At 61.4% G+C, this 905,871-nt stretch carries 796 protein-coding genes, 13 tRNA genes, 6 rRNA genes, 1 other RNA gene, 138 pseudogenes and 2 riboswitches (2 of these 956 running past the window's edge); of the genes and pseudogenes, 409 read left to right on the top strand and 545 right to left on the bottom strand.

Going from position 1 to position 905,871, the window contains the following annotated elements; translation table 11 throughout:
• Positions 1 to 1,028, bottom strand: partial view of a TRAP transporter substrate-binding protein gene (locus ACFQAU_RS02475; protein ID WP_386280277.1) — the 5' portion only. The gene continues 22 nt to the left of window position 1, outside the view; 1,028 of the gene's 1,050 nt are visible here — the first part of the coding sequence; its start codon is at positions 1,026 to 1,028; its stop codon lies beyond the left edge, outside the window.
• A 360-nt stretch (positions 1,029 to 1,388) separates the two neighbouring features.
• Between ACFQAU_RS02475 and ACFQAU_RS02480 the strand changes: the two genes are divergently transcribed.
• Genes ACFQAU_RS02480 through ACFQAU_RS02505 form a run of 6 tightly spaced genes read left to right on the top strand, consistent with a single transcriptional unit; the run spans position 1,389 to position 6,605 of the window.
• Positions 1,389 to 2,447 (top strand): L-rhamnonate dehydratase, encoded by a 1,059-nt coding sequence (locus ACFQAU_RS02480; RefSeq protein ID WP_386280282.1) that lies wholly within the window; start codon positions 1,389 to 1,391, stop codon positions 2,445 to 2,447.
• Positions 2,444 to 3,355 (top strand): dihydrodipicolinate synthase family protein, encoded by a 912-nt coding sequence (locus ACFQAU_RS02485; RefSeq protein WP_132445636.1) that lies wholly within the window; start codon positions 2,444 to 2,446, stop codon positions 3,353 to 3,355. The genes ACFQAU_RS02480 and ACFQAU_RS02485 overlap by 4 nt, the downstream gene beginning before the upstream one ends.
• Position 3,356: 1 nt before the next feature.
• Positions 3,357 to 3,545, top strand: coding sequence for a GntR family transcriptional regulator (locus ACFQAU_RS02490; protein ID WP_386280287.1), 189 nt, complete (start codon positions 3,357 to 3,359; stop codon positions 3,543 to 3,545).
• An 8-nt stretch (positions 3,546 to 3,553) separates the two neighbouring features.
• Positions 3,554 to 4,087 (top strand): GntR family transcriptional regulator, encoded by a 534-nt coding sequence (locus ACFQAU_RS02495; RefSeq protein ID WP_386280289.1) that lies wholly within the window; start codon positions 3,554 to 3,556, stop codon positions 4,085 to 4,087.
• 2 nt (positions 4,088 to 4,089) lie between these two features.
• The gene (locus ACFQAU_RS02500; protein WP_132445633.1) at positions 4,090 to 5,097 is read left to right on the top strand and encodes a 4-hydroxythreonine-4-phosphate dehydrogenase PdxA; all 1,008 of its coding nucleotides are present in this window, start codon (positions 4,090 to 4,092) and stop codon (positions 5,095 to 5,097) included.
• Positions 5,094 to 6,605 carry an aldehyde dehydrogenase (NADP(+)) gene (locus ACFQAU_RS02505; RefSeq protein ID WP_132445630.1) on the top strand — a complete coding sequence of 504 codons (1,512 nt, stop codon included), beginning with the start codon at positions 5,094 to 5,096 and terminating at the stop codon, positions 6,603 to 6,605. Before ACFQAU_RS02500 ends, ACFQAU_RS02505 begins: the two co-directional genes overlap by 4 nt.
• A 588-nt stretch (positions 6,606 to 7,193) precedes the next feature.
• Here ACFQAU_RS02505 and ACFQAU_RS02510 read toward each other — a convergent pair.
• Both ACFQAU_RS02510 and ACFQAU_RS02515 read right to left on the bottom strand, forming a co-directional pair.
• Positions 7,194 to 7,631: a hypothetical protein gene (locus ACFQAU_RS02510; RefSeq protein WP_132445627.1), complete on the bottom strand. Its 438-nt coding sequence runs from the start codon at positions 7,629 to 7,631 to the stop codon at positions 7,194 to 7,196.
• Positions 7,624 to 8,001: a hypothetical protein gene (locus ACFQAU_RS02515; RefSeq protein WP_132445624.1), complete on the bottom strand. Its 378-nt coding sequence runs from the start codon at positions 7,999 to 8,001 to the stop codon at positions 7,624 to 7,626. Before ACFQAU_RS02515 ends, ACFQAU_RS02510 begins: the two co-directional genes overlap by 8 nt.
• Positions 8,002 to 8,368: 367 nt before the next feature.
• On the opposite strand from ACFQAU_RS02515, the gene ACFQAU_RS02520 reads away from it, so the two are divergent.
• The 6 genes from ACFQAU_RS02520 to ACFQAU_RS02545 all read left to right on the top strand — a co-directional run bounded on the left by ACFQAU_RS02520 (position 8,369) and on the right by ACFQAU_RS02545 (position 16,301).
• A complete protein-coding gene (locus tag ACFQAU_RS02520) occupies positions 8,369 to 10,327 on the top strand; it encodes a GmrSD restriction endonuclease domain-containing protein (protein WP_132445621.1) in 1,959 nt (652 codons plus the stop codon).
• Positions 10,328 to 10,656: 329 nt separating this feature from the next.
• Complete coding sequence (istA, locus tag ACFQAU_RS02525) at positions 10,657 to 12,186, top strand: IS21 family transposase (RefSeq protein ID WP_260010420.1); 1,530 nt, start codon at positions 10,657 to 10,659, stop codon at positions 12,184 to 12,186.
• Positions 12,176 to 12,967 carry an IS21-like element helper ATPase IstB gene (gene istB / locus ACFQAU_RS02530; protein ID WP_386279912.1) on the top strand — a complete coding sequence of 264 codons (792 nt, stop codon included), beginning with the start codon at positions 12,176 to 12,178 and terminating at the stop codon, positions 12,965 to 12,967. The genes istA (ACFQAU_RS02525) and istB (ACFQAU_RS02530) overlap by 11 nt, the downstream gene beginning before the upstream one ends.
• Before the next feature lie 406 nt (positions 12,968 to 13,373).
• Entirely contained in the window at positions 13,374 to 13,832 is a 459-nt protein-coding gene (locus tag ACFQAU_RS02535) for a hypothetical protein (RefSeq protein WP_386280298.1), read from the top strand.
• A gap of 50 nt (positions 13,833 to 13,882) precedes the next feature.
• Positions 13,883 to 14,374 (top strand): hypothetical protein, encoded by a 492-nt coding sequence (locus tag ACFQAU_RS02540; protein WP_386280301.1) that lies wholly within the window; start codon positions 13,883 to 13,885, stop codon positions 14,372 to 14,374.
• A 745-nt stretch (positions 14,375 to 15,119) separates the two neighbouring features.
• Positions 15,120 to 16,301 carry a cytochrome b/b6 domain-containing protein gene (locus ACFQAU_RS02545; RefSeq protein WP_132446957.1) on the top strand — a complete coding sequence of 394 codons (1,182 nt, stop codon included), beginning with the start codon at positions 15,120 to 15,122 and terminating at the stop codon, positions 16,299 to 16,301.
• Positions 16,302 to 16,375: 74 nt separating this feature from the next.
• Here ACFQAU_RS02545 and ACFQAU_RS02550 read toward each other — a convergent pair whose 3' ends face one another.
• The 9 genes from ACFQAU_RS02550 to ACFQAU_RS02590 form a co-directional block, all read right to left on the bottom strand.
• On the bottom strand, positions 16,376 to 16,954 hold the full coding sequence (locus ACFQAU_RS02550; protein ID WP_132446955.1) for a YceI family protein: 579 nt from the start codon (positions 16,952 to 16,954) through the stop codon (positions 16,376 to 16,378).
• A 519-nt stretch (positions 16,955 to 17,473) separates the two neighbouring features.
• Positions 17,474 to 17,944 (bottom strand): hypothetical protein, encoded by a 471-nt coding sequence (locus ACFQAU_RS02555; RefSeq protein WP_132446953.1) that lies wholly within the window; start codon positions 17,942 to 17,944, stop codon positions 17,474 to 17,476.
• Between the two features lie 165 nt (positions 17,945 to 18,109).
• Positions 18,110 to 19,099 carry a GIY-YIG nuclease family protein gene (locus ACFQAU_RS02560; RefSeq protein WP_165935630.1) on the bottom strand — a complete coding sequence of 330 codons (990 nt, stop codon included), beginning with the start codon at positions 19,097 to 19,099 and terminating at the stop codon, positions 18,110 to 18,112.
• An 892-nt stretch (positions 19,100 to 19,991) separates the two neighbouring features.
• Positions 19,992 to 20,612: a hypothetical protein gene (locus ACFQAU_RS02565; protein WP_132446949.1), complete on the bottom strand. Its 621-nt coding sequence runs from the start codon at positions 20,610 to 20,612 to the stop codon at positions 19,992 to 19,994.
• A 563-nt stretch (positions 20,613 to 21,175) separates the two neighbouring features.
• On the bottom strand, positions 21,176 to 21,520 hold the full coding sequence (locus ACFQAU_RS02570) for a hypothetical protein (RefSeq protein ID WP_132446947.1): 345 nt from the start codon (positions 21,518 to 21,520) through the stop codon (positions 21,176 to 21,178).
• Positions 21,521 to 21,855: 335 nt separating this feature from the next.
• A complete protein-coding gene (locus ACFQAU_RS02575; protein ID WP_386280312.1) occupies positions 21,856 to 22,092 on the bottom strand; it encodes a hypothetical protein in 237 nt (78 codons plus the stop codon).
• Entirely contained in the window at positions 22,089 to 23,159 is a 1,071-nt protein-coding gene (locus ACFQAU_RS02580; RefSeq protein ID WP_386280315.1) for a hypothetical protein, read from the bottom strand. Before ACFQAU_RS02580 ends, ACFQAU_RS02575 begins: the two co-directional genes overlap by 4 nt.
• Positions 23,160 to 23,192: 33 nt before the next feature.
• Positions 23,193 to 25,277: a site-specific integrase gene (locus ACFQAU_RS02585; protein ID WP_132446943.1), complete on the bottom strand. Its 2,085-nt coding sequence runs from the start codon at positions 25,275 to 25,277 to the stop codon at positions 23,193 to 23,195.
• Positions 25,274 to 25,531 (bottom strand): helix-turn-helix domain-containing protein, encoded by a 258-nt coding sequence (locus ACFQAU_RS02590; RefSeq protein WP_132446941.1) that lies wholly within the window; start codon positions 25,529 to 25,531, stop codon positions 25,274 to 25,276. Before ACFQAU_RS02590 ends, ACFQAU_RS02585 begins: the two co-directional genes overlap by 4 nt.
• Before the next feature lie 244 nt (positions 25,532 to 25,775).
• On the opposite strand from ACFQAU_RS02590, the gene ACFQAU_RS02595 reads away from it, so the two are divergent.
• The gene (locus ACFQAU_RS02595) at positions 25,776 to 27,920 is read left to right on the top strand and encodes a hypothetical protein (protein ID WP_132446939.1); all 2,145 of its coding nucleotides are present in this window, start codon (positions 25,776 to 25,778) and stop codon (positions 27,918 to 27,920) included.
• A 494-nt stretch (positions 27,921 to 28,414) separates the two neighbouring features.
• Here ACFQAU_RS02595 and ACFQAU_RS02600 read toward each other — a convergent pair whose 3' ends face one another.
• Positions 28,415 to 28,678: a hypothetical protein gene (locus ACFQAU_RS02600; protein ID WP_132446937.1), complete on the bottom strand. Its 264-nt coding sequence runs from the start codon at positions 28,676 to 28,678 to the stop codon at positions 28,415 to 28,417.
• Positions 28,679 to 29,740: 1,062 nt separating this feature from the next.
• On the opposite strand from ACFQAU_RS02600, the gene ACFQAU_RS02605 reads away from it, so the two are divergent.
• From ACFQAU_RS02605 to ACFQAU_RS02655, 11 genes and pseudogenes are all read left to right on the top strand, one after another.
• A complete protein-coding gene (locus tag ACFQAU_RS02605) occupies positions 29,741 to 29,947 on the top strand; it encodes a hypothetical protein (protein ID WP_165935629.1) in 207 nt (68 codons plus the stop codon).
• Between the two features lie 999 nt (positions 29,948 to 30,946).
• Positions 30,947 to 31,306, top strand: a complete 360-nt coding sequence (locus tag ACFQAU_RS02610) for an AraC family ligand binding domain-containing protein (RefSeq protein ID WP_386283770.1) — start codon at positions 30,947 to 30,949, stop codon at positions 31,304 to 31,306.
• Entirely contained in the window at positions 31,191 to 31,742 is a 552-nt protein-coding gene (locus ACFQAU_RS02615; protein WP_386280324.1) for a helix-turn-helix domain-containing protein, read from the top strand. Before ACFQAU_RS02610 ends, ACFQAU_RS02615 begins: the two co-directional genes overlap by 116 nt.
• Before the next feature lie 114 nt (positions 31,743 to 31,856).
• Positions 31,857 to 32,747, top strand: a complete 891-nt coding sequence (locus ACFQAU_RS02620) for a xanthine dehydrogenase family protein molybdopterin-binding subunit (protein WP_386280327.1) — start codon at positions 31,857 to 31,859, stop codon at positions 32,745 to 32,747.
• Positions 32,632 to 33,558: pseudogene (locus ACFQAU_RS02625) on the top strand (xanthine dehydrogenase family protein molybdopterin-binding subunit); the annotation flags it as partial. The gene ACFQAU_RS02620 and the pseudogene ACFQAU_RS02625, both read left to right, overlap by 116 nt.
• A gap of 110 nt (positions 33,559 to 33,668) precedes the next feature.
• The gene (locus tag ACFQAU_RS02630) at positions 33,669 to 34,835 is read left to right on the top strand and encodes a molybdopterin cofactor-binding domain-containing protein (protein WP_386283774.1); all 1,167 of its coding nucleotides are present in this window, start codon (positions 33,669 to 33,671) and stop codon (positions 34,833 to 34,835) included.
• Positions 34,832 to 35,659, top strand: coding sequence for an FAD binding domain-containing protein (locus tag ACFQAU_RS02635; protein WP_132446931.1), 828 nt, complete (start codon positions 34,832 to 34,834; stop codon positions 35,657 to 35,659). Before ACFQAU_RS02630 ends, ACFQAU_RS02635 begins: the two co-directional genes overlap by 4 nt.
• A complete protein-coding gene (locus tag ACFQAU_RS02640; RefSeq protein WP_132446929.1) occupies positions 35,647 to 36,153 on the top strand; it encodes a (2Fe-2S)-binding protein in 507 nt (168 codons plus the stop codon). Before ACFQAU_RS02635 ends, ACFQAU_RS02640 begins: the two co-directional genes overlap by 13 nt.
• Positions 36,146 to 37,675, top strand: a complete 1,530-nt coding sequence (locus ACFQAU_RS02645) for an AMP-binding protein (RefSeq protein ID WP_132446927.1) — start codon at positions 36,146 to 36,148, stop codon at positions 37,673 to 37,675. Before ACFQAU_RS02640 ends, ACFQAU_RS02645 begins: the two co-directional genes overlap by 8 nt.
• Before the next feature lie 161 nt (positions 37,676 to 37,836).
• Positions 37,837 to 38,516, top strand: a pseudogene (locus ACFQAU_RS02650) (enoyl-CoA hydratase/isomerase family protein).
• Between the two features lie 37 nt (positions 38,517 to 38,553).
• Positions 38,554 to 39,813: a benzoate/H(+) symporter BenE family transporter gene (locus ACFQAU_RS02655; protein ID WP_132446923.1), complete on the top strand. Its 1,260-nt coding sequence runs from the start codon at positions 38,554 to 38,556 to the stop codon at positions 39,811 to 39,813.
• A 685-nt stretch (positions 39,814 to 40,498) separates the two neighbouring features.
• Here ACFQAU_RS02655 and ACFQAU_RS02660 read toward each other — a convergent pair.
• The 6 genes from ACFQAU_RS02660 to ACFQAU_RS02685 form a co-directional block, all read right to left on the bottom strand.
• A complete protein-coding gene (locus ACFQAU_RS02660; protein ID WP_386280333.1) occupies positions 40,499 to 41,749 on the bottom strand; it encodes a type II toxin-antitoxin system HipA family toxin in 1,251 nt (416 codons plus the stop codon).
• Entirely contained in the window at positions 41,749 to 42,087 is a 339-nt protein-coding gene (locus ACFQAU_RS02665) for a helix-turn-helix domain-containing protein (RefSeq protein WP_386280336.1), read from the bottom strand. Before ACFQAU_RS02665 ends, ACFQAU_RS02660 begins: the two co-directional genes overlap by 1 nt.
• A 236-nt stretch (positions 42,088 to 42,323) precedes the next feature.
• A complete protein-coding gene (locus tag ACFQAU_RS02670; protein WP_132447133.1) occupies positions 42,324 to 42,521 on the bottom strand; it encodes a hypothetical protein in 198 nt (65 codons plus the stop codon).
• Between the two features lie 537 nt (positions 42,522 to 43,058).
• Positions 43,059 to 43,679 (bottom strand): hypothetical protein, encoded by a 621-nt coding sequence (locus tag ACFQAU_RS02675; protein ID WP_386280342.1) that lies wholly within the window; start codon positions 43,677 to 43,679, stop codon positions 43,059 to 43,061.
• A 112-nt stretch (positions 43,680 to 43,791) separates the two neighbouring features.
• On the bottom strand, positions 43,792 to 45,894 hold the full coding sequence (locus tag ACFQAU_RS02680) for a tyrosine-type recombinase/integrase (protein ID WP_132447137.1): 2,103 nt from the start codon (positions 45,892 to 45,894) through the stop codon (positions 43,792 to 43,794).
• Between the two features lie 299 nt (positions 45,895 to 46,193).
• Positions 46,194 to 46,268, bottom strand: a tRNA-Asn gene (locus tag ACFQAU_RS02685).
• Between the two features lie 274 nt (positions 46,269 to 46,542).
• Between ACFQAU_RS02685 and ACFQAU_RS02690 the strand changes: the two genes are divergently transcribed.
• On the top strand, positions 46,543 to 46,845 hold the full coding sequence (locus tag ACFQAU_RS02690; RefSeq protein ID WP_206054348.1) for a DoxX family protein: 303 nt from the start codon (positions 46,543 to 46,545) through the stop codon (positions 46,843 to 46,845).
• A gap of 70 nt (positions 46,846 to 46,915) precedes the next feature.
• Here ACFQAU_RS02690 and ACFQAU_RS02695 read toward each other — a convergent pair.
• From ACFQAU_RS02695 to ACFQAU_RS02930, 48 genes and pseudogenes are all read right to left on the bottom strand, one after another.
• Positions 46,916 to 48,501, bottom strand: a pseudogene (locus ACFQAU_RS02695) (gamma-glutamyltransferase family protein).
• Between the two features lie 595 nt (positions 48,502 to 49,096).
• Positions 49,097 to 49,186, bottom strand: a tRNA-Ser gene (locus ACFQAU_RS02700).
• Between the two features lie 367 nt (positions 49,187 to 49,553).
• Positions 49,554 to 49,811 (bottom strand): hypothetical protein, encoded by a 258-nt coding sequence (locus tag ACFQAU_RS02705; protein WP_132447141.1) that lies wholly within the window; start codon positions 49,809 to 49,811, stop codon positions 49,554 to 49,556.
• Between the two features lie 357 nt (positions 49,812 to 50,168).
• The gene (locus tag ACFQAU_RS02710) at positions 50,169 to 50,642 is read right to left on the bottom strand and encodes a hypothetical protein (protein WP_386280353.1); all 474 of its coding nucleotides are present in this window, start codon (positions 50,640 to 50,642) and stop codon (positions 50,169 to 50,171) included.
• Positions 50,639 to 50,869 carry a hypothetical protein gene (locus ACFQAU_RS02715; protein WP_386280356.1) on the bottom strand — a complete coding sequence of 77 codons (231 nt, stop codon included), beginning with the start codon at positions 50,867 to 50,869 and terminating at the stop codon, positions 50,639 to 50,641. Before ACFQAU_RS02715 ends, ACFQAU_RS02710 begins: the two co-directional genes overlap by 4 nt.
• Before the next feature lie 59 nt (positions 50,870 to 50,928).
• Entirely contained in the window at positions 50,929 to 51,297 is a 369-nt protein-coding gene (locus ACFQAU_RS02720) for a hypothetical protein (protein WP_386280359.1), read from the bottom strand.
• Positions 51,294 to 51,854: a hypothetical protein gene (locus tag ACFQAU_RS02725; protein ID WP_386280362.1), complete on the bottom strand. Its 561-nt coding sequence runs from the start codon at positions 51,852 to 51,854 to the stop codon at positions 51,294 to 51,296. Before ACFQAU_RS02725 ends, ACFQAU_RS02720 begins: the two co-directional genes overlap by 4 nt.
• Positions 51,854 to 52,075, bottom strand: a complete 222-nt coding sequence (locus ACFQAU_RS02730; protein ID WP_386280365.1) for a hypothetical protein — start codon at positions 52,073 to 52,075, stop codon at positions 51,854 to 51,856. Before ACFQAU_RS02730 ends, ACFQAU_RS02725 begins: the two co-directional genes overlap by 1 nt.
• Before the next feature lie 13 nt (positions 52,076 to 52,088).
• Positions 52,089 to 52,571 carry a single-stranded DNA-binding protein gene (gene ssb, locus ACFQAU_RS02735; RefSeq protein WP_386280367.1) on the bottom strand — a complete coding sequence of 161 codons (483 nt, stop codon included), beginning with the start codon at positions 52,569 to 52,571 and terminating at the stop codon, positions 52,089 to 52,091.
• A 2-nt stretch (positions 52,572 to 52,573) separates the two neighbouring features.
• Positions 52,574 to 52,849, bottom strand: coding sequence for a hypothetical protein (locus ACFQAU_RS02740; protein ID WP_386280370.1), 276 nt, complete (start codon positions 52,847 to 52,849; stop codon positions 52,574 to 52,576).
• 29 nt (positions 52,850 to 52,878) lie between these two features.
• Positions 52,879 to 53,202: a hypothetical protein gene (locus tag ACFQAU_RS02745; RefSeq protein ID WP_386280373.1), complete on the bottom strand. Its 324-nt coding sequence runs from the start codon at positions 53,200 to 53,202 to the stop codon at positions 52,879 to 52,881.
• Entirely contained in the window at positions 53,199 to 53,903 is a 705-nt protein-coding gene (locus ACFQAU_RS02750; RefSeq protein WP_386280376.1) for a hypothetical protein, read from the bottom strand. The genes ACFQAU_RS02745 and ACFQAU_RS02750 overlap by 4 nt, the downstream gene beginning before the upstream one ends.
• Positions 53,904 to 53,982: 79 nt before the next feature.
• Entirely contained in the window at positions 53,983 to 54,324 is a 342-nt protein-coding gene (locus ACFQAU_RS02755; RefSeq protein WP_132447048.1) for a hypothetical protein, read from the bottom strand.
• Positions 54,321 to 54,623 carry a hypothetical protein gene (locus tag ACFQAU_RS02760; protein ID WP_132447046.1) on the bottom strand — a complete coding sequence of 101 codons (303 nt, stop codon included), beginning with the start codon at positions 54,621 to 54,623 and terminating at the stop codon, positions 54,321 to 54,323. The genes ACFQAU_RS02755 and ACFQAU_RS02760 overlap by 4 nt, the downstream gene beginning before the upstream one ends.
• 133 nt (positions 54,624 to 54,756) lie before the next feature.
• On the bottom strand, positions 54,757 to 55,041 hold the full coding sequence (locus tag ACFQAU_RS02765) for a DUF1353 domain-containing protein (protein ID WP_132447044.1): 285 nt from the start codon (positions 55,039 to 55,041) through the stop codon (positions 54,757 to 54,759).
• 47 nt (positions 55,042 to 55,088) lie between these two features.
• The gene (locus ACFQAU_RS02770) at positions 55,089 to 55,469 is read right to left on the bottom strand and encodes a hypothetical protein (RefSeq protein WP_132447042.1); all 381 of its coding nucleotides are present in this window, start codon (positions 55,467 to 55,469) and stop codon (positions 55,089 to 55,091) included.
• A 37-nt stretch (positions 55,470 to 55,506) separates the two neighbouring features.
• Positions 55,507 to 55,935, bottom strand: coding sequence for a hypothetical protein (locus ACFQAU_RS02775; RefSeq protein ID WP_132447040.1), 429 nt, complete (start codon positions 55,933 to 55,935; stop codon positions 55,507 to 55,509).
• Positions 55,932 to 56,315 carry a hypothetical protein gene (locus tag ACFQAU_RS02780; RefSeq protein ID WP_132447038.1) on the bottom strand — a complete coding sequence of 128 codons (384 nt, stop codon included), beginning with the start codon at positions 56,313 to 56,315 and terminating at the stop codon, positions 55,932 to 55,934. Before ACFQAU_RS02780 ends, ACFQAU_RS02775 begins: the two co-directional genes overlap by 4 nt.
• Positions 56,312 to 61,150 carry a phage tail protein gene (locus ACFQAU_RS02785; protein WP_132447036.1) on the bottom strand — a complete coding sequence of 1,613 codons (4,839 nt, stop codon included), beginning with the start codon at positions 61,148 to 61,150 and terminating at the stop codon, positions 56,312 to 56,314. The genes ACFQAU_RS02780 and ACFQAU_RS02785 overlap by 4 nt, the downstream gene beginning before the upstream one ends.
• A complete protein-coding gene (locus ACFQAU_RS02790) occupies positions 61,147 to 62,229 on the bottom strand; it encodes a DUF6950 family protein (RefSeq protein ID WP_386280384.1) in 1,083 nt (360 codons plus the stop codon). Before ACFQAU_RS02790 ends, ACFQAU_RS02785 begins: the two co-directional genes overlap by 4 nt.
• A gap of 1 nt (position 62,230) precedes the next feature.
• Positions 62,231 to 62,896 carry a hypothetical protein gene (locus tag ACFQAU_RS02795; RefSeq protein WP_132447030.1) on the bottom strand — a complete coding sequence of 222 codons (666 nt, stop codon included), beginning with the start codon at positions 62,894 to 62,896 and terminating at the stop codon, positions 62,231 to 62,233.
• Positions 62,896 to 64,689 carry a hypothetical protein gene (locus ACFQAU_RS02800; protein ID WP_386280388.1) on the bottom strand — a complete coding sequence of 598 codons (1,794 nt, stop codon included), beginning with the start codon at positions 64,687 to 64,689 and terminating at the stop codon, positions 62,896 to 62,898. Before ACFQAU_RS02800 ends, ACFQAU_RS02795 begins: the two co-directional genes overlap by 1 nt.
• Complete coding sequence (locus tag ACFQAU_RS02805) at positions 64,671 to 65,087, bottom strand: hypothetical protein (protein WP_386280391.1); 417 nt, start codon at positions 65,085 to 65,087, stop codon at positions 64,671 to 64,673. The genes ACFQAU_RS02800 and ACFQAU_RS02805 overlap by 19 nt, the downstream gene beginning before the upstream one ends.
• Positions 65,084 to 65,206 carry a hypothetical protein gene (locus tag ACFQAU_RS02810; RefSeq protein WP_276321506.1) on the bottom strand — a complete coding sequence of 41 codons (123 nt, stop codon included), beginning with the start codon at positions 65,204 to 65,206 and terminating at the stop codon, positions 65,084 to 65,086. Before ACFQAU_RS02810 ends, ACFQAU_RS02805 begins: the two co-directional genes overlap by 4 nt.
• Positions 65,166 to 65,666: a hypothetical protein gene (locus ACFQAU_RS02815; RefSeq protein ID WP_386280394.1), complete on the bottom strand. Its 501-nt coding sequence runs from the start codon at positions 65,664 to 65,666 to the stop codon at positions 65,166 to 65,168. The genes ACFQAU_RS02810 and ACFQAU_RS02815 overlap by 41 nt, the downstream gene beginning before the upstream one ends.
• Positions 65,666 to 66,085 (bottom strand): phage tail tube protein, encoded by a 420-nt coding sequence (locus tag ACFQAU_RS02820; protein ID WP_132447024.1) that lies wholly within the window; start codon positions 66,083 to 66,085, stop codon positions 65,666 to 65,668. Before ACFQAU_RS02820 ends, ACFQAU_RS02815 begins: the two co-directional genes overlap by 1 nt.
• Before the next feature lie 49 nt (positions 66,086 to 66,134).
• Entirely contained in the window at positions 66,135 to 66,545 is a 411-nt protein-coding gene (gene gp17 / locus ACFQAU_RS02825; protein WP_132447022.1) for a tail completion protein gp17, read from the bottom strand.
• Positions 66,546 to 66,569: 24 nt separating this feature from the next.
• Positions 66,570 to 66,935, bottom strand: coding sequence for a hypothetical protein (locus ACFQAU_RS02830; RefSeq protein WP_386280399.1), 366 nt, complete (start codon positions 66,933 to 66,935; stop codon positions 66,570 to 66,572).
• Positions 66,932 to 67,267: a head-tail adaptor protein gene (locus ACFQAU_RS02835; RefSeq protein ID WP_132447018.1), complete on the bottom strand. Its 336-nt coding sequence runs from the start codon at positions 67,265 to 67,267 to the stop codon at positions 66,932 to 66,934. The genes ACFQAU_RS02830 and ACFQAU_RS02835 overlap by 4 nt, the downstream gene beginning before the upstream one ends.
• Complete coding sequence (locus ACFQAU_RS02840) at positions 67,267 to 67,932, bottom strand: head-tail connector protein (RefSeq protein ID WP_386283779.1); 666 nt, start codon at positions 67,930 to 67,932, stop codon at positions 67,267 to 67,269. The genes ACFQAU_RS02835 and ACFQAU_RS02840 overlap by 1 nt, the downstream gene beginning before the upstream one ends.
• Positions 67,850 to 68,149: a hypothetical protein gene (locus tag ACFQAU_RS02845; protein WP_132447014.1), complete on the bottom strand. Its 300-nt coding sequence runs from the start codon at positions 68,147 to 68,149 to the stop codon at positions 67,850 to 67,852. The genes ACFQAU_RS02840 and ACFQAU_RS02845 overlap by 83 nt, the downstream gene beginning before the upstream one ends.
• A 105-nt stretch (positions 68,150 to 68,254) precedes the next feature.
• Entirely contained in the window at positions 68,255 to 69,097 is an 843-nt protein-coding gene (locus ACFQAU_RS02850; RefSeq protein WP_386280403.1) for a phage major capsid protein, read from the bottom strand.
• A gap of 61 nt (positions 69,098 to 69,158) precedes the next feature.
• Positions 69,159 to 69,518 carry a hypothetical protein gene (locus tag ACFQAU_RS02855; protein ID WP_386280407.1) on the bottom strand — a complete coding sequence of 120 codons (360 nt, stop codon included), beginning with the start codon at positions 69,516 to 69,518 and terminating at the stop codon, positions 69,159 to 69,161.
• Between the two features lie 69 nt (positions 69,519 to 69,587).
• Positions 69,588 to 69,938 (bottom strand): HK97 family phage prohead protease, encoded by a 351-nt coding sequence (locus ACFQAU_RS02860; protein WP_386280410.1) that lies wholly within the window; start codon positions 69,936 to 69,938, stop codon positions 69,588 to 69,590.
• Entirely contained in the window at positions 69,935 to 70,192 is a 258-nt protein-coding gene (locus tag ACFQAU_RS02865; RefSeq protein WP_386280413.1) for an HK97 family phage prohead protease, read from the bottom strand. The genes ACFQAU_RS02860 and ACFQAU_RS02865 overlap by 4 nt, the downstream gene beginning before the upstream one ends.
• Positions 70,185 to 71,459 carry a phage portal protein gene (locus tag ACFQAU_RS02870; protein ID WP_165935631.1) on the bottom strand — a complete coding sequence of 425 codons (1,275 nt, stop codon included), beginning with the start codon at positions 71,457 to 71,459 and terminating at the stop codon, positions 70,185 to 70,187. The genes ACFQAU_RS02865 and ACFQAU_RS02870 overlap by 8 nt, the downstream gene beginning before the upstream one ends.
• 8 nt (positions 71,460 to 71,467) lie before the next feature.
• Positions 71,468 to 73,129, bottom strand: coding sequence for a terminase large subunit (locus ACFQAU_RS02875; protein ID WP_240791687.1), 1,662 nt, complete (start codon positions 73,127 to 73,129; stop codon positions 71,468 to 71,470).
• Between the two features lie 59 nt (positions 73,130 to 73,188).
• Positions 73,189 to 73,653 carry a hypothetical protein gene (locus ACFQAU_RS02880; protein ID WP_132447004.1) on the bottom strand — a complete coding sequence of 155 codons (465 nt, stop codon included), beginning with the start codon at positions 73,651 to 73,653 and terminating at the stop codon, positions 73,189 to 73,191.
• 136 nt (positions 73,654 to 73,789) lie between these two features.
• Positions 73,790 to 74,173 (bottom strand): HNH endonuclease, encoded by a 384-nt coding sequence (locus ACFQAU_RS02885; RefSeq protein ID WP_132447002.1) that lies wholly within the window; start codon positions 74,171 to 74,173, stop codon positions 73,790 to 73,792.
• Positions 74,174 to 74,298: 125 nt separating this feature from the next.
• Positions 74,299 to 75,000 (bottom strand): hypothetical protein, encoded by a 702-nt coding sequence (locus ACFQAU_RS02890; RefSeq protein WP_132447000.1) that lies wholly within the window; start codon positions 74,998 to 75,000, stop codon positions 74,299 to 74,301.
• Positions 75,001 to 75,902: 902 nt separating this feature from the next.
• Positions 75,903 to 76,298, bottom strand: coding sequence for a hypothetical protein (locus ACFQAU_RS02895; protein WP_132446801.1), 396 nt, complete (start codon positions 76,296 to 76,298; stop codon positions 75,903 to 75,905).
• On the bottom strand, positions 76,295 to 78,124 hold the full coding sequence (locus tag ACFQAU_RS02900) for a DNA primase family protein (RefSeq protein ID WP_165935622.1): 1,830 nt from the start codon (positions 78,122 to 78,124) through the stop codon (positions 76,295 to 76,297). Before ACFQAU_RS02900 ends, ACFQAU_RS02895 begins: the two co-directional genes overlap by 4 nt.
• Positions 78,117 to 78,488 (bottom strand): toprim domain-containing protein, encoded by a 372-nt coding sequence (locus tag ACFQAU_RS02905; protein WP_386280427.1) that lies wholly within the window; start codon positions 78,486 to 78,488, stop codon positions 78,117 to 78,119. Before ACFQAU_RS02905 ends, ACFQAU_RS02900 begins: the two co-directional genes overlap by 8 nt.
• On the bottom strand, positions 78,488 to 78,871 hold the full coding sequence (locus ACFQAU_RS02910; RefSeq protein ID WP_386280430.1) for a DUF7146 domain-containing protein: 384 nt from the start codon (positions 78,869 to 78,871) through the stop codon (positions 78,488 to 78,490). Before ACFQAU_RS02910 ends, ACFQAU_RS02905 begins: the two co-directional genes overlap by 1 nt.
• Before the next feature lie 355 nt (positions 78,872 to 79,226).
• Entirely contained in the window at positions 79,227 to 79,526 is a 300-nt protein-coding gene (locus tag ACFQAU_RS02915; protein WP_132446805.1) for a hypothetical protein, read from the bottom strand.
• Between the two features lie 10 nt (positions 79,527 to 79,536).
• Positions 79,537 to 79,761, bottom strand: a complete 225-nt coding sequence (locus ACFQAU_RS02920) for a hypothetical protein (RefSeq protein ID WP_132446807.1) — start codon at positions 79,759 to 79,761, stop codon at positions 79,537 to 79,539.
• On the bottom strand, positions 79,758 to 79,955 hold the full coding sequence (locus ACFQAU_RS02925; protein ID WP_132446809.1) for a hypothetical protein: 198 nt from the start codon (positions 79,953 to 79,955) through the stop codon (positions 79,758 to 79,760). The genes ACFQAU_RS02920 and ACFQAU_RS02925 overlap by 4 nt, the downstream gene beginning before the upstream one ends.
• Positions 79,948 to 80,226, bottom strand: a complete 279-nt coding sequence (locus tag ACFQAU_RS02930) for a hypothetical protein (RefSeq protein WP_132446811.1) — start codon at positions 80,224 to 80,226, stop codon at positions 79,948 to 79,950. Before ACFQAU_RS02930 ends, ACFQAU_RS02925 begins: the two co-directional genes overlap by 8 nt.
• Before the next feature lie 245 nt (positions 80,227 to 80,471).
• Here ACFQAU_RS02930 and ACFQAU_RS02935 point away from each other — a divergent pair, with 245 nt between their 5' ends.
• The 9 genes from ACFQAU_RS02935 to ACFQAU_RS02975 all read left to right on the top strand — a co-directional run bounded on the left by ACFQAU_RS02935 (position 80,472) and on the right by ACFQAU_RS02975 (position 85,602).
• Entirely contained in the window at positions 80,472 to 80,852 is a 381-nt protein-coding gene (locus ACFQAU_RS02935; RefSeq protein WP_165935624.1) for a helix-turn-helix domain-containing protein, read from the top strand.
• 724 nt (positions 80,853 to 81,576) lie between these two features.
• On the top strand, positions 81,577 to 82,647 hold the full coding sequence (locus tag ACFQAU_RS02940; protein WP_132446817.1) for a tyrosine-type recombinase/integrase: 1,071 nt from the start codon (positions 81,577 to 81,579) through the stop codon (positions 82,645 to 82,647).
• Between the two features lie 107 nt (positions 82,648 to 82,754).
• Positions 82,755 to 83,027, top strand: a complete 273-nt coding sequence (locus ACFQAU_RS02945) for a hypothetical protein (RefSeq protein WP_132446819.1) — start codon at positions 82,755 to 82,757, stop codon at positions 83,025 to 83,027.
• Between the two features lie 70 nt (positions 83,028 to 83,097).
• A complete protein-coding gene (locus ACFQAU_RS02950) occupies positions 83,098 to 83,250 on the top strand; it encodes a hypothetical protein (protein ID WP_386280438.1) in 153 nt (50 codons plus the stop codon).
• Entirely contained in the window at positions 83,247 to 83,528 is a 282-nt protein-coding gene (locus ACFQAU_RS02955) for a helix-turn-helix domain-containing protein (RefSeq protein WP_132446821.1), read from the top strand. Before ACFQAU_RS02950 ends, ACFQAU_RS02955 begins: the two co-directional genes overlap by 4 nt.
• A complete protein-coding gene (locus ACFQAU_RS02960; RefSeq protein ID WP_132446823.1) occupies positions 83,529 to 83,813 on the top strand; it encodes an ASCH domain-containing protein in 285 nt (94 codons plus the stop codon). It begins immediately after the preceding gene.
• The gene (locus ACFQAU_RS02965) at positions 83,814 to 84,221 is read left to right on the top strand and encodes a hypothetical protein (protein WP_386280442.1); all 408 of its coding nucleotides are present in this window, start codon (positions 83,814 to 83,816) and stop codon (positions 84,219 to 84,221) included.
• A gap of 9 nt (positions 84,222 to 84,230) precedes the next feature.
• Positions 84,231 to 84,590 (top strand): hypothetical protein, encoded by a 360-nt coding sequence (locus ACFQAU_RS02970; protein WP_206054344.1) that lies wholly within the window; start codon positions 84,231 to 84,233, stop codon positions 84,588 to 84,590.
• A gap of 709 nt (positions 84,591 to 85,299) precedes the next feature.
• On the top strand, positions 85,300 to 85,602 hold the full coding sequence (locus ACFQAU_RS02975) for a hypothetical protein (protein WP_132446829.1): 303 nt from the start codon (positions 85,300 to 85,302) through the stop codon (positions 85,600 to 85,602).
• Between the two features lie 83 nt (positions 85,603 to 85,685).
• Here ACFQAU_RS02975 and ychF read toward each other — a convergent pair whose 3' ends face one another.
• Both ychF and ACFQAU_RS02985 read right to left on the bottom strand, forming a co-directional pair.
• Positions 85,686 to 86,783 carry a redox-regulated ATPase YchF gene (gene ychF / locus ACFQAU_RS02980; RefSeq protein WP_067623025.1) on the bottom strand — a complete coding sequence of 366 codons (1,098 nt, stop codon included), beginning with the start codon at positions 86,781 to 86,783 and terminating at the stop codon, positions 85,686 to 85,688.
• Positions 86,784 to 86,842: 59 nt separating this feature from the next.
• Positions 86,843 to 87,034, bottom strand: a complete 192-nt coding sequence (locus ACFQAU_RS02985; protein WP_067261693.1) for a hypothetical protein — start codon at positions 87,032 to 87,034, stop codon at positions 86,843 to 86,845.
• Positions 87,035 to 87,188: 154 nt separating this feature from the next.
• On the opposite strand from ACFQAU_RS02985, the gene trpA reads away from it, so the two are divergent.
• The 9 genes and pseudogenes from trpA to ACFQAU_RS03030 all read left to right on the top strand — a co-directional run bounded on the left by trpA (position 87,189) and on the right by ACFQAU_RS03030 (position 93,846).
• Positions 87,189 to 87,980, top strand: coding sequence for a tryptophan synthase subunit alpha (gene trpA / locus ACFQAU_RS02990; protein ID WP_132446831.1), 792 nt, complete (start codon positions 87,189 to 87,191; stop codon positions 87,978 to 87,980).
• A 138-nt stretch (positions 87,981 to 88,118) separates the two neighbouring features.
• Entirely contained in the window at positions 88,119 to 89,309 is a 1,191-nt protein-coding gene (locus tag ACFQAU_RS02995; RefSeq protein WP_132446833.1) for an alpha-hydroxy acid oxidase, read from the top strand.
• Positions 89,303 to 89,923, top strand: a complete 621-nt coding sequence (locus ACFQAU_RS03000; protein ID WP_120350512.1) for a hypothetical protein — start codon at positions 89,303 to 89,305, stop codon at positions 89,921 to 89,923. The genes ACFQAU_RS02995 and ACFQAU_RS03000 overlap by 7 nt, the downstream gene beginning before the upstream one ends.
• A 112-nt stretch (positions 89,924 to 90,035) precedes the next feature.
• Entirely contained in the window at positions 90,036 to 90,692 is a 657-nt protein-coding gene (locus tag ACFQAU_RS03005; RefSeq protein WP_132446835.1) for a 50S ribosomal protein L25/general stress protein Ctc, read from the top strand.
• A gap of 180 nt (positions 90,693 to 90,872) precedes the next feature.
• Positions 90,873 to 91,586 carry an aminoacyl-tRNA hydrolase gene (gene pth, locus ACFQAU_RS03010; RefSeq protein ID WP_132446837.1) on the top strand — a complete coding sequence of 238 codons (714 nt, stop codon included), beginning with the start codon at positions 90,873 to 90,875 and terminating at the stop codon, positions 91,584 to 91,586.
• 105 nt (positions 91,587 to 91,691) lie between these two features.
• Positions 91,692 to 92,866: pseudogene (locus tag ACFQAU_RS03015) on the top strand (serine hydrolase domain-containing protein).
• Positions 92,867 to 92,882: 16 nt separating this feature from the next.
• Positions 92,883 to 93,266: a DUF2237 family protein gene (locus ACFQAU_RS03020; RefSeq protein WP_120350508.1), complete on the top strand. Its 384-nt coding sequence runs from the start codon at positions 92,883 to 92,885 to the stop codon at positions 93,264 to 93,266.
• 122 nt (positions 93,267 to 93,388) lie between these two features.
• A pseudogene (locus ACFQAU_RS03025) lies at positions 93,389 to 93,568 on the top strand (DUF4893 domain-containing protein); the annotation flags it as partial.
• Positions 93,569 to 93,663: 95 nt separating this feature from the next.
• Positions 93,664 to 93,846 (top strand): hypothetical protein, encoded by a 183-nt coding sequence (locus ACFQAU_RS03030; protein WP_386280455.1) that lies wholly within the window; start codon positions 93,664 to 93,666, stop codon positions 93,844 to 93,846.
• A gap of 15 nt (positions 93,847 to 93,861) precedes the next feature.
• Here the strand turns inward: ACFQAU_RS03030 and ACFQAU_RS03035 are convergent, their stop codons facing one another.
• From ACFQAU_RS03035 to ACFQAU_RS03065, 7 genes are all read right to left on the bottom strand, one after another.
• A complete protein-coding gene (locus ACFQAU_RS03035; RefSeq protein ID WP_067625949.1) occupies positions 93,862 to 94,395 on the bottom strand; it encodes a helix-turn-helix transcriptional regulator in 534 nt (177 codons plus the stop codon).
• A gap of 203 nt (positions 94,396 to 94,598) precedes the next feature.
• The gene (locus ACFQAU_RS03040) at positions 94,599 to 94,865 is read right to left on the bottom strand and encodes a hypothetical protein (RefSeq protein WP_067625952.1); all 267 of its coding nucleotides are present in this window, start codon (positions 94,863 to 94,865) and stop codon (positions 94,599 to 94,601) included.
• A gap of 39 nt (positions 94,866 to 94,904) precedes the next feature.
• Positions 94,905 to 95,171 (bottom strand): hypothetical protein, encoded by a 267-nt coding sequence (locus ACFQAU_RS03045; RefSeq protein WP_067625955.1) that lies wholly within the window; start codon positions 95,169 to 95,171, stop codon positions 94,905 to 94,907.
• A gap of 50 nt (positions 95,172 to 95,221) precedes the next feature.
• Positions 95,222 to 95,470, bottom strand: coding sequence for a hypothetical protein (locus ACFQAU_RS03050; protein ID WP_067625958.1), 249 nt, complete (start codon positions 95,468 to 95,470; stop codon positions 95,222 to 95,224).
• A gap of 433 nt (positions 95,471 to 95,903) precedes the next feature.
• On the bottom strand, positions 95,904 to 97,136 hold the full coding sequence (gene trpB / locus ACFQAU_RS03055) for a tryptophan synthase subunit beta (RefSeq protein WP_120350504.1): 1,233 nt from the start codon (positions 97,134 to 97,136) through the stop codon (positions 95,904 to 95,906).
• An 88-nt stretch (positions 97,137 to 97,224) separates the two neighbouring features.
• Positions 97,225 to 97,851, bottom strand: coding sequence for an AsmA-like C-terminal region-containing protein (locus tag ACFQAU_RS03060; protein ID WP_386280462.1), 627 nt, complete (start codon positions 97,849 to 97,851; stop codon positions 97,225 to 97,227).
• A 17-nt stretch (positions 97,852 to 97,868) separates the two neighbouring features.
• The gene (locus ACFQAU_RS03065) at positions 97,869 to 99,164 is read right to left on the bottom strand and encodes an AsmA family protein (protein WP_386280465.1); all 1,296 of its coding nucleotides are present in this window, start codon (positions 99,162 to 99,164) and stop codon (positions 97,869 to 97,871) included.
• A 62-nt stretch (positions 99,165 to 99,226) separates the two neighbouring features.
• Here ACFQAU_RS03065 and rimO point away from each other — a divergent pair, with 62 nt between their 5' ends.
• Positions 99,227 to 100,600, top strand: a complete 1,374-nt coding sequence (gene rimO / locus ACFQAU_RS03070) for a 30S ribosomal protein S12 methylthiotransferase RimO (RefSeq protein WP_132446843.1) — start codon at positions 99,227 to 99,229, stop codon at positions 100,598 to 100,600.
• Positions 100,601 to 100,616: 16 nt separating this feature from the next.
• Here rimO and ACFQAU_RS03075 read toward each other — a convergent pair whose 3' ends face one another.
• A complete protein-coding gene (locus ACFQAU_RS03075) occupies positions 100,617 to 101,159 on the bottom strand; it encodes a lactoylglutathione lyase family protein (RefSeq protein WP_386283782.1) in 543 nt (180 codons plus the stop codon).
• 46 nt (positions 101,160 to 101,205) lie between these two features.
• Between ACFQAU_RS03075 and ACFQAU_RS03080 the strand changes: the two are divergent.
• The 3 genes and pseudogenes from ACFQAU_RS03080 (at position 101,206) to trhA (ending at position 103,309) form a co-directional block, all read left to right on the top strand.
• Positions 101,206 to 102,095 (top strand): annotated as a pseudogene (locus ACFQAU_RS03080) (LysR family transcriptional regulator).
• 140 nt (positions 102,096 to 102,235) lie between these two features.
• Positions 102,236 to 102,619 carry a hypothetical protein gene (locus ACFQAU_RS03085; protein WP_132446849.1) on the top strand — a complete coding sequence of 128 codons (384 nt, stop codon included), beginning with the start codon at positions 102,236 to 102,238 and terminating at the stop codon, positions 102,617 to 102,619.
• A gap of 69 nt (positions 102,620 to 102,688) precedes the next feature.
• The gene (trhA, locus tag ACFQAU_RS03090; protein WP_132446861.1) at positions 102,689 to 103,309 is read left to right on the top strand and encodes a PAQR family membrane homeostasis protein TrhA; all 621 of its coding nucleotides are present in this window, start codon (positions 102,689 to 102,691) and stop codon (positions 103,307 to 103,309) included.
• On the opposite strand, the gene ACFQAU_RS03095 is transcribed toward trhA, so the two are convergent.
• Both ACFQAU_RS03095 and ACFQAU_RS03100 read right to left on the bottom strand, forming a co-directional pair.
• Positions 103,306 to 103,731 carry a YigZ family protein gene (locus tag ACFQAU_RS03095; protein WP_386280470.1) on the bottom strand — a complete coding sequence of 142 codons (426 nt, stop codon included), beginning with the start codon at positions 103,729 to 103,731 and terminating at the stop codon, positions 103,306 to 103,308. The two genes, trhA and ACFQAU_RS03095, sit on opposite strands and share 4 nt — an antisense overlap.
• Positions 103,667 to 104,415, bottom strand: a pseudogene (locus ACFQAU_RS03100) (M48 family metallopeptidase). Before ACFQAU_RS03100 ends, ACFQAU_RS03095 begins: the two are co-directional and overlap by 65 nt.
• Positions 104,416 to 104,553: 138 nt before the next feature.
• Between ACFQAU_RS03100 and ACFQAU_RS03105 the strand changes: the two are divergent.
• The 12 genes and pseudogenes from ACFQAU_RS03105 to ACFQAU_RS03160 all read left to right on the top strand — a co-directional run bounded on the left by ACFQAU_RS03105 (position 104,554) and on the right by ACFQAU_RS03160 (position 114,810).
• Positions 104,554 to 104,783: pseudogene (locus ACFQAU_RS03105) on the top strand (hypothetical protein).
• Positions 104,784 to 104,793: 10 nt separating this feature from the next.
• Positions 104,794 to 105,672, top strand: a complete 879-nt coding sequence (locus ACFQAU_RS03110; protein ID WP_132446853.1) for a branched-chain amino acid aminotransferase — start codon at positions 104,794 to 104,796, stop codon at positions 105,670 to 105,672.
• A 97-nt stretch (positions 105,673 to 105,769) separates the two neighbouring features.
• Positions 105,770 to 106,228: a universal stress protein gene (locus ACFQAU_RS03115; protein WP_040700546.1), complete on the top strand. Its 459-nt coding sequence runs from the start codon at positions 105,770 to 105,772 to the stop codon at positions 106,226 to 106,228.
• Between the two features lie 136 nt (positions 106,229 to 106,364).
• On the top strand, positions 106,365 to 106,925 hold the full coding sequence (locus tag ACFQAU_RS03120; protein ID WP_093928438.1) for a NifU family protein: 561 nt from the start codon (positions 106,365 to 106,367) through the stop codon (positions 106,923 to 106,925).
• An 83-nt stretch (positions 106,926 to 107,008) separates the two neighbouring features.
• On the top strand, positions 107,009 to 107,539 hold the full coding sequence (tsaB, locus tag ACFQAU_RS03125) for a tRNA (adenosine(37)-N6)-threonylcarbamoyltransferase complex dimerization subunit type 1 TsaB (RefSeq protein WP_386280475.1): 531 nt from the start codon (positions 107,009 to 107,011) through the stop codon (positions 107,537 to 107,539).
• Positions 107,536 to 107,991, top strand: coding sequence for a GNAT family N-acetyltransferase (locus ACFQAU_RS03130; protein WP_132446857.1), 456 nt, complete (start codon positions 107,536 to 107,538; stop codon positions 107,989 to 107,991). Before tsaB ends, ACFQAU_RS03130 begins: the two co-directional genes overlap by 4 nt.
• Positions 107,992 to 108,098: 107 nt before the next feature.
• The gene (locus ACFQAU_RS03135; protein WP_120350495.1) at positions 108,099 to 109,100 is read left to right on the top strand and encodes a BMP family lipoprotein; all 1,002 of its coding nucleotides are present in this window, start codon (positions 108,099 to 108,101) and stop codon (positions 109,098 to 109,100) included.
• Between the two features lie 135 nt (positions 109,101 to 109,235).
• Entirely contained in the window at positions 109,236 to 110,855 is a 1,620-nt protein-coding gene (locus ACFQAU_RS03140) for an ABC transporter ATP-binding protein (RefSeq protein WP_132446592.1), read from the top strand.
• 1 nt (position 110,856) lies between these two features.
• Entirely contained in the window at positions 110,857 to 112,047 is a 1,191-nt protein-coding gene (locus ACFQAU_RS03145; RefSeq protein ID WP_386280482.1) for an ABC transporter permease, read from the top strand.
• Positions 112,048 to 112,050: 3 nt separating this feature from the next.
• The gene (locus tag ACFQAU_RS03150; protein ID WP_120350493.1) at positions 112,051 to 113,019 is read left to right on the top strand and encodes an ABC transporter permease; all 969 of its coding nucleotides are present in this window, start codon (positions 112,051 to 112,053) and stop codon (positions 113,017 to 113,019) included.
• A 114-nt stretch (positions 113,020 to 113,133) separates the two neighbouring features.
• Positions 113,134 to 114,046, top strand: a pseudogene (locus ACFQAU_RS03155) (sulfite exporter TauE/SafE family protein).
• Positions 114,043 to 114,810: a TIGR02186 family protein gene (locus tag ACFQAU_RS03160; protein WP_132446590.1), complete on the top strand. Its 768-nt coding sequence runs from the start codon at positions 114,043 to 114,045 to the stop codon at positions 114,808 to 114,810. The pseudogene ACFQAU_RS03155 and the gene ACFQAU_RS03160 overlap by 4 nt, the downstream one beginning before the upstream one ends.
• Here the strand turns inward: ACFQAU_RS03160 and ACFQAU_RS03165 are convergent.
• The 4 genes and pseudogenes from ACFQAU_RS03165 to ACFQAU_RS03180 form a co-directional block, all read right to left on the bottom strand.
• Positions 114,807 to 116,345 carry an ATP-dependent DNA helicase gene (locus ACFQAU_RS03165; RefSeq protein WP_120350491.1) on the bottom strand — a complete coding sequence of 513 codons (1,539 nt, stop codon included), beginning with the start codon at positions 116,343 to 116,345 and terminating at the stop codon, positions 114,807 to 114,809. The two genes, ACFQAU_RS03160 and ACFQAU_RS03165, sit on opposite strands and share 4 nt — an antisense overlap.
• An 80-nt stretch (positions 116,346 to 116,425) precedes the next feature.
• Positions 116,426 to 117,144: pseudogene (locus ACFQAU_RS03170) on the bottom strand (helix-turn-helix transcriptional regulator).
• A 348-nt stretch (positions 117,145 to 117,492) separates the two neighbouring features.
• Positions 117,493 to 118,773, bottom strand: coding sequence for a crotonyl-CoA carboxylase/reductase (gene ccrA / locus ACFQAU_RS03175; protein WP_067630432.1), 1,281 nt, complete (start codon positions 118,771 to 118,773; stop codon positions 117,493 to 117,495).
• 125 nt (positions 118,774 to 118,898) lie between these two features.
• Positions 118,899 to 120,295 (bottom strand): annotated as a pseudogene (locus tag ACFQAU_RS03180) (1-acyl-sn-glycerol-3-phosphate acyltransferase).
• Positions 120,296 to 120,460: 165 nt separating this feature from the next.
• Here ACFQAU_RS03180 and ACFQAU_RS03185 point away from each other — a divergent pair.
• From ACFQAU_RS03185 to deoD, 3 genes are all read left to right on the top strand, one after another.
• Positions 120,461 to 122,428: a protein meaA gene (locus ACFQAU_RS03185; protein ID WP_132446584.1), complete on the top strand. Its 1,968-nt coding sequence runs from the start codon at positions 120,461 to 120,463 to the stop codon at positions 122,426 to 122,428.
• A gap of 83 nt (positions 122,429 to 122,511) precedes the next feature.
• The gene (locus tag ACFQAU_RS03190) at positions 122,512 to 122,856 is read left to right on the top strand and encodes an H-NS histone family protein (RefSeq protein ID WP_132446582.1); all 345 of its coding nucleotides are present in this window, start codon (positions 122,512 to 122,514) and stop codon (positions 122,854 to 122,856) included.
• A 201-nt stretch (positions 122,857 to 123,057) separates the two neighbouring features.
• The gene (gene deoD / locus ACFQAU_RS03195; protein WP_120350486.1) at positions 123,058 to 123,762 is read left to right on the top strand and encodes a purine-nucleoside phosphorylase; all 705 of its coding nucleotides are present in this window, start codon (positions 123,058 to 123,060) and stop codon (positions 123,760 to 123,762) included.
• 90 nt (positions 123,763 to 123,852) lie between these two features.
• Here deoD and ACFQAU_RS03200 read toward each other — a convergent pair whose 3' ends face one another.
• From ACFQAU_RS03200 to ACFQAU_RS03245, 10 genes and pseudogenes are all read right to left on the bottom strand, one after another.
• A complete protein-coding gene (locus ACFQAU_RS03200; protein ID WP_132446580.1) occupies positions 123,853 to 125,505 on the bottom strand; it encodes an FAD-binding dehydrogenase in 1,653 nt (550 codons plus the stop codon).
• Between the two features lie 54 nt (positions 125,506 to 125,559).
• Positions 125,560 to 125,775 carry a hypothetical protein gene (locus tag ACFQAU_RS03205; RefSeq protein ID WP_132446578.1) on the bottom strand — a complete coding sequence of 72 codons (216 nt, stop codon included), beginning with the start codon at positions 125,773 to 125,775 and terminating at the stop codon, positions 125,560 to 125,562.
• A 42-nt stretch (positions 125,776 to 125,817) separates the two neighbouring features.
• On the bottom strand, positions 125,818 to 126,597 hold the full coding sequence (locus ACFQAU_RS03210; RefSeq protein ID WP_132446576.1) for a succinate dehydrogenase iron-sulfur subunit: 780 nt from the start codon (positions 126,595 to 126,597) through the stop codon (positions 125,818 to 125,820).
• A gap of 10 nt (positions 126,598 to 126,607) precedes the next feature.
• Entirely contained in the window at positions 126,608 to 126,943 is a 336-nt protein-coding gene (locus ACFQAU_RS03215) for a hypothetical protein (RefSeq protein ID WP_132446574.1), read from the bottom strand.
• Positions 126,943 to 128,747, bottom strand: a pseudogene (gene sdhA, locus ACFQAU_RS03220) (succinate dehydrogenase flavoprotein subunit). The gene ACFQAU_RS03215 and the pseudogene sdhA overlap by 1 nt, the downstream one beginning before the upstream one ends.
• A 29-nt stretch (positions 128,748 to 128,776) precedes the next feature.
• Entirely contained in the window at positions 128,777 to 129,148 is a 372-nt protein-coding gene (gene sdhD, locus ACFQAU_RS03225) for a succinate dehydrogenase, hydrophobic membrane anchor protein (protein ID WP_132446572.1), read from the bottom strand.
• An 11-nt stretch (positions 129,149 to 129,159) separates the two neighbouring features.
• Positions 129,160 to 129,543: a succinate dehydrogenase, cytochrome b556 subunit gene (sdhC, locus tag ACFQAU_RS03230; protein WP_120350482.1), complete on the bottom strand. Its 384-nt coding sequence runs from the start codon at positions 129,541 to 129,543 to the stop codon at positions 129,160 to 129,162.
• A 253-nt stretch (positions 129,544 to 129,796) separates the two neighbouring features.
• Entirely contained in the window at positions 129,797 to 130,759 is a 963-nt protein-coding gene (mdh, locus tag ACFQAU_RS03235) for a malate dehydrogenase (RefSeq protein WP_132446570.1), read from the bottom strand.
• Between the two features lie 154 nt (positions 130,760 to 130,913).
• Positions 130,914 to 131,999, bottom strand: a complete 1,086-nt coding sequence (locus ACFQAU_RS03240; protein WP_132446568.1) for a PRC-barrel domain-containing protein — start codon at positions 131,997 to 131,999, stop codon at positions 130,914 to 130,916.
• A gap of 166 nt (positions 132,000 to 132,165) precedes the next feature.
• Positions 132,166 to 132,492, bottom strand: a complete 327-nt coding sequence (locus ACFQAU_RS03245; protein ID WP_067940269.1) for a hypothetical protein — start codon at positions 132,490 to 132,492, stop codon at positions 132,166 to 132,168.
• 302 nt (positions 132,493 to 132,794) lie between these two features.
• Between ACFQAU_RS03245 and ACFQAU_RS03250 the strand changes: the two genes are divergently transcribed.
• The 15 genes and pseudogenes from ACFQAU_RS03250 to lpdA all read left to right on the top strand — a co-directional run bounded on the left by ACFQAU_RS03250 (position 132,795) and on the right by lpdA (position 147,101).
• On the top strand, positions 132,795 to 133,661 hold the full coding sequence (locus tag ACFQAU_RS03250) for an HpcH/HpaI aldolase/citrate lyase family protein (protein ID WP_132446566.1): 867 nt from the start codon (positions 132,795 to 132,797) through the stop codon (positions 133,659 to 133,661).
• Positions 133,658 to 134,215, top strand: a complete 558-nt coding sequence (locus tag ACFQAU_RS03255) for an NnrU family protein (RefSeq protein ID WP_120350479.1) — start codon at positions 133,658 to 133,660, stop codon at positions 134,213 to 134,215. The genes ACFQAU_RS03250 and ACFQAU_RS03255 overlap by 4 nt, the downstream gene beginning before the upstream one ends.
• A 13-nt stretch (positions 134,216 to 134,228) precedes the next feature.
• The gene (locus tag ACFQAU_RS03260; protein ID WP_067630476.1) at positions 134,229 to 134,432 is read left to right on the top strand and encodes a DUF1737 domain-containing protein; all 204 of its coding nucleotides are present in this window, start codon (positions 134,229 to 134,231) and stop codon (positions 134,430 to 134,432) included.
• Entirely contained in the window at positions 134,432 to 135,463 is a 1,032-nt protein-coding gene (locus tag ACFQAU_RS03265; protein WP_132446564.1) for a MaoC family dehydratase, read from the top strand. Before ACFQAU_RS03260 ends, ACFQAU_RS03265 begins: the two co-directional genes overlap by 1 nt.
• A gap of 223 nt (positions 135,464 to 135,686) precedes the next feature.
• Positions 135,687 to 136,880 carry an ADP-forming succinate--CoA ligase subunit beta gene (gene sucC, locus ACFQAU_RS03270; protein ID WP_132446562.1) on the top strand — a complete coding sequence of 398 codons (1,194 nt, stop codon included), beginning with the start codon at positions 135,687 to 135,689 and terminating at the stop codon, positions 136,878 to 136,880.
• 146 nt (positions 136,881 to 137,026) lie between these two features.
• Complete coding sequence (locus ACFQAU_RS03275; protein WP_067630494.1) at positions 137,027 to 137,320, top strand: hypothetical protein; 294 nt, start codon at positions 137,027 to 137,029, stop codon at positions 137,318 to 137,320.
• Between the two features lie 73 nt (positions 137,321 to 137,393).
• Positions 137,394 to 138,080 (top strand): hypothetical protein, encoded by a 687-nt coding sequence (locus ACFQAU_RS03280; RefSeq protein WP_132446559.1) that lies wholly within the window; start codon positions 137,394 to 137,396, stop codon positions 138,078 to 138,080.
• A gap of 52 nt (positions 138,081 to 138,132) precedes the next feature.
• Positions 138,133 to 139,019, top strand: a pseudogene (gene sucD, locus ACFQAU_RS03285) (succinate--CoA ligase subunit alpha).
• 305 nt (positions 139,020 to 139,324) lie between these two features.
• Positions 139,325 to 142,283, top strand: a pseudogene (locus ACFQAU_RS03290) (2-oxoglutarate dehydrogenase E1 component).
• Between the two features lie 3 nt (positions 142,284 to 142,286).
• Positions 142,287 to 143,873 carry a 2-oxoglutarate dehydrogenase complex dihydrolipoyllysine-residue succinyltransferase gene (odhB, locus tag ACFQAU_RS03295; RefSeq protein ID WP_132446555.1) on the top strand — a complete coding sequence of 529 codons (1,587 nt, stop codon included), beginning with the start codon at positions 142,287 to 142,289 and terminating at the stop codon, positions 143,871 to 143,873.
• Position 143,874: 1 nt separating this feature from the next.
• Entirely contained in the window at positions 143,875 to 144,567 is a 693-nt protein-coding gene (locus tag ACFQAU_RS03300) for a hypothetical protein (RefSeq protein ID WP_386280507.1), read from the top strand.
• A gap of 1 nt (position 144,568) precedes the next feature.
• A complete protein-coding gene (locus tag ACFQAU_RS03305; RefSeq protein ID WP_132446551.1) occupies positions 144,569 to 144,952 on the top strand; it encodes an MAPEG family protein in 384 nt (127 codons plus the stop codon).
• A gap of 11 nt (positions 144,953 to 144,963) precedes the next feature.
• The gene (locus ACFQAU_RS03310) at positions 144,964 to 145,227 is read left to right on the top strand and encodes a hypothetical protein (RefSeq protein WP_132446549.1); all 264 of its coding nucleotides are present in this window, start codon (positions 144,964 to 144,966) and stop codon (positions 145,225 to 145,227) included.
• The gene (locus tag ACFQAU_RS03315; protein WP_132446546.1) at positions 145,224 to 145,619 is read left to right on the top strand and encodes an MAPEG family protein; all 396 of its coding nucleotides are present in this window, start codon (positions 145,224 to 145,226) and stop codon (positions 145,617 to 145,619) included. The genes ACFQAU_RS03310 and ACFQAU_RS03315 overlap by 4 nt, the downstream gene beginning before the upstream one ends.
• A 93-nt stretch (positions 145,620 to 145,712) precedes the next feature.
• Positions 145,713 to 147,101 carry a dihydrolipoyl dehydrogenase gene (lpdA, locus tag ACFQAU_RS03320; RefSeq protein WP_132446544.1) on the top strand — a complete coding sequence of 463 codons (1,389 nt, stop codon included), beginning with the start codon at positions 145,713 to 145,715 and terminating at the stop codon, positions 147,099 to 147,101.
• Between the two features lie 325 nt (positions 147,102 to 147,426).
• On the opposite strand, the gene ACFQAU_RS03325 is transcribed toward lpdA, so the two are convergent.
• Genes ACFQAU_RS03325 through ACFQAU_RS03335 form a run of 3 tightly spaced genes read right to left on the bottom strand, consistent with a single transcriptional unit; the run spans position 147,427 to position 149,740 of the window.
• Positions 147,427 to 148,164: a lysophospholipid acyltransferase family protein gene (locus tag ACFQAU_RS03325; RefSeq protein WP_132446542.1), complete on the bottom strand. Its 738-nt coding sequence runs from the start codon at positions 148,162 to 148,164 to the stop codon at positions 147,427 to 147,429.
• Positions 148,161 to 149,054, bottom strand: coding sequence for a cell division protein FtsX (locus ACFQAU_RS03330; RefSeq protein WP_067942216.1), 894 nt, complete (start codon positions 149,052 to 149,054; stop codon positions 148,161 to 148,163). Before ACFQAU_RS03330 ends, ACFQAU_RS03325 begins: the two co-directional genes overlap by 4 nt.
• An 11-nt stretch (positions 149,055 to 149,065) precedes the next feature.
• Positions 149,066 to 149,740: a cell division ATP-binding protein FtsE gene (locus ACFQAU_RS03335; RefSeq protein WP_386280516.1), complete on the bottom strand. Its 675-nt coding sequence runs from the start codon at positions 149,738 to 149,740 to the stop codon at positions 149,066 to 149,068.
• Positions 149,741 to 149,902: 162 nt separating this feature from the next.
• On the opposite strand from ACFQAU_RS03335, the gene ACFQAU_RS03340 reads away from it, so the two are divergent.
• The gene (locus ACFQAU_RS03340) at positions 149,903 to 150,976 is read left to right on the top strand and encodes a zinc-ribbon domain-containing protein (RefSeq protein ID WP_132446538.1); all 1,074 of its coding nucleotides are present in this window, start codon (positions 149,903 to 149,905) and stop codon (positions 150,974 to 150,976) included.
• A 6-nt stretch (positions 150,977 to 150,982) separates the two neighbouring features.
• On the opposite strand, the gene ACFQAU_RS03345 is transcribed toward ACFQAU_RS03340, so the two are convergent.
• The 6 genes and pseudogenes from ACFQAU_RS03345 to argH form a co-directional block, all read right to left on the bottom strand.
• Positions 150,983 to 153,532 carry a DUF4175 domain-containing protein gene (locus ACFQAU_RS03345; RefSeq protein WP_132446536.1) on the bottom strand — a complete coding sequence of 850 codons (2,550 nt, stop codon included), beginning with the start codon at positions 153,530 to 153,532 and terminating at the stop codon, positions 150,983 to 150,985.
• Between the two features lie 35 nt (positions 153,533 to 153,567).
• Positions 153,568 to 154,832 (bottom strand): annotated as a pseudogene (gene lysA / locus ACFQAU_RS03350) (diaminopimelate decarboxylase).
• Positions 154,833 to 154,860: 28 nt separating this feature from the next.
• Positions 154,861 to 155,178, bottom strand: coding sequence for a DUF2834 domain-containing protein (locus ACFQAU_RS03355; protein ID WP_120350464.1), 318 nt, complete (start codon positions 155,176 to 155,178; stop codon positions 154,861 to 154,863).
• A complete protein-coding gene (locus ACFQAU_RS03360; protein WP_161487440.1) occupies positions 155,178 to 155,336 on the bottom strand; it encodes a hypothetical protein in 159 nt (52 codons plus the stop codon). The genes ACFQAU_RS03355 and ACFQAU_RS03360 overlap by 1 nt, the downstream gene beginning before the upstream one ends.
• Positions 155,333 to 155,512 (bottom strand): hypothetical protein, encoded by a 180-nt coding sequence (locus ACFQAU_RS03365; RefSeq protein WP_067628460.1) that lies wholly within the window; start codon positions 155,510 to 155,512, stop codon positions 155,333 to 155,335. Before ACFQAU_RS03365 ends, ACFQAU_RS03360 begins: the two co-directional genes overlap by 4 nt.
• Positions 155,509 to 156,900 (bottom strand): argininosuccinate lyase, encoded by a 1,392-nt coding sequence (argH, locus tag ACFQAU_RS03370; protein WP_132446534.1) that lies wholly within the window; start codon positions 156,898 to 156,900, stop codon positions 155,509 to 155,511. The genes ACFQAU_RS03365 and argH overlap by 4 nt, the downstream gene beginning before the upstream one ends.
• Before the next feature lie 23 nt (positions 156,901 to 156,923).
• Between argH and ACFQAU_RS03375 the strand changes: the two genes are divergently transcribed.
• Complete coding sequence (locus ACFQAU_RS03375) at positions 156,924 to 157,493, top strand: TlpA family protein disulfide reductase (protein WP_132446532.1); 570 nt, start codon at positions 156,924 to 156,926, stop codon at positions 157,491 to 157,493.
• A gap of 36 nt (positions 157,494 to 157,529) precedes the next feature.
• On the opposite strand, the gene ACFQAU_RS03380 is transcribed toward ACFQAU_RS03375, so the two are convergent.
• Positions 157,530 to 158,603 carry a Hint domain-containing protein gene (locus ACFQAU_RS03380; protein ID WP_132446530.1) on the bottom strand — a complete coding sequence of 358 codons (1,074 nt, stop codon included), beginning with the start codon at positions 158,601 to 158,603 and terminating at the stop codon, positions 157,530 to 157,532.
• Between the two features lie 191 nt (positions 158,604 to 158,794).
• Here ACFQAU_RS03380 and ACFQAU_RS03385 point away from each other — a divergent pair, with 191 nt between their 5' ends.
• Positions 158,795 to 159,322, top strand: a complete 528-nt coding sequence (locus ACFQAU_RS03385) for a winged helix DNA-binding protein (protein WP_132446527.1) — start codon at positions 158,795 to 158,797, stop codon at positions 159,320 to 159,322.
• A 44-nt stretch (positions 159,323 to 159,366) separates the two neighbouring features.
• Here the strand turns inward: ACFQAU_RS03385 and gap are convergent, their stop codons facing one another.
• The 6 genes from gap to ACFQAU_RS03415 form a co-directional block, all read right to left on the bottom strand.
• Positions 159,367 to 160,368, bottom strand: coding sequence for a type I glyceraldehyde-3-phosphate dehydrogenase (gap, locus tag ACFQAU_RS03390; RefSeq protein WP_132446525.1), 1,002 nt, complete (start codon positions 160,366 to 160,368; stop codon positions 159,367 to 159,369).
• Positions 160,369 to 160,513: 145 nt separating this feature from the next.
• The gene (locus ACFQAU_RS03395; protein WP_132446523.1) at positions 160,514 to 161,794 is read right to left on the bottom strand and encodes an amidohydrolase family protein; all 1,281 of its coding nucleotides are present in this window, start codon (positions 161,792 to 161,794) and stop codon (positions 160,514 to 160,516) included.
• Positions 161,795 to 161,850: 56 nt separating this feature from the next.
• Positions 161,851 to 162,795: an ABC transporter permease gene (locus tag ACFQAU_RS03400; protein WP_132446521.1), complete on the bottom strand. Its 945-nt coding sequence runs from the start codon at positions 162,793 to 162,795 to the stop codon at positions 161,851 to 161,853.
• Entirely contained in the window at positions 162,795 to 163,844 is a 1,050-nt protein-coding gene (locus ACFQAU_RS03405; protein ID WP_132446519.1) for an ABC transporter permease, read from the bottom strand. The genes ACFQAU_RS03400 and ACFQAU_RS03405 overlap by 1 nt, the downstream gene beginning before the upstream one ends.
• Complete coding sequence (locus ACFQAU_RS03410) at positions 163,834 to 165,381, bottom strand: ABC transporter ATP-binding protein (RefSeq protein WP_132446517.1); 1,548 nt, start codon at positions 165,379 to 165,381, stop codon at positions 163,834 to 163,836. The genes ACFQAU_RS03405 and ACFQAU_RS03410 overlap by 11 nt, the downstream gene beginning before the upstream one ends.
• Complete coding sequence (locus ACFQAU_RS03415) at positions 165,381 to 166,388, bottom strand: BMP family protein (RefSeq protein ID WP_120350454.1); 1,008 nt, start codon at positions 166,386 to 166,388, stop codon at positions 165,381 to 165,383. Before ACFQAU_RS03415 ends, ACFQAU_RS03410 begins: the two co-directional genes overlap by 1 nt.
• A gap of 174 nt (positions 166,389 to 166,562) precedes the next feature.
• Between ACFQAU_RS03415 and ACFQAU_RS03420 the strand changes: the two genes are divergently transcribed.
• Entirely contained in the window at positions 166,563 to 167,897 is a 1,335-nt protein-coding gene (locus ACFQAU_RS03420; protein ID WP_132446515.1) for an aspartate aminotransferase family protein, read from the top strand.
• Positions 167,898 to 167,910: 13 nt separating this feature from the next.
• Here ACFQAU_RS03420 and tolA read toward each other — a convergent pair whose 3' ends face one another.
• The 5 genes and pseudogenes from tolA to ACFQAU_RS03445 all read right to left on the bottom strand — a co-directional run bounded on the left by tolA (position 167,911) and on the right by ACFQAU_RS03445 (position 170,766).
• Positions 167,911 to 168,876: a cell envelope integrity protein TolA gene (gene tolA, locus ACFQAU_RS03425; protein ID WP_386280534.1), complete on the bottom strand. Its 966-nt coding sequence runs from the start codon at positions 168,874 to 168,876 to the stop codon at positions 167,911 to 167,913.
• Positions 168,873 to 169,262, bottom strand: a complete 390-nt coding sequence (locus tag ACFQAU_RS03430) for an ExbD/TolR family protein (protein WP_120350451.1) — start codon at positions 169,260 to 169,262, stop codon at positions 168,873 to 168,875. Before ACFQAU_RS03430 ends, tolA begins: the two co-directional genes overlap by 4 nt.
• 2 nt (positions 169,263 to 169,264) lie before the next feature.
• Positions 169,265 to 169,642 carry a biopolymer transporter ExbD gene (locus ACFQAU_RS03435; RefSeq protein WP_132445053.1) on the bottom strand — a complete coding sequence of 126 codons (378 nt, stop codon included), beginning with the start codon at positions 169,640 to 169,642 and terminating at the stop codon, positions 169,265 to 169,267.
• Positions 169,635 to 170,320 (bottom strand): annotated as a pseudogene (locus tag ACFQAU_RS03440) (MotA/TolQ/ExbB proton channel family protein). Before ACFQAU_RS03440 ends, ACFQAU_RS03435 begins: the two are co-directional and overlap by 8 nt.
• Positions 170,320 to 170,766 carry a hypothetical protein gene (locus ACFQAU_RS03445; protein WP_132445049.1) on the bottom strand — a complete coding sequence of 149 codons (447 nt, stop codon included), beginning with the start codon at positions 170,764 to 170,766 and terminating at the stop codon, positions 170,320 to 170,322. The pseudogene ACFQAU_RS03440 and the gene ACFQAU_RS03445 overlap by 1 nt, the downstream one beginning before the upstream one ends.
• A gap of 278 nt (positions 170,767 to 171,044) precedes the next feature.
• On the opposite strand from ACFQAU_RS03445, the gene ACFQAU_RS03450 reads away from it, so the two are divergent.
• Positions 171,045 to 171,503, top strand: coding sequence for a protein tyrosine phosphatase family protein (locus tag ACFQAU_RS03450; RefSeq protein WP_132445047.1), 459 nt, complete (start codon positions 171,045 to 171,047; stop codon positions 171,501 to 171,503).
• 27 nt (positions 171,504 to 171,530) lie between these two features.
• Here ACFQAU_RS03450 and ACFQAU_RS03455 read toward each other — a convergent pair whose 3' ends face one another.
• Positions 171,531 to 171,836, bottom strand: coding sequence for an ArsR/SmtB family transcription factor (locus tag ACFQAU_RS03455; protein WP_067628498.1), 306 nt, complete (start codon positions 171,834 to 171,836; stop codon positions 171,531 to 171,533).
• Positions 171,837 to 171,930: 94 nt separating this feature from the next.
• Between ACFQAU_RS03455 and ACFQAU_RS03460 the strand changes: the two genes are divergently transcribed.
• From ACFQAU_RS03460 to ACFQAU_RS03485, 6 genes and pseudogenes are all read left to right on the top strand, one after another.
• The gene (locus tag ACFQAU_RS03460) at positions 171,931 to 172,365 is read left to right on the top strand and encodes a YeeE/YedE family protein (protein WP_067628499.1); all 435 of its coding nucleotides are present in this window, start codon (positions 171,931 to 171,933) and stop codon (positions 172,363 to 172,365) included.
• 1 nt (position 172,366) lies between these two features.
• Positions 172,367 to 172,807, top strand: coding sequence for a YeeE/YedE family protein (locus ACFQAU_RS03465; RefSeq protein ID WP_132445045.1), 441 nt, complete (start codon positions 172,367 to 172,369; stop codon positions 172,805 to 172,807).
• A pseudogene (locus ACFQAU_RS03470) lies at positions 172,807 to 173,723 on the top strand (MBL fold metallo-hydrolase). The gene ACFQAU_RS03465 and the pseudogene ACFQAU_RS03470 overlap by 1 nt, the downstream one beginning before the upstream one ends.
• 54 nt (positions 173,724 to 173,777) lie before the next feature.
• Positions 173,778 to 175,499, top strand: a complete 1,722-nt coding sequence (locus tag ACFQAU_RS03475; protein ID WP_132445041.1) for a SulP family inorganic anion transporter — start codon at positions 173,778 to 173,780, stop codon at positions 175,497 to 175,499.
• A 61-nt stretch (positions 175,500 to 175,560) separates the two neighbouring features.
• On the top strand, positions 175,561 to 176,025 hold the full coding sequence (locus tag ACFQAU_RS03480) for a CreA family protein (protein ID WP_132445039.1): 465 nt from the start codon (positions 175,561 to 175,563) through the stop codon (positions 176,023 to 176,025).
• A 116-nt stretch (positions 176,026 to 176,141) separates the two neighbouring features.
• Positions 176,142 to 177,287, top strand: a pseudogene (locus ACFQAU_RS03485) (lytic murein transglycosylase).
• Between the two features lie 6 nt (positions 177,288 to 177,293).
• On the opposite strand, the gene ACFQAU_RS03490 reads toward ACFQAU_RS03485, so the two are convergent.
• Positions 177,294 to 178,634 carry a FliI/YscN family ATPase gene (locus ACFQAU_RS03490; protein ID WP_132445035.1) on the bottom strand — a complete coding sequence of 447 codons (1,341 nt, stop codon included), beginning with the start codon at positions 178,632 to 178,634 and terminating at the stop codon, positions 177,294 to 177,296.
• Here ACFQAU_RS03490 and flgB point away from each other — a divergent pair.
• Genes flgB through flhB form a run of 8 tightly spaced genes read left to right on the top strand, consistent with a single transcriptional unit; the run spans position 178,633 to position 184,934 of the window.
• Positions 178,633 to 179,109 carry a flagellar basal body rod protein FlgB gene (gene flgB / locus ACFQAU_RS03495; protein ID WP_317389836.1) on the top strand — a complete coding sequence of 159 codons (477 nt, stop codon included), beginning with the start codon at positions 178,633 to 178,635 and terminating at the stop codon, positions 179,107 to 179,109. The genes ACFQAU_RS03490 and flgB overlap by 2 nt on opposite strands.
• Positions 179,110 to 179,118: 9 nt before the next feature.
• The gene (flgC, locus tag ACFQAU_RS03500; RefSeq protein ID WP_067630405.1) at positions 179,119 to 179,529 is read left to right on the top strand and encodes a flagellar basal body rod protein FlgC; all 411 of its coding nucleotides are present in this window, start codon (positions 179,119 to 179,121) and stop codon (positions 179,527 to 179,529) included.
• A gap of 11 nt (positions 179,530 to 179,540) precedes the next feature.
• Complete coding sequence (gene fliE, locus ACFQAU_RS03505; RefSeq protein WP_120350438.1) at positions 179,541 to 179,873, top strand: flagellar hook-basal body complex protein FliE; 333 nt, start codon at positions 179,541 to 179,543, stop codon at positions 179,871 to 179,873.
• Positions 179,874 to 179,876: 3 nt separating this feature from the next.
• A complete protein-coding gene (gene fliQ / locus ACFQAU_RS03510) occupies positions 179,877 to 180,146 on the top strand; it encodes a flagellar biosynthesis protein FliQ (RefSeq protein WP_067261035.1) in 270 nt (89 codons plus the stop codon).
• The gene (locus ACFQAU_RS03515) at positions 180,143 to 180,973 is read left to right on the top strand and encodes a lytic transglycosylase domain-containing protein (protein WP_132445031.1); all 831 of its coding nucleotides are present in this window, start codon (positions 180,143 to 180,145) and stop codon (positions 180,971 to 180,973) included. Before fliQ ends, ACFQAU_RS03515 begins: the two co-directional genes overlap by 4 nt.
• The gene (flhA, locus tag ACFQAU_RS03520) at positions 180,970 to 183,054 is read left to right on the top strand and encodes a flagellar biosynthesis protein FlhA (RefSeq protein WP_132445029.1); all 2,085 of its coding nucleotides are present in this window, start codon (positions 180,970 to 180,972) and stop codon (positions 183,052 to 183,054) included. Before ACFQAU_RS03515 ends, flhA begins: the two co-directional genes overlap by 4 nt.
• 2 nt (positions 183,055 to 183,056) lie before the next feature.
• The gene (locus ACFQAU_RS03525; protein ID WP_120350435.1) at positions 183,057 to 183,812 is read left to right on the top strand and encodes a flagellar biosynthetic protein FliR; all 756 of its coding nucleotides are present in this window, start codon (positions 183,057 to 183,059) and stop codon (positions 183,810 to 183,812) included.
• A 3-nt stretch (positions 183,813 to 183,815) separates the two neighbouring features.
• The gene (flhB, locus tag ACFQAU_RS03530; protein ID WP_132445027.1) at positions 183,816 to 184,934 is read left to right on the top strand and encodes a flagellar biosynthesis protein FlhB; all 1,119 of its coding nucleotides are present in this window, start codon (positions 183,816 to 183,818) and stop codon (positions 184,932 to 184,934) included.
• Positions 184,935 to 184,943: 9 nt separating this feature from the next.
• Here flhB and ACFQAU_RS03535 read toward each other — a convergent pair whose 3' ends face one another.
• Genes ACFQAU_RS03535 through ACFQAU_RS03550 form a run of 4 tightly spaced genes read right to left on the bottom strand, consistent with a single transcriptional unit; the run spans position 184,944 to position 187,429 of the window.
• On the bottom strand, positions 184,944 to 185,573 hold the full coding sequence (locus tag ACFQAU_RS03535) for a MotE family protein (protein WP_120350433.1): 630 nt from the start codon (positions 185,571 to 185,573) through the stop codon (positions 184,944 to 184,946).
• Positions 185,570 to 185,971, bottom strand: a complete 402-nt coding sequence (locus ACFQAU_RS03540; RefSeq protein WP_132445026.1) for a flagellar motor switch protein — start codon at positions 185,969 to 185,971, stop codon at positions 185,570 to 185,572. Before ACFQAU_RS03540 ends, ACFQAU_RS03535 begins: the two co-directional genes overlap by 4 nt.
• Positions 185,952 to 186,899 carry a flagellar motor switch protein FliM gene (locus tag ACFQAU_RS03545; RefSeq protein ID WP_132445024.1) on the bottom strand — a complete coding sequence of 316 codons (948 nt, stop codon included), beginning with the start codon at positions 186,897 to 186,899 and terminating at the stop codon, positions 185,952 to 185,954. Before ACFQAU_RS03545 ends, ACFQAU_RS03540 begins: the two co-directional genes overlap by 20 nt.
• Positions 186,896 to 187,429: a flagellar basal body-associated FliL family protein gene (locus tag ACFQAU_RS03550; protein ID WP_120350430.1), complete on the bottom strand. Its 534-nt coding sequence runs from the start codon at positions 187,427 to 187,429 to the stop codon at positions 186,896 to 186,898. The genes ACFQAU_RS03545 and ACFQAU_RS03550 overlap by 4 nt, the downstream gene beginning before the upstream one ends.
• Before the next feature lie 182 nt (positions 187,430 to 187,611).
• Between ACFQAU_RS03550 and fliF the strand changes: the two genes are divergently transcribed.
• The 6 genes and pseudogenes from fliF to ACFQAU_RS03580 all read left to right on the top strand — a co-directional run bounded on the left by fliF (position 187,612) and on the right by ACFQAU_RS03580 (position 192,312).
• On the top strand, positions 187,612 to 189,315 hold the full coding sequence (gene fliF, locus ACFQAU_RS03555) for a flagellar basal-body MS-ring/collar protein FliF (RefSeq protein ID WP_120350429.1): 1,704 nt from the start codon (positions 187,612 to 187,614) through the stop codon (positions 189,313 to 189,315).
• Complete coding sequence (locus ACFQAU_RS03560; protein WP_120350428.1) at positions 189,312 to 189,974, top strand: FliH/SctL family protein; 663 nt, start codon at positions 189,312 to 189,314, stop codon at positions 189,972 to 189,974. Before fliF ends, ACFQAU_RS03560 begins: the two co-directional genes overlap by 4 nt.
• Positions 189,961 to 190,191: a hypothetical protein gene (locus ACFQAU_RS03565; protein ID WP_386280565.1), complete on the top strand. Its 231-nt coding sequence runs from the start codon at positions 189,961 to 189,963 to the stop codon at positions 190,189 to 190,191. The genes ACFQAU_RS03560 and ACFQAU_RS03565 overlap by 14 nt, the downstream gene beginning before the upstream one ends.
• Positions 190,185 to 190,418 carry a FliM/FliN family flagellar motor switch protein gene (locus tag ACFQAU_RS03570; RefSeq protein ID WP_386280569.1) on the top strand — a complete coding sequence of 78 codons (234 nt, stop codon included), beginning with the start codon at positions 190,185 to 190,187 and terminating at the stop codon, positions 190,416 to 190,418. The genes ACFQAU_RS03565 and ACFQAU_RS03570 overlap by 7 nt, the downstream gene beginning before the upstream one ends.
• Positions 190,405 to 191,240, top strand: a pseudogene (fliP, locus tag ACFQAU_RS03575) (flagellar type III secretion system pore protein FliP). Before ACFQAU_RS03570 ends, fliP begins: the two are co-directional and overlap by 14 nt.
• A 22-nt stretch (positions 191,241 to 191,262) precedes the next feature.
• Positions 191,263 to 192,312 (top strand): flagellar motor switch protein FliG, encoded by a 1,050-nt coding sequence (locus ACFQAU_RS03580; RefSeq protein ID WP_067629210.1) that lies wholly within the window; start codon positions 191,263 to 191,265, stop codon positions 192,310 to 192,312.
• Between the two features lie 6 nt (positions 192,313 to 192,318).
• Here the strand turns inward: ACFQAU_RS03580 and ACFQAU_RS03585 are convergent, their stop codons facing one another.
• From ACFQAU_RS03585 to ACFQAU_RS03640, 12 genes and pseudogenes are all read right to left on the bottom strand, one after another.
• Positions 192,319 to 193,152: a DUF1217 domain-containing protein gene (locus ACFQAU_RS03585; protein ID WP_132445020.1), complete on the bottom strand. Its 834-nt coding sequence runs from the start codon at positions 193,150 to 193,152 to the stop codon at positions 192,319 to 192,321.
• Positions 193,149 to 193,574, bottom strand: coding sequence for a flagellar biosynthesis repressor FlbT (locus tag ACFQAU_RS03590; RefSeq protein WP_132445018.1), 426 nt, complete (start codon positions 193,572 to 193,574; stop codon positions 193,149 to 193,151). The genes ACFQAU_RS03585 and ACFQAU_RS03590 overlap by 4 nt, the downstream gene beginning before the upstream one ends.
• A 1-nt stretch (position 193,575) precedes the next feature.
• Complete coding sequence (gene flaF, locus ACFQAU_RS03595; RefSeq protein WP_132445017.1) at positions 193,576 to 193,980, bottom strand: flagellar biosynthesis regulator FlaF; 405 nt, start codon at positions 193,978 to 193,980, stop codon at positions 193,576 to 193,578.
• A 105-nt stretch (positions 193,981 to 194,085) separates the two neighbouring features.
• The gene (locus ACFQAU_RS03600; RefSeq protein ID WP_386283787.1) at positions 194,086 to 194,673 is read right to left on the bottom strand and encodes a flagellin; all 588 of its coding nucleotides are present in this window, start codon (positions 194,671 to 194,673) and stop codon (positions 194,086 to 194,088) included.
• Between the two features lie 38 nt (positions 194,674 to 194,711).
• Positions 194,712 to 194,996, bottom strand: coding sequence for a flagellin N-terminal helical domain-containing protein (locus ACFQAU_RS03605; RefSeq protein ID WP_386280582.1), 285 nt, complete (start codon positions 194,994 to 194,996; stop codon positions 194,712 to 194,714).
• Positions 194,997 to 195,133: 137 nt separating this feature from the next.
• Positions 195,134 to 195,511 carry a hypothetical protein gene (locus ACFQAU_RS03610; RefSeq protein ID WP_120350421.1) on the bottom strand — a complete coding sequence of 126 codons (378 nt, stop codon included), beginning with the start codon at positions 195,509 to 195,511 and terminating at the stop codon, positions 195,134 to 195,136.
• Positions 195,508 to 195,810, bottom strand: a complete 303-nt coding sequence (locus ACFQAU_RS03615) for a rod-binding protein (RefSeq protein WP_132445016.1) — start codon at positions 195,808 to 195,810, stop codon at positions 195,508 to 195,510. Before ACFQAU_RS03615 ends, ACFQAU_RS03610 begins: the two co-directional genes overlap by 4 nt.
• 9 nt (positions 195,811 to 195,819) lie before the next feature.
• Positions 195,820 to 196,919, bottom strand: a pseudogene (locus ACFQAU_RS03620) (flagellar basal body P-ring protein FlgI).
• A 15-nt stretch (positions 196,920 to 196,934) separates the two neighbouring features.
• Positions 196,935 to 197,996 carry a flagellin gene (locus tag ACFQAU_RS03625; protein ID WP_132445012.1) on the bottom strand — a complete coding sequence of 354 codons (1,062 nt, stop codon included), beginning with the start codon at positions 197,994 to 197,996 and terminating at the stop codon, positions 196,935 to 196,937.
• A gap of 7 nt (positions 197,997 to 198,003) precedes the next feature.
• On the bottom strand, positions 198,004 to 199,419 hold the full coding sequence (gene flgK / locus ACFQAU_RS03630; RefSeq protein WP_132445010.1) for a flagellar hook-associated protein FlgK: 1,416 nt from the start codon (positions 199,417 to 199,419) through the stop codon (positions 198,004 to 198,006).
• Positions 199,420 to 199,431: 12 nt separating this feature from the next.
• Positions 199,432 to 200,700 carry a flagellar hook protein FlgE gene (locus ACFQAU_RS03635; protein WP_132445008.1) on the bottom strand — a complete coding sequence of 423 codons (1,269 nt, stop codon included), beginning with the start codon at positions 200,698 to 200,700 and terminating at the stop codon, positions 199,432 to 199,434.
• Positions 200,701 to 200,798: 98 nt separating this feature from the next.
• A complete protein-coding gene (locus ACFQAU_RS03640; RefSeq protein ID WP_132445006.1) occupies positions 200,799 to 202,565 on the bottom strand; it encodes a hypothetical protein in 1,767 nt (588 codons plus the stop codon).
• A 99-nt stretch (positions 202,566 to 202,664) separates the two neighbouring features.
• Here ACFQAU_RS03640 and flgF point away from each other — a divergent pair, with 99 nt between their 5' ends.
• From flgF to ACFQAU_RS03665, 5 genes and pseudogenes are all read left to right on the top strand, one after another.
• Complete coding sequence (gene flgF / locus ACFQAU_RS03645) at positions 202,665 to 203,408, top strand: flagellar basal-body rod protein FlgF (RefSeq protein ID WP_067629234.1); 744 nt, start codon at positions 202,665 to 202,667, stop codon at positions 203,406 to 203,408.
• 33 nt (positions 203,409 to 203,441) lie between these two features.
• Positions 203,442 to 204,226, top strand: a pseudogene (gene flgG / locus ACFQAU_RS03650) (flagellar basal-body rod protein FlgG).
• Positions 204,226 to 204,885: a flagellar basal body P-ring formation chaperone FlgA gene (gene flgA / locus ACFQAU_RS03655; protein WP_132445004.1), complete on the top strand. Its 660-nt coding sequence runs from the start codon at positions 204,226 to 204,228 to the stop codon at positions 204,883 to 204,885. The pseudogene flgG and the gene flgA overlap by 1 nt, the downstream one beginning before the upstream one ends.
• Positions 204,882 to 205,652, top strand: coding sequence for a flagellar basal body L-ring protein FlgH (locus tag ACFQAU_RS03660; protein ID WP_132445002.1), 771 nt, complete (start codon positions 204,882 to 204,884; stop codon positions 205,650 to 205,652). Before flgA ends, ACFQAU_RS03660 begins: the two co-directional genes overlap by 4 nt.
• 80 nt (positions 205,653 to 205,732) lie before the next feature.
• Positions 205,733 to 206,302, top strand: coding sequence for a hypothetical protein (locus tag ACFQAU_RS03665; RefSeq protein WP_067629242.1), 570 nt, complete (start codon positions 205,733 to 205,735; stop codon positions 206,300 to 206,302).
• A gap of 19 nt (positions 206,303 to 206,321) precedes the next feature.
• Here ACFQAU_RS03665 and ACFQAU_RS03670 read toward each other — a convergent pair whose 3' ends face one another.
• From ACFQAU_RS03670 to ACFQAU_RS03705, 8 genes are all read right to left on the bottom strand, one after another.
• Complete coding sequence (locus ACFQAU_RS03670) at positions 206,322 to 206,990, bottom strand: flagellar hook assembly protein FlgD (RefSeq protein WP_067629244.1); 669 nt, start codon at positions 206,988 to 206,990, stop codon at positions 206,322 to 206,324.
• Positions 206,991 to 207,001: 11 nt separating this feature from the next.
• Positions 207,002 to 207,331, bottom strand: coding sequence for a flagellar hook-length control protein FliK (locus ACFQAU_RS03675; RefSeq protein WP_386280594.1), 330 nt, complete (start codon positions 207,329 to 207,331; stop codon positions 207,002 to 207,004).
• Positions 207,271 to 208,293: a hypothetical protein gene (locus tag ACFQAU_RS03680; RefSeq protein ID WP_386280598.1), complete on the bottom strand. Its 1,023-nt coding sequence runs from the start codon at positions 208,291 to 208,293 to the stop codon at positions 207,271 to 207,273. The genes ACFQAU_RS03675 and ACFQAU_RS03680 overlap by 61 nt, the downstream gene beginning before the upstream one ends.
• A gap of 148 nt (positions 208,294 to 208,441) precedes the next feature.
• On the bottom strand, positions 208,442 to 209,074 hold the full coding sequence (locus ACFQAU_RS03685; RefSeq protein WP_067938894.1) for a hypothetical protein: 633 nt from the start codon (positions 209,072 to 209,074) through the stop codon (positions 208,442 to 208,444).
• Between the two features lie 172 nt (positions 209,075 to 209,246).
• Positions 209,247 to 210,278, bottom strand: coding sequence for a flagellar motor protein MotB (locus ACFQAU_RS03690; RefSeq protein WP_386280601.1), 1,032 nt, complete (start codon positions 210,276 to 210,278; stop codon positions 209,247 to 209,249).
• Positions 210,279 to 210,320: 42 nt separating this feature from the next.
• Positions 210,321 to 210,788: a Ros/MucR family transcriptional regulator gene (locus ACFQAU_RS03695; protein WP_120350411.1), complete on the bottom strand. Its 468-nt coding sequence runs from the start codon at positions 210,786 to 210,788 to the stop codon at positions 210,321 to 210,323.
• A 186-nt stretch (positions 210,789 to 210,974) separates the two neighbouring features.
• On the bottom strand, positions 210,975 to 211,433 hold the full coding sequence (locus ACFQAU_RS03700) for a hypothetical protein (protein WP_386280605.1): 459 nt from the start codon (positions 211,431 to 211,433) through the stop codon (positions 210,975 to 210,977).
• On the bottom strand, positions 211,411 to 212,073 hold the full coding sequence (locus ACFQAU_RS03705) for a hypothetical protein (RefSeq protein ID WP_386280608.1): 663 nt from the start codon (positions 212,071 to 212,073) through the stop codon (positions 211,411 to 211,413). Before ACFQAU_RS03705 ends, ACFQAU_RS03700 begins: the two co-directional genes overlap by 23 nt.
• Before the next feature lie 93 nt (positions 212,074 to 212,166).
• Between ACFQAU_RS03705 and motA the strand changes: the two are divergent.
• The 4 genes and pseudogenes from motA to ACFQAU_RS03725 all read left to right on the top strand — a co-directional run bounded on the left by motA (position 212,167) and on the right by ACFQAU_RS03725 (position 214,228).
• Positions 212,167 to 213,031: pseudogene (gene motA / locus ACFQAU_RS03710) on the top strand (flagellar motor stator protein MotA).
• The gene (locus ACFQAU_RS03715) at positions 213,028 to 213,291 is read left to right on the top strand and encodes a hypothetical protein (RefSeq protein ID WP_132444997.1); all 264 of its coding nucleotides are present in this window, start codon (positions 213,028 to 213,030) and stop codon (positions 213,289 to 213,291) included. Before motA ends, ACFQAU_RS03715 begins: the two are co-directional and overlap by 4 nt.
• Positions 213,288 to 213,713 (top strand): hypothetical protein, encoded by a 426-nt coding sequence (locus ACFQAU_RS03720; protein WP_067629259.1) that lies wholly within the window; start codon positions 213,288 to 213,290, stop codon positions 213,711 to 213,713. The genes ACFQAU_RS03715 and ACFQAU_RS03720 overlap by 4 nt, the downstream gene beginning before the upstream one ends.
• A 176-nt stretch (positions 213,714 to 213,889) precedes the next feature.
• Positions 213,890 to 214,228, top strand: coding sequence for a peptidoglycan-binding domain-containing protein (locus ACFQAU_RS03725; RefSeq protein WP_132444995.1), 339 nt, complete (start codon positions 213,890 to 213,892; stop codon positions 214,226 to 214,228).
• 30 nt (positions 214,229 to 214,258) lie between these two features.
• On the opposite strand, the gene ACFQAU_RS03730 is transcribed toward ACFQAU_RS03725, so the two are convergent.
• The 3 genes from ACFQAU_RS03730 to ACFQAU_RS03740 form a co-directional block, all read right to left on the bottom strand.
• Entirely contained in the window at positions 214,259 to 215,176 is a 918-nt protein-coding gene (locus ACFQAU_RS03730) for an MYG1 family protein (RefSeq protein ID WP_132444993.1), read from the bottom strand.
• 93 nt (positions 215,177 to 215,269) lie between these two features.
• Positions 215,270 to 216,301, bottom strand: coding sequence for an alpha/beta hydrolase (locus ACFQAU_RS03735; RefSeq protein WP_386280614.1), 1,032 nt, complete (start codon positions 216,299 to 216,301; stop codon positions 215,270 to 215,272).
• A 148-nt stretch (positions 216,302 to 216,449) separates the two neighbouring features.
• Complete coding sequence (locus ACFQAU_RS03740) at positions 216,450 to 217,166, bottom strand: GntR family transcriptional regulator (RefSeq protein ID WP_132444989.1); 717 nt, start codon at positions 217,164 to 217,166, stop codon at positions 216,450 to 216,452.
• A gap of 124 nt (positions 217,167 to 217,290) precedes the next feature.
• Here ACFQAU_RS03740 and ACFQAU_RS03745 point away from each other — a divergent pair, with 124 nt between their 5' ends.
• From ACFQAU_RS03745 to ACFQAU_RS03760, 4 genes and pseudogenes are all read left to right on the top strand, one after another.
• Positions 217,291 to 218,640, top strand: a complete 1,350-nt coding sequence (locus tag ACFQAU_RS03745; protein WP_132444987.1) for a glutamine synthetase family protein — start codon at positions 217,291 to 217,293, stop codon at positions 218,638 to 218,640.
• Positions 218,640 to 219,943: pseudogene (locus ACFQAU_RS03750) on the top strand (NAD(P)/FAD-dependent oxidoreductase). The gene ACFQAU_RS03745 and the pseudogene ACFQAU_RS03750 overlap by 1 nt, the downstream one beginning before the upstream one ends.
• Before the next feature lie 72 nt (positions 219,944 to 220,015).
• Positions 220,016 to 220,405: an HAD family hydrolase gene (locus ACFQAU_RS03755; protein WP_386280621.1), complete on the top strand. Its 390-nt coding sequence runs from the start codon at positions 220,016 to 220,018 to the stop codon at positions 220,403 to 220,405.
• Between the two features lie 11 nt (positions 220,406 to 220,416).
• Positions 220,417 to 220,710: an HAD-IA family hydrolase gene (locus tag ACFQAU_RS03760; RefSeq protein ID WP_386283790.1), complete on the top strand. Its 294-nt coding sequence runs from the start codon at positions 220,417 to 220,419 to the stop codon at positions 220,708 to 220,710.
• 3 nt (positions 220,711 to 220,713) lie between these two features.
• Here the strand turns inward: ACFQAU_RS03760 and ACFQAU_RS03765 are convergent, their stop codons facing one another.
• From ACFQAU_RS03765 to ACFQAU_RS03820, 12 genes and pseudogenes are all read right to left on the bottom strand, one after another.
• Positions 220,714 to 221,448 (bottom strand): ABC transporter permease, encoded by a 735-nt coding sequence (locus ACFQAU_RS03765; RefSeq protein ID WP_132444981.1) that lies wholly within the window; start codon positions 221,446 to 221,448, stop codon positions 220,714 to 220,716.
• Positions 221,445 to 222,379, bottom strand: a pseudogene (locus ACFQAU_RS03770) (ABC transporter ATP-binding protein). Before ACFQAU_RS03770 ends, ACFQAU_RS03765 begins: the two are co-directional and overlap by 4 nt.
• Entirely contained in the window at positions 222,376 to 223,542 is a 1,167-nt protein-coding gene (locus ACFQAU_RS03775; protein ID WP_132444979.1) for an ABC transporter permease, read from the bottom strand. Before ACFQAU_RS03775 ends, ACFQAU_RS03770 begins: the two are co-directional and overlap by 4 nt.
• A gap of 17 nt (positions 223,543 to 223,559) precedes the next feature.
• Positions 223,560 to 224,474 (bottom strand): glycine betaine ABC transporter substrate-binding protein OsmF, encoded by a 915-nt coding sequence (gene osmF / locus ACFQAU_RS03780; protein WP_132444977.1) that lies wholly within the window; start codon positions 224,472 to 224,474, stop codon positions 223,560 to 223,562.
• 190 nt (positions 224,475 to 224,664) lie between these two features.
• On the bottom strand, positions 224,665 to 227,715 hold the full coding sequence (locus tag ACFQAU_RS03785; protein WP_132444975.1) for an efflux RND transporter permease subunit: 3,051 nt from the start codon (positions 227,713 to 227,715) through the stop codon (positions 224,665 to 224,667).
• Between the two features lie 4 nt (positions 227,716 to 227,719).
• Entirely contained in the window at positions 227,720 to 228,799 is a 1,080-nt protein-coding gene (locus ACFQAU_RS03790; protein ID WP_132444973.1) for an efflux RND transporter periplasmic adaptor subunit, read from the bottom strand.
• Positions 228,800 to 228,801: 2 nt separating this feature from the next.
• Positions 228,802 to 229,392 carry a TetR/AcrR family transcriptional regulator gene (locus tag ACFQAU_RS03795; RefSeq protein WP_120350395.1) on the bottom strand — a complete coding sequence of 197 codons (591 nt, stop codon included), beginning with the start codon at positions 229,390 to 229,392 and terminating at the stop codon, positions 228,802 to 228,804.
• Between the two features lie 118 nt (positions 229,393 to 229,510).
• A complete protein-coding gene (locus tag ACFQAU_RS03800; RefSeq protein ID WP_132444971.1) occupies positions 229,511 to 230,422 on the bottom strand; it encodes an AEC family transporter in 912 nt (303 codons plus the stop codon).
• A 110-nt stretch (positions 230,423 to 230,532) separates the two neighbouring features.
• Positions 230,533 to 232,773 carry a TRAP transporter permease gene (locus ACFQAU_RS03805; protein ID WP_067630892.1) on the bottom strand — a complete coding sequence of 747 codons (2,241 nt, stop codon included), beginning with the start codon at positions 232,771 to 232,773 and terminating at the stop codon, positions 230,533 to 230,535.
• 111 nt (positions 232,774 to 232,884) lie between these two features.
• On the bottom strand, positions 232,885 to 233,865 hold the full coding sequence (locus ACFQAU_RS03810) for a TAXI family TRAP transporter solute-binding subunit (protein ID WP_120350392.1): 981 nt from the start codon (positions 233,863 to 233,865) through the stop codon (positions 232,885 to 232,887).
• Between the two features lie 287 nt (positions 233,866 to 234,152).
• Positions 234,153 to 234,668 (bottom strand): zinc-binding dehydrogenase, encoded by a 516-nt coding sequence (locus ACFQAU_RS03815; RefSeq protein WP_240791603.1) that lies wholly within the window; start codon positions 234,666 to 234,668, stop codon positions 234,153 to 234,155.
• The gene (locus ACFQAU_RS03820; protein WP_240791602.1) at positions 234,598 to 235,158 is read right to left on the bottom strand and encodes an alcohol dehydrogenase catalytic domain-containing protein; all 561 of its coding nucleotides are present in this window, start codon (positions 235,156 to 235,158) and stop codon (positions 234,598 to 234,600) included. Before ACFQAU_RS03820 ends, ACFQAU_RS03815 begins: the two co-directional genes overlap by 71 nt.
• A gap of 157 nt (positions 235,159 to 235,315) precedes the next feature.
• Between ACFQAU_RS03820 and ACFQAU_RS03825 the strand changes: the two genes are divergently transcribed.
• Positions 235,316 to 236,221, top strand: a complete 906-nt coding sequence (locus ACFQAU_RS03825; RefSeq protein ID WP_132444969.1) for a LysR family transcriptional regulator — start codon at positions 235,316 to 235,318, stop codon at positions 236,219 to 236,221.
• Between the two features lie 18 nt (positions 236,222 to 236,239).
• Here ACFQAU_RS03825 and ACFQAU_RS03830 read toward each other — a convergent pair whose 3' ends face one another.
• The 18 genes and pseudogenes from ACFQAU_RS03830 to ACFQAU_RS03915 form a co-directional block, all read right to left on the bottom strand.
• Complete coding sequence (locus ACFQAU_RS03830) at positions 236,240 to 236,953, bottom strand: hypothetical protein (protein WP_240791601.1); 714 nt, start codon at positions 236,951 to 236,953, stop codon at positions 236,240 to 236,242.
• A gap of 47 nt (positions 236,954 to 237,000) precedes the next feature.
• Positions 237,001 to 237,123, bottom strand: coding sequence for a hypothetical protein (locus ACFQAU_RS03835; protein ID WP_386280641.1), 123 nt, complete (start codon positions 237,121 to 237,123; stop codon positions 237,001 to 237,003).
• Positions 237,123 to 237,359 (bottom strand): response regulator, encoded by a 237-nt coding sequence (locus ACFQAU_RS03840; RefSeq protein WP_386280644.1) that lies wholly within the window; start codon positions 237,357 to 237,359, stop codon positions 237,123 to 237,125. The genes ACFQAU_RS03835 and ACFQAU_RS03840 overlap by 1 nt, the downstream gene beginning before the upstream one ends.
• Entirely contained in the window at positions 237,356 to 239,356 is a 2,001-nt protein-coding gene (locus ACFQAU_RS03845; protein ID WP_386280648.1) for an ATP-binding protein, read from the bottom strand. The genes ACFQAU_RS03840 and ACFQAU_RS03845 overlap by 4 nt, the downstream gene beginning before the upstream one ends.
• Complete coding sequence (locus tag ACFQAU_RS03850) at positions 239,343 to 240,308, bottom strand: response regulator (RefSeq protein WP_132444965.1); 966 nt, start codon at positions 240,306 to 240,308, stop codon at positions 239,343 to 239,345. The genes ACFQAU_RS03845 and ACFQAU_RS03850 overlap by 14 nt, the downstream gene beginning before the upstream one ends.
• Before the next feature lie 87 nt (positions 240,309 to 240,395).
• On the bottom strand, positions 240,396 to 241,727 hold the full coding sequence (locus ACFQAU_RS03855; RefSeq protein ID WP_386280653.1) for a hypothetical protein: 1,332 nt from the start codon (positions 241,725 to 241,727) through the stop codon (positions 240,396 to 240,398).
• Entirely contained in the window at positions 241,724 to 241,999 is a 276-nt protein-coding gene (locus tag ACFQAU_RS03860) for a hypothetical protein (protein WP_386280656.1), read from the bottom strand. Before ACFQAU_RS03860 ends, ACFQAU_RS03855 begins: the two co-directional genes overlap by 4 nt.
• Positions 241,951 to 243,615 (bottom strand): glycosyltransferase family 2 protein, encoded by a 1,665-nt coding sequence (locus ACFQAU_RS03865; RefSeq protein ID WP_386280659.1) that lies wholly within the window; start codon positions 243,613 to 243,615, stop codon positions 241,951 to 241,953. The genes ACFQAU_RS03860 and ACFQAU_RS03865 overlap by 49 nt, the downstream gene beginning before the upstream one ends.
• 6 nt (positions 243,616 to 243,621) lie before the next feature.
• Complete coding sequence (locus ACFQAU_RS03870) at positions 243,622 to 245,565, bottom strand: cellulose biosynthesis cyclic di-GMP-binding regulatory protein BcsB (protein WP_132444959.1); 1,944 nt, start codon at positions 245,563 to 245,565, stop codon at positions 243,622 to 243,624.
• A gap of 12 nt (positions 245,566 to 245,577) precedes the next feature.
• The gene (locus ACFQAU_RS03875; protein ID WP_132444957.1) at positions 245,578 to 245,913 is read right to left on the bottom strand and encodes an Hpt domain-containing protein; all 336 of its coding nucleotides are present in this window, start codon (positions 245,911 to 245,913) and stop codon (positions 245,578 to 245,580) included.
• A gap of 244 nt (positions 245,914 to 246,157) precedes the next feature.
• Complete coding sequence (locus ACFQAU_RS03880; protein ID WP_132444955.1) at positions 246,158 to 248,458, bottom strand: xanthine dehydrogenase family protein molybdopterin-binding subunit; 2,301 nt, start codon at positions 248,456 to 248,458, stop codon at positions 246,158 to 246,160.
• Between the two features lie 4 nt (positions 248,459 to 248,462).
• On the bottom strand, positions 248,463 to 248,933 hold the full coding sequence (locus ACFQAU_RS03885; protein ID WP_120350382.1) for a (2Fe-2S)-binding protein: 471 nt from the start codon (positions 248,931 to 248,933) through the stop codon (positions 248,463 to 248,465).
• A 183-nt stretch (positions 248,934 to 249,116) separates the two neighbouring features.
• Positions 249,117 to 249,863: an SDR family NAD(P)-dependent oxidoreductase gene (locus ACFQAU_RS03890; RefSeq protein ID WP_206054309.1), complete on the bottom strand. Its 747-nt coding sequence runs from the start codon at positions 249,861 to 249,863 to the stop codon at positions 249,117 to 249,119.
• Positions 249,864 to 249,902: 39 nt separating this feature from the next.
• A pseudogene (locus ACFQAU_RS03895) lies at positions 249,903 to 251,524 on the bottom strand (ABC transporter ATP-binding protein).
• Positions 251,521 to 252,360 (bottom strand): ABC transporter permease, encoded by an 840-nt coding sequence (locus ACFQAU_RS03900; RefSeq protein WP_082849458.1) that lies wholly within the window; start codon positions 252,358 to 252,360, stop codon positions 251,521 to 251,523. The pseudogene ACFQAU_RS03895 and the gene ACFQAU_RS03900 overlap by 4 nt, the downstream one beginning before the upstream one ends.
• Positions 252,357 to 253,328 carry an ABC transporter permease gene (locus tag ACFQAU_RS03905; RefSeq protein ID WP_120350379.1) on the bottom strand — a complete coding sequence of 324 codons (972 nt, stop codon included), beginning with the start codon at positions 253,326 to 253,328 and terminating at the stop codon, positions 252,357 to 252,359. Before ACFQAU_RS03905 ends, ACFQAU_RS03900 begins: the two co-directional genes overlap by 4 nt.
• A 75-nt stretch (positions 253,329 to 253,403) precedes the next feature.
• Positions 253,404 to 254,978: an ABC transporter substrate-binding protein gene (locus ACFQAU_RS03910; RefSeq protein WP_132444949.1), complete on the bottom strand. Its 1,575-nt coding sequence runs from the start codon at positions 254,976 to 254,978 to the stop codon at positions 253,404 to 253,406.
• A gap of 99 nt (positions 254,979 to 255,077) precedes the next feature.
• A complete protein-coding gene (locus tag ACFQAU_RS03915; protein ID WP_240791600.1) occupies positions 255,078 to 255,737 on the bottom strand; it encodes a GntR family transcriptional regulator in 660 nt (219 codons plus the stop codon).
• Positions 255,738 to 255,860: 123 nt separating this feature from the next.
• On the opposite strand from ACFQAU_RS03915, the gene ACFQAU_RS03920 reads away from it, so the two are divergent.
• The 7 genes and pseudogenes from ACFQAU_RS03920 to ACFQAU_RS03950 all read left to right on the top strand — a co-directional run bounded on the left by ACFQAU_RS03920 (position 255,861) and on the right by ACFQAU_RS03950 (position 262,195).
• Entirely contained in the window at positions 255,861 to 256,889 is a 1,029-nt protein-coding gene (locus ACFQAU_RS03920; RefSeq protein ID WP_132444947.1) for a histone deacetylase family protein, read from the top strand.
• Entirely contained in the window at positions 256,886 to 258,052 is a 1,167-nt protein-coding gene (locus ACFQAU_RS03925; protein ID WP_386280670.1) for a thiamine pyrophosphate-binding protein, read from the top strand. The genes ACFQAU_RS03920 and ACFQAU_RS03925 overlap by 4 nt, the downstream gene beginning before the upstream one ends.
• Positions 257,974 to 258,447, top strand: a complete 474-nt coding sequence (locus ACFQAU_RS03930; protein WP_386280672.1) for a thiamine pyrophosphate-dependent enzyme — start codon at positions 257,974 to 257,976, stop codon at positions 258,445 to 258,447. Before ACFQAU_RS03925 ends, ACFQAU_RS03930 begins: the two co-directional genes overlap by 79 nt.
• 19 nt (positions 258,448 to 258,466) lie before the next feature.
• On the top strand, positions 258,467 to 259,756 hold the full coding sequence (locus ACFQAU_RS03935; protein WP_132444943.1) for an ArgE/DapE family deacylase: 1,290 nt from the start codon (positions 258,467 to 258,469) through the stop codon (positions 259,754 to 259,756).
• A 49-nt stretch (positions 259,757 to 259,805) separates the two neighbouring features.
• Positions 259,806 to 260,863: pseudogene (locus tag ACFQAU_RS03940) on the top strand (phosphotransferase).
• 3 nt (positions 260,864 to 260,866) lie between these two features.
• The gene (locus tag ACFQAU_RS03945) at positions 260,867 to 261,616 is read left to right on the top strand and encodes an aminotransferase class III-fold pyridoxal phosphate-dependent enzyme (protein WP_386280677.1); all 750 of its coding nucleotides are present in this window, start codon (positions 260,867 to 260,869) and stop codon (positions 261,614 to 261,616) included.
• 4 nt (positions 261,617 to 261,620) lie between these two features.
• Positions 261,621 to 262,195, top strand: a pseudogene (locus ACFQAU_RS03950) (aminotransferase class III-fold pyridoxal phosphate-dependent enzyme).
• Positions 262,196 to 262,207: 12 nt separating this feature from the next.
• Here ACFQAU_RS03950 and ACFQAU_RS03955 read toward each other — a convergent pair.
• From ACFQAU_RS03955 to ACFQAU_RS03980, 6 genes and pseudogenes are all read right to left on the bottom strand, one after another.
• Complete coding sequence (locus ACFQAU_RS03955) at positions 262,208 to 262,426, bottom strand: ABC transporter ATP-binding protein (RefSeq protein ID WP_386283793.1); 219 nt, start codon at positions 262,424 to 262,426, stop codon at positions 262,208 to 262,210.
• Between the two features lie 135 nt (positions 262,427 to 262,561).
• A pseudogene (locus tag ACFQAU_RS03960) lies at positions 262,562 to 263,823 on the bottom strand (ABC transporter ATP-binding protein); the annotation flags it as partial.
• Positions 263,824 to 263,842: 19 nt separating this feature from the next.
• A complete protein-coding gene (locus ACFQAU_RS03965; RefSeq protein WP_386280680.1) occupies positions 263,843 to 264,616 on the bottom strand; it encodes an ABC transporter permease in 774 nt (257 codons plus the stop codon).
• Between the two features lie 46 nt (positions 264,617 to 264,662).
• On the bottom strand, positions 264,663 to 265,619 hold the full coding sequence (locus tag ACFQAU_RS03970) for an ABC transporter permease (RefSeq protein WP_132444935.1): 957 nt from the start codon (positions 265,617 to 265,619) through the stop codon (positions 264,663 to 264,665).
• A gap of 81 nt (positions 265,620 to 265,700) precedes the next feature.
• On the bottom strand, positions 265,701 to 267,272 hold the full coding sequence (locus ACFQAU_RS03975; RefSeq protein WP_132444933.1) for an ABC transporter substrate-binding protein: 1,572 nt from the start codon (positions 267,270 to 267,272) through the stop codon (positions 265,701 to 265,703).
• A 484-nt stretch (positions 267,273 to 267,756) separates the two neighbouring features.
• Entirely contained in the window at positions 267,757 to 267,903 is a 147-nt protein-coding gene (locus ACFQAU_RS03980; protein ID WP_162931808.1) for a hypothetical protein, read from the bottom strand.
• A 314-nt stretch (positions 267,904 to 268,217) separates the two neighbouring features.
• Here ACFQAU_RS03980 and ACFQAU_RS03985 point away from each other — a divergent pair, with 314 nt between their 5' ends.
• Both ACFQAU_RS03985 and ACFQAU_RS03990 read left to right on the top strand, forming a co-directional pair.
• Complete coding sequence (locus ACFQAU_RS03985; RefSeq protein ID WP_132444931.1) at positions 268,218 to 268,973, top strand: substrate-binding periplasmic protein; 756 nt, start codon at positions 268,218 to 268,220, stop codon at positions 268,971 to 268,973.
• Positions 268,970 to 269,986 (top strand): cation efflux transmembrane domain-containing protein, encoded by a 1,017-nt coding sequence (locus ACFQAU_RS03990; protein WP_165935570.1) that lies wholly within the window; start codon positions 268,970 to 268,972, stop codon positions 269,984 to 269,986. Before ACFQAU_RS03985 ends, ACFQAU_RS03990 begins: the two co-directional genes overlap by 4 nt.
• Positions 269,987 to 270,119: 133 nt before the next feature.
• Here the strand turns inward: ACFQAU_RS03990 and ACFQAU_RS03995 are convergent.
• A pseudogene (locus ACFQAU_RS03995) lies at positions 270,120 to 270,973 on the bottom strand (SDR family oxidoreductase).
• Between the two features lie 315 nt (positions 270,974 to 271,288).
• The gene (locus ACFQAU_RS04000) at positions 271,289 to 271,567 is read right to left on the bottom strand and encodes a metal-sensitive transcriptional regulator (protein ID WP_067630970.1); all 279 of its coding nucleotides are present in this window, start codon (positions 271,565 to 271,567) and stop codon (positions 271,289 to 271,291) included.
• Positions 271,568 to 271,765: 198 nt separating this feature from the next.
• On the opposite strand from ACFQAU_RS04000, the pseudogene ACFQAU_RS04005 reads away from it, so the two are divergent.
• The 11 genes and pseudogenes from ACFQAU_RS04005 (at position 271,766) to ACFQAU_RS04055 (ending at position 280,211) form a co-directional block, all read left to right on the top strand.
• Positions 271,766 to 272,667: pseudogene (locus ACFQAU_RS04005) on the top strand (DUF305 domain-containing protein).
• Positions 272,668 to 272,808: 141 nt separating this feature from the next.
• The gene (locus ACFQAU_RS04010) at positions 272,809 to 273,189 is read left to right on the top strand and encodes a hypothetical protein (RefSeq protein ID WP_132444923.1); all 381 of its coding nucleotides are present in this window, start codon (positions 272,809 to 272,811) and stop codon (positions 273,187 to 273,189) included.
• Between the two features lie 82 nt (positions 273,190 to 273,271).
• Positions 273,272 to 273,562, top strand: a complete 291-nt coding sequence (locus ACFQAU_RS04015; protein ID WP_120350362.1) for a hypothetical protein — start codon at positions 273,272 to 273,274, stop codon at positions 273,560 to 273,562.
• Positions 273,562 to 275,025 carry a TolC family protein gene (locus tag ACFQAU_RS04020; RefSeq protein ID WP_132444921.1) on the top strand — a complete coding sequence of 488 codons (1,464 nt, stop codon included), beginning with the start codon at positions 273,562 to 273,564 and terminating at the stop codon, positions 275,023 to 275,025. Before ACFQAU_RS04015 ends, ACFQAU_RS04020 begins: the two co-directional genes overlap by 1 nt.
• A gap of 17 nt (positions 275,026 to 275,042) precedes the next feature.
• The gene (locus ACFQAU_RS04025; protein ID WP_132444919.1) at positions 275,043 to 276,401 is read left to right on the top strand and encodes a multicopper oxidase family protein; all 1,359 of its coding nucleotides are present in this window, start codon (positions 275,043 to 275,045) and stop codon (positions 276,399 to 276,401) included.
• Between the two features lie 45 nt (positions 276,402 to 276,446).
• Positions 276,447 to 277,181, top strand: a complete 735-nt coding sequence (locus ACFQAU_RS04030; RefSeq protein WP_132444917.1) for a copper-binding protein — start codon at positions 276,447 to 276,449, stop codon at positions 277,179 to 277,181.
• A 66-nt stretch (positions 277,182 to 277,247) separates the two neighbouring features.
• Positions 277,248 to 277,820 carry a helix-turn-helix transcriptional regulator gene (locus ACFQAU_RS04035; protein WP_132444915.1) on the top strand — a complete coding sequence of 191 codons (573 nt, stop codon included), beginning with the start codon at positions 277,248 to 277,250 and terminating at the stop codon, positions 277,818 to 277,820.
• Between the two features lie 40 nt (positions 277,821 to 277,860).
• On the top strand, positions 277,861 to 278,310 hold the full coding sequence (locus ACFQAU_RS04040) for an ion channel (protein WP_132444913.1): 450 nt from the start codon (positions 277,861 to 277,863) through the stop codon (positions 278,308 to 278,310).
• A gap of 181 nt (positions 278,311 to 278,491) precedes the next feature.
• On the top strand, positions 278,492 to 278,965 hold the full coding sequence (locus tag ACFQAU_RS04045; RefSeq protein ID WP_386280702.1) for a multicopper oxidase domain-containing protein: 474 nt from the start codon (positions 278,492 to 278,494) through the stop codon (positions 278,963 to 278,965).
• Positions 278,962 to 279,789, top strand: coding sequence for a multicopper oxidase family protein (locus ACFQAU_RS04050; RefSeq protein ID WP_386280705.1), 828 nt, complete (start codon positions 278,962 to 278,964; stop codon positions 279,787 to 279,789). Before ACFQAU_RS04045 ends, ACFQAU_RS04050 begins: the two co-directional genes overlap by 4 nt.
• On the top strand, positions 279,786 to 280,211 hold the full coding sequence (locus ACFQAU_RS04055; RefSeq protein ID WP_132444909.1) for a c-type cytochrome: 426 nt from the start codon (positions 279,786 to 279,788) through the stop codon (positions 280,209 to 280,211). Before ACFQAU_RS04050 ends, ACFQAU_RS04055 begins: the two co-directional genes overlap by 4 nt.
• Before the next feature lie 101 nt (positions 280,212 to 280,312).
• On the opposite strand, the gene ACFQAU_RS04060 is transcribed toward ACFQAU_RS04055, so the two are convergent.
• From ACFQAU_RS04060 to ACFQAU_RS04070, 3 genes and pseudogenes are all read right to left on the bottom strand, one after another.
• A complete protein-coding gene (locus ACFQAU_RS04060; protein WP_132444907.1) occupies positions 280,313 to 281,941 on the bottom strand; it encodes an alkaline phosphatase family protein in 1,629 nt (542 codons plus the stop codon).
• Between the two features lie 75 nt (positions 281,942 to 282,016).
• Entirely contained in the window at positions 282,017 to 282,562 is a 546-nt protein-coding gene (locus ACFQAU_RS04065) for a TAXI family TRAP transporter solute-binding subunit (protein ID WP_386280709.1), read from the bottom strand.
• A 503-nt stretch (positions 282,563 to 283,065) separates the two neighbouring features.
• A pseudogene (locus ACFQAU_RS04070) lies at positions 283,066 to 284,924 on the bottom strand (TRAP transporter permease).
• Positions 284,925 to 285,046: 122 nt separating this feature from the next.
• On the opposite strand from ACFQAU_RS04070, the gene ACFQAU_RS04075 reads away from it, so the two are divergent.
• The 4 genes from ACFQAU_RS04075 to ACFQAU_RS04090 all read left to right on the top strand — a co-directional run bounded on the left by ACFQAU_RS04075 (position 285,047) and on the right by ACFQAU_RS04090 (position 288,128).
• On the top strand, positions 285,047 to 285,832 hold the full coding sequence (locus ACFQAU_RS04075) for an IclR family transcriptional regulator (protein ID WP_132444901.1): 786 nt from the start codon (positions 285,047 to 285,049) through the stop codon (positions 285,830 to 285,832).
• Between the two features lie 282 nt (positions 285,833 to 286,114).
• Positions 286,115 to 286,354, top strand: coding sequence for a hypothetical protein (locus ACFQAU_RS04080; protein ID WP_132444899.1), 240 nt, complete (start codon positions 286,115 to 286,117; stop codon positions 286,352 to 286,354).
• Positions 286,355 to 286,358: 4 nt separating this feature from the next.
• Complete coding sequence (gene maiA, locus ACFQAU_RS04085; RefSeq protein ID WP_132444897.1) at positions 286,359 to 286,994, top strand: maleylacetoacetate isomerase; 636 nt, start codon at positions 286,359 to 286,361, stop codon at positions 286,992 to 286,994.
• A 264-nt stretch (positions 286,995 to 287,258) separates the two neighbouring features.
• Complete coding sequence (locus ACFQAU_RS04090; RefSeq protein WP_120350349.1) at positions 287,259 to 288,128, top strand: bifunctional allantoicase/(S)-ureidoglycine aminohydrolase; 870 nt, start codon at positions 287,259 to 287,261, stop codon at positions 288,126 to 288,128.
• Here ACFQAU_RS04090 and bhcR read toward each other — a convergent pair.
• Positions 288,109 to 288,957 carry an HTH-type transcriptional regulator BhcR gene (gene bhcR, locus ACFQAU_RS04095; RefSeq protein ID WP_132444895.1) on the bottom strand — a complete coding sequence of 283 codons (849 nt, stop codon included), beginning with the start codon at positions 288,955 to 288,957 and terminating at the stop codon, positions 288,109 to 288,111. The genes ACFQAU_RS04090 and bhcR overlap by 20 nt on opposite strands.
• Before the next feature lie 169 nt (positions 288,958 to 289,126).
• Between bhcR and bhcA the strand changes: the two are divergent.
• From bhcA to ACFQAU_RS04130, 7 genes and pseudogenes are all read left to right on the top strand, one after another.
• Positions 289,127 to 290,315: pseudogene (bhcA, locus tag ACFQAU_RS04100) on the top strand (L-aspartate--glyoxylate aminotransferase BhcA).
• Complete coding sequence (gene bhcB, locus ACFQAU_RS04105; RefSeq protein WP_120350347.1) at positions 290,315 to 291,286, top strand: beta-hydroxyaspartate dehydratase BhcB; 972 nt, start codon at positions 290,315 to 290,317, stop codon at positions 291,284 to 291,286. Before bhcA ends, bhcB begins: the two are co-directional and overlap by 1 nt.
• Before the next feature lie 36 nt (positions 291,287 to 291,322).
• The gene (gene bhcC, locus ACFQAU_RS04110) at positions 291,323 to 292,486 is read left to right on the top strand and encodes a 3-hydroxy-D-aspartate aldolase BhcC (RefSeq protein ID WP_132444891.1); all 1,164 of its coding nucleotides are present in this window, start codon (positions 291,323 to 291,325) and stop codon (positions 292,484 to 292,486) included.
• A gap of 169 nt (positions 292,487 to 292,655) precedes the next feature.
• Complete coding sequence (gene bhcD, locus ACFQAU_RS04115) at positions 292,656 to 293,621, top strand: iminosuccinate reductase BhcD (protein ID WP_120350345.1); 966 nt, start codon at positions 292,656 to 292,658, stop codon at positions 293,619 to 293,621.
• Positions 293,622 to 293,687: 66 nt separating this feature from the next.
• On the top strand, positions 293,688 to 294,194 hold the full coding sequence (locus ACFQAU_RS04120) for an AmiS/UreI family transporter (protein ID WP_132444889.1): 507 nt from the start codon (positions 293,688 to 293,690) through the stop codon (positions 294,192 to 294,194).
• A 2-nt stretch (positions 294,195 to 294,196) separates the two neighbouring features.
• Positions 294,197 to 294,697 carry a glyceraldehyde 3-phosphate dehydrogenase NAD-binding domain-containing protein gene (locus ACFQAU_RS04125; RefSeq protein WP_386280724.1) on the top strand — a complete coding sequence of 167 codons (501 nt, stop codon included), beginning with the start codon at positions 294,197 to 294,199 and terminating at the stop codon, positions 294,695 to 294,697.
• A complete protein-coding gene (locus ACFQAU_RS04130) occupies positions 294,652 to 295,197 on the top strand; it encodes a hypothetical protein (RefSeq protein WP_386280727.1) in 546 nt (181 codons plus the stop codon). The genes ACFQAU_RS04125 and ACFQAU_RS04130 overlap by 46 nt, the downstream gene beginning before the upstream one ends.
• A 371-nt stretch (positions 295,198 to 295,568) precedes the next feature.
• On the opposite strand, the pseudogene ACFQAU_RS04135 reads toward ACFQAU_RS04130, so the two are convergent.
• From ACFQAU_RS04135 to puuE, 3 genes and pseudogenes are all read right to left on the bottom strand, one after another.
• A pseudogene (locus ACFQAU_RS04135) lies at positions 295,569 to 296,992 on the bottom strand (uracil-xanthine permease family protein).
• Positions 296,993 to 297,049: 57 nt separating this feature from the next.
• Complete coding sequence (locus ACFQAU_RS04140; RefSeq protein ID WP_120350341.1) at positions 297,050 to 297,532, bottom strand: ureidoglycolate lyase; 483 nt, start codon at positions 297,530 to 297,532, stop codon at positions 297,050 to 297,052.
• Positions 297,529 to 298,941 carry an allantoinase PuuE gene (puuE, locus tag ACFQAU_RS04145; protein ID WP_132444885.1) on the bottom strand — a complete coding sequence of 471 codons (1,413 nt, stop codon included), beginning with the start codon at positions 298,939 to 298,941 and terminating at the stop codon, positions 297,529 to 297,531. Before puuE ends, ACFQAU_RS04140 begins: the two co-directional genes overlap by 4 nt.
• 150 nt (positions 298,942 to 299,091) lie before the next feature.
• Between puuE and uraH the strand changes: the two genes are divergently transcribed.
• Entirely contained in the window at positions 299,092 to 299,445 is a 354-nt protein-coding gene (gene uraH, locus ACFQAU_RS04150) for a hydroxyisourate hydrolase (protein ID WP_067628535.1), read from the top strand.
• Positions 299,446 to 299,469: 24 nt separating this feature from the next.
• Here uraH and ACFQAU_RS04155 read toward each other — a convergent pair whose 3' ends face one another.
• Complete coding sequence (locus tag ACFQAU_RS04155) at positions 299,470 to 300,369, bottom strand: LysR family transcriptional regulator (protein ID WP_132444883.1); 900 nt, start codon at positions 300,367 to 300,369, stop codon at positions 299,470 to 299,472.
• A gap of 100 nt (positions 300,370 to 300,469) precedes the next feature.
• On the opposite strand from ACFQAU_RS04155, the gene ACFQAU_RS04160 reads away from it, so the two are divergent.
• The gene (locus ACFQAU_RS04160; protein ID WP_067628530.1) at positions 300,470 to 301,702 is read left to right on the top strand and encodes a urate hydroxylase PuuD; all 1,233 of its coding nucleotides are present in this window, start codon (positions 300,470 to 300,472) and stop codon (positions 301,700 to 301,702) included.
• Between the two features lie 144 nt (positions 301,703 to 301,846).
• Here the strand turns inward: ACFQAU_RS04160 and ACFQAU_RS04165 are convergent, their stop codons facing one another.
• Positions 301,847 to 302,749 carry a LysR family transcriptional regulator gene (locus ACFQAU_RS04165; RefSeq protein WP_120350337.1) on the bottom strand — a complete coding sequence of 301 codons (903 nt, stop codon included), beginning with the start codon at positions 302,747 to 302,749 and terminating at the stop codon, positions 301,847 to 301,849.
• 156 nt (positions 302,750 to 302,905) lie between these two features.
• Between ACFQAU_RS04165 and xdhA the strand changes: the two genes are divergently transcribed.
• The 5 genes and pseudogenes from xdhA to guaD all read left to right on the top strand — a co-directional run bounded on the left by xdhA (position 302,906) and on the right by guaD (position 310,634).
• Entirely contained in the window at positions 302,906 to 304,369 is a 1,464-nt protein-coding gene (gene xdhA, locus ACFQAU_RS04170) for a xanthine dehydrogenase small subunit (RefSeq protein ID WP_132444881.1), read from the top strand.
• Positions 304,370 to 304,386: 17 nt separating this feature from the next.
• Positions 304,387 to 306,705, top strand: coding sequence for a xanthine dehydrogenase molybdopterin binding subunit (gene xdhB / locus ACFQAU_RS04175; RefSeq protein WP_132444879.1), 2,319 nt, complete (start codon positions 304,387 to 304,389; stop codon positions 306,703 to 306,705).
• Between the two features lie 113 nt (positions 306,706 to 306,818).
• Positions 306,819 to 307,589, top strand: coding sequence for a xanthine dehydrogenase accessory protein XdhC (xdhC, locus tag ACFQAU_RS04180; protein ID WP_386280745.1), 771 nt, complete (start codon positions 306,819 to 306,821; stop codon positions 307,587 to 307,589).
• 41 nt (positions 307,590 to 307,630) lie between these two features.
• Positions 307,631 to 309,231: pseudogene (locus ACFQAU_RS04185) on the top strand (xanthine/uracil/vitamin C permease).
• 59 nt (positions 309,232 to 309,290) lie between these two features.
• Positions 309,291 to 310,634 carry a guanine deaminase gene (guaD, locus tag ACFQAU_RS04190; RefSeq protein WP_132444874.1) on the top strand — a complete coding sequence of 448 codons (1,344 nt, stop codon included), beginning with the start codon at positions 309,291 to 309,293 and terminating at the stop codon, positions 310,632 to 310,634.
• A 160-nt stretch (positions 310,635 to 310,794) separates the two neighbouring features.
• On the opposite strand, the gene ACFQAU_RS04195 is transcribed toward guaD, so the two are convergent.
• The 9 genes and pseudogenes from ACFQAU_RS04195 to ACFQAU_RS04235 form a co-directional block, all read right to left on the bottom strand.
• Positions 310,795 to 311,739 (bottom strand): oligopeptide/dipeptide ABC transporter ATP-binding protein, encoded by a 945-nt coding sequence (locus ACFQAU_RS04195; protein ID WP_132444872.1) that lies wholly within the window; start codon positions 311,737 to 311,739, stop codon positions 310,795 to 310,797.
• Complete coding sequence (locus ACFQAU_RS04200) at positions 311,736 to 312,710, bottom strand: ABC transporter ATP-binding protein (protein WP_132445063.1); 975 nt, start codon at positions 312,708 to 312,710, stop codon at positions 311,736 to 311,738. Before ACFQAU_RS04200 ends, ACFQAU_RS04195 begins: the two co-directional genes overlap by 4 nt.
• 5 nt (positions 312,711 to 312,715) lie before the next feature.
• Positions 312,716 to 313,588: an ABC transporter permease gene (locus tag ACFQAU_RS04205; RefSeq protein WP_132444870.1), complete on the bottom strand. Its 873-nt coding sequence runs from the start codon at positions 313,586 to 313,588 to the stop codon at positions 312,716 to 312,718.
• A 7-nt stretch (positions 313,589 to 313,595) separates the two neighbouring features.
• A pseudogene (locus ACFQAU_RS04210) lies at positions 313,596 to 314,507 on the bottom strand (ABC transporter permease); the annotation flags it as partial.
• Between the two features lie 72 nt (positions 314,508 to 314,579).
• Positions 314,580 to 315,062, bottom strand: a complete 483-nt coding sequence (locus ACFQAU_RS04215; RefSeq protein ID WP_386280751.1) for a periplasmic substrate-binding domain-containing protein — start codon at positions 315,060 to 315,062, stop codon at positions 314,580 to 314,582.
• On the bottom strand, positions 314,954 to 315,292 hold the full coding sequence (locus ACFQAU_RS04220; RefSeq protein ID WP_386280754.1) for a hypothetical protein: 339 nt from the start codon (positions 315,290 to 315,292) through the stop codon (positions 314,954 to 314,956). The genes ACFQAU_RS04215 and ACFQAU_RS04220 overlap by 109 nt, the downstream gene beginning before the upstream one ends.
• Positions 315,208 to 316,110: an ABC transporter substrate-binding protein gene (locus ACFQAU_RS04225; RefSeq protein WP_386280757.1), complete on the bottom strand. Its 903-nt coding sequence runs from the start codon at positions 316,108 to 316,110 to the stop codon at positions 315,208 to 315,210. Before ACFQAU_RS04225 ends, ACFQAU_RS04220 begins: the two co-directional genes overlap by 85 nt.
• Positions 316,111 to 316,164: 54 nt before the next feature.
• The gene (locus ACFQAU_RS04230) at positions 316,165 to 316,779 is read right to left on the bottom strand and encodes an RraA family protein (RefSeq protein ID WP_120350326.1); all 615 of its coding nucleotides are present in this window, start codon (positions 316,777 to 316,779) and stop codon (positions 316,165 to 316,167) included.
• Positions 316,780 to 316,887: 108 nt separating this feature from the next.
• Positions 316,888 to 317,232, bottom strand: a complete 345-nt coding sequence (locus ACFQAU_RS04235) for a Rid family hydrolase (RefSeq protein WP_206054307.1) — start codon at positions 317,230 to 317,232, stop codon at positions 316,888 to 316,890.
• 166 nt (positions 317,233 to 317,398) lie between these two features.
• On the opposite strand from ACFQAU_RS04235, the gene ACFQAU_RS04240 reads away from it, so the two are divergent.
• Positions 317,399 to 318,331: a LysR family transcriptional regulator gene (locus tag ACFQAU_RS04240; protein ID WP_120350324.1), complete on the top strand. Its 933-nt coding sequence runs from the start codon at positions 317,399 to 317,401 to the stop codon at positions 318,329 to 318,331.
• Here the strand turns inward: ACFQAU_RS04240 and ACFQAU_RS04245 are convergent.
• From ACFQAU_RS04245 to ACFQAU_RS04290, 10 genes and pseudogenes are all read right to left on the bottom strand, one after another.
• Positions 318,313 to 318,996: an ornithine cyclodeaminase family protein gene (locus tag ACFQAU_RS04245; protein ID WP_386280763.1), complete on the bottom strand. Its 684-nt coding sequence runs from the start codon at positions 318,994 to 318,996 to the stop codon at positions 318,313 to 318,315. The two genes, ACFQAU_RS04240 and ACFQAU_RS04245, sit on opposite strands and share 19 nt — an antisense overlap.
• Positions 318,942 to 319,259 (bottom strand): hypothetical protein, encoded by a 318-nt coding sequence (locus ACFQAU_RS04250; protein ID WP_386280766.1) that lies wholly within the window; start codon positions 319,257 to 319,259, stop codon positions 318,942 to 318,944. The genes ACFQAU_RS04245 and ACFQAU_RS04250 overlap by 55 nt, the downstream gene beginning before the upstream one ends.
• Positions 319,256 to 319,945, bottom strand: coding sequence for a M20/M25/M40 family metallo-hydrolase (locus tag ACFQAU_RS04255; RefSeq protein WP_386283797.1), 690 nt, complete (start codon positions 319,943 to 319,945; stop codon positions 319,256 to 319,258). Before ACFQAU_RS04255 ends, ACFQAU_RS04250 begins: the two co-directional genes overlap by 4 nt.
• Positions 319,946 to 320,082: 137 nt before the next feature.
• A pseudogene (locus tag ACFQAU_RS04260) lies at positions 320,083 to 320,499 on the bottom strand (M20/M25/M40 family metallo-hydrolase); the annotation flags it as partial.
• Between the two features lie 28 nt (positions 320,500 to 320,527).
• A complete protein-coding gene (locus ACFQAU_RS04265) occupies positions 320,528 to 321,811 on the bottom strand; it encodes a TRAP transporter large permease (RefSeq protein ID WP_120350321.1) in 1,284 nt (427 codons plus the stop codon).
• The gene (locus ACFQAU_RS04270) at positions 321,808 to 322,281 is read right to left on the bottom strand and encodes a TRAP transporter small permease (protein ID WP_132444862.1); all 474 of its coding nucleotides are present in this window, start codon (positions 322,279 to 322,281) and stop codon (positions 321,808 to 321,810) included. The genes ACFQAU_RS04265 and ACFQAU_RS04270 overlap by 4 nt, the downstream gene beginning before the upstream one ends.
• A complete protein-coding gene (locus ACFQAU_RS04275) occupies positions 322,278 to 322,652 on the bottom strand; it encodes a cupin domain-containing protein (protein WP_240791598.1) in 375 nt (124 codons plus the stop codon). Before ACFQAU_RS04275 ends, ACFQAU_RS04270 begins: the two co-directional genes overlap by 4 nt.
• On the bottom strand, positions 322,649 to 323,638 hold the full coding sequence (locus ACFQAU_RS04280) for a TRAP transporter substrate-binding protein (protein ID WP_132444861.1): 990 nt from the start codon (positions 323,636 to 323,638) through the stop codon (positions 322,649 to 322,651). Before ACFQAU_RS04280 ends, ACFQAU_RS04275 begins: the two co-directional genes overlap by 4 nt.
• Positions 323,639 to 324,254: 616 nt before the next feature.
• Positions 324,255 to 325,703 carry a sensor histidine kinase gene (locus ACFQAU_RS04285; protein ID WP_132444860.1) on the bottom strand — a complete coding sequence of 483 codons (1,449 nt, stop codon included), beginning with the start codon at positions 325,701 to 325,703 and terminating at the stop codon, positions 324,255 to 324,257.
• Complete coding sequence (locus ACFQAU_RS04290) at positions 325,700 to 326,437, bottom strand: response regulator transcription factor (protein WP_120350317.1); 738 nt, start codon at positions 326,435 to 326,437, stop codon at positions 325,700 to 325,702. Before ACFQAU_RS04290 ends, ACFQAU_RS04285 begins: the two co-directional genes overlap by 4 nt.
• Positions 326,438 to 326,662: 225 nt before the next feature.
• Here ACFQAU_RS04290 and ACFQAU_RS04295 point away from each other — a divergent pair, with 225 nt between their 5' ends.
• The 6 genes and pseudogenes from ACFQAU_RS04295 (at position 326,663) to ACFQAU_RS04320 (ending at position 332,090) form a co-directional block, all read left to right on the top strand.
• On the top strand, positions 326,663 to 327,907 hold the full coding sequence (locus tag ACFQAU_RS04295) for an ABC transporter substrate-binding protein (protein ID WP_132444859.1): 1,245 nt from the start codon (positions 326,663 to 326,665) through the stop codon (positions 327,905 to 327,907).
• Between the two features lie 55 nt (positions 327,908 to 327,962).
• Entirely contained in the window at positions 327,963 to 328,835 is an 873-nt protein-coding gene (locus tag ACFQAU_RS04300; protein WP_120350315.1) for a carbohydrate ABC transporter permease, read from the top strand.
• Entirely contained in the window at positions 328,828 to 329,727 is a 900-nt protein-coding gene (locus tag ACFQAU_RS04305; RefSeq protein WP_120350314.1) for a carbohydrate ABC transporter permease, read from the top strand. The genes ACFQAU_RS04300 and ACFQAU_RS04305 overlap by 8 nt, the downstream gene beginning before the upstream one ends.
• A gap of 4 nt (positions 329,728 to 329,731) precedes the next feature.
• Positions 329,732 to 330,828 (top strand): annotated as a pseudogene (locus ACFQAU_RS04310) (ABC transporter ATP-binding protein).
• Positions 330,829 to 330,936: 108 nt separating this feature from the next.
• A pseudogene (locus tag ACFQAU_RS04315) lies at positions 330,937 to 331,227 on the top strand (glucokinase); the annotation flags it as partial.
• Between the two features lie 17 nt (positions 331,228 to 331,244).
• Positions 331,245 to 332,090 (top strand): restriction endonuclease subunit S, encoded by an 846-nt coding sequence (locus ACFQAU_RS04320; RefSeq protein WP_386280780.1) that lies wholly within the window; start codon positions 331,245 to 331,247, stop codon positions 332,088 to 332,090.
• Between the two features lie 479 nt (positions 332,091 to 332,569).
• Here the strand turns inward: ACFQAU_RS04320 and ACFQAU_RS04325 are convergent.
• From ACFQAU_RS04325 to ACFQAU_RS04405, 17 genes and pseudogenes are all read right to left on the bottom strand, one after another.
• Positions 332,570 to 333,723 (bottom strand): annotated as a pseudogene (locus ACFQAU_RS04325) (CaiB/BaiF CoA transferase family protein).
• 104 nt (positions 333,724 to 333,827) lie between these two features.
• The gene (locus tag ACFQAU_RS04330; protein WP_386280783.1) at positions 333,828 to 334,871 is read right to left on the bottom strand and encodes a phosphotransferase family protein; all 1,044 of its coding nucleotides are present in this window, start codon (positions 334,869 to 334,871) and stop codon (positions 333,828 to 333,830) included.
• Between the two features lie 6 nt (positions 334,872 to 334,877).
• The gene (locus tag ACFQAU_RS04335) at positions 334,878 to 337,001 is read right to left on the bottom strand and encodes a 3-hydroxyacyl-CoA dehydrogenase NAD-binding domain-containing protein (protein ID WP_132444848.1); all 2,124 of its coding nucleotides are present in this window, start codon (positions 336,999 to 337,001) and stop codon (positions 334,878 to 334,880) included.
• 20 nt (positions 337,002 to 337,021) lie between these two features.
• The gene (locus tag ACFQAU_RS04340; RefSeq protein ID WP_132444846.1) at positions 337,022 to 338,212 is read right to left on the bottom strand and encodes an acetyl-CoA C-acyltransferase; all 1,191 of its coding nucleotides are present in this window, start codon (positions 338,210 to 338,212) and stop codon (positions 337,022 to 337,024) included.
• Positions 338,213 to 338,235: 23 nt separating this feature from the next.
• Positions 338,236 to 339,696, bottom strand: coding sequence for an aldehyde dehydrogenase family protein (locus ACFQAU_RS04345; protein WP_132444844.1), 1,461 nt, complete (start codon positions 339,694 to 339,696; stop codon positions 338,236 to 338,238).
• Positions 339,697 to 339,713: 17 nt separating this feature from the next.
• Positions 339,714 to 340,109: a carboxymuconolactone decarboxylase family protein gene (locus tag ACFQAU_RS04350; protein WP_067627552.1), complete on the bottom strand. Its 396-nt coding sequence runs from the start codon at positions 340,107 to 340,109 to the stop codon at positions 339,714 to 339,716.
• Between the two features lie 36 nt (positions 340,110 to 340,145).
• Positions 340,146 to 341,318: a CaiB/BaiF CoA transferase family protein gene (locus tag ACFQAU_RS04355; protein WP_132444842.1), complete on the bottom strand. Its 1,173-nt coding sequence runs from the start codon at positions 341,316 to 341,318 to the stop codon at positions 340,146 to 340,148.
• Positions 341,315 to 342,187 carry an NAD(P)-dependent oxidoreductase gene (locus ACFQAU_RS04360; RefSeq protein ID WP_165935567.1) on the bottom strand — a complete coding sequence of 291 codons (873 nt, stop codon included), beginning with the start codon at positions 342,185 to 342,187 and terminating at the stop codon, positions 341,315 to 341,317. Before ACFQAU_RS04360 ends, ACFQAU_RS04355 begins: the two co-directional genes overlap by 4 nt.
• Before the next feature lies 1 nt (position 342,188).
• Positions 342,189 to 343,430, bottom strand: coding sequence for an acyl-CoA dehydrogenase family protein (locus tag ACFQAU_RS04365; RefSeq protein WP_430981517.1), 1,242 nt, complete (start codon positions 343,428 to 343,430; stop codon positions 342,189 to 342,191).
• A 116-nt stretch (positions 343,431 to 343,546) separates the two neighbouring features.
• Positions 343,547 to 344,344 carry an SDR family NAD(P)-dependent oxidoreductase gene (locus tag ACFQAU_RS04370; RefSeq protein WP_206054306.1) on the bottom strand — a complete coding sequence of 266 codons (798 nt, stop codon included), beginning with the start codon at positions 344,342 to 344,344 and terminating at the stop codon, positions 343,547 to 343,549.
• Positions 344,341 to 345,531 (bottom strand): mandelate racemase/muconate lactonizing enzyme family protein, encoded by a 1,191-nt coding sequence (locus ACFQAU_RS04375; protein WP_132444836.1) that lies wholly within the window; start codon positions 345,529 to 345,531, stop codon positions 344,341 to 344,343. The genes ACFQAU_RS04370 and ACFQAU_RS04375 overlap by 4 nt, the downstream gene beginning before the upstream one ends.
• A gap of 36 nt (positions 345,532 to 345,567) precedes the next feature.
• The gene (locus ACFQAU_RS04380) at positions 345,568 to 347,172 is read right to left on the bottom strand and encodes a GMC family oxidoreductase (protein ID WP_132444834.1); all 1,605 of its coding nucleotides are present in this window, start codon (positions 347,170 to 347,172) and stop codon (positions 345,568 to 345,570) included.
• Positions 347,169 to 348,629: a dipeptide ABC transporter ATP-binding protein gene (locus ACFQAU_RS04385; protein ID WP_386283800.1), complete on the bottom strand. Its 1,461-nt coding sequence runs from the start codon at positions 348,627 to 348,629 to the stop codon at positions 347,169 to 347,171. Before ACFQAU_RS04385 ends, ACFQAU_RS04380 begins: the two co-directional genes overlap by 4 nt.
• On the bottom strand, positions 348,619 to 348,885 hold the full coding sequence (locus ACFQAU_RS04390) for a hypothetical protein (RefSeq protein ID WP_386280798.1): 267 nt from the start codon (positions 348,883 to 348,885) through the stop codon (positions 348,619 to 348,621). The genes ACFQAU_RS04385 and ACFQAU_RS04390 overlap by 11 nt, the downstream gene beginning before the upstream one ends.
• The gene (locus ACFQAU_RS04395; RefSeq protein ID WP_386280801.1) at positions 348,885 to 349,733 is read right to left on the bottom strand and encodes an ABC transporter permease; all 849 of its coding nucleotides are present in this window, start codon (positions 349,731 to 349,733) and stop codon (positions 348,885 to 348,887) included. The genes ACFQAU_RS04390 and ACFQAU_RS04395 overlap by 1 nt, the downstream gene beginning before the upstream one ends.
• A 66-nt stretch (positions 349,734 to 349,799) precedes the next feature.
• Positions 349,800 to 350,715: pseudogene (locus ACFQAU_RS04400) on the bottom strand (ABC transporter permease).
• A 132-nt stretch (positions 350,716 to 350,847) separates the two neighbouring features.
• Complete coding sequence (locus tag ACFQAU_RS04405; RefSeq protein WP_132444830.1) at positions 350,848 to 352,377, bottom strand: ABC transporter substrate-binding protein; 1,530 nt, start codon at positions 352,375 to 352,377, stop codon at positions 350,848 to 350,850.
• Between the two features lie 197 nt (positions 352,378 to 352,574).
• Here ACFQAU_RS04405 and ACFQAU_RS04410 point away from each other — a divergent pair, with 197 nt between their 5' ends.
• The 13 genes and pseudogenes from ACFQAU_RS04410 (at position 352,575) to istB (ACFQAU_RS04470) (ending at position 364,362) form a co-directional block, all read left to right on the top strand.
• Complete coding sequence (locus tag ACFQAU_RS04410) at positions 352,575 to 352,946, top strand: LysR family transcriptional regulator (protein ID WP_386280806.1); 372 nt, start codon at positions 352,575 to 352,577, stop codon at positions 352,944 to 352,946.
• Entirely contained in the window at positions 352,943 to 353,461 is a 519-nt protein-coding gene (locus ACFQAU_RS04415; RefSeq protein WP_386280809.1) for a LysR substrate-binding domain-containing protein, read from the top strand. Before ACFQAU_RS04410 ends, ACFQAU_RS04415 begins: the two co-directional genes overlap by 4 nt.
• Before the next feature lie 237 nt (positions 353,462 to 353,698).
• A complete protein-coding gene (locus ACFQAU_RS04420) occupies positions 353,699 to 354,109 on the top strand; it encodes a GFA family protein (RefSeq protein WP_132444826.1) in 411 nt (136 codons plus the stop codon).
• Positions 354,110 to 354,169: 60 nt separating this feature from the next.
• Positions 354,170 to 355,295 (top strand): annotated as a pseudogene (locus ACFQAU_RS04425) (IS3 family transposase).
• A gap of 186 nt (positions 355,296 to 355,481) precedes the next feature.
• Positions 355,482 to 356,464 (top strand): annotated as a pseudogene (locus ACFQAU_RS04430) (IS1595 family transposase).
• 202 nt (positions 356,465 to 356,666) lie between these two features.
• Positions 356,667 to 357,785 (top strand): lysylphosphatidylglycerol synthase transmembrane domain-containing protein, encoded by a 1,119-nt coding sequence (locus tag ACFQAU_RS04435; RefSeq protein WP_165935565.1) that lies wholly within the window; start codon positions 356,667 to 356,669, stop codon positions 357,783 to 357,785.
• A gap of 99 nt (positions 357,786 to 357,884) precedes the next feature.
• Positions 357,885 to 358,532 (top strand): MFS transporter, encoded by a 648-nt coding sequence (locus ACFQAU_RS04440; protein WP_386280814.1) that lies wholly within the window; start codon positions 357,885 to 357,887, stop codon positions 358,530 to 358,532.
• A complete protein-coding gene (locus ACFQAU_RS04445; RefSeq protein WP_386280817.1) occupies positions 358,532 to 359,041 on the top strand; it encodes an MFS transporter in 510 nt (169 codons plus the stop codon). The genes ACFQAU_RS04440 and ACFQAU_RS04445 overlap by 1 nt, the downstream gene beginning before the upstream one ends.
• Positions 359,038 to 359,622, top strand: a complete 585-nt coding sequence (locus tag ACFQAU_RS04450; protein WP_132444820.1) for a gamma-glutamylcyclotransferase family protein — start codon at positions 359,038 to 359,040, stop codon at positions 359,620 to 359,622. The genes ACFQAU_RS04445 and ACFQAU_RS04450 overlap by 4 nt, the downstream gene beginning before the upstream one ends.
• 338 nt (positions 359,623 to 359,960) lie before the next feature.
• Positions 359,961 to 361,089 (top strand): IS3 family transposase gene (locus tag ACFQAU_RS04455; protein ID WP_386280820.1). Its coding sequence is split into 2 segments (ribosomal slippage): positions 359,961 to 360,205 and positions 360,204 to 361,089, totalling 1,131 coding nucleotides; the frame shifts between segments, so codons are not numbered across the junction.
• A gap of 79 nt (positions 361,090 to 361,168) precedes the next feature.
• The gene (locus ACFQAU_RS04460) at positions 361,169 to 361,435 is read left to right on the top strand and encodes a hypothetical protein (RefSeq protein WP_386280823.1); all 267 of its coding nucleotides are present in this window, start codon (positions 361,169 to 361,171) and stop codon (positions 361,433 to 361,435) included.
• Positions 361,436 to 362,051: 616 nt separating this feature from the next.
• A complete protein-coding gene (gene istA / locus ACFQAU_RS04465) occupies positions 362,052 to 363,581 on the top strand; it encodes an IS21 family transposase (protein ID WP_132447149.1) in 1,530 nt (509 codons plus the stop codon).
• Entirely contained in the window at positions 363,571 to 364,362 is a 792-nt protein-coding gene (gene istB, locus ACFQAU_RS04470; RefSeq protein ID WP_386279912.1) for an IS21-like element helper ATPase IstB, read from the top strand. Before istA (ACFQAU_RS04465) ends, istB (ACFQAU_RS04470) begins: the two co-directional genes overlap by 11 nt.
• A 215-nt stretch (positions 364,363 to 364,577) precedes the next feature.
• Here the strand turns inward: istB (ACFQAU_RS04470) and ACFQAU_RS04475 are convergent, their stop codons facing one another.
• The 20 genes from ACFQAU_RS04475 to ACFQAU_RS04570 form a co-directional block, all read right to left on the bottom strand.
• A complete protein-coding gene (locus tag ACFQAU_RS04475) occupies positions 364,578 to 365,762 on the bottom strand; it encodes an ATP-binding protein (RefSeq protein WP_132446595.1) in 1,185 nt (394 codons plus the stop codon).
• A 795-nt stretch (positions 365,763 to 366,557) separates the two neighbouring features.
• A complete protein-coding gene (locus ACFQAU_RS04480; protein ID WP_132446597.1) occupies positions 366,558 to 367,583 on the bottom strand; it encodes a transketolase family protein in 1,026 nt (341 codons plus the stop codon).
• Complete coding sequence (locus ACFQAU_RS04485; protein ID WP_132446599.1) at positions 367,580 to 368,449, bottom strand: transketolase; 870 nt, start codon at positions 368,447 to 368,449, stop codon at positions 367,580 to 367,582. The genes ACFQAU_RS04480 and ACFQAU_RS04485 overlap by 4 nt, the downstream gene beginning before the upstream one ends.
• A complete protein-coding gene (locus ACFQAU_RS04490) occupies positions 368,446 to 369,714 on the bottom strand; it encodes an aminotransferase class III-fold pyridoxal phosphate-dependent enzyme (protein WP_206054342.1) in 1,269 nt (422 codons plus the stop codon). The genes ACFQAU_RS04485 and ACFQAU_RS04490 overlap by 4 nt, the downstream gene beginning before the upstream one ends.
• Entirely contained in the window at positions 369,711 to 370,763 is a 1,053-nt protein-coding gene (locus tag ACFQAU_RS04495) for an ABC transporter ATP-binding protein (protein ID WP_132446601.1), read from the bottom strand. The genes ACFQAU_RS04490 and ACFQAU_RS04495 overlap by 4 nt, the downstream gene beginning before the upstream one ends.
• Positions 370,760 to 371,782: an ABC transporter ATP-binding protein gene (locus ACFQAU_RS04500; protein ID WP_132446603.1), complete on the bottom strand. Its 1,023-nt coding sequence runs from the start codon at positions 371,780 to 371,782 to the stop codon at positions 370,760 to 370,762. Before ACFQAU_RS04500 ends, ACFQAU_RS04495 begins: the two co-directional genes overlap by 4 nt.
• Positions 371,779 to 372,648 (bottom strand): ABC transporter permease, encoded by an 870-nt coding sequence (locus ACFQAU_RS04505; protein ID WP_132446605.1) that lies wholly within the window; start codon positions 372,646 to 372,648, stop codon positions 371,779 to 371,781. Before ACFQAU_RS04505 ends, ACFQAU_RS04500 begins: the two co-directional genes overlap by 4 nt.
• A complete protein-coding gene (locus tag ACFQAU_RS04510) occupies positions 372,645 to 373,661 on the bottom strand; it encodes an ABC transporter permease (RefSeq protein WP_132446607.1) in 1,017 nt (338 codons plus the stop codon). The genes ACFQAU_RS04505 and ACFQAU_RS04510 overlap by 4 nt, the downstream gene beginning before the upstream one ends.
• 21 nt (positions 373,662 to 373,682) lie before the next feature.
• The gene (locus ACFQAU_RS04515; protein WP_132446609.1) at positions 373,683 to 375,290 is read right to left on the bottom strand and encodes an ABC transporter substrate-binding protein; all 1,608 of its coding nucleotides are present in this window, start codon (positions 375,288 to 375,290) and stop codon (positions 373,683 to 373,685) included.
• Between the two features lie 374 nt (positions 375,291 to 375,664).
• Positions 375,665 to 375,958 (bottom strand): hypothetical protein, encoded by a 294-nt coding sequence (locus ACFQAU_RS04520; RefSeq protein ID WP_386284002.1) that lies wholly within the window; start codon positions 375,956 to 375,958, stop codon positions 375,665 to 375,667.
• Entirely contained in the window at positions 375,922 to 376,359 is a 438-nt protein-coding gene (locus tag ACFQAU_RS04525) for a TetR/AcrR family transcriptional regulator (RefSeq protein WP_386280836.1), read from the bottom strand. The genes ACFQAU_RS04520 and ACFQAU_RS04525 overlap by 37 nt, the downstream gene beginning before the upstream one ends.
• Before the next feature lie 612 nt (positions 376,360 to 376,971).
• Positions 376,972 to 378,375 (bottom strand): amidase, encoded by a 1,404-nt coding sequence (locus tag ACFQAU_RS04530; protein WP_132446613.1) that lies wholly within the window; start codon positions 378,373 to 378,375, stop codon positions 376,972 to 376,974.
• Positions 378,376 to 378,404: 29 nt separating this feature from the next.
• Positions 378,405 to 379,043 (bottom strand): amidohydrolase, encoded by a 639-nt coding sequence (locus tag ACFQAU_RS04535; protein WP_386280840.1) that lies wholly within the window; start codon positions 379,041 to 379,043, stop codon positions 378,405 to 378,407.
• Positions 379,021 to 380,283 carry a M20/M25/M40 family metallo-hydrolase gene (locus tag ACFQAU_RS04540; protein ID WP_386280843.1) on the bottom strand — a complete coding sequence of 421 codons (1,263 nt, stop codon included), beginning with the start codon at positions 380,281 to 380,283 and terminating at the stop codon, positions 379,021 to 379,023. Before ACFQAU_RS04540 ends, ACFQAU_RS04535 begins: the two co-directional genes overlap by 23 nt.
• Positions 380,284 to 380,285: 2 nt before the next feature.
• Positions 380,286 to 380,984: an ABC transporter ATP-binding protein gene (locus ACFQAU_RS04545; RefSeq protein WP_386283807.1), complete on the bottom strand. Its 699-nt coding sequence runs from the start codon at positions 380,982 to 380,984 to the stop codon at positions 380,286 to 380,288.
• Positions 380,894 to 381,889: an ATP-binding cassette domain-containing protein gene (locus ACFQAU_RS04550; protein WP_386280846.1), complete on the bottom strand. Its 996-nt coding sequence runs from the start codon at positions 381,887 to 381,889 to the stop codon at positions 380,894 to 380,896. The genes ACFQAU_RS04545 and ACFQAU_RS04550 overlap by 91 nt, the downstream gene beginning before the upstream one ends.
• Positions 381,855 to 382,727 carry an ABC transporter permease gene (locus ACFQAU_RS04555; protein WP_346504540.1) on the bottom strand — a complete coding sequence of 291 codons (873 nt, stop codon included), beginning with the start codon at positions 382,725 to 382,727 and terminating at the stop codon, positions 381,855 to 381,857. The genes ACFQAU_RS04550 and ACFQAU_RS04555 overlap by 35 nt, the downstream gene beginning before the upstream one ends.
• Before the next feature lie 14 nt (positions 382,728 to 382,741).
• Positions 382,742 to 383,740 (bottom strand): ABC transporter permease, encoded by a 999-nt coding sequence (locus ACFQAU_RS04560; RefSeq protein WP_386280851.1) that lies wholly within the window; start codon positions 383,738 to 383,740, stop codon positions 382,742 to 382,744.
• Positions 383,741 to 383,764: 24 nt separating this feature from the next.
• A complete protein-coding gene (locus tag ACFQAU_RS04565; RefSeq protein ID WP_386280854.1) occupies positions 383,765 to 385,099 on the bottom strand; it encodes an ABC transporter substrate-binding protein in 1,335 nt (444 codons plus the stop codon).
• Positions 385,100 to 385,113: 14 nt separating this feature from the next.
• On the bottom strand, positions 385,114 to 385,317 hold the full coding sequence (locus ACFQAU_RS04570) for a hypothetical protein (protein WP_386280857.1): 204 nt from the start codon (positions 385,315 to 385,317) through the stop codon (positions 385,114 to 385,116).
• 152 nt (positions 385,318 to 385,469) lie between these two features.
• On the opposite strand from ACFQAU_RS04570, the gene ACFQAU_RS04575 reads away from it, so the two are divergent.
• Both ACFQAU_RS04575 and ACFQAU_RS04580 read left to right on the top strand, forming a co-directional pair.
• Entirely contained in the window at positions 385,470 to 386,543 is a 1,074-nt protein-coding gene (locus tag ACFQAU_RS04575) for an ornithine cyclodeaminase (RefSeq protein WP_132446623.1), read from the top strand.
• The gene (locus ACFQAU_RS04580; RefSeq protein WP_132446625.1) at positions 386,540 to 387,742 is read left to right on the top strand and encodes an amidohydrolase; all 1,203 of its coding nucleotides are present in this window, start codon (positions 386,540 to 386,542) and stop codon (positions 387,740 to 387,742) included. Before ACFQAU_RS04575 ends, ACFQAU_RS04580 begins: the two co-directional genes overlap by 4 nt.
• 34 nt (positions 387,743 to 387,776) lie before the next feature.
• On the opposite strand, the gene ACFQAU_RS04585 is transcribed toward ACFQAU_RS04580, so the two are convergent.
• From ACFQAU_RS04585 to ACFQAU_RS04595, 3 genes are read right to left on the bottom strand one after another with little or no spacing between them, the layout of a single operon-like run.
• Positions 387,777 to 388,976: a benzoate/H(+) symporter BenE family transporter gene (locus ACFQAU_RS04585; RefSeq protein ID WP_132446627.1), complete on the bottom strand. Its 1,200-nt coding sequence runs from the start codon at positions 388,974 to 388,976 to the stop codon at positions 387,777 to 387,779.
• A 37-nt stretch (positions 388,977 to 389,013) separates the two neighbouring features.
• Entirely contained in the window at positions 389,014 to 389,871 is an 858-nt protein-coding gene (locus ACFQAU_RS04590) for an alpha/beta fold hydrolase (protein WP_132446629.1), read from the bottom strand.
• Positions 389,868 to 390,248 (bottom strand): hypothetical protein, encoded by a 381-nt coding sequence (locus ACFQAU_RS04595; RefSeq protein ID WP_132446631.1) that lies wholly within the window; start codon positions 390,246 to 390,248, stop codon positions 389,868 to 389,870. The genes ACFQAU_RS04590 and ACFQAU_RS04595 overlap by 4 nt, the downstream gene beginning before the upstream one ends.
• A gap of 249 nt (positions 390,249 to 390,497) precedes the next feature.
• On the opposite strand from ACFQAU_RS04595, the gene ACFQAU_RS04600 reads away from it, so the two are divergent.
• Together ACFQAU_RS04600 and ACFQAU_RS04605 are read left to right on the top strand one after the other, a co-directional pair.
• The gene (locus ACFQAU_RS04600; protein ID WP_132446633.1) at positions 390,498 to 391,373 is read left to right on the top strand and encodes a dioxygenase family protein; all 876 of its coding nucleotides are present in this window, start codon (positions 390,498 to 390,500) and stop codon (positions 391,371 to 391,373) included.
• 95 nt (positions 391,374 to 391,468) lie between these two features.
• Positions 391,469 to 392,368 carry a LysR family transcriptional regulator gene (locus ACFQAU_RS04605; RefSeq protein WP_132446635.1) on the top strand — a complete coding sequence of 300 codons (900 nt, stop codon included), beginning with the start codon at positions 391,469 to 391,471 and terminating at the stop codon, positions 392,366 to 392,368.
• 36 nt (positions 392,369 to 392,404) lie between these two features.
• Here ACFQAU_RS04605 and ACFQAU_RS04610 read toward each other — a convergent pair whose 3' ends face one another.
• The 13 genes and pseudogenes from ACFQAU_RS04610 to ACFQAU_RS04670 form a co-directional block, all read right to left on the bottom strand.
• Positions 392,405 to 393,103, bottom strand: coding sequence for an ABC transporter ATP-binding protein (locus ACFQAU_RS04610; protein WP_132446637.1), 699 nt, complete (start codon positions 393,101 to 393,103; stop codon positions 392,405 to 392,407).
• A complete protein-coding gene (locus ACFQAU_RS04615; RefSeq protein ID WP_132446639.1) occupies positions 393,096 to 393,839 on the bottom strand; it encodes an ABC transporter ATP-binding protein in 744 nt (247 codons plus the stop codon). Before ACFQAU_RS04615 ends, ACFQAU_RS04610 begins: the two co-directional genes overlap by 8 nt.
• On the bottom strand, positions 393,832 to 394,380 hold the full coding sequence (locus ACFQAU_RS04620) for a branched-chain amino acid ABC transporter permease (RefSeq protein WP_386280873.1): 549 nt from the start codon (positions 394,378 to 394,380) through the stop codon (positions 393,832 to 393,834). The genes ACFQAU_RS04615 and ACFQAU_RS04620 overlap by 8 nt, the downstream gene beginning before the upstream one ends.
• 5 nt (positions 394,381 to 394,385) lie before the next feature.
• Entirely contained in the window at positions 394,386 to 394,835 is a 450-nt protein-coding gene (locus ACFQAU_RS04625) for a branched-chain amino acid ABC transporter permease (RefSeq protein ID WP_386280876.1), read from the bottom strand.
• 4 nt (positions 394,836 to 394,839) lie between these two features.
• A complete protein-coding gene (locus ACFQAU_RS04630) occupies positions 394,840 to 395,709 on the bottom strand; it encodes a branched-chain amino acid ABC transporter permease (RefSeq protein WP_132446643.1) in 870 nt (289 codons plus the stop codon).
• 57 nt (positions 395,710 to 395,766) lie between these two features.
• Entirely contained in the window at positions 395,767 to 396,939 is a 1,173-nt protein-coding gene (locus ACFQAU_RS04635; RefSeq protein ID WP_132446645.1) for an ABC transporter substrate-binding protein, read from the bottom strand.
• A gap of 39 nt (positions 396,940 to 396,978) precedes the next feature.
• Positions 396,979 to 397,756 (bottom strand): annotated as a pseudogene (gene benD, locus ACFQAU_RS04640) (benzoate diol dehydrogenase BenD).
• Entirely contained in the window at positions 397,753 to 398,775 is a 1,023-nt protein-coding gene (gene benC / locus ACFQAU_RS04645; protein WP_132446649.1) for a benzoate 1,2-dioxygenase electron transfer component BenC, read from the bottom strand. The pseudogene benD and the gene benC overlap by 4 nt, the downstream one beginning before the upstream one ends.
• A gap of 70 nt (positions 398,776 to 398,845) precedes the next feature.
• On the bottom strand, positions 398,846 to 399,373 hold the full coding sequence (gene benB / locus ACFQAU_RS04650; RefSeq protein WP_132446651.1) for a benzoate 1,2-dioxygenase small subunit: 528 nt from the start codon (positions 399,371 to 399,373) through the stop codon (positions 398,846 to 398,848).
• A gap of 11 nt (positions 399,374 to 399,384) precedes the next feature.
• Positions 399,385 to 400,773, bottom strand: coding sequence for a benzoate 1,2-dioxygenase large subunit (gene benA, locus ACFQAU_RS04655; RefSeq protein ID WP_132446653.1), 1,389 nt, complete (start codon positions 400,771 to 400,773; stop codon positions 399,385 to 399,387).
• Positions 400,774 to 400,845: 72 nt separating this feature from the next.
• Positions 400,846 to 401,991, bottom strand: coding sequence for a muconate/chloromuconate family cycloisomerase (locus tag ACFQAU_RS04660; RefSeq protein ID WP_120352666.1), 1,146 nt, complete (start codon positions 401,989 to 401,991; stop codon positions 400,846 to 400,848).
• 226 nt (positions 401,992 to 402,217) lie between these two features.
• Complete coding sequence (gene ygiD, locus ACFQAU_RS04665; protein WP_132446655.1) at positions 402,218 to 403,039, bottom strand: 4,5-DOPA-extradiol-dioxygenase; 822 nt, start codon at positions 403,037 to 403,039, stop codon at positions 402,218 to 402,220.
• Between the two features lie 62 nt (positions 403,040 to 403,101).
• Positions 403,102 to 403,524 (bottom strand): DoxX family protein, encoded by a 423-nt coding sequence (locus tag ACFQAU_RS04670; protein WP_132446657.1) that lies wholly within the window; start codon positions 403,522 to 403,524, stop codon positions 403,102 to 403,104.
• A 133-nt stretch (positions 403,525 to 403,657) separates the two neighbouring features.
• Between ACFQAU_RS04670 and ACFQAU_RS04675 the strand changes: the two genes are divergently transcribed.
• Positions 403,658 to 404,551 carry a LysR family transcriptional regulator gene (locus tag ACFQAU_RS04675; RefSeq protein ID WP_132446659.1) on the top strand — a complete coding sequence of 298 codons (894 nt, stop codon included), beginning with the start codon at positions 403,658 to 403,660 and terminating at the stop codon, positions 404,549 to 404,551.
• 32 nt (positions 404,552 to 404,583) lie between these two features.
• On the opposite strand, the gene ACFQAU_RS04680 is transcribed toward ACFQAU_RS04675, so the two are convergent.
• Positions 404,584 to 405,345 carry an IclR family transcriptional regulator domain-containing protein gene (locus ACFQAU_RS04680; RefSeq protein ID WP_132446661.1) on the bottom strand — a complete coding sequence of 254 codons (762 nt, stop codon included), beginning with the start codon at positions 405,343 to 405,345 and terminating at the stop codon, positions 404,584 to 404,586.
• Positions 405,346 to 405,450: 105 nt separating this feature from the next.
• On the opposite strand from ACFQAU_RS04680, the gene ACFQAU_RS04685 reads away from it, so the two are divergent.
• The 7 genes and pseudogenes from ACFQAU_RS04685 (at position 405,451) to ACFQAU_RS04715 (ending at position 411,715) form a co-directional block, all read left to right on the top strand.
• Positions 405,451 to 406,170 (top strand): 3-oxoacid CoA-transferase subunit A, encoded by a 720-nt coding sequence (locus tag ACFQAU_RS04685; protein WP_132446663.1) that lies wholly within the window; start codon positions 405,451 to 405,453, stop codon positions 406,168 to 406,170.
• A 17-nt stretch (positions 406,171 to 406,187) separates the two neighbouring features.
• Positions 406,188 to 406,865, top strand: a complete 678-nt coding sequence (locus tag ACFQAU_RS04690; protein WP_120352701.1) for a 3-oxoacid CoA-transferase subunit B — start codon at positions 406,188 to 406,190, stop codon at positions 406,863 to 406,865.
• On the top strand, positions 406,862 to 408,061 hold the full coding sequence (gene pcaF / locus ACFQAU_RS04695) for a 3-oxoadipyl-CoA thiolase (protein WP_132446665.1): 1,200 nt from the start codon (positions 406,862 to 406,864) through the stop codon (positions 408,059 to 408,061). The genes ACFQAU_RS04690 and pcaF overlap by 4 nt, the downstream gene beginning before the upstream one ends.
• A 180-nt stretch (positions 408,062 to 408,241) precedes the next feature.
• Positions 408,242 to 409,182: pseudogene (rarD, locus tag ACFQAU_RS04700) on the top strand (EamA family transporter RarD).
• 355 nt (positions 409,183 to 409,537) lie between these two features.
• The gene (locus tag ACFQAU_RS04705; protein WP_386280893.1) at positions 409,538 to 410,170 is read left to right on the top strand and encodes a metallophosphoesterase; all 633 of its coding nucleotides are present in this window, start codon (positions 409,538 to 409,540) and stop codon (positions 410,168 to 410,170) included.
• 489 nt (positions 410,171 to 410,659) lie between these two features.
• Positions 410,660 to 411,037 carry a DUF6634 family protein gene (locus ACFQAU_RS04710; RefSeq protein ID WP_386283810.1) on the top strand — a complete coding sequence of 126 codons (378 nt, stop codon included), beginning with the start codon at positions 410,660 to 410,662 and terminating at the stop codon, positions 411,035 to 411,037.
• A 327-nt stretch (positions 411,038 to 411,364) separates the two neighbouring features.
• Positions 411,365 to 411,715 carry an antitoxin Xre/MbcA/ParS toxin-binding domain-containing protein gene (locus ACFQAU_RS04715; protein WP_132446671.1) on the top strand — a complete coding sequence of 117 codons (351 nt, stop codon included), beginning with the start codon at positions 411,365 to 411,367 and terminating at the stop codon, positions 411,713 to 411,715.
• Positions 411,716 to 411,857: 142 nt separating this feature from the next.
• Here the strand turns inward: ACFQAU_RS04715 and ACFQAU_RS04720 are convergent, their stop codons facing one another.
• Complete coding sequence (locus tag ACFQAU_RS04720; RefSeq protein ID WP_132446673.1) at positions 411,858 to 413,207, bottom strand: AlbA family DNA-binding domain-containing protein; 1,350 nt, start codon at positions 413,205 to 413,207, stop codon at positions 411,858 to 411,860.
• Positions 413,208 to 413,558: 351 nt separating this feature from the next.
• The gene (locus tag ACFQAU_RS04725; protein ID WP_132446675.1) at positions 413,559 to 414,332 is read right to left on the bottom strand and encodes an amidohydrolase family protein; all 774 of its coding nucleotides are present in this window, start codon (positions 414,330 to 414,332) and stop codon (positions 413,559 to 413,561) included.
• Positions 414,333 to 414,415: 83 nt separating this feature from the next.
• Between ACFQAU_RS04725 and ACFQAU_RS04730 the strand changes: the two genes are divergently transcribed.
• The 7 genes from ACFQAU_RS04730 (at position 414,416) to istB (ACFQAU_RS04760) (ending at position 421,607) form a co-directional block, all read left to right on the top strand.
• Positions 414,416 to 415,147 (top strand): GntR family transcriptional regulator, encoded by a 732-nt coding sequence (locus ACFQAU_RS04730; RefSeq protein ID WP_132446677.1) that lies wholly within the window; start codon positions 414,416 to 414,418, stop codon positions 415,145 to 415,147.
• Positions 415,148 to 415,175: 28 nt separating this feature from the next.
• The gene (locus ACFQAU_RS04735; RefSeq protein ID WP_132446679.1) at positions 415,176 to 416,126 is read left to right on the top strand and encodes a tripartite tricarboxylate transporter substrate binding protein; all 951 of its coding nucleotides are present in this window, start codon (positions 415,176 to 415,178) and stop codon (positions 416,124 to 416,126) included.
• 3 nt (positions 416,127 to 416,129) lie between these two features.
• Positions 416,130 to 416,579, top strand: coding sequence for a tripartite tricarboxylate transporter TctB family protein (locus tag ACFQAU_RS04740; protein WP_132446681.1), 450 nt, complete (start codon positions 416,130 to 416,132; stop codon positions 416,577 to 416,579).
• Between the two features lies 1 nt (position 416,580).
• Positions 416,581 to 418,077, top strand: coding sequence for a tripartite tricarboxylate transporter permease (locus tag ACFQAU_RS04745; RefSeq protein WP_132446683.1), 1,497 nt, complete (start codon positions 416,581 to 416,583; stop codon positions 418,075 to 418,077).
• A 493-nt stretch (positions 418,078 to 418,570) separates the two neighbouring features.
• Positions 418,571 to 419,206 carry a TniQ family protein gene (locus ACFQAU_RS04750; protein WP_386280904.1) on the top strand — a complete coding sequence of 212 codons (636 nt, stop codon included), beginning with the start codon at positions 418,571 to 418,573 and terminating at the stop codon, positions 419,204 to 419,206.
• A gap of 90 nt (positions 419,207 to 419,296) precedes the next feature.
• Positions 419,297 to 420,826 carry an IS21 family transposase gene (gene istA / locus ACFQAU_RS04755; protein WP_260010420.1) on the top strand — a complete coding sequence of 510 codons (1,530 nt, stop codon included), beginning with the start codon at positions 419,297 to 419,299 and terminating at the stop codon, positions 420,824 to 420,826.
• Entirely contained in the window at positions 420,816 to 421,607 is a 792-nt protein-coding gene (istB, locus tag ACFQAU_RS04760; protein ID WP_260011503.1) for an IS21-like element helper ATPase IstB, read from the top strand. The genes istA (ACFQAU_RS04755) and istB (ACFQAU_RS04760) overlap by 11 nt, the downstream gene beginning before the upstream one ends.
• 1,253 nt (positions 421,608 to 422,860) lie before the next feature.
• Here the strand turns inward: istB (ACFQAU_RS04760) and ACFQAU_RS04765 are convergent.
• Positions 422,861 to 425,139: pseudogene (locus ACFQAU_RS04765) on the bottom strand (adenosylcobalamin-dependent ribonucleoside-diphosphate reductase).
• A gap of 201 nt (positions 425,140 to 425,340) precedes the next feature.
• On the opposite strand from ACFQAU_RS04765, the pseudogene ACFQAU_RS04770 reads away from it, so the two are divergent.
• Positions 425,341 to 425,771: pseudogene (locus ACFQAU_RS04770) on the top strand (DUF1489 family protein).
• Positions 425,772 to 425,774: 3 nt separating this feature from the next.
• Here the strand turns inward: ACFQAU_RS04770 and ACFQAU_RS04775 are convergent.
• The 9 genes from ACFQAU_RS04775 to hisS form a co-directional block, all read right to left on the bottom strand.
• A complete protein-coding gene (locus ACFQAU_RS04775) occupies positions 425,775 to 427,595 on the bottom strand; it encodes an AMP-dependent synthetase/ligase (RefSeq protein WP_132444581.1) in 1,821 nt (606 codons plus the stop codon).
• 11 nt (positions 427,596 to 427,606) lie between these two features.
• Positions 427,607 to 428,401, bottom strand: coding sequence for an ABC transporter ATP-binding protein (locus ACFQAU_RS04780; RefSeq protein WP_067629504.1), 795 nt, complete (start codon positions 428,399 to 428,401; stop codon positions 427,607 to 427,609).
• Positions 428,402 to 428,453: 52 nt separating this feature from the next.
• Positions 428,454 to 429,662 carry an ABC transporter substrate-binding protein gene (locus ACFQAU_RS04785; RefSeq protein WP_236627389.1) on the bottom strand — a complete coding sequence of 403 codons (1,209 nt, stop codon included), beginning with the start codon at positions 429,660 to 429,662 and terminating at the stop codon, positions 428,454 to 428,456.
• A gap of 33 nt (positions 429,663 to 429,695) precedes the next feature.
• Entirely contained in the window at positions 429,696 to 430,766 is a 1,071-nt protein-coding gene (locus ACFQAU_RS04790) for a branched-chain amino acid ABC transporter permease (RefSeq protein ID WP_132444583.1), read from the bottom strand.
• Positions 430,763 to 431,767 carry a branched-chain amino acid ABC transporter permease gene (locus ACFQAU_RS04795; protein WP_067629500.1) on the bottom strand — a complete coding sequence of 335 codons (1,005 nt, stop codon included), beginning with the start codon at positions 431,765 to 431,767 and terminating at the stop codon, positions 430,763 to 430,765. The genes ACFQAU_RS04790 and ACFQAU_RS04795 overlap by 4 nt, the downstream gene beginning before the upstream one ends.
• 73 nt (positions 431,768 to 431,840) lie before the next feature.
• Positions 431,841 to 432,656 (bottom strand): ABC transporter ATP-binding protein, encoded by an 816-nt coding sequence (locus tag ACFQAU_RS04800; RefSeq protein ID WP_067629499.1) that lies wholly within the window; start codon positions 432,654 to 432,656, stop codon positions 431,841 to 431,843.
• A gap of 211 nt (positions 432,657 to 432,867) precedes the next feature.
• Positions 432,868 to 433,557, bottom strand: a complete 690-nt coding sequence (gene hisG / locus ACFQAU_RS04805) for an ATP phosphoribosyltransferase (RefSeq protein ID WP_067624598.1) — start codon at positions 433,555 to 433,557, stop codon at positions 432,868 to 432,870.
• Positions 433,554 to 434,636 (bottom strand): ATP phosphoribosyltransferase regulatory subunit, encoded by a 1,083-nt coding sequence (locus ACFQAU_RS04810; RefSeq protein ID WP_120350290.1) that lies wholly within the window; start codon positions 434,634 to 434,636, stop codon positions 433,554 to 433,556. The genes hisG and ACFQAU_RS04810 overlap by 4 nt, the downstream gene beginning before the upstream one ends.
• On the bottom strand, positions 434,636 to 436,057 hold the full coding sequence (gene hisS / locus ACFQAU_RS04815) for a histidine--tRNA ligase (protein ID WP_386280917.1): 1,422 nt from the start codon (positions 436,055 to 436,057) through the stop codon (positions 434,636 to 434,638). The genes ACFQAU_RS04810 and hisS overlap by 1 nt, the downstream gene beginning before the upstream one ends.
• Positions 436,058 to 436,296: 239 nt before the next feature.
• Here hisS and ACFQAU_RS04820 point away from each other — a divergent pair, with 239 nt between their 5' ends.
• Positions 436,297 to 436,491: a SlyX family protein gene (locus ACFQAU_RS04820; RefSeq protein WP_120352147.1), complete on the top strand. Its 195-nt coding sequence runs from the start codon at positions 436,297 to 436,299 to the stop codon at positions 436,489 to 436,491.
• Positions 436,492 to 436,522: 31 nt separating this feature from the next.
• On the opposite strand, the gene ACFQAU_RS04825 is transcribed toward ACFQAU_RS04820, so the two are convergent.
• The 3 genes and pseudogenes from ACFQAU_RS04825 to dnaE all read right to left on the bottom strand — a co-directional run bounded on the left by ACFQAU_RS04825 (position 436,523) and on the right by dnaE (position 440,719).
• A complete protein-coding gene (locus tag ACFQAU_RS04825; protein ID WP_386280920.1) occupies positions 436,523 to 436,813 on the bottom strand; it encodes a hypothetical protein in 291 nt (96 codons plus the stop codon).
• Positions 436,810 to 437,088 (bottom strand): hypothetical protein, encoded by a 279-nt coding sequence (locus ACFQAU_RS04830; protein WP_386280923.1) that lies wholly within the window; start codon positions 437,086 to 437,088, stop codon positions 436,810 to 436,812. Before ACFQAU_RS04830 ends, ACFQAU_RS04825 begins: the two co-directional genes overlap by 4 nt.
• Positions 437,089 to 437,183: 95 nt before the next feature.
• Positions 437,184 to 440,719, bottom strand: a pseudogene (gene dnaE / locus ACFQAU_RS04835) (DNA polymerase III subunit alpha).
• Between the two features lie 199 nt (positions 440,720 to 440,918).
• Here dnaE and ACFQAU_RS22120 point away from each other — a divergent pair.
• From ACFQAU_RS22120 to ACFQAU_RS04890, 12 genes and pseudogenes are all read left to right on the top strand, one after another.
• Positions 440,919 to 441,776 (top strand): 2Fe-2S iron-sulfur cluster-binding protein, encoded by an 858-nt coding sequence (locus ACFQAU_RS22120; RefSeq protein ID WP_465320020.1) that lies wholly within the window; start codon positions 440,919 to 440,921, stop codon positions 441,774 to 441,776.
• Positions 441,716 to 444,718, top strand: coding sequence for a xanthine dehydrogenase molybdopterin binding subunit (gene xdhB / locus ACFQAU_RS04845; protein WP_465320022.1), 3,003 nt, complete (start codon positions 441,716 to 441,718; stop codon positions 444,716 to 444,718). Before ACFQAU_RS22120 ends, xdhB (ACFQAU_RS04845) begins: the two co-directional genes overlap by 61 nt.
• Positions 444,715 to 444,822, top strand: a pseudogene (locus ACFQAU_RS22115) (XdhC family protein); the annotation flags it as partial. The gene xdhB (ACFQAU_RS04845) and the pseudogene ACFQAU_RS22115, both read left to right, overlap by 4 nt.
• 101 nt (positions 444,823 to 444,923) lie before the next feature.
• Positions 444,924 to 445,472 carry an XdhC family protein gene (locus ACFQAU_RS04850; protein ID WP_417806808.1) on the top strand — a complete coding sequence of 183 codons (549 nt, stop codon included), beginning with the start codon at positions 444,924 to 444,926 and terminating at the stop codon, positions 445,470 to 445,472.
• Positions 445,469 to 446,986 (top strand): ABC transporter ATP-binding protein, encoded by a 1,518-nt coding sequence (locus tag ACFQAU_RS04855; RefSeq protein ID WP_132444597.1) that lies wholly within the window; start codon positions 445,469 to 445,471, stop codon positions 446,984 to 446,986. Before ACFQAU_RS04850 ends, ACFQAU_RS04855 begins: the two co-directional genes overlap by 4 nt.
• A 42-nt stretch (positions 446,987 to 447,028) precedes the next feature.
• Positions 447,029 to 448,110 (top strand): annotated as a pseudogene (locus ACFQAU_RS04860) (ABC transporter permease).
• Positions 448,110 to 449,030, top strand: coding sequence for an ABC transporter permease (locus ACFQAU_RS04865; protein ID WP_120350281.1), 921 nt, complete (start codon positions 448,110 to 448,112; stop codon positions 449,028 to 449,030). The pseudogene ACFQAU_RS04860 and the gene ACFQAU_RS04865 overlap by 1 nt, the downstream one beginning before the upstream one ends.
• Positions 449,031 to 449,101: 71 nt before the next feature.
• Positions 449,102 to 450,175 (top strand): BMP family ABC transporter substrate-binding protein, encoded by a 1,074-nt coding sequence (locus ACFQAU_RS04870; RefSeq protein ID WP_120350280.1) that lies wholly within the window; start codon positions 449,102 to 449,104, stop codon positions 450,173 to 450,175.
• Positions 450,176 to 450,290: 115 nt separating this feature from the next.
• Complete coding sequence (locus ACFQAU_RS04875; RefSeq protein WP_132444601.1) at positions 450,291 to 450,908, top strand: glutathione S-transferase family protein; 618 nt, start codon at positions 450,291 to 450,293, stop codon at positions 450,906 to 450,908.
• Between the two features lie 65 nt (positions 450,909 to 450,973).
• Positions 450,974 to 451,911: pseudogene (locus ACFQAU_RS04880) on the top strand (aldo/keto reductase).
• A complete protein-coding gene (locus tag ACFQAU_RS04885) occupies positions 451,908 to 452,561 on the top strand; it encodes a DUF938 domain-containing protein (RefSeq protein WP_206054300.1) in 654 nt (217 codons plus the stop codon). The pseudogene ACFQAU_RS04880 and the gene ACFQAU_RS04885 overlap by 4 nt, the downstream one beginning before the upstream one ends.
• A 118-nt stretch (positions 452,562 to 452,679) precedes the next feature.
• Positions 452,680 to 453,345 carry a glycoside hydrolase family 25 protein gene (locus ACFQAU_RS04890; RefSeq protein WP_386280935.1) on the top strand — a complete coding sequence of 222 codons (666 nt, stop codon included), beginning with the start codon at positions 452,680 to 452,682 and terminating at the stop codon, positions 453,343 to 453,345.
• 93 nt (positions 453,346 to 453,438) lie between these two features.
• Here ACFQAU_RS04890 and ACFQAU_RS04895 read toward each other — a convergent pair whose 3' ends face one another.
• The 5 genes and pseudogenes from ACFQAU_RS04895 to ACFQAU_RS04915 form a co-directional block, all read right to left on the bottom strand.
• Positions 453,439 to 453,672 carry a hypothetical protein gene (locus ACFQAU_RS04895; protein WP_386280938.1) on the bottom strand — a complete coding sequence of 78 codons (234 nt, stop codon included), beginning with the start codon at positions 453,670 to 453,672 and terminating at the stop codon, positions 453,439 to 453,441.
• Between the two features lie 22 nt (positions 453,673 to 453,694).
• Complete coding sequence (locus ACFQAU_RS04900; protein ID WP_386280941.1) at positions 453,695 to 454,168, bottom strand: hypothetical protein; 474 nt, start codon at positions 454,166 to 454,168, stop codon at positions 453,695 to 453,697.
• An 11-nt stretch (positions 454,169 to 454,179) separates the two neighbouring features.
• Complete coding sequence (locus ACFQAU_RS04905; protein WP_132444611.1) at positions 454,180 to 456,672, bottom strand: GcvT family protein; 2,493 nt, start codon at positions 456,670 to 456,672, stop codon at positions 454,180 to 454,182.
• A 208-nt stretch (positions 456,673 to 456,880) separates the two neighbouring features.
• Positions 456,881 to 458,283 (bottom strand): annotated as a pseudogene (locus ACFQAU_RS04910) (FAD-binding oxidoreductase).
• Positions 458,284 to 458,384: 101 nt separating this feature from the next.
• Positions 458,385 to 459,371 carry a 2-hydroxyacid dehydrogenase gene (locus tag ACFQAU_RS04915; protein WP_132444615.1) on the bottom strand — a complete coding sequence of 329 codons (987 nt, stop codon included), beginning with the start codon at positions 459,369 to 459,371 and terminating at the stop codon, positions 458,385 to 458,387.
• A gap of 155 nt (positions 459,372 to 459,526) precedes the next feature.
• Between ACFQAU_RS04915 and ACFQAU_RS04920 the strand changes: the two genes are divergently transcribed.
• From ACFQAU_RS04920 to ACFQAU_RS04950, 7 genes and pseudogenes are all read left to right on the top strand, one after another.
• Positions 459,527 to 460,036 carry an SH3 domain-containing protein gene (locus ACFQAU_RS04920; RefSeq protein WP_120350271.1) on the top strand — a complete coding sequence of 170 codons (510 nt, stop codon included), beginning with the start codon at positions 459,527 to 459,529 and terminating at the stop codon, positions 460,034 to 460,036.
• A gap of 77 nt (positions 460,037 to 460,113) precedes the next feature.
• Positions 460,114 to 461,106 (top strand): NADPH:quinone reductase, encoded by a 993-nt coding sequence (locus ACFQAU_RS04925; protein WP_132444617.1) that lies wholly within the window; start codon positions 460,114 to 460,116, stop codon positions 461,104 to 461,106.
• A gap of 66 nt (positions 461,107 to 461,172) precedes the next feature.
• Entirely contained in the window at positions 461,173 to 462,441 is a 1,269-nt protein-coding gene (locus ACFQAU_RS04930) for a mechanosensitive ion channel domain-containing protein (protein ID WP_386280947.1), read from the top strand.
• A 136-nt stretch (positions 462,442 to 462,577) separates the two neighbouring features.
• Positions 462,578 to 462,652 (top strand) — tRNA-Gln (locus tag ACFQAU_RS04935).
• 109 nt (positions 462,653 to 462,761) lie between these two features.
• A complete protein-coding gene (locus ACFQAU_RS04940; protein WP_132444621.1) occupies positions 462,762 to 463,133 on the top strand; it encodes a hypothetical protein in 372 nt (123 codons plus the stop codon).
• Between the two features lie 42 nt (positions 463,134 to 463,175).
• The gene (locus ACFQAU_RS04945; protein ID WP_132444622.1) at positions 463,176 to 463,667 is read left to right on the top strand and encodes a copper chaperone PCu(A)C; all 492 of its coding nucleotides are present in this window, start codon (positions 463,176 to 463,178) and stop codon (positions 463,665 to 463,667) included.
• 214 nt (positions 463,668 to 463,881) lie between these two features.
• Positions 463,882 to 464,421: pseudogene (locus ACFQAU_RS04950) on the top strand (PepSY domain-containing protein); the annotation flags it as partial.
• A gap of 42 nt (positions 464,422 to 464,463) precedes the next feature.
• Here ACFQAU_RS04950 and ACFQAU_RS04955 read toward each other — a convergent pair.
• The 5 genes and pseudogenes from ACFQAU_RS04955 to ACFQAU_RS04975 all read right to left on the bottom strand — a co-directional run bounded on the left by ACFQAU_RS04955 (position 464,464) and on the right by ACFQAU_RS04975 (position 469,806).
• Positions 464,464 to 465,377: pseudogene (locus tag ACFQAU_RS04955) on the bottom strand (D-amino acid aminotransferase).
• A gap of 326 nt (positions 465,378 to 465,703) precedes the next feature.
• Entirely contained in the window at positions 465,704 to 466,510 is an 807-nt protein-coding gene (locus ACFQAU_RS04960) for an ABC transporter permease (protein WP_206054301.1), read from the bottom strand.
• On the bottom strand, positions 466,503 to 467,270 hold the full coding sequence (locus ACFQAU_RS04965) for an ABC transporter ATP-binding protein (protein WP_067629970.1): 768 nt from the start codon (positions 467,268 to 467,270) through the stop codon (positions 466,503 to 466,505). Before ACFQAU_RS04965 ends, ACFQAU_RS04960 begins: the two co-directional genes overlap by 8 nt.
• An 81-nt stretch (positions 467,271 to 467,351) precedes the next feature.
• Positions 467,352 to 468,392, bottom strand: coding sequence for a cation:proton antiporter (locus tag ACFQAU_RS04970; protein ID WP_386280955.1), 1,041 nt, complete (start codon positions 468,390 to 468,392; stop codon positions 467,352 to 467,354).
• A 394-nt stretch (positions 468,393 to 468,786) separates the two neighbouring features.
• Positions 468,787 to 469,806, bottom strand: coding sequence for an ABC transporter substrate-binding protein (locus tag ACFQAU_RS04975; protein ID WP_120350238.1), 1,020 nt, complete (start codon positions 469,804 to 469,806; stop codon positions 468,787 to 468,789).
• 122 nt (positions 469,807 to 469,928) lie between these two features.
• On the opposite strand from ACFQAU_RS04975, the gene ACFQAU_RS04980 reads away from it, so the two are divergent.
• Positions 469,929 to 473,135: a 4Fe-4S double cluster binding domain-containing protein gene (locus ACFQAU_RS04980; protein ID WP_132444629.1), complete on the top strand. Its 3,207-nt coding sequence runs from the start codon at positions 469,929 to 469,931 to the stop codon at positions 473,133 to 473,135.
• A gap of 64 nt (positions 473,136 to 473,199) precedes the next feature.
• A pseudogene (rpe, locus tag ACFQAU_RS04985) lies at positions 473,200 to 473,888 on the top strand (ribulose-phosphate 3-epimerase).
• A gap of 27 nt (positions 473,889 to 473,915) precedes the next feature.
• On the opposite strand, the gene ACFQAU_RS04990 reads toward rpe, so the two are convergent.
• The 15 genes and pseudogenes from ACFQAU_RS04990 to lepA form a co-directional block, all read right to left on the bottom strand.
• Complete coding sequence (locus ACFQAU_RS04990; RefSeq protein WP_132444633.1) at positions 473,916 to 475,418, bottom strand: class I adenylate-forming enzyme family protein; 1,503 nt, start codon at positions 475,416 to 475,418, stop codon at positions 473,916 to 473,918.
• Between the two features lie 53 nt (positions 475,419 to 475,471).
• A pseudogene (locus ACFQAU_RS04995) lies at positions 475,472 to 476,130 on the bottom strand (oxepin-CoA hydrolase, alternative type).
• Between the two features lie 490 nt (positions 476,131 to 476,620).
• On the bottom strand, positions 476,621 to 477,754 hold the full coding sequence (locus tag ACFQAU_RS05000) for an acyl-CoA dehydrogenase family protein (protein WP_132444639.1): 1,134 nt from the start codon (positions 477,752 to 477,754) through the stop codon (positions 476,621 to 476,623).
• Positions 477,751 to 478,950 (bottom strand): acyl-CoA dehydrogenase family protein, encoded by a 1,200-nt coding sequence (locus ACFQAU_RS05005; protein WP_132444641.1) that lies wholly within the window; start codon positions 478,948 to 478,950, stop codon positions 477,751 to 477,753. The genes ACFQAU_RS05000 and ACFQAU_RS05005 overlap by 4 nt, the downstream gene beginning before the upstream one ends.
• 11 nt (positions 478,951 to 478,961) lie before the next feature.
• The gene (locus ACFQAU_RS05010) at positions 478,962 to 480,137 is read right to left on the bottom strand and encodes an acetyl-CoA C-acyltransferase (RefSeq protein WP_132444643.1); all 1,176 of its coding nucleotides are present in this window, start codon (positions 480,135 to 480,137) and stop codon (positions 478,962 to 478,964) included.
• On the bottom strand, positions 480,134 to 482,230 hold the full coding sequence (locus ACFQAU_RS05015; RefSeq protein WP_132444644.1) for a 3-hydroxyacyl-CoA dehydrogenase NAD-binding domain-containing protein: 2,097 nt from the start codon (positions 482,228 to 482,230) through the stop codon (positions 480,134 to 480,136). Before ACFQAU_RS05015 ends, ACFQAU_RS05010 begins: the two co-directional genes overlap by 4 nt.
• Before the next feature lie 17 nt (positions 482,231 to 482,247).
• Entirely contained in the window at positions 482,248 to 483,036 is a 789-nt protein-coding gene (locus ACFQAU_RS05020; protein ID WP_132444646.1) for an IclR family transcriptional regulator, read from the bottom strand.
• Positions 483,033 to 484,373, bottom strand: coding sequence for a TRAP transporter large permease (locus tag ACFQAU_RS05025; RefSeq protein ID WP_067940100.1), 1,341 nt, complete (start codon positions 484,371 to 484,373; stop codon positions 483,033 to 483,035). Before ACFQAU_RS05025 ends, ACFQAU_RS05020 begins: the two co-directional genes overlap by 4 nt.
• On the bottom strand, positions 484,373 to 484,906 hold the full coding sequence (locus ACFQAU_RS05030; RefSeq protein WP_067627369.1) for a TRAP transporter small permease: 534 nt from the start codon (positions 484,904 to 484,906) through the stop codon (positions 484,373 to 484,375). The genes ACFQAU_RS05025 and ACFQAU_RS05030 overlap by 1 nt, the downstream gene beginning before the upstream one ends.
• A 26-nt stretch (positions 484,907 to 484,932) precedes the next feature.
• Entirely contained in the window at positions 484,933 to 485,988 is a 1,056-nt protein-coding gene (locus ACFQAU_RS05035; protein WP_132444648.1) for a C4-dicarboxylate TRAP transporter substrate-binding protein, read from the bottom strand.
• 276 nt (positions 485,989 to 486,264) lie between these two features.
• Positions 486,265 to 487,035 (bottom strand): MBL fold metallo-hydrolase, encoded by a 771-nt coding sequence (locus ACFQAU_RS05040; RefSeq protein ID WP_132444650.1) that lies wholly within the window; start codon positions 487,033 to 487,035, stop codon positions 486,265 to 486,267.
• Positions 487,036 to 487,115: 80 nt separating this feature from the next.
• The gene (locus ACFQAU_RS05045) at positions 487,116 to 487,946 is read right to left on the bottom strand and encodes a 3-oxoadipate:acetyl-CoA acetyltransferase (protein WP_132444652.1); all 831 of its coding nucleotides are present in this window, start codon (positions 487,944 to 487,946) and stop codon (positions 487,116 to 487,118) included.
• Between the two features lie 126 nt (positions 487,947 to 488,072).
• On the bottom strand, positions 488,073 to 488,585 hold the full coding sequence (locus ACFQAU_RS05050) for an alkylphosphonate utilization protein (RefSeq protein WP_132444654.1): 513 nt from the start codon (positions 488,583 to 488,585) through the stop codon (positions 488,073 to 488,075).
• Between the two features lie 285 nt (positions 488,586 to 488,870).
• Complete coding sequence (locus ACFQAU_RS05055) at positions 488,871 to 489,311, bottom strand: hypothetical protein (RefSeq protein ID WP_386280970.1); 441 nt, start codon at positions 489,309 to 489,311, stop codon at positions 488,871 to 488,873.
• A 374-nt stretch (positions 489,312 to 489,685) separates the two neighbouring features.
• A complete protein-coding gene (gene lepA / locus ACFQAU_RS05060) occupies positions 489,686 to 491,488 on the bottom strand; it encodes a translation elongation factor 4 (RefSeq protein ID WP_132444658.1) in 1,803 nt (600 codons plus the stop codon).
• A gap of 214 nt (positions 491,489 to 491,702) precedes the next feature.
• Here lepA and ACFQAU_RS05065 point away from each other — a divergent pair, with 214 nt between their 5' ends.
• Positions 491,703 to 492,065 (top strand): hypothetical protein, encoded by a 363-nt coding sequence (locus tag ACFQAU_RS05065; RefSeq protein WP_067623915.1) that lies wholly within the window; start codon positions 491,703 to 491,705, stop codon positions 492,063 to 492,065.
• A gap of 4 nt (positions 492,066 to 492,069) precedes the next feature.
• Here ACFQAU_RS05065 and ACFQAU_RS05070 read toward each other — a convergent pair whose 3' ends face one another.
• From ACFQAU_RS05070 to ACFQAU_RS05100, 7 genes and pseudogenes are all read right to left on the bottom strand, one after another.
• Positions 492,070 to 492,531 (bottom strand): arsenate-mycothiol transferase ArsC, encoded by a 462-nt coding sequence (locus ACFQAU_RS05070; RefSeq protein WP_132444660.1) that lies wholly within the window; start codon positions 492,529 to 492,531, stop codon positions 492,070 to 492,072.
• Positions 492,532 to 493,010 (bottom strand): annotated as a pseudogene (locus ACFQAU_RS05075) (UPF0262 family protein).
• A gap of 153 nt (positions 493,011 to 493,163) precedes the next feature.
• The gene (hisD, locus tag ACFQAU_RS05080; protein ID WP_120350220.1) at positions 493,164 to 494,465 is read right to left on the bottom strand and encodes a histidinol dehydrogenase; all 1,302 of its coding nucleotides are present in this window, start codon (positions 494,463 to 494,465) and stop codon (positions 493,164 to 493,166) included.
• Between the two features lie 51 nt (positions 494,466 to 494,516).
• Complete coding sequence (locus ACFQAU_RS05085) at positions 494,517 to 494,846, bottom strand: hypothetical protein (RefSeq protein ID WP_120350219.1); 330 nt, start codon at positions 494,844 to 494,846, stop codon at positions 494,517 to 494,519.
• 29 nt (positions 494,847 to 494,875) lie between these two features.
• On the bottom strand, positions 494,876 to 495,346 hold the full coding sequence (locus ACFQAU_RS05090; RefSeq protein ID WP_067623929.1) for a DUF2948 family protein: 471 nt from the start codon (positions 495,344 to 495,346) through the stop codon (positions 494,876 to 494,878).
• Positions 495,343 to 496,613: pseudogene (gene murA, locus ACFQAU_RS05095) on the bottom strand (UDP-N-acetylglucosamine 1-carboxyvinyltransferase). Before murA ends, ACFQAU_RS05090 begins: the two are co-directional and overlap by 4 nt.
• 3 nt (positions 496,614 to 496,616) lie before the next feature.
• Positions 496,617 to 496,793 (bottom strand): hypothetical protein, encoded by a 177-nt coding sequence (locus ACFQAU_RS05100; protein WP_162931795.1) that lies wholly within the window; start codon positions 496,791 to 496,793, stop codon positions 496,617 to 496,619.
• An 84-nt stretch (positions 496,794 to 496,877) separates the two neighbouring features.
• Between ACFQAU_RS05100 and ACFQAU_RS05105 the strand changes: the two genes are divergently transcribed.
• A tRNA-Thr gene (locus ACFQAU_RS05105) sits at positions 496,878 to 496,952 on the top strand.
• Positions 496,953 to 497,292: 340 nt separating this feature from the next.
• On the opposite strand, the gene ACFQAU_RS05110 is transcribed toward ACFQAU_RS05105, so the two are convergent.
• Positions 497,293 to 497,814: a superoxide dismutase family protein gene (locus tag ACFQAU_RS05110; protein WP_132444662.1), complete on the bottom strand. Its 522-nt coding sequence runs from the start codon at positions 497,812 to 497,814 to the stop codon at positions 497,293 to 497,295.
• A gap of 103 nt (positions 497,815 to 497,917) precedes the next feature.
• Between ACFQAU_RS05110 and ACFQAU_RS05115 the strand changes: the two genes are divergently transcribed.
• Positions 497,918 to 497,994 (top strand) — tRNA-Arg (locus tag ACFQAU_RS05115).
• 27 nt (positions 497,995 to 498,021) lie between these two features.
• Here the strand turns inward: ACFQAU_RS05115 and ACFQAU_RS05120 are convergent.
• The 3 genes from ACFQAU_RS05120 to ACFQAU_RS05130 form a co-directional block, all read right to left on the bottom strand.
• Positions 498,022 to 498,381 carry a response regulator gene (locus ACFQAU_RS05120; RefSeq protein ID WP_120350215.1) on the bottom strand — a complete coding sequence of 120 codons (360 nt, stop codon included), beginning with the start codon at positions 498,379 to 498,381 and terminating at the stop codon, positions 498,022 to 498,024.
• Positions 498,382 to 498,387: 6 nt separating this feature from the next.
• Positions 498,388 to 499,836, bottom strand: a complete 1,449-nt coding sequence (locus ACFQAU_RS05125; RefSeq protein ID WP_132444664.1) for a PAS domain-containing sensor histidine kinase — start codon at positions 499,834 to 499,836, stop codon at positions 498,388 to 498,390.
• Positions 499,837 to 500,173: 337 nt separating this feature from the next.
• Complete coding sequence (locus ACFQAU_RS05130) at positions 500,174 to 501,694, bottom strand: sensor histidine kinase (protein ID WP_240791590.1); 1,521 nt, start codon at positions 501,692 to 501,694, stop codon at positions 500,174 to 500,176.
• Between the two features lie 434 nt (positions 501,695 to 502,128).
• Between ACFQAU_RS05130 and ACFQAU_RS05135 the strand changes: the two genes are divergently transcribed.
• Positions 502,129 to 503,910, top strand: a complete 1,782-nt coding sequence (locus tag ACFQAU_RS05135; protein ID WP_132444668.1) for a sensor histidine kinase — start codon at positions 502,129 to 502,131, stop codon at positions 503,908 to 503,910.
• A gap of 15 nt (positions 503,911 to 503,925) precedes the next feature.
• On the opposite strand, the gene ACFQAU_RS05140 is transcribed toward ACFQAU_RS05135, so the two are convergent.
• From ACFQAU_RS05140 to ACFQAU_RS05150, 3 genes are all read right to left on the bottom strand, one after another.
• A complete protein-coding gene (locus ACFQAU_RS05140) occupies positions 503,926 to 504,633 on the bottom strand; it encodes an SDR family oxidoreductase (protein ID WP_132444670.1) in 708 nt (235 codons plus the stop codon).
• Positions 504,634 to 504,703: 70 nt separating this feature from the next.
• Entirely contained in the window at positions 504,704 to 504,874 is a 171-nt protein-coding gene (locus ACFQAU_RS05145; protein ID WP_386280988.1) for a helix-turn-helix transcriptional regulator, read from the bottom strand.
• A gap of 17 nt (positions 504,875 to 504,891) precedes the next feature.
• The gene (locus tag ACFQAU_RS05150; RefSeq protein WP_386280991.1) at positions 504,892 to 505,422 is read right to left on the bottom strand and encodes an autoinducer binding domain-containing protein; all 531 of its coding nucleotides are present in this window, start codon (positions 505,420 to 505,422) and stop codon (positions 504,892 to 504,894) included.
• A gap of 623 nt (positions 505,423 to 506,045) precedes the next feature.
• Here ACFQAU_RS05150 and ACFQAU_RS05155 point away from each other — a divergent pair.
• The 3 genes and pseudogenes from ACFQAU_RS05155 (at position 506,046) to arsJ (ending at position 509,141) form a co-directional block, all read left to right on the top strand.
• Positions 506,046 to 506,887: pseudogene (locus tag ACFQAU_RS05155) on the top strand (arsenate reductase/protein-tyrosine-phosphatase family protein).
• On the top strand, positions 506,884 to 507,882 hold the full coding sequence (locus tag ACFQAU_RS05160) for an ArsJ-associated glyceraldehyde-3-phosphate dehydrogenase (protein WP_067939467.1): 999 nt from the start codon (positions 506,884 to 506,886) through the stop codon (positions 507,880 to 507,882). Before ACFQAU_RS05155 ends, ACFQAU_RS05160 begins: the two are co-directional and overlap by 4 nt.
• The gene (gene arsJ / locus ACFQAU_RS05165; RefSeq protein ID WP_132444674.1) at positions 507,879 to 509,141 is read left to right on the top strand and encodes an organoarsenical effux MFS transporter ArsJ; all 1,263 of its coding nucleotides are present in this window, start codon (positions 507,879 to 507,881) and stop codon (positions 509,139 to 509,141) included. Before ACFQAU_RS05160 ends, arsJ begins: the two co-directional genes overlap by 4 nt.
• 3 nt (positions 509,142 to 509,144) lie before the next feature.
• Here arsJ and ACFQAU_RS05170 read toward each other — a convergent pair whose 3' ends face one another.
• From ACFQAU_RS05170 to ACFQAU_RS05225, 12 genes and pseudogenes are all read right to left on the bottom strand, one after another.
• Positions 509,145 to 510,650: a mannitol dehydrogenase family protein gene (locus ACFQAU_RS05170; RefSeq protein WP_132444676.1), complete on the bottom strand. Its 1,506-nt coding sequence runs from the start codon at positions 510,648 to 510,650 to the stop codon at positions 509,145 to 509,147.
• Positions 510,651 to 510,722: 72 nt separating this feature from the next.
• Entirely contained in the window at positions 510,723 to 511,727 is a 1,005-nt protein-coding gene (locus ACFQAU_RS05175; protein WP_120350207.1) for an ABC transporter ATP-binding protein, read from the bottom strand.
• Positions 511,728 to 511,742: 15 nt separating this feature from the next.
• Complete coding sequence (locus ACFQAU_RS05180; protein ID WP_067625898.1) at positions 511,743 to 512,573, bottom strand: carbohydrate ABC transporter permease; 831 nt, start codon at positions 512,571 to 512,573, stop codon at positions 511,743 to 511,745.
• Between the two features lie 12 nt (positions 512,574 to 512,585).
• On the bottom strand, positions 512,586 to 513,452 hold the full coding sequence (locus ACFQAU_RS05185; protein WP_120350206.1) for a carbohydrate ABC transporter permease: 867 nt from the start codon (positions 513,450 to 513,452) through the stop codon (positions 512,586 to 512,588).
• Between the two features lie 118 nt (positions 513,453 to 513,570).
• Positions 513,571 to 514,875, bottom strand: a complete 1,305-nt coding sequence (locus ACFQAU_RS05190) for an ABC transporter substrate-binding protein (RefSeq protein WP_132444678.1) — start codon at positions 514,873 to 514,875, stop codon at positions 513,571 to 513,573.
• A gap of 115 nt (positions 514,876 to 514,990) precedes the next feature.
• Positions 514,991 to 516,022, bottom strand: coding sequence for a LacI family DNA-binding transcriptional regulator (locus ACFQAU_RS05195; protein WP_132444680.1), 1,032 nt, complete (start codon positions 516,020 to 516,022; stop codon positions 514,991 to 514,993).
• Between the two features lie 140 nt (positions 516,023 to 516,162).
• Entirely contained in the window at positions 516,163 to 516,816 is a 654-nt protein-coding gene (gene eda, locus ACFQAU_RS05200; protein ID WP_132444682.1) for a bifunctional 4-hydroxy-2-oxoglutarate aldolase/2-dehydro-3-deoxy-phosphogluconate aldolase, read from the bottom strand.
• Positions 516,817 to 516,819: 3 nt separating this feature from the next.
• Positions 516,820 to 518,627: pseudogene (gene edd / locus ACFQAU_RS05205) on the bottom strand (phosphogluconate dehydratase).
• Positions 518,624 to 520,086, bottom strand: a pseudogene (zwf, locus tag ACFQAU_RS05210) (glucose-6-phosphate dehydrogenase). The pseudogenes edd and zwf overlap by 4 nt, the downstream one beginning before the upstream one ends.
• 149 nt (positions 520,087 to 520,235) lie before the next feature.
• Entirely contained in the window at positions 520,236 to 521,162 is a 927-nt protein-coding gene (locus tag ACFQAU_RS05215; protein WP_132444688.1) for a carbohydrate kinase family protein, read from the bottom strand.
• A gap of 3 nt (positions 521,163 to 521,165) precedes the next feature.
• Positions 521,166 to 522,293 carry an ROK family transcriptional regulator gene (locus ACFQAU_RS05220; protein ID WP_132444815.1) on the bottom strand — a complete coding sequence of 376 codons (1,128 nt, stop codon included), beginning with the start codon at positions 522,291 to 522,293 and terminating at the stop codon, positions 521,166 to 521,168.
• Between the two features lie 200 nt (positions 522,294 to 522,493).
• On the bottom strand, positions 522,494 to 523,564 hold the full coding sequence (locus ACFQAU_RS05225) for an alcohol dehydrogenase family protein (RefSeq protein WP_132444690.1): 1,071 nt from the start codon (positions 523,562 to 523,564) through the stop codon (positions 522,494 to 522,496).
• 71 nt (positions 523,565 to 523,635) lie between these two features.
• Here ACFQAU_RS05225 and ACFQAU_RS05230 point away from each other — a divergent pair, with 71 nt between their 5' ends.
• The 3 genes from ACFQAU_RS05230 (at position 523,636) to ACFQAU_RS05240 (ending at position 525,646) form a co-directional block, all read left to right on the top strand.
• Positions 523,636 to 524,112, top strand: coding sequence for a TetR/AcrR family transcriptional regulator (locus ACFQAU_RS05230; RefSeq protein ID WP_386281005.1), 477 nt, complete (start codon positions 523,636 to 523,638; stop codon positions 524,110 to 524,112).
• A 98-nt stretch (positions 524,113 to 524,210) separates the two neighbouring features.
• Positions 524,211 to 524,798 carry a TetR/AcrR family transcriptional regulator gene (locus ACFQAU_RS05235; RefSeq protein WP_132444694.1) on the top strand — a complete coding sequence of 196 codons (588 nt, stop codon included), beginning with the start codon at positions 524,211 to 524,213 and terminating at the stop codon, positions 524,796 to 524,798.
• On the top strand, positions 524,795 to 525,646 hold the full coding sequence (locus tag ACFQAU_RS05240; RefSeq protein ID WP_386281008.1) for a DMT family transporter: 852 nt from the start codon (positions 524,795 to 524,797) through the stop codon (positions 525,644 to 525,646). The genes ACFQAU_RS05235 and ACFQAU_RS05240 overlap by 4 nt, the downstream gene beginning before the upstream one ends.
• A 96-nt stretch (positions 525,647 to 525,742) precedes the next feature.
• Here the strand turns inward: ACFQAU_RS05240 and ACFQAU_RS05245 are convergent, their stop codons facing one another.
• The 7 genes and pseudogenes from ACFQAU_RS05245 to ACFQAU_RS05275 all read right to left on the bottom strand — a co-directional run bounded on the left by ACFQAU_RS05245 (position 525,743) and on the right by ACFQAU_RS05275 (position 532,603).
• A complete protein-coding gene (locus tag ACFQAU_RS05245) occupies positions 525,743 to 526,702 on the bottom strand; it encodes a 2-hydroxyacid dehydrogenase (protein ID WP_132444698.1) in 960 nt (319 codons plus the stop codon).
• A gap of 3 nt (positions 526,703 to 526,705) precedes the next feature.
• Positions 526,706 to 526,867 (bottom strand): hypothetical protein, encoded by a 162-nt coding sequence (locus tag ACFQAU_RS05250; protein WP_165935563.1) that lies wholly within the window; start codon positions 526,865 to 526,867, stop codon positions 526,706 to 526,708.
• 10 nt (positions 526,868 to 526,877) lie between these two features.
• Positions 526,878 to 528,232, bottom strand: a pseudogene (locus ACFQAU_RS05255) (amidase).
• A pseudogene (locus ACFQAU_RS05260) lies at positions 528,222 to 529,639 on the bottom strand (TRAP transporter large permease). The pseudogenes ACFQAU_RS05255 and ACFQAU_RS05260 overlap by 11 nt, the downstream one beginning before the upstream one ends.
• Positions 529,636 to 530,219 (bottom strand): annotated as a pseudogene (locus ACFQAU_RS05265) (TRAP transporter small permease subunit). The pseudogenes ACFQAU_RS05260 and ACFQAU_RS05265 overlap by 4 nt, the downstream one beginning before the upstream one ends.
• Positions 530,220 to 530,293: 74 nt before the next feature.
• Positions 530,294 to 531,423: pseudogene (locus tag ACFQAU_RS05270) on the bottom strand (TRAP transporter substrate-binding protein).
• 232 nt (positions 531,424 to 531,655) lie between these two features.
• Positions 531,656 to 532,603 (bottom strand): SDR family oxidoreductase, encoded by a 948-nt coding sequence (locus ACFQAU_RS05275; protein ID WP_132444704.1) that lies wholly within the window; start codon positions 532,601 to 532,603, stop codon positions 531,656 to 531,658.
• A 268-nt stretch (positions 532,604 to 532,871) separates the two neighbouring features.
• Between ACFQAU_RS05275 and ACFQAU_RS05280 the strand changes: the two are divergent.
• Positions 532,872 to 533,060, top strand: a pseudogene (locus ACFQAU_RS05280) (AraC family transcriptional regulator); the annotation flags it as partial.
• Between the two features lie 128 nt (positions 533,061 to 533,188).
• On the top strand, positions 533,189 to 533,758 hold the full coding sequence (locus ACFQAU_RS05285; RefSeq protein ID WP_386281014.1) for a helix-turn-helix domain-containing protein: 570 nt from the start codon (positions 533,189 to 533,191) through the stop codon (positions 533,756 to 533,758).
• Here the strand turns inward: ACFQAU_RS05285 and ACFQAU_RS05290 are convergent.
• The 9 genes and pseudogenes from ACFQAU_RS05290 to ACFQAU_RS05330 form a co-directional block, all read right to left on the bottom strand.
• Positions 533,692 to 534,579 carry a M20/M25/M40 family metallo-hydrolase gene (locus ACFQAU_RS05290; protein WP_386281017.1) on the bottom strand — a complete coding sequence of 296 codons (888 nt, stop codon included), beginning with the start codon at positions 534,577 to 534,579 and terminating at the stop codon, positions 533,692 to 533,694. The two genes, ACFQAU_RS05285 and ACFQAU_RS05290, sit on opposite strands and share 67 nt — an antisense overlap.
• The gene (locus ACFQAU_RS05295) at positions 534,498 to 534,830 is read right to left on the bottom strand and encodes a hypothetical protein (RefSeq protein ID WP_386281020.1); all 333 of its coding nucleotides are present in this window, start codon (positions 534,828 to 534,830) and stop codon (positions 534,498 to 534,500) included. The genes ACFQAU_RS05290 and ACFQAU_RS05295 overlap by 82 nt, the downstream gene beginning before the upstream one ends.
• A 72-nt stretch (positions 534,831 to 534,902) precedes the next feature.
• Positions 534,903 to 536,075: a M20 aminoacylase family protein gene (locus tag ACFQAU_RS05300; protein WP_132444710.1), complete on the bottom strand. Its 1,173-nt coding sequence runs from the start codon at positions 536,073 to 536,075 to the stop codon at positions 534,903 to 534,905.
• Positions 536,072 to 537,756, bottom strand: a pseudogene (locus ACFQAU_RS05305) (ABC transporter ATP-binding protein). The gene ACFQAU_RS05300 and the pseudogene ACFQAU_RS05305 overlap by 4 nt, the downstream one beginning before the upstream one ends.
• A 3-nt stretch (positions 537,757 to 537,759) precedes the next feature.
• On the bottom strand, positions 537,760 to 538,647 hold the full coding sequence (locus tag ACFQAU_RS05310; RefSeq protein WP_067625113.1) for an ABC transporter permease: 888 nt from the start codon (positions 538,645 to 538,647) through the stop codon (positions 537,760 to 537,762).
• Position 538,648: 1 nt separating this feature from the next.
• Positions 538,649 to 539,590: an ABC transporter permease gene (locus tag ACFQAU_RS05315; RefSeq protein WP_120350187.1), complete on the bottom strand. Its 942-nt coding sequence runs from the start codon at positions 539,588 to 539,590 to the stop codon at positions 538,649 to 538,651.
• 115 nt (positions 539,591 to 539,705) lie between these two features.
• A complete protein-coding gene (locus ACFQAU_RS05320) occupies positions 539,706 to 541,316 on the bottom strand; it encodes an ABC transporter substrate-binding protein (RefSeq protein WP_132444714.1) in 1,611 nt (536 codons plus the stop codon).
• Positions 541,317 to 541,350: 34 nt separating this feature from the next.
• Positions 541,351 to 541,932 carry an MlrC C-terminal domain-containing protein gene (locus tag ACFQAU_RS05325; RefSeq protein ID WP_386281030.1) on the bottom strand — a complete coding sequence of 194 codons (582 nt, stop codon included), beginning with the start codon at positions 541,930 to 541,932 and terminating at the stop codon, positions 541,351 to 541,353.
• Positions 541,826 to 542,905, bottom strand: a complete 1,080-nt coding sequence (locus ACFQAU_RS05330) for a M81 family metallopeptidase (protein WP_386281034.1) — start codon at positions 542,903 to 542,905, stop codon at positions 541,826 to 541,828. The genes ACFQAU_RS05325 and ACFQAU_RS05330 overlap by 107 nt, the downstream gene beginning before the upstream one ends.
• Positions 542,906 to 543,053: 148 nt before the next feature.
• Between ACFQAU_RS05330 and ACFQAU_RS05335 the strand changes: the two genes are divergently transcribed.
• The gene (locus tag ACFQAU_RS05335; protein ID WP_132444718.1) at positions 543,054 to 543,860 is read left to right on the top strand and encodes an IclR family transcriptional regulator; all 807 of its coding nucleotides are present in this window, start codon (positions 543,054 to 543,056) and stop codon (positions 543,858 to 543,860) included.
• Positions 543,861 to 544,070: 210 nt separating this feature from the next.
• Positions 544,071 to 545,489 (top strand): amidase, encoded by a 1,419-nt coding sequence (locus tag ACFQAU_RS05340; RefSeq protein WP_132444720.1) that lies wholly within the window; start codon positions 544,071 to 544,073, stop codon positions 545,487 to 545,489.
• Between the two features lie 219 nt (positions 545,490 to 545,708).
• On the opposite strand, the gene ACFQAU_RS05345 is transcribed toward ACFQAU_RS05340, so the two are convergent.
• Positions 545,709 to 546,020 (bottom strand): ETC complex I subunit, encoded by a 312-nt coding sequence (locus tag ACFQAU_RS05345; RefSeq protein ID WP_067622040.1) that lies wholly within the window; start codon positions 546,018 to 546,020, stop codon positions 545,709 to 545,711.
• Between the two features lie 63 nt (positions 546,021 to 546,083).
• On the opposite strand from ACFQAU_RS05345, the gene ACFQAU_RS05350 reads away from it, so the two are divergent.
• Together ACFQAU_RS05350 and uvrB are read left to right on the top strand one after the other, a co-directional pair.
• A complete protein-coding gene (locus tag ACFQAU_RS05350) occupies positions 546,084 to 546,446 on the top strand; it encodes an antifreeze protein (protein ID WP_240791591.1) in 363 nt (120 codons plus the stop codon).
• 87 nt (positions 546,447 to 546,533) lie between these two features.
• A pseudogene (uvrB, locus tag ACFQAU_RS05355) lies at positions 546,534 to 548,737 on the top strand (excinuclease ABC subunit UvrB).
• Positions 548,738 to 548,818: 81 nt separating this feature from the next.
• On the opposite strand, the gene ACFQAU_RS05360 reads toward uvrB, so the two are convergent.
• Both ACFQAU_RS05360 and ACFQAU_RS05365 read right to left on the bottom strand, forming a co-directional pair.
• A complete protein-coding gene (locus tag ACFQAU_RS05360) occupies positions 548,819 to 549,067 on the bottom strand; it encodes a GlsB/YeaQ/YmgE family stress response membrane protein (RefSeq protein WP_386281047.1) in 249 nt (82 codons plus the stop codon).
• A gap of 236 nt (positions 549,068 to 549,303) precedes the next feature.
• Positions 549,304 to 549,660 carry a PRC-barrel domain-containing protein gene (locus ACFQAU_RS05365; protein WP_120350180.1) on the bottom strand — a complete coding sequence of 119 codons (357 nt, stop codon included), beginning with the start codon at positions 549,658 to 549,660 and terminating at the stop codon, positions 549,304 to 549,306.
• Positions 549,661 to 549,840: 180 nt separating this feature from the next.
• On the opposite strand from ACFQAU_RS05365, the gene ACFQAU_RS05370 reads away from it, so the two are divergent.
• Positions 549,841 to 550,026: a PLDc N-terminal domain-containing protein gene (locus ACFQAU_RS05370; protein WP_067622028.1), complete on the top strand. Its 186-nt coding sequence runs from the start codon at positions 549,841 to 549,843 to the stop codon at positions 550,024 to 550,026.
• A 118-nt stretch (positions 550,027 to 550,144) separates the two neighbouring features.
• Positions 550,145 to 550,816, top strand: a complete 672-nt coding sequence (locus ACFQAU_RS05375; protein ID WP_120350179.1) for a hypothetical protein — start codon at positions 550,145 to 550,147, stop codon at positions 550,814 to 550,816.
• A gap of 59 nt (positions 550,817 to 550,875) precedes the next feature.
• Here the strand turns inward: ACFQAU_RS05375 and ACFQAU_RS05380 are convergent, their stop codons facing one another.
• The 3 genes from ACFQAU_RS05380 to ACFQAU_RS05390 all read right to left on the bottom strand — a co-directional run bounded on the left by ACFQAU_RS05380 (position 550,876) and on the right by ACFQAU_RS05390 (position 555,367).
• A complete protein-coding gene (locus tag ACFQAU_RS05380) occupies positions 550,876 to 553,164 on the bottom strand; it encodes a glycosyl hydrolase family 28-related protein (RefSeq protein WP_132444722.1) in 2,289 nt (762 codons plus the stop codon).
• Positions 553,165 to 553,311: 147 nt separating this feature from the next.
• A complete protein-coding gene (locus ACFQAU_RS05385) occupies positions 553,312 to 553,713 on the bottom strand; it encodes a DUF4864 domain-containing protein (RefSeq protein ID WP_067941556.1) in 402 nt (133 codons plus the stop codon).
• 73 nt (positions 553,714 to 553,786) lie between these two features.
• Positions 553,787 to 555,367, bottom strand: a complete 1,581-nt coding sequence (locus ACFQAU_RS05390) for a lysine--tRNA ligase (protein ID WP_132444724.1) — start codon at positions 555,365 to 555,367, stop codon at positions 553,787 to 553,789.
• A gap of 122 nt (positions 555,368 to 555,489) precedes the next feature.
• Here ACFQAU_RS05390 and ACFQAU_RS05395 point away from each other — a divergent pair, with 122 nt between their 5' ends.
• Positions 555,490 to 555,912 (top strand): tellurite resistance TerB family protein, encoded by a 423-nt coding sequence (locus ACFQAU_RS05395; protein WP_067622015.1) that lies wholly within the window; start codon positions 555,490 to 555,492, stop codon positions 555,910 to 555,912.
• Positions 555,913 to 555,919: 7 nt separating this feature from the next.
• Here the strand turns inward: ACFQAU_RS05395 and dacB are convergent.
• Positions 555,920 to 557,515, bottom strand: a pseudogene (gene dacB, locus ACFQAU_RS05400) (D-alanyl-D-alanine carboxypeptidase/D-alanyl-D-alanine endopeptidase).
• A gap of 100 nt (positions 557,516 to 557,615) precedes the next feature.
• Between dacB and ACFQAU_RS05405 the strand changes: the two are divergent.
• Entirely contained in the window at positions 557,616 to 558,449 is an 834-nt protein-coding gene (locus ACFQAU_RS05405) for a DMT family transporter (protein WP_120350174.1), read from the top strand.
• Here ACFQAU_RS05405 and ACFQAU_RS05410 read toward each other — a convergent pair.
• The 3 genes from ACFQAU_RS05410 to ACFQAU_RS05420 all read right to left on the bottom strand — a co-directional run bounded on the left by ACFQAU_RS05410 (position 558,441) and on the right by ACFQAU_RS05420 (position 561,113).
• Positions 558,441 to 559,034 carry a nicotinate-nucleotide adenylyltransferase gene (locus tag ACFQAU_RS05410; RefSeq protein ID WP_132444726.1) on the bottom strand — a complete coding sequence of 198 codons (594 nt, stop codon included), beginning with the start codon at positions 559,032 to 559,034 and terminating at the stop codon, positions 558,441 to 558,443. The genes ACFQAU_RS05405 and ACFQAU_RS05410 overlap by 9 nt on opposite strands.
• Positions 559,035 to 559,116: 82 nt before the next feature.
• Entirely contained in the window at positions 559,117 to 560,664 is a 1,548-nt protein-coding gene (locus ACFQAU_RS05415) for an alanine/glycine:cation symporter family protein (protein WP_132444728.1), read from the bottom strand.
• An 11-nt stretch (positions 560,665 to 560,675) separates the two neighbouring features.
• A complete protein-coding gene (locus ACFQAU_RS05420; RefSeq protein WP_067623405.1) occupies positions 560,676 to 561,113 on the bottom strand; it encodes a universal stress protein in 438 nt (145 codons plus the stop codon).
• A gap of 356 nt (positions 561,114 to 561,469) precedes the next feature.
• Between ACFQAU_RS05420 and ettA the strand changes: the two genes are divergently transcribed.
• Positions 561,470 to 563,125, top strand: a complete 1,656-nt coding sequence (ettA, locus tag ACFQAU_RS05425) for an energy-dependent translational throttle protein EttA (protein WP_120350171.1) — start codon at positions 561,470 to 561,472, stop codon at positions 563,123 to 563,125.
• 169 nt (positions 563,126 to 563,294) lie between these two features.
• On the opposite strand, the gene ACFQAU_RS05430 is transcribed toward ettA, so the two are convergent.
• Positions 563,295 to 564,272 carry a response regulator gene (locus tag ACFQAU_RS05430; RefSeq protein ID WP_240791592.1) on the bottom strand — a complete coding sequence of 326 codons (978 nt, stop codon included), beginning with the start codon at positions 564,270 to 564,272 and terminating at the stop codon, positions 563,295 to 563,297.
• 375 nt (positions 564,273 to 564,647) lie between these two features.
• On the opposite strand from ACFQAU_RS05430, the gene ACFQAU_RS05435 reads away from it, so the two are divergent.
• Positions 564,648 to 564,854 carry a cold-shock protein gene (locus tag ACFQAU_RS05435; protein ID WP_067265226.1) on the top strand — a complete coding sequence of 69 codons (207 nt, stop codon included), beginning with the start codon at positions 564,648 to 564,650 and terminating at the stop codon, positions 564,852 to 564,854.
• A gap of 142 nt (positions 564,855 to 564,996) precedes the next feature.
• Positions 564,997 to 565,548 (top strand): L,D-transpeptidase, encoded by a 552-nt coding sequence (locus ACFQAU_RS05440; protein ID WP_067623420.1) that lies wholly within the window; start codon positions 564,997 to 564,999, stop codon positions 565,546 to 565,548.
• Positions 565,549 to 565,837: 289 nt separating this feature from the next.
• Here ACFQAU_RS05440 and ACFQAU_RS05445 read toward each other — a convergent pair whose 3' ends face one another.
• The 6 genes and pseudogenes from ACFQAU_RS05445 to ACFQAU_RS05470 form a co-directional block, all read right to left on the bottom strand.
• Complete coding sequence (locus tag ACFQAU_RS05445; RefSeq protein ID WP_386283816.1) at positions 565,838 to 566,773, bottom strand: ABC transporter substrate-binding protein; 936 nt, start codon at positions 566,771 to 566,773, stop codon at positions 565,838 to 565,840.
• A gap of 71 nt (positions 566,774 to 566,844) precedes the next feature.
• On the bottom strand, positions 566,845 to 567,684 hold the full coding sequence (locus ACFQAU_RS05450) for an ABC transporter permease (RefSeq protein ID WP_132444817.1): 840 nt from the start codon (positions 567,682 to 567,684) through the stop codon (positions 566,845 to 566,847).
• Positions 567,684 to 568,544: an ABC transporter permease gene (locus tag ACFQAU_RS05455; RefSeq protein ID WP_206054302.1), complete on the bottom strand. Its 861-nt coding sequence runs from the start codon at positions 568,542 to 568,544 to the stop codon at positions 567,684 to 567,686. Before ACFQAU_RS05455 ends, ACFQAU_RS05450 begins: the two co-directional genes overlap by 1 nt.
• Positions 568,544 to 569,328: pseudogene (locus ACFQAU_RS05460) on the bottom strand (ABC transporter ATP-binding protein). The gene ACFQAU_RS05455 and the pseudogene ACFQAU_RS05460 overlap by 1 nt, the downstream one beginning before the upstream one ends.
• 74 nt (positions 569,329 to 569,402) lie before the next feature.
• Positions 569,403 to 570,863: a dihydropyrimidinase gene (gene hydA, locus ACFQAU_RS05465; RefSeq protein ID WP_132444736.1), complete on the bottom strand. Its 1,461-nt coding sequence runs from the start codon at positions 570,861 to 570,863 to the stop codon at positions 569,403 to 569,405.
• Between the two features lie 73 nt (positions 570,864 to 570,936).
• Positions 570,937 to 572,186: pseudogene (locus ACFQAU_RS05470) on the bottom strand (Zn-dependent hydrolase).
• A gap of 153 nt (positions 572,187 to 572,339) precedes the next feature.
• Between ACFQAU_RS05470 and ACFQAU_RS05475 the strand changes: the two are divergent.
• Both ACFQAU_RS05475 and ACFQAU_RS05480 read left to right on the top strand, forming a co-directional pair.
• Complete coding sequence (locus ACFQAU_RS05475) at positions 572,340 to 572,978, top strand: TetR family transcriptional regulator C-terminal domain-containing protein (protein ID WP_132444740.1); 639 nt, start codon at positions 572,340 to 572,342, stop codon at positions 572,976 to 572,978.
• Between the two features lie 98 nt (positions 572,979 to 573,076).
• On the top strand, positions 573,077 to 573,292 hold the full coding sequence (locus tag ACFQAU_RS05480) for a hypothetical protein (protein ID WP_132444742.1): 216 nt from the start codon (positions 573,077 to 573,079) through the stop codon (positions 573,290 to 573,292).
• Between the two features lie 22 nt (positions 573,293 to 573,314).
• Here ACFQAU_RS05480 and preA read toward each other — a convergent pair whose 3' ends face one another.
• Positions 573,315 to 574,628, bottom strand: coding sequence for an NAD-dependent dihydropyrimidine dehydrogenase subunit PreA (gene preA / locus ACFQAU_RS05485; RefSeq protein ID WP_067623374.1), 1,314 nt, complete (start codon positions 574,626 to 574,628; stop codon positions 573,315 to 573,317).
• Between the two features lie 25 nt (positions 574,629 to 574,653).
• Positions 574,654 to 575,985, bottom strand: a complete 1,332-nt coding sequence (locus ACFQAU_RS05490; RefSeq protein ID WP_132444744.1) for an NAD(P)-dependent oxidoreductase — start codon at positions 575,983 to 575,985, stop codon at positions 574,654 to 574,656.
• Positions 575,986 to 576,316: 331 nt separating this feature from the next.
• On the opposite strand from ACFQAU_RS05490, the gene ACFQAU_RS05495 reads away from it, so the two are divergent.
• Complete coding sequence (locus ACFQAU_RS05495; RefSeq protein ID WP_067623368.1) at positions 576,317 to 576,523, top strand: cold-shock protein; 207 nt, start codon at positions 576,317 to 576,319, stop codon at positions 576,521 to 576,523.
• 50 nt (positions 576,524 to 576,573) lie between these two features.
• Here ACFQAU_RS05495 and ACFQAU_RS05500 read toward each other — a convergent pair.
• Positions 576,574 to 577,228 (bottom strand): annotated as a pseudogene (locus ACFQAU_RS05500) (arylesterase).
• A gap of 49 nt (positions 577,229 to 577,277) precedes the next feature.
• Between ACFQAU_RS05500 and ACFQAU_RS05505 the strand changes: the two are divergent.
• Together ACFQAU_RS05505 and ACFQAU_RS05510 are read left to right on the top strand one after the other, a co-directional pair.
• Positions 577,278 to 577,946, top strand: coding sequence for an ABC transporter ATP-binding protein (locus tag ACFQAU_RS05505; protein ID WP_067623362.1), 669 nt, complete (start codon positions 577,278 to 577,280; stop codon positions 577,944 to 577,946).
• On the top strand, positions 577,943 to 580,474 hold the full coding sequence (locus ACFQAU_RS05510; RefSeq protein WP_132444748.1) for an ABC transporter permease: 2,532 nt from the start codon (positions 577,943 to 577,945) through the stop codon (positions 580,472 to 580,474). Before ACFQAU_RS05505 ends, ACFQAU_RS05510 begins: the two co-directional genes overlap by 4 nt.
• Before the next feature lie 32 nt (positions 580,475 to 580,506).
• On the opposite strand, the pseudogene gcvP reads toward ACFQAU_RS05510, so the two are convergent.
• The 3 genes and pseudogenes from gcvP to gcvT form a co-directional block, all read right to left on the bottom strand.
• A pseudogene (gene gcvP / locus ACFQAU_RS05515) lies at positions 580,507 to 583,352 on the bottom strand (aminomethyl-transferring glycine dehydrogenase).
• Between the two features lie 110 nt (positions 583,353 to 583,462).
• Positions 583,463 to 583,822 carry a glycine cleavage system protein GcvH gene (gene gcvH, locus ACFQAU_RS05520; RefSeq protein ID WP_067623356.1) on the bottom strand — a complete coding sequence of 120 codons (360 nt, stop codon included), beginning with the start codon at positions 583,820 to 583,822 and terminating at the stop codon, positions 583,463 to 583,465.
• Between the two features lie 21 nt (positions 583,823 to 583,843).
• Positions 583,844 to 584,977: a glycine cleavage system aminomethyltransferase GcvT gene (gene gcvT, locus ACFQAU_RS05525; protein WP_132444752.1), complete on the bottom strand. Its 1,134-nt coding sequence runs from the start codon at positions 584,975 to 584,977 to the stop codon at positions 583,844 to 583,846.
• Positions 584,978 to 585,126: 149 nt separating this feature from the next.
• A riboswitch (glycine riboswitch) is annotated at positions 585,127 to 585,213 on the bottom strand.
• 98 nt (positions 585,214 to 585,311) lie between these two features.
• On the opposite strand from gcvT, the gene ACFQAU_RS05530 reads away from it, so the two are divergent.
• On the top strand, positions 585,312 to 585,902 hold the full coding sequence (locus ACFQAU_RS05530; protein ID WP_067938472.1) for a gamma-glutamylcyclotransferase family protein: 591 nt from the start codon (positions 585,312 to 585,314) through the stop codon (positions 585,900 to 585,902).
• Between the two features lie 72 nt (positions 585,903 to 585,974).
• Here ACFQAU_RS05530 and gltX read toward each other — a convergent pair.
• Together gltX and ACFQAU_RS05540 are read right to left on the bottom strand one after the other, a co-directional pair.
• Positions 585,975 to 587,311 (bottom strand): annotated as a pseudogene (gene gltX, locus ACFQAU_RS05535) (glutamate--tRNA ligase).
• Positions 587,312 to 587,376: 65 nt separating this feature from the next.
• Positions 587,377 to 588,974, bottom strand: a pseudogene (locus tag ACFQAU_RS05540) (MORN repeat-containing protein).
• 204 nt (positions 588,975 to 589,178) lie between these two features.
• Between ACFQAU_RS05540 and ACFQAU_RS05545 the strand changes: the two are divergent.
• From ACFQAU_RS05545 to ACFQAU_RS05565, 5 genes are all read left to right on the top strand, one after another.
• Positions 589,179 to 589,823, top strand: a complete 645-nt coding sequence (locus ACFQAU_RS05545) for a nitrilase-related carbon-nitrogen hydrolase (protein WP_386281074.1) — start codon at positions 589,179 to 589,181, stop codon at positions 589,821 to 589,823.
• A gap of 92 nt (positions 589,824 to 589,915) precedes the next feature.
• Positions 589,916 to 590,212, top strand: coding sequence for a hypothetical protein (locus tag ACFQAU_RS05550; protein WP_386281077.1), 297 nt, complete (start codon positions 589,916 to 589,918; stop codon positions 590,210 to 590,212).
• Positions 590,212 to 590,910, top strand: coding sequence for an NAD(+) synthetase (locus tag ACFQAU_RS05555; protein WP_386281080.1), 699 nt, complete (start codon positions 590,212 to 590,214; stop codon positions 590,908 to 590,910). The genes ACFQAU_RS05550 and ACFQAU_RS05555 overlap by 1 nt, the downstream gene beginning before the upstream one ends.
• Positions 590,897 to 591,577 carry a DUF1236 domain-containing protein gene (locus ACFQAU_RS05560; RefSeq protein ID WP_132444760.1) on the top strand — a complete coding sequence of 227 codons (681 nt, stop codon included), beginning with the start codon at positions 590,897 to 590,899 and terminating at the stop codon, positions 591,575 to 591,577. The genes ACFQAU_RS05555 and ACFQAU_RS05560 overlap by 14 nt, the downstream gene beginning before the upstream one ends.
• A gap of 127 nt (positions 591,578 to 591,704) precedes the next feature.
• Positions 591,705 to 592,070: an antibiotic biosynthesis monooxygenase family protein gene (locus tag ACFQAU_RS05565; RefSeq protein ID WP_067941467.1), complete on the top strand. Its 366-nt coding sequence runs from the start codon at positions 591,705 to 591,707 to the stop codon at positions 592,068 to 592,070.
• A gap of 13 nt (positions 592,071 to 592,083) precedes the next feature.
• Here ACFQAU_RS05565 and ACFQAU_RS05570 read toward each other — a convergent pair whose 3' ends face one another.
• Positions 592,084 to 593,610: a cryptochrome/photolyase family protein gene (locus ACFQAU_RS05570; protein ID WP_206054303.1), complete on the bottom strand. Its 1,527-nt coding sequence runs from the start codon at positions 593,608 to 593,610 to the stop codon at positions 592,084 to 592,086.
• A pseudogene (locus ACFQAU_RS05575) lies at positions 593,607 to 594,274 on the bottom strand (SDR family NAD(P)-dependent oxidoreductase). Before ACFQAU_RS05575 ends, ACFQAU_RS05570 begins: the two are co-directional and overlap by 4 nt.
• Positions 594,275 to 594,572: 298 nt before the next feature.
• On the opposite strand from ACFQAU_RS05575, the gene ACFQAU_RS05580 reads away from it, so the two are divergent.
• Entirely contained in the window at positions 594,573 to 596,141 is a 1,569-nt protein-coding gene (locus ACFQAU_RS05580) for a 2-isopropylmalate synthase (RefSeq protein ID WP_132444764.1), read from the top strand.
• Positions 596,142 to 596,416: 275 nt separating this feature from the next.
• Here ACFQAU_RS05580 and ACFQAU_RS05585 read toward each other — a convergent pair whose 3' ends face one another.
• A complete protein-coding gene (locus tag ACFQAU_RS05585; protein WP_120350152.1) occupies positions 596,417 to 596,998 on the bottom strand; it encodes a VOC family protein in 582 nt (193 codons plus the stop codon).
• A 179-nt stretch (positions 596,999 to 597,177) separates the two neighbouring features.
• Between ACFQAU_RS05585 and ACFQAU_RS05590 the strand changes: the two genes are divergently transcribed.
• The 6 genes and pseudogenes from ACFQAU_RS05590 (at position 597,178) to ACFQAU_RS05615 (ending at position 603,775) form a co-directional block, all read left to right on the top strand.
• Positions 597,178 to 598,224 (top strand): rod shape-determining protein, encoded by a 1,047-nt coding sequence (locus tag ACFQAU_RS05590; RefSeq protein WP_040700660.1) that lies wholly within the window; start codon positions 597,178 to 597,180, stop codon positions 598,222 to 598,224.
• A 71-nt stretch (positions 598,225 to 598,295) separates the two neighbouring features.
• On the top strand, positions 598,296 to 599,198 hold the full coding sequence (mreC, locus tag ACFQAU_RS05595) for a rod shape-determining protein MreC (RefSeq protein ID WP_120350151.1): 903 nt from the start codon (positions 598,296 to 598,298) through the stop codon (positions 599,196 to 599,198).
• Positions 599,195 to 599,734, top strand: a complete 540-nt coding sequence (locus ACFQAU_RS05600) for a rod shape-determining protein MreD (RefSeq protein ID WP_120350150.1) — start codon at positions 599,195 to 599,197, stop codon at positions 599,732 to 599,734. The genes mreC and ACFQAU_RS05600 overlap by 4 nt, the downstream gene beginning before the upstream one ends.
• A 15-nt stretch (positions 599,735 to 599,749) precedes the next feature.
• Positions 599,750 to 601,697 (top strand): annotated as a pseudogene (mrdA, locus tag ACFQAU_RS05605) (penicillin-binding protein 2).
• Positions 601,694 to 602,833 (top strand): rod shape-determining protein RodA, encoded by a 1,140-nt coding sequence (rodA, locus tag ACFQAU_RS05610; protein WP_067916467.1) that lies wholly within the window; start codon positions 601,694 to 601,696, stop codon positions 602,831 to 602,833. Before mrdA ends, rodA begins: the two are co-directional and overlap by 4 nt.
• A gap of 3 nt (positions 602,834 to 602,836) precedes the next feature.
• Positions 602,837 to 603,775 carry a 2-hydroxyacid dehydrogenase gene (locus ACFQAU_RS05615; RefSeq protein WP_132444768.1) on the top strand — a complete coding sequence of 313 codons (939 nt, stop codon included), beginning with the start codon at positions 602,837 to 602,839 and terminating at the stop codon, positions 603,773 to 603,775.
• Between the two features lie 19 nt (positions 603,776 to 603,794).
• Here ACFQAU_RS05615 and ACFQAU_RS05620 read toward each other — a convergent pair.
• The 5 genes and pseudogenes from ACFQAU_RS05620 to ACFQAU_RS05640 form a co-directional block, all read right to left on the bottom strand.
• Positions 603,795 to 605,806, bottom strand: a pseudogene (locus tag ACFQAU_RS05620) (M3 family metallopeptidase).
• 48 nt (positions 605,807 to 605,854) lie between these two features.
• Positions 605,855 to 606,892 (bottom strand): HesA/MoeB/ThiF family protein, encoded by a 1,038-nt coding sequence (locus ACFQAU_RS05625; protein WP_132444772.1) that lies wholly within the window; start codon positions 606,890 to 606,892, stop codon positions 605,855 to 605,857.
• Positions 606,892 to 607,344 carry a dUTP diphosphatase gene (gene dut / locus ACFQAU_RS05630; RefSeq protein WP_132444774.1) on the bottom strand — a complete coding sequence of 151 codons (453 nt, stop codon included), beginning with the start codon at positions 607,342 to 607,344 and terminating at the stop codon, positions 606,892 to 606,894. Before dut ends, ACFQAU_RS05625 begins: the two co-directional genes overlap by 1 nt.
• Before the next feature lie 9 nt (positions 607,345 to 607,353).
• A complete protein-coding gene (gene coaBC, locus ACFQAU_RS05635; protein ID WP_132444776.1) occupies positions 607,354 to 608,547 on the bottom strand; it encodes a bifunctional phosphopantothenoylcysteine decarboxylase/phosphopantothenate--cysteine ligase CoaBC in 1,194 nt (397 codons plus the stop codon).
• Between the two features lie 80 nt (positions 608,548 to 608,627).
• Positions 608,628 to 609,506, bottom strand: coding sequence for an RNA polymerase factor sigma-32 (locus ACFQAU_RS05640; protein ID WP_067626281.1), 879 nt, complete (start codon positions 609,504 to 609,506; stop codon positions 608,628 to 608,630).
• A gap of 98 nt (positions 609,507 to 609,604) precedes the next feature.
• Between ACFQAU_RS05640 and cobU the strand changes: the two genes are divergently transcribed.
• From cobU to ACFQAU_RS05660, 4 genes and pseudogenes are all read left to right on the top strand, one after another.
• Positions 609,605 to 610,126, top strand: coding sequence for a bifunctional adenosylcobinamide kinase/adenosylcobinamide-phosphate guanylyltransferase (cobU, locus tag ACFQAU_RS05645; RefSeq protein WP_132444778.1), 522 nt, complete (start codon positions 609,605 to 609,607; stop codon positions 610,124 to 610,126).
• Complete coding sequence (locus ACFQAU_RS05650) at positions 610,123 to 610,704, top strand: histidine phosphatase family protein (RefSeq protein ID WP_120350142.1); 582 nt, start codon at positions 610,123 to 610,125, stop codon at positions 610,702 to 610,704. Before cobU ends, ACFQAU_RS05650 begins: the two co-directional genes overlap by 4 nt.
• Before the next feature lie 218 nt (positions 610,705 to 610,922).
• Positions 610,923 to 611,453 carry a glutathione S-transferase family protein gene (locus ACFQAU_RS05655; RefSeq protein WP_386281098.1) on the top strand — a complete coding sequence of 177 codons (531 nt, stop codon included), beginning with the start codon at positions 610,923 to 610,925 and terminating at the stop codon, positions 611,451 to 611,453.
• 69 nt (positions 611,454 to 611,522) lie between these two features.
• Positions 611,523 to 613,038: pseudogene (locus ACFQAU_RS05660) on the top strand (YifB family Mg chelatase-like AAA ATPase).
• On the opposite strand, the gene ACFQAU_RS05665 reads toward ACFQAU_RS05660, so the two are convergent.
• The 4 genes from ACFQAU_RS05665 to rsmI form a co-directional block, all read right to left on the bottom strand.
• Positions 613,001 to 613,918 (bottom strand): alpha/beta hydrolase, encoded by a 918-nt coding sequence (locus ACFQAU_RS05665; RefSeq protein ID WP_132444783.1) that lies wholly within the window; start codon positions 613,916 to 613,918, stop codon positions 613,001 to 613,003. The pseudogene ACFQAU_RS05660 and the gene ACFQAU_RS05665 overlap by 38 nt on opposite strands.
• Positions 613,915 to 614,850 (bottom strand): glutathione synthase, encoded by a 936-nt coding sequence (gene gshB, locus ACFQAU_RS05670; RefSeq protein ID WP_067941500.1) that lies wholly within the window; start codon positions 614,848 to 614,850, stop codon positions 613,915 to 613,917. The genes ACFQAU_RS05665 and gshB overlap by 4 nt, the downstream gene beginning before the upstream one ends.
• A gap of 104 nt (positions 614,851 to 614,954) precedes the next feature.
• The gene (locus tag ACFQAU_RS05675) at positions 614,955 to 615,332 is read right to left on the bottom strand and encodes a YraN family protein (RefSeq protein ID WP_067941502.1); all 378 of its coding nucleotides are present in this window, start codon (positions 615,330 to 615,332) and stop codon (positions 614,955 to 614,957) included.
• A 46-nt stretch (positions 615,333 to 615,378) separates the two neighbouring features.
• Positions 615,379 to 616,236, bottom strand: a complete 858-nt coding sequence (gene rsmI, locus ACFQAU_RS05680) for a 16S rRNA (cytidine(1402)-2'-O)-methyltransferase (RefSeq protein ID WP_120350138.1) — start codon at positions 616,234 to 616,236, stop codon at positions 615,379 to 615,381.
• Between the two features lie 87 nt (positions 616,237 to 616,323).
• Between rsmI and ACFQAU_RS05685 the strand changes: the two genes are divergently transcribed.
• From ACFQAU_RS05685 to murJ, 4 genes and pseudogenes are all read left to right on the top strand, one after another.
• Complete coding sequence (locus ACFQAU_RS05685) at positions 616,324 to 617,505, top strand: penicillin-binding protein activator (RefSeq protein WP_132444787.1); 1,182 nt, start codon at positions 616,324 to 616,326, stop codon at positions 617,503 to 617,505.
• 1 nt (position 617,506) lies between these two features.
• A pseudogene (locus ACFQAU_RS05690) lies at positions 617,507 to 620,286 on the top strand ([protein-PII] uridylyltransferase).
• A 128-nt stretch (positions 620,287 to 620,414) separates the two neighbouring features.
• A complete protein-coding gene (locus tag ACFQAU_RS05695) occupies positions 620,415 to 620,966 on the top strand; it encodes a CHAP domain-containing protein (protein WP_240791594.1) in 552 nt (183 codons plus the stop codon).
• A 111-nt stretch (positions 620,967 to 621,077) separates the two neighbouring features.
• Complete coding sequence (gene murJ / locus ACFQAU_RS05700) at positions 621,078 to 622,619, top strand: murein biosynthesis integral membrane protein MurJ (RefSeq protein WP_132444791.1); 1,542 nt, start codon at positions 621,078 to 621,080, stop codon at positions 622,617 to 622,619.
• On the opposite strand, the gene ACFQAU_RS05705 is transcribed toward murJ, so the two are convergent.
• A complete protein-coding gene (locus ACFQAU_RS05705) occupies positions 622,616 to 623,248 on the bottom strand; it encodes a rhomboid family intramembrane serine protease (RefSeq protein ID WP_386281106.1) in 633 nt (210 codons plus the stop codon). The two genes, murJ and ACFQAU_RS05705, sit on opposite strands and share 4 nt — an antisense overlap.
• A 128-nt stretch (positions 623,249 to 623,376) precedes the next feature.
• Here ACFQAU_RS05705 and trpS point away from each other — a divergent pair, with 128 nt between their 5' ends.
• The 5 genes from trpS to ACFQAU_RS05730 all read left to right on the top strand — a co-directional run bounded on the left by trpS (position 623,377) and on the right by ACFQAU_RS05730 (position 627,546).
• Positions 623,377 to 624,393: a tryptophan--tRNA ligase gene (gene trpS, locus ACFQAU_RS05710; RefSeq protein WP_132444795.1), complete on the top strand. Its 1,017-nt coding sequence runs from the start codon at positions 623,377 to 623,379 to the stop codon at positions 624,391 to 624,393.
• 105 nt (positions 624,394 to 624,498) lie between these two features.
• Positions 624,499 to 624,969, top strand: coding sequence for a VOC family protein (locus ACFQAU_RS05715; protein ID WP_132444797.1), 471 nt, complete (start codon positions 624,499 to 624,501; stop codon positions 624,967 to 624,969).
• Between the two features lie 163 nt (positions 624,970 to 625,132).
• On the top strand, positions 625,133 to 626,239 hold the full coding sequence (locus ACFQAU_RS05720; protein ID WP_132444799.1) for a class II histone deacetylase: 1,107 nt from the start codon (positions 625,133 to 625,135) through the stop codon (positions 626,237 to 626,239).
• A gap of 9 nt (positions 626,240 to 626,248) precedes the next feature.
• The gene (locus tag ACFQAU_RS05725) at positions 626,249 to 626,821 is read left to right on the top strand and encodes a nitroreductase family protein (protein ID WP_132444801.1); all 573 of its coding nucleotides are present in this window, start codon (positions 626,249 to 626,251) and stop codon (positions 626,819 to 626,821) included.
• Positions 626,812 to 627,546, top strand: a complete 735-nt coding sequence (locus ACFQAU_RS05730) for an EI24 domain-containing protein (RefSeq protein WP_120350131.1) — start codon at positions 626,812 to 626,814, stop codon at positions 627,544 to 627,546. The genes ACFQAU_RS05725 and ACFQAU_RS05730 overlap by 10 nt, the downstream gene beginning before the upstream one ends.
• On the opposite strand, the gene ACFQAU_RS05735 is transcribed toward ACFQAU_RS05730, so the two are convergent.
• Entirely contained in the window at positions 627,479 to 627,772 is a 294-nt protein-coding gene (locus ACFQAU_RS05735; RefSeq protein WP_120350130.1) for a DUF1467 family protein, read from the bottom strand. The two genes, ACFQAU_RS05730 and ACFQAU_RS05735, sit on opposite strands and share 68 nt — an antisense overlap.
• A 2-nt stretch (positions 627,773 to 627,774) precedes the next feature.
• Complete coding sequence (gene mce, locus ACFQAU_RS05740) at positions 627,775 to 628,179, bottom strand: methylmalonyl-CoA epimerase (RefSeq protein WP_132444803.1); 405 nt, start codon at positions 628,177 to 628,179, stop codon at positions 627,775 to 627,777.
• A 126-nt stretch (positions 628,180 to 628,305) separates the two neighbouring features.
• Here mce and ACFQAU_RS05745 point away from each other — a divergent pair.
• A pseudogene (locus ACFQAU_RS05745) lies at positions 628,306 to 629,024 on the top strand (response regulator).
• A 21-nt stretch (positions 629,025 to 629,045) separates the two neighbouring features.
• Here ACFQAU_RS05745 and ACFQAU_RS05750 read toward each other — a convergent pair.
• On the bottom strand, positions 629,046 to 629,768 hold the full coding sequence (locus ACFQAU_RS05750) for a GNAT family N-acetyltransferase (protein ID WP_120352133.1): 723 nt from the start codon (positions 629,766 to 629,768) through the stop codon (positions 629,046 to 629,048).
• A gap of 151 nt (positions 629,769 to 629,919) precedes the next feature.
• On the opposite strand from ACFQAU_RS05750, the gene ACFQAU_RS05755 reads away from it, so the two are divergent.
• From ACFQAU_RS05755 to ACFQAU_RS05770, 4 genes and pseudogenes are all read left to right on the top strand, one after another.
• Complete coding sequence (locus ACFQAU_RS05755; RefSeq protein WP_165935564.1) at positions 629,920 to 630,093, top strand: hypothetical protein; 174 nt, start codon at positions 629,920 to 629,922, stop codon at positions 630,091 to 630,093.
• A 59-nt stretch (positions 630,094 to 630,152) separates the two neighbouring features.
• On the top strand, positions 630,153 to 630,629 hold the full coding sequence (locus tag ACFQAU_RS05760) for a hemerythrin domain-containing protein (protein WP_120350127.1): 477 nt from the start codon (positions 630,153 to 630,155) through the stop codon (positions 630,627 to 630,629).
• Between the two features lie 112 nt (positions 630,630 to 630,741).
• Positions 630,742 to 631,374, top strand: coding sequence for an MT-A70 family methyltransferase (locus ACFQAU_RS05765; RefSeq protein WP_132444807.1), 633 nt, complete (start codon positions 630,742 to 630,744; stop codon positions 631,372 to 631,374).
• A 115-nt stretch (positions 631,375 to 631,489) separates the two neighbouring features.
• A pseudogene (locus ACFQAU_RS05770) lies at positions 631,490 to 632,088 on the top strand (BglII/BstYI family type II restriction endonuclease).
• 29 nt (positions 632,089 to 632,117) lie between these two features.
• Here ACFQAU_RS05770 and aspS read toward each other — a convergent pair.
• The 6 genes and pseudogenes from aspS to urtA form a co-directional block, all read right to left on the bottom strand.
• Complete coding sequence (gene aspS / locus ACFQAU_RS05775) at positions 632,118 to 633,893, bottom strand: aspartate--tRNA ligase (RefSeq protein WP_120350126.1); 1,776 nt, start codon at positions 633,891 to 633,893, stop codon at positions 632,118 to 632,120.
• Positions 633,894 to 634,051: 158 nt separating this feature from the next.
• A pseudogene (urtE, locus tag ACFQAU_RS05780) lies at positions 634,052 to 634,745 on the bottom strand (urea ABC transporter ATP-binding subunit UrtE).
• The gene (urtD, locus tag ACFQAU_RS05785) at positions 634,732 to 635,487 is read right to left on the bottom strand and encodes an urea ABC transporter ATP-binding protein UrtD (protein ID WP_067623736.1); all 756 of its coding nucleotides are present in this window, start codon (positions 635,485 to 635,487) and stop codon (positions 634,732 to 634,734) included. The pseudogene urtE and the gene urtD overlap by 14 nt, the downstream one beginning before the upstream one ends.
• On the bottom strand, positions 635,484 to 636,665 hold the full coding sequence (gene urtC, locus ACFQAU_RS05790) for an urea ABC transporter permease subunit UrtC (protein WP_132444809.1): 1,182 nt from the start codon (positions 636,663 to 636,665) through the stop codon (positions 635,484 to 635,486). Before urtC ends, urtD begins: the two co-directional genes overlap by 4 nt.
• Positions 636,666 to 636,668: 3 nt before the next feature.
• A complete protein-coding gene (gene urtB, locus ACFQAU_RS05795) occupies positions 636,669 to 638,597 on the bottom strand; it encodes an urea ABC transporter permease subunit UrtB (RefSeq protein ID WP_132444811.1) in 1,929 nt (642 codons plus the stop codon).
• Positions 638,598 to 638,675: 78 nt separating this feature from the next.
• Complete coding sequence (urtA, locus tag ACFQAU_RS05800; protein ID WP_067624380.1) at positions 638,676 to 639,962, bottom strand: urea ABC transporter substrate-binding protein; 1,287 nt, start codon at positions 639,960 to 639,962, stop codon at positions 638,676 to 638,678.
• A 642-nt stretch (positions 639,963 to 640,604) separates the two neighbouring features.
• Here urtA and ACFQAU_RS05805 point away from each other — a divergent pair.
• The 3 genes and pseudogenes from ACFQAU_RS05805 to istB (ACFQAU_RS05815) form a co-directional block, all read left to right on the top strand.
• Positions 640,605 to 640,991 (top strand): annotated as a pseudogene (locus ACFQAU_RS05805) (adenylyltransferase); the annotation flags it as partial.
• Positions 640,992 to 641,102: 111 nt separating this feature from the next.
• Complete coding sequence (gene istA / locus ACFQAU_RS05810; protein WP_132447149.1) at positions 641,103 to 642,632, top strand: IS21 family transposase; 1,530 nt, start codon at positions 641,103 to 641,105, stop codon at positions 642,630 to 642,632.
• Positions 642,622 to 643,413 carry an IS21-like element helper ATPase IstB gene (istB, locus tag ACFQAU_RS05815; RefSeq protein ID WP_260011503.1) on the top strand — a complete coding sequence of 264 codons (792 nt, stop codon included), beginning with the start codon at positions 642,622 to 642,624 and terminating at the stop codon, positions 643,411 to 643,413. Before istA (ACFQAU_RS05810) ends, istB (ACFQAU_RS05815) begins: the two co-directional genes overlap by 11 nt.
• Before the next feature lie 453 nt (positions 643,414 to 643,866).
• On the opposite strand, the gene ACFQAU_RS05820 is transcribed toward istB (ACFQAU_RS05815), so the two are convergent.
• Entirely contained in the window at positions 643,867 to 644,313 is a 447-nt protein-coding gene (locus ACFQAU_RS05820; protein ID WP_132447079.1) for a hypothetical protein, read from the bottom strand.
• Here ACFQAU_RS05820 and ACFQAU_RS05825 point away from each other — a divergent pair.
• The 9 genes from ACFQAU_RS05825 (at position 644,312) to ACFQAU_RS05865 (ending at position 649,200) form a co-directional block, all read left to right on the top strand.
• Positions 644,312 to 644,803 (top strand): hypothetical protein, encoded by a 492-nt coding sequence (locus ACFQAU_RS05825; RefSeq protein WP_165935633.1) that lies wholly within the window; start codon positions 644,312 to 644,314, stop codon positions 644,801 to 644,803. The two genes, ACFQAU_RS05820 and ACFQAU_RS05825, sit on opposite strands and share 2 nt — an antisense overlap.
• Complete coding sequence (locus ACFQAU_RS05830; RefSeq protein WP_240791689.1) at positions 644,800 to 645,129, top strand: helix-turn-helix domain-containing protein; 330 nt, start codon at positions 644,800 to 644,802, stop codon at positions 645,127 to 645,129. Before ACFQAU_RS05825 ends, ACFQAU_RS05830 begins: the two co-directional genes overlap by 4 nt.
• 304 nt (positions 645,130 to 645,433) lie before the next feature.
• Positions 645,434 to 645,709, top strand: a complete 276-nt coding sequence (locus ACFQAU_RS05835) for a hypothetical protein (protein ID WP_132447084.1) — start codon at positions 645,434 to 645,436, stop codon at positions 645,707 to 645,709.
• Positions 645,706 to 645,993 (top strand): hypothetical protein, encoded by a 288-nt coding sequence (locus tag ACFQAU_RS05840; RefSeq protein ID WP_132447086.1) that lies wholly within the window; start codon positions 645,706 to 645,708, stop codon positions 645,991 to 645,993. Before ACFQAU_RS05835 ends, ACFQAU_RS05840 begins: the two co-directional genes overlap by 4 nt.
• Entirely contained in the window at positions 645,993 to 646,211 is a 219-nt protein-coding gene (locus ACFQAU_RS05845; RefSeq protein ID WP_132447088.1) for a hypothetical protein, read from the top strand. Before ACFQAU_RS05840 ends, ACFQAU_RS05845 begins: the two co-directional genes overlap by 1 nt.
• Entirely contained in the window at positions 646,208 to 646,387 is a 180-nt protein-coding gene (locus ACFQAU_RS05850; RefSeq protein WP_132447090.1) for a hypothetical protein, read from the top strand. The genes ACFQAU_RS05845 and ACFQAU_RS05850 overlap by 4 nt, the downstream gene beginning before the upstream one ends.
• Entirely contained in the window at positions 646,384 to 646,704 is a 321-nt protein-coding gene (locus tag ACFQAU_RS05855; RefSeq protein ID WP_132447092.1) for a hypothetical protein, read from the top strand. The genes ACFQAU_RS05850 and ACFQAU_RS05855 overlap by 4 nt, the downstream gene beginning before the upstream one ends.
• A gap of 132 nt (positions 646,705 to 646,836) precedes the next feature.
• Positions 646,837 to 648,684, top strand: coding sequence for a ParB/RepB/Spo0J family partition protein (locus ACFQAU_RS05860; protein WP_132447094.1), 1,848 nt, complete (start codon positions 646,837 to 646,839; stop codon positions 648,682 to 648,684).
• A 294-nt stretch (positions 648,685 to 648,978) separates the two neighbouring features.
• Positions 648,979 to 649,200, top strand: a complete 222-nt coding sequence (locus ACFQAU_RS05865; RefSeq protein WP_132447097.1) for a hypothetical protein — start codon at positions 648,979 to 648,981, stop codon at positions 649,198 to 649,200.
• Positions 649,201 to 649,236: 36 nt separating this feature from the next.
• Here the strand turns inward: ACFQAU_RS05865 and ACFQAU_RS05870 are convergent, their stop codons facing one another.
• Positions 649,237 to 649,503: a hypothetical protein gene (locus ACFQAU_RS05870; protein WP_386281133.1), complete on the bottom strand. Its 267-nt coding sequence runs from the start codon at positions 649,501 to 649,503 to the stop codon at positions 649,237 to 649,239.
• On the opposite strand from ACFQAU_RS05870, the gene ACFQAU_RS05875 reads away from it, so the two are divergent.
• The 3 genes from ACFQAU_RS05875 (at position 649,498) to ACFQAU_RS05885 (ending at position 652,582) form a co-directional block, all read left to right on the top strand.
• Positions 649,498 to 650,046, top strand: coding sequence for a hypothetical protein (locus tag ACFQAU_RS05875; RefSeq protein ID WP_386281136.1), 549 nt, complete (start codon positions 649,498 to 649,500; stop codon positions 650,044 to 650,046). The genes ACFQAU_RS05870 and ACFQAU_RS05875 overlap by 6 nt on opposite strands.
• A 2-nt stretch (positions 650,047 to 650,048) precedes the next feature.
• Positions 650,049 to 651,173 carry an XRE family transcriptional regulator gene (locus ACFQAU_RS05880; RefSeq protein ID WP_132447101.1) on the top strand — a complete coding sequence of 375 codons (1,125 nt, stop codon included), beginning with the start codon at positions 650,049 to 650,051 and terminating at the stop codon, positions 651,171 to 651,173.
• Between the two features lie 122 nt (positions 651,174 to 651,295).
• Positions 651,296 to 652,582 carry a recombinase family protein gene (locus ACFQAU_RS05885; protein ID WP_386281150.1) on the top strand — a complete coding sequence of 429 codons (1,287 nt, stop codon included), beginning with the start codon at positions 651,296 to 651,298 and terminating at the stop codon, positions 652,580 to 652,582.
• A 339-nt stretch (positions 652,583 to 652,921) separates the two neighbouring features.
• On the opposite strand, the gene ACFQAU_RS05890 is transcribed toward ACFQAU_RS05885, so the two are convergent.
• The 7 genes from ACFQAU_RS05890 to ACFQAU_RS05920 form a co-directional block, all read right to left on the bottom strand.
• Positions 652,922 to 652,998, bottom strand: a tRNA-Met gene (locus ACFQAU_RS05890).
• A gap of 253 nt (positions 652,999 to 653,251) precedes the next feature.
• A 5S ribosomal RNA gene (gene rrf, locus ACFQAU_RS05895) occupies positions 653,252 to 653,366 on the bottom strand.
• 119 nt (positions 653,367 to 653,485) lie between these two features.
• A 23S ribosomal RNA gene (locus tag ACFQAU_RS05900) occupies positions 653,486 to 656,316 on the bottom strand.
• A 419-nt stretch (positions 656,317 to 656,735) separates the two neighbouring features.
• On the bottom strand, positions 656,736 to 657,650 hold the full coding sequence (locus ACFQAU_RS05905) for a glycosyltransferase family 2 protein (RefSeq protein WP_120351877.1): 915 nt from the start codon (positions 657,648 to 657,650) through the stop codon (positions 656,736 to 656,738).
• Positions 657,650 to 657,725, bottom strand: a tRNA-Ala gene (locus tag ACFQAU_RS05910). Before ACFQAU_RS05910 ends, ACFQAU_RS05905 begins: the two co-directional genes overlap by 1 nt.
• Positions 657,726 to 657,751: 26 nt before the next feature.
• Positions 657,752 to 657,828: transfer RNA gene (locus tag ACFQAU_RS05915), tRNA-Ile, on the bottom strand.
• 134 nt (positions 657,829 to 657,962) lie between these two features.
• Positions 657,963 to 659,426, bottom strand: a 16S ribosomal RNA gene (locus tag ACFQAU_RS05920).
• Together the 16S, 23S and 5S rRNA genes with 3 tRNA genes alongside form the textbook arrangement of a ribosomal RNA operon.
• Positions 659,427 to 660,078: 652 nt before the next feature.
• Between ACFQAU_RS05920 and ACFQAU_RS05925 the strand changes: the two are divergent.
• Positions 660,079 to 660,941, top strand: a pseudogene (locus ACFQAU_RS05925) (IS3 family transposase); the annotation flags it as partial.
• 81 nt (positions 660,942 to 661,022) lie between these two features.
• Here the strand turns inward: ACFQAU_RS05925 and ACFQAU_RS05930 are convergent.
• The 7 genes and pseudogenes from ACFQAU_RS05930 to ACFQAU_RS05960 form a co-directional block, all read right to left on the bottom strand.
• Positions 661,023 to 662,231 (bottom strand): annotated as a pseudogene (locus tag ACFQAU_RS05930) (IS3 family transposase).
• A gap of 297 nt (positions 662,232 to 662,528) precedes the next feature.
• A 5S ribosomal RNA gene (gene rrf, locus ACFQAU_RS05935) occupies positions 662,529 to 662,643 on the bottom strand.
• Between the two features lie 119 nt (positions 662,644 to 662,762).
• Positions 662,763 to 665,593 (bottom strand): 23S ribosomal RNA (locus ACFQAU_RS05940).
• 409 nt (positions 665,594 to 666,002) lie between these two features.
• A tRNA-Ile gene (locus ACFQAU_RS05945) sits at positions 666,003 to 666,079 on the bottom strand.
• A 168-nt stretch (positions 666,080 to 666,247) separates the two neighbouring features.
• Positions 666,248 to 666,323, bottom strand: a tRNA-Ala gene (locus ACFQAU_RS05950).
• Positions 666,324 to 666,468: 145 nt separating this feature from the next.
• Positions 666,469 to 667,932: ribosomal RNA gene (locus tag ACFQAU_RS05955) — 16S ribosomal RNA — on the bottom strand.
• Between the two features lie 822 nt (positions 667,933 to 668,754).
• Positions 668,755 to 668,830 (bottom strand) — tRNA-Trp (locus ACFQAU_RS05960).
• A gap of 143 nt (positions 668,831 to 668,973) precedes the next feature.
• On the opposite strand from ACFQAU_RS05960, the gene ACFQAU_RS05965 reads away from it, so the two are divergent.
• Complete coding sequence (locus ACFQAU_RS05965; RefSeq protein WP_132443745.1) at positions 668,974 to 669,471, top strand: DUF892 family protein; 498 nt, start codon at positions 668,974 to 668,976, stop codon at positions 669,469 to 669,471.
• 161 nt (positions 669,472 to 669,632) lie between these two features.
• Here ACFQAU_RS05965 and tuf read toward each other — a convergent pair whose 3' ends face one another.
• Together tuf and ACFQAU_RS05975 are read right to left on the bottom strand one after the other, a co-directional pair.
• Positions 669,633 to 670,808 (bottom strand): elongation factor Tu, encoded by a 1,176-nt coding sequence (gene tuf, locus ACFQAU_RS05970; protein WP_067622157.1) that lies wholly within the window; start codon positions 670,806 to 670,808, stop codon positions 669,633 to 669,635.
• A 161-nt stretch (positions 670,809 to 670,969) separates the two neighbouring features.
• On the bottom strand, positions 670,970 to 671,548 hold the full coding sequence (locus tag ACFQAU_RS05975) for a hypothetical protein (protein ID WP_067623938.1): 579 nt from the start codon (positions 671,546 to 671,548) through the stop codon (positions 670,970 to 670,972).
• A gap of 182 nt (positions 671,549 to 671,730) precedes the next feature.
• Here ACFQAU_RS05975 and ACFQAU_RS05980 point away from each other — a divergent pair, with 182 nt between their 5' ends.
• Entirely contained in the window at positions 671,731 to 673,032 is a 1,302-nt protein-coding gene (locus ACFQAU_RS05980; protein ID WP_386283821.1) for a cytochrome P450, read from the top strand.
• 25 nt (positions 673,033 to 673,057) lie between these two features.
• On the opposite strand, the gene ACFQAU_RS05985 is transcribed toward ACFQAU_RS05980, so the two are convergent.
• Positions 673,058 to 675,499, bottom strand: coding sequence for a DNA topoisomerase IV subunit A (locus ACFQAU_RS05985; RefSeq protein WP_132443747.1), 2,442 nt, complete (start codon positions 675,497 to 675,499; stop codon positions 673,058 to 673,060).
• A 224-nt stretch (positions 675,500 to 675,723) separates the two neighbouring features.
• Here ACFQAU_RS05985 and ACFQAU_RS05990 point away from each other — a divergent pair, with 224 nt between their 5' ends.
• The 6 genes and pseudogenes from ACFQAU_RS05990 (at position 675,724) to ACFQAU_RS06015 (ending at position 679,993) form a co-directional block, all read left to right on the top strand.
• Positions 675,724 to 676,419: an SH3 domain-containing protein gene (locus ACFQAU_RS05990; protein WP_132443748.1), complete on the top strand. Its 696-nt coding sequence runs from the start codon at positions 675,724 to 675,726 to the stop codon at positions 676,417 to 676,419.
• Between the two features lie 57 nt (positions 676,420 to 676,476).
• Positions 676,477 to 677,309, top strand: a pseudogene (locus ACFQAU_RS05995) (SDR family NAD(P)-dependent oxidoreductase).
• A 57-nt stretch (positions 677,310 to 677,366) separates the two neighbouring features.
• Positions 677,367 to 677,572 (top strand): annotated as a pseudogene (locus tag ACFQAU_RS06000) (twin transmembrane helix small protein).
• Entirely contained in the window at positions 677,572 to 678,147 is a 576-nt protein-coding gene (locus ACFQAU_RS06005) for a cob(I)yrinic acid a,c-diamide adenosyltransferase (RefSeq protein ID WP_132443749.1), read from the top strand. Before ACFQAU_RS06000 ends, ACFQAU_RS06005 begins: the two are co-directional and overlap by 1 nt.
• Before the next feature lie 161 nt (positions 678,148 to 678,308).
• Entirely contained in the window at positions 678,309 to 679,067 is a 759-nt protein-coding gene (locus ACFQAU_RS06010) for an electron transfer flavoprotein subunit beta/FixA family protein (RefSeq protein ID WP_132443750.1), read from the top strand.
• A complete protein-coding gene (locus tag ACFQAU_RS06015) occupies positions 679,067 to 679,993 on the top strand; it encodes an electron transfer flavoprotein subunit alpha/FixB family protein (protein ID WP_132443751.1) in 927 nt (308 codons plus the stop codon). Before ACFQAU_RS06010 ends, ACFQAU_RS06015 begins: the two co-directional genes overlap by 1 nt.
• A gap of 75 nt (positions 679,994 to 680,068) precedes the next feature.
• Here ACFQAU_RS06015 and ACFQAU_RS06020 read toward each other — a convergent pair whose 3' ends face one another.
• Positions 680,069 to 680,902, bottom strand: a complete 834-nt coding sequence (locus ACFQAU_RS06020; protein WP_120351886.1) for a DUF6473 family protein — start codon at positions 680,900 to 680,902, stop codon at positions 680,069 to 680,071.
• A gap of 157 nt (positions 680,903 to 681,059) precedes the next feature.
• Between ACFQAU_RS06020 and ACFQAU_RS06025 the strand changes: the two genes are divergently transcribed.
• Positions 681,060 to 681,935: a 3-hydroxybutyryl-CoA dehydrogenase gene (locus ACFQAU_RS06025; RefSeq protein WP_067623959.1), complete on the top strand. Its 876-nt coding sequence runs from the start codon at positions 681,060 to 681,062 to the stop codon at positions 681,933 to 681,935.
• 79 nt (positions 681,936 to 682,014) lie between these two features.
• Here ACFQAU_RS06025 and ACFQAU_RS06030 read toward each other — a convergent pair whose 3' ends face one another.
• The 7 genes from ACFQAU_RS06030 to ACFQAU_RS06060 are packed head-to-tail and all read right to left on the bottom strand — an operon-like array spanning position 682,015 to position 687,393.
• A complete protein-coding gene (locus ACFQAU_RS06030; RefSeq protein WP_132443752.1) occupies positions 682,015 to 682,899 on the bottom strand; it encodes a lysophospholipid acyltransferase family protein in 885 nt (294 codons plus the stop codon).
• A 34-nt stretch (positions 682,900 to 682,933) separates the two neighbouring features.
• Complete coding sequence (locus ACFQAU_RS06035) at positions 682,934 to 683,203, bottom strand: HPr family phosphocarrier protein (RefSeq protein WP_132443753.1); 270 nt, start codon at positions 683,201 to 683,203, stop codon at positions 682,934 to 682,936.
• A gap of 16 nt (positions 683,204 to 683,219) precedes the next feature.
• Positions 683,220 to 683,612, bottom strand: a complete 393-nt coding sequence (locus ACFQAU_RS06040; protein ID WP_120351889.1) for a PTS sugar transporter subunit IIA — start codon at positions 683,610 to 683,612, stop codon at positions 683,220 to 683,222.
• Positions 683,609 to 684,514, bottom strand: a complete 906-nt coding sequence (rapZ, locus tag ACFQAU_RS06045; RefSeq protein ID WP_132443754.1) for an RNase adapter RapZ — start codon at positions 684,512 to 684,514, stop codon at positions 683,609 to 683,611. The genes ACFQAU_RS06040 and rapZ overlap by 4 nt, the downstream gene beginning before the upstream one ends.
• A complete protein-coding gene (locus ACFQAU_RS06050; protein WP_132443755.1) occupies positions 684,511 to 684,939 on the bottom strand; it encodes an HPr kinase/phosphorylase in 429 nt (142 codons plus the stop codon). Before ACFQAU_RS06050 ends, rapZ begins: the two co-directional genes overlap by 4 nt.
• Positions 684,940 to 684,960: 21 nt before the next feature.
• Positions 684,961 to 686,649 carry a sensor histidine kinase gene (locus ACFQAU_RS06055; RefSeq protein WP_120351892.1) on the bottom strand — a complete coding sequence of 563 codons (1,689 nt, stop codon included), beginning with the start codon at positions 686,647 to 686,649 and terminating at the stop codon, positions 684,961 to 684,963.
• A gap of 42 nt (positions 686,650 to 686,691) precedes the next feature.
• Positions 686,692 to 687,393 carry a response regulator transcription factor gene (locus ACFQAU_RS06060; protein WP_067260621.1) on the bottom strand — a complete coding sequence of 234 codons (702 nt, stop codon included), beginning with the start codon at positions 687,391 to 687,393 and terminating at the stop codon, positions 686,692 to 686,694.
• Positions 687,394 to 687,772: 379 nt separating this feature from the next.
• On the opposite strand from ACFQAU_RS06060, the gene ACFQAU_RS06065 reads away from it, so the two are divergent.
• A complete protein-coding gene (locus ACFQAU_RS06065) occupies positions 687,773 to 689,371 on the top strand; it encodes a phosphoenolpyruvate carboxykinase (protein ID WP_120351893.1) in 1,599 nt (532 codons plus the stop codon).
• 76 nt (positions 689,372 to 689,447) lie between these two features.
• On the opposite strand, the gene ACFQAU_RS06070 is transcribed toward ACFQAU_RS06065, so the two are convergent.
• Complete coding sequence (locus ACFQAU_RS06070) at positions 689,448 to 690,356, bottom strand: LysR family transcriptional regulator (protein WP_240791549.1); 909 nt, start codon at positions 690,354 to 690,356, stop codon at positions 689,448 to 689,450.
• A gap of 164 nt (positions 690,357 to 690,520) precedes the next feature.
• Between ACFQAU_RS06070 and ACFQAU_RS06075 the strand changes: the two genes are divergently transcribed.
• On the top strand, positions 690,521 to 690,877 hold the full coding sequence (locus tag ACFQAU_RS06075) for a helix-turn-helix domain-containing protein (RefSeq protein ID WP_120351895.1): 357 nt from the start codon (positions 690,521 to 690,523) through the stop codon (positions 690,875 to 690,877).
• A 135-nt stretch (positions 690,878 to 691,012) separates the two neighbouring features.
• On the opposite strand, the gene smc is transcribed toward ACFQAU_RS06075, so the two are convergent.
• The 7 genes from smc to ACFQAU_RS06110 all read right to left on the bottom strand — a co-directional run bounded on the left by smc (position 691,013) and on the right by ACFQAU_RS06110 (position 697,717).
• Positions 691,013 to 694,468, bottom strand: coding sequence for a chromosome segregation protein SMC (gene smc, locus ACFQAU_RS06080; protein ID WP_132443756.1), 3,456 nt, complete (start codon positions 694,466 to 694,468; stop codon positions 691,013 to 691,015).
• Between the two features lie 238 nt (positions 694,469 to 694,706).
• The gene (locus tag ACFQAU_RS06085; protein WP_386281186.1) at positions 694,707 to 694,844 is read right to left on the bottom strand and encodes a hypothetical protein; all 138 of its coding nucleotides are present in this window, start codon (positions 694,842 to 694,844) and stop codon (positions 694,707 to 694,709) included.
• A gap of 246 nt (positions 694,845 to 695,090) precedes the next feature.
• Positions 695,091 to 695,651: a F0F1 ATP synthase subunit B gene (locus ACFQAU_RS06090; protein WP_120352287.1), complete on the bottom strand. Its 561-nt coding sequence runs from the start codon at positions 695,649 to 695,651 to the stop codon at positions 695,091 to 695,093.
• Positions 695,652 to 695,666: 15 nt separating this feature from the next.
• Positions 695,667 to 696,224 carry a F0F1 ATP synthase subunit B' gene (locus ACFQAU_RS06095; RefSeq protein WP_132443758.1) on the bottom strand — a complete coding sequence of 186 codons (558 nt, stop codon included), beginning with the start codon at positions 696,222 to 696,224 and terminating at the stop codon, positions 695,667 to 695,669.
• 90 nt (positions 696,225 to 696,314) lie between these two features.
• On the bottom strand, positions 696,315 to 696,539 hold the full coding sequence (locus ACFQAU_RS06100; RefSeq protein WP_007118046.1) for a F0F1 ATP synthase subunit C: 225 nt from the start codon (positions 696,537 to 696,539) through the stop codon (positions 696,315 to 696,317).
• Positions 696,540 to 696,603: 64 nt separating this feature from the next.
• On the bottom strand, positions 696,604 to 697,365 hold the full coding sequence (locus ACFQAU_RS06105; protein WP_067937983.1) for a F0F1 ATP synthase subunit A: 762 nt from the start codon (positions 697,363 to 697,365) through the stop codon (positions 696,604 to 696,606).
• Position 697,366: 1 nt separating this feature from the next.
• Positions 697,367 to 697,717 carry an AtpZ/AtpI family protein gene (locus ACFQAU_RS06110; protein ID WP_067937324.1) on the bottom strand — a complete coding sequence of 117 codons (351 nt, stop codon included), beginning with the start codon at positions 697,715 to 697,717 and terminating at the stop codon, positions 697,367 to 697,369.
• 240 nt (positions 697,718 to 697,957) lie between these two features.
• Here ACFQAU_RS06110 and ACFQAU_RS06115 point away from each other — a divergent pair, with 240 nt between their 5' ends.
• The gene (locus ACFQAU_RS06115; RefSeq protein ID WP_067627198.1) at positions 697,958 to 698,314 is read left to right on the top strand and encodes an ArsR/SmtB family transcription factor; all 357 of its coding nucleotides are present in this window, start codon (positions 697,958 to 697,960) and stop codon (positions 698,312 to 698,314) included.
• A 196-nt stretch (positions 698,315 to 698,510) separates the two neighbouring features.
• Here ACFQAU_RS06115 and ACFQAU_RS06120 read toward each other — a convergent pair.
• Both ACFQAU_RS06120 and ACFQAU_RS06125 read right to left on the bottom strand, forming a co-directional pair.
• Positions 698,511 to 699,436 (bottom strand): annotated as a pseudogene (locus ACFQAU_RS06120) (DMT family transporter).
• A complete protein-coding gene (locus tag ACFQAU_RS06125) occupies positions 699,424 to 700,311 on the bottom strand; it encodes a LysR family transcriptional regulator (RefSeq protein WP_067627196.1) in 888 nt (295 codons plus the stop codon). Before ACFQAU_RS06125 ends, ACFQAU_RS06120 begins: the two are co-directional and overlap by 13 nt.
• A gap of 126 nt (positions 700,312 to 700,437) precedes the next feature.
• Between ACFQAU_RS06125 and ACFQAU_RS06130 the strand changes: the two genes are divergently transcribed.
• The 12 genes and pseudogenes from ACFQAU_RS06130 (at position 700,438) to rpmE (ending at position 707,555) form a co-directional block, all read left to right on the top strand.
• Positions 700,438 to 701,022 carry an FMN-dependent NADH-azoreductase gene (locus tag ACFQAU_RS06130; protein ID WP_132443759.1) on the top strand — a complete coding sequence of 195 codons (585 nt, stop codon included), beginning with the start codon at positions 700,438 to 700,440 and terminating at the stop codon, positions 701,020 to 701,022.
• A 265-nt stretch (positions 701,023 to 701,287) separates the two neighbouring features.
• On the top strand, positions 701,288 to 702,799 hold the full coding sequence (gene ffh, locus ACFQAU_RS06135) for a signal recognition particle protein (RefSeq protein WP_120351901.1): 1,512 nt from the start codon (positions 701,288 to 701,290) through the stop codon (positions 702,797 to 702,799).
• Positions 702,796 to 703,104, top strand: coding sequence for a chorismate mutase (locus tag ACFQAU_RS06140; RefSeq protein WP_120351902.1), 309 nt, complete (start codon positions 702,796 to 702,798; stop codon positions 703,102 to 703,104). The genes ffh and ACFQAU_RS06140 overlap by 4 nt, the downstream gene beginning before the upstream one ends.
• 48 nt (positions 703,105 to 703,152) lie before the next feature.
• Positions 703,153 to 703,539: a 30S ribosomal protein S16 gene (gene rpsP, locus ACFQAU_RS06145; RefSeq protein ID WP_067939640.1), complete on the top strand. Its 387-nt coding sequence runs from the start codon at positions 703,153 to 703,155 to the stop codon at positions 703,537 to 703,539.
• Positions 703,540 to 703,555: 16 nt separating this feature from the next.
• A complete protein-coding gene (bluB, locus tag ACFQAU_RS06150) occupies positions 703,556 to 704,185 on the top strand; it encodes a 5,6-dimethylbenzimidazole synthase (protein WP_132443760.1) in 630 nt (209 codons plus the stop codon).
• The gene (locus ACFQAU_RS06155) at positions 704,185 to 704,334 is read left to right on the top strand and encodes a hypothetical protein (RefSeq protein WP_162931880.1); all 150 of its coding nucleotides are present in this window, start codon (positions 704,185 to 704,187) and stop codon (positions 704,332 to 704,334) included. Before bluB ends, ACFQAU_RS06155 begins: the two co-directional genes overlap by 1 nt.
• Positions 704,331 to 704,858, top strand: a complete 528-nt coding sequence (gene rimM / locus ACFQAU_RS06160; protein WP_132443761.1) for a ribosome maturation factor RimM — start codon at positions 704,331 to 704,333, stop codon at positions 704,856 to 704,858. The genes ACFQAU_RS06155 and rimM overlap by 4 nt, the downstream gene beginning before the upstream one ends.
• 12 nt (positions 704,859 to 704,870) lie before the next feature.
• Entirely contained in the window at positions 704,871 to 705,665 is a 795-nt protein-coding gene (locus ACFQAU_RS06165) for a hypothetical protein (RefSeq protein WP_386281207.1), read from the top strand.
• Positions 705,666 to 705,724: 59 nt separating this feature from the next.
• Positions 705,725 to 706,449 (top strand): annotated as a pseudogene (trmD, locus tag ACFQAU_RS06170) (tRNA (guanosine(37)-N1)-methyltransferase TrmD).
• 68 nt (positions 706,450 to 706,517) lie between these two features.
• On the top strand, positions 706,518 to 706,679 hold the full coding sequence (locus ACFQAU_RS06175) for a DUF1328 family protein (RefSeq protein WP_082849512.1): 162 nt from the start codon (positions 706,518 to 706,520) through the stop codon (positions 706,677 to 706,679).
• 265 nt (positions 706,680 to 706,944) lie between these two features.
• A complete protein-coding gene (gene rplS / locus ACFQAU_RS06180) occupies positions 706,945 to 707,322 on the top strand; it encodes a 50S ribosomal protein L19 (RefSeq protein ID WP_067627182.1) in 378 nt (125 codons plus the stop codon).
• An 11-nt stretch (positions 707,323 to 707,333) separates the two neighbouring features.
• Positions 707,334 to 707,555 (top strand): 50S ribosomal protein L31, encoded by a 222-nt coding sequence (gene rpmE / locus ACFQAU_RS06185; protein ID WP_067262252.1) that lies wholly within the window; start codon positions 707,334 to 707,336, stop codon positions 707,553 to 707,555.
• Positions 707,556 to 707,733: 178 nt separating this feature from the next.
• On the opposite strand, the gene ACFQAU_RS06190 is transcribed toward rpmE, so the two are convergent.
• Positions 707,734 to 708,417, bottom strand: coding sequence for a hypothetical protein (locus ACFQAU_RS06190; protein ID WP_132443764.1), 684 nt, complete (start codon positions 708,415 to 708,417; stop codon positions 707,734 to 707,736).
• Positions 708,418 to 708,651: 234 nt separating this feature from the next.
• Between ACFQAU_RS06190 and ACFQAU_RS06195 the strand changes: the two genes are divergently transcribed.
• Positions 708,652 to 709,461 carry a division plane positioning ATPase MipZ gene (locus ACFQAU_RS06195; RefSeq protein ID WP_067627180.1) on the top strand — a complete coding sequence of 270 codons (810 nt, stop codon included), beginning with the start codon at positions 708,652 to 708,654 and terminating at the stop codon, positions 709,459 to 709,461.
• A 2-nt stretch (positions 709,462 to 709,463) separates the two neighbouring features.
• Here the strand turns inward: ACFQAU_RS06195 and ACFQAU_RS06200 are convergent, their stop codons facing one another.
• Positions 709,464 to 710,348 carry a DMT family transporter gene (locus ACFQAU_RS06200; RefSeq protein WP_132443765.1) on the bottom strand — a complete coding sequence of 295 codons (885 nt, stop codon included), beginning with the start codon at positions 710,346 to 710,348 and terminating at the stop codon, positions 709,464 to 709,466.
• 46 nt (positions 710,349 to 710,394) lie between these two features.
• Positions 710,395 to 710,823 (bottom strand): annotated as a pseudogene (locus ACFQAU_RS06205) (MarR family winged helix-turn-helix transcriptional regulator); the annotation flags it as partial.
• A 66-nt stretch (positions 710,824 to 710,889) separates the two neighbouring features.
• On the opposite strand from ACFQAU_RS06205, the gene hmgA reads away from it, so the two are divergent.
• The 7 genes and pseudogenes from hmgA (at position 710,890) to ACFQAU_RS06240 (ending at position 718,522) form a co-directional block, all read left to right on the top strand.
• Entirely contained in the window at positions 710,890 to 712,251 is a 1,362-nt protein-coding gene (gene hmgA / locus ACFQAU_RS06210) for a homogentisate 1,2-dioxygenase (protein WP_132443767.1), read from the top strand.
• A 27-nt stretch (positions 712,252 to 712,278) separates the two neighbouring features.
• Positions 712,279 to 713,531: pseudogene (gene fahA / locus ACFQAU_RS06215) on the top strand (fumarylacetoacetase).
• Positions 713,532 to 713,577: 46 nt separating this feature from the next.
• Complete coding sequence (locus tag ACFQAU_RS06220; RefSeq protein ID WP_132443769.1) at positions 713,578 to 714,528, top strand: MBL fold metallo-hydrolase; 951 nt, start codon at positions 713,578 to 713,580, stop codon at positions 714,526 to 714,528.
• On the top strand, positions 714,528 to 714,782 hold the full coding sequence (locus ACFQAU_RS06225) for a hypothetical protein (RefSeq protein WP_067627169.1): 255 nt from the start codon (positions 714,528 to 714,530) through the stop codon (positions 714,780 to 714,782). The genes ACFQAU_RS06220 and ACFQAU_RS06225 overlap by 1 nt, the downstream gene beginning before the upstream one ends.
• A 117-nt stretch (positions 714,783 to 714,899) precedes the next feature.
• Positions 714,900 to 716,089: pseudogene (locus ACFQAU_RS06230) on the top strand (FAD-dependent monooxygenase).
• Positions 716,090 to 716,417: 328 nt separating this feature from the next.
• Positions 716,418 to 716,606 (top strand): DUF2783 domain-containing protein, encoded by a 189-nt coding sequence (locus tag ACFQAU_RS06235; RefSeq protein ID WP_132443771.1) that lies wholly within the window; start codon positions 716,418 to 716,420, stop codon positions 716,604 to 716,606.
• Between the two features lie 236 nt (positions 716,607 to 716,842).
• Positions 716,843 to 718,522: an ABC transporter substrate-binding protein gene (locus ACFQAU_RS06240; RefSeq protein WP_132443772.1), complete on the top strand. Its 1,680-nt coding sequence runs from the start codon at positions 716,843 to 716,845 to the stop codon at positions 718,520 to 718,522.
• Between the two features lie 68 nt (positions 718,523 to 718,590).
• Here ACFQAU_RS06240 and ACFQAU_RS06245 read toward each other — a convergent pair whose 3' ends face one another.
• The 7 genes from ACFQAU_RS06245 to clpS form a co-directional block, all read right to left on the bottom strand.
• Entirely contained in the window at positions 718,591 to 719,526 is a 936-nt protein-coding gene (locus tag ACFQAU_RS06245) for an acetamidase/formamidase family protein (RefSeq protein WP_132443773.1), read from the bottom strand.
• Positions 719,527 to 720,136: 610 nt separating this feature from the next.
• Positions 720,137 to 720,490, bottom strand: coding sequence for an NAD(P)-binding domain-containing protein (locus ACFQAU_RS06250; protein WP_386281221.1), 354 nt, complete (start codon positions 720,488 to 720,490; stop codon positions 720,137 to 720,139).
• Positions 720,491 to 720,564: 74 nt separating this feature from the next.
• The gene (locus tag ACFQAU_RS06255; protein WP_120351916.1) at positions 720,565 to 720,996 is read right to left on the bottom strand and encodes an acyl-CoA thioesterase; all 432 of its coding nucleotides are present in this window, start codon (positions 720,994 to 720,996) and stop codon (positions 720,565 to 720,567) included.
• Between the two features lie 133 nt (positions 720,997 to 721,129).
• Positions 721,130 to 721,206, bottom strand: a tRNA-Met gene (locus tag ACFQAU_RS06260).
• Between the two features lie 117 nt (positions 721,207 to 721,323).
• Positions 721,324 to 722,124, bottom strand: coding sequence for an SDR family NAD(P)-dependent oxidoreductase (locus tag ACFQAU_RS06265; RefSeq protein WP_067939675.1), 801 nt, complete (start codon positions 722,122 to 722,124; stop codon positions 721,324 to 721,326).
• 19 nt (positions 722,125 to 722,143) lie between these two features.
• On the bottom strand, positions 722,144 to 723,136 hold the full coding sequence (locus ACFQAU_RS06270) for a class I SAM-dependent methyltransferase (protein ID WP_132443774.1): 993 nt from the start codon (positions 723,134 to 723,136) through the stop codon (positions 722,144 to 722,146).
• Between the two features lie 3 nt (positions 723,137 to 723,139).
• A complete protein-coding gene (gene clpS / locus ACFQAU_RS06275; RefSeq protein ID WP_120352290.1) occupies positions 723,140 to 723,463 on the bottom strand; it encodes an ATP-dependent Clp protease adapter ClpS in 324 nt (107 codons plus the stop codon).
• Between the two features lie 156 nt (positions 723,464 to 723,619).
• Between clpS and ACFQAU_RS06280 the strand changes: the two genes are divergently transcribed.
• Positions 723,620 to 724,327 (top strand): HAD family hydrolase, encoded by a 708-nt coding sequence (locus ACFQAU_RS06280; RefSeq protein ID WP_120351918.1) that lies wholly within the window; start codon positions 723,620 to 723,622, stop codon positions 724,325 to 724,327.
• Positions 724,328 to 724,591: 264 nt separating this feature from the next.
• A pseudogene (locus ACFQAU_RS06285) lies at positions 724,592 to 726,062 on the top strand (D-alanyl-D-alanine carboxypeptidase family protein).
• Positions 726,063 to 726,191: 129 nt separating this feature from the next.
• Here ACFQAU_RS06285 and ACFQAU_RS06290 read toward each other — a convergent pair.
• The 4 genes and pseudogenes from ACFQAU_RS06290 to ACFQAU_RS06305 form a co-directional block, all read right to left on the bottom strand.
• Positions 726,192 to 727,772, bottom strand: coding sequence for an ABC transporter ATP-binding protein (locus ACFQAU_RS06290; protein ID WP_120351920.1), 1,581 nt, complete (start codon positions 727,770 to 727,772; stop codon positions 726,192 to 726,194).
• Positions 727,769 to 728,893, bottom strand: a complete 1,125-nt coding sequence (locus ACFQAU_RS06295; protein ID WP_386281229.1) for an ABC transporter permease — start codon at positions 728,891 to 728,893, stop codon at positions 727,769 to 727,771. The genes ACFQAU_RS06290 and ACFQAU_RS06295 overlap by 4 nt, the downstream gene beginning before the upstream one ends.
• On the bottom strand, positions 728,874 to 729,965 hold the full coding sequence (locus tag ACFQAU_RS06300) for a microcin C ABC transporter permease YejB (RefSeq protein ID WP_067624906.1): 1,092 nt from the start codon (positions 729,963 to 729,965) through the stop codon (positions 728,874 to 728,876). The genes ACFQAU_RS06295 and ACFQAU_RS06300 overlap by 20 nt, the downstream gene beginning before the upstream one ends.
• Before the next feature lie 9 nt (positions 729,966 to 729,974).
• Positions 729,975 to 731,901: pseudogene (locus ACFQAU_RS06305) on the bottom strand (extracellular solute-binding protein).
• Positions 731,902 to 732,166: 265 nt separating this feature from the next.
• Here ACFQAU_RS06305 and ACFQAU_RS06310 point away from each other — a divergent pair.
• Entirely contained in the window at positions 732,167 to 733,420 is a 1,254-nt protein-coding gene (locus ACFQAU_RS06310) for a GAF domain-containing sensor histidine kinase (protein ID WP_132443776.1), read from the top strand.
• 44 nt (positions 733,421 to 733,464) lie between these two features.
• Here ACFQAU_RS06310 and ACFQAU_RS06315 read toward each other — a convergent pair whose 3' ends face one another.
• On the bottom strand, positions 733,465 to 734,286 hold the full coding sequence (locus ACFQAU_RS06315; protein WP_132443777.1) for an alpha/beta fold hydrolase: 822 nt from the start codon (positions 734,284 to 734,286) through the stop codon (positions 733,465 to 733,467).
• A gap of 124 nt (positions 734,287 to 734,410) precedes the next feature.
• Positions 734,411 to 734,910, bottom strand: a pseudogene (locus ACFQAU_RS06320) (c-type cytochrome).
• Positions 734,911 to 735,064: 154 nt separating this feature from the next.
• Between ACFQAU_RS06320 and ACFQAU_RS06325 the strand changes: the two are divergent.
• Positions 735,065 to 735,921, top strand: a pseudogene (locus ACFQAU_RS06325) (prephenate dehydratase).
• Positions 735,922 to 735,936: 15 nt separating this feature from the next.
• On the opposite strand, the gene ACFQAU_RS06330 reads toward ACFQAU_RS06325, so the two are convergent.
• Positions 735,937 to 736,410: an SRPBCC family protein gene (locus ACFQAU_RS06330; protein WP_067624890.1), complete on the bottom strand. Its 474-nt coding sequence runs from the start codon at positions 736,408 to 736,410 to the stop codon at positions 735,937 to 735,939.
• Between the two features lie 72 nt (positions 736,411 to 736,482).
• Positions 736,483 to 737,450, bottom strand: a pseudogene (nudC, locus tag ACFQAU_RS06335) (NAD(+) diphosphatase).
• A gap of 51 nt (positions 737,451 to 737,501) precedes the next feature.
• Here nudC and ACFQAU_RS06340 point away from each other — a divergent pair.
• The 3 genes from ACFQAU_RS06340 (at position 737,502) to ffs (ending at position 739,590) form a co-directional block, all read left to right on the top strand.
• Complete coding sequence (locus tag ACFQAU_RS06340) at positions 737,502 to 738,737, top strand: metallophosphoesterase (RefSeq protein WP_386281237.1); 1,236 nt, start codon at positions 737,502 to 737,504, stop codon at positions 738,735 to 738,737.
• Between the two features lie 142 nt (positions 738,738 to 738,879).
• A complete protein-coding gene (locus ACFQAU_RS06345; protein ID WP_386281240.1) occupies positions 738,880 to 739,380 on the top strand; it encodes a 5'-nucleotidase C-terminal domain-containing protein in 501 nt (166 codons plus the stop codon).
• 112 nt (positions 739,381 to 739,492) lie between these two features.
• An RNA gene (gene ffs / locus ACFQAU_RS06350) (signal recognition particle sRNA small type) lies at positions 739,493 to 739,590 on the top strand.
• Between the two features lie 171 nt (positions 739,591 to 739,761).
• Here ffs and ypfJ read toward each other — a convergent pair.
• On the bottom strand, positions 739,762 to 740,595 hold the full coding sequence (ypfJ, locus tag ACFQAU_RS06355; protein WP_067624885.1) for a KPN_02809 family neutral zinc metallopeptidase: 834 nt from the start codon (positions 740,593 to 740,595) through the stop codon (positions 739,762 to 739,764).
• Between the two features lie 63 nt (positions 740,596 to 740,658).
• Between ypfJ and ACFQAU_RS06360 the strand changes: the two genes are divergently transcribed.
• The 4 genes from ACFQAU_RS06360 (at position 740,659) to recR (ending at position 743,910) form a co-directional block, all read left to right on the top strand.
• Positions 740,659 to 741,021, top strand: coding sequence for a YidH family protein (locus tag ACFQAU_RS06360; protein ID WP_067624882.1), 363 nt, complete (start codon positions 740,659 to 740,661; stop codon positions 741,019 to 741,021).
• A 77-nt stretch (positions 741,022 to 741,098) separates the two neighbouring features.
• Positions 741,099 to 742,862 (top strand): DNA polymerase III subunit gamma/tau, encoded by a 1,764-nt coding sequence (locus ACFQAU_RS06365; protein WP_132443781.1) that lies wholly within the window; start codon positions 741,099 to 741,101, stop codon positions 742,860 to 742,862.
• A gap of 51 nt (positions 742,863 to 742,913) precedes the next feature.
• Positions 742,914 to 743,258: a YbaB/EbfC family nucleoid-associated protein gene (locus ACFQAU_RS06370; RefSeq protein ID WP_067624876.1), complete on the top strand. Its 345-nt coding sequence runs from the start codon at positions 742,914 to 742,916 to the stop codon at positions 743,256 to 743,258.
• 58 nt (positions 743,259 to 743,316) lie between these two features.
• Positions 743,317 to 743,910 carry a recombination mediator RecR gene (recR, locus tag ACFQAU_RS06375; protein ID WP_132443782.1) on the top strand — a complete coding sequence of 198 codons (594 nt, stop codon included), beginning with the start codon at positions 743,317 to 743,319 and terminating at the stop codon, positions 743,908 to 743,910.
• Positions 743,911 to 744,025: 115 nt separating this feature from the next.
• Here the strand turns inward: recR and ACFQAU_RS06380 are convergent, their stop codons facing one another.
• From ACFQAU_RS06380 to ACFQAU_RS06390, 3 genes are all read right to left on the bottom strand, one after another.
• Complete coding sequence (locus ACFQAU_RS06380) at positions 744,026 to 745,204, bottom strand: type III PLP-dependent enzyme (RefSeq protein WP_132443783.1); 1,179 nt, start codon at positions 745,202 to 745,204, stop codon at positions 744,026 to 744,028.
• A 186-nt stretch (positions 745,205 to 745,390) separates the two neighbouring features.
• The gene (locus tag ACFQAU_RS06385) at positions 745,391 to 746,512 is read right to left on the bottom strand and encodes an endonuclease/exonuclease/phosphatase family protein (protein ID WP_132443784.1); all 1,122 of its coding nucleotides are present in this window, start codon (positions 746,510 to 746,512) and stop codon (positions 745,391 to 745,393) included.
• Between the two features lie 119 nt (positions 746,513 to 746,631).
• Positions 746,632 to 747,411: a DUF1013 domain-containing protein gene (locus tag ACFQAU_RS06390; protein WP_132443785.1), complete on the bottom strand. Its 780-nt coding sequence runs from the start codon at positions 747,409 to 747,411 to the stop codon at positions 746,632 to 746,634.
• 123 nt (positions 747,412 to 747,534) lie between these two features.
• On the opposite strand from ACFQAU_RS06390, the gene ACFQAU_RS06395 reads away from it, so the two are divergent.
• Positions 747,535 to 748,179, top strand: coding sequence for a ribonuclease T2 family protein (locus ACFQAU_RS06395; protein ID WP_132443786.1), 645 nt, complete (start codon positions 747,535 to 747,537; stop codon positions 748,177 to 748,179).
• Between the two features lie 162 nt (positions 748,180 to 748,341).
• Here the strand turns inward: ACFQAU_RS06395 and ACFQAU_RS06400 are convergent, their stop codons facing one another.
• Positions 748,342 to 749,352, bottom strand: coding sequence for an NAD(P)H-quinone oxidoreductase (locus ACFQAU_RS06400; protein ID WP_067624857.1), 1,011 nt, complete (start codon positions 749,350 to 749,352; stop codon positions 748,342 to 748,344).
• A 489-nt stretch (positions 749,353 to 749,841) separates the two neighbouring features.
• Between ACFQAU_RS06400 and ACFQAU_RS06405 the strand changes: the two genes are divergently transcribed.
• The 3 genes and pseudogenes from ACFQAU_RS06405 (at position 749,842) to ACFQAU_RS06415 (ending at position 751,768) form a co-directional block, all read left to right on the top strand.
• Complete coding sequence (locus ACFQAU_RS06405; RefSeq protein WP_386283827.1) at positions 749,842 to 750,678, top strand: class I adenylate-forming enzyme family protein; 837 nt, start codon at positions 749,842 to 749,844, stop codon at positions 750,676 to 750,678.
• A pseudogene (locus ACFQAU_RS06410) lies at positions 750,675 to 751,327 on the top strand (thiolase family protein); the annotation flags it as partial. The gene ACFQAU_RS06405 and the pseudogene ACFQAU_RS06410, both read left to right, overlap by 4 nt.
• Before the next feature lie 66 nt (positions 751,328 to 751,393).
• Positions 751,394 to 751,768 carry a hypothetical protein gene (locus ACFQAU_RS06415; protein WP_386283830.1) on the top strand — a complete coding sequence of 125 codons (375 nt, stop codon included), beginning with the start codon at positions 751,394 to 751,396 and terminating at the stop codon, positions 751,766 to 751,768.
• A gap of 46 nt (positions 751,769 to 751,814) precedes the next feature.
• Here the strand turns inward: ACFQAU_RS06415 and ACFQAU_RS06420 are convergent, their stop codons facing one another.
• The 4 genes from ACFQAU_RS06420 to ACFQAU_RS06435 form a co-directional block, all read right to left on the bottom strand.
• On the bottom strand, positions 751,815 to 752,360 hold the full coding sequence (locus tag ACFQAU_RS06420; protein WP_120351936.1) for a biotin transporter BioY: 546 nt from the start codon (positions 752,358 to 752,360) through the stop codon (positions 751,815 to 751,817).
• 62 nt (positions 752,361 to 752,422) lie between these two features.
• Positions 752,423 to 753,019, bottom strand: coding sequence for an energy-coupling factor transporter transmembrane component T family protein (locus tag ACFQAU_RS06425; protein ID WP_120351937.1), 597 nt, complete (start codon positions 753,017 to 753,019; stop codon positions 752,423 to 752,425).
• Positions 752,994 to 753,728, bottom strand: a complete 735-nt coding sequence (locus ACFQAU_RS06430; RefSeq protein WP_132443788.1) for an energy-coupling factor ABC transporter ATP-binding protein — start codon at positions 753,726 to 753,728, stop codon at positions 752,994 to 752,996. The genes ACFQAU_RS06425 and ACFQAU_RS06430 overlap by 26 nt, the downstream gene beginning before the upstream one ends.
• A gap of 82 nt (positions 753,729 to 753,810) precedes the next feature.
• Positions 753,811 to 754,503, bottom strand: coding sequence for a COQ9 family protein (locus ACFQAU_RS06435; protein ID WP_132443789.1), 693 nt, complete (start codon positions 754,501 to 754,503; stop codon positions 753,811 to 753,813).
• A 110-nt stretch (positions 754,504 to 754,613) separates the two neighbouring features.
• On the opposite strand from ACFQAU_RS06435, the gene rpsU reads away from it, so the two are divergent.
• Complete coding sequence (rpsU, locus tag ACFQAU_RS06440; protein ID WP_007118112.1) at positions 754,614 to 754,820, top strand: 30S ribosomal protein S21; 207 nt, start codon at positions 754,614 to 754,616, stop codon at positions 754,818 to 754,820.
• Between the two features lie 283 nt (positions 754,821 to 755,103).
• On the opposite strand, the gene ACFQAU_RS06445 is transcribed toward rpsU, so the two are convergent.
• Positions 755,104 to 755,562, bottom strand: coding sequence for an Lrp/AsnC family transcriptional regulator (locus ACFQAU_RS06445; protein ID WP_120351940.1), 459 nt, complete (start codon positions 755,560 to 755,562; stop codon positions 755,104 to 755,106).
• Positions 755,563 to 755,700: 138 nt separating this feature from the next.
• On the opposite strand from ACFQAU_RS06445, the gene ald reads away from it, so the two are divergent.
• Positions 755,701 to 756,819: an alanine dehydrogenase gene (gene ald, locus ACFQAU_RS06450; RefSeq protein WP_132443790.1), complete on the top strand. Its 1,119-nt coding sequence runs from the start codon at positions 755,701 to 755,703 to the stop codon at positions 756,817 to 756,819.
• A gap of 64 nt (positions 756,820 to 756,883) precedes the next feature.
• Here the strand turns inward: ald and mscL are convergent, their stop codons facing one another.
• The 7 genes and pseudogenes from mscL to ACFQAU_RS06485 all read right to left on the bottom strand — a co-directional run.
• The gene (gene mscL / locus ACFQAU_RS06455) at positions 756,884 to 757,315 is read right to left on the bottom strand and encodes a large conductance mechanosensitive channel protein MscL (protein WP_067937956.1); all 432 of its coding nucleotides are present in this window, start codon (positions 757,313 to 757,315) and stop codon (positions 756,884 to 756,886) included.
• Positions 757,316 to 757,527: 212 nt separating this feature from the next.
• Entirely contained in the window at positions 757,528 to 758,238 is a 711-nt protein-coding gene (locus ACFQAU_RS06460) for a sensor histidine kinase (RefSeq protein ID WP_386281263.1), read from the bottom strand.
• A gap of 506 nt (positions 758,239 to 758,744) precedes the next feature.
• Positions 758,745 to 759,188, bottom strand: coding sequence for a YtoQ family protein (locus ACFQAU_RS06465; protein WP_120351942.1), 444 nt, complete (start codon positions 759,186 to 759,188; stop codon positions 758,745 to 758,747).
• 15 nt (positions 759,189 to 759,203) lie between these two features.
• A pseudogene (pheT, locus tag ACFQAU_RS06470) lies at positions 759,204 to 761,599 on the bottom strand (phenylalanine--tRNA ligase subunit beta).
• Positions 761,596 to 762,066 carry a hypothetical protein gene (locus ACFQAU_RS06475; RefSeq protein WP_132443793.1) on the bottom strand — a complete coding sequence of 157 codons (471 nt, stop codon included), beginning with the start codon at positions 762,064 to 762,066 and terminating at the stop codon, positions 761,596 to 761,598. Before ACFQAU_RS06475 ends, pheT begins: the two are co-directional and overlap by 4 nt.
• Positions 762,066 to 762,596, bottom strand: coding sequence for a tRNA ligase subunit PheS family protein (locus ACFQAU_RS06480; protein ID WP_386283833.1), 531 nt, complete (start codon positions 762,594 to 762,596; stop codon positions 762,066 to 762,068). Before ACFQAU_RS06480 ends, ACFQAU_RS06475 begins: the two co-directional genes overlap by 1 nt.
• Positions 762,551 to 763,138, bottom strand: a pseudogene (locus tag ACFQAU_RS06485) (tRNA ligase subunit PheS family protein); the annotation flags it as partial. The gene ACFQAU_RS06480 and the pseudogene ACFQAU_RS06485, both read right to left, overlap by 46 nt.
• A gap of 172 nt (positions 763,139 to 763,310) precedes the next feature.
• On the opposite strand from ACFQAU_RS06485, the gene ACFQAU_RS06490 reads away from it, so the two are divergent.
• Positions 763,311 to 763,985 carry a type 1 glutamine amidotransferase domain-containing protein gene (locus ACFQAU_RS06490; RefSeq protein WP_132443795.1) on the top strand — a complete coding sequence of 225 codons (675 nt, stop codon included), beginning with the start codon at positions 763,311 to 763,313 and terminating at the stop codon, positions 763,983 to 763,985.
• Between the two features lie 88 nt (positions 763,986 to 764,073).
• Positions 764,074 to 764,286, top strand: coding sequence for a hypothetical protein (locus ACFQAU_RS06495; RefSeq protein WP_067624811.1), 213 nt, complete (start codon positions 764,074 to 764,076; stop codon positions 764,284 to 764,286).
• Here ACFQAU_RS06495 and ACFQAU_RS06500 read toward each other — a convergent pair.
• From ACFQAU_RS06500 to pyk, 6 genes and pseudogenes are all read right to left on the bottom strand, one after another.
• Positions 764,275 to 765,471: a Hint domain-containing protein gene (locus tag ACFQAU_RS06500; protein ID WP_165935534.1), complete on the bottom strand. Its 1,197-nt coding sequence runs from the start codon at positions 765,469 to 765,471 to the stop codon at positions 764,275 to 764,277. The genes ACFQAU_RS06495 and ACFQAU_RS06500 overlap by 12 nt on opposite strands.
• Before the next feature lie 223 nt (positions 765,472 to 765,694).
• Positions 765,695 to 766,738: an alpha/beta hydrolase gene (locus tag ACFQAU_RS06505; RefSeq protein WP_132443797.1), complete on the bottom strand. Its 1,044-nt coding sequence runs from the start codon at positions 766,736 to 766,738 to the stop codon at positions 765,695 to 765,697.
• A 163-nt stretch (positions 766,739 to 766,901) separates the two neighbouring features.
• Positions 766,902 to 767,267 (bottom strand): 50S ribosomal protein L20, encoded by a 366-nt coding sequence (gene rplT / locus ACFQAU_RS06510; RefSeq protein ID WP_007118124.1) that lies wholly within the window; start codon positions 767,265 to 767,267, stop codon positions 766,902 to 766,904.
• A gap of 15 nt (positions 767,268 to 767,282) precedes the next feature.
• The gene (gene rpmI / locus ACFQAU_RS06515; RefSeq protein ID WP_007118125.1) at positions 767,283 to 767,483 is read right to left on the bottom strand and encodes a 50S ribosomal protein L35; all 201 of its coding nucleotides are present in this window, start codon (positions 767,481 to 767,483) and stop codon (positions 767,283 to 767,285) included.
• Between the two features lie 136 nt (positions 767,484 to 767,619).
• The gene (locus ACFQAU_RS06520; RefSeq protein ID WP_067624919.1) at positions 767,620 to 767,844 is read right to left on the bottom strand and encodes a hypothetical protein; all 225 of its coding nucleotides are present in this window, start codon (positions 767,842 to 767,844) and stop codon (positions 767,620 to 767,622) included.
• 27 nt (positions 767,845 to 767,871) lie between these two features.
• A pseudogene (gene pyk / locus ACFQAU_RS06525) lies at positions 767,872 to 769,316 on the bottom strand (pyruvate kinase).
• Between the two features lie 152 nt (positions 769,317 to 769,468).
• Here pyk and ACFQAU_RS06530 point away from each other — a divergent pair.
• Positions 769,469 to 769,780, top strand: a complete 312-nt coding sequence (locus tag ACFQAU_RS06530) for a DUF1244 domain-containing protein (RefSeq protein WP_132443798.1) — start codon at positions 769,469 to 769,471, stop codon at positions 769,778 to 769,780.
• A gap of 194 nt (positions 769,781 to 769,974) precedes the next feature.
• Here ACFQAU_RS06530 and ACFQAU_RS06535 read toward each other — a convergent pair whose 3' ends face one another.
• Entirely contained in the window at positions 769,975 to 770,544 is a 570-nt protein-coding gene (locus ACFQAU_RS06535; protein WP_346504527.1) for a MaoC family dehydratase, read from the bottom strand.
• Here ACFQAU_RS06535 and ACFQAU_RS06540 point away from each other — a divergent pair.
• Positions 770,543 to 770,986 carry a DMT family transporter gene (locus ACFQAU_RS06540; protein ID WP_132443799.1) on the top strand — a complete coding sequence of 148 codons (444 nt, stop codon included), beginning with the start codon at positions 770,543 to 770,545 and terminating at the stop codon, positions 770,984 to 770,986. The two genes, ACFQAU_RS06535 and ACFQAU_RS06540, sit on opposite strands and share 2 nt — an antisense overlap.
• A 3-nt stretch (positions 770,987 to 770,989) precedes the next feature.
• On the opposite strand, the gene ACFQAU_RS06545 is transcribed toward ACFQAU_RS06540, so the two are convergent.
• From ACFQAU_RS06545 to dgcN, 3 genes and pseudogenes are all read right to left on the bottom strand, one after another.
• Positions 770,990 to 771,850, bottom strand: coding sequence for a D-amino-acid transaminase (locus ACFQAU_RS06545; protein WP_132443800.1), 861 nt, complete (start codon positions 771,848 to 771,850; stop codon positions 770,990 to 770,992).
• Between the two features lie 2 nt (positions 771,851 to 771,852).
• Positions 771,853 to 772,817 (bottom strand): annotated as a pseudogene (gene dgcA, locus ACFQAU_RS06550) (N-acetyl-D-Glu racemase DgcA).
• Positions 772,818 to 772,819: 2 nt separating this feature from the next.
• Complete coding sequence (dgcN, locus tag ACFQAU_RS06555; RefSeq protein WP_132443801.1) at positions 772,820 to 773,821, bottom strand: N-acetyltransferase DgcN; 1,002 nt, start codon at positions 773,819 to 773,821, stop codon at positions 772,820 to 772,822.
• A 256-nt stretch (positions 773,822 to 774,077) separates the two neighbouring features.
• Between dgcN and ACFQAU_RS06560 the strand changes: the two are divergent.
• A pseudogene (locus tag ACFQAU_RS06560) lies at positions 774,078 to 775,036 on the top strand (L-malyl-CoA/beta-methylmalyl-CoA lyase).
• 158 nt (positions 775,037 to 775,194) lie between these two features.
• Positions 775,195 to 776,157 carry an acetyl-CoA carboxylase carboxyltransferase subunit alpha gene (locus tag ACFQAU_RS06565; protein WP_132443802.1) on the top strand — a complete coding sequence of 321 codons (963 nt, stop codon included), beginning with the start codon at positions 775,195 to 775,197 and terminating at the stop codon, positions 776,155 to 776,157.
• Here ACFQAU_RS06565 and ACFQAU_RS06570 read toward each other — a convergent pair.
• Positions 776,154 to 776,369, bottom strand: coding sequence for a GNAT family N-acetyltransferase (locus ACFQAU_RS06570; protein WP_386281298.1), 216 nt, complete (start codon positions 776,367 to 776,369; stop codon positions 776,154 to 776,156). The genes ACFQAU_RS06565 and ACFQAU_RS06570 overlap by 4 nt on opposite strands.
• A 523-nt stretch (positions 776,370 to 776,892) precedes the next feature.
• On the opposite strand from ACFQAU_RS06570, the gene ACFQAU_RS06575 reads away from it, so the two are divergent.
• A complete protein-coding gene (locus ACFQAU_RS06575; protein WP_132443804.1) occupies positions 776,893 to 777,204 on the top strand; it encodes a hypothetical protein in 312 nt (103 codons plus the stop codon).
• 15 nt (positions 777,205 to 777,219) lie between these two features.
• Here the strand turns inward: ACFQAU_RS06575 and ACFQAU_RS06580 are convergent, their stop codons facing one another.
• Positions 777,220 to 777,870, bottom strand: a complete 651-nt coding sequence (locus ACFQAU_RS06580) for a GntR family transcriptional regulator (RefSeq protein WP_067624773.1) — start codon at positions 777,868 to 777,870, stop codon at positions 777,220 to 777,222.
• Between the two features lie 126 nt (positions 777,871 to 777,996).
• Between ACFQAU_RS06580 and ACFQAU_RS06585 the strand changes: the two genes are divergently transcribed.
• Positions 777,997 to 778,290 (top strand): Dabb family protein, encoded by a 294-nt coding sequence (locus tag ACFQAU_RS06585; RefSeq protein ID WP_132443805.1) that lies wholly within the window; start codon positions 777,997 to 777,999, stop codon positions 778,288 to 778,290.
• Positions 778,291 to 778,298: 8 nt separating this feature from the next.
• Positions 778,299 to 779,420: an aminodeoxychorismate synthase component I gene (locus ACFQAU_RS06590; RefSeq protein ID WP_132443806.1), complete on the top strand. Its 1,122-nt coding sequence runs from the start codon at positions 778,299 to 778,301 to the stop codon at positions 779,418 to 779,420.
• Here ACFQAU_RS06590 and ACFQAU_RS06595 read toward each other — a convergent pair.
• Positions 779,417 to 780,117 (bottom strand): annotated as a pseudogene (locus ACFQAU_RS06595) (M48 family metallopeptidase). The gene ACFQAU_RS06590 and the pseudogene ACFQAU_RS06595 sit on opposite strands and share 4 nt — an antisense overlap.
• 110 nt (positions 780,118 to 780,227) lie before the next feature.
• On the opposite strand from ACFQAU_RS06595, the gene ACFQAU_RS06600 reads away from it, so the two are divergent.
• Together ACFQAU_RS06600 and ACFQAU_RS06605 are read left to right on the top strand one after the other, a co-directional pair.
• Positions 780,228 to 780,557 carry a TIGR02300 family protein gene (locus ACFQAU_RS06600; protein WP_120351960.1) on the top strand — a complete coding sequence of 110 codons (330 nt, stop codon included), beginning with the start codon at positions 780,228 to 780,230 and terminating at the stop codon, positions 780,555 to 780,557.
• Positions 780,558 to 780,650: 93 nt separating this feature from the next.
• A tRNA-Ala gene (locus tag ACFQAU_RS06605) sits at positions 780,651 to 780,726 on the top strand.
• 295 nt (positions 780,727 to 781,021) lie between these two features.
• On the opposite strand, the pseudogene ACFQAU_RS06610 reads toward ACFQAU_RS06605, so the two are convergent.
• A pseudogene (locus ACFQAU_RS06610) lies at positions 781,022 to 781,785 on the bottom strand (sulfite exporter TauE/SafE family protein).
• Between the two features lie 142 nt (positions 781,786 to 781,927).
• On the opposite strand from ACFQAU_RS06610, the pseudogene ACFQAU_RS06615 reads away from it, so the two are divergent.
• A pseudogene (locus ACFQAU_RS06615) lies at positions 781,928 to 783,608 on the top strand (acyl-CoA dehydrogenase family protein).
• Positions 783,609 to 783,675: 67 nt separating this feature from the next.
• Entirely contained in the window at positions 783,676 to 784,068 is a 393-nt protein-coding gene (locus tag ACFQAU_RS06620; protein WP_120351962.1) for an META domain-containing protein, read from the top strand.
• Here the strand turns inward: ACFQAU_RS06620 and recO are convergent.
• The 12 genes and pseudogenes from recO to folK form a co-directional block, all read right to left on the bottom strand.
• Positions 784,052 to 784,774 carry a DNA repair protein RecO gene (gene recO, locus ACFQAU_RS06625; RefSeq protein WP_120351963.1) on the bottom strand — a complete coding sequence of 241 codons (723 nt, stop codon included), beginning with the start codon at positions 784,772 to 784,774 and terminating at the stop codon, positions 784,052 to 784,054. The two genes, ACFQAU_RS06620 and recO, sit on opposite strands and share 17 nt — an antisense overlap.
• Positions 784,774 to 785,103 carry a DUF1491 family protein gene (locus tag ACFQAU_RS06630; RefSeq protein WP_132443810.1) on the bottom strand — a complete coding sequence of 110 codons (330 nt, stop codon included), beginning with the start codon at positions 785,101 to 785,103 and terminating at the stop codon, positions 784,774 to 784,776. The genes recO and ACFQAU_RS06630 overlap by 1 nt, the downstream gene beginning before the upstream one ends.
• Positions 785,104 to 785,118: 15 nt before the next feature.
• Positions 785,119 to 786,027, bottom strand: coding sequence for a GTPase Era (era, locus tag ACFQAU_RS06635; protein ID WP_132443811.1), 909 nt, complete (start codon positions 786,025 to 786,027; stop codon positions 785,119 to 785,121).
• Positions 786,024 to 786,710, bottom strand: a complete 687-nt coding sequence (gene rnc, locus ACFQAU_RS06640; RefSeq protein WP_132443812.1) for a ribonuclease III — start codon at positions 786,708 to 786,710, stop codon at positions 786,024 to 786,026. The genes era and rnc overlap by 4 nt, the downstream gene beginning before the upstream one ends.
• Entirely contained in the window at positions 786,707 to 787,543 is an 837-nt protein-coding gene (gene lepB, locus ACFQAU_RS06645; protein WP_120351967.1) for a signal peptidase I, read from the bottom strand. The genes rnc and lepB overlap by 4 nt, the downstream gene beginning before the upstream one ends.
• A gap of 137 nt (positions 787,544 to 787,680) precedes the next feature.
• Positions 787,681 to 788,079 (bottom strand): annotated as a pseudogene (acpS, locus tag ACFQAU_RS06650) (holo-ACP synthase); the annotation flags it as partial.
• Between the two features lie 145 nt (positions 788,080 to 788,224).
• Complete coding sequence (locus ACFQAU_RS06655) at positions 788,225 to 788,668, bottom strand: PA2169 family four-helix-bundle protein (protein WP_120351969.1); 444 nt, start codon at positions 788,666 to 788,668, stop codon at positions 788,225 to 788,227.
• Positions 788,669 to 788,781: 113 nt separating this feature from the next.
• The gene (locus ACFQAU_RS06660) at positions 788,782 to 789,534 is read right to left on the bottom strand and encodes a pyridoxine 5'-phosphate synthase (RefSeq protein WP_132443814.1); all 753 of its coding nucleotides are present in this window, start codon (positions 789,532 to 789,534) and stop codon (positions 788,782 to 788,784) included.
• A 99-nt stretch (positions 789,535 to 789,633) separates the two neighbouring features.
• A pseudogene (locus tag ACFQAU_RS06665) lies at positions 789,634 to 790,289 on the bottom strand (DUF2062 domain-containing protein).
• 37 nt (positions 790,290 to 790,326) lie between these two features.
• Positions 790,327 to 792,477, bottom strand: coding sequence for a RelA/SpoT family protein (locus ACFQAU_RS06670; RefSeq protein ID WP_132443815.1), 2,151 nt, complete (start codon positions 792,475 to 792,477; stop codon positions 790,327 to 790,329).
• A gap of 36 nt (positions 792,478 to 792,513) precedes the next feature.
• Positions 792,514 to 792,867 (bottom strand): DNA-directed RNA polymerase subunit omega, encoded by a 354-nt coding sequence (rpoZ, locus tag ACFQAU_RS06675; protein ID WP_120351971.1) that lies wholly within the window; start codon positions 792,865 to 792,867, stop codon positions 792,514 to 792,516.
• A 73-nt stretch (positions 792,868 to 792,940) separates the two neighbouring features.
• Positions 792,941 to 793,549, bottom strand: coding sequence for a 2-amino-4-hydroxy-6-hydroxymethyldihydropteridine diphosphokinase (gene folK, locus ACFQAU_RS06680; protein ID WP_236627349.1), 609 nt, complete (start codon positions 793,547 to 793,549; stop codon positions 792,941 to 792,943).
• 123 nt (positions 793,550 to 793,672) lie between these two features.
• Between folK and ACFQAU_RS06685 the strand changes: the two are divergent.
• The 6 genes and pseudogenes from ACFQAU_RS06685 to ACFQAU_RS06710 all read left to right on the top strand — a co-directional run bounded on the left by ACFQAU_RS06685 (position 793,673) and on the right by ACFQAU_RS06710 (position 797,364).
• Positions 793,673 to 794,226: pseudogene (locus tag ACFQAU_RS06685) on the top strand (LabA-like NYN domain-containing protein).
• 251 nt (positions 794,227 to 794,477) lie between these two features.
• Entirely contained in the window at positions 794,478 to 794,708 is a 231-nt protein-coding gene (locus tag ACFQAU_RS06690) for a hypothetical protein (protein WP_386281311.1), read from the top strand.
• Between the two features lie 17 nt (positions 794,709 to 794,725).
• Entirely contained in the window at positions 794,726 to 795,214 is a 489-nt protein-coding gene (locus tag ACFQAU_RS06695) for a helix-turn-helix transcriptional regulator (RefSeq protein ID WP_386281314.1), read from the top strand.
• 60 nt (positions 795,215 to 795,274) lie between these two features.
• Positions 795,275 to 796,225 (top strand): 4-hydroxy-3-methylbut-2-enyl diphosphate reductase, encoded by a 951-nt coding sequence (ispH, locus tag ACFQAU_RS06700; RefSeq protein WP_132443816.1) that lies wholly within the window; start codon positions 795,275 to 795,277, stop codon positions 796,223 to 796,225.
• 54 nt (positions 796,226 to 796,279) lie between these two features.
• Positions 796,280 to 796,744: a ribonuclease HI gene (gene rnhA, locus ACFQAU_RS06705; protein WP_120351974.1), complete on the top strand. Its 465-nt coding sequence runs from the start codon at positions 796,280 to 796,282 to the stop codon at positions 796,742 to 796,744.
• Positions 796,741 to 797,364 (top strand): trimeric intracellular cation channel family protein, encoded by a 624-nt coding sequence (locus ACFQAU_RS06710; RefSeq protein ID WP_132443817.1) that lies wholly within the window; start codon positions 796,741 to 796,743, stop codon positions 797,362 to 797,364. The genes rnhA and ACFQAU_RS06710 overlap by 4 nt, the downstream gene beginning before the upstream one ends.
• A 4-nt stretch (positions 797,365 to 797,368) precedes the next feature.
• On the opposite strand, the pseudogene fmt reads toward ACFQAU_RS06710, so the two are convergent.
• The 4 genes and pseudogenes from fmt to def (ACFQAU_RS06730) form a co-directional block, all read right to left on the bottom strand.
• A pseudogene (gene fmt / locus ACFQAU_RS06715) lies at positions 797,369 to 798,282 on the bottom strand (methionyl-tRNA formyltransferase).
• A 38-nt stretch (positions 798,283 to 798,320) separates the two neighbouring features.
• Complete coding sequence (def, locus tag ACFQAU_RS06720) at positions 798,321 to 798,818, bottom strand: peptide deformylase (protein WP_132443819.1); 498 nt, start codon at positions 798,816 to 798,818, stop codon at positions 798,321 to 798,323.
• On the bottom strand, positions 798,815 to 799,312 hold the full coding sequence (gene def, locus ACFQAU_RS06725; protein ID WP_132443820.1) for a peptide deformylase: 498 nt from the start codon (positions 799,310 to 799,312) through the stop codon (positions 798,815 to 798,817). The genes def (ACFQAU_RS06720) and def (ACFQAU_RS06725) overlap by 4 nt, the downstream gene beginning before the upstream one ends.
• Entirely contained in the window at positions 799,309 to 799,827 is a 519-nt protein-coding gene (gene def, locus ACFQAU_RS06730) for a peptide deformylase (RefSeq protein WP_132443821.1), read from the bottom strand. The genes def (ACFQAU_RS06725) and def (ACFQAU_RS06730) overlap by 4 nt, the downstream gene beginning before the upstream one ends.
• 96 nt (positions 799,828 to 799,923) lie before the next feature.
• Between def (ACFQAU_RS06730) and ACFQAU_RS06735 the strand changes: the two are divergent.
• Positions 799,924 to 801,092, top strand: a pseudogene (locus ACFQAU_RS06735) (MalY/PatB family protein).
• 42 nt (positions 801,093 to 801,134) lie between these two features.
• On the opposite strand, the gene ACFQAU_RS06740 reads toward ACFQAU_RS06735, so the two are convergent.
• Complete coding sequence (locus ACFQAU_RS06740) at positions 801,135 to 801,491, bottom strand: hypothetical protein (protein WP_120352295.1); 357 nt, start codon at positions 801,489 to 801,491, stop codon at positions 801,135 to 801,137.
• Between the two features lie 173 nt (positions 801,492 to 801,664).
• Between ACFQAU_RS06740 and ACFQAU_RS06745 the strand changes: the two genes are divergently transcribed.
• The 7 genes and pseudogenes from ACFQAU_RS06745 to mnmH all read left to right on the top strand — a co-directional run bounded on the left by ACFQAU_RS06745 (position 801,665) and on the right by mnmH (position 807,732).
• Entirely contained in the window at positions 801,665 to 802,639 is a 975-nt protein-coding gene (locus tag ACFQAU_RS06745) for a glutathione S-transferase family protein (protein WP_132443823.1), read from the top strand.
• Between the two features lie 90 nt (positions 802,640 to 802,729).
• Positions 802,730 to 803,675: pseudogene (gene cobD, locus ACFQAU_RS06750) on the top strand (threonine-phosphate decarboxylase CobD).
• Positions 803,672 to 804,579: pseudogene (gene cbiB / locus ACFQAU_RS06755) on the top strand (adenosylcobinamide-phosphate synthase CbiB). The pseudogenes cobD and cbiB overlap by 4 nt, the downstream one beginning before the upstream one ends.
• A gap of 14 nt (positions 804,580 to 804,593) precedes the next feature.
• Positions 804,594 to 805,772 (top strand): lytic murein transglycosylase, encoded by a 1,179-nt coding sequence (locus tag ACFQAU_RS06760; protein WP_132443826.1) that lies wholly within the window; start codon positions 804,594 to 804,596, stop codon positions 805,770 to 805,772.
• Between the two features lie 13 nt (positions 805,773 to 805,785).
• Positions 805,786 to 806,202, top strand: a complete 417-nt coding sequence (locus ACFQAU_RS06765) for a rhodanese-like domain-containing protein (RefSeq protein WP_120351984.1) — start codon at positions 805,786 to 805,788, stop codon at positions 806,200 to 806,202.
• 71 nt (positions 806,203 to 806,273) lie between these two features.
• Complete coding sequence (locus ACFQAU_RS06770) at positions 806,274 to 806,624, top strand: RidA family protein (RefSeq protein WP_067627636.1); 351 nt, start codon at positions 806,274 to 806,276, stop codon at positions 806,622 to 806,624.
• Positions 806,625 to 806,677: 53 nt separating this feature from the next.
• Positions 806,678 to 807,732, top strand: a pseudogene (mnmH, locus tag ACFQAU_RS06775) (tRNA 2-selenouridine(34) synthase MnmH).
• 54 nt (positions 807,733 to 807,786) lie between these two features.
• On the opposite strand, the gene selD reads toward mnmH, so the two are convergent.
• Complete coding sequence (gene selD, locus ACFQAU_RS06780; protein ID WP_386281327.1) at positions 807,787 to 809,886, bottom strand: selenide, water dikinase SelD; 2,100 nt, start codon at positions 809,884 to 809,886, stop codon at positions 807,787 to 807,789.
• Positions 809,887 to 810,175: 289 nt separating this feature from the next.
• Between selD and ACFQAU_RS06785 the strand changes: the two genes are divergently transcribed.
• The 4 genes from ACFQAU_RS06785 to ACFQAU_RS06800 all read left to right on the top strand — a co-directional run bounded on the left by ACFQAU_RS06785 (position 810,176) and on the right by ACFQAU_RS06800 (position 815,205).
• A complete protein-coding gene (locus tag ACFQAU_RS06785) occupies positions 810,176 to 812,269 on the top strand; it encodes a DEAD/DEAH box helicase (protein WP_132443829.1) in 2,094 nt (697 codons plus the stop codon).
• A 229-nt stretch (positions 812,270 to 812,498) separates the two neighbouring features.
• On the top strand, positions 812,499 to 813,896 hold the full coding sequence (locus tag ACFQAU_RS06790; protein WP_132443830.1) for an aminotransferase family protein: 1,398 nt from the start codon (positions 812,499 to 812,501) through the stop codon (positions 813,894 to 813,896).
• A gap of 204 nt (positions 813,897 to 814,100) precedes the next feature.
• Positions 814,101 to 814,364 carry a glycine zipper 2TM domain-containing protein gene (locus ACFQAU_RS06795; RefSeq protein WP_067631066.1) on the top strand — a complete coding sequence of 88 codons (264 nt, stop codon included), beginning with the start codon at positions 814,101 to 814,103 and terminating at the stop codon, positions 814,362 to 814,364.
• A gap of 139 nt (positions 814,365 to 814,503) precedes the next feature.
• Entirely contained in the window at positions 814,504 to 815,205 is a 702-nt protein-coding gene (locus ACFQAU_RS06800; RefSeq protein ID WP_386281332.1) for a sulfite exporter TauE/SafE family protein, read from the top strand.
• A 55-nt stretch (positions 815,206 to 815,260) separates the two neighbouring features.
• Here the strand turns inward: ACFQAU_RS06800 and nagA are convergent.
• Both nagA and ACFQAU_RS06815 read right to left on the bottom strand, forming a co-directional pair.
• Positions 815,261 to 816,390: pseudogene (gene nagA / locus ACFQAU_RS06810) on the bottom strand (N-acetylglucosamine-6-phosphate deacetylase).
• A complete protein-coding gene (locus ACFQAU_RS06815) occupies positions 816,387 to 817,160 on the bottom strand; it encodes a glucosamine kinase nucleotide-binding domain-containing protein (protein ID WP_386283836.1) in 774 nt (257 codons plus the stop codon). The pseudogene nagA and the gene ACFQAU_RS06815 overlap by 4 nt, the downstream one beginning before the upstream one ends.
• A 232-nt stretch (positions 817,161 to 817,392) precedes the next feature.
• Here ACFQAU_RS06815 and pdxR point away from each other — a divergent pair.
• The 6 genes and pseudogenes from pdxR to ACFQAU_RS06845 all read left to right on the top strand — a co-directional run bounded on the left by pdxR (position 817,393) and on the right by ACFQAU_RS06845 (position 826,331).
• Positions 817,393 to 818,855 (top strand): annotated as a pseudogene (pdxR, locus tag ACFQAU_RS06820) (MocR-like pyridoxine biosynthesis transcription factor PdxR).
• A gap of 96 nt (positions 818,856 to 818,951) precedes the next feature.
• Positions 818,952 to 820,727, top strand: a complete 1,776-nt coding sequence (gene xsc, locus ACFQAU_RS06825) for a sulfoacetaldehyde acetyltransferase (RefSeq protein WP_132443835.1) — start codon at positions 818,952 to 818,954, stop codon at positions 820,725 to 820,727.
• A 3-nt stretch (positions 820,728 to 820,730) separates the two neighbouring features.
• Positions 820,731 to 821,831, top strand: a complete 1,101-nt coding sequence (locus tag ACFQAU_RS06830) for an acetate/propionate family kinase (RefSeq protein WP_132443836.1) — start codon at positions 820,731 to 820,733, stop codon at positions 821,829 to 821,831.
• A pseudogene (locus ACFQAU_RS06835) lies at positions 821,828 to 824,642 on the top strand (molybdopterin oxidoreductase family protein). The gene ACFQAU_RS06830 and the pseudogene ACFQAU_RS06835 overlap by 4 nt, the downstream one beginning before the upstream one ends.
• 49 nt (positions 824,643 to 824,691) lie before the next feature.
• Positions 824,692 to 825,456 carry a 4Fe-4S dicluster domain-containing protein gene (locus ACFQAU_RS06840; protein WP_120351996.1) on the top strand — a complete coding sequence of 255 codons (765 nt, stop codon included), beginning with the start codon at positions 824,692 to 824,694 and terminating at the stop codon, positions 825,454 to 825,456.
• Positions 825,456 to 826,331, top strand: a complete 876-nt coding sequence (locus tag ACFQAU_RS06845; RefSeq protein WP_132443838.1) for a dimethyl sulfoxide reductase anchor subunit family protein — start codon at positions 825,456 to 825,458, stop codon at positions 826,329 to 826,331. The genes ACFQAU_RS06840 and ACFQAU_RS06845 overlap by 1 nt, the downstream gene beginning before the upstream one ends.
• Positions 826,332 to 826,392: 61 nt before the next feature.
• On the opposite strand, the gene dapA is transcribed toward ACFQAU_RS06845, so the two are convergent.
• A complete protein-coding gene (gene dapA, locus ACFQAU_RS06850; RefSeq protein ID WP_067941085.1) occupies positions 826,393 to 827,268 on the bottom strand; it encodes a 4-hydroxy-tetrahydrodipicolinate synthase in 876 nt (291 codons plus the stop codon).
• Positions 827,269 to 827,392: 124 nt separating this feature from the next.
• On the opposite strand from dapA, the pseudogene ACFQAU_RS06855 reads away from it, so the two are divergent.
• A pseudogene (locus ACFQAU_RS06855) lies at positions 827,393 to 829,355 on the top strand (transglycosylase SLT domain-containing protein).
• Here the strand turns inward: ACFQAU_RS06855 and ACFQAU_RS06860 are convergent.
• Both ACFQAU_RS06860 and mnmC2 read right to left on the bottom strand, forming a co-directional pair.
• Positions 829,320 to 830,213: a DMT family transporter gene (locus ACFQAU_RS06860; RefSeq protein WP_120351998.1), complete on the bottom strand. Its 894-nt coding sequence runs from the start codon at positions 830,211 to 830,213 to the stop codon at positions 829,320 to 829,322. The pseudogene ACFQAU_RS06855 and the gene ACFQAU_RS06860 overlap by 36 nt on opposite strands.
• Positions 830,210 to 830,884 (bottom strand): tRNA (5-methylaminomethyl-2-thiouridine)(34)-methyltransferase MnmC2, encoded by a 675-nt coding sequence (gene mnmC2, locus ACFQAU_RS06865; protein ID WP_132443840.1) that lies wholly within the window; start codon positions 830,882 to 830,884, stop codon positions 830,210 to 830,212. The genes ACFQAU_RS06860 and mnmC2 overlap by 4 nt, the downstream gene beginning before the upstream one ends.
• Positions 830,885 to 830,947: 63 nt before the next feature.
• On the opposite strand from mnmC2, the gene ACFQAU_RS06870 reads away from it, so the two are divergent.
• A complete protein-coding gene (locus ACFQAU_RS06870) occupies positions 830,948 to 831,979 on the top strand; it encodes an NAD(P)/FAD-dependent oxidoreductase (RefSeq protein WP_132443841.1) in 1,032 nt (343 codons plus the stop codon).
• 59 nt (positions 831,980 to 832,038) lie between these two features.
• On the opposite strand, the gene ACFQAU_RS06875 is transcribed toward ACFQAU_RS06870, so the two are convergent.
• The gene (locus tag ACFQAU_RS06875) at positions 832,039 to 832,695 is read right to left on the bottom strand and encodes a YiaD family glycine zipper/OmpA-like lipoprotein (protein ID WP_067629273.1); all 657 of its coding nucleotides are present in this window, start codon (positions 832,693 to 832,695) and stop codon (positions 832,039 to 832,041) included.
• Positions 832,696 to 832,794: 99 nt separating this feature from the next.
• Complete coding sequence (locus tag ACFQAU_RS06880) at positions 832,795 to 833,697, bottom strand: methylated-DNA--[protein]-cysteine S-methyltransferase (protein ID WP_067629274.1); 903 nt, start codon at positions 833,695 to 833,697, stop codon at positions 832,795 to 832,797.
• A gap of 109 nt (positions 833,698 to 833,806) precedes the next feature.
• Here ACFQAU_RS06880 and nth point away from each other — a divergent pair, with 109 nt between their 5' ends.
• The 3 genes from nth to ACFQAU_RS06895 are packed head-to-tail and all read left to right on the top strand — an operon-like array spanning position 833,807 to position 836,029.
• Entirely contained in the window at positions 833,807 to 834,451 is a 645-nt protein-coding gene (gene nth, locus ACFQAU_RS06885) for an endonuclease III (RefSeq protein WP_132443842.1), read from the top strand.
• Complete coding sequence (locus tag ACFQAU_RS06890) at positions 834,448 to 835,437, top strand: adenosine kinase (RefSeq protein WP_386281354.1); 990 nt, start codon at positions 834,448 to 834,450, stop codon at positions 835,435 to 835,437. Before nth ends, ACFQAU_RS06890 begins: the two co-directional genes overlap by 4 nt.
• A 49-nt stretch (positions 835,438 to 835,486) precedes the next feature.
• Positions 835,487 to 836,029: a GNAT family N-acetyltransferase gene (locus ACFQAU_RS06895; protein WP_386281357.1), complete on the top strand. Its 543-nt coding sequence runs from the start codon at positions 835,487 to 835,489 to the stop codon at positions 836,027 to 836,029.
• A 30-nt stretch (positions 836,030 to 836,059) separates the two neighbouring features.
• Here the strand turns inward: ACFQAU_RS06895 and ACFQAU_RS06900 are convergent, their stop codons facing one another.
• From ACFQAU_RS06900 to ACFQAU_RS06910, 3 genes are read right to left on the bottom strand one after another with little or no spacing between them, the layout of a single operon-like run.
• A complete protein-coding gene (locus ACFQAU_RS06900; protein ID WP_067629283.1) occupies positions 836,060 to 836,542 on the bottom strand; it encodes a hypothetical protein in 483 nt (160 codons plus the stop codon).
• The gene (locus ACFQAU_RS06905) at positions 836,539 to 837,021 is read right to left on the bottom strand and encodes an RNA pyrophosphohydrolase (protein ID WP_132443845.1); all 483 of its coding nucleotides are present in this window, start codon (positions 837,019 to 837,021) and stop codon (positions 836,539 to 836,541) included. The genes ACFQAU_RS06900 and ACFQAU_RS06905 overlap by 4 nt, the downstream gene beginning before the upstream one ends.
• The gene (locus ACFQAU_RS06910; protein ID WP_162931885.1) at positions 837,018 to 837,173 is read right to left on the bottom strand and encodes a GNAT family protein; all 156 of its coding nucleotides are present in this window, start codon (positions 837,171 to 837,173) and stop codon (positions 837,018 to 837,020) included. The genes ACFQAU_RS06905 and ACFQAU_RS06910 overlap by 4 nt, the downstream gene beginning before the upstream one ends.
• A gap of 171 nt (positions 837,174 to 837,344) precedes the next feature.
• On the opposite strand from ACFQAU_RS06910, the pseudogene ACFQAU_RS06915 reads away from it, so the two are divergent.
• The 4 genes and pseudogenes from ACFQAU_RS06915 to zapE all read left to right on the top strand — a co-directional run bounded on the left by ACFQAU_RS06915 (position 837,345) and on the right by zapE (position 842,743).
• A pseudogene (locus ACFQAU_RS06915) lies at positions 837,345 to 839,371 on the top strand (FAD-dependent oxidoreductase).
• A gap of 82 nt (positions 839,372 to 839,453) precedes the next feature.
• The gene (locus tag ACFQAU_RS06920; RefSeq protein WP_132443847.1) at positions 839,454 to 840,395 is read left to right on the top strand and encodes a zinc transporter ZntB; all 942 of its coding nucleotides are present in this window, start codon (positions 839,454 to 839,456) and stop codon (positions 840,393 to 840,395) included.
• Positions 840,396 to 840,539: 144 nt separating this feature from the next.
• Positions 840,540 to 841,445 carry a LysR family transcriptional regulator gene (locus tag ACFQAU_RS06925; RefSeq protein ID WP_067629295.1) on the top strand — a complete coding sequence of 302 codons (906 nt, stop codon included), beginning with the start codon at positions 840,540 to 840,542 and terminating at the stop codon, positions 841,443 to 841,445.
• 239 nt (positions 841,446 to 841,684) lie between these two features.
• Positions 841,685 to 842,743: a cell division protein ZapE gene (gene zapE / locus ACFQAU_RS06930; RefSeq protein WP_132443848.1), complete on the top strand. Its 1,059-nt coding sequence runs from the start codon at positions 841,685 to 841,687 to the stop codon at positions 842,741 to 842,743.
• An 18-nt stretch (positions 842,744 to 842,761) separates the two neighbouring features.
• On the opposite strand, the gene ACFQAU_RS06935 is transcribed toward zapE, so the two are convergent.
• From ACFQAU_RS06935 to ACFQAU_RS06950, 4 genes and pseudogenes are all read right to left on the bottom strand, one after another.
• Positions 842,762 to 842,947 carry a hypothetical protein gene (locus ACFQAU_RS06935; RefSeq protein WP_067629297.1) on the bottom strand — a complete coding sequence of 62 codons (186 nt, stop codon included), beginning with the start codon at positions 842,945 to 842,947 and terminating at the stop codon, positions 842,762 to 842,764.
• Between the two features lie 96 nt (positions 842,948 to 843,043).
• Positions 843,044 to 844,314, bottom strand: a pseudogene (locus ACFQAU_RS06940) (bifunctional folylpolyglutamate synthase/dihydrofolate synthase).
• Positions 844,311 to 845,270: an acetyl-CoA carboxylase, carboxyltransferase subunit beta gene (gene accD, locus ACFQAU_RS06945; RefSeq protein ID WP_067941664.1), complete on the bottom strand. Its 960-nt coding sequence runs from the start codon at positions 845,268 to 845,270 to the stop codon at positions 844,311 to 844,313. The pseudogene ACFQAU_RS06940 and the gene accD overlap by 4 nt, the downstream one beginning before the upstream one ends.
• Before the next feature lie 56 nt (positions 845,271 to 845,326).
• The gene (locus tag ACFQAU_RS06950) at positions 845,327 to 846,226 is read right to left on the bottom strand and encodes a CPBP family intramembrane glutamic endopeptidase (protein WP_132443850.1); all 900 of its coding nucleotides are present in this window, start codon (positions 846,224 to 846,226) and stop codon (positions 845,327 to 845,329) included.
• A gap of 210 nt (positions 846,227 to 846,436) precedes the next feature.
• Here ACFQAU_RS06950 and ilvD point away from each other — a divergent pair, with 210 nt between their 5' ends.
• The 4 genes and pseudogenes from ilvD (at position 846,437) to ACFQAU_RS06970 (ending at position 850,058) form a co-directional block, all read left to right on the top strand.
• Positions 846,437 to 848,203, top strand: coding sequence for a dihydroxy-acid dehydratase (gene ilvD, locus ACFQAU_RS06955; protein WP_120352009.1), 1,767 nt, complete (start codon positions 846,437 to 846,439; stop codon positions 848,201 to 848,203).
• A 126-nt stretch (positions 848,204 to 848,329) separates the two neighbouring features.
• Positions 848,330 to 848,782, top strand: coding sequence for a hypothetical protein (locus ACFQAU_RS06960; RefSeq protein WP_386281373.1), 453 nt, complete (start codon positions 848,330 to 848,332; stop codon positions 848,780 to 848,782).
• A 119-nt stretch (positions 848,783 to 848,901) separates the two neighbouring features.
• Positions 848,902 to 849,674: pseudogene (locus ACFQAU_RS06965) on the top strand (DUF6478 family protein).
• Between the two features lie 9 nt (positions 849,675 to 849,683).
• Positions 849,684 to 850,058 carry a hypothetical protein gene (locus ACFQAU_RS06970; RefSeq protein WP_132443853.1) on the top strand — a complete coding sequence of 125 codons (375 nt, stop codon included), beginning with the start codon at positions 849,684 to 849,686 and terminating at the stop codon, positions 850,056 to 850,058.
• Between the two features lie 135 nt (positions 850,059 to 850,193).
• On the opposite strand, the gene ACFQAU_RS06975 is transcribed toward ACFQAU_RS06970, so the two are convergent.
• The 3 genes and pseudogenes from ACFQAU_RS06975 to gpmI all read right to left on the bottom strand — a co-directional run bounded on the left by ACFQAU_RS06975 (position 850,194) and on the right by gpmI (position 854,182).
• Entirely contained in the window at positions 850,194 to 851,531 is a 1,338-nt protein-coding gene (locus ACFQAU_RS06975; protein WP_067629308.1) for a S41 family peptidase, read from the bottom strand.
• Positions 851,532 to 851,534: 3 nt separating this feature from the next.
• Positions 851,535 to 852,671 carry a murein hydrolase activator EnvC family protein gene (locus ACFQAU_RS06980; RefSeq protein ID WP_132443854.1) on the bottom strand — a complete coding sequence of 379 codons (1,137 nt, stop codon included), beginning with the start codon at positions 852,669 to 852,671 and terminating at the stop codon, positions 851,535 to 851,537.
• A pseudogene (gpmI, locus tag ACFQAU_RS06985) lies at positions 852,668 to 854,182 on the bottom strand (2,3-bisphosphoglycerate-independent phosphoglycerate mutase). The gene ACFQAU_RS06980 and the pseudogene gpmI overlap by 4 nt, the downstream one beginning before the upstream one ends.
• A 169-nt stretch (positions 854,183 to 854,351) precedes the next feature.
• Between gpmI and ACFQAU_RS06990 the strand changes: the two are divergent.
• The 4 genes and pseudogenes from ACFQAU_RS06990 (at position 854,352) to ACFQAU_RS07005 (ending at position 858,483) form a co-directional block, all read left to right on the top strand.
• The gene (locus ACFQAU_RS06990) at positions 854,352 to 854,531 is read left to right on the top strand and encodes a zinc-finger domain-containing protein (protein ID WP_067622513.1); all 180 of its coding nucleotides are present in this window, start codon (positions 854,352 to 854,354) and stop codon (positions 854,529 to 854,531) included.
• A 122-nt stretch (positions 854,532 to 854,653) separates the two neighbouring features.
• Positions 854,654 to 857,451: pseudogene (gene polA / locus ACFQAU_RS06995) on the top strand (DNA polymerase I).
• On the top strand, positions 857,451 to 857,666 hold the full coding sequence (locus ACFQAU_RS07000) for a YdeI/OmpD-associated family protein (protein WP_386281380.1): 216 nt from the start codon (positions 857,451 to 857,453) through the stop codon (positions 857,664 to 857,666). The pseudogene polA and the gene ACFQAU_RS07000 overlap by 1 nt, the downstream one beginning before the upstream one ends.
• Before the next feature lie 199 nt (positions 857,667 to 857,865).
• A complete protein-coding gene (locus ACFQAU_RS07005) occupies positions 857,866 to 858,483 on the top strand; it encodes a glutathione S-transferase (protein ID WP_132443857.1) in 618 nt (205 codons plus the stop codon).
• On the opposite strand, the gene ACFQAU_RS07010 is transcribed toward ACFQAU_RS07005, so the two are convergent.
• Together ACFQAU_RS07010 and ACFQAU_RS07015 are read right to left on the bottom strand one after the other, a co-directional pair.
• Positions 858,472 to 859,236 carry a hydroxypyruvate isomerase family protein gene (locus ACFQAU_RS07010; protein WP_206054273.1) on the bottom strand — a complete coding sequence of 255 codons (765 nt, stop codon included), beginning with the start codon at positions 859,234 to 859,236 and terminating at the stop codon, positions 858,472 to 858,474. The two genes, ACFQAU_RS07005 and ACFQAU_RS07010, sit on opposite strands and share 12 nt — an antisense overlap.
• An 18-nt stretch (positions 859,237 to 859,254) precedes the next feature.
• Entirely contained in the window at positions 859,255 to 859,830 is a 576-nt protein-coding gene (locus ACFQAU_RS07015; protein ID WP_120352018.1) for a DUF1285 domain-containing protein, read from the bottom strand.
• 70 nt (positions 859,831 to 859,900) lie between these two features.
• Here ACFQAU_RS07015 and ACFQAU_RS07020 point away from each other — a divergent pair.
• From ACFQAU_RS07020 to ACFQAU_RS07035, 4 pseudogenes are all read left to right on the top strand, one after another.
• Positions 859,901 to 860,907: pseudogene (locus tag ACFQAU_RS07020) on the top strand (AAA family ATPase).
• A 7-nt stretch (positions 860,908 to 860,914) separates the two neighbouring features.
• Positions 860,915 to 861,789 (top strand): annotated as a pseudogene (locus ACFQAU_RS07025) (DUF58 domain-containing protein); the annotation flags it as partial.
• Positions 861,786 to 864,548 (top strand): annotated as a pseudogene (locus ACFQAU_RS07030) (DUF4159 domain-containing protein). The pseudogenes ACFQAU_RS07025 and ACFQAU_RS07030, both read left to right, overlap by 4 nt.
• A pseudogene (locus ACFQAU_RS07035) lies at positions 864,545 to 866,583 on the top strand (hypothetical protein). The pseudogenes ACFQAU_RS07030 and ACFQAU_RS07035 overlap by 4 nt, the downstream one beginning before the upstream one ends.
• Here ACFQAU_RS07035 and ACFQAU_RS07040 read toward each other — a convergent pair.
• The 5 genes from ACFQAU_RS07040 to ACFQAU_RS07060 form a co-directional block, all read right to left on the bottom strand.
• The gene (locus tag ACFQAU_RS07040) at positions 866,580 to 867,458 is read right to left on the bottom strand and encodes a nickel/cobalt transporter (protein ID WP_386281385.1); all 879 of its coding nucleotides are present in this window, start codon (positions 867,456 to 867,458) and stop codon (positions 866,580 to 866,582) included. The pseudogene ACFQAU_RS07035 and the gene ACFQAU_RS07040 sit on opposite strands and share 4 nt — an antisense overlap.
• On the bottom strand, positions 867,443 to 868,093 hold the full coding sequence (locus tag ACFQAU_RS07045; protein WP_120352024.1) for a DUF1007 family protein: 651 nt from the start codon (positions 868,091 to 868,093) through the stop codon (positions 867,443 to 867,445). Before ACFQAU_RS07045 ends, ACFQAU_RS07040 begins: the two co-directional genes overlap by 16 nt.
• An 88-nt stretch (positions 868,094 to 868,181) precedes the next feature.
• Positions 868,182 to 868,961: a peroxide stress protein YaaA gene (yaaA, locus tag ACFQAU_RS07050; RefSeq protein ID WP_132443862.1), complete on the bottom strand. Its 780-nt coding sequence runs from the start codon at positions 868,959 to 868,961 to the stop codon at positions 868,182 to 868,184.
• A 29-nt stretch (positions 868,962 to 868,990) separates the two neighbouring features.
• Positions 868,991 to 871,036, bottom strand: a complete 2,046-nt coding sequence (gene recQ / locus ACFQAU_RS07055) for a DNA helicase RecQ (RefSeq protein ID WP_132443863.1) — start codon at positions 871,034 to 871,036, stop codon at positions 868,991 to 868,993.
• Positions 871,037 to 871,143: 107 nt separating this feature from the next.
• Positions 871,144 to 871,431, bottom strand: a complete 288-nt coding sequence (locus tag ACFQAU_RS07060; RefSeq protein ID WP_067622549.1) for a YggT family protein — start codon at positions 871,429 to 871,431, stop codon at positions 871,144 to 871,146.
• A 132-nt stretch (positions 871,432 to 871,563) separates the two neighbouring features.
• Between ACFQAU_RS07060 and ACFQAU_RS07065 the strand changes: the two genes are divergently transcribed.
• The 6 genes and pseudogenes from ACFQAU_RS07065 (at position 871,564) to arfB (ending at position 876,883) form a co-directional block, all read left to right on the top strand.
• Positions 871,564 to 872,142 (top strand): acyl-CoA thioesterase, encoded by a 579-nt coding sequence (locus ACFQAU_RS07065; protein WP_132443864.1) that lies wholly within the window; start codon positions 871,564 to 871,566, stop codon positions 872,140 to 872,142.
• Positions 872,143 to 872,246: 104 nt separating this feature from the next.
• Positions 872,247 to 873,620 (top strand): MFS transporter, encoded by a 1,374-nt coding sequence (locus ACFQAU_RS07070; protein ID WP_132443865.1) that lies wholly within the window; start codon positions 872,247 to 872,249, stop codon positions 873,618 to 873,620.
• Positions 873,617 to 874,560 (top strand): annotated as a pseudogene (mepA, locus tag ACFQAU_RS07075) (penicillin-insensitive murein endopeptidase). The gene ACFQAU_RS07070 and the pseudogene mepA overlap by 4 nt, the downstream one beginning before the upstream one ends.
• Entirely contained in the window at positions 874,533 to 875,447 is a 915-nt protein-coding gene (locus ACFQAU_RS07080) for an esterase-like activity of phytase family protein (protein WP_132443867.1), read from the top strand. The pseudogene mepA and the gene ACFQAU_RS07080 overlap by 28 nt, the downstream one beginning before the upstream one ends.
• A 64-nt stretch (positions 875,448 to 875,511) precedes the next feature.
• Positions 875,512 to 876,132, top strand: a complete 621-nt coding sequence (locus ACFQAU_RS07085) for a queuosine precursor transporter (RefSeq protein ID WP_132443868.1) — start codon at positions 875,512 to 875,514, stop codon at positions 876,130 to 876,132.
• A 328-nt stretch (positions 876,133 to 876,460) separates the two neighbouring features.
• A complete protein-coding gene (gene arfB / locus ACFQAU_RS07090) occupies positions 876,461 to 876,883 on the top strand; it encodes an alternative ribosome rescue aminoacyl-tRNA hydrolase ArfB (protein WP_067939814.1) in 423 nt (140 codons plus the stop codon).
• A 3-nt stretch (positions 876,884 to 876,886) separates the two neighbouring features.
• Here arfB and cobF read toward each other — a convergent pair.
• The 7 genes and pseudogenes from cobF to ACFQAU_RS07125 form a co-directional block, all read right to left on the bottom strand.
• A pseudogene (cobF, locus tag ACFQAU_RS07095) lies at positions 876,887 to 877,635 on the bottom strand (precorrin-6A synthase (deacetylating)).
• Complete coding sequence (locus ACFQAU_RS07100) at positions 877,632 to 877,934, bottom strand: DUF1636 domain-containing protein (protein WP_132443870.1); 303 nt, start codon at positions 877,932 to 877,934, stop codon at positions 877,632 to 877,634. The pseudogene cobF and the gene ACFQAU_RS07100 overlap by 4 nt, the downstream one beginning before the upstream one ends.
• Entirely contained in the window at positions 877,931 to 878,668 is a 738-nt protein-coding gene (gene cobA / locus ACFQAU_RS07105) for a uroporphyrinogen-III C-methyltransferase (protein WP_386281401.1), read from the bottom strand. The genes ACFQAU_RS07100 and cobA overlap by 4 nt, the downstream gene beginning before the upstream one ends.
• A pseudogene (locus ACFQAU_RS07110) lies at positions 878,655 to 879,916 on the bottom strand (cobyrinate a,c-diamide synthase). Before ACFQAU_RS07110 ends, cobA begins: the two are co-directional and overlap by 14 nt.
• Before the next feature lie 55 nt (positions 879,917 to 879,971).
• Positions 879,972 to 880,757, bottom strand: coding sequence for a precorrin-4 C(11)-methyltransferase (gene cobM, locus ACFQAU_RS07115; protein ID WP_132443873.1), 786 nt, complete (start codon positions 880,755 to 880,757; stop codon positions 879,972 to 879,974).
• Positions 880,754 to 881,131: a cobalamin biosynthesis protein gene (locus tag ACFQAU_RS07120; RefSeq protein ID WP_067940166.1), complete on the bottom strand. Its 378-nt coding sequence runs from the start codon at positions 881,129 to 881,131 to the stop codon at positions 880,754 to 880,756. The genes cobM and ACFQAU_RS07120 overlap by 4 nt, the downstream gene beginning before the upstream one ends.
• Positions 881,128 to 882,308, bottom strand: a pseudogene (locus tag ACFQAU_RS07125) (bifunctional cobalt-precorrin-7 (C(5))-methyltransferase/cobalt-precorrin-6B (C(15))-methyltransferase). Before ACFQAU_RS07125 ends, ACFQAU_RS07120 begins: the two are co-directional and overlap by 4 nt.
• Before the next feature lies 1 nt (position 882,309).
• Here ACFQAU_RS07125 and ACFQAU_RS07130 point away from each other — a divergent pair.
• Positions 882,310 to 883,055, top strand: a pseudogene (locus ACFQAU_RS07130) (cobalt-precorrin-6A reductase).
• Here the strand turns inward: ACFQAU_RS07130 and cobJ are convergent.
• The 10 genes and pseudogenes from cobJ to ACFQAU_RS07180 all read right to left on the bottom strand — a co-directional run bounded on the left by cobJ (position 883,031) and on the right by ACFQAU_RS07180 (position 892,568).
• The gene (gene cobJ / locus ACFQAU_RS07135) at positions 883,031 to 883,765 is read right to left on the bottom strand and encodes a precorrin-3B C(17)-methyltransferase (protein ID WP_132443875.1); all 735 of its coding nucleotides are present in this window, start codon (positions 883,763 to 883,765) and stop codon (positions 883,031 to 883,033) included. The pseudogene ACFQAU_RS07130 and the gene cobJ sit on opposite strands and share 25 nt — an antisense overlap.
• Positions 883,762 to 884,492: pseudogene (locus ACFQAU_RS07140) on the bottom strand (precorrin-2 C(20)-methyltransferase). Before ACFQAU_RS07140 ends, cobJ begins: the two are co-directional and overlap by 4 nt.
• A 2-nt stretch (positions 884,493 to 884,494) precedes the next feature.
• Positions 884,495 to 885,124, bottom strand: a complete 630-nt coding sequence (locus tag ACFQAU_RS07145) for a precorrin-8X methylmutase (RefSeq protein ID WP_132443876.1) — start codon at positions 885,122 to 885,124, stop codon at positions 884,495 to 884,497.
• Positions 885,114 to 886,262 carry a precorrin-3B synthase gene (gene cobG, locus ACFQAU_RS07150; protein ID WP_240791550.1) on the bottom strand — a complete coding sequence of 383 codons (1,149 nt, stop codon included), beginning with the start codon at positions 886,260 to 886,262 and terminating at the stop codon, positions 885,114 to 885,116. Before cobG ends, ACFQAU_RS07145 begins: the two co-directional genes overlap by 11 nt.
• Positions 886,259 to 889,501 carry a cobaltochelatase subunit CobN gene (cobN, locus tag ACFQAU_RS07155; protein ID WP_132443877.1) on the bottom strand — a complete coding sequence of 1,081 codons (3,243 nt, stop codon included), beginning with the start codon at positions 889,499 to 889,501 and terminating at the stop codon, positions 886,259 to 886,261. Before cobN ends, cobG begins: the two co-directional genes overlap by 4 nt.
• Positions 889,502 to 889,507: 6 nt before the next feature.
• Positions 889,508 to 890,540: pseudogene (gene cobW, locus ACFQAU_RS07160) on the bottom strand (cobalamin biosynthesis protein CobW).
• A gap of 22 nt (positions 890,541 to 890,562) precedes the next feature.
• Positions 890,563 to 890,910 carry a DUF1636 family protein gene (locus tag ACFQAU_RS07165; protein WP_386281410.1) on the bottom strand — a complete coding sequence of 116 codons (348 nt, stop codon included), beginning with the start codon at positions 890,908 to 890,910 and terminating at the stop codon, positions 890,563 to 890,565.
• Positions 890,911 to 890,982: 72 nt separating this feature from the next.
• Positions 890,983 to 891,480: a hypothetical protein gene (locus ACFQAU_RS07170; protein ID WP_132443879.1), complete on the bottom strand. Its 498-nt coding sequence runs from the start codon at positions 891,478 to 891,480 to the stop codon at positions 890,983 to 890,985.
• 11 nt (positions 891,481 to 891,491) lie between these two features.
• A complete protein-coding gene (locus ACFQAU_RS07175; protein ID WP_132443880.1) occupies positions 891,492 to 892,175 on the bottom strand; it encodes a CbtA family protein in 684 nt (227 codons plus the stop codon).
• Between the two features lie 222 nt (positions 892,176 to 892,397).
• Positions 892,398 to 892,568, bottom strand: coding sequence for a CbtB domain-containing protein (locus ACFQAU_RS07180; protein WP_132443881.1), 171 nt, complete (start codon positions 892,566 to 892,568; stop codon positions 892,398 to 892,400).
• A gap of 34 nt (positions 892,569 to 892,602) precedes the next feature.
• Positions 892,603 to 892,819: riboswitch (cobalamin riboswitch) on the bottom strand.
• 165 nt (positions 892,820 to 892,984) lie between these two features.
• Between ACFQAU_RS07180 and ACFQAU_RS07185 the strand changes: the two genes are divergently transcribed.
• On the top strand, positions 892,985 to 893,995 hold the full coding sequence (locus tag ACFQAU_RS07185; RefSeq protein ID WP_132443882.1) for a PAS domain-containing protein: 1,011 nt from the start codon (positions 892,985 to 892,987) through the stop codon (positions 893,993 to 893,995).
• Between the two features lie 3 nt (positions 893,996 to 893,998).
• Here the strand turns inward: ACFQAU_RS07185 and pncB are convergent.
• Both pncB and pncA read right to left on the bottom strand, forming a co-directional pair.
• A pseudogene (gene pncB, locus ACFQAU_RS07190) lies at positions 893,999 to 895,289 on the bottom strand (nicotinate phosphoribosyltransferase).
• 69 nt (positions 895,290 to 895,358) lie between these two features.
• Positions 895,359 to 895,955, bottom strand: coding sequence for a bifunctional nicotinamidase/pyrazinamidase (gene pncA, locus ACFQAU_RS07195; RefSeq protein ID WP_132443884.1), 597 nt, complete (start codon positions 895,953 to 895,955; stop codon positions 895,359 to 895,361).
• A 99-nt stretch (positions 895,956 to 896,054) separates the two neighbouring features.
• Between pncA and trhO the strand changes: the two genes are divergently transcribed.
• Entirely contained in the window at positions 896,055 to 896,954 is a 900-nt protein-coding gene (gene trhO / locus ACFQAU_RS07200; RefSeq protein WP_132444170.1) for an oxygen-dependent tRNA uridine(34) hydroxylase TrhO, read from the top strand.
• Positions 896,955 to 896,960: 6 nt separating this feature from the next.
• Here trhO and ACFQAU_RS07205 read toward each other — a convergent pair whose 3' ends face one another.
• From ACFQAU_RS07205 to ACFQAU_RS07225, 5 genes and pseudogenes are all read right to left on the bottom strand, one after another.
• On the bottom strand, positions 896,961 to 898,289 hold the full coding sequence (locus ACFQAU_RS07205; protein WP_132443885.1) for an NAD(P)/FAD-dependent oxidoreductase: 1,329 nt from the start codon (positions 898,287 to 898,289) through the stop codon (positions 896,961 to 896,963).
• Positions 898,286 to 899,107, bottom strand: a complete 822-nt coding sequence (locus ACFQAU_RS07210; RefSeq protein ID WP_120352052.1) for an ABC transporter permease — start codon at positions 899,105 to 899,107, stop codon at positions 898,286 to 898,288. Before ACFQAU_RS07210 ends, ACFQAU_RS07205 begins: the two co-directional genes overlap by 4 nt.
• On the bottom strand, positions 899,104 to 899,979 hold the full coding sequence (locus ACFQAU_RS07215; protein ID WP_120352053.1) for an ABC transporter permease subunit: 876 nt from the start codon (positions 899,977 to 899,979) through the stop codon (positions 899,104 to 899,106). The genes ACFQAU_RS07210 and ACFQAU_RS07215 overlap by 4 nt, the downstream gene beginning before the upstream one ends.
• Positions 899,980 to 899,981: 2 nt before the next feature.
• Positions 899,982 to 901,108: pseudogene (locus ACFQAU_RS07220) on the bottom strand (ABC transporter ATP-binding protein).
• A 98-nt stretch (positions 901,109 to 901,206) separates the two neighbouring features.
• Positions 901,207 to 902,291: pseudogene (locus ACFQAU_RS07225) on the bottom strand (polyamine ABC transporter substrate-binding protein).
• A gap of 145 nt (positions 902,292 to 902,436) precedes the next feature.
• Between ACFQAU_RS07225 and ACFQAU_RS07230 the strand changes: the two are divergent.
• Together ACFQAU_RS07230 and ACFQAU_RS07235 are read left to right on the top strand one after the other, a co-directional pair.
• Positions 902,437 to 903,137 (top strand): annotated as a pseudogene (locus ACFQAU_RS07230) (GntR family transcriptional regulator).
• 75 nt (positions 903,138 to 903,212) lie between these two features.
• A complete protein-coding gene (locus ACFQAU_RS07235; RefSeq protein ID WP_132443888.1) occupies positions 903,213 to 904,607 on the top strand; it encodes an aspartate aminotransferase family protein in 1,395 nt (464 codons plus the stop codon).
• Positions 904,608 to 904,641: 34 nt separating this feature from the next.
• On the opposite strand, the gene ACFQAU_RS07240 is transcribed toward ACFQAU_RS07235, so the two are convergent.
• A protein-coding gene (locus ACFQAU_RS07240; protein WP_132443889.1) for a lytic murein transglycosylase crosses the window boundary here: on the bottom strand, positions 904,642 to 905,871 show its 3' portion. The gene runs 66 nt beyond the window's last position; 1,230 of the gene's 1,296 nt are visible here — the last part of the coding sequence; its start codon lies beyond the right edge, outside the window; its stop codon occupies positions 904,642 to 904,644.

Here is a 905,871-nt window from a genome sequence, read left to right on the forward strand (position 1 = left end):
GTTCTGAGTGGCCCCGGCCAGCCCATGCCAACCGGGGCGAAGCTGCGTTTACTTGGCCAGTTCTTGCGCGCGCGAGACGAGCGCGTCGCCCCCGGCACTTGGCTGGAGAAGGCAGCGTAGATCGGCGCGGAGGCTTCGATAAAGGCGGCCTTGTCGGCCTCATTGACCTCTACCCCCGCTGCACGGACCTTCTCGACCAATTCACCGTCGGCGGTTTCGCCTTGGTCCAGCGACCAGTCCTGAACGGATGCGGCAACTTCGGTCGCGGCGGTTTTGACCTCATCGGGAAGTTTCGACCAGGTTTCGGCCCCGGTGGTCAGATAGGTAGGTGAATAGACGTGGCCAGTCAGGCTCAGGTAGCCCTGCACCTCTTGGAAATTCGCGCCGACGATATTGGTCAGCGGGTTTTCCTGCCCGTCCATTGTGCCGGTCTGAAGGGCGACGAACACCTCAGAGAAAGACATCGGCGTCGGGTTTGCGCCCCATTCTTTGAACATCGAAACCCGCCATTCAGAAGACGGCGTGCGGATTTTGAGCCCATCCAAATCGCTGGGGGTGTTGATCGGGCGGGCATTGTTGGTGATCTGGCGGAAACCGTTTTCCCAAGTGGAGAGCACTTCAAGCCCCACTTTGCGCGCCAGTGGGGCCAAATCGGGCTGCACGATCTCGGCGTCGATTGCTTTTAGGTGCGCGCGATCCTGTACCAAAAACGGCATGTCAAATAGCGCAAATTCGGGCGCAACGTTGGTCATGATGGAAGAGATCAGCGTGAAATCCACGGTGCCCAGACGCAGCTTCTGCATCAGTTCCTTTTCGTTGCCGAGCTGTGCATCGGCATAGAATTCCACCGTGTGGGCGTCGCCCAGTTGCTCTTGCAGTTGTTCGGCAAAGCGTGCGGCGCTTTTGCCCTGCAGGCTGTTCGACGCCGCACCCACGGCCACCACATAGGTGTCCGCGGCCACGGGTGTCACAAGTGCAAAGGTCGCAGCGGCCAGACTGGCGCTCAGGCTCTTTGTAAGGGTTTTCATCGTATCTCCTCCGTTGGTTAAGAAAGTTCTGCCGCATCCATTGCACCTTTGCCTATCGGGAAATGAGCCACGAACGCACGGCAGCTTGTGCAGTCGTTCATTTTTCATTTCTTCCCCTCCGTAATTTGGCGCTTTAGCATTTTGGCATTCCAAAACTCCAATATGATGCTAAGAGTGATGTCAACATGATTCGTCTTCGGAAGTGTCCGGCAGAACGAGAAACAGTGAAAAAAGAGAGGCCCTGATGACTAAGATTAAATCCGTCCGCACCCGTGTCTGGAACTGGAAAGGGCCGACCGTGCCCCCTCGGGGAATTTCTGCACCAATGCGTCGGATGCCCTTTGGATTAAGGGCGATGCCATGGCGAGCTTTCGTTTTCACCAGTGGCTGACCTGCGAGATTGAGACCGAAGACGGCACGATCGGCATCGGCAATGCGGCCTTGGCTCCGACGCTGGTGAAACAGGCGATCGACGAATGGTTCGCCCCGCTGGTCGTTGGCGAAGACCCCTTCGACTACGCCTATCTGTGGGAGAAAATGTACCGCCGCAGCCACGCTTGGGGCCGCAAGGGAGTCGGGATGACCGCGATCTCGGCCGTCGACATCGCGATCTGGGATCTGATGGGCAAACTGGTCGACAAACCCGTGTTCAAACTCTTGGGCGGGCGCACCAAAGAGAAAATCCCGGTCTACTATTCCAAGCTTTACGCGGGGTCTGTCGAAAGCATGCAAGCCGAAGCGGAAGAGGCGATGCAGCACGGCTACACCGGCTTTAAAACGCGGTTTGGCTTTGGCCCGAAGGACGGCATGGCAGGCATGCGCGAGAACCTCAAACGGGTCGAAGCGCTGCGCGAAGTGATCGGCTACGACAAAGACCTGATGCTCGAATGCTACATGGGTTGGAACCTCGACTATGCCAAGCGGATGCTGCCCAAACTGGCAAAATACGAGCCGCGCTGGCTCGAAGAGCCGGTGATCGCCGACGATGTGGCAGGCTATGCCGAGTTGAACGCCATGGGGATCGTCCCAATCTCAGGCGGCGAACATGAATACAGCGTGATCGGTTGCGCCGAACTGATCAACCGCCGCGCAGTCAGCGTGCTGCAATATGATACCAACCGCGTTGGCGGCATCACGGCGGCGCAAAAGATCAACGCCATCGCCGAGGCGGCGCAGATCCCGGTCATCCCACATGCCGGGCAGATGCATAACTATCACCTGACCATGGCCAATATTAACTGTCCGATGTCCGAATACTTCCCGGTCTTCGATGTCGAGGTCGGCAATGAGCTGTTCTACTACATCTTCGAAGGCGACCCCGAGGCGCAGGACGGGTTCTTGCAGCTCGACGACGACAAACCCGGCCTCGGCATCACCATTTCCGACAAACATCTTTCCAATTTCGAGATCACAGAATGACTAAATACTCCGGCATCTGGCCCGTCGCCCCTACCCCGTTCAACGATGACGGCACGGTCGACTATGAGGGCATGAAACGTGTGATCGACTGTATGGTCGATCAGGGCAGCGATGGCATCTGCATCCTCGCCAACTTCTCTGAACAGTTCCTGATCACCGATGAGGAACGCCGCCTTTTGACCGAGGTCTCGCTCAAGCATATGGCGGGGCGGCTGCCCGTCATCGTCACCATCAGCCACTATGCCACTCAAATCGCCGTGGCCCGCGCGCAGCACGCCAAAGACCATGGTGCCGCGATGGTCATGATGATGCCCCCGTACCATGGCGCATTGCTGAAGGGCTCCGCAGAGCAAAGCTTTGAGCAGTTTGCCCAAGTGGGCGACGTCGGCATCCCGATCATGGTGCAAGACGCGCCGCTTTCGGGGGTGGACATGCCGGTGCCCCTGCTTGTGCGCATGGCGCGCGAGATCGAAGAGGTGCGTCTGTTCAAGATCGAATGCCCGCAGGCCGCGACCAAGCTGCGTGACTTGATCGCGGCAGGTGGCGACGCCATCGAAGGCCCCTTCGACGGCGAAGAGGCGATCACGCTGCTCGCCGATCTCGAAGCCGGGGCCACCGGCGCCATGACCAGCGCCATGATCCCCGACCAGATCAAGCCGGTGATTGACCATTTCGCGGCTGGCGATCTTCGGGCCGCGACCGATGCCTATGCCCGCGTCTTGCCTGCGGTGAACCATGAAAACCGTCAATGCGGCTTCCGCTCGGCCAAGGCAGCGATGGTCGAAGGCGGCGTGATCCGGTCGGAATTCTGTCGTCACCCGATTGCCCCATTGCATCCTCAGACACGAGAGTCCCTACTCCGCTTGATCCGGCCGCTTGAGCCGGTGGTGCTGAGCTGGGGAAAATGACATGAGCAAGAAGACCGACATCACGGACCTCGACACGGGCGAGCTTGCCCTCGCGCGGCCCCGCGCCACATTGGTAGAGGTCGCCGCCGACAAGCTGCGCGAGTTGATTTTGCTAGAGAAACTGCCCGCCGGGGCGCATATCTCGGAGCGTGACCTGGCCGCTGCCTTGGGCATCAGCCGCACCCCCTGACCCGTGCTTTGACCATTCTCGAACAGGACGGGTTGATCGAATATTCGGTCACCCGTCGCCCGCAAGTGGCCAACCCCCGGCTGGATGAGATCGAACAGAACCTGATCGTCATGGGCGCACTCGAAGCCTTGGCCGGGGAGTTGGCCTGCGCCTGCATCACCGATGCCGAGATCGCTCAAGTGGCCGAGTATCAACGCCAGATTGAGGCCGGAGACAGCACCCTTTCCCCGCTGGAATCCTTTCGCCTCGATATGCAGATGCACGAAGCCATTGTGCAGGCAAGCCGCAACGCCCCGCTGATCGATACGCATCTCAAGTTCAATGCGCGGCTGTGGCGGGCGCGGTTTCAATCCTCGCAACGGCGCTCGGGCCGCGGCCAAACCTTGGCCGAACACCGCGCCATCGTCGACGCCCTGTCGCGGCGCGACGCCAAAGCCACATCCGAGGCGCTGCGCCATCACCTCGCCTCGGCCGTCACCAATACCAAAAACGCTTTGCAAGAAGACGGCAAAGCCAAGGACCACAATACAGAAACGGAGTGAACATGACCCCAAGAATTGGTGTTATCCCCGGTGACCCCAGCGGCATCGGGCCGGAACTTGTCGCCCGGCTGCTGGCCGATGACTGCTGCGATCAGGCGCAGATCCTGCTGATCGGCGACCGTCATGTCTTTGAGATGGGGCAGCGCCAAGCCGGGTGCGACCACGCGATGACGGCGGTGGATGCGGCGGCACAGGATTGGACGGCGCATGCGCCAATCGCCCTGCATGAGATGGAGACCATCGCGGCCGAGGATGTCGTCATTGGCCAAAGCACCGAAGCCTCGGGCCGGTCCACGCTACGGGTCCTCGACCAAGCGCTCGCCTTTGTTGAGGAGGGGGTGATCGACGCGATTGTCTTCGCCCCGTTCAACAAGGCCTCGATGCATATGGCCGGGATCGGGCATTCCGATGAGTTGCATTACATCGCCGAAAAACTCGGCGTGACCAACTATATTTCCGAACTCAACACGCTCGACGATATGTGGACCAGCCGGGTCACCAGCCATATCGCCCTGCGGGACGTGGCCGACGCGATCACCCCCGACCGCATCCAAGAAGCCACCCGCCTGATCGACCGCACCCTGCGGCAAGCCGGTCACGCGCGGCCCCGCATCGCCGTTGCAGCGCTCAACCCCCATGCCGGGGACGGCGGCAACTTTGGCCGGGAGGAGATCGACGTGATCGAACCGGCAGTGCGTCACATGGCAGGCGGTCAAATGGCTGTCACGGGTCCGCTGCCGTCTGACACCGTCTTTCTCAAGGTCACGAAAGGCGAGATCGACGCCGTGGTCACGATGTATCACGACCAAGGCCAGATCGCCCTTAAATTGCTGGGGTTTGACCGCGGCGTGACCGTTCAAGGCGGGCTGCCGGTGCCCGTCACCACCCCGGCGCATGGCACGGCATTTGACATCGCAGGCCAAGGCACAGCCGACCTCGGCGCCACCCGCGCCGCTTTCGAGATTGCCTGCAAGATGGTCAGAAATTCGCAAAAGGAGACAGCAGCATGAGCTTCACCCCGCATGGTAAACATTTGATCGCCGGCACATGGGTCGGCGCAGAGCAGACCTTTGCTTCCGAACCCGCCAGCGGTCCGGCGCATGATTTCAGCGTCGGGACAACGGCGCTCGTCGATCAGGCCTGCGAAGCGGCCGAGGCTGCGTTCTGGTCCTACGGCTATAGCACCCGCGAGGCGCGGGCCGCATTCCTCAACACCATCGCCGACGAAATCGAAGCCCGCGCCGAGGCGATCACCGATATCGGCACGCGCGAAACCGGCCTGCCCGAAGCGCGGCTGAACGGTGAACGCGGGCGCACCACGGGGCAGCTGAGGCTTTTTGCCGAACATATTCTAAAGGGCGACTACCTTGATACGCGGGTCGATCCAGCCCTGCCCGACCGGCAGCCCCTGCCCCGCCCGGAGCTGCGCATGGTCCAGCGCCCGATTGGCCCTGTTGCCGTCTTCGGCGCGTCGAACTTCCCGTTGGCCTTTTCCACCGCCGGGGGCGACACCGCCGCAGCGCTGGCCGCAGGATGTCCGGTCGTCGCAAAAGGGCACTCCGCCCACCCCGGCACGGGCGAGATCGTGGCCGAGGCCGTGCATGCCGCGATTGAAAAATGCGACATGCCAAAAGGTGTCTTTTCCTTGATCCAAGGCGGCAACCGCACGGTCGGCCAAGCACTGGTGCAGCATCCGCTTATCAAAGCCGTGGGCTTCACCGGCTCGCTTGGCGGGGGCCGCGCATTATTCGACCTTTGCGCCGCCCGGCCCGAGCCGATCCCGTTTTTCGGCGAACTCGGCTCGGTCAATCCGATGTTCGTGTTGCCCGAGGCGTGTAAAGCGCGCGGCCAAGCCCTTGGCGAAGGCTGGGCCGGGTCGCTGACGATGGGCGCGGGCCAGTTCTGCACCAACCCCGGCATCGCAGTTGTGCCGAAAGGCGCGGAAGGCGATAGTTTTGTCGAAGCCGCGACCGCAGCCCTGCAAGACGCACCTGCGCAGGTGATGCTGACAGACGGGATCGCGCAGGCGTACCGCGACGGCAAGGCCCGGTTTGATCGGCGCAATGCCGTGCAGCCGCGCCTGTCCACCGAAAGCGAAGGCCGCAACGCCCTGCCCAACCTCTATGAAACGGATACCGACGCGTATCTGCAAGATCATGAGTTGGGAGAGGAGGTTTTCGGCCCGCTTGGCCTCGTCGTTCGGACCAGCTCAATCGAAGAGATGGAAAGCCTTGCGAAAGGGCTGGAAGGCCAGCTTACGATCACGCTGCAAATGGACGACGCGGATACTGAGACTGCACGGCGTCTGATGCCAATCATCGAACGCAAAGCCGGGCGCCTGCTGGTCAACGGCTTCCCCACCGGCGTCGAAGTGGCCGACAGCATGGTTCACGGCGGGCCCTACCCGGCCTCGACCAACTTCGGAGCAACCTCGGTCGGCACCCTGTCGATCCGGCGTTTCCTGCGCCCGGTGTGCTATCAGAACATGCCAGCAGGCCTTTTGCCCGAAGGTTTCTGATCAAGAGGCTCGCCCAGATCGGGCGGGCCACACCGCTTATGAACTCTTGAGGCGTGCGGCATTGGCTGCTGGTTCGGTGGCATTGGCGCGATGGGCGGTTCCTGAGCCAAGCGGGTTCACACCGCTTGGCCGATCTGATCGCTGGGTTGACCGACACCCGTTTATGATACCTTGCAGGAATCCGGGAGGACAGCTTGCGGTCGGGCAACCCGACGCAACGCGTTGCTGGATTGACCACCGGGCGGGAGCACTCCAAAGGGTCGATCGCAAGTAAATTCGGGCCGCCCCAAATGTTGCCCCAAGCCCAAAACGACGAAAGCCCCCGAAAGGGGGCTTAGCTCGTAAATCTTTAATGAGTAGAAAAATTGGCTCCGGCGGTAGGGACCCAAGAAACCGGCCACAACCTTCGGAATACAAACGTAAAAGCGTCTTCGACCGCAGTATGACTCCGCGTGTGACCGTGAATGTGCCACGCATGTGACAACTTCAGCAAGTGTTTTGTGACAGGCCTGAACCGTATATATCGGCCGTCTTTCTGGACGGTCGATAAGGCCCGCGTCGCCTCACCTGGCAACGCGGGTGCGAAGATCAGGCCTGGTCGCCGCGAAGGTCCGCTGCAATCCGCTCCGCTTTCAGCATGTTCTGGATTCCAGCCAACTGCTCTGCGAGATCTCGCAGAAGGCTCCGGAGGTCGATTGCCGCGAGACCATAGCGCTCTACAACCTTCTCTTCGCTCGGTGGATTGATGTCCCATTCCTCTGCTGAGAGGTAATGAACAGTTGTTGCTGCGAGGATAACCGGTTCGAGGCGATCAGCCACTCTCATTACGGCAAAGTGTTCGTCTGTCGCAAAGATGGCAAGTCCATTGATCCGTTCTTTCAAATTGAGCACATCGTCGAGTAGTGCCCCCTCAAGTGCCTCCGTTTCCGCTGCGAAAGCGATAGCTTGCAGCGTCTTGTCTGACGTAGCTAAGGCAGATTCGATCTGAGATTGGAGCCTATCTTCCGAAATGGCGGTATCATTCATATTTGCGCCCTTCCTCTTCGCAGTCGAGACCCTTGTCGTCGCAAGCCTCTTCGAAAGCCCGACGAAGCTGGTCAGCCAAAAAGGATATTTCCTCGAGATGAGGCGACATAGGGTCAATTGCTTTAAAGTATGCCGCTTCAGGACGGGACGGATCATTCACGTGAACGAGAGTAAGTAGACGATGAAGTGCGGTGATTTCACGACCGACACGGCCGTTAAGGGAATTTTCGGTCCAGAGCTTCTCGAATAGGTTTTGAACTCGTTTGAGCCAGCGGGGGCCGCCCAATAGAAGCGCCGCATTCTGCAGCGCCTCCTTGTTTTCTTGAAATAGGTAGTGAACGCGCGTTGGCGCGGTGGGTATATCGAACATGATGTTCTCCCAAACGATGCCCTCGGCAGACTGCTTCGGGTGACAAGAGCCGGAGCTTCCCTAACGGCAAGGAGCTTTTCGACTGCCTACCGCCAATTTGGATCATCAGGACAACTGGCCCGTAGATTCACACAATGCGGCGTTGGCAAAATAGACATTGGCCAAACTTTCTGAACCCAAAGAGAGAATCTGAAAAATATGATAAACTGCTGATTTAATTAGATATATATTCGATTATTAGTCGGTGAGACGACGTAAGTTCCAAGCGAAGGCTTCCGCGCTTCGCTTCGGAGACTATCAGAGGTTGCATGCTACGGGCCTCATGCGGCAGAGTAGTCCACACCGAATTTTTCTACGGCATTTTACTATGAATATTACTTCGATCCTCGACTACATCGACAATGGGCATATGGCTCTTCCCGAGTTCCAGCGAGGATATGTCTGGGGACGAGAGCAAGTCCGGGGCTTATTCCATTCCCTTTATCGCGGGCATCCGGTTGGAAGCCTTCTGGTCTGGGCGACCAGTGCTTCGACCGCGGCCCATAGAGGTGATGGGGAACTTGCGCCAGGCGTGGTCAAGTTGCTGCTTGATGGCCAGCAGCGGATCACCTCTCTGTATGGAGTGATACGGGGCAAGCCGCCGAAGTTTTTCGATGGGAATGCAAAGTCCTTCACGGAGCTTCGGTTCAATCTCGCAACCGAAGAATTCGAGTTCTATCAACCCATCAAAATGCGCGACGATCCTCTTTGGATCGACGTTACCGAGCTCATGAAAAGCGGAAATGCAGGCGTTGGAAACTTCATCAACGATTTGAACAGTAACCCTGAGCATATGGCTCGATTGGGAGAGTATGTTGGCCGCTTGAACCAATTACTCAGCATCCGCGACAAGAACTTCCACATTGAGGAGGTGACGGGATCGGACAAAACCCTTGATGTTGTTGTCGACATTTTCAACCGCGTGAACAGCGGCGGCACAAAGCTTTCCAAGGGCGATCTGGCACTTGCAAAAATCTGTGCCGACTGGCCGGAGGCTCGCGACACCATGAAGTCGAGCCTCACTCGCTGGAAAGACGCAGGTTACAACTTTACCCTCGATTGGCTGCTCCGGTCCGTAAATACTGTGCTGACTGGGGAGGCCAAATTCCTCTATCTCCATGATCGTTCCGCCGATGAGATTGCCGATGCCTTGGCTCGCGCTGTTCGGCACACCGATACTGCACTGAATATGATGGCAGGCAGACTTGGTCTGGATCACAACCGCGTGCTTTTTGCCCGGTTTGCCGTCCCTGTCATGGTTCGTTTTCTTGAAATGCGTGGCGGTCGGCTCGATGAACGCACCCGAGACAAATTGCTGTTCTGGTATGTGCAAAGCGGCATGTGGGGGCGGTTCTCAGCCTCCACTGAAAGCGTAATTGATAAAGATCTCGGAATTCTTGAACAAACCGGCGGCAATCTCGACAAATTGCTCGATGAACTGCGTTTGACGCAAGGTGGTCTTCGCGTTGAACCAGGTCACTTTCATAGCTGGAGTGTGGGTTCTCGGTTCTACCCCGTGCTCTACATGTTGACAAGGATGACAGAGGCGCGCGATTGGGGAACGGGACTTCCGCTCAAGAGTGAGCTACTTGGAAAGATGAGCTCTTTGGAAGTCCATCACATCTTCCCGAGGGCTCAGCTGTATAAGGCGGGCTACAGTCGATCCGAGGTGAATGCTTTGGGGAACTTCTGCTTTTTGACTAAGGACACGAACCTGGTTATCAGCGACAGACGCCCGGAGGAGTATTTCGAGGAAATCGAGGCGGCCCACCCTGGCGCGCTACGCTCACAATGGGTGCCTGAAGATCCTCAGCTTTGGAAGCTAAACAACTTCCGGGATTTCTTGGAAGCCAGAAAAGAGTTGCTTGCTGAAGCGGCGAACACCTTTCTGAAATCGTTGCTACACGACGACGCCGACATGCTCGAAGCGTCCGCATCTGCAAAGGTGAGTGATAACGTTCTCCTTGGGGGGATCGCCAACGAGGATGAAGCACGAGAGCTTGAAGAGTTAAACGCTTGGGTGGAATGCCAAGGTTTCTCAAAGGGTGAGGTCGCTTGGGATTTCGTAGATCAGGAAACTGGTGAGCAGAAGGCCGTTCTGGATCTTGTCTGGTCCGATGGTCTCCAACCTGAGCTCTCCGAACCAGTCGCTGTGCTGCTCGGTGAAGGGCCCGAATTGCTTGCCATTGCGAATGAGGCCGGGTTCCGTTGTTTCACTTCAGTGGACGCGACAAAGGCGTATGTTGCGAGACTTGCAAATGCTGCCCATGCCACTGCGGCCGAGTGAATGCGCCACTTCTAAGATTGAGCGCGAACTACATGAAAAAATAGTCGTGGCCGCCGGCTAAGACTTCGCAATCAAATGTAATTTGCAATGGTCTAAAGGCGCGATCGCCGAAGAGGCCCTCAAAATGATGAAAAGTAGTCCGAATATGTCCGCACTTGATACCCTTCTTCAATCTTATAGAGACGCAGCAGTCACCGAACGCGAAAAGGGCACATATGTTGATTGTCACCGAGAACTGACCCGGCAACTGCAGAAATTGTCATTGAGAATTGACCCATGTGTAACCTTGCCCCTGCTTGAATCAGCTGGGAGCTATTGGAGTGTTAGACATGGGATTTCTGAGGATTATTCGGAAATGGGCTCTGCGAGACAAGATGCCCATCCGCGAGATTGCGCGCCGGACAGGGGTGTCTCGCAACACGATCAAGAAGTATCTGCGGACAGGGATAGTTGAGCCCGAGTTCCAAATTTTGGACCGACCGAGCAAGTTAGACCCTTATGCTGAGAAGCTGACAGGCTGGTTGCTGTCTGAGCAGCGTAAATCACGCAAGGAACGGCGAACGGCCAAACAGATGCATGCAGATCTGGTTCAGCTCGGCTTTGATGGTTCATATGAGCGTGTCGCGGCCTTCGTGCGGAACTGGAAGGGCGAACGCCAGCGTGCTCAACATACGACTGACCGGGGTGTTTTCGTGCCCTTGGTCTTTCAGCCGGGCGAGGCGTTCCAATTCGATTGGAGCGAGGACTGGGCCTATGTCGGCGGCGAGCGCCTCAAGCTTCAGGTCGCTCATATCAAGCTGTCACACAGCCGCGCATTTCTGGTGCGGGCATATCGGCTGCAAACGCATGAGATGCTGTTCGATGCCCACTGGCATGGCTTTCGGGTGTTTGAGGGTGTTCCGGGGCGTGGCGTCTATGACAACATGAAGACAGCCGTTGACCGGATTGGTGTCGGCAAGAAGCGCGATGTAAACGCACGGTTCCTTGCGATGACCAGCCATTATGTTTTTGACCCTGAGTTCTGCAATCCCGCGGCAGGGTGGGAGAAAGGTCAGGTTGAGAAGAATGTGCGCGACGCCCGCCATCGGCTTTGGCAACTCATGCCCGCCTTTCCGGACCTCAATGCGCTGAATGAATGGCTGGAGGAGCGCTGCAAGCTTCTCTGGGCCGAGACACCGCATGGCAGATTGCCTGGCAATATTGCGGATATCTGGGACGCCGAGAAGGCCGCGCTGATGCCACTGCCCACAATGTTTGACGGCTTTGTCGAGCAGAGCAAGCGGGTATCCCCCACTTGTCTGATAGCATTCGACCGTAATCGCTACTCAGTGCCTGCCAGCTTTGCGAACCGCCCTGTCAGTCTCCGCATCTATCCTGAACGGCTGGTCATCGTCGCCGAAGGCCATGTGGTCTGCACGCATGAGCGCATTATTGAACGCTCACACCGTCAGCCAGGGCGCGTTATTTATGACTGGCACCATTATCTGGCGGTGGTTCAACGCAAACCCGGCGCGCTGCGCAACGGGGCGCCCTTCGTTGAGATGCCAGAAGGGTTCCGGAAGCTGCAGGATCATATGTTGCGTAGGCCAGGTGGTGACCGCGAGATGATCGACGTCCTATCCTTGGTCCTCCACCATGACGAACAGGCCGTGCTTTGCGCAGTAGAAATGGCGCTGGAGGCGGGCGTACCAACAAAAACCCATGTCTTGAACCTACTTCACAGGCTGGTGGATGGCGCACCGATAGACCAGCCCGATGTGACCCCGCCTGCGGCCCTTTCTTTGAATAAGGAGCCCGAGGCCAATGTCGCACGATATGACGGGCTACGCACCACGGGAGGAACACGTCATGCGTCATGATCCCGCCGGTGCTGCCATCGTCATCATGATGCGTAGCCTGAAGATGCCAGGCATGGCTCAGGCCGTGCAGGACCTGCATGAGCAGGGATCGCCTGCTTTCGATGCAGCGATCCCCATGTTGTCGCAGCTGCTTAAAGCCGAGATTGCTGAACGTGAGGTGCGTTCCATTGCCTACCACATGAAGGCAGCACGCTTTCCGGCATACAAAGACATCTCTGGCTTCGACTTTGGCGCCAGCGAAGTCCGTGAAGCTTTGGTCCGCCAACTTCACCGATGCGAGTTCATGGACGCGGCTGAGAATGTAGTGCTGATCGGAGGCCCTGGAACGGGAAAATCGCATGTCGCTACCGCCCTCGGCATTCAAGCAATCGAGCATCATCGCAAGCGTGTGCGCTTCTTCTCCACGGTCGAGTTGGTCAATGCGTTGGAGCAGGAAAAGGCCCAAGGCAAGGCAGGAAAGATCGCCGAGGTGCTGGTGAAAGCCGATTTAGTGGTCTTGGATGAGCTGGGATACCTGCCGTTCAGCGCTACGGGTGGCGCGTTGCTGTTCCACCTTCTAAGCAAACTCTACGAGCGCACCAGCGTCGTCATCACAACCAACCTGAGCTTTAGCGAATGGGCCAGCGTGTTCGGTGATGCAAAGATGACCACCGCGCTCCTCGACCGCCTCACACATCGTTGCCACATTCTCGAGACCGGCAATGACAGCTACCGGTTCAAGGCCAGCTCCGCGACAGCCAAACAGAAACGAAAGGAAAAAGCGGCATTGACGCCATCATAACGCAAAGAACATAACAACTGGGTGGGTCAAGTCTCGGTGAAAATGCCGGGTCAGTTCTCGGTGACAATCAACAGTTCGTATCTTGAAAAGCCGAGATTACCCCCCTGCCTTCGCCATAGCTCTTGTTGCGCCATCCACCAAGGTCAGCAATGCACAGAAGCAGACTTTGCAAAGTTTCATGGGCGGTTGACGTAAGCTCCTGCGCTGCATGCTAACGGGTCAAGCTGATGCAAAGAATCTGGACACAGACTGAACTCCGAGACGACCCAGACCAATCTGCCATTCTTTAAGCGGAGCCAGAGTGATCACACTGAGCTTTGCTCTTGAAGCCAGTTGGGTAGAGAATAGGATACAAATCAATACCATGTTGAGGCATTCCAATTGGTGAAGGAAAAAGGGGCAAAGGTTGACGAAGCAGAAGAGCATAATAATTCCCCCAAATCTCACCAGTTTTCCGGCTGTGGCAGGCTTAAAAATACGAGAGCTGGACCTAACTGGCATCAACAAGTGCATCATCAATTTCGCTGATACTAAATTCGCTGAACCGCTCCCGATGATTGCATTGGCGAGTGACCTTAGGGACCTTAGAACAAAGTTTCCAGAAGTTGAATACGTGTGTAGATCCAGAGAAACGCCTTTTAGGGGGTATGCCGATCATATCGGGTATTTTCGATTCTTGGGCTTTTCTCGGGGCAACCACGTTGGTGATGCCTCAGGTAGCGGAAATTACGTTCCAATACATCTATTCGATCTCAACAAATTAAAGGCAAGTTCAGGAGACGAGCCCTACGGAAAGATCGCTGCCGAGGAGTCTTTGAAGCTGGCAGAAATCTTGACGCGAAGCAACAAGGGGGATTATTTGTAGCTGTAGAGTATGCAATCCGCGAAGTATTTCGAAATGCGGTCGAGCATGGAATGGGAACCAAGGCAGCTTTGCTTGGTCAATACTGGCCAAAGAGGAAAATAGCCGAAATAGTGATATGCGACAACGGTGTGGGAATTGCCGCAACGATGAAGGACCATTATGAAACAGATAGTTCGCTCGACGCGCTCACGTTATCTCTGAACCCGGGAGTTTCGGGAACTTCGGATCTCGAAAGAGAATACCAAAACCCCTACTATCGAAATTCAGGGTTTGGCCTCTATACTACAAGCAATTTTTGCGCGGAGCATGGTGTATTCAGAGTGATCTCTGGTGATGCTGGGATAACACGGCAATCCAATAACTTGAATCGACACAACTGGTCGTTCGACGGAACATGCGTCCAGATGAAGATACGGACAGATGGGCTTAGTGACTCTGCTGCGAAAATTCAACAGATTATAGAATTAGGGGAAGCAAAAACGGGTGCGGTTCTTTCTGCATCGACTGCAAGTAAACAAACTTCTGGATGGCTTGGTTCCTAATGCATATTTGCTACAGAATGCTCTTTTCCGAATAGTGCTCCTCGTTGGCTCTTCATTATCTTTGGGCTACCTGCCAACGCACTTTTCCCACCTCGATTGCTACTCTTTGCCAGAGCAAATCAGTAGTTTCGCCCATGGAGCAGAACTGCAATGCCTGCTTCAGGCTGACAGCAGCCATTGCGCAGGCCATCGCGTAACAAGGCTCTGATGTGATTTCGTTGTGGATGCGCTGCCGCATTGTGGCATGTCCGCTTCGAGCCCAAACTGACCGCGTGAAAGGCAGACCTTTTCGCAGGTGCGGCATAGGCTGGGCCAGCAGGAACGGCCCAGACCGGACTTTCATACGCTGCGCAGCTAAGGTCGGCTTCGAGCCCAAACTGACCGCGTAAGCCGTTGGAGGCTTCGCAGTGGCAGCATGGGCGCGCTTGGTGCGGCCGGCCCAAACCGGACACTCACATCCCCTTTCGACGCCACAGCACGGCTTCACCAGATCGGCCATTCGTTAATTCCGCGACGCCGCGCGAGAAATACCTATCGCCAAGATTACGCTGCGCTCCCGCAAACACCCATACATTGCATGGATAGTTAAGCCGAAAGACGTGCGCATGCGGGCTCCTGCCCTCCGAGTTGCGCCTCGCTAAACCGTGGCTTTTCCATCTGCGCACAGAGCTTGTGTGAAAACAACGGAATGTGCTGGCGGCGAAGTCTTGATATCGGAAACCCAGTCAAGACATGCGAGGGTCCGATGATATCAAACACAACCGCCAGCTACGGGCGCGTCGCCCGTTTTTTCCATTGGAGCATCGCGCTCCTGGTGCTGTCAGACATAGCACTTGGATTGATCGGGAAGTTCACGCCGCGTAGTGGCGATACCGTGGCCTTCCTTCAGCTGTTGTATTCGACCCATAAGACGATCGGCGTGACGATCTTGGCTTTGGCAGTATTGCGGGTCGGCTGGGCAATCTCGCAACCGCGTCCCGTGCCTCTCCATCCCGAACGGCGCCTCGAAACCTTCGCCGCGGACACGGCGCATTGGGTGCTCTACGCCGCCATCTTCGTGCTCCCGCTTTCCGGCTGGGTGATCCATTCGGCCGAAGTGGGATTTGCGCCAATCTGGTGGCCCTTCCCCCAAAGCTTGCCGTTTATTCCAAAATCGGAGCGCCTTGCCGGTGCGGCAGCCAATGTTCACTGGATTGCGGGGATCGTTTTGGCAACGATGGTCGCGGCGCATATCGGGGGCGCAATTAACCACGCGCTGATTGACCGCGATGGCACCTTGGCCCGCATGTGGAACGGACGGGCTGCCGGCAAGGCGGCCACTCACCCCGGCAAGACGGCCTCCGTTCTCGCCGCAATAGGGATCTGGACCTTTGCAATCGGCGGCGCCCTGACCGTGTTTGGCCCCGCTCACAACGTGGAAGCCGCGTCACAATTCCCTGCTAAACAGACCGAAGGATGGGTCGTGCAGGACGGCAGCCTGTCGATCACAATCAAGCAAATGGGGGCCGAGGTCACCGGCGGATTTGCCAATTGGCAGGCTGAGATCGAGTATGATGAAGTAACCCGAACAGGCGCCGTTAAGACGGTGATCGATACGACCTCCCTTACACTTGGGTCCGTGACGGACCAGGCGAAAGGCCCCGAGTTCTTCGATGTCGCCGCCCATGATACCGCCGTGTTTCAGGGCAACATCGTGCAAATCGGCGGACCGAAGCACCAAGCCTCCGGCTCCCTGACACTGGTCGGGCAGAGTGTTTCCGTCACGCTCGACTTCGATCTCGAGGTGACAGGACGCACGGCCAAAGCCTCGGGCGGCACGGTTCTGGACCGCCGTGACTTCGGCATGGGAATGGCCTATCCGGACGAAAGCTCTGTCGGGTTTGCTGTGGAGGTCCGGATAGAACTGGTGGCAACTAAGCCAGAATAGACCCTGCACCATCGAGACGAAAAAGGGCCGCGCGAGGAATCGCGCGACCCTTGTGGTAAAGTATGAGGCTTCGATTATTTAGCGGGCACCATTGCTTCGATCGAGATATCGATCGCAACCTCATCCCCGACAAACGGGGCGAACTGGCCCATGTCGAAATCCGAGCGCAGCAGCTTCGTCGTCGCGTCAAACCCGGCCCAGGGCCGGTTTTCCATCGGATGATCGCCCAACTGGTTCAGTGTTGCGTCCAAGACGACGGACTTCGTGATGCCATTCATGGTCAGATCGCCGGTGATCTTGCCGGTCTCTTCGTCGGTTACTTCGATTAACGTTGAGGTGAATGTCACCAAGGGGTTCGCTTCGGCGCCGAAGAAATCTTCAGTCAGAAAATGCGCTTCGCGGGCGGGCCAGCCGGTGATGAGGCTCTTGGCGGGAAATGAAACAGAGACGCTCGATGCTGCCGGGTCTTCTTGGTCCAGCTCGATACTGCCCTCGAACCCAGAGAACATGCCTGTGGTGGTCGAGAAACCCAAGTGATTATAGCTGAACACGATCTGACTATGGGAAGGATCGAGCACATAGGTCATCGTTTCAGCCTGCGCCGCAGTCGCGAGTGTTGCGCCCATTGCCGTCGTAAGAAGGAAGTTTTTCATCTGAATCTATTTCTCCGTTTGAGATGCATACGTTACGTCAAATGCACCTAATTTAGACGCAAAAATACGCAACTCTCTACCTTCAAACATACTCTGTGCGTTATCGAACAGCGTGCGGAGTTTCTACCAGAAAGCGCGAAGGTATCTGCCCAAAGAAGCCCTGAGTTCCATCTCGAGGACTTCGAATGGCGCCTCAAGCCGTAATCTCTCAGGTCTTTAATAGATTAAGCAATTACCCCTGGATGGTTGCACATTATCCCGATCCCGGCGTTGTTCCGCGGTCGGGTTGAAAGGCTGTTTGTGATAGAGTGGCGATGAAGCGAATAGAGCAGCTCGCTTTGCCGCAAAGGCTATCGGGAATATATAGCCATCTCTTCTTTGCCGCGCTCAACAACATGCTAAAATGGAACCACCGCACCAATGCCTTAGAAAAGCATCGTTTTCGGCCCATTGCGGACGTCCGGGCCAGGCGCGGCAGATGACTGGTCCCAGCCCGTAATGCTCCGAAGATCAACGATGTCAGCGGCTTGCACCCATCTCTGCCCATCGTGCCGTTTCGACCCCACGCCGGATGCGGTCCCGCGCCTTTTCCGGCGACACGGCGTGCCGTTCGGCAAGGACGTTTGCTGCCTCGGTCATGCTCCGGAAGCTTTCCCCTTCGAAGACGAAGGCCTCGCCTCGTCGGGAAGTTTTTCCAAGCGGCTGAGTGAGCGCCTCTTCCACCGTCATGCCGCCCTTCAGGCGAAAGTTAAACGTGCTGACTCCAATGCCAAATGCATTGCAAGCCTCCGCTTTGCTGGGCCAGGTTTCCCCGAATGCCGAGACTTCGCGACCATGAACACTGGTCACGCGGTCTTTGCCGGAGCCCCATGCAAAGTTCGATGGCCCCCATTGGGCAGAACGGTCCGGGCGGTAGAGATCAAGGTCCTCCTTGCCCCCGGCGCTGGTCTGTCGCTTCCAGGTATCATAGTCGTCCCAGTCTGCGACCACCTCAGCCGTGGCGCCTTCACGCGCGCGCTTGAGGAGGCCCAGCCACTTCCTGAAAAGGACCGTGCCCGCTTCCGGATGCTGGCTCTGCTGGCGCGCCTTCTCTGGAAAGGGCTTGCCCTCGACAATCCGCCGCAGAACAACGTGCTTCGCGAGGCCTGTAATCTGCTAAATTGCGCGAGCGGCGGCTTCACGGGACTGGTAGGTGATGCCGTCAATTGCAATGGGCAGACCTTCCACACGACCGATGCCGCCTCCAGGCGCGCTATTGAAGCCTGCGGGCATCATCGTATTCAGCATTTCAATCCAGTGCCGTTCCCGTTCGCCCAGTGCCTCACCTGACATGGCGCCCTCTTCAATGACCTCCATGCGGAAGTCCGCAGCCCCGGTCTCTCGCATCGCCTGATAGAGAGGGGTCGAGCCTCCGGTCTCAAAAGCGCATTTCAGATGCTCTCGCCAGCGGGAGCGTTGGCCGCGCACAGTAACGCCGACATACTGACGACCGGAGGAGAGCTGGATAATTGTGTAGACCACGCTCCAGTCGCAGTCACGTTCGATCACTGGTCTGCTGAGGGCATCATCGATATCCCAGCCGCGCTTCAGACGATGCTTGATAGCTTCACGGTCCTCATAGCGACCGATCGTCTTGAGAAGAGAAGTGACGGCCGTGTATTTTCCATGCGCCTCGGGATGCAGATCGCCTGCGTATGTGAAATCCCTCCTGCGGCCGCCGCGCCCGTAGTGAGTATTCCATTCAGCGAAGTCGAGTGTCGCTGCATCCCTGACCTGGTCCATTGTCAGGTCCGTTCGCTTTACCGCTCGCTGTCGGAAGGTCGCGTAGTCGATTTGAGCGCTATCGATGGCGTCGTAGATGCTTGCGAGATCGACGCGTTCCCCGTCTACAACTACCCACGTCCTGCGGGTTCCGTGCTTTCTACGGAATGCGTCCGCATCGAGGTAAAGTGCCTCGTCAAGCCAGCCGTCTTCATAGCAGCGATGCTTTTCCAAGCCGCGGCGCAAGCGCGCGGCGAGCGTCACCTCGCCGACGGCGGGCGGCGGCACAACCTCCCGGAAGAGCTGCATGAAAGATGCGTAGCTCTTGCCACAATAAAAAATAGGCAGGGTCAGGGTCGAGTTATGTGCGGAGGGGCGAACCATGAGAATGAAATACCCACTGGGGCGCCTGCAGGACAAGAGACGGGACGGCAAAAAAACGGCATGCATCAATGCTGCAATTCAGCATGTTGACACATGCACTGGTGTTGCGCATCGCGGCCAACGAGTGTCCGCACCTGATAAAGTCGCCGCGCGCCAGCTCATGGCGGACTACTGATCGTTCCGGGCGGGAGTGCGTTGGCCGGTGCGGTCATGGAATCCCGCAAGTAATGTAAACAAACTGCGGACAGCTACCGTTCGTCCATGGCGTAGCGAACGGCAGCTGTCCGCCCTTCATTCCAAAGGCCCTCGCAATCGCAGCGCAAACTGAGCAGCGGCAGCAAACGGCAGGAAAGTCCGCAGTGCTGGCCTCTGTGAAGCGCGCGGCGAATGGCTGCCTCGAGCCCTTCCTCCTGGGGGTGTTCGCAATCGCGGCGGAAACTGAGTGTCCACCGCGAACGGCAGGAAGGTCCGCATAGCCGACCTCTGCCTGTCGGATAATGCTGCAAAGTTTCCTGAAAGACCGCTTTGGGGGAGGCTGTGCTGCAATGATGATTAGGCGGTGAAGGTCAGGTCTGGGCCGGGAAGCGACGGCGGGTAACATTCCTCCGGGGCCATCGCCGCTGCGTCGCCGCAACTCTGCTGTGAGCCCAAACCAACCGAGTTGTTAGTGGAAGCTCTGGCAGTTGCAGCACAGGCGGGTCAGTCGCAGCTTAATCAAAACGAACGCTCGTGGCGCTCGCAGAGCACATCCGATCCGAGGCCGAAACAGTCGCCTCGCCTGAACCACCCTGGCGGTCCGCTGGGAAAGCGAGGGACTGATGCATAGTTGGCCTTGCACCGTAAGTGCTCAGTTTTGAATGTCCGGCTTGCGCGAGTCCAGGAAATGGTTCGATTAAATAGAAGCAGTATTCTTATTCTGCGAGAATGATCCACTCTCGAGATCCAATCTGATCTGTGTATTGGCTTCTTTAACCAATTCATAAAATTCATCGACGAGTCTTTGAACGTTTTCGTGAGGGGTCTCATTGTCCTCGTAGCCCTCCCCTCCCGTATCATGACCAACCTCAAACACACCTTCAGTTGCCACCTGTTTCGCTCTTTCCACAGTGTGCCGCACAGTCTGGCTAAGGGAGGCAGAATGCGAAATCAAAAAAGCCTTCAACGCCGCCTCATGCTTATTAAAGTTCTCGGCTATCCGGACTTGTGCATCGCCCCAATCCAAATCCGGAGCCCATGCATCAGGCATCACCTCAGTAAATAATCTGTAGAACTCAGAGGCGGCGATATACTCTCTTTCAAACATGAGCTCTTGACGCTTCAAAAGTAGTCGCTGCCTGTCAGCGACGCTGTTGAGCTCGCTCTTGTGGGTCTCAAGTTGCAAAACCAGTTTCGCCCTGTGCGATTCTATTGCGCGGGAGGATATCAATTTTCCTACAAAAGCGGCAACGCATGCAGAAACTGAGGCAATACCACCGAAGGTTCCAACAACCTTCATGAGTTCATTCCAGTCCAAATCTCAAGCCTCTCACAGAAATAAGCATGATTTTGTGTTTCAGCAGGTTAATACAGCGATAAAGGAAGAACAGGTAGCATTTTCCCTCGCTTGCGATGCCTCTTCTCTCGCCAGCGAAGGACCAAGGCCAGCGCATCTCTCAGTTGCCCTTGACGACGGCGACAGCTTGCGGTGCGCAGCGAAGGTCGGGCAACCGCGTCCTTCCAGTTACCTCACGGATAAACCAAATCGAGCTTTGTTGCAGCGGACGGCTGTAAGTTTCCCGCACTGCCGACCTCGGCCGCTCAGATCGTGCTGCACGGTGCCACCGATGACCGGCTCAGGAAAGCTGCATCGCAGCGACGAGCCGACCAATTAACGGCAGGTTAGGTCCGGTCGCAACGACGCTTCGGCCCAATGCGAATGCAAACTTGACGCTTGCCTGTAGGTGGCGCTCATCCCCTTTGTGAAATCAACCAATTTCGCAAGGCGCAGTTAGGCTCGAACAGGTGAAATCGCCGCAAGCGGCCCTCCCCATCAATCAATGAACGTAGACAAAGAGGTTTGGCTCGCGGAAGTGCAGGTTATCCGTTGCAAGCTGGGCTCTCGTATTGCGTCGCCCACTTCGCCCTTGCCGCGACATCCACCAGTCGGCGCTGCCGGTTGTCGATGCGACGCCGGGCCGAACGAAAGTCGCGATGGGACATTGGCAGGAGGTCATCACGCCCGAAGGCAAGCGCAATCGTGATTGCCTCACTCGTCGACACTCCTCGCACTGCTTCCTGCGCTTCTTGTATGCCGAGCAGAACCCGGCGGCAGGCCTCGGCATCCTGGTAGTTGGAGTTCAACGCCGCGGAGGCTGCCGGGTCGCCAGCGATCTTCTTAAGTTCCGTGGGTTCGATGCCTTCAATTTCGATGTAAGTGGTCATGGTTTCGTTCCTATCGTTGTTTGCCGGTTTGGGTAGACTGGAGATTGGAACTTCTTCGGAAACGCGAAACGGTTTTTTTCGGGGTGCCTATTGCTATGCGCGGGAACAGACGAGCGCCTATACGGTCGGGCTGATATTAGGCTGTCCGAACTCTTGTTGAAGTCAGGGTGAGCCGTGTTCAGGATGCTGTGGAAATTCCGGCGAGGGCGGGAAAATGTTGAAAACACCCAGCTTCCATCCCGTGCGGATGGTTGTTGGGCGTTTTCAACATCCTTCGGAAATAAGGGAATTTTCGGTGGGGAACGGCAATACGCACTGATGCCTGCTCTCCCTTCTCAAAGCTTCAATTCCACATCCATGCTGCGCTGGCCTTCGATTTTGTCTACGAATTCCTGGGCGGAAGCCAGTCCTGTCGAGTGGTCGTAATGCCGCTGCACTGTTCGTTCGCTGCGGTGCCCGAGCAAGGCCGTTGCCGCGCGCGCGCCCGAGGTCAGGTGTTCGCTGGCCTCAGTCGCGACGTTGTCACGGAGGCGATGGATAGATACCCGGACGCCGAAGGCGCGTGCGGTCACATCCCCGGTGAGACGTCCGATCTGGCTTTCGCTGATGGCGACATCGGGCGACAGCATCGACGGGAACAGATACTCCCCCGGTCAAACAGCGGCCGGTAGAAGTGCCTGTATTCCAGAAGTGACTCGGAAAGTTTCTGACTGGTTAAAGTCCTCTCAAACGGCGCACCGTTCTTCCGATCCTCTGGCAATTTCAGCATGCGCGCCGGGATTCGAACGTGGACCAACCCTGCATCTGGCAGGTCGAGGGTCTGGTCGAAAGCCAGCGCGGACAGCGCACGTGCCCGTTGCGGCAGGGCCGCGCCAAGAGACAACAGGATGCCGTTTCGGAAATCCCGGGCGGCATGGATGCCTCGAAGGCGCCGCTTTCGGGCTTTCTCCATCAGCTCGAACCCGAGGCCGTATATTTCCGATGCTCCGACAAGTTGGGAGCCGGTCTTCGTTATGGCTCCTTCTTGCTCGGCGCGCTCCCGCCAGTCACATGCGACGAATTCGCAGGCCGGCGACGTGAGGCCCGGCTCGATGACGGTCATGCCTGCCAGGATACGGCCAACATAATCCGATGCCGTCCGCGTTGAGGCGCGTTCTGCAACTTGAGCTGCGTAGCGATCGAGAACCTGACCGGTTGGCCGCAGGGGCAGGCCGTGGGATCTGCAGTGATCCACCCAGCCCGCCAGCGCGCGGATCACATTTGCGGAATGCGCCGCGCTCCAAAGGGGGCACCCTTTGGAGCGTTTTCCCTCCATCGATCTCGAGATCCGTTCAGCGATAGCATGATGCCAATCCTTCGGGAGCTCGCCGAGGCGCTTCTGTGCTTTTTCCCATGCGGTTTGGCGCGGCGCCTTCCCCTTCACCCGCGCCTTGCGAAGCACTTGGGCGAAATGCGCACAGCGTTCGGCGCCCCATTTTTCGGTTGCTACTCTTTGCAGATGGGCAAACTCCATGAAGGCGCTTGAGTCGACCTCACAGTGCCGCTGTTCGAGGTGCGTCTCGAGCTTGAGAAGGCTCGGCGGCTGATCCTCAGGGGCCGCGTTGCGGATCCAGTTCAGAAGAGCGAGGTGATTATTCATGTTCTTACGAATTCCCTGTAGGAGCGAATTTCATTACGCTGCAGTGCGACTATCAAGATGCGCCAACCACTCGTTCGAGATCAGAGTCTCGTCCAGCTCCGCATAGTGATCGATGGTTGTCTGCAGGCGCTTGTGACCCAGCAAACGCTGAACCTTTGGCAGGTGGTCGAGGCTGTCCCTGAGCCAGATCCAACCGATCAGGTGGCGGTAGAGATGCGGGTTGATGCGGACGCCCACTTTTTCGTGTAAGCGGGCGGTCACCCGCTTGAGAAGGCCGGCGTAATGGCCGTCGGCATTGGTTTTCCCTTGCGCTGGGAACATATACGGGTTCTCCTTCTGTGAAGCAGTCAGTATCGCCGGGCGCACGGTCTCCAAATAGGTGCTAAGCAGCTTGCTCGCCGCTTTACCCAGTTGGATGGTCAGATCCGCGTCGCCAGCGCTCCGCATCTTGACCTGGGCAGCGGGCACCACGATACGCGCCCGTCCATCTTGCCAGACCACCCAGTCCAGCCTCGCCATCACGACGTTCTCGCTTCGGGGAGCTCGTGCGAGCAGGATATCATGCGCCAAGGCGGCCATAATATCGCGACCAAGCTCCGGGTCGATCACTTCGACGGCCTTGGGAAGTGAGCCGTCCGACTTGTGCCCAGCTTTCCGCTTACGCTGGATCGACGCGTCGATGTCGCGCAGCAGCACTGCGCTCAGATCGATGGTCCGCTGTATCCGCGTGTCATTAAACAGCCTGAGCTTGGACATGTTCCGCGGTGCGATGCCCTGATAGTTCACCTCATGCAGCGCGATCGTATCATCTATTTCTCGGAGATCCTCCGGCGAGCGGCAGAGATAGTCACGGGCGATCTTGCGCGCCGTCTTGAGCACACTGGTCACATAGGCGCTTGGGTATTCGCCTCGATTGACCTCCTTCAAGGTCTCCGCAGCGACATCGAGGAATTCTGGATCGGTGAGCTCTTCAATGGTCTCCGGCACAACCTCGACGGACGAGGCAACAGCCTTGGCCAGCGAAACAATGTAGCCGCGGCGCGTCGCGAGGGTCTTGTCGCTCCAAGTATGCTTGCCGATCAGGAAGCCGGCCTGCCGCAGCAATTCGGAGCGGCTGGGAGCGTCTTGCCGACTGGGCTGACCCGGTCTCCCGGCTTTTTCCAGCCGTTTTGCGCGCAGCTTCGCCTTCTTAGCGCTGATTTCGCCTGCGGCCTCTTGCCGATCCATGCGCGCGATGAACTCGGCCCGGGACAGCCCATCACGTGAGGCTTTCCCCTGTGCCCAGAGAGCCACCCGTGTATCGAACTCCTTCATCAGGGTAGCGATCTGATCTGGATTCACCCGGAACTTGTCGCGTCCGTCTGCGAACGGGTGCGGGGCTGCGATGAATCCGAAGCGGACAAACCCTGGATCGGAGGAAAGGCGTGCGATCAATGTCGCAATCTCGCGAACGTGTTTCTCGCAGGCAGCGGAACTTTTGGCCGAGGTCTCGACTCGATGGTTGTAATAGGCAGCCAGGGTGTCTTGGGTTACCTCTGCTGGCGCTATGCCTTGGTCGTGGAGGAACAGGAGAAACGCGCCGCTGGCATATACAACCGAGCGGGAAAGATCACTCGAACGAATAGCCTCATGGACCTCCTTGTATCGTCCAGCGATGTCATCGATGCGCCGCTTTCGTTGGCGTGGTTGGCTCGAGCCGGCCGCATTCACGAGCATGGATCGGTATGTGGCGTAACTGCCGGTTGCGAGATCGAAGCGAGCCGGCTCGTTGCGATCGAAGAAGTCGATCACATCTTGTTTGCACACTGGGCGCAGCTCTGGAGCCCATCCGGCATTGCGGCACAACCAGCGCAGACGCGAAACGAGGGTGCCGTCCCCGTTTTGCTGGGCAACCTTGATCATGTCGGCGAAAGTGACGCTCGAACCCGGCTGCGACGCAAAAAGATCATGTCCCGTGGCGGCTGACAGGGCGGACAGGGTCACGTTGCGCGGGCGAAGGCCCGGAATGTTCAGGATGTCGCTGACGGCTTTCGGGTTGAGTCCTGCGCGCAATGACAGCGCGCGCATGCTTTCACCGCTGGTTTCCAGGTAATCGCGCAGTATTTGATCGAGTGTCATGGAGTTTCCCTTTCAGGTTCGCAGGGGATTTCGAGTTCGAGGTCCGGCCTCACAGGGTCAGGCCGGACTCGAAGCTCGAAGATCGCCAGCCACTCGTCCTTGATCGTCCAAGATTTGCCGAGCTTGGCGGCTTGAAGCCTCACAAGACCTTCTGGTGTCGGGCAGCCGTGGTTGATCCAGTCCCGGATCGTATGCGGGTCCCGGTTGAAGATTTCGGCGACTTCGTTGGCGGTGTAATAGACAGGCTTTTTCAAGATGTTCCTCCATTGGGTCATGGAGGAAGTAGGTTCCGCACTGCTTTCTCGGAAATTTCCGAAGCAAAAAAGACCTCTGAGATGCCGGAGGAGCTTCTGGAGCCACAGAGGCTTGCAAAGGAAAAGTGTCACGCCGGTAAGAGATATCTATTACCGGGATGACACTTTTTTCCGCATCCAACCGATTTCTTCTCGATCTTCCGAACCGGTCTCACCTCCCTCCTGAACAAACAGGATGAGAGTGATGACTTTGACAAATCGAAACCTGCCGGCCCGTGATAGCTCAGGTCGGTTCTGCAATCCTGGCGCCTATCGCGTGGCTCACGCATGTCGCCCGACGACCTTCACCCCGGCATCTGAGGCGCGCCCAAAGTTGAGGTCGGCGTTGACACTCGCCAACCGCACCTTGCGGGAGGCGACCGAAGGCGAAGGTGTGCCAAGCGCTGTAATCCGCGCAAGCCCCGGAGCCGGAAAGAGCACACTTCAGCGAGAGCTCATGGCTGAACGCGCGTCTGAGGGGCAACTTGGGAACGTGGCCTTCCATGTGCCGACGCTTGCCTTGGCTGCGGAGGCGACACGCGAAGCGGAGTGCCTTGGCCTTTCTGCCCAAACCATCCGCGGCAGGTCTGCACCCAGACCTGACGGAAATGGTCAAATGTGCGCCAAGGCCGAGCTGGTCGAGCAAGCAAATCGGATTGGGCTCTCTGCAAAGGAGCATTTTTGCGAAACGAAGTTGGAAGATGGCACAGTTGCACGATGCCCCCATTTCGAGGAATGCGCCTATCTTGGCCAATTCAGAGTGGACGCAGCTTGCCACTTCCTCGCGACTGCATACTTTGCCTTGCCGAAGCAACCAGGCGTAGACCCGGCACTTAGGGTCGTGGACGAAACCTTCTGGAAAAACTTTCTCTGGATACGAGACATCGATCCCATCGCCTTCAGGGCGGCGCGGACATTTCTTCCGACGTCAGGCGCCGCAGATCATGCGGAACTCCTAAAAGCGGCAGCGCAAGTCATGGGGAAGCTTTGTGCTGGGGAGAGCCCGCTGGCATTGCCTTATTCTGCAAGCGATTTCACTGCTTTTGCTGAGCTTGAGCGCAAGGGCCAGGAACCCGCTTCTGACATTCGCCCCGACCAGGACTTCCTGACCCAGAAAATAAAACTGGAGAAGGCCGCTCAGGCGCATCGGAAGGTTTCACGCTTCGCAGCGATCTGGGAAGTGTTGGCTGAGGCAAAGCGTTTGGGCCTGACCGAGTGCGAGCGGCTTCGCCTATTTACAGATGGTGAAAAAGAGGTGCTGCGCGTGATGCGTAAGCAGCCGCTGCGGCACAAGGAACCTATGCTGGTTCTCGATGCCGATGCAGACACCGAGATCTTGGCCGCTCTCGGCTGTGATATTCGAGCAGAGCATGAACTGACCCTGCGGCCTCGAGCCCATGTCGTGCAGGTCCACGATCACCAGATGTCTATCTCGGCACTGCTGAACAGCGAAAGCCACCGCGAGGGGTGCAGAAGGGTAATTGCAAGAGAAGTGCTGCGTGATCGCCTCGCGAAGAACACAGGCGTGCTTGTAGGTGCAACCCGGACGGTTGTGCAGAGGTTCTTCGAGGACGCCGGCCATGATTTCAGTTCAAAAAGTGAGGCCGAGATCAACCAGATCATGCTTGGCACAAAGCTCCATGGGGCACGATGGCTCTGGCTCGGAGGTAGGTCGTTGGGATCGAACCGCTACAAGGACTGCTCCGCAGTGATCGTTCTTGGTCGTCAGGAGTTGCCTGTCTCGACGCTGGAGGATCAGGGGCGCGCACTGTGGGGAGATACCCATGGGGAACCGCTGAACTTTGTGGCGCCGGATATGAAGGGAGGGCAATGGCTACCCTTGGTTGAACTGCCATATGAAATGGCAGACGGGAGTGGCATGGCGGTTAAAGTGCCATGCCATCCAGACCCCATGATCCGCCGTCTTCAATTGCAGTCACGCGAACTCGCTACGCGCCAGTTGGTAGAACGCCTTCGATTAGCGCACGCGCCCTGCCGCAAGCGCGTCATCCTGGTTTGCAATATTCCAATCCCAGGTTTGCCTGTGAATGAAATAATTAGCTGGAATGCTCTGCAGGGGGACCGGATTGAGGCAGCTATTGCGCTTGCATTGATCGACGGAAGAAGGATCAAGTTCGATTACAAGGGTATTGCAGAAGGAGCCCCAAGCGTTTTCAAGGACGTAAATGCGCTAAAAGGATATCTAAACCGCAATAAGGCTTCACAGCGGTTGCTGAATAGATTCAAAGAAGCTGCAAAGACCTTTGGTGGGAGCCTTCGCTTGGAAGATTGCGCAGCCATAACCGCACCAGGCGAGGCCCCTTGGTCAGTGGAGGGTTTGATTTTCTGAAGGAGTAATTGCCAATTGCACGCTGTAGTGCTGGACTACTGGGTGAAGAAGAATATCTTCAGAAACCTTTTTTCTTGGATTGGCGACCAAGGGCAACAATACCCCCACCGCTGTGATGCGCGCGGACAGGGTCTCGTTGTAAGAGATCTGGTCATTTACTCCGGCTATCCTCCTCAAGAAGATGGTAGGGCGCATTCGCTATGAACTGGCGCAGGCGCTCCGGATCGTGCGGCCGGTCTCGGCCGCTAACACGAGCCAAGTAGGCCATCCAGGCGATCGTCACGCCAGCCAGAACGACCGACGCGATTGACACTATAAAATCAAAAGTTGCCATCTCCCCTCCTCTGCTCCGTCGTCCATCTTACAATGAACAAGACATGCATAGCACAGGTTCAGTCACAGAGCATGCCGACCCGCGTTCTTTTTATTGTGGGCCCTTCGTTTGTGACGAAGCCTCCCGCAACGCCGCCGAAGTATAGGTCGGTGAAAAGAACTTACGCAACCAGTGCTAACGGAAAAGGGCAAAGCGTTTGAAAGTGCTTCGCCACCACCTGCACTTTGTCGTAGGGCAGCTCCAACTCTGACACGAAGGACGTCTGGAGATGCGGGGAGACCTCAGAGAAGAAGGAAAATGCCGGCCCCATCACAAACTGAGCGACTTCAATGTCCGAGATTGCAGCCGCAAGCTGGCAAGCGGACAGATCCGCATCATATGGTGCGTTCACAGTTCCAAGAATCTTGGATGCAACTTGCACCATCCTATATCACCCTTGCCCAGACCGCCTGTTCGGATTCCGATAAACACCTTATATATGCCCGGCACGCTTCAAGCAATGTTGCAGGCCTAATCGCCCAGAGGTTAGCGCAGACGCCTGCGCAACGTAAAGCGCACCAAGCTCATTGTCGCGGCGCCATAGAAGACTCCCTCCGGGCGACGTCATGCGGGTATGATGTGCAGGTTTTCATGATTATTATATACACCGCCAAGCACGGCTATCACATGTGCGCTGCTGGCAAATCAGACGCTGTCGTGATCGGAAGGCTGGGACGCACCAGGCGTCTGAATGGGTCTTGGTGGGCCTATGTAGCGAACCATTCTGCGTCTCTGAGATACCTTGCAAGGCTTTGGTAATCGATAAGGCAGCAAAGGCGCTCAGAGTTTGACGGCGCCTTAAACATTTATCGTAAAGGCTGCAGCTTCCGCAGGACCTGCTTATCTAATTTGCAAATTTCTAAGTATCTGCTTTCCAGTGGTTCATACAGGAACCGGATAATCAGCTCCCTATGCGGTCGCCAAAGACCGGCATATGGGCCCATCATTCGTCTTCTTCATTTAACGGATTGCGCATCACATCACTTGGGCAATAGTGATACGCTCGCTGTCAAATCCCGTGCATGAAGCTCGGATTCAGTATGCCACTGAACTCTTGGAGCTCCTAAACTACGACACCAGGCGGACGCGCACGTGAGACGCCGGTTTTACAGAGGACGACGGCGCAGTGCCCATATTGGCGGCTTGATGACGACGGTGTATCCCGTCTTAGGTGAGCCGTGGAATTTGATAGTAAACTCAAGATGGCCTCTATTCCCGATGAACTGTTTTCAACCGGCATCACCCAAATAGAGGTTCGATGTTGGGAGTGCGGTCATAAGGTGAGCCGCAGGCCCGGTGAGGTGCCTGAGGGCATTACCCAGCATGAATTCGAGCGTCGGTCTGTCTGCAAGTGCGGCACAGGCTGGCCTCAGGTGTCGCGGTTTTCTCGAAAGAAATCGACATCGATGTGATAAGCTTACGTGAGGGAGACAACATGGAACCAAAGATGCCCAGATTTTCATTCCAAGAACGCGCAGCTGAGAAAGCCGCCGCGCGCGAACGCGATGAAGAACTACTTCGCTCTGGTCAGGTTTCACACGCTGATATGGCACGCGCTAACGGCGGTTTCGTCCGAGGGGCGCGTTACAAAGGCCCAGCAAAGCGTATTCAGGCACTCGCTGCGTCCCTGTCGTTAGAGGACGACAGCGCCTGACCTGTGGTGTCATGATGATGAAGAGGAACATGCCGGGCTTAATACGCTCTGTCATGCGCGGCAGGGCGAAATGCCGATCAGGTCGATATCGATAACACCTGAAAGATCACCGGCACGAGGATTGTCAATTCACTACTGCGCCAACTTGGGCCAGCCCTTTTGCATTTCGTGGTGCAACTCGTGGCAGGTCTCGTGGACACGACGCTATGTCTAACCAAGGCTGGAGGTCGGCTTGACGGGACTTTCCTGCCGTTCGCTGCGGCTGCACAGTTTTCGCTGAGGTTGCGAGAACCTTCGAAAGGACGGCGGAGAGCGGAAGTTCGCCGCAAACGCGATCCGGCCCTGCCTGAACATTGAAAGCTGACATTCAGGCGATCCTGAAACTGGGTTTCACTCTGCATTGCCGTATGGCCGCAAGGAGCCCAAATTGTCCGCGTGAGGGGCAGACTTTTTCGCAGGTGCGGCATCAGAAGGACCAGCAAGAACGGCCCGGAGCTGACGTTCGTTGCCAGCGCAGCCAACGACCAGTGCTCAGCCTTCTCTTTCTATTCAATCATTCGGTATTTGACAGTTTCATCTGTGACTACGCTTGTCGATGTAAGGCTCTGCTCCGCTCACACGACTGAGATTTGGAAGAAGCTCAAATTTCCATGCGACTGAAAGGAAATGGCTTCTGTGTCGCCGAAGGGGTTTTGCGCATACCGAAGTGCGTTTGCGCTAAGCGGAGCGATTTCCGCACCAACGAAATAGATTTATTAAGCCGACCAGATTGCGACCACGTTGATCAAGCGGGGTATTCGGCATCCGCGAACGAGTGAAGTTACATACTGAACAAGTGCCTTCGAGGATGGCCTGAAACGTCCAACCGTCATGATACCTGCACCCGAGATACTTGCAGCCGAGCGAGATTGACATGTTCGCGAAAACTGGTAACGATCCCTGATGTCGTCTGCTCTGAGGATCGCTATCGGGACGTTCGGGCGGGTCGCTCTCCTTGATATGGACCGTCCCCTCGTCAAGCATGCCCATGCGCAATGCCACGTGCTGCTGAAGGTCGAGGGTGCCGATACCGAGTTTGACGTTGGCGGGCGGTGCGTGCCGCTAACCGATGAAAGCGCCGTGCTCATCAACGCTTGGGAGCACCACAGCTACGTGCACCGCGCAGGCCAGCCGCCGACGATCATCCTCGCGCTTTACATTGAACCGACTTGGCTGCGTGCGTTTCGCGACAATTGGGAAGCGAGTGCGGGACCGGGTTTTTCCCCGTCCGGGCGGCGCCATCACGCCGCAGATCCGCCGTCAGGTCGGCGAGACCGCCGAGGCGATGGTGCAGGACCCAGGCGGCGCCGCAGCACATGAACGTCTTATCGGGCGGCTAATGGTTTCGATCATCGAGCGGCTGGCGCTTTGGCGCGAGGTGCAGCCGTCGCTTCGGGCGCGGGCCACAGCAATGCGCGCGCCCGACCGGCGGATCGCGCGGGCCCAGGCCTTGATGCGAGCGGACCCGGCTCGCATCCCTTCGATGGAGTGGTTGGCACGCGAAAGTGGCGTGTCCCGCGCGCATTTCTTCCGGTTGTTTGAGGCCGAGACCGGCATTTCTCCGCGTGTCTATCTGAACACCCAGCGAGTGGAGCGCGCGGTGCAGGCAGTCGCAAACGACACCCGCAGCTTCACCGACATCTCTGTCGATTTGGGCTTCTCAGTGCCGGCGCATTTCTCGCGCTTCTTCCATGACCATGCTGGCTCCTCGCCGAGCACCTTCCGCGATGTCTCGGCGCTTCGCGACAGCGTCTGACCCCCGTTTTTGAGACTCCTCGGTAAGGTCCGAGACCTGGCGGGATCGCGGGGCCTGCGAATGCGCGCCTAACGTCCTTTCCAAGGGCTTGCCCATGCCAAGCCGGGAGGAGACATGAAAGATACCGTTACAGAGACACTCGTCGGCCGCTCGGTCGCACGCGTCGAGGATCCGGCACTCCTGTCGGGGCACGGGCGTTACATCGACGATCTGCCGGTGGCACCAGGAACGCTGGCGTTGGCCTTCTTGCGGTCGCCGCACGGACACGCCGACATCCGGTCGATCGACACCGCCGAGGCGGCCCGCGGGCCCGGCGTCGTCGCCGTCATCACCGGGCAGGACGTCGCCGCGCGCACCCGGTCGATGACCGTAGGCGTGAAGGCCGATGTCGAATGCTGGCCGATGGCGGTGGATCGCGTGCGCTATGTCGGCGAACCGCTGGTCATGGTCGTGGCAACCGACCGCTACCTGGCCGAGGATGCCGCAGATCTGGTCGCGGTTGACTATGGCCCGCTCGGCTCAGTGGTCGATCCCGTCGCGGCGCTCTCGGACGATGCGCCGGTGCTTCATCCCAGCCTCGGCGGAAACCTCATTAACGAAAGGCGCTTCCGCTACGGCGATCCCGAAGCGGCGTTCGAGGCTGCCTCGAGCCGGATTGGCATCGACGTTACCTATCCGCGCAGCGCCTGCACCCCCATCGAAACCTACGGCGTGATCGCCAACTACGAGCCGGGCGAGGATGCCTATGACGTCACCGCGAATTTCCAGGGCCCTTTCTCGATCCACGCGGTGGTGGCGCGGTCACTGAACGTGCCGGGCAATCGGCTGCGGCTGCGCACACCCCGATTCCGGTGGCTCGTTCGGGATCAAGCAGGGCGTCTTTCCCTACATGATCCTCGCGGGCATCGCCGCGCGCATCGCGGGCGCGCCAGTCAAGTGGATCGAGGACCGGCTGGAGCATCTGTCTGCCAGCGTTTCTGCGACCAATCGGCAGACCCGGATTGAAGCAGCGGTTGAGGCGGATGGCCGGATCACCGCACTTGATTGGGATCAGATCGAGGATTGCGGTGCCCATCTGCGCGCGCCGGAGCCTGCTACGCTCTACCGGATGCACGGCAACATGACCGGTGCCTACGACATCCAGAATCTGGCGATCCGCAATCGTGTCGTTCTTACGAACAAGACACCAACGGGCCTTAACCGCGGCTTTGGCGGCCCACAAATCTATTTCGCACTGGAGCGACTGATGGATGCCATCGCCCGGGAGCTTGGGTTGGACCGGCTGGAGGTCATCCGCCGCAACCTCATCCCTGCCGGGGCGTTTCCCTACCGCACGGCAAGCGGTGCGCTCTACGACTCGGGCGATTACGCCACGGCGCTGAACCGCGCGGTCGCCGAAGGCGGTCTCGCCGAGCTTTACGCCCGCCGAGAAAAGGCCCGCGCCGAAGGCCGACGCTATGGCATCGGCTTTGCCTGCGTTGTTGAGCCTTCGGTATCGAATATGGGCTACATCACCACCGTGCTGACCCCTGAAGAGCGTGCCAAGGCGGGGCCCAAGAACGGCGCGCAGGCAACCGCAACCATCGCAATCGACCCGCTCGGCTCGGTTACGGTCAAGGTCGCCTCGGTCCCGCAGGGTCAAGGCCACCGGACCGTCCTGGCGCAAGTCGTGGCCGACAAGTTCGCCCTGCCGATGGAGGCGGTGCGCGTTCTGGCTGATGTGGACACGATGCGCGATGCCTGGTCCATCGCCTCGGGCAACTACGCCTCGCGCTTTGCCCCGGCGGTCGCTGGTGCGACCGAGATCGCAGCAACGCGGCTGCGCGAAAAGCTGGCCAAGGTCGCGGCTACGCAGCTGAACATTGCGCTCGAGGACGTGTCCTTCGAGGGGGCCGCATACGCGCCAAGGGCAATCCCGACAACAGTCTGTCCTTCGCGCGGGTTGCCGCCACGGCGCATTGGTCGCCGGGCACCCTGCCGGACTGCGTGGATCAGACCTTGCGCGAGACGGTCTATTGGAGTCCGCCCGAACTGGAGGCCCCGACAGCCGAGGACGGGATCAATTCCTCGCTCTGTCACGGGTTCATCTTCGATTTCTGCGGGGTCGAGATCGACCCCGAGACCGCCGAGCCCAAGATCGACCGCTACGTGACCATGCACGATTGTGGGCGGATCTTGCATCCCGCGATGGTCGACGGACAGGTGCGTGGCGGCTTTGCCCAGGCGGTGGGCGCGGCGTTCCTTGAGGAATATGCCTACGGTGCGGACGGATCATTCCAGTCCGGCACGCTGGCCGATTACCTCTTGCCCACGGTGATTGAGGTGCCCGAACCGGTCATCCTGCATCACGAGACGCCGTCGCCCTTCACGCCGCTCGGGGCCAAGGGCGTGGGCGAAGGCAATTGCATGTCGACGCCCGTCTGCATCGCCAATGCCGTGGCCGACGCGCTGGCCCCCGAAGGCGATTCACCTGATATCGTCCTGCCGGTGACCGCGGCCAAGCTTGCGCCGCATATCTTCGGCGACGAGCCCGCCCCGAAAGACCCGGTGCCCGAGACCAAGGCCGAGGCCACGACGGGTGGGCGCAAGCTCACGGGGAATGGCCGCGCCGTGGTGCAGGCCAGCCGCGCCGATGTCTGGCAGATGCTGCTCGATCCAGCGACGCTCGATGCGATCATACCCGGCTCGCACGGCGTGCAGAAGGTTGGCGAGACACGCTTCAAGGCGGATGTGACGCTGGGCGTCGGGCCGGTCCGGGGCCGCTACAAGGCCGATATTGAATTGTCGGACCTCGACCCGCCCAACGCCGTGACGCTGTCCGGCCAAGCTGTCGGTGCGCTTGGCACCGGTGGCGGACATGGCCGCATCACACTGACCGACACCGACGACGGCACCGAGATCGCCTACCGCTACGAGGCTGAGATCGGCGGCAAGGTTGCCTCGGTTGGCGGGCGGCTTCTGGACGGCGCGGCCAAGGTCGTGATCGGCGAGTTCTTCCGCGCGCTGGCCCGCTATTGCGGCGGCGCGGGCCCCGGCCCTTTGGCGCGGCTGATGGGCCTTTTCCACCGCATAACGAAAGGAGGCCAGTCATGAAGCCCGCCCCATTCGATTATTTCGCCGCCACGGAGATGGGCGAAGCGCTGGAAGCATTGTATCAAGGTGGCACCGAGGCCCGGGTCATCGCGGGCGGCCAGTCGCTGATGCCGATGCTGAACATGCGCCTCGCGCGCCCTGCCACACTCGTTGATATCACTCGCATCCCGGAGCTGTCACGGATCGAGGCCAAGGGCGATAACGTCACCATCGGGGCCGCCGTGCGCCAGAGCACGCTTGAACGCTGGCCAGATCTGGCGGACCGCGTGCCGCTGGTGCGCGCCGCGCTGCCATGGGTCGGACACACGCAACTGCGCAATCGCGGCACGGTTTGCGGCTCTGTCGCCCATGCCGATCCCAGCGCCGAGCTGCCGCTTTGCCTAATTGCCCTCGGCGGCACCGTGACCCTGCGCCGCCGTCGCAAGACACGAGCCGTCGCGGCGCGCGATTTCTTCCAGGGCATGATGTCCACTGACCTCGCCCCCGGCGAGATGATCACCTCGGTCACTTTCCCGGCCCACAAAACAGGCACCGGATACGCGTTCCGCGAAGTGGCCCGCCGCCATGGTGATTTCGCCATCGTCGCCTGCGCCGCCATCGCCCGACCCGACGGCACCGCCACGCTGATCGTGGGCGGCGTCGCCGACACGCCCCGCACGCTCGATCTGCCCGCAGACGCGCAGGGTCTCGATGAGCGGCTGAACGAGTTCGCCTGGCATCTGCAGGCCCGCGACGACCTGCACGCGACCGCCCGCTACCGCCGCGATCTGGTCCGGCAACTCGGCCGCGCAACCTTGAAGGAGGCACTATTATGCCGCGACTGACCCAAGACGAAACGCACCCGGTGCGCTTCACCCTGAACGGACGTCCCGTTTCGGCGCGTGTGTCGCCACGCACATTGCTGACGGATGTCCTGCGCCACGAGATCGGCGCGACCGGCACTCATGTGGGCTGCGAACACGGCGTCTGCGGTGCGTGCACGGTCCAGATCGACGGGGAGCCCGCGCGCGCCTGCCTGATGCTCGCCCAACAGGCCCAGGGCTGCGAGGTCCGCACGGTGGAGGGGCTTGCGAAAGACGATGCGCTGAGCTCCCTGCAAGAAGCCTTTCGCGAACATTTTGCGCTGCAATGTGGCTTCTGCACCGCGGGCATCCTGATGACGCTCGACGCGCTGTTTTTGCGCCAACCGGACGCGGATGAAGGGGCGATCCGCGAGGCGCTCTCGGGACATCTGTGCCGCTGCACGGGTTACGCGCCCATCGTTCAGGCGGCGCTTGCCGCCCGCAACCGCATCAAGGGAGGACCAATCGATGCTTGACCTCGGAACCAGCTTTCTCGCGTCCGTGGAACGCGACCCCGACGCGATGGCCATCGCCGAAGGGGAACAGACAATCACTTATGGTGACTGGTATCGCCGGATCAGCGCGTTGGTGGATGGGCTTGGCCAGATCGGCCTGCGGAAGGGCGATACACTCGTCACGGCAATGCAGAACCGGTGGGAGAATGCGTCGCTGCATTGGGCCTGCCAACTTGCCGGGATCGTCATAACGCCCGTGAACTGGCGTGTCACCGCAGATGAGTTGGACCACGCTCTGCGCGACAGCGCGACCCGCGTGCTGGTGCATGATGATGCCGCGTCCGACGCGGTAGCCGGATCGGTGCTGGCGCACGGCCTGACAGTCATACCGCTGGGCGGCGATCAGGGCCTCGCGGCGCTGCTGGCGGGACACGCGCCCGACGCCGTGCCACAAGCGGGGCCCGAGGATCTGTCGGTCATGCTCTATACATCCGGCACGACCTCGAAGCCAAAGGGCGTGCCGCGTCGCCACCGTGCCGAGCGCGCCGCCGCCATCGCCCATGTGGCTCAGAACATGTATCATCACGGCGAGCGAACGCTGGGCGTCATGCCGCTTTATCACACGATGGGCATCCGGTCGCTTCTGTCAGCCAGCGTGATCGGCGGTGCCTTCATCTGCCTGCCGCGCTTTGACGTGCCGGGCGCGCTGGACGCCATCGAGACTCATCGGGTCACCAACCTCTATCTGGTGCCGACGCTCTATCACGACATTGTCCACCACACCGCATTCACGCCGGACCGGGTTGCATGCGTGCGCAAGCTGGGCTTTGCAGGCGCGTCGATGACCGATGGCCTGTTGCAGAAACTCGCGGAGGCTTTTCAGCCCGATCTTTTCGTGAACCATTACGGCTCTTCCGAGATCTACACCTTCTCCATCTGCCAGGACGCTGCGACCAAACCCGGATCGGCGGGCCGCGCGGCGATCAACCAGCGTTTGCGCGTCGTGCCGCTCGGCGCGGCGGATGCCAGCGAGACCTGCGCGCCAGGAGAGGAAGGTGAAATCGTTGCCTGCATGCAGGGCGACGAGGCCTTCGAGGGTTACTGGAACCGCCCCGAGGCGGACCGCAAGGCGATCCGCGACGGCTGGTATTTCACCGGCGACTGCGGCCATTTCGACTACGACGGTGATCTATTCGTCACGGGCCGCGCCGACGACATGATCATCACTGGAGGCGAGAACGTCTCACCCGTCGAGGTGGAAAGCTGCCTGTCGCTGCACCCCGCTGTGGCCGAGGTTGCGGTGGTCGGCCTGCCGGATGCGCGCTGGGGCAAGGTCGTGACTGCCTTCGTCAAGCGCGCCGGCGATGTTACCGAAGACGATCTCGACGCCCATTGTCGCGACTCGGACCTGTCCAATTTCCGCCGTCCGCGCCGCTACGTTTTCGTTCGCGAAATCCCGAAATCCCCGGTCGGAAAGCTCCTCCGCCGTCTGCTCGTCGCAGGCGAATACGAGGCCGAGCCGACCGAGACCACACCCGCATGAATCCAAGGAAAGAAACTGACATGAAAGACGCTAACATGACCGAAACCCTTACCTTCACCGATCCGCGCCTCGCTGAGCTCGACGGCTTCCACGTGCAGCTCAATGTGAGCAATGAACGCGCCGACATCATCCTCGCGCGACCGCCCTACAACGTCATCTCGATGGGCGCACGCGATCAGCTGCGCCTTGTCTTCGAGGCTCTCGATGCCGATGATCGCGTGCGCATCATCGTGATCTCGGGCGAAGGCGAGCATTTCTCGTCAGGCGGCAATATCAAAGGCTTCCTTGAGGCAAGCCCCGAGCATGTCTCGCATCTGGCCTGGAACATTGCCGCGCCTTCGCGCTGCACCAAGCCGGTGATCGCGGCCAATCGTGGCTACACGTTCGGCGTTGGCTTCGAGCTGTCGCTGGCCTGCGATTTCCGATCGTGTCCGAGACCTGTCGCTACGCGCTGCCCGAACAGAAGCTGGGTCAGATCCCCGGCTCGGGCGGTTCTGCCCGGCTGCAGAAAATCGTGGGCGTCACCCGCACTAAAGACATCGTCATGCGATCTAAGCGCATCCCGGGTCAACAAGCACTCGATTGGGGTATCGCCACCGAATGCGTGCCCGACGGCGATCTCGAACAGGCGGTGACCGACCTGGTCACCGAGCTGCGCGAATTTTCACCGATGGCGCAGCGCACCGCGAAGAAGCTGCTGAACGACACCGACGATGCGCTTCTCAGCACCGCGATCGAGATGGAGGGGCTGAACTACAGTCGCCTGCGCCAATCTGAGGATTTCCGCGAGGGCGTCGAGGCTTTCCACGCCAAGCGCAAGCCCGCGTTCACCGGCCGCTGAGACGGCCAAGCAACCACATTTAAGGGAGGAGACCCAAGTGGAACAGACAGGACAATCGAACTGGATCGAGAAGGGTCCGGGCTTCGGCGCTGGCCTATCGGGCCTACGCGAGGCGCTGGGCATCAAGACAGCGAGCGCGGGACTGGTCGCGGCAATCTTCGGATGCTCGGGCCCGGCGCTGATCGTGATCGGGGCGGCCAACAACGGCGGGCTGACCGAGGGACAGACAGTAGCCTGGCTGTTGGCGATCTATGGCCTTGGCGGGCTAATTAGCCTGATCATGGCGCTTTACTACAAGCTGCCGGTGACCGGGGCCTATTCGATCCCGGGCGCAGCGCTGGTCGCGGGCGCGCTTGGCACGTTTCCCTTCGAACAGGCGGTCGGAGCGTTCCTGATGGCGGGCGCGATGGTGTTCGTCCTCGGCATCACCGGGCTCATTGGCAAGGTGATGCGCTGGCTGCCGATGCCCATCGTAATGGCGATGATCGCAGGCGCACTCATCCGTTTCGGTATCGGAGCGGTCACATCGATTGAAAAGCTGCCCATCGTGGTCGGGGCCGCGACCGTCGCCTTCTTTCTGTCGATGCGGTTCCTGCGCGCAGTGCCGCCGGTGCTGACGGCACTGGTCGTCGGCCTCGTGGCCGTGACCCTGACTGGAGGCTTTCAGGGCGGCGAGGCGGCGATCAGCGTTGTCGCACCGGAGTTTACCACGCCCGTGTTCACCGTCGACGCCTTTCTGGCCATTGCCGTGCCGTTGGCCGTGCTGGTCATTGGCGCCGAGAATGCTCAAGCTATCGGGGTCCTCTACGCCGAGGGTTACCGCCCGCCGATCAACGCGATGACCGTTATCTCGGGCATCGGCGGCATGCTGGCGGGACTGATCGGCGGGCATAACGCCAATATCGCAGGGCCCATGACGGCGATCTGTTCGTCCGATCAGGCCGGCGAGAACCCCGAGGGGCGCTATGCGGCCACGGTCCTGAACGGCGTGCTGTTCGCGGCCTTCGGGGTCTTCGCCGGGGTCGCGGTGCCGTTGATCATGGCGCTGCCCGGACCGCTGATCGGGGCCGTGGCCGGTCTGGCGATGATTACCGTCCTTCTCAGCGCGTTCCAGTCCGCCTTCGACCGCAAGGCGGGCCACCAGATCGGTGCCTTTGTCGCGCTGATCGTAGCGATGTCGAACGTGTCGTTCCTCAGCATCAGTGCGCCCTTCTGGGCCCTGGTCGCAGGTGCCGCGGTGTCGATGCTGAACGAACGGGTGGTCATATCCAAGCCTGTGGCCACTCCGGCATCCTGAAGAACGATGCTATCTCGAACGAGCGATCCAAAGGGGGTGCCAGCGCCCCCACAACTGTTTTATTGGTCGCCACCGCGATCCTGTCGAACTGGCGGCAAGGAGATAGATATTTGATTTCGTTCAGTGCGCTGGCGTTCCGATAACATGGTGCGTTAGCTTGTGTCGTCTGGTCGCAGTTCGTTGTCTTCCGCTACCCGAACGCGATGTCGAACCAATTCAGATCGGACGGCTGAGGTTTGTTCACAGCAATAGTCCAAGAGTTGCAAGGGACTTTGCCGTCGCGCATTCGGAGTTCCAAGGCTGGCTTGCAACTCTCCCAGAGCAACTTCATGTCTTTTGCAAGGGCGAGAAACGACCGCTTTCCACTCTCTGTCCCTGACGACTTTCGCATTTGCAGCGCAAATCGAGCACTCGAGCCGAACGGAAGGAAAGTCCGCACACCACCAGTTCGCCTCCGCCTTAATTTCGCGCCCGCAGCGAAGGTCCGAAATGACGCGCCGTGTCGCAGCGGAAGCAGGGCCCGGTCAAAGGCCGCAATGGGCCGCTCTTGGCGGCGCAGCTTATGCCGCAACTGCGAAGAACTCCGCCCCACAAACGGTCAGTTTGGGCTTAAAGCGGACGTAGCGCTTCGAGGCTCAGAAACGCTCAGCTGTGGCGTAGCCGCCGAGAGGTCGACGGCTGTTGATCAAAGGCTAAGAGCCTTCTCCGCCTCGCCGTGTTCAAAGGCGTCTGAGAGAGATTTCAGATCTTCTCCACCAATACCAAATTGCCGCATGAGAGGTCTCCACCGCTTGGCGATGAGTGAGGCCATTTCTCGCGCCCGCTTGCGCGCCTGGTTCTCCGTCAGATCGAAGAACTCCGCAGCGGCCACCGCGAGATCGAGTGACGCCTTAAATGGCCCTCCTTCTATGATCGCCGTCTCGAGATAGCGATGGCCGCCCGCTTGTGGGTTCACATCGAAGAGCGGAGAGAGCCGCCAAAGGCCGTTGTCGGCGTAAATGAATCCGTGGTTCTTCAGGTGATCATCCGTGTTGGTGACAAGGACGTTGAAGGCCATTCGCGCCCAAAGTTCATGCAAATCTGCCCGCGCAGCCTTACTGATCATCCGGATCGCCTCTGCGATCTCTGTATAGGAGCCCTGCTCCGCACCGGATCGATTAAGAGCTGTGCGAGATGAAAAGTAAGGGACGCGCCCGCCCGCCCGCCGATCGAAGCGTCTGATCAGGGCCACTGGATGGCCAGAGCTTTCCAGCATCAACCGAGCGTTTGGCGCGCGCAGGCCGCATTCCCGCGCCAACTGGAGCGTCGCGACCTCAATGCGCTCTACAGGGCTCTGGTCTCCCAGAGACGAGAACTTAGCAATCCAGAGCGCGTCACCATCCTGCACAGTTGCCTTCGGTCGTGCGCCGCCAATCGAGCCGCCGGCGCCTGCGATCAGGCGCAGATCCTCGCGCGACATCTCGCATCGCTGCTCGACCCTGACCGCAATGTCCCGCAGTGCGTCAAGCTGGTTGAGGTTCGACACCGGTGTGCGATGTCCACTAATGATCCCGCCGTCTCCTTCAGTGAACCGGAGTGCACCCTGACGCGTGGCATCATCCAACAGAGTAAGCGTGTCGAATTCGCTGAGATCGGCACCGTGAACGCGCGCCATCAACAGACGCCCCCATGCATCAGGTGTCGCATCCTGAAGGACGGAAGGCAGGCTATCGCGCTGATCGCCTGTGGATGCCTTAAACACATAGGATGGCGTTAATCCGAGCGGTAGGTGAGGTTCGATCGCAAAGGCACGCGCATCGTTAAGCCAGCTTTCGAAATATTGAAATTCGGAATGATGACGGCGCGACCCTTGGGTGAACCGCAGCTTACCAACTGGCAAGAGTGCGCTTCCAAGGCAGACATGGGTGACCTTCTGCTCCGAAGTGCCCAAGGCCATCAGAAGCCTACTCCTTCATCATCGTCGTCGGCCTCATGGCGGCTATCCGGAGCTCGCGCGTCGCCGCGCTTTACATATGATATCCCCCGCTTGGGAATCGCGTCGACTGCGAGGGACAGGCCCACAGCATCCTCTTCTATTCGCAGGATCTCCGCGAGTGCATCGGGCTGCCCGAGCGCCGCAAGCACCCCGGCCAGTTTCCCGATGCCCACGCCAGCGTCGCCTCGCTCCAGACGCTGGATCGTCTTTTCTGACACGCCTGCGCGTTCGGCGAGATCGAGCATGGCAAGACGGCGCGCGAGGCGCGCTTGTTTGATATTGCGGCCAAGGTTTACCAAAGCCCTATGGGCACGGAGATCGACATTTCTGGTCTTATGTGGCTTCTAAAGTATAACTATTGGTCATATATGACTTATTAACCGGTGAACTTCAACTAACAAGGTTGGAGCGGGCCGATGGGCTCGGCGTATCGTTGCAAGATATGGTTGATCTCTTGCCGCTGTCGGTATCCGAAACGCCACAGCGGGTGAGGGTTTTTCAGAGATCACTAACACTACAGCGCCGTGAACAGGGTCTATTCTCCAAGCCCGTTCTTGGCTTCGGGAAGGTCTTTGTCGTAAACAAGGTTCCCGTCCTCATCGAGGCCAACTCCAAGCCCAAGGCGCCGCAGTCGTTCGAAAAACGCTTCCTCATCGGGCCCAGGCTGGCCCATCTTCTCTATAAACCACTCCTCCCACTCGGGGTCTGATTCATTCGGTTTTGGGTCTGTCATCCCGGTGCTCCTACTCTGCTGAACCGAGTTTATCACAAAATTGACGCTAAAACCGGTCAGCGCTAAATCCGCCCGAGTGTCGTCTTAGCTCAGTTGGTTAAAGCGCTTGATTGTGGATCAAAAGTTCGCAAAATCGATATTAACAGGTGCCCACACCCACTTCTGTGACATGAACTCTGATCCTTTGGCACATAGGCGTTAGCGCACAGGAGAGAGTATGTGGAAGTGTCACTTAATGAGGGTGAGCGCCGGTCCGCGCATACTTCGGATGTGCGCAGGCCGCGATGTTGGAGATTGAAAAAGTTCGACATCGCTGTAATCGAAGTGGCGCCGCGCGGCTTTCCCTAAGCATAATTGCGTTACGTGGCCAATGGAACCAGGGCCGCAATTCTGGGACGATGTGAGTGGGCCGTGTTCAGCCGCCTTGGAGTTGAGCTATGGGAAGATATATCACCAATCCAGATTGTTGGTTCCGAGCCCTTTACGCTTTCAGTCTGGGAGATTTTGGGCCTTACCCCTAAATATTCAGTCCCGAATTTACCGCCGATAAGGCCTATGACGAGTTTGCCCAATTTCTTTCAAGAATATCCTCTCGCCTATTCTGTTGTATGCCGACATCGCATCACGCCGCTGCTGTTCACGGAAGAACTCCTCATACATTCGTATGAAGTTGCCAGCCGCGGCGAGAGTTTTTAAAGGAACTTTAGGATGGTTTATATTCCGTTGCAGCCCCTCAATTATTCCTGCGAGTTGACTGGCCACCTGCTCGTCATCCACACCGGCAAGGGCGTCTTGGCGGAGTTTCTCCGGCCGCGCGGAAAGGAGCTTCGAAACCTCTGGTCCGTTTCTCACAGATCTTAGAACCCTAAGATGGCGTTTGAGAATCTCAATCTCCGATGGCGGAATCGGCATGGCCTCCATGGCTTCACGCACGAAGCGTTCGATCGGCACCCAATCGCTCCACGGTTGCTCCCCCTCGAGGAGGGGGAACAGATAGGAAGGTTCGGAGAAATCCAGAGGAAGAGAGAACGAAGCTTTGATTGGCCCTCGCCGCTTCGGTTGATAGGTCGCTTCTATCCTCAGTTGTGCGCCCCTGTAGCAAACCGCCACGTAAGTTGATCCTGTGTTACTCTCGGCGACAGTGCCGGATGCAACCATAGCATCTCCCTCTTCCATTACTTCGAACGGAAGGTCATCTTCCTCTTCTGAGTTGCTCTTCCCTCCACCTGAACGAGGGCCAAGCCCCCCTCAAACTTGTTGCCCTTCTGTTTCATGACGCACTCCTATGCACCAGGCGTAGTCCATTACCTTCATGCAATGCCTTGGGATAATCTGCGAGCGGACTTCGCACGCGCGCTGTATCGAACGGAACTTTGCCCACCTCCTTCAGAAGGCTTGGCATGCTGATGCCCTTTTGCGCGTAGGACTTCTCTCCTTCATCCAACGGTTCGTGCCCCATGAGTTTGCGCCGGTGGGCCCCCGGACAAGACGCATCTAATAGACGGTGGTGGAACGTGGTGCGTAGGGCGTGGAAATCAAGCCCGTGCCAATAGACGTCATTTGTGCGGCGATAATACCCGAATGTCTTTGTGAAATTCTCGGTGTAGGTGCCCTTGTTCGCACCTCGCTTAAGCGAAGGAAAGAGGCGACGTTGGCCGTTCTTTTTTGCCCGCTCAGCCAACTCCAAGAAACCCAGTTCAATCAAAGCCGGATGCACCGGAACCTTTCGCGTCGCATTTGCAGATTTGACTGAATCTCCCAATTCCTGCCGCACGATGACGTAGGCGACCTTGCTGTCCCATTGAACATCCATCGGTCCCAGTTGGGCGGCCTCTTCACTGCGAAGCCCCATCAGGGCGGCAATCAGCGGCATCCAGAAGAGTGGATCTGCGTCGCCATTCGCCTTCCCCTGAAACACTGGAGACGCTAAAAACTCGTCAAACCGATCGTCCCAGGGTTCCCGCTCCAGCAGGGCCTCCGTCGCCTTCAAGGCCTTTTCTTCACGGTTGGTAAAGGAGCAGATATCGAAGGGATTCACTTCAATAACACCGAGCTTCTTGAGCATGGTGCCCACTCTATTCACGGAGCGGACAAGCCGCACGAAGGTATTCACGCGCAGTCGTGGTTCAGCCTTTGCCATGCGGAGGTCGCGAATTTCTGCCTCATTGGTGATGCCGTTTCGCCGGGCTTCGCGCTCGGCCGCATCCATGGCTGCCGCTTCGCGCTTATCCACTTTGGCGTTTAGCGCTCGGTAGCTCTTCGCAGTATATTTTCTACCCTTGCCATGGTATTTTGACAGCCTCCGGATCATTTCAATTGTGCTCTCAATGTCGTCGGGAGACGCTTGCGTAAATTCTGTCGCTCGAAACTCCTCGGCCCAAATTTTGGAAGCCGTCCTCACTGAGGAAAGCGATGACTTTTGCCACTTGTCCCCTACCGCCTTGTCCGGTTTCTGATGCCTTTGCCATTCATCGCCGAACCCTGCGGACTTCAAGGCGGTATAGACCAAAAAGCCGTCTGACACCTCCATTGCACCACCTTTCTTTAAAGCTGCGAGAACCTCAGGAGAGCAGGACTGCAGCACACCTCGGCTTCTCAATAGGGCGTGGAGCCCTTCCTCCTGCGCAGGCGTGGAGGGCGCAGGTGCGTGTTCTTCAAGAACCTCCGTTTGAAGTGGCGACTCTTTGATTGACGCAAACCAAGATCGGGGAAACAATTTCATGGCTTCTTCCTTGTTAGTAGGAGCGATGGACGTCATCGTCGTGGGAGTTTGGGCATTTGTGCCAGGGTTTGATTGTTCAGCAATCACGCTGGAAAAGTAGGGACTCGGACCGGGGAACTCTCCTTGGTCGCGCCGGACCTTCTCTTGGCTCGCATCGAGCATCACGCGGGTAGCTTCGTAGGCGAGAAGGCGTGCCTGTTCGCTCGCGGCATCGGGAAGTTTGATGCCAAGATGGTTGGCAACATGCCGCAGCGGTTCCCGCACAACGCTGTAATCATGCTGAAAGAATGCCTGCCGCAGGACCGCCTGACGGGCGGCCTCTCGTTCAAGTGCCGCCTGCGCAAGCTGAGGCGATCTCGGATCTGCCAGCGCACGCTCGCGATCATCCGCCTCGATTTCGAAGCGGGCGAAAGCTGTCAGCAAGGTTCTGGTATCTTGGAGAGAAAGGCTCATGGTCGTCACTGCGTAGAGGAAAATCTGATCACTGAGGGCACTGAGCTTGCGGGCAAGAGCAGCAGCTTCCGGAAAAGCATGGGTCTTCAGCGGAAAACATACTGAGGATCCCGCAACGACGGTTTGAATCCCACGTTTGACTTTATGCAAATTCGGAATCTCCTCCGAAGGCAGGTTTGCATTGCGCAAAACGCACATGTCTTGGGCCGGTTTGACTCGATTTGGGGCGACTCCCGTCGGTCGGGGGCCCTTCACGATCTGGTCCAGATGAAGGATCGAGCGAGGGATTCGTCGTCGCCAAACGTATCCCTGAGGTCGAAGTTCAAGATGAGGAATGCGCGCGTGTTTGGAACGGGCTTGTGACACCAGGTGTGACTCCTTGTGACTCCGTTGTGTCCGGAGTGTGTAAGGCGGTGTGTCAAAACCTGTGTCCGAAACGCGAAAAGCGCCCCCGAGGGAGCGCTTTTTCGTTTGTTTCCAACCATTTCAGAAGAGGTTGGCTCCGGCGGTAGGGATCGAACCTACGACCAATTGATTAACAGTCAACTGCTCTACCGCTGAGCTACGCCGGAATGCCTATGTTTGTCTTTCGGGCAACGCCCTCGGACAGCGGCTCTTTAACGCGGGCAGTCCGGGGTGCGCAAGTGCAATTGGGCCTTTGTGACGATTTTTTTCGATTATTTGCCTCCGCTTGAAATTTGCCTCCGTCGCCCGCGAATTCGGGCGCGCCCAAATCACAGATACGTGGCATATCCCCCTCCCCCGCGCTTGAGGCTAAGCGGGTCGCGTGGACTGGGATTGATACTGGCCCGGTGAGCACAACAAGAAACCCTGAAAGGGAAAATCTTGACCTTCCTCTCCCCATACCGGCCGCAGATACTATCGCTTTTCCGCATCATGTCGGGCCTGTTGATCCTGCAACATAGCACAAGCGAAATTCTCGGCTTCCCGACCAGCCAGATGAGCGGCGTGTCGATCGCCTCATTGGGTGGCATCGCGGGCGTGACTGAACTGATCTTTAGCGTCTCGCGGCTGCCGGCCTTCATCCTCAGCGGTCTGATGGCCGCGCTTTACAGCCTTGGCTTCCTCTACCTTGCAGCTGCCGGTCCGGGGCCATGGTCGGTTGATGCGAAACGCGCTCAGGGCTGAGCGCTTAAAGTAGGATGGCATGGCCCGATACCGAGCCATGCCATTCCTACGTGGGCAGATGCCCTATGGCTCAGAAACCCGCCGCCTGCCCGTCTTTGCGGGGATCTGACCCGGCGGAATAGCCGCCTTCGGGCAAGCGCTGCACCAATTGCGCCCCGCCGAAACCGAAAGCATTGTCAGGCGCTTCGACATGGACGACATGGCCCAGATCGCGCAGCCCTTGCAAAAGATCGGGCGCCATTGCCGGTTCGCAGGCCACCTCCAACCCCGATAGGATCCGCCAGCGCGGCGCATCGGCGGCGACCTGAACGTCCTGCCCCCAAAGCTGCGTGCGCAGCAGCAGTTGCATATGGCCCTGCGCCTGAATCGGGCCGCCCATCATGCCATAGGCCATCAAGGGCTGGCCGTCCTTCATCGCGAAACCGGGGATGATCGTATGGAAAGGCCGCTTGCCCCCCGCCACGATATTCTGGTGCCCCGCCTCGGTCGTGAAACCAAAGCCACGGTTCTGCATTGAGACCCCCGTCCCCGGCACCACCACGCCCGAGCCGAAGCCCGCGTAGTTCGACTGGATGAAGCTGACCATCATGCCCGAGGCATCCGCCGTGCTCATCAAAACCGTGCCGCCCTGTTTCGGCGCACCCGCGCCGAAATCTTGCGCCTTGTCGGCTGAGATCAGCGCCGCGCGAGATTTGAGGTACGCCGGATCAAGCAGCGCCTTTTCGTCGACCTGCGTCATGGCGGTCCGATCCGCCACATAGGCATGCAGATCGCTATACGCCAGTTTGCAGGCTTCGATCTGCAAATGCACCGCCATCAGGTCGTCGGCCCCGTGGGTGCGAATGTCGCTATGCTCCAGTATGCCAAGCGCCATGAGCGCGGCGATCCCCTGCCCGTTTGGCGGAATCTCATGCAGATCCACACCGTCGAAGCTTTGGCTGATCGTGCCGCACCATTCGGGCTTGTTGGCCGCCAGATCGTCCATGGTCATCGCGCCGCCATTGGCCTTGGCATGGGCCACAATCTCTTGCGCGATCTCACCTTCATAAAAGGCGCGGCCATTGGTTTCGGCGATCAGACGCAGGGTGCGTGCGGCGCCGGGGTTGCGGAACCGCTCGCCCGCGCGCGGGGCGCGGCCCTCGGGCAGAAATGTCTCGGCAAAGCCCGGCTGCTTGCCCAAAACCTCGGCCCCGCGCGCCCAAAGCGTCGCGATGGTGGACGAAACGAGGAAGCCCTCTTCGGCATAGCGGATCGCCGGGGCCAGCACGGTCGCCAGATCAAGCTTGCCGAACTTCTCCATCAATTCAACCCAAGCACTGACCGCGCCCGGCACGGTCACGCTGTCCCAACCATGTTCGACCATGCCATCCGGAAACCGCTCGGGCGACCATGCCGCAGGCGCCCGACCCGAGGCGTTGAGCCCGTGCAGTTTCTCGCCATCCCACAGGATACAGAAGGCGTCAGACCCCAGCCCATTGCCCGTCGGCTCCACCACTGTCAGCGCCGCGGCGGTGGCGATCGCCGCATCCACCGCATTGCCCCCTGCTGCATCATCAAAAGCCCGGCCTGCGTGGCCAGTGGCTGAGAGGTCGCGACGACATTGTCGGCAACCACGGGGGATCGGTGGGACGGGTAGATGGGATCGTGACGAAGCATAGCTGTCCTTTGCTTGGGTAAGGCCAGCGGCGCGGTCAAACCGGCCGCCTGTGGCGTTGCCGGCAAAGTGAACGTGAATGCATCTGCATGCAACTGCCCAGCAGAATAATTCCGAGGTCAGAGAGTGGGCCGATTGCTGTCGCGCCAACCGCGGTTGCCTTGCGACCTGCGCGCCTTGAGCCGCAGTATTTTGCGATGGTGACGGAAACTTCGTTCGCAATGAGAGGGGGTGAAAACCACGACCCAGAGGGCCCAAAGACGGCTCGCCTCTCGATATTGCCATGCCCTTGCACAAAGCGACTGGTCGGCATCGGAAAAGATGCAATTGTGCAGAATGCGAGACCAGTCTCTAACGTTAACCAACATCTGGAACCTCCCTTTCGCATGGCGACAGGGCATCGCGCCACTGTAACCGCCTAGGATTTGGTCCCCCCGGATGGTGAAAATGCTCGCCTAAAAATCTGCCGAGAATAAGGCGGAGGGCTGCCAAAACCGTGCCGCGCAAATGTAACGAATTCGCAAAGCGAAGGTACGTTGGGTGAAATCGGGGGGATGAAGGCCCACGCGGGGCGCAGTGCCACAGGTTTGGTCGGGGTGGCGGAGACGAAGGGATTCGAACCCTCGAGACCCTTCCGGGCCTACTCCCTTAGCAGGGGAGCGCCTTCGACCACTCGGCCACGTCTCCGCGGATCGGTCTATCTCAAAAATCCAAGCAATGACAAGCCCTTAGCTGCACTTTTTTCGGGACATGTCGCGCGGCGCAAGCCCCTGAAATGTTACGGAAAGTTAGCAAAAAACCCCGGTTGATTTGGGATATTGGCACAAAACTGACACAAGGAATTTTGCCCCGGTCGGCACAAAAGCGCACGTCACCCCAGGCGCGACCGCTTGCAATGCCCTAAATATCGTGCAAGGTTTGGGGCCATCAGAACTGCCAAGACCTGGCCCCCTGGCTTACCTGCCCAGGGGGCATTTTTTTGCCAGGAATTACCCCACCAGACGCAAAAAGGCCCCGGCGTTTCCACCAGGGCCTCGGGATCGGTTGGCGCGGCTCATTCGGCCGCCAGGATCGCGCGGGCCTCGGCCGGGGTCACCCGCCGGGCCGCGGGATCGCCCGCCAGGAAAAACCCACTTTCGGCGTGCTCACGGCCGCAGCGGCGACAGCGGGCCACCTGGACCCGCTCGGGGGCCGCAGTCAGCCGCGCCACCATCACCTCGCGCCCGGTCGGCCGCAAGACCGACACCGGCGGCAAATCATGGCCCGCGGCATGACAGACCAGCCGGCGCCAGGCGGCGCGGGCTAGGGTCACGGCGCAGCCCCCAGACGGATTTCCTGTTGATAGTACCCCGTCAGAACGCGGCAGGCGCCACAGGCCAAACAACGGACAGGAATTTGCGGCGGGTCGCTCAACAGACCCTTGCCCGCCCGCCCTAATTCACCCCCGCAATCACAACGGGCGCCAAGGATTACCGCCACCGCCGGAATAACACGCGTTTCGCTCACAAGACCCCCTCCAAAATTGGCACCAAGGCCCCAATACCGGCCCCCGCAAAGCCCAGCAAGGCCCAGGCGTCGGGCCAAATACCATCCCGCGACCCAAGCGCGATCCCCAGGCCAAGCAACAGCCCCACCAGGGCGCCCAGAACCGCCCCCAGGGCCGCGGCAATCAACACCGCGTGCCGCCCAGCCGGTCAAGCTGCGCCACCGGCGCCGGCCGCTCTGCCCCAACCGCGGCGCGGATTTTACACCGCACCTCCAACGTGTCGGCCAGCTTGGGCCAATGCAGCGAATAGGCCGCCGCGTCCAAATCCTCGCCCCAAATCAAGCGCCCGTTAAAATGGCGCAGGGCGGCCGGATCAGAGCCGGCCAGGACAAAGCGCAAGCGCCGCGGCCCGAGGCCCAGCCGATCCCCGCCTGGCACGCGGCGCAGCCCGCCGGCGATCAACTCGGGCAGCAAGGCGGCCGCCGCGGCCGCCGAGGGCACCAGCACCGCCACATTGCGCCCGGCCTTCATAAGGTCCAGCGCCGCGCGCGTGACCCCCGCCCGCGACCGCGCCGCCACCTTGGCCTTATGATCGGCGCGCAGATCATCCAAGATCACCACCTGGGGCGCGGTGCCGCTCACCTTGCCCGCGCTCATACGCTGCGCCCCTTGGCGGCCAGGCGCGCCATTTGCCGGCGCACCTGGCGCGACACCGCGGCCGGTGCGACCGGGGCGGCCGGTGCGACCGGTGCGACCGGGGCCGGCGCGGGATCGGCCGCAGCCACATTGACCCCGCGCGATGCGCGGCCGCCCATCATCGCCACCACCTCGGGCGCGGCCAGGGCGTCCCCGAAATCAGAAACCGCCGCCGCGGCCTCACTCATCTGCGCCGCCATCCGCGTGCGGCGGGCCGCCTTGCGCCAGGCAGCCTCTTGGGCCGCGGTCAAGCCTTCCAAAGCCCCCGATCAAACAGGATCGGCCCGCGCCACCCCGCGGCCGTTTCGGCACCGGCCCGGGCCGATTGAATGAGAATTTCCCCCAGGTCGCAAATTAGGCGATTGCCGCCCGGCCGCAGATCGGGGCAACGGCGCATAAATTCACGTTTGGCCAGGTTGATATGCCGCGCCTCACCCACCACGAAAAACACCTGGGCACCGCGCTGCGCGGCCTGAATTGCCCCCTCCAGCGGGCAAGGCTCAGGCGCGGGCGCGGGGTCAGGATCGGGCGCGCGCTCCACCGCGACCGATACCCCCTGCCCTGCCAATGCAGAAAGCCCCATGAGGCCGACCATACTTGCTAAAATCCGTTTCATTCGATTTGTCCTTGTAGGTTGCGCAGAATTTCGTCGGGATCAGGCTTGGGCCGATAGGGCGGCGCCTGGGCCACCAGGGCCGCCACCTCGGCATCGGTGACCGGCGCGCCGGTATCACGCGCCAGGGCATTCAGGCCGCCGCGCGTGGCCAGGTCCAGCGCCGCACGGGCCAGCCCGTAAAGATCGGCCGGCCGCGTCACATAGCCATTGCCCGGCGTGACCGGATCGGCCGCCCCTGGCACCGCCCAGGCCATCCCCAGCCGCGCCGCCGTCAGCCATTGCTCGGCCAGCCCCGCCAGGGCGGCCGGGGCGGTTTCATGCAAGACCAGCCGGCCCGAGATATAAAGCCGCAGGCCGATTTCGCCGCTGGCCCAGGTCACGCGCGTTAGGTTTAGATCGGCCACGATATCGCGGCACAGCCGGCGCTCGGGCGCGCGGCCCTCAACCGGCAACAGGCAATCCATATCGCCACGCACGGCCGCCTTGGCCTCAACCAAGGCCGCGCGCACCGCAGCGGCCTTGCCAAACCGGCGGGGCAAAAGGGCAAAACGGCGCATCAGAACGCCCCCAAAAACAGGACAACGCCAAGCCACCCCGAGGCCACCACCATGCAAAGGACATACCACCCCAGCATCGCGTAAAGGCCCCAGGCCATAGGGGCCGGATCAACGCCAAGATGCGGCGCAAGTAGCCAGCCCAAAAGCGCCGCGACCCACCCCAGCAAAGCCGGGACACCCAAGACCAGCCAGGCCGCTTGATTTCCGGTTAATTCATTCATCGCACGCACTCCGCTAGAAAGGGATTTCATCATCTAAATCGCGCGACCCTTGGCCGCCCGTTTGATCCTGGCCGCCATAGCCGCCGCCCTGGTCACCCTGGCCGCCGTGCGACCCTTGGCCACCGCCCTGGCCGCCGCCTTGGCCTGGCAAGCGGTCCAGCCCCATCACCTCACCCCCATAGCCGCGCACCGCGATTTCGGTGGTGTAGCGATCCGCGCCCGATTGGTCTTGAAACTTGCGCGTTTCCATCTTGCCGACGATGCGCACGAAAGCGCCCTTTTTCAGGTAGCTTTCGGCAAAGCGCACGCAATGTTCGGCAAAGATCGCGACGCTATGCCACTCGGTTTTCTCGCGCCGCTCACCCGTGTTGCGGTCTTTCCAAACCTCCGAGGTGGCCACCCGCAGATTGCAGACCTTGCCGCCGTTTTGAAAGCTGCGCACCTCGGGATCACGCCCAAGATAGCCGATAACCTCCACGCGATTGACAGACGCCATATTTAATCCTTTCCACTGCGCGACAGATCGACCAGCGCGCCCTTGATAAATGCGACCAAAGCCGCCTTTTCGCCGCCGCAGGCGGCCAGGGCGTAGCCCATCCGCCCCACGGCAATTTCAAATTCAGCCCGCGCCATCGGCCCCGCGGCCAGAAACTCACCCGGCGCCGGGCAGGGTGCCAGGGCGCGCTCGGGCAACGCCGGGGGCGTAGCCACCGCGGCCGGCAGATTGCGGCCCAGGCAACCGCCCAGGGCAAACAACAAGGCCACCAAGATCATCGCCGCCCAAAATTCACGAATTGCCCGCGTCATGGCTTTGCCCCCCATCGCGCCCGCAGCCGATCCAGCCGCGCCGCATCTTCCATTGCCGCGGCATCGGGCGCCGCCCAGGCCGCGGCCTCCAGGTCAGCCGCCAGGATCGCGCGGGCGTGCTCGGATTTCTCCAGATCGGCCAGGGCGGCGGTCAGCTTGGCCTGGCGCTCGGCCAGCGCCGCCTCCAGCCGCGACCGCGCGGCCTGGGCCTCGGCCACCACCTCGGCCCGGCCGCGGGCATAGCCGGCGCGCTCCAGCGCCAAGCCACCGCCCGCGATCACCGCCAAGGCCAGGCCGGCCAGGATCAGCCGGCCGCTCACCCGCGCAGCCCTGGCGCCTGGACGTGCATCCAATCGTAATTCTTGGCCCGGCCGAGGCTCAAAAAGCCCTCATCCTCCCAAGCCTGCCACCAGCCGGCGGCATCGGGCCGGGCCAGCCGTGCCCGGTCGGATTTCCAAGACAGGCGATTGCGCGCGGGGTCGAAATCATCCGCCACGCCCCAAGCGTGCATCGACCAGGCCGCGCCGCCGCGCTTGCGGCGCAGGTTGTAGCAGCCGCCAAAGAGGTGCAGCCCCAGGTCAATGATTTGCGCGGGCGTGTAGATATCGGCCACATGCTCAAAAACCCGTTGCTTGGCCGGCGCGATTAATTCGTGGCATCGGATTTCGGAAATCTCTTGCCTGGGCGCCCAGGCCAGCACCATTTTCCAAGGCACGGTCACCCGGCCGGCGGTGCAACGCGGATTGCCAGGGGCGCCGTAGATATCGACCATCTGCGCCTCGGTCCCGAAATTCACCTCCGCCCGGCGATCCGGCAGGGCCGGCCCGAGGCTATTGGCCGCGCGCCAATCACTATAGGCGAAATCCGATTGCGGCCCCCAATAGCCATCCACCGGCCCCGGCTCATAGCCGGATTGGATCAAAGCGGCCTGGGCGGCGGCAATGGCGCGGCGCTCGGGCGTCATGGGCGCGCGGCCCGGTGCCACCCGCGCCGGCACGCGATCCGCGGCCGCCAGGGTCAAGGGGCCGGGGTCGCCGTCAATTGGCCCAGCATAGCCGGCCAGGGCGCGCAGAATGATTTGGGCCTTGTCTAAGCGGTCATTATACATCGGGGAATGCCTCGGGATCAGGGGCGGCGCCGCAGAAATAGCATGGGCCGCCGCGGGCGGCGCGCCGTTCCAGCGCATGGCGGCGCAGGGCGATTAAGACCAGCACCAAGCCGATCAGCCCTTTGGACACCACCACCAGCCAATCGGTTGATAGGCCCTCATGCCGCGCGAACATGGTAATCAAGACCGAAAATCCCAAAAGCGCAAAACCCGCCGCGATAATCCGGCCCGGCGGAAAGGCGCGGGCATATTGGTGCGCCAGCCACCAGCAGGCAATCACGATAGAAAGGCTGGTGATATTATTGGCCACCAGTAACGCCGTTAGATTTGTCATTTTTCCACCTTGTCAAAAATGAGTTTCCGCACGCGCTGGACCGCGGCCAGGCCGCCCTCGCCCATTAGAAAACCGGCCGCGAAATAGGCGTAAGCCTCCGCGCCGGTCAGCTTGTCCAAAACATGCCCGACCAAACCCCCAAGAAAGATTGCCCCCAGGGCGCCGGCAAAACCTTCTGCCACCCGACGCGCCAGGCGCGGCTCGGGCGAAAAGATGGCGCGCACATAGGCGCCACCCGCGCCCGCAAGCGCCAAGGCGCTCACCTCATTTGCCGATGCGTTGGGCAGCAATTGCGCCATAAACTCCATCCGTACCCTTTCCCGCGCGGGCGTACCGTCGCTGCATTGCACGCTATATCGTGCCATGCGCGCACGTCTAGCCCTGAAATTCAATATTTAGACTGCCCATGCGATATTTCCGCAACATGTGGACCTAGCGAAACCGCCGCACAATCACCGCCAGAACCATGGCCAGCCGCTTCACCCGGCCCACCCCATCGGCGCGCAATGCCTCGGAAAACAAGGCCGCGGCCGCCACCCGCTGCCAGCCGGCCGCCAGGGCGTGGTCATGCAGGGCCGCCGCCCGGTGCAACCGCCGGTCATGGGGATCAACCCACCACCGCGACCACCAGGGCGCTGACACGTCAAACGCAAATCCCGCGGGCACCTGATAGAAAAACCCCGAGCCAGGCCGGCCAAACTCAACCCGCAAAGGCATGAGGGTGACATAGCCAGGCCCGAGCCGGCGATACCAAACCGCCACCGCTACCCGACCAGCGCGCCCAGGGCCAGCTTGACCGCCAAGAGCGGCAGCAGATAGGCAAAGCGCCGGCGGTGCCGGCAGCGGGCGGCCCAGGTCGGGTAAATGTTATCTGCCCAGCCGGCGCCGCGGTGCCAAAGGGCGGCATGGCCCTGGCCCTGGGCCGTGGTGCAATGCCAGATCACCGATTTAAAACTGGCTAGGTGCCATATGAACCGCGGCCAGGATCGCCCCGCCAGGCGAAAGGCCAGGGCCAGGGCGAATTCCTCGCAATCGCCCCGCACCGGGCCGAGCCGCGCCGGCACCCGCCAGGCATCCAGCCCGCCATCCAGCCGATAGGTGAAATCCTGGCGCAGTTGCGCCAGGGTGTTCTCTGCAACAGACATAGGCCATCCTTTCACATAAGCCGCAATCGCCGCCCCCTTAGCCCTGGGCATAGGCCCGTAAGGCGGCTTCCAGGTCAGCCAACACCAGGTCCACCTCTTGCTTGGATAGGGCCGCGCTGATTTTGTGGTTGCACCCGATCCGCAAGCCCTCAAGTTGCGCCCCCAAGGGCCGCCACTGCGCCGCCATATTAAGGAACAATTGCGCGCACTCGTGGCCCGTCATGCCCGTGGCCAACATTTCTTGCTCAATAAACGGATATGGCGCCAGATCAGCCGGCGCCGGGTCAAGGGCCATGTAGCTAATCGCCTCAGCCTCTTTCTCGGCATAGATCGCGCCCTGGCCCGGTATGTCGGTGATGAATATTAGCCGCGTGTCACCAATCATCTGATTGACCTGGGCCACGGCCGCGGCCCGGTGGCGGGTCATTTCTTGGCCTTTGCTGGCGGCCGAGCGGGTCAGGATCATTTCGCAAACTCCATTTGCACGCCGATCCACGGGCTTGGCGGGTCAATATCCACCACATAGGCGCCGGGATCGGCAAGGGTCAGAACATGGGCCGCGCCGGCGGCCTCGGTGACGTGCTGCCATAGGATTTCATCGCTCACCCTATCGACCACGCGCAGGCGGGTGCCCGCCGGGCCAGACGGCACTGACAAGCTATCCCCCTCCAGCGTGGCGCCCGGCACCGCGGGGCGCGGCACCAGACCATTGGCGCCGTCCACATAAAGCCGGCGCAGGTCGCGCACCTCGGCACGGTCCACAATGATCGCGCCCACCGGCGGAATGCCAACACCCGCAGAGACAACCAGGCCGTCCTGGTCTATGACAATGTAGTGTTGATTCATCGGATAAGCGCCTTTGCTATCACGTTCACTTTTTGGACGTTGGCGTTGTTGTAGGGATCATTGCCCGACCGGCTTTGCGTGATTTCCTGGAAAATGATCCGCAACTGGCAACTCTCATAATCGCCAATCAAGACCAGGGTGACGCTATGCTTGTCGAAGGTCGTTTTTGAGTTGCTATAACCAGAAGGCGACACTGTGACCCAAGACTGCCAGACACCGCCGATCTTGAAACGGTATTGCGGCACCGCGCGGGTGCGGTGGTCGGTGGTGGTATATGTCAGGGTATCGCCGTTGTAGGTCGTACTCCCGCGCCGATTGCGAAACTCGCAATCCCAGGCCAGCGTCCAAAAGGTATCCGTGGGCCATTGCCCGGTATAGATAGAGGAACTTGTGCCATCGTGGTCCTTTACCACCGGGGTCGCGTATTCCGACACGCTGGCCCCCGCCGAGGCCGCGCCCACCTGCAAATCCTCTTTGACCAAGAGATTAGTGAAAGCCGCGTTCCCCTGCGCGGTGATGGCCCAGCCTTGGCTGCCTGGGTCAGTGATGGCCCCCGCGCCGTCAATCAACCCGTTAAAGTTGCTTGATTTCAGCGTGTCGCCAAAGACCGCCAGGCCAGCGGCCGAAAAGCTGCCCGTGTTTACGGCATCCGCATAGAGCGTGCCGGTGATGACCTTTTGCCCATCAACGTAGGTGGTGCCCCTTGCCAGATATTGGCTGGGCTGCGTGGCATCTCTATGCGTCTTGGCCAGCATCGGTTTGTAGACAAACAGGTAACTGTCAGAACCGCTTGCCGTGCTATGTTTGCGGAAAATCGGTCGCACGGTTTTTGCGTTGCTGGGGGCTTGCGCGATCAGAAAGGGACGCTGCCACGCCATAGGGTCATTACTCGGCCCCCCACCTACGGGGACTGGAACACTTGGCGCTACTATGGCTGCGCCTGCGGCGTCATGCCATTGCAGATATAGCGTACCGGCGCATCGGTGAGTACTGACATAGGCCGACAGTTCATAATATTCCCCCGGCTCAACGGGGATATTGACCTGATTTCCGGCCCCGTCTTTATGCTTGGGGTAGAAATCGAAATACCCGGTTGTGGCAGCACTGTTCTGATAGGCCCTGAGCACGGGGTTGATGCCGTCCGTCCAGTTGTTCACCCCCGGCGGGCGCACGACAAGCTGAGTATCGACACCGGCGGTGCCGCTCACCCCGGTGGCGAAATACGCCAACCCATCTTCAAAGTCGGTGTTAAACAACATATTTGCGTTATTGCCGACCGCCAGCAGATTGGCGTTGAGCGTCCCCCTGGCAAAGATATATTCCGCGCTTAGGAAAATGGCGGTGCCACCGCCCGAAGCATTATCCCAGGCCACCACCTCCAGCTCACCCACTTGACCGCCGGCGCGGGCGCGCAGCAAGTAGGACGCGCTGACATTGCCATGCAGATCGGCCATGGCCGTGCCAAAGTTATCAACCCCGGCAATCTTGCCGTTTCCGGCAACATTCAACTCATTGAGCATGGCGCCAAAAACAGTGCCGTTAAGGCCATTGGCATCCAGCGCATAAATATTGGTGATATCGCCCTGAAGTGTCGCAATCTCCGGCAATTCACCCGCCTCAGAGGACACCTCGATCAGCACACGGGCCACTTCCGTGCCCTTGCCGGTTTTGCTGTTGTCGCCGTAGATGCCAAGAAAATCCAGCCCGCCCGCGTTGGGTGCGGGGACATCGTAGAAGAACGTGTACCATTCCCATCCGGTCGAGAGATCACGGTCGGCATCCATGGCCCCGCTGTTGCCCGTGTCAGAAGTCGAGTAGGCCACGCTGAAGCGTGTGGCCCCATTGGTGGCTGGCTTGCGGGCCATGACAGAGATTTTGACACGCCGTGCGCCAAATTGCAGGGCGGTATCGGTGGGTATCGTGAGGATATAGCCGTTTGTGGCTCCAGCGGTATCGCGCGCGGTGCCGTTTTCGGTGATGATGGTCGTTCCAGATTGCCCAAGTGCCGCGGCGCCGGTTGATCCGCCAGCGGCGGCACCGGCCTTCGCCGGGTCATAGGTATCCAAGATCGCGGTGAAAGCATCGCCGCTTTCCCCTACCTTCGTGATTTCGGCTTCCAACTCTAGCCGCGCCTCGGAAATGGCTTCTGTGGTGTCGGTGGCGGTCAGGTAGTTTTGCGTCAGGGTGGCGGAAAGGGTTGCCTGTGCTTGGGCCGTATCTGTGATGTCGGCAATGTCCAACAAGCGGACTTCGACTTGCGCGCCGGGGTTGTTATAGGCCGCAGGGAAATAGATAAACGGCAGGACATAGGCAGCATCACCAGAAGCAGTGTGTTCAATCTCATAGGTTTCCCAAGTGTTTGGTGCGACAAATGGGATGGACAGTGAAGCGATGTTTCCGGTGCTGATATAGTTCTCGTCAAACTTGCGCATGAGCATGACAACTTTGGTGCCCGCTACCAGCGCACCGACATGACGTATTTGAACGCGCATACGGTAGGTATTGCCCGCGATGAACGGCAGGTAGCCAGACTTGGGCGCGACATGGGCGTTGGACGAGATATTGAAAGCCGCATAGGCAACACGGCCCACGTTCGGCACGGTCCTGAACTGGATGCTGGAATTCAAGCCTCCCCACGTATCGGGGTTGCCGTCGATATTATACGTCCAGTGCTTACCATCCTCCTCAAAGTGGTTGGGTTGATACTTGCGGCCCAGATCGTCAATTTCCGACGAAAGCTTTGTCGTCTCTTGATCCACGTCCGCAAAGGCTGTTGCCAGCGTGCCGCCCAGAAACCCCGCCACCAAGGCATTGTGATCCTGGCGCACGCCATCGGCCGTGCCCTTCACCACCGCCAAATCATCGGACAGCACATCAACCGCCGCCAATTGGTCGGTGACCTCCACGGTCAAATCAGCCGTGGAAAAGCGGATATCCAACGTGGTCCCCAACACCCAATCGGTCCAACTGCCAGGGCGGGCGCCCAAGATACGGGCGCGGGCGCGATAGCCCGTAAGCGGCAAGAGGCCGGCGGAAATCACCACCTGCCCCTCGGTCGCATCCGCCACAACGCCGCTTGTCACCACCACGCCCGTGGGCAGTTCAACCTGATATTCCAGCCCCTCATGCGGCGCAATCGTGGCCGCATCCCAGTTCAAGAGAAAACCCGGCCGGCGCCCGACCGCGGCGCCATCCACCAGCGCAATCGCCTCCAGGTTCAAAAGGGTGACCACCCGCGCCAGGGGCCGGGTCGGCCGCGGATCGGGATGGGTCACCGGAATTTCATTGGCCGGCACCCAGGCAAAATCCCCCGCGTCACGCTCACGCATTGCCAGGGCTTGCAAACAGGTTGTTAGATCGTCGGTGGCCTCGCCAATCTCAAAAATCTTGGCGTTGTAGCCTTCGCGCGCGCTTGTCCAGGCAATGGCGTCCAGAGGCTCCAAAACCGCCGCCTCCGGGGGCAGGGTCAAGCTATGGCGGCGAAACCGGCGCTCATCATCAATCCAAGCCTGCATAAGGCGCTGCACTTGGGTATCACTGGCCACGGCCGGCAGGTCCACCTGGGCCACCAATTGCCGGCCGCCGTCCTCGGCCTCCCATTCCGCATTATAGCGCGGCGGGGCGTCGCGGCTTTCCCAAAGCGCCGCCGGGCTTGGATGGGTCGCGTGGATCGCATTGTGCACCCCGTCAAGACCAGGATAGGGCGCCAGGCTTTGCGGGCGGTCCACAACCACATCCTCATCGGACATGAAAAACACCGGCAGCGCCGGCGGGCCAACGCGCAGCTTATAAACCCCGCCCACCTCGGACAGGCTGGCCGAACAGGCTTTCATCAATTCTTCAATCACGGCCGCCGGCTCGGTATCCACCGACACCTCCAGCCCGGCCCGATATTGCGCCTCGGTGCCGCCAGCCGCCAGGGCCACGTCCAAATCGCACTCATTCATCGCGGCAAACCAATTGTCCAGCGGCAGATCACCCGCGGCCACCTTGCCACCCCAGCGGCGCCCATCGGGCAGGGTCAGGCCGCGCAGAATGTTATAGATCATCACCGCGGGATTATCACTTTGCGCCCAGGTGCTCGGATCATTCCAGCGCTGCGCGCCCGTGCCGCCCACCGTGCCATCGGCGCGCGGGTCATAAAGGGGAATACCCTTGACCTCAAAACGGACGCCGGGCAACTGATTCCACCGCTCGCGATTATATTTGAACGTCACCACCGCATAGGTCAGGCCGGTGCCTACCATATCGCTTTGCCAGGGCCGCTCCGCGTGGGTCGCGTAGTGCTCCAGCATGTAGGGATCGGCCAGGCTTTGGCTGCCATCATGCCAGGTTAACCAAAGATGCGGGTGTTCCCCCTCCAGTTCCCCCTCAAAATCGCGGGTTGGATCACTGGACGGGCGCAAATCCTCGACATATTCCCCCGACACCATCAAGCGCGAAAAACTCACCCCCGGCATATCCGCAATATCAATCACATAGGTCAGATAGATATTTGGGTATTTGCCCGAATTCGGGTGCGAATAGGGCGGCGCCGCCGTGTTGCCGGCGGTGGCATAGGTGCCCAGGATAAAGGTTTGCGGATTGACCCCGCCGGTGGTGCTATGCTCGGTTTTGATCCCCGGCTGGCGCTGGCTTGGCTTGCCGGCCAAGGCCGAGGCCAGGGCGGAAAACACCAAAGACATGCCCATGCGCACCACAAAGGCCGCGACGGCCGAGGTGGCCGCAAAGGCGTTAATGGCCGTAATCAGCGCCGTGACCGGATCAGCCGCGGCCGCGCCCGCCGAGACAAGCGCCACCAAGAGCACCGCCGCAAATGTCGGGAATTGCTTCATACTTTAAATGCCTTTTCAATATGCAACCGGCTGACCAGCGCCAGACCCGAGGGCCGTAAACAATAGACCGATGCGCCCTGCACCACGCCCAGGGCCGGGCCGCCGTCGCTGCCCGGCAGCGCCGCAATATCGCCCGCCTGGGCATAGGCGGGCGAAACCTCGGGCAGCAGGGACGCCACCAAAGCCACATGATCGGCAAAGCCCGCGCCGCGCAGGGCCTCACGGGCCGCGGAAATTGTGCGGTAGGTGCCGCGCCACTCGGCCCCCAGGTCGGTGCCGGTCATGGCCTCGACGGCGCCCGCGGCAAACAACCCGCAATCCATGGTGCCAGGGCGAAAGGGTCGCCGGGCCACGCCCGCCAGATAGTCGGCCAAGCGCACGCGCCAATCGGGCCGGCGCTCTAATGTGGCATCAACGGTCATTGACGCGCCCCCATTGTTTGAAGCGCCGCCGCCCTGCGTCGGGCTTTGCGTTGGATCAGATCGGATTTCATTCCAATAGACCGGCACCGCGCCCGAAATCTCGGCATAGCGGCGGAACCGATCCCCGCCGCGGGCCTGGTGGCTATCATCTGATTTTTTCGTGGGCAGCGTGCGCGTCAAAGCGCGGGTTTCGCTCACCACCTCAATGATGCAAGCCGGGCTGCCATCGACCGGGCCAGTCGGGAAATCCAGCGCGTTGACCAGGCCGCGAAACACCCGGTGCGGCGGGCCGGCCATGGCGCCGGTTTCAGGGTCAAAGATGGCGCGGTGGATATCCACATCGGCAAAGCGCGTTTCATAGCCTTTCACCAAATCCTCCACGCGGCCATCAATGGCGGCCAGGCGCAACTGGTGAATGCGCACCGTCAGCCCCGCGCCGGCGGTGATCGGCTCGGACTCCAGCAAGGCGCCCACCCCAAGATAGGTGCGCGACACGCCAGCAATAGTCACCGTCAAATCATCGGCGCCGGTGCAAAGCCCCATGCCCTCAATGATCCCGGTTTGCCGATTGCGCGCGGCGATCCACACCAAGCGCCGCGCCTCTAGGCCGCGGCGGCCGGCAAGCAATTCCAGTGTTGCAGGGTCAAATTCGCGCATGTCAGGGCCTCAGAGTTTGGCGGAATGCAAAAGACATGCCGCTGGTCGTATTGCCAAAGGTGACGCCGTAGCTAACCGACCCCGGCACCAAGACCGCCAGCATCGGCGGCCGGGTCAGGGTGACACCGCCGGAAATCGTGCCGGGCCGCACCAAGGGCTGCACCCGCATGAAAAAGGCTTGTGCCCCCTGGGCGTCGGCCGTTTGCCCCTGCACCACCTGGTGAAAGGCCCGGCGCGGGCCGCTGCCCTGGTCATAGGTGAATGACAAGAAATCGCCGGGCACCATGGCAAAGCCGGCCGGCAAACCCGACAGCTTAAGGCGGTGCGCGTTGGTCGCGTCCACCTCGGCAACGGTCGGGTTTGCCCCAGCCAAAAGCGTGCCGGCGGGATCAGACGCGGGGCCAATTTGGTGCGCCTTGGTCACCTCAAAAGACCGGCCCGGCGCTTCCAGGTCGGCCAGCACCGCCTGCACCTCGGCCGCGCGACGCTTGGGCATTGTGGCCAGGCGCATGGATCCCGCCCAAAGCGCCGGCGCCAGATCGGCGGTTAAAATTTCGCCGCCCGCAAGCCCATTGACCTGGCGCTGGCGATCCAGGCGAAAATCCACCTCTTGGATCGGCAGCGTATTGAAAAAATCGGCCAGGATGGCCGGTTGTGAATAGGCCATTAACCGATCCTCCGCGGGTCGCTGTTGATTTGCTTGACCGACCGCGGCAGCACAGATCGGTCATAGTGCTGCAACCCCTGGCTCACGCCGGTTTTCACCATTTCGGAAATCTCCGAATTGCCCCGCGCGCCCGACACCGAAACATTGATATTGACCGACCCGCCGCCGCCCGAACCCGCGGCCCCGCCGCCGCCCTTGGTATGGTCAATGACGCTTTCCTTGGGGTGCATCATGGCCAGGAACCCGCCCTTGCCATCCAAACCGCCGGCGCGGGGCGCATTGCCGGTATAGCCGCCACCCTCGAAATTGCCCGAAATCAGATCACCCAGGCCGGCGAAAACCTCAGAGCCGCCAAACAGGCCGGAAAAGGCGGATTGCGCCAATTGGTTGGCCAGGTTGGAAAAGAGGCTTGACAGCGCATCCCCGGCGCTGGCCGATCCGGTGACAATGCTGGCAAAGGTTTGCGCCGCGGCATCCTCCAGGGATTTGGCCTGGCGCGCGCTTTCCTGGAATGCGTCTTTAATTTTATCGACCCCGCCCGCGTAGTCCTTGGCGGAAATCTTGCCGGCATCGAATTGCGTTTTCAGGGCGTCCAGTTTCTCGCGGTAGCCCTCGGCGCGGGCCTCGTTTTCGCCAAAGGCTTTTTCCAGCGCCTTCACCGCGCTTTCATATTTCCGGGTGGCCGCGCTGGCCTCCTTTGCCGCCGTTTTCTCGGCCTCGGTCTTGCGGCTACGCCCGCCGCCGCCCGAGCCACCCGACCGGGCCGACCGACCCGAGCGCGACGGCTTTGGCGGCTCCCAATTTTCCAGGAATGAATCGGCCTCACGATAGCGCCAATCCTCAATGCTGCCCCCCATGGTGCGCGGATCGCCGCCGCGGCCCCCTTGCGGCGCCTCTGGCATCCCTTGCGGCCCCAGCTTGGCCAAGACCTGGGCGGTTTTCAGCGAAATGCCCAGCCACTCGGCCAAGCGGATCGCCTCAGAAACGGCCGGCGACAGACCGCCCGCGATATGCGCTGCATTTTCGGCCAGAGAAACCGCCGCCTCATCCGCCTGGCCCAATTCCTTGGCCATTTTGCGGGCCTGGTCCTCGGCCTGCGCCAACGCATCAATGACCAACTGGTCAATATCATCGCCGGCGCCCTGAAGGATTACCCGAATTTCGCTCAGAGCATCGGCCACACCGTGGAATTCCCCGGCCTCGCGCGCCAATTCCAGCTTTTCCTGCAACGCGTCCAGGCTTTGCAGCGTTTCAACGCTTACGCCCAATTCACTGCCCAGGCTGCCCATATCGGCCACCCGGCCCTCAACCGCCGCCAATTCGGCCTGCATTTCGGCAAATTGCGCCTTTAGGGCCTCGGGTATGCCCATGCCCGACAGCGCAATCATATCCATTTCGGATTTCAGCCCGGCGAGGCTTTCACGCATCGCCGCGGCCTCGGACTGGGCCGCCTCACTGCCCGCATTAACAATCGCCGCCCCTACGGTCCCAAAAACCTTATCGACCTCGGCCTGGAACCCGTCGCCCAAAGCCTTGTCCAGGACCGCCCCCACCGCCGATTGCGCCGCGCGCATTTCAATGTCAGCCAACGCATCGGCCAGGTTGCGGATTTTATCGGTTAGCGTGCCATATTTCTCGGCCAGATCATCCAAGCCGCCGGCGCTGGCGGTGGCCATGGCGGCCTCGGCCCGACCCAGGGCCGCCTCTGCATCCGCGACGTAATCGCCAAACACTTTGATTTTCTCGCCACTTTCCTCGGCACCGTCGCCCATTTTCAGTAAGAAAGCGGCCACAGGAATGCCGACCGCCGCGACCGTGCCCAAAAGCGGCGCGACAATGCCAAGCGCGCCCCCAAGGCGCCAAAGCCGCCAAACAATTGCGGCAACTGTTGCGCCAAGATGCGGGATTTATCGGTGCCCATTTCCATCTGCACAGCCATATCGCCTAGCTGCGCGCTGGTGTTTTGCAGCACAAATCGGCCCGAGCCGGACATGTTAACAAGACGGCCGAGGCCGGTGGCGCTGCCCTTGGCGGCCGTGCCCATCTTGTCAAAACTTTTGGCGGCGGTGCTCAACCCGCGGTTGGTGTTGCCGGCGAATTTGGAAATCAGCTTGTTGTTGCGATCCATCGCCCGCGTAAACTCACGGTCGCGCGCCGTCAGAATAATATTAAGCCGCTCTGCGTCGCTCATCCGTAAGCCTCCACCAATGCTGCCACCTCGGCCTTGCTCGGTGCATCCGCGCCGGGCTTGCCCACCTTGGCCTTGTCGTCATAGCCGCGCACAATCAGCAGCCAATCGCGCGGGATCATCGCCCGCACCTGGTCGGGCGTAATGCCCAAGGGCGCCGCGCTCCGCGCGATCCGCCTTACCCCCAGGCGCGGGCGGGGTCTTTTTTCCATCATCCCCCGCCACCGCGTCCTCGGGGTCACCGCCCCCGGCCTCGGCCGCATCGGGATAAAAGGCCACGCCGATCAGGGCCTGGGCCAATTGGTAAAGGCGCATATTGTGGTCAGGCCCCAGGCTTGAAATGAAGCGATCCGCCTCCGCGTCGCTCATGCCCGCGCCCACTAGGCCCAAGGCCACAAGGTCGCGCACCTGGCCCGTGGTCGGGCGCGCGGCCCGGCCAAAGAAACCATCCCACAATTGGAAAATGCCAAAATGGCGATCCTCGAAACGCTCGATTTCGTCGTTTGTCAGGATCATCGCGCGGGACGCGCCGGCCAATTGTTCGACCAGCCCGCCCCGCTTTGCTTGTGCAGCGATCCCCATTAGACCGCCGCGGTAAAGGTGATTTTTCCGGTGCTTTGCAGCGTAATGGAAAAGGTCATATCCTCGGCGCCGGTGTATTCCACATTAACCGCAAAGCGGCCCGCAAAGGCGCCAAGACCCGGCACAACCACCTGAAAATCATCTTCGGCCGCAGCCGACATGGCAATGGTCACCAGCCGCGCCTCGTTGGCACCTTCGACCAATTGGCCATCGCCCGACACCGACACCGATTTCACCCCGTCCAGGGTTTCGCGCCACATTTCGCCCTCGGGGGTCACCGGGTCGGGGGTGGTCACGTCAATGCGCTCATTATTGATTTGCAGGCTTTTGCTTGTCAGCCCGGCAAATGGCGTAAAAACGGGGATTGCTTCCCCGTCGCTGATTTTCAACAGCATCGCGCGGCCTTTTTGTTTAGCCATGTCTTATCCTTTCGGTTGTGGTGAATTGCGCCCCGCCTGGTGGCGCGCGTTAGGCGGCATCCATATGCGCCAGGGCAGCCAGGCGGCCGGTATAGGCCAGGCCATTGCCCTCGCGTTGGACTATCCAGGTTTGCACCTCGATTTCGGAAATGGTGAAAGGCGCCACGTCCAGCGCCTCGGGCCGGCGGTGCAAGGCCGCCGCGGCCGCACCGCAAATGGCCTGGGCCTCGGTCTTGCCAGCCGCGGGGCGGGTGCGGATCACCAGGCCCACTTGCACGGTTGCGCCGGTGGTCAGGTCGGTATCATCGCCCGCCACGTCCAGGGACGCGATTTGCAGGTAGGGCAAGGCCACTTGGCCCGGCTCATCCACCACCCGGCCGCCGATCAGCGCGGCCAGGGGCGCATCGGCCACCAAATGGGCCACCAGGGCCGCTTGCAGTGCGCCGGCATAATCAGCCATTGGTCACCTCTTTCACGGCTTTCTTCATCGCCCGCCGCATTCGGCCACGAAATTTCTTTTGCAGGTATTGCCGGGTTTGCCACATATACTTGTGCCCCTCGGTGGTGCCGCGGCGGCCCTTTTTCGGCCGTGCTCAATCGAATAGGCCCGGTCTTTATCCTCTTGCGGCGCATCGCTTGGGATCGCATAGACAATCCCGGTTAGGCCATCGTCTTTCAATTCCGAGTAGATATTGCCGCGGGTTTCATGGGTCACATCGGGCGCCAGCACATTGGCGATTTTCTCGCCTTCCTCGACATTGCGGCGCATGGCGGTGGCCAAATGGCCGCGCGCACTTTCGGGCAGCGCCTTTAGCTGGCGCATCAACTTTTTATCCCCGGTCACTTTCATGCCAGCCACTCCAGGCGCAACTCCAGCCAGGCGCCGGCCTCATCCACATGCGCCGGCGGGCTTACCACCTCCCAGGTCGCATTTAGCAAGGTGACCCGATCCGCGGCAGTGATCCCGCGCGCCGCGGCCGAATTGCGCAGGCGCAGCGTGCCGGTGCGGCGGCCCTCCATCCGGCCCGCCGCCAGGGCCTCACGGCCAAGGGTTTCGCGAAAATTTGCCCAAACCGTCAGCAGCGGCGCCCAGGTCGCGGGCGCAGGGTTTCCCATCCCGTCGCGGGCATCCTCATTGCGCCGGGCAAAGGCGGCGCGGTGGCGCAGGCGGCCAGCGTCCATCAGCCCACCAGACCGCGGCGGCGGCCCTCCATGATATGGCGCGCGCCCAAGGGCAGCTCAACCGCCTGGCCCTCCATGATGGCGGCGCGGTGGTTGTAATACTGGCCCGCGATCAGCGCCACGGCGGTGACAAGCGCCGGGTCGGCCTCCGCAGGCGTGGCGGCGCCCAGGGTATAGTCAATCTGCACCGCGCCGGGTTGCGCGGCCGGCCGCGGCCAAGACACCCCCGGCGCGGGCACCAGGCGCACCGGATCAATGCCCGCAACCAGGCGGCAATCCTCCGGCGGCACCTCTTGCCAGGTGCCGCCGGCACCCAACACCCGCAAGGCCACCAGGCCGGCGATGGGTGCGCCGGGCAGGATCACCTGGGCCGGCAAAATATCTAAGGTCAGGCGCCAGGTTTGGCGCAGGATCGCAACGCCAATGCCCTCGGGGCCGTCAATCATGGCAACGGCCGCGCGCAGAAACCCCTCAATCTCCAGATCTTCATCCGCGTGATCCACCCGCAGACGGGCCTTTAGATCGGCCACGGCAAGGGCAGCGCCGCTGGCTTGCTCAGAACAGAAACGCCGCCCCAGGTCATTAGGCGCCCGCCTTGTCAGCAGCGGCCGGCGCAGGATCGGCCGGCTTGGGATCGGCTGGCGCGGGGTCAGCCGGCGCAGGATCGGCGGGCTTTGCTTTGGCCTTTTTGGCGCGCGTTTTCTTGGGCGCGCCGGCAGCGGCGGCGGTTTCCACGCCATCGGCCTCGGCCGCACGCTTGATCGCCTCCAGCACCTCGGCCGAGGGCTGCACAATTTGGCCGGCTTTCAACATGCGGCCCGCCTCTTGCGGGGAAACTGCAATCTCAGCGCCGGCGGCCACATCGGTGCGCGCGACGGTCATTTTAACGGTAACTTTTTCCACGGGGTTTTCTCCAGGCTCAGGATTGCCCCGGCGCCAGGATCGGCGCCGGGGCGTTGCACGAATTATCGTGCTATTTGCGCGCGGTTAGACCGCGGGGTGCACCAGGGCTTTCACGGCGCGATCATCGGCCAGCGCGCCGTCAAAGCGCGTATAGCCAGCAATCCCCATGTTGGGCCAGAAGGTGGCGCCGCGATCCGTGCCAATCACCGTGCCGCCAATCTTGCGCACAAAGTATTTGCCAACATCGCCTGCAACCATGGACCGGGCGCTGGCGCCGATATCTGCCATGGCTTGGTTGATCGTCACCTTGGCCGACACCCGGCCCATTTTGATCCGGTCGCCTTCCTCGTTGAGAATATAGCGGCCGGTCGTGTCTTTCAGCTTCGATAGGGCCAGCGACGTGTTGTCATTCATCATCACGCCGAACTTGGGCGAGGTGCGGTAAGCCGGATCAACAGAATGCACCAATTCTTGGAATTCGTCGGTGGTGATCCCCGACAGGCTGGCCGCCATTTTGCCGACACCCGCCGCGGTGACAATGCCAACCGGCTCACCCGCGCCGGTGCCCACGGTTAGCTTATCGTTGGCGGTGCGGCCCAGGCGTTCGCCCAGCAACTCGCCCAGCAGGCTTTCCATGTTTTCCACCGACCCGGTAAGAAGCTGCAAAGACACCTTAATCCAAGGCGTGCTATACATGAAATCCTCAAGGGTCTTGCGGGTAAAGACCACATCGCCAGAGCCATCATTGGCCGGCGTGTCGCCCTCGGCAGCCTGTTTTGGCGCCCGGCCCGCGGTATCATCCACGCCAGGAATTGGAATAGTGCCCCCGCCGGGCGTGTGAATGACGGTCGCGAAACCTTCCGCAAACATCGGCCCCCAAGCGGCCATGGCTTTGACAATCGCCCGGTGCATTTCGTCGGGCACCAAAACCCACCCTCGGCCGGGGTGCCGGCGGTTTGCGCGCGGGCCTCGGCCTCAACGCGCTCAATCACCTTGCGGGCCTCGGGGTCCACCATGTGAATATCACCGCCGCGCCGCAACAATTCCTGAAACGCCTGGCGGTATTCCATCGGCGCAGGCGTGCGCGGGCATCGCCGGCACCGCTTTGGCCGCGGTGCTCGGGGCGGTTGCTTTCCTGGCCTTCCTCCAGCGACGCCAGGGCCGCGTCGGATTGCTCCAGCGCCTCGGCACGCGACAGCAGCCGGCCGGCCTCGGCCATCATAGAATTAAACTCGCCCTCCAATTCGGCCGCGCGGGCCTCGGGCGTTTTGTCGGTGATTTCGTCCAGCTTTGCGCGGGCTTCGGTCACCAGGCGGGCGCGCTTTTCGCGCAACTCTTTAGGGGTCATGTCTTAACCTTTCATCGGGGGTTGATTTGTGAGGGACGCGCCAGGGCGGCGGCCCGGTCTTAACGGGCCTTAGCCCTCTTGCAGTACAAGCTGCATCCGCATCCGACGCTGGCGCGCCGTTTGGGTCTCTTGGCCTTCGGCCGAGGCGCGGGCGGCCTCCAGGCTGCGCAAGGCAATTTCGGTGCCGGCATAGGCCGGCCGGGTGACCAGGGCCACGTCGCGCAATTCCGCGATGCGCTCAATCGTGCGCAGGGGCATATCGCCGCTTTCGTCCCAGGTCTCTTTCTCGACCCGAAAGGAAAATGACATTTTATCCATATCGCCGCGGCGCATTTTGGCGATCACCGCCGCCGCCTCGGGGTCGCTTGGGTCCAACACGGTTTCGACGTGCAGCCCACGCGCATCCACGGTCAATTTCAAGGTGCCGCTGGTGGTGCGCGCCAGGGGCAGCCCCTCATGGTTAACCAAAAAACGCAATCATCGCCCAGCCGGCCGTCAAAGGCACCGGGCGCGATCATTTCTTGGAAATAGCCGCCAATGTCGGCGCGCTCGTTAAAAATCGCGGCATAGCCCGCCACGGCCACGCCCGCGCCATCCTCGGCCGCGCGGATTTCCAGCGGGGCAGATACAGCAAAGCGGCTTTCCACCGCGGCGGCGGTTTGGGTCTTATTCATCGGGATTTCCTTTTGGTTGGGTTTCGCCCTGGGCCAGCGCGGCCACCGGCGCCATCGCACCTTGCATAAACAGCACGTCACCGCCGGCCAGCGCCGGGCGGTTGTCCATTTCGCGGGCTTCGTTTGGCGTCATCTGGCCGCTGGCAATCCGTTTGGATAGCGCATCGGATCGGCTCAACAGATCGCCGCGCAGGATCGCATCCAGGCTTGTTTCCAGATAGAGGGGACCGGCCGCGCGGCCAAATAGCTTTAGATTGGCCTCGGCCTCCCAGGCTTTGACCCAGGGCGACAGAACATGTTTGACCAATTGCAGGTCTTGCTGTTCGACATTGCTAAAGGTGCCATGGCTTAGGTCTTGCAGGAACGCCGGCGGCATTTGATAGATGCGCGCGAATTCCTCGACCAGCAGCCGCTTGACCTCAACCATTTGCATTTTCTCAGGGTCAAAGCCAAGCGGGTTCAGCGTGTGGCCATCGGGCAGCGCCAGAGCGTGGCCGCCTTCATTGGCCAGTTTTGCCACCGCCTGGGTCAGATCGGCCGAGGCGCGCCCGGCGCCGTCCGCGGTGCGCATCGGGCCGGAAATGGTAAAGGGCGGGATGCCGCCCTGGTCAAAGAATTTGGCGCCGTATTTGGTCACCGCTAAGGCCAGGGCCACGGTTTTGGCGTTGCTGGCAATCGGGCCGCGGGCGGTCAGGCGGGTGGCGCCCGGCATAAACGCCAGGTCTAAGATATCGGCGGCGCGGTAGGTTTTGCCGCGCGGTGATCCGTCGCGGTAAAAATAGGTCAGCCGGCCGCCCGCGCTTTGCAAGGTGACCTTGGCCACCTCCAGCGGCCAAAGGTTGAGCGGATCGCCGCGGCCATTGCGCTCAATCCAAGACACTTGCCGGCCGGCCGTGAATGTATCGCCCCAGGCCGATTGACGCCAGGCAAAGGCGGTTGTTTCATCATTGGCCGCGCCGTTGAGCAAGGCCGCCAGCGGGTGACCGGATACCGCTTTGCGCCCGCCATCCGCCTGGCGCTCATACACTTTCACCGGCAGGCTGGCCAAGGTGCGCGACAGGAAATTGACGGCCGACCAAATCGGGGTCAGCCCCAGGGCACTATCAATCGTGACCGGCTCAGAGGTGGCGCCATCCATCATCCCCAGGAAAGACACCAGCGCCGGGTTGCTCTGCACCATGGTCGGCAGGGCCGCGTCGCGGGCCTCGGGCACCGGGGCGACAGCGGGGGCCTTTTCGGCGCGGCGGATAAAGGGAAAGCGCATCATAGGGCCTTTCATTGTGCCGCCAGAGAAAAGGCGGGATCATCCCAGGGCGAGGCGCTATCGCCCTCGGCCTCGGGGTTGCGTGACATGAGCGTGAAAGCGTTCAAAAGCCCAATCACGGGATCAATCTTGGCGCGGCCGGCGGCCGCTTTGGTGACCGTCACGGCGCTGCCCCGTTGCTCAATCTTGGCATTGCCCATGGCCCAGGCCATGATCCCTTGCCGGGCATGGCGCAGCGTGCCGTCTTGCAATTTGCGCTCGGCACCGTGAATGGCCGGCGTCAGGCGCGACCCTTGGCCCACAGCCACCAATAGATCGCCCTCTAGACCCTGGGCCGCCAACTCATCCACCAAGGCCGCGACCCCGTAGGGGTCCAGGCCGATGGCATGGGCGGCCGGAAACAACCCGCGGGCGGAAACCTGGGCCAGAAGCCCCGCGACCTCGCGCAGGTCTTGCGTGGGGTCGGTCAAAATAACCAAATCGCCCTCGGCCTCAAAATCCTTAAGCAAGGGCGCGATATCTTTGCGGCGCTCCAGCACCAATTCAGAGCACCAAGCCCGGCCCCAATGCAGCCAGCGTTTTGTCTCGACCTCTCGGCCGATCAGGCCAAGACCCAGCAAATCGTCCAGCCCGCCGCCGTCAATCCCCGCGGTCACCACTTCGCAGCGGTCCAGGAATTCCTCCAGCGTGTAATCCTCACCCGCCGCCGGCCAGAAATCCGCCGCAATCCAGCCTTCGGCATGTTTGCCCATGCCCAACTGCAAATTCAGGTGTTGCGAGGCCCACCGCAATTCCTCATCGGGGCCTTTCTCCAGCGCTTTGCGGTAAAGCCGCATGAGGCGGTCAATCGTTATTGAGCGGCCCAGGTTGGGCAGCACAAGAGGCCAATATTTCGGATCGCGCCAAGGCTTTTCCGGGTCAATTTGCACCGCCTCGGGCAACTCATAGAGCACCGGCAGCAGGTTGCCGTCTTTCACATCGCCATCGCGCACCCGGCGGGCATAAGTCAATTCAGACCGAAACACCCCGCGCGGCGGCTCATCGCTTTGCGTGGTGATGAACAGCAGCAGGCTATCGGGGCGGGTAATCATCCCGCCGCGGATTTGCCCCAGCACCCGCTGCGCGTGGGCGTTACTGCCCAAAACGTGCAATTCGTCAATGATGCACAAAACCGGAATGGACCCGGTGACCACCCGCATATCAAAGGCTTTGATTTTCAGCGTCGCACCGGTCACCCGGCAGGTAATTTTCTTTTCGTGGTCGGCCACATGGAAACGGTCGCGCAGATAGGCCCGGCCGGTTTCGGCGTCCTCGGGGTCAGCGTCAATCATGCCCTTGGCTTGGCGGAAACAGGTATCCGCGATTTCCTTGGTCGGGCCGATTATTAGCATTTCGGCGCCGGGGGTCTTGTTAAGCAACATGGCCGTCAGGCCAAGCGCCGCAGAATTGGTGGTTTTAGAGTTTTTCTTGGGCACCAGGCAAAAGATTTCGCCCACCGCCCTTTCCCCGGTGACCGCATCGGCCGAGCCAAAGGCCGCCCCCACCAAAGACCGGAACCAATCGCCGCAGGCATCGCGCATGAGCGGCTGGCCGGCCACATCGGGCAGGCGCAAGTTGTCAAAGACCCCAACCGCACGGGCCACCGCCTCGGCGTCCAGGTCAAGATCGGCCATGGGCGGCCGGCCATCCTCCAGCCGCGCCAGCCAATCGGGGCAGGCGAAATCAAAGGGCATCAGTTTAGCAAGCTGCCCCAGCTAGAGGGCGGGGTTTGCGCGGCCTGGTCTAGTTGCTCTTTCTTGCCCAGTTTTTCGGGGGCCTCGGGGTGATCCTCGGGGGCCGGCGGGGGCGTAGCCCTGCCCTTTTCGGTCATGCTCAACACCTGGCGCACGGCCGTTAGCTTGCCATTGCGCATTTGGCGCACCAAAACTTCCAGGGCTTGGCCTTCGATCAGATCGGCGCCGGCCTGCAACTCTCGGGAAAAATTATTGCGCAGGGTCTTAATATCGCAGCGCAAATAAGCGGCAATGCGCGCCTGGCTCCAGCCCGCGGCCTTTAAAGTAGACACAAGCAACTGATTTTCTTCTGTTTTCTTGTATTGTGGCCGCCCCCATCTTTCGCGAATTTGGTCATTTGGCGCGCCGAACATATCAACCGAAAAGGGATCAGCCGGCTTGGCTTCGGATTTCGTCTTAACCATGGGAAAAAAATCTCCGCATTGTAGGGGGTCGGGTTCGCGGCCCCTGGCCGTTCTAGGGATCGACCCCACCCCTCCCGCCAGAGCGGGGCACCGGGCAGCATAGCCGAGGCCCAGGGGGTGGCGGCAGATCGGCCCGCTATCTTGGGGCCAGGGCGGCCGCGGCGCGCTCCTGGCGTTGCTTTTCGCTATCGTGCCAGGCTTTGCTTACCGCCTGAAGGTTGGCCAAATCCCAAAACAAGGCCAAGTTGCCATCGGGCTTGTTGATATGGTCAATCACCGGGCTATCGGCCGCCGGATACTGGCCCACCAGCAAGATGCCAGTTTGCCGGCAGGTCCAGCCGTCGCGCTCCAGCACCTCCAGCCGCGTTTCGCGCCAGCGTTTGGTGCGGTAGAGCCGGCGCAGGTTGTTGCCCTGCACCCGCGCCCGATCACGGGCACGCTCGGCATCCTCGGGCGTGGCATAGCCAACAGCAAGAGGCGCGGCCGCCAAGCGGGGCGGCAGGCTCGACAGGCGGGGCATGGGATATCCTTGGGCGGGCACGCAATGGGGGCCGGGGCGCATCCGCCGCCGGCCCCCTCGGGCACAGTTATCAACCGTTGAAAGAGACAATCACCGGCCCGACACTAACGGTCAAGCCTTAGCAATCAATGGCCCAATGATTTTGCAACCCGGTCCAAGACCTCCAGCGCGGCCAGGCGCAGGGCGCGGGTATGTTTGGAATGCTCGGGCCAGCCATGCCGGGCCAGGATTTCCGCCAGGCTCAACCCATCCGAACAAAGCCCGAGCACCAAGGCAATCGCCTTAATAGGCTGGCGGTTGCCGCGCTTGCGGCGCACCGGCAGGGCCAGGGTTTCCTCGCCCCTGGTGATCCGCCCAAAGGTGGAAATCTCCCATTCATTGGCCGCCGCTTCAATGATCCGCCAGCGCGCGGCCAGCCGGCAACGTGTCGTCGCCCCGCCATCCGACAGCGCCGCCTTAGTGTCGCCGCCCAGCCAATCCGCACCGCCGGCGCCACTCAACCGCTCAACCACATCGGCCACCAGATCAGCCGCCACCCGGCGCGGATCGGTCAAGGCCAGATCGCCCAGGATCGGCGCCAGATTGCGCGGCAGGGCGCGCCGGGCGGTCTTATAGCCCAGCGGGGTTTGCGGCCCGCGAAAGTCCTTAACCACGCCAAGCCGCACCGGATCAGCCCCAAGGCCGAGGGGCGCGCGTGCGCCGTTGTCGCGGTATCCCTGGCGCCGGGCACAGGCCGCCGCGATCAAGCCCGCGTTGACCGTGCCCAAGTATCGGGCCGCAGCGCCGGCGTCAGGGTCAACAATTGGGGCGCGGTTGTAATCATCCATTTGGGCAAACCTTTCAATATCTGGTGGCCCCACATTAGCACGCCGCACGATATAGCGTGCAAGCCTTAAAATCATGGGATTAACAGGACTAGACGGGATCAACACGGGACTAGAGAAAACAGGCTTAAATCATTGATAACAGGTCATTTATCTAACTTTATGGGATTAATGGGATCAATATTTACAACCTATATGTGAAAGAGATTTGACCCTTGGCCCCCCGCACCCCCTTTTGTGTATATAGGGCCAGCCCCTCAATATTAGTCCCTCTAATCCCGCCGGGCCTAATGGGCAGCGCAAGACCCTGAATTTTCGCCCCAATTTTCGCCGCCTCTCCCATTTCGTTGGTCCCGCGCAGCGTTTTAACGGGATTAGCGAAAGTCATTTCAGCTTATAGGGGGCCGGGGGTTGGGGGTTGGGCCGAGGAATCGGCCGGCTTTGGGGCGCGCGCGCCCGACCCCCGCCCGCCTCGGCACTCCCGCCGCGCCCAAATCGGACGGCGCAGGGGCGCTAAGGGCGCCGCGGGCGCCCGGCCAGGCCGCGGCAGATTTGCATGGGGTAGGATAGGCGGTGCCGGCCCTAGTCGGGCCGGCGTTGCGGCGCGCACGGCGCCGCTCAGGCGTCAGTCAAAGAGACTGCCCTGGCCACCTTCAACAGAGGGCCGCGCAGGGGTCAGGGTCGCCACGGGTGCGGCCGCCTCACGCGCGCGCTGGAACGGGTCCAAAGCGGCCGCGCGCCGGGCGCGGGCCGCCGCGCGGCAATCAGGGTTTTCACAAGACCGCAGCGCCCGCTGGCCGGGCTTCAAAGACCGCAAGCCGGGGGCGCATAGCCAAAAGGCGCAATCGGCGCCCGGCAGATATCGCACGGCCCAGGGGCGCGGGGCGCCGGCTTCTTAGGGGCGCTCATGCCTGGCCGCCGCGATGCGCGCGCCGCAGCCGGCGGCCCGAATGGCGCTTGCGCAGCCGGCGGGCACGGCGCAGCTTGCGCAGGTTATCCGCGTTGTAGATCGTCGCGCCGTGGCCCTCGACAATGACCGGATAAAACGCCCCCTCGGGCAAGATCACGCGCACCACCCGCGATTGCGGGCAGATCGCGAATACTTCGGCCACCAGATCATCGCGGCGCGCCACCAGGGCTTGCTCCACCGCCCATTTCAACAGATCACCATGCACCGACACCACCCCGCGCTCTTGCGCCCGCTGGCCAAAATGGCTTTGGCACGGCTCGGCCGGATCGGGCACCCGGCGGGATACCCCCGCCGCCCAGGCCAGCACCGCGGGCAGAAACGGCCCGATCATCCTTTGCGCCCCGCACCGGCGCGGATTTCCTCGCCATATTTGGCGATGCGGTCGCGGGCCTCTTGGCTCAACTCAATGCCGAAATAGCCCGTGTCGCTTTTCTTGCCCCATCGCATCATGCGGCCGCCTGGGCCTTTCATGGTGGCCGAGCGCGCTTTGATTTGGTTGGCCACGGTGCGGCGGCCCCAAACACTTTCCCCACGGCCCAGCAAAAAGGCGTTGAACCCATCGGCCAGGTCGCGGCCCGAGGTGAAGGCGCCAGGATCGGCTGACCAGGTGCAATCCTCGGTCAAGAATACGCGCAGCGGGTCGCTATCCTTGCGGTATTCCTCGGTGGCCGCGCGCACCGCGTCGGGCACGCCCAGGCCAAACTCCAGATATTCCAAACAGCCCTCGACCAGCCAGGCAAAGATCCCCGCGCGCTCTTCCCAAAGCAGCGCCGGCAGGTCTTTGTTCACGTCTGCATCGGCAATCTGCACGTCGAATCCCACCAGCAAAATACGCCGCCAAATTCCATCATCCCCGCCGCGGATTTCGGGCTTGTGGTTGCCGGAAATGGTCAGCTTGAATTCTGGTGTAATCTCCACAAATTCCTGCATCATCCGGCGAATTAGGATGGCTTCGCCGCCGGTCAGAGATTTAACCAAAGCCTCTTTCATCCGCTGGCCTTGTTCCGGCTCAGAGGCCCGCACCATCCGCGCGCCGGGCAGGCGCACCAGATCGGGGGTGGCATCACTGCCCTTGCGTTGTTCCGATCCGGTCAGGGTTTCAATGGGCACCGTGGTGCCATAGTCGGCAAAGATTTTTGCCAGGATATCCACCAGCGTGGATTTACCGTTGCGCCCACCGCCAAAGAGAAAGGCCAGGCATTGCTCAGAGGTCAGGCCGGTCATGGAATAGCCAAACCACCGCTTGAGAAACCCCCGCATGATCGGGTCAGGCTGCACCGTCTCCAAAAACGCATCAAAGGCGGGCCGCGGGGCGGCCGGATCATAAGGCGCGCGCATCATCTTGGTAATGCGATCCCCGCGCGCGTGATCGTCAAGGCGCACCGATGCGCGATAGATCGGCCGTTTTGTCCAGCCGGCCTCATGCTCATCCTGCACCCGCGCAAACCGCAACACGCCGTTTTCACAGCAGACCGCCAAGGGGTCCACGTTTAGATCATGGATGGCGGCCGCCAGGCCCACCCGGGCCTCTTTCAGCATGTTTTCAATCTTGCCCGAATTGCCGGAATTGACCGCCCAAGCCTCATGTTTGCGCCGCTTGGCGCCCAGGGCCTTCTCGGCCGCCAGCCCGGCCTCGCGCATCGGCTCCATTTCCTCCATTTGGGCCAGATCGTCGTCGCTTGCGGTGCCCTTGTATTTGTCGCGCGACAAACGGTTATAATCGCGCTTTTTCAGCTTCCAAGCCTCCAGCGCGGCCATTTGCCAATCCTCCAGCACCAGGCACCCCGCCTCGGCATTGATTAATTGGCCGAGGTCTTGCGCATCGCGCCGCACGGTTATTTCATCTTCATCCGCTTCCCAACGCTGGCCACCCCAGCGAAACCAGCCGAGGCGCGGGACAAACAGCATGTCCTCGCCATAGTAGATTGCCAGGCGGCGGCCGTTGCCAAAGTCATTGAGCGGCAACGCGGCGGCCTTTTCCTGGTCGGTCAACTCGGCCGGGGCCTCGGGATCGGTAGGGGCCTGCCCCTCGGGCAGCGCGCAATCGCCCGAGATATCGTGCATGTCGGGCAAGCCTTCGGCCTCGGGTTCCCGATCCTCGCCCGCGTCCCTCATATCCGCGTCAATTTCGATTTCTTGCATATCGTGGTCAATCATTGCCAAGTTCCGTTTTTTGTTTTTGCAGTAGATCATTGAAATCCTGCCCCTCGGGGGCAGGCAGGATCGCCAGGGGCAGATCAGGGTAATGTGCACGGGCGCGCCGCAGCCCGCTTTGCAGCTTGGCCGCGGTGCTCTTGGGGTCGCTATCGCCGTCTTGCAGAAAGACCAGGCGCGACGGCCGGGCCGGCGGGACAAAGGCGGCGGCATCATCGGCCGGATCGGGGCGGCCGGAATGCCTTTGGCCCGGCACCCGCAACTGGCGGCCGGCCATATTGCCAAGATCAACCCCAGCCCAGAGCACGGCCCCCGGCACCAGGTCCAAGACGCCGGCAGATAGCGTGGTTTCAATCCCCTCTCCCATCACCAGGGGACGGTCGGCCGCCAGCTTGCCAAAACGGATTGAGCCGCCTTTTTTGATCCGCGCACCAGCTTGGCCGGCATCGGGGCGCCGTCGCGGTCGAATATCTCGGCTTTGCGCCCCTCGGGGGTCAAATAGGTTTGGTGCACCGCCGCGACGCGGCCCGCGCGGTCCTGCACCGCCGCGATCATACAGGGGCCGCGGTGATCCACCTTTGCGCTTATGTAGCGATGCGCGGGCAAAAACCGCAGCGTGAAGGGCCAAGGGTCCAAGCGCAGGCCACGGCCGGCCAGATACACCTCGGCCAGCGTGCCGGCGCCGGGCAAGGCGCTATTCCAAATATCACGGGCCTGGGCGATGGCCTCGGCCCGTTTGCGCTCGGCCACCTGGCGCCGCGCCTTTTCACGGGCCGCGGCCTCTTGCTCACGGCGCCGGCGCTCGGCCGGATCGCCGGCCGCCTCACCCCCAGCAAAAACGCCAGGGCCGCCTTGAAATCGCAGGCTTGCACAAATTGCACCAGGTCCAACGTATCGCCGCCCATATCGCATTGCCGGCAAACCCACACATTCAAATCAGGGTTGAGGGCAAAGCGGTTTGGGGCGCGCTTGCCACCATCGCCGCAGATCGGGCAGGCGCCCACATGTTCGCGGCCCTCGGGGCGCAATCCGGCGGCCAGGCCCAGGCGGGCGGCCACCTCCAGCACCGGCAGGGCCTTGGCCTCACCAGCACGGCCCGCCGCGCTCACGCCGCGCGCCGCGGCAGCGGCCCTTGATACTCCGACAGCATGTGCCGCAGCCTTTGGCGCAGGGTCAGCGGCCCCAATACCGGCTCAGACCAAGGCGCCACAATTTCGACCGGGCGGCCCTGAAGGTTCGCCGCGTCGACCAAATCCGACAGGTCACCGCCAAGGGCGCGGGGCGTGCCGTCCTCCAGAATGATTTCGTGCATGTCAACCATGGCGCCCTCGACCATCAACACCGCGCGCAAGCGGTGCCGGGTGACCGGCTCCAAAGTGAGAATTAGAGGCAAAACATGGGGCATGGGGTTTCCTTTATTTACGGGTCCAGCGGTCGCATTTGCTGGCGCTTTTCATCGGGTGGCGCGCGGCACGAAATATCGTGCAACCCCCGCAAGCCGCTTGGCGCAATGCGCCGTCAAAATGCGCACAGGTGCCGCAGATGCGGCGCAGGTGCAGCTTGCAGGTTGGGGAAAGGGGGTTTTCATTATCCTTGCGGCCAAGATAGCCGCGCGTCGCAAGGTCATGGTCAGCGATCATGCCCGATTTCCTTTTTTAGAGGCCACGGCAATCCGCAGCATGTGATCGGCCGGCAAAACCGCCGGCGCGTCGCGCATCAAGCGCAGATAGGCGGCCACAATGGCCGGCAACAGCGCCGCGGCCGAGGTGCCGGCAGCCTCGGCCATACGCTCAACCTGGGCACGGTCCTGGCGGGACAATGGCAAATCAGTCATGTGCGACCACCGGCGGCAGCGCCACGCCCCGCGCACGGGCCTGGGCCACCAGACTCGCATGGATACGCGCAGCATTGCCCAGGCGAATATCCTGGCTCGGACCAGCGAGGAATTGCTGGATTGAGTTTTTGCCCAAATCCAACTCGCGCGCCAGGGCCGTGGGGGTCAGCTCTAATGCGGCAAGCGCGGTGGCCGTCCAGGTGCGAAACTCGCCAGCCGTTGGCAAGCTAAAGACCGCCAGCGCCGGCGCGATCGGTGAAATATTTGACATGTATTTTCCTTGCAAAATGCCTGTTTAACCGGGCGCAGCGTGTTATCCGCTACTAAATGCGCCCCGTTTTATAGGGATCGCACGCTATATCGTGCGATGCAAGACAAAATATTGCGGTTTGCGGGCGCCCTTAAAATGGCTTGGATAAACAAGGCATTGCACCTCGTTTCTTTACCAATCCCGCTTTAATGTGCTAATGCCGATAAAAGGGGGCAATGCACGCCCCCCAAAGAAAGGGACAAAAGATGCAACAAGAGATTGCACGAACTATAGAAAAGGCGATCCCCGTAATGATCGAAAAACCGACCGATCCGCGAATTGATATTGCGCGCCGAAACTTGCGGATACTTTGCGCGATGCGGGAAACCAATTTTTCAGAGGTGGCGCGGCAAGCCGGATTAGGGCGCAACGCGCTTTCACAGTTTTTAGGCGGTAAGTCAGCCTTAACTTATCCAAACATGCTAAAGATTTGCGACGTGCTCCGGGTGCCAATCGGCCTTTTGCATCGCCCTGAGCCGATCACCGAACAACGGATCAGGCTTGCGCGCATCTTGGAAAGATTGCCCGACCACCTGGCCAGCGAGGCGATGACCCAGGCGTCAAAATGGAATGATGAACGGGACTAGAAACCACAGCGGCCGGCGCTGGCTCTAAAGCCTCCAGCCGGTCGCACAACTCGGCCAATTCGGCCTCACTGGCCCCCGCGGCCCCGGCCAATATTCTCCGCTCAAATTCCCGCATAAATCTGCCTTCCGTTTCTATAGCCAGGACAAAAAGACCCGGCCACCTGCATTGGAATCGGTTTTAATCTGACAAACCGACCCGATGCAACGGGATATTTTTATTGCCAACGCCCGTTTTATCGTGCTAATCCACGTCAGACAGCAATTGCACGAGGAACAAATGGAAAACTACACCCCCTAGAGGCCCGCCCCGTCTATCGCCACGTTTACCGTTTTATGACATGGGCAGAGCCGGCGTGCCGCGCCTTGACCGTGTTTTTCTTAACCGTCTTTATCGGCCGGCTGGTCGCCGTTTGGTCGGGCTTGGTATGATCGCGCACCCGCTAACCCCGCCGCGGGTGCCGGCGGCCAAAGCCCCCGAGGCACCCGCGGCGCCGGCCCCTTATATCTCGGCCGCCGAGGCCCCCGAGGCACCCGCGGCGCCGGCCCCTTATATCTCGGCCGCCGAGGCCGTCACATGGCTGCGCCGCTTTGGCATTCAAACCAGCCGGCAGGGCGTCGCCGCGTTGCGCCAAACCGGCCGATTGACAGCATTGGCCGCCCGCGGCCGCATCCGTTATCTATACCGGCCCGAGGATCTTCTGGCCGCCTTCCTGGAGGAAACCAAATGCCCCTCAAACTCACGAAACGCGGCGACACATACCACATGCAAGGCACCGTCGCGGGCCAGCGCATTCGCGAAAGCACGGGCGCGCGCCGCCGCGCCCAAGCCATCGAAATTGCAAGGGCACGCGAACAAGAAATCATCGACCGTGCGACGCTTGGACGGCGCGCCACAATAACCTTTGCCGAGGCCGCCCTGGCCTATATGGACGCCGGCGGCGAGGCGCGGTTTTTGGACCCGATCCTGGCGCACCTCGGGCCAGATTTCCTGCTAAATGATTTGCACAATGACACGCTTGGCGACCTCGCCCGCGCGATCTACCCCACGGCCGCGCCGGCCACCGTGCAACGCCAGCTTGTCGCGCCGTGCTCGGCCGTTTACAACGCCGCGGCCGCCAATGGCCTGGCCGATCCCCGCAAATTCCAAAACCGCGGCAGCGACAATAAACGGTTGCGGTGGCTCACCCCAGCCGAGGCCGAGGCCCTACTGGCCGCCGCCGATCCGCACGCGCTGCCGATCCTGGCGGCGCTTTTAGGCAGCGGTGCACGGGTTTCGGAAATCCTCGCGGTTGAGGCCCGACATTTCCACACCGAAACCGGCGAGATTTGGCTACCCGACACGAAAAACGGGCACCCCCGCATGATCGAACTTGCCCCGCGCGCCCTGCGCCTTGTGCTGGCCAGCAACCCACCCGAGGCCGGCCGGGTATTCCTCACCCCCAAGGGGCGGCCCTACATCATCGGTGACAACCGCGGCGGCCAGATTAAGGGCGCCATGGACAAGGCCGCGGCGGCGGCCGGGCTGGAGGGCATCACCCCCCATGTGCTGCGCCACACCTGGGCAACTTGGTATTACGCCGCCACCCATGATTTTGGCGGGCTACTCGACAAGGGCGGCTGGCGCAAATCCGACATGGCCAACCGCTACCGGAAAGCCGCCCCGCGCACGCTGGCGCGCGACCTCTTGGCGGCCGGTTGGGATTTCCGCGGGCAATCCGGCATTGTGCCCCAGGATACCCCCGAGGCCCCCGCCTGGCGGCCAGACCTGCGCCAGATCGACGGCGGCGCCGCATAATAAATCCCGATAAATCGTGCATTGCCCATTGACCACAGGGGCGACTGCCCCTATTCTCTATCTTGTCAACAGGGGCACCGCGCCCCGCCAAACAAAGGAAAGCGACAATGCAAATTTTCACCGACACGACCGCACCCGCCGCCAACGCCAACGACGCCCCAAAGCCGGCCATGCGCCAATTTGAAGCCGGCAAGACCTACTCGACCCGCTCGATTGGTGACCACAATTGCATCATTTCCGTGACCGTCGCGCGCCGCACTGCCAAAACCATTATCACCAGCGAGGGCAAGCGCCTGCGCGTTTCGCCCGGTTGGGCCGGCGAGGCGGAAACCGTCAAGCCCTGGGGCCGGTATTCCATGTGCCCCGTTATCACCGCCTAAACCCTATCGCCCCGGCAAAGCGCCGGGGCAGAACCCAAGAAAAGGAAACCCCATGACACCGCCAAATGAATTGAAAGACCTCATGCGACAGCTTTTCTCAATCAGCATTGAAGAAGCGCAAGGCGGCCTAGAGGAAACCGCCCTTAGATCGGCAGTTGAGGCCCTGCGCCAGATAGAAAAACGCGCAAAAGCGGCGATGCAATCCGCCGCGGCCAGCGCATGAGCCGCCCGAGCCTCACCCCCGAGGGCCTGCGCGCCGCGCGCCAAGCCCTGGGCCTCACCCAAGCCCAGCTTGCCACCATGCTTGACACCGACGCCCAAAGCGTGCGGCGCATGGAAATGCCCCAGGACGCCAGCACCGCGCGCCAGCCCGGCCCGCGCGCGGCGCGCCTGGTGGCCGCCTACCTCGACGGCCACCGCCCCGACGATTGGCCAGACACCGGGCGCGATCAATATTGCGACGAATGCGGCCGAGAACTGCGCATATCGGCGGGCCAGTAAATGGCGGCCCTCCACCTACCCCTAAAGGCCCTCTACTTTGACCAGATCAAGGCCGGCACCAAGGCCGAGGAGTTTAGGCTTGTAACGCCGTACTGGACCAAGCGGCTGGCCGGGCGCACCTTTGACCACATCGAACTAACGAAAGGCTACCCGCCGCGGGGCGATCAAAGCCGCCGCCTGATAAGACCCTGGCGCGGGCTTCACCAAACCACAATCACGCACCCGCATTTTGGCCCCGATCCGGTGACCGTCTATGCGATCCGCGTCAATCCACAGGAGCCCTAAATGAGATGGAATGCAAAAGACCCCCTTCGCGTGCAAACAGGCTTTGCTCTATTTGGCGCAACTATGGATGATGGCACCTTTATTCTATGGGAACGCTTCCATTATCGAATTTGGGGCAATGGCTATCAAGAGGCTTGGGCCTGGGGCACCCCGAACCATCGCGCCCAAAAGGACCACCACCGCCGAAACGCTAAAACCCAACCCAAAGGAAACCACATGGCCCATTTTGTACTCACCCCCGAACAAGCGCAAACCACCGCCGACGCCCTGAGAAATTATGCAGCCGATTACCGGCGATATATCAAGTGCACCAGCCCGGCCGATGCGACGGCCGAGGAATTGGCGGGCTATGAACGCCAGGCAGCCGATCACATGGCAATTGCCGAGATTTTCGACCCGACCAGTTAGCCCCACCCCTTGACCGCGCCGGCCGCCACCCCGACAGTCACCCCGTTTCAGAAAGGATACACAATGCGCAAATTTCTAGCCCTGGGCCTCTTGGCCGGCTGCACCCAAATGACGGATTTTTACCCTGAGGCCCAGGTGGTCGAAATCCAGGGCCGGGCCTTTTTCGTCGCCCCTCGGCCAGCAAATGGGCCGGGTGTCTATTTCGCGGGGCCAAATGATCCAGCCGGCGCCGAGGTGTTTTTGGGCGCCGGCATGGCCTTGCCGGCCGCTAACGTCGCGGCGATTGAAGCGGTGACCGGCTGCCCGGTCCTGCGCGAAACCGTCAAAAACCAAACCACTGGCACCACCTTTGCCGCGGTGGCCTGTTAGGGGTCGGCCCAACCACCACCAAGGCCCCAAGGCCCGCCCCAGGATCGGGGCGGGCCTTTTGCATTGCAGGGCAGCGCCCGAGATACCGCGCGGCACAGGATCGCGCCCGCGTGCCAGGACCAGCGAAACGGGGCGCGGGGCGTCACTTCTCAAATTGGCACAAAACTGACACAAGCCGAGGCGTCTATAAGTGAAAGCGCCTTATTTTATGGGGTTTATGTGAAACGCGGCGGCCCTTAGCAGGGGAGCGCCTTCGACCACTCGGCCACGTCTCCGTCGACCCGTTTAGAGAGGTCGCGCCCGGGTGACAAGGCGAAATTCACAGGTATTTCTGCATTTTTCTAGGTTGGTTTCTTTTCATCTGGCTGGCGTGCGAGGCCGAGCCGCCGTGAAGCGCGCTTGGTCGTGCTGCTTTGCAGAAAGATGGCTGTTGCGCTGCTTTGTATGAGGCCGTTTCCCGGGCATGGGGAGCGGCTGTAGCAACTAACACAGGAGCGTGAATGACTTGTGAAACGCCGCGGCAATCACGATAACCAATTGAAATATAACATATATCTCCGCGAAAACCGATCCCTGCGCCGCTCAAATGCCCCAGATCGCACCCAATCTCGCTGCAGGGGCGAAACTTTCATGACCGGACACCCGTTACTTCACCACAAACGATGACATCGCAATGACGCGATTTAAGAGAAAACCAAAGGAACACATTATGAAACTTATTATGACCACCGCCGCCGCCGCTTTGATTTCCACCGCTGCCGTTGCCGACAACTCCACCCGCTACAACGACATTTTTCTCAACACCTCGGTGACTGCTGAGACAGCCGATGTCTATGGCAACAATGACCGCATGCGGAACCCGAACGCTTCGACCAGAGCGAATGACATCATGCTGAACACCGCCGACGCCGATAAGAACCGCGACACCGTGATGAGCACGCGCAACGCCCTGCGCAGCCCCGGTGAAGGCTATGTCTACGGTGGCTTTGGCCCGGGCAACGACAGCAAATAAGCTGTCACCTCCCGCAAAAAAGCCCGGCAGCGCAAGCTGTCGGGCTTTTTTGTTGGCAGGGTCAAAGACCCCTGCGAAATCGATCAGGTGTTGAACAGGAAGTGCAGCACGTCACCGTCTTTGACGATATAGCTTTTGCCTTCGGCGCGCATCTTGCCCGCCTCTTTCGCGGGGCCTTCCCCGCCGAGGCCTACGAAATCATCATAGGCGATGGTTTCGGCGCGAATGAAACCTTTCTCGAAATCGCCATGGATAACGCCCGCTGCTTTGGGCGCCGAGGTGCCGGTTTTGATTGTCCAAGCCCGTGCTTCCTTAGGACCAACGGTGAAATAGGTCTCAAGATGCAAAAGCTCATAGCCCGCGCGGATCAGACGGTCGAGGCCAGCTTCTTTCAAGCCCATTTCTTCGAGGAACATCTCGGCCTCTTCGGCCTCAAGCTGGCTGATTTCCTCTTCGATCTGGGCAGAGATCACCACGTGCGAATTGCCCTGCGCTGCGGCCATCTCGGCCACTTTGGCGGAATGGGCGTTGCCCTCGGCGGCCTCGGATTCGCCCACGTTACAGACGTAGAGCACCGGCTTTGTGGTCAGCAATTGCAGCATACGCCACGCTTTGGCGTCGTCTTCGTCGACCTCGACCACACGCGCGGGGTTGCCAGCTTCCAATGCTTCAAGCGCCATGCGCATTAGACGCTCCTGCTGCACCGCTTCCTTGTCCCCGCCGCGCACTTTGCGCACGATGTTTTGCAAACGCTTCTCGATGCTTTCAATGTCGGCCAGCATCAGTTCGGTGTCGATGGTTTCGGCGTCCGCCACCGGGTCCACGCGGCCTTCGACATGGGTCACGTCGCCGTCTTCAAAGCAGCGCAGCACATGGGCGATGGCGTCGACTTCGCGGATGTTGGCGAGGAACTGGTTGCCCAAGCCTTCGCCTTTCGACGCGCCCTTCACCAGACCAGCAATATCGACAAAGGTCATGCGTGTTGGGATGATGCTTTTCGACTTGGCGATTTCGGCCAGCGTGTCGAGCCGCGCGTCGGGCACGGCCACTTCGCCGACATTGGGCTCGATCGTGCAGAACGGAAAATTCGCCGCCTGTGCCGCTGCGGTGCGGGTCAGCGCGTTGAAAAGGGTCGATTTGCCGACGTTCGGCAGACCGACGATGCCCATTTTGAAACCCATGACGATACCCCTATAAAAGCTGCGCGTGTGTTAGGGGTAGCGGGCGCAAAGCGCAAGGCTCAGCGCGCGCGGCGGTCTTGATGCGCCTGATAGATCAAGATCCAAGCCAGCAGGATAAACATCGGATGTGTCAGCCCACCTGAAAAGATGATCGCGGGCAGCCAGATCAGGAAGACCACGATGGACAGGATCGGCCGACCGATCAACAGGATCGACAGCGGCGGCAGGAAAAGGGCGAGTACATAGTTCATGCGCCATGAGATAGGCGGCTTTCGGAAAAATGGAAGGGCGCGGCCTGCCACGCGCCCCTGATAGGGGAATTTTGCCGCCCCCTGCCCCACGGTGGATTGATTTTCACCGCGACATTCGGCATTGCCGAGGAAAGCACCAAATGAGGCAAGCCACATGACCCGTATCGACGCCAAATTCGAAGACCTCCGCGCCCGCGGCAAAAAGGCGTTTGTGTCCTATGTGATGGCCGGTGACCCGGATTTTGATCGTTCGCTAGAGATCGTGCGCGGCCTGCCCGCCGCCGGGGTGGATATCATTGAGCTTGGCCTGCCTTTCACCGATCCAATGGCCGACGGCCCGACGATCCAGCTTGCCGGACAACGCGCCCTTGAGGCAGGCATGACGCTGGCCCGCACACTGGAAATGGTCCGCGCTTTCCGCGAGAATGACGACACGACCCCGATCGTGCTGATGGGCTATTACAACCCGATCTATTCCATGGGTGTTGAGAAATTCCTAACCGAAGCCAAAAACGCCGGGATCGACGGGTTGATCGTGGTCGACCTGCCGCCCGAAGAAGACATCGAACTGTGCTTGCCCGCGCAGGATGCCGGTCTGAACTTCATCCGCCTTGCCACGCCGACCACGGATGACAAACGCCTGCCGCGCGTGGTGCAAAACACCTCTGGCTTTGTCTACTACGTCTCAATCACCGGCATCACCGGCTCGGCCGAGGCGAATGCCGCGGATGTTTCGCCCGAGGTTAAGCGCATCCAAAAGGCCAGCGGCCTGCCCGTGATCGTGGGCTTTGGCGTGAACACCCCTGAAAAAGCCCGCGCCATCGCCGAAGTGGCAGACGGCGTGGTGATCGGTTCGGCCATCGTGAACCGTATCGCCAATGGCGACAGCCCCGAGGATGTTTTGGCCTTCGTCAAAACGCTCGCCGACGGCGCGCATTCAGCGTAAACCCCTTCGCCTCAAGCAATGACCAAAAGCCCGCGCTGCCCCACTGGCCGCGCGGGCTTTTTCATTGCTGCGGCCTTCCCAATTGCCAAGCCCCCGCCAGTTGCTACCAAAAGTTAACCCATTCAGCACAGGTGGCCCATGCCCGTCATCACCAGCATCGACGATCTCAAACGCATCTACAAACGCCGCGTCCCACAGATGTTTTACGACTACGCGGAATCGGGCAGCTGGACAGAACAGACATTTCGCGAGAATAGCAGCGACTTTGACCAAATTCGTCTGCGCCAGCGGGTCGCGGTGGATATGTCGGGCCGCAGCACAGCAACCCAGATGATCGGCGAAGATGTGGCCATGCCGGTGGCACTTGCTCCGGTTGGGCTGACCGGCATGCAATGCGCGGATGGGGAGATTAAAGCCGCCCGCGCGGCAGAGGCCTTTGGCGTGCCCTTCACCCTGTCGACCATGTCAATCAACTCCATCGAAGATGTGGCCGAGGCGACGACGAAACCCTTTTGGTTTCAACTCTATACCATGCGCGATCAGGATTATGTTAGCCGACTGATCCAGCGCGCTAAGGATGCCAAATGCTCGGCTCTTGTGATCACGCTTGATCTGCAAATCCTCGGGCAGCGGCACAAGGACCTGAAAAACGGCCTCTCTGCCCCGCCAAAACTGACAGCCAAAACAATCGCCAACCTCGCCACCAAATGGGGCTGGGGCCGCGAGATGCTGGGCGCCAAGCGGCGGCATTTCGGCAATATCGTCGGCCATGTGCATGGGGTGACCGACAACGCCGACCTTGGCGCATGGACGGCAGAACAGTTCGACCCCTCGCTTGATTGGGACAAGATCGCCAAGATCAAAGAGCAATGGGGCGGCAAGGTGATCCTCAAGGGCATCTTGGATGCCGAAGACGCGCGGATGGCGCTCAAAGTCGGGGCAGATGCGATCATCGTCTCCAACCACGGCGGGCGACAGTTGGATGGGGCGCTGAGTTCGATCCGCATGCTGCCCGAAATCCTCGACGCTGTGGGCGACCAGATCGAAGTCCACATCGATGGCGGCATCCGGTCGGGTCAGGACGTGCTCAAAGCCATGGCGATGGGCGCCAAAGGCACCTACATCGGCCGCGCCTTTATCTATGGGCTGGGCGCGATGGGCCAACCGGGCGTGACCCGGGCGCTTGAGGTGATCCACCGCGAGCTGGACCTAACCATGGCGCTTTGCGGGGAAACCCAAATCGCCAACCTCGGGCGGCACAATCTGCTGATCCCGCGTAATTTCGGCGGCGACTGGCAGGAATGGCCGCGCGATCCGGGCAAATGCTGATCTTTCTCAACCGCAACCTCACCTTTCTCGCCACGCCGAAAACCGGGACCACCGCCGTTGAAATGGCGCTGAAACCCGAGGCCGAGATCGTCTTTTCGCGCAGCCGCAAGCATCTGACCGCGCTGCGCTATCGGCGCCGCGTGCTGCCCTTTTTGCAAGAGACCTTTTCAGCCTCGCCCGAACCCTTGGCCGTGATGCGCGATCCCGTAGAGCAGATCCGAAGCTGGTACCGCTACCGCAGCCAGCCCCGGCTGGATGGCAAGAAGCTCAGCACCAAGGGGCTGACCTTCGAGGCGTACGCGTTGGAAGTGATCTCTGACGCGCCACCGCCGCGCGCGCAGATCGGCAGCCAGTTTGACTTTCTGACCTCGAACCAAGATGACCTTTTGGTGCAGCACCTCTTTGCCTATGAACGCCAGCCGGCCTTTCGCGATTTTCTGGCCGACAGGCTGGGGCGCGAGGTCAAGCTGAAGCCCAAGAACGTCTCCCCCGATCTGCCCGCACCCCTGTCAGGCGAGGTCGAATCTCGGCTCCGCACCGCGCGCGCCAAGGAGTTCGCTCTCTATGACCGCCTCATGGCAGAGGGTGGCTACCTGCAGACCCCGCAGGAATAGCGCCCCCGCTGCCCTTTTGCCCTTTCCAGCCGGGCAAAACCGGTCTATACGCGCGGCTTCACGCGGGAATACAGCCTTGGAGGATTCCCGCCCTAATCAATTGGAGACTAAAATGGCCGGAGAGATTCCTGATCTTGAAGCCCAGGTACGTACGGGGACAGGCAAGGGCGCCGCTCGTCAAGCACGTCGTGACGGCATGGTTCCTGGTATCGTATTTGGTGGTGACAACGAGCCGCTGCCGATCAATATCCCGTTCAACAAGCTGCTGACCCGTCTGCGTCAGGGCCGCTTCAAAGCGACCTTGTTCAACCTCAAGGTTGAAGGCCACGACGACGTTCGCGTGATCTGCCGCGACGTTCAGCGCCATGTTGTCAAAGACCTGCCCACGCACATCGACCTGATGCGCCTGAAGCGGACCACCAAGATCAACCTGTTCATCAACGTCGAAGTCAAAGGCGAAGAAGAATGCCCCGGCCTGACAAAGGGTGGCGTGCTCACTCTGGTGCGTCCGGAAGTTGAACTGGTTGTGACGGCTGCGGACATCCCTGAGTACGTGACCGTGGACATCACCGGCCTCGAAATCGGCGACAGCGCGACCATCAGCCGTGTCGACCTGCCCGAAGGTGCCAAGCCCACAATCGACCGCGACTTCGTTGTGGCCACGATTTCGGCTCCTGCTGGCCTTGCCGCGTCGGATGACGACGAAGACGAGACTGCAGCGGACGAAGTACCGACAACCGAAATGGGTCCGCCCGACGGTGAAGAATAAGCATCAGCCGCAAGGCAATGCTGGAACGGGGTCGCATCACGCGGCCCCGTTTTGCGTTTAGGGGTGATTTCTTCAAATGAAATCACCGCGGAATTTTCGAAAAAGCCCGGCACACAGCAGGCCATTCCATCCCCCTGCCCCGCTTGTTAAACTGCCGCGAAACCACAGGAGACCCCGCCCATGAAACTGATCGTCGGCCTCGGCAATCCGGGTGCGAAATACGCCCGCAACCGCCACAATATCGGCTTCATGGCGCTGGACCGCATCGCGGATGACCACGGCTTTGGCGCGTGGAAAGGCAAGTTTCAGGGCAGTGTCAGCGAGGGGCGCTTTGGCTCTGACCGGGCGGTGCTGCTTAAGCCTGAAACCTTCATGAACAACTCTGGCCAATCGGTGCAGGCGGCGATGAAGTTTTACAAGATCGACCCCGCGGATGTGATCGTCTTTCATGATGAACTCGACCTCGCCCCGGGCCGCGTGAAATGCAAGACCGGTGGCGGCCATGCGGGCCACAACGGCCTGCGCTCGATCCACGCGCATATCGGGGCAGAATATGACCGCGTGCGCATGGGCATCGGCCACCCCGGCCACAAGGACGCGGTCGCGGGCTATGTGCTGCGCGACTTCCCCAAGGCGGACGAAGGCTGGCTGGACGATGTGCTGCGCGGCGTCTCGGACGGGGCCGCCGATCTGGCGCGAGGCGACACCGGGCGCTTTATGAATGCCGTGGCGCTGCGCGTGGCCCCACCACGGTCGGGCACCGGCAGCAAGGGGCCAAAGAAACCCGCCGAAGCACAGCCAAAGCCCGCCCCCAGCAAGCCCGTCCCCAGCAAGCCCGAGCCGGAGGCAGAGGCCCAATCGCCGCTGCAAAAGCTGATGCACCGCTTTCGCTGAGCGCCCCAGTCTGACGTTCAGCCTGACGCCCAGCCTGACTGACGCAATGTCGGGCTGGCCCCCGCCCCTGCGCCGTGGTTCACTGAAACTGAACAGGGGGACATCATGCGTACATTCGGAAAATGGCTTGGCCGGGTCTTGCTCGCGCTTTTGGTCGCGGCAGTGGTCATCGGACTTTGGAAGCGCGAAGAGATTGAGCGGCTTCTGGCGGTGAACTCTCTCTTCTCCGAAGAGAAGATCGTGCATAACTTCAGCCATATGGACGGCGCGTTTCTTTCTGCCCCGATTTCGCGCGGGGACGGGCTGACCAGCGAACTTGCCTACGGCCCTGAGACCGAACTGCCCGATGCCGTCGACGACTGGATCGCGGCGCGCGACGTGACCGCGCTGGTGGTGCTGAAAGACGGTGCCATCGTCTATGAGAACTATTTCAAAGGCACCGGCCCCGAAGACCGCCGGATCAGCTGGTCGGTGGCGAAAAGCTATCTCTCGGCTCTGGTGGGCATCCTGCTGGAGGAAGGGCAGATCGCATCCCTCGACGATCCGGTCACGAAATACGCGCCCAATCTCAGAGGCAGCGCCTATGACGGGGCAAGCTTACGCAACGTGCTGCATATGGCCAGCGGCGTCACCTTCGACGAGGACTATCTCGACTACGATTCAGACATCAACCGCATGGGCCGGGTCGTCGCCTTGGGCGGCAGGCTGGATGACTTCACTGCCGAATTGACCGAGACTTTCACCCAGCCGGGCAGCCAGTGGCAGTATGTCTCGATCGACACCCATGTCATCGGCATGGTGGTGCGCGGGGCCACCGGACGCAGCGTGCCGGAGTTGCTGAGCGAAAAGGTCATCGCGCCCTTGGGTCTGGAACATGCGCCCTATTACATCGTTGATGGTTCAGGCACTGCCTTCGTGCTGGGCGGGCTGAACATGACCACACGCGACTATGCCCGCTTTGGCCAGATGTTTGCCCAAGGTGGCCAATGGAACGGCAAGCAGGTCGTGCCCGAAGAATGGGTGCAAGCCTCGACCAGCCCCACCGCCCCCACTGCGGAAGGCCAGATTGGATACGGCTACCAATGGTGGATCCCCGTGGGCGCGGCAGAGGGGAATATATGGCGCGCGGCATCTATGGGCAGTACATCTATGTCGACACCGCCCGCGATGTCGTCATCGCCACCAACGCCGCCGACCGTAAATTCCGTGAGGCCGGGGTGGCGGAGCAGAATATTGAGATTTTCCGCGAGATCGCGACCTCCGTCTCTGGCGGGACCTAAGGCAGAAAGGGAAGATATGACACCCGACAGCAGCATCAACGTCCTGAACCAGCCCCTCGTGATCTGCGGGACCGACCCGGTGACGGGCTTCTTTCGCGACGGGCATTGCAACACCTGCGCGCAGGATCAGGGCAGTCATACGGTATGCGCGGTGATGACGGCAGAGTTTCTGGCCTATTCGAAATATGTCGGCAATGATCTAAGCACCCCGCGCCCCGAATTCGGCTTTGTCGGGCTCAAGCCGGGCGATCCTTGGTGCCTTTGTGCCGCGCGTTTCTTGCAGGCCGCGGATGAGGGCTGCGCGCCGCGGGTGCACTTGGCCGCCACGCATCTGCGCGCGCTCGATATTGTGCCGCTGGACGTGCTGCGCGACCATGCCATCGACGAAAGCGAGGGATAATCATGCGCCTGCGCCTCCTGCCCCTTCTGCTGCTGTTGCCTGTCTCCGCATGGGCGGAAACCACGCTCCGCCCCGCCGATAGCGCCCGGCTGGACAACTTTGACGCTGCCTTTGGCGATGCCATGATGCAGGGCTTGGCGGGGGGCGAAGCGGGGGACGTGGCGGCCCTGACACGCGCGCTCTCCGGGCAACCACAGGTCGCCTTTTCCGCCGATTTGCAGGGGGAATGGTCCTGCCGCACGATCAAGCTTGGCGGGATCAGCCCGCTGGTGGCCTATTCCCCGTTCAAATGCCGCTTCACCGCCAGTGATCGCGGGTTCACCTTTGAAAAGCTTACCGGCTCGCAACTGACGCGGGGGAGATCACCCTGCGCGCGGGCCGTGCGATCTATGCTGGGGTGGGCTATGTCCGGGGCGAAACACCTCCCGATTATGCCGACCTGCCCGAAGATTTCACCTCTGGCGGCAAGGTGCAAAGCGACGTGGCGGTCTTTCAGCGGGTCAGCCCCACGCGGGCGCGGCTGTTGTTTCCGTCACCGGCTATTGAGAGCGATTTCGATATTCTGGAACTAACGCGCTAAGGCGCCACGCCGCCCTTAGGCCGCGTGGCAAAGCTGCAGTTTCGACTTCGGACGCGGCATCAGCGCATCGTCCATCAGGTCTTCGATAAAGGTGCTTAGAAGCTGGGTCCGTCCGGTCACGCCCGCTTTGCGGTAAATCGCGTTGGTCTGCGCTTTCACGGTGCCTTCGGAAGTGCCGCGCATCTCAGCAATGTCTCGTGTATTCAAACCCTTAGTCAGGAAAATAGCCACGTCCCGCTCTGCCGGGGTGAGGTGCCATTCGCGAAAGTGTTCTTCGAGCACGTCAGCGAATTCCACCGTGCAATGACGCAGCGCCGTCTCTGCCCGTTCGGCGCGCTGGAGGCTCATTCGCAGGGCCATCCAGCCCAGAACGACCCCAAGGATCAGACCCAAAACCTGGATCCCTTTGTTCGGCCCGATGTCAGCCAGAGGGGTGCCAAAAAGTGTTACGCCCCGACCCTCCAGTGCAAAAACGAGCACGAAATAGACAGTGGCGTTAAACTGTAGAGCGGCGATAACCCACAGTGCGATCTTTTTCTTATTATTCATGGTGAAGCCTTGCCTTGGTATCCGCCGTATTTAACCGCGGCACACCGAAGTGCAAGGGATGGCGGCCATGCGCCATGATCAACCCTTAGTGATTTGGCACCCGCCCCGAAGGGCGAGTGCATTGTCTTGAGGCCAGTTTGAGGGAGGCTTCGCTGGCCGGAAGATCGTTTTAGCGCAATGCCTTAACTGGCATCAGCCCGCATTTAGCGCGGGAAGCTGTTCACTTTCGCAGCGTCTTGCGCGGCGGGAAAGACGGTGACGGTGACGTCGGATGTGTCTTCGGCGCGGAAGGTGCCGCTGTTGAAGATGTCCAGTTTCACATTGTCGACCGCGTCATTGCGGCTGGAATAGGAAACGCCTGCATCCGCTTTGTCGTTATAGCCGATTTGCTGGCCTTCCATGCCTTGGGCGAAAGCAGCGGAACCTGCTGTTGCAAGGATCAGGGCGGTTGTTGCGAGTGTCTTTTTCATGTCGTGTCCTTTCGGGGGAAAGTTGGGGTCGCTCCGTGATCAGCGCGGGAAGCGGTTGACCGAAGCGTCGCTCTGCGCGGTCGGGAAAACGGTGATGGTCACGTCGGACAGGTCTTCGGCGCGCAGGATACCGTCTTTGAAGATTTCCAGTTTGGTCTCATCCACAGCTTCGCTGCGGCTGGAGTAGGAAACACCATTGTCGGTCTTGTCGTTGTAGCCGATGCGCTGGCCTTCCATGCCTTGAGCAAAAGCAGCGGTGCTTGCTGTGGCGAGGATCAGGGCGGTTGTTGCGAGTGTCTTTTTCATAGTCTTAGCCTTTCGGGGAGGAAAGTTGGGGGAGGAGCCGTCGTTCGCGATTAGCGGACGAAGCGGCCGTCTTTTTGTGCGTCTTGGGTTGTGACGAATACGGTTGCGGTAGCTTCGGCAGGTGTCTCGGCGCGCAGATCGTCAAAGCTCAGAGCGTCGGATGTGACGTTACGTGTGGAATAGGCGGCGTCTGCGTTATCTGCGGTATAACCGACCTGTTGGCCTTCCATGCCCTGTGCGAAGGCGGCTGTGCCTGCTGTGGCAAGGATCAGTGCGGCGGTTGCGAATGCGTTTTTCATCTCGTGTTCCTTTTCAGTCCCGGGGTGGGTTGCGAGCCGATCATCAGTGACGCGGCGTCGTTGGGATGACAGGGAAAAGGGCATTCGAGGGGGATTGGCTATCTGCCTCGGGTTTAAATCATCCGATCTAAACCCCTGTAAGAGCGTCATAAACTTTGGTTTACGGCGCCATGGCAGAGCGAGAAACGAGGGAAAGATGCCTTAGCGTCAAGCCTGCATGGGCGAAACAGAGCTTCGCGAGCAGGCGCGCGGGCCGTAGGCGAAGGCTAGCGGGTCTTTTCTCAATGTGAAAGTTTTTCCGCTCTTTTTCGGCAAAGAACTTCGCCCCCGGCGCAAAGTTTATGCGAAAATCGCGCGATTTGCTTCGGCCCAAAAAAACGGGCCCGCGTTTTCACACGGGCCCGTCAAATTCTAATCAGATTCGGAAGCGGATTTAGGCGAATTCACCCATGTCGAAGTCCAATGCCCGGGCGACGGTGAAGATATCTTTGTCGCCACGGCCACACATGTTCATCACCAGCAGGTGATCTTTCGGCAGTTCCGGCGCGATCTTCATCACATGGGCCAGCGCATGGCTGGGCTCCAGCGCCGGGATGATCCCTTCAAGCGCACAGGACAGCTGGAACGCTTCCAGCGCCTCACGGTCGGTGATCGAGACGTATTTGGCGCGGCCAATGTCGTGCAGCCACGAATGCTCTGGCCCGATGCCGGGATAGTCGAGACCCGCCGAGATTGAGAAGCCTTCGAGGATCTGCCCATCGTCGTCCTGCAACAGATAGGTGCGGTTGCCGTGCAGCACGCCGGGGCGGCCCCCGGTCAATGAGGCGCAATGCTCCATCTTTTCGTTCACGCCTTTGCCGCCAGCCTCGACACCGATGATGTTCACCGATTTGTCGTCAAGGAACGGGTAGAACAGGCCCATCGCGTTGGACCCGCCGCCAATAGCGGCGATCAGCGTGTCGGGCAGACGGCCCTCGGCCTCCTGCATCTGCTCGCGGACTTCCTTGCCGATGATGCTTTGGAAATCGCGGACCATCGCCGGATAGGGGTGCGGCCCGGCCACGGTGCCGATGCAATAGAAGGTGTCGCGCACATTGGTCACCCAGTCGCGCAGCGCGTCGTTCATCGCATCCTTCAGCGTGCCACGGCCCGAAGTCACCGGCACCACTTCGGCGCCCAGCAGGCGCATGCGGAAAACGTTGGGCGCCTGACGCTCAACATCATGCGCGCCCATATAGACCACGCATTTCAGCCCGAACTTGGCACAGACCGTCGCCGTTGCCACGCCGTGCTGGCCCGCCCCGGTTTCCGCGATGATGCGTTTCTTGCCCATGCGGCGCGCCAGAATAATCTGGCCCAGCACGTTGTTGATCTTATGCGCGCCGGTGTGGTTCAGCTCGTCGCGTTTCATATAGACCTTGGCGCCGCCCAGATGCTCGGTCAGCCGTTCGGCGTGATAAAGCGGGCTGGGGCGACCGACGTAGTGGGTCCACAGATCATGCATCTCGGCCCAGAAACTGTCGTCGGTCTTGGCCTTCTCATATTGCTCTTCTAGCTCAAGAATGAGCGGCATCAGCGTTTCTGAGACAAAGCGCCCGCCGAAATCGCCGAAACGACCCTGTTCGTCGGGGCCGGTCATGAAGCTGTTGAAAAGATCGTTGGCCATTGCGCCTCTCCTAGAATGTCGCGCCAGCCTTACCGCAGCCCGCCCCCATGCGCCACCATGAGTTTCGCCAAGCGGCTGCGGTCGGCGGCTAGTCGAAGAGTTTGAACAGCTCGCGTTTCAACGCATTCTCCAACTCATCCTTCACGATATCCTCGGTTGAGCGGCTGTCATCCGGTGCGATGTTCAACTCTTCTTGGATTTTCTGGCGCACCACATCCTCGGCCCGCTGCTTTTCCTCGGCGAAATTCAAGTCGATCGCGGCGCGCAGATCGGCCTTGATCTCAGGGTCCGCCCATGGCCCGGTGATCCGCACCGGCACCGCCAGCCCGCCGCGCGCGGCATTGACGCGCAGCGCCTTGGGGGTGACCGTATAATCAAGAGTGCGCGCGCCCAGATTGACCTGGCCCGCCCCCGTCGCGTTGAAGTTCGGCAGCAGCATCAGCAGATCGTCATTGCGCAATACGCCCCCGGCGATGTCGAATGTCGCCTCAACGGAATCGAAAACCGTGCTGCCGCCCTCGGCATCGACCGAGCCCAAGAGCGCATCCAAATCGATCCCGGCAATCGTGCCGCGCCCCATGGTCAGCACCCCCGCCCCACTGAGCGAGCGCATGATTGCATCTACGGACTGCCCGGAGCCGAGGAACGACACCTCCGCAGTTCCGTCCCCGGTAAAGCGCGTCACCCCGGCGGTATCCTCCAACAGGTCGCGCATCTGTACGCCCTGCGCCCTCAGCTTGCCCCCACGGATAGGCCGCTGCGGTTGTTCATCACGAATTCACCGGCAACCTTGCCGCCATAGGCGCTCATATCCTGCAGATCGAACACCATCCGCGCGCGGTCGTTGCGCAGCACGGCCCGTGTGGGCCCAAGAGCGAGTTGCCCCAGATCAATGCTCTCAGCGCTCAGCGCGATGTCGCCGTCGAAAGCCGCAAGCCAATCCGCGTTGATTTCCTGCCGAGACCACCCCTCCAGACCCGCCGTTGTCGGGCTGCCGCTGCCGCCCGTCTCTGCCGTTTCGTCCGACAGGGCCGAGAGGTCCAACGCCCCGGTGCGCAGATTGGCGGTGATGCGCGGCGTGCCATTCAGCGCCAGATCGGCCTGCCCGGTCAGGCTGTTGCCGCCCAAGTCCACCGCGATATTGCGCAGCGCCAAACGCCGATCCGCCGTCAATGTCAGCCCACTGCGCAGATCGACTGACTGGCCCAACCCCCGTGGCAGCGTGACACCGCCCGCCCCGAAAGACGCCAGAAGCCGCGCCGTATCGGGGCTATCGACCCGCAGATCCCCCGCCAGTGCGCCATTGAGCGATCCGCGCCCATCGAAAGAGACTTCGCCCCCGCGCGTCGCAACATCCGCGCGCAGCGGCTGCACGCCGCCCTCCAGAAAATCCGCAAAGCCTTCGATCCGCGCGGCAAGCTGAACCGCCTCCCCCGCCGGGGCCATGCTGGCGGTGATATCCGCGGCCCCGCCCCGCTCGGGCCAATCGAGCGCCAGATCGACACCTTCATAGCGCAGCACATCGGCCCCTTCGGCGTCATAGATCAGCGTGGCATCGGTCACCGTCAGCTTCTTAATGCTCAGGGGGCGGCGGCGGCTGGCGGTCGGTTCGCTCTGCGTCTCAATCCGCGCACCGCTGCTGCTGTCGGTGAACTGCCAACTCGCCCGCCCGTCGCGGCGCTGCTCCAGCCGGATCACCGGGCTTTGCGCCGCGATATTGGTGATGCGTATCTCACCGCGCAAAAGCGCGCCCGCATCCACCCCAATCGCCGCATTCGCCGCCGTCAGCATCGCACCCTTATCGGTCCAATCCGCATTGCCGACCTCAAGCCCGCCTGCCGTCACCCCCAACACCGGCCAGAGCGTCACGCCCACATCGCCGGTGATCGACACCGCGCGCCCGGTCATTCGGCTGAGTTGGTCACTTGCGATCCGCGCGATCCGGTCACCCGGCAGCAAGAACAGCGACCCCAGCATGACCACAATGATCAGCAACAGCGCGCCGATACCGCGTATAATCCATCTCATGGCTCTCTCCTCCTGCCCGGCGGCTCTTTCCCCGCTCACTTGCATGCCTTATAGCGCAATGCATGAGCACAAACCCACCCAATCTGCGCCCCGACCTCGCCCCACAGGCGAAGATCAGCAACCCCGCCCGTCCCGGCCAGCCGACAATCGGCATGGTCAGCCTCGGCTGCCCCAAGGCGCTGGTGGATTCTGAACGCATCCTGACGCGCCTGCGCGCCGAGGGCTATGGCGTGTCGCCCGATTACGCCGGAGCCGATGCGGTGATCGTGAACACCTGCGGTTTCCTCGACAGTGCCAAGGCCGAGAGCCTTGACGCCATTGGCGAAGCGCTGACCGAGAACGGCAAGGTGATCGTCACCGGCTGTTTGGGGGCCGAGCCGGATTATATCCGCGAACACCACCCCAAGATCCTCGCCGTGACCGGCCCGCATCAATATGAACAGGTACTCGACGCGGTGCACGGCGCGGTGCCGCCCAGCCCGGATCCATTCATTGACCTGCTGCCTGAGCAGCAGGTCTCGCTCACCCCGCGCCACTACAGCTATCTCAAGATTTCCGAGGGCTGTAACCACAAGTGCAAGTTCTGCATCATCCCCGACATGCGTGGCCGCCTGCAAAGCCGCCCCGCACATGCGGTGATGCGCGAGGCCGAGCGGCTGGTCGACAATGGCGTGAAGGAACTGCTGGTCATCAGCCAAGACACCTCCGCCTACGGCGTTGACATCAAACACGCCGAAGATCGCGGCCACCGCGCGCATATCACCGATCTGGCGCGCGACCTCGGCAGCTTGGGCGCATGGGTGCGGCTACACTACGTCTACCCCTACCCCCATGTGCGCAAACTGATCCCGCTCATGGCCGAAGGTCTGGTGCTGCCGTACCTCGACATCCCGTTCCAGCACGCCCACCCGGACGTGCTGAAACGCATGGCCCGCCCCGCCGCCGCGTCGAAAACCCTCGATGAGATCGCCGCATGGCGCGATACCTGCCCCGATATTACCCTACGCTCGACCTTCATCGTCGGCTATCCGGGCGAGACTGAGGCCGAGTTCCAGACCCTGCTCGATTGGCTCGACGAGGCGCAACTCGACCGGGTCGGGTGCTTTCAATATGAAAACGTCGAAGGCGCGCGGTCGAACGCCCTGCCTGACCATGTCGCGCCAGAGGTCAAACAAGACCGCTGGGATCGCTTCATGGAAAAGGCGCAGGCCATTTCCGAGGCCAAGCTCGCAGCCAAGGTCGGCAAGCGCATCGACGTGATCGTTGACGAGATCGACGAAGACGCTGCCACCTGCCGCACCAAGGCCGACGCGCCTGAGATCGACGGCAACCTTTTCATCGACGAGGATATTCAGAACCTCAAAGTCGGCGATATCGTCACCGTTGAAGTCGAAGAAGCAGGCGAATACGACCTTTGGGGCCGTCAGATCACCTGACGCCCCCGGTGGCCGATCAGGCGTAGGCGCCCGCCGAATAGGTTAGCTCATAGCTGTGGCTGTAAAGCTCGAACACGATGCCAAAGGGGTCTTCGACATAGACCATGCGGTAGGGTTTCTCGCCCGGGAAATACTCCCGCACAGGCATCCGCTGCTTGCCGCCCGCCGCGACGATCCGCTCCAACAACCCTTCAACATCCGGGTCTTGGATGGCAAAATGGAACGTGCCGTGGCGCTTATGCTCTAGCTTCTCCTCGGGGGCGTAATTGCCGGGGAATTCAAAGATTTCGATGCCGATGCCATCCGCTGTCGCAAGATGGGCAATGCGCAGCGAACCCCAGCCGGGGCCGAAGACATCGGTGCACATGACGCCGATGGCCGTGTCTTCTTCTACCGCTTCGGTGGGCTGCATCACGATGTAAAAGCCCAACACTTCGGAATAGAATTTCACCGCAGCGTCGAGGTCCGGCACGGATAGGCCGATGTGAGAAAAGGTACGGGGGTGGTCATGGGGTTTCTCCTGTTTGCGCTGAGCTTGAGATAGACAGGCACGCCCCACATGTGAAATTATCAAACCTCATCTAAATCATAACGAAACGCTTGATATGCTGAATGCCACTTGGCTTGAGACCTTCACCACCCTTTGCGAGGCGGGCCATTTCACCCGCACGGCAGAGCGGCTCAACATGACGCAACCCGGCGTGTCGCAGCATCTGCGCAAGCTTGAGGATCAACTGGGCCAGCCGCTGATCGCGCGCGAGGGGAAAAGTTTCACCCTGACCCCGGCGGGCGAAGCGCTGTTCGAGACCGGCCTTGCCCGCCGCCGCGAAGAGCAGCGGCTGCGCGAACGGATCGCCACCGATCTGCCCGACTGCGGCGTGGTGCATATCGCCTGCTCCGGCAGTTTCGCCATATTGCTCCAGCCCCTGCTGCTAGAGTGGATGGCCAACGCGCCGGACCTCTCCCTGCACCTCGAAGCCGCACCCCAAGCCACGATCCGCGCCGGGTTGCTGGATGGGCGGTTCGATCTGGGTGTGCTGGCCGATGATCCCGCCCATGCCAGACTGGAAGCCCAGCATCTGGGACGCGAGGAACTTTGCCTTGTTCTGCCGGTTAATGCATTGGAACAGATAGAAAGTTTCGCCGATCTTGAAGCGCACGGCTTCATCGCGCATCCCGATGGCTTTGCCTATGCCGACGATCTGTTGCAGTTGAATTTTCCGGGCAGCTATCCGGGGGCCGACCGGATCCGCCTGCGTGGCTATGTGAACCAAATCGGCCAGATTCCGGCGGCGGTGGCGCGGGGGTGGGCTACACGCTTTTGCCCCGCAGCGGGGTCGAGACTTTTGCCGCGAAGGACCAGCTTCGGCTGCTGCCTCTGCCCAAACGGCGCTGGCATGAACTTTGGCTCGCCTCGCGGCGTGGGCGGCCCCTGCCCGCCCGAATGCGCAGAGCGGCAGAGCTTATCGCTGAGGCCGCTGCGAGATTGCACTAGGTCGCACAATTCGCCGATATTGTGGAACCAAACCACCTCCCTACTAGATATACCTAAAAGAAAGGGCGCGACTACGGAGAGACTTGAACTTGTTCCCTTTCTGTTCTATATGTAGAACGCAGTAGCAGAGGAATGACCACATGTCTTTTCAACCTCAGTTTCCCGGCATCTTCGACCCCGACCAACAGGGTCGCCCGCCGCGCGGCAGCGACAGTGCACAGCCCAAACAGGCCGACCGCCGCATGCCCGCGACCGAAAAGCAGATGCAATACGCCCGGACCCTTGCCAAGAAAACGGGCAGCGCGTTGCCCGAAGGGATCGAGGGTGACCGCACGGCGGTGTCAGAATGGATCGACGCCCATAAACCGCAAGCGCTAGAGGGGCCTTTCGCCGCCTACCCGTCTGCCAAACAGGTCGCCTTTGCCGAACGCATCGCGCGTTTGAAACGCCGCGATGTGCCGCAGGAGTGTTTTCGCGACAAAACCCTGATGTCGCGCTGGATCGACGGCAACAAACCGCGCTGATCCGTCGGGCCGCCCGATTGACGCTGCGTCACCTATGGCATGGCAGAACGACGCTGCTACCTATTCGGCATGGCTTATCCGACCTCCACTTCTGAGACCTTGGCTGATGGCACAGTGCATCTGCTCAGCCTCGGATTTGCTATCCCTGCCAGCATCTTTCTGATGATGCACGCCGCAGGTCAGGAGGGCACGCTGACCGCCACCGTGATCTATGCGGCGTGTATCCTTGCCTCCTTCACCGCCTCCGCCGTCTACCACCTGCTGCCCTTCGACCGCAGTCGCGCTTTTCTGGGCCGTGTCGACCACGCGGCGATCTATTTCAAGATCGCGGGCACTTACACGCCGCTTGTAATGGTGATCGGCTCGGGATTTGCCTACGGCATTTTGGGCGTGGTCTGGGCGCTCGCGGTGATCGGCGCGGTGGCAAAGCTCTGGTTCTGGCGCACCGATGCGCGGGGGTCACTGGCGCTTTACCTCGGGATGGGGTGGCTCTCGGTCCTGTTGATCTACCCGATGTGGCACAATTTGCCCGGTGCCGCCTTGGCGCTGGTGGCCGCGGGCGGGCTAACCTATTCGGCGGGCACATTGATCTATGCCCACCCCGGCATGCGCTATCAAAATGCGATCTGGCATGTCTTTGTGTTGATCGCCACGGCCTGTTTCTTTGCCGCGATTGCACTGATCCTTTAGGCCGCCACCGCATCCAGATAGGCCCGCACGCAGGTCTGGACATGGCGAAACCGATCTCCGCCCAGATGTTTGCCGCCGTACCAACGGGTGACGACGATAAGGTGATCTTCCAGCCCTTCCCGCTCCAGCATGCGCAGGATCACCATCCCGGCACCGGATTCGCCATCATCCCCTTTCAGCGGGCCGCCGTCTGAGAACAGCACCGCCCATGTGTTATGCGTGGCCTTGGCGTAGGATTTCTCGCGCTTGAGGTCTTTTAACGCGGCGTCGACCTCGGCACGATTGCGCGCGGAACAGCCCGACACCGCGTATTTCGATCCGCGGTCGTTCAGTACCTGCCCCAATTTGCGCAAACCGTCACAGCCCCGCCATGGTGCGCCGCACGATATCGATCCGCGAACTGTTGGGCGGATGCGTGCCAAGGAAACGGTCGCCGGGATCGGGAATGCGGGTAAAGAATTCCGCCCCCGCAACGGATTATAGCCCGCCCGCGCGGTGATGATCGTGCCAAGGGCATCAGCCTCAAGCTCGAAGTCCTTGGAGTACCGCCGCGCGCCGACCTCAGCACCCAGTTCCTGCGCCGTGCGCACAGCGGTCGCGTCCCCACCGCTGAGCGTGGCGATCCCGGCAAAGATCACCGCGCCCGCCATGGCGTTTTGCTGCTGGCGGCCAATATGGCCCGCGATGTGATGCGCGGCCTCATGGCCCAGCACGAAGGCCAGTTCGTCTTCGTTGCGGGCATCGGCAATCAACGCCAAGGTAAAGGCGACAATCGGGCGGCCGTTTTTATCTAGCGTTTGAAAGGCGTTGGCAGGCTGTCCGGGGCGATCATCGACAACAATGTTAAAGTCGCAATTCATCCCCGTGGTGCGGTTGCGGCACTCCCGCTCGGCCACGGGCTCAAGCGTGCGAACCACCTGCACAAAGCTCCGCGCGGCGGCGTTCGCGCTTAGCCGTGGGCCCGACTGCCCAGTGGTTTGCTGCCCAGTGGTCTGCTGCCCGGTGGTCTGCGGCCGGTCGACCTGGATCGGCCCTGTCTGAACCGGTGCCACCTCGCAGGCCGAAAGCAGGGCGATGACGGCAAATGCGCCAAGGGCATTCAACAATTTCACGGCAAGTCCTCGCTCGGTTTTTCCTCGCCCACCTGTCTATCATGACGCCCCGGCGCTGCCACCCCCGTTCACAGAGCTTTGACGTCCCAACGGCGGTCTTGCGCTTGGCCGCACAAAGCCTAATGTGCCCTCATGTTTACCATCGAGCACGAATTCGACGCCACCGTCATCACCCTGATCGACGAATCCGACGCCCCCTGCGCGAGGACGTGACCGTCTCTGCCTTTGCAGGACAGATCACGATCGAGCAATGGGACGCGCGCACTGACCGTGTGGTCAAGATCACCCTGTCCCCCGCGCAGCTGAGCGATCTGACGGCGGCATTGAACCTGCCCGAGGGCATCTACCGCAGCAATTCCTAAGGATCGTCACATGGCCACCGGCACAGACATCAAGACCTATTTCAACGGCGCATGGCACGACGGCGATCTGCCCACCATCAAGGCTGCCGATCACGGCGCATGGCTCGGCACCACCGTCTTTGACGGGGCGCGGCTGTTTGACGGGCTGGCCCCCGATCTTGAGGCGCATTGCGCGCGGATCAACCGCTCTGCCCGGGCCCTCATGATCACCCCCACGGTCGAGACCGAGGACATGATCGAGATGTGCCGCGAGGGTCTGAAAAGCTATTCGCGCGATCAGGCGGTCTATATCCGTCCGATGTATTGGGCGCTGGCGGGCGACGAGTTGGGCATCGTGCCGCGCGAAGGCGCCACCGGTTTCGCCATCAGTCTAGAGGCCATCCCCATGGCCCCGCCAGAGGCCGCAACCACCCTCACCCGCACCCGCTTCCGCCGCCCGGTGCTGGAGGATAACGTGGTCAATGCCAAAGCAGGCTGTCTCTATCCCAACAACGCCCGGATGATGGTCGAGGCGCGGTCCAAAGGTTTCGGCAACGCGCTGGTGGCCGATGCCATGGGCAATGTCGCCGAAAGCGCCAGTGCGAACGTGTTCATGGTCAAGGATGGCGAGGTCTTCACCCCCATTCCCAACGGCACGTTCCTTGCCGGGATCACCCGCGCGCGGCATATGTCGAACATGCGCGGCGCGGGCATGAAGGTGCATGAGACCGTCCTCAGCTTTGACGATTTCCATGCCGCCGATGAGGTGTTCCTGTCGGGCAATATGATGAAGGTCACCCCCGTCCGCGCCTTTGACGACACGCAATATGGCACCGGGGACAACCAGAACCCGGTGACCCGCCGCGTGCGCGAAATGTATTGGGATTGGGCCGCAAGTCAGCGCGGCTGAAGGTCCGGGCGGCAGCGGCGCGCGAAACCAATTGCCAGCGTCGTCCGCCCGCGCCATGATCGTACCGCACCGGGAGGAGGTGCGGAGAGAGGGTTTGATGCGGAAATTCCTAGTGGTGCTGGACGATAGCACCGAATGTCTGAATGCCATGCGTTTCGCCGCCCTGCGCGCAGCGCGTACCGGGGGCGGCGTGGCCGTCCTGTCGGTGATCCCGCCCGAAGAGTTCAACCATTGGATCGGCGTCGGCGACCTGATGCGCGAAGAGGCCCGCGAGCGGATTGAGGTGCATTTCGAGGTCTTCGCCAAATGGATGCGCGACAAACAGGGCGTCGATCCTGAGTTGATCATCCGCGAGGGTGAGCCCACGGATGAGATCATCCAACAGCTTTCAGATGACCCAGACATCGGCGTGCTGGTGCTCGGCGCCAGCGGCGACCGCAAGAAAGGCCCCGGCCCGCTTGTTACGCAATTGTCGCGCTCTGCCGGGGCTCTGCCTGTGCCAATCACCATCGTGCCCGGCGATCTCAGCAAGGAACGGCTCGAAGCGATCACTTGACCGCCGCCCACGCCTGACCCAGCCCTGCATCCCGCCCCTCCGTGTGGGCCACACACAATTTAGAACGGTTCTAAACCTTGACTTGCCGCCCGCGCAGGCGCATATCAGAACCCACGCCGAAAGCGAGGTACACCCCATGTTCATCCAGACCGAATCCACTCCGAACCCCGCAACGCTCAAGTTCCTGCCGGGTCAGACCGTGCTGGAGATGGGCACCGCCGATTTCCCGACCCCCGATGCCGGGGCGACATCGCCGCTGGCCCAACGGCTCTTTGCTGTTGAGGGTGTGACGGGCGTGTTCTTCGGCACCGATTTCGTCACCGTGACAAAGCAAGACGCGGTGGAATGGGACCATGTGAAACCCGCCCTGCTGGGCGCGATCATGGAACATTTCCAATCCGGTGAGCCGGTCATGGCCTCTGACCACCAGCCCACATCGGGCCACGCCGCCCATGATGGCGAAGACGGTGAAATAGTCGGTCAGATCAAAGAGTTGCTCGACAGCCGCGTGCGCCCTGCCGTGGCCCAAGATGGCGGCGACATCACCTTTCACGGGTTTGAGCGTGGCGTTGTCTATCTGCACATGCAAGGCGCCTGCGCGGGCTGCCCCTCGTCCACTTTGACGCTGAAAATGGGCATCGAAAACCTGCTGCGCCACTACATCCCCGAGGTGACAGAGGTTCGTCCGGTTGCCTGACCATCGCGCAAGCGGGCCGCTCATTCTGGCCTTCGACACATCGGCCGCGCATTGCGCGGCCGCTGCTGTCGGGCGACCGGGTATTGGCGGCGCGTGTCGAGCCGATGACCAAGGGCCAAGCCGAACGGCTGTTGGTGCTTTGCGAGGAACTGCTGAGTGACGCAGGGGTGGCCTACGCCGACCTCAATGCGCTTGGCGTTGGCATCGGACCGGGCAATTTCACCGGCATCCGCATCGCCGTTTCCGCCGCGCGTGGGTTGGCGCTTGGCCTTGGCATTCCGGCGGTCGGGGTCGATGCCTTTGACGCATTGCGCGAGGGTCACGATGGCCCCTGCGCCTGCGCTGTGGATGCACGGCGCGATCAAGTCTTCCTCCAAGGCTATGACAACGCAGGCATTTCCACCCCCGCCCTTTACGACGCATCCGGTCTTCCGGCCTTCACCGGCCCCCTCATCGGCGCGGGCGGAGAGCCTCCCGCCATGCCGGTGGCCGAAGCCATCGCCCGCATAACGGCCCGCCGTTTCGCCGACAGTCCAGCCCGCCCCGCGCCGCTTTACCTGCGCCCCGCCGATGCCGCCCCGGCGCGCGACGCGGCCCCGGTGCTGCTGCCGTGACACCAGCCGCGCTTGCGGCCCTCCACGCCGCTGCCTTTACCCAAGACAGACCGTGGCAGGAGGCAGAGTTTGCCAGCCTGCTGGACAGCCCCTTCGTGGAGCTTTTCACCCGCCCCGGTGGCTTTGCCCTGACCCGCACCATCGCGGGCGAATCTGAACTGCTCACCCTCGCCGTCGACCCTGCCCGGCAGCGCCAAGGGCTGGGCCGCGCCCTGCTGAGCGACTGGTTGGCGGCCCTGCCCGCCGACTGTGACAGCGCCTTTCTTGAGGTTGCCGCCGACAATCTTCCCGCCCGCGCACTCTATGCGAATGAAGGCTTTGCCCAAATTGCCACCCGCCGTGCCTATTATGCGCGCAGGGGTGTGGCGGCGGTCGATGCCTGCATTCTGCGGCGCATGTTGACCCGTGGTCACTGTGGCGATCCCGCCGCCCTGCCCGCAAAAAGCGGTTGACCCTACCCCCTGCCTGCGCCCTAAATTACACCTGATCATATGATCCACAAACGCCGTGGCGGCAGCACCTGCCCGACCGCCCGGCACCACAAACCGGGAGACGATAAATGACCCTCATGACGAAATTCCTCGGCGCAGCCGCAGGCTTGGCCCTGACATCGGGCGCCGCGCTGGCCGAACCCGCGCTGATCTTTGATCTTGGCGGCAAGTTCGACAAAAGCTTCAACGAAGCGGCCTTCAACGGCGCGACCCGCTGGGCCGAAGAAACCGGTGGCAAATTCGCCGAGATCGAAATGCAGTCCGAAGCGCAGCGTGAGCAGGCTCTGCGCCGCTTCGCCGAATCCGGTGCCAACCCGATCATCACCATGGGTTTCGCCATGGCCGATCCGCTCTCGACAGTGGCCCCTGATTATCCCGACACGAAATTCGCCGTGGTCGACGTGAACTGGCTCGACCTGCCCAACGTGCGTCAGGTCAGCTTTGCCGAGCATGAGGGGTCCTACCTTGTCGGCGTGATGGCCGCGATGGCATCTGAGTCGAATACCGTCGGCTTTGTCGGTGGCATGGACGTGCCGCTGATCCGCCACTTTGGCTGCGGCTATGCCCAAGGCGTCATGGCGACCAACCCCGATGCCAAAGTGATCGCCAACATGACGGGCACCACCCCCGCCGCTTGGAACGACCCGGTGAAGGGGTCTGAGATCACCAAAGCCCAGATCAACCAAGGCGCTGACGTGGTTTACGCCGCAGCAGGCGGCACCGGCGTGGGCGTGCTGCAAACCGCCGCCGACGAAGGCATCCTGTCGATCGGCGTGGACAGCAACCAAAACCACCTGCACCCGGGCAAAGTCCTGACCTCAATGCTGAAACGTGTCGATGTCGCGGTCTATGACGCGATGATGGCGGGCGAAGACCTCGAAGTTGGCGAAGTTGTGACCCTCGGCCTTGCCGAAGAAGGTGTCGGCGTCGCCATGGACGAGCATAACGCCGATCTCGTGACCGAAGAAATGAAGGCCGCCGTAGACGAAGCGCGCCAGAAGATCATCGACGGCGAGATCAAAGTGGTTTCCTACTACGAGAATGACAGCTGCCCGGCGCTGGACTTCTGAACTTAGATTAACCAAAATGACCACAAGGGCCGCGCCGTTCCACCGGCGCGGCCCTTTCCGAACATGACACCGTGACCCGGACAGAGATGGGCCAATTCCAGATCAAGGGCCGCCACGCCCGCAGGACCTTTTGATATGACCGATACCGCCCCCGCTACCGGCACCGCGCCAGCGATCGAACTCAAAGGCATCTCCAAAGCCTTCGGCCCTGTGCAGGCCAACAAAGACATCTCGATCCGCGTGATGCCCGGCACGATCCACGGGATTATCGGCGAAAACGGCGCGGGCAAGTCAACGCTGATGTCGATCCTCTATGGCTTTTACAAAGCCGACGCGGGTGAGATTTTCATCAGTGGCAAAAAGACCGAGATTCCCGACAGCCAAGCCGCCATCTCGGCGGGCATCGGCATGGTGTTCCAGCATTTCAAGCTGGTCGAGAACTTCACCGTGCTGGAAAATATCATTCTGGGCGCCGAAGATGGCCGCCTGCTGAAGCCCTCGCTCTCCAAAGCCCGCAAAACACTGATCAGCCTGTCTGAGGACTACGGCCTCAACGTCGATCCCGACGCGCTGGTGCAGGACATTGGCGTCGGCATGCAGCAGCGCTTGGAGATCCTCAAGGCGCTCTACCGGCAGGCCGACATTCTGATCTTGGACGAGCCGACCGGCGTGTTGACACCTGCCGAGGCCGACCAGCTATTCCGCATCCTCGGGCGCCTGCGATCTGAGGGCAAAACCATCATCCTCATCACCCACAAGCTGCGCGAGATCATGGAGATCACCGACACCGTGTCGGTCATGCGCCGGGGCAAGATGACCGCGACCGTGAAAACCGCCGAGACCTCGCCGCCGGAACTGGCCGAGCTGATGGTCGGGCGTAAGGTATTGCTCCGCGTGAATAAAAAGCCTGCCACACCGGGCGATGTGATCCTTGATGTCAAAGGTCTGCGCGTGGTTGACGACAAGGGCGTCGAGCGTCTGCGCGGCATCGACCTGCAGATCCGCGCGGGCGAAGTGCTGGGCCTTGCGGGAGTTGCGGGCAACGGCCAATCCGAACTTCTCGAAGTGCTGGGCGGCTATGCCGATGGCACCGGCAGCGTCACGCTAAACGGCACGCCGCTGGACCTTTCGGGCAAGAAATCCGACGGCCAATCGCGCCGCGCCCGCGGCGTGGCCCATGTGCCCGAAGACCGCCAGCGCGAGGGTCTGATCATGGATTTTCAGGCGTGGGAGAACAATGTCTTCGGCTACCACCACGACGACCGCTTCAACAGCGGGCTGCTGATGGACCACGCGGCCATCCGTGCCGATGCCGAAGACAAGATGGAACGCTTTGACGTGCGCCCGCCCGACCCGACGCTGGCGGCCAAGAACTTCTCGGGCGGGAACCAGCAAAAGATCGTTCTGGCCCGGGAGATCGAGCGCAACCCCGACCTGTTGCTGATCGGCCAGCCCACACGCGGCGTCGACATTGGCGCGATTGAGTTCATCCACGAGCAGATCATCGCCCTGCGCGATCAAGGCAAGGCGATCTTGCTGGTCTCGGTCGAACTCGAAGAAATCCTTGCCCTGTCGGACCGCATTGCAGTGATGTTCGACGGGCAGATCATGGGCGAACGCGCCGCCGACCAGACCGACGAGAAAGAACTGGGGCTGCTCATGGCTGGCATCACCGACACCGAAAACGAACACAGCGTGGCCGAGGTCGAAGCCAATCTCGCCCGCGCCGGCGGCGACGCCAGCAAGGAGGTCTGAAATGGACGTGATGCCAAAATGGGCCGAGGTGATCCTCGTGCCGCTGATCTCTTTGTTGCTGGCCGCCCTGCTCTCGGCGCTGGTGATCCTTGCCATCGGCGAAGACCCGATTGCCGCCGTGACGCTGATGGTCAAAGGCGCGCTCGGCTCAACCTATGGCTGGGGCTACACGCTTTATTACGCGACCAACTTCATCTTCACCGGGCTTGCCGTTGCCGTGGCCTTTCACGCGCGGCTGTTCAACATCGGGGGCGAAGGTCAGGCAATGCTGGGCGGTTTGGGCGTCGCCATTGCCGCGCTCTATATCCCTTGGCCGCATTGGACGCTGGCGCTGATCGGCTGCGGTGTGATGGCCGGGCTTTTGGGCGCGATCTGGGCCGCGATCCCCGGCTGGTTGCAAGCCAAACGCGGCAGCCACGTCGTGATCACCACGATCATGTTCAACTTTATCGCCGCCGCCCTGCTGAACTACGTTCTGGTCAACGTCATGCGCCCGCCCGGCAGCATGGACCCGGCCAGCGCGCGCTTTCCCGAGGCCGTGCATCTGCCCACGTTGCATGAATTGCTGGCCCCGCTTGGCATTGCCTTTTCCAAGTCCGCCCCCGCCAACGTCTCACTGCTCGTCGCCACCGCGGCCTGTATCGTGGTCTGGCTGCTGATCTGGCGCACCCGTCTGGGCTATGAAATCCGCGCCTATGGCCATTCGCAACCTGCCGCCAAATACGCGGGCATCTCGCCCGTGCGCATCACCATGGTCACGATGATCATCTCGGGCGCGCTGGCGGGGCTGATGGCGATCAACAACGTCATGGGCGAAAGCGAACGTCTGGTGCTGAACGCCACCGAGGGCGCAGGCTTTATCGGCATCGCCGTGGCGCTGATGGGCCGCAGCCACCCGGTTGGCGTCTTCTTTGCAGCGCTGCTCTTTGGTTTCCTCTATCAAGGAGGTGCCGAACTGGCCCTCTGGACCTCGATCCCGCGCGAATTGATCGTCGTGATCCAAGCGCTGGTGATCCTCTTTACTGGCGCGCTCGACAACATGGTTCGGATGCCGCTGGAGCGTCTTTTCCTTATGTTCCGCCGCCCCGGCCCCCTGCCAATTCCGCTGACAGCGAGCCCAAACCCGGCCCCCGCAGCGCCCAGTCGGAGAGCGCGGAATGAGCCCCTATACCCCCTGAGAAAGCGGGTCTGACCTATGGACTATATCACGCTCATCCAATTGCTCGACAGCACCGTTCGGCTGGCCACGCCGCTGCTTTTGGCCTGTCTTGCCGGTCTCTTCTCCGAACGCGCGGGCGTCTTTGACATCGGGCTCGAAGGCAAGATGCTGGCGGCGGCGTTCTTTTCCGCCGCGGTGGCATCGCTCACCGGGTCGGTCTGGCTTGGCCTTGCGGCGGGCATCGCCTCTTCGCTGGCACTCAGCGCTGTCCACGGGCTGGCCTCGATCACCTTCCGTGGGAACCAGCTCATTTCTGGCGTGGCGATCAACTTTCTCGCCGCGGGCATGACGGTGCTGATTGCCCAAGACTGGTTCGCCCAAGGCGGCCGCACACCCTCGCTCTTTGGCGGCGCACGGTTCGAGCCGATCACCCTGCCCTTTGCCGAGGCCGTGGCCGACGTGCCCTTCATCGGCCCCTTCTACGAAGAGCTGATCTCGGGCCATTCGATCCTTGTCTATGCCGCCTTCCTCGCCGTGCCGCTGACATGGTGGATCCTGTTCCGCACCCGCTTTGGCCTGCGCCTGCGGGCGGTGGGTGAAAACCCTGCCGCCGTGGACACCGCTGGCGTCTCGGTCGTCGGTCTGCGCTATGCCGCCGTGGCCATTGCCGGGCTGCTCTGTGGCGTGGCTGGGGCCTACCTCAGCACCGCGCTGCAGGCGGGCTTCGTCAAAGACATGTCGGCGGGCCGTGGCTTTATCGCGCTGGCCGCGCTGATCTTTGCCAAGTGGCGCCCTTGGTACGCGCTCTGGGCCACGCTGCTCTTTGGCCTTTTCGGCGCGCTAGAGACGCGGCCTGATGTGATCCAGTCGGTCATCGGCATCAAGGTGCAGGGCCAGCTTCTGGGCGCACTACCCTATCTGATGACGGTGGTGATCCTCGCAGGCTTCGTCGGCAAGGCGATCCCGCCCCGCGCGGGCGGCGAACCCTATGTGAAAGAACGCTGACATCCCCCTCCGGCCCTTGCACCCGAGGGCCGGATCGGCGCAACCTATCTCAGTGGTCGCCTTGTCGCGGCAAGCTATGTTGAAAAGCGCGGCCGTTCGGGGCTAGGAAACGTCATGCAAATCTACCTGCCCATCGCCGAAGTTTCGGTTAACGCCTTTCTCCTTCTGGGATTGGGCGGCATTGTGGGCATTCTGTCGGGCATGTTCGGCGTCGGCGGCGGGTTTCTGATCACGCCGCTGTTGTTCTTTGTGGGCATCCCCCGCCGTGGCCGTGGCGACTTCGACCAACCAGATCGTCGCGTCGTCTTTTTCGGCCCTGCTGGCGCATCTCAAACGGCGCACGGTGGATTTCCGAATGGGCTGGGTGCTGCTGGCCGGGGGTCTTGTCGGCTCGGGCATCGGCATGTTCATCTTTAACTACCTGAAATCGCTGGGTCAGGTCGATCTGCTGGTGACCCTTTGCTACGTGATCTTTCTGGGCATCATCGGCGGGCTGATGTTCTTTGAATCGCTCCGCGCGATCCGCCGCACCCGCAAGGGCGGGCGCGTGCAGCGCAAGAAACACTACTGGGTCCACGGCCTGCCAATCAAAATGCGCTTTCGGGTATCGGGGCTTTATATCTCGGTGATCCCCCCGGTGCTTGTCGGCGCGGCGGTTGGGATGCTCTCGGCCATCATGGGCGTCGGTGGCGGCTTCATTATGGTGCCCGCGATGATCTACCTGCTTGGCATGCCCACCAAAGTGGTGATCGGCACCTCGCTGTTGCAGATCATTTTCGTGACCGGTTTCACCACCATGCTGCACGCCACAACCAACCAGACGGTCGACATCGTGCTGGCGGTGCTCTTGCTGGTCGGTGGCGTGCTGGGCGCGCAGGTTGGCACGCGCATCGGCGTGCGGATGCAGGCCGAACAGTTGCGCATCTTGCTGGCGGTTCTGGTCCTCGCGGTCTGCGGCAAGCTGGCGCTCGATCTGCTGCTGGAACCGTCCGAGCTTTATTCCCTCAGCCCGGTGGCGGCAGAATGATCCGCGCAGTTCTCGCATTCGCTGGCCTGATGTTCACCGCGCTCACCGCCGCGGCGGAAGAGGAGATCGTGCTGGGCCTCAGCCAAGCCGAAGTCTCCATCACCACCAATTTCGACGGGTCCGAAATCCTCGTTTACGGCGCTGTCAAACGTGAAACGCCAATCCCTGAGGGCGCGCCGCTTGAGGTGGTCGTCACCGTCTCTGGCCCCTCGACCCCGATCATGGTGCGGCGCAAGGAACGGCGCTTTGGCATCTGGGTCAACACCGACGCAGTTGAGGTCGACCGCGCGCCGAGTTTCTATGCCGTGGTCACCTCTGGTCCGCTGTCCGAAGTGCTCAAACGCATCGAAGACCTGCGCCACCGCATTTCCATCCCCCGCGCCATCCGCTCTGTCGGCGCGCCGATGGAGATCGCGGACCCGACCCAGTTCACCGATGCGCTGATCCGCGTGCGCAAGGATGCCAACCTCTACCAAGTCATCGAAGACGGCGTGAAGGTTGACGAACAGACCCTCTTTCGCGCCGCCGTTGCGCTGCCTGCCTCGCTCACCGAGGGCGCCTATGACACGCGGATTTTCCTGACCCGTGGCGGCGATGTGGTGGCGCAATATGAGACGGTGATCGACGTGCGCAAAGTCGGGATGGAACGGTGGCTGTTCAACCTCGCCCACGAACAAGCGTTTATTTACGGGCTGTTGTCGCTGTTTATCGCCGTTTCGGCGGGCTGGGTTGCCTCAGCCGTCTTCGGATTGCTGCGCCGCTAAGCCGCGCCATCCTCTGTCGCTTCCAGCGTCAAAGCCGCAGCCGGAGCGGCGCGCAGATCATCGACGCGCAGCGGCCCAGATGGCTTGCTAAGCCGATTACGCACCACCCAGATCAACCGCTCCTGCGCGCGGGTGATGGCGACATAGGCAAGGCGTTTCCACAGCGGTTGCCCGGCCTCAGAGCGCCCCATCCGCGCGGCCGCATAAAGATCGGGCGCAAAGACCTGCACGTTCTCCCACTGGCTGCCCTGCGCCTTGTGGATCGTCACAGCAGCGCCGTGCAGAAACGTGGCCCCCATACGCGCGGCGAAGGGAATAAAGGGCTCTTCCTCATCCGGTTTTTCGATTTTCACGATCGACGCGGCACTTACCTGCGGGTCTTCGGCACCGATGACGTGCAACCTGCTGAACCCCGGCTTTCGTCCCTCGCCCAGATAGACCACCTGCGCGCCCTTGATCAGGCCGCGCGCTTCTAGGTCGAGGCGTTTCTTGCGGTGCTTCAACGGCAATTCGATCCCGTCGCAGATCAGCGGCTCGCCGGCCAACAATGCATCTTCGGGCGCGCCATGCACGGCGCGGAAGGCGTTGATCAACCGAATGCGCGTGGCGTTGCGCCAAACCAGCACAGGGCTGCGCGCCATCAGATCAACCTCAACCCGCTGGCCCCAAACCACGCGATCATCCTTGCGTGCCGCGTCTTCGATCATCCGCTCGAAGTCATGAAACTCCAGCTGCGGGTCGGCCAGCGCATGGGCCAGATCAAGGATCGGATTGTCAGCTTGCTGTCGGTGGATACGGTTGAGGTTCAACACCCGCTTTTCGGGCAGTTTTTCAAACACCATCGTGCCGGATTGCCCCACCGGGGCCAACTGCGCCGGATCGCCGAACAGAAGCAGCGTCGGGAAAATCTCTTTCAGGTCCTCGAACTGTTTGTCATCCAGCATCGAGCTTTCGTCGACAAAACCGATATCCAACGGGTCTTCGCGCCGCTTCCATCCGGTGATGAAATCACTGCCCCGCAAGCCTGCCGCCGCCAGCGCACCGGGGACGGATTTGTTGTTCGCGAAAAACGCCGCTGCCCGGTCGAGCGCGACTTCGCTTAGTCCTTCGATGTCCGGCTTTTCGCCGTTCCCGGTCAGCCATTCCGCGATGCGCTCGTATTCAGGGTGGTAAACCGGCGTGTAAAGAATACGGTGGATCGTCGTCGCGGGCACGCCGCGCAGACGCAAAACGCTGGCCGCTTTATTGGTCGGCGCAAGGATCGCCAGCGTGCGTTTCTCGCGTTTCTTGCGCGATTCGTAATCGCCCGAGACGATGTCGACGCCCGCCGCTTCCAAGGCCCGATAAAGCTCGGCCAGCAGCAGTGTTTTGCCCGATCCGGCCTTGCCCGTCACCGCCATCACCTGATCCGGCCCGCCCGCAGGCGGCATCAGCAAGGAATCGTCCAGATCAATGCCCGCAGAGCGCAGCATCTCGGCCACCTTGTCATGGGCGGCGGCTTGGTCTTCGGAGTAGGTGAGCGCGGTAGATGTCATTGGGCGACCCTAATTGAGCCCCGCGCCGGGGGCCAGATGGCTTCGCCCTGCCTGCCCGCGATTCACGCGAATTATCCACCTCAGACGACGATCAGCCCCCGGCTGAGCGCGCGTGCGACGGCATGGGTCGTGTTCGATGCGCCCAGTTTGAACCGCGCGCTTTCCACATAGGCCCGCAGCGTGTGTTCCGAGATCGACAACCGGTCGGCCACCTGCGCGCGGCTATAGCCCACCGCCAACAGCGTCATCGCATCGACCTCACGGGGGACAGCGACTGTACCGCGCAGGGCGCACGGTCCGGGGCCAATGCCAATGCCTTCTCGTTGAAACAATGCGCCGCCCAGATCAGATCGCGCCGGTGCCGCGCGGTGAACGCGGCCCAGACCCCATCCGTGCAACTATGGTTCGTGGTAAACAGCGCAAATTGCCCATGCGGCCCCCGGATCGGGACTGAGAAACCCTGATTGCCGACCCCGTGGTCCAAGGCATCCCGGTGGAACTGCCGCGCCGCGCGGGAGGACCAATCGAGGTCTTTCCAGTCCACCGGCTCAAACCGGCGATAGCAGCCAGCGACAACCGGATCGATGCGGAGATAGTTGTGCGCCTGATAGCGTTCGGACCAGAGCGGCCCATAGGTGCCGCAACCATATTGCACGCCCGCCGTGTCGACCCAGTGATAGACCACATGCAAAATGCCGTAGTGATCGCGCAGGTCTTCGCAGGCTTGGCCAAGATCGGGTTGGCCGTCAGCCTGTGCCAGCCTTTCCCAAATGCGTTCCAGATGCGGCTCTATCCTCATGCGTCCGGCCTATGGCCCTTTCGCGTTGCAAGGACATCTCGGCCAGAGCGATAAGCGCCGCGTCGTCCAACTGTTCCGCCGTGCGCGGCAGTTGGTTCGCCATGGCAAAAGCCCTGAGATCGGCCAATACGTCCAATATCCAATCATCTTGCATGAGGGTCGCCCAGCTTTGGTTAATGGCAGATTAATACAACCATAGCATGTGCACGATTTCGCACCATCCGCGCTTTTCGTCCCCCCAGAAATGGCGGGGTTGGCTGCGGTAAGTCTTTGTTCTGGTTGCGGACAAACGAAAAACCCCCGCGGCCGGGGCCACGGGGGGATCTTGTCTCAGACTATCGGTATCGCTCAGTCGCGCGCCATCACCGTGTCTTCGAGTGTGCGCAGTCCGGTCGTGGGGGCCTGCACCAGCACCGACATATTGCCCGGCTTATGCTCATTGCGCATCATCTTCATATGCGCCTCGGGCAAATCGGCCCAGCTAAAGACTTCGGACATGCAAGGATCAAGACGGCGTTCCATCATCAACTTATTCGCCGCGCTCGCCTGTTTCAGATGCGCAAAGTGGCTGCCCTGCAAACGCTTCTGGTGCATCCACATATAGCGCACATCGAAGGTCAGGTTAAAGCCGCTCGTCCCGGCACAGATCACCACCATGCCGCCCTTTTTGACCACGAAGGTCGAAACTGGGAAAGTCGCCTCGCCGGGGTGTTCGAACACCATATCGACGTTCACGCCCTTGCCGGTGATGTCCCAGATCGCCTTGCCGAACTTGCGGGCCTCTTTGAACCACTCGTTATATTCCGGCGTGTTCACCGTGGGCAGCTGGCCCCAGCAGTTGAAATCCTTGCGGTTCAACACGCCCTTGGCACCCAGATCCATCACGAACTGCCGCTTGCTCTCGTCCGAGATCACGCCGATCGCATTGGCGCCTGCGGTGTTGATGAGCTGGATCGCATAGGAGCCAAGGCCGCCCGACGCACCCCAGACCAGCACGTTCTGGCCGGGCTTCAGGTCATGCGGCTCGTGGCCGAACAGCATCCGATAGGCAGTGGCCAGCGTCAGCGTGTAACAGGCGCTTTCTTCCCATGTCAGGTGCTTGGGGCGCGGCATAAGCTGCTGGCTCTGCACGCGGGTGAACTGAGAGAACGACCCATCGGGCGTCTCATAGCCCCAGATGCGCTGGCTGGACGAATACATCGGGTCGCCGCCGTTGCATTCCTCATCGTCGCCATCGTCTTGGTTGCAGTGGATCACCACCTCGTCGCCGACTTTCCAGCGGGTCACTTTGTCGCCCACCGCCCAGACGATGCCAGAAGCGTCGGAACCTGCGATGTGATAGGGCTCACCATGGCCGTCAAAGGGGCTGATCGGCACGCCGCGCGCGGCCCAGACACCGTTGTAGTTGATGCCCGCCGCCATGACCAAGACCAGCACGTCCTGACTGTCGAGTTGGGGCACATCGACGACTTCCTGCAGCATTGCGCTATCCGGGTCGCCGTGCCGCTCGCGGCGGATGGCCCAAGCATACATCTGTTTCGGGACATGACCCATCGGGGGCATTTCACCCACTTCATACAGGTCTTTTTGCGGGGCGTCATAGTCGGCGTGTTTCGTATCCAGTGCCATGTGGGCCTCCTGCCGGTGATCGGTATCTACAAGGTCTGTGCCGCACTGCAGAATCGCGGCGGCTCCCCTTTGGGATATGATCCGACGCGCAACATTGCAACCCCCACACGTCCACTTTTGTAATTTTATGACCCAGCAGACGCAGCAATTTCTGCCGCAGGTGCAGCATCCTCACTGGGGAAATGCGCAATGGAATTCGCGTAGAAGGCCAAAACAGGCTCCTGCCCTGCCGCGATTTGCAGCCCCTGCGCGTCTTCGGAAATGACGCCACGTTTCTTAAGGCGGTCCGTGGCGCGGGCGACGCGGTCCGGCAGTACGTCGGGCTTGGGCACGCGGTTGCGCAGCGGCATCTGTTCAAGCGTGGCGGCCACTTTCGCCAGCAATTCCGCCTCGCTCAGCGGCCCTTTCGCCTGCAGCATCACCCGCGCGATCAGCGGTACGGTTAACACAGGCATGGCCTGCGCGATCCGGTCCATCAGCATCTCCGATAGATCCGAGACCGGCACATCCGCCCCCGTGCGGCGCAGAGAAAGCGGATCACCAAAGGTCACCGCCGCCGTGCCAAAGCGCGTGTCCCGCCCGCGTATCCGCCGCCAAATCTTGCGCAGCACAAAGCCCACCACCACCGTGATCCGCGCGCCAAAGCGCCGGTCGCCGCGCTCTCCGGCGGCGATCAACACGCGATCTTCTAAAATCCGGTCATAGTTAATCGCCACGGGCACAAAGATGATGTCACGCTCCCCTTCGGGGTCGAACCCCTCCACCACATAAGACAGCAAGCCCACCTTTGGCGGCTGCAAAGCCCCGGTGAGGCTCAGCCCCCCTCAGGATAGAACGCCTGCGTCACCCCGCCCGTCGTGGCCATCTGCACGTAGCGCGCCAAGACCTTGCGATAGAGCGCCCCGCGCGAACGGCGCCGGATAAAGTAAGCGCCCATGGAACGGATCAACGTGCTCAGCGGCCAAACCCGCGCCCATTCGCCCACCGCATAGCTCAGCGCCGAAGACCGCGCGGCGAGGTAGGTCACCAGCATGTAATCCATGTTCGACCGGTGGTTCATGATGAAAACCACCGTGGCATCACGCGGCAGCGCGGTGAATGTCGACTCGTTGCTCACGGCCGTCTCGACCCGGTAGACCGTGTTGGTCAACAACCGCGCCAGCCGGATGCCAAAGCTGAAATAGGCAAAGGCGGAAAACCGCGGCACGATCTCGCGCGCATATTCGCGGGCCTTTTGAAAGGCGACGTTCTCGGGCACGCCATTGCTGCGGGCGTAGTTTACGATCTCTTGGCTGACCTCCGGATCATAGATGAGGCGCTGAATCATGTCATGCCGCCGGGCCAGCTTGAAGGGCTCAATGGGCCGGGTCAGCCGCTTGTTCAGCCGCTCCACTGCCCGTTCCAGCCGTCGGCGAAAGAACCAACGCACCGAAGGCAGCAGAAAATGGCTCAGCGCCGTGACGGCTGCGAAAACCACGATGAGGATAAACAGCCAAAGGGGCAATTGCACAGTCTGCGTCATGGCTTAACCCTTACAGCGCGCAGGCGAGAGGACAATAATTATCTGTTTTCCGCCCACCCGCCGGGCGCGCGTGATGCCGCAACGCAGCGAATTGACAGAGGCATATTATTTCCCTTATCAACGTCATTACGCAACTTTATTGCCACCCAGATTCAAGAGGCCAAGATGACCCAACCGCAGAAAGACCGCCCCTGGCTCATTCGCACCTATGCGGGCCATTCCACCGCCGCCGCGTCCAACGCGCTCTACCGGTCAAACTTGGAGCGCGGGCAAACCGGGCTTTCGGTGGCTTTCGACCTGCCCACCCAGACCGGCTATGACAGCGACCATGTGCTCAGCCGTGGCGAGGTTGGCAAGGTCGGCGTGCCGGTGAACCACCTCGGTGACATGCGCGCGCTTTTCGATGGCATCCCCCTTGAACAGATGAACACCTCCATGACGATCAACGCGACGGCTCCTTGGCTGCTGTCGCTCTATATCGCCGTGGCCGAAGAACAGGGCGCGGATATTTCCGCTCTGCAAGGCACGGTGCAAAACGATCTGATCAAGGAATACCTCAGCCGCGGCACCTATATCTGCCCGCCCGCGCCCTCACTCAAGATGATCGCGGATGTGGCTGAATACTGCTATACCAACGTGCCGAAATGGAACCCGATGAACGTCTGTTCCTACCACCTGCAAGAAGCAGGTGCGACGCCAGAACAGGAATTGGCCTTTGCACTTGCCACTGCCACCGCCGTGCTCGACGCGCTGAAACCGCGCGTCCCGGCAGAGGATTTTCCGAAATTGGTGGGCCGCATCTCATTCTTCGTGAACGCGGGCATCCGTTTCGTCACCGAGATGTGCAAAATGCGCGCATTTGTAGACCTTTGGGACGAGATTTGCCGCGACCGCTATGGGGTCGAAGACCCCAAATTCCGTCGTTTCCGCTATGGGGTTCAGGTCAATTCACTGGGTCTGACCGAACAACAGCCCGAGAATAACGTCTACCGTATCCTCATTGAAATGCTCGCCGTGACCCTGTCGAAAAAGGCCCGCGCCCGTGCTGTGCAATTGCCCGCGTGGAACGAAGCGCTCGGCCTGCCCCGCCCGTGGGACCAGCAATGGTCGATGCGGATGCAGCAGATCATGGCCCATGAAACCGACCTTCTGGAATTCGACGATCTTTTCGACGGCAATCCGGCGGTCGATGCCAAGGTGGAATTGCTCAAAGAAGGCGCACGCGCTGAATTGGCAAACCTCGACGGTATGGGCGGCGCGATTTCCGCGATCGATTACATGAAGGGCCGCTTGGTCGAAAGCAACGCCGACCGGCTGCGCCGCATCGAAAGCGGCGAGACAGTCGTCGTCGGTGTGAACAAATGGCAACAAGGCGCGCCCTCGCCGTTGATGACCGGGGCGGGCGATATCATGCAATCAGACCCCGGTGCCGAAGCCGACCAACTCTCCCGGCTCGACGCATGGCGCAGCGCGCGCGACGAGGGCGCCGTTAAACAAGCATTGGCCGACCTACGTGCCGCCGCCAGCGCGGGCGACAACATCATGCCCGCCTCCATCGCCGCCGCCAAGGCGGGCGTCACCACCGGCGAATGGGCCGCGCAGATGCGTGCCGTTCACGGGGAATATCGTGGCCCGACAGGGGTTTCCCCGGGCCAGTCCAACGAGACCGAAGGCTTGGACGATCTGCGCGACGCGGTGGATGCGGTCAGCGATAAACTGGGCCGCAGGCTGAAATTCCTCGTCGGCAAACCGGGGCTCGACGGCCACTCTAACGGGGCAGAGCAGATCGCCGTCCGCGCCCGCGATTGCGGCATGGACATCAGCTATGAAGGCATCCGCCTGACGCCCGCGGAAATCGTCGAAGCCGCGCAGACGGAAGCCGCCCATGTGGTCGGCCTGTCGATCCTCTCGGGCTCGCATGTGCCATTGGTCGAAGACCTAATGCAGCGCATGGCCGAGGCAGGGTTGAACCATATCCCGGTCATCGTCGGCGGCATCATTCCCGAGGCTGACGCAACACGTTTGCGCGCTGCCGGAGTGGCGCAGGTCTATACCCCGAAAGATTTCGAATTGAACGTGATCATGGAAGATATCATTGCGCTGGCCGACCCCAAAGCGGTGGCCGCAGAATAGGCTGACACAAAATACAACGTGCAATTAACCAATTGGATCTATAATTCCCCGTACCAGCACAATCTGGAAAGGAAATATCAGATATGGAAAAAGACCTGAAATCCATGAGCCGCAAGGAATTGGAGAAACTTCTGTCGGATGTCAAAAAGGCATTGCAGGCCGCGCAGGCCCGCGAACGCCGGGCGGCACGTAAGGCGGCCGAGAAGGCTGCGGCGGAATATGGCTTTTCCCTGAATGAGTTAGCTGATGAACAACCCGCACCCAAGAAGGCAAAGAAACCGCACAAAGCGGCTACGGGCCCGAAATCGAAACCTCAGTTTTCCAACCCCAAAGACCCGTCCCAGACTTGGACAGGAAAAGGCCGTCAGCCGAATTGGTTTCGCGCCCAAGTAGAGAATGGTGCCGATCCGGAAACGATGCGGATTTAACCATTTCCCGAATTGCGGGAATTTGGCGCCGCGTGAATGGAAATTCACCGGCGCCTTTTTTTATTCTTGAGGGAAAGCGAATTGGGTAGCCGTCCCAATTGTCGTGCGCCCGTCCGCTTTACGTCACGCCCCCTCCCCCATCGCGGCCCTTGTGAAGCCCGCCTCGGGCAGGCAAAATGCGCCAAACATCAGGAGACAGAAATGACCGTCCATATTGGCGCGAAACCCGGCGATATCGCCGACACCGTATTGATGCCCGGCGACCCCTACCGCGCAAAATGGGCGGCAGAGACCTTTTTGGAAGGGGCCGAGCTGGTCAACGAAGTGCGCGGCATGCTGGGCTTCACCGGCACATGGCGCGGCAACCGCGTCACCATCCAAGGCTCCGGCATGGGCATGCCCTCGCTGTCGATCTACGCCAATGAGTTGATGACGGAATATGGCGCGCAAACTCTGATCCGCATCGGCTCTTGTGGGGGGATGCAGAGCCATGTCGGCATTCGCGATGTTATCATCGCGATGACCGCCAGCACCATCACCTCGCCCTCCTCCGGTATTTTCCGCGAATTAAACTACGCCCCCTGCGCCGATTGGGGCCTGCTGCGTGCCGCCGTGCAAGCGGCCGAGAAGCTGGAGGCGAAAACCCATGTCGGCGGGATCTATTCTTCGGACGTCTTTTATGCCGAACGCCCCGATCTGGACGAGCAGATGGTGCGCCACGGTATTCTGGGTGTCGAGATGGAAGCGGCGGAGCTTTACACGCTGGCCGCGCGGCACAAGCGCCGGGCACTGGCGGTCTTGACCGTGAGCGACCATTTGCAGACCGGTGAGGCGCTGCCGTCGGAAGACCGGGAGAAAAGCTTTGGTGATATGGTTGAGATTGCGCTGGAAGCGGCCTTTGCCTGACCGTCGCGTCCGCTGAGAGTGCGGACGGTATTTGAAAAAGGATGAAGAGGCGCGGCGGGGGTCGCGCCTTTTGCTTTTGTGGGGCTGGTATCAGGCGTTTTGACCGGCGAGGCGCCCGGAGTAGAGGCAGCCGCCCAGAAAGGTGCCTTCGAGGGCGTTGTAGCCGTGGTAGCCGCCGCCGCCAAAGCCGCAGACCTCCCCGGCGGCGAAGAGGCCGGGCAGGACCGTGCCTTCGGGGGTGAGCACGCGGCCTTGGAGATCGCTGTGCAGCCCGCCGAGGGATTTCCGGGTGAGGATGTTGAGGCGCACGGCGATCAGCGGGCCGTTGGCAGGGTCGAGGATAGCGTGAGGTTTGGCGGTCCGGATCAGCCGGTCGCCGCGGTAGGCGCGGGCCCCGCGGATTGCGGTGATCTGGGCATCTTTTGCAAAGGGGTTGTCCAGTTGACCATCGCGGGCTTCGATCTGGGTGCGGATGTGGTCAAGGCGGACGGGCGCCTCGGGGGTGAGCGCGTTCATCCGGGTGACAAGGGTGTCGAGGTCGTCAGCGACGATGAAGTCTGCGCCTTTGTCCTTGAACGCCTCAACTGCGGCGGTGGCGCCTTCGCCGAGGCGGGCTTTGAGCACCTCGCGCCAGCTGCCGGAGGTGAGGTCGGGGTTCTGTTCAGAGCCCGAGAGGGCGAATTCCTTTTCAATGATCTTTTGTGTGAGGATGAACCAGCTGTGCTCGCCCGCTTGAAGGATGCGGCGCAGGGTTGAGAGCGTGTCGAAACCGGGCATGCAGGGCGCCTCCATCCGGTTGCCCTTGGCGTCGAACCACATCGACGATGGGCCGGGCAGGATGCGGATGCCGTGGTTGGGCCAGATCGGGTTCCAGTTCTGGACGCCTTCGCAATAGTGCCACATGCGGTCTTCGTTGATCAGCCCTGCCCCGGCTTTTGCGGCGATGGCGTGCATCTTGCCGTCGACGTAGTCGGGCACGCCGCTGACCATCTGGCGCGGGGCGGGGCCGAGGCGGTCGGTTGGCCAGTGTTTTCGCACCAGATCATGGTTCGCGCCGATGCCACCGGTGGTGAGGATCACCGCCTCGGCGCTGTGGTCGAAATCGGCTTTGATGGAGCGCGAGGTGATGTGGCCGCGTGGGGCGCTGCTGTCGTCGAGGACATCCCCCGCGACGCCCGTCACGGCGCCGTCGGTGGTGATCAGACGGGTCACCCGGTGGCGGAAGCCGAGACGTAGTTGGCCTTTGGCCGCATGTTCCTGCATGAGCCGCGCAAAGGGGGCGACGACGCCGGTACCGGTGCCCCATGTGATGTGGAAGCGCGGGACGGAGTTGCCGTGGCCCTCTGCCCCTGCCCCACCGCGTTCGGCCCAGCCGACGACCGGGAACCAGCGCATGCCGAAACCTTGCAGCCAGTCGCGCATGTCGCCCGCGGCCCATTCGAGGAAACCCACCGCCAGCGCGCGGGGATTGGCGTCTTCGGGCCGGTCAAATTGCGCGGACCCCATCCAGTCGCGATAGGCCAGTTCCGGGCTGTCGCGGATGCCCATGCGGCGCTGCTCGGGCGTGTCGACCATGAAGAGCCCGCCAAGCGACCAGAACGCCTGTCCGCCAAGGCTTTGCGGCCCTTCCTGATCCAGCAGCAGAACCCGGCGCCCGCGCAGCACCGCTTCGTGAGCGGCCACCATGCCAGCCAAGCCCGCGCCGACGACGATCACATCTGCGTTGAAAGTCTCACTGCCCATCGCACCTCTCCCCTTTTGAAACGAGTGTGCGGCGAGTTCACGGCAAAGGCAATGTCACAGGCGCGGCGTGTCGAGCCCTTTGAGGCAGCGGTCCGGCGGGCCTTCGCTGCGGTAGGCTTCGGCCCCGCAGGCGACGCAGTGGTATTTGCGCAAAGCGCCCTTGTCGCCGGTCCGGTCTTCGCGCCAGCGGCAATCGCGCGTCGGCGCGTTGCGGCGGGCAAAGATCAGCACGATCACAAAGACGACAACGATGATGAAGGGCAGGATCATAAGATCACCAAAGGCCCGGCGCTTGGCCGGGCCTTGTTGTCTTTAGACGGTCCGTTCGACCATCAGTTTCTTGATATTGGCAATCGCCGCGGCCGGGTTCAGCCCCTTGGGGCAGGTCTTGGCGCAGTTCATGATCGTGTGGCAGCGGTAGAGCTTGAACGGGTCTTCGAGGTCATCCAGACGCTCGCCCGTGGCCTCATCCCGGCTGTCGATGATCCAGCGGTAGGCGTGCAGCAGGGCGGCTGGCCCAAGGTAGCGGTCGCCGTTCCACCAGTAGCTGGGGCAGGATGTCGAGCAGCAGGCGCACATGATGCACTCATAGAGGCCATCGAGCTTAGCGCGGTCGTCGATCGACTGCTTCCACTCTTTGCGGGGCTCGGGTGTCTCGGTTTCCAGCCAGGGCTGGATCGAGGCGTGCTGGGCGTAGAAGTGGGTCAGGTCGGGGATCAGGTCTTTGACCACCGGCATATGCGGCAGCGGGTAGATTTTGACCACGCCGTTGATCTCTTCCATGCCGTACGTACAGGCCAGCGTGTTGATGCCATCGATGTTCATCGCGCAGGAGCCGCAGATGCCTTCGCGACAGGAGCGGCGGAAGGTCAGCGTGGGGTCAATCTCGTTTTTGATCTTGATCAGCGCATCAAGGATCATCGGCCCGCAATCGTCCATGTCGACGAAATAGGTGTCGAGCGCCGGGTTCTTCCCGTCGTCGGGGTTCCAGCGATAGATGTGGAACTCACGCAGGTTGGTCGCGCCTTGCGGTTTGGGCCATGTCTTACCGCTGGTCATGCGGGAGTTTTTCGGAAGCGTCAGTTGAACCATTGTGCGTCTCCTAAAGCGTCAGACCGGCTGCGGGCGCGGCGGCCAGCAGGCAGGTACGGGTCTCGGGGCGCGACAGGATCGTGCGCACGGTGCCCGCTGTTGTGTCATCCACGCCGACCACGGCGGCGCGGGCCAATTCGCGCAGTTCCAGCGCGTCGGCATTGTCGATGATGCAGTCGGTGAAGGGCGTGATCAGCTCTTTGGGCACCTGCGGGAAGCGGGTGGCCAAGATTTCGGTCACCACCCCTTTGGAGCCTTGGCGGGCGGTGTCATCCACCGCCTGCTGGACTTCGACACAGCCCGAGAGAGCGAACAACGTGGCCGCGATGAGTGCTGTGCGAACCATCAATACACCCGTGCCTTGGGGGCGATTTTCTTCATGTCGATCCCGCCTTCGTCTTCTTTGGTCAGCGGGTCGAGGTGCACAGCGCGGTAGGTGAGTTTCGCGTCATTGCCATCGAACCACGCCAGCGAGTGCTTGCGCCACTCGTCGTCGTTCCGATCCGGGTAGTCCTCATGGGCGTGTGCACCACGGCTCTCTTTGCGGGCAGCGGCGGCGGTGATCGTGGCGGTGGCGTTGGGCATGAGGTTGGTCAGCTCCAGCGTCTCCATCAGGTCCGAGTTCCACACGAGGCTGCGGTCGGTGACATGCAGGTCGTTCAGCTTGTCGGCGACTTCGATCATCTTCTCGCGGCCCTCTTCCAGCGTCTTATCGGTGCGGAAGACGGCGGCATCGGCTTGCATGGTTTTTTGCATCTCAAGCCGCAGCTCGGCGGTGGGCGTGCCGCCCTTGGCATTGCGCAGACCGTCGAAACGATCGAATGCCTTTTCCACCGATTTGAGGTTCGGCGCAGGCACCGGGCTGTCGGCGTCGACAATCTTGGCGGCGCGGATCGCGGCGGCGCGGCCAAAGACCACGAGGTCAATGAGCGAGTTGGAGCCAAGCCGGTTCGCACCGTGGACCGAAGCACAGCCCGCCTCGCCCACAGCCATCAGGCCGGGTGCGATGGCGTCGGGGTTGTCGGCGGTCGGGTTCAGCACTTCGCCCCAATAGTTGGTGGGGATGCCGCCCATGTTGTAGTGCACCGTCGGCAGCACCGGGATCGGCTCTTTCGTGAGGTCCACCCCGGCAAAGATACGCGCGGATTCCGAGATGCCCGGCAGGCGCAGGTCTAGCGTTTCGGGCGGCAGGTGGTTCAGGTGCAGGTGGATGTGGTCTTTGTTTTCGCCCACACCACGGCCTTCGCGGATTTCCATCGTCATGCAGCGCGAGACAACGTCGCGGGATGCGAGGTCTTTGTAGGTCGGCGCGTAGCGTTCCATGAAACGCTCGCCTTCGGAATTGGTGAGGTACCCGCCCTCGCCCCGTGCGCCTTCGGTGATCAGACAGCCCGCACCGTAGATGCCGGTGGGGTGGAACTGAACGAATTCCATATCTTGCAGCGGCAGACCCGCGCGGGCTGCCATGCCGCCACCGTCGCCGGTGCAGGTGTGCGCCGAGGTCGCCGAGAAATAGGCACGGCCATAGCCGCCGGTCGCCAGCACGACCATCTTGGCGCTGAACAGGTGCATAGTGCCGTCGTCGAGCTTCCAGCAGAGCACGCCTTGGCAAACGCCGTCGTCCGACATGATCAGATCGATGGCGAAATATTCGATGAAGAATTCCGCGTTTTGCTTCAGCGACTGGCCGTAGAGCGTGTGCAGGATCGCGTGACCGGTCCGGTCGGCGGCGGCACAGGTGCGCTGCACGGGGGGCCTTCGCCAAATTCGGTGGTGTGGCCGCCGAAAGGACGCTGATAGATCTTGCCCTCTTCGGTGCGCGAAAACGGCACACCGTAATGCTCAAGCTCGTAAACCGCCTTGGGCGCTTCGCGGGCGAGGTATTCCATCGCGTCGGTGTCACCCAGCCAGTCAGAGCCTTTGACCGTGTCATACATATGCCACTGCCAGTTGTCGGGGCCCATGTTGCTCAAGGACGCGGCGATGCCACCCTGCGCCGCCACGGTGTGCGAACGGGTTGGGAAAACCTTGGAGATACAAGCCGTGCGCAGCCCCTGCTCCGCCATGCCCAAAGTCGCGCGCAGACCAGCACCGCCTGCCCCCACCACGACAACGTCATATTCGTGGGTTTCATATTCATATGCTGCCATTTAATCGGTCTCCCGTTTGGGCGTATTTATTACAGGGCGAGCTTGGCGATGGCGAAAACGCCGACCGCTGCTGCGCCGTAGCTGATGATGGTCATCACGATGAGGGCGACTTTGTTGGCGAGACCGTGGACATAATCCTCGATCAGCACCTGCACGCCATCATTGAAGTGTTTAAAGCCCACGATCAGCGTCAGCGCCGCCACGATGGCCGGGAAAGGCCGCGCGTAATAGGCGAGGATCTCTTCGTATGTGCCGCCAAGCGCGCTGCCAAAGGTGAAGACGAACAGCGGGATCAACACCAGCAGCGCCAGCGAAGAGACTTTCATCGCCCAGAAATGCGCGGTGCCGGTTTTCGCCGAGCCAAGGCCGCGGGCGCGTTTGCGATCTGTCATGTATGCCATGGTGTCGCTCCTCAAACGATAATGATGGTCAGGATGGTCAGCACGACCGACCCGATCAGTGCCGCGATGCCTAGCTTTTCAGCGGTCGGCACGTCGAGCATGCGGCCTGTGTCCCAGATCAGGTGTCGGATGCCGGCGAGCGTGTGATACCACAGACCCAAGAGCGACAGGGTGAACACCAGATCACCGAACCAGCTGGTCATGATCCCGTTCACGGTATCAAAATACTCAACCGACGTCGCCGCGGCGAGGAACCACCACACGATCAACAGCGCGGTGATCAACATCGCGTTGCCGGTGATCCGGGTGAGAATCGACGTCATAGAGGTCAATTGTGGGCGGTAGATCGTCAAATGCGGGGAAAGCGGGCGGTTACCCCGGTTCACATCGGCCATGGCGCGGTCCTTTGTCCTGTGCTTTGTCCTGTGCTTTGCATCTTGATAGCGGTTTTTACAGGACTGTCACGGGGAACTGCGGGGAATCTGCGAGGTTTGGCCAGTGTTTCGGTGGAAAAATGGCAGACTGATGTGGTCATGCCCACTTTTGTGATCACAGCAGATTATCGTGTGATCACAAATTCTGCATCTCCCCGGAACGAAAAAGCGCGCCCCGTGAGGGACGCGCTTTCCAATTGATATGCTCTGGCGCTTACGCGAGGCTCTCGTCGATGCCTTTGCAGGCTTCGACCAGACCTTTGACCGCGTTGACGGAATTGTCGAACATGGTCTGTTCGTCTTTGTTCATCGAAATCTCGACCACGCGCTCAATACCACCGGCACCGATCACTGTAGGCACGCCCACATAGAAGCCATTCAAGCCGTAGGCACCGTCAACATAAGCGGCGCAAGGAAGCACGCGCTTTTGGTCTTTCAGATAGCTTTCAGCCATCTCAATCGCCGATGTCGCAGGCGCGTAGAAGGCGGAACCTGTTTTTAGCAGGCCAACGATCTCGGCGCCACCATCACGGGTGCGCTGCACAATCGCGTCGAGCTTGTCTTGCGTGGTCCAGCCCATTTTTACCAGATCGGGCAGCGGGATGCCTGCAACGGTGGAGTAGCGCACCAGCGGCACCATTGTGTCGCCGTGGCCGCCCAGAACGAAGGCAGTGACGTCTTTCATCGAGACGTTGAACTCAGTCGCGAGGAAGTGACGGAAACGCGCGCTATCAAGCACGCCTGCCATGCCGCAAACCTTGTTGTGCGGCAGACCGGAGAATTCACGCAGCGCCCACACCATCGCGTCGAGCGGGTTGGTGATGCAGATCACGAAAGCGTCGGGGGCGTGTTTGGCAATGCCCTCGCCCACGGATTTCATAACCTTAAGGTTGATGCCCAGCAGGTCATCGCGGCTCATGCCCGGCTTGCGCGCAACCCCGGCGGTGACGATGCAGACGTCCGCGCCTGCGATATCCGCGTAATCTTGGGTGCCCGACATGGTGGCGTCGAACTTGCCCGAGGGGCCCGACGACGCGATATCGAGAGCTTTGCCCTCGGGTGTGCCCTCGGCAATGTCAAAAAGGACGACATCGCCCAATTCCTTCAACGCTGCGAGATGGGCGAGAGTGCCGCCGATTTGCCCCGCGCCAATAAGCGCGATCCTGGGTCTGGCCATGGTCATGTCTCCGACAGAGGTTTCATTTGCGCCGGAGATACCGAAATGCACGGTCCCGTGCAAGTTGCAGCATTGAACAGCGGCTAACCCCTGCCCTCGCCACGAAAAAGGCCGCCCCGTGGGGCGGCCAATTGCTGAAACTTAAGGCGAAATATTAGTCGCCTTGGTACTCAGGCTGCGATTCCAGACGCTCTTCGGTGCTGTCGATGTAGATACGTACATCATCACCTTCGACGTTTTTCAGAACCTGCAGTTCGTCAAATGTCACGGCCACTGGCTTTTCGCCTAGACCAAGGAAGCCGCCAACGTTGATGACAACACGGTCGATCTGGCCGTTGTCGCCGATCAGCAGCGTGTCGATCTCACCTACGGTTTCGTCATTGGCACCATAGACATAGGAGCCTTCGAGGTCGTCAGCGCTCATCTGTTGGATCATGTCCGCTTCGGCAGCGGCATAGCCTTCACGCTCAACTTCGGGGCGCGGCAGCAGTTCACGCTCAACAGTTTCGTCGCCGGTGATCACGGTGGTGTTGGCATCCGCTTCGTTGACAGCTTCTTCTGTCTCAGCTTCGGCGTTCTCCATCATGGTTTCGGCTTCTTGCTCCATTTCCTCGGATTCGGCCTCTACTTCGTTGGCCATCTCTTCGGTTTCGGCTTCAAGGTTCTCGGCCGCGTTCTCGGTGTCTTGAACCATTTCCTCGGTCTCGGCCTCTACTTCATTGGCCATTTCCTCGGTTTCGGTTTCGCCGTTGGTGACGACGGTGACGTTGTCGTCAGTCTCGGTCATCGCTTCGCCTTCCATCGCTTCGCCGTCCATCATGGGGCGTTCGAATTCAGGCGCTTGCTCCAGCATCTCTTTCGAGGTGTTCACAACGAGGAAACGGTCGCCGTCTTCGTCGTTCAGGATGCGAATCTTGTCCATGGAGATGGAAACGTCACGTTCGCCCAGCCCAAGGAAACCGCCGATGCCGAGGATAACGGCAGTCACTTCGCCGTCTTTCGACACGATGATGTCGTTGATCTCGCCGATGTCATCCCATTCCTGCTCTGCGCCATTGGCAACGGGGGTGGCCGCATCGACTTCGGCTTCAGAGTTGTAAATGCGCATGCCGATCAGGTCGGATGCAAGGAAGTCTGTTTGTTCAACAGCAACGTTGCCAAAGCCTTCGGAATGCGCTTCCGCAAAGGCTGCGCCGGTCATTGTCAGTACGATGGCCGTGGTGCTCAGAAAACGTTTCATTGTAGTACTCCTTCCAAAATTGAGCGTTAATTGCTCTTCTGGAACCACAACCCGGATGGCCCTATCCAGTTCCACTGCCACGCAAATAAATAGATCGCGCCACCTTGGCCCAGACACAGGAAAGGCGGCCAATGGCCGCCCGTGCATTCAGTCAATATCGCCCTTTTCAGGCGTCTTCGCCCTTGGCAGGCAATGCTTCGGCCAATGCCTCAAACCCCTGCCCCGAGGCGACCAGACAGGTGATCCCATTGACCCCGGTCACCGTGATCGTCCAGCTGCCCGTTTGATCCGACGCGAAAACCTCCATCACCGCGTTGTCGCCGCCCAGCCCCATCGACTGGCGCGTTTCCCCATAACCATCGGCCAGCCGCAGCATCACATGATCGCGCGGCGCGCAGTTGCGCGGGGTCTGCGCCTCTGTCGTCGTGGCCAGCACGATTGCAGAGGCGGCGGTGAGTGCCGCGAGGTGGATAAATTTAACAAAACCTGACATAGCATCTGCCTTTGCATCAAAAGGCGTGACCCTTGGGGATGACAATGCGCGTCTTTCGCACCGGCCCTTAGGCAGCCTTGGTTGAAATGACTGCATCCGCTTTGCAAAAGGGTGCGGCAGATGCGATGCGCAAAAGACTGCGCCTCAAGCCTGAAGGACTGGTTAATCTGCCGCCCGCAAAAACAGCGCAACGGGTTCGCTGCGTCGCGGCATGTTTTGCCTTGAAGTTTTCGCACAAAAATGCCCCTCTGTGCGCAACAATGTTAGGCGGCCAATGCGCCGCCCTGCCCGAGGAGCCTTACATGACCGCCACAACCCGCCCGCTGCGTTCCGTTCTCTACATCCCCGGCTCCAAGCCCCGCGCCCTCGACAAAGCGCGCGGATTGGCCTGCGACGCGGTGATCTTCGACCTCGAAGATGCCGTCTCCCCCGAGGAAAAGGTCGCCGCCCGCGAGACATTGGCCGAGGCGCTTGCCACAGGCGGCTACGGCGCGCGGATGCGGGTGGTGCGGATCAACGGGCTGGACACCGAATGGGGCGTCGATGACGCCCGTGCCGCCGCCGCGATGAAGCCCGACGCGATTCTCTTGCCCAAGGTCGGATCCCCCGCCGATCTCGAAGCGCTGACCGAGATTGTGGGCGACATCCCGCTCTGGGCGATGATGGAAACCCCCGGTGCCATGCTCAACGCCGCCGCTATCGCCGGACACCGCCAGTTGCAGGCCATGGTCATGGGCACCAATGATCTAGCGAAAGACCTGCAAACCCGCTTCCGCCCCGACCGCCTGCCGCTGATCACAGGGCTGGGCCTCTGCCTGCTGGCCGCCAAGGCGCATGGCGTGGCAATCATCGATGGGGTGTATAACGCCTTTAAGGACGACGACGGGCTGCAGTCCGAATGCCAACAGGGCCGTGACATGGGCTTTGACGGCAAAACGCTGATCCACCCCGCCCAGCTCGACATCGCCAACGCGGCCTTCACCCCGTCGGAAGACGAAGCCGCCCTCGCCCGCCGTCAGATCGACGCCTATGAAGAGGCACAGGCGGCGGGCCAAGGTGTGGCGGTCGTTGATGGCAAGATCGTGGAAAATCTCCATGTTGCCACCGCCCGCGAAACACTGGCAAAACTGGCGGCAATTGCAGCCATGAGCCCGGAGCCCTCGCCATGACAATCCTTATCCTCGGTCTGATCCTTTGGATCGGTGCCCATCTTTTCAAACGCCTGATGCCCGCCCAACGGGCGCAGATGGGCACCGCGGGCCGAGGCGCGGTGGCCGCCGCACTGGTCGTGGCGCTGGCCCTCATCATCTGGGGCTATCGCGCGGCGGAGTTCATGCCGGTCTGGAACCCGCCGAGTTTCCTGACGCACCTTAACAACCTTCTGATGCTGCTGGCCTTCTGGGTCTTCGGCTCAAGCGCCGCCAAGGGGGCCAAAGCGTGGCCCGCCTATAAGACCCGCCACCCGCAACTGCTGGCCGTGAAAATCTGGGCCACTGCACACCTACTGGTGAACGGTGATCTCGCCTCGATCCTGCTCTTCGGCACCATGCTGGGCTGGGCGGTGAGCGAAGTAATCCTCATCAACAGGGCCGAGCCGGGCTGGACGCCCCCGCCCCACGCAGGCCGCGCCACCTATATCCGTCTGATCGTGATCTCCACGATCCTCTTTGTCCTCGTCGCCGGCATTCACACTTGGCTCGGCGTTATTCCCTTCCCTCATTGACCCGGAGCCTTCCATGAAAGTTTACCGCTTCCTTTCCGAAGAAGACACGTCCGCCTTTTGCCACAAGGTCACCGACGCGCTGAACAAAGGCTGGGAGCTTTACGGCACCCCGACCCAGACATGGGACCACAAGGCCGGTGTCATGCGCTGCGGCCAAGCGGTGGTGAAAGACGCCCCCGGCACCTATTCGCCCGACACCAAACTGGGCGAGCAGTGATGAGCAAGACCAACCGCGGCCGCTTTTTCGAAGACTACCAACTGGGCGAGGTGCTGCATCACGCGGTGCCCCGCACCGTCGGCGCGGGCGAACGCGCGCTCTATCACGCGCTCTACCCCGCGCGGCACGCGCTTTATTCCGCCGATAGTTTCGCCCAGTCCTGCGGGCTGAAGGCCAGCCCGCTCGACGATATGATCGCCTTTCACATCGTTTTTGGGAAAACCGTGCCTGATGTCTCGCTCAATGCCGTGGCCAATCTGGGCTATGCCCAGGGCCGCTGGCTGCGGCCCGTCTGGCCCGGTGACACGCTGCGCGCGGAAAGCGAGGTCATCGGCCTCAAGCAAAACTCCAACGGCAAGACCGGCGTCGTCTGGGTCCGCACCACCGGATTGAACCAGCATGACGAAAAGGTGCTCGACTATGTCCGCTGGGTCATGGTCCGCAAAGGCGATATCGACGCCCCCGCGCCCGAGACGATCGTGCCCGATCTGCCCGACGCCCTGTCCGTGGATCAATTGCACATCCCGCAGGGCCTCGACTTCTCCAACTACGACTTCGCCCGCGCCGGGGAGCCGCACCGCTGGGGAGACTACGAGGTCGGCGAAAAGATCGACCACGTCGATGGCGTCACGATCGAAGAGGCCGAGCACATGATGGCCACGCGCCTGTGGCAGAACACGGCCAAAGTGCATTTCGACACCTCCGCCCGCCCGGATGGGTCGCGGCTGATCTATGGCGGTCACGTGATCTCAATGGCGCGGACGCTGTCCTTCAACGGGCTGGCCAATGCGCAGATGGTCGTGGGCCTCAACGGCGGGGCGCATGCCAACCCCTGCCTTGCCGGTGATACCATTCGCGCTTGGTCCGAAGTGCTCGACAAGGCCGAGACCTCAGCCCCCGGTGTTGGCGCTGTGCGTTTGCGGCTGGTCGCGACCAAAGGCGGCGCGCCGTTCGAACTGCGTGACGCGGCGGGCAAATACCGCCCCGAGGTTCTGCTTGACCTCGATTACTGGGCGCTCATGCCCCGCTAAAGCGCTGGCCCGCCCCTTTGGCCGGGCCAGCTATCCCCCGCAATACAAGCAAAAATCAGCCGATTCGGAGCCGTTGAGCGCATTTGTGATCACACGTATTTATCGTGTGATCACAAAACGCATTTTTAGCTGGTCAATCCCGGCTTTCTCCGAAAAAACCCTTACAGGAACGAAAGTCATCCCCATACTACGGGGCAACTGGAACAGAAACGGGACCGTTTTCATGAACATCCACGAATATCAGGCAAAAGCCCTCCTGCGCAGCTATGGCGCCCCTGTCTCCGACGGCCGCGTTGTGCTGAAGGCAGAAGATGCCAAGAACGCAGCCGGCGAAATGGACGGACCGCTTTGGGTTGTCAAAGCGCAGATCCACGCAGGCGGTCGCGGCAAAGGCAGCTTCAAAGAAGCCGCCGCTGGCGAAAAAGGCGGTGTGCGCCTTACCAAATCCGTGGAAGAAGCCGCTGAAGAAGCTAAAAAGATGCTGGGCAAAACGCTGGTCACGCACCAGACCGGCCCCGCAGGCAAGCAGGTCAACCGCATCTACATCGAAGACGGTTCCGACATTGAGCGCGAATTGTACCTCGCCCTGCTGGTTGACCGCCAGACCAGCCGCATCTCCTTTGTCTGCTCCACCGAAGGCGGCATGGACATCGAAGAGGTCGCCGAAGCGACACCCGAAAAAATCCTCAGCTTCTCTGTCGATCCGGCCACCGGCTACCAGCCCTACCACGGCCGCCGCGTTGCCTTTTCGCTGGGTCTTGAAGGCACAGCCGTCAAGCAGTGCGTCAAACTGATGGGTCAGCTTTACCAAGCCTTCGTCGACAAAGACATGGAGATGCTTGAGATCAACCCGCTGATCGTCATGCCCGGCAACGACCTGAAAGTGCTGGACGCGAAAGTCGGCTTTGACGGCAACGCCATGTACCGCCAGCCCGACATCGCCAACCTGCGCGACGAGACCGAGGAAGACTCGAAAGAACTCGAAGCCTCCAAGTATGACCTGAACTACATCGCGCTCGACGGTGAAATCGGCTGCATGGTGAACGGTGCGGGCCTTGCGATGGCGACGATGGACATCATAAAACTCTACGGTGCCGAGCCTGCCAACTTCCTCGACGTGGGCGGCGGTGCGACCAAAGAGAAAGTCACCGAAGCTTTCAAGATCATCACCTCCGACGAAAACGTCAAAGGCATCTTGGTCAACATCTTCGGCGGCATCATGCGCTGTGACGTCATCGCCGAGGGCGTTGTCGCTGCGGTGAAAGAAGTCGGTCTGAAAGTGCCGCTGGTTGTTCGCCTTGAGGGCACCAACGTCGAAGAAGGCAAAGCGATCATCAACAACTCCGGTCTTGATGTCATCGCCGCCGACGACCTGAAAGATGGCGCACAGAAGATCGTGAAAGCTGTCAAAGGCTAAACCCTCCCCGGCCATCCCCCCACGGCTTTCGCGCCGGTCGGGGGTGGCCGATATCACCGTTCTTGCCGCCCCCGTGCGGCAGGGGCAAATGCGACGACGCCGCGCCGCGCCCACCCAATGATGCCCCGATGAGCAATGAGGTCAGTATGGATCAATCTCCCAAATCCTCCCCCGTCTTGACGGGCATTGCGCTATTGGGGGCCGGCATTCTGATCCGGCAATGGCACCCCGACGCCCTGCGTCTGCCTGAGCCTGCCAACCATCACCGCCGCGACCGCGGCCTGCGGCGCGCCGCGCGCAAGTCGCGCAACGGGTTGGCGATGATCCTACCATCGAACCTCACCGGCTCCATTGGGCGCAGCCTGATGATCATGGGCGCGGGCCTGCTGACCCTGCGACTGCTGGATCTGCTGGCTGATCAAGATGAGCAGCTTTACTGATGCCTGTCCTGTCGTCCGCTCCCCTTATGCCCAAAGCGGCCAAGCGCGACCGCGCTGCGCTAAAGGTGGTTCTATGACGCGGGCGCTTTCCTCCTCTCTCACCGGCTGGTGGGTGATCCTCGCCCTTATTGTGGCTTTTGCCGTGCAGATGGTGGTCGTGAACGCCCTCCCGGTCGCCACGCAGACCACCCTGCTGGCCGAAGGCGGTTTTTACGAAAACCTTTCGGTCGTGGGCTACCTGCTCTGCATTGTGGCGCTGGTCTGGACGCTGCGCGGCGCGGTGCTGCGGGTCTGGTATCTGCCGCTGGTGCTGGCGGTCATGGCGGCGCGCGAATTGGACCTCGACAAAAGCCTCTTCTCTCGCGGTCTGTTCAAAGCCCGGCAATATACCGGTGAGGGCGTGCCACTGGCCGAACGGCTGATCGCAGCGCTGATCCTTGCGTCGATCGTCACCGCGATTTTCCTCATGCTCTGGCGTCACGCTCGGCCCTATCTCTCGGCCCTCTGGCACGGCCGTGCATGGGCCGGGGCCGTCCTGATGGGGATCGGTTTCACCGTCGCTTACAAACTGCTCGACGGCATCGCCCGCAAACTCGCCCCCTTAGGGATCGAGATTTCCGCCGATGCCGAACGCACCGCTTTCGTCGTCGAGGAGATCGGGGAGCTTGGCATCCCGGTCATGTTCCTCGCCGCCATCCTGCTGTGGCCCGGCCCTTCGCCTGCCACGGCGCATCCCACCAACCGGGCGCACCGCGTCTGACGCCCCCGGGGCCCGCCCCCGGGATTAAATATCACCGACCAAGGAAGAAATCATGGCCGTACTAGTCAACGAAAACACCAAAGTCATCTGTCAGGGTCTGACCGGCTCGCAGGGGACGTTCCACACCGAACAGGCCATCGCCTATGGCACCAAGATGGTCGGCGGCGTGACACCCGGCAAAGGCGGTCAGACGCACCTCGACCTGCCCGTGTTCAACTCCGTGCACGAAGCCAAGCACGTGACCGAGGCGAACGCCTCCGTGATCTACGTCCCGCCCCCTTCGCGGCAGATTCGATCCTTGAGGCGATCGACGCCGAGATGGAGCTGATCGTCTGCATCACCGAAGGCATTCCGGTGCTTGACATGGCCCGCGTCGCCCGCGCGCTCGAAGGCTCCAAGTCGCGCCTGATCGGCCCCAACTGCCCTGGTGTGATCACGCCTGACGCCTGTAAAATCGGCATCATGCCGGGCCACATCCACCGCCGCGGCTCCGTCGGCGTTGTCTCGCGCTCGGGCACGCTGACTTATGAGGCGGTCAAGCAGACCACCGACATGGGCCTTGGCCAATCCTCTGCCGTGGGCATCGGCGGCGACCCGATCAAAGGGACCGAGCATATCGACGTGCTGGAAATGTTCCTTGCCGACCCCGAGACCCAGTCGATCATCATGATCGGTGAAATCGGCGGCTCCGCCGAAGAGGAAGCGGCGCAGTTCTTGGCCGACGAAAAGAAGAAAGGCCGCTGGAAGCCCACCGCTGGCTTCATCGCGGGCCGCACGGCCCCTCCCGGCCGCCGCATGGGCCACGCAGGCGCAATTGTCGCCGGTGGTAAAGGCGACGCGGAGAGCAAGATCGAAGCGATGAAAGAAGCCGGTATCGTTGTGGCAGACAGCCCCGCGACACTGGGCGAAGCGGTCAAAGAAGCGATCGACAAGGGCTGATGCCCGCCGGGCGGGCCTTGGCCCGCCCATTGACCCACTCTGCAAAGCACTACGTTTTGCGGGGTCTTGAAAAGAACCACCCGGCGCCGCCCGCTTGCGAAGGAGGGTAAGATGCACATTCAGACCGCGCTCACTCCCTCCCGCCCCCGCGTGGCGCTGGCCCTTGGGCAAACGCCCGAACCGGCGGCCTTGGCTGACCTTGTGACCCCGCCCTCAATACCTATGGCCCCCCGCCCCGGGCCTGACTATAGACCGACCCTGATTCTGACCCTGTCCCGTCTGCCCCGCCGAACAAAGGTGACCCAATGACCGACCAACCCGCCAACGAACAGTTCCACGCCTCTTCCTTCATGGAAGGCGAAAACGCGGAATATCTTGAGGCGATGTACGCCCGCTATGCCAACGACCCCAACACGGTCGACGAGGCATGGCAGACGTTTTTCGCGGCGATGGGCGATGACGCCGAAACCGCACAGGCCGAGGCCGCTGGCCCCTCTTGGGCGCGGCCCGATTGGCCCCCGCCCCCAGAGCGAGGTGATGGGCGCGCTGACCGGCGTCTGGCCCGAACCGACCGAAGCAAAAGCCGCTGGCGACAAGATCAAGAAAAAGGCCGAGGAAAAGGGCGTTGCCGTCTCGGATGACCAAATCCGCGCCGCCGTGCTCGACAGCATCCGCGCGCTCATGCTGATCCGCGCCTACCGCATCCGTGGGCACCTCGCCGCGCAACTCGACCCCTTGGGCATGCGCGACATGGGCAACCAGCCCGAGCTTGACCCGAAATCCTACGGTTTCACCGATGCCGACATGGACCGCCCGATCTTTATCGACAACGTGCTGGGCCTCGAAGTCGCGACAATGAAGCAGATCGTCGGCATCGTCCGCTCGACCTACTGTGGCACCTTCGCGCTGCAATACATGCATATCTCCGACCCCGAGCAGGCCGGTTGGTTGAAAGAGCGGATCGAGGGCTACGGCAAGGAAATCGCCTTTACCAAGGAAGGCCGCAAGGCGATCCTGAGCAAATTGGTCGAAGCCGAGGGCTTTGAGAAGTTCCTCCATGTCAAATACATGGGCACCAAACGCTTCGGTCTTGATGGCGGCGAAAGCCTTGTTCCCGCGATGGAGCAGATCATCAAACGCGGCGGCCAGTTGGGCGTCAAGGACATCGTCATCGGCATGCCGCACCGGGGCCGCCTCTCGGTGCTGGCCAATGTGATGCAAAAGCCCTACCGGGCGATCTTCAACGAATTCCAAGGCGGCAGCTTTAAGCCTGACGATGTGGATGGTTCGGGCGATGTGAAATACCACCTCGGCGCCTCGTCGGACCGTGAGTTTGATGGCAATTCTGTCCACCTGTCGCTGACCGCGAACCCCAGCCACCTCGAAGCGGTGAACCCCGTGGTTTTGGGCAAGGTCCGCGCCAAGCAGGACCAGCTGAACGACAAGGACCGCACCGCCGTCATGCCGATCCTGCTGCACGGCGATGCGGCCTTTGCTGGCCAAGGCGTCGTGGCGGAATGTTTCGCGCTTTCGGGCCTCAAGGGTCACAAGACTGGCGGCACCATGCATATCGTGGTGAACAACCAAATCGGCTTCACCACCGCGCCGCATTTCTCGCGCTCCTCGCCCTACCCCACTGACAACGCGCTGGTGGTTGAGGCGCCGATCTTCCACGTCAACGGCGACGACCCCGAAGCGGTCGTGCACGCCGCCCGCGTGGCCACCGAGTTCCGTCAGAAGTTCCACAAAGACGTGGTCATCGACATCTTCTGCTACCGCCGCTTTGGTCACAACGAAGGCGACGAGCCGATGTTCACCAACCCGGTGATGTACAAGAGCGTCAAGAAACAGAAAACCACGCTCAGCCTTTATACCCAACGTCTGGTGGCCGACGGTCTGATCCCCGAGGGTGAGATCGAAGACATGAAGACCGCTTTCCAGAACCATCTGGGAGATGAGTTCGAGGCCGGTAAGGACTATCGCCCGAACAAGGCCGACTGGCTGGACGGCAAGTGGTCCGGCATGGACAAAAAGAACAAGTCCTACCAGCGCGGTAAAACCGCCATCGCGCCCGAGACGCTGCAAGACGTCGGCAAGGCGATCACCACCGCGCCGGACAAATTCCCGCTGCACAAGACCATCGGGCGTCTGCTCGAAGCGAAAAAGCAGATGTTCGAAAGCGGTGAGGGCTTTGACTGGGCCACGGCTGAGGCGATGGCCTTCGGTTCCTTGCTGACCGAAGGCTACAAAGTGCGCCTCTCGGGTCAGGACAGCACGCGCGGCACGTTCAGCCAGCGTCACTCCGCTTTCGTGAACCAAGACAACGAAGACCGCTACTATCCGCTGAACCACATCCGCGAAGGTCAGGCCGAGTATGAAGTCATCGACTCCATGCTCAGCGAATACGCGGTGCTGGGCTTTGAATATGGCTACTCGCTGGCCGAGCCGAATGCGCTGACGCTCTGGGAAGCGCAGTTTGGCGACTTCGCCAATGGCGCGCAGATCATGTTTGATCAGTTCATCTCAAGCGGTGAAAGCAAATGGCTGCGCATGTCCGGCCTCGTTTGCCTGATGCCGCATGGCTATGAGGGTCAGGGGCCTGAGCACTCCTCTGCCCGTCTGGAGCGTTTCCTGACCATGTGCGGCGGCGACAACTGGATCGTGGCGAACTGCACCACGCCCGCCAACTACTTCCACATCCTGCGCCGCCAGCTGCACCGCAGCTACCGCAAGCCGCTGATGTTGATGACGCCCAAGTCGCTGCTGCGCCACAAGCTGGCCGTCAGCAAGGCCGAGGATTTCACCACCGGCTCCAGCTTCCACCGGGTGCTCTGGGATGACGCCGAGAAAGGCAATTCCGACACCAAACTGCTGGCAGATGACAAGATCAAGCGCGTCGTGATGTGCTCGGGCAAGGTTTATTACGACCTGCTGGAAGAGCGCGACGCCCGTGGCATCGACGATGTCTACATCCTGCGGTTCGAACAATTCTACCCCTTCCCCGCGCAATCCGCGGTCAGAGAGTTGGAGCGTTTCAAAGGGGCCGAGATGATCTGGTGTCAGGAAGAGCCCAAGAACCAAGGTGCATGGTCCTTCATCGAGCCCAACATCGAATGGGTTCTGGGCCGCATCGACGCCAAACACGGCCGCGCCTCCTATGTGGGCCGCGCCACTTCGGCCTCGCCCGCGACGGGTCTGGCCAGCCAGCACAAAGCACAACAAGCCGCCCTCGTCGACGAGGCGCTGACCATCAAAGGAAACTAAACCATGACAAGCGAAGTACGCGTCCCAACGTTGGGCGAATCCGTCACCGAAGCCACCGTTGCCACATGGTTCAAAAAGCCCGGCGATACCGTCGCGGTGGATGAAATGCTCTGTGAATTGGAGACCGACAAGGTCACCGTCGAAGTGCCCTCCCCCGTTGCGGGCACCCTGAGCGAGATTGTTGCTCAAGAGGGTGACACCGTCGGCGTCGACGCCCTGCTGGCTAACGTCAGCGAAGGTGACAGCGGCTCTGCCACCGCGCCCAAAGCCAAAGAAGCCGCAGAAGACCCCGATGCCGCCTCTCAGTCCGACCGTGGCGGCGATGCGCCCAAAGCCATCGACGCAGGCGCCGCCGAAGTCGCCGCCCGCGAAGGCGAAAGCATCGACGTACAGGTGCCTACTTTGGGCGAGTCCGTAACCGAAGCGACCGTAAGCACTTGGTTCAAAAAAGTCGGCGACAAGGTCGAAGCCGATGAGATGCTCTGCGAGTTGGAGACCGACAAAGTCAGCGTCGAAGTCCCCGCACCCGCCGCTGGTGTCTTGGCCGAAATCTTTGCCGAAGAAGGCAGCACGGTTGAAGCCTCAGCCACGCTGGCCGTTCTGACCACTGGCGCGGGCGCTGCGGCCCCCAAGGGCGAAGACGCTAAATCCGGTGCCGGTGCCGCGCCCGAAACCAAAGCCGCCGATGGCAAAGATGTCGAAGACGCACCTTCGGCCAAGAAAGCCATGGCCGAAGCTGGCATCAGCCGCGATCAGGTCACAGGCTCGGGCCGCGATGGCCGCGTGATGAAGGAAGACGTGGCCAAAGCCGTGGCCGCTGGCACCTCTGCCGCGCCCAAGGCCGAGGCCAAACCCGCCGCACCGCGCCCCGCCTCCGCCCCCGACGATGCGTCGCGCGAAGAGCGGGTCAAGATGACCCGCCTCAAGCAGACCATGGCGCGCCGCCTCAAAGAGGCCCAGAACACCGCCGCGATCCTGACCACCTTCAACGAGGTCGACATGACCGAGGTCATGGCGCTGCGGAACACCTACAAGGCTGATTTTGAAAAGAAACACGGCGTCCGCATGGGCTTCATGTCCTTCTTCACCAAGGCCTGCTGCCACGCGCTGAAGGAAATCCCCGAGGTCAACGCCGAGATCGACGGCACCGACATCATTTACAAGAACTACGTCCACATGGGTGTCGCCGCAGGCACGCCCACGGGCCTTGTGGTGCCGGTGATCAAAGACGCCGACGCGATGTCCTTTGCCGAGATCGAAAAGGCCGTGAACGCCATGGGCAAAAAGGCCCGTGACGGCAAGCTGACCATGGCCGACATGACCGGCGGCACCTTCACCATCTCCAACGGTGGCGTCTACGGCTCGCTAATGACCGCGCCGATCCTGAACCCGCCACAGTCCGGTATCCTCGGCATGGCGAAGATTCAGGACCGTCCGATGGCGATCAACGGTCAGGTCGTGATCCGTCCGATGATGTATATCTCGCTCAGCTACGACCACCGGATCATCGACGGCAAAGGCGCGGTCACGTTCCTCGTCCGCGTCAAAGAGATGCTCGAAGATCCGCGCCGTCTGTTGATGGATCTGTAAAATGGAGCTTTTGCACGAAGAGGACTTTTCTGAGCTTCCCGAGCAGTCAAATCATAAATGGCTTGAACTCCAAAAAGTAGTTAGCTCGCGGTTTAAGAGTGCGACGGAAGCTGGTGATGAAAGTGCGCAACTCTCAATGCGCTATATGGACTTGATAGCTACCCTCGCTGCTGAACATAAAGTTGGTGGCATTCAAGTACCTAGCAACGGCACTCTAGACGATCGACTGGCTCAATTTGAAATACTAACCGAACGTGCAAAAGCAAAAATTTGGTCGACTGGCCTACCAGAGTATCCCTTGGGACGCGTTCGATTAGCGAACGATGTAAAGTCAACAATCTTGTCGCTGGCGGCTGAGATAGAACAGCAGCTAGACGGATTGGAAGTTTGTGAGCGGAGAAGAACCTTAGCTCACAAACGGTTGGAAGCGTTCAGGAAGGAGATTAACCAACCACAAACGAGAGTAGGAGCGGCATTGCAGCAACTGGCACCTGTTGCCACTGTTCTAGCGATGGCTACCACAACTTTGGCACAAGGGCTGGACGCCGCCGCGGAAATTCAGCGCCTTTTAGGAGCCGAGCAACTCGAAGCCAGCCAGCCTGAACTGCGTCTCACAGAAGAAGAGAAAAACTACTCTTGCCCCCTCCACCGAAGCAAATTGAAGGTCCGAAGTAATCTGAAAAAGGCATCTTGAAATGACAGAAACGACCCTCCTCGCCGCCTATGGCCTTCTGGTCATGCTGACGATCCTGCTGCAAGTGCTGGGCGCGACCCGGCAGCTCTCAATGGGCTACCTGATGTCCTCGCGGGATAAGACGCGGACCACCACCGGCATGACGGCCCGTCTGGGCCGCGCGGTTGATAATTCCGTCGTGGCCATGGCGCTTTTTGCGCCTGCCGTGCTGCTGATCGAGATGCTGGGCCGCAACAACAGCGCCACGCTGCTGGCCGCGCAGGTCTTCCTGCTTGCACGCATCATCTACGTCATTGTCTACGCCCTTGGCGTGCCGACGATCCGCACGCTGGCATGGCTCGCGGGCTATGCCGCCACCGCCGTTCTCTATTTCCACGCGCTCTGAAAGGCACTCCCATGCAGATGATCTGCCACTTCGACGTTACCGATTACACCGCTTGGAAAGACGCCTTTGACTCCGATGCCGAAGCGCGGCGCAACGCGGGGCTTTCGGTGCTGCAAATCTGGAAACACGCCGACAGCAGCACCAAGGCTTCCGTCCTGCTTGATGTGAACGACCGCAAGAAAGCCGACGACTGGCTCGCCCGCTCCAACGCGCTCAGCAGCGACGACAAGGGCTCCGTAACCGGCTCCACCGCCTATTTCGTGAAATCCGCATGAGCGCCGAACTCACCGTCCTGACCCTCGCGGCCCTGCTGCAAGGGCTGCAATTCGTCCTCTACGCCGTGCCCGCAAACCGCGAGATCGGCCCCGGCTATACCATGTCGGCCCGCGACCGCGAGCCGAGCCGCAAGCTGTCGGACCGCACCGCCCGTCTGGGCCGCGCGCTGGACAACCACTTCGAGGGGCTGATCCTTTTCGGCATCGCCGTGGGCGTGGTGCAGATGTCGGCCCAGAACACCGCGTTCACTGCCGCCTGCGCTTGGGTCTATCTCGTCGCCCGCGTGCTTTACGTGCCCGCCTATGCGCTCGGCCTGCGCCCGCACCGCTCACTCATCTGGGTCGTGGGTTTTGCCGCGACCATGTTGATGCTGCTGGCGGCCCTCATTTAACCCTTTCCCCAACACCCGCAGGCAGCGGCGCTTGCACCTGAAACCCGCGCCCCCTACCTTGCCTGCAACACCCGACTGCTAAGGAGACCCCCCATGTCGAGCTATGATGTCATCGTGATCGGCTCCGGCCCCGGCGGCTATGTTGCCGCCATCCGTTGCGCGCAACTGGGCCTGAAAACCGCCTGTGTAGAGGGCCGCGAAACCCTTGGCGGCACCTGCCTCAACGTGGGCTGCATCCCTTCCAAGGCGCTGCTGCACGCCACGCATATGCTGCATGAGGCCGAGCATAACTTCGAAGAGATGGGTCTGAAGGCAAAAGCGCCGACCGTCGATTGGAAGCAGATGCTGACCTACAAGGATAAGACGATCGAGACCAACACCAAGGGCATCGAATTCCTGTTCAAAAAGAACAAGATCGACTGGCTCAAGGGCTGGGGTTCGGTGCCGGAAGCGGGCAAGGTCAAAGTCGGTGATGAGGTCCATGAGGCCAAGAACATCATCATCGCCAGCGGTTCCGAGCCTGCGGGCCTGCCCGGCGTCGAAGTCGATGAAAAAACCGTCGTCACCTCCACCGGCGCGCTGGAACTGGGCAAGATCCCCAAGAAGATGGTCGTGATCGGCGCGGGCGTCATCGGGCTGGAACTGGGCAGCGTTTACGCGCGTCTGGGGACCGAGATCACCGTCGTTGAATACCTCGACGCGATCACGCCGGGCATGGACCCTGAGGTGCAAAAAACCTTTCAGCGGATGCTGAAAAAGCAGGGGCTAAACTTCGTCATGGGCGCCGCCGTGCAAAAGACCGAAGTTGCCAAGGGCAAAGCCAAGGTCAGCTACAAACTGCGCAAAGACGACAGCGAGCATGAGATCGAGGCCGATACCGTGCTCGTCGCCACGGGCCGCAAGCCGGTGATCAAAGGGATGGGTCTGGATGATCTCGGCATCAAGATGACCGAGCGTGGTCAGATCGCCGTGAACGAGCATTGGGAAACCTCCGTCAAAGGCGTCTATGCCATCGGCGACGTTATCGAAGGCCCCATGTTGGCGCACAAAGCCGAGGACGAGGGCATGGCCGCCGCAGAGGTGATCTCGGGTAAACATGGCCATGTGAACTACGGCGTGATCCCCGGCGTGATCTACACCCACCCCGAAGTCGCCAGCGTGGGCGAAACCGAGGCGACGCTCAAGGATGCGGGTCGCGAGTACAAGGTCGGCAAGTTCTCCTTCATGGGCAACGCGCGGGCCAAGGCGGTCTTTGCCGGAGACGGTTTCGTCAAGCTGATCGCCGACAAGGAAACCGACCGCATCCTCGGCTGCCACATCATCGGCCCCGGCGCGGGCGATCTGATCCACGAGGTCTGCGTGGCGATGGAGTTCGGCGCCTCGGCACAGGATTTGGCGATGACCTGCCACGCACACCCGACCTACTCCGAAGCCGTGCGCGAAGCCGCACTGGCCTGCGGTGACGGGCCGATCCACATGTAAGACCGAGGGGCGGACCAAAGGTCCGCCCTTTTTCGTTGCGCAGGGTGCGCGCGGCGAGCGTATCAAGCGTTAACACCCCTGCTCTACAACCTCTCCCGTCGCGACACACACGGAAGACGAGGCCCTTCGCGGGTCATGTCGATACGTAGAGACATGCAGGGTGACGCCTGTCTTTTCCACCTCCCCAAGGCGGCGCCGCCACTTTAACGGCTTCCCAGTATAAAATAACGATAGCCCGCGAAGCATTGGCTTCGGCGGTGGTTCTACCTGTGCTGGTAGATAACAAAGGGCAGCGGCTTAGAAGGCACAGATCATGCCGAAAGCATTAAGCCGTGACCACAGGCCGCCACCCAGCTTCATGCAGCAAGGCGTTCGAACGGCTCTCGACCTCTTCCTCCAACCGCGCCATAAAGCTTCGCTTATCCAGCCCCGGCTCAATCGGTTCTAGAAACTCCACGACAGCCAAACCCGGCTTGCGGTAGAGCCCTCGACGCGGCCAGAAGTGGCCCGCATTGGTTGCTACCGGCACGCAAACCTGCCCCATCTGGTCATAAAGCACCGCCGTACCAACCTTGTAAGGTGCGCTGAGGCCCGGTGCCACGCGGGTGCCTTGGGAATAGATCACCAACTGCCCCGGCTCGACCCGACCGGCGTTCACGTCGGCCATCATCTTGGTGATCGCCTGCCCGCGTTTGCCACGGTTGACGGCAATCATGCCCATCCGTTTGGCGTATTGGCCAATCACCGGGGTCCAAAGCACCTCGCGTTTCATAATGAATTTTGCACGCGGCAGAGCGTGAAAGATCATCAAGATATCCAAAAACGATTGGTGTTTTGCGGCCACCAAAACTTCACCATCCGGTACCGTGCCACGCACCTCGCAGCGAAGCCCGATCAGCCAGCGGGCCGACCACATGGCCCAAGCGGCATAGGTCTTGCAGGCCCGATAGGCCCCGCGTTTCGAAAACATCGCCCAAGGCGCAAAGGCCAACCCGAGCACCGGCATCGCCACGGTCACCTGCACGATATAGAGGATCGACCGGACCCATTGCAGCAGCTTCATGTCAGTTCCCTCAACGTACGCCGGGCCGCAGCCCCGGTGGCGGCAAAGGCCACCGCCCCGACCAAGATCGGCACCATAAGCGGCACCACCCAGTGCCAGCCGCGAAAGCCCAAGCCGGTCAAAAAGCCGCCCGCCTCGCCGGCATCGGGCAACAGAACGACCGCCACCATGCCAAGCACCGTGCCCGCCGCCGCACCCAAAAGCGCGCGCAGGGTAAAGCGCCGAATGAAGGCTCGGGCGATATAGTCATCGGTCGCCCCCACCAGCCGCAGCACCGCGATCACCTGCGCATTCGCCGCAAGGGCCGCCTGCGCGGCCAGCGTCACCATGGCCGCCACCGCAGCCCCGATCAGCAGGGTCGAAATCCAGCCCAACAGGCGCAACCGGCTTGCCGCCGCAACCAACGGCGCGCGCCAGCGGCTGTGGTCATCCAGCACGGCTCCGGGCACTTCGGCAGAGAGACGCAGGCGCAGGCCCACCGGGTCCAGCCCCTCGCCTTCCTCAACCACTTCGATTAAACGCGGCACCGGCAAGCTCTCCATCGCCAGTTCAGGGCCGAACCATGGGGCAAGCAGTTCTTCCTGCTCCGCATCCGTCAGCGCGCGGGCCGAGGCCACGCCCTTGGTCGTCTGCAACACCTTCAACGCGGCCTCAGTCTGGGCCGCGCGTTGGTCCAATGGCGCGACAATGCGGACCGTAGCCGACTGCGCCAACTCCTGCCCCCAAACCTGCGCCAACCGGCCCGAAGCAAGCGACAGCGCCAAGGCAAATACCGCGAGAAAGGCCATCGCCCCGGCGGCAAACAAGGTGAGCTGCGCCGTGAAACCCGAGGGCGGCACCACGCGGTCCGCTTGCCTGTCGCCTTTGAAAATCGCGCGCAGGGCGCCCATGTCGAACCGCTTCACAAATCCGCCCCCGCCAGTTGAATGCGCCGGTTGGCGATCCGCAGCACGCGGGCTTGGACATGCGCCTTGGTAGCGCGGATCAGGCCCAGATCATGGGTGGCGATCAACACGGTCTTGCCCATGCGGTTCAACTCGATCAACAGGCGCAGCAGCCGTTGCGACATCTCCCAGTCAATGTTCCCCGTCGGCTCATCCGCCAAGATCACATCCGGCGACATAATCACTGCGCGCGCTAGGGCCGCACGCTGCCGCTCCCCCGAAAGCTCGGGCGGCAGGGCATCGGCGCGGTGGGTCAGCCCAACCCAAGACATCAACTCTTCCAAATCCGTACCTCCGGCCTCGGCCTGACGGCCTGAGACGTTCAGTGGCAGCGCGATATTTTCGGTCAACGGCAGATGGTCGAGGAATTTTACATCCTGATGCACCACACCAACGCGGCGGCGCATCAGCGCAATGTCATCACGCCCCAGCCCGCGCACATCGGCCCCGAACATCCGCAGATGTCCCGCCGTGGGCAGCAAGGCCCCGTAGCAGAGCTTCATCAAGGTGGTCTTGCCCGCGCCCGAGGGGCCGGTGAGGAAATGGAACGATCCGGGGGCGAGTTTCAGCGTGATGTCGGACAGCAATTCGCCCCCGCCATAGCTGTAGGCCACATTTTCGAGCTCTATCACGCAACCACCTTAAAACACTTCGACCTGTTGTGCCTCAGCACCGGAAAGGATTCAATCACTCAGAACCCCAGCACCCTGTCCAGATATCACTTTTCCTACGTTATTCTAGGACATATGCTGTCCGTTACGATCCGAAAGCACCGAACGAACCCAGGAATGACCATGCGGCTGATCTGCCCCAACTGCGACGCGCAATACGAAGTCCCCGATGAGGTGATGCCGGTGGCAGGGCGTGACGTGCAATGTTCCAACTGCGGGCAGACGTGGTTTCAGCATCATCCCGACAATGCGCCCGAACAGGACGACAGTGAATTCGACGACCCGGATTTCGATGACGACGTGATGCATATGAAGCAACGCGCGTCGGATGACACCGGCGAAGAGCAGTCTGCGGCCAATAGCCTACCTGATCTGCAGCCCTTCGGGGATGAGGGTTATGAGGATTACGAAGACGAGGGCTTCGAAGACGACGGATTTGAAAAGGGGGCATTTGAAGAGGGCGACTTCGAAAACGACGCTTCTGATACCGACGCCTTCGAAAACGCTGCCGTCGCGCCGGAGGAGGAAAACGCGCGCCCGGCCCCCGCCGCCGCGCCCGTCAGACGCTCGCTCGACCCTGCCATCGCGGAAATCCTGCGTCAGGAGGCCGCGGCAGAGCAGGAAGCCCGCCGTCGCCGTCCGTCAGAGCCGTTGGAAAGCCAGCCGGACCTCGGGCTTGACGACGCGCCCCGTCCCGCGCCCAAACAAGCCCCCCATCCCGACATCGCCGAAGATGACCACGTGCCCGAGGACGAAGACGCCCGCCGCGCCCATGAAGCCCGGCTGCGCATGGCCAAAATGCGCGGAGAGCCGGTTCCCGAAAGCGAGAATGACGCCTACGGCAGCGCGTCGCGCCGGGATCTGCTGCCCGATATCGAAGAGATCAACTCAACCCTGCGCCACGACCGCACGCAGGGCCAGCAGGCGGGGCCAACGCCCACCGCCGCGCTCGACCGCCCTGAAAAACCTCGCAAATCGGGCGGGTTCATGCGCGGCTTCACCGTGATGATCGCCTTGGCGGCCATCTTGGCGGCAATCTATGTCTATGCGCCGCAGATTGCGCAATCCTTGCCGCAGGCCGATCCTTACCTATCGTCCTATGTGGCATGGATGGACGACGCACGCATTTGGCTCGATGGGCAGTTACAGGACCTGCTGGTCTGGCTCGACACCGTGGCGACCCAATCGCAGGGCTGACCCCGCTTAAAACCGATCCAAAAGTCTGTTGAGGTAATCGCGTTCAACTTCGGGCCGCTCCGCCTCGCCCGAGCGGCGGCGGATTTCGTCCAGCAGACGCCGTGCGCGGCCCTGATCGTCCGGCCCCTGTGCCAGCGGCGCGTCTGAGCTATTCGCCCCATTGCCCCCCTGCTCGCGTCCCAGCGGATCGCGCGCCTCGGCCCGGCGGTCGCCCTCAGCGGTGCCTTGACCGGGCTGGCCCTCGCCCTGTTCTTGCTCCATCGCATCGCCAAGCGACCGCATCCCTTCGCGCAGCGCCTCCATGGCCTGTGCTTGATTGTCGATTGCCTCGGCCAACTCATCGCGGCGCAGGGCGTCTCCGGCGCGGCCCATCGCCTCTCCGGCGCGGTCCAGTGCATCACGCGCGGCATCCCCTTCGGGCGTGCCTTGCCCCGGCAGACGGCCTTCCTGACGGCGCAGCTCGTCGCGCAGCGCTTGCTGACGCCCGGCCAGCCCTTCTTCGGCCCCCTCTTCGCCGGATTGGCCGCCCTGCCCCCGCTGGCCCTCATGGCTCTGACCGCGGCCCTGACCACCATTGCGACCTTCGTTGCCTTCATTCTCGCCCGCCCCGGTGCCGGGGTTGAACTGCTCTTGCAGGTCGCGGAAGGCCTGATCGCTCAGCCCCTGTTGCTCGCGCAGGGTTTCCGAGAGCCCCTCCATCGCCTGCTCACCCGGTGAATTGCCGCCCTCGCCGGGCTGGCCTTGGGTGACGCGCATGTTCTCCATCATTTCCTGCAACTGACGCAGCGCCTCAGCGGCTTCAGCCATGCGGCCCTGTTCCATCAACTCCTGAATGCGGTCCATCATGCGTTGCAGATCGTCTTGGGTCATCTGCATGGATTCGCCTTGCGGCTGCTGGCCCTCGCCTTCGCCCTCCTGCGCCTGTTGGCGCTGGAGTTGCTCCAGATACTCTTCGGTGGCGCGGCGCAGCTCTTCCATCAGTTCGGCAATCTCGGCCTGTGAGGCACCGTTTTTCATCGCCTCATTCAGCCGATCCTGCGCGCGACGCATCCGCGCCAGCGCATCGGCCAACACGCCTTCCTCCAGTTCGATCGCCAGCGCCCAGAGGTCTTCGGCCATCTCGGTCTGGACCTCTTCGTCCAACCCAAAGCGCGCCCGGATTTCCAGACGGCGGATCAACTGCTTGAGCCGCAGAACCGTCACATCCGAGCGCAGATCCTCCCCCGGCGCATAGGTCACAGCGCGAAGCACCTGCGCGATGCGCGGCGCATTGGCCCGCGACCACAAAAGATCGCGGCGCATCTCGATGACTGCTGCCGCCGCGGGATCGAAAAAGCGCCGCCCCGGCAGGGTCAATTGGCTCACCTCGGTCACGGCTTGCTGTTCGGCAGCGTCGAGCACGGAAAGCTCTAGAGATACCGGCAGATTGGCCCAAGGGTGCTTAGAGAAATTCTCGATCAAGCTTTCTTCAAAATCGCGCCGGTCACCGGTGATCGGCATGGGCAGCGGCACGACGATCTCGGGCCGTGTGTCAGGGTCGATGGTCAACCCATAGCGCCGGTCGACAGAGGCCAGATCAAGGCTGATTCGCGCCTCGCCCGCTTCGACGCCGTAATCATCCCGCGCGGCAAACGGCAGGCTCATCTCGCCCAAGGCAGTCACCTCGGGCGGGCCCAACCGCTCGATCTGGGGGGCGGCGTCGGGCAGCATCGTGATCTGCCATGCCCGCGCGCCCGGACCCTCAATGCTGATCACGCCGCTTTGGCGCAGGGTGAAATCCTGCGCGGGTTCTGACGACGCCGCCCCCTCCCGGCCCGAGACGTTTTCCGCGACCGTCAGCGTGCCCAACTCGCCGTAAAGCCGCAGGGTGATCAAGGTGCCCGCAGGCAGCGACAGTGCCCCGGCCTCAAGGTCATTCAGATAAAGCGTTGGCTTGCCCGTATGGCGCGGCGGTTCGGCCCAACCTTCCCAAACCGGACCAGAGGCTAACGCGCCGCCCGCGCCGCCGGGGGTCAGTTGCGTCACCTCACCCAGCCGCCAGACCGAACCAAAGACCAATGCCACAGTGAACGCCAGCAGCGCCAGATAGCGCAGCGCATAGGGGTCAGCACGCGACACACGCAGATCACCCTTTACCGGTTTGGCTGCCGCCGCCCGTGCCGCCATCCGTTTCTGATGGGCCTTCCAGACCGCCGCCGACGCCGCATCACCCGCGCCGATTGCCTGATCGTCCAACAGCGCCCGAATGGGCCGCCCCGGCAGGCTGGCATCCAGCCGGGCCAGCGCATCGGCGCGTGAGGGCACCCGAAAACGCCGCAGCGCAAACACCAAGGTGCCCAGAAATGCGATACCGAGAACGGCAAATACGGCCCAAAGCAGATTACCGCCCAGACCGTCCTGCGCCCCCATCATCAGCGCCGCGAGCACCGCCAGCGCCAGCGCAAGCATCGGCCAAAGCGCCTGCACCAGCGCCTCGGCCAGCATCCCCGCCCAAGTCAGCCGCAATGGCCCGCGCAATACGCGCAGCCCGTCTGCCTTGTCAGTGGATGTTTCCATGCGTCACGCTCCGGTGGCCCGGCGGCGGGATGCCGTCAAAGCCATTCAGGGATGGTATCGCGGTTTATCATTTCGTCAAAGCTTGGCCGTGGGCGGATAACCGCGAATTGATCGCCATTGACCAGCACCTCGGGGATCAGAGGCCGCGAATTATATTCGCTGCTCATCACCGCGCCGTAGGCTCCGGCAGAGCGGAAGGCCACCAGATCGCCTGAACCCAGCACCGGCATCATGCGTTGTTTGGCGAACGTATCGCCGGATTCGCAAACCGGGCCGACGATATCCACCGGACGCGGCTCGGCCCCCGGAGCGGGTTCATTCAGCGGCACGATGTCATGCCATGCGTCATACATGGCGGGCCGGATCAGGTCGTTCATCGCGGCATCAAGGATCAGGAAATCGCGGCCCTCGCCGGATTTGAGGTAGATCACTTCGCTGACCAAGACACCCGCGTTGCCCGCGATCAGGCGGCCCGGTTCAATCTCGACCTCGCAGCCCAGATGCCCCAGCGTGCGCTGCACCATCGCGCCGTAATCTGTCGGCAATGGGGGGCGGAGTTGGATCGCTCGTAAGGGATGCCCAACCCGCCGCCAAGGTCCAGCCGCCGGATGTTATGACCATCGGCGCGCAGCACTTCGGTCAGTTCCGCGACCTTGCCATAGGCCTGCTCAAAGGGGGCGAGATCGGTGAGTTGGCTGCCGATATGCACGTCGATGCCGACAATCTCCAACCCCGGCAGATTGGCCGCCATGGCATAGACCTCGCGGGCGCGGGCGATGGGGATGCCGAACTTGTTTTCGCTTTTGCCGGTGGCGATCTTGGCGTGGGTTTTCGCATCGACATCGGGGTTCACGCGGATGGTGATCGGCGCGACCTTGCCCAATTCACGCGCCACGATATCAAGCAGGATCATCTCCGGCTCGCTCTCGACGTTGAACTGACGAATGCCGCCCGTCAGAGCCAATTCGATCTCTTCGCGGGTTTTGCCGACGCCGGAAAAGACGATCCTGTCGCCCGGCACGCCTGCCGCCTTGGCCCGGCGGTATTCCCCGCCCGAGACCACATCCATCCCCGCGCCCGCCTGCGCCAGCGTGCGCAACACGGCTTGGTTGGAATTGGCCTTCATCGCGTAGCAGACCAGATGATCCATGCCCGAAAGCGCATCGTCGAACAGGTGAAAATGCCGCAGCAGCGTCGCGGTGGAATAGACGTAGACCGGCGTGCCGACAGCGGCGGCGATCTCGGCCAAGCTTACGTCTTCGGCGTGCAACACACCGTCTTTATAGAGAAAATGATCCATTTGCGCGTCGCCTTACGTCGTCCCGGCCCTATTTGATCGGCGCTGTCCGCAGAAACAGATAGAGCGGCAGGCCACAGCTCACCCCAATACAGAACGTGGCGGGAATGGCAATCAGCGCGCTGAAATTCCGGCGCACGGCGACCTCGGCGATGATCCAGATGGTTAATGTGACGGCAGCGATGGTCAGATCCCAAACCAGCCCGCTGGCGGCGGCATTGGCGTGCCAAGCATCGACCATGGCGCTGAGGCTCCAGCCTTCGGCGTTGAACCAAGTGATGAAGTAGTACATCGGATGGATCGTGCCCCAGACCGCGAGGGCGAGGTAGAGCATGCGCAGGGGCGACATCAGAAAGTCTTTGCCACGCCGACGGTGGCATAGCCCGACAGGCTGATCCCCGGTTCGGCTGGCGGCGGCGCATCTTGCCGCGCCGATGGCTGCGGCGGGGTGCAGGCGGCCAAGCTAAGTGTCCCGACCACCAGAGCAATCTGCAAAAGCGGCCTCACGACCCGACCCCAAGCGCCAGCGAAAACGGCCCGCGGCGCAGCCCGACAGCAGTGCCGACCGACACGCCCGAAGACGACATGGTGATTGTGCTGCTGGCTGTCGGTTTCACAGGTTCGCCATCCGCGCCACAGGCGGCAAGGCTTAGCAAAGCAAGGGTCGCGAGGGCGCGTTTCACTTCAGAATTTCCTTCCAACGCTCGACTTGGGCACGCACCTGCGCAGGGGCGGTGCCGCCATAGGACATGCGCGAGTTTACCGAGTTTTCGACGCCAAGCACATCGAAAACGTCCTTAGTGATCTCGGCGTGCACCGATTGCATCTGTTCCAGCGTGAGGTCCGGCAGATCGCAGCCCTGCGCCTCGGCCATGGCGACCAGCGTGCCGGTCACATGGTGCGCGTCGCGGAACGGCAGGTTCGGCACTCGCACCAGCCAGTCGGCCAGATCGGTGGCGGTGGAGAATCCCGAGCCCGCGGCGGCGGCGAGGTTCTCGCGCTCCGCAGTCATGTCGCCCACCATCCCGGTCATCGCGGCGAGCGCCAGCATCAGGTTGTCGGCGGCGTCAAAGACCTGTTCTTTATCTTCCTGCATGTCCTTGGAGTAGGCCAGCGGCAGGCCCTTCATCACCATCATCAGCGCGGTATTTGCACCAAAGATACGGCCCACTTTGGCGCGGATCAGCTCGGCAGCGTCGGGGTTTTTCTTTTGCGGCATGATGCTTGAGCCGGTCGAGAAACGGTCCGACAGCGCCACGAAGCGGAACTGTGCCGACGACCAAATCACCAATTCCTCGGCAAAGCGCGACAGATGCATGGCGCAGATGCTGGCGGCCCCCATGAACTCCAACGCGAAGTCGCGGTCGCTGACGGCATCGAGGCTGTTCGCCGCGGGGCAGTCAAAGCCGAGCGCCTCTGCTGTCATGTCCCGGTCAATCGGGAAGGAGGTGCCAGCCAGTGCGGCGGCCCCCAGCGGGCATTCGTTCATACGGCGACGCGCATCGCGGATGCGCGAGAGATCGCGGCCAAACATTTCGACATAGGCCATCATGTGATGGCCCCATGTCACGGGCTGCGCGGTTTGCAGGTGGGTGAAACCGGGCATGACCCAATCAGCGCCCACTTCGGCCTGAGACAAAAGCGCGCGGATCAGGGCTTGCAGACCCTCATCGGCAGCGTCCAACTGATCGCGCACCCAGAGTTTAAAATCGGTGGCGACTTGGTCATTACGCGAGCGGCCCGTGTGCAAGCGGCCTGCGGGCTCCCCGATCAGATCTTTCAACCGCGCTTCGACGTTCATGTGAATGTCTTCGAGTGCTGCAGAGAACTCGAACCGGCCCTCTTCGATCTCTGACAAGATCGTGAGAAGCCCTTCCCGTATCGCGTCGGCGTCGTTATCAGTCAGAATGCCCGTGGCTGCCAGCATGGCGGCATGGGCACGCGACCCGGCGATGTCTTGTGCGGCCATCCGTTTGTCGAACCCGATCGAGGCGTTGATCGCCTCCATGATCGCGTCCGGTCCGGCGGCGAAACGGCCACCCCACATTTTGTTCGAGGTCGTGTCGGTCATGTTGAATACCCTTGGAGGGACGTATGAAAAATCTCGTGCTCGGCTTCGTTTATACGCTGCTTGTCGCAGGTGCAAACCCCGCCCTTGCTGGAACGGCTGACATCGCGGGGCTGCGCGACGGGGACATGAAGAAACTTGTGATCCATGACGCGCCACAAGCGGCCTCTGACGTGACCTTTGAGCGTGAGGACGATGGCGAGGCGATGTCGCTGGAGGATTACGAAGGTAAGATCGTGCTGGTGAACTTCTGGGCCACATGGTGCGCGCCCTGCCGCAAGGAAATGCCGCAGTTGAACGCGCTGCAAAAGGAATTCGGAGGCGATGATTTTCAGGTGCTGACCATCGCCACAGGCCGCAATTCAGAGGAAGGGATCAAGCGTTTCTTTGAAGAGGCCGGCGTCGACAGCCTGCCCCGCCACCAAGACCCGAAACAAAAGCTCGCCAGCCAAATGGGCGTTTTCGGCCTGCCGATCAGCGTGCTTTTAGACCGCGAAGGTCGCGAGATTGCCCGGTTGCAGGGCGATGCGGAATGGGACTCTGAGAGCGCGCGGGCGATCATCGCGGCGCTGATCAAAGAAGATGCCGAGGGCTAAACCCCAAACGTAAGGTCGGGCGTCAGCGCCCGGCCCTCAGGCCACATGCCGCAGGATCGCTGCCTCTGACGTGCTGAGATTGCGCCGCGCGAACGCGCCGTAACTGTGCGGATCAGCCTCCAACAGCGGATGCGCCGCCAAAAGCCGCGCCCGATCCTGCGCGCCAAGACTGGTGAGCGGGGCTGCGGCGGGATGAAAGCTCTCGGTTTCGACCCCATTGGCCCACATCACCTGATGCTCGGCCAGCAGCACATGGATATAGGTCACTTCGCGCAGGGACATATCGCTGGCCACGCTGCGCCCGTTAATCAGGTCTTTGGCCGCGACCAGCACCTCGTCACAATTGAACAGATCACGGGCCTGCGGGCCTTTCAGCACGATCCGGTGATCCGGCGAGACCAGCAGTGAAGCGTCTGGCTGCGCGATCCCTAACGCGCCGGGGCGTAACCGCACAGGGCGCAGATGAGGCATGGCATGCAGCCGTGCGCCGCTCATGCGGCGGCTGCCGATCCATTCGAGCGGCTGCGCGCCGTTGTCTTTGGTCTGGATCAGATCACCTTCGCGCAGCTCTTCGATGAGGGCGCTGCCCATGGGGGTGCGGATGCGGGTGCCGGGGGTAAAGCAAATCACACCACCGCTTTCGGCCTCTGAAAGCTCATCGCGCTGCGGCTTGAGCGTGCTGTGCATCACCCACAGTTCGCAATCCCGCGGTGGCAATTCATCGACAAACATCAACAGCGGTGTGCGACCTTGGCCTGCGTCAATCAGCGTGACCGTGTAGGTCCGCGCACCGTTGGTGACCATGAAACTGTTGTCGAGCGGTGGGGCGGTATGGTCTCCACGCTGGGGTTTGGAAGGCATCACGCCGCCCTCCTCCAGCGCTGCGCCGATCAGGCGCTGCACCTTGCGGGCCGCGCGTTTGCGCAGCTGCTCTGCCCCGTCCGCCATATCCAGCCGCAACACATCGTTCGGCCCATCCACACGGAGAGTATCCCCGCGCCACGACCAAGCCGAGCCCAGTTCGAGCGACTGAACCGGCGCGGCCTCCAGACCGTCGATCTCTGTTTGCGACCAGCTGATGACAAACGTGCCTCGAAAGCCCGTTTTCATTGCTGCTCTGCCTGCCTCACGTATTTTTATTAACGCCAGCCTAACAAAGCCGCTGCCCTCGCGGAAGATGGCATGAATGTGGCAGTGCAACCTGTTGCAATTTGATCTTCCCACCGCAGCACGCGCCGGAACGCTTGTAACTCGTCAGCGTCTTTGTAACGTTATCCGGATAAAACAACCGGAGGCACCGCATGTCGGAAGAAGTATCCCCCACCCCGTCACGCCGGATCGTCTCTTCGCGGCATTTGGCCGAGGGCGACGGCTGGGAAGCCTCCGAACTCGAATACGGGATGATCATCGCCTACAATGCTTTCACCCGCTGGATGTCGCGCTGCATGGCGGCGGCGGGCAATGGAGATCTGACGCCGCTGGAAATCCTCGTACTGCACAACGCCAATCACCGGGGCCGGGAAAAGCGGCTGACGGATATCTGTTTTCTGCTGAATATCGAAGACACGCATACGGTGAACTATGCGCTGCGCAAATTGGTAAAGGCCGAACTGCTGAGTGCCGAAAAGCGCGGGAAGGAGGTGTTTTATCGCACCTCCGCCGCGGGGTCCGATCTTTGCGAAGCCTATCGCGCGATCCGGCAGGCCTGCTTTCTCGATGGATTGCCGCGCACCGATATCTCGGGCGAGGAATTGCGCCAGATAGCAGCGCAGCTTCGGGCGATGTCGGGGCAATATGACCAAGCGAGCCGAGCGGCGGCGTCGCTGTAGAGTGGAACGCGGGAAGGACCTCCCCGCGCCCCAGAACTCTCGGCTTAGATCAACGCGGCAAGCGCACGCGCGGTGTCGTTCATGCGGTTCGAGAAACCCCATTCATTGTCGTACCAGCTGACCACGCGGATCATGCCGCCATCGGTCACCCGCGTCTGCTCGGGGGCAAGGGTCGAGGAATGCGGATCGTGGTTGAAATCAGCCGAAACCAATGGCGCGGGTTCATAGGCCAGCACGCCCTTCAGCGCACCGTTGGCCGCCTCTTGCATCGCCGCGTTCACCGCCTCTGCCGTGGCGGTTTTCTTGGGCATGATGCACAGATCAACGAGCGAGACATTGGCCGTTGGCACCCGCACGGCAGAGCCTTCGAGCACGCCTTTAAGATGCGGGATTACCTCGGAAATCGCGGCAGCGGCACCGGTGGACGTTGGCACCATCGACAGGGCAGCGGCGCGGCCCCGATACGGATCGCGGTGCGGGCTGTCGTGGGTCGGCTGGTCGCCGGTATAGGCGTGGATCGTGGTCATATAGCCGGTCTCGATCCCAAAGGTGTCGTCGAGCACCTTGGCCACCGGAGCGAGGCAGTTGGTGGTGCAAGAGGCGTTGGAAACGATCACGTCTTCGGCGGTCAGTTCTTGATGGTTCACCCCGTAGACCACGGTGCGGTCGACGCCCTTGCCGGGGGCCGAGATCAGCACCCGCTTGCTGCCGTTTTCCAAATGCTTCGCCGCCGCATCGCGCGTGGTGAAGAAACCGGTGCATTCATAGGCCACATCGACATCGCCCCAAGGCAGTTTCGCCGGGTCACGTTCCGCCGTCATGCGGATGGTCTGGCCTGCGACATGCAGGCTGCCGTCTTTCAATTCCGCGTCCGCGGTCAGGCGACCATGGACGGAGTCGTATTTCAGCAGGTGCAACAGGTTTTCGGCATCGGTCAGATCGTTGATGGCAACGACTTCGATCCCGTCAAAGCCGTTCTCGATCAGCGCGCGCAGCACGCAACGTCCGATGCGGCCAAAGCCGTTGATCGCGATTTTTGTGGTCATGGTGGGTCCTCCGGTGGCCCGGTTTCGGGCGGATTGGCGCGGTTAGCGCTAACATAGCATTGGATGCAGCGGAGTTCAATCGGCCTTAGATGCGAAATCGGCCCCCGGTGAGAGGGGCCGATCAAAAGTCAGCTAGAGAGCGGTTTTACGAATGTGCGCTGTGGCGGCGGCGTACGCTGTCCGGCCGCCCGGGCAGGCTGAGCCGCGCATCATTGCGCGACTGGCGTGAGATCACCCGCCCCTTGGCCACCACGCACAGACGGTCGGGCCGCAGGCGCAGCGCCTCAATCGGGTTGCCCGCGTCCAGCACCACCATGGAGGCCGTCGCGCCGACCTTGAGGCCATAGTCCTGCAAGCCCAGAATCCGCGCGTTCACATTCGTCACCATGTCGAAACAGCGGTGCATTTCCTCGGGCGAGGTCATTTGCGCCACATGCAGCCCCATGAAGGCCACGTCGAGCATGTCGCCCGTGCCCATGGAATACCACGGGTCCATCACGCAATCCTGCCCCCATCCGACGTCGATGCCCATGGCCTGCATTTCTTTCACGCGGGTCAGGCCACGGCGTTTGGGATAGGTATCGTGGCGGCCCTGCAGGGTGATGTTGATCAGCGGATTGGGAATCGCGGCGACCTCAGCCTCGGCCATCAGCGGCAACAGTTTCGAGACATAGTAGTTGTCCATCGAATGCATTGAAGTGAGGTGCGAGCCAGCCACCCTGCCCTGTAGGCCGAGGCGTTGGGTCTCATAGGCCAGAGTCTCAATGTGACGCGAATGGGGGTCGTCGGTCTCGTCGCAATGCAGATCGACCATCAGGCCGCGCTCGGCGGCGAGTTCGCAGAGTGCTGTGACGGAGCGTGCGCCGTCGGCCATGGTACGCTCGAAATGCGGGATGCCGCCGACAACGTCGACGCCCATGTCGAGGGCGCGAATGGTGTTCTCATGCGCCGTCGGGTCGCGGTAGAGCCCGTCTTGGGGGAAGGCGACGAGTTGCAGGTCGATGTAGTCTTTGACCGTTTCGCGCACGTCGAGCAGGGCTTCGACGCCTAGGAGCCGGTCATCGCAGGTGTCGACATGGCTGCGGATCGCCAGCAGGCCGAGCGAGGCGGCCCAGTCGCAATATTCCAGCGCGCGGGCTTTGACCTCGTCTTGGGTCATGACCTCTTTGAGTTCGCCCCAGAGGCCGATGCCCTCCAGAAGCGTGCCCGAAGCGTTGATCCGCGGGGTGCCGTAGCTGAGCGTGGCATCCATGTGGAAATGTGGGTCGACGAAGGGCGGGCTGACGAGGTCGCCGCTGGCGTCGATGGTCTCGCGCGCTTCAGCGGTAGAGAGGTCTTCGATGGCGGTGATTTTGTCGGCCTTGATGCCGATGTCGGTGCTGCGGCCATCGGGGAGTGTGCCGCCTTTGATGATGAGGTCGAACATGGGGTTACTCGTGTGATTGATTTGGCCCGGCGAAGGGCGTGATGGGAAGTGCCAACTCAGCGCTCCCCCTTGTTGAACGGCACCATCAGCGCCGCTGGCACCTGTGCCCGGCGGGACATCACGACCAGCGCGAGGATCGACAGGATATAAGGCGCCATCAGGAAGATTTGATAGGGAATATCCGCCCCGAGCGGCGTCTGCTGCACGCGGATTTGCAACGCATCAAAGGCCGCGAACAGCACCGCGCCCAAGAGCGTCTTGCCCGGTTTCCATGAGCCGAAGACCACCAGCGCGATGCAGATCCACCCGCGTCCGTTGACCATCTCAAAGAAGAAGGAGTTGAACGCCGACATGGTCAGAAACGCCCCGCCCACGGCCATAAACCCGCTGCCGACCATCACTGCGCCGATGCGGATGGCAGAAACGCTGAGCCCCTGTGCCTCGACCGCGGCCGGGTTTTCGCCCGCTGCGCGCAGGGCAAGGCCCATGGGCGTGCGGTAAAGGACCAACGTCACAGCGACGACCAGCACAAAGGCGAGATAGGTCAGCGGGGTCTGGTTAAAAAGCGCAGGGCCGATCACGGGGATATCGGAGAGGATCGGGATTTCAAGCGGTTGGAAGGCTTCAATCTTCGGCGGCGAGGTGACCTCGGGCAGCACCAGACGGTAGCAATAGTAGGTCAGCGATGTGGCCAGCAGCGTGATGCCAAGGCCGACGACATGCTGGCTGAGGCCAAAGGGCACCGTCAGCACCCCATGCACCAAGCCAAAGGCCATGCCCGATAGCATTGCCACCGCCACGCCGAACCACAGGCCGCCGCCGAGATAGACGGTGAGCCAGCCGGCGAAAGCGCCGACGACCATGATGCCTTCGATGCCGAGGTTCAGCACCCCTGCTCGCTCACAGATCAACTCGCCCAGAGCGGCAAAGATCAGCGGCGAGGCGATGCGGATGGCGGCGGTCCAAAAGCTCGCCTGAAGGAGAATGTCGAGAATATCCATCAGTCGCGCCTCACCCGGAATTTGGTCAGCATGATCGCCAGCACCATCGCCAGAAGCGCCAGCGCCAGCATGATGTCAGCCAGATACGTCGGCACGCCCGCCGCGCGGCTCATGCTGTCGGCGCCGACGAAGATGCCCGCGACGAAGAGGGCGGCGACCACCACGCCAAGCGGGTTCAGCAGCGCCAGCATGGCGACAATGATGCCGGTGTAGCCAAAGCCCGGCGAAATATCCAACGTGAGGCTGCCCTTCAGCCCTGCCACTTCGGAAAACCCTGCGAGGGCCGCGAGGCCACCCGACAGCAGTGCGGTTTTGATCAGCACGCGGTTCACCGGGATGCCCGCGAAACGTGCCGCTGCGGGGTTGAGGCCCACGGCGCGCATCTCGTAGCCGAGCGTGGTGCGGCGCTGGATGACCCAGACAATAAGGGCAGAGATCAGTGCGAGGCCAAAGCCCCAGTGCAGGCGCAGCCCGTCGACCATGCGTGGCAGCCGCGCCTCGCCAATGAGCCGCGCGGATTTGGGCCAGCCGAGGCCCATCGGGTCTTTCAGCGATCCTTCGAGCAGCATAGAGACCCAAAGCAGAACGACGAAATTGAGCAAAAGCGTGGTGACGACTTCATCGACGCCGAAGCGGGTTTTCAGAAAGGTCGGGACCAGCAGCACCAGCGCACCGCCGAGCATGGCAGCCACGGCGATGGTGGGCAGCAGGGCAAAGGCGGGCCATGCCAGCGCGCCGGTGCCCAAGACCACAGTGACCACCGCGCCCATGTAAAGTTGCGCCTCGGCCCCGATGTTCCACAGTTTCGCGCGAAAGGCGACGGCCACGGCGAGACCGGTAAAGATCAACGGCGTGGCGCGGTTGAGCGTCTCCAGCGTGGCGAATTTGGAGCCGAAGGCGCCCTTAACGATCAGGCCGAGCACTGAAAACGGCTGCGCGCCTGCGACCATCGCCAGCAAAGACGCGGCAACCACCGTAGCGAAAAGCGCCAGCGCGGGCAGGCCCAGCGAGCGGGTCCATGTCGGGTTGGTGACGGGTTCAAGCCGCATGGGATGTCTCCTCGAAACCGTCCCCGGCCATCCAGACGCCAAGCTCGGCGGGCGTGAGTTCGCCACGAGAGAAACCGGGCGACAATCGGCCTTCCGAGATCACGTGGATCACGTCCGAGAGCGCCGTGACCTCGTCGAGGTCTTCGGAGATCAGCAGCACCGCCGCCCCCCGGTCGCGGGCGGCCAAGAGTTGTTCGTGCACATAAGTGAGCGCTCCGATGTCGAGGCCGCGCACCGGCTGGTTGGCCAGCACGACCGAAGGCGCGGTCTCCAACACGCGGCCCAAGATCAGCTTTTGCATATTGCCGCCCGACAGCAGCCGGATGCGGGTTTCCGGACCGGGGCAGCGCACGTCGTATCCTTGGATGATCTTGGCGGCAAAATCACGCGCGGCGCGCCAGTTCATCCAGCCGTGGCGGGAGAAACCGGGGCGCGAGTAAAGCTCAAGCACCGCGTTTTCGGTGAGGTCGAAATCAGCGATGGTGCCGGTCTTGTGGCGGTCTTCGGGGATGCGGGCGATGCCTGCGCTTATGGCGGCATGGGGCGACCAACCGCGCGGCGCGTCGTCCTTCACGTGAAACGCACCGGAGGTGGGGCGGATCAGCCCGCCGATTAGGTCGGCCAGCGCGGTTTGGCCGTTGCCGGAGACCCCAGCGAGGCCGGTGATCTGACCTGCGCGCAGTTCGAGGTCGACGTTTTTCAGCCCCGGCGCAGAGCCGATGTCGGGCGTGGTGACACCTGCAAGCGTGACCAGTGCCTCGCCGGGATCGGCGCGGCGCACCACGGGGGCGGCGACCTCGGAGCCGACCATCATCTGCGCCATTGCGGCGCGGTCGGTCTCGGCTGTCTTGGCCTCGGCCACCAGCCTGCCGTGGCGCAGTACGACGACGCGCGAGGAGATCGCCATGACCTCATGCAGCTTGTGCGAGATAAAGATCACCGAGAGGCCAAGCGCCACGGCTTTGCGCATGGTGGCAAAAAGATCGTCGGTCTCTTGCGGGGTGAGAACGGCGGTGGGCTCGTCCAAAATCAGGATACGCGCCTCGCGGTAAAGGGCTTTGAGGATCTCAACCCGCTGCCGCTCACCCACGCTCAGGCTGCCGACCTGTGCATCAGGGTCCACCCTCAGCCCGTAGTCCTCCATCAGCGTGACAATCCGCTGCCGCGCCTGCGCACGGCCAAAACCGGGGCGCCAGATCGAGCGGGTGCCGAGCACGATATTTTCCAGCACGGTCATATTGTCGGCCAGCGTGAAATGCTGGTGCACCATGCCCACGCCTGCGGCCAGCGCGGCGCGCGGATTGCCCGCGGGCAGACCTTGGCCGAAGACCTCCACAAAGCCTTCGTCGGGCGTGTAATGGCCGAACAGGATATTCATCAGCGTGGTCTTGCCCGCGCCGTTTTCGCCCAGCAGGGCAATGACTTCGCCCTGCCGCAGATCAAAGCTGATCGCGTCATTGGCGGTGAGCTTGCCAAATCGTTTGGTAATATTATCGAGGCGCAGGACAACCTGCGCCTCGGGTCTTGGATCGGTCATTAAGAGGACTTCGGTTCTTCGTCGTTGATGTCGACGGTGAAGGAGCCATTCTTGATCGCCTGCTCGCGTTCCTTGACCAGATCAAGCGCCTCTTGCGGGATCTTGCCCTCGAAGGTGCCAAGCGGAGCCAGTGAAGACCCGCCCTCGGACATGAAGGAATAGCGGCCATAGTCGTCGGCCATGAACTCGCCTGCTTTGACGGCGGCGATGGCGGCATCAAGGGTTGGCTCAAAATGCCACAGGGCCGAGGCGACGACGGTTTCGGGGTACTCGGCTTGCGTGTCGATCACATTGCCGATGGCCAGAATGCCCTTTTCCTGCGCCGCGTCCGACACGCCAAAACGCTCGGCATAGAGCACGTCGGCCCCCTGCTCCACCATGGCGAAGGCGGTCTCCTTGGCTTTGGGCGGATCGAACCAAGAGCCGATAAAGCTCACTTGGAACTTGATATCCGGGTTCATTTCCGCGGCACCCGCCATGAAGGCATGCATCAGGCGGTTGACCTCAGGGATGGGGAAGCCGCCGACCATGCCGATGTTGCCGCTCTCAGTCATGGCACCGGCGATGATGCCCGACAGATACGCCGCATCTTGGATGTAGTTGTCGAAGACCGCGAAATTGGGCAGCGCATCATCTTGCTTGAAGCTGGAGCCCATGAGGAATGCCACATCTGGGTAATCGGCGGCAACCTCGCGCGCCTCGGCTTCGGCACCAAAGACTTCGCCGACGATCAACTGGTTCCCGGCCTCGGCATATTCGCGCAGCACGCGGGCGTAGTCGGTGTTGGAGACGTTTTCAGTGAAGGTATATTCGATGTCGCCGCGCGCCTGTGCGGCTTCGGCAGCTTTGTGAATGCGGCTGACCCATTGCTGTTCGACAGGCACGGTATAGACGCCAGCCACTTTAAGCGGCTCGGCAGCCAGCGCGCCCTGTGGCAAAAGGCTGGCCCCGGCCAGCATGGCCGCCGTGCCCAATAGGAAGCGGCGTGTGAGATTGCGTTGTGTCATATTGTATCCCCCGTTGGTTAGGTATTTTACCGTTTGATAAAATAATTTACCTGTCAAGCTTCTCCTGACCCTAGGTCAGCCCAAGCTTTTCCGAATACGCGCGGTGTGCTGATTAATGTGGCAGTCAGCAAGCGAAGCGGTAAATAGGGTCGACCCCAAGGATCGGATTCTACGATGAGCCATGTATTGCACCGTAACCTGCGCGCCACGCAACCTGTGATCGTGCGCGGAGAGGGAAATTTCCTTATTGATGACAAGGGGAAACGCTATCTGGATGCCTGCGGCGGCGCTGCGGTGTCGAGCCTTGGACATGACAACGCCGCCGTGCGCGCCGCTGTCGCCGCGCAGATGGACCAGCTCGCCTTTGCGCATACCGGCCTCTTCACCAACACCCCGGCAGAGGCTTTGGCCGACCATTTGATCGCCCGCGCGCCTGAGGGCACTGGCAAAGGGCGGGTGATGTATCTGGGCAGCGGGTCCGAGGCGATGGAAGCGGCGCTGAAGCTCGCGCGGCAGTATCATCTGGAGCGGGGCGACAAAGCGCGGGCGAAAATCATCGCGCGCAAGCCCAGCTATCATGGCAACACACTGGGCGCGCTGGCGGTGGGCGGCCATGCCGGACGCCGCGCGCCCTTTGCGCCGATGCTGATGGATGTCGAACATATCGACGCGGCCTATGCCTACCGCCTGCAACGCGAGGGCGAGAGCGAGGCAGATTTCGCGCAACGCTTGGCGGATCAGTTGGAGACGCGGATCGTTGAACTGGGGCCGGAGACAGTCGCCGCCTTTGTGGCTGAGCCGGTGGTGGGCGCATCGCTCGGCTCACAACCCGCGCCTGCGGGGTATTTCAAGCGGGTGCGTGAGATTTGTGACCGCCACGGCGTGCTGCTCATCGCCGACGAAGTGATGTGCGGCATGGGGCGCACCGGCAGCCTTTTCGCACTTGAGCAGGAAGGTATCTGTGCCGACATCACCACCATGGCCAAGGGGCTAGGCGCGGGCTACCAGCCCATCGCGGCGGTGATGGCCCGCGAAAGCGTGATCGACGCGATCATGGCGGGCAGCGGCAATCTGTGGAACGGGCATACCTATATGTCGCACGCGGTGGCGACGGCGGGGGCGCTGGCTGTGCTGCAAGAGGTCGAGAGCCGCGATTTGCTGAGCGCGGTGCGCGCGCGGGGGCAGCAGTTGGAAACGGCGCTGCGCGAGCGGTTCGGCCAGCATGCCCATGTCGGTGACATTCGCGGGCGCGGGTTGTTCTGGTCCATCGAATTGGTGGCCGAGCGCGACAGCAAGACGCCCTTTGAGGTGAGCCGCAACCTTGCGGGCAAGATTCAGCGGGCGGCGATGGAGGCCGGGATGATCTGCTATCCCGCGCAGGGCTGTGCCGATGGCACGGCGGGGGATCACGTTCTGCTGGCTCCGGCCTTTACCTCTCCGCCCGAAGAAATCGAGATGACGGTAGAGATGCTGGGCAAGGCCGTCGACGGGGTGATTGCAGAGGGCTGAGCCCTCCGCCCGCTCATCGGCCTTTGATCTGGATCGAGAAGTTGCGCTGCGCCCCGGCGGGCGGGCGCGGAAAGGGTGCGGCCTGCCGTATGATGCCAAGCGCCGCTTGGTCCAGCGCCGCCGACCCGGAACTGCGCGCCACCCGGACGCCAGCCAACTGCCCGCCCCCGCCAATGGAAAAGGCGATCACGGCGGTCCCGCGTGAGCGAACACGCGGTTTGCCGACGCGGCCGATGCGGCTCATCACTTGGCCGGGATAGTTGCTGGCCGCCGCGTTGCCCGCAGGTGCTGCGGCCCGCTGACGGGTGCCGGACTGCGCGGCGTTGCCCGCCCGGCTGGCAGTCTGCGCGCCCTTGGTGTTGTCGCGCTTCGCATTGCCGCGCTTGGTTTGCTTGGGCTTGGTTTTCTGGGGTTTCGGCTGCGGCTCGGGCTTGGCCTTCTTGGCGGCCTCGGCGGCGCGTTCGGGGTCGCGGCGCTGTGGGCGCTGCGACAGGCGTGGCGCATCGTCCTCGGCCTCGGCGGTGAGGGTTTCGACCGGGGGCACCGGGGCCGCGGCTGTGATGGTCGGCGTGGCGCTGGTGGTCTCGGGCGGGGTTTCGACCGGGGTCAGGGCAGGCAAGACGGGTGTCTGCGCCGCAGTGGCGGGAGGTGGGGCCACGTGCATGGGCTCTGCCTTCACCGCTTGCATTGGCTCGGCGGCAGGCGTGGGCGTAACCGTTGGCGCGGGGGTCGGCGGCGGCGCCTCGGCGGTCTCCAAGGGTTCGGGCTCGGGGGTCGGCGTGATCTCTTCCACCGGTTCTCCCTCTAGAGTGCCGACGGCCATATCCTCAAACCGGGTGCCAAGCTGGGCCGCGGCGGGCGCACCGCCGCCCGCGATCTTGGCGCTGTCGTCAATTTGCGCGAGCTGCGACACGCCCACCACAAGGCTGGCGGCGATACCGACGGAGAATGTTTTGACAAGACCGGACCGGGGGATCATTGCAGCGCCCTTTCGGTGACAAGCATGACGCGCTCTGCCCCGGCCCCGCGCAGCTCGCGGGTCAGCTCCACAAGGCGGCGGGCGGGCAGCGCGCGGTCAGGCAGCAGCCGCACGGTGTCGCGCTCTTCTTCGGGGAGCGCGTCGATGAATTCAGCCACGCTGGCGCGGTCTTGGCCTGCGAAGGTCATGCGGCCATCGGCGTGGACCACCAGCGCATTGGGCGGCGCGCGGCCCTCAAGCTCACGGGTTTCCACGAGGTTCAGATCGGAATCCAGCGGCTGCGACAGGGTGCCCGCGACCATGAAGAAGACCAGCATCAGAAAGACGATGTTGATCAGCGCGATGGTCGGTTCGCGTTGCGGTTTGGCCTTGGCGATAGGACGCATGGTCAGCCCTCCAGAACCGAGACGCTGAGCCCCGGCAGGGCGCGCAGCGCGATGAGCAGATCGGCCAGCGCCTGCGCCTCGACCTCGGCCCCGAGCGAGACCAGAAGCGGCGTGCCCTTCTCGGCCTCGGCCAAGGGGCTGGCGGTCAGCGCGTCAAGCGCCAGCGCATCGCCATTGAGGCGCAGCCCCTCGGTGGTCAGTTGCAAAAAGAACGGTTTCGCCCCCGTCTCAGCCCCTGCCCCGGATGTCGCTGCGGCCAATTCGATCTCGGCAAATTTGGAGAAGGTCGAGGTCAGCATGAAAAACAACAACAGCAGAAAGATCACATCGATCAGAGAGGTCATGGAGAGGCGGTTGCGCCGCCGGCGTGGCCTAGCCATGGGCTGGCCGGGGCGCGGCGGCGGCAAATTGGGTCGCGGCAGGTGTGGCGGCGGGGGCCGCGTTCTGGCCGGGGTGCAGCACGGTGAGGATCGCCTTGTCGGCGATGACGCGCTCGGTCTCCATCCGCTGCTCCAGCCAGCTGAGCACCAGCGCGGTCGGCATGGCAACGACGAGGCCCACCGCAGTGGTCAGAAGCGCCACCCAAATGCCCCCGCGAGGATCGAAGGATCCACCTGCGACCCTGCATCCTGCAAGGCGCGGAAGGCTTCGATCATGCCCAGAACCGTGCCGAAGAGGCCCAAGAGCGGGGCAAGCTGCGCCACGGAATCGAGCAGACGAAAGCCGCGCTCCAGCTTGGCAAAGCGCAACTCGGCCTCGGCCTGCAAGCGCGAAGCGCCCGCGTCGGGCGCAGACATGGCCAATTCGATCACCGGGGCGAGGTAGCTTTTCGACCGGCCCAGCGCAGAGCGTGCAGCGGCTGCATCGCCACGCTCCCAAGCATTGACCGCTTCGGACAGCGCCCGGTGGCGGCCCACGGCGGCGGCGCGGAACTGCCATGTTTTATAAAGTGCCACGGCGAGGGTCAGCACTGCCACGGCCATCAGGATTACCACCACCGGGCCACCGGTTTCGGCAATGCCCCGCAGAGGGGTCAGCAGTTCATCCAGTTGATCCATCAGCCCAGCACCTCGATCTCAGTCCGGGTTGCTGGGGCCAGCGCGTTTTCGCAGGTGCCCGCCGCGATCCCCGCGCCTTCGCAGCTTTGCGCACCGTTAAACAGGATACGGCCAAGGTTTTCGCAGGTGGTCTGCGGCACCACGAATTGGCGCACGCGCGGGCGGGCTACGGGCAATTGACCAAAGTCGAAAAGGGTCAGCCGGTTCACGGTGCCTTCGCGGTCGAACAGCACGGTCTCATAAACTGCCTTGTCCAAGGGGGCAGAGAGGTCGTTCGTGATGAGGAAGGTCAGCTTGCAATTGGCCTCCGTGGTATCGGCGGCGTTCAATTCGACCTTGAGCGAGGGGGCCGCAGTCGCCGCTGCGGCGGCAGGCGTCTCGGCGGCGGCACCTTGGGCAAAGGTCAGGGACAGGGCCGCGAGGAACGCGGAACGAAAATGCGGCATGGGGTGGCTCCCGATGGGTTTATCTTTGATCACGGCGCGTTGCTGGGACGCCTGCCACGGCTGGGCAGAATCGTCGCAGCACCTCTCGCGCCAAGCGGAATTTCTGCCTGCTGCCTAACAAAACCGGGCGGCAGTGACAATCCTGACTTTAATACTCGGATAAGGCGGCCGCCGCCCTGCCCACTTGGTGAGCAGGGAACAGTTGCGTCGATCTGGTGTTAGGCTGCTGAAACCATTGCCTGCGGGAAAACGACACCCGCGCAGAGAAGGAGGCCAGAATGACCGACGACAGCCAAAAGATCGCGACCATCGACCCTGCCCATAACGTGGCCCTGTTCACACCGGACGCCAAAGCACTGGAACAGGCGGCCTCGGCCGGGATGAAAACAGTGGTAAACTTCCGCGCCTCGGATGAAAAAGGCGGCCTCTCCCCCGATGAAGAGCGGCTGGTGGCTGAGAAGCTGGGGCTGAACTACCTGCACCATCCGGTCACGCCCGATACGCTTGGCCCCGAGACGGTGGACGAATTCCGCGAGTCACTGGACGACCTGCCGCAGCCGGTGTTCCTGCACTGCGCCTCGGGCAAACGGGCCGGGGCGATGACGCTGATGGCCCTTGCGGCAGACAAGGGATGGGACGGTGACACGGCCCTGCAAGAAGGCAAATCACGCGGCATTGACCTGACCGAAGAGAAGATCGGCCAGTTCGTCAAATCCTACGCGGATAGCAAAGCGTGAAAGAGGCGTCCGGTTTTACCGGGCGCATTATTTTTGCGCGCAGTAGAGGCCGTGCAGCGTTTCCAGAACGGCCACGGCCTCCTGCCCTTTGACCCGGTAAAAGATCGTCTGCCCCGCGCGGCGACTGTCCACAAGCCCCGCTTCTTTCAGCTTTTTAAGCTGCTGTGACATGGTGGATTGCGACAACCCGCAGGCCTGCGCCAAATCCCCAACCGAACGCTCTCCGCCCAGCAGCCGGCACAAGATCTGCAACCGCGCCTCTGATGCGAGCATCGTCATCAGGGCAGCCGCTCCGGCAATGTCACCGTCCAAGAAATCGTCCGAGTTTTTCATATTAGCATCATTGAATATTAGGAATGGGTAATATATACTAAATGACAGTCTGAGACAAGCCAGCCGCCAAGGCGGGCGCGTAAGGAGTTGAGAGATGGAAACCGAATTCACACCTTGGCTGTCGCTGGGCGGCGGCGCGCTGATCGGAGCCTCGGCGGTGCTGCTGATGGCGACGAACGGGCGCATCGCGGGCATCAGCGGGCTGACCTCACGGCTATTTGCGCGCAGCAGTGACGGCGAAGCGCGGGGCGTTTCGTTCTTCTTCGTGCTGGGGCTTTTGCTGGCAGCACCGCTTTGGTTGATTGTCTCGGGCGGCTGGCCGCAGCAGTGGGTGCCTTCGAACCCGCTTTTGATGGCTCTGGCCGGGCTGCTGGTCGGCTTTGGCGCGACCTATGGCAATGGGTGTACCTCGGGCCACGGGGTCTGCGGCATCAGCCGTGGCTCGGCGCGGTCGATCGTGGCAACGGTGACCTTCATGGCAACGGCTTTCGTGACCGTGTTTGTCATGCGGCATGTGTTAGGGGCGTGATATGAAACAGATATTCGCCCTCCTCTCCGGCCTCGTCTTTGGCATTGGCCTTATCGTCTCTGGCATGGCGGACCCCGCCAAGGTGCTCAACTTTCTTGACGTCTTTGGCACATGGGATCCCAGCCTCGCCTTTGTCATGGGCGGTGCGATCGCAGTGACAGCACCGGGCTTTGCATGGCTGTTCCGCAGCCGTCAGACCCCCTATTTCGACACCACATTCCGCGTTCCCACCCGCAACGATCTTGAGCCGAAACTGCTGACCGGCGCTGCGATCTTTGGCATCGGCTGGGGCTTGGGCGGCTTTTGCCCCGGCCCTGCGTTGACTGCCCTGCCCTTGGCGGCCAGTGGCACGTTGATCTTTGTCCCCTTCATGCTGGGCGGCATGTGGATCGCCCGCCACACCCCTGATTTGATGACCAAAACCAAGAAAGGACCTGCCTGATGAGCGACCCTCTGAATACACCCGTCGTGCGCCATTCCCCTTCAACCGGTGCGGGCAGCCCCGATGTCTGGGGCATCTATGAGCCCGACACAGGCTCGATCCAATACATCTGCGCCGATCCGGCGACCAAGAAGGCCGCGCTGATCGATGTGGTTTGGAACTTTGACCCGAAGAACTACAAGTTCAGCACCGAAAGCATGGATCAGGTCTTGGACCTTGTGAAAGAGCACGGCCTGAGCGTGGAGTGGGTGCTTGATACGCATCCCCATGCGGATCACGTCATGGCCTCCGCCCATCTGAAAGAACGGACCGGTGCGCCCAATGCCATCGGTGCGCTGGTGCCTGAGATCGCCAAGATTTGGGCGGACCTCTACAACCTGCCAAACGCCTTTGACCCCGACCGCGATTTTGATCATCTGTTTGAAGAAGGCGAGACGTTTAAGATCGGTGAATTGGACGCCAAAGTGATGCTGTCGCCCGGTCACACGCTGGGGTCGATCACTTACGTCTGCGGCGATGCGGCTTTCGTGCATGACACATTGATGCAGCCCGATGCAGGCACCTCGCGGTCGGATTTTCCGGGGGCAAAACGGCAGAGCTTTGGGATTCGATCCAAGACATCCTCGCCCTGCCCGGCGACACACGGCTTTACATCGGCCATGACTACGGCACCGATGACCGCAAGGAACCGACGTGGGAGGCCACGGTGGATGAGCACAAGGCCAAGAACATCCACGTCAAAGATGGCACCAAGCGCGAGGACTATATCGAGCGCCGCCAGAAGCGGGACGCGACGCTTTCGCTGCCCAATCGGATCCTTGCGGCCTTGCAGATCAACCTGCGCGGCGGGCGCCTGCCCCCGGCAGAGGATGACGGCAACCACTACCTGAAACTGCCGGTGAACCGCTTCGACTAAACCAGACCGGGCGGCCCTTCGGGGCGGCCCCTTCCCCTTGACGGATTGCCTGACATGACCCTGCGGCCCCTTGCGCAATATCTGCCGATCCTCGACTGGGGGCGGCGCTATGACCGTGGCCAATTCACCGGAGATTTGGTGGCGGCGGTAATCGTTACCATCATGTTGATCCCGCAATCGCTGGCCTATGCGCTGCTTGCGGGGATGCCGCCCGAGGCCGGTATCTATGCCTCCATCGCGCCGATTGTGCTTTATGCGATTTTTGGCACCAGCCGCGCACTGGCGGTGGGGCCAGTGGCCGTGGTGTCACTGATGACAGCGGCAGCGGTGGGCAATATCGCCGAGGCTGGGACGGCGGGCTATGTCACGGCGGCGCTGACGTTGGCGTTTCTGTCGGGCGCGATGCTGCTGGCGCTTGGGCTGTTCCGGCTGGGGTTTTTGGCGAATTTCCTGTCTCACCCTGTGATCGCGGGGTTCATCACCGCCTCGGGCATTCTGATCGCCGCCAGCCAGTTGCGTCATATTCTGGGGGTCGAAGGCGAAGGCCATACGCTGGTCGAAATCCTCGCTAGCCTTTGGGCGCATCTGGGGGAGGTGAACCCCATCACCCTTCTGCTGGGCGTTACCGCGACGGCTTTCCTGTTCTGGGTGCGGGGCGGGTTGAAACCCTTGCTTTTGCGTATCGGGCTGGGGTCACGCATGGCCGATATCGGGGCAAAAACGGGCCCGGTTCTGGCGATCGTCGGCACCACACTGGCGGTTTGGGCCTTTGATCTGGGCAGCCGTGGTGTCGCCATTGTGGGCGACGTTCCACAAAGCCTGCCGCCGCTCACCCTGCCCTCCTTCTCGCCTGACCTGCTGTCGCAACTGTTCATCCCCGCGCTGCTGATTTCGATCATCGGCTTTGTAGAAAGCATCAGCGTGGCGCAGACATTGGCCGCCAAGAAACGTCAGCGCATCGATCCGGATCAAGAACTCATCGGTCTGGGCAGTGCGAACCTTGGGGCCGCCTTCACCGGGGGTTTTCCGGTCACCGGGGGCTTCTCTCGCTCTGTGGTGAACTTTGACGCGGGGGCCGAGACGCCCGCCGCGGGGGCCTTCACCGCCGTAGGGCTCGCGCTCGCGGCGCTGTTTCTGACACCGCTGATCTATTTCCTGCCCAAAGCCACGCTGGCCGCCACGATCATCGTCGCGGTGCTGAGCCTCGTTGATTTCTCAATCCTCAAACGCGCGTGGGCCTTCAGCCATGCCGATTTCGCCGCCGTGAGCGTGACGATCCTGCTGACGCTGGTCTTCGGCGTGGAAGCGGGCGTAAGCGCAGGGGTCATCACCTCGATCCTCGTGCATCTTTACAAGACCTCGCGCCCGCATATGGCCGTGGTGGGCCGGGTGCCGGGGACTGAGCATTTCCGCAATGTGCTGCGCCATGAGGTTGAGACCCAGCCACATGTGCTGTCGCTGCGGGTGGACGAAAGCCTATATTTTCCCAATGCCCGCTTCCTTGAAGACCAATTGGCACGCCATGCCGCCGAAAAGCCCGAACTGACCGATGTGGTCCTGATGTTCCCGGCGGTGAATGAGATCGACCTGTCGGCGCTTGAATCCCTTGAGGCGATCAACACACGGCTGCGGGATGCCGATATCCGGCTGCATCTGAGCGAGGTGAAGGGCCCGGTGATGGACCGGCTGAAGCGCAGTCATTTTCTGGGTGACCTCACCGGCGAGGTCTTTCTAAGCCAGCACGAAGCCGTTTGCGCCTTGGCAGAGCGGCGGTAGAGACTGTCGAAAATTTGGCGGAGCCTAGGGAACCGCCCTGCCCGTCGCGCGTTGGCCTGCCATGAACAAGATATTCGCGCGCGCCGCCGCCCTCTCCGTCTGCCTTTTCGCCACTGCTGCCCCTGCCGAACAGGTGGGGAATGTCGATGTGGACTGGCTGGGTAATGACATCATCGTCGAAGCCGTGGCCGACCCCAAGGTCAAGGGCGTGACCTGTCATCTGGCCTATTTCGAACGCGGTTTGATTGACCGGCTGCAAAAGGGCAACTGGTTCGAAGACCCGTCGAACTCCTCCATCTCTTGCCGCCAGACCGGCCCGATTGAAGTTGGCGATATCGAGATGGATGATGAAGGCGAGAATGTCTTTAGCGAACGCCGCTCGATCATCTTTAAAACCCTGCGGGTGAAGCGTATTTTCGACAAAGAGAACAATACGCTGATCTACATCAGCCACAGCCAGCAGGTGCAGGACGGGTCGGCCAAGATGTCGATGTCGACTGTGCCGCTCTACCAGCCCGGACAATAAGCCTCAGCGGCCAAGTTTTCCTCGGCAAAGCCTTGCCAGCTTAGTGATCTCGCCTTGCCGGGCGACCTGCCTGCGATATGCTGCGCAAAACGCAACAAGCAGCGACAGGCAGGTTTATGAGACATTCACGCAGAACATTCGCATTCGGCCTCGCCGCTCTGGGGCTGACCTCGGCCTGCTCAACGGGAGGCGGGGCGCTTGGCCCCGCAGCGGCGGCTGGGGTGCCGGACGATCTGCGCCCGGTGCCCAATGCAGGATATGACGCTTGGGTCGCGGCGTTTAAGGGGCGTGCCTCGGCACAAGGGATTTCCGCCAACACCTTGGCTCAAGGGTTTCGCGGCGCGGGCTACCTGCCCGGCGTCGTGAAACGGGACCGTAACCAGACGGAATTCAGCCGCAGCTTGAAGACTACCTCGCCATCGCGGCCTCGGACGAGCGTGTATCAAAGGGGCGCGCGGCTTTTGCACGGCACCGCAGCACGCTGAGCGCGATTGAGAACCGCTACGGCGTGGCGGCAGAGATCGTCGCGGCAGTTTGGGGGCTAGAGAGCTATTTCGGTGAGCGGCGCGGGAATGTGCCCGTCGTTTCGGCCACTTCCACATTGGCCTATGACGGGCGGCGCGGGGCGTTCTTTGAAAAGCAACTGATCGCGGCGCTGAAAATTCTGCAAAACGGCGATATCACCGCCGATCGCATGACCGGGTCTTGGGCGGGGGCCATGGGGCATACGCAGTTTATTCCCACCTCCTATCAAGCTTTCGCGGTGGATTTCACCGGCGACGGGCGACGCGACATCTGGTCGGAAGACCCCAGCGATGCACTAGCCTCGACCGCCGCGTATCTGTCGCGCAACGGCTGGACGCGCGGCGTGAAATGGGGCGGCGAAGTGGGCAGCATCCCCGCCAGCGCCGGGTCCGTGATCCAGCCACAGGCAGGCGGGCCGCAGTTTGTGGTAACCAGCAACTTCCGGGCACTGAAACGCTACAACAACTCCGACAGCTACGCGATTGGCGTGGGCCATCTGGCGGACCGCATCGCCGGGGGCGGACCGCTGCGCGGCAGCTTCCCCCGATGCAAACGGGCTGACCAAGGACGACCGTATGGCGCTGCAACAGCGGCTGACCGCGCGGGGGTTTGATACCGATGGCACCGATGGGGTGATCGGGCCAAACAGCCGCAAGGCGATCAGCGCTTATCAAGCCAGCGTGGGCCTGCCTGCGACGGGCGAGCCTTCGGTCGATCTGCTGCGCCGCCTGCAATAGGCGGTATCAGCCGGGGCTGATCCCGGCCCGGTCGAGCATCCCTGCCACCTCAGCAAATGAGGACTGCGGCGGGGTGTGCTCGGCCTTGCGCTGGCTAAGGAACGTCTCGCACGGCCCAGCGAATGCAATCGCGCGGTCCAGTTCGGGATTGCTGCCGCTGCGGTAGGCACCGATGCGGATCAATTCTTCCATATCGGCATGGGCCGCGAGCGCCTTATGGGCGGCGGTGAGCAACGTATACTCCACATCACTGTGGCAATCCGGCAACGTCCGCGAGACCGATGCGAGCAGGTCAATCGCCGGATAGCGCCCCTTTTCGGCAATCTTGCGGTCCAGCACGATATGCCCATCCGTGATCCCGCGCACGGCGTCGGCGATGGGGTCATTCATATCGTCGCCATCCACCAGAACAGTGAAAATCGCCGTGATGTCGCCCTTGCCCACCGGCCCCGGCCCGGCGCGCTCCAACATCTGCGGAAGCTCCGAGAAAACCGTCGGCGGATAGCCCTTGGCGGTGGGCGGCTCGCGCGAGGCGAGACCGATTTCGCGCTGCGCCATGGCAAAACGGGTGACGCTGTCCATCAGCAGCAACACATGCTGACCCTGATCGCGGAAATGTTCGGCCACGGCCATGGCGGTCCAAGCGGCTTGGCGACGGGTGAGCGGCGGCTCATCCCCGGTGGCCACGACCAGCACGGCCTTCTCCATCCCCTCTGGGCCGAGGTCGGTTGAGATAAAATCCTGCACCTCACGGCCCCGTTCACCAACCAGCGCCATAACCACCACGTCACACTCCGTATAGCGTGCCAGCATGGCCATCAGCGTCGATTTACCCACACCAGAGCCCGCAAAAATGCCCAAGCGCTGGCCTTGGCAAAGCGGGGTAAAGACATCGAGCGCGCGCACATGGGTCGCCAGTTTCGGGCCGATGCGTTTGCGGTCGAACGCACCCGGCGGGGCGGCGCGCAGCGGGCGCGGTTGGTTGCCTTCGGGCAGATGCCCCTTCCCGTCGAGCGGTACGGCAGAGGCACTGATCACCCGCCCCTTCCAGCTTTCATCCGGGCGGATCACATCGCGGCCAACGGCGACCTCGACCCGGTCACCCGCCGCGACCCCGCGCCACGACCCAAAAGGGAGCAACTCGGTGCCATGGGTGCCCAGCCCCACGACCTCTGCATGGACCGGCCCGTCAGAGCCATGCACGATGCAGCGCTCGCCGATGCCCAGCACCCGCTCCAGCCCCACGGCGGTCAGCGTAATGCCGGTGATCGCGCGCACTTCGCCGGTGATCTCGGCCTCGCCCGCCTCGCGGGCAAAGCTGGTCAGCTCGGAAAAGAGTGTCTGCATGGATAAATTTCCTCTAGGAGAGCAAGCTAATATTTACTATACAAGGATTAAACAGGCTATAGGCAAAAAAATGAACTTGTCTAATCTTTCTATTCTTGGACTTGCTTCGGACCGGATGCAGTGGCTTTCGGCCCGGCAAAAGGTCGTGTCTGAAAACGTGGCCAATGCGGCGACGCCGAACTTCAAGGCGCGCGATGTGTCGTCCTTCGCCTCAATGCTCAGCGGAGAGCTGTCGCGCGATAATGGGCTGGTGACCACCCATGACAAACACTTCACCGGCGTCGCCCAAGGTACGCCCGGCGTGCGTGAGGTAACGGACCGCAGCGCTGCTGGCGCGACGCTGGATGGCAATACCGTGAACCTTGAAGAACAGGCCGTGAAGGCCGCCGAGATCGGCGATCATTACCGGTTGGCCGCACAGCTTTATCGCAAGAGCTATGACATGCTCACCATGGCCGTCACCGGAAACAGGTAAGGAAAACGCATGGATCCGCTTCAGTCTATCGCCAAAATCGCCGCCAGCGGGATGACCGCGCAGACCGCGCGTTTGCGGGTGATCTCGGAAAACGTGGCCAACGCAGATTCCACGGGCACCACGCCGGGCGCCGACCCGTTCCGCCGCAAGACCATCAGCTTTTCCGAGTTGATTGATCGCAACGGCGGCGGCTCTTTGGTTGAGGTTGACCGCATCGGACGCGACCAGTCGCCGTTTCGCCGCGATTATGACCCGTCGCATCCAGCAGCGGATGACACCGGCTATGTCAATCGGCCCAATGTCGATCCGATCATTGAGATGGCCAACATGCGCGAGGCATCGCGCAACTACGAGGCCAACATGAACATGTTCGAGTCCGGTCGCCGGATGCGCGGCCAGATGCTCGACCTGTTGAAGTGAGGTAACCTGAGATGAGCGATCCCGCCTCCCTGATCTCGACCGCCGCCGTTCGCGGTGCCTATCGCACCTCGCAATCGCTAACGGCGCAAAAAGGCGAAGCTATCGCCGAAGAGGCAGGCGCCAGCGCCAATAGCTTCACCAATATGGTGCAGCAAGCCTCGGAAAACGCGCTGGAAACAGTGCGCGAGGGCGAGGCCGTGGCCCAAGCCGGGCTGCGCGGTGAGGCGGATACCCAGCAGGTGGTCGAAGCGATGCTGGCGATGGAAAGCACAGTCAAAGTCGCCGTGTCGGTGCGCGACCGCTTTGTCGAAGCCTATCAGGAAATCTTGCGGATGCCGATCTAGGCCATGACCGAAACCCAGACCTATGACATCATCTCTGCTACCGTCTGGGCCGTGCTTTTGGCCTCGGGTCCGGTGCTGGGGGTGGCGCTGGCGATCGGACTGGTGATCGCGTTTTTCCAAGCCCTGACGCAAATTCAGGAAATGACGCTGACCTTCGTGCCCAAGATCGTGATGATCTTTGTCACCCTGCTGGCCGCAACGCCGTTCATGTATGCCACGCTGAAGAACCTGTCGGACACAATCTTTGACCTCGTGCAGAACGGTGGGCTGTGAGGGGCTGGCGGCATATCGCAGCGGCGCTTTTGGCGGCCGCGCTCGCCACCCCTGCCCTCGCCCAAGGCTGGGGGTCGTTCTATGAGCCGACGCGCAAGGACAAAGTGACCGCGACCGCACAGACGCTGGCGGCCAAGGGCGGGCCGGAAGGCGTCTGCATCCGCGAAATTCTGGCGGCACAAACGCGGCATGGCATTCCAGATAACCTGCTGCTGGCCATTGGACTGCAAGAGGCGGGCACCCGGCGCAACGGGCATTTCACGGTCTGGCCCTATGCGGTCAACGCGGCGGGCGAAGGGCGGCTGTTCGACAGCCGCAACGCCGCGCTTGATTGGATCGCAGAGCGGCAGGCGAGTGGCATCCGCTCCATTGACGTGGGCTGTATGCAGATCAACATGCGCTGGCACCCGGATGCTTTCGACAACCCCGCCCAAGGGTTCGATCCGCGGGTGAATGTCGATTACGCGGCGCGGTTCCTCAAGCGGTTGCACCGGCGTACGGGCAGTTGGATGCAGGCCGCGGGGTCGTACCATTCTTTCGAGCCTGAGTACCGCGACACCTACCTTGACCGTCTGCAAAAGAACATTTCCGCCGCCAATGCGCGGCTGCCGGAGTTTCAGGCGCTGGCCAGTGCCAGCCCCGTTCCCGCGCGTCCGCGCAAGACGCCCCGCAGCACCTCGGGCAGTTATGACAGGTTAGCGGCCAAGGCCACATGGGGCGCGCAGATCGGCGGGGCGGCGAATGCGCGCCGTTCGCTCTATTCGGCACATGAGATGCAGCCGGTTCTGCCGCAGTTCACCACCGTCCGCGCGGAGGATGCGGGATGAGTACGAAACCCAACACCATCCTGCCGCAGCTGAGCATGTTCAGCGCCAACAAAGACGTCAGCTTTGCCGTTGGCATGGCGCTAGTGCTGGCGGTTCTGTTCTTGCCGCTGCCGCCGATCTTGCTCGATTTCGGGCTGGCGCTGTCACTGTCGCTCAGCGTGTTGATCTTCATGGTGGCGCTCTGGATCCCTTCACCGTTGCAGTTCAACTCTTTCCCGACGCTGCTGCTGGTCACGACCATGTTGCGCCTGTCGCTCAACGTGGCCTCAACCCGGCTAATCCTCAGCGAAGGCCATGCAGGTCTGCATGCGGCGGGCGATGTGATCCAAGGGTTCTCCAAGTTCATCGTGGCGGGTAATTTCGTCATCGGTGTGGTGATCTTTGCCATTCTCGTGATCATTAACTTCGTCGTGATTACAAAGGGTTCGACCCGTATCGCCGAGGTTGCCGCGCGGTTCTCGCTGGATGCGATGCCGGGCAAGCAGATGGCGATCGACGCCGATATGGGGGCGGGGCTGATCGACGAAGATGAGGCCCGTCGCCGCCGTAAGGAACTGGAAGACGAAAGCGCGTTCTTCGGGGCGATGGACGGTGCGTCAAAATTCGTGCGCGGCGATGCGGTGGCAGGGCTGATTATCACGCTGATCAACGTCATCGGCGGCATTCTGATCGGTGTCGTGCAGCGCGGCATGGGTGTAGGCGATGCCTTTAACGTCTTTACCTCGCTGACCATCGGGGACGGGCTGGTGAGCCAAATCCCGGCATTGGTCGTCTCGCTCGCCGCCGGTCTGATCGTGACCAAGGGCGGCACCCGGGGCGCGGCGAACGAAGCTGTCTTTGACCAGCTTTCGAACTTCCCCAAGGCGCTTTACATGGCGGCCTTGCTGCTGTTCGGCATCGGCCTTTTGCCCGGCTTTCCGCTGCTGGTCTTCGCCCTTCTGGCCGCTGCCATGGTGGGCTTGGGCGTGGTGATCCAGCGCGGCGCGGCAGAGGCGGCAGAGGCCAAGGCAAAGGCCGATGCAGAAGCGCAGAAACAGCAGGACATGCCAGAGGTCGACAGCAACCCGATGCACCTCGATGAGTTGCGGTTGGTTCTGGGCGAAGGGCTGGTGGCGCTGGCCAACCGCCCAGACGCGGTGCTGCCGAGCAAGATCAAATCCCTGCGCAAGCATTTCGCCGAAGAGTTCGGCTTTCCCATGCCCTCGGTCCGGATCAAGGATGACGTGAGCCTGCCGATCAACAGCTATTCCTTCCAAATCCACGGCGTTGATGTGGCCAAGGGCGACATTCGCGCCAATCAGATGATGGTGATCAACCCCGAGGGCGCGCCGCTGCAACTGCCGGGTGAGGCCACGCGCGAACCCACCTTTGGGCTGGACGCGCTTTGGGTCGACAGCAAGGTTGCCGATCAGGCCGAGGCGCAGGGCTATACGGTGGTGGACCCCGAAAGCGTGATCACCACGCACCTGACCGAAGTGGTCAAGGAAAACATGTCTGAACTGCTCACCTACGGTTCGGCGAAAGAGGCGATTGAGGGGCTGGACCGGAATTATCAAAAGCTGGTCAACGACCTGCCCGTCCCCTCCCCCGCCATTCTGGTGCAGCAGGTGTTGCAGGAACTGCTGCTCGAGCGTGTCTCGATCCGCAACCTGCCGCTGATCGTAGAGGCGATGGCCGAAGCCACGCGCCAGACCTCCAAACCCGCGCTGGTGCTTGAAAACGTCCGCCGCCGCCTGTCGAGCCAGATTTGCCAAGGCCTGTCCGATGGTCAGGGCTTCGTGCCTGTCATCACCCTGTCGCCCTCGTGGGAGGCCGAGTTCATCGAGGCGGTCAAGATCGTCGGCGAGGATCGCACATTCGTCATGTCCCCCAAACGGGTACAGGAATTCGTGCTGCAAGCCCGCCAGCAGATCCAGCGCTTCGCCTCCGAGGACAGCTGGCCCGCGCTGATGGTCAACCCCGAGGCGCGGTCCTATGTGCGCTCCATGTTGGAGCGGGTCAGCCCGATGACGCCGGTGATTTCCAACGCCGAAATTCATCGCAAGGTATCCCTGCGGACCGTCGCCACCATCGGGGGCTAGGGATGGACCTGTCCGCCCTTTTGACCGACGCGCTGATGGGATATTTCGTCGTCTTCGCCCGCATCGGCAGCGCGCTTTTGTTCATGCCGGGCTTTGCTGAAACCTCGGTGCCCACGCGGCACCGGCTGTTCTTTGGTCTGATCCTGAGTGCCGCGCTTTATCCGGTCACGGGCCTTGGCCCGGTGGCCGAGGATCGCCCCGGCGCCCTGCTGTTGATCTTCGGTTCCGAGATCACCGTGGGCCTGTGGATCGGGCTGGTGGCGCGCACCCTGCTCTCGGCGCTGCAATTCGCGGGCTATCAGATGGCGTTGATGTCGGGGCTGGCCAATGCCTTGGCCCCCAACATTGGCGCGTTTGAGGGAGCCACGAGCATGGCGGCGATGCTGCTGATCGGGGCCACGGCGCTGATTTTCATCACTGACCTGCACCACCTGATTATTGAATCCTTGCTGATGTCCTATCAGGTTTTCATCCCCGGCACCTTCATGTTGGCCGATCTGACCGATCAGTTTGCCCGCGCGACGCAGGTCAGCCTGTATCTTGGGCTGTCGATCGCCGCGCCTTTCTATGTGGCGGGTCTGGTGCTGAACGTCGGGATGGGTCTGGCCAACCGCATGATGGCGAGCCTTCAGGTCTTCTTTATTGCCCAGCCCTTGCTGATTGCCGCGGGGCTGGCCTTGATGGTGCTGGCGGTTCCGACCATGATGCGCGGGTTTCTTGAGCCTTTCGCGAATTGGCTCACCACCTACGGATTCTAGGCCATGTCAGACGAGGACAAGAGCAGTAAGACCGAAGAGCCGACGGAGAAAAAGCTCCGCGACGCGCGCAAGAAGGGCGACGTGCCTCAATCGCGTGAGACCGGCACGGCGATGCTGGTCTTTGCCCTGCTGATGATCCTGATCTTCGTGCTGCCAAGTTCGATTGGCCGGATCGTCGAAGCGCTGCAAGGCCCGCTGCTGGACGCTGGTGTCACCGCCATTGGCACCGGCGGCACCGGGGTCGTTGAGGCCGGGAATGTGCTGAAGTCACTTGGGTTTACGCTGGGGCTGGCGATGATGCCGGTCGCGGGGATCATGGTGTTGGCGGCCCTCTTTGGGGTGCTGATCCAAGGGGAAACCGTGGTCTCCGCCGAACGGATCAAGCCGAAAATTTCCAAACTGAACCCGCTGTCGGGGTTCAAGCGGCTGTTCTCGGCCGAAGCCTTTGTTGAGTTTGCCAAGAACACCGCCAAGGTGCTGGTGATCGGCTTCATCACCGTCTGGGCCGTGCGCGATATTGCGCAATCGCTGGGTCAGACACAGGCCTTCATCCCCGAGACATTGCTGGATGCGGCCTTGCAAAAGGTGCGCTGGATCTTTCTGGTCACCACCGTGCTGCTGGTGCCCATCGCCATTGCCGACATCATCTGGAAGCGTGCGCAGTGGAAGAAAAAGCAGATGATGAGCCTCAAGGAAATCCGCGACGAGCATAAAGACAGCGAGGGCGATCCGCAGATCAAGGGCCGCCGTGCCGAATTGCGCCGCGCCCGCGCCCGCCAGCGCATCGCGCAGGCCATCCCCAATGCCAGTGTGATCCTGACCAACCCGACCCATTACGCCGTGGCGCTGAAATATGAACAGGGCGTCGATGATGTGCCAGTCTGTGTAGCCAAGGGGGCGGATGTGATGGCCCACCGCATCCGCGAACTGGCCAAAGAGCACGACATTCCGATGATCGAAAACCGCCCGTTGGCCCGTGCGCTACATGCAGCGGTGGAAGTGGATGACCGTATCCCGATGGAGCATTGGCAAGCGGTGGCCGAGATCATCGGCTTTGTCATGGATCTGCGCCGCAACGTGCGCCGCAAGCCGCCCGCGGGGTCGTCGATCCGCGAAGATTAACCCGCCCGCTCAGCGCAGGCGCAGCCCTTCGAGATTGCGGTCGGCGGGGAGTTTGGAGCGTTCCAGCAGGATTTTGGTGATCAACCGCGCACGGACAAGGCTGAACGAGCCCATGATCTGCGCGGCATCGCGTTCGGGCATGGCACCGATCACCTGCACGGCGGTTTCCACGTCGATTTCATCCATGATGCCCGCCGCCACCTGCGGCTTCATGTTGCGATAAAGCTCGACCAGTTTGGTCATGTCTTGGTTGTTGGCCTCTTCGATCACCTTCAATTGCGCGCCGATCTCATCGCGCAGGCTGGCCAGCCGGGTCTGCTCGGCCTTGAGGCTTTCTTCGGCCAGCGCCAGCTTGGCTTCCCGGTCGGCGATCGTGTCGCGTTGGTCTTTGAGCAGGGCACGCTCTTCGGCGATGGCCTCGGCGATCAGATGGCTCGGCTCGCACATGCCGCTCTGACCCGGGGCGCTGGCGTCATAGCTGGGCGGCGCGGGGGCTGCGGCAAGCTCGACCGGTACCGGGGGTGTGTCACCCGGCGTCTCGGCGATGGCCATCATTGGCATGAACTCAACCGTGAGCTTGAGCACCCCGGCGACGCCAAGGCCAAAAAGCGCGATCTTTGGTAGGGAGATACGGCTCATTCCTTACGCTCCTTGGTGATGTCGAAAAAGGTGCGGACCAGCTCGGATTTGCCCTGCACCGCCGCCTGCCCCCGCACTTGGGAACGCCCTTTGAGACGCGCGGCACGCATCTGTGCGGGGCTTTGGCCTGCGGCGGCAGGCTCAGCCGCGGCTTGGCGCGGCTGCGGGGTGTCGCGCTGCACGGGTGGCTCGGGGCGCTGCACCTTGGTGCTGAGATCGCGGAGGTCGTCAACCGATTTGGCGGATTGATCAACCGCGCTGGAAAAGGCCCCAACCATCGGCTCCATTTCCTTCAAGGTGGTCATGAGCGCGCGAACCCGACGATCAAGAATAAAGGCATAGACCAGCGTGCCGACCAGCAGCACGATGATGAGGATATCAATCAAGGCCGGCATCATCGTCGCTGTCCTCCTGACTTTCCTTGGGCAGCAAGGACTGGATCACCCGCAGCGCCAAGGCGCCATTGCTGCGCTGGCCAAAGGCGGCTTGGAACATCGGCCGCGCGTTCACCATGCCGACGACGGGGGTATCAACCGTCATGCCCAGATCAATCACCTGACCGGGCTTCCATTCCAGCACCTCATGCAGCGGGATCGTCACCTCTTGGAGCACGCCGGTGATGGTGACCGTGGTGCTGGAAATCTGGCTGTTCATATCCTTGCGCGCGTTGCTGTCAGTGGGCGAGCGCCCGCCAAGGAACGGCTGCGCCAACTGCGCGCTGACCTCATCCAGCGTGCCATAGGGCAGCACCAAGGCCATATGGCCGCTGCGGTCTTCGAATTGCAGATGCATCCGGACCAGCACCGTCGCGGTGCGCGGGGCCGCCAGCATGACCGACCGGGGATTGGACTCCAACGATTGGATGTCGAATTGCACCGGGCTGACATCATGCAAGCAATGCGCCAGCCCTTTGAGCGACAGTTCCGCCAGTCTGCGGCCCAGTTTCTGCTCAATCGCAGTCAATCCACGCGGCTTCCACTGTTGGCTTGTGGCGCGGCGACCGCCCAGCATGATTTCTAGGACCGAAAACAGCAGGTCCGGCTCGACCACACAGGCGATCTGGCTGCCCCAGCCTTCGGCATTGGCGATGGCGATGAGCGAGGGCGCCTGAATGCTCTCCATCGCGTCCTCATAGGGCATGTATTCCAGCGAGCTGAGCTCGATCTCTGGCGCTACGGTGCAATAGGATTTGAGGTCGGGCACCAAAGCCAGCAACAGACGGTCGATGATGATCTCAAGCGTGGGCAGGCGCTGAAAGCTTTCGCGCGCCTGACGGATCATCGTCTCTTCGAGGCTTAGCGCATCGGAGGAATCCGCTATCGTCATTGCACCACCATATCGGCAATCAGTATTTCATGCGGCGCGTCAGTGTGGCCGACCGCCCGCGCCCGGCGCAGCAGTTCGGTCTTCAGCATCGCCAGCCCATAGCTGCCAGTCAGGTCGCTGACATGCAACTGCCGCAGGAAGTCTTGGAAGCTGTCGCGCAGGTAAATCTCACGCGCGATCAGGCGGTCCGCGCCCTCGGCGGTTTCGTCATAGACCATCAGCATGTTCAGCTTGAGAAATCGGCTGGTCTGCCCGCCCTGCGGCCCGGTATCGGTGACGTTCACGATGATCTCGGGGAAAGGCATGACCGGCATCTTGATCTCGGTCTTCGGCTTTTCGCCATGCGCGTCTTCGCTGCCTTCCTCACCATGGGCATTGTCAGCGGTCTCAACCGTATCCTCGACGGCTTCATCCCCGCCGAGCCCCACCATTTTCAAAAGCCCCGAAGGACCGATGGCAAGCGTCACCCCACCGACGCCAGCAAGAAGGCAGAGCAAGACGACAGCAAGGATAGCAAGAGGCTTTTTCATTCTTCAACTCTTAATCGGATCCTGCGCGGAGCGCCATATGCAAGAACAAATACATCCCCAAACAAGCTTTATTGCAACAGAAACCTGTTTATTTTTCGGTTCTCACAAGTATAAATCGATATATGCTTGCATAGTGGCGACCGAGCAGGGAATGCTCGGACTATCCAATCGAGTGAGGGCCCGTGAATCAGATCGTTGAAAACCTTAAGGATTTAGGTCCAAAGCGGCTGGCTCTTCTGGGCGGCATCGGTCTGGCGATCACCGCGGCCATCTTTATCGGCGCGCGGACCATCCTCGCCCCTACCTATGTTCCGGTTTACAGCCAGCTTAGCCCCGGCACCGCATCGCAGATGATGCAGACGTTGGAACAGGCGGGGCTCACGGTCGATCTGTCGCGCAATGGCGATACCATTTCGGTGGCCGAGACCGATATCGCCCGTGCCCGCATGGCGCTGGCTGATGCGGGGCTGCCGGGCGAAGGCGTGCCGGGTTGGGAGATTTTCGACAATATGTCCGGCATGGGGATGAACTCCTTCATGCAAAAGGTGAACCGGCTGCGCGCACTGGAAGGCGAGCTGGCCCGGTCGATCCAAACCATTAGCGGCATCAAAGCCGCGCGGGTGCATCTGGTACTGCCCGAACGCGCCGCGTTTTCGCGCAGCCGGGCCGAGGCCAGCGGCTCGGTCATCGTGCGCTCGCAAGCCAACGCCAGTATGACCCGCAGCCAAGCACAGGCGATCCAAGCATTGGTAGCCTCTGCCGTGGCGGATTTGGAAGCGCAGAATGTGACCGTGCTGTCGGCCTCGGGTGAGACGATCTTGGCCAAGGACGAAGGCGGCAGCTCTGACTTCTCCCTTCAAGGTCAGCGCAGCATGATCGAAGAACAACTGGCGCAAAAGGTTGAATCCATTCTCAACGCCCGCGTCGGGCCGGGCAATGCCCGCGTGCGGGTCAGCGTCGATCTGACGACCGAACGCGAAGTCCGCGTCTCGCGTAGCTTTGATCCTGCCCAGCAGGTGGCGCGGTCGATCGAAACCCGCGTGCGCAACTCCAATGAAACCGACCCGGCGGCGGCGACGGTGGATGTGGCCAATAACATCCCCGATGAGCTGCGCGACGATGCGGGCGGCGGCGCGGGGCAGTCCACCCGCTCTGAGAACGACGAGATCATCAACTACGAAATCGGCTCGATCCAGAGCGAGCTTGTGCGCGAGCCGGGCGATATCGAGCGTATCTCGGTCGCCGTGCTGGTGAACGGCAGCTATGGCACCCTGCCCGACGGGTCCGAGGGCTATATCGAGCGCAGCCCCGAAGAAATGCAACGTCTGAGCCAACTGGTCAGCACGGCCATCGGCTTTGATCAGGCACGCGGCGATCAGGTGCAGGTCGACAGCCTTCAGTTCCTTGATTTCGATTCCGAGTTCAGCAGCCCCGCAGGCCGTGGCTTGGGCGCGGTACTGGCCGATAACGCCATGACCATCCTGCGGTCGCTCTTTGCCTTGGCGCTGGTGGCGATCATCATGGTGCTGGGCGCGCGCCCGCTGCGCATGGTGCTGGATGCCACCCTGCCCCAGCCCGCGCTGGCCGGTGCTGGCGCAGACGCGGGCCTGCTAGACGGTCCTGAGCAGGATAACGCGCCAAAAGCGCTGACCGGCGGCACCCAGAACGAAACCCCGCCAAACCGCCTGCCCACCCCGGCGGGCGTCCAAACCGGTGCGGTGCTTGGCCCAATGGACGAGATGCCCCGCGACATGGTGCAACTTGCTTCGGTCGAGGGCGCGGTGCAACACAGCCAGTTGCGCGCCGTAGCCGAACTGGCCGAAGACAACACCGAAGACGCCCTGCGGGTTCTGGGCCAATGGCTGTCGGAAGGGGATGATCTGTGATCACGACCCTCAAGCTGCAAAACTTCGACGAAGACGGCAAAAGCAAGCCGCAGGATCCGGCGCTGCCCACGCCCGAAGAAATCGAAGCGAAGATCAAAAAGGCCCATAAGCAAGGCCATATCGAAGGCTATCTGGCCGGGGCCGACGCGGGCCGGGCCGAGATGCACCAGACCATGCAGGCCGAACATGCCGTGATGGCTGAAAAGCTGGCACAGGAACTGGCGCGGCTGTCGCAGGCGATGCAGGCCCATCAAGAGGCGCTGATGGCGCAGATCGTGGGCTTTACCTTGCAAACCTGCGAGATCGTCCTGCCCGAGGTGATCGAACGCCTGTCGACCGCGCGGGTGAAAAAGACCGTGACCCAATCGCTGAAAATGGCCATCGGGTCGAGCCAGATCAAAGTGCGCCTGTCGCCCGCCACGCTTGACCAGATCGGCCCAGACCTGCGCCAACGCGCTGTGTACTACAAATGCGACGGCGTGCTGGACCTGCGCGCCGATGCCGACCTGCCCGATGGGGATGCCCGGATGGAATGGGATCACGGCAGCCTTGATTACGGGTTCAAAAAGATTTGCGACCGCCTGCTCGCCGAATTGCGCGACACCCATGCGCGGGCGCTGACAGCACAAAAGGAGAAGGACGGAAATGGACAAGCCTGACCTGCAATCGCCCAAAGATGACAACAACGCCGCGAAAGGCACCCCGCCCGACGCCACACCCGGCGCGCAAGAACAGCCGCGCGCTGACGCCTTCGGCAATACCGCCAGCACAGGCAGCGATGACGCGGGCGTCTTCCCGCAACTCGACACCGAAGACTCGCGCAACGCCCTTGCCCCCGCCCCGAGGCCGGTGGCGCTGGCATCAACGCCATGTTGAACGTCGGCCTTGATGTGCAGATCGTGCTGGGCCAAGCCCGCATGCCGATCTCGCGCCTGCTGGAACTCACCCGAGGCTCTATCGTAGAGTTGAACCGCAAAATCGGCGCACCGGTCGACCTCATGGTCTCTGACCGTCTGGTGGCACGCGGGGATCTTGTGAAGGTCGGCGAAGACCGGCTTGGCGTGTCCCTGACCCAGATCGTCAAGGACTATGTCCCTGACTGACCTCCCCTCTCTGCGCGCCTATGCGTCGGGCCGCATGGGCCTTGCCCTGCTGGTGCTTCTCGCCAGTGGCGGCATGGCCATGGCCCAAGACGGAGGGTTTCTCTCCACGCTGTCGGATGTGATTGGCGACACCGCGCCCGGCAGTGACGAAAACGCCAATCTGTCGGGCCGGATCGTTCAGTTCATCGCGCTGGTCACCGTGCTTAGCATCGCGCCGGGGCTCTTGGTGGTGATGACCAGCTTCACGCGCTTTGTCATCGTCCTGTCGATGCTGCGCTCGGCCCTTGGCCTGAACCAGACCCCGCCCAATATCGTGCTGACCTCGCTGGCGCTGTTCATGACCTTCTTCGTCATGCAGCCAGTGTTCAAGGACGCCTATGAGGCCGGGGTCGAGCCGCTGTTGGAAAACGCCATCGGCGAAGAACAGGCGCTGGAGCGGATCGCCACGCCCTTCAAAAACTTCATGTACGTCAACACCCGGCCCGAGGATTACGCCCTGTTCCTGCGCATCGCCCCAACGGATGAAGAGGCCGAAGAGACCCCCTGCCCGCCTCGGCAGAGGAGGCCACCTTTCGCCATCTCGTTCCGGCCTTCATGATCTCGGAACTGCGCCGCGCCTTTACCATCGGCTTTCTGATCTACCTGCCCTTCGTCGCCATTGACCTCATCATCGCCTCGGTCTTGATGAGTGCGGGCATGATGATGCTGCCCCCGGTGTTGATCTCCCTGCCGTTCAAGGTGATCTTCTTTGTGCTGATCGACGGTTGGTACATGCTGGCAGGATCGCTGATCGAAAGCTATGTGCCGCTTGCCGGTGGCTGACCTGCACTGAAAGGATTTAACCATGTCGACCAATGCCCTTTCCAAAACCCGCAGAAAGCCCATCACGGTGGAGGATCTGAACGGTCCCACCAAGGCGGCCATCACCTTTCTCTGCCTCGGAGAGCAGACCGGTTCGGAACTCATGCAAAAGCTCGGCACCGCCGAGATTGAACGCATCACCAGCGCCATGAGCCGCCTTGGCCCGATCCCCGCAGAGGTGGTGGAACATGTGCTTAAAGAGTTCACTCAAAAGGTGGTCAGCGGCACAGGATCGGTCGTAGGGTCGCTGTCGACGGCAGAGTCCATGCTGCGCAAGTTCATGCCCGAAGAACAGGTGACCAGCATCATGGCCGGGCTCAAGGACAGCGAGCGCGAGAACGCCATGTGGCGCGGCTTTGGCGCGCTGGATGAGACGGTGATCGCCAACTATCTCAAGGGCGAGCACGACCAGACTGCGGCGGCGATCCTCAACAACGTCGACACCAGCGTGGCCGCCAAAGTGCTGCCGCTGCTGGGCCCTGAGCGGATGCAAGACATCGCCGAGCGCATGATCGCGATGGAGGCGGTGCCGCTGCACATGATGCAGCAGATCGAAGAGACGTTGAAACAAGACATTCTGTCGAACGCGATGCACACCAATTCGGTCGAGACGCATCAGCGCATGGCGGATCTGTTTAACCAGTTGGATGTGCAGGCATTCGAAGAGCTTTCCGGTGCGCTGGACGCGCGTATTCCCGACGCTTTCCAAGCCATCAAACAGCGTATGTTCGTCTTTGACGATCTGTTCAAACTGCCGATGCAGGACTTGGCGCAGGTGATGCGCGGGCTGGATGGGGCCACCCTGCCCATGGCGATGCGCGGCGCCAAGAAAGAGCAGCGCGATCACCTGATGGAATGCCTGCCACAACGCTCGCGTCAGATGCTGATGGACGAGATGGCCGCCACCGGTCCGGTCCGGGGCCGCGACGTGCGCGCCGCACAGGCCGCCATGGTGGAATATGCCAAGACCCTCGCCGACGAGGGCGTGATCGAACTGCCCTCGGCAGCCGATGACGACGAATTCATCGAATAAAGAGGATCAGCGGTAGGCGCTCGACGCGCTGTAGCCACCAGTGATCGTGGGGATGTCGATGGTGATGGCCGTGAAGGTGCCGCCCTGACCGATAGAGACGGCCCCCTGCATCAGCGAAAGCACGGTGTTCGACGACGACGAGACACCCTCTACCGCATCGTAAATCGCCGAGAACCGCGAGACGAGCTTGTCGACCTCGGCGGGGTCTTTCAGCTTTTCGATGTCGAACTTCTGTTCAAAAAGCGCGATCTGGCGGTCGAGATCGACCCCAATCGCCTCATCCGGTACGCCAAGCGCACGGCGCATAAAGCTGCCGAGGTCTTCGTCTTTCAACACGTCGAGCCAAGTGTTGATTTCAGAGGCTTTGGATTTGAACTCCAAGGCAATCCGGGCGCCTTCGTTGTCTTCCCCGGCAGAGTTTAGAACGACCCGTTCTTTGAACCGGTCGATCATCTCATCCTGCCAGCCCGTGCGATTGAAGTTAAAGCTCCGCCCACCATCGGGGGCAAAGCCCAACGTATCGTACATATCTTTGATCTTCGGGTTGCTCAGCCGGTTCACCAGAGCCGAAGACTCATCGGAATTGCTCTCTAGCGTTTTGCGGATCATTGCCTTGCCGAAGATCTGATCCTCAAGATCAAAAGCCCGCATGACAAAAGTATAAACTTCGGTATCGGCAACAAATTCCTTCGCAGATTTGATGTCGCCGATACGCTCTTTAAAGGCTTCGATCTGCCGGGCGTTCAAGGCATCGTTGGCGGCAAGGTCGAGCTGTTTGTCGCGCGTTGCGTCAAACAGCTTAACCGCCACCTGCGTGCCGATACCGCCCAGCGAAATCATGCGTGCGCGGCCTCATGGTTAGGCGCCGGAGGCGCCGGGCGAAGCTGCATCAGCTCAGTCTCGTATTTGAGAACCCCGCGCAATTCGCTCATCGCTTTGTAGAAGTCGGCCATAGAGACGAAGTTCGCCGCTTCCATGATCCGGCTGCGCATCTCAGCGCCAAAGCAACAGGCGAGATCAGCCAAGCCTTGCTGGATCATCGGCAAGATTTGATCGCGGGTATCGGGACGGATCAGCGCGGTTTGCACCAAGAAATAGACCTTGGACACGGGCGTGGATTCCGCATCCGGCTTCAACAGATCGGACTCGCGCACAATGTCGGCGCGGTTTTCGACGGTCAGCGCCTGACGGCGGTCGCCGTTGCGGATGACGCAGCCGTTCACGACCACACGTTCACGGGGGCGGAGGGTGAGTTTCAGCATCTTACACCTCCTGCATCTGCGGCGCGGCCTGCCCGGCCAAACCTGCGGCAATGTTGCCATTGATCTCAACGAGACCCGCCAGACGCCCCTCGCCTGCCATCAGCGCGGTGCTATGACGGTCCACCCAAAGTGCGATGGAGATCAGCGACGCTTTCAACGCATTAGGCATCTTGTTTTCCGGCTCAGATAGGTCATGGCGCAGGGCCGACCAGAACCGTTGATTTTCGTAGATTGCATCGCGCAGACCGGAGGCGAGGATGTTCAACCGCTCGCTTTTGTCTTCGGTCGCATCAAAGCCTTGGCCCTTGTCGGCAAGGTCATGTGTGACGCGGCTCAGAATGCGGCGCTCGATCTGCCGCGGGGTTTCGCTCTCGCGAATTGTTCGTTTGTATGCTGCCAGCCCCATAGGAATTCTTCCTTGTTTTTATAGTTTGCTGCCTGCCAACCGCAAATTCTGAGGCGGTTGGACCGGGGCCAAAGCGCTAGGCTCTGGCCCCGAAAACCCTTATCCTTAACGGAACAGGCTCAGGATGTTCTGCGGCGCCTGGTTGGCGATCGACAGGGACTGCGATGCCAGCTGCTGCTGAACCTGAAGCGCCTGAAGACGGGCGGCTTCTTCTTCCATGTTGGCGTCAACCATCGCGCCAACGCCAGTGTCGAGGTTGTCGGAGAGCTTGGTCAGGAATTCCTGCTGACGCTCGATCGACTTTTCGGCCTGACCCAGAGTTGTGGAGGCACTTACGGAAGCTGTTTTGGCTTCATCGGCCTCGGTCAGCACTTGCGCAAGGAAAGCTTCACCGGTGGTGGCGTTGCCCGCGTTCGTCGCAAAGCCTGTCGCGATCAGGGCGAATTGCTCGCGCTGACCGTTCAGGTCGACCGGGGAGACGCTGATCTTAGTCGTGGTCAGGTTGCCAGCAGAATCACGGCTGATACCGCTTACGACTTCACGCGCCGCTTTTGCGCCGCTGGTGCCATCCGTGATTATACCAGTTGCGGGATCAATCGTTGACGCGGTGGCCGCGGTCCCGTCCGTTGCTGTGCCCTCTGCGTTAACCAAGTCGTCGCCGTTAAAGGTCGACTGCGAAATGATCGCGTCCATGTCGGCCACGAGACGGGTCAGGTCGGCTTCGATTTCGGTCAGACCCCCTTGTTCTCTTGGGCGAATGCAACCTTGTCACGGAATTCCGATGCAAGCTCGGAGAACTGCTCTGCGCCAAGACGCGCGGTCGCAACCGAGTTCTTGGTCAGTGTCAGGCTCTCATTCACGGCTTTGGTCATGCCGCTGTCGCCCTTCATGGTTTCGGAAATCGCGAAGTAAGCTGCGTTGTCCTTACCGGAAGAAACTTTGAGACCGGTCGAGATACGGTCTTGGGTTGTCCCAAGGTTCGAGTTGACGTTCCGCAGAGTTGCGAGAGCATTCATTGCGGAGGTGTTTGTGTTGATCGAAGACATGTTCTTATTCCAGACTATTCTAGTTCGTTATGTCGTCGTTCTGACAACTGCGGGGCGAACCCGCTTGATTACGTTTTTACGCGAAAAACTGGCAACATTGAGGCAATTCAGAAACTTTTGTCCACGGTTGTCATCAGTGTTGCGCGGTTGTCACGCTTCGCACCGCTTCGGCCGTAAATGCCTGCAATGCTGTGCTTTTCCCGGATTCCGGAAACTTCTTTGATCATCTCTGCCGTGGCTTGGCGGGCCAATTGCAGGTGGTGATGATCGCGCGCGATCAGATCTTTTAGATCGCGCAATTTATCTTTGCTGACCGCTTCGGGGTCGTGGCTGAGTTGCTCTTCCAGCACAGCGGTGAGTCGGGCTTTTTCGCTGGCAAACTCGACCAATTGATTGAACGCTCCACCCTCGACCGCGGCGATTTCGCGGCGCAGCAGGTTGCCCAAAGCGTCAACGGCGGCGAGCGCTTTGCGCGGATCGCTCATCGGTCTGCCCCCGTTTGATAGCGCTGCATGGCGGTCTCAATACTGCGGGCGATGCCGGTGCTGTTCTGCTCGGCGATGCTTTCGCCAATCGCGTTGGACAAAAAGCTGCGCCATGTCTCTTCGGCATGGCCGCCGCCAAAGCTGCCGATGTCCACAGTCGAGAGCATTTCATCGACCATCTGGCCGAGGAACATGGCCTCGAACTCCTGCGCTTTTTCGGCGGCGACGGCATCGGTCTGGGTCACTGCAGGCTTGGCTGCCGGGGTCGGCGTGGGGATTGGGAGAGATGCGAATTCCATGACCTGCCCCTAGATGATCTCAAGGTCGGCATGCAGAGCGCCCGCCGCCTTGATGGCTTGAAGGATTGAAATCGTCTCGGTCGCGCCGACGCCAATGGCGTTCAGCCCGTCGACCAGCCGTTGCAGGCTCACCGACCCGTCGATGACGGCAAATTTCGCGTCTTTCTCTTCGACGCCGACCGAAGAATTCGGCACCACCACGGTGGTCCCGCCAATCGACAGCGATTCAGGTTGGCTGACGTTGAAATCATCGCGGACGGTGACGGTCAGGCCACCTTGACTGACCGCGACGCGGTCGATGCGGACATTCGCGCCGATGACAATGGTGCCGGAGCGCGCGTCGATCACCACTTTGGCGATTTGATCCGGCTGCACTTGCAGTGGCTCGATCAGGGCCATCGTCTCCATCAACGACCCTTTGCCGTAGGCGGATACGGTGATGGTGCGCGATCGATGGCGGTGGCGACCGGGCCCATGGCTTGGTTAATCGCGGCTTCCACCCGTTGCGCGGTCACGAAATCTGCGTTGCGCAGTGCGAGTTTGATGCTGGTCAGCTCGCTGAAGTCAAAGTCGACCTCACGTTCGACGATGGCGCCGTTGTCAATCCGCGCGCCGGTGGGCACGCCTTCGACGATGGAGGCATTGAGGCCTTGGGCCGCGAAACCCGCAACGGCGATCGGGCCTTGGGCCACGGCGTAAATCTCACCATCGGCGGCGGTCAGCGGCGTGACGATCAAAGTGCCGCCGCGCAGCGAAGACGCATCGCCCAAGGAGGACACGACCACATCAATGGTGCTGCCCATCCGCGCGAAAGGCGGCAGGGACGCGGTGACCATGACCGCGGCAGTATTCGCCGTGCGCATCTGGTCCTCGGTCAGGTTGCCGATGCCGAGCCGCTCCAACATGCCCTCAATCGCGCGTTCGGTGAAGGGCGCGTTGCGCAGGCTGTCGCCCGTGCCGTTGAGGCCCACAACCAGCCCGTAGCCGACCAATTGGTTCGACCGCACGCCTTCGACGGTGACGATATCCTTGATCCGCACCTGTGCAGCCACCGGCGCGGCTAGCGCGAAGGTGAGGCCGATCAGCAGGAGTTTAAACAGGGCGTTCATGGGCGGCGGTTCCGGTTAAAGGTAGTTCAAAAAGGACAGGCGCGAGAGGCGCGCGGTGACGGCAAAGCTGGAGTCGAGCTGGTTTTGCAATTGGGTCAGACGGGTGGCTGCGTCATATTGATCGACGCCTTCGAGGTTCATCACTTCGGCGTCGAGAAACAGCGCCCGGCTTTCCTGAGCCGAGATCGTATCGGCCAGTTGCGCCCGTTTCAGGCCGGTCTGGGTTTCCAGATCGGTCAGCCCTTCGAGCCCGGCGCCGATGGCGCTGCGGGCCTCAGTTAGCCACGCATCACGGGCGGCCTCATCAGGGATATCGCTGGGGTTTACCGCGCTCAGCATGGCCAGACCGCGCATCAGATCGCGGATCGCCGGATCGTTGGCCTGCGCGCCTTGGGTCAGCGTCTGGGTCTCAGAGGTGCGCGAGGTCAGCGGCGGATTGCCTGTCGGTGCGCCGTTGTAAAAGGTGTTTTCGAAATTATGGTTTGGGAACACTGAACTATCGCCAAACCCCGCCTTAAGATCGTCGATGGCGCGCTGCACATCGGCCATATCCGTCAGGGGGCCGCCGATCATATGATCCACCGCGATGGCTGGGGATTCCCCCGTGCGCGGGTTGATCTCGTCCCATGCCTGCAGCGGGTTCGTGTCAGTGCGGGTGCCGGACATCAGGAAACCGGAACTGTCGCTGACCGCGGCTCGTTCCAACACCCGGTCAAGCGCCGTGCGCGCCGCCTGAGACAGGTAGCTCGTCGAAAGCCCGCCCGCGCTGTCAGCTGTGAAAGCCTGTTCAAGCACCTCTTGCCCGACATCGCGCATGGCGCCAAGCGAGGTTTCCACGGCGAGAAAGCGACGATCTAAAAGCGCATTGGAAGTCAGGAAACCATCGTTGCGGGTAATCTGCATCCGGATGGCGATGGCATCGGCAGAGCGATGGCCCAGATCGTCATAGGGGTTGGCCTTCAGCCCCGTTGTCACCTCTTTCGACACATCCGAGATCTCGGCGGCGAGGCGGCTGGTCTGCTCGCGCTGGCGCAGGCTTTGCAGGGCGGTGGAGACGGTGCGAGAAATCTCGGTCATTCTATCCTCACACGCTGGCCAAAAGGGTATCGAGCATGTCGCTCAGGCTGCTGAGCACCTGCGAATTGGCGCCGTAGGCCTGTTCAATTTCCAAGAGCTTTTGCAATTCGGTGTCGACGTTGACGCCTTCGATGCTGCTGCGGTTGTCCTCAAAGGTGATAAGCCGCACGCGGGCCGTCTCGGCCTGCGCGTCGGCGCTGACCCGCAGGACGTTCTGCTGGCTGACCAGATCAGCGGCGAAATCCCCCAGACGCGCATTGGTGCTAAGGCCGGTCGCCGCGTCGAAGGTCATCCCCGTTTCAAGGACATCGACGAAGGCGTTCAATTGCGTGGTGTCGCCCGGCTCTCCGGGGAGAGTGGCCCCGACGCCATCGCGCAGACGCCACAGCGCGCCGCCCTTGTCGGGCTGAACGCTGTTGTTGATCGAAAGCCGCCCGGCCAGCCCATCCAATTGCGCCGGGTCAAACGCGCCGCCCGCGTCGGTGAACAGCCCCGGCTGCCCGGCCCCAACAGAGGCATCGGCGGCCTCGAAACTCTGCACCAGCCCGCGGGCGAGCTCATCCAGCTGCAGTTTCATCTGCGGCAAATCATTGGCGATCAACCCGCTCAGCCCCGCAAGGCGGCCGCTGTCGGACCCGCGCGCGGTGGCGCTGTTTGGTGTGATATCGACATCCCCGGCCATCAGCCGCCCGGTATCGCGGTTGGCGCTTAGCTTGACGGCTGTCTCTCCATGAACCAATTCCGTGCCGCCGGTGGTGTGCAGCGTCAGCGTTCCGTCCGCTTCCCATCGGCCTTGGAAATCCATCTGCGTGCTCAACGCATCAAGGCGACGGTTCATCTCATCCATCAGCCCGCTGGTGCCGGTGGAATCGGTCCCGGCAAGCGCCAGACGTTCGTTCAGTTCGGCAATATCCGACAGCGCCGCGTTCACCTCGCCCACGCTCGACACAAGGCTATCGCCAGCCTGTCCGCGGCTGGCTTCAAGCTCGATGGCGGCTTTGTTGATGCTGTGCACCAAGGTCTCGGTCCGCGAGAGCAGGTCGTTCTGCGCCGCAGGATCGGAGGGGTTATTGGCCAGAAGGTCGAGACCGGCCTGAAACTCCGCCAGACGGGCGGCGGGGGAAACCTCATCGCCCGGCTCGCCCAAGGTAATCAGATAGCTGCTGAGAATCTCGCTCGTGGCAGAGGCTTGGCCCAGTTCGGCCGAAGCATTCCGCGACATGCCTGCAAGGCGTTCATCCACCTGCCGCGCGATGCGCAGCTCGACCGCTCCGCTTTGACCGTTGGTGGAGACCTGCGCCGCTTCACGGCGGACGTAACCTTCGGTTTGCGCATTGGCGATATTGCCCGCAACAAGGCTGGCGCGACCCTCTGTCGTGCTCAGCCCGCTGCGGGCAATGCTAAAGGCGGATGAGATGCTCATTCATGCACCGGGTTAACGTTTGATACTCAGCGTTTCACTCAGCATTTCGTCGCTGGTGGTGATGATCTTGGCGCTTGAGGAATAGGCCCGCTGCGTTTGGATCAGGTCGGTAAGCTCTTGGGCGATATCCACGTTGGAGCCTTCCAGCGCGCCGCTGTTGATGCTGCCCAGACCGTTCAGCATCGGATTGCCGATGCTCACTGCGCCGGAATCGCGGGTGGCAACATAGGCGTTGCCATCGACCGAGCGCATCTGGTCGGGGTTGGCAACATTGGCAAGCGGCACTTGGAACAGCGCACGGCGCTGACCGTTGTCAAAGACCCCATAAAGGATGCCGCTGTCGCTCATCTCGGCCCGCTCAAGGCTGCCGGTCTCGGTGCCGTCGTCCGAGAAGGCCGGGGGCGTGTAGTCGCCGGAAAACTGGGTCATCCCCTCAAAGGTGCCGGGCGCGCCGAAATCGATCTCAAGCGGTTGTGGAGTGCCGCCGTTGTTGATCTGCAGCGTCACAACACCGGTCGCGGGGTCAATCGGCAGGGTGCCGGGCGTGTAGCTCTCGGGGCTGCCCGCGTTGACGCCGCTGTCGGTGAAATTCACCGTTGCATCGCCATAGCTGTTGCCTGCCTCATCGCTGATGCTGACGGTCCATTCATTGGCCGTGGTGCCCGGAGCCCAAGACAGGGTCAGCGCGTCGCTGCCGCCCAGTTGATTGACGTAGCGCAGGGTGGATTCGAAGGCCGTGCCGGTGGTGCCAGCCCCGGTCTCTTGCGCAGGCACATTGCCCGACACGCCGACGCGCGCACTGGGCGTGCCTTGAACCTGATAGCTGGCCACATTCACGGTGCTGAGGTCATTGTAGCTGGTGCTGCTGACGCTGCCGGTGGCCCCGGCTGCATCGGTGGGAAAGCCCGACAGAAAATAACCCGCAGAGTTGCGCAGGTTGCCGTCCTGATCCGGGGTAAAGGAGCCCGCACGGGTCATGTAGTAGTTGGATTCGACAGGATCATTCGGGTTGCGCGACACGACGAAAAAGCCATCACCCTGCACCGCCAGATCCGTTGAGCGACCGGTGCCCATGATGTTGCCATTGGCCGAGATATCGGCCCGCACGTCCGTGAGCACCCCCGCCTGCGTTGCCCCAGTATTCTGCGTCACGAATTCCGAAAAGGTCCGCCGATAGCCAACCGTATTGGCGTTGGCGATATTGCTAGAGATATTCTGGACGCGGGAGGAGTTGGCCTGCAACCCGCTGACCCCGATCTGGAGGGCGCTTGTAATGCTCATGACTTGATCCTGCTCGTTCTTGTTATTCTTGACCTATACATGAGAAAGCCGATTCTTCATGACTAAAGCAAGAATAAATTTTGCATTTGATATTTATGTCACTGACTTTCCTTGACATCCGTTACTTTGGTCACGGCATCAAGGATACGGTCCGCGCTTTCCATGCTCAGCCGCATCACGTCTGATCCCAGCGGCCCCTCCCCTCGGGGCTGTGCGCCGAGCCCGGTGGCGAGGTCTGCCCAGCCGGGCAATTCGGCAAGCGCGGGAAAGGCCGCGGCGGCCCGGGCGACGGTCTCGCTGTCGCCCGCTTGATAGGCGGCAAGGGTCAGGCGCGTAGCATCGGCAAAGGCGAACTGCGGGGGATGGGCCTCCCACATTTCAAGAAAGGCCTGCCGGGCCGCGCCCCATTTGCCGGTCTCGTATAGAGCCACCGCACGGCTGCGGCGCAGGTCCATGTCTTGGGCGCGCAGGCGCAGGGCGGCCAACTCATCCGTGCGGCCCGCCTGCGCCAAGGCTTCGACCAAAAGGGCTTCGGCCTCGGCCCCCTGATCGTCGGCATAGCCGCTTAGTAAATCTACGGCCGCATCCGCCTGCCCGCCTGCCAAAAGCGCGCGGGCCTCGCCGCGGCGCAGATCGGCCAAAAGGGCTGCATCGGGGGCATTCGTCCCGACCCCCTCCAGAGCCTCCACCATTTCACGCAGCGCGCGATACTCGCGCGCAGCAAGGGCGGTCATCCCGGTGTCCAGCAGGCGCTGCGGCACGGCGGCGGCATGTTCCACAAAACCCGGATCAAAGCGCCAGCGGGCGCTGATGCGGGCGTGCCCCTCAAGGAACGGCCCCAGATCGAGCTCACCTGCAGCGCCCGCGGCGTAGAATGCGCCATAGATGTCCCGCGCCTGCGCGCGTAGCGCGTCGGCCTCATCATCAGGGGCGCTGCGCAGCAAATTGTGCAAGGCCCAAAGGGCGGTATCGGTATCGCCCTGCTCTGTCGCGACCTCGGCCAGCAGCACCGCGCCCTCGCGGCCAAGGTCATCCCCGCTCCACATCCAGCGCGCGGTTTTGAGCAGCGACAGCGCATCTTTCCCCGGCAAAGTCTCGGTTTCTCGCCCCATCCGAACCAGCGCGAGCCGCGCCCGTTGCGCATAGAGATCGCGGCCCTGCGCGGCTTGGACATACCCCTCAAAGGCCATCAAAAGATCGCCCGACACTTCTGACGCGCGGGCCAGCAGGTAGCGATAGGCGGGGCCATCGCGCAACTCTGCATGTTTGGGAAACTGCGCGGCCAGTGCCTGCGCCACATCCCAATTCTCGGCCTCCAAAGCCGCCTCAAGCAGGTCCGGCAGGACCGCGGCTTGGATCGCGGGTGACAGGGCGCCGAGACTCTCCAACGTGCGCGGCATCAAACGCGCCGCCTCCTCCGCCGCCCCCAGCCGGGCAAAGGCCGCTGCCCGCAGGGCCTGCCCCTCGCTCCACCCGACGGACCAAGACACCGCCTGCCCCAAATCTCCGCCCGCGCCCGCGTCCTCTTCCAACAAAGCAAGGGCGAGGTTCAATGTTCGATGCCGCCGCGCTGCGTCACCTTTGAGGGCCTCGGCGTCGAGCGCCGCCAAAAAGCCTGCCGCCTCAGGGCGCATCATCCATGCAAGGTGCAATTCCGAAAGGTCCAGCAGCGCCGCGGCCCGCTGAGGGGCATCCGGATCGGTCGCGGCGAAAAGCTGCGTCATCAGCGTCTCACGGGCGGCAAGGAAATCCTCTCGCCCATGTTCCACCAAGGATAGAGGCGCAAAGATAGCGCCTACCTCCCCCGCCACAGGCGCGGCCAAGATCAAAGAGAGACCAAGGACAATGTTGTGCAGATGCTTCATTCTATGAATAGATGCACTTTATTCTTGTAAAGATCCATTCTTTATTTCACACTGACCTTCAATAAAGTCACGCCATCCTTGCCCAAACTGAGGCCCGCCATGACGGAAACCAGCCATATCAGCATGTCGCTGGCGACTTCCCTTCAGCGCCAACTCGACATCACCGCCAACAACATCGCCAACGCCAGCACCGCAGGCTACAAGGGCGAACATGTGGTGTTCGAAGCGCTGCTGCAGGACAACACCGCGCTTGGCGACGATCAGGCGGCTTTCGTCAGCGACACGGGCTCTTACATCGACACCCGCCCCGGCGCGCTGTCGCAGACTGGCAACCCGCTGGATGTGGCGCTGCATGGCGAGGGGTGGTTCAGCTATCAAACCGCCGACGGGCAGCAGGCCTTTGGCCGCGATGGCAGCTTTGTCCTCGACCCAGAGGGCAATCTGACCCTGTTGTCGGGGGCAAAAGTGCTCGACGCGGGCGGTGCGCCGATCCAACTGCCACCCGCAGGCCTGGGCGACATCAACATTTCCGAAGACGGCACGATTTCGGGCAGTGAGACCGGCCCGCTGGGCCGTATCGGCGTTTTTAATATCCCAGAAATCCAAAGCTACAAGCGCCTTGGCGGCGGCATGCTGGTCGCGCCAGAGGGCGCCGCCAATCCCGCCGTGGCCGAAGCCGTGCAGGTGCGCCAAGGCACGCTGGAGCTTAGCAACGTCAACCCGGTGCGCGAGATGACCCGCCTGATCGACGTGCAACGCGCCTATGAGCGCACCAATACCATGATGGGCAATGCGGACGACCTGCGCCGCGACTCGCTCAAACGGATCGCGCAGGCGGTCTGACCCCGACATCCGTGAAACGGAAGGAACGAGACAATGAAGGCACTTAGCATCGCCGCAACCGGCATGATGGCGCAGCAGACCAATGTCGATGTGATCTCGAACAACATCGCCAACGCGAACACCACCGGGTTCAAAGCCAGCCGCGCCGCCTTTCAGGATCTGATCTATCAATCCATGCAGCGCGAGGGCGCTGTCACTTCCGAGGCCGGATCGACCCGCCCCGTGGGCATCGATATCGGCATGGGCGTGCAGACCGCAGGCACCGTGCGGCTGAATACTCAAGGCGGCATGGTTGCCACCGAGAACCAGCTTAACGTCGCCATCGACGGGCGTGGGTATTTCTCGGTCACGCTGCCCGATGGCGGCACCGCTTATACCCGCGACGGGTCGTTCCAGCTTTCCCCCGAGGGGAGATCGTCACCATGCAGGGCTACCGCGTCGAACCGGGCATGGTCGTGCCCGAAAACACCACAGCGGTCGAAATCAACGAACAGGGCGTCGTCATGGCCTATGTCGAAAACGATCCCGTGCCGGTGGAACTGGGCCAGTTCAGCCTGACCACCTTTGTCAACGAGCCGGGGATGCGCCCGGTGGGCAACAACTTCCTGCTGGCAACCGAAGCCTCGGGCGAAGCGCAGGTGGTGAACCCCGGTGATCCGGGCGCGGGGATGATCCGTCAGGGCTATCTTGAGGCGTCCAACGTGAATGTCATTCAGCAGATTACCGATCTGATCTCGGCGCAGCGCGCCTATGAGATGAACTCCAAGTCAATCGAGACCGCAGACCAGATGCTCTCGGCTGCGAACCAAATCCGCTAATGAAACGGCTCGCCGCCCTCCTCCTTGGCCTGATGGTGCTGACGGGCCCTGCCCTGTCGGCCCCCATCGGTGTGTTGGTCGAGGAACGCGCGCGCACGGATTACGCCGACAGCCTGCCGCAAGACGGCGAGTTCGAGATCACCGTCAAGGACGCCCCAGCTGACGCCGTGTTGACGCTGGCAGAGTTCTGGATGGACCCGCGCAGCGGCAAGTTTCTGGCGAATGCGGTGCTTGAGACGGGCGAGGTGCAGCGCATCGGCGGCTATGCCCTTGTGACCATGCCGGTCCCTGTCCCCGTCACGCGCCTGCTGCCCGATGATATCATCATGGAAGACGACCTGACCGTCATGCGCCTACCCGTGGGACGCATCGGCACCTATGTGATGACGGATATGGAAGAGGTCATCGGCAAACAGGTCCGCCGCGTCCTGACGCCGGGCCGCCCAATCCAGATCCAGTCCATCATCCAGCCCTTGGTCATCAACCGGGGTGAGCGGGTGGATATCTATTTCAGCGACGGGCTTCTCGCCCTCTCCTCTCCGGGGCGCGCACTTGATGATGCGCATGAGGGGCAGGAAATCCGTATCGTGAACCTTGTCAGCAACAAAACGGTCACCGGCATCGCCACCGGCGAAGGGACCGTGGAGATCATTCGATGACCACCGCTTTCGCGCGCCCCTCTGTCTTGATGTTGGGCGCGGCCCTTGCCCTGACCGCCTGCGATACCGCAGATCACTTCGACCGCGATCCGCAGCCCTCGCCGATCGTGGTGGATGGGCAAACCATCCCTGAAGTGGCCCGCGTTCAAGTGCCGATGCCCGCCGTCGCGATGGAGCCGCCACGCAGGGGCAGCGCCAAAGCGTCGCTATTCTCGGCCCGCAGCGAAGCGTTGTTTGCGGACCAGCGTGCCGATGATATCGGCGATATCGTCACGGTCGTGATCTCAATCGACGACCGTGCACAATTGCACAACTCGACGGACCGCGAGCGCGAAGGCGCAAGCTCGATCGGTTTCCCGACATTCTTTGGCTATGGCGCGAAAATTGCCGCAATTCTGCCCGGAATCAGCGCAGCCGACCTTCCGAGTGGCGATGTCGTCGAGATCGGCTCGGCCTCCGAGGCAAGCGGCTCTGGCGCCATTTCGCGCAACGAACAGATCGAGCTTAAAGTGGCCGCCTTGGTCATCGACAAATTGCCCAACGGCACGCTCGTGGTCGCGGGACGCCAAGAAATCATGGTGAATCAAGAGCTGCGTGAGCTGCGCATGGCCGGGATCGTGCGCCCTGCCGACATCCGTGACGACAACACCATCTCTTACGACAAGATCGCCGAAGCCCGCATCGCCTATGGCGGTCGCGGCACGCTTTCGCGCGCCCAAGAGCGCAGTTACGGTGAAGATGCGATGGATGTGATCCTGCCCTATTAATTCGCGACTTGGTCACAAAGTGAGACCATTGCCGTCGCAATCGACCGTTAAACCTGACGAAAGCTCAGGAAAGGTCGAACATGAAAAAGGCAGCAATCGCATTCGTAGCACTCCCCTTGCTTTGCATGGGCGCAGGCTATGGCGCCGGTCTGGCCCTTGCCCCTGCCCCAGCCGAAGCGGCGGGAACAGAGATTGATGAAAACGCCCCCCATGGCGCGGATGAGGCGGCAAAAGACGCAGCCCATACCCCCGAGAAAGACGCCCATGGCGAGGCATCCGCCAAGGATGAGGCCCAAGCGCCGATGGACAGCTATGAACTGGCCAAGGACCGCACCGTGGTGCGGCTTGGTCAGATGACGATCCCGGTGGAGAAGACCAACAGCGTCTCTTATATCGTGGCGGATTTCGCGCTGAAGATGGGAACGCTGGAATTGGCCGAACGCTACCGCCGGGTCGAGGATGCGACGCGGATGCGCGATTCCCTTTTGCAGGCGATGAACCTCGCCGCCGAAAGCGCTGTGCTGCGCGGGGTGGCGATTGACAGCGAAGCTCTCTCGCGGCTGCTGCGCGATCTGATCAGCAAAGAGCATAAGGGCGTCGACGATGTGATGTTCGTATCGCTCTACAAACAGGATGTGGCGCGGCTCTGACCCGCGCCGCGCCGAAGGTTTACAGAACCGATCGCACCACGTTCGACAGCACGGATTCCCCGTTATCTAACTCCAACTCCGGCCCCAAGGCGGTGAAGTTCACCCGCGTCACCTCGGACCGGGTCAACGGGGTCACCCCCACGTCATTGCCAGCGGCATCCGTCGCCGTGATCTCAACCCGGAAAGTATCGGGCGGCACCGGCAGGCCCACAGAATCGAGGCGGTTCCAATCCACGTCGATCACCTCCCCCTCTGCGGTAGAGGGGCCGGGCATCTCGCGGATCAGGCTGCCGTCTTGGGAATAGATGCGGACGGTCACATCCTCCGCCCCGGCATTGAGCTGATAGCTCAGCGGGAATTCATCTTCGGTCATGCGCACTTGGGTCGAGGGGACAAGCACGTCGCGCCCGATCAATTGCAGGTCCGACATCGCGCCGACGGTGGAAAGCATCGTGCTGATCTGCTCAAGGCTCGCGTTGGTCGCGATGCTCTGCTCGACTTGGGTCAATTGCGCCAGTTGCGAAACGAACTGCGTCGAATCCACCGGGTTCAGCGGGTCTTGGTTTGAGATCTGCGCCGTCAGCAGAGTCAGAAAGCTGTTGTAGCTCTCTTGAAGCTCAGCCGAAGAGGTCGCCGCCGCCGAGGTGTTGGCGGTGCTCAGGGTGCTTGCTGTGGTCGCGTCAATCATGGTCTCGCCTTTCAGGTGAGGATATCCAACTGCCCGGCGCTCAAGTTTGAGCTGGGGGTTTGGGCCAAGGGCTGGGCGTCACTGCCCGGCGCGTCATCGGCCTGCGCTGCTCTTTGGGTGAACTCTGGCCCCTGCTGCTGCCCGCCGTTGCGGCCCCGGTCGTCGAAGGTCTGGAAATCAAGGTCGGCGTTATCGGCGCTGATGCCGCGCGACTGCAGCGCATCCAGCAGTTGTTCGCGGTCTTGCCGCAACATGTTCAGCACCGAGGCGCTTTCGGTGGTCATGGCGATCTGCATGCGGCCCGTCTCGCTGCGCACGACTTCGATCTCGATCTCGCCCATGCCGTAGGGCGAGAGCGAGAAGCGCAGCTTGTTGTCGGCGGTGTCGAGGCCGCGGATCTGCTGGCTGACATGCTGGCGCAGTTGCTCATCAGGCGCGGCGGCGGGGTTCGGCGCGGGCGCGGGTGTCGGCTGTGGCGGGCTGAGGCGAAGCCCCTCACTCTGCGGGCCTGCGGCGCGGTCAAAGCGGCGACTTCGCGCAGCGCGGCCTCGGCTGCCGGGGCATTCGTGCCGGGCTGGGGCGCCTTGGCGGCATCGACAGAGGCGCTGAACCGGTCGGCGGCGGCGGTGATGCGGGGATCTGCGGCTTCCGCGCTCAAGTCCACCTGCGCGGCGGAAATTGTACTGGCCTCGGCAGCCGCAACGGGGGCGGCGGACGCAGCAGCCGCAACGGGCGCGGTGGGCGCGGTGGGCGCGGCGCCCATTTCTGTAGTCGAAGCAGGCGTCAACCGCAGGACCTGCGTGTCGCCCGAGGTTACCGGCTTGGCGGCCACTTGACCGACGATACCATCAATTTGCAAAGCCGGCGCTGCCCCTTCGGCCATCCCTAAGGCCTGCCCCTTAACGATGGCGATCCGCCCGACGACCGGCACCACCGCCGACGCGATGCTCAGCTGGCTGGTCGGCGTCGGGATGCGCATGGCACGGCCAAGTTTTTCTTCCAGCGCGGCCTCAAGGCTGGGGTCGTCAAACTGGGCCACCGCTTCCAACGCGCCGACGCTGTCGGGCGGCGCCGCGCCCAAGGCTTCGGCAAATGCGGCGAGTGCGGCCTTTGGGGTGACCGGGTTGTTGGTCTCCTCCAGCCCAGCGATGGTGTGATCCATCAGGGCCATCAGCCCCTCTGCCGTCTCAAGGTCGATCCCCTCGGGCAGCGCATCCTCGGCGGTGTCTGTTTCCGGCAAGGGGGTTTGCATGCCCTGAACTTGCGGCTCTGACGCAGCCTCTTGGCCCGCCATGCCCTGCATCAGCGCAGCAAAGCCTTCGGCCGCCCCTTTTGGGACGGCTGCCCGAGACCTGCGGCTGTCTGCACCGCAGGTGCTACCTGAAGCTGAGCAATCATTTCGCGTCCTCCAACTTGGGCCTTCGCAAGGGAATCCGAAGGCCCTTTTGGGATCAGGAGATCCGCACGTTTCCGCGCTGATCTTCGAAGGCGCGGCGCGCGCTGCGGCCTTCAACAAGGGCTTTCAACCGCAAAGTCCACTGATTGAGGGTCACGGGTGTCTCCGTGCCGGTCAGGGCCCGCAGCGAAATCTGCGCGCTCTCGGCGGGCTGTGCTGCAAAGACCGAGTGACTGTCGACCGGACGGCCCCAGTACTGCCCCAGAACCGCGCTCAGCCCCATGCGGAAGGCCGCAGGCTCAAGCCCCAGCTTGAGCAGCTCATCCGCCTCTGCCGCGTGATGATATGCCTGACCCAATGCATGCAGAACGCTGTCTTCGTCCATCATCGGGAACAGTCCGCGCCCGATGATCCCGATCAAGACTTCGCCCACCAGCGCACCGGCGGCTTGGGAGATATTGGTGAAATTGTCGCTTTTGCGAATGACGACGAGCGAGCCATAAGGCACATCGGCGTCGAGTTCTTCGGCAAGGATATCGCCAAGGCAGATGCCCGGGATCGGTTCGATGCAATCAGGCATTGCCACCGGGTGACCGGCCCAATCCTGCATCTCAAAGACCGAAGCTTGAACCGGAATAAGCGCCCGGATCAGCATGTTGAAATGACGGCCATCGGCCGATGAATCCATGTGGCAGGCACCCTTCCAGATGCCACCTATAAGTGAGTTTACCTGCATTTCCGCCTCGTTCAGGACGTTCTGTCCATGGTTTATCCGGGCGTTTTTTAAAAGTTTTTTAGGTGCCCGGTGCTCGTTTATTGCTTTAGGTCTAGATCGCAAGACCTTGACCGTCAACAATTTTTCAAGTCCGGATATTATTTTTGGGAATCAGCGGCAGGGATGTCGCACTTTTGCCGAGGCTTGAATTACGCACAACCGGGCCGATAGAGCCTTGAAAACAAGGGCTACTCGGCCTGGTACACCAAGCGATCGAGATGCGGCGATTTTCCGAAGCCAAGGGATCGATTGTGTTGATCGGTTGTGTGTCGGCCACACCGGAAACCCGCATGAAGCGCGCGCCAGTGATGCCTGCGGCCATCAACGTGCGACGCGTGGCGTTGGCACGATCCGCCGACAATTCCCAGTTTGTGTAGCCGTTGTTCGCGCCAAAGGCGGCGGCATCGGTATGGCCCACGATCTCAACCGGCTGGTTCTGATCGGCGATCACATCACCGATGGCCAGCAGCAATTCACGGGTCTTGGGCGTCACATCAGCACTGCCCCGTGCAAAGAGCGACCGTTCGTCCTGATCCAGCACCTGAACCGTCAGCGCCCCGTTCGTTTTCTCCAACCGGACATTGCGCGCCAGATCATTCAGCGCGCTGTCCGATGTGATCCGCTCAGCGATGTCTTCGGCCATGCGGTCAATCTCGGACTGGCGGCGCTCGGATTCCTCAATCGCGGCCAATGTGGCGGGATCGGCGGCTGCTGCGGGCTCGGGCGCTTCGGCATATTCCACGACCACTGCCGCCGGTTTGTCGCGCAGCCGGCTGTCGAAAACCATCATCGGGTTGTCCCGGCCAAAGGTCGGCTTTTGCACATTGCCGGTGTTGTCGACCGCGCCGGTCATCACCCCGGCGGCCATCAGCGGACGCAGGTCCGCCGCCGCATCCGAGGAGGAGCCCCCATCCGACACCGTCGGCGTAAAGTAATTAGCCAGACCGCGGAGCTTTTCCTCATCCGAGGCGGCGAGGATCCACAGCAGCAGGAAAAACGCCATCATCGCGGTCATGAAGTCCGCATAGGCCACCTTCCAACCGCCGCCGTGGTGGGCATGGCCGCCCTCCGCGTCGTAGCGCTTGATGATGATTATCGCGTTCTTTTTGTCAGCCATCACACGGCCTCCCGACTACGCAAGATCGGGCCCGGGGCCAGATCAGGAAAGCTCTGCGTTGTTGTCCGACTTGTCGCGGCTGTATTTGCCCAGCCCTGCGCGTTTCGCGTATTCGGCCTTGCGCTTGGAGTAGCTCGGCGCGACCAGCGGCGCGTCGGCGGGCAGGCTGAACATCACGCGGTATTCCGCTTCGGTCAGCCCATGTTCGGCCCCGAGGTGACGCTTGAGCATTTTGAACCCCTTGCCGCAGCACAGGCAAAAGATCGTGTCATCGGTCATCGGTTGCTCACCCGGCGCGGCAGTCATGCCTTGGGCCTTGGGCGCGATGGGCGCAACGGCGGCGGGGATATTGGCCAATGCGGTGGCAGGGGCGTCAGCCGGGGTGGCGCGCAGACGTTCGACCAAGGTCAAGATATCGTCGATCGTCACGTCGCTGCGGCTGGCGAAACCCGAAACGATGGTCGCAATCGCGGTATCGCTTAGATTCTGCTTGGGGGGTACATTAGGCATGAAGCAACTTCCTTGTTAAGTTAATCTTGCCTTCTGCAAGGTTCGCGAAGCATTCAAGAAGCGCTTCGCAAGGGACGCAGCAAAGATAAAAAATTCTTTGCCGTTTATCCTTATCACGATTCGAATTGTATTTGGAACCCGCGCAAGCATTGGCAAGCACTTTTCCGCCATATTGTGCAGAATGCATCACGGCTCCATCTGCGCGACGGTTTTGAAAATCGCGCTTTTCGGGGCCGGATCAGGAACCACGTCATTCCCCGTCGTCTGCGCGATGATCGTGCTGAACAGACCGGTCACCCCCAGCCCTGCCACCGCGATCAGCGGGATATGCAGCGACTTCCACAGGCTCTTGCGTGGTGCGGGCGGTTGCGGCGTCAACGTCGCGGGGTCGAGCAACTCAGGCTCGGGTGCCGGGGGCACGTCAATCGGTGCGCCGAATTCGACAAAGATACCCCGGGGCATGACTGCGACCTTCACTTCGCGCCGCTCACAACTGTCGCTGAATCCGGCGGGGAAAAGCTCGGCCGGGATGTCGATCACCATGTTATCCTTGGGCCGCCACTCCGCCGCGAGCGTGTCGCGGGGAATGTAGACCGATGCAAAATCGTCACGGAACGCGATGTCACGCACCAAGGTCGGCACCATGGGCAGCGGCTTTTCCGGGCTGGCCGCGATCGCATCCTCCCCCGGCGAGCCACATTTCAAGGCGCACGTAGAAACACTCACCCGGCTGCACCTCGGCGGAGGGCATATAACCTTCGGGCGGGCCCGTGCGCAGCTTGCGGCGCTTGCGGGTGCCGATGGGAAAGATCTTGTTGGTGCTGACGCGCTGGAACTGCTCCAATTCAGGGCGCTGGCGCATCAACTCGTCGAAATCCAAGCCCTCTTCGCGGGCGAAGTTGTAGTTGATCAGGTAATCCGCCGCAGTCTCTTCCAGCGTTTTGCTTTCCTGAATTGCCTTCAACAGCGCGTTTTCCTCAGAAAACAACAACCTGCGGCAGGGATGCCCCTCAACCTCTGGGCTGACGGCAAAGCTACCCACGGGACGATCAAGGATATCCGCAACCCGGTCGAAAACCGCGTGCTCTTCGTCATTGTGAAAGACCACGAACTCACAAAGGCCACCCGCATCCATGCAAAGCAGCAGCCGCATCTCCTCGGGCCAGCCCTGCACGAGCACCGAAAGCTCAGAGGGGTCGACGAAATAGGCGAAGGCGTCGGGCTCTTGCAGAGCGTCGACATCATTCCTCAACTCTTCTTTGACCGAAAAACCACTATTCATCATAGAAACCCAAGTTCTTTCCTAGATAATACTTGTATAGACCCATTCACTCAAGGATAAAGTAAGAATAGTTTCTTTTTGGAGGCGTGTGCAGCAATGACACTCTTGCTTGGTCTTGTAATGGTCTTCGGTCTGGTCTTTGGCGGCTTCATGCTGTCGGGGGGCAATATGGACATCGTCCTGCACGCCCTTCCCTATGAAGGCATGATGATCGGCGGCGCCTCTCTCGGGGCTTTCGTGATCGCCAACTCCTTCTCGGTGGTGAAGTCATCGCTGGTCGGCGTGATGCGCGTGATCAAGGGGCCGCGTTGGAAGGCGGCGGATTACAACGATCTGCTGGCGCTGATGTTCGAGCTGGCGCGTCTTTATAAGACCAAGGGCATTGTCGCGATGGACGAGCATATCGAAAACCCCGAGGCCAGCCCGATCTTTCAACGCTACCCCAAGCTGATGAAAGACCATTTTCTGACCGACCTCATCGCCGACAGCTTCCGCATGATGTCGATGCAATTCGACGACCGTTTTCAGATGGAAGACGTGTTGAACCGCAAGATCAAGAAGCACCACCATGAATCGCTCGTCTCTGCCAGCGCGATCCAAAGCATGGCCGACGGGCTGCCCGCCATCGGCATCGTCGCGGCGGTGCTGGGGGTAATCAAAACCATGTCCTCAATCGACAAGCCGCCAGAGATCCTTGGCGCGATGATCGGCGGGGCCTTGGTGGGCACCTTCCTTGGGGTCTTCCTTGCCTACTGCATGGTGCAGCCCATCGCGGGCCGGTTGGAGCAGATCGAAGAGGAAGACGGCGCGATATATACCGTGATCCGCGACGTGATCGTGGCCATCGTGGCGGGCCACCCCCGGCATCTGCATCGAATTGGGCCGCGGCAACATCCCCACGACGAAACAGCCGAACTTCTCCGCCGTGGAGGCCTCGCAGCGCGAACTGCCCGCGGTATGATGCGCGCCCTGCCCCTGCCCCTGATCGCGCTCGTCGCGCTTCTTGCCGGGCCGGGGCTGTCCGCCAGCACGGACGACGAAAAGGGCGCAGGAAAGGTCGACAAGGCCGCCGAAGCAGAAGCCCGCCTGCCCAATTCCATGCGTCGGCACGGGGTGATCGGCCATGTTCCCCCGATGGCGGGACTGCCGCTGCTTGATCCTGAGGTGCTGGAACGGATGCGCGAGCGGCTCATTGTCCTGTCGCAGGGCGCCAAGCCGTGAAACCGCGGCGCGGCGACGGGCTGGCCGTATTGTCGCGGCTCAAACGCTTCGAGATGGAAAATGTGGCGCTGGAGATGGCCGAGGTGAACCGCGCCCTGACCCAGATCGAAAACGAACGCCACAGCCTGATGGAGCAGCTCAATGACCGTGGCGACCCCGATGCCGTGGAATCGACGCGCGTGGTCTCGGCCTTCATCCGCAACGTCTCGGAAACGATCCACCGCAAAGAGGCCGAGGCCGAGCGGCTGCGCGCCGATAGCGCGGGCATCCACGACAGGCTGAACGGGCTCTTCGCCGAGGCCAAGCGCATTGACCTGATCCGCAACCGCCGCGCCGAGGCCCGCAAGCAGGCTTTGCAAGAAGCCGAAACGGCTGCCCAAGCCGAAGGATTCCTGTCGATCTGGCTCGACGATCAGCGCTAGCGGGTCTACCCATTTACGGGAACTATTTCCGAAAATTCCCCTAAATAGCGAATATCGGACAAGAAAAAACCGCAATTCGATTCCATCAAAACCGCATTGTATATGCCGCCCCGGGGAGGGGCGCCGAGGCCGATGAGTTTGTATTTCGGCTTCGGTATAGTTTGAGAGGAATTACGATGAAGCGAAGAGGTTTTTTCACCGCCGCCGCTATCGGTGCTGCGTCATTGCGTGTCAGCCCGCTCTACGCGCAATCGGCGGAGGTGACCCTTGCCGAGGTGCAGACCCTGTTTCAAAGCCGCGATCTGGGCGCGCGCCGGATGGTGCAAAACAGCCTCAAACACGAAGGCTATTACACGGGGGCCATCGACGGTGCATGGGGGCCGGGGACCGCAGAGGGCTTTCGCGCGCTCATGGCCTCCGACCGCTACCAGCGCCACGCGCCAACATGGACTTTCGCCCATGAGATACAGGTCAGCGAAACGATGTTTTTCCTGACCTCCGACGCCTATATGTGACCCCTGCCGGGGCCCTTTGGGGCCTCGGCCTTAGCTGGCTTCCGCAACCGCCAGTTCGGCCATGCGCAGCGCTGCCTCTCGGGTTGCCGCCACGGCGATGAAGCGCGCGTTGTGGCAGAATTTTGCCCCCGGCACTCCGCTTGCAGCCTCCAATTCGGCATCCGTTAGCCCGGCCCAAGCTTCGGGCAGATCGGCGCGGGCCTCAAAACCATCGCCGCTTTTGCGGATCGTGGTCAGAGCCCAATCGTCCCCACGCGGGTGCACAACGAAAAGCAAATGGTCCGCTCCGGCCTTTTCCACCGCCGAGCGGAAGGGCATGCCCGTCGGCAGTTCCAACACGCGCCCGCTGCCTGCCGCCTCAATGGCCTGCATCACCATCGACTCGGCCCGGCGTTTGGCGGCCTTGCCTTTGATCGCGGCTTCGACAAAGGCGCGGGCAACTGGTAAAGCGGCCATGAACGCGCGGTCGTCGGCACCCTCGCCCCGTTCATCGAAAACGGGTTTCAGTGTCTCCAACAGCACCGGCAGGGTCATGCCCGCCAGCGGCCCCGCCACCGACGGCTCAAGCGCGCCATTGTCGATCAGGTCAACCGGCAGCACGAAACCTTGGTCGAAGCTGCGGTGAATATCCTCAAGGTCCGCCTCGGGCAGGTCAAAGCTGCGCAGATAGTCGCGGCCATAGTGCTGCCAAATCAGCCCGAAAGAGCTGAAAGGCTGGCCATCTTCGCGCAGCGGGCCGGGGCGCTGGTGGTGGTCAAAGATCAACGCCTCGGCGTCATAATCGCGGCCTACGTCATAGATGATCCGCCCCGCGCCCGGCGTGATCCACTGGGCGTCACGGCTGCGCAGCAGCGTCGCTTCCGGGTAGAGCCGCGTCAGAATGACGGAGGACAAAAGCTCATCCGCGTGAAAGCCGCCCGAATGGGTGACGAGATGGGTGATGGTCATGGGGCTGGCTCCGCTCGGGCTGGGGAAATCGGTCTTTGGTGGTGGCTCGCGCCCCCATACTGCGCGGCGCGGGCCAAGTGCAAGCCGCCCGCCTTAGCGCGACAGCGCGACCAGCGTGGCCGAGACGGGATCAAGGATGAAGGCACCGACCTGTGCCCGGGCCTCCGCCAGCCTATCGCCCCCTTCCGGCATCAACTGCACGAGAGACGCAAAGCGGTTGTGATGGGTGCCATCCACCGCGCCAATGGCCGAGATATCGACCAGCAAAACACCATAGCGTTTGGCCAGCGCCTGCACCGCAGGCGTGCTGGCGTTGGTCCGCCCGATCCGAGGCCGCGCCCCGGCAAGACCCGCCGAGATGCGCAGCGCCCGATCATCCGGCGCGACGAGGATGGCCATGGGTGGATCAAGTGGCCCGATCACCTCAATCTGTTTGCGAAAGACATCCACGTCAATGTCGGGTGCCGCAAGCACGACATCGCTCAGCCGTGCGATCACCTCATCTTGCCCCGACAGGCGCAATTGCCGCAGCGCCTCGGCCACCAGCCAGCCGCCCATGCTGTGCCCGAAAAGTGTGATCTCCCCCACATCGGGATCAGCGGCGAGGGTACCGAGCATGGCGACCAGTTCATCGCGCGAATAGGCCGCTGCGTCTTTGTCGGCGACATAGCCCACCACTGTTCCGGCAGAGGGCCAAGCAAACAGGATCGGCTGTTCGGGCAGATGCCCGTCTGCCGCCACCTGCGCCAAACGGAACAGCGATTCGGGAAAGGTCTGGTTGTAGCCATGGACAAAGACCATCACATCCTGCCGCGCCCGCCCTGATCGGCGGATATCTAGCCCGCGCAGGGGATCACGCGCCGTCACCGCAAAGCTGCGGCTCGGGTCGGGGTCTTCGTCAGGCCATTCGATCTTGCTGGCCTCATGATTTGGCGGGATGGCGATGGTAAACCGCTCATAATTGAGCCCACGGGCGCGGTCATCGGTATAATGCCCCGACTGCGCGTCGCGGCCCCGGGTAGAGGCCACGGTGATCGCCAAAGACCGCGCGGAGCCGTCTGCCGGCACGACGGTCAAAGTCTCTCCGCCGGGGCGCGGCGCGCAGGCCGACAGCAGGACGACCAAAACCGCGCAGAGCGACTGTACCCCCCGCCCCCGATGCTATGTCTTTGCATGTCGCGCCCCAGCCCCCATCGTTCCCGCATCGTTCGGCGCAGTTCTAGCCTGATCACCCAAGGAATTCATAGATCAAAGGCCAGACGCCGCTCTGGACCTAGATCTGGCCCGCTTCCCCGCCCGCCTCTGCCGCCAGCAGCTTGCGGCCCGTGTCGAGCACACCGTCGACGATGTCATTGGCAATCGCCGCGCTCAGCGCTGCGCCATCGCGTGCGGAAAGTGCCGCCAACACCTCTTTATGTCGGTCAATCTGATAGTATTCCGCCACCTCAGTGATGACCTGCCGCTGAAAGGGGCCGAGTTGCAGCCAGATGCTTTCGATCATCGGCAAAGACGCCTGCGCCGGGTTCACCGAATACAGCATCCGGTGAAAGGCTTGGTTCTGCAGCGTCAGTTGGTCCGAGTCCCGTTCCGCCACAAACCGATCCATGCTGCCGTCAATCTCGGTCAGCCTGTCGATCACGATGTCCGAGATATAGGGCAAGGCGCGCAGGGCGGCGTGGGTCTCGACCGCGATGCGCAGGGCGACCAGTTCCTCGAACCGGTCAGAGGTCATCAGCGGCACGGTCAGGCGGCGGTTGTCCTTGATCTGGATGGCGTGTTCCGAACTCAGCCGCCGCACTGCTTCGCGCACCGGGGTCGGGCTGAGGCCAAGACGCTCTGCAATGCCGCGCATGGTCAGCGAGGTGCCGGGCGTGATCGCGCCAAGCATGATCGCATTGCGCAGCCGCTCATAGACATATTCCTGCGTCGTCCCGCCCGGAATCTCAGGGATTTCGGGAATGTTGAGCGCGTCGTTTTCGGTGTCGGTCATCGGGCCGCCTTTGGTCTTTCGCCGCTGACCATACGCTCCGGGGCGATTGACAGACAAGCGAATAGTGGTATGACGTTTCCCTAAATGGTATCACATTTTCAGGTTCGATATCGAAAGGAACCCCATGTCTCAGAGCAAAGCCGAAGCGTGGCTGGCGCAACATCCCGAAATCGAATCCATCTTTGCCTGTGTCTGCGACCTTAACGGCACCATGCGCGGCAAGCGGGTGCCAGCGGATCAAGTCTCCAAGGTTGTCGAAGGCGGGCTGCGCATGCCCCTGTCCATCGTTGGCATGGATATCTGGGGCGAAGATGTCGAAAACAGCGAACTGGTGTTTGAGACCGGGGATTCCGATGGCCTTTGTGATTTCACGGGCCGCCCCTTGATGCCCATCACATGGACCTCGCGCCCGACCGCGCTTGCGATGCTCTGGATGCGTCAGGAAAACGGCGCCCCCTTCCCCGGCGATCCGCGCCGCGCGCTGGCCGAAGTGGCAGCTAAGTTCAAAGCACGCGGTCTGACACCGGTAGTGGCGACCGAGTTGGAGTTCTACCTTGTCGACCCGTCCGAGGATCACCCGCAGGCGCCCTGCTCTCCGGTGACCGGCAAGCGGCTGGATTCCGACGGCGCACTGTCGCTGGACGAGTTGCAGCACTTCGATGAGTTCCTGAACGAGGTCTATGACGCCTGCGAATTGCAGGGCATCCCGGCGGATGCGGCGATCTCGGAAAACGGGGCGGGCCAGTTCGAAATCAACATGCGCCATGTGGATGACCCGCTGCGCGCGGCTGATGACGCGGTGCTGTTCAAAAGGCTGGTGCGCGGCATCGCCCGCAAACATGGCTTTGCAGCAACCTTCATGGCCAAACCCTATGGCGATCTGGCGGGCAGCGGTTTTCACGTGCATTTCTCGCTGGTGGATGAAAACGGCGTTAACGTCTTTGACAATGGCGGGGATGAGGGCACGGCCCTGATGCTCAACGCCGTGGCCGGTCTGCTGGCAACGATGCAGCAAAACACGCTGACCTTCGCGCCGCATGAAAACTCCTATCGCCGCTTGCTGCCGGGTGCCCATGCGCCGACCAATGTCGCGTGGGGCTACGAGAACCGCACCGCCGCGATCCGCATCCCCGGCGGAGATGTCAAGGCACGGCGCATCGAACACCGCGTCGCCGGGGCCGATGCGAACCCCTATCTGGTGCTGACCAGCATCTTGGGCGGCGCGCTTTTGGGGATCGAGCAAGACATGCAGCCCGTCGCCCCGATCACTGGCGACGCCTATACGATGAAGCTCGACAACCTGCCGCTCGACTGGGCCACGGCGATTGATGCCTTCCGCAAAGGGCCGGATGTTCCCGGCATTTTCTCATCGCGGTTGCAGACCATGATGGTCGAATGCAAGACCCAAGAGCTGCGCAAATTCGCGCGGCAAGTGACCCATTTCGAATATGATACCTATCTGGAGATCGTCTGATGTCTCGTCCCCCCTACGCCGGTGACGGCAGCCATACGTCAAGCTACTACGCGGCCTCGGCCAATCCCTCGCCTGAGCGCCCAGAATTGCGGGGCGATCACGACATCGACGTTTGCATCGTCGGCGCGGGTTATAGCGGCCTGTCGACGGGTCTGCATCTGGCCGAAAAGGGCTATAAGGTCGCCATCATCGAAGGCGCGCGCGTGGGCTGGGGGCCTCGGGCCGCAATGGCGGGCAGATCGTCAACGGGCTCAACGCCAGCCTGCAAACGATCAAGCGCCGCTACGGTCAGGACACGGCAACCTTCGTGGCCGGGTTGGTGCAAGAGGGTGGCGAGATCATCCGCGAGCGGGTCCGCACCTATGACATCAAATGCGACCTCAAGGAAAAGAACATCTTCACCGGGCTCACGCCTGCGCATATGCGCGAGTTGGAAGAGCGGCAGAAGCTCTGGCAAAGCTACGGCATCGACAATCAAGAGATGCTGGACAAGGACCAGTTGCGCGCCCACATCAATTCCGACCTCTATGAAGGCGGGCTGATCGATCATTCGGGCGGCCATATGCACCCGCTCAACCTCGCCCTCGGTGAGGCGGCAGCGTTTGAGAAAAACGGCGGCACGATCTATGAGATGTCCCCCGTGACGGATGTCGATCACGACGCCCCACGCCCCGTGGTCAGAACCGCCAGGGGCACGATGACCTGCAAGACGCTGGTGCTCTGCGGCAATGCCTACCTTGGGCATGTGGTGCCCACGCTGACCCCGCGCGTGATGCCCGTCTCGACCCAAGTCATGGCAACCGAACCGCTGAGCGAGGCACAAGCCCACGCGCTGCTTCCCACCGACGCCTGCGTCGAGGACATCCGCTATATCCTCGACTACTACCGTCTGTCGGGTGACAAACGCATGCTTTTCGGGGGCGGCACCGTCTATGGCGGCGCAGACCCGCGCGACATCAAAGCCAAGCTGAAGCGAAACATGGACAAGGTCTTCCCCCAACTCAAAGACGTGAAGATCGACTATGCCTGGAGCGGCAATTTTGCCCTGTCCTTCAGCCGTGTTCCGCAGATGGGCCGGATCGGAGACAACACCTATTTCGCGCACGGATACAGCGGCCACGGCGTGACCGGATCGCATACCTTCGGGCGCATCCTTTCGGAGGCGATCGACGGCGACCTCACCCGCTTTGATGTCTTCGCCAATGTGCCGTGGTTCCCCTTCCCCGGCGGGCGCATGTTGCGCGTGCCCTATTCGGTGATGGGTTCATGGTGGTACGGGCTGCGCGACCGCTTGGGGGTCTGAAACCTTTTGACAGGGCTGGGGGTTTCTTCACAATGACCGGGCGCATCGCCCGCCGTGACAGGAAGGACCCCCATGCCCGATCAAAAGCCCGTCTCTACAATCGTCTTCGACGTGAACGAAACCCTGCTCGACATCACGACGCTTGAGCCGCTGTTCGCGCGGGTGTTCGGCGACGCCTCGGTCCTGCGCGAATGGTTTGCCGAGTTGATCCTCTATTCCCAGACCATGACCCTCTCGGGACGCTATGCCCCCTTCGGTGCGCTGGCGGGGGGTGTCTTGCAGATGGTCGGCGCAAACAAGGGCGTGACGATCAGTGATGAGGACGTGGCCGAGTTAAAATCTCTCATCGGCTCCATGCCCGCCCATCCGGATGTCGCCCCCGCCCTGCGCAAGCTGCGCGAGGCAGGTTTCCGGCTGGTCACGCTGACCAATTCACCCCCTCTCCCGCGCCGACACCGTTAGAGAAAGCTGGCATCGCTGACTTCTTCGACCGCAGCTTTAGCGTTGATGAGGTGGCAAAGTTCAAACCACATCCGGCGACCTACCAGATGGTGGCCGATGCATTGGACCTACAGACCGATGACCTTTGCATGGTGGCCTGCCATCTGTGGGACACCATCGGCGCGCAGGCGGCGGGCTGTAAGGGGGCGTTCCTGACCCGCCCCAACAACAACCTGATCGAGGCCGAAAACGTGCCGCAGCCGCATTACCTCTCGGACGATCTGGTAGACTTGGCCGAGCAGATCATCGCCGCGAACGGGGGCTGAGCCTCAGCCGCCCATGCGCCGCGCCAGCCGCGTTTCAAGCTGCACCATCGCGTCATAGATCAGCACCGCAAACAGCCCCACCGCCAGCCCGCCTTGCACAACGAAAGCGGTGTTATTCGTCAGCAGCCCCGCGATGATCACCTCACCCAAGGTCCGCGCCGCCACGGTCGAGCCGATGGTCGCCGTGCCAAGTGCGATGACCACCGACAGCCGGATGCCCGTCAGCGTCACCGGCAGGGCAAGCGGCAGTTCCACCCGCCACAGCCGTTGCCAACGGCTCAGCCCGATGCCGCGCGCGGCCTCCATCGTTGCGGGCGGCAGATTGGTCAGCCCCGTCACCGCGTTCTCAAAAATCGGCAGAAGCCCATAAAGAAAGAGCGCCACCAGCGTTGGCCCGGCGCCAAAGCCCAAAGCGGGAACGGCCAGTGCCAGAACAGCGACGGGCGGAAAGGTCTGCCCCATGTTGGTGATGGTGCGAGACAGCGGGCGGAACGCCGCGCCCGCAGGCCGGGTCACAAGGATCGCCAACGTCACCGCCACCACCGTCGCCGCAGCCGAGGCCATCGCGACCAGCGCCAGATGGCTCAGCGAGAGCGACAAAAGCGAGGCGCGCGTGTAGATCACCGGACCATTTGCCGGCGCCAAGGGCGCAAGCAGCGGCGTGAACCACTCAGGCCGCAGGACCAAAGACAGCAATACTGCCACCAAAAAGGGCCGCAGGATCCACCCGATCCTCATGCGTGCTGTCCGGCCCGCGCGCGGATCGCATCCAGCGTCACGCGGCCCAATGGCACGCCATCTCTCGCGACCGGCACCGCCCCACGCCCCGACCACAGACAGGCCGAGAGCGCGTCGCGCAGGCTGGCGTCGGCAGCCAGCGGTATGCCCTCGGCGGTGCCTTCTTCGACCAAATCAGCCACGGGGATCAGAGAGAGCAGGCGCAAGGGCCGCTCCACATCGCCGACCATATCCGCGACGAAATCCGTCGCAGGATCGGCGATGATCTCGGCGGGGGTGCCGTGCTGCACCAGATGCCCCCGTCCATCACCGCCACCCGGTCACCGAGCCGGATCGCCTCTTCCATGTCGTGGGTCACCAGCATGATGGTCGAGCCAAGCCGCTGCTGGATGTGCCGCAGGTCTTCTTGCGCGCGGGTGCGAATGATCGGGTCCAGCGCGCCAAAGGGTTCGTCCATCAACAAAAGATCGGGCCGCGAGGCCAAGGCCCGCGCCACACCGACACGCTGTTGCTGCCCGCCCGACAGTTCCGCCGGATAGCGGTCGCGGAATTGCGCAGGGTCCATCGAGAATAGCGCCAGCAGTTCATCCACCCGCGCCGCGATCTTGTCGCGCGGCCAGCCCAGCAGTTGCGGCACCGCGCCGATGTTGCGCCCCACCGTATGGTGCGGAAACAGCCCGTGCCCTTGGATGGCATATCCAATCCGCCGCCGCAGGATATGCGGCTTGACCGAAAGGGTGGACTCCCCGTTGATCCGTACCTCCCCCGAGGTCGGCTCCTCTAGCCGGTTGATCATCCGCAAAAGCGTCGTTTTCCCTGACCCAGAGGTGCCGACGATCACCGTGATGGTTCCCGTCTCAACCGTCATAGACACGGAATCTACCGCTCGGATATCGCCATAGGTCTTGGTGATGCGGTCGATCTCGATCATGTGCTTTCCTTTGGGGTCTTGCGGGTCAGTTCGACCAATATGTCCATCACGATGGCCGCCGTAAGCGCCAGCACCACCGTCGGCAAAGCACCCAGCAGGATCAGATCTGTCGCGGTCTGGTTCAGCCCTTGGAAGACGAACGTGCCGAACCCGCCGCCGCCGATCAGCCCGGCGATGACCGCCAGCCCGATGTTCTGCACCAATACAATGCGCAGCCCGGTCAGGATGATCGGCAAGCCCAGCGGCAACTCTACCCGCAACAGACGCTGCAGCGGCGTCATCCCCATGCCTCGCGCGGCCTCAAGCGCCGCAGGCGGGGCGGATGCGAGCCCCGCAACCGTGTTGCCGACCACGGGCAGCAGCGAATAAAGCACCAGTGCGAGAAAGGCGGGCGCAAAGCCGATGCCCGCAATGCCAAGCGCCCGCGCGCCGGGCAAGTTCGCCCCAACCCAGCCGAGGATCGGGATCATCAAGCCGAACATGGCAAGCGAAGGGATGGTTTGCAAAAAACTCAGCACCGGCAAGGTGGCACCGCGCAGACTGGCAAGGCGGTGGCACAGCACCCCAAGCGGGAAGCCAATTACCGCTGCGGCGGCAAGCGAGCCGAAGGCCAGCCCGAGATGACGCAAGAATTCCCGCCCGAAAGCATCCGCACGGCTGGCGTATTCCTGCATGACCGACAGATCAGACAGCGCGCCCGACCACAAGATCGCGCCCAGCACCGCGAGCACCGCCGCCAGAACGCCGCCGCGCATCAGCGGCCCCGGTGCCATCGCGGCCAGCGCATCGGCCATGAGCAACATGAAAACAACCAGCAGACACCAAAACCCTACCGAAGGTGACACACGCGCATATTCACCCGCCCCGGCCAGCTGGCCAGACGCGCCTTGGGTCAGCAGCCAAAGCAGCCCGCCCAACCCCAAAACCGCGCCGCCGATACGCAGGCTATTGCGACCCGCAGGCAGCCCCATGACCAGCCCTGCGCCAATCGCGGCAAGGCCGGGCAGCACCACGGGAAAGCTGGCCACGCGCCATGCCATCACCCCCTCGCCCGCGACGATGCGGTTGGCCGCCAGCGTCATGAAGGGGGTCAACAGCGCCACCGCGCCCAGCACGGCGAACAAAAGCCCCGGCGCAGAAAACCCTGCGCCGGGGCCGGTCAATGTCCGCGTGGCGGAGATCAGTCCAGCACCCCGGTCTCGGTCAGATAAGCGCGGGCCACCGCCTCGGCTGGCTCCCCGCCGACCTGAATGCGACCGTTAAGCTTTTGCAGTGTCGCCATGTCGAGCCCGGCGAAGATCGGGTTCAGCACCTCGGCGATCTGGGGGTATTCCTCCAGCACCTCGGCGCGGACGATTGGCGCGGGCTCATAAACAGGCTGCACGCCCTTGTCGTCTTCCATCACCACAAGGCCGGTCGCACCGACACCGCCATCGGTGCCATAGACCATCGCCGCGTTCACGCCCGATGTGCCACGCGCCGCCGCCTGAATGGTCGCCGCCGTGTCACCGCCCGACAGGATCACGGTCTGGTCTTGGGTCAACGAGAAACCATAGGTCTCTTGCATCGCGGGCAGCACGGCCGGGGAGGACACGAACTCGGTCGAGGCGGCAAGCTTCACCTCACCGCCCTCGGCCACCCATGCGCCGAAATCGGACATGGTGGTGAGGTTGTTTTCCTCGGCCAGCGGGCCGGTCACGGCGATGGCCCAAGTGTTGTTGGCCGGGGCGGAATCGAGCCATGTGACGTTATTCTGACCGCCGTCCAATTCCTTGGCGCGGGCATGGGCCTTGGCCGCATCTTTCCAGACATCGCTTTCCGCTTCGTTAAAGAAGAAGGCCGCGTTGCCGGTGTATTCGGGGTAAATGTCGATCTGATCGGACAGGATCGCTTCGCGCACCACCTGTGTGCCGCCCAGTTGCAGACGGCGTTCAACCGGCAGGCCCGCATCTTCGAGCGCCAGTGCGATGACATTGCCCAAGAGACCGCCTTCGGTGTCGATCTTGGACGAAACGGTGATCTCGGCAGAGGCGGCAGAGGCCAGAGCGGCGGCAAGACCAGCGGCGGCAGCGGTAGAAAGAATGCGGGGACCCATGGGCGGAGAACTCCTTGAAACAATGGCCAGACACGGCGACGCGCCGTTTGAAAATGGTAAGGTAGCTGGCATTTTTGCGAAACCAAGGAAGGATTGCACGGTGGCGCGGAATTTTTACCACCCGCGGGTACGCCCAAGGGCGCGCCCGGAGTGACCGGGCGCGCCCTTCGTATTGCTGCGACACACCCCGCTAGGCCGCGCGCGCAGCCTCAGCTTCCCGCGCGGCGCTGCGTTTGAAGAAGATGAAGTAGAGCACCGGTGCCGCAATCAGGGTCAAGACCGAGGCAAAGGCCAGCCCGCCCATGATCGTTGCCGCCATGGACTGAAAGAAGGCATCCGACAACAGCGGCAGCATCCCCAGGATGGTCGTCGCCGCGGCAAGGAAGACCGGACGCAAACGTGAGGTCGATGCAAGCACGATGGCGTCCTTCAATTCTATCGTCGGATCGGCAGCACGGGTAAGGTCGATTTCTTCCACCAGCACGATGCCATTCTTGATCAACATCCCCGAGAGCGACAACAGCCCCAGAAGCGCGGTGAAGGTAAACGGCAACCCCGTCCCGAGCAGCGCAAGGCTGACGCCGTTCACCGCCATCGGCACCAAAAGCCAAATGATGATCGGCTGTTTCAGCGCGTTGAACAGCAGGACCGAGATCAGCACCATGATGATAATACTGAAGGGCAACTGTTTGCCCAAAGCGGCCTGCGCTTCGCCCGCGCTTTCCAACTCGCCGCCCCATTCCATGGCATAGCCTTCGGGGATTTCCATCGCCTCAATGGTTTCCTGCACCTCGGCCTGCACCTGTGCCGCCGTGACACCGCGCGGGATATCGGCCCCCACGGTGATCACATCGGCCCGGTCGCGGCGGTAGAGCAGCGTGTCCTGCGGCTCGAACCGGAAACCGTCGATCACCTGCTCCATGGGTATCAGCGCATTGGTGTTTTGCGCATAGATCACATGATCGGTCAGCGCCAAATCGGCATCCTGCGGGGCGCGGATCACGATGGGGATCTGACGATCCCGCTCGCGGAAGGTGCCGCCGCTGGTGCCTTCGGTGGCGAACTTCAGGGTCTCCGTGATCTCGGTCCGAGAGATGCCCGCGTCCTGTGCACGCTCCTCGGCATAGATCGGACGCAGCACCAATTCACGCTCGCGCCAGTCCTGCTGCGGTGTCATGATATTGTCCGATGCCGCCTGCATCCGCGACATGGCCTCATCCGCCAGATCACGCAGGACATTGGGATTCCGGCCCGAGAAACGCACCTCAATCGGGGCACCGCCGCCGGGGCCGAAAGCCAGACGCTTGGCTCGGAACTCTCCTTGCGGGACCGCGTCGATGGCGAATGCCTCCAGCGCCTCCATCTCATTTTGGATCACGTCAAGCGAGGCGACCCGAACGATCAGATGCCCATAGCTGGGGTTGGGGTCTTCGGCCTGATAGGTCAGCATGAAACGCGCCGCCCCCTGCCCTGCAAAAGAGGTCACGTCCTCAACATTGTCCCGCGCGACCAGCCAGTCTTCGAGCACGGCCAGATCGTTGGATGTCTGATGGATCGACGACCCCTGCGGCAGTTTGTAGTGTACGAAGTACAGCGGTGTGTTGCTGTCGGGGAAGAACTGCTGCTTGATCTGCCCAAAGAGGGCATAGCACACCGCCGTCCCGGCAATCAGCGCCACGATCACCAGCCAACGCAGCTTGAGCGAGGCGCGCAGCACGGCAGCATAGCCTTTGAAGATCGCCCCGTCATAGCCGCCGGCCCCGCCTTCGACCCCGCGTTTGAAAAAGTAGTGACCCAAAAGCGGCGTGGCTGTGATGGCCAGCACCCAAGAGAGCAGCAGCGAGATCGCGATCACGGCAAAGAGCGAGAACAGGAATTCCCCCGTCGCATCGGGGCTCAGCCCGATCCCGGCAAAGGCCATGATCCCAATGACCGTCGCCCCCAGAAGCGGGATCTGTGTCTTGCTTGCCGCCTCGGTCGCCGCATCTCGAGAGCTTTTGCCCTGCTGCATCGAGATTTGCATCCCCTCGGCCACAACGATGGCGTTGTCGACAAGCATCCCCATCGCGATGATCAACGCCCCGAGCGAGATACGCTCCATTTCAATCGCGCCGAGCGCCATGAAAAAGAGCGTCCCCACCACCGTCAGCAGCAAGGTGGAGCCCACCACGATCGCCGCGCGCCAGCCCATGAAGACGGCCAGCACGGCCACCACGATGGCAACGGACATGGCAAGGTTTAGCAAAAAGGCGTTTGACGCCTCTTCGACGACCGTGTGCTGGCGGTAGATCGATTCAATCGAGATGCCCAAGGGCAGCGTTTCGCGCAGCTGCGCGAGCTTGTCGTCGACCCGTTTGCCGATGTCGACGATGTTCTCGGTCGCGATCCCGGCCACACCGACGGTAAAGGCCTCCTGCCCATTGTGGCGGATCACCAAATCAGGGTCGGCTTCGCGGGTGCGGTAGATATTGGTCACATCGGCAAGGTTGATGACCTGACCGCCAACCCCCACCGACAGCGCCGCAATTTCGGACACGCTGTCAGAGCCTTCGGGCCGCTGGATCAAAGTGCGCCCATCTGCGTCTTGAATGGCGCCCCCGTCGACGATCTCATTGGCGCTGGATACCGCGCCGACGATTGCCGTGGGTGGGATGCCAAGCGTGGTGCTCAGCGCAAGCTGCGGCTCGACATAAATCACCTCATTAGGCACGCCCGAGAGCGCCACATCCGACACGCCATCGACCAGCAGCAATTCGCGCCGCAGATAGGTGGACAGCTCGTTCACCTCGGCATCGGAGTAGCCCTCGGCGGTGACGGCGTAGTAAAGCCCGTAAACGTCGCCGAAACCGTCGTTCACATAGGGCTGGGTCGCCCCGCTCGGCATGGCGGCCTCGTTCACGCGGTTGCGCAGTTTGGTCCAGATTTCCGGCAGTTCGGACCCGTCAAAGGTGTCCTGCATATTGACCGTGATCCACGACAAACCGGGCTGGTTCATGGATTGAATGTCCTTGATCTCGGACATCTTCTGGATTTGCGATTCCAGCGGTTCGGTGACCTCTAGCGCCACTTCCTCGGCAGAGGCACCGGGGTATTGGGTCACGACCACGGCGGTTTTAATGGTAAAAGCCGGGTCTTCGAGGCGGCCAAGGGTTGCAAAGCCCCAGATGCCGCCCAAAAGACAGATCAGCATGATGATCCAAGTATAGATCGGGCGGTTGATCGACAGACGTGCGATATCCATGCGCTCAGTCTCCAAAGCCGACGAAGCGGCGCACGGCGGCACCGTCTTCAAGCTGGCTTGCGCCGCTCACCACGATCTCTTGCCCATCCGAAAGCCCCGTCTCGACTTTGACATCGCCGCGCGCGGTGGGGGTGATCTCAACCGCCGTGCGGGCGACCGTGCCCTCGCGTGCGCCGGTGGGGTCAAAGACCATGACATAGGTGCCGCGGTCATTGCCCACCACGATGGCGGAATCGGGGACGATGATGCTCGACCCGCCGATGTTCAGCGTGGCGCGCACCTCAACCGAAGCGCCGGGCAGCGGCAAGAAATCCTCGGGCAAGTCCGCGCCAAGGGTGATGCTGTAGGTCTGGCCGACATCCGCCGTCTCGGCGTTGTATTCGCGGATCTGCATCGGGTAGCTATTGGCGTTCGCCGGGAATTTGGCCATGAACCGAACGTTCGGATCGCGCCCTGCGCGGAGGAACAGGGTTTCGGGCACGTCAATTTCGACGCGAAGCTCAGACATGTCATGCAGACGCACCACCGGCGTGCCCGCGCTGACGGTCGAGTAGTTGGGCACCAAGCGCGAGGCCACGATCGCATCGAACGGCGCGTGCAGGGTGGCATTCTCAAGATCACGCTCGGCATTGCGCACGGCGATATCATTCACCGTCACGGCGGTTTCGGCGTCTTGCAGATTGACCTCGGCCACCGAAGACCCCGCCAATTTCTGATAGCGTTCCATGGTCCGGCGGGCCTGCGCGTCATTGGCCTGCGCTTGCTCTAGCGCCAGTTCAAACGGCTCTAGATCCATTCGAGCGACGATTGAATCCTTGCTGACCGTGGCCCCCTCTTCGACCGAAAATTGCTCAATCTGGCCGCCGACCTGAAAGGCAAGGTCCACGGTTTCACGTGCAACCACCTTGCCGAAGAACACGCGCTCCATCTCGGCATCGCTGACTTTGACCGTCTGCAGCTTGACCACCGGGATTTCGGCGGCCGTGGCCATCGGCGCGGCCACGCCGCCGGCCAAGGCCAGCGCAAATCCCAATAGCCGCCCTGCGCCCGAACCGCGCATCGTCTTAACAAGCCACTTGGCCATGGTCAGTCTTCCTTATGAATAGCATCCGGCACGGGCCCAAGGGCGGCGGTCAGACTAAGTTGTTTGAGGGTGCGCAGCTGCGCGAGAAAATGGTCACGGTCCAGCGCATGCATGCCGGCGGCTTTGGCGGAACGCTGGATAAAATCGGCAAGTGCCTCGACGGTCAGGCCATTGCGGGTGAGCGCCGCCTCATGGGGCTGCAACACCTCGGCGATAACGCCACGGAAACGCCCTGCGGAACATTGCAGCGCCTCTTGGCTGACCGCATTGGCTCCGGCGATGAAATCCTGCGCGTTGGGCATCGCCTGCATGGTGTCATAGCCGCGCACCGCCATCCGGTCAAAGATCAGGTCCAGCTGTGCCCCCAGATCGGGTGCATTGGGCATCTCTTCGGCGATCTCTTGCAGTGCCAATTCGGTGTAGCGTGCGATCAGCCCGCGCAGAATGTCATCTTTGTTGCGAAACCGGTTGTAGAGCGTCTGGCGCGAGACACCGGCCTCTTCGCACAGATCGCCCATGCTGGTGCGCTTGACCCCATAGCGGGAAAAGACATGCAACGCAGCGTCAAGCACGGTCTTTTCAAGTTCGGTCATGCGGGCTCCTTGGCTGTCGTCAAGGGCAATTGGACAGTTGGACCGAATATGTCAACCTGTAAATACTTGGCCATGCGGCAGGCGCAGATCACATTCGCGTTTCACACATGGTCCGGGCCTAGGGCGCGGAAATCAGGCTTCCCAGATAGAGCGTGAGCGGCAGAGTGAAAAAGCTCAGTAATGTCTGCGTGGTGATGATGGCCGCCATCAGTGGCGCATCGCCCCGCATCTCACGCGCCAGCGTATAGCTTGCCACCCCGGTCGGCAGGGCCGCGAAGATCAGCGCGATTTGCAGGGTCAGTGGCGCAGGGGTCAACACCAGCGCCGCCAGCAGCACCGCCAGCGGGTTCACCAGATGTTTGCCGATGATCGAGAGCCCGATGACCGAGACAGACCCAGAAAGCCCCCGCAGTCGCAGATTGGCCCCCACGCAAAGCAGCATGATCGGCAGGGCCGCATCGCCCAAGATCCGCGCGCTTTCATGCAGAACGGGTACTTCGTGGAGACTCGCAAAGTTGAAAAGCACCCCCGCAAGGATGCCAAGGATCAGCGGGTTCTTGACCAAGCCTTTGAGGATAGACTTGCCACCGCCGCCCAATTGCCGGGTCATCAGCGTCACCACCGTCACATTCACCACCGGCACCAGCAGCGCCGAGCCCAGAACGGCGATCTGTAGCCCCGCGGTGCCAAAGACGGCCTCGGCAATCGCAAGGCCGATAAATGTGTTGAACCGCGCACTTCCCTGCATCAGCGAACTGCCCTGCGGCGCGGCATAGGCCCGCCCAAAGAGCCACCCGCAAAAGATCGCTGCAAAGAACCCGGCATAGAGCAGCAGGGCATAATCGCCCAAGCCCCCGCTGAGGTCCGCCGCCGAGATCTTGGCAAAGAACAACGCGGGCATCAGCACCCAATAGACCAGCCGGTCATTCAGGTTCCAGAATTTGGTTGAGGGGATGCCGCCCCGCCGCAGGCCATAGCCCATGAGGATCAGCGCAAAGACCGGCGCGATGGCCAGAAAGATAGTGAACATATTAACCGCCCGGAAGGATCGCGCGGACCGTAGGCGGCGCTTGGCCCGGATGCAACAGGGGCCGCTGCCTCAATTGAGGGCACCCCGGCCCCGAAGGGCCGGGGCGTGGATCAGTCGCTGCCGTGCACGGCAATCTGCGCGTCGGGCGCGGGGCGGAACTTCCACTGGATGGCAAAGATCAACGCCGCTACCGCGATGCCGATGAGGTCGGTCACCAAACCGCCCGCGATCATGCACAGCGCGGCAAGGATCAGACCCAACCGGATGAACCACGCGGCCCTGCTGCCCGCAAACCAGCCCTGCATCCCCGAAGACAGCAGATAGACCCCAAAGATCGCCGTGATGCCTGCGCGGATCACCTCGAACCATGTGCCGTCCATCAAGATCGCGCCGTTGTAGAAGAACATGAAGGGCACGATGAAGGCCGAGATGCCGATCTTGAACGACGCCACCGAGGTCTCCATCGGGTTGGCGCCCGATATCCCCGCTGCTGCATAACTGGCCAGCGCCACGGGGGGCGTGATGGCCGAGACGACAGCGAAGTAGAAGACAAAGAAGTGTGCCGTCAGCAGCGGAATACCCAGTTGCACCAGACCCGGTGCCACGACCGAGGCCGCCACCGCATAGGCCGCCGTGGTGGGCATGCCCATCCCCAGCAGGATCGCGATGCACATGGCGAAGAACAGCGCGAGGAACTGGCTCGCCTCGGCCAACCCCAAGAGTACCGAAGAGAAACGCGCGCCAACGCCGGTCAGGCTGATGACGCCAACGATGATACCGGCACAGGCACAGACCGCGATGATCTGGATCGACATGATCCCGGCAAGGTCAAAGGCTTTGACAATGCTGCGCAGCCCCATACGGAAGGGGGTGAACCACGAGACAACCGCCGCCGCCGCCGTCGCCAGCGTGCCCGCGCGGATGATCGAATAGCCCATGAACAGCGCATAGATCAGGATGATGATCGGGATGAACAGGAACACCCGGCGCAGCATGTCCTTGAGCTTGGGCAGTTCTTCGGAGCGCATGCCGCGCATGCCCAGCTTGGCCGCTTCGAAATCCACCATGAAGTAGATCGACACGAAGTAAAGCACCGCCGGGATGATCGCGGCGACGGCGATGTCGGTGTAAGGGATGCCCGTGATCTCGGCCATGATAAAGGCACCTGCGCCCATGATCGGCGGCATGATCTGCCCACCGGTCGAGGCGGCGGCTTCGACCGCGCCGGCGGTGCGGGCCGGGTAGCCGACTTTCTTCATCAGCGGAATGGTCAGCGAGCCTGTCGCCACCACATTGCCCGCCGAGGTGCCGTTGATCATGCCCATGAGGCCCGAGGCAAAGATCGCAACCTTGGCCGGACCGCCGCGCGAACGGCCAGCGGCGGCAAAGGCGAAGTTGACGAAATAGTCGCCCACTTTCGAGGCCTGAAGGAAGGCCGCGAAGATGATGAACAGGATGATATAGGTCGAAGACACCGCCGTGGTCGGCCCAAGGATGCCGGCATCGGTGTAGACTTGGCTAAAGAACCGCGTCCACTGGATGTTGGGCGCATTCAGGAAGCCCGGCAGCATGTCCCCCACAAAGACATAGATGAGGAAGATGCCTGAGATCACGATCAGTGCCAGCCCCGCCACGCGGCGCGTTAGTTCCATGATCAACGCGGTGCCTGCGACAGCGGCGATGGAGATACCGATGGGCGCGAAGGGCGTGCCCGTCGAGTTGCGCATCAAGGTGCTGTACATGGTGATCAGATAGATCGCCACGGCGATGCCACAGACCGACAGCAACAGATCCGCAGGCGAAACCTGCCCCCGCTCACGGCCCCGCAGCCAACCGACGACGATGCCGATGGCCGTCGCGCCCACCAGCGGCAGACCGTAGTGGTAAATTTCAAGGTTCTTGAACTCGGGGCTCATGCCGTTCCACTGCACCCCGGAGTTGATCTGGCTGGCGATGCCCCAGGCAGTCCAAATCGAATAAAGCGCCGGGATCATCGCAGCCCATGCCACGAAATCCAGCGGGTGGCGGCCCTGCCCGGTGCCTTCGTCGACAAAGCCCCGCGCGGAATAGAGGGTGAAGCCAAGGATCAGCGCGCCCGCAATGTGCACGATGCGGAAGTTCCACGTCTCCATCGGGAAGGTCGGCAACAGCGGGAGGCGGATGCCGGTCAGCTCACCGATCGACATGCCGTTGAGTGCCGCCATGTGGAAGAAGGCATAGATCGCCGACATCGCCGCGACGACCAGATAGGTGCGCCCGGTGAATATGCGGCGGTTGCTTTCTACCGGTTCGTCATCGACCCCTTCGGCGACAATCGGGCCCTGAGGGTCGGCGCTATGCTGGTCTGTCATGGAGGCTTCCTTTCCCGATATCTGCGCGGGATCTGTCCCGACAATCAGGCGGGATGATGGCAAGATGCCGCCCCGATTAGGGACGGCATGCACGTTTGTCTAGGCGTTTGCTTAGTTGCCGTAGATCATGTCGTCAGAAATGTCGGCATCCGCGTTCTCTTTGAACCACGCCGCCGCACCGGGGTGCCATTTCAGAACTTTGTTCTTGTCCCAGTTCTCAGGCAGGGAGGACGCAGCCGCCTTGTGAATGCCCTTCATCCGCTCATTGTCGGACATGACCACATCCACAGCCGCTTTGACGAAGGATTCCGGCAGATCGCAGTTGGCGATGGCGAAGTTCCACATGGAGACCGATCGCGCATCTGCTTCAAGCGTGGTGTAGGTGCTGGATGCGATGTCGAACTGAGATACCGGGAATTCTTCGAGCAGTTTGGCCTGCTCTTCCTCGGTGAACTCGATGATGTTCACATCCGTCTGCACTTCGAGCTGGCTGACCGCGGGGACCGGCACGCCGGCAGCAAAGGCGATCACGTCCAGCAGACCGTCCTGCAACTGGCCGCCCAGATCGGTCCAGCCGCCGTTGCGGCGCTCATACTCGACGCCCAGCGTGTCCATCATGCGCGGGAAATAGGTGTCGGAGGTGGAGCCCGCCGGACCAAAGCCGATCTTGGCGCCCGCCGGAATGTCAGCCACGGTTTCGATGCCCGAGGACGCAAGCGCAGTCACCGAGAAAGGTGTCTGATACATCGGGAACATCGCGCAGGCTTGGGTCATTTCCAGACCGGGTGCGATGGGGTTGGTGCCAGCCAGCGATTCCGCTGCCGGACCCATCGTGGTCATGCCGAAGGCCGCCTCGCCGGTGTGGACCAGCGCCATGTTCTGCATCGGACCGCCGGTGACTTCGCCGCCGCCTGTCAGGCCCAGTTCTTTGGCCACAAGGTTCGCCCAGCCGGAGCCATAGGCGAAGTAGGTGCCGCCTTGGCTGGCTGTGCCGACGGTAAAGCTGCTGGGCCAGTCGGATTTATCAACGTCCTGAGCGGCGGCAGCGCCTGCCAGAATGGTGCTTGCAGCGAGGATTGCTGTGAATTTCATGTCTCTCTCCCTTGGTTGCTCTTAACGGGCGTCGGCACAGGGTGCCGCGCGCCGCTGCTGTATTCAGCTTGCCCGGCCAATTAACTGTACTCTGACATGCAGAGGCAAGACCGAATTTACCGCCAAGCGCGAGATGAGGAAGAAAGAGGCAGGCTACCGTTAGGTCAAAAACGATTTCCTTAGCGCTCGCCGCCCACCCTCCCTCTTCAGAGGGAAAGTTAGGGCAGCAAACAGTCCCTACCCCGCCGCAAAAGATACGCGGCGGGGCGGGAGGATTTCGGGCCGGGTCAGACCTCAATCACCACCTTGCCGAGGGCCTGCCCGCTTTGCAGCCGCGCATAGGCCTCGCCAACTTGGCCCAGATCAAAGGTCTTTTCGTCCAGCAAGGGTTTCACCGCGCCCTCATCCACCAACGTGGCGAGGTTGCCAAGGATCTGCCCATGTACCGCGCGGTTCACGTCGTGCAGCATCGGCAAGAGCATGAAGACCACGTGCAGGGACAAGCCGCTGAAGTGCGCCGGGGTCAGGTCGATTTCCGAAAGGGCCACGGTTGTCACCACATGGCCGTTCAGCGCAGTGGCAGCGAAAGAGTTGGTCAGATTATCCCCGCCGACGGTGTCAAACACTGCATCGAACCCGCGACCCTCGGTTTGCCCGGCCACATAATCTTCGATTTTCTGGGTCTTAAAGTCGATGGCCCGCGCGCCATAGCCTTCGATCACCGCAAGCTGGTCATCCCCGGTACCGGTCGAAGAAACCTCGGCCCCCAGATGCCGGGCCAGTTGGATCGCCAGATGACCCACGCCGCCTGCGCCGCCTTGGACCAGCACCTTCTGCCCTGCCCCGACGCCCGCCCGGTGAAGCCCTTCCCAAGCGGTGATGCCCTTCCCAAGCGGTGATGCCCACCAGCGGCAGGGCAGCCGCCTCGCGCATCGACAGCGATTTGGGTTTATGGGCGATCAGCCGCGCGTCGGCGCGCATGAATTCGGCCAAGGCCCCTTGCAGATCAGCCAACCCACCGGCGCAGCCATAGACTTCGTCACCAACAGCGAAACCGGTGACGCCTTCGCCCAGTTCTTCGATAATCCCGGCGAAATCCATGCCCAAAACGGCAGGCAGATCGGGCGACAGGGGCAGGTCTTTGCCCGCGCCCTTGATCATGGTGTCGATGGTGTTCACGCTCGTCGCTTTGACGCGCAGCACCACATGACCGGGGGTGGCCAATGGGCGCGGCAGTTCGGCTTCGACAAAGGGAGCATCAGCGCCGTAGCTGGTGAGGGTCATGAATTTCATCGGTCTATCTTTCGTTGAATGTTGCGTTGAGGCAGATATAGACCAGCGGGATACGCCAGATAATCCAGCGGGAGCTAAGTTCAGTTTCTTGATATTAAATACAATATAAGCCACCTGTATGCTGGCCCTGCGGATAGCCCGCAGCAAGGACAGCCCCATGGACATCGACAACCTGCGCCTTTTCGTCATGGCTGCCGAACGGCTTAACATCTCGGCCGCCGGGCGCGCCTTGGGGATGGCCCCTGCCGTGGCCAGCGCGCGTTTGGCCAAGCTTGAACAGGAACTCGGGGTTGAGCTTTTGCGTCGCACCACGCGAAAGGTGTCGCTGGCGCTGGATGGGTCCGACTTTCTGCCCTATGCGCGGGAGATACTGGCGCAGGCCGATGCCGCGCGGGCCATTCTGGGCGGGACCAAGGCGGGGCCGAAGGGCATTTTGCGCTTCGCCGCCCCCAGCAGCTTTGCCCAACGCCATATCATGCCGTTGCTGCCAAAGTTTCACGAAACCTACCCTGAGTTGACCCTCGATCTGCGCCTCTCCGACACCCGATTTGACGCGATCGAAGGCAGTTTCGACCTCGCCCTGCGCAGCGCGCCTTTGACCGACAGCAGCCTGCGGGGGCGCAAGCTGGCCGATGACACCCGCGTTCTCTGTGCCGCGCCGTCCTATGTGGAGACCTATGGGATGCCCGACACCCCTGCCGACCTGCGGGGTCATCACTTTATCGCATGGGGCGATCTTGAACCGCGCGCGCTAATCGGGCCGGAGGGCGAGGCCGCCACGCTAGCCCCCAGCGAGATGACCTGCCGCGTCATCATGGACGATGGCGACGCCCAGCGGGAGGCGACACGCGCGGGGGCTGGCATCTCGGTCAATTCGCTGTGGAGCGTGGCGGATGAACTTGCCTCGGGCCAGCTGCTGCGGCTACTTCCGGGCTGGCGGATGAATGACCGCTCGGTGCTTTGGCTGGTCTACCCGCGCTCGAACGTGCTGACCCCCAAGACGCGGTTCTTCATCGACTTTCTGATCGCCCACCTTGGCAACCGCCCCGATTGGCGCGATTGAGAGGGCCCGGCGTGCGCCCTAGAAGCTGTGCCAAACCCCGACTTTGACCTTGGTCACGCTATCGGTGAATTCATGGGACAGGCCGAACTCCAGAAAGCTGTTCTCGGACACTTTGACCACATGCGAGGGCGCGAAGGCCAATGTGTCATCGCCGTCAGTGGGGGCCGCAAATTCCAGCTTGAAAATCGACAGGTTGCCATTGGCGTGGTTGATGCCAAAGGAACTGTCGATCTTACCCAGACCTTCGCCGTCTTCGTAGAGTGCATAGGTGCTTTCCACCCCTAGCCAGCCGTTGCCCCATGCGCCCGACACCGGGCGGCCCCATGACAGGCCGGGCCGCAAAGCCGCCACCGCGCTGCCATCGCGCTCGGCCCAGCCAAGACCAAGTTCAGCGGCGAAAACGTTGTCCCCCTCAGGTGCCCCCAATGGATAGCGCAAAAAGGCGATGGCGCTGACCTGACCGGCGTCTCGGCTTTTGCCGATGTCGAGACCGAAGGTCAGTTTCTCGGTGACACCGTATTCATAGTAAAACGCGCCGTAATCGCCGAAGTCGGGGCCATCTACCGTCGTTTCATATGACAGCGTTACAAAGCTTTTGTCCTCGCCCCGTGGCCAAGCCGCCGAAGTCACCTCGCTTGCCGGCACGGTCAATGCCGCAAAGGCCGAGAGGAAGGCGAGGCCGGACCATATGCGCCGCGTGGATTGTGTGGGCATCTGTGCTGTTTTGGGCATGATAAGTTCCGCTTAATCAAGGCCGCGAGGGGCTGCGCGATGAGGTATTAGGCGATCGACCGAATGAAATCCGCCAGCTTTAGCGGTTTGAACGGTTTGTGCAGAATGTAGTCGGCCCCAAGGGCGCGAAACTTCTTTTCCGATTCCGGCGAGGTTTTGGCGGTGCACATCACGATCTTCGTGTCGTCCAAATCCGCATTGGCCCGCGCACAGCGCAGCACCTCCATGCCATCGGGGGCGGCATCATCACATCCAGCATGATCACGTCGAAAGACTGGGTTTCCATCGTGGCAATCGCGTCCAGCCCGGTGGCCGCGAATGTCGGTTCGATGTCATCTTCGGTCATGATCGCAAACTCGATCAACTCGCGGATGTCATCCTCGTCATCGACGAACAACACTCTCATGCCGCCCCCTGCTCGGACGTGGCACCAGTATCACGGGCGAACCGCACGTAGAATGTTGTGCCGGGGTTTTCGTCTCCGTCTTCTTCAGAGCGCGTCTCAAAGCTTATATCGCCATCTTGTCGCAACACCAACTCCCGCGTGATGGCCAAACCCAGCCCCGTGCCATTCGCTTGGTTTTCGCGAGAATGCACAGGGTCAGCGAACCTTTTGAACATACGATCATGCGCGGATCTAGGGATGCCCGGCCCCGCATCGCAGACATAGAACGTGACCCATTGGTCGTCCACCTCGGCGCCGATTTTTACCGTCCCGCCGCGCGGCGTATATTTTACCGCGTTCGAGATTAGGTTGGAAAAGATCTGCTGCATGCGCACGGTGTCCACCTGCACATAGGCCTCTTGCGCCGCGTTTGGCCCTGCGTGAATGTCCAGTTGCACATCGCGGTTCACCCCATAGCCGGTGTTGGCGGCAATCGCCTCTGACAGCACTTCCGACACCGCGACCCGCTCGGCTTGGATGCTGAGTTGGCGTTGGTCGATGGCCTGAAGGGTCAGGATGTCATTGACCAGCACCAAAAGCCGGTCGGCGTTGCGGGTGGCCATCGACAACAGTTTGCCCGCGTTCTTTGGCATGGTATCGCCAAAGCGGTCATGCAGAATTTCAAGCGACCCGGCAAGGGATGTAAGCGGGGTGCGCAATTCGTGATTGACCGAGGTGACAAAGGCCGTGCGCGCCGCCACCAGACGCTCTTCGGCAGAGATATCCTGAAGCACGTTATAGGCGATATAATCCCCATGCAGATGCAGTTTCATCACCCGGCATTGCACCGCCACACTCTCGTTCTCTGCCGTGGGGATCTGAACGCGGTGAACGGCCACGTCTTCGTCCATCTGCGAGAAGGGAGGGACCATGCCGCGCAGCTTTTGAACGGCATCGATATCCGATGAGACGCCCATCAGTTGCCGCGCCTTGCGGTTGGAGCGGTGCAGCTTGTTGTTGTCATTGTAGACGATCAGCCCGTCGCCGACATTCTCGAAAATCGCGTCGAATTCGCTCTGCGCCACACGAATGCGCTCGCGGTCGCGTTCGGAGTTGCGCAGGGCCTGCGCCAGTTGGGTCGACTGCCGTCTGGCGCGGATCGCGGCGTTGATCACCGTCAAGAACAGGATCGTCGCAAGGCCCGCAAACGCCACCGTGCGCTGCCAGTAGCTTTGCATGACCGCCGCTTTGCTGCGCGTCACGTCGATATAAAGGTCAAGCGCCGGGATCTCCTTGCGCGCGCGGAACACCGGCGTGTCGGGGTCACGCTGGGGCCGCCCCGAGGCAAAGGCGCGCTCTCCGTTGGAGGTCACCACCTCGACGTACATGTCCTGTTGCAGCCCATCCAACGCAAGCAGTTGGGAGTAGTAGTCCTCGCCCAAGGACGACGCCAGCACCCCGCGCGGTTGACCGTCGATGCCGATCAAGGGCCATGCAATCGGCGTCAGCCGCCGCCCTGTGGCGCGCGATACGATAGGCACCCCGACCGTGTATTCATCAACATCAAGCCCGATCGCTGCCTGAAAATAGGCCCGGTCCCCAAGGTACTGCCCCATCAGAGGTTTGATCGTGGCCCAAAGCACGACCCCATCCGCACCGATCAGCACCAGCGCATCGACCTGTTTGGTCTCTTGCACGGCGGAATTCATCAACGCGCCATATTGCGCTTCGAATTGATCCGGGTCGCTCAGACGCGCGGTCGACAGCTCGTCGATGAGCCCCCACATCCGCACATTCGCAACCGAAAGGGAGGCATCGACCGCCTGCTCATAAAGCTCTGCGAAATGCTCCAGCTCCACTTCCGCACGGGTCGTGGCGCGGTTGTAGTCGGACCACGTGAGAAACGCGAGCCCAACGAAATAGATCAAAACGACCGTTGAGATCAGTCCCCAAAACAGGGTTTGCGAGCGCGAGGAAGGCTCCGCGTCGACTTTGTTGGTGGGCTCAGTGCTGACCATTCCTTGGCAGATGTCCTATATCGTTGGCGGCAAGGCAGATTGTGCCCGTCGCGCCTGTTTTTCCAGCACTTTCGACGCCCTGAATGCCCCGCGCAAGCGACGTGGCGACAGCCGCGTCGGAGGGCGGTACGACACAGGCACTGACGCTCAAAGGACGGGATGTCCAGCCTTCTTTCACAGAGGCCGACGCCTCTGCCACGGCAGAGATAAACTGCTGGGCCCGCGCTTCAAGCTGCGCGTGATCGGCATGAAGCGAGCCGTAGACGAACAGGTCATCCTCCCAATGGGAAAAACCGTCCCGGGCGGGGATATCGACCTTGCCAAAAAGCCCAGCCACAAGGTGCTGAAGCTCTTGCCGCTGGCCACGCGCCGCGTCTGCTTGATCGCGGTCACCGTCGATCCTAAACACGATCAGGCCAAGGTCTTTTTGCATCGCGGGGGACAACGACATGAGGTTGCCCTGAAAGCCGCCCTTGCTGCCAAAAAGGCTGGGCACCGTGGCCTCTGAGAAGCTCTGCACGGCACGGCGGCGCGCGCCCCGGTTTTCGCCCGACCGGCGGCGGTCCAACTCTGATTTCAAGCGCAGGCAACTGCGCATTCGGGCCTGAAGCTCAATCTGGTTGAAGGGTTTGGTGACATAGTCATTGGCCCCTGCCATGAAGGCTTCGGAAAGGGAGCCCATATCTGTCCGGCTGGTCAGCATAATGATCGGCACATCGCTCCATCTGTCTAGGGCGCGGATACGGGCACATAGTTCGATACCATCGATATCGGGCATCATTATGTCCATCAGGATCAGGTCTGCGGCGGCCTCATCGCTTTCGATCGCGTCAAGTGCCGCGCGGGGATCGATGAAGCTGACGACATCGTCGAACCCAAGCTCCGAAAGCGTGGCATTGATGAAATCCTGCGCGATGTCCGAGTCGTCGACTGCGATAATTCGTGGGCTCATGATTTTAATTCCACTCGTTAATTCTTTCAAAAACAAGCCATTGGCTGTTTTGAAAAACCTCCTCATACCCCGGCAGCTGCAATAGTCTCAGCTGCGGGAACCTGCGCAGAATTCTGTCTGCTGTGATCTGCCCCTCGGCCTGCCGCGGGACCACGATATAGTTTGTCCGCGGCACGCCCCCTCAAGCGCCCAGTCGTAGGCAGGCTCTCCGGCGATCACCAGCCGGTCTATATTCCCCAAACCGACCACGATCTGGGGATTTTTTTCAACATCTACCATAATTTCAGACTTGTCGCGCAAGAATGAAACAACTTCCTGCGTGGGGCGCGACGCTGCGTTCTCTTTCCCAAGCATTGCATTGGTCCAAACGCGGGTTTCGTTATGGGCGACATGGCGCATGACAAGCGCAGAGGTCAGCAGCGACAGCGCCATCAGGGTGATGGCAATGGGTTCGCGCAGTGGCAGGTTGGGCCAAAAGCGGATCGCGGCGACCAAGACGCCCAGCATGGGCGCCAGCGCCATGGCCGGATCGCCTTCGACGTGGAAGAATGTGTTCAGCGTATACCCGCCCAGCACAGCGCCTACGGCGGCCAGCAGCGGCATGAACAGCCGCGGGATCAGGATGTTGCGCAGGATCGCGACAAAGGCCGCGGGGCCAAGCCCGGCCAGAATGACCAAATGCTCGCGCAGGGTCAGCGGCGTCGCGGTTTCCGACAAAAGCGGGACAAGGCGGCTGTCGAAGATCATGCTGACAAACATCAGCGACCCCACGGCGGCAAGCACCGGATAGAACATCGCCACAAGATACCCCGTGGAAGAGGCCGCAATCATGCTGGGCCGCGCCGCCACGATCATGAAGGGCATCGCCCCCAGGCAGAGCATCAGACCGTAGCTGTCCGAAAGCGCCACCACCAAAAGCCCCACGGCCACTTTCATCATGTCGGGCGCGTTGCCGGTCAGCCGCAGATTAACGATGCCGCGCGCGAACAACCATGTGCCCAAGATACAGAACATCGTTTCAGGCCCATCGGCCAAGGCGCGTAGGAAAAAGGGGTTCAACGCCAGCAGAAGCACGACCAGAGCCGCAGTCACACCCGAAAACTGACCCGTATCGCGCAGATTGAGGAACCACACAACCAGCAGCCCCGCCCCCACCAGCGCAGAGAGCACGAAGGGCACTGGCACCTGTGTGTCAGGCAAGACCGCCTGCCCCAACAGTGACAGCGCATAGGGCACGGGCGGGTAGAAGGCATCCGTCGCCTTGAACTGCACCGGCCCGTCGATCTGCACGATGGACTTGGCCCAGAGGTCGGTCACATCCATCGACATAAAGCCATGCGCCTCGGTCCAGCCAAGGCTGAGCAAGAGCACCAGCGCCAACACGACAAAGCCAAAGGACCAAGAGGCGGCGCGGATCATTGCGTGGCCTCCGTCGCTTCGGCGCTGGCTTCGGCGACCTCATTGGCGGTGTGTTTGGACAGGCCGTGCTGGGTCTTCTCCCAGTAGAACGGGTTGAAGATCAGTTGCGACAGCGCCTTGTAAGAGGCCACGGTCATCAACACCCAATAGCCCACCACCGTGATCCCCCAAGGGGCCAGATCGGTCCATCTGCGCCGGAAGGGCGCGACCATCGTGAGGTAGATCAGCAGCCCATTGCCCGCCAAAAGGTTGACCAGCGAAAGATACAGCACCGGCAGCGGGAAATAGGGGTGATCACCTCGGTCCCGAAGATCAGCCAAATGGCAAAGATCGACCAGAACACCGGGTTCAACAGGCCCGACAGCACCGTGCCCCCGATGAAGAAGATAAAGCCAAAGACCCCCGCACTGCCGACCGATTGCCACAGGTGAATCGGTCTGCGGCTGTGCACAAGGAAGGTCTGCATATAGCCCTTGATCCAGCGCGACCGCTGGCGCACCCAGTTCGGGATCGAAACATTGGCCTCTTCAAAGGTCGTGGAATCGATGACGCCGACGCGGTAGCCCTTTTGCGTCAGACGAATGCCCAGATCGGCGTCTTCGGTCACGTTGAAGGGATCCCATGCGTTCAACTCGCGCAGCACATCCATGCGGAAGTGGTTCGAGGTGCCCCCAAGCGGGATCGGCACGCCCAAACGCTCCAACCCCGGCAGCATCAGGTCGAACCACAGCGAATAGTCCAGCGTGAACATCCGCGTCAGCCAGTTTTCCCGCGCGTTGTAATAGTTCAACCGGCACTGGATGCAGGCGGTATTGGGCGCGGATTGGTTGAAGGCGGCGATGACCTTTTTCAATTGATCCGGCTCTGGCTTGTCCTCGGCGTCAAAGATCACGAGGAAATCGCCCTGCGCATAGCGCAGCGCAAAGTTGCAGGCTTTGGGCTTGGTCTGCGGGTGGGAGGCCGGGACGCGGATGATCTCAAACACGCCTTCGAGGTCGAGCTTGCGCGCCGCGTCGATCGTCTCGTGGTCACCTTCCTCCAGCACGATCTTGATGTCGAGCTTGGCCAGCGGATAGTCGAGGTTGCGCAGCGCTTGGGCAAGGATCGGCAGCACCTCAGGCTCGCGGAACATCGGCACTAGCACGGTATAGATCGGCAGGTCTTCGTCGCGCAGCAGCGATGCCTCAGCCGCGATGGCCCGCGATGAGGTCTCCTGCGCGGCACCGCCCAGCCAGACAAGCAGCGCCTTGAACAAGAAGTTTCCGGTGTAGAAAACGGTCAGAAAGACGTTCAGCACGATCAGCGTGATCACCGGCGAAAACGCGAGCCCCAGCAACAGGGCCGAGACCAAGAGGTAAATCACCAAGATCTGCGGCGGGGTCACCACATTCTGCGCCGACATATCCGGGTCAAGCTCTGCCAGAGCAAAGACCGCTTCATGGGAATGTTTCTCCCGGAAAGCGCGTTGTAGCTGCCATGACACATCGAAATGCGATGCCACCACGATGGTCACGCCGGTGCCGTAGACCTCGCGGATGTGCAGCAGTGTGCGCGGCCCGGGCCGCGAGGTGGCCACCGTCAGGGTGCCATCCTCTGCCCGGCCAATCGGCACCGTCATAAACTGGTTCATCACCACCGGATCATACCGCCGGATCAGATCATCATCGGCGCGGTCTTCGATCAGATCGACCAGCGTCAGCCCATGGTAAAAGGCGATCTCCCGGTAGAGTGTCTGCGTGGTCAGCCAGCGCCGCGACAGTAGGACCTTGACCAGAGAGACGTTCCAGTCTTCGGCCAAATCCTCTGCCGCGTCGAGCTGTTCAGCCGTTAGCGCACCACGGTCAAGCAGCAGCGAACCAATGGCTTCGCTTTCGGCATCCAACGCCACGGTGACTTACGTCTCGTCTTTGCCGCGACGCGCGCGGTAGACGCGCTGGAAGACGACCAGCACAAGCAGCGTCACCAGCACCCAGATGGCCCCAACGATCCAAGGGCGGTACTTGGCCAACATCTGCGCAAGGCTGGTGCGGTCAGGGTAGACGACATCAACAAGCGGGCTGCGGTCAGTGGCAGTGGCAAGGATCACCCCGTCCTGCCCGATGAGGGCCAGATCGCCCCGGTCCAGCATCATGGGCCGCTCGGGCGTCAGTTCCGGTGCCGGGCCGTTGCCCGGACGCAGCCACAGACCACGGGTATCGCCACGGGTGACGATCTGCACCACACCAAGGCGCGACAGGTCTTCGCCCGAATAGATCAAGTTGTCTTGACGGTCGCGCACCTCAATGCGGCCCTGATCAAAGGTGATCAGCGGGTCGCCATCTCCGGGGTTTTGCTCAGAGATCACAAAGAAAGGCTCGTCCCCTTCAAGCGCGTCAACCGAGGCGCGGGGCAGGATGGTGGCACGGTCCGGGATCACGCTGCCCGCAACGCCTGCGAGCCACGGCAGTGTTTGCGCGAAATCCAGCGATAGATCGGGGTCGAGCACGACCTGAACGCCATTGCCGAACTCTTGCCGCAGGGCAAAGAAATCCTGATCCTGCGGCGCGGCATCGGAAAGCAACAAGGCGCTGCCAGGCAGGATCTGCGCCGGATAGCCCTGCGGTTTGAACCGGCATTCGCCGCCCGTGGGCTGACGCTGGACCGACACGCGCAGCAGGTTGTCGCGCCCCAGCAGGCCGCTGGGCACAGAAAAGGTCAATTGCTCGGGCTTGCCACTGCCAAGCGGGCGGTTGCCCAAAAGCGTGTCATTCAGAAAGACCGAGGCCGTCGCCCCGCGCCCTTCGGGATCAAGCGCTGCGGCCACATGCAGGTTAACACCGGCCACGCCCTTGCCCGCCGGAAGATCCGAGGACTGGAACGGAACAAAGAAGTCTTCGGTCGAGACCACGGCGCGCGGGGTGAGATCGGCCTGCAAAGCAGAGAGCGGCAAGCGGTCATCGAACAGAGCCTGAGCCCCTGCCACATCGACCACGGTCGCATCCGTGTTCGACAGGGCCGACCATTCCGACATCATCTGCCACAGCCCCACCTGCGGATCACTGCCGCGCAGGGTCAAGACCGGCAGGCCCGTTTGGGTGTCCACGGCCATCTCACTCGCCACGCCAGAGGCAGTCACGTCAAGCTGGATGACACCTTCGGACCATGCGCCCGCCGGGCTTGCCGTTTCCTCAGCAAAGGTCAGTCGCCCTGCCTCGGCGTCAAACAACGCCGCGGCGCGGGTCGCGGCAGCCAAGGCGGCGAGAGAATCGTTTCCGTTGATCGCAAGGCGCGTATTCGCAGGACGCAGCCCCGCGAAGGCAGCCGATGTGTCGATTTCCGAGGGGTCCAGTTGCAACGTCACGGAAGACGCCGCCGTGATCTCAAGGAAATCCCCCGAGGCACGCTCGTCCACACAGACCCGATCACTAAGGGCGCCGGAATAGGACAGGCCCACGGCGATAAACCCGCCAGAGACGTCTTCGGGGCTGAGCGGCACGGGCAGGCTCAGGCGCCCTGCCCCATTCGGCAGCGCCTGCGAAGTCACGGGGCGGCCCGCGACCGACACTTGCAAATAGCGGTCCACCTCGGTGGTGGAGGCGTGTTCAAGCTCTAGCTGCAAACTGCCCGAGTTCAGCGCATCCGCGTCGGGCAGCGGAATATAGATCGTCGCATTTCCAGACAGTTGGCGGAAAGAAATGCCGTTTTGAAACCCAAGCTCCGCCAGATCGAAGGTCCGTGCGATCAGCCCCTCTTGAACCTGCTCCGCGGGGGCACGCGCCGCGTCCTCACCCGTGGTCGTTTGAGCGTGAACTTGAAACGGCAGCAAGGCCGCCAACAAACCAATTGCGGGATACTTCATGGAAAGGCTTTCTTAGATATTTTCGACGACGCTATTGGCATCGGCCAGAGCCGTCTCAATTATACGAACATCATCGGCTGACAAGGGCGAAGAGGACTCATCGGCATCTTCGGCGACGCGCAGCCCCTTGCGCAGACAATCTTCAATCTTAAGGTATTCCAGCATCGCGGCGTTCCCGGCCAGATCGTGCAGCATGCGGTGGACCTTGCGCGCTTTCGTCTCGCGCGGATCGGCCCCGTCCGTCTCGCGCATTGCGTCAGAGACGGCCTGCAGGCGATCCGGGATCCCTTCGATAAAGCGTTTTCGCGTGGCGGCAACGCGCTGCTCATATGTCTCGGTAGGTGCCACAGATTGTCCTTCGTACCAGCCCGCAACCGGGCATAGATCGCGCGTTTAGATTATTGTTCGAAACCTGTCAGAATTATGGCGTGGAGGGTAAATCCCCACGTTTTTAAGAGAGAACGCGCAAAATTTTGGGCCGTTGAATTTGGGCAGTCTCTGTGCTGCCCGCCGAATGCACCCCCGCTCAAGACGACGACGCCCCCGGCCAAGATGAAAGACGGGCGCGGCATGTCGCGCCCGTCTCTTGGTATCAGCTTTCCAGCGCCGCGAGGACCGCATCAGCGGTGATCGGCAGATGCCGTACCCGCGCCCCGGTGGCGTTGAAGATCGCGTTGGCAACCGCCGGCGCGATGACCGTGGTGCCCGGCTCGCCAAGACCGACGGGCGCTTCCGTGCTCTCGACAAAGGCCACTTCGATGTCCGGCACATCAACCATCCGCAACGGCGTATAAGACCCGAGGTTGAGATCAACGACATTGCCGTCTTCGATCCGCGTGCCCTCATGCAGAGCCATGGACAGGCCCCAGAGCGCCGCGCCTTCGCATTGCGCGCGCGCCCCGTCGGGGTCGACCACGGTGCCACAATCGAAGGCCAGCCACATCTTCTCGACAGCGACCTCGCCCGTTTCGGCATCCACCGCCAGTTTGACCGCGGCTGCGGTCCAAGTTGGCATGGTCCGCGACTGACCAAAGGTGGTGGCGATCCCGATTGCCGTGCCCTCGGGCAAGTCGGTCTTGCCGTAGCCTGACATCTCGGCCACGCGCTGCAAGACAGCCGCCTGACGCGACGCACCGCCAACCGCATTGGGCGCAGAGCCCGCGTTGATGCCTTCGGCCTTCAGGTGATCCAAACGGAACTGCAACGGATCGGCATCGACCTTATGCGCGGCCTCGTCCATGAAGCTTTCGACAGCAAAGTTGGTCCAGCCCGGCCCGACCGAGCGCAGCCAACCGGGACGGAAGGTCGCATTCGCCAGATCGTTGGAGATCGCCCGCACGCGGTGCGCGCCCACGCTGTACCAGTGATCCGCACCGTCGATGGCAAAGGGATCATAGGGTTCTTCGTTGACACCTTTGGGCATGAAACCCGGTGCCATCACCTGTGTCGGCCAACCGGCGGCGGCGTGGTGTTCCATGCCCGTGACGGCTTTGCCATCGTCAAACGCCATGCGCAATTTCTGCACCGAAGGCGAGCGAATGCTGTCAAACTGGGCGTCTTCCTCGCGGGAGAAGACCAGTTTCACGGGCTTGCCCACAGCCTTGGACGCCAGCGCTGCAGGCACGATATAGTCACCGTTCAACCGGCGGCCAAAGCCCCCGCCCAGCATGTAGCTGCGCATCACGATCTTATCGGCGGGCACCTCCAACGCGACGGCCAGCGTCGGCAGGATCAGCGATTGCCACTGGTTGCCCGCATGAGTTTCCCAGACGCCATCGGCGTTCTGGAAGACGGTCGCGTTCACCGGCTCCATCTGGAAGTGCAGCACGGACTGCGTGGTGTACTCGGCCTCAAGCGTCTCGGTGGCGGCGTCGAAAACGGCGCTGGTCTCGGGCTGTTCCGTGTGCAGGATCGACCCGGCATCGCTTCCGATCAACTCGCGCGAACGGGTTTGGATATCGTCCTCGGACACATCAGCCGTTTCGCCTGCGGTCCAATCGACGCTGATCTCATAGGTGGCCATCCGCGCGGCGTGGAGCGTTTTGCCCAGCACCACAACCCAGCCGGGCACGGTGCCCGATGGGTCATCCAGCACCACGGTCTCAAGGTAGCCTTTGACCTCTTTCGCGGCGCTGTCATCGACAGAATTGACCTTGGAGCCATAGCGCGTTGGCGGCAGCATCGGCACGCCGTAGACCATGCCATCGACCTTGGCATCCAGACCATAGATCGCCTGACCGGTGGTCTTCGTATCCAGATCAAGAGGATGCACGTCTTGGCCCACAAGACGCAGATCGGCATGGGGTTTCAACGGCAGGGCTGCCAATTCGTCTTCGGTAAAGCTCCGGTCAAGCCCTTCGGCCACCAGATCGCCGTAGCTAATGCTCTGGGTGCCATCGGTCACAGCACCGTCGCGGGCGGTAAGGCCAGAGGCGTCAACGCCCCATTTAGCCGCTGCCGCTTCGATCAGCGCAGTCCGCCCGGCAGCGCCTGCCTGACGGTAAACCGGCCAGCTTTGCCAGATCGACCAGCTGCCGCCGGTGACCATCAGGCCCCATTTCTCGGCTGAATCCACATGGGTGATGTGCACATCTTCCCACGCGACTTCCAGCTCATCGGCCAGAATACGCGCGATGGCGGTGCCGACGTGCTGGCCCATTTCGGCGCGGATGATGTTGACGTTGACCTGACCGTCGGCGTCGATCCAATACCACATCGACGGCTCGAACGTCTGGCCGTTTGGCATGATCGGTGTGCCATCTGCCACAGCGGGGTTCATCGCGGCGTTCGACGCCTGTGGGAAGCCAAAGGCAACGCCAGCGGCGGTCATGGACACCAGAAACCCACGGCGGGTCATTTGCGATTGATTGTCGGAGCCTTTCAGGCGGGACATCAGATTAGCCATTGTCGGAGCCTCCCATTGCGGTGGCGGCGTCGCGCACGGCTTGGCGAATACGGGGATAGGTCATGCAGCGGCAAAGGTTGCCGGTCATCACCGCGTCGATGTCTTCGTCGCTGGGGTTCGGCGTGTCTTGCAACAGCGACGCCGCCTGCATGATCTGACCCGACTGGCAGTAGCCGCATTGCGGCACGCGCAAGTTGCGCCATGCCTCTTGAACGGGGTGATTGCCCTTCTCGTCCAGCCCTTCGATGGTGGTAACCGACAGGCCCTCTACATCCCCGAGATAGGTGATGCAGGACCGTGTGGCGGTGCCGTCGATATGCACGGTACAAGCGCCGCAGGCACCGATGCCGCAGCCAAACTTGGTGCCGGTAAGACCGATTTCATCGCGGATCGCCCACAACAGGGGCATGTCCGGGTCTGCGTCGACAGAGATCTGCCGCCCGTTCAATTCGAATTTTATCATGAAGTGATTGTCCCTTGGGGTATGCTTTGCCTGAGGTGAGCGCGCGTATAGTTGCCCTGACGTGAGGGGCTGTACATAGGTCTAATGCCCGGCAATGACAGCCGCAGACTGCCCCGATCACGGAATTGTCAGACCGGGCACCCGCGCGCAGATCCCGGCCTTAGGGTAGCTCCTGCGCGCGTCTTAGACGTGCTGCCCGCCATTGATCTCAATCTCGGTACCCGAGACATAAGAGCTTTCCTCACTACACAGGAAATAGATCGCCCGCGCCACCTCATCCGGCTGGCCGAGGCGGCGCATGGGGATGTCGCGCACGATCTTGTCGGTGCCTTCGCTGAGGATCGCCGTCTCCACCTCGCCCGGTGCGATTGCGTTCACCCGCACGCCCAGCGGGCCGAAATCATGGGCCATTTCACGGGTCAGCGCGGCAAGCGCCGCCTTGGATGTCGCATAGGCCGCACCGGCGAAGGGATGCACCCGCGACCCGGCGATAGAGGTCACATTCACCACCGATCCGCGCCCGGCAGAGAGTTCATCCTGAAGCCCCCGCGCCAGCACCACGGAGGCAAAGAAATTCACATGAAACACCTGCCCCCACGTCCGCAGATCGGTGTCGAGCGTGCTGAGCCGCGCGCCATCTTCACCCTTTGGCGAAATGCCTGCATTGTTGACCAGCGCATGCAGCGGGTTACCGTTCAGCAGCCGCTTGACCTGCGCGACCGCCTCAATCGTCTGGTTCGGGTCGCTGAGATCGACCTGCACATGATCCTGCGCCCCACCGGGCCAAGGGCATTCGGGCGAGAATGCCTGACGCGAGCAACCGATCACCCGCCAGCCCTTGCCCGCGAAAGCCTTGGCCGTGGCATGTCCGATGCCCCGGCTCGCCCCTGTCAAAAGCAGCGTCTTTTGGTCGTGAACCGCAGTATCCATCGCTTGATCCAAATCTGGCATAACGCCTGAAATAGCGCCCTAGTCGGCAGCCGCCAGCGCGCGTTCATAATCCTGCCCCGGAATAGCGTCGAGCAGGCTGCGCGTATAGGCGGTATCGGGATCGTGCAACACTTTGCTGACCGGCCCGGCTTCGACGATCTGGCCCTTTTGCATGACGATGATCCGGTCGCAGATCCGCGCCGCGACCCGCAGGTCGTGGGTGATAAAGAGCATTGATAGGTTCAGCCGGGTCTTCAACTCGGCCAGCAGATCAAGCACCTGCGCCTGAATGGATACATCGAGCGCCGAGACGGCCTCATCCGCGATGATGATCGACGGCTCTAGCGCCAGCGCGCGGGCGATGCCGATGCGCTGCCGCTGCCCGCCTGAAAACTCATGCGGGAAACGTTTCATCGCGCTTTCATCTAGTCCGACGAGCTCGAGCAGTTCACGCGCCTTGGCCTTTGCCTCTTTATCCGGCGTGTCATAGGCGATCAGCCCTTCGGTCAGGATACGCGAGACACGGGCGCGCGGGTTGAGCGACGAGAACGGGTCTTGAAAGATCATCTGCAACTTGCGCCGCTGCGCGCGCAATTCCGCGCCGGACATATGGGCGATGTCGACGTCATCCATCAGCACCCGACCCCCATCTGGATCGAGCAGACGCACCAGACAACGCCCGACGGTGGATTTGCCCGAACCGGATTCTCCGACGATGCCGATGGTTTCACCTGCGTAGAGCTCAAAGCTCACGTCTTGCACGGCTTTCACCACGCGGCGCTTGCCAAAGAGCGTGCCAGAGCCGGTCGAAAAGGTCTTTTGCAGCCCTTCGACCTTGAGCAGCGGCGCGCGCTCTACCTGCTTGGGCGCGTCGGTCTGGGTCAGCCGGGGGATCGCGTCGATCAGGGCGCGGGTGTAGGGGTGCTGGGGTTTCAGCAGCACCTCTTGGGCCGGACCAGCTTCGACGATTTCGCCCTTTTTCATGACGATGACCCGGTCGGCGATATCGGCCACCACGCCAAAGTCATGGGTGATGAAAATGACCGCCATGCCACGCTTGCGGCGCAGGTCTTCGATCAGCGTGAGGATCTGCGCTTGGGTGGTAACATCAAGCGCCGTCGTCGGCTCATCCGCGATCAGGATATCAGGCTCCAGCGCCAAGGCCATCGCGATCATCACCCGCTGCCGCTGCCCGCCCGACAGTTGGAAGGGATAGGCCCGGATCGCCGCTCGCGGGTCGGGAATGCCGACCTCCTCCAACAGTTTCAACGCCCGCGCACGCCGTTCCGAGCTGTTGAGCGCGCCATGCGCCTCAAACACCTCGGCGATCTGCGCGCCGATCCGCATCAGCGGGTTCAGCGCGCTGAGGGTTCCTGAAAGATCATCGAAATGCGGCTGCCGCGCAGCTTCAACATCTCTTTCTCAGACAGGCCGAGGATCGACTGGCCGTCAAAGGTGATGCTGCCCTTGTCGGGTTCAACACCTTGCGGCAGCAGCCCCATCACCGCATTGGCCGACATGGATTTGCCCGACCCGCTTTCGCCAACGATGCAGAGGATCTCCCCCGGTGCGAGGTCAAAGTTGATGTCTTTGGCGGCATAGAGCCGGTCCGCCCCCACGGGCAAAGCGATAGACAGATCACGGATGCTAAGCAGGGTCATTCGGATTTCCTCGTCAATCGCGGGTTCAGCGCGTCGTTCAGGCCCTCGCCGATCAGGTTCAGCGCCAGCACGGTCAAAAGGATCGCCATCCCCGGCAGGAACGACAGCCACCATGCGGTGCGGATCACAGTCCGCGCGGCCCCGATCATATAGCCCCAAGACATGATGTTCGGATCGCCCAGCCCCAGAAAGGACAGTGAGCTTTCCAGCAAGATCGCCTGCGCCACCATGAGCGAGGCCAGCACGATAATGGGCGGCAGCGCGTTGGGCAGGATGTGGCGGGTGATGATCTGAAGGTTGCCGAGGCCCGACAGGCTTGCCGCCTCGACAAACTCGCGGGTTCTGAGCGACAGCACCTCGCCCCGCACCAGACGCGCCACCGGGGGCCATGACACGATGGAGATCGCGATGATCACGAAAGTCAGGCTGGGCTGAAAGATCGCCAAGAGCACGATCGCCAAGGCGAAGCTGGGGATGGTCTGAAAGAACTCGGTAAAGCGCATGAGCGCATCATCAATCCGCCCCGCGAAATACCCCGCCGCCGCTCCGACCGGCACCCCGATGGCCAACGCCACGATGGTCGAGACCAGCCCGACCAGCAGGCTCACATAAGCCCCATGTGCCAGCCCTGCCAGCACATTGCGGCCAAGCGCATCTGTGCCCAACATCAGCCCGTCTTGGGTGAAGGGCGGCAGGAAGGGACGCTGCACCATTTTCCACGGGCTTTGCGGGAAAAGGATGGGCGCGAGGATGGCCGCGGCCACGACGAAGGTCAGGATGACCAGACCAATGACCGCGCCCCGGTTATAGCTAAAACGTTTCCAAAAGCTCATCATGTTGTCAGCCTTATCCGCGGATCAACAATGACATAGATGACATCCGTGATCAGGTTGAACAGCAGCACCATGGCCGCCGAGATGTAAAAGACCCCAAGGATCACGTTGTAATCTCGCTGGTTGATCGCCTCGAACATCAGCCGCCCGATGCCGGGCCATGCAAAGACGGTCTCGGTCAGGATCGCCCCGCCAAAGATCTGCCCCGCCTGAAGCCCGGCCAGCGTGATGACCGGCAAAAGCGCGTTGCGCAGGATGTGGCGCCGCTGGATCACGCCGCGGGTCAGCCCCTTGGCACGGGCGGTTTTGACGAAATCGAGCCGCGACACTTCCAGCATCGAAGCTCGCGTCATGCGCATATAAATCGCGGTAAAGAACAGCCCCAAGGTAGAGGCCGGGAGGACGAGGTGTTTGGCCACGTCCAGCACATGGGCCATACCGGTATAGCCCGCGCCAATGGTCGAGTAGCCAAAGCCCGGCAACCATTCGAGCCAGACTGAAAACACCAGCGTCGCCATCAGCGCGACCCAGAACAGCGGCGTGGCATAAAACAGCAGCGCGAAGGTCGAAATAAGCGTGTCACCCCACCGCCCCTGCCGGGCCGAGGCCGCGACACCGGCGGTCACACCCAAGACCAGCGACAGCACAAAGGCCACGCCGGTCAGCAAAAGCGTCGCTGGCAGACGGTCGCCGATCATCTCGGCCACCGGCATCTGCTGGCGGAAGGAATAGCCCAGATCAAGCTGCACCGCGCCTTTGATATAGAGCCAAAGCTGCATGTAGAGCGGTTGGTCCAGCCCGAAACGCGCCCGCAGATCTGCAAGGAATTTCTCATCCGCCGCCCCGGCTTCGCCCGCCATGACCGCCGCAGGGTCACCCGGTGCCGCATGGATCAGCAGGAAATTGAAGACAAGGATCGCCAGCAGGATAAACACCGCCTTGACCAACCTGCCCAATATGAAACGTATCACGCTATCCGCCCCGTGTTGTTCTAAGATCCGCCCGAGCCGCCGAAACGGCTCGGGCCTTGAGCGTTGTCGCTTTTTTTACTTGTCGAGCCACACGTCGCGGAAACCGTCGTTCACGCCAAAGGCGGTGTTAACAGGGTTTTTGACGTCACAGCGGTAGATCGTGGGGAAACCCAGTTCCAAGAGCCAAATGTTCGGCACGTCTTCGACGATCTTGTCTTGGATTTCCTTATAAGCCGCCTTGCGCTCTTCGGGGCTGGCCATCAGCGCCGCTTCGGCAAACAGCTTGTCCGTCTCAGCGTTTTGATAGTTCGCCACGTTGTTCCAAGGCGAACCGGGGGCGGCATTGTCGCCCATATAGGTCCGCGAAACGCCAAGTGCCGGATCGCCGTATTGGTAGAGATAGGTAAAGGCGAGATCATAGTCACGGTCCGCAACCTTCTGGTTCCAACCCGCTACGTCCGAGGGCACAATCTCGGTCGTCATGCCGATCTCGCTCAGGTTTTGTTTGACCGCTTCGGCCCAGCGCTGCCATGTCTCACCGTAGGGCAGACCTAAGATGCGGATGGTTTCACCGTCATAGCTGCTTTCTTCCAGCAGGGTTTTGGCTTTTTCCGGATCAAAGGTGATGTCCGGCGTCTCGCCATCATAGAACCGGGTGGAGGACGACAGCGGCCCGGTCGAGACCTTGCCAAGACCATTCCACAGCGCGTCCTTGGCGAACTGGCGGTCGACGCCATGCATGATCGCCTTGCGCACCTTCACATCGTCGAGCGGTTTGTTGTCGTTGTTCACCCACATCCAAGACAGCGGGCCAAAGTATTCCCAGCCTTTGTCGGTGATGCAGGTGTTGTCCATCGCCTGAATGCGCGCCACGTCGAAGTTTTCGACCGAGCCGCCGGGCAGCACATCGACCTTGCCGGTCTCATAGGCCACCGCGCGCGAGGCCGCATCGGGGATCACGTGGTAATAGACTTCGTCGACGTAGGGCTTGCCCTCCATGTAGTAGTCTTCGTTCTTCACCAGATGGATGAAGCTGCCCTTTTCCCATTCGTCGAACTTGAACGGGCCGGTGCCGATGGGCGTGTTGTTCGCCTCATTGTTGGCGAAATCCGTGCCTTCGTAGATGTGCTTTGGGATCATCGGCGCGGTGCCGGGCTCAAAGATACCGATGAAGGGGCCGAAGGGCTGCTTTAGGTTAAAGACAACCGTGTGATCGTCGGGCGTCTCGATGCTCTCGACATGCTCCATATAGGTGCGCATCCGCGAATGGCTTTCGCGCAGGAACTTATCCATGGAGAATTCGACATCCGCCGAGGTGAACGGTTCTCCATCATGGAAAACCACGCCTTCGCGAAGCTTGAAGGTATAGGTCTTGCCGTCCTCTGAAATCTCCCAAGATTCAGCCAATTGGCCTTCGGGTTTCAGATCGAAATCATAGCGCAGCAGGCTTTCATAAATATCGCCGCCGACCATCTGTGTCGGGCCGTTCTGCACAAGGCCGATCATCAGGCTGGGCGGTTCGGGCTGGATCACAACGTTGAGCGTGCCGCCGGACTTTGGTTCGCCATCCTGCGCGGCCAGTGGCCCGGCCAGTGCCAGCGCCAGAACGGCTGCGGTTAATTTAGTGGTGTGTAGCATGTAAATCCCCATTGGTTTTGCTTTGACTCGCCCAGTGACAGCGTCCGCTCTGGTGTCGGCTTCTTGCAGTCGCTCGGGTGATGGCCGCGCGATGCGCAGCGCTTGAATTGCTCATTCGTCTATGGTGAACGATTGGATGTATCTGATGATCCCCTCCTTTGCGTCATCTATGTCTGCGCGCATCTCCGCGGCAGCCGCCGCAGGATCGCGACTTTCACAGGCGGCAATGATCGCCTGATGATGCCGGACCAGCCCCAGCTGTTCCCGCGCATAGTACCCGGCAATCAGCGGCCCCATGCGCAGCCACAGCCCGCCGAGTATCGCCAGCAGAATGGGCATCTCAGCCGCCTCCACCAATGCGAAATGGAACTCCTGATTGTACTTGACCGCCTGCGGCCAACGCCCGGCCACGGCTGCAGCCTCATTCCGCTCCACGATCTTTTTCAGGCGGCGGATTTCCTTGGGGCCCACCATCTCGGCGGCGCGGCCTGCGGCGAACCCCTCCAACTCGCGCCGGATGCTTGCGATCTCAAGATACTGCGCCTCTGTCAGCACCGGCACGCGCACGTCGCGCATGCTGCGCTGGATCAAAGCCTCATCCCGCAAGAGCCGCTGCACCGCGTCGCGCACTGGCGTCGAACTGGTGCCCAACCGCTCAGCCAACCCGCGAATGGTGACCTTTTCATTCGGGCGCAGCTTGCCTTCCACCAAGTCCTGACAGACCCGATCATAGATCGCATCGCCCAATGAAACTTGACTGATCTCGGCCATCGCGCCCTCGTCCTTACCGACCAAACCGTGGCCAGTTTTGATGCATGATGCATCATTTCTATTGAGCCTGCAAATTAAAACTGCAATGCTCCGCCGCAGCGACATCAGACCACAGGGAATGTGATGAAAGTCTTTTTCGACGAACGCCAGCTTGGCCACGCACCGACCCACTACTTTCGGCGCGGCGCGGCCATGCCGCATCAAGAACAGCCACAACGTGCTGAAATTCTACGCGATATGTTAATCGGCGAAGGGTTTGAGATTGCCAAACCCCAAGACCACGGACTTGCCCCGATCAAGGCGGTGCACAACCCCGATTACGTTGATTTCCTGCCCGACGCCCATGCCCGCTTCGTCGAAAGCGCGGGGCCAGAGGCGCTGGCCATTCCCACCATGCACCCCGGCGTGCGGCGCGGTAAAGAACCCAAAGACATTCACGGCCAGTTGGGCTGGTGGATGACCGACACATCGACCCCGCTGACCGAAGGGTCATGGGACGCGGCCTATTGGTCGGCCCAAACCGCCGTGGAGGCCGCCGAGACCGTGGCGGCCGGTGCCCGCGCCGCCTATGCGCTTTGCCGTCCGCCCGGCCACCACGCGATGCGCGATTGCGCGAACGGGTTTTGCTTTTTCAACAACGCCTGCATTGCGGCGGAGCATCTGACCCAGACCTACAAAAAGGTCGCACTGATCGATATCGACGTGCACACCGGCAATGGCTCGCTCGACATCCTCTATGAACGCGGCGACATCTTCTTCTGCTCGCTGCACCCCGACCCGGCCACCTACCCCACCTTCTACCTTGGCCATGCGGATGAAACGGGCGAAGGCGACGGGGCGGGCAAATCGCTGAACCTGCTGCTGGAACAGGGCGCGAGCCAAGATGACGTGCTGGCCTTGCTCGACAAAGGCATCGCCGCGATCCGTGATTTCGGAGCCGAGGCGCTCGTGGTCTCACTGGGTTTTGACATGGCCGCCGATGATCCGCTGGCCGCCGTAAACGTCTACCCCGACGGCTTTGCCGAAATGGCGCGGCGCTTGACGGCGCTCCACCTTCCCACAGCATTGATCCAAGAGGGCGGCTACCTTGGCCCCTCCCTTGCCGATAACGCAAAATCATTTCTCACGACATTCCGCGAGGCCACAGCATGAGCAAGACACCCAAAGAGATGAATGGCGCTGAAAGCGTTGTCCGCAGCCTGCACGCGGGCGGGGTGGAGGTCTGTTTCGCCAATCCCGGCACCTCCGAGATGCAGTTTGTCGACGCGCTGGACCGGACCAAACTGATGCGCTGCGTCTTGGGCCTGTTCGAAGGCGTGGTGACCGGTGCCGCCGATGGCTATGCGCGCATGGCCGGGAAACCGGCAGTGACCCTGCTGCACCTCGCGCCCGGTTTTGCCAACGCCGCCGCCAACCTGCACAACGCCCGCAAGGCACGGGTGCCGATGGTGAACCTTGTGGGCGACCACGCGCTGCGGCACCAAAAGTATGACGCGCCCCTCTCGGCAGATGTCGAAGGCGCCTGTGCGCCCTTCAGCGATTGGGTGCGTTCGGGCCGGGATGCTGGCAGCTTTGCGGCGGATGCGATGACCGCCCTCGCCGTGGCGCAAAGCAAGCCCGGCAAGGTCGCCACACTGATCGCCCCTGCGGACATCGGCTGGGACGCGGGCGGCAAGATGGCCGAGGCCGTGGCCCCCGCTGCCCCTGCCCCGCTGGATGAACGCGCGCTAGATGCCGCGATCAACGCTTTGGAGAGCGGTGAGAAAACCGTTCTGCTGGTCGGCAGCGCGGTGCTGGAAAGCCAAGAAGCGATGGCCCTACTGCACGGCATCGCAGAAAAGACCGGGGCCGACATCCTCGCGCCCACCTCGAACCGCCGGATGGAGCGCGGACAGGGCCGCTTTGCGATCAACAAAGTCCCCTACCCGATCAACGCGGCCCTTGAATGCCTTGCCCCCTACAGCCGCGCGATCCTGATTGAGACGCCACCCCCGTGGCCTTCTTTGCCTATCCCGGCAAGCCGAGCCTGCTGCTGCCGGTCGATTGCCACACCGTCACATTGGCCGCCGTCGATGCGGACGGCTCCACGGCTTTGGCCGCACTCGCAGACCGCATCGGCGCGAAACCCGCCACCCCGCGCGACCACGAACGACCCGCCGCACCGCAGGCAGGCGGCATCACCCTGCAAAACCTCGGCGCGGCCTTGGCGAACGCATTGCCCGAAGATGCGATTGTGGTGGATGAAGCCGTCTCCTCCGGCGGAGCCACCTTCCCCGCGGGCGACAGTGCGGCGCCGAACACGTGGCTGGCCCTGACCGGCGGGTCCATCGGCATCGGTATCCCGCTTTCTGCCGGAGCGGCCATCGCCTGCCCCGACCGTCCGGTCATCACGCTGCAGGCAGATGGCTCGGCCATGTACACCATCCAAGGACTCTGGACCCAAGCGCGCGAGAACTCCAACGTCACCACGATCATCCTCGCCAATCAGTCCTATGAGATCCTCAAGGGCGAATTGCACAACGTCGGCGCGCAGCCCGGCCCCGACGCGCTGAGCATGCTGAACCTCGACCGTCCGCAATTGGATTTCGTTGCCATGGCCAAGGGCATGGGCGTGCCGGGCAAACGGGTCGAAGACGTGACCGAGCTGATGCGCGCCATCGAAGACGCGGCGAAAGAACCCGGCCCTTTCCTCATCGAAGCGATGCTTTAACCCCTCGAAAGGACACGACATGACCCTCGATCCTGATCTGAAATCCCGCATCCTTCAGGCCGTTGAAGATGGCTTCGCTGAGCAAGTGAGCTTTACCCAACAACTCGTGCAGACCCCTTCGCTGCGCGGCCATGAACATGCGATCCAAGACCTGCTGTTTCGCAACCTGCAAAGCCGTGGCTACGCGATGGACCGTTTCAAGATGGACCGCGCCGCGATTGAGGCGCACCCCGGCGGCTCGAGATACTCGGACGATCACTCCGACGCGCCCATCGTCGTGGGCATCCACCGCCCGCGCGATGAGGCGGGCCGCTCGCTGATCCTGCAATCGCATCTCGACGTGGTGCCCGAAGGGCTGCACGACATGTGGGATGATCCGCCCTACTCGGCCAAGATCGGCGGCGACTGGATGTATGGCCGGGGCGCAGGCGATATGAAGGCGGGTGCTGCGGCGAATATCTTTGCCCTAGACGCGCTGCGCCGCATTGGGTTGCAACCAGCGGCGACTGTCTATGTGCAATCCGTGGTCGAAGAGGAATCCACCGGCAACGGCGCGTTGCAGACGTTCCTACAAGGCTACACCGCCGATGCGGTTTTCATTCCCGAACCCGAAGAAGAAATGTTGGTGCGCGCCAATACCGGCGTCATCTGGTTTCAGGTGCAGGTGCGCGGCGTGCCCGTCCATGTGCGCGAAATGGGCGAAGGCGCCAATGCGATTGACGCGGCGACCCGGGTTATGACCGCCCTGCGCGAGATGGAGGAAGACTGGAACGCCGAGAAAGGCGACCACCCGCATTTTGAAGACGAAGCGCATCCGATCAACCTCAACATCGGCAAGATTGAAGGCGGCGATTGGGCGTCATCGGTGCCGTCATGGTGCAATATCGATTGCCGCGTTTCCATCTATCCGGGCCGAAGCGCCGAGGATGCCGCGCGCGAGATTACCGAGCGGGTCAAAGCCTTTGCCCAGACCGACAACTTCCTGTCCAACAACCCGCCCGAAGTGGTCTTTAACGGCTTTCACGCCGAAGGCTATGTGCTGGAGCCGGGCAGCGAGGCCGAAGCGGTGCTGGAACGCGCCCACGAAGACGCCATCGGCGCGCCGCTGCAGTCTTTCATGACGGCGGGCTATCTCGATACGCGGGTCTATGCGCTGTATAACAAGATCCCGGCGCTCTGTTACGGGCCGAAGTCGCGCAACATCCACGGGATCAATGAATCCGTCAGCCTGAGTTCGGTCAAGAAAATCACCCAAGCCATGGCGCTGTTTATCGCCGAATGGTGCGGGACCGAGGACATCACCCCATGACCGAGGTCGGGATCACGCCTCAGGGCGGCCTGCCCCCTTCCTCAGCGGCGTGCTGGTCGAAGAGAGCGGCAACAAGACCGATCTTCTAGCGCAAGATCCGCCCGCCTTTGACGCGGCGCGCGCGGCAGAGGTTGCCTTGCAGCGCTATGGTATCTCAGGCGAAATCAAGCCGCTTGCGGCGGAAAAGGATGCGAATTTCCTGATCACCCTGCCCACCGGGCAACAGGCGCTGCTGAAGATCACCAATGCCGCCGAAGAGCGTGCCGTGACCGATATGCAGACCGCAGCCCTGATGCATCTGGCCTCTGCTGATCCCGATCTGCCGGTGCAGCGCATCTGCGCCAGCCTCAATGGCAAGGCGGCCGAGGTTGCCACAGCGGCTGACGGTCAGCCCCATGTCGTGCGGCTCATGACCTTCCTTCGCGGCACTGTCCTCAGCAATGCCACGCCGCGCCCCGGCCTGCACCGCGCCTTGGGGGATTTTCACGCGCGGGTCACCCTTGGTCTGCGCGGTTTTTTCCATCCGGCGGGGGGCATTTCCTGCAGTGGGACATCAAACAGGCGGGCCATCTGCGCCCGCTGCTGGCGGATGTGCAAGACGCCGCCCTGCGCGCCCAACTGGGGCGAACCCTCGATCACTTTGATGCAGAAGTCGCGCCCCAGCTTCCACATCTGCGGGCACAGGTCGTCCATAACGATTTCAATCCGCACAATATTCTGGTCGACGGACCAGAGGCGCAGCATCCCGTCGGGCTGATTGATTTCGGTGACATGGTGCATACGCCGCTGGCCTGCGATCTGGCGGTGGCTTGCTCCTATCAACTCGGCCAAGGCGCTGAGCCGCTACAAAACGTCTGCGAGATGGTCGCGGGCTTTGCCGCACGGCTGCCGCTGGAGGCCGAGGAAATCGCGCTTCTGCCCAGTCTGATCCGCCTGCGCCATGCCACCACCTTGGCAATCGGCGCTTCCCGCGCCCGGCGCTATCCCGATAACGCCCCCTATATCCTGCGCAACGCCGCCGCCTCGCAACGCGGGCTGGCAGCACTCGACGAAATTGCCGACGCCGCCGCGATCAAAGCCCTGCACCGTGCGGCGGGAACGGAGTGACCGATGACCATGATCAACGCCTATGACAGCGCCCAAGCCGAGGCCCTCAGCCCGGACGACCGCGCCCTGATCGACCGCCGCGCCAAGGCGCTCGGCCCCGCCTACCGGCTGTTTTACGACCAACCGCTGCACATTGAGCGCAGCGAAGGCGTCTGGCTGTGGGACAAGGACGGGCGCAAATACCTTGATGCCTATAACAACGTCGCCTCGGTCGGTCATTGTCATCCGCGCGTGGTCGAGGCGATTACTCAGCAGTTGGGCGTGCTGAACACCCACACCCGCTATCTACATGAAAACGTGGTGACTTACGCCGAACGGCTGCTCGCCACAATGCCCGACGCACTCGGCCATGTGATGTTCACCTGCACCGGGTCCGAGGCGAATGACATCGCCCTGCGCATCGCCCGCAGCTATACCCGGCGCGAAGGGGTCATCGTCACCCGCCTTGCCTATCATGGGCTGACCGAGGCGGTGGCGGAACTGTCCCCCTCCTTGGGGGATTTCACCCCGCGCCGCCCGCGCATCCGGCTGATCGACGCGCCCGACACGCTCCGCATCCCCGAGGCGCAGCAGGGCGCGAAACTCGCCGCCGATCTGGCCCAAGCGATTGCCGAGATACGCGCCGATGGGATCGAGCCTGCGGCCTTCATCGTCGATACGATCTTTTCCAGCGACGGGCTGCACCCCGATCCGGCGGGGTTCCTGCAACCGGCGGTCGATCTGATCCGCGCCGAGGGGGCTTTTCATCGCTGACGAAGTGCAGCCTGGCTTTGCCCGCACCGGCGATGCCTTCTGGGGGTTCCAGCGCCACGGGCTGGTGCCTGACATGGTCACGATGGGCAAGCCGATGGGCAATGGCTTCCCCTTTCCGGCACCGCGATGCGGCCAGAGCTGGTGCAAGAATTTGGCGAAAAGGCACGCTATTTTAACACCTTTGGCGGCAACCCCGTGGCCGCCGCCGCGGGCATGGCCGTGCTCGACGTGATCGCGGATGAAGGGTTGCAGAACAATGCTGCCACGGTCGGCGGGGCCCTCAAGAACGGCCTGCAGGATATCGCGGCGCGTTACCCCGAGATCGGCCATGTGCGCGGCGCGGGGCTGTTTCTGGCCGTTGAGTGCGTCACTTCGCGCGCGACCAATGCCCCCGACGCCGCCCGCGCGAAATTCGTGGTGAACCACATGCGCCAGAATGGCGTCTTGATCAGCGCCACCGGGCCAAGGGCCAATGTGCTGAAGATCCGCCCGCCCCTTGTCTTGCAGCAGCCCGAAGCCGCATTGTTTCTCGACGTGGCAGAGGCCGCCTTTGCTGCGGCCCGCGCCGCGGATGTATAACCCGCCAGCGCCCTACTCCGCCTCGCGCAAGGACCGCTCCCGCGCGCGGGCCTCGGTCAGCCATTCCGGATCCATCTGCGGCACCGAGGTCAGCAACCGTTTGGTATAGGCCTGCTTTGGCGCGCCGAAGATCTCATCGCGCCCGCCCTGTTCGACGATCTGGCCGTTCTTGAGCACGATCACCTTATGGGCAATCGCCTCAACCGTGGCCAGATCATGGGTGATGAACATAAAGGTCAGGTGCAGCTCGGTCTGCAAACGCACCAACAGCCGCAAGATCCCCTCGGCCACCAGTTGATCAAGCGCGCTGGTCACCTCGTCGCAGATGATAAACTCAGGCTCGGCGGCCAGCGCACGGGCGATGCCCACGCGCTGCTTCTGACCGCCGGAAAGCTCGCTGGGTTTGCGGTCAAGGAAGGCGCGGTCAAGATCGACCAGATCCATCAGTTCCTCCACCCGCGCCCGAAGCACCCGGCCCTTGCGGCCCGTGAACTTGCGCACCGGACGGGACAAAATCTCGCGGATATTGTGGCGCGGGTTCAGCGAGGTATCCGCCGATTGATAGATCATCTGGATATTGCGCAGCGTCTCGGCCCCGCGTTTGGCCAATCGCGGTTCCAGCGGCGCGTCGTTCCAGAAAAACTGCCCCGAGGCGGGGGCAGCAGCCCCGCGATCACCCGCGCGAGAGTGGATTTCCCCGACCCGCTTTCCCCCACCACCGCCGTCGTCTGGCCGCGCGGAAAGGTGAAGTTGAGATTGTCCAACACGGTCATCGGCCCATAGGCCGCCGAAACTCCCTCGCAGCGGATCAGCGCCGGAGCCTCCCCCGCCTCTGCATCGGGGCGGCGAAACGACCGCACGGCCCAGAGCGACCGGGTGTAATCCTCTTGCGGGGCGTCCAGCATGATTTTGGTCGGCGCGGTCTCGACCGCCTCACCGTCTTTCATCACGCAGATGCGGTCGGCCATCTGGCTGACCACGGCAAGGTCATGCGTGATGTAGATCGCCGCCGTGTCATATTGCTCGACAATATCGCGGATGGCGCCCAGCACTTCGATCTGGGTGGTGACGTCCAAGGCGGTCGTCGGCTCGTCAAAGATGATCAGGTCGGGGCGGCAGGCCATGGCCATGGCCGTCATCGCCCGCTGCAACTGGCCGCCCGACACTTGGTGCGGATAGCGAAAGCCGATCTCTTCGGGGTTGGGCAATTGCATCTGACGGTAGAGTGCGACGGCGTCCTGCTCTGCCGCCGCGCGGCCAGAGACACCGTGCAGTCGCGGCGCTTCGGTATATTGGTCGATCAGCGTCTTGGCGGGGTTAAAGCTTGCCGCGGCGGACTGGGCGACATAGGCGATCCGCTTGCCGTGCAGACGGCGCAATTGCCCGCCCGCCATGCCGATCAATTCGGTCCCGTCGAATTCGACGCTGCCCCCGGCAAAGCGCACCCCGTCGCGGACATAGCCCATCGCCGCCAACCCGGCTGAGCTTTTGCCCGCGCCGCTTTCACCGACAAGGCCCAGCACCTCACCCCGGTCGAGTTCCAGATCGAGCCCTTTGATAATCACACTGGGCCGCGCGCGGCTGCCTGCCTCAAGCCGGAGACCGCGAATGTTCAGAAGATTTCCCATATGCTTGACCCCTGCTCGGTTAACTTTTCAGACCGCTGGCGCGGTGCAGCATCCAATCGACGATCAGGTTGATCGCAACGGTCAGCAAGGCGATGGCCGCCGCCGGGATCAGCGGGGTGATATCCCCGAAACTGATCAAGGTGGCGTTTTCCTTTACCATCGACCCCCAGTCCGCCGTGGGTGGCTGGATCCCGATGCCAAGAAAGGACAGCGCCGCGATAAAGAGGAACACAAAACAAAAGCGCACCCCAAACTCGGCGATCAGGGTCGACCAGATGTTGGGCAGAATCTCGCGCCGTAGCAGCCATGGCGTGCGCTCTCCGCGCAGCCTTGCGGCTTCGACGAAATCAAGGCCGACCACATTCATCGCCGCAGCCCGCGACAACCGGTAGACCGGCGCCACATAGATCACCGCGATCACCCCGACCATATTCGGGATCGACGGGCCGACGATGGCCAAGAGCATCAGCGCCAAGATCAGCGGCGGCACGGCCATCAGCACATCGACCAAGCGCGACAGGACTTCGTCCAGCCAGCCGCCTTTGAGCGCGGCCAGCATCCCCAGCGTCGACCCGACCGAAAAGGAAATAGCCGTCGTCAGCAGCGCCAGCCCGACCGTATTGCGCGCGCCAAAGATCATGCGCGACAGCATATCGCGGCCCAGATTGTCGGTGCCCAGCGGATGCGCCGCACTCCATGGCAAATAGGCATCGCCTACCACCTGCGTCTCGCCATAGGGCGCGACGATGGGCGCGAATATCCCCGTAAAGGCGACGATGGCCAGCACCACCATCCCAAAGATCGCCGAGGGGGCGCGGATTTCAGCAAAGATTTCATCGTTATCTCCCGTGCCGCAGACGCGGGTTCGACATGATCGAGATGATGTCGGCCAAGACGTTGAGCGTGATATAAACAGCGGCAAAGAACAGCCCCACCGCCTGCACCACCGGGAAATCCCGGCTGGAGACCGCATCCACCAGTAACTGCCCAAGACCGGGGTAGGAAAAGACGACCTCTACCACCACCACGCCGACCACCAGATAGGCAAGGTTCAGGGCCACGACATTGACGATCGGCGCCAATGCGTTAGGCAGCGCGTGCTGCACGATGATGCGCCAGCGCGGCACACCTTTAAGGCGCGCCATCTCGATATAGGGCGAGGCGAGCACGTTGATGATGGCCGCCCGCGTCATCCGCATCATATGAGCGACAACCACCAGAATAAGCGTCAGCGCGGGCAGAAAGCTGCGGTAAAGCGCGTCCCACAGCCCCGTGGCGCTGTCGATCCGCGCCAGCGTCGGAAAGACGCCGGCCTTGATCGACAGAAACAGGATCAGCACGTAGCCCACGAAAAACTCCGGCATGGAGATCGCCGAAAGCGCGGTCAAATTGACGCCCCGGTCAAACAGCGTGTTGCGCCACAGAGCGGCCAAAAGACCAAGGATCACCGCCAGCGGAGCGGCGATGGCGGCGGCATAGGTGGCCAAGAACATGGTATTGGCAAGGCGCGGCCCCAAAAGCTCGGACACCTCGCGCCCCGAGGCCAGCGAGGTGCCAAAATCACCGCGCAACACGCCGCTCAGCCAATCGAAATAACGAAGATGCGCGGGCTGATCGAGGCCCAGTTCGGCGCGAAATGCCGCGAGGGTCGACTCGGTCGCTGATTGGCCAAGGATCTGCTGCGCCAGATCACCGGGCAAGAATTCGATGCCAACGAACATGAGGGCGGATACGACAAAAAGGGTCAGAATGCCGAGGGACACTCGGCCGATAACAAGCTTCTGAAGCCGGGACATTTTAAGGTTTTCTCCGGCCCGGATCGGGCCATTGGTGCGGAAACGGACGGCCCCTTGGGGCCGCCCGGATGAGGCTGTGGCTTAGGACATCCACCAGCGTTCGATGAAGCGCTGGCTGTCGAGATCCCACATCTCGGACACTTCCTCAGGCATCTGAACGCTTTCGCTCATGGCCGAGACATATTGACCAAAGGCCGGGATCAGCGCGCCGCCCTGCTCTTTCACGATCTTTTGCATCTCGCCGTACATCTCGGCGCGGCGGGTCTGGTCCAGCTCAGGCCGCGCTTGCAACAGCAACTCGTTAAAGCGCTCGTTGTCCCATTTGGTCTCGTTCCACTCCGCATCGGCGGCATAGCCGGTCGAGAACATCAGGTCAGGCGTCGGACGGCCACCCCAATAGGAGCAGCAGAAGGGCTTTTGCAGCCAGACATTCGACCAATAGCCATCATCCGGCTCACGCTTCACCTCGATGTTCAGCCCCGCAGGCCGCGCGTTTTCGGCAAAGAGAACCGAGGCATCCACCGCCCCGTTAAAGGCAGCATCCGAGGTGGACAGCGTCACATCAAGGCTTTCAAGCCCCGCCTGTTTCAGGTGGTACTTCGCCCGCTCCGGATCATAGGTGATCTGCTCAAGGTCGTCGTTGTAATAGGGCATGGAACGCGAGATCGGTTGGTCGTTGCCCACGGTACCATAGCCGCGCAGAACCTTTTCGATCATATCTTCGCGGTTGATGCCGTATTTCAACGCCATCCGCACGTTCACGTCATCAAACGGGGCCGTGTTGGTCTGCATCGGCATGATGTAATGCAGCGTGCCGTCTTGGGTGTGGATCTTCACGTTGGGCGCGCGGCCCAGCAGGTTGATCGTCTTGAGGTCGGGCCGGTCGATCAGGTCAACCTCGCCGGTCATCAGCGCGTTCATCCGGGCCGCCGGATCGCCGACTTTCAAGATCACGACCTTGTCGAAATGCGCGCGGCCCTCTTTCCAGTAGTCATCGCGGCGCGTCAGTTCGACCCGTACGCCCGGCTCGAAAACGTCGATCACATAGCCGCCTGTGCCGATGCGGCTGTTGGGGTCGATCGTGCCATCGCCGGTGTCTTGGCGAATCCCGAGGTGGTAGTCATTGAAGATAAACGGGAAATCCGCGTTCCCTGCGGCCAGTTCAAAGATCACGACCTTGTCGCCATCGGCACGGATGTCGGTGATCTGCTCAAGCAGCGGTTTGATGCCGGATTTGGACTCTGGCCCCATGTGGTGACGGATCGAGGCGATCACATCATTCGCTGTCGCCGTTTTGCCGTCCGAGAATTGCGCGTTGTCGCGCAGGCGGAAGGTCCATGTGGCGGCATCGCTGCTGGCCTCAAAGCTCTCAGCCAAGTCGGGCTGGGCGGTGCCGTCGGGGGCGATTTCCGTCAGAGTGTTGAAGACCGCATAGCCGCTGGCAAACATGAAGTCGTTGTTGAAGGTTGCGGGATCAAGGCTGTCGGAGGTCGACCCTTGGGTGAAGCCAACCCGCAGCGTGCCACCCTTTTTGGGCTGAGCCTGTGCCCGTGCGCCCTGTGGCAAGATCAGCCCTGCCCCCACCGCAGCCGCGCTCCCGGCTAGAAAACTGCGACGGCTCGGTCCGTTTTGACGTTTTGTGAAATTGGTCATTGTATCCCCCTATGTTTGTTTTCTTGGTCAAGCGCTCTGACAAAGCGCTCGGCGTAATGGTCGGTTACGCGGCGTTTACCGCCGCCCCTCGCAGTGGCATGGGCCAGTCGCCCCACCTGCTATCGCGGTCGAAACACCGCCATCGCTGAACGACAGCGCGTCTCTGCCTGCAATGCGATCAGCCGCGGCAGTTTGCCCGCCGCAACGATCTTGGTCATAGGCATAGCCGGTTCCACCGCCGGGGTATAGATGCCCGGCGCGCGTGTCGCGAAGTTACGCTACGGCTAGAGAGGTTTTTCGGGGAGAACAAAGTGTTGTGGCCGGACTAGGAATGCGCCGAGCGCATCGACCTTTGCCGCGAGCGCCGCAAGACCGTGGGGCTGATCCCGCCCCGTCCGCGGCACCGCTTAGGGTATTTTTCGCCCGACAATAATAACTGAGCGATGCGAGAAAGCAGCGCGGGAATTTCGCACTGCTTTCGCGTTCACTTCTCTTTCTTCACCGCCTTTTGCGGGTTCTTTGGATCGAACTCCTCAGGACGGTGCGCCGCGCCTTCGTGGTCATCCTGCGCATTGTGGCGCTCCCGGTGGGGTGGGCGTTTCTCTTTGGCGTGATCTGGCTCGTTTGGCATGACGTTCTCCTTTCGGGCTGTTAATGCGGTCAGCGGCCTGTATTCGGGGCTTCATCAGCATAGACGCCGACCATCTACTGCGCGTTGTCACTCATCGGGCGCGGCACCGTGGGGCGCCATTCCTATGGTATAAATTGCCACATCGGGGTCGGTGTTCCGAAAGAGTTGGTCAGCCCCCCTACCGGCAGGAAATGACCGACCTGTGGTTGAAGCGCGCAGAGACCTAAGCGCCGCCCCGGGCCGCCCTCCTGCCCCGGAACCTTTTGATAAACCGCCCGTTATCCCCTTGCGATCCGGCCCGAAGGAATAAAGAGATGACGCCCCGCAAAGCCACGCCGCACGGTGCCAAAGGCGTGGGAAACCCACTCAACTTTACGACTGCAATGCTCCTCGCGGGGGTGAGCCTGCTTGCCGCCTGCGACGATCTGCGGTTCCCTCGCGATGTGGAAGGAACCCTCGAGACCGTTCTCTCCGACCAAGAAATGACCGTCGCGGTATCGGAAAACCCGCCATGGGTCGTGTTGCCTGACAGTGGCCCGCCACAGGGTGTCGAAGCCGATCTGGCGCGCGCCTTTGCCGAAGAATTGGGGGTCGCCATCGAATGGAAGCCTCTCGGCGCATTCGCGGCGCTGGAGGGGTTGGAAAAGGGCGATATCGACCTCGCCATCGGGAGCTTTGCCCGCAAAGACGTGACCAAGGTGAAAGGTGCTGCGCCAAGCTATACCTATTTCGAAGAAGCCTTTGTCATAGGCAGCCGCACGCCAAACGCCCGGCCCCATGACATCGAAGATCAGCAGGTTTTCGTACCACCCCACCTCCCCCTCGCCGCACTGGTGGCGGAGGAAGGCGGCATTCCGGTAGACCAATGGACCGAGGATCAGACCCTCGCCGCCCTTCCGCATTGGCAACTTGCGGTGAAAGACCTTGCCGCGACCGAAACGACGCTGGACCGGGCGGAACATGTCGTCGCCGTGCAGCAAGGCGAGAACGCTTGGCTGATGAAGATCGAGGATTTCTTCCGGCGCGAGGCCGGGACCATCGGGGCGCGTTTGCGCGCCTATGCACCGTGACCCGTTCCATCCGCACCATGCCCGAGGCGCAAAAGAGGGCGCTCCACCGGGCCCGTTGGTTGGAGGCCATCTGGCTCGTCGTCTTGGCCTCCATCGTGGCCGCGATTTACTTTGCGGTGGGCAGCAGCCAAGCGATGAAAACCGCATGGATCGAAGACCTGCTCAGCTTTGTACCGCCCATCGCCTTTCTCGTGGGGTCATGGATCGAGGGGTGGAAACCGAACCGCCGCTTCCCGCTGGGGTATATCCGTGTCACCTCAATCGCTTATCTGATCAGCGCGGTGGCCCTTGGCGGCGTGGGGATATTTCTCATCGTCGATTCCTCCATCGCCTTGATCAAACAAGAGCACCCTACCATCGGCAGTGTCGAACTCTTTGGTGCCACCATCTGGTTCGGCTGGGTGATGATCGCGGCGCTGGCCTATAGCGTCGTGATGCCGGTCATTTTCGGCCATCTAAAGATGAAGCCCGCCAAGATGTTGCATGACAAGACCCTCTACGCGGACGCCATGATGAACAAGGCGGACTGGATGACGGGGCTTGCCGGGATCGTGGGCATCCTCGGGATCGGGATGGGCTGGTGGTGGGCCGATGCTGTCGCGGCCATCGTGATCGCGTTGGACGTGCTTCACGACGGCTTCAAGCATACCGGCGCGGCGATCCGCGACCTCAGCGATGAGATGCCCCGGACGATCGAAGACAAAGAGTTCGATCCCCTGATCGAAGAGGTTCAAAAGACCTTTGGAGCGCTGCCGTGGGTGCGCGAAAGCCGCCTGCGTCTGCATGAGGAAGGGCGTTTTCTGACCGGCACGATCTACGTCGTGGCCCATGAGAACGGCTGTTCTGCGGAAAGGATCGAGGCGGCGGAGGCAAAGCTGCTGGACCTGCACTGGCGTATCCACGACATCTCGATCATGCCACGGACCAAGATCGAGGCATCGGTCACGATTAAAGGCGTCGATGACGGCACTTTGCCTTTGCGATCCGGGGCGCGGCGGCATCCAGTGGGCTGAGTACGATTTCTGTGAAAGAGGCTGAACTGAGCCGCAGGCCGGCTCAGTTGTCTTTCCACTGGGTGCGCTGAAACGCCCCCGGTATCACCCCGCACGGCAACTGCCATACTGTGCGGGGCATAAGGCAACTGGTCTATCCCCCAACCAGCGTGCCGCCGTTCGGGTGCAACACCTGCCCGCTCATATAGGACGAATCCTCGCAGGCGAGAAACAGCAGGGAGGGCGCGACCTCATTCGGCTGACCGGGGCGGCCAAGGGGGCGTTCTGGCCAAACTCCTCAACTTTATCGGCGGGGAAGGACGCCGGGATCAGGGGCGTCCGGATCGGCCCCGGTGCCACACCATTGACCAAAATACCCTCGGGCGCGAGCTTGCTTGCCATGGCGCGCAAGAAAGACAGGATCGCCCCTTTGGTCGAAGCATAGTCGATCAGCAAATCCTGCCCTTTATAGGCGGTGATCGAGGTGACACAGATGATCCGCGCGCCCTTTTTCAGGTGCGGCAACGTCGCCTGCGTCATCAAGATCATGCCAATGATATTGGTGCGGAACGTGCGCTCAATCTGGGCTTCTTCGATATCCTCAAGGCGCTCCTGCGCGTGCTGTTCGCCGGCGTCATTGACCAGAATGTCGATCTTGCCGAAGGTCTCCATCGTGCGGCGCACGGCATCTTTGCAAAAGTCTTTCTGGCCGACATCGCCCTCCAGCAACAGCGCCCGGCGGCCCTCGGCCTCGACCAACTGTTTGGTCTCTTCGGCATCACGGCTTTCGTTGCGGTAAACGATGGCGACATCCGCTCCCTCGCGCGCATAGAGAAGCGCCGTGGCCCGTCCGATCCCGCTGTCCCCCCCGGTGATAAGCGCAACCTTATCCTTGAGCCGATCCGAGCCGGGGTAGCGCGGCGTGTACTCGGGCGCAGGGTCCATCTTATGTTCCTGACCGGGCTGGCTCTGCGGGCTGTCGAGGGCATCAAAATTCTGATCTGTCATGGCGCATTCCTAACAGTTGCGGCCCCGAAAAGCGGGGCGTTCAAAAAAACTAGGGCTACAGAGGGCCAATGTTCGCCCCGTGGCTAGGGTTTCACCACGGGGCAGAGATGAGAGAAAACTTGCGCATCATGAACACCTGTCTCAGGTGCCAATCGGGAGGCTGCGCCTCTACCGCGTGCCGTCTTTGGCACATGCCTGACTTTCGCCGCGTAGCTTGCCGGTCGCCATGCGGTTTGCGCATCACATTCGCGGCCAACCCCGCGGGTCTCGCGTCTAGGATATTAAGCGCAAACCGCCCACCTCCAAAACGAACCCCTAGTCGCGTGCCTTTTCCAGCAAGGCGACCAATTCACGGAACTTCTGGCGCTGCTCTTCGCGGTCGCCCGATAGGATCGCCTCTTCCATACAGTGGTTGGCGTGATCCTCGATCACCAATCGCTCGACCGCGCGCAGTGCCGAGCGGACGGCGGCGGTTTGCACCAGCACGTCCACGCAATAGCGCCCCTCATCGACCATCCGTGTGACGCCGCGCAACTGCCCTTCCAGCCGCGCCAGTCGCTTAAGGATCGCTGCCTTGTTCTGCTTTGCTTCCACGTTTGGTGCCTCCACCTATCGGAACTAAGACGACCGTGGCCAGTTAACATACCATAGGGGGTATCTAGGGCCGCCTCATTCGCACTTTGCCGGCGCGTTGCAAGGCCCGCATTGGCTTTGGCGATCATAGCCCCCCATGCCCTTGATTGCCACGGTGCGCGCCGCAATCGCGCAGAAATTTGAAAGAGGAGACACCCCATGTCCTACTGGCGTTTCGCCGCAATGATCGCGACTTCGACCATCGTGATGTTTGGCCTGATGTACCTGAACACCTACGCATTTGAGCATGTCTTTTTCAGCGAAACGCGGACCTATATGGCGCTGCTGATGGGGGCTGTGATGGCGGTCATCATGCTAAGCTTCATGTTGTCGATGTATTCCAACAAGGCCATCAACATCGCCATCTATATCGGCTCCATCGCGGTCTTCGCCCTGACCCTTTGGCTGGTGCGCAGCCAAGTTACCGTGGGCGATACCAGCTATATGCGCGCCATGATCCCGCACCATTCGATCGCCATTATGACCTCTGAACGGGCAGAGCTTTCGGACCCGCGCGTGCGCAAGATGGCCGATGGCATCATCGCCGCACAGCGCAAAGAGATCGCCGAGATGCGCAGCCTGATCGCCGACATCGAAGAGAACGGCGACGCGGTTGATCCGGAACTGGGCGAGGCCGAAAGCCAGCCCGAAGTCGGTACGGTGGACGACGCGCTATCCTCCGCAGAGGTCGCAAAAGTCGACCCGGCGGGGCTGACCCCTGAGGATATCAAAAGCCTGCTTGGCAGCGCCGCCACCTGTGAGTTTGGCCGCACCAACGAAGGCGACCCAAGCCTTGTGATGGCGGGCAACGCCGGGGGCATCAAACTCTCGGGCACCTTGATCGAATTGCAATCCGATGAGGCCATTGACCAAGCCGCGCTTGCCGATGGCGCCCGTTTCACCGCCGATGGCGTTGACGTGACCGTCACCCCCTTGCCGGGGCGGATTGGACCGATACCGAAAGCAACCTGCGCCGCTCGGAAGCCGAGATGAAATTCCATCTCGACCGCGGGCTGACCGTTGGCTACCGCGGGTTCCTGGACTGCACGAACGAGATGTGACCCTCGCCAAGGGGGCCTGCCGAACCGGGTGGGCCTCCCTTCGACTTTCGCGGCTTTGATGCAAAGGCCGAAGATTTAATTGCAATCCTTCCAGCGCTGGACGCGTTGACAGGCATCGCGACTTACGACACTGCTAAGGCCATGCGTGCTCTGGCAAACATATCAAACCTCTGCCGCACCCTACTGGGTGTGGTTCTGGCCTGTGGTTTGCTGCTGCTTCCGCCCTCTTCGGTTCATGCCGAAAGCGGAATGCACGAAAGCGCGCAGGCGGCGCATCACGCGGGCCACCAGATGACCGCAGCGTCAGACCTGCAACAGGATGTTGCGGCGCTACCTGATCTGACAGACATACCAGAGAGTTTCGAAGGCGAGCCTTGCTGTGGTGGCATCTGTCTGACGGCAGCGCTGACCACTTCGCAGGACGCCAAGATGACGGCCGTGCGATCCGTTGAATATACCAGCGTGTCCCACTCTGTCGCCTCTGGCCAGCCCACGGGCCAATTGCGTCCGCCTCGAGCCTGAGTTGATCCCGGCCCCCTGACGGCCTTTGCATCCGCGGTTTCGAGCCGCGGGTAAGATCACCTCTTTCTCAGGCAAAATACCAATGAAATTACCACTGATCGCAGGGACGCTGTCCCTGACCCTTGGCGCCTGCGCCACGGCGCTCCCGCCTCTTCCTGATGTCACTGCCGCCTATGTGCAGCAGCCCACGCCTCTGCCCCAAGTCGCCGCGATGACCGCCGCCGACAACAGCGCACGTGGCAGTGCTGCCACCGCCGAGGAACAGCCCTTTTCAGGCTACCGTCGTCGCGGTGTCGTCGAACCGCTCGATTGGCGGCGACTGAATGCGGAACAGGCCCCCAAGCCGGGCGCAATGCAAGGGATGAACCACTGATGCGTTGGAAATTGAAAACCGCCGCCGTCATTACGCCTCTGATCTTGGGCGCCTGCACGGCCCCGGTGCTGCCGGTAAATTACTCGGCCCGCGATGCCGGTTTTGCCGCCGTTGAGGCGCGCACCTCCAAGGCCATCGGCAAGCGCACCGTCTGGGCTCAGTCGCAGGCCGAGACCGTCGCGGCCTCCAAACAGGTCCGCGCCATGGTGCAGGGCAAGACGATCAGTGCTGAAACCGCGGTGCAGGTCGCGCTTTTGAACAACAAAGGGCTTCAGGCATCCTATGCGCAGATCGGCCTTTCGGCGGCCGAAGCATGGCAACAGTCCACGCCAGAAAACCCTGTCGTTTCCATTGGTCTTTTAGGCATCGGTGCGCCCGAGGTCGGGCTGTACCGCGCCTTGGAGAGCATGATCGCCGTTAACCTTCTGGACGCCCGCACCCGCAAACAGCGCATCGCCGCTGCCGAGGCCGAGTTCCAGCACGCGCAGATGCAAGCCGTCAGCGACACGCTGGCGCTGGCCAATGAAACGCGCGAGGCTTGGGTCAATGCGGTCGCGGCCTTTGAAACGGTCAGCTATCTGAAACGCGCGGCCGTCACCACCGATGCGGCGGCGGAACTGGCGCAGCAGCTGGGCAAGACCGGCGCGCTTAACAAAGCCGCGCAGGCCCGAGAGCAGGCGTTCAACGCCGAAATGGCGGGCCAATTGGCACAGGCGCGGCTGGACGCGCAATTGGCCAAGGAGCAACTGACCCGGCTTATGGGCCTTTGGGGGCAGGACGTGGCCTATTACGTGCCCGATGCCCTGCCGCGTGTGCCGAACACGGTCAGCAGCCACCGGGGCATCGAACGGCTGGCACTGGCCAATCGGGTTGATCTGGAAGTCGCGCGGCTTGGCCTTGCCGCCACGGCCAAAGCCTATGGCCTGACCGATGCCACCCGGACCCTGACCGATTTGGAAGTCATCGCCGGAGCCGAGATCGAGCGTGAAGAAGAGAACGGGGAGATTGAGACCAGCGTGTCACCGCAGGTCGAGTTTGAGTTCGTGATCCCAATCTTCGACAGCGGCAAAGCGCGGCTGCGCAAGGCCGAGCTGAGCTATCTTCAGGCGGCCAATGTGCTGGCCGAGCAGGCTGTGAACGTCCGCTCCGAAGCGCGGGCGGCGGCCACGGCCTACCGATCAAGCCACCAGATCGCGCGGCACTACTCAGACGTCGTGCTGCCCCTGCGCCGCACAATCGACGAGGAAGCACTGCTCAGCAACAACGGCATGATCACCAGCACATTCGATCTGCTGAACGACGCCCGCGAGAAGATCGCGAGCCAGCTCGAAGCAGCCAGCGCCAAGCGTGAATTCTGGCTGGCCTCGGCTGGTCTGACTGCCGCGATCTACGGCGGTGGCAGCGGCGGCGGTGGCGCCGGTGGAGAAACCCAAATCGCCGCCGGTGGCGGCGCCGGACATTGAGACAAGGAAGCAACCACATGATCAACAGACGTCAACTTCTGGGGGCCGGTGCTGCGGGTGCAACGCTCGTGTCCTCCAAAGCATGGGGCCAGACCATGAACATGGGCCTGCCCGAAGCCGCGGTGATGGACAGCGCGCTGACCCAAGCCCCGACCCGTCCCACCAGCGGGCCGGATTATAACCCCGTGGTCACGCTTAACGGCTGGACCCTACCCCACCGGATGAACAACGGCGTCAAGGAATTCCACCTTGTTGCCGAACCGGTGGAACGTGAACTGGCCGACGGAATGGTCGCGCGGCTTTGGGGCTACAACGGCCAATCCACTGGCCCGACCATCGAAGCCGTCGAGGGCGACCGGGTGCGCATCTACGTCACCAACCGCCTGCCCGAGCATACGACGATCCATTGGCACGGTCTGATCCTGCCCTCGGGCATGGACGGTGTCGGCGGGCTCAGCCATCCCGGCATTCCGCCGGGCAAGACCTTTGTCTATGAGTTCGATCTGACCAAATCCGGCACCTTCATGTACCACCCTCACGGCGATGAGATGGTGCAGATGGCGATGGGCATGATGGGCATGTTCGTGGTCCACCCCAAGGATCCCGATTTCATGCGCGTCGATCGGGACTTCCTGATCATGCTGAACGCTTTTGATATTGATCCGGGCACCTACATACCCCGCATCATGACGATGACGGATTTCAACCTGTGGACTTGGAACAGCCGCATCTTCCCCGACATTGACCCGCTGGTGGTCAATCAAGGGGACAAGGTGCGCGTGCGCGTCGGCAACCTGACGATGACCAACCACCCGATCCACATGCACGGCTATGACTTCAAGGTTACCTGCACCGATGGCGGCTGGGTGCCAGAATCGGCGCAATGGCCCGAGGTCTCCATCGACATCCCTGTGGGTGCCATGCGCGCCTATGAGTTCGTGGCCGACCATCTGGGCGACTGGGCGATCCATTGCCACAAGTCGCACCACACGATGAACGCCATGGGCCACGACGTGCCGACGCTGATCGGCACCAGCAGTTCGAACATGACACGTCAGGTCCGCCGCGTGCAGCCCGAGTTTATGCCCATGGGCACGGCGGGCATGGCGGATATGGGCGAAATGTCGATGCCCCTGCCCGACAACACCGTGTCGATGATGGCCGGTTGGGGGCCACATGGCCCGCTAGAAATGGGCGGCATGTTCTCGGTCGTGAAGGTGCGCCAAGGCATCGACGCGGACGACTACGAAGATCCCGGCTGGTACGAAAACCCGCCGGGCACCGAGGCGTATGAATGGACGGGCGAACTGCCAGACTTTGCGCAGAACCACAGCCCAAAAACCCAAATCACGCCGAAACCAACCTCCGAGGGCTAAGCGGCCCTCGGACCACAATGACAACCAACCCATACAGGAAACACCATGAACAAACTTCTTCTTTCGACCGCCCTCAGCCTTCTCATCACCGCCCCTGCCTTTGCCGCGGGCACCCATGACGGCGGTCATGACGATGATGGCCACGGCGACATGCACGAAGAGATGGCCATCGGCATGCCTGGCAAGGCCGAGGCGGTCGATCGCACCATCGACGTGACCATGCGCGAAACCGACGATGGCGAGATGATCTTTGAGCCCGCCGAGTTCGACATCAAGAAGGGCGAGACGATCCGCTTTGCCGTCACCAACAAAGGCGAGATCGAGCATGAGTTCGTGATCGACACGATGGAAGGCAACGCCAAGCACAAGGAAGCCATGGCCAAGATGGACATGGAGCATGACGACCCGAATTCGGTCCGTCTCGACTCCGGCATGGAGGGCGAGGTGATCTGGACCTTCGCCAACGAAGGCTCCTTCGAGTTCGCCTGCCTGATCCCCGGCCACTACGAATCCGGCATGCATGGCCCGATCACCGTGGCGCAGTCTGATGAGGCGCCAGAAGCGCCCGCGGTCTACTCCACCGGCAAGATCAAAAAGGTCGACACGAAGGGCAAGAAGGTCACCATCATCCACGGCCCGTTGGAAAACCTCGACATGCCGTCGATGACCATGGTGTTCAAAGCCGATGAGACGCTGATCGCCAATATGAAGGAAGGCCAGAACATCGAATTCGTGGCCGACCGTGTGAAAGGCAAGCTGACCGTCACAGCGATGAAGTAAGCGCCGACAGCAGGGCCGGCGAACGGGCTGGCCCTGCTCTTTCCCCAAAAAATGGCAGTTCGAGCAATGAGAACGCGTGGAACCATCGCCCTTTGGGCCATCGCTGCACTACAGGCAATTGTGGCAATCTTCTTTTCCGTCTGCTTCTTGCTGGACGCTGTCGGACTGGAGCCTGAATTTCTGATCTGGCAGAGCCATGAGTATCAACAGACCGTGCTGGCCATCGGGTTGAACCTCGGCGTGGCGCTTGGCTGGATCGCCCTCAGGACAAGTCTGCAACGTGCGCGGCTCGCCGAAGAGAAGATGCGCCGATGCACCTCGGAGTTTTCGATGGTGATGACGCAACATTTCACGGATTGGCGTCTGACCCCCGCCGAGCGGGATGTAGCGGTCTTTCTGGTAAAGGGCCTGAGCACCCGCGACATTGCGGACCTGCGCGGCACCTCTGAAGGGACGATCAAGGCGCAGACAAACGCGATTTATCGCAAGGCTGCCGTCACCGGACGCACGCAGTTGCTGAGCACGTTCATTGAGGATTTGATGGATGACGCATTGATGCCCGCAGAGGCCCTGCAAACTGCGGCTGTGAAGGGCTCAGCGATAGGCCCTGCAACCAGATCAAACGCCGCCCCGGCGTAATCGCTTGAGGAAACGCCCCCGCAAAACAGGTTGCCCCTTCATGATCCAAGCAATGCTTCTATCCGTTCTGGTCGTCAGCATCTGCACGGCGATCCACTATCTCGTGCTCAAACGGGTTTCCGATACCATCGCGCAGCGCAAAAGTGCTGCGCATGGCCAGAACCTTGGCTTGGCAGTCGGCGCAATCACAATCGCGCATGTCATCGAGGCTTTCATCTATACGCTGTTCTTCCTTTGGGCCGTGCAGGGTTTGCAAATCGGCGCGCTGAACGGATCCGTCCCGGCGGGCAAGCCCACCACGATGATGGATTATTTCTATTTCTCGCTGGTCAACTTCACCACCTTGGGGCGCGGCGACTTGACCCCCGTGGGGCACCTGCGCTTCATCACCGGGATAGAGGCATTTCACGGCTTTCTCATGATTACGGCGTCAGGCAGCTTCGTGCTGCAGGTCATGGCGGGACGCGCGCCCCTGTCTGACAAGGGGTGACCCAAATGGTTCGGCCCATTCTCCTTCCCGATAGAGAGCGCATAGGCGGTCCACCTCCACCCCGTCACCGACACCGACAGTTGGAATTGGCCCCGGCAGGACATACCTACATGCCTTGGACATCGGCGCGCGCCGTCCCCCGTGGCAGCATCAACCGCAATTCATTCCGATAAGGCATGACATGAACAGAAGACAATTCCTCGCCAGCGTTTCCGCCGCCGCGGTTCTGCCCCTTCCGGGCTTTGCTGGCCAGACGCCACTGAAGCTGAAGGCCGAAACGGTAAGCCAGCAAATCCTTCCCGAAGGCGAAGGCACCACCGCAATGCTGGGGTTCAACGGCTCGATGCCGGGACCTGAGATCAGGCTTAAACGGGGTGCGCGGGCATCGATTGAGGTCGAGAACGGGCTTGAAGAGGGCACCGCCGTTCACTGGCACGGCATCCGGCTGGAAAACCGGATGGACGGCGTCCCGGTGCTGACGCAAGACCTGATCAACCCCGGTGACAGCAAGACCTACAGCTTCGTGCCGCCCGATGCGGGGACCTATTGGTATCATTCGCACTATATCTCGCAAGAGCAGGTGGCGCGCGGCTTGATGGGGCCGCTGATCGTCGAAGACGACGCCCCCTCGATCTGGATCATGACATCACCGTGATCCTGTCCGATTGGATCATCGACGAAGATGGCAGCCTTGTTGATGAATTCACCGACATGCACAGCGTCGCCCATGCGGGCTATATGGGCAATTTCGCCCGCGGCTTCCTATCGCGAAGCGAGGTGCGGCAAGGTGATCGCATCCGCCTGCGGCTGATCAATACGGCGACGAATCGTATTTTCCCCCTAAGCATCTCTGGCGTTTCTGGTTCGGTTGTCGCCCTGGACGGCATGGCACTGCGCCAACCCCGCGCGGCCTCTGACCTCGTTCTGGCGCCGGCCCAGCGGGCCGACCTGATCGTCGATGTCACCGGCCCGGTCGGCTTTGACATGCCCACGCGACAGGAACCTTACCGTCTGGCCGAATTGTCCATCTCTGGCAAAAATACGGATCGGCAATCGGGGCCTCTGCCGACCTTGGCGGCACCGGACCTCCCCGCACCGGGTGCCCCCTCCCAGCACCTGACGCTGACCATGATGGGCGGTGCCATGGGCGGGCGGCACGGCGGTGCCAATATCTGGTCCTTCAACGATGTCTCGGACCTGCCACAGGACCCCTTTGCCGCCATAGAACGCGGCGAAACGGTGCGGATCACCTTGGTTAATGATACCGCCTTTCCGCATGGCATCCATCTGCATGGCCATCATTTCTATGAACTTGCCGCCGATGATAGCCTTGGTGATCTGCGCGATACGACCTTGGTGGCGGCAGGTGAAAGCCGGGATGTGCTTTGCGTTTTTGACAATCCGGGCCGCTGGCTGATCCACTGCCATATGCTAAGCCATGCCATCGGAGGGATGCGAACATGGGTAGAGGTCACATGATCCGATATTCACTGCTTGCCCTTGTCTGGGCGACCACGGCGCAGGCGGGCCACGAGCTTGAGGGCCGCGACATCGATGCGGGTCGCACGCTCTATGCCGAGACCTGCGCGGCCTGTCATGGCGCCAACCTCGAAGGCCAGCCTGACTGGCGGACACCGGATGAGGGCGGCATTCTGCCAGCACCCCCTCATGATGCCACAGGCCATACCTGGCACCACGACAATGCCCTGCTCTTTGAATATACCAAGCGCGGCGGCAGCGCCGCATTGGCCGCGCGCGGGATTGATGATTTCGCCAGCGGAATGCCCGCCTTTGAAGGGGTTCTGTCGGACGCGGACATCTGGGACATTCTCGCCTACATCCGATCGACTTGGCCGCCCCGCGAACAGGCCGCTCAGGCAGGTCGCAACCGGCCACATTGAGGCCCCAGCCTCAGAACGCCAGCTCCAGCAGTGGCGTTAATGGCCCAGACCAAGTGCGCATGCCACAGAACTTCGCGGTGCTATGGCATGCGCAGCCGCCCCTACCTCTTGGGCTTCTCGCCTGCCGCTGCAAAGGCAGCTTCAAGGTCGGCCTCCGTCGGAAAGCCGATCAGCACACCCGCCCGCGCTTCGTTGAGGTCGATCCCGCGCCGTTCAATTTCAGCGTCGGACATCGTGGTGCGCTGGCTGATGCGGCGGGTCCATTGAAAGAACAGGTTTTGCAGCCGTTCGCATTCTTGCGCGGAATGCGGATCATCGCCCAGATCGTTGAACTCATCCGGATCAGCCTGCAAATCGAACAGCATCGGGCGGAAGCCTTCGGCAAAGACGTATTTCCAACGTCCATCAAAAAGCATCGTCAGTTTGGCCTCGGCAACGCTCACGCCCAAACGACGGCGGGCTTGCCGGAAAGAGTAGTCATATTCGGAGATGACAAAATCGCGCAAGGAGTCCGCCTTGCCCTGCATGAGCGGACGCAGGGACTTGCCCTCGATGATATGCGGAACGGCGGCCCCATCGAAATAGTCGAGGATGGTCGGCACCACATCAATCGCTTCGACCAGCGCGTCTGACACCGTGCCGCGTGTGGCATCCGCCTCTTTGCTGGGGTCGACAACGATCAGGGGAATGCGTGCCGAAGGGTCGTGAAACAACTCCTTCTCGCCAAGCCAGTGATCGCCCAGATAGTCGCCATGATCCGAGGTGAAGACGATCATCGTCTCATCGGTCAAACCCTTGGCGTCCAGAAACGCCATGAGTTCGCCCATCTGATCGTCGATCTGTTTGATCAACCCCATATAGGCGCCGATCACCTTGGTCCGGGTGATGTCACTGGTAAAGGCTTTAGACACCCGCTCTTCCATGAAGGCACCAAACACCGGATGCGGGTCCGTTTGTTCCGCGTCGCTGCGCAGCACCGGCTGATGGGTCTCTGGCGGGTACATATCGTGGTAGGGTTCCGGCACGATATAGGGCCAATGCGGTTTGATATAGCTAAGATGCAGGCACCATGGCGTGTCGCCCGCCTCTTGAATGAAGTCCATCGAACGGCGGGTGATATAGGGGGTCTCACTCTCTTCATCCGAGGCGCGGGCCTTGGCGTCCGAATTGTCGAGGAACCAGCCGCTCAGGATGTTGCCGTCTGCATCCTCGCCACTGTTGGCGACGCTCTCCCAAGGATTTTCATCCTCCCAGCCGCGGTCTTTCATGTAGTCATCATAGGCTTTGTTGCGCTTGCCGTAACTGGTGCTTGGGTGCAGCCCGTCGTCGCGCTCATAAGGCTCGAAACCACATTCAGACACCAAAGCGCCGATGGTGCTGTCGGGGGCCAAACCGAGGCGTTTCATCCCTTCGGCATCGGCGCTCATATGGGTCTTGCCGCAGAGTGCCGTGCGCACGCCCAGGGGGCGCAAATGGTCGCCCAGGGTCATCTCGCCCACTTTCAGCGGTACGTTGTTCCACATCGATCCATGCGAACTGACGTAGCGGCCCGTGTAGAAGGACATGCGCGATGGGCCGCAGATCGTCGACTGCACATAGGCGCGATCAAACCGCACGCCGCGTTTGGCCAAAGCGTCAATATGCGGCGTATCAAGCCCCGGATGCCCTGCGCAGGACAGGTAATCCCATCGCAGTTGATCACACATGATGAAGAGTACGTTTTTTGTCATGATGGCGTCCGGGTCCGAGGTGTATTTAAGCTATAGCAGAGGGGACCGGGGCTGGGCGCGCCCCGGTCCTTGAGGTTAGGCTTTCGCCGCGTCGGGGATCTCAACCCCCAGTTCGGTCAAGGCACGCAAAGCGCCGGGGTGCAGCAGCAGGTTGATGTCTTGCACAGCGCCCGCTGGCGTGATTGCCCGCAGCCAAGGTGCACTTTCGCCCGCCTCTTTGACACCGTCGTAGAAGGCTTTGGTCATCTGATAGATCATCTCCTCGTCCGCGTCCTTGTTGGTTACGATCCCAACGATTACGCCCAGTGTCGTGACATCCCCCTCATTGGCCTGATTGTCGCCATAGATGCCCGCAGGCAGCGTGGCCGCGCTGAAGCCCGGGCGGCCAACAAGCGCCTGAACGCCTTCGGTTTCAAGCGTATCGGCAGGAATACCAAGGAAGCGGATCTTGTTGGTCACCGCGATTTGGGTCAGCGCAGGACTGGGCGCGTTGGTCGGGTTGCAGTACACGTCGAGGTTGCCGTCTTGGAAAGCCGCCGCCGCCGCATCCCAGCCGAGCTTGACGGCTTCGTAATCGGTGCCTTCTTCCAGCCCGGCCACGGCTTTGAACAGGCGCGCCATGGTGGTGTAGGCCGCGCCGCCGGGGGGCCAAGGAAGACGCGCTTGCCAGCGATCTGATCCATCGACGTGATGCCGGAGGAATCGTAAACCGCGATGTGATAGACCCCCATCGGGAAGTTCAGCACGGTGCGCAGGTTGTTGACCAGTTCAGGCGCCTGTTCGATCTTTTCATACATGGCCGCCTGACGGCGCATCAGCGCGTGAATGACGGGCGAAGACATGCAAAAATCGCTGCGTCCCATCGCCACTTCCAGCACATGGCGCGTGGCCGCGCCGGTCGCGTTCAACTGAATTTCATAATCCGGCAGCGCGCCGTTCACGATGCTCGCGAAGGTGGTCATCACGAGGTTCGGACTGGTGCCCGGCCCCAGCGTCGACATGCGCAGAATATCTTTCGCAAAAGCCCCGCCCGGCAAAGCGGCAAGCGCGGCGGCACCTGTGGCGGTGCCTAAAAAACCGCGGCGTGAGAATGTTGGGTTGGTCATGGGTTGTCCTCCTCTGGATTATGAAACTTCGGGTGTCATAAACGCCCCGAACCGAACGGCGGACCAAAGCGCCACGGTGGCTGCCACGGCAATCCACGACACCAGCGGTCCGAAAAACAAAAGGGCAAAGGCAATCCCGAGGCCCAAGGGCGCATAGCCCGCCTTGCCTTTCGCCGGGTAGCAGGCGCGCGAGATATGCAGCACCGCCAAAGTAACGAACAGGATTGACTGCGCGGATTGTGCCAGCGGGTAGCCCGTCCCAAGCAGCATGGCCGGCTGGTAGATAAAGGCGAAAGGGATCACGAAACCGGGCATTGCCAGTCGTGACGCCTCGATCGCCGTGCGCATGGCCCCTGCCCTCGCGATGGGTGCCGCGGCAAAGGCCGCAAGCGCCACAGGCGGGGTCACCGCAGAGAGCACGCCGAAATAGAGCACGAACATATGCGTGTGAATGATCGGCACGCCGAGCCGTTGCAGCGCTGGCCCCATGACCAACACGATGATCAGATAGGCAGGCACGGTGGGCATCCCCATGCCCAAAAGCAGACAGGCCACGGCCATCAGCAACAGCGAAATCGCCAACTGCCCATCCGCATAACTTGCCACCAACGACGCGAACCGCAGGCCGACGCCGGTCAGGTTCAAAATACCGATGATGATACCAACCGCGCCCACGATCACCACAAGCTGGGCCGAGATCAGGCCCGCCGAGCGAATGAACCTGACCCACGACGATAGATCGGTCAAAAGGCCCGGCTTGATCGCGAAACCCAGCACGACGGCAAAGGCCACGCCGATAAAGCCTGCATAGGCCGGAGAAGAGCCGCCGACCATGGCAACGACGATGGCCGTCAGCGACAGCATAAAGACAATGATCTGCGCAAGCTCACGCCAAACGAAACTGGGCTTTGGCTGTTCGGAAACGTCCAGATCCATGCTCCGCGCCGCACTTGAGGTCGCCATGAACAACCCAACGTAATAAAGGATCGCCGGAACGGCGGCCGCCGCGCAGATGGTCAGATAGGGCTCACCGGTGACATCGGCCATGATAAAGGCCACGGCCCCCATGATGGGCGGCGTGATCTGCCCCCGCTTGAGGCCGCGGCTTCGACCGCTCCGGCAAAATGCGCTTTGAACCCGCGTTTCTTGATCAGCGGTATCGTAATGACGCCGGTGCCGACGACATTGGCCACCGCGCTGCCGGAAATCGTGCCGAACAATCCGCTGGCAATGGTCGCCGCCGCCGCTGGCCCCGAACGGACCCGCCCGGTCGCCGCAAGCGCCAGCTTTACCAGCACCCGGTCGATCGTGAGAAACTCAAGGAAAGCGCCGAAAATAATAAAGATTAGGATGGTCGAGACGACCGTCGCCATGGGGCGGCCAAACACACCGTCAAAGGAATACCATAGAACTTGGATCAACTCTTCTGAGGTCATGCCCGCATGGCGCATGAACCCCGGCGCATATTGCCCAAAGGCCCCATAAAGCAGCACAAGGGCCGCCACGCTTGCCATGACCATGCCAACAGACCGGCGCGTAAGTTCGATCACGGCGATCAGCCCCAAAGTGCCCAGCCAAATGTCGGTGGAGGTCAGGAAATACAGCCCGGTTTCGATCTCTGCCGCTGCGCGAAAGTATTGAAAGACCGAGACCCCCAATAGTGCCGCCGTAAGCAGGGCCAAAGGTTTTTCAGCGCCAGTTTGGCCGCGTTCCATCTGGGTCAACAGGATCAACAACCCTCCGACCAGCAGCATCCCGACGCGCAGATAGGACTCGCTGAACACGCCAAAGACGGAAACGTAGAAAACGACGGCGATGATCAGTCCCGATAGCGCAAGGTTCAATCCGGTCACGGATTTTGAAAGCAGGTTTTGCATCGGTCCTCATCCCCCTAAATGCGGCACCCCGGCAAAGACCTCCTCCGCCCCTGCCGTGATTGCGCAAAAACTAGACAGCGAAGGGGTAACGGTCCAACATGGATTTCACTAGGTGGAACGCTATGACGAAATTAAATCGCTCCGTTGAACGCGGGCTCAACATCCTCGAAGTTATCTCCAGCAATGGCGTGTGTTCCTTGGCCTTTCTGGCCGAGCGCACCGGCTTGCCCAAGCCGACAATCCTGCGCATCTGCGCCACATTGGTCCAACAGCGCTGGCTGACCCAAAGCAGAAGTGACAGCCGCTACAGGGTCGGATCCCGTTTCCCGCGGGTGAATTCCCGCCCTACGTCGATAGACACGCTGGTCGAAGCAGGTGCCTCTGCGATCCTTTCCCTTTCTGATGCCACGGGACTTGGCGTGGACCTTGCCGCGCCCATCGGCAATGGCCGGGTCGAGATTGTGGATACGACGCGGACCTTTTCCACCCACGGTATCTTTCCCGATTGCATCGGCTACAGGCCCTCGCCTTTCCGCTCTGCACTGGGGTGCGCTTTTCTGGCGGCACTGGAGCCTGAGCAGGAGGCAGAATATTCCGCCCGTTTGGCCGTCCACACCACCCGCAAAGACCGCGCCGCCGCTTTGGCGCTGCCAGCAAAGTTGCGCGAGGTGCGCGCGCAGGGTTTCGCCATCCGAGAGGACGGCTATTGGGGGCGTGCGGTGGATTACGGCGGCATTCCAAGCGCGATTGCGGTCGCCATAGGGTCACAGGGTCATGCTGTCGGCGCGGTTAGCCTGATTTGGCTGGCCGAACAGCATAGCGTCGCCGCCATCGCCAAAGCGCATTTGAAAAAACTGACCGAGACGGCAGAGGAAATCGGCAAGCTCTACGCGGCCAACGTCGGTTAATTTCGTTGACCCGTCGTTCAGAGCTCGTCCGTTTGTTCATCTAAAGCGTCCTGCAACCGGGTTGTGCGCGGCCAATACGGACAGTCTGTAGGGGAGGAAGTCCGACAGGTTGAAGTCATCCGATGCCATCCGGAACGGCCCTCCCGCGATCGTTGCACCTGGAATTTTCTTGACGGATTGTCCCACGGCTCCCTATTAGTTGCAATTGTAACGATTCTGAAACGGCGGTTCTGGCATGGTTTATGGCCGACGCATGAAGGATCGAGGGGAGGGGAAAGATTGATGACTGGCACTGACAAAAACGGGCTCAATCCGGCCAGAGGGGACAGGCCCAGCTGTATGCCCGGTGGCGACTATTTCGAGCCCAAAGCGCTCCCCGATGCCCTGCCTCAAGTCATGAGCACGGTGCTCAAAGTTGTGCATACCCAGCCTTCCAGAAAAGAGACACAGCCTCAGGATGGTTACATCGACTGCTGGGCGGATATGGAAATAAACTTGGTCGGCACGCCGGGTAATGAATAACGCGATGCTTACGCTGTATTCCTACTGGCGCTCGACCACATCTTACCGCGTGCGGATAGCGCTGAATCTCAAGGGCCTGCCCTATCGGGTGGTTCCGGTGGACCTCGTGGCCGGGGACCAACGCAGCCCAGACTATGTGGCCAAGAACCCCATCAAGGGGGTGCCAACCTTGCTTCTTGAAGACGGGCGGGCGTTGACCCAATCGCTGGCAATCATGGCCTATCTGAACGAGATCGCGCCAGACCCTGCCCTTTTGCCCGAGCCTGCGTTTGAGCGGGCTCAGGTACTGGCCGCCGCTCAGTTGATCGCGACGGACATTCATCCGATCAACAACCTCAAGGTGGTCAGCCACCTGAAAACCCATCACGGACTGACCGCGGATGAAGGAACAGCATGGATGCGCCATTGGATGACTGAAGGGCTGCACGCCTATCAAGCGCTGCTGCCGGACGGCCCGAAATTCAGCTTTGCCGATCAACCGCTGCTTTGCGACCTTTGCCTTATCCCGCAGCTTTACAACGCCCACCGGTGGGGCGTTGAGATGACACCCTTCGCGCGGCTGCTTGAGATCGAACAGCAGGCCCTGCGCCTCCCGGCCTTTGACGCCGCACGCCCCGAAAATCAGCCGGACGCCAATTGAAGGGCAGCTCATGCCTTCATGGGCTGAAAGCGGCAATACCGCCGGGACTGATGCTGCGTGTCTCAATGGACGTCCGGGGCGACACCTCGAACGCCTCTGGCGATCTTGAAAACAGGCGGACATCTAACCTGAAGCAATCGACATTGGCCCTATCACGCCTATTTTCAAATCTCACCGAATAGAGTTGTCGTCACTTTGCTGGTGGTCGCCCCCTAGCCGCATCGAATACCCTCGCATAAACAGTCTTTTTCTTCCGGAGCATCCATGAGCACCAAATATTTCGCGCCACACGGGGGACATCCCGGGCAAGAGCAGCTTCTCACTGATCGCGCAGTTTTCAAGGATGCCTATGCGGTCATCCCAAAAGGTACGATGCGGGATATCGTCACCAGCTTTTTGCCTTTTTGGGAGGATACGCGCCTGTGGGTCATCGCGCGCCCGATGAGCGGCTTCGCCGAGACATTTTCGCAATACATCATGGAGGTACAGCCCGGAGGCGGTTCTGAAAAGGCTGAATTGGATCCGGAAGCCGAGGGCGTATTATTCGTTGTGGAAGGCGCGGCCACTTTGCGTGTCGGGGGCGAGACTTACGAGCTGAGCCCGGGCGGTTACGCATACCTGCCCCCGTCGAGCGCCTGGACCCTGCGAAACGAGGGCGATGAAGTCTTGCGCTTCCATTGGGTGCGCAAGGCATATGAGGCCGTCGAAGGGTTGGATATGCCCGATGTGTTGGTCCTGAACGAAAACGACATCGAACCGACGCCCATGCCGGGCACAGATGGCAAATGGTCGACGACCCGCTTTGTCGACCCATCCGACCTGCGCCACGACATGCATGTCACGATTGTGACATTCGAACCGGGCGGCGTCATTCCCTTTCTTGAGACACATGTGATGGAGCACGGGCTCTATGTGTTGGAGGGCAAAGCCGTTTACAATCTAAACAATGATTGGGTCGAGGTCGAGGCTGGCGATTACATGTGGCTCCGCGCTTTTTGCCCCCAGGCATGCTATGCGGGTGGCCCGGGGCGGTTCCGGTACCTGCTTTACAAGGACGTAAATCGCCATATGGCGCTCCGTCCCGGCGCCGCGTCATACCCTCAACATCAGCGCCTCAAGGCTGCGGCCGAGTAACGCTGCCCCCGATTGCGAAGCTCAATTGGTGAGCCGCCTTGATGACGGGGCGGCTCAATTCTTCGACCTCGGACGCGCCGACCCTGCTGGTTGGCCCGGATATCGAAATTCCCGCGACAGCTTCGCCATTCACGTCGAATACCGGCGCCGCGATACAGCGCATGCCTTCGTTTCTCTCTTCATTATCAACTGAAAAGCCGCTTTCCCGAATGGCTTCGAGATTCTGGCGCAGGGCCGTCGGATCGATGATCGTATGTGCGGTAAACCGCGTCATCTGCCCCTTCAAGAGTAGTTTGTCCAAACGCTCAGGATCCATATATGCGAGCAACGCCTTGCCAATGCCGGATGCATGCATCGGAGAAAGGCTGCCGGGCGGGAAAAAGGCGCGGATGTTCGCATGTGTCTCCACTTGGCTCAGAAACAGGACCGCCTCTTCTTTTCCGACGCCGATATTAGCTGTTTCACCGGTCGTTTCCATCAGCTTTCGCATGATGGGTCGCGCTCGATCGACAAGACTTGTGCGCCGAAGGAAACGCGCGCCGATCACAAACGCGCGCGGACCAATGTACCAAACCTGCTCTTCGTGATCGAATTCGACCAGCCCCCTGCCCTCAAGGGTTACAAGGATACGGTAGACGGTCGCTGGCGATTGGCGCATCTCATCTGCCAACTTAGAGAGCGGCTTGCCCTGCGCTTCGCTGAGATACTCGAACACCTCCATGGCCCGGTCGAGCGATTTGATCGTGTTTTGCGCGGTCTTGTCCGTCCAGCCACGGGGCCTTCCGCGTGCTTTCCGACCAGTTCCTGAACCATTGTCTTGAGATTCCATAAGAACCCTTCGTTTCTATGTGAAAGCCGAAATCACCATGTGAAAAATATAACGCACTGACAACATTCATCTTTACGCATGAACCCAAAAACTGAAACCCTATTTCAAAAAAATATCGGTTCGCGCTGGTTCCGTCTATTGTGAAGCCAACAACGGAAGGAGACCGTCCATGAGCTTTCAAAATCCCGTTTTCATCCCGGGCCCGACCAACATTCCCGAGAGCCTGCGCAAGGCTTGCGACATGCCTACGATCGACCACCGGTCACCGCTGTTTGGGCAAATTCTACATCCCGCTCGCGCAAGTGTTCGTAAGATCCTCAAAAGCGACAACGCAGAAATCTTCATTTTTCCGTCCACCGGCACGGGGGTGGGAAACTGCGCTGACCAACACGCTCTCATCGGGTGACAAAGTGCTTGCGGCACGCAACGGTATGTTCAGCCATCGTTGGATCGATATGTGCCAGCGTCATGGTCTTGCTGTGCAGACAGTCGAAACCGCATGGGGCGCAGGGATCCCGGCGGATCGCTACGAAGAGATCCTGACCGCTGACAAAAGCCATGAGATCAAGGCCGTTCTCGCCACGCATAATGAAACAGCCACCGGCGTGAAATCAGACATTGCGGCCGTGCGCCGTGCGCTGGACGCATCGGGCCATCCAGCGATGCTGCTGGTCGATGGTGTTTCGTCGATTGCCTCAATGGATTTCCGTTTCGACGAATGGGGCGTGGATGTTGCCGTGACCGGGTCACAGAAAGGCTTCATGCTGCCCGCTGGTCTCGCCATCGTTGGCTTCTCACCCAAGGCGATGGAGGCCACCAAAACCGCCTCTCTGCCCCGCACGTTTTTCGACGTACACGACATGGCCAAAGGCTACGCAAACAACGCCTATCCCTATACGCCTGCTGTGGGACTGCTGAACGGTCTGAACCAAGCCTGCAACATGCTGCTGACCGAAGGTCTGGAGAACGTGTTTGCCCGGCACTTCCGGATTGCGGAGGGTGTGCGCGCGGCGGTGGGCGCTTGGGGCCTTGATCTTTGCGCCACGGACCCTTCGGTTTACTCTGACACTGTCAGTGCCATTCGGACGCCCGAAGACTTCAACGCAACCGATATCGTGACACATGCCGCCAACAAGTATGGCGTGGCCTTTGGCGTGGGGCTCGGTGAGGTCGCCGGCAAGGTCTTCCGGATTGGCCACCTCGGCAGCCTGACGGATGTCATGGCACTCTCCGGCATCGCGACCGCCGAAATGTGCATGGTCGATCTTGGATTGGACATCAAACTCGGCTCCGGGGTCGCGGCGGCCCAAGAATACTATCGCGGCCATACCGCGGCAGCGCAAAAAGACGCGGCGTGATGAAGGATTACCAGATGTACATCCCGACGTACGAGGACATGTTGGACGCCCACGCGCGGATCGGCCCCTATATTCGCCGCACGCCGATCCGCACCTCGGACTACCTCAACGAACTTGCCGGTTGCGAGCTGTTCTTCAAATGCGAGAACTTTCAAGAGCCGGGTGCCTTTAAGGTGAGGGGCGCCTCGAACGCGGTGTTCGGGCTTAGCGAGGAGCAGGCGGCCAAAGGCGTCGCAACACATTCCTCAGGCAACCATGCATCCTGCCTGTCTTATGCCGCTATGAAGCGCGGCATTCCATGCAACGTGGTGATGCCCCGCACAGCCCCTCAGGCAAAGAAGGATACGGTGCGCCGTTTTGGCGGTGTCATTACCGAATGCGAGCCGTCGACCAGTTCCCGTGAGGCGACCTTTGCCGAGGTGCAAGCTGCGACAGGGGGCGATTTCGTACACCCCTACAACGATCCCCGAGTGATCGCCGGACAGGGCACATGTTCGAAAGAATTCATTGAGCAGACGGATGGCCTTGATGCTGTGGTGGCGCCAATTGGTGGTGGCGGCATGATATCGGGCACCTGCCTCACCCTCGCGACCCTCGCGCCCGAAACTCATATCATCGCGGCCGAGCCTGAACAGGCAGACGACGCTTACCGCAGCTTCAAGGCGGGTCATATCATCGCCGACGATGCCCCCAAGACCATTGCCGACGGCCTTCTGGTCCCGCTCAAGGACCTGACTTGGCATTTTGTCTCAAACCACGTGTCCGAAATCTACACGGCATCCGAGCAAGAGATCATTGAGGCGATGAAGCTGACCTGGAAGCATCTGCGCGTGGTCATGGAGCCATCCTCTGCTGTGCCGCTTGCGACAGTTCTCAAGAACCCCGAAGCCTTTAGGGGCAAGCGCGTCGGCCTGATCATCACGGGCGGCAATGTCGACCTCGACAAGCTGCCGTGGCTGAACGCCGCCTGATCTCAAATATCGACTGAAAAACGAAGGAGCACGGACATGAAAGATATGACCAATCTCGACGAATTCGAAGTGGGCTACGATATCCCGGCAAAACCGGGCATGGACGAGGCCGACATCCAAACTCCGAGCCTTGTGCTTGATCTTGACGCGCTGGAGCGCAACATCAAGAAAATGGGAGACTACGCCAAGGCGCACGGCATGCGCCACCGGACCCACGGCAAGATGCACAAGTCGGTCGATGTCCAAAGGCTTCAAGAAAAGCTCGGCGGTGCATGCGGTGTCTGCTGCCAAAAAGTCTCAGAGGCCGAAGTCTTTGCGCGGGGCGGCATCAAAGATATCCTCGTCTCGAACCAAGTACGCGATCCCGCCAAAATCGACCGCCTCGCCCGTCTGCCCAAGCTTGGCGCCCGCACGATCTGTTGCGTTGACGACCTTGCCAATGTGGCTGATCTGTCATCGGCGGCGCAAAAACATGGCACCGAGATCGAATGTCTTGTCGAAATCGATTGTGGCGCGGGGCGCTGCGGTGTGACCACCACGCGTGACGTGGTGGCGATTGCCAAGGCCATCGACGGTGCCGAGGGGCTTAAGTTTTCCGGCCTGCAAGCCTATCAAGGCGCAATGCAGCACCTCGACAGCTATGACGAACGCAAGGCGAAAATCGATATCGCCGTGGCGATGGTCAAAGATGCGGTCGATACGTTGAAGGCAGAAGGTTTGGACTGTGACATCGTCGGCGGTGGCGGCACTGGCTCCTACTATTTCGAGTCCAACTCGGGTGTGTATAACGAACTGCAGTGCGGCTCCTATGCCTTCATGGACGCGGACTATGGGCGCATCCTCGACAAAGACGGCAAACGCATCGACCAAGGGGAATGGGAGAATGCCTTTTTCATCCTCACAAGCGTGATGAGCCATGCAAAGGCGGACAAGGCGATCGTCGACGCTGGCCTCAAGGCTCAATCCGTCGATAGCGGCTTGCCAGTGGTCTACGGGCGCAATGATGTCGAATATATCAAGTGTTCGGACGAGCATGGGGTGGTGATGGACCCAAACGGCGCGCTGAAGGTCAACGACAAGCTGAAGCTGGTTCCGGGTCACTGCGATCCGACCGCCAACGTCCATGATTGGTATGTTGGTGTTCGGAACGGCAAGGTTGAATGCCTCTGGCCAGTTTCGGCACGCGGTCACGCCTACTGATCTAGCGATGTAAGACAACTGCCCCATGTGTCTGCTTCCGGCGGGCACATGGGCGAACTGATTTGAAGCGTGTCAGAATACTCTTTTCCGCCCCAACCTGCGGCGCGACGTTCTCAAGCCATTGGCGAACCTCTCGGAGTCTTCTGAAACGAAATATTTGGAGAGACACATGCTGATCGTACCTGAACGTGAGATCGCCAACCTAATGACCCGCGAGGCAGCTTTTGATGCTATCGAGAAAGTCTTTGCCGCAATGGCCTCCGGCGACGCCTACAACTTCCCCGTCGTACGCGAAGCGATTGGGCACGAAGATGCGCTTTACGGGTTCAAAGGCGGTTTTGATCGCGCCGGGTTGAGCTTGGGATTGAAGGCCGGTGGATACTGGCCGAACAATCTTGAAAAACGCAACCTTATCAACCACCAGTCCACCGTATTCCTGTTCGATCCTGACACCGGCAAGGTCAAAGCGATGGTCGGTGGCAATTTGCTGACAGCGTTGCGTACGGCGGCGGCTTCGTCGGTTTCAATCAAACACTTGGCACGTGAAAACGCGACCGTCATCGGCATGGTAGGCGCAGGCCACCAAGCCACCTTCCAGCTACGTGCCGCATTGGAGCAGCGAAAGTTCGAGAAGGTGATCGGCTGGAACTACCACCCAGAGATGCTGCCCAATATCGAGAAAGTCGCGCATGAGGCTGGGGTTCCCTTTGAAGCCGTCGATCTGCCCGGCATGACCGAAGCCGACGTCATCATCTCGATCACCTCCGCCTTTTCACCGTCTTTGATGGCCGATCACGTCAGCCCCGGAACCCATATCGCCTGTATGGGCACCGACACCAAAGGCAAACAGGAGGTCGAAGCGGCCTTGCTGGCACGGGCCTCGGTGTTCACCGATGAGGTCGCCCAGTCCGTGAGCATCGGCGAGGCGCAACATGCCATTGCTGAAGGGCTTATCAAGGACACGGATGTCGCCCAGCTTGGCGCGGTCATCAATGGGACCAATCCGGGCCGCACGTCGGATCATCAAATCACACTGTTCGACGGGACCGGCGTGGGCCTTCAGGACCTCGCGGTGGCGGCCAAAGTCGTTGATTTGGCCGTTGAACAGGGCGTCGCAATCGACGTGGACTTCTAAGCCAAGGCACATTGAACTGGCCCAGAAACCGAAAGACTTTCTTTCAGCGCACAAACGGTAGGTTTCATGTTTTTGCCAATATCCCTGCTGTTTGTGGGGGCAGTTCTTGTGTTGAATGGTCTTTGGATGTCTGGGCGCATCTCGGATCGAGAGATTGTTGTCATCAACTTTGCCACAGCGGCAATTACCGCCACAGTCGCCGCTGTGTCACTCGTGCGCGCCACGACCGGGGATGAAATCCGCTCTGTTGCCCTGACGCTGCTGTTCAGCGCGACCTACCTTTGGGTGGCGGTTAATCGGTTGAATGGCGCCGATGGCCGCGGTCTGGGCTGGTTCAGCCTGTTTGTCTCTCTTTCCGTATTGCCTCAGGCCTTTTTAGCCCTCGCCTCTGCAGCGAAATTCATTGATATCTGGCTGGGCATTTGCTGGCTTATTTGGTCGGGTCTTTGGTTCATGTATTTCGTCACTTTGACGTTGAAGAAACCGGTTCAAGATCAAACAGCAGTTGCCACACTCCTAAGCGGCGTGCTGACTGCCTGGCTCCCCGCCCTTTTCCTGATGTACGGAGCTTGAACGTGACCCGCCAGCTAAGTGTCTTTATCAACGGTTTTGGTCGCATCGGCAGGACTTTGTTGCGCCAGATTTTACAAAATGAAAGCCAGTCCGCCGTCAAAGTCGTTGGCATCAACGATATCGCGCCACTCGAAACTTGCGCGTACCTGCTGCGCTACGACAGTGTTTTCGGTCCTTTACCCCTCCAAGTGGAAACGGGAGATCGCCAGATAACAATTGGCGGTCGCCCCATCCCATTTACCTGCGAACCGGACCTGCGGGCCTTGGATTTACGCGGTGTGGATGTTGTTTTGGAATGCACCGGAAGGGTCAAGGATAGAGACTTTGCAGAAGCAGGCATCGAGGCTGGGGCATCGAATATTCTGATTTCCGGCCCGTCCGAGGTCGCCGACCAGACGGTTGTCTTGGGCGCCAATGAACAAGAACTTGGCGATGCGCGGATCGTGTCCAATGCGTCTTGTACGACCAATGCGATCGCCCCCTCCTCCGCACGATTGATCTAGGGCTTGGAATTTCCAGAGCACATGTAACGACCATTCATTGCTACACCGGGAGCCAACCGACTGTTGACCAGCCCGGTGCCAGTCTTGAAAGAAGCCGTGCTGCTGCTGTCTCAATGGTTCCGACAACAACCAGCGCGCTTAATCAAATCTTTAACGTCTTGCCAGAATTTCACGGACGCCTCAGTGTCAGCGCCGTCCGGGTTCCCTGCATCTCAGTTTCGGCAATCGATGCGACGCTGCAAATCTTGGAAAAGCCCGAAGGTTCTTTTGTCGAGTTCTTGCGCGAAGCCTTTGCAGACTCGACCCTCATTGGTCTGACAGAAGACCCCTGTGTTTCGACCGATTTTCGGAGCCGCCCTGAATCTCTGGTGATCGCCCTTCCCGAAACGCAATCGATCGAACAGCGCCAGCTGCGCGTCTTTGGGTGGTACGACAACGAATGGGGCTTCTCTGCACGCATGCTTGAAATGGCGGAACGCCTCGCGGCGAGAAGCCGGTGATCTGCCGGGAATGACGCACCTCTGAAAGGTTAAAGATATATTTCAGAAGAGGGCCGCGCTCTGTGAGCGATGTCTGAACCTTGGGCAAACCAGCGCTGGCGAGCTGCACGTTGGCACAGGTGCAGCTATCGTTGCGGCCTTTGGAGGTGGCATCGCCTAGTGTTTTGACCCCCATGTATCCTTTATCTGTTTGAGCCGTCCCCTTTGACGCTGCTCTCCGTCGGGCTGGCCAAGTCCCGAAATGAACCCGGTGATCCCGGCACGTACTTCTTCCAGCCCTAGCAGTTACCCACGAAAAAAATGCGGCGCAGAGACCTGCGCCGCATTTGCTATTCCTATTCCGCAGCAATCATCTCACCGCGAAAGCGACATCAGACGCGGTCACTCTGCGCGAGTGATCCGCTCCCTTGTCCTGCCATACCGCCAGAGACTTCCTCGGTGGCTTCACCCGAAAGCTCCTCGGGCAGTACCAGATTGAGAACGATGGCGATGAGGGCCGCAGGCAGAATGCCCGAAGTCCCTAGGACTTTCAGCGTGCCCGGCAGATACTGAAGCGCATCCGGCTCAAGCTGCAGGCCCAGACCAAGTGACAGCGCGATGGCAAAAATGACCATGTTGCGACGGTTCCAGTTCACATCGGACAGCATCGAGATACCAGCCGCGACCACCATGCCGAACATCACGATGACACCACCGCCCAGCACTTCGATCGGGATCGAAGAGATCACCGCACCGATTTTGGGAACAAGACCGCATATGATCAGAAAAATCGCCCCGATTGTAACGACCATCCGGCTCATCACACCCGTCATGGCGATGAGACCTACGTTCTGACTGAACGACGTATTGGGCAGCGCGCCGAACATGCCCGAGATGGCCGTGCCGATCCCATCTGCATAGGTCGCCCCTTGGATTTCGCGGTCGCTCGCCTCGCGGCCTGCGCCCCCTTTGGTGATCCCGGAAACATCGCCAACAGTTTCGATGGCCGAGACGAAAGACATGGCACAAAAGCCGATGACCGCGGCGGCCGAGAATTCGATGCCAAAGTGTAGCGGGTTCGGCAGCGCAAAGCTTGCCGCTTGACCTACATTGCCAAGATTGACCTGACCAAGCGCAAAGGCGACGACATAGCCAACCAAAAGGCCGATCAGAACGGCCGACACAGAAAGCATGCCGCGGGTAAAGAACTTCAGGCCGAGGGTCACCAAAATCACGGTACCTGCCATGAACCAGTTGAGCCCGGAGCCGTATTCTTCGGTGCCGATTGCAGGCACACCCCCTGCCGCATATTGAACACCGACCTTGACCAGAGCCAGGCCAATCATGGTCACGACCAAGCCAGTGACCAACGGCGGCAGTGCAAAACGAAGTCTCCCGATGAATAGCCCCAAAAAGGCGTGGAACAGGCCACCGGCGACGATACCCCCATCAGGACCGCAATCGCGTCCACGCCCTTCCCGGCGACAAGCGGGATCATAATTGGAATAAAGGCAAACGATGTGCCCTGCACGATCGGCAAGCGCGCGCCAATCGGACCTACGCCGATCGACTGAAACAGCGTCGCGACCCCGGCAAAGAACATGGACATCTGTATCATGTAGATCATTTGCGGGAAATCAGGGCTGTTTGAGCCAAAGCCGAAACCTGCAGCGCCGCACACGATGATCGCCGGAGTGACGTTCGATACGAACATCGCCAGCACGTGCTGGATCCCCAGCGGCACCGCTTTTGTGAGCGGCGGGGTGTAATTTGGATCGCGGAGTTGGTCCGGCGTTCCGATGGATGCATCAGACATTATAATTGTCCCTCCCTATGGATGCGTGAGCCGGCGCTTTTTTTGCCGAGTTATTTATTATCGCTCGATGATGAATGGCTCATCGAACCAATGTTCCTCCAGATTTGGCCCCTCGCTGACGCGGTCGACGACCATGAAAAGCCCCGGATCGGACAGCGGACACAAAACCCCGTGCCAGACGTTGCGCCCGATGTTTACGCCCTGCCCCGGCCCAGCAATAAAGGCCCGGGGCGCAACCGGAGCACCGTCTTTATCTTCGGCTAGCACGACCAGATATTCGCCTTCCTGCATCGGCAGAAAAGCTTGGCTGCCCAAAGGATGACGCTCCATCATTTCCATTTTGAAAGGCATGGAGAACGATGTGGATTGAAAGACGCTGACCCCTACGCGACCATCAACGTCGAGGGTCGCCCGATCATGAAAACGTCCGCAACGCCCTTGGTTTATGAACTTGTCGGGCGTGTCTGATGCATCGATCAGTTCTGCTAGCCCCGCAATGGCATCGGAATTAATTGTGGTTGCCGTCAAAACGTTGTTCATGATGCAAACCTCTCAATCAGGCGCAGTTCTGCAATTCGCTCAACCTGTCGGCAGGCTTCGGAGAACTCGGTATCGCGGTCATTTTTGATACGGCGGTGAAATGCCTCAAGAATGCTCGATTTGGTGTTATCCTTCACGGCGATGATGAAAGGAAAGCCGTGCCGCTCAACGTATTCAGCGTTGAGGTTCTGGAAGGTCTCCCGTTCTTCGTCGGTCAGCAAATCCAGTCCGGCACCCGCCTGTTCGGCAGTGCTTTCCTTTGTGAGGCGCCCGGCTGCCGCCAGTTTTCCCGCCAAGTCAGGGTGGGCGGTCAGCACACCCAGCCGCTGTTCTTCGGATGCGTTACGGAACACACGCGCCAGTGCGTTGTGAATGCCTGCTGCATTGTCATGGGTCGCACCAAGCTCAAGATCAAAGGCACCCTCGGCAATCCAAGGGCTGTGTTCGAACATGCCACCAAATTCCGCGACAAAGGTTCCCCTGTCCATATCAGATGGCGCGGTCCCCTCGGCAGGCGGGTGCAGGCTTGCCCAGTGATCGGCGATCTGTTCCCTTGTGGCGAACCAGACCCCGTCGTGTTTCGCGAAATGTTCCAAGGCGCGTTTCAACGCCATTGCGCGCCCCGGACGCCCGATAAGACGACAGTGCAAACCGATCGAAAGCATCTTGGGCGCACCTTCGGCCCCCTCGGCATAGAGCATGTCAAAGCTATCCTTGAGATAGCTCTCAAACTGATCACCGTTCGTGTATCCCGCTTGAATCGCAAAGCGCATGTCGTTGCAGTCCATCGTGTAAGGCACGATCAACTGGTTCTTACCGCCAGCCCGCACCCAGTAGGGCAAATCATCAGCATAGCTGTCGGCGATATAGGCGAAATCGCCCTCCTCGGCGGCAAGGTCCACAGTGTTCATAGAGCAGCGTCCAGTGTACCAGCCGCGCGGGGCCTCCCCCACCACTTCGGTATGCAGGCGGATTGCCTCGCGGATCTGGGCGCGCTCTTCCTGCGGCTCCATATCCTTGTGTTCGATCCATTTCAGACCATGGCTGGCAATCTCCCAGCCCGCCTCCTTCATCGCCTTGAGCTGCTGGGGCGCCCGCATAAGAGCGGTTGCTACACCATAAACAGTAATTGGCGTGTTTTTGAGCAGTTTGTGAACACGCCAGAACCCGGCGCGGCTGCCGTATTCATAGATCGATTCCATGTTCCAATGGCGTTGACCCTGCCAGGGAGCGGCCCCGGTGATTTCCGATAGGAACGCTTCAGACGCAGCATCACCGTGGAGAATATTGTTTTCCCCACCTTCTTCATAGTTCAGCACGATCTGAACGGCGATTTTTGCGCCATTCGGCCATTGCGCCGCTGGTACAGCGCCACCATAGCCGGTCATATCTCTTGGGTAACGTTTCACGCAAATATTCCTTTTCTTCTAAAACCCAACCTAAACAGGAAAAATGGATCTGTTTTTCAAAAAAATTTTAAAGGAGCCTTCTGTTAGTGGAGATTTGTCACTTAAAGGCATTCAGCCTAGAAACAGACAGCGTTTCAGGAGAAGTTAAAAATGGCCGGCTATCTTACAACCCATGTCCTCGACACCGCCCTTGGGTGCCCCGCCGAAGGGCTGAAAATTGAATTGTTTCGCATCAGCGGTGTTGAACGGCATCTGTTGAAAACGCTTACGACGAACAACGACGGGCGCACTGACGAACAAATCCTGCCTGAAGCAGAGTTCGAAGTGGGTGAATATGAACTGGTGTTCCACGCAGGCCCCTATCTGGATGCAAGCGGCACGCCGCCTGAAGACCCCCGGTTTCTAGGCGTCATACCGATCCGCTTTGGGATGTCCGAGCAATCGCACTACCACGTGCCCTTGTTGCTTTCTCCTTTCGGATACTCAACATATCGCGGAAGCTGAGGCTTCGGCCCACTGATTGCTTCGCTAGATTGTCGCGGCGATGCGATCAACCATGAACTCCATGAAAAGGCGCGTTTTCGGGTCCTGTCTACGGCGATGCGTAAATAGGCACGCCATCTGAATCGGCTCGGGAGGCGTCTTTTCAGCGACAGGCACCAAAGCGCCGGTCCGCAAGTGTTCTGCAATTTCGAAAACCGGCTTCATTGCGACGCCATGACCGGCAAGTGCCCAATCGGTGAGCACGTCCCCGTCATCTGACTCATAGCGCCCCGGGACACGAAATCGCTTGGGGCCGTCCGGTGTCGTTAGCCGCCATTGAAATTCGGTCGCCCCCGGAAAGCGAAGGCTCAGGCATTCATGTCCCTCCGCCACCAGCGCGCTTCCGCTGTCGGGCATGCCACGGCGCGCAATATAGTCCGGCGATGCGCAGAGCACCCGCTCCACGTCTGCAATTTTTCGGATGCGCAGATTGCTGTCCTCGGGCTGCCCCAGAAAGAATGCCAAATCCAGACCCTCTGTGGTCAAGTCCACTTTCCGGTCGGACAAACGCAACCTCACGCTGACTTCGGGATAGTTCTTCAAGAAACCCGGGACCTGCGGGGCGATTAACCTACGACCGACACCTAAAGGCGCCGCAACATAGAGCGATCCTTTCAGGTTCTCGGTGATGTTGACGATCTGCGCCTCGGCGCTTTCGACGGCTTCGAGGATTTCAGTCGCCCCGCGGTAGAACGACTTGCCCTGCTCGGTCGGGGATAGACTGCGTGTCGTCCGTTGAAAAAGTCTGACGCCAAGCCGTTCTTCTAATTGTGAAATCCGTGATGACGTAACAGCTGGAGATATCCGCAAATCCCGCCCCGCGGCAGACATGCTGCCCAGTTCATAGACGCGCACAAAAGTGCGGATGTTATCGAAGTAGGACATTATTCTGTCTTTTTTGATGCTGCTTGGTCCTTTACGGCGATACCAGAACAAACCCGTCTCGCCTAGGGTGTTAGAAATTTCGAATCTAAGGAGACCAGCCATGTACGATTTGGCAATTCTGTGGGACTGGATCGCGTTCAGCGTCCGCTGGCTACACGTGATCACTGCAATGGCGTGGATCGGTGCGTCGTTCTATTTTATCGCGCTCGATCTAATGCTTAAACCAAACGACGCCCTGCCCGACGGCGCCTACGGCGAAGAATGGGAAGTACATGGCGGGGGTTTTTATCACACAGTCAAATATCTGGTCGCGCCCGCCCGGATGCCAGAGCACCTGACATGGCACAAATGGCAAAGCTACAGCACTTGGTTGTCAGGGGCGGCACTCTTGATGATCATCTACTGGGTCGGCGGTGAATTGTTCCTACTCGACCCCACCAAAGCCGATATTTCGCTGTTTCAGGGCATCCTGATCTCCGGCGGCTCCCTGACGATTGGCTGGTTGCTCTATGATGCGATGTGCAAATCCAAATTGGCCGACCACCCCACAGTTCTGATGCTGCTTTTGTTCGTAATCCTTGTGATCATGTCATGGGGATACAACCAAATTTTCACCGGCAGGGCGGCGTTGCTGCATCTCGGCGCTTTCACGGCGACGATCATGACCGCCAATGTGTTTTTCCAGATCATGCCCAACCAACGGGTCGTTGTCGAAGACCTTAAGGCCGGTCGCACACCTGACGCGAAATACGGCAAGATCGCCAAGGTGCGCTCGACCCACAACAACTACCTTACCTTGCCGGTGGTGTTCCTGATGCTGTCGAACCATTACCCGCTGGCATTTGGAACAGAGTTCAGCTGGATCATCGCAAGCCTGATCTTTTTGACCGGTGTCACCATTCGCCACTACTTCAACACGATGCACAAAACCGGTTCCGGTCCGCATTGGACTTGGGCGGTGACCGTGCTGCTTATGGTTTTGATCGCATGGCTTTCCACCATCAGAACGGGGGAGACATGGGAAGACGCAGAAGCCCGAGATCTGACGGCATATGAGCAGGCCTATGCCTCTGCTGAGGGGTTCGAGAGCGCTTACGATACCGTCATCGGCAATTGCTCTATGTGCCATGCCCGAGAACCAGTCTGGGGCAATATGCAGTGGGCGCCAAAGGGGGTCTACCTTGAGACCCCCGGCGACGTTGCGCGTCATGCGGACCAGATCTATCTCCAAGCGGGCGTGAGCCACGCCATGCCCCCGCCAAATGCCGTACAAATGGACGAGGAAGCGCGACGCAATATTGTCGCTTGGGTGCGCGAAGTGCGTAGCCAGTAACGCTCCGCATTCCGCATTTATTTCAAAGATTTATCGGCACCGACAGCGCGCGTTCACTACTGCAATTGCCAAAAAACCTTTGGCGCGGCGGCAGGCACCCGGCCATCCGTCACACCAGAGTGCAACGCTGAACGGGCGTCGAACTCAGACGAAGAAGCGTTTGCTGTTTCGTGCGATGTGATCAACGAACAGACGAACCTTTGGATCCTGAAGCTTTTTGTGGGGATACAGGCAGCCAAAAATGGTCGGCTTTGGCGGAGTGTGCGGTAATACCTCGACAAGTCGTCCCGACTTGAGGTGTTCACGCACATCAAAGCGCGGCTTGTTGATGATCCCACGCCCGGCCAGCGCCCAATCGGTCAGTACATCACCGTCATCGGCATCGAACCGACCGCGAACCTCCAGCTTTCGGGGGCCCATATCGGTCTGAAGTGTCCAATAATACTCTGGCGATCTTGGATACCGCAGCAAAAGGCAGTTGTGCGCCTGATCATGAAGATCGTCAGGCGTCATCGGCGTTCCACAACGCGAAAGATAATCCGGAGAGGCACATAAGACCCGATCGCAATCCGCGAACTTTCGCAGCTTCATCGTGGAATCACTCGGCTCCCCGATAAAGAAAGCGATATCGAGCCCGTCTGCCATGATGTCTACCCGTCGGTCGGACAGCCGCATCCTTATCTCAGTATCAGGATAGGTTTCAGAGAATTCCGGGACCAAAGGTGCAACTATTCGACGCCCGACCCCAAGCGGTGCCGTGATCCGCAGGGCCCCTCGCGGGGCGTCGGAAAAGCTGGCGACCCGGGCCTCGGCGTTATCCAGCGCCTGCAAAATAGCATGGGCCTCATCGTAAAAAACGGTACCGACCTCTGTCGGGGTTATCGAGCGGGTCGTCCTGTTAAACAGGCGCACGCCGAGATGTTTCTCTAGCTCTTTCAAACGCTTGCTGGCAACTGCAGGCGTCAGCCTCAGGTCCCGCCCGCCCGCGGTGATACTTCCCAAGTCCATCACGCGAACGAAGACGCGCAAGCTTTCGATATAAGACATACGGCGCCCCCCTTCCACATGAACATGCCCAAGGTCCGATGAATTTTCAACGTTTTGTTGAAAGTATTTAGCGTTTCCGGTGATTTTTTTACCTAAACAACTGTGTCTATCGTAGCGGCGACGATCACAGCCAGACTGGCGATTGGGAGGCACCCCTTGGACTATCAACGCGACATTCGTTTCATCCTCAACGGCACAGACGTGGCGCTGGACGACGTTTCAGCCAGCCAAACGCTTTTGGACTTTCTTCGGCTCGAACGCCGTCTGACCGGGTCAAAAGAAGGCTGCGCCGAAGGCGATTGCGGCGCCTGTACCGTACTGGTGGGCCGGCTTGGCAATGCCGGGCTGGTCTATGAGCCCATCAATGCCTGCATTCGGTTTCTGGCCTCGATCAACGGTTGTCATGTGGTCACGGTCGAGCATCTCTCCGGCCCGAAAGGTCGGCTGCACCCTGTTCAGGAAGCAATGATTGAACATCACGGGAGCCAATGTGGTTTCTGCACGCCCGGATTTGTCATGTCGCTTTATGCGCTCTGGATGCAGACGCCCGAACCAACATCGCAAGAGGTTGAGACGGCCCTACAGGGGAACCTGTGCCGCTGCACCGGCTATGAGCCCATCATCAAGGCAGCGGTGGCCGTGTCGCGCTATGGCACGCCATCATCGGATCTTCTGAATGCCGAACGCGCGCAGATAATGACGCGACTGCAAGCGCTTCAGCATGGCAAGCGCATCGTCTCCGGACCCAAAGACAACCTGAGCATCATCCCGGCTAACGTGGATGATCTGGCCGATTGCCTTTTGAGCTACCCGAACGCAACCATCGTGGCGGGGTCCACAGACGTCGGGCTTTGGGTGACAAAATTTCTGCGTAAAATCGGGCCCGCGATTTTCACCGGCCATCTGAACGCGCTGAAAACAGTTGAGCGTCAGGGAGGGCAGCTAAAAATCGGGGCCGGGGCCAGCTACACCGATTGTCAGGCCATTCTGTCAGAGCACCTGCCTCATCTTCTCCCCTACTGGAACCGTATCGCGGGATGGCAGGTGCGAAACATGGGCACGGTCGGGGGCAATATCGCCAATGGTTCTCCTATCGGTGATACCCCGCCCGTCCTGATCGCGCTTGGCGCAGAGATCACGCTCCGCCACGGTGCTGCCCGTCGAAACGTGCCTCTTGAAAAGTTCTTTATAGACTATGGCAAGCAGGACCGCGCACCGGCGGAATTTGTCGAGAGCATTCAGGTTCCCCTGCCCGGCCCCGATGATTTGAACGCCGCCTATAAAATCTCCAAACGGCGCGACGAGGATATCTCGTCGGTGGCCGTTGGCATCCATATGACGGTAACCGGAAACGTCATCAGCAATGCCCGCATTGCCTTTGGCGGCATGGCCGCGACACCCAAACGTGCGACGGCGGCAGAAGCTGCGCTGAATGGTCAGCGCTGGACGCGAGAAAACTTCGAGGCCGCCGCAGCAGCGCTGGCCGAGGATTTCGAACCGCTTACGGACTGGCGCGCCTCCGCGGCGTATCGAAAGCTCTCTGCTCAGAATCTTCTGCGCCGTTTTTATCTGGAACAGGATGCGCAAAGCGCCGCTCCCGTTCAACTCATCAACGCTTAAAGCAAGGAGACGCAAAAATGAAAGACAACGTTTCCATTACCGGCACCGCCCACAGCGACCGCATTCATGACAGCGCGTCAAAACACGTCACGGGCGCGGCAGACTACACCGACGACATTACGCTGCCCGAAGGCACGTTGCATGCCTATCTAGGTGTCTCGGATGTTGCCCATGCGACGCTTTTGGACATCGACTATACCGATGTTCTGGCAACTCCGGGCGTGATCGGCATCCTAACCGCCGAGGATGTGCCAGGCGTCAACGACCTAAGCCCCACGGGACGGAATGATGAGCCAGTTTTCCCCACTGATTTGATTCAATTTCATGGCCAACCCCTGTTTGCGGTGATCGCAGAGACACGGGACATTGCGCGCCACGCCGCAGAAAAAGCCAAGATCAACTGTGATGTTTTACCCCATGCGCTTGATCCCATTCAGGCGCAACAGGCGGGATACCCACACGTCACCGCTCCGTTGAAACTCGAACGCGGCGATGTCGATGGGGCGTTTGAAACCGCCAGCAATCGGATCAAGGGCAGGATCGCTGTAGGCGGACAGGACCACATGTACCTCGAAGGGCATATCGCCTTGGCCATTCCCGGGGAAGACGATGATATCATCGTGCATTCCTCCACGCAGCACCCCTCCGAGGCGCAGCATATGGTGGCTCAAGTTCTCGGCGTGCCCTCGAATGCGGTTGTGGTGAACGTGCGCCGCATGGGCGGCGGGTTCGGCGGCAAGGAAAGCCAGATGAACCTGTTCTGCGCTGTTGCCGCAATGGCGGCGAAAAAGTGGAACCGCGCCGTGAAGATCCGCCCCGACCGGGACCAAGACATGACGGCTACGGGGAAACGCCACGATTTTGTAATCGATTACGATGTGTCTTTCGACGCAGCGGGACGCATCGAAGCGGTGAATGGCAGCTTTGCTGCACGGTGCGGTTTTTCATCCGACCTCTCGGGCCCCGTGACCGACCGTGCCCTCTTTCACGCCGATAACGCTTATTTTTACCCGAATGTGCGGCTTGAAAGCCATCCGATGAAGACCAACACAGTCTCCAACACGGCTTTTCGTGGCTTTGGCGGCCCGCAGGGTGTGGTGGCGGCTGAACGAATTATCGAAGAGATCGCCTATGCCACAGGCCAAGATCCACTGGACGTGCGCAAGGCGAACTTCTACGGCGGCAAAGGGCGAGACATCACGCCCTATCATCAGAAAGTCGAAGACAGCATTCTCGAACGGCTTGTCGAGGAGTTGGAAACCACCTCTGACTACCGCCAGCGCCGCAAAGACATCATGGCCTTCAATGAGACCTCGCCGGTGCTCAAAAAGGGGATTGCCCTGACCCCGGTCAAGTTCGGGATCTCGTTCACGGCGACGTGGTACAATCAGGCCGGCGCATTGGTGCATGTCTATAACGACGGCTCGATCCACCTGAACCACGGCGGCACAGAGATGGGTCAGGGGTTGAACACCAAGGTGGCACAGATTGTCGCCGAGGCGTTTCAGGTCGATTTTGAGCAGATCAAGATTACCAAGACCACCACTGAGAAAGTGCCGAACACGTCAGCAACCGCTGCCTCCAGCGGAACCGACCTGAACGGCATGGCCGCGCTCAACGCGGTGGAACAAATCAAAGCGCGGTTGGTCGAGTTCGCGACAAGAACTTGGGGTGTTACCGCAGAAGAGGTAAGTTTCCACGCCAATCATGTGTTTATTGGCAAAGACATCCTGACATTTGCGGCCTTCATCAAGCAGGCCTATCTTGCCCGCGTGCAGCTTTCGGCGGCCGGTTTCTACAAGACGCCGAAAATTCACTGGGACCGCGCCAAAGGCCAAGGGCGTCCGTTCTATTACTATGCTTACGGGGCAGCATGCTCTGAAGTGACAATCGACACATTGACGGGCGAATACCGTGTCGAGCGTACCGACATCCTGCATGATGTGGGCCGCTCCCTCAATCCGGCGCTCGACAAAGGCCAGGTCGAAGGCGCGTTCATCCAAGGCATGGGCTGGCTCACAACCGAAGAGTTATGGTGGGACAATGCCGGACGACTGCGGACCCATGCGCCCTCTACATATAAAATTCCCCTCGCTTCCGACCGCCCCCGCATATTCAACGTGAACCTCGCCGACTGGTCGGAGAACCGCGAACTGACCGTGAAGCGCTCCAAGGCGGTAGGAGAGCCGCCCTTCATGCTTGGCATTTCGGTGTTCGAAGCGCTGTCGATGGCCGTCGCTTCGGTGGCCAACTACCGCGCGTGTCCGCGTCTTGATGCGCCGGCCACGCCGGAACGGGTGTTGCTGGCTGTGGCACGGTTGCAGGCCGAGGGGTGAACCATGTCGAATAACGCCGTTTCTTTGGATGAATTTCTTGCGGCACATGCATCGGTCATTCGCGTCGCACTGACCCGCGTACGTGGCTCCTCCCCCGGAACGAGGGAACTGAGATGTTTGCCTCTGCCCAAGGGCTTTGGGGAACGATAGGCGGTGGCCAGCTGGAATTTCTGGCCATCCAAGCAGCGCGGGACATGCTGCAGAGTGGAGATTTGGTGCGAGAGTTGGACGTGCCGCTTGGCCCTGAGATCGGCCAATGCTGCGGGGGAAGGGTCGAAATCCGCCTGACACGGATGCGGTCATCAGACAAGCGCGCCGCAGCGGACCGGGCTCGCGAGACAAAAGCCGCCCTGCCTCATGTCTATGTCATGGGGGCTGGTCATGTCGGGCGGGCCTTGGCCGACCTGTTTCAACATTTGCCCGTCAGATGCATCCTGATTGACACCCGAACCGAGGAGATCGCCCTCAATACGGCAGCGGTAGAGACCCGTATCAGCGTGCTGCCAGAGGCCGATATCTGGAGCGCGCCAGCAGGCAGTGCTTTTATCGTTCTGACCCATGATCATGCGTTAGACTTTCTGCTGACCTCCGCCGCGTTGGAACGGGGTGATGCCTTGTACGTCGGTATGATCGGCTCGGCGACCAAGCGCGCAAAATTTAAAAACTGGGCGCGCATGCACTGCGACGGCCAAACGATCGAAGATTTGAATTGCCCCATTGGGGCATGCGGTAGCCGCGACAAGCGGCCCAGCGTCATTGCAGCCTTCGTGGTTGCCGAGGTGATCGCTGAATTGACCACTGAAACTGCCGCAACCGCCCCGATCGGGGCAATAGAAGCGCCCCACGGGCGCGCATATCTGGGCCGAACGGGGAGACTGGCCTGATTGGCCAGAGGCGTTCCGCCCTATCAGTGGAGGAGACCGTCATGGACGGGAGGATTTATAACTACAAGCTGTTTGCACGCAGCGATTTTAACGCTTTTTGGGCGTTATTTACCGACAACCTTGTGAACTTGCTGATCCTGACTGGCGTTTGCCAGTTCGTGTTTCAGATGCCACCCGAGATCGTTTTTGGCCGCATCGTACCCGGCGCGGCCATCGCCATTTTGGCCGGTGTTGCGGTCTATACCTATATGGCCAAATGGGCAGCCAACAAACAGGGCAAAGACGTGACCGCCCTGCCCTATGGCATCTCGACACCCGTGATGTTCGTCTATCTGTTCGGAGTCATCGGGCCAATCTACTGGGCCACGAACGACCCGTTGCTGGCATGGCAGGTCGGCATCGGGGCTGGCTTCATGGGCGGTGTCGTCGCTGCACTTGGGGCTATCGTCGGGCCGTGGTTGAAAGAGATCACGCCGCGCGCGGGCATGCTGGGCACCCTATGCGGCATCGCGCTTGTGTTTATCGGCTCGGTGCCCTTGGCGCAGATTTTCGAAAGCCCGATCATCGCCTTCACGTCGTTGTTGTTCATCCTATGGGGGCTGATCGGACGGTTTCGCCTTCCGGGCAACTTGCCTGCCGGTCTGGTGGCAATCGCTGCGGGTACAGTGATCGCCATTGTCTTGGGGAGTCCAAAGTTGACGTAAGCGGAATCGGGTTCTACCCGCCGGTTCCCTACATCGGCGATCTGCTTGCCGGCATTCAGTACCTGTTCGCGAACCCTGAACTGTTCCTCGTGCTGATCCCGGTGCAGATCTACAACTTCATCGAAACCATGAACAACGTGGAATCTGCGGAAGCGGCAGGCGACCACTATCCGGTCGGTCTGTGTCAGGTTACCGATGGGGCGGGCACGATGCTGGGCGCACTCTTTGGATCGCCCTTTCCGACGACTGTCTACATCGGCCATCCCGCCTACAAACGGCTTGACGCACATGCGGGCTATATCATTGGTGTTGCTGTCGTCATCGCCGCTGCCGCATTTGTCGGGCTCTTGTCGTTCCTTGCAGGTCTGATCCCGGTTGCCGCGGCCGCACCGGTCTTGGTCTTCGTATCCGTCAGCCTGATCACCAATACGGCATGGGCGGTAAAGCCGATGCATATGGCCGCCGTGTCCTTCGCCATCCTGCCGCATATCTCGGCCTTCTTGGTGACCAAATGGGGTTCGTTGATGAATGCCCTGCGCAGTTCCGGCGTTGAGGGTCTGCCATCTTTGGGTGACGAAGCGCTCACCGCCGCGCTTTTGATGGAAGGCGCGCATTACGAAGGCCATCTGGCGCTTAGTCAGGGGGCGATTATCACCGGACTTATCTGGGGTGCGATCGTCGCTGACATCATTGACGGCCGCTTCAAAATGGCAGGCGGTTTTGCAATCGCAGCGTCTTTGATGTCGTCGGTCGGGATCATTCATTCCTACAAGCTGCAACTGCCGCAGCTGGACCCGATCACCATAGGCTACTTGATCGTCGGCGCCTTCATGTACCTATATCCGTTGGTCGCACCGAAAGAGGACCTAGAGCACCGCATTGTTGTGCCCGATGAGCCAGACTTCATGGATGAAGATATGCCCGCCCATCAGGCGTAACCAAACGATGGGCGGCAGGTCGCCGCCCCTCTAAACTCTTCCCTAGATTTGAGAAACCTATGACCCAAAAACTGCTTCGCGGTCGCCTGTTGACCTTTCACCGCGCGCCGCAAGATGGCTCTGATACCCAAGCTTACACCTACCTTGAAGATGCCGGTTTGTTGATCAGCGATGGCATCATTCAAGGCAGTGGTCCCTTCGACAGTATATTGGCCAAAGCCCCCGATGTGCCGATCACGGATCACCGCCCTCATTTGATGATGGCAGGTTTCATCGACACCCATATTCACTTTCCGCAGGTGCAGGTGATCGCCTCATGGGGTTCGCAACTGCTGGACTGGCTCAACAATTACACTTTCCCGGAAGAAACGCGCTTTGCCTGCGAAGACCACAGTCACCGCATGGCACAGGCGTTCTTTGACCAGTTGGTTGCGCATGGCACGACCAGCGCCGCCGCATATTGTTCGGTTCACAAGACCTCGGCGGACGCTTTTTTCTCAGAAGCGACGCGGCGCAATATGCGGATGCTGGGCGGTAAGGTCTTGATGGACCGCAATGCGCCAGCCGATCTCCTCGACACACCGCAGAAAGGGTATGATGAAACAAAGGCGTTGATCTCCGAATGGCACAGCAAAGGCCGGAACGGCTATGTCATAACGCCCCGGTTCGGCATCACGTCATCGCCAGAGCAGATGGAAACGGCGATGGCGCTCGGTGCGGAGCATCCTGACTGCCACATCCAGACGCATTTGTCCGAAAACAAAGATGAAATCGCCTTCACCAGAGAGCTCTATCCGCAGGCGCGTGATTATTTGGATGTGTACCAGTCCTACGGCCTGTTGCGGGACAACACACTGTTAGGACACGCCATTCATCTCGAACCTAGAGAGGTTGACGCGCTGGCGGAAACCGGCGCGCATCCCGTGTTCTGCCCCACTTCGAACCTTTTTCTCGGCAGCGGTCTGTTTGATCATCGCAACCTAACTGCGCGTGGCGTTCAGAGCGGGATTGCGACGGACGTGGGCGCGGGCACAAGCTATTCGATGCTCCAAACCCTGAAGGAGGGCTATAAAGTTCTGCAGCTACAGGGGCAATCTATGCATCCGCTCCAAGCTTTCGATTGGGCCACACGAGGCAACGCCAATGTTCTGGGTCTGGAGGACAAAATCGGTACGTTGGCATCGGGAACGGAGGCAGACGTTGTGATTTTGAACTCATCTGCCACAAGCGCGATGGCCCTGCGCATGGAGCGCGCCGAGAGCCTCGCGGAGGAGTTGTTCGTGCTGCAAATCATGGGGGACGACCGCGCTGTCGAAGAAGTCTACGTGAGTGGCGTTGCTCAAAAAGCTTGCCAAGACCGGCCTGCAGGGGTGGTTCGCTTCAGTGGGGGGATTACCGCCTAGCGCCTCGCGCAGGTTCTGCCGATTGATCGCGATTTACCGCAGCCTGCCCTTATGTTTGGCGAAGGGCTCGGGGCTGCGGGTCTCGTTCCTGCACGCAAAGCAAAACAGCGCGTTGCCGAAATGCTCACCGGCGTGGTTCAGCCGCAGAAGGAACACGACGTCATGCCGCCCGCTCGCACCTGACATGGGTGTCGCGCAACTCCCGGAGCTCTTGCGGGCCTTTGACGCAGCCTTCCCGCACATCCGGACAGCGCGGCGCGAAAAGGCACCCGCGGCGTGCGGCAAACGGGTCCGCCGCCGCCGCGCCCAGCTTTTGTTCCGGCAGCCCTACCTGTGGGTCCGGCAACAAGGTCGCGGCAAGAAGGGCACGTGTATAGGGATGGCAGGGATTTTCGAAAAGTGTATCGGTTCCGGCTTCTTCAATCTTTTGCCCAAGGTACATGACAGCCACGTGGTCGGCCAAATGCTCGACCACGGCCAGATTGTGGCTGACGAAAACCATCGTGAGGCCAAGCTCTTTCTTGAGCGAAAGCAGCAGATTGATGATCTGCGCCTGTACCGAGACATCAAGTGCCGAGGTCGGCTCGTCACAGATCAGCACACGTGGGCCGAGGATGAGCGCGCGGGCGATGGCGACACGCTGCCTTTGCCCGCCCGAAAGCTCGCCGGGATAGGCATCGGCCAATCGCGCGGGCAGCCCCACCAGATCGAGCATTCGCTTGACCTCGGCGTCGACATTTGTGCCGCCGTGCAGGCGCAGCGGCTGGCCGACGAGGGTCTGAATGCGCTTGACCGGGTTGAGCGAGGCATTGGGGTTCTGAAACACCGGTTGGATCAGCCGCACGCGGTCGGCCACCGGCATGGCGCCGATCTTCCGGCCCGCGATCTCGACCTCGCCTTGGTCTGGCTGCAACAGGCCCAGCATAATGCTGACCGCCGTGCTTTTGCCGCAACCGGATTCGCCGACGAGCCCAAGCGTTTCGCCCTCGGACACCTCAAGCGACAGGTCGTTGACCGCCACCAGCTCCTCGGTCGGAGCGAACATGCCGCGGCGCAGACGGTAGGCTTTGCGGATGTTGGTCATTCGGATCATGGGCGGCGTCATGCTGCCACCTCCGCTGCCTTGACACATTCAACGAAATGGCCGGGACCGGTGTCGACGCGCGGCACCGGGTCATTGATGCAGCCCGGTCCCGCAAGGGCGCAGCGGTCGCGAAAGGCGCAGCCCTGCATTGTGCCGATCAGCCCCGGCACGCGCCCCGGAATGGCGGGCAATTCGCTCCCGCGCGGGGTGACGCCCGGCACCGGGATCGCAGCAAGTAGGCCTTGGGTATAGGGGTGGCGCGGCGCGGCAAAGAGGTCAGCGGCGGGCGCGCGTTCGGCGATGCGTCCGGCGTACATCACCGCGACATCGTCAGCGATGGCCGCGACCACGCCCAGATCATGCGTGATTAGCAAAAGCGATAGGCCAAGATCGCTTTGCAGCTCGCCCAGAAGCGCCAAGATCTGGGCTTGAATGGTTACATCCAGCGCGGTCGTCGGCTCGTCCGCGATCAGCAGTCCGGGCCGCCCCATGAGCGCCGAAGCGATCATGATGCGCTGGCGTTGGCCGCCGGAGAACCCGTGCGGATATTGCGTCAGGCGCGCCGCCGGATTGGCGATGCCCACGCGGTCGAGCATCTCGATGGCGCGGGAGTTAGCGTCCTTACGGCTCAGCTTTTCGTGGCGCATGACGCCTTCGGTCAGCTGTCGCCCGATGGTCAGCGTCGGATTCAGCGCGCTGGTCGGATCCTGAAAGATCATCGCAACATCACGGCCACGCAGCTTTGCCAGCTTGCCATCGGTCCTCGTGGTCAGATCCTGACCCGCCATCTGAAAGCGGTCGGATGTGACCTTGGCGTAGCGCGGCAGCAGTCCCATGATCGAGGTCGCGGTCAGCGATTTGCCGCAGCCCGACTCGCCCACAAGGCAGAGCGTCTCGCCTTTGGCAATTTGCAGATCCACCCCGCGAACCGCGTTCAAGATGCCCCGTTCGGTGGGGATCGAAACGCGCAGGTTGCGAATATCAAGCATCATCTCGGTCATTTCCGTGCAGGTCCCGTTATATCGCGCAGTCCGTCGCCAAAGAGGTTCACAGCCAGCACCAGCAGACAGAGCGCCGATCCGGGAAGGGCGATCAGCCACGGATCAAACAGAATATTGTCGCGACCCTCGGAAATCATCAGCCCCCAGCTTGGCGTCGGGGGGCGCACCCCCAGCCCGAGAAAGGAGAGCGCGGCTTCCAGAAGGATTACGTTTGCGACCTCCAGCGAGACGACGACAAGGATCGTGGCGCGCATGTTGGGCAGAATCTCGAGGAATAGGATGCGGGTTCGGCTCGCCCCGATGGCCCGCAGGCCCATGATGAATTCCTGATGTCGAAGGCTTTGTGCGGCAGCGCGGGTGACGACGGCGAACCGATCCCAGAGCAGCAGACCCAGAACCGTGATCAGCGTGATCAGCGACGCGCCGCCAAGTGCCACCGCCGCCAGTGCGATCAGCACGATGGGCAGCGACAGCCGGGTTGTGATGGCGAAGCTGATAACCATGTCGATCCAGCCGCCAAAATAACCTGCAAGAAGGCCCAGCGTGATGCCGATGGCACCCGAGACGAGGATAACCCCCAGCCCCACACCCAGAGACACCCGCGCGCCATAGATCAGGCGCGACAGGTAGTCGCGGCCAAGGTGATCGGTGCCCAGAAGGTGTTCGGGCACGGAACGGTCATGCCAGAACGGCGGCAGAAGGCGGCGCGTCAGGTCCTGCGCGATCGGGTCATGCGGGGCGAGCAACGGCGCCAACAGCGCGATCAGAATGATCCCCGCCAGCAGCGTGCCGCCAATCAGCGCCCCGGTATTGCCGCGCATCTTGCGCCAAAGGCTGGGCCGTGCGGTTTCCATGGTGACTTCGGACATCAGGAAGCCCCCGCAGGCGCGGATCAAGTACAGCGTTTAGAATGTCGGCCAGTGTGGTCAGAACGACGTAGAGCAGCGACAGGATCAGGATAATCGCCTGCATCACCGGCAGGTCACTGCGCAGCAGCGATTCCCAAGCCAGCCGCCCCAGCCCGTTCAGCGCAAAAACGCTCTCGATCACGATGGACCCGGACAGAAGCTGGCCCAGTTGCACGGCCGCCAGCGATACCAGCGGCAGCACCGCGTTGCGCAGCGCGTGGCGTGAAATCACCAAGTGCATTGGCAGCCCTTTGGCTTTGGCCGCTCGGATGTACTCTGTGGCCAGCACATCGATCATGCCCGAGCGGGTGATCCGCATAAGTTCTGGAATGGCGTAATAGCTCAGCACGATTACCGGCAGGATATAGCCCTGCCACGTGTCCGCACCTGAAATCGGCACCATGCCGTACCAGACGCCGAAGACGACGATGGCCATGAGCCCCAGCCAGAAGCTCGGGATCGCCTGTCCCGAGACGGCGATCACCAGCGCGAGGCGGTCAATCCAGCCATTCGGCCGCAGCGCCGCCGCGACGCCCAAGGGCACGGCGATCACCAAGGCAACGATGAAGGAGACGAACCCCAACGTCAGGGTGACGCCGACACGATTGCCGATGATCTCGGTCACCGGCACGTTGAAATAAATGCTCTGCCCCAAATTTCCGGTCAGCGCGCTGCCGATCCAATCGAGATATTGCACAATCAGCGGCCTATCGAAGCCATAGGCGATACGGACCGCCTCGGCGTCCTCAGCCCTGCCGCCGGAGCCCGCGATGGCAATCGCCGGGTCGCCCGACAGGAACATCAGCCCGAAGCTCAGCGCTGAAACGGTCAAACAGACCAGCAGCGCCACGGCCAAGCGTTTGGAGATGAAAGAGAGCATCGGTCTTTCCATTAATAGGGGCCGGACAGTGGGGAGCGGTCCGCCCGGCCCTGTTCCGCTGGAGGGGTCAGCCTATTTCCAGCTGGCCGCCCACCAACGGGCGAACTCGTCGGGGTGCGGGGTGAAGTTCAGGTCGTTGGACAGCCCGTAGTTGACGTTGAAGTTGTACATCGGCATCCAATAGGCCTCGTCCGCGACCTTCTTGACGGCCTTGGCGTAGTTCTCGGCGCGCACCTCGCGGTCGGATGCGGTATCGGCCTCGGTCAGCCATTCAGCCAGTTCGGCGTCCTGCACAAGATCGTCCGCGCCGCCGCCAAAGAAGTTCGACAGGATAAACGCCGTGTCGCCAATGCCGTAGCTGCCCCAGTTCGAAAAGAACGCCGGAAGCTCCTTGGCGCGCCACTTGCCGATACCCGAGGAATATTGCTGTTCGTTCAACTCCAGCGTCACGCCGACATTCGCGAGGTCCGCAGCCACAGCCTCGGCCGTCGGGCGGGGCATGGCGGCAAACACCATTTCCATCTCGAAGCCGTCTTCATAGCCTGCTTCGGCCAACAGAGCCTTGGCTTTCTCCGGGTCGTATTCATAGGCCGGAACGTCCTGCGCGCACCCGAATTGGGCCGGGTTGCAGGGGTATTCAGCACCTCGGAGGCGCCGCCCGCGAAAGCTTCGACAATCGCGCCTCGGTTGGTGGCATGGATTAGCGCCTGACGTACCTTCTTGTCGGCAATCGGCGTGTCGCCCGCCATCGCTTCTGGAGCAAAACCCACATATCCGATGCGCATGATCGGCGCGCTGATGATTTGAACCCGGCCTTCCAGACGCGACGCCTGATCCGGGGAATGCGCCAGATCCAGTCAAGCGAGCCCGACATCAGCTCGGCATACTGGGTGTTCATTTCGGGGATGGTACGGACGGTGATCTTGTCGATGGTCGCGCCACCCTTGGGGCTGCCGGCGTAGTGATCTTCGAACCGCTCCATCTCGTATCGAATGCCCGGCTCTTGGCTCACCAGCTTGTACGGCCCGGTGCCGATCGGCGTGGCGGCTATCCCGGCAGACCCGTTTTCAGCAAAGAACTCATGCGGATAGATCGGAAGCGCATCGGCCAGCATCTCGACCGCGCCGGCAAAGGGCTTGGACATATTGATGCGCACCTTGTAATCGCCCAGCATCTCGACGTTGTCGATCCAGTCGACCGAAATCGAATAGCGGGTGCCGTATTCCGGGGTGATCACGGTATTGAGCGTTTCGACCACGTCGGCGGCGGTGAAATCGGCGCCATTGTGGAACTTCACACCCTGACGCAGAGTGAACTCCATCGTCAGCGGGCCGGTGAATTCCCAAGATTCCGCCAAGGCGGGCACGATCTCTCCCGTGTCGAGGTTCTTGTAAAGCAACCCGTCATAGATGTGCCGCGCGAGGATCAGGCCCTGACGACCGGCGATCTTATAGGTGTCAAGCGGCTCGGGTTCGGCGGCGAAGGCCACGTTGAGCGTATTGGATGCCTTGTCGGCCAATGCGGGCGTGCCCAGCATCAGCGCTGTGCTGGCGGCAAGCGCCGCCATCCCGGTGAAACGTTTTCTAGATACAGTTTGAATCATGGGTCTCTCTGTCGGTTGAGTGAAGTGAAGAAAGGTGGTGCCGGTTTTCCGGTTCTAGGAAGGCTGCTTTGCGCCCCGCGTGATGTCGGCCAGTGTCTCGCCCGCGCGCAGGCGTTCGAGAATCCCGACCTCGTCTTCCTGCATCTTGCGGGCGCGCGCCGCGTGGTTTGCGGCCTGTTTCTTGTCCAGCACGACAACGCCGTTTTCGTCGGCCAGGATCATGTCGCCAGGCCGGACGGAGACACCGCCACAGCCCACGGTCACGTTGAAGTCGCCGCCAAGCCGGCGCGGCTTGGTGGTGATTGGCGAGCGGCCGCGGCACCAGACCGGGAAGTCTTCGTGCTCTATGGCGGACCGGTCGGTGACAAAGCCATCAATCACCGCGCCCACCACGCCGCGCGCCTTGGCGGCGGCGGTGGTAACCGCGCCCCAGCAGGCATGGCGCAGATCGCCGCAACGGTCGATGACAATGACCTGACCGGGTTTCGCGGCAGAGAGTGCATCGGTGAGCATCGCGCCATCGTCGCCTTGTATGCGCACGGTCAGCGCCGGGCCAAATACCCGACGGCCGGGCAACAGCCCCTGCAGCGACGGCGCCATGAAGCCGGTTTCAAGGAAATGGCCCAGCGTCGCCGTTTCGATGTCCGAGAGGTCGAGTTGGGGTGTCATGCTCTGTCCTGTCGCCTGTTTTCTAGGAAAAGGATGGCGGCGAGAGAGCTAATGGGTCAAATAGCCGGGAGTTATGACAGGCATAACCCCCGGGCCGGGATGCGGTGCTCAGACCGCCGCGGTGACGATGAATTCCACCTTGTAGTCAGGCGTGGCCAGCTTGGCCTCGCCACAAGCGCGCGCGGCCGGATTGGCAGGATCAATCCATGCGTCGTAAACCGCGTTCATCTCTTGGAAATTTGCCATATCGTCCAGCCAGATAATAACCTGCAACAGCTTGGATTTACTGCTGCCCGCCTCATCCAGCAGGCGGTCGATGGCATTCAGGCAGTCCTGGGTCTGGGTGGCGACATCCGCACCGGCGGTGCCGACTTGGCCGGCGAGGTAGACGGTGTTGTTGTGAATGACGGCCTGGCTCATGCGCGGGCCTGGGTGCAGTCGTATGATGCTCATGCTTTTCGCTTTCCGATTAAATGAGCGGCAAGCCTATCCGACGGCGGGCGAAGCGCACAGTTGCGCCACATAGGCGCTGTCAATCACAGGCATTCGCATTGACTATGTGGCCAGTGACCAAAAATAGGGCATTCTCAGCCAACCCGAACAAAATCGAGTCGCCCCCATGATCACCCAATCGCAATCCGACCTGAACTGGAACCTGCTGCGCATGTTCTACATGATTGCGAAAGAGCAGAGCATCACCAAGGCGGCCAGGCAGCTGGGCCTAAGCCAGCCTTCGGTCAGCAATGCGCTGCAAAAGCTCGAAGCGCAACTCGATTGCCAGTTGGTCTTCCGCGACAGCCGCCATTTCGAACTGACGACACGCGGCGACAAGATTTTTCAGGAATGCCGCGATATCTTTCACAGTGCCGAGCGGATCAGCCTTCTGGTGCGCAATGCTGAAGAAGAGGAACGGGGGCAGGTCCGGTATCAGATCATCAGCAATCTGGTGTCACCGATGTTGGACGAGTTGCTGCGGCTTTATCATCAGCGCTATCCTTCCGTGGCCTTTCAAAGCGAGGTCCAGAACAGCCAGTCCATCGTCCGCTCGATCCAACAGGGGCGCGGCACGATCGGATTTTGCCTCTTGGCCAAACCGTTGGTCAATCTGCCGTCGATCCGCCTATTTCGAGAAGAGTTCCTTGTCTTCTGCGGTGCCGAGCATCCGCTCTTCGGGCAGGAGACCGTGGCACTGCGGGATCTCAGGCACGAGCCCTTCATCAGCTTCGCCTGCGCCACCGAAGGCATGGGGCTCGAGCCGATGTCGGTTCTGCGCGAAGGCACCCGGCTGGGCAGCCGCATCAACGGGCTGAGCACCAACATAGAAGAGGTTCGCAGGATGATCGTGGCCGGCCTTGGCGTTGGCATCCTGCCGCTGATGACCGCGCAGGACGACATCCGGCGCGGCGATCTCTGGCCGCTCAAGATCACCGACGAGGCCATCGGCGCCGATGTCTATCTCGTGCACGCCCCGAGAGAGAAGCTGTCGCCCTCGGAGCAGAAATTCGTCGATATCGCGGAGGAACTACTGGCGCTTTACCCCGATATGGCGTGATCGCGCGCTAGGTTGGCCGCAGCCAAGTCCTGAAGCGCCATGCCTGCGGATTTGAAAACGGTGCGTGCTGTGTCATCCCTCCGGCCCGGATGCGCCCTTTGGCACAATTCGGCCAGATCGGCACGGATGTGGCCCGGCGTGATCTGCCCTGCGTCCAGCGGCTGAGCAAGGTCACCCGCCAGAGAGGCCCCGGCGCGCAGATCAACGAACAGCTCCGCCTGCGTGATCGCCTGATCGTCGCTTTCGCGCATATCACCCTTAAAGGCACCAATCAGGTCAAGGTGACTGCCGGGTTTGAGCCAGTGGCCATGGATGATCGGCGCTGTCGAGGCGGTGACTGTGCTGATCACATCCGCGGCTCGGCACGCCACTTCGAGGTCACGCGCGGCTTGCGCAGGCAGACCCTGTGCGCGGAGCGCTTCGGCGACAGCCACCGCCTTTTCGCGGCTGCGCCCCCATATCGATACCGTTGTGTAAGACCGCACCGCACAATGCGCCGCCGCCACGGCGAGCGAAAGCTGCCCGGTGCCGACGATCAGCAAATGACGGGCGTCCTTACGTGCGAGGAAATCCGCCGCCAGTGCCGAGGCCGCCGCCGTGCGCCGCGCGGTCAATGCGTCGCCATCCAGCGCCGCCTGCATCTGTCCGGTTTCGCCATTAAACAACAGATACCCTGCATTGATCGTCGGGCACCCTTTGGCGGCGTTGCCGGGAAAAAGGTCACCACCTTGACGCCGATGCTTTCACCCGGAACCCATGCGGGCATGATCAGAAGCGAGGCCTCGCTGCCATCGGGCTGAGCGATGCTCAGCACCTGCCGGTCCGGGGCCTGCACCGCGTTGCCGCAGTACCAGTCGCGCAATTGCCCGATCAGATCGGGCCAGCCCAGCGCCGCTTCAAGCGCCTCATGTCCGATCAATGCGCTCATCGATCGGCCCGATTGACGACGGCATGCAGCAAGATATTCAGCCCGGCGACGAAATTCTCGGGCGTGCAATTTTCTTCGTTATTGTGGGTGATGCCGTTTTCGCAGGGCGTGAAGATCATCGCGGTCGGGCAATGGGTGGCAAGGAAATAGGCGTCATGGCCTGCTTGGCTCTGGATATCCCGCCAGTTGAAACCCATTCGGATCGCCTCATCGCGGATGCCGTCGATCATCTCGTGATCGAAGATGTCGCCACCCCATTCCCATTCATCTTCGATCTGCGCCTCGCAACCACAGCGCGCAGCGGATTCATAAAGCGCACGGCGCATCTTTTCCGCCATCGCACGGGTCGTGATCGGATCGGGATGCCGGACGTCGCAAACCGCCTCGGCCTTGTCCGACAGGATGCCCGGTTTATTGGGCCAGGCGGTCAACCGTGCGGCGGTGGCCTTGCCGTCATGAACCGCGAAATCCCAGCCAATGTCGTCCACCGCCGTCAGCCAGCGCGCCCCTGCCGCCAGTGCGTTCTTGCGCAGATCCATCGGCGTCGGCCCGGTGTGCGAGGTCTGGCCCTTGAACGACGCCCGCATGCCGCGCACAGGGTAACCGCCGGTGACGATGCCGACCTGCCTATTTTCTGCGTCAAGGATCGGCCCCTGCTCGATATGCAGCTCGAAATAGGCGTCGATCTCCCCGCCTTACAGGCGCGGTCGCCCTTGTAGCCGATCCGCTCCAGCTCATCCCCAAAGCGCGCGCCATCGTCGCCGACTAGGTCATGCACCCAATCGATATCGTATTTTCCGATAAAACAACCCGACGCGACCATCGGCGGCGAGAACCGCGCGCCTTCCTCATTGGTCCAATCGACAACGACGATAGGGCGTCTGGTGACATGGCCCGCATCGTTGAGGCTGCGGATCACTTCCAGCCCGGCCAGCACGCCTGCGATGCCATCAAAGCGCCCGCCGTTAATCTGGGTGTCGAGATGGCTGCCGATCAGGATGGGCGGCAGGTCGTTATCGGTGCCGTCGCGGCGACCAAAGATATTGCCGACGGCGTCCACCTCGACGCTCAGCCCGGCCTCTTCGCACCAGCTACGAAACAGGTCTCGCATGGCTTGGTCGTCATCGCTCAGCGTCAGGCGCGACAACCCGCCCGGGCGGCCTTTGCCGATCTCTGCCGAGGCTTCAATGGTCGACCAGAACCGATCGAGGTCAACGCGGGTATCGGGAGTTATTGACATGAGAAACTTTCTTTCTTGAGAGCCGGGATCAGAACAGGAGGCCCGGAAGATCGGTAATTAGAGCAGGAAACAGGACAAGAAGCAGCAACACGCCGACCATCACGCCAAGCAGCGGCACGAGGTATTTAAACGAGTCGCTAAGCGGAATTTGCCCCACACGACAGGCGGCCATCAGGTCAATGCCAAGCGGTGGGGTGTTCGCGCCGATGGCAAGGTTGATGGTCAGCAAAATGCCAAAGTAGACGGGGTCGATACCGTAGTGGCCAAGGATTGGCAGGAAGACCGGCGCGAGGATCAGAATGATCGCGATGCTTTCCATGAACGTGCCGAGGATCAACAAGACCGCCATCATCATCAGCAAGGCAACAGTGCCGCTTTCGGTCGCCTGCGTGATCCCTGCAACGGCCATCTGCGGCACCTGTTCGGCAGCGAGGATCCAGCCAAAGACCGACGCCGCGGCAATCACCAGCAAGATCACACCGGTCATTTCCGTAGTCTCACGCAAGAGTTGGGCCAGCATCTTGAGGCTCAGCGCGCGATAGACAAAAATGCCGATAAAAAGCGCATAGGCCACGCCGATGCCCGCAGCTTCGGTCGGGGTAAATATCCCCAGTCGTATCCCACCGACAATGATGATCGGCGCTAGCATCGCGAGGATCGAGCCCTTTGCGGCACGGCCAAGTTCACCCCAAGAAAACGGCTCTCCGCCCTGCCATCCGTTGCGGCGCGAAATCCACCACGCTACCAACATCAGCCCGAGGCCCAGAAGGATGCCGGGTATGATCGCGGCCACGAAAAGTTGGCCGATTGAGCTGTTGGTGGCGGTGCCATAGACGATCAGCACGATTGAAGGCGGTATCACGGTGCCGAGCGACCCCGCGCAGCCCAGAGCTGCCGCGCTGAACCCCGGCGCATAGCCTTGGTCGCGCATTGCAGGCAGCATCATCGTCCCGATCGCCACCACATCGGCCACGCCAGACCCGGAAAGCGAGCCGAACATCATGCAAGCAATGATCATGACCATCGCCAGCCCGCCGGTGCGCCGCCCGATGAGCGCCGAACACAGTGCAATGATCCGGGGTGCGAGCCCGCCATGGACCATTAACAGCCCGGCCAAAAGAAACAGTGGGATTGCCAGCAGCGTAAAGCTGTTGATCCCTGCCACGGCCCGCTGGGCCACAACGATCATCGGCGCAGCATCGGCAATCAGCAGGTAGAACATCGACGACAAGCCCAACGCGACGGCAATCGGCGCGTCCAGCAGCACCAATACAACGAAGACCACGAGAAGAAGAGCAAGCGCAAGGCTCATGTCCGGCCCCCTTTCAGGATGAGGCCCAGAAGGGCGAGACCGCAGCAGACCGGCAGGGAGAGGTAGAACAGACCTACGGGTAGCGAGAGTGCGGTCGTCTGATGCGACCATGTGATTGCGGTCAATTTCCAGCCGGTCAAGATGAACACCGCAAGAAAAACAAAGCTCGCCAGCCAGGCAAGAACGGCCAGCCCACGGCGCAGCATCGGCGGCATGACGATCAGGTCGAGCAGCCCGGCGCGAAAATGCGAGCCGCGCACAAAGCCCGAGATCGCGCCCACGAAGGTGAGCCAGACCAACGCCAGCCGGGGCAGTTCCTCAGCCCAACGCGGTGTGGAGGAAAACAGGTAGCGCGAGATGACGACGTAGACGACCATCGCGGCAAACCCCGCCACCAGAGCGGCGCCAAACCAGCGCGCGGCACGGTCGATCAAAGTGGCCGCGCACAGCGACCCGGTCCCGAGTGTCATGGTTTCAGAAATCCTTCCGGTCCGCGACAGAGCATGCATTCGTCGCAATAGGCCGCGACAACGACCCATTCGTCTGAGATCACCTCGACCGTGTGATCGAGCCCCGGCGGCAGGCGTACGGCGGTGCCTTCGGTCATATGGTATTCCTCGCCCCCTGCCCGTAGGATCGCCTCTCCTTTAAGTGTCAGCGTAACCTCGTCCCGGGGATGGCTGTGCGCGGTGGACTTCGCCCCCTTTCGGCCGGTGGTCACGGAAAGCTTGATAAAGCCCTCTCCGCGTGCCGCCGGTGAAAACAGCACTTTCTGTGTAAAGTCGAAAAGTTGCACCGGCTCCACCGATGCAACTTCTGTGATTTCAGGCCGCAGGGTCATTTGCGGTACTGGTCAAGGATGGTCAGAAGTTCTTCGCCATAGACGTCCTTTTGGCTTTCCCAGATCGGCGCGACCGCTTCGATAAAGGCAGCCTTGTCGACCTCGTTGAACGCCATGCCCTTCGCTTCAAGCTGCGCAATCAACTCGTCATTCGCGGCGGCAACCATATCGCGCTGTTTCAGACCCCAAGTAGTGGCGGCCTCCATCACGATGGTCTGGTCCTCGGGCGAGATTTTGTCCCACGTCGCGCTCGACATGGTCAGCGTCGCGGCACCCCAGATGTGCTCAGACAGCGAGACGTACTTCTGCACCTCAAAGAAAGAGGCCGAGTAGATGATCGCCAGCGGGTTTTCCTGCGCGTCGAACAGACCTTGTTGCAGCGCTGAATATAGCTCACCGAAGGACAGCGGTGCGGGCTCAGCGCCCAGTCCTTCGAACGTAGCAAGCCGCACCTTGTCTGGTGTGACGCGGATTTTTAGACCGGCGAGGTCTTCCGGATTTTCAATTGGGCGGACATTATTGGTGATGTTGCGGAAGCCGTTTTCCCACCAACCCAAAACCTTGATGCCTTTGGCGTCCATCATCTCGGCCAGCGCGGCACCCAGATCGCCGTCAAGCGCGGCAAACGCCTGTTCGCGGGCGCCCCATGCGTAGGGCATCTCGATGATGCCCATGCGTGGCTCAATCCCTTGAAACGAGCCTGAGCCGATCAGTCCGGCCTGAACCGAGCCGAATTGTAGGCCCTCGATCACTTCTTTTTCGCTGCCAAGTTGGCCCGAAGGGAAGACCTCAATCGCGACGCGGCCCTCGGTGCGGCTGTTCACTTCGTCCGCGAACCCGCTTGCAGCGGTGTGCCAGCTGTGGCTTTCCGGCAGAACGTGGCCAAGTCGGATGGACACATCGGCAGCCAAGGCGGCAACCGGTGCAAAGGCCGCAAGGCTAACCGCCAGCAGGCCGCCTTTGATTAGGGTGGTGGGGGCTTTCATTTGGGTCTCTCCTGTTGAGCATTGATTGCCGCAGAAGAAATACCGATCACGGATTCCAAGCAAATAGGCCCAGCCTATGGTTGGGAGAGCTTTTGCCAATGCTCCTCAACGCTTAGGGCCGCGCCAGTTAGCCGGAATATCGGCCCACCGCCTATCGTCGCAACCATTTTCCTCAGGGCCGGTTTGCCAAGCACGCCGCCAATGCCAGTCCCTTGCGGGGTATTCGACTGCCGAGTGTCACGTTGGCAAGCCACTTTCTACTCGCTTTGATAGGTAATACCGGCTCTTACCTTCCGTTCGCTTCACGGCCGAGCGCTGCAGTGTAGCTTCACCAAACCGGCCATGCATGGCGCAACATTTCCGAAGAGTGAAGGTCGACAGATCGGGCGAAACGTCAATTCGCGGTGCCCACCCCAATGGACGCGATTGAATTCAGTGCTGGGAACTCTTGTGACATCGACCAATACGCCATCATAAAACGCAATGAAATGCGCAACGGCGTTGAGATACCTGCGCCTATGGCGATGCTGCCAATCGCGATAAAGAGCAGCGATTGAAACGGCGCGCATTTCGTCACTGTGAATGTTCCAAACGCGGCACCAATTAACCTCTTTAATCACCCTCTATCGATCAAAAGGCAGGCGGATAGGCCGACGGGCGTGTCCTTGAACGACAGCGATCCACCGTGCAGTTTCGCAATCGCTGCGACGATTGTAAGGCCAAGGCCATAACCGTCGATCGTTGCTGTGTTGGTACCGCGCTGGAATGGCGCCATCAGAGCTTCCATATCCGCAGCAGAGCTTTCCGAGCCCTCGTCTTCGATAACGATCGTTGCCGTCTGGGCATCGGCTTCCAACGCGACGGTGGCGCGTCGACCGTATTTGAGGGCGTTTTCGATGAGGTTTGTTACCGCGCGTTCAAGCGAGATCGGCCGCCCCATCACGGTAACGTCCCGGTCAGGTGCGAATACGCTTTGGCCCTGCCGCGACGTGAAGACCGAGCGCGCGCCTTGCACAATAATGTCAGAGCCTTCGCGGAAGGTCACATCCTTGCCCATATCCTGATAGTCCGCGACGATTGAATCGATCAGCGAGCCGAGCGAGAGCTTGCGGGGCGCTTCGACATTCATCTCGGCCCGCGTATAGGTCAGCACGCTTTCGATAATGCCTGTCATGCTGTCGATATCGGCCTCAAGCTTCTGGCGCAATTCGGAATCCGGGATCAGCGCAGTCCGCAGCCGAAGCCGCGTGGCGGGTGTTCCAAGGTCGTGACTGACCCCTGAAAGGACGGCAGCGCGGCTGGACAATTGCTGGCGCTCATCTTCGAGGAAACGGTTCACGGCGGCGACGATCTCCTGCAATTCTTGTGGTCCGGGCAACTCATAGCTCGCCGGGCCACCGATGCGTCGGCGGCTGCGTAATTGTTCGGCGAATTGAGAAAACTCAGCCGAGAGGTTCAGGATCACCGTGAGGATCGCCCCCATGGAAAGTGCGGCCAGCAGAACTGCCCACATGCGATGGTCGGCGGGCGCTGCGTCGCAGTTGAGCACCGAAGCGCCGTCAATCTCAAACCACGGGGCGCTGCCCATCTGGGCAAGCACGACCGGATCGGTGCAATAGGAGGCTACCAGTCGAAACACCTCGCCAGCCTTTTCCGCTGCCGTTTGATAGGCCCGGTTAGGAATCTCGGCCAGTTTGTAGGTAAGGTCGGGCGACAGGATCGCCATGGTGAGGGGCGCACCGGTCTGACTGTTGGCGCTGTCGGCAGAGATCAAGACGATGGTCACCCGCGCGGCGTGAGGGGCCTGCGAAATCTGGCGAAAGGCCCCGTTAGCGGCGTGGACCTGATCTTCCGGTGACAGGGCACGAATTTGCACCTCTTCGGCCGGGACGGTGCCGTTTTGCACGGCGTAGTAAAGGTTGATGCCCGCGACATAGGCCCGCTCCTGATGCGCCCGCCAGCTTGCATTTGAATTGCTCCAAAGCCAGACGGCAAGCCCGCCCGCTATGAAGGCCGCGATAATGAGGAGGCTGCCGATCGTCCGAAGGCTGCGGCGCTTGATCACGTGTCCTGTTCCATCACGTCGACCGCAAAAACGTAGCCGACCCCGCGTTCGGTTTTGAGGAATTTGGGGTGCTTGGGGTCTGCCTCAATCTTTGAGCGCAGCCGCCCGACCAGCACGTCGATGGCGCGACCAAGTCCTTCGCCCTGCGGTTCTGCCTCGCCGGTGACGTCAAGCGCGACGGCGATCTCCTCGCGGGTCAGGGGTATGTGGGGATTTGCAAGAAGCACCCGCAGCAAGGCAGTCTCGCGCCGGGAAAGGGACACCTGAACCCCGGTAGGAGAGCGCGCCTCGTTGTGCTTTGCGTCATAGGTCCAGCCGGAAAAGGTGAACGTCTTGGTGTTGCGGCGATGCACCAGCGAAGACGACCGCCGCGTTCGGTGCAGCACGGCCTTTACGCGGGCGAGCAGGAGTTCGGGGTTAAAAGGCTTGGCGATGTAATCATCGGCCCCCACCGCGTAGCCCTCCATGCGCTGGTGATCTGCCGAAAGGGCCGACACCATGATGATCGGCACGTCCTGCTCCTGTCGCAGCCGCCCACAGATATCGAGCCCGTTTTCGTCCCCCAGCATGACGTCTAACAAAATCAGATCGACCCGCCCGCCTTCGAGATGAGCCGCAACCTCGGCTTCCGTGGCAGCGGGCAGCGCGATTGTCCCGTGTTTACGGAGGAATTGCGTCATCATCTGACGCATTTCGGGGTCGTCATCGACCACCAGAATTCGGGGAATCGTCAACCGCTCTCCTCCTTAGGCTGGCGCGGGATACCGCTGCCTCGCCCCTCGTTTATGTAATATGATGCAACAAAATCCACGGCTAAGTAACAAGCTGTAACGGGCGGTGGGAATAAATGCATGTCGGGCGCAGATACCCGCTATGTCCGCATTGCATGCTTTGCCCTTCAGGCTCAGTCTCCCGTTATCCGGTCTGGGAGGGCCGTAGTTTCCACGGGAGGACATCTAATGAAAGCCTATGTAACTGGGGCAGTCTCTGCTCTGTCGATGATTGTAGCAACTTCGGCTGTTGCCGAACCGACCGCCGAAGTGCTGCACTATTGGACATCTGGCGGCGAAGCCAAATCCGTTGCCGTTCTGCAAAAAGAATTCGCTGACAAAGGCGGCAGTTGGACCGATATGCCAGTGGCCGGTGGCGGTGGTGACGCGGCGATGACCGCACTGCGCGCCCGCGTGCTGTCGGGCAATGCGCCGACGGCGGTGCAGCTCAAAGGCCCCGCAATTCAGGAATGGTACGAAGAAGGCGTTCTGGCCGATATCTCTGATGTTGCCGAAGCCAACGACTGGGACGCGGTGCTGCCCGCCTCCATCGCCGGCCATATGAAGTGTGAAGGCACATGGTGTGCCGCACCCGTTAACGTGCACCGGGTCGACTGGATCTGGGCCAATGCGGAAGTACTGAGCGCCAATGGCATTGAGATGCCGACGACTTGGGAAGAGTTCAACGCCGCCGCCGAGAAACTGCAAGAGGCCGGGATCATCCCGCTGGCGCATGGTGGACAGGCTTGGCAAGACGCCACGGTTTTTGAGGCTGTGGCTCTGGGCATCCTCGGGCCAGAAGGCTATCGCAAGGCCTTTGTAGAGCTCGACAAAGAGACACTCACTTCCGATGCTATGATTGCGGTGTTCGACCAGATGCGCATCATGCGTGGCTTTGTCGACAGCAACTTCTCGGGCCGTGACTGGAACCTCGCCACCTCGATGGTGATGAACGGCGAAGCCGCCTTCCAGATCATGGGCGACTGGGCCAAGGGTGAGTTTATGGCCGCAGGCAAAGTGCCGGGCGAAGACTTCCTCTGCGCCTCTGCGCCGGGCGAAGGCTTCCTCTACAACGTAGACAGCTTCGCGATGTTCGACGTGGATGGCGAAGACAAGAAAGCCGGGCAGCAACTGCTTGCTGAACTGGTCGTCGGTCAGAACTTCCAAAAGGTGTTCAACCTCAACAAAGGGTCGATCCCCGCCCGCACCGATGTAGCGCTGGATGAATTCGACGACTGCGCCCGTCTTTCCGCCGATGACATGCAAGCCAGTTCCGACGGTGATGCGCTGCTGCCAAGCTATGCACATGGCATGGCCCTGCGCGGCGCGCAGGCCGGTGCGATCACCGATGTGGTGACGGCGCATTTCAACTCGGACATGTCCTCTGCCGATGCGGTCCAGATGCTCGCAGACGGTATCGCGAACAGCATGTAACGCCTGCTCCTGCCCCCGCGTTTTCGTGGGGGCAGGCCAAATCCGGGACAATCAAATGATCAAGTGGCTTGAAGAAAACACGCCCAAATTGGTTCTGGCGCCCTCGTTCATCGCAGTTCTGATCTTCGTCTACGGCTTCATCGCCTGGACCGCATGGGTCTCGCTGACGCGCTCGCGCCTGCTGCCAAAATATGAAATCGAAGGCTTCATTCAATACGAGCGGCTGTTTGCGTCGCCCCGCTGGGAGACGGCCTTTGGCAACCTCTTCGTCTTCGGTATTTTGTTTATCGTAATCGCTATGGTGCTGGGCCTCGCGCTGGCCATCTTACTCGACCAGAACATCCGCACCGAAGGCGCGATCCGCACGATTTACCTCTACCCCATGGCGCTGTCGATGATCGTCACCGGCACGGCGTGGAAATGGATCCTCAATCCGGGGCTTGGTCTTGAGGCCATGGTGCGCGGCTGGGGGTTTGAAGATTTCACCTTTGACTGGCTTGTTGACCCCGACATGGCGATTTACACGATCGTCCTCGCGGCAATCTGGCAAAGCTCCGGTTTCGTGATGGCGCTGTTTCTCGCCGGTCTGCGCTCCGTCGATGGCGAGATCATCAAGGCCGCTCAGGTCGACGGTATCCCGACATGGCGGGTTTATACCGCGATTATCATTCCGGCGATGGCGCCGATCTTCTTGTCGGCCTTCATCGTGCTGTCACACCTTGCCGTCAAAAGCTTTGATCTGGTCATCGCGCTTACCGGCGGCGGCCCGGGATATGCAACCGATCTGCCTGCCACCTACATGTATGCCATGGCGTTTTCGCGCGGCGATATCGGTCAAGCGGCCAGTTCCGCCATGATTATGATGCTCGTCGTCTTCTCGATCGTGGTCCCTTATCTTTATTCGGAATTGAGGTCCAAAGATGGTTGAGCTCTCAATGTCTCAGGCGCAGGCCCCGGCGGATCGCCAGACAGGCAAGATCGTCCTACGGTGGGTGCTTTACATCGTACTGGTGCTCTTCGCACTGTTCTACCTGCTGCCGCTTTTCGTGATGTTGACGACCTCGCTGAAAAGCCTTGAGGAGATCCGCACCGGTGATCTGATCGCCCTGCCCCGCGAGGTGACTTTCGCCGCATGGCGCACGGCATGGTCAGAAGCCTGCACCGGCATCCAATGCGAAGGGGTGCGGCCATTCTTCTGGAACTCTGTGCTGATCGCCCTTCCGGCGGTGGCAATCTCGACGCTGCTTGGTGCGATGAACGGCTATGTCGTGGCACAATGGAGCTTTCGTGGCGCGAACCTGTTCTTTTCGCTGATGTTGTTCGGCTGCTTCATCCCCTTTCAGGTGGTGCTTTTGCCGATGGCGCGGGTGCTGGGACTGATGGGCATGGCGGGCACCATCCCGGGGCTGATCTTCGTTCATGTGATCTATGGGCTCGGCTTCACCACGCTGTTCTTCCGCAATTACTATGTCTCGATCCCGTCCGAACTGACCAAGGCGGCCAAAGTGGATGGCGCGGGGTTCTTCCGCATATTCTGGTCGATCTTCCTGCCGCTGTCGCTGCCGATCATCGTGGTGACTGTGATCTGGCAGTTCACCCAAATCTGGAATGACTTCCTCTTCGGCGTTTCGTTCAGTCAGGCAGGCACCCAGCCCGTCACCGTGGCGCTCAACAACATCGTCAATTCGACCACTGGCATCAAGGCATACAACGTGGACATGGCCGCCGCGATCATCGCAGGTCTGCCGACCCTCTTGGTCTATGTGATTGCCGGGAAATACTTTGTCCGCGGTCTGACCGCTGGATCCGTGAAAGGATAAACCAATGGCTCCGATCCTCGAAATCAACAACCTCTACAAGAGCTATGGTTCGATTGAGATCCTCAAAGACATTAACGTGTCGATCGAACAGGGTGACTTCCTTGTACTGGTCGGCCCATCCGGCTGCGGCAAATCGACTTTGCTCAACTGTATCGCCGGGCTTGAGCCGATCAGCGGCGGCGAAGTCCATATCGGGGGCGCGACATGACCAATGTCAGCCCCAAGGACCGGGACATCGCCATGGTGTTCCAATCTTACGCCCTCTACCCGACGATGACCGTGGCCAAGAACATCACCTTCGGCATGAAGGTCCGCGGTGTGGATCAGGCGACGCAGGACAAGAAGCTCGCCTATGTAGCGCAACAGTTGCAGATCGAGCAATTGCTCAACCGCAAACCCGGCCATCTGTCGGGCGGCCAGCGCCAGCGGGTGGCCATGGGCCGCGCCTTGGTGCGCGATCCGAAGCTGTTCCTTTTTGATGAGCCGTTGTCCAACCTTGATGCAAAGCTGCGCGTCGAAATGCGGACCGAGATCAAGTCCCTGCACCAGCGTTTGGGCGCCTCTATGGTCTATGTAACCCACGACCAGATTGAGGCGATGACCCTTGCCACCAAGATCGTCGTGATGAAAGGCGGAATCATTCAGCAGATTGGCACGCCGGCAGAGATCTATAACCACCCGGCGAACCTCTTTGTGGCGGACTTCATGGGCAGCCCGGCGATGAACCTGATCCCGGCAAAGGCCAAATCAGACAGTGCCGGAACTCGGATCGAAATTGCCCGCAAGTCGGGCGGGCCGATGGTACTAACGGACCGCAAGAACCTCAGCCTGCCGGAGGATGTGATCATCGGCGTGCGCCCCGAGAACATTGCGGATGCAAAGGCGCAATCCGGCTCGGACTCGCAGGAAGCCGACTGCGTGATCGACATTGTGGAACCTGCTGGTGCTGACACCTATGCCGTCATGGAGTTGGGCGGCAAACATGTCACCGCGCGGTTGCACGCCGAAACCACCGCTTCACCCGGCGTGACACAGCGGTTGGCATTCGATCTGGGCAAAGTCTCCTATTTTGCGCCCGACACCGGCCTGCGTCTGAACTGATGTCCCTGCGTCTTGTTGCGGATATCGGCGGCATCAACGCCCGTCTGGCGCTCTGCCAGACGGGCGTTGAAGGCTGGCTCCGTCAAAAGATAGGCGAATACGGACTGGGCAAGCATCGACGCGGTGATTGAGGACTATCTGCAAGGACAGGTCACCGCCTCCCCTTCCGAAATTGTCATCGCGGTTGCGGGTCCGGTGCATGAGGGCAGCGCCAGATTGACCAACCGCGGCTGGTCAATCATAGCCGAGGACTTGGCCCGACAATTCGCTTGCCCTCATGTCCGCTTGTTGAACGACCTGACCGCGCTTGGCTATGCGATGCCATACTTGCGAGCTGAGCAGCTTGGCGAAATCAGCGCCGAAGCCGCCAGACGTTCAGACCATAGACAGTCACTGTAGGTACCCGGCAACGCCTATTGGAGAGCGGGCGCATCAGTAGGGTTTCTGAGATCAACGCTGCGTCGCCAAGACAGTTCCTGATTAAACTCGGTGCAACATACGGTGCAAACGAAACAATTCAGATGGTGTCCGCAGATACGGTACACCGCTTTACTGGTATGGAACTCTACCAAAGGAACCTTCGTGGGAAATCCGATGTCGTCGCTGTTGACGAAATACTTGCTGCTGGTGGTTCGCTCGCACCCTCCCGGTATCTCGGCGACGGTCCCACCGGTGGGCGTAGCCTTTCTGATCATTTCCAGAACACTTACAAACCCACCAGGCACCGGCTTGCCGATTTTTTCGAGATCATTCGGCCAAAGACGACGAAAGGTGACCCGGTTGGGACGCTGCTGTTGCGAGAGGTGCGCGCAGGCGACCTCACTGAAAACGGCGAAATTTCCGGGGCATCACGCCAAATCAATATACGTGCGACGTTAGAAAGAGGCTTAGAGGAACAACTCTTGAAGCCGGGTGACGTCTTGTTTGCTCACCGGGGGCCAGTCGGGCGGGTTGCATACGTCAACGGCAGTGAAGTTGACGCCTCTAAAGTATGGGCAGCTCAGTCACTTCTGATATTCCGTCCCCGCAGGTCAACACCCGCGAAAGACGGGCTCCACTACTGCGATCCCCGCGTGCTGTTCATGTACCTCCTCACAGCCAAGGTCCGAAGCAGCTGGTCCAAGTTAGCAATCGGTGATCGCAGCCCCGCAATTCCAATTGGTGAAATTGAGAGGTTTGGCTTGCCGAACAACCTATTGCTGCCCAAAAAACAAAAGAGCCAATCAATGCAACATTGCCGCCCGAGAACTATACGGCAGTAATGGTGGCAGCTTTCAAAGATCGCCAGATCAAACTTGCTGAAATACGCGATATCGAAGCCGATATGGCAGAGGGTCTAAATCAGGTGTGGGAAACAGCTTGATCTAAAAGTCTAGGGTCGCCTTGAACCTAAGGGCATTTCGCTTCGTAGTCGGAAGTGAGGCGCGCGGCCCGGGATCGCAGCCGCCGCATGTTCGGCCATGATCGGTATTCCAGCCTAATGTGGGCATCCAGAGGGGTTTTCCGCTGTTCTCCGCAATCCAGGCGCTCTTGAATAGGGTTGGTAGCTAGTAAATTCGCAAAAGAGAACGCAGGACCCGCGAAGCTTGAGACCGGTACGCAGCAGAAGGTTCGCATCCGACTTTGCTCAGTATCCACATTGCCGTTTGATATCATCGGCATGACATGCTCATAAAAACCGCAGAAGGCGCGCCTTGCGAAACAGTCACGTCGCGAATGGCTTCTTGGCATTAGAACTGATCTACCTGCGAAACCCAAAACCGCGGCTACCAGTGGCTAACATTGGTGCTGCCCGATCCAGCGCCAGTTGGCTCCGAGAAAAACGCACCGGCGTGCGCAGCCCATCAATACCCTCGGGGTCAATCCGCATGCTGCGGGCCACGATCTGTGGCTCGTTCAACGCCTCCGCGACCGTATTGATCGGGCCTGCAGGCACCCCGCATTCGGTGAGCCGTTCGATCAAAGACGCTTTCGTGTGATGAGCGGTGCGTTCCGCAATCAGGCGACAGAGCGTATCCCGGTGCCGAACCCGGGCGGGGTTTGTCGCGTATCGCGTGTCGCCAGCCGCCTCGGGCATATCCAGCACCTCGCAGAGTTTGCGGAACTGCCGGTCATTGCCGCAGGCAATAATCAAATGCCCCTCTTGGGTCGGAAACACCTGATAGGGTACGATGTTGGGGTGCGCATTGCCGAGCCGTTTGGGGGCGGCGTCGCTCAAGAGGTAATTACTCGCCTGATTGGCCAGAACGCCAACCCCGCAATCCAGCAACGACAGATCGACATGTTGCCCCTGTCCCGACCGCGCACGCTCGGCCAGCGCCGCCTGAATGCCGATCACGCCGTAAAGCCCGGTAAAAACATCCACCCATGCCACGCCGACTTTCTGGGGCGCACCGTCTGGCTCGCCTGTCAGGTCCATGATCCCGCACATGCCTTGGATCAGGAAATCATAACCCGCCTCCTTGGCACGTGGTCCGTCCTGACCAAAGCCACTGACAGAGGCATAGACCAGACCCGGGTTCTCAGCTGCCACTGACGCGTAGTCCAAGCCAAACTTGACCAGCCCCCGACTTTGAAGTTCTCGATCACCACATCGGCCTCCGCGATCAGCGCTTTCAGTTCCGCCAGATCCGCGAGATTGGTGAAGTCGCAGGTCAGTGAGGTCTTGCCACGATTTGCCGATTGGAAATAAGCCGATACCGTTTCGGTGCTGCCATCGGGCCGAGTCCGTTCAATGAACGGCGGGCCCCAACGGCGAGTATCATCGCCCTCCGGGGCTTCGACCTTAATCACCTCCGCCCCGAGATCCGCGAGCGTTTGCCCGATCCAAGGCCCTGCGAGAATTCGCGCCAGTTCGACGACCTTGAGCCCGGCCATAGGCGCCAACCCAGACATCAGGTGCGAGGCTCGGAATGGATGTGGGACAGGGATGGCATGATTTTAGCCCTACTCATCTTGAGGTGTATTTCATTGCCGATCACTCTTTTGCGGGGCAGAGATCACAGGTTCTGCTCCACGATCCGCCATGCGTTTTCGGCTCGCACACGGGCGAGATGGCCCAATTTCAACGCTTTTTGCGACGCGGCGTTGCCATCAAGTCCGCGCTTGTAGACCCCTTGAATGATCGCGGCACTGCGGAAGAAGGAAAACACAACGAAAAACAGATGGTTCGATACATTCTCACGCCCTGAATAGCGGCAGTAGAGTTCCAAAAACTCCTGTTCGGTCGGAATCCCCAAGGCCTCGAAGTCCAGCCCCTTGAACTGCCCCGTGGGCAGGTTGTCGGCGTGATAATTCGCGCAGACATACCCCAGATCGGCGAGCGGGTGGCCCAGCGTGCAAAGCTCCCAATCCAGCAGCGCAGTTACCTCGGGCGTGCCGTCGCGCACGATCGCATTTCCAGGGCGGAAGTCGCCATGTACGATCGCGGCCTCGTCATCGGCAGGCAGATTGGCTGGCAGCCATTCCATCAGCTTGTCCATCGCCATGATGGTCTCGGTTTCTGTCGCTTTGTATTGCTTGGTCCAGCGGGCGACCTGACGCGACAGATATCCTTCGGGACGGCCGAAATCACCCAACCCCACAGCCTCGGGCTTGACCGCATGCAAGTCAGCCAAAGCCTTGATGAAGCTTTCGTAAAAGGCACGGCGCTCAGACGGGGTCAATCCCGGCAGGCTGGGATCGTGAAAGACCCGACCTTCGACCATTTCCATCACGTAAAAATCAGTGCCGATCACCGATGGATCAGTGCAGAGATGCAGCATCTTCGGCACCGGGACCGGCGTGTCGCGCAGGGCATCCATCACCCGGTATTCGCGATCAACGGCATGGGCAGAAGGCAGTAGCGTGCCCGGGGGTTTCTTGCGCAGGACGTATTTGCGCCCACCGGCGGACAGTTGATAGGTTGGATTGCTTTGGCCCGCATTGAACTGGCGCACCTGCAGGTCGCCGGAAAATCCTTCCAAATGGTCGGACAGATAGGCCTTTAGCGCGGCCTCGTCAAAGCTGAGGGCTTCGCTGACTGTGATAAGGGGGGCCACCATTCTCGCTCATTTTGTGCTTCCTTTTGTGACATGTCCTGTCAATGCGCCGTTCAGATCCGCAAAACTGCGACCCTCGCGCGCCATGTCGCGCAGCAAGTGCGGCACTTGCCAAAACTGGGGGTCATCGTTGGCATAGAGCTCAATCCGCCGGATCAGCTCTGCGGGGCCGATCAGGTCCGCCTGATGCATCGGCCCACCGCGGTGGCGGGGAAAGCCGTAGCCGAAAAGCTCGACCGCATCGATATCCACGGGCCGTAAGGCGATGCCCTCTTCGAGCACACGGACAGCTTCGGCGATCATGGCGGTGAGGCAGCGTGAAACGATCTCTTCGCTGGTGAAGCTGCGCTTGGGCAGGTTCAGAGCGCGGCGCTCCGCTGCAACAATCTCAAATGCTCCGGGGTTGCCACCCTGCTGCTTTCCGCCCTCGTAGACGTAATAGCCCTGCCCGGTCTTTCGACCAAACCAACCCTGATCGCAAATCAGATCGGCCACGCGGGAATAGCGTTCCTCCGCTGGCCGCGTGGCAGCTTTTCGATCGCGGGTCGCCTTGGCGATGTCGAGCCCGGCAAGATCGGACACCGCGAAGGGCCCCATGGCAAAGCCGAAATCCTCCAACGCGCCGTCGATCTCGGTGAAGCTGGCGCCGTCGAGCAGTAGGTAATCGGCCGCTCGGCGGTATTGGGTCAAGATGCGATTGCCGATGAAGCCGTCGCAGACCTCTGCCCGCACCGGCACCTTGCCGAGTTTGCGTGCCAAGGCGAAGGCCGAAGCAACACAGTCCGGCGCGGTCTCCTTCGCGACCACCACTTCGATCAGCCGCATGATATGGGCGGGCGAGAAGAAATGCAGACCAATCACATCCTGGGGCCGCTTGGTCGCGGCGGCGATCTCATTCACATCGAGATAGGAGGTGTTGGTAGCAAGGATCGCGCCGGGTTTGCAGATCGTATCCAGCTTGGTGAAAAGTGCCGTCTTGGCTGACATATCTTCAAAGATCGCCTCGATCACCAGATCGGCCCGGCCTGCGGCATCCAGACTGTCAGCGCAGTCCAGCGCAGCGAGAGCGGCATCATGCGCTTGTTCGGTCAGCTTGCCGCGTTTCAGCGCGCCGGCAAGATTGCTCTCCACCCCGGCACGCGCCTGCGCGACTCGTTCGCTCTGCGCTTCGATCAGGTCGACGTGGTAACCGCCGATGAGCAGGGACGTGGCAATGCCGACCCCCATCGTCCCGCCGCCGATCACGGCGATGCGGTCTATTTGCCGGGGGTGCGCGGCCTTCTCAGGAATATCGACAGTGGCGCGTTCAGCAAAGAACGCATGCACCAGCGCGGCACGTTCCTCTCCCGCCATCAATTCCATGAACAGCGCCCGTTCTTTGGCGAGCCCTTCGTCAATCGGCAGGGTGGCGGCGCAGACGGCCTCCAGTGCTGTGAGCGGTGCTTGCAAGGCAGGGCGCTTAGCCTTCAAGCGTGCTTTTGCGGCCTTCACTGCGGCAAGGTCTTCGGCCACATCGCGCGTATCTGTCCGGCGGGCAGCAAGCTTTCCGGCCAACACGTCGCGCGCGGCGATGATGCCCGCCTCGCGTGGCGCGCCTTCGGCAAGTCGATCCAGAATGCCAAGGTCCAGCGCCTCACGCGCAGACACGTCGCGCCCGGAACAGATGATATCTATCGCCCCTGCCAGCCCAGAGAGCCTCGGCAGTCGCTGCGCGCCCCCGGCGCCGGGCAGCAACCCCAGCTTCACTTCCGGTAGGCCGATGCGCAAATCCCCGACGCCGACGCGCAGGTGGGTGGCCAGCGCCACTTCCAGCGCTCCGCCAAAAGCTACACCGTGCAGCGCCACGATCACTGGCTTTTCGCTGTCATTCAGCGCTTTGAGGATATGCGGCAGGGTGGGTTGGATATCGGCCTTGCCAAAGTCTTTGATGTCGGCACCTGCTGAGAAAAAGCGCCCTTCGCCGTAGAGCACAATGGCCCGGACAGCGGGATCTTTCTGCAGGGTTTTGAAGCCCTCATAGATCGCCGTGCGGAGCGCCAGCCCGATGGCATTGACGGGCGGCTTAGCCAGCCGGATCAACCCGATCTCACCCTCTGTCTCGATGACCACCAATCCGCTGACATTATCTTTCATGGCCCTTGCCCCTTCCCCGTTCATTTCAACCGTTCGATGATCACTGCGATGCCCTGACCAAAGCCGATGCACATCGACAGACAGCCATAGCGCCCGCCGCTGGCCTCGAGCTGCCGAAGCCCAGTGAGCATGAGACGCGCGCCTGACGCACCAAGCGGATGGCCCACGGCAATGGCGCCGCCGTTTGGATTGAGCCGGCTGTCATCTGGCGAGAGGTCGAGCGCCTTGCAGCAGGCGAGCACCTGCGACGCGAAAGCTTCGTTGATCTCGATCACATCCATTTGCTCAAGGGATAGCCCTGCCCGGCTGAGCGCCTTAGGGATGGCCAGCGCGGGGCCGATGCCCATCACTCGAGGGGCCACACCCGATACAGCCCCGGCGAGGATGCGCCCGCGTGGCGCGGGGCCAAGGCCGTTCTGGCCAATCAGCAAAGCCGCAGCGCCATCATTGATGCCTGACGCATTCGCGGCGGTCACGACACCCGCCGGGTCCAGCGGCCGCAGGCTGGCCATCTTTTCCAGCGTGGTGTCCGGGCGCGGATGCTCGTCCTCGGCCACGGTGGTGACCGCGCCTTTGCGTCCAGCAATCTCAATCGGGATCAACTCGCCGTCGAAGAACCCACCTTTGCGAGCGGTTTCAAAACGGCGCTGGCTGTTGGCGGCAAAAGCGTCGCAGGCTGCGCGTGTCAAACCGTAATCGGCGGCGAGATTATCGGCCGTTTGCGGCATGCTGTCCTGTCCAAAAGCCGCCTGAAAACGTGGATTGGGGAAAGGTTTGCCCGCAGTCGCATCATGAATTTCCCCCTGACGCGACCAAGCGGTCGCAGACTTCCCCATGACAAAAGGCGCACGGGTCATGCTTTCAACACCGCCTGCAACAAACAGTTCACCCTCACCGACGGTCACCGCCCGCGCCACATCCAGCGCGGCAGACATGCTCGATCCACACAGCCGGTTCACTGTCTGTCCGCCGACCGCTTCCGGCAGGCCGGCGAGCAGTGCCGAGAAACGCGAAATATTGCGGCTGTCCTCGCCGGATTGGCAAACATTCCCAAGCACCACATCCTCGACCCATTCGGCCTGCAAGGTGCTGCGCGACATCAGTGCATTGATGACCTGTGCCATCAGATCATCGGGCCTGATCGCCGCTAGCGCCCCGCCGTGCCGTCCGAAGGGGCTGCGGAGTCCGTCATAGATATAGGCGTCCAACATCTTCTGCTCCTTGCGGTATTGGCTCAGGCCGTGGTGAAACGGCCAGCTTCGGCCATCGCATCGATCGAGGGCATCACTTTGACTTCAAGATATTCCTCCAGCCCAAAGGCACCGCCTTCGCGTCCGTTTCCGGAAAGTTTGAAGCCCCCGAAAGGCGAGCCATAGGCCGCGCCCTGTCCGTTGATCGCCACGACCCCCGCGCGCAACTGGTTGGCCACGCGCTGCGCCCGAGCGGCGCTGCCGGTTTGGACATAGGCTGCAAGGCCGTAGTCGCTGTCATTGGCGATGCGGATGGCGTCTTCTTCGGTTTCAAAGGGGATGATCGAAAGCACGGGGCCAAAGATTTCCTCGCGAGCGATGCGCATGTCGTTGTTCACATCGGCAAAGATAGTCGGCTTGGCGAACCAGCCTTTGGCCAACCCTTCTGGCCGCCCCAGTCCGCCCGCCAAGAGCCGTGCGCCCTCGTCAATGCCAAGCTGGATCATTGACTGCACCCGATTGAACTGCATCTCATCAAAGAGCGGGCCGATATGGCTGCCTTCCTTGGCCGGATCATCCACCACCTGCGCCTCGGCGGTCTGGCGCGCTAGATCGACGACCTTGTCATAGCAACTGCGTTCCACCAACATGCGCGTCGGCGCGTTGCAGCCCTGACCTGTGTTGAGAAAGCAGCGCGTGACCGACGCCGGAACAACCGTTTCCAGATCGGCATCGGCAAAGACCAGATTGGCCGATTTGCCTCCCAATTCCAATGCCACGCGCTTCACGCTCTCGGAACTGTCGCGCGATACCATGGCCCCGGCGCGGGTCGATCCGGTGAAAGACATCATCGCTACATCCGGGTGGCGCGACATGGCGCTGCCCACATCGGCCCCATCACCAAAGACAAGGTTGAACACGCCGGCGGGGTAGCCTGCTTCATGCACGCACTCGGCAAAGATAACCGCCGACAGTGGCGTGTGCTCAGACGGTTTAAGCACGCAGGTCGCCCCGGCGGCAAGCGCCGGCATCACCTTTTGTGCGATCTGGTTAATTGGCCAGTTCCATGGCGTGATCAGACCGCAGACACCGATGGGTTCTTTGCGGATGATATCGCCATTTGGCAGCGTGTATTCTTCCTCATGCGCCTCTAGCGCTGCGATATAGGCGGCGGCATGACGCGGCCCGCAGCCGGCTTGCGCGTTGCGCGCCAATGTCATAGGAGCGCCCATCTCCTGACTGATCGCCCGGCCCATGTCGTCAGTGCGGTCTTCCAGCGCCTTTTGCAGCGCGCGCAGATATCCCAGACGTTCGGCCTTGGAGCTCAGCGAAAAGCTGGCAAACGCGCGTGTGGCGGCGGCGACGGCATGGTCAACATCTGCGGCACTGCCCAGAGTGACGGTGCCGAACTGCGCCTCCGTGGCGGGGTTCATAATTGGGAAGGGCTTGCCGCCCTGCCCTGCGACCCACGCGCCGTCGATGTAATGTTTATCGACTGTGATCATGCCGTCCTGATGTCCGTTCACTTGGCTGCAACCTCCAGAAGACCGCGTTCTTCCAGTACCTTGCGGGCATGGCGGAAACATTCCAGCGACTGGGGCACGCCGCAGTAGATGCCGATGATGTGCAAGATCGAACGGATCTCTTCCTTCGTGACGCCGTTGTTGATCGCGCCGTTACAATGGATCTCCCATTCGTGCATCTTGCCCAAAGCGGCCAGCATCACGAGATTGAGCATCGAGCGGGTCTTGAGGTCGATGGTGTCATCGCCCCAGCCAAAGCCCCAGCACCAGGCGGTCATCGCTTCCTGAAACGGCAGCGAAAAGTCATCGGCTGCCGCGAGGTTCTTCTCGACATACTCTGCGCCGACGACCTTCTTGCGTTGCTGAAGGCCCAGTTCGAAAAGTTTCTCGTCCATTTGTCTATTCCTTTTGCTTTGTGCCTGCAGGGGTGGTCAGGCGACCACGCCATCCGCATAGAGTGTGTCAATCTGGTCGTTGCCGTAGCCCAGCTCCGTGAGGATCTGGCGCGTGTGCTGGCCGACGGTGGGGGATTGGGCGCGATCATCGCCCGGAACGAAGGCCGGCAGGCCGGGGATATTCGGCACCGGCCAAGGATCATTGGCACCGGCTTGCTGCAGCCATGAGAAAACGCCAACAGCCTCGGCCTGCGGATGGTGTACAAGCTCGCGGTAGGTCTGCACGACCTCGTTCTGCAATCCTGCCTTGCTTAGCAGGTCCGACAGTTCCGCCGTTTTCCAGCTTGCGGTGAAGCGGCGCACGTAGTCGTAGAGGAAGTCGATATCCTCCAAGCGTCCGGCAATGGTGTGATACTTCTCGTTGGCCCAAAGATCGTCCAGCTTCAGCAGGTCGCAGAACACCTTGAACTCGCGGTCGCGCACGATGTTGATCTGGATATGCCCATCGCTGGTCTGAAAGGTCCCCGAGGGCGCGGTGGAAGCGCGTCGCGGCCCGGTGCGATAGCCGCTCAGCAGACGCACGGCCTGAATGCTGGCTGCCGCTTCGAGCAGGCTCACTTCGATCTTGCGGCCCTCCGCCCCATCACGTCGCGCGTAAAGTGCAGCGGCCAGTGCTTGTTGCGCATAAAGCCCTGTGGACATGTCGAAATAGCTGACCGGTGTGTGGTGAGGCGTACCGTCGGTCCCCGTGTTTTCTGCAACGAAACCGCTGAACGCCTGCAACATCGGGTCCATCGCGGGCCGGTCGCGCATTGGGCCGCATTGCCCGAAGCCAGATACCGACACATAGATCAGCCCCGGATTGAGCGCGCGCAGCCGTTCGTAGCCATAGCCCAGCCGTTCGGCAACGCCCGGACGGTAGCCCTCGATAAAGACATCCGCCTGCGCAATCAGTTTGTCGACGATCTCGCCGCTGGGTTCGCTCTTGAGGTTCATCGCCAGGGCCCGCTTGCCGGTGTTGGCAACGATGGAATAGGCCGTGTGATCGCCAAAAACGCCCCCGATCAGGCGGGCCCAATCGCCCCCATGCGGTTCGATCTTGATCACGTCAGCGCCCTGCTGGGCCATCAGCATGCCGCAATAGGGCCCTGCCAGTCCTTGGGAGAGGTCAACGACCTTCAGCCCTTCATATGGTCGTTCATAGCTCATGACCGGTTCCTCTTTTCCAAAACCTCAAACACGCGGGTGAAGTCCGATTGCGGTGGCAGACTGTCTTCAACAAGGTTCCAGACCTCGGCCACGCGTTCGCCCATCAGGTTGGAGGTGCCCGCCTCTTTCACGAACTCGTTGTAGAGGCGGACGTCCTTGTTTAGCAGTTCCGCGAAGAAGCCTGCGTCATACGTGCCGGGCAGGACGCGATTGGGGAACTTGTCCTCAATGGCCGTATTATTACCGGTCGAGACCTTCACCACGTCGAGGATGGTTTTCATCTCGACCCCATGCGCCAAGCCAAACAACACCGCCTCGGAGGAGGCCGCCATGGCCGTGGCCGACAGGAAGTTGTTCAAAAGCTTCACCGCCTGCCCCTGTCCGGGCGTTTCACCGACATGGAACGTATTCTTGCTGAACAGATCGAGGATTGCCTGATGCCGCTCCATTTCGGTCTTAGGACCGGACCAGATGATGGTGATCGCAGCCTTGAGCGCGCCTTGCCGCCCGCCGCTGACCGGCGCATCGACATAAGTCATGCCCGCGCCTTCGATGGTGGCGGCGGCCTGTTTTGCGGCGGCGGGGCCGATGGTGGACATGTCGATGATGACCTTGCCCGCGACATTCGGCAGGGCGGCGATATCGTCGACGACAGCGTTCACGATCTTGCCGTCGGGCAATGACAGGAAGACCGTGTCGGCACCCGCAACAACCTCGGCAAGGCTATCTTTGGCGGTGCCGCCCTTAGGGGTTCGGTCCGGCACCCGGTCATAGCACAATACGGGGGTGTCGCCCTTGCAAATGAAGGCGCACATGGGTTCGCCCATTTGGCCCAACCCGATGAAACCGATGGTTTTAGGAGCGCTCATTTCAAACCCTTTCATTGGTGTAAGGCTTCAGTTCCAACCGGGCGATCTGGTTCTGGTGAACCTCGTCCGGCCCGTCCGCCAAGCGGATCGCGCGGGCCCGTGCATAGGCGTAGGAGAGACCGAAATCGCTGGAAATCCCGGCGGCACCGTGGACTTGGATTGCCCAGTCGATGACCTGCGCAGCCATGCGCGGGGCGACGACTTTGATCATGCCAATGTCTTTGCGGGCCTCTTTATTGCCGACCTTGTCCATCCGGTCCGCGGCCTTGAGCGTCAGCAAACGCGCCTGATCAATCATAATGCGGGATTCCGCGATCCGCTCGCGCGTGACGCCTTGATCGGAAAGCAGCTTGCCGAAGGGTCGCCGCTCGAGCGCACGTTTGCACATCTTCTCAAGGGCCACTTCGGCCTGCCCGATCATGCGCATGCAGTGGTGGATGCGTCCGGGTCCAAGCCGCCCTTGAGCGATCTCAAAGCCGCGCCCTTCGCCCAGCAGGATGTTTTCCGCAGGCACGCGAACATTGTCGTAAAGGATCTCGCCATGCCCATGCGGCGCGTCGGAAAAGCCGAAGACTGGGATCATCCGCTTGATCGTCAGGCCCGGTGTGTCACGCGGCACTAGGATCATGCTCTGTTGGCGATAAGGTTCGGCCTCTGGGTCAGTTTTACCCATCACGATGAACAGTTTGCAGCGCGAGTCGCCCGAACCTGAGGTCCACCATTTGCGCCCGTTGATGACGTATTCATCGCCTTCGCGGGTGATGGTCAGGCTGATGTTACGCGCGTCCGAGGACGCGACATCGGGTTCTGTCATGGAAAAGCAGGAGCGGATTTCGCCCGCCAAAAGCGGCTCCATCCACTCTTTCTTCTGCGCCTCGGTGCCAAAACGTTCCAGCGTTTCCATATTCCCGGTATCGGGTGCGGAACAGTTGAACACTTCCGCCGACCAAGGTGCGCGACCCATGATCTCGCAAAGCGGTGCATATTCGAGGTTGGTCAGTCCGCCACCCCGTCGGCTCTCGGGCAGAAAGAGGTTCCACAACCCGGCCTCGCGGGCCTTGGGTTTGAGCTCTTCGATGATCGGTACGCCGCCCCAGTTTTCCCAGTGCTCGATGCCGTGGCCCATTTCCTGGAGCTGCTGATTGTGAAGCTCCTGATTGGGGTAGATGTGCTCTTCCATGAAGGCGTTGAGCCTGTCGCAGAGGTCTTTCACCTTGGGGCTGTGATCGAAATCCATTGATATTACTCCTTTATTTTCCGGCCCGCGGCCGTTTTCAAGGTGCAAGAGGCCGCGGCCTAAAGTCGGCCGTTGCGCTACCTCCTGCAGCTTGGGTTCAGTTTTTGCTCAGAAACGCGGCCTTATGGCCCGACGATGGTTGTCCCCCCGTCCACGACGATGACCTCGCCGGTGATGAACCGGGCCGATGGTCCGGCCAAGAAAGTCGCCACCCCGCCGATGTCTTCCGGCGCGCCAAGTCGCCGGACCGGGGTCCGCGCAATACGGTCATCGCGCAGGCTGTCGTTCTCCCAAAGGGCGCGGGCGAAATCGGTCTTGATCAGCCCCGGCATGATGCAGTTGACGGTGATATTCTTCGGCCCCCACTCCACCGCGAGGGATCGCGTGACACCGACATCCGCTGTTTTCGAAATGCCGTATGCCCCCAGGGTAGCCGAGCCACGTAGACCGCCGATGGAGGAAACGATGATGAACGCCCCGCCACCCGCTTCGGCCATATGCGGCATGGCGGCGTTGGCGAACCAGATCGCACTGTGGACGTTGGAGGTCATTACTTTGTTGAACGCCTCGTCAGTTAGGTCGGCGAGCGGGCCATAGATCGGGTTCACCGCCGCGTTGGCGACGAAAATGTCCAGACGGCCCCATGTGTCATGGGTCTTGGCCACCAAGGCTTCACATTCGTCGCGACGCGAGATGTTGCAAGCCACGGCCATCGCCTCGCCCCCGGCATCGCGGATTTCCTGTGCGGCGGCTTCGCAGGCCTCAATCTTGCGGCTGGCGATGGCGACCTTGGCGCCCATGGCGGCAAGGTGGTGCGCGATGGACAGGCCGATCCCTTTGCTGCCGCCAGTCACGATGGCGACTTTGCCTTCAAGCGAGAATGGGTTCTTCATGGGGTTGTCTCCAGTCGTTTGGGTCATGCTGGCGTGTCCTTCATCCGCAGTTGCAGACGTTCGCCGGTGTAAGGATTGGCCTCGGCCACGGCTTCATCGAGTTCGACACCCAATCCCGGCGCGGTCGGTGGGATGACATAGCCGTCTTCCCAGTGGATCGGGGTCTTGAGAATTTCGGCCTGAAAGCCGCCCCATTGCTCGATCCCCTCCATGATGAGGAAGTTCGGGCTACAGGCAGAAACCTGAATGTTCGCCGCACCGACCAGCGGGCCGCAGAACAGATGCGGTGCGATTTGGGCGTGAAAGGCCTCGCCCATGGAAGCGACCTTCTTGGCCTCCAGAATGCCCCCGACCCGGCCGAGGTTCATCTGCAAGATCGACGCAGCATTCTGGCGCAGCAGATCGGCGAATTCGTATTTGGTGGTCAACCGCTCGCCTGTTGCCACAGGGATGCGGGTCCCGGCGGCGACGAGAGCCATGCCAGAGATGTTGTCAGGCGGTGTCGGCTCCTCGAACCAGAGCGGATCGTGCGGCTCCAACTTGCGCGCGAGGCGCAGCGCGCCCGAGGGGGACATCTCGCCGTGGGTGCCAATCAGGATATCGCAGCTTGCGCCCACCGCCTCCCGGACACGCGCCGTATAGCGGTCGGCAAAGTCGAGGGTCTCCATCGAAAGCTGGCGGGGATCAAAGGCAGTATAGGGCCGCGCCGGATCGAATTTCAGGGCCGTGAATCCTTGGGCGACATATTCCAATGCCCGCTCTGCCGCAGCGTCCGGATCGTCATAGACCTTCTGGTTCGACGCGGCATCGGGGGCGGCATTAAGATAGGTGTAGCTGCGCAGGCGTTCATGCACTTGCCCGCCGAGCAATTCATAGACCGGCTTGTCGAGCGCCTTGCCGATGATGTCCCACAGGGCCATCTCGATGCCGCTGAAGATGCCCATGACCGTCGGATCCGGACGCTGGGAAAAGCCTGCCGAATAGACCAGTCGGAAGTGGCGTTCGATCTTGAAAGGGTCCGTGCCTGCGAAATGGCGCTCGAACATGTCGTCGATCATCGCGGTCAGCGCCTTGGGATGAAACGCCACGCCGTAGATTTCGCCGTAGCCCACTGTGCCGCAATCGGTGGTGACCTTGACGAAGACCCAGTAAGGACCGCCCCGGTGAATGGATTTATTGCCGACCACGAAGGTCTTAATATCCTTGATCTTCATCTGCTTGCTCGCTTCTTGGGTTCGATGTGGGTCATGTCAGGCGATGTCCTCGAGGATCATGTCAGCGGCTTTTTCACCAATCATGATGCAGGCGGCATTGGTGTTGGCCGAAACCAGTGTCGGCATAATCGAAGCGTCCGCCACCCGCAGGCCGGTCAGACCATGCACCCTGAGCCGCGGGTCGACCACGGCGCCCGTGTCCACTCCCATGCGGCAGGTAGAACTGGGGTGAAAAATTGACGAACCATTGGCACGAACGTAGTCCAGCAGGGCATCATCGCTGGTCACATCACGACCGGGCAACATTTCCTCGCTGATGTAATCGGCCAAAGACGGTTGCGCCGCGACTTTGCGGACCAGTTTCATACCGGCGACCATGGTGTCGCGGTCGATGATTGCATCAAGGTAATTCGGCTGGATCGCCGGTTTCGCCCGATGATCCGGACCCGTGATCCGGACATGGCCACGGCTTTCTGGGCGCAGCTGACACATGGTCACGGTGAAGCCTGAAAACGGGTCCAGTGTGCGGCCGCGTTTCTGCGCGCTGTAGCGCAAGAAGTGGAATTGCACATCCGGGGTGTCGCATTCCGGGCGGGTCTTGGCAAAAACGCCGACCTGGCCCGCGCTGAGCGACATCGGGCCGCTGCGGTCCTTTAGCCATTGCAGCGCGACCCCGACCTTGCGCGGCCAGCTGCGGACCTCGTCATTGACGGTGACAGGCTGCGCGCAGCGGTAGGTGCTGCGGCAGGTGTAGTGGTCTTGAAGGTTCTCACCGACCTCTGGCAGATCATGCTCCACATCAACGCCAGCCCTGCGCAGCATCTCGGCGTCACCGATGCCCGAAACCTGTAAGATCTGCGGCGAGTTTATCGCCCCCGCCGCCAGCAGCACTTCGCGCCCGGCGCGCAGGGTTTCGACCTTGCCGCCCTGTTCGACCTCGACCCCAACCACGCGGGTGCCTTCGAGGATCAGACGGCGTACAAGCGTGTCGGTCTGCACATGTAGATTGGGCCGTTTGCGGGCGGGTTTCAGATAGGCTGTCGCTGCACTGCTGCGCCAGCCGTTACGGGTGGTGACCTGAAAGTATCCGGCACCTTCCTGCTCACGACCATTGTAATCGGGATTTGGTGGAATGCCGGCCTCATCTGCCGCGGCGATATAGGCGTCGCACAGCGGGTTCGCACTTGCGCGGCTGACACCGAGCGGGCCGTCGCGACCATGGAATTCCTCGTCGATATCGTCGATCGACGCACCCTCGGCCCGGCGGAAGTAAGGCAACACATCTGCATAGCTCCAACCCGGATTGCCAAGCTGCCGCCAATGATCAAAATCCGCCGCCTGCCCCCGGGCATAGACCAGCCCGTTGATCGAACTGCAGCCGCCCAGCACCTTGCCCCGCGGCCAGTCAAAGCGCCGACCGGCAGATTGCGGCACATCTTCGGTCTGGTACTGCCAGTTGATGCGCGTGTCATCCATCGTGCGGTAGTAGCCAATAGGGATGTGGATCCAGGGGTTCAAATCGCGCGGTCCGGCCTCAAGCAACAGCACGCGCAAGCCCGGCTTGGCCGACAAGCGATTGGCCAGCACGCAGCCGGTCGAGCCCGCGCCGACGATGATGAAGTCATAAGCCGCGTCGCTCATATCTCGGCTACCTTATGTCCACCCGACAGGGTCTGTGGTGCAAATTCGGCCATGTCGGGTATCTCCCAGCCCTGCCCCGGTTGCGCAGCGATCAGTGCCTTGGTGTATTCATGCTGCGGGTTGGTGAAGATGCGGCCAACGCCGCCCCGTTCCACCACTTCGCCATGCTTCATCACCAGCACTTCGTTGCAAATCTGCGCCGCGACCCGCAGGTCGTGGGTGATGAAGATTACGGTAAGGCCAAGCCGGTCGCGGATGTCGTTGATCAGCTTGAGCACCTCACGCTGGATCGATACGTCCAGCGCCGACACCGCTTCATCCGCGATAAGCACCTTGGGATTGACCACAAGTGCGCGTGCGATGCACAGGCGTTGGCGCTGACCGCCCGAGAACTGGCTGGGATAGCGGTGAACGGAATATTTTGGCATCTGCACGATTTCGAGCAGTTCATAGACTCGCTTCCACGCTTCTTCGCGCGGCATTCCGAAATTGATCGCGCCTTGGATCAACTGGCTGCCGATGGTGCGGCGCGGATTGAGCGAGCCATAGGGGTCCTGAAAGACGATTTGAATGTCCTTGCGGTGGCGGCGCAACTCGGCAGCGGTCTTGCTGGCAAAGTCCACACCCGAGATGTTGATTGCCCCGCTGTCGGGGTCAATGAGACGCATCAGACAGCGCACCAGCGTGGTCTTGCCCGAACCGGATTCGCCCACAATGCCCAGTGTCTCGCCCCGGCGCACCTGAAAGGAAATATCGTTCACCGCGGCGACGGTCCGGCTTTTCTTGAACATGCCGCCTGAGGTGTGAAAGGTCTTCATCAGCCCCTGCACGTCAACAACAACCGGGTTTTCCGAGATTGTCATCTCGCGGTCTTCGGCACGGCGCGGCACCGCGTCGATCAGCGCACGGGTGTAGGGGTGTTGCGGATTGTTCAGCACCTCATCGGCGGTGCCCTGCTCTACGATCTGGCCGTGGCGCATGACAACCACACGGTCGGCGATCTCGGCCACCACACCAAAGTCATGGGTGATGAACATGATGCCGGCGTCGTGTTTAGCGTTGAGCTGTTTCAGCAGATGCAGGATTTGCTTTTGAGTCGTGACATCCAGCGCGGTGGTCGGCTCGTCCGCGATCAGGAGTTTGGGGTCCAGCGCCAGCGCCATGGCGATCATGATCCGCTGCCGCTGGCCACCTGAGAGCTGGTGTGGGTATGAGTTGAACAGCCGCTCGGGGTCCGGAAGCCGCACCTCATCCAGCAGCTTCAACGTGCGCTCACGCCGCTCTGCCGCATCAAAGGACCGGTGGACGCGCAAGACCTCTTCGATCTGGTTGCCGACGGTATAGGCCGGGTTGAGGGCGGTCATCGGCTCCTGAAAGATCATCGCCATACGGTCGCCGCGAAGCTTGTTATGCTCGCTTTCGCTGAGTTTCAGAACATCGCGTCCGTCAAACTCGATCTCCCCCGGTCACCTTCAGGCTGGAGGCCAAGAGCCCCATCGTGGCCAGCGACGTGATCGACTTGCCGGAGCCGGATTCACCCACAACGCAGAGGATTTCCTTGGGCCGGACGTCAAAGGTCAGGTTCTCGACCGCGTTGGCGCGTTCCACCTGAACCGGCAAGGCCACCGTGAGGTTGCGGATCGAAAGAATTGGCTTGGTCGAATTGGTCATGTGCTCACCGATCTTGCCAGAGTGTTTCATCAGATTGCCCATCAGCTGCGGTCCTCCGGGGCGGTCACGTCGCGCAGCCCGTCGCCGAGCAGATTGATTGCCAGCACCAACATAAAGAGCGCGGTCCCCGGCACGGCGATCAGCCAACCGTCAAAGAACATCAGCCCCTTGGCGTCCGAGATCATCAGCCCCCAACTTGGTGTGGGCGGCTGCACCCCCAACCCGAGGAAGGACAGCGCCGCTTCGAGCAGGATGGCGTGGGCCATCTCAAGGGTGGCGATCACGATGATATGGTTAGAGATATTGGGCAGGACATCACTGAAAAGGATACGCGGTGTGGAACTTCCCAAAGCCTGCGCCGAGGCCACGAAATCCAGCCCCCGCACCTGCTGGGTCGCACTGCGCACCACCACCGCGAAACGGTCCCAGATCAGAAGGCCGATCACCCAGATCACCACCGTCAGCGAAGACCCGACAATGCTGATGACGGCCAGCGCCACCAGAACCACCGGCATCGAAAGGCGCGTGGTGATGATAAAGTTGATCACCATATCCACCCGGCCGCCGAAATATCCGGCACAGATGCCCAGGATGGTGCCGATCACTCCCGAGATCAGCATGGCGGAGAAACCGATCATCAGCGAGATCCGCGCGCCATACATCAGACGGGAAAGGTAGTCGCGGCCCAGATGGTCCGTGCCAAGTACATGGTCCCAAGTTGTTTTCGGGCTATCGAACCAAACCGGCGGGATCAGCTTGCGCGACAGCATCTGCGCATAGGGATCATGCGGTGCGATCAGCGGCGCCAGGAGGGCCACCAGAACGATTACAGCGATGACAAAGCCGCCGAGCATCAATCCGCGATGGGTCTTCGCATGTTGGAACATCATCTGCCGGGGGAGCGAACGAGCGCTTCGCTGGGCATCGTGGGGGCGTTGTTTTGCAGCGTGCTCATATCATCCGATCCTAATCCGCGGGTCCAGCCAAGCGTTCAGAACGTCGGCGAGGAAGGTGAGTGCGATGTAAAAAAGCTGAGAACCAGCACGATGGCCTGCATCATCGGCAGGTCCGCCCGTTGGATCGACTCCCAAGCCAAGAAGCCGAGGCCGTTGATCGCAAAAATCGTCTCGATCACGATGGACCCGCCCAGCATGAAGCCGAACTGCACGGCCGCCAGTGATACCACCGGGATGATTGCGTTGCGCAGCGCATGTTTGAACATCAGCGAGAAGCGACTGACCCCCTTGGCGCGGGCAGTCCGAATGTAGTCGGAACGCAGGACTTCCAGCATTCCTGCTCGGGTCAGGCGCATGACGCCCGGTGTGATGTAGTAGCCAAGGGCAATGGAGGGCATGACGAAATGCAGCCAGGTATTGCTGCCAGAGACCGGCAGGATGCGCCAATTGATGGCGAACCACAGCATCATCGTCAGCGCGAACCAGAAGCTGGGCATCGCCTGCCCCACCACGGCCACGGTCAGGGCAAATCGGTCAAACAGACTGTTGGGTCGGATCGCCGCCAACACCCCCAAGGGGATCGAGAGGACCAGCGCAAAGACAAGTGCGCTCAGTCCAAGTGTCATGGTGGTGGGCAGGCGTTGGAAGATCTCATCTGCAACCGGCTGGTTGAGGTAATGCGACTGGCCCAAGTCCCCTGCAGCGCCCCGGTTAGCCAGTTGAAGTACTGAACCGGGATAGGTTTGTCGTAGCCATAAGCCTCGCGAATGGTCTGTAGGTCCTCTTGGGTGGCGCTTTCGCCCGCAAGGGCAATGGCCGGATCCCCCGAAAGGAAATTGAGCGAAAAGGTGAGCGACGACACGGTCAAAGCGACGAGTAGAGCCGTCGATATTCGCCTGAGAAGGAATGCAAGCACCGGTCAACCTCGATTGTTAATGCTGTGGATATTGGGTTTGCCCCGTCTGCGGATACCCAGGTTCTGGGTACCCGCAGGTTTGGGGAGCCTAAATGGGGCGAAGCCCATACGGCCCCGCCCTCAAGCGGCGTGTTACTTCCAGCTCGCCTCATAGAGACGGGGGATCTCATCCGCGGTGGGCGTGAAGTTGAGATCATTGGAGAACACGTAGTATTTGGCGTAGGTGAACATCGGCAGCCAATAGACTTCTTCGGCGATGATATTCAGCGCCTCTTGATAGGCCTCTTTGCGCACTTCGGGATCGACCGAGGTATCACCGCGCGCCAGCGCTTCGGCAGTGCGCGGATCCTTGGCCGGATCATCGCTGCTGCCCGAGAAGAAATGGCTGGTGATCGCCGCGACATCGGGGATCGAACTTGAACCCCAGGTCATGTGGTTCACCGGGGTCTCGCCGTTCTGAACTTTTTCAAGCAGCGAGCTGTACTGCAGCCAGTTCAGATTGGCCTGAATGCCAACCGCCGCCAGATCGCCGATCACCGCTTCGGTGAACTCACGCTCTCGATAGCCATAAAGGTCGAACTTGAAACCGTCCGGGTATCCCGCCTCAGCCAACAGCTCTTTGGCCTTTTCCGGGTTATAGTCATAGTGCGGCACATCCTGAGAACAGGCAAACTGCTCAGGGTGGCAGGCGGAATGGATGGCGACAGAGGCCGGGCCGACCAGTTCTTTTGCAATGGCTTCGCGGTTGATGGCATGGGCAAAAGCGGCGCGGACCTTTTGATCTGTGAAGTAATCCTGACCAGAACTGCCATCGACATCAAAGGCCAGATAAGAAATCCGCAGCGTCTTTTCGTTGACCACCTGCACCTGTCCGCTTTCCTCAAGACGCAGAGCCTGCTCTTTCGGCACGTCCCATGCCCAATCGAGCCCGCCTGTCATCAGTTCGGCCAGTTGGGTGTTCGACTCGCCAATTGTCCGGAAGTTGATGTTGCCAATCTGAGGAGTGCCTTTCGGCCCGTCGGCAAAATACTGGTCATTCTTCGCCCAGTTGACGTATTTACCCGTTCTCACATCACTGACCGTATAGGGGCCCGTCCCGATTGGCGTCACCTTCGACAGGTCCCGAGTGCCATCTGCACCGATTGTTGAATTTTCGTAGTAGCCTTCGGGCATGATCGAGATTTCATTCGCCAGATAGGCAAAGGCGTTCGGGAAAGGCTGAACCAATTCCAGACGAACCTTGTACTGATCGATCTTGGTCGCGCCTTTCATCCAGTTGACGACAGACTGTGCAGGAACGCCATTGGCTTCGTCCGCCAAAAAATTGATCGTATAGACAACGTCATCCGCATCAAAGGTACTGCCATCGTGGAAGACGACGCCCTCACGCAGATCGAACTCGACCTCAGTGTTGCTTTTCCACTCCCACGAGGTGGCCAACAGCGGGTCAAACTCGCCGGTCTCATTGTTGAAAAGGACAAGGCCGTCCCACCCCATATGCCCCATGATGACGAGTTCACGGGTCACGCTGAAATAGGGGTCGACAACGGCGACTTCCTTGTCGGTGGCCCAATTCAATGTGTCATCCGCCTTACCGGCCATCGCCGGCATGGCGGTGCTGGCCAAAAGGCTCGCAGAAAGCGCAAGGTACATCGGTCTCATCAGCGGTCTCCTCCCAGAGATATATTGGCACTCATTCCTACCGAAAGCTGCCTCCCTGCAGCTCCCGATTTGTGCCTGTGCGACCGCCTGATATTTATCTGACTGGTCGATCTTGTAGAAACTTTGCTTAGGGCTGGGCATAAAGCAAATTCTAAATTAGCATCACATCATAACAAAACCTGATGGGGTCGAATTTCATGCTACGATTTAACATTCGGCAGATCGAGGCGTTTCGCGCAGTGATTGAAACTGGAAATATGACTCAAGCGGGCGAAGTGCTTGGCGTCACCCAGCCCGCCATCAGCCGCCTGATCCGCGACCTTGAAGAAGAGTATGGTCTACAGCTGTTTGCCCGTCATGCCGGCCGCATCGACCCGACCAAGGATGCCATTGCTCTCCATGCGGAAGTCGAACGCTGTTACGGAGAACTGGAACAGATGGTCAAGTTCGCCACTGAACTCGGCGCTCACCGCAAAAAGAGACTGCGCCTCGCCTCTACCGTCGGGCATTCGTATTTTTTCTCCCCGAGGTCATCAAGACTTTTCACGCGCGCTGGCCAGATGTGGTGATCAGCTTGGTTAGCGGGCCATCGCCTGAGGTCGTCGAACATGTGGAAAAAGGCAGATGCGACATCGGGTTGGCGCTTTTGCCGCTTAATGTCCACGGTGTGGCCATCAAGACGATGCCCGAGACCAACCTTGTCTGTGTAATGCCAAAGGACCACGCTCTGGCCAAATTGAACTCCGTTGCGCCGCAGGATCTCAAAGAGACCCCTCTGCTACTGATTTCGGAGAGCAGCCTAATGCGAAAGCGACTGCTGAAAGCGTTCAACGAGGCAAATGTCACGCCAAACGTCATTCTGGACTCCACCTACACAGGCCCAATCTGCAGCTTGGTCGCGAGCGGGATGGGCGTGTCGATCATGGACATTCTGACAGCAGACGCCTATTCGAACCTTGAGATCGAAATACGTCCCTTCAGCCCCAGTATACCCTGTGAATTGAAGCTGGTGCTACCCGAGTCGCAGGTGCTGGCGCCGCCCGCGCAAGCGTTCGTGGAGATACTGATGGAAAGTGCCCGCTGAGCGGGCGCGATTACCGCCTTTATAGGTCTAAGCCCGCCTTTCGCGCCACCTCGATCCTGCCCGCCAGATTACCCGCAATAGAAGATAATCCGTTGCCGCAGCATCGTTAACGCCTATCGCCCGTTTCCGGTCCTTAGCGGCCCTTCGTGGTGAGCGCGGCGAAGGTCCGCTTGGAGCCCATAGTCACAGAGGAAGGCCTGTGAGATATTGGTAAAGTCCTGAAGGCTTGAGGGTAATATGGCAGATGAAATTACGGCTACCTGCCTCTGTGGCGAGGCACGACTGATATGTGGCCGTCCATTGGGAACGGGCAGCTATTGCCACTGCACGGATTGTCGTAAATCCACTGGCGCTGCATTCAGTGTCGCCGTCCCTTTCGAAGCAAGCGGCTTTCAAGTCATGTCCGGTAGAATTAGTTCGTTCACTAAGGTTTCGGACGCGGGAAGAGAGTTAACCCGTAACTTTTGCCTCGGATGCGGTGCTCCACTATTCGGAACATCTAAACACCTTCCCCAAACCGTTTTTGTGAAAGCTGGTGTGATTGACGATCAATCCTATGTTCTACCAACACACGAGAGCTGGTGTCAGTCAAAGGTCGAATGGTCGATGATAGGGCTTGATCTACCTGCGCACCTATATGGAAAATGACCTGCTCCCCTGAAAAGTCCGGTTTTTGAGTTAGCCTGTTCTCTCAAAAGGAGACAGACGATGAAGAGAAGCCGTTTCAGCGAAGAGCAGATAATCGTGATATTGAAGGAGCATCAGGCTGGGCTTGGCGCGAAGGAGCTTTGTCGCAAGCATGGCGTCAGTGATGCGACGTTTTATAAATGGCGATCTAAGTATGGCGGCATGGAGGTGTCCGACGCGAAGAAGACGCGAAGAAGTTGAAAGCGCTGGAAGCTGAGAATGCGAAACTGAAGAAACTTCTGGCGGAACAGATGATGGATGTCTCAACGCTCAAGGAGATGTTGGGAAAAAACTTTTGAGGCCCGGTTCACGCAGAAGCGCGGTGACCTGGGCCATGACAGAGAAACGATACAATCAGAAGCGGGCGTGCGCCTTGGCTGGGATCGACCCGCGTGTTTATCGGCGTACGTCGAAGCGGCCAGCGGATACTGATCTGCGAGATCGGTTGAAGGATCTGTCGTCTGAGCGGCGGCGGTTTGGTTATCGTCGTCTGCACATCCTGCTCAAACGCGAAGGCTGGCAAGTAAACTGGAAAAAGCTGTACCGGATTTACCGCGAAGAGGGATTAACAGTCCGTATACGTGGCGGTCGCAAGCGTGCAGTGGGCACCCGAGCGCCGATGGCGATCCCGCAGGGGCCAAACCAACGGTGGTCGCTCGACTTTGTGTCCGACAGCCTGTCCTGCGGTCGCCGGTTCCGCATTCTGAACGTGATCGACGACTTTAGCCGCGAATGTTTGGCTGCCGTGGTCGACACATCGCTCTCAGGCGACCGTGTGGGTCGTGAGCTGGACCGCATTGCTGAGATGCGCGGCTACCCCTGCATGGTGGTCAGCGATAACGGCACAGAGCTAACTTCGAATGCGATCCTGAAATGGCAGGAAGAACGAAAGGTTGACTGGCACTACATCGCACCGGGCAAGCCCATGCAAAATGGGTTCGTGGAAAGCTTCAACGGGAGGATGCGGGATGAATGTCTAAACGAGCACCTGTTAGACAACCAGCGCCATGCCCGCCAGTTGATCGCTGCGTGGCGTACCGACTTCAACCACCACCGCCCACACACAAGCCTCGCTGGCCTGACGCCAGTCGAATATGCTAACAGGTCAGAAGAGGACCAAAACCTGAACAGAGCTAACCTAAATTAGCGGACTCAATGGGGAGCAGGTCACCTGACTTAGCTGATCTTTTCCGCCATTCCGCCGCATTTTGCGCGATTTTTCACGTTTATTCTTCGCCGAACACGCACCGGGCCAATATTGCACGACAGGCGGAACGAGCGGAGAGTCCTGTTGATCACCGAACTGAAATTTATTCCAGAAACCTGGAAGCGGATGCCGAGCGAGATGCACGCGCGAAACTTCCTGGAAGGTATCATATGGTCGACTGGCAGGCACTGTCCGCATTGTGGGTCGATAGGCAACTCGGCGCTAAGCGGCCGGACCTGCCGACCGGGCTCTTCCAGTGCCGAGACTGCTGGCTCCAGTTACGGTCACCATGCTCACCCCGATGCACGGCATTGAGCTCGATCTGCATATCTGTATCTGCTCGATGTTCCTTATGCTAACATCGAGAAAGGGCATCTCCTCGGTCGTGATGGCACGGCTGCTCGGGGTGAACCAGAAGACCGCCTGGAAGATGGGGACACGACATCAGGGAAATGATGGACGAGTGCAACGCCGAGCTACTGCCATTAAAGGACATCGTCGAGGTGGACGAGGCATATGTCGGGGGAGCCCCGAAATCCCTTTCAGGGGCCTACTATCCACGCGGCAAGGGCACCGGTAAGCCGATGATTTTCGTAGCAGCCTCTCGGGACGGGCAAGCGCGCGTCAAGGCCGTTTCTGATGACAAAAGGGCAACGCTCGAGCCGGTTCTCTTGGAATGGTTTGCCCCGGGGACAACGAGGCTAATGGCCGATGGAAGCAAGAGCTACCGGGGCCTGGGAAAAACCATGGCCGACCACCAGTATGTGATCCACAGCCAGAAAGAATATGCCAACCCGGAAACCGGCACCCACGCGAACACGGTCGACGCGGAGATCTCCCAGATGCAGCGTGCTCTGTTCGGCATCTACCACAACATGGGGCGACAGCACCTCCAGCGATACCTCGACGAGATCGTCTGGCGGTGAAACCATCGCGACCCCGTCCGGGAAGTGGTCAAGCAATGGACCACGAAAGCCGGTGCAGGGCGGTAGAAATCTACGACGATCTGGGAGCCGATCCCGGCGTTCGACCAGATCCGCGTCTTGCTTCGGGGAACTGCCGATAAGCAACTCCGGCGCTCGAAGGAATACGGGCCATGCTGGCAGTGATGGCTGCCCTATGCACTGTTGGTCGAGATATCCCGATAAGCGTGTCAGAGAATCGAAGCGCGGTGTCGGCGTCGAGCCTTTTAACAACATTTGCGAGAGACCTTCTTTTCTTCAGTCGACACGTTAACTTTATCGCGAGCGCCCCGTTGAGCACCTTGACGGCATACTACAGAAGATATTCTGTCCCTTTTCAGGGGCTGACTTGCCGGAAAAGATAGAACATCATGACCTGCCGGGCTGGTCCGGTCGCAAATCCCGCCTTATGGAGCCGAGCACCCGGTCTAAAGGCGGGACGCGCCGTCTTGTCTCGCGATGGCTGCCGCCGTTCGTCGGCGGCGTCGTCGCATTGGCGTTGATCTTCTGGCTCTATCGCGACCTCGACTTCGGTCGTTTTGTGGAAGGGCTCGGCGCGGCCCATGCCGGCTGGATCGCGATGCTGGGGCTGACGATCCTGCTTGAGCAACTCGTCAACGGCTGGAAGTGGCGGCAGATCTTGCATGACGTCAAGCCGGTGCGGACACTGCGGCTGACCAGCGCGCTGCTCGCGGGTTACGGCGCCAATGTGCTGGTGCCGCTCGGGATCAGCCCGCTGGTGCGCTCCTGGCTGATCGCGCGGATGGAGGACCTGAAGATGGGCACGGTGCTGACCACCACGGTCCTCGCGCGGTTCATCGACGGTGTCGTCTTCGCGCTTTTCGCCGGGCTGGTGGCGATGGCGGGAAAGATGCCGCAGATCGCGGGCAACCTCGAGCTCGGCCTCGCCGTCGCCGGCGCGTTGAACTTCGCACTTTTCGGCACTCTCCTCTGGGCGATGTTCCGGTTCCGCGCGCTCTTCGCGCGCGAGGGGCCGCTGATCTGCCGGCTCTTCGACTGGGTGGCGAAGTGGTTCCGCGCGAACGGCGCCGCCCTGCGCGGATCGCTTTGCGACGGCGTGGTGTGGCCGCAAAGCCGTTGGCATCGGCTGAACGTTCTGATCGGCGCGGTGGCGGCCAAGCTGGTCTCGGCCACACATTACCTCTGGGCGGGGCTGGCTGTGGGCGTGGTTCTGGCGCCGTTCGACTATCTCTTCCTGATGGTCTTCGCCGGCTTCTCGCTGGTGCTCTCGCGTTTCGTGCGGGTGCCCGGCGGCTTCGTCATCGGCTCGGCGCTGGCCTTCGATCTCCTCGGCGTGCCAGAGGAACAGGCCTTGCTGATGATCCTGTTCAACTGGATGATGTCGATTATCCTCGTCGTGGGAGTCGGGCTCATCGTGCTTTGGCAATCGGGCATCGACATCCGCCGCGCGCGCATTGAGGCGGAGGCCGCCGATATCCGTGTCTGAAGCCGCCCCCATCCCGGCGAGCGTGGCCGCTTCTGGCGCATCGCCGGCGCGGGCGCCGCGTTTCAGGCCGGCGCCTCGGCGATCGATTCCGCGACCATCGTGGCGAGCCTTGTTTTCCAGCTGACCGGCAGCGCCTTTGCCGTGGGCTTCGCCAGCGCCGTGCTGCGCCTGGGCTGGCTTCTGCCGCAGCTCGTCGTGGGCTTTCTTGCCGAGCGGGCCGAGCGGCGGATGCCGTTCTACGTCTTCGGCGCCTATGGCCGGGCGCTCATGGCCGGGTTGATCGCGCTTTTGCTTTGGTTCGGTGGCGGCCTGTCCCCGGCCCTTCTGGGGGTGGCGTTCCTGGCGCTCTGGACGGTCTACGCCTTCGTGAGCGGCGTCGTTGCCGTGCCCTACAATGATATCGTCGGGCGTTCGATCCGCTCCGAGGCGCGCAGCCGGATGCTGGCCTGGCGGTTCTTCGGCGGCGGGATCTTCGCTCTTGGCGTCGCGGCCTTCGTCAGCCTCAGCCTCGACATCCTCCCGAACCTTCAGGCCTATGCTTTGATCTTTGGGCTCGCGGCGATGCTCCTGATCCTTTCATCGACGCTCTTCGTCTCGGCCGGAGAGCCGCCCATGCCGCCGCGCCAGGACGGGCAAGAGACACCCGGGGACGTGCGCTCGTTTCTCAGGGGCGGCTGGCATGTTCTGAGCGGCGATGGCCGCTTCCGCCTTTTTCTTTATTCGCAATGGCTGGGGGCGCGACGCTGATGGCGCTGCCCTTCTACGTCGTCGCGGCGGACAAAAGCGGCGTCACACCGGCGGATGTGGGACTGCTGCTTGGCGCGCAGACCGCCGGCGCTCTTGCCTCGAACCCGGTCTGGGGCAAGCTCGGCGACAGCGCGGGCAAACTTCGAATGCTGCAAACCGTCGCGGCCATCAGATTGCTGCCGCCACTGATCGTCCTTGTCCTGCTCGGGCTGGGGGCGGGCGTTGTCGGCTACATGGCGTTGTTCGTGGTGATCGGCGCGATGATGAACGGCGTGACCATCGGCTATCTCGGCTATTTGATGGAGATCTCTCCCGACGATCGCCGCCCCGCCTATTCCGCCTATTTCAACGCCATGGCCTCGCCCGCGGCGCTGCTGCCGCTCTTTGGCGCAGGGCTCGTCTCGCTGGTCTCGATCCAGGCGGTGTTCGTCGCCGCCATCCTCGCCGCGCTGCTGCAACTGGTGCTGCTTCTGCGCATATCTAAACTTGCGCCGAATGGAACCCGATGATCGCCTTCCGCCGTTTCCTCAAGCGCCTGTGGCTGCCGATTATTCTGCGGAGCTGGCCGCTGGCGCGGCTCTGGTATCGCGGCTGGGGCTTGCAGCTTGATGGTCATCCAGACGACGAGGTCTGGTATTTCGCCTTCGGCGCCAACATGAACGACAGCGTTTTTCTGGACCGGCGGAAGATGACGCCCCTGGAATGGCGCGTCGGCCGCCTGCCGGGCTATCGGCTGCGCTTCAACCTGCACGGGCGGCCCAAGGGATTGTCCGCCCCGGCCAATATCGCGCCGGACCCGGAGACGGAGGTCTGGGGCGTGCTCTACCGCATGACCCGCCGCGACATGGTCTGGCTGCACTCGACCGAAGGCGTGCCGGGCTGGCGATACTATCCGGTCTGGCTCGATGTCGAGGATCGTGAGGGCAACAGGCTCCGCGCCTTCAGCCTGATCGCCGACGGGTTGCCCGAGGACAGCAATCCGTCGCTGCGCTATATCACTTTGATCCGCGAGGGGGCCGTCCAGCACGGTTTGCCTGAACCCTGGATCGAGAAGCTGAACGCCGTCCGGCACGCCGAGGTCATGCGTTAGTCGGAATCGGAACAAGGATGATTGTAGACTTGGGTTGTGCTCCAAGCCGAAGGAGCTAAGACGCTGCCTCCCACAGTCATCCTGACCGATGGAGAGGACTTCGATGTAATCGAAAGGCCGGAAACCCCAAGGAAACTTCCGTCAGGAGAAGAAAGCCCCGCCCCTCTCACGATACCGACGCATGCGAGCCAGCAGGGTAAGCGACTGGTCGGCTTTTCTGTCCTTACAGAAGGCAACTTGAACAACAATCACTTCTATCTGCTTGATGTCTGGGCTGGACCTGTCGCGTATTTGTGCCGCTCCTTTGATAGCATTTACTGCAACAAAGGAGACTGACTATGGGATTGAAACGGACGGACGAATTTCGCCAAGATGCGGTGCGGATCGCGCTGACCAGCGGGCTAACGCGTAAGCAGGTGGCGGATGATCTCGGCGTCGGTATGTCGACGCTTAACAAATGGATCACCGCGCACAGAGACACAGACGTGGTGTCGAAAGAAGATTTGAGCCTTGCTCAAGAGAATGACCGGCTTCGGCGTGAGAACCGCATTCTCAAGGAGGAGCGGGACATCCTAAAAAAGCAACGCAGTTCTTCGCGAGCCAAAAGCCGTGAGGTTTAGGTTCGTGGAAGAACACCGGGATGCGTTTCCGGCAGCGCGCCTGTGTCAGGTTATGGATGTCAGCATGCGCGGTTTGCGGGCTTTCCGCAGTCGGCCAGCCAGCCGCAGACAGCGGTCTGATCTGGTGACGCTGGCACATATCAAAGAACAGTCCCGTCTCAGCCTGGGCAGCTACGGCAGGCCGCGGATGACGGAAGAGCTTAAGGAGATCGGCTTGGATGTCGGGCACCGCCGTGTTGGCAGATTGATGCGTCAGAACGGCGTATCTGTTGTGAGAACACGCAAACATAAGGTGACGACCGACAGCGATCACAAGTTCAACATTGCGCCCAACCTATTGGATCGGAACTTCACGGCGGATCAACCAAACCAGAAATGGGCCGGTGACATCAGCTATGTCTGGACGCGCGAGGGCTGGTTGTATCTGGCCGTGATCTTGGATCTGCATTCCCGACGCGTCATCGGCTGGGCTGTGAGTAACCGCATGAAGCGTGACCTCGCGATCCGGGCGTTGAAGATGGCCATCGCGTTCCGGCAACCACCCAAAGGCTGCATTCATCACACGGATCGTGGGTCGCAATATTGTTCACACGACTACCAGAAACTCCTGCGCCAGCACGGGTTCAAGGTATCGATGAGCGGCAAGGGCAATTGCTATGACAACGCGGCGGTCGAGACGTTCTTCAAGACCATCAAAGCAGAGCTGATCTGGCGGCATCCTTGGGAGACAAGGCGCAAGGCTGAGATGGCGATCTTTGAATACATAAACGGGTTCTACAATCCGCGCCGCCGCCACTCAGCATTGGGTTGGAAAAGCCCTGTCGCTTTCGAGCGAAAGGTGGCTTAAACGAGCACTCGGAGCGGCACAAATACGCGACAGGTCCAGCCAAGTTGTTCCGACGACGGTTAAGAACAAGGAACTTCAGATGTCCGACGCCGAGTTGGACAAGCTAATCCGTTACCTCCTCAAAATCCAAGAAGATCGCTGCGCCATTACTGGCCTGTCATTCCAGTTCCAAGGTGCGCAAACGGATAACAACATGTTGCCTTCCTTGGACCGTATCGACAGCAACGGTCATTATGCCAAGGACAATCTGCAGATCGTGTGCCGCTTCATCAATTTCTGGAAGCAGGCTTCTGACGACGCCGAGTTCCGGCGTCTATTAGGCTTGGTCCGGGATGTGGGGGCCTGAGGCAAGGTAGGGCGGATAAACGATCTGCGCGTCAGGCATACAGTGTAATCGGCGTCGCAAGCCCAATTCCCCCCAGCCCGCGGCATTTCCAACGTGAAAGGCGGCAAGCTTCCCTTCGCCGAGCATGGTATGAGTGACCGCTATTTGCTGTATAGTGGAAGGTCGGTGCGCCCCCCAACCCTGCCCGATGGGGATAGCACACCTCCAATCATCAGCCATCATGGTACAAGAACTGCCTACAACCCTACCTTCGCTCGAGTCCGCGGCTATGAGGCGCGCCCACTTTCTGAACGTATTGAAACCGTTAAATCCCGCAATTCTCAGCATTCTCATGCTCTATTGAGGACCCTTGGATTCGCCGTGACCAAATCGAAGTCAATCTGCTCGAAGTCTCTGTCGTGAGAAACGAAAATTAACTCGTTGGACAAGCAACTGGCTACGAGAGCTGCATCAGTGAAATCAAGAAAACCTTTGGCCGCCTCGCTCAATTGGCCTCCAAGGGCTGTTGATTGTCACCGAGAACTGACCCGGCAACTGCAGAAATTGTCATTGAGAATTGACCCATGTGTAACCTTGCCCCTGCTTGAATCAGCTGGGAGCTATTGGAGTGTTAGACATGGGATTTCTGAGGATTATTCGGAAATGGGCTCTGCGAGACAAGATGCCCATCCGCGAGATTGCGCGCCGGACAGGGGTGTCTCGCAACACGATCAAGAAGTATCTGCGGACAGGGATAGTTGAGCCCGAGTTCCAAATTTTGGACCGACCGAGCAAGTTAGACCCTTATGCTGAGAAGCTGACAGGCTGGTTGCTGTCTGAGCAGCGTAAATCACGCAAGGAACGGCGAACGGCCAAACAGATGCATGCAGATCTGGTTCAGCTCGGCTTTGATGGTTCATATGAGCGTGTCGCGGCCTTCGTGCGGAACTGGAAGGGCGAACGCCAGCGTGCTCAACATACGACTGACCGGGGTGTTTTCGTGCCCTTGGTCTTTCAGCCGGGCGAGGCGTTCCAATTCGATTGGAGCGAGGACTGGGCCTATGTCGGCGGCGAGCGCCTCAAGCTTCAGGTCGCTCATATCAAGCTGTCGCACAGCCGCGCATTTCTGGTGCGGGCCTATCTACTGCAAACGCATGAGATGCTGTTTGATGCCCACTGGCATGGCTTTCGGGTGTTTGAGGGTGTTCCGGGGCGTGGCGTCTATGACAACATGAAGACAGCCGTTGACCGGATTGGTGTCGGCAAGAAGCGCGATGTAAACGCACGGTTCCTTGCGATGACCAGCCATTATGTCTTTGACCCTGAGTTCTGCAATCCTGCGGCAGGGTGGGAGAAAGGTCAGGTTGAGAAGAATGTGCGCGACGCCCGCCATCGGCTTTGGCAACTCATGCCCGCCTTTCCGGACCTCAATGCGCTGAATGAATGGCTGGAGGAGCGCTGCAAGCTTCTCTGGGCCGAGACACCGCATGGCAGATTGCCTGGCAATATTGCGGATATCTGGGACGCCGAGAAGGCCGCGCTGATGCCACTGCCCACAATGTTTGACGGCTTTGTCGAGCAGAGCAAGCGGGTATCCCCCACTTGTCTGATAGCATTCGACCGTAATCGCTACTCAGTGCCTGCCAGCTTTGCGAACCGCCCTGTCAGTCTCCGCATCTATCCTGAACGGCTGGTCATCGTCGCCGAAGGCCATGTGGTCTGCACGCATGAGCGCATTATTGAACGCTCACACCGTCAGCCAGGGCGCGTTATTTATGACTGGCACCATTATCTGGCGGTGGTTCAACGCAAACCCGGCGCGCTGCGCAACGGGGCGCCCTTCGTTGAGATGCCAGAAGGGTTCCGGAAGCTGCAGGATCATATGTTGCGTAGGCCAGGTGGTGACCGCGAGATGATCGACGTCCTATCCTTGGTCCTCCACCATGACGAACAGGCCGTGCTTTGCGCAGTAGAAATGGCGCTGGAGGCGGGCGTACCAACAAAAACCCATGTCTTGAACCTACTTCACAGGCTGGTGGATGGCGCACCGATAGACCAGCCCGATGTGACCCCGCCTGCGGCCCTTTCTTTGAATAAGGAGCCCGAGGCCAATGTCGCACGATATGACGGGCTACGCACCACGGGAGGAACACGTCATGCGTCATGATCCCGCCGGTGCTGCCATCGTCATCATGATGCGTAGCCTGAAGATGCCAGGCATGGCTCAGGCCGTGCAGGACCTGCATGAGCAGGGATCGCCTGCTTTCGATGCAGCGATCCCCATGTTGTCGCAGCTGCTTAAAGCCGAGATTGCTGAACGTGAGGTGCGTTCCATTGCCTACCACATGAAGGCAGCACGCTTTCCGGCATACAAAGACATCTCTGGCTTCGACTTTGGCGCCAGCGAAGTCCGTGAAGCTTTGGTCCGCCAACTTCACCGATGCGAGTTCATGGACGCGGCTGAGAATGTAGTGCTGATCGGAGGCCCTGGAACGGGAAAATCGCATGTCGCTACCGCCCTCGGCATTCAAGCAATCGAGCATCATCGCAAGCGTGTGCGCTTCTTCTCCACGGTCGAGTTGGTCAATGCGTTGGAGCAGGAAAAGGCCCAAGGCAAGGCAGGAAAGATCGCCGAGGTGCTGGTGAAAGCCGATTTAGTGGTCTTGGATGAGCTGGGATACCTGCCGTTCAGCGCTACGGGTGGCGCGTTGCTGTTCCACCTTCTAAGCAAACTCTACGAGCGCACCAGCGTCGTCATCACAACCAACCTGAGCTTTAGCGAATGGGCCAGCGTGTTCGGTGATGCAAAGATGACCACCGCGCTCCTCGACCGCCTCACACATCGTTGCCACATTCTCGAGACCGGCAATGACAGCTACCGGTTCAAGGCCAGCTCCGCGACAGCCAAACAGAAACGAAAGGAAAAAGCGGCATTGACGCCATCATAACGCAAAGAACATAACAACTGGGTGGGTCAAGTCTCGGTGAAAATGCCGGGTCAGTTCTCGGTGACAATCAACACCTTCATTCCAATTTCGAGGTTACTATCCAACAAGATTAGGGCCGTTCTGTTCTTGGTTTCAAAATTTTGATCCAAAGCAATTTCAACCATCCCCATTGCTTCGACCAACCCAAGCGTCCATGGTTTTCGGGCTATGTTTCCTTAGTTTAGTTGCAACATCCTTTGCGAATAGGATAGTTTTGGATCTCGTTTGACGGGGGGCAAAACCAGACGTTTTTTGGTCGTACTAGGCGTAGGGGACATTGGTTCAACAGTACCAGCGTCGTGTTGGTATACATGCCCTTGACGATCGCCTTTGAACCGGCGAGAAAGTTCCGAAAAGTAAGTCACAAGTTCAATTATGCTCGGTCTGACTTGAAGAAATGCAGGGTGACTAAAGCTAATGCCGTTCTTGCTGCTGTTCCAGGGCATTAGTTCTGCCGGACCATCTAGCTCAACAATGACCCGGCAAAGGGAACCGTCAGGATGCGGAACCCCGGCTTCTGCTGTAATGAAGTACCCAACTTCTCTCGTTTTTAGTTCTCTCAAAATAAGTCGACCATTACAGTAAAAATAGACACCATAATTGTCTGCTTCTGGAATACGATCCCTGATCAGCCCTCCAGTTACCTTAACTTTAAGAGATCGACTATCGCTGTCAGATGGCCTAATTTCAAAGGCCATTTGCTTAGGACTGTAGTCCGGCGGAAAGGCCCAATTGTCGTAAACCGTCACGCCCACGGGTCTTCCGTTTAAGTGTAGTTCACACCCTTGCTGAATGAATACCGCATAGGTGGCCTCTAAGTGTTGGTACAAGTCGTCCAAATCAGTCTGTGTGAAGTTTTGGCGCACCTCCGAGATGCGCACGTTGGTAGTATTCGGGTCAATATTTGGTATTTGATTTACGTCAATTTTCCAGTCTTCATCGGCAAGCCAATCTCTTGTAATCTCGATTTGAAAGCTGTCTCGCTGTTTGTTGCGTGAAGAGATAACAACGTGTTCTCCAAGCGCAACGCTAGCTCGCTTCCCGCCAACACCAAAGTTGCCAATCAGATTCTCGGCATCCAGAGGCCTTGTCGCGCCCGGAGCAATCAAAAGCCGCAACTGATCTACGGGCACTCCTCCCGCGTTATCTCGCACCGCAATCAGTTGGCGTTCAGTATCGAGAAACAACCGAATGATTGTGCCAGATGGCTTCCCTGTGGACATCCAGTGGTCAATTGCATTGTCGACCAATTCACAGATCGCTGTCGGCAGATCGTAATCTGCCATAATGGAAAGAAACATTCGCTTCTGCGGCGTGCCGTCGATCCGATCAAAAAACTCTTTGCGAGAAACGTCAGCCATTCAAGGAAATCTCTTCAACTAATTCGGTGCTAGCCAAACACTCCAAGCGAAAAAAGGCAATGATTGTGCAGTCTATAGTTGTGCTTCTAAAGCGCCTATGTCTCTCGTGCATTCGTGTCTCATCAGTTTCACGCTTTAAAGCGTCCAGCAATCGATCGGCTTAAACCTCACGCCCTTCGACTTTGACTGTTGATTGGGAGGTTACTTTGCCCCGATATCAACATCTTGGACGGTAAGTAACATCGCAGTCTACGGCAGCTCTTTGCGCTCCAGCCAACCATACTGCGCACGTGCGGCGAAGAACCGCTTACCTGACAGAATTACCCCAATACAGCGACGACCAGACCGCTCGGGTTTGAAGGTCCGCTTTCGCGGCTTCTCAAGATTCTTGCTGCAAAGCAGCGAATGCACACTTTCCGCCCTCTCTGAACATTAAAAAGATTCAGTGTGAGTTCGTTGCCAAAACTGAATGCGCATAGCCAGCCGACAACGTATGTCGCTATTTCGTATCTATTGCGGCCCATCGCTCAGTTTAGCTCATATGATCAACCCATTGAGTTGATTTTCTGCTCGGTCCGCATCGAAACGTTTGCGCTCTCCGATCAGTACAAGGTGACAATCCCACTGGGCAGCACTGCTGCGGTATTTTTACCGGCTTTAACTTCGATCAGCCGGTAAAACTAATTTTTGTATCAGCCGGCAGTAGCGGGTGATCTTGGGCCAGCAACGAAAATGCATTCAGGTTTTTGGTTCTCTATCCTATGACAAAAAACATTGAGAGCGACGTTATGTGAGTCAGACCGAAAGAAACTCACGAGCAACTTCAGCGACACCATCCGCGTTTAGACGGTAGTGCGCGTAAAGCGCCGCAGGTGGACCGACTTCAACGTACTTGTCGGGAACGCCGTGCTTGCGAAACTTGCACCTTGGCAGGTCAATCAAAACTTCGGTCACCGCTGACCCGAGACCGCCGGTGATGTTGTGCTCTTCTACGGTCAAGATCGCGCCAGTTTCCTCGGCGGCGGCCTTAATCTCATCGCGATCCATCTCGCTGATCGTGAACATGTCGACGACGCGAACGGAAATCCCCTCGCCTGCCAAAAGCTCTGCTGCGTCGAGGCTGGCGCGGACCTGTGAGCCGCAGGTGATTATGGTCAAATCGCTCCCTTCACGAAGGCGCGCCGCCTTGCCGAAAGTGATTTGCGGCACGGATGGATACACCTCTGGATCGCGGCCCCGACCAAGCCGGATATACATCGCCTCCGGGTGGTCAACCGAGGCGCGCAAGATCGCGCGCAGGTGATTGGCATCTGTCGCACACACAACCGTCAGATCGGCCATACAGCGCAGCATCCCGAGGTCTTCTAACGCATGATGCGAGCTGCCGTAGAACCCCATCGACATGCCAGAGTGGCTTCCGATAACCCGGACCTTCATACGCGGATAGGCGCAATCGGTGCGGATCGCCTCGGCCCCGAGGATGGCCGCAAAGCTGGCGAAGGTCGCGACATAGGGCACCAGCCCGGTCGAAGCCATGCCAGCCGCGGCTGTGATCATGTTCTTCTCAGCAATTGAGAAGTTCACGAAACGCACAGGATGCCGGTCGCGAAAATCATTGGTGCGGTTGGCCGAAGCCAGATCTGCCGTCGCCACGACAATGCGCGGATCGCTGTCTGCCAGGTCGGCCAGTTCTTCCCCCAAAACAAAGGCCGGCATCCCAGCCTTGGGCGTGCCGCGCACCGAACGAGCATCGCGCAGCCGGGTGCTGCCGGTGGTGGTGCCGCGGAAAATTTCGCTTTCGTCTTGCATATCCTTGGTCATGCCATGCTCTCCGGCTCATAGGGTTTCAGGCCTGCTTCCAACTCGACCATCACGGCGTCATAGTCTTCGCCCACGAGGTTGCCGACGTGCCAATCTAACGACATCTCCATATGCGCCACACCGCGCCCCTTTACGGTGTCGGCGATGATCACCTGCGGTCGACCGTCGCGGCCCGAAGGCAGGCGCGCGAATGCCTCGCGGACGGCGTTAATGTCATGGCCATCAATGCGCTGCACGTTCCAGCCGAAGGCCCCAAATCGGTCCTCCATCGGCTCAACGGTCATGATGTCTTCGGTATGCCCGTCGATCGACAGACCGTTGCGGTCCACAATGGCCACGAGGTTTTGCAGTCCGAAATGCCCAGCCGAATTCGCGGCCTCCCAAATCTGTCCCTCGCTCAACTCGCCATCGCCAAGCATCACGTAGGTGCGGTAGTCGCGCTGCGTCATCCGCGCCGCCAGCGCCAGACCGACGCCGATAGACAGCCCATGCCCCAGTGACCCGGAGGAAAAGTCGATCCCTTTGACCTTCTTCATGTCCGGATGGTCACCGTAGTTGGACCCCAGCCGGGTATAGGTGTCGAGCTCGGACGGGTCGAAAAACCCCAGATCGGCCAGCACGGGGTAAAGCCCGATGGCGGCATGCCCCTTGGACATCACGAAGCGATCCCGCTCCGGCCAGTCAGGTTGACCGGGCTCCAGACGCATCTGATCGTAGTAGAGGGTCGCCAGCAGTTCGGCACAGGAGAATGTCGATGAGTAATGCCCCGCCCCGGCAATGCGGGACAGTCGCACAGTTTCGGTTCGGATGAACTTCGCCTTTTCTTCCAGAACCGACAGACTGACGTTGTTGCGCTCGGGGGTCATGTGGCGTCTCCTTGATTTTTGGTACGGTTCCGCGCCATGGCAGCGAACGCATCCTCTGTGGCCTCCAGCGCGCGGTCGATCTCTGCGTCCGTATGTGCCGTGCTGAGGAACATGTTGTGGCGGTGATGCAGATAGACCCCGCGGCGCAGCGCTTCGCCGCAGAACGCCTCGCCGAGCGATGCTTTGGCGTTGTCGCCTGCGAACTGCACAAGCGGCATTGCGACCGGCCCGCTTTGGTTGAGGGCAAAGCCATGGCGCGCGGCCTGTTCGTCCAATCCGTTTCGCAGCCGGTGTCCGGCGCGGGCCATAAGCGCGGGGCCATCGATCCGCGTTAATTCATCCAGAGTGGCAACCCCTGCAGCCATCTGCGCACCGGCGTACCAGAATGAGCCGGTCACAAAGACGCTATTGGCCGCGTCGCGCAGCCAATCGCTTCCTGTAACGGCAGAGAGCGCGTGACCGTTTGCGATTGCTTTGGAAAAGGCGGTCAGATCAGGGCGCACGCCCGTCCCTTCCCACGATCCAGCCATATTAAGCCGAAATCCCGCCCGCACATCATCAAGCACCATAACCGCTTTGGTGGCGTCACAGTGTTTGCGCACGGCACGGGCAAAGGCCTCAGTCGGTAACTCTTGGGGAATGCCCAGATCATGCCGAAACGCCGAGACCACGATCGCGGCAAGGTCGTCACCCGCGTCGGCAACAGCCGCGACAAGACTTTCAGCATCGTTGAATGTGAAGTGCAGCAAATGCGCGCGGTCTTCGCTGGTCACACCCACCAGCGAAGGCGAGCACCAAGGCACCGCCCCGTGATAGGCCCCTTTCGCGATGAGGATCTTGCGTCGTCCTGTCGCCGCGCGAGCGGTGGTGATGCAGGTGGTCATCGCGTCCGAGCCGTTCTTTTGCAGCAGCGCCCAATCTGCATGGGCCACCGTTTCCACCAACCTTTCGGCAAGGATTACGGCATGTTCAGTGGGGCCATTAAGACAGTTCCCCACACTCGCCTGTGCCGCGGCAGCCGCTTCGACCCCCTCATGCTGATGACCCAGAATAATCGGCCCCCAAGCGCACATGAAATCGATGTATTCACGACCGTCGACATCGGTCACCCGTGCGCCCTCGCCACTGGCGAAGAACTGCGGATAGCCCTTCGGCAGCGCCTCGGCCCGCTGGTGGCCCCACATGCCGCCGGGAATGACACGCGCGGCCCGCGCGCGCAGGCGGCTGTCCTGAGACTCGTTGGTCTGAAGCATAGGCGAATTCATCTATCCGCTCCGTTATGAGAATTTGCAATTGTGGGTGCGATGCCGTCCAGCGCCGGGTCGGGGCCGGGAAAATGGCAGGCGACGGCATGATCATCCGCGTCTGGCGTCAAGACTGGGCTGACCTCGGCACAAATCGGTTGCGCGCGGGGACAGCGGGTTCTGAAACGACAGCCCGATGGGGGGTTCAGCGGACTGGGCAAATCGCCCTTCAGCATGGTCCGTTTGCGGCTGCGCTCGGCGCGGGGGTCAGCCAGCGGGATCGCCGAGAGCAATGCCTGTGTGTAGGGGTGCTGCGGTGCCGCAAACAGTGCATCCGCCGCGCCGACCTCGACAATCTGGCCAAGGTACATCACCGCGATCCGGTGCGAGATATAGCGCACGACGCTAAGGTCATGGGCGATGAACAAAAAGGCGATCCCCAGCCGATCCTGCAAATCGCGCAGCAGGTTCAGCACCCCCGCCTGAATGGACACATCCAGCGCCGAGACAGGTTCGTCCAGAACCACCACCTTGGGGTCGACCGAAATGGCGCGCGCGATACCGATGCGCTGCCGTTGTCCGCCCGAAAGCTCGTGCGGATAACGGTCTGCCACGTCCTGCGGCAATTGCACCAGTTCCAACAGGTCACGAATGCGCGCCTCGGTCGCCTTAGCGTCCAGCTTCAACAGGCGCATCCCCTCGACCAGAATGCGCCGGATGGTCATGCCGGGATGCAGCGAGGACATCGGATCCTGAAACACGATTTGCAGGTCCCGCCGAACAGGCCGCATATCGGCTGCATCCAGCCGGGTAATGTTGGTCCCGGCCAACACGATCTCGCCATCGGTCGGTTCAATCAGCCGCAGGATGCAGCGGCCCAGCGTCGTCTTACCGCAGCCGCTTTCCCCCACCAGCCCAAAGGTCTGGCCCGGCGCCACGTCAAAGCTCACGTCGCTGACGGCTCGCAAAAGCTGCGCAGGTTTGGTGCCCAGAAGGTTGGAACCGATGGGGTAGTCCTTGGAAAGGTTACGCACAGATAGAACAGGTTGGGAGGGAGGTGTCTGGGTCATAATGCCCCCTCCTCAAATTCTGCGCGCGCTGCACCTTGCGTGGCTGCAATGATTTCTTCCGCACGCAGGCAAGCCACGGATGTGCGATGCACCGGGCGTAGGGCTGGGTCGGTCGCGCGGCATGTAGGGAGTGCCAATTTGCAGCGCGGTGCAAAGCTGCACCCCGAGGGGCGGTCAAAGATTGACGGTGGCGTGCCTTCGATGGACACGAGTTTTTCGGTGATCGTCTCAAGCCGGGGCATCGCGGCGATCAGTCCGCGCGTGTAGGGATGGCACGTGTCGTAGAAAATGTCGTCTGCCGTACCAGTTTCGACCACCCGGCCGCCGTACATAACCGCGATGTCCCGCGCCATGCCCGCCACAACGCCCAAGTCATGGGTGATAAGCACCATGCCAATCCCGCGTTCCTCGGCCAATTGCCGCAGCAGATCAAGGATCTGCGCCTGCACCGTCACATCAAGCGCTGTGGTCGGCTCATCAGCGATCAGCAGGCTGGGATTGTTGGCGAGCGCCATGGCGATCATGGCGCGCTGGCGCATCCCGCCGGAAAATTCATGCGGATACTGGTCCACGCGCCGGTCTGGCTGTGGGATCGAAACCGACACTAAAAGGTCCAGCACCCGACGTTTTGCGTCATGGTTGCTGATCTTGCGGTCATGCAAACGGATCGCTTCAAGGATCTGGTCGCCGATGGTCAACACCGGGTTAAAGGCACTAAGCGGGTCTTGGAAGATACAGCCGATTTCTTGACCCAAGATCTGACGGATTTCTCGGCGCGGCATGCCGACCAACTCGCGCCCCTTAAACCGGGCCGAACCGCTGACGATGGCGCTTGGTGGGAGCAGTTGTAGCAGCGCCATCATCGCCACGGATTTGCCCGAACCGCTTTCGCCCACGATCCCCAGCACCTCGCCTGCGTCAAGCGTAAGGTCGATGCCGCGCACCGCCTCAACCGGGCCGTGCGGGCCAGGAAAGGCGGCGCGCAGATCGCGGATTTCCAAAAGGGGTGCGGCGCTCATTTCGGCCCCCTGCGGTCAAGCACGTCACGCAGACCGTCGCCTAAGAATGCGGTTGCCAGCACCACGGAAAGGATCGCCATGCCGGGACCAAAAGCGATCCACCAGCTGTAGAATTTCGCCGCCCCTTCCGAGATCATGCTGCCCCATTCCGGGCTTGGCGGCACAGCCCCCAGACCGATGAAGCTAAGCGAGGCGGCCAGCAGCGCCACCTGCCCGAAGTCCATCGTCGCGTTGATCAGCGTGGGCGTCCAGCACAGCGGCAGGATATGCACCACCAGCACGCGACTACGCCCGGCTCCGCCTGCGATGGCCGCTTCGACATGTTCGCGGGTGCGAACCTCCAACACCTGTGCGCGCATCAGCCGCGCATAGATCGGCCACCAGACGATCACCATCGCGAGGCCTGCATTCGGCAATCCCGGGCCCAAGGTCGCAGCGACGGTCATCGCCAGTAGGATCGGCGGGAAGGACAAAGTCACATCGGCGGCCCGCATGATAACTGCATCCGTCCAGCCGCCAAGGTAGCCCGCCGCAGCCCCTAGGGCCGAGCCGATGACAACGGCAGAGACCACCACCATAAGTGCCACGGGGATCGTGTAGGTTGACCCATGCAGGGTCCGCGACAGCACGTCACGACCAAGCGCGTCGGTCCCCAGCCAATGGTCAGCGGAGGGCGGCTGCAACCGCCGTCCTGCCATCATCAGTGGATCGACAAGTGGCCAGAACTGAACGGTCAGCAAGGTCACGGCCCAAAACAAAAGGATCAGGATGCCGATCTGTCCGGTTAGGGGCAAGCGGCGCACAAAGGTCCACGCACGGCGAGGCCGGCTGCGGCTTGCGGGGCGGAGGGTCTCGACCGCGCTCATCCCGACACCTTGATGCGCGGGTTGGCCCAAGCGTAGGCGATGTCGGTGACTAGATTAGCCAAAAGGAAGGCCGTCGCGCCGACGATGGTGACGCCGCCAATGGCGGGATAGTCCAGCGAACGCGCGGCCGACACGGCATAAGAGCCGATGCCCGGCCAGCTAAAGATCGCCTCGGTCAGGACTGCGCCCGTGATGAGGTAGGCAAAGGTAAAGCCCAACACCGTGAGCACCGGTATAAGCGCGTTGCGCAGCGCGTGGTTGATCAGCACGACCCGCTCGGATGCGCCCTTGGCCCGTGCTGTGCGCACATAATCCTGCCCAAGCGCGTCGAGCAGCGATGAGCGGACCAGCCGCGCGACAATTCCGATAACCGACCAGCCTAAGACCAGCGCTGGCAGCGCAAGATGGCTGAGCGCCTCGATGAAAAGTCCGCCATTGCCAGCCAGCAGCGCATCAACGGTATAGAACCCGGTGATCCCATCTGGCGCTTGGCTCCGTGCGTCAAGTCGTCCCGTGCCGGGCGTCCATTTAAGCTGTACCGAGAAGATATAAAGTATGATCAGCCCCGACCAGAAGATCGGCAGCGAGGATCCCAGCAGGGCAAACCCGCGGGCAGCATTGTCGAAGATAGAGTGACGGAACCGTGCCGACAGCAAGCCAATTGCCATCCCAATGGTGGTGCCGACGATCATCGCGGCGACCACCAGTTCCAACGTCGCGGGCAAACGCTCGGCAATATCGCGGGCGACGGGGCGGCGGGTGTTGAAGGAGGTCCCCATGTCGCCCTGTACCAAGTTTTTCATGTAGACGACGTAGCGCACCGGCAACGGCTTATCCAAACCCCACTGCGCCTCCACGGCCTGCACGATCTCGGGGTTGTTCATCATCCGCTCGGGCACCAAGGCGGAAAGCGGATCGCCCTTGGTGCTTTGCGACAGGATGAAGGCCACACTGGCCACGCCGAGCAGGAGAAACGGCACTCCCAGCACTCGGCGTATGATATAGCGCAGCATGGCCTTGCCCCTTTTACTTGCTTACTTGCGCGAGATTTCGGCGAGCGGCAGGTTACAGCAGGCGCTGTAGCGCACCCCGTCGATGTCAGCGCGGTGGGCCAGCACAAGGTTGGGACTTACGAGCGGAATGATGACATTGTCTGCCATCAACTCTCGGGCCAGCTCCTCATACTTTGCAGCGGCCTCTTCACCCGACGCGGCCAGCGCCTGCGCGTAGATTTCGCCCTCTTTCTCGTTCAGCACGGTTTCGGGCGATTGGTAGCCCGCACGGCTGACCCAAGTGGAGCCTTCCGTCATCCCGAAATAGGCCGCATATTGGCCTGAACCGTAGTAGTCAGGTGCGTAATAGACTGCAGTAAGGTCAGCCGTACCCGCAGCCATTTCCTCGCGCCAGACCGGATAGGTCACCGGTTTGAGCGTGACCTCGACCCCCACCTGCGAGAAATCTTGTTGCAGCTTTTGCATCATCACGTTGAGGTCAACGCCGTAGACATTGTCGTTGGGGTACACGGCAACCATCTCAAGCCCGCTGTCCATGCCCGCCTCTGCCAGCATCGACTTAGCTTTTTCCACATCTTGCGCGCGCGGCTCAAGGTTCTTGGTGCCCGGAAAGCCGTTGGGAATGGGTGCTGCGATCTTGTTGCCGTTGCCGCCAACGGTGAATTCAATCATCCCGTCATAGTCGACCGCATAAGTCAGCGCCTCGCGCACCTGAGGGGTCAGCTTGTCCTTCATCGCGGTCGAACCCGGCATGAAAGCGAAATAGACAAAGTTGAAGGAAGGGATAATCTCAGTCACCACGTCCGGGGTGTCGAGGGATTTGGCCGTATCCGCGTCGATCTGCATGGCAATATCAACCGAGCCCGTCTCAAGCGCCTGCGCCTGACTGACGGAATCCTGCATCTGCGTGATCACCACCTCGGAAAAGGCGGGGGCGGTGCCATAGTAGCTGTCATTGCGCGACAGACGCAGCTCGTCTTCGGGTGCGTAGTTGGCCAGAACAAAGGGCCCACTGCCTACCGAATTCTCCAAGAACCAACCTTCGGCTCCATCGGCAGTCGCCGCAGTTTCATCCGCCAGCGCCCCGCCCGCCATGGCGGCTTCGGCGTTTAGTATACCTGTGTAGGGGGCGGAAACCTTATTGAGAAATTCAGAATTTGGCGCCTCCACCGTCACCTTCACGGTATGGGCGTCCACCGCCTCGATGGACTGCGTGCCATCCATCAAAAAGGAGGGCGACCCTTTAAGGTTGCGAAGTCGCTCGAAGGTCCAGACCACATCGGAGGCTTCAACCGGGCTTCCGTCAGAGAAGACGGCGTCGGGGTTGAGGTTAAAGGTGAACTCGGTGAAATCCTCGTTGTGCTCCCAGCTTGTCGCAAGCTTCGGCTCCAGCGTCTCATTGTCTGCGCCGAGCGTGATCAGCGGCTCATAGACGGCTGTGAGGTAGATTTGACAGGTATCACAGAAGGCCCGCGACGGATCGAGCGAATTGACGTCCATTGAGCGGCCCACGACAAGCGTATCCTGCGCTGCAACCGCGGAGCCGAACATCAGCGCGCTGGTCGTACCTAAAAGCAAGGCCGTGCCCCGCCGCCGTGCCGTGGTCTTGAAAGATGAAGCCGTATTCATACCATAGTCCCCTTTGCTTGTTTCTCCGCCCCAGCATTCTGTGAGGCCGATGGATCAGGCAGGAATAAGGTGCCGCGCCCTGTCGGGCCCGTGACCGCCAATCTGCCCGTCGGCCGGCTGGAAATGACTGTGATCGGTGCGGTTTAACTGTTGGCCTGCTGAGCCATGCAGATCAGGTTAGCGGGGGAATTTTTGGCTGCATAGAGGGTATTGATGGTCAGTAAATCGCCTATAGTTCGCTTTGCTTGAATGGCGTCGATTGGCAGAATTTCTTTATGGACTGGGGCGAAAGCGCATAAATTCATGGTGCGGCTTGAACTGACCAACGCCTAGCCGTCACAAAAAAGGCAACAAGTTAGTCATAGAAAGTTTGGTTAATTCGCAATTGGTTCGCGCGCCGGCAGAATCTCTGGCAAGAAGCAGCGCAGGTAACATGTCGACGCGCGGATGCTCTCGGTAAGGTAGTCTTCGGTGATGCGGCGGTGCTGGGACCATGAGATCGCCCAGATACCATCCATGATCCCAATCGACAGCCCGACCCGGTGCTCAAGATCTGGCACGGCGGAAAAATCAAACCACCGCCTGAACTCCGCCGAACGTATCGCCGACAGGGACGCATTGCCCTGCAGGTCTAAGGTGCGCACTTCGGCGCTAACCCCTGCCCCCATGAAAAGACGCAGCGCTGCAGGATGGCGGTTGAGATATGCGACCCCGCCGATCTGTCGTCGGCGGATGATTTCCTGCCAAGAGCCGGGGGCGGGTCCAGCGGCTTTTGCGCGAGTGTGGAAAGTGCCTGATGATAGCGCTGCGCCAAAGCAACAAGGATCGCGTCTTTGTTGGGGAAGAAGTGGTAGATCGAGGGCAAAGGCACCCCCGCCGCCTCTGCCACGACCGCAAGGCTTATGTCGCTGTCAGGCGTCTTGGTCAGAATAACCTCGGTCGCGTCGAGAAGTTTTTGAAACCGCGCGATCCCCGCTGCCGCTGCGGTTCTCGAATGCCTGCCCGGCGTGCGACATGCGTTTCTTGATCCATTGCGTCTCGCTGCTTGTTCGTCGATTGCAATCAACACAAAAGAATAAGGCTCCTCGCTCAAGATTTCTACATCTTTTCGGTATTACTATGCGAACCCATCCGACTAAATGCCCTGCCCGTTCATTAACGAAGAATAGCCGAAATAGCTTTCTCAATCCCGACCTTGATGTCACGGGTGGATAGCGGTCGCTCACGGCCCATAGCGGCCATCTATGATCGCCGACTGCGCTGCAGTGCAGCTTCATCAGAAGGGCCATTCGCTGCAGGAGCGATATCAGCACCATGTCGAAGGTCAGGAGAGCGGGACAGAGCGCCATTTCGCTGCGGTTGCGCCTACGGCTGCTATGAGAAGGTTGTATTGAGGTTGGTGGGCACGGCAGCCTTCAAAATAGCACGCCGCGGTCAGCGTCGATGTCTACTTTGAAGGGTACAAACAATAAGACAGCTATCGTGAAAGGGCCGCCTCAATTGCTTTCGCAAGACTTTTGCCGTGAACGGCTTGCTCGTGACAACCGCTGGCGGATAGCTTGCCGTGATGCTTTCGGCATCTCCATACCCGTTCGCCAGTACGAAGGGGATGTTCTGATCTGCCATAGCTTGCACGCCAGATTTCCGTTTTAAATAGACGCCAGTCTAATTCTGATAGACTTCACGTCAGATGCTGCCAAACGGTACCCAGTTCCTGTTCCAGCCTGTCAGCGGCATTGAGCACAAATTCATCTTGGTACATAGGTCCTATTAGCTGCACCCCGAGCGGGGTTCTATCATCGAGGTGTGTGGGCAATGCAACCGAAGGCAGTCCAAGCACGTTGATGGCAAGAAGCGGAGACTGAGCCGATACGATTTTGCCGAGACTGGCTGGATTTTCGAAGTCTTGATCGTTGAAGAAAGGCCGGCGCAGGGAGGTCGGCAACAGCAACACATCCACTTGAGAGAACATTTCAGCCCATGCGCGCTGGCACACGATCCTGCGCTGCATCGCCTGCAACAGTCCTTTTACATCTGCTATATCGAAATGGCCGATGAACGATTGATAATATTCCCACATCTCATCGGACCCCTTTCTCTCAATGGTTTCTCGTAGAAGTGCTTCGGTCTCGGTGAACATCAGCGTTCCCCAGAGGCTTGGCAGCGTTTCAGCCGCCGGCGGAGCGACAGCACGTAATTTTGCGCCGCTATCTTTGAATGCAGCAATAGCGGTGTGCATCGCGGTCTCCACCTCCGGGTCAATCCCGCCCCCGAACGGGTTCATGGCATACCCGACCGTGAGCGCTCCGCGCGCATCGCGGGCATGGCCCCGTCCGGGAACCCAAAGCGGATCGCGCGGGTCCTGCATTGACATTCCCGATAGCCCTGCCTTTAGGTCTGCGATGGAGCGGGCGATAGGACCTTGGACGGCCATAAGCTGGGTGAAGGGACCCCGTTCGATACCAGCTGCGGATTGGGTCGGGTTCATCGCGGGGATGCGGCCCAGCGACGGGCGGATCGTCGCAACCCCACAACAATAGGCCGGGTAACGCAGAGAGCCGCCAAGGTCGTTTCCGTGGCCGATCACCCCGATCCCACAGGCCACCGCAGCGGCCGCCGCGCCACTGGACCCGCCGGGAGTCAGTTTTGCGTCCCAAGGATTTTTGCTGGTTCCGTGAATCGGATTGGAAGTAAACCAACGCATAGAAAACTCAGGCGTACTGGTTCGCCCTACGATCACCGCACCACTACGTTTTAGATTAGCAATGACAGGCGAGTCTTCGGTCGCGATGGCATCAGCATTGGCGGCCACACCGTTAGAATTCGGGTAGCCCTTTTGATCAACGTTTATCTTTGTGGTCACCGGTACGCCCCATAGGGGCCCCGCATCTTCTGGACGACCCTGCTGATCCAGAGCTTTAGCGACGTCCAGGGCTTCGTTTACCAGAGTTGTGATGGCATTAATTGCGGGATTAACCGCGGAGATGCGATCAAACTGCGCCTGTGTCACCTCAAGTACAGAGACGTCACCGCGCTTTAGGCGATCTGCTGTCTCAGCTACGGACCAATAGTGCATCTCTGTCATTTTTGAACCTCAATCGAATAGGGCTGTTATTAGGCGCAGGGCAAAGCGCGCCGTGCCAATTCGGTCCAATAGGCGACGCCATAACCTAAAGCGTCGTCATTGAAATCATATGCGGGATTGTGCAGCGCCGCGCTGTCTCCATTGCCAATAAAAATATAGGCACCTGGTACCTCACGAAGAAAGAACGCGAAGTCTTCCGAACCCATAACGGGCTCAAGGTTCTGGTGGACGTTTTCGGCCCCAGCGACAGCCGACATCGCTTCAATTGCTAAGCGCGTCTCAGCAGGGTGGTTGACCGTTGGTGGATAGGGGGTCATTGGCGGCCGTTCGATATGAACGGTGCAGCCATGCGCCTGTGCTGTCCCGTGACAAATTCGCTTAAGTTCCATCTCAATCTTGGCCGAGACGGATTCCGAAAAGCTCCGAAAGTTGCATCGCATCTGTATTTTGTCGGGAATGACGTTCCACGCTTCGCCGCCGTGAATTGATGTTATCGAAACAACCGCCTGTTCAAAGGGGCTGACCGTTCTGGAAACAATCGTCTGGACACTGCCAATGATCGCCGCTGCGCAAACAAGTGGATCGCGGGCCATATGCGGTTGCGCGGAATGGCCGCCCGTTCCTTCAACAGTAATTAAAACACCATCAGCTGAGGCCATCGCCCCCATGAATGACGCCAAACTGACCGACCGGCATTTGGGGCCAGTTATGTGCGGCATAGGCGGCCTTAACAGGAAAGCGTTGGAGCAAGCCTTCGTCAATCATTACCTTCGCTCCCCCGCCAAGCTCTTCTGCTGGTTGGAAGCAAAACACCAACGTGCCGTCAAAATTCCGCAAGTGAGCCAGCTGTTCGGCTGCGCCGAGCAGCATCGTTGTGTGCCCATCGTGGCCACAAGCGTGCATTCTGCCCTCGACCTGCGAGGCGTGTTCCGCCCCGGTGGCTTCTTGGATCGGCAAAGCATCCATGTCAGCCCGAAGCAGCACCCGTTGGCTGGGATCGGATGCAGGGCCCGACGTGCCGTGTAAAATCCCAACAACGCCAGTCTTAGCAATACCCTCAATCACCTCGTCAAACCCCCAAGCGCGGAGTCGTTCGGCGACGATACCCGCGGTCCGCGGAAGATCGAAACTGAGTTCCGGATTCCGATGTAGGTCGCGCCGAATTGCTTGAAGGTCTGGCAAAGCGGCAGTGATGGTATTTGAGAGGGGTAAGTCCATGGGTTGAGATGCCTTAATTGGGTGAATCAGAGCGCCCCTTGCCAAAGCGGGGGCGACGTCGTTGCGCCAGAATTCGGCGTCTTTTTGCATGATCAATTGCGCTTCATCAAAGTCGCCCTGCGCCATCACCGACCAAAATCTTCGTAGGGTATCAACGATGCGGATCATGCGTTGTTCTGGGTCGGTGACGTCGATCAGCGCGGTAACGATATGGAATTGCCGATAGAGGGACATCGCGTGTGCAGCGAGCACCCGGTTGTGGAAACGCGCAACCAATCGCTGGCGGAACTCAAATAGTGTCCGAGAAAACGCGACTTTTTCAGAGATGTCGATTGTGTCGACTTCAGCGAGTATTTCGAGGCTTGTTTCTGTGCTGGAATAGGTCTGGAAGTCATATATCAGCGCAGGGTCGATCCAACGTTTGACTTCATAAAGATCTACGATCTGATCGGGAGTGAAATTCGCCACATAGAAGCCGCGCCGAGGCCGGCTGACAAGCAACCCCTGCCCTTCCAATTCGCGCGCAGCTTCGCGAACAGGACCTCGACTAACCCCAAAACTTTCGGCCAAGCGGACTTCGTTTAGACGCTCACCCGGTTTCATATCGCCTTGGGCGATGAGCCGTACCAGTTCTTCTCCGATCGTATCAGTAAGCCCTTTGCTTTCAACCTTGTCGATGACAATCGCCATTTTCACATCTCCGCATGTGCAATCCGCTTCCCGCCAACTGGGAACCATTCCTGCCCTGGTATCGCATTCATAAGCTCTTCGACATAGGGGTGAAGATCGCCTTCGAGTACGCCTGCGGGCGCACCTGCTACGACAACCTGCCCAGATTTCATGACAATAAGGTCGTCACAGATTTCTGCGGCGACGCGCAGATCGTGAGTGATGAAAAGTATCGTAAGATTATGTTTTTCCCGCAGATCCGCAAACAGCTGCAACATCTGCCGCTGCACAGAAACATCGAGCGCCGAAAGCGCTTCATCTGCGATAAGTATCTCAGGCTTGGCTGCCAGCGCACGGGCGATACAGACGCGCTGGCGCTGCCCGCCGGAAAGCTCATGCGGAAAACGCTCAAAGAACTTGCGATCCAACTTAACGTCTTCGAGAAGGGTCAATGCTGTCTCGCGCAACATGCGCCGTTCGCACCCATTCGCTCTCAATACGTCGAGAACGGTCCTTCCAACGGTATGCCGCGGGTTTAGCGCCGCGTTCGGGTCCTGAAAGACCACCTGCATTAGTTTGCGGTGCGATTTGCGCTGATTGATGGGCTGCGCGAGCAGGTCGGTCCCAGCAATTAAGATGGCGCCCTCATCCGCCTCTTCCAGACCCACAAGGCATTTTGCAATCGTCGACTTTCCCGATCCGCTTTCCCCAACGATGCCAATTGTCTCCCCCGCTTTGCACGAAGGGAAACGCGATCGAGCGCTTTCACCTCTCCGCTTTTGGTATGAAACGTCTTAACCACATCAACGGCATTCACCAGCGCCGGCGCCTCTGGTGTTGCGTGGCGGGGGTGCCAATTGGGAATGGCAGAGATCAGTTCACGGGTATAGTCATTCTCGGCGTTTTTCAGCAAATGGGCTGCCTGCCCGTGCTCGACCACCTCGCCGTGCCGCAAGACGACGACATCATCCGCGATCTGAGCCACCACGCCAAAGTCGTGCGTAATGAACAAAACCGCTGTGCCGAAGTCACGCTGCAAATCCCGGATGAGGCCGAGGATCTGGGCTTGCGTGGTCACATCCAACGCGGTTGTCGGCTCGTCCGCGATCAGAACATCTGGATTCAGGGCCATCGCCATCGAGATCATCACCCGCTGTCGCTGGCCGCCGGACAATTCAAAGGGATACGCATCAAGAATACGGGGAGGATTGGGAAGGCGCGCAAGTTCAAGCAACTCGAGCATCCGCGCACGCCGACCTTGTTCTGGCTCGATGTTATGACTGGAAAACACCTCATCAAACTGCGTGCGTATCCCCCGCACCGGGTTCAGAGCCGACATAGGATCTTGAAAGATCATCGAAATTGAGCGGCCTCGGATGGCGCGAATATCGCGTGCGGGACGTCCTACCAACGTTTGATCATGGTAGCGAATGTCACCGCCGGTAATTCGCAGCTTTTTCGAGGGGAGAAGATCCATTACCGCGTTGGCGATCATGGATTTCCCCGACCCACTCTCACCAACAAGGCAGGTGGTTTTGCTCTTTTCAACATCAAAGCTCACGCCTTTGACTATGTGAGAATCCATTCCATAGCTAACTTGCAGATTGTTGATTGAAAGCACGGTCATCAGGTTGTCTCCCGGCGGTCGAAGAAGGGGTCTTGGCTGTCGCTGATCGCATCGCCGATGGTGGAAATGGCAACGACGGTGAGCATGATCGCGAGGCCAGGCATAAGGTCAGCCACCAGCTTTGAGAAATGACCGCACGGGCCGCCCCGATAAGATAGCCCCAACTGACAACGTTTGGATCGCCGAGGCCGAGAAAGCTCAAAGCGCTTTCAAAAAGGATCGCCATAGATACCATTAAAGCGGCCATGACAATAAGGGGCGAAAGCGCGTTGGGTAGCACTTGGGTCAACGCCACACGCAGGTTGCTTTGGCCCGACAGCAGGGCAGCCTGAACAAATTCGCGGCGGCGCAGGCTTAGAAACTCGGCTCGGGCGAGCCGCGCGACCGGTGGCCAGCTAACAACGGAGATCGCAACAACAACCGATGTGATCGACGGCGAGTAGATCGCGATGAGAAGGTGCGCCAAGGCAAAGTTGGGCACCGTTTGAAACATCTCGGTCGCGCGCATCAGAAAACTGTCGACGCGGCCACCGAAGAACCCTGCAGCCCCTCCGATGGTCAGCCCAAGCAAAACGGCGACCACGGTAGATACCAGACCGATACCCAGCGATGTGCGTGCGCCATATGTCATCATGATCAGCATGTCGCGGCCAAGAGCGTCGGTGCCCAATAGATTGCCGTTGTCCTGAAAGGGCAGTTGGAATGGCCGCGCGACCATCCGCCAAGGTCCTTCCGGAAAGATGACAGGGGCAAGCAAGGCTGCACAGCCTACGATGACCAAGAACAGGACCGCGATAATACCATCGGGGCGCGTCAGAATAGATTTCCAGATTGGCATGGGTTTGCCCTTTCTCAAGCGGCGCGCGTGCGCGGGTCGACGTAGCGATAAAGAAGGTCGACAACGAGGTTGGCGAAAATGACGATGAGAGAGGTCATGATGAAAACGCCGATAACCACGTTGTAATCGCGCGCAATTAAGGCGTCATACATAAGCCTGCCGATCCCCGGCCAAGCAAAGACAGTCTCAGTCAGAATAGTCCCGGCGACCAGTTGCCCAGCCTGCACTCCAGCCATCGTCGTGATCGGGAGCAGTGACGTTCGCAAAACATGGCGGAACCAGATCCGCATAGGGGCCATGCCCTTAGCGTGGGCTGCTTTGACAAACAAAGTATTGGCAAGATCGGTCATAGAGGCACGCACGAGGCGGGCATAGATCGCCATCGTGAAAAGGGCGGAGGCCGTCGCAGGCATGATCAAATGATGGATATAATCGAGCGCGGACCGAAAACCCGTATAGTCAGCGCCAATCGTCTGAGTGCCGCCCGCGGGGAGCCAGTTTAGTTTTGCCGAAAAGAGGATGATTGCGAGCAGCGCAACCCAGTAATAGGGAGAAGAGAAAAACAGAACCGACCCTAGCGAGATCACTCGGTCAATCCAGGTACCGCGAAAGACTGCTGCGATGAAACCGGCAAACGTGCCAAGCACCAAGGCCAGCACAAAAGCCGTTCCGGCGAGAATGAGGGTATTTGGCAGCCGCTCAAGGATGATCTCTAACACCGGGCGCCCTTCGCGGTACGACATGCCGAAATCAAGCGTGGCGACATCTCGAAGATAAATCCCTAATTGAACTATGACGGGCTTATCCAAACCCATCTGCATGCGCAGCTGCTCAATAAACGCCGGGTCACCCGAGGCCGCTTCACCTGCGATGAATTCGGCAGGATCGCCAGGTGCCGAACGTATCAACAAGAAAGTCCCGGTGATCACAACGACGATCACAAGTAGGCGTTTTAGCGTTTCGATTACGAGTGTGCGGGTCATCATTTCTCCGTGGAAGTAGAAGTCGGGCAACAAGATTGCTGCCCGACAGTTGTTTTACTCTTCGATCCACACGTTAGCGAAGTTCGAGCTAAGCCCGCTGGCATCTGTAATCAGATCCTTGACCTTACGCTTGTAGAGGGTCGGAAAATCTAACTCGGCCAACCACACGACGGGCGCTTCCTCTGCAATGCGGACTTGCGCCTGCTTATAGAGATCGGATCGGTTTGCTTCTTCGGTTGCTGCGTCAGCCGCGTTCAAAAGCTTGTCCGTCTCAGCATCTTTATACATCGCAACGTTGTTCCACGGAGAACCGGGGTTAGCTGTCGTCGAGAGGAAATTGCGCGAGATACCGATGGCAGGGTCAGCACGCTGATACAGGTACATCTGACCCATATCGTAATCGCGATCGGACAGCTTTTTCAGGTATGAGCCCACGTCCATTGAATCGAGCGTCACGTTGATCCCAACATCGCGATAGGCTTGAACCTGATATTCAGCCATCCTGCTCCAGCTCGAGCCAAGAAATGAGGCAGGGGCCAGTTTCAACTCGCGACCGTCGTATGAAGAGGCCTCGACAAGTTCTTTGGCTTTTTCCGGATCGTAGGCATAGCCTTCGGTGGCACCATCAAAGAAGCGCGTGCGAGAGCCAATTGGACCCTTCGGAGGCTTTGCATGGCCACTGAAAACCACATCGCGGATGAACTCTTTGTCCATCGCGTAGTTCAGCGCTTGGCGGAAGCCTTTCTCATTGAAAGGAGGTTTGTCGTTGTTGATCCACATGAAGGCGTGGGGCGAAAAGAATTCCCAACCCGCCTTAGTGATTTCCGCATTATCGGTCTTGGACAAACGCTCTACATCAAAAAGCTCAAGGTTGGATGCAGAAACAACGTCGATGGACCCCTGTTCGAAAGCCACTGCACGACCCTGGCTGTCGGGAATAATAACGAAAAACAGGTTGTCGAGATAAGGTTGCCCGTCAACATGGTAGTCTTCGTTTCGCTGCAGCTTGATGAAGTTGCCTTTTTCCCATTCAGCCAGCTTGAAGGGACCGGTGCCGATCGGGGTGTCGTTCATCGGATTTTCACGAAACGAAGCGTCTCCGCCATAGATATGGTCTGGTATGATCGCCATGTTGCCGAGCGCCAGTCCGTATGGCAGCGCCGGGACCGGACCCTTAAGGTTAAAAGTAACCTCATGCGGCCCGCTCGCTTCTACTGAATCGACCTGCGCTGCTACCACCGCCAAGTTCGGGTTTTCCTTGGCGAAGACACTGAAAGACGTAACCACATCTTCCGCGTCAAATGCTTCCCCATCATGCCACCGAACGCCCTCTTTCAGCAGCACTGTGAAAGTGCGGTGATCCTCCGAAACTGACCAATCCTTGGCCAAGACACCCTGCGGAGTCAGATCTTGTTCGTAAGAAAAAGTCCTTCGTAAATCTTTGAATAAAGGATTTCAGCAGCACCGAGGCCCGACATTCCTGCAATAGCGCTTGGGGGTTCAGGACTTAGTGCAACTTTAAGCGTCCCTCCCTGCTGCTGTGCGAAAGCCGGAAGAGACAGCACCAATGCAGTCCCTGTGGCGGCAATAAGTTTAGCAATACGCATTTAGACCCTCCCGTTTATCGTCTTGAGTTTCACGAGTTGCGAACTCGCGGACATGAATGGCACCTGCAGTCCATACTGTCAACTGTTGACAGTTGGCGGTTTTATCGTAGATAGGAAGCAATCGCAGTCGACCTCGCTTAAGGACCCCTCTCATGTCTTCTCTGCTTCCTGGCCCAAACAGTCTTGTTCCTTTCGTCAGCGTTGATGACATGATGCGCCTTCTCATCGACATCGGGACCGAGCGCATGCTTTGCGAACTGGCTGACGCAATCGAGGAAGATTTCCGGCGGTGGGAGCTATTTGATAAAACCCCACGCGTCGCCGCTCACTCTGAAAAGGGCGTGATCGAATTGATGCCGACTTCAGACGGTGAGGCCTATGGTTTCAAATATGTTAATGGCCACCCCCAAAACACACGCAGCGGGCGCCAGACTGTCACCGCGTTTGGTGTTTTGGCCGATGTGGAAACTGGCTATCCGCTACTACTTAGTGAAATGACTTTGCTGACAGCACTACGTACGGCCGCCACTTCAGCGATGGTGGCAAAGCATCTGATGCCGAAGAACGCACACACCATGGCCATGATCGGAAATGGCGCGCAGGCGGAATTTCAGACGCTGGCCTTCAAAGCTGTCTGCGGAATCCAGCGCGTGCAGCTATTTGACATCGACAGGCACGCAACTGCAAAGGTGGCCCGCAATCTCGAAGGCTACGGTCTCGAAGTCATCTCCTGTCAGACCGCTGAGGAGGCTGTCCAGGGTGCAGAAATCATCACGACCTGCACTGCGGACAAACAGTATGCGACGATCCTGAGCGACAATATGGTCGGCGCCGGTGTGCATATCAATGCGATCGGCGGGGACTGCCCCGGCAAAACAGAACTGCACCGCGATATCCTCACGCGCTCTGACATCTTTGTCGAATATCCAGAGCAAACCCGCATTGAGGGGGAGATCCAACAGCTGGATGCCGATCATCCTGTTACTGAAGTTTGGCAGGTAATTTTAGGGAGGGCAGCGGGTCGAACCTCTGACAGTCAGATCACCCTGTTCGACAGCGTAGGCTTTGCGACAGAAGATTTCAGCGCTCTGCGCTATGTACGAAAACAGCTTAAAACCCGCCCATTTTTTACCAACATTGACCTGCTGGCCGACCCAGATGATCCTCGCGATCTCTTTGGAATGGTCGCTCGTAAAGAGCAGAAACTGGTACAGGGTTTGGTATGAATACTGTCACGCCAGAAACGATTCTTACCGAAAGCGATATTGATGAACTGACGCGCTGGCGCCAAGATTTGCACCGCCACCCAGATCTTTCGGGCGACGAAACTGCAACGGCTGAACGGGTTGTAAGCATGTTAAAACGATGCGCACCGGATAGCATTCTGACTGGGCTCGGTGGCCATGGTGTTGCGGCCGTTTACGAAGGTCAGGCCCCAGGACCCTCGGTACTTTTGCGATGCGAGCTTGACGGTTTACCGATCGCAGAACTGAATGCGAAATTGCCCCATTGCTCTGTGATTCAAGGGAGAGGGCATTTGTGTGGTCACGATGGTCATATGGCTATTATTGCTGCAATGGCCCGCTGGTTGGATCGCAATCGGCCCACGCACGGGCGAGTGATCTTATTGTTTCAACCCGCAGAAGAAGACGGGTCGGGAGCCAGGGCAGTTATCGCCGACCCGCGTTTCGCCGAGCTTTCGCCAGATTACAGTTTCTCTCTGCACAATTTCCCTGGCCTGCCAATGGGTGCGGCCGTTCTATCAGCAGGGCCAATGAACTGCGCATCCCGCGGCATGAAAGTCACGCTGACCGGGCGCACAGCACATGCGTCCCAACCTGAGAATGGAAATTCCCCAACACCGGTCCTTGCCCGATTGTTGACCGAACTTCCCAAGCTGAACCAATCCGATGACGCTGCCGACCCAGATTTCGCGCGGGTCACCGTAACGCACGCGCGTCTCGGAAAGCCAGCTTTCGGTATCACACCAGGCCGTGCTGACCTTTGGTTCACGCTACGCACCCAGAAGAATTCAGGAATGGTGGATCTGGTTGCAAAAGCAGAAGGCTCTGTTGAACAGTTGGCACAAGAAGCTGGGCTGACCCACGAAATCTCGTACCATGATGTCTTTGATCATTGCGAAAACAACGCTGACGCAACCCGAATATTAGACACATCCCTTTCCCAAGCCAACATCCCACGCACAAAGGCTGAACTTCCCATGCGCGGGTCCGAAGATTTTGGTCGTTTTGGCACAAGGTCTAAAGCCGCCATGTTTCTACTTGGTTCCGGGGAAGAAACAGCAAGTCTTCACAACCCAGACTTCGATTTTCCAGACGAGCTGATCCCATTGGGGGCCGCGGTATTTGCTAATGCATTAAAGCAATTGTGTTACGCGGATACTGGCACTCAAACCCCAAGCTAGTTTCCCCATGAGGCAGGACTAAAGTTTAGTCTGTTCAGCGATGTACCAGACGCCTTGCGGCTTTGGTCAAAAAATGCACAGCAATTCCGACGATAACGCCCCAGAAGGCTGCGCCGATTCCGAAGAGGGAGGCACCAGAGGCGGTAAACATGAAAGTCAGAATGCCGGCTTGGGGATCGTCCGAGTTCAATGTCTCGAGGGTAAACTTCAGGATCGGCTGCAGCAGGGCAAGACCCGCCAACAATGCGATGAGCGCAGAGGGCAGGATGATCAAAAGTTCGATAATACTTCCCGAAAACAGTCCACCAACGCAGAAAAACACACCGCAGGACACGCCCGCTACATAGCGACGGTTCGGATCGGGGTGGCTATCCGACCCCGCACAAAACGCCGCAGTGATCGACGCCAATGCTGTCGTGATACCGCCCATAAGCGCTGCGACGATCGATACTATGGCCCCTGCGATCAGGATGGGGTTGGCCGATATCCTATACCCATTCGCCCGTATAATCGCCATTCCCGGAAGGTATTGACCACTGAGCGTGGTGATCAGCAATGGCAGGGCGAGACTAAGCATGGCTTGGGTGGAGAAATGAGGCGCTGCAAACTCGGGGCTGGCGAATGTAGCCCCTACCTGGCCAATCGCGGCATCGTAAAAGACAGCACTCACAATCATCGCCGCGATTAGAAGGATTAGCATCGCATAGCGGGGAAGAAGCGTGGTTCCAAGGGTAAACACTAGGACAAGCACGGCAACAGCCGCCGGGTCCGTCGCGAGCCCTCCTGCAGCCTTGAGGCCAAAACCGAACAATATGCCGGCCATCATCCCATTCGTCACCGAGGCGGGCAAAAAGCTCACCAGCCGCTCAAACACCCCTGTGATCCCGATCAACAGCAGCGTAGCGGCGACGGCGAGATACGCGCCTACCATCTCGGCAAGGGACATTGATTGGCCAAGGCCGAGCAAAAGCACGGTGCCGGGCGCAGACCATGCCATCGCCAATGGCATGCGGTACCAAAGACTTAATCCGATGCTTGAAATGCCTGCAGCGAGCGAAATCGCAAAGACCCAAGAGGAGAAGCTGTCCTTCGAGACACCCATCGCTTCAGCCGCGCTGAGGTAGATGAGCAAGGGCCCTGCATAGGAGACCAGAACGGCCAAGAACCCCGCCCCTATGGCGGAGCCTGACAGATCACCCAAGCCGAACCTAGGGGTGCGCGCCACGTCAGACATATTGTCCCCTTTCAATGAGCCGCGTCACCACAATGGCTTATGCCACCACAGCCGCTAAATTGGCGACCTTATCTAATGCTTCTACAAAGAAGGGACGAAACCCTTCTGGGTGCTCGCTCATTGGGAAATGCCCAAGCTCATCCATGACGGACAGGGTTGCCCCCGGGATCGCCTTTGCAGTGCGTGCAGCGTCCTCGGGGGTGCAGGTCAGGTCGTAGGCCCCGACAATGATATGCACCGGCGTGCGGCTTGTATCGATCTGTTGCAACCGCGCGATCAGACTGTCATCCTTGGTGTAAAAACTCAGGTCGCCACGGAATACGCCAGGTCCGCTTTGCATGAACATCCAAAGCGTATTCGCCCGCTCTGCCGGTGGCGCGTAGGGCGAGATATTGGCCGAGACAAGGGCCGCACCCATTTCCCCGCCATGGGCGTCAGGACGGTGGAACCAGTCGATATCGTACCATGCAGGCTGAAAATCTGAAGCTTCGATGGCAATGAAACCACTGAACTTTTCCGGATGCAAGGCGGCGAGTTGCAACGCGATACGGCCCCCCATCGAGCAGCCTGCAAGCACAGGGCGGTCCAGTCCCAGTCCGTCGATCAATGCCAGGATCGTTTCAATATATGCTTCAGTGGTGAGTAGATATTCCTCGGTCTCGAACCCCTCCGGCGGCAGAGATTTACCGTGCCAAGGCATATCGAAGGCGATCAACCGGTTTGAAGCGGTAAGCTCAGCATCGTTAAGCAAATGACGCCATTGCCGCGTGTCAGCGCCGGCGGTGTGCAGGCAGAGAACTGGGCGGCCCTGCCCCGCCTCTTCGAAATAAATGCGTCGGGCGGTACCTTCAACTTTGACGGTAATGTAGCGGCCAATGATCGGTTCGATGCTCATGCGGATACGCCCTCCTGCGTGCGTGCGATGCCCAAAACTTCCTTGAAGAAACGAAGGTTTTTCACGAGGCACAGGATGTCGCCATCAATCCGCCCACGTCCGATCTTCACCAGGCCGAAGATGTCATGAAACCCAGGGTCAGGACGCGGCTGCCAGAACTTATTCAATGCCTCAGCGTCGGTGCGAAGCGCGAAACGCCAAGGTGTTTTGCGGCTTGGCCCTTGCTCGATCCGGGTGATATGCCCCTTCTCAAAGGACAGGTAGTATTCGTTGCCATCGACTTCGATAAGGACCGTCTCAGAGAAGAGCCGTCCGAGCCGCAAAAGATGCGGCGACTTTGCGAGTGTAGCCTGAATACGCTTAAAATTCTCGATCACCTGAGCCTCCCATACATTCGCAAGATGCAAGCTTGGTGCCACGATCACCCCGCCCGGGGCCATGCCAACGGGGGTATGGGGTGATACTCTGAAACCAGCGCACAATGCCAACGAAGCGCTAGCTCTGCGGCGCGGTATCACTCAATACCAAGACAGGCATTGGGCAAAGCACCCCGATCGCGGATGGTTAGTTCAACGGGGGCAAACTGCCAGTGCAGCTTGCTTCCAGACTGCCAGGAGGAGGAAACCATGGGCATCGTTAACCAAGATAATATTACCGCCGTCGTGACAGAGAGCCTCGGAAAACACGGGGATATCACCAGCCGCGAGCGTGAGATCGCAACATCAATGATCAAACATCTGCATGGCTTCATCAAGGATGTGAAACTCCAACATCATGAGTTCCTCGCCGCCTGCGATTACCTAGCCCGTGCAGGCAAACTGTGCGATGACAACCGCCAAGAGTTCATTTTGCTGGGCGATATTTTGGGTCTCGAAGTCCTTGTCGACATGATGACCAATCCGGTCGAAGGCAAAGAGAGTGAATCCACGGTACTGGGGCCGTTCTACCGGGAAAACCCGCCGGTGCTGCCCAAGGGCGCCTCGGTCATTCAGAAACACTTTGAAAACGAAGAGACCGTCTTTTTCGAAGGTCACATCAAGGACGAAAATGGCAATGGTATCGCTGGTGTGACGCTCGACGTTTGGGAGGACGCGCCCAATGGTATCTATGAAAACCTCGATCCCGACCAACCTGAGTACAACCTACGGGGCCGCTTTGAGACGGACAAGAACGGCCATTACGCATTTATCGCCGTGCGTCCGGTCCCTTACCCCATTCCCGATGATGAAACCGCTGGCGAGTTGCTGCGCTTCATGGGGCATCACCCGAACCGCCCCGGCCATATGCATTTCATGATTTCCAAGGATGGCTATCGCCCCCTGATCAGCCAGATCTACGACGCTGACAGCGCGTGGCTAGACGATGACAGTGTCTTTGCCGTGAAGGAAAGTCTGATCGGCAAGTTCAACCCGGCAAGCCAAGACCTAGGCACGGACCTGCATTTCGAGTTCGATTTCGTCCTCAAAGAAAGCGCGGTTTCCCAGGCTGTGGCCGCCGAGTAATTCCTCACACCTCCCTGTGAACTGGCCCCCGTGCTTCGGGGGCCTTTTTTTGTGAGTGGGGATCACATAGCATCGGTTTCAGGGGGAGCGTCACAATGAATTTCAAGCAGCTCAGCTACTTTATCGCCGTGGCAGAAGAGCTTCACTTTGGCCGCGCTGCAGAGCGTCTGGACATGGCGCAGCCGCCTCTAAGCCGGCAGATCAAGCAATTGGAAGAAGACCTCGGCGCGGTGCTGTTCAATCGGGGTCGCAGCTCCATCAGCCTGACACAGGCGGGTGAACGGCTGCTTCATCGCGGCAAGTCGATCATCGCTCAGTTGGATGATACGCGGTTGGAACTGCGCCGTCTTGGCCAAGGGGCGGAAGGCAGGCTGCGGATCGGTTTCGTCGGATCGGCGACCTATGGGATTCTGCCCAATATCATCCGGTCCTATCGCGCCAACTACCCCGACGTTAACCTCAGCCTCATTCCGATGAACAACGCGGACCTTCATCGTGCTTTGGTGTCGCGCGAGTTAGACGCCGTGTTTGCCCGCCCCACCCTGAAGGACCCTGAGTTTCTCTCCAAACATCTTGCCGAAGAAAAACTGATCCTCGCGCTTCCTGACGTCGTTAATACCGGAGGGCGCACAGTGGCACGGCTTGAAAGGTTGATGACACACAACCTCATTTTGTACCCGGAGCGGCCACGGCCTAGCTATGCTGATATGGTCCTCAACGCGGTCAAAGAGGCGGGGTTTGAAGCACCCTTGCGGCTATGGTGCATGGACCTGCAAACCGCCCTAAGCCTCGTGGCAGTGGGCGAAGGGGTCTGCATCGTGCCAGAGTCTGTCTCGAGCGCACCGCGCAAGGGCATGAAGTTTCTCAAGATTGAACCGGAAATTGCACGTACCGAGTTGTCGGTGAATTACCGGCTCGACGACCAAGGGGTTCACGTCAAAAACTTCGTAAACGTCGCGCAGAAGGTTGCGAGAAACAGCCCTTTGAAGAAGTAGGCAGAGGCCAGCCTGGACCTCAGCCTGCTGCCTGCACTACACGCCAAGCCAGGTGCGCTGAACTTCTTCGTTCCCCCTGATCTCGGCTGCGGTCCCAGACCAGACGACCTGCCCTTTGCCGACGACCACGACATCGTCCGCAAGTGAGGTCGCAAACCCGAAGTTCTGTTCGACGATGACCATCGACAGACCGCCGTCTCGCAACTCCTGCAGCGTGTCGTGCAACAGCTTGACGATGATGGGCGCCAAGCCTTCTGTCGGCTCATCCAGTATCAGCAATTTTGGGTTCATCAGCAGACCACGGGCAATGGCCAGCATCTGTTGCTCGCCCCCCGACAACTGTGCGCCGCCGTTGTCCATGCGTTCTGCAAGCCGGGGAAAGACGTCCAGAACACGTTCCATTGTCCATTCGGCCTGTGGTCCGCCGAACCGTTTGGCGGCGAGATCAAGGTTCTCCCGCACGGTAAGGGACGGGAAGATATCGCGCGTTTCGGGAACATAGGCGATCCCGGCCTTGGCAATATCAAAGGGCTGCGCGGCAATGGGCGCGCCGTCAAAAACGATGTCTCCGGACTTCAACGGCAGCAACCCCATGATCGTTTTGAGGGTCGTGGATTTCCCCGCCCCATTGCGTCCCAGCACGGCCAGTACCCTGCCCTTTTGCGCTTTCAGCGAAAGACCATAGAGAACTTGGGTCTCACCATAGCCGGATTCGATGGCATTGAGTTCAAGCATCTTCCCAACTCCCCAGATAGATTTCTTTCAACATAGGCGATCCCCGCGCCGCCTCTGGTAATCCGTCAAAGACAACTTCGCCGTAGTTCAGCACGGTGATCGTATCAGCGACGTCAAACGCCAGATCCATGTCATGCTCGATGATCAGCATGGTCAGATCACGAGGCAGATTGTTCAGCAGGTCGTGAAATCCCTTGGCCATCTCTGGCCCGACGCCACTGGTAGGTTCATCCATTAGCAGCACAAGTGGCCGCGTGGCGAGCGCCACGCCGACCTCCAACTGCCTTCGCACCCCATAGCTGATTTCCGAGACTTTTGCGTCGAGATAGGGCAGCAGCATTACCTGCTCGGCAACTTCTGCAACGATCTCGCGGACCTCGGGTTTCGATAGGCTGTCTGACCACAGCCGCGTCGCGTGGCCCGTATGAACCGCAGCGGCCAGCCCGAGATTTTCCCCCACAGTCAGCCCATCGAAGAGTGTGTTCTTTTGGTAGCTGCGTGACAGACCGCGCCGGACCCGCTTGGCAACCGGCAGGGTCGTTACATCCTCGCCTGCCAGATGAATACTTCCGCTGCTCGGGGCCAGTTCACCTACCAATTGATTGAATAGGGTCGTTTTGCCTGCGCCGTTAGGCCCAAGGATGACCCGCCGTTCGCCGCGCTCCAGCTTCAGGGAAACATGTCGGGTCACATGGATCGCGCCGAAGCTTTTATCCAGTTTACGTGTCTCAAGCATCGCTCATAACCTCTCGTGTCGCGTGGCTGGCGGGCTGCTTGGTGCCTCGGCCCTTTTGCCAGACGATCCAACGGCCCTCAATAAAGCCATAAATTCCGTTTGCCCGGCTCATCACCACGGCGATCAGGACAACGCCCACCACAAGGTGCCAATAGGTCGTCACAGCGCTCAGCTCATGTTTGAGCAGGACGAAGGCGACGGCGCCAACAAGCGGGCCTACCAGGGTGCCCAATCCGCCAAGGATGACCACCACAAGCGCCTCGCCCGAAACGGTCCAGCCCAGCAGGCCGGGAGAGATATACATGATATGCTGGGCCGTCAGCGCCCCCGCAAGGCCAGCGATCATGCCGGAAAGCCCAAAGACATCCGCCTTTACCCGCCAGACCGTCAGCCCAAGCGCCCGCATCCGTTGCTCGTTGTGCATGACGCCCGTCAGCGAACGGCCAAGGCCCGACCGCAGGATCAAGACCGACATCAGGTAGACCCCTGCGAGCAATGCAAGACAGAACAAAGCAAAGCTGCGGCTGTCATCAAGGTCCACGCCGATCAGGCTGAGGTCGAGGCGTGAGATGCCCCCAGCCCGTCATCGCCTCCGAAGAGTGGTGCTTCGAAGATATAGGAGTAAGCCATCTGCCCGAAAGCCAGCGTGGCCATGATGAAGTAAATCCCATGGCTGCGCGAACAGACCGCACCAATCACCCAAGCCGCCACGCCGGTAATGGCAATCGCGGCACCCATTGCCATCAAGGGCGTGGCGCCGAACTGGGTGGAGAAAAGCGCGAAGGCATAGGCCCCCACTCCCATCAGCGCGCCGTGGCAGAGTGAGACCATTCCGCCAAAGCCCGCGACAATATCGAGCGCCAGAACCAGCATGGCGAGGATTAGAATCTCGGTCAGGATTTCGAGGCCGAAATACTCGGCCGCAAAGGCCTGAAACAGTGCCCCACCAAAGAGCATCACCAAGAAAACGTAGCGAAGTGTATTGTGGCTGAACATCAGCTTATCCTTTCGCCGGAAAGAGGCCCACCGGCTTGATCACAAGGACCGCAGCCAAGAGCGCATAAATGAGAACGGAGGCCAGTTGTGGGGCAAGCACAGCGCCAAAAGTCTGAACACAGCCATAGATCAGCGACCCGGCAATGGCGCCTTTGAGCGACCCAAGCCCACCGATCACGATCACGATCAACGTCGGGATCAGGATTTGTAGCCCCATGTCAGGCGTCACGCTCAGCAAGGGCGCGGCCACCGCACCGGCCAGACCTGCAAGCGCACAGCCAACGCAGAAAACGATGAAGAACAGCCGCTCGACGTTGATCCCGAGACAGGCGGCCATCACATCATTGTCGACGCCTGCTCGGATCATTGCACCGATTTGCGTGCGCCGAAGGACAAACCCCAAAGTAGCGAGCACGGCTATACCAAGGGCGATGATGAACAAGCGATACGTCGGGTATTCTACTCCAAGAAACGCCGTGCGCCCTTGAAAGACATCCGGCACCGCGATGCCAAGCGCCAGATCGCCCCAAAAAATGCGGGTGAGATCGAGCAGCGCGAAGATCAAACCGAAGGTGACCAGAACCTGCGCCATCGGACCGGATTTCCGCATGCGCTTGATCAGGCCGGAATAGAGCAACATGCCAACACCGGCGACAGCGACCGGTGCCAGAAAGAAACCCAGCCAATAGCCGCCAATCGCCGCGAGGGAGGCCGCGAAATAAGCGCCAAGCGCGTAGAGCGACCCATGTGCGAGGTTCACGAAATGCATCAGCCCAAAGATTACGGTCAGGCCGATGGAAAGAAGAAACAATAGCATGGAAAGCTGCAGCGCGTTCAGCGCCTGAAGTATCCAGAAGCCAAGGTCATGTGACATGGAAGGCCCTCCTTGTTGGAAAGACCCGGCCGCAACGGCGCGGCCGGGCGACTGGCGTTAGTTTGAAACTGGAGCCATCTCACAGCCGTTGGCGGGATCCGCTTCTGCGGGAAGCTTTGCCAAGACTTTCTGTGTCTGCCCGCCATCGCCTGCGACCGTCTCGTAGACGTAGATCGGCTGGACGATATTGTTGGTCGCAGGATCAATCGAAAGCGTTCCGCGCGGGCCATCGAACTTGACCTTGCGCAGGGCGTTGGCGAGGGTTTCACGATCCGTCGCACCGGCTTTCGTCGCCTCAATCAGCGCGCGGGCCGCGTCATAGCCATGTACGGCAAACTCGGACGGTGCGCGGCCAGTCTTCTCTTTGAAGGCCGATACGAAAGCCGCATTTTCGGGGCTATCGATCGTCGGGGCGTAATGGAGGGCGGTGATTACCCCTTCGGCGGCGGGACCTTCGGCATTCACGTAAAGCGGAGACGTCAGAAAGCCGGAACCATAGAGCGGCAGATCGGCCTTCAGGCCAAAGCTGTCGTACTGCTTCACGAAAGAGATCGCCTCTCCGCCCGCATAGAAGACGAACACAGCATCAGCGCCACTGGATTTGGCTTGGGCCAGATAGGGACCGAAATCCTGCGTTTTCTGGAACGGCGTGTATTCCTGCCCGACGATCTCTCCGCCCGCTGCGGTGAATGTTTCGGTAAATCCGCCGATCATTTGCCGACCGGCGGCATAATCAGGCGCGAGGGTATAGACCTTGCGGATCCCCTGCTCATACATCCATTTGCCCATCGGACGGTTCACCTGCCCGTTGGAGAACGACATGCGCGTGATATAGGGCGAACAATTGATCCCGGTGGCCTCGTCGTTGCCGGCATTGGCGACGATCAGTGGAACGCCGGCACCATGTACCATATCACGCACAGCACCCAACACGCCGGAGCTGACGATGCCCATCATGACATCGACCTTATCCTGAAGGATCAGTTTCTTCGCCTTGCCCAAGGCGACCGGAGGTTTCACCTCGGTATCCTCGCTGACGATCTCAAAAGTCGCATCGGTTTCCGAGCCAAATTTTTCGATCCCAAGGTTGAAGCCTGTCTCAATCTCATTGCCAAGCGAGGCGTAGACCCCCGAGAAAGGCAGTAGCATACCGACTTTGAAGTCTTGCGCAGCGGCAGGCACAGCCAGACCAGTGGCGAGCCCAAGGGCCGCCAGAATAGTACGTTTCATTTTATTCTCCTCCAGTTGAACTAAGACCCCCCTCAGGGTCTAACCAAGATCGCCCCCACCCACCGGCACCGTGACGCCGGTGATGTAGGACGCGTCATCCGACGCCAGAAACAGGATCGGACCTGCCTGTTCGTCGAGTGTTCCGTATCGTTTCATGAAGGAGGACTGGATCGTCTGGTCGACGATGGTCTGATACCAGTCCTCGCGTTGTTCTTCTTCGGCATTCGGATTGCGCGGCACCACGCGCGCGGGCGCTTCGGTGCCACCGGGCGCTGTCGCCACCACGCGAATGCCCCGCTCGGCCATCTCCCAGGCAAGGTTCGCGGTGATCGCGTTCACCCCCTTTGGCCGCGCCGTAAGGCACGCGGTTGAGCCCCCGTGTGGCGATGGAAGATACGTTGACGATCACGCCACTTTCGCGTTGCAACATGTGGTCGATCGCAGCGCGACAGCAAAACAGTGTCGGGAAAAGCGAGCGACGTACCTCTGCCTCAATCTGCGTTGGCTCGTAATGCTCATAGGGTTTGGCCCAGATGGTGCCGCCCACGTTGTTGATCAGGATGTCGATCTGGCCCCATAAATCGACGGCCTTTTGCATGGCCTTTGCGCAGCCGGTCCATGTCTCGAGGTTGACGCTAATCGCTTCGGCCTCCCACCCGGCACTGCGGATCGCTTTGACCACCTCGTTGCGGGCGGGAGAACGGTCGACGATCAGAACCCGTGCGCCCTCTTTCGCCGCGCGCTCTGCCACCGATCGACCGATGCCCTGCGCCGCACCCGTGACCACCATAACCTTGCCTTCGAAACGCGCACTCATGCGGCTTCTGCCGAGGTTTCTGTCGGGTTGAACTTTTCATAATGAAAGCTCACCGGTGCCACGCCCAATATGTCGAAGTGCGACCGCACCGCATCCACCATGGGCGGCGGGCCGCAGAGGTAGACATCGCAATCCCCGCCGCAAAGGTCCTCTGCCGAAAGGTGATCGGTCACAAACCCCTTGCGGTCATGCGCCTCGTCCTCTGCTGCGAGGACGGTCACGACGGTGACATTGCCAATCTTCTCGGCCAGCGCGTTGACCCGGTCCAATTCGACCAGATCCGCAGCACGGGTCACCGCGTAATAGAGTTTGATGGGCTGATCGGCCCCCAGCTCGGCCAATTGCTCCAGCATCGAGAGGAAAGGCGCGAGGCCGGTGCCGCCTGCCAGCCAAAGCTGGTTACGTTCGATGGGGCGCAGGTAAAACGCCCCCATCGGCCCCGTGAGCGTCACCTGATCGCCCGGTTTGGCCCGCTCGCCCAGATAGCTGCTCATCACCCCACCGGGCAGATTGCGGATCAGGAAGGTCGCCTCATCACTGCCTGGCGCGGAGGAGAAGGAATAAGAGCGGTGCTGTCCGGTTCCCGGGACGGTCACGTTGACATATTGCCCGGGCAGGAAACCCAGGGGTTTGGCCAGTTTCAGCTTCAAGCTGAAGGATGTCTCAGAAAGGGTTTCGACGGCCAGCACCTCGCCTTCGACGGCCTCCGGCGCGGTTTTGCAGGCTGCGGATGATGTCGGCACGCGCAACACGCAGTCGCTTTCGGGTATCATCTGACAGGTCAGGACAAAGCCCGCTTCGGCTTCCTCGTCGCTCATGGACTCGTCCATGTAGAACTCAAGCTCGTAGGTGCCTTTTTCGGCAAAACATTTGCAGGTGCCGCAAACACCATCGCGACAATCCATCGGCAGGTTGATTTTCTGCCGGAAGGCCGCATCCGTTACCTTCTCATCGTCTTCGCATTGGATGACGCGGGTGACACCATCCTCAAAGTTCAGGGCGACATTGTAGCTTGTCATGGCATGCTCCTCCTTGGCCACGCAGCCTGCCGGGCTGCGCGGGGGTGTAGTGGCTCCCGACTGAACGGGATCAGGTGTGGTAGACGTCGATCACGTGGTGGATGTGGTCGTTCTTCAGGACTACTTTTTTGTCAGTGATCAGCGGCTTGGGGCCGGTGATGTCGACCGTGTAAAAAGACGTGCCCCAGTGTTGGTCTGTCTCACCGTAGCGGTAGCTCAGCGTTTGCCAATTGAAGCGCAGCTTGATCTCGCTGCCGGTGCGGGCCAGCACCTCGATACCAGAGAGGTAATGATTGGTCCGTGGCTCTGGCAGTGATGTGGCCGATGACCGGTCGGTCTTGATCCGAAAGACGCGATCTTCAATGCCCTGTTTGTTGGGATAGTACATCAGTGAAATCTCGTTCGCCGGGTCTTCGGTCAGCGTGTCATAATCGTCCCATGCCGGCATCCAGAAGGGGCAATCCTTGTGGTAGAAGGTCAGCCAAGTGTCCCAGTCCCGGTCATCTAGGGCGCGGGCCTCTGCGAACAGAAAGGCTTGGATCTCTTCATAGCTCATGGCCGAGGCAGCTTCTGTGCGCTCAAGTGTTGCAGTGCTCATCTCAGACCCCCTTATTCTGCTGCCAAAGTCGCATCAGGCGCGGTTTCGCGTTCCTTTGCGATGGCATGGTTCATACGCTCTTGCCAGTTGCTGTGCTGGATCACGAAGAGTCCTTCGTCTTCCGTCCGCGCACCGGACAGGATCGGTTCGATCCCAAGCTTCTTGGCATCCTCATCCGGCCCCTTGATCCACTGGGTGGCCCCGCGGGTCAGGTCGTTCCATTTGGCATGTGCAGCACCGGCATAGCCGCGCTGTGTGGCCCGAAATTCTTCGGTATCATCCGGTGTGGCCATCCCTGAGGCATTGAAGAAGTCCTCGTACTGCCGAATGCGGCGGGTCCGTGCTTCCTGGCTCTCCCCTTTCGGGGCGATGCAATAGATGGTCACTTCGGTCTCATTGACGCTGATCGGGCGGAAGACCCGGATCTGGGAACTGAACTGATCCATCAGGAAGACGTTTGGGTAGAGGCAAAGGTTGCGCAACACACCTACCATCCAGTCGGCTTTGGTTTCGCCGTGCTTTTCGGTCCATTCCTCAAGGCGCGAATATCCCGGACGGTTGGTCGGATCGGCCCATTCGGTCCAGAGCAGGATGTGACCGTTCTCATAGGCGTGAAAGCCGCCCCGCTGCTTGGCCCATTTGCTGGCATCCGTTGCCTTGATGTCGTCTTCCTTACCATCGTCGGTGCGGTGGGCCGTGGTCGCCACATAGTTCCAATGAACCGCCGAGACGTGATAGCCATCGGCCCCATTCTCGGCCTGTAGTTTCCAATTGCCGTCATAGGTGTAGGTCGACGCGCCGCGCAGGACCTCAAGCCCCTCGTCGGCCTGATCCACGATCATGTCGATCATCTTGCACGCATCGCCCAGGTAGTCAGTCAGCGGTTGAACGTCCTCGCTGAGCGAGCCGAATAGGAACCCGCGATAGTTCTCGAACTTCGCCACTTTGGTAAGGTCGTGGCTGCCGTCCTTGTTGAACTGCTCAGGGTAGCCTGCGCCTTTGGGGTCTTTGACCTTCAAAAGCTTGCCGGTGTTCGAAAAGGTCCAACCGTGGAAAGGGCAGGTAAATGTCTTTTGATTGCGACGTTTGAACCGGCAAAGCTGCGCCCCACGGTGCGAACAAGCGTTCACCAGCGCGTGCAGTTCGCCTTCCTTGTCGCGGGTGATGACAACCGGCGTGCGCCCCATCGTCAGGGTAAAGTAGTCGCCCGAGTTCGGGATCTGGCTTTCATGCGCCAAGTAGATCCAGTTGCCTTCGAAGATATGTTTGATCTCCAGTTCGAACATCTCTTCATCGGTGAAGATGTCCCGGCGACAACGGAATACACCGTTTTCAGGATCATCTTGGATCGCGCCGTCAAGGCGCGTCTGGAACGCATCAAGATTGGATTGTGTGAACATTTGGTCCTCCTCCTAGACGCCGTCACGCTTCTCCAGCGTGTCGGCTGATTTTTTCATTTCCCCCGCTGGCAATCAGCCAGCGACGGCTTTCATGCTGCGTTGCGCACAACGTCGGAATGCGGTGATCTTGTCGGGGTCGAGCGTGACACCGATGCCCGGGCCGGACGGGACTTCGACACAGAAGTCCCGGTAGATAAGCGGCTCCGCGAGGATCCCGTCTGTCAGCAACAAGGGTCCGAAAAATTCGGTGCCCCAGTGCAGGGTCTCGATCGTCGCAAAGAGTTGCAGCGCTGCTGCCGTGCCCAATCCGGTCTCAAGCATGGTGCCGCCGTAAAGGCCAAGGCCAGCGGCCTGACCGATCGCGATAACCTCAGAGGCGCGTTTTAGCCCGCCTGACTGGGAAACTTTCACGGCGAAAACGTCGGCGCAATTCTCACGGACGGCGGCCAAAGCGTCCTCCGGGCCATTCAGAGCTTCATCCGCCATGACGGCGATCTCATAGCCCTTGGTCAGTTCGGCCATCGCCCGGCGATAGCGCGCGGCGACAGGCTGTTCGACCAGCTCACAGCCAGCATCCTGCAACCCCTTCAAACCCCAGCGTGCTTCCTGAAGGGACCACGCCGTATTGACATCCACCCTTACACTTGCCGCATCGCCTACGGCCTGTTTGATACGCGCAACATGCGTGACATCCTCCCGCACGGACCGTTTGCCGATTTTCAGCTTAAAGATATTGTGACGCCGGGTTTCGATCATTTCCTGCGCTTCGGCGATGTCCGTATCGGAATTCCCCGAGGCCAAGGTCCAAGCGACGGGCAATTTCTGATGCACCGCTCCGCCGAACAGCTGCGAGACCGGCACACCGAGCCGTTTGCCCAACCCGTCCCACAGCGCGATTTCCACTGCGGTTTTGGCAATGCGGTTTCCCTTCACCAGCTTGTCGATCAGTTGGATCGCGCCGTTCACATTATCAGCTTCACGGCCCAGCAAGAGCGGCGTGATATAGGTATCAATTGCAGATTGGATGCCCTCTGGGCTTTCGGCCCCGTAGCTCAGACCGCCGATGGTCGTGCCCTCACCGATCCCTTCCGACCCATCAGAGTATTTGATCCGAACCAAAACAGCGGTCTGCGTGCGCATCGTCGCCATCGAAAGCACGTGTCCTCGAATGGTCGGGATGTCGAGGATCATCGTCTCGATTTGGTCGATCTTCGTCATGGGCTTCACCGCATCTGCAAGTTTTCATCTGCAGCACAGAATGCCCGCCGAATTCGGTTTCTGTCGATGATGGGTGGGGTCTTAGGTGATACCCTGCGATTTCACGCAGCGCGTCGGGTGTAATGAACGGCTATCTTATGGTCAGCCAAAGGTGCCGCCAAAAATCGAAGGCACCCGCGCCGGTTCTTCCGGGCGGGCGCTTGAAACACGCTCGAAGGGCCGTGGCCTACCTCGGATGAAAGATAAAGGACCGCATGGAGATCGACCCAAGGTCGATACTGTCGGTCATGAACAGCAGGTCATCGCGCTGATCCGATGCGCCCGCGATTGTGAGCGCGGGCAAGTAATGGTCCACGCTGGGGTGCGCTTCGGAGAGAAGGCTGCCCAACTTTTCGCGGTTTGCCAGCGTATCGAAATCACGCTCAATCAAACGGCCTGTGACCAGATCATCGAACTCCAGCGCAAAGGCTTCGGGCTTTCCATCAAAGCTTAGCCGCCGCAGATTGTGAACGATATTGCCAGACCCGAGAATGAGCACGCCACGGTCTCGCAGATCGGACAGCGCTTGGCCGATCTCGAGTTGATGCGTCAGCCCCTGCCCCATGTCGATGGAGACCTGAAAGACAGGAACATCCGCCTCGGGGTAGAGATACTTCAGAACCGCCCAAGCGCCGTGGTCCAGCCCCCAAGTGTCGTCTTCCTCGGCCCGGTGGCTCGCGAGGAGAGAGACAACTTCGCGCGCCAGATTCGGCTGGCCCTGTGCCGGATATTGTTCGGCATAAAGCGCGTCGGGAAAGCCATTGAAGTCGTGAATCGTGCGCGGCAGCGCAGAGACATCGACCAGCGTTGTTCCGCGTGTCATCCAATGGGCCGATACCACGAGGATCGCGTTTGGCCGTGGAAGGCCCTGCCCCAAAGTGGCCCAAGCCTGGCTGAAAGGCCCCTCCGCAATGGCGTGCATGGGGCTACCATGACCGAGAAAGACAACCGGCATTCTTTGAGTAGGCGCAAAGCGGTCGCGCAGGCTGTGCAAGCTATGGGTCTGCATAATGATGTCTCCTCGGTTGGCCGGATCACCCTTGATCGGGTGATCCGGGAGGTTTCAGCAGATCAGGCGAATTTGCCCAAGGCACGGTCAATCACCGGCAAGCGCAGCGCATAAGCGCCCGCACCCAGCAGGGCGATCACGCCTTGGACTACCGCCCAGAACAGCGGGAATTCCCATCCACCACCTTCGTTTGAGAAGGTCCAGCCGAACCCGGCATGAGCCCAGACCGACCCAAGGAGGATGGCAATCAGCGGCAAGGACACAAGACGGACCGCAACGCCAGCGATCAACAAAAGACCCCCACCAAGCTCAGCGAGGATTGTCAGGTAAGCAAAGAAGCCCGGCAGCCCGAGGCTTTCAAAAAACGCGACGGTGCCGGGAATGGTGAAAAGGCTCACCTTCATCCACCCGTGGGCGAGAAAGAGAACACCGCTGGAGAGACGGAGCGTTAGGGCTGCGAGATCGGTATTGGATTGCGTTGCCATTCGTTTGGTTCCTTCTGGGGAGAGACCGCATGCAAGCGGCCCTGTTGTTGGTATGTCCCCTACATACGCCTTGCACCCCTCGCTCAAAATGGCGAATATATGGAATGACTATCCATGAAGTGTACTGAATAAGATGGACCTGCTCGATCAATTGCGCGCCTTCGTGGCAACGGCCCGAAGCGGATCGTTCACCGCGGCGGCCGAAGAATTAGGCACCTCCAACCGCCTGACGTCAAAGTACGTGGCCGAGCTTGAGCAGAGGCTTGGGGTTCGCCTGCTGCAAAGAACGACACGGCAGGTTGGGCTGTCCCCGGCTGGGGAAACCTTGCTGGCCGGTGTCCCCGCGCTCCTTGATGGGATCGACGACCTCCTAGAGGAAGTTTCGCAAGGGTCCGAAGGTCTGTCCGGTCCGCTCCGGATCACGGCCCCCGTCACTTTTGGCGAGATTTACGTGGCCGGCATGCTGGCACGCTTCGGCGCCATTTACCCTGATCTAACAATCGATCTGCGATTGAGCGATACCTATGCGGACCTTGCATCAGATGGGATCGACCTGGCCCTGCGCATTGGCCATTTCGATCTGTCGTCCATGAAGGTCCGCCGCCTGACCCGTTTCGAAAGCATTCTTGTCGCCAGCCCCGCCTTTCTGGCCCAGAGTCCCAAGATCACAAGGCCTGAAGACCTGTCCGAGGTAAGCTGTATCGTCGATACGAACCGGCGCCTTGCGCGTCGCTGGAACTTCACTCGGGCGTCTGAGGAACGGGTCGCCCAAGTCAAAGGACGGTTTCAGGTGAACTCCGCTCACGCGGCGGCAGAACTCGCGCGCCAAGGGCTTGGAGTGGCCTATATCCCGAGCTTCGCGGTGAGTGACGCCATCGAACGCGGTGCGCTGGTGCCGCTTTTGCCCGAGTGGACCGGGGAGAAAGGCGATGTGGCGGCGGTCTACCTCGAAGGCCGCGCCCTGCCGCGTAAGGTACGGACGTTGATCGATTTTATCGTGGCCGACATGCGCGAACATTCGGTTTGAGGCTGATTAACCAAAACGTTGCTTCCTGAGGATTACCCAAGAACACGGGCGATCCCGGCCTGCACCTTTAGTAACGCTGGCAGGTAACTTTCGACTAATTCCGCCGGGTCCGGCTGCGTTGCTGCCATCCCGGTGTTTAGCGCCGCAACCACGGCACCCTTGCTGTTGAGCACTGGCACCGCGAGCGAGCGCAGACTGATCTCAACTTCTTGATCGACCACCGCATAGCCGCGCGTCCGCGCTGCCTGCACGTGCATCATGATCTCATCCGGATCCGTCAAGCTGAACCGGGTGCGCGGGGAGAGGTCGGACGCCTCAATAATCCGGCGCGCTTCTGCCTCCGGCATCGCGCCTAACAACACGCGCCCCATGGACGTGCTATGCGCCGGAAGGCGCGATCCGGGCATCAGGCCAATCGACATGACACGCCGCTGCGATGCCCGAGCGAGATAGACAATTTCGATCTCGTCAAGAATGGCGACCGAGCAGCTTTGACCGATCTGTTCGGTCAGCTGATCCAGCCAAGGCTGCACGACCTGCGGCAGTTGCAGAGCGCCGATGGCCCCCGTGCCGAGGCGCAAACAGCGGTGTGTGAGAGCGAAGTATTTCCCATCATAGGCAGCATAGCCTTCGGCATGGAGCGTCAACAGGCACCGGCGCGAAGTAGCACGGTCAAGCCCGGTCAGCGCGGCGACCTCGCTAATCGACAGCTTGGGGCGCTGCGCATCGAAACATTCGATCACCCGAAGTCCCTTGGCGAGAGATGAGATTGTACTGCTGGATTTGTTCGTCATGCGCACAACAAATTGCGCAAAACGAACAAATGTCAATATACGCACAAATTTCTGGTTCTGCATACGCCCGACCGCTAGACCCTCGGTAACCTGAGGAGACCAGCAATGGACAAAGCACTTCCTACCGTGGCCGAGGCTGTGGCCGATATCCCGGATGGCGCGATGGTGATGATCGGAGGGTTCGGCGGCTCTGGCGCGCCAATCGAACTGATCCACGCCCTTATCGACCGCTTTCGCGCCACCGGCAGCCCGGCGGCCATTACTGTCATCAACAACAACGCGGGCAACGGCTATTGCGGCATCGCGGCGATGATCAAAGCAGGCATGGTCCGCAAGATGATCTGCTCTTTCCCGCGCAGCTCCAACGCCGAAGCCTTCAATGAAAAGTACCTCGCGGGCGAGATCGAGCTGGACCTCGTCCCCCAAGGCACATTGGCCGAGCGCATCCGCGCTGCCGGTGCCGGCATCCCCGTCTTCTACACGCCGACCTCCTTCGGCACGGAACTTGCCGAAGGCAAACCGACCGAAGAATTCGATGGCAAGATGTATGTCCGCGAAAGATGGCTGAAGGCGGATTTTGCGCTGATCAAGGGGCAGGACGGGGATCGCACCGGCAACCTGACCTACCGCATGGCGGGACGTAACTTTAACCCGCTGATGGCCATGGCGGCAGAAAAAACCATCGCGCAGGTCAGCGTGCTGGGCGCGCCCGGCAGCATCGACCCGCAAGAGGTCATCACCCCGGGCATCTTTGTCGACGCAATCGTGGAAGTGGCAGAACCTCAACAAGAAGAAGTGCTTGTGCGCACGGGAGTGGTTTACTGATGGCGGAGTTCAACATCATGCAAGACAAGCTCTCGAACGCGCAGATCGCATGGCGCGCGGCGCAGGACATCGAAGACGGATCTTACGTTAACCTCGGCATCGGCTTCCCCGAGATGATCGCCAAATTCCAGCCCGAAGGCCGCGATGTGACCTATCACACCGAAAACGGGGTACTGGGTTTCGGTCAGGCTCCGAAAGAGGGTAAAGAGGATTGGGATCTGATCAATGCCGGCAAAAAGCCCATCACGCTCAAGCCCGGTGCCGCGTTTTTCCACCATGCCGACAGTTTCGCGATGGTGCGCGGCGGGCATCTCGATCTCGCCGTACTGGGGGCCTATCAGGTTGCTCAGAATGGCGACCTAGCGAATTGGCGCGTCGGCACCAAGGGCGTGCCTGCCGTGGGCGGCGCGATGGACCTTGTGCATGGCGCTAAACGGGTGGCCGTGGTCACCGATCATGTCACCAAGGATGGCGGCCCGAAACTGGTCGAACGCTGCACCTTCCCGCTCACTGGCTTGGGATGTGTCACCCAAGTCTATACCTCGCTCGCGGTGATCGACATCAAGGGCGGCAGGTTCATCCTGCGGGAGAAAGTGCCGGGGCTCAGCATGGACGCTCTACAGGCCGTCACCGGGGCCACGTTGCACATTGAAGGCGATGTTGCCGATCTTATCGTACCTGAGGAACTGGCATGATCGACGTCTATATCTGTGATTACATCCGCACCCCCATTGGCCGATATGGCGGGGCGCTGTCCTCTGTCCGGGCCGATGATCTGGGCGCTGTGCCCCTCAAGGCGCTGATCGAACGCAACCCCTCTTTGGACCCTGCGGCAATCGATGAAGTCATCTTTGGCTGCGCCAATCAGGCGGGCGAAGACAACCGCAACGTCGCGCGCATGTCGCTGCTGCTTGCGGGCTACCCCGAGACCGTCCCTGGCACCACGATGAACCGGCTCTGCGGCTCTGGCATGGATACGGTGATCACCGCCGCGCGGGCGATCAAGGCCGGAGAGGCCGAGTTGATCGTCGCGGGCGGGGTTGAGAGCATGTCACGCGCGCCCTTCGTGATGCCAAAGGCCGAGACCGCCTTTGCACGGAGCAACGAGGTCTTTGACACCACCATCGGCTGGCGTTTCGTCAACAAGATGATGAAGGCGCAATACGGCGTCGATTCAATGCCCGAAACCGCGGAGAACGTGGCGGAGGATTTTGACGTTACCCGTGCAGATCAAGATGCCTTCGCCCTCCGGTCCCAGCAAAAAGCAGGCGCTGCCATGACAAGTGGGCGTCTGGCGCAAGAGATCGTGCCTGTCTCTATCCCACAGCGCCGGGGTGATCCTATCCTTGTGTCAGAAGATGAACATCCCCGCCCTTCGACCACCTTGGAAGCGCTACAAAAGCTTAAATCCTTTGCCAAAGCGGATGGTACGGTGACGGCAGGCAATGCCTCCGGCGTCAATGATGGTGCGGCGGCATTGATCCTCGCCACGAAAGAAGCCGCAGAGAAACGTGGGCTGACCCCTATTGCCAAAGTCCTCGGCGGCGCGACGGCCGGAGTCGCACCGCGTATCATGGGCTTTGGTCCTGCGCCTGCGTCCAAAAAGCTGATGGCGCGGCTCGGGCTGAAGCAAGAGGATTTCAGTGTCATCGAACTGAACGAGGCTTTCGCGTCTCAGGGCCTTGCCACCTTACGTGATTTGGGCATCGCAGACGACGATCCACGGGTGAACCCCAACGGCGGCGCAATCAGTCTTGGACATCCGCTTGGCATGTCAGGGGCCAGGATCACCGGCACAGCCATGCTGGAGTTGAAACCCGGAGAGAAGTCCCTTTCTACAATGTGTATCGGCGTTGGCCAAGGGATCGCCATCGCATTGGAGGCCGTCTGAACCGCTGGCCGTAGCGCTGGAATGGCGATCCCATTGGTGCCGGTAGATACCTGAACTGAGGGAAAGCCGAACTAGCGCCATCCGAAGCCCTGCCTGCAAGTTCAGCCATTCAGACGACAGGATAGTTTGACGCTGGCAGGCGTTCATAGAAGAGGTTAGGACGAATGCGGAGGACCACCCATGCGCAACCCCGACAGCCTCACGACCAGACCCAACGAAGACACACCCCAAGGTCTGGCCTTTGCCATTACAGCCTATGTGTTCTGGGGGTTCCTGCCGCTCTATATGAAGGCGCTGGCGCATATCCCGGCGGCCGAAGTCGTCGCCCACCGGGTGGTCTGGTCTGTGCCGATTGCCGCGTTAGTACTTGTGGCGATGCGGCGGACGCAAGATTTGAAAGCGGCTTTGCTCTCCCCCGAACGCTGCTCATGGGCGTGGTAACGGCGACGCTGATCTCGATAAATTGGGGCATCTATGTCTGGGCGATCGCCTCGGGCCACGCGCTTGATGCGGCGTTGGGTTATTACATCAACCCTCTGTTCAGCATTCTATTGGGCGCGCTTCTCTTAGGCGAACGCATGTCCAAGCGGCAATTGCTCGCAGTGGGCCTCGCCGTAGGGGCCGTGCTCGTGCTGGCTCTGGACACCGGATCGATCCCTTGGGTTGCCTTGGGGCTGACACTGAGCTGGGGCTTTTACGCGCTGGCCAAGAAAAGCCTGCCGATCGGGCCGAACCAAGGTTTCTTGCTCGAATTGCTGCTTTTGCTTGTCCCGGCCCTCGCCTATATTGCCTACCTTGCGACGACAGGTCAGGGGAACTTCCTCACCGGGGCGTCGGTCGATACCTGGCTCTTGCTCGGCTGTGGCGCGGTTACAGCGGTGCCTTTGCTGGTCTATGCCAACGGTGCGAAACTCCTGCGGCTCTCGACCATCGGAATTCTGCAATACATCGCGCCGAGCATGATCTTCATCGTCGCAGTATTCGTATTCGGCGAAGAGTTTGGTCGCGCGCGAATGATCGCCTTCCCGATGATCTGGGCGGCGCTGATCCTTTACTCGTCATCAATGCTTCAACAGATGCGACGGAGCCGTCCAGCCAAGGGTCCTGTAGATCAAGGTTAGGCGCTAGAGCTATCTGGAACCGGAAGTCTGCGCAGAGCTTTTGCTTTTTCCTTTCAAGGTTGGGCTTCGCTAGAACAGCAATATTCCAGACATAGGTTCAGCTGGCTTTCACTGGCCCGTGCTTCTTTGCGAAATTTGAAACCACGACCATATTCAAAAGCGCCAGTTTTGCGAAAAACAGCAGAAACATCCTCTGAATACCCATATTAGGCTACATATACTGAATTCTGAAAGCTTGCTAATAACGAAATAGGTATACCCTTATAAAATCGTTTAAAAACATGTGGTTGACTCAAATCTCAGTAAAGTGCCACATGGATGGGAAATCAGCTTCCCATAGGCGAGGGCTTCCGGCATGACACTGACAATTCCATTCAACAGCGGCCGGATCGTGATCCTTTCGGACTTGCATGCCAATACATACGAGCACAGAGGGACTGATCCGATTGCTGCGCTGGGTCTTCATGCTGTCGTGAACGACACGCTTGATGGACTTATAATCGCCGGCGACCTTACGGATGGACCTGCGCGTAAATGGATCCAGGGGCTTGCTCAACTGACACCGCACCTCCCGCCAGAACGCATCTATGTGATGCCCGGAAACCATGACTATTATGGCGGCACACTTACGGATGACCATCTACTCGCCGAACACGCGCGGTCAGTCGGCGCACACTACGTGCAGAAAGAGGAATTGTATCACGGCGAAACACGGTTCCTATGTTGCACGCTCTGGACGGATTTCGATCTGTTGGGGGATGCCGAAACGGCAATGGGCATCGCTGGAAGCGTTATGCGGGATTACTCCCATATATGGGTTGATCCCCCCGCAGGTTCAGGTGACGGGGGCGGGATATCGTGGCAACGTTCAGCGACCGAAATAGAACCTTCTGATACACTTGGCGTTCACCGCGACCACCGCGCTTGGCTTGAGGACAAGTTGATGTCCCCCACCCTTGCGGAAAGGCAGGTCGCACGGTCGTCGTGACCCATCATGGGCCCCATCTGTCGGTCGCAGGGCCAGTGGATGGCCTTACACCCGCATTTCACTCTGATTTAACAGACCTAATTGCCAGGTTTGCCCCATCTGCATGGTTCTTTGGCCATTCACATCGCCGGCTACGCGCCATGGTTGGACAAACCGACGTTCGGAACGTGAGCGTGGGATATTGTCGGGAGTTCCTTCGGCCAGAGAGTGAATATCTGTTCGAAGCAGGTCTTTGGGTGAGCCACGATGGATCCTAACTCGGCTGACCTCAAGTTTCTTGAGACTATAAGACGGTGCGCCCCACTTGTAATCACTGATACTGATGGCGCTGCCTATGCTGTAGCCGACTCCATCCCGCCCGAGATTCATGAAGCAATCGGACAGCTCAACTTAACGATGGCATGGGTTGAAGTGGGCGAAAGGCTTAATTTCCCAGTAGAGAACTGGGTGTCGTGCAAGGAGAAGCTGATCGTCGAGCTTATGGAACGCATGAAGCGGCGGTCCCTCGAACTCAGCAAGGTGGGGCCGTCTACTGCCGAACTTGACCTGGCGCCAACCCTCTCCCCATGGTCTGCCATCCTTGATCCAGAATACGGGGGCGCAATCCTAGTTGGCGCGCAGGATGGGCACCCAACGCTGCGGAGTAAGTTCATCAATACGTCTCGGCTTTGTGAGTTGGACGAAGAGGGTGCTTGGGCCCGCACGTCGACCCGATGGTACCGGTTGGGCGAAAATGCAAGTCGGAGACAGCTGCGTTCATTGCTCTATGGCAGGGTTGGTCTCGCAGACGCCCTTAGGCTCACCCCGTTTGAGGCACAAGCTTGCATCAAGGCAGATCAAGTTTCCGCAGGCCTCAGCGATGCTTAACCTTAGTAGATACTTGAAAGGTCACATCGAAAACTGCCTGGTCTATAGCTCAGATCAGACCCACACCTTCCTGAGCCCCCAGGCAATTTTTTCAATCACAGCCTTAATCGTCTGCGGCGCAGCTCTATTTGTATCCTGGCGCGCTTATCACTTATCGGCAAAAAGCACTGGCCCCGATATGGAGCTCGTGAGGCGGTTCGTTGAGTCGGCCCCCTTGGAACGACTTGCCGCAATTCAGACGCCTGAGAACCAGGACGCTGCCCAAGTCGAAGACGAAGAAGGAAAGAACGCAGCTGTAGAAACGTCCTAGTCGTAAGGGAGATTGCGATGCACTCAATTGATTATTTCAACCACCACGGACAAGCTGATCCACGAAAAGTCGCGTTCATCTTGCGTACCTCCATCACAGAGTTAGCCGTAGCAGCCGGGGTCGACCAGGAGGAACTGCAAGGCCCGCAGATGATGTCGGATGAGACGCAGAACCGATTAGACAACCTTGTGGATGTACTGAACAAAGTGGGACCCCGGTTCGCTACACCGGTCATGGCTTATCACTGGTATAGGTCCGAACCACTGGCGGGCTTTGATGGCCAAACTGCGATGCAACTCGTTCAGGCAGGCAAAGCACAGCAAGTCGTCGAGTACATAGAAGCTGTGGGGGCGGGAATCTTCTATTGAGCAGTCTCTGGGACGAAGGGCGGAATGCGGTCATTCGCTGCGTGAGGCATGAGGGTCAGCTACGAGAAAATTTTTGACCTTCGCTATGCGGCCGGCCAGCTTTGCGGGGCGGGCACCCAACCTATTGTAGGCAGCTCTATCCTCAATTAGCCCTAAGGCTGCGAACGACGCTCTCAGCGTTAACTACGGGTCCTTGAGTGAGTTTGTTCATCGGCTGAATGATCGAAGCAATTGCCGAGCTCCGAGTTTCGGCAGCTAAATCTGAAGCTTTTAGGACAAAGTCGATTTGCTTTGTGTTCTGGCGAGCCCGGTAGTCCATGCTGTAGTAGACCCCAATGTTGGTGGATCTGAGGTTTCGCCCACTCAATCCACTAAACAAAACACGGATGCGGACGTCACCGGTGAAATCAAAGTAGTCAGCAATGTGCTTCACCGTTGCGAGGAAACTATTAGCGTAGGAAACCTGTTGAGCTATCCATATATGCTGGCCTCGTTCCCAGGTAAGTGAGGAACTGTGCTCAACGGCATCCTTTATCCAGGCGGTGTCCTCCCAATACGAGATAGCCTCCGTTCCGCTTAACCACTCACTAAGCCGCCAAACGGCACGATGATCGAAGTCTGCGGTATTTACATGGACCTCGAGCCCGTCATGGCCCGCTACCTCGATTACAAAGGGACGATAAGGGGTATTGTAGTTGCTTTCGAAAAAGACATGGCCGCCGCGTGCATCATGCGGACGTTGGCGCAAACACTCAGCAATCTGATCGGTTGTTGCTGGTTCAGCATCAACCAGGTGAAAGCCATAACCCACAAAGCAATTCGATAGATCAACTTCATATGGGTGTTCCTGAGCCTCCTCCTTCCATTTTCCAACGGTATGTTCGAAGTCAGCTTCGAAAACGCTTTCTTCCACCGTCTCAGGCGTAGGTCGGGGTTGTTCGATCATGGTTGACAAAGCGCCAAGCAATGAAGCTTTATCACTTAGAACACAGTGCCTTATCACGTCCTGCCATTCATCTGGAGATTCAATAGGCGCTGAAACAGGGCCCGCCTTACGGGTGTAGTGTATGCCCTTTGTAACGCCTTGCGTGCGCCCGCGTTCGTCGTCTGGTCCATTCTTTTTTGCGCAAACTGGTGATGTGCCGCATGGGGGCACCCAGATGACTGGCACAGCAAAAGCTACTCCCTCCGGTTGCTGTTTACTGACGGTGCAGTGCGGTGCTGGTTGCAAATAAGCAGCCGCGATTTGATTAACTTGGTCTTGATCGACGGTTATAATCTCTGTTGGGATTGCATCCGGGTAAGATCCATCGTCTTCGCGACCCAATACGATCCACCCTCCACCATGAGTGGCCAAAGCGCAGATTTCCTTGGCAAGCTTCGCTTTGCCTATATTCTCGCGCAAGGGCAGTGAGCGCTTAAACTCAACGTCTAAAACCTCAGTTGAAAACTGTAGGGCATTACCAAGATCAGGGGGCAGTTCGTGGGGCATAATCGATTCTATCAAGTTTCAGAGAAGGACAACCGCAGAGCAGGTCGGTGGTGCTTCTGAACTACCCATTCCCTTGCTCAGAACATTTACTAAGCTTTGCAGTTTGGCAATGCCCGCATTTTGCGTTTCGCTGAGCTTCATTCATACTGGAGCGCTTGTTGGTTCGGGTTTTTCACTGCCGTTCGCCACGAGTCGCATGAATGTCCTGTCAGGGACGATGGCGAATACATGCATCGCGGTGGGATGCCCCGAAATGGCTTGCGCCGGCCGTTGTGATCTCCGGGCTGCATTTCAACTGGGCGCATATAGATTCCGGGGCAGCAGATGGGTTGGGCCGATCTCGCTTGGAATTCAGCGTATGCCGTACAGTTTTCTCGCTGCGGTTCTGCTCGATAAGTTGCGCCACTCTTTGTTGCGGGACCAGACGTCAGCATAGCCAGTGTGGTTCTCGTGCTGAGTATGCGGCCAATCACTGCCCCAGACAACGTGACTGTCGGGCAGTACACCCAGTAGTTCGCTGGCATGGAACGTGATGTCGAACGGGATGCGGTAGTGCGCGGCGAACTTGAAGTAAAGCGCGCTTCGGTCATACATCGCGGCAACCGCTCGGATCATCGGATCGTTGTGCGGGTCCGGTTCAGACGGTAGACCGAAATGGTCGATCACCAGGTTCACCCCCTGGTCTGCGAGCGCAGGAAGGACCGGTGCGATGCGCGGGCCTTCAAGGTGAAGCTCAAGGTGCAGGTTCCGGTCTCTCAGTTTTGCCAAAAATCGCTGTGTTGGGGTCGCGTTCAGGCGGGGGATTGCCGCGCCGCGGACGAGATTCCAGCGAACCCCGCGCATTCCAGCGTGCGCGAGGCGGTCCAGTTCCTCGTCGGCTACGTCTAACGGGACAACACCGACTCCCGCGAAACGCGAGCGGTCCAATTTTGAAAGTGCGGCGCACATCTCCGAATTGTCGGTGCCAAGGAAGCTGACCTGCACGATGACGCCGCCTTGTAGCTTATGTGTTTCCTGATGGCCCAGCCACTCCGCCAATGGCGCCGGTCGAGCAGGGACGTACCGCGCCCCGTCGACGGCAGTAGTCGTTTCATACACATGCGCATGGCAGTCGAACTGGATCATAATGTGCTCCTTGGCCAATTCATATATATAACCAGTTGACTGAATGGGTCAATATCCGTTAGGTCATTCTTGGGGGGACGACAATGAGCACCAGATTCGCTATGACAGACGCACGGTTGCCGGCCTATGCGCGGTTGCGCGACACCTTAACGGCGCGCATTGCTGCGGGCGACTGGACGCCCGACCAGCCGATCCCGTCGGAGGCGCGTCTGGCGCGAGAATTCGACGTCTCTGTAGGCACGGTGCGCAAGGCGGTAGACGGACTGGTGGGCGAGGGCCTTCTGGAACGGCGCCAGGGGTCGGGTACCTACATGCGTGCGCCGTCCTTTAACGCCACCCTGTTCCGCTTCTTCCCAATGCGTGAGGGCAACGGTGAGCCGATGACGATCCCGCAGAGCAAAATGATCAAGCGCAGCTTGGCAGAAGCGTCCGCAGAGGCTGCCGGGGCGCTTGGCACAAAGGATGTGATAAAGATTGTGCGTCTGCGCAGCTTGGCCGATCAGCCGGTACTGTTCGAGGAGATCTACATTCCCAAAGCGCGGTTTTCTGGCTTCGAAGCCCTACCGGACGCCGCTTTCGGGCCGCTGCTTTATCCTACCTACTTCGAGCATTTCGGCGTGCTGGTGAAACGCGCGACAGACGAAGTGTCGTTCGGGCGTGCCTCGGACGCAGTGGCGCAACAACTGCGCATCCGTACGAATGATCCTCTGGCGGTAATCTGTCGCACAGCCTTCGACATCGAGGGCAAGCCCGTCGAATGGCGCATCGCCAGCGGAAATGCCGAGGGCTTCCGCTATCGCAGCGAAATCAATTGACGACTTCAATTTCAAAGGGAGAGAGACCATGATGATTAAGACAACTTTGCTCGGACTGTCCGCCGCCGCAGCGCTGGCTGCCCCGGCACTGGCAGAATACCCAGAACGTGCCATTGAACTGACCATACCAGCCGGCGCCGGCGGGGGCACCGACACCAGCGCCCGTAAATTGGCGATCCTTTTAGAAGAAAAGCTCGGTACCTCCATTGCGATCCTGAATGTGGGTGGCGGCGGCGGCTCTGTCGGGGCTTCGCAATTCATGCAGGCCAACGCGGACGGCTATTCACTGTTCGCCACATGGAACAGCCCCCTGACCACCGTGCCGCAGGTGCAGAACGTGGCCTATTCGCTCGACAGCTTCACCCCCATCGCCTCGACCTCGCAAACCGCCTATACGCTTTGCGTGAAGTCTGATTTCCCGGCCACCACGGGCGAAGAGTTCCTGGCCGAACTGGAAGCCAACCCGGGCAAGTACACCTATGGCAATGACGGCATCGGCGGCACCATGCAGCTCGCTGCCGAGCGGGTCTTCCAGGCCAAGGGGATCGAGGCTCTCGCCATTCCCTTCGGTGGCGCGGGCGAGACGCTTCAAAATTTCCTTGGCGGTCACGTGGATATCTACGGCGGTTCAATCTCGACCGTTTTGCCTTACGTCGAAAACGGCGAAGCCAAGTGCCCGTTGGTAACTTCAGCCTCTGGCGTTCCGGCCCTACCGGGCGCTTCCGGGCTTGAGGTATTGGGGCTTGGCGACAAGGAAACGCTTCTATGGCGTGCCATTCTTGGGCCGAAGGGTCTTGATCAGGCCATCGTTGACAAGCTGGCCGACATGATCGACGAGGCGGTCAATGATCCTACTTATGTCGAGTTTCTGGCCACCAAGGGCGAAGTGCCCAATGTGGTTAAGGGCGAAGATCTGGGCAAACGGCTGCAAGGAGAATACGACGCACTGGCCGAAGTCTCCAAGAACCTCGGGCTCTGAGCGATGGAGAAGCGTCAGGATATCGTCCTCGGGCTGCTTTTTGCCGGCCTCGGCATTGCCGCGGCCTGGAAGGCGACCGATTACAACGGGGCCAGCGGGAATTACCCGATGTCACTCGGCCTGATCCTGGCGCTTCTCGGCGGAGCCGTGACGGTCAAGGCTGTCCGCTCAGGCCGTAACGAGGCGCGGCCGCTGATTAGCGCGCCCACGCAGATGTTCATCGCGGCTGTACTCTCGACGATCTACGTGGCGCTGGTTGTGCCATTGGGCTTTTACACCGCGTCCTTTCTTTTGATGCTGGCTCTGCCGGTGGCGCTTGGTTTTCGCCAGGGTATCTATGCGTTGATCGTGGCGCTGGTTTTCATGATCCTGATTTACCTCGTTTTCTCATTGCTGTTGGAAAAGCCGCTACCGCGTGAAGCCCTCCTATCCATCTTCGCACCCGGAGCATGATATGGAATTTTACACCAATGCATTGGCCCAAGTTCTGACCTTCGGGCCGCTGACAGCAATGATCGGTGCCACGCTGCTGGGCGTATTTATCGGCGCTCTGCCGGGGCTTAACCCGGTGATGGCTATCGCGCTCCTGTTGCCCCTGACCTATTCGATGGATCCGTTAGTGGCACTGGCCATGGTGGCAGGCATCTACAACGGCTCGATGTACGGCGGCGCAATCCCGGCGATACTGCTGCGCATTCCCGGCACTCCGGCCTCAATCGCCACCACCTTTGACGGCTTCCCTATGGCCGACAAAGGCGAGGCTGCGAAAGCGCTGAAGATTGCTTGTTGGTCCTCCGCTGTTGGGGGCATCGCCAGCGCGATCGCTTTGATGACGGTCGGACCACTGTTGGCAAGAGTAACCTTATATTTCGGCCCAGCCGAATATTTCTGGATCGCGATCTTCGGCATGGCATCGGTCGGCGTCATGGTCGGTTCAGACCCTGTCAAGGGGATCATGGCTGCCGTGCTCGGTCTGCTGATCGGCACGATGGGGATCGACAACCTTTCAGGCCAAGCTCGGTTTACCTTCGGCCAAACCTGGCTTTTGGGTGGGCTCGACCTGATCGTGGTGCTGGTGGGGCTTTATGCTCTGCCGCCGGTCCTGCAATTGGCTGAAAAGGCCGACCTCAAGGGGCTATCTGCCGCGCAACTTAAGCTGACCGATGTGCCTTTCAAACTCGGCGAACGCCGTGCATTGATCCCGACTTGGCTGCGCTCCTCGGGCATCGGCATAGGTGTCGGCATCCTGCCAGGCGCGGGCGGCAACATCGCGGCCTTTCTCAGCTACAACGCCGCCAAGAACGCCTCGGACGATCCGTCGAGTTTCGGCAAAGGTAACCCGCAGGGCGTAGCCGCGGCGGAATGTGGCAACAACGCCGACAACGCCGCGTCGATGATCCCGGCGCTGGCGCTCGGCATCCCCGGCAACGTTGTCGCGGCGCTGGTGCTGAGCGCGTTGACCATCCATGGGCTGCAACCCGGCCCGCAGCTGTTCCATCAGAACCCGGTGCTGGTCGGCGGTTTCATGATGGAGATGCTCCTAACTTCGGTCTTGATCTTCGCTCTCGGAGGGGCCGTCGCCACTCGCGTCTTTGCCCAGTTCCAGCGCCTGCCTGGGGTGCTTCTGGTGCCGTCAATCCTCATCCTGATGTGCGTGGGTGTCTATGTTATCAACGGCCGCCCCGTCGACCTCTGGGTGATGCTCGCCGCAGGCCTCGTGGGGTATTTCCTGGAAAAGGTGAACGTTCCGCTGGCACCGATTATCCTTGGTATGATCTTGGGCCCGATGGCTGAACAAAGCGTCCGGCGCGCCCTGCTGATCAGCCGTGGCGACGCCACCGACCTGCTGACTCGCCCGATCTCTGCGGCGCTCGCCATCGCCACTCTCCTCGTGATTGTCTGGCCCATTGCCAAGGCCATGCGGCGCCGGCGTGACGCGCGAGAGGCTTGAGTCGCGGGATCTTTGCTCTGATAAATCGAACGCACTGATCTTCTGCCGCGTGATGCCTGAGGGAGCCACGCGGGTTCATAACTCTGCAAATGACTGCAGAGCCGCATTGCACCTATCCACCTCGGCGCCAAATGTCTTTTTAGGGTGGCCTATTCTGCGCATTGTCGCTGACCGGTGCTGCGGCTGCGCTGTGCGACAAAAAGGACTCGGAAGCTGACTTTCGCCGCGCAAGTCACGAACGGCAGGTGTGGGCCGTTCGTGTCGGTCACTTGAGGCAGAGACTACTCTGACATCGCGTTGCGCTCTGTTCCTGGGTCATCTGCCGTAGAGAGGTTTGGTTTCATTCGGATACGCCTGACAAAGTCTCAATGGAGCTTGATTGTGGATGCTGTGGATCCGGCTTTACGAAAGACGGCCATTGAAACAGGGTATTGGCTTGCAGTTGATTAAACGTGGCATAACTGAGTCATGAAACGAAAAATAAGAGCAATTCATGATCGATGTCGCGCCCCTTCCTCTCAGGACAGCCTCCGTCCCGCGGGAAACTGCATTCTCCCACATGTCTAGGCTGGCGGCAGCAAATAAAGTAGACTTACGGGAATTCGGCTTTGAACTGGGTATTCCCTTCCAGCGCATTCTGAACGGTGAACGGGATATGATCAGGATACTAGCCTTGTTGGGCGGGACTGATCACGAGTGCCTACAACACTGGTCGGGAACAAAACTTGAAGGTCGTCGCCATGAACTTTGCGGCGAAATCTATCCTGCAAAAACCATCCGCAGCCCTGAAATCCGGGGATGTCCGATCTGTCTGAAACAGGACGCCAGTTCATCGGAACGTTCACCAGAGCATTCGATGGCAATCCGCGGGCACTGGCTGGTTCCGCACGTGACTATCTGCCTTGCGCATGAGCACCCTCTTGTCCCGCTCTGGCGGGAGACCCAGCCCTTCGCGCGATATGACACCGTGACGCAATTCCGGTCTATCGCGCCAGCCATTGTTGCTGGTGAGTTTGACCGCGAGATTCGTGAACTGACGGACTTTGACAAATGGCTGGAAGCCAGGCTTGTTGATGGGCCAGGAAACGGCTGGTTAGATCTGCAACTGTTGATTGTCACCGAGAACTGACCCGGCAACTGCAGAAATTGTCATTGAGAATTGACCCATGTGTAACCTTGCCCCTGCTTGAATCAGCTGGGAGCTATTGGAGTGTTAGACATGGGATTTCTGAGGATTATTCGGAAATGGGCTCTGCGAGACAAGATGCCCATCCGCGAGATTGCGCGCCGGACAGGGGTGTCTCGCAACACGATCAAGAAGTATCTGCGGACAGGGATAGTTGAGCCCGAGTTCCAAATTTTGGACCGACCGAGCAAGTTAGACCCTTATGCTGAGAAGCTGACAGGCTGGTTGCTGTCTGAGCAGCGTAAATCACGCAAGGAACGGCGAACGGCCAAACAGATGCATGCAGATCTGGTTCAGCTCGGCTTTGATGGTTCATATGAGCGTGTCGCGGCCTTCGTGCGGAACTGGAAGGGCGAACGCCAGCGTGCTCAACATACGACTGACCGGGGTGTTTTCGTGCCCTTGGTCTTTCAGCCGGGCGAGGCGTTCCAATTCGATTGGAGCGAGGACTGGGCCTATGTCGGCGGCGAGCGCCTCAAGCTTCAGGTCGCTCATATCAAGCTGTCACACAGCCGCGCATTTCTGGTGCGGGCATATCGGCTGCAAACGCATGAGATGCTGTTCGATGCCCACTGGCATGGCTTTCGGGTGTTTGAGGGTGTTCCGGGGCGTGGCGTCTATGACAACATGAAGACAGCCGTTGACCGGATTGGTGTCGGCAAGAAGCGCGATGTAAACGCACGGTTCCTTGCGATGACCAGCCATTATGTTTTTGACCCTGAGTTCTGCAATCCCGCGGCAGGGTGGGAGAAAGGTCAGGTTGAGAAGAATGTGCGCGACGCCCGCCATCGGCTTTGGCAACTCATGCCCGCCTTTCCGGACCTCAATGCGCTGAATGAATGGCTGGAGGAGCGCTGCAAGCTTCTCTGGGCCGAGACACCGCATGGCAGATTGCCTGGCAATATTGCGGATATCTGGGACGCCGAGAAGGCCGCGCTGATGCCACTGCCCACAATGTTTGACGGCTTTGTCGAGCAGAGCAAGCGGGTATCCCCCACTTGTCTGATAGCATTCGACCGTAATCGCTACTCAGTGCCTGCCAGCTTTGCGAACCGCCCTGTCAGTCTCCGCATCTATCCTGAACGGCTGGTCATCGTCGCCGAAGGCCATGTGGTCTGCACGCATGAGCGCATTATTGAACGCTCACACCGTCAGCCAGGGCGCGTTATTTATGACTGGCACCATTATCTGGCGGTGGTTCAACGCAAACCCGGCGCGCTGCGCAACGGGGCGCCCTTCGTTGAGATGCCAGAAGGGTTCCGGAAGCTGCAGGATCATATGTTGCGTAGGCCAGGTGGTGACCGCGAGATGATCGACGTCCTATCCTTGGTCCTCCACCATGACGAACAGGCCGTGCTTTGCGCAGTAGAAATGGCGCTGGAGGCGGGCGTACCAACAAAAACCCATGTCTTGAACCTACTTCACAGGCTGGTGGATGGCGCACCGATAGACCAGCCCGATGTGACCCCGCCTGCGGCCCTTTCTTTGAATAAGGAGCCCGAGGCCAATGTCGCACGATATGACGGGCTACGCACCACGGGAGGAACACGTCATGCGTCATGATCCCGCCGGTGCTGCCATCGTCATCATGATGCGTAGCCTGAAGATGCCAGGCATGGCTCAGGCCGTGCAGGACCTGCATGAGCAGGGATCGCCCGCTTTCGATGCCGCGATCCCCATATTGTCGCAGCTGCTAAAGGCCGAGATTGCTGAACGTGAGGTGCGTTCCATTGCCTACCACATGAAGGCAGCACGCTTTCCGGCATACAAAGACATCTCTGGCTTCGACTTTGGCGCCAGCGAAGTCCGTGAAGCTTTGGTCCGCCAACTTCACCGATGCGAGTTCATGGACGCGGCTGAGAATGTAGTGCTGATCGGAGGCCCTGGAACGGGAAAATCGCATGTCGCTACCGCCCTCGGCATTCAAGCAATCGAGCATCATCGCAAGCGTGTGCGCTTCTTCTCCACGGTCGAGTTGGTCAATGCGTTGGAGCAGGAAAAGGCCCAAGGCAAGGCAGGAAAGATCGCCGAGGTGCTGGTGAAAGCCGATTTAGTGGTCTTGGATGAGCTGGGATACCTGCCGTTCAGCGCTACGGGTGGCGCGTTGCTGTTCCACCTTCTAAGCAAACTCTACGAGCGCACCAGCGTCGTCATCACAACCAACCTGAGCTTTAGCGAATGGGCCAGCGTGTTCGGTGATGCAAAGATGACCACCGCGCTCCTCGACCGCCTCACACATCGTTGCCACATTCTCGAGACCGGCAATGACAGCTACCGGTTCAAGGCCAGCTCCGCGACAGCCAAACAGAAACGAAAGGAAAAAGCGGCATTGACGCCATCATAACGCAAAGAACATAACAACTGGGTGGGTCAAGTCTCGGTGAAAATGCCGGGTCAGTTCTCGGTGACAATCAACAGCGTTAAACGCCTCATACGCGCTATGAAAGTGCGGTAGGTGCGTGGCGGTACAAAGAACGGTTGAAGATTGTTCTTCAAGGGCGGCGTGAGCCGCCCTTTTTTGTTGTGTCCCTACGGAGACCCAAGTTTGATTGTCTTGGCTAAGGCATCTCGAAGGTAAGCTGAGGGGTGATGCCTACTTAGCCCTGAAACGCCGCAATCTCAGACCGAGGAACTCCTAAACTTAATCCCGGACGCTGCTAAGTCCCCCCTTGCCATCCAAAACAGGGACGATCGCACGCTTATACCGCTTAGCACCTCGAACATGAGGAAATTACGCGTTTCCGCTCGATTGACTTCTTATGCTTGCACAACGGCTATTCTAACCCGGCCGGTGGCCATTAATTGGTAGTCAGAACACTTAGCCCAAGCTATGTGCCGGTAGATCGGCGTGTCACGCATAGCGGCCGCGAAATCGCTGCCTTCGTCACCACCGGCACTGTCGCGTAGTCTCAATTTGTAGGCTTCCATGAAATTGGAAACGATGAGAGCATCAGGAACAATATCTGGGAGCCACGTTCAATACTCGCCACGGTTTGGGTATCATTCGAAGCGTGAGAAGTAGATCGCCTCATACGCGCTATGAAAGTGCGATAGGTGCGTGGCGGTCACCAAAGAGAAGATGAAGATTGTTCTTCAAGGGCGGCGTGAGCCGCCCTTTTCGTTGTGTTCCTACGGAGACCCAAGTTTGATTGTTTTGGCTATGGCATCTCGAAGGTAAGCTGAAGGATGATCCCCACTTAATCGTGACAACGCCTCAATCTCAGAGACTGAGAAACTCTTAAACTTAATCCCCGTCGCCGCTAAGTCGGCCCTTGCCATCCAAGGCAGGGGCGATGGCACGCTTACACCGCTTAGCCCCCTACTTGGGGAAATTACGCGTCCGTTCGATTGACTTCTTATGCTTACAAAATGGCCATTCTAACCCGGCCGGTGGCAATTGATTGGTAGTCGGAACAGCAGGACTGTAACAGCTGTATTTTTTTGCCAATACAGGCTTGGATACGCGTTCTCAAAAAATCCATTGATTTCAACCTCAACAGCCTTTCGGCAAAACAGGCCCCGACTCTTGGCAGGCGAACTTACGGGTTTTGGCTTAACTACGCCCGTAAGATCACCTACAAACTACCACCCCAAAAATCACCCACACTTACTATGCCCACAGCTCCCACAAGTCATGCACCCCTCGACCATCCGCATATCGAACTGACCGCAAGACGGGCATGACTTGCCACGCGGCGCATCGAGGCCGACGACCTTCGCCTGCGGGTCGGTCTTCAGGCCCATGCCCTCGCCCGCGATGAAGCCGGTGGCGATCATGTGGCGCTCGATCACGCCGCCGATGGCCGCGAGGATGGAGGGGATGTATTTGCCCTGCATCCAAGCCCCACCGCGCGGGTCGAAGACAGCCTTGAGTTCCTCAACCACAAAGGACACGTCACCACCACGGCGGAACACGGCAGAGACCATCCGCGTCAGCGCCACGGTCCAGGCGAAATGCTCCATGTTCTTGGAGTTGATGAAGACCTCAAAGGGGCGACGGTGACCGTTCAGCACGATATCGTTGATGGTGATGTAGAGCGCGTGTTCACTATCGGGCCATTTGACCTTGTAGGTGTTGCCCTCCAACTCGGCCGGACGGTCCAGCGGGTCGGACATATAGACGATCTCGCCGCCCTCGCTGACCTGATCGGGGCTGTCGGCGGGGGCCTTGTCGGTCTTCTCCGACGAGACGCTCAGGACCGAACCGGTCACGTCGTTGGGGCGGTAGGTGGTGCAGCCTTTGCAGCCCGTATCCCACGCCTGCATATAGACGTCCTTGAAGGCATCGAAGGAGATATCTTCGGGGCAGTTGATGGTCTTGGAGATCGAACTGTCGATCCATTTCTGCGCCGCGGCCTGCATCTTGACGTGGTCGGCGGGCGGCAGGGTCTGGGCGTTGACGAAATAGTCGGGCAGTGGCGTGTCGCCTTTCAACTCGCGCCACATCTGCACGGCGTAGTCGACGACCTCTTCCTCGGTCCGGCTGCCGTCTTTCTGCAGCACCTTACGGGTGTAGGCATAGGCAAAAACCGGCTCGATCCCAGAGCTTACGTTGCCCGCATAAAGGCTGATCGTGCCGGTGGGCGCGATGGAGGTTAGCAGCGCGTTGCGGATGCCGTGTTCGCGGATCGCGTCGCGCACATCGTCGTCCATCTGCATCATGGTGCCGGAGGCGAGGAATTTTTCCGCGTCAAAGAGGGGGAAGGCCCCCTTCTCTTTCGCCAACTCAACGCTCGCCAAATAAGAGGCCCGCGCGATGGCCTTCAGCCAGCTTTCCGTCTGGGCCGCCGCCTCGTCTGAGCCATAGCGCAGGCCGACCATCAGCAGCGCATCGGCAAGACCGGTGACGCCCAGACCAATGCGGCGCTTGTTCTGCGCCTCAGCGGCCTGTTCGGGCAGCGGGAAGTTCGACACGTCGACGACGTTGTCCATCATGCGGACGGCGGTGGCGACAAGCTCGCTCATCGCATCTTGGTCAAGATGGGCGTCGTCTTCGAAAGGCTGCGCGACCAGACGCGCGAGGTTGATCGAACCTAGCAGACAGGCGCCATAGGGCGGCAGAGGCTGCTCGCCACAGGGGTTGGTGGCGGCAATGGTCTCGCAATAGTTCAGGTTGTTGGCGGCATTGATGCGGTCGATAAAGATCACGCCCGGCTCGGCGTAGTCATAGGTCGCCTGCATGATCTTGTTCCACAGGTCGCGCGCTTGCACGGTCTTATAGACCTTGCCGCCGAAAACGAGGTCCCACGAACCGTCGGCCTTCACAGCCTCCATGAAGGGGTCGGTGACCAGCACGGACATGTTGAACATGCGCAAACGCGCGGGGTCGGATTTGGCGGCGATGAAATCCTCCACATCCGGGTGGTCGCAGCGCATGGTCGCCATCATCGCGCCCCGGCGCGAGCCTGCGGACATGATAGTGCGGCACATCGCGTCCCAGACATCCATAAAGGACAGCGGGCCGGAAGCATCTGCCGAGACGCCCAGCACATCCGCGCCGCGTGGCCGGATGGTCGAGAAATCATAACCGATTCCCCCGCCCTGCTGCATGGTCAATGCAGCCTCTTTCAGCATGTCAAAGATACCCGACATGCTGTCAGGCACGGTGCCCATGACGAAGCAGTTGAACAGCGTCACGCGGCGCGCGGTGCCCGCGCCTGCGGTGATGCGGCCAGCGGGGAGGTATTTGAAATCCTCCAGCGCGTTGAAAAACTTGTCTTCCCAAACATCCGCCTTCGATCGACCTGCGCGAGGTCGCGGGCGATGCGGCGCCATGTGTCCTCTACCGTGACATCTTTCGCGGTGCCATCGGCCCCTTTAAAACGGTATTTCATATCCCAGATTTGTTCGGCGATCGGGGCGGTAAAGCGGGACATACAACGGTTCCTTTGAGTCGTGAGGGCAGCACGAATGCGACTTAAGAGTTGGCATCGATACAACATGAAGGGCCGATTTCTCAACGCCCAAAATGCACATCTACGGGAATTTATTCTTCAGCCTACCACAATACCTTGCTAGCTCCGAAGGAGAAACTACTATATAGGGGCGCATTCTCAGGAAACCGTGCGGGGGAACTTTTGGATAACTACATCAATCTAATCAAACTTTCGGTCGGCACCGAAGGCGTCGAGAGCCTCGCCAAATGGCAGGCGCGCAAGGACGTGCGGACCAAGGACGGTCTGCCGCGCCATGTCACGCGGATGTGGCCCAAGCGCGAGGCCGAGATTCTCAACGGCGGCTCGATCTATTGGGTCATCAAAGGCGTCATCCAAGCCCGCCAGCGCATTATCCGCCTGGAGGAGATCACCCGCGCGGACGGCATCCGCCGCTGCGCCATCGTGCTCGACCCTGAGATCATCCGCACCCAAAACAGCCTGCGCCGCGCTTTCCAAGGCTGGCGCTACCTCAAACCCGAGGACGCGCCCCCGACCTGCCCGAGGGCCGCGAAGCCGAGGCCGACCTGCCTGTCGAGCTGAACCGCGCTCTGGCCGAGATCGGCGTGCTCTGAGCCTCACGCAGCGTAGAGCGCTTCGATCTGGTCGCCGTAGAGTTCGTAGATTTTGGCCCGGCGCACCTTCATCGTCGCCGTCACCTCTCCGTCGTCGTGATCAAGCTCCTTGCGCATCAGCCAGACCTTCTTGACCTGCTCGACCCGAGCCAGATCGCGGTTCTGCTTGGCCACCTCAGCGTCGATCAATTCTTGCACCTTGGGATGCTCAGCGAGCGAGCGGAAGGTGGTATAGGCAATCCCCTGCCCCTCGGCCCAGAGCCGCACGGTGTCCATGTCGATCTGCACCAGCGCCGTCACATAGGGCCGCTTGTCGGCAACGGCCACGACCTCCTTGATGAAGGGGCTGGCCTTGATGACATTCTCGATATGCGCGGGCGCAAGGTTCTTGCCCGCCGCGTTGATCATGATGTCCTTCTTGCGGTCGATCAGGGTGATCGAGCCATCGGCCTCCTCGCGCCCCACATCGCCCGTGTGCAGCCAGCCATCCTGAATGGTCTCGGCGGTGGCTTTGGGGTTCTTGTAATAACCCTTGAAGATGGTCCCGCCCGAGAACAGCACCTCGCCATCCTCGGCGATGCGGGTGCGCACGCCGCTGACCGGAAAGCCGATGCGCCCGTCGCATTGGCCCCATGATTTCTGGATCGTGCCCACGCCCGAGGTTTCGGACATGCCCCATGCCTCACGGATATTGACCCCGATGCCGCGCATAAAGCCCAGAAGCTCGGCGCTGATCGGCGCGGCGGCAGAGATCGCGAAACTCGTGCGCCCCAGTCCCAGATAGCTGCGGATGTGCCGGTAGACGAGCGTATCCCAAAAGGCATGCGCCATGCGGTCCCCCGCGCTCCACTTGTCGCGCCGGATCATGCCGCGCCGCTGTGCGCCTTTCAGCGCCATCAGCGTCATCGGCCCTTTGATCCGGCCCGCGGTCTGCGCCTGCACCAACACCCCCGCCTGCATCTTTTCCCAAATTCGCGGCACGCCAAAGAAGACCTGCGGCGCGACCTCGCGCAGATCAAGGGTGATGGTCCGAAGGCTCTCGCCAAAATTCATCACGAATTGCTGCGCCAGCCCGTTGATCACCGTCACCGCCTGTTCGGCGATGTGGCACAGCGGCAGATAGCTCAGCACATCCGTCCCGGGCGGGTAGTCCCCGAAAACGTCACGCGCCACGCCGACGCCCGCGTGGATATTGCCATAGGAAATCTCAGCCGCCTTAGGCAGCCCGGTGGAGCCGGAGGTGAAGACCATCATCGCCGTGTCGTCGGGCTCGATCCCCGCCTGCCGCGCGCGCAGATCGTCGGCGAGACCCGAAAGCCGCGCCCTGCCCTGCTCAAGCAAGTCGTCGAAACTGATCAGCCCCAGCAGATCTTCGCCCCGCGTGCCCTTGGGGTTAAAAATCACCAACTGCCGCAGCTGCGGCACCCGGTCGCCCAGTTCCTTGATCTTGTCCAGCTGCTCCTGATCTTCGATGAACAGCACCGTGGTATCCGAGGCATTTACCAGATGCTCCAGCTCCGCCGCCGGGCTGGTGGGATACATGCCCACCACGACCCCCGCCGCCGCATTGATGCCGAACTGCGCCTGCACCCATTCGCTGCGGTTCTCGCTGAGGATGCCGACATGATCGCCAGCGTTCAGCCCCAGATCGACCAGCCCTGCGGCGGTGGCCTGCATGATCTCTTGCAGCCCCTCCCAGGTGATCTCGTTCCAGATGCCGAATTCCTTTTGCCGCATCGCCACGCCCGTGGGGCGGTTCTTGGCATGGTTGTGCACCATGCGGACCAGCGGCGCGAAGTCGCCCTTGAACTCGTCAAATGCCATGGCGGACCTCCCTAGCTGAGCCAGCGTTTGCGGCGCTTGTAATGTTTCACATCGCGGAAGGACTGCCGCGCGCCGCCCTCCTCGCCCATGCCGAGGTAGAAGGACTGGATGTCCTTGTCGCCGCGCAGCTTGGCCACATCGCCTTCCATGACGATCTGGCCGCTCTCCATGATGTAGCCGTAGTCGGCGACCGAAAAGGCCACCCCGGCGTTCTGCTCCACCAGCAGGATCGCGGTGCCGTCCTCTTGGTTCAGCCGCTTGATCGTGTCGAAAATCTCGGCCACCACCTTGGGCGCGAGGCCGAGCGAGGGCTCGTCCATCAAGATCAACTCAGGCCGCGCGATCATCGCCCGGCCAAAGGCCAGCATCTGCTGCTCCCCGCCCGAAAGGTAGCCCGCAATCTGGCGGCGCCGTTCTTTCAGCCGTGGGAAAAAGGCATAGACCTTGTCATAGTCCGGCTTCGCCTGCCGCCGGTCCAGCGCGTAGGAGGCGGCAATCAGGTTGTCCTCCACCGTCATCTCGCTAAAGATCCGCCGCCCCTCGCGCACGTGGAACAGCCCCTGCTGCACCAGACGGTCGGGCTGGATCGTCATGATCGACTGACCTTTGAAGCTGATCCGACCCTCGCCGACCTCGCCATTCTCAAGCGCGAGCAGGTTGCTCGCCGCCTTCAACGTGGTGGTCTTGCCCGCGCCATTGGTGCCCAGAAGCGTGACGATCTTGCCGTCGGGCACTTCCAGCGACAGCCCGCGCAGCGCCTGCACCGTATGGTGGTAGGTCACTTCGATGTTCTCGATGGTCAGCACGGGCGCGTCCTTTTTCTAGGGTGTGGGGCGCCCGCCGGACGCCCCGCGTTTATCAAACGGTGAACCAATCGGATTTCGGCGTGAACAACCCGTCCTCGGGGTTGTAGCCATAGACCCGGCCCGTCCCGATGGCGTTGTTTTCCATGCTCACCGGCCCACCAAAGAAGCCGCCCGAATCCCAGTCCGAGATCCCCGCCAGCTTCTCGGCGATGTTGTCGGGTGTCAGCTCCAGCCCGGCCTCGGCGGTGTCGCGGAAGGCCTTCATGGCGATCTCCAGCCCGCACATGGTCTGGATCGCCCATGTCGACATGTAGTTCTCCAACGGCGTGCCCGCGAACATTTGCTTGCTGAGTTCGGCGTACTGCTGATAGCGCGGCGCCTCTTCGCGGTCATAGAAATAGCGGTAAGGCATGACGCCCTCATAGCCCGCAAGGAACGGCCCCGCCTCGGCGGTGATGCGGTCGGCAATCAGCTTCTCCATGCCCCAGAAGGTGCCCTTGAATTTGACCGGCAGACCAAACTGCCGCGCGCCGCCAATAAGCTGCGGCCAGACGCCAGTGACATAGCCCTGAAGGATGCAGTGATCCGCGCCGGACTGCGCCAGTTTGGTGACGTGCGTGGGGATATCGGCGCCTTCGGCCTTGGTGCTTTCCTCCAGCACGACTTCAAGGCCCAGCTCCTCGGCGGTCTTGCGCCCGTGTTCGATCGGATCGCGGCCAAACTCAGTGTTGGAGAAGATGAAGGCGACCTTCTGCCCGCCCTCGTTCTTGATGTTCTGCAACAGGATGTCGAACTGGCTTTGGTAGGTTGGACCCGAGAGATACTGGTAGGGATGCGTCGCAGGGTCGGCCAGTTCCGAGGCGAAAGAGGTCGAGCCCATAATCCGGGCGTTCTCGCCCTTAAGCTCGGGCGCGATCAGCTTCATCGCCCCCGTGCTGTCAGCGAAATAGCCGATCATGTTCTTGCCTTCAGAGGCCAGCGCCCGCTGGTAGTTGTTGAGCGCATTCTGCGGCACATAGCCCGAATCCTCGGTGACGAAGCGAATGGGCACCCCGGCCACCCCACCCTCGTCGTTGAAAAGCTTCGCGGCCATGGCAAAGGCAGGCGCGACCAACTGACCGGCGGTGGCAAAGGGCCCGGTGAGCGGCAGCGAGGCGCCGAGCACATACTCCTTGGGCTGGGCGCGCAGGATCATCGGCGTGCCCATGGCCGCCGTCGCGGCGGCGGTGGTGGCGAGGAAGGATCGGCGGTTCATGGTCATCTGGTCTTCTCCCTGATGTGGCCTTGTGAATTCTTACCCGCGCGCAAACGGCCAACGGTTTGCGGCGCGCAGGATACGGTCGACGATTTGGTTGATGCCCAAGGGTTCCTTGAGCAGGAACAACACCAGCAGCACGCCGAAGGCGATCTGCTGCAAGGGCGCGCGCAATTGCCCCGCGCCGGCGCTGTCACCCGCAAGCGCGCCAAAGAGCACTTTGATAAGTTCGGGCACCATCACCACGATGATGACCCCGAAAACCGGCCCCATCGTGCGCCCCATGCCACCGATGATCAGCGCCGCCACAAGGTTCAGCGACAGCGCCAGTTCGAACTGCTCGGGCAGGATGCGGGCGTAGAAATAGGCGAAAAGCGCCCCCGCCAGACCACAGTACGCGGCCGAGAGGGCAAAGCTCATCAACTTGTAGCGCAAGAGCGAGATGCCGAGGATCTCGGCGGAATAGTCGCGGTCGCGAATGGCGATGAAGGCACGACCCACGCGGGTGCGGATCAAGTTCTGCGCCGCCAGCAGCGACACCAACCCCACCGCCGCAATCAGACCGAACATCTCGCGTTTGGTATCCAACTCCCAGCCCAGCAGATTGGGCACATTGGTATTGATCCCCACCATGCCGCCAGTCCAAGGGGCAAAGAGGTCTTCTTCGATCAAAAAGATCACGATGAAATTCGCCGCCAGCGTCGCCACGGCGAGGTAGAGCCCCTTGACCCGCAGGCTCGGCAGGCCGACCAACACGCCCACCGCCGCCGCCAGCGCCACGGCCAAGGGCACCGAGACGAAGGGCATCAACCCTGCCGGGATCACCCCGTCGCCGAGGTTACCGAAGATGGTCACCGCATAGGCACCGATGGCCACGAAGGCGCCATGGCCCAGCGAGACCAGCCCGGTATAGCCGGTCAGGATGTTGATCCCCACCACGGCGATCAGCAGGATGCCCATCTGGCTGGCAATCAGGATCAGGTAGTCATTGCCGAACAGGGTGAAAAGCGCCAGCGCAAGGATCGACCCGTAAACGAAGGCCTGTTTGTAGCGGTTGTTCAGCACCCGCTCATCGGCGGCATAGCTGGATTTGAGATTTGCGTTGATCATATCCGCTCGACCTCTTTCTGCCCCATCAGGCCGTGCGGGCGCCAGATCAGCACCACCAGCACGGTGACGTAGGGCACGATCTCGGCCCAGCCGCCGCCCATCTGCCACTGGGTCATCGCCTCAAGCACGCCCACGACCATCGCCGCGATCAGCACGCCGACATAGCTGTCGAGCCCGCCCATCAGCACGATCGCCAGCACCGAAAAACCAAAAAGCCCGAGGCTCGGTGAAATGCCGTTGCGGGTGGCGAGGATCGCCCCCGCGATGGCGCCGGTGGTGCTGGCCAGCACCCAAGCGCGGGAGAAGACCTTGGGCACCGAAATACCCATGGAATAGGCGGTCGACTGGTCCTCGGCGGTGGCGCGGATGGCGATGCCGCCCTTGGTGAACTTCACGAAGGCGACGATGCCACCGAAAAGCAGCAGGGCCACGACCATGTTCACCAGATCAGTGCCAAAGAGGAAGATCATCGTGCCGAACAACTCGAACCGGATCGGCATGTTGGGCGCGATATAGGGCACGCTTGCCGCATCCGCCGTCCAGATCAACTGCGCCGCGCCCGACAGGATTGAGATCAGGCCAACCGTGACCATGATCATCGCAAAAATAGATTGCCCCATCAGCGGGCGCATCAACACCCGCTCGATGATCCGGCCCAGAATGGCGTTGCAGACCAGCGCCCCCGCCAGCCCCAACAGGATGCGCGGCAGGTTCGCCACCCAATCAAGCACCGCCGCCACGGGCGAAAACATCGGCAGTTCGCCCCGCATTTCGACCATCCAGCCCGGCTGCCAAGAGGCGAGCCAAGCCGGCGCCCAAGGCTGGCCCGGGACGATCACGGCGAAGGTGAAATAGAAATAGGCCCCGAACATGATCAGGTAACCATGGGCGAAGTTCACCACCTTGGTCGCCTTGTAAACGCTGACGATCCCCACGGCGATCAGCGCGTAGATCGCTCCGGCCATCAGCCCGTTGATCGCGAATTGCACGAACTGCCCCATCAAAGCGCCTCCCTTTCCTTACCCTCGGAATTTTTCAAAAATTCCGGCGCGATTTCTTCAAAGGAAATCGGCGTCATGCCGCGGCACCCAGATAGGCTTCGATAACTGCCGGGTTGTTCGAGACCTCCTCGGGCGTGCCGCTGGCGATCTGTTGGCCAAAGTTCAGCACGACAATGCGGCTGCAGATGTCCATCACCATGTGCATGTCATGTTCCACCAGCAGGATCGTGGTGCCGAACTGCTCCTGCACGTCGAGGATGAACCGCGCCATGTCGGCGGTCTCTTCCCGGTTCATGCCCGCCACCGGCTCATCCAGCAGCAGCACGCGCGGGCGCATCGCCAGCGCGCGGCCCAGTTCGACCCGCTTTTGCAGACCATAAGGCAGCATGGTAATCGGGTATTTGCGGATGTGGTCGATCTCAAGGAAATCGATGACCTGCTCTTCGATCTCGCGGCGCAGCTCCAACTCGGCCTTCTGCGCCGCGCCGAAATAGCGCAGCGCTTGCCAGACGTTGGTATTGAGCCGCGTGTGACCGCCGAGCTTGATGTTGTCGAGCACGGTCATGCCGCGAAACAGCGCGATGTTCTGGAAGGTCCGCGCCAGCCCCAGCCCTGCGCGCCTGTCGGGGCTGAGCGTCGTGATATCCTGCCCGTCAAAGGACACACGCCCCCGGTCGGGCTTGTAAAACCCTGATATTGCATTGAAAAGCGAGGTCTTGCCCGCGCCGTTGGGGCCAATGACACCGGTGATCTCTCCGGCCCCGGCTTCGAAATTCACCCCCTGCAGCGCCTTGATGCCGCCAAAGGACAGATGCAAATCCTCAATCTTCAGCAATCGCCCACTCCCATGCGGCGACGGCTGCGGCCCCTCGCAAGGGGCGCGTGACATCCGATCATCGACGGATCCTCCCTATGTCCCGATCCCTGCCCCTTTTGGCGGAGCTTGTGGTATCGGCCTGTTGACCCTTTCACCCTATCCGAAGCGCGCTATCCCGCAAGTCTCTTGATAGGTCGCAGGGCGACAGGCGCCCGAGCCAGAGAGGCTCGGGAGGTGCAATCATATGGAAGGGAAGGGAAAAACCCGTGGCTGTGACGCTACGTCAGGTCAGTTGCGCGATCAGGGTTTTCAGCGCTTTGCGGCTGTGATCCTCTAGGGGCGCCATGCGCGACCGCCAGAGTGTGGCCTGCGATTGCAGGATCAAACCGTCGCTGAGGATCTTGAGGTGATTGGCGCGCAGCGTCTCTCCGCTGGAGGTGATATCGGCAATCGCCTCGGCGGTTTCATTCAGCACCGTGCCCTCGGTCGCGCCTTGGCTGTCGACCAGCGCGTAATCGGCCACACCGTGGGTGCGCAGGAATTCCCGCACCAACCGGTGGTATTTCGTGGCAATGCGCAGGCGGAAGCCATGTTCAGCGCGGAAGGCCGCCGCGGCGGCATCCAGATCATCCAGCGTATCGACATCGACCCAAGCCTGCGGCACCGCGATGATCAGGTCGGCATGGCCAAAGTTCAATTCCTCCAGCGGCTCGACCAGTTGATCCCAAAGCGCCAGCTTCTCTTGCACCAGATCGGTGCCGGTCACGCCAAGGTGGATCCGCCCCGCCGACAGTTCGCGCGGGATTTCTCCGGCTGAGAGCAGCACCAGAGAGACATCTTCGATGCCCTCGACCTTGCCCGCATATTCGCGGTCGGACCCGGTGCGCTGCAAGCTCACGCCGCGCGCGCCGAACCATTCAAAGGTCTTTTCCATCAGCCGCCCCTTGGACGGCACACCAAGTTTCAGCGTCATTGCCCGGCCTCCAGTTCCAGCATCAGACCGGGGCGCATCACACCGCCCACCGCCGGGATTTCATCGCCCTGCCCCAACCGCCGGGTCAGCGCGTCATAGCGCCCGCCGCTGGCGATGCTGGGCAGATCGGGCCGCGAGGCCGCGCGGAAGGCAAAAACGAAACCGTCGTAATATTCCATCGAAGACCGCCCATGGCTGGCCTCGAAGAGCAGCGCATCGGTATCGATCCCACGGGCGCGCATCGCATCGGCACGGGCCGCAACCCGGGCCACGGCATCGCCGATGGCGGGCATGTCGACGGCCAGATCGCGCAGACGGCTCAGCGCGTTCGGCAGGGTTTCTTTGACCTCCAACAGCGCCTCAAACAGATCGACTTGCTGCGCGGAAATCGGCGCGGTCTTGGCGTCCTCGCGCAGCGCTGCCACGCGGGCTTCGATCTCTGCCTGTGAGCGCAGTCCGACCATGGGTGCCGAAATCTCGGCCTCTGCCTTGGCCAGCAACGCTTTGCGTCCGGCAGGCACAGGGGTACGCCCCGCGTAGCGGTCCAGCAGCGCGCGAAAGCGGCGCGGGCGCCAGATGTGACGCATCAATGCCTGTTTACGCGCGGGCGAGGTATCAAGCCCCTGCACCGCCGCCATCAGCACACCGATATCCCCCGTCACCGGGCGCACCGGCAGCCCCTGCATCGCCTCGGCGATCAGGGCGAAAACCTCGGCATCTGCCGCCGCCGGGTCGGCGCGGTCGAAAACCTCGAAACCCACCTGAATGTATTCATTGGCGCGGTTTGGGTCGTGTTCCTGACGGCGGAAAACCTCGCCGGAATAGGTATAGCGCGCGGGCTCGGCCCCATGGGCCATATGCATCTGCACCACGGGCACGGTGAAATCGGGGCGCAGCATCTGCTCGCCACGCAGCGCGTCCGAGGTGACGTAGGCGCGCGCGCGGATGTCCTCGCCGTAGAGGTCCAGCAGCGTGTCGGCCGGTTGCAGGATCGGCGGCTCGACGAGCACAGCGCCCTGCGCGTCGAAAATCGCGCGTAGCGACGCCGCCCGCGCCAGCGTTTCGGAACGTGTCGGCATCAGCTTGTCCGATCCAGAATATCGCGGACCGCTTTGATCAGATCAGCGCGGGGCACTTCATATTGGTTCGGGCGCTCTTTCCACTCATCATGGCTCGCCTCTTGCGCCAGTTGCGCACCCAGCACCATGTCCTTGATCTGCACCACGCCGCGGTCTTTCTCGTCACCGCCTTCGATGACCACAACCGGGCTTTGCCGCTTGTCGGCGTATTTCATCTGGTTGCCGAAGTTCTTGGGGTTGCCCAGATACACCTCTGCCCGGATGCCCGCCTGCCGCAACTCGGCGACCATCGCCTGATAATCGGCCATGCGGTCGCGGTCCATCACGGTGACGACGACGGGGCCTGTGGCTTCGCCCTCAAGCCGCCCCTTCGCGGCCAGCGCGGCCAACAGCCGGTCAACGCCGATGGAGACGCCCGTGGCAGGCACTTCCTGCCCTGTAAACCGCTTGACCAGATCATCATAGCGCCCGCCGCCCGCGACCGAGCCGAAGTTCCGCGCGCGGCCCTTTTCGTCTTTGATCTCAAAGGTAAGCTCGGCCTCGAACACCGGCCCTGTGTAGTAGCCAAGGCCGCGCACGACCGACGGATCAATCTCAACCCGGTCAGGGCCATAGCCACCCGCGGCCAGCAGGTCAGAGATCAACTCAAGCTCATCTACGCCCTGCACGCCGACATCGGAGCCCGCGACCAACTCGCGCAGCCGCGACACTGTCTCGGCCCCACTGTCCCGCTTGGCCTGCATGAAACCCATGACCACATCGGCCTGCGCGTCTTCCAACCCGGCACCCTTGGTGAAATCGCCGCTGTCGTCCTTGCGGCCCTCGCCCAGCAAGGCGCGCACGCCCTCTGCGCCGAGGCGGTCCAACTTGTCGATGGCGCGCAGCACGATGCCGCGTTCGGTGTCCTTGTCGTCTCCGGCAAGGCCCGCAACTTCCAGCACCCCATTCAGCACCTTGCGGTTGTTCACCCGCACCACATAGTCGCCGCGTGCGATCCCCACTTCTTCCAGACAATCGGCCAGCATCGCGCAAATCTCGGCATCCGCCGCCACCGATGGCGCGCCTACGGTATCCGCATCGCACTGATAAAACTGACGAAACCGCCCCGGCCCTGGCTTTTCATTGCGCCAGACCGGCCCCATCGCATAGCGGCGGTACGGCATCGGCAGATCGTTGCGGTGCTGGGCATAGACCCGCGCCAAGGGCGCTGTCAGATCATAGCGCAGCGCCAGCCAATCACCGGGCTTGTCGCCTTCGGAATCTTCCTGCCACGCGAAAACGCCTTCGTTGGGGCGGTCCACATCGGGGAGGAATTTGCCAAGCGCCTCAATCGTCTCCACGCCCGAGCTTTCCAGCGCGTCGAACCCATAGCGGTGATAAACGGCGGCGATCTTGCTGAGCATCTCGGCCCGATGGGTCACCTCGGTCCCGAAATAATCGCGGAACCCTTTCGGGGTCTGCGCCTTGGGACGGGGGTTTTCTTGGGCTTTGCCATGGCAAGGATCCTCGGTGCATCAATTGGCCTCGCGTCTAGCCCAAGCCCCCGCAAGAGCAAGCAACGCGGCATCGCGCCCCTGTCCCGCGCCGCGCGACCGTGCTAGATCGCGCAAAAAGGATGCGCGTCATGACAGAACAGACCCCAGACCAAACCGCAGACCATATCAGCCGTCTCGAAGAGCAGATCGCCCATCTGACCCGCGCGGTCGACGATATGTCAGAGATCGTCACCCGTCAGGAGGATGAGATCGTGACCCTGAACCGCCGCGTGCATATGTTGATGCAGCGCGAGGGGGAACGGGATGCTTCGGGCGGCGGCGCTGTCGTCATGGGCGATGAACGGCCCCCGCATTACTAAGCGGCAGCCCCGGTCTATGCCCGCAACCCGCTCAATCCGCTGATTTCATTGCCACGGCGGCCACCGCCCCGTCATGCACCAACACCTCAGACCAACGTGCGGTCTGGCCCAAACGCTCATAGGCGTTGACGAAAAACGCCGTTTTGTCGAGCGTGCCAATCCGCTTGCCGCAGGGTTTGCCCTTGCCCACGCCACAGACACTGGCCTTGATCGCCTCATAGGCCGCGTCGGTCTCGGCGATGGGCAGGTTTTCCCCACCCGGGCCATAGTGCAACTGCTCATAGACCGAGGGCGTGCCGAACAAGACATTGGCCGCCGTCAACTGGCGCGCGCAGTCATCCGCAAAACCGGTGATGTAGAAACTGCGCGCCCCCGCGCTGCCGGGTTGCGATCGAACAGCCGATAGCCCCGCGCCGCAGGTTCTTCGACCATCTTGCCCAAATCCTGCTCTCGCACATCACAGACGCGGGCGACCTCCCCAAAAGGCAGGGCGGTGCCAAAGCCGATCTCGGCAACCTGAGGCGCCGGCGCGGAGGGCGCCATGCCGCAGGCCGAGGGAAGCGCTGCCATGATCAAAAGGCCGATGCGTCGTTTCATGCTCTGCTCCCCGTTGCTTGTCAGGCAGTTAGCGCAGCCACTGCTTGCCGTCCACTGACGGGCGGAAAAAGGGCGGATCTGCGCGAGGGGCGAGATCAGATTTCCTCGACCTCCATCACCCCATCAAGCGAACGGATCGCGCCCTTGATCTGCGGTGTCACCGGGAACTCGCGCCCCAGATCAACCTCGACCTCGCCGGGCAGGCTTGGGTTTATCAGGCAGAACTGCACCGGCCCCTTCCCCGCCGCTTTGACCGCTTGGCGCGCGCCATCAAGCACATCGGCCACCGATTGAATGGCCCCCGGCCCGTCGATGAAAACGCGCAGTCCCATGCTGCCCGCATCCGCAACCGCCGCGTCGATCGGGCCGATGCCGCGTGCCAAAAGCTTCAACTGGTCGCTTTCCATCGTGGCTTCGACCGTAACGACGACCTTGGAGCCGACCTCCAGATGATCGCGCGACGCCTCCAGCACGTCAGAGAAGATCGTCACCTCGTAGCCGCCTGTGGTGTCCGAAAGCTGCGCAAAGGCAAAGCGGTTGCCCCGCGCCGACTTGCGCTCTTGCCGTCCGGCGACCACGCCCGCCAGCCGCGCGTTCATCGCGCCGCGGGTGCTGACCTTTTCGTTCAATTCGTCCAGCGTGAGGAAGGGCAAGCCCGCCTCGCGCGCCCATTTGCGTTTCAGCGGCGGCATGTAGTCATCAAGCGGATGGCCCGAAAGGTAGAAACCCACGGCCTTGAATTCCTCGGCCAGCCGCTCTGCCGATTGCCAGTCGTCGCAGGGCAACATGCGCGGTTCGGGCAGATCGTCGCCCGCCTCACCAAAGAGCGACACCTGGTTGCTGGCTTTCTGCTCATGGATCGCCGCGGAGTAGCTGACCAGCCCGTCGAGCGATTGGAACACCCGCCGCCGGTTGCTGTCGAGCTGATCGAAGGCACCCGAGCGCACCAGCATCTCAAGCGGGCGCTTGCCCACGCGCTTGAGGTCCACCCGACGGGCGAGATCAAAGAGCGTGGCAAAGGGCTTATCGACACCGTCGACCTTGCGCCCCTCGGTCACCAGCCGCATCGCCTCAAGCCCGACATTTTTCAGCGCGCCAAGCGCATAGACCAGCGCGCCGTCGACCACTTTGAAGGTCGCATCCGAGCGGTTCACGCAGGGCGGCACCCAAGGCAGTTCCAGCCGCTTGCGCACTTCCTCGAAGTAAACCGCCAGCTTGTCGGTCAGGTGAATATCGCAGTTCATCACCCCGGCCATGAACTCAACCGGATGGTTCGCCTTTAGCCAAGCGGTCTGGTAGCTGACCACCGCATAGGCCGCGGCGTGGGACTTGTTAAAACCGTAGTTGGCGAATTTTTCCAGAAGGTCGAAAACCTCTGCCGCCTTCTTTTTATCGACCCCATTGGCCATCGCGCCCTTTTCGAATTTGGGGCGCTCCTTGGCCATTTCCTCGGCGATTTTCTTACCCATCGCACGGCGCAACAGGTCCGCGCCGCCAAGCGAGTAGCCCGCCATGACCTGCGCGATCTGCATCACCTGTTCTTGGTAAACGATGATGCCTTGGGTCTCTTCAAGGATGTAGTCGATCGACGGGTGCACGGATTCCAACTCGCGCTGGCCATTCTTGACCTCGCAATAGACCGGAATGTTCTCCATCGGGCCGGGACGGTAAAGCGCCACGAGGGCCACGATGTCTTCGATACAGGTCGGCTTCATGCGCTTGAGCGCATCCATCATGCCGCTGGATTCCACCTGAAAGACCGCGACCGTCTTGGCGCTGGAGTAAAGCTTGTAGGTCGCCTTATCATCGAGCGGGATCGTGGCCACGTCATCCACGTGCCCCTCTGGCGGCTCATAAATTTGGCGACCATCGGCGGCGAGGTGCAGATGCCGCCCGCCCGCTTTGATCTGATCAAGCGCGTTTTGGATGACGGTGAGAGTCTTCAGGCCCAGAAAGTCGAATTTCACCAGCCCGGCCTGTTCGACCCATTTCATGTTGAACTGCGTCGCTGGCATGTCCGAGCGCGGGTCTTGGTAGAGCGGCACCAGATGGTCCAGCGGCCGGTCGCCGATGACCACACCCGCCGCGTGGGTCGAGGCGTTCCGGAGCAGCCCTTCGACCTGCTGGCCATAGGTCAGCAAGCGGTCCACGACCTCTTCGTTCTTGGCCTCTTCGCGCAGGCGCGGCTCATCCGCCAGCGCCTTTTCGATGGAGACGGGTTTCACCCCTTCCACCGGGATCATCTTCGACAGACGGTCGACCTGCCCGTAGGGCATCTGCAACACGCGACCAATATCGCGCACCGCCGCCTTGGACAAAAGCGCACCGAAGGTGATGATCTGCCCCACCTTGTCGCGGCCATATTTCTCTTGCACGTAGCGGATCACCTCTTCGCGGCGGTCCATGCAAAAGTCGATGTCGAAGTCGGGCATCGAGACCCGCTCGGGGTTGAGGAAACGCTCGAACAGGAGCGAATAGCGAAGGGGGTCGAGGTCGGTGATGGTCAGCGCATAGGCCACGAGCGACCCCGCCCCCGAGCCCCGCCCCGGCCCCACCGGAATGTCATTGTCTTTGGCCCATTGGATGAAGTCGGCAACGATCAGGAAGTAGCCGGGGAACCCCATGCCTTCGATGATGCCCAGCTCGAAATCGAGGCGCTTTTGGTAGTCCTCCACGCTGACCGCATGGGGGATCACCGCCAGACGCGCCTGTAGCCCCTCGTTGGCCATGCGGCGCAGTTCGGCCACCTCATCGTCGGCGAACTTCGGCAAGATCGGATCGCGGCGGTAGGCCATGAAGGCGCAGCGTTTGGCGATCTCGACAGTGTTGCTTAGCGCTTCGGGCAGATCGGCGAAAAGCGTCGCCATCTCGGCCTGCGACTTGAAGTAATGCTGCGCGGTCAGGCGACGCCGGGGCTGGCTTTGGTCAACATAGGCACCCTCGGCGATGCAGATCAGCGCGTCATGGGCCTCGTACATATCCGGTTTCGGGAAATAGACATCGTTGGTCGCAACCAGCGGGATATCCATCGCATAGGCCATCTCGATAAAGCCGCGCTCGGTCAGACGCTCGGGCTCGGGCTGTCCGCCGTCTTCGGGGTGGCGCTGCAACTCGACATAAAGCCGGTCGCCAAAGGCACCCTGCAGCCGGGCCATCAACGCCTCTGCCGCCGGGCGCTGGCCGCCTTGCAAAAGCATCCCCACCGGCCCCAACGGGCCACCCGTCAGGCAGATGAGATCGGCGCTCAGCGCCTCAAGCTCCGCCAGCGTCACCTCGGCCACCGCGCCCCCTTGTCGAGGTAGAGGCAGGAGTTCAGCCTCATTAGGTTTTCATAGCCCAATTCGCTTTGCGCCAGCAGGACCACCGGTGCGGGCGGGCGCGGCTTCTCACCCGGCTGCACCTCGACATAGGCGATATCGACCTGACAGCCGATGATCGGCTGCACGCCCGCGCCCGCCATGGCGACAGAGAATTCGAGGGCGGCGAACATGTTGTTGGTGTCGGTCAGCGCCAGCGCGGGCATGCCCGCATCGCGGCACATGCCGGGCAGTTTTTTCAACCGCAGCGCGCCCTCCAGCAAGGAATACTCGGAATGGCTACGCAGGTGAATGAATCGGGGATCATTGGACATGGCGCATTTTTACGCCACCCACCCCAAAGGCACCAGCACCGGATCGCACCCAGCGCATTTTTCGCCCAAGGTATTTTTTCTTGCCAAAACGCCCCCCGCCCCGCTAGCCTAACCTCTACCTCGCCCGCGCCCGGTTCTACGCCGCATCGAACCCCGCGCACCGTTATGGGCCACTTTGTACTGCGGCGGATGAGAACCAATGGACATCACTTTTCTTCTCAATGGAGAAGTCGTGTCACTCTCCAACGTGTCCCCGACCACCACCCTGCTCGACTGGCTGCGCGAAGAGCGTGGCCTGACCGGCACCAAGGAGGGCTGTAACGAGGGCGACTGCGGAGCCTGTTCGGTGATGATCACCGATGAAAACGGCAGCCGCGCGCTCAATGGCTGTATCCTGTTTCTGCCGCAGGTGAACGGCAAGGCCGTCACCACGGTCGAGGGCATGGCGAGCGCCGATGGCACGCTGCACCCGGTGCAGGAGACGATGATAGAGCATCACGGCAGCCAGTGCGGGTTCTGCACGCCGGGCTTCGTGGTCTCCATGGCCACGGCGCATCTCAATGGTGCGACGGATCATGACGTGCAACTGGCTGGCAACCTTTGCCGCTGCACCGGCTACGCCCCGATCATCCGCGCCGCGGAGGCCGCCGCAGGCGCGCCGGTGCCCGCCCATCTGCGCAGCCTGAAAGACACGTTGGCGCAGGACATCCCCGCGCCTACCAAAGCCGATGGCGCGCCGCATGTGCAGCCCGAAAGCAGCGATGAACTCGCCGCTTGGTATCTCGACAATCCCGATGCCACGCTGATCGCCGGGGCGACGGACGTGGGCCTTTGGGTCACCAAAGGCTTCCGCGATCTTGGCGCCGTCGCCTTCCTCAACCGCTGCGCCGATCTGCGCGGCATCACCGAGGACGAAACCGGCCTGCGCATCGGTGCAATGACCACGCTGACCGAGGTAGAGGCAAAGCTTGCCCCCTGCATCCCAGCTTGGGTACCATGCTGCGCCGCTATGGCTCGACGCAGGTGCGCAACGCGGCGACGCTGGGCGGCAATATAGCCAATGGCTCGCCCATCGGGGATGGCCCGCCCGCGCTGATTGCGCTTGGGGCGACCCTGCAGTTGCGGCGCGGTAATGCGCGACGCGAAATAGCGCTTGAGGATTTCTTTCTCGACTACGGCAAACAAGACCGCGCGGCGGGAGAATTTGTCGAAGCCATCCTCATCCCCCGCCAACATGACACCCTGCGCTGCTACAAACTGTCGAAACGCTTCGATCAAGATATTTCGGCGGTCTGCGGCTGTATTTCGATCACCGGCAATGGCACCGAAATCCTCACCGCGCGCATCGCCTTTGGCGGCATGGCGGCAACACCGAAACGCGCTGCTGCGGCTGAGGCGGCGCTGGTCGGCCAACCGTGGAGCGAAGACACCATCCGCAAGGCGATGGCAGCGATGACCGACGATTTCACCCCCTCTCGGACATGCGCGCCTCTGCCAGCTACCGGATGGAGGCGGCGCAAAACATGCTGCTGCGCTATTTCCATGACGCCAACGGTCAAGCCACCAACCTGCAGGAGGTCTCGGCATGAGCGTTGCAAAGCCCTTCCCCATGACGCCGCGAAGCTCCATGTCACCGGTGCCGCGCGCTATGTAGACGACATCCCCACCCCGCGCGGCACGCTGCATCTGGCCTTTGGCCTCAGCCCCGTCGCGGCGGGCGAATTGACGGCGCTTGACCTCGACGCCGTGCGGTCTGCGCCCGGCGTGGTCAAAGTGCTGACTGCCGATGATCTCCTCCATGACTGCGACACCTCACCCTCGAACCATGACGAGCCGCTTTTGGCGACGGGCGAAATCCATTTCGCGGGCCAACCGCTCTATCTGGTCGTGGCCACCAGCCACCTCGCTGCCCGTCGCGCCGCGCAACTGGGCAAACCACAGATCACCCCGCGTGATCCGATCCTGACCGTCGAGCAGGCGCTCGCCGCCGACAGCCGGTTCGAAGACGGCCCCCGCATCTACCAGAAGGGCGATGCCGAGGCCGCGCTCTCCAAGGCCAGCCGCCGCCTCTCGGGCCAGATCGAGATGGGCGGGCAGGAGCATTTCTATCTCGAAGGTCAGGCCGCCATGGCGCTGCCGCAGGACAACGGCGACATGCTGGTGCATTCCTCGACCCAGCACCCGACCGAAATTCAGCACAAAGTGGCCCATGCCATTGGCCGCCCGATGCATGCCGTGCGGGTCGAGACCCGGCGCATGGGCGGTGGTTTCGGTGGCAAGGAAAGCCAAGGCAACGCGCTGGCGATTGCCTGTTCTGTCGCCGCGTCTCTGACGGGCAAACCCTGCAAAATGCGCTATGACCGCGATGACGATATGATCATCACCGGCAAGCGGCATGATTTCCGCATCGCTTACGACGCAGGCTTTGACGAGACGGGGCGCATCACCGCGCTGGACGTGACCCATTACACCCGCTGTGGCTGGTCGATGGACCTCAGCCTGCCCGTGGCCGACCGCGCCATGCTGCACGCCGACAACGCTTACCATCTGCACGACATCCGCATCACCTCGCACCGCTTGCGCACCAATACCGCCAGCGCCACGGCGTTTCGCGGTTTTGGCGGGCCGCAAGGGGTGGTCGGTATTGAGCGGGTCATGGACCATATCGCTCATGAACTGGGCCTCGACCCGCTCGCCGTGCGCCGGGCGAATTACTACACCGACAACGCCCACCGCCCGACCGAGGTGGAGGCCACCGGCACCGCGATCGACAACCGCACCCCACCGGATGCAGAGGCCGATCTATCCTCTCGCGGCGCGCCCCCTGCGCCGACTGGCAAGGCTGCGATCCCTGAAACCCCGTCGGACGTGCAGACCACGCCCTATCAGCAGCCGGTCACCGACTGTATCATCAATGCACTGACCGACCGACTGGTTGAGAGTGCCGACTACAACGCCCGCCGCGCCGCCATCGCCGAATGGAACGCCGCAAACCCGTTACTGAAACGCGGCATCGCTATCACCCCGGTTAAATTTGGCATCTCCTTCACGCTCACCCACCTCAATCAAGCGGGCGCGCTCGTGCATGTCTATCAGGATGGCTCGATCCACCTGAACCATGGCGGGACCGAGATGGGGCAAGGGCTGTTCCAGAAGGTTGCGCAAGTCGCCGCGTCGCGCTTTGGCGTCTCGCCCGAGGCGGTCAAGATTACAGCCACCGATACCGCCAAAGTGCCCAACACCTCGGCCACGGCGGCATCTTCCGGGTCAGACCTCAACGGGATGGCCGCGCAAAACGCCTGTGACACGATCCGCGACCGCATGGCGACGCATCTGGCCGAACGCTACCAGACCACGCCGGATCAAGTGCGGTTCACCGACGGCATGGTGCAGATCGGGGGCGAAGAGATCACCTTTGCCGCTGCCGCCGCTTCGGCCTATGAAAACCGCGTCAGCCTTTCGGCCACGGGATTCTACAAAACGCCCGACATCGAATGGGACCGCATCGCCGGACGCGGGCGGCCATTCTACTACTTCGCCTATGGTGCCGCCTGCACCGAAGTGGTGATCGACACGCTGACCGGCGAAAACCGCATTCTGCGCACTGACATCCTGCATGACGCGGGCGCCTCGCTGAACCCGGCGCTGGACATCGGCCAGATTGAGGGCGGATACGTGCAAGGCGCGGGCTGGCTCACGACCGAGGAACTGGTCTGGGACGAAACCGGCACCCTGCGCACCCACGCGCCTTCGACCTATAAAATCCCCGCCTGCTCCGACCGGCCGCCCGTGTTCAACGTGAAACTCTGGGACCAGCCAAACCCGGCGCAGACGGTCTACCGCTCCAAAGCCGTGGGGGAGCCGCCCTTCATGCTGGGCATCTCGGCCTTCATGGCGCTGTCGGATGCGGTATCGGCCTGCGGAGAGCGCTACGCCGATCTGCAAGCGCCCGCCACCGCCGAGGCCGTCCTTGCCGCCGTGGGACGGGCGCGGGAATGAGCGCGGTTTATGTCGAGGTCACCGCCACGCACGGATCGGCCCCGCGTGATGCGGGCACGGCGATGAAAGTCACGCCGGACAGCATCGACGGCACCATCGGCGGCGGCGCGTTGGAGCATCAGGCGATTGCCCATGCCCGGCGCCTGCTGGCCGAAGGGCGTTTCGAGGACAGCCAAACCCTGCCTCTCGGCCCCGGCCTTGGCCAATGCTGCGGCGGCGCGGTAAGCCTGCGCTACACTGCCGCGCCCCGCCCGCTCGACAACCCCACGCCGCTGCCGCTGGACGCCACATTCGAGAGCGACACGCCCCTCTGGCTTTGGGGGCGGGGCACGTGGGCCGCGCGGTGGTGGCCGCCTGCCCAGCCAGTGCCTTTGCCATCACATGGATCGACAGCGCGACGGACCGTTTCCCCAAAGACGTGCCGCCCCATGTCACCGCCACCCCCGCCGCCGACATGCCGCGCCTTGCCGTCCACGCGCCGCAAAACGCGCATCACCTGATCTTCACCTATTCCCATGACATCGACCTCGCCCTCTGCGCTGCCCTGCTTAAACGCGGGGCAGAGAGTGTCGGCTTGATCGGCTCTGACACAAAAAAGTCACGGTTTTCCCGCCGCTTGCGCGACATGGGGCTGGATCCCTCTGGCATCATCTGCCCTATTGGCGATAAGTCGCTGGGCAAGCTGCCCGCCCAGATTGCACATGGTGCGTTGATCTCTCTCATCGCCCGGACCCAGACAAAGGTTTCCGCATGACTGACAAACTTCTCGACCTCTCTGGGTTGACCAAGGCCTACCCCGGCGTCGTCGCGAACGATGACGTGTCCTTGCGGATCGCCCCGGGTGAGGTCCACGCCCTGCTGGGCGAGAATGGCGCGGGCAAATCCACACTGGTCAAAATGATCTACGGGCTGGTCAAACCTGACGCGGGTCAGATGCAAATGCGGGGCGAGAACTTTGCCCCCACCGATCCCCATGCGGCACGACAGGCGGGCGTCGGCATGGTGTTTCAACATTTCTCGCTTTTCGATGCGCTCAGCGTGGCAGAGAACATCGCCCTCGGCATGGAAAACCCGCCGCGCATGCGTGAGCTGAGCCAGCAAATCCGCGATGTGTCGGATACCTATGGCCTGCCGCTTGCCCCTGACCGCACCGTCGGCGATCTGTCGGCAGGCGAACGTCAGCGGGTTGAGATCATCCGCTGCCTGCTGCAAGAGCCCAAACTGCTGATCATGGACGAGCCGACCTCAGTCCTAACGCCGCAAGAGGTTGAAATCCTGTTCAAAACCCTGCGCAAGCTCAGCGCAGAGGGCACCGCGATCCTTTATATCTCGCACAAGCTCGAAGAGATCCGCAGCCTTTGCGACAGCGCGACGATCCTGCGGTTGGGCAAGGTCGTCGGCCATTGCACCCCGCGCGAAACATCCGCGCGCGACATGGCTGAAATGATGGTCGGCTCGGCGCTGAAAACGCCCACGCGCGACAGCAAAGAACCGGGCGAAGTGACGCTGACGCTCAACAAACTCTCGGCGCGGTCGCCCCATGCTTTCGGCATGCCGCTGCGCGAGATTTCGGTCGAGGTACGGCGCGGTGAGGTGCTGGGCATCGGCGGCGTTGCGGGCAATGGGCAGGATGAATTGCTCAACGCTCTCTCGGGTGAAACGCTGGTCGGCGCGGGCATGATCACCTTTGACGGGCGCGACATCGGCCTTCTGGGCCCCACCGCCCGCCGTGCGCTTGGCGTGTTGACCGCGCCCGAAGAGCGGCTGGGCCATGCTGCCGTTCCGGATATGTCGCTAACTGAAAACGCGATGCTGACCGGTGCCGCCCGCGAAGGGCTGGAGCGGGGCGGCATGCTCGACTGGGGCAAGGCGCGCAGCTTTGCCGAGAAGATCATCAAGACATTCGACGTGCGCACCCCCGGCCCCGGCAATGCGGCGCGCTCGCTCTCGGGTGGGAACCTGCAGAAATTCGTCATCGGACGCGAGGTCCTGCAACGGCCCGAGCTGCTGGTGGTGAACCAGCCGACTTGGGGTGTCGATGCCTCTGCCGCCGCCGCGATCCGGCAGGCGCTTTTGGACCTCGCTTCCGGCGGCACCGCCGTGATCGTCATCAGCCAAGACCTTGATGAGTTGATGGAGATTTCCGACAATTTCGCCGCCCTGAACGAGGGCCGCCTGTCGCCGACGCGCCCCGCGCAGGGGCTGACGGTCGACGAGATTGGCCTGATGATGGGCGGCGCGCATGGCATGGAGGTGGCGCATGTTTGACGCAGCCTCCGTATCTTTCACTCTGACCATTGGGGGTGATCTGTGATCCGCCTTGAAAAGCGCCCGCAGCCCAGCCGGGCCCTTTCCCTGTCGACGCCGATCATGGCGGTGCTGGCCACTTTCATCTTCGGCGGGCTCTTGTTCGCCGTGCTGGGCAAAGACCCGGTCGAGGCGCTGCAAACGATCTTTTGGCAGCCGCTGTTTGGCGAATATGCCTTTTATTACCGCCCACAACTGCTGATCAAAGGCGCGCCCTTGGTGCTGATCGCCATCGGCCTCAGCCTTGGGTTCAAAGCGGGCATCTGGAACATCGGGGCCGAGGGGCAGTACATCATGGGCGCCATCTTTGGCGCGGCTGCGGGGCTGGCGTTCTACCCTGCCGAAGGGTGGTACATCTTCCCGCTGATGGTGCTCGCGGGCGCCTTTGGCGGTTGGCTTTGGGCGATGATCCCGGCCCTTTTGAAGGTGCGTTTTGGCACGAATGAAATCCTCGTCTCGCTGATGCTGGTCTATGTGGCCGAGCAATTCCTTGCTTCTATGTCATTGGGTTTGCTGAAGAACCCCGAAGGCTATGGCTTTCCCGGCTCGCGCAACCTGCAACAATATGCGCCCGCGCATAACGCCGAGCTTTTCGCGGGGTCCGGCATGCATTGGGGCGTGGTCGCGGCTCTCATCGCGGTGATATTCGCCTACGTCCTACTCGCCAAACACCGGTTGGGCTTTGCCATCCGCGTGACAGGCGAGGCCCCCGCGCCGCACGTTTCTCGGGTGTGAACCCGGCGCGGCTGGTGTTGTTTTGCCTTGGCACCTCGGGCCTGCTCGCCGGGCTTGCGGGGATGTTTGAGGTCGCGGGCCCCTCGGGTCAGATCACCATCGACTTTAACGTGGGCTATGGGTTCACCGCGATCATCGTGGCCTTCCTTGGCCGTCTGCACCCCATCGGCATTCTGCTCGCAGGCGGATTGATGGCGCTGACCTACATCGGCGGCGACATCGCGCAGTCCAACCTCGGCCTGCCCGCCGCTGCGATCCAAGTGTTCCAAGGGATGCTCCTGTTCTTCCTGCTCGCGCTGGACGTTTTCACACATTACCGGCTGCGTCTTGGCGCGGCGGAGGCTGCCTGATGGATCTCTCTGCAATCAACCCGCTCTTGTTTGTCGCAGGCTTCCTTGTCGCGGCCACACCGCTGATTTTTGCCGCCATCGGCGAATTGGTGGTCGAGAAATCCGGCGTGCTGAACCTCGGCGTCGAAGGCATGATGATCACTGGCGCGATCTGCGGCTTTGCCACGGCGGTTGAGACCGGCTCGCCGCTTTTAGGCTTTGCCGCCGCTGCTGTTGGCGGTGCCGTCCTCAGCCTGCTCTTCGCCTTCCTGACGCAGGTGGCGCTGGCCAATCAGGTCGCCTCTGGCCTATCACTCACCCTCTTTGGCCTCGGCCTCTCGGCGCTGATCGGCCAAAGCTACGTCGGGATCAAACCGCCACGGTTGGGCGATATCGACTTTGGCCGCTTGGCCGACATTCCCGTCATCGGGCCGATCCTCTTTACCCATGACATCATCCTTTACCTGGGCATCGCGCTGGTCGCCGGGGTCTGGGCGGTGCTGAAATTCACCCGCGCCGGGCTGATCCTGCGCGCGGTGGGCGAAAGCCACGACGCGGCCCATGCGCTTGGCTATAAGGTTAAACGCATCCGCACGATGGCAATCTTGTTCGGCGGGGCCTGCGCGGGCTTGGGCGGCGCCTACATCAGCCTGATCCGTGTGCCGCAATGGACCGAAGGCATGACCGCCGGGATCGGCTGGATCGCCCTTGCCCTCGTCGTCTTTGCCAGCTGGAAACCATGGCGCGCGCTGCTGGGTGCCTATCTTTTCGGCGGCATCACCCAGTTGCAGTTGAACTTGCAAGGCGCGGGCGTTGCCATACCGGTAGAGTATCTGGCAATGTCGCCGTATATCATCACCATCATCGTTCTGGTGGTGCTGTCGGCGGATAAAAGCGCCGCGCCGGCCTCACTGGGCCGAACCTTCCACGCCTCAAACTAGGGGCATCACGTCACGCGGCCCTGCGCCGCACATCAAGCCCCAGCAAGGGGCACGTAAACAGGGGAAACCTCATGAAACTATCCACCCTTATGACCAGCGCGGCACTTGCGCTCGGCCTTGCTTCGGGCGCTGTTGCCCAAGACAAGACCAAGGTCGGCTTTGTCTTTGTTGGCCCCGTGGGCGACGGCGGCTGGACCTACGAGCATAACGAAGGCCGCTTGGCCGTCGAAGAAGAGTTCGGCGATAAGGTCGAAACCGTCTTCGTCGAAAGCGTTGCCGAAGGCCCGGACTCTGAGCGTGTGATGACCCAGATGGCGCTCGACGGTGCCGACCTGATCTTCACCACCTCCTTTGGCTACATGGACCCCACGATCAACGTCGCTAAGAAATTCCCCGACGTGAAGTTCGAGCACGCCACCGGCTACAAACGCGCCGACAACGTCTCGACGTACTCCGCGCGTTTCTACGAAGGCCGTGCCATTCAGGGCCACATTGCGGGCTCGATGACCGAGAGCAACATCATCGGCTACATCGGCTCCTTCCCGATCCCCGAAGTGATCCGCGGCATCAACTCCGCCTATATCCACGCCAAGAAAGTGAACCCCGACGTTCAGTTCAAAATCGTCTGGGCCTACACATGGTTTGACCCGGCCAAAGAAGCCGACGCCGCCAAGGTTCTGATCGAACAAGGCGCTGACGTGGTCCTGCAACACACCGATTCCACAGCACCCCAAGCGGCGGCACAGGAAGCGGGCAACGTGATCACCTTCGGTCAGGCGTCCGACATGGCGCAATACGGTCCCAAGCCGCGCGTCTCTTCGATCATTGACGACTGGGCACCCTACTACATCGAGCGCGTCAAAGCGGTCATGGACGGCACATGGGAATCCACCGACACATGGGACGGCATCGGGCCGGGCATGGTCGGCATTGGCGAGATCTCTGACGCCGTTCCCGCCGACGTGAAAGCCGAAGCGCTGGAAATGAAAGACAAGATCGCATCGGGCGAATACCACCCCTTCACCGGGCCGATCAACAAACAGGACGGCTCCGCTTGGCTGGCCGAGGGCGAGACCGCCGATGACGGCACGCTCGCGGGCATGAACTTCTATGTCGAAGGCATCGAAGGCACGATCCCGCAGTAAGCCGAACCGGCTCACAGATGACAGGGGCGTGCGGGCAACCGTGCGCCCCTTTTTCGTTGCGGCCCGCGCCGGGGTTGCTAGGCTCGCCCTTCCCTCTTCGTGAAAGGCGCTTGCCATGATCACCGTGCACCACCTCAACCGCTCCCGCTCACAGCGCATCCTTTGGCTGCTGGAGGAGTTGGATCAGCCCTATGACGTCATCCGCTACCAGCGCGATGCCGAAACCAACCTCGCCCCGCCCGAGTTGAAACTGGTGCATCCTTTGGGCAAATCCCCGATGATTGAGATTGACGGCCAGTTGGTTGTCGAAAGCGCTGCCATCGTCGATCTGCTCTGCACCCGCTTCGCGCCCGAAATGATCCCTGAACGCGATACGCCCGCCTTCCTGCGCCATATGGAGCTGATGCATTTCGCCGAAGGCTCTGCCATGACGCCGATCCTGCTGAACCTCTATGTCTCGCGCTTGGGCGATGCCGCCGCGCCGCTGCACCCGCGTATCAGTTCAGAGTTGGACAACCACTACAGCTATATGAACAGCCTCGTGCGCCCCTCCGGGCACTTCGTACAAGATACGCTTTCGGCCGCCGACATCATGCTGAGCTTCCCCGCCGAGGTTGCCATGCGACAAGGCCGGGCTGCGGATTACCCCGCCCTCAAAGGCTTCATCGAGACGATCCAAAACCGCCCCGCTTACCAACGCGCGCTAGAAAAGGGCGAGCCACAAGACGACTAGCGCCCCACCGCCTGCCCGGCGCCAAGCCCATTGCGCGCGGGCAGCGCCCATGCCACCAATCGTGCATGAACCAGATGCTCACCAGCCTTGACGGCACCCCCGCCAGCCGCCTCGCCTTCGGCACGATGCAATTCGGCGGTCGCGCCGATGCAGCGGCCTCCCGCGCGATGTTCGACGCCTGTATCGAGGCGGGGATCACCCATTTCGACACGGCCCACGTCTATACCGACGGGGCGTCCGAGACGCTGCTGGGCCAGTTCGTGCAAGACCGCCGCGACAGCCTGATCGTGGCCACCAAAGCCGCCTATATCGGCGGCGCAGGGCGTGCCAATATCCTCGCCTCTGCCGAGACTTCGCGCCAGCGGATGCAGCTTGATACGCTCGACGTGCTCTACTTGCACCGCTTCGACCCAGACACACCGCTGACCGAAAGCTTCGCCGCGCTGGCCGAGTTGAAAGATCTGGGCCATATCCGTCAAATTGGCCTGTCCAACTTCGCCGCATGGCAGGTCGTCAAAGCGGCCCATATCGCCGCCGACTTCGGCCTAGAGATCGCCGTGATCCAACCGATGTACAACCTCGTCAAACGCCAAGCCGAGGTCGAGATCCTCCCCATGGCCCATGACCTCGACATTCTCGTCGCGCCCTACTCCCCCTGGGCGGCGGGCTGCTGACCGGGAAATATGCCACCGGAGGCACAGGTCGCCTCAGCGAAGATGACCGTTATGCTGCCCGCTACGGACAAGAGGTGATGCACGGCGCCGCTGCCGGGCTGGCCGCCCTCGCCCGCGATCTCGGCACCCATCCGGCGACCCTCGCCGTGGCATGGGCGGCGGCACACCCCACGCGGCCAACCCCGATCATTTCCGCCCGCTCTTTGGCACAGCTTGAACCGTCACTAGCCGCGCTGAACTACCACATGACGCCGCAGACCTACGCCGCCATCGCCGCGCTCTCGCCCACACCGCCCCCGGCCACCGATCGGCTGGAAGAGCAATCATGAGCCGACTGCCCCCGAGTGCCAGCGTCGCCGAAAACGCAGGCGGCGACCGTCTTTTCGCCCCCGCCGCCGCACGCAATCTCGACGCGCTTTGCGATCTGCTGGCAACCCACGCTCCACAAAAAGGCCGCGCGCTGGAAATCGCCAGCGGCACCGGCCAGCATGTGGTCGGCTTTGCCAAACGCCTGCCGGGCCTCACATGGCTGCCCAGCGACATCGACACAGCCCGCCGCGCCAGCATCAACGCCCACGCGGCCGAGGCCACCCTGCCCAATATCGCCCCGGCCCTGCCACTCGACGCGACCAGCCCCGGCTGGGCAGCCGAGCATGGCCCCTTCGACCTGATCATGTTGGCCAACCTGCTGCACCTCATCCCAACCCCCGCCACTCGGAGCCTGATCACCGAAGCCGCCACAGCCCTCGCCCCCGGCGGCACACTAATCCTCTACGGCCCCTTCAAACGCGCCGGCCAAACCACCTCTCCCGGCGACACCCGTTTTGACGCCGAACTGCGCACCGCCGACCCCACGATCGGCTACAAAGACAACATCGACATGGCCCGCTGGCTTAGCGATGCGGGCCTTAGCCCGATCGACGAAGTGGACATGCCCGCCAATAACCTCGCATTCATCGCCAGAAAGCCCAGCCCATGATCCTCCGCCGCGCCCTGATCCTGTCGCTCCTTGCCCTCGCCGCCTGTGGCCGCTCCGGCAGCCCGCCCCCGCCGATCCCGGCACGCTCTTTCCGGCCCGTTTCGGCGACAGCGACCCGGTGGATTTCAACGGCCGCACACCGCAATCTTTCCCCGTCCACGGGATTGACGTGGCCCGTTTTCAGAACAACATCGACTGGAACACCGCCCGCAGAAACGGTGTGAACTTCGCCTTCATCAAAGCCACCGAAGGCGGAGACCTGAAAGACATCAACTTCGACACCCACTGGCAAGGCGCAGGCCAAGCCGCCGTCAAACGCGGCGCCTACCATTTCTATTACTTCTGCACCTCACCCGAGGATCAGGCCCGCTGGTTCATCCGCAACGTCCCCCGCACCCCCGGCATGCTGCCCCCGGTGCTCGACATGGAATGGAACCCGTTTTCCCCCACCTGCGCCCACATCCGCCCGCCTGCATCCGAAGTCCGCGACCAAATGCGCCGCTGGCTCGCCGTGGTAGAGCGTCACTACGGCCAGCGCCCGGTCATCTACACAACGCCGAAATTCTACCGCGAAAATGGCCTATCTGGCTTTAACGGCTATGACTTCTGGCTGCGCACCACCGCCAAAACCCCCGCCGAGGCCTACCCCGGCCAAACTTGGCGCTTCTGGCAATACAGCGCCACCGGCATCGTCCCCGGCATTGGCGGTGACGTAGACCTCAACGCCTTCTCCGGCAGCAGCGCCCAATGGCAAAACTGGGTCGCCACCCGCGCCGCACGCTAAAGCCAAAGGGGGGAACGCATCCCCCCCTCCCTTCATCCTTTCTTAAATACCGCTGCGCCACCTTACCCCCGCGCGCGCCGCTTGCGGCCGCCCTCAATCCCGCGCGTAATGACGCGCCACGACAAACAGCCCGCCCACCAACAAAAGCGGCAGCAAGAATATCCGAAACACATGCACGCCCAGCACCGCCAACAGCGCGCCAATCAACTCATCCGCCCGGCTCCAGAGGTTGCTCGCAAGCTGCCGATACTCCGTCAGCCCCGGCTCTTCCTCACCCAAAGCCTCGCTGCCACCGACACGGGCGGTGATCTCCTCGATCACCTTCATATTGCGGTCATAGACTCCTCGGTCAGCGTCCCGGCCAGCGGCTCCGACACCACCAAGGCCAGCGGCAGCGCAAACCCCAGAAACCCACCATACCAAGCCAAACGCCGGGGCAGCCCCCATGCCCACGCTTGCTCAAGGCCCATATCCCAAGCGCGAGGCTCAGCAAGCCCAAGCCAATCGCACTCACCGGGCCAAGCGCCACCGCGATCACCCCGGTGGCCACCATCACGCCGAAAACCAACCCCGCGATCCGCTCAACCGTGTCGTCAATCGGTTCCAACACCTTCAAAGGTCGCGCCGACCCCGAAGCGATGAAGGATAGCCCAACCTCGATCTCTTGCGCTGTCGATAGAAAGGCATTCAACGTGCGCAGCGTGACATAGCTCGCCGCCGCCGTAGTCGCCACATCCGCGGCATAGCCCTGCGCCGCGCTGACAACCGGATTGTCCCGCAACAGCGCCGCCGTCAGCGCCAGTACACAGAAAAAAGCAAGCAACCCCCGCCGGATCAACCGTCCGCCCGGATGCGCTGGTTCTTCGGATCATAGGGACTGTCTTCGACCACCTCGGCCTCCCACAATTGATCAAGCATCTTTACCTTCAGCTTCGTGCCTACCACCGCGTCTTGCAGTTGCACATAGCCCATGCCGATGCTCTTGCCGAATGCAACCGAATAGCCACCCGAGGTCAGCCGCCCGGTGCGCCGCGCGCCATTGTAAAGCACCTCACGCCCCCAAGGGTCCGCATCCTCCGGCCCGTCGATCAGAACCGTCACGCATTTCACGCGAATGCCGTGATCGAGCATCGCCTGCTTCCCGTGAAACTCTTTATTCAGATCCACAAAGCGCGGCAAATCCGCCTCCAACGGCGTCGCATCCCGGCCCAACTCATTGCCAAAGGCGCGATAGCTCTTCTCTTGCCTCAGCCAGTTCTGCGCCCGCGCGCCAACCAGCTTCATGCCATGCGGCGCGCCCGCCTTTTCCAACTGATCAAACAAATGGTTCTGCATCTCAATCGGATGATGCAATTCCCAACCGAGCTCCCCGGTATAGGCCACCCGGATCGCTCGTACCGGCACCATCCCCAACTCAATGTTGCGCATGGTCAGCCAGGGGAACCGCTTGTTGCTCAGCACCGTGTCGGGCTCCGCATCGCGCACCAAATCCCGCAGCACATCACGCGACTTCGGCCCAGCAATCGCAAAAACTCCCCACTGCGTGGTCACGTCATGACATTCGACATAACCTACCTCGGGCATCTTGTCGGCAATCGCCTTGCGCAGGTAATCGCTGTCATAGGCGCTCCACGCGCCCGCCGAGACAAGGTAGTATTCGTCCTGCGCCAGCCGCACGATGGTATATTCCGTCCGCGTCGTCCCTGCCCCCGTCAGCGCATAGGTCAGGTTAATCCGCCCCACCGAGGGCAGCTTATTGCAGGTGAACCAATCCAAGAAAGCCGTTGCCCCCGGCCCGCGGACCAGATGTTTGGTAAAGGCCGTGGCGTCAATCAAGCCCACCCCTTCGCGGATGGATTTCGCCTCGTCCACCGCGTGCTGCCACCAGCCCCCGCGCCGAAAGGATCGGCTGTCATGATCATTAAACCCTTCGGGCGCAAAATAATTCGGCCGCTCCCAGCCATTCACCTGCCCAAACTGCGCCCCCCGCGCCGCCTGCCGGTCATAGGCCGGAGAGGTCCGCAAAGGCCGACACGCAGGACGCTCCTCATCCGGATGGTGCAGGATATAAACGTGGTCGTAAGCCTCTTCATTCTTCCGCGCGGCATATTCCGTGGTCACCCAATCGCCGTAGCGTTTCGGATCAAGGCTCGCCATGTCGATCTCGGCCTCGCCCTCAACCATCATCTGCGCCAAATAATACCCCGTGCCCCCCGCCGCCGTGATCCCAAACGAAAACCCTTCCGCCAACCACATGTTGCGCAAGCCCGGCGCAGGGCCGACCAGCGGATTACCATCCGGCGTATAACAAATTGGCCCGTTGAAATCGTCCTTCAACCCGCAATTCTCAGCCGAGGGGATACGGTGGTTCATCGCCATATACTGATCTTCGATCCGCTCCAAATCCAACTGAAACAGATCCGCCCGGAAACTATCCGGCACCCCATATTCAAACCGCGCCGGGGCGTTCTTCTCATAGACCCCAAGTATCCAGCCGCCCCGTTCCTCACGCACATAGCTCTGCGCATCGGCATCCCGGATCACCGGATGCTCGCCATGCCCCGCCGCACGGTAATCAACCAGCGCCGGATCGCGGTCCATGACAATGAACTGATGTTCCACGGGCATCGCGGGCATCTTGATCCCCAACATCCGCGCGGTGCGCTGCGCATGGTTGCCGCTCGCGGTAACCACATGCTCGGCGGTAATGACGATCTGCTCATCACTGGCGACAAGGTTGCCGCCCTTCTCCACCATCTTGGTGCAAGTCACTTCCCAATGGGTGCCATTCCACTCAAAGGCATCCGCCTGCCACTTGCGCTCAATCGCCACGCCCCGCTGGCGCGCACCCTTGGCCATCGCCATCGTCACATCGGCGGGGTTAATATACCCGTCCGTCTGGTGATAAAGCGCACCCTTCAAATCCGATGTCTCAATCAACGGCCACTTCGCCTTGATCTCATCCGGGGTGAGCCATTCATACGGCACGCCGCAGGTCTCCGCGGTCGAGGCATAGAGCATATACTCATCCATCCGCGCATCGGTCTGAGCCATCCGCAGATTGCCCACCACGGCAAAACCAGCATTCAACCCGGTCTCAGCCTCCAAGGTCTTATAAAACTCGACCGAGTACTGATGAATATGCGTCGTCGCAAAAGACATGTTGAACAACGGCAGCAACCCCGCCGCATGCCAGGTCGAGCCCGAGGTCAGCTCGTCCCGCTCCAACAGCATCACATCATCCCAACCCGCCTTCGCCAGATGATAGGCAATCGACGTGCCAACCGCGCCGCCCCCGACAACCAATGCTTTGACTTGCGTTTTCATCTGCCAATCCCTCTGCCCTAGGCTCACCCCGTTGTACGCAGCAGGGCAAGAGACCGCAGGCACCAGCCGACCCAACATGGCCAAAAACCGACCTTACCCCTCACCATACGCGCCAATCCCGCGTCAGAGCACCGCCACCCCAACTTCATTCTTTTACAAATACCGTGCACCACATTTCCCGCCGCACAACATCAGGGCAGCCCCCATCTCACCCCGGCAAGATCTTCCCCGGGTTCAAAATATTATCCGGATCCAGCGCCGCCTTGAGCGTCGCCATCACATCCACCGCAGCGCCCAATTCCTTGCCCAGATAGGCCCGCTTGCCCTGCCCGATCCCATGTTCGCCGGTGCATGTCCCATCCATAGAGATCGCCAATTCCGCCAACCAGCTGACGAACACCTCGCCCCGCGCCACCTCATCGGCGTCGTCCATGTCGATCAACAGCGAGGCATGGAAGTTCCCGTCGCCTGCGTGGCCCACGATGGGCGCGATCAGCTTCAACTCCTCCGCCCGCGCCTGTGCCGCGACCACGGCATCGGCCAACCGGGAGATCGGCACGCAGACATCCGTCGCCACGGCCTTGCACCCCGGTCGCAGCGCCAGAACGGCCCAATAGCCGTCATGCCGCGCCTGCCAGAGTTTGTTGCGCTCTTCTGGGGTTGTGGTCGCCGCATAGCCGGTGCCACCAAATTCTTCGGCCAGCATGCCAAAGGTCTCGGCCTGTTCGACAACCCCGGCGTCTGAGCCGTGGAATTCCAACAACAAAAGCGGCGTTTCGGGCAGGGTCAGCTTGGAATAGGCGTTCACGGCCTTCACCACATCGGCGTCCAAAAGCTCAATCCGGGCCACGGGCAGGCCGTATTGGATCACTGCCATAACGGTCTCACAGGCCGCCTGCACCGTCGGGAAAGAACAGCGCGCCGAGGAGATCGCCTCGGGAATGCCCTGCAAACGCAGCGTGATCTCCGTGATGATCCCCAGCGTCCCTTCCGAGCCCACCATCAACCGCGTCAAATCATAGCCCGCCGAAGATTTCCGCGCCCGGCCGCCGGTGCGGATCACCCGGCCATCGGCCATCACCACCTCAAGGCTCAGGACATTGTCTTTCATCGTGCCATAGCGCACCGCATTGGTGCCGCTGGCCCGCGTCGCGGTCATCCCCCAAGCGAGGCATTGGCACCGGGATCAATCGGGAAAAACAGCCCCTGATCGCGCAAATGGGTGTTCAACGCCTCGCGGGTCACGCCGGGTTGCACCCGGCAATCCAGATCGCCCGCGTTCACCTCAAGCACCCGGTCCATCTGCATGACATCAATGCAAATCCCGCCCGCCGGCGCGTTCACATGTCCTTCGAGCGAGGTGCCCGTGCCGAAGGCAATCACCGGCACCCGATGCGCGGCACAAATACGCACCGCCTGCGCCACATCGTCGGCCGAGCGCGCCATGACCACCCCGTCGGGGGCCTGCGTCTCGATCCATGTGGTGGTGTGGCCATGCTGTTCGCGAATGGCTTGGCCGGTCAGCAGATTGGGCCCAAAGGCTTGTGCCAATTTATCTAACGCTGCGGCAATGCCCGCCTCATTGCGCTGCAGTTCTGCGATCTTCGTCAATTTTCATCTCCCAACAGCGTCTGTGCGCCGCTGGAATGCCTGCGGACGCAACTGCGAAAATACGTTCCTTCAATAGCCGCCAGTCCGCCGCTCCTGCGGGCTTACAGCATGGAGGGCACAACCTGATCTGGCGGCCGGTGGCCGTCATCGAAGGTTTTGATATTGATCAAGACCTTCTCGCCCATCTCGATCCGGCCTTCGAGTGTGGCCGACCCCATATGCGGCAGCAGCACGACGTTTTTCAACTCGCGCAGACGGGGATTAATCTCCCGCCCATGCTCATAAACATCCAGCCCCGCGCCTTTGATGTCACCCGCACGGAGCATCCGCGTCAGGGCGTTCTCGTCGATCACCTCCCCGCGGGAGGTGTTCACGATCACCGCGTCGGGCTTCATCAGCCCCAAACGGCGGGCGTTCATCAGATGAAAGGTACTGGGCGTATGGGGGCAGTTGATGCTGATCACGTCCATCCGGCTGACCATCTGATCAAGGCTGTCCCAATAGGTCGCCTCCAAGGCGCTTTCGACCTCTTCACGCAGGCGTTTGCGATTGTGGTAATGTACCTGCATCCCAAAGGCCCGCGCCCGGCGCGCCACGGCCTGACCGATCCGGCCCATGCCCAGAATGCCGAGACGACGCCCGCCGACCCGACCGCCCATCAAAGCTGTTGGCGCCCAGCCATCCCAATTGCCCGATTGCATCACCGCCATGCCCTCAGGCATGCGGCGGGTCACGGCCAAGATCAGCGCCATGGTCATATCAGCGGTATCGTCGGTCAGCACGCCGGGAGTGTTCGACACCAACACGCCGCGTTGGCGCGCGGTGCCCACGTCGATATGATCAACCCCCGCGCCATAGTTGGCGATCAGTTTCAGCCGCTCGCCCGCCTGCGTGATCAGCGGCGCGTCGATTTCATCCGTGATCGTCGGCACCAGCACATCCGCTTGGCGCATCGCCGCGCCCAATTCCTCGCGGGTCATGGGCTTGTCATCTTCGCGTAGGGTCACGTCAAACAGCTCTGACAGCCGTGTTTCCACCGCCTCTGGCAACCGTCGCGTCACTACAACACTCAACCGCTTCTTTGACATGCCTGCTCTCCCGGTCTTGGCGTCGCCTCGTTTCACAGGCATGGTGTCTCATGCAGCGACGAGGCACAAGAACTCGCGCCGGAAAAAGAGCAACAATAACCCGCAGATTTGCACAGCACCGACCCACAGCAGTGAACCGCATAGCAGGCAATTCCATGATAACCGCTTTCCTTCGCAGTGCCCTGATGGTGGGCGCGCTGCTTTTGGCGCAGGCGACCTCCGGCGTCGCACAAGAGGCGCGCGGACAGGTCACCAACCTGCCCCTCCCCCGTTTCGTTTCGATGAAAGCCTCAGAGGGCAACGTCCGCCGCGGCCCGTCGCTGTCGCACCGGATCGACTGGGTGTACAAACGCCGCGACCTGCCGCTCAGGATCACCGCCGAACATGGCCACTGGCGCCGGGTCGAAGACCGCGATGGCATGGGCGGCTGGGTGCATTACTCGCTTTTGTCGGGCACCCGCACTGTCTTGGTCGAACAAGACATGCTGCAGCTTCACGTCAACCCCGACCCAAAGGCCGCCGTGGTGGCGCGGTTGGAACTGGGCGTGGTGGCGCGCTTGGGCGAATGCACGCTTGAATGGTGCGAGTTGCGTTCGGGCGGCTTTACCGGCTGGGCCCCCAAAGTGCGGCTTTGGGGTGTTGGCCCCAAGGAGCTGCGCGAATAACACCGCCTTTCAGGCCAATTGCATGATCCCGGCGCTTGCGCCACTCTGCCGGCAAAATTCAAGCCGGAGAGAGCGCCATGCAAGCCATCACCTATGACCAATTCGGAGCCGCCGCAGATGTGCTGCGTCTGTCAGAGATCGACAGCCCCGCCCCGCAACCCGGCGAGGTCTGCGTGGCGCTGAGCCATTCGGGCGTGAACCCATCGGACGTAAAGGCCCGCGCGGGCACCCGCCCCGGCGTGACCAAACCACCCTTCCCGCAGGTCATTCCCCATAGCGATGGCGCGGGAGAGATCATCGCCGTGGGTGCGGGCGTCGATTCTGCCCGTGTGGGTCAAAAGGTCTGGGTCTGGAACGCCCAATGGCAACGCGCCTTTGGCACGGCGGCACAGCAGATCACCCTGCCCGCGCATCAGGCCGTGCCGTTGCCCAAAGGCGTCTCTTTTGAGACCGGCGCGCAGCTTGGCATTCCGGGGCTGACGGCCTGCCACGCCGTTTTCGGCGGCGGTGGCGTGGCCGGGGAGACGGTGCTGATCCAAGGCGGTGCCGGAACTGTGGGCTACCTTGCCGTGCAACTGGCGAAATGGGGCGGGGCCAAAGTGATTGCCACCTGCAGCCCGCGCGACAATGATCTGGTCCGCGAGGCTGGCGCCGATGCGGTGCTGAACTACGCCGATCCCGATCTCGCCCGTGCCGTTCTGGAGGCCAACGGCGGCAAGCCCGTCGACACAATCGTCGAGACAGAGTTCGGCCTGAACATCACCACCGACACCGAGGTCATCGCCCCCAATGGCCGCATCGCCGCCTATGGCTCGGCGGCGGAAATGTCGCCCACACTGCCCTTCTACCCGCTTCTGTTCAAAGCGGTGACCATCGACATCATCCTGATCTACCTCCTGCCCGCAGGCCCGCGCGAACAGGCGATCACCCGACTGCATCACGCGCTGGAAGACGGGGCCCTGCGCTGCCCCGTCGATACGGTTCTCCCGCTTTCCGAGGCCGCCCGCGCGCATGCCTTGGTCGAGGCCGGACAGCGCAGCGGGGCGGTGCTGCTCGATTGTCGGGGGTAGTGCGCTAATTGACCAGCCACCGCCCTCACCGAGGGGCGGTGGCCCTGCCCGTCGACGGAGACCCCCATGCGCCTGATCCCTGCCCTGCCCCGCCTGCTCTTGTGTCTATTTCTGCTTCTTGCCCTGCCGCTGGCCCCCGCCTCGGCGCAGGACAACGACCAGCCCGAAGGTACCATCGCCCTCGAAGGGGACGCCACGGCAGACGCCGCCATCGCCAACCGCATCCGCGCCATCCTGCGCGAGCTTGAGGGATTTGAGAAGGTCGGCGTCTCCGTGTCCTCGGGCATCGTCACCCTACGCGGCACCACGCTCGACACCGCCAGCGCCGGACGGCTGAGCGAACTGGCGGGCCGTGTCGAAGGGGTGGTGGCAATCCGCAACGAGGTCCGCGAAAGCACCGATGTGTCGGAACGGCTCAACCCTGCCGTGGACCGCTTCCGGGGCCGGATGGAACAGGCCGTGGCTTTCCTGCCGCTGGCCTTGGTGGCACTTGGGGTCTTTGCCCTGATCGTCGTGGCCGGACTGGCGCTGGCGCGGCTGCGCAACCCGTGGGAGCGGCTGGCCCCCAACGCCTTTATCGCTGACATTTACCGCCAGATCATCCGGCTGGCCTTTATCATCGCGGCGCTGGTCGTGGCGCTGGATATCCTTGGGGCCACCGCGCTGCTGTCGGGCATCCTTGGCGCGGCGGGGATCGTCGGCCTCGCAATCGGTTTCGCGGTGCGCGACACGGTCGAGAACTTCATTGCCTCCATCATGCTGTCGATCCGCCAGCCGTTCCGCCCCAATGACACGGTCGAGATTGACGGCGACACCGGCAAGGTGATCCGCCTGACCAGCCGCGCCACGATCTTGCTCAGCTATGACGGCAACCATCTGCGCATTCCCAATGCCACCGTCTTTAAAAGTCGGATCATCAACTATTCGCGCAACGCCGAGCGGCGGTTCACCTTTACCCTTTCGGTGACCAGCGACGCCGATCTGGCCCGCGCCCGAGACTTGGCGCTGGAGGTGTTGAATGGCCTTCCCTTTGTCCTGCCCAGCCCCGAAGCCGCCGCTTGGGTGGAGGAGGTCGCCGATCACTGGATCAACATGCAATTCGCCGGTTGGATCAATCAAGAGACCACCGATCTGGTCGCTGCGCGCAGCGAAGCGATTCGACTGACGCTGGCCGCCTTTGACGCGGCGGGCCTCACCGCACAGCCTCCCGCTTATCGGCTGATCACCCAAAGCGAATCGTCCCCAACCGCGCAACACGATCGCCCCAAACGCCGAGCGCGCCCGCGAATCCCGCCGCCGCACAGCCAGTTGCCCCCCAAACCGAGCGTGAGCTGACCCGCATCGTCGCGCAGGAACGCGCCGAATTGCCCAGCAAAGACCTGCTCTCCGTTGATGCCGCCGAAGAATAGGCTAATTTATCAAAAACGGGTCTTGCACCCCGGGCCAGAGAACTCTAATTAGCGCCCTGTGTTGGGATGTAGCCAAGTGGTAAGGCAACTGTTTTTGGTACAGTGTACCGTAGGTTCGAATCCTACCATCCCAGCCAACACACTCCCCGATAGCCATCACCGACTACCGCACAGCGCCCCTACGACATCACGTCGCAGACCAAAGCGCCCTATAGCGTTGCGGTGTCAGCCGCGGTATCAGCGCGCATGTCCGCCGTTTCGCGCATATCCTCGCTTCGGGTTAGCCTGACCCTCTTGCTGGTGCTGGCCCTTGCCAGCTTGCCCTTCGCACATCGTGCGACCGCGCAGGTACAGCAAGACCCGGCCTTCATCGCCTTTATCCAAGCGGGCGGCACGCTGAGCGATCTTTGCGACGGCCCGCTCGAGGGGCAGAACCATGCGGCCTTGGATTGCGAAGCCTGCCGGATCGTCAATGCGTTGATCTTGCCGACCCCGACAGATGTCTTGCTGCCGGGCGGGAGGCTGCGTTTTGCCAAACCGCGCGCGGCCCGTGCCCTCGGCGCACCGCGCAGCCCTGCGGGGGCGCCCCCGCCCGTCCGGGGGCCGCCATTCGTCTGAGCCATCGCTTCTTTCGCAATACTCAGACAATGGACCACGACAATGAAATCTTTCTATACCGCAGCCTTGGCTGCCCTACTTGCCCTGCCCGCCGCCGCGCATGAGTACACCGCCGGTGCTTTGACCGTCGATCATCCGGTGGCCTTTGAAACCCCGAAAACCGCCCGCGTCGGCGGCGGCTATCTGACGATCACCAATGGCGGAGACAGCGCAGACCGCCTCGTCAGCATCAGCGCCGAGGGCTTCGACGAAGTCTCCCTCCATCAGACGACCACCGATGATATGGGCGTCGCGCGCATGTCGCATATCGGCGGCCTCGATCTGCCTGCAGGTGAGACGGTGACGCTTAAGCCCGGTGGGCTGCATATCATGTTCATGGGCCGCGACGGTGACCCTTTCGAGGAAGGCGAGAAAATCCCCGCCACCCTGACCTTTGAAAAGGCCGGGACCTTGGAGGTGATATTCAACGTCGAAAGCCGCCGCGGGCATGATGCGGGCGCCATGGATCACGGCGCGCACGCGCAAAAACACTAACCCCAAGCCAGTCGCAGGATGCGCCGCAAGGCGTTGACCGGCCCGCTTCGACACCTCTGCCTTTGGGCGGTGGTGGTGTTGTTTGGGGCGTTCTCGGCGTTTGCGCCCGGAACCATGCCAGAGCGCCAGCAAGGCGCGCTGACCATGGTGCTGTGCACAGGTCACGGGGTGGAGACGGTGACCGTCGGGCCGGATGGCCGAAGGCACGCCTGCCACGCTCGACACGATTGATGCGCTGGCGCGGCAGATCGGGTTTGACGCACGCTACCAGATGAACCTGCCGCAGGGCAAAGAGGGTGTCTGGACCCTAAGCCGGGATACGATGAACACCGATGCGACCGACCCCACCAGCGACCGCACGGTGCATATCGACCGGCACACGGGCAAGGTCCTCGCCGATGTGCGCTACGCGGATTATTCGCTGGCGGGCAAGGCGATGGCCGTGGGCATCGCGCTGCATATGGGCACCTTGGGCTGGCCGAGTGTCATGGCCAATACGCTCTTTTGCCTGTCGGTGATCTTTCTTTGCGTCTCTGGCGTGGTGATGTGGTGGAAACGCCGCCCGGCAAACCCGGCGGGCTGGCTCGCGGCCCCGCCTCCGCCGCGCAATATGACGCTGTGGAAAGGCGCGGTTGTGGTTGGTTTGGCCGTGGCGCTGGCCTTTCCGATGGCGGGGATCACCCTGCTGGTCGTCGGGCTGCTGGATTGGTTGTTGCTGCGCCGTGTGCCAGTGCTGAAACGCATGGTGTCCTGAAATGCCGCCCGCCCCTTCGCGGGGGCGGGCACCGCTTGGCCCTTAGGCCGTGTGCTGTTTGATCAGTTCTTTATAAAGCGCCTGAATGCGTTTGGTGACGGGCCGTTCTCCGCTGCCGATGGCCTTGCCGTCAATCTCTGCCACCGGGGTCTGCGCGCCAAAGGTGCCAGTGAGAAAGGCTTCATCCGCGCCATAAGCCTCGTAGAGCGAGAAGTTCTTCTCCCGCATCGGAATGCCGTTTTCATGGCACAGGTCGATCACCTTTTGCCGCGTCACCCCGTTCATGCAATAGTCCCCGGTCGAGGTCCAAACCTCCCCCGCCGCACGATGAAAAAGTTGCAAGCGTTGGTGGTGTTCACAAAACCATGTGGGTCGAGCATCAGCGCCTCATCCGCGCCCGCTTCCTCGGCCTGAAGGCAGGCGATGATGCAGTTCAGCTTGGAATGACTGTTAAGCTTGGGGTCTTGGCTATGTGGCAGCCCGCGCACCTGCGGGACGCTCGCCAAACGAATGCCCGCAGATTGCAGGCGATCCACGGGTTTGGAATGCTCCATGATGATCACCAGCGTCGGCCCGGTCGTGCTGAGCGAGGGGTGCTGGAAGGGTTTATCCTTGATCCCCCGCGTGAGCATTAGGCGGCAGTGCACGTCACTGTGCATGTCGTTCGCCTCTGCCGTGCGGCGCAGCGCCTCGGCGATGCCGTCTTTGTCCAGGCCCACGCCGAGCGAGATTGCTTTGCAGGAATTAAAGAAGCGGTCCATATGCTCGTCGAAGAACGCCCATGTCCCGTTATAGAGGCGCATGCCTTCCCAGATGCCGTCGCCCAGCATGAAGCCCGCGTCATAGACCGAGACCTTGGCCTCGTCGCGGTGCACGATGTCGCCGTTGACGTAGATCTTGATGTCCTGGTTGCGGGCGTCTTCGTCGGCGGCGTGGGTGGTGGTGTGTTCGGTCATGGGAGGGGTCCGTTTGTGAGGGCGGTTGGCGCTATTGATAAGCAAATGGATCGATGTTGCCACCCCGGTCCCGGAATCAAGCCGCAGGCGCCGGGCTCTCAACGTTTTGACTACCACCCGGGCCCGGGACAAGCCGTAGGCGCCGGGCCATCGCCTGCCCGCCCGTCACGCCGGAGGCGTGCCAGCCTATATGAGCGCACCTTTGGTGCGACCGGGTAGGCGATTTGGTGAGGCTGGGTGTGCCCTCGCGGACCGCACATCAAAGCCGAGAAATAAAGTGGCACCAATTTACGTCAGATCGCCAACCCGCGGTCAGGCGCTGGCCCTCAGACCCGCCAGCTCAGCACGCGCCGTTCCACGAAGGCAACAGCCGCAGACACCGCCACGCCCAGCAGCGACAGGATCACCACACCCGCAAACAGACGCTCCAAATCATACAGGCTCCCCGCCTGCAAAATATACGCCCCGATCCCATATTCCGCGCCCAGCATCTCAGCCGCCACCAACAGAATAATCGCAATCGTCAGCGAAATCCGCAGCCCCGACAGGATCCCCGGCATCGCGCCGGGCACCACGATTTTCGAAACAATCGACCACCAACCGAGGCCGAAACTCTGCCCCATGCGGATCAACACCCGGTCCACATTGTCGACCGCCGCATAGGTGGCGACAACGGTGGGCGTGAAAGTGCCAAAGGCGATGAGCGCGTACTTACTCGCCTCATCAATGCCGAACCAAATCACAAACAGCGGCAACAGCGCGATCTTGGGAATGGGGAAAATCGCTGCCACCAGCGGCACCAGACCCGCGCGGGCCAGAGAAAACAGCCCGATCAACACGCCAATCCCGATGCCCAGCGAGGCACCGATCAGCGCGCCTACGGCCAAGCGGGTCAACGAGGGGCCGAGGTGTTTGAACAACATCCCCGACTGGTAAAGCTCTTGAAACGTTAGCAGCACATCGCTGGGCCGAGGCAACGTCAGGGCCGAGATAAAGCCGCTGCGCGTGCCCCATTCCGCCAGTAGGATCAGCACCACGAAAACCGCAAGCCCCACGCCCCGCCGCGTGCCGGGCTGGAAGCCACCGCCGCGAAAGGTGACTTCGCGGGCATTCACATCCGTTATTTCAGCCATCGATTAACTCCGCATCCGCCGCCGCGGCCTCATCGCGCATCAGCCCCCATAGGTGCTGTTGCTGCGCCTCCAACGCCGGGTCGCCATGGCGCCGCTCGGCCAGCGGCATGTCTAGGTTCACCACCTCGCGCAATTCACCCGGACGGCGCGAGAGCACGACGATCTTATGCCCCAACCGCACCGCTTCAGCGAGGTTGTGGGTCACATAGACCGCCGTGAACGGCTGCCGCGTCCAGAGCGCCACAAGGTCGTCCATCAAAAGCTCGCGGGTCTGGCTGTCGAGCGCGCTCAGCGGCTCGTCCATCAGCATCACCGCCGGGTTCACCGCCAGCGCACGGGCAATCGCCACGCGCTGCTTCATGCCGCCCGAAAGCTGTTTGGGCAGCGCATCGGCGAAATCGGTCAATTTGGTCCGCGCCAGCACATCGGCGATGATCGCCTCACGCTGAGCCTTGCCCAGCCCGTGATCCTCAAGCACCAGCGCCACATTGCCCCGCACCGTGCGCCACGGCAGCAGCGCGAAATCTTGGAAAATATAAGTGAGCGGGTTCAGACAGCCCTCAGGCGCATCGCCCATTTGCAACACGCGGCCTTCGCTGGGCCGCTCCAACCCGCCCAGCATCCGCAGCAGGGTGGATTTGCCGCAGCCGGAGGGGCCGACGATGCAAACGATCTGGCCAGACGGAATATCGAGCGTGATGTCACGCAGCACTTGGGTATCGCCATAATAATGGCTGACGGAGGAAAGCTTGAGGTCCATGCCGCCCTTTTCCGGCAAAAACGCCCCGCGCGCAATGTGCGATCCGCGTCCCGGCGCAACCGCCCTGCGCCGGTGGCGCGCTTAGGGCTGCTCACCCTCTTTGCGGCTCAGGCCGTCCACCGCGATCCCGGCGGTAAAACCATGCACCAAGGTCGACACGAGGATCGCAAAACCCACCATCGCCCAAAGCGGCTCTTCGTCCAGAAACTCCACCTTCCCCGCCGCATAGGCAAGGTAGTAGATCGACCCGATCCCCCGGATCCCATAAAGCGCCACAACCCAGCGGGGGCGCGTCTCGAGCGACGTTCCCAAAAGGGATAGCCACCCCGCCAAGGGGCGCACGACAAAGATCAGCGCCAGCACGATCACCGCGCCCGACAGGGTCAGATCGCTCAGCAAGGCGGGCAACACCGCGCCAATCGCCACCAGCAAAAGCGCCGTCAGCGCGTGTTCAACGGCGGCGGTGAAATCATGCAAACGACGGTGGAATTCGTGGTCTGCCTCAACCCGTCGGATCACCAGACCGGCCACCGCCACGGCGATGAAACCATAGCCTTCGGCAAGCTCCGTCGTGCCATAGCACAAGAGCACCCCCGCCAAGGCCACCACACCAGAAGACGTTTCGGCCAACACCGCCTTGCGCGGTACGGCGAACAAGACCTGTCCCAAGACCCATCCGCCTGCGGCGCCCATGATGGCGCCCACAGCGATGCGCCAAAAGACATCGCGCGCCAGCCACTCCACGCCCCAAGTCGCCGGGGCCAAGCCCTCGGCCGCGACCAGAATACCAAGGTAGACGAAGGGAAAGGCCAAACCATCGTTCAGCGCCGCCTCTGTGGTCAGGGCAAAGCGCACCGGATGTTCGCCCCCTTCCTGCGGCGGGCCAACCTGCACGTCAGCGGCCAAAACCGGATCGGTGGGTGCCATCACCGCGCCCAGCAAAATCGCCCCGGCTGCGGTCATCCCGGCAAAGGCCCAGCCCATCACCGCGACCGACAGGATCGTCAGCGGCATGGTCAGCGCCAACAACCGCGCCGTTGGCCCCCAGCGGGACCAATCAGAAAGCCTGTCGATCCGCAGCCCCGTCGCGAAGAGCGCGACGATAACGCAAAGCTCCGACACGATTTCCCATGGAAAGGGGTGGCGCGCGGGTCGGGGAAACTCGGCATGCCGGGAACAAGGGCGAAAACCCCCATCCCCAAAAGGATCAACAGCCCCGAGGCGGCAGGCTCTCGCCGACTGAAAAAGCGGGGCAGCCAATGGGCAAGGATCACCACGGCGCCGACGGCCCCCAAGGCGAAATGATAGCCGTTCAGGGCGAAAAAACTGCCGTCGCTCACTGCACATTCCCGTTTTATGGTCAGGGGCTTGGCCCCGCATCAGCACCAAAGGTATCTTGGCGCCGCTGCATTGCCAGTGATGCCTGCCGGAAATCCCAACCTGCGGGAGCAAAGGTAAAGGCGCGCCCGAGGGGAACGCGCCTTTACAAAGCAATCATATCACGCAAGCAACGCGCTTAGCTGCCCATCGTCTCGACATAAGAGGTGTCGATCAGCGTCTCCAGCGTGATGTCGGCATCGACCAGCCCTTCGGACTGGAACCACTCCAACTGGTCACGCACCGAAGCCACGTTCAGCTTGGCACCTTCGTTCAACCGCATGGTGCCGTTGATGATCGACGGCGCCGCCTTGTCGCGCGGGCGGTCGGTGTAGACATATTTATGGATCAGATCGACCATCTCATCGACGCCCGCATCGCCGCTGTCCTTGGCGATCATCGCGGCGTTATAATCGGCGACACCTTTGGAATAGCCCGCAAGGAAATTCTTAGTCATTTCCTGTTCGTCACTGGCGTTCTTGGTCGAGGTAAAGACTGTCGTCACCTGATAATCCGGCAGATAGGTCGCCACATCGCCGATGATATGAACGGCACCCGATCCCGCCAGCGGCTTGGCAATATGCGGCACGATCGACCACGCATCGATCTGGCCCGACTTCAGCGCACCGATCACCGCGCCGACTTTTTGCAGCGGCTTGAACTTGAGGCTGATCCCCTCAGCCTCGGCCATTTTGGCGCCCATGTAGTGAAAGGACGATCCCGCCTGCGTCATGCCAAAGCTTTTGCCATCCAGCATGCTGGGTTCGGTGATGCCCGCCTGATAGGCCGCATCAGAAACGAGGAACTTCTGCCCGTCGATGCCCGGCTCTTCTTGCAGGCCGCCGCCGATCACCTTGACCGCGCCCTTTTGCGCCAGCGACACCAAGCCGCCCGAGATCGCGGTGATCGCATAGTCCACATCGCCGCTGGCAATCGCCACGGCCATCGGCTGCGCGGCCTCGAAAAAGCGCAGTTCAACGTCCAGACCGGCCTCTTGGAAATAGTCCCGCTCAAAGCCGACAAAGCTGCCCGCGTGACTGGTGAAACGCAGCGCGCCCACGGTGATCTTGCGGTTCTGCGCCAGTGCCGGTGCCGCCAGCCCCACGGCGGTTGCAGCGCCCAAAGTTGCGATGGCCTGACGGCGGTTGAACAGGGTCATGATCTCACTCCTCCAATTTTGCCGCAGCATGGTCGGCGGCCAGGCCGAAAGTCAAGCGAGAGCGCCCGCAGCAGCCACAACCAGGACTGGCATCTCATTTCAAAGCATGGCATCGATTTGCCATGAAGCTCTTTTCATCCAAGACCCGCCCCATGCACCTCGGCCCCTTCCCGTTGGAGCGGCTGCGCCGGTTGCATGCCCCCCATGACCAACTGCCGGACGCGCCCATGCCGGTGCTGCGGTTTGAGCGGCCCGAGGCGCCCCAAAGCATTTGCAACGCAATGGCCCCTTTCCAAGCGATGATGGACGTACTGCGCGATGGGCCGGTCAACACGGCAGGCGCGGTGATCCCCGAAAGCCCGGTGGAACGGGCCAATCACCTCAAATCATTTGGTTATTACAACGATGCCTCGATGATGGGCGTCTGCGCCCTACCGGATGAGGCACATCTTGCCACGCCCCGGCGCAGCGAAGGCACCGCTCAACTGGCCGAATTTCTCCGCAACCGCCAGACCAAGACGCTCGCCGCCGGGGTCGATATCATCATGGCGAACCTGCGCGATGCAGTTGATGCGCCCGAAACCTCAATCGACGCTCACAGCCACGCGCTGGTGGTCCTCACCGCCCACCCCCGCGACCCACGCGAAGATGAGCCGGGCAGCGATTGGATCATGGACGCCCAAGCCGAGCGCGCTTGCCTGCGCGGCACCGAAAACGCTACCGTGCTGGCCGAATACATCCGCCAGTTGGGGTTCGCGGCAAAGGTGCATTCAGGCACCACCTCTGATGTGAACCTCGGCCAATTGGCCGTGGCGGCGGGGCTAGCGGTTTGGGAAGACGGCACGCTTCAAGCGCCGTGGATCGGCTCGCGCTTCGGGCTGGCCGTGGTGACGACCGACATGGAACTTGCGCCCGATTTGCCGCTTTGCCCGTTCTCCGAGCAGCCTTGGTCCCTGCTGAAAGGCCCGCATTGGCAGTTGGGCACCCATGGCGGCGTCAGCGCCCGCGATGTCGATCCTTACGCGCGGCGCGACTATGCCGCAGGGCCGCATCCATTTGAGACGCTGAAACGGGTGGATGAGCCGACCACCTACATCGACGCGCCGAACGTGCCGCGCGTGCCGAAACGCGGGGATCTTTTCGCGCGCGGGCAGTTCGGCGACATGGGGCCAAAGGTGCAGAACGCCATGAAAGGCGGGCACCATGTAGTCAAATCCGCTCCCTCCGCCGCGCAGCGCCGGCTGCTGGGCGCGCTGATCTTGCTGCAAGATGGCCCGGTGAACGACGCCGCGCCCGCTATGGCGGACAGCGCCCGCAATGCCGCGAACCTTAAAGCGGCAAGCTACTTTCTGGGGGCCGATGCTGCGGGCCTCTCTGCCTGCCCCGATTGGACATGGTACAGCCACGACGCCACCGGCACCCCGATCACCCCGCCGCATGACCAAGCGCTGAGCCTTATCATCGACCAAGGCTTCGACACGATGGAGGGGTCTTCGGGCGACGACTGGATCGCCGTGTCGCAATCCATGCGGGCCTATCTGCGGTTCTCGATGCTGGGCGGCGTGATGGCCCAGCACCTGCGCAACTTGGGCCACGCGGCCAAAGCGCATACGGTGATGGATGGCGATGTGCTGCAACCGCCGCTGCTGTTGCTGGCGGGACTGGGCGAAGTGTCGCGGATTGGTGAAGTCATCCTGAACCCGTTCCTCGGCCCGCGCCTGAAATCCGGCGTGGTCACGACCACCCTGCCCGTTGACCACGACAAGCCCATCGACTTCGGCCTGCAAAAGTTCTGCGAAGCCTGCAACAAATGCGCTCGCGAATGCCCCTCGGGGGCGATCACCGCCGGGCCGAAGAAGATGTTCAACGGCTATGAAATCTGGAAATCCGACAGCCAAAAATGCGCCACCTACCGGATCACCAACCAAGGCGGCGCAATGTGCGGGCGTTGCATGAAGACCTGCCCGTGGAACCTTGAGGGGCTCTTCGCCGAGGCCCCCTTCCGCTGGGCCGCCTCCAACATCCCCGCCGCCGCACCGCTGCTGGCCAAGCTGGACGACATGGTCGGCAAGGGCCGCCTGAACCCGGTGAAAAAGTGGTGGTGGGACATCGAGCGCAAGCCCTCGGGCCAGTTCGACACGCCTGCCCAGCCGGTGAACGCCCGTGATCTGCAACCCGATCTTGACCTCAAATTCGAGGATCAAACCCTCGCCGTCTACCCCGCTCCGCTGGCGCCGCATCCTTGGCCCTACCCCGATCCGATGAACCGCGAGGCCGGGATTGCCGCCCATGCGGCCCTGCTGAGCGCCGATGAGCACCGCCGCAAAACCGCAGCGGGCGAAACCGACCATTTGCACCTTTACAAGGTCGGCAGCGACACCCCGGTGCTCGACCTGCGCATCACCGACGTCACCCGCCTGAACCCGACTACAGCGCTTTACGACATCGCCCACCCCGAAGGCCACGACCTGCCCGCATGGTCCGCTGGCGCGCATCTTGATCTGGTCGTCGCGCCGGAATTCCTGCGCCCCTATTCGCTGCTGGGCGACCCGTCCGACCGCAAACGCTACCGCATCGCGGTGCTGCGCGAAGACGCGGGCCGGGGCGGATCAGCCCTGCTCCACCGGGTTTTCACCAAGGGGCGACGCATCTTTGTCGGCAAGCCGGTGAACCATTTTGAACTGGTCGAGGACGCGCCGCATAGCCTGTTCATGGGCGGCGGCATCGGCATCACGCCGATGATCGCTTTTGCGCACCGGCTGCACGCCCTTGGGCGACCCTTTGACCTGCACTACTCGGCCTCAGACCGGGAAGCGGCGGCCTTTGCCGAGGAACTGGCGCAGGCCCCTTGGGCCGACCGTGTACACCTGCATATCTCATCTGAAAGCACCCGCGCCGACCTGCCCGCCATCATGGAACGCAGCGCGCCGGGCACCCATGTCTACACCTGCGGCGCGGATGCCTACATGCAGTCGGTCATGGCCGCCGCCGAGGCCGCGGGCATCCCCGAAGACGCGCGGCATCTGGAATATTTCTCAACCCCCGAGGTGCCAGATTACGTCAATCACCCCTTCACGCTGAAACTCACCTCAGGCCGCGAGATCGCCGTCTCTGCCGAGGAAACAGCCGCCGACGCGCTGATCGCGGCGGGGGTGCCGGTGGATCTGAAATGCAGCGATGGCATCTGCGGCGTCTGCAAATGCGGCCTGCGCGGCGGCGAAGTCGAACACCGCGACTTTGTTCTCTCGGCCAAGCAGCGCGAAGGCGCGATCATCCTCTGCCAGTCACGCGCGGCAGAGGCAGGCGGCGTGCTGGAACTCGACCTCTAACCCCTTTCGCAAAAAGCGCGCAGCCGTTAAGAGAAGCCAACCTCTGCAACAAAGGGCTGCCCCCATGACATTCGACCGTTCGATCAAGATCGCCCCCTCCATCCTCGCCGCCGATTTCGCCAACTTCGGTGCCGAATGCGAAGCCATTGAGGCCCAAGGCGCGGACTGGGTGCATGTGGATGTGATGGACGGGCATTTCGTGCCCAACATCACCTTCGGCCCCGCCACCTGCGCGGCGATCCGGCCCCACATCAAGGGCGTGATGGACGTGCATCTGATGATCGCCCCGGTCGATCCCTATATCGAAGCCTTCGCCAAGGCGGGCGCCGATGTGATCACCGCCCATGTCGAGGCCACCCCCATATCCACCGCACGCTTCAGGCGATCCGCGGCGCGGGCGCGAAAGCGGGTGTGGCACTAAACCCCGGCACGCCAGCCAGCGCGGTGGCCGAACTGCTCGACATGGTCGACCTCATCTGCGTGATGACCGTGAACCCCGGCTTCGGTGGCCAGAAGTTCATCGACATGACAGCCAAAATCCGCGACCTGCGCGCGATGATCGGTGACCGGCCCGTGCATATCGAGATCGACGGCGGCGTCGATCCCAAGACCGCGCCGCTGGTGGCGCAGGCCGGGGCCGATGTGCTGGTGGCGGGCTCCGCCGTCTTCAAAGGCGGCTCGGTCAGCGCCCCCGCCCCCTACGGCGAGAACATCCGCGCGATCCGCGCCGCCGCCGAAGGCACCTACGTCTGATCTGGCCGGGCGCGGTTCAATTCGCGCCTAGCCCTCCAGCCGGTCGGCAAAGGCCGTCAGCAGCCGGTGTTTCAGGATCTTGCCTGTGGGTGCGGCGGGCAGGTCCGTGGCCACGATGATCTGCGCGGGCCGCTTGTAGCCGGTCAGCCGCTCTTTGACGAAACTGCGCAACTCCTCTGCCGTCACCTCGTCGCCGGGGGCGACCTGCACGAAGGCCAGCACCTCTTCGTCGCCTTCGCGCCGCCGTCCGACCACGGCCGATTGCACCACGCGCGGGTGATCGTTCAACGCGGCTTCGACCTCGGGCGGATAAACGTTGAAACCGCCGTGAATGATTAATTCCTTGCTGCGCCCGAGAATGTGCAACCGCCCATCCTCATCGAGCTTGCCCAGATCGCCGGTGTGCAACCAGCCCTCGGCGTCGATGGCTTTGTCGGTCTCGGTCGGGTTGCGGTAGTAGCCTTTCATCACATGCGGTCCGCGCACCAGCACTTCGCCTTCGCCCGCCCCATTGCCGCCGGGGGCTTGGTCGTCGATCTTGCATTCGGTGCCCGGCGTGACCGGTCCGACCGAAGTGTCGGGCGAGCCAAGCGCGTTGGTGGTGGCCGATGCGCCCGAGCATGTCTCGGTCATGCCAAAGCCGTTTTGCAGCGGCAGTTCATAAAACGCCTCGGCTTTGCGTTTCCACGCCGGATCAAGCGGTGCACCGCCCGATGAAACATAGCGCAGCTTGGGGCTTTCGAGTTTGGGCATCCCGCGCTCGCGCGAGTACTGCATCACCAGCGCGTGCATCTGCGGCACAGCGGGAAGGATCGTGACATCCTCGTGGGTTGCGGCATGCAGCTTCGCCGCCGAGAAACGGCTCTCCTGCCGGACCTTCGCGCCAGAACTCACCGCGGCCATCAAGACAGACACCAAACCGAAAACATGGGTCATCGGCAGCACGCCGTAAACCACATCACCCGGCACCATCTGTCGCAGGTCCGCCGAGGCACGCGCGCCAAAGCGCAGGTTCTGATGGGTCAGCATCACCCCCTTGGGATCGCCCGTGGTGCCGGTGGTATAAAGCAGCACCGCCACATCATGCAGATCGGCATCCGGGCTGCTGGGCAGCGGTGTGGCAAGGTGCAGGCTGCCGAAAGCGCCCGAGACCTCACGTGCGTTCAGCCGCGCCGCATGGGCCGCCGCTTCGGGCGAGACATCGCAGGTCAGCAGCACCGCCGCCGGGGTGGCGTGATCAATGATGCGGGTGACTTCGGCTTCGGTCTGGCGGGCGTTCACGGGGATGGCCACCGCGTCCAACTCCCACGCGGCATAGAGCGAGGCCACCGCCGCAACACAGTTTTCCACCATCAAAAGCACGCGGTCGCCCGCCTGCACTCCCGCGCTGCGCAACTCAGCGGCCAAGGCCACGCGCGCACGGTCCAGATCGGCATAGCTCCACGCGGCGCCGCTGGCGTCACTCAGCGCGGGCGCCTCTGGTCGGGTCGCCAATTGCTCAGCTAGAAAATCCTGTACCCTGGCATTCATGGGTGTCTCCTCCTGCCTATTCGCGACCCCCTCCTCCGGCGGCCGCTGCCCGGCTAAAACCGGGGCTTTCGTTTTTCCAAAAAGGCCGCGATCCCTTCGGCGGCCTCATCCCCGCCAGCCGCGTGGGCCATGGCGTTGCGTTCGGCATCAAGCTGATCGGCCTCTTCGGCCTCATAGGCCTGCGCCACCAACTGCCGGATCGCGCCTTGGGCAGCACGCGGCCCGGCGGCGAGCGTATCGGCCAGCATCAGCGCCTCGTCCAAGGCTTTGCCTTTGGCGCAGATACGGTTGACCGCGCCCAGTTCGGCAAAGCGCATCGCCATGACGGGACGGCCCAGAAGGCACATCTCCATCGACAAGGGCCGCGGTAAAAGCCGCGCCAAAGAAGCCGTCAGACCGGCATCCGGCACCAACCCGGCCTTCACATAGGCGGCAGTGAACTGCGCCTCTTCGCAGGCCACGATCATGTCGCAGGCCAGCGCCAGCGACAGCCCCGCCCCGGCAGCGCCACCTTCGATGGCGGCGATAACAGGCACCGGACAAGCACGCATGGCGCGGACCAGATCATGCAGCCCATCCACCCGCTCGCGGCGCTCGGCCTCGGTCAATTTGCGCCGTTCGATCAGCACGTTAAGGTCTCCCCCGCGCAGAAAAAGCGCCCTTCGGAGGTGAGGATCACCGCGCGGATGCGCGGGTCTTCGGCCATGCGCATCGCCTCTGCAATCGCTTCATAAAGCTCTGGCGTCAGCGCCCCGCGCTTCTCGGCGTTGCCGTTCCAGACGATCAACCGATCGCCCCGGTCTTCGATCCGCGCACTCATGTTTTTGCCCTTTTGAAAACGCCCGTCGCACGCGACAGCAGCTTGCCCTCGGCATCATGCAACTGCGCCTCGGCATAGAGGATTTTATACCCCCGCCCGTGACGCGGCCTGTGGCAACGACTTGGCCCTCGCGCACCGCCAAGATGTAATCGGTGGTCAGCGACAGGGTCAGCATCGGCACGAAGGGCCCGCTCATCGCGCAGTGCCGCGCACAGGCAAAGCCCGTGGCCACATCCAAGAGCAACGTATGCAACCCCCGTGCAGCACACCTGAGACGTTCAGGTGCTGCGGGCCGAGGTCGAGTGTCACGCGGGTGCTGCCATCGGGGTTCGACAGGTCGGGTTGAAACCCGATCAGCTGTTGAACCCCGCTGGTCGGTGCCTCATGCGGCGGATAGTGCAATGAACCGCTCCAGATGATGATCAACGTCGCCAAAGCGGTGGTCCGCCATGGTGATGCGTTTGGCGATATGGGCCAGCTCATATTCCTGCGTCATGGCAATGCCGCCGTGCATCTGGATCGTGTCCTCGGAGACCAAACGCCCGACGCGCCCCATCAGGTTCTTAGCGGCAGAGACATGGCGCTCGCGGCTGGCGCGGTCGTCGGCCAGATGGCCTGCGGCATTGATCACGGCAGAGCGGGCCTGTTCGAGGTCAATCAGCAGGTCCGACATGCGGTGCGCCAGCGCTTGGAAGCTGCCAATCGGGCGGCCAAACTGCTTGCGGGTGCCGAGATATTCGCGGGTCAGATCGCAGGCGGTTTCCATCGCGCCCAGCGTTTCCGCGCAGAGCGCGGTGGTCGCGACGGCCACACGGGCCTCAATCGCGTCAAACGCCTTGCCAGCCTCGCCCAAGCGGGCGCTTTCGGGCAGGGTTACATCATCCAGTGTAACTTCGGCGGCGCGGCCACCGGCCAGCAGGGCATAGCCCGTGACGGTGAGCCCTTTGGTATCCGCTGGCACAAGGAACAGCGAAATGCCCGCCTGATCGCCACCCTCTCCGCTTTCGCGGGCAGAGACGACGAGCATGTCGGCAGCCTCGGCATTGGCGACGACGGCTTTGCGACCGTTCAACACGATGTCACCGCCGTTTTGCGACGCGGAGGTGGAGACGCGCTCAAGGTCATAGCGGCTGGTCGGCTCGCCATGGGCAAAGGCCAGTTGCAACGTGCCGCCGATCAGTGCCTCAATATGCTCCTGCTGCGCTTCACTGCCCAGATCGGCAATCAGCCCACCAGCCAGCACGGCGCTGTCGAGCAGCGGCTCGACCACACCGGCGCGGCCCAGTTCTTCGAACACGGTGGTCACGTCGAAACCCGCGCCGCCAAAGCCGCCCTGGTCTTCGGTGAAAAGCGCGCCGATGACGCCCAATTCGGCCAAGCCGTCCCAGATGTCAGCAGAGAAGCCTGCTTCGCTTTCCAGAATACCATTGCGCGTGGCGGTGTCGTATTTATCGCGCAGGAAACGGCGCAGGCTGTCTTGCAGCATCTGGCGTTCTTCGGTCAGGTCGAAATTCATTTTGCACCTCCCAGCGTTGTCTTGGCGATGATCTGCCGCTGGATTTCGTTAGAGCCGCCAAAGATCGACAGCTTACGGTTGTTGAAATACTGCGCGGCCACCGGACCGGCCTCGTTCGGATCGGGCAGCGCGTCGTTGCTGCCTGCCACCGCTTCCGAGGCGAAGGGCATCGCATAGACGCCAGCCGCACGGCGCGCGAGGTCGTTGATTTCCTGCCGGATGATCGTGCCTTTGACCTTGAGCATCGAGGATTCCACCCCCGGTGCCTGCCCTGCGGCGGCCTTGGAGATGATGCGCAAGTTGGTCGTGGCCATCGCCATCAGATCAATCTCTGCCTGCGCTACGCGGGCAGCGAAATGCGGGTTCTCGATCAGCGGGCGGCCCCCGGCCATTTCGGATTTGGCGATGCGTTTGACCGCCGACAGGCCCGCTTGGGAGAAGCCAACCCCGGCGATGTTAGTGCGCTCATGGGTCAGCAGGTACTTGGCGTAGGTCCAGCCCTTGTTCTCTTCGCCGACGAGGTTCTCGGCGGGCACTTTGACATTGTCAAAGAATACCTCGTTCACCTCGGCGCCGCCATCCAGCAGGATGATCGGGCGCACGGTGATGCCCGGCGTCTCCATGTCGATCAGCAGGAAAGAAATGCCCTCTTGCTCCTTCACGTCCTTGTCGGTCCGCACGAGGCAGAAGATCATGTTGGCGTGTTGGCCCAGCGTCGTCCAAGTCTTTTGGCCGTTGACGATGTAATGGTCGCCGTCCTTGACCGCCGTGGTTTTGAGCGAGGCGAGGTCCGACCCAGCGCCCGGCTCAGAGTAGCCCTGACACCACCAGTCTTCGCCCGACAGGATGCGCGGCAGCCAGTAGTCCTGCTGCTCTTTCGAGCCGAACTTTTGCAGCACGGGGGCCAGCATCGACAGGCCAAAGGGCACGATGCGCGGCGCGTGATGGGCAGCGGCCTCTTCCTCGAAAATATGGCGCTGCACGGCGTTCCACGCGGCCCCGCCGAATTCCTTGGGCCAGTTGGTGGCCAGCCAGCCTTGATCGTTCAGGATGGCGTGCCAGCGTTCGTGATCATCTTTCGAAAGCTCCTGCCCACGGCGCACCTTTTCGGAAAGCTCGCTTGGCAGTTTCTCGGTGAGGAATTGGCGCACCTCCTCGCGGAAGGCGCGTTCTTCGTCGGTATAGCTCAGGTCCATGTCGGCCCCCTTTAGTAGATTTCGAAGAGGCCAGCCGCCCCCATGCCGCCGCCGATGCACATCGTCACGACGCCCAGTTTCGCGCCGCGGCGGTGGCCTTCGCGCAGAATGTGGCCGGTCATCCGCGCCCCGGTCATGCCGAAGGGGTGGCCGATAGCGATCGAGCCGCCATTCACGTTGCATTTATCGGGGTCGATGCCGAGTTTATCGCGGCAGTAGAGCGCTTGGCTCGCGAAGGCCTCGTTCAGCTCCCACAGGTCGATGTCATCGACGGTCAGCCCGTGACGTTCCAGCAGACGCGGCACGGCAAAGACCGGGCCGATGCCCATTTCATCGGGCTCGCAACCCGCGACGGCGAAGCCTTTGAACGCGCCCATGGCTTGCAGGCCCTGCTGCTCGGCCTCTTTGCTGTCCATCAGCACAAGGGCCGCGGCACCATCGGAAAGCTGGCTGGCGTTGCCCGCGGTGATGAAGGCCCCCTCGCCGCGCACGGGCGTCAGGCCCGCAAGCCCTTCGAGTGTGGTGCCGGGCCGGTTGCATTCGTCGCGGTCCACTGTGACCTCGCGGGTGGAGATCTCCTTGGTCTCCTTGTCCTGCACGCCCATGGTGGTCTGCATCGGCACGATTTCGTCATCAAAGAGACCGGCCTCTTGCGCGGCGGCAATCAACTGCTGGCTGCGCAGACCGTAGGCGTCCTGATCCTCGCGGCTGATGTTGTAGCGTTTGGCCACGATGTCGGCTGTGTCGATCATCGCCATATAGACCTCGGGCTTATGCTCCTTGAGCCAGGCCTCTTTCACCGATTTCACATCCGGCTGGATCAGCGAAATGCTCTCGACCCCGCCTGCAACCATCGGGCCTGCGCCCTCTTGGCAGATTGCGTTGGCGGCCATGGCGACGGTCTGCAGACCGGAAGAACAGAAGCGGTTCACGGTCACGCCCGAGGCGGTCACCGGCAGGCCCGCGCGCAGGGCGATCTGCCGCGCGATGTTCGAGCCGGTGGCCCCTTCGGGGTAGCCGCAGCCGATCATCACGTCTTCGATCGCCGAGGGATCGATGCCCGAGCGTTTGACCGCTTCGGCAACGACATGGCCACCCATGGTGGCACCGTGGGTCATGTTGAACGACCCGCGAAAGGATTTGGCCAGCCCGGTACGGACGGCGGAGACGATGACAGCCTGTTTCATTTGGCAGCTTCCTTGTTCAGATCATCAAATGTGCGGTTGGTTTTGGCCAGATCGACCAGCAGCGGCGCTGGTTTCCAGAACCACGGGTCTTTCTCGGCAAACCCTTCGATGGCGGCGAGGACGTTGGGCAGGCCCTGAATATCGGCCCATTTCATTGGGCCACCCCAATAGCGCGGGAAGCCGTAGCCAAAGAGCAGCGTCATATCGATGTCGAGCGGGCGTTTCGCGATGCCCTCTTCCAGCACTTTGGCCGCCTCATTGACCATGGCGCACATGTAGCGGCGCACGATCTCTGCATCGGTGAACTCGCGCGGGGCGATGCCGCGCTCCTTCTGCTCTTCCTCGATCAGGCGGGTGATTTCCGGGTTCGGCGTGCCGCCGCGTTTGCCCTTTTCGTAGATGTAGTAACCTTGGCCGGTCTTCTGGCCGAAGTGGCCTTGTTCGCAGAGCCGGTCGATATAGGTCGGCACCCGCTCCTCGGGGTGGCGCGTGGCGGCTTTGCGCTTACGGGTGGCCCAGCCGATGTCGAGCCCGGCAAGGTCGGCCACGGCGAAGGGGCCCATGGCAAAGCCGAATTTCTCAAGTGCCGCGTCGATCTTGTAAGGGCTGGCGCCGTCCAGCACCATGTGGTCCGCCGCGGTGCGGTAGGTGGCGAGGATCCGGTTGCCGATGAACCCGTCGCAGACCCCGGCGCGGACACTGATTTTGCCCAGAGCTTTGCCAAGCGCGAAGCCAGTGGCGACAACATCCGGCGCGGTTTTGTCGGCCACCACGACTTCGAGCAGCTTCATCACATGCGCGGGCGAGAAGAAGTGCAGCCCGATCACATCCGCGGGGCGCGAGGTGCTGGCGGCGATTTCGTCAACGTCCAGATAGGAGGTGTTGGAGGCCAGCACGCAGCCCGGTTTGCAGACGGCGTCAAGCTTGCCGAAGACCTGCTTTTTGACATCCATGTCTTCGAACACCGCTTCGACGACCAGATCGACATCGCTAAGGCTGGCGTAATCGGTCGAAACAGTAAGCGCCTCGCCGGTCAACGTGTCAAATTTTGCTTGGTCGATCTTGCCGCGTTTCAGCGCGCCTTGCAGATTGCCCGAAATGCGGTCGTGCGCGGCCTTAGCGGCCTCGTCCTTCATCTCGATGAGCACGACCGAGAAGCCCGACAGCAGTGCCGCCGTGGCGATGCCCGCGCCCATGGTACCGCCGCCGATCACGCCAATGGCTTTCAGCGCGCGCGGCTCGACGCCTTTGAGTTCGGGCAGATTGCTAACGGCACGTTCAGAGAAGAAGGCGTGGATCATGCCCTGCCGCTGGTCGGTGTTCATCAGTTCCGAGAAGATGCGGCGCTCGGCCTTCATGCCTTCTTCGAAGGGTTTTTCGACACCCGCCTGCACGGCGCGCACGGCCTCGGCAGGGGAAATCTGGCCACGACCCTTTTTAAGCGTCGCCTCATAGGCGGCGTCCCAATCGATCGGCGCAGGCGCGGGCATCTCGCAGATCGGGCGACGCTCGGCGCCGCTGTCGAGCAGCTCGCGAACGTAAGCGAGACCGACCTCCTGCGGATCGCCCTCCTCCACCCGGTCGACGATGCCCATCTCAAGCGCCTGCGGTGCCTTGATGTGGCGGCCCGTGGTGATCGCATCCAGCGCGGGTTCAACGCCAATGAGGCGCGGCAGGCGTTGTGTCCCGCCTGCGCCGGGGATCAGGCCAAGGTGCACCTCAGGCAGACCGACCCGGGCCGAGGGCTGGGCGATGCGGTAATGCGCCGAGAGCGCGACTTCGAGACCACCACCAAGGCTGACGCCATGCATGGAGGCCACGACCAGAAGCGGCGACGCTTCGATGCGGCTGCACAGGTTCGGCAGATGCGGCTCCATCGGCGGCTTGCCGAATTCGGTGATGTCGGCGCCCGCGATAAAGGCGCGGCCTTCGCCCACGATCATCACGGCCCGCACGCCGTCTTCGGCCTCGGCGCGGTCCATGCCGTCGGAGAGCCCCTGCCGCACGGCTTGGCTCAGCGCGTTGACGGGCGGGTTTTCGATGCGCAGCACGACGATGTCGTCATGGCGGGAATAGGCAATCTTGTCAGTCATATCAGTAACTCCTTGATCTATCCGCGCCGGGACAGGGCCGGTGCCCGTCCGGTGCGTTGTTCGATGCCGCTGACCACGTCGCGCAGCGCTGGCCCCACTTGTGACAGAATGCGGCTGTCGGGCAAGTCACCCGGCAAAGCGCCGCAGGTAAAGGCCACAGGCTCGCCGAATTCCCCTGCGTAATAGGGCACGCTCACGGCGTTGATGCTACGGGCATAGCGGGTTTCAGGCGGGGCGAGGACAAAGCCCTGCGCCAGCAATTGCTCATACCCCTCACGGCGGAAATTGCGCAGCCGGTCATCCGGCTCCAGCCCGTCAAAACGGTTCTCGTCCAGACTGGCCAGCGTGGCGAGGCCAGAGGACGAACCATAGACCGGGATACGGTGACCCGGCTCTAGCCAGATGGTCGAAGCGGTATGCGGACGCCATGTGCGCACCAGCATCATCCGGTCGCCGTCGCGCACGGCGATCAGCGCCAGCGTGCGTGTTTCATCCGCCAGTTGCTGCATCGCATCTGACGCCATATCGACAAAGCTGACCGCGACAGAGGCGACCGAGCCAAGCGCAATCGCCGCAGGCCCAAGCCGGAACTTCTCGTTGCGCCCGCCATGCGCCAGATAGCCCAGTTCGCACAGCGTATAGGTCAGCCGCGAAACCGTCGGTTTCGGCAGGCCCGTCCGCTCGGCGATCTGCGCGTGGCTCAGCCCGCTGTCGCTGGCGCGGAACGCGCGCAAAATGCCAAGACCCCGCGCCAGCGTATTGGCGAACTTACGGTCCGTGACGGTATCCGACGCCGCCTTGTTCATCTTGCCGCCATCGGGATCAAAAGCGAGATCATCGGGAAGGACATGATCAGGATCAGCACGATGAAATCGACGCTGAGGAACCGGGTGATGCCCGCAAAGATCTTGTCAATCGGCGCTTCGCGGCCCACCACATTGGCGATGACAAAGACGTTCAATCCGACGGGCGGTGTAATCAGGCCGATCTCCAGCAGTTTGATGACCACGACGCCGAACCAAATGAGGTTGAGGTCATAGCTTTCCACCAGTGGGATCATCAGCGGCAGGGTCAGCACCATGATACCGATGGGATCAAGGAACATGCCCAAGAGCAGATAGATCAGCGCGATGCAGAGCATCAGCACAACCAGCGACATCTGCGCGTCTGAGACGAACCCAACGATGGTGCCCGCGACGCCCGTCAGCGCGACGAAGGCCACAAAGATCTTGGCACTGGCGGCGATGAGGAAGATCGCGGAGGTCTGCACGCAGGTCTCCTTGACCGCGGCCCAGAGGCCAGCCCAATCCAGCTTGCGCTGCACGAAACCGATCAACGTGGCGGAGACGACGCAGACGGCGGCGGCCTCGGTCGCGGTGAAGATACCGCCGTAGATGCCGCCGATGATCAGCACGAAAAGCAGGATCGCAGGCCAGCTATCAAGGGCCGCCTGCCAACGCTCACGCGCGGTGTAGCGTTGGTCGGTCGAGGGTGCTACCGCCGGATCGCGCCAGACCCAGACGGCGATGACCAGCACAAAGCCCGCCAGCGTCAGCAGCCCCGGCAGAACACCCGCGAGGAACAGCGACGAGATCGAAGTCTCGGTGAAAATGCCGTAGATGATGAACAGAACCGACGGGGGAATGAGCGAGCCCAATGTGCCCCCCGCCGCGACCGAAGCTGTGGCCAGACGCGGGTCATAGCCCATGCGCAGCATCTCGGGCGTGCAGATCTTACCCATGGTCGAGGCGCAGGCGATGGATGAGCCGGTGATCGCGGAAAAGCCCCCGCAGCCCATGACGGAGGCCATGGCCACCCCACCCGGCAGGCGGGTCAGCCAAACCTTGGCCGCATGGTAGATTTTCGTCGTAATATCCGCGCGATACGCGATATGTCCAAGCGCCACGAAAAGCGGGATCATCGACAGATCGTAAGAGTGAATGAGGTCGAAGGAGTTTGAGAACACCATCGAGGTGGTCGCCTTGATCGCACGTTCGGGCATGAAGGTCCCGGTGCGGAAGGCGAAGATAAAGAAGGTAGCGACGGTTGCCACTGCCGCCAGCGTGAAGGCAATCGGCACGCGCAGGGCGAGCAGGATCAGAACCGCCGCGAAGGCGATCATACCGATGGTTGAGGCATCCATTACAGCACGTCCTTCTCGGCCAGAAGGTCGGCCGCATGTTGTTGTTCGTCAGAGACCACGCCGCCCGCCAGCACGGTGCGCCCATCGCGCCACGTCAGTTCGGCCAGCCGCAGGAAGGTCGCGATCATCCCGATCAGGAACAAAAGCCGCCCGGGCCATTTCGGCAGATTGAGGTCGCCGTAGAAAAAGCTGCCTTTCTCGACCACGGCAAAGAACTCGCGCCCGCCGGAATAGATCAGCGGCGCCAGCGCCAGCATCCCGATGGCAGAGCCTGCAACGATCAACACCGAACGCGCGCGGTCGGGAAATCGGTCGGTCACAAAAGCGACCGAGACATGCGCGCGGGCAGCGGTGGCGGCGGCGAGGGGCAGCAGGATGGCGGCGACCATGAGCTCTCGCACCATGGTCACGCTATCGGGCACCTGACTGGCAAAGAGCGCGCGGGCGATCACGTTGGAGGTGATCAACACCCCCAAGGCGATCACCGCCAAAGCGCCCAATCCCAACAGGATTTTCTCCAGATTTACCAACATATGCTGCCCCTCCCCAGTATCAGCGATCAGTTGCTTTTGGCTTCCCAAGGATAGCCTTCGGCATCGCGCTGCTCGGTGTATTTAGCGATAAGGCCTTTATACTCTTCCAGCAGTTCGTCGCCCGGCAGACCGGCGGAACCGGCAGTCTCTGCCCATTCGTCGAGGAACTTCTTGCCCGCTTCGACGAGTTGCGCGCGATCCTCTTCGGGCAGGGTGATGACTTCGACGCCCTGTTCCTTCATCGAGGCGATGGCCTTGTCGTTGGCATCGGTGATCAGACGGCCAAACTCATCCGCCATGTCGGACCCGACGGAGGCCAGCGTTTCCTGCTGCTCAGGCGTCAGGCTGTCGTGCATGTCCTTGTTCATGAAGATGCCCAGACCGCCGACCTGACCCCAGTCGAGGATCGTGTAGCTGTCCATCACCTCGGCCTGCTTCAGCGCCGCCACGGCATAGCTGTAGCCCTGCGAACAGTCGATCAGCCCGGTGTCGAGACCTTGGTAGGCGTCATAGATCGACATGTTGACCATGTTCGCGCCCTGCTCACCAAAGACCTTGCCGTAGGCGCCCACGCCGCGGACCTTCTTGCCCGAGATATCCGCCACGGATTTGATCGCGCCGCCCTTGCAGCCGATGTTTACCTGGCTGGTGGTCCAAGTGCCGATATAAACGAGGTTCTTGTCGGCCAGATCGTCTTGGATCGCTTGGCTGGAGCGCATCAGCTCATCCGTGGCGCGCATGCCGACCCAAGCGTCGGGGTTGTTCACCGGCAGGTCGGCGATGCCGTAGCCGGCCATCTCTTGCGGGTAGTAGACTGCGATGACCGAACCGGTGTCGGCCACGCCATCGGCGATGGATTGCACAGCGGCGTTGGCTTTGAACAGCGCCCCGCCCCACTGGATGTCGAATCGCATGTCGCCGTCCGAACGCTCGGCGACCTGATCGGCGAACCACTGCAAAGCGTCGGCGCGTGCACCGCGGTTGGGCCCAGCTTCACCGTGAATCAATACAGTTTCAGCGCTTACCGCGCCACCAGCCAGCGCCAGAGCTGCGGCGCAGCTCAGGTGTTTAAAGATTGTCATGTAGGCTCCTCCCAGAGACTTGTTTCGCAATGCAAAACATAGTTTCGCATTTGTCGCAGGTCACGCTAGTCCGCGGACCGAAAGCGATCAAGCGAAACTTCAGCCATCTGAAGAGGGAGCAGTTAGGCTCTTGAATTTGTTAAGCGAAAAATGAGCGCGGGCGGCGGTGTGCGAGACAAACGCCCCGCTTTGCACCCCGGAATCGGCTGATCTGATGGATCGGCCCTGTCCGAGAAAACGGTCACGCCGCTGGGGCGTGACCGAAAGGGTTCGAGATTAATACCAGTCGCCGAATTTGACTTCGACATCGGTGCCGACCCGTTTGGCGAACTCTTCGGGGTCTTGCGTGCCGCCGTCTTTTCCCCGGAAGTGATAGGGGTAGACGTAAGTCGGTTTGAACTCAGCCACGGCAGAGGCGGCAGCGTTTGAATCCATAGTGAACGGCAGGTTCATGCACACGAATGCCAGCGAGATATCGGTCAGCCCGCGCATCTCGGGCGTGTCTTCGGTGTCGCCCGAAATATAGACGCGGAAGCCGTCGAAACCGAGGATATAGCCGTTGTCGCGCCCCTCGGGGTGAAACTTCTTGCGCTCTTCGGTGATGTTATAGGCCGGGATCGCGTCGATCGGCAGGCCGTTAAACTCGGTGCTTTCGCCATTGGCGATCTTGCTGGCCTTCGCGGCAAGCGCCTCGGGCAGCATGTCAAAGACGGCGGGGTTGGTGATGATCTGCACCTCATCCCCGGCCAGCGCGGCCAGCGTATCGGCGTTGTAGTGGTCGCCATGCTCATGGGTGATGAGGATCAGATCGGCGGCGGGGAAGTCGCTGTATTGCGCGGGCTCGCCCACTGGATCGACATAGATCACGCCCGCTGGTGTCTCTAGCACGATAGAGGCGTGGTCGACGGGATGCACCGTGATCGGACCTGCGCTGGTGTCGAATGTGTCACCACTATGCGCGGCGGCACGGGCGGCGAAGGGCAGCAGGGTTACGATGCCAGCGGCGGCGGCGGCGGTGGCAAGGAAATGGCGGCGGGTCTGGGACATTTCAGGCTCCTGTTGGTTACTGGAACGGGACATAGCTGCCCCGCCCCGCATTTCAACGCAGCGCCCTTCTTGCGGCAAGCCTATGCCGGGCGCAGACCCAGAATCTCACGCGCTTGTGCAGGCGTGGCGACAGGGCGGTCGTATTTCGCACATAAATCAGCCGCCCGCTGGATCAGCGCGGCGTTGGAGGGCGCCAGCCTGTCGCGGTCCAGCCGCACGTTATCCTCCAGCCCCGCGCGGGTATGGCCGCCCGCGGCGATGGCCCATTCGTTCAACACAATCTGGTTCGGCCCGATCCCGGCGGCACACCACTGCGCATCGGGGGCAAGGCGGTTGAGCGTCTGGATGTAGAAATCAAAGGTCTCACGGTCCACCGGCATGGCGTTCTTCACGCCCATGACGAATTGCACATAAAGCTGGCCGGGGATGCGCCCATCGCGGTTCATTTCGGCGGCTTTGTGGATGTGGCTCAGGTCAAAAGCCTCGATCTCGGGTTTGACCGCGTGGGTTTTCATTTCCGAGGCCAACCAATCGACCAATTCCGGCGGGTTCTCATAAACGCGCGTCGGGAAATTGTTGGACCCGACCGAAAGCGAGGCCATGTCGGGCCGGAGCGAGAGCATACCGCCCCGCTCCCGCCCCGCGCCCGAGCGCCCGCCGGTGGAGAACTGGATGATCATGCCGGGGCACTGCTTTTGCACGCCTTCCATCAGCCGCGCGAATTTCTCGGGGTCGGAGGACGGGGTCTCGTCGTCGTTGCGCACATGGGCGTGGCAGATGGAGGCCCCGGCTTCGAAGGCGGCGTGGGTCGACTCGACCTGCTCGGCGATCGAGATCGGCACGGCGGGGTTGGCGGCTTTGGTGGGAACGGAGCCGGTGATGGCGACGCAGAGGATGCAGGGGGTGGTCATGGGCGGGGGTCCTGTGGCGGCAGAGGCTTGGCGCAGGTTGAGAAGGCTGCGGGGAGATTTGTTGATCAGAGGTCAAATGTCACACAACGGACATCGGCTGTACACCCAGCAGACGCGGGTTGCGGTTCAGCGCTTTTTCACAAATTCGGTCAGGATCACGATGCGCTGGCCTTCGACCCGGCCCTCAATATGGGCGGGATTGTCGGCGACCAGCGAGATCCGCTGCACGGCGGTGCCGCGTTTGGCGGTGAAGCCCGCGCCTTTGACGGTCAGATCCTTGATCAGCACCACGGTATCGCCCGAGGCCAGCGGCACGCCGTTGCTGTCGCGGTGAGCGGAGGGCTGAGGGACGTTCTCGGCCCATGCGCGCGTCTCATCGTCGAGGTAAAGCTGCTCGGCAAGGTCGCGGGCCCAAGGTTCGGGGATTTTGGCGAGGGTGCGGGCGGCCAAGACCTGAATGGCGGGGTCTTCGGACCACATGGTGGAGGCCAAGGCGCGGAAGTGGGCCGGGTCTGGCGTGTCGCTGGCGGTCTGCTCGGCGCAGGTGGCGCAGATGGAGGCGCTGGCGTCAGCGGGGCCGCCGAGGACCGGGGCTTGGATGAGCGGGGCGTTGGCTGTGGCGCAGAGGGGGCATGTCATGGGGGTGGTTTAGGGTGGTGCAGCCGGATTGAACAGTCCGGGGGCTGTTAAAATGCCGAGCGCGCAATTCGCGAGAATTGGGCCGGTGTGAAAATGGTGAGTTTTTGTGGGACCAGCAGACCCAATGTGGGGCTTTTAGTATTGATTGATCTTCTCTCAGTAACTTTTGCAATCTAGTCGTTCAGACTAAAGCCAGGAAAAAGCCCTCATCCCACATGATCAATTCGGTCCCGCCGATAGACTTCATTTCACTCAATGCTTCTCGTTCAGCAGCAGTAAAATGTTTCAAGTCGGATTTTTTAAGAATACTACATTGTCGCCATCAATCGTAGCAGCTTTAAGCATGTCTATCTTCTGACTTGCGACAAGCCCCTTATAATCTGCGTCAGACAAGACCCCTTCCAGCGCTTGATGCGTAAGTTCCTCATTTCCGACCAAATTAGCAGCCAAATATCCAGACATAATGCGTGCAAACCTTAGCTGGGTCGACGCGTCATCTCTGGCTTCAATCAACGAACCCAACTTTAACGAAATTTCAGACAAGCCGAGTTTCACATCGGTAGCATGCACTGCATTCTTATCAGCAAGTGAATAATTCTTGCTGATATCTTGCCGAACCTGATCAAGCTCTCTCGTTAACCAGAAGAAGGTGGGTATCGCCAGCAGGCTCAATGCTACTGCCATACCAGTAAAAACCGAAGTTGCCCGGCTAATCCAATCATTCATTGAAACGTTCTCCACAACGTTTCAAATACGTCTTTTAGAAAAAGCTGACAACTACGAAGTTAGGAAAAGCAATAGAAGCAAAGTTCCACCCACGGTCATTGTGGCAAGAAATGCTGATATAGCGATAGTCATGTCAATCTTCACAAATTTCATGTTACCTCCTGCACCCTAACGTCTTACCGACCACTTCCTAACAAGGTGTTAAGTATAACACCAAAAATCGAATTATTTCTTAGTATATCGACCCGTTTCACTAAAGTGTGAAAGATCGTGCCAAACGAAGTCGAATTACTTAGGTCAAACCCGCCCGCGCGTTGTTTGTTCCCTCACGACTGCGGTTTACGATACGTCGGAGCATCTCTAAGAACCGGCGTTCACCCGTCCATCTTCAACGCCGAGATGAATGCCTCCTGCGGGATGTCCACTTTCCCGAACTGGCGCATCTTCTTCTTACCGGCCTTCTGCTTCTCCAGCAGCTTCTTCTTCCGCGTCGCGTCCCCACCGTAACACTTCGCGGTCACGTCCTTGCGCATCGCGGAGAGGGTCTCGCGGGCAATGACCTTGCCGCCGATGGCCGCTTGGATCGGGATCTTGAACATGTGACGCGGGATCAGGTCTTTGAGCTTTTCCACCATCGCTCGGCCGCGCATCTCGGCGCGGTCGCGGTGCACCATGGTCGAAAGGGCGTCGACAGGCTCGTCGTTCACAAGGATCTGCATCTTGACCAGATTGTCCTGCCGGTAGCCGATCATTTGGTAGTCAAAACTGGCGTAGCCCTTGGTGACCGACTTCAGCCGGTCGTAGAAATCAAACACCACCTCGTTCAGTGGCAGGTCATAGACAACCATCGCCCGCGAACCAGCATAGGTCAGGTCTTCTTGAATGCCGCGGCGGTCTTGGCAGAGTTTCAGCACGTCGCCAAGGTATTCATCGGGCACGAGGATCGTCGCCTTGATCCGCGGCTCTTGCATGTGGTCCACCAGCGTCATGTCCGGCATGTCGGCGGGGTTGTGCAGCTCCTGCATCTCGCCGTCCTTCATGTGGACGTGATAGATCACCGAAGGGGCGGTGGTGATCAGGTCGATGTCATACTCACGCTCAAGCCGGTCGCGGATCACTTCGAGGTGCAGCAGGCCAAGAAAGCCGCAGCGGAAGCCAAAGCCAAGCGCGGCAGAGGTTTCCATCTCATAGGTGAAGGAGGCATCGTTCAGGGCGAGCTTTTCGATCGCATCGCGCATATCTTCGAAGTCATTGGCATCGACCGGGAAGAGACCACAGAAAACCACCGGCACCGAGGGCTTAAAGCCCGGCAGCGGGGTTTCACACTTGCGCTTTTCATGGGTGATCGTGTCGCCGACGCGGGTGTCGCGGACCTGTTTGATCGAAGCGTTCAGATAACCGATCTCGCCGGGGCCGAGGCTTTCGACGCCGGTCATCTTGGGCCGGTAAACGCCCACATCGTCCACGTCATAGGTGCCGCCGGTCTTAATCATGCGAATGCGGTCGCCCTTTTTCAGGGTGCCGTCGATGATCCGGACGATACAGATGACGCCGAGGTATTGGTCATATTTGCTGTCCACCAGCATCGCTTTGAGCGGCGCATCGGGGTCGCCGCCCTTGGGTGCGGGCAGTTTGTTCACGATCGCTTCCAGCACGTCGGGGATGCCGATGCCGGTCTTGGCAGAGATCAGGCAGGCATCGGAGGCGTCGATGCCGATCACGTCCTCGATCTGTTCGCGCACGCGGTCGGGGTCAGAGGCGGGCAGGTCGACCTTGTTCAGGACCGGCACGATCTCATGATCCGCATCGATGGCGGTATAGACATTGGCCAGCGTCTGCGCCTCGACGCCCTGAGTGGCGTCTACCACCAGCAGCGAACCTTCGACCGCATGCATGGAGCGCGCGACCTCATAGGCGAAGTCGACGTGTCCGGGCGTGTCGATCAGGTTCAACACATAGGTCTTGCCGTCCTTGGCAGGGTATTCGATGCGGACGGTGTTGGCCTTGATGGTGATGCCCCGCTCCCGCTCGATATCCATGTTGTCCAGAAGCTGGCTTTGCATGTCGCGTTCGGCGACCGTGCCGGTGAGTTGGATCAACCGGTCGGCCAGCGTGGATTTGCCGTGGTCGATATGCGCCACGATGGAGAAATTGCGGATGTTTTCAAGCGGTGTCATGCAAGGGGATATGGCGCAGTGCCGCGCCTGCGTCAATTGGCCTTGAGCGCGCCAGAGCCCGCTTCGCGCCCTTCACGGCGCTTTATCGCAGGCCAAGACGCCTTGCCCCCCAAAGGAGAATTGCGCGAAGCCCCATTTTGCGGCATAGTGATGGGCAGAGCAGACCGGGCCGACAAGGGGAAAACCCCATGGTCCAAAACAATAGGGCAAATCAATGCGGACAGTTGCAAGTTTGATGGCGCTCGTCGTCTTGGCGGGTTGTGGCGGATCACGTTATTCCAGCGATGCCGCCGTAGGGCGTTTTTCCCCGACGCCGGTGCTTTTCGCCACGGGACCAATTCAAAAGGCTTGTCTGGCCGATGGGCGCCGCGGCTCCAGCCATGCGCGTTGTGGCTGCGTACAAGCGGTGGCGGATCAGACGTTGTCGCGCTCGGATCAGCGCCAGGGCGCCAAGATTTTCCGCGACCCCCACCGTTTGCAGGAAATGCGTCAGTCCGACAACAAAAGCGACAACGCCTTCTGGAGCACGTGGAAAGCCTATGGCCAGAGCGCCGCGGCGGCCTGCTCCAACACCTGATAGCTCAGCTTTCGCTAGGCGGCTGGCCAAAGCGATCAATCAGCCGTCCGACGATCTGATCGCGGGCGGCGCGAAACTGGGTGAGTTTGGCCTCGCGGCTCTCGCCCAGTCCCGTGGGATCAAGGATCGGCCAATATTCCACGTCGAGATGGTAAAACCGCGTCAGCTCCAGCGCCCGGCGCTGGCTGGCGGGGCTCAGCGCGATGATCAGATCGAATGACCCCAGATCGTCGCCCCATTCTTCCATCTCATCGAAACTGCGGCTGCGATGCCGGTCCAACTCCACATCCAATTCACTGCACACGGCAATGGAAAAACCGTCGATCTCCATGTCGTTCTTGACGCCCACGGACTGCACATAGGTGCCGGTGCCGTAGAATTTCTTCATCAAGCCTTCGGCCATGGGCGAACGGACGGCGTTATGGTCGCAGCAGAAGAGAACGGATTGAGGCAGCAGCTGCTTCATTTATCCGCCGAAATGCAAAACGCAGATCAGGGTAAAGAGCCGCCGCGCGGTGTCGGTGTCGATCTCGGCCTTGCCCGACAGACGCTCTTGCAGCACGCGGGAGCCTTCGTTGTGGATGCCGCGCCGGGCCATGTCGATCGTCTCGATCTGGCTGGGGGCAGTTTCTTGACCGCCTCGAAATAGCTTTCGCAGATTTGGAAGTAATCCTTTACCACCTGCCGGAACGGGCCGAGGGAAAGGTGGAATTCCGCCGCCTTTTCAGCCGCTTCGGTCTCCACATCAAAGACCAGCCGCTTGTCACGGATGGACAGGGACAGATGATAAGGCCCTTCGGGCACCGGGCCCTTCTCCCGTTCGGGCAGGACAAAGCTGTTCTCTTCCAGCAGGTCGAACATGGCCACCTTACGCTCCTGATCAATCTCAGGCGTGGGGGGCGGCATGTTCGCGTCATCAAGCGCGATATGGGTGATGCGGGTCATGGACGCATCCTTTTTGCTGGCGATACCATTTCGTGGATAGCGCAGCGGTGGGAAGGGGGCAATGCGCGAGAGCATGCCCGGTGGCGAATGTCGCGCCCGGGGGCACAGCGGGCAGCGCCCTGCCTCCTGCGCAGGCGGCTTCTGCCCCCTGCCCTAGTCGTTCAGCTTGCGCAGGCGCGCGGTGACCGACAGGCCATGCGCCTCAAGGCTCTCTGACTGGGCCAACCGCTCTGCCGCCGGGCCGATGGCTTTGAGGGCTTCGGGCGACATCTGGGCCAATGTGGTGCGCTTCATGAAATCCAACACCGACAGCCCCGAAGAGAAGCGCGCCGACCGCGCCGTGGGCAGAACGTGGTTCGGCCCGCCGACATAATCTCCAATCGCCTCGGGCGTCCATTGGCCAAGGAAAATCGCGCCCGCATGGGTGATCTTTTCCGACAGCGCCTTTGGGTCCGCCACGCAAAGCTCAAGGTGTTCCGGCGCGATCCGGTTGCTAAGCGCCGCCGCAGCGTCGAGGTCAGCCACCGTGATGATCGCACCATTGTCGCGCCAGCTTGCGCCCGCGATGGCGCGACGCTCAAGGGTGAGCAGGCGTTTCTCGACCGCCTCTTCCACCGCGCGGGCAAAGGCGGGGTCAGTGGTGATCAGAATGCTCTGCGCGCTCTCGTCGTGCTCGGCTTGACTGAGCAGATCGAGGGCAATGAAATCGGGATCATTGTCCCCATCGGCGATGACAAGGATCTCCGACGGGCCGGCGATCATATCGATGCCGACTTTGCCGAAAACGCGCCGCTTGGCGGCGGCGACAAAGGCGTTGCCGGGGCCGGTGATCTTGTCCACCGGGGGGATCGTATCGGTGCCATAGGCCAGCGCCGCCACGGCCTGCGCGCCGCCGATGCGGTAAATCTCATCCACTCCGGCGATGCGGGCGGCCAGCAACACAAGCGGGTTCAACACGCCATCGGGCGTGGGCACGACCATGGCCAAACGCTCCACCCCCGCCACCTTGGCCGGGACCGCGTTCATCAGGACCGAGGACGGATAACTCGCCAGCCCGCCCGGTACATAAAGGCCAGCGGCGGAAACCGGCGTCCAGCGCCAACCCAACGTGGCGCCGTCGGGATCCGTCCACTCGGCGTCTTCGGGCAGCTGCCGTGCGTGATAGGCGCGGATGCGGTCGGCGGCCAGTTCCAGCGCCTTGCGGTCCTCGGGGGAGACTTCGGCGACGGCGGCATCAACCTCGGCAACACTGATGCGCAGGCTGTCGGGGGTGAGGGTCACGCGGTCGAACTTTTGCGACAGGTCGATCACCGCAGCATCGCCCCGCGCACGCACATCGGCGATGATCTCGGCCACCACGGCATCGACATCGGGGCTGTCTTCGCGCTTGGCGTTCAGCAGTTTGTCAAAGGCCGCTTCGAAATCGGGGGCGGAGGCATCAAGGGTGACGGGCATGGGGTCAGGCTTTCGAAAAGGGGGCCACCGCAGCGGGCTGGCCCAAAGGTATCAAGGCGCGGAAGGACGGCGCAGGCTGGGCTCGGCCCGCAGGCCCGATGTTTTGACAGCGGCACTGGGGGCGGAGCGCTGCGCCAAACGCATGGCGCGGGTGTCTTGGGCGTTGTCGAACACGGCGCGCGCGACATGGGCTGCCAGAATGGCAAACAGCCCGCCCGCAATCGCCGCGGCAGGGGCCAAAAGCCCCGGCAAGGTGACCGTGCCCAACAGATGCCGCACCGCCAGCGCCACACCAAGCAGCAAAAGCGCCCAGCCCGTCGCTTCGGTCATCAGGGCCGCCACGCGCCCCCGCGTAAATCTAGTCTGTTTTAGTTCCGGCATCTTGCGATCCTTGCCACCGTGACGGGATGTCACTCGGGGTGAACGGGCCTTTTCTTTGAAGGGGCCACATAGGGACGTGTCACATCCTTGAGCGTTACCTCCAGAGCCTCGACCTCTAACCGGATCGCGCCGTCTCCGGCCAAGGTCAGCGTGACATGGCCCGAAGGCGCGTCGGTTTGCTCGAACGTGATGTCGAGCAGGGAGAGGATGGTATCGGCATCGCCCTTGGGCACGCCTTGGCTTGCCACACGCTGCACGTTGTTGAACATCAGCACCGATTGCACCCGCTCGGGCGCATGACGTGCGGCCCCCGTATCCTCATGCCGCAGCCGGTTCAGCAGCAGCGCGAAACGCGCGCCCGTGCGGTGCCAGCGCATTTCCGATGCGGGAAACACCGCATCTTGCGTGAGCGAGGCGATCACCGTGAGATCCTCGGCATCCAATGCGCCGAGGTTCAACGGCGCTTCGCGGCCATCTTCGAAACGTGCATCTTCGGTCATTTGCTGCTGATCCTTTCGATATCCGCACCCACGCCGCGCAGCTTGGACACCACATGCTCATAGCCGCGATCAAGGTGGTAGACCCGGCTTACCGTGGTCTCTCCGGTGGCGGCCAGCCCGGCGAGGATGAGTGAGATCGACGCTCGCAAATCGGTCGCCATAACCGGCGCGCCTTTGAGTTTCTTAACGCCAGTGACCTTAGCCGTGCCGCCGTGCACATCAATCCGCGCGCCCATGCGGATCAATTCCGGGGCGTGCATGAAGCGGTTCTCGAAAATCTTCTCTTCCAGTACAGAGGTCCCTTCCGCAGTGCAGAGCAACGCCATCATCTGAGCCTGAAGGTCGGTCGGGAAGCCGGGGAATGGCTCTGTCGTGACATCCACCGCCGAGATGCGGCCATTGCGCCGCGCCACCTTGAGGCCAGCCTGTGTCTCAGTCACCTCGATCCCTGCCGCGTCGAGCTTTTCGCAGAACGCCTGCAACAGGTCGATCCGCCCGCCCAGCAGTTCCACTTCGCCGCCGCAAAAGGCTGGCGCCAGCATATAGGTGCCAAGCTCAATACGGTCGGTCACAACTTTATGGGTCGCCCCATGCAGGCTATCGACGCCCTGAATGGTGATGCTCGGTGTGCCGTCACCTTCAATCTGCGCGCCCATGGCCCGCAGACAGTCCGCCAGATCGACGATCTCAGGCTCCCGCGCGGCGTTGTTGATGACGGTCGTGCCCTTGGCCAAAGTCGCGGCCATCAAGATATTCTCGGTCGCCCCGACAGAGGCAAAAGGAAGTCGATCACGGCGCCCTTGAGCTTGCCGCCCTCAGCCTTGGCATAGAGATAGCCGTCACGCAGATCGATTTCCGCGCCCATCTTGGCCAGCCCATCGGTGTGAATATCCATCGGACGCGCGCCAATCGCGCAGCCGCCGGGCAGCGAGACTTCGGCATGGCCTTCCCGCGCCAGCAACGGACCCAGCACGAGGTTCGAGGCGCGCATCTTGCGCACGATGTCATATTCCGCACGGGTATTGATCGGCCCGTGGCTGGCCATCGTGATGACCTTGCCGTCTTGCATTGAGGTGACTTCCGCCCCCAGAGAACGCAGCAGTTCGGTCATGGTGCGGATGTCGCTCAGCCGCGGCGCGTTGGTCAACGTCAGTGGCTCTTCGCTCAGCAATGTTGCGGGCATCAGCGCCAGACAGGCGTTCTTGGCCCCCGCGATGGGGATTTGCCCGTTCAGCGCACCGCCGCCTTTGACCAGAATGGAATCCATCGTTCAGCTGTCCTTTTCCGACCCGTCGGGGCCATTGCCTGTATCCTGCGCCACATCCTCGGCCCGCGCACGGGCCTGCGCCTTGCGCCGGGCCATATTCGCCTTGAGCGCAGCCTTCAGCCGCGCCTCCCGCGCAGAGGGTGTTTTCGCGTTCTTTTCCGGGGCGTTTTGCTTTGCCATGCCGCCTATCTAGCGCAGGGTGCAAGAAGGGTCCAGATCAGGGGTTGCACCCCTTTCGATTGCGGCTAATCACCCGCCCACGGCGCTGCTGTAGCTCAGAGGTAGAGCACTCCCTTGGTAAGGGAGAGGTCGAGAGTTCAATTCTCTCCAGCAGCACCATTTGCCTGTCACTCCGCTGGATATGCCCTGCCTCGCATAGGCGTTGGTCTCTCGACTTACGCCCGACGCTATGCGTCAGTCTGAGTGCGAGAGTTCAATTCTCTCCAGCAGCACCATTTAACTCTCACTCCGCTAGATATGACACCCCTCGCATGGGCGCTGGTCCCTCGACTTACGCCCGCCGCTGCGCGGTAGTCTGAGTGCGAGAGTCCGGTTCTTTCCGGCACCCCACTGGCATGCCGTCCGCTTTATGTCTTCCCGTGCGGATCAGCTGCACAGCGCCGATTCGACACCCCAACCCCGAATAAACGAGACCGGGGTGCCCAAGTCTCAGATCCCGTTACGAAGCCTCAAAGGCACCGCAGGCAATGCGCGAGCCCGCATCGCCGGAGGGCTGCGATTCGTAGTCGTCCGCACCGCTGTGAATAATGAAAGCCGCGCCGTCGTCATCTTTGATCATGGTCTTGATATCGAGCAGATCGAGAAAGACTTCGGCCTGAAGCACGCCATCTTCCCCCACTTCCATATTGGGCATGTCACCCGGATGCGGCCCACCTTCGACGAGCACACCATGCTTGTGGTCCCCCGCGATATGGCCCCCAGCAGATTTGAAATCATCCGCAGAACAATCGCCGGTTTCATGCAAGTGCACGCCATGGGTGCCCGCGGGCACGCCAGTCACGTCGATCTTTACCAAGGTCCGGCCCGAGGCGGTCGTGTTCAGGGTAACATTGCCTGAGATATCATCCGAATTGCCCGCCACCTGAGCAGATGCTGCCGTTTGCATATGGCCTTCGGCCTGCGCCGCGACGGCGCCCGTTGTGGCCAAAGCGGCCCCGAGTAGGATATTGCGCAGGTACATGGCTTCCTCCGTTGGGTTATATGTCGATGACGGCTCAACCCACCCGGCCCGCGTCGGGTTCCTCTTGATGCAGGGCAAGGCTTGCCCCTATAAGCGGCCGAGTGCTCCCTTAGCTCAGCTGGATAGAGCAGCCGACTTCTAATCGGCAGGTCGAGGGTTCGAATCCTTCAGGGAGCGCCAATTTCCGCCACGCCTACCCGCGCCCACTTACCCGCGCGCGAAATCGTCAATCGCTGCTGCGATCAGATGCGGAAAAGTGGGTTTGCCGAGCATGGCAATCGGTTCAAGCCCTCTCAGCCGTGTCTGGGTCGGTTCGTCCAGGTTGCCGCTCAAAAAGATGCAGCGGATATTGTGTTCGCTCAGCAACCACTGTGCGAGGTCCTCGCCAGATTCTCCATTCGCCAGTCGAAGGTCCATGAACGCCAAGTCCGGGCGGGACTGCGTCACCACCTCCCGGCAGGCCGCGAAATCCTTGACCGGGCCAAGAACGGAATGCTGAAGCTGTTCGAGCTGCATCTGAAGGTCCAAGGCAATCAGAAATTCATCTTCGACGATCAGAATATTCACCGGGCATTACCCGGCAGGCATGGGGATCTCAATCTCGACGCAATAACCATGCTCTGTTGCCCTCTTCTCCATCGTCGCCCCAAGCTGGCTAACAATGCCCGCCACGATCTTCGAACCGAGACCGACCCTCTCTAGACCTTTCGCGCTACCGATCCCATCGTCCGATACCGTCAAGGTCAAAAGGGTTCCCTCTTGATGCAAACGAACATCTACCCGGCCCTGTTCCCGCTCAACGAAGGCATGTTTATGCGCGTTGGTCACAAGCTCATTGATCAGCAGCGCAAGGTTGATCGCCAGATCCGTCGGAAGAACGACCGCCTGCGCGTAGACAACATTCTCAATCCGCCTGCTGTCGGTCTCTGTGCTGGTTGAAAGAAAGTCGACGAGTTGCGGGATGTATTCACCGACATCCACATGGGTAACGTTCTGAGATTTATAGATAAGTTCATGAACCGAGCTTACGGCATGCACCCGCAAAGAGGCCTGCTGCAGACTGTGTTTGACGTGGTCGTCTTCCACCGACGCGGCTTCAAGGCGTAGGATGCTCGACACCAGATGCAGGCTGTTCTTGATCCGGTGATTTACATCCCCCAGCAGCGTTTCTTTCTGCTCTAGAAGCTTGTCCCTCTCGGTCAGCGTTTTCTGCAAGACCTCTTCGCGCTTTTTGGAATGGGTCAGATCGAGGGACGCACCGATGAACCGCGCGGGTTTGCCATGCTCAAAAAGCACTTCGCCACGTGTGTTCAGCCATCGAATATCCCCTCGGGGCAAGACGATCCGATAGTCGGCGTTTACCGTTGCATCACTGGCCGTGACCCCTTCCAAGCTCTTCTTCACATGCTCCAGATCATCGGGATGGATACGCTCAAAAAGCTTGGTGATCGGAAAGGTTCCCTCGGTATCTGGATAGCCGAAAAGATCGGCCAACTCATGCGATACATTCGCGGTGCCGGTCTGAAGGTCCAGTTCCCCATAGCCGACACCCGACACCTGTTTTGCCAGATTGAGCCGTATCGCTTGGTCGCGGCGACCAATGAATTCCGAGGTGACATCTTCGACATGGTGAATAAGCGCGATCAGCTGGCCGTCTTGGAAAACAGGCGCGTTGAACGGCTGCCAATACTTCTCTTCAAAGGCCCCGTCGACGCTGTCGCGAATGGGGATATTGTATTTCTGAACGGCCATCCGATGCGGCTTGCCAGTGGCGGCGACAATCTCAAGCGACTTGCGCAGATTGTTGGTGCCATCCGCCGTAGCGTCAGAAGGATCATCCGGAAATGCATCGAACAGCAGTTTCCCAATGAGATCATCGGCTTTTGACCCGGTGATGCAAAGATACCGGTCATTCACGTCGATGATCATAAGATCAGTATCTAAAACAAGATAGCCATGGGGGGACGCTGCAAAAATTGCAGATCTCGGCACGCGCGCATTCGCCGATTTACCACCGCCCATAGGCCCGCTCTCCCGGTACTTACCATCTTCACTATTGATCGTAGCCCTTTAATTTAGAACATAAAAGCAAAGAGATACTAATTTAAGTTAAGTTAAGTTGTACCAAACTGCGTTGATGTGGGGGACCGCAAGCAGTTTCAGAAACATGTGGGCAACCCATGCGCGAGAAAAGTTGCGCCCGGCTTCCATTGACCCGGCGACCAAAGGGGGCTGCCAATAGCGCTTGAGACGTTCAACAAGGCTAGTTAAGCCGTAGCGCGCCCGGAGAGCCTTGGGCTTTCCGCCTATCAAGCAAGCGCAACCACCTCAAATCGCGCCTGCCCCGCCACAGCCCCCGTTACGCCGCGGCGAGCGCATTCTCCACTCTGATCTCCGAAGCGCAATCGGGCAGATCCACGGTGAACTTCGTCCCGACGCCGACAGCACTTTCCACTTGAATGTCTCCCTCATGCGCCGCGGCGAGCTTCTTGCTGATCGCAAGGCCAAGCCCCGTGCCGCCATCGGCGCTTTTGGCGGCCGATTCCGCTTGAATGAAGGCTTGGAAGATCCGCTGCAAATCCTCTTCCGGCATCCCGCAGCCGTTGTCTTCGACCTCAAGCCGGCAGGTATCGCCGACCCTCTTGGCCCGCATGCGAATGCTGGAGGCCGATGAGAACTTCAGCGCGTTGCCTAAGAGGTTAATCAGGATCTGCTTGCAGCGCCCACGGTCGGCGAAAACGTCGAAGTCATCACATTCGATCTCCAGCACCGCCTGCTTTTCCTTGGCCAGCCCCTGAAATTGCTCCTCCAACTCGGCCAGCAGTTCACCAGCCTGAAAAAAGGTTTTGTTAAGCTTGATCGAGTTAAGCTCGATACTAGTATAGTCGAGGAGTTCATTGATGATGGTTAACAAATGGTCGCCCGCAGATTTGATACGGCCGCCGTAACGCTCTGTCTGGTCGCCCAGTTCTTCAAAATGCACTTTCGAGATCTGCTCGTTCGGTTTCAGCTTGGCGATAGTATGGCCTTTGAGGTTCGTCAGAAAGCTGGCGTAGCCGTTGATGATCGTTAGCGGCGTGCGCAACTCGTGGCTCAGAACGCTCATGAACTCTGACTTGGCGCGGCTGGCGTCGCGGGCCTCATCCCGGGCTTGGCGCAACTCGACGATGTTCTCCAACCGCGTGCGGTTTTCGATGAAATAGGTGAACAGCCCGCCCATCACGATCATCGCAGCCGTCCCCGCGATAACCAGCGCCAGCAGTCTGTACTCATCAGGGTTGCTATGGCCGCCGATCAAGGTTGTCGGTGTCACATGAAAAGCAGCCATCCCGGTAAAGTGCAGACCGACGATCGCCAAGGCAAAGCTCGCCGTCATTTTCGACCGGGCGTATTTGTCGCCCTGCGCGCCAAAGAACAAAGCCACGGTCGACAGCACCATGGCGAGCAGAACCGAGGCAACAAGATAGGTCTTATCCCAGTGAATGATCCCCTCGATCCGATAGGCGATCATCCCGGTGTAATGCATGGCCGAGATCGACAGCCCCAAGATCACCCCACCGATCACGGTCGTGACCCGTTTGCGAAACATCCCCGCAATGAGAATGCCGACCGTAGACCCGGTAATCGCGATCACCAACGAGGCGAAAGTAAGACCAAAGTCGAAGCTTACCGGCGCATCGGGCTGATAGGCCAACATGGCGATGAAATGCGTGCACCAAATGGTGATGCCAGAGGTCACGGCGGTCAGAAAATACCACAACAACGCCTGACGCGGTGTCTGCTTGAGCCCGTGTCGGTAAAGATTTGCAATCACCCAGCTGCCGAATGCGCACAAAAGCGCGGCAAGCAAGACCAACGTCATATCGTGGTCAGAGTGCATAGAATGAGCCACTGTAAGCATTTTTTAAACCTCAAGATAATGAGGCCAGTGTTGCGCGAGGAATGCGTCGAAACCGTGTTCGAGTGGGTTCTTTTTGGCGGTAATTTCATATAGTGAAACCGCGATAGGTGCCGGAGAGCGGGGGAAGCGCTCCCGGGGGCTCATGTCCCGGTTTCTGCGGCCCGCCACTGCGCGCTTGCCCCACCGCGTAGCCCACTCTGAACGCCCCTTCGCCCCTGTTGAGGGATGCAATCGCATCGTCCGATTGGTGAAAGTGACGGTACCAATTGACGCCCTTCACATCCAAGGGTTGCGTCGCCCTGCCTTAATACGCCACTAGAGCGCCAAACTTGCGCCGCATTCCAATGCTGATCTGCGCACATTCAATTTGGTTCATAGGTAACTCTGCCATGCTAACGTGTTTTCAAGGGCTAATGCTTGACCCGGTCTATTGGGCCGTGCTTGCCGTCAGCGTGATCGCTGCGGCTGTCGCCCTATGGACGCTCAAGTTTCAAGAGTTCCATGGCAAGGTTTACTATGCGCTAACCTTTGCCGGGATGATCTGGACCCTGATGATGGTCGGAGCCGAAGCCGCAACGCCCGGCTACGCCTGCCAGATGCAACAGGCGCAACTGGCGTGGCTGGGTCATGCTCTGGTTCCGGTCGCGTGGTCGTTCTTCATCTTTGAGTATGTCGGCCCCTCGAACCATGCGCGTGGCCGGGCGAGCCTTTTGGCCCTGATCGCCGTGCCACTGGCGGCCTTTGTCCTCGCCGCGACGAACGGCTGGCACCACCTGATCTATACCGCCGAGACCGCGATCCAGCCCGGCAAGGATCAGATCACCTTTGAACATGGCGCGGTATATTTCCTTGTCCTTGCGGTGCTCTATTGCTTTGTGATGGCGACGCTCATCTGGCTGGGGCGCGCATTTTTCCGGGCGAAACGGGCCGCTTGGCCGCTGCTGACGATGCTGGTGGTGATCACCCTGATCCCACTGGGCGCGAACGCGGCCTATGCGCTGTTCGGCTTCACGGTCCTTGGCCTTGATCCGACGGCCTTCATGTTCACCTTGGGCATCTTCGCCTTTTCATGGCTGCTGGTGACCAACAAAACGATGGACATGCCCTCTGTCGGGCAATCGACCCTGTTTGACACGATGAGCGAACCACTCATCCTATTGGACGCGCGGCGGCACGTCATTCGCTCGAACGCCGCGGCCAAGCGCAGCGGGCTTTTGACGGATCCGACCTTGGGCAATGATCTGATCGCGGGGATAAAGGCGCAAACGGCGCAGACCGCCTCTGCCCATATCACCTGCGATGAACGCCTCTATGAGCCGCGCATTCACCCCATCGAAAACCCGCTCTCCCCCGCCGGCCCCGCCATCGGTTGGAGCGTCACCTTCGTCGATGTCACCGACCAGATCGCAACCACCACGGCCCTTGAACAAGCGCTGAAAGAGGCCGATGAGGCCAACCGCGCCAAAGATGAATTCATCTCGGTCGTGAGCCATGAGTTGCGCACGCCGCTGACCTCACTGAAGGGCGGCTTGGCATTGGCGCTCAGCGGCAAACTGGGCGAGGTCAAAGGCCCGCTGCGTTCCTCGCTCGACATTGCCCATCGCAACGGGGTCCGCCTGTCCCGTCTGGTTGATAATATCCTGCTGGTGCAAAAGCTTGAGGTACAGGCGCTGGCACTTGAGTGGCTGCCCGTCGACCTGCCCGCCCTGCTGCGCGAAAGCATCGAGGAAAACCGCATGTACGCGCATGAGCGCGGCATCAGGCTGGATATCGGCAAGATCACGCAGCCTGCCGTGGTCTTGGGCGATGCCTTTGCGATCCGGCAGGTGGTCGACAATCTGATCTCGAACGCGGTGAAATTCTCCCACGTAGGCGACACCGTGGAGGGCAGGCTGACGGCGCACCAAGGCCGGGTCCGGATCTCTATCCGCGATCATGGGCGCGGCATCCCTGATGGGATGGAGGAGCGGGTCTTTGGCCGCTTCGGACAACTTGACGACGACGGTCAGAAATCGACCCAAGGCTCTGGCCTTGGCCTGCATATCTCTCGCCAACTGGCGCGGCAGATGGCGGGAGATCTGTTTTACGAAAGCGAGGCCGGTGTCGGATCGACCTTCCATGTCGAATTTGGCATCGGGGCCGAGGCAGAGCCCGCCCCGCAAGCGGCCCAAGGCGCGCTGCAAGGCACTGACTAAGCGCGCCCTTCGCGGTTAAAGTTCGATGCGGATGTCGTGGATCCACAGTTTCGGCGGACGTGAGAGGACAAAGACCACCACATCGGCCAGATCATCCGGTTCGGTGAAAATGTGGTTCGGCACATCCTCTCCGGCCTTGGCGAACATGCCGGTATTGGTGCCCGACTGATACAGCCCGCCAATCCGCACGCCGGTGTTTTCCTCATCCGCCTTCAGCACCTCGGTAAAGCCGCGCACGCCGTATTTCGTGGCCGTATAAACCGACTGCCCCGCCTGCGCCACGACACCGGATTTCGACACGACATTGAGGATGATCGCCTCGTCATTGTCGCGCAGCGCGGGCAGCGTTGCCTGTGTCATCTGCATCAGACCGGTCAGATTGGTCTGCACCGTGGCCTGCAGCATCACAGGCGCGATTGTGTCGAGCGGCCCGGCCTTGTGCCAAATCCCGGCGTTGTTGATCAGGATATCAAGCCCGCCAAAGCGCGCCAACACCTGCGCCGCGGCATGGTCGATCGCCGATGGGTCTTGCAGATCGCAGGTCAGCCCCACGGCCTCTGCCGCGCCTGCGGCTGTGCAGGCCTCGGCCACCGCCTGCAACCGCGTCTCATCGCGGCCCAGAATGGCCAGCCGCGCGCCGGTCTCCGCCAGTTTCAGGCAGATGTGCCGCCCGATCCCGTCGCTGCCGCCGGTAACCAAAATACGTTTGTCGCGCAGTTCCATGTCGTTCTCCTATGCTGGCGGCGGCTTACCGCGCGACAAAGCTGCCGCCAAGCCCTGCCCGCGCGGTCGGTCAGATCGTGATGATTTGCGCCCGAATTGCCTTGGCCACCGCATGGGTTTTGTTGGTCACCTGGAGCTTTGCGCAGGCATTATAGAGGTGGTGGTTCACCGTGCTGGCCGCCACCGTCATGATCTGCCCCGTTTCCCAAGCGGTTTTGCCCACGGCGGCCCATTTTAGCACTTCCTTCTCGCGGGTGCTTAACCGCGGCCCCAGCGGGGCGCTGGCAAGATCGCCACGATGTCACTTTGGATCAAACAGCCCAGATAGATAGCATCGGCGATGATGCCACGCTTGTATTTGCGCCATTCATGAATGCGCAGGTCAGAGTTCAGCGTGAGCACCGCCTTTCCATGCAGGTGGTCCCGAATGGGGATCGACACGCCGTTTTGACGCACGCCAAACTCCATCGCCTCCCCGAAAAAATTGCGGGTGGTCCGGTCTACCTTGGGCAATTCGCTCCAGTCCACGGGCAAGGTGCCCTCAAGGGATTGGTCAACCACCGGGTCGATCAAATGATAGCTTTCCTCTTGGTAGCGCGTCAGCCAAGCCGGGTCATAGGTCGTGTGAATGACCGGATCGCTGTTGCCGGGGTTGGTTTTGTGAAACCCCAGATATGACAGGTTGTTCAACCCCATCTCCTGCGCCAAGACCTGCAGCATCTCGGTCGGCTTGATGTCTGGTCGTTGCTCTTTCAGGAGGAGGTAGCGGTCGGAAAGCGGGGTCACCATAGGGCGGCGTTCAAAAGCTCATTTGGTTAAAAACTGAGCACCTTGATAGGACGCCTCAACCCCTGAGGGAACATCACCGCCGTGAATGATTTCCCGGAATGGGGGAAACGGGCAGAGACGTTGCATTTTTGCCCTAATGACCAAGGGACAAGGCAAAGGACCGCCCGACCAAAGATCGGAACGTTCGCCCCCACGCTTGAGGCCGTGCAGGGCATAAAGCGGCCCCTGCCCGAAAACCTATGCGCCCCCTACAACAACAAAAGCGTCCAACTCAGCGGACAAGGGCGCGGCGTCCCGAAGCAGGGGCCGGAACAGAGCCAAATGGCAGGCCCTGTCAAAAGATCGCGTCAACCTGAGCGCGCATCTCTTGTTTGGCTATCATTAGCGCAGCCGCAAACTCCGATAACAAGATTCCCGCGATCGATCCTCAAGCATTTGTTATAGTTTGATTAAATTTCTGGCAGTTCTTGACTGATTGAGCCTGAGTGCGCCTGTAAACCTAGTAAAATTTATAGTCGCGAGTGAATCGTCAAAGCGAAGCATCGTTTTCATACGCCTGCAAGATTGCGCTGTTACAAAATTTTCACTGGCAATCTGACATATAGTTCTGTAATTCACGAATTATGGAACAAATAATTCCCAACCGCCTTGCCACCCTCGGCCATCCGCAGCGTCTCGCGCTTTTTCGGCTGCTGATGCGCCGCTACCCGGACCGGGTGCCAGCGACCGAACTGGCGCAAGCGCTTGGTCTCAAGCCCAACACCCTCTCGACCTATATCGGCGCGCTGATGCAGGCCGGGCTGGTGACCCAAGAACGGCAAGGCACCTCGCTGCGCTATGCGATTGATCTTGCGGCTGCCCGTGACACCATCGGCTACCTGCTGAACGACTGCTGTCGCGGACGGCCAGAGATTTGCCTCCCCTAACGTCTTCAGATGGAAACGCGGGCATGAGCGATGACAAGTTCAACGTCCTGTTCATCTGTACCGGCAATTCCGCCCGGTCGATCTTTGCCGAAAGCATCCTGCGCGACCTCGCGGGGGATCGGTTTAATGTCTACTCCGCAGGCACCCGGCCACAATCCGCATTGAACCCCTTCGCGGTAGAGGTGCTCAAGCAGAAGGACCATGACGTGACGCAGCTTCGGTCGAAACATATATCCGAGTTTCAGACCGAAGACGCGCCCGGTTTTGATTTCGTTTTTACCGTTTGCAATCAAGCAGCTAACGAAGAGTGCCCCACATGGCCCGGCCAACCGATCACCGCCCATTGGGGCCTGCCCGATCCGGTGAAGGTCGAAGGCTCCGACGCCGAAAAGAGCCTCGCCTTTCAGCAAGCCTATGGCACGCTGCGCAACCGAATGTTGGGCTTTACCAGCCTGCCACTGACCTCGCTCGACCGTATTTCGCTGCAAAAAGCGCTCGATGACGCGGGCCAAACCGACAAAGAAGGATTCTCCGCATGACCGTCTATGCCATCAATGGCCTTGGCCGCATCGGCAAGCTCGCCTTGAAACCCCTGCTGGATCAGGGGGCGGAGATCGCATGGATCAACGACGCGGTGGGCGACCCGGAGATGCACGCACATCTGTTGGAGTTCGACACGGTGCACGGGCGCTGGCAGGCTGATTTCGCGCATGACGCCGACAGCGTGAGCATCAACGGCACCCGCCTGCCCTTTATCGGCACCCGCGACCTCAGCGCGCTGCCGCTCGACGGGGTGGATGTGGTGATCGATTGCACCGGGGTCTTCAAAACCGACGCCAAACTCGCCCCCTATTTCGAGGCGGGGGTGAAGAAGGTGGTGATCTCGGCCCCTGTAAAAGACGGTGACGCGGCCAATATCGTCTATGGCGTCAACGATGATGTCTATGACCCTGCCCGGCACCGGATCGTCACGGCGGCAAGCTGCACGACCAACTGCCTCGCCCCGGTGGTGAAGGTGATCCATGAGGCGATGAAGATCAAACACGGCTCCATCACCACGATCCACGATGTAACCAACACGCAAACCATCGTCGACCGCCCTGCCAAAGATCTGCGCCGCGCGCGCTCGGCCCTGAACTCGCTGATCCCGACGACCACTGGCAGCGCCACGGCGATCACGCTAATCTATCCCGAACTCAAAGGCCGCTTGAACGGCCATGCGGTGCGGGTGCCACTGCTGAACGCTTCGCTGACCGATTGCGTGTTCGAGGTAGAGCGTGAGACGACCGTGGAAGAGGTGAACGCCCTGTTCAAAGCCGCAGCCGAAGGCGAGTTGAAAGACATCCTCGGCTATGAGGAGCGCCCGCTCGTCTCGGCAGACTACACAAACGACACTCGCTCAAGCATCATCGACGCGCCCTCCACCATGGTGGTGAATGGCACGCAGGTAAAAATCTACGCTTGGTACGACAATGAGATGGGCTACGCGCACCGTTTGGTTGACGTAGCGCTGATGGTCGGGGCAAGTCTGTGAGCCAGAGCGCGACCCGCCCCGAGGGGCTATCGGCCTATATCGCAGTCACGGCGGCCTATTGGGCCTTTATGCTGACCGATGGCGCGTTGCGCATGTTGGTGCTGTTGCACTTTCACCGGCTTGGCTTTTCGCCCGTGCAACTGGCCTATCTCTTTGTGCTTTATGAGATCGCGGGGGTTGTCACCAACCTCTGCGCGGGTTGGATCGCGGCGCGGTTTGGGCTGGCCTCGACGCTTTATGCGGGGCTGGGCTTGCAGATCGTGGCGCTGCTGGCGCTGGCGCAGCTTGATCCGTCTTGGGCGGTTGGTGCCTCGGTGGTGTTCGTCATGCTGGTTCAGGGTGCAAGCGGGGTGGCCAAGGATTTGGCCAAGATGTCGTCGAAATCCGCCGTGAAGCTGCTGGCGCCGGCTGAGGATGGCGGGCTTTTTCGCTGGGTCGCGCTGCTGACGGGCTCCAAGAACATGGTCAAGGGTCTGGGCTTTCTGCTCGGCGCGGCGTTGCTGGCCACGCTCGGCTTTGTCTGGGCGGTGCTGGGCATGGCCGCGATCCTTGCGCTGATCCTGATCGCCGTCCTGACCGCCATGCCGCCCGGCCTGCCGAAGGGCCGCAGGGGCGCGAAGTTCTCCGAAGTCTTCTCCAAATCCCCCAACGTGAATTGGCTGAGCGCGGCACGGGTGTTTCTGTTCGGCGCGCGGGATGTGTGGTTCGTGGTGGGCATCCCCATCTATTTCTACGCGGTCCTCTCGGACGGCACGGAAGAAAGCAACCGCGCGGCCTTCTTCATGATCGGCACCTTTATGGCGGTCTGGGTGATCCTTTATGGCTTGGTGCAGATCTATGCGCCGCGCTTGCTGCGGGCAAAATCTCGCCCTGCAGGTGAGTTGATCCTAGCCGCGAAGGGCTGGGCGTGGGCATTGGCCGCCGTGCCTGCGGCGCTGACACTCGCCGCGCTGCTCAGCGACGGACCGCAGACATGGCTCACCGTGACGCTTGTGATCGGCCTCTTGACCTTTGGCGCGGTCTTTGCGGTGAACTCTTCCCTGCACTCCTACCTCATCTTGTCCTTCACAAAGGCCGAGCGGGTGACGATGGATGTGGGGTTTTACTACATGGCCAATGCCGCCGGGCGGCTGTTGGGCACATTGATGTCGGGGCTGAGCTATCAAATTGGCGGGCTGCCCCTGATGCTGGGGGCGGCGGCGATCATGGTGGCCCTGTCGGCGCTGCTGGTCGGGTTATTGAAACCCGACCAAGGCTGACCGTTAGCCTGCTTTGCTGGCGCGACCGTTGCTTTGACCGTCCTGCGTATAGGCGGTCATCGCCGCGACGGCGCCCTCGTCCCAGATCAGCGTGAGCCAAGCGACAAAGGCATCACGGAAGGCGTCGACCTGCGCCAGATCACCGTAAAGGCGGTCTTGCTCTAGCCACGCTTCGGGCCGTTCCCGCGCGGCCTGCGCCACGAATTGCAGATCGTCCCAGATCGGATCATTCGCCACGATCTCGCTGCCGTTTTCGCGCGTGCCTGCACACATCCGCGCCCAGAGAGCTTCGACCAAGGCCAAGCCAGAGACTGAGCGCCCCGCCGCCAGTTGATCCCGCAAGATCGGCAGGACAAAACCGGTGTGCCGTGCAGAGCCATCAAATGCGACGCGGCGCGTGGTGTCGACGATACGCGGGTTCGAGAACCGCTGTTCGATCAGATCGAGGTATGCCAGCGGCGTCATCCCGGGCACCGGGGCTACCGTCTGGGTGATCTCTTCGGCCTGTACGCGGTGGAACATCGCGCGGATCGCCGGATGCGCCATGGTGGCCGAAATCGTCTCGATCCCCAGCACTTCACCGACGTTCGCCAAAACCTGATGGCCCGCATTGAGGATACGGATCTTCATCTTTTCATAGGCATGCACATCGTCCGAGAAGGTGGCCCCCACCTGATCCCAGTTGGGGCGGCCTGCGCAGAAGTCGTCTTCGATCACCCATTGGCGAAAGGCTTCATGCGTGACGGGTGCCGCATCGTTCACGCCAAACTCTCGCGCCTGCGCGATCTCGGCGGGGCCGGTGGCCGGGGCGATGCAATCGACCATAGAGTTGGGGAAACTGCCGTTCGCTTCGATCCAATCGGCCAGCGCCGGGTCGGACATCCGCGCCAGCGAAACGACCGCTTGGCGCAGGATATCGCCATTACCTAGCAGATTGTCACAGCTTAGCCCCGTGAACGGCCCCCGCCCCGCATCGCGGCGCAGCCGCAGGGCCGCGACGATGGCCCCAAAGGCGGTGCGCGGGGTGTCAGGGTTCGCCGCGTCATGGACGATATCGGCGTGGGCCGCGTCAAAGCCCTTGCTGACGGGGTCGATGTAATAGCCGCTTTCCGTGACCGTCAGCCCGACGATGCGAATGGCCGGATCGGCCATGGCGCGGATCAGAGCGCCGTTGCCTTCCTCGATCGGCAGGTAGTCGATCATGGAGCCCACAACCTCGGCCGAGGTCTGCGCGGGGTCGAGTTCGATCAGCGTCGTCAGACAGTCCTGCGCCAAGAGCTTCTCGCGCATCGCCGCATCATAGGGGCGCACGCCCGCGCCGAGGATCGCCCAGTCATGCGCTTGGCCGTTCTGCATCAGACGGTGCAGATACCACGCCTGATGCGCGCGGTGAAAATTGCCGACGCCGATATGCACGATGCCGGGGGTCAGGGCGCTGCGGTCATAGGTGGGCCGCGCGATATCAAGATCGCCCAGCGTCGCGTTCGAGAGGTCTACCAGTTTATCCATGATCCACATCCTTGTAGGGCCGCGCACCGGGGAGAGGGTGCGGGGGTCGGCCTGTCGTTCCTGTCGCTTGCATCACTCGACCCGAAGGCCCTGCGCATCGAACCGGTGCAGCTTGTCCGCCTGCGGGGTGAGGAAAATCCGGTCGCCATGTTTGACCGACAACTCCCCATCCACACGCACGGTCATCGGGTCACAGCCCGCGACACCGTGGATGTGCAAGAAGGTGTCAGAGCCCAGATGCTCGGCCACACCGATGGTGCCTTCCCAAGCGCCCTCGGTGGTGGAGACGTCAAAATGCTCGGGCCGGATGCCGATGGTCGGCGCGCCGCGCGCTTCGGCTTCGGCACCTTTGATGAGGTTCATTTTGGGCGAGCCGATGAAACCCGCGACGAATTCGTTGCGCGGCTTGTAGTAAAGCTCAAGCGGGGTGCCGACCTGTTCGATATAGCCCGCGCGCAGCACGACGATCTTGTCGGCCATGGTCATCGCTTCGACCTGATCGTGGGTGACGTAGATCATCGTCGTAGCCAGCCGCTTGTGAAGCTCGCTGATTTCCAGACGCATCCCCACCCGCAGCGCGGCGTCGAGGTTCGACAGCGGCTCATCGAAAAGGAACGCCGAAGGCTCCCGCACAATGGCACGGCCAATAGCGACCCGCTGGCGCTGACCGCCAGACAGTTGGCCCGGGCGACGGTCAAGGTAGTCAGTCAAGTTCAGCGCTTTGGCAGCCGCTTCGATCCGACGGTTTTGTTCATCCGCAGGCAGCCCGGCCATCTTCATCGGAAAGGCGATGTTCTTGCGCACCGACATATGCGGGTAAAGCGCGTAGGATTGGAACACCATCGCCAGACCGCGTTTCGCGGGCGGCACATGGGTCGCATCCGTGCCGTCGATGTCGATATGGCCCGAGGTGATATCCTCCAACCCCGCAATCAGCCGCAGCAGTGTAGATTTCCCGCAGCCCGAGGGGCCGACGAAGACGGTGAATTCGCCGTCTTCGATGGTCAGATCAAGGGGCGGAATGACTTCCACATCGCCGAAGCTTTTGGAAACCTGATTGAGTTTGATTTGTCCCATGTGACTGTCCCTTACTTACTTGACTGCGCCGAATGTCAGGCCGCTGACAAGCTGCTTCTGGCTGAACCAGCCGAGGATGAGGATTGGCGCGATGGCCATGGTCGAGGCCGCGCTGAGTTTCGCGTAGAAAAGACCTTCGGGGCTGGAATAGCTCGCGATGAAGGCTGTGAGCGGTGCCGCTTTGGCCGCTGTGAGGTTGAGCGTCCAGAAGGCTTCGTTCCATGCGAGGATGAAGTTCAAGAGCAGCGTGGAGGCAATGCCGGGGATCGCCATGGGCGTGAGGACATAGAGCACCTCTTCACGCAGGCTTGCCCCATCCATCCGTGCCGCTTCCAAGATCTCGCCAGGGATCTCGCGGAAGTAGGTATAAAGCATCCAGACGATGATCGGCAGGTTGATGAGCATCAAGATGATGACCAAAGCGATCTTGCTGTCGAGCACACCGAACTGGATGCAGAGCAGGTAGATCGGATAGAGCACACCCACCGCGGGCAGCATCTTGGTCGAGAGCATCCAGAGCAGGATGTCTTTGGTCCGCTTGCCGGGCACAAAGGCCATCGACCATGCGGCGGGCACCGCAATCAAGATGCCAAGAACGGTCGAGCCCCCGGCGATGATAATCGAGTTCCACAAGAAGCGCCCGTAGTTCGAGCGTTCCAGAACCGCCTCGTAATTGGCCAGCGTCCAATCAAAGCCGAGGAAGATCGGCGGATCGGCGATGGCCTGTGCTTCGGTCTTGAAGCTGGTGAGGATGGTCCAAAGGATGGGGAAGAAGATCAGGAAACCGATACCCCATGCGAGGGCCGTGTTGACGATCTTGCGTTGTCTGGTGACTGCGCGTGCCATGATGTCTCCTCCTCAGGCGTCCAGGTTCTTGCCGACGATGCGCATCAGGAAGATGGCAACGATATTGGCGAGAATGATTGCATAGACACCGCCTGCCGATCCGAGGCCGATGTTCTGGCTTTCCAGCACCCGCTGGAAGATGAGATAGGTCAGTGTTTTGGTCCCAAAGGCACCGCCCGTGGTCACGAAAATCTCCGCAAAGATCGACAGCAGAAAGATCGTCTGGATCAAGATCACCACGGTGATCGCGCGGCCCAGATGCGGCAGGGTGATATAGGCGAAACGTTTGGTGGCGGGGGCGCCGTCCATCTCAGCAGCGTCAAGCTGCTCGCGGTCAAGCGATTGGATCGCGGTGAGCAGGATCAGCGTCGCAAAGGGCAGCCACTGCCATGACACGATGATAATGATCGAGGTCAGCGAGGCTTGGCTCATCCATTGCACCGGGGTCGCCCCGAAGAATTCCCAAAGGTAGGCGAAAAGCCCGTAGTTCGGGTCCATGAACATGTTCTTCCACACCAGCGCCGAAACGGTGGGCATAACAAAGAAGGGCGCGATGACGAGGATGCGGACAAAGCCCTGCCCCCACATCGGCTGGTTCAACAGGATGGCGAGCAAGATGCCCAAGCCTACCGTGATCGCCAGCACACCGCCGACGATAATCAGCGTGGTCATCACCGAGGGCCAGAAGGCGCTCGAGGTGACGAAACGCACGTAGTTGTCAAACCCCACCCAGCCCAGATCACCGCCGCGCATCGGCAGGTATTTCTTGAAGGAAAAATAGAGCGTCATGGTCAGCGGGATGAGCATCCATCCAAGGAGCAAGACCACCGCAGGGGCCATCATCAGGCGTGCCGCTGATCGGGAATGTTGGGTAGCCATCGGGCACATCTCCTCTGCAGGCGGCGGATGCCGCGTTTAGGTGAAGGGTATCATATCAGGTGGTTGGGCGGAAAAGGGCGGCGGTGTTCGCCGCCCTTTGTGCCGGAGAAGCGGCGGCTTAGCGGTAGCCAGCAGCTTCCATTGCGTCGTTGGTCAGGTCCTGTGCCTTCTCAAGTGCCTCTTCGACGGTCTGCTGACCGGCATAGGCGGCAGAGAACTCTTGGCTCACGTCGGTCGCGATGCCTGCAAACTCTGGGATCGCGGCGAACTGAACACCGACATAAGGCGTCGGATCGACGGTGGAGTTCTCAGGATCAGCCGACAGGATCGAGTCCAGTGTCATCTGTGCGAAGGGCACTTTCTGATACTCGGGGTTCTCATAGAGCGACTTGCGCGCGCCGGGAGGAACGTTGGCCCAACCTTCGTTCTCGGCAACGAGCTCAATGTAGTCTTTCGAGGTGGCCCATTCGATGAACTCTTTCGCGGCATCTTCTTTCTGAGTGCCCGCCGGGATCGCCAGCGCCCAGGCCCAGAGCCAGTTGGAACGTTTGCCAAGACCTGTGTCCGGTGCCAGCGCAAAACCAACCTTGTCGGCCACGGTGGAATCATCGGCATTGGTCACGAAGGACGCCGCCACGGTGGCGTCGATCCACATGCCGCATTTGCCCTGCTGGAACAGCGAGAGGTTCTCGTTGAAGCCGTTGGAAGCGTAGCCCGCAGGGCCGCTTTCATCCATCAGGTCTTTGTAGAAGTTGATGGTGTTGGCCCAAGCCTCGGTGTCGAACTGGGCGTTCCAGTCTTCGTCGAACCAGCGTGCGCCAAAGGAGTTGGACATCGCCGTGATCAGCGCGCCGCCTTCGCCCCAACCGGCCTTGCCACGCAGGCAGATGCCGTTGATGTCGTTTTCACGGTCGGTCATGGCAGCCGCAGCTTCGCGGATGAATTCCCAAGTCGGGTCTTTCGGCATTTCCATGCCAGCTTTTTCCATCAGATCAGTGCGGTACATGATCATGGAGCTTTCGCCATAGAAAGGTGCGGCGTAAAGCGTGCCTTCGTGGCTCAGACCACCGGCCATGGCGGGCAGGATATCGTCTGCGTCATAGTCTTCGCTGAGGTCGTCCAGCGGCACCAGCCAGCCGTTCGCGCCCCAGATCGGCGTCTCGTACATGCCGATGGTCATGATGTCGAAAGAACCGCCCTTGGTCGAGATGTCGGTGGTGACGCGCTGGCGCAGCACGTTCTCTTCCAACGTGACCCACTCCACTTCGTGGCCGGTCTCTTCGGTGAATTTGTCGGTGTAGCCTTGCATCCGGATCATGTCGCCGTTGTTCACGGTGGCGATGGTGATCGTCTCAGCAAAAGCGCCGCCGCCCATGATCAGGGACATGGCTGTCGCGGCTTGCAATGATTTATTCGAGAACATCGATAGTTCCTCCCTCTATAGATGATGAAGCAAGACTAGCGATCCACATAACGCGCCGTCAACTTAAATTTTACGCGCGTTAATTATTTTTCAGGCAACTTGCGAACTCAAGGGGTTACGCAGAGGCCCGCATCACAAGTTTGCCCTCAAATAACGTCTCTTCGCGCTCAGCCAGCCGCGTTTCGCTTTCGATAATGCGGAACAGGGTGCTGGCCGCACGATTCGCGATGGCGCCATAATCCTGCGCGATGGTGGTCAGCGGCGGACAGGTGTAGCGCGAGAACGGGTGGTCATCCTGCCCCGCGATCCGCATGACGCAATCCTTGCCGTGGCCAACCCGCAGCCCCAACTCATAGGCCGCTGACAGCATCCCGATGGCTAGACGGTCGTTCGAGCACAGCACTGTATCCGTCTCAAATGCACCGGTTGAGATCAGCCGCCCGCCCTCGGTCGCGCCGATCTCTTCGAAATTCCATCCCTCGCCGGGCACTTGATAGATATGCGGTGCAAAGCCGTGCCGCTCCATCGCCTCTAGATAAGCCTGACGGCGTTTATTGGCATTGGGGTTGCTGGGTGTCTTCATCTCGAAAAAGCAGGGCGGCTCTCCGCTGCGGCACAGATATTCGACAATCAACTCCACACTTTGAAAATTGTCGGTACCCACGAAAGCCTCACAGACCCCTTCGACATTGGCGTCAAAGGTCACGACGGGCACATCCCGGCAAAAGCGCGCGATCGCCTCCCGGTCCGAGGCTTTGCCGAAGGGCGCCAAAAGCACGCCCGCAGGTTTCAGCGCCCGAAGCGAGTCGAGATTGGCCCGCTCTTGCGCCGGGTTGCCGTGCGAGCTGAGCAAGATCGGACTATACCCCGCCGCCAGACAGGCCAGTTCCACCTCGCGGCCAATCTCGGAAAAGAACGGGTCGGAGAGGTTGGGCACGACAACGCCGATGTTGCGGGTTTTGCGGCGGTTTTGGTTCACCGCATAGACATTGGGGCGATAGTCATGCTGGCTCAGCGCCGCTTCAATCTTCTCGCGGGTCGAGCGCCGTACGCTGTCGGGATCGTTAAAGTATTTCGACAGCGTGGGCCGGGAAATGCCACTTACAGCGGCAAACTCCTCCATATTGCGGATTTTTTGCTGCCCCATCTTAACCCTCCCTTGACGTAACGCTGCGCGCGTAAACTAAAGTCAATATAGAGATAAGTTCGGCCAGCCAGCAAGGGTCTGTTGACGGCAGGCTTTCCATGGCCGTCGCCAAAGCCAAACTGCCACCAGCCTTTAGGGGATTAGCCCGCCTTTCCTGATTGCGCTGCTGCACGCGCCAGCGCTTCGATCCCTGCCCAATCCTGCGCGTCGATCAGTTTCTTCGGGGCCACCCAACTGCCGCCCGCGCAAAGCACATTGGGCAGGCTCAGGTAGCTTTCCACATTGCCCGGGCTAACGCCGCCAGTCGGGCAGAAGGTGATCTGCGGTAGCGGTGCGCCGATGGCTTTGACCGCAGGCGCCCCGCCAGAGGCTTCGGCGGGGAAGAATTTCAGCATGTCATAGCCACGTTCCAACAGCCGCATCGCCTCGCTCGCCGTGGCGGCACCGGCCAGCAGTGGCAGGTCTTCTTCCTCGCAGGCGGCGATCAGCGCATCTGTGGCACCCGGTGAGACGCCAAAGGTCGCCCCCGCCCGTTTCGCCGCGCGCACGTCTTCGGGGGTGATCAGCGTTCCCGCCCCCACATGGCCGCCCGTGACTTCGGCCATGGCCGCAATCGCGTCGAGTGCAGCAGGCGTGCGCAGGGTCACTTCCAACGCAGGCAGCCCTCCAGCGATCAGTGCTTCGGCCAAGGGCCGGGCGTCGGCGACATCTTCGATCACCAGCACAGGCACGATCGGGGCAAGCGCACAGATTTCGCGGGTGCGACGGCTGGCGTCTTTTGCAGTAAGGGTCATGGATCAGCCTCCAAAAATGGTTGCGCCGGTGGTAGCAGAACCGACTGTGTCGCGGAACATAGCGAACAACTCGCGCCCCGTCCCGGCATGGTAAGCAGAAAGATCAGCGGTGACATTGGGACGGTCATCGAACCCTTCGGCCAGCACGTCAAGCGTACCGGCCACCGCGTCAACCCGCAGCATATCACCATTCTGCACCCGCGCGATGGGGCCGCCGTCGACCGCCTCGGGGCTGACGTGGATCGCTGCGGGCACCTTGCCCGAGGCCCCCGACATGCGGCCATCGGTGACCAGCGCGACCTTCTGACCGCGCCCCTGAAGAATCGACAGAAGCGGCGTCAGGCTGTGCAACTCGGGCATACCGTTGGCCTTTGGCCCTTGGAAACGGACGACAACGATCACGTCGTCGGTCAGCTCGCCCGCTTTAAACGCTGCCTTCACCTCATTCTGATCCGCAAAGACCCGCGCCGGGGCTTCGATGATGTGGTGTTCGGGCGCCACGGCAGAGACTTTCATGCAAGCGGTGCCAAGCGATCCGGCCATGCGCCGCAACCCGCCAGTGGGCTGGAAAGGATCGCTGGCGGGGCGAAGGATCTTCTCGTTCAGGCTTTCGCCCGCGCCCTTCTCCCAAACCAGGCCATCGGCCTTTAGCTTCGGCTCGGAGGTGTAATGCTCCAACCCCTGCCCGGCGACGGTATGGGTGTCGGGGTGCAGATGACCGGATTTCAGCAATTCACCGATCATATAGCCAAGCCCCCCGCCGCGTGGAAATGGTTCACATCGGCCAGACCGTTGGGATAGACCCGTGCCAGCAGCGGCGTGATGTCGGAGATGTCCGAGAAATCCTCCCAATCCAAAATGATCCCCCCGGCCCGCGCCATGGCGATAAGGTGGATCAGCAGATTGGTCGACCCGCCCGTGGCATTGAGCCCGACGATCCCATTCACGAACGCTTTTTCATCAAGGATCGAAGCCACGGGCGTGTAGTCATTGCCCAGAGCGCTCAGCGCCAGCGCCCGTTTCGCGCCCTCTTGGGTCAGCGCATCGCGCAGCATGCCGTTCGGTGGCACAAAGCTTGCCCCCGGCAGGTGCAGCCCCATGAACTCCATCAACATCTGGTTGGTGTTGGCGGTGCCGTAAAAGGTGCAGGTGCCCGGCCCGTGATAGGCGGCCATCTCGGCGGCCATCAGCGCATCGCGCCCGACTTCGCCCGCGGCAAACTGCTGGCGCACCTTGGCCTTTTCGTCATTCGACAGCCCGCTTTCCATCGGCCCGGCGGGCAGGAAGACGGCTGGCAGATGCCCGAACGCCTGCGCCGCGATCACCAGCCCCGGCACGATCTTGTCGCAGACCCCAAGGAAAACCGCCGCGTCAAAGGTGTTGTGGCTGAGTGCCACCGACGCCGCCAGGGCAATCACATCGCGCGAAAACAGCGACAGTTCCATCCCCGCCTCGCCTTGGGTCACCCCGTCGCACATCGCAGGCACACCGCCCGCTACCTGCGCGGTGCCGCCTGCGGAACGTACCGCGTCGCGGATCAAATCAGGGTAACGCTCAAACGGCTGATGCGCCGAGAGCATGTCGTTGTAGGTGGTCACGATCCCGAGGTTGCCTGCGCTGGTGGTCGCCAGCCGATCCTTGTCTTCGCCAGACGCGGCATAGGCATGGGCCTGTCCGCTACAGGACAGATGCGCGCGGGCCGGTCCCTTGGCGCGGGCGGCTTCCATTCGGTCGAGGTAGGGGCGCCGGGTCGCCTCACTGCGGGCGATGATACGGTCGGTGACGCGGTCAATCGTGGAATGCAGGGTCATTGGTCGTCCTTTCGTGTGATCTCGCGCCAGCGGCGGCCGTCGCGGTGCATCAGCATCAGCGCCTCTTCGGGGCCTGAGCTGCCGGGGTCATAGGGGTACGGGGGTTGCCGGGTCTCTTCCCAGCCGTGAATGATCGGATCGGCCCAAGCCCAAGCGGCTTCGACCTCGTCCCCGCGCATGAACAACGTCTGATCGCCGCGGATCACGTCCATGATTAGCCGCTCATAGGCGTCTTGCGGGGTGGCCTGTTCGCCCAAAGCATCGGCAAAGGTCATATCCAGCGACACTTCGGCCAGACGCATGCCACCGGGGCCGGGGTCTTTGATGGTGTTGCGCAGGGTGATGCCTTCGTCAGGCTGCAGGCGGATGATCAGGGCGTTGCCTTTATGGCCCTCCATCGCCGGGAAGATCATATGCGGCGGGTCGCGGAAGATCACTGCGATCTCGGAACTGCGGCCACGCAGTTTTTTGCCCGTACGCAGATAGAAGGGCGTGCCCGCCCACCGCCAATTGGCAATCTTTACCTTCATGGCGACGAAGCTTTCGGTGCGGCTGTCGGGGTCGCCCGCATGATCGCAGTAGCTGCCCTCGCCCTGCGCGGCGCGGTATTGGCCGCGGGCGATGTCCTTCTGGACGACCGGCTCCAACGCCTCGATCACCTTCACCTTCTCATCACGCACCGCGTTGGGGTCAAAACGCGAGGGCGGCTCCATCGCCGTCAGACACAAAAGCTGCATCAAGTGGTTTTGCACCATGTCGCGCATGGCGCCGGATTTATCGTAATACTCCCCCGCCCTTCAACGCCGAGGCTCTCGGAAACCGTAATCTGAACATGGTCGATATGGGTGGAATTCCACAGCGGCTCCCAAAGGGCATTGGCGAAACGCAGCGCCATGAGGTTCTGCACCGTCTCTTTGCCGAGGTAATGGTCGATGCGGTAAATCTGGCTCTCATCGAAATTGGCGCGCAGATCGGCGTTCAGCGCCTGCGCGGTTTCCAGATCATGGCCAAAGGGCTTTTCGACGACGATCCGGCTGTCGGCGGTGGCGATGCCGTGGTCATGCAGCTTGCCGCCGATCGTCCCGAACAGCGACGGCGAGACCGAGAGGTAGAAAGCCCGCACGACATCGTCGCGCATCAGGTCTTTGAGATCCGCCCAGCCCGCATCGCCCGAGGCATCCACGCGCACGTAATGTACCATGCCAAGGAACCGCTCCAAGGCGACGCTTTCTTGCGCGAGCTTGGGGGCGAACTCCAGCAGGCTGTCGCGGATCATCTTGCGAAAGGCATCAGCATCAAGCTCGGAGCGGGCCGCGCCGACGATCCGTGCGCCTTCGGGCATCTGGCCGACGGTGAAACGGTGGAACAGACCGGGCAGGATCTTGCGCCGGGCAAGATCGCCGGTCGCGCCGAAAATGACAAGGTCGAAAGGGTCAACGGGGATTACGCGCGATACCATGGGGTCAGCCCTCCTGCCTGCGTTGATGCGCGGCGGCACCATGTTTTCGACTGCTCAAAGCCATCGCCATCCCTCCTGCGCCCTCCTCAGGGCGGCCAATGGTAGCGCTAACATATCTGAGCGAAAAAGATAGGCGGTTCTTCAACATTTCATATTTCCTCTACCCAAGGCGCGTTCGCCCCGGCGCGCGAAACGGTCACGGCGGCGACGCGCGCGCCATAGGCCAGCGCCTCGGTCAACACTTCGGGCGAAAGGGTGGCGAGCGCGGATTTATGGAGCTGACCCAGCTCAGACATCTTTGCCAAAACGCCTGCGTTGAAGGTATCGCCCGCCCCCACCGTATCGACGATTTCGGCTTTCACGGCAGGCACTTGCACCTCCTCACCATTGGCGAGATAGCCCATTGCCCCCTCGCCCCCACGGGTCAGGATGACAACCGACGGCCCCTTGGCCAACAACTCGGCCACCTTATCGCGCAGCGACAGGGGCGCCGGGTTGATCCAGTTCAGATCCTCATCCGATACCTTCACGATGTCCGACAGCGCCAGCATCCGGTCGAGCCTTTGGCGGTACCGCTCGATATCCTTGATGAAACCGGGGCGGATGTTGGGGTCGATCATCACCGCACGGCCTTCGGCGTTTCGCGCCAGCAGATCTGCATAGGCATCCGCGCCCGGCTCGCAAGCCAAGCTGATCCCGCCGAAATACAGCGCCGAGACTTCAGCCGAGAGCGCGGGCATATCCCCCGGCGTGATCATGCGCCCGGCCGAGTTTTCGTCATAGAAATCATAGGTCGCATGGCCACCGACCAGCCGAACAAAGGCCAGCGTCGTCGGACGGTCGGACACCACCAGATGCGAGACATCCACATGGCTGGCCTTCAGCCCATCGACCAACTGCCGCCCGAACATGTCAGACGACAGGCCCGAGAGCATCCCCACCTGCGCCCCGAGCCGCCCCAAGGCGATGGCCGTATTAAAGACCGCTCCGCCCGCATGGGGCACAAAGCCGTCGGGGCCTGCGGTGGTTGGGGTTGGGATCATATCGATCAGGGCTTCTCCGCAGCAAAGGATCATCTGTCAGCCTTTCAAAAATGCGTCGCGGTCGACGAGGAAACGGTCCGAAAGCGGCAGGCTTGCCGCGCCAAGCGCGCGGGCGTCGCTGCCGACGGTCCCTTCGCGCAGGGCCGGAAGGGTGACGCCCGGCAGGGGCTGGGCGGCAAGATGGCGGCGGGTGCGCGCCACCAGATCCGCGCGAATTGTCTCAGGAAATGATCCATCGATCATCACCGTGTCAAAATCGATCAAGCATGTTGCGGCGCGGACCGCCTGCGCCAGCGCCTCGGCAGTGCTGTCGAGCCATGGGTCCAGAATGCCGGCGGAAAGTTCCCAAGCCGCCAGATCGCTCCACGGGGCGCGGCGAGTCTCTCCGGCCTCCTGCAACGCCGCCTCCAAGACCGCCAAAGATGCCACATCGACCAATTGCCGAGGCACGCCCCCGACCAGCGGCATGGAGCCGAGCGCCCCCGCATTGCCGCTTTTGCCGGTGTAGAGTTTGCTATCCAGCACCAGCCCACCACCCACGAAATAGCCGATGTAGAAATACAGAAAATCGCGCGGCTTGTTCTGCGCACCAAAAACCAGTTCGGCCCCGCAAGCGGCAGAAGTGTCATTGCAAATGGAGATCGGTAGATCGAGCACCTCCGCCAAAGCGGCTTCGATATCAAAGTCCTGCCACGCGCTCAGATCGCCGCCCGCAACCTCCCATTCCCACATGCCAAACGGCAGGGCGACCCCCAGTCCCGCCACCCGCGCCTGCTGGTCAGCGGTCAAAGAGGCGAGCGTGTCCTGCAAAGCGCGCCGCGCAAATTCCATGACCGCAGCGGGGGTGGGATGGGCATAGACCTCGCTGCTGCGGCGCGTCACTTGGCCTTCGAAGTCGGTCAGGATCAACGCGACACTGCGCCGCCCGACCTTTAGCCCCAGAAAGAAGGCCCCCTCCGCGTTTAGGCTGATCGGCACCGAAGGCTGCCCCACCCGGCCCCGCACCCGCGCGCCTTTTTTCAGCAGTCCATCCGCTTCGAGGGCGCGCATAATGACGGATACAGTCTGCGCCGACAGGCCAGTGAGCCGGGCAATCTCTGCCTTGGATGTAGGGCCGCTGCGCCGGATAAGCGACAGGACGAGCCGTTCGTTATAGGCCCGCATCCCGCTCTGGTTCGAGCCGCGCGCGGTCCGGTCGGCGAATGTCTGTAGCTGCTGCAAACTGGCCTCCCCTCCGGTTCATGCGGCGTCTCGAAGAGACAAATCCCAAATGGGAGGGGGTGAGTCAACGATTAAATCAATCTAATTTACTTATTGGCAAGGAAGAGCCGCCTGCCCCTGTGGCAAACGGCCCATTTTCGCGCTTAACCGGCCACCGTGATGCCGATCTTTCCCATGTGAGATTTCTCAAGAAAGGCTTCCTGCGCCTTTTTAAGGTCTTGCAGCGCATAGCTTTCCGCGACGACAGGCCGGATTTCTCCGCGTTCGATATACCCCACAAGGTCGGCAAAAACGCTCGGTTCCTGCCGCGTGCTCCCCATGAGGGTCAGATCTTTGAGGTAGAGCGTGCGCAGGTCCAACTCGACGATCGGCCCGGCAATCGCGCCCGAGGTCACATAGCGCCCGCACGTCACCAGCGCATCAAGCAGCTTGGGCCAACGCGCCCCGCCAACAAGGTCGAGCACCACATCAAAGGCATCCTCCGGCAGCGCCGCATCCCGGTCGAGCGTCTCATCCGCGCCGAGCGCCTTCAGCGCCTCCATCTTGCCGGGGCTGGTCACCGCCGTCACATGCGCCCCGCGCCGTTTGGCCAGTTGCACCGCAGCCGAGCCGACGCCGCCAGAGGCGCCGGTGATCAACACACGCTCCGCCCCCAATGCCGCGCGCTGGATCATCCCTTCGGCAGTCGAAAAGGCGCATGGAAAAGAAGCGAGTTCGAGGTCCGTGAGTGCGCTGTCGATCCGTAGCGCATTGCTGGCCTCGGCGGTGGCGTATTCGGCAAAACCGCCATCCCGTTCCGATCCGAAGGTGACCAGGTCATCCGGCCCCGCCCCCGCAGGGCTGTACATGGGCCGGATCAGAATCCGCTCGCCAATCCGCCCCTCATCGACGCCCTCGCCCACGGCCACGATCTCTCCGCAGCAATCGGCGCCTTGGATGCGCGGAAAGCTCAAGGCGCCGGACCAGCCGCCATCGGCGTCCGAGGCGCCGTCGTAGCCCTCGCTCGCCGCCGACCCGGTATCGCCTCGCACCGCTTTGGAATACCAGCCCGTGCGCGTGTTTACATCCGTGTTGTTCACCGCCGCCGCGCCGACGCGGACCAAAACCTCTCCGGCTGCGGGCTTTGGCACCGCAACGTCTTCGCGCCACTCCAGTTTGTCCAAGCCGCCGTGGCCGGTCAGCCGCATGGCTTTCATCGTCTCTGGTAGGGTCATCGCTTCGGCTCCTTCGAGTGTAGAATGATTACTCTACTTGCGTAGGTAGAGGGCTCCCTACATCGTCAAGCATGACAGATACCCAAAGCAAAATCGCCGCCGGGCTTGAGCGTGCCTTTGCCGCCCGCGGTTTCGCCGAACCCAGCGTCGAAGACCTGCGCGATGCGGCGGGGGTAAGCCTGCGCACCCTCTACAAATACACCCCTTCCCGCGCTGAAATGGTGCTGGCGGCATTGGAAAATCGCCAACAGCGGTACCTCGCGCTGGTCTTCGACGACCTACCGCAGGCACCCGCCGACGCGCTGGAGGCGATCTTGGCGCGTGTCGGGCAGTGGATGGAAACGGAAACCTCTCACGGCTGCCTGTTCCATGCCGCCGTCGCCGCCGACCCCGGCAGCGACAGCCTGCGCGCCCTGCTGACGCGGCACAAGGCCGAGGTCGCGGCCAAGGCCGCCGCGGCCACCAATCTGGCGGGGGCCGAGACGGCTTTATTGCTCATCATCGAAGGGCTCACGCAGACTTGGCCGCTTCGGGGGCGGAGGCCGTGACCGCCGCGCAGCGTTTGGCGCAGGCGCTTTCGCGTCATCCAGAGGCTTGCGTGGGGGTATAATTAGGTATACCGGTCTACCTACCCGCAGGAGAGACCATGCCAAAGGTCCCCAGACAACGCCCCGCCCATGATCGGCTGATGCAGGCCGCGCAGGAGCTGTTTTACAACCACGGCATCAGTGCCACGGGGATCGACGCCATCGTCGCCCGTGCGGGCGTGGCCAAGAAAAGCCTCTACAACAACTTTTCCTCCAAAGCCGATCTGGTGAGCCAATGCCTAGAGGCGCGGCACGCGGAGTGGCTTGCGCTTTACGCCGAGCGGGCCGCTGCCGCACAGACACCTCAGGCGCGGGTCTTGGCCGTCTTCGACGCCTATCAGGATCATGCAGAATGCGCCTATGAGCGCGGCTTTCGGGGATGTGGCCTGTTGAACGCGGCGGCAGAGCTTGAGGCAGGCGATGCCGGGCGCGACGCGGTGCGCCAGCACAAAGAGGAGGTGGAGCGCATCTTGGCCCAGCACCTTGCCGAATTATTGCCCGAGGCCCCGGACCGCGCCGCCGCCACCGCCGCGCATCTTGCGTTTCTGTTGGAAGGCGCGATGGCCCGCGCCGGGCTTGAAGGTGACAGCCGCCGGGTGCGCACGGCGCGCGCGATGGCCGAAGATATGCTAAGGACGCTTACGTGATACTGGGCCACCGCTGGGGCGTGATCGCCATCCTTTTCGCGGCCGTCGTCTGGGGCACCACCGGCGCCGCCGCCACCTTTGCCCCCGACGTGAGCGCCGCCGCCATTGGTGCTGCGGCCATGGGTCTGGGCGGGATCGCGCAGGCCCTTTGGGCCGGGCGCGGCATCCTGAACCAGCGTGCGCGGCTCTGGCAGCAGCGCCGCCTGCTGGTCATCGGCGCAGTGACGGTAGCGGTCTATCCGCTGGCCTTTTACGGCGCCATGCGGCTGGCGGGGGTGACGGTGGGCACGGTCATCACCATCGGCTCTGCGCCGCTGCTCTCGGCGCTGATCGAGTACCTTCTGGATCGCCGCCGCCTGACCCTGCGCTGGTCCCTTGGCGCGGCGGTGGGGCTGATCGGCATGGGGCTGATCTGTTTGGCCGAAAACGCCGCCCATGGGGAAACGCTGCGCGCGCCATCGGTTCCCTTGGGCGTCTTGCTGGGCCTGATCGGGGGCTTCACCTACGCGCTTTATTCGTGGAGCGCGCGCAAGATGATGCTGCAAGGCACCGGCTCTACCGTGGCCATGGGAGCGACCTTCGGGCTGGGTGGGCTGCTGCTGATGCCGGTACTGCTGGTCTCGGGCGGGGCTTTTCTGGCGTCATGGAACAACGCCGCCGTGGGGCTTTATATGGCCGCTGTGCCGATGTTTTTGGGCTATATCGCCTTCGGCTACGGCCTTGCCCGGGTGGAGGCAAGCATGGCCACCGTGATCACCCTGTTCGAGCCGGTCGTCGCCGCGGTACTCGCCGTGGTCATCGTGGGCGAACGCCTTCCCCGCTTGGCTGGATCGGCGTGGCGCTGGTGATTGGCTGTCTTGCCATCATCACCCTACCCTTGCCATCACGGCTGCGCCGCGGCGTGCCTGCGCAGCCGCCGGGTGTCGCTTGACGGGCCGCCGTCGCTACAGCTGATCCGGCGGCGTCTCTCCCCGGAAAAAGTGATCGAGGTTGTCCAGCGCCTTGAACCCCATCGCATCGCGGGTGGCCACGGTGGCGCTGCCGACATGCGGCATCATCATCACGTTGTCATGGGCGGCAAAGGCCGGATTGCCGCCCGGCTCGGTCACGAAACAATCCAGCCCCGCCGCGCCGACATGGCCCGAGGTCAGCGCCTCAAGCAGCGCCGCCTCATCCACCAGATTGCCGCGCGCGGTGTTGACGATTACGCAGCCCTTGGGCAGACGCGCCAGCCGTGCTGCGTTCAAAAGGCCGACGGTTTCGGGTGTGGCCGGGCAGTGCAGCGATAGGAAGTCCGACACCGCCAGCAGGTCGTCCAAGTCGGCGTGATAAGCCGCGCCCGCCTCCTCCTCCGGGTTCAGAGGGCGGCGGTTGTGGTAATGAATCTCCATATCCAGCCCGCGCGCCTTGCGGGCAAAGGCGCGGCCCACGCCGCCCATACCGATGATCCCGAGCCGCGCACCGGAGAGCTGTTTGCCGACCAGCATCGCGGGCGACCACGACTGCCACTGCCCGCTGCGCACAAGCTGGTCCCCCGCCACCGCATGCCGCGCAGCCCCCAGCATCAGCATCAGCGCCAGTTCTGCCGTGGCATCCGACAGAACGCCGGGCGTGTTCGTCACGACAATTCCCCGCGCCTTGAGGCTGGGCAGGTCGCAGTGATCCACCCCGACGGAGTGGTTGGCGATGATCTTGAGCCGGGGGTCAAGCTGGGCCACCACATCGGCGCTGAAATGCTCGGAGTGACAGGGGATCATGCCATCGACCCGCGCGCTCATCGCGATGATATCCTCGGCGCTGCCGGGTGCGTCAGCCGGATCCCAGATCACCTCATAGTCACGCCGCGCCCGGTTGAGCGTGGCGTCAGAAAGCTGCCGGGTGATCCAGATGACAGGCTTGCCCATGGGTCAGTCCCGATCCTTCCGACTGGAGGTGAAGAAATCATAGGCCACGAAGGCCAGCGTCACCGCGACAATGATGATCAGATCAATGCTGGGCACCTCAACCGCGAGGATCAGCAGAAAGATCGCAATCGCGGCAAAGGCGAAAAGAGCAAGTAAACGGTTCATGTTTCAATCCTCATTGGGTTGCGCCATCGGCCCAGTCGAAAAGCCATTGTGCGCTGCGCATCAGACGGCCGTCTTGGCCGTGTCCGCCGACCAGTTGCACGCCCATCGGCAGCCCGTCTTCCGATGTCATCAAAGGCACGTTCACACAGGGGCTGCCACAGAGCGTCCATAGCCCGTTGAAAATCGGATCCCCGGTCGTGTCCAACCCGTGCGGTGCGGGGCCGGTGGCCGATGGGCACAAAAGCACGTCGCAGCGGGTCAGCAATTCTTCCAGCGCGGCGGTCAGCACCTTGGGCAGATCGCGGGCCGATTGGTAATCGCGGGCCAGTACCTTGTTGCCCGCCTCCATCGCCTCGCGGGTTGCGGATGAGAGCAATTCGGGAGCATCGCGCAAATAGGGGTAATAGTGATAGGCCATTTCGGCAAAGTTGATGCGTTTGCGCGCCTCGGCCGCCCCGTTGAAGACCGCCGGAAGCGGCAGCTCAAACGCCTGATCGCCGAGCGCTGCGACCAATTCTTCGAAAGCCGCGTGAAGCTGCGGGTCGGCATCCTCCCACCCCGGCGGGCGCACGAAACCAAAGACCGGCGGGATCGGCGGCGCGGTGGTGGTCTGCACCAAAAGCGCGGGCTTGGGGGCAAGTTCGGTGGCGCTGTCTTCGGGGTCATGGCCAAATAGCACCTCGGCCAGCAGCGCCGCACCGGCGGGATCGCTGGCAAAGATACCAATGGTGTCGAGCGAGGGTGACTGCGTCAGCACCCCCGGCGCGGGATCGCGCCGAAGGTCGGTTTGAAGCCGGTGACCCCACAATAGGACGCAGGCCGGATCACCGAGCCGCCCGTCTGCGTGCCGATGGCCAGCGGCACCATGCCATCCGCCACAGCCGCCGCCGAACCTTGGGACGAGCCGCCGGGGCTATGCGCCGGATTATGCGGATTGGTGGTCTTGCCCGGATGCATGAAGGCAAGCTCGGTCGTGACCGTCTTGCCCATGATGATCGCGCCCTCGGCCTTGAGCCGCTCCACGATGAAAGCATCGCGCAGCGGCACGCGCCCCTTGTCTTGGGCCGCGCCGTTCTCAGTCGGGATGCTGCGGGTGTCGATCACGTCTTTCAGCCCCACCGGCAGCCCGTGCAACCGCCCAAGCGGTCGGCCCGCCCGACGATAACTGTCGAGCGTGCGGGCCTGTGCGCGGGCGAACTCGGGATCGAACCACGCCCAAGCGCCCACGACTTCCTCGCGCGCTTCGATCCGCGCGATGTAGCTTTCGACCAGCGCCAGCGCGTCCAGCGCGCCGCTCGCCAAGCGGTCCCGCAGTTCGGTCACGCCAAGTGCTGCCGCTGCGGTCATCCTTGGCTCAGCGCCCATAGAACACCTCCGGCAGGTAGAAGACGATCTGCGGGAAGACATACATCAGCACCATCGACAGGATCACGCAGAAGAGGAACGGCATCACGCCCGCGAAAATCTGCGTCAGACGCAACTCGGGCGGGGCGATCCCCTTGAGGTAATAGGCCGACATGGCCATCGGTGGCGTTAAGAAACTGGTCTGTAGGTTCAGCGCCACGAGGATGCCAAAGAACAGCGGATCAATCTCGAACACCGCCAGCAGGGGCAAGAAGATCGGCACGAAGATGATGATGATCTCGGACCATTCCAGCGGCCAGCCCAGCAGGAAGATGATGAGCTGCGCAAGGATCAGGAACATGATCGGCGACAGGTTCAGCGACTGCACGAACTCGGAAATCACATGCTCCCCCCAAGGTAAGAGAACACCGCCGAGAAGGTGTAGGAGCCGACGAAAAGCCAGCAAACCATCGCCGTGGTGCGCACCGTGAGATAGACACTCTCGCGCATTCGCTGCCATGTCATCGCGCGGTAAATGAAGGCGAGGAATATGCCGCCCAATGCGCCGATCGAGGCCGCCTCTGTCGGGGTGGCGAGGCCGAAGAGGATCGAGCCCAGCACCGCGAAGATGAGGAAGGCAAGCGGCAGGAAGGATGTGGCAATCATCAACAAGAGCTTGCCCATCGGCATATCCGGCACTTCATCCGCCGTAGGCCGCGGAGCGGAGGACGGCTGCAAGAGCGAGCGCCCGATGATGTAGACGAGATAGAGCCCGACCAGCGTCAGCCCCGGCAGCAGCGCCGCCGCATAGAGCCGCACGATGGAGACATTCGTTGCCGCCGCATAGACGATCAGCATGATCGACGGCGGGATCAGGATGCCCAACGTGCCACCCGCGCAGATGATGCCCGCCGCAAAGGACGGATCATAGCGGGCCTTCAACATCGCCGGCAGCGCCAAGAGGCCCATCAGCGTCACAACAGCACCGACGATCCCGGTAGCGGTCGCGAAAAGTGCGCAGGTGATCAACGCCGCGACCCCCATGGAACCGGGGATGTTCTTCGACGCGATGTTCAGCGTGGTGAAAAGCCGGTCGACGATATTTGACCGCTCCACGATATAGCCCATGAACAAGAACAGCGGCACGGCGGTCAGCACTTCGTTCGACATCACCGTAAAGGTCTGGTTCACGAAGAGGTCGAATATTCGGTTGTTGAATAACCCCTCGAACCACGTCGTCCATTGCTCCCATTGCCCGGCCCCCTCGTCCAGCCGGTCAAAGCTGCGCCACATGCGGCGCGCGTCGAAATAGGCGTAGTAGCCAAAGCCGATGCCCATCGCCATCAGCGTGAAAGCAATCGGAAAGCCCAGAAAGACGAAGACGATGAAGAGCCCGAGCATCATCAGGGCAATTTGCGGATCGGTCATGTGATATGGTCTTTCTCGGCCTTGTTGGCTTCGCGCATCATGAGGTCTTCGGTTTCAAAGACATCTTCCTCTGCTTCGAGCCAGTAATTTGAGCGGATTGCGATAAGACAGCGGCAAACCTGTGCAATGCCTTGGATGAACAGCAGGATCCCCGCCGCCACGATGATCGCCTTGAATTGATAGATCGGCACGCCCGCCGGGCTGTTGACCGACACTTCGCCATATGACCAAGATCGGGCGGCGTATTTCCATCCCGCGAGGATCAGCGCCGTGACCCCGGGGAAAAAGAAGATGATGTAGAGCACGAGATCGATCATGCCTTGGGTGCGCGGCTGGAACAGCCGGTAGAGGAAGTCCCCCGCACATGGCCGCCCCGCGACAGCGTATAGGCCCCGCCCATCATAAAGAGCGTGCCATACATGATGAAGGACACGTCCAGCGCCCAAGCGGTCGGGTTGTTCAGCACATAGCGCACAAAAACTTCGTAGCCCGTGCCGATCGACATCAGCAGAATGAGCCAAGCGAAAGCCTTGCCGAACCATGCGGAAAGGTTATCGGCGAACCGAATGAAAGATATCATGATGTCCCCAGTGTCTCGTAGAGCCCCCGGCGCATGGTGGCGCCGGGGGCCTCATTACTTGCGGGTATGCGTGATCACATTTTGATCTTGCCGGGGAAGTAATGCTCATAAGCAAGCCCGTAGTCCGGCGAGTTCATCAACTCGTAATAGGCCACGCGGTCGACCCATTCGCGCTGACTGTCGAGGGTCTTTTTCATGAAGGGATCGGATTCCAGCTCGGGGATCAACTCGTCCCATGCTTTGAGCTGCGCATCGAGGATATCTTTCGACGTCCGCCGCACGTTCACGCCCGCTTCGTTTTGCAGGAATTGCAGGTCCGCCGAATAGCGGTCCATCGCCTTGGCCGTGTTCGCGGTCGAAACCGCTTCCACAGCGTATTTGAGGATCGCTTGAAGATCAGGGTCGAGGTCTTCGAGGAACATCTTGGAGAACAGGAATTCAAAGCTCTCAGACGCTTGGTGATAGGACGACAGATAGTAGTTCTTGGCAACGTCCTGTGCGCCGAAATCCTTGTCCGATGAGGGGTTGTTGAACTCAAAGGCGTCGATCACGCCCCGCTCCATCGCGGGTACGATTTCACCGCCCGGCAACTGTGCAACAGACATGCCCAGCTTGGCCATCAGATCGGCGGCCAGACCCACGGTGCGGTACTTGAAGCCTTGCAGGTCATCGACCGTATTGACCTCTTCTTTGAACCAACCAAAGGGCTGCGCGAACATCGGGAAGCCCATATAGCCCACAACGTCGAGGCCCATGATATCTTGCGTCAGCTCGTTATAAAGCTCCTGACCGCCGCCTTGGTAGAACCACGACAGCATGGTTGTGGCAGAGCCGCCAAAGACCGGCCCCGTGCCAAAGAGCGACGCAGCTTTGTTTTTGCCGTACCAATAGACGGGCACGGAATGCGCCGCATCAATCAAACCGTCGTTCACCGCATCAAGCACTTGGAACGCAGCAACAACCGCGCCCGCAGGCAGCACGTCGACCTTGAGACGCCCTCCTGACATCTCCTCCACCCGTGTCGCGTAATCGCGGGCAAAGTCTTGCCAGATGTTGGCGTCATTCCACGACGTCTGCATCTTGATGACGATCGGCGCTTGGGCCAACACCGCCGGTGCGGCCAGCATGCTCCCGGTAGCGGCCCCCCAGCAAGTGCGGACTTCGTCAGGAACGAACGTCGATTGAACTTTTTAGTCTCAGTCATATTTCCTCCTCCCAGAGTGGCCGCCCCTTTGCTTACTTTGAAATACGCTTTCGGTCGGGCGGCCCGAGATCAGAGACTAACCGAAAGATCTCATTTGGCAAGAATTGTCCGCAGGCGTCTCATCAACTGCAACTTTATTGTGCAACTGACACACGAAACGACACTCTGCGCCGGGTCCGAGCATGCCTGATTTCGCAGGGTTTGGCGGGGCTATTACATGCCCCGCCCCACCTCACACGGCCCAGTGAAAACCGGTTTCTTCCTCGGACCGCTGCCAGAGTTTGACCATCGTGGCGTTGTCATAGGCATAGGGCTCCAGCGATCCGCGCCCGACCGGGCCGACCATCTCCATTCGGCCTGTGGGGCCGTAAAGCGCGCGCTGCTCCAGCCCGTTTTCGGTGGCGCACATGACCTCTGGATAGGCGCCCCGCTCTGCCGTTTGAACGATCGGCAGTTTCGACATGAGCCACCACGTGAACCGCGTCATCAGGCCACCGCTGGTGCTGATCAAAGAGGTGGCCGAGGCACCGGGGTGGCAGACATAGACCTCAACGTTCTTTCCCGCCTGCGCGACGCGGTCCTGCAATTCATAGGCAAACATCATCTGCGCCAGCTTGCTCTGACTATAGGCGGGGTTGGCGCGGTAGTTCTTGTCCCAGTTCATGTCGTCGAACTGGATGGTGCGCAGGCCCATCTTGTAGCCAAGGCTCGCCACCACCGCGATCCGGCCCGCGGTCTCTTCGATCCGGTCGAACAACAGCCCGCAGAGCAGGAAGTGGCCGTAGTGGTTGGTGCCCAACTGGCTTTCATGTCCCGCCTTGGTTAGCTGGCGGCTTGGCACCTGCGCGATGGCGGCGTTGCAGATCAGCGCGTCGATCCGGGGAACATCGCTCAGAACCTCTGCCGCAGCGCTGCGCACCGTGTCCAGATCGGCTAAATCCATGCGAACAAAGCTGACCTGCGCCGCCGCGCCATATTCGTCTTTCAGCTTTGCCACGGCCTCCGCCGACCGCTCTGTACTGCGGTTCAGCATCACGACCGCGGCACCTTTGCTCAGCAAGGTCCGCGCCGCTTGAAAACCGGCCCCCGCATTGGCCCCGGTGATCACAAAGGTCTTCCCCTCCAGCCTGCCAATCCGCTCAGGGGTCCAGCCGTGCGCGCCGAAAGTCTTGTCTGCCATGGTCTTGCTCCTTACCGTTAAAGAGGCATCGCGCCCCGTTGGCCTTGCAGATAAATCTCACAACCCAAGGGAAACAGGCCGGATCGTCGCGATTACTTGCCTGATCCTCTCACTCCTATTGCTTTCATCAAACAAGCGGCCCTAGATTGGGGCCATGAGCAAACAGCAAATCCGACATATCATCGAACAGCACAGCCAGCGCGACGGCCTGACCGAGACCGGCATCAAGGGCGTTCAGCTTTTCCAAGCGACCAGCGCGATCCCCTGTGTGCCAGCGGTCTATGAGCCCTGTGTCATCGCCATCGTCAGCGGCGCCAAGGAGGCTGTTTTGGACGGCAAGCGCTATGTCTATGACGACAGCCGCTATATGTGCTGCCCGATGTCGATGCCGGTCAAAGCGGGCACGCCAAGCGCGTCACCCCAAACCCCGCTTTATGGCGTCTTGATCGCCCTTGATGCGCGTTTGATGGCCGAACTATCGCTAGAAATGGAAAGCGCGGGAAGCCTCATCCCCCCGCCCCCGGCGATCTGCGGGCGGAGGGCATCAAGCTGGCCGCATGGGATGATGCCTTCTCTGACGCGCTGTTGCGTCTGTTGCAATTGGGTCAGAGCGAGACCGACCGCGCCGTGCTCTCCGATGCGCGTCTGCGTGAGCTATACTATGCTATTCTCAAAGGGGAGGCAGGGGTCTTTGCGCGGCGCGCCTTTGGGGCGGGCAATGCTGTTGCGCGGGCGATTTCGCATGTCGCCGCCCATTTGGACGCGCCCATCTCTATCGACGATATGGCCAAACGCGCCGGGATGAGCCGCGCGGTATTTCACCGCAAGTTCAAAAAGGTAACGACGATGTCGCCGATTCAGTTCGTCAAATCCATGCGGCTGAACAATGCCGCCATGAAAATCGCAGGCGGGAGCACGGTCGGCGAAGCGGCGATGGGTGTGGGCTATGTCAGCGCCTCGCAATTCAGCCGGGAATTCAAGCGCATGTATGGCCAATCCCCCGCGAATGGAGCGACGCACAGCAGATGGCCGCCGGGCTGGCGTAGAGGGGAACCGACAGCCCCCTCCGGGGCCTTGTTGATCCCTCTTTACGGTGTCAGCCGACAGAACAGACCCGCCGCCAGCTTGGCCCGCTCGGTCAGGCTGTCGATATAGATATGCTCTTGCAACGTATGCAGCCCCTTGCCGCGGACGCCGATGGAATCCAGCGTCGGCAGGCCCAGAAAACCGGTAAAGTTGCCGTCCGATCCGCCCCCGGCAGAGCTTCCGGTGATCTCGATCCCCAGTTCGCCCCCGATGTCTTGGGCAAGTTTCAGCATGGCCATCGTGCCGGGCTGGTCGGGCTCCCAAACCGGGCGGGTGACACCGCGGCGGATTTCCATGATCACGTCGCCCTCGTCCGAGTTCAGCGCCATCATCTTTTCCACGCCTGCGTCGAGTTGTTCTTGCGTCTTGGCCATGCTCAGCACCTCGGCATCGCAGACCGAGGACACGCAGTTGACCCATTGGCCCGCGTGAAAGACCCCAAGCGAAAAGGTGCAGTCCTCGGTCGTCATGCCTTCGATCGTGCCCACGGCCTTGGCCATTTCCGCGATGGCCGATCGGCCTTCGGACAGCGCCCAGCCCGCGTGACTGGGGCGGCCCCGCGTCTGAAGATTGAACCGCGCGATGGCATAGCGCCCGATCACCGCGCCGCCGTCGGGGCGCGCGGGTTCGGGGACGAGGATGTATTTGTGGCGCTTGGCCTCCTCTTCGATCAGCCGGCGGGTGGCGGGGGTGCCGATTTCCTCATCAGGGGTGAACAGCACCGTCACCGGCAGCGGCGTCTCGACCCCGGCGGCCAGCAGTTTGCGCAGCGCATCAAGATAGACGTAATTGCCGCCCTTCATGTCCATCAGGCCGGGCCCATAACAAATCTCGCCTTCGCGTTTGTAGGGCAGTTTGGCCAATGTGCCGATGGGGTGAACCGTGTCCATATGGCCCAGAAGCAGAATGCCCCCTCGCCCGCTTTGGGATGAGGCATCTCCGCGCGCAGGCTGTCGCCCAGCCCCATCGGGCTTGGGATACGCTCGGTCCGCGCGCCCAGGATCGCCAGATCGTGCTGCACCACATCCATCATGCGGTTCACCGCCGCCCCGTCGAATGTGGGGCTTTCGGTTTCAATCCAAGGGCGCAGCCCGGTGAGCATTTCTTCGGTATCAAAGGGCAAATCGAGCGGGTTGGTCATATTCAAATTCCTTTTCTCCGCCGCGCGACAGCAGGGCGAATGGCTTAAATCAAAGCGGGTGGGTGCAATGGCCTAGCTGCCGACCTTCGGCAGGCGCGTCTCAACGATCCTTGCATAGATCGAGGCACCGATGGGCAGAATGGCGTCATCCAGTACGAAACCGGGGTTGTGCAACGGCACGCTGCCCGCATGACCCACCCGGCAATAGGCGCCTGGCACCACCTTTAGCATATCCGCGAAATCCTCGGACCCGCTGGCCTGCTCGGTCGAGACATGGGCATTCTCGCCCCCCACCACACTGGCCGCCGCTTCGACATAGGCGGTGGTGAGTTCCGGATCGTTCATCAACACGTCAAAGACGTTGCGGATATCAACCGCGATCTCAATCCCATAGGCAGTGGCCATGCCTGCGCAGAGTTCGCGCATCCGGGCCTCGGCCATCTCGATCACGTCTTGGTGGAAAAAACGGATCGTGCCCGCGATGGTGGCGGTATCGGGCACCACGTTATAGGCCGAGCCCGCGTTGAATTTAGTGACAGACAGCACGATCGGCTTGGTCGGCGGGGTGTTGCGGCTGACCACGGATTGCAACTGCTGCACCAGCGCCGTGCCGATGACGATGGGGTCACGCGATTGATGCGGCATCGCCGCGTGGCTGCCGGTGCCTTTGACGGTGATGTCAAAGAAGGCCGCCCCGGCCATGGCCGCACCGGGGGTGACATTGACCACGCCGGGCTCTGAGTTTGGATCGTTGTGCATGCCGTAGATCTCGTCACAGGGGAATTTTTCGAAGAGCCCTTCCTCCAGCATCCGGCGCGCACCGCCCAACCCCTCCTCGGCGGGTTGAAAGATCAGCACCACGGTGCCGTCGAAATCCCGTGTCTCCGCCAAATAACGTGCGGCCCCCAGCAGCATGGTGGTGTGGCCGTCGTGGCCGCAGGCATGCATCCGTCCGGGGTTGGTCGAGGCATAGGGCACGCCGGAATCCTCCACAATCGGCAGGGCGTCCATATCCGCGCGCAGCCCCACACGGCGGTTGCCGCCGCCCGCGCCCTTAATGATGCCGACAACACCCGTGCCGCCCAGCCCTTCGTGCACCTCGTCCACGCCATAGGCGCGCAGCTTTTCGGCCACGATGCCCGCGGTGCGGACCTCTTCGAACCCCAGTTCGGGATGGGCGTGGATATCTTGACGGATGGCGGTGAGATCGGCGGCAAAGGCTTCGATCTTGGGAAGGACGGTCATGCGGTGGCTCCTGTCGTCATGGTAGCGCTGCCGAGCGCGCGATAGTTGGCAAAATCCCAATGGCGGCCGGGCGCCGCTTCGATCAGGTTGCGGGTGTAGTCGTGATGTGGATTGGCCAGCACATCGCCTGCGGGGCCGGATTCAACGACCTGCCCGCGCTGCATGACCAAGACCTCGTCACAAATCTGCGCCGCGACGCGCAGATCGTGGGTGATGAACAGCATGGCCACGCCGAACTTCTCTTGAATGTCGTCCAAAAGGTCGAGCACCTGTGCCTGAACGCTCACATCAAGCGCCGAGACGGCCTCATCCGCGACCAGCAGATCGGGTTTCATCGCCACCGCGCGCGCAATGGCGATACGCTGGCGCTGCCCGCCCGAGAACTGATGTGGATAGCGGTCGAGCGCATCGCGCGGCAGGTCCACCAGTTCCATCAGCTCAGCGGCATGGCGCATCGCTTCGGCACGCGGGGTGCCAAAATTGATCGGCCCTTCGCAAAGACTGCGCGCCACGGTCCAGCGCGGGTTGAGCGAGCGGTAGGGATCCTGAAACACGATTTGCAGATGTTTGCGGTGGTCGCGCAGTTGGCGGCGCGAGAGTTTGGCAATCTCGGTCCCCGCGACATTCACGCTGCCCGCAGTCGGATCAATCAGCCGCATGATGGCCCGTGCCACGGTGGATTTGCCAGAGCCGGATTCCCCCACGATGCCCAGCGTCCGCCCCGGCTTGATGGTAAAGCTGACATCCTGCGCGGCCTTGACCCCTTCGCTGCGGCGCAGGAAGCCGCCGCCGCCATAGGTCATATCAAGCCCGGCGACACGCACCACCTCGCTCTGCGCTGCCGCCGCCCTTGCGGGGCGCGGGGTGAGGTTTGGCACTGCCGTCAAAAGCGTGCGGGTATAGTCCTTTTGCGGATCGGTCAGGAGCTTTTCAATCGGCGCGCGTTCGACGATCTTGCCCTGCTGCATGACCGTCACGGTATCCGCGATCTCGGCCACCACGCCCATGTCGTGGGTGATGAAGAGAACGGCGGTGCCGTGTCGCTCTTGCATCTCGGCAATCAGTTTGAGGATCTGCAATTGCGTGGTCACATCCAGCGCCGTTGTCGGCTCATCCGCGATCAGCAGATCAGGGTCGAGGATCAGCGCCATGGCGATCATGATGCGCTGGCGCTGCCCCCGGAGAGCTGGTGCGGGAAGGCCGAGAAAATGCGGTTCACATCCGGCAAATGCACCTGATCCATCATGTCGAGCGTGCGTTTCTTAACCTCCGACTGACTGAGATCACTGTGCATGTTGAGCACTTCCATGATCTGCTCGCCCACCCGCAGCACCGGGTTCAGCGCGGTCATCGGCTCTTGGAAAATCATCGCGATGCGCCGCGCACGCAACTGGCGCATCTGGGCGTGGCTGGCGCTGGTGATCTCGAAGTCATCCAGCGTGATGCTGCCGCCCTGTACCTCTAGGGCCGATTTTGGCAGCAGCCCCATGGCCGCGAGCGAGGTCACGGATTTGCCCGAACCGGATTCACCCACCAAGCAATGCGTTTCGCCCGCCCGGATCGTCAGGTCGATGCCGTCAATCACCGGTTTGGCCTGTGGACGCCCGCTCAACCCAATGCGCAGATCGCGCACTTTGAGCACCTCACGCGCCTCCGAGAAGTCTTTGTTCTTGAACTGCATCTCTCAGCCCTCCCGTTTCTTCATGCGCGGATCGAGCAGATCGCGTGCGGTGTCGCCCAACAGGTTGATCGACAGGATGCAAAGCGACAGCAGCAGACCCGGCCAAAAGATCAGCCCCGGCTTGATCTGAAAGTAGGTCCGCCCCTCGGCCATGATGTTGCCCCATGTGGGGATCTCGGTGCTGACGCCCGCGCCAAGGAAGCTGAGGATCGCCTCGATCAGGATCGCCGAGGCGCAGATATAGGTGCCCTGCACGATCAGCGGTGCCATCGTGTTGGGCATCAGGTGCTGGATCAGGATTTTGGGCATGGAGGAGCCAAGCGCGATCGCGGCCTCGACATAGGGTTCCTCGCGCGCTGAGAGCACGACAGAGCGGACCAGCCGCACCACGCGCGGCACCTCTGGCACGGTGATCGCGATGATCACCGACCCAAGGCTCGGCCCATTCAGCGCCACCAAGGCAATTGCCAGCAGGATCGCAGGGATCGCCATCAGGCTGTCCATGATCCGCATGATGATGCTGTCGGCCATCCGAAAGAACCCCGCCACAAGGCCGATGGCCAAGCCGATGGCGACGCTGACCAGCGCCGCGCCGACGCCAATGAGCAGCGACACGCGCCCGCCCACCATCACCCGGGAGAATGTGTCCCGCCCGTAAGGGTCGGTGCCCAGCAGAAATTCCTCGGACGGTGGTTTGAGCCGCGCGGCTGAGTTCATCGCGAGCGGGTCATAGGGCACGTAGAGCGGTGCCAGAATGGAGGCCAGCACGATGGTTACAAGGGTCAGAGCCGCCAGCATGGGGCCGATACCGACCCTCGCGCCCGCAGGCAGGGAAAGCAGTCCGGTCAGCACCTGAAAGGCGCTGTGACGGGATTGGGGTTGCTCGATCATGTCAGTACCGGATCCTTGGGTCGAAGAATGAATAGGAGACGTCAACCAAGAGGTTCACGAAGACGTAGATGCCCGCGGTCAGCAGGATCATTGCCTGAATGACGGGGTAGTCGCGCGCGAGGATCGCATCGACCGTCAGACGCCCGATGCCGGGAATGTTAAAGACACTTTCCGTCACCACCACGCCCGAGATCAGCAGCGCGAAACCGGTGCCAATGATGGTCAAGATCGGCACCGCGGCATTGCGCAGCGCATGGCGGAAAAGCACGACATTCTCGCGCACGCCCTTGGCCCGCGCAGTGCGGATGTAGTCTTCGCCCAAAACTTCGAGCATGGAGGCCCGCGTCATCCGCGCGATGAGCGCGACATAAATCGTGGCCAGCGTCAGCGAGGGCAGAATGGCCCGCGAGAAGAACGGCCCGATGCCGTCCGACGGGGCCTTGTAGCCCTGCACCGGCACCCAACGCAGTTCAATCGCGAAGATTTGGATCAGGATATAGCCGATCACGAAGACCGGCACCGAAAAGCCCAGTACCGAGAAGGACATCACCAGAAAATCGACCCATGTCCGGTGACGCCAGGCGGCGATCACGCCCATCGGCACGGCCAGCAGAACCGAGATCGTGATGGTCATCAGCGCAATGTTGATGGTCGGCCCCAGCCGGTCGCCCAACATGCCCGCCACAGAGGTATTCGACAAAAGCGAGACGCCCAGATCACCGCGCAGCAATTGGCCGATCCATGTGAAAAACTGTGTCAGCAGCGGATCATTCAGACCCAGACGGTCACGGATCCGTTCGAGCTGTGCGGGGGTGGCGGCATCGCCGGCAAGAATGGCTGCCGGATCACCGGGGGTGAGACGCAGCAGAAGGAAGACGAAGATGGCGACGATCAGCATGACCGGGATCGTGGCCAATACGCGCTTCAGGATATAGACGAGCATTTTCCGGAAGGTCCCTTTCGGCGGAAAGAAGGCAGTCCCGAAGTCGGTTCGGGGCGCTGCCTGCGTGCAGAGGTGACGGTGGAGAGCGCGGCGGGCGCGCTCTCCGAGGGCTGGATTATTCCGCCTCTTTGGTCATGTTCCAAAACACCGGTACGGGCGACGGCAGCATGTTCTGGATCGTGTTGCGGCGCGCCTGCGGGATCAGATATTCGCCCATCATGATGTAGTTGACGTTATCCATGACGTGTTTCTGGATCTCTACAGCCACTTCTTTTTGCGCCTCGGGCCCTTCGGCTTTCATGAACTTGGCCCGCAGTTCTTCGATCTCGGGATCAGTCGGCCAGCCAAACCATGCCTCGTCGCCACGGCCACTGACCATCACATTGGTCAGCGGGTCCGAAACCTCGGGCACCATCCAGTTGGTGAAGAACATGTTCCAGCCGCCTTCAGAGACCGGGCTTTGCTGGGCGCGGCGCTGCACGACCGACTGCCAGTCCATCGACTGCATGTCGACTTCGAAACCGGCTTCGCGCAGGGCTTGGGCGGCCACGACAGGTTGGTTGATCAGGCTGATCACATCCGTCGGCGCCATCAACACGATCGGCGTGCCGTCATAGCCCGCTTCTTCGAGCAGCGCCTTGGCCTTTTCAGGGTCCGCGCCACCGGTCACGATCTCTGCATCCGCTTCGTCACCCAAGGGTGTCGAGCAACCAAAGATCGCGCCGCAGACGTTGTAATAGGCCGGGTCGCCCTGCATCGTTTGCAGCATGGATTCTTGATCCAGTGCCGCCATGGCCGCCTGACGAACCAGCTTGTTGTCAAAGGGTGGGTGCAGGTGGTTGGGCCGACCGATGGTGACATACCCAAGATCATCGCGAGTCTCGACCGAGACTTCGGGGCTGCTTTCGAGGATCGGCAGCAGGTCGATCTGCACCTGTTCAAGATAGTCGATCTCCCCCGCCGAGAGCGCGTTGATCGCGGTCAGCGCGTCGGGCATCGTGGTCCAGACAACACGGTCGACATTGACGACCTTGCCGCCCGCCATCCACGAGGCTTCCTCGTCGCGCGGGACGTAGTCGTCGAACTTCTCATAGGTGACATTCACGCCGGGCTCGTATTCATCTTGGTTAAAGACGAAGGGGCCGGAGCCGATGTATTCCGTGATCGTCTCATCCGCCGAGGTTTCGGCCACGCGCTTGGGCATGATGAAAGGCGGCACCGCGGATTGTTTGGAGATCACCGACAAGAGCGGGCCGAAAGGCTCGGTCAGGGTCCAAACGACGGTCTTTTCGTCGCTGGCCTCAAGGCTTTCGGTCACGTCAAAGATCAGCTGGCCACCGCCATCACGTTTGCCCCAGCGTTTGAGAGAGGCCACGACATCTTCGCCGGTGACCGGCGCATCGTCATGGAACATCAGCCCATCGCGCAGGGTGAAAGTATAAACCAACCCGTCTTCGGAGACTTCCCAGCTGGCCATCTGCGGCTGCGGCTCAAAATTCTCGTCCACGGCGGTCAGCACGTCATAGATCATATAGCCGTGGTTGCGGGTGATATGCGCGGTGGTGATGACCGGATCAAGAACCCGCAGGCCCGAGTGCATGACCGCCGTGATGGTCGTTTCGCCATCCTGCGCCGCCAGTGAGCCGGGCGCCAAAAGCGCCGTGGTGGCGGCGAAGGCGGCGGCAAGTCCGCGCGACTGTTTCAGTGCGGATCGTAGAGGTATCATGTGGTTTTCCCTTGTTGAGTGATCTTTTGATTTTTTATTGGGCCATGGCAGTCTTGCCGCCATGGTCAGGTGGTGCAGAAGGTGCACCGTCGGCCCCGAACCGGGGACCATCTGGGGACAGCCGAAGCCCAACGCGCAGGCGCGTGAAGGGCAAATCGGCCGGATTGAGGGGCATCGGCCCCGGCGCGCAGGCGACAAGGATGTCGCGCGCGATGGGGGCAAAGTCTGCTCGGAAATGGGTCGAGCTTTTGACCACCAGCAGGCCCATCTCTTCGGGTGGGATGCCGACAAAGCGAAACATCTCGCGGTCGGCCATCTGGGCAATGCGGCTGGTCACGACGACATGAACCCCGCCGATGCGCAGACAGGCAGAAGGGCCGAGGTTCAGCGCCGTGCCGCCGTAATAGGGGCCCGTTGCGCGCAGCGTCCCGTCAGACAGATGCACCACGGTGGCCGTCGTCTGAAACGGCGCGTCGTCCGTCACGCTGGCATGGCCGCCAAGGGCGACATTAACGTCGGCCCCGACCCCGGCCAGATGGGCCGCTTCGGCGGCGGCGGGGTCGACGATCAAACCGATGGCTGCATTCTGCGCCTCTGCCTTGACCAAGGCGCGCAACAGGCCGGTGGTCGCTGAAACGCCCCCGCGCCGGGATTGTCTTGGGTGTCGGCGATGACGACAGGCCCCGGCCCGCCCCGGCGGCGCGTGAAAGCGCCTCTGCCACCGCTGCGTCGGGGTCATAGGCTTCGTTCTTTAGAAAAGCGGGCGCTGCGGCTTCATAAGACGCCGCAAGCCTGTCAGCGGCGGCATCTACGTCGGCCTGAGTTTCGCCATAGGCCACGGCCACGGGGCCACAGTCAGGTATATCCGCGGCTGGAAAGCCCATGAACAGGCTGGCCGAAAGCGCCCCCGCGGCTTCGCAGGCAGCAACACCCTCATAGATCTCGCGCCCCGGCGACATTTCGGTCGATTGAAACGGGATCGGCACCAGATAAGACATCTGGCGAAAGGCCTTGGCCGGGCGCAGGCCCGTGGTCATGATCCGGTCAAGATGGCGGGCCGCAGCGGCGCCGGTTTCGGCCATATCCACATGCGGATAGGTGCGAAAGCCGACCAGCACATCGACATTCGAAACAAAATCTTCAGAAATATTGCCATGAAGATCAAGCGCCGTTGCGATGGGCAAATCCGGCCCCACGACCTCGCGCAGACGCCGGATTAGTTCCCCTTCCCCGTCGTCGAGATGTTCAGCCACCATGGCGCCGTGCAGGTCCAAAAAGACCCCGTTAAGCGGCCCGGCATTTCGGATGCCTTCAATGATCTCACCGGCGATCGTCTCATAGGCGTCGCGGCTCACATGGGCCGAGGGGATCGCCCCTGCCCAAAGGATCGGAACGATATCCCAGCCTTGGGCCTGCCCAACCCGCAGCGCGCCCGCCATGCCAAGATTGACCTCTTGGAAGGCGGAGAACATCGCCGCGCCGCGCACCATGGGGACATAGCCACCGCCGCGTTGGAAAGCCTCCATATCCGCCGGATTGGGGGCAAATGTGTTCGTCTCGTGCAGAAAGCCCGCAACAGCGACGCGCATTCCAGAACCACTTCCCAAACCTGTCTCCTTCGCCTTACCAGCCCCTGTATTTGCGGGACTGCACCCCTTGAGTATCGCAGTGCAATACACCTATAGTGCACAGCAAGCGTAAGCGGCGCATTAACGATTCGTCAACTACAGGCCATTCATGAGCAGATTTTTCCGAGAAGACGCCCCGCAGGCGGCGCAGAATCAGGCAGATGACGACCGATTGTTCGTCCGGGCAGCAGATCGCGCAATGCAGGTGCTGGGGGCCTTCCACCACGCGACCGGGCCGATGACGCTTTCCGACATCGCCAAGACCGCCGGGATCGACCGATCCGCGGCCCAACGGCTGGTGCATACGCTCACGAAGAGTGGCTATATCCGGCGCAGCGGGGACGACCGCGGATATCTGCCGGGCATCCGCCTGCTGGATCACACGCTTGATCTGCTGCGGCTCGACCCTGTGGTGCAAAAAGCCACCCCGGTCTTGCTGGAACTGCGCAAATCCCTGCGCGAGCGGGTCGACCTGAGCCTCTATGATGAGACGCGCCTGATCTATGCCCTGCGGATGCAAAGCAAACGCGAGACCTTTTTCGCGACCCTTGTGGGCCACAGCGTGCCAACCTTTTGCACCGCAGGCGGGCGGGCGGTGCTTTCGCAGCTTCCCGAAGACGAGGCGCGCGAAATTCTTACCCGCGCGCCGCTGCATCCCTTCACCTCCAGCACCAAGACCGACCCCGAAGCGATCGTGGCCGAACTCAGCCTCGCCCGCGAAAATCGCTTTGCCGTGGTATGCGATGAATATGCACTGGGCGAAGTGGCGGTGGGCGTTGCCATCACCGACCGCAACGGCGCCCCTCTCAGCGCGATCCACCTTGCCGGTTCCCTCTCGGAATACACGCCGGAAGAGTTTGTCGCCAAAGCAGCGCCCTTGGCCATCGAAGCCGCCAACGCCATCATGGCCGGATGATCGTGTTTTTGGCCGCCCTTGCGGGATCGCTCTGCCCCCAAACATTGGCCAGCCGCGCGAGGGCCACGAAAAGCCTGCTATATAACCAACCCCATCAACGCCCGCGCATTTCGCCCCGAATTTACTTGCGTTGCTAAATTCTTTCTCCGAAGTTCGCGACATCGGGGCGCGGATGCCGCTTTGAAAAATGACTGAACGAAAGGAACCGGAATGACCGACAGTAAACCGCTTTGGCAATGGGACGCGCAGGAAATCGCAAGCGCGACCCGCGCAGGCAAACTCTCGGCGGTTGAAGCGACCGAGGCGGCGATTGCGCGCATGGAAGAGGTCAATCCGGCGTTGAACGCGGTGGTCGAAAACCTCGCCGCCGAGGCCCGCGCTGAAGCGGCGGCGCTCGACAAAAGCGGCGCGCCCAAGGGGCCGCTGCACGGTGTTCCGGTGACCATCAAAATCAACGTAGATCAAAAGGGCCACGCCACCAGCAACGGCGTCCCTGCCTTTAAAGATGTCATCGCGCCCGAAGACGCGCCGGTGGTGCGCAACCTCAAACAAGCGGGCGCAATCGTGATCGGGCGCACCAACACGCCGGAATTCTCCTTTCGCGCCGATACCGACAACCCGCTTTATGGGCGCACCTACAACCCTTGGGGGCGACACCTGTCGGCGGGCGGCTCCTCCGGCGGCGCGGGGGCGGCTGTCATGGCGGGGATCGGCGCGCTGGCGCATGGCAACGACATCGGCGGCTCCCTGCGCTTCCCGGCCTCGGCCAATGGGGCGGTGACGGTAAAGCCGGGTCTGGGCCGGGTGGCCGCATTCAACCCCAGCCAGAGGGCCGAGCGGGGCTTTTTGGCGCAATCCATGTCGGTGCAGGGCCTGATTGCGCGCAGGGCAGCGGACCTGCATCTGTCGATGCCCAGCCTGATCGCCGCGGATGCGCGTGATCCGTTTCACGTGCCCCTGCCGTGGCGCGGCGAAGCGATCGAAGGCCCGATCCGCGTGGCTTTCACCCGCGATGATTTCGGCTTTGGCCTGCACCCGGACGTGGCCACCGCCCTCGACAAGGCGGCATCCGCGCTCGACAACGCGGGCTATGCCGTCGAAGAGGTGGAGCCGCCGCTCGCCTATGAAACCGGGAAGAATGGGTATCGCGCCCTCATGGGCGAAGTCGAGGCCCTGATGGGCGAGGATATCCTGGCCCATGGGTCTGACGATCTGAAGGCGATCTTTGAAAATTACTACACCGAATACCCGCCCTTCAAAGGCACCGAGCAGCTCTCCATGGTCGCCAAACGCACCCATTACGCGCGCGAATGGTCGATGTTCCTAGAGGACTACCCCCTCGTGCTGACCCCCTTCATGTTCGCCCCGTTCTTCACATCCGGGCGCGACACCGAAGGTCTGGAAGGCGTTCGTGAGGTCTTGGGGAAGGGGCTTTGGTCTTTCGTCATGAACTTTACCGGCCTGCCCGCGGGCAACATCCCCACGCATATCGCAGAGCTGCCCAGCGGACCGCAGCCCATCGGCGTGCAAATCGCAGGCCGCCGCTGGCGCGAGGATCTTATCGTCGACGCCATGGCGGCGATCGAAGGCGAGATTCCTCCGGCGTGCACCAGATTGTGGGGAATTTGAGGCGATCATCGGGGCTGTAACGTTCCGCAGAAACGGAGCGGCGGCAGCCCCGGTCGGGACCTGATTTAGCGGAACGAAGTGAAGGACGCTGGCGCTTAAACGACGCCAGTTCTCGCCATTGTGACAGTTGTCAGCGGCATCGGTTCATATTCACGCAAGCCCTCCGAAAGCGGGGCCAGCAGCGATGTTGATCAGGTGAAGTGCAGAGCCGTCTACCCCTCAGTGGGTCCACGCCCCACGCCGCCCGGTCGCGAAATTCTCGCCATAGCCACCGGCGCGGATGTTGGGCTTGCGCTTGTTGGGCAGTTGCACCTGCGCGTCGATGCCGTGATCGCGGGCGTATTCTTCGGCGGCTTCGCGGGTGTCGAACTGCAAGCGCACTTGGCTCTGCGTATCATCGGACGAGGTCCAGCCCATCAGCGGATCAACGCTGCGCGCTTCCGCGGGCGAAAACTCAAGCAACCAAACACGGGTCTTGGCCGTGCCGGAGGACATCGCTGTACGGGCGGGTTGGTAGATACGTGCGCGCATTTCGGGACTCTCGCTTCAGGAACCTCGGGCTTTATCTAATATTCCGTGCCAAGGGGCAAGGGAATGCAGGATCGTGCAAATAAACCCTACCATGCTGCGGTGCAGAGACTACATGATGGCTACCTCATTGGAGTGCACGATATGACCCCCTTTACCTTCTTTGCTTTACAAAGCCAGTTTGCCGCCTTGGCGGTCGAAACCCAGATCGTGATGTCCCTGCGCCTTTTGGCCATGGCCGGTGCGCTGCCCGCGCGCCCCGGTGAAAATAACCGCATGGTCGCCGAGAAAGGCCCCGCCATGGTTAAAGCCTTCAGCGCCGGGACGCAGGCAATGATGCTGGGCAAAAGCCCCGATCAGGTCATGAACGCCTCGCTCGCGCCCCTTGCCCGCAAGGTGCGACAGAATCGTAAACGATTGATGAAGTAGCGGCAAAAGCGCCCTTCGCGGCCCCCTGCCCCTTGAACCCCGCGTGAAAGAGGGCACCTATGGGAAGCTTGACGAAGGATACCCGCGATGCCCTATGCCCATTCCGACAAATCCGAGGGGATGCCGATGCTGGCAAACCCCGCGCCAGACGTGCGCAGCCGCCCCAAGCTGGAGGGCGGCCATAAGTTCAAGCTGGTGACCGAGTTCGCTCCGGCGGGCGACCAGCCCACCGCGATCAAGGAATTGACCGAAGGGGTGAACTCGGGCGAGCGCGATCAGGTGCTTCTGGGCGCGACCGGCACGGGCAAGACTTTCACCATGGCCAAGGTGATCGAGGAAACGCAGCGCCCAGCGATCATCCTTGCGCCCAACAAGACGCTGGCGGCGCAGCTTTACGGCGAATTCAAGGGCTTCTTCCCCGACAACGCGGTGGAATATTTCGTCTCATACTACGACTACTACCAGCCCGAAGCCTATGTCGCGCGGTCCGATACCTTCATTGAGAAGGAAAGCCAGATCAACGAACAGATCGACCGGATGCGCCACTCCGCCACCCGCGCGCTGTTGGAGCGTGACGACGTGATCATCGTGGCCTCGGTTTCCTGCATCTACGGCATCGGTAGCGTCGAGACCTACGGCGCGATGACGCAAGACTTGAAAGCGGGCGGCATGTACGACCAGCGCAAGGTGATCGCCGATCTGGTGGCGCAGCAGTACAAGCGCAACGATGCAGCATTCCAGCGCGGCTCTTTCCGCGTGCGCGGCGACAGCCTTGAAATCTTCCCCGCTCACCTTGATGACCGCGCATGGCGGCTCAGCTTCTTTGGCGAGGAATTGGAAAGCATCACCGAATTCGACCCGCTGACGGGCGAGAAGACGGACACGTTCGACCAGATCCGCGTCTACGCCAACAGCCACTACGTCACGCCGAAACCGACGATGTCCCAAGCTATCATCGGCATCAAGAAAGAGTTGCGCACCCGGCTCGACCAACTGGTCGCCGATGGCAAACTGCTGGAAGCGCAGCGGCTGGAACAGCGCACCAATTTCGACATTGAGATGCTAGAGGCCACCGGCGTCTGCAACGGGATCGAGAACTATTCGCGCTATCTGACGGGCCGCGCACCGGGTGAGCCGCCCCCACCCTCTTCGAATTCATCCCCGACAGCGCCATCGTCTTTGCCGATGAAAGCCACGTCTCGGTCCCGCAGATCGGCGGCATGTACAAAGGCGACTATCGGCGCAAATTCACGCTGGCCGAACACGGCTTCCGTCTGCCGTCCTGTATGGACAACCGCCCGTTGAAGTTCGAGGAATGGGACGCCATGCGCCCCCAGTCGGTCTTTGTGTCGGCCACGCCCGCGGCATGGGAGATTGAGCAGACTGGCGGTGTTTTCACCGAACAGGTGATCCGCCCCACCGGCCTGCTGGACCCCCAAGTCGAGATCCGGCCCGTCGAGATGCAGGTCGATGACCTACTGGATGAGGTCCGCAAAGTCGCCGCCGATGGCTACCGCACACTCTGCACCGTGCTGACCAAACGCATGGCCGAAGACCTCACCGAATACATGCACGAACAGGGCATCCGCGTGCGCTACATGCACTCCGACATCGACACGATCGAGCGGATCGAAATCCTGCGCGATCTGCGGCTCGGGGCCTTTGATGTGCTGATCGGGATCAACCTGCTGCGTGAGGGGCTCGACATTCCCGAATGTGGGCTGGTGGCCATTCTAGATGCCGACAAAGAAGGCTTCCTGCGCTCGGAAACCTCATTGATTCAGACCATTGGCCGCGCCGCGCGAAACGCCGAAGGCCGGGTCATCATGTATGCCGACCGCATCACCGGTTCGATGGAACGCGCCATGGGCGAGACTGAGCGCCGCCGCGTCAAGCAGATCGCCTATAACGAAGAACACGGCATCACCCCCGCGACGGTCAAGAAAAACGTCGAAGACATCCTTGCCGGGCTCTACAAAGGCGATGTGGACATGAACCGCGTCACCGCCAAAGTCGACAACCCGTTGGCAGGCGGCAATTTGCAAACCGTGCTCGACGGGCTGCGCACCGACATGCGCAAAGCGGCCGAGAACCTTGAGTTCGAAGAGGCCGCAAGGCTGCGCGATGAGGTCAAACGGCTTGAGGCGGTCGATTTGGCCGTGGCCGATGACCCGATGGCTCGGCAGCAGGCGGTGGACCGCGCCGTCGATGCTGCCCAGCAGGCCTCGGGGCGCAGCACCTCTGGCCGCGGCGGGATGCGCGGCGGCAACGTCAAGCGCCGCAAACGGTAACGCGTAAGGGCCGCCCCATGGGGTGGCCCTTACGCACGATCAGAATGTCAGAGCGGCGAGGCTACCGTCGAAGCGCCGCCACTAAGGCCAGCACCAGCGCCGCGCCAATCGCCGCCACGACCAGCAGCAAAAGCAAGCCCCCGCCGCCACCACCGTGACGCCAAGCGCGGCAAGGATAAAGGGCAGCGCCACGGCGCCCACAACCCCCAGAATGAGGTACAGAATTCGGTGCCGGCCTGCCACGGCGCCAGCAATCGCCCCAGCAGCAAGCCCGACGACCACAAGCGCGATCAGCGCCACCGCGCCAAGCGTATCAAGAAAGGCTTCCATCAAACGGATCTCCTACATCAGATGAATGGTACGAATGGCACGCCGCACCCCGCGAGGGTAAGCAGCAGGCTAAAAGCGATCAATCGGCGCATCGAGAATTCCCTTTTCAGTCACGGCCAAACCGGCCGTCCCGGCATGAGACCCGATCCGCGCCGCGAAAACAATGGGCTGCGCTGAATATCGCCCCCACAAAAAAGGAGGCGATACCGCCTCCCCTTGTCAGTCGGGAATACCGATCAAAGCCAGTAGTAGGGCACGCCGTAGTGGTCAAACGTGCGCTCTTGCCATGCGCGGTCGCTGTGCCACTGTTCGGTTCGTTCCGGCGCACCTTTGACCGTGGCCTCGTCGATGTTTGTCCTGAAACCATCGCGGGCCGGATCATAGTCCAGCGCGTTCCAAGGCACGGGGTAATGCTCTTCTCCGATGCCGAGAAAGCCGCCGAAACCCATCACGGCATAGGCAACCTTGCCGGATTTCTTGTCGATCATCAGGTGGTCGATATGGCCGATTTCGGTCCCATCCGCGCTGAAAACGGCGGTGCCGTTCACATTGTCCGAAGAAACCAGCGATGCGGGTGCTGTCGTGTCAGTCATGGCTTGTTCCTCTCATGATTGCTGTAATGACAAAACCCAAGGCAGACGGCGCCGGTTCCCGTCATGCGGGCGGGCTGGCAAAGATCGGCTCACTTCTGCGCGGCGCGGCTTGGGAACTATTTGGCCCTCGCTTAAGTTGATGATTCAATAGAAACACACGCATTCGAGAGGGATCATACAATGGAATATGGACTTTTAGGGCTCATCGTCCTCATCGCCGACATCTACGCCATCTATCAGGTCATCACCTCAAACGCCTCGGGCGCTGCCAAAATCGCTTGGGTGTTGGGCATCATCATCCTGCCTGTACTCGGCTTCATCGTCTGGCTGATCGCAGGCCCACGTGGCAACAAAGCCCACGTTTAACAGCCCTGACATAGACGACCCCGAAACCCGGTGCCCATGGCGCCGGGTTTTTACGTTCGACCGTCCGAGGCAACGATTTGTTAACCGCTATTAACCAAGATCGCCGCAGGAGCCTGCCATGCGATCTGCCTTTTGCCTTACCCTGCTGGCCTGCCAGCTAAGCCCCGCCGCCGCCCCAGCCGGACCATGGCTGCGCGAAGAGGGCACGACTTTTATCTCAAGCTCCTTCTCGGCGACCTACTTCTACGACCTTAGCCAAAGCACCTATATCGAATACGGGCTGCGCGAGACCCTGACCCTCGGCTTCGACCTGAACACCGCCCAAAGCCGCTTTGGCCAACAAAGCGGCCATGCCACCGTGTTCCTGCGGTTTCCCTTGGGAGAGCCGACCGAAATGGGGCGTTGGGCCTATGACATCGGCGCCGGAGCAAGCTGGTCGGGGGATCAGATCTCTCCCCACCTCAGGGCGGGGCTGTCTTGGGGCCGCGGCTTCACCTTGGGCGCGCGAAACGGCTGGCTGACCGTCGATACTTCGGCAAGGTGGGAGTTTGGGTTTTCGCAAGAGGTCATCAAGATCGACAGCACCGCCGGGCTGGACTTCACTCCGGTGACCACCGGAATGGCGCAGGTCTTTCTGACCTACACCGGTGGCGAAACCTACGCCAAATTCGCGCCGTCCATCGTCCTGTCGCCCAGCTTCAGCAAGTACCGTCTGCAATTGGGCAGCGAAATTCCAATCGACGCGCCCGAAAATACCGCCCTCACCCTCAGCCTCTGGCGGGAGTTCTGATAAAAAAGGCCCCGCCGATCTCCGGCAGGGCCCTTCAGTGGTTCAGCAAGCCGCCGGGATCAGCGGTTGTCCATCCGCACCAACACAGAGACCTTCCCCTTCACCGGCGTCGGCCAGACCACATGAAGCTGATCTCGGTCCGGCCCTTCGGCATGTGTCACGTAAGGCATATCAAACTGCGCCACGTTGTTGCTGTTGCGGATCGCACCGTGAGCCACCACCGCATCGCTGTTCAGCGCCTGCCCCTCGAAAGGCAAATGGCCCGCCGTATCGATCACCCAAGTCTCTGACGGCGTGGACTGCGTGAACTCAATCTCGGCCATATTCTCCACCTGCGTGGTCACCGCGTGGAAAGAATTGCCCTTCATCACCACGTTCTTGCAGCGCGACAGATCAAGGTCGGCAAAGGTCGTATCCACCCGCTCCGCCCGGTCGATGCTGCCGTTCAGGCTGCGGAAACGGTTGCCGGTGATCGCCACCCCGCTCAGGAAATGCCCCGCGCCATGCGGTTTTACCACGATATAGCTGAACCAAGGCGCCACCTCCCCCGACAGAAAGATATTGTCGCTGATGCTGAGCGCACTGAACGAATAGCCCGAAGTGAAGGCGGGGGTCGGGTCCTGCTCATTCGTCCATTCGATAAAGCAGTTGTCGACGTAATTGCCCGTCACCACCGCGCTGGTATGCGCCGAGGCAAGGATGAGCCCCGCCGAGCGCACACCGTTGTCGACCTCATCCCCTTGAAAGAAGTGATTGCCCGTCACGATGCTGTTGCCGCCCGCCAGCAGCGCGAAATGGCGGAACTTGGTGGCGCGGCAGTCGCGCAGCTTCACGTCGTTGGCGTTGGTGTTGAGCGCGATAGAGGTCCGGTTCGGCACCGTCAGCGCATCCTCCGCCGACAGGAACTGGCAGCGGTCGATCAACATGCCCTGACAGCCCCCGCCGATCGACGTGACACCGCGGTCCTTGGGGCGGCTGACAAAACAATCGCGCAGGTGAAAGATCAGCCCCGCAGGCGCAAGGTTGATCGCGCTACAGCGGTTGTTGCACTGGAATTCGATGTCGGCCATCACGAACTTCGACAGCGAGGCGAAACCGCTGAAATCCACCATGTGTTGGAACTTGCGGAAGGTGAAATTCTGCGTCCCCTCCGCATCGTAGAGCGGCGCATTAAGGGTGATCTCCTGCGTGGCGACGTTTTTGGAGCGCACATAGATCTCGCGCCCCACCCCAGTGCCTTCAACCAGCGCGCCGACGGGGATATTGGCGATATTGGTCACATTGGTCAGCTTGCGGCTATCCGAGGCGGCATAGCGCGCCTGAGAGGTCACCACCACCGTGTCCCAATTGCTGCTAGACGCCGCCTCAAGCTGGCCATTTCGGATCACCCGACGCGTGGCATAGCTGGTCTTGTCCGGCACCGCCGCCTGCATATCCAGCGGTCCGGTCACATTCACCTTGCGCCCGCCCATGTCGAGAGAGTCGTGATCCGCGTTGTTCAGAAGTGCCTGAAACGATTTGAGAAAAGCGGTTTCTTCGTTTTCGAAGGCTTCGATATAGCTGGGCAGGTCAAAGTTGCGGCGCAGCAGCAGAACGGCCCCCACCGGCATGGTGACATGGCCCTCAAACTTGACCGCCGTGTCAAAGGTGACATCCCCGTTCAGCAGATAATTCCCCGCAGGCACCAAGACCGTGCGCCCGTCGGCGGCGGCATTGGCGGCCTCAAAGGCGGCTGTGTCATCGCTCACCCCATTGCCCACCGCACCAAAGTCGCGCACATCAACCTGCGCCAGCATGTCCCGCAGGAAAACAGAAGTGACATCTTCGATCTCGATATCGTCGATCCGAACCACGCCACCGGTCGGCCCGGTCAGGTCCAGCCCAAAATGGCCGTAGACGGCCCCGGTGCCCCAAACCATGTCGACGCCGCCCCGGTCGCCGCTGCCGATGATCGCGCTCACCTCGACCACCTCGCCATAGGTCGTCAGCGTCTCCGCCGGGCCAGCTTCCGTCACGCCGCTCACCCGGCCCCCGCCCGATTGCGCCGGGTATCCCGCGATCCGCACCGTTGGCAGATTGCCACTGACCGCCTTCACCCGCGCCGTCACCCGCAGGTAACACCCCGGCAGCAGCGTGGTTTGCCCCATATAGCGCAATTGTTGGGTACTTTGGGTCTTCAGCAGCTCCAGCGCCCCGCCGAAATCCTGATCTGCCGGGACAAAGGCCGCATTGGCCGCGTTCTCATAGGTGTCTGACCCCGGCGTGCCATCGCCGCTTGACCAGACATCCAGACCCGCCGCAAAGGGTGCCGGCATCAGCACCACGCCGTCGGTAATCGCCTTGTTCATCGCTTTTCCTTTCCCCGGTCCGCACCTCCCACCGGGGCGCGCCGCTCAACTGCTCTGGCTCGGACAGGCCGAACCGCGAGGTCAGGGAAGTATCAACGATGTGTTAATCGCCGCTTGGCCCGCCGTGCGGGCACCGCGCAACAGCGCTCAGACGTTGGCCCCCGGCGCGTCGAGGATCTGCACCCCTCCGATGCGCCAGCCTGCGTCCGTCTGCTCCATCAGATAGCCCAGCAAATGGGTAAACCCCTTGGGGTCGACAACCTGCACCACCTGATAAAAGCGCGACCCATCCGCGCGACGGTCCAGAAACCGCACCTCGGCAGGGTTCTGCACCATGGGATACCCGTTGCTTACCATGCTGCGAAAGTTCTCGGGGGTCTGGAAAAAGCGCTGCAAATTCGGCGTGGCGAATTCGAGGGCAGCGGCAAAGTCATCCGCGCGAAAGGCGTCGAATTGGCTGTTGATCGTCTCTTCGATCTCGGCCTGCTGCGCCATAGCGCCAAAGCTCAGGAGGGCCGACAGCACCAGCCCTCCGAAAAATGTGAACATCCCTTTACGCATCGCCTTTCCCCCTTTGCCCATATTGAATGATCTAAGTCACGCAAGGGCAGAGGCAAAAGTTTCACGTGTTGGTCAGCTTGCCTTCCAGTGCGGCGTCGATCAGTGCCACGGTCTCATCCACGCCGTAAAGCGCGATAAACCCACCAAATCGCGGCCCTTGGCTGGCCCCCAGCAGCACTTCGTAAAGCGCCGTGAACCAGTCGCGCAGCGGGTCGAAACGCTCTTTGCCGACGGCAAAAACCATGCTCAGCAACGCCTCGGCATCCAGACCACCGTCCCAAACCTTCAGCCGCTCGCGCAGGTCTTCTAGCGCTTCGCGCTCCAGATCGCTCGGCGCGCGGAACACTTTGGTCGGTTTGACGAAGTCATTGAAATAGCGCACCGCATGGCCCGCCGCCTGATCCATTCCGGGGTTGTTTTCCGGCGTGGCCTCAGGCGCATAGCGCTGGATAAAGCCCCAAAGCTGCGACTTGTCCTCGGCGCTCGACACGCTCGCAAGGTTCAGCAGCATCGAGAAGGGCACCACCATATCCGACTGGGGCACATCGCCGCCGTGGATATGCCAAACCGGGTTGTTGAGCCGCGCCTTGGTGTCCTGTGTTTCATAGGCCCGCAGCTGCTGGTGGTATTCGTCCACCGCCTTGGGGATCACGTCGAAATACATGCGTTTGGCCGTTTTGGGCTTTTGGAACATGAAATACGACAGGCTCTCAGTGCTGGCATAGGTCAGCCACTGGTCGATCGAAATGCCGTTGCCCGAGGACTTGGAAATCTTCTGACCGTTCTCATCAAGGAACAGCTCATAGCTGAAATGCTCGGGCTTTTTGCCGCCGAGGATCTCACAGATACGGTCATAGATCGCGGTATTGGTCGCGTGTTCTTTGCCGTACATCTCAAAGTCGACATCCAGAGCGGCCCAACGCGCGCCGAAATCGGGCTTCCATTGCAGCTTCACGTTGCCGCCTGTCACCGGCAGGGTCATCTCGGTGCCGTCCTCGTCGTCGAAGGTGATCGTGCCGTCCTTGGCGTTGACCTCTTTCATCGGCACATAAAGCACGCGGCCCGTCTCGGGGTGGATCGGCAGAAAGATCGAATAGGTCTGACGACGCTCCTCGCGCAGCGACTTCAGCATCACCGCCATGATCTCATCGTATTTCTCGCAGGCGCGCAGCAGCACCTCATCGAATTGACCAGAACGATAGAACTCGCGCGCGGAATAAAAGTCATACTCGAACCCAAAGGTATCGAGGAACCGGCGCAGCATGGCGTTGTTGTGGTGGCCAAAGCTCTCATGCGTGCCGAAGGGGTCCGGCACCACGGTCAATGGCTTGTGCATATGCTCTTTCAGCATGTCCTGCTGCGGCACGTTGCCCGGCACCTTGCGCATGCCGTCCAGATCGTCCGAGAAGCACACCAGCTTGGTGGGAATATCGCTGATCTCTTCAAAGGCGCGCTTGATCATCGTGGTGCGCAGCACCTCGCCAAAGGTCCCGATATGCGGCAAGCCGGAAGGGCCATAGCCCGTCTCGAACAGCACATAGCCCTTCTCTGGCGGTTTCTTGGCGTAACGTTTGAGCACCCGGCGCGCTTCTTCAAAGGGCCATGCTTTGCTGCTGAGTGCCGCGTCTCGGGTCTCGGACATGTTAGATCATCCATCTTTTGGCGCCCCTGCGCCCAATGCGCACGGGGTCGCCCGTTCCTATTGCTTCGCACCCTGAGGGTCAATATTCTGCGCTGCAACATACCTGTTCAAAGGATTTCCCGATGCCCGACACATCTTCCCTCTCGCTCAGCGCCCAAGATAGCCTTGTCGCGCTGATGATCGCGGTCTCGGCCTCGGACGAAGACATTCGCACCGCCGAACTGGTCAAAATCGAATCCGCGCTGAACCTGCTGCCAGTGTTCTCGGGCTACGACAACGACCGCGTCGCGACGATCAGCAAGACGGTCTTTGACCTGTTTGAACAAGAAGACGGGCTGGATGCCCTCTTTGGCCTGATCCGCGAAGCGCTGCCCGAACGCCTGCATGAAACGGCCTATGCGCTGGCCTGCGACGTGGCCGCCGCCGATGGCACACTCGACGAAGCCGAACTGCGCCTGCTCGAAGAGATCCGCTATGAGCTCAACATCGACCGGCTCCACGCCGCCGCGATTGAGCGCGGCGCGCGGGCACGGCATCTGACCTAAGCGCGGGTTAGGACTCTTCCAGCACGGCTTCCTGCTCTGCCTCGCCCTCAGCGTCAGGCTCGGGGGCCGTCTGCGTTTCAGGCTCGGCTGCGGCTTCAGGCTCAGGTTTCACGGCCACGTTATACAGCAGCCCCCAACGCTCCAGCAGGCCACGCTGCACACGTTTGGCCCGCCCGTTCCAAGTCCGCGCCCCCGGCGGACGCTCCCGTTCCGCCCGGCTGATCTTGGCGCGTTCATCGGTGTTCGCGGTCAGGATCGCAAAGGCCAGCACCCGATCTTCGGGCGTGGTCAAAAACCCAGCCAGCGCCGAGACAAAGTTCAGCGTCCCGGTCTTTGCGTCGATCTTGATCGGATTGTCCCGCTCTGGACGGCCCCGGTCATCGCGCAGATAGACCGGCTTCAGAATAGGCCGCAGCCCGGTGCCGTGAATGCGCGCCAGCCCCCGGCCATGTCATGCACGGTCATCTTGCTGTCATCGCCAAGGCCCGAGTGGTCGATCATTGCCGGGTTTTCCATGCCCAGTTCCTCGACCGCCCATTTGTTCATCTCTGCCGCCGAGGCCCGCAGGCTGGGCACCGTTCCCAGCCGTTTGGCGCTGGCGGCCAAGCCGACCATCTCTGCCGTAAGGTTGGTGGAATATTCCAGCATGTCCTTCAGGATCGGCCGCAACTTGGCGCTGCGATGGGTGACGAGGGTCTCCCCTTCGGGCAGCGCTTCGGCCAGTTCCGCATCGCCCAGCTTGATACCGTGGCTGCGGGCAATCGTCGCGAAAATATCGCCCGCATAGACGCCGGGCCGCCGGATCGGCAGCCAACGCGCGCCGCCCGAGCCCAAGGCGCTCTTTGCCACGGTCCAGACATCGCGGTCGGGTTTGTTCTCATAGGTGTAAACCGGCCCGCTTCGATCGACGACTTCCATCGTCGCGGCGCGCACCGCAGGCGCATAACGCCCCGCGCGGCCCTCCATCGTCACGTCATAACCACCGCCACTGCGTTTCCATTCGAAATGCACCCGGTTGTAATTCAGCGCGATGCCTGAAACGCCGGGGTTATAACCCACATGGTCGGGCTGTTCGGGGTCAATCGCAAAGGTCGCGGGAAATGCGCCCTCATAGACCTTGAACGTGCCCTTTACGCCAATGATGCCCGCCTCTTTCAACTCTTCGGCCATCTGGCCCAGATCGTCGCTGTCGAGTGTCGGGTCACCCCCGCCAACGAGGATCAGATCGCCCTGCACCTCGCCATTGACCACACCCGCCCGTCGCTAGCAACCGCGTCTCGAAAACGTGATCGGGGCCCAGTTGGTCCAGCGCATAAAGCGCGGTGATCGCCTTAATGCTGCTGGCCGGCGGGATGCCATCTGTGGCGTTGGACGCCTCCAGCCAGACGCCGCTTTCGACATCGACCACGGCAAAGGCTACCGTGCCGCTGATCCCGCTGTCTGCGATGATCTCGGAAACGTTAGGAATGGCCTGTTTATACAGGTCGTCATCACGTCCCATGGGGCGCAACGAAGTGGTCGGGGACTCGGCCCAAGCAGAGGCCGCCACCATCGCAGCGGCAGCCGTTCCAAGGAAAATGCGTCGTGTAAAACTCTGGCTCATGGGCTTGATATAAACCCCATGCGGCGTTCGGCCACAACCTGTCTGACAACAGGGGGCCTTTCGCGGTTGCACAAAACCGCCGACCTGCTACCCCGACATCATGCAACGCGCTATTCCGATCATGTTTATCGCCATGTCACTGATCCCCGCAGGGGACAGCGCGGGCAAGATTTTGACCTCGGGGATGGGCGTGGCACCGGTTTTTGTGGCGTGGTCGCGCTTTGCCATCGGCGCGCTGATGGTGCTGCCGTTCCTGCCGCGTGGCACTTGGGGCCTGATGCGCGACTGGCGGCTCTGGCTGCGCGCCGCCACGCTGGCGTTGGGCATCACCTGCATTCAAACCGCGCTCCAGACAGAGGCGATTGCCAATGTCTTTGCCGCCTTCTTTATCGGGCCGATGGTCAGCTACCTTTTGGCCGCGATTTTCCTGCGCGAACGCATCAGCCTGCTGCGCAGCGCTTTGATCCTGCTGGGCTTTTGCGGTGTGCTGCTGGTGGTGCGTCCGGGGCTGGGCGGCGGCACCGGCGGGCCGGGGCTGCTGTTCGCCGTGGCCGCGGGGCTGTTCTACGGGGTTTTCCTGACCATGTCGCGCTGGCTTTCTGATCTGGCACCACCCCTTGCGCTGACCTTTACCCAACTGGCGATGAGCGCGGTGATGCTGCTGCCCTTGGGCCTGATGAACCTGCCCCAAGCCACCCTGCCCGTCGCCGGATTGGCGACCGCAAGCGCGCTGTTTTCGATGTTGGGCAATCTGCTGCTGCTCTACGCCTATCGCCGCGCGCCCGCGACGCGGCTGGCACCTTTGGTCTATTTCCAACTGATCGCGGCGGTGCTGCTGGGGCTCTTCCTGTTTAGCACCCTGCCCGATGCGCTGACATGGGCGGGGCTTGCCGTCATCATCACCGCTGGCATCACCTCGGCCCGGCTACGCTGAGCGCCAGCCCCCGGCAGCGCGCAGCGCGGTGGATGAGACATCGACCATCGGCACATTCACGAAACACCACGCAGGCGCCGTGGCATGGCCCAAAAGCTGGCTGTTGCGCCCCGCGATCCGGTAAGGCGCATAAAGCGCCGCCGCCCGGCTCATCCGGGCCGAGATACGTTGCCCGGGCCGGGCCAGCACGCCCACCGGCACCGTCTCCATGATTTGCCGCCAATCTTGCCACAGATGAAACTGCGCAAGGTTATCGGCCCCCATCAACCAGACAAAGCGCACGCCGGGGAAGTGCCGCCGCAGCGCCGCCAGCGTCTGAGCCGTGTAGCGGGTGCCAAGCTGCGCCTCGATATCGGTGATCTCAACGCGCGGGTGATCCATCACCGCCCGCGCCCGCGCTTTGCGCTGCGCCATGGGCGCTGGCCCGTGTTCTTTCAGCGGGTTGCCGGGGCTGAGCAGCCACCACACGCGGTCCAGCCCGAACCGTTTCAATGCCTCGCGGGTGATATGTGCATGCCCCTCATGCGCCGGGTCAAACGACCCGCCTAGCAGGCCGATGACCTGCCCACTTGTGGCGAATGGCATGGTATTACGCAAGAAAATGGCCCCCGATCGGAAATCAGGGGCCAAAGGAGGGGCATTGCTGCCCTTTGTCAATGCAAGGCGCTTACTTGTGCTTCACGATCTCGCCCGAACGCAGCCGCGCGACATAGCTGTTCAGCTCGCGCTTCACGATCGGCATCAGGAAGTAGAGCGCGATGATGTTCACGATCGCCATCGAGAAGAGCATGGCATCGGAGAAGTCGATCACCGGCCCAAGGCTCGCCGCCGCGCCGATCACGATGAAGACGCAGAAGATGATCTTAAAGATTAACTCTTTCACCGCCCCCTCGCCGAAGAGATAGGTCCAAGCCTTGAGGCCATAGTAGGACCAGCTGATCATCGTCGAGAATGCAAAGAGCACCACCGCAATCATCAACAAGATCGGGAACCACGAGAACGCCCGCGCATAGGCCGCCGAGGTCAGGGCCACGCCGCTGACTTCACCTTCGGTCGCGATCCGGCCCGCTTCGGCGTTCCAGATGTAGAGCCCGGTTTCCGGGTCTTGGTTCAGCACGCCGCTGATCACGATGACCAAAGCCGTCATGGTGCAGATCACCACCGTGTCGATGAAGGGCTCCAACAGCGCGACGTAGCCCTCGGTCACCGGCTCTTTGGTGCGCACCGCCGAGTGGGCGATGGCCGCCGAACCGATGCCCGCTTCGTTGGAAAAGGCCGCCCGACGGAAGCCTTGGATCAACGCCCCAGTAAAGCCGCCGACAACGCCCAGACCGGTAAAGGCGCCCATGAAAATCTGGCCAAAGGCCCAGCCGATCATGTCCCAGTTGATGATGAGGATCAGCACCGACACCAGCACATAGAAGACACCCATGAAGGGCACGATCTTTTCCGTCACCCGCGCGATGGATTTCAGACCGCCCGCGATCACGGCAAAGGTCACACCGGCAAGGATCACACCGGTAATCCAGCCCGGATAGTCCCCCAAAACACCTGCAAGCTGCGCATGGGCTTGGTTGGCTTGGAACATGTTGCCCCCGCCTAGCGCGCCCAGAATGGTGAAGATCGAGAACAGCACCGCCATGAAGCCACCCAGCGGCAAGCCGCGCTCGGAAAAGCCTTTGACGATATAATACATCGGCCCGCCCGAGACGTGGCCGTCGGGGAATTCATTGCGGTATTTCACGCCCAGCGTACATTCGGTGAACTTGGTCGCCATGCCGAACAGGCCCGCAACCACCATCCAGAATGTCGCGCCCGGCCCGCCGATGCTGACGGCTACGGCCACGCCCGCGATGTTGCCCAGACCCACGGTGCCCGACAGCGCCGTCGCCAACGCCTGAAAGTGGCTCACTTCGCCCGCATCGTCCGGATCAGAATAATCGCCCCGCACCAGTTGGATCGAATGCCAAAACCCTTTGACCTGAATGGCCCCGAAATAGACGGTGAAGACCACCGCACCCACGACCAGCCACAGCGCGATCCATGAGAAATTCGTGCCCGGCAGCGGGGCGAAGATGAACGAAACATACCAACCGGTGTAATCGGCAAAAATCTGGTTGATACGCTGGTCGACGCCGACAGCCTCTTGCGCGGCGGCAAGGGTCGGCAGCAATGACGCAAAAATGGCCATCGCAAAGGTAAATAGCTTATTCATGGCTTATCCTTTCAGGGAATGATCGTGACAGGCACGCTGGAGCCCGCGACCAACCGGCCCGTCACCCCGCCAAAGAGCCGCTTGAGCCCGCGCTCACCGACCCGACCGACAACAATCTGAAGCGCACCGCGCTTCTTGGCGACACCTTCAAGGATATCGGCCACATCACCGTGCCGCACGATCCCTTCGACCTCCACGCCCGAGGCTTTGGCCTCTGCCACCGCCGGATCAAGCACCACGTCATGCGCGCGCTGCAACTCCTGCTCGCGCCGCATGTGGCGCTGCTCGTTCTCTTCCTTGGTCTGAAAAGTGAAAGGCGACCATTCGATCACGAAGCAAACCGTGATCGAACAATCCCCGATCTGTTTGGCCTGAGCCTGAGCGAAGGCCAAAGCACGCGCGCCGGCTTCCGATCCGTCCAGACCCACAACGATTGTGGATTTTGACATGAGTATTTCCCTGTTTTTATGACTGCCAGTCGATACACCGCGAAGGGTGAGCACCGCTTTCAGCCTGCCTACTCCACGATGGCCGAAAATCGCCGCCCAATCGTAGATTGCAAGAATCCTAGCGCAAAAAGCGCAGAAAAGTCGACCGCATTTCGCTTCCCAACTGCACAGATCGCCTGCCAAACCGTTGTAAAACCATCCAATAGCCCGCATCGCCCGCCTGAGGCACGCGGCGCGAGACGCGCCTCTTGCGACACCGGCGGTCGACAGCCCTGCGGCGTATAGAGTGTTTGATCTTGCCCTGCCCGGGCGATATTGCACTGCAAACCCCAAATCGCGCTTCGAGGATTCTCCAAATGGCTGCCTATCAATACGTCTATCACATGTCCGGCGTCTCCAAGACCTACCCTGGGGGCAAGAAGACATTCGAAAACATCCACCTGAACTTCCTGCCCGGCGTGAAGATCGGTGTCGTCGGCGTCAACGGCGCGGGTAAATCCACCCTGCTCAAGATCATGGCCGGGCTCGACAAGGATTTCACCGGCGAAGCATGGGCCGCCGAGGGCGCCAAGGTCGGCTACCTGCCACAGGAACCCAAGCTCGACCCGACCAAGACCGTGCGCGAGAACGTCATGGAGGGCGTGGCCGGGAAAAAGGCCATTTTGGATCGCTACAATGAACTGGCGATGAACTACAGCGACGAGACCGCTGAAGAGATGGCCAAGCTGCAAGACGACATCGACGCCCAAGACCTTTGGGATCTCGACAGCCAGATCGACGTATCGATGGAAGCGCTGCGCTGTCCGCCCGATGACGCGATGCCCGAAAACCTCTCGGGCGGTGAAGCGCGCCGCGTGGCGCTGTGCAAACTGCTGCTCGAAGCGCCCGACATGCTACTCTTGGACGAACCGACCAACCACCTTGACGCGGAAACCATCGCGTGGCTGCAACAGCACTTGATCGACTACAAAGGCACGATCCTTGCCGTCACCCACGACCGTTATTTCCTTGATGACATCACCAGCTGGATCCTCGAATTGGACCGTGGCCGCGGCATCCCTTACGAGGGCAACTATTCCGATTGGCTGGAGCAGAAAGCCAAGCGCCTGAGCCAAGAGGCCCGCGAAGACAAGTCAAAGCAAAAAACGCTTGAGCGCGAACTTGAATGGATGCGCCAAGGTGCCAAGGCCCGTCAGGCCAAATCCAAAGCCCGGATCGCGGCCTATAACGAGATGGCCGAAACCTCCGAGCGCGAAAAACTCAGCCGCGCCCAGATCGTCATCCCCAACGGCCCGCGCCTTGGCAACAAGGTGATCGAGGTCGAAGGCCTGAAAAAGCACATGGGCGACAAGCAGCTGATTGATGGGCTGAATTTCAGCCTACCGCCCGGCGGTATCGTCGGTGTGATCGGCCCCAACGGCGCGGGTAAATCGACGCTATTCAAAATGCTCACCGGGCATGAAACACCGGACGAAGGCACCATCGAATACGGCGACACGGTTGATCTGTCCTATGTTGACCAGTCCCGCGATGACCTGAACCATGATGACACCGTCTGGCAGGCGATCACCGGCGGCGCCGAGATCATCAAGCTGGGTGATGCCGAGGTAAACAGCCGCGCCTATTGCTCGTCCTTCAACTTCAAGGGCGGCGACCAGCAGAAGAAAGTCGGCCTGCTGTCGGGTGGTGAACGCAACCGCGTACACATGGCGCGTCTGCTCAAAGAAGGCGGCAACGTGCTGCTGCTCGATGAACCGACCAACGATCTCGATGTCGAAACCCTCCGCGCGCTCGAAGACGCGCTGGTCGATTTCGCGGGCTGCGCCGTGGTCATCTCGCACGACCGTTTTTTCCTCGATCGTATCTGTACCCACATCCTTGCCTTTGAAGGCGAAGCGCATGTGGAATGGTTCGAAGGCAACTTCGAAGATTACGAAGAAGACAAGAAGCGCCGTCTGGGTGCCGATGCGCTTGAGCCGAAGCGCCTGAAGCACAAGAAATTCGCGCGGTAAGCATAGCGGATTAGCGATTTGGAGGGCGTCGGATTTCCGGCGCCCTTTTCTTTGCTCAGCGCAGCATCGGTCCCGCCCGGAGACACGCCGGGCATCGCCTGAACGCGAAACGCCCGCCCCACCTCACGGCAGAACGGGCGCGTCACAAAGCTGAGGACGAGCAGAGCCCTCAGCGTTCTTCGTCGATCGCCGTTTCCAGCTGGGCAAAGAGGTTGTCTTCATCATGCCGCGCCAGACCGTGCAGCGGATCCCAGCTTTGCAGATACTCACGCAGCTTGTTGCTGGCCGAAAGACCCGACCAGAGGCGCTGCTCGGTGACCGAATGCACTTGCAAGGACGGGGCCAGCCCGCCGTTCATACCTTTGCCGTCCCAATTCTTTTCCAGATGCTCGCGCGTGCGATCGGCCATGGAGGCGGTGTTCAACCGGGCGCGGCTCATCACCACCCCGATGAAACGCCCACTGCCCGCATAGGCCAGATGAAAGCGCATGCCCTCCAGCGAATGCACCGAGGCGCGGGCCACCTGCTCCATCTGGCGGCGGAAGGCCGGGGCCTTGACCGCGCGATAGATGCCGCGCGCACCCTCGACTGAGATCGAAAAGAGGCTCATCGAGAAACAACCGCTCGGCAGGCGCAGCAGGTAATTCTCAAGCTCGGAGACGTTGCTACAGGCCGAGACATCGAGATCGAAATCCTCGTCAAAGCGGATCTGCATCATCTGCGTCAACTCGCTCAGCGTATGCTGCGCCTCACGTTCGCGCAGCAGCGAGGCATTGAGCATGCTGGCGGCATTGATCCGCGCGCTGAGCTCGACACCATCCAAAGGCTTGCAGAGGAAATCGGTGGCCCCCGCATCAAAGGCCCGCTGCATCATCGCAGGTTCTTTGCTGGCAGTGATCATGATGATCGGCACAGCGCGGTAGAAAGGCACATCGCGGATCATCTCACACAGGCTGATCCCGTTGATGCCGGGCATCATGATATCAAGCAGGAAGGAATCGAACGGTCGGTTCGACTCTTGCATGATCTCAAGCGCCTCTTCCGAGCTTTCGCAACAGGTCAGCTCGTAATTGTCATTCTCGGTCAGGCAACCTGTAAGCAGGTCAAGGATGACCGGGTCATCGTCTACGGCAAGGATACGCATCATGTCTCATTACTCCACATGAGGGGGCGCTGGCAGGCGCACTTGGGGCTTTCTCACAAAAAACCACCTATGCCGGGCAGCAATGAGACCAGTTTTAGGCAAACTCGGGACAGCGCATTCGGGGCCGCTCCCCGCAAAATATGGGGAACACGAAACTTCGTGGCGATAATTTGCCGAAATCCGCAACAGCGCAGACCTGTTGTGGCCCCAAAATGCGATGCCCCTTGAACGAATCCCCTCCTGATGCAATATAGACGGTGCAGACGTTATCTTTTTCGACCCACTGTCTCCCTCATACGGCGCTCAGTCTATCGATCCAGACCAACCACGCCGGGCCATCGCACCAACGCGGATGGCATAAATATGGAGACTACGGATATGGCCACTGGCACCGTAAAATGGTTCAACACAACTAAAGGCTTCGGCTTCATTGCTCCCGATGGCGGCAGCAAAGACGTTTTCGTGCACATTTCCGCTGTTGAGCGCGCTGGCCTGACCGGCCTGGCCGACAACCAGAAAGTGACCTTCGACATCGAAGCAGGCCGTGACGGCCGTGAATCCGCGACCAACCTCGCGCTGGCCTAATGGCCGGGGGCCTCGGCCCTGATGCAAGAATTTGACCGACCTGCTGATACCGGCAGGTCGGTTTTTTTATGTCCAGCCTTGCTAAAATGCGCCCCCGTGGCAAAATGCAGAGCGAAACAGCAATAGATTGATGGAGCCTGCCATGCGCCGCCGTAGTTTTCTGACCAGCACCGTGGCCGCAGCCGCCCTTCCCCTGATGGCGCAGGCGCGCACCGCCGCCTACAGTGCCGCCCCGCAGATGGTGCCGATGAAAGCGCAATATGCGCCCGGTCAATTGCTGATCCTGCCGCGCAGTCATTACCTCTATTTCGTAACCGCCCCGGGCCAAGCGATGCGCTATGGCGTGGGCGTCGGTAAAGCGGGATTGGAATTCACCGGCACCGCCACCATCGATGTCAAAAAAGAATGGCCCACATGGCGCCCGACCAATGAGATGATCGAACGCGAGCCGCAGACCTACAAACGTTTCATCGGCAACACCGACGCCCAGCCCGGCGGCCCCGGCAACCCCTTGGGCGCGCGGGCGCTCTACCTGTTCCAGAATGGGCGGGACACCTTTTTCCGCATTCACGGGACCACGCAGCCGAACTCCATCGGCCGTTCGGTCTCCAACGGCTGCATTCGGATGCTGAACGAACATGTGATCGATCTCTATCAGCGTGTGCCGATTGGGACGAAGGTCACGGTGCTCTAAGCCCCTTTTGACAACGCTCAGCCCGGACTCAGGCCGCAGGCACCGGGCCATCGCCCGCCCGCCCGCCCGTCACGCCAAAGGCGTGCCGCATATAGAGCGCACCTTTGGTGCGACCGGCTAGGCGATTTGGTGAGGCCGGGTGCGCCATTAAAAAGGCGCGTCACGGCTGAACGATAAAGTAGCACAAAACTCCGTCGGATCGCCGACCGCGTGCAGGCGCTGGCCCCTCACACCAAAAGAAAGGGCCAGCGCATCGCGCCAGCCCTTCCACTCTCATTACCGTCAAAGCTTACTGAAGCGCTTTATCCGTAATGTCATGGGTCCAAGCCCCCTCGGGCGCTTTCGTGATCATGCCACCTTCCATGGTGATCTCCGCACTGCGGTCAAACGCGGTTTCGTCCAAGCGGCCATCGCTGCCCTCGGTCAGCTTGGCGATCTCGCCCATCATGCGGGTCTGGTGCTTCTCGGTCTGGGCGCCGGTCTGGTCGTTTTCCAGCACGATGTCGGCGGCTTCCTCGACATTCTCCTCGGCGTATTTCCAGCCCTTCATCGAGGCGCGGACGAAACGCGCCAGCTTGTCGACCATCTCGGGGTCTTCGAGGCTCTCTTCGGTGGTGTAAAGACCGTCTTCCAGCGTCGAGATGCCCTCGTCCTCATATTTGAAGACCACCAGATCCTCGGGCGTCAGCCCTGCGTCGATCACCTGCCAATATTCGTTGTAGGTCATGGTGGTGGCGCATTCGACCTGCTTTTGCAGCAGCGGGTCGACGTTGAAGTTGATCTTTTGGATCGTCACCCCACCGTCGGAGCCATCGGTGGGATAGCCCAGCTTGCCCATCCAGCTCATCAGCGGGATCTCATTGCCGAAGAACCAAGTGCCCAACGTGTTGCCGGGGAAATCCTCGGGGCTTTCGATGCCATGCTCTTTGAGGCAGGTCAGCATCAGGCCGGATTTCGCGAAAGGTTGTGCGATGTTCACAATCGGCGCGCCCTTTTCGCGCGCGGCCAGCGCCGAGGGCAGCCAGTCGACCATCACGTCGGCCCCACCGCCCAGAAGCACCTGCACCGGCGCGATGTCCGGCCCGCCGGGCTTGATCGTGACGTCCAGCCCCTCTTCCTCGTAAAAGCCCTTGTCCTTGGCGACGTAATAGCCCGCGAACTGGGCCTGCGTGACCCATTTGAGCTGCAGCGTCAGGTCGTCGGCGGCCTGCGCCACGCCCCCCAAAGGCCCAAGGCGGCCCCGGCTGCGATCTTCGTGATGGTTTTCATTTTTATCTCCCTGTTGGTTGGTCGTCTTTAGTTCCTCTGGCTGGGGTGCCAAAAGGTCACCCGTCCTTCGATAAGGGCCATGATACCATAGAACGCCGATCCGGCTATTGCCGCGACAACAATCTCGGCCCAGACCAGATCAAGCGCAAGCTGCCCAACCGAGGTGGAGATGCGAAAGCCCATGCCCAGCACCGGAGAGCCGAAGAATTCAGCAACGATGGCGCCGATCAGGGCAAGGGTGGTGCCGATCTTTAACCCGTTGAAGACAAAAGGCATCGCCGCAGGCAGCCGCAGTTTCAAAAGCGTGCGCCAATAACCGGCGGCATAGGTCCGCATCAAGTCGCGCTGCATGGTGTCGCTGGCCTGCAAGCCCTGCACCGTGTTTACCAGCATCGGAAAGAACACCATGACCACGACAATCGCCGCCTTGGACTGCCAGCCAAAGCCGAACCACATCACCATGATCGGCGCCATGCCGATGATCGGCAGCGCGGCCACGAAGTTGCCCACCGGGAGCAGCCCGCGTTGCAGGAAAGGAAAACGATCAATCGCCAGCGCTGTCAGGAAGGCCGCGCTGCAGCCGATGATATAGCCGCTCAGCGCGCCCTTGATGACAGTCTGCACAAAGTCGACCCACAGAATGTCCAATGAGGTCGCAAACCGCGCAGCGATCACCGAAGGCGCAGGCAGCAGCACTTGGTTGATGTCAAAACCGCGCACCACCCCTTCCCAAACCGCGATGAGCGTCAGACCGAAAACAATCGGCGAAGCGAGCGCCGCCCAACGGGACGGTTTTTGCCGCGCAAGCCAGACGTTTATCGAAAGCCCGACCAGCCAAGCGGCGATGGCGAAAACTATCCAACCCATCATGCCATCCCCATTCGTTTTAGCGTGACCCGTTGGATCAACCCGATCAACCCCACCATCACCGCCGCCAAAGCTGCCGCCATGATAAGCGCGCTCCAAATCTGGACCGTCTGACCATAGTAGCTGCCCGCCAGCAACCGCGCCCCAAGGCCCGCCACAGCACCCGTCGGCATCTCGCCCACGATGGCACCGACGAGAGAGGCCGCGACACCGACTTTCAGCGAGGTAAAGAAGTACGGCATCGACGACGGCAGCCGCAGCTTCCAAAAGGTCTGCCAACCGCTCGCGTGCCAAGTGCGCATCTGGTCCAACTGCATCTGATCCGGGCTGCGCAGCCCTTTGACCATGCCCACGACCACCGGGAAAAACGACAGATACATGCTGATGATCGCCTTGGGCAGCAGGCCAGAGAGGCCCACGGCATTCAGCACCACGATGATCATCGGTGCGATGGCCAAAATCGGAATGGTCTGGCTGGCAATCACCCAAGGCATCACCGACATGTCCATCGTGCGGTTAAACACGATCCCCACCGCCAGCAGTGTCCCAAGTGCGGTCCCCATGACAAAGCCAAGGAAGGTCGCGCTGAAGGTGACCCATGTGTGATAGACAAGCGAGCGTTTCGACGTGACTTTCTTCATCACCGTGGTCTCCCACAGTTCGGCCCCCACCTGATGCGGTGCGGGCAGCTTGGGCTTATCCTGCGACCACGTATCGGCCACCAATTCCGAGAATGTCAGCGTTTTATCCGCCCGCGCCGCCACATCCCGCGCCCATTGCGCGTTGAGCGCGACAGCAGCGCCATACCAAACGACAATCAACAGCCCCACGACCGTAAGAACGGGGATAATGTTACGCATCAATCGTCCCCATGCCCGGCGCGCAGCCCCTCACGGACGCGATGCGCGATCTCTAGAAACTCAGGGCTTTCGCGGATTTCCAAGAGGCGTTCACGCGGCAGCGGGCTTTCGATCACATCCGCGATCCTACCGGGCCGCGGGCTCATCACCACGATCTTGGTCGACAGATAGACCGCCTCAGGGATCGAGTGGGTGACGAAGGCAATGGTCTTTTCCGTCCGGGCCCAGAGCTTCAGCAGTTGCTCGTTGAGGTGGTCACGCACGATTTCGTCCAACGCGCCAAAGGGTTCGTCCATCAGCAAGATGTCGGCATCGAACGACAACGCCCGTGCGATAGAGGCCCGTTGCTGCATCCCCCCGACAATTGCCAAGGGAACTTCTTCTCAAACCCGCTGAGTTCCACCAGTTCCAGCACGCGCTGCACCCGTTCGGCCTGCTCAGCACGGGGAATGCCCATGATCTCAAGCGGCAGCCGGATATTGCCGCCGATGGTGCGCCACGGATAGAGCCCCGCCGCCTGAAAGACGTAGCCGTAGGCCCGCGATTTGCGCGCCTCCTCGGGCGAGACACCGTTGATGGTCACGGTGCCGCCCGTGGGCTGCTCAAGGTCGGCCATAACCCGCAGAAAGGTCGTCTTCCCGCAGCCCGACGGGCCGATAAAGCTGACGAAATCCCCTTTGTGGATTTCAAGGTTCACGTCTTTCAACGCATGGACCGGCCCGTCATTGGTTTGAAAGGTCAGATCTAGATTGCTGGCGCTGATCACGCTCTGGCTGTCATTCACAAATTTTACTTCCCTGTTGGTCGGCCGCTTTTAGCGCGGCACTTTACCTGATTGTCGTGGCGGTTCTACATCGCTCAGATCCCCGCCGGAATGTTCAGCGGATCGCGCTTGATCATCTTGGGGCTGTTGAGCTCCTTCCACTTGCTGAGCGCGACATTGGCGCTTGGGAAGGCTGGGCGCGGCACGAAACGCCCACGTCCCGGCTGCGGCTGGCTGTTTTGACCCCAAGCCCAGATCACCTCACCTCGGCTGAGGGTATAGCGGCTCTGCGCCTTGACCTCAAAGCCCTCAAAGACGTTGTAATCAAGGATGGAATGGTGGTTCGCCGGGCTGATCGTCTTGGTGATTTTCGGATCCCAGACCACGATATCGGCATCAGCCCCTTCAACGATCGCGCCCTTCTGCGGATAGATGTTGAGGATCTTGGCGATATTGGTCGAGGTCGCGGCGACGAATTCATTCGGCGTAAGCCGCCCAGTCTCCACCCCTTCGGTCCAAAGCACAGCAAGCCGTTCTTCCAGCCCGTTCGAGCCGTTGGGAATGATCCGGAAATCATCGCGGCCTGCCCGCTTCTGCTCGGTGCTGAACGCCGCGTGGTCCGTTGCCACCACCTGCAAACTGCCCGCCTGCAACCCGGCCCAAAGGCTGTCTTGGTGGTCTTTCGAGCGGAAGGGCGGCGACATGACGCGCCGCGCGGCGTGGTCCCAATCTTTGTTGAAATACTCAGACTCATCCAGCGTCAGGAACTGGATCAGCGGCTCGCCATAAACCCGCATCCCCTTTTGCCGCGCCCGGCGGATCGCCTCATGGGTCTGCTCGCAGGAAACATGCACGATATAGAGCGGCACGCCTGCCGTGTCCGCGATGGTGATCGCGCGGTTGGCGGCCTCGCCCTCCAGCTCAGGCGGGCGGGAATAGGCGTGGCCCTCTGGCCCGGTGATGCCCTGATCGAAATACTTCTGCTGCAACTCGGCGACCAGATCGCCGTTCTCGGCATGGACCATCGGCAGCGCGCCAAGTTCCGCACAGCGTTTGAACGAGGCGAACATCTCGTCATCTTCGATCATCAAGGCACCCTTATAGGCCATGAAGTGCTTAAAGCTGTTCACCCCCATGTCGACCGCGTCTTTCATCTCGTTAAAGACGGTCTCGTCCCAGCCGGTGATCGCCATGTGATAGCCGATGTCGCTGCAGATCTGCGGCGCGGATTTGCGGTGCCACTCGTTGATCGCGTTTTTGATGCTGCCATCGGCGCCCGGCAGGCAGAAATCGACCACCATCGTGGTGCCGCCCACTGCCGCGGCCCATGTGCCGGACTCAAAGGTTTCGGCTGCCGTGGTGCCCATGAAAGGCATCTCTAGGTGCGTATGCGGATCAATCCCGCCGGGGATCACATAGGCGCCCTCGGCGTCGATATATTCGTCGCCCTTTAGGTCTTCGCCGATCTGTTTGATCTTCTCGCCTTCGATCAGGACATCGGCTTTCCATGTGCGGTCCGCCGTGCAAACCATGCCACCCTTGATTACCTTGCTCATCTTCTTCTCCCCATCTTTTCTGGCAATTCACGTCGGGGGGCCGGGGCAGCACCCCAGACCTCCGCCCGCGTGTTCAGCCCTCTATTTCCGCTGTCTCCAGCACCGCATGGAGCAGCACATCCGCCCCCGCCTTGGCCCAATCCTTGGTGATCTCTTCGGCCTCATTGTGGCTCAGACCATCGACACAGGGGCACATCACCATCGCCGTGGGCGCCACCCGGTTGATCCAGCAGGCGTCATGCCCCGCGCCCGAAATCAAGTTCATATGGCTATAGCCCAACCGCTCTGCGGCGTTGCGCACGGCCGTGACGCAGCCATCGTCAAAGGCCACGGGATCAAATCCGCCGACCTTTTCAAACTCGATCTGCATGTCCATATCATCGGCGATCTTTTGGCCCTCGTCGCGCAGACGGGCCTCCATATCCTCGATCACGGCCAGTTCGGGTGACCGGAAATCGACGGTAAACACCGTCTTGCCCGGGATCACGTTGCGCGAGTTCGGGTAGACTTCGATATGGCCTGCCGCCCCCACCGCATGGGGCGCGTGGCTGAGCGCAATCTCGTTCACCTTTTCCAGCACCCGCGCCATGCCCAGCCCCGCATCGCGGCGCATCGGCATCGGGGTGGAACCGGTGTGGCTGTCCTTGCCGGTGATCGTCACCTGCGTCCAGCTCAGGCCCTGCCCGTGGGTCACGACGCCGATGTCCTTGCCCTCGGATTCCAAAATCGGGCCCTGTTCGATGTGCAATTCAAAGAAGGCGTGCATCTTGCGCGCGCCGACTTCCTCATCGCCCTTCCAGCCGATGCGCTGCAACTCGTCGCCAAAGCTCTTGCCCTCGGCGTCGGTGCGCGCGTAGGCCCAGTCTTGGGTGTGGATGCCAGCAAAAACCCCCGACGACAGCATCGCGGGGGCGTAACGGGTGCCTTCTTCGTTGGTGAAGTTGGTCACGACGATCGGATGTTTGGTCTTGATGCCCAGATCGTTCATCGTGCGGATGATCTCCAACCCGCCGAGCACGCCAAGGATGCCATCGTATTTCCCGCCCGTGGGCTGGGTGTCGAGGTGGCTGCCCACATAGACCGGCAGCGCATCGGGATCGGTGCCCTCCCGCTGGGCGAACATATTGCCCATCTGGTCAAGACCCATGGTGCAGCCCGCGTCTTCGCACCACTTTTGGAACAGCGCGCGGCCTTCGGCATCTTCGTCGGTCAGCGTCTGACGGTTATTCCCCCCGCCACGCCGGGGCCGATCTTGGCCATCTCCATCAAGGAATCCCACAGGCGGTCAGGATCAATCTTGAGGTTCTCTCCGGGCGCGGGCATAGGTCACTCCTCTGTATTGGCTTTGGCCATTGTTTTTTTACCATTTGGTAAATCCACGATTGCGATTAGGTTAGGCTCTGTCAAGAACTGGTTTGAAACAACCCGCCGCCGATCCGGCAAACGCCCTTTTAAGCAGCACCAAGGATCATTGCCTTGCCCGAAAGCACCGCCAAAAAACCCAGCCGCATCCAAAGACGCAACCGCCGGGTGATTCTGGATGCCGCGCTCGAAGTCTTCTCGAAACATGGCTACCGGGGCGCCACGCTGGATCAAATCGCCGCCGAGGCTGGGCTGAGCAAACCGAATATTCTCTATTACTTCAATGGCAAAGAAGACATTCACGTCACTTTGCTGTCGCAGCTTATGGAAACATGGCTTGACCCGCTGGTCGAGCTAGACCCCGATGGCGACCCCCGGCGCGAGATTTTGGACTATGTCGAGCGCAAGCTGACCATGTCGCGCGAACTCCCGCGCGAAAGCCGGCTTTTCGCCAATGAAATTCTGCAAGGCGCGCCGCGGATCGAGCCAGAGTTGAAGCGCCACCTCAAACCGCTCTTTGACGAGAAATGCACCGTGATCGCGGGCTGGGTGGCGGCGGGCAAACTGCCCCCGCTGGACCCGCAACATCTGATTTTCTCCATCTGGGCCACAACGCAGCACTACGCGGATTTCGAGGCACAGGCGCAAATTCTGCTCGGACCCGAGACCGATCCCCGCCCCCGCGCGCAGGCGCATCTTCAGGCGATGTTTGGCGCGCTTTTGGACCTGCCGGAGCCATCGGCAAACGGTTAACCATAGCCGCCAGAGATGGACCGCGTTTAATCCCCCATTAACATTTCCGCCGCAATCTGCCTACGGGTGTGGGCTCCTTAGTAGTTAGAGGGGCAGTGATGAATGTAGGCGATTTTAACGGCGCAGGGGCTGCGCGGAATGCGAAGGGACTGAATGCAAAGGGGTCTGATGAAGCGGCGAGCGCGCGACCGATCCCGCGCGAAGAGATGGCGCGGGATGCGGCCATGGCAGTGATTGCGGCGCGGCGCGATCTGGCACGGATGGTCCCGCAGCCATCTGCCGAAACCGCCGCCCCGTCGCGGAGAAACTCCTGAACGCGGGGCGGCGGGCCTTGTCTTACTCTGCCGGTTCAACCGCTTTGGCAGAGGGGTTGTTGGGGTGCGTGGTCCAGTTGGCGTAGTCCGGTGTCACCGTCTTGCCAGTGCGCAGGTCGGTGGCACCCACGGCCAATTCTTCCATTGAGATACAGTCTTCGACAGGACACACATTGACGCAAAGGTTACAGGCCACGCATTCCTCTTCGATCACGGTAAAGGTGCGGTCCTCGGACATGGCGATGGCTTGGTGGCTGGTATCCTCGCAGGCGGCAAAACAGCGGCCACAAGAGATGCACAAATCCTGATCGATCTTCGCCTTGGCGACATAGTTCAGGTTCAGCTGGTTCCAGTCGGTAACATTCGGCACCGCGCGGCCCACAAGCTCATCGACCGAGGTCATGCCCTTCTCGTCCATATACTCCGACAGGCCCGAGATCATCTCTTGGACCACCTTGAAGCCATAGGTCATCGCCGCCGTGCAGACCTGCACGTTGCCCGCGCCGAGGGCCAGAAACTCAGCCGCGTCGCGCCATGTTGTGACGCCACCGATGCCGCTGATCGGCAGGCCGTGGGTCTCAGGATTACGCGCAATCTCGGCCACCATGTTGAGCGCAATGGGCTTCACCGCCGGGCCGCAATAGCCGCCATGGGTGCCCTTGCCGTCGATCATCGGTTCTGGCGCAAAGAGGTCCAGATCGACCGAGGTGATCGAGTTGATCGTGTTGATCAGGCTCACCGCATCCGCGCCACCGCGCTTGGCGGCCTCGGCGGGGTAGAGCACATTGGTGATGTTCGGCGTCAGCTTCACGATCACCGGCATCCGCGTGTACATCTTGCACCAGCGGGTGACCATTTCGATATATTCCGGCACCTGCCCCACGGCGGACCCCATGCCGCGCTCGGCCATGCCATGGGGGCAACCGAAGTTCAGCTCAATCCCGTCGGCCCCGGTTTCCTCCACATGCGGCAGGATCGCTTTCCACGCTTCCTCCTCGCAAGGCACCATGATCGAGGCAATCAGCGCCCGATCCGGGTAGTCGCGTTTCACCGCCTTCATCTCGCGCAGGTTCACTTCCAGCGGGCGGTCGGTGATCAACTCGATGTTGTTCAGCCCCAGCAGCCGCCGATCCGCGCCATAGATCGCGCCGTAGCGCGGGCCATTGACGTTAACCACGGGCGGGCCTTCCATGCCGAGGGTCTTCCAGACCACCCCGCCCCAGCCCGCCTCATAGGCGCGGCGCACGTTGTATTCCTTGTCCGTCGGCGGCGCCGAGGCCAGCCAGAACGGGTTGGGGGATTTGATCCCGATGAATTCGCTTCTCAGATCAGCCATGTTATGTCTCCCTCTCGGCGCGGCCTCAGCCCGCCGCCCCCATCAATGTGGTGTGAATGTCCATCGCCGCGTCGCGGCCCTCGGCCACAGCGGTCACCGTGAGGTCATCACCACCGCTGGCGCAATCGCCCCCGGCCCAAACGCCATCCAGACTGGTGCGCCCGGTGCCATCAACCTTGATCTTGCGCCCGTCGAGATCGGGTAGCCCGTCGCCCAACAGCGTCTGACCGATGGCCTTGAACACCTGATCCGCTTGCAGACGCAGGGTTTGGCCGGTGCCCTTCATCGCCTCATCGACATATTCAAATTCAATCTCGCGCACCGAGCCATTGCCATGCACCGCGATCGGCACCGCATGGGTCACGATCCGCACCCCTTTGGAGGCGGCGAGGTCTTGCTCAAACACACTCGCGTTCATCCGGTCGCGACCACGGCGATAGACCAGCGTCACGTTCAACGCGCCCAGCAGTTTCGCCTGCACCGCGGCATCGACTGCCGTCATGCCGCCACCGATCACCACCACGTCGCGGCCAATCGGCACGCCTGACATGTCGCCCGACTGGCGCAGCTCCGAGATGAAATCGACCGCATTGGCGACCCCGGCCTTATCCTCGCCTTCGGCGCCCAAAGCGTTCACGCCCACTAGCCCCATTCCAAGGAAAACCGCGTCATAGTCGGCCTTCAACTCCTCAAGCGTGACATCCCGGCCCACGGCAACCTCATGACGGAAGGTGATCCCGCCAATCTGCATCAGCCAATCAACTTCGGCCTGCGCAAAACCGTTGGGTGTTTTATAGGCAGCAATGCCATATTCGTTCAGCCCGCCGGGCTTGGACCGCGCATCAAGGATTTCGACCTCATGGCCCAGCATCGCCAGACGGTGGGCGCAGGACAGACCCGCAGGGCCCGCACCAACCACAACAACACGTTTGCCCGTCACGGCCGCACGCTCAAAAGGATGCACGTCTTGGGCCTGCAAATGGTCGGTGGCATAACGCTGCAACTGGCCGATCAACACCGGCTTGCCCTCGGCCACCTCACGCACACAGACCTCCTCGCAGAGCGTTTCGGTCGGGCAGACCCGCGCACACATGCCGCCAAGGATGTTCTGGCTGAGGATTGTCTTGGCCGCCGCATCGGGGGTGCCGGTGGCGATCTGGCGGATGAACAGCGGAATGTCGATGTCGGTCGGACAGGCCGTCATGCAAGGTGCGTCATGGCAGAAGTAACAGCGGTCCGCCGCGACCAGAGCCTCATGTTCGTCCAAGGGTGGATGGAGATCCGAAAACCCCTCTGCGTAGTTCTGCGGCTCTAACCGCCCCGGAACGATCCCCGGCTCAAAGACATCTCGTGCCATATCAAAATCCCTGTCGTTTTCTTGGTGTTTTGAAAATGCTCACACGGAATCATTTTTTTATCAACTGGTAAATTTTTGAAAAGCGCGACTTCCCGAAAAACCCGTGACACCTGCCAGTTTTGTAACAGGCAGGTTATATTTCATGGGCGCTTCCTTGCTTGCCCCATGCCGCCCCGTAAAAATCCTTGATTTTAAAAATAGAGATTCCAATATCACAACTGCGACGCGAAGACTTTTCGACCCGGCTGCCCTAAGGCTCCAGCGATCACGAATTCGACCGAGCCGCGCTGCCGCATGTTGCGGGCAGATCAGACAGAGGGAGACACGGGTCATGGCTACTGGCACCGTCAAATGGTTCAACACGACAAAAGGCTACGGCTTCATCGCGCCGGACAGCGGCGGCAAAGACATCTTTGTCCATATTTCCGCAGTAGAGCGCGCAGGCCTGACCGGGCTTGCCGACAATCAAAAGGTTACCTTTGATGTCGAAGCAGGCCGTGATGGCCGCGAAAGCGCGAGCAACATCGCGCTGGCCTGACCGGGCCACATTTCGATGATCGAAACGGACGCTGCGGCGTCCGTTTTTTGTTAGCGGGTCTCTACGGCCTGTGCGGCAAGCTTGGCCACCGCCGGGCCGATGTCCTCCACGATCAGCGCCACGCCTTCGGCATTGGGATGGATACCATCCCCTTGAAAATAGCGTTGGATCGTCTCGCTTCGCGCGCTGGCCGCGCCCTTTTCCTCGGCCAGAAGTCCGGTAAAGAAATCCGGGTAGAACTGCGTTCCATGGGCTTCGGCCAAGTCGGGATAGAGCGCTTCGAAATCGGCCTTATACCCCGCGCCGTAATTGCCCGGTGCCGACATGCCGACCAGCAGCACCTCAACCTCGGCGCTCTTTGCCGCCGCAAGAATGTCATCAATGTTGCCGCGCGCCTGCGCCGGGTCCAGCCCGCGCAGCATGTCATTGCCCCCAGTGTCACGATCATCGCGTCGACTTCGGGCGTCAGGGTCCAATCCACCCGCGCCCGCCCCCAGCGGTCGTATCGCCCGAAACACCCGCGTTGACGATTTTCGCCTCAACGCCTTCGGCATCCAGCCACGCCTGCAATTGCGGCACGAATCCCTCTTCGGCGGGCAGGCCATAGCCTTGGGTCAGACTGTCGCCAAGGGCGGCGATCACCACCTCTTCGGCCTGTGCCGCGCTGCCTAAAATAAAGGCACAACAGATCAATACCTTGCGCATCCTTCACGGACCTCCATATCCAACTGATACTCAGAACAAAGGCGGCCCGATGAGCGACCCAGTCTATGACCTTCAAGATGTCACGCTAAGCCTCAAGGGCAATGCCGGAACCGTCGATATTCTGCGCGGCATTTCGCTGCAGGTCCAGCAAGGGGAAAGCATCGCGCTGACCGGGGCGTCGGGATCGGGCAAATCTTCGCTGCTGATGGTCATGGGCGGGCTTGAGCGTGCCACGGGCGGCAAGGTCATGGCCCTTGGCCATGATCTCAGCGCGCTGCGCGAGGATGGGTTGGCCCAGTTTCGCCAAGGCCGCATGGGGATTGTGTTTCAGTCCTTCCACCTCATTCCCACCATGACCGCGCTGGAGAATGTCGCCACACCGCTGGAGCTTTCGGGGGCCGAGGACGCCTTTGACCGCGCGCGCAGCGAGTTGGAGGCCGTCGGTCTTGGCCACCGCATCGATCAATACCCTGCGCAGATGTCAGGCGGCGAGCAGCAGCGCGTGGCCCTCGCCCGCGCCGCCGCCCCGCGCCCGGCGATCCTGCTGGCGGATGAGCCGACAGGCAGCCTCGACAGCCGCAATGGCGCGGCGATCATGGACCTGCTGTTTGAGCTGCGCGACCGCCATGGCGCGACGCTGGTGCTGGTGACCCATGCCGACGATCTGGCCGCGCGTTGTGACCGGGTGGTGCAATTGGCCGACGGGCGTCTCGCATGAGCCTGTCCCTCGCGGCCCGTTTCGCCCGCCGTGAGATGCGCGGCGGATTGCGCGGTTTTCGTCTGCTGCTGGCCTGCCTCGCGCTCGGCGTGGCCGCTTTGGCCGCCGTAGGCTCGGTCCGCGCTGCGATTGAAGCGGGGCTGGAAGCCGAGGGTGCCGCACTTTTGGGCGGCGATGCCGAACTTGATTTCACCTATCGATCGGCCAGCCCAGATGAGCAGGCGTGGATGGCCGAGCGGGCTGAACGTGTATCCGAAATCGTTGAGTTCCGCTCTATGGCCGTGGTCGGCGCGGGGGACACCTCTGAACGCGCGCTGACGCAGGTCAAGGCGGTGGACGACCTCTATCCATTGATCGGTGAGATGTTGTTGGACCCGGCCCTGCCGCTAGAGCAGGCGCTTGAGATCGGGCCCGAAGGACGGCCCGGTGCCGTGATGGAACGTGCCTTGTCGGACAGGCTCGGCCTTGCCCCGGGGGATGTTTTTGCCCTCGGCGAAACCGAATTTCGCCTGACGGCCCTGATTGAACGCGAACCGGATTCCGCCGCCAGTGGCTTCTCGCTCGGTCCTCGCACGCTGGTGCGGCGCGCCGCGCTGGATGGCTCGGGCCTGCTCGCACCGGGGACGCTCTTTAACAGCAAATATCGGCTCGATCTGCCCGAAGGCACCGCGCTTGACCCGTTGAAATCCGAGGCCGAGGCGCGGTTTGCCGACGCCGGGATGCGCTGGACCGATGCCCGCAACGGCGCGCCCGGCGTGGCGCGTTTCGTCGAACGGCTCAGCGCCTTTCTGGTGCTGGTGGGGCTGTCGGGGCTGGCCGTGGGCGGGGTCGGCGTCGCGGCGGCGGTGCGGGCCTATCTGCAACGCAAGACCGCTGTGATCGCCACCTTCCGCGCCATGGGCGCAACCCGGGCGACGATCTTCCAGACCTACTTCATTCAGGTCGGGCTGCTGGCCGTGATGGGCGTGGCGCTTGGCCTGCTGATCGGTGCCGGGCTGCCTCTGTTGCTTTCCCCGCTGATCGAAGCGCAACTGCCCCTTCCCGCCCGTTTTGGGATTTATCCCGCCCCGCTGGCCGAGGCTGCGCTATACGGGCTGCTCACTGCCGCGCTCTTCACCCTTTGGCCGCTGGCCCGAAGCGCTGACGTGCGTGCCGCCACCCTGTTTCGCGATGACTGGCAGCGCCAATCGCCTCTGCCCGGCGCGCCCTACCTTGTGGCGATGGCGCTGCTCTTGGCCGCGCTCTTGGCGCTGGCGGGCTGGTTTAACGGATCGTGGTCGCTCACCCTTTGGACGCTTGGCGGCTTGGCGGCGACGCTGGCGGTGCTGGCGCTGGCGGCAGCCGTGTTGCGGCTGATCGCGCGGGCCGCAGCCAAGCGCGTGCGGGGGCATCCGCGCCTGCGGTGGGCGCTCGCGGCGATAGGCGGACCGGGCGAAGGGGCCACGGCGGTGGTGCTGGCGCTTGGGCTGGGCCTGTCGGTCTTGGCAGCAGTGGGCCAGATCGACGGCAATCTGCGCCGTGCGATTTCGGGGAATCTGCCGGATGTGGCGCCGTCCTATTTCTTTGTCGACATCCAGAAGGATCAGATCGACGGCTTCAACGAACGGCTTACCAGCGATGCGGCAGTCAGCCGGGTTGAAAGCGCCCCGATGCTGCGCGGCGTGGTGACCGAGATCAACGGCCAACCGGCCCAAGAGGTGGCGGGCGATCACTGGGTGGTGCGCGGCGACCGGGGCATCACCTATGCCGCAAAGCCGGGCGAAGACACGCGGATCACGGTGGGAGACTGGTGGGCCGAAGACTACACCGGCCCGCCGCAGATCAGCTTTGCCGCCGAAGAGGCCGAGGAACTGGGGTTGAGCCTTGGCGACAGCCTGACCCTCAACGTGCTGGGCCGCGCCATCACCGGCGAGATCACCAGCTTTCGCGAGGTTGATTTCTCGACCGCCGGGATCGGCTTTGTGCTGACGATGAACCCCGCTGCACTGGCCGGCGCGCCGCATAGTTTCATCTCGACCGTCTATGCCGCGCCAGAGGCCGAAACCGCGATCCTGCGGGATCTGGCCGAAGCCTATCCCAACATCACCGCGATCCGGGTGCGCGATGCGATCGACCGGGTGGCGGCGGTGCTGGCGGGGCTGGCCTCGGCGATTTCGTTCGGCGCGCTGGCGACGCTTGCAACCGGCTTCATGGTGCTGATCGGTGCGGCAGCCGCAGGCACCGGGGCGCGCAGCTATGAAGCGGCCTTGCTGAAAACCATGGGTGCTTCGCGACGAACCATTGCCAGCAGCTTTGTGCTGCGTGCGGCCCTGCTGGGTCTCTTTGCCGGGGGCGTCGCGCTGATGGCAGGCATCGCGGGTGGCTGGGCGGTGAGCCATTACGTGATGGAGACCGATTTCACCGTGGTCTGGCCCAACGCGCTGATGATCATCGCAGGCGGGGTGCTGGCGACGGTCTTGGCGGGCTTGGGCTTTGCGCTGAGGGCGCTGAACGCCCGGCCTGCGGATATGCTAAGGGCGCAGGAATGATCCCGCGCCCTTTGGCTGTCTTGGTGGTCTGATCACTCCGCCGCTTCGGCGTAGTCCTCCAGCGGTGGGCAGGTGCAGATCAGGTTGCGGTCGCCGTGCACGTTGTCGACACGGTTGACCGGCGGCCAGTATTTGTCGACCCGGAAGGCCCCGGAGGGAAGCAGCCCTGCTCGCGGCTGTAGGGCCGGTCGCCCCATTCCACCACCAGATCTTCGACCGTATGCGGTGCGTTTTTCAGCGGATTGTTGGCCCGATCCATGCGGCCCTCTTCGATCTCGCGGATCTCTTCGCGGATCGCCAGCATGGCGTCGCAGAAACGGTCCAACTCGGCCTTGGTCTCAGACTCCGTCGGCTCCACCATTAGCGTGCCCGCCACCGGCCAAGACATCGTTGGCGCGTGGAAGCCGCAGTCAACCAGCCGCTTGGCGACGTCTTCGTTGGTGATGCCCGCGGTTTCCTCATAGGGGCGCACGTCGATGATGCACTCATGCGCCACCCGACCGCTCGGCCCTTTATACAGCACGTCATAGGCCCCTTCGAGACGCTTGGCGATGTAGTTGGCGTTGAGGATCGCGGCGCGGGTCGCCTGCGTCAGACCGTCACCGCCCATCATCAGGCAGTAAGACCAAGAGATCGGCAACAGCGAGGGCGAGCCGTAAGGCGCCGCCGAGACCGCGGCCCCCTCTTCGTTCGGGTGGCCCGGCAGATGCGCGATCAGATGCGATTTCACACCGATCGGACCCATGCCGGGGCCGCCGCCGCCATGCGGGATGCAGAAGGTCTTGTGCAGGTTGAGGTGGCTCACGTCGCCGCCCAGATCGCCGGGGCGCGACAGGCCCACCATCGCGTTCATATTGGCGCCGTCGATATAGACTTGGCCGCCGTGGTCATGGGTGATCTTGGTCACCTCATGCACGGTTTCCTCGAACACGCCGTGGGTCGACGGGTAAGTGATCATGCAACCGGCAAGGTTTTCGCTGTGCTGCTCGGCCTTGGCGCGGAAATCGTCAAGGTCGATGTCACCGTTGGCGGCGGTCTTGATGACCACGACCTTCCAACCCACCATCTGCGCGGAGGCCGGGTTGGTGCCATGGGCGCTCATCGGAATAAGGCAGATGTTGCGATGCCCCTCGCCCTTGGCGCGGTGATAGGCGGCGATGGTCAAGAGCCCCGCATATTCGCCCTGCGCGCCCGAGTTCGGCTGCATCGAAATCGCGTCATAGCCGGTGATCTCGCACAGTTTGTCCGACAGATCGTCGATCATTTCCTGATAGCCAAGCGCCTGATCGGCGGGCACGAAGGGATGGATCAGCGAGAATTCACGCCACGTCACCGGCATCATCTCAGCCGCCGAGTTCAACTTCATCGTGCAAGACCCCAGCGGGATCATCGCCCGGTCCAGCGCCAGATCACGGTCGGCCAAGCGGCGCATGTAGCGCATCATCTCGGTCTCGGCCCGGTTCATGTGGAAAATCGGGTGCGTGAGGTAGTCGCTCGTGCGGACCATCGCGTCGGGCAGACGGTACTCAGGCGTGAAATCATTATCCGCCTGACGGATGCCAAAGGCGCGCCAGACCGCTTCGATGGTGTCGGGGCGGGTGCGCTCGTCCAGCGTGATGCCAACCTTGGTCCCGCCCACACGACGCAGGTTGATGCCTTCGTCCACGGCGGATTTCATCACCGCGGCCTGCAAGGGGCCGACCTCGACGGTGACCGTGTCGAAATAGCTCTCGGGCTGCACGTCAAAGCCAGCGGCCTCCAGGCCCTTCGCCAGACGCACTGTCTTGCGGTGGATGCGCTGCGCGATGGCTTTCAAGCCTTCCGGCCCGTGGAACACGGCATACATCGAGGCCATCACGGCCAGCAGCGCCTGCGCAGTGCAAACGTTCGAGGTCGCCTTCTCGCGGCGGATGTGTTGCTCGCGGGTTTGCAGCGACAGACGGTAGGCGCGGTTGCCATGGGCGTCGATGGACACGCCGACAATCCGCCCCGGCATGGCGCGCTTCATGGAATCCTTGCAGGCCATATAAGCAGCGTGCGGGCCGCCATAGCCCTCAGGCACGCCAAAACGCTGCGTGCTGCCCACGGCGATGTCGGCCCCCATCGCGCCCGGCTCTTTCAGCAGGGTCAGCGACAACGGGTCGGCGGTGACGATGCCGACGGCCTTGGCCTCATGCAGGGCCGCCATGTGATCGGTGAAGTCGCGCACATGGCCGTAGGTGCCCGGATACTGGAAGATCGCGCCAAAAACCTTTTCCGCGTCCATCTCTTCGGGTTCACCGACGATGACCTCAATGCCCAAAGGCTCGGCCCGGGTCTTCATCACGGCGATGTTTTGCGGGTGGCAATTGCTATCGATAAAGAAGCCCTTGGCCTTGGATTTCGAACTGCGCAGCGCCATGGTCATCGCCTCGGCGCAGGCGGTGGCCTCATCCAGAAGCGACGCATTGGCGATTTCCAACCCGGTAAGGTCGCTCACCATCGTCTGGAAATTGAGCAACGCTTCCAGGCGGCCCTGCGAAATTTCGGGCTGATAGGGCGTGTAGGCGGTGTACCACGCGGGGTTCTCAAGAATATTCCGCTGGATCGCCGGAGGCGTGACGGTGCCGTGATAGCCCTGCCCGATCAGGCTGGTGAGCACCTTGTTCTTGCCCGCAACCTTGCGCATGTGCTCAAGCACCTCGCGCTCGCTCATCGCCTTGCCGAAATCAAGCGGCTGTTTCGCACGGATCGCCTTGGGTAACGTGTCGTCGATCAGCGCATCAAGGCTTTCGGCGCCCACGGTGTCGAGCATCTGCGACATTTCGGAAGGGGACGGGCCAATGTGACGCCGGTTGGCGAAATCATAGGGCAGATAATCGGTGGGCTTGAAGCTCATGTCGGGTTCCTCGTCACGGCGCGGCAGCGGCGCCCCTGTTGTGGCGCGCCGCCCAAAGCGGGCGACGCAGGTGATCAGCAGCGCGCCAGTCCCCCGGCACGCGCAGCGGTTTAGCCGATGAATTTCTGGTAGGCGGCTTCGTCCATGAAGTCGTCCATCTGGCTGGCATCGGTGAACTTCATCTTGAAGAACCATGCATCGCCCTGCGGGTCATCGTTGACCATGCTGGGGTTGTCCGTGAGCGTGCTGTTCACCTCGGTGATCTCACCGTCAATCGGGGCGAGGATGTCCGACGCCGCCTTGACGGATTCAATCACGACAACTTCGTCATCCTTGCTAACGGTGGTGCCTTCGTCCGGCAGTTCCACGAATACGACATCGCCCAACTGCTCGGCGGCGTGTGTGGTGATGCCCACGACCACTTCGTCACCCTCGACGCGCAGCCATTCATGTTCTTCGGTAAATTTCATATCGGATTTCCCTGTGTAGATTCAGCGTTTGAAGTTCGCCGCGACGAACGGCATTTTCGTGACAGTCAGTGGCAAGCGCTTGCCGCGCACCTCGCCCCAAAGCGGCGTGTCGACCTTTGCATGCTCGGCGCTGACATAGCCCATGGCAACCGGGCCGCCAACCGTCGGACCAAAGCCGCCAGAGGTTACTGTGCCAACCTCATTGCCGCCCTCGGCTGCATCGAAAATCGGCACACCTTCGCGCATCGGCGCCCGGCCTTCGGGCAGCAGCCCCACCCGCTTGCGCGGCGCCCCATCGGCCAGTTGTTGCAAGATCACGCCCGCACCCGGAAAACCGCCCGCACGCTCGCCATCATTGCGCCGTACCTTCTGGATCGCCCAGTTCAGCGCCGCCTCAACCGGCGTGGTGGTGGTGTCGATGTCATGACCATAAAGGCACAACCCGCCCTCCAACCGCAAACTGTCACGCGCGCCCAGACCAATGGGCTCGACCTCTTCCAGCGCCAAAAGCTTGCGCGCCAAGGCCACGGCATCTTCATTCGCGACCGAAATCTCGTAGCCGTCCTCGCCCGTATAGCCCGAGCGCGAAAGGGTGACGGTGATCCCGTCAATGTCGACATCCTTGGCCACATCCATAAATTTCATATCCGCCACCAAGGGCTGCAACCGGGCCAGCGCCGCTTCGGCCTGCGGCCCCTGCAAGGCCAGCAGCGCACGATCTTCGAGCACTTCGATCTCACAACGATCCGACAACGCCTCTTTCATCAGGGCGATGTCATCATCCTTGCACCCGGCATTCACAACAGCGAACAAATGATCACCCAGATTGGCCAACATCAGATCGTCCAAGATACCACCCGTGGCATCCGTAAACATCGCATAACGCTGGCGCATCTCGGCAAGCCCCAGCACATCAACCGGCACGAGGCTCTCCATCGCCAAGGCCACATCTTCATAGCTGCCAGATTTGGCCCGCAGCACGACCTGCCCCATGTGGCTCACATCAAACAACCCGGCGGCGGCGCGGGTGTGCAAATGCTCTTTCATCACGCCAAGAGGGTATTGCACGGGCATTGAATAGCCCGCAAAGGGCACCATCTTGGCCCCCAGTTCCACATGCAAATCATGCAATGCCGTCTGCTTGAGATCGCTCATCCGGTTCGCCTTTCCTGTCGCTTCCGGATGACCTTTTGACCACGCCGGCACCTTAGCGCCGCTAACGCTGCGCATGATGCCCCCTCTGTCCTTCCGCCTGAGATCGTTATCCCTTCGGCGTGCGCATCCGCGCATCTCTCCAGAGTCTTGGTCATGTCACGGTCCTGGGGCCTGAGAGTTTCCGGGGCGGTTGCTCCTTCGGCATCGGTGTTAACCGATTCTCCCGTGACGATTGGGCCTTTCGTATGCCGCCGCATACCTCTGCGTCAAGCATGCTTGTGGCCGGATACGACACATGTTTTGGTGCGCGCGACAAATACAGGACCTTTCGCGCATGACCCCCTATTTTTTCGGCTACGGCAGCCTCGTGAATCGCAACACCCACAGCTACCCCGACGCCCGGCCCGCCCGGCTCGACGGCTGGCGGCGCAAATGGGTCCGCGCCGAAGGGCGCGACATCGTCTACCTCTCCGTGGTGCAAGACCAAAGCACCCGCATCGACGGGCTCATCGCCGCCGTGCCGGGCGCGGATTGGGCGGCGCTGGACCAGCGTGAATACAGCTACGAACGCCACGCCTCAGGCGGCGCCGTGGTCCATGATCTGGTCCCCGCACCCGACATCGCCCATTACGCCATCCCGCTCGAAATCGCGGTCGACCACGGCGATCACGTCATCCTTCTGAGCTATCTTGATGTTGTGGTCCAAGGCTTCCTGCGCGAGTTCGGCACCGATGGCGCGGCGCGCTTTTTTGACACCACCGAAGGCTGGGACACACCTATCCTGAACGACCGCGCAGCGCCCCTTTACCCGCGCCACCAGACCCTAACGCCAGAAGAAACGGCCGTGGTCGATCACCACATCGACCGCTTGTCGCTACAGGTGAAATCACGCGACGAAGTCCCCTTCACAAAGAAGAACTTCTGACCGCTTTAATTCATCCTTTTTCAAATACCCGCGGGGTCCGGGGGCAGCGCCCCCGAATGCCCTCGGCCCGCCTCAGCCGCGTGCTTTGACGGTCTGGAGCAACGGCAGAACCTGCGCCATCTCTGGCCCGTGTTCCTGCCCCGTCAGCGCCAAACGCAGGGGCCGGAACAACCCACGTCCCTTGCGCCCGGTGGCTTCTTTGACCGCGGCGGTCCAGCTTGACCACGTGGCTTCATCAAAGGGCATCTCCGGCAGCAGCAGCATGGCCTGAGCCACGAATTCGCGGTCTTCCTCGGCAATCACCGGCTCGGCCCCGTCGCGGAACATAGCCCACCACGGACCCAAATCCTTCAGCGTCGAGATATTCTCGCGCGTGACCGCCCAGAACTGCGCGGCTTTGTCTTCCGGCACGCCAAGGGCGGTGATGTCGTCTTTCACGGCCTCAAGCGGCAGTTGCTGCAAATACCGCCCTGTCAGCGGGAACAGATCCTGCACATCGAACTTGGTCGGCGCCGAGCCGAAGCGGTTGATGTCGAAACCCTCGATCAACTCCGCCATATCCGTGCGCAGCTCCACCGGATCAGACGATCCCAACCGCGCCATCAGGCTCAGCAGCGCGAAGGGCTGAACCCCTGCTCGCGCAGATCACGCAGGGCCAGCGTGCCAAGGCGCTTGCTCAGCGCCTCGCCCTGCGGGCCGGTGAGCAGCGAGTGGTGCGCGAACGAGGGCACCGCCCCATTGCCGAGCGCCTGCATGATCTGGATCTGGGTCGCGGTGTTGGTCACATGGTCCGACCCGCGCACCACATGGGTCACGCCCATTTCGGTGTCATCCACGACGCTCGCCAAGGTATAAAGGATCTGCCCATCGCCACGAATGAGTACGGGGTCACTAACCGAGGCCGCGTCGATGGAAATATCGCCCAAGATACCGTCGTCCCATTCGATCCGCTGGTGATCGAGCTTGAACCGCCAAACGCCATCGCCACGCTCGGCACGCAGCGCGGCTTTCTCATCGTCGGAGAGGTTCAGCGCGGCGCGGTCATAGACCGGCGGCTTGCCCATGTTGAGCTGCTTCTTGCGCTTGAGGTCCAGCTCTGTCGGCGTCTCGAACGCCTCGTAGAAACGGCCCTTTTCGCGCAGGTCTTCGGCGGCGGTATGGTAGCGGTCCAACCGCTCTGACTGTCGCTCGACCCGGTCCCATTCCAAGCCCAACCATTCGAGGTCTTGCTTGATGCCGTCGACGTATTCTTCGCGGCTGCGCTCGGGATCGGTGTCGTCGATGCGCAGGATGAAAGTGCCGCCCGCCTTGCGCGCGATGAGGTAGTTCATCAGCGCGGTGCGCAGGTTGCCCACGTGGATATAGCCAGTGGGGGACGGGGCGAAACGGGTGATCGTTGGGTTGGACATCTGGCGTACTCCTGTTGCGCGCGGGCTTGCCACAGGGCGCGGGCGTTGTCCAGCAAAGGCGGGGGTCAGCCGCCGTCCGCCGCGGTGCCAGTCGGGGCGGGCACAACCTCAGAGGTGTCGGCGTCGGTGCCGTCGTCTGACACGCCCTCATCGGGGGCGTCTGCCGCTGCCGGTGCCGCATCTGCAGGCTGTGCTTCGTCCGCAGGAGTCTCCGCCGCGGCGCCAGAGGCGGTGCCGGCTGCGGGATCGGCTGCGGTGTCAGAAGCCGCCCCGGCGGTCCCATCGCTCAACGCGCCGTTCTCCCAATCGCCCGAGGCTTCCTCGCCGCTGGCATAGCGCATGGTGCCGCTGCCCTGCCGCTTGCCCGCTTTGAACGTGCCCTCATAGACATCGCCATTGGCATAGGTCGCCACGCCCTGCCCTTCGATCTCTCCCTCGGTCCACTCGCCTTCGTAGACGAAACCGCTGGCCATGGTGATCTTACCCTGACCGTGACGCTGCCCATTTCTGAACGCGCCTTCATAGACCGTGCCGTCGGGATAGGTCGCCTTGCCCTGACCATGGCGCTGACCGTCCTGCCAGCCGCCCTCATAGCGGTAGCCGTCGGCATAGGTCATCACCCCTTGGCCATGGTTGCGGGCATCTTTGAATTCGCCCTCATAGACCACGCCATTGGTATAGGTCGCGATGCCTTCGCCTTCGATCACACCTGCCACCCAAGCGCCCTCATAGGTCGATCCATCGGGATAGGTGATCTTGCCCGTGCCATCGGCCAGATCATTGCGGAAGGTGCCAACGTAAACCGATCCGTCGGGATAGGTTACCTGCCCCTCCCCTCGATCTGCCCGGCGACCCAAGAGCCTGTGTAGACATAGCCATCGGTGCCAGTGAATGTGCCCTGCCCGTCGCGGCGGTCATCCTTGAAGTCGCCTTCATAGGTATCGCCGTTTTCATAGGTGACCTTGCCCTTGCCCTCACGGCGGCCCGCGACCAGCGTGCCTTCGTAGATATCGCCATTGGGCTGGGTCAGCGTGCCGGTCCCGTCGATCTGGCCGTCTTTCCACAAGCCCACATAGACCAACCCGTCGGGCATGGTCAGCGTGCCCTCGCCACTGCGTTTGCCCCCTTCGATTTCACCTTCATAGACCGCGCCATCGGGGTAGGTGATCGTGCCGACGCCCTGTTTGACGCCATCAACCCAGTCGCCCTTGTACTCATAGCCGCCGGGGCTTTGCATCACGCCCTTGCCGTGGTGTTTGGCGTTGCGGAACTCACCCTCATAGCGCACGCCATTGGCATAGATCGCCACGCCTTGGCCCATGATTGCCCCGGCTTCCCATTCGCCCTCATAGGTACCGCCATCGGCAAAGGTGATCTTGCCCAGACCTTCGGGCTTGCCCTTGGCGAAATTACCCTCATAGACCGAGCCATTGGGAAAGCGCGCGACGCCTTCGCCCTTGATCTCACCCTCGACCCATTCGCCGGAATATTCATAGCCGTTGGGCAGCTTATAGGTACCGGTGCCATGCTGAAGGCCGCCTTGAAACGTGCCCTCATAGATGCCGCCGTCGTCATATTCCTTGGTCAGCACCTGCCCGTCCTGCGCCGCAAGCGGCGTGGCCAGAAGAGCGATCAGACAGAGGGGCAAGCTGCGGTGCAACATGGGCGGAATTTCCCGATCTCGTTAGGTGTCATTTGCCCTGAGGTTACGGGTGATAGAGGGCAGAGGCAACGTGTTTGCAGGACAGGCACGCCGGTTTCGGCGGATCCCGCGCACCCGGTGCGGCGGGCCAGCCTGCGCGCAGGGGTTTCGCCCTCGGCCCGATCTGCTACATCCAACCCACACCAGCCAGCCCGGAGCCTTTGCATGTCAGACCGTTTTCGCCTCACCCTCGGGCAATTGAACCCGACCGTCGGCGACCTGCCGGGGAACGCGGCACTGGCGCGCGAGGCATGGCAGGCCGGGCGCGACGCGGGTGCGCAACTGGTCGCCTTGCCCGAACTGTTCCTAACCGGGCATGATGCGAAAGCGCTGCTGCACAACCCGGCCTTTCAACGCGATGTCGTGACCCATCTTGAGGCGCTCGCCGCCCATTGCGCCGATGGCCCCGCCTTGGCGCTTGGCGCGCCTTGGGTCGAGGGGGCGAAACTTCATAACGCCTACCTCATCCTGCAGGGTGGCAAGATCGCCCAGCGGGTGCTTCAACACAGCCCCGCGCGGCACTCTCGCTTTGATGCAGGTCCGATCAGTGGCCCCTATGCTGTTGAGGGGCTGCGCATCGGTTCCCCCATCGGGGCGGATGGCTGGACTGGTGATGTGGCCGAAACGCAGGCCGAAACGGGGGCCGAATTCCTTTTGATCCCTAATGCGGTCCCACATCAACGCGGCGCAATGGACAGGCGGCTGAATCATATGGTCGCGCGGGTGATCGAGACGGAGTTGCCGCTGATCAGCCTCAATATGGTCGGGGGCAGGACGAGGCGGTCTTTGACGGCGCGTCCTTCGCGCTGAACCCCGGTGGCAAGCTGGCGCTGCACCTGCCTGCCTTTGACAGGGCCATTGCCCATGTCGATCTGGAACGCGCACCGGAGGGTTGGCAGATCGTGGCCGGAGACCTCGCGCCGCAGCCAAGCGCGCTGGAGCGGGATTACCGCGCTTTGGTTGTCGGCCTGCGGGATTATGTCGCCAAAGCCGGAGCCTCTAAGGTGCTGGTCGAACAGACCGAGGGGCGTGATGCCGCGCTGGCCGCGACGATCGCAGGAGACGCTTTGGGGTCCGAGAATGTCCGCCAGATCGCGGTCCCGGTGGGGGTGATTTACAGTCCACACTGCACGGCCGCCTCGCAGGGCTTGGCGCGGCGGTCGGCGCCGATAGCCTCGCGCTCCCCCTGCGCGGCCTGATGCTCCGCGCTTTGGCGCAGGACGCGGGGGAGCTGTTGCTCACGGCACAGAACAAATCCGCGGCCGCCATGGGACAGAGCGCGGTGCCGGGCGATTTCAATCCGATCAAAGACCTGTACCAGACCGAGGTGCTGGCCCTTTGCCAATGGCGCAACACCACCCACCGCGCTTGGATGCGAGGCCCAACCTCTGCGGCGCTTCCGCAGCGGGAACATTCGCAAGAAGATAGCGCTCAAGAAGATAGCGCAGTGGACGACATCCTGCGCATCTTGCAAGAAAGGAACGGCAGTGTGGGGGACTGCGTAGCGGAGGGCTTTGACCAGCGGACCGCCCAAAAGGTCGCGGAGCACCTTTTTAACAACCAGCCGCGGAAAAATCGCTCCGCCCCCGGCCCGCGCGTCACGGCATCGCGGCCAGAGCCCCCTACCCCGCCCACTGGCGCGATGGCTCATAACGCCGAGATCACCTCTCTGGTTTCCCACTTTTCCCTGAGCGCCAGAGGCAAGCGACTTCCCGCCACCTGCCAGCAGGTTAGCGCCCAATTATTGACCAATGGGAGCCAAAAACCGGGCGCTCCGTGCTTCATGGGGGAACGAACCCTTTCCCCCACAGTTGTCCAAACACGACCAACAACGGCGCTGGATTTCCCGCAGGGCACTCCCGCCGAACAGAAAGGGTTAAGAGATGAATATCGTTAAACTTGGAATGGTATCTGCCATCGCTTTGGGTGCCGCTGCACCTGTCTATGCACAGTCTGCCGAAGCCTATGCCGCAACCGATCTCAACATCCGTTCGGGCCCCGGCCCGCAGTACGACATCGTCGGTGTCATCCCCGGTGGCGAAGCCACTATGGTGGAAGGCTGCCTTGACGGCCAATCCTGGTGCCGGGTCAATTTCGGCGACACGATGGGCTGGTCCTACTCCGATTACCTCGCCGTTGAAGTCGAAGAGCAGGCCGTGGCCCTGACCACCCGCCCCGCGACCGTCGAAGTGGGGACCGTGACCTATGAAGACCCCGATGGCACCGCCGAGAATGAGACCGAAGGCGCTGCTGCCGGTGCGACCCTTGGCGCGCTGACAGCCTATGCCGTTGGTGGCCCGATTGGCGGCATCATCGCCGGTGGCATCGCAGGTGGTGCGGCAGGTTCCGCCGCTGCTGAGCCAGAGGAATCCACCATCACCTACGTCCGCGAGAACCCGGTTGATACCGTGTACCTCGACGGTGAAGTAGTTGTCGGCGCGGGCATCCCCACGACCGTGACCACCTATGAGGTCCCGGAAACCACATACCGCTATGTCAACATCAACGGCGCGACCGTGATCGTTGACAACGAGACGAACCTGATCGTCGACGTTGTGCGCTAAGCTGCAATAACGTGCTGCGCTAAGCCACCATAGACTTGGACAAAGAAGGCTCGGAGAGTGATCTCCGGGCCTTTTCTTTGTCCGAAAACTAGGGCTAGCATGGGGGCAGCAACCGCAGGGAGCCACCATGATCGCCGTTATTTTCGAAGTCTTCCCCCACCCCGACCGCCGCGAGGAATACCTCGATGTCGCGGCCAAGATGCGGCCCCTGCTGGATGAGGTGGATGGCTTCATCTCTGTCGAACGGTTCCAAAGCCTGACCAACCCCGAAAAGCTGCTTTCGCTCTCTTTCTTCCGCGATGAAGAGGCGGTGCAGAACTGGCGCAAGCTGACCGCGCACCGCGGCGCGCAGGCAGCAGGGCGCGAAGGCATCTTTACCGATTACCACCTGCGCATCGCCCATGTGATCCGCGACTATGGTATGTTCGACCGCGCAGAGGCGCCACAGGACAGTCAGGAAATCCATCCACCACGGCCCACTCCCGAAGGCTGAAGGCTGACCGGGACTAGACCGTCTCCCCCGCCTCCAGCCGCCGCAACCAGTTGCCCGCATCGCGCAAGACCGCCTCGCGGCGGTCGGCATCCATGCGGTCCCACGTGGCATACATGTTTCTCATACGCGCATTGCCCTGAAACCGCTCTCGGTGCCGGTCAAGAAAGTGCCAGTAAAGCAGGTTGAACGGGCAGGCTTTCTGTCCCGCCTTCGCCGTGACGCTGTAGCTGCATCCTTTGCAGTAGTCAGACATGCGATTGATGTAAGCCCCGGACGAGACATAGGGTTTCGAGGCGATGACCCCGCCGTCGGCGAATTGGCTCATGCCGACGGTGTTGGGCGCTTCGACCCATTCATAGGCGTCGGCGTAGATCTCTAGATACCATTCATGCACCTGATGCGGATTGATCCCGGCCAGCAGGGCGAAATTGCCCGTCACCATCAGCCGCTGGATGTGATGCGCATAAGCGTATTTCTGCGTTTGCCCGATGGCTTGCCGCAGGCAATTCATCTGCGTGTCGGCACCCCAGAAAGAGGCAGGCAAGTCGCGGTCGTGTCGCAGCACGTTGCGCGCCACATACTCCGGCCCCTCAAGAAAATAGATGCCCCGCACATATTCGCGCCATCCAAGGATTTGGCGGATGAACCCTTCGGCAGCGTTGATCGGCACGTCCCCCTGCTGCCACGCCTTTTCGGCAGCCCGGCAGACCTCCATCGGGTCGAGCAACCCAAGGTTCAGATAGGGAGAGATCAGCGCGTGAAAGAGATAGGGCTGCCCTTCCAGCATCGCGTCCTGATAATCGCCAAATCGCGGCAGGGCGTGGGTGATGAAATGCGCCAAGACCTGCAGGGCCTCCGCGCGCGTGGTGGCAAAGTGAAAGGGGAGCAGATCACCGAAGTTGTCCCCATAGCGCGTCTCCACAAGGTCAAGCACCGCTTCGGTCTCAGCATCAGGCGCAAAGCTGAGCGGCTGGGGGAACTCCAGCCCCTCCTTCGGGGGCTTGCGGTTGTCGTGGTCGAAATTCCATTTGCCCCCTGCGGGATCGTCGCCCTCCATCAACAGGCCGGTCTCGCGGCGCATCTCGCGGTAGAAATACTCCATCCGCAGCGCCTTGCGCCCCTCGGCCCAATCTTCGAACCGTTTGCGAGTGGCGATAAAGCGGTCATCCGGCAAGAGATGCGTCGGGATCGGCGCATCGGTCAGCGTGTTGAGCAGCCGCCACTCCCCCGGCTCTGTCACGATCACCTCGCCCGCGCCGGTTTCCTCCGCCCGACGAAGCAGTTCGCCGACGAGAGAGCCTGCGTTTTCGGGGTCATCCAGCCGGGTATAGCGCAAGCTCCAGCCGTCATCCTCCAACTGGCGGGCAAATTTGCGCATTGCGGCGAAGACAAGCGCGATTTTCTTGGGGTGGTGACGGACATATTCCGCCTCTTGCGCGACCTCGGCCATGACCACCACATCGCGCGCCTTGTCGGCCTCGCGCAGCGATGACAGGTTTAGGGAGAGTTGATCGCCCAGAACCAAGATCAAACGGCTCACCACGGCACCGCCTTTCCGGCCCAATCAAAAAACCCGCCGCTATTGTCCGGGGTCAGCCCGTCGATCACCCGCAGCAGATTGCCCGCAGCCTCCCCGGCGGCACCGCCGGATGGCGGCCCAGGTATTTCTCGGTAAAGGGTGTTTCGACGGTGCCGGGGTGCAGTGCCACGCAGATACTTTGCGGATGGGAGCGGCTGAGTTCAATCGCGGCGGTATGCACGATCTGGTTCACCGCCGCCTTGGCGCTGCGGTAGCTGATCCAACCGCCCAAGCGATTATCTCCGATAGAACCGACCCGCGCCGAAAGCACGGCGAATACCGCCCGCCTGTCGCGCGGCAAGAGCCGCCCCGCATGACGCAGGATCAGCGCCGGACCAACGGCGTTGAGTGCGAATTGATCCAGCATCGCCTTTTGCGTGATGGCCCGCAGCGACTTTTCCGGGGCTGCCCCGTCGATCTCCAAAGCGCCTGTGGCGACGATCACCGCGTCGAAGGGGCCGGTAAGCCCCTCCAGCGCCGCGTTAACCGAAGCCTCATCCCTAAGGTCCAGCCCATCGCTGGCGCGAGAGAGCGCCGTTACCTCATCCCCGCGCGCCCGCAAGGTGTCGCTCAGCGCCGCGCCGATCCCGCCGCTGGCCCCGATCACAAGCACCCGCGCACTCACGCCGCCGCGTCCTGCGGTATCGCTTTGTACTGCATCCTGAACTCCCTTGCTTATAGGCAGATAGGCGGCGCTGACGCGGGGGCAAACAAAAGCCGCAACACCCCTTTCCATTTGAAAACGGGTGCGTATAACTATCCGCATGACACAGGCCGTCCATATCCCGACCCTGCCGCGCTGCTGCGCGGGCCTGCTGTGTGCCAACTTGCTGCACCTAATTCGCCTCTGAGCGTGCCCTTCGGCGCGCCCGCTCAGAGGGATGTGTCGCGCGCCAAGGATACCAGCAAAGAAAGAACCCAGGATGACCGATATGACGAAACAGGACCGTGTGCTGATTTTTGACACCACCTTGCGGGATGGCGAACAATCCCCCGGGGCGACGATGACCCATGCCGAAAAGCTGGAGATTGCGCAGCTTTTGGATGAGATGGGCGTCGACATCATCGAAGCAGGCTTTCCCATCGCCTCCGAAGGCGACTTTAACGCGGTGAGCGAGATTGCCCGCCAAAGCCAAAACGCCGTGATCTGCGGCCTTGCCCGCGCCCAATTGGGCGACATCGACCGATGCTGGGAGGCCGTGAAACATGCCCGTCAGCCGCGCATCCACACCTTCATCGGCACCTCGCCCCTGCACCGCGCCATTCCGAACCTGACACAGGATGAGATGGCCGACCGTATCCATGAGACCGTGACCCACGCGCGTAACCTGTGTGACAACGTGCAATGGTCGCCGATGGATGCCACGCGGACCGAGCTTGATTACCTCTACCGCGTTGTGGAAATCGCCATCAGAGCCGGGGCCACCACGATCAACATCCCCGACACCGTGGGCTATACCGCCCCACGCGAAAGCGCCGATCTGATCGCCAAACTGCTCGAAAACGTGCCGGGCGCGGATGAGATCATCTTTGCCACCCACTGCCACAACGATCTGGGCATGGCGACAGCCAACAGCCTTGCCGCCGTGGAAGCCGGGGCGCGGCAGGTGGAATGCACCATCAACGGTCTGGGCGAACGCGCGGGCAACACGGCGCTCGAAGAGGTCGTCATGGCGCTCAAGGTGCGCAATGACATCATGCCCTACGAGACGCGCATCGACAGCACCAAGATCATGAACATCTCGCGCCGTGTTGCGACGGTCTCGGGTTTTGCGGTGCAGTTCAACAAGGCCATCGTCGGCAAGAACGCCTTTGCCCATGAGAGCGGCATCCACCAAGACGGCATGCTCAAGAATGCCGAAACCTTTGAGATCATGCGCCCGGAGGATGTGGGTCTGACCGAGACCAATATCGTCATGGGCAAACACTCGGGCCGCGCGGCGCTGCGCTCCAAGCTCGAAGACCTCGGGTTTGAACTGGGGGATAACCAGCTCAAGGATGTCTTCGTGCGGTTCAAGGAATTGGCCGACCGTAAAAAGGAAATCTACGAGGATGACCTGATTGCGCTGATGCGCACCGCGACCGATCCTGAAGAGGACCGCATTCGCCTCAAATCGATGAAGGTCGTGTGCGGCACCGATGGCCCGCAGACCGCCGACATGGTGCTGGATGTGGATGGTGTTGAGCAGAGCACGAACCAGACGGGCGATGGCCCCGTCGATGCGGCGTTCAACTGCATCAAGGCGCTGGTGCCGCACACCGCGCGCTTGCAGCTTTACCAAGTGCATGCGGTCACCGAAGGCACCGACGCGCAGGCGACGGTGTCCGTGCGGATGGAGGAAGAGGGCCGCATCGTGACGGGGCAATCTGCCGATACCGATACCGTGGTGGCGAGTGTGCGGGCCTATATCCACGCGTTGAACCGTCTGTTGGTGCGGCGTGAAAAGGGCGGCACGGATAAGCGCGAGATCAATTATAAAGATGTGAGTTGATGCGGAGGGCGGGGAAACCCCGCCCTTTTCGCTTGAGGGCCATCGCCTGCCCGCGGGTCGGCGATCCAAGGCTAAGTTGGTGCCACTTTATGGTGCAGCCGTGGTGTGCGTTTTCTAGGTCACACCCAGCCTCACTAAATCGCCTACCCGGTCGCACCAGAGGTGCGCCTAATACATTCTGGCACGCCTCCGGCGTGACGGAGCGAGCAGGCGATGGCCCGGCGCCTACGGCTTGCCTCCGGGCTGGGGTGGCATTCGTCACCGAAGAACCAATCTCAATACGGGTTCTTCGCCCCGCGATCCGCACTCAGCGACGCCTGCCCCCGCTCCACAATCATCACCACCGCATCCGCCAGATGTTGCCGCTGGATATGATCATCTCCCGCCGCAACCCGCAGCTTATGCGCCTCTAGCATCACCTCGGCATGGCTCGACCCGCGCGGCGGGATGAACGTGTAGCAGGCCAGTTCAATCAACAGACCCAGCGGATCCTTGAAATAGATCGAATGCATAAAGCCTCGATCCTTCACGCCCGAATGCCCGATGCCCCGCGCCTCTAACCGCTCGGGGATTTGGTCAAACATCGCGCGGTCCACCTCAAAGGCCAGATGATGCACGCAGCCCGGATCCATCGGGGTGCGGTTATGCACCCGCTTGCGGTTCTCATTGGTGAAGATCGTGATCAGCCGCCCATCGCCCGGATCGAAATACAAATGCCCCTCATCCGGGTCATCCAAATTAGGCTGGTCAAAAATGAAAGGCATTCCCAAAACGCCCTCCCAGAAGTCGATTGAACTTTGCCGATCGGCCCCGGTGAGGGTGATGTGATGCACCCCAAGTGTCTGTATCTTCTGCATGGTATCGCCGACCTCCGCCCTAAATATACCGCTCTATGATAGCGCGGCGGCAATATCGCGCCACCTTTACGGTCTTGCCCCTTTCACCCTGACCCTGTGCGCCCTATAAGAGCCAATAGCCCGCGCGTGGTCCCATGCTGGCGGGCCTGTCCGAATATTTGCAAGGCTCCGCTACTGTTATGTCCATCCTCGATCAATTCCGCGGCCTGTTCTCCTCCGATATGGCGATCGACCTCGGCACCGCGAATACGCTGGTTTATGTCAAGGGTAAGGGCATCGTGCTGAGCGAACCTTCGGTTGTCGCCTATCACGTCAAGGACGGCGTGAAGAAAGTGCTCGCCGTGGGCGAAGACGCCAAGCTGATGCTGGGCCGAACGCCCGGCAGCATTGAAGCGATCCGCCCGATGCGTGAAGGGGTCATCGCCGACTTCGACACCGCCGAGGAAATGATCAAGCACTTCATCCGTAAGGTGCACAAGCGTTCGACCTTCTCCAAACCCAAGATCATCGTCTGCGTGCCGCATGGGGCGACCCCGGTTGAGAAGCGCGCGATCCGCCAGTCGGTGCTGAGCGCTGGCGCGCGCCGCGCCGGGCTGATTGCGGAGCCTATCGCCGCGGCCATCGGTGCGGGCATGCCGATCACCGATCCCACGGGTAACATGGTCGTCGATATCGGCGGCGGTACGACCGAGGTTGCGGTGCTGTCTCTGGGCGACATCGTCTATGCACGCTCTGTCCGCGTCGGCGGTGACCGCATGGACGAAGGCATCATCAGCTACCTGCGCCGTCAGCAGAACCTGCTGATCGGTGAGACGACTGCCGAGCGGGTCAAGACCTCTATCGGTACGGCGCGGATGCCCGACGACGGGCGCGGCACCTCGATGCAGATCCGGGGCCGTGACCTGCTGAATGGTGTGCCAAAAGAAATCGAAGTGACCCAAGCGCAGATCGCCGAGGCGCTGGCCGAACCGGTGCAGCAGATTTGCGAGGCAGTGATGACCGCACTGGAAACCACCCCGCCGGATCTGGCCGCCGACATCGTCGACCGGGGCGTGATGCTGACAGGCGGCGGTGCGCTGCTAGGTGACTTGGACCTCGCCCTGCGCGAGCAGACCGGCCTTGCGATCTCGGTCGCGGATGAGCCGCTGAACTGCGTGGCCCTCGGCACCGGCAAAGCGCTGGAATACGAGAAACAACTGCGCCACGCGATCGACTACGACAGTTAACACTGGCAAGTTAGCCAGACCCGGCACGCGGCGACACCGCCCCGCCTGACCGGGTGGGAGTTTCGGCACAGATGCCCAAAGACCGTTCCAGTTCCAGCGATTTCACCGGCCCCCTGCGCCGGTTGCTGCTGGCTGTGTTGGTGCTGGCGCTGGTCGGGATTTTCTTGCTTTGGCGCATCGACAGCCCCCGCGTTGAACGCTTTCGCGCGCAGGTGACCGACCGTTTCGTGCCGAACCTTGATTGGGCAATGGCCCCGGTGACTGGCACGATCAACCTGCTACGCGATTTCCAAAGCTACCAACGTCTGAGCGAACAGAACCGCGAGCTGCGTTCGGAACTGCGGCAGATGCAGGCGTGGAAAGAAGCGGCCCTTCAGCTAGAGCAAGAGAACGCCCGCCTGCTGGATTTGAACAACGTGCGGCTCGACCCGCGCCTCACATTCATCACCGGCACCGTGCTGGCCGACAGCGGCTCGCCCTATCGCCAATCTGTGCTGCTGAACGTCGGCGCGCGCGACGGGCTGGTCGAGGGATGGGCGACAATGGACGGCATCGGACTTGTGGGCCGCATCGCCGGTGTGGGCAAGAACACCGCGCGCGTGATCCTGCTGACCGACGCTTCCAGCCGCATTCCGGCGACGATCCAACCCTCGGGCCAGCGGGCCATCGTGGCTGGCGACAACAGCGCCGCGCCGCCGCTCGACTTCATTGAAAACCGCGAGTTGGTTCGCCCCGGCGACCGGGTGATCAGTTCGGGCGATGGCGGGGTGTTCCCGGCGGGCATCCTCATCGGTCAAGTCGCCGCCGATCCGGGCGGGCGTCTTCGCGTCAGGCTGGCGGCGGATTACGAGCGGTTGGAGTTCCTGCGCGTGCTGCGCCACCATGGCAATGAAACCGTGCCGGACACCGCCCATGTCATCACCTCCGATGGCCCCTTGGCCGATCCGGCGGCGCCGGTCGGAGTGCAGCCATGACCGATCTGTCACGCAGTCGCCTGTGGGTCATGCGCCTGAGCTTTGTTGCGCTGGCGCTGGTGATCTTGTTCTTCCACCTGCTTCCGCTTGAGACGACCCCGCGCCCTTGGGCCGGGCCGGACCTGCTGTTGGGCTTTGCCTGCGCTTGGGGGCTGAGACGGCCTGAATATGTGCCCGCCCTTTTTCTGGCCTTGGTCTTTCTGCTGGCCGATCTCTTGCTACAACGTCCGCCCGGCCTTTGGGCGGTGCTGGCGCTGATCGGGGTCGAAAACCTCAAATCGCGGGGGCGGCAACTGCGGGATGCGAGCTTTGCCGCCGAATGGCTGACCGTGGTGGTGATCCTGACCATGGTGATCTTTGCCAACCGCATTCTGCTGAGCCTTGCGCTGGTGCCCACGCCCGCCATGACGCTGAACCTCACGGAATTGGCACTGACAGCGCTCGCTTATCCGCTGATCGTGGCCGTGACCCATGGTATCATGGGCGTGCGCAAAACCGCGCCGGGCGATCTGGATGCGCTTGGCAAACGGGTGTGATCGGGGAGCGATGAGATGAGACGTAGCCGCGCCGACAACGATGCAAACCACACGCGCCTGACCCGGCGCGCCGCGCTTTTGGGCGGGGCACAACTGCTGTTCATGGGCGGTCTGGCCGCGCGGATGCGCTATCTGCAGGTCGATCAGGCCGACCAATTTCGCCTGCTCGCCGAAGAGAACCGCATCAACATCCGCCTGATCCCGCCCTCCCGCGGTGAGATTTTCGACCGCAACGGCGTACAGCTTGCCGACAACGTGCCCTCCTACCGGATCGTCATGGTGCGCGAAGACGCGGGCGACGTGGCGGCGGTGATGGAACGTTTGGCCCAAGTTATCGAAATTGATGACGAAACCCGCGAACGCGCCATGACCGAGATGGCTCGCTCTGCGCCCTTCCTGCCCGTCACCATCGTCGATGACGTCAGTTGGGAGGTCGTGAGCAAGGTCAGCGTCAACGCCCCTGCCCTGCCCGGCGTCACCCCCGAAGTAGGCCTGACTCGCGTCTACCCGCGCGGCGCGGATTTCGCCCATGTGGTGGGCCGCGTGGGCCGCGTGAGCCAAGCCGACCTCGACGCGCTGGTAAACCCCGATCAGGTGCTGCGCATTCCGCGCTTTCAAATCGGCAAGATCAACGTCGAAGCCCGCGCCGAGAACCTGCTGCGCGGTGCGGCGGGCACCAAACATGTAGAGGTGAACGCCACAGGCCGCGTAATGCGCGAGTTGGAGCGGCGCGAAGGTCAGGCCGGGGCCGACCTGCAGCTGACCGTGGATGCCAATCTGCAACGCTATGTGCAGGCTCGTCTGGGTGAAGAAAGCGCCGCCGTGGTCATCATCGATTGCGAGAATGGCGATCTGGCCGCACTCGCCTCTTCGCCCAGCTATGACCCGAACCTTTTTATCGGCGGCATCTCTTCGGCGGATTATAATCCGCTGTTGAATTCCAAATACCGACCCTTGGTGAACAAGCCGGTGCAGGGCACCTACCCGCCCGGTTCAACCTTCAAGATGATCGTCGCACTCGCCGCAATCGAAGAGGGCATCGTCGGCCCCGAAGAGACGGTATATTGCCCCGGCCATCTGGAGGTCGCGGGGCGGCGGTTCCACTGCTGGAAACGCGCGGGCCACGGATGGGTTAATTTACAGGATTCGCTGAAACAATCCTGCGACGTCTATTACTACGACCTCGCCGTGAAGGTGGGCATCGAAAAGATCACCGCCATGTCGAACCGCTTTGGCCTTGGCATCAAACACGATCTGGCGCTGTCTTCGGTCGCGGGCGGGCTTGCGCCGACCAAACAGTGGAAACGCTCGGCCCGGGGCGAGGATTGGGTCGTGGGCGACACGGTCAACGCCTCCATCGGGCAGGGTTTTACCCTGTCCTCCCCACTGCAACTCGCGGTGATGAGCGCGCGGATCGCCACCGGGCGCGCGGTGGCGCCGCGGCTGATTAAATCCATCGACGGGGTGGAGCAACCCAGCGGCGCGGGCGAGCCGATGGGCCTGAACGAGAACAACCTGCGCCAATTGCGCAAAGCGATGTACGACGTGGTCAACGACCGCCGCGGCACCGGCTATCGCAGCCGCATCATCGACGACACGATGCGCATGGCGGGCAAGACCGGCACCAGTCAGGTGCGCAACATCACCGCCGCCGAACGCGCCCGTGGTGTGACCAGCAACGCCGACCTGCCGTGGGAGCGCCGCGACCACGCGCTGTTCGTGTGCTTCGCGCCCTACGACAAACCCAAATACGCGGCCTGCGTGCTGGTGGAACACGGGGGGCGGATCAACCGCCGCCGCCCCGATTGCGCGCGACGTGATGTTGCAGGCCATGGCCGGGGGCGAGCCGCCGCTCGAAGCCTACCCCAAGTCCGACCGGGGCCGCATCGCCACCCAGCAAGAAGAGCTGCGCGACACCGCGCCGGAAACCTCGGCCAGCGTAGCGGGAGACGATCAGGCATGAGCTATCTTGAGCATACGGTCAAATCCGTCCCCACGGGGCTGCGCAAGATCCTTTTCATGAACTGGCCGCTGGCGATCCTGTTGACCAGTGTCGCGGGCGTGGGGTTCTTGATGCTCTACTCGGTCGCGGGCGGGTCATTCTCCCCTTGGGCTGAACCGCAGATGAAGCGTTTCGGCATGGGCATTGCGATCATGTTCACTGTGGCGATGGTGCCGATCTGGCTCTGGCGCAACCTGTCGGGCGTGGCCTATGGGGCGACCTTGGTGCTACTGGTCGCGGTCGAACTCTTTGGCTCTGTCGGCATGGGCGCGCAGCGTTGGATCGACATTGGCTTCATGCGGCTGCAACCGTCGGAGTTGATGAAGATCACGCTGGTGCTGTTTCTGGCCGCCTATTACGACTGGCTGCCGGTCAAAAAGGTCTCGCGCCCCTTTTGGGTCCTGCTGCCGATCCTGATCATCGTGGTCCCCACCGCTTTGGTCCTGAAACAGCCCGACTTGGGCACCTCGATCCTGCTTTTGACCGCCGGGGGCGGGCTGATGTTCCTTGCAGGTGTGCATTGGGCCTATTTCGCCGCTGTCATCACCGCCGCCATCGGGCTGGTCACCGCCGTCTTCCAATCGCGCGGCACCCCGTGGCAACTGCTCAAAGATTACCAATACCGCCGCATCGACACTTTTCTCGACCCCAGCCAAGACCCGCTTGGCGCGGGCTACCACATCACCCAATCCAAGATCGCGCTCGGCTCGGGCGGCTGGTCTGGGCGTGGCTACATGCAAGGCACCCAGTCGCGGCTGAACTTCTTGCCCGAGAAACACACCGACTTTATCTTTACCACGCTGGCCGAAGAGTTCGGCTTCGTCGGCGGCGTCTCTCTGCTGGGGCTTTATGCGCTGATCATCCTGTTCTGCGTGGCCTCGGCGGTGAAGAACAAAGACCGGTTCTCCAGCCTGCTGACACTGGGCATCGCGCTTAACTTCTTTCTCTTTTTCGCCGTTAACATGTCGATGGTCATGGGGCTGGCCCCTGTGGTTGGCGTGCCGCTGCCGATGGTGAGCTATGGCGGCTCGGCCATGCTGGTGCTGCTGCTGGCCTTTGGGCTGGTGCAATCGGCACATGTTCATAGACCGAGGTAATTCATGACGATTAATATTCTCTTCGCCGCCAAAGCCGAACGCTGGGACTGCTACGAAAAACCGTTGAACGACGCGCTGCGCAAGGCCCTGCCGGGGCGGGATTTCACACTCGCCACCGACCTGCCGCCCGAAGAGGTCGATTATATCGTCTATGCCCCCAACAGCGACTTGCAGGATTTCACCCCCTACACCCGCGCCAAAGCGGTGCTGAACCTCTGGGCCGGGGTGGAGGCGATCACCGGCAATGAGACCTTGAATATCCCGCTGACACGGATGGTCGATTTCGGCCTGACCCACGGCATGGTCGAATGGTGCACGGGCCATGTGCTGCGCCATCATCTGGGGATGGATGCGGACATTCTGCGCAAGCACGCCAAATGGGAGCCGCGCACCCCGCCACTGGCACGCGAGCGGGGCGTGGCGGTGCTGGGCATCGGTGCGCTCGGCCAAGCGGTGGCCGCGGCGTTGGTGGGTCTGGGCTTCGACGTGACCGGCTGGTCGCGCAGCAAAAAGCAGATCGAGGGCGTGCGCTGCCTGCATGGCGATGCGGGCCTGACAGAAACGCTGAAACGGGCCGAGATCGCCGTGCTGCTGTTGCCCGACACCCCCGCCACGCGAGATGTGCTAAATGCCGAGACACTGGCGCAGATGCCCAAAGGCGCGTTCATCATCAACCCCGGTCGTGGCCCGCTGATTGATGATGACGCCCTGCTTGCCGCGCTCGACAGCGGGCAGATTGCCCATGCCACGCTGGATGTCTTCAGCGTGGAACCGCTGCCTGAGGATCACCCCTATTGGGCGCATCCGCGCGTCACCGTAACCCCGCATCTCGCGGCGGCCACGCGCAATGAGACGGCCTCGGAAGTCATCGCCGAGAACATCCGCCGCAGTGAGGCCGGAGAGCCTCTGCTACATCTGGTAGACCGCGACCGGGGGTACTAACCCCCGGCCGCGTCAAGGCTCAGGCCGCCAGCCCGCGCCCTTTGAGCAGCGCCTCCACCCCCGGCAGTCGCCCCCGGAACGCGGTATAAAGCTCTGCCGGATCGCGGCTGCCGCCGGTCGACAGGATGTGGGTCTCCAACGCTTCGGCGCGCTCCGCGTCAAAGGCGCCGCCCGCTTCTTCGAAGGCGGCAAAGGCGTCGGCGTCCATCACCTCGGACCACATGTAGCTGTAATAGGCGCTGGAATATCCGTCACCCGAGAAGACATGCGCGAATTGCGGCGTGGCGTGGCGCATCCGGATCGCCTGAGGCATGCCGATGCTGCTGAGCACCTCGGCCTGTTTCACCATCGGATCGGCGGGCGGGGCACCGTCGTGGAACTCTAGATCGACGAGGGCCGAGGCGATATATTCCACCGTCTGGAACCCCATGTCGAAGGTCGACGCCGCCAGCACCTTGTCCAACATCTCACGCGGCATCGGCTCGCCCGTGCGGGCATGGGTGGCGAATTTCTGCAAGACCTCGGGCTGGTCCAGCCAATGCTCATAAAGCTGGCTGGGCAATTCCACAAAGTCCCGCGCCACCGAGGTGCCGCTGACGCTTTCATAGGTCACGTCCGACAGCATCTGGTGTAGCGCATGGCCGAATTCGTGAAACAGCGTGCGCGCGTCGTCATAGGACAGCAGCGCCGGGTCGCCCTTGGCGAAATTGCAGACGTTGATCACCACCGGCGCCTGCGCGCGGGGAACTTCGCTTGGCTCCGCATAGCCGAACACCATGCGCCCGAACGCTTCGAGCCGCGCGCGAAGTAATCGCCGATAAAGACCGCCACATGCTTGCCGTTCCGCGTCACCTCCCACGCCCGGCAGTCGGGGTGGTAGAGCGGCACGTCGAGCGGCGCGAACGCCAGCCCGAACAACCGGTTGGCACAGTCGAAGGCCGCGTCGATCATCCGATCGAGCTGGAAATAGGGTTTCAGCGCCGCCTCATCGAGGTCATGCTCTGCCGCGCGGCGCTTTTCGGCGTAGTAGCGCCAATCCCATGGCTCCAGCGCCCCGTTCACGCCGTCCTCGCGCATCAGCGCGGTCAGCACCTCGGCATCGGCGTCGGCCTGCGCCTTGGCAGGTTTCCAAACCGACATCAGCAAGTCGCGCACGGCGTCCGGCGTCTTGGCCATTTCGGTTTCCAGCTTGTAGGCGGCGAAATTTTCATAGCCCAGAAGTTCCGCGCGCTCCTTGCGCAGGGCCAGCGTTTCGGCAGCGATGTCGCGGTTGTCGGTTTCCCCGCCATTCGCACCGCGTGCTTCCCACGCACGAAACGCCTTTTCGCGCAGGTCGCGACGGTCTGAGAATTGCAGGAAGGGTGTGATCAGCGACCGCGAGAGCGTGACCACCGGGCCCTCCGCGCCCTTCTCCTTGCCCGCCGCGCGGGCGGCGTCGAGCGCGAAATCCGGCAGGCCGGTCAGATCGCCCTCCGACAGCGGCATGAACCAATCCCGCTCATCGGCCAGTAGGTTTTGCGTGAACTGCGTGCCCAGCACCGCCAGCCGTGCCTTAATCTCTTTCATCCGCTCGGCGGCCGCCCCGGTCAACGCCGCGCCAGAGCGGACGAAGCCGCGATGTGTCAGCATCAGCACGCGGGCCTGCTCCTCGGTCAGATCGAGCGTGTCGCGGGCCTCCCAGATGGCAGCGATGCGGGCAAAGAGCTTGGTGTTGCCCGAGATCGCCGATTGATGCGCGGCAAGCTTGGGCGAGAAATCGCGCTGCAACGCCTCGCGCGCGCCGTTGCTGTCGGCCCCCGCGACGGTGAAGAACACGCTCAGCACCTTGTCGAGCGCGTCGCCGGATGCTTCGAGCGCCTCGATCGTATTGGCAAAGCTGGGCGCCTCGGGGTTCTCGGCGATGGCGTCGATCTCGGCCCGGTGGGCGGTCAATGCCTCCTCAAGCGCGGGGGCGAAATCATCGTCTGAAATGCGATCAAAGGGGGCGATGCCGAAGGGCGTGTTCCAGTCAGCGAGCAGCGGATTTGTCATGTAAATCTCCTTTGCGCTCTAGATGGGGCGCGGGGAGGAGACTTGCAATCACCCGCCGCAGGTTTCGCAGCCCGCCCGCCGCTTGAGCCCGATCTTGCGGGTCTCACCGTAAAGCCCGTCGTAGATCATCATCTCGCCGCGCAGCACGCTGCCCGCGCCGGTGATCAGCTTAACCGCCTCAAGCGCCATCATCGTGCCGATCACGCCGGGCAGCGGCCCGATCACCCCGGCCTCGGCACAGGAGGGTGCCAGCCCCGCGGCAGGCGCTTGCGGAAAAATGCAGCGATAGCAGGGCGCACCGCGCGCGGGATCAAAGATGCTGAGCTGCCCCTCCCACTGGCTGAGCGCGCCTGAAATCAGTGGCTTACCAGCCGCGACACAGGCGGCATTGACCCGGTAACGGGTGTCGAAATTATCGGTCCCGTCGAGCACGAGGTCATAGTCGGCCACCAGTTCGGCGGCGATCTCGTCGCTGAGGCGACGGTGGTAGGGGCGCACGGTGATATGGGGGTTTTGCGCCAGCATCTCGGCTTGGGCCGAGAAGACCTTGGGCGTGCCGATGGCCGCGTCTTTGTGGATCACCTGCCGTTGCAGGTTCGCGTTCTCGACCGTGTCGTCGTCGATCACCCCGATGGTGCCAACGCCCGCCGCCGCGAGATATTGCAGCGCCGGCGCGCCGAGGCCACCCGCCCCCACGACAAGCACCTTGGCGTTTTTCAACGCCTTTTGCCCGGCCCCGCCGACCTCGCGTAGTACGATATGGCGGGCATAACGGCTGAGTTCACTGTCCGAGAAACGGCCCGAGGTCTGGGGCGCCGCCGGTTCGCGCGGTGTGGCGCGGGCGCGCAGGGTTGCCAGCCCCTGCCGGTAGAGCATCACCAGCGCAACGAAGCCGCCCAGCAGCAGCCAAGGCGCGGCGCTGCCCCCGGTGGCCAGCCGCAGCGGGTGCGTGGCCGGAAAGACCAGATGCAGCCCCACCAAAGCCAGATACATAACCGCAACCAGCCCCGCACGTAGCCCGCGCGGCAGGCCGAGAAACCCGCCGCCAAACCAAAGAGCGGCAGCGATGATTAAAACCGCCAGCATCAGAGCGCCCCCGTCGAGCCGAAACCGCCCGCGCCGCGCAGGGTTTCATCAAGGCTGTCGGCCAGATCGAACCCCGCCTGCATCACCGGGGCCGCGACCATCTGTGCGATGCGCATGCCGTGTTCGACGGTAAACGCCTCTTGCCCCATATTGCCCATGATCACCCCCACGATGCCGCGATAATCGCTGTCGATGGTGCCGGGGCTGTTGATCAAGGTGATCCCATGTTTCAGCGCAAGGCCCGAGCGCGGGCGGATCTGCACCTCGAACCCCTGCGGGATCGCCATATGCAATCCGGTCGAGATCAGCGCCCGCGCGCCAGGGGCCAGCGTGACCGGACCTTCGGGCAGGTTGGCCCGCAGGTCCGCGCCCGCCGCGCCTGCGCTTTCATAGGCAGGCAGTGGCAGGCTGCGGTCCGCGCCATCGGCCCAGCAGAGTTTGATCGTCGTCATAGCTTCCCCTTAGGCAAGTGCTGCGGCGATGCGTTCGGCCAGACGGGCGGCCACGGCATCCTTGCCCATGCGCGGCCAGTCCTCTGCGCCCGCGTCGGTGATCAGCGTCACGGCATTCTCGCGCCCGCCCATGATGCCGGTGGCGGGGGAAACGTCGTTGGCGACGATCCAGTCACAGCCCTTGCGCGCGCGTTTCTCGGTGGCATGGGCCAGCACATCGTCGGTCTCTGCCGCGAAGCCCACGACGAGCGCGGGGCGGCCTTCGCTGCGCTGGCTGATGGTTTTCAAGATGTCGGGGTTTTCCGCGAATGTGAGACTGGGCAGCCCGTCTTTGGATTTCTTCAGCTTGCGGTCCCCTGCGCCCTGCACGTGCCAATCGGCCACCGCAGCGGCAAAGACGGCGGCATCGGCGGGCAGTGCGGCGTCTACCGCCTGCATCATCTCTTGCGCCGTTTGCACGGGCACCACCTTGACCCCCTCGGGCGGCGCAACCTCTGCCGGGCCGGTGACAAAGGTCACCTCTGCCCCCAAAGCCCTGAGCGCGCGCGCGATGGCCGTGCCCTGCGCACCAGAAGAGCGGTTGGCGATGTAGCGCACCGGGTCGATCGGCTCATGGGTCGGGCCGGAGGTAACGAGGATGCGTTTGCCCTTGAGAGGTCCATTGCCAAGCTGGGCCTCAACAGCGGCGACAATCTCAAGCGGTTCGGCCATGCGCCCCGGTCCAAATTCGCCGCAGGCCATGTCACCGTCATTCGGGCCCACCATGGTGATGCCATCGCCGCGCAACGTGGCGATGTTGCGCTGTGTCGCGGGGTGCTGCCACATGCGCACATTCATCGCAGGCGCCAGCAATACGGGCGTGTCGGTGGCCAACAGCAGGGTCGAGGCCAGATCATTCGCCGCACCCTGCGCCATCTTGGCCATCAGATCAGCCGTGGCGGGGGCGACCACCAGCAGGTCTGCCGCGCGGCTAAGTTGAATATGGCCCATCTCGGCCTCATCCCCCAGATCGAAAAGATCGCGAAACACCTTCACCCCGGTCAGGGCAGAGACGGAAAGCGGGGTGACGAACTCTTCGCCTGCGCGGGTCAAAACCGGGGTCACCTTGGCCCCGCGTTCGCGCAGGCGGCGGATCAGATCGAGGGATTTATAGGCGGCAATGCCACCGCCGATGATCAGCAGAATATGTTTGCCCGACAGCATAAAGGCCCCCGTTTGCGTTCGGGAGACCTTAATCCGGGGCGGCGAAATCTGCCAGCCCCGGTGGGCATCGCTGTAGGGGGTCAGGCGAGAAAGGCAAAAACCTCGCGCGATTGCAGTTCAAGCGACTTGCGCATTTTGCCAAAGGCCGCGGCCTCAAGCTGGCGCACCCGCTCTTTGCTGAGGCTCAGCTCATCCCCGAGGCTCTCCAAGGTGCGGGCAGGGTCGCGCAATTTGCGCTCGCGCACGATGAACTGCTCCCGTTCGGACAGCCCCTGCATGGCCGTCAGCAGCCAGTTGCGCAGTTGCGCGGTGTCGTGGCTTTCTTCGACACGTTCCGCGGCCTGCGCGCTTTCGTCGGCCAGCGCTTCGATCCACTCGCGGCCTTCGTCCTCAGCCGATTGCGTGGCGTTCAGCGAATAGTCAGAGCCCGACAGACGCCCTTCCATCATCTCGACATCATGCAACGGCACGCCGATCTCGGTCGAGATCATCTGGCGCAGCTGGTGCTTGTCCAATGTCTCGCCCATGGCCGTGGCCTCACGCTCCAACCGGGCCTGCACGCGGCGCATGTTGAAAAACAGGGATTTCTGCGAGGAGGTCGAACCGGTCCGTACCATCGACCAGTTGCGCATCACATGATCCTGAATGCTCGCCTTGATCCACCAGACCGCATAGGTCGAGAACCGCACGCCGCGGTCGGGGTCGAATTTGTCGGCGGCTTTCATCAGGCCCAGACCAGCCTCTTGGATCAAATCGTTCATCGGCGCGCCGTAGCGCTTGAACTTGCCCGCCATTGAGATCGCCAAACGCATGTAGGCGGTGATCAAACGATGCAGAGCGGCCTCATCCCGCTGATCACGCCACGCATAGGCCAATTCCAACTCTGTCTCGGCGTCGAGCAATTCGGCCTTCATTGCGGTGCGGGTGAGTGAAAATTCGCGAGCGGTCTGCAATGACATTTGGTATCCCCCTTGAGAAATGCGTGGCGCACCTTGTGATGGGCCGTTGGTGGAGATACGCAGAGACATGCCATTTGGTTCAAATATTTGGTGAGAAGATGTTGCCTAGAACTACCTTTGCCCTAGGCGGGGCGGCCTCGGGCAAGTCGGAATGGGCTGAGAGCCTCGTAAATTCCTACGGTTTGCCAAAGACTTACCTTGCCACCGGACGCATTTGGGATGACGAAGTTCAAGAACGCGTGAAAAAGCATCAAGCAAGACGTGATGCAGGATGGCGCACCGTTGAATGCCCGCTCGATCTGGCCGAACCGCTGGCGAAATTGCCCGCAGGCGAAATCGTGCTGATCGACTGCGCGACCATGTGGCTTAGCAATCATTTGATGGAAGACAGCGATCTAATGACCGCTCAGGCACAGCTTTTGACGGCTCTACAAGCCTGTGCCGCGCATTGGGTCATCGTCTCGAACGAGGTCGGCCAAGGCATCGTGCCCGAGAACGCTATGGCGCGGCAGTTCCGCGAGGCGCAGGGGCGGCTCAACATCGCCTTGGCCGCCGAGGCGGACACCGTGGTGCAGGTCGTCGTTGGCCTGCCGCAACTGCTGAAAGGGGAAATGCCATGACCATCTGGCACTGGGTGCGCCACGGCCCGACCCATGAGAAAAACTTCGTCGGTTGGCGCGATGTCCCGGCCGACCTTTCCGATGCCCCCCGTCTGGCACGTTTGAACCTGCACCTGCCTGATGACGCGCTGCTTGTGTCCTCGGACCTGATGCGCGCGGTGGATACGGCGGATGCGCTCGCCCAGCCCAAGCGCCGCCGCCTGCCCCATGAACACGGGCTGCGCGAACTGCATTTCGGCGCTTGGGACGGGCTGCATTTTTCCGAAGTTGCCGCGCGTGACCCCGACCTCAGTCGCGCCTATTGGGAGACGCCCGGCGATGTCGCGGCCCCCGAAGGGGAAAGCTGGAACCAGACCAAGGCCCGCGTCGACCGAGTGGTGGCACGGATCAACGCGGCCCACCCCAACGCCCATGTGATCGCAGTGGCGCATTTCGGGGTGATCCTCACGCAGGTCCAACAGGCCCAAGGCGGCGGCCCGCTTGAGGCGATGGCCCATAAGATCGACAATCTCTCGGTCACGCATTTGGTACATGAAAGCGGCACTTGGCGGATCAACGGCATTAATCACACGCCCTAGCCTGCACCGCCGCACAAAGGGCTTTGCTTGGCGACCTGCTTCTGCCTAATTTCGCCTATGACATATGATCTTTATATCGGCGATCGCACCTTCTCCAGTTGGTCCCTCAGGGGATGGCTGATGCTTGAGAAATTCGGTCTGCCCTATCGCGCGCATCTGGTCGGCCTCTACAGTGGGACCATGGCCCAAGACCTTGCCCCCTCGCCCCGGCGCGTTTGGTGCCTGCCCTGCGTCTGCCCGACGGCACCGTGGTGGGAGAGACGCTGGCCATGGCCGAAACGCTGGCCGAACGGCATCCCGATGCCGGGCTCTGGCCCGCCGATCCAGCCGCACGCGCCACGGCGCGCTGGCTATGTGCTGCGATGGCTTCCGGCTTCGGCGCGCTGCGCGGAGCCTGCCCGATGCAATTGCAACATGTGTGGGAAGGGTTCGACCCGGATGCCGACACCCGGCAAGACCTAGAGCGCATCGAAGACTTGTGGCGACATGCCCGCAGCCAATCGCGCAGCGCAGGGCCGTGGCTTTTCGGGGCCTACTCGCTCGCTGACGTATTCTATGCCCCGGTTGCCGCGCGGATCGTCGGCTATGACCTGCCTGTCTCGGCTGATGCGCGGGCCTATTGCGACGCCACAATCCATGATCCGGCCTTCAAAACATGGCGCGCTGCCGGGTTGGAAACCGCGTATGAGCCGTTTCCCTATGAGCTTGGTTTGCCCAAACGGGACTGGCCCGTCGCTAAGGCGGCCTAAGACCTGCATTAACCATTCCTAAACCCGTCTTGCCTATCGATTAACCATAGCAAGGCGGGAGAGTAGGCAATGGTATCGCGGGCCTATACGGTCGCATTCCAGGGGTTGAGGCGCGCATTGTCGAGGTGCAATGCGCGGTCACTGCGGGCCTGCCCGGTTTCTCTATCGTCGGACTGGCGGACAAGGCCGTGTCAGAAGCGCGCGACCGGGTGCGCACCGCGCTCAGCGCCATGGCCATCGCATTGCCGTCAAAACGCATCACCGTGAACCTCTCCCCAGCAGACCTGCTCAAGGAGGGCAGTCACTTCGACCTGCCCATCGCACTGGCACTTCTGTCAGCACTCGACATCCTGCCGGAAGACATCACCCAGAATGTGGTCGCCTTGGGAGAGCTTTCGCTCGACGGCACGCTGATGCCGGTCGTCGGTGCCCTCCCCGCGGCGATGGCTGCCGCCACCCACGACCGCAGCCTTCTATGCCCCGCAGGATCGGGAGCAGAGGCCGCTTGGGTCGGCAACACACAGATCATCGCCGCGGCCAATCTAGGCGACGTTGTTCGCCACTACACAGGCCAAGTGCCAATCACCCCCGCAGAGCCGGGGGAAGTGCCATTGACTGCGGCAGGCCGCGATCTACGCGAAGTCAAAGGTCAGGAACGCGCCAAACGCGCGCTGGAAATCGCCGCCGCCGGACGGCACCATTTGATGTTGGTCGGCACGCCGGGTTCGGGCAAATCCATGCTGGCCGCACGGCTGCCGGGCATCCTGCCGCCGCTCACAGCGACCGAGGCGCTGGAGACGTCGATGATCCACTCCCTCGCCGGGCTTCTGGATGAGGGGGCATTTCCCGCAGCCGCCCCTTTCGCGAGCCGCATCACACGGCCTCGATGGCCGCGATCATCGGCGGCGGACGCCAAGCACGACCGGGTGAGGCATCCCTCGCGCATAATGGCGTGCTGTTCATGGATGAGTTTCCAGAGTTCAATCGCACGGTCCTCGAAACCCTGCGCCAGCCAATCGAGACTGGCGAGGTCATGATCGCGCGCGCCAACGCCCATGTGAAATACCCCTGCCGCTTCATGCTGGTGGCCGCAGCAAACCCGTGTAAATGCGGTTATCTGCCCGATCCGGCCCGCGCCTGCGCCCGCGTCCCGGCCTGCGGCGAAGACTACCTAGGCCGCATTTCGGGCCCGCTGATGGACCGTTTCGACCTGCGTGTCGACGTGCCGCCCGTCAGCTACAGTGACCTCAACCTGCCCGCCAACGGAGACACCTCTGCCGAGGTTGCGGCAAGGGTCGCTGCCGCGCGGGCGCTCCAATCAACCCGCTACGCCCAGCATGACGGCATATCGGCCAATGCCGACGCGGCGGGGGAATTGCTCGAAACAGTCGGCAGCCCGGATGCGGAAGCGCGCGACCTGCTGCTGCGTGCGGCTGAACGGTTTTGCCTCTCCGCGCGTGGGTATCACCGGGTCATGCGCGTGGCCCGCACCATCGCCGATCTCGAGGGCGCCGCCGAGGTGCGCCGCCCCCATATGGCCGAAGCGATCAGCTTTCGCCTGCCCGACCTGGCGGCAAGGCGTTGATCCACCCGGCCAGGGTCGCAAGGGTCTCCCGCGCCTCCGGCAGGTGGTTTTGGAACAGCGGCCAAACATGCGGCAGATCATGGACCTCTTGAAAGGTGACCGGCACCTGCGCGTCGCGCAAACGGGCCGCCAAGCGGCGGCTGTCGTCGCGTAGGATTTCGCTGTCACTTACGGTAAGCCAGACCGGCGGCGCCCCATTGAAATCCGCGAGGATTGGACTTGCCCGCGGGCTCTCTGCGCTCTGCCCCCGCAGATATAGCCGCGCCATCTCTGCCGCGCGGGCGGCGGGCAACAACACGTCACTTTCGGCATTCTGCGTGAAGCTCGCGCCGGAAAAGGTCATGTCCAACAAGGGGGAAAGCCCGAAGACGCCCGCAGGCAGCGCCGCGCCTTCGCGGCAAAGCTCCGCCAAAAGATCAAAGACCAAAGCACCGCCCGCGCTGTCGCCGCCAATCACGATGTCCCGCGCGGCGATGCCTGTCCGACACAGCGCGTCCCAAGCCGCGCGGATGTCTTCCGCAGGTTTGGGAAAGGCCGCCTCCGGCACCCGCGCATAGCGCGGCAGCACCGCCTGCGCGCCCGTCAGCAGCGACAAACGCGCGACCATGGCACGGTGGGTTTCCGGGCTGCCGAAAACAAATCCACCGCCATGGATGTAGAGGATCACGCGACCATTCGAGGGGCCCTGTGGCGTAAGCCAAAGCGCCGAACCCGCCCCCGGCAAGCCCCGCCATTCGGCAGAGACATCGCCCGGCCCTTTGAAAAAGAGCCGCGCCTGCATCTCCATCGTGGCCCGCAGCATTTGAGGGTTTGCGCGCGCCAACAAAGGCTTCTCTGTCAGACGCAGGCAGCGGTTCAAAAGTTGCTGGCGCAGGCTCACCCGCGGCGGGCCTCGATCGCCTCCCAGATTTTGCCGGCGATATTCTCGCCGTCGAACCGTTCCAGTTCCTGAATGCCGGTGGGAGAGGTCACGTTGATTTCGGTCAAATAGTCGCCGATGACATCGATACCGACGAAGACCTGACCCTTTTCTTTCAGCAATGGGCCAATGGCGGCGCAAATCTCCAGATCGCGCTCGGTCAACCCGACCTTCTCTGGTCGCCCGCCGACATGCATATTCGACCGCGTTTCGCCTTCCGCCGGTACGCGGTTGATCGCGCCTACTGGCTCCCCGTCCACAAGGATGACGCGCTTGTCGCCTTTCGACACGGCAGGCAGGAATTTCTGAACGATCAGCGGCTCCCGAGAGAAACCGGTGAATAGCTCATGCAACGAGGTAAGGTTGCGGTCATTGGCATCCAGCCGGAACACCCCGGCGCCGCCATTGCCATAGAGCGGCTTCAAGATCACATCGCCGTGCTTCGCCTTGAAGGCTTTGATGGTCGATAGATCCCGCGCAATGGTGGTGGGCGGCGTCAGGTCGGGGAAATCGAGAACCAAAAGTTTCTCGGGATAGTTGCGCACCCAGAAGGGATCGTTGACCACCAATGTGGTGTCTTTCAGCCGGTCCAGCAAATGGGTCGAGGTAATGTAGTGCATGTCGAAAGGCGGGTCTTGGCGCAGCCAAACCACGTCGAAATCGGCCAGATCGACCTCTCGCTCCTCTCCGAACTGGGCATGATCGCCCTGCACGCGCTGTACGGTAAAATCATAGCCCCGCGCGGTGATCCGCCCCTCTTGGTACGCCAGATGATCGGGTGTGTAAAAGAACAGCTCATGCCCCCGCGCCTGCGCTTCTTCAGCCAGCCGAAAGCTGCTGTCGGCGTTGATGTTCACGTCCCCGATCGGGTCCATTTGAAAGGCGATTTTCATCGGCGTCCCCCGCTGCTTACCTTGTCGTGATCCGACCCGGACCGACGGTGCAGGCGTTTGGGATCGCTTCTTAGATGGCGCAGCAGGGGCCTATGCGCAATGGGTCAGCCGTAGCCAAAAGCGTTTTCGATGATTTCCGTGGCTCCCTGCCCATCGACAAGCGCCACGTCAAAGCGCACTTCGGTCAGGCTGCCAGCAGGTTCACCGGCAAGGAATTCTTCGGCAGAGCGGTAAATGCGTTGCATCTGTCGGGCGGAGAGGCTTTCAGCGGCACGCGCGAAACTTCGGCTTTGCTTCACTTCGACAAAGATCAGGGCAGCCCCATCGCGCAGGATCAGGTCAATCTCTCCGGCGCGGCCACGCCAGCGGCGGCGCGCGATGGCAAAGCCGCGTCTTTCGTAGTCTTGCGCGATCCTATTTTCGGCTGCGATCCCGGCATGATAGGCCATGCGGCCCCGTTGGCGTTTGGCCGCAGTTCGCATCATTCCTGTGTCACCCTGCGCCATGTTCGTTACTCCGACCGTTGTCCTAACCTTTGCCGAGCGCCAATGCCGCCTGATAGACTTGCCGCCGTGGCAGGCCATGGGCCTGCGCCACCAAATCGACAGCGTCACGCATCGACATCTCTTTAAGCGCCCGTTGCAAATCTGTTTCTAGGTCAAGGTGATTAACAGACTCTGAACGGCTTCGATCAATAAGAACGACCACTTCGCCTTTTGGCGATTGGCCCTGATAGGTCTCTGCAAGGTTTTCAAGCGTATCGCGTTGAATCTCTTCGAACTTCTTGGTCAACTCTCGGCACATGGCTGCTTTACGCCCCGCGCCCAGCGCGGTTGCCGCATCGCGCAGCATGGCCCCAAGCCGTTTGGGTGATTCGTAAAATACCAAGGTTCCCGGCACGTCGCGCAGCTTTTCCAGCGCCGCGATCCGTGCGGATTTACTATTGGGCAGGAAGCCTGCGAAGAAGAACGCATCCGTCGGCAGGCCGCCCAGCGCCAGCGCGGTCAGCACCGCCGAGGGCCCCGGTGCGCAGGTCTGCATCACCCCCGCCTCGGCGGCGGCACGGCTAAGCTCGAAGCCCGGATCGGCGATCAGGGGCATGCCCGCCTCTGACGCATAGGCGACCGATTTGCCCTCACGGACCGCCGCGATAAGCCGCTCTTGCACGGATGGGCCGCTGTGGTCGTGCAGGGCGATCACCTTGCGTCCATTAAGCGGCACCCCGTGGATTTCCATAAGCCTGCGCAGGCTGCGCGTGTCTTCGGCCGCCAGCAGATCCGCCGCGGCGAGCGTGTCCAGCGCACGCAGCGTGATATCGCGTGCGGTGCCGATTGGGACGCCCACGAAATAAAGTCCTGGGGCTAGATCTGTCTTGAGGAATTTCAACGCTGGACCCGCCTTTCGCAGTGACTATGATCTCGGCCATGTTCCGGCGACCGTCGTCGTCTTGCCACCACCGGGGAGTGAATACAAATGATTGCCTGTTTCCGAGCCTTCCGCAAGAAGATGCACCTGCTCTTATTGCCTCTATTCGCGGTCCTGCTGGCGGCCTGTCAGCCCGTCGCCATCGGCGGCGCCAATTCCGGCGGCCCGCGCATTGACCCCTCTGCCCCCGTTCCTGTCGCGCTTTTGGTGCCGCGCGGTGGCTCTGCTAGCGATGAGTTGCTGGCCAAAAACCTTGAGAATGCAGCGCGTCTTGCGATGCGCGACCTTGGCGGCGTCGAGATTGACCTGCGCGTCTATGGCACCGCGGGCAACGCCAGCAAAGCCGCTGCCGCTGCCTCTCAGGCGGTGAATGAAGGGGCCAAGATCATCCTCGGGCCGGTTTACGGCGAGGCGGCCAATGCGGCCGGCGTGGCGGTGGCCTCTTCCGGGGTCAATGTGATCTCTTTCTCGAACAACCCGACCATCGCGGGCGGCAATGTCTTCGTGCTTGGGCCGACCTTTGCCAATACCGCCAACCGTTTGGTGAGCTTTGCCAAGCGCAATGGCAAAGACAAAATGGTCGTGCTGCATGGTCAAGACCTTGCCGGTCAACTGGGCCGTGATGCGATTGTTCAGGCGATCAGCGCCAATGGCGCAACACTGGCGGGCACCGTGGATTACGCGTTGAGCCAAGAGTCGGTCGTGGCTGCCGTGCCGCGGGTCAAGGCGACGATCGAAGGCAGTGGCGCGAATGCGCTGTTCCTCACAACGTCCTCGGCCAGTGCCCTGCCACTTTTCGCAGAGCTGCTGCCCGAAGCTGGGATCCAATCGGCGACCACACAATATGTCGGCCTGACCCGTTGGGACATCCCGCAGCAAACGCTGGCCCTACCCGGCGTGCAGGGCGGCTGGTTTGCCCTGCCAGACACAGCGGCAAGCGGTGCCTTCTCCAACCGCTACAAAGCGGCCTATGGCAGCGACCCCCATCCTTTGGCCGGGCTGGCCTTCGACGGGATCGCGGCGATCGGGTCCTTGGTAAAGAGCGGCAAATCCAACGCGCTTTCCGGTGCGGCCCTCACCCAAGGGGCGGGTTTCCAAGGGGCCAGCGGCATCTTCCGTCTGCGCCGCGATGGCACCAATGAACGTGCGCTGGCCGTGGCCACGATCCGCAACAACCGGGTTGTCGTGCTAGACCCAGCGCCGCGCGGCTTTGGCGGGGCTGGTTTCTGAATTGGACCTCGCGAAACCGACAACAACATCAGGCGCGCGTCGACACCCGCGCCTGATTTGCGCGCCCGAACAAATCTTTGACGATACAGCCGTCTGGCAGGCCCTTTCGCAACGCGATAGCACGCTGGAAGGTGCCGCGCTGCGGGCCGAGATCGTCCCCCTCATCCAAGAAGCCCAGCAGGCAGGCCGCAAGGCAATCGCCGCGGGCTTTGCGGAATCGCCCTTTGATGCGCGGGCGATGACCTCTTCCTACACCTATCTTACCGACCAACTGCTGCGCTGCGTCTTGCAGATCGCCACGCAGGCTCTGCACCCCAATCCGAACCCGACCGAGGGTGAACGGCTCGCCATGATCGGCGTGGGCGGCTATGGCCGGGGAGAGATGGCGCCCTTTTCCGATGTCGATCTGCTTTTCCTCATCCCCTACAAGGCCACCGCTTGGTCGGAGAGCGTGATTGAATCGATGCTCTATATCCTGTGGGATTTGAAGCTGAAGGTAGGTCACGCCACCCGCACCATCGAAGATTGCCTGCGGCTTGGGGCCGATGACTACACCATCCAGACCGCTCTGCTGGAAAACCGGTTCATCGATGGCGATCTCACCCTCGCCCAAGAGCTTTCCGAACGCCTTAAGAACGACCTCTTTTCGGGCGCCGGGAAGGATTTCATCGAAGCCAAGCTGGAGGAGCGCGACAACCGCCACCTGAAACAGGGTGAGCGCTATATGGTCGAGCCCAACGTCAAGGAAGGCAAAGGCGGGCTGCGCGATCTGCATTCACTCTTTTGGATTGCCAAGTTCATCCATGACGTGGACCGGGTCGCCGATCTGGTCGATCTCGGTGTCTTTCGCGCCGATGAATACGACACCTTCCGCGAGGCCGAGGCCTTTCTCTGGGCCGTGCGCGGGCATCTTCACCTGATTGCAGGTCGCGCGACGGAACAGTTGACCTTTGACATGCAGGTGCAGGTTGCCCAAGCGATGGGCTATCAGGATATCGGGGGCCGGCGGGGCGTCGAGATCTTCATGCAGGCCTATTTCCGCCACGCAACGGCTGTGGGGGATCTGACCCGTATCTTTGTCAGCGGGCTTGAAGCGTCGCATATGAAGGCCGAGCCGCTGCTGGAGCGCATCTTTCGCCGCCGCCCGAAAATGCGCGAAGGATTTCAGGTGGTCCACAACCGCATCGCGCTAAAAGACGACCAAGAGTTTCTGCAAGACAAGTTGAACCTGCTGCGGATCTTTGAAGAAGCGCTGCGCACGGGGATGCTGATCCACCCGGACGCAATGCGGCTGATTAAAGCCAACCTCGCGCTGATCGACGATGACATGCGCCGCACACCCGAGGCGCGGCGCATCTTCCTTGATCTGCTGTTGAAACACGGCAATCCCGAACGCTCCCTGCGGCGGATGAACGAATTGGGCGTCTTGGGCGCCTTCATCCCTGAGTTTGAGCCCATCGTGGCGATGATGCAGTTCAATATGTACCACTCCTACACCGTGGACGAACATACCATCCAGTGCATTGCCAACCTCGCCCGGATCGAAAAAGGCGAGCTGGAAGAAGAACTGCCCGTTGCCTCTTCGATCCTGAAGCGCGGGGTCAATCGCAAGGTGCTTTATGTGGCACTGCTGCTGCATGACATCGGCAAAGGGCGACCCGAGGATCATTCGATCATCGGCGCGAAACTCGCGCGGCGCATCGGCCCGCGGCTGGGGCTGAAACGCGATGAGGTCGATACCGTGGAATGGCTGGTGCGCTATCACCTTCTGATGTCTGACATGGCCCAGAAACGTGACATCGCCGATCCGCGCACGGTGCGCGATTTTGCCAAGGCGGTACAGACGGTCAAACGGCTCGACCTGCTCTGTGTGCTGACGGTCTGCGACATTCGCGGCGTCGGGCCGAACACGTGGAACAATTGGAAAGCGGTGCTGATCCGGGCCCTCTATCGCCAGACCGAGCGGGCACTTGAAACCGGGCTTGAAGATCTCAACCGCGAGAACCGGGGGCGGAGGCCAAGAAAGCCCTGCGCGCCGCGCTTTGCGACTGGCCGCGCAAGCTTTTGCAGCAAGAGACCGCCCGCCACTACCCGCCCTATTGGCAGGGTCTGCATGTCACCGCCCATGTCGCCTTTGCGGAACTGCTGCGCGACATCGGCAACGATGATATCCGCATCGACCTGCACCCGGATGAGGATCGCGGTGCCACCCGCGCCAGCTTTGTCATGGCCGATCATCCGGGCATCTTTGCTCGGCTTGCGGGGGCGCTTGCACTGGTCGGGGCCAATGTCGTCGACGCGCGCAGCTATACCACCAAAGACGGTTTCGTGACCGATGCCTTCTGGATTCAGGACAGCGAAGGCAACGCCTATGAAGCTTCGCGTCTGCCGCGCCTGCGCGACACGATCGAAAAGACCCTCCGCGGTGAAATCGTCGCCCGCGATGCGCTGAAATCGCGCGATAAGGTCAAGAAACGCGAACGCGCTTTCAAGGTGCCGACCCATATTACTTTCGACAACGAAGGGTCTGAAATCTATACGATCATCGAGGTCGACACCCGCGACCGGCCCGGCCTTCTTTATGATCTGACCCGCACCTTGGCTGGCTCGAACGTCTATATTGCCAACGCCGTGATCGCGACCTTTGGCGAGCAGGTGGTCGATACCTTCTACGTCAAAGACATGTTCGGCCTGAAATACTACACCGAGGCCAAGCAGCGGACCTTGGAAAAGCGCTTGCGCGAAGCGATTGCCGCAGGGGTTGAGCGGGCCGAGGGCTAGGGTTCCTTCGGCACGCTTTGACTGGCAAAATCCCGCCACCCTCTATTTCCGCGCTTTGCTTTTGACATGGGATCCTCAAAATCCCTTTCAACCCGGCAGAAGCGCGGGATTCCATGAATGAGGGACATATGAGCGTCAAACGCGCAGCACTGCCGAACCGGGGCCTGATGGCCCTTTGCGCCACACTTCTTTTGACGGCAGCCTGCGCCAAAGCGCCTGACATCCCGCAGCCCTATGATTTCTCAGGAATAGATCCGCAGCGCCATTTCATGGCCGTGCAGACAGCCCAAGACATGCGCGCCAAGGGCCAGCGCGTTTGGTGCGTGCCCTTTGCCCGCAATGTCAGCGGCATCCAGATTCGCGGCAATGCGGAAACGTGGTGGGACAAGGCCAAGGGGCTTTATCCGCGCGGTGATGAGCCGGTGGTCGGTGCCGTTATGGCGTTTAGCGGGACCAGCTCGTTGCCGATGGGGCATATCGCTGTGGTTTCCGATGTCGTCTCGCCGCGCGAAATCCGGGTGGATCACGCCAATTGGAAACGCAATCAAGTCTCGCTCAAGATGGCGGTGATTGATGTGTCCAAGGCCAACGACTGGTCTGCCGTGCAGGTTGAAAGCCAGCCCGGCGCCTTTGGCAGCACCTATCCGATCAATGGGTTCATCTACCCCACCGGGGGATAAGCGCCACCTTGCCATAGCCAAGGGGCTAGCCTTCCGGCACCGCTCACCGCGATTGCACCGGGTAAGCGCCCGCGCTAGGGATCACCTCAGCGCAATTTAAGGCACCTTTTGATGAAACCTATCCGTCTTATGTCCGGCTTTTTCACTGTCGGTGTTTGGACCCTGCTGAGCCGCGTGCTCGGCTTCCTGCGCGAAGTACTGCTTCTGTCGCTCATTGGCCCCGGCCCGGTGATGGACGCTTTCGTGGCCGCTTTCCGCCTGCCCAATATGTTCCGCCGTTTCTTTGCCGAGGGCGCGTTCAACGCTGCCTTCGTGCCTATGTTCGCGAAAAAGCTGGAGGGCGAGGAAGGTGCTGGTAAGTTCGCCCGTGACGCCTTCAACGGGTTGTCACTGGTGGTGCTCGCGCTGACCGCTTTGGGCATGATCTTCATGCCCGGTCTGGTCTGGTTGACCGCCGAAGGTTTCGTCGGAGACCCCCGGTTTGACATGACGGTCGCCTTTGGCCGCATCGCCTTCCCCTATATCCTGTGCATGTCGCTCTCGGCGCTGTTCTCGGGCATTCTCAATGCTACCGGGCGCTTTGCCGTGGCCGCCGCCGCGCCGGTGTTGCTGAACATTTTTGTCATCGCTGCCATGACATTCGCCGCCCTCACCGGGGGCGATGTGGCGCTTTGGCTGATCTGGTCGATCCCAGTGGCTGGCGTGGCCCAACTGGCGCTGACATGGCGCGCTGCGGCTGAGGCGGGCTATCCGCTGCGGCCCACGCGGCCCCGCTGGACTCCCGACATGCGGGCGATGATCGTCATCGCCCTGCCCGCCGCGCTGGCCTCAGGCGTCATGCAGATTAACCTCGTGGTCGGGCAGCTGGTCGCCAGTCAATATGACAAAGCCGTCTCATGGCTCTTTGCCGCAGACCGTCTGTACCAATTGCCCTTGGGCGTTGTGGGCATCGCCGTGGGCATCGTGTTGCTGCCCGACCTGTCGCGCCGCTTGCGGGCCGGCGACAACGATGGGGCACAGACCGCCCTCAGCCGGGCAGCTGAAATCTCGCTCGCGCTGACCATTCCTTCGGCAGTGGCCCTGATGGTCATACCCTTCGCGCTGGTCACTGTGTTGTTCGAGCGCGGCGCCTCTGGCGTCGATGACACCGCAGCGATTGCCACAGCGGTGATGATCTACGGTCTCGGCCTGCCATCCTTCGTGCTGCAAAAGATCCTGCAACCGGTCTATTTCGCCCGCGAAGACACCCGCCGCCCCTTCTATTTCGCCGTGGTCGCTATGGTGGTGAACGCCGCCCTCGCCGTTGGTCTTGCGCCCTTCATCGGCTGGATCGCCCCGGCGGTTGCGACCACGCTGGCAGGCTGGACGATGTTTGCCTGCCTTGCCATCGGCGCGCGGCGTTTCGGGGATGCGGCAAAGTTCGACGCGCGGTTTCACAAACGCATCTGGCGTATCCTCATGGCCTCTGCCGTGATGGGGGTCGCCCTCTGGTTGGGCAACGCCGCCCTGCAACCGATGCTGGGCCTGCCATGGTGGCGTGGGCTGGCGCTGGTGATGCTTCTTGCAATTGCCGCGATCAGCTACTTCGGCATCGGCCAATTGATCGGCGCCTTCCGCCTGTCCGAGTTCAAATCCGCAATGCGGCGCGGTTAACGCTGCTGCAACCGCGCCCTCAGTCGCGCCCATTCACCGGGCGCGACCAAAAAGCTCAGGCCAAAACCACAAAAGAACCCGGCCAACTCGGCGACCCACAAAAAGCCGGTCTCAAAAAAGATGCCCCAGAAAAGCTGTAGCCCCATCAGCAGAGCGATCAGCGTGAACGCCTGATACTGCGGCCCGCCCGAGCCAAGCAACCGCCGCCACATCACGAAACTATAGCCGCCAATCAGCCCATAAACATTTGGATAGGCGCCCGCCAACCAAACCGGGTCGTTCAACAGCACGCCATAAACCAACGCCCCGCCGATCCCCGACAGCACAAAGATCACCAGAAAGGCCATCTGCCCCATCGCCTCGGCCACCAACTTGCCCAGCGCCAACAACAGCACGACGGCAAAGATCGCATGGGTAAAGCCCAGATGAATGAACGGATAGGTCACCACCCGCCAGATATGCTCAATCGGGTACTGGCCCGCCCCGATCATCGCGTCAAAGATCAGCCCCGAAAAGCCAAAGTCGCGCACCAGCGCCAGCCGCCAGCCTACGGCAGCGGGGCCACCGACCAGCCCAGCCTCTGCCAAGGACAACACCACCTCAACGCCAGTAATGGCTAAAAACAACACGACAACCACTGGCGGCAACGGGTTCACGGGGGCTGGATATCAGGGTCTTGCATGGGCGCTCCTTGACGGGGTTCGCGGCCAGAAGTAAGCCTGCCGCGCAAGACTTTCCAGCCCAGAGGTGCCGCCCGATGTCCGAGACCCAATTCACCCCGCGCGTGTTTTCCGGCATTCAGCCCTCGGGCGACCTGCATCTGGGCAACTATCTGGGGGCGCTGAAGCGCTTCGCCGATGCACAGGAAAAGGGCGTGCAGTCGATCTATTGCATGGTCGACCTGCACGCGATCACGGTCCCGCAAAAGCCCGAAGACCTCAAACGCAGCACCCGTGAACTTTGCGCCGGCTTCATCGCTTCGGGCATCGACCCGGAAAAGTCCATCCTGATCAACCAAAGCCAAGTGCCCGAACACGCGCAACTGGCTTGGATTTTCAACTGCGTCGCCCGCATGGGCTGGATGGGCCGCATGACCCAGTGGAAAGACAAGGCCGGCAAGAATGCCGAGGCCGCCTCGCTGGGCCTTTTCGCCTACCCCGCGCTGATGGCCGCCGACATCCTGATCTACCACGCCACCCATGTGCCGGTGGGCGAGGACCAGAAACAGCACCTCGAATTGACCCGCGACATCGCGGCCAAGTTTAACCACGACTATGGCGTCGATTTCTTCCCCCTCACCGAACCAGTGATCGAAGGCGCGGCCACCCGCGTCATGTCCCTGCGCGACGGATCAAAGAAAATGTCGAAGTCCGATCCTTCGCCCGCCAGCCGCATCAACCTCACCGACGATGCCGACACGATCGCCAAGAAATTCCGCAAGGCCAAGACCGACCCCGACGCTCTGCCGTCCGAGGCCGAGGGCCTGAAGGACCGCCCCGAAGCGCGCAACCTCGTGAACATCTACGCCGCCCTCAGCGACCAGACCATCGATCAAGTCTTGGCCGAAGTCGGCGGCCAGCAGTTCGGCACCTTCAAACCCGCGCTGGCGGAACTGGCTGTATCCAAAATGGGCCCGATCACCACCGAAATGCAGCGCCTGATGGCCGATGAGACCGAGATCGACCGCATCCTCGCCCGGGGCGCGGAACAGGCCCGCGAAATCACCACCCCGATCCTCAAGCGCACCTATGAGATCGTCGGCATGGTCGGCTAACAGACCGGGGCTGCGCGCAATGCCGCACAGCCCCCTTGCTCTCCTGCGCAATTGCGCCTGCCCCCTCTCGCTGCCACCTTGACTGGAAAGCGAAAGGACCAAGCGATGAACCACGCAACCGTCGGCCATATACACCTCAAGGTCGCTGACCTTGACCGCGCCATTCATTTTTACGGCGACTTGCTGGGCTTTGCCGTGACCCAACGCTACGGCGATCAGGCTGCGTTTCTGGGCGCGGGCGGCTATCATCACCACATCGGGCTGAACACATGGGAAAGCGCGGGCGCCACACCGCCGCCGCCGGGCCATACCGGTCTTTACCACAGCGCCTTTCTCTACCCCGACCGGCAGCAGCTCGCGCGCGCCCTGCGCCGGGTGCTTGAGGCTGGCATCACATTGGACGGCGCCGCCGATCACGGCGTCAGCGAAGCGGTCTACCTGCGCGATCCCGACAACAACGGTGTTGAATTGTACCGGGACCTTCCCCAAGCCGACTGGCCGCGCGATGCGCAAGGCGACCTCAAAATGGTCAACTCCCCACTCGATGTCGCCGCCCTACTGGCCGAGGCAAACTGACCGCAACGCCGCTGTCAGAGCCCCCTCCCTTCCCCCTTCATCCTTTTCCAAATACCGAATCCCGCACCCACCCCACACACCACCGCCCGCCTGGGCCCTGCCTGCCATGGACAAACCCGCAGCCCTGCGCCACGTTCCCCGCAAGGATGAAGGGGATCACACGATGACCACAGGTTTTTTCTGGGACGAACGCTGCTTCTGGCACGCAGGCGGGAACTACGCCTTTACCATGCCGGTCGGCGGGCTGGTGCAGCCCCTCGCGGCAGGCGGCCTGCCGGAAAACCCCGAAACCAAGCGCCGCATGAAGAACCTCATGGAGGTGACGGGCCTGTTCGCCGAACTCGATACCCGCAGCGCCGCCCCGGCCAGCCGCGAAGCGCTGGCACGGGTGCATCCCGAAAGCTACCTTGATGAATTCAAGCGACTCTCTGATGCAGGCGGCGGAGACTTGGGCCATGCAGTCCCCTTCGCCCGCGGCGGCTATGAATTGGCCGCGCTGTCTGCCGGGCTGGCCATCGCCGCGGTCGACGCCGTGGCATGCGGCGATCTCGACAATGCCTATGCCCTCAGCCGCCCACCGGGGCATCACTGCCTGCCCGATCTCCCCAATGGGTTCTGCCTGCTGGCCAATATCGCCATCGCCATCGAGGCCGCACAGGCCAAGGGGCTGGCCAAGCGCGTGGTCGTGCTGGATTGGGACGTGCACCACGGCAATGGCACCGAGGCGATCTATTATGACCGCGATGACGTGCTGACGATCTCTCTGCACCAAGAAGGGAATTACCCCATCGACACGGGCGCGCTGGCAGATCGCGGGCGGGGTGCTGGCGAAGGCTATAACATCAACCTGCCGATGCACGCGGGCTCGGGCCACACCGCCTACCTACACGCGATGGACCGCGTGGTGATCCCGGCGATCAAGGCTTTCGCCCCCGACATGATTATCGTCGCCTGCGGCTATGACGCGGCAATCGTCGATCCACTGGCCCGAATGCAGGCCACCGCCGCCACCTTTGCCGAGATGACCAAGCGCATCCGTGATACCGCTGATAAGGTCTGCGATGGCAAACTGGTCCTCGTGCACGAAGGCGGCTATTCCGAAGCCTATGTCCCCTTCTGCGGCCATGCCACGATCGCCACTTTGGCGGGCAGCAAGATCGATGCCCCCGACCCAATGGCCCGTGCCTTGCACGCCCGCCAACCCTCGCCTGCCTTTGACGCCTTCCTGCGCCAGTCGATTGACGATATGGCGCGGCAACTGGACCTGTAAGAGACTGCAATGCCGACACCTGATCCCGCCACCCTCGCCTTTCTGCAAAACCGCCGCTCGCGCCATGCCAAGACGCTTGGCCTGCCGGTGCCCGATGCCGAGGCGCTGCGCCCGCTTCTGACCGCCGCCGCCCGCACGCCGGATCACGGCAAGCTGGAGCCGTGGCGTTTTGTCGTCATCGACCGCGCGGCGATGGCGCGATTGGCCGAAGTGGCTGAGAAACGCGGCGCAGCCCTTGGCCTCGGGCCAGAGGACACCGCCAAGGGGCGCGGCCAATTCGATCAAGGCAACCTCGCCGTGGCGGTCATTGAGGTGCAAAAACCTTCGCCCAAGATCCCCCCACTGGAGCAGACCTATTCCGCCGGGGCCGTCTGCCTTGCGCTGCTCAACGCGGCGCTTGCCGCAGGCTGGGGGGCAAACTGGCTCAGCGGTTGGCCTTCCCATGACCGCGGCTTCATGGAGGAAGGCTTTGCCCTCGCCCCGCATGAGCGTATCGCGGGGATCATCCATATCGGCACCGAAACCGCCGCCCCACCGGAACGCCCGCGCCCTGACATCGACGAGATCACGACATGGCTGTAAACGCGATCCTGCGGTCCTTTACCCGCGCGCTTGGCCAATTAGGCGATGCGCGCTTTCGCAAAGTGGTCCTGCTCGGCGTCGGCCTGTCGCTGGCGCTGCTGGTCGCGGCGACGGCGGGCTTTGCCTATCTGGTGGATTGGATCACGCCCGAAGACGCTTGGCTTCCGGTACTGGGCGAAGTCAACTGGCTCGATGATCTGCTGAGTTGGAGCGCGCTGATCCTGCTGATGGTGCTCTCGGTCTTTCTGATGGTGCCCGTCGCCTCGGCGATTACCTCAATGTTTTTAGATGACGTGGCCGATGCGGTGGAAGAGGTTCACTACCCGCATCTGCCCCCGGCGCACCGTGTCGGCATCGGCGATGCGATCCGCGATACCGTCAACTTCATGGGCGTGCTGGTGGGGGCAAACCTGCTGGCGCTGATCCTATACCTGCTCTTCGCCCCGGCGGCGCTGTTCATCTTTTGGGGGCTGAACGGGTTCTTGCTGGGGCGCGAATATTTCACCCTCGCCGCGCTGCGCCGCCATGGGCGGGACGAGGCGAAACGCCTGCGCCGCCGCCATGCGGGCACGATCTGGCTGGCCGGGGTTCTGATGGCGGTGCCGCTGTCGGTGCCGCTGCTGAACCTGCTGATCCCGATCCTAGGGGCGGCAACCTTTACCCACCTGTACCATGCGTTGGTGCCGCATTCGGATGCAGCCAGCCTTCGATATCCGCCACGCTGATCCAGCCCGACAGGATGACCGTGGCGCTGATCGCCCAGATGATTGCGGCCACCAGCGTGGTCCACAGCGCCTTGCGCCCCAGATGATGCTGCGCTGGCGCGCCCGCATGGGTGCCGGGCACGACCTCGCCTGCGTCCCCTTGGGTTTGCACCCGAATCGGCAGGGCGACCATGAATGTCATCGACCAGATGACGGCAAAGAGCACGAGGCCCGAAACGATCCCCATGCTCAGACCTCCTCAAGCTCGACGAGCGCGCCGTTGAAATCCTTGGGATGCAGGAACAGCACCGGTTTGCCATGGGCGCCGATCTTGGGCTCGCCCGAGCCCAGCACCCGCGCGCCGGTGGATTTCAGATGATCGCGCGCCGCGATGATGTCGTCGACCTCATAGCAGATATGGTGGATGCCACCCGACGGGTTCTTTTCCAGAAAGCCATTGATCGGGCTGTCATCGCCCAAAGGATGCAGCAATTCGATCTTGGTGTTGGGCAGTTCGATAAAGATCACGGTCACCCCGTGATCCGGTTCGGCTTGTGGCGCGCCGACCTTGGCGCCAAGCGCGTGTCGATACTGATCCGCCGCCGCATCGAGATCCGGCACGGCGATGGCCACATGGTTAAGACGTCCGATCATCTTGGGTGCTCCTCGTGATTTGCCAGCTTTATGCCCGCCCGTCCGCTGAACAACAATGCGTCACGTTAACGCGTCGTTAGCCAACGCGGCGTAACGATTGTGCAGCAGAAGTTGTTGGAGGCGAATATGGACGACACCGACCCTTTCGAAAGAACCACTCCCACCCCCACGGCGGAACGACCGCTGCTGGGCCTCACCGTTTTGGTGGTGGAAGACAGCCGTTTCGCTTGCGAGGCGATGCGCCTGCTCTGTCTACGCTCTGGCGCGCGGATCAGGCGGGCAGATAGTTTGCGCTCTGCCCGGCGCCATCTACAGGTCTATCGCCCCGCCGTGGCGCTGGTCGACCTTGGCCTGCCCGACGGCAGCGGTCTGGACCTGATCGCCGAACTCACACAAAGCACGCCCCGGGTGGAAACGATCATCGCCATATCTGGCGACAGCCATATGGAGCCTGATGCCCGCGCGGCCGGGGTCGATGGGTTTATCGCGAAGCCGATTACATCACTGTCATCCTTTCAGCAGGCCATTCTGAAAACCCTCCCCGAAGAGCGTCGCCCCGTGGGCCTGCGCGCCCTCCCGGATGAAGATGTCTCCCCGGATCGATCGGCTTTCAAGATGACATTGCCCATATCGCGGGCGTCCTCGGCGGCGAACCGGATGAGCCCACGCTTGATTATGTCGCGCAATTTCTCTGCGGCGTTGCCCGCTCCGCGAATGACCTTAGGCTGGAAGAGGCGGCAAGGGCTTTGGCACATAAACGCGCACTCGGCCAACCCGCGGGCTCAGAGGCCGCGACCATAGCCGGAATGATCCAGATTCGATTGACCGAAAAAATTGCGATTTAACCCATCCGGCAGGCAGGCCACTTAAAGCATCGGGTCGCTCGTTACACGAACAAGGCGGGTCAGATCGCCGAGCCGTTCCTTCTGTTGCCCCTGCCCGTCAAAATTACTGGGGGACAGCCAAGCTTCGAACGCCTCTTTCAGCGCGGGCCATTCCGTGTCGATCGCGGCGAACCAAGCCGTGTCGCGGTTGCGCCCCTTGACGATGGTCGCTTGCCGAAAGACACCCTCATAGCTCAACCCCAACCGCTGAGCGGCGCGGCGGGACGGACGGTTGAGCGCGTCGCATTTCCACTCGAACCGTCGGTAGCCCGCCTCAAAGGCCCATTGCATCATCAGGAATATCGCCTCGGTCGCCGCGGGGGTGCGCTGTAGGGCGGGGCTGAAGTTGATGTGGCCCACCTCGATACTGCCTGCCTCGGGCTTGATCCGCAGAAAACTTGCCACGCCCGCCCATTGATCCCGCGCGCGGTCTTTCACTGCCATGAAATACGGATCAACCTGCGCTGCACTATCGCGCACCCAGCGGTGATACTGCGCCGCCGAAGAGAATGGCCCGTAGGGCAGATAATCCCAAACGTGGTCCTCCCCCACATAGGCGGGGTAGAGCAGCGCGGCGTGTTTCTCTGCCGAAAGCGGCTCCAACACGACATGGCGCCCGGAGAGCACCTCACCGGCGGGCCGTTGGGGCTCGGCCCAATTCTCTATCGTGGGCCCGACAGGGCGCGGGTCTGATCTGCTGTTCATAGCAAAGTTATGCACCGCGCTTATCGGGCCGCCAAGATGAATAAACTTGAAATAATTCCACCAGACCCCAGTCTTGGCATCCAAGCTACACATTCATGCCACATTCAGCTTGCAGCATTATGCTAAACCCAAGCGACCCCCGGAGGGTGATATGACCCAGCACCACGCCAAGGACAGCGCCAAACCCGCAAAGCCGGTCGATTGGATCGTCGTGGGCGCGAATGTTCTGGGGCTGGTGGTCGTTACTTTGGCGGCATTTCACGCCCATACAGGCGGGCTGTTCCAACAGGTCGCCGGCCAAGCGGCGAAGGGCGCGGTCTTCTAGGGCGGGAACCTGCCGGTGGCTTCGGCGTTAGCCACAGGTAACACCAAAGGATTTTTCCCATGCCCTCTATCTACGACGCGATCAAAGAAGATCATGATGAACACCGCGCCCTGCTCAACACCATTGCCGACACCGAAGGCGACAGCGCCGAGCGCCGCAAGGCTTGGGACCGTTTTTACCATGACGTGAAATCCCACGCCGCCGCCGAAGAAGAGACCTTTTATTCCACGCTGATGTCCGAAACATGGGGCCAAGATCACGCGCGCCATTCGGTTCACGAACACCAGCAGCTTGACGATATCATGGAAGAGCTGCGCGAAACCGATATGTCGTCCTCTGCTTGGCTGACTCGTTTCAAGCAACTCAAGCATGACTACGAGCATCACATGGACGAGGAAGAAGACGAGCTTTTCACCCGCGCCAAGAAGGTCATCGGCGAGGAACATAACGACGCCTTCGGCGACAAGTTCCTGAAGCGTAAGGAAAAGGAAGCCAAGCTCATCGAGGAAAAGCGCGAAGACAGTCTTGAGGATTGACCGGACACGCTCTTACCTGATAAACGTGTTCTCTTAACGTTCTTGTGGATATCCAGCCCCTCTGGGCAGGTAGCGGTTGCAAGAAAGCCCGAGGAAACGCAATATATTGGATATGAGCGATAATCCATCACAAGACCTACGCGACTTTCTGGGCAAAGACCGGTTTGGATGCGTCATGGCGGACCCGCCGTGGCGCTTCACCAACCGCACCGGCAAGGTCGCGCCCGAGCATAAGCGCTTGGCCCGTTATCCCACGATGACGGTGGATAACATCTGCGCCCTGCCCGTGGCCGATCACCTCGAAGACCGCGCGCATTGTTACATGTGGGTGCCGAACGCGCTGTTGCCCGAGGGGCTGCAGGTGCTCAAGGCCTGGGGATTTGAATATAAATCAAACATCATCTGGCACAAAATCCGCAAAGATGGCGGCAGTGACGGGCGCGGCGTGGGTTTTTATTTCCGCAATGTGACCGAAATTTTGCTGTTCGGCGTGCGCGGCAAGAACGTGCGCACCTTGGATGCCGGGCGGCGTCAGGTGAACATGATGCAGACCCGCAAGCGGGAGCATTCGCGCAAGCCGGATGAGCAATATGACCTGATCGAAAGCTGCTCTTGGGGCCCCTACCTCGAACTGTTCGGGCGCGGTGTCCGCGAGGGCTGGACCGTTTGGGGCAATCAGGCCGAGGCGGATTACAAGCCCGATTGGAAGACCTACAGCTACAATTCCAGTGTCGCGGCTGAGTAATCTGGCGCGGCGCATCGACGACGCGGTTTTTGACGATGAAAGGCTCGTCGAAGACCTGCTGCCCGTCGATCTGCGCGATCGCTACTCCGTCACCAGCTACCGCAGCGCCGCCGCCGTGCTACAACAGCGCGCGCCCGAAGAACTGGCCGCGATCATCCGCGTGCTGCGGCAGTTCACGATCAGCCGCAATGAAATCCGCGCGCCGGGGGCAACCGCATGTCGGCCACCACCCGTTTCGCGCAATATGCGGCGGCCGAGAATTTCCACGAAGAGGTGCGCATCAAAGCCGATCTGTTGGTGCAACTTACCGCTGGCAAGGGCGACAGTGCCCCCGAGGTCGACCGCATCATCCGCGAGGACTTCATCCACAACCATATGGTCGACTTTTGGCGCAGCCGCGTTGCTTTCGACTATGAGTGGAACAGCAAAGACCAGACCTACGACCGTGACCTCTATGCCTTTCGCAGCTTTTTTGAAGCGGGGGTGATCGACGTTGGCGTCATCGTGACGCGCGAACTATCGAACGGTTTTTTCAAATCACTCGGCAATTGCTTGGATAAATTCGGCAATGAGACCGACAAGACCGTAAGCGCGAAGTTCGGGGCCAGCACCACCGGCACCCATAAACTTATCAGCCGCATCGCCGCCGGGCGCAGCGGCGGCTGCCCGGTTCTGGTGCTGGGCATCCTACCGGGCAATATCACCCCCGACTAAGCCGGGGATGACGCTTCATTCAGACAGGATCACTCCTGCGGGATGACCCGCAGACCCAGTTCCATCAGCTGATCGCTGGTGGGTTCAGAAGGCGCGTTCATCATCAGGTCTTCGGCACGCTGGTTCATCGGGAAGAGGATGACTTCGCGGATGTTCTGCTCTTCGGCCAGCAGCATGACGATCCGGTCAATACCGGCGGCACAACCACCGTGGGGCGGGGCGCCGTATTGGAATGCGTTGACCATGCCGCCAAAGCGCTTGCGCACCTCGTCTTCGCCATAGCCTGCGATCTCAAACGCCTTGAACATGATCTCGGGCTTGTGGTTTCGGATCGCACCCGAGACCAGCTCATAGCCGTTGCAGGCCAGATCATACTGGTAGCCCAGCACTTTGAGCGGATCGCCTTGCAGCGCTTCCATCCCGCCCTGCGGCATGGAGAAGGGGTTGTGCTCGAAGTCGATCTTGCCGGTCTCTTCGTCACGCTCGTAAATCGGGAAATCCACGATCCATGCAAAGGCGAAACGTTCTTTGTCGGTGAGGTTCAACTCCTCGCCGATCACGTTCCGCGCGCGGCCTGCGACTGCTTCAAACGACTTCGGCTTGCCACCGAGGAAGAAGGCCGCGTCGCCGACACCCAGATCCAACTGCTGGCGGATCGCCTCGGTGCGCTCGGGGCCGATGTTTTTGGCCAGCGGGCCAGCCGCCTCCATCCCGTTGCCCTGATCGCGCCAGAAGATATAGCCCATGCCGGGCAGACCTTCTTTTTGAGCGAAGGCGTTCATGCGGTCGCAGAACTTGCGGCTGCCGCCTTTGGGCGCGGGGATCGCGCGGATTTCGGTGCCGTCCTGCTCCAGCAACTTGGCGAAAATCGCGAAGCCGGAATCGCGGAAATGGTCCGAGACCACCTGCATCTTGATCGGGTTGCGCAGGTCGGGTTTGTCAGAGCCATACCACAGCGCCGCGTCTTTGTAGGAAATCTGCTCCCAGGTCTGATCGACCTTTTTGCCGCCGCCGAACTCTTGGAAGATGCCTGCGATCACCGGCTGGATCGTGTCGAAAACGTCCTGCTGGGTGACAAAGGACATCTCCATGTCGAGCTGGTAGAAATCGGTGGGCGAGCGGTCGGCGCGCGGGTCTTCATCGCGGAAGCAGGGCGCGATCTGGAAATATTTATCAAAGCCCGAGACCATCAGCAGCTGTTTGAACTGCTGCGGCGCCTGCGGCAGGGCGTAGAACTTGCCGGGGTGCAGACGGCTGGGCACGAGGAAGTCGCGCGCACCTTCGGGGGAAGACGCGGTGATGATCGGCGTCTGGAACTCACGGAAGTTCTGATCCCACATGCGCTTGCGGATGGAGGTCACAACGTCGGAACGCAGCGCCATGTTCTTTTGCATCTTCTCACGGCGCAGGTCGAGGTAACGATAGCGCAGGCGCGTCTCTTCGGGGTATTCCTGCTCGCCGAAGACCTGAAGCGGCAGTTCAGCGGCGGAACCCAGCACTTCGATGTCGCGCGCATAGACCTCAATCTCGCCGGTGGGCAGCTTGGGGTTCACAAGGCTTTCGTCCCGCGCCTTTACGGTGCCATCAATGCGCACGCACCATTCCGCGCGGACCTTTTCCATCTCGGCGAAGGCCGGGCTGTCAGGGTCGCAGATGACCTGAGTGATCCCGTAATGGTCGCGCAGGTCCAAAAACAGCACACCGCCGTGGTCCCGCACCCGGTGCACCCAGCCGGACAGGCGCACAGTGTCACCCTTGTTCTCAAGGCTCAGATCGGCACAGGTATGGCTGCGATAGGCGTGCATGATGGTCCCTTCCTAGGGCTATTTCAGGTTTCGCGCAGGTACACCGTTTGACGGTCGGGAAGTCAAGACTTTGCTGCCCCGCCGCTCCACAATAATAGAAGGGTTTTGTGCCTTACGGGCAAGCCGGGCCTGCGCGCAAGACGGGCAACAGCGATCACTTATAGCGCAAGCGCGTCCAAGAGTTGCGTGCGTTGGGCTTCGGATTTTGGGATCGATTGGGTGATTTTGCCGCGCTGCATGACGTGGAAATGATCGGCATTGAGGTAGGCAAATTCGAAATTCTGCTCCACCAGCACAATGGCCAATTCCCCCGATCCCGCAGAAGGCGAATGGTGTGGCCAATCATCTGGATGATATTGGGCTGAATTCCTTCGGTCGGTTCATCCAACAGCAGCACCTTAGGGCGGGCAATAAGCGCCCGGGCGATGGAAAGCTGCTGTTGTTGCCCACCAGACAAGTCCCCCCGCGCCGGGCCTTCATCTCAGCGAGGACCGGAAAAAGCTCAAAAATGTCATCCGGGATCTTATGCTCGGATTTGGGAAGGCAGGCAAAGCCCGTTTCAAGGTTCTCTTGAACGGTCATGAGCGGAAATATCTCGCGCCCCTGTGGCACATATCCGACGCCCGCTTTGGCCGACAGGGCCGCACGGCCCGGTTGCAATTCCTCACCATCAAGGCTGATCCGCCCGCCCGAAAAAGGATGCCGCCCGGCGATGGCTTTCAGCAAGCTGGTTTTGCCGACCCCATTGGTGCCCGTCACACAGGTCACCTGCCCCACGGGCGCGTTCAACGTGACCTCATGAAGTATCTGAGATTGCCCGTATTTCAGGTTTAGGTTCTCAATCTCCAGCATCGCTGCGCCCCAAATAAACGTCAATAACAGTCTGGTTGCTGGTGACATGATCCAGCGACCCTTCGGCCAGCACCGATCCTTCGTGCAACACGGTCACCTTGCAATTCAGCCGCCGCACAAACTCCATGTCGTGTTCCACCACGATAACGGCGCGGGTCTCGGCGGCCTTTTTCAGGATGTCTGTGGTGTGTTCGCGTTCATGCGCCGTCATGCCTGCGGCGGGCTCATCCACCAGCAGCAAGCGGGGCGATTGCGCAAGCAGCATCCCGATCTCCAGCCATTGCTTTTGCCCGTGGCTTAACTCTCCGGCGGGGCGGGAGAGATGGGCGGTCAGGTTGATCTCATCGGCGATCTTTTCAAGCCGCGCCGCCCCTTCCGAGGTCTTGCGGTGGAACAGCACCGAGAATGTACCACGCGGGTTCTTTAGCGCCATGGCAAGGTTTTCGCGCACGGTTTGCGCCTCAAACACTGTCGGCTTTTGAAACTTGCGCCCAATCCCAAGCATCGCGATCTGGCTTTCCGACATGCCAATAAGAGAGCGGCTGTCATCACCAAACAGAATATAGCCTTCATCCGGCTTTGTCTTGCCGGTGATGATGTCCATAAAGGTCGTCTTGCCCGCGCCATTGGGGCCGATCACCGCGCGCAATTCCGGTTCACCGATCTGTAGACTAAGGTTCTTGATCGCCTGAAACCCGTCAAAAGATTTCGAAATTCCGGACATTTCCAAAAGAGAACTCATGACTTGCGCACCAGTTTGTCAAAGAGGCCGCCGATGCCCTTGGGGGCAAACAGCGTGATAAGTACAAAGCTCAGGCCAAGCAGCACCAGCCACCAATCGACCCAGTGGATCGTATAGACCCCCAGATTGATGCTGGGCGCGCCGCCGCCCGTAAACCAACTGGACAAAAGTGAGACCACTGCCGCACCGATCACCGCACCGTAGAGCCGGCCACGTCCGCCGATGGCGACCCATACCGCGAGATAGATCGACGCGATGGGGGCGATTTCAGCCGGGTTGATGATGCCCGCTTGCGGGTAATAAAGCGCACCGGCGATGCCTGCGACGATGGCGGTGATGGTGAAAACGAAGAGTTTATAGCTCTCTACATGGTAGCCCAGAAAACGAACGCGCGATTCATCGTCACGGATGGCTTGGATGACATTGCCCAGCTTGCTGTCGGTGATCCATGCGAAAAACAGATAGCCCAGAGCAAGCGCCAAGGCAGAGGCGAGGAAAAAGACGATGGAGACCACGTCTTGGCCGCTTTCGGCGAAGCCGGGGATGTTTTGCAGGCCCGACAGACCGTTGTTGCCACGCAAACCGCTGTCGTTCTGAAACAGGTAGAGCGCGAGCGCCAGTGTCATGGCTTGGGTCAGGATCGACAGGTAAACGCCGTTGACGCGGCTGCGGAATGCGAGCCAGCCAAAGACCAGCGCAAGGGCGCCGGGGATCAGCACGACGAAGGCCAATTGGATAAAAAGGTTGTCCGCGAAGGCCCAGATCAATGGGAATTCCGATGAGCCGACGACACCGAAAATCTGGTTTCCGATGGCGTCTGAAATCTCTTGCGGGGTTGGCGGGATGACCTGACCTGCGAGGCTTTCCGCGACGATGTTTTCCGTCCGCGCATACATGAGCCACATCCCGATGGCGTAGCCGCCGACCCCGAAAAAGGCGAAATGACCGAGGCTAAGGATGCCGCAATACCCCCAAACGACATCCATCGCGATGGCCACGAGGCAAAGACACAGGGCTTTGCCCAATGTCTTGACGAAGGAGGTTGAGACAAGACCGGTACCGGCGGCTTCGGACATCACCGTCACAAGGACTGTAAAGAGACCCAGTGCGCCAAGGAAGTAGAGAACCGAAGGATTGCGGCCGATGAAAGACCGTCGTTGGCTGTGCGTCTGGGTCATGGCTCAATCCGCCGCTGCCCGGCCTTTGGGGGCGACGATGCCCTTGGGCCGGAATTGAATGAACAGGATGATGAAAAGGATCATGTAGGTCTGTGCCGCCAGTGTGTTGGACGGGTTCAACCACTCGATCCCCTTTTGCAGGAAGCCAATCAGCCCCGCTCCGGCCAGCGTGCCGAATACCGATCCAACACCGCCCACTACGACGGTCATGAAGCTTTGCACGATATAGTTCGCGCCCATTTCAGAGGTGACCTGCGCATAAAGGCCGATGCCGACGCCCGCGACCCCTGCGATTCCCGACCCCAGCCCAAAGGTCATCATATTGATGCGGTCAGGGTTGATGCCCATTGAAGCCGCCATGCCCGGGTTTTGCGTCACCGCGCGCACCTCCAAACCAAGGCGCGTGCGCTTGAGGATATACAGCAGCAAAAATAGAAAGATCAGCGCCAGCACGAATATGGCAATGCGGATGTAACTGATTTGAACCACATCCGAGATCACGAGCGCGCCCCGAAGCCACTCAGGCGAGGTCAACGGACGGGCCTGCGTGCCAAAGATATTCTTAGCGATTTGCTGCAAGGCGATTGAGATGCCGAAGGTCGCCAACAAGGTTTCAAGCGGGCGATGGTAGAGATGCCGGATCACCAGCCGCTCCATTGCGACACCCGCCCCAAAGGTAACGGCAAAGGCTAGCGGCAGCGCGATGAGCAGCGAGACCGTGTAGTCAGGGACGATGAGTTGCACGACATAGCCCGTATAGGCGCCCATCATGATAAACTCGCCATGGGCCATGTTGATGACCCCCATCTGCCCAAAGGTGATCGCCAGCCCAATCGCTGCGAGGAAATAAATCGAGGCCAGCGACAAACCGTCCAACGTCAAATCAAAGGTCTGCGCCCAGCCGACCTGCGTCTCAACCGCGTCAAGCGTGGTGCGGGCAGCGTCGGTGATCGCCCTGTCATCCTCTTCGTAGCGTTCATAGAAGACGGCATTCTGCAGGGCGGTGACGATATCATCCGGCGTTACCAACGGCGGGACGGTCCCCGCCTCGGCAAGCGCGCGATACGCATCCATCCGCCTGTCCGGGTCGTCCAATTGCGCCAAAGAGATGCCGCCGACGCGGCCATCGACGATATTGGCTTCAAGGGCGGCGCGAATATCACCGGGCGGCACGATTGCAGGGGCAAGATCAGCTTCGACCAGCGTCTCATAGCTTGCCGAAGGGTCCGCCATGGGGTCAAGAATGCGGGCGATGTTACCCTCGGGCTGCTCTGCCGCAACGCCTGTCCTTACAGATAGAATTTGGTTCAGCACCGCGCGGGCTTCGAGAGAGGTATCGGAAGACAGACTTTCGATCGCACGATTGCGCGCCTCGGGGGCCGCTCCGAAGCGCGCGGTCAAGAAATTGCTCAGTTGCTCTTTGCGGGCGCGCAGGATGGGATCATTCTCTCCTTCGAGCGAGGCCAAGAGCGGGTCAAGCTGGCTGGCATCACTGCGTCGCGCGATGCTTTCAAGGGCGGCGCTGCGGCGTTCGGGGTCGGGATCAGACAGTTGGAACTGCACCAATGCCGTGCCGATGACACGCCGCACACCGCCGTTGGGGCGCAGCTGGCTGAAACTGTCCGAAGAAGCCGCTGTCTCTTCGCCCGTATCAACGTCGCGCAGCGCGAGTGTATCGCCGGCTTCCTTCGCAAAGTAGAACAGGCCCGTTGCATCGTCTTGCCAGACGCTCCGCTCGGCCCATTGCTCAAGAAAAACAGGAACCTGCGGCAGGCCCGATGCCACCAGATCGTCCAGCAAAACGCCGACCGATTTGCGCGATGGCTTGGCCACCTCTTCGGCGTGGGTCTGCAATACAGACTGAAGTTCCTGGGCTGAAGCAAGACTGACGGATGTCAGCAAGCACATCAGGCTGAGCAGTATTCGAACCATGAGATATGGGGCTTTCGGACGGAAAGAGTGTTTAGAAAGAGTGTCGGGCGCGGCTGAGGACGCGCCCGACTGTTGGCGTTAGTAATTCGAGGTCAACTGGACGCAGGTCTTGGTTTCGGTATTGTACATGCCGCACTCAAGCTCTTTCCAATCGGAGACCAGAACAGCGGATTCAGGCAAGAAGTCCGTCCATGCATCGCCGGGCACTTCTTCGGTCTGGCTGATGATGTCGAACTGGCCGTCAGAGGTGATTTCACCGATCAAGACCGGCTTGGCGAGGTGGTGATTGGGCAGCATGACAGCCGTCCCGCCGGTGAGGTTCGGGAATTCCTGCCCATACATCGCCGCACGCACCGCATCTACATCCGTGGTGCCTGCTTCGGTGACCGCGTTCACCCACATGTTGAAACCGATGTAATGGGCTTCCATCGGGTCGTTGGTCACGCGGTCTTCGCCCATCGCCTCTTTCCAAGCGGCGACCCACTCATCGTTCGCGTCGGATTCTGCGGATTGAAAGTAGTTCCACGCCGCGAGGTGGCCGACAAGATCAGCGGTATCGAGGCCCGAAAGCTCTTCTTCCCCGACCGAGAATGCCACGACCGGAATGTCGTCAGCCGAGATACCGGCAGCCGCCAACTCCTTGTAAAAGCCGATATTCGCGTCGCCGTTGATGGTCGAGATCACGCCCACCTGAGAGCCATCCGCCCCCAGTTCGACCACATCCGCCACAATGGTGGACCAGTCCGAATGCCCGAAGGGTGTATAGTTAACGAAGATGTTTTCCTTGGGGATGCCCTTGTCCAAAAGGTACTGTTCAAGGATATTGTTGGTGGTTCTGGGATAGACATAGTCCGTGCCGAGCAGAGCAAATTTCTCGACGCCCAGTTCCTCCAGGAAATAATCGGTCGCAGGGATCGCCTGCTGATTCGGGGCCGCGCCCGTATAGAACACGTTGCGCGAGCTTTCCTCGCCCTCATACTGAACCGGGTAGAACATCAGGCCGTTCAACTCTTCCAGAACAGGCAATGCGGATTTGCGCGAAACAGATGTCCAAGAGCCGAAGATGACATCCACCTCGGACACGGTCAGAAGCTCACGCGCCTTTTCGGCGAACAAAGGCCAGTCCGAGGCGGGATCCACGACAACGGCTTCGATTTCGCAATCCAACAGACCGCCCGCAGCGTTTTGTTGCGTGATCAGAAGCTCCATCGTGTCTTTCAACGTCGTCTCGGAAATGGCCATCGTGCCGGACAGAGAGTGCAGCACGCCAACCTTGATCGGGTCCTCGCATTCCGCGCTGGCGGCTGAACCTGCGATCAATAGGGCAGCGGTCGCAGTAAGTGTGCGTTTGGTGGAAAGTCTCATTACGGTATCCCCGTTTGGTGTGCGGAAGAGCGGAGACGCAAGCATGCCAAAGGCCAAATGCTTTTCCACACAGCGTTTATTATAGTTACGCGCGGATGGCCCCCTTGCCGGACAGCTCCGTTCGCGACGCCCCGTAGCGGAGCCTCTACAGCCTCAGTTCAGAGGACCGAGCCAGCAAGCCCCGACCGCGGGGAAATTTCTGCACCGCAGAAAGGGTGCTGTATGATTGGGCAGTTGGCAGCCGAACTGTGAAATTTTGGGCAACTCGCGTATGGGGCGCGCGCTGTTTTGCGGTAGAAGCGGAATGTCGGATGGGGACGGCCCGTGTGACGTTGGTGCGGGAAGGCGTGAGGGGTAGACCACGATGGGCGGGAGGAATTGCCCATTCCAACGCAAGTGAGAGTACGCCCTGCAGGGCGTCAGAGGACTAAATCTATTGGATAGTCCAGTTGCGGGAGCGCGATTTGGGCGCTGGCGTGAGGTGGAAAAATTGTGATCTCGCCCCCTAACTTTCGGGAATTTGAATGGGCAACAGGTAGGAAGTTTCAGGCTCAGAGCACTAAATCTATAGACATATCACGCGCATTGCAGCTATGGCGGCCCCATTCAAAGCACCTGCCAAGTTTAGAAAAAGTGATAGTTATGATGCCCAGCAACCTTGCGCCGATCCCCGAACTCTATGTCTCTTACGAGTCTTCACAGAAACTGAAGATCGAAGCCGGCAATCTGGTGAGCCTTGATCTCACCCCGCGTCAGATCTGCGATCTGGAGCTTTTGATGAACGGCGGTTTCAACCCGCTCAAAGGCTTCCTGTCTGAGGAAGACTATGACGGCGTGGTCGAGAACATGCGGCTGGCCGATGGCAGCCTCTGGCCCATGCCGATCAACCTCGACGTCAGCGAAGCCTTTGCCGAAAAGCTGGAACTGGGTCAGGACATCGCCCTGCGCGACCAAGAGGGCGTGATCCTTGCGACCATGACCATCACCGACCGCTGGACCCCCAATAAGGCACGCGAGGCCGAGAAGGTGTTGATTGTCACCGAGAACTGACCCGGCAACTGCAGAAATTGTCATTGAGAATTGACCCATGTGTAACCTTGCCCCTGCTTGAATCAGCTGGGAGCTATTGGAGTGTTAGACATGGGATTTCTGAGGATTATTCGGAAATGGGCTCTGCGAGACAAGATGCCCATCCGCGAGATTGCGCGCCGGACAGGGGTGTCTCGCAACACGATCAAGAAGTATCTGCGGACAGGGATAGTTGAGCCCGAGTTCCAAATTTTGGACCGACCGAGCAAGTTAGACCCTTATGCTGAGAAGCTGACAGGCTGGTTGCTGTCTGAGCAGCGTAAATCACGCAAGGAACGGCGAACGGCCAAACAGATGCATGCAGATCTGGTTCAGCTCGGCTTTGATGGTTCATATGAGCGTGTCGCGGCCTTCGTGCGGAACTGGAAGGGCGAACGCCAGCGTGCTCAACATACGACTGACCGGGGTGTTTTCGTGCCCTTGGTCTTTCAGCCGGGCGAGGCGTTCCAATTCGATTGGAGCGAGGACTGGGCCTATGTCGGCGGCGAGCGCCTCAAGCTTCAGGTCGCTCATATCAAGCTGTCGCACAGCCGCGCATTTCTGGTGCGGGCCTATCTACTGCAAACGCATGAGATGCTGTTTGATGCCCACTGGCATGGCTTTCGGGTGTTTGAGGGTGTTCCGGGGCGTGGCGTCTATGACAACATGAAGACAGCCGTTGACCGGATTGGTGTCGGCAAGAAGCGCGATGTAAACGCACGGTTCCTTGCGATGACCAGCCATTATGTCTTTGACCCTGAGTTCTGCAATCCTGCGGCAGGGTGGGAGAAAGGTCAGGTTGAGAAGAATGTGCGCGACGCCCGCCATCGGCTTTGGCAACTCATGCCCGCCTTTCCGGACCTCAATGCGCTGAATGAATGGCTGGAGGAGCGCTGCAAGCTTCTCTGGGCCGAGACACCGCATGGCAGATTGCCTGGCAATATTGCGGATATCTGGGACGCCGAGAAGGCCGCGCTGATGCCACTGCCCACAATGTTTGACGGCTTTGTCGAGCAGAGCAAGCGGGTATCCCCCACTTGTCTGATAGCATTCGACCGTAATCGCTACTCAGTGCCTGCCAGCTTTGCGAACCGCCCTGTCAGTCTCCGCATCTATCCTGAACGGCTGGTCATCGTCGCCGAAGGCCATGTGGTCTGCACGCATGAGCGCATTATTGAACGCTCACACCGTCAGCCAGGGCGCGTTATTTATGACTGGCACCATTATCTGGCGGTGGTTCAACGCAAACCCGGCGCGCTGCGCAACGGGGCGCCCTTCGTTGAGATGCCAGAAGGGTTCCGGAAGCTGCAGGATCATATGTTGCGTAGGCCAGGTGGTGACCGCGAGATGATCGACGTCCTATCCTTGGTCCTCCACCATGACGAACAGGCCGTGCTTTGCGCAGTAGAAATGGCGCTGGAGGCGGGCGTACCAACAAAAACCCATGTCTTGAACCTACTTCACAGGCTGGTGGATGGCGCACCGATAGACCAGCCCGATGTGACCCCGCCTGCGGCCCTTTCTTTGAATAAGGAGCCCGAGGCCAATGTCGCACGATATGACGGGCTACGCACCACGGGAGGAACACGTCATGCGTCATGATCCCGCCGGTGCTGCCATCGTCATCATGATGCGTAGCCTGAAGATGCCAGGCATGGCTCAGGCCGTGCAGGACCTGCATGAGCAGGGATCGCCCGCTTTCGATGCCGCGATCCCCATATTGTCGCAGCTGCTAAAGGCCGAGATTGCTGAACGTGAGGTGCGTTCCATTGCCTACCACATGAAGGCAGCACGCTTTCCGGCATACAAAGACATCTCTGGCTTCGACTTTGGCGCCAGCGAAGTCCGTGAAGCTTTGGTCCGCCAACTTCACCGATGCGAGTTCATGGACGCGGCTGAGAATGTAGTGCTGATCGGAGGCCCTGGAACGGGAAAATCGCATGTCGCTACCGCCCTCGGCATTCAAGCAATCGAGCATCATCGCAAGCGTGTGCGCTTCTTCTCCACGGTCGAGTTGGTCAATGCGTTGGAGCAGGAAAAGGCCCAAGGCAAGGCAGGAAAGATCGCCGAGGTGCTGGTGAAAGCCGATTTAGTGGTCTTGGATGAGCTGGGATACCTGCCGTTCAGCGCTACGGGTGGCGCGTTGCTGTTCCACCTTCTAAGCAAACTCTACGAGCGCACCAGCGTCGTCATCACAACCAACCTGAGCTTTAGCGAATGGGCCAGCGTGTTCGGTGATGCAAAGATGACCACCGCGCTCCTCGACCGCCTCACACATCGTTGCCACATTCTCGAGACCGGCAATGACAGCTACCGGTTCAAGGCCAGCTCCGCGACAGCCAAACAGAAACGAAAGGAAAAAGCGGCATTGACGCCATCATAACGCAAAGAACATAACAACTGGGTGGGTCAAGTCTCGGTGAAAATGCCGGGTCAGTTCTCGGTGACAATCAACAGCTGACGACCTAAAATTGTGGCGGCGGTATAGCAGCCGGAAGAGCTGCCGGGAGGAACCGCCGACCCCTTTAGCGCCTGATTGGGCCCCGTGAAAAGAGACGCGCAGCCTTTGTCAGCCGCGCGCCTAAGTTCAACAGGGAGTAGACCCCGACGCCGCACTACAGGCTGGCCCGACGCCGGGCGGGGCTTTGCGCGGCACCGCGCCCCATCGGTGAGGAAAGGCGCATGATACACCCTGCCACGCAAACTGGATGGGGCGGCGCGCATCCCCAGACGCTGCGCACCACCCCGGAACCGCGGCTCGACGGAGGGGAATCGCAACGATGTCCCTCCGAAGCCTGCGGATGACGAAATCGAACAACCGAGACCGCTGAATTGATCACGCCCCACCGCCAGTCCGCACAACAGACGGCTTCCCATTTGCGATAGGGGTCAGCAACTCCATCAACTCAACTGCGATAGGCCGCAGCACGGCAGCTTCCCGATGATCGACGTGACCGTCAGTCAGCGCTTCCGCCAGAAGCGATGAGAACGCAGTCGCAGCGCAGAGTGTTGGCATATGCTCAGGCTGGCAGCCCTCACCCTTTCGGGCTGATTGCCCCACCATGCCCAGAATGTCGGAAGTGAACCCGGGCCCCAGTGCGGCGAAGAGCGACATCAGGCCAGCGGCGGTCGGCGTCACCCCCTCTTCATAGCTGCGGAGGGTCCGAGCCTTGATTCCCGTGACCTCTTCCAAGGCTTCAAACGAGTAGGTCTTGCCGTGGCCGACCCGAAGACGAAGTGCGGCGTCGATCTTATCGGATAGGGCTTGGCTGGAAATCTTCATGTTTGTTTCCATGGTCTTGATGCACTGGCCAAAGCAGGTTCAGTGCATGGCAGGGTATTTTGACAAAAGGGTAGAGGGAGACGCGGCATTAGGCGGCACCCGTTATGAGCGCGCATCCATCGGCTATGCGAAAATGAGGTCCCCGACCTCATGCCGCATGCTCACGACTTTGATCGCTACGAACGAACGTAAAGAGCTCATAGGGGCATTCCAGATTCGCTTCATCGCAGACTGCCTTTATGACGACGTACCATCTCGCTGGAAAAACACCTGCAACAGAGGCGTTGCTAATTGCCGTTACCCCCACCCCCAAGCGCTCAGCCAGTTCACGCCGCCCAATAGCATCACATATGTTCGGAACGTTGGTCATGCCGGCAAGTTAGTCCAGCTTATCTGGATCGTAAAGACCCAGATAACAGAAATTCACATTTTCTGTAACTCAGATAAACCAAGCGCATGTACTTATTCGATAAAGAACGCCTTGCGTTGATCAACGATGATAGCCCGGAAGCTTGCGCACTGCGGCTTCGCGCAGCCCGAATGCATACAGGCCTCAGTCAAAAAGACGCCGCGGCCGAAGCTGGCTGCGGCCAAACCGCATGGAACAATGCAGAGAAGGCTCGCAACTACCCGCAACTAGGCATGATGCGGTGGCTGTACCGCGCTCATCGAATCGACTTCAACTTCATACTGGCGGGCGAATTCGCTCAACTACCCGCAGACGTACATCTTTCTATTTTCTCGATCCTCGAAGAGCTACATTTAGAGAATGAACCGGATCAAGAAGCCAGTTTACGTTCACCCCAATTCGAATGAGCGAAGTCGCAAATTTGACAAAATATTTGTTCATATCCCCCCGCCTTAAATTGGAACATTAAGAGAACAGAACGAGCGGTTGTCAATAAGATTACCTGCGGGTCGCGATCGAGCACTGACCCCATAAACGAGAAGGGCAGCCTGACCCGAAAATCACCCATCCTCCAATAAAAACAGCCCACAAAACCAAGCCAACCACGAGCGGCCCACCCGGTCGAAACCACATAATCTGAATTTATTCATTTACAGTCCAGATTAACTGGACTATCAAGTGCACCTATCCACTATGAATGGAGAGGCACTGATGAATAGATCGTCAAATACTGGCACAACCGCTCACGCGGTCGTCACGAACCCCGAACACTTTCACACGCGGCCCGCCATCCTTGCCTGCGCTTGGGACATCCTCATGGCCGAGCGCGGCAAGCGCGTAGACCTCGATCGCCTCGGCCCACCTGCACATATCGTTAAGGCCGAACCGTTCAATCGGGTACTGGCCGACTTCGACAGCCGCACTCCGCGCCTGATCGCACGCATTCGTCACCACGTGGCACACAGCACCGGCGGGGATGCGGCATGAAGCTCACATTTCCTGACCTCGACAGCGCTATCGGCGCAGCGAAAGATGCTGGGTTCAGCATCGGCACGCCCCACCGGAATGAGCCGATCGGCCTGATGCACGGCAGCTTCCATATCGCGAAATGGCGCAGCCTTCACCGCTGTGACCGTAAGCTCTGTCATGCCGTGATCCACCAAAGCTATCCCGGCGAGGTCACCGTGGTTTTGCAGGCCACCTGCCCTAAAGCGCCAGCTACCGCGCTCTGCACGGCTGCCGTTGCCGCATCGCCAAAAGAGGTGGCGTGATGTCCGAGCTTCCCCAATTCGCGCGTTTCTGGATGATCTGCCGGAAGCCTGCCGGGCCCGGCGCCAAGACTGAGCCGCGCCAGCGCTACAGCACCTTCAACGATGCCGAGCATGCCGCCAGCCAATTGGCGGAAAGCACCGGTGCGCCGCACCTCATTCTCGAAAGCGTCGCCATCATCCGCCCCGGCGACAACACGCAGAAGGGATTGTTCCCATGATGACCAAGGATGAAGCCGACCTCGCCCACGCCCGCGGCATTATCGCGGATTGCTGCCACTACTCCGATGCCGCCGTGATCGCGGCCTGCAACACGATCCTCTTGCTGGATCGGAACGGCGATGATGCCCACCGCGCACGAACTCTGCGCGACACCCTCGAGAAGACAGCGGCATGAGTGCCCCGCTCAGCCGTAGTCGCCCCGACCTCACCAAAGCATTAGAGGAAATGATGGCAGTCCAGCGCGATGAACAGCGGCAACAAGACCAGCACACCGACACCCTTGCGAGGCTACGGGCAATGGAAGGTAGCGGTCCTTGGCTGCATGAGCCCTCACGCTGCGTTCAGTCCCGCCGGTGGCCTGCCTATCTCGGCGTCATTCTGTTTGCCCTGCTGCTCGCCGCACTGCTCGCCACTATCGCGACCGCCGCAAGCACCGCGATCGCGCACATCCAAATCACGCCAAACCTCACGCTCTACTGCGGCGCTTGCTGAGGGCCAGAGCATGAAATGGACAACTGAAACAGTACCGGGCTTTGGCTCCGCCTACCGCGTAGAGCGACTGACCCTATTCGGGCTCACTCTGTATGTGCGCTGGACCAAATCCCCCAATAATCGGAACACCCTATGACCGACCAATCCCCCATGTCGACCACCCGCACCGCGCCGCTTGATGACCTCTCGCTGCATGCGTTCAACCCGCGTCAGGTTCATGACCCCGAAGACATCGCCGCGCTTGCGAAATCTCTGTCCATCAACGGCCTGATGCAGAACCTGAACGCGCTGGACGAAGGGGGCGAACTGGGCATCGTTGCGGGCGGCCGGCGGCTGCGGGCACTGGAATACCTGCGCGCTCAAGGCAGCGCATTCGCCGACAGCGCGGACATCGACTTCGACGCGATCCCAGTGAACGTGACCACCGACCCCGCACTAGCCCGCAGTTGGGCGGGGTCCGAAGGTGCCACGCAGCGCCCGTTGCACCCTGCCGATGAAATTCGCGCTTATGCCGCCATGGCCGATCACGGCAGCGATGCCGATCAGATCGCAGCGGCATTCGGCCAAACCCGGGCCCACGTTCAGCGCCGCCTGAAACTGGCAGGATTGTCGGCCTCCACGCTCGATGCCCTACGATCCGGAGATATTACCCTCGACATCGCTCAGGTGCTCACCGTGACCGGCGGCGCAGAGCGCGAGGCACAGGCTTTGAAGCTGGCGACGGAGCACCGCTATTCCGCTGACCGCCTGCGTCACCAGTTGATGGAAGGCAACGTGCCCTCATCAGATCGCCGCGTACAGTTTATCGGTCTTGACCTTTACCGGGCCGAGGGCGGCACGCTCGACGAAGACCTGTTCAGTGATCAATCTCGGCTGCACAACGCGGAACTGATCCATCAGTTGTTTGAGACAAAGCTGATTAAAGCGGCCGAGGACCTGCAAGCAAGCGAGGGTTTCGCCCGGGTCACTCCTGTTTTTGAATCGTGGGTTGGCTACCAGCACACCGAAGGCATGACGCGGATTTACCGTCAGGCCATCGACTTGCCCGAAGCGGATTCCCTCCGGCATGCAGAACTTTGCGAACTCGGCGAAACGCAGACCTTCACCGACGCCGAGAAGGCAGAGTTTGACGCCCTCGAACAAAGAATGCTTGGCGACTACAAAGACGAAGAGCGAGAAGCTGGCACCGTCTTCGTACTGGTGGACCGCGACGGAAAGCTTGAGATCAGCTCCGCATACCTGCCCGCTCAACAGCGCGCCGGCTCAAATTCCGGCGCTGAGGGCGATGAGGTCGAGAAGATCGCTCCGAAGCCACCGATCACGCAAGCCGGGATCGAGGACCTACGCCGTATTGAGCGGCTCGCCCTGCAAGCACGGATGATCGCCCAGCCAGAAATGGCCCTCGATCTGTTGGCCTTCCAGCTTTGGACCGAGATGCCAAGTTTCACCGGCCCCTTCAATATCCGCGCAGAAGAGCAGCTGAGCCTGCCCGAAGTTACCAATAGCCTCACCGTCGATAAGCGCGTGACCGGCGAAGACGACGATCAAGCCGCTGACCCACGTGAAGACTTCGACGCGGCTTTCGATGCCTTCATCGCCAAAGGCAAAAAGCACCGCAATCAGATCCTCACAACGCTGTTGGCGCGGACGATGAACGCGCCCTTTGCTAGCGCCGCCAACCGCGCCCTGATGCAACGGCTAGACGTCACCCCGCGCAGTATCTGGACGCCGACCGCAGAGAGCCTGTTCAACGCCTGCCGCTCAGAGGCACTTGATAGCATCTGGCGCGAGTTGGTGGTGACCGAAGAGCGCGAAGATCAAATGGCGCGCTTCGCCAAACTGAAGGTCGGTGAGAAGCGCAAGGAGCTCGAAAAGCTGTTCAACGATGCCAGCACGCAGGAAGCCTTAGGGCTGAGCCGCGCCGAGGTTGCTGCGATCGACAACTGGCTGCCTGCAGTCATGAAGGGAGAGGCAGCGTGAAAGCCAGAGACCTACACGCAGCGTTCGAGCAGGTGATCCGCCCAGTGAGCACACCGCGGGAAGTTATCGAATTGGTGATAGCAAACCAAAGCATCGAGCACACCGCTGCCATCACAGACCCGTGCAGCGGCACCGCTGCGTTCGCCGCAACCGCTGCGGAACAAGTGCAACCGCCAATCAAACAGGAGGGCACGTGATGTTGCTTTTTGACAGGCTGCTTCGTATTGCGACCCCGGCTCTCGCCCTCAGCCTTGCGCTGATCGCTCTGACGACAATGGCGTCGAGGACGTTGGTATGACTCAGATCACAACCGCTCGCCCGACACCGAGAACCGATCGCCAGAAAGAGGCCCGCGAAACATCCGCTACCACCCCCGCTCCTTCGGCTTGCGACATTGCGCTGGAGAGCATGATCGTTCTTCTCGCGCGGCATATCTCCCGAGAGATGACTTCTGCCGATGAGCCTCAGGCGGCGGCGAGTGAAGCCGAGCGTAAGCGCATCAGTAGGATCGAGTGAACAAGCTCAAGGGACCAAGCAATGAGAATTTTCCAGTCACCAGAACCTCTGGGCGTCGGAATGGGTGTCAGCAAAGCACTTGGCGGCTTCTGGGTTCAGATCAGCCCTTGGCTGGTCGTCGTTTGATCGGGAGTTGAAGATGAGGTGGGAGAGAGCATGCGCCAAAACTCGCGTCAGAACAACAACATGCGACCTAAGAAAGGCGACCAGACGCGAAAAGGGAATATTTTCAGGAATATTTTTCTTTACTTTTGTCGTCTCAACTGCAATTTCAGGCTTGAGCAGCCGGAGATAGACATGCAAACGAACATCAGTACCGTAATGAATGGCCTCGCAGACTACATAGACATTTTTGACGATATCCTTCGGTATGGTCATGAGACCTATGAACGGTATCCGCCAGAGTTTGTAGTGGATCACGATGCTTCCACCCAAGCACACTGTACATTTAGACATATTCTGTCTAAGGCACTCGGCGAATTGGCTGAGTTGCCGCAAGTGAAGCACTTCGACATCAGAGGTCAGAACTTATGGTTGATTGAAGCAGCAAATTGCATCATCAGGTTCAAGAAAACTGATGAAAACGGTTCATCCTCGAACTATCCGACCCCTCAGGCAGTTGCCTTTGATGCAGGGGAAACCTTGCCGGGTATGCCTACTGAACCTACTCGCCTTACTGTTGGATATCTTTTGGACGCCACCGGCTCACAATACGTTCGATCACAAGTCTCACTTCCCCTTAAGGGATTCGGCTGGTGTGCCGCCATAACTCCAAGCGCTTTGCGAAATGAAAATGAGGCAGCCTGGTACGAAGTCACAAAGCAAACACGTTTCGCCGCGCTTTAAACATGTTAAAACCAGATCAATTTAATCGCCATTTAATGGCTTTAAGTAGGGATTCGGTGGGTTATAGCCAATCGGAACTCGCAAATAAACTTGGCGTCAAGCAAGGCACCATCTCCAAATACGAAGCGGGGCTCTTGGAGCCTCCGTTCGATTTCGTGGAAGCACTCGCAAATACCTTGGGCTTTATGCCTGAGTTTTTTTACGAGACAGGGCGCCCATACGGAATGCCCCCGTTTCATTACCGCAAGAGGAAGAAACTGGCTGCAAAAAGGCTATCAAAAATGGTGGCCGAAATGAACATCCGAAGAATTCAGCTGCAAATACTCCTGCGCAGCTATGACCTTCCGAGCAATAGATTTATTCCCGAAATTGATCGCGACGAATATCGCGGCGGTTACGGAAAAGATTTCAGCATTGAAGGCGCGGCCCAGCAGCTACGGGAAATGTGGGGCATCCCCGATGGCCCAATAGAGAACGTAGTTGAAGTGCTTGAAGATAATGGAGGCATTGTAATTCCTTGCAACTTTGCGAGTGATCTTATCGATGCAGTAAGCCAGCGGATAGATGGATTGCCTGTGCTGTTTTTTGTGAACATGAACGCTCCTGCTGATCGCATCAGACATACGCTATGTCATGAGTTGGGGCACATGGTTCTACATACTACGACGCTGATGGACGACGACGAGATGGAGAAAGAAGCGGATCATTTCGCGGGGGCTTTTCTTCTGCCGTCAAAAGAGCTGAAACGCCAATTGATTAAGTTCGATTTGAGGCAGATAGCCAACTTAAAACGTCATTGGAAAGTTTCCATGTCATCGATCGCCATGCGCGCAGACCGGCTTGGCATGATCACGCCCTATCAGAAAAAGTCTTTTTTCATTCAGATGGGAAAGCTTGGTTATCGCAAGGCAGAACCGTATGAACCAGAAAAGGAAGTGCCTACAAAAATAAAGACTGTTGTTAAGTTCTTCTTCGATAACTTGGATTTTTCCAAAGAAGATTTAGCGAAATCTCTGATGATCTCTGTTCCAAAATTCGAAGAGCTGTACGGTTTTATCGATGAACCGGAGAAATACCCCAGCAACGACAACAACGCATTCGGACATGGTCTTCGCGTTGTGAAATGAGCTCGAACGAGCTCGACACCAAAAGCGTGTGCGAAGGTCCTAAGCATAAAGGCAGAAGGGAACTTGCCGCGCATTAATCTGCGTAGCGACGTTGGCCTTTTCTCATCACAAGGACCTTTTCTATGCCCACCAAAGACACCTCTCCAGCCCTTCGTGCCTGGGTCTATGCCCGCTACTCCACCAACAAGCAGACCCAGAAATCCCTCGATGATCAGATTTCAGAATGCCAGCGGTTCGCCGATCGACACGGCTGGCACATTGAACGCATCCTGACCGACGCGGAGCTCACAGGGTACAGCGATCACCGACCCGGCTATCAGGAACTGCTGCGCGGCATTGAGGGCGGCATGGTCGAGGTTGTGGTGGCCGAGAACATCGAGCGTCTGACCCGCGATGGGGAACACAGCGCCCAGTTGGAAAAGCTCTGCGCCTTTCATGACGTCAAGATCATGACAATCATCGATGGCGAGGCGAACGCGCTGAACATGGGGCTGAAGTCCCTGATGAGTGGCGCCTTGCTGAAATCCATCGCGCTACAGGCTCACCGCGGCCTTGCTGGCAATGTGGCCGCGGGGAAAAGCGCCGGGGGCCGCTCTTACGGCTATGTGATCCCGAGGGACGAACGAGGCGACAAGATCAAAGGCGCGCTGGTCATTGATGAGGGCGAGGCGCAAATCGTTCGTCGGATCATGACGGAGTTTGCCGAGGGGATATCCCCCAAGAAGATCGTCGACCAGTTGAACCAAGACGGCATCCCAAGCCCGAGCGGAAAAGCATGGCGCCAGAATACTGTCTTCGGCAACCGCAAGCGCGGCACCGGCATCCTAAACAACGAACTCTATATCGGCGTTAGGGTCTGGGATCGCCTCGAGTACCGTCGACACCCCCAAACACAAAAGCGCGTCTCCCGCCTGCGGCCGGAGGAAGAATGGGTTCGCGTGGAGGTTCCGGAGCTGAGGTTCATCGACGATGACCTCTGGGCGAAGGTCAAGGCGCGCCAGGACAGCTTTCAGGTCAAACCCCGGCGGGGCTCCAACAGCGGCGGCGTCGGCCCCCGCCCCAAGTTTCTTCTCTCCGGCTTCCTCCGCTGCGCCAAATGCGGTGGACCATTGACGATCGCTGGCACCGTGCACAAACGCTACTACTGCAAAACGGCCAAGGAACAGGGCCCCAGCCAATGCACTGGCATGACAGGGCTCTTGAAGGACGAAGCAGAACAGGCAGTTTTGGGCGGCGTGAAACGCGCGCTGCTCGGGTCCGATGCCTTCACGCGGTTTCGGGGGAGTATGCGAGGGCGCTTGCTGATGCGACGCAGTCGCTCCAGGCCGATCGCGCTTCGGTCACCCGGCAGCTCCGCGCAGTGGAGACTGAAATCCGTAACGGAACCGACGCGATCCTCGCCGGCGTGAACAGCCCGGCCCTTATTGAAGCCCTGTCAAAAGCTGAAGCGCGTAAGCTCAAATTACAGTCCCAACAGCGGCAGATTGAAGACGCCCGGCCGATGCTGCCAACCGACCTAGAAGAGGTCTACGCTGCGCATGTCAGAAAGCTGGAAACGATTCTCGCAGAACCCGAAATGGTCATCCATGCACGCGATATTCTGCGGGTTCTGGTGGAAACCATCAGCGTCGAGGAAGTGGAGGAAGGAAAACACCTCCTGGGCATCGAGGGAGATTTGACAAAGTTCCCAATGACATACGCAAAAGCCGCCCCGAAGGGCGGCTTTGCGAACAAAAGTTCGATAGGCTTGGTTGCGGGAGTAGGATTTGAACCTACGACCTTCAGGTTATGAGCCTGACGAGCTACCGGGCTGCTCCATCCCGCGCCAATGCCCTTCGTTTAGACTTATAGCACGAGGGCTGCAAGGGCATTCGTACATAGAATTTAGATTTTTCTTGAGATTTTACGCAGCACCCTTAACTTTCGCTTCGCCAAAGTTCGCGCGTGAGTTTGGGGACACAGAAACGTGCCGATAACGCCCCCGCCCCCAAAGACAAAACCGCCGCAGCTTTATAGCTGCGGCGGTTTTGTTATTTTTCTCATCGTCGAGAGATACTTTTTTATCAGGAACTTATTAGGTTTGGCGATGACCTACTCTCCCACGTCTTAAGACGCAGTACCATCGGCGCTACGGCACTTAACGGCTGGGTTCGGGATGGGACCAGGTGTTTTGCTCGCGCTATGATCACCAAACCAAATAAATTCCTGATAAAGCGCTCTGCGCGTTGCGACGCAGAGCGTGGTCCAAGTCATGTACAACTGATTGTATGTGTATGCTTTTGCCCAGTTAAGCAGTCTTGCTTCTACTGGATCAAATCAAGCCTATCGAGCAATTAGTACCAGTCAACTGAACGTGTTACCACGCTTACATCTCTGGCCTATCGACGAGGTGGTCTACCTCGGCTCTCAGGGATACCTTGTTTTGAGGGGGCTTCCCGCTTAGATGCCTTCAGCGGTTATCCTGTCCGATCATAGCTACCCAGCACTGCTATTGGCATAACAACTGGTCCACCAGTGGATCGTTCACCCCGGTCCTCTCGTACTAGGGGCAACTCCTCTCAAGTATCCTACACCCACGGAAGATAGGGACCGAACTGTCTCACGACGTTCTAAACCCAGCTCACGTACCTCTTTAAACGGCGAACAGCCGTACCCTTGGGACCTGCTCCAGCCCCAGGATGAGATGAGCCGACATCGAGGTGCCAAACACTGCCGTCGATATGGACTCTTGGGCAGTATCAGCCTGTTATCCCCGGCGTACCTTTTATCCGTTGAGCGATGGCCCTCCCACTTGGGACCACCGGATCACTATGGCCGTCTTTCGACTCTGCTCGACTTGTCAGTCTCGCAGTCAGGCTGGCTTCTGCCATTGCACTCAACGAGCGATTTCCGACCGCTCTGAGCCAACCTTCGCGCGCCTCCGTTACGATTTAGGAGGCGACCGCCCCAGTCAAACTACCCGCCACACAGGGTCCCGGAACCGGATAACGGTCCGCGGTTAGACATCAAGCAGAACAAGGGTGGTATCTCAAGGGAGGCTCCACCGAGACTGGCGTCTCGGTTTCAAAGCCCACCACCTATCCTGCACATGTTCGGCCTAATGCCAGTGTGAAGCTGTAGTAAAGGTGCACGGGGTCTTTCCGTCTAACCGCGGGTAACCGGCATCTTGACCGGTAATTCAATTTCGCTGAGTCTATGTTGGAGACAGCGGGGAAGTCGTTACGCCATTCGTGCAGGTCGGAACTTACCCGACAAGGAATTTCGCTACCTTAGGACCGTTATAGTTACGGCCGCCGTTTACCTGGGCTTCAATTCAGAGCTCTCACCCCTCCTTTTAACCTTCAGGCACCGGGCAGGCGTCAGACCCTATACGTCGTCTTACGACTTCGCAGAGCCCTGTGTTTTTAATAAACAGTCGCCACCCCCTGGTTTGTGCCCCCAGCCTCTAGTTGCCTAGAAACCGGGCCTCCTTCTCGCGAACTTACGGAGGTATTTTGCCGAGTTCCTTCAACATAGTTCTCTCAAGCGCCTTGGTATTCTCTACCTGTCCACCTGTGTCGGTTTAGGGTACGATCTAGCGATGGAGCTATTTCCAGGGACCTCTAAGCAGCCCATTCAATCCGATAAGGATGAACTACCCTCGAGATCCGTCACTTCCATCTGGCCCAGGAATATTAACCTGGTTCCCATCGACTACGCCTTTCGGCCTCGCCTTAGGGGTCGGCTTACCCTGCTCAGATTAGCTTTAAGCAGGAACCCTTGGACTTTCGGCGAGAGTGTCTCTCACACTCTTTGTCGCTACTCATGTCATCATTCTCACTAGTGATCTCTCCACCGGATCGCTCACGCGCCAGCTTCACAGAAAGCTCCTTGTGTCCAATCCTACCTAAGTAGGTAAGGACACATGGAACTATGTCACACTACGCTCTGCTACCATGCAATAAATGCATCCTCAGCTTCGGCTCATGGCTTGAGCCCCGTTACATCTTCGCCGCAAGACAACTTATTTAGACCAGTGAGCTGTTACGCTATCTTTAAAGGATGGCTGCTTCTAAGCCAACCTCCTGGTTGTTTTGGTCGTCTCACCTGCTTTCCCACTTAGCCATGAATTAGGGGCCTTAGCTGGAGGTTAGGGTTGTTTCCCTCTTCACGACGGACGTTAGCATTCGCCGTGTGTCTGCCGACTAGTACTCCTCGGTATTCGGAGTTTGGTTAGGATCAGTAAGCCTGTGGGGCCCCATTACCCATCCAGTGCTCTACCCCCGAGGGTATTCGGTCGACGCTCTACCTAAATAGATTTCGCAGAGAACCAGCTATCTCCGAGTTTGATTGGCCTTTCACCCCTAGGCACAGCTCATCCCGATCTTTTTCAACAGATGTGGGTTCGGTCCTCCAATAAGTGTTACCTTATCTTCAACCTGGCCATGCCTAGATCACTCGGTTTCGGGTCTGATCCCACGAACTCAACGCCCTATTAAGACTCGCTTTCGCTACGCCTACACCTAACGGCTTAAGCTTGCTCGTGAGACCAAGTCGATGACCCATTATACAAAAGGTACGCTGTCAGGACGCAAGGTCCCTCCAACTGTTTGTAGGCGTTCGGTTTCAGGTACTGTTTCACTCCCCTCGTCGGGGTGCTTTTCACCTTTCCCTCACGGTACTGGTTCACTATCGGTCAGTAAGGAGTACTTAGCCTTCGAAGGTGGTCCTCCGATCTTCAGACAGAATTTCACGTGTTCCGCCCTACTTAATACGTCCAATCATGCTTCTTATACGGGACTATCACCCACTTTGGTTGCGCATTCCAACGCATTCTAACCACACTCATGGCTCGGCTGGTCCCCGTTCGCTCGCCGCTACTAGGGGAGTATCATATTGATTTCCTTTCCTCCGGGTACTTAGATGTTTCAGTTCCCCGGGTTTGCCTTTTTAAGCCTATATATTCAGCCTAAAAATACCTGGTTTACCAAGTTATTAGCTGCACCGAAGTGCAGTAATAACAAAGTATCAGGTGGGTTGCCCCATTCAGAAATCCATGGATCAAAGCTTATTCTCAGCTCCCCATGGCTTATCGCAGAGTATCACGTCTTTCATCGCCTCTTACTGCCAAGGCATTCACCAAACGCCCTTTTCGCGCTTGATTTGATCCAGAAAAAGCAAGACTTAGCGTCTCGCGCGAAGATCAGAAGCTGGTAAGAAACTGATCCTCTTTATCCTGTATCAAAAGCATACTTTTACCCGCCCAGACTATCGTCTGGACAATGAGCGATGCAGATAGCGAACCGTCCGTGCAGGAGGTTCGCGTCATCGCTCTGGTTAGTGTACTTGACTTGGACAACATATTCGTTTCGATCGCGATATGTCCGAAAGGCCGAGGAAACAGCCCGTCAAACACCGGCCCCGAAGGGCAGCAACCGAGATCATCCCCTAACGCGGGGCGATCAAACATGTTGTTAGTATCTCTCTTTACGATGTCAATCGCGTGCATGCCGTAAGGCATATCACGCAAACGTCCAGATTGGACGAGCAAAAGCGCCGTAGCGCTCTTGCTGATCTAATCTATCAGCAGTTTTCGAACCATTTAGGCAGTGTCGTACGAAATGGAAACTTAACCGACCTGGCACGCAGAACGTTTAGCTTATCATCTCGAACCGGGTCTCGCTTGATACGCAAGTAGGCGCGTCGCTCAGCTAAGGGCCAATCGAGCCCATTCAGATCGTGAAAAGCGTCAAAGAAGCTCGATGCAGTCTGGTCAGCCTTGGCCCAAGCCTTGCCTGGAAGCCCCTTACCGTCACCGCTTCCGATCACCGTTCGGTGCCTGTTCGCGTCAACTAACGCGTTACCGTTGGCGTACTTGAGATGAACCAAGTAGACCCCTTTCGGAAGGGCAAAAGCCACATCCTGAAGGTTCTCAGCAGTAGCCTGTACACCATGACGCACAAGATGCGTTCCACGTCGCACGGCCCAAGCCTTGCTATAGTGGCCAGAGAAATGAGCCTGACGCCGATGGCGCAGCACCCGATCCTCATTAGCTAGCGCGAGGTCGCCATTGGCTTCTGCAAGGTTCATACCCAAAGCAAAGAGAGCAGTGGCCCTCTTGCGTGACGCGAACAATTCAGAGAAATCAGCGTAACGTTCCGGGTCCAAACAGATTAACTCATCCGCATCTGTGCGAATAATCCAATCATAAATCGCGCCAAGCCCGTCTTGAAGTCCGTTAAGCAGATGCCCACGGACCCGGTCGAAACCAGAAAGATCATCGCGAGGAACCGTGACCACATTTGCCCGCGGGCAAAGCTCTGAAATCCTTGGATCATGACCATGGGCCACAATATAAAGATGTTCTGAACCGAGGTGCCGTGAATAATGGGCGTACCATTGTGACAACGCCCAGTAATCGCGGTAAACCATTGTGATCGCACAAATCTTCATGCCCTCTTCTAATCCGCTCAGACCAGAGGCGACAAGAGAATTCATGGTGGAGCCTAGGAGGATCGAACTCCTGACCTCCTGAATGCAAATCAGGCGCTCTCCCAGCTGAGCTAAGGCCCCAAAAGGCTTCTGCACTGCAGATGCGATGGTGGGTCGAGGAGGACTTGAACCTCCGACCTCACGCTTATCAGGCGTGCGCTCTAACCACCTGAGCTACCGACCCATACGGGCGGTAGCCCGTGTTCTATTTTCTGAAGAGATATGAGGACGGCTCGGTTCTAATATAGTCGGCTTTGTTTGCCGACTTGCTAAGTGTTCCACGAGTGAGACAAGTCTCGCTGCTAGGAACATCCTTAGAAAGGAGGTGATCCAGCCGCAGGTTCCCCTACGGCTACCTTGTTACGACTTCACCCCAGTCGCTGATCCTACCGTGGTCCGCTGCCTCCTCGAAAGGTTGGCGCACGGCCGTCGGGTAGAACCAACTCCCATGGTGTGACGGGCGGTGTGTACAAGGCCCGGGAACGTATTCACCGTGGCATGCTGTTCCACGATTACTAGCGATTCCGACTTCATGGGGTCGAGTTGCAGACCCCAATCCGAACTGAGACAGCTTTTGGGGATTAACCCATTGTCACTGCCATTGTAGCACGTGTGTAGCCCAACCCGTAAGGGCCATGAGGACTTGACGTCATCCACACCTTCCTCCCGCTTATCACGGGCAGTTTCCTTAGAGTGCCCAGCCGAACTGCTGGCAACTAAGGATGTGGGTTGCGCTCGTTGCCGGACTTAACCGAACATCTCACGACACGAGCTGACGACAGCCATGCAGCACCTGTCACTGCGCCACCGAAGTGGACGCCCGATCTCTCGGGTTAGCACAGGATGTCAAGGGTTGGTAAGGTTCTGCGCGTTGCTTCGAATTAAACCACATGCTCCACCGCTTGTGCGGGCCCCCGTCAATTCCTTTGAGTTTTAATCTTGCGACCGTACTCCCCAGGCGGAATGCTTAATCCGTTAGGTGTGTCACCGAACAGTATACTGCCCGACGACTGGCATTCATCGTTTACGGTGTGGACTACCAGGGTATCTAATCCTGTTTGCTCCCCACACTTTCGTACCTCAGCGTCAGTATCGAGCCAGTGAGCCGCCTTCGCCACTGGTGTTCCTCCAAATATCTACGAATTTCACCTCTACACTTGGAATTCCACTCACCTCTCTCGAACTCAAGACCAGGAGTTTAAGAGGCAGTTCCAGGGTTGAGCCCTGGGATTTCACCCCTTACTTTCTGATCCGCCTACGTACGCTTTACGCCCAGTAATTCCGAACAACGCTAACCCCCTCCGTATTACCGCGGCTGCTGGCACGGAGTTAGCCGGGGTTTCTTTACCAGGTACTGTCATTATCATCCCTGGCGAAAGTGCTTTACGATCCTAAGACCTTCATCACACACGCGGCATGGCTAGATCAGGCTTGCGCCCATTGTCTAAGATTCCCCACTGCTGCCTCCCGTAGGAGTCTGGGCCGTGTCTCAGTCCCAGTGTTGCTGATCATCCTCTAAAACCAGCTATAGATCGTAGACTTGGTAGGCCATTACCCCACCAACTATCTAATCTAACGCGGGCCGATCCTTCTCCGATAAATCTTTCCCCCGAAGGGCGTATGCGGTATTACTCACCGTTTCCAGTGGCTATTCCGCAGAGAAGGGCACGTTCCCACGCGTTACTAACCCGTCCGCCGCTAGACCCGAAGGTCTCGCTCGACTTGCATGTGTTAGGCCTGCCGCCAGCGTTCGTTCTGAGCCAGGATCAAACTCTCAAGTTGAAAAGCTATTGCTAGCTTATCCTTGACGTCGAACCTCTGCACATCGACCTGTATCCCTTACTGAAAGATACAAGCCATTCTCTGTTTGTTGTGCTTGAGACTACAAAGTAGTCGAAAGCCGTCCAAACAGTGAAGCTGACACTCTATCATCGACCGAAGCCTAAGAGCGCGATATACAGACGTTGATCCATCGAATGAACCAAACCGCCCACATATCTCTTCAGATATCAAATTTTCAAACAGCGTTGAGACAAAAGAAACTGAGATGCGCCCTATAACCTTGGCGCGCCCCGCCCTAATACCTCGAATTTTTATCCGCTTTCCGAACCGAACTCAGCGTCTCCGCTCCCGTCCGCCCCGTCTGGCGCCCCGCCGCTGCATCTCTGCGCCGCCGGTAGAGGGGGTTCTAAGGCGAGTGACAGAAACCCGCAAGCGGAAAGTTGAGAAAAGTGAAGGCTTCGGGGAACCTTTCGGCAAGCGGCTGAAATCATGTGATATTTCTGGTGTTTGAAACAGTACACAGGCTCACCTGGCGACAGGATGTTACGGGTATTTAAGTCAGCTGCCTCTGAGGTGACGTGAATCGCTTTGGACCTGACGCGGTTTGATGCCGCTCCTTTGATAGCATTTACTGCAACAAAGGAGATTGACTATGGGACTGAAACGGACGGACAAGTTCCGCCAAGATGCGGTGCGTATCGCACTGAACAGTGGACTTACACGCAAGCAAGTGGCGGATGATCTTGGCGTCGGGATGTCGACGCTGAACAAGTGGATCACAGCACACCGAGATACAGATGTGGTGTCGAAAGGGGACTTGAGCCTTGCCCAAAAGAATGACCGGCTTCGGCGCGGAAGCCGCATTCTCAAGGAGGAGCGGGAGATTCTACAAAAGGCCACGGTGTTCTTTGCGGGTCAAAAGCCGTGAGGTTTAAGTTCACCGAAGAGCACCAAACCACGTTTTCCATACAGCGTATGTGCCAAGTTATGCAGGTCAGTTCGCGCGGTCTGCGCGCCTTCCGCAGCCGTCCGCCAGCCGTCCGCCAGCCGCAGGCAACGGTTTGATCTGATCACGCTTGCACATATCAAAGAGCAGTCTCGTCTGAGCCTGGGCAGCTATGGCAGGCCGCGCATGACCGAAGAGGTGAAGGAAATTGGTCTGGATGTTGGCCATCGTCGTGTTGGCCGTTTCCCTCTCATCGCTGGAAGCAGCGACTGCCGGGCAGTGGATGGGCCTGAATGGCATATCTATTGCGCGAACACGTAAGCACAAGGTCAAAACCATTGCCCGGCAGGCGATTGCGGAGCAATCTGCCGAGAGGGGGCAGCGATCACAAGTTCAACATCGCGCCCAATCTGTTGGATCGTGATTTCACGGCAGATGCGCCAAACCAGAAATAGGTTGGCGACATCAGTTATATTTGGACAAGCGAGGGTTGGCTGTATCTGGCTGTTATATTGGACCTGCATTCCCGAAGGGTCATCGGCTGGGCCCCCTCTCGTGACATTGCTGTGCTATGCACTGCCGGGCAATGTTGCAGCAATCGCATGAAACGGGGTAATCCCCCCATTTTTAATGGGGTCCAGCCGTAGAATTCACGCAGCCGTTTTCAGTTTCATTGCGGGTGTCATGCCGCCGATGCCCATGTTGGGTCGCTCGTTGTTGTAAGTCCAGAGCCATTGTGTTGCTTGGTCTTGTGCCTCCTCAATGGTTTCGAAGATGTATTGCCCCAGCCATTCGTCCCACTGCCCGGCAGTCGCAACGAAGTTGCGATGAGAGGGGCGAACGGTGCGGTTGTAGCGCTCGATATAGGCATTCTGTTGGGGCTTACCGGGCTGGATATATTCGAGCCGCACATTGCGTTTCTCAGCCCATTCCATGAGCTTCCCGCTGACGTATTCTGGGCCGTTGTCCACACGAATAGCTTGGGGCTTTCCGCGCCACTCAATGATCTGGTTCAGCGCACGCACGACACGTTCAGCAGGCAGCGAGAAGTCGACCTCAATAGCCAGTCCTTCGCGATTGAAGTCATCCAAGACGTTTAACGTCCTGATCGACCGGCCATCCGCCAACTGATCCGCCATGAAGTCCATGGACCAAGTTTCATTTGGTCTTTCAGGCACAGCCAGTGGCTCCGGCTTGTCCCGCTTTAAGCGTTTCTTCGGCTTGATTGTCAACCGGCAGGGCATTGCGCAGCAATATCCCGAGAGGGGCGCAAGTTCAACGCCAGCTCACAGTAGATCCGGTAGACTCTTTTATGGTTCCAGCCATAGCCCTGCACGTTGCGCAGATACAAAAAGCACAGGCCGAAGCCCCAGGTCCGCTTGTTAGTCGTCAAGCGTTCAAGCCAATCTGCGATCTCTTCGTTCTCATCGCTCAGCACAGGGCTGTATCTGTAGCAGGTCTCGCTGATCTCGAACGCACGGCAGGCCAGAGCTATGCTGACCCCATATTGCTCAACTGCATTCATGGCCATCCGTTGACCGGCAGGGCATTGCGCAGCAATGTCCCGACAGGTTCTCGCCGATGAGACGGCCTTAACGCTTTTTTCCAAGCGCTTCCTTCAGCAGGTCGTTTTGCATGCTCATCTCGGCATACATGCGCTTCAGACGACGGTTCTCTTCCGCCATATCCTTCATCTCGGAAATCAAGGACGCGTCCATGCCGCCAAACTTGGCCCGCCATTTGTAAAAACTCACGCTGCTCATTCCGTGCTCGCGGCACAGCTCAGAGACCGGAACGCCACCCTCTGCCTGCTTCAACACGGCCATGATCTGTGCGTCGCTAAATCGTCCGTTCTTCATCATAAATCTCCTCAGATATCTTGCCGAGAAAATTCTACTTTTGAACACCACTATTTTTAGGGGGATTACCCTTCAAACGGCGCTCCCCACGCAGATGAGACACCAAACAGCGAAAATGGACGATCGAGCCCCTTGCCGGTGGTGGCGCTCACGCTGAAGGTTCGTGCGGAAGACGTCGGGCATTAGGCAAGAATATGCCCCGCCCCCAAAGACAAAACCGCCGCAGCTTTATAGCTGCGGCGGTTTTGTTATTCTGTTGATCGTCGAGAGATACTGTTTTTATCAGGAACTTATTAGGTTTGGCGATGACCTACTCTCCCACGTCTTAAGACGCAGTACCATCGGCGCTACGGCACTTAACGGCTGGGTTCGGGATGGGACCAGGTGTTTTGCTCGCGCTATGATCACCAAACCAAATAAATTCCTGATAAAGCGCTCTGCGCGTTGCGACGCAGAGCGTGTTCCAAGTCATGTACAACTGATTGTATGTGTATGCTTTTGCCCAGTTAAGCAGTCTTGCTTCTACTGGATCAAATCAAGCCTATCGAGCAATTAGTACCAGTCAACTGAACGTGTTACCACGCTTACATCTCTGGCCTATCGACGTGGTGGTCTACCACGGCTCTCAGGGATACCTTGTTTTGAGGGGGCTTCCCGCTTAGATGCCTTCAGCGGTTATCCTGTCCGATCATAGCTACCCAGCACTGCTATTGGCATAACAACTGGTCCACCAGTGGATCGTTCACCCCGGTCCTCTCGTACTAGGGGCAACTCCTCTCAAGTATCCTACACCCACGGAAGATAGGGACCGAACTGTCTCACGACGTTCTAAACCCAGCTCACGTACCTCTTTAAACGGCGAACAGCCGTACCCTTGGGACCTGCTCCAGCCCCAGGATGAGATGAGCCGACATCGAGGTGCCAAACACTGCCGTCGATATGGACTCTTGGGCAGTATCAGCCTGTTATCCCCGGCGTACCTTTTATCCGTTGAGCGATGGCCCTCCCACTTGGGACCACCGGATCACTATGGCCGTCTTTCGACTCTGCTCGACTTGTCAGTCTCGCAGTCAGGCTGGCTTCTGCCATTGCACTCAACGAGCGATTTCCGACCGCTCTGAGCCAACCTTCGCGCGCCTCCGTTACGATTTAGGAGGCGACCGCCCCAGTCAAACTACCCGCCACACAGGGTCCCGGAACCGGATAACGGTCCGCGGTTAGACATCAAGCAGAACAAGGGTGGTATCTCAAGGGAGGCTCCACCGAGACTGGCGTCTCGGTTTCAAAGCCCACCACCTATCCTGCACATGTTCGGCCTAATGCCAGTGTGAAGCTGTAGTAAAGGTGCACGGGGTCTTTCCGTCTAACCGCGGGTAACCGGCATCTTGACCGGTAATTCAATTTCGCTGAGTCTATGTTGGAGACAGCGGGGAAGTCGTTACGCCATTCGTGCAGGTCGGAACTTACCCGACAAGGAATTTCGCTACCTTAGGACCGTTATAGTTACGGCCGCCGTTTACCTGGGCTTCAATTCAGAGCTCTCACCCCTCCTTTTAACCTTCAGGCACCGGGCAGGCGTCAGACCCTATACGTCGTCTTACGACTTCGCAGAGCCCTGTGTTTTTAATAAACAGTCGCCACCCCCTGGTTTGTGCCCCCAGCCTCTAGTTGCCTAGAAACCGGGCCTCCTTCTCGCGAACTTACGGAGGTATTTTGCCGAGTTCCTTCAACATAGTTCTCTCAAGCGCCTTGGTATTCTCTACCTGTCCACCTGTGTCGGTTTAGGGTACGATCTAGCGATGGAGCTATTTCCAGGGACCTCTAAGCAGCCCATTCAATCCGATAAGGATGAACTACCCTCGAGATCCGTCACTTCCATCTGGCCCAGGAATATTAACCTGGTTCCCATCGACTACGCCTTTCGGCCTCGCCTTAGGGGTCGGCTTACCCTGCTCAGATTAGCTTTAAGCAGGAACCCTTGGACTTTCGGCGAGAGTGTCTCTCACACTCTTTGTCGCTACTCATGTCATCATTCTCACTAGTGATCTCTCCACCGGATCGCTCACGCGCCAGCTTCACAGAAAGCTCCTTGTGTCCAATCCTACCTAAGTAGGTAAGGACACATGGAACTATGTCACACTACGCTCTGCTACCATGCAATAAATGCATCCTCAGCTTCGGCTCATGGCTTGAGCCCCGTTACATCTTCGCCGCAAGACAACTTATTTAGACCAGTGAGCTGTTACGCTATCTTTAAAGGATGGCTGCTTCTAAGCCAACCTCCTGGTTGTTTTGGTCGTCTCACCTGCTTTCCCACTTAGCCATGAATTAGGGGCCTTAGCTGGAGGTTAGGGTTGTTTCCCTCTTCACGACGGACGTTAGCATTCGCCGTGTGTCTGCCGACTAGTACTCCTCGGTATTCGGAGTTTGGTTAGGATCAGTAAGCCTGTGGGGCCCCATTACCCATCCAGTGCTCTACCCCCGAGGGTATTCGGTCGACGCTCTACCTAAATAGATTTCGCAGAGAACCAGCTATCTCCGAGTTTGATTGGCCTTTCACCCCTAGGCACAGCTCATCCCGATCTTTTTCAACAGATGTGGGTTCGGTCCTCCAATAAGTGTTACCTTATCTTCAACCTGGCCATGCCTAGATCACTCGGTTTCGGGTCTGATCCCACGAACTCAACGCCCTATTAAGACTCGCTTTCGCTACGCCTACACCTAACGGCTTAAGCTTGCTCGTGAGACCAAGTCGATGACCCATTATACAAAAGGTACGCTGTCAGGACGCAAGGTCCCTCCAACTGTTTGTAGGCGTTCGGTTTCAGGTACTGTTTCACTCCCCTCGTCGGGGTGCTTTTCACCTTTCCCTCACGGTACTGGTTCACTATCGGTCAGTAAGGAGTACTTAGCCTTCGAAGGTGGTCCTCCGATCTTCAGACAGAATTTCACGTGTTCCGCCCTACTTAATACGTCCAATCATGCTTCTTATACGGGACTATCACCCACTTTGGTTGCGCATTCCAACGCATTCTAACCACACTCATGGCTCGGCTGGTCCCCGTTCGCTCGCCGCTACTAGGGGAGTATCATATTGATTTCCTTTCCTCCGGGTACTTAGATGTTTCAGTTCCCCGGGTTTGCCTTTTTAAGCCTATATATTCAGCCTAAAAATACCTGGTTTACCAAGTTATTAGCTGCACCGAAGTGCAGTAATAACAAAGTATCAGGTGGGTTGCCCCATTCAGAAATCCATGGATCAAAGCTTATTCTCAGCTCCCCATGGCTTATCGCAGAGTATCACGTCTTTCATCGCCTCTTACTGCCAAGGCATTCACCAAACGCCCTTTTCGCGCTTGATTTGATCCAGAAAAAGCAAGACTTAGCGTCTCGCGCGAAGATCAGAAGCTGGTAAGAAACTGATCCTCTTTATCCTGTATCAAAAGCATACTTTTACCCGCCCAGACTATCGTCTGGACAATGAGCGATGCAGATAGCGAACCGTCCGTGCAGGAGGTTCGCGTCATCGCTCTGGTTAGTGTACTTGACTTGGACAACATATTCGTTTCGATCGCGATATGTCCGAAAGGCCGAGGAAACAGCCCGTCAAACACCGGCCCCGAAGGGCAGCAACCGAGATCATCCCCTAACGCGGGGCGATCAAACATGTTGTTAGTATCTCTCTTTACGATGTCAATTCGTCTGCGAAACAGACGTTCAAACACACTGTATGTGCTTGAAGGTATGTTCCGTTTACCACCTCAAGGAGGATGGTGGGTCGAGGAGGACTTGAACCTCCGACCTCACGCTTATCAGGCGTGCGCTCTAACCACCTGAGCTACCGACCCAGAGATTTTGCCGAAGGCAAAACTCGTCGTTCCGGCAGGGCATTCCGAAGGAATGGCCCGAGAGGAACCAGCCCTTAGTGGTTGAAGGTTTAAGGACCGTTACGCTGCCCCTCTCGCACGTCCATTGGACGGGCAACCAGGGCGACGCCTTTTGCTTTGCAAAAGGCTTGGTGGAGCCTAGGAGGATCGAACTCCTGACCTCCTGAATGCAAATCAGGCGCTCTCCCAGCTGAGCTAAGGCCCCAAACTTTTGAGACCTACGCCGTCAGCGCAGGACCTATTTCTGAAGAGATATGAGGACGGCTCGGTTCTAATATAGTCGGCTTTGTTTGCCGACTTGCTAAGTGTTCCACGAGTGAGACAAGTCTCGCTGCTAGGAACATCCTTAGAAAGGAGGTGATCCAGCCGCAGGTTCCCCTACGGCTACCTTGTTACGACTTCACCCCAGTCGCTGATCCTACCGTGGTCCGCTGCCTCCTCGAAAGGTTGGCGCACGGCCGTCGGGTAGAACCAACTCCCATGGTGTGACGGGCGGTGTGTACAAGGCCCGGGAACGTATTCACCGTGGCATGCTGTTCCACGATTACTAGCGATTCCGACTTCATGGGGTCGAGTTGCAGACCCCAATCCGAACTGAGACAGCTTTTGGGGATTAACCCATTGTCACTGCCATTGTAGCACGTGTGTAGCCCAACCCGTAAGGGCCATGAGGACTTGACGTCATCCACACCTTCCTCCCGCTTATCACGGGCAGTTTCCTTAGAGTGCCCAGCCGAACTGCTGGCAACTAAGGATGTGGGTTGCGCTCGTTGCCGGACTTAACCGAACATCTCACGACACGAGCTGACGACAGCCATGCAGCACCTGTCACTGCGTCACCGAAGTGAACGCCCGATCTCTCGGGTTAGCACAGGATGTCAAGGGTTGGTAAGGTTCTGCGCGTTGCTTCGAATTAAACCACATGCTCCACCGCTTGTGCGGGCCCCCGTCAATTCCTTTGAGTTTTAATCTTGCGACCGTACTCCCCAGGCGGAATGCTTAATCCGTTAGGTGTGTCACCGAACAGTATACTGCCCGACGACTGGCATTCATCGTTTACGGTGTGGACTACCAGGGTATCTAATCCTGTTTGCTCCCCACACTTTCGTACCTCAGCGTCAGTATCGAGCCAGTGAGCCGCCTTCGCCACTGGTGTTCCTCCAAATATCTACGAATTTCACCTCTACACTTGGAATTCCACTCACCTCTCTCGAACTCAAGACCAGGAGTTTAAGAGGCAGTTCCAGGGTTGAGCCCTGGGATTTCACCCCTTACTTTCTGATCCGCCTACGTACGCTTTACGCCCAGTAATTCCGAACAACGCTAACCCCCTCCGTATTACCGCGGCTGCTGGCACGGAGTTAGCCGGGGTTTCTTTACCAGGTACTGTCATTATCATCCCTGGCGAAAGTGCTTTACGATCCTAAGACCTTCATCACACACGCGGCATGGCTAGATCAGGCTTGCGCCCATTGTCTAAGATTCCCCACTGCTGCCTCCCGTAGGAGTCTGGGCCGTGTCTCAGTCCCAGTGTTGCTGATCATCCTCTAAAACCAGCTATAGATCGTAGACTTGGTAGGCCGTTACCCCACCAACTATCTAATCTAACGCGGGCCGATCCTTCTCCGATAAATCTTTCCCCCGAAGGGCGTATGCGGTATTACTCACCGTTTCCAGTGGCTATTCCGCAGAGAAGGGCACGTTCCCACGCGTTACTAACCCGTCCGCCGCTAGACCCGAAGGTCTCGCTCGACTTGCATGTGTTAGGCCTGCCGCCAGCGTTCGTTCTGAGCCAGGATCAAACTCTCAAGTTGAAAAGCTATTGCTAGCTTATCCTTGACGTCGAACCTCTGCACATCGACCTGTATCCCTTACTGAAAGATACAAGCCATTCTCTGTTTGTTGTGCTTGAGACTACAAAGTAGTCGAAAGCCGTCCAAACAGTGAAGCTGACACTCTATCATCGGGCCTAAACCCTAAGAGCGCGACATACAGACGTTGATCCATCGAATGAACCAAACCGCCCACATATCTCTTCAGATATCAAATTTTCAAACAACGTTGAGACAAAAGAAACTGAGATGCGCCCTAACTTCTTGGCGCGCCCCGCCCTAATACCTCGAATTTTTATCCGCTTTCCGAACCGAACTCAGCGTCTCCGCTCCCGTCCGCCCCGTCTGGCGCCCCGCCGCTGCATCTCTGCGCCGCCGGTAGAGGGGGTTCTAAGGCGAGTGACAGAAACCCGCAAGCGGAAAGTTGAGAAAAGTGAGGGTTTCGGGGAACCTTTGGGCAAGTTGCTGAAATCTCTAACTATTTCGGGACTTTAAAACAGTAAACAGGCTCATCGGAAGGCCCGAAGCTGGGGTATTTGAGACCTGTTGCGGCTGAGGTGGAGTGAATCGCCCTTAATCCCAGGAAGGTCGGAGTCGGATTCCCTGTGAATCGGGGTGTCACTGCGAGTCCCAGCATGGCGGTTCCGTCCGAACGGAAGGGGTACAGTTCTGAAGCGGAAGCAATGCGGCGACTCACAACAGCCCTTCAGGCGGCAAATCCCACGCCGAAGAGACACCAAGCGGCGAAAACAAACCAATTGCCCCGCTAGAAGCTCAGGTCATCATTACATATTTGAAGAGATGTGGCAGGGGCTGAGGGACTCGAACCCACGACCCTCGGTTTTGGAGACCGATGCTCTACCAACTGAGCTAAACCCCTATGCCGGGGGTTTGGGTAGTCGCAAACGGGCGGCGGATCAAGAGCAGATCTGACCTTTCCGGCGATATTCTCTTCTTTGGGGAACATTGCACGGCCAGCTTACGTTTTCTCGTCGAACCAAGCCCGAAATTGGAGGACGACCGATGACTATGAACAATCTCAAAGACGTCTACACCGACCAACTGCAAGACCTCTACTCTGCCTGCAAGCAGTCGCTTGAAGCGACCAACGCACTGGGTCGTGCGGCGGAGGACAAAGAACTGTCGGAAGCGCTGATCGATGGCAGCAACGGAATCGCCAAGGGGATGGATGTGCTGAAGTCCATCTGCGCGAAACATGACCTCGACCCCGACGCAGAGCACTGCCACGGCATGGAGGGCCTTGTGAAAGAGGCGCATAAACATGTGCTGGAAGAAGACTTTGGCGACAACGATGCCCGCGATGCGATGATCATCACACAGTATCAGCGCATGGTGCATTACGCATTGGCCGGATACGGCTGCGTTGTGGCCTTCGCCAATCGCTTGGGCGAGGACGAAGACGGCGCGCAGCTGCAAGAGCAGCTTGACCACACCTATGACGGCGACCGCCGCATGACAGAGATCGCGACCAAGGGCGGTGTGAACGCAGACGCCGCGTAAGTGCGATAGATATGAACGGGAAAGGCTGGCTCCTACAGGAGTTGGCCTTTTTTCGTTTAAAGGGCCGTAGGTGCCCCCTCCCCCACAAAAGCAAAAGGCCGCAGCAAACGCTGCGGCCTTTCAAACCTCTCAGACGTCAGGCCCGAAGGCCCCGCCCAAAATCACTCAGTGATTTTGGAAACGACGCCCGCGCCAACCGTACGGCCACCTTCACGGATCGCGAAGCGCAGACCGTTTTCCATGGCGATCGGTGCGATCAGCTCAACGCCGAAGGACACGTTGTCGCCCGGCATAACCATCTCGGTGCCTTCTGCCAGCTGAACGGTGCCGGTCACGTCAGTTGTACGGAAGTAGAACTGCGGACGGTAGTTCGCGAAGAACGGCGTGTGACGGCCACCTTCCTCTTTGGTGAGGATGTAGGCTTCGGCTTCGAACTTGGTGTGCGGGTTCACGGAACCGGGCTTGCAGAGAACCTGACCGCGCTCAACGCCGTCACGCTCAACGCCACGCAGCAGCGCGCCGATGTTGTCGCCAGCTTCACCACGGTCCAGCAGCTTGCGGAACATTTCCACGCCTGTGCAGGTGGTTTTCTTGGTGTCGCGGATGCCGACGATTTCGATTTCGTCGCCAACGTTGATCACGCCACGCTCAACACGGCCGGTCACAACGGTACCACGACCAGAGATCGAGAACACGTCTTCGACGGGCATCAGGAACGGCTGGTCAACAGCACGCTCAGGTGTCGGGATGTAGTTGTCGACTTCTTCCATCAGCTTGCGGATTGCATTTTCGCCGATGTTTTCGTCACGGCCTTCCATCGCCGCCAGAGCGGAACCGGGCACAACGGGGATGTCGTCGCCGGGGTAGTCGTAGGAAGACAGCAGCTCGCGGATTTCCATCTCAACCAGCTCAAGCAGCTCTTCGTCGTCAACCTGGTCAACTTTGTTCATGAAGACGACCATGGCGGGGATGCCAACCTGACGGCCGAGCAGGATGTGCTCGCGGGTCTGGGGCATCGGGCCGTCGGCCGCGTTCACAACCAAGATCGCGCCGTCCATCTGAGCCGCACCGGTGATCATGTTTTTCACATAGTCAGCGTGGCCGGGGCAGTCGACGTGGGCGTAGTGACGTGCTTCGGTCTCATACTCAACGTGTGCGGTCGAGATGGTGATGCCGCGGGCCTTCTCTTCGGGCGCGCCGTCGATCTGGTCGTACGCTTGGAAGTCACCGAAGTATTTGGTGATCGCCGCGGTCAGCGTGGTTTTACCGTGGTCAACGTGGCCGATTGTGCCGATGTTGACGTGTGGCTTGTTACGTTCAAACTTTGCCTTTGCCATGGTGGCGCCCTTTTAATTGAGGGGCCCCAACGGGGACCCGAACCCTATCTGGCGGGCGATGTATTGGGTTCGGGCGGTAAAATCAAGCGTGACTTGCGTCTTGGGGCCACTTAAAGCCCATCGGGGCCATGCGGCAGCGGTTCGGCGCGTTCCGACGGGGGTTATTTATCCTCTGGCTCCCCGGCAGGCGACGATGCCACACCACCGCTGAACCAACCCTCTTCGCGGTTTTGCTTGACCAGATAGGTCTCGATCGACTTGGCCGCGTTCTGGCTGAGGTTCTTGAGCTGCTCTTCGGCGGATTTGGTATAGCCCGAGCCCACGACCGGGCCCTGATCGAGGGATTCGAAGACAGTGATCTGATGCGGCTCGGGGTTCAGCTTCATGTTCTTCGCGTCATCCCAGACCGTGAGGTTAAGGATCAGGATCGACTTCGGGGCAAAGACCAGTGGGATGCCCGGCTGTGCCAGCACGTAGCCTTCGACGCTGATGCCAAAGTGATAGAGGCGCTCCCCATCGTAGCGGTCAAAGCGTTCGGCGGTGGCGGCGCGCACGGCCTCGGCCAGTTCTTCTTTGCTGACCTCGCGGCTCAGCGGCCCCTTCTGCGCTTTGGGCGCCACGACGATATTGTGGTGCAGGTTGAAGTCCCCCAGCGGGGTCGGCGCTTTGTCGAGGTCGGAGGCCCCGTTGCAGGCGGCCAGCGTCGCGACGAAGGTCAACAGGGCAAGAACTCGGAACATGGGCAATCCTTCGGGGGCGTTAAGATTTCGAAAAGGGGTAGCCGATGGCCGGGAGGGGCGCAATCATTTGCCGCAGTTGCGCGCCCGCCGGTCCGGTCTATCTTGGATATGAGTGAGGACAGCATCATGACCCAACCATCCCCCTGCCCGTGCGCGTACCGCTGGTGACCGAGCCTGTGGGAATGCTCGGCAGTTTGCAGATGGCGCGGCGCAACGTGCTGAGCATCATCCCCAAGATCGCCACCACCCAGCCCATGGTTTCGGGCAAGACCGGCAAGCGCTGGCATATGGTGATGGATCCGGGTGCTATCCGGGAAATCCTGCTCGACCGGCTGGAGGACTACCCGAAGTCCGATGTCACCAAGAACCTGCTGCGCCCGGCCATCGGGGAATCGCTCTTCATTGCAGAGGGCGCGCATTGGCGCTGGCAGCGTCGGGCGGCGGCCCCTGTCTTTTCGCAGCGCAACGTGCGCAACCTTGCCCCGGTGATGAGCGCCGCCGCCGACCGCTCAGCCAAGCGCATCGCCGCTGCGGGGCCGCGCGCGGTCAACATGCTCGATGAGATGGTGACGACGACTTTCGAGGTGATCGGCGACGTGACCTTCTCAGGCGATGGCACCTTTGACCGCGACAAAGTGCATGGCGCCATCGACGACTATATCGCCGAGGCGGGCAAGATCAGCCTCTTCGATATCCTCGGCCTGCCCGATTGGCTGCCGCGTCCGGGGCGGATGATGTCCGGTCAGGCGCTGAAGCAAATGAAGGCGATGGCCGATCAGGCGATCGAAGCGCGGGTGGCGCGCGGCCATGACGGCACGCCAGATCTGCTGGACCTGCTGTTGGAGGGCGAAGACCCCAAGACCAAGCGCCGGATGAACACCGGAGAGCTACGCGATAACCTCTTGACCTTCATCGTCGCGGGGCATGAGACAACGGCACTGACGCTGGCTTGGTCGATGTACCTCATGGGGTTCGACCCCGAGATGCAGGCACGCGCCCGCGCCGAGGTGCGCGATGTGCTGCAAGGCCGTGCCTGCACCGGCGACGATGCGGACAAGCTGCCCTTGGTGCGGATGATCATCGACGAGGCGCTGCGGCTCTACCCCGCCGCCGGGATCATTTCGCGCACGGCGCAAAAGCACGACAGGCTCTGCGACCGCGAAATCCGCCCCGGCGACACGGTGATGATCCCGATCTACGCGCTAGGCCGCAATGAACTGCTTTGGGACGATCCCGATGCTTTCCGGCCCGAGCGCTTCGCCGACCGCAAGGCGATTGACCGCTATGCCTATCTGCCCTTCGGGGACGGACCGCGCATCTGCATCGGGGCGAGCTTTGCGTTGCAGGAGGCTGTAATCATCCTCGCCACCCTGCTGGGGCGGTTCAAGTTCACGCCTGTGCCGGGCAAGGACCCGGAGCCGGTGATGATCCTGACCCTGCGCCCCGAGGGCGGCGTCTGGATGACCGCCGAGCCGCTGGACTGACCGCGCCCCGAAAGGCGCGGCTGTTTCACGTGAATTTGTTGTCGCGCGGGAAGCCGCGCGGCGCCATCCGGCCCGAGCTTGCGCGCTTGCCGGTCCATTCTGCCAGATCGGCCTCGGTACGTGTCCGGCCCGCCGGGTCTTGCCAGCTGAGGCCCGCTTCCCGCGTGAAGGTCGTGGCGTCCGACAGGCCGCCATCCTTGTACTTCTGCAGGCGCACGCCCTTGCCCCGGCCCATCTCGGGCAATTCATCAAGGCCAAAGACCAGCACCTTGCGGTTCTCGCCCACGGTGGCGACGCTGTCGCCCGACACCGGATGACAGACCAGCGCCGAGACGCCTTCGCCACGCACGTTGAGCACCTGTTTGCCGCTGCGGGTCTGGGCCACGACGTCATCCTCGGGCACCACGAAACCGTCGCCTGCCGTTGAGGCAACCAACAGCTTGCGCCCCGGCTGGTGGATAAAGAGTGACACGATCTGCACTTCGTTAGGCAGATCAACCATCAGACGCAAAGGCTCGCCCATGCCGCGCCCGCCGGGCAGGTTGGCGGCGGAGACGGTGTAGAAACGCCCGTTCGAGCCGAAGACCAGCAACCGGTCCGTCGTTTCGGCATGGAAGATAAAGCGCGGGCCGTCGCCGTCTTTGAACTTCAACTCGCGGTTCAGATCGATATGGCCGGTCATGGCGCGGATCCAGCCCATCTGGCTGCAGACCACGGTAATCGGCTCGCGGTCGATCATCGCCTCAATCGGGACATCCTCAACCTCTCCGGCGGTGTCGAATTCGGTCAGGCGCTGGCCGCGCTTGATGCCGTCGATCACCCAGTCCTTGCCGAACTGCTTTTTCGTCGCGCGCAGCTGGTCAGCGATGGTGGACCATTGCAGGTCGTCGCTTTCCAGCAGGTCTTCGAGACCCGCGCGTTCGGTCATCAGCGTGTCACGCTCTTTCACCAGCGCGTCTTCTTCCAAACGCCGCAAGGACCGCAGGCGCATGTTGAGGATCGCCTCGGCCTGCACATCCGACAGGCCATTCTCGCGGCCTGCATAGCTGTGCGGGATGGCGCGGGTGTCACCGCTATCAGTCAGCACGCCGGTGGCTTCGGCCTCGGCATCCGCGATGACCGCCAGTTTCGACACATCGACCCCCGCCAAGGGCGAGACATAGGCGGATTCGTCCATCGCGCGGCTCAGCGTATCCTGATGCGCACGGCTCCAATCCTCGTACATCAAGGCGGCTTTGGGGTCGTCGTCGTAGCGGATGATCTCGATCACCCGGTCAAGGTTCAGAAAGGCCGTGATCAGGCCCTGCAGCACCTCAAGCCGGTGGTCGATCTTGTCCATCCGGTGCCGCGAGCGGCGTTGCAGCACCTCGCGCCGGTGGTCAAGGAAAGCGCGCAACACTTCCTTGAGCGAGCAGACCTTGGGCGTTTGGCCATCGATCAACACGTTCATGTTGAGCGAGAAGCGCACCTCAAGGTCCGAGTTGCGGAACAGCATCCCCATCAGCACGTTCGGATCGACGTTCTTCGAGCGCGGCTCGATAATCATGCGGATGTCTTCGGCGGATTCGTCGCGGACATCGGCAAGAATCGGGATCTTCTTGGTCTGGATCAGTTCGGCGATCTTTTCGATCAGCTTGGATTTCTGAACCTGATAGGGAATTTCGGTAACGACAATCTGCCAAGCGCCCCGGCCAAGGTCCTCAACTTCCCAACGACAACGCAGCCGGAAAGAGCCGCGGCCCGTGCGGTAGGCATTGGCGATATTCTCAGGCGGCTCGACGATCACGCCACCGGTGGGGAAATCCGGGCCGGGGACGTAGTTCAACAACGTCTCGTCGCGGGCGTCGGGCGTCTTGATCAGGTGAATACAGGCGTCACACAGCTCGGCAATGTTATGCGGCGGAATGTTTGTCGCCATGCCCACGGCGATGCCCGAAGAACCATTCGCCAGCAGATTCGGAAATTGCGCGGGCAGCACCACCGGCTCGGTCAGCGTGCCATCGTAATTCTCACGGAAATCGACGGCGTTCTCGTTCAGCCCTTCCAGCATGGCTTCGGCCACGGCGGTCATCCGCGCCTCGGTATAGCGCGAGGCCGCCGGGTTATCGCCGTCGATGTTGCCAAAGTTGCCCTGCCCGTCGACCAGCGGATAGCGCACGTTGAAATCCTGCGCCAGACGCGCCATCGCGTCATAGATCGCGGCATCGCCATGCGGGTGATAGTTCCCCATCACGTCGCCCGAAATCTTCGCCGATTTACGGAAGCCGCCCGTCGAGGACAGCCGCAACTCGCGCATGGCATAAAGGATGCGGCGGTGCACCGGTTTCAACCCATCGCGCGCATCCGGCAGCGCCCGGTGCATGATCGTGCTCAAGGCATAGGTCAGATACCGCTCTCCCAAGGCGCGGCGCAGCGGCTCGGACAGGTCATTCGGGTCGAGTTCTGGGGGTGTGCTTATGTCTGACATGACGGGTCTTTTAGCCAAGCACGGCAGAGCGGGCAAGCGACAGATTGCCCGCCCTTTGCCCGCAGTCGACTCGGGAAAAAGGTCGCCAACACGGTTTCAAGTGAGAAAAAAGCAATACTTTCCGGATATGCGAATTCTTGCCAATCGGAATTGAACCATTCGCGAAGTTTCGCGTTGGTCTCTCAACAGCAACATGGTTTTGACACGGGACAAGGAACAGCAAAATGAAACGGTTCATCTTTTTGACATTTGGTTTCATGGGCTGGGCATTCTACGAGATGAGCGGCGGGGCGGATTTCGTGCCAGCAGGCCCGCAGATGGCCAGCTCTGAGACGGCAGCATCGGCGCTGATCGCCAGCGCAGAAGCCGGCACGACCTCGTCCAAGCTTGTCACCGCCGCCGCGGCAAATGCAGCCCGCAAGGCCGAAAGCCCCATCACCCCCTTCGCCGAGCCCGCACCGGCACGGGATGTGACTGCGACCCGCGTGGCGCTGAACCTTACGACACTCAGCGACTTGCCGCAGGCCAATGACGCGATGGTGCAAAAGGCCGTGGCCACCCCCGCGGACCGCGCTGGCGCGAAAGTCGTCAAAGCTGTCAGCACCAGCACCCCCAAAGTAGAAAAGGCCGCCTATTCGACCACAAGCGCCAATGCGCCAGTCGTCATTCCAAGCCTGATCAACGCCACCGACAACGGCACGACCTATGTCAGCACTACGCAGGCCGACATTCGCAAAGTGAATGGCACCCGCGTCAATGTCCGCGGTGGGCCGGGCACCAATTTCGGTGTGGTCGGGAAACTGGGCAAAGGTGACGCCGTAGAGGTGGTCGAAGACAACGGTGCCGGTTGGGTGCGCTTTCGCAGCGTCGACGGCACGGCATCCGGTTGGATGGCCGACTTCCTGCTCAACAACGGCTAACTTGCCAATCTTACAGCATCGAGCGATGAAGGGCCTTTCAAATGAAGGGCCCTTTGCATGACTGCGACCCGTTCCATCCTCATCACCGGTTGTTCCAGCGGCATCGGCTATGCCGCCGCCCATGGCATGCGCGCCCGCGGCTGGCGCGTCTTTGCCGCCTGCCGCCAACAAGCGGATTGCGACCGGCTGAGCGCCGAAGGGTTCGACGCGCCCCGTCTCGATTATACCGATGAGGCCAGCATCCAGTCGGCCCTCGCCCAAGTACTAGAGCAAACCGGCGGCACCTTGGATGCTGTCTTTAACAACGGCGCCCACGCCACGCCCGGACTGGTCGAAGACCTTCCCACCGATGCGCTGCGCGAGATATTCGAGGCGAATTTCTTTGGCTGGCACAGCCTGACCCGCGCGGTGATCCCGGTGATGCGCAATCAAGGGCATGGGCGGATCGTGCAATGTTCTTCGGTGCTTGGCATGGTGGCGATGCCATGGCGCGGGGCGTATAACTCCACGAAATTCGCGCTGGAGGGGCTGACCGACACCCTGCGGCTTGAAATGCGCGGCACGGGGGTTGAGTTGATCCTGATCGAACCCGGCCCCGTCACCTCAAAGCTGCGGACCAAGGCGATCCCGCGCTTTGAGCGTTGGATCGACTGGAAAAACAGCCCCCGCGCGGCGGAGTATGAGGCCACCATGCGCCCCCGGCTCTATGACGACAGCGGCAAAAAGGACCGTTTCGAACTCCCGCCCGAGGCGGTGGTCGAGAAACTGGCCCATGCCGTCGAATCCCCCGGCCCCGCCCGCGCTATTTCGTCACAACCCCAACCCATATCGCCGGTGTTTTGCGGCGTATCCTGCCGACGCGGGCGCTGGACTGGGTCACCAGCCGCTGATTTTGGTTGCGCGACTGCCCTGCGCCGCTACATCTCGGGGCAACGAAAGGACAGCCCATGCCAAATGATCCGTTTTTCGTGATCGTCCTGCTTTCCGTCGTGGCGGTCGCCGTTGTGCTCCTGATGGGGCTGGGCGGCTTTGCCACGGGGGAAAATTCAACAAACGCAACGCCAACAAACTGATGCGCTGGCGGATCATCGCGCAGTTCATCGCCGTGCTGCTGATCCTCGCCTATGTCTATTTCCGAGGGGGCACGATCTGATGGTTGTACTGAACAAGATTTACACCCGCACCGGGGACAAGGGCACGACCGCGCTTGGCAATGGCGAACGTGTCGCCAAACATGACGCGCGGGTCGAGGCCTATGGCACCTCGGATGAGTTGAACTGCTTTGTCGGCGTTGCCCGGCTTGAAGCCACCGGCGCCACGGACGAAGCACTGGCCCGCATCCAGAACGACCTTTTTGATCTGGGCGCCGACCTTTGCCGCCCCGATATGGAGGCCGACCGCGATGCAGAATACCCGCCCCTGCGGGTCACGCAAGAACAGGTTGACCGGCTTGAACGCGAGATCGACGTGATGAACACCGAGTTGGAGCCGCTACGGAGCTTCATCCTGCCCGGTGGCCGCGCGCTGGCCGCACATCTGCATGTTTGCCGCACCGTGGCGCGCCGCGCCGAACGGCTGGCGGTTCTGCTGTCAGAGCAAACGGCGATCAACCCGGCCTGTGTCACCTATCTGAACCGTCTCAGCGATTGGTTCTTCGTCGCCGCGCGTATGGCCAATAACGCGGGCAAGGAAGACGTGCTCTGGGTGCCGGGCGCGAACCGCGCATAAAATAGCGCTAACAGACAAAAATCGGGGAAAACGCCGCGTTCAAAACTGCCGACCTGCCGATTTTGGCCTGTTTTGATCCGATCCGCTTCGTTACACCCGTGTGGAGAATTAGGGAGACCGGGCCACCAGCCCGCGTCACAAACTGAGGAGAGAGACCGCTCATGAAGGTACTGGTGCCTGTCAAACGCGTGATCGACTATAACGTGAAAGTTCGCGTCAAAGCGGATGGATCGGGTGTTGATCTTGCCAATGTGAAAATGTCGATGAACCCGTTTGACGAAATTGCCGTCGAACAGGCCATCCGCCTGAAAGAAGCCGGTCAGGCCGAAGAGATCGTCGCGGTCTCCATCGGTGTGAAACAGGCGCAGGAAACCCTGCGCACGGCGCTGGCGATGGGCGCGGACCGCGCGATCCTCGTGATTGCTTCGGACGATGTGCACAAGGACATCGAGCCGCTGGCCGTCGCCAAGATCCTGAAAGCGATCGTCGACGAAGAACAGCCGGGCCTCGTGCTCTGCGGCAAACAGGCGATCGACAACGACATGAACGCCACCGGGCAGATGCTCTCGGCGCTGATGGGTTGGTCTCAGGCAACATTTGCCTCCGAGATCGCCATTGAAGGCGACAAGGCCAAAGTGACCCGCGAAGTCGACGGCGGCCTGCAGACCATCGAGGTTACCATGCCGACCGTTGTCACCGTGGACCTGCGCCTCAACGAGCCGCGCTATGCCTCGCTGCCCAACATCATGAAGGCCAAGAAAAAGCCGCTGGATGAGAAAACCGCCGAAGATTACGGCGTCGATGTCTCCAACCGCTTGGAAATCGTCAAAACCGTCGAGCCTGCCGAGCGTGCCGCTGGCATCAAGGTTGGTTCGGTTGACGAGCTTGTGGCGAAACTCAAAGAAGCGGGGGCTGTGTAATGGCTGTTCTTCTGATTGCCGAAATCTCTGATGGTGAATTGTCGATGGACGCCACCGCCAAGGCGGTAACGGCGGCCAAGAAATTGGGCGACGTGACCATTCTGGCGGCGGGCAGCTCTGCCGCGGCGGCAGGCGAAGCGGCGGCCAAGATCGATGGCGTCTCCAAGGTGCTGGTCGCCGAAGACGAGATGCTGGGCCACCGTCTGGCCGAAGCCACCGCAGCACTGATCGTGTCGCTGGCTGGTGACTACGACCACATCGTCGCGCCCGCCACCACGGATGCCAAGAACATCATGCCCCGCGTCGCGGCCCTGCTTGATGTCATGGTGATTTCGGATGCTTCGGGCGTTGTCGACGCCGACACATTCGAGCGCCCGATCTATGCGGGCAACGCGGTGCAGACCGTGAAGTCGAACGACGCCAAGAAAGTCATCACCTTCCGCACATCGACCTTCGATGCCGCGGGTGAAGGCGGCTCTGCTTCGGTCGAGACCATCTCGGCTGCCGACAACCCCGGCCTGTCCACATGGGTCGAAGACAAGGTCGCCGAATCGGACCGCCCCGAGCTGACAAGCGCAGGCGTGGTGGTTTCCGGTGGTCGTGGCGTCGGCTCCGAAGAGGACTTCGCCCTGATCGAAAAACTGGCCGACAAACTTGGCGCGGCTGTTGGCGCCTCGCGCGCGGCAGTTGATTCGGGCTATGCCCCGAACGATTGGCAGGTTGGTCAGACTGGTAAAGTTGTGGCTCCTGACCTCTATATTGCGGTCGGCATCTCCGGTGCGATCCAGCACCTTGCGGGGATGAAGGACTCCAAGATCATCGTCGCGATCAACAAAGACGAAGAATCGCCGATCTTCCAAGTTGCCGACTATGGCCTTGTGGCGGACCTTTTCGACGCCGTGCCGGAACTTATCGAAAAGCTGTAAAGCTCTTCACGTGAAACACCAAAGGCCCGCCGTTCTCGGCGGGCCTTTTCGTTGCATGCGCCTGTACCGGGAGCGTCAGGACATGCTTTGCAGCGCATCGGTCAGGGCGGCGGCGGCATTGGCATGGGCCATCGGGCCCAGCATTTCCGACGCGGCCTGCGCCTCGAATTCGCTGACCACCATGCCAGCGGTCGGCCCGGCAAAGGGGTCTTTGGGAGAGACGACCTCGATCTTGGCCGTGGCATGTAGGGCCACCGCGTCCAACATTTCGCGGGTCACGAACAGCGGATCATGGCCCAACTCCCCGACCGGCTGCTCTGCCTCCGCGACCGGCGGGCGGTCGGCCAACCAAAGCAAAAGCGTGCGCCCCTGTATCTGCCCCAGCATCAAACGCATGCGCGCCAGCCAGGCTTGCTGAAGCTCTGCGCGCACCGCCTCAAACCGCTCGGGCGAGACTTGCATGAGGTGGGTCAGCATGTGGCGGTTGAAGTGGAACTGGGAAAAATCGACCTCGCGGTAGATCGTCTGCAACAGCGCGGAAGCCCCGACAAACCGGTCGTTCCGGCGCCGGTGGACCGAATAGAAACGGTTGGTCATGTTCTGCGCGCCCATGACCTGAACCACCGTCACATCCGCCTGCGAAGCGGCCTGCGCGACGAAAGGATCATGCGCAAAGGCGTCGATCCCCGCGTTGGGAAAACCGAAATTCACACAAGTTTTGCCGATCTCGGCTTCGACCCGCGCGGGAAACGGCTCCTCAATGAATTTGCCATAGGTCTCCGTCCCGCCGAGAAAGGCGATATAGGGCGCCTCCAGCCTGCGGCGGGGGCCGCGAAACATCAGCTTTGAGGTACCATAGCGGCATGGCAAATAGTCCAGAGGCGCTGGCCCCACTGTGTCATAGGTCATTGAACCCACCTTTGTTGTTCACCCAAAGCCAGATTGCACGGTAGGGGCTGCGATTCTGTTAACGGGCGAATTTGCCGTGAGTTTTCGTAAACAGCTGCCCTTGCGGCACCCCCGCCACGCGCCCTATTGTGCGCCGAACTCAAGCAAAGGACAGGCCATGGACATCCAGAAAATCGGTATCGTGGGAGCAGGGCAAATGGGCAACGGGATCGCCCATGTCATGGCGCTGGCGGGCTACGACGTGCTGCTGAACGATGTCAGCGCCGATGCGCTGGCCAAAGCGATGAAAACCGTGACCGGCAATATGGACCGTCAAGTCAGCCGCGAAAAGATCACCGCCGCCGAGCGCGATGCCGCCATGGCGCGCATCACCACGACCCAGACGCTGAGCGATCTGGGCCAGAGCGATCTGGTGATCGAAGCCGCCACGGAACGGGAAACGGTGAAACAGGCGATTTTCGAAGATCTGATCCCGCATCTGAAACCGACGACGATCCTGACCTCGAACACCTCTTCGATCTCGATCACCCGTCTGGCCAGCCGCACCGACCGCCCCGAGAAATTCATGGGCTTTCATTTCATGAACCCCGTGCCGGTGATGCAATTGGTCGAACTGATCCGCGGCATTGCCACGGATAAGGAGACCTATGACGCCTGCAAAGCCGTGGTGGACCGCTTGGGCAAGACCGCCGCCTCGGCCGAGGATTTCCCAGCCTTTATCGTGAACCGCATCCTGATGCCGATGATCAACGAGGCGGTCTATACGCTTTATGAAGGGGTCGGCAACGTCGAGTCGATCGACAGTTCGATGAAGCTGGGGGCCAACCATCCGATGGGCCCTCTGGAACTGGCGGATTTCATCGGTCTGGACACCTGTCTGGCGATCATGAACGTGCTGCATGATGGGCTGGCCGATACGAAATACCGCCCCTGCCCGCTGCTGACCAAATATGTCGAAGCCGGGTGGTTGGGCCGCAAAACGCAGCGCGGGTTCTATGATTACCGGGGCGAGACACCGGTACCGACGCGCTAAGCCGTAAGGGTGTTGGGGGCCCTGCCCCCATCGCGCCATTGGCGCGATTCCCCCGCGGGTATTTTTAAAAGGATGAAGATCAGTTGGTCAGCGCCAGAGTGTGGGCGCGGAGCCAAGCCATGAAGCCGCGCGGGTCGTCGGCCCAGCGGTCGACCTGTTCTTGGGCAAGCGGATGGCCGACGATCGGTCCTTGGGGCTTGTCGCAGGCGTGGGCGATTTCATGCAGCAACAACCCTTGGCGCAGCATCGGGCTGAGTTTGTTCGCGATCTGATAGGCGCGGCTGTTCTGACCGGGGAAGCGCATAGGGACCACCTGCGCACCAGAGCGGCGGATCATCTTGGCGGTGAAAACGTTCCATTCCGCCTCGACCGCGGGGCCCCACCAGCTTTCCGATGCGGCAACGACGCCGGAGGGGAATAGCGCCACAACGCCGCCGTCTTTGAGGTGGGCCATGGCTTTGGCGCGCATTTCAACGCCTTTACGCTGCGCATCCGGGTCGTGCGGGAAAGGCACCGGGATCATGTAGCTGCCGGCCACCTCGTCGATCGACGTGAGCAGCGACCGGGTGAGGATACGGTAGTCGGGGCGCACACGGCCGATGAGATCGGCGAAAATCATGCCGTCGACCATGCCGTGGGGGTGGTTCGCCACGACCACGACCGGCCCTTCTTTGGGGATGCGGTCAAGCTGCTCTTGCGGGGTGGTGAGATCGATGCCCATCGTGTCGAGTGCGGCGCGCCAGAAGGCTTGGCCCGAGGGGGTGCCGCGTTGCTCAAACTTGCGGATCAGGCGCAGGATTTTGAGCTTGCCTGTGAAAAGCTCCATCGCGGAGATCACACGCGCCTTCCATGGGTCATCGAAGGTCGAGGCATAAGACAGGCTGCGGCGGTCGTATTTGGTGAAGGTCACCGTACCGTTACCTGTCTGGGCCGATTTGGCCGCCTGCTTTTGCGCGTCATCCATGGGGTCGGAGGATCCTTTTTCCCGCCCGGCGGGCTTAGCACCCTTCGCCGAACTTATCCGCTACGAGGGCGGTCAAAGCGTCGGCCAAGGCATCGGCATCGGGGCCGGAAGTTTGGACATCAATCGAGGTGCCGCGGGAGGCGCCGAGCATCAACAGCCCCATGATACTGTCGCCTGAGGCCGACATGCCATCCTTGCTGACTTCGGCGCGGGCATCAAAAGCCTCGACCACTTCGACCAATTTGGCGGAGGCGCGCGCGTGCAGGCCTTTTTCGTTTACGATCTTTAAAGAAAATTCGGGCATGACGTACTGGGGCCTTCTAACCTGCGCTGACATTCTGGCTGTCGATATACTTCTTACCAGCTTCGAGTGCGGCACGCACGGCATCGGGCACATCCATATGCCGCGATTTGGCGAGTTTGATCAGCATTGGCAGGTTCGCGCCGTAGATGATCCGACGGTTTTCCGGGCGGCACGCCAAGAGGCTGAGGTTTGAGGGTGATCCGCCGAAAAGATCGGTGACGACCACAACGCCGGCGCCTTGGTCCACCGCATCGGCGGCGGTGCAGATCTCGCGTTCTTTGTCGGCGCGGTCGTGGTCGGCCTCGATCGCGATGGCGCGGACGCCGAATTGGGATCCCACGACATGTTCGATGGCGGCAAGATACTCTTGCGCCAGCCCCCCATGTGCGACGATGACGATCCCGATCACGGCTTATTTTCCTCACGATGCTGACGGTCCAGCTCACGGTGCCTAATTGACACCTGCCAGCCCTGCTCTGCAAGGCGCAAAGCGTGATCTTCCGCCATGGCGACGGAGCGGTGTTGCCCGCCCGTGCAGCCAAATGCGATGGAGATATGCGATTTGCCCTCTTCGCGGTAGGCGGGCAGTAAAAGCAGGCTAAGGTCGAGCACCTTGTCGGCGAATTCTGTGTAGCGTTTATCGCCTGCCACATGGGCCGCGACAGCTGCATCCCGCCCGTCGCCACTGCGCAATTCGGGCACCCAATAGGGGTTTCTAAGGAAACGGCAGTCATGCACCACATCGACGCCGCGCGGCAGGCCGCGTTTGTAGGAAAAGCTCTGCACCGAGACCGTGAGGTGGCGCTGGCCGCCGGGGGCGAACCACTGCTCCACCTCGGCGCGCAGCTCGTGGACGTTGAGCGTGGTCGTGTCGATCAACACATCGGCGCGGGCGCGGATCGGGTGTAGCAGCTCTTGCTCGCGGGTGATGCCGTCAACGGGGCGGTCGGCGGGGGCCAGCGGGTGGCGGCGGCGGGTTTCGGAAAATCGCTGCAACAGCACATCGGGCGCACAGTCGAGATAGAGTAGTTCCGCGCTCCACCCCTGCTCGGCCGACAGGCGGCCCATCAGTTCCAACACACCTTCGGTTGAGAAGTCGCGGTTGCGCGCGTCGATGCCCAAGGCCACCGACTGCGCATCGCCGGGACGGTCAAGCAGCGCGGGCAGCAAACGCAGCGGCAGATTGTCGATCGCCTCAAAGCCCGCATCCTCCAGCACGTTAAGCGCAGAGGAGCGTCCGGCGCCCGAAGGGCCGGTGACAAGGACCAACCGCCGAGTGGCGGGGTCTGTTGATGAGGTCTGACTGATCAATTCGGTTCTTTCACACCTGCTATATACAGATGAATTGCTGCCGCAAAATGAGCGCTATCGCATTTGTGAAAACAGGGCAACGTGACACCCTGTATCAGATGGCTGTGGCGCTCAGGAAAGCGCTGGTGTTCGGTATGGGCCAGATCGACGACAAGGCCCAAGGGCACGGGGCCGTGATCTTCGACCCGCAAGATGCCCACGTAACGCGCCTCGATCAGGCCGCGGATCGTGTCAGGAACGCTGGCGATCACCTGCTCGCCATGGCGGGTGACATCGGTTCGGTCATCTGCCACCAGCGTGGCGCCGAGGGCCATCAATTGCAAGGCAAGGGCCGATTTGCCCGCGCCGGAGGGGCCGAGGATCAGCACCCCACGCCCGTTGATCGCCACGCAGCTGGCGTGGAGGTTTTCGCGCTCGACTGTCATATCAGGCCCCGCGCCCGTGCTTTATGTAGGCAGCCCCACGACAAAACGCGCGCCGAGCGGTTCGGAGGTGATGTCGGCTTCGGTTGGGCGAATATTCTCGGCCCAGATCACGCCGCCGTGGGCTTCGACGATCTGTTTCGAAATCGCGAGGCCGAGACCTGAGTTATTGCCGAAATGCTCTTCCGGGCGCTGCGAATAGAAGCGTTTGAAAATCTTGCCAAGCGCCTGTTCGGGAATGCCGGGGCCGGTGTCCTCGACCACGATCAGCACGCGGTTGGCACGCTTGCGCGCCCAGACCCGGATCGCATCGCCATCTTCGCAAAAGGAGATCGCGTTTGTGATGAGGTTCACAAAAACCTGCGCCAAACGGGCCTCAAGCCCATGTACGGTGATCGGCGCGGCGGGCAGATCGGTGATAAAGTCAATGCCCTTGGATTTCGCATCCTCGCCCAGATACTGGCCCAGATTGCCCAGCATTTGCAGCAGGTCGAAGGGCTCTTCCTCTTCCTTAACCAGTTCGGAATCAAGCCGCGAAGCATTGGAGATGTCGCTGACCAGCCGGTCGAGGCGGCGCACGTCATGCTCAATCACATCCAGCAGCTTCTCGCGTTGGTCGTCGCGTTTGACCATGCGCAGGGTGCCGACAGCAGACCGCAGAGAGGCGAGCGGGTTCTTGATCTCATGGGCCACATCGGCGGCGAATTGTTCGTTACCGTCGATCCTGTTGTAAAGCGCCGAGACCATCCCGCGCAGTGCGCCTGACAGGCGGCCGATCTCGTCGGGGCGCGCGGTCAGGTCGGGGATGCGAATGCGGCCGGGGTTCATCTTGCGCGCATCCTTGTCGCGGCCAAGTTCGGCGGCAGTGGACAGTTCGGCCAGCGGGTTGGCAATGGTCGAGGCCAGCACGAGGCTGAGCCCGATAGAGACCAGTGTGGCGATGACGAACATCTGCAAAACGCGCTCACGTTCGCTGCGCACAAGACGGTCAATCTCTCCCGCCGCGCTGGCCACGGCGACCACGCCGACGGGGGTGTCGCCCTGCATGATGGGGGTCACAACGCTGAACAGCGTGCCTCCTTCGATGGCAAGCGTGCCTTCCAGCCGGGTGCCGCCAGTCACGCTGGTGCCGACCATGCCGCGCAACTGTTCTTCGAGCGGCGGGGAGGCGGTGACCTCATCCGTGCCGAAGGGGGCCGAGACCCGCTCCCAAAGCCAGTTCAACCCGTCGTTCAACAGTGTCCGCTCGCCCGCCTCGGAAGCGGCGAGGGCTTCGGCAACGGTGAGGCTGCCAGCGGTGCGGGCCACCAGCGTTTCCGCCGGGTCATAGACGAAAACTTCGATGCCGCCGCGCAGGTCCAGCCCCTCAAGCGTGGCGGCCACGTCGACACCGTCGCCGGTGGTCAGGTTCACAGGTGCGCCTGCGGGAAGCTGCGCTTCGATCACATCGGCGATCAGCTCCGTCTCGGACACCAGCGCCGCGGCGCGTTGTAGCGCCAGACTGTCGCGCGAGGAATTGAGGTAGAGGATCCCCGCCACCAGAACGCTGAGCGCGATGAGATTAAAGGTAATGATCTTGCGTGTCAGCGGCGAGGAGCGGAGCGAGAACAGCCCCCGCCGTTCGCGCTTGACCCGAATTTCATCCGGCGCGGCACTGTCAGGAGTGACCCAATCGTCCCCCAGTACAACATCACCGTCCCTGCCAGCAGTCATGTCCCGCACAAGCTTCCTTTCGACCCGCGTTAAGCGCCGGGTTTACTCTTCGTTATATCTATAGCCGATGCCGTAAAGCGTCTCGATCGCCGAGAATTCATCATCCGCGCTGCGCATCTTTTTGCGCAGGCGCTTGATGTGGCTATCGATCGTCCGGTCATCCACATAGACCTGATCGTCATAGGCCACGTCCATCAGTTGGTCGCGCGACTTCACGAAACCGGGGCGCTGTGCGAGAGCCTGCAACAGCAGGAATTCGGTCACGGTCAGAGACACGTCCTTGCCCTTCCAGCTGACCGCGTGGCGTAACGGGTCCATCCGCAGATCGCCACGTTCCATCACTTTGGTCTCTTCGGTATCGCCCACCTCATTCGTCTCTACCGCGTCCTGGCGGCGCAGAAGGGCGCGAATACGCTCGACCAGCAGGCGCTGGCTGAACGGCTTTTTGACGTAGTCATCGGCCCCCATGCGCAGGCCCAGCACCTCGTCGATCTCATCATCCTTGGAGGTCAAAAAGATCACCGGCATCGCGGTTTTCTGACGCAAACGTTGCAGCAGATCCATGCCGTCCATGCGGGGCATCTTGATGTCCAGCACTGCCATATCCGGCAGTTTCTTGTTGAAGGCGTCCAACGCGGCTTGGCCATCGTTGTAGGTCTCCACTTCGAAGCCTTCAGCTTCAAGAGTCATCGAAACAGATGTCAGGATGTTCCTGTCATCGTCTACCAATGCAATCTTTGACATTGCCTGCTTCCTTATGCTGCTCAATTCGTTCTTATTTTTGGAGTCAGTGATCTCCAATATTACAGATCGAATCAATCCTTAAGTGCGAATCGTGCCTTTGAGATGCACCAATTCGGTCATAATTTGGTTAGGAATGGCTAAATTGCCGCACTTTAATTACTCTCACCCAAGAGAAGACTAGGGCGGTGCGCATCGCTTTGGGCCGGGATCTAAGCGCTTCGAAACAAAGTTTTACATGATGGCGCTAACTGTGACAAAGCTGCCTGTTCAACCTGAAAACGCCCGTGTTAAGAGGCTCTCAAGGCCCCCGATGCCCAGGGCAATTGCGCCCGCTCGGACACGTACTGCGCTGCTCACGCGCTACCACAGGAGACATCATATGACATTTGGACGGGTAAACCCGCAGTTCAGCCTCGAAGATCAACAGATCAGCGGGCTCGGCGATGTCTATTACAACCTGACCGAGCCTGCGCTGGTCGAGGCGGCATTGAAACGGGGCGAAGGCAGCCTCGGCAAAGGCGGTGCCTTTCTGGTGACCACCGGCAAGTTCACAGGCCGGTCGCCCAAAGATAAACATGTGGTCAAAACCGACAGCGTGGCCGACAGCATCTGGTGGGAAAACAACGCCGAGATGTCGCCCGAAGGGTTTGACGCGCTCTATCAAGACATGATCGCTCACATGCAAGGCAATGACTACTTCGTCCAAGACCTCGTTGGCGGTGCCGACCCCAAGCACGCGATCAACGTGCGGATGGTGACGGAACTGGCATGGCACGGCCTCTTTATCCGCACCATGCTGCGCCGCCCCGATGCCGAAGCGCTGCAGGACTTCACCGCCGATTTCACCGTGATCAACTGCCCCAGCTTCCAGGCCGATCCGGCCAAGCACAACTGCCGCAGCGAGACTGTGATCGCGATGAACTTCGACCGCAAGATGATCCTCATCGGCGGCACCGAATACGCGGGCGAGAACAAGAAGTCGGTTTTCACCCTGCTGAACTACCTGCTGCCGGAAAAGGGCATCATGCCGATGCACTGCTCGGCCAACCATGCCACCGGAAACCCCGTTGATACGGCCGTTTTCTTTGGTCTGTCGGGCACCGGCAAAACCACCCTCTCGGCTGACCCTGAGCGCACGTTGATCGGCGACGATGAGCACGGCTGGTCCGACAACGGCACCTTCAACTTCGAAGGCGGCTGCTATGCCAAGACCATCAACCTCAACCCCGAGGCAGAGCCGGAAATCTACGCGACGACCTCCAAGTTCGGCACGGTGATCGAGAATATGGTCTTTGACCCCGATACCTTCGAGCTGGACTTCGACGACGACTCGCTCACGGCCAACATGCGCGCCGCCTACCCGCTGCACTATATCTCCAACGCCAGCGAGAAGGCCGTCGGGGGCCACCCCAAGAACATCATCATGCTGACCTGCGATGCCTTCGGTGTGTTGCCTCCGATTGCGCGGCTCAGCCCGGCGCAGGCGATGTACCACTTCCTGTCGGGCTTCACCTCCAAGGTGGCGGGCACCGAGCGTGGTGTGACCGAGCCTGAGCCCACATTCTCCACCTGTTTCGGCGCGCCCTTCATGCCGCGCCGCCCCGAGGTCTACGGCAACCTCCTGCGCGAGAAGATCGCCCAGCATGGTGCCACCTGCTGGCTGGTCAACACCGGCTGGACCGGCGGCGCCTACGGCACCGGCTCGCGGATGCCGATCAAAGCCACCCGCGCTTTGCTGAGTGCCGCGCTTGAGGGGCGTCTGGCAGAGGCTGAATACCGCAAAGACCCGAACTTTGGCTTCGACGTTCCGGTTTCGGTCAACGGCGTCGCCGACATCCTGCTCGACCCGCGCCGCACATGGGACGATCCGGAATCCTATGACCGTCAGGCGGCCAAACTGGTCAAGATGTTCTCGGACAACTTTGAACAATACCTGCCCTATATCGACGACGATGTGAAAGCCGCAGCGATCAGCTAAGCCTTTGCGTTAGCATCCAAAACAGAAAGGGCCGCCTTGATGGGCGGCCCTTTTTGCATCTTGCCCTCAATGTTCGTCAGCCTGCGAATGTTACCTTTGCGTCCAAAGGCATCTCGCGCAGGAAGCTGTCATCAACACCGGCGATATTCACTGAGGTCGACCGGTCCACCGCCGCGATCAGGGCAAAGCTTTTGTCCGGATACCGCCCGGCCATCAGCAGGCGTTTGTAGGCCAAGGGCACCGGCTCGCCACCCTCTTCGCGTGGGATTTGGGTAACCACCTCGTCCAACCGAACGCCACAGGTCGCCTCCACCTCTCGAAAGGGGAAGTTCAGCATATTCTCAAACTCGGGCCCGCCCGGAAACAGCTTCAGTGGCCGTCCGATGCTGCTGCGCGCGTTGGTCCAGCCCCACCACTGCGTGTAGAACGATTTCTCCCCCACTTCGGTACAGATCCATCCATTGGGCGAGTCGCGATACACCAGCACATAGGGGCGCATGGCGCGAAAGGCTTCGCTCTCCAACTCTCCCCGGCTCATGCACCACGCCTGAAGCGCGGCCTGCATCATCGCTGAGCCCCCATCCCAGATCAGTGACAAGGGCTGCTGCTGCTGGTGAAAACTCCATCCGTTCGGCTCTTCGTGCGAAAGGCGCAGCATCCCGTCGGCGTGGCGCGTCTTGCCATCCAGCCACAGCTTGCCCCGGTCAATGATATCGCGCGCTTCGGGCAAGGCCTCCACGCCAGCCTTAGTCAGGGAATAGCGCCGGTTCTCAATGGTGAACAGCGGCGCGCCCATCGCCTCTTCCAATTGCTGGATATGCCGCCGAACCGTTTGCCGCGTGCTTGCCAGTTGAGCGACCGCATGGCTGAGGTTCAGCGTTTGTGCCAAGGTCACGAATGAGCGTATCATCTCGAACAAAAGGGCCGGCGCAGGGTCCTTTTGCGGGGTCGGGGGCACGGGTGCGACCGGCTCAATATCGGACATATGTTGGTTCATAGGCAATGGATGGTACATGAATCATCCGGTAACGCAACATAATCCATCCAGCCAAGGTAAATCGGTTAACCCAAAGGGGCCATATCTAGGCAATTGATCCTCAACACATTGCGGGTAGTGAATGTATTGTACTCAACCTGAGGTATTGAACTATGTCCCACCCTGTAGACGTTCACGTCGGTCGCCGACTCAAGCAGGCCCGCACCCTGCGAAGGCAATCCCAGACCGATGTGGCGCGTGAACTCAAGCTGTCGTTTCAGCAGATCCAGAAGTATGAAATCGGCTCCAACCGGATTGCCGCCAGCCGCCTGCATGAGCTTGCCCGGATACTGAATGTGACCCCCGGCTATTTCTTCGAAGGGCTGGATGACGACCACCCCGAGAACAGCAATGACCCCCACCTTGAGATCGTGAATGCCATCGGCTCCATCAAGGACGATGCGGTAAAGGCCCGAATTCTAACGTTTATTGAGGACGTCTCTGGCGTCACGGTGTCGCGCAAAAGCTGATCGCGGCTCTCTGTCCACGCTAACTACGGCCTCGGCCACGCGGCTTGCAACAGCTTCACGGCAGCACGCAACCCCGCGGCAACCTGATGCGCGCACGCTTTAAGGGCCGGTCCTCGCAACCGGCGTCTCCCACCTTTACGCGACCAGGGTTTCCGCTTTCTTAAGATCGACAGAAACCAACTGGCTGACCCCCTGCTCCGCCATGGTCACCCCAAAGAGCCGGTCCATCCGAGCCATCGTCACCGCATGGTGCGTGATGATCAGGAACCGCGTATCGGTCTGACGGCACATCTCATCCAACAGATCGCAGAACCTGGTCACATTTGCGTCATCAAGCGGCGCGTCGACCTCGTCCAGCACACAGATCGGCGCCGGATTGGCCAAGAACACGGCAAAGATCAGCGCCATCGCGGTCAAGGTCTGCTCCCCGCCCGACAGCAGGCTCAGGGTGCTCAGCTTCTTGCCCGGCGGTTGGCACAGGATCTCCAACCCGGCTTCCAATGGATCATCGCTTTCGACCATCACGAGGTTCGCCTCGCCGCCACCAAAGAGGTGGGTAAACAGCATAGAGAAGTTCGCGTTCACCTGTTCAAAGGCCGTCAGCAGCCGCTCCCGCCCCTCGCGGTTGAGGCCCGCGATCCCGCTGCGCAGGGTCTTGATTGCCTCTTCCAAATCGGCCTTCTCGGTCAGCAGCGCGCCGTGCTCTTCGCGTATCTCTTTGGCGTCATCCTCGGCGCGCAGGTTCACCGCGCCCAAGGAATCCCGCTGCCTTTTGTAACGGTTTACGTCCTCTTCCAGCGCGTCCACGGGCGGGGTCTGATCCGCCTCGATGTCCAGCGCATCGCGCAGGGCCTCGGGCGTGACTTGCCGTTCGTCCTGAATACGGTCCGCCGCATGGGTCACCGTCTCACGCGCGGCATCGCTGCGCGCCTCGGCCCGGGCGCGGGCTTCCCGCGCGTCCGAGGCCTGCCGTTCCGCGTCGCGTTCGGCATCCGTCGCCGCCTTCAGCGCAGCTTCGGCGGCGGCCAGCGTGTCGGTCGCATGGGTGCGTCGCGTTTCGGCGGCAGTGATCGCACCTGACAATTCTTCCCGCTTCGCCGCGATTTCCGCCGGCACGGCACCCGCCTCGGCCAACTCCGCCTCGGAGGCGGCTTTGCGCTCGACCAATTCGGCGGTGCGCTTGCCCGCTGTCTCCAACCGGTGCCGCCAGCCGCTGACCTCTTTCGAGACCTCTTGCACCCGGCGTCTGCGGGCTTCGCCCTCGCGGCGCAATTCGTCATGGGCCGACCGGCGCGACATCATCGTGATCCGGGACGCTTCGACCGTCATGCGGATATCGTCGACAGTCGCACGGGCAGCGGCAAGATCGTCCAACCCCGCCAAGGTACGTTCGGCGTCCATCACTTCGGCCCGGGCGGTAATCGCGGCCTCCTCATGGCGCTTCACGGCAAGGCCAAGGGATTCCAGACGGCTTTGAGCAAGGTTGCGATCCGCCTCCGCCCGGCTCAGGGCGCGCCCCGCTTCGGCCACCTGTCGATCCGCGTCGCGCCGCGCTTCGCGGGCACGTTTGTCGGCCTCGGCCTGCTCGGCCAACTGCTGCTGCAGGGTTTCATGCGCGGCCCGTGCCGCATCGGCACGTTCGCTCACCTGTTCCAGCGCCTGTTTCAGAACTTCCAACCGGTTCAACTGCTGCAGGCGCAGGGCCGCAGCCGATGGCGCATCCTCGGCCATGGCTCGGAACCCGTCCCACCGCCAAAGATCACCCTCTGCCGAGACCAGCCGTTGCCCGGGCAGCAACTGCGCCTGAAGCCGCGCGCCCGCCTCAGGATCCACCAGCCCAATCTGGCTCATGCGGCGTTCCAGCACCTTCGGAACCGTGACATGCTGCGTCAGCGGCGTCGTCCCTTCGGGCAACGGCTGCGCCTCTGGGTAGCCCGGCAAGATCGACCAGCCGGAGGGCCGATCGGTAGCAACTTCTGGCGCGCGCAGGTCATCGGCCAAAGCCGCGCCGAGCGCCTTTTCAAACCCATGTTCGACCTGCAACCGGTCGAGGATCTGCCCGCCTTCCGCCGTGTCGCGTTCGACCAGCTTTGCCAGCGCGCCAACCTCTGCGCGCAGCGCATTGGCCTCGCCCTCGGCCTCGGACCGCTCTGCACGGGCATCGGCTTCGCGCGACTGCGTGTCGGCGCGGGTTTCTTCCGCAGCCAAAAGAGCCGCATCTGCCGCGGCTGAGGCACTAACGGCGCTCGCCTCGGCCTGCTGGGCCGCTGCGAAATCCACACCAGCTTTGTCGAGGGTCGCTTGGCTCTGAGCGACTGCATCGCGGGCCTTGCGGGCTTCGGCTTCCGACTTCTCCAGCGTTTTGCGGCTGTCCTGAAGCAGACGTTCGGCCGAGCTGTGCCGCGCCGCCAGACGGGCGACATCTTCGGTCTGCTGGGAAAGGTCCGCCTCGCGGGTCTGCAAGACTTCCGCCGCCTCGCGCGCGGCCTCTGCCGCCGCCTCAAGGGCGCTGTCGTGCCCCTCATCGGCTGTGGCAAGCTCGGACGCTTCCCTTTCGAGGCGCTCGATCGTTTCTTCCGCGTCGCGGTTCAGCCCGCCTTCCCGCTCGATATCGCGGGTCAACTGGGTGATGCGACTGGTCAGGGTGTCGATCAATGACGCGGCACGGGTTTCTTGATCGGCCAGCGTGTCGCGCTGTGTGGTCAGACGTTGCAGAATCGCGGTCGCAATCGCTTCTTCCTCGCGTAAGGCGGGCAAGGCGGCCTCGGCCTCCTCACGCCCTTCGGCCACGCGCCGCACCTGCGCTTCGGCCTCTGCCGTTGCGGCAACACGGGCGCGCAGGTCATCCTCGGCCTTGCCGCGCGCCTCGTCTGCTTCGCGCCAGCGGCGGTAGAGCAACAAGCCCTCGGCGCGGCGCAGTGCTTCGCCAATCTCGCGGTACTTCGCGGCCTGCCGCGCTTGCCGGGCCAGCGTGGCCAATTGAGCGGCCAATTGTTCAACCACATCATCAACACGCGCGAGGTTCTGTTCGGCCCCGTTAAGTTTCAATTCGGCCTCATGGCGGCGCTGGTAGAGCCCCGAGATCCCAGCGGCCTCTTCCAGAATGCGGCGGCGACTTTTCGGCTTGGCGTTGATCAGCTCTGCAATCTGCCCTTGCCGGACCAGCGCCGGGCTATGCGCCCCGGTGGAGGCATCGGCGAAGAGCATCTGCACATCCCGCGCCCGGACATCCTTGCCGTTCACCTTGTAGGCGCTGCCGACATCGCGGGTGATGCGGCGCACGATCTCAAGCGCGTCTTGTTCGTTAAAGCCCGCAGGCGCCAGCCGGTCGCTGTTGTCGAGATGCAGCGCCACTTCGGCAAAGTTACGCGCCGGGCGCGAGGCGGCCCCGGCAAAGATCACGTCTTCCATGCCGCCGCCCCGCATGGCGGTCGGGCGGTTTTCGCCCATGACCCACCGCAAGGCTTCGAGCAGGTTGGATTTGCCACAGCCGTTCGGCCCCACGACCCCGGTCAGCCCGTCTGAAATGACGAGGTCCGTCGGGTCCACGAAGCTTTTGAAGCCGGTTAATCTGAGTTTGGAAAAACGCAAGTTTGCCCTGCCGTGATTGATTCTTGCCTGAGCGGCGAACTTGCCGTTTGGCACGGGTCCGAGTCAATCAAAAGCCCCAAGGGACAGGGGGCGGTCGGCGGTTATCCACAAGATATTGTCGTCTCTCGGCCATTTCCGAGACTGGCCTCCGCCAGCCCCGCCGGATCGGCGCGTGTCGTCATTCTGACGCCGTCCAAGTCACAGCCCGGTGTTCCGCCTCAACCACAGCAAGCGCCCTCTAGTCGCAATCCAACACGCCAACGGCCAGCGCCTGATCGCCCAAGACCTCTTTCACCTCGCAGCCGCTCGCCTGTGCCATCGCACGCCCCGCCCGCCCGCGGATGGGGCCAAAGCGCGGCGCGTATTGGGTGTTCACCCGCACCGCTTCCGCCCGCTCCCCCGAATGCGCACATCGAACACCGAACCCTCCACGGTGATGCGTTGGGCCGGAAGGCCCCTGAAGTCCCGACTAGGCGCGGTACAAGCCGCAAGGCCGATCACCACCGCAATGATAAGAAGCAAACGCATGGTTTGAGCCTGTCGCGGTTGGGTTAATAAAAGCCTAACGCAAAGAAAAAGCCCCGGCGAAACCGGGGCTTTCAAAATTCGATGGGGCGCTGGCTTAGTGCAGCTTGGCTTCGACTTGGGCGATGCCATCGTCGATCAGCTTGTTACCCTGTGCAGCGGTCATCTGCTTGGCGATCACATCGCGCGCAGCGGCCACAGCGATCGTCACGGCTTGGTCGCGGACTTCCTTCACAGCGGCGGCCTCGGCCGAGCTGATCTGGTCCTTCGCGGCGGCCATGCGACGGTCAAGCGATTTGGCCATATCCGCCCGTGCCTGTTCGGCAGCAAGACGGGCATCTTCCTTGGCGGAAGACACGATGCGGTCCGCTTGATCCTGCACCTCTTTCTGCTTGCGCTCATAGGAGGCGAGCAAAGTTTGCGCTTCTTCACGCAGGGCGCGGGCTTCTTCCAGCTCGGTCTTGATGCCATCGGCACGTTTATCGAGCATGCCGATCAGCAGCGTCGGAACCTTGAAGTAGATCAGGATCCCGAGGAACAGCAGGAACGCCAGCAACACGATGAAATCGGTGTTGCGCAGCGAAAAGAAAGGCCCCGTGGCGGCAAGCGCTGGCGAAGCCGCAAGACCGGCGAGCAGGGTCGAAAGTGTCAGGCGCATGGATTTGGTCATGGCTTATCCTTTCATCCGCGCGTCGACGGCGGCATCAACGGTTGCAGCATCTGCCGTGCCACCAAGGGCAGCGACGAGCGCTTCTGCGGTGTCCTTGGCAACGGCTTGTACGTTGTCCATGGCGCCCGCGCGAATTTCGGCGATGGCTTTTTCCGATTCCGCCACTTGCGCGGAAATCTCGGCATCGGCCTTGGCCATTTCGGCATCCAAATCAGCCTGCATGTCCGCTTTGGCTTGGGCCACGATCTGCTGTGCCTCGGCACGGGCGTCGATCAGGGCCTTGTCATAGGCGGCTTCGGCTTCCTGTGCCTTGACTTTAAGGTCTTCGGCAGCCGCGATGTCATTGGTGATGGTCCCTTGGCGTTCAGCCAAAACCGCACCGATGCGAGGCAGAGCCACGCGCGACAGGATCAGGTAGGTGGCGATCAGCGCGAGGATCAGCCAGAAAATCTGGTTGCCCCAGTGATCGAAGTTCAGCTGCGGCATGCCCGGCGTTACGGCAGCATGGGTCGCAATGCCGGTCGCGTCGGCCAGCCCGTCGCTGGTTGTTACAGTTGCCATCGTGGCTTCTCCTTGGAAACTTTGCCGTTACAGCCGGGCAGACACGGCGATGCGCGCCTGCCCGCTCGTAAGGATTACAGTTCCGAGAGCTTAGACAGCGAACATCAGCAGCAGAGCGACGAGGAACGAGAAGATCCCCAGAGCTTCTGCAAACGCGATGCCGATGAACAGGGTCGCTGTCTGGCTTGCGGCTGCCGACGGGTTGCGCAGAGCGCCGGACAGGAAGTTGGCGGCAACGTTGCCGACACCCAGGGCTGCGATGCCCGTGCCGAGACCTGCAATGCCTGCGCCGATATGTGCGAGTTGACCTTCCATGGGGGTATCTCCTTACGATTGGAAGTTAAAACTTTGACGGGAAGCCCCGCCGTTGTTGGGGTTGTTAGTGTGCGGGGTGCAGCGCGTCCTTGAGGTACACGCATGTCAGGATGGTAAAGACATAGGCCTGGATAAAGGCCACCAGCACTTCGAGACCGTACATCGCGGTAATCGCGAGCACCGACACCGGAGAGATCACTGCGATGGCAGCGAAACCGGCGAAAACTTTGATAACCGCGTGGCCCGCCATGACGTTACCCGCCAGACGAATGGAGTGGCTAACCGGGCGCACGAAGTAGCTGATCAATTCGATGATCGCCAGCACCGGGCGCAGCGCCAGAGGGGCCGAAGACACCCAGAAGAGGCTCAGGAATGCCGCGCCGTTCTTGACGAAGCCCACGACGGTCACGGTGATGAACACGGCCAGCGCCAGCACCACGGTCACCGAGAAATGCGCGGTGGGGGTAAAGGCTGTCGGGATCAGACCAAGGAAGTTCGCCATGACGATGAACATGAACAGGGTCATGATATAGGGGAAGAACTTCAGCCCTTCTTTGCCGCAGATGTCTTCGACCATCTTGTGGATGAAGCCGTAAGCCAGTTCTGCAACCGATTGCATCCGGCCCGGAACGACCGAGCGGCGCGCGCTGCCCAGAACGAGCATCGCGAAGGTGGCCAGAACCGCCAGCGCCATCCAGAAGGTGGCGTTGGTGATGGTGTACCAAGCAACGGAAGCATCGTCGCTGAAAAGCGGCGATACGATGAACTGGTCCATCGGGTGGAATTCCAGACCGCCTGCTGCGGCACCGTCTATCTCTGTTGCCATCTCAGGCTCCCTCGTCCTTGCCCGAATGGGGCGTATCCTGTTCGGCCGGTTCGGCCTGTTGTTTGCTCTGGATTTCCTCAGCGGTGCGGAGCATCGTCTTCACCCCCGCCGCAAGGCCCAGCATTACAAATAGCACCATGAAAATGGGCAGCGTGCCAAAAAGCACATCAAGCCCGTATCCGATGCCGAAACCGATCCCAAGACCGGCCACAAGTTCGATCACCATCCGCCATGCCATATTGGCCTGAGAATAATGCTCATCCGCTCGGGGCTTGGGTGCGCCGCGTTGTTTCGCAGCCGCCAGTTTGGCCTCAAGCTGCTCCATCTGCTGCCGTTGGTCCGGGCTGGTCACACCAAAATCCCCTTAGGAATATCTGCTGCGGTGCTACTGTCAGGGCGGGTTAGAGTCAACAACCTTGGGCGTAGCAGGTTTTCGCGCCTTTACAGTAGGTTAGCCGGAGCGAGACGGTGGCACCCTTGAAACAGCGCAAGCAAATCCCAGTGAAACCGCGCCGGATGCTTATTCAACCCGGTGGTTAAGTTAGCCGCAATGGCCGCTTTCCCACCCCCGCGCCCCGCGCTATGCAGGCACATGACCCAAGACCTAGATCAGGTGTTTGCCGCCCTTGCGGACCCCACCCGCCGCGCCATCCTCGCGATGCTGCTGGAGGATGATATGGCCGTGACCGACGTGGCCGAGCCGTTCGAGATGTCGCTGGCCGCGATCTCGAAACATCTGGGCGTGCTGACGGCGGCAGGGCTGATCAGTCAGGAAAAGCGGGGCCGTGTGAAGTGGTGCAAACTGGAACCGGATGCCTTGCGGAATGCGTCGGTCTGGATGCAGGGGTTCGGGCAGTTTGAGCCGGTGAACCTTGATGCCTTCGAGCGATTTTTGGAAATCGAACTGCCTGAGACTGCGGAAGGCGTGACGCGCTCAGGGTCTGAGTAGAGTGAGAGTGATCCCCCCTTGCCACGAGGTAAATAAGACAAGGGGAGGATCAATCGACGGTCAGATGACGCCGAATGCAAAACGCAAAATAGCCAATACCACTACGATCAACCCGATCAGGTAAATAATACTACGCATGGTTGTGTCCTTCACTTTGATTTCACGCCCCAACGCGGGATCACGCGGTCCGGTTCCATCAAATCTGCATCTTTTTGAATTTTTGTGATTTTTCCGCGCTGTCGTCGCGGAGCAGCAGGTAAAGCGCCAGAATGGTCAGTAGGACGCCACCCCAAATCAGCCCGCCCGGCAGGGCATTGCCAAAACCCAACTCCCACAGGATCACCCAGCTTGGCGTAAGATAGGTATAGGCCATCACTTTCGCCGAGGGCAGCCGCAGCGCCGCGAATTGCAACAGAACCACCGTGGCCGCCGTGGCAAAGACCGCAACGTATAGGATAGTGATCCAGACCAAGGGCCGAAGCGCACCCCAGTCCGTCGCGCGGATATCCTGCCAGCCGTACAGCCCCAACAGCACCGTTCCCGCCAGCAAGGTGCCAAAGGTGAACATCACCGCGCTCTCGCCTCGGTTCAGCCGCCGCACCATGGGCGTATAAAGTGCGTGACTGATGCAGCCGACGAAATAGATCGCCTCCCCCGGCCGATGTCGAACGCCAACAGCGCCGCGAGGTCGCCGCGAAAGATCACCCACAGCGCCCCGGCCCCGCCGATCGTCAATGCCAGCGCCATGCGCGGCGTCATGATCTGCCGCACCAATGCCCATGCAAAGCCCGCCGCCATGACCGGGACAAGGGTAAAGACCGCCGCCGCAGCCACCGGCGGCGCGGTCTTCAGCCCTTCGAACATCAACACGAAATAGAGCGTAAAGAGCCCCGCCAACACGAAATAGCGCCAAGGTGCTGCAAAGCCTGCCCGCTTGATATCGCCCCGCCCCCACGCCAGCGCGCCGACCAATACCGCCGCCAAGGCGAACCGAACGGCATTGAGAGCCGTGGGCGTGATCTCATTCGCCACCTGCGCCCCGAGCGAGAATGACCCCGCCACCAGCGCCGAGAAACAGAGCATCGCCAGATGCCCCTGCGCCGAAGCGCTTATTCGGGACATGTGACCGCATCCTCGGCATGTTCCTTCAGGAACCGCAGCACCGCCTGCACCTTACTGGTCCGGTGCAGATCAACATGGGTGACCAACCACAGAGCACTGCTCCAATCCGGGCGCGGGGCATGAATCTCAACCAACTGCGGATCGTTGCGCCCCATGGCGGCGGGCAGCCCACCGATCCCCGCCCCGGCCCGCAAGGCGGCCTCCATCGCCGCGCCGCTGGTGCTGCGCCACGTCACGCTTTCCTCTGGCACCGTGGCCCAGAGCCACTTGTGATAGGGCGCGCGGCTATCGCGGTTATCGGCTGCGATGAAGCGGTGCTTGTGGTAGTCCTCCGGCCCCTGCGGAATGCCGAATTGCGCCACGTAATCCCGGCTCGCATAGGCCCCGACCGCCAGTTGGGCGTAGGGCTGCACCACATTGTCGGGCTGGTCCGGCGCGGCCCCGGCGCGGATGGCGACATGCGCCTCACCATACTCCAGCCGGAACAGGCGATCCCCGATTAGGTAACGCACGACCAACTCAGGGTTCTGGCGCTGAAATTCGCTTAGCAATGGCGCCAGTTGCGGGGCAAGGAAATCAAGCGACGTGATCACCAATTCGCCTGACACGTCACTGCCGCGCCCCTTGATCCGCCCGGCCAATTGGCTGAACTGATCATCCGTGGCCCGCGCCACCCGCAGCAGATCCTCGCCCGCCTCGGTCGCCGTATAGCCGCGCGCGTGACGCTGGAACAACTTCACGCCAAGCCGCCCCTCTAAGGCATCGATATGGCGGATAACGGTGGCATGATGCACGCCCAACACCTCTGCCGCGCCGCTGACGGTGCCAAGCTGCGCGACCTGATAGGCCGTCCTGATCTCATCCCAATTGTCCATGGTTCACCCTGCCTTCCTGACTTGTGCATTTACGAACATGGTCACGCTCATTCTGGCAGTTGCGTTCGGGAGCACAATGCCCAATTCCATGTCATCAGATTGACCCTTGGAACAAGGAGCCGCCAAATGGCCACCCTGCGTATCGAAACATCCGTGAACCGCGAGAACTCTGTCACCCGTAAGCTGACAGACCGCATCATCTCCACCCTCGGCGACAGTGACGTTGTTACCCGCGACATCGCCACCGAGCCCCTGCCGCTGATCGATTCCACGTGGGCCAGCGCCCGCGTGAAACCCGTCGATGAGCGCAGCACCTTGGATCAAGAAGCCCTCGCCCTCTCCGACGCGCTGGTCGCCGAAGTCCAAGCCGCCGACACCATCGTCATCAGCGCCCCGATCTACAACTTCACCATCCCCGCGTCTTTGAAAGCGTGGATTGACCTGATCGCCCGCGTCGGCGTGACCTTTAACTACACGGCAGAAGGCCCCGTCGGCTTGCTGGAAAACAAGCGCGTGATCGTCGCCTTCGCCTCTGGTGGCACCGGCATCGATTCCGCCGCCGATTTCGCCAGCGGCTATCTGCGCTTCGTGCTGGGTTTCTTGGGCATCACCGATGTGACCTTCGTCGCAGCGGACCAATTGGCCGTTGACGCCGAAGGCACCATCGCCCGCGCCAACGCCCAGATCGACGCGCTGCGCGACGCGGCCTAAGCAGCCTCGCGCTCAGAAACAGCCGCGTCCCATCACCGGGGCGCGGCTTTTGCATGGCGGTACTTTGCCGCCCGCCCTGCCCGGCTTGACTCGCGCCGCGCCAGCGCGTAAACGCCCCTCAATCTCCGGAAGCATTGCCTTCCGGTCCCGGCATGGCGTCGGGATCGCCCCCAGTCAGCGCGTTGCGCCCACTGGGGCATTTGTGCATTTTCGCGCGCGTCCTTAAGTAGGGGCAAGTGCAACCGACCCGAAAGGCCCTGTGCCCATGTTTGAAAATCTCAGCGAACGGCTCTCTGGTGTCTTTGACCGCCTGACCAAACAAGGCGCGCTCAGCGACGAAGATGTCAAAACCGCCCTGCGTGAAGTGCGCGTCGCCCTGCTGGAGGCTGACGTTTCGCTGCCCGTGGCGCGTGATTTTGTCAAAGCGGTGCAGGACAAGGCGACCGGCCAAGCGGTGACCAAATCGGTCACGCCCGGCCAGCAGGTCGTCAAGATCGTCCATGACGCGCTGATCGACGTGCTGAAAGGCGAAGGCGAGCCCGGCGCGCTGAAAATCGACAGCCCGCCCGCCCCGATCCTGATGGTCGGTCTGCAGGGCGGCGGTAAAACCACCTCCACCGCGAAGCTCGCCAAACGCTTGAAGGAGCGTGACGGCAAGCGTGTGCTGATGGCCTCGCTCGACGTGAACCGCCCCGCGGCGATGGAGCAGCTTGCCATCCTCGGCACGCAGATCGGCGTCGACACGCTGCCGATCGTCAAAGGCGAAAGCCCCGTGCAAATCGCCAAACGCGCCAAGACGCAGGCGGGTTTGGGCGGCTATGACGTCTATATGCTCGACACCGCAGGCCGCCTGTCCATCGACGAAGAGTTGATGCAGCAGGTCAAAGCCGTGCGCGACGTGGCCAATCCACGTGAAACATTGCTGGTCGTCGACGGCCTGACCGGCCAAGACGCCGTGCACACCGCTGAGAACTTTGACGAGCGTATCGGCATCACCGGTGTCGTCCTGACCCGGATGGACGGCGATGGCCGTGGCGGTGCGGCGCTCTCGATGCGTGCCGTGACGGGCAAGCCGATCAAATTCGTCGGTCTGGGCGAAAAGATGGACGCGCTCGAAACCTTCGAGCCTGAGCGCATCGCGGGCCGCATCCTTGGCATGGGCGATATCGTCGCGCTGGTCGAGAAGGCCCAAGAAACCATCGAGGCCGAACAGGCCGAGAAGATGATGAAGCGCATGGCCAAAGGTCAGTTCAACATGAACGACCTCAAGATGCAGCTTGAACAGATGATCAAGATGGGCGGCATGCAGGGCATGATGGGCATGATGCCCGGCATGGGGAAAATGGCGAAACAGGTCGAAGACGCTGGTTTTGACGATAAGATCCTCAAGCAGCAGATCGCCCTCATTCAGTCGATGACCAAGAAAGAGCGCGCCAACCCTGCCCTGCTGCAAGCCAGCCGCAAAAAGCGCATCGCACGCGGTGCCGGCATGGAGGTCTCTGACCTCAACAAGCTGATGAAGATGCACCGCCAGATGTCCGACATGATGAAAAAGATGGGCAAAATGGGCAAAGGCGGCATGCTCAAGCAGGCCATGAAAGGCATGATGGGCAAAGGCGGTATGCCCGGCGGCATGGACCCAAGCCAGATGGACCCCAAGGCACTCGAAGCGGCGGCCAAGCAGATGGGCGGCAAGCTGCCCGGCGGTCTGGGCGGCATGGGCGGCGGCGGCATGGGCCTGCCCGGCGGCCTCAGCGGTTTCGGGAAGAAGAAATGACCGACACCACCACAGATACCGCCAGCCGCGCCGCCGAGCTGTTGAAGGGGCACCGCGCCTCGATCGACCGGCTCGATGCGATCCTCGTCTATACCTTGGGCGAGCGGTTCAAACACACACAGGCCGTGGGGAAACTCAAGGCCACACACGACCTTCCCCCGTCCGATCCAGCCCGCGAAGCGGCCCAGATCGCACGGCTCGAAGATTTGGCGAAAGAGGCCGACCTCGACCCCGAATTCGCCAAGAAGTTCCTGAACTTCATCATCGCTGAAGTCATTCAGCACCATAAAAGCCACCAATCGTAAGGCGGGGGTCACCCCCACCCTGCACACCAACTCAAAGGACTACTCATCATGGCCATGAAAATTCGTCTCGCCCGCGGCGGCTCCAAAAAGCGCCCCTTCTACCGTATCGTTGCAGCCGACAGCCGCATGCCACGCGATGGCCGCTTCATCGAGAAGCTGGGCACATACAACCCGCTGCTGCCCAAAGACAGCGAAGACCGCGTGAAGATGGACGTTGAAAAGATCGAAGCATGGATCGCCAAAGGTGCCCAGCCGACCGAGCGTGTGACACGCATGCTGGAAGCCGCTGGCGTCCGCGAAAAGACCGAGCGTAACAACCCCAAGAAGGGCACACCGGGCAAGAAAGCCCAAGAGCGCGTTCAAGAGAAGGCTGACAAAGCCGCTGCCGCTGCTGAAGCCGCCAACGCACCTGCCGAAGAAGCTTCCGCAGAATAAGCTGCGAGCGCCCGGCATGGATGAATTCACTGAAGACTTCCGTGCCGGGCTGCACGACCTGATGCGGTGGCGGCGCGATGTGCGCCGCTTTCGCACAGACCCGCTGGACGAGGCACTGGTGCAAACCTGCCTCGGCAGCTTTACTTTCGCCCCTTCTGTGGGCCTGTCGGAACCATGGCGGATCATCCGCGTGCAATCTGACACCGCGCGCCAAGCCGCGCTTGAGAATTTCGAAACAGCCAATGCCCGCGCCCTTGCCGGATATGACGGTGACAAGGCCGCGCTCTATGCCGGGCTCAAGCTTTCGGGCATGAGCGACGCGCCGGAGCAATTGGCGATTTACTGTGATGAAAGCACCGACAAGGGCAGTGGCCTTGGTGCCGGGACAATGCCCGAGATGCGCCGCTATTCCGTGGTGGGTGGGATCAACTATTTGTGGCTCACCGCCCGCGCCCATGGCCTTGGGCTGGGCTGGGTTTCCGTGCTTGACCCTGCGCGGCTGAACCGTGATCTTGCCGTTCCAAAGGACTGGTCGCTGGTGGCCTATCTTTGTATGGGCTGGCCCGAGGACAACAGCCTGACGCCGGAACTGGAAACCAAGGGGTGGGAGGTGCGCGCCCCGCACCTGAAGGTCGAGGCCCGTTAATGAAAAAGCTACTGTTCCTTCTGTCCGTGCTCGTGCTCGGCTTTGTCCTTGGCATCCGCTACGATCGGCAGTTAATGCAGGACGAATGCAAAGCCGGGGCCGGAGAATGGACCGGGACGATCTGCGTGAATTCGGAGTTGTTGCAATGAGTGACCAAGACCTGATCTGTGTCGGTGCCATCGCGGGCGCCTACGGCGTGCGCGGCGAAGTGCGCGTGAAAAGCTACTGCGCCGTGCCCGCAGACATCGAGGGCTACCGCCCGCTGAGCACCGAGGATGGCAGCCGGACCTTCACCCTTGCTCTGCTGCACCCGGTCAAGAACGGCTTTGCCGCCCGCATCGCCGAGATCACCACCAAGGAAGAGGCCGACGATATGCGCGGTGTCTCGCTCTTTGCCGCGCGCGACCAACTTCCCGGTCTGCCGGATGATGAGTTCTACCACGCCGACCTCATCGGGCTTGAGGTCTATGACACTGGCGGCGCGCTGCTGGGCCGCGTGAAAACGGTGCAGAACCACGGGGCGGACGATCTGTTGGAACTGCAATTGGCGGGCACCTCGGCCACCACCTTCCTGCCCTTCACCAAGGCCGCCGTGCCGACCGTCGATCTTGCCTCGGGCCGGATCGTCGCCGACCCGCCCTTGGGCGTGCTGCCGGATGGCAAGGATGGCTGAGACCGGAGCCGGATGATGCCCCGCCGGATCATCCTGCATCCCGGCTTTCACAAGACCGGGACCAGTTCCCTTCAGGCCACATTGCGCGCGAACCGCAGCGTGCTGAGACCCCATGTCGCGCTGCGCCTGCGTTGGCAGATGAAAGACCTGCTGCATGCCACGCGCGGCTATTCCACATGGCGCGATCCGCTTACGCTGCTCAAGGCCGAACACCGCTTCGACGCCTTGCTCGACGCCCTGCCCCGGATGCCACGCCGGACGCTTATCCTCTCGGCTGAGGAACTGGCGGGCCATTTGCCGGGCCGGGGCGATCTGGCCGATTACAGCGCCGCGCCCGAGTTGTTGGACAGCTTCACCCGCAGCCTGCGCCAGCGCTTTCCTCGGGCAGAGATCATGGTCTACCTCTCGACCCGTGACCCGGCGGAGTGGATCGCTTCGGCCTATTGGGAACATGTCAAAGCCTCGTCGATGACGTTGGACCTTGCCGAGTTCACCGCCCGCTACGCCCCTGCGGCAGACTTGGACACGGTGGTCGAGACAATCACCCGCCGCCTGCCCTGCCCGGTGCATCACGCGCGGCTAGAGACGTGCCGCGACCTGCCGCTTGGCCCGGCAACCCCGCTGCTTGATCTGTGCGAGCTGCCGCCCGAGGTGATGGCGCAGTTGACGCTGCCACCGCCCGAGAACCGACGCTTGCCTGCGGATCTTCTGCAGGCTCTGCTTGACGCCAACCGCCAACACCCCGATGACCCTCAGGCGCGCCGCCGCGCCAAGACCGCCCTACTGACACAGGCAGGAACCGCATGAAACCCACCCGCTCTCATGGACGCCAAAGCGCACGGCCCAGCCTGAAACCCCGCGCATTGATGCAAGACGCGCCCGATTACGCCGATGTCTGGCAAGCCCGGATCGTGACCCTGTTTCCCGATCTCTTCCCCGGCGTGCTGGGGGCCAGCCTGACCGGCAAGGCCTTGCACGAAGGCCGCTGGCAGCTGCACACCCACGACCTGCGCGATTTTGGCATCGGCAAACACCGCAACGTCGACGACACCCCCGCGGGCGGCGGGGCGGGCATGGTGATGCGCGCCGATGTTGTCGGCCCGGCTCTGGCCCGCGCGCAAAGCCACGCTCATGGGCGCTGGCCGATCCTTTACATGTCGCCGCGCGGGCGGCGGTTCGATCAGGCCATGGCGCGCGATTTGGCAAGCTGCGCAGGGGTGACGATGCTCTGCGGGCGGTTTGAAGGGGTCGATGAGCGGGTGATTGAGCATTTCGGCATTACCGAGGTCAGCTTGGGCGATTTCGTCATGACGGGCGGCGAACTGGCAGCCCAAGCGATGATCGACGCCACCGTGCGCCTGCTGCCCGGCGTACTAGGCAATGCCGACAGCATCGAAGATGAAAGCCATGCCTCGGGACTTCTGGAACACCCGCAATACACCCGCCCCACCACATGGGAGGGGCGCGAAATCCCCCTGTGCTGATGTCGGGCAACCATGGCGAGATCGCAAAATGGCGGCAAGCGCAGGCCGAAGACCTGACCCGCAAACGCCGCCCCGACATGTGGGCCGCGTTTGAGGGCAAAGACTAAGCAAGCCACCCCTAGGGAACCCGCCCCCGCGCGGCGCGTTGATCCCCCATATTGGAGGGAGAAACCAAATGCTTGAACTGATTCTCATTCTGCTGATCGTCGCCGCTGTGGCGGCTCTCTTGGGCTTTGGTCGCGTGTCGGGGGCTGCGATGACCGGGGCAAAAGTGCTGATCGGCATCGTGCTGGTGCTTTTCCTGCTCGTTGTCTTGGGCGTGATTGCGCTGGCCTGACGCGCTGAGCTACAAAACTGGGGATCAAGGCGGCGAGAGCCCCTTGATCCTTTAGCGATTGCCCCCTATACCCCGCGCATCCGGAATCGCTTTGGCGGCTCCGGTGCTTTGCGTTTAGGCGCAAGCGAATAAAGCAATGACGATGATACCTCCGGCGGGGGCCCTTGTGATCGAGAATGATCCCGGCGCTGCCCGATAGAACCCGAAGCTCTGGGTCGCGACATAATTTCGTGGAATACCGCGAACATCATAGGAGATAGGTCAGATGAACCTGATCGCAGAGATCGAGGCGGAACAAGTCGCCGAACTGGGGAAAGAGATCCCCGACTTCCGTGCTGGTGATACCGTTCGCGTTGGCTTTAAAGTCACCGAAGGCACCCGCACCCGTGTGCAGAACTACGAAGGCGTCTGCATTTCGCGCAAGAACGGTCACGGCATCGCCGGGTCTTTCACCGTGCGCAAGATTTCCTTTGGCGAAGGCGTGGAACGTGTGTTCCCCCTGCATTCGACCAACATCGACAGCATCACCGTTGTACGCCGTGGCCGCGTGCGTCGCGCCAAGCTGTACTACCTGCGCAGCCGTCGCGGTAAATCCGCACGTATTGTCGAAAACGCCCACTACAAGCCCCGCGCGAACGCATAAAGGACTGGTCGATGAAAACCGATACACATCCCGAATACCACATCATCAACGTCAAGATGACCGACGGCACTGTTGTGGAAATGAAATCGACATGGGGCAAAGAAGGCGACCAACTGTCGCTCGACATCGACCCTTCCGTGCACCCCGCGTGGACCGGCGGCACTGGCCGCATCATGGACACCGGCGGCCGCGTGTCGAAGTTCAAGAACAAATATGCAGGTCTGGGCTTCTAAGCCTACCCTACATTGTGAATGCAAAGGCGCGGCCCCTATGGGTCGCGCCTTTTGCGTTTCGGGGTGATGGGGCCGGGACCGGGCGTATGTGGCAGGCGGTGCGGCGGTATTTTTAAAAGGATGAAAGGAGGGAGGGCTGCGCGTCGGTGGAGAACGGCGCCTGCATTGGCTGCCGGGGTTAGAGGCGGCGCTCTTGTAGGGCGGCTTGGGCGCCGTAGCCGTGCAGGTGCGAGAGCACCGCGCCGTAGGCAATCAGCAGGTAGGCGAGCAGTTCGGTGCCCTCTTGCACGGTGGTTTTGACTTGGGGGTCATAGGCGGCGCCCATGACGGCCTCCCACAAAGCGCCGGTGCCGAAGGTCCGCGAGAAAAAGAGCAGCAGCACCACGCCGATATAGACAAAGGTGGCAGAGCGGGTTTGCAGATGGTGCAGCATCGGCAGGAGCGTTGTCCCGCGATTGCGCCATGCGATGAAGCTGCCCACGGCCAGTGTCACGAGGGCGGGGTAAATCCAGAACCCGTGCTGGATACGGTCGAGCGCGGCGTCATATTCGCGCAGGAACATGCAGGCGAAGAGCGTGGCCACCAGTGTGAGGTACCCCCGCATGCCCACATGTTTGTAAGCGCCCAGCATGAAGATGGCAGCCGCAATAGCGAGGAAAGTATTGTGCAGATGTTCTGTCAGCGAGTCTTCGGAGACGCCATCGCCCAGAACGGCTGTATCAAGGTAAACCGTGACCGGCACCAGAGCCACCAGCAGGCAGACAAGCGCGAATTCCGCGATCACTGCGCCCAAAGACGGCAGCACGCTGCGCGCGGTCGTCGGTTTTGAACTGCTGGATGTGCCGGGGTTGTGATCTGCCATAAGGGGGCCTTGATTGAACGGTTACTTGGACCGCCAGTCAGGGCGGTAAGGCGCGGTGTTACACTGCGCCTTAGATGGTGAAAATAGGGCAAATCCCTCTGTTGTCCAAACGCGGCAGCGCTGCCACGGTCGGGCTGAACAAGCCGCCTCGCCACTTTCCAAAGCGGAGAACCCTACATATAGTGCGGCTCAACAATATCCTGCTTTGAAGGGCAGGCGCGAAGGGACAGCAGTATGGCGCATATAATCGTCGTCGGTAACGAAAAAGGCGGCGCGGGCAAATCGACCGTTTCCATGCATGTGGCGACGGCCTTGGCGCGCCTTGGCCATAAGGTCAGCGGGCTGGACCTCGACTTGCGGCAGCGGACCTTTGGCCGCTATATTGAGAACCGCCGCGATTTCATGCGCGAGTCCGGTCTGACGCTTGCCAGTCCGACGCTTTGCGAATTGCCGGATGTGGAGGCCAGCAGCCTGCGCCCCGGCGAGAACATGTATGACCACCGTATCAGCGCGGCTGTGGCGGAGTTAGAGCCGGACAATGATTTCATTCTGATCGACTGTCCCGGCTCTCATACCCGGTTGAGCCAGGTCGCGCATTCGCTGGCGGACACGCTGATCACCCCGCTTAACGACAGTTTCATCGACTTTGACCTGCTGGCCCATATCGATGCCAATGGGGAAAAGATCACCGGGCCATCGGTCTATTCCGAGATGGTTTGGAATGCGCGGCAGCTGCGCGCGCAGGCCGGGCTTTCGGCGATTGACTGGGTCGTGGTGCGCAACCGTCTGGGTGCGCAGCGGATGGTGAACAAAGAAAAGATGGAGCGGGCGATTGGCAATCTCAGCAAGCGGATCGGCTTTCGCACCGCACCGGGGTTCAATGAGCGGGTGATCTTTCGGGAGCTTTTTCCGCGCGGCCTAACGCTGCTGGACCTCAAAGATATCGGGGTGAAACAGCTCAATATCTCCAACATCGCTGCGCGTCAGGAACTGCGCGAATTGATCAAGGCGTTGGACCTGCCGGGCGTCACCCCCGACTTTTGAGGTTAGTGATGAGGCAGCGGCGGCACGACACGGCGGCGGCGTGACAGGGCAATGAGGTTCGACAGGAACAGCGCGCCCACGACGATGCCGCCGCCGATCAGCCCGTAGATGCCCGGATCTTCGCCCAGCACCGCCCAGACCAGCAGCGGGGCAAGCACGGATTCCAACAGGACCAACAGACCGACTTCCGCGCTTGAGATATAGCGCGGCCCGAGCGCGATGAGCCCCGCGCTGGCGGCCATAAAGACCGCGTAGAGCAGCATCTGCGGCAGTTCTGCGGCGGGCATTTGCAGGGGCTGCGCCACGGGCAGCAGCACCGCTCCGGCCAGCAGATAGGCCAGCGCAACCGCCGGCACCATCGACACCGCGCGTGCGTGACGCGCCGCAGTCAGCGCACCGGCAAAGATCGCCGAGATCGACAGCGCCAACAGGTCCCCCGCGCGAGAGGCATTTTCGGTCTCGCCCGAGCCAAAGGCGATCACGGCAAGCCCGGCCAGCACCGCCGCGATGGTAAAGAACATGCGTCGGCTGATCGGCTCACCCAAAAACACCTTGCTGTAGATCGCCGCGAAGACGGGCAATGAGGCGAGGATAAAGACCACATTCGCCACCGAAGTCAGGCGCACCGCCAGCACAAAGCCGACCCCGGCGCAGGCCACGCCGCCGACGTAAATCGCGCTGGCCCACCCCGCGCGGCGCAGGGCGCGGAAGGGCGCGGTGCCTTGGGCCAGTAGCAACCCTGTGCCAATCGCCAATCCCACGAGGGTCACCTTCCAGAACGCCAGCGTCAGCATCGGCGCGTCGATGACGCGCACGAAAAGCGCTTCGGGAACGATGCACATCACCCCGAAAAAGGTGAGCAGGAGGCCTTTGGTCTGATCTGTCATGCGCCATCGGTGGCGATTTCCGCAGCCTAAGTAAAGCCCCCTGCGCCACATCCGAAAGCTTGAGCAGCGCCCGCCGCAGCACCGCCGCCTCGGCAGGGTCGAGCGTGTCCATGAGCGCGGCATTATAGCGCTGCGCCACCGCGCGCAGATCGTCATAGGCCGCTTGGCCCTGCCGGGTCAGCGACAGATGCTCTACCCGGCGATCCCCATCGTCGCGGGTGCGGGTGACAAAGCGCCGTTCCGTCAGGCGGTGCACGGCGCGGCTGATCTTGGTCTTATGCATCCGCGCGCGCTGGCCGATCTCACTCGCCGTGAGTTGCCCGTAGAGCCCGAGGTGGAACAGCACCCGCCATTCGGTGCGCAGCATCCCATAGCGGCTTTTGTAGATCTGCTGAAACTCAAGCGAAGAGGCCTCTGCCGCTTGGTTCAACAGGTAGGGCAGAAAATACTGAAGCTGAAAGTCGTCGTCCGCCATGCTACACCGCTTGTTAGTTACAAATCCAACTATTACAGTCGCAACAGATTCTGCAAGGGGGCACAGATGACCAGCCATTCAAAGCCAACGACGATGACCAGCGCGGCCACCACTTCGGGCACGCATCCGGGCTACATGCCCGGTTTTGGCAATGATTTTGAGACGGAGGCCCTGCCCGGCGCGCTGCCGCAGGGCATGAACTCCCCGCAGAAATGCAACTACGGCCTCTATGGCGAACAGCTTTCGGGCACCGCTTTTACCGCGCCGTCTCATCAGAACGAGCGCACGTGGTGCTACCGCATCCGGCCCTCGGTCAAACACTCGTCGCGGTATGAGCGGATCGATCTGCCCTATTGGAAATCCGCCCCGCATCAGCCGCAGGATGTGACCAGCCTTGGCCAATACCGCTGGGATCCGGTGCCGCATTCCGACGCGCCGCTGACGTGGCTTACCGGCATGCGCACCATGACCACGGCGGGGGATGTGAACACGCAGATCGGCATGGCGAGCCATATCTATCTGGTCACCGAGAGCATGGTGGACAGCTATTTTTATTCCGCCGACAGCGAGCTGCTGATCGTCCCGCAGGAAGGCACGCTGCGCTTTTGCACCGAGTTGGGCGTGATGGACATCGCCCCCCAGGAGATCGCCATCATCCCGCGTGGGCTGGTCTACCGTGTCGAAGTGCTGGAGGGGCCGGCGCGGGGGTTTGTCTGTGAGAACTATGGCCAGAAGTTCCACCTGCCAGCACGCGGCCCGATTGGCGCGAACTGCATGGCGAACCCGCGCGATTTCAAGACGCCCGTGGCCGCCTTTGAAGACCGCGAGGCGCCCTCGACCGTGACGATCAAATGGTGCGGCCAGTTCCATGAGACCAAGATCGGGCATTCGCCGCTCGACGTGGTGGCTTGGCACGGCAACTACGCCCCGGTGAAATACGACCTGAACACCTATTGCCCCGTGGGCGCGGTGCTCTTTGACCATCCCGATCCGTCAATCTTTACCGTGCTGACCGCGCCCTCGGGCGTCGAAGGCACCGCCAACATCGACTTCGTGCTGTTCCGCGACCGTTGGATGGTGGCCGAAGATACCTTCCGCCCGCCGTGGTATCATAAAAACATCATGTCTGAGCTGATGGGCAATATTCACGGTCAGTATGACGCCAAGCCCAAGGGGTTCATCCCCGGCGGGATGTCCCTGCACAACATGATGTTACCGCATGGGCCGGACCGGAATGCGTTCGAAGGGGCGTCAAACGCCGAGCTTGCGCCGCATAAGCTCGACAACACAATGTCCTTCATGTTCGAGACCCGCTTCCCGCAGCATCTGACCGAATTCGCCGCCAAAGAAGCACCCCTGCAGGACGATTACATCGACTGCTGGGAGAGCCTTGAGAAGAAATTCGACGGCACACCTGGCAAGAAGTAAGCCCGCCTGCCCCCTGAAAGGACCGACATGACCCTGATGACCTCTTGGGTGGAAAGCGCCAACAGCGCCGATACCGATTTCCCCCTCAACAATCTGCCCTACGGTGTTTTCACGACCAATCGGCTGGAAGCGCGCTGTGGCGTGGCGATTGGCGATCAAATCCTCGACATGGCCGCTTTGGAGGAAGAGGGGCTGATCACCCTCGCCGAAGAGCCGGTGTTCGATGTGCCCTATTGGAACGATGTGATGGACCTTGGCCCAGCGGCATGGGCCTCCCTGCGGGCGCGGCTGGTAGAACTGCTCTGCGCGGATGCCCCGGATCAGGCCGCCGTCGCGCCGCATCTGGTACCGATGGACGAAGCGCGGCTGCACATGCCGATGATGGTCTCGGAATACACGGATTTCTACGCGGGCAAGCATCACGCGACCAATGTCGGCACGATGTTTCGCGGAGCCGAAAACGCCCTGCCGCCGAACTGGCTGCACATTCCAATTGGCTACAATGGCCGCGCCTCTACCGTCGTCGTTTCGGGGACCGAGATCACCCGCCCCAATGGCCAGCTAAAAGCCCCAGACGCCGATGCGCCGCATTTCGGCCCCTGCCAGCGGCTGGATATCGAGCTTGAGATGGGCGCGATCGTCGGCACTTCGACCGAGATGGGCCAGCCCGTCAGCATCGACGAGGCGGATGAGATGATCTTTGGCTATGTGCTGCTCAACGACTGGTCAGCGCGGGATATTCAGGCGTGGGAATACCAACCCCTCGGCCCGTTTCAGGCCAAGGCATTTGCCACGTCGATCTCTCCTTGGATCGTGACCCGCGACGCGCTTGAGCCGTTCCGCACCTCGACACCTGAGCGCGAAAAGGACCTCTTGCCCTACCTGCGCGAAACCAAACCCGGCCTCTATGACATTGACCTGTCGGTGCTGCTCCAGCCCGAGGGGGCGGAGCCGAAGAAATCGCCCGCACCAACTACCGCGAGATGTATTATTCCGCCGCGCAGCAGTTGACCCATCACGCCTCTTCGGGATGTGCGATGAACGCGGGCGATCTGCTGGGCTCCGGCACCATCTCCGGCCCCGAAAAATCACAACGCGGGTCACTGCTGGAACTGTCATGGGGCGGCAAAGAGCCGATCACCCTCGCAGACGGCAGCAGCCGCAGCTTTGTCGAAGACGGCGACACGCTGACCCTCACCGGGCATGCGCAGGGCGACGGCTTTCGCGTGGGTTTCGGCAGCTGCACCGGCAAAATCCGCCCGGCAATCGACTTTTCCTGAACAGGCCGCGCAACCGCGCAGACAAACCAAGACAGAAGGACATCACATGGCCAAGCAATTCGCATCCCAAGGCGACATGACCGAAAAGGAAATCTCCTTCACCGAGGTGGGCGAGGGACTTTACGCCTTCACCGCCGAGGGCGATCCGAACTCTGGCGTCATCATCGGCGACGACAGCGTGATGATCATCGAAGCGCAGGCCACACCGCGTCTGGCGAATAAGGTCATCGAATGCGTCCGCTCGGTCACCGACAAACCGATCAGCCATGTGGTGCTGACCCACTACCACGCCGTGCGCGTGTTGGGGGCATCGGCCTTTGGCGCGCAGCAAATCATCATGTCCGAGAAAGCCCGCGCCATGGTCGCCGAGCGCGGCCAAGAAGATTGGAACAGCGAATTTGAACGCTTCCCCCGCCTGTTTGAAGGCCACGAGAGCATCCCCGGCCTGACCTATCCCACCACCACCTTTAACGGCCGGATGAGCGTCTATCTCGGCAAGCGCCGGGTCGATATCATGCAGTTGGGCCGCGCCCATACGGCGGGGGATGCGGTGATCTATGTGCCCGATCAGAACGTCATGTTCACCGGTGACATCGTCGAATACCACTCCGCCTGCTACTGCGGCGATGGGCATTTTCACGACTGGCCCGGCACGCTGGAACGCATCCGCGCCTTTGACCTCGACGCCATCGCGCCGGGTCGCGGCGACGCGCTGGTGGGCCGCGAGATGGTTAATGCCGCGATTGACAGCACCGCAGACTTCGTGCGCTCCACCTACCGTCCGGCGGCCCGCGTGGCCCTGCGCGGCGGCACCTTGAAAGAGGCATGGGACGCCGTGCGCGCCGAATGCGACCCCAAATTCGGCGACTATGCAATCTATGAGCACTGCCTGCCCTTCAACGTCGCCCGCGCCTATGACGAAGCGCTCGACATCGACACGCCGCGCATCTGGACGGCTAAGCGCGACAAAGAGATGTGGGAGGCGCTGTCGGACTGATGCCCCTGCCCGCGCTCCTTACCGGCCTGATCATACTGGCGCTGGCGCTCTGGTTCTATCTGGTCTTTGCACTGGTGATGGATCACCGCCGTCAAGCTGCGCGCCGGAGCGGGCAGCCCTACGCCGGGCTGCGCGATACGGCACAGGTTTGGTCAAAGATGCTCCGCGCGCCAGAGCACCGCAAGTCGCGCCGACGGGTGACGCTGACCACGCTGGCCCTGCTTGTCCTGCTGCTTTTGCGCGCTCTTGTCTGAGGAAACCGCCATGGCCTATGCCTACACCCCTTCCCCTACAGCCCCCCGCCCGGCCTCACCGCGCCCGAGCCACGGCACCCGGTGGTGATCGTGGGCGCCGGCCCCATCGGGCTGTCGATGGCGGTGGACTTGGCCCTGCGCGGGGTCAAATCGGTCGTGCTGGATGACAACAATGTCGTCTCCCTCGGCTCTCGCGCGATCTGCTGGGCGAAACGAACGTTGGAGATTTTCGACAGGCTGGGCATCGGCGAGCGGATGCTGGATAAGGGGGTGACATGGAAAGTGGGCCGCCAGTTTCACGGCGAGAGGGAGGTCTATAATTTCGATCTGCTGCCCGAACCGGGGCATAAATACCCGGCCTTCGTGAACCTCCAGCAATACTATGTCGAAGAGTACCTTGTTGAACGCGCACAAGATTTCCCCGACCTAATCGACCTGCGGTTTCTCAACAAGGTGACCAATCACAAAGGCCACGCCGATCACGTCGAACTGACGGTTGAGACGCCGGACGGCCCGTACCAACTGGAAACCGACTGGTACATCGCCTGCGACGGCGCGGGTTCCGCGACCCGCAAACGCATGGGACTGCCTTTCGAGGGCCAGACCTTTGACGAACATTTCCTGATCGCCGACGTAGAGATGGAAACCTCCCCTTTGGCGACCATGACACGCCCGAGCGTTGGTTCTGGTTCGCCCCACCCTTTCACAACGGCCAATCCGCGCTGCTGCATAAACAGCCCGACAACATCTACCGCATCGATCTGCAACTGGGGCCAGAGACCGACCCGAAGGCCGAGGCGACCGAAGAGAAAGTCGTGCCGCGTCTGAAGCAGATGCTGGGCGATGCGCCTTTCCGACTGGATTGGATGAGCGTCTATAAGTTCCGCTGCGCTCGGTTGGAGAAGTTCGTGCAGGGCCGCGTGGTCTTTGTCGGGGACAGCGCCCATGTGGTCAGCCCGTTTGGCGCACGGGGCGGCAATGGCGGGGTGCAGGATGTCGACAACCTCGGCTGGAAACTCGCCGCTGTCGTGCAGGGCGACGCGCCCGCCAGCCTGATCGAGAGCTATGACATCGAACGCGGGCATGGCGCGGATGAGAACATGCGCAACTCCGCCCGCGCGACCAATTTCATGACCCCCAAATCGCCCATCGAAACCCTGTTTCGCAATGAGGTGCTGACCCTCGCCGCGCGTCATCCTTTCGCCCGCAAACTGATCAACTCAGGCCGCCTCTCACAACCCTGCACGCTGGCCCATAGCCCGCTGCAAACTGCAGGCGACGCCCCCTGCGCCCCGGCAGCGCGCTGATCGACGCGCCGCTTGCCGGACCTGCGGGGGATCGCTGGCTGCTGGGGGAGGTTCAGGGCCAGTTCACCCTGCTCGCGGTCGGCGGGATCACGGCCCCGGATATCCCCGGCCTGAGGCGTATCGGCATCGACCAATCGCAGGGTGCCTATCCCTGTTTTCAGGGCAAAGATGGCCATGCACAGCGGCGCTATGGCAGCGGGTTCCTCTATCTGCTGCGCCCCGATGGCCATGTCTGCGCCGTCTTCGACCAGCCCGACAGGGCCGCGATTTCCCGCGCTTTTGCCCGTGCCTTTGACGGCGCTTTAGACTACGCGAAAGGAGCCACCGCATGATCCTTCAAGACAACCTCGGCGCCGAGGGCGACACCGTCTATGCCGCGCTCATGGCCGCTCACGAAGGGCTGAGCGAGGCGGAAAGCCACGCCCTGAACGCGCGATTGGTGCTGATGCTGGCCAATGAGGTCGGCGACCCCGCCCGGCTTGAGACGCTTTTCAAAGCGGCGCGTGATCTGGCCTAAACCGCCATTTTACCAGTGGTTTTTCCCGGCCACCCCGCTTGCCGGGACGGTTTCCTGCGCTAACTTGCTCCTCAACTTCCCGCGACAGGCTTGACGCAACGCGCCTGATCGGCAGACTAAACACCCCGCGCCCACCTCAAGAGGCGACAAAAGCAGGTCAACTGCATCACCTGCCCCACCCTTAAAAGTGGGGATCCGCGACGGCCACGGCCAGCGCACCAACAGAGAGGAAAATCATGGAATTTTTGACACGCACCGGAAAACCGCTGCCGCAATCCGTGCTGACATCAGCCGAGAACGCCAAGAAAGACCCCGTCAGCAGACGCGAGTTTCTGGCGATTGCGAGCGCCTTCGGGGCCACGTCCGCCACAGCCTACGGGATGCTTGGCATGGCCGCGCCCGCGCGTGCGGCGGCCCATGCCAACCTCAAGGAAGGCGGCACCGTGCGGATGCAGATGGAGGTGCGTGCCCTGAAAGACCCGCGCACCTATGACTGGTCGCAAATCGCCAACTTCAGCCGCGGCTGGTTGGAGTATCTCGCCATCTGGGAGAACGACGGCACCTTCACCCCCGGCCTGCTGGAAAGCTGGGAGATCAGCGATGACGCCACCGAATACACGCTGAACGTCCGCAAGGGCGTGACATGGAACGACGGCACCCCCTTCACCGCGCAGGACGTGGCGCGCAACATCGAAGGCTGGTGCGATAAATCGCTCGAAGGCAACTCCATGGCGGGCCGTTTCGCCACGCTGGTGGACGAAGAGACCGGCAAGGCGATCGAAGGTGCGATTGAGGTGGTCGATGACCACACCGTCAAGCTGAAGCTGCCCAAATCCGACATCACGCTGATCCCCGGCATGGCCGATTACCCCGCCGCGATCACGCCCGAGGGTTTCGACCCCGACACCATGTTGGAAAACCCCAAGGGCACCGGCCCCTACCTGCCCGAATCGCTCGAAGTGGGCGTGAAAAGCGTGCTGGTGAAGAATCCCGACCACACTTGGTGGGGCACTGAAGTCTTTGGCGGGCCCTACATCGACCGTCTGGAATACATCGACTACGGCACCGACCCTTCCGCATGGATCGCCGCTGCCGAGGCCGAAGAGGTCGACGCTTTCTACTCCATGGAAGGCGAATACATCGACGTGATGAGCACGCTCGACGGTTGGATCGAGAACGAGATCGCCACGGCGGCGACCATCGTGATCCGCCCCAACCAATTGGCCGAAATCGACGGCATGAAGCCTTACGAAGACAAGCGTGTGCGCAACGCGCTGCAACTAGCGGTCGACAACGCCGTGCTGCTGGAACTGGGCTATGCCGGTCGCGGGATCGTGGCCGAAAACCACCACGTCGGCCCGATGCACCCCGAATATGCAGAGGTCGAACCGCCCAAGACCGATCCCGAAGCCGCCCGCGCGCTGATGGAAGAAGCCGGGATGGCGGATTATGAGCATGAGCTCTTCTCGATCGACGATGCGTGGCGCAAGGACACGACCGATGCCGTGGCCGCGCAGCTGCGTGACGCGGGCATCAAGGTCAAGCGGACCATCCTGCCCGGCTCGACCTTCTGGAACGACTGGGTGAAATACCCCTTCTCCTCCACCAACTGGAACGCGCGGCCTCTGGGCGTGCAAATCTGGGCGCTGGCCTACCGCTCGGGCGAGGCGTGGAACGAGTTTGGCTATGCCAACCCCGAGTTCGACGCCCTGCTCTCCGAGGCGCTGGCCACAGCCGATGTCGACGCGCGCCGCGAGATCATGGCGAAGGGTGAGAAGATGCTGCAAGACGATGGCGTCACGATCCAGCCTTACTGGCGCTCGCTCTATAACCACACCCGCGAGGGGTTGGTGGGTGCCGCCCACCACATCGGGTTTGAATACCACCCGGCGCGGATGGCTTGGGCAGAAGAGTGATCCGCCACTAGGTAGAAACGCGAAAGGGCCGCAGCGATGCGGCCCTTTTTCTTTGGTTGGCGCTGGCGTTAACCGCCGATCAGGTTTTTCGCCATCATCATATGCACGCCCTTTTCGCGGTTCACCGTCTGGGTGATGCGCAGATCCCCGGCCAGCGAACAGAGCACATAGGCATCCTCACGGCTGATCCCCGCACGCTCAGACACCAGCGCGATCATCTCCCGCAGGGCCATCTCCGCGCAGTGGTCAAGGTCGGGGGCCATGCCCATGGTGATCACATGGGTCGGCGTTTCGGCCTGCGGATAGCTGAGCCCGCGATCCTTCAACACCGTCAGACGAAAGCGCCCCTGTAGCGCCGTCTCAATCGCCGTGACGCAGACTTCGCCGTCGCCCTGCGCACCGTGCCCATCCCCGCAGGAAAACAGCGCCCCTTCGTTGAAGACCGGCAGGTAAAGCGTGCTGCCCGCAACCAGTTCCTTGTTATCGAGGTTGCCCCCATGTTTGCGCGGCTCGATAGTAGCGATCCGGCCCCACTCGGGCGGCGGGGCCACGGCCATGACGCCAAAGAACGGGATCAAGGGCAGTTCCAACCCCCAAGGCAGACGGGCGATGCCCCGCTCCGCGTCCAGCGGGATGTTGGTGTGATAGGTCTCAGGGAAATCCTGCGGCAGCGTGCCTGCCAGTGGGCGAATGAAGTTATATCCCCAGTCCTGCCGCAGCGCGATGTCGAGGATATCGACTTTCAGCACATCCCCGGGCATCGCACCTTCGACGGCCACCGGGCCGGTCAGGATATGGCCAGGCATTGGCGGCGGGCCAGCGTTGTGAATGTCGTAAAGTTCGGGCGGAACGTGGAAGCTTTCGGGCGGCAGGCAATTGGCCGCGCCGGATACGGTGTTGATGATCACCTCTTCGCCGCTTTTGATCGTCAAAGCGGGCGGGCGGCTGGCCTCAAAGTAGCCCCAGTGGCAGGTTTCGGGCGATGACTGCAAGGTGGCGGTCATGACTGTGTCCTTCCGTTGGCCAAAATGCCTTCGATAAGCTCCTGCACGCGCAGCGCCTCTTCTGGTGTGGCCAGTCGGCTCGGGCCGCCGTCCATCAGAAGCGCCATGTCGTCAAGCTGCGCTTTGAGGCTGGTGGCGCGGGTGTCGGTGGGGCTGCTGTTGGTCGGCGCGAAGGCCTCTCCGGTCGACAGGGTGTCGATGGCAAACTCCGAGATGCGGCGGCTGGCCTTGGCCCCTTTCACCGTCACCTCTTGCCGGTCCGGCTGCACGCCACCAACAGAGCCAAGGATCGAAACCGGCAAGCCCTCGGCATTGACCAGCCGTGCCGCGACATGGGTCTCGCAAAGTTCGGCGTCGGGATATTCCGCATGGGCCCATTGCAGGGTCAGCGGCCCCAGCACCCGCTCGCTCAAAAACAGGAAATGCGAGATTACCTCGCGGGTCATGCCGCCCTCTTCGGCAAAGCGCAGCCAATCCGCATCCACCTGCCACGCGCGGGGCCAGGCCGGATAGGTCACGATGATGTCGATACCGCAAAGATCGCCAAGCGCACCCTCACCGATCGACCGCGTTAGATCGGTCAGCGCCGCCCCCGCCGCTTGGGTGAAATTCACCGCCGCCGGGACGCCCGCAGCCTGCAACTCGGCCACCAACGCGCGGCTCTCCGCGATGTCCACGCCCAGCGGTTTTTCGAGGAAGATCGCCTTGCCCGCCGCTGCGGCCTCAAGCGCATAGGCTTTGCGCGGCACCGGGGGCAGGCGAGGTAGACCAGATCGACATCGGCCATCGCCTCGGACGCCGTGGCCGACACTGCCGCCTCCGGCGCGACCTTTTGCGCGGCGGCGCAGGCCGCTGGGTCGGGATCCCACATGGTGGTGACCGTGAAGCCGGGGTGCAGCACCATGTTCTCGGCCATGCGCCGGCCCATGATCCCCAATCCGATTACCGCAGTCCTGATCGTCATCTCTGTCTCCCTCGATATGCAGCGCGATAAGACGCTGCAATTAGGGAACTTCAACCGCCTCAGACCGATTGCGCCTAGGCGAGGTCGGTGCGGACCAGTGGTTTGATCACCCGGGCCAGTTCTTCGGGGGCGGATTGGCTTTCGAACACATCCGCAATGGTGAAGACGCAGGTGAACGACCCCTCGAAACACAGCACCCCGTTCTGCCGCGCTTTCATGCCGAAGGTGATGGATTTGTTGCCGAGCCGCGTCGGATAGGTTTCGCACATCAGCTTGTGCCGTGGCGTGACCGGGCTGCGGAAATCCATCGAAAGGTTCACGAAAGGCGTGCCGATATTGCGGTCGATCTGAAGCTGGAACCAACCATCGCCATCGAAATGCGCCTCCCACCATGCGTTGATCGCATCCAGCGCAAAATAGGGCAGCCGCGCGGTATAGGCGATCTGCGCCGGGTCACAATCGCCCCAAGTGACGTTGATCTCGTGAACGAAGTTTTCCGTGGTCATAAGGCTGCTTTCATCTGCTCAAACCCGCGCGGGGCATGGGCTATCTTCTATCCCTTCCAGCCCCGCGTGCAACCCAAGCGCAGGTGGCCAGTGCCAGCCCAGCAGGCATATCGTCATACGAAAAAGGGGAGGATGGTGGCGTTACCTGGATTTGAACCAGGGACCTAACGATTATGAGTCGTTCGCTCTAACCAACTGAGCTATAACGCCGTGGCGCGTCGGATAAGGCAGCTTAGCATTGGGGTCAAGGGCGAAAGATGGATGAATTCATTTTTGCCGAAGAAAACTGCCGCCCGGTCTTAATGCGCGGGTCTTAATGCGCGGGTCTCAATGCGCGGGGGCCGAGACCACATCAAGCAGGGTACGCCCACCATCAATGGTCATGATCTCACCGGTCATAAAGCCCGAGCTTTCGGCGGCGAGGAATTGCACCGCCTCGCAAAGTTCATTCGGCCCGGCGATACGGCCAAGCGGCGTATGCGCGCGAATATCCTCGCGCCAGTCGCGGTTTTCGGCCACGGCGGCGCGCAGCGACGCGCTCATCACCGACCCGAAAGAGATCGCATTCACCCGTATCCGGTGCTGAGCCAGCACCAGCGCCAGAGAGCGGGTCATCTGCTGCACCGCCGCCGAGGCGATGGCATAGCCCATCATATCCGGCTGGTGACGTTGTGCCGCGATGGAACTGAGGTTGATGATCGACCCCACCTGCCCCTCGGTCTGGCCCTCGGCCTGTTTTATCATCCGCCGCGCCACCTGCTGCGACAGTTGCAGCGCCGTCATCAGGTTCTGCTGCAACAGCGTATCAACCGAACCGTCTTCCACATCCAGTGGATCGGTGGGCAACACCTGCCGCGAGGCATTCACAAGGATATCGACCTGATCATAAGCGTCGATCGTGGCCGAGACGAGGTTGGCGATGGTCAGCCGCTGGCGTAGATCCCCGGCAAAAACGCGGACATTCCCGTCGTCCGGCGTGTCGCCCAACTCTTCCATCAGCTTTTTCTCGTTGGAATCGGCGCACATCACATTGGCGCCCCGGTCGGCCAGATGCCGCGCGATGGCAAGGCCAATGCCGTCTGCGGCACCTGTGATGATGGCTGTTTTGCCTGAGATCGAGAATGACATCGGGATACCCCCTTAAGGCTTAGCGGCGCCGGGTCAGCGGGCGTGTGGCGTGGAACAGTTTGAACCGCGCATCGCCTCCAAGCTCGGCCACCTGTGCAAAGCGTTTCTTCAGTTCCGCCTCATAGGGCAGATGCCGGTTGGCCACCATCCACAGGTCGCCCTGCCCCGACAGCATACGGGCGGCGGCGGCGACAAAGGCTTGACCAATCTGTGGCTCAGCGGCGCGGCCGGTGTGGAAAGGCGGGTTCATCACCACCGCGTCCATCCGGTGCGGCGGCTGCCATTCGGTGGCGTCCTCCCAATGGAACACGGCGCGATCATCGGTCACGTTATGACGCGCGCATTCCAGCGCCAAATGCCCGGCCTCGACCAAATGCACGGTCTTCACCTTGGGCCGCGTCAGGATATGCGCCGAGAGGAAGCCCCAACCTGCGCCGAGATCGGCCACCTCGGCCCCAAGGTTATCGGGCAGCGCATCCACCAATAGCGCCGAGGCCAGATCGACCCCATCTGCAGAGAAAACCCCCGGCGCGGTCCAAAAGCCGCCCTCTGTATGGGCGGGGCCAGCTTCCCAATCGGTGAAGAAATCGCTTGAGCCCGCGTCGATCCAATAGAGCTTGCCGTGCGCCTTGGAGATCGGCCCCTGCACCGTCACCCGCGCACGCATCTCGCGCAGGATCGAATCCGCGCCATCGGTCTTTTGCCCATCAACCACCACCGGCCCGTCGCTTACGGCACAGGCTTGCGCGACCAAGGCGCGGGCCTCATGTTTGGCGCGCGGCAGGCAGACTATGGCGGCGGCATAGCGCCCTTCGACCGAATGCGCGGCCTCATAGCCCCGCGCGGTCCAAGCGTCATAGGCGGGCTTGAAATCGTGAATGATCTTGCAGCGCTCGGGCGGCAAACCGGCCAGATCAGCGTCTACGGGGGGCTGAAAGATGGCGATCACCCCAGTTTCGGGCAAGTCCAGCCCACCGCCGTTCAGGGCCAGTTCCAGTCGCGGATCAATCACGTGTTATTCTTCTTTTTCCATAGTGCATTGCAGCGGATGTTGATGACGCCGGGCGAAATCCATCACCTGCGCCACTTTCGTCTCCGCGATCTCGTGGCTAAAGACGCCAACCACAGCCAGCCCCTTTTTGTGAACCGTCAGCATGATCTCAAACGCCTGCGCATGGTTCAGGCCAAAGAACCGCTCCAGCACATGCACCACGAATTCCATCGGGGTGAAATCGTCGTTCAGCAGCATCACCTTGTAAAGCGGCGGGCGTTTGGTCTTGGGGCGGGTTTTGGTCAACAACTCGGTGTCGTCGTCATCCTTGGGACCGTCCGCCATCATCTGCCAACCCATCGCGGGCCGGTCTGCTGCTTGGGTCGTCCAATCTGCTTTCGCGTCGTCACGGTGCATTGCTGCTCCTGCGGCTGGGGGTAGAGCTTGTTCGTCGTGCAGCCGTCTATATAACCCCTGAACCAATTTAGGAAAGAGGCAGCACATATGGGCGGGGCACTCACCACCATCGGTTTCGATGCGGATGACACATTGTGGCATAATGAACGCTACTTTGCACTCTCTCACGACCGTTTTGCAGCCCTTCTGGCCGAACATAGTGAACGCGACCATCTGATGGCACGGCTTTTGGAAGCCGAACGGCGCAATCTGCCGCATTACGGCTACGGGATCAAAGGTTTCACCCTGTCGATGATCGAGACCGCAATCGAGGTGACAGAGGGCAAAGTCCCCGCCGAGGTGATCAGTGACCTGCTCGCCGCCGGGCGCGAGATGCTGGACCATCCGATTGAACTGCTGCCCCATGTCGAAGACGTGCTGGAAACCCTGCGCGGTGACTACCGGCTGATCGTGGTGACCAAAGGCGACCTGCTGGATCAAGAGCGCAAACTGGCGCAATCAGGCCTGCGAGAGAGGTTCGATGCGGTCGAAATCGTCTCTCACAAGACCGAAGCCGCCTATCGCCACATTTTTAAGCAGCATGGGCAAGGCGCCGCGCAGGGGCTGATGGTCGGCAACTCACTGGCCTCCGATGTACGCCCGATGATCGAGGCCGGCGGCTGGGGCGTCCACGTGCCCCACGACCTCACATGGGCGATGGAACACGCCGAACCGCCAACCAATTCACCACGTTTTGTTGAAATTAACGATCTTTCCGGCCTCCCAGAGACGGTGAAAAAGATCGTTTCGGGGTGACTCGCCCGCGCCGGTGAGTCGCCTCTGCGGCCCAGCCAAAAACGCCCCACTGCGGGCCAATTTGCGCCCAATTCTTGCCTTATTCGCGCTTATAGTGGGTCAATGTGCGCAAGCCTCTACATATTGGAGAAGAGATCCGTCCTTTTTTACCCTGTCCATCGGATTCGACGGCTTCCGCGATGCGCCGTCCTATGCTAGCCTTGAACCAATCAATAAATGGTCAGCCGAAAATCGGCGACTTGAGGCAGTAAAAGGCAGGCAAATATGAAGGCTCGGCGCATTCAGCCGGCCCGTTACGGGCTATTTCTATTCGCAGCACTCTGGGTTCTGGTCATCCTACCCCTCAGCGCCATGGCAGCCCCCTATGCCGCCTATGTCATCGATGCCCGCACCGGCAAAGAAATCCACGCAGAGAACGCCGACACGCGCCTGCACCCCGCCTCCCTGACCAAGATGATGACCCTCTACATCGCTTTCCAAGCGGTCGAACGCGGGGAACTCTCACTCGATACCCAAGTAACGATCTCCAAGAACGCCGCCTCAGAGCCGCCCAGCAAACTGGGCATGCGTCCGGGCCAAAAAATCGCCCTGCGCTACCTGATCCGCGCCGCCGCCGTGAAATCCGCCAATGATGCCGCCACCGCGATCGGCGAAGCCATCGAAGGGTCCGAGGCCGCCTTTGCCCGCCGAATGAACCGCACCGCCAAACAGCTTGGCATGACGCGCACCACCTTCAAGAATATGCACGGGCTGACCGAAAGCGGCCACCTCTCCACCGCGCGCGATATGACGGCTCTGGGCCGCCACCTGCTCTATGATTACCCGCAGTACTACAACCTGTTCTCGCGCATCACCGCCGATGCGGGCGTGCGCAAGGTCTCCCACACAAACCGCCGGTTTCTGGGATCTTACAAAGGCGCCGATGGCATCAAAACCGGCTATACCCGCGCCGCGGGCTTCAACCTGACGGCCTCGGCCGAGCGTGGCAACGAACGGATCATCGTGACCGTCTTCGGGGGCAAATCCACCGCCTCGCGCAACGCCAAAGTGGCCGAGTTGATGGACCTTGGCTTCCGCCGCGCCCCCTCTTCGGCCCCCTGCGCAAACCAGTGCCCCCGGTCTACGCCGATGTCGAAGACACGCCCGCGGCCCCCGGTGCCGCAGGCAAAACGATCCGACTTGTCGGTGCCGTCACCACCTCCAAACGCCCGCAACTCCGCCCTCGCAGCGAAGTCGTGGTCGTGGCCACCGCAGCCGCCCCCGAAGCAACCAGCACGGTCTCCAACAGCGACATCACGGCAGCCCTACGCGAAGCGGTGCAAACCGCGCCAACCCCGCCCGCCGCCGCGCCCACACCAGAGATCAAAGACGCCGAAGTCGTCATCGCCACCGCGCAGGCCTCCCCCGCCCCGAACCGCGGCCCAAAGACGTAACGCTGGCCGTACAGCAGGCGGTAGAGCAAGAAATCGTGACCCGCGTCTCCACCTCGGGCGGTCGCCACTGGGGGGTCAACGTGGGCCGCTTCCCCAGCCGCTACGCCGCCGAGAAGGTCCTGCTGAAAACCGCACTGGCCGAAATGTCGACGCTTGATGGCACATTGCGCAAAGTGGTGCAGCGTCCGCAGGGCTATGACGCGAACTTCCTCGGCCTGTCACGCGAAAGCGCCGACCTCGCCTGCCGCCGTCTGGCCGCGCGCAACGTCAGCTGCTTCATGATCGGCCCAAGCGAAGGCTAAAGCCCAAAGACCGCCGCCCCTCAGGCGACGCCCCCCAATCTTCATCTTTTTAAAAATACCCGCGGGGGAATCGCGCCCCCGGCGCGATGGGGGCAGCACCCCCTCTCTCTCCGCACTTACGACGTCTGCTTAACCAGCCGCCTGCAACAGCTTGCGCGTATAGTCGGTCTGCGGATTGTCATAAAGCGCATCAACGTCGCCGTATTCCACCACATCGCCGCGCTTCATCACCATCACCTTGTGCGACATCGCCCGCACGACCTTCAGATCGTGACTGATGAACAGATAGGCCAACCCGTATTTCGCCTGCAACTCCCGCAGCAAATCAACGATCTGCACCTGCACCGTCATGTCCAAGGCCGAGGTTGGCTCGTCGAGAACCAGCAGCTTCGGCCGCAGCACCATGGCGCGGGCGATGGCGATCCGCTGGCGCTGCCCGCCGGAGAACTCATGCGGGTAGCGGTCCATCGTCGCGGGGTCGAGCCCCACTTCCGTCATCACCTCCGCCACCAGTTCACGTCGGTCGCGCGCCTTGTCGATCTTGTGGATCGCCAGCCCCTCCGAGATGATCTGGAAACAGGTCATCCGCGGGCTGAGCGAGCCGAAAGGGTCCTGAAAGACGATCTGCATATCGGCGCGTAGGCGGCGCAGCTTTTTGGTGGACCATTTGCGCAGGTCCTCGCCACGAAAAGTCACCTCCCCTTCCGAGCCGATGAGCCGCATGATCGCCAGCGCCGCTGTGGTCTTGCCCGAGCCGCTTTCGCCGACGATGCCAAGCGTTTCGCCCGCGCGGATCGACAGGCTGGTGTCGTTGACGGCCTTCACATGGCCCACGGTACGACGCAGCAGGCCCTTCTGGATCGGAAACCAAACCTTGAGGTTGTCGGTGCGCAGCACTTCGGGCGCATCCGCCGCCACGGGGGCCGGCGCGCCGGTGGGCTCGGCGCCGAGCAGTTTGCGTGTATAGGGGTGTTGCGGATTGTCGAAAATCTCAGCGGTCGGCCCCTCTTCGACGACCAGCCCCTTTTGCATGACAAAGACCCGGTCGGCGATGCGCCGGACGATCCCGAGGTCATGGGTAATGAACAAAAGCCCCATCCCCATCTCATCCTTCAGGTCTTTCAACAGGTCGAGAATCTGCGCCTGAATGGTCACGTCGAGCGCCGTGGTTGGCTCATCCGCGATCAAGATGTCGGGCTTGTTGGCCAGTGCCATCGCGATCATCACGCGCTGCCGCTGCCCGCCGGAAAGCTGGTGCGGATAGGCGCCCATGCGGCTCTCCGCGTCATTGATGCCGACCTGTTCCAAGAGGCTCAACACCCGCGCCCGCGCCTCGGCCCCCTGCAATCCCTGATGCAGCGCCAGCGACTCCGCCAGTTGCTTTTCGATCGTGTGCAGCGGGTTGAGCGAGGTCATCGGCTCTTGAAAAATGAACGAGATGTCGTTGCCGCGCACCTTATGCAGCAGCTTGTCATCCGCGCCGATCATCTCTTGCCCGTCATAGGTGACCGAGCCGCTGACCCGCGCGCTATCGCCCAAGAGCGACACCGTCGAGAGCGCCGAGACCGACTTGCCCGAGCCGCTTTCGCCCACCAGAGCCACCGTCTCTCCCCGGTTCACGGCAAAGCTGACCCCGCGCACCGCCGGGATCAACTGCCCGTCCTGCCGAAAGGAAACCTGCAGGTCTTTGACGTCCAACAAAGCAGTCACGAGAAGGTCTTTCTGGGATCGAATGCGTCGCGGATGCCTTCAAAGATGAAGACCAGCAGCGACAACATGATGGCAAAGGTAAAGAAGGCCGAGAAGGCCAGCCAAGGCGCTTGCAGGTTCTGCTTGGCTTGCAACGTCAACTCCCCCAGCGACGGCGCCGAGGACGGCAGGCCAAAGCCCAAGAAGTCGAGCGTCGCCAGAGTGGAAATCGTGCCCGTGATGATAAACGGCAGCATGGTCAGCGTGGCCACCATCGCGTTGGGCAGCATATGGCGCAGCATGATGGTGCCGTTGCCGACCCCAAGCGCACGGGCGGCGCGGACGTATTCAAGGTTACGCGCGCGCAGGAATTCGGCCCGCACCACCCCCACCAGCGCCGTCCATGAGAACAGCACCAAGAGGATCACTAAGAGCCAGAAACTTCGCCCCAGAATGGCGAACATAATGATGATCACGTAGAGCGACGGGGTTGAGGACCAAATCTCGATGATGCGCTGAAAGATCAGGTCGAGCCAGCCGCCAAAGAAGCCCTGCACCGCGCCCGCCAGAATGCCGATGATCGACGCCGCCCCGGTGACGATCAGGGTGAACACCACCGAAAGCCGGAAGCCATGGATGACCCGCGCCATCACATCGCGTTTGGTGCCGTCGGTCCCGAGCCAGTTCTGCCCGTTGGGCGGCAGCGGTGCGGCACCGGGGCGGTCCACGGCGGTGTCGAAGGAATAGGGGATGACAGGCCAAAGCGCCCAGCCCTTGTCGATCGCTTCGCCTTCGACCTCGCCATCCGCGGCGTCGATAATATAGCCCTCAGGGTCGTCGAAACAGGCATCCAGCCCACCGGTGGCGATGAGGCATTGCACCTCAGGGTCGCGGTAGGCGGCTTCGGTCTGGAAATCGCCGCCAAAAGCGGTCTCGGGGTAGAAGTTGAAAATCGGCGCGTAATACTCGCCGCGGTAGCTCACGAGGATCGGCTTGTCGTTGGCCACGAACTCGGCCAGCAGCGAAATGCCAAAAAGGATCGCGAAAATCCACAGCGACCAATAGGCGCGGCGGTTCGCGGTGAAATTGCGCCAGCGGCGCTGGTTCAGGGGGACAGCGCCATCAGCCTTCCCTCTTCTCAAAGTCGATGCGCGGGTCGACGAGCACATACATCATGTCCGACAAGATGCCGACGACAAGGCCGATGAGGCCAAAGATGAAGAGCGTCCCGAAGACGATCGGATAATCGCGCGCAACCGCCGCCTCAAAACCCAGACGCCCCAACCCATCAAGGCTAAAGATCGTCTCGATAATGATCGACCCGCCGAAAAAGACCGAGATGAAGACCGCCGGGAAACTGGCGATCACGATCAGCATCGCGTTGCGGAAGACATGCCCGTAAAGCACCTTGCGCTCTGACAGGCCTTTGGCGCGGGCGGTGATGACATATTGTTTTTTGATCTCGTCCAGAAAGCTGTTCTTGGTCAGCAGCGTCAGCGTGGCAAAGGCCGAGATCGTCGAGGCCAGTACCGGCAGGGTGATGTGCCAGAAATAATCGGCCACCTTGCCCAAGGGGCTGAGGCTGTCGAAATTATCCGAGGTCAGGCCACGCAGCGGGAAGATCTGCCAGTAAGACCCACCGGCAAAGAGCACCAGCAGCAGGATGGCAAAGAGGAAACCGGGGATCGCATAGGCCGCAATGATCGCGCCCGAGGTCCAGGTATCGAACCGGCTGCCGTCGCGCACCGCCTTGCGGATGCCCAAGGGGATCGACACCAGATGCGCGATCAGCGTTGACCAAAGCCCCAGCGTGATCGAGACCGGCAGCTTTTCCTTGATCAGTTCGATCACACTGATGGCACGGAAGTAACTCTCGCCGAAATCAAGCCGCATGTAGTTCCACAGCATGTGAAAGAACCGCTCCACGGGGGGTTTGTCGAAGCCGAATTCCTTCTCCAACTCCTCGATTAACTCAGGCGGCAACCCGCGCGCGCCGACATAGGTGCTGTCAGACCCGCGCGCCATCGTGTCGACCCCGGCGTCGTTGTTGCCTCCGGCAAAGCCGCCAAAGACATCGCCGCCGCCCTGAATCCGCGCGATGGCCTGCTCTACCGGGCCACCGGGGACGAATTGCACCAAGGCAAAGTTGACCAGCATGATGCCGAACAAGGTCGGGATCACCAGCAACAGCCGTCTGAGAATATAAGCACCCATGTGGTCGCTTTACCGCAAGGCGCCGGAGGCGCGCAATTGCTGCGCGCGGTCTTCGTCATACCACCAGAAATCGAGGTAGCCCAAAGCATAGGACGGAATCTCGGGGTGGTCGTATTGGTCGTAATAGGCAACCCAATAGCTGTCGTTGTACCATGTGGGGATCATAAAGAATTCATGCCGCAGCGCCCGATCCAGCGCCATCAGAGCCGCATCTTCGTCCTCTGCCGTTTCGGCATCGAGCGAGGCTTCGATGATCGCGTCGACCAGCGGGCTGGCAAGCCCTGCGGGATTGAACAGCGAAAATTCCGCCGCCTCGGACCCGTAGCGCTGCGACAGACCGGTGCCGGTGCCAAGGAAGGCGGCATAGGCGTCATAGATCATGTCATAGTCGCGGTCCCGCTCACGGGCGGTGTATTGCGAACTGTCCACCTTCTCCAGCCGCGCGTCGATGCCGATGGATTGCAGGTTGCCCACAAAATTTTCGATCACCGCCGAAATCGTCGGCGACCCGGCGGAGTTCATCAGGAAGTTCAGCCGCAGGGGTTCGCCCGCCTCATTGACACGCATGCCGTTCTGCACGGTCCAACCCGCATCCTCCAACAGCTTGGAAGCCTGCCGCGCGTTGCGGCGGTCCAACAGGCGGCTGGGGTCTGAGGAATGCGGCACCACGGCAGGCGCGCTCAACAGCTCCCCCGGCACCAGATCGCCAAGGCTTTCCAGAAGCGCCAGTTCCGCCCCTCGGGCGCGGCCCCGGCCATCAGCGGCGTGTCTTGCGTGAACGAGGCGCGGTGGCTGAAGAGCCCGTATTGCAGCGACTCGTTGGTCCATTCAAAGTTGAACATCAGTGCCACAGCCTCGCGCACACGGCGGTCCTGCAGCGTCTCGCGGCCGAGGTTAAAGATGATGCCCGAAGGCGTGGGAGGCGAGCCGTCGGGCAGCTCGGCCTTGACGATGTCGCCGTCACTCACCTTGGAGAAGTCGTAGCCTGTGGCCCATTTCTTGGAATCCCCTTCGGCGCGGAAGGTGTATTCGCCCGCCTTGAACGCCTCAAAGGCCGAAGTGTCGTCGCTGAAAATCTCCAGCCGGATGCGGTCGAAATTCATGCGGCCACGGTTGATCGGCAAGTCCTTGCCCCAGTAGTCGGGGTTGCGTTTCAGCACGATGCGCTTGGTCAGATCGACGCTTTCGACCATATAGGCGCCCGATCCGGGGGCGGGTCCATCCAGCTGTCTTTAAGGGTGTTGCCGGTTTCCTCGAACCAATGTTTCGGCCATGCGGGCACGCCGCCTACCGTCTCGATCAGGCTGCGGCGGGAGATACCGTCGGCAAAGTGGAATTTCACCGTATGATCGTCCAGCGCTTCAACCTTGGGGATGCGCTTGCGCACCGCGTCTGCATAGGATTTCAGGCCCTCGTCCAAGAGCAGGTTGTGCGAGAACACGATGTCATGCGCGGTCACCGGCGAGCCGTCCGAAAACGTCGCCTCGGGGCGCATGTGGAAGGTCACCCAAGACTTGTCCTCGGGGTACTCAAGACTTTCGCACAGTAGGCAGTAGCTTTCGCCATAGACATCCGCCGGCAGCGGCTCACCCGAAGGGGCCTCGCCCAGCAGGCTTTCAAACCCGAAGATCGAGAACAGATGCGCACGGCCCTTGCCGGAATAGGGGTTCATCGAATCCAGCGTGCCCACGAAGGGGATCGAGATTTCCCCGCCCTTGGGTGCATCGGGGTTCACATAGTTAAAATGCTCGAAATCCGCCGGGTAGGTCAGATCGCCATAAAAAGAATAGCCATGGCTTTTGATGACCTCTTGCTCCTGCGCCGCGGCGGCACCGGCCAACAGGGCCGCCACCATCAGCGTCAGCGTCGCGAGCCAGAGCGGCAGGTCATCAAAGACCGAAGGGCGGGTCGCGGCGCGGGTCTGGGCACGGGGCATAGGTCACTCCTTGGCGTGGCATAGTCCGGGTAGGCGTCATCTAGGCTAACGCTGTGAGATGCCAAGATACAAGTTGCGAATATGTAAGGTTGCCCTGCACGGGCGGTCCGCCGCGGAGGTTGCCCCATCGAAGGGCGATTTCCCCCGCTTCCGCTCGCGAGAATGTGTAGCCCGACGCCCGGGAACTTCGCAGGCCAGCCGATTTCTCGCCCCAAAATTAACAGATTCTTCACTCAAATTAACGATGCGTAAACTGGAGCAGACGATGAGAACCTACCCGATTCCCTTTAACGAAGAAGCCCGCTTGCGCGCCGTTTTTGATGTGCCCGGCCTCACGGCCGAGAACGAAGCTTTGTTCGACACTATCTGCGAGGCCACCCGCCGTCTGCTTGACTGTCCGATTGCACATATCAGCGTCGTGGAGGCCGATACCCAATGGTACAAATCCGTGGTCGGCTACCCGCTGGAACCGATGCCGAAGGACACCGGGTTTTGCAGCCATACGATCATGTCGGACGTGCCACTGGTGGTGCCCGACCTCAGCAAAGACCCCCGATTTGAGCGCCACCCCATGGTTGCCAAGGGCGGACCCGAGGCGCGCTATTACTGCGGCGTGCCGCTGATCCTGTCCTCGGGCCACCGCTTTGGCAGCCTCTGCGCGCTGGACCTGCAACCGCACGAACAGCCCTCCGAGAAACAGATCGCCCTGTTGGAAGACCTTGGCCGTATGGTCGTCGCGGCGCTTGAGCGCAGCCAGCCGAACGCCCCTGAGCTAAAGGCCGACACCAGCGCCGAATCCACATTTTTAACGCTGGTGGGTCACGAACTGCGAACACCGCTCACGGTTCTCTTCGGCAGCCTGCGCATGTTGGAGGCCAAAGCCGAACAAGGGGTTAATCCGCTGCTGATTCGCTCTGCCCGGCGGTCTGTCGACCACCTCAGCGCGTTGATCGAGACGATCATTTCCTATAGCAATGTCAGCACCGGAGAGCTGCGCCTGAACGAGCGGAAATGCAATCTGAACGATCTTTTACAATCGGTTTCGGCCCTGCATTTCGCCACCACAGATGCGACCACGAAAACCATCACTCTGCGCGACAGCCTGCCGCTTGAGGAAATGCACATAGATGGCGACCAGATCGAATTGGCGGTGACGGCCTTGGTGCTGAACTCGGTGCTGCACGGGGGCAGTGAGATCGCGCTAGGGACGTTCAAAGACGCCGAGGGCAATATCGAGATTTCGATCGCCGACAATGGCTCTTTTGACGATCACGTCGACCTTGCCGAGCTTTACAAACCCTTTGTCGTCGGCGGCATGATGGACCATCGCAGCACCAAGGGCGGGCTGGGCCTTGGCCTGCCGCTGACCCGCAAGCTGATCGAAATGCACGGCGGGGATTTCGAGGTGCATGTAGAGGCGGGCCGCAGCCGCGCCGTGATCCGCCTGCCCGCGTGGCGCTGCGACATCGGCGGGATCGCCGCGGCAAACGTCGCCGCCCCGGTGATCGCGGCTCAGTAATTTTGAAGCGCGGGGAGCGCACTATGCCGCGCCCCGCTCTTTGCTCAGGCTCCGTCGACCGTGCGGATCAATGCGTTGATCTCTTCCGCCAATAGGTCCGGGTGATCCTCAGGCGTGAAGTGTTTGCCCCCTGCAATCCGCCGCAGCGGTGCATTCAGATCTTTCGCAAGCCGCTCCCCATATTCGAGCTTTTGAAACTCATCGGCCGCGCCCCAAACGATCCGAGCGGGGATGTTGAGCGTGGGCAGCTTATCCGCGATGGCCTGGGTGTCTTCCACATCCAGCGACTGCGCCTGCCGGACAAAGGCTTCGGCCTCTCCATGTTGGGCGTAATGCGGGGCGTGGGCGTCAAAGGCAGCCTCGGCGGCGGCGTCGGTCTCATGCCCCTTGGAGAACATCATCTTCAGCAACTGGTGGAACGACCCATCGGGCGCATGTTTCGCCACGCCGCCAGTCTTGGCCACGGCGCTGACCAGCGGCACGGGCCATGAATCATAGCTGATCGCATTCGTCAAAAGCAGCCCGCTGACCATTTCAGGATGACGCACCGCCGCAATTTGCGCGACACCGCCGCCAAGGTCATGTGCGGCAAGGATCGCACGCGAGATGCCCTGATCGCGCATCCAAGCGACCAGATAGTCCGCTTGGGCCGAGACCGAAATATCACGCCCTTCGCCCTGCGGGATCGAGGCACCATACCCCGGCATTTCCCAAGCGAGCACCCGGCGCCCGGTGACCTTCGGGGCGACATCCCGCCAAAGCGCGGGGCATGTGGGAATACCGTGAAGCAGGATGACAGGATCACCCGCCCCCGTCTCTTCCCAACACATTTCGATCCCATTGACCGTGGTTGTATGACTTTGCATGTCGCGTCTCCTTTCGGTGTGGACGTTTCATGGCCCAACACCCGCATGAAGAAGACGTTCCGCCGCGCCCAAACGCAAAAGCCGCCCCAGAGGGCGGCTTTCACTCACGCAATGCAGCGTGGAATTAGTTGGAAACGCTTTGTAGGTAAGCGATCACGTCAGCGCGGTCTTCGACTTTACGCAGACCGGCGAAACCCATGGTGGTGCCGGGGGCATAGCCTTTGGGGCTCGTGAGGAAGGCGCTCAGCTCTTCCGGGGTCCATGCACCTTCGAGCGAGGTCAGAGCGCCGGAATACCCGAAACCGTCAACCGAGGCGATATCGCGGTCGACCACACCGTCAAGGTGCGGACCAACGGCGTTGGAGCCGTCGACCTTGTGGCACGCGGCGCATTTGCGGAACACTTTAGAGCCGCTGTCGGCATCGCCTTCGGCCATCACGGCGGTAAAGTCGATCTCTTCGCCGCCTTCGTCACCACCGGCATCGGCCACTTCGATCACATAGGACGCTTCCCCATGTGCATCGGCGTGGTAAATCTCTTCCCCGCCCATTTGCCCAGCAGAAGTACCAACCAGGCGCCGAATACGCCGGCTGCGATTTTGGTCAGGGTCATTGTATCGAACATGCGTCAGGGTCCATCACTTGGTATTGGCACCATGGGCGGGCCATGGTTCTTGGCATCGTTGCCCGCGTATCTATTGCTTTCCCTTGGCGCAGGCAAGGTGTAGTTACCGCGACCAATTGCCCTTCTCCGCGCCTTTTGCAGCAGGATACGATCCATGACCGCCCAGACCACGCCGCGCATCGCCTTCCAAGGGGCCCTTGGCGCCTATAGTCACGAGGCCTGCCTTCAAGCCTGCCCCGACATGGAACCGGTGCCCTGCCAGTCGTTCGAAGGCGTGATCCGCGCCGTAAATGAAGGGCGCGCCGAACTGGCGATGCTGCCGGTGGAGAACACGACCTATGGCCGTGTGGCCGATATCCACCGCCTGCTGCCGGAAAGCGGACTGCATATCATCGGCGAAGCTTTCGTTCGGGTGCGCATCGCTCTGATGGCCCGCCCCGGCGTGGCATTAAAAGACATCAAACACGTCCGCGCGCATCTGGTGCTGCTGCCGCAGGCGCGCAGTTTCTTGCAGCAACATGGGATCACCTCTGAACCCGCCGCCGATTCCGCCGGTGCCGCCGCCGAACTGGCCGCCACCGAGGGCTGCACCGATGGCGTTCTCGCCGGAGAGGTCGCGGCAGAGATCAACGGCCTGACCGTGCTGGCCCGCGATATTGAGGATATGGACCACAACACCACCCGCTTTCTGCTGATGGCGCCTGAGATCGACCTCTCCCGCCGGGCCGAGCGGATGCTGACCACCTTCGTCTTTGAAGTGCGCAACATCCCCGCCGCGCTTTACAAGGCGATGGGGGCTTTGCGACCAATGGGGTGAACATGACCAAGCTCGAAAGCTATATGGTCGGCGGGTCCTTCACCGCGACACAGTTCTACGCCGATATCGAGGGCCATCCCGAAGACCCGGCGGTGAAACGCGCGCTGGATGAATTGGGGTATTTCACCAATAAGCTGGAAATTCTCGGCGCCTACCCCGCCCATCCCGGCCGGGGCGCGCCGAGCGGGATGTAGGCTAGGCGCGCAGGCTCAGACTTTGACGCCGCGGGCGTGACGTTCTTCCATACCGCGGGCATATTCCGCCACGCGGTCCTTGTATTTCTTGGTTAGGGTCGTCTTGGCCAGCTTGAGCGATTGCACCCAAAGCCGCGCGGAAAGGGTCAGCGGCTTGATCTCAAGCGCTACCAACACGCGCGTGCTGTTGCGCGACAGGGGCATCAATTCAAACGACATTTGCCCCGCCAACCCCTGTGACATGCTGTCGATCACCATCTCGTTGGGCCGGTCGAAGGTCACCATCTCAAGCGTCAGCTCGCGCCGCTTGCCGCGCAGGGGGAAGACCGCGTTCCAAGTCATTCCCACACCGGGCTGATGCATCGTATCGGCGCGCTGCACCTCGGCACCGCGCCGCATGGCCGCCCGCTCAAAGCTCTCAAAATCGCACAACATGTCAAAGACCGCTTCGATCGGGGCTTCGACGTCTTCTTTGGTCGAGAATTTCATTCCGTCCGTTCCAATTCTTCTGCTCGCATTTGCCACCCCTGCCGCTTTGACCGGGCCTGTTAGGTCGGTGTATCAGGTCAGTGTATCCGCAAGCCAGTTTTCCAGCAAGAAATGCGCGATGGCCCCGCGACGGGCGGGCAGCAGACGCGGGTGACTTCCGGCAAAGACATCCATCATCTCTTCGCGGGTGACCCAAAGCGCGTCTTCGATCTCAACCGGGTCAACGGTCAGGTCGCGGCTCAGCGCTTCGCCAGCGCAGCCCAACATCAGCGAGGCCGGAAAGGGCCATGGCTGGCTGGAGAGGTAGCTCACCGCGCCGACCTGCACCCCTGCTTCTTCAAAAACCTCCCGCCGCACGGCGGCCTCTACCGTCTCTCCCGGTTCGACAAAGCCTGCCAGCAGGGAGTACATCCCCTCGGGCCAGCCGGGGAGCGGCCCATGAGAACGGAATTGCCATGGGTAATCAACATGATAACCACCGGATCGGTGCGCGGAAAATGCGCCCCTCCGCAATCGGGGCAGACGCGCTGCCACCCGCCCTGCGCCAGATCGGTGGCACAGCCGCAGCGCGCGCAATGGCGGTGCGTTTCGTGCCAACCGAGGATCGCCTTGCCGCTGGCAGCCAGTTCGGCATCGCGCGGGTCAAGCCATGTCATCACCCGCCGCAACTCGGCGAATGCCATGTCATCGCCCAGCAGTGGGTGCCGCTGTTCGCTGGGGTCAAGGAACGCCCCCAGTTGCGATTGGTCCAGATCGGCAGGCTGCCAGCCTGAGATATCGACAGCAAAGCGCGCGGCCCCGTCCTCACGGCCCAGCAAGATGGGCGCGGCAGCGGCCTCTTGCAGCGCCGGGTGATCCATCGCCAATCGGACCAAACCGGCAGGGCGTTCAGGCGCGATCAGGGGTTTGCCACGCCAAAAGACGATGGCGCGCGCCGCAGGGTCGGCGCGAAGCTGCGCCAACGCTTCCGGGTTGCCGCGTATCTCTCCCGCCCGATCAAGGGCCGAGCCTCCAAAGGTTACCGTCTCCGCGTGACGCATGGTGCTCTCCCGATACCGGCCCGATACAGGCTTTGTGCGTTTCGCCCAGCCATGCCACGGCGCAGGCGATATTGGCAATCCCAAGCCCCCTTGCCAGAGCGGTTGAAATCTGGTCATATCAAAACAGCTTTAGGTTGTGTAATTTTAACGAGTAATTCCCTTTACGGTGAACAAGCGCAGCACATATGTCACGGCCGGTGTCGTTCCCCCCGAGGGGGCACCCCGGTCGGGGCACGTCTGCGCATATTGGCCACGACTGATTTGCACATGCAGATCGTGGGCCATGATTATGTGGGCGACCGTTCGGTGGGGCACCATGGGCTGGCCGGGGTTGCCACGCTGATCCGCGCCGCCCGGCAAGAGGCCGCTGAACAGGGCGCGGCCTGTCTCTTGCTCGACAATGGTGATCTGTTGCAGGGCAATGCCTTGGGCGACCAACTCGCCCAGATGCCGGTCACCCCCACGCATCCGCTTGTCGCCTGTGTAAACCATCTGCGATATGATGGCTTGGGCTTGGGCAATCACGACCTTGATCATGGTCTGCCCTATCTGCGCGCCGTGGCGGGCGCGATTGATATGCCGCTGATCTCAACCAATCTGCATCTGACCGATCCCGGCCCCCTGCGCCGCTGGGCCGTTGTGTCATGCCTGCTGCCCGCTGTTGGGGGGCATCCCTCCTCTACGCTGCAGGTTGGCCTGCTTTCCGTTCTGCCGGGCCGCACGGCGATTTGGAACCGCGAGGTCTTGGAAGACGCGGCTGAGATCGTCAGCCCCCTCGAAAGCCTGCGCAGCGCCGCCCTGACGCTGCGGGCAGAGGGGGCCGACCTGACCGTGCTGCTGGCCCATATGGGCATCCCCCAAAAAGGAGAGATCGCCGCCGAAGAAGACATCTGCGCCTTGGCTCAGATCGAAGGGATCGACGCCGTAATCACCGGCCACACCCACCTTCGGTTTCCCGGCGCGGACCACGGCCCGCGCAAGGGGGTCGACACGCAGGCAGGCACCCTGTCCAACCGACCGGCGGCAATGCCGGGGTTTGGCGGGTCCGATTTGGCGGTGCTGGATTTGGCCCTTGAACGGGACGCACGGGGGGCTGGCGGGTGTCGCAGCATCACAGCCACCTGCGCGACAACAGCGCGCAAACGCTGGCCGACCCCGTGGTGCTCAGTGCCGCGCGGATCAGCCACATTGGCACCCGCAAGCATCTGGAAGAGGTGGTCGGCCACACCGGGACGGCGCTGCACAACTACTTTGCCCTTGCCATGCCCACCCCCATCGACGCGCTGACCGCCCGTGCGCAGGCCGAGGTGATACGCATAGGCGTGGCGGGCACGGCGGACAGCGCATTGCCCATCCTCGCGGCCACGGCGGCACATACGGCGGGCGGGCGTGGCGGGCCCGAGCATTTTTTGCACATCCCCCCGGTGCGGTGCAGCGCCGCCATATCGCCGGGCTGGTTCCTTATCAAAACGCGGTCTGGGCGCTACGTATCACGGGGGCTGACCTCCGGCGACGGCTGGAAAAAGCGGCCGAGGTTTTCGCCCCGCTTGGCAGTGCGACAGGTCCGCTTCTCGATCCCTGCCGCCCGCCTTTTCACTGCGATACGATCTACGGCGTGACCTATGCAATCGACCCCCACCGCCCCCGTGGGGCGCGCATCACGGCGCTGTCGTGGCAGGGGGTCCTGTCGAGCCGGACCAACGGTTTCTATTGGCAACCAACCAGTTTCGCGCAGCGGGCGGCGGCGGATTTGACCGTGCACCCATCGCAAATGTCGCCCTGCGCAGCCCCTGCCCCTGACCGAGGCGCTGATCGCCGCCCTCGCGCCGAGCCCAGACCACCCATGGTCCAGCGCTCACCCATGGCACTTCGATGCGACCGGAGCGCAAGCGGTCCACTATACCTCACCGGGCGCGCTGCCCTTTCTTAATGATATCGCGCATCTGTCGCCCGATCCCCGCGGAATAACGGCATCGGGCTTCGCCCAGATCTGGATCCGCTTGTGAGGCTTGCACTTCGATCCTCCCCTCCTATATGGGCCTTGAGAGGTTGGTGCGGGCAAGCGCCTCGCCAACCCGGTCAGATCCGGAAGGAAGCAGCCGTAACGAGCCCCGCTTGGGTCGTTATCAGCCTCTCACCACCGTCGCATTGTGCAGCAATGCGACGCCCCGGCAGTCGCTCCGCAGGAACGATGAAAGGGGTAGATTCTCCAAAGAAATTGTCGCGGTTGAGAGATAACAGGCCCGCCGACATGCCCCGCCTGCGGGCACCACGGGCATCGCCCCCTAGGGAGGGCGCCGCCCACATCATCTTACAGCCGATCCGCCTCAAATGTATCACAGGCCGCGATCTCGCCGCTCTCAAAGCCCCGTTCGAACCAACGCGCGCGTTGCTCTGACGTGCCATGGGTAAAGGTATGCGGCTGTGGCACCTGACCGGCCTGCCGTTGCAAATGGTCATCCCCGATCATCCGCGCCGCATTCAAGGCTTCCTGAAGATCGCCCTTTTCCATCAACCCTTCGACGTTCGACGCCCAGATCCCCGAAAAACAATCGGCCATCAGCTCAAGCCGCACGGTCAGGGCATTCGCCTCAACCTGAGAGGACTGCTGCCGCATCCGAGCCACCTGCGGCAAGACGCCGATCTCATTCTGCACATGGTGGGCGACCTCATGTGCGATCACATAGGCTGCCGCGAAATCGCCCTCGGCCCCAAGACGCTGGTCCAGCGTGCGGAAAAAGGCGGTGTCGAGATAGGCCATGTTATCCGCCGGGCAGTAAAAGGGGCCGGTTGCGCCGGAGGCACCGCCACAGGCGCTTTGGGTGACGTTTTCGAACACGACAAGCTTGGGCGGCGTATAGGTTTCCCCCAATTGCTCTTGGAAAATCCGGCTCCAGACCTGTTCTGTCGTGGTCAGCACGCGGGCGGCGAAATCGACTTGCGGGTCTTCGCTGTCGCTCAGCGGGCGGGACTGCTGGACCTGACCGCCGCCTTGGCCGGTCAATAGCGGGGTCACGTCGATGCCGGTGAAATATCCAATGGCCATAACCGCCAGAACGCCCACCAAACCAAGTCCGCCCGCCTTACCGGCCCCTCCGCTACGGCGAATGACATTCTTGCTCCGCCCAATTCCCCGCAAACGCATTTACCGTCCCCCGCTATGTCAAAGTTTATTGCCACATGAACGCGCAACGAGCAGATTGGTTCAATGAAGGATAAAAACGATCTCGCTGAAAGCCGCACCGATTGGGCCGAGGACCGCACGATTCTGGCCAATGAGCGCACCTTTGCGGGCTGGATGCGTACCGGCATGGCCTGTGTGGCCGTGGCGATTGGTCTGCGTGCCGTCTTTGGTGAGTTTGAGCCGACATGGGTGGCCAAGGCTGTGGCCTCGGTCTTCATCATAGCCGCGCTCTATGTCTATTGGGCGGCACAGGCGTCGGCGGCGAAAACCCAAAAGCGACTGAGCGACCATCACGCCAACGCCCAGCCCAACAGTCGCATGAAAATTCTGGCCGCCATCCTTGCGGTTGCCTCAACCGGCGTCGGCGCGATCCTTTGGATGCTCTGAGCATCCCGCAAGCACGGTAGACGCCACGGCGCGGAGCGCCTAGTTTACGGCCTTGACCGAATCCGATCTGGGGCACCATGACAGATACATCCGCCTACCGCGTTCTGGCCCGCAAATACCGGCCCGAAACCTTTGCCGATCTTGTCGGCCAAGACGCCATGGTGCGCACGCTCAAGAACGCTTTTGCCGCCGACCGGATCGCGCAGGCCTTTGTGATGACGGGCATCCGCGGCACCGGCAAGACGACCACCGCGCGGATCATCGCCAAGGGGATGAACTGCATCGGGCCAGACGGCAACGGCGGGCCGACGACTGATCCTTGCGGCGTCTGCGAACACTGCACCGCGATCATGGAAGGCCGCCACGTTGATGTGATGGAGATGGACGCCGCGTCGAACACCGGCGTTGCCAACATCCGCGAGATCATTGATTCGGTGCATTACCGCGCCGCCTCGGCCCGCTACAAAGTCTACATCATCGACGAAGTGCACATGCTCTCGACCGGTGCGTTCAACGCGCTGCTGAAGACGCTGGAAGAGCCGCCCGAACACGTCAAATTCATCTTTGCCACCACCGAGATCCGCAAGGTGCCGGTGACGGTGCTGTCGCGCTGCCAACGCTTTGATCTGCGCCGGATTGAGCCCGAAGTGATGATCGCCCTGCTGCGCAAGATCGCGACGGCAGAAACTGCCGAGATCACCGACGACGCGCTGGCGCTGATCACCCGCGCCGCCGAAGGCTCCGCCCGCGACGCGACCTCGCTGCTGGATCAAGCGATCAGCCACGGCGCGGGCGAGACGGGCGCCGAACAGGTGCGCGCCATGCTGGGTCTGGCGGACCGAGGCCGGGTGCTGGACCTATTCGACATGGTGCTGCGCGGCGATGCGGCAGCGGCGCTAACGGAACTCAGCGGCCAATACGCCGATGGGGCAGACCCGATGGCCGTGCTACGCGATCTGGCCGAGATCACCCATTGGGTGTCGGTCGTGAAGATCACGCCTGATGCCGCCGAAGGCCCCACAATCGCCCCCGAAGAACGCACCCGTGGCCAGCAAATGGCCGAGACCCTGCCGATGCGCGTGCTGACGCGGCTGTGGCAAATGCTGCTGAAAGCGCTGGATGAAGTGGCCGCCGCCCCCAACGCGATGATGGCCGCCGAAATGGCCGTGATCCGCCTGACCCATGTGGCCGATCTGCCCTCGCCCGAAGAACTGGTGCGCAAGCTGCAAAACAGCACGCCACCCCCGGCCCCCGGCCCCGTCGGTGGTGGCGGTGGCGGCGGCAATGGCGCGCCCCAAGGCAGCACCGGCGCGCAGGCCGTGCAACACGCCCAGCAGCGCATGGCGTCGAACCCCGGCCCGCAGGGGCAGAGCACCGCCTTGGCGCAAGACCTGAACGCCGCGCTGGCCCGCTTCCCGACATTCGAACATGTGGTTGAGCTGATCCGCGTGAACCGCGATGTGAAACTGCTGGTCGAGGTCGAAACCTGCCTGCAACTGGCCGCCTATCAGCCCGGCCGCATCGAATTCGTCCCCACCGACGACGCCCCGCGCGATCTGGCGCAACGGCTGGGGCAAAAGCTGCAACTCTGGACCGGCAATCGCTGGGCGGTGTCGCTGGTCAACGAGGGCGGTGCCGAAACCATCGCGCAAATCCGTGATGCGCGCGAACTGGCGCTCAAGAAACAGGCCGAAGAACATCCGATGATGCAGGCCGTGTTGGCACAGTTCCCCAAGGCCCGCATCACCGCGATCCGCACCCCCGAAGACATCGCCGCCGCCGCCACGGCAGAGGCGCTGCCAGAGGTCGAAGACGAATGGGATCCGTTCGAGGACGGTTGATACCCCCACCTCACGCCACATATAAACGACAACACAACAAGGAGACCCCAGATGCTCAAGGGATTAGGCGGCCTCGGCGATATGGCCGGGATGATGAAGAAAGCTCAGGAAATGCAGGGCAAGATGGCCGAACTGCAAGAGGAGATGCACAACATCACCGTTGAGGGTGAATCCGGTGCGGGCCTCGTCAAAGCGACATGTTCTGCCAAAGGTGAGTTGAAGGGCCTCGATATCGACCCGTCGATCTTCAACAAAGACGAGAAAGAGGTCGTCGAAGACTTGATCCTCGCCGCCATCAAAGACGCGCAGAGCAAAGCCTCGGACCGTGCGCAGGCTGAGATGAGCAAGCTGACCGAAGGCATGGGCCTTCCTGCGGGCATGAAACTGCCCTTCTGACCTGATGGGGCGGAGTTGTTTCCGCCCCTCACCCCCAAAGTTTTTACAGGTGCCATCCTTGAGCTCTACCCGCGACATTGACGCCCTGATTGAGCTGATGGCGAAATTGCCCGGCCTTGGCCCCCGCTCGGCCCGGCGCGCGGTGCTGCACCTGATCCGCAAACGCGCGCTGTTGCTGACGCCCCTGTCCGACCTGATGCAGACCGTCGCCGCCACGGCGCGCGAATGCCTGAACTGCGGCAACGTGGGCACCGCTGATGTCTGCGACATCTGCACCTCTGAAAAACGCGCCAATGGCGAGCTTTGCGTGGTCGAGGATGTGGCCGACCTTTGGGCGATGGAACGGTCCGGCGTGTTCAAGGGCCGCTATCATGTGCTGGGCGGCACGCTCTCGGCGCTGGATGCCATCGGCCCGCAGGAATTGCGCATTCCGCGGCTGGTCGACCGGATCGATACTGAAAGCGTGACCGAAGTGATCCTCGCGCTCAACGCCACGATCGACGGGCAGACCACGGCGCATTACATCGCGGATCAGTTGGAGGATCGGGTGCGGCTCACCTCCCTCGCCCAAGGGGTGCCGATTGGCGGGGAACTTGATTACCTCGACGACGGGACGATCACCGCCGCGATGCAGGCGCGTAAGGCGCTTTAGGTCTCACCGGAATCAAAACCGCCTCAAAGCCCAGAATTAAAGATCAAAATCAAAGCGGGCCGCCCGCTCCTCCCAAAGCAGACGGCCCTTTTCCGTGGCGACGCAGATCGTGCTTTCAGAGCACGATCACATCAAGCGGCGGAAATCCATTGAACCCAACCGAACTGTAGGAACTTGTGTAGGCTCCGCAAGCGCGAATCATCACTTTATCGCCATCGCGGAGAGATAAAGGCAGATGAATTGGTCGTTTTTCGTAAAGGATGTCCGCCGAATCGCAAGACGGGCCAGCCAGAACGCAGGGTCCGGTCTCTTCGCCGTCATGCGAGGTGACGATTTGATAGCGAATCGCTTCGCCTTCAGTTTCGGCCAGCCCCGAGAAGCGCCCGATATCCAGATAGACCCAGCGGTGCAGATCGTCCGCGGATTTACGGCTCACCAGCATGACTTCGGCAGCGATATGACCCGCCTCTGCCACCAGACCACGGCCCGGCTCTGCCATCAATTGCGGTACGTCGCCGAACCGTGCTTTGACAGCTGAGATGACGGCCGCAGCATAGGCGCGCGGCGCTTCGATGCTTTCGCCGTAAAAGGCTGGGAAGCCACCGCCGAGGTTCAGCAGTTGAAGGTCATGGCCATCCGCACGGGCGGCATGCCACAGCGGCGCGACCTGATCCAGCACCGGGTTCCAGAACTCTGCTTTGCGGGTCTGCGAGCCGACGTGGAAGGACAGGCCGAAGGGCACGAGACCCACGGCAACCGCGTGGTTCAACAGCGCAGGCAGCGCAGAACCGGCACAGCCGAATTTGCGGCTGAGTGGCCAGTCTGCCATGGAGTTTTCAACGATCAGGCGCAGGTAGACCCGCGCGCCAGGTGCGTGGGCTGCGATCTTGTCGAGCTCGGCTTCGCTGTCGGCAGCGAACAGGGTCACCCCAGCGGAATGGGCGAAGGCGATGTCGGAGGCACGTTTGATGGTATTGCCGAAAGAGATGTTCTCAGGCTTCGCACCTTGGCTGAGGCAAAGTTCAATCTCGGCACGCGATGCCGCGTCAAAGCCAGAGCCTTTTTTGACCAGCAGACGGATGATTTCCGGCGCCGGGTTCGCCTTCACCGCGTAGTGGATATGCGCCTCGCCCAGACCGCTATGCAGCGCATCATATTGCGCGGCCACACGCTCGCGGCTGATGACAAGCGTCGGCTTGTCAAAGCTGTTGGCGGCAATATAGGCAGCGGCCGGATCGGCAAATGAATTGGATGCGGTGCGCAGTGCACCGGGTACTGTAGCGTTCATGGTCATCTCCAAAGAGCAGGTGGGGCTGGTTCCCCGCGTGTCGTTTCAAGAGACGTTACCGTCGCTACATAAACGCGGGTCAGTCAGAGTAGGAACTGACCGGCCAGAGGCGCGTGCGTTGGCGTCTGTAATGCGCCACATACGCCGTTTTAGGATTCGTACAAGGGGTAAAATTACCCGAGATGCAGATTGTTAGTTTTCCTCATCTTCCCAGTCACTGCCGATGGGGTCGCGGTCTCTTTTGCGTTCTTCTTTGATCATATCTTTGGTCTCCTGCTCCTCTTCTCGATCGGTTTCTTCGGGATCACTTTCGGCGGCTTCGGTCTGGGCCAGCGCCAAGACAAACCACATGGGGAAGTGATCCGAGCCGATCTTATCAAGCCGGTCCATCTCAAGCAGGCGGAACTGCGGGTCGTGGAACAGGTGATCGAGCGGCCAGCGCATCCACGGCATCGTCGCGCTAAAGGTGTTATACATGCCGCGCCCCACGCGCGGGTCCAACAGAGCAGAGAGCCGCTGGAACCGCCGCGTCGTCGTGGACCAAGCCACATCGTTCAGATCGCCCGACACCACGGCGGGCAGCGGATCTTTCTCGGCCTCAATCCCGACCAACGCGATTTCGCTGTCGCGCCCTTTGGTATCATGTTCGATCACAGGCGGTTCGGGGTGCACGACATAGAGGCGGAAATCCTCCCCCATCGGCAAATGCACCCGGGCGCGGATCGACGGCACGTCGCGCGTCACCAACTCCCGCACCTCAACCTCCGACAGCGACAGTTTCGACATCACGCAAAGGCCGTAGCCATTGTCGAGCGGCACGTCGATGCGGTGCTCGTAGTTCTTACCCAGCCCGGCATCCAGCGCATCAATCCAATCCTGATCCACTTCGATGGCCATGAAGATATCCGGCACCCGCGCCTCAACGAGGGCGATAAGCTTGCCATAGTCCCGGTTGGACTTCTTGACGTTAGCGGCCAGCAGACTGAAATGGCGGTCCGTCTCGCGGCGCAGCTCGGGCGAGGCGGCGAGAGATTGCTTGCGCCAAATTGGGGTGAACTTGGTGATATAAATCGCCTGAAGCGCTGCCACGCCCAGCATGAGTGCGATGCCAATCATGCCGTAAGTCGTTGTCGGCCCTTGGACCAGCGCGAAGGCGGCGGCCAGCAGCAGCGCCAGACCAAGGAATTGCTCACGTGGAAAGGCCAGCCCCCGGATCGCCCCAAAAGGCAGCTTACTCAGCGGCAGTAGGCTGCACAGTATCAGCAGCCCTGCCAGCCCCCAGATCATCCAGTCCAATGCCGTTTCCAAATCCATCCCCCGGCGCAAAGCGCCTTTTTAACAAAGAAAAACAGGGCGCCGAAGAATCCGACGCCCTGTCACTTTAACACATCCTTGTGGCGAAAGTTCCTTCCGCCACACCGCCCTGAAGGGGCTTAGCCCTTGGCCTTGTCTTCATCCTCGTCGTCTTCATCGGTGCTCTCTGGCAGCGAGAAGAAGCTGTCGGCGTCGGAGTAATCGCCCTTGGAATGATCCTCTTCCTCTTCGTCGTCCGTGCTGTTGCCGGAGAGGGTGAAGGTCTCCAGACCTTCGATGGCCGTGGGGATTTTGGGCTCGTTGTCCATGCCGAGGCTCTGCTCGGTCGACACTAGCTTGCGGCGCTCGTCGTCGTTCATCACTTCGCCCGCAGCGGCCTTTTTCGCGGCGGCCTTTTGCACGGCGGCGTCAAGCTCGGACTGTTTGCACAGGCCAAGGGCAACCGGGTCGATCGGCTGGATATTGGCGATGTTCCAATGCGTGCGCTCACGAATCGCTTGGATTGTCGGTTTGGTGGTGCCAACCAATTTGCTGACCTGACCATCGCTAAGCTCAGGGTGAAACTTGACCAGCCACAAGATCGACGCCGGACGGTCCTGACGTTTGCTGAGCGGCGTGTAACGCGGGCCACGGCGTTTCTCTTCACCTTCGGCAGCGGCGTTGAACTTGAGCTTCAGCTTGTGCAGCGGATTGTCCTGCGCCGCGTCGATCTCTTCTTGAGTGAGCTGGTTGTTGGCAACCGGATCAAAACCCTTCACGCCCTGCGCCACGTCGCCATCGGCGATGCCCTGCACTTCCAACTCATGCATGCCGACGAAATCAGCGATCTGCTTGAAGCTGATGGTGGTGTTGTCCACGAGCCAGACGGCGGTGGCTTTGGCCATAATCGGTTTTGCCATGTCACTCTCCTAAAAACGCAATTTTCCCGTCGCCTGAAAGGCTGTCCTGCTTGGCAGAACGGTCTTCATTGTCGGGGAAGTTGGCCGCTGTATACTGTCTCAAACATCATAAGGGAAGACCCAATGCGGCCACTGCGCGCCAGTCTGCTGATCCTCGGGCTGATCGCCCCCGTCCCCTCTCTGGCCGAGGGGGAACGTTCGGGTGAATTCGACTATTACGTCATGTCCCTGTCATGGTCGCCCAACTGGTGCGAATTGACGGGCGACGCGCGGCAGTCTGCGCAATGCGATGCGGATAAGGACCACGGCTGGACCCTACATGGGCTCTGGCCCCAGTTCACGCGCGGGTATCCGTCCTATTGCCAAAGCGGCCAGCGCCCGCCCAGCCGCGCACAGACCGGGGCGATGGCCGATATCATGGGCACCGGGGGCTTGGCATGGCATCAATGGAAGAAACACGGCTCTTGCAGCGGGCTGGACTCGGCGGATTATTTCGCCCTCTCGCGAGAGGCCTACGCCCGCATCAACCGCCCCGAGGTCTTTCGCAAGCTCGACCGCGCCGTTTCCCTGCCCGCCTCCGTGGTAGAGGAGGCATTTCTCAAGGCGAACCCCGACCTGACCGCACAGGGGATCACCATCACTTGCAAGCAAGGTCACATCCAAGAGGCGCGCATCTGTCTGTCTCGCAGTCTTGAGTTCATCCCCTGCGGGCCGGACGTTCGGCGGGACTGTACGCTTGATAACGCCCTGTTCACCCCTTTGCGCTAAACCCATCGGGGCGGGTAACTGGGCGAAAACGGAAGAGGCGTAATTTCCTCCCCCGCATTCAATGCCTTTCGGCTCTCTCTCCAACACGGGTGGCTAGCGTCCCGGCCACCCGTGCTATCAGTAAACGAATTAATGGTTAACAATTCGTTACTGATTCAAATTTTATTGGTCTGCCTCGGCGTCCAGCGCGCCACCGACCTTTAGAACGATCTTGCCGATATGGCCGCTGGCCTCCATCCGACGGTGCGCGTCATTCGCCTCGGACAGGTCATAGGTGCTGTCCATCACCGGGGCGACGCGGCCCTGCTCCAACAGGGGCCAGACGTTCTGCAAAAGCTCCTCTGCAATCCGCGCCTTGGCCAGATCGCTTTGCGGGCGCAGGGTCGATCCGGTCATGGTCAGGCGGCGGGTCATCAGCGTGACAAAGTTCACCTCCTGTTTGGCGCCCTGCAGGAAAGCGATCTGCACCAGCCTGCCATCTTCGGCCAAAGCCTTCAGATTGCGGTTGATATAGCTGCCCCCAACCATATCAAGGATCACATCCGCGCCGCCCTCGGCCTGCAGCACGTCAACGAAATCCGTATCCCGGTAGTTGATCGCCACTTCGGCACCCAGCTTCATGCAGGCCGTGCATTTGCTATCCGTCCCCGCGGTCACAAACACCCGCGCGCCCAAGATACGGGCCAGCTGGATCGCCGTCGTGCCGATGCCGGAAGAGCCACCGTGGATCAGCACTTTCTCCCCAGCCTTAAGCCCGCCCCGCATGAAGAGGTTGGACCAGACGGTAAAGAACGTCTCGGGAAGGCAGGCCGCTTCTTTCAGCCCCATGCCTTCGGGGATCGGCAGGCAATGCGCGGCGGGGGTGGCGACATATTCGGCATAGCCGCCGCCGGGCAGCAGGGCGCAGACCAGATCCCCCGGTGCCAGTGTCGTCACGCCGGGGCCGACCTCGACCACCTCGCCCGAGGCCTCCAGCCCCGGCAGATCGCTGGCGGTGGGCGGCGGCGCATATTTGCCCGCGCGTTGCAGCGCGTCGGGGCGGTTCACCCCGGCATAGGCGACCTTGATGATGACCTGCCCATGTTTCGGTTGGGGCCGCGGGCGGGTGGTGCCCTGAAGAACGTCCGGACCGCCGGGTTCGGTGATTTCGATTGCACGCATGGTCTCTGTCATGTCTGAAGTATCCTCGGGTCTGGTTTTGCCGCAGCCTAACGGGCGGCCCCGGGGCGTGCACCCGGAATTTGAAGCCCGACGGAAGTGGGAGAAGGCGGATGCGCGCGCAAGGCAATTTCAGATGGCATCAGGACGCGCGGCTTTTCGCGGGACAATCGGAAGTGCCCCGCGCGCCCGAAGGCCAGCGCGACAGCTTCCGCGCCCTACCCGCAACCCCGACCTTCGACGCGCTGACGGCCCTTACCACAACGATCAGCCAGCAGGCCCCTTTTGCCTCGGCGACCGCCCCCTGCCCGATGACATCGCCTGTCCGCCCGGCGCGTTCCTCACCCTCACCGGGGGCGCGTCGGGCCAACCCAAGGCCGTGCGCCGCAGCCAAACTTCTTGGACCGTCAGCTTTGATGTGAACGCCGATCGCTTTGCTCTAACCCGCCACGACAGCGTTGCCGTGTTGGGGCGGCTCAGCCACTCCCTGTCGCTCTATGCGGTATTGGAGGCGCTGCACCTTGGCCTCGACGCGCATGTTCTGGCCGATCAGCCCCCCGCCAGCAAGCGTCGCAGATTGCCACATCGGGGGCGACGATCCTCTATGCCACGCCGACGCAATTACGGCTGCTGGCCCGTGGGGCCGCCGCCCCGCTGCCCTCGCTGCGGCTGGTGCTTTGTGGCGGCGGCGCGCTTGATGCGGCGACGCGGGCGGCGACCGGGCGGCTTTGCCCCCATGCGGCGGTGCACGTGTTTTACGGCGCGGCAGAAACGAGCTTTATCACGCTGGCCGATGCCGCCACGCCCGAAGGATCGGTTGGCCGCCCTTATCCCGGCGTCGAACTGCGGCTTTTGGATGCGGCGGGGCAACCCACTTCAGACGTGGGTGAAATCTGGGTGCGCAGCCCGTACCTTTTCGATGGCTACGCACAGGGCCGCAGCACCGAGACCCGCAGGCAGGATGGTTTCGTCACCGTGGGCGAGATGGGCGAACTGGATGACAAAGGACAGCTGTGGATCAGAGGGCGGCGGCAGCGCATGGTGCAGATTGCCGATCAACTGGTCTTCCCCGAAGCGGTGGAGGCCGTGATCGCCGCGCATACTGGTCTGCCCTGCGCGGTTCTGCCCCGTGACGATGCGCTGCGGGGGCAACATCTGATTGCAGTTGTCGAAGGCACCGCAGAGGCGGCGCGCCCTGAGGAAATCATCGCCCATTGTCGCGCAGCACTCGGCCCACTGGCCGCCCCCCGTCGCGTCTATTTCCGCTCCGACCTGCCGCTATTGCCTTCGGGCAAGATCGACCTTCGCGCCCTCGCCGACGGGGTGGAGGGCCAAGCATGACCCGCGCCTACATCGTTTCTGCCTGCCGCAGCCCGGTCGCCCCGCGCGGCGGCGCCTTGGCGCATCTGACTCTGCCCGATCTTGCCGCGCCGGTTCTTTCCGCCGCCCTTGCCCGCGCGGGGTTGGCCCCTGCGCAGGTCGACGAAGTGATCTGCAGCACCGCCCTTGGCCCCGGCGGCAACCCCGCGCGCAGCATCGCCTTGGCGGCGGCGCTGCCTGAACATGTCGCGGGCCTGAGCATCGATCGGCAGTGCGCGGGGGCTTGGACGCGCTCGCGCTGGCGCGCCAAATGATCCTTGCGGGGGCTGCGGATATCGTTGTGGCGGGCGGGGCGGAAAGCTACTCGCGCCAACCGTTGCGCTACCGCACCTTCGCCGATGGCCGCCCGCCTGAGCCCTATACCCAAGCGCCCTTTACCCCATGGCCCGCGCGTGACCCCGACATGGCGCAAGCCGCCGCTGCGCTTGCCCGGTCGCAGGGTATCACCCGCGAAGCGCAGGATGACTGGGCGGTGGAAAGCCACGCAAAGGCCCGCGCGCAGCTAGCGCCCAAGGCGGAACTCGTACCGCTCGCAAACATCGAAGCCGATACATTCACCCGCCGCCTCACCCCCGCGCTTTGCCGCCGGGCCAAGGTGCTTTCCGGTGAGATCACTGCCGCCAATGCCGCCGTCGCCGCCGATGCCGCGGCCTTTTGCGTCGTTGTCTCAGACCGAATGGCGGCTGAGCTCACCGTGCCAAAGATCGAACTTATCGCCACCGCAACCAAGGGCAGCAAACCCGAAGAGCCGGGACTGGCACCACTGGTGGCGATTGGCGAAGTCTTTCGCCAAACGGGATTAACCGCCAGCGACCTGACCCTCGCCGAGATCATGGAGGCCTATGCCGTGCAGGCCATCGCCTGCGCCACCGGCGCGGGGGTCGCGCCGCAGATCGTCAACATCGGCGGGGGTGCCTTGGCACGCGGGCATCCGATTGGTGCATCGGGTGCGATCAACGCAGTGCGGCTCTGGCATGGATTGGTGGCGCGGGGGTCGGGCACCGGATTGGCGGCGATTGCCGCAGCCGGGGGATCGGCTCTGCCGCGCTGATGCGGCTGTAGCGGCCCGCCCCCTTTGGGGGAGCGGGCCAATCGTTTTAGCTGCGCGACAGCACGCTTGCGGGACGCGCCTTGGCCAGACCGGAGGTGATGAAACCCGCCAGCACGGCTTTGATCAGGTCACCGGGGATGAAGGCTTGGACCAGCAGGGTCGCCTCAAGCAGCGTCTTGTTCAGCGTCATCATCATGCCGAAGATGCCAAAGGCATAGACCACAAGGATGCCGCCCAAGACGGCCGAAACCCCGGCGGCCAGACCCACAGGCGCGCTGCGCCACTGGTCCATGATAAAGCCAGTCACAAAGGCACCGATCGGGAAGCCAACGAGGAAACCAACGGTCGGCGAGGCAAAGACGCCCAGACCGCCACGGCCTCCGGCCAGAAGCGGCAGACCAAGCGCCACCAGTGCCACGAACAGCAGTGCGGCAAGACCACCGCGCCATGCGCCCAGCACCGTGCCACAGAGCATGACGCCCAGCGACTGCGCCGTGATCGGCACGCCAAAGCCGAGCGTGAATTTCGGGATCAGGCCCAATGCCGCAATCAGCGCGGCGAAGAGGGCGATCATTGTCAGATTGCGTTCCATTGAGAGGGTCCTTGAATTAAAGTTTCCAATGCCTAGGCCAGCCCTCTGCCCCGGTCAAGCAATCACAGCCCGCCACGCGCGCGCAGCGCCTCTGCCACATGTTCGGCGTCATCGATGGCCAGCACGGTAAAGGGCATCACGATCCGCCAGCCCGCCCGCCTGCGCGACCGCGCGCGCCACGCCAGCGATAGCATCTGCCCTTTGGCCGCCAGCACCGGCGTGAAACGAACCACCAGCGCCACGGCCAACTCCAGACTGCGGGTTCGGACCCCAAAGCGGCGCAGCGGCGTGGCAAGCCAGCGCACCACCGCCATCATATCGCTGAGTTTCGTGGTCATGGTCACAAGATTGGCCAGCCCCACCGCCGTGACCATGCGCAGCACGATGACAAGGCCGGCCTCTGCATCGCTGGTCAGTATATGCCACAGCAGGATCAACGCCACAAAGGGCCAGAGCATCCGCAACCGCCCCAAGCCGCCCTTTAGAAAAGCCCGACCCGGCAGGGCGTAAAGCAGCAACATCCCGGCACAAAAGGCGATTTGCCAGACCAGATCCTCGACCCCGAATAGCAACAGTGTCGCCGCACAAAGCGCACCCAGCTTGGCCCCCGCGGGCCAGCCGTGGGCGCGGGTCTCAACCGGCGAGGTCAGAGAGATCATCGCTCGCCCCCAGTTCCTTCATCCGTGTCTCAAAGGCGCGCAGCACCGGACGCGCGCTGCCTTGCTGGGCGACTTCGCCACCCTCTAGCCAGAGGATGTGATCGTAGCCCGCCACCGCTGCCGGATCGTGGGTGATGTGCACCAGCGTCAAGTCGAGCCCGGCCAAGACCCGTTCAAGATGCAGGCGCGTCGGAATATCGAGCCCGGCAAAGGGTTCGTCGAGCACCAGCACCCGTGGTTGCATCGCCAGAACCGCCATCAGGCAAACCAACTGCCGCTGCCCCTGTGAGAGCTGATGGATCGACGCCTGTGCCCAATGACGCTTGTCAAACTGACCAAGGATTGAGGCCACGCCCCGCGCCGCTTCGGCCTTGGATTGACCCATTTGCAGCAGGCCAAAGGCGATTTCCTCCTCCACGGTGGGAAAGATGATCTGATGGTCCGGGTTTTGAAACAGGATGCCGACAGCACCAATCGCCCGGCGGCGGTCGCGGGCCACGTCGATCCCGCCGATCCGCACCTGCCCCTCATCTGCGGCCACCAAGCCCGAGAGAACCCGCGCGAAAGAGGTCTTGCCCGACCCGTTGCGCCCCACGATGCCGATCCGCGAGGCATCTGACCTGAGGCTCACGTCGCGCAGCACCGGCGTGCCTGCGGGGGTGTAGCACACCTTTTCAATATCAATGAGCGGGAGCGTCTGGCTGGTCATTGGGGGCCTGTATAAAACCGGGTGCCCCGACCTACCACCTGCCGGGCGGGCGGGGAAGCCCGCAGTTCGCCCGCAGGTTGCGTCAGCTCGGCGGCGTCCAGCGGCCGGGCAGATCAGGGTCCTGCTGCCCCCGTGGCGCTTTGATGTGGCTCAAAAGCCAGTTAGGCCCGGCCATTAGACGGCTGAGCGTCGGGCTTTCGCGCACTTGGGCCTTGAGCTTTTCGATCTGCATCACGTCGTCGATCCGCCGGTCCAGGAAAGACCACGTCGCCTGATGCCCCTCGCTGGCATCCCCCAGCCAATAGAGCAGCGTGGCAGAATACACCCCCGACAGCGTCGCGCGTTTGCTGTACCAGTTTACATCATCCGACGTATCGCCAAGCGCGGTCCAGATTTTATCGCTGGTCTCCCAGATCAGGCCCGCACCTTCGGGCGCGTGATGCGGCAGGGCGAAAAGCGTGCTGCCCCGGCGGATCGCCTCACGGTCGCCTGCTTCGAGCCGTAGGCGCACGGCCTTGGCAATACGATCTCGGAAGCGCAGGTTTGCTAGATCGGCCTCGGCCAGCCCTTCCAGCATCTTGGCATCCCCGCGTCGGTGATAGGCCACGGCCAAATCAACCGAACCACGCGGGCAAACAGCGCGGGCCAACGCCGGGTCCAGACCACTGTCTTTGATCGCGGCATTGAACGTCGCGGGCGACCAGCCGTCAAACGGCACATGCATCAATGCGGCATCAAGCATTTGGTCCTGTGGGTCGGCCTTGGGCGGGATCATGGCGGGCTCCTATCGGGGCGTGATGGGGTGGACAAAGGAGATATAGGCTGTTATAGGCCCATTTCCTGCAATTCCTTGCAACTTTATCCTAGAAAGGTGGTGACAACCACATGCAGGTTAGTGTTCGCGACAACAACGTCGATCAGGCCCTTCGGGCTCTGAAGAAAAAGCTACAGCGCGAAGGCGTTTTCCGTGAAATGAAGCTCAAGCAACATTTCGAGAAACCGTCCGAGAAAAAAGCGCGCGAGAAAGCTGAAGCGATCCGTCGTGCCCGTAAACTGGCACGGAAAAAAGCGCAACGCGAAGGTATGATGTAAATCATTCCCGCGACACGCAACAGATATAGAACCCCCGGTGCCGATGGCAGCGGGGGTTTTGTTTTGTGGGGTACTGGGTGCAGAGCCGGGCAGCGCCAGACCGCGGGGTGGTGCCCGGAACTTCAGCAATCGGGCAATTTATGGTGGCTGGGCTTAGGAAGCACCTCAGGACGGCACGAACCTCAGCAAAAGCGCCAGCCCGTCCGGGCGGTCTGGCGCTGCCCGGCGGCCTTCGGCCTTGATTCCGGGCTGCTCCGCTTGGAACCTCCGCCGCACCGTCCAACTACACCGGCAGCGCCGTCGTCTTGCACACCGTCCGCAACGCGAAACTCGACTGCATCTGCGCCACCCCCGGCAGCCGCGCCAAATGCTGGCGATGGATTCGGGCAAAATCCTCGGTGTTCTCCGCCACGATCTTCAACAGGTAATCCGCCGTTCCCGCCATCAGATGACATTCCAACACATCGGGAATGCGCGAGACCGACTTCTCAAAGGCTTCCAACACCTCTTCGGCCTGCGCCTGCAGGGTGATCTCAACAAACACCGTGGTCGGCATATCCAGCTTGCGCGGGTCAAGCAGGGCCACATAATCGCGGATATAGCCCTCTTTCTCCAACCGCTGCACACGGCGATGACAGGCCGAGGGCGACAGATGCACCACTTCCGACAATTCGGCATTGGACATCCGCCCGTTGCGCTGCAAAGCGCGCAGAACACGCCGATCAATCTCATCCAAGGCCATATGCGCAATACTTTCGCGTAACAAAGCGTTCAGACGCGATTATATTCGAAGAATAATCCCCATGGCGACCCCAAACTCGCAGCGATATGCACGGCGGCTGTGATAATCCTGTCCCACTACGGAGGAGGAGTGACCCCCATGAAAATCGGATGCCCGACAGAAATCAAACCGCAGGAATTCCGCGTCGGCCTGACGCCCAATGCCGCACAAGAAGCCATCGCCCACGGACATGAGGTCATCGTGCAGGCAGGGGCGGGCGTCGGCGCGGGTTTTGAAGATGCGGATTATACCGCCGCAGGTGCCACCGTCATCGACACGGCCAAGGAAATCTTTGCCAGCGCCGATATGATCGTCAAGGTGAAGGAGCCACAGGCGGGCGAACGCAAAATGCTGCGCGAAGGGCAATTGCTCTTTACCTATCTGCACCTCGCGCCCGACCCGGATCAGACGCATGATCTGCTGGCCTCGGGCTGTACTGCGATTGCCTATGAAACCGTGACCGACCGGAATGGCGGGCTGCCCCTCTTGGCGCCGATGTCCGAGGTTGCGGGGCGTCTGGCACCGCAGGTTGGCGCTTGGACGCTGCAAAAGGCCAATGGCGGACGCGGCGTGTTGATGGGCGGGGTGCCCGGTGTTGGCCCGGCCAAGGTTATGGTCATCGGCGGCGGCGTCGTCGGCACCCATGCGGCACGGATTGCCGCGGGCATGGGCGCGGATGTGACCGTGTTGGATCGTTCGCTGCCCCGGATGCGCTATCTTGATGACATCTATGGCGGCACCTTCAAAACCGCCTATGCCAGCGCGGGCAACACCATCGAATTGGCGCGCCAAGCCGATATGATCATCGGCGCGGTGCTGATCCCCGGTGCCGCAGCGCCCAAGCTGATCAGCCGCGCGCAACTGTCCGAACTCAAACCCGGCGCAGCCCTGGTCGACGTGGCCATTGACCAAGGCGGCTGTTTCGAGACCTCCAAGGCGACCACGCACCAAGACCCGGTTTATGAGGTCGACGGCGTCATGCACTACTGCGTGGCCAACATGCCCGGCGCCGTGGCGCGTACCTCGACGATCGCGCTTGGCAATGCCACCATGCCTTTCATGCTGGCACTGGCCGATAAGGGCTGGAAACAGGCCTGCGCGGATGACCCCCACCTCAAGGCCGGGCTCAACGTGCACGCGGGTAAGCTGACCTATGCCGCCGTGGGCGACGCGCTTGGGATCGACAGCATCACCGCAGATCAAGCCATCGCGGGTTAAACGCCACCGGTGAGACACGAAAGGCCCGCCAATCTGGCGGGCCTTTCTCATTCGATAGCGCCGCTTAGCGCGTTTTCAAAGCATCCCGAATTTCCAACAATACATCAAGCTGCGACGGACCGGTCTTGACCTCTGGCGCCACCTCATCAGGCTTTTCCGCAGCCGATTTCACGCGGTTCACCATCTTCACCAAGATGAAGACGACGAAGGCGATGATGAAAAAGTTGATCACGGCCATCAGGAACGAGCCGTAAGCAAAGACCGACGCGCCCGCCTCTCGGGCCTGCTCTAACGAGGCATTCGCAGGCACATCGCCCGACAGCACAGCATAGTTGTTGGTGAAATCCACCCCACCGGTGAAAAGCCCGACAATCGGGTTGATCAGGTCGGCCACCAGCGACGACACGATCGCCGTAAATGCCGCCCCGACGATGATACCAACGGCCATGTCCATGACATTCCCTTTGGCGATGAAATCCTTGAATTCTTGAATCACAGTACTGTCCCTATTCCACGTCGTGCTGATACCCCCGCCGTCATACCCGATAGTGGGGACTGCGGCACAGTGGGGTCAATAAAGTTTTCAGTTGAACCGCCCGAATTGCAGCCCCGGGCACGCCTATTGCCGAAAACAGACCCGCAAAGCCGCGCCATTGGCACTGAAATCGGTGCTCAGCCGCCCGCTTAGCTGTTCAGCCGCCGTCGCCATCAACATTCGCCCGAGGCCGGTGCTATCGGCCCCCGACACGGCTCCGTCATGCCCGCGACCATTGTCCCGGCACTCCAAAAGCCAGCTCTCGCCCCCTCCTGCCGACGCAGAGAAATCCTGATCTCTCCTGCCCGATCCCCGACAAAGGCGTGTTTGATCGAATTGGCCACGAACTCGCTCACGATCATGCCAAGCGCCGAGGCTTGCACGGCCTGCAACTCGCCCGGCTCGGCCTCGCAAAAGATGGTGACGTGATCCGGCGCGCTGGCGGCGAGAAGTTTGTTCAACTGCTCAAGGTAGGAAGAGGTTTGCACCTTGCCTTTGCCGCCCTGCCCCATCAATTCGCTGTGCAGCGATGCCACTGCCCCGAAACGCCGCTCTACAAGGGCGAGTACATCCTTTGCGTCGGGGTCTTGCACCTTGCGCGTCGCCATCCGCAGCAGGGACGCGATGGTCTGGAACGAGTTTTTCACCCGGTGGTCCATCTCGGCGCGTAGGGCGGCCTCGATGCGGATTTTCTTGCGCAGTTCCAACTGCATCATCACGTGACGCGACAGGGTTTGCAGCGCTTGGCGTTGGAAGTCGTTCAGGGTGCGCGGCTTGGTATCCAGCACGCAAAGCGTGCCGATCGGTTGGCCGTTCGGCGCGACAAGGTTCGCCCCGGCATAGAATTTCACCCGCGGGTCGCCCACATAGAGCGGGTTGTCCACGGTGCGCGATCGGCCCCCATATCCGAGATCTCGGTATAGCCCCCATCAAGGATAGCGTGAGAGCAGACCGATTGATCCAAACCGGTCTCCTGCGGCTCAAACCCCACACGGGCCTTGAACCATTGACGCTTTTCGTCAACCAGACTGATTAGAGAGACGGGCGTTTCGCAGATCTTGGACGCAAGCTCGACGATATCGTCGAAATCCGCTTCGGCTTCGGTATCAAGAATATCATAGGAATAGAGCGTCTCAAGACGCGCATCCTGCTCTGCGGGCGTGTCGGCTAAAATGGACCCTCTCCTTCCAAAGTTAACCCGCCACGCAACTTTGGCACGGCAGCGGGGGTCGGATTTGGCCTGCCTTTCGGGGGGCAGATCAAGGCTGATGAACCTCCAGCTAGTGAAGGTTTAGCCCGTAAGGCAGCGGCGTCCACTACGCTGCCGAATCGATCGCACTTAAGCCCTTGATAGATGTTAAATTTTAAGGCGGCTAGCCCCGCTGCCGCGTCACCCCGGCAGGGTACCGGTGAGCACATAGCGCAGAATCTCGACCACCTGAGCCGGTTCGGAGGCCACGGCCAGCGCCGCGGCATCGACTTCCTTCAGCGCATGGGCATGGTCGGGGCCGTGCAGAATGATCAGCGATTTGCCCAAAGCGGCGGCATAGCCCGCGTCAAAGGCCGCATTCCACTGCTTGTATTGTTCGCCAAAGCGCACCACGACCACATCCGCTTCGGCAATCGCCTTGCGGGTGCGAATCGCGTTGATCTGCGCGCCCTTGCGGTCATGCCAGAACTTGTCGGCCTCTTCCCCAAGGATCGCCACGCCGCAATCGTCGCTGGCGGCGTGGTCGGTGACCGGCGCGGTGAAGGTCACCTCAAGGCTGCGCGCCCCTTCGATGATCTGTTCGCGCCAATCGGTGTGGATTTCACCGGAGAGATAGACTTTCATCGCTCGTCCTTTCGTTCAGCCGCGCAGCACGCCGCCCGTTGCTTTGGTCACTTTCTCGACAACCTTAGCACCCACGGCTTCGATGTCTGCATCCTTCAGCGTCTTGTCGCTGGGCTGCAACCGCACAGTGATCGCAAGGGATTTCTTGCCCTCGCCAAGGCTGCCGCCGATGAACTCGTCAAAAACGCGCACGTCTTCGATGAGGTTCTTGTCGGCCCCCTTGGCCGCATTCACCAGCGTCAGCGCCTCGACATCCGCATCGACGACAAAGGCAAAGTCACGCTCGACCGCTTGCAGGTCACTGATCTGCAAGGCCGGGCGCGTGGCACCGGATTTGCGCGGCAGCGGCACTTCGGCGGGATAAATGGTGAAGGCCATCGCGGGGCCTTTGACGTCCATCGCGGCCAGCACGCGGGGATGCACTTCGCCAAAGATGCCGAGCACTTTTTCGGGCCAAGGCAGACCTTGCCGTGACGGCCCGGATGCCACCAATCCGCCGCGCCGCGCAGGACCTGCACCTTGGCGGGCGCGCCGATGGCCGCCAGCACAGCTTCGGCATCGGCTTTGACGTCATAGACATCCACCGCCCGCGCCGCGCCATGCACGTCACGCGGACCGGTGCGGCCCACCAGCAGGCCGCTGACCATGATCTGCTCTTCGCCCGGCTCACCGCCTGAGAAGGCTGGGCCGACCTCAAACAGCGCCATATCGGCAAAGCCGCGCGACTGATTGCGCGCCGCGGCCTGCAACAGACCGGGCAGCAGATCGGGGCGCATGTGGCTCATGTCCGACGAGATCGGGTTTTCGAGGCGCGTCTCATCCGTGCCGCCGCCGAACAGCGCGGCAGAGGCTTGGTCGATGAAGCTGTAAGACACACATTCGTTGTAGCCGAGCGCCGCCGCCGTGCGCCGTGCGGTCACGACGCGCCGCTGCATGGGCGAGAGTACGGGGCGCGGCACGCCCGTCGTCAGACGGGGCAGCGGCTTGCCTTCGAGCTTGGTGAGGGACGCAATCCGCGCGACCTCCTCCACCAGATCGGCCTCGCCCTGCACGTCAGGGCGCCAGCTTGGCACCTGCGCCATGTCACCGTCGAGTTGGAAGCCAAGCGCGGTCAACGTCTGGCGCTGATCGCTTTCGGGGATCGTCATGCCCACGAGCGACTGCACCTTCTCGGCGTCCAGCTTGTAGGCGCGGCTGGTGTCAGGCACTTGGCCCGCGACCACAACCTCAGACGCCTCGCCGCCCGCGTGATCCAGGATCATCCGCGTGGCGTGCTCAATGCCGTAAGGCGTCCACGCCGGGTCCACACCGCGCTCAAAGCGGTAGCGCGCGTCCGAGTTGATCTTGAGCGCGCGGCCCGCATAGGCGATCTGCACCGGGTCCCAATAGGCGCTTTCGACAAAGACGTTCACCGTGTCTTCGGTCACGCCTGTCGCCGCGCCGCCCATGATGCCCGCGATGCTTTCCACGCCGCTATCGTCGGAGATGGCCATCTGCCCCGCTTGCAGGGTATAGGTCTTTTCGTCCAGCGCCACGATCTCTTCGCCGCCCTTGGCGCGGTGAACGCGCAGGTTGCCTTTGACCTTATCGGCGTCAAAGACGTGCAGCGGACGGTTGCGGTCGAAGGTGAAGAAGTTGGTCACGTCGACAAGGAAGGAGATCGGACGCAGCCCAATCGCGCGCAGACAATCCTGCAGCCACGCGGGGCTTGGGCCGTTCTTCACGCCCTTGATCACGCGACCATAGAACACCGGGCAACCGTCGAGCGTATCATCGTCGATGCTGACGCTGATCGGCGAGGCAAAGCTGCCCGCCACCGCATCGCAATCGCGCGGCTTCAGTTTGCCCAAACCCCGTGCCGCGAGGTCACGCGCAATGCCGCGCACGCCGAGCGCATCGGGGCGGTTGGGGGTGATGGCGATCTCGATCACCGGGTCGACCTTGGCGGGGTCATTCTCGGCCAGCCAATCGATGAAACGGTCGCCGGGCTTGCCCGAGGGCAGTTCGATGATGCCGTCGTGCTCCTCGCTCAGCTCCATCTCGCGCTCGGAGGCCATCATGCCAAAGCTCTCAACACCGCGGATTTTGCCGACGCCGATGGTGGTGTCGATCCCCGGCACATAGACGCCCGGCTTGGCCACGACGACGGTGATGCCCGCGCGGGCATTCGGCGCGCCGCAGATGATCTGGATGACGCCTTCGTCGGTTTCCACCTGACAGACGTTCAGCCGGTCGGCATCGGGGTGTTTCTCGGCAGATTGCACATAGCCGAGGGTAAAGTCGGCCAGCTTCGCCGCCGGGTTCTCGACGCCTTCGACTTCGAGGCCGAGGTCGGTCAGGGCATAGGTGATCTCATCAATCGACGCCGTGGTGTCGAGATGGTCCTTGAGCCAGGAGAGAGTGAATTTCATTTGCTCGTCCGATCTTTCAGCTTTTTGATATACTGAGGCAAACCGATATGATCATCTCCCGCCTCTGCTATTTCTTTCCGAGCGACCTGAAGAATGCAGGTAATCGCTTTAGACATGTTGCGCATGGTTTCAGAGTATTCTTCTGAGACCCCTTTTTTATCTTTCGCTTTAAGAACGTGAAACTGTTCAACCAAGTCGCGAAACGCAGAAATCTGCTGCGCAAACTCCTTCGTACCAACACCTGCCAATTCAACTATTAACAAGTCCAGTTTGTTTGGAACTCCCAAATCAAGCTTATTAAGAAGTTCTGCATCGGCGACTATCAGTATAGCCCGAGTATAGAGAGCGCGACGCTCAGCTGCCAATTGCGAAGTGCGATCAATACTCTTCTGCCAAGGATAGACAACAACGGCAATAAAGAGGGCAGTACAAGAGGCCACTAGACTCGCAGCAAATGTCCACCACATTACCTACTCAACCCACCATGCAAATTCGGCTGATCCAAGCTCGCGAACCCATAATGCCGCAACCACCGCAAATCTGAATCAAAGAACGCCCGCAAATCAGGAATCCCGTATTTCAGCATCGCAATCCGGTCGATCCCCATGCCAAAGGCAAAGCCCTGCCACTTGTCGGGGTCAATCCCGCCCGCCTGCAACACCTTGGGGTGCACCATGCCGGAGCCCAGCACTTCCATCCAGCCGTCGCCCTCGCCAATACGCAGTTGGCCGTCGACCCAAGAACATTGGATGTCGACCTCGGCCGAAGGCTCGGTGAACGGAAAATGCGACGCGCGAAAGCGGGTCTTGATGCCGTCGATCTCGAAAAACGCGGCGAAAAACTCCTCAAGCGTCCACTTGAGGTTCGCCATCGAGATGTCCTTGTCGATCGCCAGCCCCTCGACCTGATGGAACATCGGCGTGTGGGTCTGGTCGTAGTCCGCACGGTAGACGCCGCCGGGGCAGATGATGCGCAGGGGCGCGCCTTCGGCCTCCATCGTGCGGATCTGCACCGGCGAGGTGTGGGTGCGCAGCACGTGGGGGCGCGGTCGTCGCCCTCGGCACGGGCCATGTAAAACGTGTCCATCTCAGCCCGGGCGGGATGGTGGCCGGGGATGTTCAGCGCGTCGAAGTTGTACCAATCGGTGTCGATACGCGGGCCTTCGGCGACCGAAAAACCCATCTCGGCAAAGATCGCGGTCAGCTCTTCGGTCACTTGGCTGACCGGGTGGATGCTGCCCTGACGCTGGTGCCGCGTGGGCAGGGTCACGTCGAGCCATTCGCTGCGCAGACGCTCATCCAACGCGGCATCGCCAAGTGCTGCCTTCTTGGCGGACAGCGCCGAGTTGATCTCATCCTTCAGCGCGTTCAGCGCGGGGCCAGCGACCTGCCGCTCTTCGGGGGTCATCTTGCCCAGCTCGCGCATTTTCAGGGCCACTTCGCCCTTTTTGCCCACGGCGGCCAGCCGGATGTCTTCCAGCGCGGATTCGTCGCCAGCATCGGCGATTTGGCTCAGGTACTTTTGCTTCAGATCGTCCATGACAGGCCCTTGGAATAATACCCCGTCCTGCTAGCCCTCTCGCCCCTCGAATGCAAGCCGTAGGGGTTGTAGCGGCATGGGGGAACCACCACCTCTGCCAAGCGTTAGGCCGCATCCCTCCGGCGCGCCCTCATGGCAGCGGCGCGCCCAAACTCCCCGAAAGGAGAGACCTATGAAAATCCTGATGGTTCTGACATCGCATGACGAACTGGGCGACACCGGCAACAAAACCGGCTTCTGGCTCGAAGAATTCGCTGCGCCCTACTACGTCTTCAAAGACGCGGGCGCTGACGTGACCCTCGCCTCGCCCAAAGGTGGCCAGCCGCCGCTTGACCCCAACAGCGACAGCGAAGACGCGCAGACAGACGCCACGCGCCGGTTCAAAGACGATGACGCCGCGCAGAAAGCGCTGGCCTCGACCAAAGTGCTGGGCGATGTGGATGCGGACGGTTTCGACGCGATCTTCTACCCCGGCGGCCACGGCCCGCTGTGGGATCTGGCCAATGACGCCGACAGCAAGCGCCTGATCGAGACCTTCTGGGCTTCCGATCGCCCTGTCGGTGCCGTTTGCCACGCGCCTGCGGTGTTCAAGGACACCCAAGCCGACGGCAAGCCGCTGGTCTCTGGCAAGCGCGTCACCGGCTTCACCAACACCGAGGAAGAGGGCGTTGGCCTCACCGATGTGGTGCCCTTCTTGGTCGAAGATATGCTGAAGAAAAACGGTGGCGACTACAGCAAGGGCGACGATTGGGCGTCTTACGTGCTGGTCGACGGCAAGCTGGTCACCGGCCAGAACCCCGCCTCTTCCGAAGAAGCGGCGAAAGAGATGCTGGCACTGTTGAAGTAACGGTATGAGGGGCGCAGCCGCGCCCTTCCCCGCCCGGAGGAACCGCCGGTGGTCGCGGCGTGTTTTACCTCTGAAAGGAGCCTCCGACATGGCAGATTATGACCGCAGCACCGGCGCCCCATGGAGCGCCGCAGACCTTGAGCAGCTTCGCATTCTGGCGGCAGAGGGCACAGCGCCCTCCGTGATTGCCGTACAACTGGGCCGCAGCGAAGAGGCGATCGCCCATCGGGCCGCGCAGGACGGCATCAGCCTGCCCTCCGCCAGCCTGAACCCCTATGACCCCGACACGTTAGACCGATAGCAATACGCGCCCGTTCTTCTTATGCTTTTCGATCAGCCGTTTTTGCACCGCCCCGGGTGGGATCGGATGCGCGGATGCGCCAAAACCGTCGCCCGCGACCAAGGTGGGAAAGAGCGTGGCAAATTCTTCGCGCTGCGCATGACTTAGGGTGCCGATCGTCTCGGCGGTCAGCAGGAAGCTCTCGCTCGGCGCGCCCTCGGCATAGACGACCTCGTGCTGTTTAAAGATCAGGTGGAAATATTCCACCTGCGCCACACGATCGTCGATATGCACCCCCGGCAGTTCGGTCAGCCGGATGGCGGCGACGAGCACCGCCATGGCCCCGCAAACCCGCTTCACGATCCCCGAGCGCGCAACCATGCGGTGCTGCCGCGAGACCATGAGATCGCGTTTGGGCAGGCCCGCGCCCAATGCCCCAGCAGAGATCCGAATGGGATACAGCTTGGGGTTCCTCGCCAGTTCCGACGCCCCGACAGAGCGGCGCAGTGCGGCGACAAGCTCTTGATAGCCATTGCCTTGGGTCAGCACGCGCGCGCCGGGGGCCAAGGTTTCGACCGGCAGATCGCCCTTATCGGTGGTGATCAAGGTGCCGCGCGTGAAACAGGCCACACCGGTCGAGACGAGATCCCCCTCCTCGCGCATCGTGTCGATGTCGGTCTTCCAATCCAGACTTCCCACAAGCCCACCCTCCGGGAGAGCGGAGAAATCAACGGTCATGGTGGTGAAAAGATCCCCCGCAGGCGGGCTGCCCGCCAGATTGACGATGCCAGTGTAGGTCACCTCAAGATCACTGGCCAAATCCCGCGAATCTGCATTCACCCGGAAGGGAAATCCCTCTAGCGACATGGGTGTAGAGCCGCCATTCGGATCGTCATCCGGGGCTGTGGTGGTATCGAAAACCGAACTGGCGGGCTGGAGGTCGATCTCCATAGTGGCCAGCGGTTTGGTCGTTTCCAGATGATGCCAGTCATAGCCAAAGGACATCTGCGTGTTCTCGCCAACCGCCGCGCCATTCGTATAGGGGTCTGTCGCGTGCCAAGTCAGCGTCTCGGTCGTGCCGTCCGCATAGGTCAGCGTGATCCGCGCCCCATCCAAATCGACACCGCGCGAACTGGTATCGTCGCGGATGCCGTGGACCGTTTCATGGGGGTCTTCGTCCAACCTGTTGATTACAATTCCGGGCATAAACATCCCCACCTTTTTTAAATAACCTGCCGGCAAACAGCATAAATTGCCGCGCCACCCGCGCGGAATCCCTGCACAATGGCCTATCGTTAAGCCACATTGTCCATAAGGTGGGGTAGGAGCATGGCCATGGCGAGGGTTTATTAAGGCAACATTAAGCAGCTACCCGATACGCAAAAAGCCCCGCCGAATAGGCGGGGCTTTCGCTTGGCCTTGAGGTGATTTACTTCGAAAAGTGGTCTTGCAAGAAGCCAGACACCTGCTCAATCGCCGCTTCGGGCGCGGGGGTGCCCGCAATGGGGTTGAGCATGGCAAAGTCGTGGATCGAGAAATCATAGCGCGTGCCCTCGGTCTCCACGCCCGCTTTGACCAGCTTGGCCCCAAAGGCTTCCCCTTCGTCGCGCAACACATCGTTTGCGCCTGTAATCACGAGCGAAGGCGGCAGATCGGCCAACGCTTCGGTGTCATAGTTCAACGGAGAGATCATCGGATCCATCGGATCGGCGTCCTCAGGCAGATAGGCGTTCCAGAACCACTCCATCGAGGCTTTGGTCAACCACGGGCCATCAGCGAATTCCTCGTAAGAGCCGCTGGTCAGATCAGCGGTGGTGACCGGGTAGATCATCGCCAGCGCGTCGAGGTCCGGGCCGCCCTGTTCTTTGGCCATCTGCGCCACGACAGCGACCATCTGGCCACCGACGGAATCGCCCGCCAAAGCCAATTGATTGGCATCAATACCGAAATCAGCGGCATTCTCTGCAACATGTTTCAGCACCGCGAAATCCTGCTCAAGCTGCACGGGGTGCTTCTGCTCGGGCGCCGGGGCGTAGTCGACAAAGACATAGGCCGCGCCTGTCTGATTTGCCAGTTCACGGATCATGCGTTCATGGGTCGTGAAATTGCCCAGGATCCAGCCGCCACCGTGGAAGTAAAGCACGCCCGGCAATGCCTCATCACCGGCATCCGCGGGCTTTACCACGACCACATCCGTCTGTCCGGTGGGGCCGATTTCCAGTGTCATTTTCTCAACCGAGGCATCGGGCATCTCGACATCTGCCTTTGTCTGCGTGTCGATCAAGACCTGCCGCGCCTCTTCCGGCGATAGCTCGTTGATGGGGGTCGAGCCTTCAAGGCTGTCGATAAACTCCTGCGTCTGCGCCTGTAGCACGACTTTGTCTTTATCGGCATGCGCCTCGGCAAAGGCGGTCGCGGGCACCAGCGCGCCAATCGCGGCACCGGTTAGCAGTTGGCGTAGGGAAAGTGTCATTGAATGTCTTCCTTCCTGAATGTGTCCTGCTGGCACAACAGATGGCTCTTGGGGCAGTTCAATGACATTTTCTTGAGGATCCCCTTCGGTCCTTCTGCGTCTGCCCAAACGCAAAAAGCCCCGCCGTGGGGCGGGGCTCTCTAAAACTCAATGCAAGGTCAGCTTAGGCTGCCAGTGCGTCCTGCGCCTGTTTGACGATCGCGCCAAAGGCTTCGGGCTCATGCACGGCCAGATCGGCCAGAACCTTACGGTCCACTTCGATGCCGGCCAGCGACAGACCGTTGATGAAGCGGCTGTATGTCAGCGCTTCGTCGTGGCTGCGCACGGCGGCGTTGATCCGCTGGATCCACAGCGCGCGGAAGTTGCGCTTGCGGTTCTTGCGGTCACGGGTTGCATATTGGTTGGCCTTGTCGACCGCCTGTGTGGCGACCTTGAAGACGTTCTTGCGCCGACCATAATAGCCTTTTGCGGCTTTGATGATCTTCTTGTGACGCGCGTGGGTGACTGTACCACCTTTAACTCGGGACATCTCGGTACTCCTATATCAGCGGGCGTAGGGCATGAAGCCCTTGATGATCTTTGCATCGGGCTCGGACAGTGTTGTCGTGCCGCGTGCGTTACGGATGAACTTGTTGGTCCGCTTGATCATACCGTGCTGTTTGCCAGCTTGGCTGCCGATGACCTTACCAGTCGCCGAGACCTTAAAGCGCTTTTTGGCGCTCGATTTCGTCTTCATCTTGGGCATTTCCGTCTCCGTCTTTTGAGTTCGGTATAAACACGACTCGGCATGCCACTTGAGGCCGGTCGTGCAGGCTAAGATGCGCCGTATAGGCGCGCTCGGGCAAGGATGCAAGAGGTTTTGAGCAGCGCTGTGGACGCGCTTAAGGCAACAGGTCCGCCGCCACGGAAACGAAGACATCCGGCAGCGTCTCGAAGGAATAGCGCCCCGGATTTTTCTGCAGGGCAAAGACGATCAGCCCGGCAGCAATTAAGATCGTGATGGCCGAGGCGCGCGGCGACCGACGGTCGGTCACCGCAGAGAGGATCGAAGGGATCGACAGCACCGCCAGAACGATGCCGACCACCATTGCCAAGTCAGAGTTCACACGCAACATCCCCCTTGTTGAGGAAGGCTACTCCGGATCGGAGGCGTAAATCAAACGTTCGTCACAGGGCGCCACGCGCAGAATATTGGTGCTGCCCGGCACGTTGAAAGGCACACCGGCTGTCACCACGATATGATCCTCCGGCCCGGCGTAGCCCTCTGACAATGCCGCCCGCGCGGCGCTGAGGACGGCCAGTTTGAACCGGTCATGCCCATCGGTGATGATGCAATTCGTGCCCCAGCTCAGCGCCAGACGGCGCGCGGTATTGACCAGTGGCGACAGCGCGATGATCGGTACGCGGGGGCGTTCGCGCGCGGTCAGCAGCGCGGTGGTGCCCGATTGGGTGAAACAGCAGATCGCCTTGATGTCCGTCGTCTCGGCAATCTCACGCGCGGCGGCGACGATCCCGTCGGCCACGGTGGTACGGTCCGCCGTGCGCGAAGATCGATGATCTGCGTATAGGTCGGATCGGCCTCGACCTCTTGGGCGACGTTATCCATCGTCGCCACGGCCTCCAGCGGGTAATCCCCGGCGGCTGATTCCGCACTCAGCATCACCGCATCCGCGCCTTCATAGATCGCCGTGGCCACGTCCGACACTTCGGCGCGGGTCGGCATCGGGCTTTCGATCATCGATTCGAGCATCTGAGTCGCCACGATCACCGGCTTGGCCGCCGCCCGGCATTTGCGCACCAGACGCTTCTGGATCGGCGGCACGTTCTGCACGGGCAGTTCCACGCCCAGATCGCCGCGCGCCACCATGATGCCATCGCTGACATCCAAGATCGCCTCGAAACGCTCCACCGCCGCGGGCTTTTCGATTTTCGACAGGATCGCCGCCCGGCCTTTGACCAGATCGCGCGCCTCGGTCACATCCTCGGGCCGCTGGACAAAGCTGAGGGCGAGCCAGTCGACACCCAACTCGCAGACGAACTCCAGATCAGCGCGGTCCTTCTCGGACAGGGCGGCCAAGGGCAGCAGCACGTCGGGCACGTTCACGCCCTTGCGGTTCGAGATCACACCGCCCGTCACGACTTCGCAATCGGCAAAATCAGGGCCACAGTCGCGCACCTTCAGACGGATTTTACCGTCATTGACCAACAAGCTCGCGCCCGGCTCAAGGGCTGCGAAAATTTCGGGATGGGGCAGGCAAACACGGGCCGCATCGCCCGGCGCCTCATCAAGATCAAGCCGGAAGGATGCCCCTTCTTCCAAGGTCGGCCCGTCGCCCTCGAAAACGCCCACGCGCAGCTTCGGCCCCTGAAGGTCAGCCAAAATGCCGATCGCGCCGCCGGTCTCTTTTTCGATCTCGCGGATGATACGGTGCTTTTCGCGGATCTCTTCATGGCTGCCGTGGCTCATGTTGAGCCGGAAAACATCTGCACCGGCGTTGTGCAATGCCGCGATCACCTCTCGGGTTTCGGAGGCTGGCCCGAGTGTGGCCACGATCTTTACATTGCGCAAACGTCTCATATCTGTTCCTTCATATCCTATGTCCCCAAAGCGAATGTTAACGATAACATCGCCTATCCGGTGGCCTAGCGCCCCCATGAGTGCCTGTCAAAGGTTTCATCAGAATGACGGCCCCTCGCGGTTCCGTCCAGTGATATGAGAAGGAAGCTGTCATGCCCAGCCAACAAGAGATCGAACTGCAAGCCGCCGCCTTTCGCCGGTTGCAGAAACACCTGATGGAAGACCGGACCGATGTGCAGAACATCGACATGATGAACCTCGCCGGATTTTGCCGCAACTGCCTGTCGCGTTGGTATCAGGAGGCCGCTAACGAGCGCGGCATCGACATGGGCAAGGACGAGGCGCGCGAGCTTTTCTACGGGATGACCATGGACGCATGGAAAGCCAACTATCAGACCGAAGCGAAAGACAGCCAGAAAGAGGCGTTCAAGACGGCGTTTGAAGAGAATGTCGGCAAAGGCTGAACAACCCGTCGAGCCGAAACAATACACCGTCAAATGATAGCATTGACCATGATCGCGAAACACTCACCACCGGCGCGGCGTGAGTGAAACCGCCAATGGGGCAGGTATTCGGGGCTTTCTTTTCGGTGCCCCCATGCCTGCCCTTTTCGCCTGCATCGCTGAGCTTCGGCCCCCACCGCCCCGAAGGGGGCCGCTCAAAACATGTAGAGCACCAGCCAATCGGCCTTCACCGCCGGGCGCTCTGCCCCCTCAATCTCAACCGTCGCGGCGAAGCGGGTCATCAGATTGCCCCGCCCCCGCGTCTGCGCCTCGGCCAGAATAAACCGCCCCCGGATACGCTTGCCCGAATGCACTGCTGCGACAAAACGCACGCTATCGAACCCGTAGTTGATCGAGGCCTTCGCCCCCGCCATCACCGGCAGCGCGCCGTAAGCCATGCCTGACATCATCGACAGGGTCAGCATCCCATGCGCCACGGTGCCGCCGAAATCCGTTTCCGCCGCGCGCACTGGATCAACATGGATGAACTGGTGATCTTCGGTCACATCGGCAAAGGCGTCGATCCGCGCCTGATCCATCATGAACCATGGTGAGACGCCCAGTTCGCACCCCACGGCGGCTTCCATCTCTGCCCGGTCAATCTCGTTGCGCATCATGGCCTCCTCACTTTGCGCCACACTATCCGCGATGGTCAGACCTGCGAAAGCCCTTGCGTCCGACCGGGCAAGTCCCATGCTGGGCCAAGCCAAAGCCGGAGGCATCATGAACACCCCAATCCTCGCCCTTATCGTCGTGGCCATCGCGGGCGCGGCTGTCGCCCTGCAGACCCCGATCAACGCCGCCTTGGGCCGCAACATCGGCAGCGGAGTCGCTGCAGCGGCGGTATCTTTTGGCGTGGGTTTCGCGATCCTGCTGGCGGTGCTGCTGCTGCGCGGAGAGTTGGGCGCCCTGCCCCGCGCGGCTTCGGCTTCGCCGGTCTTGCTGCTGGGTGGTGTGCTGGGGGCGTTCTACGTCTGGTCGGTGCTTTGGGCGATCCCGACGCTGGGCGCGCTGACGGTGATCTCGGCGCTGATCCTCGGCCAGTTGAGCGCGGCGCTGGTGATTGATGCGACGGGGCTTTTGGGCCTAACGGTACAGGCCATCACCCCCACCCGCATCGCCGCCGCCGCGCTGGTGGCGGCGGGGCTGGTTTTATCGCGGTTCTGAGCGTCAGATCGCGGTTTTGCGCATCTCTTCGAGATAGATTTCCCGCAGACGGGGCGCCAATTTGCCCGGCGTGCCGCTGCCGATCTTGGCGCCGTCAATCTCAACCACGGGGGTCACGAAAGCACTGGCCGAGGTCACAAACGCCTCATCCGCCTGCTGCGCCTCTTCGATGGTAAAGTTACGCTCTTCCACCTGCATCTGCGCTTCACGGGCCAGTTCCAGCACCGCCTTGCGGGTGATGCCATGCAGGATATCGCTAGAGGTCTCGCGCGTGACGATCTTGCCGTCTATCACGATATAGGCGTTGTTCGAGGTGCCTTCGGTGACGAAACCGTCTTCGACCATCCACGCGTCTTCGACACCGGCTTTCTTGGCCATCATCTTACCCATCGATGGGTAGAGAAGCTGCACCGTTTTGATGTCGCGACGGCCCCAGCGGATGTCTTCGATGCTGATGACGCGGATGCCATCACGGGCGGCAGGGTTGTCAGCAAGGCCCGGTTTCGACTGGGTGAACAGCACCAGCGACGGCGCGGTGGTGTCGGGATCGGGGAAGGCGAAATCGCGGTCGCCATCCGACCCGCGCGTGACCTGAAGGTAAATCAGTCCGTCTTTGATGTCGTTCAGGCGCACCAATTCGCGGTGAATTTCCAACAGCTCTTCAGTGGTGGCAGGCGCGCGCATGTCGAGCTCGTTCATCGAGCGGGTCAACCGTTCGGCATGGCCATCAAAAGCGATCAGCTTGCCATCCAGCACGCTCGTCACCTCATAGACCCCATCGGCCATCAGAAACCCCCGGTCAAAGATCGAGATCTTTGCCTGATCCTCGGGCAGGTATTCGCCGTTTACATAGACAGTTCGCATGGTCACCCCCAGAGCGCGGCCACGGGGGATGCACGCCCGCGCCGTCGAATTTCAAAGCATTGTCGCGGTCTTCGGCCAGAAGCAGCGGGCCGTCAAGGTCCACGACCTTCGCGCCTTGGGCGACCAGCGTTGCCGGAGCCATCGCCAGCGACGATCCGACCATGCAGCCGACCATCACGTCGAACCCTTCGGCCCGCGCCGCATCGCGCAGCGCCAGCGCTTCGGTCAGGCCACCGGTCTTGTCGAGCTTGATGTTCACCACATCGTATTTGCCCTTGAGGCCGGGCAGGCTGGCGCGGTCATGGCAGCTCTCATCCGCGCAGACGGGCACCGGGCGGTCCATGCCCAAAAGCGCGTCGTCTTCGCCCGCGGGCAAGGGTTGTTCGACCAATGCCACGCCAAGGCGCACCAGATGGGGCGCAAGGTCGGCGTAGACCTCTGCCGACCAGCCCTCATTGGCGTCGATGATGATGGTGGCATCGGGCGCACCTGCGCGCACGGCTTCGAGCCGGGGCATGTCATCAGGCGTGCCGAGCTTGATCTTGAGCAGGGGCCGATGGCTGTGTTTCGCGGCCTGCGCGCGCATCGCCTCGGGCGCGTCCAGTGACAAGGTATAGGCCGTGACTTCCGGCCCCGGGGCCGTCAGCCCGGCCAGTTCCCAAACGCGCTTGCCCGCGCGTTTGGCTTCCAGATCCCACAGCGCGCAGTCGACAGCGTTGCGGGCCGCCCCGGCGGGCAGCAGATCATAAAGTGCGGCACGGGTGATATCGCCGGGCAGGCCGTTGATCTCAGCCGTGACCGATTCGAGCGTTTCGTCGTAGCGCGCGTAGGGCACGCATTCGCCCCAGCCGGTCACGCCACCATCGGTGATGCGCACGGTCAGAACCTTGGCCTCGGTCCGCGAACCACGGCTGATGGTAAAGACCTGCGCCAGTTTGAACGTATCAGCGGTAACGTCGATCTGCATGGTCATAGCGCGGCCAGCGCATCGGCCAGTCGCGCCGCCCCTTGGCGGAAGGGATCGACCGCAGGCAGGCCAAGACGCTCTTCGACCTCGGCCAGATAGGCATCCGCCTCGGCTTCGGACATGTGGTAGGTGTTGATCGAAATGCCGACGACCTTGCAGGCGGAGTTCGCCACATGGGCCAGTGTCAGCGCCACGTCGCGGACCGCTTCCATGCTGGGCAAGCTGTATTCCGGCAGGCCGCGCATATGGGTCCGGGTTGGCTCATGGCAGAGGATCAGCGCATCGGGTTGGCCGCCGTGGATCAGCGCCATGGTCACGCCTGAGTAGGAGACATGGAACAGGCTGCCCTGCCCTTCGATGATATCCCAATGGTCGTCATCATTGTCGGGCGTGAGATATTCCACCGACCCGGCCATGAAATCGGCGATCACGGCATCCAGCGGCACGCCTTCGCCAGTGATCAGGATGCCGGTCTGGCCGGTGGCGCGGAAGGTGCTTTTCATGCCCTTTTCGCGCATCGCCTCGTCCAGCGCCAAAGCCGTGTACATCTTTCCGACCGAGCAATCGGTGCCCACGGCCAAGACCCGCTTGCCGCTGCGTTTCTTGCCGTCTGCAATGGGATATTCGACGCTGGGCACGCGCACGTCATGCAATGTGGTGCCGCTCGCCTTGGCGGCGGCGACCAGATCGGCTTCGTTGCGCAGCAAATTATGCAGGCCCGAGGCGATGTCGAAACCCATGTTCAGCGCCTCGATCAGCACTTCTTTCCAAGCCGCGCTGATTTTACCGCCACGGTTGGCGACGCCGATGACCAAAGTCTCGGCCCCTGCCTCGCGCGCTTCGGCCAGCGTCATGTCTTGCAGGCCGAGATCGGCCTTGCAGCCTTCCATGCGGAATTGGCCCACAGCGTTGTCGGGCCGCCAGTCTTTGATGCCTTGGGCGACCTTGGCGGACAGAGAGTCAGGCGCGTCGCCCAAAAACAGCAGATAAGGGGTTTTGATCATGGCAAGTCTCCGGCATTGATTTTGTCCGCATATTGCGCGCGAGAATACGCAAGTGCGTGGCGTTGTCGACGTGATAGCGCAAATTTGCGCTGCAATTCCGGCAAATTACCGTTCACCGCGCAAAAATCGTGCGTCACGCTTTACCGGCTGCAAAACGGACGAAATGCTGCGAGTGCGAAATCTCCTTGCGATTGGCGGCGCAATTTCATACCAGAATAGCGAACCCTAATGAAACATTATTACCCATAGGTGCCCCATGAGCTTTCGCATTCAGCCTGCCGCCCCTGCCCGTCCGAACCGCTGCCAGCTGTTTGGCCCCGGTTCCCGCCCGGCGATCTTTGAGAAAATGGCAGCCTCAGATGCGGATGTGATTAACCTCGACCTTGAGGACAGCGTCGCGCCGTCGGACAAAGACAGCGCCCGCGAAAATATCATCAAGGCGATTTCGGAGATCGACTGGGGTAAAAAGACGCTTTCGGTCCGGATCAACGGGTTGGACACGCCCTATTGGTATCGCGACGTCGTCGATCTGCTGGAACAGGCGGGGCCGCGTCTCGATCAGATCATGATCCCCAAAGTTGGCTGCGCGGCGGATGTCTATGCTGTTGACGCGCTCGCGACCGCTGTCGAGACCGCCATGGGCCGCGAGAAGAAAATTAGCTTTGAGGTGATCATCGATCCGCGGCGGGCATCGCCCATGTGGAAGAGATCGCTGCCGCTTCGCCTCGCCTGCAAGCGATGTCGCTGGGGGCTGCCGATTTCGCGGCCTCAATGGGGATGCAGACCACCGGCATCGGTGGCACGCAGGAAAACTACTATATGCAGCGCGGTGAGCAAAAGCATTGGTCCGACCCATGGCACTGGGCGCAGGCCGCCATCGTCGCCGCCTGCCGCACCCATGGCGTGCTGCCTGTCGACGGGCCCTTTGGCGATTTTTCGGATGACGAGGGTTTCCGCGCGCAGGCGCGGCGGTCGGCGACATTGGGGATGGTGGGCAAATGGGCGATCCACCCCAAACAGGTCGCGCTGAGCAACGAGGTTTTCACGCCCTCCGAGGAGGCCGTGGCCGAGGCGCGGGAGATTCTCGCGGCGATGGAAGAAGCCAAGGCGAAGGGCGAAGGGGCGACGGTCTATAAGGGGCGTCTGGTGGATATCGCCAGCATCAAACAGGCCGAGGTGATTGTGCGCCAGTCCGAGATGATCGCCGGGGGCTGAGCGCCTGTGGCAGACCGCCGGGGGCGCTGCCCCCGGACCCCCGCGGGTATTTGAAAAAGGATGAAGAGGTTAGGGTCTGCGCCTGCCTGCCTGTCAAACCCGCGTTGCAAACCGGCGCGTTGCGCTCCATATAACAGGGCAACAAGCCGGAGCATGCAATGACCCAATATTTGGATTTCGAAAAACCGCTGGCCGAGATCGAAGGCAAGGCGGAAGAGCTGCGGGCATTGGCCCGGTCCAACGAAGAGATGGACATCACCGATGAGGCCCGCGCGCTGGACAAAAAAGCGGCGGGGATGCTCGAAGACCTTTATGGCTCATTGACGCCATGGCGCAAATGTCAGGTGGCGCGTCATCCAGAGCGGCCCCATTGCAAAGACTATATCGAGGCGCTTTTTACGGAATTCACGCCGCTGGCCGGCGACCGCAATTTTGCCGATGATCTGGCCGTCATGGGCGGGCTGGCGCGGTTTAACGATACGCCGGTGGTGGTGATTGGCCATGAGAAAGGCAATGACACCAAGAGCCGGATCGAGCGCAATTTCGGCATGGCGCGACCTGAGGGCTATCGCAAAGCGGTCCGGCTGATGGAATTGGCGGATAAATTTAATCTGCCGGTTGTGACCATCGTCGATACGCCCGGTGCCTATCCCGGCAAGGGCGCTGAGGAGCGTGGCCAGTCTGAGGCGATTGCCCGCTCGACGGAAAAATGCCTGCAGATTGGTGTGCCCCTGATCAGCGTGATCGTCGGCGAAGGCGGCTCTGGCGGGGCGGTGGCTTTTGCCACGGCGAACAGTGTCGCGATGCTGGAGCATTCGGTTTATTCGGTGATCACGCCCGAAGGCTGTGCGTCGATCCTGTGGAAAGACAGCGAGAAGATGCGCGAAGCGGCTGAGCAGATGCGTTTGACGGCGAATGAGCTTAAGACCCTTGGTGTCATTGACCGGATCATTCCCGAACCGATGGGCGGCGCGCATCGTCATGCCGAAGAGTCGATCAACGCAGTGGGCAAGTCGATCGAAGCCATGCTCAAGGAACTCGACGGCAAGGACGGCAAGACTTTGGTCAAAGAGCGCCGGACCAAGTTCCTTGAGATGGGCCGCAAAGGGCTGGCGGCCTAGGCCAGCCGCCGCCGAAAACGCGGATCAGGCGTGATTCGATCGAAACCGGCGGCGCGGTAGAACCCCTGCGCGCGCCGGTTTTTTGTATCTGTGCCTACGGTTACATAGCTGCAGCCCTGCGCCTTGGCGTGCTCCAGTGCTGCCTCCACCAGTGCTTTGCCGATGCCGCGCCCGCGGGCGGTGTCGCAGACAAAGAGGTGGTGGAGGTCCATCCCCTTGCGCCGAATTGCAACTGCATCTGCGGGCAGAGCGCCGCATAGCCATGCAGGCCGGTCACGCCTTCGGCGACCAAGAGTGTCAGCCAAGGCGTGGGGCCAAGGCAGTCCCGTTCCAGCGCCGCAAGCGTGAGTGTGGCGGTGTCGCCGTGGTAGGCGGCCAGCGCGTGGGCCAGATCGAGGACCATTGGGAGGTCGGATTTTTGGGCGGGTCGAATGGGGGGCATGTCGTCTCTTTCTGTGATCGCCACAGGGAGACAAGCAAAGCCGCGCTGTGGCGGCTTGTGGATATGGGAATAGGTGCCGCGCCGGTTAGGAGCGGGGATAATAGACTGTTGTGAAGCAGGTCTGTTCCATGAAGCGTAGATGCGCCTCTGCCGCGCACCTGTCAAGCGCCGCATATGTGACCCGGTGTGATTTGCAAACGGCCTCAACGCAGCCGATATTTATACTACAGGGCGTCTGCGACACCCCTGTGCCGCCGGATGCCCTTGTTGATCACAGCACAAGGGAGCCTGTCATGTATAAACGTATTCTCACCGCCGCCCTGCTCTTTGGTATGGCCTGCACCGGGCCACCGGCTTGGGCTCAGGCTCTGGCCTGCGCCCCGCGCGCGGCGCTCGCCGCGCAATTGGAAACCGACTATGGCGAGACCCTTTCGGCGCGGGGCCTGCAAAACCCCAACGCGCTGATCGAAGTCTTTGCCTCCGCTGAAAGCGGCAGCTTTACCGTGTTGATAAGCAGGGCTGATGGCATGAGCTGTATTTTATCAACCGGCACGCATTGGATGGTCGAGCCTGTCGCGCCGCCAAAAGAGGGCGCGGCGAGCTGAGCATGGGGCCAGCAGTTAACTGGCCAGCATCCGCAAACCTTGGGTGACATCAGAGCGCACCGCCAGTCGCAGCCCCGGTTCATCCCCGGCGCGCAGGGCGGCGATGATCAACCGATGGAAATGCGGTGGCTCGGTCCGGCGCAGGCGGCCATAGAGCGCGCGCATGGTGGGGCCCAGTTGCAGCCAAACTGTTTCCGCCATGGCGAGCATGGCGGGTGCTTGGGCGCGCAGATAAAGCGTGCGGTGGAATTCGAGGTTGGTGCGGATGTAGCTGACCGCATCGCGGTGCGCTACGGCCTCGGCGATATTGGTGTTAATGGTCTGCATCCGCTCGATCAGCGCCATATGCGCCCGCGGCAAGGCGCGTGACGCGAGTTCGACCTCCAAAAGCGCGCGGAGGGCGGCCAATTCCTCAATCCGTTCATTGCTGAGTTCGGGCGTGGAGATGCGCCCTGAGGCAGACATCGTCAGCGCGCCTTCGGCCGCCAAACGCCGCACGGCTTCGCGCGCAGGCGTCATAGAGACCTCATATTCCTTACCGATGCCGCGCAGGGTCAGCGCGTGACCGGGCGGCAGATCGCCGTGCATGATCCGCGCGCGCAGGCGGCGGTAGACACGATCATGGGCCAGCGGTGTGGCCTCGACAGGGCGGGGGCTGAGGTTCATGATGCGGTTGTGATCACAAACGAGCCACCCGTCAAGCGCGGCATTTTGCGGCGCTGAGCACGATCACCCGTTGTCCCGGGCCCTGCGGCGATTTATCGGGGATAAAACCGCCAAAGGAGACGCGCCTTGACCAAACGAAACTTCATCCGTCACGTGGTCTTTTTCTCGGCCAAAGACCCCAAAGACTTGCCTGCGATCGTGGCCGGGCTTTGGAAACTGGCCGACATCCCGCATTCGACTACCTTCGAGATCTGCGAAAACACCCGTGTCGATGCGCTTTCGGGCGATGTGGATGTGGTCGTCTATGCCGAATTCCCCGATGCGGAGGCACTTGCCGCCTATAAGGCGCACCCGATCTATCAAGAATCCATCGATATCGTCCGCCCGCTGCGCGACATGCGCGTGCCTGCGGACTTTTAAGGCGCGGCATGGCTGGCCCTTGCGTCCTCTTTGACACTGGCCCGCTGGGAAGCGGCACGGGTTTTCATGCGCCCCAGCGGATCATCAGTGCCCAGACCCCCGCAGAGGTGCCCGCGGCCTTCGCAGCCCTTGAGGCGGCGCAGGCGGGAGGCGCATGGCTTGCTGGCTATGCGAGTTACGAGCTGGGCTACCTCGGCTCTGGTAAGCTGCGCGATCTGATGCCTGCGGAGCGCGGGCTGCCCCTGCTGCGTTTCGGGGTGTTTGATGCGCCTGAACCGCACCGTTTCGACGACGCAACTGGGGATGCGAGCCTGTCTGCCCTAACGCCGGATTGGGACTTTGCCGAGTATGAGGCCGCGTTTGCGCAGGTGCAGGACTTCATCACAGCCGGGGATATCTATCAGGCCAATCTGACCTTTGGGATGGAGGGGCGTTATAGCGGCACGCCTGCCGCCCTCTATGCCCGGCTGCGGCAGCGCCAGAGGGTGGAACATGGGGCCTTCGTCGATCTTGGCGGCCCGGTCCTGCTGTCACGCTCGCCCGAGTTGTTCTTTGCGCTGACCGCGGACGGACACCTGACCGCGCGCCCGATGAAGGGCACCGCGCGGCGGGGGCGGGACGCCCATGAAGACGCCAAGCTGCGCGCCGATCTTGCTGCCTCGGAAAAGAACATGGCCGAGAACCTGATGATCGTGGACCTGCTGCGCAATGACATCAGCCGGATTGCCGAAGTGGGCAGTGTCGAAGTGCCGAAACTGTTCGAGATCGAAACCTATGAGACCCTGCACCAGATGACCTCGCGGATCACGGCGCAGGTCTTGCCGGGCAAGCGGCTGGCCGAGCTCTTCCACGCGCTTTTCCCCTGTGGCTCTATCACCGGCGCGCCGAAAATTCGCGCCATGCAGATCCTGCGCGCGCTAGAACCCGCGCCGCGCGATGCCTATTGCGGCGCGGTGGGCTGGATCGCCCCCACGGGGGCCATGCAGTTCAACGTGGCGATCCGCACGGCGACCTGCCACGCGGATGGGCGGTTGCGGCTGAATGTCGGTGGTGGCGTGGTGCACGACAGCACGGCCGAGGATGAATATGCCGAAGCGCTGCTGAAAGCGCGCTTTGCGACCCTTGCCTAGAACCGGTAGCGATGCAGCCTGCCGCCATGGTCGCGCAGCCATTGGCGGGGGCCTGATAATCACCGTATATCCGCGTGACCTCGGCCCAGAAGGCGGGCGAGTGGTTCATCTGCGCCAGATGCGCGACCTCATGGGCGGCGACATAGTCCAGCACCTCGGGCGGGGTCATGATCAGCCGCCACGAGAACATCAGTCCGCCATCACTGGTGCAAGACCCCCAGCGTGAGCGCGTGTCGCGCAGGGTGATCCGGGCATAGGGCCTGCCCAGCAGGGCGGCATAGTCGTCACAGGCCCCGGCGAGGCGGTCGCGGGCCACTTCGCGCAGATGCGCCGCAAGACGTTTGCCGATGCTCTCCTCCGGGCCGGGCACGAAGATTTCTTCGGGGCCGATCCGCACGCCCCTCCCTTGCATCTCACGCCCCTGCCCGCCGCGCACCCGCAGCACCTTGCCGCCCACCGGCACCTCAGCCCCCGGCGCCACGATCACATCCTCGCCCCGCGCGGCGAGATGTTGGCGAATCCAGTCCTGTTTGGTTTCGGCAAAGGCCAAAGCCTCACGCTCAGCCAGACGTTTGGGCATGGTCAGGGTGACCCGCCCGTCCAGCTGCGAGATCCGCAATGAGATGCGTCGCGCGCGCGCCGAACGGCGCAGGATCAGCGGAATCGGCGGGTTGCCGGGCAGCACAGGGTCTTTCATTACCGGAGCAACGTCCCTAGATAGAGGCCAAAGCCTTTGACAGTGCCCCCTCATATGGCACTTGGCCGGAATCATCTACACGCAACAGCAATATTATAAAGGGGTGTTTCATGCCCAACGAAGAATGGGGAACCAAGCGCCTGTGCCCCACTACGGGCAAGCGCTTCTATGACCTCAATAAGAATCCGATCATCAGCCCCTACACGGGCGAAGAGGTCGAGGTCGACAACTCCAAGTCGCGCATGATCGCGGCGGATGCCGAGGATGCGGTCACAGCCAAAGCCAAGAAGGGCGACAAGGCGAACGACGAATCGCTGGTCGATGACGATGACTCGGTCGACGTGGATCTGGACGACGACATCCTTGATGACGAAGACGATGATGACGATACAGTTCCGCTCGACGATCTGGCCGATGTGGCCTCGGACGACGAGGACTAATTAATCGGCGGCGGGGTCAATTTTCCGCTTGATCCCGCCTCCGCCAGCGCCTAATTAGCGGCACAGAACGACCCGGATCAAATGATCCACGATGGGGCCTTAGCTCAGCTGGGAGAGCGCCTGCATGGCATGCAGGAGGTCAGCGGTTCGATCCCGCTAGGCTCCACCAAGCCTTTTGCAAAGCAAAAGGCGTCGCGCGGCAGTCGCTTCGAAGAAGCGATGAGAGCGCTAGCGCAACTGCCTATACAAATGATACGCACGATTTGACCATGGCAAACGATGCTTTGCGATCAAAATCTTTAGACCACCCCCTGCCTACTGGTCGCTGATCTGTCTCGCCTCTTGCCACTATGCCGCGCCCATGATGTGCACTGCCTAGCGAAGGCCAAACCTTGCCAAATCGCCAACCCATTGGGATAGGCTGATGATAGCTGGTCGTGCTGCACGCTTATTTCTGGACCCGCTTAAGAGATCGCCCGTCGGATCAGGTTCAACCCCGCCACCATCAGCACCAGCAACGTCATCTTGCGGAACAGCACCGGGTCCACCCGGTCCATCACCTTGCTGCCCAGCCAGACGCCCAGCATTACCGGCAGGATCAACAGCGCGGAAAACGGCCATGTCTGCGCATTCAGCACTCCTGACCCGATATGCGCCGCCAATAGCGCCACAGCGCCCAGCCCGTAGATCACACCTTGGATCGCATCTGGTCATGTTTCTCGGTTCCGAGCGCGGTGAGATAGGCCACCGTGGGCGGCCCCCAAATGCCCGAAATCCCTCCGACGGCCCCGGCAAAACCGCCCACCAGCGCCTCAACCTTAGCCGAGCGCTGCGGCAGGTGGAATTTATGCTTGGACAGTTGCAGCAGCGCGAACAGCACCACCGGCACCCCGATCATCAAGAGCATCACGGTGGCGGGCACCAGCCGCACCATCTGCGCGGAGAGCACCAGCATCACGCCGCCGCAAACCAAGAAAACCCAGAACAACCGGATCGAACGCAGCGCCGCCTGCGGCCCCTGCCGCAGCGCTTGGAACGCATTGGCCAGCACCGTCGGCAGAATCAGCCCCGCCAGCGCCAATTCGGGCGCCATAAAGGTCGTGAGACCAGAAATCAGCACGAGCGGCAGAGCAAAACCAACAACGCCCTTCACGAACCCGCCACAGAGGCCGATTGCAAGTGCAGCATAGAATTCGAACGGAGTGAGAAAGGGGAAAATACTGTCCATACCGCTACATAGCACCCCCTCGGGCAGCCGCACGTCAAAAATGAGCACGCAATATTAAAACAAAATGCTGCAGCAAAACGTATCTTTGTTGTGCTGCGACTGCGAAAGGTCTATGTCTTCCCCAAGCAAGAAAGGACAGCTCATGGCACATGATGGTCAGGATATGACGATGCATAGCGTAATTCTCGACGATCTGATCGGGCTCACCGGCGCGACGCTGCCGCCGTTGGATCGGCTGCTGGAAACCGCCATCGCCGCCGTCCGCGCGCAGGTGAGCGAGGGGGCGCGTCTCGGCCAAGCTGATCGAGGCCAACCAGACCGCCGCCCACGGGCTCGCATGGCTCGCCACCTATGTCCAAGCGCTGCGACAGATGCAGCTTTGGGCCGAACGGCTGCAGGATGACGGGCGCTTTGGCGAGGTTGAGCAACTGCTGCACCAGATCGGCTTTGGCGAATACCTTTGCCAGATGCGCGGCGGCATCCAGATGAACCAAGGCGAGATACTGCGCCTGCAAGATTTGGGGCTGAGCGCTGAGGATGAGGCCACGCTCGACGCGCCGTCGATCACCACCCTGACCCGCGGCGGCAACACCCAAGCCCCGCGCAGCCGTCTGGTGGAGCTGATGCAGGAGCGCAGCGCCGATGTGACCTTTGGCGTCAGCGGGCTTGATGAAGAGCTTGAAATGATCCGCGACCAGTTCCGCCGCTACGCGGTCGAAAAGGTCGAGCCCTTCGCCCATGACTGGCATCTGAAAGACGAATTGATCCCCATTGAGGTGATCGAAGAACTGGCCGAAATGGGTGTTTTCGGCCTGACCATTCCCGAAGAATACGGCGGTCTGGGCCTGACCAAAGCGTCGATGTGTGTGGTCAGCGAAGAACTGTCGCGCGGCTACATCGGTGTTGGCTCGCTTGGCACCCGCTCGGAAATCGCGGCGGAACTGATCCTCTGCGGCGGCACCGACGCGCAGAAAGAGAAATGGCTGCCCCGCATCGCCAGCGCCGAGACTTTGCCCACGGCCGTTTTCACCGAGCCGAACACCGGCTCGGACCTCGGCAGCCTGCGCACCCGCGCGGTGAAGGACGGCGACGACTATAAGGTGACCGGCAACAAGACATGGATCACCCATGCGGCGCGGACCCATGTGATGACTCTGCTGGCGCGGACCGACTCTGAGACCACAGACCACCGTGGCCTGTCGATGTTCTTGGCCGAAAAGACCCCCGGCGATGATGCCAACCCCTTCCCCACCCCCGGCATGACCGGCGGAGAGATTGAGGTGCTCGGCTACCGCGGGATGAAGGAATACGAACTGGCGTTCGACGGTTTCGAGGTGAAGGGCGAGAACCTGCTCGGCGGCGAAGAGGGCCGGGGCTTCAAACAACTGATGGAGACGTTTGAATCCGCCCGCATCCAGACCGCCGCCCGCGCCATCGGCGTGGCGCAATCGGCGCTCGATATCTCGATGCAATACGCCCAAGACCGCAAGCAATTCGGTAAGGCGCTGATCAACTTCCCCCGCGTGTCGGGCAAGCTGGCGATGATGGCGGTGGAACTGATGATCGCCCGGCAGTTGACCTATTACAGCGCCTTTGAAAAAGACGCCGGACGGCGCTGCGATGTCGAGGCAGGCATGGCCAAACTGCTCGGCGCGCGGGTCGCTTGGGCGGCAGCGGACAACGGGCTGCAGATCCACGGCGGCAACGGGTTCGCGCTGGAGTACAAGATCAGCCGGGTGCTATGCGATGCGCGGATTCTCAACATCTTTGAGGGTGCGGCGGAGATCCAAGCGCAGGTTATCGCGCGGCGGCTGCTGGGCTAACGCGCCGGGGTTGCAAGCGCTGCCGATGTCGAGGACATAGGCGGCGTTTCAACCCAAAGGACAGCCCATGCGCAGCTTTTTGATCCTCGCCGCCCTCAGTGCCCTACCGCAATGCCAAGGGGATGAGACCGTCCGCGCCTACGGGGCGGGCGACAAGACATGGACCTTGGTGGAGTTGGACGGCACCCCCTTCGACGCCCGCGCCACGCTGACCTTCCCTGAGACCGGCAAGATCGCTGGAGAAGCCCCCTGCAACGCCTATAGCGCCGCAATGACGGTGCCCTACCCTTGGTTCGACGCGGGCCATATCGCCGCCACGCGCCGCGCCTGCCCGGATATCGCAGCCGAGACGGCGTTTCTGAACGCTTTAGGAGAGGTGACCATCTCGGATGTGCTGGGCGACACGCTGATCCTGTCGGACGACAGCGGCGCGCGGCTGGTCTTCAAAGCCGCCGACTAAAGGCATCGACAAAGCGCGCACGGGCTTCGGGCAGAGGCTTGCCGCCCAGATCGCGCGCCAGATGCGCGGCAAGGAAATGGCCCGTTGTAACAAGCCCCTGCGCAATCTCCGCATCGCTCCCGGTGCCGCCCCGCAGGACAGCCGGCAGCGGCAGCAAACGATCCGCCCACTCCCCCGCGCCCTTGGCCGAGACCGCACGGCCCGACTTGGGCGAGACATAGGCCAGCCCCTCTGTCACCCCGGTCACCGCGCAGGCCTCAAGATCAAGCGCATAGCCCATCTCTTCCAACAGACGCAGTTCCCACTTCAGATAGGCCAGCGGCCAGACCTCCCCCTGCCCCAGAAGATCAAGCAGCGCTTCGGTGCGGCGGTAGAGCGCCGGATGCGGCTCGCGTTCGGGCAGACAAAAGGACAAAAGCGCGGTCACCGCGTTCAACCCCGCCAGCGCCAGACGGTCCTGCATGGCCACCGCGGCACGGCTGCGCAAAGGCTCGACCGTGAAGGCACCGATATGGTCCTCCAACCGCGCGCGCCATGCCAGATCAAGCTGCGCGCCGGGCTGCAGGCTGGGGGCGATCTTGCGGCTGGTGCCGCCGCGCACGATCCCGGCATGGCGGCCCTGTTCGGGGGTGAAGACTTCGATGATGGCAGAGGTTTCGCCATGTCGCCGCGCGCTCAGCAGGATGCCCTGATCGCGCCATTCCATCAGGTGAGCCCCGGTTTGTCCAACAGGTGGCGGCCCTGCCGGTCTTCGACTTCGATCACCCAGAGGTCCGGGTCAAAGCTGCGCTGGCGGCTGACGGTGGCGTCAACCTCGGCCTCGTCACCCGAAGCCAGCTCAATCCACTTCCGGTCGCCGGTCATCAAATCAAAAGAGCGTTGAAACAGCACTGCTTTGCCGTCCAGCGTCGCCAGTTTCACCAGCACAGCGCCGCCCGTGTCATCGCCATGAGCCACAACAAAGGCCGGGATATCCTGCAAACGCAGCCGGGTGAGATAGGCGTCGACCCAGAAACGCGCGGTCAGACGCGGCATGGCTGGCCTTTACGCTCAGTCGTTGCCATCTTTGAAATCCAAGCCCATCTCGGAATAGCGCTCGGCCTCTTCCAGCCAATTGGCACGGACCTTGACCTGCAAGAACAGATGCACCTTGCGGCCCAAGAACTCTTCAAGCTCTTCGCGGGCGGCCTTGCCCACGGCCTTAATCGTCTCGCCCTTATTGCCCAGCACGATGCCCTTGTGACCGTCGCGCACGACATAGACCAACTGATCGATCCGGGCCGAGCCGTCCTTGCGCTCTTCCCAATTCTCGGTCTCGACCGTGAGCTGATAGGGCAGTTCCTGATGCAGCCGCAGGGTCAGTTTCTCGCGGGTGATCTCGGCCGCGATGTTGCGCATCGGCAGGTCGGCGATCTGGTCTTCGGGATAGAGCCACGGGCCTTCCGGCACCTCGCCGGCCAGCCACTGGCGCAGCGTGTCGATACCGTGGCCACGCTCGGCGGAGATCATGAAAGTCTCGGTGAAATCGAAAGCTGCGTTCATCTTCTCGGTCAGACCCAGCAACACAGGTGCCTCAACGCGGTCGATCTTGTTGATTGCCAGCGCCACGCGGCGGCCCTTGGCGATGTTGCCGAGCTCCTCAAGGATACGCTCGACACCCTCGGTCATGCCACGGTGCGCTTCGATCAAAAGCACGATCACATCCGCATCGGCAGCCCCGCCCCAAGCGGCAGCCACCATGGCACGGTCAAGCCGGCGGCGCGGCTGGAACAGGCCGGGGGTGTCGACGAAAACCAGCTGCGCGTCGCCCTCCATCGCCACGCCGCGGATGCGGGCGCGGGTGGTCTGGACCTTATGGGTCACGATCGAGACTTTGGCCCCCACCATGCGGTTCAGCAGCGTGGATTTGCCCGCGTTGGGCTCTCCGATCAGGGCGACGAATCCGGCACGGGTGGTCATGAGTTATTCTCCAATTGCCGCAACAGCGTGGTGGCGGCGGCCTGTTCGGCGGCGCGTTTTGAGGGCGCGGTGGCGGCGGCTTCGGCGCCGTTGTCCAACCGCGCGGTAATGGTAAAGACCGGCGCATGGTCGGGGCCGCTGCGGTCAGTCTGTACATAGCGCGGCGGGGTCAGCCCGCGCGCCTGTGCCCATTCCTGCAACGCGGTTTTGGCGTCGCGGGCGTCTTCTTTAACCGTTTTGAGCCGGTCGCCCCAGAGGCGCAGCACCAGCGCCTTGGCCGCGTCAAATCCGCCATCCAGATAGACGGCAGCGATGACCGCTTCGATCGCATCGCCCAAAAGCGCCTGTTTGCGCCGCCCGCCCGAAATCATCTCAGACCGGCCCAGTTTCAGCACCTTTCCCAGATCGATCTCGCGCGCCACATCGGCGCAGGTTTCCTTGCGCACCAATGCGTTGAACCGCGGGGCCAACTGCCCCTCGGTCGCACCGGGATCCAGCGCCAGCAGCGCCTCGGCCATGACGAGGCCCAGCACCCGGTCGCCCAGAAACTCCAACCGCTGGTTGTCATCACGGTTGGCCGAGGACATGGAGGCATGGGTCACGGCGCGCACCAGCAGGTCCGGCGTGGCAAAGTGGTGGCCGATCCGCGCCTCAAAGGCTTTGAGGTCTCCGCTTAGCTTCATCTTACAGCTTCGAAGAAACGGTCGCTGCGCCATGTCCAGAAGAACAGCATCGAACGCCCGGCAGAACTGAACATGATGCGATCCGCGCGGCCAATCAGGTTCTCAAACGGCACGAAACCCACGCCACCGGCGCGCTGCGCCAACCGGCTATCGGCAGAATTGTCGCGGTTGTCGCCCATGAAGAAGTAATGCCCCTCAGGCACGGTATAGACGCCCGTGTTGTCCGACTGCTGGTTGGTGATGTTCAAGATCGGATGCGAGACGCCATTGGGCAGCGTTTCGATCTGGCGGCTTTTGACGCAGCTGCCGCCTTGCCCAACGGGGCCGTTTTCGCAACGCGGGCGCAGTTGTTGTGGGCCTTGCGGGGCCATGACCTCTTCAAAGGTGCCTGCATCTTCGACTTTGACCGGGGTGCCGTTCAGGCTGATGACGCCGTTTTGGATCTGCACCTTGTCCCCCGGCAGACCGATCAGACGTTTGATGTAGTCGCGGCCCGATACGGGATGACGGAAGACCACCACATCGCCGCGCTCAGGCTCGGACCCGAAAAGCCGATCGTTGTCGCCGTCGAACACTCCGCAGACATCCTTGGCGTCGATCTCGATCCCGACACCAGGGAGCATCAGACTGGGGCAAGACGCATAGGAATAGCCGTAAGCCATCTTATTCACGAAAAGGAAATCGCCGATCAGCAGCGTCTCTTTCATGGAGCCGGAGGGGATCCAGAAGGGCTGGAAGAACAGGGTCCGAAAGACACCCGCGATCAGCAGCGCCCAGAAGATTGTCTTGATGGTTTCGACAAAGGCGTTGCCGGTTTTTTCCTTAGCGGCCATGCGGCGCTCCTGACATATCGGTTTGGGGTTACATGCGGGGCCGTGCGGGCCAAGTCAAGTGACGCGGGGCCGGATCGGCCTGCCCCGCGTGCATATGACGCGAAACGGCGGGGCGCGCCAGCCTGAGGGGTCTCAATCGGCAAGGGGCGCGCTTCGATCACGACAAAGGCCTGCGCCCAGGGGTGGTCATCGGTCAGGGTGACATGGATGATCGCCTCATGCCCCGGCGGGGTCATCGCGGCCAGACGGTCGGCGGCCCAACCGGTCACTTCCATCACGGGTTGGCCGGTGCGCAGATTGCTGACCGCCATGTCGCGCCATGCAATGCCCATGCGCAGCCCGGTGCCAAGCGCCTTTGAACATGCCTCTTTCGCGGCCCAGCGTTTGGCGTAAGTTCCCGCGACATCGCGGCGACGCTCTGCCTTGCGCTGTTCCACGTCCGTAAAAACGCGATTGCGGAAACGGTCGCCAAAGCGGTCGAGCGTGCCTTGGATACGCTCGATATTTGCCAAATCAGTGCCGATGCCGAGGATCATTGAGTGCCATTCTTGTCGCGTGACGGGGCCGATGCGCCCTTTACCGACAATAGATCATGCGCCGTTGCCGAGGAAAAGCAGCAATACGACGCAAAAACGCCGCCCCGCGGAACGGGACGGCGTTAAACTCGGGATGTCGCGCAGCTTAGGCCGTGGCGTGGCGCGCTTTTTCGGCTTTCGCCTCATCAATGGCGCGCTGCACAGAGGCGCGCTGCTCGGTCAGGAACTCATAACCGGGGCGGCCAGCGGTGGCTTTGATCGCATCGTCGTAGTTTTCGACCAATGCGGATTCGCCGTTGACGATCTCGTCATAGACGGCTTCGTCATCGCCGGTCACCGCGTCGCGCAGTTTCAGCCAACCACGGTGGGCCGATGCAGCGGCGGAGCCTTCTTCGGAGACATCCACGCCATCGACACCCAACTGGCGGTGCAATTCGGTGTGGAACTTCTCGCGCTCAGCGATGCGCTGGTCGAAGAAGCCGACGAAGGCGGCCTCATCCGAGACCTGCTTGCGGGATTCACGATAGCCGTCGCGGCTGTCGATCAGGCGGGTGTGGAGCTTCTTCAGTGTGTCGATATGGTCGCTCATTGGTGCCTCCTTAGGTTTGTTAACCAGTCTGGCGGCCCAACGCAGTCAAAGCCGTTTTGGGTCCAGAAGAAGGCATCCATTGAGTGGATTTTCGCCACCGAAGACCGGCGGGCTCAGCCCTCGCGGGCCTCATCCATCAGGCGGCGCATCTCTGTTATGGCGGGTTCCAGCCCGAGGAATATTGCCTCTCCGATCAGGAAGTGCCCGATGTTGAGTTCGCGCACCTCTGGAAAGGCCGCGATGGGGGTCACCGTGTCATAGGTCAGCCCGTGTCCGGCATGAACCTCAAGCCCGAGGGAAGCTGCGAAACTAGACATCTCGCGCAGCTTTTTAAGCTCAACGTCCGCCTCATCCCAGCGGCCTTCGGCAAAGGCATCGCAATAGGCGCCGGTGTGCAGTTCGATCACCTCTGCCCCAATGCGATTGGCGGCTTCGATCTGCGCAGGCTCGGCGGCGATGAAGATCGACACCCGGCTGCCCGCCTCACGCAGGGGCGCGATGAAATGGGCCAGCTTATTCTCCTCGCGGGCGACTTCCAGCCCGCCTTCGGTGGTGCGCTCTTCGCGCTTTTCGGGCACGATGCAGACGGCATGGGGCCTGTGGCGCAGGGCAATCTTTTGCATCTCGTCGGTGGCGGCCATCTCAAAGTTCAGCGGGACGGAAAGCACCTCCATCAACCCTTCGATATCGGCATCAGAGATATGCCGCCGGTCTTCGCGCAGATGCGCGGTGATGCCATCGGCGCCAGCCTTTTCCGCGATCTTGGCCGCGCGCAGCGGGTCAGGATAGGCGCCGCCCCGCGCGTTGCGCACGGTCGCCACATGGTCAATGTTCACGCCCAATCTCAGCTTTGGTTGATCCGCCATCTCGATTCCCCTTGCATCACTTGCCCGACCATAGGTCGGAAATTTCGCCAACCCCATAGGGGGAAGCGGTTTTTCCGGAAAATTGATGCCCTGAAAGCCTCAGTCCGCGTGGCGCTTGGCCTCGGCCTTTTGCGCCGCCTTATGCTTGAGCGCCTCGAACTTGGCCTTGATCATCCCGCGCCGCCGCTTTTGGTAAGCCCGCAGCACCGGCACCGAGATATAATAGGCGATAGAGGCGCAGATCATCCCCGGCAGGATGCCCCCGATCAGATAGGGGTAGAAGACCTGATGGAAAAAGGCGGTCAGCCCCGTCCAATCCATCTGGCTATCGGTAAAAATCGCGACAAAGTTCTCTTGCAGATCGCGGCCCGCATCCAGAAACTTCCCCCGAAGGAGCGATGCTCTTTCGGGGCCACGGGCGCGCCAAGGATCCAATGCCCGGTCTGCAAAGCCGCGATGCCGATGGGGACATAAGTCAGCGGGTTGCCAAAGAAGGTCGCCATAAGGGCGGCGAGGATATTGGCCCGCATCACCCGCCCGATTAGTGCCGCCACAATGAAGTGCAGACCATAGAAGGGCGTGAAGGTGGTAAAGACTCCGGCCCAGATGCCGCGCGCAATGCGCTCGGGGCTGTCGGGCAGCCGCCGCATCCGGTGTTTGACGTAGTGAAACGCACGTGTCCAACCACCCCGCGGCCACAGAAACTCGGCCAGCGCGCGCAGGGTCGGTTTCGGATCGCGGCGTTTGAAAATCAAGTCTCAGGTCCAGTATCGGCGTTTCGTCTGCGCGGGGTCAGTCGGTCTTTTCGACAGTCTTTCCCATGCTCATATTGCGGTGCCTGCTGACATCGGCGACTTCACTTTCGGCTTCGATCGTGGACATCAACGAATGCAGGTGACTTACGTCTCTGAGATCCACATAGACCACCAACCGGTAAAAGTCAGGCTTGCGCTCCACAAACTCCAAATCAGAGATATTGGCCGAGGCTTCGCCGATCAAGGTGCAGACCCGCCCCAGTACGCCCGCGCCGTTGCCGATGGTGATGTCCAACGCGCAGGTATAGACCGCCGGGTGGCTGCCATCGTGCCAACGCAGATCCAGCCAACGCTCGGGCTGGTCTTCGTACTCCGACAGGCGGTCGCAGTCGATTGAGTGGACGGTCACGCCCTTGCCACGGAAGGTGATGCCGACGATCCGCTCACCGGGCAGCGGCGTGCAGCAGGGCGCGCGGTCAAAGCTCTGGCCCGGCTCCAGCCCCACGACGGCGCGGCGCACGTCGATCTGCTCGCCCTTTTGCGGGGCAAGGTCAGGATAGACGCATTCCACCACTTCGCGGCCTGTGAGTTCGGAACTGCCAAGCCGGGCGAGCACCTCATCGGGGCCGTTGAGCCGCATGTTCTTGGCGACGGTATGCAGCACCTTATCGGTGGCCTTCTTGCCGACCTGCGCGAAGGCCGAGCGCGCCAATTCGCGGCCCAGTTTGATAAAGCGCTCGCGGTCGACCTCGCGCAGGGACCGCCGGATTGCCGACTTGGCCTTGCCGGTGGTGGCGATATCAAGCCATGTGACCTGCGGTGTTTGCCCCTGCGCGGTGGTGATCTCAATCGACTGGCCGTTTTTGATCCGCGTCCAGAGCGGCACACGCATCCCGTCGACTTTGGCCCCAACGCAAGCGTTGCCGATCCGGGTGTGGATCGCATAGGCAAAATCAATCGGCGTCGCCCCGCGCGGCAGTTTCACCACATCGCCTTTAGGCGTGAAGCAGAAGACCTGATCCGCGTACATCTCAAGCTTCACCGCTTCGAGGAAATCCTCGTGGTCGGTCTCGGCGTCGAACTGCTCGGTCAGCTGGCTGATCCATTTGGCGGGATCAACGGCAAAGGGGTTTCGGCTACGCACACCATCGCGGTAGGACCAATGCGCGGCGACGCCGGTCTCGGCCACGTCATGCATCTGCCGGGTGCGGATCTGCACTTCCACCCGCTTGCCATCGCGGCCCGAGACGGTGGTATGGATCGAACGATAGCCGTTGGTCTTGGGCTGGCTGATGTAATCCTTGAACCGCCCCGGCACCGCGCGCCAGCGGCGATGGATCGCGCCGAGTGTGCGGTAGCAATCCTCGTCAGAGGCGGTGATAACGCGAAAGCCGTAAATGTCGGACAGACGGGAGAAGCTCTGTTCCTTCTCCTCCATCTTGCGCCAGATCGAATAGGGTTTCTTGGCCCGGCCAAAAACCTCGGCGTCGATATCCGCTTTTTCCAACTCCACCCGCATGTCGCCGGTGATCCGCTGAATCACATCGCCGGTGTCGCGTTGCAGGGTGATGAACCGCCGGATGATCGACGCGCGGGCATCGGGGTTGAGCACGCGAAACGCGAGGTCTTCCAACTCTTCGCGCATCCACTGCATGCCCATACGGCCCGCGAGCGGCGCATAAATGTCCATCGTCTCCCGCGCCTTTTTGACCTGCTTGTCCGGGCGCATGGATTTGATCGTGCGCATGTTGTGCAAACGGTCGGCAAGCTTGACGAGGATGACACGCAAGTCCTTGGACATCGCCATAAAGAGCTTGCGGAAATTCTCGGCCTGTTTGGTCTCGGTCGAGTTGAGCTGAAGATTGGTCAGCTTGGTGACACCATCGACCAATTCCGCCACTTCGCCGCCAAAGAGACTCTGCACCTCGGCATAAGACGCTTTGGTGTCTTCGATCGTATCGTGCAAAAGGGCGGTGATGATCGTCGCATCGTCAAGCTGCTGTTCCGTGAGGATCGCAGCGACAGCGACGGGGTGGGTGAAATAGGGCTCACCGGAATGGCGAAACTGCCCCTCATGCATCCGCGCCCCGTAGTCGAAAGCGGCGCGGATCAGGGGTTCGTTGGTACGCGGATTGTAGCCTTGAACAAGAGCGATCAGGTCATCGGCAGTAATGTCGGCGCTGTTCATGCCATCTGCCTCATTGCCCCGGCCGGGGCGCGGGGGTTAGCCCTGCCCCTGTGCGGCCATCAACTGGCGCAGCAACATTTCTTCGGACATGCTGTCTTCTTCGGGCTTGTCCTCTTCGCCACCCATCAAAAGCGCCATGGCGTCTTCTTCGGGTTCGTCGACTTCGATCTGGTTCTGATTGCTTTCGATCAGACGCTCGCGCAGATCATCAGCCGACTGCGTTTCGTCCGCAATCTCACGCAGGGACACGACCGGGTTCTTGTCGTTGTCGCGGTCGACGGTCAGCGGCGATCCGGCAGCAATCTCACGGGCGCGGTGCGCGGCCAGCATGACGAGCTCGAAACGGTTCGGAACCTTATCCACACAATCTTCGACGGTGACGCGGGCCATGAAGCCTCCAATATCTCATTTGCTGCCAGAAGTGCGGTATTTAGGCCGCTTCGGGCAGATTTACAAGCCGTTATTACAGGCGCCGCACCTCGGCACGATCCCGCTCAGGCAGAGCCTCAAGCAAGGTGCGCACCGGTTTTCCCAGCAGCGGGTGCACCCAATCGGGAGCCACGTCGGCCAGCGGCACCAGCACAAAAGCGCGGTCTTGCAGGCGCGGATGCGGCAGGATCAACTGCTCTGGCGTGCGGCCAATCTGCGCCTCAAGCGGCAAATCACGCCACATCTTGTGGGTGTTACGGTCTGGCAACACGATATCATCACAGGCCAGCAAATCCAAATCCAAAGTGCGCTGGCCCCAACGCTGCACCCGCTCCCGACCCAACTGCGCCTCGATCCGATGCAAGACGCCAAGCGCCTTCGCCGGATCCCAAGGGGCCTCCAGACGTGCTGCGGCATTCACATAATCGGGCCCCGCTCCTGCGGGAAAAGCCGGTGTATGATAGAATGCACTGGTCGCGCGAATCACCGCGCCGGAGGTTTGCAACAGCTTCAAAGCCGACTTCAGGGTTTCCTGCGGCGCACCGACAGAAGAGCCGAGGTTCCCACCAAGCGCAATCAGGAGACTATACTTTCGTATAGGCTCTCTACTGCTTAATTCCATACCCACGGGGTCTTGCGACATCGTTAAAAAGCCTTAGTTATGCACCCTGATGTGGGGGCATCGCCAGCCGTCACAGATTTATTAATCTGCGACGATTACAACTCAAACCGGGAATACGGCGAAGCCTGCCGAAAGGATAGATTAATGTTCTACAAAGATGAGCGTTTGGCGCTTTTCATAGACGGCTCCAACCTCTACGCCGCAGCAAAGACGCTTGGCTTCGACATCGACTATAAGTTGCTGCGGCAAGAGTTCATGCGCCGCGGCAAGCTGCTGCGCGCCTTCTACTATACCGCATTGCTGGAAAACGATGAGTATTCGCCGATCCGCCCGCTTGTTGACTGGCTGAACTACAACGGCTTTTCCATGGTCACCAAACCGGCCAAGGAATACACCGACAGCATGGGCCGGCGCAAAGTCAAAGGCGACATGGACATCGAACTGGCCGTTGATGCGATGGAACTGGCACCGCGTGTCGACCATATCGTGATCTTTTCCGGCGACGGCGACTTCCGTCCGCTGGTCGAAAGCCTGCAACGCCAAGGCGTGCGCGTTTCTGTCGTGTCGACGATCGCAGCCAGCCGCCGATGATCTCTGACGATCTGCGTCGCCAAGCCGACAACTTTATCGAGCTTGACGATCTGCGTGATGTCATTGGCCGTCCGCCGCGCGATCCGATCTCGACCTCGCAAGACTAAGCGCAAACCGCCTTATTTCCGCCCAAAACCATGTTGCTAGCCGCAGCAGTGGCCTTCTTGTGCCTGCCTCAAAGGGGGCAGGCAGACGAATAACAGACCAGTGACAATGGCGTCACTGGCCTGTGAAATTTCTAAAATACCCCAGGGAAGATACAATACAGCACATGAACCCATGCGTTCCCCTTGATCCCACAGTACCCGTTCCCGTAGAAGTAGACGACCCCCGAAAAAGGGGGTTAAAGTGAGGGACGATGCTTTTCGATGATGCGGTGCGGCTGGAGAAGCTACAGGATGTAGGCAAGCTCTGGGACGGCATTGTAGAGGCGCTGCGACAGATTGGTTTCACCCACGCCATTCACATCAGCGTCGGGGCAGATTTCAAAGATGCCCAGTTTTTATCCACCATCCCCGACCTTTACGATGATCTCCCCCCGAGGATGACCCCTTTCTCCACCATTCGTGCACCAGCTATGAAGTCCTGACAATCGGTCAGGCCTTCGTGCACCTTTACCCCGATGTTACCCCCTCTGAGCATTCGCTGATCGCACGCGCAGGACGGGAAGGTTTGCACGCCGCCTTTGCGGTGCCCATGCGGCTGAAAGGATCAGAACGTTTCGGTGGCTTCATCATCGGCAATTGGATGGAGGCCGATGAGTTTGAACGGAGCTTTAGCGACGTGGCCGAGGATCTTCGCCTCTTTTGCCTGCTGATGCACCGCCGCATCGAAGACCTGACCGGCACCGCCCCGTTACCCCTGCCCGAGACCCCATCGGCCTTTGGCAAACTCAGCCCGCGCGAAGCCGAAGTGGTGAACCTGCTGGCCCATGGCTACACACGCCAGCAAACCGCGCATCGCTGCAACCTCTCGATCCACACCGTCTCGGACTATGCGAAATCGGGCTACCGCAAATTGGGCATCCGCAACCGGGCGCAGGCCGCCGCCCTCGTTCACGGCACCGCGGGCGAGGCTGCGCCCAAGAAAGGCTGACGGGCTGGACGAAGAGCGCCCAAGCCCTTACCTCTGCGCCAAGCCGTTCGGAGACTTCGCATGACCAACACGCCCCTGACCCTCTACCTCGCCGCGCCGCGCGGATTCTGCGCGGGCGTGGACCGGGCAATCAAGATCGTCGAAATAGCGCTCGAGAAATGGGGCGCCCCAGTCTATGTGCGCCATGAGATCGTGCACAATAAATTCGTCGTCGACGGGCTGCGCGACAAGGGCGCGGTCTTTGTCGAGGAACTCTCCGAATGCCCCGACGACCGTCCGGTGATCTTTTCCGCCCATGGCGTGCCGAAATCCGTGCCCTCGGCGGCGCAGGCGCGCAATATGATCTATGTCGATGCCACCTGCCCACTGGTCTCCAAGGTCCATATCGAGGCGCAGCGCCATGCCGATGCAGGGCTGCAGATCATCATGATCGGCCACGCGGGCCACCCTGAGACGGTCGGCACCATGGGCCAACTGCCCGATGGCGATGTGCTGCTGGTCGAAACGCCCGACGATGTGGCCGGTGTCGCCGTGCGTGATGAGGCGCAGCTGGCCTATGTCACCCAGACCACGCTCAGCGTTGACGACACCGCCGATATCGTCGCAGCCCTTCAGGCGCGGTTCCCAGCCATCATCGGCCCGCATAAAGAAGACATCTGCTACGCCACCACCAACCGTCAAGAAGCCGTCAAAGCCATGGCGCCCAAATGCGACGCGATGCTGGTGGTGGGCGCGCCGAATTCGTCGAACTCCAAACGTCTGGTCGAAGTCGGCGCCCGTGCGGGCTGCGCCTATGCGCAACTGGTGCAACGTGCGGACGACATTGATTGGCGCGCGCTTGATGGGATCGGCAGCATCGGCATCACTGCGGGCGCATCGGCCCCCGAAGTGCTGATCAACGAAGTGATCGACGCCTTCAAAGCGCGCTATGACGTGACCACCGAACTGGTCGAAACCGCGCAGGAAAACGTCGAGTTCAAGGTGCCCCGCGTCTTGCGCCAACCCGCCTGATTGACCGCCGCGCGCCAGCCGCTAAACCGCGTTGAAACCGCGACGGGAGCCGACATGCCAGACCTTTACGCCTACACAGACGGAGCCTGCTCAGGCAATCCCGGCCCCGGTGGCTGGGGCGTGTTGATGCGCGCCATGGACGGCGACAAGATCGTCAAGGAACGCGAGTTGAAGGGCGGCGAGGCGCAAACCACCAACAACCGCATGGAACTGATGGCCGCGATCTCGGCGCTGGAATCGCTCAGCCGCGCCACTGAGATCACCATCGTGACCGACAGCAACTACGTCAAAAACGGCATCACCGGTTGGATCTTCGGCTGGAAGAAAAACGGCTGGAAGAACGCCGCCAAAAAACCCGTGAAAAACGCGGAGCTTTGGCAACGGCTGGACGCGGCGAACGCGCGGCACAATGTGACGTGGAAATGGGTCAAAGGTCACGCCGGCCACCCCGAAAACGAACGCGCCGATGAACTGGCCCGCGCCGGCATGGCCCCCTTCAAACCGGGCGGCAAGAAGTGAGCCTGCTGGCCCTGCTCGACTATGCCGCCGTGCTGGTCTTTGCCATCACCGGCGCGCTGGTCGCCAGCCGGGCGCAGCTTGATATCGTGGGCTTTGCCTTTATCGCCTGCCTGACCGCCGTGGGCGGCGGCACGATCCGCGACCTCCTGCTCGACCGCAACCCGATCTTTTGGATAGAAACGCCCAGTATGCTCGGCGTGGCCATCGTGGCGGCGCTGGTGGTGTTTTTCACCGCGCATCTTCTGGAAAGCCGCTTTCGCACGTTGATCTGGCTCGACAGTCTGGCACTGGCCGTCGCCGTCGCGGCGGGGGTCGGTGTGGCGATGTCCCAAGAGCAATCCGCGCCGATCATCATCGTCATGGGCATGATCACCGGCTGTATGGGCGGGCTGATGCGCGATGTGGTGGTGGGCCAATTGCCACTGGTGCTGACGCAAGGCGAACTCTACGCCACTGCGGCGCTCTCCGGTGCCGCTGTGGCCGTGCTGCTGGCGCCTTATTTCGACGGGACGCTCTACCCGCTATTGGCCTGCGCCGCCACCACTTGGGTGCTGCGCGCCGGATCGCTTTATTTCGGCTGGCACCTGCCGGTCTACAAAAGCACCCCGCCGAAAAGCTGAGCGCTTAAGCGGCGCTCAGGTTAGTGCCGACCGGGATCTGCGCGCCGCGCTGAAACACATCCGCTTCCTGCACGCCCTTGCCCGCGCGCTGCAACCGCGTGAGCCGCACCGCACCGTCGCCGCAAGCGATGCGCAGGTCATCTGACAGCACCTCGCCCGCCGCGCCGGTGCCTTCGTCCAGCACCGATCCCAGCACCTTCACCCGCTGGCCGTCGATTTCGAACCACGCGCCGGGAAAGGGCGACAGGCCCCGGATCAGCCGGTCTACCTCAACCGCCGGGCGGGCCCAGTCGATGCGCGCCTCGGCCTTGTCGATCTTGGCGGCATAGGTCACGCCCTCGTCGGGCTGAGGCTGGGGGGCAGGTCCGACAACCGCGACAGCGCCTTGTTGATCGCCACCGCGCCCATGGCGCTCAGCCGGTCGTGCAATTCGGCCGTGGTCTCGGCCGCGCCGATCTCGGTCTCTTCGCAGAGCAGCACGGGCCCAGTGTCCAACCCCGCTTCCATCTGCATGATGCAAACGCCGGTCTTTTCATCCCCCGCCATGATCGCACGGTGAATGGGCGCCGCCCCGCGCCAGCGCGGCAGCAGGCTTGCGTGGATGTTCAGGCAGCCCCGTTTCGGCGCGTCCAGAATGACCTGCGGCAAGATCAGACCGTAGGCCACGACCACCGCCGCATCTGCGTCAAGCTCGGCGAATTCTTCCTGCGGTTCGGGGTGTTTAAGCGACACCGGATGCCGCACCAGCAGGCCAATCTCTTCAGCGCGTTGCTGCACCGGGCTGGGGCGGGGTTTCTTGCCCCGGCCCGCAGGGCGTGGTGGCTGGCAATAGACGGCGCAGATGTCATGCCCCGCCTGCACCAGCGCATCGAGTACCGGCACCGAAAACTCGGGCGTGCCCATGAAGATCAGTCGCATCTGTTCACTCCTGCCGGACAGCGCCTTGGAGAGCGCCGTCAGCCGTTCTGTTTACGTGCTTTGCGCAACAGCATGTCGCGCTTGGTTTTGCTGAGGTTGTCGAAATACATCTTGCCCGCCAGATGGTCGATCTGGTGTTGCACGCTGACGGCCTCAAGCCCGACGAAATCACGCTCAACCTCTGCCCCCGTCTCATCAAGGAACCGCACCTTCACGCCGCGAGGGCGGCGGATCACGGCGCTGAAACCGGGCAGGTTCGGGCTGGCTTCCTCATAAGGGTGCAGCACGGCAGAGGCGTCTATAATCACCGGGTTTGCCAAACGGATGCGCTTGTTGCGTGCCTCGGAGGCATCGACCACCGCGACCTGCAACATCACCCCAATCTGCGGCGCGGCAAGGCCGACGCCGGGCATGGCGTCCATCGTCTCGATCATATCGTCCCAAAGGGTGCGAATTTCATCCGTCACCGCCTCAATGGGTTCGGCGGGGCTGCGCAGGCGTTTGTCGGGCCATGCAACGTAGCGGCGTAGGGTCATTGGGCGTTGAACTCCGCAATCTTGGCGGCGCGGGTGTCCGCGTCGAGGTGATCGAAGGTCACCACACCGTCAAGGTGATCCATCTCATGCTGCGCGATCAGCGCGGCGGCACCCTCAAGGCTTTGCACATAGCGGCCACCGTTCAGCCCGGTCCAAACCATCTGCACCTGCGACGGGCGCGAGATGTCGGTGCTGATGCCCGGAATGCTTAGGCAGCCTTCGGTATTGGTCACGCGCTCTTCGCCGATCTCTTGAAACATCGGGTTGATGCAGACAAGCGGGTCGGACTTATCCTCTTTCCAACCGGCATCCATCACGAAGATCCGCAGCATCGCGCCAACCTGCGGCCCGGCAAGGCCCCGCCCCGGCGCGGCATACATCGTCTCCAACATATCGGCGGCCAGCTTTTCGATCTCTGGCGTGATCTCTTCGATCGGCACGCAGGTCTCGGCCAGACGTGGGTCGGGCCAGCGAAGTACCTCCTGCACGCTCATCCGCGTGCCAACTCGCGCTTCAGTTTCACCATCTTGCGGGTGATCATTTGGCGCTTCAACGGCTTGAGGTAATCGATGAAAAGCTTCCCATCGAGGTGGTCAATCTCATGCTGCACACAGGTTGCCCAGAGGCCGTCAAACGCCTCCTGCTGCTCTTTGCCGTCGCGGTCGAGCCAGCGGACCTCAACCTCAGCCGGGCGGGTCACATCGGCGTATTGCTCAGGAATGCTCAGGCAGCCTTCCTCATAGGTGTTCAGGTCATCCGAAGACGCTACGATCTCAGGGTTGAACATCAAGAGCGGACGCGGAGCTTCGCCCTCTTCCTTGACGCAATCAAGCACGATCACCCGGCTCAACACGCCGATCTGCGGCGCGGCAAGGCCGATGCCCGGCGCGTCATACATGGTGGTCAACATATCATCGCCCAGCACGCGCAACTCGTCGCTGAGATCAGCGACGGGGGCTGCGGCTTTCTTGAGCCGTGGGTCGGGGTGCAAAAGGATCGGGCGTTTCATCCCGCTCATTTAGGCCATGCCCGGGCATCGCGCAACCGGGGGCTTGCAGCGCCTGCGGCAGCCGTTAGCTTGGCCGCAACATCAGGAGAGACCAGCATGAGCTTTGACGACATCATCGACCGGCGCGGCACCCATTGTGCGAAATGGGACAAGATGGAAGCGATCTATGGCGTGCCCGCGGATAGCGGCATCGCCATGTGGGTGGCCGACATGGATTTCCGCCCCCCGCAGGTGGTGCAGGACGCGCTTCAGGCCCAGATCGACCACGGGGTGCACGGGTATTTCGGCGACGACAGCGAATACCTTGCCGCGATCCAATGGTGGATGGAAAACCGCCACGGCTGGAAGGTCGATGCCGATGCAATCTTTACCACGCATGGACTGGTGAACGGCACCGCGATGTGCGTCGATGCCTTCACCCAGCCCGGTGATGGCGTGGTGCTGTTCACCCCGGTCTATCACGCCTTCGCCCGCGTGATTAACGCCGCCGAGCGGCGCGTGGTGGAATGCCCGCTGACCAATGCCTCGGGCCGCTACGAGATGGATTTCGACGCCTATGACGCCCTGATGACCGGGGATGAGAAAATGGTGATCCTCTGCTCGCCGCATAACCCCGGCGGGCGTGTCTGGAGCCGCGAAGAACTGCAAGGCGTGGCCGATTTCGCCAAGCGGCACGATCTGGTGCTGGTCTCGGATGAAATCCACCACGATCTGGTGATGCCGGGGCACAAGCACATCCCCATGGCGCATATCGGCGGAATCGAAGACCGTCTGGTGATGATGACCGCCACGACCAAGACTTTCAACATCGCCGGCGGCCATACCGGGAACGTCATCATTCACGACCCCAAGCTGCGCCAACGCTTCGCCCAGCGCATGGCGGCTTTGGGCGTCTCGGCGAACTCCTTCGGGCTGATCATGGCAACGGCGGCCTATTCCCCCGAGGGTGCAGCGTGGGTGGATGAACTGACCGCCTATCTGGACGGAAACCGGCAGATCTTCGATGACGCGGTGAACGCGATTCCGGGGCTAGGTTCGATGCCGCTGGAATCGACCTATCTGGCTTGGGTGGACTTTTCGGGCACCGGGATGGACCCGGCGGAGTTTCAGAAACGTGTCGAGAAAAGCGCCGCCATCGCAGCCAACCACGGCGCCACCTTCGGCACGGGGGCGAAAGCTTCATGCGTTTCAACCTCGCCACCCCGCGTGCGCGGGTCGAGGAAGCTTGCGACCGGCTCGTAAAAGCTTTCAGCGATCTACAATAATCGGAAAATGGCGCGGAGGGACTGGCCCGCCGTGCCGCCCTTTCAGGCGCGGCCGTCTTCGATCAGCCCCAGTGGCGCATCGGCGGGACGCTCGAAATCAAGCGGCGGACGGTCTGCCACGGCGGTCGCGCGTTTGAACTCATAACGCATTTCGCCCGCTTCTTCCTCGCTCGCCACGATGAGACATTGGAACAGATGCAGGCTGCCATCATAAAGATCGACCAGCCCGCGCAGCTTGGGCGCATCTGCCGCATCGACGGAAAAACCGGTCTTCCACATACGCAGCACCCGGTAGACATCACCGCCCACCTCAAGCCGCAGGCGCGCGCCCTTGCGCAGGCTTGCCATACGCGCGGCATCCAGCCCCGCTTGTATTTCTTTCGACAGAAATTCTTCCATGAGCAATCCCCCCGCTGATGCCTCTAAGCTGGCGGAAAGCGTAGAAAATTCAAGTTAAGATTTGATGACGTTTGGGCAGTCTGCGCCAGCGCAGGGCGGCTGCGCGCGCATGAAGATGTGCAGGTCGCATGCGCTGCCCTAGATTTATCCTCAAATATGCAAAGGAGAACAAGATGGGCCTATTGGTTGACGGAAAATGGCAAGACAAATGGTATGATACCAAATCCTCAGGCGGCAAGTTTGAGCGCGCCGCAGCGAAGTTTCGCAACTGGGTAACCGCCGATGGCAGCGCCGGCCCCAGCGGCGACGGCGGGTTCAAAGCAGAATCGGGCCGCTATCACCTCTATGTCAGCTATGCCTGCCCTTGGGCACATCGCGCGCTGATCTTCCGCCAGTTGAAGGGGCTGGAGAATCACATCGGCGTGTCGGTCGTACACCCCGATATGCTGGGCGAAGGCTGGACCTTTGATGATGACTTCCCCGGCGCCACTGGCGATACCCTCTTTGGCCTGCCCTATGCCCGCGACATCTATACCCGTGCCGATCCCAATTTCACGGGCCGCGTCACCGTGCCGATCCTCTGGGACAAAGAGCGCGAGACCATCGTGAGCAACGAGAGCGCCGAGATCATCCGCATGTTCAACAGCGCCTTTGATGAGCTGACCGGCAACAGCGATGACTACCACCCCGCCGCGCTGCACGACCGCATCGAAGAGGTGAACGCCCGCGTCTATGACACGCTGAACAATGGCGTCTACAAATCCGGTTTCGCCACCACGCAGGAGGCCTATGACGCCGCCGTGCATCCGCTCTTCGACACATTGGATTGGATCGAAGACATCCTGTCGCAAAACCGCTACCTTGCAGGCGACAAGATGACCGAGGCCGACTGGCGGCTCTTCACCACGCTGGTGCGCTTCGACAAGGTCTATCACCTGCACTTCAAGTGTAACCGCAAACGGATCGTCGATTACCCGAACATCTGGGCCTATACGCGCGAACTCTATCAGGTGCCGGGCGTGGCCGAGACGGTGAACTTCGACCATATCGTGCGGCACTACCACTACAGCCACGACACGATTAACCCGCATCGGATCATCCCGATCAACCCGGTGCTGGATTTCGACGCGCCGCACGGGCGCGGCTGATCCCTTCTCTCCCTGCCTGCCTTGCGGAAGGCGCTTGATCGCGCAGCGCTTTTGCGCTTTCACCGCAGCAAGAACGGCAGGGGGACGATGATGCAACAGCCAGATCAGCGCGACCACGGCGGCGGTGTCGATGCGGCAGCGGCGCGTTTCGGCGGGCAGCGGGCGGAGTGGATCGACCTGTCGACCGGGATCAATCCGCAGCCCTACCCGATCCCCGCCCTGCCTGCTGAGGCGTGGAACGCGCTCCCCGATGCCGCAGCGCAAACCGCGCTTGTGGATGCCGCCCGTGCCTTCTGGCAGGTGCCACCAGATGCTGCGCTGCTGGCCGTGCCGGGTGCATCCTCGGCCATTGCGCGCATCCCGGCGCTGGCACCGAAGGGCCGCGTGCGCATCCCCGGCCCGACCTACAATGAACATGCCGCAAGCTTTGCCGAGAACGGCTGGCAGGTGGTCGAAGAGGGTGACACTCACGCCGCCGTCCATGTGCACCCCAACAACCCCGACGGGCGGCTTTGGGATGCGGCAGAGGTCACCGCCCCCTCAGCATCATCGACGAGAGCTTTTGCGACATCACCCCTGACGCCACCCTCATGGCGCAGGCCACGACACCCGGCACGCTGATCCTCAAAAGCTTTGGCAAGTTCTGGGGGCTGGCCGGGCTGCGGCTGGGCTTTGTCATCGGCGATCCGGCCTTGGTGGCACGGCTTGGCCAGATGCTCGGCCCTTGGCCGGTAAGCGGACCGGCATTGCATATTGGCGCGGCGGCCTTGCGGGATGGCGCTTGGGCCGAGGCCACGCGGGTCCGGCTGGCGACTGACGCCACCCGTCTCGACACAATGATGACCGAAGCGGGGGCGCAAACCGTCGGCGGCACTCCGCTTTTCCGGCTTTATGAGGTCGATGACGCGCAAGCTTGGCAGGAACGCCTCGCCCAGCATCACATCTGGACCCGCGTCTTCCCCTATAACCCACGCTGGCTGCGCCTCGGCCTGCCCCCGCCGAGGGTTGGTCGCGGTTGGAGCGGGCGCTGGCATGAGCACGGCGGCGGTCCTTGCGCTGGCCATGCTGCTCGACGCGGCCCTTGGAGAACCGGAATGGCTCTGGCGGCGCTTGCCGCATCCGGCGGTGCTGATGGGGCGGCTGATCGGCTCTGGGGATCGTCGGTTGAACCACGGCCATTCGCGGCGTGCCAAGGGCGTGGCGCTGCTGCTGGCGCTGATGATCGGGATGGCGTGCCTTGGCTGGGTGCTGAGCCTTCTTGGCCCACTGGCCGAGATCATCATCGCCGCGATCCTGCTGGCGCAACGCTCCCTCGTTGAGCACCTGCGCGCGGTGGCGGACGGACTGCGCCAATCGCTGCCCACAGGCCGCCGCGCGGTGGCGATGATCGTCAGCCGCGACACTGGCGAGATGCCCCCAGACGCCGTGGCACGCTCGGCCATCGAAAGCGGCGCGGAAAACCTTAGCGATGGCATCATCGCGCCTGCCTTTGGTTTCTGCTGGGCGGACTGCCGGGGCTGCTGGTCTATAAAATCGTCAACACCGCCGACAGTATGATCGGCTACCGCACCCCGCGCTATGCCGATTTCGGCTGGGCCGCGGCGCGGATGGATGACCTGCTGAACCTCGTCCCTGCTCGGCTGACCGCGCTGCTCATCGCCCTGCCCGGCGGGGTGCTACACCACTGGCGCGACATCCGGGCGGATGCGGCGCTGCACCGTTCGCCCAACGCCGGTTGGCCGGAAGCCGCCATGGCGCGGGCCATAGGTGTGGCCCTCGCCGGTCCGCGCAGCTATGATGGGCAGGTGCAGCAGTTTCCTTGGGTGCACGGCGCGGGGGCGCGCGTCATCGGACCTCAGGAGATCGATGCGGCCATCACCCGCCTCTGGCAGGCATGGTTGGTGATGTGGGCAATCGCCCTAGTTCTGGCCTGTCTGTGACTATGAGGATATCCATGCGCCCCACTTTTCTAGCCGCCACCCTTGCGGCCCTCACCCTTCCCGCCACCGCCTTTGCGCAAACGGCCTGTGGCGGTGATTTCTCCAGCTTCATCGCCGATGCCAAAGCCGAAGCCGTGGCGAATGGCGCCGACCCCGCCACTGCCGATCAGTTTTTTGCAGGTCTGCGCCAAGACCCCGCCGTGCTGCGCGCCGATCAGGCGCAGGGGGTGTTTCAAAGGCCCTTCATCGAATTTTCGCGCCACTTGATCTCGGAAAACCGGATCAACCGGGGCCGCGCCATGGCCGAGAAATACGACGCGGTCTTTGACCGGGTTGAAGCCGAGTATGGCGTCAGCCGTGGCGTGCTGCTGGCCTTCTGGGCGTTTGAGACGGATTACGGCGCGATCCAAGGCGACTTTAACACCGCCAACGCGCTGGCCACGCTAGCCCATGACTGCCGCCGTCCTGAATTGTTCCGCCCACAGCTTTTCGCGGCGTTGGAGCTTTTCGAGCGCGGAGAATTCGACCCTGCCACCACCACCGGCGCATGGGCGGGCGAAATCGGCATGGTACAAATGCTGCCCCGCGACATCATCGAAAACGGTGTGGATGGCGACGGCGACGGCGAAGTCTCGCTGAAAACCTCTGCCCCTGATGCGCTGCTGTCGGGCGCCAAAATGCTACAAAGCCTCGGCTGGCGGGCGGGTGAGCCTTGGCTGGCCGAAGTCACCTTACCGCAAGACTTCGACTGGTCGCAAAGCGGGCTGGAGACCACCAAACCCGTTAGCGAATGGCAAGCGATGGGCGTGTCCCCCCGCAACGGGCCGCTGGCCGAGGGGCTGACCGCCTCGGTCCTGCTGCCACAAGGGCGCGGCGGGCCAGCCTTCATCGCCTACCCGAATTTTAGGGTCTATTTCGAATGGAACCAGAGCTTTACCTACGTCATGACCGCCGCCTATTTTGCCACACGGCTGGAAGGCGCACAGGTTTTCGACGCAGGCAATCCGCAACCGGGGCTTAGCGGCGACGCGATGAAGACACTTCAGCGCAAATTGCAATCCATGGGCTATGACGTGGGCGATGTGGATGGCATCCTCGGCTCTGGCACCCGCGCCGCCGTGCGCGCCGAACAGAAACGACTAGGCATGCCCGTCGATGGCTGGCCCACGCCTGATCTGCTGAACCAACTGTAAGGAGAAGACCCCGATGGCCCTCAAGAAAACCGCCGCCCAAATGGTCTCTGAGGCCCGTGCCCGGATCGAAGAGATCGACAGCATTGAGGCCATCGCCATGCTGGACGACGAAAACGTGCAATTCGTCGACCTGCGTGATCCCCGCGAACGCGAGCGCACCGGGTTCATCCCCGGTGCGTTCCACTGCCCACGCGGCATGTTGGAGTTTTGGGTCGACCCCGACAGCCCTTATTTCAAAGAGGTCTTTGCCCAAGACAAGAAATTCGTCTTTCACTGCGCCTCGGGCTGGCGCTCGGCCATCTCGGTCGCGACACTGCAAGACATGGGCTTTGACGCGGCGCACCTAAAGGACGGTTTTGGCGGTTGGGAAAAAGCAGGCGGCCCAAAAGAGGGCGGCCCAGAAGCAGGCGGAAAGGCTGAGAAGGCCTGACCCGCAGGCTTTGATCTGGCCTCCCCCACGCAAAGCTGCCACAAGTTTTGCAACGTCAAAGGAGAGACAGAATGACCGAGATCAAACGCCATCACACCAACACCCGCATGAGCCAAATTGTCGAGCATGGCGAAGTGATCTACCTTGCCGGTCAGGTCGGCACGGCAGGTGCGGATGTGGCCCAGCAAACCCAAGATTGCCTTGATAAGGTCGACGCCCTGCTGGCCGAGGTCGGCAGCGACAAGACCCGCATCCTGCAATCGACCATCTGGCTGGCCGACATGGCCGATTTCGCGGCGATGAACGCCGTTTGGGATGCTTGGGTGCCCGAAGGCAACGCCCCCGCCCGCGCCTGTGGCGAATCCAAACTCGCCACGCCAGAATATCTGGTCGAAGTGCTGGTGATCGCGGCCAAAGCCTAAGCCATCGCCCCGCGCCCTGCCATAGGGCGTGGGGTCTTTGCCGGACACCTCAGATGACCCCCTGCACCCTCACCGCCCTGTCGGACCTCGCCACGCTCGACGTTGATACCATCATCGACGTGCGTGCCCCAATGGAGTTTGCCGAGGATCATCTGCCCGGCGCGATCAATCTGCCCGTGCTGTCGGATGCCCAGCGGGCCGAGGTCGGCACCATCTACAAACAAGTCAGCCCTTTTGACGCCCGCAAGATCGGTGGGGCGCTGGTGGCGCAGAACACGGGCCACCATTTGCAAACGGCACTGGCAGACAAAGGCGGCAGTTGGCAGCCGCTGGTCTATTGCTGGCGCGGCGGGCAGCGGTCGGGCGCATTTTCTACGATCCTTGATCAGGTCGGCTGGCGCGTGCAACTGCTGCGCGGTGGCTATCGCAGCTATCGGCGGTTGGTGGTCGCGGCGCTCTACGACACGCCCATGCCGCACCGGCTGATGTTGATCGAAGGCGGCACCGGCACGGCCAAGACGCGGCTGCTGCACCATCTGGCAAAGGCAGGCGCGCAGGTGCTTGACCTCGAAGGGCTGGCACAACATCGCGGGTCGCTGTTTGGCGCGGTGGACGGCGGCCAACCGCATCAGAAAATGTTTGAATCCCGTCTGGCCCAAGCCCTCACGCCGCTCGACCCGGCGCAGGTAACCTGGGTCGAAGCGGAAAGCAGCAAGATCGGTAACATCACCCTGCCCCCGCCCTCTGGGCCGCGATGCGCGCAGCTCCGCGGGTTGAGATCGCCGCCCCGCTCGCCGCGCGGGCGGATTTTCTCTGTCGGGCCTATGACGACCTGACGACGGACCCTGCTTTGCTGGATGACCGCATCGACAGGCTGCGCCCCTATCACAGCGCAGAGACCATCGCGGCATGGCAAACCCAAGCCCGCGCGGGCGATTGGGCCATGCTTGCCGAAGGGCTGATCGGCCAACACTACGACCCGCGCTATACCAAAGCCGCCAGCCGCAATCCCGCGCCGATAGAGCGGCTGACGCTCGACAGACTCGACGATACCTCCTTGGCCGAGACCGCCGCCGCGCTGATCACCCGGTTTACGTCAGGCGCATAGAGGGGGCACCGGCCTCCAGCCGTCCGATGATATGGCCCGTCAGACCCGCAGCCTCTAGCCGTGCCTGCGCCGCTTCCGCCGCTCTCTTTGGCAAGGCCGCCAGCAGCCCCCGGCAGTCTGGGGGTCGTGGAAAAGCGGGTTCACCGGGCCTGCGGCCTCTATCGGAGCATCGGCCTGATTGACCGACAACAGCGATGATGCCACCCCCTGATCCGACAGCGCCTGCGCGCCGGGATAGAGCGGCACCGCCGCGCCCCAAAGTTCTGCCGCCAGCCCCGAGGCGCGGCAAATCGCCTGCACATGACCCGCCAAGCCAAAGCCCGTCACATCCGTCATCGCATGGGCACCACCCAAAATCGACGCCTCCCGCGCCTGCGGTGTCGCCATGAGCCCGAGCGCTTTGGCCACCACCCGCCCCGGCGCACTGCCTGCCATATGCCCGGCAAGGATCACGCCAGACCCGATGGGCCGGGTCAGCATCAACACATCCCCCGGCTGCGCGCCGCCGACACCGATGGGCATGTCCTCCCGCGTGCCGGTGACCGTAAACCCGATGGTCAGTTCCGCGCCCATGGTCGTGTGGCCGCCGACAATCTGCGCCCCTGCCGCCGCCATTACATCTTGCGCGGCCGCCGCGATCTCTCGCAACGTGCGGGCCTGCAATGCGGGCGACATGCGCGGCAGGATGATCGAACTCAGCGCCACCTGCGGCTTGGCCCCCATGGCCCAGACATCGCCCAAGGCGTGGACCGCTGCGATCCGCGTCATCAGCGCCGGGTCTTCGATGAAGCCGCGCAGGTGATCCGTGCTCATCACCTGAAAACCACCGCCCGGTTGGCGCAGCACCGCCGCATCATCCCCCGCCCCGGTAACGACATCGCCGGAGATTGGCCCCTGCACCTTTGCCAAAAGATCGCCCAGCACCGCGCCGCCCACCTTTGCGCCGCAACCGCCACAAAGCGGCTTGCCCGCCAGCGCCTCCTCCACGCCCGAGGCCGTCGGAACCGACAGCGCATTGCCCTTCATTTCGGGCAGGGCATCAAGCTGATCCATGAACTTGCGATCAATGCGGTCCTTCCACTGCCAAAGCAGCGCCCCGCCAAGGGCCAGCCCGTTCCGCTCGGCCACGGCGGATTTCTCCCCGAGCGAGACCAGCTTGAGGTAATGTTTCTGCGGCCTGAACACCCGCCGAGCCCCGCCGCCTAGCGCCGCGCGCAGGTTGTCATGCAGCACCGGCGCTGCCCGCACGGCAAAAACCCCGGCCTTTGGGCGCGGCGTGGCCTCCATATGCGCGCAATCGCCCACGGCAAAGAGTGCCGCATCATCCACAACCCCCAGATCCGCGCCGACACGGATAAACCCGGCGTGCAGCGGCAAATCGGTTTGCCCGAGCCATCCATGCGGCACCGCCCCCGCAGCGCCCACACAAAGCGCAGCCGAAATCGGCGGGCCACCCGCCAGGATCACCTGCCGATCGGTGATGCGCGTGACCTTGGCATCAAGCGCAAGGGCCACCCCCAAATTCGCCATCTGCCGCCGCAGCATCGCCGCGGTCCGGGGCGCCATGCCAGAGAGGTCTGGCCCATGTTCCACCACCGTCACGGCAGGCTGCACACCCGCCTGACGCAGAGCAAAGGCCATCGCCATGGCAAGCTCACAGCCCGCCACACCGCCACCGATCACCGCCACTTCGGGCGGTTGTTCTCCTGCCTTGACCGCCGCCAGAAAATCACGCCAGCGCGCGGCATAGACATCAAGCGGCTTGGCCCCGACCGCGTATTGCGCAAACCCCGGCAGGTCCATCTTGGCCGTGATCCCTATGTCGATCGAGGCCACGTCATAGGCCACGGCCCCGTGCCCTTCGACCGTGAACGCGCGGGCCGCGCGGTCAATCCCCGTCGCCGCCCCAAGGATCAGCCGCGCCCCGGCGTGGCGGCACAGGCGCATCAGGTCGATCTCCAATTCATCCCGCCCGTAGTGCCCGGCGATATGACCGGGCAGCATGCCGGTATAGGGCGCGGTGGGGCCGGGGTTGATGACCGTTAGCCGCGCACCGGGCAGCGGGTCCATCCCCCATTTGCGCAGCACCAGCGCATGGGCGTGCCCGCCGCCTACAAGCACCAGATCTCGCGTCAGGGGCAGATCGCTTTGCACCAGATTGCCTCACTCTCTCTTTCAGCTTGGGTTATAGCTAACCGAAGCCGCCCGGCCGCGCCATTGGCCTGACCGAGATGTGAGCGGATCGGACCAGCGCTAAAATGGCACTTCCCCGCCCATTCGGGCCTCCAAACCCGCCAAACAGGTAAAAAGGGTGACAATTCGCCCAAAAACCCCCATGTACATTCCATCCCCGACCCTCTACCGACGGTCGGATTCCTTTGCCGTGGCTGGTAGCACCCCACGTGCCCGCCCCCGCACAAACGTTCAAGACAGGACAGCCTTCGTGATCCAGACTATTGCCGATGCCCTTGCCCAACAGGGTTATGAAACACTTACCGCCGTACAGGAGGCCGTCACAGACCCCGCGCTGAACGACCAAGACCTTCTGGTTTCCGCCCAAACCGGGTCGGGCAAGACGGTGGGCTTTGGCCTCGCCATCGCGCCGACACTCTTGGGGGACGATACCCATTTCGGCCAAGCAGGCGCACCGCTGGCGCTGATTATCGCGCCCACACGCGAATTGGCGATGCAGGTCAGCCGCGAACTGACGTGGCTTTATGGCAAAGCGGGCGCGGTGGTCACCACCTGTGTCGGCGGCATGGACACCCGGACCGAGCGCCGCGCGCTGGACCGGGGCGCACATATCGTCGTCGCCACGCCGGGCCGTCTGTGTGACCACATCAAACGCAACAACATCAACCTCGACGCGATCCGCGCCGTGGTGCTCGACGAAGCGGATGAGATGCTCGACCTCGGCTTCCGCGAAGACCTTGAGTTCATCCTCTCCGAATCCCCCGAAGAGCGCCGCACGCTGCTGTTCTCGGCCACCGTGCCTGCGGCGATTGCCAAACTGGCGAAATCCTACCAGCGCGACGCGCAGCGCATCACCACGGTGAGCGAAGCCAAACAGCACAGCGATATCGAATACCGCGCGCTGAATGTGCACCCGCGTGACACTGAAAACGCGATCATCAACGTGCTGCGCTTCTATGAAGCCAAGAACGCCATCGTGTTCTGCAACACCCGCGCCGCCGTGGCGCGCCTGACCACACGGTTCACCAACCGGGGTTTCTCGGTCGTGGCGCTGTCGGGTGAGTTGACGCAGTCTGAGCGGACCAACGCGCTGCAAGCGCTGCGCGACGGGCGGGCCCGCGTTTGTATTGCGACGGATGTCGCCGCACGCGGCATCGACTTGCCGAACCTTGAACTGGTGATCCACGCCGATCTGCCCAGCAACTCCGACACGCTGCTGCACCGCTCGGGCCGTACTGGCCGCGCCGGGCGCAAGGGCGTTTCCGCCCTGATCGTGCCTGCGAAACTGCGCAGCAAAGCAAACCGTCTGATCGGCGGCGCGAAGCTGAAAGTGGAATGGGCGGCACCGCCCTCCGCCACCGAAGTGAATGCCGCAGACGAAGCCCGCCTGCTGGCCGATCCCGCATGGTCCGACCCGATCCCGGAAGATGCCGAAGGGTTTGTCGCCAATCTGGTCGAGCAATTCTCGGCCGAGCAACTGGCCACCGCTTTCGTCAACCTCTACCGCGCGCGCCAATCCGCGCCGGAAGAACTGGCAGAACCCGGTGCGCCCGGCGACGACAAACCGCGCCCGGCCTTTGGCAAATCGGTCTGGTTCTCGATCTCGACCGGCCGCAACGACGGGGCCGAGCCGCGCACGCTGCTGCCGATGCTTTGCCGTCGCGGTGATCTGACCAAAGACGACATCGGCGCGATCCGTGTGCAGGGCAGCCACAGCTTTGTCGAAGTGCTGGAAACCTCGGTTCCCGGTCTGCTGAGCGCACTTGGCGGCGACATGAAGCTGGAAGAAGGCGCGGTGCTGACGCAGCTCGACAAAGCCCCCGATCTGGCCCGTGGTCCGAAACCCGGCGGCAACCGTGGCCCCAAGCCGGGTGGCGGCTACAAGGGTGATCGCGACCGTGGCCCGCGCCCGCCGCGTGATAACTACGATCCCGATGCCGCCCCCGCCCCGCGCAAACCCCGCGCCAAAGCGGCGGATGGCCCCGGTGCGGCGTCGTTCGACAAGCCGAAATACGACAAGGCCAAGTTCGACAAACCGCGCGCGCCCAAGGGCGAACGCCCGCCAAAGTCGCACAAGACCGAACGCAGTCCGATGAAACCCGGTGCGACGCCCAAGCCTAAGTCTGGCGGCGAAACAACCGGCAAGCCCAAGGCGAAAGCCGTTTGGAAAAAGGAAAAGCCCGCAGGCGATGCACCGCGCAAAGGCAAGGGCAAGCCGACAACCTCGGCCACCACGCCGGGCGGTGAGAAGTCCTACAAACGGGCGTCCGACCCGTCCAAACGCTTCACCCCGCCGAATAAGATCGGCAAGCAGGGCGGCAAGGGCGGCCCGAAATCGAAGTAAACTTGAACGCCGGGGCACCACCCCGGCGTTTTCGTTTAAGGCCCCGGACTTTTTAAAAAGTCCGCCCCGATTTCTTTAAAAGAAATCTGCGCCGGCGGCTGGCCTTAAGGAACAAACCTAACTGGCACTACTTGTGGCGCAACTTTCGCGGTGATGTGATAGGCACATTCCCCGCCTCTGCGCGGGCTTCATTCGTGGGTTCGCCCACTCGCACAGAAAGGTTTGCCTCATGGACGGCAATTTCAACGAGAACGACATCTCCCGCGTTGTCGAAGCCGACCGCGCGCATATCTGGCACCACCTGAGCCAGCACAAACCCTATGAAACGACCGACCCGCGCATCATTGTCGAAGGCAAAGGCATGCGGGTCTGGGACCAAAAGGGCAAAGAGCACCTTGATGCCGTGTCCGGTGGTGTCTGGACGGTCAACGTCGGCTATGGCCGCGAAAGCATCGCCAATGCCGTGCGCGACCAACTGATCAAGCTGAACTATTTCGCCGGTTCCGCCGGCTCGATCCCCGGCTCTCATTTCGCCGAGAAACTGCTGGACAAGATGCCGGGACTAGACCGCGTCTACTATTGCAACTCCGGCTCCGAGGCGAATGAGAAAGCCTTCAAAATGGTGCGCCAGATTGCGCACAAACGCTATGGCGGCAAGAAGCACAAGATACTCTACCGCGACCGCGATTACCACGGCACCACCATTGGCTGCCTCTCGGCAGGTGGCCAAGACGAGCGCAACGCACAATACGGCCCCTTCGCGCCGGGTTTCGTGCGCGTGCCGCATTGTCTGGAATATCGCAGCTTCGAACAGGACGGTGCGCCGCAGGAAAACTACGGCACCTGGGCGGCGGACCAGATCGAAAAGGTGATCCTCGCCGAAGGCCCCGAAACCGTCGGCGCGCTTTGCCTCGAACCGGTGACAGCAGGCGGCGGCGTGATCTGCCCGCCCGAGGGCTACTGGGAGCGGGTGCAAGAGATTTGCCGCAAATACGACATCCTGCTGCATATCGATGAGGTCGTCTGCGGCGTGGGCCGCACCGGGACTTGGTTCGGCTATCAGCACTACGGCATCCAGCCAGACATGGTGACCATGGCCAAGGGCGTCGCCTCAGGCTATGCCGCCATCGCCTGTCTGGTCACGACCGATGCCGTGTTTGACATGTTCAAGGACGATGCAAGCGATCCGCTGAACTACTTCCGCGACATCTCGACCTTTGGTGGCTGCACCGCGGGGCCGACCGCGGGCATCGAGAATATGAACATCATCGAACGCGAGAACCTGTTGGAGAATACCACCAACATGGGCCACTACATGCTGGAGCAGCTTCATGCGCTGGCCGACAAACATAAGGTGATCGGCGATGTGCGCGGCAAGGGGCTGTTCTTGGGCGCCGAACTGGTCACTGACCGCGACAGCCGCGATCCCGTTGAAGAAAAGCGCATTCAAGCTGTGGTGGGCGACTGCATGGCCCAAGGGGTGATCATCGGGGCCACCAACCGCTCCCTGCCCGGCAAGAACAACACGCTGTGTTTCTCGCCTGCGCTGATCGCCTCACGCGATGACATTGATGAAATTATCACGGCGGTAGACGGCGCATTGGGCCGGGTCTTCGCTTCGGCGTAAAACCGCGCTTTCAAGCCTGCGACAGGCGGCATCGGTTGACCCGGTGCCGCCTTCGTCTATCTAAACCTCTGTCTTGCCCGAACATGACAACAGATGGAAAATTGCCGCGCACACCCGCGTTGAAAATTTTTCTTAACATCCATCGCTTTCGCGGGAACCTCTTCCAACCCCCGCGTTGGCAAATGAGTAACTTGGGAGAAAGACATGAAGAAATTCCTTATCGCCGTTCCGCTGGTCGCCACTCTTGCCGCCTGTAACGGCACCACGCCCAGCCAAGGCGCCCTGACAGGTGCAGCCCTCGGCGCAGCCACAGGTGCTGCTGTTTCAGGCGGTGACGACAAGGTTCAAGGCGCAATCATCGGCGGTCTCGCTGGTGCGGCGGCTGGCAACTACATCGGCCAGACTCAGTCCGGCAAATGTGTGTACCAGAACTCCAACGGCCAGCGCTACGTCGCAGCTTGCCCATAAACGGCTGACATCGCGCGATTTCGCGCTATTGGGGCTTCGACCATCGGTCGGAGCCCTTTTTCGTGCCTCCCCCCATCTTGGCATCGCCGTGATTTGATCCTAACAGGGTTCCAAGCGCCGCATGGCGTGGGGAGGGACAATGACCACATTAAGCGATATCGCGATCTTGCTGATCGCGGCCTTTGGCGCGGGCGTGTTGAACACCATCGCCGGGGGCGGCACCTTTCTGACCTTTCCGGCGCTGGTCTTTACCGGGATGCCGCCTGTGGCGGCCAATGCCACCAGTGCCGTGGCGGTGTTTCCCGGCTACCTTGCCGGGGCTTTCGGCTTTCGCGATGAATTGGGCGGTTTTGACCGCAAGCGGTTGCTGCGGCTTAGCCTCATCACGCTGGCGGGCGGTGTGGTTGGCTCGGGCCTGCTGCTGGTCTCGTCCAACGCGGCCTTTTCGGTTGTCGTGCCCTTCTTGCTCCTCGCGGCGACGCTGGCCTTCCTGCTGGGCGACCGCATTCGCGCTTTTGCCGCGTCCCATGCCCGCGCCGTCACACCCGAAGGCACGCTCGGCCTGTTCGCGGTCAGCGTCTATGGCGGCTATTTCAACGGGGGCTTGGGTATCGTTCTGCTGGCCCTCTTCGCGCTTTGGGGGATGACCGACCTGCACGGGATGAACGGGCTCAAGAACGGGCTGAGCTTCGTGCTCTCATCGATTTCCGTGGCGGTCTTTGCCTTGGCCGGGCTGGTCGCATGGCCGCAGGCGTTGATGATGATGCTGGCCGCCACGGCGGGGGCTATGCCGGGGCGCCGCTGGCGCGGGCCTTGCCGAAACAGACCGTGCGCGGGCTGATCGCCGCCATCGGTTTTGGGATGAGCGCGGTGTTCTTCTGGCGGCTTGTCGCAGGCTAGGCGAGCAGGTCCACCGCACCGCTTTCGGGGTCGAACAGCAGCAAAGGTTGGCCCGCGCTTTCGATCCGGCCCAGACCCATGTCATCGCGCAACAGTGCCAGCGGCCCCGAAATCGCCCGCGCCAAAGCGGTCTCCAACGGCTCTCCCACCGCATGGATCAGCGTGCGGACCGCGCGGCCCAACGCTAGGTGCGCCCCCGCCAGGGTACCATCCGCCAAGGTCAACCGCCCCTCCGCGCGATAAACCTCGCGCCCGTTGAGCGTGAAGCCCGCGATATCAGAGCCCGCCGTCGCCATGGCATCACTGACGAGGAAAATCCCCTCCCCTTGGCCGCCAGCGCGTTGCGCATGCTGGCGGGATGCACATGGATGCCATCGGCAATCAGCCCCGCGTGAACCCCGTCTCGCGCCAGCGCCGCCCCGACCAATCCCGGCGCGCGGTTGCCCATCTGGCTCATCGCGTTGAACAGATGCGTGACGCAAGTGGCACCCGCATCAAAAGCAGCCATAGAGGTCTCGTAATCCGCGTCGCTATGGCCAAGCGAGACGATGACCCCGGCCTCGGCCATCGCGGCGATCTGCGCGGCGCTGGTGTTTTCCGGCGCGACCGTCACCATAAGGTTCGGCAGCAGCGCGGCGGCGCGCAGGATCAGGGCAAGATCCGCCCCCTCCATCGGGCGGATCAACGCCCCGTCATGCGCGCCCTTACGCGATAGCGCCAGATGCGGGCCTTCCAGATGCAGCCCGATAATGCCCGGCACCCCCTCGGCGATAGCAGCCGCGACAGCCTCAATCGCCGCATCGGTTTTATCGGGCGTGTCGGTGATCAAGGTGGGCAAAAGCGCCACGACACCCGTGCTGCGGTGCGCCTTGGCCATGCGCCGCAGGGTGGCCGCATCGGGGCTGTCGTTGAACATCACCCCGCCGCCGCCATTGACCTGAAGATCGACGAAACCGGGGCAGAGCACCCCCGCCTGCAGCCGCTCTGTCGGCACGCCCTGCGGCACCTGTTCAAAGGCAAGGATACGGCGGCTGCCGTCTTGCATCTGCGCCAGCACCTTGCCGTGGTGCAGATGCTTTCCATCGTGAATATCCGCCCCGGTGAAAACCCTCGCGATCTCGCTCATGGCAAAACCTCTTCCGCTGCGGCCTTGCAGACCAGATGAAACGCCCCATCAAGCGCCGTGCCGCGCGCCGCGATCAGCCCCGACAGATGGTCTTCTGGCAGGTAACGCGCGTAATGCGGGCCAATCCCGCCCAGCAGGCAGAGCGGGTCGCCGGGCGCGAAATCCAGCGCCTTCAACGCGCGGAGGTAGTAGGCCGCCCCCTCTTGCATCAGTGCCTGCGCGTGGCGGTCCCCAGCCTCGGCAGCCGCGATGACCTTGGGCGCGAATGCCGCATAGTCTCCGGGCTGCGCCGTCAGGCTGAAGGAAACGAGAGCCTCTGGATCATCGCCGAAATCCGCCAACAAAGCGCGGGTCAGGTCGCTGTGCGGCAGCACACGGTCATGGCATTGCAACGCAAAATCCAACGCGCCCCGCCCCAGCCATGCGCCTGATCCTTGGTCGGCCAGATGAAACCCCCAGCTACCGACATAGCGATACGCCGTGCCGTCGGTCGCGGCCACAATCGTACCCGTGCCGATGGCCAGCAGCCAGCCCGCCACGCCTTCGCCAAGCGCGCCGACCACGCAGGCGGGGCGGTCATCGTCGGCGTGGATCCGGGCATAGGGCAGCGCCGCGCGCAGCCGCGCTTCGTCCCGCGCGACGTTCATTCCCGCGAGCCCGATGAACGCCGTGGCGTCCTTAAGTGCCGTGAGGGGCAGCCCCGCCTCGGCCGCTGCCGCTTCCACCGCGCCGCGCAGGTTTGCGAGCGCTCTGTCCGGGTCATTGCCGATATTGGCGCGCCCCCTGTTGCACGGCCAAGAATGCCATCACGCTGCGTGCCAATGGCGGCGCGGCAACCGGTGCCACCGCCGTCAACGGCGATCAAAAGAGGGGCGGAGATGCTCATGCGACACTTTTAGGCGAGGTGCCGGGTGAACGGAAGTGCGGGCAACGCGCCGAAGTAAATTCGACAGGCGGTAATGCCAGATTGAACTCCCCTAAGGCCAGCCTAACCTTCGCCCCATGGCCCTGCCCGTCGAAACCTTTTTCCTGCGCCCCGATGCGCAAGGCACCCTGCAACAGCAGATCCAACAGATGATCGCCCAAGGCATCCTCTCGGGTCGGTTCCAGCGGGGTGAGAAGCTGCCCTCCACCCGCAAGCTCGCGGCGCATCTTGGGGTCAGCCGGATCACGGTCACCATCGCCTATACTGAACTTTTGGCGAATGACTACCTCACCTCGCGCGGGCGGTCGGGGTATTTCGTTTCCGACAACGCCCCCGCGCCCCCAGCCTTTGCCCCCAAAGCCGAAGCCGATGACGCCATCGACTGGACCCGCGCCATCGGCCAACGCTTCAGCGCCAATGGGCTGGCCGCCAAACCGCAGGACTGGGCCAGCTACCGCTACCCTTTCATCTACGGCCAAGCCGACCCGACGCTGTTCGACCACGCCAACTGGCGGCTCTGCGCGCTGCAAGCCTTGGGCCAACGCGACTTCACCTCGATGACGACCGATTACTACGACCAAGACGACCCGCAACTGATCGAGTTCATTGCCCGCCATATCCTGCCCCGGCGCGGCGTCTCGGCCCGGCCCGAGCAGATCCTCATCACCCTCGGCGCGCAGAACGCGCTTTGGCTGACAGCGCAGGTGCTGCTGACCCAACGCCGCCGCGCCGTTTTGGAAGACCCGTGCTATCCGGCGCTCAGCGGCATCCTGAGCCAGTCCCGCTGCCACATCACCCCGGTGCGCGTTGATCAAGACGGCCTCCCGCCTGAGGCGATCCCCCCGATACGGATGTGATTTTCACCACGCCCAGCCACCAATGCCCGACGAATGCGACCATGCCGATGGATCGCCGCCGTGCGCTTTTGGCCCGCGCCCGCGCGCTTGAGGCGCTGATCGTCGAGGATGACTATGAGTTCGAGATGTCCTTTCTCAAACCCGCCTCGCCCGCGCTCAAGTCGCTCGATGATGAGGGGCGGGTGATCTATGTCGGCAGCTTCTCCAAGTCGCTCTTTCCGGGGCTGCGGCTGGGGTATCTGGTGGGGTCTGAGCCGTTCATCCGTGAGGCCCGCGCGCTGCGCGCCTCGGTCCTGCGCCACCCGCCGGGGCATATCCAGCGCACTGCCGCTTATTTCCTGTCTCTGGGCCATTACGACGCCCAGATCCGTCGCATGGGGCTGGCCTTGCATGAGCGTCGCCGCGTCATGGAAGAGGCGCTTGAGACGCACGGCCTGCGCGTCTCCGGCCGGGGTGCCTATGGCGGATCGTCCTTCTGGATGCGCGCGCCCGAAAGCGTCGATACCGCGCAACTGGCCGAAAACCTGCGCGCGCGGGACGTTCTGGTTGAACCCGGCCACGCCTTTTTCGCGGGCGAAGAGAGGGCCACGAATTACTACCGGCTGGCCTATTCCTCCATCCCCGCGGCACGGATCGGCGAAGGGGTTGGCCTGATCGCCGAAGAGATCGACCGCCTGCGCTAATCTGGCCCTAGGGCTAGGCCAATTCTGGCCCTAACCCCGCCCCGCGCCTGCCCGTAATTTGCCCCAAGCTTTGCCCCACGCCCAAAGGATCGCCCCATGAAAATGACCACCGAAGAAGCCTTCGTCAAAACCCTTCAGATGCATGGGATCGACACGGCCTTTGGCATTATCGGCTCGGCCATGATGCCGATCTCCGACCTGTTCCCCGCCGCCGGGATCACCTTTTACGACGGCGCGCATGAGTGTAACTCTGGCATGATGGCCGATGGGTTCACCCGCGCGTCGGGGCGGATGTCGATGATGGTGGCGCAAAACGGGCCGGGGATTACCAACTTCGTGACGCCGGTGAAAACCGCCTATTGGAACCACACGCCGCTGCTGCTGGTGACCCCGCAGGCCGCCAACAAGACCATCGGTCAGGGCGGCTTTCAGGAGGTCGAGCAGATGGCCCTCTTCCGCGACATGGTCGCCTATCAAGAAGAAGTGCGCGACCCGACCCGCATCGCCGAGACACTGAACCGCGTGATCCTGCAAGCCAAACGCCACTCCGCCCCTGCGCAGATCAACATCCCCCGCGATTTCTGGACCCAAGTGATCGACATCGACCTGCCCGCCATCGTCGAGTTCGAGCGCCCCTCCGGCGGAGAGACCGCCATCGCCGAGGCGGCAGAACTGCTTTCAAACGCGAAATTCCCGGTGATCTTGAATGGCGCGGGTGTGGTCATCGGCGGCGCGATCGACGACGCGCGCAAACTGGCCGAACGGCTCGATGCGCCTGTCTGTTGCGGCTACCAGCACAATGACGCCTTCCCCGGCTCGCACCCGCTGTCGGTCGGGCCGCTGGGCTACAACGGCTCGAAAGCGGCGATGGAACTGATCGCCAAGGCCGATGTGGTGCTGGCGCTTGGCACGCGGCTTAACCCCTTTTCAACCCTGCCGGGCTACGGCATCGACTATTGGCCCAAAGACGCCAAAATCATTCAGGTCGATATCAACCCCGACCGCATCGGCCTGACTAAGAAGGTCAGCGTCGGCATCGTCGGCGACGCGGGCAAGGTGGCCCGCACGATCCTTGACGGGCTGAGCGACAGCGCGGGCGACGCGGGCCGCGAGGAACGGCGCAACCTGATCGCCCAGACCAAATCCGCTTGGGCGCAGGAACTGACCTCGATGGATCACGAGGACGACGATCCCGGCACCACATGGAACGAGCGTGCCCGCGACCGCGAACCGGAAAAGATGTCCCCCCGCATGGCATGGCGCGCGATCCAGAAAACCCTGCCGAAAGAGGCGATCATCAGCTCCGACATCGGCAACAACTGCGCCATCGGCAATGCCTATCCGACATTTGAGGCAGGCCGCAAATACCTCGCCCCCGGTCTCTTTGGCCCCTGCGGCTACGGTTTCCCGGCGATCTGCGGGGCCAAGATTGCCTGCCCGGATGTGCCTGTGGTGGGCTTTGCCGGGGATGGCGCTTTTGGCATTTCGATGAACGAGATGGTCAGCGTCAGCCGCGACGACTGGCCCGCCGTGACCATGGTGATCTTTCGCAACTACCAGTGGGGCGCGGAGAAACGGAACACGACGCTGTGGTTCGACGACAATTTCGTCGGTACCGAACTGGCGCAGGACGTGAGCTATGCCGCAGTGGCCAAGGCTTGTGGCGTCGAGGGCGTACAAGTGTCGTCGATGGATGAGCTGACCGACGCGCTGGACCGCGCGGTCAAGGCGCAGATGGACGAGGGCAAGACGACCTTCATCGAGGTGCTGCTGAACCAAGAGCTGGGCGAGCCGTTCCGCCGCGACGCGATGAAGAAACCCGTTTCTGTCGCCGGGATCAGCCGGGATGACATGCGCCCGCAACAGGTCTGAGGCGTGACCCAAGCGCTGGTGCTTGTCGTCAACGCGGGATCGTCGTCTATCAAGGCGGCAGTCTTTGACGGCGGGTTGACCGAGGTTTTGCGGATCGAGGCGCAGGGCATCGGCCAGACCGGCGCGCTTCAGGTCGGGTCTGCACCAGCGCAGCCGCGCGCCTTGCCGGATCACCAGACGGCCTTCCGCGCGCTGCTAGAGGCGCTGCGCGGGGAAGGTATCGATACCGGCGATCTCACTGCCGCCGCGCACCGTATCGTGCATGGCGGGCCGGATTTGGCCGAGACCTGTGTGATCAGCCCGAAAGTGCGGGCCGCCATCGCCGCCGCCGCGCCGCTTGCGCCGTTGCACAATCCGCACCACCTCGGGGCCATCGACGCGCTGGCCAGCCTCATGCCCGACCTGCCGCAGGTCGCCGCATTCGATACCGGGTTTCACCGGACCAACCCCGATGTCGCCCGCCGCTATGCCCTGCCCGACCGGGCCGAAACGGCTGCCCTGCGCCGCTATGGGTTTCACGGCATCAGCTATGAAAGCCTCGTCGCGAACTTTCGCGAGACCACTGGCACAGGCCTCCCCCGCCGTTTGCTGGCGCTGCATCTGGGCAATGGCGCGTCGCTCTGCGCGATACGTGAGGGGCAATCGGTCGCCACCACCATGGGGTTTTCGCCCCTCAGCGGGCTGACCATGGGCACCCGCGCGGGCGAGATTGACGCGGGTGCGGTGGTGCATCTGGTGCGCGACATGGGGCTGGAAGAGGCGCAAACACTGCTGCATCACGAAAGCGGATTGCTGGGGCTTTCGGGCCTCACTGCCGACATGCGGCAATTGGCGGAAACAGACAGCGACGCCGCCCGCTTCGCCCGTGACCATTTTTGCTACTGGATCACCCGGCAGGCGGGGTCGATGATCGCTGCCATGGGCGGGATCGACGGCATCGCCTTTACCGGGGGCATCGGCGAAAACGATTCCGGGGTGAGGGAAAAGGTTCTTGCAAACCTTCGCTGGGCGGGAAATATTCCCTCTTGGATCATCCCCGCCGCCGAAGAGAAACATATCGCGCGCCAAACGCGCGCCCTGCTGAAAGACCCCGCCCTCTCATGACGCACTCCCAGCCGCCGCTTGATCTGTCGCCCAAGGTCTCGGACGAGGTTCGCAAGACCACCTGCTACATGTGCGCCTGTCGCTGCGGCATCAACGTGCATATGAAGAAGGGCAAGGTCGCCTATATCGAGGGCAACCGCGACCATCCGGTGAACCAAGGTGTGCTCTGCGCCAAAGGCTCTGCCGGGATCATGCAGCACAACTCTCCCGCGCGCCTGCGCAACCCGATGAAACGGGTCGGCCCGCGTGGCTCGGGCGAGTTTGAGAGCATCAGTTGGAACGAGGCGCTGCAGATTGCCACCGACTGGCTGGAGCCGCTGCGCCGCGAAGCGCCGGAGAAACTGGCGTTCTTCACCGGGCGCGATCAGTCGCAGAGCTTCACCTCCCTTTGGGCGCAATCCTTCGGCACGCCGAACTACGCGGCCCATGGCGGTTTCTGCTCGGTCAATATGGCCACGGCGGGCATCTACACGATGGGCGGCGCGTTCTGGGAGTTTGGCCAGCCCGATTGGGATCACACCAAGCTGTTCATGCTGTTTGGTGTGGCCGAGGACCATGACAGCAACCCGATCAAGATGGGTCTGGGCAAGCTGAAGAAACGCGGTGCGCGGGTCATCGGGGTGAACCCGATCCGCACCGGGTATAACGCCATCGCCGACGATTGGGTCGGCATCACGCCCGGCACCGATGGGCTGTTTATCCTGTCGTTGATCCACTGCCTGATGAAGGCCGGGCGCATCGATTTGGACTACCTCGCGCGCTACACCGACGCGCCGGTGCTGCTGAACAGCGACCCGAAGTCGCCCGAGTATGGCCTGCAACTGCGCAACGCGGACGGCAAGGCGCTAGTGGTCGACCGCAAGACCGGCAAGCTGACCCCTTTGACCAGCCCGGCGTGCGCCCCGACCTTGCCGCCACCTACCGAACGGCGGGCATCACGCACCGCCCGGTCTTTCACCAGATGGCCGAGCAATACCTTGGTGAGGACTATACCCCCGAAGCCGTGGCCGAGCGTTGTGGCATCCCCGCCTCGCGCATCCGCGCCATTGCCGCCGAACTGGCCCGCGTCGCCTTTGACGAAGCCTTTGAGCTTGAGCACGAATGGACCGACTTCCGCGGCGAGCACCACAAGACGATGACAGGTCGCCCGGTCTCCTTCCACGCCATGCGCGGCATCTCGGCCCATGCCAATGGGTTTCAGACCTGCCGTGCGTTGCATGTGCTGCAGATCATCCTTGGCACCGTCGAAGTGCCGGGCGGGTTCCGCTTTAAACCGCCCTACCCCAAGCCTGCCACGGCGCACCCCAAACCACATTGCAAAGCCACCCCCGATGCGCCGCTCGACGGGCCGCATCTGGGTTTCGTTCAAGGCCCCGACGATCTGGCGCTACGCGCTGATGGCAGCCCCGCGCGGATCGACAAGGCGTTCACATGGGAAAACCCGATGTCGGCCCATGGGCTGATGCATATGGTGATCTCTAACGCCCACGCGGGCGATCCCTATAAGATCGACACGCTGTTTCTCTATATGGCTAATATGCCGTGGAACTCTTCGATGAACCCCGGCGGGGTGATGGAGATGCTGACCGACACCGACGAGAATGGCGAATACGTCATCCCTCGGATCATCTATTCCGACGCCTATTCCTCCGAGATGGTGGCTTATGCGGACCTGATCCTGCCCGACACGACGTACCTTGAACGGCACGACTGTATCTCACTGCTCGACCGCCCGATCAGCGAGGCCGACGCCGCCGCCGATGCGATCCGTTGGCCCGTAGTAGAGCCCAACCGCGATGTGCGCGGCTTTCAGTCGGCGCTTTGTGATCTGGGGACAAAACTTGGCCTGCCGGGGTTCGTGAACGAGGATGGCACCCAGAAATACAAAGACTACGCCGACTACATCACCAGCCACGAACGCCGTCCGGGCATCGGCCCGCTGGCCGGGTTCCGCGGTGAGGATGGCAAAGACGCCGGGCGCGGGGCGCCGAACCCCAAGCAGATCGACCGCTATATCGAAAACGGCGGTTTCTTCGTCAATCACATCCCCGAGGGCGCGAATTACTACAAGCCGTGGAACGCCGCCTATCAAGATTGGGCCGTCGGCATGGGCATCTATGACGCGCCGCAGCCCTATCTGTTTTCGCTCTATGTCGAGCCGCTGCGGCGCTTTCAACTGGCCGCCGAAGGGCATGGCAAACGCCAGCCCCCGACCATCTGCGCGAGCGGATTAAGCAGACCATGTCGCCCCTGCCAATCTGGTATGAAAGCGACCCTGAAGGCACGCAGGGCTATGATGTCCACGCCCTCACCCAACGGCCCATGGCGATGTACCATTCATGGGGCAGTCAGAACGCTTGGCTGCGGCAATTGCACGGGCACAATCCGCTCTACCTGCCCACGGCGATCATGCGTGCCAAGGGGCTGCAAGACGGCGATTGGGCGCACGTGACCTCCCCGCACGGAGGGATCACGGTGCCGGTGATGGAGATGGCGGCCCTGAACCCCAAAACGGTCTGGACATGGAACGCCATCGGCAAACGCAAAGGCGCATGGGCGCTGGACCGCGACGCGCCCGAGGCGACCAAGGGCTTCTTGCTAAACCACCTGATTCACGAATTGCTGCCACCCAAAGGCGACGGTTTGCGGTGGTCGAACTCCGACCCGATCACCGGACAGGCCGCGTGGTTCGACCTTAAAGTGCATATCGAACAGACCGACGCCCCTGCCGAGGCGCAGCCGGAAATTCCGCCGCAACGCTCCCCAGTCCCGCCCGCGCCGCGCGACATCGCGTGGAAGGTGGGCAAATGACCGCCTCCCTCCGCGCCGCACCGCTCAAGACCCCTCAGGACCGCTAGCCATGACCACGCTCCCACAACAGACCGACCGCAAACTCGGCCTTGTGATCGACCTTGATACCTGTGTCGGCTGCCATGCATGCGTGATCTCCTGCAAGGGTTGGAACACCGAGAACTACGGCGCGCCCTTGTCGGACCAAGACGCCTATGGCGCGGACCCGTCGGGCACCTTTCTCAACCGCGTGCACAGCTATGAGGTGCAGCCCGAGGCCGGTGCCGCGCAACTCGTCCACTTCCCGAAATCCTGCCTGCACTGCGATGACGCGCCCTGCGTCACCGTCTGCCCCACGGGGGCGAGCTACAAGCGCGTCGAAGACGGGATCGTGCTGGTCAATGAAAGCGACTGCATCGGCTGCGGCCTCTGCGCATGGGCCTGTCCCTACGGCGCGCGCGAGATGGATCAGGCCGCGGGCGTGATGAAGAAATGCACCCTCTGCGTCGACCGTATCTATAACGAGAACTTGCCCGAAGAAGACCGCCAGCCCGCCTGCGTGCGCACCTGCCCCGCTGGCGCGCGGCATTTTGGCGATCTGGGCGACCCCGAAAGTGCTGTGAGCCAACTGGTGGCCGAGCGTGGCGGTGTGGACCTGATGCCCGAGCAGGGCACCAAGCCGGTCAATAAATACCTGCCGCCCCGCCCGCGCGATCAGTTGCAAGCCCCAGAGGACAGCGGCGATATCGACGTGTTGGCCCCCTTCCTCGCCCCGATCGACAGCGGCCCAAAAGGGTTCCTCGGCTGGCTTGATCGCACTTTGGAGAAGCTCTGATGCATCCGGCACCCTCTGTTATTCTGTTTAGCAGCCTGTCGGGCATGGGGTTTGGCCTGCTGGCGTGGCTTGGCATCGGCCTGCCCACTGTGACCGGCTGGGTAGCCTTCGTCTTTTTCGCGCTGGCCTATCTGCTGGCGGTGGGCGGGTTGATCGCTTCGACCTTCCACCTTGGCCATCCCGAACGCGCGCTCAAGGCTTTCACCCAGTGGCGCAGCAGTTGGCTTAGCCGTGAGGCTTGGGCCTCGGTAGCGGCCCTGCTCACCATGGCGGTCTATGGCGCGGGGCTGGTGTTTTACGACACGCGGCTTTGGCCGCTGGGGCTGCTTGGTGCGGCATTGTCGCTGCTGACGGTGCTGACCACGGCGATGATCTATACCCAGATGAAGACGGTGCCGCGCTGGCACAGCGTGATGACGCCGCTGAATTTCCTGTCGCTCAGCATCGCGGGCGGTGCCCTGCTGGCGGGGCAGGTGACGGCGGCGATGGTCCTGCTGGCGCTGGCGGGGGCGGTGCAGATCGCCACTTGGTGGCACGGGGATCGGGCGCTGGCGGCCTCGGGCACCGATATCGCGACAGCAACGCGGCTCGGCAATATCGGCAGCGTCCGCGCCTTTGAGCCGCCGCATACAGGCAGCAACTACCTGCTGCGAGAGTTCGTTTATCAGATCGGGCGCAAACACGCGCTGAAGCTGCGGGTGATCGCGATCACGCTGATGGTGCTGCTGCCGCTTCTGCTGCTTTTGTCGCCCGTGTTCCACCACCTTGCCGCTGCCCTCGCGGTGCTCAGCCACGCGGCGGGGGTGCTGACCTCCCGCTGGCTGTTCTTTGCGCAGGCGGAACATGTGGTCGGCATCTACTACGGCAAACGCTGAACGCAAAAGAGGGGGTGTCTCCACCCCTCTTGCATTCAAATTCACAGCTTAAAAAGCAGGCTTAGTTCATCAAACCGGCATGACGCAGACCCGCATCGACTAGTTCCTTGGTCGGGTCCGTCAGCTCTGTCAGCGGCAGACGTACCTCGTCGGAACAGAGATCCAGCCGCGACATGGCGTATTTCACGCCAACCAGCCCCGGCTCGGTAAAGATCGCCTTGTGCAGCGGCATCAGACGGTCCTGCAATTCCAACGCCTTGGCGTAATCGCCCTCAAGGCAGGCCGCCTGCATCTGCGCGGAAAGACGCGGTGCGACATTGGCGGTGACCGAGATACAGCCAACGCCGCCTTGGGCGTTGAACCCATGCGCGGTGGCGTCTTCGCCGGACAGCTGGCAGAAATCCGGGCCGCAGGTGATGCGCTGATCGCTAACGCGCGCCAGATCGCCGGTGGCGTCTTTCACGCCGACGATGCGCGGCAGCTGGGCCAACTCGCCCATCGTCTCGGGCAGCATATCCACGACCGAACGGCCGGGGATGTTATAGATGATGATCGGCAGTTCACAGCAGTCGTGCACGGCGGTGAAATGCGCCACCAACCCGCGTTGCGTGGGTTTGTTGTAATAGGGCGTCACCACCAGCAGCGCGTCGGCGCCGACCTTTTCGGCGTGGCGGGCAAGACGGATGCTTTCGACCGTATTGTTCGACCCGGCACCGGCAATCACCGGGATGCGCCCAGCGACGGCTTTGACCACCTCTTCGACGACGGTCTCATGCTCGGCATGGCTCAGCGTCGGGGATTCGCCGGTGGTGCCGACGGGGACAAGTCCGCTCGACCCTTCGCCGATGTGCCATTCGATAAGTTTCTTGAGCGTATCCAGATCCAGCGCGCCGTTGCGAAACGGCGTGACGAGGGCAGGCAGAGAGCCTTTGAACATGTGCACGCTCCTTAAGTGCTGGCCGGCGGAAACCGGACTGGATGAAGACTTTTGCGGGGACTAATGTTTGATAAACGTCGCCCGAGCCATATGTTGCAAGGCTCTAGCCTCGGAGACGTAGGAAATGCAAGCGATGACGCGCCTGATGGCGATTCTCATGAGTGTTTTTGTCCTGACCGTGCCTGCGGAAGCGCAGCGCCCGCGCCCTTTGGGCTGGGCGATGGACGCGATGCGCAGCGGCAATTGGGACGCGGCTGCGGCCTTGGCCGCCCGCGATGGGCAGGCCGCCGTCGATGTGATCGAATGGCACCGCCTGCGCGCCGGGCGGGGTACTTATGCCGAAGCGCGTGACTTTCTGAACCGCAGGCCCGATTGGCCCGGTGAGGCATATCTGCGTCGGCAGACCGAAGAGGCGGTGATCAAGCAGTCCCAAGACGACATACTGGATTTCTTTTCGGCCATGGCCCCGCAGACCCCGCGCGGGGTGCTGGCCCATGCCAAGGCACTGATCGACAGCGGCCAGCGCGGCGAGGCCGAGGCGAACCTCGTTCTGGCGTGGCGCACCATGCCGATGAACGCCACCAGTCAGGAATTGTTCGTTGACGCACACAGCAGCCTTCTAGCCCCGCATCACGCGGCGCGCCTCGAAGAGATGCTCTGGCAGCGCGAGCATTCCGAAGCGCGGCAGATGTTCGATCTGGTTTCCAGCGCCGACAAGGCACTGGCCGAGACGCGCATCGCCCTGCAAAAGCTAGAAAGCGATGTAAACACCAAGATCGACGCCCTGCCTGCATCAAAGGCCGATGCGCCGGGGCTGGCACATGACCGCTTTGAGTGGCGGATGCGCAAAGGGCTGCGCGATGACGCCAAGGCATTGATGCTGGCAAAGTCGACCTCGGCTGTGGGGCTGGGCCAGCCCCCGCTTGGGCCAACCGCCGCCGCGCCTTGGCGCGGGACGAGATGCGCAATGGCGACGCCAAAACCGCCTACCGGCTGGCCTCGCAACACTTCCTGACCGACGGCTCGAACTACGCGGACCTTGAGTGGCTTTCGGGCTATATCGCGCTGCGCTTTCTGAACGACCCAACGACTGCGTTGGGCCACTTTCAAAACCACGATAACGCCGTGGAATCCCCGATCAGCCAAGGCCGCGCCGGCTATTGGCAAGGCCGCGCGCTGGAGGCGATGGGCGATGCCGAAGGCGCTGCCAAGGCCTATGCCATGGGGGCGAAATATCAGACATCCTTCTATGGGCTGCTGGCCGCTGAGCGGGGCGGCATTCCCTTCGACGAAAAGCTAACGGGCGCGGCCCCTGCCCAAGACTGGCGAACATCCCCGCTCGCCCGCGCGCCCTTGTTCGAAGCCGGGCTGCTGTTGCAAGCCTCGGGTGAGCTGTCCACCGCAGAGCGGTTCTGGACCCATCTGGCAGAGCAACTGGTGCCCGAAGACATCGCCCTGCTGGGGCAGGCGGCAATTGACGCAGGCCAGCCGCATCTCGCGGTGATGATCGGCAAACGCGCGGCGCAGCGCGGGTTGGAAGTGCCCGCCCCTATTACGCGCTGCACAGTCTGGTCGAGAAAGACCTGCCAATGGCCACCGAAATGACCCTCGCCATCGCGCGCCGCGAAAGCGAGTTTGACCCGAACGTCCAAAGCGGCGTCGGCGCGCGGGGCTTGATGCAGATCATGCCCGCCACGGCGAAAGACGTGGCACGCGATCTGGGCATCTCTAGCCAGCACACCACAGACCGCCTGACCGCCGACCCCGACTACAATGCACGGCTTGGGGCGACTTACCTGTCGCAGATGGCCGGGCAGTTTGACGGCAACGTATCCATGATGTCAGCCGCCTATAACGCGGGCCCCCGCCGCCCGCGCCGCTGGATGTCGACCTATGGCGACCCGCGCAAAGGTGAAATCGACATTGTCGATTGGATTGAGATGATCCCCTTCCGCGAGACGCAGAACTACGTGATGCGGGTGACCGAAAGCCTGCCCGTCTACCGCGCCCGTCTGGGGAAAGACCCGCTGCCGATCCCCTTTAGCGAAGAGTTAACCGGGTCGACGCTGAAGGCGTTCGCGCCATAGGGTGAACAGCCCCGCCGCCACGATCATGCCTGCGCCCAGCACCACGCTCGGGCGCAGCACTTCGTTAAAGACCGACAGGCCGATGATCACTGTAAAGATCAGCTGCGTATAGGCGAAGGGCTGCACGGCGCTCGCCTCGGCAACCTCATAACAGCGGATCAGCAGCCAGTGGCCCGTCACCCCGGTGATGCAGAGCGTGCCCATCAACAGCCAGTTGCCCGGTGTCATCGGCTCCCAAAACCAGACGCCCACGGCGGTCATCACCGCCGCCCCGGTCACGCCGGTCCAGAAGAAACTCGTCGCCGTATTGTCACGCCGCGCAACATAGCGGGTGAGCAGCCCGTAGACCGCGAACATCGCCGCCCCCGCCAGCGGGATCGCGGCGGCAGGGTCCACCACCCGCAGCCCCGGTTGCAGGATCACCAGCACCCCGATGAACCCCACACCAATCGCGGCCCACCGCCGCCAGCCGACCTTTTCACCCAAGATCGGGCCCGAGAGCGCCGCTACCAGCAGTGGATAACAGGTGAAGACAGCATGGCTTTCCACCAACCCAAGGATCGTAAAGCCAAGCACCATCGTACAAATCTGCGCCGACAGCAGCACGCCACGCAGGATCTGCACCGCAGGCTGCGTGGTCGCGGCGGCCTTGCGGATGCCACCCGCCTTGCGCAGAGCCAGCGCGATAACGAAAGCGGCAAAGAACCAATAGCGGATCATCACCACCATCAGCACATTGTAGTTCTCGGCCAGATGGCGCGACAGCCCATCTTGGACGGCAAAGACCATTGTCGTGGCGATCATCAGCATGATGCCAAGCGGGATGTTGTTGGATTGAGGCACGCTAGACTGGCTCATGCTGGCATCCGCGCGCGGGTCATGTGGCGTTTGCGGCCATAGCCGGGGATGCGGGTGACCTCGAATCCGCCTGCGCCAAGCGCGCGGCGCACGAAGCCTGCGGCGGTATAGGTCGCGGCGGTGCCGCCCGGCGTGGTGTGACGGGCAACCTCGGCCATCAGAGCATCGCCCCACAACTCAGGGTTCTTGGCGGGCGAAAACCCGTCGAGGAACCAAGCATCGGCCTGCCCCTGCCAAGCGGGAAGGGCTTGCCGCGCATCGCCGATGATGATCTCTGCCCGCAGGCCGGGCAGTTCCAACACGCCGCCGGTGCCATCCCACGCCGCTGTCAGCGCATCACGCCGCCCGTCAAGCGCGGGAAAGGCCGCATGGGCCTGCGCCATATCCTCAGGCCGCATTGGGTAGGCTTCGAAACTGGTGAAATGCAGCGGCCCTTCGTGGCCCGCGCGCATCCATGCGTCCCACGCCAGCAGCAGGTTCAGCCCGGTGCCAAAGCCCAGTTCGGCGATGTGAAAACCGGGGCGAAAACGCTCTGGCAGGTCATTGCCCGCCAGAAAGACATAGGCCGTTTCCGCCGCGCCGTCCTCTAGGCTGAAGTAGGGATCATCGAACTGGGTCGAGACGGGCACTTGGCCCTCGCGCCACGTGATCTGGGCATTCTGGTCTGGCACGGTACGTCCTGCTAGAGGGGAGTGAAGTCGCGCAGACACTGCGCAAGCTGGCGGGGAATGGCAATGGTGGATGTAACCGTAAGAGGGGCCGGGATTTTTGGCCTGTCGGTGGCTTGGGCCTGCGCTCTGCGCGGCGCATCGGTGCAGGTGGTGGACCCTGCCGGGCCGGCGGCAGGCGCGTCGGGCGGGATCGTCGGCGCGCTGGCGCCGCATGTGCCAGAGAATTGGAACGCCAAGAAAGCGTTTCAACTCGACAGCCTTCTGAGCGCTGAGGCATTCTGGGGCGAGGTCGCAGCCACAGGAGGCGTCGCGCCGGGGTATATCCGCAGCGGGCGCCTGCAGCCTGTCGCGGATGAAGCGGCGCTGGCCCTCGCCCGACAACGGGAAGCCACGGCGGCGGCGCTTTGGCAAGGACGCGCGCAGTGGGAGGTTATCCGTGCCGAGGAGGACGCTTGGGCCCCCGCAAGCCCCACCGGCTGGCTGATCCGCGACACGCTGAGTGCACTCGTCCACCCGCGCCACGGCTGCAACGCACTGGTCGCAGCATTGGCGGCAAAGGGCGTCGAGATAATCAGCGAAGGCCCGGATCAAGGCAAAGTTCTTTGGGCCACGGGCGTGGCCGGGCTGGAGGCGCTCAACACAAATCACCCGCGTCTGGTTGGCGCAGGCATCAAGGGGCAAGCCGCGCTGTTGCAACTGGACCGAGGCGGCGCGGCGCAACTCTTTGCCGATGGGGTGCATGTCATCCCGCATCTCGACGGCACGGTGGCAGTCGGCGGCACGACAGAACGCGAATATGACAGCCCCGACAGCACCGATGCACAGCTTGACGCGGTGATCGCCAAGGCCCGCGCGGCGGTGCCCGCCTTGCAAGACGCGCCGGTGATCGAACGCTGGGCCGGGCTGCGCCCCCGCAGCCGCAGCCGCGCGCCAATGTTGGGCGCATGGCCCGGCAGGCCGGGGCAGTATATTGCCAATGGCGGGTTCAAAATTGGCTTTGGTATGGCCCCCAAAGTGGCAGAGGTGATGGCCGATCTGCTGCTCGAAGGGCGCGATGCCATCCCCGAGGGCTTTAGGGTTGGCGATAACCTCTAGGCCAAAGAAAAACCCCGGCCAGTGGCCGGGGTTCAATACCGTTCCCAACGGGTCGCGGCTTAGCGCGCGTTGGGCAGGATCACGATCTCGACCCGGCGGTTCTGCGCCTTGCCTGCGGCACTCAGGTTGCTCGCCACTGGCTGGCTTTCGCCGCGGCCAAAGGTCTGCAAACGCTGCTGCGGCACGCCGTTGGACAGCAGGATGTTGCCAACAGCCTGTGCGCGACGCTCGGAAAGCTGCTGGTTATACGCCGCTTCGCCATCGCTGTCGGTGTGGCCGACGACCTGCAGGGTGGAGTTCTGATAAACGTTCACGTTCTGCGCCAGCGCGGCCAGATCGTCACGCAGGGCGGGCGATACGTTGGTGCTGTCGGTCGCGAACAGGATATCCTGCGGCAGGGTCACGATCAGACGGTCGCCGGTGTTGGTAATGACCACACGGCTGTCCATCGCGGCGCGCAACTCGGCCTCTTGCTTATCAAGCGAGTAACCCACGCCCGCGCCGATCGTGCCGCCGATCAAAGCGCCTTTCAGGGCGCCTTTGCCGTCACCTTCGGAAATCGCACCGGCAAGGGCCCCGACGCCCGCACCGATCAAAGCGCCATTCTTGGTCCGCTGGTTGGGATCGCCATTGCCGGGCTGCAGTGGCTGCGTACACGCACCCAGTGTCATCGCGCCGGCCAGAGCGGCGGCCAAAGTCATCTTCGAAGAAATCATGTCTACTGCCTTCATGTTTGCGGGCCCCGTTCGGGCGGGGCATCTTGACGTGAACGCAATATAGGCACTCAATGTTCCCGCGAACATTACATATAACCTTTATTCGGCAGAAACCCGCCCAGATGGGGGAGTTTGCGCTTCTGCCCGCGCGGATTCAAAGGCCAGCATCGCCCGTTTCACCGGCAGACCCCAGTGATAGCCGCCCAAACCGCCGCTTTTGCGCAGCGCGCGGTGACAGGGGATCAGCCAACTCACCGGATTGCGCCCCACCGCCGTGCCTACGGCGCGCACGGCACGGGGGCTGCCGACGGTCTGCGCAATTTCGGAATAGGTGGTCACCTGCCCCGACGGGATGCTCAATAGCGCCTCCCAAACCTTGATCTGAAACGGCGCACCGATGAGATAGAGCGGTGCCTTCGCTTCGGGGTCTTTCTGCATCCCAAACGCGGTGTCGACCCATGGGCGCAGCCGGTCGGGTGCTTCGACGAACTCAGCCAGCGGCCACCGGCTGCAAAGGTCCTCCATCGCTGCGTCCTCTCCCACCTCCGACGAAAGTGCCAAGCCGCAGATGCCTTTGTCGGTGCCCATCACCAGTGTCGGGCCAAAGGGGCTGTCAAACCATCCCCAATAGATCGTCAGCCCTGCGCCTTTGCGGGCGAACTCACCGGGGCTCATCGCCTCCCAGCGCAGGAACAGATCATGCAACCGCCCGCTGCCTGATAGCCCCAACTCATGCGCCGCCGCCAATGTAGTGAAGTGATCGCGCAGCATGACCTTGGCCTGATCCAGCATCAGATATTGCTGGTAGCGCTTGGGCGACACCCCCACCCAGCGCGAGAACAGCCGCTGGAAATGCGCGGCGGACATGCCCATTTCCCCGGCGATCCAGTCCAGTTGCTTGGGGTCTTCGGCCTCGTCGATCAGGGCGATGGCGCGGCGCATCACCTGATAGTGGTAACCCTGATCTTCGGGCGCGGGGGATATCTGTGCGATCTGTGTCATGCCCCTAGATTAGCCACGCCCCTGCCCCCGCGCGACCCGTTTCTTGCGCCAATGTATCGCAGCCCGCCCCCGCTTGCCCTGCCGCGTCATTCATCGCATACCCAGAGCCATGGCCCGCCAACTTGATTATCATACCATCCGCGAGATCTTCGCACGCTTCCAGCAGGCAGAGCCTGAGCCCGAGGGCGAGTTGGAACATGTGAACGTCTATACGCTGGTTGTGGCCGTGGCGTTGAGCGCGCAATCGACCGATGCGGGCGTCAACAAAGCCACGCGCGAGTTGTTCAAGATCGCCGACACCCCGCAGAAGATGCTGGATCTGGGGGTTGAGGGGCTGATCGACCATATCAAGACCATCGGCCTCTACCGTCAGAAAGCCAAGAACGTCATCAAACTGAGCCAAATCCTTGTTGATGACTATGGCGGCGAGGTGCCGAACTCTCGCGCGGCACTGCAATCGCTGCCGGGGGTGGGGCGCAAAACGGCGAATGTGGTGCTCAATATGTGGTGGGGCCAGCCCGCGCAGGCGGTGGACACGCATATCTTCCGCGTTGGCAACCGCACCGGCATCGCGCCGGGCAAAACCGTCGACACAGTCGAGCGCGCCATCGAAGACAACATCCCCGCTGATTTCCAGCGTCATGCCCATCACTGGCTGATCCTGCATGGCCGCTATCATTGCAAGGCACGCAAACCGCTGTGCCGCACCTGTATCATCCGTGACCTGTGCCAATACGAGGACAAGACAGAATGACCCAATACGAAGTGGTTGGCATCGGCAACGCCGTCGTCGACGTGATCTCCCATGCCGATGACACATTCCTTGCCGAGAACGGCATCGAAAAAGGCATCATGCAATTGATCGAACGTGACCGCGCCGAAGACCTCTATACAGCGATGCAAGACCGGGTGCAGACGCCGGGCGGCTCGGTCGCGAATACCGTCGCGGGCGCGGGCGCGCTGGGCCTCAAGACCGCCTTCATCGGCCGGGTGCGCGATGATGAGTTGGGCCAGTTCTATGCCAAGGCGATGACCGACATCGGCATTGATTTCGTCAACGCCCCGGTGACCGAAGGGGAGAACCCCACCTCGCGCTGCATGATCTTTGTCACCCCGGATGGGGAGCGGTCGCTGAACACCTACCTCGGCATCTCGACCGGGCTGACCTCGGCTGATGTGCCGCAGGCGGTGACGGAGAAGGCCAAGCTGATGTTCCTCGAAGGCTATCTTTTTGACCACGGTGCCGGCAAAACCGCATTCCGCGAGGCCGCGCGCGCGGCGACGGCGGGTGGCGGCATGGCGGGGATCGCCATCTCCGATCCCTTCTGTGTGGAGCGTCACCGCGATGATTTCCTCGCGCTGATCAAGAACGATCTGGGCTATGTCATCGGCAACGAGGCCGAGATCTGCGCCCTCTGGGAAACCGACGATACCGAAGCCGCGCTGGCCAAAACCGCCGAGATTTGCCCGCTGGTGGTCTGCACCCGGTCGGGCGACGGGGTCACGCTGGTGCGGGGCGAGGAACGTGTCGACGTGCCGGTCGAAAAGGTCGTGCCGGTGGATGCCACGGGCGCAGGCGACCAATTCGCGGCGGGCTTCCTCTATGGTCTCGCCACGGGCCGCGATCTGGAGACCTGTGGCCGCATGGGCAACATCTGCGCAGGCGAGGTGATCCGCCACATCGGCCCCCGCCCCCAGACTGACATCATGGCCCTGTTCAAGGCCGAAGGGCTGGTCTGATGATTGAAAGCGGCTTTCACGATGTTCCCCCGGCAAACTTGCGGTGGTGGTGACCCATTTGGAAATGGACGCCAAACCCAGCCTGCGGGAGGTGCCCCTGCCAGAGGGAGTCACCTTTCGGAAGGTCACACCGACGCTCGACTGGTTTCGCGACATTTTCCGGCGCGTCGGGATGGATTGGCTCTGGTACGGGCGGCTCAAACTGGATGACGCAGCTCTCACCGCGGTGCTGCAAGACCCGGCACGGGCCTTCTATACACTGACCCGCGATGGCAAGGACGAGGCGCTGCTAGAGCTGAACTTCCCCGAAGATGGCACCTGCGAACTGGCCTATTTCGGGCTGACCTCGGCGCTGATTGGCAGTGGATCAGGGCGGTATCTGATGAACCAAGCGATCACCCTGGCCTGGGAACAGCCGATCACCCGGCTGCACCTGCACACCTGCACTAACGACAGCCCGCAGGCGCTTGGGTTTTATGTGCGCTCAGGCTTCACCCCCGTTCGCCGTCAGGTCGAGATCGACGACGATCCGCGCCTGACCGGCCTGCTGCCGCGCGATGCGGCGCCGCAAGTGCCGCTGATCGAAGGGTAGGAACGGCGAAGGGTAAAAACTGCCGCCGGATCACCGAACCGGCGTGCACTCTGCCCCTTGGAAACAAGCGATCACCTTGTCGACCATTGCAGGCTTCGGCGAACCAAAGAGGTCGCCGCCGCAGGGGTTGCTTTCCAGTGCATAGGCCCCATCCGGTTTGCGTTCGAGAAAGGCCAGAACGTCCCCTTCCTCGGCAGAGCCGCACCACGGGCCGAAACACAGGACGTTGAGCATCAACGGCTGGTCAAAGGGCACGTCAAAGCCCCCTTCCGACAACGCCTTGCCGCTGATTTGCGCCCGGAGCGGCGTCTCTTCGGGCGGGTTGCTCCCGACTTTGCCGGTCTTTGGCAAGGCGGCAGCGTCAAAGGTCAGACGCCCCTGCACCACGACATAGCTCTCTTCGGCCTTGGCCGCACGTTGATAGGTCGCCTCAACCGAATGGGGCAGACAACTAAGCGCAAGCGCAGGCAGCGGGGCCAAGGTGGCGAGGGCGCAGGCGATGATCCGTGTCATAACTTCTCCTCAAACTCTTCAAGAACTGCCGTGTATACCGCGCGTTTGAACGGCACGATATTCGCGACCAGTTGATCTGCGGGCATCCAACGCCATTCCGAGAATTCAGGTTCGGCCGTCTGGATATTGACCTGATCGTCCTGCCCCAGAAAACGCATGAGGAACCATTTTTGTTCCTGCCCCCGGTAGCGCCCTTTCCAGATGTTGGGCACCAGTTCATGCGGCAGATCATAGGGCAGCCAGCGTGAGGTCTCGGCCTCGATCCGCACCAGATCGCGGGGGATGCCGGTCTCTTCCTCCAACTCGCGCAGGGCCGCATCGGGCGCGGCCTCGCCCTTGTCCACCCCGCCTTGGGGCATCTGCCAAGCGTCCTGATCCCGGTCGCGCCGCTGGCCGACAAAGACCTCGCCCTCAGCATTCACCAGCATCACGCCGACGCAAGCACGGTAGGGCAGTTTGGCAATCTCTTCGGGGGTCATGTCAGTATCTTCTCCATTTCAAAGCGGTCCAGATATTCACCTGACCGTGCGATGCGCTCTGCTGCGATAACACGAAAGCCCATAGCCTCAAAGGCAGGGCGCGCCATCAGGAGGCTGGCATGGGTCGACAGCCGGGCCTCGCCCTTCGGCAATCGCTGCCTGCTCGACCCAGTCATAGAGCGCAGCGCTACCCCTCCCAGCCCCATCCAACACCTCTGTCTTGACCCGCCGTGAGCCGCGCGGATGACGCGGCGTTTCGCGTGACTTGCCCTGCCGTTTCCGATGGTGTCACAGTGACCCAGCCCACCCAGAAAGGTAAAGCCATGTCCGATTACCCCCACCTGCTTGCCCCGCTCGACCTTGGTTTTACCACGCTGAAGAACCGTTTGCTGATGGGGTCGATGCATACCGGGCTGGAGGAAACCGGCGACTGGAACCGCGTGGCGGAGTTCTATGCGGCACGGGCGCGGGGCGATGTGGGGCTGATGGTCACCGGCGGCATCGGGCCGAACCGCGAAGGTGCCGTGGCCCATGGGGCGGCAATGATGGTCAGCCAGAAGGACGTGGACAACCACAGCATCATCACCCAGCGGGTGCATGAAGCGGGCGGCAAGATCGCCATGCAGATTCTCCACGCGGGCCGCTATGCCTTTACCCCCGAATGCGTGGCCCCAAGCGCGATCAAATCCCCCATCTCCATGTTCGCGCCCAAGGAGCTCGACGAGGAAGGCATCGAGAAACAGATCGCCGACATCGCCGCCTGCGCCCTGCGCGCGCGAGAGGCGGGCTATGATGGGGTAGAGATCATGGGCTCGGAGGGCTACTTTCTGAACCAGTTCCTCGTCACCCATACCAACAAGCGCGAGGACCGCTGGGGCGGGTCTTATGAGAACCGCATGCGCCTGCCGCTGGAGGTGGTGCGCCGGGTGCGCGAAACGGTGGGCGAAGATTTCATCCTGATCTACCGGCTGTCGATGATCGACCTCATCCCCAACGGATCGACCTTTGAGGAGGTCGTGCAACTGGCCCAAGAGGTCGAGAAGGCGGGCGCCAATATCATCAACACCGGCATCGGCTGGCACGAGGCGCGCATCCCCACCATCGCCACTTCGGTGCCGCGCGCGGCCTTTGCGTGGGTTACGAAAAAGCTGATGGGCAAGGTGGGCATCCCGCTGATCACCTCGAACCGGATCAACACGCCCGAGGTCGCCGAAGAGGTGCTGGCGGAGGGCTGCGCCGATATGGTCAGCCTCGCGCGGCCGATGCTGGCCGATGCCGATTTCCTTGCCAAGGCCAAGGCCGGTCAGGCTGAGCGGATTGCCCCCTGCATCGCCTGCAACCAAGCCTGCCTCGACCATACTTTCGGCGGCAAGATCTCTACCTGCCTTGTAAACCCGCGCGCCTGCTATGAGACGGAATTGCGGATCGAACCGGCAGCGGCGGCGAAATCCGTGGCCGTGGTCGGTGCTGGCCCTGCGGGCTTGTCCGCCGCGATTACTGCTGCCGAGCGCGGCCATAAGGTCACCTTGATAGACCGCGCGAGCGAGATCGGCGGGCAACTCAACCTCGCCAAGCAAGTGGCGGGAAAAGAGGAATTCTGGGGCTTGGTCGATTGGTACCGCACCATGCTCAAGGTCCACGACGTGACCGTGCAGCTTGAGACCGAGGCCACGGCGGACGCGCTTCGCGGCTTCGACGAGGTCATCATCGCCACCGGCGTTGTGCCGCGTGACCCACAAATCCCCGGCCAAGGCGGCGACAACGTGGTCAGCTACATCGATGTGCTGAACGGCACGGCAAAGGTCGGCCAGCGGGTCGCCGTGATCGGGGCGGGCGGTATCGGCTTCGATGTGTCTGAACACCTTGTCCACGATGGCGAGAGCAGCACGCTGAACCTGCCAGAATGGATGCGCGAATGGGGTGTCACCGATCCGGGCGAGCATCGCAGCGGGCTGGCCCCCGAAGGGCCACAGCCCCCGCGCCTGCGCGGCAGATCACCATGCTGCAACGCAAGACCAGCAAACCCGGCAAAGGTTTGGGCAAAACCACGGGCTGGATTCACCGCGCCTCTCTCACTATGCGCAACGTGAAGATGATCGCGGGTGTGAACTACGAAAGTATCGACGAACAGGGGCTGCACATTTCCTTTGGCGAGGCGCGGGAGAACCCCACGCTGATCGAGGCCGACACCATCGTCCTCTGCGCCGGGCAACTCTCTGACCGCAGCCTTGCCGACACCCTAGAGGCCAGCGGCACCGCCTGTCATGTGATCGGCGGCGCCGATGTGGCGGCAGAGCTTGACGCGAAACGCGCGATCAATCAGGGCACACGTCTGGCTGCTGCCCTTTAGCACCCGCACTGCGCGCGCCCTTGCACCCGGCGCGCGCAACCCGCTAAATCGCCTGACCGCTTTTGCCAGCCAATAGGTGACCATGCCCCTCTGCGTCTTTGACATATCTGATGACGGCACCACCACGGTGCCCGAAGACACCCAACTGACCGGGCCTGCGCGCTACCGTTGGTGGCATTTCGACATGGCCGATCCCGCGCTGGCACCATGGCTGGCCGAACACCTGCCCGAGATCCCGGCGGGTGCATTGCTGCAACCCGAAACGCGCCCGCGCTGCGATGAATATGAGGACGGTCTGATCCTCAATCTGCGTGGCATCAACCTGAACGAAGGGCAGCAGGCCGACCAGATGGTCTCGGTCCGGATGTGGGTGACGGATGCGGTGGTGATTACTGTGCGGATGCGCCGGGTCTTTGCCATCGACGAATTGCGCGCGCTGGCCGCCCAGAGCAACGCCCCGCCCCGGCCTTCGGCCTTCCTCGAAGCGCTGGTCTCAAGGTTGACCGCACGGGTGCAGATCGAAGTGGCGCGGCTGGCGGACCGCACGGCTTTCTACGAAACCGACCTCGAAGACCTCAGCACCCCGCCGCCCAAAGACCTGCCCGTCACCCGCCGCAGCACGATCAAACTCGAACGCTACCTCGCCCCGCAGCGCAGCGCGTTGGAACGGTTGGCGGACCTAGACCTGCCGCTGATCCCGAATGTCGATTCGATGAAGCTGCGCGAGTTGGCCAACCGCACCGCCATCGTGGTGGAGGAACTGGACGCCCTGCAAGAGCGCATTGTCACGGTACAGGACGAACACGACAACCAAGTCGCCCAACGCCAAGCGCGCCATGGCTATGTGCTGTCGATCGCCGCCGCCGTGTTCCTGCCGCTGGGGTTTCTAACCGGGCTTTTCGGCGTGAACGTCGGCGGGATGCCCGGCGTGGACGATCCGCGCGCCTTTGCCGTCCTTTGCCTTGCCATGGTGGGCCTCGCCGCGCTCATGCTGGCGGTTCTGAAATGGCTGCGCTGGCTGTAAGCCCCTCGGAAACGGATTGTTCTGCCGTTTCCATGCCATGAACGATCCCTGCAAAGACCACGGGACTGTCTTGCCTCTGCCCCGATCCTGCCTGAATTGCCGCCCATACCTGAGGGCAACAAGATCAATGCGAAGGGACAGGCAATGGACCGCCTTACGGAAATGGAAGCGTTTGCCACAGTGGTGGATCAAGGCGGCTTTACAGATGCTGCCAAGAAGATGGGGATCTCGAAATCCGCCGTCTCAAAGCATGTATCCTCACTTGAGGCCCGCTTGGGGGCGCGGTTGCTTAACCGTACCACCCGCCGCGTGTCGCCCACGGAGATCGGGCTGGCCTATTACGACCGCGCCCGCCGCGTGCTGAACGACGCAGGCGAGGCCGATGCGCTGGTCACCTCGATGCAATCCGCGCCCTCGGGGCTGTTGCGGATTTCGGTGGCGACGGATTTCGGCGTCAATCACCTGTCGCCCGCTTTGTCGGAGTTCTTGCAGGACTTTCCCGACATCACGGTGAACATGGTGCTGAACAACCGCTACGTTGAGCTGATCTCGGAAGGGTTCGACATGGCCGTGCGCATCGGAGAGTTGGAGGACAGCACCCTGCGCGCGCGCAAGCTGACCGAGACGACCAAACGCATGATCGCCAGCCCGAAGTATTTCGAGCAGTACGGGCGGCCGGAAAAGATCGATGATCTGAACAATCACAAGCTGCTGCATTACTCGAACCAGTCGTCTGGCAATGTGTGGAAACTGACCGCACCTTCGGGTGAAAAGCGGCAGGTCCGCACGGCGGGCTGGCTGTCGGTCAATGACGGGCAGAGCCTTTTGAACGCCGCGATTTCGGGACTGGGGATCGCCTATCTGCCAAGCTTTCTTTACGCCGATGCGATGGAGAAAGGGTTGGTCGAGGATGCCATCCCCGAACTGCCGCTCGAAACCCAAGGCATCTACGCTGTCTATCCTCCGGGCCGGTTCACCCAGCCGAAGGTGCGGGCGTTCATCGACTTCCTCGTGCATGAATTTGCCGAGAAGGGGCCGACGGACTGGTAAACACACTCGGCCCGGAATCAAGCCGCAGGCGCCGGGCCATCGCCTGCCCGCCCGGACGGGTAGGCGATTTAGTACGGCTAGGTGGGACTTGGCAAACGCACATCATGGTTGAGCCATAAAGTGGCAGCGACCTGCCGCGGATCGCCGACCCGCGGGCAGCCGATGGCCCTCAGTTGCTTCGCACTCTGCCACACAAGACCACCTTTCCTCTCCCCCACCAGCACGCTATCTCTCCCGCCATGAGCAATATGCGCGAAACCTATGCCCGGCTTGTCGCCGAGGGCAAGCTACAGGCCGACCCGGCCCAAGAAACCGTCATGGCGGAGTTTGACCGCATCCGCGATGCGCTGGCCCACCCGCCGAAGAAAAGCTTCTTTCGCAAGGCGCCCGAACCGCCCAAGGGGCTGTACCTCTGGGGTGGCGTGGGGCGCGGCAAGTCGATGCTGATGGACATGTTCGTGGCGCATCTGCCCGACGTGCCCGCGCGCCGGGTGCATTTCCACGCCTTCATGCAGGAAATTCACAACGCCATGCATGATGTCCGCAAGACCGGCGTGGATGACGCCATCGCGCCCGTTGCCCGCGATGTGGCCGACAGCGTGCGCCTGCTCGCTTTCGACGAGATGCAGATCACCGACATCACCGACGCGATGATCGTGGGCCGCCTGTTCGAGGCGCTTTTTGCCGCCGGGGTCGTGGTCGTCACCACCTCCAACCGCCTGCCCGATGACCTGTATAAAAACGGCATCAACCGCGAGGTGTTTGTCCCTTTCATCGACCTCATCAAAGAGCGCATGGTGGTGCATGAACTTGCCAGCCCGACCGACTACCGCCAAGATCGGCTGGCCGGGTCGCAGGTCTATTTCACCCCCGTCAACGCCGAGAGCCGCGCCGCGATGGATGCGGTTTGGGACGATCTTGCAGGCACAAAGGGCGAGCCGCTGACCCTCCACGTCAAGGGCCGCGAAGTGGTGATCCCGGCCTTTCACAACGGCATGGCCCGCGCCGGTTTCCACGCGCTTTGCGGGCAGCCCTTGGGGGCCGCGGATTACCTCGCGCTGGCGCAGGCCGTGCGGGTGCTACTGCTGGACAACATCCCCACCCTTGGCCGCTCGAACTTTAACGAGGCCAAGCGCTTTGTCACGCTCATCGACGCGCTTTATGAGGCGAAGGTGCGGCTGATCTGCTCTGCCGCCGCCGCGCCGGAAATGCTCTATCTCGAAGGCGAAGGCACCTTTGAGTTCGAGCGCACAGCCTCCAGACTGCGCGAAATGCAGGGGGAAGACTGGGGGCGCTGACCGCCCCCTGCCGCCAAATCAGGAATCACTTACCGGCTGCATATGCAGGTCATTGCCCTGCAAAATCGGGTGATAGGGCCGCTCGACTTCATAAAGCCACCACAGGCCGCCTGCGATGATGGCGACACCTATGGCCATGAAGATAAATTGATATTTCCGTGCATCGTCCTGATCGTGACGCGCGGACTGGCTGAAATTGCGCATGGGGACACCTCGGTCAAATTCGAAAGGGGAGACTTCCTAAGACCAAGATACACCACATCTGCACTTCGCAGCAGCGGTACACCCAAATATGGTTAACTAGACGTTTTCACGCAACACGCTACCGGCAAGGTAGAGTGAGCCGCAGATCAGCACACGCGCATGGGGTTCGCGGGCGATGATCGCCCTGAGCGCCGCGGTGACATTCTCGGCCTCGGCGGTCTCGAACCCGACATCACGCGCCACTTTGGCCGTCGCCTCGGCAGGTAGGGTCGCCGCCTCGCCGGGGATCGACACGGCGGTCAGACTTGCCGCCTCTGCCGCCAAGGGGCGCAAGTATCCGGCGATATCCTTGGTGTTCAACATGCCGCAGATTAGATGCGTCGGGCGTTTCGGCAAAGCGGCCAGCGTCGCGGCCAGCGCCACGCCTGCGGCGGGGTTGTGCCCGCCGTCCAGCCAAAGCTCACCCTCGGGTGCCATGCGGGCCAGCGGCCCCTCTGACAGCCGCTGCATCCGCGCGGGCCACTGCGCCTGCGTCACGGCAGCCTCGCAAGCCTCTGCATCGATCCCAAGCTGGCGCAGCGCCGCCAGCGCGGCCCCCGCGTTCATGATCTGATGGTCGCCGGGCAGATTGGGGCGCGGCAGATCAAGCAAGCCGCGCTCATCTTGATAGACCATGCGCCCTGCTTCGGGCGCGACATGCCATTGCTGGCCATAGGCCAAAAGCGGCGCGCCCAGTTTCGCGGCGCGGTCTTCGATCACCTCAAGCGCGGGGTCTTGCTGCGGGCCGACCACACAGGGCACAAGACGCTTGATGATGCCAGCCTTCTCGCCCGCGATTTCGGCCAGCGTTTCGCCCAAATACTGCTGATGATCGACCGACACCGGGGTGATCACGGTCAGCGCCGGGTCGATCACATTTGTCGCATCCAAGCGCCCGCCTAGCCCCACCTCCAGCAGCGTGTAATCGGCTCTGCTGCGCGAAAAAGCGAGGATGGCGGCGCAGGTGGTGATCTCGAAATAGGTGATCTCTTCGCCACCGTTGGCAGCGTGGCATTCTTCTAACACGGCCGCCAGATCGGGTTCTGAGATCAGCTGCCCTGCAACGCGAATACGCTCATGAAACCGCGCCAGATGGGGTGAGGTATAGGCGTGCACGGTCTTGCCCGCCGCCTCTAGCCCCGCGCGATCATCGCTTGGGTCGACCCTTTGCCATTGGTGCCCGCAATGTGGATCACCGGCGGCAGGTCGTTCTGCGGATTGCCCAAAGCCTCCAGCAGCCGCCACATCCGGTCGAGCGTCAGATCGATGATTTTGGGATGCAGCGCCATCATCCGTTCAAGGATGACATCCGATGAAGGCGTGCTCATTTCTTCTTAGGCGTATCGGCGGGCAACTCCGCTGCGGCCTGAACGGCGGCGGCGGCCTCGGCCACCTCCACTTCTTCGGGCGCGGGCAGGTCACCCCGCACGGCGGGCGGCAGGCCCATCAGCATGCGGGTGATGGTGATCAACTCATCACGCATCTCGGTCCGTTTGGTCACCCGGTCGAGCATCCCATGGTCGAGCAGATATTCCGCCCGCTGAAAGCCCTCGGGCAGTTTTTCACGGATGGTCTGTTCGATCACACGCGGCCCGGCAAAGCAGATCAGCGCGTTCGGCTCGGCAATCTGCACGTCGCCCAACATCGCATAGGACGCGGTGACGCCGCCGGTCGTGGGGTGGGTCAGCACAACGATATAGGGCAGGCCCGCCTCTTTCAGCATCTGCACGGCGACCGTGGTGCGCGGCATCTGCATCAGGCTGAGGATACCTTCTTGCATCCGCGCGCCACCGGCGGCGGAGAACAGCACCAGAGGGCGCTTCAGCTTCACCGCTTCCTCGGCGGCGGCAATGATCGCATTGCCCACATACATGCCCATGGAGCCGCCCATGAACGAGAAGTCCTGCGCACAGGACACAATCGGCGTGCGGCCAATCTCACCCGTGACCACGAGCATGGCTTCATGCTCGCCCGTCTGCTTTTGCGCGGCCTTCATCCGGTCGGGATAGCGCTTCTGATCCTTGAAATGCAGCGGGTCTGGCGTGGGCGCAGGAACCTTCACCTCGGTAAAGATGCCACCGTCGAACAGCGCCTTGAACCGCTCGCGCGGGCTGATGTGCATGTGATGGCCGCAGTTGGTGCAGACGTTTAGATTGTCCGCCAACTCGCGGTGAAACAGCATGGTGCCGCATTCGTTACACTTGGTCCACAGGTTGTCCGGCGTCTCGCGGCGCGAGAAGATCGAGTTGATACGCGGACGGACGTAGTTTGTGATCCAGTTCATTGGCAGGCCTCTGCTGTGGTTCCGTTCCAGATAATCCCCGCATGGGGAAATTGCAATCAGCGGCGTATCGCCAGCCTTGCCGCGAGCCACGACACCAACATCAACGCGAAATCCACCGGCAACCAAGTCCGCAACGCCGCCGCGTCATCCATCGAAAACGGCGTCAGATAAAGCGCCAGCCCCGAAAGATCATCCGGCAGAGAGACAATGAGAATGGCAGAGACATTGTTCCACAGATGCACCGCGATGGCGGGCCCAAGCGAGCCGGAGCGCGCAGTAAGGTCAGCCATCAGGATGCCGAAGACCCCAGCCCAGAGCGCCACCATCAGCGCATTCTCCCCCGCCTCGGCAGGCAGGTAGTGACCAAGCGCGAAAAGCGCCGAGGGCAGGACCATCCAGATCAGCGGCGAGCGAAACCGTGCCGCCAGTTGCTGCTGTACATAGCCGCGAAAGACGATCTCTTCGGCGCTGACCTGCACCAACACCGCCAGCAGCGACAGTGGCAAAAGCAGCAGCCAGCGGCCAAGCGGCAGGTTCGGCGTCAGTTCGCCGCCCATGTCCCACGGCGGCAGGACCAGCAGCACCGCCCCAAGGGCCAGCATAGCAAGGGACACCGCGCGAAAACTCGGCCAAAGCCGCCCCGGCACGCCCAGCAAGCTGCCCGCGCTGCGCCGGTGTACGACCCGCACAGTCACACCGACCGCCATCGCCATGGTCCCAAAGCTGAACAGCAGCAGATACATGGCCTGCGGCGTGGCCCCTTCAAGCAGGTTGCCATGCAGCGATGCCGCCGCCGTGCCTGCCAGCGCATAGACCGTCTGAAAATAAAGCTCGTTCAGCGCGACATAGGCCACCACCGCCACGAACAACCCCAAGAAAAACCGCCAAAGCGCCGATGAGGCGCGTGCGGGCGCGACGAAGGCCGCATGGGCGCTGTAATCGGGCCGCCACGTCATAGGAGGCGCAGGTCGGATCGAGGGTGGTTCTTGCAGAGCATATGCCAGGCTTTCACGCTTGCGGGCAGGTCAAACCGACCGCGTCAGAAGGTCAGAACCTATGCCCTAACACGCTGCGATACAACAGTTCCCCCGCCTCATACGCGCCAAAGCCTTGCAGCACCGCCCCTGCCCCTCTATTCCATTCAAGACGTTTCAAGGAGCCCACCGATGTCCACCACGCCCCGCTTCGACAAATCCCGGCTGCCCAGCCGCCACGTGACCGAAGGCCCGGCCCGCGCGCCGCACCGGTCTTACTACTATGCCATGGGCATGACCGAAGAAGAGATTCACCAGCCGTTGGTGGGCGTCGCCACCTGCTGGAACGAAGCAGCCCCCTGTAACATCGCGCTGAACCGTCAGGCGCAGGCTGTAAAAGTAGGCGTGCATTCCGAACAGGGCACCCCGCGCGAATTCACCACCATCACCGTCACCGATGGCATTGCGATGGGCCATGAGGGCATGCGTTCCTCGCTGGCCTCGCGTGAGGCGATTGCCGACACTGTTGAGCTGACCATGCGCGGCCATTGCTATGACGCGATCGTGGGTCTGGCGGGCTGTGACAAGTCGCTGCCGGGGATGATGATGGCCATGCTGCGGCTCAACGTGCCGTCGGTCTTCCTCTATGGCGGGTCGATCCTGCCGGGCAAAGCGCCTGCCGGGGCCGATGTGCCCGAGGATTTCGCCAGCCGTGACCTGACCGTGCAGGACATGTTCGAAGCCGTGGGCCGCTTCCAAAACGGCACCATGTCGCAAGCCGCTTTGGACGTGCTTGAGCGCGTGGCTTGCCCATCGGCGGGTGCTTGCGGCGGCCAGTTCACCGCAAACACCATGGCCTGCGTGTCGGAGGCCATCGGCCTCGCGCTGCCGAACTCGTCGGGCATGCCCGCGCCCTATGAGAGCCGCGACGCCTATGCCGAAGCCTCGGGGGCGGCGGTCATGAACTTGATCGAAAAGAACATCCGCGCGCGTGACATCTGCACCCGCGAAGCCTTCGAGAACGCAGCGCGCATCGTGGCCTGCACCGGCGGCTCGACCAACGCGGGCCTGCACTTGCCCGCCATGGCGCATGAAGCCGGGATCGAGTTCTACCTCGAAGACGTTTGCGAAATCTTCCGCGACACACCCTATTTCGTCGATATGAAACCGGGCGGCGCTTATGTGGCCAAAGATCTTTACGATGCGGGCGGCGTGCCGGTGGTGATGAATGAGTTGCGCAAAGCGGGCCTTATTCACGAAGACTGCATGACCGCCACCGGATACTCGATGGGCGAAGTGTTGGATCAAGTGACCCGCGAAGCAGACGGCAAGGTGATCCACTCGGTCGCCAATCCGATCAGCAAGACCGGCGGTGTTGTCGGCCTCAAAGGCAACCTTGCCCCCGAAGGCGCCATCGTGAAAATCGCGGGCATGTCGGAAGAAGACATCGTTTTCACCGGCCCGGCACTGGTGTTCGAATGCGAGCAGGACGCCTTTGAAGCCGTGCAGAACCGCGCCTATTCCGAAGGCGATGTTTTCGTCATCCGCAACGAAGGCCCCGCAGGCGGCCCCGGCATGCGCGAGATGCTGGCGACCACCGCGGCCCTTTCCGGTCAGGGCATGGGCAAGAAAGTGGCGCTGATCACCGATGGCCGCTTCTCGGGCGCGACACGTGGTTTCTGCGTGGGTCACGTTGGGCCAGAAGCCGCACACGGCGGGCCGATTGCGCTGCTGAAAAACGGCGACATGATCACCCTTGATGCCATCACCGGCAGCATCAGCGTCGATCTGAGCGAGGATGAACTAGCCGAGCGCCGCAAGGGCTGGGCTGGCCCCCGTGCGACGAACTACCAAAGCGGCGCGCTGTGGAAATATGCCAAGCTTGTCGGCCCCACCTACCTTGGTGCCGTGACACATCCGGGCGCTCAGGCCGAGACCCATGATTACATGGACCTCTAAGCGCCCTCTTGCGGCACTTGCTATGCTCACCCTGTCCGCCTGCGAAGGCGGTCAGGGTTTTCCTTTGGCGGCGGCACCGGCGCGCCCGACAAACCCCTGCGGCAAACGGCGCTGGCCGGGGGCGCTGTGCAGGTGGTGCCCCCGCAGGGCTATTGCATCGACCCCAAAAGCCTCAAACGCCGCTTTGCCCTGATGGCGCGCTGCGACGCACTTGGCCTGCCGGATGTGGTCACCGCCGCGCCGCGTGGCATCTTAACGCTGGCGCTGATCGAGGCCGAGGCGGAGGCCCCTCTGCCCACCCCGCAACAGGTCGCCGAGGCCACTGGCCTGAGCCAGCTGCAAGAGGCCGGCAGCATTGAAGGCGCAACGATTTTTGTGGCCCAAGGGCCGGTGCCCGCCGAGGGCATGTCGCCCCGCCACTGGCGCGGCATGGCACGGATCGGCGGCCATGTCGCCAGCGTCACCCTCTACGGCGCACCGCAAAGCCGGGCCATTTCCGAAGAGGGCCGCGCACTGGTCGCAGACCTGATCCGACAAAGCCGCAGCAAAAGCGCGAAGGCTGCCCCCGCTGGCAGCTGACCCGCCCGTTGTTTCCAAATTGGCAACACTGCCCGCCCCCGGAAACAATCACGGGGGCTATTCATTTGAACGAAATGCCCGCCTTGCATAGACTGCGACAAAATGAGAGGCGCAGGTTCATGGTCAACTTCCCCAGCGGCTATCTGGAGAACAAGCTCTATGCCCGCGCACTGCAACGTTGGGCCAGCGCGGCCCGCAAGGCTGCCACGGTCGATCTTGCCACCCTGCGCCGCCAACGCAGCCGCGCCCGGCTGCTGCGCGCCCAACTGGATCGTCTGATTCACCGCGCAGAAGACCGCCTCGCCCTGCCCGCGATTGGCGCCAGCGGCTTTCCGAAACCGCATAACGCCGATTGGGCATGGCGGCCCGAGCTTTGGCGCGGCCCGCTTGCCACGCCGGGGATGTCGTCGGTCGAAACCAAATCCACACTGGGCGAGGAAGTGACCCTGTTCCACGATTGCGCGCAATCGGAACTGACCCTGCGCCAGTTGCGCAACCTGCGCGAGGCCGATTTGGCCCCTATGGGCTGCAACTCGATGTCTTCAAATTTGATGGGTCTTTCCTGTCGCTGGTGATTAATCTGCCCACCGACGCCATCACCGGATTGAAACGCCGCCACCTGATCCGCATGGATACGATCGTGCAACTGGAACACCCGCTTGAGATCTTTGCCCGGCTCAACATCCGCCATGGTCCGAACACCGAACAGATCGTCCGCGAACTGCCCGTTGGTCAGGAAAACATCAGCGTCGAATTTGATCTGGCCTATAGCAATCTCAACGAAAAGCGGATCGAGGCGGCATGGATCGACCTTATTTTTGAGGGGCCGGACATGAACCAAGTCGTGCTGCGCGACCTCACTTTCTCGCGCCGCCCCCGCGCCCAGATCTAGGACCCCGTCATGAGCCACTTTGACCTGACCAAGACTGTATTGCGCCAAGGCATCTGGCACGGCGTGCTGACCGCCCAGGACGGCACCGACACCCCGCAGATCAGCGTGACGCATGAAGGCAAAGGGGTGGCAGAGGTGACACTGGAAGCCGAAGGGACCGAGGGGCGCTGGCACCTCTCCTTCGCCCTCCCACCCGAGGCGATTGCCGATGGGGTGCAGACCCTCGTTATCACCGAAAAGACCAGCGGGGCGCTCTTGGGTCATGTGACACTGATCGCGGATGAAGCGCTTGGCGATGACATTCGGTCCGAGATGGACCTGCTGCGGGCCGAACTCGACATGCTCAAACGCGCCTTTCGGCGGCATTGCCGCGAAACGGGGTAAGGCGGGCGCCGCCCCGCACTGCAATCGGAACGCGGCGCGCTCTAGGTCCTGCCCCGCCCCACCGCCAACGGACCGGCCCCAAACAAAAAGCCCCGCTGTCTCCAGCGGGGCTTTTTGCATCTTGTTTACGATATTTTACTCGTTCGGGCCCAAAGCCGACAGACCCTTGAGGATGTCGATGGCATAGGCCAGTTGGTAATCCTCTTCACGCAGCTCAGCCGCCTTGCGGGCCTTTTCGCGGTCGTCCTCGATCTGTTTGATCTGATCGTCGGTCAGGCTGTCATTGTTCAACCGCCCGCGCAGGTCGGCTTCGGAGCGGAGGGGGCGTGCCGACAATGCTTCGTCTTCCTCGGTCTCCGGTGCGGCTGGGGGCTGGGCCACAACGATGTCAGGCGATACGCCAAGCGCTTGGATCGACCGGCCCGAAGGCGTGTAGTAGCGCGCCGTGGTCAGGCGCATGGCCCCGTCGCCGCGCAGTGGCATGACGGTCTGAACCGACCCTTTGCCGAAACTCTTGGTGCCGATGACGATGGCGCGGCGGTGGTCCTGCAAGGCCCCCGCGACGATTTCCGAGGCCGAGGCAGAGCCGCCGTTGATCAGCACCACAATCGGTTTGCCCATCGCCAGATCACCCGGCGTGGCATTCACCCGGTCACCATCTTCGATGTCGCGGCCACGGGTGCTGACGATTTCCCCTTCTTCGAGGAAGGCATCCGACACGGCAATCGCCTGATTGAGCAAGCCGCCGGGGTTGTTGCGCATATCAATGACGATGCCGTTGATATTCTCCATGCCACCCGCGTCTTCGATCTGCTGCTCCAGACCCTCTTTCATCTTGGGATAGGTCTGTTCGTTGAACGTTGTCAGACGCAGCACGGCGGTGTTGCCCACGGTCCGGGCGCGCACGGCGGTCAGCTGGATTGTGTCGCGCACGATGGAAACGTCGAAGGGCTCGGGCTCCCCTTCGCGCACCACGGTGATGAGGATCTCTGACCCCACCGGCCCGCGCATCATCTCGACCGCGTCGTCGAGGCCAAGACCCAACAGGCTTTCACCATCGACATGGGTGATGAAATCCCCCGCCTCAATCCCGGCCTCAGCAGCAGGGGTGCCATCAATGGGCGAGACGACTTTGACGAAACCCTCTTCTTGGGTAACCTCGATGCCCAAACCCCCGAATTCGCCGCGCGTCTGCTCGCGCATCTTTTCGGCGTCCTTGGGCGACAGGTAGGACGAATGCGGATCAAGCGAGGTCAGCATACCGTTGATGGCGGCTTCGATCAGGTCACCGGGGTCGACATCTTCGACATATTGCGCGCGGATGCGTTCGAAAATATCTCCGAAAAGATCAAGCTGTTCGTAAACATTTGTCGTCTTCTCGGCCTCTTGCGCCAGCAGCGGTCCGGCGATCTGAGTGGTTGCCACCACCCCCGCGACCGTGCCTGCAACGGCTGCCATCACGAATTTCTTCATCTGCTATCCATCCTTGTCGGTGCGGAACCAGTCTGCCGGGTCCTGAGGTGTGTTGTCTTGCCTGACTTCTATATAGAGCGTTTCCGTCCGGTCAGTGCCAGTGCCTTCACCATTTGGTGACATCTGGGAACTTGTGCCGCTTTCCGGCCCGCCCATCAACCCGATGGGCGTGCCACCGGCAATCACCTGCCCGGCTTGGCCGTAAACGATATCCAGCCCCGCCAGCACAAACAGCGTGTCAACCTGCGGCTCAAGGATCACGACATTGCCCAGATCCAGCAACGGACCCACGTAGCGGATCGTCGCCGCCGCGGGGCTGGTGACGATGGCGCGGGGGCGGGTGGCAAGGATCATGCCGGGCCGTGTGACCCCAGCCGAATCCGTCTCTCCCGCCTTGCGCAGCACCAAGCCTTGGGCGGGCAAGGGCAGCTCGCCCACCTGACCGTCAAGGTTCACCGGGGCGGGTTCTTCCGCGCCGGTGGTGATCTCGGACAGGCCACTGGCAAAGCCATCCAATGTCTCGGTCGAGGCAATCAGGATCGCGGTGCGCACCGGGTCTTCGGTAAAGCGCGTGGGCAGATCGGTACGGTTGGCCATCGCCTGATTGAGCGCGGTGCGGGCGCGCTGCACTTCGGTCAGCCCCTCTTGCAAGCGCTGTGCCGCATCGGTCTGCAAGGCACGCAGGGTTTTGATGTCTTCGTAGTCTTGGCGCAGTGCATCGGCGCGGGCGTTGAGCGCGGGCGTCAATTCCGCCAGCAACATCCCGGCACGCGCAGTACCCATCGGGCCATCGGGGTGCAGCAGCACCACGGGCGACGGATCACCGCCGATGCTTTGCAAAACGCCCAAGAACTGCGCCACCTCGCCCTCGCGCGCCTGTAGCTTGCGGCTAAGCTGTGCCTCGTTGATCGCCGCCTGACGCAGCCCTGCCCGCATCGCGGCAAGCCCCGCCTCAAACGCCTGAATCGTTTCGGTCAGCGCCTGCACCCGGTCGCGCGCGCCATCGGCTTGGTCAAGCCGCGCCCCTGCCGCCTCCAACGCGGTCGCGGCCGCGCGTGCCTCCGCGGCGGCCTCATCGGCCTGCGCCTGTGCCATCAGGGGCAGGCAGGCAAAAACAACAGCCGCGGCGAAATGCTTCATGTCAGCAGGCTTTTCCCGGTCATTTCTTCGGGCTGCGGCAGGCCCATCAACTCCAGCACCGTCGGTGCCAGATCGGCCAGACGCCCGTCGCGCAGGGCGGTCCCTTCGGGCGCGCCCACCGCCACCACCGGCACAGGGTTAAGCGTATGCGCCGTATGCGCGCCGCCTGTCTCGGGGTCGATCATCATCTCGCAATTGCCGTGATCCGCCGTAACGATCATCGCGCCGCCCGCCTTTTCCAGCGCCTTGAGCACCCGGCCAAGGCCCGCGTCCACCGCCTCGCAAGCCGCAATCGCTGCCTCAAGATCACCGGTATGGCCGACCATATCGGGGTTGGCGTAATTCACCACGATCAGGTCATAGCCCGCCTCGATCGCCTGCACGAACTGATCCGTCACCTCGGCGCAGGACATCTCGGGCTGCATGTCATAGGTCGCGACATCGGGCGACTTGGGCATGTTGCGGTCTTCGCCCGTCGCCGGGGTTTCGACACCCCCGTTGAGGAAAAAGGTCACATGGGGATATTTCTCGGTCTCGGCCAAACGGAACTGCCGCAGCCCCTGTTGCGCCACCCAATCCCCCAGCGTGTTTTTGATGTCCGGCTTGGGATACATCGTGGTCATATAGGCGGCGTGGTCTTTGGAATATTCCGCCATGCCCATCAGCGCCGCCCAATCGGGGCGCGGGCCGGTGTCATAGGCGTCGAACCCCGGATCGCCCAAGGCCGCCATGATCTCGCGCGCGCGGTCGGCGCGGAAGTTAAGGCAGAAGAGCCCGTCGCCCGTCGCCGCCCCCGCATAGCCGTCGATCACACTGGCGGCAAAGAACTCATCCGTCTCGCCCCGCCCGTAGGCGGCCTGCACCGCTGCGCGGGCATCGGGAAACGCCTGCCCTTCGCCGCGCAGAATTGCCGCCGAAGCCTTGCCCACCCGGTCCCAACGGTTGTCGCGGTCCATCGCGAAATAGCGCCCTGTCACGGTGACGATCCTGACGCCTTCGGGCAGCGCCGCCTCCAGCGTCTCGAAATAGCCAAGCGCTGAAGACGGTGCCACGTCGCGCCCATCGGTCACCGCATGGATCACCACCGGCAGTCCCGCCGCAACCAGTGCGCGGGCGGCGGCGATCATATGGCTCAGATGCCCATGCACCCCCGTCCGAGACGACGCCCATCAGATGCGCCGTGCCGCCGGTTTCCTTGAGCTTGGCGATAAAACCCCGCAGCCGCGCATTCTCGGCAAAGCTGCCTTCTTCGATCGCCAGATCAATCTGCCCCAGATCCATCGCCACCACCCGGCCCGCGCCGATATTGGTGTGGCCAACCTCGGAATTGCCCATCTGCCCGCGCGGCAGGCCCACGTCGGGGCCATGGGTGATCAGCTGCGCCTTTGGTCCCGCTTGCATGATCCGGTCAAAATTCGGCGTCTTGGCCAGCAGGGGGCGTTGCCCTCCGGCACCTCGCTGAGGCCCCAACCGTCAAGGATGCACAATACGACAGGTTTGGGGGCGCTCATCAGACTGCTTGCTCCGGCTTGGTGGCTGTTCAGCGTCTTTTACCCCTTGTGGGCTGGCACTTGAACCACTTTGTGCACAAGCCTCCCATTCCCGCGCAGAGCCCTTGCCCCGCGCGCCTGCTTTGGTCATAACGAGTGGCAACTTTCGCCTGAGCCGAGGACCAACTCCATGACCCTGCAAGCGCCCGAAACCCGCATCGTGAACACTTGGCGCGTGGCCTGCGACGGCAGCGAAGGCGCGCTTGGCCACCCGCGCGTCTGGCTGCAAATCCCACAAGACCGCGGTTGGGTCGAATGCGGCTATTGCGATTGCAAATTCGTCCATACGGATTTCGAAGGCAAAGTCTGAGCCTTCCCGGCCCCCTCTGAACATCTGAACCGACGGCACGAACCTGCCCGCGCGGCGCATTGGCGTCTGGCCGTGGGCCATGCTTCGTGGCAAAAGGGTCGCCAATCCAGCGGAGCATTCATATGACATTCGGCAAAGGCCACCACCTGCATCTGATCGACGGCTCGGCCTTCATCTTTCGCGCCTATCACGCCCTGCCACCGCTGACGCGCAAATCCGACGGCATGCCCATCGGCGCCGTGGCTGGGTTTTGCAACATGCTGCACCGCTATGTTGAGGGCAACACCGGCCCCAATGCGCCCACGCATGTTGCCGTGATCTTCGACAAGGGCAGCCACACTTTCCGCAATGACATGTACGACCAGTACAAGGCCAACCGCGAGGCCATGCCCGAAGACCTGCGCCCGCAGATCCCGCTGACCCGCACCGCGACCGAGGCGTTCAACATCGCTTGCAAAGAGCTTGAGGGCTATGAGGCGGATGACATCATCGCCACCCTCGCCGTACAGGCCCGCGCCGCCGGGGGCGTTGCACCATCATCAGCTCCGACAAAGACCTGATGCAGCTTGTCGGCGACGGCGTGGAAATGCTGGACGCGATGAAGAACAAGACCATCGACCGCGATGGCGTCTTCGAGAAGTTCGGTGTCTACCCTGACCGCGTGGTGGATGTGCAGGCGCTGGCGGGCGATTCGGTCGACAACGTGCCCGGCGCGCCCGGCATCGGCATCAAGACAGCGGCGCTGCTGATCAACGAATACGGCGATCTGGATGCGCTGCTGGAACGCGCGAGCGAGATCAAACAGCCCAAACGCCGCCAGACCCTGATCGACCATGCCGAGCAAATCCGCCTGAGCCGCAGCCTCGTGCTGCTCGATGAAAACACGCCCATCGACTTCACCATCGACGACCTCGAAGTGCGCGACCCCGATGCCGACCGCCTGCTCGGCTTCCTGTCTGAGATGGAATTCCGCACCCTGTCAAAACGCGTGGCCGAAGTGCTGGGCCGCGAAGCCCCCGCCATCCTCGACGCGCCAGCGCCTGCCGTGGCCGACGCACCGCAGGTCGCGGATGTGCCCTTCGACCACAGCAAATATGAGCAGGTCAGCGACGCCGAGGCGCTGCGCGTTTGGCTCGACCGGATTTATGAGGTCGGCTATGTCGCTGTCGATACGGAAACCACCGGTCTGAACGAGATGACCGCCGAACTGGTCGGCGTGTCGCTGTCGGTTGAGGCCGGGCAGGCCTGCTATATCCCGCTGACCCACAAGGCCAGCCGCAGCGATGACCTGTTCGGCTCCGATGACCTCGCGCCCGGCCAGATGCCGATTGAGGAAGCGCTGCAACTGCTGACCCCGATGCTGGAGGATCCTGCGATCCTGAAAATCGGGCAAAACATGAAATACGACGGCAAAATCTTTGCCCAACTCGGCATCACCGTAGCACCCATCGACGACACGATGCTGATGTCCTACGCGATGCACGCAGGCCTGCACGGGCATGGGATGGACACGCTCTCGGAACGCTACCTCGGCCACACGCCCCTGCCGATCAAACCGCTGTTGGGCAGTGGCAAATCTGCCGTGACCTTCGACAAGGTGCCAATGGAAGACGCGGTGCCCTATGCCGCCGAGGATGCCGATGTCACCCTGCGCCTGTGGCAACTCTTCAAGCCGCAGTTGCACCGCGCCGAAGTCACCAAAGTCTATGAGACGCTTGAGCGCCCGTTGGTGCCCGTGTTGGCACAGATGGAACGCGCCGGGATATTGGTTGACCGTGATACGCTTAGCCGCATGTCTAATGCCTTTGCGCAGAAGATGGCGGGGCTTGAGGCTGATATTCACGAGCTGGCCGGAGAGACGTTCAACGTAGGCTCGCCCGCACAGCTTGGTGAAATCCTGTTCGGTAAGATGGGGCTTGATGGCGGCAAGAAGGGCAAGACCGGTAAATATTCCACCGGCGCGGATGTGCTGGAGGATTTGGCAACCGAACATGACCTCGCCCGCCGGGTGCTGGATTGGCGGCAACTGTCCAAGCTGAAGTCGACCTATACCGACGCGCTGCAAGACCATGTGAACGCCGACACGGGCCGCGTGCACACCTGCTATTCCATCGCCGGTGCCGCGACGGGGCGTTTGGCCTCGACCGATCCGAACCTGCAAAACATCCCGATCCGCTCCGAAGAAGGCCGCCGCATTCGTGAGGCTTTCGTCGCCCCCGAGGGCAAAGTGCTGGTGGCGCTGGACTACAGCCAGATCGAGCTGCGCATCCTTGCGCATATCGCGCAGATCGACGCGCTGAAGGAAGCCTTTGCCCGCGGTGACGACATCCACGCCATGACCGCGTCCGAGATGTTTGACGTGCCGATGGATCAGATGACCCCGGAAATTCGCCGCAACGCCAAGGCGATCAACTTCGGCGTGATCTACGGCATCTCAGGGTTTGGTCTGGCGCGCAATCTGCGCATTCCACGGGCCGAGGCGCAGGGCTTCATCGACCGCTATTTCGAACGCTTCCCCGGCATCCGCACCTATATGGACGACACCAAAGCCTTCGCCAAAGAGCACGGCTATGTGCAGACGCTTTTTGGCCGTAAGATCAACACGCCCAACATCGGCGCCAAGGGGCCGCAAGCCGGTTTCGCCGCCCGCGCCGCGATCAACGCGCCGATCCAAGGCACCGCCGCCGACGTGATCCGCCGCGCCATGGTGCGGATGCCCGAGGCCATCGCCGATCTGCCCGCGACGATGCTGTTGCAGGTGCACGATGAACTGCTGTTCGAAGTGGAAAAAGGGGCCGAAGACGCGCTGATCGCCGCCGCGCGCGAGGTGATGGAGAACGCCAATGATCCGGTGGTGAAGCTTGATGTAAAGCTGATCGTCGATGCCGGCGTCGGTGCCAACTGGGCGGAGGCGCATTGATGGAGCATATAGACCTCCCCGAAGACCTCGCCCAAGCGCTGGAAGAGACCGGCGCACAGGCGGGCTGGAACGGATACAGCGATGAGTTGCGCGCCGATGCGCTGGCATGGATCGACGCGGCGCGGACCACGACGGCACGGTCGAAGCGGGTGGATGATGTGGCGCGCTTTGCCGGTAAGGGACTTCCCCGACACCGTTTCAGTAGGGTGAAATGAAGCACCGGCCCGGAATCAAGCCGCAGGCACCGGGCCATCGCCTGCCCCCCCGGGTAGGCGATTTGGTGAGGCTGGGCATACCCTTTCGAGCACACATCACGGATGAGCCATAAAGTGGCAGAAACCTCTGCCCGGTCGCCGACCCGCGGTCAGGCCATGGCCCTTTGTACATCTTGCCCATGTCACCTAAATACTCCCCATGACCTCAATCCTCTACTCCTTCCGCCGCTGCCCCTACGCCATGCGCGCCCGCCTCGCCATTGCCGCCGCGCAAACGCCCGTCCACCTGCGCGAAGTCGTCCTGCGGGACAAACCGCAAGCATTCCTCTCGGCATCCCCCACCGCCACCGTCCCTTGCCTCGTCACCGAAACCGGCCCCATCGACGAAAGCCTCGACATCATGAAATGGGCGCTGGCCCAGAACGATCCCGAAGGCTGGCTCGACATGCCGCCCGAGGGGCACGATTGGATCACCCGCGCCGATGGCCCGTTCAAAGACGCGCTCGACCGCACCAAATACGCCACCCGCTATTCCGATGTGGACCCCCAAGAACAACGCGCCAAGGCTGCCGCCTTTCTCCAAGACCTCGACGCGCAACTGGGTGACTGGATCTTCGACCGCCCGACGCTGGCCGATTACGCGATCCTGCCCTTCGTGCGGCAATTCGCCTTTATCGACCGCGCTTGGTTCGACGCGCAGGACTGGCGCGCCCTGCGCGGCTGGCTCGACCGGTTCCTCACCGCGCCCCGGTTCGAAAGCGTGATGAGCAAATACCCCCAGTGGCAGCCCGGCGATACGCCGGTGTCATTCCCCTAAGGCGGCCACCCATCCGAGCGTCTGCTCCGTCGCCACGCCCGCCGCATACTCCCCGCTGACAAAACCGTCATAACCCGCCCGCAGCGCGGCAAAGAGCCCGTCGAAATCGACATCACCGCTGCCCGGCGCCCCACGCCCCGGCGCGTCACCAAGCTGCACATGGCGGATTAGGGGGCGATATTCCTCGAATACCGCCACGGCATCGCCATGGATCATCTGCGCGTGAAAACTGTCGAACTGCAGCCCCACATTCGGCACATTCACTGCCGCGAGAAGATCCGCCGCCTGAGCGTAATCGTTCAAGAAATACCCCGGTCTGGCCTCAGGGCAGAGCGGCTCGATCATCAAAGTGACCTCCGGCGGCGCCTCGGCGGCGGCATGACGGAGGTTCGCCACGAATGCCTCTGCCGCCGCTGGCCCTTCGGCCTCCCCGGCCATGACATGAACCATCTTGGGCCGCAGCGCGTCGACATAGCGCCAGACCCGGCGCATATCATGGGCAAAGCGCGCCTCCCCGCCCGGAATGGCCGCAAAGCCGGGCTGGCCACCGGTATAATTCGGCGGTGGGGCATTGATCAGAGCAAGCGTTAACCCGTTGCGCAGCAAGGCGCGCTGCGTCTCTTTCGCGGGGATGTCATAGGGAAACAACACTTCGACCGCGCCAAATCCCGCCTCTGCCGCCGCGTCGAACCGATCCAGATAGGGCAACTCCGACCAGAGCAGCGACAGGTTGGCGGCAGGTATCAGCGGCATTTCGGGCTTTCGATGGCTTTACGGCAGGTCTTCCGACGGGATGATGCCAAAGAATTCCCCACCCGACCAGACACCAAACCAGCCATCGCGGTGCTCGCCCAGATCGACCAAGCGGTAAAAGCTCTTGCGGTCGATCAGCGCCTCAAGGTTCCGGCGCAGCAGCACATAGGGTGAAGGCTCGCCCGTCTCCTCATCACGGACCACGCGGATCGGATGCTCCGGCCCCGCCTCGGCCACATCGCCTAGGTTGGTGAGAAACCGCAACTGCTGCGCCTCGCCCTCGCCTTCGGCCTCGAAATCCACGGCGACAAAGGGCGCATCTTCGACCGTGATGCCCACCTTCTCGACCGGGGACTTGAGGAAATAGTCATCCCCCTCGCGCCAGAGAATCGAAGCGAACAATTTGACCAATTCGATCCGCCCAATCGGCGTGCCTTGGTAGAACCACGTCCCGTCGCGTTTGATTTGCATGTCCAGATCGCCGCAGAATTCCGGGTTCCACTTCTCAAGCGGCGGGGTTCCGCGCGTTTTTGCGGCCTTGGCGGCTTCGATCAGGCTGTCTGCACTGGGTGTCACGGTATTTTGTCCGCTCATTGGTTTTGCCATTCCCTTTGGTCGCGATACACTTACACCTGAAAGATATAACTCCGGGGAAAGAAATGTCATGGCCGAAGCGGATGATCTGATCGCGCGATCGAAGCGCTGACCGAAAAGCTGGGCAAGGCCAAGCAGTCGATCACCGGGCGGTTTGTTGGCCAAGAGCAAGTTGTCGACCTCGCGCTGACTGCGCTGCTCTGCGGCGGGCACGGGCTGCTGATTGGTCTGCCAGGCTTGGGCAAGACACGACTGGTCGAGACCTTGAGCACCGTCATGGGCCTGCACGGCAACCGCGTGCAATTCACCCCCGATCTGATGCCCGCCGATATTCTGGGCTCCGAAGTGCTTGATACCGCGCCCGACGGCAGCCGGGCCTTTCGCTTTATCGAAGGGCCGATCTTTTGCCAGCTTCTGATGGCGGATGAGATCAACCGCGCCAGCCCGCGCACGCAGTCTGCGCTTTTGCAGGCGATGCAGGAAAAAACCGTCACGGTGGCTGGCCAAGACCGCGCATTGGGCCAGCCCTTCCACGTGCTCGCCACGCAAAACCCGATCGAGCAAGAAGGCACCTACCCGCTGCCCGAAGCACAGCTTGACCGTTTCCTCGTGCAGATCGACGTGGCCTACCCCGACCGCGCGACCGAGCGGGACATCCTGATCGCCACCACCGGCGTCGAAGATGGCGCGGTGCGCCCTGTCTTCTCTACCGAAGACCTGCTGGCCGCGCAAAACCTGCTGCGCCGGATGCCCGTGGGCGACAGCGTGGTGGAGCTGATCCTTGACCTTGTCCGCGCCTTCCGCCCCGATGAACCCGAAGCCACCCAGCCCGTGCGCGAGAGTGTTGCCTGGGGCCCCGGCCCCCGTGCCGCGCAGGCGCTGATGCTGACGGTCCGCGCCCGTGCGCTGCTGGAGGGGCGGCTTGCCCCCTCTGCCGAAGACGTGCTGGCCATGGCCCGCCCGGTGCTAAGCCACCGGATGGCGCTGAACTTTGCCGCCCGCGCACGCGGCGAAAGCCTGCAAGGGCTGATCGACGCCACCGCCGGTCAACTGATCGGGAAAAAGGCCGCCGCGTGACCCATTCCCCCTAACCCTCAGGGCCGACGCCGAGGGCGAGGCGGCCCGGCTTCCCGCCCTTCTGGCGCGGGCCGAGCATCTGGCCGGTGCCGTGTTGCCCGGTGCCCATGGCCGCCGCCGTGCCGGGACGGGGGATGATTTCTGGCAATACCGCCCCGCGCAGATGGGCGACAGCCGACGGATGGTCGACCACCGCCGCTCGGCGCGCGGCGATCAAGAGTTCGTGCGAGAGCGGGAATGGCAAATTGCCCAGTCGGTCATGCTTTGGGTCGATCAGGGCGCGTCGATGCGCTTTGCCTCTGACAAAGGGCTGCCCGATAAGGCAGATCGCGCGCGGCTGTTGGGCCTCGCGCTGTCGATCCTGCTGCTGCGCGGCGGTGAACGGGTGGGCCTTACCGGCACCGCCCTGCCGCCCCGGCGCGGCAATCCGCAGGTGCTGCGTCTTGCCGAATTGCTCTGCCAAGAAGACACCCGCGAATATGCCCCGCCCGAACATCGCGGCATGATCCCCCATGCTCGGGCTATCTTTATTTCGGATTTCATGGGCGATCTTGAACCCGTCCGCACCGCGCTGACCAAAGCCGCTGATCGCGGCGTGCGCGGCGTGCTGTATCACCTGCTCGACCCGGCAGAGGAAGCCTTCCCTTTGCGGGCCGTACCATTTTCGAAAGCGTCGGCGGCACGCTGCGCCACGAGACGCTGAAGGCGAACGACCTGCGCGACCGCTATCTCGACCGGCTCGCGGCGCGCAAAGATGAATTGCAACAACTCTGCGCCCGCACCGGCTGGCGCTATGGGCTGCACCACACGGATGCCTCGGCGCAATCGGCGCTGCTGTGGCTCTATGGCGCGTTGGACGCGCGGCAAGGGAGTGCTGCATGAGCGTTTTCGGCGGCATCGGTTTCACCGCGCCTTGGCTACTGCTGGCCCTGCTGGCGCTGCCGATCCTCTGGCTGATCCTGCGTGCCGTGCCCCCGCCCCGATCCGCCGCCGCTTTCCCGGTGTGGCGCTGCTCTTGGGTCTGGCGGATGACGAAAGCACGACGGACCGCACGCCGTGGTGGCTGCTGCTACTACGGATGCTGGCCGTGGCTGCGATCATTGTTGGCCTTGCCGGGCCGGTCCTGAACCCGCAGGCCGAGGCGGAACAGGGCAGCGGCCCGCTGTTGATGGTGCTGGATACATCATGGGCCGGGGCCAGCCGCTGGGACCAACAGTTGGCCGCCGTGGACACGCAACTGACCCGTGCCGGACGGGCCGAGCGGACGGTGGGCATCCTGACCCTGACCAACCCGCAGGTGCCAACCTTCCAATCCGCCCACGCATGGCGCAGCCGCCTTGCCGGGCTTTCCCCCGCGCCGTGGCAGCCTTCCCCAGCTGAGATCGCTCGCGCAACCGAAATCATGGCAGACCTGCCCGCCTTTGACACGATGTGGTTCAGCGATGGCTTGGACTATCCGGGCCGCGATGACCTGCTCGCCACGTTGCAAGCCAAAGGGGCGGTTGAGGTCCATCAGTCGGCCAACAACGTCATCGGCATCGCGCCCGCGGTCTATCAAGACGGTGCAATCGACCTGACCCTGCGCCGCGCCGCCCCCGGCCCGGAACGCGACGCCGTAGTGCAGGCCCATGGCCGCGACCCGGCAGGCAACGCCCGCGTGCTGGCCACCGCCAACGCAGGTTTCGAGGCGGGTGCGACCGAGGCCAGCACTTCCCTCTCGCTGCCTGCCGAGATGCGCGCGCGGCTGACCTCTTTCGATATCGCGGGCCAACGCTCTGCCGGGGCGCGCACCTTGGTCGACGACGGGCTGCGCCGCCGTGAGGTCGCGCTGATCAGCGGGCGCGGGGCGCAGGAGGGGCTGCAACTGCTCTCGCCGCTGCACTATATCGAACAGGCGTTGGCCCCGAGTGCTGACCTGATCGACGGCACCCTGTCCGAGGTGCTGCCCGCCAACCCCGATGTGATCGTGCTGGCCGATGTGGCCACCCTCAGCCCCGCCGAGGCCGAGCCGCTGCAAGAGTGGATCGACGCGGGCGGCATGCTCATTCGCTTCGCCGGGCCACGCATTGCCGCCAGTGATGTCAGCCGCATCGACGAAGACCCGCTGATGCCCGTGCGCCTGCGCGCCGGGGGCGCAGCGTGGGCGGGGCAATGTCTTGGGGCGAGCCGAAGGCGCTGGCCCCTTTCCGCAACGGATCGCCCTTCTTTGGCCTGCCGGTGCCGGAGGACGTGACCGTTTCCGCTCAGGTCGTGGCGCAACCGGACCCGACACTGGCCGACCGGGTGATTGCGTCGCTGAGTGACGGCACGCCGCTGGTCACGCGCAAGGCTGTGGGTCAGGGGCAGATCGTGCTTTTCCACGTTACCGCCACGGCGGAGTGGTCGACCCTGCCGCTGTCGGGCCTTTTCGTGCAGATGATGGAGCGGCTGGCTGTGTCCTCTGGTGCCAGCACGCCCGAGGCCGGCAGCCTTGAGGGCACCACATGGACCCCGCTGCGGGTGATGGACGGTTTCGGCACCCTGTCGGACGCGGGCAACCTGCCCGGTGTCGCGGGGCCTGACTTGATTTCGGCCCCCGCTGGCCCTGCGCTACCCCCGGCATCTACGGCTCAGAAGACCGACGGCTGGCGCGCAATGTGCTGACTGCTGAGACCACGCTCACCCCCGCCACATGGCCCTCGGATGTGCCGCTGCGTGGTCTTGCGCTGCCGCCGGAACAGCCGCTGGCCGGAGCACTTCTGAGCCTCGCGATCCTGTTGCTGGTTGCCGATGTGCTGGCCTCTCTTGCCCTTTCGGGGCTGCTGCTGCGCCGCTCGGCTGGTACTCTGGCGCTGATCTTGGGGCTGGGCTTGCCACAAATGGGGGACGCGCAAGAGACTGACCCCGAAAGCTTTGCCGTGCGCTCCGCCTCCGAGGTCACGCTGGCCCATGTGCTGACCGGCAATAGCGACGTTGACGAGGTCGCCCGCGCCGGGCTGATCGGCCTGTCGGACACGCTTTATTTTCGCACCACGGTAGAGCCTGCCCTGCCCACAGGTGTCGATTTGGAGCAGGACGAACTCGCCTTTTTCCCGATCCTCTATTGGCCCGTCACCCCCGATCAACCACAGCCTTCAACCGAGGCTTATGGCAAGCTGAACGACTATCTCCGCTCGGGCGGGTTGATCCTGTTTGATACACGCGACGCGGATATCGCAAGCTATGGCGCCGCCAGCCCGAACGGGCGCAAGCTGCAGGAATTGGCCGCCCCGCTCGACATCCCACCACTTGAGCCGCTGCCCGGCGACCATGTGCTGACCCGCACCTTCTATCTGCTGCAGGACTACCCGGGCCGCTACACCAGCCGCGATGTCTGGGTTGAGGCCGCGCCGCCCGACGCCGAACGGATCGAGGGGATGCCTTTCCGCAACCTCAATGACGGTGTCACCCCGGTGGTGATCGGCGGCAACGATTGGGCCGCCGCTTGGGCCGTGCGCCGCGATGGCGCGCCCTTGCTGCCCATCGGGCGCGGCTATGCCGGAGAACGGCAGCGCGAATTGGCCTACCGCTTTGGTGTGAACCTTGTGATGCATGTGCTGACGGGCAACTACAAATCCGATCAGGTCCATGTGCCTGCGCTGCTGGATAGGTTGGGCCAATGACCGGAACCGTGCTTTTCGACCCGCTGATCCCGCTGCCGCTGTTGATTGGGCTGGCGGTGCTTGCCGCGATTGGCGTTCTGCTGGCGGTGTGGCGTGGCCTGTCGGGCTGGGCACTGCGGGGGCTGGCCGCCGTGGTGGTGCTCGGCGCATTGGCTGGCCCATCCTATCAAACCGAGGACCGTGCCCCGCTGAGTGACATCGTGCTGCTGTTGGAAGACGAAAGCGCCAGCCAGCGGCTGGCGGACCGCGCCGACCAGTCCGATACCGCCGCCGAGGCGATGGCCGACCGGATCACCGCGCGCCCGAATACGGAACTGCGCCGCATCACCGTGCCCGACGGGGCCGAGGACGCGGGCACACGGTTGATGACCACGCTGGCCGACGCGCTGGCCGAAGAGCCGCGCGCGCGGATTGCGGGCATTCTGGCGGTTAGCGATGGCCGGGTGCATGACGCGGACCTGCCGCTTGACCTGCCCGCGCCGCTGCACCTGCTGCAAACCGGTCGGGCCGCAGATTGGGACCGCCGCCTGACCGTGCGCAATGCCCCTGCTTTTGCCATCATCGGGGAGCCGGTGACCCTGACCCTGCGCATCGACGATCTGGGCGCCGCGCCCGAGGACGGGGGCTGACCCGGCTTGATATCTCTGTCGATGGTGAAGACCCGCAAAGCTTTGACGTTCCCATTGGCCAAGACCTCGAACTGCCCGTCGCCCTGCCCCACGGGGGGCGCAATGTGATCCGTTTCTCCCTGCCCGAAGCGCCGGGGGAATTGACCGACCGCAACAATGCCGCGCTGATCCAGATGAACGGGGTGCGCGACCGGCTGAGCGTGCTGCTCGTCTCGGGCGAGCCGCATCCCGGGGGCGCACGTGGCGCAACCTGCTGAAGTCCGACAGCGCGGTCGATCTGGTGCATTTCACGATTCTGCGCCCGCCCGACAAGCAGGACGGCGTGCCGGTGAACGAGTTGTCGCTGATCGCCTTTCCGACGCGCGAATTGTTCATGGACAAGATTGACGACTTTGACCTGATCATCTTTGACCGCTACCAGCGGCGTGGCATCCTACCTGCGCTCTACCTCGACAACGTGGCGCAATATGTGCGCAAGGGCGGCGCGGTGCTGGTCGCGGCGGGGCCGGATTTCGCCAGTGCCGACAGCCTCTACCGGTCGCCGCTTGGCACGGTGCTGCCTGCCACCCCCACCGCGCGGGTTTTGGAGGAAGCCTTCCCCCGTCGTGACCGACATCGGTCAGCGCCATCCCGTGACCGCCGAACTGCCGGGCAAAGGCGACTGGGGCCGCTGGCTGCGCCAGATCGACGTGACAGCTGAGCGTGGCGATGTGGTGATGAGCGGCGCAGACGACCGCCCACTGCTGGTGCTTGACCGCGTCGACGAAGGCCGCGTGGCGCTGCTGGCCTCAGACCATGCGTGGCTGTGGAACCGGGGCTATGAGGGCGGTGGCCCGCAGTTGGAACTGCTGCGCCGTTTGGCGCATTGGATGATGAAAGAACCCGAGCTTGAGGAAGAGGCGCTGACCGCCACCGCCCAAGGCCGCACCATGCGCATCACCCGGCGCACCTTGGATGAAACCGTGCCCCCCGTCACCATCACCGCCCCTGATGGCAGCACCACCGAAGTGCCCCTCGGCCCCGCTGGTCCGGGCCGTTTCGAGGCTGAATTCACGGGCGAAGAGATGGGCCTCTACCGATTGGAAAACGGGGAGGAGGTGACTGTCATCGGCCTAGGCCCTGCTGCCCCGCGCGAGTTTATTGAGACGATTGCCAGTGACGCAGCACTGCGCCCAGCCATCGACACCCTGCGCGGTGGCGTGGCACGGGTGGAAGACGGGCTGCCGCGCCTGCGCGACGTGCGCCTTGGCCGCCCGGCTGCCGGACGCGGCTGGCTGGGGCTGACCCCACGTGGCGCTTATGAGACCCGCGATGTGCGGCAAACACCGCTGCTGCCGGGGTGGTTGGTGCTGTTGCTCTCGGCCCTGTTCATCATTGCCGCTTGGCTGCGCGAAGGCCGCCGTTAAAGCGCGCGAAGCAGCAGCCCGCCCGCAAGCGTGACGACGATAAGCCCTGCCGTCAGCTCTGCCACCGCCGCGGCCTGTGCCAAGCGCGGCGATCCGGCGAGCCCACCAAGCACCCCCGCCCGCAACCCCGTGGCGGCAAGCCCGGTGGCGATGGTGATCAACCCGGTGCCAAGGGCCATGGCAAAAGCGCCCAAAACACCGACACCGCCGATGCCCATATGCCAAGTGATCACCAGCACGAACAGCGCCCCTGTGCAGGGACGGATGGCGATCCCAGCAATCAAAAGCAGCGCATCGCGCAGGCTGCCCGCCTGCTGGACCTGCGCCAAGCTCGGCCCATGGGCATGACCGCAATGGCCGCAGACCTCTTCGCTATGCGCCACCTTCTTTTGGCGCGCATGACGCAGCCCGCGCCAGATCAGCCAAAGCCCGATAAGGGCAATTGCGCCGTAGCTTGCCGGGGCCATGATGTCTTCGGTCACGCCCACCAGAGCCTCACGGCCAAGGCCCAAAAGCAGGATCCCCGCATAGACCAAGACCACCGCCGTCACCGCTTGGCCAAGCGAGGCGGCCAGAGCGATTAGCGACAGCCGCAGCATCGGCACAGAGCGCGCCAGCCCATAGCCGCCAATCACGATCTTGCCATGCCCCGGCCCTGCAGCATGGACCACGCCGTAGGCAAAAGACGCCAGCAGCACCGTCCAGAACGCCGCGGTATCGCCCCCGCGTGGCGCGCAGCCCGCTGGCGATGCTGTTTTGAAACCCGCGTTGCTGCCCTGCCGCCCAATGGGCAAGGGCGTTAAAGCCCCCGTCCACCACAGCGCCGCCAGCGCCAGCAGGGTCGCCAATGCGGCCAGCGCTATGATGCGTCGCATGTGATCACCACCTCATTGGCCAAGGCTTCGCCAATTTCAGGCAGGCCGACATCGTTCGGATCGGTATTCGCGTCCAAGGCGCTCAGATCCTGCTGAAGTTCGCGCAGATCGGCGTTCATCTCTGGCATCTTGACCCGCGCGCGACAGGCGTCATCGCCTTGCACGGTCACCTTCTGAGTCACCTCATAGGCAGTGTAATAGGTCGGGTCATAGGGTTTAATGACTAGCCCATTCGCGTCAGGCGCATCGCCCTCGACCGCCCGCAGATGGCTGGTGATGATCCGGCCCTCGGAAAAGGTCGTCGCCACCTCTTGCGGACTGGAAAGCGCGATCTCTTCACCGCCGTTCAGCAAGACCGTATCGCCGTTGAACCCTTCAACCCAACGCATGTCGAACCCGTTGAGAGAGGCGACTTCCGCCTCGGTCAGCACGCTATCGTAATCGGGGTCGAGGCCGCGATCCTCGGTCACCAACAGAGAATAGAATTCGTCATAGGCCCATGTGATCCGCAGATGGGTCAAGCGCCCCTCGGCATCGAGGATAACCTCAAAACCGGTATCGACAAAGATATGCGGATGCGCGCCAAGCGGTGTGGCGCAGGCAAGTAGGGCGGCGGTAACAAGCGGGTATTTCATGGCGCTAGGTCTACCCCCTTCGCCATGCGCGGCAATTGCCCGGCGGGTGGCATATGGCGGGATCGCGCGCATTGCCCCCGCCCCCAGATCAGGTCGACGGATAGGGCCGGACAAAGACCGGACGCTCGGGCGTCGAGGCATCGGGCTGATAGGCATAGCCGCCGCTGTCAAAATCCCGCAGCCCCTCGGGATCATTCACCCGGTGCTGCACGATATACCGCGCCATGGCACCGCGTGCTTTCTTGGCAAAAAAGCTAACGATTTTCGGCCCTTTACCGTCGCCCTTGTCTTCCATGAACTGCGGGGTGATCACGCGCAGTTTCAGCGCCTTGAGGTCCACCGCACCAAAGTATTCCTGACTGGCGCAGTTCACCAGAACATCGCTGCCGGTGGCCTCGGCCTGCGCGTTCAGCGCCTTTGACAGGCTGTCGCGCCAGTAGTCATAGAGGTTGCCACCGCGGCGGGTTTTCAGCTTGCTGCCCATCTCCAACCGGTAGGCTTGGATCGCGTCGAGCGGGCGCAGCACGCCGTAAAGCCCCGAGAGGATGCGCAGGTGCTCTTGGGCATAGGTCATCTCATCCGCATCAAGGCTCGCGGCCTCCAGCCCCTGATAGGTGTCGCCGGCAAATGCCAGCGCGGCGGGGCGGGTGGTGTCGGCACTGGGCTCGGCTTCGAACGCCTGAAATCGGTCGCGGTTGAGACGGGCCAGATCGTCGCTGAGGCTCATCAGGTCTTTAAGGTTGCCCAAAGTGAGATTACGCGCCGTGGTCGCCAGCCGCACAGCATCTTCCTGAAAATCCGGCCGGGTATCCGCGACATCGCGTTCGGCCCAGTCGAGGCGTTTGGCGGGTGAAATAACGACGAGCATGGCAGTCTCCTTGGGGCGTTTCGGGTGATCTAGCCCGCGTCGCGCAGAACGTCCAGAAAGGCGGGGCCAAAGCGTTCGGCGCGTTTGTCGCCTAAGAGCCGCTCAATGGCAGAACTGTCGGCGCTGCGCAGTTGCGCCACCTTGGCCAGCATCGCGGCAGAGCAACTTAACGGCTTCTCGGTGCCCTGCTCACCCCGCGCCAGATCGGCCTGCACCTGCAACAACTGGTCATAGACATTGCCCGCCTCGCGCCCCGCCAGCTTGCGCCGGGCCTTATGCATCGGCTGCGCTTCGCCGTTGATCACCTCAAGAAAGGCCGCGCCGTAGTTTTCCAGCTTTTTCGCCCCCACGCCGCCGATACGGGCCATGGCATCAAGGTTTTGCGGGCGCGCCTCGGCCATCTCGATCAGGGTGCGGTCGGTGAAGATGATATAGGCAGGCACGCGCGCCGCCTCGGCCAACGCACGTCGCTTGGCCTTAAGCGCCGACAATAGCGGCGCGTCTTCATCGCTGACCATCGCTTTAACGGCAGGTCGGCGATTGGCACCCGCCGCTTTGATCGTGTCGCGCCGTAGGTTGATCGACGCCTCACCGCGTAGGATCGGCAGGGCGGCATCGGTCATCCGCAGCGCGCCGTGGCGTTCGGCATCGGGGCGAACAAGGTCGTGCCCCATCATCTGACGGAACACGGCCTGCCATTCGTTACGGCTGTATTCACCGCCGACGCCGTAAGTGGGCAGGGATTGGTGGCCGCGCTGGCGGACCTTGTCGGTCTCGTTGCCCAAAAGGATGTCGATCAGATGCCCCGCGCCGAACCGCTCATCCGTGCGCAGCATGGCCGAGAGCGCCTTGCGCACTGCCGTGGTGCCATCGAACACATCCGCGGGCGTATCACAGAGGTCACAGCGCCCGCAGGTGATTTCGGTCTCGTCAAAATAGCCCAGCAAGGTCTGGCGACGACACTCCAGCGCCTCGGCCAAACCGAGCAGCGCGTTGAGCCGCCCGTGATCGGCGGCGCGGCGTTCGGGCGGGGCCAGCCCTTCGTCGATCTGGCTGCGGCGCAGGCGGATGTCATCGGGGCCAAAGAGGGTCAGGGTTTCAGCCGGGGCCCCGTCACGCCCGGCGCGGCCAATCTCCTGATAATAGGCCTCGATCGATTTCGGCAGGTCCGCATGGGCGACCCAACGGATGTCCGGTTTGTCGACCCCCATGCCAAAAGCCACCGTGGCGCAGACGATCAACCCGTCCTCTTGCTGGAACCGACGCTCGGCGATGCGGCGGTCTTCGGCCTCCATCCCGCCATGGTAATGGAGCGCCATTTGCCCCTGATCGCGCAGCGCCTTGGCAAGCCCCTCGGTCTTGGCCCGCGTGCCGCAATAGACAATGCCCGACTGCCCGCGCCGCGCGGCGGCGAAATTCAGGATCTGATCGCGCGGCTTGTTCTTGGCGGCAAAGGCAAGGTGGATGTTGGGCCGGTCGAACCCACGCAGAAAGGCGCGCGGCGGGGTGCCGTCGAAGAGCTTTTCGACAATCTCGACCTGAGTTTCGGCGTCAGCCGTGGCGGTGAAAGCGGCCAGCGGCACGTTCAGCGTGCGGCGCAATTCACCGATGCGCAGGTAATCGGGGCGGAAGTCATGGCCCCATTGGCTGACGCAATGCGCCTCGTCCACGGCGATAAGATTGACGCCAACGCGCCGCAGCATCCCCATGGCGGAGCCTGCCGCCAACCGCTCGGGTGCCATATAGAGAAGTTTGAGCGTACCGGCCTCCAGCGCCTCCCAAACCGCGTCGGTCTCTTCGGGTGTGTTGCCCGAGGTCAGCGCGCCCGCCGCGACGCCCGCTTCTTGCAAGCTACGAACCTGATCGCGCATCAGAGCGATCAGCGGGCTGATGACCACCGTCACCCCCTCGCGCATCAGCGCAGGCAGTTGGAAACATAAGGACTTGCCGCCGCCCGTGGGCATGATGGCAAGCACGTTCTCGCCCTCGGTCACGGCCTCCACAATCTCTTGCTGGCCGGGGCGGAACCCGTCGAAACCGAATACATCACGAAGAAGCGTGGCAGCGCCTGTCATGGAGAACCTGTAAGATTGTCTGCTCTTTTTATGCAGACTCCCACTAACAAACCGTGAACAAGGCCAGATGCACGCGACATGGGCGCGCGGACCGGGCTTGGCACGGTTCAGTAGAAGGCCGCGGCGTTGTTTGTCAGCACGATCCGCGCGATGGCCACGACGATCAGCACGATCAATGGTGCCAGATCCAAACCACCCATCGGCGGGATCACATTGCGCACGCGGCTATAGACTGGCTCTAGAATCCGGTTCAGCCCGTCCCAGATTTGCGCAACCAAAGGCTGGCGCAGGTTCAGCACCTGAAAATTGATCAACCAAGACATGATGACATGGGCGATGACGATGAACCAAACGATGTTCAAAAGCAGCATCAGGATTTGGAACAGTGACGTCATGGAATATCCCCTTGGTTTGACGCAAGACAGTTAAGCGCCCCGTCCACAAAGGGCAAGAGTGCCGCGACGTATATGCTTGACCGCGCAGCGCTTCCGCCGCAGATCGGCACCGTCACGACAAAGGAAAGCCCCATGTTCCCGATCATCCGCATGGCCAAAGACGTCATCGTCGCCGCGCGGCAGGCGCCGCTGGAAAACCTGACCGACACCCATGTCAGCCACCACATCTGCTGGCCGCATGACCTCGATATCTGGATGGAGCTGAACAACGGGCGGGCGCTGTCGCTGTATGATCTGGGCCGCACCGCCATGGCGCAGCGTGCCGGGTTGATTACGCTGCTTCGCCAAAACAAATGGGCAATCACAATCGCAGGCTCCAGCACCCGGTTCCGCCGCCGCATCCGCATGTTTGAGAAGTTCGAGATGCGCAGCCGAACTCTGTGCTGGGATGACAAGTTCATCTATCTGGAACAATCCATGTGGAAGAAGAACGGCGAATGCGCGAGCCATGTGCTCTACCGCTCTGCCGTGACCGATCGTAACGGGTTGATCCCGCCGGAAAAGGTGCTGCGCGCCATGGGGCGGCAGCAACCTTCGCCCGAGGTGCCCGGCTGGGTGGCCGAATGGATCCGTGCCGACAGCCACCGCCCGTGGCCGCCGATGCAAGACGGCGCGCCCGTGCCCGAAGCTGCACCGCACCTTTCCGCCTGACCCGACCGGCAGCCCAACGTTTCAACCCCGCCACGACTGGCGCTTGCGCCTTGCGCCGCGCCCTGCTCTAACTTGGAAAAGAGCAGGCCGCGAAGGGGCGCAACATGGCACAGACAGGCGGGCGCAAGCGCATCTGGGGATGGTACTTTTTCGACTGGGCCAGCCAGCCTTACAACACCCTGCTGCTGACCTTTATCTTTGGCCCCTATTTCGCCCAAACCGCGACCAACGCGCTGGTCGACGGCGGGATGGAGCTTTCCGCCGCGAAAGCCCAAGCGCAGGCCTATTGGGGCTATGGTCTGGCGCTGGCCGGGATCGCGATTGCCATACTGGCGCCGATCTTGGGCGCGGTGGCAGATTCCTCGGGCCGTCGGATGCCATGGATCTGGCTGTTTTCGGCGATGTATGTGATCGGCGCAGCCGCCCTGTGGTGGACAGCCCCGGCGGATTTCTCTCTGCTTTGGGCATTGTTCTTTTTCGGCATCGGCTTGGTCGGGATGGAATTCGCCACGATCTTTACCAATGCCTATCTGCCCGAGTTGCACCCCGACCCGGGTGAACGCGGGCGCATCTCTGGCGATGGCTGGGCCTTTGGCTATGCGGGCGGGGTGCTGGCGCTGATCGCGATGATCGCCCTGTTACAAAGTGGCGCGAACGGGCGCACCATGGCGGGGCTGACGCCGCTGTTCGGGCTGGACCCGGCGACCAAGGCCGACACCCGCATTGTCGGGCCGCTTGCGGCGATCTGGTACGCCGTTTTCATGATCCCCTTCTTCCTCTATGTGCGCGACACGCCGAAACCCGGAGCGCAACGCTACCGCGTGGGTGCGGGTCTGTCGGATCTGGCGCGCACCCTACGGGGCCTGCCAAAGCATCCCTCGCTGCTGGCCTATCTCGGCTCTTCGATGTTCTACCGTGACGCGCTGAATGGCATGTATACCTTCGGCGGGGTCTATGCGCTTGGCGTGCTGGATTGGTCGATTCAAGAGATCGGCATCTTTGGCATCCTTGCCGCTATCTCGGGCGCGGTGTTCTGCGTGCTGGGCGGGCGGATCGACCGGCGCATCGGGCCGATGCCGGTGATCGTGGCCTGCTGCATCATCCTTGTGGCGACTGCCTGTTTGATCATCTCGTTGGGGCCGAATTCTGTCATGGGCGTTTCTTTGCCTGAGGGGTCTGCCCTGCCGGATATCCTCTTCTACGTCGCTGGTGCCTCTATCGGGGCGGCGGGCGGTGCGCTACAGGCATCCTCGCGTAACATGCTGACACGACAAGGAAACCCCGAGCGTATGACCGAGGCTTTTGGCCTTTACGCGCTGTCGGGCAAGGCGACCTCGTTCCTCGCCCCGGCGCTGATTGCCTTGGCCAGTGACCTCACCGGCAGCCAACGGCTGGGCATCACCCCCGTCGTGGGGCTTTTCATCGTCGGTTTGATCCTGTTAGCGTGGGTCAAACCCAAGGGAGATTTCGCCACATGACGCTGCTTCGCACCCTGACCTCCGTGGCACTGGCCTTTGCGCTGGCGTCTTGCGGGGGCGACCGGACCGAAACCGACATCAGCGGTGAGAAAGTCGCCCTGCCGACCATCGGTTCTTCGGGCGGCGCATTAAGCACGGTCGCCGCCAAGCGGCTCTTTGGCGCCAAAAGCTTTGCCTCCACGCAATCCTCGGCGGCTTTCGGCAGCTACTCCAAAGGGTGCCTCGCCGGGGCCGAGCAATTGCCCGAGACGGGTCCGACTTGGCAGGCCATGCGCCTGTCGCGCAACCGCAACTGGGCCCATCCTGAGATGGTCGACATGGTCAAAAAACTCAGCCGCAAGGCCGCGCAGCAGCCGGGCTGGGAAGGCATCTATGTGGGCGATATGAGCCAGCCGCGCGGGGGCCGATGCTGACCGGTCACGCCAGCCACCAGATCGGGCTGGATGCCGATATCTGGATGCTGCCGCCCAAATCCCTCAACCTCAGCCGGGCGCAGCGCGAGAACATCTCGTCGATCTCCATGCGCCGGGCGAGTGGGGCCTATGTCAATTCCTCTTGGACGCCCGCGCATCACGAGGTGGTCAAGGCCGCGGCCCAAGACCCCCGCACCGCCCGCATCTTCGTCTTCCCCGGCGCGAAGGTACAGATGTGTGCCGATGAAAAGGGCGACCGCAGCTATCTGCGCAAAATCCGGCCTTGGTACGGGCATCACTATCATTTCCACGTCCGCATCGCCTGCCCAACAGGCGCGCGCGGCTGTGTGGATCAGGCCCCGCCCCCGCCGGGTGACGGCTGCGCCGATGCGCGGCAGTGGCAGGCCAATATCCTGAACCCACCAAAACCGGATCCGACGGCCCCCAAAACGAAACCCAAGCCCAAGCGCGACATCCTGCTTGCGGACCTGCCTGCCCAATGCAACGCCGTTTTGAACGCAAACTGATCCGCGCCTGTCTCCCGTTCTTCCTGCTCATTGCCTGCGTGGCCCCCGCCGCGCAGACAGAGCCGGTGGTGCAGGTCGACAGCGTGCTGACATGGCGCCACCCGGCCCCGTGGTTCGGCGGCTTTTCGGGGGTCGAGGTCAACGCCGATGGCACCCGCCTGACGGCGGTCTCGGACCGGGGCCGCGTCGTGCAGGCGCGCATGGTCCGCGAAGCGGGCCGTCTGGTGGCGCTTGAGCTTGAGGAAAACGCCCCGCTCAAAGGAGCCGATGGCAAAGCCCTGCGCGGCCAGATGCGCGATGCCGAAGCGCTGGCGCTTGACGACACTGGGCAACTCTACATCTCGTTCGAACACGATCACCACGTCGCTCGGCTTGCGCCTGAAAGCGGTGTCACCACCCCTCTGCCCAGACATGACGACTTCGCTGGCTTCGCGCCGAACGCGGGGATGGAGACATTGGCCGCCCATCCCGATGGACGGCTCTTTGCGGCCCCCGAAGGCGGCGGCCCCACATCGGGCCCCATCCCGCTTTATGCCTTTGATGGCACCGCATGGACAATCGCCGCGAAGATCCCGCGCCAAGGGCCGTTCTTGCCGGTAGACGCGGACTTTGCCGAGGATGGCACGCTCTATCTGCTAGAGCGGACGATCACGCCATTGGGCTTTCGCAGCCGCATCCGCAGTTTTGACCTGACCGCGCCGGGACTTGGGGAGGTAACATTGCTGACCTCCGGCCCCGGTCAATATGATAACCTCGAAGCGCTCAGCACATGGCAGGACGCGGCGGGGCGAACCCGGCTGACTCTGCTGTCGGACGACAACTTCTTCGTCATGCAGCGCAACGAGGTCGTCGAGCTGATCCTTGCCAAACCGGGTGTTGAGGGCTAAAGACCGTTCCGTCTGCGATCCCCGCAGGCCAAGTCGCCGCACCCTTGCACAAAACGGTCCACATATGACACGCACCTATCTCCCCGGCATTCTTGCCATGGCCGCCATCGTCGTGGCCTCGAATATCCTTGTTCAGTTCCTCTTTGGCCAATGGCTGACCTGGGGCGCTTTCACCTATCCGCTGGCGTTCCTCGTCACCGATGTGATGAACCGCCTTTACGGTGCCTCTGCCGCGCGCCGGGTCGTGTTGGTGGGGTTTGTCGTCGGGTTGATCTGCTCGCTCATTGGGACACAGATCATGGGCGAATTCGGTCCGCTGGTGACGGTCCGCATCGCGATCGCCTCGGGCTCGGCCTTCCTCGTGGCGCAGCTGTTGGACGTGACGATCTTTAACCGTTTTCGCGATGGCGCATGGTGGCGCGCGCCTTTGATCAGCACGCTGATCAGCAGCGCGATCGACACGGCGCTGTTTTTCTCCATCGCGTTCTCGGCCAGCCTGTCGTTCATCCACCCCGCGACCGATGTCGCTTGGGCGACCGAGGCTTTGCCGCTGTTGGGCGCAGGCCCCGTTGCGCCGCTTTGGGTCTCGCTCGCCGTGGCGGATTGGTCGGTGAAACTGGCCATCGCACTGGTTGCGCTGATCCCCTTCCGGCTGCTGACCGCACGGCTGACCGCCCGCGCTTGATACCGGCGCAAGGGGCCCGCCCCTTGCCGCCGCACCGTCCAAAAAACGCTTTGCGAATTTCAAAACCTGTGCAACGCTCAGGGTGAGTTCAACAAATGTAAAGGAGGTGATCCAGTGTCAAGAAAGGTATTGGAGCGAGGTGTCGGAACAGCCAGCGGGGTTTCTTGCTAGGGCAGCCCCTGGCAGTGCAACCACCTGGTGGACATCGGTCTAACCGATCCCCCTCCTGAAACCATTCGATTGGGCCGTTCCGCAAGGAGCGGCCCATTTCGCATTCCCCCTTCACCCTCACGGCGCAGACTGGCATGTTACCGGGCAAGGAGAGCCCATGCTGCACATCAACGATGACATCGCCATTCACGACTGGGAGCTGACCGAAAGCTTCATGCGCGCCTCCGGCCCCGGCGGGCAGAATGTGAACAAGGTCTCCTCGGCGGTGGAATTGCGGTTCGAGGCCGCCACCTCGCCATCGCTGCCGCAGCCCGTCAAAAACCGCCTGCGCCGTTTGGCCGGGCGGCGCTGGACCACCGAAGGCGCGCTGGTGTTGCAATGTGACGAAACCCGCAGTCAGGCCCGCAACCGCGAGTTGGTCCGCGAGCGGCTGGCCGAGTTGATCCGCACCGCCCTGACCCCGCCCAAACGCCGCATCGCGACCCGCCCGACGCTTGGCTCAAAGAAACGCCGCCTCAAGGCCAAGAAGGTGCGTGGCGAGGTTAAGGCAATGCGCGGCAAGGTTGACCCAAATACCTGAGCCTTAGCCTCGGCGCAGCAGATAAATATCCATGATCCAGCCATGCGCCGCCCGAGCGGCGGCACGGGTGGCGATGATGTCTTCGGCAATCTCGGCGAGTGGGCCGTGTCGGATGATCTCTTCGGCCATGCCGACATAGGCCCCCACCAGATCGTTACGCCCGCAGGCTCCAACGTCTGAAAAGCGCAGTCGCCATCCAGCATGATGACCAGCGTATCGACCCCTTCGGGCCAGCCGTGATCGCGCAACTGCCGCCCGGTTGTGACCAAGAAGGGCGCGCCGATTTCATTGAGCGGGATCGCATGAGACGCGGTCAGCCCTTGTAGGGAGGTGATGCCGGGGATCACGGTCATGCGCGGTGCAGGATCCAGCCGCGCGGCGATGCGCAGGGTGCTGTCATAGAGCGACGGATCGCCCCAGACCAGCAGCGCCACCCGCCGCGCCGTTGGATGCTGCGCCATTGCCGCGCGCCAGGCATCCGCGATCGCGTCATGCCACTGGTCGACGCGGGCGCGATACTCCTCAATCGCGGGGTCACGCACGGGTAGGTCGAAGCCGACGATCTGCACCGCCTCATTGGTCAGCACCTCGTCGCAGATGCTGCGCCGGAGACCTGCCAAATCGCCCTTGCCCGCGCCCTTTTGCGGGATCAGGATCAGGTCTTGCGCGTTCATCGCCCGGATCGCTTGCAGCGTCAGATGCTCAGGGTTGCCGGTGCCGATGCCGATCAATGTCAGTTCCAGATCAGTCATCCCGGTATCCTCGCGATCGCCTTCAAACGCAGCCCACCGAGCACCCGCGCATCGGGGAATGTGCCATCAGAAGAGGCGGCATAGAGCGTCACGAAGCGGCGCAGATCATCCATGTCGGCTTCCGTGATCTCTCCGAACAGATAGGCCACCTTGCCCGGCGCGCGAAAGGCAACCGTCTGCGCCCGTGTGCAGCCTGACATACAGTCGATGCCCTCGACCGCCACGTCAGACAATCCGGCGCGGACCACGTCCAGAAAGCCGCCATCGTCGGTGCAAGAGGTGCAAACGAAGACTTTCACACTTCGAACTCGGCCAAAGGCCCGTAAAAGATCAGCGCGGGCGTGGTGCTGCTGGCGCTCTCCAGATGGCGCGCCAGAGTTTCGATGGTAAAGCGCTGCACCTTCTCCGCCGGAGTCGAAACCGCCTCGGCCAGCAGCGCGGGCGTGGTGCCGGGCAACCCGTGTTCGATCAGCCGCGCGGCAAGCCCGGCAAAGGTGCGTTTGCCCATATAGACCACGGTGGTCGCCATCGGATCGGCCAAGGCGGCCATGTTCACATCACTCGGCAGTTCGCCAGTCACATCTGCGCCGGTAATGAATTGCACCCGCCGCGCCGTCATGCGGCGGGTCAGCGGGATGCCTGCGGTCGCGGCGGCGGCGGAGGCGGCGGTCACGCCCGGCACGATCTCGAAAGGGATATCCGCTGCCCGCAGCGCGATGATCTCTTCCTCCAGCCGCCCGAACATGCCGCTGTCACCGGATTTCAACCGCACGACATTCAGCCCGGCCTGAGCGTGATCGACCAGCACCCGGCTCACATGATCTTGCTTGGGCGAGGCGCGCCCGGCCCGTTTGCCCACGCCAATGAGGTCGGCATCGGCCCGCGCGTGCTCCAAGATCGGCCCCGCGCTCAGGTCATCGAACAGCACCACATCAGCCGCCTGCAACCGCGCCACGGCTTTGACGGTCAGCAGTTCCGGATCACCGGGGCCGGAGGAGACAAAGGAAACGAAGCCCCCATCACAGCGCCGCAATCATGTGAAAGAACGTCCCCGTGGCACGCCCGCCGCCCGCGAACTCACGCACCGAACCAGTCTCGGGCACCTCAAGGTCATTGGCGTCGGTGATGCGGGCCAGCGGCGCGTCGGGCTCGGCAAGGATCGTGGCATAGTGGAACTCATGGCCCCGCAATTCGGCCCGCGCGGAATGGCCGGGGATCGGCGCGTTTAGATCGGCCTGACGGTAACCCAGATGCATCTTGCGCTTGGCAAAGGATGTCTCCAGCCCCAGAAGCCCCGCCATCTCGTGACGCGTGCCTTCTTTGTCGATGATGCCTGCGCCCATCGCCATATAGCCCCCGCATTCTCCATGCACGGGACGCGTCTCGGCGAAGTCGCGCAGCCCCTTGCGGAAATGTACAGCGGCGGCAAGCTTGCCTGCATGAAGCTCAGGATAGCCGCCGGGTAGCCAGCAGCAATCGGCGCTGTCGTCGGGGGCCTCATCGGCCAGCGGGGAGAAGGGCAAAACCTCCGCCCCCGCCGCCCGCCATCCCGCCAGCAAATGTGGATAGACAAAGGCAAAAGCGTTGTCCTGCGCCAGCGCAATGCGCTGTCCGGGCGGGGTGATCTTTGTGGGCGCAGGCGGGTTCTGCAAGGTGCCCCGCGCGGCGGCCCGAAGCGCGGGGATATCGACATGCGCGGCAACGAAAGCTGCCGCCTGCCCCAACAGATCGGGCAAGTTCTCCTGCTCTCCGGCCTGCACCAACCCAAGGTGACGCTCTGGCATTTCGATCTCGACCCGGCGTGGGAGCGCGCCGAAAACCTCAATGCCCACAGCCTCCATCCCCGCGCGGACCAAGGTTTCATGCCGGGGGAGGCGACGCGGTTCAGCACCACGCCTGCCAGTTTCACATCGGGCCGCATCTCGCGAAAGCCAAGCGCCGTGGCCGCCACCGATTGCGCCGCGCCCGACACATCCAGCACCAGCACCACCGGCCAGCCCATCAGCGCCGCGACATCGGCGCTGGCGCCATTGCCACAGGCGCCCGGCTTGGCCACACCGTCAAACAGCCCCATCGACCCTTCGCCAAGGATCAATTCAGCCCCATCGGCATTGCCGACCAGCCCTTCGATCCGCGCGCGGTCCATCGACCAACTATCAAGGTTGAACGACGCCCGCCCCGACGCCGCCGTGTGAAAGGCCGGATCGATGTAGTCCGGTCCGCTTTTGAACGGCTGCACCGCGACACCTTCGGCACGCAGCGCGGCCAGCAGGCCCAGCATCAGGGTCGTCTTGCCCGTGCCGGAAGCGGGGGCGGAAATCAGCAGGCCGGGGGGATCATGAAGAGGTCTCCGGGAAACGCGGCTCGGCGCCGACGGGGCGGAAGCGACGGTCATAGTCAGCGGCGTAAAGGCGGCTCTCGCCGAAATCCTCAGCGCCGAGAGCGCGGCCCACGAGGATCAGCGCCGTGCGGGCCATTTCTTCGCCGACCTCGGTGCGCAGGGTTGAAAGCGTCGCTTTGACGATGCGCTGATCGGGCCAGCTTGCGCGCCAGACCACGGCAACAGGGCAGTCGGCGCCGTAATGCGGCGTCAGGTCTTCGACGACTTTATCCAGCACATGGACCGACAGATGGATGGCCAGCGTCGCCCCGGTGCGGGCGAAATTGGCGAGTGTCTCCCCTTCCGGCATCGCGGTGGCGCGGCCCGAGGTGCGGGTGAGGATGACCGATTGCGCCACGCCCGGCAGGGTCAATTCGGCCCCCAACTCAGCCGCCGCAGCGGCAAAGGACGGCACCCCCGGCGTGACATCATAGGCGATGCCCATCTCGCGCAAGCGGCGCAGCTGTTCGCCCATCGCCGACCAGACCGACAGATCGCCAGAATGCAGCCGCGCCACGTCATGCCCTGCGGCAGCGGCGGCTGCAATTTCTTCCATGATGTCGTCCAGCGACAGACGCGCCGTGTTGACGATCCGCGCGCCCTCGGGGCAATGGCTCAGCAGTGCTTCGGGCACCAGCGATCCGGCATAGAGGCAGACCGGGCAGGCCGCGATCAGGTCGCGCCCGCGCAGGGTGATAAGGTCCGCCGCCCCCGGGCCCGCTCCGATGAAATGTACAGTCACGGTGTTTTTCCTTTCGTCTCGGCAATCGCCGCAGTTGCCATGGCATCGCCCGAAACGACGCGCTCGGCAACCAATACGGCCCCCGGCCCGGCAGCGGCCAGAGCGGCGGCTTCCGAGAGTGATCCGGTGCCAAAGCGGTCTTCGATCCGGGCCGATTGTGTAGGTGTGATCATACGGCCCAAATCCTCGGTGGTGATGCCCAGCCCCGGCACGCCGAGTTCTTGGGCAAAGTCGCGAAACACGGTCGCGCGGGCCTTTGCCGCTTCGGTCACCAGCGCGTCGATCTTGAGGCCCTCGGGGTTTGCCCGTGCCAGCGCATCGCGCAATGACGCCACGCTTGCCGCGCCCCGAAATCCGATCCCGGCCATCCTCATAGTGTCACGCTCCATTGTACCACGGGCCGCAGCGGCTGCCAGCCGCGCATCCGGCCCAAAGGTGCCGCCTGCGCCAGTTCGATCCGCAAAAGACTGCCCCCATGCGCCGCGTGAAGCTGCGCCAAAAGCGCCTCGGTTTCCAGCGTCACCCCATTGGCGACCAGCCGCGTGCCCGCTGGTAACGCAGGCAGCAGGGCATCGTAAAGCGCCGCGTTGCCACCGCCGCCGACGAAGACAACGTCAGGCACAGGATGTCCCGCCCAGACCTCCGGTGCGCGGCCATGGGCGACCTGCATCCGAGCGGGCAGGCCGAAATCTGCGATGTTGCGGGTGATATTCTCCACCCGCGCGGCGTGTTGTTCAAAGGCGATGGCGTGACCGCCCGCAAGACAGAACTCGACCGAGACCGAGCCGCTGCCCGCGCCGATGTCCCACAGCAGGTCTAAGGGCCGGGGGCGAGGGCCGAAAGCGTCAACGCCCGCACTGGCGCTTTGGTGATTTGGCCATCGCTCGCAAAGCAATCATCCGGCAGGCCGGGGGTGCGGGGCAAGCCGATGCCTTCGGGTAGGTCCACGCCAACAGCCACGGGGGCTTGCACATCCGTCAGATCAAACCCATCGGCCTGCACCGCGCGCAGCCGCGCATCGGGGCCGCCAAGCCGTTCGGCCACATGCATTTGCGCCGTACCTGCGCCCTGTTCGCAGAGAAACTCCGCCAGTGCTGCAGGCGCGTCCCCATCACGTAGCAAGCAGATCATCCGCCCCTTGGGACGCAACACACCGCGCAATTGCGCCAGCGGTGCCGCGTGTAGCCCGTGGCACGAGACTTCCTCAAGCCGCCAGCCAAGCGCATTGGCCACCAGCGAGAAGGTCGAGGGCGCGGGCAGGCTGCGCCATTCGCTCGGGTCCAGCGCACCGACGATGCTGCCGCCCGCGCCAAACCAAAAGGGATCGCCCGAGACCAGCATCACCACCCGCCTGCCCCGCTCGGCCAGCACCGGCTCGACAGAGAAAGGCACCGGCCAAGCGCGCCCGCGCATGCCCACAGCCGCCCGTTCCAAGTGACGCGGCCCGCCAAAGATCACCTCGGCCCCAGCCAGCGCCGCGCGGCTTGCCGGGGGCAAGGCATCCGCGCTATCGTCGGGCATTCCGATGATGCTGAGCCAAGGGTCACCCATTATGCGCGTCCTTCTTTTGGGTGGCACCACCGAAGCCAGCGCCCTTGCTCGCGCCTTGGTCAAAGCCGATATCGACGCGGTGTTTTCCTATGCCGGACGCACCGACAGTCCGGTGGCCCAGCCCCTGCCCACCCGCGTCGGCGGGTTTGGCGGCGTGGCCGGGCTGGTGGCCTACCTCAAGGCCGAGGCGATCACACACGTCGTCGACGCCACCCATCCCTTTGCCGCAGGGATGAGCAACAATGCCTTTGTCGCCTGCGCCCGACAAGACCTGCCGCTGGTGCGGTTCGAGCGCCCCCGTGGGAGCCGCAGGAGGGCGACGATTGGACCTTTGTACCCGATATCACCGATCTGCCCGCCGCCCTGCCCGACAGCCCGGCGCGGGTGTTTCTGGCCATCGGCAAGCAGCAACTGGCGCTTTTTGCCGCGAAACCGCAGCACCGCTACCTGCTGCGCCTCGTCGATCCGCCGCAAGATCCGCTGCCGCTGCCACGGGCGACGGTCGTGCTGGCCCGCGGGCCGTTCGACGTGGCGGGGGATACCGCATTGATGCAGACCCATGCGATCACCCATTTGGTCGCCAAGAACGCCGGTGGCTCCGGCGCGCGGGCCAAGCTGGATGCCGCCCGCGCGCTTGGCCTGCCGGTGATTTTGGCCGACCGGCCCGTCCTGCCGGGCGAGGTGGCCGCCAATGATGTGACCGAGGTGATGCATTGGCTACATCATACCGCGCTGCGCGGCGTATAGACATAGCGCCCAACCCGGCGCGTCGCTGAATTGCCGACGATTACCACGGTGCGCATATCCGCCATTTCCGGTGTGGCCTCGCCCAATGTGACGGTGTTGAACGCCTCGTCGGGTGTGGTAACGGCGCGAGCAAAGGTGATCAGCCGATCCGGCCCGCATTCGGCGCGCAGAATGTCCAGCGCTTCGGCAAACTGATGGGGCCGCGACTTGCTGCGTGGGTTGTAGAAGGCCATGGCGAAATCCGCCCGCGCGGCCATCCGCAGACGGTGCTCGACCATCGTCCAAGGCTTAAGATTATCACTGAGGTTGATCGCACAGAAATCATGACCCAAGGGCGCACCGAGCCGCGCTGCCGCCGCCAGCATCGCCGTGATACCGGGCAGCACTCGAATGTCGACGCTCTCGAACGCCGGGTCACGCTCCACCGCCTCGAACACCGCCGAGGCCATGGCAAAGACGCCCGGATCGCCGGAAGACACTACCACTACCCGCGCACCAGCCTGTGCCAATTGCAGCGCATGGGTCGCGCGGTCCAACTCCACGCGGTTGTCTGTGGGATGCAGCGTCAGCCCTTCGCGCGGGGCGACGCGGGCAACATAAGGGATATAGCCAATGACATCGGTGGCCTGCGCCAGCGCCTCGGTCACCTCGGGCGTGACCAGTGCCGCGTCACCGGGGCCAAGCCCCGCGATAAAAAGAGTGCCGCTCATGTGTCTGCCTCCGGTCTGCGGCCCTGACCGTGGACCAAGACGATTGCGAAATAGGGGCAGTCGTCATCGGCCACTTCGGCAAGTTTCGCCACCCGCTGATCGGGCATGGTGCCACGCTCCACCAGCCATGCGTCGTCCAGCTTGCCCGCCGCCGCCAGTGCACGGCGCACAGTTGGCAGGTTGCGGCCCGTCTTCATCACCACCAGCGCATCAGCGCGTTTCATATGCTCGGTTAGTTCGGCCTCGGGCAATGTGCCCATCAGCACGGTCATCACGTCATCGCCCCAAGTGAAGGGCGTATCCAGCGCGTTCCAGCAGCCCACCATACCGGGGATCGCGGGCAGCACCTCGACCTCGGCGCGGCCCTGAAGCCGGGTGTGCAGGTGCATGAAGGAGCCGTAGAAGAAAGGGTCGCCCTCACACAGCACAACCACCTCGTGATCCTGCGCCAGTGCTTCGAGCCGGTCGGCCCATTCCTCGTAAAAGGTGACCATCTGGGCGCGATACTCGGGCGATCGAACCGCAGCTCCGTGGTCACGGGATATTCCATCGCATATTCCACTACGTCGTCGCGAAGCATCCCTTCGACGATCCGGCGCGCCTGGCCCGCGCGGCCTTTCTTGCGGAAATACGCCAAATGCCGCGCGCCGCGAATGGCGCGGTCGGATTTCACGCTCATCAGTTCCGGGTCGCCGGGGCCGAGGCCCGCGCAGATAACCTTGCCCATCTTCATTCCACCCTGCTTGCCAGCGCGTTCACCGCCGCCACGGTGATCGCCGAGCCGCCCAAACGCCCCTGCACGATCATCGAAGGCACTGGCAAATCTTGCATCAACGCATCTTTCGATTCCGCCGCGCCGATGAAGCCCACCGGGCAGCCGATGATCGCCGCCGGGCGCGGGCAGTCGGGGTCTTCGAGCATGTTGAGCAGGTGAAACAGCGCCGTCGGCGCATTGCCGATGGCCACCACCGCGCCTTTCAGATGCGGCCGCCACAGTTCCAGCGCGGCGGCGGAGCGGGTGTTGCTCATCTCGGCGGCCAAATCCGGCACTGAGGGGTCGCGCAGGGTGCAGATCACCTCATTCTCGCGCGGCAGGCGTTTGCGGGTGATGCCTTCGCTGACCATGTAGGCGTCGCAGAGGATCGGCGCGCCGTCCTCCAGCGCCGCCCGCGCGGCCACGGCCATGCCTTCGGAAAAGCGGATGTGTTCCTCCAGCCCGACCATGCCCGCGGCGTGGATCATGCGCACGGCGACGATCTCTTCTTCGGGGGTGAAACGCGCTAGCGCCGCCTCGGCACGGATGGTGGCAAAGGACTGGCGGTAAATCTCGGCACCGTCGGTGATATAGCTATGGGGCATCGGCGGACTTTCTAAGGTAAGAGGCGATGGCGGCGGGGGACAGCCCGCGCAGGTCAGGTGGGGCATCGGCGCGACCCTCTTGGATGAGGTCATAGCGCGCTGGCGCGGTGGCGGTCAGGGTGATGTCTGTGGCACGCGGCGCGGCGCAGCCCTTGGCGCAGCCCGAGACATGCAGGCGTTGCCCCTTTGGCACCACGGCAGCAAGGCGCCGCGCCAGCCCGCGCGTCTCGCCCCGGCCCTGTGCGCAACCGGGCGCGCCGATACAGGCGACAACGCGCAAGAGCGGGTCGGCGGCATCGGTGATAAGGCTAGGCAAGTCGGGGAGTTCGGTGGCACCTTCGATCAGCACCATCCGCCACGGGGTCAGGCGCAAAGGGCCGAGGTCGGCAAGGGCGGTGAGCGTTTCCGCGTCCATCTGACCAAAAGCGCAGGCGACCAGCGCCCCCGCCGGATAAAGGCCGAGCGTCGGAGTGCTGAGGGCGCTTTGGCGGGGATGGTCGAAACCGGGAGGTAAGGTCGCCCCCGCCTCTAATGCGTGGGCGGCACGGGTGGCACCCTGCGCGCGAACCCATGCGGCCAAAGCGATGGCCTCGGTCACGGCGGTATCGCGGGAGATGGGCTTTCCCATCTCCGCCCCCTCAGCGCAGAGCAAAAGCCGCCCGTCCGCCGCCCGCTCAAATCGAATGTCGGCGGGGTCTGCCTGCAACACCGGCTGCGCCCCGGCATCGACCGCATAGCCGAATTTGCTGGAGACAGCGGGCAGCGCGTGGCTCTGCGCAGCGACGGTCAACTGCTGGGTCAGATGATCCGTATCATCGCCCGCTTGCCAGAAGGGCATCACCATGAGGTTGCGCCGCCGTTCAGCCCCCTCATTCACATCAATCAATGCTAGCGCACGAAGCGCGTCGATCAGCCCCTCACGCCGCTCGGGATCAATCCCGCGCAGTTGCAGATTGCCCCGGTTCGACAGGTCGAGCATCCCGTTGCCATACCGCAGCGCCAGTTCTGCGACGCCACGTGCTTGGGCTGGGGTCAACCGCCCCTGCGGCACCCGGAGGCGGACCACCAGCCCATCGCCCGACAGCATTGGCCGCAGCGCGCCGGGGCACCAGCCCTTGATGACGGGAACCGTGCTCACTCCACCCCGTCCAAGGTGGCCGAGATCGAATTGCGGCGGGTCATCCAAAGCCCTGCGTCTCGAAGGGCTGCGAAACGGTCGCGCATGGCCTGCAAAGCGGCGGGGTTCTCGGCCTCCAGAAAGGCCACCAGATCGTCGCGGCCCAGCGTGGCATCGAAATAAAGGTCAAAGAGATGCGCAGGCACCTCGCGCGTCAGATGCGCAAAGGCGGCGAGGTTGTCGAGCGTCGCCGCCACCTCTGCCGCGCCGCGAAAACCGTGGCGCATCATGCCGCTGGCCCAGCCGGGGTTGGCGGCACGGGCGCGCACGACGCGGGCGATTTCTTCGGGCATCGACCGCGCGCGGGGGCTGCCTGCGCGGGTGTGGTCAAGGTGGTACATCGCGGGCTTCTGCGCACCCAGATGCGCCATCGCGGCGGCAAAACCGCCTTCGTGGCTGGCATAGTCCGACGCGAGCAGGATATCGCTTTCGGCCAAGTCCTGCACATGGGCAAAGCCATCGGCGCGGTGCAACTGCGCCTCCAGCGCGGCGCGGTCCTGATGCGCTTCGCCTTGGGCGTTGATCGCCCATTCGGAGCCGCTCAGCCACGCCTCCCCCGCCGCGGCGCGACCTGCGTCCGAGTAGTCTTGCAGAGCCGCTTCCATGTTCACGCCGTAAAGGCCGGGCTTGGGGCCAAAGACGCGCGGCGTGCGGGTGAGGTAGGGGTTCATATCGGGCGCTTCTTCGCGTTCGGCCAGTGCTGCCGCGCCTGCCTCGAAGACCTGTCCCAGCCCCGGAAACACATCCCGGAACAGGCCCGAGATGCGCAATGTCACGTCAATGCGCGGACGGTCCAGCAAGGTCAGCGGCAGTACCTCAAAGCCCGACACCCGCTCACTGCCGTCATCCCATTTTGGCGCAAGCCCCGCGAGATGCATGGCCATAGCGACTTCTTCGCCCGCCGTGCGCATGGTGGCGGAGCCCCAAAGGTCAATCACCAACCCGCGCGGCCAGTCGCCGTTGTCCTGCAAATGCCGCCTGAGCAGTTCCTCGGCCAGTTTCACCCCCTGCGCATGGGCGGCCCGGCTGGGTACGCCGCGCGGATCGACGGCATAGAGGTTGCGCCCCGTGGGCAGCACATCCGACCGCCCGCGATAGGGCGAACCCGATGGGCCAGAGGTGACGCGCCGCCCCGCAAGCGCGGTCAACAGCCCATCCCATTCGCCCTCTCCCGCGCCAAAGATGTGGAGGCCATCGCCGTATTGGCTCTCCTTGATGTCGCAGACGAAACGGTCAATGCGGGTCAGCGCCTCGGCGGCGGAACTGGCGGCATCAAGGCCAAGGTCATCTTCGACCCCCGCCGCCTGCGCCTCGGCGCGGATCGTGTCGACCAGACGGTCGCGGCGCGCGGGGTCGAGCCCATCGGCGGTAGAATATTCATCCAGCAGCCGTTCCAGCCGCAACAACCCCTCGGGCGTTTCGCTGTCTTTCAGCGGCGGGGGCAGATGGCCCAGCGTCACCGCCCCGATGCGCCGCTTGGCCTGTGCCGCTTCGCCGGGATCGTTGACGATAAACGGATAGATCACCGGCATATCACCGGTCAGCGCCTCGGGCCAACAATCGTTTGACAGGGCCACTGCCTTGCCCGGCAGCCATTCCAGCGTGCCATGCGCGCCGATGTGCACCAACGCGTGGCGCCCCTGTGCGCGCAGCCAGAGGTAGAAGGCCACATAGGAATGACGCGGGGTGCGAGCGAGGTCGTGATAGCTGTCTTCGCGGTCTTGCAGATCGCCGCGTTCCGGTTGCAGCGCGACCAGCGCGTTGCCGCAGGTTTGCGCGGCAAAGTGGAACGCGCCATCTTGAACCAGCGGATCATCCTCAACCGCGCCCCATGCGTCGCGAAGGTCATCGCGCAGCGTCTGTGGCAGGCTGGCCAAGGCGGCGTGGTAGTCGGCAAGCGGCCACGAAATGCGCTGTTCGGTCAGGCTCCGGCCAAAACCGATCTGCGGCGTGACGCTATAGCCCTCGCCCGCCAGACGCATCAGCATGTCTTCGACACTGGCCAGCGCATCAAGCCCGACCGCGTGGGCAAGTTGATCGTCCCGCCCCGGATAGGTCGAGAGCACCAGTGCCAGTTTGCGCGCGTCCGCAGGGGTCTGCGCCAGACGATGCCAGCCCAGCACACGCGCCACGACGGCGGCGATGCGGGCATCTTCGGCGCGGTGGGCAAAGCGGGAATATTGCAGATCGGGGTCGCGTTTTTCGGGGCTTTTGAAACTGACGACGCCGGTGAAAATACGGCCATCCACCTCGGGCAGGACCACATGCATGGCCAGATCGGCGGGCGAAAGGCCGCGCTCGCTCTCGTCCCAATCACGCCGCCGCGCGGTTGAAAGTGCCACTTGGAACACCGGGCAGCCCGGCACGTCGAGCGGGGAGCTGCCGTCATCCCCACGGCCCGAAAAAGCGGTGGCGTTGATGATTGAAACCGGCTCCATCGCGGCCAATGCATCGTCCAAAAAGCTCCGCGCGGGATCGGATTTCAGCGAGGGGACAAACAGCCCGATGGCATTCAGCCCCGCGGCACGCAAGGCGCGGATCAGTGCATCGACGGGCGCGGTATCGGCAGCCAGAAGGTAGCTGCGGTAAAATGTGACAGCGACAGTATCGCCCGCCGCATCGGCAAAAGGCACGACGCCTTGATCAGGGTCGTAATAACCGCAGTCGGGCACCGTTTTCGTGCCCATCACCGGCCCGGCATAGAACCCCGCCGCCAGCGCCATCTGCGCAAGTGCGGCCTGCGCCGCCACTGGCCCGCCCGCGTCACATAGATGCGCAAGACGGCGCAGGGTAGAGACAGGCAGCGTTGAATGCGCGTCCAGCCCCGGGTCCTCGCGCCCATCAGCGGGCAACACGGCCAAAGCGATGTCATTCCGGCGGGCGAAGTCTTGGACCTGCATGATGCCATAGGGCCAGTAATTTTCGCCCCCGATGAGACGGATCAAGATGCCCTTGGCCCCGGTCAGCGTCTGTTCGATGTAGTTGTCGACCGATGCAGGGTGCCGCAGCGCCACAAGGTTGCACAACCGCAGGGAGGGCAGCTTGCCCTCCTTGCCGCCACCGCGATGCCAGCCTGCCGCGAAAGCGCCGAGGTCACTGTCGGAAAACGACAGCACCACCAGATCGGCGGGCGTTTGGCCCGGATCATAGGGGGTGTCGGTATCCTCCAACCCGTGGCTTTCGCGAAAGACGACATGCATGCGCGGTTAGGCTCCCAATACGTCGCGTATCGCGGCGAGGTTGATGTCGTCATGTTCGGCGATGACCACCAAATGCCCGGCGCGCGGATCGCTGCCCCAAGGGCGGTCGAACTGCTGACGCACCCGCGCGCCCACGGCCTGCACCAACAGGCGCATCGGTTTGCCCTCGACAGCGACATAGCCTTTGACGCGCAGGATGTTCTGTTCGCGCGCAAGCCGTTCGATTGAAGCCACCAGTGCATCGACATCCGCCACTTCCGGCATCGGGATCACCACGGTTTCAAAATCGTCATGCTCGTGATCGTCGTGGCCGTCATGATGCGAGGGCGCGCGGCGAGGTCGTCTTCGGCAGCGGCGTTGAGGCCCAGCACGACCTTGGGGTCAATCACGCCTTCGGTCATCTCAAGGATCGGATCTCGCGCGGGCTTTCGTCTTCGATCACCTTGCGTGCCTTGGCGAGCCCTTCTGGACCGGCCAGATCGGCCTTGGACATCAAGATGATATCGGCGCAGGAGATTTGATCTTCGAAAACCTCAGAGAGCGGGGTTTCGTGGTCAAGGCTGTCATCGGCCAGACGCTGCGCATCTACGGCGGCGACATCAGCGGCGAAAGTGCCCGCGGCCACGGCCTCGGCATCGGCCAGCGCGATGACTCCATCAACGGTGATCTTGGACCGGATCGCGGGCCAGTCAAAGGCTTTCAGCAGTGGTTTCGGCAAGGCCAGCCCGGAGGTTTCGATCAGGATGTGATCGGGGCGGGTCGGCAGGGCCATCAGCGCCTCGATGGTCGGGATAAAGTCATCCGCCACGGTGCAGCAGATACAGCCATTGGCCAGCTCGACGATATTCTCAGCCGGGCAATCGTCGATGGCGCAGGATTTCAGGATGTCGCCATCCACACCCACGGTGCCAAACTCATTGACCAGCAGGGCAAGGCGACGCCCGCCTGCATTGGTCATCAGGTGGCGGATCAGCGTGGTTTTACCAGCGCCGAGAAAGCCGGTGATGACGGTAACGGGAATTTTGGCGAGATCGCTCATGCGGAAGGCTCCTGCGGCAGGGTCAAAGGGGGATACGCGCAAGGCTTTGCTTGCGAAAGATGACCGGGCGTTCGCGCCATGGCACCAACCCGTCTTCGGTGGCGGCATAGGCGGCGGCACCGGCAAGGATGTCGGCGGCGTCTTCCTTGGTCAGACGACCATAAACATAGGACCATTTGCCCGGCGCAGAGAGCGCCACGGCGGCCCCCTGCGAACAGGCGGAAAGACATTGCACCGGCACGATGGTCACGCCTTCGGGCGCGCCTGTGGCGTCAAGGGCGGCATGAAGCTGCGCGCCGGGGCGCGGTGCGTCTTCTTCCAGCACCTCGCCTGCGCGGCAAGTCATGCAGACATGTAGGGTCGTGCTCATTGATCTGGTCCCATCGGGTTATGCGTGCCGGGTATGCGCTCCGGCCCGTTATGAAAAGGGGAAGCGGGGCGATTATTCAACTGTCAGCACCTCGCGCGCGGTAATCGGCGCACCGTTTACCACCAAGGGGCGGTGGTCATTGGCATTAAGCGTGACCTCAACCGTGACCGCGCCCTTGGGCAGATCAGGCAGATGCAGCCACGGGCCATAAAGCCGCCCGATCTTGGTGCCGTTGACATAGACATGGGCGTGGCCCTCGCCCGGTTGGTTGTCCCCGCTGGCGTTTTGCGGGGCAAAGGCAAAGCCTTCGGTCTCTACGTAAAGGTTATGGCCTGACATTGGGTCAGGTGTCACGCGGATCGCGAGGCTGGGGGCGTCTTCGGCGGCAAGCGCGATAGGCTGGCCGTTCATACGTGCGTGGTCTGCGCCGCCGTGGTCCATCCCGCCATGGGCGGCAGGGTCGCCATGGTCATGGCCGTCGAAGGTCACACCGTTGCTTGCGGCGATGGCAAAACCAATGCCACCGCCAAAGACCAATCCGATGGCGAATAGTGCCAGTGATCTGTCCATCTTGACCTCCCTCAGGCGCTACGCGCGCCTTCACGTTGCCAAAAGTACCCGGCGAAGCTGCCCAGCAGAACCCATGCGGCAAGGCCGATACCAAGTGCGCGGGCGGCAAAAAGCGCGCCGATCTCAGTGGGCACCGGGCCGCTGAAGCTGTCGGGCTCGGGTGCACCGACGACATGCGGGGCCAACAGCAACACCGCCGTGCCGATCCATGCGGCCCAACCATTGCCGAAGGCCAGCAGCCAGAGCGCCACCAGCGCCGCCCCGGCCGTGGCGAACCACCAGATCTGCCGCGCGGTGATATCTGCCGCGGCCACGCCGGGCACCTCGGGCGCAAGGCTGAACCCCGGCGCGAGGTGAAAAGCGACGAAACCCGCCATACCCCAAAGGATGCCCCAGCGGCCATCGATCAACGCGCCGCGCTCTTCGCCAAAGCTCATCGCGGCAAGGAGGATCAGCGCATAGGCGGTATAGGTCAGCATCGTGAAAATCAGGCTCAGCCCATCGCGGACGGCATCGAAACCGGGCAAATCGGGATGCGCGCTGACCGCATCAGCACCGAAATGCACCAGTGCGCCGGTCTCATAAAGTTCGGCGTGCAGTAGAACGGGCTGCACGAAATAGAGCTGCAGCAGGCCGGTCAGCAAACCGGCGGACGCCCCAGCAAAGAGGGCGGAGGTTAGGAAACGAGAGAACATCGAAATGGTCCTTGGATACGAAATGAAAGACGGCGCCGCGCAAGAAGCGGACCGAGACCGTCACCAGACCTCTAGACGTGGTAGGCCCTTCCCAACGCGATATGCGATGGAAAGTGAGCACAGCGGATCAACAAGAGGCTAGCAAAAGCAGACGGACGGCAGAATCACAGATAGCCGGACTGCGTGCTGGCAGCCCGGACCCATGTGATAATGACGTGGCGCTTAGTGGCAGGGAAAGCCTGTCGCGTGGCGCACGTCATGGGCGGCATCATGCAGAGCTGCGGCCTGCACATGGCCGGTCAGCGCCATGAGGGCAACGCCCAATACGGCGGCGAACAGCGCGGGTACGAATTTGCTGCGCGTGGCGCCGGCGGTCTTAATCATTGTCGTCATATTCATTCTCCTTACCGTCACACCCGACGGCATCTAGCGTTTCACTTGCCTGGCAGGTCTCCTGGCTCGCGGGTCGTGACCTTTGCCCGCCTTCCCCGTCCGAATGGACAAGTGGCACGAGGGGCATTGGCTCACCGCTTACAGTCGCGGGGGCGGCTTCGGCTTCGGGGTCATGCGACCCCTTACTGAATTCCCTTTTCGGTCCCACACCAACAGGCGCTTCTCGGGACACCAAGCGCCCTCAATTACGCATTTTCGACCCTTCATGACAAGCCGCATTTATTGAGCAAGACGAAACGCGATCGCGCATACAGCATCTAGTAGACAAATATGGCCCAAACCCCAGTATGCGGGTTGACCCAAAAGCCACGCACAGGGCACATTGTCGGCCAGTTTCGAGCGAAGGGCGGCAATTCATGAACGACAAGACGGTCTCGGCCGCTCGGCAGACCCTGACCGATGACGTTTTAGGCAAGGTCGTGCGCTACGCCCGCTTGCCGCTGTGCATCACCGACCCGACCCTGCCGGACAATCCGATCGTCTATGTTAATGAGGCTTTCACCGATCTTACCGGCTACCGCTTGGAGGAGATTGTCGGGCAGAACTGCCGCTTTTTGCAAGGGCCGGATACCACGCGCGAAAGTATCGACGCGGTGCGCAACATCCTGTTGGGCCGCCGGGTCGATACGGTCGAGATCGTGAACTACCGCAAAGACGGCAGCCGCTTTCTGAACGCCCTGCAACTGGGCCCGATCAATGACGAAGACGGCAACCTGATCTATTTCTTCGGCTCGCAACTCGATGTCTCCGAACGCCGCCGATTAGAAAGCGAACACCGCAAACTGGCCGATGACGAGTTGCTGCACCGGCTGCGCAATATTGTGAACGTCATGACCGCCATGGTCCGTTTGACCGCCCGCGAAGAGCCGACCCCAGCAGCCTTTGCCAAAAAGGTGATCGACCGGCTTTCGGCTTTGGGCGCGGCGCATTTCGACACGATTGGCCGCAGTGACCAGCATGAGGTGGATTTTAAAACCCTGATAGGGCCGATCATTCGCGCCTATACCTCGGCCACCGAAGAGCAGATCAAACTCTCGGGGGCGAACCCGCTGATTTCGCACCGCCTCGTCTCACCATTGACGCTGGCCCTGCATGAGCTGGCGACAAACGCGGTGAAACATGGCGCGCTCAGCACCGAGACGGGGCGGGTGTCGCTGGACATCGCGCTTCTTCAAGCGCCCGCCCGTCTGCGATTCGTCTGGCAGGAAATCGGTGGCCCGGAGGTGACGAAATCCGACCGCGACAGCGGCTCGCGGATCATCCAATCGCTGACCCGCGCGGTCGGTGGCACGTTGCACTATGACTGGCAGTCCGACGGATTGATCGCCACGGCGGAATTTCCGATGACGGCCATTGGTCAGGACTGACCCTTAGACGATCACCTGCTGCGCGTCCTGCTCTCCTACCCCGAAGACCCGTTTGTAGCGCGCGATCTCATCCGCCGGGCCCATCGCCTTGTTCGGGTTGTCCGAGAGTTTGACCGTAGGCCGCCCATTAGCGCTGACCGCTTTGCAGACAAGGCTGAACGGCGCCAGCGCATCATTCGGCACCAGCCCACGGAAGTCATTGGTCAGCAAGGTGCCCCAGCCGAAGGAAACTTTGGCCTTGCCCGCGAACTGCGCATGCAACTCCTTAATCTTGTCCACATCGAGCCCGTCGCTAAAGATCACTCGCTTTGTCGTCGGATCCTCCCCCTCGCGCGCCACCAGTCGATGGCCGTCTGCGCCGCCGTGGCCGGATCACCGCTGTCGACGCGGATGCCGGTCCAGCCCGCCAGCCAATCCGGCGCGTGATCAAGGAAACCCTTGGTGCCATAGGTATCCGGCAAGATGATCCGCAGATTGCCTTCGTGTTCGTCATGCCAATCCGACAGCACGTCGTAAGGTGCGCGGGCAAGTTCGGCATCATCATCGGCCAGCGCGGCATAGACCATCGGCAGCTCATGGGCGTTGGTGCCAATCGCCTCTAGTTCGCGCATCATGGCGATGCGGCAGTTAGAGGTGCCGGTGAAAGCATTTCCCAGCCCCTCATGCATCGCCTGCACGCACCAGTCTTGCCAGAGGTACGAATGCCGCCGCCGGGTGCCAAAGTCCGCAATCGAGAGGTTATCCACCTCGCGCAGCGCTTCGATTTTCTCCCAGACGCGGGTCATGGCGCGGGCGTAAAGCACCTGAAGCTCGAACTTGCCCATCGGGTCGAGCGCCGCGCGGCTGCGCAGCTCCATTAGCACCGCCAGCGCGGGGATCTCCCACAGCATGACCTCGTGCCATTTGCCCTCAAAGGTCAGCTCATATTGATCGCCCTTCCGCTCCAGATGGTAGGGTGGCAGGCGCATGCCTTCGAACCACTCCATGAAATCGGGACGGAACATCTGGCGCTTGCCGTAAAAGGTATTGCCGCGCAGCCAAGTGCTCTCACCGCGGCTGAGGCTAAGCGAGCGGATGTGATCCAACTGCTCGCGCAGCTCCCCTCGTCGATCAGCTTGGCCAGCGGGATGTGGGTGGAGCGGTTGATCAGGCTAAAGGTGACCTGCGTGTCCGGCTTGTTGCGAAACACCGACTGGCACATCAGCAGCTTGTAGAAATCCGTGTCGATCAGCGACCGCACGATGGGGTCGATCTTCCACTTGTGGTTATAGACGCGGGTGGCGATGTCGACCATGGGAGGTTCCTTATTGCATGCCCCTTCATGCCAAGGGCGCGGCCAGATGGGCAAGGGGAAAGCGGCGGATTAGGCCAGCGTCACCCCCGCCGCGCGCATGCCTTCGCGGGCTTTGGCCAGCGACCCGTCCAGATCGATCGCGCGGCACAGGTCTTCGCGGACATCCACCTTGAACCCCAGCTTTGCCGCATCCACAGCCGAGAAGTTCACGCAGAAATCCAGCGCCAGCCCAACCATCGTCAGCCGTTCGATCCCGCGCGTGCGCAGGTAGCCTTCGAGCCCCGTGGGGGTGCGGTGATCATTCTCAAAAAACGCCGAATAGCTGTCGATGTCGGGGTTATAGCCCTTGCGGATGATCAGATCGGCGCGGTCGGCTTGCAGCTCGGGGTGGAACTGCGCGCCGATGCTGCCTTGGATGCAATGATCGGGCCACAGCACCTGCGGGCCGTAGGGCATGGTGACGATCTCATAAGGCGTATTGTTCTTATGCGAAGAGGCGAATGACGAATGCCCCGCCGGGTGCCAATCCTGCGTCAAGACCACGGCGTCGAACTCAGACATCAGCGCATTGATGCCGCGCAGAATCTCATCGCCTTGGGGTACTTCCAGCGCGCCGCCGGGGCAGAAATCATTTTGGACGTCGATCACGATCAGGGCATGGGTCATGGGCAGTCTCCTCCTCTCAAAGGGGTAGGGCTGCGGGTGGGTTAGGTCAATGGCACGCCCCGGATTGAGCTTTGCGCCCGAAGCGCTTATTTGACGCTCATGTATACCATTGCCGCCCTATATCACTTCACCCGTTTTGAGGATCCCGCAGCGCTCAAGCCTGCGCTGCTGGCGCTTTGCGAGGCGCAATCGGTCATGGGCACGCTGCTTTTGGCCCCCGAAGGGGTGAACGGCACAATCGCCGGACCCCGCGCCGGGATCGACGCGGTGATCGCCCATCTGCGCGCCCTGCCCGGCTGCGCCGATCTGGAGTGGAAAGAGGCCGCAAGCGACAAGCCGCCTTTTGGCAAGATGAAGGTCCGCATCAAGCGTGAGATCGTCACCATGGGCCAGCCCGATGTCGATCCGCGCGCCAAGGTTGGGCACTACGTCGACCCCAAAGAGTGGAACGAGTTGATCCGCTCGCCCGATGTGGCGGTGATCGACACGCGCAACAATTACGAAGTGGCCATCGGCACCTTTGAAGGGGCGGTCGACCCGCAGACCGAAAGTTTCGGCGAATTCCCCGAATGGTGGGAGGCGAACAAAGACCGCTTCCACAACAAGAAGATCGCGATGTTCTGCACTGGCGGCATCCGCTGCGAGAAATCGACCAACTATCTGATCGGTCAGGGGGTTGAAGATGTCTTTCACCTTAAGGGCGGCATCCTGAAATACCTCGAAGAGGTGCCCGAACAAGAAAGCACTTGGGAAGGCGATTGCTTTGTCTTCGACAACCGCGTCAGCGTTGGCCACGGGCTGCGCGAAGGGCCGCATATGCTCTGCCACGGCTGCCGCCGCCCGATCCTGCCTGACGATACGACACACCCCGCCTATGAGGCTGGCGTGTCCTGTCATCAGTGTGCGGAAGAGACATCGGACGCCGACAAAGAGCGTTTTCGCGAGCGCCAACGTCAGATCATGCTGGCAAAAGAACGCGGAGCGTCAGAGCAAGGCTAAGCGCCTTTAACGGTCCGACAGCGCAAACCCCGCATAGGCAAAGGGCATGACCGCCCGGCGAAAGCGGCCCAACTCGAACCGCGCAAGCGGGGCGCGCATGGGGGCGGGGTAGGGCCGCTCTGGCGTCTTGCCGCGTACCAGATCAGCCAAAAGCGCACCGGAATAGCTTGCCATCGCCACACCATTGCCGTGGTAGCACAGCCCCGCGAACATGCCCGGCTGATCCGGCACCTCGCCTACAAAGGGCATGCGGTTGCGGGCGATACAGACCATTCCGGACCATCCATGCGGTGTCTCTACATCGCGCCACGCGGGGAACATCGCCTCGAAATCTGCCCGCGCGCGGCGCAGGGCGCGCGCCTCGGACGCTGGGCTCGACAGCAGACCGCCGCGCACACCGAACAACATGCGATTGTCGGGCATCAGGCGGAAGTAATGCAGCAGGTGGCGGCTGTCATAGCAGGCCTGTCGGCTGGTCCAGCCTTGGGCAGACAACTCTGCCTCGGTCATTGGGCGGGTCACGATCACGCTGGACTGCGTTGGCATGTAACGTGCGGCAAGCCACGGCGGCAGGTCTTCGGAGGAATAGCCGTTGGTGGCGATGATCACCCGCTCGGCGCGGATGCGCCCCTTGGGGGTGGTGACGTCGAATGCGCCGTCGCGCCGTGTCACGTTGAGGGCTAGGCTGTTGTGATAGACCGTGGCCCCCGCGTCTTCTGCGGCCTGCGCTAGGGCGGTCACATATTTGCGGGGGTTCAGGCCAAATCCAATCGGCACAGTGATCGCACCTTCGAAGCCCGCGTTCAGCCCTTCGGCAGCAAGGTCGGTCTTTTCGGTCAGCCGTGCCGTGACACCGTAGTTCTCTGCGTAGTAATCCAGCTTGCCGCGCATCTCATCGAAATCGCGCGGGCGGTGGGCCAGTTGGGTTTCGCCTTGGGAATGACGGTCTACATCGACATCGCGGGTGGTGATAAAATCCTCCACCTGCTGGATCGCCGCCCTCTCGGCCTGCCGCCACGCAAGCCGCTCTTGCCGCCCGAATTTGCGGTCGAGCGCCGCATCGTCGAGCATCCCGCCGCCCAGACAGCAAAAGCCCCCGTTGCGCCCAGAGGCGCCAAAGCCAACGCGCTCGGCCTCCAGCACCGTGGCCCCTACCCCGGCTTGCGCCAGATGCAGTGCCGCATTGAGACCGGTGAACCCGCCGCCGATGATCACCACATCGGCGCGCTCTTCTCCCTCCTGCGCCGCACGATCCGGCGCGGCGCAGGTTTCATCCCACCAGCAGCCCGCGCGCGGTGTCTCGGAATAGGCGAAATCCGCGTAAATGCGCCTCATGAGGCGGGCCGTTCCGCCGCACGGGCCTCCTCTTGCGCGCGTAGGCTGGAGCGTTTGCTGACCAACGACGCGGTGATGACACCGACAGTGACGATGGCGATCATGATCGTCGACAGCGCGTTGATCTCAGGCGAAACCCCCAAACGCACGGCGCTGAAGATTTTGATCGGCAGCGTGGTCGCCGATGGCCCCGCGGTGAAGGAGGCGATCACCAGATCATCAAGGCTCAGCGTGAAGGCCAAGAGCCAGCCCGAGATCACCGCAGGCGCGATGATCGGCAGGGTGACCAGACGAAACGCCTCCCAAGGAGACGAACCCAGATCAAGCGCGGCCTCCTCCAACGAGCGGTCAAAAGACACCAGCCGCGAAGACACGACGACCGAGACGTAGCACATCGAAAAGGTCGTATGCGCCAGCACGATGGTCAGCACGCCCCGGTCCAGCCCGATGCCGATGAACAGCAAAAGCAGCGACAGGCCGGTGATCACCTCGGGCATCACCAGCGGCGCGTAGATCATACCGGAAAACAGCGTTCGCCCCATAAAGCGCCCGCCGCGCACCAGCACATAGGCGGCCATCGTGCCCAGCACCGTGGCGATCGACGACGAAATCACCGCGACCTTGATCGTGACCCAAGCGGCGTTCAAGAAGGCTTCGTTTTGCAGCAACTCGCTATACCAGCGGGTCGAAAAACCGGCCCAAACCGTCACCAGTTTCGAGGCGTTGAAGCTGTAGATCACCAGAATGATCATCGGCAGGTAAAGAAAGGCAAACCCCAGCGTCAGTGAGGTCACGTTGAACCATGTCATCCGCTTCATTGTTCGGCCTCCGCCTGTTTCTGCTGGTTGCGCTGGAACAGGATGATCGGGATGATCAGGATCAGCAGCAAGATCACGGCAACGGCGCTCGCCACCGGCCAGTCGCGGTTGTTAAAGAACTCTTCCCAAAGCACTTTGCCGATCATCAGCGTGCCCGACCCGCCCAGTAGCGAGGGGATCACGAATTCGCCCAAGGCGGGGATGAAGACCAGAAAACTGCCCGCCACGATGCCATTGCGCGACAACGGGATCGTTACCAGCCAGAAGGCTTGCAGCCGCGAACAGCCCAAATCTTCGGCGGCCTCGTTTAGCGATTCATCCAGACGGTCCAGCGCAGCGTAAATCGGCAAGATCATGAACGGCAGGTAGGTATAGACGATGCCGATATAGACTGCCGTATTGGTATTAAGGATCTGTAAAGGCTCTGCCGTTAGACCCAACCCCATCAGCAATTGATTCAGCAGCCCTTCGTTGCTGAGAATGCCCATCCACGCATAGACGCGGATCAGGAAGGAGGTCCAGAAGGGTAAGATCACCAACATCATCAATGTGGCGCGCCACTCTTCGGGGGCGCGGGCCATGCCGTAGGCGATAGGATAGCCGACCAACAGCGTAAAGACGGTCGAGACCACAGCGATGCGCAGCGAACTAAGGTAGGCTTTCCAATACAGATCGTCGGAGGCGAGGAAGGTGAAATTCTCGAAATCCAATTGGGCGATCAGCGCGCCGATGCCATCCTTGATGGTCGGCGTGTAGGGCGGAATCGCCAGCGCCGTGTCAGACAAGGAGATTTTGAAAACAATCAGGAAAGGCACCAAAAACAGCGCCAGCAGCCAGAAATAGGGGACCGCGATCAGGGCGAAGCGACGCATATTCATTGCGCCAACAAGACGCCTGCGGTGGCGCTCCATGAAATCCAAACTGGATCTTCCCAAGTGATATCGCGCCGCGCGATGCGGCGGGTGTTGGCCGTCTGCGCTTTGATCACCTGCCCCCGGGCAGTTCGACGTGATAGGTGCTGAGGTTTCCCAGATACGCGATGTCGAGCACTTTGCCCTGTAGCGCATTGGGGGCATCCTCGGGCCGGTCGGTCGAGATACGAATCTTCTCGGGTCGGATCGCCAGATGGGCCTGCTGCCCCTCGCTGAACGGCACGGCAGAGGTCGCGGTCAGCGGCGGCTGCCCGTCGATCCAGTTCAGATGATATTGGTCTTGGCCAATGGCCTTGGTGCTGGCTTCGATGATGTTCACGTCGCCGATGAAGTCGGCCACGTAGACGGAATTCGGTGCCTCATAGATTTCAGCCGGGGTGGCCACCTGAATGACGCGCCCCTCGTCCATCACCGCCACGCGGGAGGCGACGGTCATCGCCTCTTCTTGGTCGTGGGTCACGATGACAAAAGTGGTGCCGGTGGATTCTTGAATATCCATCAGCTCGAACTGGGTGTCTTGGCGCAGCTTTTTATCGAGCGCGCCCAAGGGTTCATCCAAAAGCAAAAGCTTCGGCGCTTTTGCCAGCGACCGCGCCAGTGCAACGCGCTGCCGTTGGCCGCCGGAGATCTGATGCGGTTTGCGGCGGGCGAATTTCTCTAGCCGGGTCAGTTTCAGCATCTCGGCCACACGGGCCGCAATCGCGTCCTTGTCCATTTTGTCGCGGCGCAGACCAAAGGCGATGTTGTCCCAGATGCTAAGATGCGGGAACAGCGCATAGGACTGGAACATCATGTTCACCGCCCGTTTGTTCGGCGGCACCGGGCCGATGTCTTGCCCGGCCAGTTCGATTTGCCCGGAGGTTGGGTTTTCAAACCCCGCCAGCATCCGCATCATCGTCGTCTTGCCGCAGCCCGATGGGCCCAGCAGAGCAAAGAATTCCTGCGCATAAATGTCCAAAGACAGGTCGTCGATGGCGACGAATTCACCGAATTTCTTAGTTACATTCTTAAAGCGAATGAGCGGTTTTTCGTCGGGGTCGTTCCAGGGGGCGAAGACGGTTGGGCTCACGGTTGAGACATCCTTTGCTCGGGCTTTGATCGGGCTTTGATCGGGTCGCGGGGCAAGAAAAAGGGGCGCGACCAGACTGGCCGCACCCCTGTCTCGGATCAGGTACCAGACTTGATCTTGGTCCAGAGCCGGGTCACCACGCGCTGCACTTTCGGCGGGTAGGGTGTGGTGGTGAACAGGTTGTTCAGCGCCGCTTCGGAAGGGTAGATCGCCGGGTCGCCGATCACATCCTCGACCAAATGCTCTTGCGAGGCTTTGTTGCCGTTCGCGTAGTACACGTAGTTCGACGCTGCCGCCATATTCTCGGCGTCCATGATGAAGTTCAGAAACTTATGCGCGCCGTCGGGGTTTGGCGCGTCGACCGGGATGGCCATCTGGTCGAACCACATCTGCGCCCCTTCGGAGGGGGCGTTGTAGGCGATCTCAACGCCGTTGTCGGCTTCGGCCGCGCGGTCGCGGGCCTGCAGAATATCGCCGGACCAGCCGACTGCGACGCAGACATCACCGTTGGCCAAAGCATTGATATATTCCGAGGAGTGGAATTTTTGGATGTAGGGGCGGACCGGCATGAAGACCTCCTCCGCCTTTGCGATCACATCCGGGTCATGGCTGTTGGGGTCTTCGCCGATGTAGTTCAGCGCCGCCGGGATCATCTCGGCCGGGGCATCGAGGAAATGCACGCCGCAATCGGCCAGTTTCTCCATATTGGCAGGGTCGAAAACCAGGTCCCAGAATCGACCGGGGCGTCTTCGCCCAAAGCTTCTTTGACCTTGCCGAGGTTCACGCCGATGCCTGTGGTGCCCCACATGTAGTTGATCGAATGCGCGTTGTCGGGATCATATTGTTCGGTCCGCGAGGAAACCACATCCCACATATTTTCAAGGTTGGGCAGCTTGGAGGCATCCAGCGGCTGAAACGCACCGGCAGTGATCTGGCGCTGCAGGAAGGTGCCCGAGGGGACAACCACGTCATAGCCCGACCCACCGGCCAGCATTTTGGTCTCTAGCACTTCGTTGCTGTCGAACACGTCATAGACCAGTTCGATGCCGGTCTCTTCTTCGAATTTATCCAGCAGGGATTCGTCGATATAATCCGACCAGTTGTAGACGCGGACCGTTTCGGCAGTGGCGGCACCTGCCATCAAGGTGGCGACGGCGACGCTGCTTAGTAGCACATGTTTCATTTCATACTCCCGTTAGACAGGTCGGGTTGATCCCCACCTTTCGTCAATTTGATCAAGTTTTGCCTCCTCGGGCAAGATGGTTTATGCTTTCATGCAGAATGAAATGCTGCAACACACGGCGAAACAAGACGGAAAGACCGCTCCCATGGGTTCAGAAAAGACCGATCCGAGATTGCTTCCCGCCGCCGATGCGGCGGTCAAGACACCAATCCATCAGCATGTTTACGAACGTCTGCGCAAGATGATTCTCTTTGGCGATTTGGCCCCCGGACAGGGGTTACGATCCAAGGTCTGACCGCCGCGTTGGATGCAGGCATGACGCCCGTGCGCGAGGCCATCCGACGCCTGATCTCCGAAGGGGCGCTGACCCATTTGGGCAACCGCCGTGTCACCGTGCCAGAGCTGACCCACGCCGGGCTGGAAGAACTGGGATTCATGCGTGAAACGCTAGAGCCGGAACTGACCAAACGCGCCGCAAACCGCATGACAGACGGGCGTTTGAACGCTCTGCATGATTGCGACAACGCGCTGAACCTTGCCATTGATCGGGGCGATGTCGGTGGCTATCTGATGCAGAACTACAGCTTTCACAGGATGATCTACGACCTTGCAGGAGCGCCCATCATGGCCGCCACGGTGGACCGGTTGTGGCTGCGTTTCGGCCCCTCGCTTCGCGTGGTTTGCGGGCGCTATGGCACCAGCAATCTGCCCGATAAACACGCAGAACTTCTTGCGGCCTTTGCCGCCGGGGATGCCGCATTGGCGGGTGAGGTCATGGCAGGCGATGTTGCACAAGGAATGACCCAAATCCGCGCCGCCCTTGATGGGTTGCCCATTCCGCGTTGATTCGATTGACATGCTATAATTTGATCATATTCTGCAGCGAAGCTTATTTTTCACGCAGATAGAAGGTGCACAGACATGCCGCCCATTACGAATCACCTCCCCACCGCGGATCTTCAAGCGCTTGATGCGGCGCATCATATGCATCCTTTCACCACCAATGATGATTTGGGCGACAAGGGCGCGCGCATCATCACACGGGCCAAGGGCATCTATCTGACCGACAGCGAGGGGAATGAAATCCTCGATGCGATGGCGGGGCTGTGGTGTGTGAACCTTGGCTATGGCCGCGAAGAGATGGGCAAGGTCGCCGCACGGCAGATGAACGAACTGCCCTATTACAACACCTTCTTCCAAACGACCCATGTGCCCGCCATCGCGCTGGCCAAGGAACTGGCCGACCTCGCTCCCGGTGATTTGAACCATGTCTTTTTCGCCGGGTCCGGATCAGAGGCGAACGACACCAACCTGCGCATGGTCCGCACCTATTGGGCGCAAAAGGGCAAGCCCGAGAAGAGCCATATCATCAGCCGCAAGAATGCTTATCACGGCTCTTCGGTCGGGTCGGCCAGTCTGGGCGGCATGACCTATATGCATGAGCAAGGCGGCCTGCCGATCCCCGGCATCCATCATATCGGCCAGCCCGATTGGTATGCCGAGGGCGGGGATATGTCGCCCGAGGACTTTGGCCTGAAACGGGCGCAGGAGCTGGACGCGAAGATCGTCGAACTAGGCGCCGACAAGGTCGCCGCCTTCATTGCCGAACCCGTGCAGGGTGCAGGCGGGGTTGTCATTCCGCCCAGCACCTACTGGCCCGAGATTCAGCGCATTTGCGACAAACACGACATTCTGTTGATCGCCGACGAGGTGATCTGCGGCTTTGGCCGGACAGGCAACTGGTTTGGCTCGCAAACCATGGGGATCAAGCCGCATATCATGACCATCGCCAAGGGCCTCAGCTCGGGCTACGCGCCGATTGGCGGGTCGATTGTCTGTGACGAAGTGGCCGAGGTCATCAACGCCTGCGAATTCAACCATGGCTACACCTATTCCGGTCACCCGGTCTGTGCCGCCGTGGCGCTGGAAAACCTGCGCATCATGCAAGAAGAGAACATCGTCGACCATGTGCGAGACTTCGCCGCCCCCGCGCTGAAAGAGGCGCTGGATAAGCTGGGAGAGCATCCGCTGGTTGGCGGGGTCAACGTCTCTGGCCTGATGGCGTCTCTGCCGCTGACGCCGGATAAGGAAAGCCGTGCGCAATTCGCGGACGGGGGCGTCGCTGGCTACACCTGCCGGGAGCATTGCTTTGCCAATAATCTGGTAATGCGCCATGTCGGCGACCGGATGATCATCTCTCCGCCGCTGGTCATCACGCCCGAGGAGATCAAGATCTTCGCCGCACGGGCGACCAAGGCGCTGGATGCGACCTATGCCGATCTGAAAGACAAGGACATGCTGAAAGCTGCGTCCTAAACGACCCGGGCTGCCCCCGTTTGGGGGCGGCCCTTTATTCGTTTCGCAGTCGGGCCAGCAGCCGGGGCGAAGCATAGCCATCCGGCGCGATCCCCTCGGCCTGTTGATAGCTGCGCACGGCATTGACGGTCAGCGGGCCGATCTTGGCGTCGATCTTTTGCGTGTCGAAACCCGCCTTCGTCAGCAGGGTTTGCAATTCGATCCGCTCATCAAAGCTCAGCGCGCGGTCCTCGCGGGGCCACTCTTGCTTTATCTCCCCCGCGCCGCCGATCCGGTCGGCCAAATGGCCGACGCCGATGACATAGGCATCCGCCGTGTTATAGCGCTCGATCACCGCGAAATTCGGGAAGATCATAAAGGCCGCGCCCTGCGCGCCTGCGGGCAGCAGGATCGACGCGGGCCCGTGATCCGCAACCGCGTCACCACTCAGCGCGGTCACGCCAAGTTGGGCCCATTCCGCCGGGGTCTTGGTCACCTCCCGGTCGGCCAGCAGATAGTCAAACCCCTCGGGCAGGGCCACTTCGACACCCCAAGGCTGGCCCGTCGTCCAGCCGAAATGCTTGAGATATGCCGCGGTAGAGGCCAGCGCATCGCTGGGGTTGTCGCCCCAAATGTCCCGCCGCCCGTCACCGTCCCAATCGACGGCATGGGCGTGGAAGGACGACGGCATGAACTGCGTATGCCCCATCGCGCCCGCCCAAGAGCCACGCAATTGCTCTGCATCGGTATCGCCCGCCTGCAAAATACGCAGAGCGTCCAGCAATTCGCCCTCGAAAAACTCCGCCCGGCGCGCGTCGTAGGCGAGGGTGGCCAGCGAATTCAGCACGCTGTCGCCGCCTCGGAAACTGCCATAGGCGCTCTCTAGCCCCCAGATCGCGGTGACGATCTCTTTCTCAACGCCATATTTGATTTCGATATCTTCCAGCGTGCGCTCCCACTGGGCCAACGCCTTTTGCCCATTCTGCACCCGCAGATCCGAGGTCGCGGTGTCGAGGTAATCCCAGATCGTTTTGGTAAACTCCGACTGGTTGCGGTCGCGGCGGATCACCTCGGTGTCATAGAGCACCGTATCCAGCGCGCGGTCAAAGACATCCGGGTCGATGCCCTGCTGCAGGGCGCGGGGCCGTAATTCCGACACCCAAGCGCGCAACCCGGCCTCATCTCCGGTGGCCTCTGGGGTGGCTTGCTCTGCCGGGGTGGCGGAAACAACCACGGCCTGCGACGTGCGCGGCGCGGGCCGCGTAGATTCAGCAGGACCAGACCC

Origin of the sequence: Sulfitobacter profundi, from assembly GCF_042661425.1 — a bacterium.
Taxonomy (GTDB): Bacteria; Pseudomonadota; Alphaproteobacteria; order Rhodobacterales; family Rhodobacteraceae; genus Sulfitobacter; species Sulfitobacter profundi.

Excerpts from the sequence above, each read along its gene's own strand:
- ACFQAU_RS02480 (WP_386280282.1), top strand. The coding sequence starts at position 1,389 with ATGGCGAGCTTTCGTTTTCACCAGTGGCTGACCTGCGAGATTGAGACC.
- ACFQAU_RS02485 (WP_132445636.1), top strand. The coding sequence starts at position 2,444 with ATGACTAAATACTCCGGCATCTGGCCCGTCGCCCCTACCCCGTTCAAC.
- ACFQAU_RS02490 (WP_386280287.1), top strand. The coding sequence starts at position 3,357 with ATGAGCAAGAAGACCGACATCACGGACCTCGACACGGGCGAGCTTGCC.
- ACFQAU_RS02500 (WP_132445633.1), top strand. The coding sequence starts at position 4,090 with ATGACCCCAAGAATTGGTGTTATCCCCGGTGACCCCAGCGGCATCGGG.
- ACFQAU_RS02505 (WP_132445630.1), top strand. The coding sequence starts at position 5,094 with ATGAGCTTCACCCCGCATGGTAAACATTTGATCGCCGGCACATGGGTC.
- ACFQAU_RS02510 (WP_132445627.1), bottom strand. The coding sequence starts at position 7,631 with ATGAATGATACCGCCATTTCGGAAGATAGGCTCCAATCTCAGATCGAA.
- ACFQAU_RS02515 (WP_132445624.1), bottom strand. The coding sequence starts at position 8,001 with ATGTTCGATATACCCACCGCGCCAACGCGCGTTCACTACCTATTTCAA.
- ACFQAU_RS02520 (WP_132445621.1), top strand. The coding sequence starts at position 8,369 with ATGAATATTACTTCGATCCTCGACTACATCGACAATGGGCATATGGCT.
- istA (WP_260010420.1), top strand. The coding sequence starts at position 10,657 with ATGGGATTTCTGAGGATTATTCGGAAATGGGCTCTGCGAGACAAGATG.
- istB (WP_386279912.1), top strand. The coding sequence starts at position 12,176 with ATGCGTCATGATCCCGCCGGTGCTGCCATCGTCATCATGATGCGTAGC.
- ACFQAU_RS02540 (WP_386280301.1), top strand. The coding sequence starts at position 13,883 with ATGGGAACCAAGGCAGCTTTGCTTGGTCAATACTGGCCAAAGAGGAAA.
- ACFQAU_RS02545 (WP_132446957.1), top strand. The coding sequence starts at position 15,120 with ATGATATCAAACACAACCGCCAGCTACGGGCGCGTCGCCCGTTTTTTC.
- ACFQAU_RS02550 (WP_132446955.1), bottom strand. The coding sequence starts at position 16,954 with ATGAAAAACTTCCTTCTTACGACGGCAATGGGCGCAACACTCGCGACT.
- ACFQAU_RS02560 (WP_165935630.1), bottom strand. The coding sequence starts at position 19,099 with ATGGTTCGCCCCTCCGCACATAACTCGACCCTGACCCTGCCTATTTTT.
- ACFQAU_RS02570 (WP_132446947.1), bottom strand. The coding sequence starts at position 21,520 with ATGACCACTTACATCGAAATTGAAGGCATCGAACCCACGGAACTTAAG.
- ACFQAU_RS02580 (WP_386280315.1), bottom strand. The coding sequence starts at position 23,159 with ATGAATAATCACCTCGCTCTTCTGAACTGGATCCGCAACGCGGCCCCT.
- ACFQAU_RS02585 (WP_132446943.1), bottom strand. The coding sequence starts at position 25,277 with ATGACACTCGATCAAATACTGCGCGATTACCTGGAAACCAGCGGTGAA.
- ACFQAU_RS02595 (WP_132446939.1), top strand. The coding sequence starts at position 25,776 with ATGACTTTGACAAATCGAAACCTGCCGGCCCGTGATAGCTCAGGTCGG.
- ACFQAU_RS02600 (WP_132446937.1), bottom strand. The coding sequence starts at position 28,678 with ATGGTGCAAGTTGCATCCAAGATTCTTGGAACTGTGAACGCACCATAT.
- ACFQAU_RS02605 (WP_165935629.1), top strand. The coding sequence starts at position 29,741 with ATGCCCAGATTTTCATTCCAAGAACGCGCAGCTGAGAAAGCCGCCGCG.
- ACFQAU_RS02610 (WP_386283770.1), top strand. The coding sequence starts at position 30,947 with ATGGACCGTCCCCTCGTCAAGCATGCCCATGCGCAATGCCACGTGCTG.
- ACFQAU_RS02620 (WP_386280327.1), top strand. The coding sequence starts at position 31,857 with ATGAAAGATACCGTTACAGAGACACTCGTCGGCCGCTCGGTCGCACGC.
- ACFQAU_RS02635 (WP_132446931.1), top strand. The coding sequence starts at position 34,832 with ATGAAGCCCGCCCCATTCGATTATTTCGCCGCCACGGAGATGGGCGAA.
- ACFQAU_RS02640 (WP_132446929.1), top strand. The coding sequence starts at position 35,647 with ATGCCGCGACTGACCCAAGACGAAACGCACCCGGTGCGCTTCACCCTG.
- ACFQAU_RS02645 (WP_132446927.1), top strand. The coding sequence starts at position 36,146 with ATGCTTGACCTCGGAACCAGCTTTCTCGCGTCCGTGGAACGCGACCCC.
- ACFQAU_RS02660 (WP_386280333.1), bottom strand. The coding sequence starts at position 41,749 with ATGGCCTTGGGCACTTCGGAGCAGAAGGTCACCCATGTCTGCCTTGGA.
- ACFQAU_RS02670 (WP_132447133.1), bottom strand. The coding sequence starts at position 42,521 with ATGACAGACCCAAAACCGAATGAATCAGACCCCGAGTGGGAGGAGTGG.
- ACFQAU_RS02675 (WP_386280342.1), bottom strand. The coding sequence starts at position 43,679 with ATGGTTGCATCCGGCACTGTCGCCGAGAGTAACACAGGATCAACTTAC.
- ACFQAU_RS02680 (WP_132447137.1), bottom strand. The coding sequence starts at position 45,894 with ATGTGCGTTTTGCGCAATGCAAACCTGCCTTCGGAGGAGATTCCGAAT.
- ACFQAU_RS02710 (WP_386280353.1), bottom strand. The coding sequence starts at position 50,642 with ATGAGCGCGGGCAAGGTGAGCGGCACCGCGCCCCAGGTGGTGATCTTG.
- ACFQAU_RS02715 (WP_386280356.1), bottom strand. The coding sequence starts at position 50,869 with ATGAGTGAGGCCGCGGCGGCGGTTTCTGATTTCGGGGACGCCCTGGCC.
- ACFQAU_RS02720 (WP_386280359.1), bottom strand. The coding sequence starts at position 51,297 with ATGAAACGGATTTTAGCAAGTATGGTCGGCCTCATGGGGCTTTCTGCA.
- ACFQAU_RS02725 (WP_386280362.1), bottom strand. The coding sequence starts at position 51,854 with ATGCGCCGTTTTGCCCTTTTGCCCCGCCGGTTTGGCAAGGCCGCTGCG.
- ACFQAU_RS02730 (WP_386280365.1), bottom strand. The coding sequence starts at position 52,075 with ATGAATGAATTAACCGGAAATCAAGCGGCCTGGCTGGTCTTGGGTGTC.
- ssb (WP_386280367.1), bottom strand. The coding sequence starts at position 52,571 with ATGGCGTCTGTCAATCGCGTGGAGGTTATCGGCTATCTTGGGCGTGAT.
- ACFQAU_RS02740 (WP_386280370.1), bottom strand. The coding sequence starts at position 52,849 with ATGATCTTGGTGGCCTTGTTGTTTGCCCTGGGCGGTTGCCTGGGCCGC.
- ACFQAU_RS02755 (WP_132447048.1), bottom strand. The coding sequence starts at position 54,324 with ATGACAAATCTAACGGCGTTACTGGTGGCCAATAATATCACCAGCCTT.
- ACFQAU_RS02760 (WP_132447046.1), bottom strand. The coding sequence starts at position 54,623 with ATGGCGCAATTGCTGCCCAACGCATCGGCAAATGAGGTGAGCGCCTTG.
- ACFQAU_RS02765 (WP_132447044.1), bottom strand. The coding sequence starts at position 55,041 with ATGCCTTTGCGGGTTGAGTTTGGCCGGCCTGGCTCGGGGTTTTTCTAT.
- ACFQAU_RS02770 (WP_132447042.1), bottom strand. The coding sequence starts at position 55,469 with ATGTCTGTTGCAGAGAACACCCTGGCGCAACTGCGCCAGGATTTCACC.
- ACFQAU_RS02775 (WP_132447040.1), bottom strand. The coding sequence starts at position 55,935 with ATGATCCTGACCCGCTCGGCCGCCAGCAAAGGCCAAGAAATGACCCGC.
- ACFQAU_RS02780 (WP_132447038.1), bottom strand. The coding sequence starts at position 56,315 with ATGAATCAACACTACATTGTCATAGACCAGGACGGCCTGGTTGTCTCT.
- ACFQAU_RS02785 (WP_132447036.1), bottom strand. The coding sequence starts at position 61,150 with ATGAAGCAATTCCCGACATTTGCGGCGGTGCTCTTGGTGGCGCTTGTC.
- ACFQAU_RS02790 (WP_386280384.1), bottom strand. The coding sequence starts at position 62,229 with ATGCGCGAATTTGACCCTGCAACACTGGAATTGCTTGCCGGCCGCCGC.
- ACFQAU_RS02795 (WP_132447030.1), bottom strand. The coding sequence starts at position 62,896 with ATGGCCTATTCACAACCGGCCATCCTGGCCGATTTTTTCAATACGCTG.
- ACFQAU_RS02805 (WP_386280391.1), bottom strand. The coding sequence starts at position 65,087 with ATGAGCGACGCAGAGCGGCTTAATATTATTCTGACGGCGCGCGACCGT.
- ACFQAU_RS02810 (WP_276321506.1), bottom strand. The coding sequence starts at position 65,206 with ATGATCCCGCGCGATTGGCTGCTGATTGTGCGCGGCTATGACGACAAG.
- ACFQAU_RS02815 (WP_386280394.1), bottom strand. The coding sequence starts at position 65,666 with ATGGGGATCGCTGCACAAGCAAAGCGGGGCGGGCTGGTCGAACAATTG.
- ACFQAU_RS02820 (WP_132447024.1), bottom strand. The coding sequence starts at position 66,085 with ATGGCTAAACAAAAAGGCCGCGCGATGCTGTTGAAAATCAGCGACGGG.
- gp17 (WP_132447022.1), bottom strand. The coding sequence starts at position 66,545 with ATGGCTGATTATGCCGGCGCACTGCAAGCGGCCCTGGTGGCCCATTTG.
- ACFQAU_RS02830 (WP_386280399.1), bottom strand. The coding sequence starts at position 66,935 with ATGAAAGTGACCGGGGATAAAAAGTTGATGCGCCAGCTAAAGGCGCTG.
- ACFQAU_RS02835 (WP_132447018.1), bottom strand. The coding sequence starts at position 67,267 with ATGGACGCTGGCCGCCTGCGCCACCGCGCCGCCTTTGCCCGGCGCAAT.
- ACFQAU_RS02845 (WP_132447014.1), bottom strand. The coding sequence starts at position 68,149 with ATGACCGTCGCGCGCACCGATGTGGCCGCCGGCGCTGAGATTGCAGTT.
- ACFQAU_RS02855 (WP_386280407.1), bottom strand. The coding sequence starts at position 69,518 with ATGACCCCTAAAGAGTTGCGCGAAAAGCGCGCCCGCCTGGTGACCGAA.
- ACFQAU_RS02865 (WP_386280413.1), bottom strand. The coding sequence starts at position 70,192 with ATGAATAAGACCCAAACCGCCGCCGCGGTGGAAAGCCGCTTTGCTGTA.
- ACFQAU_RS02870 (WP_165935631.1), bottom strand. The coding sequence starts at position 71,459 with ATGATGCGCTTTCCCTTTATCCGCCGCGCCGAAAAGGCCCCCGCTGTC.
- ACFQAU_RS02875 (WP_240791687.1), bottom strand. The coding sequence starts at position 73,129 with ATGGCCGATCTTGACCTGGACGCCGAGGCGGTGGCCCGTGCGGTTGGG.
- ACFQAU_RS02880 (WP_132447004.1), bottom strand. The coding sequence starts at position 73,653 with ATGGTTAAGACGAAATCCGAAGCCAAGCCGGCTGATCCCTTTTCGGTT.
- ACFQAU_RS02885 (WP_132447002.1), bottom strand. The coding sequence starts at position 74,173 with ATGCCCCGCCTGTCGAGCCTGCCGCCCCGCTTGGCGGCCGCGCCTCTT.
- ACFQAU_RS02890 (WP_132447000.1), bottom strand. The coding sequence starts at position 75,000 with ATGGATGATTACAACCGCGCCCCAATTGTTGACCCTGACGCCGGCGCT.
- ACFQAU_RS02895 (WP_132446801.1), bottom strand. The coding sequence starts at position 76,298 with ATGATCGGGCCGTTTCTGCCCGCGGTGCTGGCCTGGGCGGCGGGGGTA.
- ACFQAU_RS02900 (WP_165935622.1), bottom strand. The coding sequence starts at position 78,124 with ATGATTGACCACGATATGCAAGAAATCGAAATTGACGCGGATATGAGG.
- ACFQAU_RS02905 (WP_386280427.1), bottom strand. The coding sequence starts at position 78,488 with ATGGGAGAGGGGATTGAAACCACGCTATCTGCCGGCGTCTTGGACCTG.
- ACFQAU_RS02915 (WP_132446805.1), bottom strand. The coding sequence starts at position 79,526 with ATGCCCCATGTTTTGCCTCTAATTCTCACTTTGGAGCCGGTCACCCGG.
- ACFQAU_RS02920 (WP_132446807.1), bottom strand. The coding sequence starts at position 79,761 with ATGATCGCTGACCATGACCTTGCGACGCGCGGCTATCTTGGCCGCAAG.
- ACFQAU_RS02925 (WP_132446809.1), bottom strand. The coding sequence starts at position 79,955 with ATGACTGATTTGCCATTGTCCCGCCAGGACCGTGCCCAGGTTGAGCGT.
- ACFQAU_RS02930 (WP_132446811.1), bottom strand. The coding sequence starts at position 80,226 with ATGTCAAATATTTCACCGATCGCGCCGGCGCTGGCGGTCTTTAGCTTG.
- ACFQAU_RS02935 (WP_165935624.1), top strand. The coding sequence starts at position 80,472 with ATGCAACAAGAGATTGCACGAACTATAGAAAAGGCGATCCCCGTAATG.
- ACFQAU_RS02940 (WP_132446817.1), top strand. The coding sequence starts at position 81,577 with ATGCCCCTCAAACTCACGAAACGCGGCGACACATACCACATGCAAGGC.
- ACFQAU_RS02945 (WP_132446819.1), top strand. The coding sequence starts at position 82,755 with ATGCAAATTTTCACCGACACGACCGCACCCGCCGCCAACGCCAACGAC.
- ACFQAU_RS02955 (WP_132446821.1), top strand. The coding sequence starts at position 83,247 with ATGAGCCGCCCGAGCCTCACCCCCGAGGGCCTGCGCGCCGCGCGCCAA.
- ACFQAU_RS02960 (WP_132446823.1), top strand. The coding sequence starts at position 83,529 with ATGGCGGCCCTCCACCTACCCCTAAAGGCCCTCTACTTTGACCAGATC.
- ACFQAU_RS02965 (WP_386280442.1), top strand. The coding sequence starts at position 83,814 with ATGAGATGGAATGCAAAAGACCCCCTTCGCGTGCAAACAGGCTTTGCT.
- ACFQAU_RS02975 (WP_132446829.1), top strand. The coding sequence starts at position 85,300 with ATGAAACTTATTATGACCACCGCCGCCGCCGCTTTGATTTCCACCGCT.
- ychF (WP_067623025.1), bottom strand. The coding sequence starts at position 86,783 with ATGGGTTTCAAAATGGGCATCGTCGGTCTGCCGAACGTCGGCAAATCG.
- ACFQAU_RS02985 (WP_067261693.1), bottom strand. The coding sequence starts at position 87,034 with ATGAACTATGTACTCGCCCTTTTCCTGCCGCCGCTGTCGATCCTGTTG.
- trpA (WP_132446831.1), top strand. The coding sequence starts at position 87,189 with ATGACCCGTATCGACGCCAAATTCGAAGACCTCCGCGCCCGCGGCAAA.
- ACFQAU_RS02995 (WP_132446833.1), top strand. The coding sequence starts at position 88,119 with ATGCCCGTCATCACCAGCATCGACGATCTCAAACGCATCTACAAACGC.
- ACFQAU_RS03000 (WP_120350512.1), top strand. The coding sequence starts at position 89,303 with ATGCTGATCTTTCTCAACCGCAACCTCACCTTTCTCGCCACGCCGAAA.
- ACFQAU_RS03005 (WP_132446835.1), top strand. The coding sequence starts at position 90,036 with ATGGCCGGAGAGATTCCTGATCTTGAAGCCCAGGTACGTACGGGGACA.
- pth (WP_132446837.1), top strand. The coding sequence starts at position 90,873 with ATGAAACTGATCGTCGGCCTCGGCAATCCGGGTGCGAAATACGCCCGC.
- ACFQAU_RS03020 (WP_120350508.1), top strand. The coding sequence starts at position 92,883 with ATGACACCCGACAGCAGCATCAACGTCCTGAACCAGCCCCTCGTGATC.
- ACFQAU_RS03035 (WP_067625949.1), bottom strand. The coding sequence starts at position 94,395 with ATGAATAATAAGAAAAAGATCGCACTGTGGGTTATCGCCGCTCTACAG.
- ACFQAU_RS03040 (WP_067625952.1), bottom strand. The coding sequence starts at position 94,865 with ATGAAAAAGACACTCGCAACAACCGCCCTGATCCTTGCAACAGCAGGT.
- ACFQAU_RS03045 (WP_067625955.1), bottom strand. The coding sequence starts at position 95,171 with ATGAAAAAGACACTCGCAACAACCGCCCTGATCCTCGCCACAGCAAGC.
- ACFQAU_RS03050 (WP_067625958.1), bottom strand. The coding sequence starts at position 95,470 with ATGAAAAACGCATTCGCAACCGCCGCACTGATCCTTGCCACAGCAGGC.
- trpB (WP_120350504.1), bottom strand. The coding sequence starts at position 97,136 with ATGGCCAACGATCTTTTCAACAGCTTCATGACCGGCCCCGACGAACAG.
- ACFQAU_RS03060 (WP_386280462.1), bottom strand. The coding sequence starts at position 97,851 with ATGCGCGACCTGTTGGAGGATACCGCCGGGGTGACGCGCTTTACCGGG.
- ACFQAU_RS03065 (WP_386280465.1), bottom strand. The coding sequence starts at position 99,164 with ATGAGATGGATTATACGCGGTATCGGCGCGCTGTTGCTGATCATTGTG.
- rimO (WP_132446843.1), top strand. The coding sequence starts at position 99,227 with ATGAGCACAAACCCACCCAATCTGCGCCCCGACCTCGCCCCACAGGCG.
- ACFQAU_RS03085 (WP_132446849.1), top strand. The coding sequence starts at position 102,236 with ATGTCTTTTCAACCTCAGTTTCCCGGCATCTTCGACCCCGACCAACAG.
- trhA (WP_132446861.1), top strand. The coding sequence starts at position 102,689 with ATGGCTTATCCGACCTCCACTTCTGAGACCTTGGCTGATGGCACAGTG.
- ACFQAU_RS03110 (WP_132446853.1), top strand. The coding sequence starts at position 104,794 with ATGGCCACCGGCACAGACATCAAGACCTATTTCAACGGCGCATGGCAC.
- ACFQAU_RS03115 (WP_040700546.1), top strand. The coding sequence starts at position 105,770 with ATGCGGAAATTCCTAGTGGTGCTGGACGATAGCACCGAATGTCTGAAT.
- ACFQAU_RS03120 (WP_093928438.1), top strand. The coding sequence starts at position 106,365 with ATGTTCATCCAGACCGAATCCACTCCGAACCCCGCAACGCTCAAGTTC.
- ACFQAU_RS03135 (WP_120350495.1), top strand. The coding sequence starts at position 108,099 with ATGACCCTCATGACGAAATTCCTCGGCGCAGCCGCAGGCTTGGCCCTG.
- ACFQAU_RS03140 (WP_132446592.1), top strand. The coding sequence starts at position 109,236 with ATGACCGATACCGCCCCCGCTACCGGCACCGCGCCAGCGATCGAACTC.
- ACFQAU_RS03145 (WP_386280482.1), top strand. The coding sequence starts at position 110,857 with ATGGACGTGATGCCAAAATGGGCCGAGGTGATCCTCGTGCCGCTGATC.
- ACFQAU_RS03150 (WP_120350493.1), top strand. The coding sequence starts at position 112,051 with ATGGACTATATCACGCTCATCCAATTGCTCGACAGCACCGTTCGGCTG.
- ACFQAU_RS03160 (WP_132446590.1), top strand. The coding sequence starts at position 114,043 with ATGATCCGCGCAGTTCTCGCATTCGCTGGCCTGATGTTCACCGCGCTC.
- ACFQAU_RS03165 (WP_120350491.1), bottom strand. The coding sequence starts at position 116,345 with ATGACATCTACCGCGCTCACCTACTCCGAAGACCAAGCCGCCGCCCAT.
- ccrA (WP_067630432.1), bottom strand. The coding sequence starts at position 118,773 with ATGGCACTGGATACGAAACACGCCGACTATGACGCCCCGCAAAAAGAC.
- ACFQAU_RS03185 (WP_132446584.1), top strand. The coding sequence starts at position 120,461 with ATGACCCAACCGCAGAAAGACCGCCCCTGGCTCATTCGCACCTATGCG.
- ACFQAU_RS03190 (WP_132446582.1), top strand. The coding sequence starts at position 122,512 with ATGGAAAAAGACCTGAAATCCATGAGCCGCAAGGAATTGGAGAAACTT.
- deoD (WP_120350486.1), top strand. The coding sequence starts at position 123,058 with ATGACCGTCCATATTGGCGCGAAACCCGGCGATATCGCCGACACCGTA.
- ACFQAU_RS03200 (WP_132446580.1), bottom strand. The coding sequence starts at position 125,505 with ATGGGCAGTGAGACTTTCAACGCAGATGTGATCGTCGTCGGCGCGGGC.
- ACFQAU_RS03205 (WP_132446578.1), bottom strand. The coding sequence starts at position 125,775 with ATGATCCTGCCCTTCATCATCGTTGTCGTCTTTGTGATCGTGCTGATC.
- ACFQAU_RS03210 (WP_132446576.1), bottom strand. The coding sequence starts at position 126,597 with ATGGTTCAACTGACGCTTCCGAAAAACTCCCGCATGACCAGCGGTAAG.
- ACFQAU_RS03215 (WP_132446574.1), bottom strand. The coding sequence starts at position 126,943 with ATGGTTCGCACAGCACTCATCGCGGCCACGTTGTTCGCTCTCTCGGGC.
- sdhD (WP_132446572.1), bottom strand. The coding sequence starts at position 129,148 with ATGGCATACATGACAGATCGCAAACGCGCCCGCGGCCTTGGCTCGGCG.
- sdhC (WP_120350482.1), bottom strand. The coding sequence starts at position 129,543 with ATGGCCGATGTGAACCGGGGTAACCGCCCGCTTTCCCCGCATTTGACG.
- mdh (WP_132446570.1), bottom strand. The coding sequence starts at position 130,759 with ATGGCCAGACCCAGGATCGCGCTTATTGGCGCGGGGCAAATCGGCGGC.
- ACFQAU_RS03240 (WP_132446568.1), bottom strand. The coding sequence starts at position 131,999 with ATGAAACGTTTTCTGAGCACCACGGCCATCGTACTGACAATGACCGGC.
- ACFQAU_RS03245 (WP_067940269.1), bottom strand. The coding sequence starts at position 132,492 with ATGTCAGGTTTTGTTAAATTTATCCACCTCGCGGCACTCACCGCCGCC.
- ACFQAU_RS03250 (WP_132446566.1), top strand. The coding sequence starts at position 132,795 with ATGACCGCCACAACCCGCCCGCTGCGTTCCGTTCTCTACATCCCCGGC.
- ACFQAU_RS03255 (WP_120350479.1), top strand. The coding sequence starts at position 133,658 with ATGACAATCCTTATCCTCGGTCTGATCCTTTGGATCGGTGCCCATCTT.
- ACFQAU_RS03260 (WP_067630476.1), top strand. The coding sequence starts at position 134,229 with ATGAAAGTTTACCGCTTCCTTTCCGAAGAAGACACGTCCGCCTTTTGC.
- ACFQAU_RS03265 (WP_132446564.1), top strand. The coding sequence starts at position 134,432 with ATGAGCAAGACCAACCGCGGCCGCTTTTTCGAAGACTACCAACTGGGC.
- sucC (WP_132446562.1), top strand. The coding sequence starts at position 135,687 with ATGAACATCCACGAATATCAGGCAAAAGCCCTCCTGCGCAGCTATGGC.
- ACFQAU_RS03275 (WP_067630494.1), top strand. The coding sequence starts at position 137,027 with ATGGATCAATCTCCCAAATCCTCCCCCGTCTTGACGGGCATTGCGCTA.
- ACFQAU_RS03280 (WP_132446559.1), top strand. The coding sequence starts at position 137,394 with ATGACGCGGGCGCTTTCCTCCTCTCTCACCGGCTGGTGGGTGATCCTC.
- odhB (WP_132446555.1), top strand. The coding sequence starts at position 142,287 with ATGACAAGCGAAGTACGCGTCCCAACGTTGGGCGAATCCGTCACCGAA.
- ACFQAU_RS03300 (WP_386280507.1), top strand. The coding sequence starts at position 143,875 with ATGGAGCTTTTGCACGAAGAGGACTTTTCTGAGCTTCCCGAGCAGTCA.
- ACFQAU_RS03305 (WP_132446551.1), top strand. The coding sequence starts at position 144,569 with ATGACAGAAACGACCCTCCTCGCCGCCTATGGCCTTCTGGTCATGCTG.
- ACFQAU_RS03310 (WP_132446549.1), top strand. The coding sequence starts at position 144,964 with ATGCAGATGATCTGCCACTTCGACGTTACCGATTACACCGCTTGGAAA.
- ACFQAU_RS03315 (WP_132446546.1), top strand. The coding sequence starts at position 145,224 with ATGAGCGCCGAACTCACCGTCCTGACCCTCGCGGCCCTGCTGCAAGGG.
- lpdA (WP_132446544.1), top strand. The coding sequence starts at position 145,713 with ATGTCGAGCTATGATGTCATCGTGATCGGCTCCGGCCCCGGCGGCTAT.
- ACFQAU_RS03325 (WP_132446542.1), bottom strand. The coding sequence starts at position 148,164 with ATGAAGCTGCTGCAATGGGTCCGGTCGATCCTCTATATCGTGCAGGTG.
- ACFQAU_RS03330 (WP_067942216.1), bottom strand. The coding sequence starts at position 149,054 with ATGGGCGCCCTGCGCGCGATTTTCAAAGGCGACAGGCAAGCGGACCGC.
- ACFQAU_RS03340 (WP_132446538.1), top strand. The coding sequence starts at position 149,903 with ATGCGGCTGATCTGCCCCAACTGCGACGCGCAATACGAAGTCCCCGAT.
- ACFQAU_RS03345 (WP_132446536.1), bottom strand. The coding sequence starts at position 153,532 with ATGGAAACATCCACTGACAAGGCAGACGGGCTGCGCGTATTGCGCGGG.
- ACFQAU_RS03355 (WP_120350464.1), bottom strand. The coding sequence starts at position 155,178 with ATGTCGCCCCTGCGCATGCTCTACCTCGCCCTCGCGGTCTGGGGCACG.
- argH (WP_132446534.1), bottom strand. The coding sequence starts at position 156,900 with ATGACCGACACGACCTCGAACAAAATGTGGGGTGGCCGTTTCGCCGCC.
- ACFQAU_RS03375 (WP_132446532.1), top strand. The coding sequence starts at position 156,924 with ATGAAAAATCTCGTGCTCGGCTTCGTTTATACGCTGCTTGTCGCAGGT.
- ACFQAU_RS03380 (WP_132446530.1), bottom strand. The coding sequence starts at position 158,603 with ATGAAAACGGGCTTTCGAGGCACGTTTGTCATCAGCTGGTCGCAAACA.
- ACFQAU_RS03385 (WP_132446527.1), top strand. The coding sequence starts at position 158,795 with ATGTCGGAAGAAGTATCCCCCACCCCGTCACGCCGGATCGTCTCTTCG.
- gap (WP_132446525.1), bottom strand. The coding sequence starts at position 160,368 with ATGACCACAAAAATCGCGATCAACGGCTTTGGCCGCATCGGACGTTGC.
- ACFQAU_RS03395 (WP_132446523.1), bottom strand. The coding sequence starts at position 161,794 with ATGTTCGACCTCATCATCAAAGGCGGCACACTCCCCGATGGCCGCAGC.
- ACFQAU_RS03400 (WP_132446521.1), bottom strand. The coding sequence starts at position 162,795 with ATGGATATTCTCGACATTCTCCTTCAGGCGAGCTTTTGGACCGCCGCC.
- ACFQAU_RS03405 (WP_132446519.1), bottom strand. The coding sequence starts at position 163,844 with ATGCGGCTTGAACCCGTCACCAACCCGACATGGACCCGCTCGCTGGGC.
- ACFQAU_RS03410 (WP_132446517.1), bottom strand. The coding sequence starts at position 165,381 with ATGACCGATCCAAGACCCGAGGCGCAGGTTGTCCTGCGCCTCGATAAT.
- ACFQAU_RS03415 (WP_120350454.1), bottom strand. The coding sequence starts at position 166,388 with ATGACACAACGCAATCTCACACGCCGCTTCCTATTGGGCACGGCGGCC.
- ACFQAU_RS03420 (WP_132446515.1), top strand. The coding sequence starts at position 166,563 with ATGAGCCATGTATTGCACCGTAACCTGCGCGCCACGCAACCTGTGATC.
- tolA (WP_386280534.1), bottom strand. The coding sequence starts at position 168,876 with ATGATCCCCCGGTCCGGTCTTGTCAAAACATTCTCCGTCGGTATCGCC.
- ACFQAU_RS03430 (WP_120350451.1), bottom strand. The coding sequence starts at position 169,262 with ATGCGTCCTATCGCCAAGGCCAAACCGCAACGCGAACCGACCATCGCG.
- ACFQAU_RS03435 (WP_132445053.1), bottom strand. The coding sequence starts at position 169,642 with ATGGCTAGGCCACGCCGGCGGCGCAACCGCCTCTCCATGACCTCTCTG.
- ACFQAU_RS03445 (WP_132445049.1), bottom strand. The coding sequence starts at position 170,766 with ATGCCGCATTTTCGTTCCGCGTTCCTCGCGGCCCTGTCCCTGACCTTT.
- ACFQAU_RS03450 (WP_132445047.1), top strand. The coding sequence starts at position 171,045 with ATGACCGACGACAGCCAAAAGATCGCGACCATCGACCCTGCCCATAAC.
- ACFQAU_RS03455 (WP_067628498.1), bottom strand. The coding sequence starts at position 171,836 with ATGAAAAACTCGGACGATTTCTTGGACGGTGACATTGCCGGAGCGGCT.
- ACFQAU_RS03460 (WP_067628499.1), top strand. The coding sequence starts at position 171,931 with ATGGAAACCGAATTCACACCTTGGCTGTCGCTGGGCGGCGGCGCGCTG.
- ACFQAU_RS03465 (WP_132445045.1), top strand. The coding sequence starts at position 172,367 with ATGAAACAGATATTCGCCCTCCTCTCCGGCCTCGTCTTTGGCATTGGC.
- ACFQAU_RS03475 (WP_132445041.1), top strand. The coding sequence starts at position 173,778 with ATGACCCTGCGGCCCCTTGCGCAATATCTGCCGATCCTCGACTGGGGG.
- ACFQAU_RS03480 (WP_132445039.1), top strand. The coding sequence starts at position 175,561 with ATGAACAAGATATTCGCGCGCGCCGCCGCCCTCTCCGTCTGCCTTTTC.
- flgB (WP_317389836.1), top strand. The coding sequence starts at position 178,633 with ATGGATAAATTTCCTCTAGGAGAGCAAGCTAATATTTACTATACAAGG.
- ACFQAU_RS03490 (WP_132445035.1), bottom strand. The coding sequence starts at position 178,634 with ATGCAGACACTCTTTTCCGAGCTGACCAGCTTTGCCCGCGAGGCGGGC.
- flgC (WP_067630405.1), top strand. The coding sequence starts at position 179,119 with ATGGATCCGCTTCAGTCTATCGCCAAAATCGCCGCCAGCGGGATGACC.
- fliE (WP_120350438.1), top strand. The coding sequence starts at position 179,541 with ATGAGCGATCCCGCCTCCCTGATCTCGACCGCCGCCGTTCGCGGTGCC.
- fliQ (WP_067261035.1), top strand. The coding sequence starts at position 179,877 with ATGACCGAAACCCAGACCTATGACATCATCTCTGCTACCGTCTGGGCC.
- flhA (WP_132445029.1), top strand. The coding sequence starts at position 180,970 with ATGAGTACGAAACCCAACACCATCCTGCCGCAGCTGAGCATGTTCAGC.
- ACFQAU_RS03525 (WP_120350435.1), top strand. The coding sequence starts at position 183,057 with ATGGACCTGTCCGCCCTTTTGACCGACGCGCTGATGGGATATTTCGTC.
- flhB (WP_132445027.1), top strand. The coding sequence starts at position 183,816 with ATGTCAGACGAGGACAAGAGCAGTAAGACCGAAGAGCCGACGGAGAAA.
- ACFQAU_RS03535 (WP_120350433.1), bottom strand. The coding sequence starts at position 185,573 with ATGAGCCGTATCTCCCTACCAAAGATCGCGCTTTTTGGCCTTGGCGTC.
- ACFQAU_RS03540 (WP_132445026.1), bottom strand. The coding sequence starts at position 185,971 with ATGATGCCGGCCTTGATTGATATCCTCATCATCGTGCTGCTGGTCGGC.
- ACFQAU_RS03545 (WP_132445024.1), bottom strand. The coding sequence starts at position 186,899 with ATGACGATAGCGGATTCCTCCGATGCGCTAAGCCTCGAAGAGACGATG.
- ACFQAU_RS03550 (WP_120350430.1), bottom strand. The coding sequence starts at position 187,429 with ATGAAAAAGCCTCTTGCTATCCTTGCTGTCGTCTTGCTCTGCCTTCTT.
- ACFQAU_RS03565 (WP_386280565.1), top strand. The coding sequence starts at position 189,961 with ATGGACAAGCCTGACCTGCAATCGCCCAAAGATGACAACAACGCCGCG.
- ACFQAU_RS03570 (WP_386280569.1), top strand. The coding sequence starts at position 190,185 with ATGTTGAACGTCGGCCTTGATGTGCAGATCGTGCTGGGCCAAGCCCGC.
- ACFQAU_RS03580 (WP_067629210.1), top strand. The coding sequence starts at position 191,263 with ATGTCGACCAATGCCCTTTCCAAAACCCGCAGAAAGCCCATCACGGTG.
- ACFQAU_RS03585 (WP_132445020.1), bottom strand. The coding sequence starts at position 193,152 with ATGATTTCGCTGGGCGGTATCGGCACGCAGGTGGCGGTTAAGCTGTTT.
- ACFQAU_RS03590 (WP_132445018.1), bottom strand. The coding sequence starts at position 193,574 with ATGCTGAAACTCACCCTCCGCCCCCGTGAACGTGTGGTCGTGAACGGC.
- flaF (WP_132445017.1), bottom strand. The coding sequence starts at position 193,980 with ATGGGGCTGGCAGCATACAAACGAACAATTCGCGAGAGCGAAACCCCG.
- ACFQAU_RS03600 (WP_386283787.1), bottom strand. The coding sequence starts at position 194,673 with ATGGACGCGATCATTTCGCAGTCGACCTTTAACGGCGACGACTTGGTT.
- ACFQAU_RS03605 (WP_386280582.1), bottom strand. The coding sequence starts at position 194,996 with ATGAATGCTCTCGCAACTCTGCGGAACGTCAACTCGAACCTTGGGACA.
- ACFQAU_RS03610 (WP_120350421.1), bottom strand. The coding sequence starts at position 195,511 with ATGAGCGATCCGCGCAAAGCGCTCGCCGCCGTTGACGCTTTGGGCAAC.
- ACFQAU_RS03615 (WP_132445016.1), bottom strand. The coding sequence starts at position 195,810 with ATGGAATTCGCATCTCTCCCAATCCCCACGCCGACCCCGGCAGCCAAG.
- ACFQAU_RS03625 (WP_132445012.1), bottom strand. The coding sequence starts at position 197,996 with ATGACCGAGATTTCTCGCACCGTCTCCACCGCCCTGCAAAGCCTGCGC.
- flgK (WP_132445010.1), bottom strand. The coding sequence starts at position 199,419 with ATGAGCATCTCATCCGCCTTTAGCATTGCCCGCAGCGGGCTGAGCACG.
- ACFQAU_RS03635 (WP_132445008.1), bottom strand. The coding sequence starts at position 200,700 with ATGAGCATTACAAGCGCCCTCCAGATCGGGGTCAGCGGGTTGCAGGCC.
- ACFQAU_RS03640 (WP_132445006.1), bottom strand. The coding sequence starts at position 202,565 with ATGAAGCATCTGCACAACATTGTCCTTGGTCTCTCTTTGATCTTGGCC.
- flgF (WP_067629234.1), top strand. The coding sequence starts at position 202,665 with ATGACGGAAACCAGCCATATCAGCATGTCGCTGGCGACTTCCCTTCAG.
- flgA (WP_132445004.1), top strand. The coding sequence starts at position 204,226 with ATGAAACGGCTCGCCGCCCTCCTCCTTGGCCTGATGGTGCTGACGGGC.
- ACFQAU_RS03660 (WP_132445002.1), top strand. The coding sequence starts at position 204,882 with ATGACCACCGCTTTCGCGCGCCCCTCTGTCTTGATGTTGGGCGCGGCC.
- ACFQAU_RS03665 (WP_067629242.1), top strand. The coding sequence starts at position 205,733 with ATGAAAAAGGCAGCAATCGCATTCGTAGCACTCCCCTTGCTTTGCATG.
- ACFQAU_RS03670 (WP_067629244.1), bottom strand. The coding sequence starts at position 206,990 with ATGATTGACGCGACCACAGCAAGCACCCTGAGCACCGCCAACACCTCG.
- ACFQAU_RS03675 (WP_386280594.1), bottom strand. The coding sequence starts at position 207,331 with ATGGGCGAGATCGAGATCGAAGTCGTGCGCAGCGAGACGGGCCGCATG.
- ACFQAU_RS03680 (WP_386280598.1), bottom strand. The coding sequence starts at position 208,293 with ATGCAGGGCATGGCGGGCCAAGAGGCTGCGTCAGAGCCGCAAGTTCAG.
- ACFQAU_RS03685 (WP_067938894.1), bottom strand. The coding sequence starts at position 209,074 with ATGGATTCATCGGCCGATGGCCGTCATTTCAACATGCTGATCCGGGCG.
- ACFQAU_RS03690 (WP_386280601.1), bottom strand. The coding sequence starts at position 210,278 with ATGGCTGACAAAAAGAACGCGATAATCATCATCAAGCGCTACGACGCG.
- ACFQAU_RS03695 (WP_120350411.1), bottom strand. The coding sequence starts at position 210,788 with ATGCCTAATGTACCCCCCAAGCAGAATCTAAGCGATACCGCGATTGCG.
- ACFQAU_RS03700 (WP_386280605.1), bottom strand. The coding sequence starts at position 211,433 with ATGGTGCCGACCTTGGTGCGTGACATCGCGTTCCGTGACGATTTTGCA.
- ACFQAU_RS03705 (WP_386280608.1), bottom strand. The coding sequence starts at position 212,073 with ATGATGAATAGTGGTTTTTCGGTCAAAGAAGAGTTGAGGAATGATGTC.
- ACFQAU_RS03715 (WP_132444997.1), top strand. The coding sequence starts at position 213,028 with ATGATGCGCGCCCTGCCCCTGCCCCTGATCGCGCTCGTCGCGCTTCTT.
- ACFQAU_RS03725 (WP_132444995.1), top strand. The coding sequence starts at position 213,890 with ATGAAGCGAAGAGGTTTTTTCACCGCCGCCGCTATCGGTGCTGCGTCA.
- ACFQAU_RS03730 (WP_132444993.1), bottom strand. The coding sequence starts at position 215,176 with ATGACCATCACCCATCTCGTCACCCATTCGGGCGGCTTTCACGCGGAT.
- ACFQAU_RS03740 (WP_132444989.1), bottom strand. The coding sequence starts at position 217,166 with ATGACCGACACCGAAAACGACGCGCTCAACATTCCCGAAATCCCTGAG.
- ACFQAU_RS03745 (WP_132444987.1), top strand. The coding sequence starts at position 217,291 with ATGTCTCAGAGCAAAGCCGAAGCGTGGCTGGCGCAACATCCCGAAATC.
- ACFQAU_RS03755 (WP_386280621.1), top strand. The coding sequence starts at position 220,016 with ATGCCCGATCAAAAGCCCGTCTCTACAATCGTCTTCGACGTGAACGAA.
- ACFQAU_RS03765 (WP_132444981.1), bottom strand. The coding sequence starts at position 221,448 with ATGAGGATCGGGTGGATCCTGCGGCCCTTTTTGGTGGCAGTATTGCTG.
- osmF (WP_132444977.1), bottom strand. The coding sequence starts at position 224,474 with ATGGGTCCCCGCATTCTTTCTACCGCTGCCGCCGCTGGTCTTGCCGCC.
- ACFQAU_RS03785 (WP_132444975.1), bottom strand. The coding sequence starts at position 227,715 with ATGGATATCGCACGTCTGTCGATCAACCGCCCGATCTATACTTGGATC.
- ACFQAU_RS03790 (WP_132444973.1), bottom strand. The coding sequence starts at position 228,799 with ATGGCCAAGTGGCTTGTTAAGACGATGCGCGGTTCGGGCGCAGGGCGG.
- ACFQAU_RS03795 (WP_120350395.1), bottom strand. The coding sequence starts at position 229,392 with ATGACCGAACTTGAAAAGACCGTGCTTGACGCTGCGTTGCATGTCTTT.
- ACFQAU_RS03800 (WP_132444971.1), bottom strand. The coding sequence starts at position 230,422 with ATGTTCACTATCTTTCTGGCCATCGCGCCGGTCTTTGCGCTGATCCTC.
- ACFQAU_RS03805 (WP_067630892.1), bottom strand. The coding sequence starts at position 232,773 with ATGACAGACCAGCATAGCGCCGACCCTCAGGGCCCGATTGTCGCCGAA.
- ACFQAU_RS03810 (WP_120350392.1), bottom strand. The coding sequence starts at position 233,865 with ATGAAATTCACAGCAATCCTCGCTGCAAGCACCATTCTGGCAGGCGCT.
- ACFQAU_RS03820 (WP_240791602.1), bottom strand. The coding sequence starts at position 235,158 with ATGAAATTCATGACCCTCACCAGCTACGGCGCTGATGCTCCCTTTGTC.
- ACFQAU_RS03825 (WP_132444969.1), top strand. The coding sequence starts at position 235,316 with ATGGACATCGACAACCTGCGCCTTTTCGTCATGGCTGCCGAACGGCTT.
- ACFQAU_RS03830 (WP_240791601.1), bottom strand. The coding sequence starts at position 236,953 with ATGCCCAAAACAGCACAGATGCCCACACAATCCACGCGGCGCATATGG.
- ACFQAU_RS03835 (WP_386280641.1), bottom strand. The coding sequence starts at position 237,123 with ATGTGCACCGCCAAAACCTCGCCGGAATCGGAAAAGAAGTTTCGCGCC.
- ACFQAU_RS03840 (WP_386280644.1), bottom strand. The coding sequence starts at position 237,359 with ATGAGAGTGTTGTTCGTCGATGACGAGGATGACATCCGCGAGTTGATC.
- ACFQAU_RS03845 (WP_386280648.1), bottom strand. The coding sequence starts at position 239,356 with ATGGTCAGCACTGAGCCCACCAACAAAGTCGACGCGGAGCCTTCCTCG.
- ACFQAU_RS03850 (WP_132444965.1), bottom strand. The coding sequence starts at position 240,308 with ATGAGCCCACGAATTATCGCAGTCGACGACTCGGACATCGCGCAGGAT.
- ACFQAU_RS03855 (WP_386280653.1), bottom strand. The coding sequence starts at position 241,727 with ATGATCCGCGCCGCCTCTTGGTCCTTTGGCTTTGTCGTGTTGGCGCTG.
- ACFQAU_RS03870 (WP_132444959.1), bottom strand. The coding sequence starts at position 245,565 with ATGAAGTATCCCGCAATTGGTTTGTTGGCGGCCTTGCTGCCGTTTCAA.
- ACFQAU_RS03880 (WP_132444955.1), bottom strand. The coding sequence starts at position 248,458 with ATGTCCCGCCTGAAAGGCTCCGACAATCAATCGCAAATGACCCGCCGT.
- ACFQAU_RS03885 (WP_120350382.1), bottom strand. The coding sequence starts at position 248,933 with ATGATAAAATTCGAATTGAACGGGCGGCAGATCTCTGTCGACGCAGAC.
- ACFQAU_RS03890 (WP_206054309.1), bottom strand. The coding sequence starts at position 249,863 with ATGGATACTGCGGTTCACGACCAAAAGACGCTGCTTTTGACAGGGGCG.
- ACFQAU_RS03900 (WP_082849458.1), bottom strand. The coding sequence starts at position 252,360 with ATGATGAGCTTTTGGAAACGTTTTAGCTATAACCGGGGCGCGGTCATT.
- ACFQAU_RS03910 (WP_132444949.1), bottom strand. The coding sequence starts at position 254,978 with ATGGGGATTTACATGCTACACACCACTAAATTAACCGCAGCCGTTCTG.
- ACFQAU_RS03915 (WP_240791600.1), bottom strand. The coding sequence starts at position 255,737 with ATGGCCGAGATCAGTCAAGTTTCATTGGGCGATGCGATCTATGATCGG.
- ACFQAU_RS03920 (WP_132444947.1), top strand. The coding sequence starts at position 255,861 with ATGAAAGTCTTTTTCGACGAACGCCAGCTTGGCCACGCACCGACCCAC.
- ACFQAU_RS03925 (WP_386280670.1), top strand. The coding sequence starts at position 256,886 with ATGAGCAAGACACCCAAAGAGATGAATGGCGCTGAAAGCGTTGTCCGC.
- ACFQAU_RS03935 (WP_132444943.1), top strand. The coding sequence starts at position 258,467 with ATGACCCTCGATCCTGATCTGAAATCCCGCATCCTTCAGGCCGTTGAA.
- ACFQAU_RS03945 (WP_386280677.1), top strand. The coding sequence starts at position 260,867 with ATGACCATGATCAACGCCTATGACAGCGCCCAAGCCGAGGCCCTCAGC.
- ACFQAU_RS03955 (WP_386283793.1), bottom strand. The coding sequence starts at position 262,426 with ATGTTCATCACCCATGATCTGGCCACGGTTGAGGCGATTGCCCATAAG.
- ACFQAU_RS03965 (WP_386280680.1), bottom strand. The coding sequence starts at position 264,616 with ATGGTGGTGCTGGCCATCGTCGCCTTTACGGGGATATTCGCGCCCATC.
- ACFQAU_RS03970 (WP_132444935.1), bottom strand. The coding sequence starts at position 265,619 with ATGTCCCGGCTTCAGAAGCTTGTTATCGGCCGAGTGTCCCTCGGCATT.
- ACFQAU_RS03975 (WP_132444933.1), bottom strand. The coding sequence starts at position 267,272 with ATGACCAATTTCACAAAACGTCAAAACGGACCGAGCCGTCGCAGTTTT.
- ACFQAU_RS03980 (WP_162931808.1), bottom strand. The coding sequence starts at position 267,903 with ATGCCAAACGAGCCAGATCACGCCAAAGAGAAACGCCCACCCCACCGG.
- ACFQAU_RS03985 (WP_132444931.1), top strand. The coding sequence starts at position 268,218 with ATGACGCCCCGCAAAGCCACGCCGCACGGTGCCAAAGGCGTGGGAAAC.
- ACFQAU_RS04010 (WP_132444923.1), top strand. The coding sequence starts at position 272,809 with ATGCGTGCTCTGGCAAACATATCAAACCTCTGCCGCACCCTACTGGGT.
- ACFQAU_RS04015 (WP_120350362.1), top strand. The coding sequence starts at position 273,272 with ATGAAATTACCACTGATCGCAGGGACGCTGTCCCTGACCCTTGGCGCC.
- ACFQAU_RS04020 (WP_132444921.1), top strand. The coding sequence starts at position 273,562 with ATGCGTTGGAAATTGAAAACCGCCGCCGTCATTACGCCTCTGATCTTG.
- ACFQAU_RS04025 (WP_132444919.1), top strand. The coding sequence starts at position 275,043 with ATGATCAACAGACGTCAACTTCTGGGGGCCGGTGCTGCGGGTGCAACG.
- ACFQAU_RS04030 (WP_132444917.1), top strand. The coding sequence starts at position 276,447 with ATGAACAAACTTCTTCTTTCGACCGCCCTCAGCCTTCTCATCACCGCC.
- ACFQAU_RS04035 (WP_132444915.1), top strand. The coding sequence starts at position 277,248 with ATGAGAACGCGTGGAACCATCGCCCTTTGGGCCATCGCTGCACTACAG.
- ACFQAU_RS04040 (WP_132444913.1), top strand. The coding sequence starts at position 277,861 with ATGATCCAAGCAATGCTTCTATCCGTTCTGGTCGTCAGCATCTGCACG.
- ACFQAU_RS04045 (WP_386280702.1), top strand. The coding sequence starts at position 278,492 with ATGAACAGAAGACAATTCCTCGCCAGCGTTTCCGCCGCCGCGGTTCTG.
- ACFQAU_RS04055 (WP_132444909.1), top strand. The coding sequence starts at position 279,786 with ATGATCCGATATTCACTGCTTGCCCTTGTCTGGGCGACCACGGCGCAG.
- ACFQAU_RS04060 (WP_132444907.1), bottom strand. The coding sequence starts at position 281,941 with ATGACAAAAAACGTACTCTTCATCATGTGTGATCAACTGCGATGGGAT.
- ACFQAU_RS04065 (WP_386280709.1), bottom strand. The coding sequence starts at position 282,562 with ATGGCGCGCCTGTTCAAAGCCGTGGCCGGGCTGGAAGAAGGCACCGAT.
- ACFQAU_RS04075 (WP_132444901.1), top strand. The coding sequence starts at position 285,047 with ATGACGAAATTAAATCGCTCCGTTGAACGCGGGCTCAACATCCTCGAA.
- ACFQAU_RS04080 (WP_132444899.1), top strand. The coding sequence starts at position 286,115 with ATGACTGGCACTGACAAAAACGGGCTCAATCCGGCCAGAGGGGACAGG.
- maiA (WP_132444897.1), top strand. The coding sequence starts at position 286,359 with ATGCTTACGCTGTATTCCTACTGGCGCTCGACCACATCTTACCGCGTG.
- ACFQAU_RS04090 (WP_120350349.1), top strand. The coding sequence starts at position 287,259 with ATGAGCACCAAATATTTCGCGCCACACGGGGGACATCCCGGGCAAGAG.
- bhcR (WP_132444895.1), bottom strand. The coding sequence starts at position 288,957 with ATGGAATCTCAAGACAATGGTTCAGGAACTGGTCGGAAAGCACGCGGA.
- bhcB (WP_120350347.1), top strand. The coding sequence starts at position 290,315 with ATGAAGGATTACCAGATGTACATCCCGACGTACGAGGACATGTTGGAC.
- bhcC (WP_132444891.1), top strand. The coding sequence starts at position 291,323 with ATGAAAGATATGACCAATCTCGACGAATTCGAAGTGGGCTACGATATC.
- bhcD (WP_120350345.1), top strand. The coding sequence starts at position 292,656 with ATGCTGATCGTACCTGAACGTGAGATCGCCAACCTAATGACCCGCGAG.
- ACFQAU_RS04120 (WP_132444889.1), top strand. The coding sequence starts at position 293,688 with ATGTTTTTGCCAATATCCCTGCTGTTTGTGGGGGCAGTTCTTGTGTTG.
- ACFQAU_RS04140 (WP_120350341.1), bottom strand. The coding sequence starts at position 297,532 with ATGAACAACGTTTTGACGGCAACCACAATTAATTCCGATGCCATTGCG.
- uraH (WP_067628535.1), top strand. The coding sequence starts at position 299,092 with ATGGCCGGCTATCTTACAACCCATGTCCTCGACACCGCCCTTGGGTGC.
- ACFQAU_RS04155 (WP_132444883.1), bottom strand. The coding sequence starts at position 300,369 with ATGTCCTACTTCGATAACATCCGCACTTTTGTGCGCGTCTATGAACTG.
- ACFQAU_RS04160 (WP_067628530.1), top strand. The coding sequence starts at position 300,470 with ATGTACGATTTGGCAATTCTGTGGGACTGGATCGCGTTCAGCGTCCGC.
- ACFQAU_RS04165 (WP_120350337.1), bottom strand. The coding sequence starts at position 302,749 with ATGTCTTATATCGAAAGCTTGCGCGTCTTCGTTCGCGTGATGGACTTG.
- xdhB (WP_132444879.1), top strand. The coding sequence starts at position 304,387 with ATGAAAGACAACGTTTCCATTACCGGCACCGCCCACAGCGACCGCATT.
- xdhC (WP_386280745.1), top strand. The coding sequence starts at position 306,819 with ATGTTTGCCTCTGCCCAAGGGCTTTGGGGAACGATAGGCGGTGGCCAG.
- guaD (WP_132444874.1), top strand. The coding sequence starts at position 309,291 with ATGACCCAAAAACTGCTTCGCGGTCGCCTGTTGACCTTTCACCGCGCG.
- ACFQAU_RS04195 (WP_132444872.1), bottom strand. The coding sequence starts at position 311,739 with ATGACGCCGCCCATGATCCGAATGACCAACATCCGCAAAGCCTACCGT.
- ACFQAU_RS04200 (WP_132445063.1), bottom strand. The coding sequence starts at position 312,710 with ATGATGCTTGATATTCGCAACCTGCGCGTTTCGATCCCCACCGAACGG.
- ACFQAU_RS04205 (WP_132444870.1), bottom strand. The coding sequence starts at position 313,588 with ATGTCCGAAGTCACCATGGAAACCGCACGGCCCAGCCTTTGGCGCAAG.
- ACFQAU_RS04220 (WP_386280754.1), bottom strand. The coding sequence starts at position 315,292 with ATGCGCATCGGATATGTGGGTTTTGCTCCAGAAGCGATGGCGGGCGAC.
- ACFQAU_RS04225 (WP_386280757.1), bottom strand. The coding sequence starts at position 316,110 with ATGATTCAAACTGTATCTAGAAAACGTTTCACCGGGATGGCGGCGCTT.
- ACFQAU_RS04230 (WP_120350326.1), bottom strand. The coding sequence starts at position 316,779 with ATGACACCCCAACTCGACCTCTCGGACATCGAAACGGCGACGCTGGGC.
- ACFQAU_RS04235 (WP_206054307.1), bottom strand. The coding sequence starts at position 317,232 with ATGAGCATCATACGACTGCACCCAGGCCCGCGCATGAGCCAGGCCGTC.
- ACFQAU_RS04240 (WP_120350324.1), top strand. The coding sequence starts at position 317,399 with ATGATCACCCAATCGCAATCCGACCTGAACTGGAACCTGCTGCGCATG.
- ACFQAU_RS04250 (WP_386280766.1), bottom strand. The coding sequence starts at position 319,259 with ATGAGCGCATTGATCGGACATGAGGCGCTTGAAGCGGCGCTGGGCTGG.
- ACFQAU_RS04265 (WP_120350321.1), bottom strand. The coding sequence starts at position 321,811 with ATGAGCCTTGCGCTTGCTCTTCTTCTCGTGGTCTTCGTTGTATTGGTG.
- ACFQAU_RS04270 (WP_132444862.1), bottom strand. The coding sequence starts at position 322,281 with ATGACACTCGGGACCGGGTCGCTGTGCGCGGCCACTTTGATCGACCGT.
- ACFQAU_RS04275 (WP_240791598.1), bottom strand. The coding sequence starts at position 322,652 with ATGACCCTGCGGCCTGAAATCACAGAAGTTGCATCGGTGGAGCCGGTG.
- ACFQAU_RS04280 (WP_132444861.1), bottom strand. The coding sequence starts at position 323,638 with ATGAAAGCCCCCACCACCCTAATCAAAGGCGGCCTGCTGGCGGTTAGC.
- ACFQAU_RS04295 (WP_132444859.1), top strand. The coding sequence starts at position 326,663 with ATGAAAGCCTATGTAACTGGGGCAGTCTCTGCTCTGTCGATGATTGTA.
- ACFQAU_RS04300 (WP_120350315.1), top strand. The coding sequence starts at position 327,963 with ATGATCAAGTGGCTTGAAGAAAACACGCCCAAATTGGTTCTGGCGCCC.
- ACFQAU_RS04305 (WP_120350314.1), top strand. The coding sequence starts at position 328,828 with ATGGTTGAGCTCTCAATGTCTCAGGCGCAGGCCCCGGCGGATCGCCAG.
- ACFQAU_RS04330 (WP_386280783.1), bottom strand. The coding sequence starts at position 334,871 with ATGGTGGCCCCCCTTATCACAGTCAGCGAAGCCCTCAGCTTTGACGAG.
- ACFQAU_RS04335 (WP_132444848.1), bottom strand. The coding sequence starts at position 337,001 with ATGAAAGATAATGTCAGCGGATTGGTGGTCATCGAGACAGAGGGTGAG.
- ACFQAU_RS04340 (WP_132444846.1), bottom strand. The coding sequence starts at position 338,212 with ATGTTGGACGCCTATATCTATGACGGACTCCGCAGCCCCTTCGGACGG.
- ACFQAU_RS04345 (WP_132444844.1), bottom strand. The coding sequence starts at position 339,696 with ATGATCACAGTCGATAAACATTACATCGACGGCGCGTGGGTCGCAGGG.
- ACFQAU_RS04350 (WP_067627552.1), bottom strand. The coding sequence starts at position 340,109 with ATGGACGAGAAACTTTTCGAACTGGGCCTTCAGCAACGCAAGAAGGTC.
- ACFQAU_RS04355 (WP_132444842.1), bottom strand. The coding sequence starts at position 341,318 with ATGAGCTATGAACGACCATATGAAGGGCTGAAGGTCGTTGACCTCTCC.
- ACFQAU_RS04360 (WP_165935567.1), bottom strand. The coding sequence starts at position 342,187 with ATGAGCGCTCCTAAAACCATCGGTTTCATCGGGTTGGGCCAAATGGGC.
- ACFQAU_RS04370 (WP_206054306.1), bottom strand. The coding sequence starts at position 344,344 with ATGACCCAAACGACTGGAGACAACCCCATGAAGAACCCATTCTCGCTT.
- ACFQAU_RS04375 (WP_132444836.1), bottom strand. The coding sequence starts at position 345,531 with ATGAAGATCAAGGATATTAAGACCTTCGTGGTCGGCAATAAATCCATT.
- ACFQAU_RS04380 (WP_132444834.1), bottom strand. The coding sequence starts at position 347,172 with ATGAGCGACGCGGCTTATGACTTCATCATCGTCGGCGCGGGCTCGACC.
- ACFQAU_RS04390 (WP_386280798.1), bottom strand. The coding sequence starts at position 348,885 with ATGGGCAATCTGATGAAACACTCTGGCAAGATCGGTGAGCACATGACC.
- ACFQAU_RS04395 (WP_386280801.1), bottom strand. The coding sequence starts at position 349,733 with ATGATGTTCCAACATGCGAAGACCCATCGCGGATTGATGCTCGGCGGC.
- ACFQAU_RS04405 (WP_132444830.1), bottom strand. The coding sequence starts at position 352,377 with ATGAGACCGATGTACCTTGCGCTTTCTGCGAGCCTTTTGGCCAGCACC.
- ACFQAU_RS04410 (WP_386280806.1), top strand. The coding sequence starts at position 352,575 with ATGCTACGATTTAACATTCGGCAGATCGAGGCGTTTCGCGCAGTGATT.
- ACFQAU_RS04420 (WP_132444826.1), top strand. The coding sequence starts at position 353,699 with ATGGCAGATGAAATTACGGCTACCTGCCTCTGTGGCGAGGCACGACTG.
- ACFQAU_RS04445 (WP_386280817.1), top strand. The coding sequence starts at position 358,532 with ATGGCGCTGCCCTTCTACGTCGTCGCGGCGGACAAAAGCGGCGTCACA.
- ACFQAU_RS04450 (WP_132444820.1), top strand. The coding sequence starts at position 359,038 with ATGATCGCCTTCCGCCGTTTCCTCAAGCGCCTGTGGCTGCCGATTATT.
- ACFQAU_RS04460 (WP_386280823.1), top strand. The coding sequence starts at position 361,169 with ATGTCCGACGCCGAGTTGGACAAGCTAATCCGTTACCTCCTCAAAATC.
- istA (WP_132447149.1), top strand. The coding sequence starts at position 362,052 with ATGGGATTTCTGAGGATTATTCGGAAATGGGCTCTGCGAGACAAGATG.
- istB (WP_386279912.1), top strand. The coding sequence starts at position 363,571 with ATGCGTCATGATCCCGCCGGTGCTGCCATCGTCATCATGATGCGTAGC.
- ACFQAU_RS04475 (WP_132446595.1), bottom strand. The coding sequence starts at position 365,762 with ATGGCTGACGTTTCTCGCAAAGAGTTTTTTGATCGGATCGACGGCACG.
- ACFQAU_RS04480 (WP_132446597.1), bottom strand. The coding sequence starts at position 367,583 with ATGACCAAGGATATGCAAGACGAAAGCGAAATTTTCCGCGGCACCACC.
- ACFQAU_RS04485 (WP_132446599.1), bottom strand. The coding sequence starts at position 368,449 with ATGACCCCCGAGCGCAACAACGTCAGTCTGTCGGTTCTGGAAGAAAAG.
- ACFQAU_RS04490 (WP_206054342.1), bottom strand. The coding sequence starts at position 369,714 with ATGAATTCGCCTATGCTTCAGACCAACGAGTCTCAGGACAGCCGCCTG.
- ACFQAU_RS04495 (WP_132446601.1), bottom strand. The coding sequence starts at position 370,763 with ATGACCCAGACACCTCCCTCCCAACCTGTTCTATCTGTGCGTAACCTT.
- ACFQAU_RS04500 (WP_132446603.1), bottom strand. The coding sequence starts at position 371,782 with ATGAGCGCCGCACCCCTTTTGGAAATCCGCGATCTGCGCGCCGCCTTT.
- ACFQAU_RS04505 (WP_132446605.1), bottom strand. The coding sequence starts at position 372,648 with ATGAGCGCGGTCGAGACCCTCCGCCCCGCAAGCCGCAGCCGGCCTCGC.
- ACFQAU_RS04510 (WP_132446607.1), bottom strand. The coding sequence starts at position 373,661 with ATGCTGCGCTATATCATACGCCGAGTGCTGGGAGTGCCGTTTCTCCTG.
- ACFQAU_RS04515 (WP_132446609.1), bottom strand. The coding sequence starts at position 375,290 with ATGAATACGGCTTCATCTTTCAAGACCACGGCACGGCGGCGGGGCACG.
- ACFQAU_RS04520 (WP_386284002.1), bottom strand. The coding sequence starts at position 375,958 with ATGGGGGCAGGGGTTAGCGCCGAAGTGCGCACCTTAGACCTGCAGGGC.
- ACFQAU_RS04530 (WP_132446613.1), bottom strand. The coding sequence starts at position 378,375 with ATGACAGAGATGCACTATTGGTCCGTAGCTGAGACAGCAGATCGCCTA.
- ACFQAU_RS04535 (WP_386280840.1), bottom strand. The coding sequence starts at position 379,043 with ATGGGGGCGATGGCCTCAGCTGATGGTGTTTTAATTACTGTTGAAGGA.
- ACFQAU_RS04540 (WP_386280843.1), bottom strand. The coding sequence starts at position 380,283 with ATGGCGATTGTCATCGACAAGGTTGAAAGCAAAGGGCTTACTGATACG.
- ACFQAU_RS04550 (WP_386280846.1), bottom strand. The coding sequence starts at position 381,889 with ATGACCGTGCTTTCAATCAACAATCTGCAAGTTAGCTATGGAATGGAT.
- ACFQAU_RS04555 (WP_346504540.1), bottom strand. The coding sequence starts at position 382,727 with ATGCCAATCTGGAAATCTATTCTGACGCGCCCCGATGGTATTATCGCG.
- ACFQAU_RS04570 (WP_386280857.1), bottom strand. The coding sequence starts at position 385,317 with ATGCGTATTGCTAAACTTATTGCCGCCACAGGGACTGCATTGGTGCTG.
- ACFQAU_RS04575 (WP_132446623.1), top strand. The coding sequence starts at position 385,470 with ATGTCTTCTCTGCTTCCTGGCCCAAACAGTCTTGTTCCTTTCGTCAGC.
- ACFQAU_RS04580 (WP_132446625.1), top strand. The coding sequence starts at position 386,540 with ATGAATACTGTCACGCCAGAAACGATTCTTACCGAAAGCGATATTGAT.
- ACFQAU_RS04585 (WP_132446627.1), bottom strand. The coding sequence starts at position 388,976 with ATGTCTGACGTGGCGCGCACCCCTAGGTTCGGCTTGGGTGATCTGTCA.
- ACFQAU_RS04590 (WP_132446629.1), bottom strand. The coding sequence starts at position 389,871 with ATGAGCATCGAACCGATCATTGGCCGCTACATTACCGTCAAAGTTGAA.
- ACFQAU_RS04600 (WP_132446633.1), top strand. The coding sequence starts at position 390,498 with ATGGGCATCGTTAACCAAGATAATATTACCGCCGTCGTGACAGAGAGC.
- ACFQAU_RS04605 (WP_132446635.1), top strand. The coding sequence starts at position 391,469 with ATGAATTTCAAGCAGCTCAGCTACTTTATCGCCGTGGCAGAAGAGCTT.
- ACFQAU_RS04610 (WP_132446637.1), bottom strand. The coding sequence starts at position 393,103 with ATGCTTGAACTCAATGCCATCGAATCCGGCTATGGTGAGACCCAAGTT.
- ACFQAU_RS04615 (WP_132446639.1), bottom strand. The coding sequence starts at position 393,839 with ATGCTTGAGACACGTAAACTGGATAAAAGCTTCGGCGCGATCCATGTG.
- ACFQAU_RS04625 (WP_386280876.1), bottom strand. The coding sequence starts at position 394,835 with ATGTTCAGCCACAATACACTTCGCTACGTTTTCTTGGTGATGCTCTTT.
- ACFQAU_RS04630 (WP_132446643.1), bottom strand. The coding sequence starts at position 395,709 with ATGTCACATGACCTTGGCTTCTGGATACTTCAGGCGCTGAACGCGCTG.
- ACFQAU_RS04635 (WP_132446645.1), bottom strand. The coding sequence starts at position 396,939 with ATGAAACGTACTATTCTGGCGGCCCTTGGGCTCGCCACTGGTCTGGCT.
- benC (WP_132446649.1), bottom strand. The coding sequence starts at position 398,775 with ATGACAAGCTACAATGTCGCCCTGAACTTTGAGGATGGTGTCACCCGC.
- benB (WP_132446651.1), bottom strand. The coding sequence starts at position 399,373 with ATGAGCACTGCAACACTTGAGCGCACAGAAGCTGCCTCGGCCATGAGC.
- benA (WP_132446653.1), bottom strand. The coding sequence starts at position 400,773 with ATGTTCACACAATCCAATCTTGATGCGTTCCAGACGCGCCTTGACGGC.
- ACFQAU_RS04660 (WP_120352666.1), bottom strand. The coding sequence starts at position 401,991 with ATGACGAAGATCGACCAAATCGAGACGATGATCCTCGACATCCCGACC.
- ygiD (WP_132446655.1), bottom strand. The coding sequence starts at position 403,039 with ATGCAGACCCATAGCTTGCACAGCCTGCGCGACCGCTTTGCGCCTACT.
- ACFQAU_RS04670 (WP_132446657.1), bottom strand. The coding sequence starts at position 403,524 with ATGGCAACGCAATCCAATACCGATCTCGCAGCCCTAACGCTCCGTCTC.
- ACFQAU_RS04675 (WP_132446659.1), top strand. The coding sequence starts at position 403,658 with ATGGACCTGCTCGATCAATTGCGCGCCTTCGTGGCAACGGCCCGAAGC.
- ACFQAU_RS04680 (WP_132446661.1), bottom strand. The coding sequence starts at position 405,345 with ATGACGAACAAATCCAGCAGTACAATCTCATCTCTCGCCAAGGGACTT.
- ACFQAU_RS04685 (WP_132446663.1), top strand. The coding sequence starts at position 405,451 with ATGGACAAAGCACTTCCTACCGTGGCCGAGGCTGTGGCCGATATCCCG.
- ACFQAU_RS04690 (WP_120352701.1), top strand. The coding sequence starts at position 406,188 with ATGCAAGACAAGCTCTCGAACGCGCAGATCGCATGGCGCGCGGCGCAG.
- pcaF (WP_132446665.1), top strand. The coding sequence starts at position 406,862 with ATGATCGACGTCTATATCTGTGATTACATCCGCACCCCCATTGGCCGA.
- ACFQAU_RS04705 (WP_386280893.1), top strand. The coding sequence starts at position 409,538 with ATGACACTGACAATTCCATTCAACAGCGGCCGGATCGTGATCCTTTCG.
- ACFQAU_RS04710 (WP_386283810.1), top strand. The coding sequence starts at position 410,660 with ATGAAGCGGCGGTCCCTCGAACTCAGCAAGGTGGGGCCGTCTACTGCC.
- ACFQAU_RS04715 (WP_132446671.1), top strand. The coding sequence starts at position 411,365 with ATGCACTCAATTGATTATTTCAACCACCACGGACAAGCTGATCCACGA.
- ACFQAU_RS04720 (WP_132446673.1), bottom strand. The coding sequence starts at position 413,207 with ATGCCCCACGAACTGCCCCCTGATCTTGGTAATGCCCTACAGTTTTCA.
- ACFQAU_RS04725 (WP_132446675.1), bottom strand. The coding sequence starts at position 414,332 with ATGATCCAGTTCGACTGCCATGCGCATGTGTATGAAACGACTACTGCC.
- ACFQAU_RS04730 (WP_132446677.1), top strand. The coding sequence starts at position 414,416 with ATGAGCACCAGATTCGCTATGACAGACGCACGGTTGCCGGCCTATGCG.
- ACFQAU_RS04735 (WP_132446679.1), top strand. The coding sequence starts at position 415,176 with ATGATGATTAAGACAACTTTGCTCGGACTGTCCGCCGCCGCAGCGCTG.
- ACFQAU_RS04740 (WP_132446681.1), top strand. The coding sequence starts at position 416,130 with ATGGAGAAGCGTCAGGATATCGTCCTCGGGCTGCTTTTTGCCGGCCTC.
- ACFQAU_RS04745 (WP_132446683.1), top strand. The coding sequence starts at position 416,581 with ATGGAATTTTACACCAATGCATTGGCCCAAGTTCTGACCTTCGGGCCG.
- ACFQAU_RS04750 (WP_386280904.1), top strand. The coding sequence starts at position 418,571 with ATGATCGATGTCGCGCCCCTTCCTCTCAGGACAGCCTCCGTCCCGCGG.
- istA (WP_260010420.1), top strand. The coding sequence starts at position 419,297 with ATGGGATTTCTGAGGATTATTCGGAAATGGGCTCTGCGAGACAAGATG.
- istB (WP_260011503.1), top strand. The coding sequence starts at position 420,816 with ATGCGTCATGATCCCGCCGGTGCTGCCATCGTCATCATGATGCGTAGC.
- ACFQAU_RS04775 (WP_132444581.1), bottom strand. The coding sequence starts at position 427,595 with ATGGCATTTGACGAGTTCAAGGGCGACTTCGCGCCGCTGGTCCGCATG.
- ACFQAU_RS04785 (WP_236627389.1), bottom strand. The coding sequence starts at position 429,662 with ATGACCATGAACCGCCGATCCTTCCTCGCCACCACCGCCGCCGCGACG.
- ACFQAU_RS04790 (WP_132444583.1), bottom strand. The coding sequence starts at position 430,766 with ATGATCAACGCAAATCTCAAATCCAGCTATGCCGCCGATGAGCGGGTG.
- ACFQAU_RS04795 (WP_067629500.1), bottom strand. The coding sequence starts at position 431,767 with ATGGGGCAGTTCGTGCAATTCGCGATCAACGGGCTGATGGCCGGAGCG.
- ACFQAU_RS04800 (WP_067629499.1), bottom strand. The coding sequence starts at position 432,656 with ATGTCACGCGCCCCTTGCGAGGGGCCGCAGCCGTCGCCGCATGGGAGT.
- hisG (WP_067624598.1), bottom strand. The coding sequence starts at position 433,557 with ATGACGCTGAAACTTGGTGTGCCGTCCAAGGGGCGGCTGATGGAAAAG.
- ACFQAU_RS04810 (WP_120350290.1), bottom strand. The coding sequence starts at position 434,636 with ATGCCGACACGTTCCGAAACGCTGGCGCGGGCGGCGTCGCTACGCGCG.
- ACFQAU_RS04830 (WP_386280923.1), bottom strand. The coding sequence starts at position 437,088 with ATGAAACGACGCATCGGCCTTTTGATCATGGCAGCGCTTCCCTCGGCC.
- ACFQAU_RS22120 (WP_465320020.1), top strand. The coding sequence starts at position 440,919 with ATGGACATCACTTTTCTTCTCAATGGAGAAGTCGTGTCACTCTCCAAC.
- xdhB (WP_465320022.1), top strand. The coding sequence starts at position 441,716 with ATGCTGCGCCGCTATGGCTCGACGCAGGTGCGCAACGCGGCGACGCTG.
- ACFQAU_RS04850 (WP_417806808.1), top strand. The coding sequence starts at position 444,924 with ATGCTGCGGCGGCGCGGTAAGCCTGCGCTACACTGCCGCGCCCCGCCC.
- ACFQAU_RS04855 (WP_132444597.1), top strand. The coding sequence starts at position 445,469 with ATGACTGACAAACTTCTCGACCTCTCTGGGTTGACCAAGGCCTACCCC.
- ACFQAU_RS04865 (WP_120350281.1), top strand. The coding sequence starts at position 448,110 with ATGGATCTCTCTGCAATCAACCCGCTCTTGTTTGTCGCAGGCTTCCTT.
- ACFQAU_RS04870 (WP_120350280.1), top strand. The coding sequence starts at position 449,102 with ATGAAACTATCCACCCTTATGACCAGCGCGGCACTTGCGCTCGGCCTT.
- ACFQAU_RS04875 (WP_132444601.1), top strand. The coding sequence starts at position 450,291 with ATGATCACCGTGCACCACCTCAACCGCTCCCGCTCACAGCGCATCCTT.
- ACFQAU_RS04885 (WP_206054300.1), top strand. The coding sequence starts at position 451,908 with ATGAGCCGACTGCCCCCGAGTGCCAGCGTCGCCGAAAACGCAGGCGGC.
- ACFQAU_RS04895 (WP_386280938.1), bottom strand. The coding sequence starts at position 453,672 with ATGAAGGTGATCGAGGAGATCACCGCCCGTGTCGGTGGCAGCGAGGCT.
- ACFQAU_RS04905 (WP_132444611.1), bottom strand. The coding sequence starts at position 456,672 with ATGAAAACGCAAGTCAAAGCATTGGTTGTCGGGGGCGGCGCGGTTGGC.
- ACFQAU_RS04915 (WP_132444615.1), bottom strand. The coding sequence starts at position 459,371 with ATGTCAAAGAAGCGGTTGAGTGTTGTAGTGACGCGACGGTTGCCAGAG.
- ACFQAU_RS04920 (WP_120350271.1), top strand. The coding sequence starts at position 459,527 with ATGATAACCGCTTTCCTTCGCAGTGCCCTGATGGTGGGCGCGCTGCTT.
- ACFQAU_RS04925 (WP_132444617.1), top strand. The coding sequence starts at position 460,114 with ATGCAAGCCATCACCTATGACCAATTCGGAGCCGCCGCAGATGTGCTG.
- ACFQAU_RS04930 (WP_386280947.1), top strand. The coding sequence starts at position 461,173 with ATGCGCCTGATCCCTGCCCTGCCCCGCCTGCTCTTGTGTCTATTTCTG.
- ACFQAU_RS04940 (WP_132444621.1), top strand. The coding sequence starts at position 462,762 with ATGTCCGCCGTTTCGCGCATATCCTCGCTTCGGGTTAGCCTGACCCTC.
- ACFQAU_RS04945 (WP_132444622.1), top strand. The coding sequence starts at position 463,176 with ATGAAATCTTTCTATACCGCAGCCTTGGCTGCCCTACTTGCCCTGCCC.
- ACFQAU_RS04960 (WP_206054301.1), bottom strand. The coding sequence starts at position 466,510 with ATGGCTGAAATAACGGATGTGAATGCCCGCGAAGTCACCTTTCGCGGC.
- ACFQAU_RS04965 (WP_067629970.1), bottom strand. The coding sequence starts at position 467,270 with ATGGACCTCAAGCTTTCCTCCGTCAGCCATTATTATGGCGATACCCAA.
- ACFQAU_RS04975 (WP_120350238.1), bottom strand. The coding sequence starts at position 469,806 with ATGACCCTGTTCAACCGCCGTCAGGCCATCGCAACTTTGGGCGCTGCA.
- ACFQAU_RS04980 (WP_132444629.1), top strand. The coding sequence starts at position 469,929 with ATGAAGCTCTTTTCATCCAAGACCCGCCCCATGCACCTCGGCCCCTTC.
- ACFQAU_RS04990 (WP_132444633.1), bottom strand. The coding sequence starts at position 475,418 with ATGAATGCCAGGGTACAGGATTTTCTAGCTGAGCAATTGGCGACCCGA.
- ACFQAU_RS05000 (WP_132444639.1), bottom strand. The coding sequence starts at position 477,754 with ATGAATTTCGACCTGACCGAAGAACGCCAGATGCTGCAAGACAGCCTG.
- ACFQAU_RS05005 (WP_132444641.1), bottom strand. The coding sequence starts at position 478,950 with ATGGACCTGAGCTATACCGACGAAGAACGCGCCTTCCGCGAGGAGGTG.
- ACFQAU_RS05010 (WP_132444643.1), bottom strand. The coding sequence starts at position 480,137 with ATGAAACAGGCTGTCATCGTCTCCGCCGTCCGTACCGGGCTGGCCAAA.
- ACFQAU_RS05015 (WP_132444644.1), bottom strand. The coding sequence starts at position 482,230 with ATGACTGACAAGATTGCCTATTCCCGCCATGACGACATCGTCGTGCTG.
- ACFQAU_RS05020 (WP_132444646.1), bottom strand. The coding sequence starts at position 483,036 with ATGAACAAGGCGGCGTCGGATACCGTCACGGACCGTAAGTTCGCCAAT.
- ACFQAU_RS05025 (WP_067940100.1), bottom strand. The coding sequence starts at position 484,373 with ATGGATGCCTCAACCATCGGTATGATCGCCTTCGCGGCGGTTCTGATC.
- ACFQAU_RS05030 (WP_067627369.1), bottom strand. The coding sequence starts at position 484,906 with ATGTTGGTAAATCTGGAGAAAATCCTGTTGGGATTGGGCGCTTTGGCG.
- ACFQAU_RS05035 (WP_132444648.1), bottom strand. The coding sequence starts at position 485,988 with ATGACAATCTTTAAACACCTGAGCTGCGCCGCAGCTCTGGCGCTGGCT.
- ACFQAU_RS05040 (WP_132444650.1), bottom strand. The coding sequence starts at position 487,035 with ATGTCCCAGACCCGCCGCCATTTCCTTGCCACCGCCGCCGCCGCCGCT.
- ACFQAU_RS05045 (WP_132444652.1), bottom strand. The coding sequence starts at position 487,946 with ATGACCACCCCCTGCATCCTCTGCGTCGCCATCACCGGCTCCGTTCCC.
- ACFQAU_RS05050 (WP_132444654.1), bottom strand. The coding sequence starts at position 488,585 with ATGACATGCCCCCTCTGCGCCACAGCCAACGCCCCGCTCATCCAAGCC.
- ACFQAU_RS05055 (WP_386280970.1), bottom strand. The coding sequence starts at position 489,311 with ATGAATGATTGGATTAGCCGGGCAACTTCGGTTTTTACTGGTATGGCA.
- lepA (WP_132444658.1), bottom strand. The coding sequence starts at position 491,488 with ATGACACCGCTTGAAAACATCCGCAATTTCTCCATCGTGGCGCATATC.
- ACFQAU_RS05065 (WP_067623915.1), top strand. The coding sequence starts at position 491,703 with ATGCGGACAGTTGCAAGTTTGATGGCGCTCGTCGTCTTGGCGGGTTGT.
- ACFQAU_RS05070 (WP_132444660.1), bottom strand. The coding sequence starts at position 492,531 with ATGAAGCAGCTGCTGCCTCAATCCGTTCTCTTCTGCTGCGACCATAAC.
- hisD (WP_120350220.1), bottom strand. The coding sequence starts at position 494,465 with ATGCCCGTCACCCTTGATGCCTCCGCCCCCGATTTCGAAGCGGCCTTT.
- ACFQAU_RS05085 (WP_120350219.1), bottom strand. The coding sequence starts at position 494,846 with ATGCCGGAACTAAAACAGACTAGATTTACGCGGGGGCGCGTGGCGGCC.
- ACFQAU_RS05090 (WP_067623929.1), bottom strand. The coding sequence starts at position 495,346 with ATGACCGAAGATGCACGTTTCGAAGATGGCCGCGAAGCGCCGTTGAAC.
- ACFQAU_RS05100 (WP_162931795.1), bottom strand. The coding sequence starts at position 496,793 with ATGGCAAAGCAAAACGCCCCGGAAAAGAACGCGAAAACACCCTCTGCG.
- ACFQAU_RS05110 (WP_132444662.1), bottom strand. The coding sequence starts at position 497,814 with ATGTACCTGCGCAATATCCTACTCGGGGCCGCTTTGGCCACAACGGGC.
- ACFQAU_RS05125 (WP_132444664.1), bottom strand. The coding sequence starts at position 499,836 with ATGGGCGGTGGTAAATCGGCGAATGCGCGCGTGCCGAGATCTGCAATT.
- ACFQAU_RS05130 (WP_240791590.1), bottom strand. The coding sequence starts at position 501,694 with ATGCACTCTGACCACGATATGACGTTGGTCTTGCTTGCCGCGCTTTTG.
- ACFQAU_RS05135 (WP_132444668.1), top strand. The coding sequence starts at position 502,129 with ATGCTTGACCCGGTCTATTGGGCCGTGCTTGCCGTCAGCGTGATCGCT.
- ACFQAU_RS05140 (WP_132444670.1), bottom strand. The coding sequence starts at position 504,633 with ATGGAACTGCGCGACAAACGTATTTTGGTTACCGGCGGCAGCGACGGG.
- ACFQAU_RS05150 (WP_386280991.1), bottom strand. The coding sequence starts at position 505,422 with ATGGTGACCCCGCTTTCCGACCGCTACCTCCTCCTGAAAGAGCAACGA.
- ACFQAU_RS05160 (WP_067939467.1), top strand. The coding sequence starts at position 506,884 with ATGACCGTCTATGCCATCAATGGCCTTGGCCGCATCGGCAAGCTCGCC.
- ACFQAU_RS05170 (WP_132444676.1), bottom strand. The coding sequence starts at position 510,650 with ATGGATAAACTGGTAGACCTCTCGAACGCGACGCTGGGCGATCTTGAT.
- ACFQAU_RS05175 (WP_120350207.1), bottom strand. The coding sequence starts at position 511,727 with ATGGGACAAATCAAACTCAATCAGGTTTCCAAAAGCTTCGGCGATGTG.
- ACFQAU_RS05180 (WP_067625898.1), bottom strand. The coding sequence starts at position 512,573 with ATGGCACGCGCAGTCACCAGACAACGCAAGATCGTCAACACGGCCCTC.
- ACFQAU_RS05185 (WP_120350206.1), bottom strand. The coding sequence starts at position 513,452 with ATGGCTACCCAACATTCCCGATCAGCGGCACGCCTGATGATGGCCCCT.
- ACFQAU_RS05190 (WP_132444678.1), bottom strand. The coding sequence starts at position 514,875 with ATGTTCTCGAATAAATCATTGCAAGCCGCGACAGCCATGTCCCTGATC.
- ACFQAU_RS05195 (WP_132444680.1), bottom strand. The coding sequence starts at position 516,022 with ATGGGGCAGCAAAAAATCCGCAATATGGAGGAGTTTGCCGCTGTAAGT.
- eda (WP_132444682.1), bottom strand. The coding sequence starts at position 516,816 with ATGACCCTTACTGCAAAAGACGCCAGCCGTCGCACCCGCGAAATCTGT.
- ACFQAU_RS05215 (WP_132444688.1), bottom strand. The coding sequence starts at position 521,162 with ATGATCCTTTGCTGCGGAGAAGCCCTGATCGATATGATCCCAACCCCA.
- ACFQAU_RS05220 (WP_132444815.1), bottom strand. The coding sequence starts at position 522,293 with ATGCGGGCCTATAACGAACGGCTCGTCCTGTCGCTTATCCGGCGCAGC.
- ACFQAU_RS05225 (WP_132444690.1), bottom strand. The coding sequence starts at position 523,564 with ATGACCCTACCAGAGACGATGAAAGCCATGCGGCTGACCGGCCACGGC.
- ACFQAU_RS05230 (WP_386281005.1), top strand. The coding sequence starts at position 523,636 with ATGACAGATACCCAAAGCAAAATCGCCGCCGGGCTTGAGCGTGCCTTT.
- ACFQAU_RS05235 (WP_132444694.1), top strand. The coding sequence starts at position 524,211 with ATGCCAAAGGTCCCCAGACAACGCCCCGCCCATGATCGGCTGATGCAG.
- ACFQAU_RS05245 (WP_132444698.1), bottom strand. The coding sequence starts at position 526,702 with ATGGGCAAGCCTGTCATCTGGATCACCCGGCAGCTTTCTGACGCCACG.
- ACFQAU_RS05250 (WP_165935563.1), bottom strand. The coding sequence starts at position 526,867 with ATGAACCGTTTACTTGCTCTTTTCGCCTTTGCCGCGATTGCGATCTTT.
- ACFQAU_RS05275 (WP_132444704.1), bottom strand. The coding sequence starts at position 532,603 with ATGGCAGACAAGACTTTCGGCGCGCACGGCTGGACCCCTGAGCGGATT.
- ACFQAU_RS05290 (WP_386281017.1), bottom strand. The coding sequence starts at position 534,579 with ATGGACACGGTTCACCCCATCGGCACATTGGCCAAACTGCCCTACAAA.
- ACFQAU_RS05295 (WP_386281020.1), bottom strand. The coding sequence starts at position 534,830 with ATGACCAACCCGCTCGATTTGCCCTTTGATACCGAAGAAATGCTCACC.
- ACFQAU_RS05300 (WP_132444710.1), bottom strand. The coding sequence starts at position 536,075 with ATGACCGTCCTTCCCAAGATCGAAGCCTTTGCCGCCGATCTCACCGCC.
- ACFQAU_RS05310 (WP_067625113.1), bottom strand. The coding sequence starts at position 538,647 with ATGATCGAGCAACCCCAATCCCGTCACAGCGCCTTTCAGGTGCTGACC.
- ACFQAU_RS05315 (WP_120350187.1), bottom strand. The coding sequence starts at position 539,590 with ATGCTCGTCTATATCCTGAAGCGCGTATTGGCCACGATCCCGGTCATG.
- ACFQAU_RS05320 (WP_132444714.1), bottom strand. The coding sequence starts at position 541,316 with ATGATACCTCTACGATCCGCACTGAAACAGTCGCGCGGACTTGCCGCC.
- ACFQAU_RS05330 (WP_386281034.1), bottom strand. The coding sequence starts at position 542,905 with ATGCGCGTCGCTGTTGCGGGCTTTCTGCACGAGACGAACACATTTGCC.
- ACFQAU_RS05335 (WP_132444718.1), top strand. The coding sequence starts at position 543,054 with ATGAGCAGATTTTTCCGAGAAGACGCCCCGCAGGCGGCGCAGAATCAG.
- ACFQAU_RS05340 (WP_132444720.1), top strand. The coding sequence starts at position 544,071 with ATGACCGACAGTAAACCGCTTTGGCAATGGGACGCGCAGGAAATCGCA.
- ACFQAU_RS05345 (WP_067622040.1), bottom strand. The coding sequence starts at position 546,020 with ATGCGCGCACGTATCTACCAACCCGCCCGTACAGCGATGTCCTCCGGC.
- ACFQAU_RS05350 (WP_240791591.1), top strand. The coding sequence starts at position 546,084 with ATGCAGGATCGTGCAAATAAACCCTACCATGCTGCGGTGCAGAGACTA.
- ACFQAU_RS05360 (WP_386281047.1), bottom strand. The coding sequence starts at position 549,067 with ATGGAAGCCTTTCTTGATACGCTTGGCGCGGTGGCGCTGATCGCGCTT.
- ACFQAU_RS05365 (WP_120350180.1), bottom strand. The coding sequence starts at position 549,660 with ATGACTGACACGACAGCACCCGCATCGCTGGTTTCTTCGGACAATGTG.
- ACFQAU_RS05370 (WP_067622028.1), top strand. The coding sequence starts at position 549,841 with ATGGAATATGGACTTTTAGGGCTCATCGTCCTCATCGCCGACATCTAC.
- ACFQAU_RS05375 (WP_120350179.1), top strand. The coding sequence starts at position 550,145 with ATGCGATCTGCCTTTTGCCTTACCCTGCTGGCCTGCCAGCTAAGCCCC.
- ACFQAU_RS05380 (WP_132444722.1), bottom strand. The coding sequence starts at position 553,164 with ATGAACAAGGCGATTACCGACGGCGTGGTGCTGATGCCGGCACCCTTT.
- ACFQAU_RS05385 (WP_067941556.1), bottom strand. The coding sequence starts at position 553,713 with ATGTTCACATTTTTCGGAGGGCTGGTGCTGTCGGCCCTCCTGAGCTTT.
- ACFQAU_RS05390 (WP_132444724.1), bottom strand. The coding sequence starts at position 555,367 with ATGTCCGAGACCCGAGACGCGGCACTCAGCAGCAAAGCATGGCCCTTT.
- ACFQAU_RS05395 (WP_067622015.1), top strand. The coding sequence starts at position 555,490 with ATGCCCGACACATCTTCCCTCTCGCTCAGCGCCCAAGATAGCCTTGTC.
- ACFQAU_RS05405 (WP_120350174.1), top strand. The coding sequence starts at position 557,616 with ATGCAACGCGCTATTCCGATCATGTTTATCGCCATGTCACTGATCCCC.
- ACFQAU_RS05410 (WP_132444726.1), bottom strand. The coding sequence starts at position 559,034 with ATGCCATTCGCCACAAGTGGGCAGGTCATCGGCCTGCTAGGCGGGTCG.
- ACFQAU_RS05415 (WP_132444728.1), bottom strand. The coding sequence starts at position 560,664 with ATGAATAAGCTATTTACCTTTGCGATGGCCATTTTTGCGTCATTGCTG.
- ACFQAU_RS05420 (WP_067623405.1), bottom strand. The coding sequence starts at position 561,113 with ATGTCAAAATCCACAATCGTTGTGGGTCTGGACGGATCGGAAGCCGGC.
- ettA (WP_120350171.1), top strand. The coding sequence starts at position 561,470 with ATGGCTGCCTATCAATACGTCTATCACATGTCCGGCGTCTCCAAGACC.
- ACFQAU_RS05430 (WP_240791592.1), bottom strand. The coding sequence starts at position 564,272 with ATGATGCGTATCCTTGCCGTAGACGATGACCCGGTCATCCTTGACCTG.
- ACFQAU_RS05435 (WP_067265226.1), top strand. The coding sequence starts at position 564,648 with ATGGCCACTGGCACCGTAAAATGGTTCAACACAACTAAAGGCTTCGGC.
- ACFQAU_RS05440 (WP_067623420.1), top strand. The coding sequence starts at position 564,997 with ATGCGCCGCCGTAGTTTTCTGACCAGCACCGTGGCCGCAGCCGCCCTT.
- ACFQAU_RS05450 (WP_132444817.1), bottom strand. The coding sequence starts at position 567,684 with ATGGGTTGGATAGTTTTCGCCATCGCCGCTTGGCTGGTCGGGCTTTCG.
- ACFQAU_RS05455 (WP_206054302.1), bottom strand. The coding sequence starts at position 568,544 with ATGCGTAACATTATCCCCGTTCTTACGGTCGTGGGGCTGTTGATTGTC.
- hydA (WP_132444736.1), bottom strand. The coding sequence starts at position 570,863 with ATGAGCAAGGTAATCAAGGGTGGCATGGTTTGCACGGCGGACCGCACA.
- ACFQAU_RS05480 (WP_132444742.1), top strand. The coding sequence starts at position 573,077 with ATGAATGTAGGCGATTTTAACGGCGCAGGGGCTGCGCGGAATGCGAAG.
- preA (WP_067623374.1), bottom strand. The coding sequence starts at position 574,628 with ATGGCTGATCTGAGAAGCGAATTCATCGGGATCAAATCCCCCAACCCG.
- ACFQAU_RS05490 (WP_132444744.1), bottom strand. The coding sequence starts at position 575,985 with ATGGCACGAGATGTCTTTGAGCCGGGGATCGTTCCGGGGCGGTTAGAG.
- ACFQAU_RS05495 (WP_067623368.1), top strand. The coding sequence starts at position 576,317 with ATGGCTACTGGCACCGTCAAATGGTTCAACACGACAAAAGGCTACGGC.
- ACFQAU_RS05505 (WP_067623362.1), top strand. The coding sequence starts at position 577,278 with ATGAGCGACCCAGTCTATGACCTTCAAGATGTCACGCTAAGCCTCAAG.
- ACFQAU_RS05510 (WP_132444748.1), top strand. The coding sequence starts at position 577,943 with ATGAGCCTGTCCCTCGCGGCCCGTTTCGCCCGCCGTGAGATGCGCGGC.
- gcvH (WP_067623356.1), bottom strand. The coding sequence starts at position 583,822 with ATGAAATTTACCGAAGAACATGAATGGCTGCGCGTCGAGGGTGACGAA.
- gcvT (WP_132444752.1), bottom strand. The coding sequence starts at position 584,977 with ATGAGCGATCTCAAGCAGACGGCATTGCATGATTTGCATGTGGAACTG.
- ACFQAU_RS05530 (WP_067938472.1), top strand. The coding sequence starts at position 585,312 with ATGACCCCCTATTTTTTCGGCTACGGCAGCCTCGTGAATCGCAACACC.
- ACFQAU_RS05545 (WP_386281074.1), top strand. The coding sequence starts at position 589,179 with ATGTCAGACCGTTTTCGCCTCACCCTCGGGCAATTGAACCCGACCGTC.
- ACFQAU_RS05555 (WP_386281080.1), top strand. The coding sequence starts at position 590,212 with ATGCTCCGCGCTTTGGCGCAGGACGCGGGGGAGCTGTTGCTCACGGCA.
- ACFQAU_RS05560 (WP_132444760.1), top strand. The coding sequence starts at position 590,897 with ATGAATATCGTTAAACTTGGAATGGTATCTGCCATCGCTTTGGGTGCC.
- ACFQAU_RS05565 (WP_067941467.1), top strand. The coding sequence starts at position 591,705 with ATGATCGCCGTTATTTTCGAAGTCTTCCCCCACCCCGACCGCCGCGAG.
- ACFQAU_RS05580 (WP_132444764.1), top strand. The coding sequence starts at position 594,573 with ATGACCGATATGACGAAACAGGACCGTGTGCTGATTTTTGACACCACC.
- ACFQAU_RS05585 (WP_120350152.1), bottom strand. The coding sequence starts at position 596,998 with ATGCAGAAGATACAGACACTTGGGGTGCATCACATCACCCTCACCGGG.
- ACFQAU_RS05590 (WP_040700660.1), top strand. The coding sequence starts at position 597,178 with ATGTCCATCCTCGATCAATTCCGCGGCCTGTTCTCCTCCGATATGGCG.
- mreC (WP_120350151.1), top strand. The coding sequence starts at position 598,296 with ATGCCCAAAGACCGTTCCAGTTCCAGCGATTTCACCGGCCCCCTGCGC.
- ACFQAU_RS05600 (WP_120350150.1), top strand. The coding sequence starts at position 599,195 with ATGACCGATCTGTCACGCAGTCGCCTGTGGGTCATGCGCCTGAGCTTT.
- rodA (WP_067916467.1), top strand. The coding sequence starts at position 601,694 with ATGAGCTATCTTGAGCATACGGTCAAATCCGTCCCCACGGGGCTGCGC.
- ACFQAU_RS05615 (WP_132444768.1), top strand. The coding sequence starts at position 602,837 with ATGACGATTAATATTCTCTTCGCCGCCAAAGCCGAACGCTGGGACTGC.
- ACFQAU_RS05625 (WP_132444772.1), bottom strand. The coding sequence starts at position 606,892 with ATGCTGGCGGTTTTAATCATCGCTGCCGCTCTTTGGTTTGGCGGCGGG.
- dut (WP_132444774.1), bottom strand. The coding sequence starts at position 607,344 with ATGACGACGATCAAACTCTGCTGGGCCGATGGCGCGGACCGCAGCCTG.
- coaBC (WP_132444776.1), bottom strand. The coding sequence starts at position 608,547 with ATGCTGTCGGGCAAACATATTCTGCTGATCATCGGCGGTGGCATTGCC.
- ACFQAU_RS05640 (WP_067626281.1), bottom strand. The coding sequence starts at position 609,506 with ATGTCATTGCAGACCGCTCGCGAATTTTCACTCACCCGCACCGCAATG.
- cobU (WP_132444778.1), top strand. The coding sequence starts at position 609,605 with ATGTTGCCTAGAACTACCTTTGCCCTAGGCGGGGCGGCCTCGGGCAAG.
- ACFQAU_RS05650 (WP_120350142.1), top strand. The coding sequence starts at position 610,123 with ATGACCATCTGGCACTGGGTGCGCCACGGCCCGACCCATGAGAAAAAC.
- gshB (WP_067941500.1), bottom strand. The coding sequence starts at position 614,850 with ATGAAAATCGCCTTTCAAATGGACCCGATCGGGGACGTGAACATCAAC.
- ACFQAU_RS05675 (WP_067941502.1), bottom strand. The coding sequence starts at position 615,332 with ATGCGAACTGCGGCCAAACGCCAACGGGGCCGCATGGCCTATCATGCC.
- ACFQAU_RS05685 (WP_132444787.1), top strand. The coding sequence starts at position 616,324 with ATGATTGCCTGTTTCCGAGCCTTCCGCAAGAAGATGCACCTGCTCTTA.
- ACFQAU_RS05695 (WP_240791594.1), top strand. The coding sequence starts at position 620,415 with ATGAGCGTCAAACGCGCAGCACTGCCGAACCGGGGCCTGATGGCCCTT.
- murJ (WP_132444791.1), top strand. The coding sequence starts at position 621,078 with ATGAAACCTATCCGTCTTATGTCCGGCTTTTTCACTGTCGGTGTTTGG.
- trpS (WP_132444795.1), top strand. The coding sequence starts at position 623,377 with ATGTCCGAGACCCAATTCACCCCGCGCGTGTTTTCCGGCATTCAGCCC.
- ACFQAU_RS05715 (WP_132444797.1), top strand. The coding sequence starts at position 624,499 with ATGAACCACGCAACCGTCGGCCATATACACCTCAAGGTCGCTGACCTT.
- ACFQAU_RS05720 (WP_132444799.1), top strand. The coding sequence starts at position 625,133 with ATGACCACAGGTTTTTTCTGGGACGAACGCTGCTTCTGGCACGCAGGC.
- ACFQAU_RS05725 (WP_132444801.1), top strand. The coding sequence starts at position 626,249 with ATGCCGACACCTGATCCCGCCACCCTCGCCTTTCTGCAAAACCGCCGC.
- ACFQAU_RS05730 (WP_120350131.1), top strand. The coding sequence starts at position 626,812 with ATGGCTGTAAACGCGATCCTGCGGTCCTTTACCCGCGCGCTTGGCCAA.
- ACFQAU_RS05735 (WP_120350130.1), bottom strand. The coding sequence starts at position 627,772 with ATGGGGATCGTTTCGGGCCTCGTGCTCTTTGCCGTCATCTGGTCGATG.
- mce (WP_132444803.1), bottom strand. The coding sequence starts at position 628,179 with ATGATCGGACGTCTTAACCATGTGGCCATCGCCGTGCCGGATCTCGAT.
- ACFQAU_RS05750 (WP_120352133.1), bottom strand. The coding sequence starts at position 629,768 with ATGAACAGCAGATCAGACCCGCGCCCTGTCGGGCCCACGATAGAGAAT.
- ACFQAU_RS05755 (WP_165935564.1), top strand. The coding sequence starts at position 629,920 with ATGACCCAGCACCACGCCAAGGACAGCGCCAAACCCGCAAAGCCGGTC.
- ACFQAU_RS05760 (WP_120350127.1), top strand. The coding sequence starts at position 630,153 with ATGCCCTCTATCTACGACGCGATCAAAGAAGATCATGATGAACACCGC.
- ACFQAU_RS05765 (WP_132444807.1), top strand. The coding sequence starts at position 630,742 with ATGAGCGATAATCCATCACAAGACCTACGCGACTTTCTGGGCAAAGAC.
- aspS (WP_120350126.1), bottom strand. The coding sequence starts at position 633,893 with ATGCACGCCTATCGCAGCCATACCTGTGCCGATCTGAGCCTTGAGAAC.
- urtD (WP_067623736.1), bottom strand. The coding sequence starts at position 635,487 with ATGAGTTCTCTTTTGGAAATGTCCGGAATTTCGAAATCTTTTGACGGG.
- urtC (WP_132444809.1), bottom strand. The coding sequence starts at position 636,665 with ATGACCCAGACGCACAGCCAACGACGGTCTTTCATCGGCCGCAATCCT.
- urtB (WP_132444811.1), bottom strand. The coding sequence starts at position 638,597 with ATGGTTCGAATACTGCTCAGCCTGATGTGCTTGCTGACATCCGTCAGT.
- urtA (WP_067624380.1), bottom strand. The coding sequence starts at position 639,962 with ATGAGACTTTCCACCAAACGCACACTTACTGCGACCGCTGCCCTATTG.
- istA (WP_132447149.1), top strand. The coding sequence starts at position 641,103 with ATGGGATTTCTGAGGATTATTCGGAAATGGGCTCTGCGAGACAAGATG.
- istB (WP_260011503.1), top strand. The coding sequence starts at position 642,622 with ATGCGTCATGATCCCGCCGGTGCTGCCATCGTCATCATGATGCGTAGC.
- ACFQAU_RS05825 (WP_165935633.1), top strand. The coding sequence starts at position 644,312 with ATGTTTGTTTCCATGGTCTTGATGCACTGGCCAAAGCAGGTTCAGTGC.
- ACFQAU_RS05820 (WP_132447079.1), bottom strand. The coding sequence starts at position 644,313 with ATGAAGATTTCCAGCCAAGCCCTATCCGATAAGATCGACGCCGCACTT.
- ACFQAU_RS05835 (WP_132447084.1), top strand. The coding sequence starts at position 645,434 with ATGAATAGATCGTCAAATACTGGCACAACCGCTCACGCGGTCGTCACG.
- ACFQAU_RS05840 (WP_132447086.1), top strand. The coding sequence starts at position 645,706 with ATGAAGCTCACATTTCCTGACCTCGACAGCGCTATCGGCGCAGCGAAA.
- ACFQAU_RS05845 (WP_132447088.1), top strand. The coding sequence starts at position 645,993 with ATGTCCGAGCTTCCCCAATTCGCGCGTTTCTGGATGATCTGCCGGAAG.
- ACFQAU_RS05850 (WP_132447090.1), top strand. The coding sequence starts at position 646,208 with ATGATGACCAAGGATGAAGCCGACCTCGCCCACGCCCGCGGCATTATC.
- ACFQAU_RS05855 (WP_132447092.1), top strand. The coding sequence starts at position 646,384 with ATGAGTGCCCCGCTCAGCCGTAGTCGCCCCGACCTCACCAAAGCATTA.
- ACFQAU_RS05860 (WP_132447094.1), top strand. The coding sequence starts at position 646,837 with ATGACCGACCAATCCCCCATGTCGACCACCCGCACCGCGCCGCTTGAT.
- ACFQAU_RS05865 (WP_132447097.1), top strand. The coding sequence starts at position 648,979 with ATGACTCAGATCACAACCGCTCGCCCGACACCGAGAACCGATCGCCAG.
- ACFQAU_RS05875 (WP_386281136.1), top strand. The coding sequence starts at position 649,498 with ATGCAAACGAACATCAGTACCGTAATGAATGGCCTCGCAGACTACATA.
- ACFQAU_RS05880 (WP_132447101.1), top strand. The coding sequence starts at position 650,049 with ATGTTAAAACCAGATCAATTTAATCGCCATTTAATGGCTTTAAGTAGG.
- ACFQAU_RS05885 (WP_386281150.1), top strand. The coding sequence starts at position 651,296 with ATGCCCACCAAAGACACCTCTCCAGCCCTTCGTGCCTGGGTCTATGCC.
- ACFQAU_RS05905 (WP_120351877.1), bottom strand. The coding sequence starts at position 657,650 with ATGAATTCTCTTGTCGCCTCTGGTCTGAGCGGATTAGAAGAGGGCATG.
- ACFQAU_RS05965 (WP_132443745.1), top strand. The coding sequence starts at position 668,974 with ATGACTATGAACAATCTCAAAGACGTCTACACCGACCAACTGCAAGAC.
- tuf (WP_067622157.1), bottom strand. The coding sequence starts at position 670,808 with ATGGCAAAGGCAAAGTTTGAACGTAACAAGCCACACGTCAACATCGGC.
- ACFQAU_RS05975 (WP_067623938.1), bottom strand. The coding sequence starts at position 671,548 with ATGTTCCGAGTTCTTGCCCTGTTGACCTTCGTCGCGACGCTGGCCGCC.
- ACFQAU_RS05980 (WP_386283821.1), top strand. The coding sequence starts at position 671,731 with ATGCTCGGCAGTTTGCAGATGGCGCGGCGCAACGTGCTGAGCATCATC.
- ACFQAU_RS05985 (WP_132443747.1), bottom strand. The coding sequence starts at position 675,499 with ATGTCAGACATAAGCACACCCCCAGAACTCGACCCGAATGACCTGTCC.
- ACFQAU_RS05990 (WP_132443748.1), top strand. The coding sequence starts at position 675,724 with ATGAAACGGTTCATCTTTTTGACATTTGGTTTCATGGGCTGGGCATTC.
- ACFQAU_RS06005 (WP_132443749.1), top strand. The coding sequence starts at position 677,572 with ATGGTTGTACTGAACAAGATTTACACCCGCACCGGGGACAAGGGCACG.
- ACFQAU_RS06010 (WP_132443750.1), top strand. The coding sequence starts at position 678,309 with ATGAAGGTACTGGTGCCTGTCAAACGCGTGATCGACTATAACGTGAAA.
- ACFQAU_RS06015 (WP_132443751.1), top strand. The coding sequence starts at position 679,067 with ATGGCTGTTCTTCTGATTGCCGAAATCTCTGATGGTGAATTGTCGATG.
- ACFQAU_RS06020 (WP_120351886.1), bottom strand. The coding sequence starts at position 680,902 with ATGACCTATGACACAGTGGGGCCAGCGCCTCTGGACTATTTGCCATGC.
- ACFQAU_RS06025 (WP_067623959.1), top strand. The coding sequence starts at position 681,060 with ATGGACATCCAGAAAATCGGTATCGTGGGAGCAGGGCAAATGGGCAAC.
- ACFQAU_RS06030 (WP_132443752.1), bottom strand. The coding sequence starts at position 682,899 with ATGGATGACGCGCAAAAGCAGGCGGCCAAATCGGCCCAGACAGGTAAC.
- ACFQAU_RS06035 (WP_132443753.1), bottom strand. The coding sequence starts at position 683,203 with ATGCCCGAATTTTCTTTAAAGATCGTAAACGAAAAAGGCCTGCACGCG.
- ACFQAU_RS06050 (WP_132443755.1), bottom strand. The coding sequence starts at position 684,939 with ATGACAGTCGAGCGCGAAAACCTCCACGCCAGCTGCGTGGCGATCAAC.
- ACFQAU_RS06055 (WP_120351892.1), bottom strand. The coding sequence starts at position 686,649 with ATGACTGCTGGCAGGGACGGTGATGTTGTACTGGGGGACGATTGGGTC.
- ACFQAU_RS06060 (WP_067260621.1), bottom strand. The coding sequence starts at position 687,393 with ATGTCAAAGATTGCATTGGTAGACGATGACAGGAACATCCTGACATCT.
- ACFQAU_RS06065 (WP_120351893.1), top strand. The coding sequence starts at position 687,773 with ATGACATTTGGACGGGTAAACCCGCAGTTCAGCCTCGAAGATCAACAG.
- ACFQAU_RS06070 (WP_240791549.1), bottom strand. The coding sequence starts at position 690,356 with ATGTCCGATATTGAGCCGGTCGCACCCGTGCCCCCGACCCCGCAAAAG.
- ACFQAU_RS06075 (WP_120351895.1), top strand. The coding sequence starts at position 690,521 with ATGTCCCACCCTGTAGACGTTCACGTCGGTCGCCGACTCAAGCAGGCC.
- ACFQAU_RS06090 (WP_120352287.1), bottom strand. The coding sequence starts at position 695,651 with ATGCGCCTGACACTTTCGACCCTGCTCGCCGGTCTTGCGGCTTCGCCA.
- ACFQAU_RS06095 (WP_132443758.1), bottom strand. The coding sequence starts at position 696,224 with ATGGCAACTGTAACAACCAGCGACGGGCTGGCCGACGCGACCGGCATT.
- ACFQAU_RS06100 (WP_007118046.1), bottom strand. The coding sequence starts at position 696,539 with ATGGAAGGTCAACTCGCACATATCGGCGCAGGCATTGCAGGTCTCGGC.
- ACFQAU_RS06105 (WP_067937983.1), bottom strand. The coding sequence starts at position 697,365 with ATGGCAACAGAGATAGACGGTGCCGCAGCAGGCGGTCTGGAATTCCAC.
- ACFQAU_RS06115 (WP_067627198.1), top strand. The coding sequence starts at position 697,958 with ATGACCCAAGACCTAGATCAGGTGTTTGCCGCCCTTGCGGACCCCACC.
- ACFQAU_RS06125 (WP_067627196.1), bottom strand. The coding sequence starts at position 700,311 with ATGGACAATTGGGATGAGATCAGGACGGCCTATCAGGTCGCGCAGCTT.
- ACFQAU_RS06130 (WP_132443759.1), top strand. The coding sequence starts at position 700,438 with ATGGCCACCCTGCGTATCGAAACATCCGTGAACCGCGAGAACTCTGTC.
- ffh (WP_120351901.1), top strand. The coding sequence starts at position 701,288 with ATGTTTGAAAATCTCAGCGAACGGCTCTCTGGTGTCTTTGACCGCCTG.
- ACFQAU_RS06140 (WP_120351902.1), top strand. The coding sequence starts at position 702,796 with ATGACCGACACCACCACAGATACCGCCAGCCGCGCCGCCGAGCTGTTG.
- rpsP (WP_067939640.1), top strand. The coding sequence starts at position 703,153 with ATGGCCATGAAAATTCGTCTCGCCCGCGGCGGCTCCAAAAAGCGCCCC.
- bluB (WP_132443760.1), top strand. The coding sequence starts at position 703,556 with ATGGATGAATTCACTGAAGACTTCCGTGCCGGGCTGCACGACCTGATG.
- ACFQAU_RS06155 (WP_162931880.1), top strand. The coding sequence starts at position 704,185 with ATGAAAAAGCTACTGTTCCTTCTGTCCGTGCTCGTGCTCGGCTTTGTC.
- rimM (WP_132443761.1), top strand. The coding sequence starts at position 704,331 with ATGAGTGACCAAGACCTGATCTGTGTCGGTGCCATCGCGGGCGCCTAC.
- ACFQAU_RS06165 (WP_386281207.1), top strand. The coding sequence starts at position 704,871 with ATGATGCCCCGCCGGATCATCCTGCATCCCGGCTTTCACAAGACCGGG.
- ACFQAU_RS06175 (WP_082849512.1), top strand. The coding sequence starts at position 706,518 with ATGCTTGAACTGATTCTCATTCTGCTGATCGTCGCCGCTGTGGCGGCT.
- rplS (WP_067627182.1), top strand. The coding sequence starts at position 706,945 with ATGAACCTGATCGCAGAGATCGAGGCGGAACAAGTCGCCGAACTGGGG.
- rpmE (WP_067262252.1), top strand. The coding sequence starts at position 707,334 with ATGAAAACCGATACACATCCCGAATACCACATCATCAACGTCAAGATG.
- ACFQAU_RS06190 (WP_132443764.1), bottom strand. The coding sequence starts at position 708,417 with ATGGCAGATCACAACCCCGGCACATCCAGCAGTTCAAAACCGACGACC.
- ACFQAU_RS06195 (WP_067627180.1), top strand. The coding sequence starts at position 708,652 with ATGGCGCATATAATCGTCGTCGGTAACGAAAAAGGCGGCGCGGGCAAA.
- ACFQAU_RS06200 (WP_132443765.1), bottom strand. The coding sequence starts at position 710,348 with ATGACAGATCAGACCAAAGGCCTCCTGCTCACCTTTTTCGGGGTGATG.
- hmgA (WP_132443767.1), top strand. The coding sequence starts at position 710,890 with ATGACCAGCCATTCAAAGCCAACGACGATGACCAGCGCGGCCACCACT.
- ACFQAU_RS06220 (WP_132443769.1), top strand. The coding sequence starts at position 713,578 with ATGGCCAAGCAATTCGCATCCCAAGGCGACATGACCGAAAAGGAAATC.
- ACFQAU_RS06225 (WP_067627169.1), top strand. The coding sequence starts at position 714,528 with ATGCCCCTGCCCGCGCTCCTTACCGGCCTGATCATACTGGCGCTGGCG.
- ACFQAU_RS06235 (WP_132443771.1), top strand. The coding sequence starts at position 716,418 with ATGATCCTTCAAGACAACCTCGGCGCCGAGGGCGACACCGTCTATGCC.
- ACFQAU_RS06240 (WP_132443772.1), top strand. The coding sequence starts at position 716,843 with ATGGAATTTTTGACACGCACCGGAAAACCGCTGCCGCAATCCGTGCTG.
- ACFQAU_RS06245 (WP_132443773.1), bottom strand. The coding sequence starts at position 719,526 with ATGACCGCCACCTTGCAGTCATCGCCCGAAACCTGCCACTGGGGCTAC.
- ACFQAU_RS06250 (WP_386281221.1), bottom strand. The coding sequence starts at position 720,490 with ATGACGATCAGGACTGCGGTAATCGGATTGGGGATCATGGGCCGGCGC.
- ACFQAU_RS06255 (WP_120351916.1), bottom strand. The coding sequence starts at position 720,996 with ATGACCACGGAAAACTTCGTTCACGAGATCAACGTCACTTGGGGCGAT.
- ACFQAU_RS06265 (WP_067939675.1), bottom strand. The coding sequence starts at position 722,124 with ATGTCATTCTCGATCTCAGGCAAAACAGCCATCATCACAGGTGCCGCA.
- clpS (WP_120352290.1), bottom strand. The coding sequence starts at position 723,463 with ATGATGGCGGACGGTCCCAAGGATGACGACGACACCGAGTTGTTGACC.
- ACFQAU_RS06280 (WP_120351918.1), top strand. The coding sequence starts at position 723,620 with ATGGGCGGGGCACTCACCACCATCGGTTTCGATGCGGATGACACATTG.
- ACFQAU_RS06300 (WP_067624906.1), bottom strand. The coding sequence starts at position 729,965 with ATGGGTGCTTATATTCTCAGACGGCTGTTGCTGGTGATCCCGACCTTG.
- ACFQAU_RS06310 (WP_132443776.1), top strand. The coding sequence starts at position 732,167 with ATGAGAACCTACCCGATTCCCTTTAACGAAGAAGCCCGCTTGCGCGCC.
- ACFQAU_RS06315 (WP_132443777.1), bottom strand. The coding sequence starts at position 734,286 with ATGCAAAGTCATACAACCACGGTCAATGGGATCGAAATGTGTTGGGAA.
- ACFQAU_RS06330 (WP_067624890.1), bottom strand. The coding sequence starts at position 736,410 with ATGAAATTCTCGACCAAAGAAGACGTCGAAGCCCCGATCGAAGCGGTC.
- ACFQAU_RS06340 (WP_386281237.1), top strand. The coding sequence starts at position 737,502 with ATGCCACGGCGCAGGCGATATTGGCAATCCCAAGCCCCCTTGCCAGAG.
- ypfJ (WP_067624885.1), bottom strand. The coding sequence starts at position 740,595 with ATGCGTTTGCGGGGAATTGGGCGGAGCAAGAATGTCATTCGCCGTAGC.
- ACFQAU_RS06360 (WP_067624882.1), top strand. The coding sequence starts at position 740,659 with ATGAAGGATAAAAACGATCTCGCTGAAAGCCGCACCGATTGGGCCGAG.
- ACFQAU_RS06365 (WP_132443781.1), top strand. The coding sequence starts at position 741,099 with ATGACAGATACATCCGCCTACCGCGTTCTGGCCCGCAAATACCGGCCC.
- ACFQAU_RS06370 (WP_067624876.1), top strand. The coding sequence starts at position 742,914 with ATGCTCAAGGGATTAGGCGGCCTCGGCGATATGGCCGGGATGATGAAG.
- ACFQAU_RS06380 (WP_132443783.1), bottom strand. The coding sequence starts at position 745,204 with ATGACCATGAACGCTACAGTACCCGGTGCACTGCGCACCGCATCCAAT.
- ACFQAU_RS06385 (WP_132443784.1), bottom strand. The coding sequence starts at position 746,512 with ATGGATTTGGAAACGGCATTGGACTGGATGATCTGGGGGCTGGCAGGG.
- ACFQAU_RS06390 (WP_132443785.1), bottom strand. The coding sequence starts at position 747,411 with ATGGCAAAACCGATTATGGCCAAAGCCACCGCCGTCTGGCTCGTGGAC.
- ACFQAU_RS06395 (WP_132443786.1), top strand. The coding sequence starts at position 747,535 with ATGCGGCCACTGCGCGCCAGTCTGCTGATCCTCGGGCTGATCGCCCCC.
- ACFQAU_RS06400 (WP_067624857.1), bottom strand. The coding sequence starts at position 749,352 with ATGACAGAGACCATGCGTGCAATCGAAATCACCGAACCCGGCGGTCCG.
- ACFQAU_RS06415 (WP_386283830.1), top strand. The coding sequence starts at position 751,394 with ATGGCGGCTGAGCTCACCGTGCCAAAGATCGAACTTATCGCCACCGCA.
- ACFQAU_RS06420 (WP_120351936.1), bottom strand. The coding sequence starts at position 752,360 with ATGGAACGCAATCTGACAATGATCGCCCTCTTCGCCGCGCTGATTGCG.
- ACFQAU_RS06425 (WP_120351937.1), bottom strand. The coding sequence starts at position 753,019 with ATGATCTCTCTGACCTCGCCGGTTGAGACCCGCGCCCACGGCTGGCCC.
- ACFQAU_RS06430 (WP_132443788.1), bottom strand. The coding sequence starts at position 753,728 with ATGACCAGCCAGACGCTCCCGCTCATTGATATTGAAAAGGTGTGCTAC.
- ACFQAU_RS06435 (WP_132443789.1), bottom strand. The coding sequence starts at position 754,503 with ATGATCCCGCCCAAGGCCGACCCACAGGACCAAATGCTTGATGCCGCA.
- rpsU (WP_007118112.1), top strand. The coding sequence starts at position 754,614 with ATGCAGGTTAGTGTTCGCGACAACAACGTCGATCAGGCCCTTCGGGCT.
- ACFQAU_RS06445 (WP_120351940.1), bottom strand. The coding sequence starts at position 755,562 with ATGGCCTTGGATGAGATTGATCGGCGTGTTCTGCGCGCTTTGCAGCGC.
- ald (WP_132443790.1), top strand. The coding sequence starts at position 755,701 with ATGAAAATCGGATGCCCGACAGAAATCAAACCGCAGGAATTCCGCGTC.
- ACFQAU_RS06465 (WP_120351942.1), bottom strand. The coding sequence starts at position 759,188 with ATGAAAGTCTATCTCTCCGGTGAAATCCACACCGATTGGCGCGAACAG.
- ACFQAU_RS06475 (WP_132443793.1), bottom strand. The coding sequence starts at position 762,066 with ATGTGGTGGACATTTGCTGCGAGTCTAGTGGCCTCTTGTACTGCCCTC.
- ACFQAU_RS06480 (WP_386283833.1), bottom strand. The coding sequence starts at position 762,596 with ATGGAGGCCGAAGGCGCGCCCCTGCGCATCATCTGCCCCGGCGGCGTC.
- ACFQAU_RS06490 (WP_132443795.1), top strand. The coding sequence starts at position 763,311 with ATGAAAATCCTGATGGTTCTGACATCGCATGACGAACTGGGCGACACC.
- ACFQAU_RS06495 (WP_067624811.1), top strand. The coding sequence starts at position 764,074 with ATGGCAGATTATGACCGCAGCACCGGCGCCCCATGGAGCGCCGCAGAC.
- ACFQAU_RS06500 (WP_165935534.1), bottom strand. The coding sequence starts at position 765,471 with ATGCCCGGAATTGTAATCAACAGGTTGGACGAAGACCCCCATGAAACG.
- ACFQAU_RS06505 (WP_132443797.1), bottom strand. The coding sequence starts at position 766,738 with ATGACACTTTCCCTACGCCAACTGCTAACCGGTGCCGCGATTGGCGCG.
- rplT (WP_007118124.1), bottom strand. The coding sequence starts at position 767,267 with ATGTCCCGAGTTAAAGGTGGTACAGTCACCCACGCGCGTCACAAGAAG.
- rpmI (WP_007118125.1), bottom strand. The coding sequence starts at position 767,483 with ATGCCCAAGATGAAGACGAAATCGAGCGCCAAAAAGCGCTTTAAGGTC.
- ACFQAU_RS06530 (WP_132443798.1), top strand. The coding sequence starts at position 769,469 with ATGCCCAGCCAACAAGAGATCGAACTGCAAGCCGCCGCCTTTCGCCGG.
- ACFQAU_RS06540 (WP_132443799.1), top strand. The coding sequence starts at position 770,543 with ATGAACACCCCAATCCTCGCCCTTATCGTCGTGGCCATCGCGGGCGCG.
- ACFQAU_RS06535 (WP_346504527.1), bottom strand. The coding sequence starts at position 770,544 with ATGATGCCTCCGGCTTTGGCTTGGCCCAGCATGGGACTTGCCCGGTCG.
- ACFQAU_RS06545 (WP_132443800.1), bottom strand. The coding sequence starts at position 771,850 with ATGCGAACTGTCTATGTAAACGGCGAATACCTGCCCGAGGATCAGGCA.
- dgcN (WP_132443801.1), bottom strand. The coding sequence starts at position 773,821 with ATGATCAAAACCCCTTATCTGCTGTTTTTGGGCGACGCGCCTGACTCT.
- ACFQAU_RS06565 (WP_132443802.1), top strand. The coding sequence starts at position 775,195 with ATGACCCAATATTTGGATTTCGAAAAACCGCTGGCCGAGATCGAAGGC.
- ACFQAU_RS06570 (WP_386281298.1), bottom strand. The coding sequence starts at position 776,369 with ATGGACCTCCACCACCTCTTTGTCTGCGACACCGCCCGCGGGCGCGGC.
- ACFQAU_RS06575 (WP_132443804.1), top strand. The coding sequence starts at position 776,893 with ATGTATAAACGTATTCTCACCGCCGCCCTGCTCTTTGGTATGGCCTGC.
- ACFQAU_RS06580 (WP_067624773.1), bottom strand. The coding sequence starts at position 777,870 with ATGAACCTCAGCCCCCGCCCTGTCGAGGCCACACCGCTGGCCCATGAT.
- ACFQAU_RS06590 (WP_132443806.1), top strand. The coding sequence starts at position 778,299 with ATGGCTGGCCCTTGCGTCCTCTTTGACACTGGCCCGCTGGGAAGCGGC.
- ACFQAU_RS06600 (WP_120351960.1), top strand. The coding sequence starts at position 780,228 with ATGCCCAACGAAGAATGGGGAACCAAGCGCCTGTGCCCCACTACGGGC.
- ACFQAU_RS06620 (WP_120351962.1), top strand. The coding sequence starts at position 783,676 with ATGCGCAGCTTTTTGATCCTCGCCGCCCTCAGTGCCCTACCGCAATGC.
- recO (WP_120351963.1), bottom strand. The coding sequence starts at position 784,774 with ATGGAATGGCGCGATCAGGGCATCCTGCTGAGCGCGCGGCGACATGGC.
- ACFQAU_RS06630 (WP_132443810.1), bottom strand. The coding sequence starts at position 785,103 with ATGCCGCGTCTGACCGCGCGTTTCTGGGTCGACGCCTATCTCACCCGG.
- era (WP_132443811.1), bottom strand. The coding sequence starts at position 786,027 with ATGACCACCCGTGCCGGATTCGTCGCCCTGATCGGAGAGCCCAACGCG.
- rnc (WP_132443812.1), bottom strand. The coding sequence starts at position 786,710 with ATGAAGCTAAGCGGAGACCTCAAAGCCTTTGAGGCGCGGATCGGCCAC.
- lepB (WP_120351967.1), bottom strand. The coding sequence starts at position 787,543 with ATGGCCGCTAAGGAAAAAACCGGCAACGCCTTTGTCGAAACCATCAAG.
- ACFQAU_RS06655 (WP_120351969.1), bottom strand. The coding sequence starts at position 788,668 with ATGAGCGACCATATCGACACACTGAAGAAGCTCCACACCCGCCTGATC.
- ACFQAU_RS06660 (WP_132443814.1), bottom strand. The coding sequence starts at position 789,534 with ATGGCGGATCAACCAAAGCTGAGATTGGGCGTGAACATTGACCATGTG.
- ACFQAU_RS06670 (WP_132443815.1), bottom strand. The coding sequence starts at position 792,477 with ATGAACAGCGCCGACATTACTGCCGATGACCTGATCGCTCTTGTTCAA.
- rpoZ (WP_120351971.1), bottom strand. The coding sequence starts at position 792,867 with ATGGCCCGCGTCACCGTCGAAGATTGTGTGGATAAGGTTCCGAACCGT.
- folK (WP_236627349.1), bottom strand. The coding sequence starts at position 793,549 with ATGTCGCAAGACCCCGTGGGTATGGAATTAAGCAGTAGAGAGCCTATA.
- ACFQAU_RS06690 (WP_386281311.1), top strand. The coding sequence starts at position 794,478 with ATGCTTTTCGATGATGCGGTGCGGCTGGAGAAGCTACAGGATGTAGGC.
- ispH (WP_132443816.1), top strand. The coding sequence starts at position 795,275 with ATGACCAACACGCCCCTGACCCTCTACCTCGCCGCGCCGCGCGGATTC.
- rnhA (WP_120351974.1), top strand. The coding sequence starts at position 796,280 with ATGCCAGACCTTTACGCCTACACAGACGGAGCCTGCTCAGGCAATCCC.
- def (WP_132443819.1), bottom strand. The coding sequence starts at position 798,818 with ATGACCCTACGCCGCTACGTTGCATGGCCCGACAAACGCCTGCGCAGC.
- def (WP_132443820.1), bottom strand. The coding sequence starts at position 799,312 with ATGAGCGTGCAGGAGGTACTTCGCTGGCCCGACCCACGTCTGGCCGAG.
- def (WP_132443821.1), bottom strand. The coding sequence starts at position 799,827 with ATGAAACGCCCGATCCTTTTGCACCCCGACCCACGGCTCAAGAAAGCC.
- ACFQAU_RS06740 (WP_120352295.1), bottom strand. The coding sequence starts at position 801,491 with ATGGAAGAATTTCTGTCGAAAGAAATACAAGCGGGGCTGGATGCCGCG.
- ACFQAU_RS06745 (WP_132443823.1), top strand. The coding sequence starts at position 801,665 with ATGGGCCTATTGGTTGACGGAAAATGGCAAGACAAATGGTATGATACC.
- ACFQAU_RS06760 (WP_132443826.1), top strand. The coding sequence starts at position 804,594 with ATGCGCCCCACTTTTCTAGCCGCCACCCTTGCGGCCCTCACCCTTCCC.
- ACFQAU_RS06765 (WP_120351984.1), top strand. The coding sequence starts at position 805,786 with ATGGCCCTCAAGAAAACCGCCGCCCAAATGGTCTCTGAGGCCCGTGCC.
- ACFQAU_RS06770 (WP_067627636.1), top strand. The coding sequence starts at position 806,274 with ATGACCGAGATCAAACGCCATCACACCAACACCCGCATGAGCCAAATT.
- ACFQAU_RS06790 (WP_132443830.1), top strand. The coding sequence starts at position 812,499 with ATGGACGGCAATTTCAACGAGAACGACATCTCCCGCGTTGTCGAAGCC.
- ACFQAU_RS06795 (WP_067631066.1), top strand. The coding sequence starts at position 814,101 with ATGAAGAAATTCCTTATCGCCGTTCCGCTGGTCGCCACTCTTGCCGCC.
- ACFQAU_RS06800 (WP_386281332.1), top strand. The coding sequence starts at position 814,504 with ATGACCACATTAAGCGATATCGCGATCTTGCTGATCGCGGCCTTTGGC.
- xsc (WP_132443835.1), top strand. The coding sequence starts at position 818,952 with ATGAAAATGACCACCGAAGAAGCCTTCGTCAAAACCCTTCAGATGCAT.
- ACFQAU_RS06840 (WP_120351996.1), top strand. The coding sequence starts at position 824,692 with ATGACCACGCTCCCACAACAGACCGACCGCAAACTCGGCCTTGTGATC.
- ACFQAU_RS06845 (WP_132443838.1), top strand. The coding sequence starts at position 825,456 with ATGCATCCGGCACCCTCTGTTATTCTGTTTAGCAGCCTGTCGGGCATG.
- dapA (WP_067941085.1), bottom strand. The coding sequence starts at position 827,268 with ATGTTCAAAGGCTCTCTGCCTGCCCTCGTCACGCCGTTTCGCAACGGC.
- ACFQAU_RS06860 (WP_120351998.1), bottom strand. The coding sequence starts at position 830,213 with ATGAGCCAGTCTAGCGTGCCTCAATCCAACAACATCCCGCTTGGCATC.
- ACFQAU_RS06870 (WP_132443841.1), top strand. The coding sequence starts at position 830,948 with ATGGTGGATGTAACCGTAAGAGGGGCCGGGATTTTTGGCCTGTCGGTG.
- ACFQAU_RS06875 (WP_067629273.1), bottom strand. The coding sequence starts at position 832,695 with ATGATTTCTTCGAAGATGACTTTGGCCGCCGCTCTGGCCGGCGCGATG.
- ACFQAU_RS06880 (WP_067629274.1), bottom strand. The coding sequence starts at position 833,697 with ATGACACAGATCGCACAGATATCCCCCGCGCCCGAAGATCAGGGTTAC.
- nth (WP_132443842.1), top strand. The coding sequence starts at position 833,807 with ATGGCCCGCCAACTTGATTATCATACCATCCGCGAGATCTTCGCACGC.
- ACFQAU_RS06890 (WP_386281354.1), top strand. The coding sequence starts at position 834,448 with ATGACCCAATACGAAGTGGTTGGCATCGGCAACGCCGTCGTCGACGTG.
- ACFQAU_RS06900 (WP_067629283.1), bottom strand. The coding sequence starts at position 836,542 with ATGACACGGATCATCGCCTGCGCCCTCGCCACCTTGGCCCCGCTGCCT.
- ACFQAU_RS06905 (WP_132443845.1), bottom strand. The coding sequence starts at position 837,021 with ATGACCCCCGAAGAGATTGCCAAACTGCCCTACCGTGCTTGCGTCGGC.
- ACFQAU_RS06920 (WP_132443847.1), top strand. The coding sequence starts at position 839,454 with ATGCCCCTCTGCGTCTTTGACATATCTGATGACGGCACCACCACGGTG.
- ACFQAU_RS06925 (WP_067629295.1), top strand. The coding sequence starts at position 840,540 with ATGGACCGCCTTACGGAAATGGAAGCGTTTGCCACAGTGGTGGATCAA.
- zapE (WP_132443848.1), top strand. The coding sequence starts at position 841,685 with ATGAGCAATATGCGCGAAACCTATGCCCGGCTTGTCGCCGAGGGCAAG.
- ACFQAU_RS06935 (WP_067629297.1), bottom strand. The coding sequence starts at position 842,947 with ATGCGCAATTTCAGCCAGTCCGCGCGTCACGATCAGGACGATGCACGG.
- accD (WP_067941664.1), bottom strand. The coding sequence starts at position 845,270 with ATGAACTGGATCACAAACTACGTCCGTCCGCGTATCAACTCGATCTTC.
- ACFQAU_RS06950 (WP_132443850.1), bottom strand. The coding sequence starts at position 846,226 with ATGACGTGGCGGCCCGATTACAGCGCCCATGCGGCCTTCGTCGCGCCC.
- ilvD (WP_120352009.1), top strand. The coding sequence starts at position 846,437 with ATGTCCACCACGCCCCGCTTCGACAAATCCCGGCTGCCCAGCCGCCAC.
- ACFQAU_RS06970 (WP_132443853.1), top strand. The coding sequence starts at position 849,684 with ATGAGCCACTTTGACCTGACCAAGACTGTATTGCGCCAAGGCATCTGG.
- ACFQAU_RS06975 (WP_067629308.1), bottom strand. The coding sequence starts at position 851,531 with ATGAAGAAATTCGTGATGGCAGCCGTTGCAGGCACGGTCGCGGGGGTG.
- ACFQAU_RS06980 (WP_132443854.1), bottom strand. The coding sequence starts at position 852,671 with ATGAAGCATTTCGCCGCGGCTGTTGTTTTTGCCTGCCTGCCCCTGATG.
- ACFQAU_RS06990 (WP_067622513.1), top strand. The coding sequence starts at position 854,352 with ATGACCCTGCAAGCGCCCGAAACCCGCATCGTGAACACTTGGCGCGTG.
- ACFQAU_RS07000 (WP_386281380.1), top strand. The coding sequence starts at position 857,451 with ATGGAGCATATAGACCTCCCCGAAGACCTCGCCCAAGCGCTGGAAGAG.
- ACFQAU_RS07005 (WP_132443857.1), top strand. The coding sequence starts at position 857,866 with ATGACCTCAATCCTCTACTCCTTCCGCCGCTGCCCCTACGCCATGCGC.
- ACFQAU_RS07010 (WP_206054273.1), bottom strand. The coding sequence starts at position 859,236 with ATGCCGCTGATACCTGCCGCCAACCTGTCGCTGCTCTGGTCGGAGTTG.
- ACFQAU_RS07015 (WP_120352018.1), bottom strand. The coding sequence starts at position 859,830 with ATGAGCGGACAAAATACCGTGACACCCAGTGCAGACAGCCTGATCGAA.
- ACFQAU_RS07040 (WP_386281385.1), bottom strand. The coding sequence starts at position 867,458 with ATGCGACGCATCATAGCGCTGGCCGCATTGGCGACCCTGCTGGCGCTG.
- ACFQAU_RS07045 (WP_120352024.1), bottom strand. The coding sequence starts at position 868,093 with ATGAAATACCCGCTTGTTACCGCCGCCCTACTTGCCTGCGCCACACCG.
- yaaA (WP_132443862.1), bottom strand. The coding sequence starts at position 868,961 with ATGCTCGTCGTTATTTCACCCGCCAAACGCCTCGACTGGGCCGAACGC.
- recQ (WP_132443863.1), bottom strand. The coding sequence starts at position 871,036 with ATGACAGGCGCTGCCACGCTTCTTCGTGATGTATTCGGTTTCGACGGG.
- ACFQAU_RS07060 (WP_067622549.1), bottom strand. The coding sequence starts at position 871,431 with ATGACGTCACTGTTCCAAATCCTGATGCTGCTTTTGAACATCGTTTGG.
- ACFQAU_RS07065 (WP_132443864.1), top strand. The coding sequence starts at position 871,564 with ATGTTCCCGATCATCCGCATGGCCAAAGACGTCATCGTCGCCGCGCGG.
- ACFQAU_RS07070 (WP_132443865.1), top strand. The coding sequence starts at position 872,247 with ATGGCACAGACAGGCGGGCGCAAGCGCATCTGGGGATGGTACTTTTTC.
- ACFQAU_RS07080 (WP_132443867.1), top strand. The coding sequence starts at position 874,533 with ATGCAACGCCGTTTTGAACGCAAACTGATCCGCGCCTGTCTCCCGTTC.
- ACFQAU_RS07085 (WP_132443868.1), top strand. The coding sequence starts at position 875,512 with ATGACACGCACCTATCTCCCCGGCATTCTTGCCATGGCCGCCATCGTC.
- arfB (WP_067939814.1), top strand. The coding sequence starts at position 876,461 with ATGCTGCACATCAACGATGACATCGCCATTCACGACTGGGAGCTGACC.
- ACFQAU_RS07120 (WP_067940166.1), bottom strand. The coding sequence starts at position 881,131 with ATGAGGATGGCCGGGATCGGATTTCGGGGCGCGGCAAGCGTGGCGTCA.
- cobJ (WP_132443875.1), bottom strand. The coding sequence starts at position 883,765 with ATGAGCGGCACTCTTTTTATCGCGGGGCTTGGCCCCGGTGACGCGGCA.
- ACFQAU_RS07145 (WP_132443876.1), bottom strand. The coding sequence starts at position 885,124 with ATGCCCCATAGCTATATCACCGACGGTGCCGAGATTTACCGCCAGTCC.
- cobN (WP_132443877.1), bottom strand. The coding sequence starts at position 889,501 with ATGCATGTCGTCTTTCGCGAAAGCCACGGGTTGGAGGATACCGACACC.
- ACFQAU_RS07165 (WP_386281410.1), bottom strand. The coding sequence starts at position 890,910 with ATGAGCACGACCCTACATGTCTGCATGACTTGCCGCGCAGGCGAGGTG.
- ACFQAU_RS07170 (WP_132443879.1), bottom strand. The coding sequence starts at position 891,480 with ATGGACAGATCACTGGCACTATTCGCCATCGGATTGGTCTTTGGCGGT.
- ACFQAU_RS07175 (WP_132443880.1), bottom strand. The coding sequence starts at position 892,175 with ATGTTCTCTCGTTTCCTAACCTCCGCCCTCTTTGCTGGGGCGTCCGCC.
- ACFQAU_RS07180 (WP_132443881.1), bottom strand. The coding sequence starts at position 892,568 with ATGACGACAATGATTAAGACCGCCGGCGCCACGCGCAGCAAATTCGTA.
- ACFQAU_RS07185 (WP_132443882.1), top strand. The coding sequence starts at position 892,985 with ATGAACGACAAGACGGTCTCGGCCGCTCGGCAGACCCTGACCGATGAC.
- pncA (WP_132443884.1), bottom strand. The coding sequence starts at position 895,955 with ATGACCCATGCCCTGATCGTGATCGACGTCCAAAATGATTTCTGCCCC.
- trhO (WP_132444170.1), top strand. The coding sequence starts at position 896,055 with ATGTATACCATTGCCGCCCTATATCACTTCACCCGTTTTGAGGATCCC.
- ACFQAU_RS07205 (WP_132443885.1), bottom strand. The coding sequence starts at position 898,289 with ATGAGGCGCATTTACGCGGATTTCGCCTATTCCGAGACACCGCGCGCG.
- ACFQAU_RS07210 (WP_120352052.1), bottom strand. The coding sequence starts at position 899,107 with ATGAAGCGGATGACATGGTTCAACGTGACCTCACTGACGCTGGGGTTT.
- ACFQAU_RS07215 (WP_120352053.1), bottom strand. The coding sequence starts at position 899,979 with ATGCGTCGCTTCGCCCTGATCGCGGTCCCCTATTTCTGGCTGCTGGCG.
- ACFQAU_RS07235 (WP_132443888.1), top strand. The coding sequence starts at position 903,213 with ATGCCGCCCATTACGAATCACCTCCCCACCGCGGATCTTCAAGCGCTT.